The organism is Flavobacterium panacagri, from assembly GCF_030378165.1.
Lineage (GTDB): Bacteria > Bacteroidota > Bacteroidia > Flavobacteriales > Flavobacteriaceae > Flavobacterium > Flavobacterium panacagri.
Window position 1 is genome coordinate 5,075,092 of the sequence record NZ_CP119766.1, and the last position, 901,007, is coordinate 5,976,098.

729 protein-coding genes, 13 tRNA genes, 3 rRNA genes, 3 other RNA genes, 2 pseudogenes and 1 riboswitch (1 of these 751 running past the window's edge) are annotated in these 901,007 nt (G+C 33.6%); of the genes and pseudogenes, 350 read left to right on the forward strand and 400 right to left on the reverse strand.

Annotated elements, in window-relative coordinates; genetic code table 11:
* From P2W65_RS21655 to P2W65_RS21665, 3 genes are all read left to right on the forward strand, one after another.
* Window positions 1-7,717: the 3' portion of a T9SS type A sorting domain-containing protein gene (locus P2W65_RS21655; RefSeq protein WP_289661122.1), read on the forward strand. Its footprint begins 869 nt before the window's first position; 7,717 of the gene's 8,586 nt are visible here — the last part of the coding sequence; its start codon lies off the left edge, out of view; it ends in the stop codon at window positions 7,715-7,717.
* Window positions 7,718-7,784: 67 nt separating this feature from the next.
* Entirely contained in the window at window positions 7,785-8,690 is a 906-nt protein-coding gene (locus P2W65_RS21660; protein WP_289661124.1) for an SGBP N-terminal domain-containing protein, read from the forward strand.
* 2 nt (window positions 8,691-8,692) lie between these two features.
* Window positions 8,693-9,073 carry a hypothetical protein gene (locus P2W65_RS21665; protein ID WP_289661126.1) on the forward strand — a complete coding sequence of 127 codons (381 nt, stop codon included), beginning with the start codon at window positions 8,693-8,695 and terminating at the stop codon, window positions 9,071-9,073.
* A 287-nt stretch (window positions 9,074-9,360) separates the two neighbouring features.
* Here the strand turns inward: P2W65_RS21665 and P2W65_RS21670 are convergent, their stop codons facing one another.
* The 3 genes from P2W65_RS21670 to P2W65_RS21680 form a co-directional block, all read right to left on the reverse strand.
* Complete coding sequence (locus tag P2W65_RS21670) at window positions 9,361-10,926, reverse strand: SusD/RagB family nutrient-binding outer membrane lipoprotein (RefSeq protein WP_289661129.1); 1,566 nt, start codon at window positions 10,924-10,926, stop codon at window positions 9,361-9,363.
* A gap of 24 nt (window positions 10,927-10,950) precedes the next feature.
* Window positions 10,951-14,280 (reverse strand): SusC/RagA family TonB-linked outer membrane protein, encoded by a 3,330-nt coding sequence (locus tag P2W65_RS21675; RefSeq protein WP_289661131.1) that lies wholly within the window; start codon window positions 14,278-14,280, stop codon window positions 10,951-10,953.
* Window positions 14,281-14,543: 263 nt separating this feature from the next.
* Entirely contained in the window at window positions 14,544-15,554 is a 1,011-nt protein-coding gene (locus tag P2W65_RS21680) for a LacI family DNA-binding transcriptional regulator (RefSeq protein ID WP_289661133.1), read from the reverse strand.
* Between the two features lie 786 nt (window positions 15,555-16,340).
* Here P2W65_RS21680 and P2W65_RS21685 point away from each other — a divergent pair.
* The 12 genes from P2W65_RS21685 (at window position 16,341) to P2W65_RS21740 (ending at window position 29,570) form a co-directional block, all read left to right on the forward strand.
* Window positions 16,341-16,949, forward strand: a complete 609-nt coding sequence (locus tag P2W65_RS21685; RefSeq protein ID WP_289661135.1) for an NADPH-dependent F420 reductase — start codon at window positions 16,341-16,343, stop codon at window positions 16,947-16,949.
* Between the two features lie 824 nt (window positions 16,950-17,773).
* Window positions 17,774-18,592 carry an alpha/beta fold hydrolase gene (locus tag P2W65_RS21690; RefSeq protein WP_289661137.1) on the forward strand — a complete coding sequence of 273 codons (819 nt, stop codon included), beginning with the start codon at window positions 17,774-17,776 and terminating at the stop codon, window positions 18,590-18,592.
* Between the two features lie 268 nt (window positions 18,593-18,860).
* Window positions 18,861-19,493, forward strand: a complete 633-nt coding sequence (locus tag P2W65_RS21695) for a hydrolase (RefSeq protein WP_289661140.1) — start codon at window positions 18,861-18,863, stop codon at window positions 19,491-19,493.
* A 41-nt stretch (window positions 19,494-19,534) separates the two neighbouring features.
* Window positions 19,535-20,932, forward strand: coding sequence for an alginate export family protein (locus P2W65_RS21700; RefSeq protein ID WP_289661142.1), 1,398 nt, complete (start codon window positions 19,535-19,537; stop codon window positions 20,930-20,932).
* Between the two features lie 19 nt (window positions 20,933-20,951).
* Window positions 20,952-21,674, forward strand: coding sequence for a M17 family peptidase N-terminal domain-containing protein (locus tag P2W65_RS21705; protein ID WP_289661145.1), 723 nt, complete (start codon window positions 20,952-20,954; stop codon window positions 21,672-21,674).
* A gap of 7 nt (window positions 21,675-21,681) precedes the next feature.
* Window positions 21,682-23,568, forward strand: coding sequence for an amidohydrolase (locus P2W65_RS21710; RefSeq protein WP_289661147.1), 1,887 nt, complete (start codon window positions 21,682-21,684; stop codon window positions 23,566-23,568).
* 9 nt (window positions 23,569-23,577) lie between these two features.
* A complete protein-coding gene (locus tag P2W65_RS21715; RefSeq protein ID WP_289661149.1) occupies window positions 23,578-24,006 on the forward strand; it encodes a DoxX family protein in 429 nt (142 codons plus the stop codon).
* 1 nt (window position 24,007) lies between these two features.
* Window positions 24,008-24,481, forward strand: coding sequence for a Dps family protein (locus P2W65_RS21720; protein WP_091498535.1), 474 nt, complete (start codon window positions 24,008-24,010; stop codon window positions 24,479-24,481).
* Between the two features lie 11 nt (window positions 24,482-24,492).
* The gene (locus tag P2W65_RS21725; RefSeq protein ID WP_289661152.1) at window positions 24,493-25,158 is read left to right on the forward strand and encodes a YoaK family protein; all 666 of its coding nucleotides are present in this window, start codon (window positions 24,493-24,495) and stop codon (window positions 25,156-25,158) included.
* Between the two features lie 52 nt (window positions 25,159-25,210).
* Window positions 25,211-27,490, forward strand: a complete 2,280-nt coding sequence (locus P2W65_RS21730; protein ID WP_289661154.1) for a histidine kinase dimerization/phosphoacceptor domain -containing protein — start codon at window positions 25,211-25,213, stop codon at window positions 27,488-27,490.
* Between the two features lie 9 nt (window positions 27,491-27,499).
* A complete protein-coding gene (locus P2W65_RS21735; protein WP_289661156.1) occupies window positions 27,500-28,858 on the forward strand; it encodes a sigma-54-dependent transcriptional regulator in 1,359 nt (452 codons plus the stop codon).
* Between the two features lie 94 nt (window positions 28,859-28,952).
* Complete coding sequence (locus tag P2W65_RS21740; RefSeq protein ID WP_289661158.1) at window positions 28,953-29,570, forward strand: TMEM175 family protein; 618 nt, start codon at window positions 28,953-28,955, stop codon at window positions 29,568-29,570.
* 1 nt (window position 29,571) lies between these two features.
* Here P2W65_RS21740 and P2W65_RS21745 read toward each other — a convergent pair whose 3' ends face one another.
* Window positions 29,572-31,158, reverse strand: a complete 1,587-nt coding sequence (locus tag P2W65_RS21745; protein WP_289661160.1) for a sigma-54 interaction domain-containing protein — start codon at window positions 31,156-31,158, stop codon at window positions 29,572-29,574.
* A gap of 316 nt (window positions 31,159-31,474) precedes the next feature.
* On the opposite strand from P2W65_RS21745, the gene P2W65_RS21750 reads away from it, so the two are divergent.
* The 5 genes from P2W65_RS21750 (at window position 31,475) to hxlA (ending at window position 37,997) form a co-directional block, all read left to right on the forward strand.
* Window positions 31,475-32,413, forward strand: coding sequence for a ring-cleaving dioxygenase (locus tag P2W65_RS21750; protein WP_289661164.1), 939 nt, complete (start codon window positions 31,475-31,477; stop codon window positions 32,411-32,413).
* A gap of 152 nt (window positions 32,414-32,565) precedes the next feature.
* On the forward strand, window positions 32,566-35,340 hold the full coding sequence (gene acnA, locus P2W65_RS21755) for an aconitate hydratase AcnA (protein ID WP_289661167.1): 2,775 nt from the start codon (window positions 32,566-32,568) through the stop codon (window positions 35,338-35,340).
* A 210-nt stretch (window positions 35,341-35,550) separates the two neighbouring features.
* Window positions 35,551-36,429: a helix-turn-helix domain-containing protein gene (locus P2W65_RS21760; protein ID WP_289661169.1), complete on the forward strand. Its 879-nt coding sequence runs from the start codon at window positions 35,551-35,553 to the stop codon at window positions 36,427-36,429.
* A gap of 331 nt (window positions 36,430-36,760) precedes the next feature.
* Entirely contained in the window at window positions 36,761-37,327 is a 567-nt protein-coding gene (hxlB, locus tag P2W65_RS21765) for a 6-phospho-3-hexuloisomerase (protein WP_289661171.1), read from the forward strand.
* A 31-nt stretch (window positions 37,328-37,358) separates the two neighbouring features.
* Window positions 37,359-37,997, forward strand: a complete 639-nt coding sequence (gene hxlA, locus P2W65_RS21770) for a 3-hexulose-6-phosphate synthase (RefSeq protein WP_289661173.1) — start codon at window positions 37,359-37,361, stop codon at window positions 37,995-37,997.
* A gap of 66 nt (window positions 37,998-38,063) precedes the next feature.
* Here hxlA and P2W65_RS21775 read toward each other — a convergent pair whose 3' ends face one another.
* The 3 genes from P2W65_RS21775 to P2W65_RS21785 all read right to left on the reverse strand — a co-directional run bounded on the left by P2W65_RS21775 (window position 38,064) and on the right by P2W65_RS21785 (window position 39,838).
* A complete protein-coding gene (locus P2W65_RS21775) occupies window positions 38,064-38,486 on the reverse strand; it encodes a DUF2141 domain-containing protein (RefSeq protein WP_289661175.1) in 423 nt (140 codons plus the stop codon).
* A 281-nt stretch (window positions 38,487-38,767) separates the two neighbouring features.
* Window positions 38,768-39,418, reverse strand: coding sequence for an outer membrane beta-barrel protein (locus tag P2W65_RS21780; RefSeq protein ID WP_289661177.1), 651 nt, complete (start codon window positions 39,416-39,418; stop codon window positions 38,768-38,770).
* Window positions 39,419-39,691: 273 nt separating this feature from the next.
* Window positions 39,692-39,838, reverse strand: coding sequence for a hypothetical protein (locus tag P2W65_RS21785; RefSeq protein WP_289661179.1), 147 nt, complete (start codon window positions 39,836-39,838; stop codon window positions 39,692-39,694).
* Window positions 39,839-40,229: 391 nt separating this feature from the next.
* Here P2W65_RS21785 and P2W65_RS21790 point away from each other — a divergent pair, with 391 nt between their 5' ends.
* Together P2W65_RS21790 and P2W65_RS21795 are read left to right on the forward strand one after the other, a co-directional pair.
* Window positions 40,230-40,475 carry a ribbon-helix-helix domain-containing protein gene (locus P2W65_RS21790; RefSeq protein ID WP_289661181.1) on the forward strand — a complete coding sequence of 82 codons (246 nt, stop codon included), beginning with the start codon at window positions 40,230-40,232 and terminating at the stop codon, window positions 40,473-40,475.
* On the forward strand, window positions 40,468-40,746 hold the full coding sequence (locus P2W65_RS21795; RefSeq protein ID WP_289661183.1) for a type II toxin-antitoxin system RelE/ParE family toxin: 279 nt from the start codon (window positions 40,468-40,470) through the stop codon (window positions 40,744-40,746). Before P2W65_RS21790 ends, P2W65_RS21795 begins: the two co-directional genes overlap by 8 nt.
* Before the next feature lie 110 nt (window positions 40,747-40,856).
* Here P2W65_RS21795 and P2W65_RS21800 read toward each other — a convergent pair whose 3' ends face one another.
* The 18 genes from P2W65_RS21800 to P2W65_RS21885 form a co-directional block, all read right to left on the reverse strand.
* On the reverse strand, window positions 40,857-41,492 hold the full coding sequence (locus tag P2W65_RS21800; RefSeq protein ID WP_289661185.1) for an MEDS domain-containing protein: 636 nt from the start codon (window positions 41,490-41,492) through the stop codon (window positions 40,857-40,859).
* Window positions 41,493-41,744: 252 nt separating this feature from the next.
* Window positions 41,745-43,379, reverse strand: a complete 1,635-nt coding sequence (locus P2W65_RS21805; RefSeq protein WP_289661187.1) for an OmpA family protein — start codon at window positions 43,377-43,379, stop codon at window positions 41,745-41,747.
* A gap of 14 nt (window positions 43,380-43,393) precedes the next feature.
* Complete coding sequence (locus P2W65_RS21810; protein WP_289661188.1) at window positions 43,394-44,299, reverse strand: PorP/SprF family type IX secretion system membrane protein; 906 nt, start codon at window positions 44,297-44,299, stop codon at window positions 43,394-43,396.
* Window positions 44,300-44,363: 64 nt separating this feature from the next.
* Window positions 44,364-57,434 carry a PKD domain-containing protein gene (locus tag P2W65_RS21815; protein ID WP_289661190.1) on the reverse strand — a complete coding sequence of 4,357 codons (13,071 nt, stop codon included), beginning with the start codon at window positions 57,432-57,434 and terminating at the stop codon, window positions 44,364-44,366.
* A 781-nt stretch (window positions 57,435-58,215) separates the two neighbouring features.
* Complete coding sequence (locus P2W65_RS21820; RefSeq protein WP_289661192.1) at window positions 58,216-59,577, reverse strand: helix-turn-helix domain-containing protein; 1,362 nt, start codon at window positions 59,575-59,577, stop codon at window positions 58,216-58,218.
* A gap of 847 nt (window positions 59,578-60,424) precedes the next feature.
* Window positions 60,425-60,835 carry a ribonuclease E inhibitor RraB gene (locus P2W65_RS21825; RefSeq protein ID WP_289661195.1) on the reverse strand — a complete coding sequence of 137 codons (411 nt, stop codon included), beginning with the start codon at window positions 60,833-60,835 and terminating at the stop codon, window positions 60,425-60,427.
* Between the two features lie 222 nt (window positions 60,836-61,057).
* Entirely contained in the window at window positions 61,058-61,237 is a 180-nt protein-coding gene (locus P2W65_RS21830; RefSeq protein ID WP_289661197.1) for a hypothetical protein, read from the reverse strand.
* A gap of 345 nt (window positions 61,238-61,582) precedes the next feature.
* The gene (gene ppk1 / locus P2W65_RS21835; protein ID WP_289661199.1) at window positions 61,583-63,604 is read right to left on the reverse strand and encodes a polyphosphate kinase 1; all 2,022 of its coding nucleotides are present in this window, start codon (window positions 63,602-63,604) and stop codon (window positions 61,583-61,585) included.
* A gap of 269 nt (window positions 63,605-63,873) precedes the next feature.
* Window positions 63,874-64,167: a hypothetical protein gene (locus P2W65_RS21840; RefSeq protein WP_289661201.1), complete on the reverse strand. Its 294-nt coding sequence runs from the start codon at window positions 64,165-64,167 to the stop codon at window positions 63,874-63,876.
* 46 nt (window positions 64,168-64,213) lie between these two features.
* The gene (locus tag P2W65_RS21845; RefSeq protein WP_289661203.1) at window positions 64,214-65,122 is read right to left on the reverse strand and encodes a glycerophosphodiester phosphodiesterase family protein; all 909 of its coding nucleotides are present in this window, start codon (window positions 65,120-65,122) and stop codon (window positions 64,214-64,216) included.
* Window position 65,123: 1 nt separating this feature from the next.
* Entirely contained in the window at window positions 65,124-66,698 is a 1,575-nt protein-coding gene (locus P2W65_RS21850) for a calcineurin-like phosphoesterase C-terminal domain-containing protein (protein ID WP_289661205.1), read from the reverse strand.
* Window positions 66,699-66,709: 11 nt separating this feature from the next.
* On the reverse strand, window positions 66,710-68,143 hold the full coding sequence (locus P2W65_RS21855) for a SusD/RagB family nutrient-binding outer membrane lipoprotein (protein ID WP_179005180.1): 1,434 nt from the start codon (window positions 68,141-68,143) through the stop codon (window positions 66,710-66,712).
* Window positions 68,144-68,150: 7 nt separating this feature from the next.
* Window positions 68,151-71,546: a SusC/RagA family TonB-linked outer membrane protein gene (locus tag P2W65_RS21860; RefSeq protein ID WP_289661208.1), complete on the reverse strand. Its 3,396-nt coding sequence runs from the start codon at window positions 71,544-71,546 to the stop codon at window positions 68,151-68,153.
* 128 nt (window positions 71,547-71,674) lie between these two features.
* A complete protein-coding gene (locus P2W65_RS21865) occupies window positions 71,675-72,598 on the reverse strand; it encodes a FecR family protein (RefSeq protein WP_289661211.1) in 924 nt (307 codons plus the stop codon).
* A gap of 89 nt (window positions 72,599-72,687) precedes the next feature.
* Window positions 72,688-73,275: an RNA polymerase sigma factor gene (locus P2W65_RS21870; protein WP_289661213.1), complete on the reverse strand. Its 588-nt coding sequence runs from the start codon at window positions 73,273-73,275 to the stop codon at window positions 72,688-72,690.
* 114 nt (window positions 73,276-73,389) lie between these two features.
* Window positions 73,390-74,109 (reverse strand): hypothetical protein, encoded by a 720-nt coding sequence (locus P2W65_RS21875; protein ID WP_289661216.1) that lies wholly within the window; start codon window positions 74,107-74,109, stop codon window positions 73,390-73,392.
* 359 nt (window positions 74,110-74,468) lie between these two features.
* Entirely contained in the window at window positions 74,469-75,989 is a 1,521-nt protein-coding gene (locus P2W65_RS21880) for a carbohydrate-binding domain-containing protein (protein ID WP_289661218.1), read from the reverse strand.
* Between the two features lie 281 nt (window positions 75,990-76,270).
* On the reverse strand, window positions 76,271-76,888 hold the full coding sequence (locus P2W65_RS21885; protein WP_289661220.1) for a hypothetical protein: 618 nt from the start codon (window positions 76,886-76,888) through the stop codon (window positions 76,271-76,273).
* 222 nt (window positions 76,889-77,110) lie between these two features.
* Between P2W65_RS21885 and P2W65_RS21890 the strand changes: the two genes are divergently transcribed.
* The 3 genes from P2W65_RS21890 (at window position 77,111) to P2W65_RS21900 (ending at window position 79,670) form a co-directional block, all read left to right on the forward strand.
* Window positions 77,111-77,941, forward strand: a complete 831-nt coding sequence (locus P2W65_RS21890) for a helix-turn-helix transcriptional regulator (RefSeq protein WP_289661222.1) — start codon at window positions 77,111-77,113, stop codon at window positions 77,939-77,941.
* 161 nt (window positions 77,942-78,102) lie between these two features.
* Window positions 78,103-78,936 (forward strand): 4,5-DOPA-extradiol-dioxygenase, encoded by an 834-nt coding sequence (ygiD, locus tag P2W65_RS21895; RefSeq protein WP_449267397.1) that lies wholly within the window; start codon window positions 78,103-78,105, stop codon window positions 78,934-78,936.
* On the forward strand, window positions 78,933-79,670 hold the full coding sequence (locus P2W65_RS21900) for an alpha/beta hydrolase (protein ID WP_289661226.1): 738 nt from the start codon (window positions 78,933-78,935) through the stop codon (window positions 79,668-79,670). The genes ygiD and P2W65_RS21900 overlap by 4 nt, the downstream gene beginning before the upstream one ends.
* Before the next feature lie 480 nt (window positions 79,671-80,150).
* Here P2W65_RS21900 and P2W65_RS21905 read toward each other — a convergent pair whose 3' ends face one another.
* The 5 genes from P2W65_RS21905 to P2W65_RS21925 all read right to left on the reverse strand — a co-directional run bounded on the left by P2W65_RS21905 (window position 80,151) and on the right by P2W65_RS21925 (window position 89,481).
* Window positions 80,151-82,601, reverse strand: a complete 2,451-nt coding sequence (locus P2W65_RS21905; RefSeq protein ID WP_289661229.1) for a beta-glucosidase — start codon at window positions 82,599-82,601, stop codon at window positions 80,151-80,153.
* Between the two features lie 22 nt (window positions 82,602-82,623).
* Complete coding sequence (locus P2W65_RS21910) at window positions 82,624-83,514, reverse strand: alpha/beta hydrolase (protein ID WP_289661232.1); 891 nt, start codon at window positions 83,512-83,514, stop codon at window positions 82,624-82,626.
* 16 nt (window positions 83,515-83,530) lie between these two features.
* On the reverse strand, window positions 83,531-84,562 hold the full coding sequence (locus P2W65_RS21915; protein ID WP_289661234.1) for a nucleoside hydrolase: 1,032 nt from the start codon (window positions 84,560-84,562) through the stop codon (window positions 83,531-83,533).
* 337 nt (window positions 84,563-84,899) lie between these two features.
* Entirely contained in the window at window positions 84,900-87,212 is a 2,313-nt protein-coding gene (locus P2W65_RS21920; protein WP_289661236.1) for a glycoside hydrolase family 3 protein, read from the reverse strand.
* A gap of 10 nt (window positions 87,213-87,222) precedes the next feature.
* Window positions 87,223-89,481, reverse strand: coding sequence for a TonB-dependent receptor (locus P2W65_RS21925; protein WP_289661237.1), 2,259 nt, complete (start codon window positions 89,479-89,481; stop codon window positions 87,223-87,225).
* 394 nt (window positions 89,482-89,875) lie between these two features.
* On the opposite strand from P2W65_RS21925, the gene P2W65_RS21930 reads away from it, so the two are divergent.
* Window positions 89,876-90,622: an NUDIX hydrolase gene (locus P2W65_RS21930; RefSeq protein WP_289661239.1), complete on the forward strand. Its 747-nt coding sequence runs from the start codon at window positions 89,876-89,878 to the stop codon at window positions 90,620-90,622.
* Here the strand turns inward: P2W65_RS21930 and P2W65_RS21935 are convergent, their stop codons facing one another.
* Window positions 90,623-91,987, reverse strand: coding sequence for a HAMP domain-containing sensor histidine kinase (locus P2W65_RS21935; RefSeq protein WP_289661241.1), 1,365 nt, complete (start codon window positions 91,985-91,987; stop codon window positions 90,623-90,625).
* Window positions 91,984-92,673 (reverse strand): response regulator transcription factor, encoded by a 690-nt coding sequence (locus P2W65_RS21940; protein WP_219071208.1) that lies wholly within the window; start codon window positions 92,671-92,673, stop codon window positions 91,984-91,986. The genes P2W65_RS21935 and P2W65_RS21940 overlap by 4 nt, the downstream gene beginning before the upstream one ends.
* A 265-nt stretch (window positions 92,674-92,938) precedes the next feature.
* On the opposite strand from P2W65_RS21940, the gene P2W65_RS21945 reads away from it, so the two are divergent.
* The 3 genes from P2W65_RS21945 to P2W65_RS21955 all read left to right on the forward strand — a co-directional run bounded on the left by P2W65_RS21945 (window position 92,939) and on the right by P2W65_RS21955 (window position 95,368).
* Window positions 92,939-94,267 carry a hypothetical protein gene (locus P2W65_RS21945; RefSeq protein ID WP_289661245.1) on the forward strand — a complete coding sequence of 443 codons (1,329 nt, stop codon included), beginning with the start codon at window positions 92,939-92,941 and terminating at the stop codon, window positions 94,265-94,267.
* A 12-nt stretch (window positions 94,268-94,279) separates the two neighbouring features.
* Window positions 94,280-94,699, forward strand: coding sequence for a Dabb family protein (locus P2W65_RS21950; RefSeq protein WP_289661247.1), 420 nt, complete (start codon window positions 94,280-94,282; stop codon window positions 94,697-94,699).
* A gap of 195 nt (window positions 94,700-94,894) precedes the next feature.
* On the forward strand, window positions 94,895-95,368 hold the full coding sequence (locus tag P2W65_RS21955; RefSeq protein WP_289661249.1) for a cupin domain-containing protein: 474 nt from the start codon (window positions 94,895-94,897) through the stop codon (window positions 95,366-95,368).
* 95 nt (window positions 95,369-95,463) lie between these two features.
* On the opposite strand, the gene P2W65_RS21960 is transcribed toward P2W65_RS21955, so the two are convergent.
* Window positions 95,464-96,933: a M28 family metallopeptidase gene (locus tag P2W65_RS21960; protein WP_289661252.1), complete on the reverse strand. Its 1,470-nt coding sequence runs from the start codon at window positions 96,931-96,933 to the stop codon at window positions 95,464-95,466.
* 341 nt (window positions 96,934-97,274) lie between these two features.
* On the opposite strand from P2W65_RS21960, the gene P2W65_RS21965 reads away from it, so the two are divergent.
* The 9 genes from P2W65_RS21965 (at window position 97,275) to P2W65_RS22005 (ending at window position 112,524) form a co-directional block, all read left to right on the forward strand.
* Window positions 97,275-97,862, forward strand: a complete 588-nt coding sequence (locus P2W65_RS21965) for an RNA polymerase sigma factor (protein WP_289661254.1) — start codon at window positions 97,275-97,277, stop codon at window positions 97,860-97,862.
* A 220-nt stretch (window positions 97,863-98,082) separates the two neighbouring features.
* The gene (locus P2W65_RS21970; protein ID WP_289661256.1) at window positions 98,083-99,132 is read left to right on the forward strand and encodes a FecR family protein; all 1,050 of its coding nucleotides are present in this window, start codon (window positions 98,083-98,085) and stop codon (window positions 99,130-99,132) included.
* A 277-nt stretch (window positions 99,133-99,409) separates the two neighbouring features.
* Window positions 99,410-102,718 carry a TonB-dependent receptor gene (locus P2W65_RS21975; protein ID WP_289661258.1) on the forward strand — a complete coding sequence of 1,103 codons (3,309 nt, stop codon included), beginning with the start codon at window positions 99,410-99,412 and terminating at the stop codon, window positions 102,716-102,718.
* 11 nt (window positions 102,719-102,729) lie between these two features.
* Window positions 102,730-104,097: a RagB/SusD family nutrient uptake outer membrane protein gene (locus P2W65_RS21980; protein ID WP_289661260.1), complete on the forward strand. Its 1,368-nt coding sequence runs from the start codon at window positions 102,730-102,732 to the stop codon at window positions 104,095-104,097.
* 62 nt (window positions 104,098-104,159) lie between these two features.
* Window positions 104,160-105,110: an ABC transporter ATP-binding protein gene (locus P2W65_RS21985; RefSeq protein WP_289661262.1), complete on the forward strand. Its 951-nt coding sequence runs from the start codon at window positions 104,160-104,162 to the stop codon at window positions 105,108-105,110.
* A gap of 11 nt (window positions 105,111-105,121) precedes the next feature.
* Window positions 105,122-107,383 (forward strand): Gldg family protein, encoded by a 2,262-nt coding sequence (locus tag P2W65_RS21990; RefSeq protein ID WP_289661264.1) that lies wholly within the window; start codon window positions 105,122-105,124, stop codon window positions 107,381-107,383.
* A gap of 11 nt (window positions 107,384-107,394) precedes the next feature.
* Complete coding sequence (locus P2W65_RS21995; protein WP_289661266.1) at window positions 107,395-110,208, forward strand: M16 family metallopeptidase; 2,814 nt, start codon at window positions 107,395-107,397, stop codon at window positions 110,206-110,208.
* A 366-nt stretch (window positions 110,209-110,574) separates the two neighbouring features.
* A complete protein-coding gene (locus P2W65_RS22000) occupies window positions 110,575-111,165 on the forward strand; it encodes a tetratricopeptide repeat protein (RefSeq protein WP_289661268.1) in 591 nt (196 codons plus the stop codon).
* A gap of 138 nt (window positions 111,166-111,303) precedes the next feature.
* The gene (locus P2W65_RS22005) at window positions 111,304-112,524 is read left to right on the forward strand and encodes a DUF763 domain-containing protein (RefSeq protein ID WP_289661271.1); all 1,221 of its coding nucleotides are present in this window, start codon (window positions 111,304-111,306) and stop codon (window positions 112,522-112,524) included.
* Between the two features lie 119 nt (window positions 112,525-112,643).
* Here P2W65_RS22005 and P2W65_RS22010 read toward each other — a convergent pair whose 3' ends face one another.
* Both P2W65_RS22010 and P2W65_RS22015 read right to left on the reverse strand, forming a co-directional pair.
* Complete coding sequence (locus P2W65_RS22010; RefSeq protein WP_289661273.1) at window positions 112,644-112,850, reverse strand: hypothetical protein; 207 nt, start codon at window positions 112,848-112,850, stop codon at window positions 112,644-112,646.
* A 121-nt stretch (window positions 112,851-112,971) separates the two neighbouring features.
* Window positions 112,972-114,426, reverse strand: coding sequence for an MFS transporter (locus P2W65_RS22015; protein WP_289661275.1), 1,455 nt, complete (start codon window positions 114,424-114,426; stop codon window positions 112,972-112,974).
* 101 nt (window positions 114,427-114,527) lie between these two features.
* Here P2W65_RS22015 and P2W65_RS22020 point away from each other — a divergent pair, with 101 nt between their 5' ends.
* The gene (locus P2W65_RS22020; protein ID WP_289661277.1) at window positions 114,528-115,160 is read left to right on the forward strand and encodes a DNA-3-methyladenine glycosylase; all 633 of its coding nucleotides are present in this window, start codon (window positions 114,528-114,530) and stop codon (window positions 115,158-115,160) included.
* 50 nt (window positions 115,161-115,210) lie between these two features.
* On the opposite strand, the gene P2W65_RS22025 is transcribed toward P2W65_RS22020, so the two are convergent.
* From P2W65_RS22025 to P2W65_RS22155, 27 genes are all read right to left on the reverse strand, one after another.
* A complete protein-coding gene (locus tag P2W65_RS22025) occupies window positions 115,211-117,682 on the reverse strand; it encodes a glycoside hydrolase family 95 protein (RefSeq protein ID WP_289661280.1) in 2,472 nt (823 codons plus the stop codon).
* 146 nt (window positions 117,683-117,828) lie between these two features.
* Window positions 117,829-119,808: an alpha-L-arabinofuranosidase family protein gene (locus P2W65_RS22030; protein WP_289661283.1), complete on the reverse strand. Its 1,980-nt coding sequence runs from the start codon at window positions 119,806-119,808 to the stop codon at window positions 117,829-117,831.
* A 126-nt stretch (window positions 119,809-119,934) separates the two neighbouring features.
* On the reverse strand, window positions 119,935-121,374 hold the full coding sequence (locus P2W65_RS22035) for a glycoside hydrolase family 28 protein (protein ID WP_289661285.1): 1,440 nt from the start codon (window positions 121,372-121,374) through the stop codon (window positions 119,935-119,937).
* Window positions 121,375-121,578: 204 nt separating this feature from the next.
* Window positions 121,579-123,108, reverse strand: coding sequence for a glycoside hydrolase family 28 protein (locus tag P2W65_RS22040; protein WP_289661286.1), 1,530 nt, complete (start codon window positions 123,106-123,108; stop codon window positions 121,579-121,581).
* A 212-nt stretch (window positions 123,109-123,320) separates the two neighbouring features.
* Window positions 123,321-124,958 (reverse strand): sodium/sugar symporter, encoded by a 1,638-nt coding sequence (locus P2W65_RS22045; RefSeq protein ID WP_289661288.1) that lies wholly within the window; start codon window positions 124,956-124,958, stop codon window positions 123,321-123,323.
* Between the two features lie 56 nt (window positions 124,959-125,014).
* The gene (locus P2W65_RS22050) at window positions 125,015-126,157 is read right to left on the reverse strand and encodes an acyltransferase family protein (RefSeq protein WP_289661290.1); all 1,143 of its coding nucleotides are present in this window, start codon (window positions 126,155-126,157) and stop codon (window positions 125,015-125,017) included.
* Window positions 126,158-126,316: 159 nt separating this feature from the next.
* Window positions 126,317-129,451 (reverse strand): beta-galactosidase, LacZ type, encoded by a 3,135-nt coding sequence (lacZ, locus tag P2W65_RS22055; protein WP_289661292.1) that lies wholly within the window; start codon window positions 129,449-129,451, stop codon window positions 126,317-126,319.
* A 180-nt stretch (window positions 129,452-129,631) separates the two neighbouring features.
* The gene (locus tag P2W65_RS22060; RefSeq protein WP_091493158.1) at window positions 129,632-130,519 is read right to left on the reverse strand and encodes an inositol oxygenase family protein; all 888 of its coding nucleotides are present in this window, start codon (window positions 130,517-130,519) and stop codon (window positions 129,632-129,634) included.
* 475 nt (window positions 130,520-130,994) lie between these two features.
* Window positions 130,995-135,029, reverse strand: a complete 4,035-nt coding sequence (locus P2W65_RS22065; protein WP_289661296.1) for a hybrid sensor histidine kinase/response regulator transcription factor — start codon at window positions 135,027-135,029, stop codon at window positions 130,995-130,997.
* Window positions 135,030-135,081: 52 nt separating this feature from the next.
* Window positions 135,082-136,911 (reverse strand): metallophosphoesterase family protein, encoded by a 1,830-nt coding sequence (locus P2W65_RS22070; protein WP_289661298.1) that lies wholly within the window; start codon window positions 136,909-136,911, stop codon window positions 135,082-135,084.
* A 484-nt stretch (window positions 136,912-137,395) separates the two neighbouring features.
* Window positions 137,396-138,247, reverse strand: coding sequence for a DUF4861 family protein (locus tag P2W65_RS22075; RefSeq protein WP_109194089.1), 852 nt, complete (start codon window positions 138,245-138,247; stop codon window positions 137,396-137,398).
* An 84-nt stretch (window positions 138,248-138,331) separates the two neighbouring features.
* Window positions 138,332-140,182 (reverse strand): hypothetical protein, encoded by a 1,851-nt coding sequence (locus P2W65_RS22080; protein WP_289661302.1) that lies wholly within the window; start codon window positions 140,180-140,182, stop codon window positions 138,332-138,334.
* Window positions 140,183-140,330: 148 nt separating this feature from the next.
* Entirely contained in the window at window positions 140,331-140,894 is a 564-nt protein-coding gene (locus tag P2W65_RS22085; RefSeq protein ID WP_289661304.1) for a hypothetical protein, read from the reverse strand.
* Window positions 140,895-140,907: 13 nt separating this feature from the next.
* The gene (locus tag P2W65_RS22090) at window positions 140,908-143,211 is read right to left on the reverse strand and encodes a GH92 family glycosyl hydrolase (RefSeq protein ID WP_289661306.1); all 2,304 of its coding nucleotides are present in this window, start codon (window positions 143,209-143,211) and stop codon (window positions 140,908-140,910) included.
* Between the two features lie 80 nt (window positions 143,212-143,291).
* Window positions 143,292-145,604: a GH92 family glycosyl hydrolase gene (locus P2W65_RS22095; protein WP_289661308.1), complete on the reverse strand. Its 2,313-nt coding sequence runs from the start codon at window positions 145,602-145,604 to the stop codon at window positions 143,292-143,294.
* Between the two features lie 292 nt (window positions 145,605-145,896).
* Complete coding sequence (locus P2W65_RS22100; protein WP_289661310.1) at window positions 145,897-147,510, reverse strand: RagB/SusD family nutrient uptake outer membrane protein; 1,614 nt, start codon at window positions 147,508-147,510, stop codon at window positions 145,897-145,899.
* 18 nt (window positions 147,511-147,528) lie between these two features.
* A complete protein-coding gene (locus P2W65_RS22105; RefSeq protein WP_289661312.1) occupies window positions 147,529-150,540 on the reverse strand; it encodes a SusC/RagA family TonB-linked outer membrane protein in 3,012 nt (1,003 codons plus the stop codon).
* Window positions 150,541-150,819: 279 nt separating this feature from the next.
* Window positions 150,820-152,994: an alpha-N-acetylglucosaminidase gene (locus P2W65_RS22110; protein ID WP_289661314.1), complete on the reverse strand. Its 2,175-nt coding sequence runs from the start codon at window positions 152,992-152,994 to the stop codon at window positions 150,820-150,822.
* 468 nt (window positions 152,995-153,462) lie between these two features.
* The gene (locus P2W65_RS22115; RefSeq protein ID WP_289661316.1) at window positions 153,463-155,256 is read right to left on the reverse strand and encodes an alkaline phosphatase; all 1,794 of its coding nucleotides are present in this window, start codon (window positions 155,254-155,256) and stop codon (window positions 153,463-153,465) included.
* Window positions 155,257-155,514: 258 nt separating this feature from the next.
* Window positions 155,515-157,257 (reverse strand): RagB/SusD family nutrient uptake outer membrane protein, encoded by a 1,743-nt coding sequence (locus P2W65_RS22120; RefSeq protein ID WP_289661319.1) that lies wholly within the window; start codon window positions 157,255-157,257, stop codon window positions 155,515-155,517.
* 17 nt (window positions 157,258-157,274) lie between these two features.
* A complete protein-coding gene (locus tag P2W65_RS22125) occupies window positions 157,275-160,244 on the reverse strand; it encodes a SusC/RagA family TonB-linked outer membrane protein (RefSeq protein WP_289661321.1) in 2,970 nt (989 codons plus the stop codon).
* Between the two features lie 177 nt (window positions 160,245-160,421).
* The gene (locus P2W65_RS22130; RefSeq protein ID WP_289661323.1) at window positions 160,422-164,120 is read right to left on the reverse strand and encodes an AraC family transcriptional regulator; all 3,699 of its coding nucleotides are present in this window, start codon (window positions 164,118-164,120) and stop codon (window positions 160,422-160,424) included.
* 155 nt (window positions 164,121-164,275) lie between these two features.
* Window positions 164,276-165,256: a YheT family hydrolase gene (locus P2W65_RS22135; protein ID WP_289661326.1), complete on the reverse strand. Its 981-nt coding sequence runs from the start codon at window positions 165,254-165,256 to the stop codon at window positions 164,276-164,278.
* 227 nt (window positions 165,257-165,483) lie between these two features.
* On the reverse strand, window positions 165,484-165,873 hold the full coding sequence (locus tag P2W65_RS22140) for a RidA family protein (RefSeq protein WP_289661329.1): 390 nt from the start codon (window positions 165,871-165,873) through the stop codon (window positions 165,484-165,486).
* An 83-nt stretch (window positions 165,874-165,956) separates the two neighbouring features.
* Window positions 165,957-166,529, reverse strand: a complete 573-nt coding sequence (locus P2W65_RS22145; RefSeq protein ID WP_289661331.1) for a Crp/Fnr family transcriptional regulator — start codon at window positions 166,527-166,529, stop codon at window positions 165,957-165,959.
* A 105-nt stretch (window positions 166,530-166,634) separates the two neighbouring features.
* Window positions 166,635-167,324, reverse strand: coding sequence for an SIMPL domain-containing protein (locus P2W65_RS22150; protein WP_179005101.1), 690 nt, complete (start codon window positions 167,322-167,324; stop codon window positions 166,635-166,637).
* Between the two features lie 51 nt (window positions 167,325-167,375).
* Window positions 167,376-168,014, reverse strand: coding sequence for a rhomboid family intramembrane serine protease (locus tag P2W65_RS22155; RefSeq protein ID WP_289661335.1), 639 nt, complete (start codon window positions 168,012-168,014; stop codon window positions 167,376-167,378).
* Window positions 168,015-168,126: 112 nt separating this feature from the next.
* On the opposite strand from P2W65_RS22155, the gene P2W65_RS22160 reads away from it, so the two are divergent.
* Window positions 168,127-168,999, forward strand: a complete 873-nt coding sequence (locus P2W65_RS22160) for a lysophospholipid acyltransferase family protein (protein ID WP_289661337.1) — start codon at window positions 168,127-168,129, stop codon at window positions 168,997-168,999.
* A gap of 234 nt (window positions 169,000-169,233) precedes the next feature.
* On the opposite strand, the gene glmM is transcribed toward P2W65_RS22160, so the two are convergent.
* Window positions 169,234-170,622: a phosphoglucosamine mutase gene (gene glmM / locus P2W65_RS22165; RefSeq protein WP_289661339.1), complete on the reverse strand. Its 1,389-nt coding sequence runs from the start codon at window positions 170,620-170,622 to the stop codon at window positions 169,234-169,236.
* A gap of 205 nt (window positions 170,623-170,827) precedes the next feature.
* On the opposite strand from glmM, the gene P2W65_RS22170 reads away from it, so the two are divergent.
* The 9 genes from P2W65_RS22170 to P2W65_RS22210 all read left to right on the forward strand — a co-directional run bounded on the left by P2W65_RS22170 (window position 170,828) and on the right by P2W65_RS22210 (window position 186,907).
* On the forward strand, window positions 170,828-171,412 hold the full coding sequence (locus P2W65_RS22170) for an acyl carrier protein phosphodiesterase (protein ID WP_289661341.1): 585 nt from the start codon (window positions 170,828-170,830) through the stop codon (window positions 171,410-171,412).
* A gap of 33 nt (window positions 171,413-171,445) precedes the next feature.
* Window positions 171,446-173,125: a gamma-glutamyltransferase gene (gene ggt / locus P2W65_RS22175; RefSeq protein WP_289661343.1), complete on the forward strand. Its 1,680-nt coding sequence runs from the start codon at window positions 171,446-171,448 to the stop codon at window positions 173,123-173,125.
* Between the two features lie 72 nt (window positions 173,126-173,197).
* Window positions 173,198-174,982 (forward strand): chloride channel protein, encoded by a 1,785-nt coding sequence (locus P2W65_RS22180; RefSeq protein WP_289661345.1) that lies wholly within the window; start codon window positions 173,198-173,200, stop codon window positions 174,980-174,982.
* 63 nt (window positions 174,983-175,045) lie between these two features.
* Window positions 175,046-175,999, forward strand: coding sequence for a Fic family protein (locus P2W65_RS22185; RefSeq protein WP_179005089.1), 954 nt, complete (start codon window positions 175,046-175,048; stop codon window positions 175,997-175,999).
* Between the two features lie 100 nt (window positions 176,000-176,099).
* Window positions 176,100-178,931: an excinuclease ABC subunit UvrA gene (uvrA, locus tag P2W65_RS22190; protein ID WP_289661350.1), complete on the forward strand. Its 2,832-nt coding sequence runs from the start codon at window positions 176,100-176,102 to the stop codon at window positions 178,929-178,931.
* Between the two features lie 101 nt (window positions 178,932-179,032).
* Entirely contained in the window at window positions 179,033-179,941 is a 909-nt protein-coding gene (locus P2W65_RS22195) for an energy transducer TonB (protein WP_289661353.1), read from the forward strand.
* Window positions 179,942-180,526: 585 nt separating this feature from the next.
* Window positions 180,527-181,255 carry an LOG family protein gene (locus P2W65_RS22200; RefSeq protein ID WP_289661356.1) on the forward strand — a complete coding sequence of 243 codons (729 nt, stop codon included), beginning with the start codon at window positions 180,527-180,529 and terminating at the stop codon, window positions 181,253-181,255.
* 298 nt (window positions 181,256-181,553) lie between these two features.
* Window positions 181,554-184,304 carry a gluzincin family metallopeptidase gene (locus P2W65_RS22205; protein WP_289666214.1) on the forward strand — a complete coding sequence of 917 codons (2,751 nt, stop codon included), beginning with the start codon at window positions 181,554-181,556 and terminating at the stop codon, window positions 184,302-184,304.
* Between the two features lie 188 nt (window positions 184,305-184,492).
* The gene (locus P2W65_RS22210) at window positions 184,493-186,907 is read left to right on the forward strand and encodes an alpha-ketoacid dehydrogenase subunit alpha/beta (RefSeq protein WP_289661358.1); all 2,415 of its coding nucleotides are present in this window, start codon (window positions 184,493-184,495) and stop codon (window positions 186,905-186,907) included.
* Window positions 186,908-187,160: 253 nt separating this feature from the next.
* Here P2W65_RS22210 and kdsB read toward each other — a convergent pair whose 3' ends face one another.
* The 3 genes from kdsB to P2W65_RS22225 form a co-directional block, all read right to left on the reverse strand.
* A complete protein-coding gene (gene kdsB, locus P2W65_RS22215; RefSeq protein ID WP_289661362.1) occupies window positions 187,161-187,895 on the reverse strand; it encodes a 3-deoxy-manno-octulosonate cytidylyltransferase in 735 nt (244 codons plus the stop codon).
* A gap of 95 nt (window positions 187,896-187,990) precedes the next feature.
* Window positions 187,991-188,533 carry a hypothetical protein gene (locus P2W65_RS22220; protein ID WP_289661364.1) on the reverse strand — a complete coding sequence of 181 codons (543 nt, stop codon included), beginning with the start codon at window positions 188,531-188,533 and terminating at the stop codon, window positions 187,991-187,993.
* Window positions 188,534-188,576: 43 nt separating this feature from the next.
* The gene (locus P2W65_RS22225; RefSeq protein ID WP_179005075.1) at window positions 188,577-189,986 is read right to left on the reverse strand and encodes an ATP-dependent DNA helicase; all 1,410 of its coding nucleotides are present in this window, start codon (window positions 189,984-189,986) and stop codon (window positions 188,577-188,579) included.
* Between the two features lie 67 nt (window positions 189,987-190,053).
* Between P2W65_RS22225 and P2W65_RS22230 the strand changes: the two genes are divergently transcribed.
* The 3 genes from P2W65_RS22230 to P2W65_RS22240 all read left to right on the forward strand — a co-directional run bounded on the left by P2W65_RS22230 (window position 190,054) and on the right by P2W65_RS22240 (window position 191,829).
* Window positions 190,054-190,200: a hypothetical protein gene (locus tag P2W65_RS22230; protein ID WP_289661367.1), complete on the forward strand. Its 147-nt coding sequence runs from the start codon at window positions 190,054-190,056 to the stop codon at window positions 190,198-190,200.
* A gap of 205 nt (window positions 190,201-190,405) precedes the next feature.
* Window positions 190,406-191,227 (forward strand): DUF3822 family protein, encoded by an 822-nt coding sequence (locus tag P2W65_RS22235; RefSeq protein WP_289661368.1) that lies wholly within the window; start codon window positions 190,406-190,408, stop codon window positions 191,225-191,227.
* Entirely contained in the window at window positions 191,224-191,829 is a 606-nt protein-coding gene (locus tag P2W65_RS22240; RefSeq protein WP_289661371.1) for an RsmD family RNA methyltransferase, read from the forward strand. Before P2W65_RS22235 ends, P2W65_RS22240 begins: the two co-directional genes overlap by 4 nt.
* Window positions 191,830-191,913: 84 nt before the next feature.
* Here P2W65_RS22240 and P2W65_RS22245 read toward each other — a convergent pair whose 3' ends face one another.
* Entirely contained in the window at window positions 191,914-194,031 is a 2,118-nt protein-coding gene (locus tag P2W65_RS22245; protein WP_289661373.1) for a TonB-dependent receptor domain-containing protein, read from the reverse strand.
* A 114-nt stretch (window positions 194,032-194,145) separates the two neighbouring features.
* Here P2W65_RS22245 and P2W65_RS22250 point away from each other — a divergent pair, with 114 nt between their 5' ends.
* The 3 genes from P2W65_RS22250 to P2W65_RS22260 are packed head-to-tail and all read left to right on the forward strand — an operon-like array spanning window position 194,146 to window position 196,368.
* The gene (locus P2W65_RS22250) at window positions 194,146-194,277 is read left to right on the forward strand and encodes a hypothetical protein (RefSeq protein WP_289661376.1); all 132 of its coding nucleotides are present in this window, start codon (window positions 194,146-194,148) and stop codon (window positions 194,275-194,277) included.
* Between the two features lie 35 nt (window positions 194,278-194,312).
* Window positions 194,313-195,671 (forward strand): sensor histidine kinase, encoded by a 1,359-nt coding sequence (locus P2W65_RS22255; protein WP_289661379.1) that lies wholly within the window; start codon window positions 194,313-194,315, stop codon window positions 195,669-195,671.
* A gap of 10 nt (window positions 195,672-195,681) precedes the next feature.
* Window positions 195,682-196,368, forward strand: a complete 687-nt coding sequence (locus P2W65_RS22260; RefSeq protein WP_289661381.1) for a response regulator transcription factor — start codon at window positions 195,682-195,684, stop codon at window positions 196,366-196,368.
* Between the two features lie 3 nt (window positions 196,369-196,371).
* On the opposite strand, the gene P2W65_RS22265 is transcribed toward P2W65_RS22260, so the two are convergent.
* Window positions 196,372-197,019: a hypothetical protein gene (locus P2W65_RS22265; RefSeq protein WP_289661382.1), complete on the reverse strand. Its 648-nt coding sequence runs from the start codon at window positions 197,017-197,019 to the stop codon at window positions 196,372-196,374.
* 1 nt (window position 197,020) lies between these two features.
* Window positions 197,021-197,572, reverse strand: a complete 552-nt coding sequence (locus tag P2W65_RS22270; RefSeq protein WP_289661384.1) for a hypothetical protein — start codon at window positions 197,570-197,572, stop codon at window positions 197,021-197,023.
* 192 nt (window positions 197,573-197,764) lie between these two features.
* On the opposite strand from P2W65_RS22270, the gene P2W65_RS22275 reads away from it, so the two are divergent.
* The gene (locus tag P2W65_RS22275) at window positions 197,765-197,959 is read left to right on the forward strand and encodes a hypothetical protein (RefSeq protein WP_091493069.1); all 195 of its coding nucleotides are present in this window, start codon (window positions 197,765-197,767) and stop codon (window positions 197,957-197,959) included.
* Window positions 197,960-198,124: 165 nt separating this feature from the next.
* On the opposite strand, the gene P2W65_RS22280 is transcribed toward P2W65_RS22275, so the two are convergent.
* The 3 genes from P2W65_RS22280 to rnpB form a co-directional block, all read right to left on the reverse strand.
* Window positions 198,125-199,042, reverse strand: coding sequence for a ketopantoate reductase family protein (locus P2W65_RS22280; RefSeq protein ID WP_289661387.1), 918 nt, complete (start codon window positions 199,040-199,042; stop codon window positions 198,125-198,127).
* A 149-nt stretch (window positions 199,043-199,191) separates the two neighbouring features.
* Window positions 199,192-200,442, reverse strand: coding sequence for a cation:dicarboxylate symporter family transporter (locus tag P2W65_RS22285; protein ID WP_289661390.1), 1,251 nt, complete (start codon window positions 200,440-200,442; stop codon window positions 199,192-199,194).
* A 31-nt stretch (window positions 200,443-200,473) separates the two neighbouring features.
* An RNA gene (gene rnpB, locus P2W65_RS22290) (RNase P RNA component class A) lies at window positions 200,474-200,803 on the reverse strand.
* Between the two features lie 124 nt (window positions 200,804-200,927).
* Between rnpB and P2W65_RS22295 the strand changes: the two genes are divergently transcribed.
* Window positions 200,928-201,221 carry an SH3 domain-containing protein gene (locus P2W65_RS22295; protein WP_091493065.1) on the forward strand — a complete coding sequence of 98 codons (294 nt, stop codon included), beginning with the start codon at window positions 200,928-200,930 and terminating at the stop codon, window positions 201,219-201,221.
* 323 nt (window positions 201,222-201,544) lie between these two features.
* Here P2W65_RS22295 and P2W65_RS22300 read toward each other — a convergent pair whose 3' ends face one another.
* From P2W65_RS22300 to P2W65_RS22330, 7 genes are all read right to left on the reverse strand, one after another.
* Entirely contained in the window at window positions 201,545-201,922 is a 378-nt protein-coding gene (locus P2W65_RS22300; protein ID WP_289661395.1) for a LysM peptidoglycan-binding domain-containing protein, read from the reverse strand.
* A 6-nt stretch (window positions 201,923-201,928) separates the two neighbouring features.
* Window positions 201,929-202,408, reverse strand: a complete 480-nt coding sequence (locus tag P2W65_RS22305) for a BON domain-containing protein (protein ID WP_179005055.1) — start codon at window positions 202,406-202,408, stop codon at window positions 201,929-201,931.
* Between the two features lie 165 nt (window positions 202,409-202,573).
* Window positions 202,574-203,125 carry a hypothetical protein gene (locus P2W65_RS22310; protein WP_289661398.1) on the reverse strand — a complete coding sequence of 184 codons (552 nt, stop codon included), beginning with the start codon at window positions 203,123-203,125 and terminating at the stop codon, window positions 202,574-202,576.
* 53 nt (window positions 203,126-203,178) lie between these two features.
* On the reverse strand, window positions 203,179-203,769 hold the full coding sequence (locus tag P2W65_RS22315; RefSeq protein ID WP_289661400.1) for a hypothetical protein: 591 nt from the start codon (window positions 203,767-203,769) through the stop codon (window positions 203,179-203,181).
* A complete protein-coding gene (locus P2W65_RS22320; RefSeq protein ID WP_289661402.1) occupies window positions 203,766-204,251 on the reverse strand; it encodes a hypothetical protein in 486 nt (161 codons plus the stop codon). Before P2W65_RS22320 ends, P2W65_RS22315 begins: the two co-directional genes overlap by 4 nt.
* A 7-nt stretch (window positions 204,252-204,258) precedes the next feature.
* The gene (locus P2W65_RS22325; protein ID WP_289661405.1) at window positions 204,259-205,308 is read right to left on the reverse strand and encodes a hypothetical protein; all 1,050 of its coding nucleotides are present in this window, start codon (window positions 205,306-205,308) and stop codon (window positions 204,259-204,261) included.
* A 51-nt stretch (window positions 205,309-205,359) separates the two neighbouring features.
* Entirely contained in the window at window positions 205,360-206,154 is a 795-nt protein-coding gene (locus tag P2W65_RS22330; RefSeq protein ID WP_289661408.1) for a hypothetical protein, read from the reverse strand.
* 144 nt (window positions 206,155-206,298) lie between these two features.
* Between P2W65_RS22330 and P2W65_RS22335 the strand changes: the two genes are divergently transcribed.
* From P2W65_RS22335 to P2W65_RS22345, 3 genes are all read left to right on the forward strand, one after another.
* Window positions 206,299-206,955: a hypothetical protein gene (locus P2W65_RS22335; protein WP_289661411.1), complete on the forward strand. Its 657-nt coding sequence runs from the start codon at window positions 206,299-206,301 to the stop codon at window positions 206,953-206,955.
* 61 nt (window positions 206,956-207,016) lie between these two features.
* Window positions 207,017-208,102, forward strand: a complete 1,086-nt coding sequence (dnaX, locus tag P2W65_RS22340; RefSeq protein ID WP_091493057.1) for a DNA polymerase III subunit gamma/tau — start codon at window positions 207,017-207,019, stop codon at window positions 208,100-208,102.
* Between the two features lie 275 nt (window positions 208,103-208,377).
* Window positions 208,378-208,791 (forward strand): DUF8439 domain-containing protein, encoded by a 414-nt coding sequence (locus tag P2W65_RS22345; RefSeq protein WP_289661415.1) that lies wholly within the window; start codon window positions 208,378-208,380, stop codon window positions 208,789-208,791.
* 8 nt (window positions 208,792-208,799) lie between these two features.
* Here the strand turns inward: P2W65_RS22345 and P2W65_RS22350 are convergent, their stop codons facing one another.
* From P2W65_RS22350 to P2W65_RS22375, 6 genes are all read right to left on the reverse strand, one after another.
* Complete coding sequence (locus P2W65_RS22350) at window positions 208,800-209,378, reverse strand: NAD(P)H-dependent oxidoreductase (RefSeq protein WP_289661418.1); 579 nt, start codon at window positions 209,376-209,378, stop codon at window positions 208,800-208,802.
* A gap of 184 nt (window positions 209,379-209,562) precedes the next feature.
* Window positions 209,563-210,123, reverse strand: coding sequence for a Crp/Fnr family transcriptional regulator (locus tag P2W65_RS22355; RefSeq protein WP_289661421.1), 561 nt, complete (start codon window positions 210,121-210,123; stop codon window positions 209,563-209,565).
* Between the two features lie 40 nt (window positions 210,124-210,163).
* Window positions 210,164-210,715 carry a hypothetical protein gene (locus tag P2W65_RS22360; RefSeq protein WP_289661423.1) on the reverse strand — a complete coding sequence of 184 codons (552 nt, stop codon included), beginning with the start codon at window positions 210,713-210,715 and terminating at the stop codon, window positions 210,164-210,166.
* A 63-nt stretch (window positions 210,716-210,778) separates the two neighbouring features.
* Window positions 210,779-211,669: a Ppx/GppA phosphatase family protein gene (locus P2W65_RS22365; RefSeq protein WP_289661425.1), complete on the reverse strand. Its 891-nt coding sequence runs from the start codon at window positions 211,667-211,669 to the stop codon at window positions 210,779-210,781.
* Window positions 211,670-211,703: 34 nt separating this feature from the next.
* Window positions 211,704-213,782 carry a polyphosphate kinase 1 gene (gene ppk1 / locus P2W65_RS22370; protein WP_289661427.1) on the reverse strand — a complete coding sequence of 693 codons (2,079 nt, stop codon included), beginning with the start codon at window positions 213,780-213,782 and terminating at the stop codon, window positions 211,704-211,706.
* A 5-nt stretch (window positions 213,783-213,787) separates the two neighbouring features.
* Window positions 213,788-214,273, reverse strand: a complete 486-nt coding sequence (locus P2W65_RS22375; RefSeq protein WP_289661429.1) for a SixA phosphatase family protein — start codon at window positions 214,271-214,273, stop codon at window positions 213,788-213,790.
* Window positions 214,274-214,921: 648 nt separating this feature from the next.
* On the opposite strand from P2W65_RS22375, the gene P2W65_RS22380 reads away from it, so the two are divergent.
* From P2W65_RS22380 to P2W65_RS22395, 4 genes are all read left to right on the forward strand, one after another.
* The gene (locus P2W65_RS22380; RefSeq protein WP_289661431.1) at window positions 214,922-215,323 is read left to right on the forward strand and encodes a hypothetical protein; all 402 of its coding nucleotides are present in this window, start codon (window positions 214,922-214,924) and stop codon (window positions 215,321-215,323) included.
* A gap of 16 nt (window positions 215,324-215,339) precedes the next feature.
* Entirely contained in the window at window positions 215,340-221,147 is a 5,808-nt protein-coding gene (locus P2W65_RS22385) for a T9SS type B sorting domain-containing protein (protein WP_289661433.1), read from the forward strand.
* A 148-nt stretch (window positions 221,148-221,295) separates the two neighbouring features.
* Window positions 221,296-222,207 (forward strand): PorP/SprF family type IX secretion system membrane protein, encoded by a 912-nt coding sequence (locus P2W65_RS22390; protein ID WP_289661435.1) that lies wholly within the window; start codon window positions 221,296-221,298, stop codon window positions 222,205-222,207.
* A 13-nt stretch (window positions 222,208-222,220) separates the two neighbouring features.
* On the forward strand, window positions 222,221-224,164 hold the full coding sequence (locus P2W65_RS22395; RefSeq protein WP_289661438.1) for an OmpA family protein: 1,944 nt from the start codon (window positions 222,221-222,223) through the stop codon (window positions 224,162-224,164).
* 123 nt (window positions 224,165-224,287) lie between these two features.
* Here P2W65_RS22395 and P2W65_RS22400 read toward each other — a convergent pair whose 3' ends face one another.
* From P2W65_RS22400 to pyrR, 7 genes are all read right to left on the reverse strand, one after another.
* Window positions 224,288-224,767 carry a CAP domain-containing protein gene (locus P2W65_RS22400; protein WP_289661441.1) on the reverse strand — a complete coding sequence of 160 codons (480 nt, stop codon included), beginning with the start codon at window positions 224,765-224,767 and terminating at the stop codon, window positions 224,288-224,290.
* 196 nt (window positions 224,768-224,963) lie between these two features.
* Complete coding sequence (gene pdxH / locus P2W65_RS22405; protein WP_289661443.1) at window positions 224,964-225,608, reverse strand: pyridoxamine 5'-phosphate oxidase; 645 nt, start codon at window positions 225,606-225,608, stop codon at window positions 224,964-224,966.
* A gap of 81 nt (window positions 225,609-225,689) precedes the next feature.
* The gene (locus P2W65_RS22410; RefSeq protein WP_289661446.1) at window positions 225,690-226,595 is read right to left on the reverse strand and encodes a ribonuclease Z; all 906 of its coding nucleotides are present in this window, start codon (window positions 226,593-226,595) and stop codon (window positions 225,690-225,692) included.
* A gap of 98 nt (window positions 226,596-226,693) precedes the next feature.
* Complete coding sequence (locus P2W65_RS22415) at window positions 226,694-227,023, reverse strand: ribonuclease Z (protein ID WP_179005025.1); 330 nt, start codon at window positions 227,021-227,023, stop codon at window positions 226,694-226,696.
* A gap of 232 nt (window positions 227,024-227,255) precedes the next feature.
* A complete protein-coding gene (locus tag P2W65_RS22420; protein WP_029273654.1) occupies window positions 227,256-228,182 on the reverse strand; it encodes an aspartate carbamoyltransferase catalytic subunit in 927 nt (308 codons plus the stop codon).
* A 79-nt stretch (window positions 228,183-228,261) separates the two neighbouring features.
* Complete coding sequence (locus P2W65_RS22425) at window positions 228,262-228,903, reverse strand: DUF6891 domain-containing protein (RefSeq protein ID WP_289661469.1); 642 nt, start codon at window positions 228,901-228,903, stop codon at window positions 228,262-228,264.
* Window positions 228,904-228,933: 30 nt separating this feature from the next.
* Window positions 228,934-229,473 (reverse strand): bifunctional pyr operon transcriptional regulator/uracil phosphoribosyltransferase PyrR, encoded by a 540-nt coding sequence (gene pyrR / locus P2W65_RS22430; protein WP_179005021.1) that lies wholly within the window; start codon window positions 229,471-229,473, stop codon window positions 228,934-228,936.
* Window positions 229,474-229,658: 185 nt separating this feature from the next.
* On the opposite strand from pyrR, the gene P2W65_RS22435 reads away from it, so the two are divergent.
* A complete protein-coding gene (locus P2W65_RS22435) occupies window positions 229,659-230,291 on the forward strand; it encodes a class I SAM-dependent DNA methyltransferase (RefSeq protein ID WP_289661471.1) in 633 nt (210 codons plus the stop codon).
* A 79-nt stretch (window positions 230,292-230,370) separates the two neighbouring features.
* Window positions 230,371-230,790 (forward strand): hypothetical protein, encoded by a 420-nt coding sequence (locus tag P2W65_RS22440; RefSeq protein WP_289661473.1) that lies wholly within the window; start codon window positions 230,371-230,373, stop codon window positions 230,788-230,790.
* A 131-nt stretch (window positions 230,791-230,921) separates the two neighbouring features.
* On the opposite strand, the gene P2W65_RS22445 is transcribed toward P2W65_RS22440, so the two are convergent.
* Window positions 230,922-232,100 carry a DUF418 domain-containing protein gene (locus P2W65_RS22445; RefSeq protein ID WP_289661475.1) on the reverse strand — a complete coding sequence of 393 codons (1,179 nt, stop codon included), beginning with the start codon at window positions 232,098-232,100 and terminating at the stop codon, window positions 230,922-230,924.
* A 118-nt stretch (window positions 232,101-232,218) separates the two neighbouring features.
* Between P2W65_RS22445 and P2W65_RS22450 the strand changes: the two genes are divergently transcribed.
* On the forward strand, window positions 232,219-232,392 hold the full coding sequence (locus P2W65_RS22450; protein ID WP_179005013.1) for a hypothetical protein: 174 nt from the start codon (window positions 232,219-232,221) through the stop codon (window positions 232,390-232,392).
* A gap of 288 nt (window positions 232,393-232,680) precedes the next feature.
* Here the strand turns inward: P2W65_RS22450 and P2W65_RS22455 are convergent, their stop codons facing one another.
* The 7 genes from P2W65_RS22455 to P2W65_RS22485 form a co-directional block, all read right to left on the reverse strand.
* The gene (locus P2W65_RS22455; RefSeq protein WP_289661478.1) at window positions 232,681-234,300 is read right to left on the reverse strand and encodes an ABC-F family ATP-binding cassette domain-containing protein; all 1,620 of its coding nucleotides are present in this window, start codon (window positions 234,298-234,300) and stop codon (window positions 232,681-232,683) included.
* Window positions 234,301-234,697: 397 nt separating this feature from the next.
* Window positions 234,698-235,471 (reverse strand): TlpA family protein disulfide reductase, encoded by a 774-nt coding sequence (locus P2W65_RS22460; RefSeq protein WP_289661480.1) that lies wholly within the window; start codon window positions 235,469-235,471, stop codon window positions 234,698-234,700.
* Window positions 235,472-235,596: 125 nt separating this feature from the next.
* Window positions 235,597-236,295 (reverse strand): DUF3592 domain-containing protein, encoded by a 699-nt coding sequence (locus P2W65_RS22465; RefSeq protein ID WP_289661483.1) that lies wholly within the window; start codon window positions 236,293-236,295, stop codon window positions 235,597-235,599.
* Window positions 236,296-236,707: 412 nt separating this feature from the next.
* Window positions 236,708-238,768 (reverse strand): beta-N-acetylhexosaminidase, encoded by a 2,061-nt coding sequence (locus P2W65_RS22470; RefSeq protein ID WP_289661486.1) that lies wholly within the window; start codon window positions 238,766-238,768, stop codon window positions 236,708-236,710.
* A 152-nt stretch (window positions 238,769-238,920) separates the two neighbouring features.
* Complete coding sequence (gene nagB, locus P2W65_RS22475) at window positions 238,921-240,858, reverse strand: glucosamine-6-phosphate deaminase (protein WP_289661489.1); 1,938 nt, start codon at window positions 240,856-240,858, stop codon at window positions 238,921-238,923.
* Window positions 240,859-240,970: 112 nt separating this feature from the next.
* Complete coding sequence (locus tag P2W65_RS22480) at window positions 240,971-242,539, reverse strand: RagB/SusD family nutrient uptake outer membrane protein (RefSeq protein WP_289661491.1); 1,569 nt, start codon at window positions 242,537-242,539, stop codon at window positions 240,971-240,973.
* 10 nt (window positions 242,540-242,549) lie between these two features.
* On the reverse strand, window positions 242,550-245,579 hold the full coding sequence (locus P2W65_RS22485; protein WP_289661493.1) for a SusC/RagA family TonB-linked outer membrane protein: 3,030 nt from the start codon (window positions 245,577-245,579) through the stop codon (window positions 242,550-242,552).
* Window positions 245,580-245,851: 272 nt separating this feature from the next.
* Here P2W65_RS22485 and P2W65_RS22490 point away from each other — a divergent pair, with 272 nt between their 5' ends.
* The 3 genes from P2W65_RS22490 to P2W65_RS22500 all read left to right on the forward strand — a co-directional run bounded on the left by P2W65_RS22490 (window position 245,852) and on the right by P2W65_RS22500 (window position 249,237).
* On the forward strand, window positions 245,852-246,904 hold the full coding sequence (locus P2W65_RS22490) for a sensor histidine kinase (protein WP_289661495.1): 1,053 nt from the start codon (window positions 245,852-245,854) through the stop codon (window positions 246,902-246,904).
* Window positions 246,894-247,595 (forward strand): LytR/AlgR family response regulator transcription factor, encoded by a 702-nt coding sequence (locus P2W65_RS22495; protein WP_289661497.1) that lies wholly within the window; start codon window positions 246,894-246,896, stop codon window positions 247,593-247,595. The genes P2W65_RS22490 and P2W65_RS22495 overlap by 11 nt, the downstream gene beginning before the upstream one ends.
* Before the next feature lie 172 nt (window positions 247,596-247,767).
* Window positions 247,768-249,237, forward strand: a complete 1,470-nt coding sequence (locus P2W65_RS22500; protein WP_179004991.1) for an MFS transporter — start codon at window positions 247,768-247,770, stop codon at window positions 249,235-249,237.
* Window positions 249,238-249,357: 120 nt separating this feature from the next.
* Here P2W65_RS22500 and P2W65_RS22505 read toward each other — a convergent pair whose 3' ends face one another.
* The 5 genes from P2W65_RS22505 to ffs all read right to left on the reverse strand — a co-directional run bounded on the left by P2W65_RS22505 (window position 249,358) and on the right by ffs (window position 252,127).
* Window positions 249,358-249,849, reverse strand: a complete 492-nt coding sequence (locus P2W65_RS22505; protein ID WP_289661500.1) for a hypothetical protein — start codon at window positions 249,847-249,849, stop codon at window positions 249,358-249,360.
* A 90-nt stretch (window positions 249,850-249,939) separates the two neighbouring features.
* Entirely contained in the window at window positions 249,940-250,596 is a 657-nt protein-coding gene (gene fsa / locus P2W65_RS22510; protein WP_091493007.1) for a fructose-6-phosphate aldolase, read from the reverse strand.
* A 265-nt stretch (window positions 250,597-250,861) separates the two neighbouring features.
* Entirely contained in the window at window positions 250,862-251,059 is a 198-nt protein-coding gene (locus tag P2W65_RS22515; RefSeq protein WP_289661503.1) for an ATP synthase subunit B family protein, read from the reverse strand.
* Window positions 251,060-251,063: 4 nt separating this feature from the next.
* Entirely contained in the window at window positions 251,064-251,867 is an 804-nt protein-coding gene (locus tag P2W65_RS22520; protein WP_289661505.1) for an SDR family oxidoreductase, read from the reverse strand.
* A gap of 162 nt (window positions 251,868-252,029) precedes the next feature.
* Window positions 252,030-252,127: signal recognition particle sRNA small type (gene ffs, locus P2W65_RS22525), an RNA gene on the reverse strand.
* A gap of 88 nt (window positions 252,128-252,215) precedes the next feature.
* Here ffs and P2W65_RS22530 point away from each other — a divergent pair.
* Together P2W65_RS22530 and hutI are read left to right on the forward strand one after the other, a co-directional pair.
* Window positions 252,216-253,268, forward strand: coding sequence for a glutaminyl-peptide cyclotransferase (locus tag P2W65_RS22530; protein WP_289661508.1), 1,053 nt, complete (start codon window positions 252,216-252,218; stop codon window positions 253,266-253,268).
* A gap of 95 nt (window positions 253,269-253,363) precedes the next feature.
* Window positions 253,364-254,602, forward strand: coding sequence for an imidazolonepropionase (gene hutI / locus P2W65_RS22535; protein WP_289661510.1), 1,239 nt, complete (start codon window positions 253,364-253,366; stop codon window positions 254,600-254,602).
* Window positions 254,603-254,677: 75 nt separating this feature from the next.
* Here the strand turns inward: hutI and P2W65_RS22540 are convergent, their stop codons facing one another.
* Window positions 254,678-255,556 (reverse strand): DUF8428 domain-containing protein, encoded by an 879-nt coding sequence (locus tag P2W65_RS22540; RefSeq protein WP_289661512.1) that lies wholly within the window; start codon window positions 255,554-255,556, stop codon window positions 254,678-254,680.
* A 99-nt stretch (window positions 255,557-255,655) separates the two neighbouring features.
* Here P2W65_RS22540 and P2W65_RS22545 point away from each other — a divergent pair, with 99 nt between their 5' ends.
* Entirely contained in the window at window positions 255,656-256,693 is a 1,038-nt protein-coding gene (locus tag P2W65_RS22545; RefSeq protein WP_289661515.1) for a formimidoylglutamase, read from the forward strand.
* A gap of 134 nt (window positions 256,694-256,827) precedes the next feature.
* Window positions 256,828-258,075, forward strand: a complete 1,248-nt coding sequence (locus tag P2W65_RS22550) for a DEAD/DEAH box helicase (protein WP_289661518.1) — start codon at window positions 256,828-256,830, stop codon at window positions 258,073-258,075.
* On the opposite strand, the gene P2W65_RS22555 is transcribed toward P2W65_RS22550, so the two are convergent.
* From P2W65_RS22555 to aroC, 3 genes are all read right to left on the reverse strand, one after another.
* On the reverse strand, window positions 258,072-260,042 hold the full coding sequence (locus tag P2W65_RS22555) for a response regulator (RefSeq protein WP_289661520.1): 1,971 nt from the start codon (window positions 260,040-260,042) through the stop codon (window positions 258,072-258,074). The two genes, P2W65_RS22550 and P2W65_RS22555, sit on opposite strands and share 4 nt — an antisense overlap.
* 339 nt (window positions 260,043-260,381) lie before the next feature.
* On the reverse strand, window positions 260,382-261,644 hold the full coding sequence (locus P2W65_RS22560; protein ID WP_289661523.1) for a dicarboxylate/amino acid:cation symporter: 1,263 nt from the start codon (window positions 261,642-261,644) through the stop codon (window positions 260,382-260,384).
* Window positions 261,645-261,696: 52 nt separating this feature from the next.
* A complete protein-coding gene (aroC, locus tag P2W65_RS22565) occupies window positions 261,697-262,755 on the reverse strand; it encodes a chorismate synthase (RefSeq protein WP_289661526.1) in 1,059 nt (352 codons plus the stop codon).
* 188 nt (window positions 262,756-262,943) lie between these two features.
* Here aroC and P2W65_RS22570 point away from each other — a divergent pair, with 188 nt between their 5' ends.
* Window positions 262,944-263,765: a UDP-2,3-diacylglucosamine diphosphatase gene (locus tag P2W65_RS22570; protein WP_289661528.1), complete on the forward strand. Its 822-nt coding sequence runs from the start codon at window positions 262,944-262,946 to the stop codon at window positions 263,763-263,765.
* A 142-nt stretch (window positions 263,766-263,907) separates the two neighbouring features.
* Window positions 263,908-264,405 (forward strand): hypothetical protein, encoded by a 498-nt coding sequence (locus P2W65_RS22575; protein WP_289661531.1) that lies wholly within the window; start codon window positions 263,908-263,910, stop codon window positions 264,403-264,405.
* An 87-nt stretch (window positions 264,406-264,492) separates the two neighbouring features.
* Here P2W65_RS22575 and P2W65_RS22580 read toward each other — a convergent pair whose 3' ends face one another.
* The 8 genes from P2W65_RS22580 to P2W65_RS22615 form a co-directional block, all read right to left on the reverse strand.
* Window positions 264,493-264,915 carry a protease complex subunit PrcB family protein gene (locus P2W65_RS22580; protein WP_289661533.1) on the reverse strand — a complete coding sequence of 141 codons (423 nt, stop codon included), beginning with the start codon at window positions 264,913-264,915 and terminating at the stop codon, window positions 264,493-264,495.
* Between the two features lie 16 nt (window positions 264,916-264,931).
* Window positions 264,932-266,077, reverse strand: a complete 1,146-nt coding sequence (gene bshA, locus P2W65_RS22585) for an N-acetyl-alpha-D-glucosaminyl L-malate synthase BshA (protein ID WP_289661536.1) — start codon at window positions 266,075-266,077, stop codon at window positions 264,932-264,934.
* 241 nt (window positions 266,078-266,318) lie between these two features.
* The gene (locus P2W65_RS22590) at window positions 266,319-266,966 is read right to left on the reverse strand and encodes a hypothetical protein (RefSeq protein WP_289661538.1); all 648 of its coding nucleotides are present in this window, start codon (window positions 266,964-266,966) and stop codon (window positions 266,319-266,321) included.
* 129 nt (window positions 266,967-267,095) lie between these two features.
* Window positions 267,096-267,578, reverse strand: coding sequence for an ABC transporter ATPase (locus tag P2W65_RS22595; protein ID WP_289661540.1), 483 nt, complete (start codon window positions 267,576-267,578; stop codon window positions 267,096-267,098).
* Between the two features lie 98 nt (window positions 267,579-267,676).
* Window positions 267,677-268,468: a (Fe-S)-binding protein gene (locus P2W65_RS22600; protein ID WP_289661543.1), complete on the reverse strand. Its 792-nt coding sequence runs from the start codon at window positions 268,466-268,468 to the stop codon at window positions 267,677-267,679.
* Between the two features lie 81 nt (window positions 268,469-268,549).
* Window positions 268,550-269,887 (reverse strand): 4Fe-4S dicluster domain-containing protein, encoded by a 1,338-nt coding sequence (locus P2W65_RS22605; RefSeq protein WP_289661545.1) that lies wholly within the window; start codon window positions 269,885-269,887, stop codon window positions 268,550-268,552.
* A 6-nt stretch (window positions 269,888-269,893) separates the two neighbouring features.
* A complete protein-coding gene (locus P2W65_RS22610; RefSeq protein ID WP_289661547.1) occupies window positions 269,894-270,859 on the reverse strand; it encodes an MlaD family protein in 966 nt (321 codons plus the stop codon).
* Between the two features lie 50 nt (window positions 270,860-270,909).
* Window positions 270,910-272,031, reverse strand: a complete 1,122-nt coding sequence (locus P2W65_RS22615) for an N-acetylmuramoyl-L-alanine amidase family protein (RefSeq protein ID WP_289661549.1) — start codon at window positions 272,029-272,031, stop codon at window positions 270,910-270,912.
* 82 nt (window positions 272,032-272,113) lie between these two features.
* Here P2W65_RS22615 and P2W65_RS22620 point away from each other — a divergent pair, with 82 nt between their 5' ends.
* Together P2W65_RS22620 and P2W65_RS22625 are read left to right on the forward strand one after the other, a co-directional pair.
* On the forward strand, window positions 272,114-274,810 hold the full coding sequence (locus tag P2W65_RS22620) for a putative LPS assembly protein LptD (protein WP_434783348.1): 2,697 nt from the start codon (window positions 272,114-272,116) through the stop codon (window positions 274,808-274,810).
* A 22-nt stretch (window positions 274,811-274,832) separates the two neighbouring features.
* Window positions 274,833-275,213 (forward strand): RidA family protein, encoded by a 381-nt coding sequence (locus P2W65_RS22625; protein WP_248727521.1) that lies wholly within the window; start codon window positions 274,833-274,835, stop codon window positions 275,211-275,213.
* On the opposite strand, the gene P2W65_RS22630 is transcribed toward P2W65_RS22625, so the two are convergent.
* The 5 genes from P2W65_RS22630 to P2W65_RS22650 form a co-directional block, all read right to left on the reverse strand.
* A complete protein-coding gene (locus P2W65_RS22630) occupies window positions 275,194-275,568 on the reverse strand; it encodes a methylglyoxal synthase (RefSeq protein WP_091493358.1) in 375 nt (124 codons plus the stop codon). The two genes, P2W65_RS22625 and P2W65_RS22630, sit on opposite strands and share 20 nt — an antisense overlap.
* A gap of 10 nt (window positions 275,569-275,578) precedes the next feature.
* Window positions 275,579-276,430 (reverse strand): N-acetylglucosamine kinase, encoded by an 852-nt coding sequence (locus tag P2W65_RS22635; RefSeq protein ID WP_179004949.1) that lies wholly within the window; start codon window positions 276,428-276,430, stop codon window positions 275,579-275,581.
* Between the two features lie 130 nt (window positions 276,431-276,560).
* On the reverse strand, window positions 276,561-277,565 hold the full coding sequence (gap, locus tag P2W65_RS22640; RefSeq protein ID WP_179004947.1) for a type I glyceraldehyde-3-phosphate dehydrogenase: 1,005 nt from the start codon (window positions 277,563-277,565) through the stop codon (window positions 276,561-276,563).
* A 94-nt stretch (window positions 277,566-277,659) separates the two neighbouring features.
* Window positions 277,660-278,646, reverse strand: coding sequence for a 6-phosphofructokinase (gene pfkA, locus P2W65_RS22645; RefSeq protein WP_091492971.1), 987 nt, complete (start codon window positions 278,644-278,646; stop codon window positions 277,660-277,662).
* Between the two features lie 311 nt (window positions 278,647-278,957).
* Window positions 278,958-283,487, reverse strand: a complete 4,530-nt coding sequence (locus P2W65_RS22650; protein WP_289666215.1) for a translocation/assembly module TamB domain-containing protein — start codon at window positions 283,485-283,487, stop codon at window positions 278,958-278,960.
* A 204-nt stretch (window positions 283,488-283,691) separates the two neighbouring features.
* Here P2W65_RS22650 and tsaD point away from each other — a divergent pair, with 204 nt between their 5' ends.
* The 8 genes from tsaD to P2W65_RS22690 all read left to right on the forward strand — a co-directional run bounded on the left by tsaD (window position 283,692) and on the right by P2W65_RS22690 (window position 290,926).
* Complete coding sequence (gene tsaD / locus P2W65_RS22655; protein WP_289661557.1) at window positions 283,692-284,714, forward strand: tRNA (adenosine(37)-N6)-threonylcarbamoyltransferase complex transferase subunit TsaD; 1,023 nt, start codon at window positions 283,692-283,694, stop codon at window positions 284,712-284,714.
* A gap of 3 nt (window positions 284,715-284,717) precedes the next feature.
* Complete coding sequence (locus tag P2W65_RS22660) at window positions 284,718-285,431, forward strand: 16S rRNA (uracil(1498)-N(3))-methyltransferase (protein WP_289661559.1); 714 nt, start codon at window positions 284,718-284,720, stop codon at window positions 285,429-285,431.
* A gap of 139 nt (window positions 285,432-285,570) precedes the next feature.
* Window positions 285,571-286,209, forward strand: coding sequence for a DUF4159 domain-containing protein (locus P2W65_RS22665; protein WP_289661561.1), 639 nt, complete (start codon window positions 285,571-285,573; stop codon window positions 286,207-286,209).
* Window positions 286,210-286,219: 10 nt separating this feature from the next.
* Window positions 286,220-286,717 (forward strand): TrmH family RNA methyltransferase, encoded by a 498-nt coding sequence (locus P2W65_RS22670; RefSeq protein ID WP_289661563.1) that lies wholly within the window; start codon window positions 286,220-286,222, stop codon window positions 286,715-286,717.
* A gap of 299 nt (window positions 286,718-287,016) precedes the next feature.
* A complete protein-coding gene (locus P2W65_RS22675) occupies window positions 287,017-287,976 on the forward strand; it encodes a zinc metalloprotease (protein ID WP_289661565.1) in 960 nt (319 codons plus the stop codon).
* Between the two features lie 107 nt (window positions 287,977-288,083).
* A complete protein-coding gene (locus tag P2W65_RS22680) occupies window positions 288,084-289,175 on the forward strand; it encodes an AI-2E family transporter (protein ID WP_289661567.1) in 1,092 nt (363 codons plus the stop codon).
* Between the two features lie 2 nt (window positions 289,176-289,177).
* Entirely contained in the window at window positions 289,178-290,356 is a 1,179-nt protein-coding gene (locus P2W65_RS22685) for a class I SAM-dependent methyltransferase (protein ID WP_289661569.1), read from the forward strand.
* Between the two features lie 3 nt (window positions 290,357-290,359).
* On the forward strand, window positions 290,360-290,926 hold the full coding sequence (locus P2W65_RS22690) for a hypothetical protein (RefSeq protein WP_289661571.1): 567 nt from the start codon (window positions 290,360-290,362) through the stop codon (window positions 290,924-290,926).
* Here the strand turns inward: P2W65_RS22690 and P2W65_RS22695 are convergent, their stop codons facing one another.
* Window positions 290,927-291,574 carry a M15 family metallopeptidase gene (locus P2W65_RS22695; protein WP_289661573.1) on the reverse strand — a complete coding sequence of 216 codons (648 nt, stop codon included), beginning with the start codon at window positions 291,572-291,574 and terminating at the stop codon, window positions 290,927-290,929.
* 205 nt (window positions 291,575-291,779) lie between these two features.
* Between P2W65_RS22695 and P2W65_RS22700 the strand changes: the two genes are divergently transcribed.
* Window positions 291,780-292,295, forward strand: coding sequence for an Ivy family c-type lysozyme inhibitor (locus tag P2W65_RS22700; protein WP_289661575.1), 516 nt, complete (start codon window positions 291,780-291,782; stop codon window positions 292,293-292,295).
* Between the two features lie 54 nt (window positions 292,296-292,349).
* Here P2W65_RS22700 and P2W65_RS22705 read toward each other — a convergent pair whose 3' ends face one another.
* Both P2W65_RS22705 and P2W65_RS22710 read right to left on the reverse strand, forming a co-directional pair.
* A complete protein-coding gene (locus tag P2W65_RS22705; protein WP_289661577.1) occupies window positions 292,350-293,453 on the reverse strand; it encodes a fatty acid desaturase family protein in 1,104 nt (367 codons plus the stop codon).
* Between the two features lie 175 nt (window positions 293,454-293,628).
* Complete coding sequence (locus P2W65_RS22710) at window positions 293,629-293,958, reverse strand: helix-turn-helix domain-containing protein (protein ID WP_289661578.1); 330 nt, start codon at window positions 293,956-293,958, stop codon at window positions 293,629-293,631.
* Window positions 293,959-294,080: 122 nt separating this feature from the next.
* On the opposite strand from P2W65_RS22710, the gene P2W65_RS22715 reads away from it, so the two are divergent.
* Window positions 294,081-294,350, forward strand: coding sequence for a hypothetical protein (locus tag P2W65_RS22715; RefSeq protein WP_289661580.1), 270 nt, complete (start codon window positions 294,081-294,083; stop codon window positions 294,348-294,350).
* A 40-nt stretch (window positions 294,351-294,390) separates the two neighbouring features.
* Entirely contained in the window at window positions 294,391-294,579 is a 189-nt protein-coding gene (locus P2W65_RS22720; RefSeq protein WP_289661582.1) for a hypothetical protein, read from the forward strand.
* Window positions 294,580-294,694: 115 nt separating this feature from the next.
* Here P2W65_RS22720 and P2W65_RS22725 read toward each other — a convergent pair whose 3' ends face one another.
* From P2W65_RS22725 to P2W65_RS22865, 29 genes are all read right to left on the reverse strand, one after another.
* Window positions 294,695-295,516 carry a phospholipase A gene (locus tag P2W65_RS22725; protein ID WP_289661584.1) on the reverse strand — a complete coding sequence of 274 codons (822 nt, stop codon included), beginning with the start codon at window positions 295,514-295,516 and terminating at the stop codon, window positions 294,695-294,697.
* Window positions 295,517-295,619: 103 nt separating this feature from the next.
* Window positions 295,620-296,798: an MFS transporter gene (locus P2W65_RS22730; RefSeq protein WP_289661586.1), complete on the reverse strand. Its 1,179-nt coding sequence runs from the start codon at window positions 296,796-296,798 to the stop codon at window positions 295,620-295,622.
* A gap of 247 nt (window positions 296,799-297,045) precedes the next feature.
* Entirely contained in the window at window positions 297,046-297,498 is a 453-nt protein-coding gene (locus P2W65_RS22735; RefSeq protein ID WP_289661588.1) for a hypothetical protein, read from the reverse strand.
* 710 nt (window positions 297,499-298,208) lie between these two features.
* Window positions 298,209-298,412 carry a hypothetical protein gene (locus tag P2W65_RS22740; protein WP_289661591.1) on the reverse strand — a complete coding sequence of 68 codons (204 nt, stop codon included), beginning with the start codon at window positions 298,410-298,412 and terminating at the stop codon, window positions 298,209-298,211.
* Window positions 298,413-298,469: 57 nt separating this feature from the next.
* Window positions 298,470-299,870 (reverse strand): exopolysaccharide biosynthesis polyprenyl glycosylphosphotransferase, encoded by a 1,401-nt coding sequence (locus tag P2W65_RS22745; protein WP_289661593.1) that lies wholly within the window; start codon window positions 299,868-299,870, stop codon window positions 298,470-298,472.
* Window positions 299,854-300,270: a VanZ family protein gene (locus tag P2W65_RS22750; protein ID WP_289661595.1), complete on the reverse strand. Its 417-nt coding sequence runs from the start codon at window positions 300,268-300,270 to the stop codon at window positions 299,854-299,856. Before P2W65_RS22750 ends, P2W65_RS22745 begins: the two co-directional genes overlap by 17 nt.
* A 36-nt stretch (window positions 300,271-300,306) precedes the next feature.
* Complete coding sequence (locus P2W65_RS22755; protein ID WP_289661598.1) at window positions 300,307-302,646, reverse strand: GumC family protein; 2,340 nt, start codon at window positions 302,644-302,646, stop codon at window positions 300,307-300,309.
* 93 nt (window positions 302,647-302,739) lie between these two features.
* Window positions 302,740-303,507: a polysaccharide biosynthesis/export family protein gene (locus tag P2W65_RS22760; protein ID WP_289661601.1), complete on the reverse strand. Its 768-nt coding sequence runs from the start codon at window positions 303,505-303,507 to the stop codon at window positions 302,740-302,742.
* Window positions 303,508-303,748: 241 nt separating this feature from the next.
* Window positions 303,749-304,495: a glycosyltransferase family 2 protein gene (locus tag P2W65_RS22765; RefSeq protein ID WP_289661603.1), complete on the reverse strand. Its 747-nt coding sequence runs from the start codon at window positions 304,493-304,495 to the stop codon at window positions 303,749-303,751.
* Window positions 304,496-304,739: 244 nt separating this feature from the next.
* Window positions 304,740-305,684: a UDP-glucuronic acid decarboxylase family protein gene (locus tag P2W65_RS22770; protein WP_289661605.1), complete on the reverse strand. Its 945-nt coding sequence runs from the start codon at window positions 305,682-305,684 to the stop codon at window positions 304,740-304,742.
* Window positions 305,685-305,686: 2 nt separating this feature from the next.
* Window positions 305,687-306,511, reverse strand: a complete 825-nt coding sequence (locus P2W65_RS22775; RefSeq protein WP_289661607.1) for a glycosyltransferase family 2 protein — start codon at window positions 306,509-306,511, stop codon at window positions 305,687-305,689.
* The gene (locus P2W65_RS22780; RefSeq protein WP_289661610.1) at window positions 306,504-307,055 is read right to left on the reverse strand and encodes a DapH/DapD/GlmU-related protein; all 552 of its coding nucleotides are present in this window, start codon (window positions 307,053-307,055) and stop codon (window positions 306,504-306,506) included. The genes P2W65_RS22775 and P2W65_RS22780 overlap by 8 nt, the downstream gene beginning before the upstream one ends.
* An 8-nt stretch (window positions 307,056-307,063) precedes the next feature.
* Window positions 307,064-308,176 (reverse strand): glycosyltransferase family 4 protein, encoded by a 1,113-nt coding sequence (locus P2W65_RS22785; protein ID WP_289661612.1) that lies wholly within the window; start codon window positions 308,174-308,176, stop codon window positions 307,064-307,066.
* A gap of 3 nt (window positions 308,177-308,179) precedes the next feature.
* Entirely contained in the window at window positions 308,180-309,253 is a 1,074-nt protein-coding gene (locus P2W65_RS22790; RefSeq protein WP_289661614.1) for a glycosyltransferase, read from the reverse strand.
* Window positions 309,250-310,416 carry a glycosyltransferase gene (locus P2W65_RS22795; protein WP_289661616.1) on the reverse strand — a complete coding sequence of 389 codons (1,167 nt, stop codon included), beginning with the start codon at window positions 310,414-310,416 and terminating at the stop codon, window positions 309,250-309,252. The genes P2W65_RS22790 and P2W65_RS22795 overlap by 4 nt, the downstream gene beginning before the upstream one ends.
* A complete protein-coding gene (locus tag P2W65_RS22800) occupies window positions 310,417-311,775 on the reverse strand; it encodes a hypothetical protein (protein ID WP_289661618.1) in 1,359 nt (452 codons plus the stop codon).
* Complete coding sequence (locus tag P2W65_RS22805; RefSeq protein ID WP_289661620.1) at window positions 311,775-313,019, reverse strand: glycosyltransferase family 4 protein; 1,245 nt, start codon at window positions 313,017-313,019, stop codon at window positions 311,775-311,777. Before P2W65_RS22805 ends, P2W65_RS22800 begins: the two co-directional genes overlap by 1 nt.
* Window positions 313,020-313,025: 6 nt before the next feature.
* The gene (locus P2W65_RS22810; protein WP_289661623.1) at window positions 313,026-314,132 is read right to left on the reverse strand and encodes a glycosyltransferase family protein; all 1,107 of its coding nucleotides are present in this window, start codon (window positions 314,130-314,132) and stop codon (window positions 313,026-313,028) included.
* A gap of 18 nt (window positions 314,133-314,150) precedes the next feature.
* Window positions 314,151-315,263 carry a UDP-galactopyranose mutase gene (gene glf, locus P2W65_RS22815; RefSeq protein WP_289661625.1) on the reverse strand — a complete coding sequence of 371 codons (1,113 nt, stop codon included), beginning with the start codon at window positions 315,261-315,263 and terminating at the stop codon, window positions 314,151-314,153.
* A gap of 10 nt (window positions 315,264-315,273) precedes the next feature.
* Entirely contained in the window at window positions 315,274-316,188 is a 915-nt protein-coding gene (locus tag P2W65_RS22820) for a glycosyltransferase family 2 protein (protein ID WP_289661627.1), read from the reverse strand.
* Window positions 316,189-316,199: 11 nt separating this feature from the next.
* Window positions 316,200-316,778 carry an acyltransferase gene (locus tag P2W65_RS22825; protein WP_289661629.1) on the reverse strand — a complete coding sequence of 193 codons (579 nt, stop codon included), beginning with the start codon at window positions 316,776-316,778 and terminating at the stop codon, window positions 316,200-316,202.
* Between the two features lie 9 nt (window positions 316,779-316,787).
* Entirely contained in the window at window positions 316,788-317,222 is a 435-nt protein-coding gene (locus P2W65_RS22830) for an acyltransferase (RefSeq protein WP_289661631.1), read from the reverse strand.
* 100 nt (window positions 317,223-317,322) lie between these two features.
* Complete coding sequence (locus P2W65_RS22835) at window positions 317,323-318,276, reverse strand: hypothetical protein (RefSeq protein WP_289661635.1); 954 nt, start codon at window positions 318,274-318,276, stop codon at window positions 317,323-317,325.
* Window positions 318,273-319,562: a lipopolysaccharide biosynthesis protein gene (locus tag P2W65_RS22840; RefSeq protein ID WP_289661638.1), complete on the reverse strand. Its 1,290-nt coding sequence runs from the start codon at window positions 319,560-319,562 to the stop codon at window positions 318,273-318,275. The genes P2W65_RS22835 and P2W65_RS22840 overlap by 4 nt, the downstream gene beginning before the upstream one ends.
* A gap of 49 nt (window positions 319,563-319,611) precedes the next feature.
* Window positions 319,612-321,024 carry a UDP-glucose 6-dehydrogenase gene (locus P2W65_RS22845; protein ID WP_289661640.1) on the reverse strand — a complete coding sequence of 471 codons (1,413 nt, stop codon included), beginning with the start codon at window positions 321,022-321,024 and terminating at the stop codon, window positions 319,612-319,614.
* Between the two features lie 60 nt (window positions 321,025-321,084).
* Complete coding sequence (gene gmd, locus P2W65_RS22850) at window positions 321,085-322,209, reverse strand: GDP-mannose 4,6-dehydratase (protein WP_289661643.1); 1,125 nt, start codon at window positions 322,207-322,209, stop codon at window positions 321,085-321,087.
* Between the two features lie 106 nt (window positions 322,210-322,315).
* On the reverse strand, window positions 322,316-323,269 hold the full coding sequence (locus P2W65_RS22855) for a GDP-L-fucose synthase family protein (RefSeq protein WP_434783349.1): 954 nt from the start codon (window positions 323,267-323,269) through the stop codon (window positions 322,316-322,318).
* A 54-nt stretch (window positions 323,270-323,323) separates the two neighbouring features.
* A complete protein-coding gene (locus P2W65_RS22860) occupies window positions 323,324-324,325 on the reverse strand; it encodes a mannose-1-phosphate guanylyltransferase (RefSeq protein ID WP_289661645.1) in 1,002 nt (333 codons plus the stop codon).
* Entirely contained in the window at window positions 324,315-324,749 is a 435-nt protein-coding gene (locus tag P2W65_RS22865; RefSeq protein WP_109194230.1) for an adenylyltransferase/cytidyltransferase family protein, read from the reverse strand. The genes P2W65_RS22860 and P2W65_RS22865 overlap by 11 nt, the downstream gene beginning before the upstream one ends.
* 625 nt (window positions 324,750-325,374) lie before the next feature.
* Between P2W65_RS22865 and P2W65_RS22870 the strand changes: the two genes are divergently transcribed.
* Window positions 325,375-325,842, forward strand: a complete 468-nt coding sequence (locus P2W65_RS22870; protein ID WP_289661648.1) for a UpxY family transcription antiterminator — start codon at window positions 325,375-325,377, stop codon at window positions 325,840-325,842.
* Window positions 325,843-325,930: 88 nt separating this feature from the next.
* Here P2W65_RS22870 and P2W65_RS22875 read toward each other — a convergent pair whose 3' ends face one another.
* The 5 genes from P2W65_RS22875 to P2W65_RS22895 all read right to left on the reverse strand — a co-directional run bounded on the left by P2W65_RS22875 (window position 325,931) and on the right by P2W65_RS22895 (window position 330,360).
* Window positions 325,931-326,134 (reverse strand): helix-turn-helix domain-containing protein, encoded by a 204-nt coding sequence (locus tag P2W65_RS22875; protein WP_289661649.1) that lies wholly within the window; start codon window positions 326,132-326,134, stop codon window positions 325,931-325,933.
* Window positions 326,135-326,209: 75 nt separating this feature from the next.
* A complete protein-coding gene (locus P2W65_RS22880; RefSeq protein ID WP_144219045.1) occupies window positions 326,210-326,440 on the reverse strand; it encodes a helix-turn-helix transcriptional regulator in 231 nt (76 codons plus the stop codon).
* A 570-nt stretch (window positions 326,441-327,010) separates the two neighbouring features.
* Window positions 327,011-329,197 (reverse strand): hypothetical protein, encoded by a 2,187-nt coding sequence (locus tag P2W65_RS22885; RefSeq protein ID WP_289661653.1) that lies wholly within the window; start codon window positions 329,195-329,197, stop codon window positions 327,011-327,013.
* Entirely contained in the window at window positions 329,194-329,922 is a 729-nt protein-coding gene (locus tag P2W65_RS22890; RefSeq protein ID WP_289661655.1) for a DUF8740 domain-containing protein, read from the reverse strand. The genes P2W65_RS22885 and P2W65_RS22890 overlap by 4 nt, the downstream gene beginning before the upstream one ends.
* A gap of 15 nt (window positions 329,923-329,937) precedes the next feature.
* The gene (locus P2W65_RS22895) at window positions 329,938-330,360 is read right to left on the reverse strand and encodes a T9SS type A sorting domain-containing protein (protein ID WP_289661657.1); all 423 of its coding nucleotides are present in this window, start codon (window positions 330,358-330,360) and stop codon (window positions 329,938-329,940) included.
* A gap of 1,019 nt (window positions 330,361-331,379) precedes the next feature.
* On the opposite strand from P2W65_RS22895, the gene P2W65_RS22900 reads away from it, so the two are divergent.
* The 3 genes from P2W65_RS22900 (at window position 331,380) to P2W65_RS22910 (ending at window position 341,569) form a co-directional block, all read left to right on the forward strand.
* Window positions 331,380-336,698, forward strand: a complete 5,319-nt coding sequence (locus P2W65_RS22900; RefSeq protein WP_289661659.1) for a polyketide synthase — start codon at window positions 331,380-331,382, stop codon at window positions 336,696-336,698.
* Between the two features lie 82 nt (window positions 336,699-336,780).
* The gene (locus tag P2W65_RS22905; protein ID WP_289661661.1) at window positions 336,781-340,791 is read left to right on the forward strand and encodes a non-ribosomal peptide synthetase; all 4,011 of its coding nucleotides are present in this window, start codon (window positions 336,781-336,783) and stop codon (window positions 340,789-340,791) included.
* Window positions 340,769-341,569 (forward strand): 4'-phosphopantetheinyl transferase family protein, encoded by an 801-nt coding sequence (locus P2W65_RS22910; protein WP_289661663.1) that lies wholly within the window; start codon window positions 340,769-340,771, stop codon window positions 341,567-341,569. Before P2W65_RS22905 ends, P2W65_RS22910 begins: the two co-directional genes overlap by 23 nt.
* 240 nt (window positions 341,570-341,809) lie before the next feature.
* Here the strand turns inward: P2W65_RS22910 and rrf are convergent.
* From rrf to P2W65_RS22980, 14 genes are all read right to left on the reverse strand, one after another.
* Window positions 341,810-341,919: ribosomal RNA gene (gene rrf, locus P2W65_RS22915) — 5S ribosomal RNA — on the reverse strand.
* A 128-nt stretch (window positions 341,920-342,047) separates the two neighbouring features.
* Window positions 342,048-344,929: ribosomal RNA gene (locus P2W65_RS22920) — 23S ribosomal RNA — on the reverse strand.
* A gap of 134 nt (window positions 344,930-345,063) precedes the next feature.
* Window positions 345,064-345,137, reverse strand: a tRNA-Ala gene (locus P2W65_RS22925).
* Between the two features lie 101 nt (window positions 345,138-345,238).
* Window positions 345,239-345,312 (reverse strand) — tRNA-Ile (locus tag P2W65_RS22930).
* A 126-nt stretch (window positions 345,313-345,438) separates the two neighbouring features.
* Window positions 345,439-346,952, reverse strand: a 16S ribosomal RNA gene (locus P2W65_RS22935).
* Together the 16S, 23S and 5S rRNA genes with 2 tRNA genes alongside form the textbook arrangement of a ribosomal RNA operon.
* A 1,116-nt stretch (window positions 346,953-348,068) precedes the next feature.
* Window positions 348,069-348,578: an ATP/GTP-binding protein gene (locus tag P2W65_RS22940; protein WP_289661665.1), complete on the reverse strand. Its 510-nt coding sequence runs from the start codon at window positions 348,576-348,578 to the stop codon at window positions 348,069-348,071.
* Between the two features lie 92 nt (window positions 348,579-348,670).
* The gene (locus P2W65_RS22945; RefSeq protein ID WP_289661667.1) at window positions 348,671-349,549 is read right to left on the reverse strand and encodes an AAA domain-containing protein; all 879 of its coding nucleotides are present in this window, start codon (window positions 349,547-349,549) and stop codon (window positions 348,671-348,673) included.
* A gap of 97 nt (window positions 349,550-349,646) precedes the next feature.
* Entirely contained in the window at window positions 349,647-351,776 is a 2,130-nt protein-coding gene (locus P2W65_RS22950; RefSeq protein ID WP_289661669.1) for a DEAD/DEAH box helicase, read from the reverse strand.
* A complete protein-coding gene (locus P2W65_RS22955) occupies window positions 351,776-353,089 on the reverse strand; it encodes an ATP-binding protein (RefSeq protein WP_289661671.1) in 1,314 nt (437 codons plus the stop codon). Before P2W65_RS22955 ends, P2W65_RS22950 begins: the two co-directional genes overlap by 1 nt.
* On the reverse strand, window positions 353,086-354,837 hold the full coding sequence (locus tag P2W65_RS22960; protein ID WP_289661674.1) for a tellurite resistance TerB C-terminal domain-containing protein: 1,752 nt from the start codon (window positions 354,835-354,837) through the stop codon (window positions 353,086-353,088). Before P2W65_RS22960 ends, P2W65_RS22955 begins: the two co-directional genes overlap by 4 nt.
* Window positions 354,838-354,884: 47 nt before the next feature.
* On the reverse strand, window positions 354,885-355,787 hold the full coding sequence (locus P2W65_RS22965) for a BRCT domain-containing protein (RefSeq protein WP_289661676.1): 903 nt from the start codon (window positions 355,785-355,787) through the stop codon (window positions 354,885-354,887).
* 473 nt (window positions 355,788-356,260) lie between these two features.
* A tRNA-Arg gene (locus tag P2W65_RS22970) sits at window positions 356,261-356,334 on the reverse strand.
* A 37-nt stretch (window positions 356,335-356,371) separates the two neighbouring features.
* A tRNA-Pro gene (locus tag P2W65_RS22975) sits at window positions 356,372-356,446 on the reverse strand.
* A 14-nt stretch (window positions 356,447-356,460) separates the two neighbouring features.
* A tRNA-Ser gene (locus P2W65_RS22980) sits at window positions 356,461-356,544 on the reverse strand.
* A 237-nt stretch (window positions 356,545-356,781) separates the two neighbouring features.
* On the opposite strand from P2W65_RS22980, the gene P2W65_RS22985 reads away from it, so the two are divergent.
* The 3 genes from P2W65_RS22985 (at window position 356,782) to P2W65_RS22995 (ending at window position 359,870) form a co-directional block, all read left to right on the forward strand.
* Window positions 356,782-357,960 carry an acetyl-CoA C-acyltransferase gene (locus P2W65_RS22985; protein WP_289661678.1) on the forward strand — a complete coding sequence of 393 codons (1,179 nt, stop codon included), beginning with the start codon at window positions 356,782-356,784 and terminating at the stop codon, window positions 357,958-357,960.
* A 67-nt stretch (window positions 357,961-358,027) separates the two neighbouring features.
* Entirely contained in the window at window positions 358,028-358,789 is a 762-nt protein-coding gene (locus P2W65_RS22990; RefSeq protein WP_289661680.1) for a C40 family peptidase, read from the forward strand.
* 25 nt (window positions 358,790-358,814) lie between these two features.
* Entirely contained in the window at window positions 358,815-359,870 is a 1,056-nt protein-coding gene (locus P2W65_RS22995) for an SMI1/KNR4 family protein (protein ID WP_289661683.1), read from the forward strand.
* 189 nt (window positions 359,871-360,059) lie between these two features.
* Here P2W65_RS22995 and P2W65_RS23000 read toward each other — a convergent pair whose 3' ends face one another.
* Window positions 360,060-360,905: an AraC family transcriptional regulator gene (locus P2W65_RS23000; RefSeq protein WP_109194259.1), complete on the reverse strand. Its 846-nt coding sequence runs from the start codon at window positions 360,903-360,905 to the stop codon at window positions 360,060-360,062.
* 116 nt (window positions 360,906-361,021) lie between these two features.
* On the opposite strand from P2W65_RS23000, the gene P2W65_RS23005 reads away from it, so the two are divergent.
* The 4 genes from P2W65_RS23005 (at window position 361,022) to P2W65_RS23020 (ending at window position 363,894) form a co-directional block, all read left to right on the forward strand.
* Window positions 361,022-362,008 carry an aldo/keto reductase gene (locus tag P2W65_RS23005; protein ID WP_289661687.1) on the forward strand — a complete coding sequence of 329 codons (987 nt, stop codon included), beginning with the start codon at window positions 361,022-361,024 and terminating at the stop codon, window positions 362,006-362,008.
* 398 nt (window positions 362,009-362,406) lie between these two features.
* Entirely contained in the window at window positions 362,407-363,012 is a 606-nt protein-coding gene (locus P2W65_RS23010; RefSeq protein WP_289661689.1) for an NAD(P)H-dependent oxidoreductase, read from the forward strand.
* Between the two features lie 2 nt (window positions 363,013-363,014).
* Entirely contained in the window at window positions 363,015-363,293 is a 279-nt protein-coding gene (locus P2W65_RS23015; RefSeq protein ID WP_289661691.1) for a putative quinol monooxygenase, read from the forward strand.
* Between the two features lie 136 nt (window positions 363,294-363,429).
* Window positions 363,430-363,894 (forward strand): DUF3291 domain-containing protein, encoded by a 465-nt coding sequence (locus P2W65_RS23020; RefSeq protein ID WP_289661693.1) that lies wholly within the window; start codon window positions 363,430-363,432, stop codon window positions 363,892-363,894.
* Between the two features lie 89 nt (window positions 363,895-363,983).
* Here the strand turns inward: P2W65_RS23020 and P2W65_RS23025 are convergent, their stop codons facing one another.
* The gene (locus P2W65_RS23025; protein WP_289661695.1) at window positions 363,984-364,691 is read right to left on the reverse strand and encodes a class I SAM-dependent methyltransferase; all 708 of its coding nucleotides are present in this window, start codon (window positions 364,689-364,691) and stop codon (window positions 363,984-363,986) included.
* Between the two features lie 221 nt (window positions 364,692-364,912).
* On the opposite strand from P2W65_RS23025, the gene P2W65_RS23030 reads away from it, so the two are divergent.
* Window positions 364,913-365,794: a LysR family transcriptional regulator gene (locus P2W65_RS23030; protein ID WP_289661698.1), complete on the forward strand. Its 882-nt coding sequence runs from the start codon at window positions 364,913-364,915 to the stop codon at window positions 365,792-365,794.
* Window positions 365,795-366,115: 321 nt separating this feature from the next.
* Window positions 366,116-367,402 (forward strand): DUF2130 domain-containing protein, encoded by a 1,287-nt coding sequence (locus P2W65_RS23035; protein ID WP_289661700.1) that lies wholly within the window; start codon window positions 366,116-366,118, stop codon window positions 367,400-367,402.
* Between the two features lie 402 nt (window positions 367,403-367,804).
* On the opposite strand, the gene P2W65_RS23040 is transcribed toward P2W65_RS23035, so the two are convergent.
* The 4 genes from P2W65_RS23040 to nirB all read right to left on the reverse strand — a co-directional run bounded on the left by P2W65_RS23040 (window position 367,805) and on the right by nirB (window position 373,469).
* On the reverse strand, window positions 367,805-369,613 hold the full coding sequence (locus P2W65_RS23040; RefSeq protein WP_289661702.1) for a sensor histidine kinase: 1,809 nt from the start codon (window positions 369,611-369,613) through the stop codon (window positions 367,805-367,807).
* Window positions 369,614-369,618: 5 nt separating this feature from the next.
* A complete protein-coding gene (locus P2W65_RS23045; RefSeq protein ID WP_289661705.1) occupies window positions 369,619-370,203 on the reverse strand; it encodes a DUF4202 domain-containing protein in 585 nt (194 codons plus the stop codon).
* Between the two features lie 149 nt (window positions 370,204-370,352).
* The gene (gene nirD / locus P2W65_RS23050) at window positions 370,353-370,730 is read right to left on the reverse strand and encodes a nitrite reductase small subunit NirD (protein WP_109194268.1); all 378 of its coding nucleotides are present in this window, start codon (window positions 370,728-370,730) and stop codon (window positions 370,353-370,355) included.
* A gap of 225 nt (window positions 370,731-370,955) precedes the next feature.
* Entirely contained in the window at window positions 370,956-373,469 is a 2,514-nt protein-coding gene (gene nirB, locus P2W65_RS23055) for a nitrite reductase large subunit NirB (RefSeq protein ID WP_289661707.1), read from the reverse strand.
* Window positions 373,470-373,737: 268 nt separating this feature from the next.
* Here nirB and P2W65_RS23060 point away from each other — a divergent pair, with 268 nt between their 5' ends.
* The 9 genes from P2W65_RS23060 (at window position 373,738) to P2W65_RS23100 (ending at window position 381,579) form a co-directional block, all read left to right on the forward strand.
* A complete protein-coding gene (locus P2W65_RS23060; RefSeq protein ID WP_289661709.1) occupies window positions 373,738-374,517 on the forward strand; it encodes an META domain-containing protein in 780 nt (259 codons plus the stop codon).
* Window positions 374,518-374,893: 376 nt separating this feature from the next.
* Window positions 374,894-375,553: a response regulator transcription factor gene (locus tag P2W65_RS23065; RefSeq protein WP_289661711.1), complete on the forward strand. Its 660-nt coding sequence runs from the start codon at window positions 374,894-374,896 to the stop codon at window positions 375,551-375,553.
* A gap of 99 nt (window positions 375,554-375,652) precedes the next feature.
* On the forward strand, window positions 375,653-377,152 hold the full coding sequence (locus P2W65_RS23070; RefSeq protein WP_289661713.1) for an MFS transporter: 1,500 nt from the start codon (window positions 375,653-375,655) through the stop codon (window positions 377,150-377,152).
* A 78-nt stretch (window positions 377,153-377,230) separates the two neighbouring features.
* Window positions 377,231-378,484: an alginate export family protein gene (locus P2W65_RS23075; protein ID WP_289661715.1), complete on the forward strand. Its 1,254-nt coding sequence runs from the start codon at window positions 377,231-377,233 to the stop codon at window positions 378,482-378,484.
* A gap of 138 nt (window positions 378,485-378,622) precedes the next feature.
* On the forward strand, window positions 378,623-378,985 hold the full coding sequence (locus tag P2W65_RS23080) for a hypothetical protein (RefSeq protein WP_091491601.1): 363 nt from the start codon (window positions 378,623-378,625) through the stop codon (window positions 378,983-378,985).
* A gap of 121 nt (window positions 378,986-379,106) precedes the next feature.
* Window positions 379,107-379,811 carry a hypothetical protein gene (locus P2W65_RS23085; RefSeq protein WP_289661718.1) on the forward strand — a complete coding sequence of 235 codons (705 nt, stop codon included), beginning with the start codon at window positions 379,107-379,109 and terminating at the stop codon, window positions 379,809-379,811.
* A gap of 32 nt (window positions 379,812-379,843) precedes the next feature.
* Window positions 379,844-380,467, forward strand: a complete 624-nt coding sequence (locus tag P2W65_RS23090) for a class I SAM-dependent methyltransferase (protein WP_289661720.1) — start codon at window positions 379,844-379,846, stop codon at window positions 380,465-380,467.
* Window positions 380,468-380,479: 12 nt separating this feature from the next.
* Window positions 380,480-380,992, forward strand: coding sequence for a hypothetical protein (locus tag P2W65_RS23095; protein WP_289661722.1), 513 nt, complete (start codon window positions 380,480-380,482; stop codon window positions 380,990-380,992).
* Between the two features lie 41 nt (window positions 380,993-381,033).
* Entirely contained in the window at window positions 381,034-381,579 is a 546-nt protein-coding gene (locus P2W65_RS23100) for a transglycosylase domain-containing protein (protein WP_289661724.1), read from the forward strand.
* A gap of 63 nt (window positions 381,580-381,642) precedes the next feature.
* On the opposite strand, the gene P2W65_RS23105 is transcribed toward P2W65_RS23100, so the two are convergent.
* Window positions 381,643-382,347 carry a Crp/Fnr family transcriptional regulator gene (locus tag P2W65_RS23105; protein ID WP_289661726.1) on the reverse strand — a complete coding sequence of 235 codons (705 nt, stop codon included), beginning with the start codon at window positions 382,345-382,347 and terminating at the stop codon, window positions 381,643-381,645.
* Window positions 382,348-382,523: 176 nt separating this feature from the next.
* Here P2W65_RS23105 and P2W65_RS23110 point away from each other — a divergent pair, with 176 nt between their 5' ends.
* From P2W65_RS23110 to P2W65_RS23120, 3 genes are all read left to right on the forward strand, one after another.
* A complete protein-coding gene (locus P2W65_RS23110) occupies window positions 382,524-386,039 on the forward strand; it encodes a nitrate reductase (protein WP_289661728.1) in 3,516 nt (1,171 codons plus the stop codon).
* Between the two features lie 247 nt (window positions 386,040-386,286).
* Complete coding sequence (locus tag P2W65_RS23115) at window positions 386,287-387,717, forward strand: rubredoxin (protein WP_289661730.1); 1,431 nt, start codon at window positions 386,287-386,289, stop codon at window positions 387,715-387,717.
* Window positions 387,718-387,859: 142 nt separating this feature from the next.
* Entirely contained in the window at window positions 387,860-388,504 is a 645-nt protein-coding gene (locus P2W65_RS23120; protein WP_289661732.1) for a hypothetical protein, read from the forward strand.
* Window positions 388,505-388,710: 206 nt separating this feature from the next.
* Here P2W65_RS23120 and moaA read toward each other — a convergent pair whose 3' ends face one another.
* The 9 genes from moaA to P2W65_RS23165 all read right to left on the reverse strand — a co-directional run bounded on the left by moaA (window position 388,711) and on the right by P2W65_RS23165 (window position 396,099).
* The gene (gene moaA, locus P2W65_RS23125) at window positions 388,711-389,718 is read right to left on the reverse strand and encodes a GTP 3',8-cyclase MoaA (RefSeq protein ID WP_289661735.1); all 1,008 of its coding nucleotides are present in this window, start codon (window positions 389,716-389,718) and stop codon (window positions 388,711-388,713) included.
* A complete protein-coding gene (gene moaCB, locus P2W65_RS23130) occupies window positions 389,705-390,619 on the reverse strand; it encodes a bifunctional molybdenum cofactor biosynthesis protein MoaC/MoaB (protein ID WP_289661738.1) in 915 nt (304 codons plus the stop codon). Before moaCB ends, moaA begins: the two co-directional genes overlap by 14 nt.
* Window positions 390,619-391,050, reverse strand: a complete 432-nt coding sequence (locus P2W65_RS23135) for a molybdenum cofactor biosynthesis protein MoaE (protein ID WP_115888586.1) — start codon at window positions 391,048-391,050, stop codon at window positions 390,619-390,621. The genes moaCB and P2W65_RS23135 overlap by 1 nt, the downstream gene beginning before the upstream one ends.
* 70 nt (window positions 391,051-391,120) lie before the next feature.
* Window positions 391,121-392,206: a HesA/MoeB/ThiF family protein gene (gene moeB / locus P2W65_RS23140; protein ID WP_289661743.1), complete on the reverse strand. Its 1,086-nt coding sequence runs from the start codon at window positions 392,204-392,206 to the stop codon at window positions 391,121-391,123.
* A 4-nt stretch (window positions 392,207-392,210) separates the two neighbouring features.
* On the reverse strand, window positions 392,211-392,450 hold the full coding sequence (locus P2W65_RS23145) for a MoaD/ThiS family protein (RefSeq protein ID WP_289661745.1): 240 nt from the start codon (window positions 392,448-392,450) through the stop codon (window positions 392,211-392,213).
* A 2-nt stretch (window positions 392,451-392,452) separates the two neighbouring features.
* Complete coding sequence (gene cobA / locus P2W65_RS23150) at window positions 392,453-393,241, reverse strand: uroporphyrinogen-III C-methyltransferase (protein WP_289661747.1); 789 nt, start codon at window positions 393,239-393,241, stop codon at window positions 392,453-392,455.
* A gap of 6 nt (window positions 393,242-393,247) precedes the next feature.
* Window positions 393,248-393,820, reverse strand: a complete 573-nt coding sequence (locus P2W65_RS23155; protein WP_179002900.1) for a molybdenum cofactor guanylyltransferase — start codon at window positions 393,818-393,820, stop codon at window positions 393,248-393,250.
* Between the two features lie 208 nt (window positions 393,821-394,028).
* Window positions 394,029-394,775 (reverse strand): sulfite exporter TauE/SafE family protein, encoded by a 747-nt coding sequence (locus tag P2W65_RS23160; RefSeq protein ID WP_179002899.1) that lies wholly within the window; start codon window positions 394,773-394,775, stop codon window positions 394,029-394,031.
* 151 nt (window positions 394,776-394,926) lie between these two features.
* Window positions 394,927-396,099, reverse strand: coding sequence for a molybdopterin molybdotransferase MoeA (locus tag P2W65_RS23165; protein WP_289661752.1), 1,173 nt, complete (start codon window positions 396,097-396,099; stop codon window positions 394,927-394,929).
* A gap of 926 nt (window positions 396,100-397,025) precedes the next feature.
* On the opposite strand from P2W65_RS23165, the gene P2W65_RS23170 reads away from it, so the two are divergent.
* The 10 genes from P2W65_RS23170 to P2W65_RS23215 all read left to right on the forward strand — a co-directional run bounded on the left by P2W65_RS23170 (window position 397,026) and on the right by P2W65_RS23215 (window position 416,139).
* Window positions 397,026-400,151, forward strand: coding sequence for a SusC/RagA family TonB-linked outer membrane protein (locus P2W65_RS23170; RefSeq protein ID WP_289661755.1), 3,126 nt, complete (start codon window positions 397,026-397,028; stop codon window positions 400,149-400,151).
* 16 nt (window positions 400,152-400,167) lie between these two features.
* A complete protein-coding gene (locus P2W65_RS23175; protein ID WP_289661758.1) occupies window positions 400,168-401,640 on the forward strand; it encodes a RagB/SusD family nutrient uptake outer membrane protein in 1,473 nt (490 codons plus the stop codon).
* A gap of 195 nt (window positions 401,641-401,835) precedes the next feature.
* The gene (locus P2W65_RS23180; RefSeq protein WP_289661760.1) at window positions 401,836-403,752 is read left to right on the forward strand and encodes an arylsulfatase; all 1,917 of its coding nucleotides are present in this window, start codon (window positions 401,836-401,838) and stop codon (window positions 403,750-403,752) included.
* A 238-nt stretch (window positions 403,753-403,990) separates the two neighbouring features.
* On the forward strand, window positions 403,991-405,046 hold the full coding sequence (locus P2W65_RS23185) for a sterol desaturase family protein (RefSeq protein ID WP_179002894.1): 1,056 nt from the start codon (window positions 403,991-403,993) through the stop codon (window positions 405,044-405,046).
* Between the two features lie 11 nt (window positions 405,047-405,057).
* A complete protein-coding gene (locus P2W65_RS23190) occupies window positions 405,058-405,774 on the forward strand; it encodes a thioredoxin domain-containing protein (RefSeq protein ID WP_289661764.1) in 717 nt (238 codons plus the stop codon).
* 195 nt (window positions 405,775-405,969) lie between these two features.
* Complete coding sequence (locus P2W65_RS23195) at window positions 405,970-407,592, forward strand: sulfatase-like hydrolase/transferase (protein WP_289661766.1); 1,623 nt, start codon at window positions 405,970-405,972, stop codon at window positions 407,590-407,592.
* Between the two features lie 192 nt (window positions 407,593-407,784).
* Window positions 407,785-409,044, forward strand: coding sequence for a YeiH family protein (locus P2W65_RS23200; RefSeq protein ID WP_289661768.1), 1,260 nt, complete (start codon window positions 407,785-407,787; stop codon window positions 409,042-409,044).
* Between the two features lie 703 nt (window positions 409,045-409,747).
* Window positions 409,748-412,795, forward strand: a complete 3,048-nt coding sequence (locus tag P2W65_RS23205; RefSeq protein ID WP_289661770.1) for a SusC/RagA family TonB-linked outer membrane protein — start codon at window positions 409,748-409,750, stop codon at window positions 412,793-412,795.
* A 10-nt stretch (window positions 412,796-412,805) separates the two neighbouring features.
* Entirely contained in the window at window positions 412,806-414,254 is a 1,449-nt protein-coding gene (locus P2W65_RS23210; RefSeq protein WP_289661772.1) for a RagB/SusD family nutrient uptake outer membrane protein, read from the forward strand.
* Between the two features lie 232 nt (window positions 414,255-414,486).
* A complete protein-coding gene (locus P2W65_RS23215; protein ID WP_289661775.1) occupies window positions 414,487-416,139 on the forward strand; it encodes an arylsulfatase in 1,653 nt (550 codons plus the stop codon).
* 165 nt (window positions 416,140-416,304) lie between these two features.
* Here P2W65_RS23215 and rocD read toward each other — a convergent pair whose 3' ends face one another.
* Window positions 416,305-417,555 (reverse strand): ornithine--oxo-acid transaminase, encoded by a 1,251-nt coding sequence (rocD, locus tag P2W65_RS23220; protein ID WP_289661777.1) that lies wholly within the window; start codon window positions 417,553-417,555, stop codon window positions 416,305-416,307.
* A gap of 223 nt (window positions 417,556-417,778) precedes the next feature.
* On the opposite strand from rocD, the gene P2W65_RS23225 reads away from it, so the two are divergent.
* The 4 genes from P2W65_RS23225 (at window position 417,779) to P2W65_RS23240 (ending at window position 421,182) form a co-directional block, all read left to right on the forward strand.
* Window positions 417,779-418,231 carry an Lrp/AsnC family transcriptional regulator gene (locus P2W65_RS23225; RefSeq protein ID WP_179002886.1) on the forward strand — a complete coding sequence of 151 codons (453 nt, stop codon included), beginning with the start codon at window positions 417,779-417,781 and terminating at the stop codon, window positions 418,229-418,231.
* 106 nt (window positions 418,232-418,337) lie between these two features.
* Complete coding sequence (locus P2W65_RS23230; RefSeq protein WP_289661780.1) at window positions 418,338-419,111, forward strand: dienelactone hydrolase family protein; 774 nt, start codon at window positions 418,338-418,340, stop codon at window positions 419,109-419,111.
* A gap of 43 nt (window positions 419,112-419,154) precedes the next feature.
* Window positions 419,155-420,156, forward strand: coding sequence for a DUF3667 domain-containing protein (locus P2W65_RS23235; protein ID WP_289661783.1), 1,002 nt, complete (start codon window positions 419,155-419,157; stop codon window positions 420,154-420,156).
* A 9-nt stretch (window positions 420,157-420,165) separates the two neighbouring features.
* The gene (locus P2W65_RS23240; RefSeq protein WP_289661785.1) at window positions 420,166-421,182 is read left to right on the forward strand and encodes a M28 family peptidase; all 1,017 of its coding nucleotides are present in this window, start codon (window positions 420,166-420,168) and stop codon (window positions 421,180-421,182) included.
* 160 nt (window positions 421,183-421,342) lie between these two features.
* Here P2W65_RS23240 and rho read toward each other — a convergent pair whose 3' ends face one another.
* On the reverse strand, window positions 421,343-423,181 hold the full coding sequence (rho, locus tag P2W65_RS23245) for a transcription termination factor Rho (RefSeq protein ID WP_289661788.1): 1,839 nt from the start codon (window positions 423,179-423,181) through the stop codon (window positions 421,343-421,345).
* Window positions 423,182-423,364: 183 nt separating this feature from the next.
* Here rho and P2W65_RS23250 point away from each other — a divergent pair, with 183 nt between their 5' ends.
* The 3 genes from P2W65_RS23250 to P2W65_RS23260 all read left to right on the forward strand — a co-directional run bounded on the left by P2W65_RS23250 (window position 423,365) and on the right by P2W65_RS23260 (window position 425,513).
* The gene (locus tag P2W65_RS23250; RefSeq protein ID WP_179002881.1) at window positions 423,365-423,775 is read left to right on the forward strand and encodes a DUF4293 domain-containing protein; all 411 of its coding nucleotides are present in this window, start codon (window positions 423,365-423,367) and stop codon (window positions 423,773-423,775) included.
* A gap of 148 nt (window positions 423,776-423,923) precedes the next feature.
* On the forward strand, window positions 423,924-424,583 hold the full coding sequence (locus tag P2W65_RS23255) for a response regulator transcription factor (protein ID WP_289661792.1): 660 nt from the start codon (window positions 423,924-423,926) through the stop codon (window positions 424,581-424,583).
* A gap of 9 nt (window positions 424,584-424,592) precedes the next feature.
* A complete protein-coding gene (locus P2W65_RS23260; protein WP_289661795.1) occupies window positions 424,593-425,513 on the forward strand; it encodes a sensor histidine kinase in 921 nt (306 codons plus the stop codon).
* A 2-nt stretch (window positions 425,514-425,515) separates the two neighbouring features.
* Here P2W65_RS23260 and P2W65_RS23265 read toward each other — a convergent pair whose 3' ends face one another.
* Complete coding sequence (locus tag P2W65_RS23265) at window positions 425,516-426,010, reverse strand: metallophosphoesterase family protein (RefSeq protein ID WP_289661798.1); 495 nt, start codon at window positions 426,008-426,010, stop codon at window positions 425,516-425,518.
* A gap of 243 nt (window positions 426,011-426,253) precedes the next feature.
* Between P2W65_RS23265 and truA the strand changes: the two genes are divergently transcribed.
* From truA to P2W65_RS23450, 37 genes are all read left to right on the forward strand, one after another.
* Window positions 426,254-426,988, forward strand: coding sequence for a tRNA pseudouridine(38-40) synthase TruA (gene truA, locus P2W65_RS23270; protein WP_289661801.1), 735 nt, complete (start codon window positions 426,254-426,256; stop codon window positions 426,986-426,988).
* Between the two features lie 151 nt (window positions 426,989-427,139).
* Window positions 427,140-428,894, forward strand: a complete 1,755-nt coding sequence (locus P2W65_RS23275; RefSeq protein ID WP_289661803.1) for an ABC transporter ATP-binding protein — start codon at window positions 427,140-427,142, stop codon at window positions 428,892-428,894.
* 16 nt (window positions 428,895-428,910) lie between these two features.
* Entirely contained in the window at window positions 428,911-430,488 is a 1,578-nt protein-coding gene (locus P2W65_RS23280; protein WP_289661806.1) for a histidine kinase, read from the forward strand.
* Between the two features lie 85 nt (window positions 430,489-430,573).
* The gene (locus tag P2W65_RS23285; protein ID WP_289661810.1) at window positions 430,574-433,171 is read left to right on the forward strand and encodes a zinc-dependent metalloprotease; all 2,598 of its coding nucleotides are present in this window, start codon (window positions 430,574-430,576) and stop codon (window positions 433,169-433,171) included.
* A gap of 16 nt (window positions 433,172-433,187) precedes the next feature.
* A complete protein-coding gene (locus tag P2W65_RS23290) occupies window positions 433,188-436,526 on the forward strand; it encodes a SusC/RagA family TonB-linked outer membrane protein (protein WP_289661813.1) in 3,339 nt (1,112 codons plus the stop codon).
* Between the two features lie 12 nt (window positions 436,527-436,538).
* A complete protein-coding gene (locus tag P2W65_RS23295; RefSeq protein ID WP_289661816.1) occupies window positions 436,539-437,858 on the forward strand; it encodes a RagB/SusD family nutrient uptake outer membrane protein in 1,320 nt (439 codons plus the stop codon).
* Window positions 437,859-437,972: 114 nt separating this feature from the next.
* Window positions 437,973-438,737: a LytR/AlgR family response regulator transcription factor gene (locus tag P2W65_RS23300; protein ID WP_289661819.1), complete on the forward strand. Its 765-nt coding sequence runs from the start codon at window positions 437,973-437,975 to the stop codon at window positions 438,735-438,737.
* 224 nt (window positions 438,738-438,961) lie between these two features.
* The gene (locus P2W65_RS23305; RefSeq protein ID WP_289661822.1) at window positions 438,962-439,546 is read left to right on the forward strand and encodes an NUMOD4 domain-containing protein; all 585 of its coding nucleotides are present in this window, start codon (window positions 438,962-438,964) and stop codon (window positions 439,544-439,546) included.
* A gap of 449 nt (window positions 439,547-439,995) precedes the next feature.
* Window positions 439,996-441,384: a dihydrolipoyl dehydrogenase gene (gene lpdA / locus P2W65_RS23310; protein WP_184161006.1), complete on the forward strand. Its 1,389-nt coding sequence runs from the start codon at window positions 439,996-439,998 to the stop codon at window positions 441,382-441,384.
* A gap of 236 nt (window positions 441,385-441,620) precedes the next feature.
* Entirely contained in the window at window positions 441,621-442,574 is a 954-nt protein-coding gene (locus tag P2W65_RS23315) for an SPFH domain-containing protein (RefSeq protein ID WP_289661827.1), read from the forward strand.
* Window positions 442,574-442,816, forward strand: a complete 243-nt coding sequence (locus P2W65_RS23320) for a hypothetical protein (RefSeq protein ID WP_179002868.1) — start codon at window positions 442,574-442,576, stop codon at window positions 442,814-442,816. Before P2W65_RS23315 ends, P2W65_RS23320 begins: the two co-directional genes overlap by 1 nt.
* A gap of 11 nt (window positions 442,817-442,827) precedes the next feature.
* Window positions 442,828-443,775: a hypothetical protein gene (locus P2W65_RS23325; protein ID WP_289661830.1), complete on the forward strand. Its 948-nt coding sequence runs from the start codon at window positions 442,828-442,830 to the stop codon at window positions 443,773-443,775.
* Between the two features lie 26 nt (window positions 443,776-443,801).
* Window positions 443,802-444,758 carry a DUF6620 family protein gene (locus P2W65_RS23330; protein WP_289661832.1) on the forward strand — a complete coding sequence of 319 codons (957 nt, stop codon included), beginning with the start codon at window positions 443,802-443,804 and terminating at the stop codon, window positions 444,756-444,758.
* A gap of 103 nt (window positions 444,759-444,861) precedes the next feature.
* Window positions 444,862-445,611, forward strand: coding sequence for a DUF2314 domain-containing protein (locus P2W65_RS23335; RefSeq protein ID WP_289661835.1), 750 nt, complete (start codon window positions 444,862-444,864; stop codon window positions 445,609-445,611).
* 96 nt (window positions 445,612-445,707) lie between these two features.
* Window positions 445,708-446,232 carry a hypothetical protein gene (locus P2W65_RS23340; RefSeq protein ID WP_289661838.1) on the forward strand — a complete coding sequence of 175 codons (525 nt, stop codon included), beginning with the start codon at window positions 445,708-445,710 and terminating at the stop codon, window positions 446,230-446,232.
* A 120-nt stretch (window positions 446,233-446,352) separates the two neighbouring features.
* Window positions 446,353-446,844, forward strand: a complete 492-nt coding sequence (locus tag P2W65_RS23345) for a TPM domain-containing protein (protein WP_289661839.1) — start codon at window positions 446,353-446,355, stop codon at window positions 446,842-446,844.
* Between the two features lie 110 nt (window positions 446,845-446,954).
* Window positions 446,955-447,599 (forward strand): suppressor of fused domain protein, encoded by a 645-nt coding sequence (locus P2W65_RS23350; RefSeq protein WP_289661841.1) that lies wholly within the window; start codon window positions 446,955-446,957, stop codon window positions 447,597-447,599.
* Window positions 447,599-448,009: a hypothetical protein gene (locus P2W65_RS23355; protein WP_289661844.1), complete on the forward strand. Its 411-nt coding sequence runs from the start codon at window positions 447,599-447,601 to the stop codon at window positions 448,007-448,009. Before P2W65_RS23350 ends, P2W65_RS23355 begins: the two co-directional genes overlap by 1 nt.
* A gap of 35 nt (window positions 448,010-448,044) precedes the next feature.
* Window positions 448,045-448,383, forward strand: a complete 339-nt coding sequence (locus tag P2W65_RS23360; protein WP_289661847.1) for an avidin-fold protein — start codon at window positions 448,045-448,047, stop codon at window positions 448,381-448,383.
* Window positions 448,384-448,399: 16 nt separating this feature from the next.
* On the forward strand, window positions 448,400-448,846 hold the full coding sequence (locus tag P2W65_RS23365) for a hypothetical protein (protein WP_289661849.1): 447 nt from the start codon (window positions 448,400-448,402) through the stop codon (window positions 448,844-448,846).
* Between the two features lie 24 nt (window positions 448,847-448,870).
* Window positions 448,871-449,305 (forward strand): GNAT family N-acetyltransferase, encoded by a 435-nt coding sequence (locus P2W65_RS23370; protein WP_289661851.1) that lies wholly within the window; start codon window positions 448,871-448,873, stop codon window positions 449,303-449,305.
* A 15-nt stretch (window positions 449,306-449,320) separates the two neighbouring features.
* Complete coding sequence (locus P2W65_RS23375; protein ID WP_289661855.1) at window positions 449,321-449,722, forward strand: DUF1801 domain-containing protein; 402 nt, start codon at window positions 449,321-449,323, stop codon at window positions 449,720-449,722.
* Between the two features lie 93 nt (window positions 449,723-449,815).
* Entirely contained in the window at window positions 449,816-450,487 is a 672-nt protein-coding gene (locus tag P2W65_RS23380; RefSeq protein WP_289661858.1) for a DUF2625 domain-containing protein, read from the forward strand.
* 207 nt (window positions 450,488-450,694) lie between these two features.
* Window positions 450,695-451,153, forward strand: coding sequence for a hypothetical protein (locus P2W65_RS23385; protein ID WP_289661860.1), 459 nt, complete (start codon window positions 450,695-450,697; stop codon window positions 451,151-451,153).
* Between the two features lie 171 nt (window positions 451,154-451,324).
* Window positions 451,325-451,813: an SRPBCC family protein gene (locus tag P2W65_RS23390; protein ID WP_289661862.1), complete on the forward strand. Its 489-nt coding sequence runs from the start codon at window positions 451,325-451,327 to the stop codon at window positions 451,811-451,813.
* Window positions 451,814-451,849: 36 nt separating this feature from the next.
* A complete protein-coding gene (locus P2W65_RS23395) occupies window positions 451,850-452,263 on the forward strand; it encodes a hypothetical protein (protein ID WP_289661865.1) in 414 nt (137 codons plus the stop codon).
* 2 nt (window positions 452,264-452,265) lie between these two features.
* Complete coding sequence (locus P2W65_RS23400; protein ID WP_289661867.1) at window positions 452,266-452,478, forward strand: ArsR family transcriptional regulator; 213 nt, start codon at window positions 452,266-452,268, stop codon at window positions 452,476-452,478.
* Window positions 452,479-452,558: 80 nt separating this feature from the next.
* Window positions 452,559-452,927: a nuclear transport factor 2 family protein gene (locus tag P2W65_RS23405; protein ID WP_289661870.1), complete on the forward strand. Its 369-nt coding sequence runs from the start codon at window positions 452,559-452,561 to the stop codon at window positions 452,925-452,927.
* A 182-nt stretch (window positions 452,928-453,109) separates the two neighbouring features.
* Entirely contained in the window at window positions 453,110-454,153 is a 1,044-nt protein-coding gene (locus P2W65_RS23410; protein WP_289661872.1) for a serine hydrolase domain-containing protein, read from the forward strand.
* 7 nt (window positions 454,154-454,160) lie between these two features.
* Complete coding sequence (locus P2W65_RS23415) at window positions 454,161-454,583, forward strand: DUF1801 domain-containing protein (RefSeq protein ID WP_289661874.1); 423 nt, start codon at window positions 454,161-454,163, stop codon at window positions 454,581-454,583.
* Window positions 454,584-455,687, forward strand: coding sequence for an MBL fold metallo-hydrolase (locus P2W65_RS23420; RefSeq protein WP_289661876.1), 1,104 nt, complete (start codon window positions 454,584-454,586; stop codon window positions 455,685-455,687).
* A 42-nt stretch (window positions 455,688-455,729) separates the two neighbouring features.
* Entirely contained in the window at window positions 455,730-456,854 is a 1,125-nt protein-coding gene (locus P2W65_RS23425; RefSeq protein WP_289661879.1) for a lactonase family protein, read from the forward strand.
* 56 nt (window positions 456,855-456,910) lie between these two features.
* Window positions 456,911-457,432 carry a GNAT family N-acetyltransferase gene (locus P2W65_RS23430; RefSeq protein WP_289661881.1) on the forward strand — a complete coding sequence of 174 codons (522 nt, stop codon included), beginning with the start codon at window positions 456,911-456,913 and terminating at the stop codon, window positions 457,430-457,432.
* Window positions 457,433-457,526: 94 nt separating this feature from the next.
* Complete coding sequence (locus P2W65_RS23435) at window positions 457,527-458,108, forward strand: LOG family protein (RefSeq protein WP_289661884.1); 582 nt, start codon at window positions 457,527-457,529, stop codon at window positions 458,106-458,108.
* Window positions 458,109-458,196: 88 nt separating this feature from the next.
* Window positions 458,197-458,664, forward strand: a complete 468-nt coding sequence (locus P2W65_RS23440) for an SRPBCC family protein (RefSeq protein ID WP_289661887.1) — start codon at window positions 458,197-458,199, stop codon at window positions 458,662-458,664.
* A 272-nt stretch (window positions 458,665-458,936) separates the two neighbouring features.
* Window positions 458,937-459,305: an iron chaperone gene (locus P2W65_RS23445; protein WP_179002838.1), complete on the forward strand. Its 369-nt coding sequence runs from the start codon at window positions 458,937-458,939 to the stop codon at window positions 459,303-459,305.
* 7 nt (window positions 459,306-459,312) lie between these two features.
* On the forward strand, window positions 459,313-459,996 hold the full coding sequence (locus P2W65_RS23450) for a 2'-5' RNA ligase family protein (protein WP_289661892.1): 684 nt from the start codon (window positions 459,313-459,315) through the stop codon (window positions 459,994-459,996).
* A gap of 97 nt (window positions 459,997-460,093) precedes the next feature.
* Here P2W65_RS23450 and P2W65_RS23455 read toward each other — a convergent pair whose 3' ends face one another.
* Genes P2W65_RS23455 through P2W65_RS23465 form a run of 3 tightly spaced genes read right to left on the reverse strand, consistent with a single transcriptional unit; the run spans window position 460,094 to window position 463,066 of the window.
* Window positions 460,094-460,453 (reverse strand): VOC family protein, encoded by a 360-nt coding sequence (locus P2W65_RS23455; protein WP_289661895.1) that lies wholly within the window; start codon window positions 460,451-460,453, stop codon window positions 460,094-460,096.
* Window positions 460,454-460,475: 22 nt separating this feature from the next.
* A complete protein-coding gene (locus P2W65_RS23460) occupies window positions 460,476-460,901 on the reverse strand; it encodes an SMI1/KNR4 family protein (RefSeq protein WP_289661896.1) in 426 nt (141 codons plus the stop codon).
* Window positions 460,902-460,918: 17 nt separating this feature from the next.
* A complete protein-coding gene (locus tag P2W65_RS23465; protein ID WP_289661898.1) occupies window positions 460,919-463,066 on the reverse strand; it encodes a cation:proton antiporter in 2,148 nt (715 codons plus the stop codon).
* Between the two features lie 297 nt (window positions 463,067-463,363).
* Here P2W65_RS23465 and P2W65_RS23470 point away from each other — a divergent pair, with 297 nt between their 5' ends.
* The 8 genes from P2W65_RS23470 to ypfJ all read left to right on the forward strand — a co-directional run bounded on the left by P2W65_RS23470 (window position 463,364) and on the right by ypfJ (window position 475,308).
* The gene (locus tag P2W65_RS23470; RefSeq protein WP_289661900.1) at window positions 463,364-464,791 is read left to right on the forward strand and encodes an L-serine ammonia-lyase; all 1,428 of its coding nucleotides are present in this window, start codon (window positions 463,364-463,366) and stop codon (window positions 464,789-464,791) included.
* Between the two features lie 103 nt (window positions 464,792-464,894).
* Window positions 464,895-466,085, forward strand: coding sequence for an SH3 domain-containing protein (locus P2W65_RS23475; RefSeq protein WP_289661901.1), 1,191 nt, complete (start codon window positions 464,895-464,897; stop codon window positions 466,083-466,085).
* Between the two features lie 52 nt (window positions 466,086-466,137).
* Window positions 466,138-466,956, forward strand: a complete 819-nt coding sequence (panB, locus tag P2W65_RS23480; protein WP_289661902.1) for a 3-methyl-2-oxobutanoate hydroxymethyltransferase — start codon at window positions 466,138-466,140, stop codon at window positions 466,954-466,956.
* Between the two features lie 168 nt (window positions 466,957-467,124).
* Window positions 467,125-467,814, forward strand: coding sequence for an RluA family pseudouridine synthase (locus P2W65_RS23485; RefSeq protein WP_289661904.1), 690 nt, complete (start codon window positions 467,125-467,127; stop codon window positions 467,812-467,814).
* A 76-nt stretch (window positions 467,815-467,890) separates the two neighbouring features.
* A complete protein-coding gene (locus P2W65_RS23490; RefSeq protein ID WP_289661905.1) occupies window positions 467,891-469,219 on the forward strand; it encodes an aldehyde dehydrogenase in 1,329 nt (442 codons plus the stop codon).
* A 121-nt stretch (window positions 469,220-469,340) separates the two neighbouring features.
* Window positions 469,341-470,135, forward strand: a complete 795-nt coding sequence (locus P2W65_RS23495; protein ID WP_289661906.1) for a DUF2189 domain-containing protein — start codon at window positions 469,341-469,343, stop codon at window positions 470,133-470,135.
* A gap of 89 nt (window positions 470,136-470,224) precedes the next feature.
* Window positions 470,225-474,277 (forward strand): PAS domain S-box protein, encoded by a 4,053-nt coding sequence (locus tag P2W65_RS23500; RefSeq protein WP_289661908.1) that lies wholly within the window; start codon window positions 470,225-470,227, stop codon window positions 474,275-474,277.
* A gap of 176 nt (window positions 474,278-474,453) precedes the next feature.
* A complete protein-coding gene (gene ypfJ, locus P2W65_RS23505) occupies window positions 474,454-475,308 on the forward strand; it encodes a KPN_02809 family neutral zinc metallopeptidase (protein ID WP_289661910.1) in 855 nt (284 codons plus the stop codon).
* Window positions 475,309-475,574: 266 nt separating this feature from the next.
* Here ypfJ and P2W65_RS23510 read toward each other — a convergent pair whose 3' ends face one another.
* From P2W65_RS23510 to P2W65_RS23535, 6 genes are all read right to left on the reverse strand, one after another.
* Window positions 475,575-476,933: a RagB/SusD family nutrient uptake outer membrane protein gene (locus tag P2W65_RS23510; protein WP_289661912.1), complete on the reverse strand. Its 1,359-nt coding sequence runs from the start codon at window positions 476,931-476,933 to the stop codon at window positions 475,575-475,577.
* 11 nt (window positions 476,934-476,944) lie between these two features.
* The gene (locus tag P2W65_RS23515) at window positions 476,945-480,019 is read right to left on the reverse strand and encodes a SusC/RagA family TonB-linked outer membrane protein (protein WP_289661913.1); all 3,075 of its coding nucleotides are present in this window, start codon (window positions 480,017-480,019) and stop codon (window positions 476,945-476,947) included.
* A 547-nt stretch (window positions 480,020-480,566) separates the two neighbouring features.
* Window positions 480,567-480,640, reverse strand: a tRNA-His gene (locus tag P2W65_RS23520).
* A gap of 77 nt (window positions 480,641-480,717) precedes the next feature.
* On the reverse strand, window positions 480,718-481,434 hold the full coding sequence (bshB1, locus tag P2W65_RS23525; protein WP_179002824.1) for a bacillithiol biosynthesis deacetylase BshB1: 717 nt from the start codon (window positions 481,432-481,434) through the stop codon (window positions 480,718-480,720).
* Between the two features lie 75 nt (window positions 481,435-481,509).
* Entirely contained in the window at window positions 481,510-482,586 is a 1,077-nt protein-coding gene (locus P2W65_RS23530; RefSeq protein WP_289661914.1) for a chorismate-binding protein, read from the reverse strand.
* A gap of 3 nt (window positions 482,587-482,589) precedes the next feature.
* Window positions 482,590-483,021 (reverse strand): PaaI family thioesterase, encoded by a 432-nt coding sequence (locus P2W65_RS23535; protein WP_179002822.1) that lies wholly within the window; start codon window positions 483,019-483,021, stop codon window positions 482,590-482,592.
* Between the two features lie 279 nt (window positions 483,022-483,300).
* Between P2W65_RS23535 and P2W65_RS23540 the strand changes: the two genes are divergently transcribed.
* Together P2W65_RS23540 and purL are read left to right on the forward strand one after the other, a co-directional pair.
* Window positions 483,301-484,812 carry a hypothetical protein gene (locus P2W65_RS23540; RefSeq protein ID WP_289661915.1) on the forward strand — a complete coding sequence of 504 codons (1,512 nt, stop codon included), beginning with the start codon at window positions 483,301-483,303 and terminating at the stop codon, window positions 484,810-484,812.
* Window positions 484,813-485,339: 527 nt separating this feature from the next.
* Window positions 485,340-488,993 carry a phosphoribosylformylglycinamidine synthase gene (purL, locus tag P2W65_RS23545; protein ID WP_289661916.1) on the forward strand — a complete coding sequence of 1,218 codons (3,654 nt, stop codon included), beginning with the start codon at window positions 485,340-485,342 and terminating at the stop codon, window positions 488,991-488,993.
* 213 nt (window positions 488,994-489,206) lie between these two features.
* On the opposite strand, the gene P2W65_RS23550 is transcribed toward purL, so the two are convergent.
* The gene (locus tag P2W65_RS23550) at window positions 489,207-489,488 is read right to left on the reverse strand and encodes a hypothetical protein (RefSeq protein WP_179002819.1); all 282 of its coding nucleotides are present in this window, start codon (window positions 489,486-489,488) and stop codon (window positions 489,207-489,209) included.
* Window positions 489,489-489,732: 244 nt separating this feature from the next.
* On the opposite strand from P2W65_RS23550, the gene P2W65_RS23555 reads away from it, so the two are divergent.
* The 4 genes from P2W65_RS23555 to P2W65_RS23570 all read left to right on the forward strand — a co-directional run bounded on the left by P2W65_RS23555 (window position 489,733) and on the right by P2W65_RS23570 (window position 495,731).
* Window positions 489,733-492,144 (forward strand): TonB-dependent receptor, encoded by a 2,412-nt coding sequence (locus P2W65_RS23555; RefSeq protein WP_289661917.1) that lies wholly within the window; start codon window positions 489,733-489,735, stop codon window positions 492,142-492,144.
* A gap of 147 nt (window positions 492,145-492,291) precedes the next feature.
* Window positions 492,292-492,723, forward strand: a complete 432-nt coding sequence (locus tag P2W65_RS23560; RefSeq protein WP_179002817.1) for a hypothetical protein — start codon at window positions 492,292-492,294, stop codon at window positions 492,721-492,723.
* 179 nt (window positions 492,724-492,902) lie between these two features.
* Window positions 492,903-494,681 (forward strand): AMP-dependent synthetase/ligase, encoded by a 1,779-nt coding sequence (locus tag P2W65_RS23565; protein WP_289661918.1) that lies wholly within the window; start codon window positions 492,903-492,905, stop codon window positions 494,679-494,681.
* 135 nt (window positions 494,682-494,816) lie between these two features.
* On the forward strand, window positions 494,817-495,731 hold the full coding sequence (locus P2W65_RS23570; protein WP_289661920.1) for a phytanoyl-CoA dioxygenase family protein: 915 nt from the start codon (window positions 494,817-494,819) through the stop codon (window positions 495,729-495,731).
* A 6-nt stretch (window positions 495,732-495,737) separates the two neighbouring features.
* On the opposite strand, the gene P2W65_RS23575 is transcribed toward P2W65_RS23570, so the two are convergent.
* From P2W65_RS23575 to P2W65_RS25460, 8 genes are all read right to left on the reverse strand, one after another.
* The gene (locus P2W65_RS23575; protein ID WP_289661921.1) at window positions 495,738-496,283 is read right to left on the reverse strand and encodes a 3'-5' exonuclease; all 546 of its coding nucleotides are present in this window, start codon (window positions 496,281-496,283) and stop codon (window positions 495,738-495,740) included.
* A 343-nt stretch (window positions 496,284-496,626) separates the two neighbouring features.
* Window positions 496,627-497,130 (reverse strand): hypothetical protein, encoded by a 504-nt coding sequence (locus tag P2W65_RS23580; RefSeq protein ID WP_289661922.1) that lies wholly within the window; start codon window positions 497,128-497,130, stop codon window positions 496,627-496,629.
* Between the two features lie 324 nt (window positions 497,131-497,454).
* Window positions 497,455-498,552 (reverse strand): slipin family protein, encoded by a 1,098-nt coding sequence (locus P2W65_RS23585; protein WP_289661923.1) that lies wholly within the window; start codon window positions 498,550-498,552, stop codon window positions 497,455-497,457.
* A gap of 789 nt (window positions 498,553-499,341) precedes the next feature.
* On the reverse strand, window positions 499,342-500,127 hold the full coding sequence (locus tag P2W65_RS23590) for an ATP-grasp domain-containing protein (RefSeq protein ID WP_289661924.1): 786 nt from the start codon (window positions 500,125-500,127) through the stop codon (window positions 499,342-499,344).
* A gap of 188 nt (window positions 500,128-500,315) precedes the next feature.
* Window positions 500,316-500,885, reverse strand: coding sequence for a hypothetical protein (locus P2W65_RS23595; RefSeq protein WP_289661926.1), 570 nt, complete (start codon window positions 500,883-500,885; stop codon window positions 500,316-500,318).
* 100 nt (window positions 500,886-500,985) lie between these two features.
* Window positions 500,986-501,057 (reverse strand) — tRNA-Pro (locus P2W65_RS23600).
* Window positions 501,058-501,282: 225 nt separating this feature from the next.
* Window positions 501,283-501,356 (reverse strand) — tRNA-Arg (locus P2W65_RS23605).
* A 1,012-nt stretch (window positions 501,357-502,368) separates the two neighbouring features.
* A complete protein-coding gene (locus P2W65_RS25460; protein WP_491844606.1) occupies window positions 502,369-502,833 on the reverse strand; it encodes a DUF8737 domain-containing protein in 465 nt (154 codons plus the stop codon).
* Between P2W65_RS25460 and P2W65_RS23610 the strand changes: the two genes are divergently transcribed.
* Window positions 502,772-502,960, forward strand: coding sequence for a hypothetical protein (locus tag P2W65_RS23610; protein WP_289661928.1), 189 nt, complete (start codon window positions 502,772-502,774; stop codon window positions 502,958-502,960). The genes P2W65_RS25460 and P2W65_RS23610 overlap by 62 nt on opposite strands.
* 62 nt (window positions 502,961-503,022) lie before the next feature.
* On the opposite strand, the gene P2W65_RS23615 is transcribed toward P2W65_RS23610, so the two are convergent.
* From P2W65_RS23615 to P2W65_RS23650, 9 genes are all read right to left on the reverse strand, one after another.
* Entirely contained in the window at window positions 503,023-503,466 is a 444-nt protein-coding gene (locus tag P2W65_RS23615) for a DUF1569 domain-containing protein (protein ID WP_289661929.1), read from the reverse strand.
* Between the two features lie 92 nt (window positions 503,467-503,558).
* Window positions 503,559-504,140 (reverse strand): Crp/Fnr family transcriptional regulator, encoded by a 582-nt coding sequence (locus tag P2W65_RS23620; RefSeq protein ID WP_289661930.1) that lies wholly within the window; start codon window positions 504,138-504,140, stop codon window positions 503,559-503,561.
* Between the two features lie 186 nt (window positions 504,141-504,326).
* Window positions 504,327-504,455, reverse strand: a complete 129-nt coding sequence (locus P2W65_RS25445) for a DUF7737 domain-containing protein (RefSeq protein WP_434783350.1) — start codon at window positions 504,453-504,455, stop codon at window positions 504,327-504,329.
* A 117-nt stretch (window positions 504,456-504,572) separates the two neighbouring features.
* Window positions 504,573-505,901, reverse strand: coding sequence for an SWIM zinc finger family protein (locus P2W65_RS23625; protein ID WP_289661932.1), 1,329 nt, complete (start codon window positions 505,899-505,901; stop codon window positions 504,573-504,575).
* A 5-nt stretch (window positions 505,902-505,906) separates the two neighbouring features.
* The gene (locus tag P2W65_RS23630; RefSeq protein WP_289661933.1) at window positions 505,907-509,011 is read right to left on the reverse strand and encodes a DUF6493 family protein; all 3,105 of its coding nucleotides are present in this window, start codon (window positions 509,009-509,011) and stop codon (window positions 505,907-505,909) included.
* 258 nt (window positions 509,012-509,269) lie between these two features.
* Complete coding sequence (locus P2W65_RS23635) at window positions 509,270-509,998, reverse strand: immunity 51 family protein (RefSeq protein ID WP_289661934.1); 729 nt, start codon at window positions 509,996-509,998, stop codon at window positions 509,270-509,272.
* Window positions 509,999-510,388: 390 nt separating this feature from the next.
* A complete protein-coding gene (locus tag P2W65_RS23640) occupies window positions 510,389-515,461 on the reverse strand; it encodes a DUF4132 domain-containing protein (protein WP_289661935.1) in 5,073 nt (1,690 codons plus the stop codon).
* A gap of 134 nt (window positions 515,462-515,595) precedes the next feature.
* On the reverse strand, window positions 515,596-516,435 hold the full coding sequence (locus P2W65_RS23645; RefSeq protein WP_289661938.1) for a carboxypeptidase-like regulatory domain-containing protein: 840 nt from the start codon (window positions 516,433-516,435) through the stop codon (window positions 515,596-515,598).
* Between the two features lie 60 nt (window positions 516,436-516,495).
* The gene (locus tag P2W65_RS23650; protein WP_289661940.1) at window positions 516,496-516,930 is read right to left on the reverse strand and encodes a hypothetical protein; all 435 of its coding nucleotides are present in this window, start codon (window positions 516,928-516,930) and stop codon (window positions 516,496-516,498) included.
* A gap of 539 nt (window positions 516,931-517,469) precedes the next feature.
* Here P2W65_RS23650 and P2W65_RS23655 point away from each other — a divergent pair.
* Window positions 517,470-518,495, forward strand: coding sequence for an AAA family ATPase (locus P2W65_RS23655; protein WP_289661943.1), 1,026 nt, complete (start codon window positions 517,470-517,472; stop codon window positions 518,493-518,495).
* On the opposite strand, the gene P2W65_RS23660 is transcribed toward P2W65_RS23655, so the two are convergent.
* The 13 genes from P2W65_RS23660 to P2W65_RS23720 all read right to left on the reverse strand — a co-directional run bounded on the left by P2W65_RS23660 (window position 518,492) and on the right by P2W65_RS23720 (window position 534,300).
* The gene (locus tag P2W65_RS23660; RefSeq protein ID WP_289661945.1) at window positions 518,492-520,921 is read right to left on the reverse strand and encodes a S8 family peptidase; all 2,430 of its coding nucleotides are present in this window, start codon (window positions 520,919-520,921) and stop codon (window positions 518,492-518,494) included. The genes P2W65_RS23655 and P2W65_RS23660 overlap by 4 nt on opposite strands.
* Before the next feature lie 196 nt (window positions 520,922-521,117).
* On the reverse strand, window positions 521,118-522,176 hold the full coding sequence (locus P2W65_RS23665) for a nucleotidyltransferase domain-containing protein (RefSeq protein WP_289661947.1): 1,059 nt from the start codon (window positions 522,174-522,176) through the stop codon (window positions 521,118-521,120).
* Between the two features lie 11 nt (window positions 522,177-522,187).
* Window positions 522,188-522,946: a nucleotidyltransferase domain-containing protein gene (locus tag P2W65_RS23670; protein WP_289661949.1), complete on the reverse strand. Its 759-nt coding sequence runs from the start codon at window positions 522,944-522,946 to the stop codon at window positions 522,188-522,190.
* Between the two features lie 111 nt (window positions 522,947-523,057).
* Entirely contained in the window at window positions 523,058-523,744 is a 687-nt protein-coding gene (locus P2W65_RS23675) for a tRNase toxin domain-containing protein (RefSeq protein ID WP_289661952.1), read from the reverse strand.
* A gap of 1 nt (window position 523,745) precedes the next feature.
* Window positions 523,746-524,462 (reverse strand): DUF434 domain-containing protein, encoded by a 717-nt coding sequence (locus P2W65_RS23680; RefSeq protein WP_289661954.1) that lies wholly within the window; start codon window positions 524,460-524,462, stop codon window positions 523,746-523,748.
* An 80-nt stretch (window positions 524,463-524,542) separates the two neighbouring features.
* A complete protein-coding gene (locus tag P2W65_RS23685; protein WP_289661957.1) occupies window positions 524,543-525,340 on the reverse strand; it encodes a TatD family hydrolase in 798 nt (265 codons plus the stop codon).
* Window positions 525,341-525,675: 335 nt separating this feature from the next.
* The gene (locus tag P2W65_RS23690) at window positions 525,676-526,575 is read right to left on the reverse strand and encodes a phosphatase domain-containing protein (protein ID WP_289661960.1); all 900 of its coding nucleotides are present in this window, start codon (window positions 526,573-526,575) and stop codon (window positions 525,676-525,678) included.
* An 11-nt stretch (window positions 526,576-526,586) separates the two neighbouring features.
* Window positions 526,587-527,771: a hypothetical protein gene (locus P2W65_RS23695; RefSeq protein WP_289661963.1), complete on the reverse strand. Its 1,185-nt coding sequence runs from the start codon at window positions 527,769-527,771 to the stop codon at window positions 526,587-526,589.
* A 3-nt stretch (window positions 527,772-527,774) separates the two neighbouring features.
* Window positions 527,775-529,052, reverse strand: coding sequence for a class I SAM-dependent methyltransferase (locus P2W65_RS23700; protein ID WP_289661965.1), 1,278 nt, complete (start codon window positions 529,050-529,052; stop codon window positions 527,775-527,777).
* A gap of 506 nt (window positions 529,053-529,558) precedes the next feature.
* Window positions 529,559-530,584 (reverse strand): T4 RnlA family RNA ligase, encoded by a 1,026-nt coding sequence (locus P2W65_RS23705; RefSeq protein WP_289661967.1) that lies wholly within the window; start codon window positions 530,582-530,584, stop codon window positions 529,559-529,561.
* A gap of 322 nt (window positions 530,585-530,906) precedes the next feature.
* Complete coding sequence (locus tag P2W65_RS23710) at window positions 530,907-531,452, reverse strand: hypothetical protein (protein ID WP_289661970.1); 546 nt, start codon at window positions 531,450-531,452, stop codon at window positions 530,907-530,909.
* Window positions 531,453-531,707: 255 nt separating this feature from the next.
* Window positions 531,708-533,948: a hypothetical protein gene (locus P2W65_RS23715; protein ID WP_289661973.1), complete on the reverse strand. Its 2,241-nt coding sequence runs from the start codon at window positions 533,946-533,948 to the stop codon at window positions 531,708-531,710.
* Between the two features lie 234 nt (window positions 533,949-534,182).
* Window positions 534,183-534,300: transfer RNA gene (locus P2W65_RS23720), tRNA-OTHER, on the reverse strand.
* Between the two features lie 289 nt (window positions 534,301-534,589).
* On the opposite strand from P2W65_RS23720, the gene P2W65_RS23725 reads away from it, so the two are divergent.
* The 8 genes from P2W65_RS23725 to P2W65_RS23760 all read left to right on the forward strand — a co-directional run bounded on the left by P2W65_RS23725 (window position 534,590) and on the right by P2W65_RS23760 (window position 544,637).
* The gene (locus P2W65_RS23725; protein ID WP_289661975.1) at window positions 534,590-535,204 is read left to right on the forward strand and encodes an HD domain-containing protein; all 615 of its coding nucleotides are present in this window, start codon (window positions 534,590-534,592) and stop codon (window positions 535,202-535,204) included.
* Window positions 535,205-535,453: 249 nt separating this feature from the next.
* Complete coding sequence (locus tag P2W65_RS23730) at window positions 535,454-536,491, forward strand: helix-turn-helix transcriptional regulator (protein WP_289661978.1); 1,038 nt, start codon at window positions 535,454-535,456, stop codon at window positions 536,489-536,491.
* Between the two features lie 221 nt (window positions 536,492-536,712).
* On the forward strand, window positions 536,713-537,171 hold the full coding sequence (locus P2W65_RS23735) for a MarR family winged helix-turn-helix transcriptional regulator (protein ID WP_289661980.1): 459 nt from the start codon (window positions 536,713-536,715) through the stop codon (window positions 537,169-537,171).
* Between the two features lie 45 nt (window positions 537,172-537,216).
* Window positions 537,217-539,607, forward strand: a complete 2,391-nt coding sequence (locus tag P2W65_RS23740) for a 3-hydroxyacyl-CoA dehydrogenase/enoyl-CoA hydratase family protein (RefSeq protein WP_289661983.1) — start codon at window positions 537,217-537,219, stop codon at window positions 539,605-539,607.
* Window positions 539,608-539,685: 78 nt separating this feature from the next.
* Complete coding sequence (locus tag P2W65_RS23745) at window positions 539,686-540,867, forward strand: thiolase family protein (protein WP_289661986.1); 1,182 nt, start codon at window positions 539,686-539,688, stop codon at window positions 540,865-540,867.
* A 157-nt stretch (window positions 540,868-541,024) separates the two neighbouring features.
* Complete coding sequence (locus tag P2W65_RS23750; protein ID WP_289661988.1) at window positions 541,025-541,375, forward strand: four helix bundle protein; 351 nt, start codon at window positions 541,025-541,027, stop codon at window positions 541,373-541,375.
* A 57-nt stretch (window positions 541,376-541,432) separates the two neighbouring features.
* Window positions 541,433-543,238, forward strand: a complete 1,806-nt coding sequence (locus P2W65_RS23755) for an acyl-CoA dehydrogenase FadE (RefSeq protein WP_289661991.1) — start codon at window positions 541,433-541,435, stop codon at window positions 543,236-543,238.
* A 304-nt stretch (window positions 543,239-543,542) separates the two neighbouring features.
* On the forward strand, window positions 543,543-544,637 hold the full coding sequence (locus P2W65_RS23760) for a glycoside hydrolase family 18 protein (RefSeq protein ID WP_289661994.1): 1,095 nt from the start codon (window positions 543,543-543,545) through the stop codon (window positions 544,635-544,637).
* A 77-nt stretch (window positions 544,638-544,714) separates the two neighbouring features.
* Here P2W65_RS23760 and P2W65_RS23765 read toward each other — a convergent pair whose 3' ends face one another.
* The 4 genes from P2W65_RS23765 to P2W65_RS23780 all read right to left on the reverse strand — a co-directional run bounded on the left by P2W65_RS23765 (window position 544,715) and on the right by P2W65_RS23780 (window position 547,199).
* On the reverse strand, window positions 544,715-545,197 hold the full coding sequence (locus tag P2W65_RS23765) for a hypothetical protein (protein WP_179002774.1): 483 nt from the start codon (window positions 545,195-545,197) through the stop codon (window positions 544,715-544,717).
* 81 nt (window positions 545,198-545,278) lie between these two features.
* Window positions 545,279-546,199: a transporter gene (locus tag P2W65_RS23770; RefSeq protein ID WP_289661998.1), complete on the reverse strand. Its 921-nt coding sequence runs from the start codon at window positions 546,197-546,199 to the stop codon at window positions 545,279-545,281.
* A gap of 42 nt (window positions 546,200-546,241) precedes the next feature.
* A complete protein-coding gene (locus P2W65_RS23775) occupies window positions 546,242-546,757 on the reverse strand; it encodes a DUF4251 domain-containing protein (RefSeq protein ID WP_289662001.1) in 516 nt (171 codons plus the stop codon).
* Window positions 546,758-546,761: 4 nt separating this feature from the next.
* The gene (locus tag P2W65_RS23780; RefSeq protein ID WP_289662004.1) at window positions 546,762-547,199 is read right to left on the reverse strand and encodes an META domain-containing protein; all 438 of its coding nucleotides are present in this window, start codon (window positions 547,197-547,199) and stop codon (window positions 546,762-546,764) included.
* 214 nt (window positions 547,200-547,413) lie between these two features.
* Between P2W65_RS23780 and P2W65_RS23785 the strand changes: the two genes are divergently transcribed.
* From P2W65_RS23785 to P2W65_RS23805, 5 genes are all read left to right on the forward strand, one after another.
* A complete protein-coding gene (locus P2W65_RS23785; protein WP_289662006.1) occupies window positions 547,414-547,941 on the forward strand; it encodes a superoxide dismutase family protein in 528 nt (175 codons plus the stop codon).
* Window positions 547,942-548,050: 109 nt separating this feature from the next.
* Entirely contained in the window at window positions 548,051-549,253 is a 1,203-nt protein-coding gene (locus tag P2W65_RS23790) for an LETM1-related biofilm-associated protein (protein WP_289662009.1), read from the forward strand.
* A gap of 158 nt (window positions 549,254-549,411) precedes the next feature.
* Entirely contained in the window at window positions 549,412-550,278 is an 867-nt protein-coding gene (locus P2W65_RS23795) for a hypothetical protein (RefSeq protein WP_289662011.1), read from the forward strand.
* The gene (locus P2W65_RS23800) at window positions 550,275-550,964 is read left to right on the forward strand and encodes a hypothetical protein (RefSeq protein WP_289662013.1); all 690 of its coding nucleotides are present in this window, start codon (window positions 550,275-550,277) and stop codon (window positions 550,962-550,964) included. Before P2W65_RS23795 ends, P2W65_RS23800 begins: the two co-directional genes overlap by 4 nt.
* Window positions 550,965-551,028: 64 nt before the next feature.
* Entirely contained in the window at window positions 551,029-551,703 is a 675-nt protein-coding gene (locus tag P2W65_RS23805) for a hypothetical protein (RefSeq protein ID WP_289662017.1), read from the forward strand.
* A gap of 55 nt (window positions 551,704-551,758) precedes the next feature.
* On the opposite strand, the gene can is transcribed toward P2W65_RS23805, so the two are convergent.
* From can to P2W65_RS23825, 4 genes are all read right to left on the reverse strand, one after another.
* The gene (can, locus tag P2W65_RS23810) at window positions 551,759-552,394 is read right to left on the reverse strand and encodes a carbonate dehydratase (protein WP_109194404.1); all 636 of its coding nucleotides are present in this window, start codon (window positions 552,392-552,394) and stop codon (window positions 551,759-551,761) included.
* A 113-nt stretch (window positions 552,395-552,507) separates the two neighbouring features.
* A complete protein-coding gene (locus P2W65_RS23815) occupies window positions 552,508-554,154 on the reverse strand; it encodes a SulP family inorganic anion transporter (protein WP_289662021.1) in 1,647 nt (548 codons plus the stop codon).
* A gap of 84 nt (window positions 554,155-554,238) precedes the next feature.
* The gene (locus P2W65_RS23820) at window positions 554,239-554,520 is read right to left on the reverse strand and encodes a hypothetical protein (protein WP_289662023.1); all 282 of its coding nucleotides are present in this window, start codon (window positions 554,518-554,520) and stop codon (window positions 554,239-554,241) included.
* Window positions 554,521-554,642: 122 nt separating this feature from the next.
* The gene (locus P2W65_RS23825; RefSeq protein WP_091491835.1) at window positions 554,643-555,122 is read right to left on the reverse strand and encodes a Dps family protein; all 480 of its coding nucleotides are present in this window, start codon (window positions 555,120-555,122) and stop codon (window positions 554,643-554,645) included.
* A 107-nt stretch (window positions 555,123-555,229) separates the two neighbouring features.
* Here P2W65_RS23825 and P2W65_RS23830 point away from each other — a divergent pair, with 107 nt between their 5' ends.
* Window positions 555,230-556,171, forward strand: a complete 942-nt coding sequence (locus P2W65_RS23830) for a LysR substrate-binding domain-containing protein (RefSeq protein ID WP_289662026.1) — start codon at window positions 555,230-555,232, stop codon at window positions 556,169-556,171.
* 35 nt (window positions 556,172-556,206) lie between these two features.
* On the opposite strand, the gene P2W65_RS23835 is transcribed toward P2W65_RS23830, so the two are convergent.
* Both P2W65_RS23835 and mnmC2 read right to left on the reverse strand, forming a co-directional pair.
* Window positions 556,207-556,404 carry a hypothetical protein gene (locus P2W65_RS23835; protein ID WP_073416676.1) on the reverse strand — a complete coding sequence of 66 codons (198 nt, stop codon included), beginning with the start codon at window positions 556,402-556,404 and terminating at the stop codon, window positions 556,207-556,209.
* A 166-nt stretch (window positions 556,405-556,570) separates the two neighbouring features.
* Entirely contained in the window at window positions 556,571-557,233 is a 663-nt protein-coding gene (gene mnmC2 / locus P2W65_RS23840; RefSeq protein ID WP_289662032.1) for a tRNA (5-methylaminomethyl-2-thiouridine)(34)-methyltransferase MnmC2, read from the reverse strand.
* A gap of 309 nt (window positions 557,234-557,542) precedes the next feature.
* On the opposite strand from mnmC2, the gene P2W65_RS23845 reads away from it, so the two are divergent.
* On the forward strand, window positions 557,543-558,613 hold the full coding sequence (locus P2W65_RS23845; RefSeq protein ID WP_289662035.1) for a branched-chain amino acid aminotransferase: 1,071 nt from the start codon (window positions 557,543-557,545) through the stop codon (window positions 558,611-558,613).
* Window positions 558,614-558,832: 219 nt separating this feature from the next.
* Here P2W65_RS23845 and P2W65_RS23850 read toward each other — a convergent pair whose 3' ends face one another.
* On the reverse strand, window positions 558,833-559,213 hold the full coding sequence (locus P2W65_RS23850; RefSeq protein ID WP_091491839.1) for a pyrophosphohydrolase domain-containing protein: 381 nt from the start codon (window positions 559,211-559,213) through the stop codon (window positions 558,833-558,835).
* 454 nt (window positions 559,214-559,667) lie between these two features.
* On the opposite strand from P2W65_RS23850, the gene P2W65_RS23860 reads away from it, so the two are divergent.
* The 4 genes and pseudogenes from P2W65_RS23860 to P2W65_RS23875 all read left to right on the forward strand — a co-directional run bounded on the left by P2W65_RS23860 (window position 559,668) and on the right by P2W65_RS23875 (window position 562,395).
* A complete protein-coding gene (locus P2W65_RS23860; RefSeq protein WP_289662039.1) occupies window positions 559,668-560,840 on the forward strand; it encodes an SRPBCC family protein in 1,173 nt (390 codons plus the stop codon).
* 72 nt (window positions 560,841-560,912) lie between these two features.
* Window positions 560,913-561,454: pseudogene (locus tag P2W65_RS23865) on the forward strand (RNA polymerase sigma factor).
* A 33-nt stretch (window positions 561,455-561,487) separates the two neighbouring features.
* Window positions 561,488-561,775: a hypothetical protein gene (locus P2W65_RS23870; protein WP_289662041.1), complete on the forward strand. Its 288-nt coding sequence runs from the start codon at window positions 561,488-561,490 to the stop codon at window positions 561,773-561,775.
* A 161-nt stretch (window positions 561,776-561,936) separates the two neighbouring features.
* Window positions 561,937-562,395, forward strand: a complete 459-nt coding sequence (locus P2W65_RS23875; RefSeq protein WP_091491847.1) for a sensor of ECF-type sigma factor — start codon at window positions 561,937-561,939, stop codon at window positions 562,393-562,395.
* 75 nt (window positions 562,396-562,470) lie between these two features.
* Here the strand turns inward: P2W65_RS23875 and P2W65_RS23880 are convergent, their stop codons facing one another.
* Complete coding sequence (locus P2W65_RS23880) at window positions 562,471-563,532, reverse strand: beta propeller repeat protein (protein ID WP_289662044.1); 1,062 nt, start codon at window positions 563,530-563,532, stop codon at window positions 562,471-562,473.
* A gap of 238 nt (window positions 563,533-563,770) precedes the next feature.
* Between P2W65_RS23880 and P2W65_RS23885 the strand changes: the two genes are divergently transcribed.
* The 3 genes from P2W65_RS23885 (at window position 563,771) to P2W65_RS23895 (ending at window position 568,568) form a co-directional block, all read left to right on the forward strand.
* Window positions 563,771-565,105, forward strand: coding sequence for a hypothetical protein (locus P2W65_RS23885; RefSeq protein WP_289662047.1), 1,335 nt, complete (start codon window positions 563,771-563,773; stop codon window positions 565,103-565,105).
* 131 nt (window positions 565,106-565,236) lie between these two features.
* Complete coding sequence (locus P2W65_RS23890) at window positions 565,237-567,216, forward strand: KUP/HAK/KT family potassium transporter (RefSeq protein ID WP_289662049.1); 1,980 nt, start codon at window positions 565,237-565,239, stop codon at window positions 567,214-567,216.
* 137 nt (window positions 567,217-567,353) lie between these two features.
* Entirely contained in the window at window positions 567,354-568,568 is a 1,215-nt protein-coding gene (locus P2W65_RS23895) for an RsmB/NOP family class I SAM-dependent RNA methyltransferase (protein WP_289662051.1), read from the forward strand.
* Window positions 568,569-568,663: 95 nt separating this feature from the next.
* Here P2W65_RS23895 and P2W65_RS23900 read toward each other — a convergent pair whose 3' ends face one another.
* A complete protein-coding gene (locus P2W65_RS23900; protein WP_289662053.1) occupies window positions 568,664-569,710 on the reverse strand; it encodes an AMP-binding protein in 1,047 nt (348 codons plus the stop codon).
* A 24-nt stretch (window positions 569,711-569,734) separates the two neighbouring features.
* Window positions 569,735-570,646 carry a CPBP family intramembrane glutamic endopeptidase gene (locus P2W65_RS23905; RefSeq protein ID WP_289662055.1) on the reverse strand — a complete coding sequence of 304 codons (912 nt, stop codon included), beginning with the start codon at window positions 570,644-570,646 and terminating at the stop codon, window positions 569,735-569,737.
* A gap of 116 nt (window positions 570,647-570,762) precedes the next feature.
* On the opposite strand from P2W65_RS23905, the gene arsC reads away from it, so the two are divergent.
* Window positions 570,763-571,107: an arsenate reductase (glutaredoxin) gene (gene arsC, locus P2W65_RS23910; protein ID WP_289662057.1), complete on the forward strand. Its 345-nt coding sequence runs from the start codon at window positions 570,763-570,765 to the stop codon at window positions 571,105-571,107.
* A gap of 91 nt (window positions 571,108-571,198) precedes the next feature.
* On the forward strand, window positions 571,199-573,667 hold the full coding sequence (locus tag P2W65_RS23915; protein ID WP_289662059.1) for a TonB-dependent receptor: 2,469 nt from the start codon (window positions 571,199-571,201) through the stop codon (window positions 573,665-573,667).
* A gap of 256 nt (window positions 573,668-573,923) precedes the next feature.
* Here the strand turns inward: P2W65_RS23915 and P2W65_RS23920 are convergent, their stop codons facing one another.
* Window positions 573,924-574,103 (reverse strand): hypothetical protein, encoded by a 180-nt coding sequence (locus tag P2W65_RS23920; protein WP_057116719.1) that lies wholly within the window; start codon window positions 574,101-574,103, stop codon window positions 573,924-573,926.
* 353 nt (window positions 574,104-574,456) lie between these two features.
* Here P2W65_RS23920 and fumC point away from each other — a divergent pair, with 353 nt between their 5' ends.
* Window positions 574,457-575,842: a class II fumarate hydratase gene (gene fumC / locus P2W65_RS23925; protein WP_289662064.1), complete on the forward strand. Its 1,386-nt coding sequence runs from the start codon at window positions 574,457-574,459 to the stop codon at window positions 575,840-575,842.
* A 159-nt stretch (window positions 575,843-576,001) separates the two neighbouring features.
* Here fumC and P2W65_RS23930 read toward each other — a convergent pair whose 3' ends face one another.
* Window positions 576,002-577,204 carry an NAD(P)-dependent oxidoreductase gene (locus P2W65_RS23930; RefSeq protein WP_289662066.1) on the reverse strand — a complete coding sequence of 401 codons (1,203 nt, stop codon included), beginning with the start codon at window positions 577,202-577,204 and terminating at the stop codon, window positions 576,002-576,004.
* A gap of 241 nt (window positions 577,205-577,445) precedes the next feature.
* Here P2W65_RS23930 and P2W65_RS23935 point away from each other — a divergent pair, with 241 nt between their 5' ends.
* Window positions 577,446-578,648 (forward strand): serine hydrolase domain-containing protein, encoded by a 1,203-nt coding sequence (locus P2W65_RS23935; RefSeq protein ID WP_289662068.1) that lies wholly within the window; start codon window positions 577,446-577,448, stop codon window positions 578,646-578,648.
* Window positions 578,649-578,715: 67 nt separating this feature from the next.
* Window positions 578,716-579,113, forward strand: a transfer-messenger RNA (tmRNA) gene (gene ssrA, locus P2W65_RS23940).
* Window positions 579,114-579,197: 84 nt separating this feature from the next.
* Here ssrA and P2W65_RS23945 read toward each other — a convergent pair.
* Window positions 579,198-579,578 (reverse strand): winged helix-turn-helix transcriptional regulator, encoded by a 381-nt coding sequence (locus tag P2W65_RS23945; protein WP_289662070.1) that lies wholly within the window; start codon window positions 579,576-579,578, stop codon window positions 579,198-579,200.
* A gap of 123 nt (window positions 579,579-579,701) precedes the next feature.
* On the opposite strand from P2W65_RS23945, the gene P2W65_RS23950 reads away from it, so the two are divergent.
* Window positions 579,702-580,496 carry an SDR family oxidoreductase gene (locus tag P2W65_RS23950; RefSeq protein WP_289662072.1) on the forward strand — a complete coding sequence of 265 codons (795 nt, stop codon included), beginning with the start codon at window positions 579,702-579,704 and terminating at the stop codon, window positions 580,494-580,496.
* A 28-nt stretch (window positions 580,497-580,524) separates the two neighbouring features.
* Window positions 580,525-580,845 carry a nuclear transport factor 2 family protein gene (locus P2W65_RS23955; RefSeq protein ID WP_289662074.1) on the forward strand — a complete coding sequence of 107 codons (321 nt, stop codon included), beginning with the start codon at window positions 580,525-580,527 and terminating at the stop codon, window positions 580,843-580,845.
* Window positions 580,846-580,968: 123 nt separating this feature from the next.
* Here the strand turns inward: P2W65_RS23955 and P2W65_RS23960 are convergent, their stop codons facing one another.
* Complete coding sequence (locus tag P2W65_RS23960) at window positions 580,969-582,057, reverse strand: NADH:flavin oxidoreductase (RefSeq protein WP_289662076.1); 1,089 nt, start codon at window positions 582,055-582,057, stop codon at window positions 580,969-580,971.
* A gap of 228 nt (window positions 582,058-582,285) precedes the next feature.
* On the opposite strand from P2W65_RS23960, the gene P2W65_RS23965 reads away from it, so the two are divergent.
* Window positions 582,286-582,651 carry a DsrE family protein gene (locus tag P2W65_RS23965; RefSeq protein WP_179002747.1) on the forward strand — a complete coding sequence of 122 codons (366 nt, stop codon included), beginning with the start codon at window positions 582,286-582,288 and terminating at the stop codon, window positions 582,649-582,651.
* Here P2W65_RS23965 and P2W65_RS23970 read toward each other — a convergent pair.
* Complete coding sequence (locus tag P2W65_RS23970) at window positions 582,648-582,779, reverse strand: hypothetical protein (protein ID WP_289662079.1); 132 nt, start codon at window positions 582,777-582,779, stop codon at window positions 582,648-582,650. The genes P2W65_RS23965 and P2W65_RS23970 overlap by 4 nt on opposite strands.
* 27 nt (window positions 582,780-582,806) lie before the next feature.
* Here P2W65_RS23970 and P2W65_RS23975 point away from each other — a divergent pair, with 27 nt between their 5' ends.
* The 6 genes from P2W65_RS23975 (at window position 582,807) to P2W65_RS24000 (ending at window position 587,812) form a co-directional block, all read left to right on the forward strand.
* Entirely contained in the window at window positions 582,807-583,274 is a 468-nt protein-coding gene (locus P2W65_RS23975) for a nucleoside deaminase (RefSeq protein WP_289662081.1), read from the forward strand.
* Window positions 583,275-583,281: 7 nt separating this feature from the next.
* Entirely contained in the window at window positions 583,282-584,160 is an 879-nt protein-coding gene (locus tag P2W65_RS23980; RefSeq protein WP_289662083.1) for a helix-turn-helix domain-containing protein, read from the forward strand.
* Window positions 584,161-584,341: 181 nt separating this feature from the next.
* Entirely contained in the window at window positions 584,342-585,340 is a 999-nt protein-coding gene (locus tag P2W65_RS23985; RefSeq protein WP_289662085.1) for an aldo/keto reductase, read from the forward strand.
* A gap of 18 nt (window positions 585,341-585,358) precedes the next feature.
* A complete protein-coding gene (locus P2W65_RS23990) occupies window positions 585,359-586,258 on the forward strand; it encodes a helix-turn-helix domain-containing protein (protein WP_289662087.1) in 900 nt (299 codons plus the stop codon).
* A gap of 130 nt (window positions 586,259-586,388) precedes the next feature.
* Window positions 586,389-586,970: a TetR/AcrR family transcriptional regulator gene (locus P2W65_RS23995; RefSeq protein ID WP_289662089.1), complete on the forward strand. Its 582-nt coding sequence runs from the start codon at window positions 586,389-586,391 to the stop codon at window positions 586,968-586,970.
* A 50-nt stretch (window positions 586,971-587,020) separates the two neighbouring features.
* Complete coding sequence (locus P2W65_RS24000) at window positions 587,021-587,812, forward strand: SDR family NAD(P)-dependent oxidoreductase (RefSeq protein ID WP_289662091.1); 792 nt, start codon at window positions 587,021-587,023, stop codon at window positions 587,810-587,812.
* Between the two features lie 65 nt (window positions 587,813-587,877).
* Here the strand turns inward: P2W65_RS24000 and P2W65_RS24005 are convergent, their stop codons facing one another.
* The 3 genes from P2W65_RS24005 to P2W65_RS24015 form a co-directional block, all read right to left on the reverse strand.
* Window positions 587,878-588,882, reverse strand: coding sequence for a VOC family protein (locus tag P2W65_RS24005; protein ID WP_289662093.1), 1,005 nt, complete (start codon window positions 588,880-588,882; stop codon window positions 587,878-587,880).
* 36 nt (window positions 588,883-588,918) lie between these two features.
* Complete coding sequence (locus P2W65_RS24010) at window positions 588,919-589,776, reverse strand: SDR family oxidoreductase (RefSeq protein ID WP_289662095.1); 858 nt, start codon at window positions 589,774-589,776, stop codon at window positions 588,919-588,921.
* A 159-nt stretch (window positions 589,777-589,935) separates the two neighbouring features.
* Window positions 589,936-590,514: a Crp/Fnr family transcriptional regulator gene (locus P2W65_RS24015; RefSeq protein WP_289662098.1), complete on the reverse strand. Its 579-nt coding sequence runs from the start codon at window positions 590,512-590,514 to the stop codon at window positions 589,936-589,938.
* A 205-nt stretch (window positions 590,515-590,719) separates the two neighbouring features.
* Between P2W65_RS24015 and P2W65_RS24020 the strand changes: the two genes are divergently transcribed.
* Together P2W65_RS24020 and P2W65_RS24025 are read left to right on the forward strand one after the other, a co-directional pair.
* Window positions 590,720-591,007, forward strand: a complete 288-nt coding sequence (locus P2W65_RS24020; protein ID WP_289662100.1) for a hypothetical protein — start codon at window positions 590,720-590,722, stop codon at window positions 591,005-591,007.
* A 9-nt stretch (window positions 591,008-591,016) separates the two neighbouring features.
* Window positions 591,017-591,484, forward strand: a complete 468-nt coding sequence (locus P2W65_RS24025; RefSeq protein WP_289662102.1) for a hypothetical protein — start codon at window positions 591,017-591,019, stop codon at window positions 591,482-591,484.
* A 7-nt stretch (window positions 591,485-591,491) separates the two neighbouring features.
* On the opposite strand, the gene P2W65_RS24030 is transcribed toward P2W65_RS24025, so the two are convergent.
* The 3 genes from P2W65_RS24030 to P2W65_RS24040 form a co-directional block, all read right to left on the reverse strand.
* Window positions 591,492-591,956 (reverse strand): response regulator, encoded by a 465-nt coding sequence (locus P2W65_RS24030; RefSeq protein ID WP_289662104.1) that lies wholly within the window; start codon window positions 591,954-591,956, stop codon window positions 591,492-591,494.
* Between the two features lie 2 nt (window positions 591,957-591,958).
* Window positions 591,959-594,649 (reverse strand): PAS domain-containing sensor histidine kinase, encoded by a 2,691-nt coding sequence (locus P2W65_RS24035; protein WP_289662106.1) that lies wholly within the window; start codon window positions 594,647-594,649, stop codon window positions 591,959-591,961.
* Window positions 594,650-594,877: 228 nt separating this feature from the next.
* Window positions 594,878-595,657 (reverse strand): polysaccharide deacetylase family protein, encoded by a 780-nt coding sequence (locus P2W65_RS24040; RefSeq protein ID WP_289662108.1) that lies wholly within the window; start codon window positions 595,655-595,657, stop codon window positions 594,878-594,880.
* A gap of 188 nt (window positions 595,658-595,845) precedes the next feature.
* On the opposite strand from P2W65_RS24040, the gene P2W65_RS24045 reads away from it, so the two are divergent.
* The 4 genes from P2W65_RS24045 to P2W65_RS24060 all read left to right on the forward strand — a co-directional run bounded on the left by P2W65_RS24045 (window position 595,846) and on the right by P2W65_RS24060 (window position 602,576).
* Window positions 595,846-596,763, forward strand: a complete 918-nt coding sequence (locus tag P2W65_RS24045; protein ID WP_289662111.1) for a bestrophin family protein — start codon at window positions 595,846-595,848, stop codon at window positions 596,761-596,763.
* A gap of 35 nt (window positions 596,764-596,798) precedes the next feature.
* Entirely contained in the window at window positions 596,799-597,497 is a 699-nt protein-coding gene (locus P2W65_RS24050; protein WP_289662114.1) for a response regulator transcription factor, read from the forward strand.
* Window positions 597,481-598,848 (forward strand): ATP-binding protein, encoded by a 1,368-nt coding sequence (locus P2W65_RS24055; protein ID WP_289662116.1) that lies wholly within the window; start codon window positions 597,481-597,483, stop codon window positions 598,846-598,848. Before P2W65_RS24050 ends, P2W65_RS24055 begins: the two co-directional genes overlap by 17 nt.
* A gap of 512 nt (window positions 598,849-599,360) precedes the next feature.
* Entirely contained in the window at window positions 599,361-602,576 is a 3,216-nt protein-coding gene (locus tag P2W65_RS24060) for a TonB-dependent receptor (RefSeq protein WP_289662119.1), read from the forward strand.
* 255 nt (window positions 602,577-602,831) lie between these two features.
* On the opposite strand, the gene P2W65_RS24065 is transcribed toward P2W65_RS24060, so the two are convergent.
* The 10 genes from P2W65_RS24065 to P2W65_RS24110 form a co-directional block, all read right to left on the reverse strand.
* Complete coding sequence (locus P2W65_RS24065) at window positions 602,832-603,902, reverse strand: glycoside hydrolase family protein (protein ID WP_289662121.1); 1,071 nt, start codon at window positions 603,900-603,902, stop codon at window positions 602,832-602,834.
* A 189-nt stretch (window positions 603,903-604,091) separates the two neighbouring features.
* On the reverse strand, window positions 604,092-605,627 hold the full coding sequence (locus P2W65_RS24070) for a RagB/SusD family nutrient uptake outer membrane protein (RefSeq protein ID WP_289662124.1): 1,536 nt from the start codon (window positions 605,625-605,627) through the stop codon (window positions 604,092-604,094).
* An 8-nt stretch (window positions 605,628-605,635) separates the two neighbouring features.
* Window positions 605,636-608,779: a SusC/RagA family TonB-linked outer membrane protein gene (locus P2W65_RS24075; protein WP_289662126.1), complete on the reverse strand. Its 3,144-nt coding sequence runs from the start codon at window positions 608,777-608,779 to the stop codon at window positions 605,636-605,638.
* A 709-nt stretch (window positions 608,780-609,488) separates the two neighbouring features.
* Complete coding sequence (locus P2W65_RS24080; RefSeq protein WP_289662128.1) at window positions 609,489-611,306, reverse strand: alkaline phosphatase; 1,818 nt, start codon at window positions 611,304-611,306, stop codon at window positions 609,489-609,491.
* Window positions 611,307-611,452: 146 nt separating this feature from the next.
* Complete coding sequence (locus P2W65_RS24085) at window positions 611,453-612,988, reverse strand: RagB/SusD family nutrient uptake outer membrane protein (RefSeq protein ID WP_289662129.1); 1,536 nt, start codon at window positions 612,986-612,988, stop codon at window positions 611,453-611,455.
* A gap of 19 nt (window positions 612,989-613,007) precedes the next feature.
* On the reverse strand, window positions 613,008-616,325 hold the full coding sequence (locus P2W65_RS24090; RefSeq protein WP_289662131.1) for a TonB-dependent receptor: 3,318 nt from the start codon (window positions 616,323-616,325) through the stop codon (window positions 613,008-613,010).
* Between the two features lie 130 nt (window positions 616,326-616,455).
* Entirely contained in the window at window positions 616,456-617,376 is a 921-nt protein-coding gene (locus P2W65_RS24095) for a FecR family protein (RefSeq protein WP_289662133.1), read from the reverse strand.
* A gap of 113 nt (window positions 617,377-617,489) precedes the next feature.
* A complete protein-coding gene (locus P2W65_RS24100) occupies window positions 617,490-618,047 on the reverse strand; it encodes an RNA polymerase sigma-70 factor (RefSeq protein WP_289662135.1) in 558 nt (185 codons plus the stop codon).
* A gap of 436 nt (window positions 618,048-618,483) precedes the next feature.
* Window positions 618,484-618,954 carry a cupin domain-containing protein gene (locus P2W65_RS24105; protein ID WP_289662137.1) on the reverse strand — a complete coding sequence of 157 codons (471 nt, stop codon included), beginning with the start codon at window positions 618,952-618,954 and terminating at the stop codon, window positions 618,484-618,486.
* A gap of 74 nt (window positions 618,955-619,028) precedes the next feature.
* Window positions 619,029-620,027, reverse strand: coding sequence for an NADP-dependent oxidoreductase (locus tag P2W65_RS24110; RefSeq protein ID WP_289662140.1), 999 nt, complete (start codon window positions 620,025-620,027; stop codon window positions 619,029-619,031).
* A gap of 92 nt (window positions 620,028-620,119) precedes the next feature.
* On the opposite strand from P2W65_RS24110, the gene P2W65_RS24115 reads away from it, so the two are divergent.
* Window positions 620,120-620,497: a winged helix-turn-helix transcriptional regulator gene (locus P2W65_RS24115; RefSeq protein WP_289662142.1), complete on the forward strand. Its 378-nt coding sequence runs from the start codon at window positions 620,120-620,122 to the stop codon at window positions 620,495-620,497.
* 237 nt (window positions 620,498-620,734) lie between these two features.
* Here P2W65_RS24115 and P2W65_RS24120 read toward each other — a convergent pair whose 3' ends face one another.
* From P2W65_RS24120 to P2W65_RS24135, 4 genes are all read right to left on the reverse strand, one after another.
* Window positions 620,735-622,207 carry an aminotransferase class V-fold PLP-dependent enzyme gene (locus tag P2W65_RS24120; RefSeq protein WP_289662144.1) on the reverse strand — a complete coding sequence of 491 codons (1,473 nt, stop codon included), beginning with the start codon at window positions 622,205-622,207 and terminating at the stop codon, window positions 620,735-620,737.
* Between the two features lie 181 nt (window positions 622,208-622,388).
* The gene (locus P2W65_RS24125) at window positions 622,389-623,378 is read right to left on the reverse strand and encodes a TlpA disulfide reductase family protein (protein ID WP_289662146.1); all 990 of its coding nucleotides are present in this window, start codon (window positions 623,376-623,378) and stop codon (window positions 622,389-622,391) included.
* A gap of 251 nt (window positions 623,379-623,629) precedes the next feature.
* Window positions 623,630-623,730, reverse strand: a riboswitch (SAM riboswitch).
* 198 nt (window positions 623,731-623,928) lie between these two features.
* Entirely contained in the window at window positions 623,929-624,291 is a 363-nt protein-coding gene (locus P2W65_RS24130; protein ID WP_289662149.1) for a hypothetical protein, read from the reverse strand.
* Window positions 624,292-624,726: 435 nt separating this feature from the next.
* Window positions 624,727-626,589 (reverse strand): TonB-dependent receptor plug domain-containing protein, encoded by a 1,863-nt coding sequence (locus P2W65_RS24135; protein ID WP_289662150.1) that lies wholly within the window; start codon window positions 626,587-626,589, stop codon window positions 624,727-624,729.
* Between the two features lie 66 nt (window positions 626,590-626,655).
* Here P2W65_RS24135 and P2W65_RS24140 point away from each other — a divergent pair, with 66 nt between their 5' ends.
* Window positions 626,656-628,143 carry an aminotransferase-like domain-containing protein gene (locus P2W65_RS24140; protein WP_289662153.1) on the forward strand — a complete coding sequence of 496 codons (1,488 nt, stop codon included), beginning with the start codon at window positions 626,656-626,658 and terminating at the stop codon, window positions 628,141-628,143.
* Window positions 628,144-628,203: 60 nt separating this feature from the next.
* Here the strand turns inward: P2W65_RS24140 and P2W65_RS24145 are convergent, their stop codons facing one another.
* Entirely contained in the window at window positions 628,204-630,633 is a 2,430-nt protein-coding gene (locus P2W65_RS24145; RefSeq protein ID WP_289662155.1) for an arylsulfatase, read from the reverse strand.
* Between the two features lie 205 nt (window positions 630,634-630,838).
* Here P2W65_RS24145 and P2W65_RS24150 point away from each other — a divergent pair, with 205 nt between their 5' ends.
* On the forward strand, window positions 630,839-631,321 hold the full coding sequence (locus P2W65_RS24150) for a hypothetical protein (RefSeq protein WP_289662158.1): 483 nt from the start codon (window positions 630,839-630,841) through the stop codon (window positions 631,319-631,321).
* 105 nt (window positions 631,322-631,426) lie between these two features.
* On the opposite strand, the gene metQ is transcribed toward P2W65_RS24150, so the two are convergent.
* The 9 genes from metQ to P2W65_RS24195 form a co-directional block, all read right to left on the reverse strand.
* The gene (gene metQ / locus P2W65_RS24155; protein ID WP_289662160.1) at window positions 631,427-632,239 is read right to left on the reverse strand and encodes a methionine ABC transporter substrate-binding lipoprotein MetQ; all 813 of its coding nucleotides are present in this window, start codon (window positions 632,237-632,239) and stop codon (window positions 631,427-631,429) included.
* 34 nt (window positions 632,240-632,273) lie between these two features.
* Complete coding sequence (locus P2W65_RS24160) at window positions 632,274-632,927, reverse strand: methionine ABC transporter permease MetI (RefSeq protein ID WP_179002719.1); 654 nt, start codon at window positions 632,925-632,927, stop codon at window positions 632,274-632,276.
* Complete coding sequence (gene metN, locus P2W65_RS24165; RefSeq protein WP_289662163.1) at window positions 632,920-633,951, reverse strand: methionine ABC transporter ATP-binding protein MetN; 1,032 nt, start codon at window positions 633,949-633,951, stop codon at window positions 632,920-632,922. Before metN ends, P2W65_RS24160 begins: the two co-directional genes overlap by 8 nt.
* Before the next feature lie 307 nt (window positions 633,952-634,258).
* Window positions 634,259-635,377 (reverse strand): N-acetylglucosamine-6-phosphate deacetylase, encoded by a 1,119-nt coding sequence (nagA, locus tag P2W65_RS24170; RefSeq protein ID WP_289662165.1) that lies wholly within the window; start codon window positions 635,375-635,377, stop codon window positions 634,259-634,261.
* 139 nt (window positions 635,378-635,516) lie between these two features.
* Window positions 635,517-636,320, reverse strand: a complete 804-nt coding sequence (locus P2W65_RS24175) for a DUF2490 domain-containing protein (protein ID WP_289662168.1) — start codon at window positions 636,318-636,320, stop codon at window positions 635,517-635,519.
* Window positions 636,321-636,755: 435 nt separating this feature from the next.
* Complete coding sequence (locus P2W65_RS24180) at window positions 636,756-638,153, reverse strand: TolC family protein (protein ID WP_289662171.1); 1,398 nt, start codon at window positions 638,151-638,153, stop codon at window positions 636,756-636,758.
* A 1-nt stretch (window position 638,154) separates the two neighbouring features.
* On the reverse strand, window positions 638,155-639,507 hold the full coding sequence (locus P2W65_RS24185) for an HlyD family secretion protein (RefSeq protein ID WP_289662173.1): 1,353 nt from the start codon (window positions 639,505-639,507) through the stop codon (window positions 638,155-638,157).
* A gap of 2 nt (window positions 639,508-639,509) precedes the next feature.
* Window positions 639,510-641,165: a peptidase domain-containing ABC transporter gene (locus P2W65_RS24190; protein WP_289662175.1), complete on the reverse strand. Its 1,656-nt coding sequence runs from the start codon at window positions 641,163-641,165 to the stop codon at window positions 639,510-639,512.
* A 101-nt stretch (window positions 641,166-641,266) separates the two neighbouring features.
* Window positions 641,267-641,626: a hypothetical protein gene (locus tag P2W65_RS24195; RefSeq protein WP_289662177.1), complete on the reverse strand. Its 360-nt coding sequence runs from the start codon at window positions 641,624-641,626 to the stop codon at window positions 641,267-641,269.
* A gap of 406 nt (window positions 641,627-642,032) precedes the next feature.
* Between P2W65_RS24195 and P2W65_RS24200 the strand changes: the two genes are divergently transcribed.
* Both P2W65_RS24200 and pdxR read left to right on the forward strand, forming a co-directional pair.
* A complete protein-coding gene (locus P2W65_RS24200; protein WP_289666217.1) occupies window positions 642,033-642,491 on the forward strand; it encodes a DUF1810 domain-containing protein in 459 nt (152 codons plus the stop codon).
* A 297-nt stretch (window positions 642,492-642,788) separates the two neighbouring features.
* Window positions 642,789-644,201: a MocR-like pyridoxine biosynthesis transcription factor PdxR gene (gene pdxR / locus P2W65_RS24205; protein WP_289662179.1), complete on the forward strand. Its 1,413-nt coding sequence runs from the start codon at window positions 642,789-642,791 to the stop codon at window positions 644,199-644,201.
* A 137-nt stretch (window positions 644,202-644,338) separates the two neighbouring features.
* Here the strand turns inward: pdxR and P2W65_RS24210 are convergent, their stop codons facing one another.
* Complete coding sequence (locus tag P2W65_RS24210) at window positions 644,339-644,602, reverse strand: DUF2024 family protein (protein ID WP_289662181.1); 264 nt, start codon at window positions 644,600-644,602, stop codon at window positions 644,339-644,341.
* A 175-nt stretch (window positions 644,603-644,777) separates the two neighbouring features.
* Between P2W65_RS24210 and P2W65_RS24215 the strand changes: the two genes are divergently transcribed.
* Together P2W65_RS24215 and P2W65_RS24220 are read left to right on the forward strand one after the other, a co-directional pair.
* Window positions 644,778-645,509: a YggS family pyridoxal phosphate-dependent enzyme gene (locus tag P2W65_RS24215; RefSeq protein WP_289662183.1), complete on the forward strand. Its 732-nt coding sequence runs from the start codon at window positions 644,778-644,780 to the stop codon at window positions 645,507-645,509.
* Window positions 645,510-645,539: 30 nt separating this feature from the next.
* Window positions 645,540-646,253 carry an AAA family ATPase gene (locus tag P2W65_RS24220; RefSeq protein WP_289666219.1) on the forward strand — a complete coding sequence of 238 codons (714 nt, stop codon included), beginning with the start codon at window positions 645,540-645,542 and terminating at the stop codon, window positions 646,251-646,253.
* 405 nt (window positions 646,254-646,658) lie between these two features.
* On the opposite strand, the gene P2W65_RS24225 is transcribed toward P2W65_RS24220, so the two are convergent.
* Complete coding sequence (locus tag P2W65_RS24225; RefSeq protein ID WP_289662185.1) at window positions 646,659-648,104, reverse strand: glycosyltransferase family 2 protein; 1,446 nt, start codon at window positions 648,102-648,104, stop codon at window positions 646,659-646,661.
* A gap of 509 nt (window positions 648,105-648,613) precedes the next feature.
* Between P2W65_RS24225 and P2W65_RS24230 the strand changes: the two genes are divergently transcribed.
* Both P2W65_RS24230 and P2W65_RS24235 read left to right on the forward strand, forming a co-directional pair.
* The gene (locus P2W65_RS24230; RefSeq protein ID WP_289662187.1) at window positions 648,614-649,063 is read left to right on the forward strand and encodes a response regulator; all 450 of its coding nucleotides are present in this window, start codon (window positions 648,614-648,616) and stop codon (window positions 649,061-649,063) included.
* A 12-nt stretch (window positions 649,064-649,075) separates the two neighbouring features.
* On the forward strand, window positions 649,076-653,089 hold the full coding sequence (locus P2W65_RS24235; protein ID WP_289662189.1) for a PAS domain S-box protein: 4,014 nt from the start codon (window positions 649,076-649,078) through the stop codon (window positions 653,087-653,089).
* Between the two features lie 84 nt (window positions 653,090-653,173).
* Here P2W65_RS24235 and P2W65_RS24240 read toward each other — a convergent pair whose 3' ends face one another.
* Together P2W65_RS24240 and P2W65_RS24245 are read right to left on the reverse strand one after the other, a co-directional pair.
* On the reverse strand, window positions 653,174-653,596 hold the full coding sequence (locus tag P2W65_RS24240; RefSeq protein WP_289662190.1) for a lipocalin-like domain-containing protein: 423 nt from the start codon (window positions 653,594-653,596) through the stop codon (window positions 653,174-653,176).
* A gap of 113 nt (window positions 653,597-653,709) precedes the next feature.
* The gene (locus P2W65_RS24245) at window positions 653,710-654,690 is read right to left on the reverse strand and encodes a hypothetical protein (RefSeq protein ID WP_289662193.1); all 981 of its coding nucleotides are present in this window, start codon (window positions 654,688-654,690) and stop codon (window positions 653,710-653,712) included.
* A gap of 372 nt (window positions 654,691-655,062) precedes the next feature.
* Between P2W65_RS24245 and P2W65_RS24250 the strand changes: the two genes are divergently transcribed.
* The 9 genes from P2W65_RS24250 (at window position 655,063) to P2W65_RS24290 (ending at window position 661,700) form a co-directional block, all read left to right on the forward strand.
* Entirely contained in the window at window positions 655,063-655,248 is a 186-nt protein-coding gene (locus P2W65_RS24250) for a hypothetical protein (protein ID WP_289662195.1), read from the forward strand.
* An 80-nt stretch (window positions 655,249-655,328) separates the two neighbouring features.
* Window positions 655,329-656,993 carry a tetratricopeptide repeat-containing sensor histidine kinase gene (locus P2W65_RS24255; protein ID WP_353511548.1) on the forward strand — a complete coding sequence of 555 codons (1,665 nt, stop codon included), beginning with the start codon at window positions 655,329-655,331 and terminating at the stop codon, window positions 656,991-656,993.
* Window positions 656,994-656,999: 6 nt separating this feature from the next.
* The gene (locus tag P2W65_RS24260) at window positions 657,000-657,668 is read left to right on the forward strand and encodes a helix-turn-helix domain-containing protein (RefSeq protein WP_289662199.1); all 669 of its coding nucleotides are present in this window, start codon (window positions 657,000-657,002) and stop codon (window positions 657,666-657,668) included.
* Window positions 657,669-657,806: 138 nt separating this feature from the next.
* Window positions 657,807-658,862: a type I restriction endonuclease gene (locus P2W65_RS24265; protein WP_289662202.1), complete on the forward strand. Its 1,056-nt coding sequence runs from the start codon at window positions 657,807-657,809 to the stop codon at window positions 658,860-658,862.
* A gap of 24 nt (window positions 658,863-658,886) precedes the next feature.
* Window positions 658,887-659,117, forward strand: a complete 231-nt coding sequence (locus P2W65_RS24270) for a hypothetical protein (protein ID WP_289662205.1) — start codon at window positions 658,887-658,889, stop codon at window positions 659,115-659,117.
* On the forward strand, window positions 659,118-659,408 hold the full coding sequence (yidD, locus tag P2W65_RS24275; protein WP_289662208.1) for a membrane protein insertion efficiency factor YidD: 291 nt from the start codon (window positions 659,118-659,120) through the stop codon (window positions 659,406-659,408).
* 98 nt (window positions 659,409-659,506) lie between these two features.
* Window positions 659,507-659,917 carry a single stranded DNA-binding domain-containing protein gene (locus tag P2W65_RS24280; RefSeq protein WP_289662211.1) on the forward strand — a complete coding sequence of 137 codons (411 nt, stop codon included), beginning with the start codon at window positions 659,507-659,509 and terminating at the stop codon, window positions 659,915-659,917.
* A gap of 9 nt (window positions 659,918-659,926) precedes the next feature.
* Window positions 659,927-660,136, forward strand: a complete 210-nt coding sequence (locus P2W65_RS24285) for a hypothetical protein (RefSeq protein WP_289662213.1) — start codon at window positions 659,927-659,929, stop codon at window positions 660,134-660,136.
* A 211-nt stretch (window positions 660,137-660,347) separates the two neighbouring features.
* Window positions 660,348-661,700 carry a GH1 family beta-glucosidase gene (locus P2W65_RS24290; protein WP_289662216.1) on the forward strand — a complete coding sequence of 451 codons (1,353 nt, stop codon included), beginning with the start codon at window positions 660,348-660,350 and terminating at the stop codon, window positions 661,698-661,700.
* A gap of 80 nt (window positions 661,701-661,780) precedes the next feature.
* Here the strand turns inward: P2W65_RS24290 and P2W65_RS24295 are convergent, their stop codons facing one another.
* Window positions 661,781-662,146, reverse strand: coding sequence for a hypothetical protein (locus P2W65_RS24295; protein WP_289662219.1), 366 nt, complete (start codon window positions 662,144-662,146; stop codon window positions 661,781-661,783).
* A gap of 361 nt (window positions 662,147-662,507) precedes the next feature.
* Entirely contained in the window at window positions 662,508-663,134 is a 627-nt protein-coding gene (locus tag P2W65_RS24300; protein WP_289662221.1) for a hypothetical protein, read from the reverse strand.
* 554 nt (window positions 663,135-663,688) lie between these two features.
* Between P2W65_RS24300 and P2W65_RS24305 the strand changes: the two genes are divergently transcribed.
* Complete coding sequence (locus P2W65_RS24305) at window positions 663,689-663,871, forward strand: hypothetical protein (RefSeq protein WP_289662224.1); 183 nt, start codon at window positions 663,689-663,691, stop codon at window positions 663,869-663,871.
* Between the two features lie 96 nt (window positions 663,872-663,967).
* Entirely contained in the window at window positions 663,968-665,659 is a 1,692-nt protein-coding gene (locus P2W65_RS24310) for an ATP-binding protein (RefSeq protein WP_353511549.1), read from the forward strand.
* A gap of 74 nt (window positions 665,660-665,733) precedes the next feature.
* On the opposite strand, the gene P2W65_RS24315 is transcribed toward P2W65_RS24310, so the two are convergent.
* Window positions 665,734-666,267: a 5' nucleotidase, NT5C type gene (locus tag P2W65_RS24315; RefSeq protein ID WP_289662230.1), complete on the reverse strand. Its 534-nt coding sequence runs from the start codon at window positions 666,265-666,267 to the stop codon at window positions 665,734-665,736.
* Window positions 666,268-666,355: 88 nt separating this feature from the next.
* Here P2W65_RS24315 and P2W65_RS24320 point away from each other — a divergent pair, with 88 nt between their 5' ends.
* Entirely contained in the window at window positions 666,356-667,105 is a 750-nt protein-coding gene (locus tag P2W65_RS24320) for a DeoR/GlpR family DNA-binding transcription regulator (RefSeq protein WP_289662232.1), read from the forward strand.
* Here P2W65_RS24320 and P2W65_RS24325 read toward each other — a convergent pair.
* The 6 genes from P2W65_RS24325 to P2W65_RS24350 all read right to left on the reverse strand — a co-directional run bounded on the left by P2W65_RS24325 (window position 667,102) and on the right by P2W65_RS24350 (window position 674,235).
* Window positions 667,102-667,236, reverse strand: coding sequence for a hypothetical protein (locus P2W65_RS24325; RefSeq protein ID WP_289662234.1), 135 nt, complete (start codon window positions 667,234-667,236; stop codon window positions 667,102-667,104). The genes P2W65_RS24320 and P2W65_RS24325 overlap by 4 nt on opposite strands.
* A 74-nt stretch (window positions 667,237-667,310) precedes the next feature.
* Window positions 667,311-668,762 (reverse strand): TolC family protein, encoded by a 1,452-nt coding sequence (locus tag P2W65_RS24330; RefSeq protein ID WP_289662236.1) that lies wholly within the window; start codon window positions 668,760-668,762, stop codon window positions 667,311-667,313.
* On the reverse strand, window positions 668,755-671,922 hold the full coding sequence (locus P2W65_RS24335; protein ID WP_289662238.1) for an efflux RND transporter permease subunit: 3,168 nt from the start codon (window positions 671,920-671,922) through the stop codon (window positions 668,755-668,757). The genes P2W65_RS24330 and P2W65_RS24335 overlap by 8 nt, the downstream gene beginning before the upstream one ends.
* 105 nt (window positions 671,923-672,027) lie before the next feature.
* Window positions 672,028-673,110, reverse strand: a complete 1,083-nt coding sequence (locus P2W65_RS24340; protein WP_289662240.1) for an efflux RND transporter periplasmic adaptor subunit — start codon at window positions 673,108-673,110, stop codon at window positions 672,028-672,030.
* Window positions 673,111-673,290: 180 nt separating this feature from the next.
* Window positions 673,291-673,674, reverse strand: a complete 384-nt coding sequence (locus tag P2W65_RS24345; protein ID WP_289662242.1) for a hypothetical protein — start codon at window positions 673,672-673,674, stop codon at window positions 673,291-673,293.
* A gap of 156 nt (window positions 673,675-673,830) precedes the next feature.
* Complete coding sequence (locus P2W65_RS24350) at window positions 673,831-674,235, reverse strand: GNAT family N-acetyltransferase (protein ID WP_289662244.1); 405 nt, start codon at window positions 674,233-674,235, stop codon at window positions 673,831-673,833.
* A gap of 174 nt (window positions 674,236-674,409) precedes the next feature.
* On the opposite strand from P2W65_RS24350, the gene P2W65_RS24355 reads away from it, so the two are divergent.
* Window positions 674,410-674,973: an outer membrane beta-barrel protein gene (locus tag P2W65_RS24355; RefSeq protein WP_289662246.1), complete on the forward strand. Its 564-nt coding sequence runs from the start codon at window positions 674,410-674,412 to the stop codon at window positions 674,971-674,973.
* Between the two features lie 222 nt (window positions 674,974-675,195).
* Here P2W65_RS24355 and P2W65_RS24360 read toward each other — a convergent pair whose 3' ends face one another.
* From P2W65_RS24360 to P2W65_RS24380, 5 genes are all read right to left on the reverse strand, one after another.
* Complete coding sequence (locus P2W65_RS24360) at window positions 675,196-675,810, reverse strand: outer membrane protein assembly factor BamD (protein ID WP_289662248.1); 615 nt, start codon at window positions 675,808-675,810, stop codon at window positions 675,196-675,198.
* A gap of 154 nt (window positions 675,811-675,964) precedes the next feature.
* Complete coding sequence (locus tag P2W65_RS24365) at window positions 675,965-676,357, reverse strand: ACT domain-containing protein (protein ID WP_289662250.1); 393 nt, start codon at window positions 676,355-676,357, stop codon at window positions 675,965-675,967.
* A gap of 5 nt (window positions 676,358-676,362) precedes the next feature.
* A complete protein-coding gene (locus P2W65_RS24370) occupies window positions 676,363-678,240 on the reverse strand; it encodes a M1 family metallopeptidase (protein WP_289662252.1) in 1,878 nt (625 codons plus the stop codon).
* 246 nt (window positions 678,241-678,486) lie between these two features.
* Entirely contained in the window at window positions 678,487-680,067 is a 1,581-nt protein-coding gene (locus P2W65_RS24375) for an NADP-dependent glyceraldehyde-3-phosphate dehydrogenase (protein ID WP_289662254.1), read from the reverse strand.
* Window positions 680,068-680,140: 73 nt separating this feature from the next.
* Window positions 680,141-680,452 carry a rhodanese-like domain-containing protein gene (locus tag P2W65_RS24380; protein ID WP_091491996.1) on the reverse strand — a complete coding sequence of 104 codons (312 nt, stop codon included), beginning with the start codon at window positions 680,450-680,452 and terminating at the stop codon, window positions 680,141-680,143.
* Between the two features lie 407 nt (window positions 680,453-680,859).
* Between P2W65_RS24380 and P2W65_RS24385 the strand changes: the two genes are divergently transcribed.
* Together P2W65_RS24385 and P2W65_RS24390 are read left to right on the forward strand one after the other, a co-directional pair.
* Entirely contained in the window at window positions 680,860-681,486 is a 627-nt protein-coding gene (locus P2W65_RS24385; protein ID WP_289662257.1) for a Crp/Fnr family transcriptional regulator, read from the forward strand.
* A gap of 173 nt (window positions 681,487-681,659) precedes the next feature.
* Complete coding sequence (locus tag P2W65_RS24390; protein ID WP_289662259.1) at window positions 681,660-682,445, forward strand: sulfite exporter TauE/SafE family protein; 786 nt, start codon at window positions 681,660-681,662, stop codon at window positions 682,443-682,445.
* Window positions 682,446-682,671: 226 nt separating this feature from the next.
* Here the strand turns inward: P2W65_RS24390 and P2W65_RS24395 are convergent, their stop codons facing one another.
* The 6 genes from P2W65_RS24395 to P2W65_RS24420 form a co-directional block, all read right to left on the reverse strand.
* Window positions 682,672-683,127 carry a GNAT family N-acetyltransferase gene (locus tag P2W65_RS24395; protein ID WP_289662260.1) on the reverse strand — a complete coding sequence of 152 codons (456 nt, stop codon included), beginning with the start codon at window positions 683,125-683,127 and terminating at the stop codon, window positions 682,672-682,674.
* A 92-nt stretch (window positions 683,128-683,219) separates the two neighbouring features.
* Window positions 683,220-683,618 carry a helix-turn-helix transcriptional regulator gene (locus P2W65_RS24400; RefSeq protein WP_289662262.1) on the reverse strand — a complete coding sequence of 133 codons (399 nt, stop codon included), beginning with the start codon at window positions 683,616-683,618 and terminating at the stop codon, window positions 683,220-683,222.
* Between the two features lie 235 nt (window positions 683,619-683,853).
* The gene (locus P2W65_RS24405; protein ID WP_289662264.1) at window positions 683,854-684,258 is read right to left on the reverse strand and encodes a hypothetical protein; all 405 of its coding nucleotides are present in this window, start codon (window positions 684,256-684,258) and stop codon (window positions 683,854-683,856) included.
* 492 nt (window positions 684,259-684,750) lie between these two features.
* Window positions 684,751-685,827 (reverse strand): cytochrome d ubiquinol oxidase subunit II, encoded by a 1,077-nt coding sequence (gene cydB / locus P2W65_RS24410; protein WP_289662266.1) that lies wholly within the window; start codon window positions 685,825-685,827, stop codon window positions 684,751-684,753.
* A gap of 2 nt (window positions 685,828-685,829) precedes the next feature.
* Window positions 685,830-687,176 carry a cytochrome ubiquinol oxidase subunit I gene (locus P2W65_RS24415; RefSeq protein WP_289662268.1) on the reverse strand — a complete coding sequence of 449 codons (1,347 nt, stop codon included), beginning with the start codon at window positions 687,174-687,176 and terminating at the stop codon, window positions 685,830-685,832.
* Window positions 687,177-687,553: 377 nt separating this feature from the next.
* Entirely contained in the window at window positions 687,554-688,144 is a 591-nt protein-coding gene (locus P2W65_RS24420; RefSeq protein WP_289662270.1) for an HD domain-containing protein, read from the reverse strand.
* Between the two features lie 212 nt (window positions 688,145-688,356).
* Between P2W65_RS24420 and P2W65_RS24425 the strand changes: the two genes are divergently transcribed.
* The 23 genes from P2W65_RS24425 to P2W65_RS24535 all read left to right on the forward strand — a co-directional run bounded on the left by P2W65_RS24425 (window position 688,357) and on the right by P2W65_RS24535 (window position 710,626).
* Entirely contained in the window at window positions 688,357-689,775 is a 1,419-nt protein-coding gene (locus tag P2W65_RS24425) for an MBL fold metallo-hydrolase (RefSeq protein ID WP_289662272.1), read from the forward strand.
* Between the two features lie 137 nt (window positions 689,776-689,912).
* Window positions 689,913-690,482 (forward strand): YeeE/YedE family protein, encoded by a 570-nt coding sequence (locus tag P2W65_RS24430; RefSeq protein ID WP_289662274.1) that lies wholly within the window; start codon window positions 689,913-689,915, stop codon window positions 690,480-690,482.
* 10 nt (window positions 690,483-690,492) lie between these two features.
* The gene (locus tag P2W65_RS24435; protein WP_289662275.1) at window positions 690,493-690,972 is read left to right on the forward strand and encodes a DUF6691 family protein; all 480 of its coding nucleotides are present in this window, start codon (window positions 690,493-690,495) and stop codon (window positions 690,970-690,972) included.
* Window positions 690,973-691,181: 209 nt separating this feature from the next.
* Window positions 691,182-692,789, forward strand: coding sequence for a glycerol-3-phosphate dehydrogenase/oxidase (locus P2W65_RS24440; RefSeq protein WP_289662277.1), 1,608 nt, complete (start codon window positions 691,182-691,184; stop codon window positions 692,787-692,789).
* A 301-nt stretch (window positions 692,790-693,090) separates the two neighbouring features.
* Window positions 693,091-693,549, forward strand: a complete 459-nt coding sequence (locus P2W65_RS24445) for a MarR family winged helix-turn-helix transcriptional regulator (RefSeq protein WP_179002648.1) — start codon at window positions 693,091-693,093, stop codon at window positions 693,547-693,549.
* Window positions 693,550-693,559: 10 nt separating this feature from the next.
* The gene (locus P2W65_RS24450; RefSeq protein ID WP_289662280.1) at window positions 693,560-694,192 is read left to right on the forward strand and encodes an NAD(P)H-dependent oxidoreductase; all 633 of its coding nucleotides are present in this window, start codon (window positions 693,560-693,562) and stop codon (window positions 694,190-694,192) included.
* A 38-nt stretch (window positions 694,193-694,230) separates the two neighbouring features.
* On the forward strand, window positions 694,231-694,797 hold the full coding sequence (locus P2W65_RS24455) for a YceI family protein (RefSeq protein WP_289662283.1): 567 nt from the start codon (window positions 694,231-694,233) through the stop codon (window positions 694,795-694,797).
* Window positions 694,798-695,001: 204 nt separating this feature from the next.
* Entirely contained in the window at window positions 695,002-696,282 is a 1,281-nt protein-coding gene (locus P2W65_RS24460) for a beta-helix domain-containing protein (RefSeq protein WP_289662284.1), read from the forward strand.
* A gap of 300 nt (window positions 696,283-696,582) precedes the next feature.
* Window positions 696,583-697,983 (forward strand): anthranilate synthase component I family protein, encoded by a 1,401-nt coding sequence (locus tag P2W65_RS24465; protein ID WP_289662286.1) that lies wholly within the window; start codon window positions 696,583-696,585, stop codon window positions 697,981-697,983.
* 70 nt (window positions 697,984-698,053) lie between these two features.
* Window positions 698,054-698,488 carry a hypothetical protein gene (locus tag P2W65_RS24470; RefSeq protein ID WP_289662288.1) on the forward strand — a complete coding sequence of 145 codons (435 nt, stop codon included), beginning with the start codon at window positions 698,054-698,056 and terminating at the stop codon, window positions 698,486-698,488.
* Between the two features lie 85 nt (window positions 698,489-698,573).
* Window positions 698,574-699,140, forward strand: coding sequence for an anthranilate synthase component II (locus tag P2W65_RS24475; protein WP_289662290.1), 567 nt, complete (start codon window positions 698,574-698,576; stop codon window positions 699,138-699,140).
* 108 nt (window positions 699,141-699,248) lie between these two features.
* Window positions 699,249-700,241: an anthranilate phosphoribosyltransferase gene (gene trpD, locus P2W65_RS24480; RefSeq protein WP_289662292.1), complete on the forward strand. Its 993-nt coding sequence runs from the start codon at window positions 699,249-699,251 to the stop codon at window positions 700,239-700,241.
* An 86-nt stretch (window positions 700,242-700,327) separates the two neighbouring features.
* On the forward strand, window positions 700,328-701,113 hold the full coding sequence (trpC, locus tag P2W65_RS24485) for an indole-3-glycerol phosphate synthase TrpC (protein WP_289662294.1): 786 nt from the start codon (window positions 700,328-700,330) through the stop codon (window positions 701,111-701,113).
* A 143-nt stretch (window positions 701,114-701,256) separates the two neighbouring features.
* Complete coding sequence (locus P2W65_RS24490; protein ID WP_289662296.1) at window positions 701,257-701,889, forward strand: phosphoribosylanthranilate isomerase; 633 nt, start codon at window positions 701,257-701,259, stop codon at window positions 701,887-701,889.
* An 11-nt stretch (window positions 701,890-701,900) separates the two neighbouring features.
* On the forward strand, window positions 701,901-703,082 hold the full coding sequence (trpB, locus tag P2W65_RS24495) for a tryptophan synthase subunit beta (RefSeq protein ID WP_179002638.1): 1,182 nt from the start codon (window positions 701,901-701,903) through the stop codon (window positions 703,080-703,082).
* A gap of 70 nt (window positions 703,083-703,152) precedes the next feature.
* Window positions 703,153-703,473: a gamma-glutamylcyclotransferase family protein gene (locus P2W65_RS24500; RefSeq protein ID WP_109194532.1), complete on the forward strand. Its 321-nt coding sequence runs from the start codon at window positions 703,153-703,155 to the stop codon at window positions 703,471-703,473.
* A 6-nt stretch (window positions 703,474-703,479) separates the two neighbouring features.
* Window positions 703,480-704,217 carry a carbon-nitrogen hydrolase family protein gene (locus tag P2W65_RS24505; protein WP_289662301.1) on the forward strand — a complete coding sequence of 246 codons (738 nt, stop codon included), beginning with the start codon at window positions 703,480-703,482 and terminating at the stop codon, window positions 704,215-704,217.
* A gap of 117 nt (window positions 704,218-704,334) precedes the next feature.
* Window positions 704,335-705,096, forward strand: coding sequence for a tryptophan synthase subunit alpha (gene trpA / locus P2W65_RS24510; RefSeq protein ID WP_289662304.1), 762 nt, complete (start codon window positions 704,335-704,337; stop codon window positions 705,094-705,096).
* Window positions 705,097-705,111: 15 nt separating this feature from the next.
* Window positions 705,112-705,831: a hypothetical protein gene (locus P2W65_RS24515; RefSeq protein ID WP_289662306.1), complete on the forward strand. Its 720-nt coding sequence runs from the start codon at window positions 705,112-705,114 to the stop codon at window positions 705,829-705,831.
* A gap of 168 nt (window positions 705,832-705,999) precedes the next feature.
* On the forward strand, window positions 706,000-706,629 hold the full coding sequence (locus P2W65_RS24520) for a TetR/AcrR family transcriptional regulator (protein WP_289662309.1): 630 nt from the start codon (window positions 706,000-706,002) through the stop codon (window positions 706,627-706,629).
* Window positions 706,619-707,941, forward strand: coding sequence for a TolC family protein (locus P2W65_RS24525; RefSeq protein WP_179002633.1), 1,323 nt, complete (start codon window positions 706,619-706,621; stop codon window positions 707,939-707,941). The genes P2W65_RS24520 and P2W65_RS24525 overlap by 11 nt, the downstream gene beginning before the upstream one ends.
* Before the next feature lie 12 nt (window positions 707,942-707,953).
* Entirely contained in the window at window positions 707,954-709,033 is a 1,080-nt protein-coding gene (locus P2W65_RS24530; RefSeq protein ID WP_289662313.1) for an HlyD family secretion protein, read from the forward strand.
* 3 nt (window positions 709,034-709,036) lie between these two features.
* Window positions 709,037-710,626 (forward strand): MDR family MFS transporter, encoded by a 1,590-nt coding sequence (locus P2W65_RS24535; RefSeq protein WP_289662315.1) that lies wholly within the window; start codon window positions 709,037-709,039, stop codon window positions 710,624-710,626.
* 241 nt (window positions 710,627-710,867) lie between these two features.
* Here the strand turns inward: P2W65_RS24535 and yaaA are convergent, their stop codons facing one another.
* A complete protein-coding gene (gene yaaA, locus P2W65_RS24540; RefSeq protein ID WP_289662317.1) occupies window positions 710,868-711,626 on the reverse strand; it encodes a peroxide stress protein YaaA in 759 nt (252 codons plus the stop codon).
* 371 nt (window positions 711,627-711,997) lie between these two features.
* Between yaaA and P2W65_RS24545 the strand changes: the two genes are divergently transcribed.
* Window positions 711,998-713,458: a CCA tRNA nucleotidyltransferase gene (locus P2W65_RS24545; protein ID WP_289662319.1), complete on the forward strand. Its 1,461-nt coding sequence runs from the start codon at window positions 711,998-712,000 to the stop codon at window positions 713,456-713,458.
* Between the two features lie 15 nt (window positions 713,459-713,473).
* Window positions 713,474-714,499: a COX15/CtaA family protein gene (locus P2W65_RS24550; protein ID WP_179002270.1), complete on the forward strand. Its 1,026-nt coding sequence runs from the start codon at window positions 713,474-713,476 to the stop codon at window positions 714,497-714,499.
* A 305-nt stretch (window positions 714,500-714,804) separates the two neighbouring features.
* Here P2W65_RS24550 and P2W65_RS24555 read toward each other — a convergent pair whose 3' ends face one another.
* From P2W65_RS24555 to P2W65_RS24590, 8 genes are all read right to left on the reverse strand, one after another.
* Window positions 714,805-715,569: a LytR/AlgR family response regulator transcription factor gene (locus P2W65_RS24555; RefSeq protein WP_289662323.1), complete on the reverse strand. Its 765-nt coding sequence runs from the start codon at window positions 715,567-715,569 to the stop codon at window positions 714,805-714,807.
* Window positions 715,570-715,604: 35 nt separating this feature from the next.
* The gene (locus tag P2W65_RS24560) at window positions 715,605-715,985 is read right to left on the reverse strand and encodes a 2TM domain-containing protein (RefSeq protein ID WP_289662325.1); all 381 of its coding nucleotides are present in this window, start codon (window positions 715,983-715,985) and stop codon (window positions 715,605-715,607) included.
* A gap of 21 nt (window positions 715,986-716,006) precedes the next feature.
* Entirely contained in the window at window positions 716,007-716,312 is a 306-nt protein-coding gene (locus P2W65_RS24565; protein ID WP_289662326.1) for a 2TM domain-containing protein, read from the reverse strand.
* Window positions 716,313-716,314: 2 nt separating this feature from the next.
* A complete protein-coding gene (locus tag P2W65_RS24570) occupies window positions 716,315-716,644 on the reverse strand; it encodes a 2TM domain-containing protein (protein WP_289662327.1) in 330 nt (109 codons plus the stop codon).
* Window positions 716,645-716,646: 2 nt separating this feature from the next.
* A complete protein-coding gene (locus P2W65_RS24575; RefSeq protein ID WP_289662328.1) occupies window positions 716,647-716,949 on the reverse strand; it encodes a 2TM domain-containing protein in 303 nt (100 codons plus the stop codon).
* A 2-nt stretch (window positions 716,950-716,951) separates the two neighbouring features.
* On the reverse strand, window positions 716,952-718,310 hold the full coding sequence (locus tag P2W65_RS24580) for a histidine kinase (RefSeq protein ID WP_289662330.1): 1,359 nt from the start codon (window positions 718,308-718,310) through the stop codon (window positions 716,952-716,954).
* Window positions 718,311-718,335: 25 nt separating this feature from the next.
* Complete coding sequence (locus P2W65_RS24585; RefSeq protein WP_179002276.1) at window positions 718,336-718,956, reverse strand: hypothetical protein; 621 nt, start codon at window positions 718,954-718,956, stop codon at window positions 718,336-718,338.
* Window positions 718,957-719,316: 360 nt separating this feature from the next.
* Window positions 719,317-721,482 (reverse strand): TonB-dependent receptor, encoded by a 2,166-nt coding sequence (locus P2W65_RS24590; protein ID WP_289662333.1) that lies wholly within the window; start codon window positions 721,480-721,482, stop codon window positions 719,317-719,319.
* Between the two features lie 140 nt (window positions 721,483-721,622).
* Here P2W65_RS24590 and P2W65_RS24595 point away from each other — a divergent pair, with 140 nt between their 5' ends.
* The 11 genes from P2W65_RS24595 (at window position 721,623) to P2W65_RS24645 (ending at window position 731,000) form a co-directional block, all read left to right on the forward strand.
* Window positions 721,623-722,087: a DinB family protein gene (locus tag P2W65_RS24595; protein ID WP_289662334.1), complete on the forward strand. Its 465-nt coding sequence runs from the start codon at window positions 721,623-721,625 to the stop codon at window positions 722,085-722,087.
* Window positions 722,088-722,127: 40 nt separating this feature from the next.
* Window positions 722,128-722,586 carry a YciI family protein gene (locus tag P2W65_RS24600; RefSeq protein WP_289662335.1) on the forward strand — a complete coding sequence of 153 codons (459 nt, stop codon included), beginning with the start codon at window positions 722,128-722,130 and terminating at the stop codon, window positions 722,584-722,586.
* Window positions 722,587-722,610: 24 nt separating this feature from the next.
* Entirely contained in the window at window positions 722,611-724,098 is a 1,488-nt protein-coding gene (locus P2W65_RS24605; protein WP_289662336.1) for a hypothetical protein, read from the forward strand.
* Window positions 724,098-724,673, forward strand: coding sequence for a sugar O-acetyltransferase (locus tag P2W65_RS24610; protein ID WP_289662337.1), 576 nt, complete (start codon window positions 724,098-724,100; stop codon window positions 724,671-724,673). Before P2W65_RS24605 ends, P2W65_RS24610 begins: the two co-directional genes overlap by 1 nt.
* Window positions 724,673-725,062: an SMU1112c/YaeR family gloxylase I-like metalloprotein gene (gene gloA2 / locus P2W65_RS24615; protein WP_289662338.1), complete on the forward strand. Its 390-nt coding sequence runs from the start codon at window positions 724,673-724,675 to the stop codon at window positions 725,060-725,062. Before P2W65_RS24610 ends, gloA2 begins: the two co-directional genes overlap by 1 nt.
* A 381-nt stretch (window positions 725,063-725,443) precedes the next feature.
* Complete coding sequence (locus P2W65_RS24620; RefSeq protein WP_289662340.1) at window positions 725,444-726,721, forward strand: chloride channel protein; 1,278 nt, start codon at window positions 725,444-725,446, stop codon at window positions 726,719-726,721.
* 95 nt (window positions 726,722-726,816) lie between these two features.
* Window positions 726,817-727,416 carry an HPP family protein gene (locus P2W65_RS24625; RefSeq protein WP_289666220.1) on the forward strand — a complete coding sequence of 200 codons (600 nt, stop codon included), beginning with the start codon at window positions 726,817-726,819 and terminating at the stop codon, window positions 727,414-727,416.
* Window positions 727,417-727,628: 212 nt separating this feature from the next.
* On the forward strand, window positions 727,629-728,171 hold the full coding sequence (locus tag P2W65_RS24630) for an IS1096 element passenger TnpR family protein (protein WP_179002283.1): 543 nt from the start codon (window positions 727,629-727,631) through the stop codon (window positions 728,169-728,171).
* Between the two features lie 92 nt (window positions 728,172-728,263).
* The gene (locus P2W65_RS24635; protein WP_289662341.1) at window positions 728,264-728,623 is read left to right on the forward strand and encodes a four helix bundle protein; all 360 of its coding nucleotides are present in this window, start codon (window positions 728,264-728,266) and stop codon (window positions 728,621-728,623) included.
* 46 nt (window positions 728,624-728,669) lie between these two features.
* A complete protein-coding gene (locus P2W65_RS24640; protein ID WP_289662343.1) occupies window positions 728,670-729,728 on the forward strand; it encodes a nucleoid-associated protein in 1,059 nt (352 codons plus the stop codon).
* Window positions 729,729-729,953: 225 nt separating this feature from the next.
* Entirely contained in the window at window positions 729,954-731,000 is a 1,047-nt protein-coding gene (locus P2W65_RS24645; protein WP_289662345.1) for a hypothetical protein, read from the forward strand.
* A gap of 77 nt (window positions 731,001-731,077) precedes the next feature.
* Here the strand turns inward: P2W65_RS24645 and P2W65_RS24650 are convergent, their stop codons facing one another.
* Both P2W65_RS24650 and P2W65_RS24655 read right to left on the reverse strand, forming a co-directional pair.
* Window positions 731,078-731,659, reverse strand: a complete 582-nt coding sequence (locus P2W65_RS24650; protein WP_289662347.1) for a TetR/AcrR family transcriptional regulator — start codon at window positions 731,657-731,659, stop codon at window positions 731,078-731,080.
* A gap of 72 nt (window positions 731,660-731,731) precedes the next feature.
* Window positions 731,732-732,484, reverse strand: a complete 753-nt coding sequence (locus P2W65_RS24655) for an SDR family oxidoreductase (protein ID WP_289662348.1) — start codon at window positions 732,482-732,484, stop codon at window positions 731,732-731,734.
* 227 nt (window positions 732,485-732,711) lie between these two features.
* Between P2W65_RS24655 and P2W65_RS24660 the strand changes: the two genes are divergently transcribed.
* Complete coding sequence (locus P2W65_RS24660; RefSeq protein ID WP_289662349.1) at window positions 732,712-735,081, forward strand: GAF domain-containing protein; 2,370 nt, start codon at window positions 732,712-732,714, stop codon at window positions 735,079-735,081.
* 154 nt (window positions 735,082-735,235) lie between these two features.
* Here the strand turns inward: P2W65_RS24660 and P2W65_RS24665 are convergent, their stop codons facing one another.
* Window positions 735,236-736,414 (reverse strand): Pycsar system effector family protein, encoded by a 1,179-nt coding sequence (locus P2W65_RS24665; RefSeq protein ID WP_289662351.1) that lies wholly within the window; start codon window positions 736,412-736,414, stop codon window positions 735,236-735,238.
* Window positions 736,415-736,440: 26 nt separating this feature from the next.
* Here P2W65_RS24665 and P2W65_RS24670 point away from each other — a divergent pair, with 26 nt between their 5' ends.
* A complete protein-coding gene (locus tag P2W65_RS24670) occupies window positions 736,441-740,172 on the forward strand; it encodes a metallophosphoesterase (RefSeq protein WP_289662352.1) in 3,732 nt (1,243 codons plus the stop codon).
* 136 nt (window positions 740,173-740,308) lie between these two features.
* On the opposite strand, the gene P2W65_RS24675 is transcribed toward P2W65_RS24670, so the two are convergent.
* Together P2W65_RS24675 and P2W65_RS24680 are read right to left on the reverse strand one after the other, a co-directional pair.
* The gene (locus P2W65_RS24675) at window positions 740,309-741,166 is read right to left on the reverse strand and encodes an SdiA-regulated/phytase-like domain-containing protein (RefSeq protein ID WP_289662353.1); all 858 of its coding nucleotides are present in this window, start codon (window positions 741,164-741,166) and stop codon (window positions 740,309-740,311) included.
* A gap of 91 nt (window positions 741,167-741,257) precedes the next feature.
* Complete coding sequence (locus P2W65_RS24680) at window positions 741,258-742,310, reverse strand: hypothetical protein (RefSeq protein WP_179002292.1); 1,053 nt, start codon at window positions 742,308-742,310, stop codon at window positions 741,258-741,260.
* Window positions 742,311-742,416: 106 nt separating this feature from the next.
* Between P2W65_RS24680 and P2W65_RS24685 the strand changes: the two genes are divergently transcribed.
* From P2W65_RS24685 to P2W65_RS24700, 4 genes are all read left to right on the forward strand, one after another.
* The gene (locus P2W65_RS24685) at window positions 742,417-743,325 is read left to right on the forward strand and encodes an ABC transporter ATP-binding protein (protein ID WP_289662354.1); all 909 of its coding nucleotides are present in this window, start codon (window positions 742,417-742,419) and stop codon (window positions 743,323-743,325) included.
* Between the two features lie 7 nt (window positions 743,326-743,332).
* Window positions 743,333-744,169 (forward strand): ABC transporter permease, encoded by an 837-nt coding sequence (locus tag P2W65_RS24690; protein WP_289662355.1) that lies wholly within the window; start codon window positions 743,333-743,335, stop codon window positions 744,167-744,169.
* Window positions 744,170-744,184: 15 nt separating this feature from the next.
* Complete coding sequence (locus tag P2W65_RS24695; protein ID WP_289662356.1) at window positions 744,185-746,518, forward strand: T9SS type B sorting domain-containing protein; 2,334 nt, start codon at window positions 744,185-744,187, stop codon at window positions 746,516-746,518.
* A gap of 171 nt (window positions 746,519-746,689) precedes the next feature.
* Window positions 746,690-751,177 carry an FIDD domain-containing protein gene (locus P2W65_RS24700; protein WP_289662357.1) on the forward strand — a complete coding sequence of 1,496 codons (4,488 nt, stop codon included), beginning with the start codon at window positions 746,690-746,692 and terminating at the stop codon, window positions 751,175-751,177.
* A 98-nt stretch (window positions 751,178-751,275) separates the two neighbouring features.
* On the opposite strand, the gene typA is transcribed toward P2W65_RS24700, so the two are convergent.
* Entirely contained in the window at window positions 751,276-753,072 is a 1,797-nt protein-coding gene (typA, locus tag P2W65_RS24705) for a translational GTPase TypA (RefSeq protein WP_289662358.1), read from the reverse strand.
* Between the two features lie 168 nt (window positions 753,073-753,240).
* Here typA and P2W65_RS24710 point away from each other — a divergent pair, with 168 nt between their 5' ends.
* Both P2W65_RS24710 and P2W65_RS24715 read left to right on the forward strand, forming a co-directional pair.
* Window positions 753,241-754,950, forward strand: coding sequence for a PAS domain-containing sensor histidine kinase (locus tag P2W65_RS24710; protein WP_289662359.1), 1,710 nt, complete (start codon window positions 753,241-753,243; stop codon window positions 754,948-754,950).
* A 5-nt stretch (window positions 754,951-754,955) separates the two neighbouring features.
* Window positions 754,956-755,363, forward strand: coding sequence for a response regulator (locus P2W65_RS24715; RefSeq protein ID WP_289662360.1), 408 nt, complete (start codon window positions 754,956-754,958; stop codon window positions 755,361-755,363).
* 190 nt (window positions 755,364-755,553) lie between these two features.
* Here P2W65_RS24715 and rpsT read toward each other — a convergent pair whose 3' ends face one another.
* The 5 genes from rpsT to proS form a co-directional block, all read right to left on the reverse strand.
* Window positions 755,554-755,805: a 30S ribosomal protein S20 gene (gene rpsT, locus P2W65_RS24720; RefSeq protein ID WP_091492106.1), complete on the reverse strand. Its 252-nt coding sequence runs from the start codon at window positions 755,803-755,805 to the stop codon at window positions 755,554-755,556.
* Window positions 755,806-755,960: 155 nt separating this feature from the next.
* A tRNA-Glu gene (locus P2W65_RS24725) sits at window positions 755,961-756,032 on the reverse strand.
* Between the two features lie 44 nt (window positions 756,033-756,076).
* A tRNA-Glu gene (locus tag P2W65_RS24730) sits at window positions 756,077-756,148 on the reverse strand.
* A 41-nt stretch (window positions 756,149-756,189) separates the two neighbouring features.
* Window positions 756,190-756,261: transfer RNA gene (locus P2W65_RS24735), tRNA-Glu, on the reverse strand.
* 80 nt (window positions 756,262-756,341) lie between these two features.
* Window positions 756,342-757,820, reverse strand: a complete 1,479-nt coding sequence (proS, locus tag P2W65_RS24740; protein ID WP_289662362.1) for a proline--tRNA ligase — start codon at window positions 757,818-757,820, stop codon at window positions 756,342-756,344.
* A 102-nt stretch (window positions 757,821-757,922) separates the two neighbouring features.
* On the opposite strand from proS, the gene P2W65_RS24745 reads away from it, so the two are divergent.
* The 5 genes from P2W65_RS24745 to P2W65_RS24765 all read left to right on the forward strand — a co-directional run bounded on the left by P2W65_RS24745 (window position 757,923) and on the right by P2W65_RS24765 (window position 763,504).
* On the forward strand, window positions 757,923-758,957 hold the full coding sequence (locus tag P2W65_RS24745; RefSeq protein ID WP_289662363.1) for a hypothetical protein: 1,035 nt from the start codon (window positions 757,923-757,925) through the stop codon (window positions 758,955-758,957).
* Between the two features lie 41 nt (window positions 758,958-758,998).
* On the forward strand, window positions 758,999-760,501 hold the full coding sequence (locus P2W65_RS24750; protein ID WP_289662364.1) for an OmpP1/FadL family transporter: 1,503 nt from the start codon (window positions 758,999-759,001) through the stop codon (window positions 760,499-760,501).
* Between the two features lie 175 nt (window positions 760,502-760,676).
* A complete protein-coding gene (rimO, locus tag P2W65_RS24755) occupies window positions 760,677-761,990 on the forward strand; it encodes a 30S ribosomal protein S12 methylthiotransferase RimO (RefSeq protein ID WP_229349212.1) in 1,314 nt (437 codons plus the stop codon).
* 42 nt (window positions 761,991-762,032) lie between these two features.
* The gene (locus P2W65_RS24760; protein WP_289662366.1) at window positions 762,033-762,572 is read left to right on the forward strand and encodes a hypothetical protein; all 540 of its coding nucleotides are present in this window, start codon (window positions 762,033-762,035) and stop codon (window positions 762,570-762,572) included.
* A gap of 29 nt (window positions 762,573-762,601) precedes the next feature.
* A complete protein-coding gene (locus tag P2W65_RS24765; protein ID WP_289662367.1) occupies window positions 762,602-763,504 on the forward strand; it encodes an N-acetylmuramoyl-L-alanine amidase in 903 nt (300 codons plus the stop codon).
* A gap of 363 nt (window positions 763,505-763,867) precedes the next feature.
* Here P2W65_RS24765 and P2W65_RS24770 read toward each other — a convergent pair whose 3' ends face one another.
* The 8 genes from P2W65_RS24770 to P2W65_RS24805 all read right to left on the reverse strand — a co-directional run bounded on the left by P2W65_RS24770 (window position 763,868) and on the right by P2W65_RS24805 (window position 776,138).
* Complete coding sequence (locus P2W65_RS24770) at window positions 763,868-764,956, reverse strand: outer membrane beta-barrel protein (protein ID WP_289662368.1); 1,089 nt, start codon at window positions 764,954-764,956, stop codon at window positions 763,868-763,870.
* A gap of 588 nt (window positions 764,957-765,544) precedes the next feature.
* Window positions 765,545-766,510 carry a glycoside hydrolase family 5 protein gene (locus P2W65_RS24775; RefSeq protein ID WP_289662369.1) on the reverse strand — a complete coding sequence of 322 codons (966 nt, stop codon included), beginning with the start codon at window positions 766,508-766,510 and terminating at the stop codon, window positions 765,545-765,547.
* An 11-nt stretch (window positions 766,511-766,521) separates the two neighbouring features.
* Window positions 766,522-767,754, reverse strand: a complete 1,233-nt coding sequence (locus P2W65_RS24780; RefSeq protein WP_289662370.1) for a glycoside hydrolase family 27 protein — start codon at window positions 767,752-767,754, stop codon at window positions 766,522-766,524.
* A 123-nt stretch (window positions 767,755-767,877) separates the two neighbouring features.
* Entirely contained in the window at window positions 767,878-768,852 is a 975-nt protein-coding gene (locus tag P2W65_RS24785) for a T9SS type A sorting domain-containing protein (protein ID WP_289662371.1), read from the reverse strand.
* Window positions 768,853-769,032: 180 nt separating this feature from the next.
* On the reverse strand, window positions 769,033-770,115 hold the full coding sequence (locus tag P2W65_RS24790) for a hypothetical protein (RefSeq protein ID WP_289662373.1): 1,083 nt from the start codon (window positions 770,113-770,115) through the stop codon (window positions 769,033-769,035).
* A gap of 17 nt (window positions 770,116-770,132) precedes the next feature.
* A complete protein-coding gene (locus P2W65_RS24795; RefSeq protein WP_289662374.1) occupies window positions 770,133-771,731 on the reverse strand; it encodes a RagB/SusD family nutrient uptake outer membrane protein in 1,599 nt (532 codons plus the stop codon).
* 11 nt (window positions 771,732-771,742) lie between these two features.
* Window positions 771,743-774,940: a SusC/RagA family TonB-linked outer membrane protein gene (locus P2W65_RS24800; protein WP_289662376.1), complete on the reverse strand. Its 3,198-nt coding sequence runs from the start codon at window positions 774,938-774,940 to the stop codon at window positions 771,743-771,745.
* Between the two features lie 319 nt (window positions 774,941-775,259).
* Entirely contained in the window at window positions 775,260-776,138 is an 879-nt protein-coding gene (locus P2W65_RS24805) for an AraC family transcriptional regulator (RefSeq protein WP_289662377.1), read from the reverse strand.
* A 307-nt stretch (window positions 776,139-776,445) separates the two neighbouring features.
* On the opposite strand from P2W65_RS24805, the gene P2W65_RS24810 reads away from it, so the two are divergent.
* The 8 genes from P2W65_RS24810 (at window position 776,446) to P2W65_RS24845 (ending at window position 786,782) form a co-directional block, all read left to right on the forward strand.
* Complete coding sequence (locus P2W65_RS24810; protein WP_289662378.1) at window positions 776,446-777,582, forward strand: glycoside hydrolase family 26 protein; 1,137 nt, start codon at window positions 776,446-776,448, stop codon at window positions 777,580-777,582.
* A 36-nt stretch (window positions 777,583-777,618) separates the two neighbouring features.
* Window positions 777,619-779,007 carry an MFS transporter gene (locus P2W65_RS24815; protein ID WP_289662379.1) on the forward strand — a complete coding sequence of 463 codons (1,389 nt, stop codon included), beginning with the start codon at window positions 777,619-777,621 and terminating at the stop codon, window positions 779,005-779,007.
* Window positions 779,008-779,037: 30 nt separating this feature from the next.
* Entirely contained in the window at window positions 779,038-780,228 is a 1,191-nt protein-coding gene (locus P2W65_RS24820) for a glycoside hydrolase family 130 protein (RefSeq protein ID WP_289662380.1), read from the forward strand.
* Window positions 780,229-780,234: 6 nt separating this feature from the next.
* On the forward strand, window positions 780,235-781,425 hold the full coding sequence (locus tag P2W65_RS24825; protein WP_289662382.1) for an AGE family epimerase/isomerase: 1,191 nt from the start codon (window positions 780,235-780,237) through the stop codon (window positions 781,423-781,425).
* A 34-nt stretch (window positions 781,426-781,459) separates the two neighbouring features.
* Window positions 781,460-782,008, forward strand: coding sequence for a carbohydrate binding domain-containing protein (locus P2W65_RS24830; protein WP_289662384.1), 549 nt, complete (start codon window positions 781,460-781,462; stop codon window positions 782,006-782,008).
* Window positions 782,009-782,014: 6 nt separating this feature from the next.
* Window positions 782,015-783,262 carry a glycoside hydrolase family 26 protein gene (locus tag P2W65_RS24835; protein ID WP_289662386.1) on the forward strand — a complete coding sequence of 416 codons (1,248 nt, stop codon included), beginning with the start codon at window positions 782,015-782,017 and terminating at the stop codon, window positions 783,260-783,262.
* Window positions 783,263-783,411: 149 nt separating this feature from the next.
* Window positions 783,412-784,701 (forward strand): glycoside hydrolase 5 family protein, encoded by a 1,290-nt coding sequence (locus tag P2W65_RS24840; protein ID WP_289662388.1) that lies wholly within the window; start codon window positions 783,412-783,414, stop codon window positions 784,699-784,701.
* 101 nt (window positions 784,702-784,802) lie between these two features.
* Window positions 784,803-786,782 (forward strand): retaining alpha-galactosidase, encoded by a 1,980-nt coding sequence (locus tag P2W65_RS24845; RefSeq protein ID WP_289662389.1) that lies wholly within the window; start codon window positions 784,803-784,805, stop codon window positions 786,780-786,782.
* A gap of 50 nt (window positions 786,783-786,832) precedes the next feature.
* On the opposite strand, the gene P2W65_RS24850 is transcribed toward P2W65_RS24845, so the two are convergent.
* A complete protein-coding gene (locus P2W65_RS24850; protein ID WP_289662390.1) occupies window positions 786,833-787,789 on the reverse strand; it encodes an aldo/keto reductase in 957 nt (318 codons plus the stop codon).
* Window positions 787,790-787,959: 170 nt separating this feature from the next.
* Between P2W65_RS24850 and P2W65_RS24855 the strand changes: the two genes are divergently transcribed.
* A complete protein-coding gene (locus tag P2W65_RS24855; RefSeq protein WP_289662391.1) occupies window positions 787,960-788,157 on the forward strand; it encodes a DUF433 domain-containing protein in 198 nt (65 codons plus the stop codon).
* A 201-nt stretch (window positions 788,158-788,358) separates the two neighbouring features.
* Here P2W65_RS24855 and bglX read toward each other — a convergent pair whose 3' ends face one another.
* The 3 genes from bglX to P2W65_RS24870 form a co-directional block, all read right to left on the reverse strand.
* Window positions 788,359-790,656: a beta-glucosidase BglX gene (gene bglX / locus P2W65_RS24860; protein WP_289662392.1), complete on the reverse strand. Its 2,298-nt coding sequence runs from the start codon at window positions 790,654-790,656 to the stop codon at window positions 788,359-788,361.
* A 326-nt stretch (window positions 790,657-790,982) separates the two neighbouring features.
* Window positions 790,983-792,362 carry a sialate O-acetylesterase gene (locus tag P2W65_RS24865; RefSeq protein ID WP_289662393.1) on the reverse strand — a complete coding sequence of 460 codons (1,380 nt, stop codon included), beginning with the start codon at window positions 792,360-792,362 and terminating at the stop codon, window positions 790,983-790,985.
* Entirely contained in the window at window positions 792,352-793,452 is a 1,101-nt protein-coding gene (locus tag P2W65_RS24870; RefSeq protein WP_289662394.1) for an SGNH/GDSL hydrolase family protein, read from the reverse strand. The genes P2W65_RS24865 and P2W65_RS24870 overlap by 11 nt, the downstream gene beginning before the upstream one ends.
* A gap of 216 nt (window positions 793,453-793,668) precedes the next feature.
* Here P2W65_RS24870 and P2W65_RS24875 point away from each other — a divergent pair, with 216 nt between their 5' ends.
* Window positions 793,669-794,178, forward strand: coding sequence for a C40 family peptidase (locus P2W65_RS24875; protein WP_289662395.1), 510 nt, complete (start codon window positions 793,669-793,671; stop codon window positions 794,176-794,178).
* A 128-nt stretch (window positions 794,179-794,306) separates the two neighbouring features.
* Here P2W65_RS24875 and P2W65_RS24880 read toward each other — a convergent pair whose 3' ends face one another.
* Together P2W65_RS24880 and P2W65_RS24885 are read right to left on the reverse strand one after the other, a co-directional pair.
* On the reverse strand, window positions 794,307-795,884 hold the full coding sequence (locus tag P2W65_RS24880; protein WP_289662396.1) for a L,D-transpeptidase family protein: 1,578 nt from the start codon (window positions 795,882-795,884) through the stop codon (window positions 794,307-794,309).
* A 168-nt stretch (window positions 795,885-796,052) separates the two neighbouring features.
* The gene (locus tag P2W65_RS24885) at window positions 796,053-796,469 is read right to left on the reverse strand and encodes a DUF1573 domain-containing protein (protein ID WP_179002328.1); all 417 of its coding nucleotides are present in this window, start codon (window positions 796,467-796,469) and stop codon (window positions 796,053-796,055) included.
* 164 nt (window positions 796,470-796,633) lie between these two features.
* Between P2W65_RS24885 and P2W65_RS24890 the strand changes: the two genes are divergently transcribed.
* The 3 genes from P2W65_RS24890 (at window position 796,634) to P2W65_RS24900 (ending at window position 799,432) form a co-directional block, all read left to right on the forward strand.
* A complete protein-coding gene (locus P2W65_RS24890) occupies window positions 796,634-797,899 on the forward strand; it encodes a sensor histidine kinase (protein WP_289662397.1) in 1,266 nt (421 codons plus the stop codon).
* Window positions 797,896-798,582 carry a response regulator transcription factor gene (locus P2W65_RS24895; RefSeq protein ID WP_289662398.1) on the forward strand — a complete coding sequence of 229 codons (687 nt, stop codon included), beginning with the start codon at window positions 797,896-797,898 and terminating at the stop codon, window positions 798,580-798,582. The genes P2W65_RS24890 and P2W65_RS24895 overlap by 4 nt, the downstream gene beginning before the upstream one ends.
* 85 nt (window positions 798,583-798,667) lie before the next feature.
* Entirely contained in the window at window positions 798,668-799,432 is a 765-nt protein-coding gene (locus P2W65_RS24900) for an MBL fold metallo-hydrolase (RefSeq protein ID WP_289662399.1), read from the forward strand.
* Window position 799,433: 1 nt separating this feature from the next.
* Here P2W65_RS24900 and P2W65_RS24905 read toward each other — a convergent pair whose 3' ends face one another.
* Window positions 799,434-801,638, reverse strand: coding sequence for a B12-binding domain-containing radical SAM protein (locus P2W65_RS24905; RefSeq protein ID WP_289662401.1), 2,205 nt, complete (start codon window positions 801,636-801,638; stop codon window positions 799,434-799,436).
* Window positions 801,639-801,751: 113 nt separating this feature from the next.
* Here P2W65_RS24905 and P2W65_RS24910 point away from each other — a divergent pair, with 113 nt between their 5' ends.
* Complete coding sequence (locus tag P2W65_RS24910; protein ID WP_289662403.1) at window positions 801,752-805,813, forward strand: DUF7948 domain-containing protein; 4,062 nt, start codon at window positions 801,752-801,754, stop codon at window positions 805,811-805,813.
* A gap of 82 nt (window positions 805,814-805,895) precedes the next feature.
* Here P2W65_RS24910 and P2W65_RS24915 read toward each other — a convergent pair whose 3' ends face one another.
* Window positions 805,896-807,173 (reverse strand): MFS transporter, encoded by a 1,278-nt coding sequence (locus P2W65_RS24915; protein WP_289662404.1) that lies wholly within the window; start codon window positions 807,171-807,173, stop codon window positions 805,896-805,898.
* Between the two features lie 273 nt (window positions 807,174-807,446).
* On the opposite strand from P2W65_RS24915, the gene bshC reads away from it, so the two are divergent.
* The 3 genes from bshC to P2W65_RS24930 all read left to right on the forward strand — a co-directional run bounded on the left by bshC (window position 807,447) and on the right by P2W65_RS24930 (window position 811,073).
* Window positions 807,447-809,036: a bacillithiol biosynthesis cysteine-adding enzyme BshC gene (bshC, locus tag P2W65_RS24920; protein ID WP_289662406.1), complete on the forward strand. Its 1,590-nt coding sequence runs from the start codon at window positions 807,447-807,449 to the stop codon at window positions 809,034-809,036.
* A 123-nt stretch (window positions 809,037-809,159) separates the two neighbouring features.
* Window positions 809,160-810,431, forward strand: coding sequence for an acyltransferase family protein (locus P2W65_RS24925; protein ID WP_289662407.1), 1,272 nt, complete (start codon window positions 809,160-809,162; stop codon window positions 810,429-810,431).
* 222 nt (window positions 810,432-810,653) lie between these two features.
* A complete protein-coding gene (locus tag P2W65_RS24930) occupies window positions 810,654-811,073 on the forward strand; it encodes a nucleoside-diphosphate kinase (RefSeq protein ID WP_012026941.1) in 420 nt (139 codons plus the stop codon).
* Between the two features lie 116 nt (window positions 811,074-811,189).
* Here P2W65_RS24930 and P2W65_RS24935 read toward each other — a convergent pair whose 3' ends face one another.
* From P2W65_RS24935 to P2W65_RS24945, 3 genes are read right to left on the reverse strand one after another with little or no spacing between them, the layout of a single operon-like run.
* Window positions 811,190-811,636 (reverse strand): hypothetical protein, encoded by a 447-nt coding sequence (locus tag P2W65_RS24935; protein WP_289662409.1) that lies wholly within the window; start codon window positions 811,634-811,636, stop codon window positions 811,190-811,192.
* Between the two features lie 28 nt (window positions 811,637-811,664).
* Window positions 811,665-811,961: a DciA family protein gene (locus P2W65_RS24940; RefSeq protein ID WP_289662410.1), complete on the reverse strand. Its 297-nt coding sequence runs from the start codon at window positions 811,959-811,961 to the stop codon at window positions 811,665-811,667.
* Window positions 811,942-812,382 (reverse strand): lipocalin family protein, encoded by a 441-nt coding sequence (locus tag P2W65_RS24945; RefSeq protein ID WP_289662411.1) that lies wholly within the window; start codon window positions 812,380-812,382, stop codon window positions 811,942-811,944. The genes P2W65_RS24940 and P2W65_RS24945 overlap by 20 nt, the downstream gene beginning before the upstream one ends.
* 233 nt (window positions 812,383-812,615) lie before the next feature.
* Here P2W65_RS24945 and P2W65_RS24950 point away from each other — a divergent pair, with 233 nt between their 5' ends.
* On the forward strand, window positions 812,616-813,680 hold the full coding sequence (locus P2W65_RS24950; RefSeq protein WP_289662412.1) for a serine hydrolase domain-containing protein: 1,065 nt from the start codon (window positions 812,616-812,618) through the stop codon (window positions 813,678-813,680).
* Window positions 813,681-813,695: 15 nt separating this feature from the next.
* On the opposite strand, the gene P2W65_RS24955 is transcribed toward P2W65_RS24950, so the two are convergent.
* The 13 genes from P2W65_RS24955 to P2W65_RS25015 all read right to left on the reverse strand — a co-directional run bounded on the left by P2W65_RS24955 (window position 813,696) and on the right by P2W65_RS25015 (window position 823,579).
* Complete coding sequence (locus P2W65_RS24955; RefSeq protein ID WP_289662414.1) at window positions 813,696-814,202, reverse strand: Zn-dependent protease; 507 nt, start codon at window positions 814,200-814,202, stop codon at window positions 813,696-813,698.
* Between the two features lie 118 nt (window positions 814,203-814,320).
* On the reverse strand, window positions 814,321-814,503 hold the full coding sequence (locus P2W65_RS24960) for a hypothetical protein (protein ID WP_289662415.1): 183 nt from the start codon (window positions 814,501-814,503) through the stop codon (window positions 814,321-814,323).
* A gap of 6 nt (window positions 814,504-814,509) precedes the next feature.
* Window positions 814,510-815,463: a signal recognition particle-docking protein FtsY gene (gene ftsY / locus P2W65_RS24965; RefSeq protein WP_289662417.1), complete on the reverse strand. Its 954-nt coding sequence runs from the start codon at window positions 815,461-815,463 to the stop codon at window positions 814,510-814,512.
* Between the two features lie 187 nt (window positions 815,464-815,650).
* The gene (locus P2W65_RS24970) at window positions 815,651-815,803 is read right to left on the reverse strand and encodes a DUF4295 domain-containing protein (protein WP_008468081.1); all 153 of its coding nucleotides are present in this window, start codon (window positions 815,801-815,803) and stop codon (window positions 815,651-815,653) included.
* 73 nt (window positions 815,804-815,876) lie between these two features.
* The gene (rpmG, locus tag P2W65_RS24975) at window positions 815,877-816,059 is read right to left on the reverse strand and encodes a 50S ribosomal protein L33 (protein WP_008253902.1); all 183 of its coding nucleotides are present in this window, start codon (window positions 816,057-816,059) and stop codon (window positions 815,877-815,879) included.
* A 27-nt stretch (window positions 816,060-816,086) separates the two neighbouring features.
* On the reverse strand, window positions 816,087-816,323 hold the full coding sequence (gene rpmB, locus P2W65_RS24980; RefSeq protein WP_008468080.1) for a 50S ribosomal protein L28: 237 nt from the start codon (window positions 816,321-816,323) through the stop codon (window positions 816,087-816,089).
* 71 nt (window positions 816,324-816,394) lie between these two features.
* Window positions 816,395-817,648, reverse strand: a complete 1,254-nt coding sequence (locus tag P2W65_RS24985) for a CinA family nicotinamide mononucleotide deamidase-related protein (protein ID WP_289662474.1) — start codon at window positions 817,646-817,648, stop codon at window positions 816,395-816,397.
* A 152-nt stretch (window positions 817,649-817,800) separates the two neighbouring features.
* Window positions 817,801-818,145: an Hpt domain-containing protein gene (locus P2W65_RS24990; protein ID WP_008468078.1), complete on the reverse strand. Its 345-nt coding sequence runs from the start codon at window positions 818,143-818,145 to the stop codon at window positions 817,801-817,803.
* On the reverse strand, window positions 818,145-818,756 hold the full coding sequence (locus tag P2W65_RS24995; RefSeq protein WP_179002344.1) for a fumarylacetoacetate hydrolase family protein: 612 nt from the start codon (window positions 818,754-818,756) through the stop codon (window positions 818,145-818,147). Before P2W65_RS24995 ends, P2W65_RS24990 begins: the two co-directional genes overlap by 1 nt.
* A gap of 90 nt (window positions 818,757-818,846) precedes the next feature.
* Window positions 818,847-819,617: a 3'-5' exonuclease gene (locus P2W65_RS25000; RefSeq protein ID WP_179002345.1), complete on the reverse strand. Its 771-nt coding sequence runs from the start codon at window positions 819,615-819,617 to the stop codon at window positions 818,847-818,849.
* 222 nt (window positions 819,618-819,839) lie between these two features.
* Window positions 819,840-821,195 (reverse strand): dihydrolipoamide acetyltransferase family protein, encoded by a 1,356-nt coding sequence (locus P2W65_RS25005; protein ID WP_289662479.1) that lies wholly within the window; start codon window positions 821,193-821,195, stop codon window positions 819,840-819,842.
* An 84-nt stretch (window positions 821,196-821,279) separates the two neighbouring features.
* Window positions 821,280-822,443: a glycosyltransferase family 2 protein gene (locus tag P2W65_RS25010; RefSeq protein ID WP_289662480.1), complete on the reverse strand. Its 1,164-nt coding sequence runs from the start codon at window positions 822,441-822,443 to the stop codon at window positions 821,280-821,282.
* A gap of 32 nt (window positions 822,444-822,475) precedes the next feature.
* On the reverse strand, window positions 822,476-823,579 hold the full coding sequence (locus P2W65_RS25015; protein ID WP_289662481.1) for a BamA/TamA family outer membrane protein: 1,104 nt from the start codon (window positions 823,577-823,579) through the stop codon (window positions 822,476-822,478).
* Between the two features lie 172 nt (window positions 823,580-823,751).
* Between P2W65_RS25015 and P2W65_RS25020 the strand changes: the two genes are divergently transcribed.
* Complete coding sequence (locus tag P2W65_RS25020; protein WP_289662483.1) at window positions 823,752-824,366, forward strand: hypothetical protein; 615 nt, start codon at window positions 823,752-823,754, stop codon at window positions 824,364-824,366.
* A 207-nt stretch (window positions 824,367-824,573) separates the two neighbouring features.
* On the opposite strand, the gene P2W65_RS25025 is transcribed toward P2W65_RS25020, so the two are convergent.
* On the reverse strand, window positions 824,574-825,764 hold the full coding sequence (locus tag P2W65_RS25025; RefSeq protein WP_289662485.1) for a DUF5009 domain-containing protein: 1,191 nt from the start codon (window positions 825,762-825,764) through the stop codon (window positions 824,574-824,576).
* Between the two features lie 111 nt (window positions 825,765-825,875).
* On the opposite strand from P2W65_RS25025, the gene P2W65_RS25030 reads away from it, so the two are divergent.
* Complete coding sequence (locus P2W65_RS25030; RefSeq protein ID WP_289662487.1) at window positions 825,876-826,613, forward strand: tyrosine-protein phosphatase; 738 nt, start codon at window positions 825,876-825,878, stop codon at window positions 826,611-826,613.
* An 11-nt stretch (window positions 826,614-826,624) separates the two neighbouring features.
* Here P2W65_RS25030 and P2W65_RS25035 read toward each other — a convergent pair whose 3' ends face one another.
* The 14 genes and pseudogenes from P2W65_RS25035 to P2W65_RS25100 all read right to left on the reverse strand — a co-directional run bounded on the left by P2W65_RS25035 (window position 826,625) and on the right by P2W65_RS25100 (window position 841,976).
* On the reverse strand, window positions 826,625-828,046 hold the full coding sequence (locus P2W65_RS25035; RefSeq protein WP_289662488.1) for an undecaprenyl-phosphate glucose phosphotransferase: 1,422 nt from the start codon (window positions 828,044-828,046) through the stop codon (window positions 826,625-826,627).
* A 192-nt stretch (window positions 828,047-828,238) separates the two neighbouring features.
* Window positions 828,239-830,608 (reverse strand): GumC family protein, encoded by a 2,370-nt coding sequence (locus tag P2W65_RS25040; RefSeq protein ID WP_289662489.1) that lies wholly within the window; start codon window positions 830,606-830,608, stop codon window positions 828,239-828,241.
* 19 nt (window positions 830,609-830,627) lie between these two features.
* Window positions 830,628-831,416: a polysaccharide biosynthesis/export family protein gene (locus tag P2W65_RS25045; protein WP_289662491.1), complete on the reverse strand. Its 789-nt coding sequence runs from the start codon at window positions 831,414-831,416 to the stop codon at window positions 830,628-830,630.
* Between the two features lie 76 nt (window positions 831,417-831,492).
* Entirely contained in the window at window positions 831,493-832,902 is a 1,410-nt protein-coding gene (locus P2W65_RS25050; protein WP_289662493.1) for an undecaprenyl-phosphate glucose phosphotransferase, read from the reverse strand.
* A gap of 19 nt (window positions 832,903-832,921) precedes the next feature.
* Window positions 832,922-833,659, reverse strand: coding sequence for a WecB/TagA/CpsF family glycosyltransferase (locus P2W65_RS25055; RefSeq protein WP_289662494.1), 738 nt, complete (start codon window positions 833,657-833,659; stop codon window positions 832,922-832,924).
* A gap of 41 nt (window positions 833,660-833,700) precedes the next feature.
* A pseudogene (locus P2W65_RS25450) lies at window positions 833,701-833,925 on the reverse strand (DapH/DapD/GlmU-related protein); the annotation flags it as partial.
* Window positions 833,926-834,251: 326 nt separating this feature from the next.
* Window positions 834,252-835,151: a glycosyltransferase family protein gene (locus P2W65_RS25065; protein ID WP_289662497.1), complete on the reverse strand. Its 900-nt coding sequence runs from the start codon at window positions 835,149-835,151 to the stop codon at window positions 834,252-834,254.
* 1 nt (window position 835,152) lies between these two features.
* Window positions 835,153-836,007: a glycosyltransferase gene (locus P2W65_RS25070; protein ID WP_289662498.1), complete on the reverse strand. Its 855-nt coding sequence runs from the start codon at window positions 836,005-836,007 to the stop codon at window positions 835,153-835,155.
* Window positions 836,004-837,374: a hypothetical protein gene (locus P2W65_RS25075; RefSeq protein WP_289662500.1), complete on the reverse strand. Its 1,371-nt coding sequence runs from the start codon at window positions 837,372-837,374 to the stop codon at window positions 836,004-836,006. The genes P2W65_RS25070 and P2W65_RS25075 overlap by 4 nt, the downstream gene beginning before the upstream one ends.
* On the reverse strand, window positions 837,361-837,924 hold the full coding sequence (locus P2W65_RS25080) for an acyltransferase (RefSeq protein WP_289662501.1): 564 nt from the start codon (window positions 837,922-837,924) through the stop codon (window positions 837,361-837,363). Before P2W65_RS25080 ends, P2W65_RS25075 begins: the two co-directional genes overlap by 14 nt.
* A gap of 71 nt (window positions 837,925-837,995) precedes the next feature.
* The gene (locus P2W65_RS25085; protein ID WP_289662502.1) at window positions 837,996-839,360 is read right to left on the reverse strand and encodes a lipopolysaccharide biosynthesis protein; all 1,365 of its coding nucleotides are present in this window, start codon (window positions 839,358-839,360) and stop codon (window positions 837,996-837,998) included.
* A 58-nt stretch (window positions 839,361-839,418) separates the two neighbouring features.
* Entirely contained in the window at window positions 839,419-840,501 is a 1,083-nt protein-coding gene (gene gmd / locus P2W65_RS25090; RefSeq protein WP_289662504.1) for a GDP-mannose 4,6-dehydratase, read from the reverse strand.
* 83 nt (window positions 840,502-840,584) lie between these two features.
* Complete coding sequence (locus P2W65_RS25095) at window positions 840,585-841,535, reverse strand: GDP-L-fucose synthase family protein (protein WP_289662505.1); 951 nt, start codon at window positions 841,533-841,535, stop codon at window positions 840,585-840,587.
* A 15-nt stretch (window positions 841,536-841,550) separates the two neighbouring features.
* Window positions 841,551-841,976: an adenylyltransferase/cytidyltransferase family protein gene (locus P2W65_RS25100; protein WP_289662506.1), complete on the reverse strand. Its 426-nt coding sequence runs from the start codon at window positions 841,974-841,976 to the stop codon at window positions 841,551-841,553.
* A gap of 276 nt (window positions 841,977-842,252) precedes the next feature.
* Here P2W65_RS25100 and P2W65_RS25105 point away from each other — a divergent pair, with 276 nt between their 5' ends.
* The 4 genes from P2W65_RS25105 (at window position 842,253) to P2W65_RS25120 (ending at window position 846,555) form a co-directional block, all read left to right on the forward strand.
* Window positions 842,253-843,218, forward strand: a complete 966-nt coding sequence (locus tag P2W65_RS25105; RefSeq protein WP_289662507.1) for a T9SS C-terminal target domain-containing protein — start codon at window positions 842,253-842,255, stop codon at window positions 843,216-843,218.
* Between the two features lie 49 nt (window positions 843,219-843,267).
* Complete coding sequence (locus P2W65_RS25110) at window positions 843,268-845,130, forward strand: ABC-F family ATP-binding cassette domain-containing protein (protein WP_289662508.1); 1,863 nt, start codon at window positions 843,268-843,270, stop codon at window positions 845,128-845,130.
* A gap of 152 nt (window positions 845,131-845,282) precedes the next feature.
* The gene (locus P2W65_RS25115; protein ID WP_289662509.1) at window positions 845,283-845,756 is read left to right on the forward strand and encodes an FKBP-type peptidyl-prolyl cis-trans isomerase; all 474 of its coding nucleotides are present in this window, start codon (window positions 845,283-845,285) and stop codon (window positions 845,754-845,756) included.
* Window positions 845,757-845,775: 19 nt separating this feature from the next.
* The gene (locus P2W65_RS25120) at window positions 845,776-846,555 is read left to right on the forward strand and encodes an O-methyltransferase (protein ID WP_289662510.1); all 780 of its coding nucleotides are present in this window, start codon (window positions 845,776-845,778) and stop codon (window positions 846,553-846,555) included.
* Between the two features lie 54 nt (window positions 846,556-846,609).
* Here the strand turns inward: P2W65_RS25120 and P2W65_RS25125 are convergent, their stop codons facing one another.
* Window positions 846,610-847,269, reverse strand: coding sequence for a DUF6565 domain-containing protein (locus P2W65_RS25125; protein WP_179002356.1), 660 nt, complete (start codon window positions 847,267-847,269; stop codon window positions 846,610-846,612).
* A 294-nt stretch (window positions 847,270-847,563) separates the two neighbouring features.
* Here P2W65_RS25125 and P2W65_RS25130 point away from each other — a divergent pair, with 294 nt between their 5' ends.
* The 5 genes from P2W65_RS25130 to secA all read left to right on the forward strand — a co-directional run bounded on the left by P2W65_RS25130 (window position 847,564) and on the right by secA (window position 853,338).
* Window positions 847,564-848,271 (forward strand): ABC transporter ATP-binding protein, encoded by a 708-nt coding sequence (locus P2W65_RS25130; RefSeq protein WP_289662511.1) that lies wholly within the window; start codon window positions 847,564-847,566, stop codon window positions 848,269-848,271.
* A 14-nt stretch (window positions 848,272-848,285) separates the two neighbouring features.
* Window positions 848,286-848,849 (forward strand): hypothetical protein, encoded by a 564-nt coding sequence (locus tag P2W65_RS25135; protein ID WP_289662512.1) that lies wholly within the window; start codon window positions 848,286-848,288, stop codon window positions 848,847-848,849.
* Between the two features lie 50 nt (window positions 848,850-848,899).
* Window positions 848,900-849,469, forward strand: a complete 570-nt coding sequence (locus tag P2W65_RS25140) for a cob(I)yrinic acid a,c-diamide adenosyltransferase (protein WP_289662513.1) — start codon at window positions 848,900-848,902, stop codon at window positions 849,467-849,469.
* A gap of 216 nt (window positions 849,470-849,685) precedes the next feature.
* Window positions 849,686-849,907, forward strand: coding sequence for a DUF2795 domain-containing protein (locus P2W65_RS25145; RefSeq protein ID WP_007138072.1), 222 nt, complete (start codon window positions 849,686-849,688; stop codon window positions 849,905-849,907).
* 86 nt (window positions 849,908-849,993) lie between these two features.
* Window positions 849,994-853,338, forward strand: a complete 3,345-nt coding sequence (gene secA / locus P2W65_RS25150) for a preprotein translocase subunit SecA (RefSeq protein WP_289662533.1) — start codon at window positions 849,994-849,996, stop codon at window positions 853,336-853,338.
* A gap of 142 nt (window positions 853,339-853,480) precedes the next feature.
* Here the strand turns inward: secA and P2W65_RS25155 are convergent, their stop codons facing one another.
* From P2W65_RS25155 to cysC, 4 genes are all read right to left on the reverse strand, one after another.
* Window positions 853,481-854,143 carry a TrmH family RNA methyltransferase gene (locus tag P2W65_RS25155; protein WP_289662534.1) on the reverse strand — a complete coding sequence of 221 codons (663 nt, stop codon included), beginning with the start codon at window positions 854,141-854,143 and terminating at the stop codon, window positions 853,481-853,483.
* Between the two features lie 61 nt (window positions 854,144-854,204).
* Complete coding sequence (locus tag P2W65_RS25160) at window positions 854,205-855,173, reverse strand: sulfotransferase family protein (protein WP_289662535.1); 969 nt, start codon at window positions 855,171-855,173, stop codon at window positions 854,205-854,207.
* A gap of 3 nt (window positions 855,174-855,176) precedes the next feature.
* Entirely contained in the window at window positions 855,177-855,866 is a 690-nt protein-coding gene (locus P2W65_RS25165) for an aspartyl/asparaginyl beta-hydroxylase domain-containing protein (RefSeq protein WP_289662537.1), read from the reverse strand.
* 5 nt (window positions 855,867-855,871) lie between these two features.
* On the reverse strand, window positions 855,872-856,399 hold the full coding sequence (cysC, locus tag P2W65_RS25170) for an adenylyl-sulfate kinase (RefSeq protein WP_289662539.1): 528 nt from the start codon (window positions 856,397-856,399) through the stop codon (window positions 855,872-855,874).
* A gap of 165 nt (window positions 856,400-856,564) precedes the next feature.
* Between cysC and P2W65_RS25175 the strand changes: the two genes are divergently transcribed.
* From P2W65_RS25175 to P2W65_RS25185, 3 genes are all read left to right on the forward strand, one after another.
* Window positions 856,565-857,254: an SIR2 family NAD-dependent protein deacylase gene (locus tag P2W65_RS25175; RefSeq protein ID WP_289662540.1), complete on the forward strand. Its 690-nt coding sequence runs from the start codon at window positions 856,565-856,567 to the stop codon at window positions 857,252-857,254.
* A gap of 79 nt (window positions 857,255-857,333) precedes the next feature.
* Window positions 857,334-858,680 (forward strand): adenylosuccinate lyase, encoded by a 1,347-nt coding sequence (gene purB / locus P2W65_RS25180; protein ID WP_179002363.1) that lies wholly within the window; start codon window positions 857,334-857,336, stop codon window positions 858,678-858,680.
* A 170-nt stretch (window positions 858,681-858,850) separates the two neighbouring features.
* Window positions 858,851-861,088: a cation:proton antiporter domain-containing protein gene (locus tag P2W65_RS25185; protein ID WP_289662541.1), complete on the forward strand. Its 2,238-nt coding sequence runs from the start codon at window positions 858,851-858,853 to the stop codon at window positions 861,086-861,088.
* Between the two features lie 190 nt (window positions 861,089-861,278).
* Here the strand turns inward: P2W65_RS25185 and P2W65_RS25190 are convergent, their stop codons facing one another.
* Both P2W65_RS25190 and P2W65_RS25195 read right to left on the reverse strand, forming a co-directional pair.
* Entirely contained in the window at window positions 861,279-861,917 is a 639-nt protein-coding gene (locus tag P2W65_RS25190; protein ID WP_091492334.1) for a peroxiredoxin, read from the reverse strand.
* 112 nt (window positions 861,918-862,029) lie between these two features.
* On the reverse strand, window positions 862,030-862,941 hold the full coding sequence (locus P2W65_RS25195) for an AEC family transporter (protein WP_289662544.1): 912 nt from the start codon (window positions 862,939-862,941) through the stop codon (window positions 862,030-862,032).
* 117 nt (window positions 862,942-863,058) lie between these two features.
* Here P2W65_RS25195 and P2W65_RS25200 point away from each other — a divergent pair, with 117 nt between their 5' ends.
* The 3 genes from P2W65_RS25200 (at window position 863,059) to meaB (ending at window position 865,527) form a co-directional block, all read left to right on the forward strand.
* Complete coding sequence (locus P2W65_RS25200; RefSeq protein ID WP_109194644.1) at window positions 863,059-863,466, forward strand: RrF2 family transcriptional regulator; 408 nt, start codon at window positions 863,059-863,061, stop codon at window positions 863,464-863,466.
* A gap of 57 nt (window positions 863,467-863,523) precedes the next feature.
* Window positions 863,524-864,165: an NAD(P)-dependent oxidoreductase gene (locus P2W65_RS25205; protein ID WP_289662545.1), complete on the forward strand. Its 642-nt coding sequence runs from the start codon at window positions 863,524-863,526 to the stop codon at window positions 864,163-864,165.
* A 270-nt stretch (window positions 864,166-864,435) separates the two neighbouring features.
* Entirely contained in the window at window positions 864,436-865,527 is a 1,092-nt protein-coding gene (meaB, locus tag P2W65_RS25210; RefSeq protein WP_289662547.1) for a methylmalonyl Co-A mutase-associated GTPase MeaB, read from the forward strand.
* Window positions 865,528-865,618: 91 nt separating this feature from the next.
* Here the strand turns inward: meaB and P2W65_RS25215 are convergent, their stop codons facing one another.
* Genes P2W65_RS25215 through P2W65_RS25225 form a run of 3 tightly spaced genes read right to left on the reverse strand, consistent with a single transcriptional unit; the run spans window position 865,619 to window position 869,280 of the window.
* Window positions 865,619-867,553 carry an LTA synthase family protein gene (locus P2W65_RS25215; protein WP_289662549.1) on the reverse strand — a complete coding sequence of 645 codons (1,935 nt, stop codon included), beginning with the start codon at window positions 867,551-867,553 and terminating at the stop codon, window positions 865,619-865,621.
* A 60-nt stretch (window positions 867,554-867,613) separates the two neighbouring features.
* On the reverse strand, window positions 867,614-867,841 hold the full coding sequence (locus tag P2W65_RS25220) for a DUF8828 family protein (RefSeq protein ID WP_179002369.1): 228 nt from the start codon (window positions 867,839-867,841) through the stop codon (window positions 867,614-867,616).
* 53 nt (window positions 867,842-867,894) lie between these two features.
* A complete protein-coding gene (locus P2W65_RS25225; RefSeq protein WP_289662551.1) occupies window positions 867,895-869,280 on the reverse strand; it encodes an MATE family efflux transporter in 1,386 nt (461 codons plus the stop codon).
* Window positions 869,281-869,470: 190 nt separating this feature from the next.
* Here P2W65_RS25225 and P2W65_RS25230 point away from each other — a divergent pair, with 190 nt between their 5' ends.
* Window positions 869,471-869,992, forward strand: a complete 522-nt coding sequence (locus P2W65_RS25230) for a hypothetical protein (RefSeq protein WP_289662553.1) — start codon at window positions 869,471-869,473, stop codon at window positions 869,990-869,992.
* A gap of 176 nt (window positions 869,993-870,168) precedes the next feature.
* Here P2W65_RS25230 and P2W65_RS25235 read toward each other — a convergent pair whose 3' ends face one another.
* Entirely contained in the window at window positions 870,169-871,047 is an 879-nt protein-coding gene (locus P2W65_RS25235) for a PPK2 family polyphosphate kinase (RefSeq protein ID WP_289662555.1), read from the reverse strand.
* Between the two features lie 78 nt (window positions 871,048-871,125).
* On the opposite strand from P2W65_RS25235, the gene P2W65_RS25240 reads away from it, so the two are divergent.
* From P2W65_RS25240 to P2W65_RS25285, 10 genes are all read left to right on the forward strand, one after another.
* Window positions 871,126-871,929 carry a hypothetical protein gene (locus P2W65_RS25240; RefSeq protein ID WP_289662557.1) on the forward strand — a complete coding sequence of 268 codons (804 nt, stop codon included), beginning with the start codon at window positions 871,126-871,128 and terminating at the stop codon, window positions 871,927-871,929.
* A gap of 26 nt (window positions 871,930-871,955) precedes the next feature.
* The gene (locus tag P2W65_RS25245) at window positions 871,956-872,792 is read left to right on the forward strand and encodes a DUF6929 family protein (protein WP_289662558.1); all 837 of its coding nucleotides are present in this window, start codon (window positions 871,956-871,958) and stop codon (window positions 872,790-872,792) included.
* Window positions 872,793-873,064: 272 nt separating this feature from the next.
* The gene (locus P2W65_RS25250) at window positions 873,065-873,565 is read left to right on the forward strand and encodes an RNA polymerase sigma factor (RefSeq protein WP_091492245.1); all 501 of its coding nucleotides are present in this window, start codon (window positions 873,065-873,067) and stop codon (window positions 873,563-873,565) included.
* A gap of 2 nt (window positions 873,566-873,567) precedes the next feature.
* Window positions 873,568-874,524: a hypothetical protein gene (locus P2W65_RS25255; RefSeq protein WP_289662559.1), complete on the forward strand. Its 957-nt coding sequence runs from the start codon at window positions 873,568-873,570 to the stop codon at window positions 874,522-874,524.
* Between the two features lie 70 nt (window positions 874,525-874,594).
* Window positions 874,595-874,936, forward strand: a complete 342-nt coding sequence (locus P2W65_RS25260; RefSeq protein ID WP_289662560.1) for a carboxypeptidase-like regulatory domain-containing protein — start codon at window positions 874,595-874,597, stop codon at window positions 874,934-874,936.
* Window positions 874,937-874,991: 55 nt separating this feature from the next.
* The gene (locus tag P2W65_RS25265) at window positions 874,992-877,160 is read left to right on the forward strand and encodes a vWA domain-containing protein (RefSeq protein WP_289662561.1); all 2,169 of its coding nucleotides are present in this window, start codon (window positions 874,992-874,994) and stop codon (window positions 877,158-877,160) included.
* 9 nt (window positions 877,161-877,169) lie between these two features.
* Window positions 877,170-877,532 (forward strand): hypothetical protein, encoded by a 363-nt coding sequence (locus tag P2W65_RS25270; RefSeq protein WP_289662562.1) that lies wholly within the window; start codon window positions 877,170-877,172, stop codon window positions 877,530-877,532.
* A 114-nt stretch (window positions 877,533-877,646) separates the two neighbouring features.
* The gene (locus tag P2W65_RS25275) at window positions 877,647-878,234 is read left to right on the forward strand and encodes an LURP-one-related family protein (RefSeq protein ID WP_289662564.1); all 588 of its coding nucleotides are present in this window, start codon (window positions 877,647-877,649) and stop codon (window positions 878,232-878,234) included.
* Window positions 878,235-878,349: 115 nt separating this feature from the next.
* Entirely contained in the window at window positions 878,350-879,066 is a 717-nt protein-coding gene (locus P2W65_RS25280) for a 3-ketoacyl-ACP reductase (protein WP_289662566.1), read from the forward strand.
* Between the two features lie 200 nt (window positions 879,067-879,266).
* Window positions 879,267-879,776: a hypothetical protein gene (locus tag P2W65_RS25285; protein ID WP_289662567.1), complete on the forward strand. Its 510-nt coding sequence runs from the start codon at window positions 879,267-879,269 to the stop codon at window positions 879,774-879,776.
* A 170-nt stretch (window positions 879,777-879,946) separates the two neighbouring features.
* Here P2W65_RS25285 and mtaB read toward each other — a convergent pair whose 3' ends face one another.
* Window positions 879,947-881,281, reverse strand: a complete 1,335-nt coding sequence (mtaB, locus tag P2W65_RS25290) for a tRNA (N(6)-L-threonylcarbamoyladenosine(37)-C(2))-methylthiotransferase MtaB (RefSeq protein ID WP_289662568.1) — start codon at window positions 881,279-881,281, stop codon at window positions 879,947-879,949.
* 487 nt (window positions 881,282-881,768) lie between these two features.
* On the opposite strand from mtaB, the gene P2W65_RS25295 reads away from it, so the two are divergent.
* Window positions 881,769-882,287 (forward strand): hypothetical protein, encoded by a 519-nt coding sequence (locus tag P2W65_RS25295; protein ID WP_289662570.1) that lies wholly within the window; start codon window positions 881,769-881,771, stop codon window positions 882,285-882,287.
* 68 nt (window positions 882,288-882,355) lie between these two features.
* On the opposite strand, the gene P2W65_RS25300 is transcribed toward P2W65_RS25295, so the two are convergent.
* The 13 genes from P2W65_RS25300 to hisS all read right to left on the reverse strand — a co-directional run bounded on the left by P2W65_RS25300 (window position 882,356) and on the right by hisS (window position 894,709).
* The gene (locus P2W65_RS25300; protein ID WP_289662571.1) at window positions 882,356-882,886 is read right to left on the reverse strand and encodes a GNAT family N-acetyltransferase; all 531 of its coding nucleotides are present in this window, start codon (window positions 882,884-882,886) and stop codon (window positions 882,356-882,358) included.
* Between the two features lie 5 nt (window positions 882,887-882,891).
* Window positions 882,892-883,695 (reverse strand): Cof-type HAD-IIB family hydrolase, encoded by an 804-nt coding sequence (locus P2W65_RS25305; protein ID WP_289662572.1) that lies wholly within the window; start codon window positions 883,693-883,695, stop codon window positions 882,892-882,894.
* Between the two features lie 95 nt (window positions 883,696-883,790).
* Window positions 883,791-884,009: a putative signal transducing protein gene (locus P2W65_RS25310; protein ID WP_144218269.1), complete on the reverse strand. Its 219-nt coding sequence runs from the start codon at window positions 884,007-884,009 to the stop codon at window positions 883,791-883,793.
* A 10-nt stretch (window positions 884,010-884,019) separates the two neighbouring features.
* The gene (locus P2W65_RS25315) at window positions 884,020-884,835 is read right to left on the reverse strand and encodes an alpha/beta hydrolase (RefSeq protein WP_289662574.1); all 816 of its coding nucleotides are present in this window, start codon (window positions 884,833-884,835) and stop codon (window positions 884,020-884,022) included.
* 66 nt (window positions 884,836-884,901) lie between these two features.
* A complete protein-coding gene (locus tag P2W65_RS25320; protein WP_289662576.1) occupies window positions 884,902-886,338 on the reverse strand; it encodes a ligand-binding sensor domain-containing protein in 1,437 nt (478 codons plus the stop codon).
* Between the two features lie 25 nt (window positions 886,339-886,363).
* Window positions 886,364-887,023, reverse strand: coding sequence for a DEAD/DEAH box helicase (locus tag P2W65_RS25325; RefSeq protein ID WP_179002387.1), 660 nt, complete (start codon window positions 887,021-887,023; stop codon window positions 886,364-886,366).
* Window positions 887,024-887,072: 49 nt separating this feature from the next.
* Window positions 887,073-888,236 carry a sigma-54-dependent transcriptional regulator gene (locus P2W65_RS25330; RefSeq protein ID WP_179002388.1) on the reverse strand — a complete coding sequence of 388 codons (1,164 nt, stop codon included), beginning with the start codon at window positions 888,234-888,236 and terminating at the stop codon, window positions 887,073-887,075.
* Window positions 888,237-888,333: 97 nt separating this feature from the next.
* Window positions 888,334-889,650, reverse strand: coding sequence for an ABC transporter permease (locus P2W65_RS25335; RefSeq protein WP_179002389.1), 1,317 nt, complete (start codon window positions 889,648-889,650; stop codon window positions 888,334-888,336).
* 78 nt (window positions 889,651-889,728) lie between these two features.
* On the reverse strand, window positions 889,729-890,658 hold the full coding sequence (locus P2W65_RS25340; RefSeq protein WP_289662578.1) for an ABC transporter ATP-binding protein: 930 nt from the start codon (window positions 890,656-890,658) through the stop codon (window positions 889,729-889,731).
* Window positions 890,659-890,819: 161 nt separating this feature from the next.
* The gene (gene dnaJ / locus P2W65_RS25345) at window positions 890,820-891,929 is read right to left on the reverse strand and encodes a molecular chaperone DnaJ (RefSeq protein WP_179002391.1); all 1,110 of its coding nucleotides are present in this window, start codon (window positions 891,927-891,929) and stop codon (window positions 890,820-890,822) included.
* A gap of 94 nt (window positions 891,930-892,023) precedes the next feature.
* Window positions 892,024-892,602, reverse strand: a complete 579-nt coding sequence (locus P2W65_RS25350; RefSeq protein ID WP_179002392.1) for a nucleotide exchange factor GrpE — start codon at window positions 892,600-892,602, stop codon at window positions 892,024-892,026.
* Between the two features lie 489 nt (window positions 892,603-893,091).
* Window positions 893,092-893,162 (reverse strand) — tRNA-Trp (locus tag P2W65_RS25355).
* Between the two features lie 119 nt (window positions 893,163-893,281).
* Window positions 893,282-894,709 (reverse strand): histidine--tRNA ligase, encoded by a 1,428-nt coding sequence (gene hisS, locus P2W65_RS25360; RefSeq protein WP_289662579.1) that lies wholly within the window; start codon window positions 894,707-894,709, stop codon window positions 893,282-893,284.
* 183 nt (window positions 894,710-894,892) lie between these two features.
* Here hisS and P2W65_RS25365 point away from each other — a divergent pair, with 183 nt between their 5' ends.
* Window positions 894,893-896,137: an ABC transporter permease gene (locus P2W65_RS25365; RefSeq protein ID WP_289662580.1), complete on the forward strand. Its 1,245-nt coding sequence runs from the start codon at window positions 894,893-894,895 to the stop codon at window positions 896,135-896,137.
* A 189-nt stretch (window positions 896,138-896,326) separates the two neighbouring features.
* Here P2W65_RS25365 and prmC read toward each other — a convergent pair whose 3' ends face one another.
* Together prmC and P2W65_RS25375 are read right to left on the reverse strand one after the other, a co-directional pair.
* Window positions 896,327-897,193 carry a peptide chain release factor N(5)-glutamine methyltransferase gene (gene prmC, locus P2W65_RS25370; protein WP_289662582.1) on the reverse strand — a complete coding sequence of 289 codons (867 nt, stop codon included), beginning with the start codon at window positions 897,191-897,193 and terminating at the stop codon, window positions 896,327-896,329.
* 88 nt (window positions 897,194-897,281) lie between these two features.
* Window positions 897,282-897,767 carry a GNAT family N-acetyltransferase gene (locus P2W65_RS25375; protein WP_289662584.1) on the reverse strand — a complete coding sequence of 162 codons (486 nt, stop codon included), beginning with the start codon at window positions 897,765-897,767 and terminating at the stop codon, window positions 897,282-897,284.
* 131 nt (window positions 897,768-897,898) lie between these two features.
* Here P2W65_RS25375 and ribD point away from each other — a divergent pair, with 131 nt between their 5' ends.
* The 3 genes from ribD to P2W65_RS25390 all read left to right on the forward strand — a co-directional run bounded on the left by ribD (window position 897,899) and on the right by P2W65_RS25390 (window position 900,382).
* Complete coding sequence (gene ribD / locus P2W65_RS25380; protein WP_289662585.1) at window positions 897,899-898,948, forward strand: bifunctional diaminohydroxyphosphoribosylaminopyrimidine deaminase/5-amino-6-(5-phosphoribosylamino)uracil reductase RibD; 1,050 nt, start codon at window positions 897,899-897,901, stop codon at window positions 898,946-898,948.
* Window positions 898,941-899,543, forward strand: coding sequence for an HAD family hydrolase (locus P2W65_RS25385; RefSeq protein WP_289662586.1), 603 nt, complete (start codon window positions 898,941-898,943; stop codon window positions 899,541-899,543). Before ribD ends, P2W65_RS25385 begins: the two co-directional genes overlap by 8 nt.
* Window positions 899,544-899,749: 206 nt before the next feature.
* Entirely contained in the window at window positions 899,750-900,382 is a 633-nt protein-coding gene (locus P2W65_RS25390; RefSeq protein WP_289662588.1) for an IMPACT family protein, read from the forward strand.
* Window positions 900,383-900,406: 24 nt separating this feature from the next.
* Here the strand turns inward: P2W65_RS25390 and P2W65_RS25395 are convergent, their stop codons facing one another.
* Window positions 900,407-900,820: an acyl-CoA thioesterase gene (locus P2W65_RS25395; protein WP_091492281.1), complete on the reverse strand. Its 414-nt coding sequence runs from the start codon at window positions 900,818-900,820 to the stop codon at window positions 900,407-900,409.
* Window positions 900,821-901,007: the final 187 nt, after the last annotated feature.

Genomic DNA, 901,007 nt, shown 5'->3' on the forward strand with positions numbered 1-901,007 from the left:
TATTGGTGATAATACATACACATTAAAGAACTATTTTCCTTCAGGTAATTTGAACTCAAGAGGAAATGATCTGCTTGTTCCTGTTTCGGAATTTAATAAATCATTCGTCCACTTTTCTGTTGTAATCAACGATAATCAGGTTCCTGTATTATACGTTAACGGAAGACAGATTACACAAGCTTACGTAACAGAAGCTGACAGCAAATTGAAAGGTGTCGATGTTTCTTATACGGCTCCATATTTCAGTGCTGTAATTCCAACTGGTACAGTAAAACTTTCTGGTGTGACTTGGGATAATGCTAAAGTGGGTGGAGGAAAATCAAGTTATATTGATGAAATCAGAATTTGGAAAGCCGCATTGGAATCTTCTGTGATTAGAACAGATTATTCAAGATTTATAAGCGGAAACGATTCCCGACTGGTAACTTACCTAAGAGCCAATGAAAAAGTAGGAAGATTTGCTTATGATTTGTCCCGAAACGGTTTTAATTATAATGAAAATCACGGTAAACTTTGGGATGCCAATACAGCAGCAGACAATAAAGTATTGTGGGCAGCAGAGGCAGATAATTATCCAACTACATCTCAATTAGGAGTGCTAGGGGTAACTGATGCTAAAGGAAATTACCAAATCAGTGCCATTCAGTATTCTGGTACAGGAGAATCTTACAATATTACTCCAATGTACGGCCAGCATAAATTTGAACCAAACCAGCAATTGGTTTATTTAGGTTTAGGTTCTGAGGTAGTTAATAAAATTGATTTTGTCGATCAGTCTTCGTTTAGTTTTAAAGGTGTTGTCGCATTTGATACAAGAGGAGTTTTCCCATCTTATGTTTCTGTAGACCGTAAAACACAACAAAACGAAAATGATGCCTGGATTGCTGGTGGAGCTAATATTCTTGATGAAGGTTACAATTACTATGAAATCAACGGCGAAAAATTCCCTAAAGCAAAATATTGGAAAAATGATGCAGGAACTCCAGCAGATAAATCAGACGATTATTTAGATCGTTATGCTTCAATCTACACCGTTGGAGCAAATGTTTATATTGATGGAAATATTGTTCTGGATGCCAATAACATTCCTGTAGTTACAGATGACAACGGTTATTTTGATATCAGTGTTCCTATTGGAAAACACTATATCACGATCAAAAAAGACGGACACCAGTTTGTTTATAATGGACGTTTTCCAGCTGCTACAACCGAATTTAAAGAGTTTTTCGAAGATGCTAATGAACCCGTTTATTTTGTAGACAATACTAAAGTTACTGTTGTTGGTAAAGTTGTCGGAGGTGTTGTTGAAGCCGAAAAACCAATTGGTTTTGGAGGTCAAGGCGTGGTAACCAAAACGATTGTCGATTCTGGAATTACAAAAAATCTGGAAGTCAGTGCTAAAAACAACATTGGTAAAGCCGATTTTACTTTAGGATATGCACCAATTGGAGCTAATGTTACCAATTATACCAAGTATAATTATACGACGAATGCCGCTTCAGGAGAATATAGAATTACGGTAATGCCTTTAAAGTATAACTTGGAAGCAAGTGATTTGGCAATTAAAAGCAATTCTGCTATTTCGTTGTTAAAAGCGGGTACTACAGAAACATTTGATTTTTCTGCAATTCCGGTTACTAAAACTCCTGAATTTAAGTATAAAGAAAACAATGTAGATAAAACGTTATCAGGAACGCCTTATCATTACGAGAAAAGTTTTACGTACAGATCAACTCCTGTTTTACAGGTAACGGAACAGACTTCTGATAAAACGATCGATGTTGCAGGAACAAAAGTATCTACAGAAAACTTTGCTAAACCAATTTATACGCAGTTTATGGCGTACAAAATTGTAATGAATCGTTTCGAACGTTATACCAACAATGATTCTGGAACAGCTGTAGAAGTAAAAGTTCCCGTAACAGATGGTGAATTGGTCAAAACAAATAATCTTGCGTTACAAGATTCTGAAACAATTACGACTGATGGAAGTACTTTGACATACGCTTTTAAAGCAGGCGTACCTTCAATTACACCTCCATTTGAGATTAAAAACAGTTTAAAATACCGATTAAATGAAGTAGATTATCCTGTTGAGAACTTTAATGATACCGGAATCATTTTAGGAGGTGCATCAGATGGCAGCCAAACTTTTGTTACGGAGGCTCCAGATGTTCCTGCCATCATTTTAAGAGACCCGCCTGGTTCAAATAGTTTTGCGACTATAGAAAAAGGAGAAAGTATTTCTTTTACCTCTGAAGCATCTTTGGCACATCAGGAAGGATTTACACAAAACGTTAGTGTTCATTCAGGATTGCATTTTGAAGTTAGCGGCGGTATAGTTCCGACACCAGTAGTAGAGGCAACAGCAACAAATAATGTAGATGTTGGAGTTGGACTTAACAATACTTCTAATGATGGTAAAAGCGTCACAAGTACTTTTACTTTCAGCAAGGCAATATCAACTAGTGATGCAACAGATTATGTAGGTTCAGATGGTGATTTATACATCGGAAACTCGAAAAATATGTTTTATGGTACTTTTGATAATATTGAAGCATCTAAAAAAATACCTGTAAAAACGGTAAACGGAGTTACCGTAGAATTGGGAGCTAATGAATATATAAACTTAGGAACTGCTAATGATCCTATTTATGTAAGCAAGCAAAAAGCATTGATTTTAAATGATCAAAACAGTCCTACCTTTTTCGTATACTCGCAAAAACATATTTTGAGTACATTAATTCCAGAATATGAGCAATTTATTACTGCAAATCTAAATGGTCCAAATCCTGGTTCAGAAGAAAATAAAAGGAAAAGGGATCAGTATATTGAAAAAATTAGGTTGTGGAGAAAGATAATACTGGAAAACGAAAAGAGTAAATATATTGCAAAAAACTCACCTGAGACATACAAAGCAGGTTTAGCCGGAGTTGTAACCAAGTTTAAAAATGAAATAAGCAGCGTTTATGATAAGGTAAATGATCCAGTTGCTAAACAAAAACTCACAAATCAACTTAATCAATCCAATACAATTAAAAATTTATTGGAATCTAATTTCTTAAAAAATGTTTCATTTGATGCTGGTTTGGGTTCTTATACACAAAGTGTAGAAACAAGTATTGTAGCAGCAGAGCCTACATCTTATAATCTTGTGATAGATGAATCTGTAGCTGCAGAGCTTGGATTTCTTTTTAATAAAGTAGGAGTGGTTAGTAAGACAAACTCTTTCTTTCAACAGGATATTAATTCTACATTATCAGAAGAAAAAGCAACAACTACAAACATAAGTTACACGATTAAAGATAATGATAAAGCCAACTTTTTAAGTGTTAACGTAATCGATGCATTCGATGGTAATGGTCCAATTTTTATTAATCAAGGAGGAAGAACTTCTTGTCCGTATGAAGATGCCGAATTAACCCATTTTTACAACAAAAGTGAGTACAGCGATACTGCAACTGTAATTAATGAACTGCCAGAAGATAAACGTGAAAAACTAAGTTTTGCTACTCAAAAAGTAGAAGTTCCTGTGCTTGCCGTAACAGACAATGATATTACGAATGTAGTAGAAACTAAAAATGCTGAATTTGAATTAAAACTTCAAAATAACAGCGTATCGGGTTCTGATGCTGATTTCTTGTTAGTCGTAGACAATACCACTAATCCAAATAATGCTTTAATCAACATTGAACCAAATGGTACAATTGTTCACGTGCCTTACGGAAAAGAAGTTATCTATAAACTGACTTTAGGTAAATCTATTTCAGATATTTATGAGTACAAGGATATCAAAGTAAGATTGCAGTCATTATGTGATGGCTCAGATGTGAGTTCAGAAGTATTGATTTCGGCAAGTTTCGTTCCGTCATGTTCAAGCGTAACGGTTAGCGCTCCATTGAACAACTGGGTGTATAACAGAGAAAAGGCTTTTAATACAGATGGAACAACTAAACCGTTAGTAATAAACTTGAATGGCTATAACACCAAGTTTAAAAGTTTCAAGAAAATTGATTTGGAGTATAAGTTAGCAACAAGTCCGAATTGGATTCGTCTGCATACTTATTATGGAACTACTGAGTTTTATGATGAAGCAGTAAAAAATAATGAAACTCAGATTTCATCAATTGGTGCAGCAACAAGTCTGTCTTATAATTTTGATATTGCTGCTTTAAAATTAGCAAATGGAAACTATCAAATTAGAGCTAGAAGTACTTGCAGTAATAATACAGAATTCATTGCTGAAGTTATTACAGGATTGGTTGATTTGAGTGCGCCTCAGTTATTTGGTACACCGCTTCCAACAAACGGAATTTTAAGTGCTGGCGATGATTTAAAAGTAAGCTTTAATGAGAATATCTTTTACAACCCTGCAGTTAGTACGATCGAAATAAAAGGACAGACTAATCAGTTAAAAATTGATCATAATGTAAGTCTGCGTTTTGATGGAAGCAACAATACTGCAGTAATCAATAGTCCTCAAATTAGTTCAGGAAATTTAAGTCTTGAATTCTGGATGAATAATGAAACCAAAACAGCTGCTTCTGTCATTTCGCAAAATGGCGGATTAAATATCGGACTAAGCAACGGAAATATTTCGTTCACATTAGGAGATGTTACTGTTGAAGGCGGATTGAAAAACGACAACCTATTCCATCATTATGCTTTTACGTACAACAGTACCAACGGTGATTATAGAATTTTTGAAGATGATGTAGAAATTGGTGCAAAAGGCGGTAAAGCCAACACTCCATTTGCTAATAACAATGCTTTGGTAGTTGGAGGAAACACTTTTGCTGGAAATATTCATGATCTTCGTTTATGGAATAAAACATTGAGCAGAGAAGATTCTTACGCAAAAATGTATTCTAAAATGATGGGGAATGAAGCGAATCTGGTTGGTTATTGGCCAATGAATGAAGGAAGAGATGCTTTAGCCAAAGATTTAGCTAGATTTAAACATGCAACCGTAAATACTTCTTGGGATATCAAACCAAAAGGAACTTCATACGACTTTAACAACGGACAGTATTTGGTTATGGACAATGTGAATTTTGTTCAGGTAACTAAAGAAATGGACGCTACGATGGAGTTTTGGATTAAAACAGCTACTTCGCAGGAAGCTACTATTTTCTCCAACGGAAAAGGTAACGGTTCAGATGTAATTCAAAGTAACGGATTATCAAATAAATGGTCTGTTGATATGAATAATTCCGGTAATCTTTTATTAAATAGTGAAGGAAAATCGTATGTTTTAACTACAAAAGGTCTTTCTGATAATGCATGGCACCATGTAACGCTATTATTTAACAGAACCGGATCGTTAAGAACTTATGTTGATACACAATTAGTATCTTCAAACCCAATGACATCAATTGGAGGTTTCTCTGGAAATAAAATCTGGCTTGGAGCTAGAGGAGCAAAAGATCTTGCTGGAAAAGAAACTGTTGATCGTACTTTTACAGGTAAAATTGATGAATTCCGTTTGTGGAATACACTTCGTAATGTGGAACAAATAAACAGAGACAGTTACAATGAAGTGGATGTGGAAAGCATTGGTTTATTATTATACTCAAGAATGAATGTTCCAGATCCAGTTACTCAAAATGGGCCGAGATATTATCATGCAGATACCAATCAGACTGTAGTGGTAAATAATGCACTTTTAAGCAGTGGAACCGTAAATTATTCTAACGATGCTCCGGCAGTAAAACCAGAAAGAGAGCTTGTTAAATTTGTTACTACTAATGTTATTAAAGATGGCGAGATGATTATTGCGCCAGTTATTACAGATTGGGCATCATTAGAAGGACAAATCTTAGACATTACGGTTCACCGAATGTTTGACAGTGCCAATAATATGCAGGAATCTCCTGTTACTTGGACAGCTTATGTGAATCGTAATGAAGTGAGCTGGTTTGCTGAAGGATACAACGAAATTGTTGATCTTACCAAAAACAGCGGTGAAACCAAAACTTTTGAAATTACCTTGGTAAACAAAGGCGGTAAACAACAGCCTTATGCAATCAGCAATGTACCAAGCTGGTTAAGTTTAAGCAAGACATCTGGGTCTCTTGATCCGAATAGCAAAACGACTATTAAAGCAACAGTTGAGCAGGATTTTGCTATTGGCGAGTATCTTGAGAATTTATACTTGCAGACAGATTTTGGTTATGACCAAAAATTACAAGTAAAATTAAGAGTATTAGCTCCAGAACCGAATTGGACTGTAGATCCAACCCGTTTTGATTACAGTATGAATATCATCGGAAAAGTAAAAGTAGACGGCGTACTGTCCGCGGATTCTTATGATAAAATTGCTGCTTTTTATAATGAAGAAACAAGAGGTGCTGCAAAGCTGGTATACAATGATGCTTACAAGGAATATTTTGTCTTTTTAACGATTTACAGCAATACAAATTCTGGCGAAAACCTGAAATTTAAAATCTGGGATGCTTCACAAGGTAAAATTTTAGAAGCTTCTGTAGAGTCTAATCCTTCTATTAATTTTATGAATAATGAAGTGTTAGGAACTTTAAGCAAGCCTTATATTTTTGCTAACTCAGGTTTAATAGAACAGGAAATTAAACTGAACAAAGGTTGGACGTGGATTTCTTTAAACACCAATGACACTAATTTTTCAGATTTAAATACATTGACGAAGGATTTAAAACTAGAAACTTCTAACCGTATTTTGAGTCATTCTCCTGCCCTATTGGAAACTTATTTTAAAGATAATTCGAATCCGGCAAACAGTGGCTGGTCTGGAACTATCAGTGCAAACGGAGGACTTTCTTCTTCTAAAATGTATAAAATTAATGTAACAGAAGAACAGACATTAAAAATTAAAGGAAAAAGCGTAGATGTCGCAACGTGGAGTTTCCCAATTAAAGAAGACTGGAACTGGCTTGCTTATCCTTTAGGCTCAAATCAAACAACAAATGAAGCTCTAGCTTATTTTCAAGCTGCTGATGGAGATGTAATTAAATCTCAGAATTTATTTGCGATATACGATCCTATTGTTGGATGGAATGGAACTTTAAAATACCTAGAAGCTGGTAAAGGTTACATGATCAAATCAAGTAAAGGCCAAACTTTTAAGTATCCTGATAATTTAGAAAAAAGCAGAAACGTAACAGGAAAATCTGCTGCAAATAATGAGCAGGAAGAAATAGCATCAGAGTTCAAAAAGTATTCACAAAACATGAATGCTGTTGTTTTACTCCCAAAAGGATTTGACGAATTATTTGTATACGATTCTAAAGGAGTTCTAAAAGGAAAAACAAGAAACCAGATGATCGATGGAAAAGAGCTAAGTTTCATAACCATTTTTGGAGATGATACAGAAGTACTATCCTTTACACTTGGAGATGGATTCAGTAAAAAGGAAACTTCTAAATCATTTACTTTTAAAGGAAATGAAGTATTAGGAACCATAGCTGCTCCAGTTATTTTAGAAGAAGTTTCAAAAAATGAAAATAGAATTTATCCAAATCCATTTGGAACAATGCTGAATCTGGAACTTAATGCTTCTAAAAAACAAGAAGTAAATATTCTCCTTTATTCTGTAAACGGCCAGTTGGTATTCAGCCAAAAGGCGGTAATCGAAAACGGTAACAATGTGATTTCAATTTCTCCATACATCCCTCAAGGTGTTTACATTGTAGAGGTTTCAGTAGATGGAAAACTGGTAAGAACTAAAGTTATTAAAAATTAATAAGCACTAATTGAGCTCCTAAAACAGCTTTCAAAAGTCTGTTTTAGGAGTTTATAATCAATTAAAAATGAGAAATTATATCCATATAGCATTATTGTTTTTTATTATAAGCAATACTGCATTTGGCCAATCGCCAGACTGGTCAGTAAATGAAAATAAATTTCAATATACCATGTCTTTTGAAGGCTTTCTAAATGTTGATGGAAAAACATTGACAAGTCCAAACGATAAATTGGCGGCTTTTGTTAACGGAGAATGCCGTGGAATTGCGAGCCCGATTTATGTACAAACCGAAAAAAAATACATGGTTTATTTAACTGTTTTTTCTAATACAGACAATGAAGTAGTCAATTTCAAGATCTACGATGCCACAAACAATGCTGTTAAAAATGTAGAAAAGACAAAAGTATTTGAAAATAACAAACACTATGGCAATTTGTTCCAGTCTTACAGTTTTGCAAGTCCTGCTTTGAAAAGCGAAGCAGAAATTATCGATTTTGGTTTTAAAGATTTGAACGCAGCTAAAACTATCCAAGGGTCACAAATAACTCTATATGCGAGTAAAGGAACAAATCTGGCTGCATTAAATGCATTATTTGAATTAAGTCCTGGAGCCAAATTATTTATAGGAACATCCAATAAAATTTCAGGATCAAATAGTATTGATTTTACTAATCCAGTACAATTTCAAATCCTTTCAGAAGATCAGTCGGTAGTCAAACAATGGACCGTTACCGTTAAATTAGGAAGTGCCGTTTTTTATAAAAAAGATGCCGTATGTTATGCTGGAGGTGTTATCAAAGTGCTATATGATGAAAATGAAGTCAAAGCTGATTTAGCAAAAAATGGTGTGAAAATTACCAGCCAAAATATTCAAAATGGCCAGACTATTTTCAATAATTTGGAAGCTGGAAAATATACTGTAAGCATAGGCAGTACAACTAAAGAAATAGTAATAAATCAAAAACAATAATCATGAAAATTAAACAATTTTATATTTTAGCATTAGTGATGTTTCTGTTTTTGGCTTGTTCGGAACATGAAGAAACAGCTATTTATCCTCAAAATATTTCTTTTGTACATGCTGATGGTTCAATAATCGCAGCAAATGAATGTATTGATCCAAATGCAAAATATGCAATACAAATTCAAACAAACTTTGTAGATTTAAAAAGGCCTTTTAGGGTAGATTATTCTGTAAATGGAGTTATGTTTAGCATGACTTTTACAGATAAAGCGACTATGATAAATCCAATTACTTTGTCTAATGGGAATAATGTTGCACAAATAATCGGTACAGATCATAAAGCGACCCTAAAATATATCGATCAAGGCGATTTTGAGTTGGTTGAATAGCTCAATTACAACTATTTTTTCCTTTTTGTAACACAATAAAAAAGGGGCAGTTCAAAAGAATCGCCCCTTTTTTTGTTTCATCATTTTAGGCAAGATACCTTTTTACCGTAAAAAGCTGAGTCGTTTTAAAATATTTTGTTTTATGGAACTGATAATAGTGTAAAAACATCTATTTCTAAATTTAAATCCAGCAATCAAAAAAGACTTAACTCTCTGTCTCCCAAAAACAGAAAAACCTTGATTGAAAAGACAATCAAGGTTTAAAGGACGTTAGTAACTCTAAAATACTATTTTACATCCCAGAAAATTTTGGTACTCAAATTATCATTTGCTTTAACAGCATTATAATTATCTGCATTATAAACACTTTCTGAATTTGGATATGTCCAGCGTGTTGGTGGTGTTTTTCTAATGGTACTAGTTTCATCTTCTTGAAAAATAAGCACCGGTAGTTTCAATCTTCTCTGTTCAGCCCAAGCTTCATCTGCCTGCATTATATTATAGTGAATATATTTTTGGAATGCAATTAACTGTAATCGATCTGCGGCAGTTGTTGCTCCATCAAAATTTATATTTGTTATGTAAGCATTAATTTGTGCTGCCGTTGGTTCTGTGGTAGGTTTCCAAGTTAAAACATCAGCTTTATCACCCAATCTTACATAGTATTCAACTGATTGTCTGATTGCTTTTTCAAAATATGTTTTTGCTGTAACACCATTACCATTTCTTGAGTAATATTCGGCTAAAATCAAATTCACTTCTGCAGCATTTATCAATGTTCCCGGCAGCCATTTGTTTCTGCTGATTACAGATCTGTTGTAAACTGCTATTTTACCATCTACTAACAATTGTTGCTGCACTCCAGAAGTCAACGTTGGGTCAAGTCCTTCAAAAACTGTAGCTGTTTCTCCTTTTTCGAATAACCAAGCTTCACGAGGATCGCTGTTTGCATTCATATGATCGATCATAGGTTTTGGAGCCACATTATTGTACGCACCTTCCAAAGCATCAATAAAACCAGAAGTATCTAAATCAATATCTTGAGTGTAAACTCTAAATGCAATGTTTTCTGCATTTTCATCTACAATTTTAGCTTCTGCAATAATTTCTGCAATTTCCGAATTTGCTCTGCTTGCTAAAGAAGGAACCGCAGAAACTCTGTTTAGAATTCTTAAACGCAAAGAGTTACAGTAATTTTTCCAGCTTGTTAAATCTCCTTTATTAATTAAATCCTGGTTTTTAAATTCCAAGTCCACTTTAGTAGACAAAGTAATAGAACTCAATTCGGCAGAAAAAGCTTTTAAATCATCCAATATCTTAACATAAAGCTCTGTTTGGTTATCATACTTGGGTGCTGCACTTGCGTAATTTCCTCCTGTAGTACCTATTTTACCCGCTTCTGAGAAAGGAATATCTCCAAAGTTGTCAACCATTTTTGCAGTATGATCATACAAATATATGGTCGAAGTTATGGTATAAATTCTGTTTTCTGTCTGTTCAGCCGTAGACAAAGAAGCCATCACTTTTTCTAATTCTCTATATTGTGTAATAAACTTATAATATCTTCCCCAACGATCATTAACAGCTGCTCCAGGAATGTAACGTCCTGTTGAGTTAACAAAACCATGCGCCTGAGTATAGGTTAATGATGTTGATCTAAGAACAGTATAATAATTCCAGTAGGAAGGAATTACGTCCTCAAAATTAATTTTCATGAATCCGGCAAACTGTTTGGGTACAGTCGTCGTCGTTACTTTAGACGGATCTCTATAGGCATCTTCAAATTTATCCTGCGAACAAGAGCCAAAGAAAACGGTAGCTGCTGCTAATGATATATATAATATTTTTTTCATGTCGTTATTATTTTAATTATACAATTAGAAAGATGCTCTTATCATTGCTCCAAAACTTCTTGTAGATGGAGTTAAACCTGCATTATTTACGTTTTGAGACCATCTTGATCCTGATGTAGTTGCTTCAGCATCCATGTCTTTAATTGTTCTGTAGAAATACAATAAGTTACGTCCAAAAACAGAAAAAGTTAATTTAGAAGCCCCTATTTTATCTGCCCATAATTTTGGCATGCTATAAGCCAATGAAACTTCTCTTAATTTAACGTAGTTGTTCTTTTGAATATACAAATCATATCGAGAGCTGCTGTATTGAGGTCCTCCCCAATTGTAAGTCATATTATAATAACCTGCCTGAGAAATTACGTTTGTATTGACAGAACCATCAGCCAATACACCTTCCATCAACATACCATCACGGTAAAGTGTCTGTCCACTAGGACCACTAGTTGCGCTGTTATCAACCTGTACTCCTTTTGCTCCATCCATATAATAGGTTAAACCTCCACGCTCATTTGTACTATATTTCAAACTTTCTTCTGTTAACCCTCTTGAAGTCATCCAGTTTACACCAGTTGGCATCAAATAGCCACCATAAGAATAATCTACATTGACATCTAGTGTCACATTTTTATAAGTAAAAGAGTTTAATAAACCACCTACACCTTTAGGAGTTACTGTACCGTATTTCTCCCATTTATCACCATCAATCATGTAATATCCATCAGAATCTACCATTTTATTGCCGCTTGCATCAGTTTTAACTGGGTGTGCATAAATTCCTCCCATTGACTCACCTACCACTGATTTCAGCTGCGCTGCAGAACCATCATAATCAGCGTGTAATAATTCACTAGCACCGTTTGCTAATTTTACAATTTTATTGATGTTTTTAGCCCAGTTTAAAGTAACATCCCATGAAAAATTTTGCGTTCTAAAAGGAGAACCTGTCAAAGCAACTTCAAATCCTTTATTGCTTAATTCCCCAACATTCGCTAAAATAGAAGTCGCTCCTGTTGTTGGTGCTAATGTTAAATTAAGAATCTGATCTTTGATTGTGGCATTGTAGTAAGAGAAATCCAACCCTAATCTTCTGTCAAAGAATTTAGTTTCAAAACCTAATTCGTATTCTGTTTTCATTTCTGGCTTAATTCCTTCATTTCCATATTCTGCCGGAGATGTGGTAATCAATACAGGAGTTGTAGTTCCTTGATTTCCTAATGAAGTCTGGCTAAAAGCAATATTAGCAGCATAACGATCTGGATAATTACCTACAATACCCCATGAACCACGCATTTTTGCATAGCTGATAAACTCTGGCAATTCAAAAGCTTCAGATAAAACAAAACTTGAATTAACAGAAGGATAAGTAAAGGCATTGTTATTTGGATTCATAGTCGAAGTTCTGTCTCTTCTAATAGTTCCTTCAACAAATAAATAGTTTCTAAAGCTTCCGCTCAACGTTCCGAAAACAGCATCTTTTATTACTTCATATTTTGAAGAAGTACTTGTTGGTACATTTATAGAAGAGTTCATGTCGTACCATCCTTCAACACTTAAACCTCCATTAGTTGAACGTCCTAATAATTTCCCTGTTTCTTGTGAACCTGAATAACCAAGGACAGCAGTTAAATTAAAATCATCAGTAAGCTGTTTATTATAAGTTAATAATAAGTCTCCGTAAAGAATATTGTAATCTTGAGAATCGAGCAAATATGAACCTGAACGATCTCCTCCAAATTGATAAATTAAAGGTACTTCTACCGGATTTTTTGATTCTATATTTACCGAAGTTAAATCTGTAGAAACACGCCCTCGTAATGACAAATCTTTCATAATTGTCAATGTTTCGGTAATACTGGCAATCATACGGTTTGTAATTTCATCTTGCTGTTTGGCATTTATATTCCAGAAATAATCACCAATATCTGCTTTGAAACCATTACGGATAATGTTTTCATCAGGTGTTAAACTTTGATTTGTTCCTGTAACATATTTATATCCTAAACTTGTTTTGTATTTTGCCTTGTACCAATCTCCATTGTCAAAAGGGCTTAGCATACCTGTAAAGTTGTTTACCAAACGATCCATCGCAAAAGTACGATTGTGGACATCTTGATTCATATAACTTACAATAACATCTGTCTTTAAGCTTCTTCCTGTTTTGAACGAGGCGTTTAGGTTAAATGTATTTTTTTTGTTTTTATTCCCCATGCTTAAACCTTCAGATTCTGTATGGGTATATGAAAAACGAATATTACTGTTGTCTCCACTGCTAGAAATTGCAAAATTTGTAGTGGCATCCCATGCATTTTGAAACAGGTTTTTATATCCATTTTTCTGAGCCGAATATGGACGAACTACTCCATCCCATGACATAATTGGCTGTCCGTCAAACCATGGGCCAAAGTTATTAGTACTTGCAGAAACACCTCTCGTATCGGCAATACCATCACCATTGGTATCATAATGAGCAAAACCGTCTGGTGCTAAATATCCTGTTGAATAGTTTGCATTAGTCCATCCTGGTCCTCTTTCGTACTGAAATCTTGGCAAATAGGCAATCTCATTATTAGAGTAGCTGGTGCTGAAATCAAAACCTAAACCTTTTTTTCCTTTACCAGATTTAGAGGTAATCAATACAACTCCATTTACAGCCTCTGAACCATATAATGCTGCTGCAGAAGCTCCCTTAAGAATAGAGATGTTCTCAATATCTTCAGGATTGATATCTGCCAGACCATTATTCTTAACACGCTGCTGGTTCCAGTAATCATTATTATTTACTTCACCATCACGAATAGGCACACCATCCAGAACTATCAATGGCTGATTTTTACCTGTGATTGAGTTTAATCCACGTATCTGAATATTGATTGCTCCCGCTCCTCCAGGGGTAGAAGTTATTCGAACACCTGGCGCCTTACCATATAATGAATTGGCAATAGTTGGCGAAGCTGTTTTGGTAATAGCATCAGCTTTAATCGTGCTGGTAGCATAACCAATTGATTTGTTTTTCTTAGATTGTCCTAAAGCCGTAACAGTAAGACCTTCAAGTTCATTGGTCTCTCCAGCCAATTTAACTTTCATTCCGTCAACAGCTTTTAATTCAACTGTTTTATATCCTAAAGAGCTGATGATAATAGTAGCACCTTCTTTTACTGAAATTTGAAATCTTCCATCGAAATCTGTACCTACTTCCTGTTTCGTTCCTTTTTCCTTAATGGTTGCAGAAGGAACAGGAAGATTTGTGTTATCTATAATTATTCCCGATATTGTCTTGTTTTGAGCATGTGTCTCTTGAAAGCACAGTACTGCTAGAAAAACTAACAATACTTCATATAACAGTTTTTTCATGTTAATTTGGTTTAATTTGAATTGGTTTGTTTGGTTATTAATTTTTAGAAACTCTTCTGTTCTTCAGAAGAATAAAGCAGCATTTTCAAATTACTTCTACTCCCTAGAAATTGTAATTATTATTTTGCGGTTTCTGTAATTCTTTATTTTTTTTCCATAAGCAACTGTTTTTATTGGTGATTAATAATTTAAAAATTGGCGTATAAAAGTCTGCTAAATCGATTTAGTAAATCGATTTAGTAATTGCATTAAAAAAAAATTATTTAAACGGATTCTCTGATAATAAGGTTTCCCTTTTTCTTTTCCTTGACTGTCACAAAATCTTTTCTGCTGACCATCTGTTCCATTAATAATCCAACAGCCATTTTTCCAATCTCTTCGATTGGCTGTGCTAAAACAGTTATTGGAGGTGAATGAAGCCTAAAACTATCGTGATCATCAAAACTGATTACTGCTTTATCCATCGGAATTTTAAGCCCTAGATTCCTAAAAGACTGCAGTCCAGCAAGCAGCAAATAATTTGCTCCAAAAAGAACCGCATCGATTTCAGGTTTATGCATTAAAAATTTACTGATTGTCTCAATACGTTTAGCTTCACTTAAATGATAATCCATATCAAGAATTCTAGATTCATCATATAAACCAGCTATCTGCAATGTTTTACTATATCCCTGCTTTCTTAAACTCATTTGAATTAACTGCGAATAATTGGTCACAAAAGCAATTTTAGTAAATCCTTTCTCCAAGAGATACTCTACAGCTGTTTGCGCTCCTTCTTCGTTATCAAGAACAACATGACACACTTCTTGGTCTTCAAAATAGCTATCCGCCAGAACAACAGGACATTTTAGTTTAATTAAATACTCTATTACTTCCCTCATTTTTTCGGTAGGAGTTACAATAAATCCATCTACATTAGCCTGTAGTAAACTTTGGACAAGATCCTCTGCACGTTTATCATCTCCTTCGGTACTGCAATAAAAAACTCTGTAATTTAGCTCAGCAGCTTGTTTTTCTATTATTCTTGCTAAATCTGAAAAAAAAGGATTTGAAATATCTTCAACAATCAAACCTATAGATCTTGTTTTGCCAGTACGCAGGCTACTAGCGATCATGTTAGGCTTAAATTTCATTTCTTCACTGACTTTAAAAACTTTTTCTATTACTTCTCCGCTGATCCCTTTGCTCTCTCCCTTTTTATTAAGAACAAACGAAACGGTCGTAACAGATACATCTGCGGCTTTGGCGATATCTTTTATCGTAATCCTTTTCACAAATTGTTAATTTTATATTAAATTTCAGTGAATCATGTTAAACAAATATATATATTAAATCGATTTACAAAACCTCTTTAGAATATTTTTTCATAGAAAAAAGCTTTGTTTTTAACTTTATAATTCAACATTTCTCTCTTAAAGCTCATTAATACTGACATTAATTCATTTTACTAAGAGGAAAAATTTTCATAAAAAAAGCATAAATTAACATTTTTTTGTTTTAAAAAAATTTTACTAAATCCCTTTGTTTTCCATGGATTACAGCATATATTTTTTGCATTAAACAGACTTAAAATGTTGTTCAAAGTTTAAAAAATGTTATTCGTCTAAATTTCATTCGAAAAAAGATCAAAAGTTGTTCGTTAGTAATATTGAACTGTTTTTGAAACCAATTTTCAACTTTTTGACAAAAAAACGTCTGACTTTTCGAAATTTTAAAAAAAAAACTGAAGTTGTCAATGTAATTGTTGGAATAAAAAACAAAGAAAAATCTTATAGAAACGCTTTTATTTTAAACATGTTATGAAATAATAAAAATGCTCAAAAAGTGAAAAATAGAACTGTTTAATACTTAGACAAAACTTAATTAAAAAAAAATCCTCCATTGAAAAAATTTTCTTATAAAAACAAGTATAAATACCTGACTTGAAAACAGATATTTGTCTTAATTTTAAAGATCGGATTGTAGTACGTTTCTAACAATACATCTATATTCAATCCCATACGACAAAAGCATTCTTAAAGTTTTATTAGTGAGCAATAATAATTTAAAAAGCAGAAGTTATGAAAATTGGAATCATTGGAATCAGCAGTCTTACTCTAGAATTAGCCTGCAGAGCAGCACAAGCAGGTTATGAAGTCATTATAAACAATCCCAGAGGAGGAAGTCTTATCAAGGAGGTTGTTAAAACAATGGGAAATAAAGCAAGAATTGGAACACTTGAGGAATCTGCAGATGCGGAAATAGTTATACTGTTTCTTCCAAAAGATGATTTAGAAAATGTTTTAAAGTCTCTTCCTGACATGTCCGGAAAAATCGTAGTGCATACCAGCGGGTTAATTTTTGATCCTCATTTACTGCTGTCGGGCATTACAAATGCTATGACCTATAAAATAACAGCTTCACTTCTTCCAGAGGCTCATGTTGTAAAATTATTCAATCCAATCGAAACTAAACCAAGACAGATTCCCGCAACACAAGAAAACAGAGAAGATATTTTTTACATTGCTGACGATACAAACTCTAGAAATGTTATAAGAACTTTTCTAAAAAAACTTCATTATCTTCCTATTGATCTGTCGGCTAGATTCCATCTGTATAATAAAGGACTAAATTTAAAAAACTTCGTTAATCCATTGGCAGTTAGACCTTTAAAAAACAGTCCTAACTAGTCAATTTCTTATGTAATTACAAATTTGAAAAGATGCGCTTTTACAGTGCAACTTAGCTTTCATAACGATTCGATTTTGTCTGCAACACGACACAATTGAATCGTTTTAAAACGTGCCCTAGAGTAACACTAAATCTGTTTAAACTTTTATCTCGTTTTTTTTAAATTCTCTCGTTGATCCAAATGCCGCGTTTTTCGTTTCTCCCGCTATAAATTAATAGGCCGCGTCAATTTGTGCCCCAGCGCTTGATTCTCTCATGATCAACACGAAAATATCTTATCTTCATTACCTCATCTACTCAGTACGAATCCTAATTTGATGGATTATTTCCTGAAGAAATATATATTTTGGATAACTGCAACCTTTAATATTCATCTTTAAAAAGTGTTCTAAAAGTCATAATCTAGATGTAAAAGATCTTATTGAACTGTATGCCTAGTTAAAAAACTTTGTGGCAAAATTTGAGATGATTTGAATAAAAACAATAAAGCTTCTAATAAATTTACGAAATAACGTAAATCAAAAAAGACTTCAAAAACCTTCAATCCTTTATAAACAAAGACATTAACTCATACGGCATATTGTTTGAAAATACTGTACCGAAAATATTCTTAATCTAAAAATATGAGGACAGTACTTAGAAAAAAACTGCAAAAAATGAGATTACTCTTTTTCTTAATCTACATTAATCAACAAACTTTCATTCCCGCTATAAGTTTGTAAAAAAAAATCAACAACATCTGTTAAATCAAAAATCAGATTTAATTCAAGTAACAATTTAAAATATTTATACATAACATTTATTAATCCAAAACCACATTAAGATGAGCACTATTAAAACACAAGACGGAACAGAAATTTTTTACAAAGATTGGGGAACAGGTCAGCCAATTGTTTTTCACCACGGATGGCCTTTATCATCTGATGACTGGGATGCACAGATGATATTTTTTCTAAAACAAGGATACAGAGTTATTGCACATGATCGTCGCGGACACGGTCGTTCTGGTCAAAGTGCTGCAGGAAATAATATGGAAACTTATGCATCAGACGTAGCTGCATTGACTGAAGCACTTGACTTAAAAAATGCTATTCACGTAGGACATTCAACCGGAGGTGGTGAAGTAATTCGTTACGCTGCAAAATATGGAAAAGGGCGTATCGCAAAAGCAGTAATCATTAGCGCTGTAACACCTATTATGATTCAAAATGAAACGAATCCAGAAGGCGTGCCACTATCTGTTTTTGATGAAATCAGACAAGGCACAGGATTTAACAGAGCTCAGTATTTTTATGATTTCCCTATTCCTTTCTACGGATGGAATCGTGAAGGACAAACTGTTCAGGAAGGAATAAAACACAACTGGTGGCGTCAAGGAATGATGGGATCTGTTTTAGCGCATTATGAAGGAATCAAAGCTTTCTCTGAATCTGATTTTACAGAAGACCTTAAAAGTTTAGATATTCCAGTTCTAGTACTGCATGGAGAAGATGACCAAATTGTTCCTTACGATCAAGCTCCAAGAGCAGCAAAACTTTTGAAAAACGGAAAACTAATTTCTTATCCAGGTTTTCCTCATGGTATGCCAACTACAGAAGCGGAGACAATCAATAACGATATTCTTGCTTTTATTAAAGAATAAATTTTCTTCATAAAAGAAACTAAACTGTCTGTAAAGGGACGCCTTTCATGATGGTTTAAAATCTTCCAAAAAAAGGTTTCTTTTTGAACTGAGATCAAACGGAAACTTTCTATACTTTATCCTATATAACGAATAAGGCTTCGTAAAATTACGAAATATCGTAAGTGTTTTTGGCATCCCAAAAACACAAAGCCTTACTATACAACAAACTGAAAGTTTGGCACTTCTTTAGCCTAACTAATTATAAATCTTAAAAAATAAAAATCTCATGAAACCATCAGCAAACTTATTATCCCCAGATAACCATGCATTAGTATTAATTGATTTTGAAGGACAAATGGCATTTGCTACCAATAACATTGCGATAAGCGAACTTCGTAATAATGTGGCTATTATCTGCGGTGCATCTAAAATATTTAATGTTCCAACTATTGTAACCACTGTTTTTGAAGAAAGCTTTGCGGGGCCAGTTTTCCCAGAAATCGAAGAATATTACCCTATTGCTACTTCAGGATATATCGACCGTACTACAATGAATACTTGGGAAGATGAAAATGCATACAAAGCCATTACGGGAACAAAAAAACAAAAAATAGTTTTAGCGGGATTATGGACAGGTGTTTGTATCGTTGGACCAGCTTTATCAGCAATTGAAGAAGGTTATGAAGTATATGTAATCACAGATGCATGCGGAGATGTGAGTACCGAAGCTCATGAACGTTCTATCCAGAGAATGATCCAAGCTGGTGCACAACCCATAACTTCTATTCAATACTTATTAGAACTTCAAAGGGATTGGGCACGTCAGGAAACTTATGTTTCAGTAACGAACTTAATGAAAAAACATGGTGGATCTTATGGTTTAGGAATTCATTATGCACACAACATGCTGAAACACTAATTCGACTAATTCATTTTATTATAAATCTCTTACGCTTCATTATGTTGGAATCATCAAAATCCATATCGTCAAACAAATTCTTCTGGATCATAATTTTATCCTTTCTTTTAATTGGAATAACGGCTTCATCTCAAAGTTTTAAGCTTTTACGCTATGATGAAAATTATGAATTTCTAAAAGATTCAAATAGGAACTTTTATGAAAACTTAAAATTCATTCCATTAAATAAGCAGAAAGATATTTACATGTCTCTTGGAGGCGAAGCCCGATATGAATATGTTGATTTCAACAATGAAGATTGGGGAAGATTAAATATTGGCCATAATAATTTTTTACTGCAGCGCTATGATCTTCATGCCGATATTCATTTAGGAAAAACCTTTAGAGTATTTGCCCAAATAAGAAGTGCCTTAGAAGACGGCCGTGTAAATGGAGCAAGAGGTATTGATGAAGACCAACTAAATGTCCAGAACCTATTTCTGGATGTAAATGTATGGCAACAAAAAGACAAAAAAATAATCATTCGCGCCGGAAGACAGGAATTAGATTATGGTTCCGGAAGATTGATTTCTGTAAGGGAAGGCCCAAATGCAAGACTTTATTTTACAGGAGCAAAATTAATGTATAGTTCTTCAAGAGTATCAGTTGATGCTTTTGCAATGATGGCAGATACGATTTACACAGGAGTTTTTGACAATAAAATGTCTAAACAATTAAATCTATGGGGAGCTTATTCTAAAATAATTTTTCCAAAAGCAGGAAATCTCGATGTTTATTATCTTGGAATAAGAAGAGATGAATCTCTTTTTGAAGAGGGAATTGCCCCAGAAAAACGCCATACAATTGGAACAAGATTATGGAAATACGGTGGCGGATTTATATACAATCTTGAAGCTGCCTATCAATTTGGAACTTTTGGTTCAGGAAATATTACTGCCTGGACTGGATCTGTGGATATTGGATATATGTTTGAAAAAACAAAATTCAAACCTACCATAAATCTCCGAAATGACTATATCTCCGGAGATAAAAATCAAGGAAATGGAAATCTTCAGACGTTTAATCCGCTTTATCCTAAAGGAGGTTATTTTGGTTTTAGCCCTCAAGTTGGCCCTGTAAACCTTATCGATATTCATCCTTATGTTACGATGGATTTATTGCCGCAACTAAAGATGCAGGTCGATGTGGTTCTAAACTGGAGGTACTCAACTCAAGATGGAGTTTATAGACCAAGCGGTATGCTTAACCTTCGCGGAAGCGCTTCTGACGAAAAATATATCGGAACTGCTTATCTGGCTAATTTCACATACAACGTAAACAAATATATTTCGGTAGTCAGCGGTATTCAATATTTTAAAACTGGCGCTTTTATCAATGACATTATTCCGAATTCAAAAGATGGTGTTTTCTTTAACACCCGACTTGGATTCAAATTTTAACAACACTAAACCCTTAACAATGAAAACAAACACTTCAATTTATAAATTTAGATATTCGTATCTAATTCTTTTAATCCTAACATTTTCGTTTAATGGCTTTTCACAAACAGCTTCAATCGGTTCTTCAGTTACTTGGGGAAAAGTCGATGGGGTTTCTGTAAATGGATTGGTTCAAGGACCATCAGCGGCAGAAGCCGATCTTCAAGTTGCCTGTGTTTTTGAGTATACAGAAGGTGATATTTTTAACCCTCCTGCTCTTCCAGCAAACTTAAACGGAATGGTACATTTAGATGACGCGTTAAAAGGCATTATCACTGAATTACGCAAAAACGGCAAGTTTACAGGTCATTCTCTTGAAACTTTACTAATTACACCTCCAAAAGGAACTTTGGCATCCAAACAATTATTATTAATAGGATTGGGAGACCGCAATAAATTTACTCCCGATTTAATGATTAGCGTTGGAAGCACTGCTATGCGAGAAGCTTTACGTTTGGGAGTTTCAAACTATTCTTTTGCGAGTGATATTAAAGATGCCGGAATTGATTCCCCAACAGCTTTGGTTGCTGCAAATGTAGTTTTAGGTTCGTTTGAAGCTTACAGAACCCAATCTTATTTAAAAGAAAAAAAATTAGCAGACTATAAACCTTTAACGAAAGTTATTTTACTTGCCGGGCCAGCTTTTTACACCGTTGCTGGCGAAGGAATTAAAGATGCCATTGCAAAGTTGAACTCTAAATAATAAAATTATGAAAGCAGATCTAATTTTATTCAACGGTAAAATTCATAGTTTCAATACTGAAACACCAAATGTAACCGCGGTTGCCATAAAAGACGGGAAATTTATTGCTTTGGGAAATGACAGCAGTGTAATGGAATTTGCATCTGAAGAAACCAAAATAATTGATCTTCAAAATAAAAGAGTAGTTCCAGGAATTAACGATTCTCACATTCACCTGATCCGAGGTGGTTTGAATTATAATTTAGAATTACGCTGGGATGGCGTTCCTTCACTTGCAGATGCACTCCGAATGCTAAAAGAACAAGTGGATCGCACACCAAATCCTCAGTGGGTTCGAGTGGTTGGCGGCTGGTCTGAATTTCAGTTTGCCGAACGCAGAATGCCTACTCTTGAAGAAATCAATGCGATAGCTCCTGAAACCCCTGTTTTTATTCTGCATTTGTACGATAGAGCGATTATGAACAGAGCAGCACTAAAAGCGGTTGGTTATACTAAAAATACACCCGCTCCGCCTGGAGGACATATTGAAAGAGATGCAAAAGGCGAACCAACCGGATTGATCATTGCAACACCAAATGCCATGATTTTGTATTCGACTTTGGCTAAAGGCCCTACTCTTTCGTATGAACATCAAATCAATTCAACACGTCATTTTATGAAGGAACTGAATCGTTTTGGAATAACTAGTGTTATTGATGCTGGAGGCGGATTCCAGAATTTTCCAGATGATTATAAAGTAGTAAACGAACTAAATGAAAAGAAACAATTGACCGTTCGAATTGCCTATAATCTTTTTACCCAGAAACCGAAACACGAATTTGAAGATTTTGAAGATTGGATTGATACCGTAAAATTATATCAAGGCGATGATATGTATCGTCATAATGGAGCGGGCGAAATGTTAGTTTTTTCTGCCGCCGATTTTGAAGACTTTCTCCAGCCAAGGCCTGATCTTCCTGAAAATATGGAAGCAGAATTGGAAAAGGTGGTTCGTCTTTTGGTAGAAAACCGCTGGCCTTTTAGACTTCATGCTACTTATAACGAAAGCATTACGCGTTTTTTAAATGTCTTTGAAAAGATCAACAGAGAAATTCCTTTTAACGGACTTCCGTGGATTTTTGATCATGCCGAAACTATTGATGAAAGAAATATCGAACGTGTAAAAGCGCTTGGCGGCGGTATTGCGGTTCAAAGCAGGATGGCGTATCAAGGAGAATATTTCACGGATCGATACGGGGCAAAAGCAGCTGAAAACACACCGCCAATAAAAAAAATGATCGAAATGGAAGTTCCTGTTGGAGCAGGTTCAGATGCTACAAGAGTAAGCAGTTACAATCCGTGGGTTTCCATGTATTGGATGACGGTTGGAAAAACGGTTGGAGGTTTACAATTGTACAACGAAACGAGATTAAATAGACAAACGGCATTGGAACTTTATACCAGAGGAAGCGCTTGGTTTTCTCAGGAACAAACGAAAAAAGGAGACATTAAAGTAGGAATGTTTGCTGATTTGGTAGTGCTAGACCGTGACTATTTTACAATTGACGATGAAGACATCAAAAAAATCGAATCGGATTTAACGATTGTCGATGGAAAAATTGTCTATGCCAATGGTGATTTTTCTTCATTCTCACCGCCTCACATTCCGATTTTACCAGATTGGTCGCCAACGAATATCTACAACGGATATCCGGTTAGAAGCAGTTTACAGAGCGAGATAGAAAAAAACTCAAAAACTACTGCAAAACCAGCTCTTACGGCTCAGATACATAGTTGCACCGGCAGCTGTGATGTTCATGCTCACAATCATGATGTTGCCAGAATGAGCAATGTGCCGATCAATAATTATAACGCATTTTGGGGCGCTTTGGGCTGTTCCTGTTTTGCATTTTAACTGAACAAAATGATGGAAATTATAAAACAAATCCTCAACTCTGATTTAGGATCAACCTTGAATAATACAGCAATTTTAGTTTTTAGAATACTGCTGGCAGTTGAACTATTCAGAGTACACGGAATGAAAAAATTCAGACTGGAAAACGGACAAAAAGAACATGTTCCAAACCCGCTGCATTTACCAGAAAAACTAAACGGATTAATGGCCACACTTTCAGACACTGTAGTTCCCATATTTATTATTCTAGGTTTAGGAACTCGTCTGGCTGTGCTTCCAACCATTGGTGTTACAGCAATAGGCTATTTTGTGGTTCATCGAAAAGATTCGCTGGAAGTCCGCGATGTTCCTTATATGTACACTTTATCCTTATTACTGCTGCTTGCACTTGGAGCAGGAACCTATTCACTTGATCATTATTTATTAAACCTTATTTAAAATGAAAGCAAACATCGGAATCAAACAAGAAAGCATCACAACAGTAGTAGATGTATTAACAAAAGTTTTAGCTGACGAATTTGTATTGTATACCAAAACAAAAAAAGCACACTGGAATGTTGAAGGGCCAGATTTTTATAACAAACACCTTTTCTTTGAACAGCAATACGAAGCACTTGACGAAATTGTTGATGCAGTTGCAGAAAGAATCAGAACTTTAGGACACTATGCTCCTGGAACTTTAAAAGAATATCTGGCACTGACTCATTTAACAGAAGAATTAAAAGGTCAAAACGACAGCATCAGCTACATTAAAGAATTACTGGTAGATCATGAAAGTATTTTGATACACTTACGTGAAAACATCAATAATTTTGCTTCAGAACTTCAAGATGCTGGAACAAGCGATTATATCACAGGACTTTTAGAAACTCACGAAAAAATGGCTTGGATGCTTAGAGCACACTTAAGCTAAAAAATAATATTATGGAAATACAAAAAAATATTTGGTACGTAACCCTGCTTCTCACCATGATAGCAGGGTATTGCGATACCGTAACCTTTGTTGCCGCCGATTCGATATTTTCGGCGCATGTTACGGGTAACTTTATTGTCTTTGCTTATCAGATTATCAAAGGCTCAGACATTCATGCTTGGGTAAAACTGCTTACTTTTCCTGTTTTTATTTTAGCAGTAATTATCGGCGGTAGAATTGCTTTAAAAAGCACGAACCGTTACACTATTTTATGCTGGGAAGGTATTATTTTGGTTTTAAGCGGAGCAGCTTCCTATATTTTTGGGTATTTAGAAAATACCGCAGAATGGACCGTATATACGATCGCCATGACAACTGTATTTGCAATGGGACTTCAAAATGCTTTTGGAAAGCTTTATGCCAAAGAAACTCATGGGCCGACAACCATGATGACAGGAAATGTAACCCAGGCTTCTCTTGACTTAGGAAATCTGCTGAAAAATGGATTAAAAGACGTTGATGTTCTCTTAAGTTTTAAGAAACAACTGGTTACTATAATCGGTTTTCTTGTGGGCTGCTTTTTAGGAGCAATTGCTGGAAAGTTCTTTGGATTAGGGACTTTAATTGTTCCTGGTGCTGCTATGATTATTTGTTATTGGTATCACCGTGAATCTTAAACAAACCCTCTTACAATATTGCAGATTTATGATAAAACATTATCTTTAAAAAATGAATTTAATCTCCTTTTTCTCTGCCAAAAAACACCTTTCTACTTTGTGTTTGATTGCTTTATTTTTATTGATTTCCATACATGGAACAGCCCAATCTAAAGAAGATCCTGATCAATTAAGAAAGAAAATTTCACAAGCAGAAAGTGACAGTCAAAAAGTAGAATTACTTTTAACTTTAAGCAATTATTATCTCACTAAACCAGGTGAATTAAAAGCCGATCTTGATAGTGCTTCAAATTTAAATTTTGAAGCAAAAAAGTTAAGCATCACTTTAGATTATAAACTCGGAAAAGGAAAATCTATCCTTTTAGAAGCGCAGATTTACAGAGAAAAAGGAGATTCTAAAAACGGACTAAAAAAAACAAAAGAAGCACTCGCTTACTCCGAAAAAAATAATTTACCCGTTCTTAAAGCTGATGTTTACAGAGAACTTTGCGCTTACAAAGGTTATGAAAAAGAAGATACAGAGGAAAAAATAAAATATCTCGAAAAAGCAATTCCGCTTTACAAGAAAAATAAAGCGTACAAAAAAGAAGCTGATGCCTTAAAAGATTTAGGAGATTATTACGGAAGTATTGAAGAAAATCAAAAAGCATTACAGCTTTTAGAGAATGCTGTGGCTATTTACAAATCGATTGATTTCAAAGAACTTCAAGGTGTCTATACCTTAATGTCCGATAATTACGGAATATTACAAAACACGCAATTATCACTGCAATATGCACTTATGGCAGAGAAAACAGCCGAAGAAGTTCACGATACAAGTTATCAGCTTTGTACCATTTACAATCATCTTGGTCTTGCTTATTATGATCTTCTCAAATATGACTTGGCATTTTCTAATTTTGAAAAAGCTTTAAATATTGCTTTAGAAAATAAAAATACCGGCGATGTCAATATCATCAGTTATAATTTAGCATCACTGTATTGTCAGCAAAAAAATTACAAAGCAGCATTGCGTACCTTAAAGCGAACAGCTAAAGATTATCCTCCAATGGATGAGATAACCAAAGTAAGGCAAACATTTATATATGTTGTATGTTATTCTATGCTCAAACAACTGAATAGTGCAAAACCTTATTATGAACAACTACTCAAAGATTATAAGGAATCTGAAGCAGGTCTTGTTTATAAATTGACAGGAATTATTATTTATTTACAACAATCTGGTCAGGTAGACAAAACATACGCCTACATTGAAAAATTTAAAGAATTTGCAAAAAAAGCAAACAGACTGATTCTTTATTCTCAAATCGAACTTTTGTCTTTTCAATCTGATCATGCCAGTAAAAAATATGAATCTGCTATAAAACACTTGCAAAAGCACCAGCTCTTAAGAGATTCTATTTTTAATTCGGAAAAGCTAAAACAATCCGCAGCATTACAGCTCCAATTTGAAACAGAAAAGAAAGACAAAAACATTAAACTCCTTACCCAGCAAGGAAAATTACAGGAAATAAAAATTCATAATGATCGAATTATCCGTTATGTTTTTATAGGAAGTGTTATCGTTTTAATACTTTTCTTAGCTCTTTTGTATAATAGTTTTAGACTAAAAAAGAAAAAGAATGAAGAATTAGAATTACAGCGTCAGCAGATTAATGAACAAAACGAGCTGAACAAAAAAATGCTCATTGAAAAAGAATGGCTATTAAAGGAAATCCATCACCGTGTAAAAAATAATCTTCAGATTGTGATTAGTTTATTAAACACTCAATCGGCTTATTTGGATAATGAAGATGCTTTAATGGCGATACAAAACAGCCAGCACAGAATGCACGCCATGTCTTTGATTCATCAAAAATTATATCAGTCTGATAATCTGGCCAATATTGACATGTCTTGGTACATTTATGAACTCATCAATTATATGAGAGAATGTTTTGATACTGATACAAAAATCAACTTTGTTTTGGATACCGAAAAAGTATATCTTGATGTTGCTCAAGCTGTTCCGCTGGGATTAATTATCAATGAAGCCATCAATAATACTATTAAATATGCTTTCCCTTCAGATCGAAAAGGAGAAGTAATCATCAGTCTGAAAAACGTAATAAACAGCGATTACAAACTTATTGTAGCAGACAATGGCGTTGGGCTTCCAGAAGATTTTGAAGACACAGAAAGAGATTCTCTTGGAATGAATTTAATGATGGGACTGACAGATCAAATTGATGGAAATTTTGAAATGAAAAATGATAATGGACTAAAAATCACAATTACGTTTACAAGAAATACAGAATTTGAAGTTATCGAAGAAAGTTCTGAAACTATATAAATCAAGGTAATGAAGGAGAAAATTCTAATTGTTGAAGATGAATTTATTGTAGCAAACGATTTAAAAATCATGCTGATTAAAGCTGGTTATCAAGTAGTCGGCATTGCTTCCTCGGTTGTTCAGGCCAGAAAGTTAATCGAAGATAAAAAGCCAGACTGGGTACTACTTGATATTATGCTGAAAGGCAATTTGACTGGAATCGATCTCGCATGGGAACTTCGTGAATTACAGCTGCCGTTTCTTTATATTTCTGCTAACACCAATCAAAGCACACTGGAGGCTGTTAAAGCAACGCATCCGTATGGTTTTATGGTAAAACCTTTCCGCGAAAAAGATCTAATTGTAATGCTCGATATTGCGAAATATAGATTTGATCAGGAAAGAGGAACATTAGCAGAAAACCATCCCGACGAAGAAAATGAGGCAATTGAAGGAATTATTGGAAGCAGTCCGCTTTTAAAAGAAGTCATTGAAAAAATAAAAATTGTAGCCCCAGCTGAAACTTCTGTTTTGATTTTAGGCGAAAGCGGTACTGGAAAAGAAAGAGCGGCACATTCGATACACGAACTTTCAGGCCGTAAATCCAGTCCGATTGTGGTGGTAAACTGTGCTGCATTACCACATTCTTTGATAGAATCGGAACTTTTTGGACATGAAAAAGGCGCTTTTACGGGCGCTAATTCGATGCGAATCGGGAAATTTGAACAAGCACACGAAGGCACTATTTTTCTAGATGAAATTGGAGAATTACCATTGGATTCTCAAGTAAAGTTATTACGTGTTTTACAGGAAAAGGAAATTCAGCGTCTTGGTGGCAATAAAACCATTAAAGTCAATGTTCGAATTGTTGCCGCAACCAATAGAACCTTAGAAAAAGAAGTAGCCGAAGGTCGTTTTAGACTTGATTTGTATTATCGTTTAAATGTATTTCCTATACAACTTCCGACACTTAAGGAACGTGCAGCAGACATTGAAGCTCTGGCTCATTATTTTGTAAAAAAATATGCGGTAAGTTCCCGTAAAAATGTAACTGGAATTAGTCCAATTGCTTTAGAACAATTAATGCAGTATGACTGGCCAGGTAATATTCGCGAATTAGAACATTTGATAGAAAGAAATGTACTGCTGGCCAAAACCAGTGAAATTGAAAAATTTGATCTTCCATCCAATAATCAACAGCCTTTAGAACTGAAACTCGGCGGATTAAAATCAATGGAAGAAATGGAAAAAGAGCATATTATGAGTGCTCTTCAACTGTGTAATGGTAAAGTTTCAGGGCCAGGCGGAGCTGCAGAATTACTTAAAATGCAACCGCAGACCCTGTTCTCAAAAATGAAAAAATTAGGTATCAAACAAGGATACAATTAACAAACTCTGAAGTTACATTACTTGAATCAGTAAGCGCATAGAAAACTATGGGCTGGAAAAGTATTGCCTCTTCGGATTTAAAAAATCATAAAAAATGGAAAAAGAAACGGTTAGAATAGAAAATTTCAGCGATGCTGTTTTTGCCATTGCTATTACGCTTTTGGTATTGGATCTTCATGCCCCAGACATAACCGCTGTTAAAAATGGCACTGAATTACTGGATTATTTAAAAAACGAATGGACGGCTTATCTTGCTTTTACGCTATCGTTTTTCAGTATTTTTATTATGTGGGTGAATCATCATAAGATTTTCAAACAAATCTACAGCCGCAATACAGCCATTATGTTTTCGAACGGATTAATTCTTTTTCTTGTGACTGCTGTCTCCTATCCTACGGCTCTCTTGTCGAGATTTTTTGAAGGTGAGGCTTCTAGTATTTCGGTGGCTATTTATACTGGAATCTTTGTTCTTATCAATATTTCGTATAATCTGCTTTGGTTTATTGCGAGTAATAATAAAAAACTTTTACGTCCTGGCATTACCAATTCCGCCATCAAAAAAATCAGAAACAATTATTTATACGGATTTCCTACTTATTTAATTGCTTTCGGAATTTCATTTCAGTATCCAGCGGTAGCTTTGGCAATCAGTATGCTTTTGTTAATTTACTGGGCTGTTTCTTCAGGAAAAATCAATATGGCTGCAGAATAAATTAATCTAGAAAATGTTCTTTTTTAATGTCTAATTTCTGCATTCTGGAGATTAAGGTTGTACTAGGAAGTCCTAATAAAACGGCCGCTCCTTGTGGCCCAGAGATTCTTCCAGCACATTTTTTTACCACTTTTAAAATATGTTCTTTTTCTACTTCCTGTAAAGTTTTAATGTAAAAATCAGTTGCTGTTGTATCAGATTCAGGTTTGTATATTTCGGGAAAAATCATTTCTTTTATTACCTCTTCTTTCGCAAATAAAATACTTCTTTCGATCATATTTTCAAGTTCCCTCACATTTCCCGGCCAGTCATACGCTATCATACTTTTTAATACTTTTTTAGAAAAACCTTTAATCTTCTTTCCTATTTTCAAACTGTGTCTTTCTAGAAAAAATTCACCCAAAACAGGAATATCATCCTTTCGTTCTCGAAGTGCAGGAAGTGAAATTGGAAATACATTTAAGCGATAATACAAATCATTTCTAAATCTTTCTTCTGCGACTTCTTTTTCTAAAGAACGGTTAGTTGCAGCGATAACCCTTGCATTTACTTTTATTGTTTCTTTCCCACCAATTCTTTCAATCTGTTTTTCCTGAAGTACACGAAGCAGTTTTCCTTGAAGTTCCAAAGGCAGTTCTCCTATTTCATCCAGAAAAATAGTGCCTTCATTTGCCTGTTCAAATTTTCCAATTCTTTGTTCGGTTGCTCCTGTAAAAGCGCCTTTTTCATGTCCGAACAATTCACTTTCAATAAGATTTGCTGGAATCGAAGCGCAGTTTACTTTTACGATTCTGTTTTTTGAAACTGTTGATAAACGATGTACAGCATCGGCAACCAATTCTTTTCCAGTTCCGGTTTCTCCATAAATCAAAACGGTCGATTGCGAAGACGCTACTTGAGCAATTAATTCCGAAACCTGTTTCATTACAACACTGTCTCCCACAATTCCTACTGAGTCAGTTTCATTTGAAATTTCGTCTTCTTCGTTTTGAACAGAATTTTGTTTGAACTTTTTCAATTCGGTAATTTCACTTTCATATTTCTGAGTAAGTGCAATGTTCCGGATTGTAATGGATAACTGTGTCGCAATTCCTCTTATAACTCGGCTTGATTCTCTACTGAAAGTCAGTGCACTCTTAAAAAACATAAAAAGAACATTTCTGTTTCCTTTTGTGTAAGGCAACGAAATACCAATTCCATTTTTAAAACCACTTGCATTAGCAATCTTTATAAAATCAGGAAAAGGATTCTTTTTATCGTCAAGATTTTTTAAATCAAAAACAACGGCATCGGCAGAATCGAGACAAACATCAAAAAAGCCATCATTCACGAGATATTTCTTTACAGCTTTATCTTTCTGAAAAAACTGATAGAAAACGGAGTATTCTGTTTCATTTTCATTAGAAGAAGCCAAAATAAAATCATCAAACAGAAATTGTTCTTTCAATTGGCCTATCACCACATTTAATTCTTCTTTAGTTAAAGCCTGCCCAATTTCCGAGCAAATCGACATAATCAGCATTTGTTCTCTTTCTCTTTCCTGCAATCGGTTCATCATAATTGCAGTTTGGTCTTTCGGCTTTTCCATAAACAAAAAATTCTCGTGGTATTTTACACAGTAACACTGTAAATTTAAGAAACAGCCTGTATTAAATTGCTATTGATTTTCTAAATATGCAGACTCAAATCATAAAATTACGATATATCGTATAAGCAAAAAATCAAAACAAACACCAAAACCCTCATAAACAACACCTTTCTCTAAGTGGAATATTATTTGGATACTACCAATTGTTCCGTATTCAATAACTTTCTATTTCTTAATCTATGTTAATCGATCTAGAACTGTATCGGAAGTAAACTTGCAGTGAGAAAATCAATAAACCATTTAATATAAAAACACCATGGAAAACACAATTTTAGGCTTACATCATATTACTGCAATTGCAGGCGACGCAAAACAAAACTTCAATTTTTATTCTAAAATATTAGGATTACGTTTTATCAAAAAAACAGTGAATTTTGATGATCCTGGAACGTACCACTTTTATTTTGGCGATGAAGTTGGAAGCGCTGGAACAATCTTGACTTTTTTCCCTTGGGGAGCAGAAATCCAGCAAGGAAGAAAAGGTTCTGGAATGGCGACAGAAATTGGTTACTCTGTCCCAAAAGGAAGTCTTGATTTCTGGCAGAAACGTTTTGAACAATACAATGTAACTTACAGTAAACCAACTGAAAAATTCGGTGAAAAATATCTTAGTTTCGAAGATCCAGACGGTTTAAAACTAGAATTAATCGAATCTAAAACAAATGATAACAGAAAAGGCTGGGAAACGGATGAAGTAAAAGCAGATGTGGCTACAAAAGGTTTTCATAATGTTACATTGACTTTAAAAGACATTAAACCAACTGCAGCCATCTTAACAGAAATCTTCGGTTATAAATTAATTGACCAAGAGGCAAACCGTTACCGTTATGCCACAGCTACTGTCGAAAATGCAGCAATTGTTGATCTTGTAGAACTGGCAGATGAAAAGCATGGCCATGTTGCCAACGGAACGGTTCATCATGTGGCTTTCCGCGTAAAAAATGATGAAATTTTAATGCACTTCCGTGAAAAGGTAGAAGCTTACGGATTGTCTATTACACCACAAATCGACAGACAATATTTCCACTCTTTGTATTTCAGAGAACCTGGAGGCGTTTTGTTCGAAATTGCTACCGATAATCCCGGATTTACAGTAGATGAACCTTTAGAAGAATTAGGCAAAAACTTAAAACTTCCTGCTCAATACGAAGCACACCGAAAAACCATTGAAAATCATTTGGTTAAAATTAATTAATCGCAAAAATCGATTTAAAAAAGCAGAAAAAAGAGTATTTTTATTATAAAAACAAACACAAAACAAATTAAAACAAGGAGATCTTTAAAAGTCTACGCTCAAAAAGTACCACTCTCTAATCGTATATTTTTAATTTAAAAAAGAACCACAACATGCAGAACGACATTTACCAGATTAAAAAAGTACTTAAAACTTCTGGCAGGGAGTTTTCTTATTACAGTCTTGCGGCAATGCAGGAACAAGGATTTGAAATCGAAAAAATGCCCTTTTCAATCCGAATTCTTTTGGAGAATGCCTTGCGCAATTTCGATGATTTTGCCATCACTAGAGAAAACGTTGAAACCTTATTAAACTGGAAACCAGAAGCATCAGACAAAGATATTCCGTTTAAACCTGCGCGAGTTTTAATGCAGGATTTTACAGGTGTTCCCGCTGTAGTTGATATTGCTTCATTACGTGCCGAAGCAGCAAGAAGAGGCAAAAATCCTGATGCGATTAATCCGCTGATTCCTGTTGATCTTGTGGTCGATCATTCTGTTCAAGTAGATTACTTTGGAACTGAATATTCATATCTGCGCAATATGGATGAGGAATACAAACGTAATGGCGAAAGATACCAGTTTTTAAAATGGGCACAGGAATCGTTTACCAATTTCAGCGTTGTACCGCCGGGAATGGGAATCTGCCACCAAGTTAATCTTGAATATTTATCGAAAGGCGTTATAGAACGTAACGGAGAAGTTTTTCCGGATACGCTTGTTGGAACCGACAGTCATACACCAATGGTAAACGGAATTGGGGTTATCGCTTGGGGTGTCGGAGGTATTGAAGCCGAAGCCGCTATTTTGGGACAGCCTATTTATTTTATTATGCCAGAAGTAATTGGTTTAAAATTGACAGGTAAAATTCCGCTTGGCTCCACTTCAACCGATATGGTTTTGACGATTGCAGAACTGCTTAGAAAATTTGGAGTAGTCGGAAAATTTGTAGAAGTATTTGGTTCAGGCCTTGACAATTTAAGTGTTCCTGACCGCGCTACAATTGGAAATATGTCTCCTGAATTTGGCTGTACCGTAACCTTCTTCCCTACTGACGAAAAAACACTGGAATATATGAAACTTAGCGGCAGATCGGAGGAGCAGATTCATTTGGTTGAAGATTACTGCAAAGCAAATCTGTTGTGGAGAAAAGGCGACGAAAATATTAGCTATACTCATGTTTTGGAATTGGATCTTTCTACTATAGAGCCTGTAATTGCAGGCCCAAAAAGACCTCAGGACAAAATTCTGCTTAAAAATTTGGAACCTTCTTTTGTTGATGCCTTAGACAAAAACTTTGGCAGAAAATATCTAAAACCTGAAAAACAAATCAAAACATGGCTGGCAGAAGGCGGTTCTCAGCCTTTAAATGAAAGCAAACCAGTTCCAGAAGAAATACAAATTGATCCAAAAATAGAAAATGGCAGTAAAAGCGTCGAGGTTACTATTGGTTCGGAACGTTTTACTTTATCTGACGGATCTGTTGCTATAGCGGCTATTACTTCTTGCACTAATACTTCAAATCCTTTCCTTATGATTGGTGCTGGATTAATTGCCAAAAAAGCAAGAGAAAGAGGCGTAAATACAAAACCTTGGGTAAAAACATCGCTTGCTCCAGGCTCAAAAGTAGTAACTGACTATTTACTAAAAGCAGATTTACTTAAAGATCTTGAAGCCTTGAAATTTCACGTAGTGGGTTATGGCTGTACATCTTGTATAGGAAACTCGGGCCCGCTTCCACCGCATGTGGCAAAAGCAGCAGACGAACATGATCTTGTATTGGCTTCTGTACTTTCGGGAAATAGAAATTTTGAAGCCAGAATTCATCCGCAGATTAAAATGAATTTCCTAATGTCGCCAATGCTTGTCGTAATCTTTGCCATAGCAGGAAGAGTGGATTTTGACATTCTAAACGAACCGCTTGCCTATGATTCTAATTTACTGCCTGTTTACTTAAAAGATTTATGGCCTGCTGAAGATGAAATCAGTCAAATACTTCGTGACGTACTGACTCCAAAACAATTTGAATCCAGTTATTCAACGATCTTTGATGGTAATGAAATCTGGCAGCAATTGCAGATTCCTAAAGAAAAAATTTACCAATGGGAAGATAATTCGACTTACATCAAAGAAGCGCCATTTTTCAAAGACCTTCCAGATCATCCTAAGGCGTTACAAAATATTGTAAATGCCCGTACCTTATTGGTATTAGGAGATAGTGTAACCACAGATCATATTTCGCCAGCTGGATCATTTAAAGAGAATTCTGCGGCAGGAAGTTATTTATTAAGCCGAGGTGTGGAGAAAAATGACTTTAACTCGTATGGTTCTCGCCGTGGTCATGACGAAGTAATGATTAGAGGTACTTTTGCGAATGTTCGTATCAAAAATGCTTTGGCTCAACAAGAAGGTGGTTTTACGACTTTTCTTCCAACAGGAGAAGAATTGAGTATTTATGAGGCTTCTAAAAAATATAAAGCTGCAGCAACACCTTTAATCATTTTGGCTGGAAAAGAATACGGAAGCGGTTCTTCGAGAGACTGGGCCGCAAAAGGAACTTTTCTGCTTGGCGTAAAAGCAGTATTGGCAGAAAGTTACGAAAGAATACACCGCAGTAACTTAGTTGGAATGGGAGTTTTACCATTGCAATATAAAAACGGAGAAAACGCAGCAAGTCTTGGACTTACTGGAACAGAAACCTTTACGATTACAGGAATTGCAGAAGATATTACACCTTTGAAAGAACTGGCCATTACCGCTGTTAAAGAAAATGGTGAAGTTTTTAATTTCAGTGCAATAGCAAGATTAGATTCTCAGATTGAAATTGAATATTATAAAAATGACGGTATTCTACAATATGTTTTAAGACAGTTTCTTCATAAATCATAAAGAAAAACAGTTTAAAAAATCTAGTTAAACTTGAAATTCCTGACTTTATAGTTGGGAATTTTAAGTTTTAGATCATTAAAGAAACAATAGGTTTTCTTAAATTTGCAGCTTTTCTTCTTTTACGTTTACTTAAAATATCACTTTTAAAACCTCTAGATAGATATTTTTAGAAAAAAAATATTAAAATACACTATAAACATTTCTCATCAGATGGATTTAAAAAGGTTAAAACTCAATCAATACAATCAAAAACTAGAAGACAAAAACTTATCTTTCAGAGCTTTTGATATAGAAAACTTAAATATTAGTGACTATCAGAAACCACACAAAAACGATCACTTTTTTATTCTGATTGTGGAAAAAGGAAAAATTGATATTCAAATTGAAGAAAAAGTTTTCAATCTAAAATCAGAAAAAATATCAATTGTATTTCCTGACCAAATTAACTTTATCTCTAATCTAAGCAGTGACCTCAAAGCTAAAATTATTTTATTTGAAGAGGTATTGTTTTGCTCAGACATCTTGAAAAATGAATTAAGTCCTTACAACGTAAACTTGTCTGCCAATCTTAATTGTAATGCACTTCATATAGATGAATTCAAAAATGCTTTGGTGCTTGTAGAAAACATTCAAACTATTTACAACAGTCCAACTCTTGTCAAAAAAGAACAGGCGCGTTTTTTCATTAAGATATTTTTATTGGGACTTATAGAATCTATTCACGGCCAGCATCCCATCTTACATCAAAAAACGAATCAGCATGTATATATTGCTTTTAAAAAACTACTTAACGAACAGTTTAAAAGCCAGCGTACAGTGCAATATTATGCTGCAGAGCTCGGAATAACTCCTAAAAAACTCAATGAAATAACCAAAAAACACTGCAGTGAAACAGCAATTAATGCCATTCATAATAGAATTTTAAAAGAAATTAAAAGACAGCTTTTGTTCTCTGATCTTTCGCATAAAGAAATCGCATTTAATCTTGGCTTTAGTTCTCCCTCTGCTTTGAATAAGTTTGTGAAATCAAAACTTAAAGAAACTCCAACTGAACTTCAAAACGAACTCTCGCAGATTTATAATGCATAATCTAGAATCTATTCTCTATTTTCTATTCTCTATTTTCCATTTTGTTAAAAAAGCGGCGCAAATTTATATCGCATAGTACTGTTTTTATAACATCCTCCCTTTTTCCTGCTATACTTTTGTGACAGTAAATACTACTGATACAAACGTGTACAAATCCTTATTGCTCTAGAAGTTCCGCAGATCAATTATTTAATTCTACTCATCTGCGTCTTAATCCGGCAATATCCATAAGTCAACATTTTCAATAGTATCCTTATACATTCTGTTTGTCTTCGCATTTAATAATTCGAATGACAGCAGGCATTTATTCGCTTATTTTAAATAACAAAATATGACTATCAATAATTCGATAAACGAAAATCTTCGCACCATTTTAGAGGAAAACCTAAAATTGGCAGATCAGATCAATCCGCAGGAAATTGATGCATTGGTTAACAAAATTAAATCGGCCAACCGAATCTTTTTTATGGCAGCCGGCAGAAGCGGTCTTGCCTTAAAAATGGCGGCTATGCGTTTTATGCACTTGGGATACCATGTATATGTGGCTGGTGAAACCACAACTCCTGCTATCCTTGAAGGCGACCTGCTTATTTTAGCTTCTGGATCTGGTACCACTTCTACAGTGATCTCTGCAGCAGAAAAAGCAAAAAAGCAAAATGCTACAGTTGCCGTCCTTACAGCCGACTCGAAAAGCAAACTAGCAGAAATAGCAGATACTATACTGCTCCTAAATGCTGCAACAAAAACAGACTTTGGTGTTTCCGTTTCTCAACAGTACGCAGGAAGTCTTTTTGAACAATTTACATTATTAATACTGGAGAGCATTTTTATGAGCCTTTGGCAGGAATCTGGTTTAACCAAAGAAGACCTTTGGCCTAAACATGCTAATCTGGAATAACTTTTTTTTTACTTTTTAAAACATTTTAGACATGACAAAATTACAAGTCGCAATTGATTTACTTACTACAGAAGCTGCATTAGAACTAGCAGGAAAAGTAGCCCCTTACGTAGATATTATCGAATTGGGAACGCCCCTAATTAAAGCAGAAGGTCTTAGCGTTGTAACAGCTATGAAAGCCGCTTTCCCAGATAAATTAGTTTTTGCTGATATGAAAACTGCAGATACTGGATCTTTAGAGGCTGAAATGGCTTTTAAAGCTGGTGCTGACTTAGTTACCGTAATGGGTACTGTTGATGATGCTACCATTAAAGGTGCTATTGAAGCTGCAAAAAAATATGACAGAAAAGTTGTTGTAGACACTATTGGAGTAAAAGACAGAGTGCAGAGAGCAAAAGAGGTAACTGCTTTTGGAGTAGCATTTGTGGAACTACACGCTGGTCTTGACGAACAGGCTTTACCTGGATATTCTGTACAAACACTTATCACTGAAGGAAGAGAAGCTAAAGTTCCTTTTTCAGTTGCGGGAGGTGTAAACATCGACACCATTAAAGATGTTGTTGCTGCGGGTGCAACTGTAGCTGTAGCAGGTGGTGCTATTTATGGCGCTGCTGATCCAGCTGCTGCCGCTAAAGCATTAAAAGAGGCTATAAGCACTGTTACTGTATAATAATTTCATTCTTTAAGGCTGGAACACTTTTACAGATTCCAGCCTTATATTTTTTAATGATTTATTTTAATGAGCAGTACTCATCTTGATATAAATTTTTGTCTCGGCTGTTCCTATATTAAATTTTGCCTCTTCGTATTTTGGAGGTCCCATAAATCCTTTTGCGTTATTAGAGCAGGCTACCGGCTCTTTGGGCATTCCTATAAAATACTTGTCTAGTTTACCATTACTATTCTTGTCTTGATATACCAAAACTGTATACTCTCCAGTTGGAATTCCTGTAAATTGAACTAAAGCAGTGTTTGCTTTTATTATAGACGCCCCTGTTTTGTATGTTTTTTTTAGAAAGTTTTCTTTAGAATTGTATAATTCTGCTACCAATACTCCTGTGTTGTCTTTTAAATTAGAAACATTAATCGTAAGATTTGAGTTTTGTGCCAATGCGAAAGTGCTGCTTAGCAGAAAAACGGAAACAAATAATTTTATCATGATTGTTATTTTTGATTGTTTAAGGAATAGAAAAATGATAACAATATTACTAAGATGTTTCAGTGTTGGCTATGATTTTTATCATATTGCTTTTCAATTCCTTGTCAATCATATATAACAAAATAAAAATATGTCTTTCTAAAATTCTATTGTAGTAGGCTGCATAAAAAAAGACAGATCTAAAAATACCTGTCTTTATCTATAAGCGATCAGAATTCAAAATAATTTAATACTTGTCCCCACTTCTAGGGACTTTTTCTAAGAGTTTAATACAGTAGCGATTACTTACTGAAATCATAACTTAACGAAGCCCCAAGGCCAAACTGAAATGTTGAAACATAATCATTGACTGCCACTGGTCCCCAATAATAGTCCCAATAATAATCATATCCGACAGCTGCCGACATAGACTGGAGATAAGCATGAAGGTTAATTGACAATGGTGAATTGGTTTTTACTTTTACTCCGGCTTTAGCCTCCCAAGCAAAATACGTACCGTTGCCGCTTCTTGGCGTTTCTAGTATGGCTACCCCTGCACCCGCACCAAGAAAAGGAAGCGCTTTCTGAGAGCTTGAACCAAAATAATAGGTGTAATCTGCCAGTATGTAATTGATAGCGCCTTTATCATCACCAGCATTAAGCTGAGTTCCTGCAGCAATACTGCCTTCGTTTAAAGGAACTTTTGTATACAAAGGCATTCTGGTATCAAGTCTGTTATATTTTAACTCTATCGAAGCGTTATCCATTATAAAATATTCCAAACCTATTCCGTACTCAAAACCATCTTCTACCTTAGCATAAGAAGAATCAAAATCTACTCTGTCGGAAAAAGTATATCCTCCGTACAGATTAAGCAAAAATGACTGGCCGCTTTGTGCCGAGACTGCCAGCGTAAACAAAAAAAAGACAACTAATACATGATACTTTTTCATAATTTTTAATTTTAGTTTGTAATAAATGGGATTTATTATTCTCAAGCCTTCCAGCTTAATCAAAAATGAATTAGAGTCAGCATTAAGGCCTTATTTCTATCCAAAGTTATCTTACAAAACTAATTTTCTACTAAAATGCAAAGCCAATTAGGTTTCAAATTATAAAATGAAACCATATTATGGGATATTTACATTAAAAATAGGCAACTTATTACAAAACAGCTATTTAAAATTTAAGAAAATCAGTTTTTAAAGTTCGAGTAAAAGAATATTTTATTCCGTTACAGTAGCAATCCTATCCGTTTTCTTGATTTTCTCTACTCCTCTTTCTTTTATTAGTTCGGCTGCATCGAGCATTTTGATTAAATGAATGTAAGGTGTCGTTACATCAGATTCAGGATCTCCATCGCAGGGAGACAATGAAAACTCTGTTATCTGATGCAGAAATAATTCAAATCTCGATAGCGCGGATTTGCAATCCGTGCCGCAACAGTAAAACAAAAAACAAATCATTCGAACAAAAATTACACAAAGTAGTAATATGTTTTTTTATTTACAACGAGAACTAACCAATCTTTACGGGCATGGATTGCAAATCCGCGCTATCGTTGCAAAGATAAAGCTGCGCGATCAGGTCTACTATTATTAATGACAAAATAACATCAGAAAGCCTATATCACAGAGATAAATCTACACGATCAGGTTAAGCTTTTAACTTCCCAAACAATTAAAAAAAACTATTTCACTTTAATATATTTTTCATTTTAAAGTTTTGGTGTAAATTTACACCAATCAAACAACTTGTATAATTATGACACGACAAAGTATATCATTGACTGCACCTAATGACGAATGGTTGAAAAATCAAGTCAATGCAGAAGAGTTTAGTAGTAAAAGTGAAGCTATTAACTACTTGATTAAACAAGCCCGTTCACAAGAAGAATATTATGAGTTTGTGAGATCTAAAATAGATAAGGGAGAAACAAGCGGTTTTGCAAAAAAACAAAGCAGAGAAGAAATGTTAGCTGAATTTAAAAAAGATCTGCCTGATGTATAGCTATTATTTAAGTAGCGAAGCCAAAGAAGATTTAAGAAGAATTTATTATTATGGTGTTAGCAAGTTTGGTATTAAACAAGCAGACAGCTACTTTAATATGTTTTATGATTATTTTGAAAAAATAGAGGAAAATCCTTTTTTATTTCCATCTGCTGACCACATTAAAATAGGATATCGTTATTGTGTTTGCGGTGTTGATACTATTTATTATCGAATTAATGGTAATAAACAGGTAGAGATTATTACCATTATTGGAAGGCAACACTTTTAAAGCAGTTCCACTTAGTGAGAACATATTTTTTTATCATAGAAATTTAAAATCGATCGCACTGATTTGAACTCTTCGAAAAGTTGAGCTAGAGAGAAATAAAAGAAAACTGTTTAAGATTTAAGCGAACTAGATCGAGAAGAAAGATTTGAAATAAATTCCAAAGGTTCTACATATAATGGATTTTTACTAATCTTTCCATCCTTGATCACATAAGGATGTGTAAGTAATATATCGGTAAGTGTATTTTGGCTGAAACTACTGATATCGTACATACAAATTAAGGAACAAGAATGTTTTGGAGTTAGTAGATTCAGTCTGGCTTCATATTCTAAAAGTTCATCTGTTCCGGGCAGGTTTTTAAGTGCCCATACCATATCGCCACACGCTCTAACGCTATCATAACCCGCTCTTGAAGACGATAACAAAGACTTTTCTAGCAAATCATACATTTCATCTGCAGCAAACTTGCCTCCATTAATATAAGTGTTTTCAGAAGCTAGAACTTCCAATTGACCGCTCAACAGTTTTTCAGTAATCGATATTCCATTATCAGCCAGACAGCGGCAATGCTCTCCATGACGGTTTCCCTCAAGGATATTAATGACTTTATCATTCGTTTCCAATCCCTCCAGAATATAAGGAATGATTACCTCATATTGCTGTTCTCTTGAATCGAAAAAACCGCAAATGTGCATTGGAGCTGACAATGATTCTCCACATACTGAAAAAGGTGTCTGTTTATTCATATATCAAATATACGCAATTAGTTTTTTTGAACGCATTTACTGCTAAATTTTTCGATATAGGGTTCTAATCGATCGGATGAAATAAATCTGCGTGCTCGGGTATAATTAAGATAATTAAATTATTACTTCCTAAATGAATTAAAACATCATAATTATAAACAAATATAACTAACATCCAAGAAACTGATTAATGCTTTCTGAGTATAGGTAAAAAACAAAAAAGTCTATTTCGCAATGAAATAGACTTTTTGATTAACGTATATCGGTACTTTTTGCAGAAACCAAATCTACTGCACCATCAACTTCCTTTATGACTTCAGGATTTACGATCACAAATTCGGTTCTTCTGTTTAATTGGTGGTCTTCTTCTGAGCAATTCACACCGTTTGAACATTTATTGACCAATTCTGTTTCACCAAAACCTTCAGCTTTGATTCTAGCCGGATCAATTCCCTTTCTCACAATCCAGTTTTTAGTAGACCTTGCTCTTCTGGTAGACAGCGACCAGTTGTAATCATCATGTGCTCTACTATCTGTATGTGAACCTAAATTAATTTTAAGTTTTGGGTATTTCTCCATAATTCTCACTACTCGCTCAAGTTCAATCTGTGCATCAGGTCGGATATATGATTTATCTAAGTCAAAATATATTGGATTAATTTTGACCATTAGTTTACCTCTTACATAAACAAATTCACCTGAAGTTAAATCCAGATTAAGGGCAAGCTCTAAATTGGCTTCGTTTGATGAGGCAAAAGTCTTTTCGTCCATATCATAATAGTCCTTTACAGCGGTTACTTTATAGGAAGAATCACAATTTACTTTTAAATTAAAAACAGCAAATTTATCAGCAATTGTACTTTCAACTTTATCTCCTTTTGCATCATATAAAGTGACTAAAGCTCCTGGCAAAAGTGCTCCTGATTCTTTTTCACGAACAGTTCCTTGAACGAATTGCTTACATTTTGCAGTAATCGGACTAACTAATTCTTCGAAAAAATAGATATCATCATCTCCTTTTCCGCCTTCTCTGTTAGAAGAAAAGTGACCTGTTTTTTTTCCGTTTTGGAAAACTAAAGAGAAATCGTCTTTGGCACTGTTTATAGGAAAACCTAAATTAACTGCTTCTCCTACTCCCTTTTTATTTTGAATTTCTATAGCATACACATCTAAACCACCGTTTCCATCTTTTTTACCATTTGAAGAGTAATAAAGTACATCATCAGCATCAATATGAGGAAACATTTCACTTTTTTCGGTATTCACTTCTGACCCTAAATTATAAGGTTCTCCATAAGTTCCATCCTTATTCACATCTACTGCCCAAATATCTGTAAGTCCCATTGAACCTGGTCTGTTCGATGTAAAATATAACTTGGTATCGTTAGCGTTTAATGAAGGATGTCCCGTATCAAACTGATCGCTGTTAAATGGTAGTTTTGTTATATTTTTCCAATTCCCATCAGTATCGATATCGGCTTTATACAATTGTATTAAAACCCAGCCTTTATCATCGGTCTTATATTTTTTGCTATTGTAATTATCTCTTGAAAAATAAACTGTTTTTAAATCTTTTGTGAAGGTTACATTAGATTCATGCATCTTAGTATTCAGGTCTTTTGAAAACAATTCAGAACCTGTAAATTCACCCGTATTGGTTATAGTTGCTTTATATAAATCTAAAAATGGCTGATTGTTTAAATACCATTTTTTATTTCTTGACTGTTTGGTCTTTTTTGATGATGCATATATTGCAGTGTTTTCACCATAATAAGTCACACCAAAGTCAGAATATTTAGTATTGGCATCTATATTTTTGATATTGTAATTTTGAGAATAAACGACAGCTCCAAATAACAATACTATAATTAAAGTAATTTTTTTCATGTCTTATTTTTTATCTAGAAGAAACGAGGGCTTTTTATTTTTTTCTTATACAAATCAAATAATATCATAATCTCATGAGAGCCTGAATTAAACACTCCATAATTAGAAGTCGTATAATCATAAGCGTATCCAATTCTCATACCCTGACTTATATTGTATCCCACCATAGCGCTTACAGAATCATCTAATCTCATTGAAAGTCCAAATTCTACTTTTTCCTGCACTAATAAGTTTAAAGACAAATCGACTGAAAGAGGTGCTCCTGACGCTGCTTTTAACATAGTAGAAGGTTTCAATTTTAAGTCTTCATCCAAATCAAATACATATCCTGAAGTAAAGAAAAAGTGTGCCTTTTCTGAAGCAGAAGAATAGATTCCGTTTTTCTTGTCCAGATATCTTGATTCAATAAAATTCGGTACAGATAAACCGGCATAAAAACGCTCATTATAGTACATCACACCCACACCAAAATTAGGCGCAACCTGACTTATTGGTGCGTTTAACGGATCTGGATCTACTGTTGTAAATTCTCTAATACTCAAAAAAGTTGCTCCAGCTTTAATACCAAATGCTAATTTATCTTCTTCAGAAAGATTCAAAGTATAGGAGAAATCAACGTATGCATTATCTTCTTTAACAGGTCCAATTTCATCGTGGATAACAGAGAATCCTAATCCCACATTTTTTCCTACAGGACCATTGATAGACAATGTTGCAGTTTGAGGTGCGCCATCAACTCCAACCCACTGCGTTCTTCCTAGGATACCGATACTTGTAAATCCTTTTGAACCTGCATAAGCTGGATTTATAATGTTCATGTTATACATGTATTGTGTATACTGAGGATCTTGTTGAGCAAAAACAGTACTAGTGGAAAATATCAAAACAAAAAATCCAATTAGTATTTTAATTTTTTTCATAAAAATGAGTTTAATTTTTGAAAGGAGAGAAGATTTTAACCTCTTCTCTCCTTAAAGAATAGTTTTATTTTTTTAAATATACCCAGCCCGTTTGTGGCTTTCTTTCGTTGTTGTTGAAGTGAATAGTATAGAAATAAGTTCCTGCTGGAAGCGTCTCTCCAGAGACATTAAGTCTTCCTGTTGAATGACCATCCCACCATAATGGCGTTGTGAACTTGTCTCCATTATGTTTGTATTTGTACACAAGGTTTCCATATCTATTTACAATCTCCATACTAAAGTTTGGATACAATACTTGTAAATGCTCTATTTCAAAAACATCATTTATACCATCACCATTAGGAGTAAATCCTTCTGGGATGTTTAAAGGAACTGTAGGTTCTAATGTTACAGCATCCTGATCGTCTTCCTGTAGTTTATTATTTCCAGGAGTAGAATCGATATCAACTTCATTTGCCGCAATCACTTCTGCAACATTGGTGAAATCACCTGCTGGTAATACATAAGCTGTTACTTTTAATGTTTCTACACCATTGATATCAATAGTTCCTACATTCCATAATCCTGTAACCGCATCGTAAGTTCCAATTGTTGTAGCAGCACTTAAGAATTTGAATCCTGACGGAAGTAAATCTTTTACCACTACACCTGTTCCTCTACTTGGTCCTCTGTTTGATAATGTTATTGTAAATTCAACATTAGTTTCAGCAATTGGTTTTAAGATATCTACCTCTTTAGTCAATTCTAAATCTATTAGAGCTATTGGAGCTGCCGTAATACAACTTTGATTGTTAGCTGGATTTATATCTGTCTGGTGCATTGCTTTTATACTTGCACAATTTTGATAGTTTCCAGATTCGTTAACAATAACATCAACAATCAAAATTTCTGTTTCTCCGTTTAATATCTTGCCTACTTTCCAGTCTCCTGTTACATAATCATAAGCTCCTCTAGTAGAACTATAATTTACGAACGTATAACCAGAAGGAAGTACATCTGATACCACAACACCTGTTGCATCTATATCTCCATTGTTCGTTAATAGAATCTCGAACGAAATCTCAGAATTTACTTTTGGATTCGTATTGTTTTTCAAGATCGTCTTAACAACTTCTAAGTCCACAGATTGATTAGGCGCTGCTGCAGCACAAGCATAATCATCTTCTAAATCATTACCATTTCCTGGAGTAGAATCAATATCTGGTTCGTTGGCTTTCGTAATCTCCGCGCAATTCATGTAATTTCCACTATCCAGAACTCTAACATCTACTAATAAAACCGCTGTGTTTCCAGGTTCTACAAAACCTACTTTCCAAAGACCTGTTGAAGGACTGTAAGTACCAATAGTCGAGCTATAGTTGATGAATTTATATCCCGAAGGAATTAAATCTACTACTTCTACACCTGTTGCTTTTGTTGGTCCATCGTTCATCACTCTTATTTCAAAAGTGATTACATCGCCTACAGCAGGATTGGTAACATTTCCAACAATTTCTTTTGATAAACTCAAGTCTATATAAGCTGTCGGTACAATTGCAACACTACCAATATTATTTGCTGGATTAGAATCTGCCTGATCCGCTTTTACTGCAGTAGTTGTATTCGTAATTGTTGTACCATAAGTTCCTGCATTGACTCTTGCATCAATTGTAAGAGTGGCAACAGCACCGTTTACCAAATTACCAATTGTCCATAATCCAGAACCATTGTTATAATTTCCTGCTGAAACTACATCACTTACATAAGTAACTCCTACAGGTAATTTATCTACTAAACTCACGTTGGTTGCATCACTAGCACCGTTGTTTGTTACTCTAATGGTATATCTAATAACTTCACCTTCATTCGGTGTCGCGTTATTTACTGTTTTAACAACAGCTAAATCTAAGTTCGTAACCGTTATGGTTTCAGTAGGATCATCAAGAGTTCTGTTGGTATCAAATTGATCCTGTGTATTAGATACTGTATTAGTTAATACATTACCTCCTTGATCTAAACCAACAATTGCTTTAATTTCGATAGACCCTTCTTCGCCCGGTTGTAATGTACCTACTGTCCAGTTTGGAGTTGTCCATACCCCTTTTCCTGGAGTAGCTGAAACAAACGTTAAACCAGCTGGCAGATCATCTTTCACTACCAAGTTCGTTACTAATGTTGTTCCTTTATTGGTTACAGTCACAGTATAAGTTACCGTTTCTCCAATGTTAGGTGTACTATTGTTTACTACTTTCTTCAATACAACATCGGCACCGTTTTGAACTATAATTGTTTCTGTTAAATCATCTCCAACAGTTGATGGATCTGATTGATCTCCTTTGGCAGCAGTAGTTGTATTTAAAATCGTTTTTCCAGCTGATCCAGAATTAATTAATACATTAATATCTAAAACTTTGGTTGCTCCGTTTGCAAGATCACCTATAGTCCAGATACCAGAACCATAATTATAGTCAGCTCCCTGATTGTTGCTCACGTAAGTAACTCCAATTGGAAGAATATCGGTTAAACGAACTCCTGTTGCATCACTTGGGCCGTTATTTGTAACTCTAATACTGTATGTAATCGTTTCGCCTTCGCTAGGGTTTGCTTTACTTACTGTTTTTTCAGTTACTAAATCTGAACTTGTGACAATAATTGGCTCTGTTAAATCGTCTCCAACTGTTGTTGGATCAGATTCATTTCCTGCTGCAGGTGTAACTGTATTTACAATAGGGGTTTGACTAACCGTTCCTGCTGCAGTAACTCTTGCATTGATTAATAATGTTGCAGAAGATCCAATGTTGATATTTCCAATATTCCACAGACCTCCAGAATATGTATTGATTGTTCCTCCAGTTGCTACATGCGATACGTAAGCTAATCCCGCAGGTAAATTATCTGTTAGATTTACTCCAGTCGCTGTGCTTGGACCATTGTTTACAACAGTAATCGTATACTGTACAATATCTCCTTGGTTTGGATTTGATTTATCAACTGTTTTTGTGGTAACCAAATCAACTATTTTAACTGGAACAATCGTCACATCTGACTGATCAATTTCATTAGGTGTGTTATTTCCGTGGATAACTCCATTTGGATCTAATTGATCTACTTTAGTAACCTCGGCAATGTTTGTATAATTTCCTGCTGCATTGATGCTTGCAATTACAGTTAATGTAGCATTAGAAGTATTCGTTAAACCTCCTAAATTCCATAAACCATTCGATGCATTATAAGTTCCGCTACTAGGCGTCGCGCTAACAAAAGTGTAACCGTTTGGCAGTTTATCTACGATGTTTATTCCCGTAGCATCACTTGGTCCATTATTTACTGCTGTAATTAAAAACTCAACATTATCTCCAATTCTATGAGGGCTCGCAGTTACAATTGCTTTTGTAAGCGTAATTTCTGCTAGTGCATTTACAGTATCAATATCCGTTTGAGAATTATTATTAACATTAGGATCTTGAACAGCCGATGTTGCACTTGCTGTATTCACAATCTGACCTGTATAGTTACTTGGAACTGCAATTGTTACAGTATAGGTAACTGTTTCTCCTACATTAATACTGCTGATTGTTGCGTTACCAGCGTTTATATCTCCAGCACCATTTGCATTTGGAACTATTGTACCTCCTGTACCAACAGCTGTCCATGTCGTTACTGCCTCTAATATTGGATCTGTAATATCATCAACTACCACTACATTTGTAGCTGTCGATGGACCATTATTTTTAACTGTTATTGTGTAAACATTATTTGTTCCAGGAACATATTTCTCTTTATTATCTGTTTTAGTAACTACTAAATCAGCTTGAGGTATCACTCTAATAGTAATCAAACTATTATTAGACAGATTACCTTCATGATCTTTAATAGTATAATTAATCGGAGTTGGATCTGTAATAAAACCAGGATTTGGTGTGAATGTCACTCTTCCAGTTACTAAATCTACATTCCATATTCCTTCTCCAGGAATTGTTATACTTGTAATGTCTCCTGTTGGATCCTGAACAATATTGGTTCCATTTCCTGGATTAACCAAACTTACTGTTGTTGGATCAACTAAATCTCCTGTTATATCATTAGCTGTAACATCAACAACTACCGGCGTATTAATTGGATTTCCAATTGATAAATCAGGCGAAGTGATTGGAGCATAATCTATTGTGATCGTAGCTGCATTCGAACTATTTCCTTGATTGTCTCTTATTGTATAGCTAATTACTGGTGGATCAATTGTGTATCCTGTCGCTGGAGTAAATGTTACATTTCCAAGAGCATCAGCAATCCAGTTCCCAACTCCTACTACAGAAACTTCTCTAGGAGATACCTGAATTCCACCAAAAACACTTGATGCATCTAGTACTACTGTCGACACATCAACCGTATCTCCCGCTGTATCATTTCCAGAAACATTTAATGTAACTGGTAAACCTGGAGTTCCCGGTGTTGTATTTCTATCATTGGCTGCAACTGGTACATAATCTATAGTTACCCTCGCATTATTAGATACATTGCCATCATTATCTTTTACATTATATTTAATAGGCGCTGGATCTTTATGGAATGTCGGAAGTGGCGTAAACGTAATCGCACCATTTACCGGATTAACACTCCATTTTCCTTCATTCGGAACATCAAAACTTGTAATTCCTTTTGAGTCTGTTACAATAGCTGTTGCTCCTGATGGACTCAACAAACGAACCGTTGAAGGATCTATAGTTCCATCTGGATCTGCATCTATTCCAGAACCGTTATTCGCTAATGGATTTACAGTTACTGCTGTATTTACAGGATTTCCACTGCTTAAATCATTATAAGCTATTGGTGCCTGAGCCACATAAGTTACTGTTACAGTAGCAGTATCGCTTAAGCCCGTTTGTGTTTCTGTTAATTTATATTCTAATAGTGTTGGATTAGATGTAAATCCTACCTCTGGAGTAAATACAATTAAACCAGTTGTTGAATCATAATTCCATGTTCCTTCTCCCGGTACTACAATTGTTGTTTCTACTCCTGTTGTATTAGGATTTAAATCAACAATAGTATTGGCAGGAGTCGCCAAAGTTCCATCTCCTAATCTGTCATTTGTTAGAATGTTTAATGGAGTTGAAGGCTGATTTGTTGTATTACCATTACTAATATCGTTTGTAGCAATTGGTGGCAAACTAACTACAATTGTTTCTTCTAAATCATCTCCAGCTGTTGTAGGATCTGTTTGATCTCCTTTAGCAGCAGTTGTTCTATTGATAATCGTTTGGCCTTTAGTGCCTGCATTTACTTTTGCTGTAATTTCTAAAGTAGCTGTACCACTAACTGCTAAGTTTCCAATAGTCCATACTCCAGATGCATAGTTATAATTACCTGTAGTAACCGTATGACTTTCGTAAGTTAAACCTGCGGGAAGAATATCTGTTAAACTAACACCTGTAGCACTAGTTGGGCCACCATTATTTGTAACTACAATACTATATCTAATAGTATCACCTTCATTTGGTCTTGATGCAGAAATACCTGCAACAGTAACAGCCGAAACTGTTTTTACTGTAACTAAATCTGATACATTAACCGGAGTAACTACTACAGCACTTTGATCATTTTCTAACGGATTATTATTTCCAGGTATTGAGTTTGGATCAAATTGATCAGCACCTGTTACTTCCGCTACATTGTTATAATTTCCTGAAGCTAATACTCTAGCTGTAATAGTTAAAGTTGCACTAGCACTGTTAGCTAAATTACCAACTGACCAACCGCCAGAATTACTGTCGTATGTTCCTACTGAAGGTACTGCGCTTACAAACGAATATCCTGATGGTAATTGATCTGTAACTACAACTCCTGTCGCATTACTTGAACCATTATTGGTTACCACAATAGTAAATACTGCATTTTCGCCAACATTTGGAGAGGCATTCGCTACTGTTTTAAGCAAGCTCAAATCAGAAATCGCTCTTGGAGTACTAGAAACTTCACTTGTGTTATCAGTAAGATTTCCATCCGTTTCAGTACTTGTAGCTGTAGCTCTATTAAGGTAAATACCTGTTGGATTTACAGTAGCTGTAATATTTAAAGTTCTTCTTGCCCCGCTTGTCAGGTTACCTATTGTCCAGTTTCCAGAAACATTGTTGAAGTTTCCTGTTGCATCATCGCTTACAAAAGTGTAACCAGTAGGCAATACATCATTTACAACCACATTTGTAGCATCACTTGGGCCATTATTTACAACATCAATTGTAAATACCACTGTAGATCCTACGTCTGGAGTTGCATTATTTATTCTTTTCACAACTGCAAGATTTACTAATGCAGAAGGTGTAGTCGTTGCTGTTGAAAAATCATCTCCAGTTCCATCATTTGGTGTAGAATCTGGATCTTGCTGATCGCTTGCAATTACTTCAGCATTATTTACATAACTACCATTTTTCAGAACTTTAGCAGTTATCTGAATAGTTTCAGTAGTATTTGCAATAATTGGTCTTGAAACTGTCCAGTCTCCTGTTGTTCTATTATACATACCTGCAGTTGGAACTGCACTTACGAATTCATAACCAGAAGGCAATAAATCTCTTATAACAACACCAGTAGCATTACTTGGTCCTGCATTTGAAACCGAAATTGTAAACACTACATTATCGCCTACTCTTGGAGCAGTTACATCAACATTTTTAGCAACCGATAAATCAGCAATTTGTCTAGGAGTTACAATAGCTTCGCTTTGATCATTCTCTGTAGCGTCATTGTTTCCTGGAGTAGAATTGCTATCTACTTCGTTAGCTCCCGTAACTTCTGCTACGTTATTATAATTACCAGTTGGCAACACTCGAGCTTGAATATCTAAAGTAGCTGTTGCTAAGTTCGCAAGAGTTCCAAGTGTCCATGAACCAGGTGTATTATTATAACTTCCAGCAGATGGAGCAGCACTAACAAATAAATATCCTGAAGGTAATTTATCTGTAACTACAACTCCTGTTGCATCACTTGGGCCAGCATTGTTTACCGTAATCCTGAAGGTTACAATATCACCAACATTAGGCATATTATTATTAACTGTTTTAACTAAACTTAAATCTACTAATGGACCACGAGATATCGTGATTTCATCTTGATCGTCTTCTGTTAAAACATTATTATTTGGTATCGAATTTACATCAGTTTCATTAGCACTAATAACTTCGGCAACGTTGGTATAATTTCCTGTTGCATTGACTGTAGCCGTAACATTTAAAACTGCTGCAGCTCCGTTCGCAATAGTTCCAATAGTCCATAATCCAGTTCCGTTTGTATAAGTTCCGTTTGTAACTGTCGAACTAACATAAGTATATCCGTTAGGCAATAAATCTCTAACCTGCACTCCTGTAGCATTACTTGGTCCTGCATTTGAAACCCTTACAGTAAACACCACATTTGATCCCGCTAACGGACTAATATTATTTACTGATTTACTTAATGATAAATTAATTAAAGCTGTTGGAACAGTAGTTACCGTTGAAGTATTATTCGCAGGGACTGGATCCGTTTGATTACTTGTTGTTACACTTGCTGTATTTCTATATTCATTAGCTGTTCCTGTTATAGGATTTACTTTAGCCGTAATATCTAAATATTCTGTTTTTCCATTTAAAACACTTCCTGAAAGTGTCCAGTTTCCATTCGCCGTATTATAAGCTCCATTAGTCGAAGTATAGCTCACAAAAGTATAACCTGACGGCAACAAGTCATTAACTATTACTCCTGTTGCATCACTTGGTCCAATATTTCTCAATGCAATTCTAAACTTAATGTTATCTCCTACTTTTGGAGTCGCAACATCTACAGTTTTAATAACTTCCAAATCAGCTAACTGAACTGGTGTAATCACAACTTGCTGTTGATCATCTTCTGCTGGATTGTTGTTTCCCGGTGTTGAATCTGGATCATATTCATTTGAATGAACTACTTCGGCAACATTTCGATAATCACCAGTTGCATTTATTCTAGCCACAACAGTTAACAATCTGAAATCGCCACTAGCAATAGTTCCAATATTCCAAGAACCTGAAGCATTAGTATATGTTGTTCCCATACTATTGGTATGACTCACATAAGTATAACCAGAAGGAAGATAATCAAGTACATTTACACCAGTTGCTGAGCTTGGTCCGGTATTCATAACCGCTACCGTAAAAGTAACATTATTGCCAACATTGTATGGACCTGCACTTATTGCTTTTGTCAAACTTAAATCGGCAATTGCTCTTGGACTACTAGAAACACTGCTGATATTGTTAGTCGCATTTGTATCAATCTCAGCTCTAGTTACAGTTGCTGTATTGGTATAAACTCCTGTTGGATTTACCATGGCAGTAATTGTCAAGGTAGTTCTCGCTCCATTTGCTAAATTCCCTATAGTCCATTGACCATTTACACTATTGTAAGTTCCTGTTCCTGCAGTAGCATTAAAAAATGTATAACCTGTTGGCAAAACATCAGTTGCTAACACAGAAGTAGCATTACTAGGGCCGTTATTTACAACTTCAATTGTAAACTGAACTAGAGATCCCACATCTGGTGTGGCATTATTTATTCTTTTTGTTATCGCTAAATCAACATTTGGTGTTGGTGTTAGCGTTAGAGAAGCCTGATCATCTTCTGTTGGAATATCATTATTTGGTGTTGAATTTGGATCAACCTGATCACTTGCTGTGATTTGAGCTGTATTCCTATATTCATTAGCTGTTCCTGTAGCTGCGTTTACTCTAGCTTTGTAAGTTAAGTTTAAAGTAGCTCCGTTTGCAACTGATAAACCAGACCAGTTTATTGCATTTCCACCAGCATTATAATTTCCTTGATTAGAAACACTTCCTGTAATTAAAGCAAAACCTGCTGGTAAATTATCTCTTACTGCAATTCCTGTTGCATCGCGATTTCCTTTATTGGTAACAGCAACTGTAAAAGTTACTATATCTCCCACTCTAGGTGATGCAATATCAGCCGTTTTAGCTAAACTTAAATCGGTTTGACCGATTAACGTAATCTCTACTGTATCAGAATCAACAGCACAAGAATTATTTGAAACGGTATATTTAAACACATATTTACCAGGAATAGTTCCTGCAATTTGTGTATTTGGGCTATTAACATCTAAAATAAATGGAGTATTAGGTCCTGATACAAATGACCATGTTCCTGTATTTGGTGCAGGATCTGTCGCTGCCATTGTAACAGTACTGTATTCTCCTAAAGTTTGGTCTGGACCAGCATTTACAGCTGCAATAGCTGGATTAATGGTTACCAGCATTGTATCTTCTAAATTACATCCTCCACCATTAGAACTTGACCACTTAAATTCATAAGTTCCATTTGTCAAAGCTGATACAGTAGACTGAGCACTGAATCTATTAGAAAAAATAGCTGTAGTTGGTCCCGAAACCTGACTCCATGTTCCTGTTCCAGGATTAACAGGATTAGCATTCATTACTGCTGTAGTGCTATTACATAAATTCTGGTCAGGCCCTGCGTTTGCAGGTGTTGGAGGTGCTCCTGTAAATGTAATATCTACAGTATCTGTGCTCGGAGCACAAACAGATCCATTTCTTACTGTCCAAGTAAAAGTATACGTTCCAACAGGTAATAAATAGGGATTCGCAATTGATAATGTCGATTTAGGATTATTTGGACTGTCAATAACAATTCCTCCATTAGATGGATCAGTGGTTAATGTCCATGTTCCAATTCCTCTTGTCGGTTCTACTGCATCAAGCTGAGTAGCCAATTGACAAGCACTTTGATCTGCTCCAGCATCAGCTGGGCTTGGAGGCGAATAAGCATTTATTCTAACAACATCACTTAAATTATTACAACTACCATTACTAGCTGTCCATTTAAAGATATATACCCCTTCTGTTAATCCCGTAACGTTTGTATTATTTGAACTAGCAGAAGTTATTGCACCACCTGTTGGTCCACTAACTTTACTCCACATACCAGTTCCTGAAGTAATTGAATTACCATTTAAAGTAATTGAATTACCATTCGATAAACAAATATCTTGATCAACACCTGCATTAGGCGTTGTAGGCAAAGCACTATTGGTAACCGTCATGCTGTCATTGCTAGCTCCGCAGGTTCCTGCATCCGCACTCGATATATCGTATCTAAAAGTATAGTTATTCCCAGGTGTAATTGAAGCTCTCGCTGTAGAAGAAGAAAGCGCAGTAATTGTTGCTCCAGTTCCAGAAGTTACACTCCAAGTACCTCTAGATCCTTTTGTACCTTGTAAAATAATTTCAGTTGCATTACATAAAACCTGATCTGGTCCAGCATCTGCAGGAGCATTTACATTTAATGTTAAATCTGCAGTTGATGTTGCACATGATGCACCATTTGTACTAGACCATCTTAATACATAAGTTCCTGTTGTAAGTCCAGAAACCGAAGTTGTTCCACTATTTACATTAGCAAATACTGGATTACTTGGGCCTGAAACAACCTGCCAAGTTCCTACTCCAGCTGTGATTGTGTTTCCTGTTAAAGTTGTACTTGTAGTACAAACTGTTAATGGCGAATTAGTCACTACTGCAGTAGTTGGCGGTAAGCTTACTTTAAAACTTACTTCACTTGAAGCAGAATCACAAGTTCCTCTTTTAACCAGCCATCTAAAAACATAATTTCCAGGGGCTAAATTGCTAAATACCGCTTTCGGATTATTTATATCAGAAACTGTCCAAGAACTATTTCCCGAAACTTGAACCCATGTTCCTACTAAACCTGCTGTAAGATCATTTCCGTTCATGGTAACACTATTTCCTGCACTATCAGTACAGACGTCTTGATTAGCTCCTGCAGCAGACGTTGGCGCAGCAGCAATTGTAAGAGTTGTAATATCTGAAAAAGTAGAACATCCTGAACCAACAACTGATGTAGTCCATTCAAATTCATAAGTTCCGTCTGATAATCCTGTTACATTAGTATTAGGACTATTAGGATCATTAAAAGCCACTATTGTTGGCCCAGACTTTTGAGTCCAAGTTCCTGTAGTACCTGCTGCCGGAGCTGTAGCTGCTAATACAGCCGTAGTTGTTCCTGAAGGCAGGCATCGGTCTGATCCTGCATCTGCTGGAGATGGCGAAAATGTACTTGTAGTATTTACAACAATGTCACTCCAGTCAGGAGCACAATTTGTTGCTGCACTTGTAACAGTCCATCTAAAAGTATAAGAACTGCTTTCTGCCATTCCGTTAACATAAGTTTGCGCACTTGCTGGATTTACTATTGAAACAGCTGGAGTACCTCCAACTTGTGTCCATTGTCCCGTTTGCCCCTCTACTAATGGAGCAGCGTTTAGTAAATAACTGCCTGCGCATACTAGAACAGGTGTTGCCCCTGCATTTGCAACCGGTGGCTGAGATACTGTTATCGATGTTTCACTAAAAGTGTCAACTGAATTGGGTCCACCTGAGATATTCCATCTAAAAACATATACCCCAGGAATCAAACCGCTTACATTAGGATTATAATTATTTATATTATCAAAAGTAGCCGTATTAGGACCGCTAACTTGCGACCAATAACCAGACAAACCAGAAGTTGCCATCAAAGCTGGGTTATTACCTGATAATTGAGTTGATGTAACCCCGCAAAGCAAAGCCACTGTAGTACCCGCATTGGATGGTTCAGGACTTAATGAAACAACAACTTTAATATCAGCAAATGCTTCTGAACAGCCAGTGGCAAAACTACCGCTCGTATATCTTCTTGCTCTAAAAGTGTATGTGCCCGGTCTGCTTAAACCTGAAAAAGTAAGATTACCTCCACTAATACTTGCAGACGGCGAAGCACCTGCCGGACCACTTACAAATATAGCCTGACTGGCATTACCACCTGTTGTAACCATTGCTACACTTCCTGAGGTAGTGTTTACTGGTAAAACAACAGTATCCACGCCATTGTTCAAAGTAAGAGTTGTTGGGCTATTATAATAACGAACCGTAAAAGTAGATTGCGTCTCACAATTTGGGTTTACTACATTATTCCCTTTAATTTTATAGATAAAAGTATAAGATGTAGTGGTGCTAAAATTTAACCCTGTTATTTGTGTAGTTGGACTATTAGGAGAAACAATAGTTGCAGTTGAGTTTGTACTCCATTCAACAGTTTCACCTGCGTACAAAGGTATATTTCCCTGTAAAATTGTTGAAGTTATAGAATTGTCGCAAAATGTTTGTGAGTTATTTGTTCCTCCTGCAGCTGTAACATCTTGTGTTGCTGCTGGTACATTTATTGTTACTGTATCAGAACCTACAGCACATGGACCTTGAACTAACCATCTAAATACATAAGAGCCTTGCGTTAAATTAGAAACTGTCGCATTTGGAGTATTAGCATTTGTAATGGTTGGCATAGTAGGTCCTGATACAAAAGACCATGTTCCCTGCTGTGTTCCTGTTCCATTTCCTCCTATCGATGCATTTAAGCCTGCGGATTGTGTAGCCGTGTAACATTCTGATAAATTTTGATCAGGGCCTGCATTTGCAATAACTTCACCTCCATAGTTAGTTACTACTATTGAAGAAGACGATGTACAAGAAGAAGAAGAAATTCTCCATGTTAACTGTGTATCACCAGCTGCACTTGGAGACAATGTTATTGTTGCGTTTGGCGAATTTGGGTTATTTATTGTCACACCTGCATTATCTGCACCGCTTTTTACCCATAATCCTGTTTCACCTGGATTTAGGGGAGCATTTGCAGACAGCGCGTAGGTACCAGGACAGCCTTGTATATTATTTCCAGCTCTTGCTATAGTTATTGGATTTACTACGATACTTACATCTTGATAAGTTGTTCCGATCGCACAAACTCCTGATAAACGGAAAGTATAAGTATTACCTCCAACAGCTCCAAGAACTGATGTTACTGGATTATTAGGGTTTTGAATAACCACTGAAGGACCTGCTATCTGAGTCCATCTATGACTTACTATGTTACCTCCCACAACACCATTTAAAACAAGTGGATCATTGGCACAAATTGTACTAGGTATTCCAGCATTTACAGAACAATCCTGAGAATAAGCGCTTTCACTAAAAAAAAGGATAGCAAATAGTGCTAAAAAACAGGAAAGTACAGTATTAAAATTGGATTTTTTGTGTTTAGACGAGTAGTTTTTTTCCATAAATAATCTTAAAATAATGTTCTTTTATAAAAGTTTCCTTTTAAATCTTCTTTATTTAAATTCTAAAAAATTCATTTTATAACAGATAGTGGCTATTAAACCCAAAAGGTCATCAGAAGCTCTGTTAACTTCCTTGACCTGCTATTTCTAAAGTTTAATATTTTCGATTTTATTAATGCCTCATTTGTATTTTGGGGCTAAAGTTCCTCACTTCAAAAAAGGTGAAAAACAAAAAAGTATGCGCCTTTTTCATATTTGGGTGAAAAGAATACAAAAAGAAATTTCTCTTCCCAAACAGCCATTTTCACTTCATTAGCCCGTACAAATTCCGGGCGAAATTAAATAATCAATGAGCGGAAATTTAAAGAAAGGCTTTCCCGATTGCGTAAAATAAAAAGCACAAAGGATCACAAAAAAACGTAACTAACTAAAAAGCAAACAATTATTAAAAATATTTTATTTAGTTTTTTTTAACAGAAAATAAGAAGAGGATTACACGTCTAATCTGAGCCAAAAAACTACAAGCTAAATTTGTAAAATTGATCTTATTTTTTTACTCATCAAGCGCATCGCTTTTTTTATAAATTGCTAAAATTCGTCTAAGAAGAGATGCTGTTTAATATAAAATAAGAGATAATTTAAGATCCATCTATTACAATAGTAAGACAGAATTTACTTTTAATTTTATACCAATTAACAGCTAAATCTAAAAACTAAAAGCACCAATTTTAAGAATTAAAATTGATGCTTTTTTGTATGAAACTATTTTAAACCAATTGCTCTAAAGGTCTTTTTTTTCTTCGTCACGCTCTTCTTGGAGATCCGTAATAAAAGTTAATGGAGAAACACCTGTCACTTTTTTAAAAGTAGTAGTGAATCTGCTATGAGAAGAAAAACCGCAGAGATCTGCTAAAAAACTTATTTTATATTTTAAAAAATTACTGTCATTTTTCAAACGATCTGTAATATATAGAATACGCAGTTCATTAATATAGCCTGCAAAATCTTTTGATTTATTTTTGTTTATCACATACGAGATATACCGCTGATTTATGGATAGTTTTACAGCAACATAATTTAGCGAAATATCTTTATTGAGATAAAAGTGAGATTCCTCAAGCTTTTGTATTTTTTCTAAAATAGCACTTTCTGTTGCTTCAGACATATATTCTTTAGAAGGTTCCTGCTTAGATTTTTCATCTTCATCTTCATGATCTATTTCTGTAATATTGTCGCTGATAGTATCAGAATTTGTTTCCCCTTTTTTTCTTCTAAATATATATACTATAATCGCAATTAAAACAATAAATATAAAGCCCGCAAGAATTATAATGATTTTACTCTGCTGATACTTCGACTGATTATTAAGCTGCTCATCTCTCAGTGTTTTAATCAATTCGTCTGTATTAACTTTACGGCTGTCTTCCTCATCTTTTTTTAACTTCAAATTCAGTTCATTATACTTAATGTACTTTTTATAGTCATTTTTTTTATAAAATTGCATCAAGGAAGCATAAACTTCCTGTTTTAGCGTAAAGAAATTTGACGCTATTGCAATTTCTTCTGCCTTTTGGTAATTCAGAAGTGCATTTTTATAGTCACCTTTACTTGCATATACGTTTCCAAAACCATTTAAAATAAAACCTTTCAGCGGACTATTTGAAGATTCCGATTCAGCAAGTTCCTTTTCAGCGTTTTGAAAATAAGTTAAAGCTGAATCCGAATTTTTTAGAAAAAGATAATTTTTTGCAATAAGTTCATCATTAACAGCTATGTGGAATTTTTTATCTATACTAGAATCTGCCAATTCAAATAATTTTTTTCCAACCTTTAGATTTACAATTGCTTTGGAATAATTAGAAGCATACATCTCATAATAGGCCGTTTCCTGAGACAATGTTCCTTGAAATTTATACATTTCATTTTTGTCCGCAATTTTTTTACTAACTGCAATTGCATTCTGTAAATAAACTTTTCCAACACTGTAAATTTCGTATTCACGATAAATAGTTGAAAGAAAACCATTTATTCTCGCTTGAAAATTATAATTTTTATCAATTACTGCTAGGCTATCTGCTCGTTTTAATGCTTCTACAGCTTCATTTCGCATGCCATGCTGGCGCAAAAGAGTAGCCCTAAGCATGGACGCCTTAATACGTTCAGTATTATTAGCTGCAATTTTATAAAGATAGGCTGTATTTCGTAAAGCCTTTTCTGGATTTGAACTTAGTAGTACTTTCGATGTTTCATTAAAAATTTTATCGTATTTCGAACTTTGAGAATAAATAAAGTTACTAGAAACGAAACATATAAATAGGAGAATAGTAAATTTTAAGCGCATATAGATAATAAGAAAATAAAGCTTTGCAAAATATTGCTGTTTATTCGTGAAATCAATTAATCAGTCTAAAGATCAATTACTACTCCAGGAATACAATAAAGTTCTTTCGTTTTCGTTTTTATCAAACTAAAAAGAATTGGATCTAACTTGTAAAAATCTAAAATGGTATTGATTAAAGCTGGAAACTTAGAATGATGGCAAAGCTACAAACCATTACACTCTAACAAAAACAGCTTGGTGTATAGACTACACTTCACGTGGTGCAAATTTAAGACATCGGGTATACATATACTACACAAAATCAGTTTAAAATTTCAAAAAAATACATTTCATTATTATTACAATATTCCCTATTTTTTACCTAAAACAATTCAATTTTAAACAAACTTACTATTAAATTTCATCGAATACTGTAAAAAAAAATACGCTTTTTCAAAATGCTAAATCTACTAAAATCCAGATTCATTAGATAATTTATATAATACTATTAAAAAAGTAAACGCCATCGAATCACAATGGCGTTTCTTTGTCTTTATAAGATTGTATTATTTTCTATAACTTAGATTTGTATTTATAAGAAATTAAACCTAAAACACTGTAAAATTGTGTGTATGATATTTTTTACAAAGAGATTAAAACATATATAATCCTACTTAAACTGCAATTCAGTAACAATTTCCCAGCAGTCAAAACTGCAGTCATGTTTGTACCCTATTTCACTCATTTCAGCAACCCATTTGCTTAGAGATTCATGCATCATTCTAATTTCGGTTGTTCTTCCAGAAATTACAAAAATGTTCTTATCGTGCGGCGCTATTCCATAATTAACAACATAGCCCATATTTTGCATTTCTTTTTCTAATGCCTCCGCTTTTAGAAGAGAATCTGAATAGAAAAAATAATCAATTCTTAGTTCATCTTCTTCTTCAATTGCAGCATCTCGAAGACTCACTAAAGATTCTGTTGCCAGCCGATAATGCTTAACTAAATTTGCATTAAAATCATTTTCAGAAACTAATCTTTTCTCTTTTTTAGGTTTTAGGAAATTTAAGATACTCATTTTTAAGGCTTGTTGTTTTAATTACTTTTAACAAACATATATAAATATTGCATCACAATAAAGCTCATAATAAAAACTTAACATTGAAATGTTTAGCTGTAAAATAAGGCATCCAAAAACGCTTATTTTTCAGACTTGTTTATTTAAAAGTTATTAAATCATAAACTTAAAAAAAATAGTATGGTTTTCGCCAAACTTCCAAAAGACACAATAAGTTTTTCTCTAAGCATTATGAATCATTTCCCAAATAATGTCAATCGTAAAAAGCGTTTTTAATCGGGTGCCACAGCTCAAATATATCCAAGTTCCTTTAGACTCTTCCACTGAAAACATGCAAGTAATTTGATGGATATTTACTGTGTACTGAGTCAGATCATCTGTTCTAAACTGAATTGTTTTCATGCAGGAAAATGGATTAGCAGGTTGTTTGAATCTAGCTTTATCTCTTAAAGCAGTAGTGTCAAAATTATATAATATCCCTAATTTTCCTATCCCTTGTAAATTTAAAAGAACATTATACTTGCTTCAAAGAATCTTAAAGAATAATCAATCAAACGGCTTATTTACGCCTTTAATCATTTTCATTATTAAGCAAATGCAAAATTAAATCCATCAATCGGATATCTCTTACAGTACTCCATCATATAAATTTAATATTGGAAAAACAGATCAGAACTTATTTTACAAGATTCCTTTCGACATATCAAAAAAACTGAACATAACGTTCAGACTTTTTTCAAATTGATTTTAGGATATTCTATTCGCATCCGCTATCCAATTGTAGGTTTCTGTCTGTGCTCGTCTTGGTATTATATGATCTTCAATTTCCAATTCATTTAATCCTTCGCTATTTATTGTTCTTCTTTTAGTATTATCTTCTAATTGAAGCTGAATTAACTTATTTATTTCCTGAATATGTTTTTCATCATGTAAAGGAAATGCCACTTCTATTCTTCTGTTTAAATTTCGACTTAACATATCCGCAGAAGATAAATAAATTTTTTCCTGACCGTTATTTCCAAACTTATAGATTCTGGAATGTTCTAAAAACATATCTACAATACGGTAGATTTTTATATGCTCTGACACTTTTCTAATTCCAGGCAAAAGCGTGCATATTCCACGTACTATTAATGTAACTTCAACTCCAGCCTTATCCGCTTCAATCAGTTTATCAATAATATCTTTTTCATCTAGTCCATTTACTTTTAAAAATACAGAAGCTGGCTGTCCCATTTTTTTGTTCTTTATTTCCGTATCTATCAGTTCCAGCAATTTTTCTTTCATATTAAAACCTGCGGCTAAAATATGTTTCGGTTCAGTACTTTTTTTCTTGGTTTTTAAAAAAGTAAAAATCTTTTTCAAATCATTAGTATAGGCCGTTTCTGCTGTAAAAAAACCAAAATCTGAATAGATATTGGCTGTGCTTTCATTAAAATTTCCTGTTGATAAATAGGCATAATTCTTTTTATTTCCGAATTTATCTTTCATCGTAATCATGGCTGCTTTGGCATGCACTTTTAAATTTGGAAGACTTTGAATAATTTTAATGCCGGCATTTTTCATTTCTTTAGACCAGAACAAATTATTATGCTCATCAAAACGCGCTTTTACCTCAACAAAAACGGTTACTTTTTTTCCATTCTTAGCCGCACTGATTAAAGCATTTGCTATTAAAGATTGAGAAGAAATTCGATATAGCGTAATTTTAATCTCCGTAACATTTTTATTAATTGCCGCTTGATTGAAAAATTGGAGCACATAATAATACGATTGATACGGAAAATGAAGTAACTGGTTTTGCTTTTTTATAACATCAAAAATCGATGTTTTGTTTTCAAAAGGCAGATGCGGAAGATTTGGATAAAATTTCCCCTGAAGCTTTGGTTTTACAGGATTTGGAAACTTAAATAAATCGAAAAAATTATGATGGCTTCCGCCTTTTATCATTTCACTTTTGTAAAGTTTGAAGGCTTTTTTACAGATTGAAAAAGAGTCTGCATCCATATTGGAATCGTATAGAAATCTTGTGGCAGAACCTCGTTTGCGCTCTTCTATTTTTTCTTCAATTTTGGCTATTAAATCGCCCGTGCTTTCGTCTTCAATTAAATAATTTTCATCTCGGTTTAATTTTATGGCATTGCATGAAATGATTTTATCTGCTGGAAATATTAACGATAAACACTTTCTAATTATGGTATCAATTGAAATAATATAATTTGTGTTATCTATGTTTTTCAACTGCTTAAAACGATCCAGTTTATCTGAAGGAATATTTAAATAGGCGAAATTATAGTTGCCTTTACTGTCTTTTAATTTTACCAAAAAATACAAACTTCGGTTATTCAAAAAATAAGTTCTAGGCTGATTTACTGTAATGTAAACAACCTGAATATAAGACAAAATAATACTTTTAAAATAATATTCAATCTCTTCCAGATGTTCTGGCAGCAGTTCCTGATATTCATAATAGATAATATCGTTTAAAGCCAATTCGGTCAGGATGGAATAACTCCATATTTTTCCAAATCTATTTTGCTGTCGATTTACTTCTTTTAGGACATCTTCCAGAAGATCGCTATTTTTCTTAGTCTTCTTTTTCTGCAGTTTATTAATCTTGACTCTAAAAAACTCATCTAGATTTGAGGAATGAATCGCCAAAAATTTGATTCGGTCGTATACTGCATTATTTAAGTCTTCAGCTTCATCCAAAATACAGTTATTGAAAGAAAGCCAAGAGATTTCTGAAGGAATAAGATGGTTATGCACGTTTTATATTTTGATGGTTAAAACTGAATTAACAATACTAACTTCGTAAATTTAAGTCATTAATTTTTCTCTACTCCATCACAAAAACAAGCAATTAACTAAAAAATAATCTATTGCTAACATCGTGTACTAATACCTAACCTATTTCTGACATCATTTTTGGCAAAAGTTAAATATGGTTTAAGAAATCAAAAAAAGTAGAGAAGCACAAAAACCTCCAAGATTTAACCTGGAGGTTTTATAACTATGATTTAGTTGAATAAATAAAATTAAAAATTTAATAGTGGCGGATTTTTTTGCCCTTCAGAAATCAGTTTTCGGTTTCCTTTGTTTATTGCTGTTCGTACTCTTTTTTTCTTTCCCTCATATTCCTTAATACATCTTTCGAGTTCGCCGTAAAGCTTATTGTATTTCTCATATAACTTATCCAGTGATTCCATCCCTTCTCGGATTTCTGATTCCTGTGATTCTTCTAACACGTAAGAAAATACAGCAGACATCGCTTCAAACTTATTGAAAGCCGCTGTGATAATCCGGTGTTCTCTGGAACTTATTCCGTTCATTCTTAAATTTCCTTTATTAAATTAATTATTCCAAAAAAATATTGTTTTACAAAGTCAGTTTTTGCAATACTTTTTCAGGATAATCCGTAATTATTGCGTCTACCTGAAGCTGTATCATATTGTCAATTACTTTATCATCATTAACAGTCCACGGAATGATTTTCATCTTCAGCAATCGAAGCGAATCGACTGCTTTTTGGTTGAGTAATTTATAATGCGGACTGTAAATTTCTGGCTTAAAATCAAGCAGTAAAAGATTTTTTGACACACTGCCTTCACCAACCAGATAGGCGATTTTTGTTTTAGGATATCTTTTATGCATTACATTTAATACAGCTGGATCAAAAGACTGAATATTGATCTTTCGCTCAATATCTTTGTCTTTGATGATTTTCATTACCAAATCAGTAAAAGCTTCCGGTTCTGGCTGTCTTTTGCCATAATCTGATTTTTCAGATTTGATTTCGATATTGTATCGAACCGGTTTCAGATTGTTTTTAGCAATATATTCTTCAACACCATCCATCACTTCTGACAATAAAGGCTTGTATGTTTTTTGTTTTTGCTGCATCGGAAAAGAAGTATTTCCTCTCGAACCGCTGTCAAACTTTCTGATGCTGTCATACGTCATTTCATAAAGGTTATAACTCTTTTCTTTTTCCTTAGTAATAGGTTTTCCTTCGCTGTCAAGCATATATTGCGACGACATAAATACCTCATGAGAAACCACGACTTTCTTGTCTTTAGAAATCACAACATCAAGCTCTACGACATCAACACCTTTTTTAACAGCACTAATAAAAGCAGGAATAGAATTTTCTGGAAAATTACCGCGATCACCGCGATGTCCCTGTACTTCTATTGTTCTTTTTGCTGTCACTGTCTTTTGGCTTCCGCAGGAATATATTGCTGCTACTGCAATTAAAACACAAATTATCTTTTTGAGTTTTAGCATCCTATTTCACTTTATCTATTCTGTAAGTGGCATTTGCAGTGTGCGTTTTACCAAACATATCTGTTGCTTTGATTTCAATCGCATGTTCTCCAATAGCAAGATCAGAAGGAATGTTTCCTCTCCAGACATGAGTACTTTTTTCAGGATCAGAAGAACGTTTTCCTGGCATTAACACCTCAGACAATTCCCATTCATAAACCAATTCAACATACGACGGATCTTGTACTTCTACATATTCCATTTCTTTCCATTCTCCTTGATCTACGCGATACACCACTTTATCTTTTTTACTTCCCATAAAAAAATTGGCAAATACACCCGATTTGGTACGTTTTCCTTTTGCTACGACTTTTGGAGCGAAAACTTTCATTTGATAGTTCTCTGGTTTTCCAGCAACTTTATAATCAACGGTATATTTATTTCCATTAAAATGAATGAAAGCATACCCTTTTGGAGTTCCATCTCTCATAACCGAAATTGGAATTCCTTTCTCATCCAGTTTTCCGGAATACCAGTCGCCTGATGTGGTTCCGATATTATAATGATGATGCGGAGTTTCTTGTAACCAGCCGTCTTTCTTTTCGAAAAAATCTTGTCTTTGTAAATGCGTATGTGCCGAAAGGGAAAGTGTATTTGGGAAATCTTTCAACAATTCAAATAACTTTTGACGGTCTTCATCTCTGAAAGAATCGTCTTTACTGTCCGGTTCGCTTATCGGAATATGGAAAGCCAGAACAATCAAATTGTCTTTTGGAACCGTTTTAAGATCATTTGCTATAAACTGCATTTGCTCTTCAGTAAATCCTCCCCAATAACCTTCATGATCTCTTGGGTCTGGATACAAAACATCATCCATCACAATAAAATGCACTTTCCCATAATTGAAAGCATAGTTAGCTGGGCCAAAATGAGCTTCATAGGTTTCATCTGCCAATTTATCTTCTTTGGCGTCAAAATTTAAATCATGATTTCCTAAAAGATTGTACCACGGAATTCCAACTTTTTTTACTGCCTGAATATACGGATTGAATAAACTAAGGTCATTCCCAACCAAATCTCCCATACTTAAGCCAAACGGAATATTTTTAATACCTTCGACTTCGGCAACAATTCCTCTTGTAAAAAAATCAACTTCTTCTAAAGTATAAGGTTGCGGATCTCCAAAAATAAGCGCCGTAAAATCATTGGTTTCGTTCTGTGGAAGCAATCCAAAATCTACAGAATCCGGCAGTTTTCCTGTTGGTGCAACTCCTTCAAACTTTCCCTTAGGAGAACCCGCTGGTTTATGATTATAGAAAAACTGAGGCAGATTATCTTTATTAACCTGAATCTTATATCCGGAAGGTTTGATTACAGCAATTATAGCATCACTTTGCAACGGCAGTTCGTAGTTTCCTTTTTTATCGGTTAAAACTACTTCACGTCCATTGGTTACTGCCACATTTGCAATCCCTTTTTCTTTCTTTTCCTTTTTACCGTTTTGATTTAAATCTTCAAATACGATTCCTTTTACGGTTGTTTGTGCTGTTAAAACGCCGCAAAACAATAATCCGCTGTATATAAATGTCTTTTTCATTTCTTACTATTTTATTTATCCCACCAAACTTTTGTATTGATATTATCGCCTCCAACCATTTCAACTGCCTTGTGATAGTTTTCGGTATTTTTAATCTGCTGATTGTCTGGATAAGTGAATCTTGACGGCATAACTCCATTGTTTAACATGGCAGTTGTTGTTGGCAATACAGGAAATCCTGTTCTACGATATTCAAACCACTGCTGATAATCAGTAAAATATAAAGCGTAGTATTTCTGCAGCATGATTCTTTCCAAAGTTCCATCATACTGTGCTTCCGGTTTACTAAAATAAGTCGTTGGAGTTGTCGCTTTTAGTTGCTCTATCCCTGCTCTCACTCCTTTTTCATAATGTCCCGCAGCGTCTGCAATAAGACCTCTTTGTGCTAATTCTGCTTTAATAAATTCAACCTCAGCATACGTTAAAAGAAAAATCTGCATCGGATTTTGCACCTGTGTGTTCAAAAGTGTCGAAGCATTATATTTGAACTGAGAATCAGAACCCGCATAAGCACTTGTAATTCCTTTAAATCCAATTGGTGCGTTCGTAACTAAAGCAGTCGCGCCTGTTGCAATTATAGCTCTTCTCGGGTCTTCAAGCGTATTTAAATTATCAATAAAGAAAGAAGCCATTTTGATGTTAAGATTGAAATCCTGCGGTCTTCCCCACGGAGAAACATTCGGCGATACACCTGTTACTTTCAAAATAGCACTTTCGGCAGTATTGGTAAAAACAGGATAAACCTCAGGATGATCTGCCATATAAGCGAGTTTTTCAAAAGCACCAATTTCTGTTCTGTTTGAAACTCTTAGCAATAATCTCATTTTTAAAGAATTGGTAAACTTCTTCCATTTCAGAACATTATTTTGAAACAGAATATCTTCGGTATAAATCATTGCTTTACTTGTATCATAAAGCGTATTGGCTCTTTCTAAATCAGCTAAAATGGTTTCATAAATAAACTCCTGTGTGTCGTATTTCGGATATAAAATACCATCTTCTCCTCTTACTGCTTCAGTCATTGGAACTGGCCCAAAAAGATCTGTAAGATTCGCATACACTAAAGCATTCAGCGTTAATGCCACTGCTTCATAATTGCCATCTCCTGCTTTTACAGAAGCCATTCGCATTTCTCTGATATTGTTCAGCCATTTGTAATAATTATTCCAAGCCGAGTTTCCAATATTATTGCTTACATCATAACGATGCAAACCTCCCGTAATACTTGGAAAAGGAAGTGAAACCTGCATTAGGTTGAAAGTAACATCTACACTCTGTGATGCATTCTGTGAAGCTACTCCGTAAATAATTGGATTAATTAAAGTGCCCGGACTTATTTCGGTAATAAGATTAGGGTTTTCGTTCAGCTCTTCATAACTTCCTGTGCAGGAAATAATCAGTCCTGTTAGCAGTAATAGTATTGCAGTAATTTTTATCTTTTTCATTGTCTTATTATAAAGTCAAACTTAAATTGAAACCATAGGTAGCTGGAGATGGCATTTGTCCCATTTCAATACCTGGTAAAATGGTATCTCCGTTTAATGCTGCTGTTTCTGGATCGTAAATTGGGAAATCTGAAACAGTTGCCAAATCTCTTCCGAAAAGTGAAAACTGAACTGATTGGAGTCCTGTGTTTTTCAGCCATCTTTTTGGCATAGTATATTGAAGACTTATTTCGCGAAGTTTTCCAAAAGAAGCATCAAAAGAGTTGGATTCGATATTGGCTCTTCGGTAATAACGAGTATACCAATCTGCCGTTTTTACTTGTTTTGTATTTGGCGAATAAGAACCGTCGGCATTTTGAACCACACCTTCACCAATGATAAAGCCGGTTTCCCTGCCCATACTATTTGAATTTAATTTTCCTTGTTCAGAAAGTTTGTGATGTGTCTGCGAATAAATGATTCCTCCATACTGACCGTCTAAAGTCACATTCATAGTAAAGTTCCCGATTGAAAAACTATTAGTAAAACCCGCTTTCCATTTTGGACTGGCATCACCGATATATTGAATTTCCTCAGGATATGCTGGAAGACCTGCATTATCATAAACAATCTGTCCATCAGGAGAACGCACAAATCCAAAACCGTAAATGGCACTTGTTGTTCCGCCTACTTTTGCAATAATAGAAGCCGTTCCTCCTGTACCAATAATTTGCTGACCATCGATTCCTTCCGGTAATTCCATTACTTTATTCCAGTTACGAGACCAGTTTATGGTCGAATTCCACTTAAATTTTTCTCCATCAATAATTTTTCCGCCAAGCGTAAGTTCGATACCACGATTTTTTACTTTTCCTCCATTCAAAACGGCACCGCTGTAACCTGTTGAGAAATCCATTGGAATATCAATAATCTGGTTTTTAGTCACACTCTCATAAACCGTGGCATCTGCCGTAAGTCGGTTTTTAAGCATTCTGATTTCAAAACCAGTCTCAAAACTCGTTGTAATTTCTGGTTTAAAATGGTCGTTGTATAAAACGGTTAAAGTCTGCGCAGAACTTGGGAAAGCACTTTGTCCGTAATATTTTTGGGTTTTATATGGTTCAGTATCATTTCCTACCTGAGCAAAAGAAAGTCTGTATTTTAAGAAATCTATTGATTTAGGAAGTGAAACCATTTCAGAAATAACCGCACTTGTATTAATCGACGGATAAAAGAATGAATTGTTTTCAACTGGAAGCGTACTCGTCCAGTCATTTCTTCCTGTAATATCAACAAAAAGCATATCGGCATAAGACATCGAAACTAATCCATACAAACTGCTCATTTTTTTGTAAGCATCACCTAAAGTCAAAATTGGTGCGCTGGAACCGTTTGAAAGTTTATAAACTCCAGGTACGACTAAACCTGTAACCTCTGCTTCTGTTCTTCTGTATTTATAACTCATAGCATTTCCTCCGGCTGAAGCAGCAAGCGAGAATTTGTTCCCAAAATCTTTTTTATATGAAAGAAGAAAATCGGAGTTGATTTCTTGTTTGAAAACATCTTGTCTTTCATAAAATCCTTTGGCATATCTGTTGATACTGTAAGGTCTTTTCTGTTCCCTCGTCTGATTGTAAGTGTTCATGGAGGAACGTAGCATTAATTCCAGATTTGAAGACAAAGTGATGTTGGCAAAAATATTACCTACAATCTGATCACTATCTAATGTATTAGTTGCCTCATAAGCAATCAAATAGGGATTATCTATAAAAGAACTGAAAGGATGTAACTGCTCGATCTGCTCTTTACCTTTCACCCAAATTGGACGATACCAGTCCAAATCGATGTTAGGTTGCTGGAAAATCATAAAATAAGCGATAGATCCATTGTTATAACCTGTAGAAGGTAAATTGTCACTATTTCTTGTATTATAATTGATTGCTGTTCCTAGTTTGATTCTATCAGAGACTTGATAGTTGGCATTGACAGCAGCAGTAACTCTATCAAAACCTGTATTTGGCATAATCCATTCATTTTTTTGATTTCCAACAGAAAGACGCATCGATCCTTTACTATCACCTCCTTGAATAGAAACATTATTATTTAAAGTCACACCCGTTCTCCAAAAATCTTTTCGGTTATCTCTATAAGATTGCCAAGGAAGTCTTTCTGCCGATTGTCTTTGTAAAGCTGGATCATATTGATAGAAATTTTGTCCCGCAAAAGCTGGTCCCCAGGCACTGCTGGTTCCGCTGGTTGAAGTTCCATCTATAGAATTTCCATACGAATAATATTGATTACCCGAAGCGTCTGGAGAATTTCCTGTTCCCTGCCCATAACTATATTGATAATCTGGCCATCTCTGAATTACATCAAATGTTGCTCCTGTGTTGAAAGAAATTCCTAAACCTTTATTTTTCTTTCCAGATTTTGTAGTAATAATTAAAGCTCCGTTTGCTGCACGACTTCCATAAAGCGCAGTTGCACCTGCTCCTTTCAGCACTGTAACAGCATCGATATCATCCAAATTAAGATCAGAAATTCCGTTTCCGTAATCAATTGGCGAATCTTCTCCCATATAAGCACTGCTGGATCCTGAAGTGGTCATCTCAGCATTTACGGGAACTCCATCTACGACGATAAGTGCATAATTTCCTTTAGGACTTAAGGATCTGTTTCCTCTAAGCGTAATCTGCTGTGAGTTTAACGGCCCAGAACCTGTAGATGTAATGCTTAAACCTGCTACTTTTCCTTTTAATCCCGATGACCAGTTGTTAGGTCTTCCCTGCGATAAATTATCAGATTTGATAGTCTGCTGTGAGAATCCTAAACGTTTTTCTTCTCTCTTAATTCCTAAAGCCGTTACCACCACTTCATTAAGTTCGCTTGTACTTAATTTCATCACAATGGTAATTGGGCTAGCACTAGCTTGAACCTCTTGAGAAACATATCCCATATAAGAAACGACAAGTACAGCCGAAGCATTTACAGCAAAGCTGAAATTTCCTTCCATGTCTGTCATCGTATTCGTTTTTGTTCCTTTTTCAAGAATGGTGACTCCCGGCATTGGCATACCGCTTTCGTCCAGAACTTTCCCTCGCACATTCATTTGGGCACGAAGATTTTTGGTAACTGTAATAGTGTTGTTTAGTTTTTTAAATGAAAGACCTGTTTTTGCTGCAACTTTTGCAAGCACTCCGTCAAGGCTTTCTTTTTCTGCATAAATGGAAATGCGCTGTGATGTTCCTGATATCTTTTCGTCAAAAAGAAAAGTAAAAGATGTTTTCTGTTCTACTGCGCTGAAAAATTCTGTAATTGCCGCATCTTTTAGATTAAGGCTAATCTGCACATCTTTACCCGACTGTACAGAGGCAAATCCTTTAAAGGAAAAAAATAATAAAATCATTAAGTAAAGATTTTTCATCTTTATATACTTATTGAAAAAAAATTGTAGTTTCGTATTCATTACTATTAGGCTATAAATTTTATTTTTAGTCTTTTAAAATCGCCCGTTTCCGTTGCACCGGAAGCGGGTTTGTTTTTTCTGTTTTTTTATGGTGTCTTTTTTCTTATAGTGATATGGTTTTTGGTTGTGTAATTTATTTTCAGTTGTTTTAAATAGGCAATACTTTCCAATACATTTTCCAGTTTTTCATCTTTAAATTTTCCTGAAATCGTAAGGTTGTTTAATTCTGGATCTTCAATTGTAATATCCACATTGTACCAGTTCTCAATAATTTTAACTGTTTCTGAAAGCTTGGTGTTTTTAAGCATAATAGTATTACTGATCCAAGCGATTTTATCTTCGCTGTTTTCTGTAGAAATCTGTAAATCTGAATTTTTAAGCAAATCAGCCTGTTGGTTTTTAATAAGCAGCACTTTTTTACCCGTTGGCGAGCTTACTTCAACTTTTCCGCTGATAACACTTACTTTGGTATCGTGATGGTTATAGGAATTGATATCGAATGAAGTTCCAAGCACTCTAACTTTTACATCGTGTGTTTGTACTATAAAAGGACGTTTTACATCTCTAAAAACTTTAAAATAAGCCTGTCCAACCAATTTGATATTTCTTGTGGTTTCAAATTTTTCTGGATAAGTAATGCTGCTGTTTGAGTTAAGTACGATTACACTTCCGTCTTCAAGGAAAATTTCTTTCTTTTCTCCTTTGGCGGTAATTTGAGTAATTGCTGCTGGCTGGAAGATAAATTGAGCTGCAGCAAATGCAATCGAAAGTCCGATAACGAAAACTGCTGCAATTTTCAACACTTTTCGGATTGTATATTTTTTTGGTTTTACCTGTAATTCTAAAAATATCTTATTAAGAATTACATCTCCTTTGGCATCAGAAATTTCTATTTCTGATGATTGTTCCTGCATCTTATCAAAAAATGATTCAACTGCTATTTTTTCTTCAGGTGTGCAGGTACCTTCTTCGTATTTTTTTGCTAACTGCAAAAAGATTTCTTTTTTCAAAATATGTGCTTTTATATACAAGTCACATTTTTTGATTCGAACAAGTAGTCCAAAATGCAGGCTTAACGTTTTCTTAAAACCAGCGTTTTTTAGTTAACATAAAAGAACGCTGCCCAGTAAAAAAGAAGATAATTATAAGATGTATTATTAAGACGAAGCTGCTTCAGAGCATTGCTGATATGCTTCTCTACAGTATGAATAGATAAATTGAGTTTTGCTGCAATTTCAGCATTTGTAAAATGATCCATACGGCTGAGCAGAAAGACTTCTCTGCATTTTGGAGTCAATTTATTAATTTGATCGTTGATGTTTTTCTCCAGATCAATATATTCCAAATCATTTATAGTAATGCTTGGATCTGGAATACTCTCTAGTATTTCAATATGCTGCTGATCAAATTTCAGGTTTCGAATTTGATTCGCAATCTTATATTTTACTGCTCTAAGAAGATAAGCTTCAAGGTTTAATATTACGGTGCTGGAGGCATTTTTCCAAAAACTTATGAAGATTTCCTGAACGATATCTTCGCAGATTGCTTCATCTTTATAAATTTTGAAAGCATAAGTATAAAGCTTTTTCCAATAGCGGTTAAAAATAATTGAAAACGCGGCATCATTCCCTTCAAAAATTAATTTCTGAAGTTCATCATCAGCCATTTTCAAAAGATCTTTTTCCATGAGAGATTAAAAAAGCAAATGAAAAACAACGGATAAAAAATACCTAAGAAGTTAATTTAACTTTGTGTTAAATTAAACTATTTGAAAAATCTGGAAAGAATATCTCTTTTCTAATTAAAACAATATCGAAAAGCCTTTTGTATATTTTATAAATAAATCGATTCCAATCAAGATCATAATAAGTACTATAAAAATGATAAAATAAGTAATCCTTTGGGCTTTTTTATCGAATTCGAAAGTTTTAGGATTTATAAAATAGTCTGCATAAACAGCTTGAGAAACTTTTAAATTGGGAGAAAACAGAGAAACGCCATGCAAAAAATGACCAATAAGCTGATACTTGTTTTTGGGAATGTAAGTCATCCCATCTGCCGGCTTAGAAAAATGAATGGGAATTTGTTTACCTTCTTTAAAACCAAAAATATAACTCGGAGAATATTTTGTTCCAATCTTTCGATCGATATCACTTACATAGATTTCTGTACTGCGCTCCAGTTCCTTATACAAAATACTTTCAACAGCGCCATTGTATTGATGATGATGTATGCCATTGTGATCTACCGAAATAGAAATTATCTTTTTTAGTTTCTGACGTTGGTAATTCCTATAAAGAGCCCAAACTCCCCAAAGCAGTAACGGAAAATATATCAGGTCGAAAATCATTTCACCATTCGATAAACGACTATTATGCTCCAGCTGAATGCTTAAAGGAAGTACTGCAAATAAAAGCAGCATTGCAAAACACAAAAGCCCGAACAGCACATAAACTAATAGGGTAACTGGCACATTACGCTGAGAAGTTAGTTTGGGGAAGTTTTCTTTATTAAAAGTCATTATTAAGATATTCTTTCTAAAATTTTAATCTTTCTTTTTAAAATGCCAAATCCCAGTCAAAACAAATAAAACTGCAACAACTTTTTTCATTTTCTAAAGAGTTAAAAATAGAACTTTCCGTTCGTTTAAACAAAGCTTCTTATTTTTCCAATCAAGCACAACTATGAATAGGCACTGAAATGCTATTCACACAAATATATCACAAACAAAACCGATATCTGATAACTGTTATATAAATTTATTCAATACCGCTTTTCTAAAAAAAATATTTTGTGCCTATAAAAAACAAAGCCCATCCCCAATCAGGAATAGACTCGTTCTAATTAATATAAAAAAACACTCACTAAAATATATAGCTATTATCTTCCTCCTGGCCCAGTGCTTCCTCCTATTTTAGTCACCATAGAGGTCAGCGTAAAACTAGATGATACTGTAGGATTACTAAATGTTCCTGATAAATATAATCCGTTAAAATCTGAAGGACTGCTTACACTAGATGCTGTAACCAATTTATAAGTTTTACCCGAACTGAATTTACTACCAGACAATAGTAATGTTGTAAAACTAACAGGTGATTTAAATGTCATAACCTCAGCGTTGTCACTATCTAAAACGCTATAAATAGTTCCTGCATTTCCGCCAGCTAAAATAGCCGAAGCTTGGGTAGATACAGTAGCTGTTGGCGAACTGGTTGCTCCTCCTGCACCAACCAACAATCCTCCAGTAATCTTGAATGTATTGTTATCACAGTCAAAACCTTCTTCTGGACTTTTAGCACCTATAGCGAAGACTCTTCCTCCAGTAACAGTTAATGTACCATTAGAATCGATACCATCATTTGTGGTACTGTAGGCAACAATATTTCCACCATTGATATAAATGGCATCACCAGCATTTATTGCATCATCGACAGCTTTAATATAAATCGTTCCATCGTTGATAGTCAATTTGCTTTTACTTTCTATTCCTTCACCACCTTCACCAGTTGTTGTAATTGTAATCGTTCCTCCATTAATTACAACATAAGGATCAATGGTATCATCGGTATCGTATGAAGCTACTATTCCGTCATCGGCAACCGTAATCGTAATCGTTCCTCCATTAATGATAATATGTCCTTCTTCGGCTTCGATACCATCACTTGAGGCCGTTATGTTTAGAGTACCTCCATCAATATAAATACCATCATTGGTATGAATACCGTCTGAAGCCGCTTTGGTGATATTAATTGTACCACTTTGCACACGTACATAATCATCTGAAACAATACCATGTTTATTATTACCAACAATATTAAGCGTACCGCTGCCAGAAAAAATAAGTTGTCCTTCGCTGAAAAAAGTTCCTTTTTGGTCTTCGGTAGAAGTAGCATAAGTTGTACCATCTTCTAAAGTGTTTGTACCACTCAATACAATAAAAGCGCGTTTTCCCGATTGAATATTAATCGCCGGCCCATCATTGTTTTTTATGGATACGCCATTCAGCGTGAGTTTATATTTTTTGTCACTATAAATTTTAAGCATACCATTCGTTGTAGTACCTATTACTTCATAAGCCACTTCGGCAACTGTAGAAGTAACTGTAACATCTGCTCCTGAAATGGCAACAGTTACTCCTGTTACTGCATTCTCAACCGTAGCACTAGTACCGTTGAATGTAATTTTTACAGTAGAACTAAAACTCGAATTCGCAATTAAATCATCTGTGTTTGCACCAGTTTCTGCAGACCCTTCTGCCGTTCCTTTTGCGGTCGTTGCGCTGATTGTAATAGGATTATTGGTTGTAACGGTCGTGTCGTCCTCTGTATCATTATCTTTTGAACAAGAAATAGTAAGAACTCCTAAAAATAGACTGAAATAGAAATATACTTTAGCTTTCATATTATTGGGGGTTATAAAATTTATAATTACGTATTAAGCATCTAACTAAAAGCCAATATCATTAATGTAGTTTTAATAATATAAACTAAGATGCAGTACTTTGATAAAAATTACCAATGCAATAATATGTATATTCAGAAGCTCTAACAATAAAATGAGGTAAACGCACATTTTTTAGTGGTAAAAGAAATAGCAAGTCTCCTAAAATAGAGCCTTACCACTTAAATTCTGAGGATTACTACAGCCGAAGTTTTTATATTTTAGAATATTTTGATCTAAAATTACCCTAGTAAATAAGCTAATTTAGTTTTTAAGATTTCTTTATCTTGATGTCCAAAATAATGCCCCAAGTTGTTGTAGTTATCATCGAAAATAATAAAGGATGGAGTTCCTTTTAATTGATTGATAGTAAATGTTTCGGCTATTACAGGAATTGGAGCATAATAGGATTTTACTTTTTGTATTATCGACTTTCTTTCAATTTCGGGAAAATTTTCAAAATTGGGAATAGCATTACAGATTGATTCAACTTTATCTGAATTTATAAACTGTTCAGAAGAAATAATACTGTCAAAGGCAACTGGAAAATTTAAAGTTTCTGTGTAATTAGAAATTCCGTAGTTTGTATGGTAATATTTCTGAGTTTCCCCAACTAATGTTCCGCTTTCCAAAAGCAGTTTTAAGCTTGCTTCGTTATTGTATTCAAAATCTTCAAAAGCAGTAGCAACTCCAATAAAACCAACTTTACTGTTAAATGAACTATAGAGTTCATTTACAATAGGAATTCCGTAAATAAAACAACCTGGACAATTTACTTGAAATACAAAGGCAACATTTACTTTATGTATTATAAATTCTCCTTGAATTAATTCTTTAATATTGAGATGAAATTTTGACATGGCTATTTTTTATTTGAACATCTTTGTGACGTTATAAATTACACTTCGAAATTAACAATGATTCTCAACTCTCTGATAGTCCAGTTCTTGTAATAATTCATACGATCTGGTTTGATTCATTATAGATGAATATTTCTACTTTGATTAGGATTTGAATCTTAAACGAGAGCTTCAACTACATATAAATACTTATCTTTATAGTCTGCCAATAAAAGTTACCGAATGACCGAAATTTTCAAAGTTTTTAAAATCACAGAATCAGAATCAGAAAAAATAATGCAGTCTGTAAACGAACCGCATTCTCATGATTTTGAAGAACTTATTATTGGCAACAAAGGACAGCTGGAGCATTTTATAGATTTTAATTCCAAACTAATTGATGCTCCCTTTATCAGTTTTGTCACGCAGGGAAAAATTCATCGCGCCAAACCGCTCATAAAAGACGGCGAATGCGATATGTGGGTTTTAAGATTTAAAAGTGAATTTATTGCCGAAACGACTTTCAGCCTTTATGCTTCTTTTCATGATAAAGCCAACATTAGTTTACAAAGCAATCAATGTTTTGAAAAACTGGATATTCTCTGTAAAATGATTTATGATGAATACGCACAAGAAGCGCCTGATCTTGCCGTTATCCGACAATTATTAAGCGCCTTGTTTACCATTATAGAATCAGAAAGACGCAAATTGAACCTGGATAATGACGAATCCAAGAAGATTCACAGTTCTACTTTTAAAAACTTCCTTCGATTATTAGAAGAACATTACAAGGAATCCAAAGACGTGAATTTCTATGCCGAAAAGCTTTTTATGACTTCCCGTAACTTAAACCTCATCTGTCAAAACATTTTACAGCAGAGTGTTTCTGAAATCATAGAAACCCGAAAACTTACTGAAGCCAAAAATCTTTTAATGACTACGGATAAAAATATAGCTGAAATTGGTTACGAACTCGGATTTAACGAAAAGACTTATTTTACACATGCCTTTAAACGTAAGTCAGGCATGACTCCGACTGAGTTTAGGGATGAAATGCAGAAATTGCTTTCTTAAAAACACAACCATTCTTCCGAAAATCGTTACCACATTCGTTGTTATTAATCTGAACTTTGTAATCACAAAAAAAGATTTTTCTTAAAAACGAATTATAATATAAAATGAACCGTAAAGATTTTCTAAAAACTATGGCAATACTACCAATTGGAGCAGCTGCAATGAAATTGAGCTCTCTTAAAACCGTTTCAGATTCTTTCGCCGCAACAGAAAGAATGCCTGTTTTATTTCTTGGACACGGAAATCCGATGAATGCTTTGGCGGATAATAGTTTTACGCAAGGTTTTCAAAATATAGCTAAAACACTTCCAAAACCAAAAGCAATTCTGTGTATCTCTGCACACTGGGAAACCAAAGGAACTTTTGTAACTGCAATGGAAAAACCAGAAACCATTCATGATTTTGGAGGTTTTCCGCAAGCACTTTTTGATGTGCAATATCCTGCTCCAGGAAGTCCAGAACTGGCTTTAGAAACTCAAAAAATAATTACCTCAACTTCTGTTGGACTAAGCAATGACTGGGGTTTGGATCACGGATGCTGGACAGTGGTAAAATTCCTGTATCCAAATGCTGATATTCCGATTATTCAAATGAGTATTGATTATACGAAACCGGCTTCTTATCATTATGAATTAGGAAAAGAATTAGCTGCTTTAAGAAGAAAAGGAGTTTTGATTGTGGGAAGCGGAAACTCCGTTCATAATTTAAGACTAGCGGCCTGGGACAAAATGATGGTACCAGGTTATGCTTTTGAATGGGCTCATATTGCGAATGAAAAGATGAAAACGATGATTCTGGAAAACGACCATCAATCTCTGGTAAACTTTGATAAACAAGGAAAAGAGTTTCAATTAGCGGTGCCAACTCCAGAACATTATATGCCGTTATTATACACTTTGTCACTTAGAGAAAAAGATGAAAAAGCGACTATTTTCAACGATGCCATTTTAGCGGGATCACTCAATATGATGTCGGTTAAAATAGATAAAGCATGAGTTTAAACAAACCGTTTTGGATTTCGTTTGGAATCCTTATTTCAATTTCCATCTTTAGTTTTACGATTATGAATTCAGATACAAAAAATACAAAACTGCACTATTTAATCAGACAGCCTAAAATTAAAACAGAAAATCCACCCTTGCTGATTCTGCTACATGGCGTGGGCGGCAATGAACAGAACTTATTTTCTTTTGCTCCTAATCTGCCAGAAAATTTTGTGGTGGTTTCGGCTCGAGGCCCATTGACTTTTGGTGCGAATAGTTTTGCTTGGTTTCAAGTGGATTTTTCTACAGGACGACCTCAAATCAACGAACAGCAGGCAGAAAACGCTAGAAAAATGCTCATCGATTTTATCGAAGACTTAAAAACCGAAATCTCTTTCGACTCTAAACAAGTTTATTTAATGGGATTTAGTCAAGGCGGTATTATGAGTTACAGCGTTGCACTGACTGCTCCAGAAAAAATAAGCGGAATTGCTGTAATGAGCGGCAGACTACTTCCAGAAATAAAACCTTTTATGGCTGCTGAAAAACGTCTGGAAAAACTCAAAATTTTTATTTCGCACGGAAAACAAGATGCCGTTTTAAATTACCAATATGCAACTGATGCTTTGGAATTTCTTAAAACTAAAAATCTAAATCCTGAATTTCATTCATATGAAGAAGGACATACTGTAAATCAGCAAATGTTTGACGACGTTAATAATTGGTTGCATAACAATATCAAATAAAAACATAATCATTCCGTAGGAATGTCTCGTCGGTAAAAATGGCTAAAACAAACGTTCCTACGGAACGTAAAAAAATCACAACATCATGATTTTCTACCAATGAAATGTTCCGATGGAACATAGAAGCTACATTTCAATCATTCCGTAGGAATATCTCATCGGTAAAATGGCGAAAACAAACGTTCGTACGGAACGTAAAAAAATCACAACATCATGATTTTCCACCAATGAAATGTTCCGATGGAACATAGAAGCTACATTTCAATCATTCCGTAGGAATGTCTCGTCGGTAAAATGGCGAAAACAAACGTTCCTACGGAACGTAAAACAATGACATCATTATAATTTTCTACCAATGAAATGTTCCGATGGAACATCGAAGTTGTATTTCAATCATTCCGTAGGAATGTCTCATCGGTAAAAAGGGCTGTTTCTAAATCGAAACAGCCCTTTTTCACTAACTAACCAAACGATAATCAATTAAGGTTTAAGCTCTGTAAACTTCGAATCTAATTCGAAAGCTTTCTTCACTTTCTCAACTGTTATTTCTTTTGCAACCGAAAATTTTGCTGTTTTCTTAATGTCTGATGAAGAGGCTCCTATCAGTACATTATATTCGCCAGCTTCGGCAATCCAAGCGCTTTTATTTTCTAAGAAAGAAGCCAGATCTTTTGGCGATAAAGTCAATGTTAAGGTCTCACTCTCGCCTGCCTTTAATTCTTTTGTTTTAGCAAAAGCTTTTAATTCTTCTTTCGGTTTATCAATAGATTTTGAAGGAGCTGCAAGATATACTTGTACAACTTCTTTCCCAGAAACTTTTCCTGTATTTTTTATCGTAACAGAAACCGTCAGTTTATCTTTGAATGATGATGAACTCAATTTCACATCCGTATATTCAAAAGAAGTATAGGATTTTCCGAAACCAAATTCGTATGAAGGTTTAATATTGAACGTATTAAAATAACGGTATCCCACATAAACACCTTCTTCATAAGTTACTTCCTGCGGATTATCAGCTGGAATTCCAGGGAAGTTTTTCGCCGAAGGAGTATCCGAATATTTCACTGGGAAAGTCATCGTTAATTTCCCAGACGGATTAATTTTTCCTGAAACCACATCTGCAACAGAATGTCCGCCCTCCTGACCTGGCTGCCAAGCTAATAAAATAGCATCTACTTTATCTTTCCAAGAAGCGGTTTCGATTACACCACCGATATTTAAAATCACAACTACTTTTTTCCCTTGATCATGAAAAGCTTTTGAGATTTTATCCAGCATTAGAATTTCTTCGTCTGCCATATTAAAATCGTTGTCTACCACTCTATCTCCGCCTTCTCCAGAATTTCTTCCAAGCGTTACAAAGGCAATTTCAGAACTTGCTGCCTTTTTAGCGATAAAAGCATCGTCCATTTTTAGTTCTGGAAGTCTTTCCGGCAAAGCTAAAATTCCTCTTGCTTTTCTGTTTTCTTTTTCAACTGCTACTTCTTTTTCTGCGTGTGGCTGGTATAAATCAACCAATTCTTTGTCTAGTTTATAACCTGCAGCCGTTAAACCTTCTAAAAGAGAAACCGTATGTTTGTTGTTTACACTTCCGCTTCCTGTACCGCCTGTAATCCAAGCGTATGAAGTAACTCCAAATAAAGAAACCTCTTTTTGCTTGTCAGCGAAAGGCAATGCATTTTTTTCATTTTTAAGCAAAACCATTCCTTCTGCAGCCGCATTTCTGGTTACTGCTGCATTTTTGGTTAAGTTTGGCTTATCGCTGTATTTGTATTTAGCAAAAGTCGGTGTTCGGAAAATGTATTCCAAAATTCTTTTCGCATTAGTATTGGCTACTTCCTGAGACAATTTACCAGAATTTAAAGCTTCCAATAATGCTTTTTTCTGAACAGGAATTCCCGGCATCAGTAAATCATTTCCGGCAATCATTTGTTTGACAACATCTGAATTAGAACCTTTTTGAATCGATTCGAATCCTGGGAAACCACCGAACCAGTCTGTCATTACAATTCCTTTGTAACCCCATTCGTTTCTTAAAACGTCTGTCAATAAATCTTTTCTCGCAGAAGTATATTCTCCGTTTAATTTATTGTAAGAAGACATCACTGTCCACGGATCAGATTCTTTAACCGTGATTTCGAAACCTTTCAAATAAACTTCTCTAATCGCTCTTTCTGAAACGTGTGCATTGATTGTCAAACGGTTACTTTCTTCATTATTTACGGCGAAGTGTTTAATCGAAGTTCCAACGCCTTGTGACTGAATTCCGTTTACAATTGCTGCCGCTGTTTTCCCTGAAATTAAGGGATCTTCAGAATAATATTCGAAGTTTCTTCCATTCAATGGATTTCTGTGAATATTCAAGGCCGGTGCCAATAAAACATCAACTCCATACTCTTTAACCTCATTTCCCATTGCTTTACCCACTTCTTCCAAAAGCGCTTTATTCCACGTAGAAGCTAAAGCTGTTCCAACCGGAAATGCCGTTGCATAATAGGTTTTTGAATCATTTTCTCTGGTTGGCGCAATTCTCAGACCTGCCGGCCCATCGGCTACAACCGTTGCAGGAATACCGAATCGTTCAAAGGCTGCAGTTCCCCCTGCTGCGCCAGGAACCAATCCCTGTTTTGAATCGCCTACTGGGCCTGTTAAGACTTCGATTCCAGGCATTCCTGTTCCGATTAGTAATTCAACTTTTTCTGCATTGGTCATTTCCTTGATAATCGCATCAATTCTCTGATTAACAGAAAGGCGTGTATCTTCCCAAGAATCTAATTTTCCGTTTCTGTTGAAATCAGCAAACGTAAACCCTTTAATCGTAACAAGAGGCGGATTCGTTTCATCATTCGGAATGGTATTCCATGATAAATTAGAAAGCACTAACGCCGTCAAAAGCGTTACTCTGGCTGTTTTTATAATTGTATGTTTCATAATATATAGTTTTATTAAGTCCTTATTTAGTTAAAAATCCTTCCAGCGAAAGCCATTCTTCAAAACGAGTTTCCCAGGAATCAACTGGTAAATTTTGTTTTCCAGTTCCAAAACCGTGTCCGCCTTTTGAGTACATGTGTAATTCAACTGTCTGACCAGCATCCAGCCATTTGTTATACATTTGAATGCTTCTTGGAGCCAATTTCAACTGATCGTCACTTGCTGCACAGACGAACATCGGAATCTTTTTATCTGGAGCAGGAACACTTAAAAGTTCTGGTCTTGGGCCGCCGTAAATATTCGCTACAAAATCTGGAAGCTGTTCTGGTTTGTTGTCTAAAACCGTTTCCATTGCCACAGTACTTCCAGCTGAAAAACCAATTATCCCCACTTTTTTAGTATCAATTCCGTATTTTGATGCATTAGCACGAACATAATTCAAAGCGTTTTTTCCGTCCTGCGCAGCCAGCTGAATTGTTGCCAGAGAGTTTTTCTCAAAAGCTGCTCTGTCTTTTAATTTATCCATCATTTCTCTTGCTGGATCGTTGGTTTCTGTTTTGTTGAGACGGTATTTTAAAACAAAAGCGGTAATTCCTTTTTTGCTTAAAATTTCGGCCAGTTCTTTTCCTTCTCTGTTGATTGATAAACTCTGAAATCCTCCGCCAGGCGCAATCACAATAGCCGTTCCTGTATTTTTAACTCCTTTTGGAACTTGGTAAACAATTAAAGTCGGATCGGTTACATTGTAGACTACTTCGGTTTTAAATAAATCTGAGTACATCTCAGCTTCTTTTTGTGTCCAGTTTTCAGATCCCGGTGCTTTTTCCTGATATAATTTTATCGTTTCCTGTGCTCTTAAAGTGGTTCCTAAAAGCATGCAGAAAGCAAATAAAAGCGTCATTTGATTTTTCATACAATATGTTTTTTAGTTAGATTTTAGATAACTGAAGTTTGGCAAAGAAGTCTTCAAACATCAAACGAGTATCCAATTGAGTATAGACTCTGATGTTTCTCCCGTTATGGTTGGTTTCATAAAGTCCCTGTGCATTGATTGTAGGCGATAGTTTTAAAACATACGAACTCGAACTTGGATCGGCTTCAAAAGAAGATTGCAACGCAGTTAATAAAACCAGCGGACTATCTCCCATAATATAAGTTTCGCCAACATGAAGATTAAATTGCTGTACTCGTTTCATGAGGCTTTCTATTTTTTCAGCAAGGTATTCTCCAGTTTTTCCCTGTGGTTTTACTTTTAAAAACAATTCAGCATAAGACATTAAAGTCTGGCGATAGACATTTCTCGGTACTTGCCAGATTGGAATTTTCGAATCATTAAAAACCACTTGTCCTGCTGTAATATCAATTCCTAAATTGTATTCCAGCGAAGTATATCCTGGCGGCGGTGTTGCCAAATCAGTATATTCAGGGCCACCAATCCAAACGAGAGTAAGACGATCTGCAATTTTAGGTTCTATCAAATAGGCACTTGCAATTTCTGTCAAACCTGCGCCACAGACTACATAAAGCGGTGTTTTCACATCATCTCGCATCGCTTCTTTTACAATCGCCTTTGCTCCTTCTGAAATATTTGGCGTTTTAGCATCTTTCAATTGTAAATTGGAACCTTCATAAACTGGAAAAGAATTCTGAAGTTTCATGACTTCCAAAAATTCTTTTACTTTTTTCACAGCATTTGTTGCTGTTTCTGAAGAAGAATCAAAACCATCATCCGGTTTTAAATGTGACCCAATTATACCTCGAATTTCTGCCGAAGGCGATAAAATCTGATGCATCAATTGGAACAAACCATCGGGATCACCGCTAAAATCATTGTCGACTATCACACGCATTCTCGGCACCACTAAATCTTTCGAAAATGATTTTTTTGATGTGGATTGTGCTTGAGAGCAAATGCTTAAAAGCAAACAAAACACTAATAATATCTTTATTTTATTTTTCATCCTTTTACTGTTTTTCTTATTTCACGCAGATTTTAAAAAGATTTAAGCAGATTCTGCAGATTTTATAGTTTTTGCCACCATACAATTTTTCATTTAAAATCTTTCAAATCTTTGAGCGACTTCGACTTCGCTCAGTCTGACAAATATTGTCGATTTACTACTTGTTAGAAAAACTTTAAGTCTGTGTTGAATTAAAATTTCCCGCAGATTCTGCAGATTGAGCAGATTTGAATTAATAATCTGCGCTCATCTGCTTAAATCTTTTTAATCCCGATAACTATCGGGAGCGTGAAACGAAAAAACTTTGCGCCTTAGCGCCTTCGTGGCATTAAAAAAATTACTGCTTCTTGTAAATCTCTGTTCGGGCATCTTTAATAACTCCTTTCCAGTTCAATCCGTAAGCGAAATCATAAACATTCCCTTCAGAGTCTTTGTGTGGAATCATATCATAAGGAACATCTTCAAATTGTTTTTCAACCGTTTCCATATTCGCTGGCATTTGAACCGGAAGTAATCCTGAAGGTTCTGTTTTTCCTGAAATAATATCCAAAACAGCCTGAGAAGAAACTCCGAAATTCAATACAATTCCGTCAACCTGTTTTTCGAATTCATTAAAAATCATTGGTTTTGAAGCAGTAACCGAAACAATAACCGGTTTACCGTTCATCATATCTTTGGTATCGAGAATCGTTCTCAAATCCATAGTGTTGGCAGCGGTAACGGTTTTGTTTTTATAGGTTCTGTCTTTAATCGTTGGATCGATAACCTGATCTCCGGCCGCAATACTTTTCGCTCTGGCTTCCGTTGCGGTGTAAGTTCCGTATTGAAGGGAAATCGGTACATAACCATTGCTTCCGTTTTGTCTGTCTTTCAAATCATAACCGCCTTCTAAACTCAGCGGACTCGTTACAAAAACAATGGCAAAATCGGCTTTTGAAGGATTTTCAGTAACATTGTAATATTTCTTAACCAATTCCAGATTTACTGGATATTCTAATTTTGGCTGACTCGCAACACCCCACCAATCTTTGGTTGAAGCCGTATAAATCTTTGGAATAAAAACCGTTTTCTTTTCTTTTACAGGCAGAACCGCTGTTTTGTTTTTCAATAAAACAACCGATTTCAATTGTGCTTCATATCCTGCTTTCATAAATTCAGGATTTCCCACAACTGCTTTCGTTTCTTCTACATTCAAATAAGGATTCTCGAAAAGTCCAACTCTGAAAATATTCTTCAACAAACGAACAGCCGATCTTTCGAAACGAGCTCTCATAAAAGATTCTCCAAATTCTTTTACGCCCATTTCATAAGCTGCTAAAACTGGCATTTTATCATTATTCCCTCCAAACTGATCTACTCCCGCAATAATTGCTTTGTAATGTCTGTCATTTATAGAAAGATTCTCCACTCCCCAAGGTTTTCCTGCAAAAAGATTCGGTGTTTTTCCTTCGTCACCCGTTACTAACCAATCGGTACAGACTACGCCGTCATAGCCGTATTTATCTCGAAGTAAATCGGTAATAATATATTTGCTGTAACCATTGGCTACATTTTCGTTGTATTTTTTATCCTGATCAAAAGTGATGGTATAATAAGGCATCACTGCCGAAGCTTTGCTTGTTTTTCCTTTCAGTTTAAAAGCACCATTAATAAAGGGATCAATATGTTGCTGTAAATTATTTCCTGGATAAACCGCAAATTTTCCGTAAGCCCAGTGTCCGTCTCGTCCGCCTTCTTCAGCACCACCACTCGGCCAGTGTTTTACCATGGCATTGACACTTTTGTAACCCCAACCCTCTTTGATTTCGTCTTTTCCGTAAGAAGTCTGGAATCCGTCAATGTAAGCTCTTCCCATATCTCTTGTTAGAGCCGGGCTTTCGCCGAAAGTCATTGAAATTCTATACCATCTCGGTTCAGAACCTAAATCAATTTGTGGCGAAAGTGCTGTTGCAATTCCTAACGCACGATATTCTTTAGCCGCAATTTGTCCAAACTGTTCTACAATTTTTGGATCAAAAGTCGAAGCCATTCCCAATCCGTCTGGCCACATAGAAATGGTTCCTCCTGCTCCAGCATTAAACTCAGAAGTTACATTTGCCGTATGGCGTGGATCTGTACTCGTATTGCTCGGAATTCCAAGTCCGATTCCTTCCACAAAAGCCTGCATATTATTATTCCACAAAGCGGCCGTTTCTGGAGTCTGAACACTTGTAATTAAAACATGACGCAGATTATCTTCTTTTAAAAAGGCTTTCTGCTGATCGGTTAAATCGGAAGCTTTGGCATTGCTTTCTGGAAATATTTTTCCGTTGTAAGTCCCTGCATTATAACCCGAAACTCCAGCTGGTAAAGCCTGATGACGACTGTAAAGCATCAATCCCGCGATTTGTTCAACGGACATTTTGGAAGCTAAATCTTTGGCTCTTTCATCTGCCGAAAGGCGCCAATCTTCATATTTATCCAGCTTTCCGTTTTTATTTAAATCCTTAAACTTTTTTCCGTTAACCGTCAATATTTTGATGCCAGATTCAGGAGAATATCCCAAATCTGCACCTTTATTATTTTTAACAATAGTAAAATTTCCTTGTTGTGCCTGCATCGTTACGCTTAGAAAAAAAGCGAAAGCGGCAGTTATGACTATTTTTTTCATAGAATGAAATTTAGAATCTGAAATTAAGTGACGCTTCTAAAGTGAATGGACGAATGTATGATCCAACCAAAAGCTGATCGTAATAACCTGAAGCATCTGTAATTAATTCTGCTCCGTTGATTGTTCCTTTTGCTCCTGTCTGATTCAAGAAGTTTACTGCGGTCAAGCCGATATCAAAATGATTGTTGATTTTGTAGTTTACACCTCCAAAGGTTTCCCATCTTGGCGCAAAATATAAGGCATTGGTCTGGTTCGCGTACTGCTTGCTGAAGTATCTGAAACTCGCCCAAAATTTGAAATCTTTATACGTATAACTTGGATCAATTTCCATTAAAACTTTAGAAATTTCCAATACGTTTTTATCGTTATAAGAATAGTTGTTTCCAAAAGCAGCAAAATCATAATTTTTGTAAACTGGATCTTGGAACGTAATTAGATAATGCAGATTAAATCCTTTGAATGGCGTTGCCACAATATCTGTTGTCCATCCTAAAGTTTGGATATCGTAGAAAACCGTTGCTACTTCTGACTGAGTAGCATCTGCCGGATTCACTAAATTTAATCTTGCTAAATAATTATTTCTAGTTAAATAAGTTGCCTGAGAAACGATACTGAATTTATCATGATTGAAATACAATCCGAACGCTGCCAAAGGACTTTTTGATTTCGCATTATTAGGTGCTACCGCTCCAGAATAACTTTCTAACTGTCCGTTTTTTTCGGTGTAGGTAAAGTCGGCTAGAACTCCGGCTCTTTTGGTTACTTTATAAACCGCATTGATCGAACCTCCTAAATGAAACCAATTGTTATCAAAATAGGTTTTCTGACTTGGATCAAAAACTAAATCTGGTGTTCGTGGTGTTAAGTAATAATCTCCTTTTAATTTGTGGTATCTTAAATTCACTCCGTAAGCTAAACTCAAACGGTCTGTAATAGTCCAGTTATCCGAGAAATATCCAGATAATTTGTTTTCGAAACCATTGTGGTATTCACCTCCAACATTGTAGTTGTAAAATCCGTCAGCATCTGTGTTTGAAGTTCCGCCTGGTGTGTTACGAACCAATTTATCAGGGTTTGCGCTTACTGTTTGATTAAAAAAAGAACGGCTTGACGTAAAATCATCTACTTGGTAATAGTATTCCATTAAACCAAATCTCCATTGGTGTTTTTCTACATTTTTAGTGATTTCAAATCTAGATAACGCTGTTTTTGTAGGTGTTCCGTCTGTGTATAATCCCAGCATTGAATTTACATTCCCAACATAAGCATTACCAGTAGATTTGTATGTGAAATTATCTGCTGCAGTCGCTTGAAAAATTCCTAGTGGAATGGCAATTAACTGAGATGCTTCGGCATAACGAAAACGAGTCGAGAAATTAAATTTCCAATCATTTTCTAAATCATAATTTCCTAAGATATCAAAAGTGTGAGAAGTTGATGCAGCATCGCTTCCGCCCATATCAGCAAATTTCGTTTCACCCGTCATGATGTCTTTAAACTTCATGATTCCGTCATTCACGATATACGAATCACGTCCAATTCTAAAGTCGTTGTATTCTTCGACTCTTCCACCTTCTTTGTATCTAAAAACAGCATAATTTGTTAACGAAGCTGAATTGGCATATTTATACAAAAAGCTGATTTGTCCTTTTCCGTTATTGAATTTCTTCGTTAAACCTGCTCTGTAAATTTGTGTACGATCTGAATATTTGGCAAATTTTAAATCGAAAGAGTTTGGATCAAAATTGGCATAAGCGCCCATTGTATACGACCAGCCTTTTGCTAATGGCCCAGAAACATTTAGGTCGCCTTTCATCCATCCAAAACTAGAACCTGAAAAATTCCCCACGACTTCCAGTTTATCTGTCCCTAATTTGGTATAAGAATTAACGGCAAAACCTAAATCTCCGGTCGTAATGGCTGCTTCTCCAATTTTTAATAATCCAGTGCGTCCTAAACTCGTGCTTTGTCTCCAAGTACGGTTTGGCAGTTCCGGCCAGAAATAATAAACCACTGGTAAATCATTTTCCTGAATCGTGATACCGCCCACAGTTGACGGCAACCCGATATTTACATCACGCGGGCCAGTGTTGTTCGCCGCATTAAGCATAACATTTCTATTTTTTTCTTCTTTAGTGTCTGATTCTACAATTTTGGTAGTTTTTTTAATTGAATCTGTAGCTTTTTGCTGTTTGTTGTCTTCTTGTGAAAAAGCCTCAAAAGCTGGAAAAAAAGCCAGACAGATTGTGGAAATAATTAATTTTTTCATGAGTAGTTTAAGTTAGGTTTTTGTTATGAAATTTTCATTGCTTCATAATGAAGCAATATTAATTACTATTTCTCATTTCAGCAAATAAATGGTATTAATATTTTCAATATCGCATAAAAACCCATCTATAAATTCCATAAAAACAACAATCAAGACAGATCTCTTAATTGTCAAACAAACACTTAAAAAACCACTACCTCGTTTGCGTAAAGTCTTGTAATTGTTGAAAAAAATAGATTGGAAAATGAGAAAAATGTAAAAACGTTTTGGAAGGAGAAATAAAAAAAACACATCAAAGACAAAATTTGTGACGTGTTTTAAAAAGACAGAAAAAACTTAGACAATTTGACTCGTACGGATTAAAAAGTTTAAATTTGAAGCTAATTATACCGTCATGGATTTCAAAAAATTTCTCGAAATCGAGTCTAAAGAGGCTTGGCAAAAATATATTCCGACACTTTCTATTGATAGTGTTATCTTTAGTTTTCATCAAAATTCGCTGTATGTGCTGCTTTTAAAAATGAAGGACATGGAATCTTGGGGACTGCCTGGCGGTTATGTAAAAAAGACGGAAAATGTGGATGAAGCTGCGGTTCGGATCTTAAAAGATAGAACTGGAACTGAAAATATTTACCTGCATCAGTTTCATACTTTTGGAGATCGTAATCGTTCTGAAGATGCTTTTGCGGACTATGATGATGATATTTGGTACAAACAGCGTTTTATCTCGATTGGATATTATGCTTTGGCAGAACATTCGCAGGTAAAACTCGTAATTGATGAATTTTCGAGTGCTGTTGAATGGCATTTAATAGATAATCTTCCTGATTTTATGATGGATCACCGAAGTATTTATGACAAAGCGCTACTAACACTTCGGGAACAATTAAACAATCATCCTATTGGATACAATCTTCTTCCTGAGAAATTTACGATGCCCGAATTACAGAAATTATATGAAGGTATTTTAGGAAAAAAACTGAACCGCGGTAATTTCTACAGAAAAATTCTGCGTTACGATATCCTCACAAAACTAGACGAATCTCGTAAAGGCGGCGCGCACAAAGCACCTGATTTGTACAGTTTTGATTTGGAAAAATACAACAGCGCATTAAAAGAAGGTTTACAAGGAAACTGGTAATTATTGCAATGGCAGCATAACTGTAAAAGTGGTTCCTTTTCCAACAGTAGAAGTTACTTCAATTGAACCATTGTGCAGGCTGATAATTTGTTTTACAATAGACAATCCGATGCCGTAACCATTTTCGTGATCTTTGTTTTTGCCTCGATAAAATAAGTTGTAGATTTTTTCAAGATCGGCTTCTGGGATTCCTATTCCTTCATCTGAAAAAGTTAATGTAATTTTTTCTGATGAAGCGTTAATCTCTACATTACAAGAATGATTTTCAGAATATTTACACGCATTTTCCATAATATTTGAAAAAGCAATCTGCAGCAGATATGGATTTCCAGTATAATTGTAAACACTAGAATCGGTATCGCCCAAATTGGTATAACTTATTCCAATCTTGTATTTTACCTCTTTTTTATTGATCAGATTTAATTTGGCATCGACCAAAATTTCATCGATTCTGGTTGGCGACATCTTGATTTGTGAGACATCATAATTCGCCCTTGCAAAATCTAAAAGTGCTGTCGAAAGCTGCGATACATGATTGGCTTCTTCTAAAGCATTATCCAATGATTTTTTATAATCGTCAATGGTCTGATTCAATTCTTTTCCCAGTTCAATTTCGGCAATCAAAATAGAAAGAGGCGTTCGAAATTCATGTGAAATAGTGGTCACAAAATTTCGATGATTGTTAAAGGATTTTTCTAATCTGTTGAAAGTCGTATTAAAAGTCTGTGTCAGTTCATAAAGCTCGTCTTTGGCTTTTGGAACCACAATTCGTTTGTTCAAATTATGTTCGGAGATATCCCTGATTTGAAAAATAATATCTTTCAACGGTTTTAGGGTATAATAGGAAAACCCAAAACCAATAATGAAAACCAGAACAATCGAAATAAAATATACATAAAGTACATTTTCTTTAAAAGCATTAATGTGGTTCAAACCGGTTACATCTATTGCTCTTCCAACAATATAATATTCTTTATTATTGTCTTTGTATAAAATACCTCGATATTGGTATTTTTCATCTGCCCAGTTTAAGGATTTATTCTTTTTTATAGTCTCTAATATTTTTTGATTGCCAAGCGGTGGCATATTATCCGAAAAATAAATATTAAAATTGCTGTCATAAACACTTATATCGGCTTCGTTTAATACCTTTTTATTTTTAGTATGCAGAAATTTAATGAGGTCTTTGTTGATTTGGGCATCAAATATAAACTCGGCACGCCAGGTTATTTTATAATCCAGACGATCAAAAAATTCATCTTTTCTGTTTTTTTCGGAAACAAAATAGACGCTGTACGCAAATACGAATAAAATAAAAGCTGTTAAAATAGCATAAGCGAGGGCAGTTCGGGTTACTAATTTCATATTTTATTGCTTAAAATAAATCCCATTCCCACCTTGGTATGAATTAGTTTCTGATCAAAATCTTTGTCTATTTTCTTTCTCAAATAAGCAATATAGACATCTATATAATTGGTTCCTGTATCAAAATTATTTCCCCAGACATTATCGGCAATTTCATCGCGAGTAAGCAATCGTTCCGGATGCTGCATCAGAAAATGGAGTAAATTAAATTCTTTCGGAGTCAGATTAATTGTTATTCCTTGTCTGTAAACTACTTTGGTTCGTTTGTCCAGAACAAGATCATTATACGTGATTTGAGAAGTTTCTTCAACAGTATAAACAGCATCATTTTTACGCTGTAATAAAGCTTTAACTCTGGCATAAAGTTCTCTTATTTCAAAAGGTTTTACGAGATAATCATCTGCGCCGGCATCAAAACCTTCAATCTTTTCATCAATGGTTCCTAAAGCGGTAAGCATAATGATTGGGATTTTTTTTCCGGATTGACGGATCTTTTTACAGAAAGTAATGCCATCCATTCCAGCCAGCATAATATCGGTAATGATTAATTCAAAATCAATTTTCTCTAAAAGGATAAGTCCTTCCTCTGCTTCTTCTGCAATATATACCTGATATCCCTGACTTTCTAATCCTCTTTTCAGCAAAGCCGAAACCCTGCTGTTATCTTCCACAATTAAGATCTTCATCTCTGTCTGTTCCTTTTAAAATCGAAGTCAAATTTACGACAATATTTTCTTTTTCTAATAGCAGGTTAAAATGTCTCACATTTCAAACAAATACAAAACACCCTGTTTTACAGTACTTTAAAACAAAAACAAATCAATTTCTAATAACATTCTATAGCCTTTCTAATACTTTTCTAATAACCCAAAGTGTATCCTGAATCTACCTTTGTCGAGTCAAAAACAAGTAGTGATCACTACCAGAACAAAATGTAAATTTTAACTATACATGAAAACAAATTATTTAAAAATTGGATTGTGTTTTACTCTGCTTGCAGGGTTTATCAATACAATTAATGCTCAAAAAAAGAATGATTTTGGAAACCCAACTTTAACCAAATATTTAAACGATGAAAAAACACGTTCGATCTCATTTAGCGGTTACACAGAAATTTGGGCTCGTTATGCAGAACTTAACCCAGGAAGTTTGGTAAACGGCGAACAAGTCAACAGTATTTCTGATTTATCATTACGAAGAGTTAGGGTAAAAATGTCTTATCAGCCTACAGAAAAATTCACATTTGTATTACAAGGTGGTTTAACAAATGTAAACGTCGCTTCTAAAACTACTCCTGCATTTGAACTTTTAGACGCTTATGCTGAATATAAATTTAACGATATCATTGCTGCCGGTGCAGGGCGATCAACTTGGAGAGGTTTATCCCGATTTACCACTGGGCCTTTGAATACTTTATTGTACGATCTGCCATCTTATGCAACGGGAAATGCTGGTATATCAGACGAAACGGTAAGAGAATTGAGTGTTTATGCTAAAGGACAAATAGGAAAATTAGATTATCGTTTGGTTATTGCCGATCCTTATAGGAATGTAAGTGCTGATCCGCAATATAATCTTGCAACGTTTAGCAAAACACATCCAAATAAAGATTACTCTGGTTATTTCAAATATGAATTCTTTGATTCTGAAAACAATTCTTCTCCATTCCATTCTGGCACTTATAATGGTAAAAAGAAAGTTCTGGCGTTAGGAGCTGGTTTTGAATATATGCACAATGCACTATGGCATTTAGATGAAGCAAAAACGACTATTAATGATGACGAAAAAAGTTTTGCTGTTGACCTTTTCTACGATACGCCAATTAACAAAGACCGCGGTACTTCTTTCAGTGCTTATGCCATGGCAATGAATAATAATTACGGGCCAAATTATGTTCGTTATTCTGGAGTTAGCAATCCCGCAAGCGGTGTAAATACTTCTGTAAGCAGTCTGAATGGAGCTGGAAATAATTCTCCTGTTATAGGAACCGGAAACACTTATTATGTACAAGTCGGTGGAACACTTCCTTATTTTAATAAAGCTAAAAACAGCCTTCAGTTACAGCCGGCGGGAAGTGTGATGCTTTCTGATCTTGACGGACTTCACGATAAAGCGCTGACTTATGATGCGGGAATTTCTTTACTGATGAACGGCATGTCTTCACGATTAACTTTTGATGCTCAAAATCGTCCTATTTATACTTTGAATGATGCAAACTTAGCCACAGTTTCAGATCGAAAATGGCAGTATGTTTTAAAATACAGAATTGACTTTAATTAAAACTTTACGATTATGGAAAGACGAAATTTTATTATAAAATCAGCGAGCGCTGGAGCACTTGCTTTAGCCGGAGCAAAAGTATTGGCTAATACTTCAAATGAAACAGAATCTCAGCACAAAACGGTTTATTTTCATTATCTGCTTTTCTGGCTTAAACCTGAACTTACGCCAGAACAAGTCGAAGATTTCAAAAACTTTTTTGAAGGACTTAAAAAGCTTCCGTATGTAAAAAATGTACGTTACGGAAAACCTGCCAATTCAACGCCAAGACCTGTTATGGATAATTCTTTTACTTACAATGCTTCTATGGAATTTGATTCTCTCGAAGACTTAGAAACTTACGGTAAACTTGACGGACATCTTGCTTTGGTTGCGAAATACAAACCATTCTTCAACAAAATGATGGTTCATGATTCAGTTTACATTCAATAAAAATTTTTAAATACATAGGAACATCGTTATCTCTTTATCTAAAAAAAGAAAACAGAAAGAAACTAGTTTCTAACACCTAGTATGCTATGTGTGTTGATGCAGATGAAATGCCTTTACACGGTTGTATCACCTATGTTTCCATGTGTTTAAAATTAATTACAAAAAATAATTATTACTTTTAAATTTAATACCAAAATGAAAAATCTATTAAAAGGATTTATCCTAACTGCATTTCTTATGGCCGCAAACAGTAATTATGCACAAGATCACAAAAAAGTCCAAATGAAAGCTTTGGAAGAAGAATCAGATATTCCTGCGTACCGCCTTGTAAATAAACCCGACGGTTCGTGCTACTTTGAAAAAGGTTCAATTCCATCCTTAAAACATATGAATACTGCTTCTTTCTGGTACAGCAATAAAACAGAAGAATGGGAAAAAAATGCCCATCCAGCACCGAGAAAACAATATGTAATTACGGTAAAAGGCAAAATTAAATTTAAAGTATCAGACGGAAGTACTTTTATCATCGAACCTGGAGTTGTATTGCTTGCTGAGGATCTTAAAGGAAAAGGACACAGCTGGGACATGGTGGACAGCGATGTTTGGGAAAGATTGTATATCCCGATTACCGAAAATTCAGATGACCTTTTTAAAGCTGAATCTAAATAAATGAAATATTAAGCGACTGCAATAAAAGATGGATTTATTGACAGTGAAAGAGGTGCTTGAATTACTCAAGCACCTCTCTTTTATTTTATAAACAATTATCTCTCTGTTTTTTGCGGAATTACTTTTGGACGATCTGTCTGATTCGATAGAATCCAGCCAGTGCGATACATCCAGTCTGTCATTTTATGCAGTTTGACAAAATCTATATTCTCCGACTCATCCATTGGAGTATGATATTGACTGTGCAAAACACTTGTAAAGAAAACTGCTGGAATATTTTTTCTAGCGTAAGGCAGATGGTCTGATCTAAAATAAAAGAACTCAGGATGCTCCGGTCTGTCCCAAAGTTTATCAAGTTCGAATTTTGGCCCTTCATCATTGGCTTTTTTAGCTACAGCCACAAGATCAGGAGAATTTTGATGCGGGTCGCTGGATCCTAAAAGTGCTGCTTGATTGATATCATTTCTTCCAATCATATCACCATTTAAAACCGCAATGATATCTTTTTCAGGTACTGTTGGGTGCGATGCATACCAACTAGAACCTAGTAATCCGCGTTCTTCTGAGCCATGAAACACAAACAAAGCGGATCTTTTTGCGGGCTGTTTCTTGTAGGCTCTCGCAATAGCGAGCATAGCCACACAAGTACTTGCATTATCATCTGCTCCGTTGTAGATAGAATCTTGTCCGTATTTCTGCCTTACGCCATCGTGATCTTGATGGCCGCTGAAAAGAACATATTCGTTCTTTAATTTAGCATCTGTTCCTTCAATTTTTCCAACAACGTTTACAGATGGATATTTATAGGTTTCTGAAATTACTTCGGCAGATAAAAGTTCTTTTGTGTTTTTAAGAAAATCTAATTGATTATTATGAACCCAAAAAGCAGGCATTCTAGGAGGAACAGGCATTTTATCGCGGTAACCTTCAATACCATAAACACCTCGTTTCATTTGAGGTTCTACTTCAGACCAGCTTTTTTCGCCCAATTCATCTGCAACGATAATAAGGGCTGCCGCGCCTTTATAAGCTAAATCTTCGTAATATTTCTGCTTGACAAAACCAGGATAACGTCTTTCAAAAAGAGAAATATTATCTGCAATTCCCTCTTTAGAAGCCAATATTACAACTGCTTTTCCTTTTACATCTGCTTTTCTGATTTCTTCAGCAGAAGCGTTAGCTAAAAACAATATTGGAGCTTCCACTTTTTTAGTAGTCGTTTCAGCAACTAGCACTTCACTCCATAATTTAAATTCTTTTTGACCGATTTTAAATTTGGTGTTGTTGGTAACCTGATGTCGGTATAAATCAAAAAATTGAAAAAAAGTACCATCATCACCAGCAGGTGACATTCCGGCTTCTTTTGCCTTCTCTGCCAACCACATAGAGACTTTTAATTCGTCCAAAGTACCTGCTTCGCGTCCATTAAAATGGTCGCCAGCCATTTGGTACATATCTGTTTTAAGATCCTTTAAAGTTATAGCACTAACCAAAGGTTTTTTGACTGTCTGCGAAAAAATCACATTACAGCTTAAGCTGAATAATAAAAACAACTTTTTTTTCATAATTAAAAATCAAATTAAAGATTGAATAATTTTCTGATAAAAAAAGAAGAGCCTGAAAAAAGGACAAATCTATATTTTTTATAAATATACTTCAAAAAAGATTGAAAATTTAATTGTATTCTGCTCAATTTTCAATTAAAACAAGACTTAACCTACAATATGTTAAACACCACTACAAGCACCTTTTGAATCTTATGCAAAAGAGGCTTACTTATTTTTACAATAATTTATTATTTTAATCATAAAATGGTAAAATAACATTTTTCGAGGCTTGTTATCGATAAATAATCTTCAATTCAAAAAAAATAAATAATATTGCTGAATTGATTGTTACCAAAAACATGGCTCAAAATTTCAATATTGACGAAAAAAAACTTCTTCTTGAATTATCTCAAGGAAGCGAGCTTGCGTTTACAAATGTGTACAATCAATATAAAAATAATGTCTATTCGACTGCTTTACGAATTACGAAATCTAAAATTCAAGCAGAAGAAGCTGTTCAAGACATCTTTTTGAAGATCTGGCAAAATCGCGAAAACTTGGTTGAAGTAACCCATTTTGAGAATTATCTTTATATAATCTCTCGTAATCATTTATTCAATTCAATTAAAAAAATCGCTCGCGAAACAAGTCAAATTTCTCCATTCGATCAAAAAGAAACAGGTATTATTGATACTGACAGCAATATTAAAGACGAACAATACAATACAATTTTAAACCAGATTGTAGAGCAGTTACCTCCTCAGCAGCAAAAAGTCTATCAAATGGCAAAAAGGGATGGCCTTAGTCATCAAAAAATTGGCGAAGATTTAGGCATCTCAACAGAGACGGTAAAAAAACATATGGCTCAGGCTTTAAAATTTATACGTCTTAAAATTTCTCCATACATGAATATGTTCATGTCATTACTGCTATTTTTAAAGTTTTAGCCTAAAGGTTTTTCTTTCAAAAAGATTCAAAACTACATTTTTTTACATTTTTTTTACATTTTTTTCACTTTCGACTACTCCCTCCCCTTTTTTTAATGGTCTTTATATAAAAAGGGACATTTTTAAACGTGTCCTATCCCTAAAATTAGAAGGGCTGAAAAAAAAAAAAAAACTCCAAACTATCATTTACAAACAAGTACTAATTTAATTAACGAGACAAATGCAGCAAAAAAAGTTCGAAGAGTTATTTGAAGGCTATCTGCAAAATAATCTATCTGATGCAGAACAGCAGCAAATGATGAAGATAATGCAGCAGGGCGTGCATGATGATTTTCTGAAGGAAAAAATTCATGAGATGCTGAAAAGTGATTATGTTACAGATGTGATGGATAAAAAACAGAGTGATGATATTCTGAAGTACATTTTATCTAAACCACAGAATGAACCTAAGGTAGTGGATTTAAATCCGAAGAGAAAAACAAGAGTGGTTTTACAATCGCTTTTCGCAGCGGCAAGTATCGCTTTATTAATTGTTTTGGGAAATTCGTTGTTCTTTAAACAAAAAACGACAATTCCAACTATTATACCTGAAGCACCTGCTGTTGTAGCCCAAAATACTTTAATTGACTTTAGCGGGAAACAATTGGTACACCTTCCAGATGGTAGTACAGTTCTTTTAAATGATAACAGTACACTGAAATACGATAAAGATTCTTTTGATTCTAAAACTCGTGAAGTTACATTGACTGGAGAAGCTTTTTTTGATATTAAACACAATACAGAAAAACCTTTTATTGTACATACTGGTAAAATTCAGACTAAAGTATTAGGAACTGCTTTTAATATTAATGCTCAAAATTCTTCAGAAAATATAGAGGTTACAGTTGCACGCGGTAAAGTTCAAGTTGGCGATGTAGAAAAAGTATATGGTGTAATTACTCCAAATCAACAGATTAAAGTAAATAAAAGCACTTTAAACTTCGAACAAAACAATATCAGTTCGGCTATTGTAACTGAATGGAAAAGCAATTATCTGATTCTTGATGATCTTAATATGTCCGAAGCTGTTTCTCTAATAGCTCAAAAATATAAAGTACAGATTTTTATCTCGAACGAAAAAATTAAGAATTGCAGAATAACAGCGAGTTTCTTAAACGAAGAAGATTTAGATCATGTACTAAAAGTAATTAGCAGTGTTATCGAAACCGAATATCGTTACAATAAAGCCGGTAACGTTATTTTAGACGGAAAAGGCTGTGAGAAAGAATAAAGAATAAAGAGTAAAGAATAAAGAATAAAGAGTAAAGAAGCTGACTAACCTCCTACTTAGAAAGCTTGGAAAATAAATATTAACCTTAAAACAAAGACCAATTAACCAAAACTAAATTAAAAAAGCCATCCAGCTCCTACACCAGATGGCCGAGATTTTTAACAATTAATCCAGTAACCATTAAAAAACAAGCAAATTTATGAAATTACGCTGTAAAACAACCATGTTTGACAGTGAAAAGAATTCGTCTTTTTTTCACTTGTCAAAAAAAACCATTATGATTATGCGAATCAGTTTATTCCACATTTTCTTGCTGACCTGCGGCACTCATATGATCTTCGCAACCGAAATGAGCGGTCAGAATTTAGAGTCTATATCTGTTGACATTGAACTGCATAATCAGGATATTAAAACGCTTTTTAAAACGATAGAAAACAGAACGGGATTACTGTTCGCCTATCAGCCACAGATTATTAAAGATTTTCCAAAAGTGACTACTCAGCGTGGTCGTCGAACTGTTAGTGATATTTTAAACACTGTATTTCAAGGCACAAATTTGGTCTATAAACAAGTGGACAAAAATGTTGTAATTTATAAAAAAGAAGTTCCTAAAACAGTTGTATCAAAAACAGAAAATGACAGTGAAGCAAATTATATGCTTAATGGTAAAGTTTTAGATGAAAACGGCCAGCCTTTGCCTGGAGTATCTGTTGCTGTTGTTGGCGGTAATAAACAAGGCGTTTCAGACTTTGATGGTCAGTTTTATATTGAATTGCCGTCTGGAAAACATATCTTAAAAGTATCTTATTTAGGTTATAAATCGCAAGAAATTACAGTCGAAAACCAAACTTCGATTACTATCAAAATGCAGCCCGATTTAGCTAAACTGGATGAAGTTGTAATTATTGGATATGGAACAACAACTAAAAGAACTTCAACAGGATCAGTTGTTAAAATTACTTCTGAAGATATTGAAAAACAACCTATAACCAATATTCTGCAAAGTTTACAAGGAAGAACTCCTGGAGTTTTTGTTACACAGACTTCTGGTTATGCAGGAAGTAATATTAATATTAGCATTCGTGGTACAAATTCTATAGCAGGAGACAATTTACCTCTTTATGTAATTGATGGGGTTCCTTACATCTCTGATGATATAAAGGAACAAGTTCAATCGGATCGTGTTATTAGAGGAGCACAAAAAGCCACAAGTCCGCTGAATGTAATCAATCCAAATGATATTCAGAGTATCGAAATCCTTAAAGATGCTGATGCTACAGCGATATACGGATCCAGAGGTGCAAACGGAGTTGTACTTATTACAACTAAAAAAGGAGAATCTGGAAAAACTGTATTTACTTTAAATGCAAACTCAGGAATTTCTGAGGTTGCGCATATGGTAAAAACCTTAGATACGCCTACTTACCTAAATATGCTTCGTACAGCTTTGACCAATGCCAATGCGACCCCAAGTGCCTTTAGTACCGGAATTGCATTAACAGCTTTTGATCAAAATGCTTATACAAACTGGCAGAAAAAATTAATTGGCGGTTCTGCTAATTTTAATGATTATTCAGGAAGCTTAAAAGGTGGAAATGAAAACACTAATTTCTTATTAAGCAGTGCTTACCATAAAGAAACAACAGTTTTACCAGGAGATTTTGGATACAATAAATTCTCTACCAATTTTAATATCAATCATTATACTTTCAACAAAAAACTAAAGATAGGAGCTTCAGTTATTTTTGCTGCAGATAAAAATGTATTGCCTTATTATGATATAACGAATTATGCGGTACTTACTGCGCCAAATCATACCATTTACAATGCAGACGGAACTTATTACTGGTCACCGACTTATTTTAGTGATGTAAATCCGCTTGCTGCTTTAGACCGAAGAGTTGAGGATAAAGGAAACAATTTAATTACGAGTTTCAGTATTCAGTACGAAATTGCTAAAGGATTATCTTTTAAAACAGATTTAGGATACGGAAGAGCACAAATGATCTCAAAGCAAATCCTTCCAGCTTCTGGAATGAATAATGTGTATTATACGACAAATAATATTTCACTTAATACTTCAAGATCCTATACCGTTTCGAATAACAATACAAACAATTTTACCATCGATCCTCAATTAAATTACAATACTACGTTGTTTAAAGGAAACTTTACAGCGCTGGTTGGAGGTTCTTGGCAGAATAGAAAATCAGAAATGCCATCATATGTAAGTACATCTGGCTACAGTTCTGATAATCTTATTGGTATTACTGGTACTGCTGCAACTGTTACTTCATACAACGGAACATCTGAATATAAATACGCTTCTATTTTCAGTAGAATTAACTACAATTTCTTAAATAAATATATCCTGAATGTCAACTTCAGAAGAGACGGTTCTTCACGTTTTGGAGCAAATAACCGTTATGGAAACTTTGGTTCTGTGGGTGCTGCTTGGGTTTTCACAGAAGAAAAATTCTTAAGAGACAAATCATGGCTGAGTTTTGGTAAACTTCGTTCCAGCTATGGTGAAATTGGAAGTGATGCCATTGGAGATTACGGCTATGCAAATACCTATTCAACAGGAACATACGGAAATGGAAATGCTGCCATGACAGCAACAAGAATTGCAAATCCAAATTATCAATGGGAAGTAACTAAAAAGTTTGAAGCAGCTTTAGATTTAGGTTTCCTTGATGATCGAATTTCATTTAGTGCGGCCTTCTACAGAAATCGTTCCGGAAATCAATTAGTAAGTGCAACACTTAGTCCACAAGCTGGTTTTACAAGTTATCAAGCAAATTTAGCGGCAGAAGTAGAAAATAAAGGAATCGAATTTACTTTAAGTACTACTAACATCCGTAATAAAAACTTAAACTGGAGTACTTCGTTTAATATTTCTAAAAACTCTAACAAATTATTATCATTCCCTGGAATAGAAACGTCAAGTTATTACACTACTTATGTAGTTGGAAATCCTTTAAGCAGTAGATATTTATACAATTTTACAGGTGTAAATGCAAACGGAATTGCACAATTTGAAGATGCTAACGGAGACGGAAAAATCTCTTCAGGATTTGCTCAGACAGGAACTGGAGATAGAAAATACTATGGACCGTCTTATCCTAAATATTATGGTGGTATTTCAAACTCTATCAGTTATAAAAAATTCTCACTTGATTTCTTGTTCCAATTTGTAAAACAAGAAGGAAGAAGCCTCTTATCGTCTATCGCAGTACAGCCAGGATATCCTTACGGACTTGCTAATTATCAAGTTGATGAATACAATGATTACTTAGCGCAAGGCAATGTTTTAAGCTCTAATTACCAGGCTAGTTTCTTTAACTATGCAGGATCTACAGCTACAATTGTTGATGCTTCGTACATCAAACTTAAAAATGTAAGCGCATCTTATAACATTCCATTAGATCAAAACACGCAAAAATTCATCCAAAATATTCGTGTTTCATTACAAGGGCAAAACCTTGTAACCTTCACAAAATATAAAGGGTTTGATCCGGAAACTCAAGGTTTAAATTTACCTCCGTTACGTACCATTACTTTAGGAACACAGTTTACATTTTAAATCTAAAAGACATGAAAAATAATTCTATAAAATACTCTTATATATTTTCGTTTTTTCTTTTAATGGGATTAACGAGTTGCGATGAAATGCTTGACGTTGATCTGCCAAGCAATGAATTGTCTTCGGCTACAATATACGCTTCTGATCCTACTGCAGAAGCTGCTGTAAATGGAATTTACAATAGTATTAATGTTAGTACCTATTATAGTTCACTGCATTATGTTTTGGGACAAACTTCTGATGAGCTTATACCAAAAACGCAGCTGGTAAATGTTTATACTTCTAATGAAATGATTGACACTGATGGAACGACAAGCTCTATGTGGACTGAATTCTACAAAACGGTTTATAATGCCAACAATGTTATTGAAGGGATATCAGCAAGTAAAACATTAAGTGCTGCAAAAAGTAAAAACTGGATTGGCGAAGCTAAATTTTTAAGAGCTTACTGCTATTTTTACATGACCAATATTTGGGGTGAAGTCCCTTTGGTTTTAACCACAAATGTTGATAAATCCGCTTTGGCTCCAAAAAACACCCAAGCAGAAATTTACAATCAGATTGTTTTGGATTTGACAGATGCTGTGGCTGATCTTCCTGTAAATTATACATCTTATAATTCATTGCGAATTAGAGCTACAAAATGGGCCGCTGAAGCTTTATTGGCCAGAGTAAACCTTTACTTAGGAAAATGGTCTGAAGCCTCAACTTATGCAAGTGATGTAATCAGCCAAACGGGAACCTATAAAATGGTAACGGGGTTAACTGCAACAAATAGTCCTTTTATTGCTGACAATACCGAAGCAATATGGCAGATTCCTTATTTTAATACTACTTATACCTATGAAGGTGCTGCTTTGTTCTCTACAGCAGGAACTTATATGCTTAGAAAAGGAAACACAATGTTTGAAACTGATGACGCCAGAAAAACTAACTGGACAATTAGCGTAATAGCAAGTGACGGAACAACATTTTTAGCGCCTAGAAAATATAAAAATGCTTATGTTGCTTCTCCAGTAGAACGTTCAACGGCACTTCGTTTAGCTGAACTTTATTTAATTAGAGCCGAAGCTAGAGTAAAACTAAACCAAATTACTGGCGCTCAGGAAGACATTAATGTAATCCGTAACAGAGCTTTATTACCTTCTACTACATTAACAGATCCTACTCAATTGTCAGCCTTAATTGCTGCAGAAAGAGAACGCGAACTGTTTGCAGAATTTGGCCACAGATGGTTTGATCTTAAAAGAACTGGAACTATAGATCAAGTTCTTGGAGCAACTGCTGGAAAAATCTGGTCTTCTACAGACAGTCTTTTCCCAATACCAGAATCTGCAATTCGCTCAAATCCCTTTTTAACCCAAAATTCAGGATACTAAACATTAAAAGTAACGCAGGAATGAAATTGTAAAAACTCATTCCTGCGATTTTAAAAATCACTATGGAAACAACAACAATTGTAAGAGTTGAGGACTTGTCGCATCAATATAGTAAGGATTGGGCAATACAAAATATAAATTTCGAGATTAAAACAAACAGAATTTTAGGCCTTTTAGGATCGAACGGTGCCGGAAAATCTACTACAATGAATATTCTTTGCGGTGTTCTAAACCAAACCAGCGGTAATATTTTTATTGATGGAATTAACCTGAAAGAAAATCCTGTTGAAGCTAAAAAATTAATTGGTTTTTTACCGCAGACACCGCCTTTACATTTAGATTTAACAGTAGATGAATATTTGATTCATTGTGCAGAGCTGCGTCATGTAAAAAAAGAAGATTTAAAAAGTGCTTTAGAAAAAGCCAAAGAACAATGCGGTATTTCACATTTCAGCAATCGCTTAATCCGAAATCTATCTGGAGGATACCGTCAGCGAGTGGGTATTGCACAGGCTATTATTCATGAACCTAAATTAGTCGTTTTAGATGAACCAACAAACGGACTTGATCCTAACCAGATTTTAGAAGTTAGAAAATTAATTAAAAAAATCTCCAAAGACAAAGCCGTAATATTCTCTTCGCATATTCTATCTGAAGTTCAGGCAACCTGCCAGGATATCAGAATGATCGAGAACGGACACATGGTGTTTTCAGATACTTTGGATGCTTTTAATAATTATATCGAAGCAGATAAATTAACGGCTAGTTTTGAAAATCCGCCAAAAATTGAATCTTTAACAGCGATTTCAGAAGTTACTAATGCTGTATATCTTACTCCAAAAAAAGTACAAATTACTTTCGAAGGCACGCAGGAAGTTGCTGAAAAAATCGTTTCCCTAAGCGTTCATAACGATTGGAAATTACGTGAAATTCAATTCGAAAAAGTCTCTTTAGATGAGATTTTTGCACAATTATCTAAAAAAGCCCCTTCTAAAAACGCTACACTTTCTTAAAAACAAAACAAATGAAAACAATATATAGAATTGCTAAAACAGAGCTCAACACTATGTTTTACTCACCTGTTGCGTGGGTTGTTTTAGTGATATTTTCAATCCAGTCAAGCTGGAAATTTTTCAATACTATCGAACGTTTTGAAAAAGCACAAAAAATCGGTCAGAGCATGGACAATTTATCACAGATTGTTTTTTCAGGCTTTAGCGGGTTATATACCGAAATGCAGAATTACCTATACCTGTATGTTCCTCTTTTGACCATGGGATTGGTAAGCCGTGAAATCAACAGCGGTTCTATAAAGCTTTTGCTTTCTTCTCCCATTAAAATTAAAGAAATTGTATTAGGAAAATATTTAGCTATTGCTGCTTACTGTCTTTTATTCATTGCGATTTTGGGACTACAGGTTGCAATTGCTTATTTTTCTATTGAGAATCTCGACCTTAAATTTGCCATTTCTGGTTTAATTGGTTTGTACCTGTTGGTTTGCACTTATGCGGCAATAGGACTTTTTATGTCTTGCCTGACTTCTTATCAAGTTGTGGCTGCTATAAGTACACTTGTCGTTTTAGCAGGTTTAAATTTTATTGGAAAACTTTGGCAGGATGTCGAAATCGTAAAAGACATTACCTATTTCCTTTCAATCGCCGGGCGTGCCAATGAAATGCTGGAAGGATTGATTATCAGTAAAGATGTATTTTATTTTGTTTTAGTAAGCAGTCTTTTTATTGTATTAAGTATTTACAAATTACAAACAGGAAGAGATGCGCAGACCATTTCAAAAAGACTTTTAAAATATACTCTTTTAATCACTATTGTTTTATCGCTTGGCTATATCACATCAAGAGCACCTCTTACGCTTTATACAGATATGACAAGAAATAAAGACAATACACTAACAAAGAGCAGTTTAGATGTTATTGATAAGATAGAAGGACCTGTTAAGATAACGACCTATGTTAACTTGCTAGATATTAATTATTACATGGCAATGCCATACTCTCAAAATTCTGATATTGCGAGTTTTGCAAAATATACCCGTTTTTTGCCCCAAATAGAAATGGAATATGTTTATTATTACGACACTTCAACAAATGAAGCTTTGTATGCTCAAAATCCAGGATTAAACGACAAACAGCTTGCCGAAAAAATGGTCGAGTCGCAGAGTATGAAACTTAAAAAATTATATTCTCCAACAGAAATCAAAAAAATTATCGATTTAGGACCTGAACAAAATAGAGTGGTCAGAACAGTAGAATATAACGGAAAAAAGACCTTCCTAAGAATGTTTGATGACTTATTTAAAGTACCATTTGAAAAAGAAATATCCGCTTCATTAAAGCGTTTAGTTTCTAATCCTGTAAAAATTGTATTTGCAACTGGAAATATGGAACGCAGTATTGAAAAAAATGGAGATAAAAATTATAAAACTGGATTTAACGAAATAACATTTAGAAACTCGTTAATCAATCAAGGATTTGACGTTGTTTCTGTTGATATTAATGCGCAGAATATTCCTTCTGAAACTACTATTTTAATCATTGCGGATCCTAAAACACAATTAAGTCAAGGTGCTGTCGACCGTATTACTAAATATATTGATGAAGGCAAAAACTTAATGCTTTTGGCAGAACCTGAGACCAACTCAGCTTTAGCAGCGATTACAGATAAACTAGGAATCGCATTTACAAAAAAGACTTTAGTACAGGAAAGTGAAACAAATTCGCCTGATTTCTTAGTAACCGAGCTTCAAAAAAATGTTGATTCTACTGTAATCAAATTAAGTAAAATCAATAATCCAATTCCGTTTTTAGGGAGCAGTGGTATTACAACTACAAAAGATGCCGGATTTAAAGTTACGCCACTTTTAAAAACCAATAAGCAGCCAGCATGGGAATCTCAGGCAGGAATTACTTCAATTTCAGAAGATTTAAAGAAACAGCCTTCTTCAAAAGAAATTCCTCTTGTAACTGCTTTAACGAGAAACATCAATGGTAAAACACAAAAAATAATTGTTGCTGGAGATGCCGATTTTATGGGCAATGCCGAATTAAGCCGTGGTGGATCTGGAACTTTTCAATTTGTAACCGATATTTTCAGCTGGTTTAGTAATTATCAATTCCCAATTGATACTACTCGTCCTCAAAAAACCGACAAAAAAATCACGATTACTTCAAATCAAGTTTTCATTGACAAAATTTTGTTTATCGGAATCTTTCCATTATTGATCATATTAGGCGGTGCTTTTATACTTATAAGAAGAAATAGAAGATAAAATTCAAAAAAATGAATACTAAAAAAAATATCATCATTGCGATTATCGCCTTGTCTTTTCAAGGCGCATTTTCGCAGTTTAAAACCACGATTCCGCTGGACAAAAACGTTACGACTGGAAAATTAAAAAACGGTCTAACCTATTATATCCTGCATAACGAAGAACCAAAAGACAGAGCGAGTTTTTATTTTGTCCAAAATGTTGGTGCCATTTTAGAAGATGACAATCAAAACGGATTGGCGCATTTTCTAGAGCACATGGCGTTTAACGGAACGGAACATTTTAAAGGAAAAGGCATTATTAAAATGCTGGAAAAAAATGGTGTAAGTTTTGGTAAAGACATCAACGCGTATACCGCTCAGGACGAAACGGTTTACAACATCAGTACGGTTCCTGTTTCCAATGAAAAACTAATTGATTCTACTCTTTGGGTCTTACACGACTGGTCAGGTTCTCTTTCATTAACCAATGAAGAAATTGATGCTGAAAGAGGTGTCATCAGAGAAGAATGGAGAACTCGCCGTACAAGCGGTTTCCGTTTAAAAATGCAGACGGACCAGGTTTTGTACAAAGGTTCAAAATACAGTAAAAGAGATGTTATTGGTGATTTAAATATCATTAATAACTTCAAATATCCTGAATTGAGAAACTATTATAAAAAATGGTACAGACCCGATTTACAAGCTGTAATTATTGTGGGAGACATTGATGTAAAAGCAATGGAACAAAAGGTAAAAACTATTTTTTCTGGAATTCCTTTAGCTAAAAAAGCCACCGCAAGAACCTATACAGAAATTCCAAAACATGACGAATTGTACTTTGGAACAGCATCTGATAAAGAAGCTTCTTCAACTGCGATTACGTTACAATATGTTTTGGATGAACCTTTGGTAAAAGATAGTATTTTGAGCCGTAAAAACGTGATGAATTCTTTTTACACCAGTATTCTAAACAACCGTTTTAAAGAATTAATCTTAAAAAACCAAAGTGCCGCTTTAGGTTTAAAAACATATTTTGAACCTATTTCAAGATTAAATACATCTTTTAATATTTCGGCTTCGGCCAAAAAAGGAAAAACATTAGAAGCTTTTGAAGATGCATACACAGAAGCTGAGCGTTTAAAACGTTTCGGAATTGCACAGGCGGAACTGGATAGAACTAAAAAACTTTTCATAAGTTCTTATGATGATTTTATCAGTAATAAAGACAAAGTGGACAATGACAGCTGGGCTGATAAACTGACTAATTATTTCCTCAAAGCAAAACCATTCCTTTCTGCTGAAGATGATTATAAATTAATTGTTGGTATTATTAAAAGTCTTTCTTTAGAAGAAATAAATACTTACATCAAAACCATTCAGAAACCAACTAATCAAGTCATTTTAGTAACTGGTTCTGATGAGGATAAAGTAAATTTTCCAACGAAAGAAGCTGTGGTTCAAGTAATGAAAAAAGTCGAAAACAAGACTTTAGAACCTTACACGAAAAAAGAGAATAACGAACCTTTAATTGCAAAAGAATTAAAACCAGCCTCAATTAAAAAAACATTTGAAGTGCCGGGAATTACAGCGGCAAAAGGGTACACTTTAGAAAATGGCGCTAACGTAATTGTGCTTCCAACAACTTATTCACAAGATCAAGTGGTGCTTACAGCATTTTCTAAAGGCGGTAAATCTTTAATTAAAACAGAAGATTTAGCTTCTGCCGAGATCGCCACAACGATCGCAAGATCATCTGGTTTAGGCAATTTTGATAATATTGCTTTAAAAGAAAAATTGACGGGTAAAGTTGCACAGTCTGCTCCTTTTATTGGCGAAAATACGCAGGGATTTCAAGGAAGTTCCAACAAAGCCGATTTCGAATCGATGCTTCAATTACTGTATCTTTCTTTTGAATCGCCTCGATTTGATTCGAATATTTTCAATATTTTAAAAGAACAGTATAAAAACCGTTTAGAAAATATCAAAAAAGATAACGGAAATACATTTAAAGATTCTGTTGCCTTAGCAAACTCCAATCATAATCCAAGGACTTTTATTTTTGATGAAAAGTTTTTGCAAAATATTGATTTGAAGAAAGCGGAAAGTATTTACAGAGACAGAATTAAAAATGCTTCAGATTTCACTTTTGTTTTTGTAGGGAATATTCCAGATGGCGCTTTAGAAATGATCCAAAAATATATTGGAAATTTAAAATCAAATCCTGCCGTAAAAGAAACTTTCGCAGATCATAATATTGGTCCTAAAAAAGGAAAAACAGTAGTGCATTTCAAGCGTCCTATGGAAGTAGCTAAAAGTACTGTTTACTTGAATTTGACTGGAAAAACAGAATATACAAAAGAAAATGCCATGACGATGTATATCATTGGAGAGCTCCTTTCAAAACGTTTCTTGCAGACTATTAGAGAAGAAGAAGGCGGAAGCTACGGCGTAAACGTTGGAGGCAATCTGGAATTGATTCCAAAACCATCCTTTAGCCTTGCTTTGACTTTTGACTGTAATCCCGATAAGCAAGAAAAATTAATGCAGATTGTCTGGAAAGAAATCAATGATTTAAAATCGAATCCAGTTAATGCAAATGATTTGGAAGATATTAAAAAAGCTTTATTGAAAAACAGAGAAGAATCGCTTAAAACGAATACTTTCTGGGCAACAACGCTGTACAATTACAGTTTAAATCAGATTCCGTTTTCAACAGATGAAGAATATAAAAATTTAATTTCTAAAATTAATCAGAAAACTATTCAGCAGTTTAGTAAGCACGTTTTGGATAGTTCTAGTAGCGTCGAAGTTATTATGAATCCTGAAAGCCAATCAGGAAAATAAAAAACTTTAGCATACATTTTTATTTTAATTAGTCATTAAAGGTTGTCTTTCCAGACAGCCTTTTTTGTTTTTTGGCTTTTTTTTAATCTCAACTTAAAAAGTTAATTCACATTATTGGGTAAATGCATAAAAAATGTTTCTAAACAAAAGCATGACCTTTACAAAATTCTGATTTGACTCCTTTTTATTATTTAATTCTCTCTTTACCCCCAATAAAAATAGGCCTCAACAAAATTTATCTGTGTTTTTCTGAGAGAAAATAACTTATAAACAACTGTATATCAAAAATTTATTTATCTTTAACATTCCCTCAATCTAAACTCAGATTTAAAATCTGCAACAGCCTAACCATCTAAATTTTATATTATGAAATGGTTTGTCAATTTAGGTTTTTCGTTTAAAAACAAGGTCTCGGAACAAAATATCCAGCAGGATGCAGCTGACTTAGAAAAAGGAAAAGAACTTTATCTTTCAAGCCAATTTTCTGAGGCTTTGTCTTATCTGGACAACGCTGTAAACTCTGGATTTAACAGTACAGTATATGAACTTAGGGCAAAATGTTTTCAAAAACTGAATTATCATTATAAAGCTATTGATGATTTTGATAAAGTGATTGAAGACAATCCGCTTGAGTTTTCTTACTACTACAGTCGAGCCGTTTCTAAAAATGCCATTTCTGATATTACAGGTCAAATTGAAGACCTTCAAAACTGCATCTATTACTACAAGAAAAATAAAAATATAGAAAGCCGTATTTTAAAAAATCTTGAAACTGATTTGATAACAGCTGGGGATTATATTGAAAGCGTAAAAAATACGATTGCATCTGTTCCCAATAATTCTTACTTAGAAATAAAAAATCTCATTAACGAATGTTTACTTCAAATAAAAAGAATCCGACTTAAAAGCAGAAGATTTAAAACACCAAAAAACGAAGAAATTCTTTTAAGAAGCTAAGGCTTGATCCTTAATTCAATTTTCATTCTTCTTTCAGGATTGAAAATTTTTATTAAAAATGCACAGCTCTGAACTTCACTTCCATCCATCTAAAGTTTCATTTCTTTTTGCTTATTTTTGTAAAAATGCAATAATCAAATGAAACGTTCCGGAACGGCAGATTTACCTTTACATTACGGCCAAGTCCCGTTGTGGCTTTCTGAGCGAATGGCTAAACTTGGTTTTGCAATTGTCGAAACGATTGCTTTAGAATTTTCTACTTCAGAGGTAATCAGCAAACTCAGCAATCCTTTTTGGTTTCAAAGTTTTGGCGCCGTAATGGGAATGGATTGGCATTCGTCTGGAATTACAACTTCTGTACTCGGAGCTTTAAAGAAATCGGTTAATCCGCATTCAAAAGAATTGGGAATTTATATCTGCGGAGGAAAAGGCAAAAATTCACTTTTGACTCCTCAAGAACTTTTATTTGTGGGAGAAAAAACAGGGCTTGACGGAAATAATCTAGCCAACTGCAGCCGACTAACCGCAAAAGTAGACAATACAGCCATTCAAGACGGTTTTCAATTGTATCAGCATAATTTTATTGTAGACAACAAAGGACAATGGGCGGTTATACAGCAAGGAATGAATCCGTATTCTAAAACTGCCAGAAGATACCATTGGCATTCGCCCGATTTAAAATCTTTTATAAATGAACCTCATACGTTTATTTATGGCGAAAATCAAGGTACAATCCTAAATCTGACTGCTCAAGCCGCAGAAAAATCGAGAGAAGGAATTTTAGAACTGGTCAAAGAATCTCCAACTAAAATCATAAAAGAAATGCAGCATCTTACTATGCCTGATCATCATGATGTTAGAATGGAAGATGTCAACATGAAAAGGCTCGGCGCAATGCTGTGGACAACTCATGAAAATAAACCAGAAGATTTTGAAGAATTATTACTTTTAAAAGGAATGGGGCCAAGAGCTTTGCAGTCTTTAGCATTGGTCAGTGAAATAATTTACGGCACTCCCACCCGATTTGAAGATCCTGCCCGTTTCTCTTTTGCCCACGGAGGAAAAGACGGACATCCATTTCCTGTACCTGTAAAAATTTACGATGAAACCATTGATACTTTACAACGTGCTATTAACCGCGCCAAAATAGGCAACAACGATAAAATTGATGCTATTCGAAAATTGTCTGAAATCTCCAGAAAAGCAGAACAAAGTTTTACTCCCAACTCCAATTTTGATGCGCTAATTCAGAGAGAGCGGGACGAATCTTATAAGTATGGCGGAAAAACTGTTTTTGGAGACGCAAAACCTCCTAAAAAGAAACCTATAAATCCAAACAATCAACTGGAGTTATTCTAAACCAACTTCAAGGCAAAACTTTGCCGCTGTCTTAAAATAAAAATGCCTTAGGCTTTATCTAAGACATTCTTTATTCTTTATTCTTTATTCTTTATTCTTTATTCTTTATTCTTTATTCTTTATTCTTTATTCTTATTTTTCTCCTCATTATCCAATTTATCATCGAAATCAGGTTCTTTTCCTTTGAATTTATGAGTATCTGTATCATAATTTTCATCGTTTGTTAAAACTTCATCATGATCTCTATATTGGTGTTTTCTTGTGTCACTTCGATTATCAGAACCGCTTTTTTTAGCGTTATCTGGATTTTGATTGTTCGTTTTCATAATCTCCAATTTTTAAATTTTAATAAAATTACCTGATTATCAACACATATACTTATACAATCATTTCTAAAAGTTATAAAACTAGCACGCCTAACCTCTATTTAATCACACCAATCCAAATTTACATATAACCTGCCCCATCTGTTTTACTTAATCGTGAAAACGTGATGCTGGATAAAATTGTAAAAACAGCCAAAACTATAAAAGTATATTGAAATGCTTTTGTAGTATTCAATTCAAATATGCCAGACTGAAACAAAGACAAAACCAAACTAGCTACAGAAACTCCAAAACTTACAGACAACTGCTGCATGATAACCAACATCGTATTCCCGCCACTCGCTGTGTCCTGATCTAAGTCAGACAGTGTTATGGTATTCATTGCTGACATTTGAATGGATGTAAAAACACCATAAAAAATCATCAGTACAATATAATAAGGCAATGGCGTTTCTTTGGTCACAAAACCTAAAACAATCAATATCATTCCTAATAAAATGGTATTACTAATTAAGACCGTTCTGTAGCCGAAGAATTTTATAATACTAACCATAAAAGGCTTAACCGCCACGTTTGACAAAGCAGACGGAAGCAAAAGCAATCCCGATACCGAAGCCGAATAACCAAAACTCGTTTGCAGCATTAAAGGCAGTAATAAAGGTAATCCGCCAATTCCTAGTCTTGTAATTAAACTTCCTTTTAAACCAATTTTTAAAGTTCGGATGTTGAGCAGTCTCAAATCGATAATGGGTTTTTCTGTTTTTTTATAATGGATATAATAGAAAAGCGACAATAAACCTGAAAGAAAAAGCAGACCTAAAATAACCATCATATGAGTTCTGCCGTTTCCTATAAGTTCAAGAACCATTGTAATAAATATTAGCGCCAAGCTAAAATAAACCAATCCTCTAAAATCAAAACGACCAACAGCATGTTTAAAATTAGGCATGATTTTGTATGCCATCGAAATTCCTATAATGCCAATTGGAACATTCACTAAAAATATCCAATGCCAAGACAAATTATCAGAGAGAAAGCCACCGAGACTTGGGCCGGCAACCATTCCTAAGAGTCCAAAAACAGTAATAAAGTTCATTGTTTTTAAAAGTTCGCTTTTAGGATATTGATATAAAATAGCCAGCCTTGCAATTGGAACCATCATCGACGCTCCTATTGCCTGTAAAACTCGGGCTAAATTAAAAGTCTGCAAATCGACAGAAAGTGCGCAAAACAAAGAACCTGTCACAAATAAAAAAACCGCAATCATAAACATGGTTCTGGTGCCAAATTTATCGGCAAGCCAACCAGACAACGGAATAAACATAGCTAATGTAAGCGTATAAGTAACAATTACAGAATGCATTTCGGTTGCAGAATATCCCATATCTCTCGCAATAGAAGGCAATGAAGTGTTGAGAATGGTGCCGTCTAATGACTGAATGAACATCGCAATTGCGGTAACCCATGGCAAAAGATGTACAGCGTTTTGTTCTTTTTTTTCTTCTGTTTTGTCTGACATATTTGTTCCTTTACTATAATCTTTAGAATAGTAATAAAAAACGCTCTTTAGTTTCAAGAGAGTTCTTTAGTGAATTCAGTTAAATTTAAGGAATCTTAATTTATAACGAGTTTATTTTTTAAATTTAAAAACAGTTACTTTTTAATCTGTATTTGACTATGATCGAAAATTCTACAAAATATCCTTTTAAACTGCCTTTCTCTTATTATTTAAATCCTGACGTACTTTTTTTGGCAAAAGATCTTTTGGGAAAAGTTCTTCATACGCAAATAGATGGAAAAACAACCAGCGGTATTATCGTAGAAACTGAGGCTTATTTTGGCGTACAGGATAAAGCCTCTCATGCTTATGGAGGCCGAAGAACAAATAGAACCGAAACAATGTACAGCAGCGGCGGTGTTTCCTATGTTTATTTGTGCTACGGAATTCATCATCTTTTCAATATTGTAAGCTCAGTTGAAGGAGAGCCACATGCCGTTTTAATAAGAGCAATTGAACCTTTAGAAGGAAAAGAAATTATGGAAGAAAGAAGAAATATGGCTTTCTCTAAAGCGGCAATTACTTCTGGGCCTGGCTCTGCTGCAAAAGCTTTAGGAATTGATGCTTCTTTTAATAAAAAGGATTTAAACGGAGAGGAGATCTGGCTTGAAGATCATGGCATTCGATATGATGAAGAAGAAATTGTCGCAACGCCTCGTGTTGGAGTTGCCTACGCTCAGGAAGACGCCCTTTTGCCTTGGCGCTTTTTTGTTAAAGGAAATAAATATGTCAGCAAACCCAATAAAATATAAAGCCAAACTATAATTTAAATGATAGTTTGGCCTAACAAGTTAGAAAAGGATTACTTAGAAGCTATAATAGTGTAAGCAGTTCCTTTTTTAGTATCAAATGTTGCTGTATAACCAATAGATGATTTTTTACTTTTAACGTTTAGTTTTTCAATTATAAATGGTTCAGCAGACCTTACAGAACAAGTGCCTCCAATATTAGACACAATTTTTGCTTGAGTCAATTTACCTGCATTCCATTTAATATCTACTTTGAAATTCCCTTTTGCAGTAATTCCTTTTATTTCGCCGTCTGTCCAAGAATCTGGCAAGGCAGGAAGCAAATGTATTTCTTTATTCTGACTCTGCATTAACATTTCGATTACACCGGCAGTTCCTGCAAAATTTCCATCGATTTGGAAAGGCGGATGCGCGTCAAACAAATTTGGATAACAACCTCCATGTCGTTTGTACTTAGGATCATTATCTTTTGTTAATCTTAATTGATTTTTGAATAATGTATAAGCGTGATTTCCGTCTAAAAGTCTCGCCCACATATTTACTTTCCAAGCTAAACTCCAGCCTGTTCCATCGTCGCCGCGCAGTTCTAATGTTTTCTTTGCTGCTGTGGCTAATTCTGGTGTATTGAGCGGCGAAATTAAATTAGCTGGATGCAAAGCATACAAATGAGAAGTATGCCTGTGATGCGGATCTTCTTCTTCAAAATCTTTATACCATTCTAACAATTGTCCTTTACTTCCAATTTGAAAAGGCAGTAATTCATCAGCTGCTTTATTTACTTTTTCTCTGAATTCTGAATCGGTTCCTAAAACTTTAGAAGCTTCAACTGTATTTTCGAATAAATCTTTAATAATTCCAATATCCATTGTAGAAGCCGTCGTTACGACACCTTTCTTTTTGCCATCGTAATAAAACATATTTTCTGGCGAAGTCGAAGGCATGGTAACCAAATGGCCGTTTTTGTCTTTCTGCAACCAGTCTAAACTAAATTCTGCAGCACCTTTAATAATTGGATATACTTTTTTCAAATAGGCTTTATCGCCAGTGTATTCATAATGTTCCCATAAATGTCTGCTCAGCCAGTTCGCTCCCATATACCAGTTGGCCCACATTGGATCGCCTTTTCCAAAATCGCCTACAGGATTTGTCATCGCCCAGATATCTGAATTATGGTGCAAAACCCAGCCGTTGGCATGATAATAACTTTTGGCGGTTTCGGTTCCTGTTACAGAAGCATTTTTAATATATTCGTCAAGTGGAAAAAATAATTCAGACAAACTTCCTGATTCTACAGGCCAGTAATTCATCTGTAAATTGATGTTTGTTGTGTAGTTACTGCTCCAAGGCGCACGAAGTTTATTATTCCAAATTCCTTGTAAATTGGCTGGTGCGTTGTGTGTGCGAGAAGAAGAAATCAACAAATAACGTCCAAACTGAAAAAACAAAGCTTCTAATCCAGCATCTTTTTCTCCTTTTGCATATTCTTCCAATCGTACATCTGTTGCTAGATTAGATTTATTGGTTTCTTTTTCATTCAACTTTAAGGAAACCCTATTGAAGAGTTTTTGAAAATCGGCTATATGCTCTTTTAATAAACTATCGTACTTTTTAGCAATTACCTTTTTAATCGGAGCTTCAGCAAATTGATGTTCGTCTTTTCCTTCGCTGTCAGGGCATTTATCAAATCCGTTGAAACTAGTTGCAGCCGAAACGAAAAGCAAAATCTCCGAGGCATTTTTAATCACTAATTTATTTCCGTCAGCACTTATTTCTCCGTCTTTTATGACAGGTTTAATAATCAGTTCAAAACGCATTCCTCTGCATCCTGACGCATCTTCGTAAATGACTGGTTCTTTGTTGTAATCAATATAATTTGGATCAGAATGTGATGGTGCTTTTCCTTTTAAAACCAAGGTCTGATTTTGCACTGTTCTTTCATTTTTCAAAAGACTTGAAGCATCCAGTGTCACAGAAAGTTTCTTTAATTGATCTGCCGAAAGTTTAATCACAATACATTGCGCAGGTGCCGAAGCAAAAATTTCTCTTTTGTACTTTACACCAGCAACACTAAAATTGGTAACTGCCAATCCTGTCTGTAATTCTAGACTTCTATTATAATTCTCTGTTTTTTGTCCACCAAAATCTTGTTTTAAAATAAGATCTCCCAACGGCATAAAACTTTCGCTGTAAGGCCCCTGCATATTTTTAGTTAAAGCATAGGCTTTCTCAAAATCCTCCTTCGTCAACGCTTCTCTAATTAAAGCTAAATTCTTAAAAGCATCTGGATTTACATTTTTTTGCACCGGCCCGCCGCTCCATAAAGTGGCTTCATTGAGCTGAATTAATTCAGAATCCACTTTTCCAAAAACCATTGCACCAAGCGTACCATTTCCTATTGGTAAAGCTTCTGTCCATTCAACAGCTGGCTGCTTGTATTGCAGTTTTAAATCTTGCTGTGCAAAAACAGAAAATCCTGTCAGTATTAACAATAAAAAAAGACTTTTTTGAAAAGAATGGTTTGGCATATATTTTTATTTTAAATGATAGTATGAATTAAAAGGAGCCAATTTATATTTTTAGAAACCTGACAGGTTTTAAAAACCTGTCAGGTTTAATCGTATGGATAAAAATATTCTATTTCAGTCCTTGATTATTCGTATAAATACTAATTTTAGATTGTTTTCAATTTCAAAACAGTTACAGAATAAGCAGGAAGATTCAATTGCTGCTTTCCTTTTGTTATTTTGTATTCACTTTGTTTTGGAGTAATTTTTTTAGGTTCTGCAAACGTATTTTCATCTTGTAAATTTGCGCTTACCAAACTAATTATACTTCCTTTTGATCCCAATTTTGCTCCTTTTAAATCAATACTAACTTCTGATGCTGTCGATGCTGTATTAACCAATTTCACAATAATTTCTTTACTGTTTACATCTTTTACTGCTGAAGCATATAAATTATTCTGACCAATTAAAGCTTTTCCATCCTGAGTAATATCCAACAAATCAGTTCCTTTATTGGTGGAGAATAATTGCTGTACATAATAATTGGCTGAACCATGAGAATCCAAATTATTAAACCAAATCATATCTGGTGTCCACTGCCAAGCATCTTCGTGTGCCATCAAAGGAGCGTAAGAGGTTAAATGAACTACTGCTGCATTTCTTTCCAATCCTGTCATAAAAGCCGCTTCAGAAAAAGCACATTCCCAATTATTTCTGTTATTCGGATTGGCACCTGAAACACTTTGCGCTGCATATTCTCCAGCAAATATTTTTGGGCCTTTTCGGTCATATTTATCATAGCGGCCGGCATTTTCCCTAAACCATTTCGGGCTTTGGTAATAATGTTCATCAACTAACTCTGCATTCAGTTTTTTAAGTTCTTCCATTGCAAAATCAAAGTGTTCGCCATCTGGAGAAGGCCCGCTTCCTGAAACAATTATAATGTTTGGATATTTTGCTTTAATTGCTTTTTCAAAAACCTTATATCTATCAATATAATCTGGCCCCCATTGTTCGTTTCCAACTCCGATATATTTTAAATTAAATGGTTTTGGATGTCCCATATCCGAACGGATTTTACCCCAATTTGTCGTCACTGCGCCATTAGCAAATTCAATCAAATCTAAAGCATCCTGCACATACGGATCCAGTTCGTCTAAAGGAGTCAACTCTCCTGTATTGTACTGACATGCCATACCGCAACTTAAAATTGGAAGCGGTTCTGCGCCAATGTCTTCTGAAAGCTGGAAATATTCAAAAAAACCTAATCCGAAACTTTGAAAATAATCAGGAGTTAGTTTATGGTTGAACTCTACATTCCAACGGTTCATTTTTGTTTCTCTATCTTCTACATTTCCAATCGATTTTTTCCATTGGTAACGATCAGCCAAAGTTCTTCCTTCTACAATACAACCACCTGGAAAACGTAAAAATCCGGGTTTCATATCATACAAAAGCTGTACAAGATCTTTACGAAGGCCATTTTTTCTGTTTTTCCAAGTATCTTCTGGGAACAGCGAAATCATATCTAAATCTATCGTTCCTGTTCCATCAAAAGTGATCTTCAGCTTTGCTTTTGCCTCGGTTTGAGTAGCTGTAATTTGAGCTGTATAATTTGCCCATTGCTCCGATTTTGGTACAATACTCGTTTCTCCCAGTACTTTTTGGTCTTTACCAATTAACTGCACAATGATTTTTTTGATGTCTCCTTTAGGATTGGACGCTTTTAAAGAAAGATTGTATTTTGCATCTTTCTTTACTCCCATTCCTCTGAAACCTTCATTTATTAAGGCATAACCTTTATCATTATTAATTTCAACTCGGCAAAAATTAGTATTATTGGATGCTATGTTAATAGGCAACGCACTACCCGATTCTTTGTTTAAAGATGACCTTTTGGTATTAGGCTGCTCCCATCCCATCAAAGGTTTTTCAAATTCGAAAGATCTGTTTTTAATCATTTCCGCGTATAGTCCGCCATCTGCAGCAAAATTGATGTCTTCAAAAAACAAACCAAACATAGTTGGCTGGATCTTAGTTATCGTTTTGGAAGCATCAACTTCTAAAGTCGCTTTTTGAGCATTTCCATAAATACTACTAAATAGTAAACCACTTATGAATAATGTTGAAATTACATTTCTTTTCATTGTATTGTTTTTATATTGAGAATATACTTGCAATATATTAATTAATCTTTTTAGAGCCTATGAAAAGTATCACGTCACAAAAGTTTATTGTTACTTTTACACTTATAATTCTTTCACAAGAATAGATCACTTCTTAACTGCCTCATACTTATTTGGAAAAGCCGCTTCTCCATCTAAATTGATCAATTTCAAAACATCAACATTTTTACTTTCAACTGCATATTTAAAGTAATCTGGTTTGTTTTTTCCCCATTGTACTGTGCAGTTCTGAACTTTGATGCTTTCGGCAGTATCAAAATAAAATCCTGAAGTGCTTCCTTTTACAAAACCTTCCACTTTTGCAGGTCGTCTATCGTATAATCCGCCAGGAAAAGCAGTTGTTTTGTCCATAAAAACACTCACATTATCAAAGACAATATTCTTGATTTTATCTTTTGATTCTCCGCTTACAAAAACACCGTTTTCTCCTGTACATTGAATATTAGAAAAATAAATATTCTTAATCTCGCCTACTTTTCCTTCTGTTGCTCCTTTTGGAAAACGCCAGTTTGCATCTTTATGATTCGCTTTTGCTCTGCTGAAAGCCGTTATGTAAATTGGTTCTGCTTTTCCCCACCAAGTATCAGTGTTTAATTTACTTTCGATAATGATGTTAGAGAAAATAACATCGCTTACTGTCCCTTCATCACGATTCTGAATTCCTAATGCACGATTGCTATTTTTGATGATACAATTATTGAAAACTACTTGTCGAATCGCATCCATATTTTCTGAACCAATTTTAATGGCACAGCTGCTGCTGGTCATCGTACAATTGGTTACCGTAATATTTTCGCAGGCACCAAATTCTTCAAACTCCCTTCTATTTTTCAAACAGATACAATCGTCGCCACTTTCGATATAACAATCGCTGATTCTCACATTTTTTGAATGATCTAAATCGATTCCGTCGCTGTTGCGGACTTTCAAACTATTCAGCAAAGTAATGCCACTGATGACAACATCATTACAACCAATCAAATGTACTGTCCAATAGGCAGAATTTCCAATGTGGACATCTTTGATTCTAATATTTTTACCGCCGATAATCGTTAATACGTGAGGTCTTGGGTCTAATACATTGAACGGTTTTAAGACATAAGCATCCTCTTCTTCTGCACCCATAAAAGAAATTCCGTTTCCATCTATTTTTCCGCTGCCGCTAATGGTAAAATCTTCTATATTTTCTCCGCCAATCCAAATTGTTCCTTCTCCTGGATTGGTTCTGAAAGCACTTTTAGTATAAAGCTTTTCGTCAGGACTTGCTAATAATTTAGCACCAGCTTCGATATGTAAATCTACTTTTGATTTTACATCAATTGGCCCAGCTAAAAAGGTAAATGGTGCCGGAATTAAAACTCTTCCGCCTGTTTTACTACAGGCATCAATTGCTTTTTGGATAGCTGCTGCATCATTGGTTTTTCCGTCTCCTTTTGCTCCGTATTTTTTAATATCGTAAATTTTCTGTGCGGAAACGGTTAACGAAAGGCAGAAAATGATGAGCGCGATTATAGATTTCTTGTTCATTTCTTTTTATTTTAATCTGTATTTTTTTATCTCATTGGTTCGCAAAAATTATAATCTCCCGCAGATCTTGCAGATTTAACAGATATGTAATTAAAATCTATTAATCTGCTAAATCTGCAGAATCTGCGAGAAACTAAAAAATCCTTGTTAATCTTAGAATCTGTGGCAAAAAAAACTTTGCGTCTTAGCGCCTTTGTGGCCAACCTAATGTGCTGGTAATTCAAATTTATTTTGCTCTGGTTCGATTTTTCTTTTTAGAGATTCGCTGTCCAAATTACTTGATGAAACATCTTTAAAAACAATTTGATTGATTTTATCTGACGGAACATCAATCCCTTTCATGGTCAGATTTTTTACATCATCAAAAACGAAAGCGGGACGAAAATCTTCTTTATCCAAAATCAGTTTGATGTTTTTCATTTCGATTCCGTTTACGTGACGCACATAAAATCCCCAAGATGGCAGTTCTCCAAACATGGTAAATTCAGGATAACCATTGATGTTTTCTTTTACATCTTTCAATCGGCTTAAAGGATGGTATGCCATTCCTTTTGAAGCTCTTCCTGGATAAACGATTTCAATATTTTCTAAAGTTACATTTTCAATTAAATGCCCCGGAATTCCGGCAATTGAAGCTGGAAACGGATTGTGGAAATAATCGACTTCAGGCCCGCGCATATCGTAATCAATATCTGGACGGCCAAAAGGAACTTGTACTTTCACATTTTTAACCGATACATTTTTGATATAACCCGGTTTGTCTCCATTTCTATGACCTAAACGGATCAAGATTGCATTACCAGTATTTACGGCAGTAATATCCGAAACTTTGATATTTTCAATCTCCGCACCATCAACAGATTCAATGGCAACCGCAGATCTGAACGTATCAAATACCTTGATATTTTCAATCGTTACGTTTTTGAAACTTCCGTAAGAACCAGTTCCAAATTTCACTGCATTGGCACTTGATCTAATGGTACAATTTCCAATGTAAATATTGTTATTGTGTAATCCCGGCACTTCCGATTTCAAACAGATTCCATCATCTGCAGCGTTTACATTACAATTGGTAATTCGGGCATTTTCACATCCGTCAAGGTCAATTCCGTCATTGTTCCAATACGCGCGGCTTTCCACTTTCATAAAATCAATGACCATGTTTTTGCATGCTCTAAAGCACATTGTCCAACCTGGACTGTTCTTCAAAGTAATTTGAGTCATGGTAATCGAATCACATTTTACAAACGAAATCAGTTTTCCTCTTCCGTCTTCAGGACGCATTCTTCTGTAATTGTATTTTGGGTCAATTCGCACTCCTGTATGGTGCAGAGAATCAATTGCTAAAGCCAGTTCTCTTCCCTGCCCGTCTATAATTCCCTTTCCGTTTACGGCAATATTTTTAGATTCATTCGCAATAATAAAAGCTCTAATGCCTTCATATTTCGGATAATCGTCCGGATTGGTGCTTCCTAATAAAATGGCACCTTCTTCAAAAAACAATTCCACATCACTTTTTAAAACAATACTTCCAGATAAAAAAGTTCCTTTAGAAAAAAGAACTTTTCCTCCTTTACTTTTATTGGCTGCGTCAATTGCTTTTTGGATTGCTTTTGTATTTAATGTTTTTCCGTCTCCAACAGCGCCGTATTTTTTAACATCAAATACTTTCTGCGCTGAAACGGTTACGGAAATACAAAAAATAAAAAATACGATTACAAAATTTCTTTTCATTTCTATTTTTTTTATGCCACAAATACACTAAGTCACTAAGTGAAAATGAACCATATAAGTAATATAAGGTCAATTAAGACAAAACTTAAATTATCTTATATCACTTATATGGTTTAAAAAAAACTTTGTGTCTCTGCGTCTTTGCGAACAATTTTCAATTTAATTTTTTTAAATAAACTTTGAGCCTTTGTGCCTTCGTGGCAAAACAAAAACTACCAGAAAACAGTGTACAAAGCCACCAATATCCCACTGATGATAAAAGAACCAACGATAAACTCTGATGACACTTTAAACATCGATTTATCGACTTCTATTTTATGAATTTCAGACTCCTCTTCAGAAACTGGTTTTGCCAAACTAATTCCCACCATTATCAATACAATGATAAAGAAAACAATAGTCATACGATCTAAGAAAGGATAATCTGGGAAAGCCCCTTCTGTCCACATTGGCAGGAATTTTAAAATCGCTGCAAGTGGCACTGTTAATAACGCACCTGCCAATCCAGCTGCTGGTGTTGTTTTTTTCCAGAACATTCCCAGCAAGAAAATAGCCAAAACTCCTGGCGAAAAGAAACCTACATATTCTTGAATAAATTGATACGCCTGATCTAATGATTTTAATGCCGGCGCTACAAAAGCAGCAATGATCATACAAACTACAACACACCATCTTCCGGTACGAACCAGTTTTTTTTCTGATGCCTGAGAATTGAAATATTTTTTATAAATATCTAAAGAAAAAATAGTCGAAATACTATTCGCTTTTCCTGCTAAAGAAGCCACAATTGCTGCCGTTAAAGCTGCTAAAGCCACACCTTTTAATCCCGCAGGCAATAAATTCATTAAAGTCGGATAGGCATGATCTGGTTTTAAAACTCCTGCTGCATCCACCATTTCCTGCTGAAACATTCCGTTTTCATGCATTACGAACATTGCGATACCCGGTAAAACAGCAATAATTGGAACTAATAATTTTAGGAAAGCAGCAAATAAAATTCCTTTTCTTGCAGTCTTCAAATCGGCTCCTAAAGCTCTTTGAACAATGTATTGATTACAGCCCCAATACGCTAGATTATTGATCAACATACCGCCAACTAAAACCGACATTCCCGGCAATTCAGTATAATGCGGATTGGATTCGTCTAAAATCATGTGCAAATGTCCCGGTGCTTCATCAGCAATAATGGCAAGTCCTTTTAGAATGTCTTTTCCAAAACCAAACTGATCTGAAAGTAAAGTCAATGCTAAATAAGTGGTAACTAATCCACCCAGAATTAAAACAATTACTTGAAACATATCGGTATATCCAATTACTTTCATCCCGCCTAAAGTGACAATTACAGAGAATAAACTCAGTGCAATAACACAAAACTGAAAACTAACCGGTGCTATAGAAGAAATGGCTAAAGCTCCCAAATAAATGATTGACGTAAGATTGACAAATACATAAATCAACAGCCAGATAATGGCCATAATTGTACTAACAGTCCCGCTGTATCTTTTGGCGAGAAACTGAGGCATGGTAAAGATCTTATTTTTAAGATAAACGGGTAAAATAAACATGGCCACAATAATTAATGTGGCCGCCGACATCCATTCGTAAGAAGCAATCGCAAGTCCGATGGCAAAGCCTGAACCGCTCATACCAATAAAATGTTCTGCTGAAATATTAGAAGCAATCAACGAAGCTCCAATTGCCCACCAAGTAAGTGAACCTTCGGCTAAGAAATATTCGTTGGAACTGGTTGCAGCCGTTTTTTTGCTTCTGTAAATATACATTCCATAAGCCGTGACTATGACAAAGTAAATAAAGAAAACAATGTAATCTGCGGTTTGTAATACATTCATAATGTGTGGTTATTGTGTGGTTAGATAGTTAGATGTATTTTAAAATTTGATTGGCATCAAATCTTGAGAAACCATTTCTTTTTATATAAAAAATAGAGTAGCAAAAGCTGCACGACAGTTACAGACAAAGCTGTAAAAAAAGGTTGCCAAGCAATTGATGTATATTGTATAAGTCCGCCAAAAATATAATCTGCCGTATGTTTAAAATCTACCGAACCTTCGGCGGCGATATAAATCAAAATAGAATTAGAACCGATTAAAACCAATGGGAATGCCCATTTTTGAAACCCTAATAAGTCAATTATTACATAGAAAAAGACAAAAAATAAAATACTGAATCCACCGACAAAACAAACAAAGGAACTTGTCCATAAATGCTTGTTGATTGGGAAATTAATATCCCAGATTAATCCTGCAATAATCAGAACTACAGCGGTTAAAGTCATTAAAAGCAGTTTTACTTTTATCGAAAAAGGACATTTTGCTTTTAAAAACGTTCCAATAAAAACACCTAATAAAGCTGTCGAAATCGCTGGAAGAGTTGAAAATATTCCTTCTGGATCATAAACGGTGCTGTGTAATCTTCCTGGTAAAAACAAACGATCAATATAGCCTTCCAATGAACCTTCTTTAGTTAAAACCCCTGCTCCAAAATTAGGAACTGGAATCCATTTCATTGCTACATAGTAGCCAATCAAAATTCCGAAAAACCAGATTAATTGTTTCTTGAAATCAAAATTTAAATAGATGATTCCGGCAAAAAACCAAGCCAATCCGATTCGGCCTAAAACACTTGCTAAACGAGTATGATCAAAACCATCAAAACGAAGCAATCCATTTACTATAAATCCTAAAACCAGTAAAATACAGGTTCTTCTTAGCATTGATAAATAGATTTTACGCTTCTCGCTTGAAGGTAATTCTTGTGGTGTTTTTACTCCCGCCAAACTCATTTTCTTTTCAAAAGAGAAAGGCATCGAAACTCCGGCAACAAATAGAAAGACAGGAAAAATCATATCGTAAAATGTAATTCCATTCCATTCTGCATGATGCAGCTGTGAAGACATCCAGATAAAAATAGGAATTGGCGCTGCTTTGGCCAGAGCATGAATAATATGTTCGCCGCTCATAATCCAAAACATAACAAATCCGCGAAGCACATCTAAAGAGATTAGTCTTCCATTTGTAGGGTTACTCATTTTATTTAGTATTCAGTGGTCAATAGTTAGTGGTCAGATTTTTAGTGGTCAGTCTTACGGAAGTGGTCAGTGGTCAGATTTTTAGTAATCAGTTTAGTTTGTTTTTATCAAAAAACTGTGGCAAAAACTGAACACTAAAAATCTGAATACTGAAGACTTTTAAAAAATTGGTTTAATAACAAATCCGTAGTTATACTCACTTTTTGTTAATTGATATTGCTCATGAGGCGGTAATCCCCAGCTGTTGTCTCCACCTAGTCCGCGTTGAGTTAAGTCGACACAAACAACAACTTCATTTCTTGGAGTGATGTCGCTGGAATGGATATTCTTTTTAGAAATTCCTCCGTCAAAATCACTCGGATAATTATTCAGAGTACTTATACCTAAAGGTTGCAGACCTTTTATTTCCAAGCCATTTCCTGAATTGCTTGACAATTTAAACCAGCGTATATCCGTCTTGTATCCATTTTCTTGTGGGCGTGTATAAGGCACATATTGGTCTGCAACTTTACTAGTATAAATTCCTTTGAAAGATGCTGTTTTTCTGTCTGGATAATTTTCTAATGGCCCTCTTCCGTAATAATCCAGATTTTCTAAGCTATTTTTTAAAGTAAAAATCATTCCGAAACGCGGTAATTCCGGAACCGGATTTGCTCCTTTTTTATAAGCAACCTGTATTTCTAAATCTCCATTGTTTCCTAATGCATATTTGATGGTATAATCAGAAGCAACATCATTTAGTTTTAATTTTGAAACAATATATTTTTTGCCATTTTCTTCTGTCTGTTGGATGCTTTCCAGAGAAGTATTTTTCCCCGCTGTTCTCCAGACATTGGTTCTAATCTGCATTTTATTTCCAATGTCATTATCAGTTGGCGCTCTCCAGAAATTTGGTTCAGGATATTGTTTGAAATATTCTTCGCCTTTTATACTGTAATACGAAATCAATCCAGTTGACTTGCTGATTTTAACTGTAACATTATCCGATGTTAATACAAACTGATCTTTCTCATCCTGAACTTTTGCAGCACTTATTTTTTCTGATTTTTCGAAATATTTTCCGTCTTCAATTACAAATTGTTCTTTGGCAATTTCAAAGTTTTTAGGCAATAATTCTGAACCTTCTTTTGTGTTAGCAAAAACATTCAGTAAATATTCTGTTCCTTCTTTCGATTCTATTTTTGGTAAATCAAGCTTAAACTGTTTTTTTGTTTTTGGATCCAAAGCAACATTGATTGTTGCTTCTTTTATTACTTTACCATTTTCTAAAACTTCGTATCTGAAATTGTATTTATTCAGGTTTGTAAATCCGAAATCATTATTAATTTCGATTACACCATTTTTGATATCGACCGCTTTGAATAAAATATTCTGATATACTTTTTTTACTTCAAAAGCTCCAACATGCGGTGTTCTGTTTGGATAAACTAATCCGTTATGGCAGAAATTTTCATCGTTTAGATAATTCTGGCTTCCCATATCACCACCGTAAGTCCAATATTTACGACCCGCTTCATCAACTCCGTAAAATCCCTGATCTACCCAATCCCAGATAAATCCACCCTGCATATTTTTGCTGCCGCGAATGATATCCCAATATTCCTGAAAATTACCGCTGCTATTTCCCATTGCATGCGAATACTCACACATGATATACGGACGACTCACTTCTTTTCTTGCCGCATATTCTTTCATGTATTCAATTGTTGGATACATTGGACAAACGATATCTGTGTTTTCGTTTTCTTTCGCCTGCTCAAATTGAACCAAACGGGAATTATCTCTCTTTTTGATCCATTTGTAGGCTTCGTGGAAAACAGGCCCATTGGCACTTTCATTTCCTAACGACCAAATAATGACCGATGGCATATTTTTATCTCTTTCTACCAAACTGTAAATTCGGTCTAAATGTGCTTCTCTCCATTCTGGAAGATGTCCTGGATTCGTTTTTGGATTCATCCAGATTAGGGGCTGTCCCTCTACTCCCATTCCATGGCTTTCGATATTCGCTTCATCAACCAAAAACAAACCGTATTTATTACATAGTTTTACCCATAAAATATTGTTCGGATAATGACTGCAGCGAACGGAATTAATATTCAGCTGTTTCATCATTTTGATGTCTTTCATCATCGTAGCCTCATCCTGATAATGTCCCGTTTCTGGATTATGCTCATGAATATTTACACCGTGAACCATCAATCGAACGCCGTTTACCAATAATTGTCCGCCTTTTAATTCTACTTTTCTGAATCCGATTTGTGTTGAAACGGTCTCTACAATTTCTCCTTTTGCATTTTTTAAGGTTAAAAGTAAAGTGTATAAATTCGGCGTTTCACTGCTCCACAATTTTGGGCTTGAAACAGACTGAGAAAAATTAATGTTCTGAATTTTTGATGCTTCAAAATTGACATTAAACTCTTTACTGAAAACGTTTTTACCAGAAGCATCAACCAATTTCGCCACCAGCTTTTGATTGTTTATGTTTTTTGAAGTCAGATTTTTTAGACTTACATCAACACTTAAACTTCCGTTTTTATATTTAGCATCTAAATCTGGTTTCGCAAAGAAATCTGAAATACGAACATCTTCTGTGCTATACAAATACACATTTCTATCAATTCCAGAAAGTCTCCACATGTCCTGATCTTCCAAATACGAACCGTCACTCCATCTGTACACTTCTACAGCCAGATTGTTTTTTCCAGGTTTTAAATATTTAGAAATATCAAATTCTGCGGGACTTTTGGTGTTTTCAGTATAACCTACTTTTTCGCCGTTTACCCAAATGTACATAGCCGATGTTCCTGCTTCAAAATGAAGAAAAACATGTCGGTTTTTCCAATTTTCTGGCAAAACAAAATCTCTTTTATAAGACCCAACCGGATTATCCCAATGATTAATGAAAGGCGGATTTTTCTCAAACGGATACGTAATATTGGTATAAATTGGCACACCATATCCGTTTAGTTCCCAATTGGAAGGCACTTGAAGGTCTTTCCAATGCAGTGTACTGAAATCTGTTTTATAAAAATCTTTCGGACGTTCGTCTGGTGTTGGCGACCAAGAAAATTTCCATGTTCCGTTTAGAGAAAAATACCACGGAGAATTTTCATATTTATCCATTATGGCAGAAGTTTCATCTGCATAAGGAAGAAAAGCAGCGCGGGCCGGTTCTCTGTTAATTTGAAATACCTCAGGATTTTCCCAATCGTTACGTTCTTTTTCCTGAGCCGAAATACCCGCCGAGAAAAGCAGTAAAAGGCTTATAAAAAATATTTTGGTTTTCTGCATTATTTTGGTTTTAGATAGCTGGTAATTATTTTTTTTCAACACATAGAAACATAGTTTTTCTTTGTATAAAAAGACATTTCATTTATTATAAAAACATAGCTATGTGTGGGAAACTAGTTTCTTTTAAATAATACTCTTACACTCAAAAAAATCTATGTTTCTATGGGTTTAAATAAACTTTTAAAACTTCAATTTTTCAGGTAAATATTTAGCAACTAATTCTTTATAATAAGGAAGCAATGCTTTTACATCTGGTTTAACGGGAGCTTTAGTGTACAAATCATACGGATTGAACTTTCTTACCCAATCAAACATTTCGATATCTTTTTCATTCATTAAATGTGCATAGGCATTTTCTTTATGCTGCGAATAAAAAGAGTGGTAACGAATCATATACAAAGCTGGATCCGGCAGATAATCTTTCATAATCTGATACAGATATTCGTCATGACCCCAGCTCATTTTTACCTTATCTAATCCGCAGTTTTGGGTATAGATTCCTAGCTTGGTATTGAATCTCTCATCTGTATAATCTGGATTTTCTTTAAAGAATTCTGAATATACAATTTTATCTGAGTAAGCACAGCCAACCGGAAATGTATCTCCAACCACAGCCCATTGCGGTTCTCCAAACAAACATAAAACTTTACCTAAATCATGGATAAAACCTGTCAGTACAAACCAATCCGGATGACCATCGGCACGAATGGCCTCTGAAGTCTGTAAAAGGTGTTGTGTCTGATCTAAGTCAATATCTGGGTCGCTGTCGTCTACAAGTGTGTTCAAAAACTCAACAGCTTCCCAGATTGACATTTCTTTTCTATTAAATTGCAGAAATTCCTGTTCTTTACTGCATACAAAGTCATAAGTTTGATAGGTATGGTTAATTCTGTAAAACTCCTTAACCGTTTCTACTCTTTCTGAATCGACATAATTCCTAAATTCTTCTTTCTGCTTTTCTTTTACCTCTTCATTTTCTTCAGAAGGATCAGGATATCGCATTAACAAATCATCTTCCCACTCATCTAAATTTTTCAACGGATTGTCTGTGTCTATATGCTTTTTCATAATGGTTAATAGTTAAAAGTTACTAACACAAAAATAGAATTACATATTCCTTTCAAAATGGATTAATACATCAAAAACATGGATAATTCTGATTATTGTAGGATTTTTACGTTTTATTTGATTAAAAAAGCTATTGCATTGTTTTTTTGCCTGCTTTAATCTCATAGTTTTTTAGCCACGAATTCACGAATTTTCACTTTCCTGTAGAAACTTTAAACTTTGAGGGGAATTGCACGAATCTTTATAGATTCTGTTGATAGATTTTCAACCACAGGGACATTGCGGGAGATTACAAAAAAATTAGATTACGAATATGCGTTGTCAATATACGTTGCGTTCCCGTGGTTGAAACCACGGGCTATGTTATAATTCGTTCAATTTAACACAAAGAAAAAATCCTCTATATAAGTGAAAATTCGTGAATCCGTGGCGAAAAAAAATCTTTTATGATCCTCCTTAATCTGTGGCAAAAAAACTAATTAATAATCTTACTAGGAGGAAAACCAAACTGCTTTTTAAAACATCTACTAAAATAAAGCGGATCATTAAACCCGACTAAATTCGTTACTTCTGAAACATTGTATTTCTTTGTTTTAAGCAGTTCTGCCGATTTTTTCAATCGAATGGTTCTAATAAATTCATTTGGTGCCAAATCCGTTAATTCTTTGATTTTTCTATATAATTTAGACGAACTTACGCCCAATTTATCACACAGAAAATCAGTTGAAAGATCTACTTCACTTAGATTATCGTTGATTAGATTTGTTACTTTTTCCATAAATTCTTCATCGATTGGAGAATGTGTCAGCATACTAACTTTACTTTCCACTTCGCCAGAGAATTTCTGTTTCAGTTCTAATCTCGATTTAATCATGTTTTCGATAACCGTTTTCAGCAATAAAGGCTCAAAAGGTTTTACCAAATAACCATCAGCTCCTGTGTCGTAGCCTTTTACTTTATCCATGTTTTCAGAAAGAGCCGTCAGCATTACAACCGGAATATGACTAATGAACTCATCATTTTTAAGTTCACGGCAGAATTCCAATCCGTCCATAATTGGCATCATGACATCTGTAACGCATAAAATTGGTTTTATTTGTCGGCAGATTTTTAAACCTTCCATTCCATTTTCGGCCTCATAAACTTTGTAATAATCAGACAAATAATCCACCAGATATTTTCTGAGTTCATTATTGTCTTCAATTACTAATATTTTTTCTTTTAAATCGGTGTTTTGAATAATTTTCTTCGCCGCTTTTTCTGGAATAAGCATACTCAGGTTATCGTTTTTAAGAGCGTATTCGAATACTTCTTTATGCTCGTAAGAGTCACGGTCAATTGGAATTTCAACTCTAAAAGTACTTCCTTTTCCTGGAGTGCTTTCGACCGAAATAGTTCCTTTATGAATGGCAACTAAAGATTTTACCAAAGACAAACCAATCCCAGATCCAGTATTATTGGCTTTACTGTTGGTTGCCTGATAAAATCGTTTAAAAATTTTCTCTTGACTTTTTACGGGGATTCCAATTCCGTCATCCATTACTTCAATCACTAAAATATCCTCAACCGTGTCTTTCAATCTTACATCCAAATCAACGTTTCCGTTTTTATTGGTAAACTTTAAGGCATTCGATAAAAGATTGTAAAGAATCTTATCGTATTTATCATTGTCCAGCCAGCCGTTTATTTCATCATCTTCGGTAATAAAATTGAGCTTAATCTTTTTATTATAAGCCATTTCTTTGAAAGAATCGAAGATGTTTTTTGAGTACGCTAAAATATCCGTTTTAGTCACTTTCAGTTTCAATTCCCCTGATTGTGCTTTTCTAAAATCCAAAACCTGATTTACCAGATTCAATAATCTGCTGGCATTTTGATAAATTAAATTGTATCTGCTTTTTTCATAATCCGTTGCATTACTGCTTTCATCTAAAAGCTGTTTGGCAGGGCCTAAAATCAATGTTAACGGCGTTCTTAATTCATGCGAAATATTCGTAAAAAAACGGAGTTTTTCGTTATTCAGCTTGATGTCGTGTTCTCTGTTTACTTTCTCCGTAAGCAGTTCTTGTTTTAAACGAATTCGGTTTTTGATTTCTTTTCTAATAAAATAAAAAATCCCAAACAAAATCGCAAAAAACATCAAAAACGATGTTGGTGTAAGCCAGAAAGGAGGCAGAATTTTTATTTTATACGAAACCGTTTTACTCCAATATCCATCACTGTTACTCGATCTGATTTTAAAAGTATAATTTCCCGGATAAAGGTTGGTATATTGAACAATTCTCGAAGTACTGTTAGCTGTAATCCAATGTTTGTCAAAACCTTCCAGCATGTATTGAAACTTATTCAGTTTTTCATTTGCAAAAGACGGAGCCGAAAACTGAAGAGAAAAATTTCGGTTTTTATGGCTTAATTCTATTTCTTTTCCATAATTCAGATCTTTTGAAAGCGGAATTTCTCCATTGATTTCCATTTCAGGAAAGACCTCTTCATTCTGAATTTTAAACTCAGAAATCACAGGCAATGGCGACCAATTATTTCTTTTCATTGCCGGTGGCGAAAAAGAAATAATTCCGTTTTTACCGCCCAGAAAAATATTAGAATTATTGAAATAAAAGAAACCGCTCGAACTAAAAACATCTAGTCTGTTACCGCTGTTTACATGATAAATACTGATATCTTTTAGATTAGATTTTACAAAAGCAATATTATTATTGTTGATGTTCAGCCAAAGATTTCCGTTGGCATCAGATAAAATATCGGTAATCCATTTTCCTGAAAGTTCTTTTAGATTTTTTACAGGCTCAAATTCATTCTTTTTCGGATTAAACAGACACAATCCGAAACGCGTTGAAGCCCAGATTTTTCCCTTTACATCTACTAAAACATCACTAACATTTTCATCATGAGGCACTCCTTTTTCTTTGACAAAAAGTGATGAATACGTTTCTATTTTTCCTGAAGTAATATTGTACTTTACAACTCCGGTTTCAGTCGCAAACCATACGTTATTTTTAGCATCTCTCTCGATAGCATTAATCTGAAAATCAGGTAAAAGTTTACTCGAAGTTTCTACTTGGAGTGTTTTAGTATTTAGAATTACAGCTCCTTCTCCAAAAGACCCCACAATTATTTTATCCTCTGCAATTTTTCGAAAAGCAAAAACAGGCGATTTTTCAAATCCTGCCTTTATTTCCCTCGAAGAATTATTCATGTAATTGTACACCAGAATGTTTCCGTCCCACAGTCCGCAATAAAAAATTCTTCCGTCATCAGAATAAATACTGGCGATATCTTTTCCGGTATTGTGTAAGGGAGTTGAGCCTTTAATATTCGAAATATAAAGTCCGTTATGATAGGTCGCCACAATTACTTTTTCATCGTAAGTCTTAGCAAAACCACGAATTCTAGGTGCCTGATTGCCAATAGAACGTGAAATATCTTTGTTTAAAGTAAACTGATTTTCATACGGATCGTATTTGTCCAAACCGTCTTCAGTTCCAATCCATAAGACACCGGATTTATCAAAATAAAGGGATGCAATTAAATTATCGACAAGCGAAGTATCATCAGACAAAATTGAATAATACCATTTGTAATTGCCACTTTGAATGTCTTCCAGCTGATCGCAGACCAATAATCCGCCCAAAGTTCCAACCCAGTATTTTCCGTCGGGAGCTTGTGCAACGGATAGAAAATAAGGGCCTAAAGCTCCTCTAACCTGTTTGTTATCAATATATAAATTAACAAATTGGTTTCTGGCTTTATCTAGTTTATACAATCCTTCACGAGTACCAATAAAAATATCCGACTTGGCATCTTCGTAAATAAAGTTGATGTATGGATTTTTGATGCTTGAATTTGGAACAGAAAGTGTATAGGTGTTAATCCTTACAATCGCGCCTTTTGTGTCCATTGTAATTTTGGCCACACCCGACTTTTCGTAGCTTCCCACCCAGACATTGCCTTTTTTATCTTCGAAAATTTCTTTAACGTAATCAAAACCTTTAAGCTTAATTTTATCAAATCGGTTTTCTTTCAGAGAAAATAAATAGGCTCCTTTGGTCTTGGTACCTACCCAGACTCTATTAAATTTATCTACATGAACTGATCTCACTTCATCATCTGGAAGGCTGTTTGGATCGCCTTTTTTATGAAAAAAAGTAGTAAAAACATGGGTATCCATCTGAAAAAGCGTCAATCCTTTTCGGGTTCCAATCCATAATTGATTGGCTTTTTCATCCAGTTCCAAAGCTGTGATATCGTCATTGTATAATTTATTTTTTCCAGGTGTAGAACTCATGTAGTTTTTGAATTGATAACCGTCAAAACGATTTAATCCAGAGAACGTTCCAAACCACATGAAACCTTTTTTGTCCTGTACAATATGACGTACCGAATTATGAGATAACCCATTATTATCATTATAATGCGTAAATTTTATATTCTGTGAATAAGAATTATAAAAAAAGGCAATAAATAAAAATAATATAGGGTATTTTGGTTTCATGGAAATAAATTATAAATGCAATTTAATCTTTTTGATTTAATAAATATCAAAATTATTTAACAGATAAATTATCAATTTTGTTATTTTTCAAATCAATTTTAAAATGGTCGGAAGGCTCGCCATTCATGGTTTTGTAGAATATTTCTGCCCATAAAACCAGTTTTGGATCATCTGATTTTTTTAACTGCCTGCAGATCAATTCATATTCTTTTAATCTTTTCTTTCCAATTTTTGAAAAAGCTAGTTCATCGGCACTTTTTAAGCGGTAAAAATCGAAAATCATATCAAAACCATTCCATGATTCAAAATCAGAAATAGTGAAAGAATTGGATTTCAAAACGGAATCAATATCTGTAGCATTAGAATTCATCAGCAATAAATCTTTTCCTGAAAGATTCACAATCGATTTTAAAAAATCGGCTGGAAAATCTTCAGGTAGGAATCGTAACCGCACCAATTCTTTTAAATGCCAATTGGTAAATTCTTCATAATCTTTGGCATTCAGAATTTCTTTCTGCCAAATGTCTTTACTATCAATTTCTTTTAAATGAGCATATTCTTCTTCGTAAAAAGGAAACAAACTGTTGAATTTATTGACTTTGCTAATTACAATAGTTTCGACTTCCAAATCAAAATTAGAATGAATGGTCAATATTTTATAAGCTGGCATGTAAGCGGCAAGCGATGGCGTCTGAATATTAAACAACGTATTTCCTTTTGCAGATGTTCTTACGCCAGTATCGTTAATGTGCATGTGACCTCCAAAATGAATCTGAATTCCGGCATCTGCAAATTGCTGTGCGACTTCTTCATCGGGCACTCTTTGCAATTGCATTTTATTGGCGCCGAAAAGCTGTTTTAATTCAGGCGAAGCATCGTCATTAAAATCAATCATTGGATAATGACTAAAAGCAATTAGTGTTTTTCCTTTTTGTTTCGCTTCCGCAGCAACTTTTTTTACCCACTTTAAAAGATGGTTTTTATAAATCAGAACGTTATTGTAACCCGTGTTCGCTCCCGAAAAATCATGCGGATCATTTGGTTTTCCTGACATTTTCTCATTCGGAACATACGCATTTGCATCTATTGCCAAAAGCCAAACTCCTTTAATTGGTTCCACCAAATAACTCGCATCGGGCAGATACAAATTAGTATTTTTTATTAGATACGTTCTTTTTTCTAAATCGGATTCTTTTTGAGCCTCTTCAAAATTGTAATTTTCATAGCTGTAGTTAGAAAATGGAGTTTCCCAATATAAATCGGTTTTCTTTGGAAAGAAACCAAAATCACGCATTTCGTTTATAGTTTCTTTGTAACCCCAATTTTTTATATCAGCAGTAATTATCGGTTCTAGTTCGCTTTTATTTTTATTGAAGCTGTTCAAAGAACTGCTGATAATCTGTTCTTTTCCGTTTTTTCCTAAAAAATCAGTTTTAACAGCATCTTGAGAAAATGGTCGTACAACATCATGATTTCCTGTAGTCACATAAAAAGAAAGTCCGTGTTTTTGGGAATATTCATTGAGAATTTTTCGCAATCCGCGAACGTGAATAGGTTGTCCATCATCGCTGAAATCGCCTGGAAGAACGACTTGTTTGATACCTTTTTTAACAATATCATTTAAAGCTTCTAAAAAAGCGAAATAATTTTCATTGAAAATTCTCGTAGAATGCAACTGCGAATTCATAGTTCGGATATTGGCATATTCTCCCGTTACCGGATTTGGAATTCCTTTATAATCGCTGTCTTCAAATTGGGCAAAAATATCCTGTAAATGAGCATCAGCTATAAAAGCAATCTGAACTTCTTTTTTCGTAGTCTGCTGTGATTTGCAGGAATATAAAGAAAGTAGTAGTACTAATATAGCCGATATTCTAAACATTTATTTTGTTTTTAATTTTATGATTATCCGTTATTTGTCCTATTTTTAAAAATAGAAAACCTGTAAAATCAGACGCGGATTAAACAGATTCGCTAACGAGAAAACGCGGATTAAAACGGATTTTTATTAATCTTTTTAAAAATATAAATAGGTTATCCTTTTAATCCGCATACTTACTTAAAGGATAATTCAATTATTTTTTAATGTATGCTTCCAACTAAAGAAAGTAGTATTACCAATATAGCCGATATTCTATACATGTATTTTGTTTTTATTTTTATGATTATCCGTTATTTGTCCTGTTTTTAAAAATAGAAAACCTGTAAAATCAGACGCGGATTAAACAGATTCGCTAACGCGAAAACGCGGATAAAAACGGATTTTTATTAATCTTTTAAAAAATATAAATAGATTATCCGTTTTTATCCGCGTCTTTACGAAGTAAATCCGTTTAATCCGCGTCCTTGCTTAAAGGATAATTCAATTATTTTTTAATGTATGCTTCCAATTTATCTAAAGTGTTTAGTTCTGTTTCTCTTGCACATGAAGATAAAATAGTTGTTTCTATGTTTTTTGCTGGTTTTGAGATTAATAAATACTGCGTTCCGTCATCTGTATTTTTCTCAAAATCTTTTGGATTGTATTTAATTGCTCCTCCAACTTCAACAATTTCGGCAGCAACGTCTTCTGGATGTTTTCCCCAAACTGCGATATAATTTGCTCCTTTTTTCGTTGCCGAATCTTTAAAGTAGTTCACTCCTGTTGCAAATTGTACTTTTTCTCCAGTTAAAGAAACTGCTTCCACTTTTGCTTCTCTTTTACCTGAAAATACGGTCACGCGAACTAAAATGTCTACTTTCTTTCCTTTGTAAGGCACGCCTCTAGAAATCATTTCCATCCAGGAAGTGGTATCTGTTTTTCCAACACGCGCCAAACGATTGGTAACTGGGTTTAAAGGCACTAATTTCTCTCCGTCCCAAAGTTTTACTCCTCCTAAACCAACAGTTGAAGCTACTTTATAATAATCGGCTCCCCAACCTTCTTTTTGCTGTTCTGGTGTTGGATACCAATTTGCTTTTCTTAATTCTAAACCTGGTTTTGCTTTAGAATAAACGTCGATTGCTACTTTATCGCTAAAGTAAATTCGCAATGCCATCCACTCGTTTTCAACCGCTGGCCCGTGATGTCCAATCGTTTTATATAAATCCCCTGAATCTGAGCCGATATCTGATAAATAAGTAATTTTGTCCGACTTCATATACAAACTGTTGTCTGTATTATTCTGTCCAAAACAAACGCAGCAAAAAAGTAAAGAGGTTACAATAGATAGTTTCATAATTTAAAATATTATAGTTTAAGTTGTAATTCCTGTAAATTTAAAAACAACTTTTAAAAATCTACTACGAATTTCAATCTAATCCTAAAATATTGTCATTTGATGACGAAAAGGCGTGAATCCAGTTATGTAAACATGCTCTCCATTGGTACGCAAACTTCCCTGATGATAGGTGTATTGTTCGCTTTCCAGATTTTCGACATTTAAATGTTCACATTTTCCTGGCCCAAATTTTATGGCATCTCCTGCGGTGGCAACTTCTCCATAACCGTTTTTAAGAAAATAATTCTTCTTTTCATCAGCCGTTGCTCCATTTACAATACTTTTTTCGTTGAAACACATTTCGACTGTTACCTCGACATTTGGCGGGCCATCTACTTTAAAATCCAAACTTAATGCTCCGTTATTCTCCGTAATTTCAATTACGGTAATTTGTTTTTTGACATTGCTTTTTGTTCTCGAATCAAAATCCATTTTGTTCCAAAATCTTCCATCCAATGATTCTGATAATTTATAGTCTCCATCGGGTTTTCGATATTCAGGGGCAAGAGGCTGATAATAATCTGCTTCTTTGGTTTCGGTCAAAATATATTTGTTGCCTTCTTTTACAATTCCGTTGCTGCTGAAATACCCCATTCTGAAAAACGAGGTCGACAAACGCATGTATTTTAAAATAGCCTCTCCTTTTCTGTACATTAAAAAATTAGGGTTTGATGATCTTCCTGATACAATTTGAACCGGCTGATCATTTCCTCCAAATAAAGTAATAGACGTTTTTTCTCTTCTGATTCTAGCCAAATTAGAAAGAACAAAAAACTTTTCGAAATCATTTGGAACATTGCTTTCAGCTGGAACTTGCTTTTGAAGGTCTTCATTTTCCATAAAAAAAGCTAACGAATCGGATAAGATATCGCTTGTAAACTCAGGAAGTTTTTCAATCGTATTTACCATATAAACAAACATCGGATTTTGAGTACGAATAGCCATATATCGATATTGCCAGTAAAATTTCGTCACTTTCAAAGCCATAAACTGATCCTGTCTTTTGGAATCGACAGTAACCAGATCGCCGTTAGTTTCTGTATAATAGAAATACGTAATTAAATTTTTATTTACGATTTCCAATAATTGCGGTCTTTTCAGCAATCTTGCCATCGTAATTAAAGCTTTATCAATTACTGCCGAATAAATACCACTTCGTTCTGAATAATGCCCGTCTTCGTTGAGATAAATTCCTTCTGCCAACCATTCATCAATTCGGTTCACATATCTGGTATCTGGATAAAGCGCATTAATATTTGCTAAAGCGGCACAAATAACCCATCTATGGTTTGGTGTATGAACACCTCCCGTTATCATTGCCTCGCCTGCATTTAAAATAAATTGTTTTACTTTTTCACGAACTACTGCCAGCTCTTTCTGTTTACTTCTGTTCAATAAAACAGCAGCGGGGCAAATATATTCTAAAATAAAAGCAGTATCTGGTGGAGATTGTCTGTTTCCTCCCGCATCTAAAGTTCCGTCGCTATATTGCCCTTTTAGTAAAACATCTATTGCTTCATTTAATTTTTCGACTAAAACAGGCGACTTATAATATTCCGATCCCGAATTACAAAATGATGCTGAACAAACCGTTACAGTATTTGCAATGCCTCGAAAATTACTTATTCTGATATTCGGATCCAATGACGGTCTGTTCAACAAACTTTTGACTTTCGTATCATTATTTTGAATTAGTTTTTTCATTAATTGAAGATCCTCTTTTGAGACTGTACCTTCTGAAAAAAAATCATTTACAAAAAGAGTATTACTCATTAAAACACCTCCTAATGATAAACTGCTTAATCTGATAAATTCGCCACGGCTCATAGAATGTTTCATAATACTTTCTTTAATTAATGAAAAAACAGCTTTTACTTCAATTGTTTTAAACACATAGAGACATAGATTTTAATACTTGTTAAAAGGCGTTTCACTTGCATAAATGCACATAGCTATGTGTGAGAAATTAAGTTTCTTTCCCTCTTCCTTTTACGCAATTAAAACTATGTTCCTATGTGTTTAAAAATAAAACCCAATATTACTAATCCACTACTTTTACCAAAGTCGGATTAATTCCTAACGGGTTCTTAATTACTTTACAGATTAAAGGAAACTCTGGATTTTTTACAATCCACATTTCGGTTTCGTCTATTTGTGCTTTTACATGTAATGCATCAACTGCTTTTCCATCAATAGAAATTTCATTTTTATCATCACTTTTATTCAAAACATAAGTCGTGTTATTGTAAACAAATGAACCTTTTTTAACCAAATCCTGATAAGCTGACTGTGAAATCATAAAAAACGTTTCGGTTGGTTTTAAGTTCAGAACCGGTGCATATTCTCCCTGATTGAAACTTAATTCAGTTCCGTTTTTTACGGCTTCAGGAAGCATTACTATTTTACTTTTTACTCCTCTGGTTTCCAGTTTAAAAGCCAATGCATTGTTCGAAGTTTCAGCCGTAAGCTGTAAAGTTCTCGTTTGCCCGTGAAGCTTACAGACATAATGCAGTTGGGTATTGTTTTTTAATGTTGGAATGTAATTCTGAGATATTCCTTTCTGATAAACAATGCAGAAAAGAATCATTAAAAATATATTTTTCATCTTGTTCATCATTTTATTTTGCTGGTGGTAAAATTGTTGTTCCCCAAGCCGAAGGTTTCGAATCCATTTCTAAAATTAATTCTCCTCCCTTATTAATATCATCATGTAAAATCCATGCTTTGTTGTATGGTTTTCCGTTTAACAAAGCGGTTTTGATGTATTTGTTTTTATCACTCATTTTTTTAGTAGTGATTTTAAAACTTTTACCGTTTTCTAATTTCATAACCGTTTCTTTTATCAAAGGCGTATTAATCAAATAATAAGGCTGTCCGGCATTTGGATATAATCCCATCATGTGGAAAGCCAGCCACGAAGACATTGCTCCCGAATCGTCATTACCTGGAAGTCCTTCTCTTGACGTATTGAAATTATCCTTGATAATCGTTCTGATTCTGTCACTGCTTAAATAGGGTTTTCCGATCCAGTGATACAAACAAGGCGTTAAGAATGAAGGTTCATTGGCAACATTGAATAAATTATTATCAAAGAAAATGTCCAATCGAGTTTCGAAAGCTTTTTCTCCACCTGATTTTTTTACCAGTTCCGGAATGTCGTGTGGTAAACTAAAGGAATATTCCCAAGAAGTTCCTTCGTAGAAAAACACACACCAATGGCAGACATACCAAGGAGATTCGATAATAACCGGCGTATATTTAAAAGTTGGTTTCTGGATTTTAGATTCTCCGAAAACGACATCATCCAGCCAGTTTCCGTCTTTGTCTTTTGGCATGATGAATGCTTTTGCTCCGTTATTTTCATAATCTGCACGCCATAAATTCTGCCAGTTTTCGGCTTGTTTCATGTATTGATTGTACAATTCTGTTTTGCCCAAACCTTTGGCTACAGTCGCAATGTTATAATCGTTGTATGAATAATCGATTGTTCGGTTTCCTGCACGGTCGGTGCCGTAAGGAACGTAACCTAATTTCAGATAATCTAAAAGTCCGCCACGTCCTTCTCTTTCTTCATTTCCTCCCGGCGGTACTGTTGCGTCTTTGATCATTGCCTGCAAAGCCAATTCGTAATCAATTCCTTTTAAGTTTTTTACAAAAGCATCTGCAATTACAACCTCAGCGTTAGAACCTCCCTGAGTTCTTCCGTTATCATTTCCGCTTCTTCCTTCGGGCATATAGCCTTCGCGTTTGTAGATATTCAGCATCGCATTGATGATATCTACTTTACGTTTAGAATCTATTAAAGTAATTAACGGACTTGAAGTTCTGAAGGTATCCCAAATCGTATAAAAATCATCATAATACGGTTCGTCATTCGTCCATAACGGATTTTCGCCTGTTCGATCCACCGGCATAATCATCGTGTGGTACAAACCAGTATAGAACATTTTTCTGTATTCTACCGAAGTATCATCTGACAATTTGATTCGGCTTAATAAATCTTCCCATTTATTTTCTAAAGTGGCTAAAACGGTGTTGAAATTCCAATGCGGGATTTCAATTTCTATATTGTTTTTCGCTTTTAATTCACTTAAAAAGGAAATTCCGATTTTGACATTTAATTCTTCTTTTCCCGAATTTCCAAAAGAAAGCAACGCTCCAGTCTTCTTTCCAGAATCAAATTGTGCTTTTTGATTGTTGTAAAATTTTCCGTCTTTAAAAGTGACATATTTGGCAATTGGCTGATCGAAAACGGCCCAGAAATAAACCGTATAAGCTCTTCCGTTATTCCATCCTCCTCGAATTCGGCTGTAACCTCTTACTTCAGTATCTGAAACTATTTCGATTTGAGATCCTACAAACTGTTGTGCTTCTCTGGCATCAGGAATTTTTTCTTCTCCAAGGAAAAATCCTGGATCAATCTTTAATTCTTTTGATTTATTTTTTGGGTAAGTAATTCTATAAAACGAAACTTTTTCCCCAGTTGTAATTTCTGTTTTAATGTTGTTCTCTTTGAAAACCGTTTCATAATAACCCAGTTTTACATTCTCTTCTGTTCTAAAAGAAGTCTGATCCATTTTATCCAAAGCTCCCGAAAATGGCATAATCTGAATATTTCCATATTTTGGGCCACCTCCCGTTCCGCTCACGTGTACCTGACTGAATCCTGTGACTTCTTTAGGCATTGGAAGCCATCCACTGTTTGGACTCGAAGTACAATCCGGACTTGGTTTTACCATTCCGTAAGGACAGGAAGGGCCAATAAAAACCCTGCCCACTCCCTCTGAACCGATCATTGGGTCAACGTATTGATGAACTTTTTGCTGTGCGCTACCTGTAATAGTAAGAAATGATATTCCTAAAAAAAAGATAAACTTGGATGATATTTTCATTGTGGTTACTTCTTTGTTTTTTGTTGGCATGTATAATTATTTTTAATATTTCTCAAATAACTATAATTCTATTTTCCTTTACGTTAATAGGGCTTTAACCCAACGTTATATTAATGTTTTTGCTGATCTGACATTTGTAAAATCAATTCGCCTCCATTAGTAATATTCTGATGTGAAAGCTCAAAATTTGACACTTCTTTCTGGTTGAATTTGATATCCTTTATATATACATTTTCAGGATTATTAGCAGTAGCTTTAATCACAAATGTTTTCCCTGAATAATATTTCGGATTTAATGTAATCGTGATTTTATTGAATATCGGACTTCCAATTTCATAAACGGCATCTTTGTCTGTTCCCCCGTTCATTTGGAATAAACCTAATTTCAATAAAACATTCAGGCTTCCCATTAATCCCTGATCTTCATCTCCGTTATAACCTGTTGATGGCGATAATCCGCTGAAAGTTTCTTTTACCACGTTTCTTGTCCAGTATTGCGTTAAATCAGGTCTTCCTAAAATGGTAAAAATATTTGAGGTCTGCATAGACGGCTGATTTCCAAAATTTACTGGAATTCTGCTAAACTCCGGGTGTAATTCTGCATCGTGTGATGTACCAGAGGTATACTTTAGTTTTTTAGCAGCTTCAAATTGAGCATTCAATTTTTCTACTGCTTTTTCTTTTCCGCCCATTAAATCAGCCAAACCTAAAATATCATGTGGAACAAACCAAGTTGATTGTGCGCCGTTTGATTCTATAAATCCGTTTTCGTATTGATACGGATCATAATTTTCACGCCATTTTCCATCCACATTTTTGGGACGCATCCAGCCTATTTTAGCATCAAAAACATTTTTATAGTTTTCGGCTCTTTTCATGAAATATTGATAATCATCTTCATGATTCAACTTTTTAGCCAATTGAGCCAAAGTCCAGTCCTGATAAGCATATTCTAAAGTCTGGCTCGCACCGTCTTCGTGGCTTCCGAAATTTCCATCTGGAAGCGGATACGGTACATATCCTTTTTCTAAATAATATTTTAAGCCTCCTCCAATATTGGTGTTGTGTTCATATCCGGCTTTTTCCATGATACCACCCGGCATATGATTTTTTTTAAGGGCAATATAAATTTCCTCTAAATTTTCTTTTACAATTCCTTTTTGAATGGCGCTGACAATGAAAGGCGTTGCCGAAGCTCCCGTCATAACATACGTATCATTTCCTCCCGAAGGCCCGCGTGGGATTATGCCGCCGTCTTTATAATACTGCATTAACGAATACACAAATTCTTCCATAATCTCCGGATATACCAGTCCCCACAGGTTATTGATCGTCCATTGTGCGCCCCAAAAAGCATCTGAATTATAGTGATTGAATTTTGGTTTTCCGTCTGTATTTAACGGTAAATGTCCCACCCTGAATTTGTCCCCTGTATTATCAGGATAGGATCCATTTGCGTCACTAATCATTTTTCTCCCTTGCAGGGCATGCCATAAATCAGTGTAAAATCTTCTTTGGTCGGTTGCTGTGCCGCCTTCTACTTTTATTCTTCCTAATAAACTGCTCCATACTTTTCTGGAATCTTCAACTGTTTTATTAAAATCCCAATGGGTTAATTCGGTTTCAATATTGTTATCGGCATTTTCAATTGAAGTATAAGAAATACCGACTTTCATTAACACTTGTTCTTTGGTTTTACCAAAATGAATCAAATAATTTCCCGTTGTATTATCTCTTTCAACAGAAGAAATTGGCTCATTTGTTTTCACTTTAAAAAATACCGTTAATGGTTTTGGACGTCTGAAATTGGTACTTAAAACCAAAGATCCGGATAGTTCAAAATCATTATTTTTTTCCAATGTTCCGTTTGTATTGTCACAAGGGCCTAAAACAGTATTTAAATTAAAAAGAACTGCTTTTTGTGCTTTTGCTGGAAAAGTATATTTATGAAAACCAACTCTTGGTGTGCTGGTTAATTCTGCTGTTATCTGATATCTATCTAATTTTAGCGAATGATATCCAGGCGTAATAATTTCGGTCTGATGGCTGAATTTAGAATAAAAATTTTTGAAAATAGTCTTTTTATTTTCTTCTGAAATAGTCACGGGCATTACGGATACTCCCGACATCTGCCATTCGTGAACGTGGCTGAAACCTTTTACTGTATCTGTAGTATATTTATAACCTCCTCCCCAATCGCCATTAATTTCAGTGTCCGGATTTAAATTAACCATTCCAAAAGGGCGACTCGCTGATGAAAAGAAAAACCATCTTGAATTTTCGGTGTCCAACAACGGATAAACCATGTCTGATAACTGTTTCTTCTTTAAAGAAACCGTTTTCTGAGCGTTGCACGACACTAAAAAAATAAGGGTTAAACTTATTGCGATACGTCCTATTTTATTGATTTGATTTAGTTCCATTTATTCTGTTTATTGATGAGGCACTATTGGTTTGTAGAGGATTCTTTGTACTGGCTTATTACGCTGAAGTGAAAAGAATGTTTACAAAGCTTAATCTTTCGTCGGGGTCTCAGGAATTACATTCGATTAAGCTTTGTATTCATTCAAAAAATGAAAATGAAACTAAACTGGCTATCATGAGCAACCAAAAAAGACCAGTTTTCTTTTAGTAAAAAAGGAGAAGAATTTTTACGCTCTTCTCCTTTCACAATTAAAATTGAATTACAATGCGTACTTAACTAAACTTTTATTCTTAATATCCATCATTCTGAGTCAGAGCTGGATTTAAAACCATTGCATTTGTTGGGATTGGGAATACACGACGGTAAGTGTCTGTATTGGTTTTATACCCCCAAGATCCTTCATATTTTCCAAAACGGATCATATCGTTTCTATGCCAAGCTTCCCAAGCAAATTCACGGCTTCTTTCTTTATAAAGATCTTCTAGTGTTACACCGCTTAAAGCTGCAGATGTCGTACGATTAGAACGAACCATATTTACTAATGCATCAGAACTTTGTCCTAAAGTTACTGCTCCGCCACGTAAGATTGACTCTGCTTTCATTAAAAGCACATCTGAATAACGTAAGAAAGGAACATCGTTGTTTTGATTACGGTTTGTTGAAGTTGCGTCTGGATAAAATTTGATATTTCTGTATCCCATGTTCCAAGCGATTTCATCATTTCCAAGGTCAAATAAAGCAACACTTTGACGAGGAATAATATCTGGCGTTAGATTTACCTGATAGGTATAAGCTGCTCCACCATCTGCTCCAGTGTAAAATTGATCGTATCCTTTTTTGGTCGTTGTTACTCTTACTGGCGTAACTCCATCATTCATGTACTGAAGTCCTGTAAGCCATTGTCTGTTACGAATGTCATTAGCATCATTAAAATAAGCATAGAATTCTGGCAACGTACTTCTTGGCGCACTTGGCGTGTAAGGCAGACCGAACTTCGCTCTTTCAGAACGTGGTACATCATAACGAGCATGATACATTTGTCCATTAAAACCAACTGTAACTGCTACTGGATCGTAAGGAACTGCAAAAATGAATTCTTTCATTGCTGGTCCATTATTTGGATAAAACATTTGAAGGTATGTAGCTCTTGGCTCAACCGAATATAAACCAGAATTGATTACCTGATCGCAGGCTGCAATACAATCTGTATAACGTGCTGTTCCTGTATAAATGTTTGCATTCAAATACAACTTCGCTAACATTGCATTAGCAGTTTGTTTATTTGGTCTACCGTAAGTAGCAACTCCAGATGCCGCATTTAAATTTGGAACGGCACTTTTTAATTCTTTTTCAATGAAATTAAAAACTTCTGCTCTTGGTGTTTTAGCATGAGAAGAGAAATCTCCGTATAAAGTATCCAAAGGCACATCTCCATAACTGTCCATTAACATGAAATAAGAAATGGCACGCATCGTTTTTAATTCAGAAATCAAAGTTTTTTTGTCCGCACCTTCAGGCATTGCTTTTCTTAAAATAGAAATAGCCTGATTGCTTGTTCCAATTACTTTAGACGACCAATCCCAAAGACTTCCCACAATACCATTGTCTGCATTCCAATCGTGGTAGTGCATGGCAATATAGTTTCGGTTATCAAACCAGTTTCCTCCTCTTGCAGGCAGAATCGCTTCGTCTGTAGTTAAAGACTGAGACCACCACCAAGCAAATGAAAACTCACCTCTAAATGCGGCGTAAACCGGCCCTGTTGTTTGAATATATTGTGTTGAATTTTGCGGAAATACGTCAGGTGTCAACTGCGTTGTAATAGGCACATCAAGATCACTGCAAGACCATACTAAACCAGCCATCAATACTGGAAGACCTAAATATTTTAATATCTTTTTCATAATTTTTAGCTTTAATTTTTAGAAGATCACATTTAAACCAAACATATACGTTCTGGTTTTTGGATAGAAGTTATTGGAATCTACACCCGGAGCTGTTCCTCCTTGCTCAACTTCTGGATCAATTCCTGTGTACTTAGTAATAACAAATACATTGTTTATCGTTTGATAAATACGTACACTGCTGATGTACCTGCCGACTCTACCAAAGTTATATCCTAAAGTCATGTTGTCTAATCTTAGGTAACTGCCGTCTTCTATAAAACGATCCGAATACTTGAAAGAGTTTAAGTCATTTGGCGACTCATTTCCAGCATCGACCAATATATTAGTCGTCATTGCAGTACTCGGTCTAAATAAATCGGCGCGAGTTGCATTGAAAATTTTGTTGCCAAAAACTCCTCTAAAGAAAATACTTAAATCAAATTTTTTGTATTGAAAATTATTTGCCCATCCTAATAATAATTTTGGCTGTGCGCTTCCTGCATAATGATAATCTACTCCAATTTGAGGTGTAGTAGTCAAATCACCGTTTTTGTCATAATACTGAGAAACTCCATCAGCATTTTTTCCTGCATATTTAAGTGTAAAGAATTGTCCTAATGGTTTTCCTTCTTTAAAAATCTGTAAAGTACTACCTGTTTGCCCACCTCCGTCTGGCTGTACACGACGGATAGAATCTCCACCAACAAAGAACGGACTAGTTAATTTCACGATTTCATTCTTGTTATGTGCCAAGTTCAAGTTAGTTGTCCAGCTGAAATCTGCTGTTTTAACTGGAGTTGTGCTTAAACTCACCTCAATACCTTTATTAGACATTGTTCCTCCATTTGCTACAATTGATCCTACTGGCACTAATACTGGATTTACGTTGTAGTTGAAAATCATGTCTGTTGTTTTCTTATCGTATACATCAACAGAACCTGTAACTTTTCCTTTTAAGATAGAGAAATCAAGACCAATATTTGATGTAGCCGTTTTTTCCCATTTCAAATCTGGGTTTGCTGCCTGATTTGGACCATAAGCTCCAATCTGTTGTCCATTGTAATAAAAAGTACCTAAACTTCCTGAGATAAATTGCGCTGTGTAAGCGTTAAATCCAGAAGAGTTACCCGTTACCCCCCAGCTTCCGCGAAGTTTCAAATCACTAAAGAAGTTTTGATTCTTCATGAAGTTTTCTTTGTCCAATCTCCAAGCACCACCTACAGAAGGGAAATACCCCCATTTATTATTTTCTCCAAACATAGATCCACCATCTCTTCTGATTGATCCTTGTAAAAGATATTTGTCTTTATAATTATAGTTCAAACGTCCAAAATAAGAGATCAAACGTGTTTTCTGATAGGCTTTGCTATCTCCAAAGTTTACTACATAACCGTTAACTGAAGTATAATTACTTAAAGCTAAGTTATTATATCCAACATTGTCTACAGGAAAGTTAGTTGTTGTAGCTTGAAAACCATCTCCTAAAGTATTTTCCTGCCATGAATAACCAGCAACCGCTTTTATTTTATGTTCTCCAAATGTTCTATCCCAACTAAAGAAACTCTCAATAATATTGTTTCTGGTTTCGTACGAATTTCTCAATGCAGAACCATTTATACCAAAATTCACTAAAGATTTTGTCAAAGGTGGATCTGGGTTGTTGTAGAAGTTGGCACTATTGTATTGTGAATAATAGCTGTCATAAAACTCCCCGTGTGATGCTGTTAGTCTTTGATGCGCTAAATTTAAATTATAAGTAATTCCAAAAGGTAATTTTACTTCTGCTGTTAAATTCCCCACAAGGTTATCTGTTTTTGTTTCGTCTGTACCGTGTTCAATTAAAGCTACTGGGTTAAAATATCCTGTACTTATGAAATTTTCAAAAAAACTTCCGTCTTCGTTTCTTACCGGCGAAACTGGAAGGTGGCTCGCTGCTTGTAAAAGAACAGTATTACGCTGTGGTACATTTTGATATTTTGTAGTAGAGTTAGTAACATTTAAACCAAATTTAACCTTGTCATCAAAAGCAAACTGCTCAACAGATAAACGAGCAATGATACGAGAGAAATCACTTTTCTGCATTACTCCTTCTTTATTAAATGAAGTAATACTTGCTGTATAATTTCCATGATCTCCGCCACCGCTCATAGACAAGTTATGGCTGCTTGATGCTGCACGTCCTGGTCTTAAAATTTCTTTCTGCCAGTCTGTGTTAGCTCCTTTATCATTTTCTGGAGTAAAATTCAAATTGTTTTTAACAGTAAAAGCTCTTAACTGATCTGCATTCATCATGTTTAGGCTGTTTGAAACTTCTTCCCAACCCACATAACCGTTGTATGCAATCTGCGTTCTTCCTTTACTTCCTTTTTTTGTTGTGACCATGATAACCCCGTTTGCGGCACGGTTACCGTAGATTGCTGTTGCTGCCGCATCTTTTAAAACGTCAATTGTAGCAATGTCATCTGGCGCAATTACAGAGATATCTACTCCCGGAATTCCATCAATTACATAAAATGGCCCTTGAGAACTATTTAACGTAGATGCTCCACGTAATACCACAGAAGCCGTTTTTGTAGGGTCACCACTTGATGAAATATTTAAACCAGAAACTTTACCTTGTAAAAGCTGTCCAACATCGCTGATGGCACCTCTATTTAAATCTTCAGCTTTAACCGAAGTCACAGAAGTCGTTAAGTTTTTACGAGATCCTTTTCCATAACCTACTACAACTACCTGCTCTAAGCTTGTTGTGGTTGGCTGTAATCGAATTGAATAAGTTGTTTTTGTTCCATCTAATTTTACAGGCTGATCATCAAATCCCATAAAAGAAAATATAAGTGTTGCGTTTTTGTTTGAAGCCGAAATTTTAAATTTCCCATCAAAATCTGTAGATGCTGTATTCGTTGTACCTTTTTCTAGTACATTGGCTGCTGGCAGTGGAACGCCTTTGTCATCTAAAACTACACCAGACACTTCTGTTTTTTGTGCCCATGTATTCATTGAGAAGCCAAAGCAAAAGGCTAATAATAAAAGTTTAAGTTTTTCCATTGTGAATATTGGTTAATTGGTTAAATAGTACTGACGAAATTAGTGCTAATGAAATGTTAAGAAATGGACAAGTTATTCATAAACATGGATAATTTCAATAAAGTCAGTGATAGCAAGGCTTAGCGAAGTTATTTTTATATTTTTATATAATCAAATACTTACTAATAAATCGTTTTCGTGGAGATTTCATTTCATATTTTAGCTGTTATTTAGGTTTTGTTTATCAGGAATTAGTTAATTTTTTCTTTATATACGTATTAATCGTAATTAAGTATTAATTTAATTATTCTCTGTCCATTTTATTTCCCAATTTTTAATTGATTCTCTTTCTTTCGTTTCATCAAATGGAGTATTATTTACGGCCGAATTTTTTAAAGCTTCTAAAAACATTTTCCATCTTGGCCAATAGAACCCTTTATACATTCCCTGCCACGATCTGGAAGCGTAATCATTCAAATGACCTTCTCCACCCCAAAGTGTAATTAATGTTTTAGCATTTTTTGCATACAGTTTAGAAACTGAAGTAGTGCTTCCATAATCCGAAGCTGATTTTACCCATTGCTCTACATTATTTAAAGGCTGTCCTGACATCATTTTATCGGTATCCAAAACTTGTTTTTCAATCTGTTTAAACAATTGATCTCCTTTTGCAATGTCTTTCTTTTGATATGCCTTAACACACTCCATTAATTCTTCGTCAATTGCAAGTGAATTATAATGTCTTGAAACATCAATTAAATCGTATTGGATAAGGTTCGTTTTATTATACTTTTTAGCTTCTTTGCTTAAAATATCCAAAGCTTCTTTTAGTTTAATTTTATCTCCTGGATTTCCTTTAAAATCAGTAATAGTTACTGTTGGTCGTTTAAACAACAAATAAGCTCCTGCCCAATCGTTCCACCAGCGGGTTTCCCAATATTTGACATTATAAACAGATTGTAACAATAATTCCCAAGCTTGAAAAACAGGTTTTGATGAAGCCTGACCGTATCTTGCATTTAGATATTTAGTCAACCAGTCATTTACAGGCTGTTCTCCTTTAGTCCACGGAAGATCATAAATGTATTCGTAAACAACCGAATTATTATTTAATCCTTCCGGCATTGCGCCATAACCGACAACATTTCCTTTATGCGGATTTTTTAATAAACTCGTTAATTCGTCTTTATAAAAATTCAGATCCCCATAAACTGGATTTGATCCTCCATAATTATGTACATAACCATAAGTCCATTGTTTACCATAAAAAGCTTCCTGATTATCCCATACCTTATATCTGTCGTTAGCATAATCCTGAACCATCACTTTCTCATTTGGTACTTTGCTTAAAAATGCGCTTGTAGCTTCTTTAGTCCAAAATTCTTTATTATCTCCAAAAAGCCATCCCTGCATTACCCAAACTGCACCGGGAGCTGCTTCGTTTATCGTTTCATAGACAGCGCTTCCATAATTAGAAAGTTCTTCATATTTATTATGTTCTGAAACAGGAGGTTCAATTTCGTTGAAAGAATCAGCCAAATAGAAATTAGACTTTCCGTACATTTTAGTATAAATTTCAATAAAACGTTTTCCTAATTTTTTGAATAACGGATCCTTAGAATCTAGCAGAAAAGTACTTGCAAAACCACCTCCTGACCAAGATTTCAATTCGGTTATTTTAGCTTCGGGATGTTTTTCGGCGAAAGCCTTAGGTACATATCCGCTAAAGGCCGGTACAACTGGATGCATGTCCAGTGCTCTCATTCTTTCTAAGATTTTCTTTTGAAGCGCTTCTTTTTTAACGAACCATTCTTGTGGTAACGGGCCTTCTAAACTATTGATATTTCCCATTCGTTGCCACGGCAGATAAGCCGGCCCTGCAAAGTGAGATTCTAACTGAGAATTTGTCAAACCATATTCTTTCCATAATTCCTGCCATACCGCTTCCTGACCTTCCATTGCAGTTGGAAGATTGATTCCGTGCAATGCCATCCAGTCGATTTCTTGTTCCCAGCGTTTCCAATCCCACCATGGAGTGGTGTAGCCAAACGTACAGGCATTTAAATATTCTCTATATTCAAATGGTGTGTCTCCTTTTTTAGCATATTTTGGCCATGTTTTAGGCAAGTTAATTCTGTTTCCTTCCCAACTTACTAAAACAGCACCTATGTCTCTTAAAAAATTATAGGCTGCATAACAAACTGCGGTATTGTTTGATGCTTTTATTTTTACCTTATTATTAGCTGTTTCAATTTCAAACCAATCCGATTTGTTGTTTGTTTTATTTTCGGCAATGTTTAACTCAAACTCATTGGCACGATTTCCTACTAATCTTTCAATTACGCCGAAAGCACTTTTTGTTTTTTCATCAACTTGACAATGTGCTTTAAAAGAACCCAAAAACAACAGCATAAAAGCCATTACTGCCATTTTTAAGGAATCGTTCTTTTCAATTTTAAAATTCTCACTTTTCATATAAATAACCTATTATTAAATTGTCTTAACTCATTTTAGCCTAACAAAAACAAGGGAGATTAAATTATTTATTAATCTCCCAACTCAAATAAAAACCTAACAAAAATTTATTACTAATAATTAACAAACTTAATTCAAGATTCAGAACGAAGAATGGGGTTCTGAACCGAAAATAAAATTACACTTATTGCTTTTTATTAAGATGGATTAATCAGTCAAAAATATAGACAGATTCTTTGTGTAGTTATTGCATTTGTTATCGCTAACAGCTGAAATTATTCTTTTTTTTGTGGATAAAAGAAAACTTGTACGACAATGCTTAAATAACAGTATAAATGCCGAGAAAGCATTTCAATTGAAATTTGATCAAACAATAAAAGCCTGCCATTGTTTCGTAAAAAACACTGGCAGGCAAGATTGAACATTTGGGGGCTGTTCGTTATGCTATTATTATTTTAAGATTCTTATTTACTTTAATACTGAAAGTATTTTATGGAATACTTCATTATTTTCATAAACTCCTTGGAAATCTTTTGAATGTGGTCCGTAAGAAAAAATAGGAACCATAGTAGCTGTATGATCTACAGTAATAAAATCTCCTTCAATTTTATGTTCTTTTACATTTCCTTGCGGAATCGCAAAACCAGAAGTTTCATGATCCGCCGTAACGATTACTAATGTTCCTTCGTTTTTATCAGCAAATAGTAAAGCTTGAGTAATTGCCGTATCAAAATCTATGGTTTCAGCTACGATTCCTCCTGCATTATTCACATGACCAAAACTGTCGATCTGTGCGCCTTCGACCATTAAAAAGAAAGGTTTGTTTTTTTTGTTTAAAAATTCTAAGCTGTATTTTACGGCATCCGCCAATACTTCTCCTCTTCCTTCCAAAACTGATGGAACTCTATGCTGCGAAATAAAAACACCCACTGCATCATTATTCTCTGCCTGCAGTTCCTGTACCGCATTCAATAATTTGAATTTGGGAGCCAATGCAATATTTTTAAAAGTAGAAGCACCTCCTCCAACAAACAGATTTAATTTGCTTTTTAGTAAATCCTGCGCTATTAATTCTGTATTCGATCTTTCTTCAGTATGTGCATAAAAAGAGGCTGGTGTTGCTCCCGTAACCTCATCTGTTGTAATAATTCCTGTAGAGAAATTTCTTTTTTGTAATACTTCTAAGATATTCGGAATTGGTTTTCTCAAACTATCTGTCCCAATGGCTCTATTGTTGGTTTTCTGGCCTGTTGCCAATGCTGTTCCTGCCGCTGCAGAATCGGTTGTAAAATCATCTGCCGATTGTGTTTTTATAAAACCGATGCTTTTCATCTGCGTTACCGATAAAGCGCCGTCATTAGCCAAAACCGCTGAAGAAATTTGCGATAAACCATTACCATCTCCAATTAAAAGAATCACATTTTTAACAGGAGTATCTTTTTGATCTGTTTTATAAGTGGGAACATACACTTTTGAAGAATTGCTAGCAGTAACCAATCTTTTTGGTAAAGCCTGCAGATACTGAACACAATTGTAAGGTGAATCAGTATTAATGATATCTACTCCGAGTTCTAAAAAAGCTTTCCAAGCTGTTTTAGTGTCTGGACAACCCCAAAAACGAAATGGTTTGTTTAAGCTTTTTCCTTTAGCAATAATTGAACTTATGCGATTACGATCATCATGTGTTAATCTTCCTAAACCATTCCAAACTGAATATTTTTTATAATCTACACTGATCATCGCTACTTTTTCCCAGTTTTCTTTTGAAATTGTTTTGTCTATTTCTTGAAAATCAAACCAGATAAAATCAGGGTATTTTTTATACGTTTCTGCATCTGGTCTGTTTCCAGATATAACGATTCTAATATCCTTATTTTTTGTTATGGTCTCATATTTTTTTAAAACCGAAATAAGCTTATCTAAAGTAGCTACCGCTTCTGTTTTAATGTCAATCAGTAAAACTAATTTGTGCTCTTTTTTATAATTCATTTTTAGAGCCGTCTCTAACGGTTTTAAATACAAATCTTCTAAAGTTCTTGCAGCAGAAATTCCTTTTTGATCATGAGAGACATATAAACCATTATCTTTCAAAAAAATATCGGCTTCTATGGATGTCGCTCCATTGGCGTAAGCATTCCAAAAAGGAATGGTTTGTTCATAATCGTTATGAGAATGTACTGTAACTAAGTTCTGAGAATATAACTGATCACCTGCTCCCCAGAAAAACAAGGATAGCCAGATGAATAAAAATGATGTTTTCATTTGGAATAAATTGATGGATTTTGAATGAACAAAATGGCAGGTAGTAGATTGGTAGGGCAAAAAAGGTCTGTCAACTGAAATGATCAGCCGAAACAAATATTTAATAAATAAATTTGGGATAAAAAAAACAGGGCGTTTTCTTAAAGGTTCAAAAACTACCCTGCTTTTAACAACTAACACAAAAAGACTGCCTATTTCATAAATAGCGTACAATAAAATGGCAGTCTTCAATTCAACGTATAAAAAAACAAACTTAAACTAGTATCCTTTATTCTGTACTAAATATCCAGGAGTGTTAGATGCACCGTCAATTGCTACCTGTGGAATTGGGAACAATCTTTTGTTTACATCTGTATCTGATTTTTCAGTCCATTTATCTTCAAAATGACTGAAACGGATTTGAGTATTTCTTCTTAAACCTTCCCAGTAAAATTCGAAACCATATTCTCTGTACAAAATATCTAAGCTGATTGCAGGAAGCGCAGCAGGAATTGGAGCACGAGCCGTTCTTGAAGTTCTAACTGTATTCATATCTGCCAACGCACCAGCGTTATCTCCTTTTCTTAATTTAGCTTCAGCACGCATCATAAAAATTTCAGCATATCTCAATAGTACCATATCTACACTGCTGTAGTAGTTTCCGTCTGGAGAAGTGTGGCTAAACTGGTATTTAGAAACTCTGTATCCAGAATAGTGCATACTTCCTTCATTTGTAAAATCAACTTTCAAAGTAAGGTTAACATATCCAACGTTTTTGTCTGGTCCATTACCTTTGATTTGTTTTACAGGATAAATTCTATATCCAGTATCACATTTGTAAAAAGCTCCGTTAGCATCTTTTCTAGCTGCCCAAGGAATGCCTCTCATAATTCCTCTGTCGATTTCAAATTCTTCTGCTTTTACACAATAATAATGGTTCTCATCATTTAAAGGAGAAAATCCAGTAAGATCTTTTAAATTATCTGGCACCTTTGCATTGTTTTTGTAAAATCTTGCATCAGCATCAGCAGGATCTACAGAACCATAAGCATCAACCCAAGTTTGGTAAAAATCTGATGTAATTGCTGGACCATCTGTTCCATCTGCATTAATCGATTCAGGTCTTGGAAACATTGATCCAGGAATTGACCAATAAGCCCAACGGTTGTTTTCGTCTTTTAAAACACCACGCTGATCCATTGCAAAAATCACCTCTTTATTTGAGTTGTTATCATCATCAAATAAATCAAAATACTCAGGAGATAAACTGAATTTACCAGAGTTGATAATATTATCTGTGTATTTAATAACCTTATCCATATCTGCCGGTGCAAATGAAGGCGTTCCATAAGGATCACGATACACTGCAGCATTCAAATTAAGCCTTGCAAGAAGTCCCCAAACTGCCGCTTGTGTCATTCTTCCTGGCCCTTTATCTGTATTGATCACATCAGCAACAGATAATAATTCGTTTTCGATGTACGTAACTGCATCTTGTCCTCTCAAAATTTCTGAAGTAGAAGCCGATGATTCTTTTTTGAATACCAATCCCCAGCTGTCTAATGTCATCATATTTAAGTAAGCTCTTAACGCTTTCATCTCGTAAAGTGCTCCTTGTGCTTCTTTATTACCATCTTCTGCAAGAGGCGTTAATACTTCGATTGCAGAAAGTGTTCTAGAAATATTCTTTGTAAGTTCGTTCCATGTACTTGTTACAAGATCATTTGTAGGCGTTGTTGTGTGTGCGTGAACTGCTAAATATTTACCGCCATCATACCAATCTGTTCCTCCTCTGTAAGGTAAAATACCTTCGTCACTCGCAATTAACTGAAGACCAAAATTGTTTGTATGGATCCAAGTCGCTTTTAATTGTCCGTAAGCTGGAGCAATTGCTCCACTGATTGCTTCTGCTTGTCCTGCTCCATTTAAAGATTCGTCCAGGACTTTTTCTTCTAAATTTGTACAGCTCCAGGTAAATAATACACCTAATGCAAGAGCTGCTATTACTATTTTATTTTTCATGTTCTCTTTTTTTTTGATTAAAATGCAACGTTTAAGCCAAATACAATTGTTCTGCTTCGTGGATAACTGAAGTAATCAATTCCAAAAGACTGAATGTCTCCAACTGATGTTCCTGTATTAATTTCAGGATCGTAACCGCTGTATTTTGTAATTACAAATAAGTTTTGTCCAGTTATAGAAAGACGAATATTGTCCATTACATCACCAAGACCAACTAATCTAGGACTTAAATTATATCCTAAAGTCGCATTGTTTAATCTTAAGAAACTACCATCTTCTAAGTATCTAGTAGAAACTGTGTTTGAATTTGTAGAAGCTTCGTTTAAATATTGTGAAGCTCTATCTGTTGTGTTGAAAGAGTTTGCTAAACTTCCTCTGTTGAATGAAGTCATGGCAACGTGGTTGTAAATTTTATTACCTCCTGCTCCGTTAAAATTAAATCCTAAATCAAGATTTTTATATTTAAAGTTCAAGTAGAAAGCATAGATATAATCTGGTAATGCACTTCCAGCAACGATACGGTCATTGTCAAGAATAGAACCATCTCCATTTGTATCTGCAAACTGATTCAAACCATTAGAACCAATCCCAGTAAAATTAAGCATGTAGAAAGAACCAATTGAATGTCCGTTTAAAACTCCGTTGATTGTTGCACCAGATTGTCCTCCACCTTGCGCACCTCCTGTTGTTAAAATTTGGTATGGAGAATTCTCTACTTTATTATTGGTAAATGAAATATTTCCACCAACACTGTATGAGAAATCTTTGCTTTTATCACTGCTGTAATCTAAAGCTACCTCGATACCATTATTTTTAATCTGCATCGCTGGAATGTTTGTCCAATATTTAGATGTAGGCTGAATAGGATCTGTTGGAGCAACTTCTAACAAAATGTTTTCAGAAACTTTATTAAAATAATCTACTGTACCAGAAAGTCTATTATTAAATAAACTAAAATCTAAACCAACGTTTGTTTGTGTAGAAACTTCCCACTGAATATTTGGATTAGCCAAACGTGTGTAGATTGAACCATAAGGATAACCGCTCAAATCTGTAGCAGATGGATCTAATGGATACGTATCGTTTCCTGTGTTACTTTCTGTATAACTTGCTTTTGTAATTTTAGAAGGAATTTCTTGAGATCCTGTCTGACCCCAGCTCGCTCTTAATTTAAGGTTGTTTAAAGTTTCAGATTCTTTTAAGAAATCTTCTTTAGTAATATTCCAACCTAATGCTACAGATGGAAAATATCCATATCTGTTGTTTTTACCAAACTTAGAAGAACCGTCAGCACGCATTGTTGCTGTCAATAAATATTTGTTGTCGTATCCGTAGTTTAATCTACCAAAGAAAGACTGAAGCTCGTTTTCTACAGCAGAAGAAGATTGTGTTGTACGCTCACTTGCTGTTTCGATTTGATTTTTCGGCTCTACCCCATTATTAGGAAATCCTGATAAGTTGTAGCTTTTTTGGTAAACTTGTATTTTTTGGTAAGACTGACCCGCTAAAACAGTAAAACTATGGGCTTTTTTGTTAAAATTATAGGTCAATGTATTCTCATATAAAACGTTATTATTATTTGTAATAACATTGTTCAATGAACCTAAAGTTGTGTTTGTTGCAGACGCATAAGGTAAAACCTGAATATCTCTTTCAGACATAGAATAATCTACTCCAAGGTTAAACTTGTACGTTAATCCTTTTATGAATTCATAAGATGGAGAGATATTAGCCAAAATACGGTTGTTGTTTGTAACATCTGAGTAATTTCTCTCGCTGATTAAAGGATTTAAGATATCGTTGCTCAAATTAACATTTGGCTCTCCGTTTACATAAACCGCATCAGTAGGGTTCATTGTCAACATGTTTCCTACAATACTTCTAGCATCTGGTCTTTCATTTTCAAGCTTAGTTCCAGTCAAATTAAATGTGATATTAAATTTATCATCTAAAGCTTTCTGACTTAAATTTAAACGTCCAGAATAACGTTTCAAATCACTATTTCTTAAAACACCTTCTTGATTATCTACACCAACAGAAGCTGCATAAGTTGATTTTTCTGTTCCACCGCTCATCGATAAATTAACGTTTTGAGAAACTCCCGTTCTAGTTAATTCATCCTGCCAATCTGTATTTGCCCCTCCGTCTTGAAGGTTTCCGTTTACAGTTGCAACTTGTCTTCTAAACTCGTCTGCACTAAAAACATCCACTTTATTAGCCAATGAAGAAAAACCAGTAGTCACAGAAAGATTAATCTTTGATTGTCCTTTTGCTCCTTTTTTAGTTGTAATTACAACTACTCCATTTGCTGCCCTAGATCCATAGATAGCAGAAGCAGAAGCATCTTTAAGGACTTCAATACTTTCAATATCCTGAGGATTGATAAAGTTTAACGGGTTCGAAGCTACTCCTGTATTGCTGTTATCCAAAGCAAATCCATCTACTACATAAAGAGGTGTTGTTCCAGAACGTAAACTTCCAACTCCACGAATAATAATATCTTGATTTGCACCAGGCTCACCACTTGCCGCCATAACATTAACTCCGGCAACTTTACCTTGAATTAACTGACCTGCATTGGCAACAACTCCTTTGTTAAAATTCTCACTTTTTACAGAACCAATAGCTCCAGTTACGTCAGATCTTTTTTGAGAACCGTAACCAACCACTACTACTTCATTTAAAGTACTAACCTCTTCTGCTAAAGAAACAGTTAGTTTTTGAGTTCCTGAGAAAGAAACTTCTTTTGTTTTAAATCCAACATAAGAAAAAACCAAAACACCATCATTTTGTTGTGCCTTAATTTTAAAATTTCCATCAAAATCTGTAGTAACTGCCCCTTTTGGTTCTCCTTTAATATAAACAGAGACACCAGGAACTGGTACTTTTTCAACATCAGAAATTACAATTCCTGATACATTTATCTGCCCATAGGAGTATGACATACATCCAAAGGCAAGAATTAGCAATGCATAAATTTTTTTCATTTAAATTACTTTTTTTGTTTTGCCAAAAGTATTTTAACGATCCCTCCAAAAGGAGGATTTTTGTTTTTCAAAAGAGGACTTTTAATTCAATTTAGGATAGAATTAACGCTGAAAAAGGGTGAATTTTGTACATTAACATTAGCCTAACTTTGTGCAAATACAGGGCTAACAGAAAACCTAAAGCGAATATTCTTTATATTCCTTCGGACTTTTGCCAAAATACTTCTTAAAAGAGCGTCCAAAGTATTTTGGATCATTATAACCACATTCAAAACTGATTTCAGAGATGTTCAATTTTTTAGTTTTTAATAATAATTCGGCTTTCTGCAAGCGAAGAGACATTAAAATATCTGATGGAGACTGGTTCAAAATTTCTTTAAACAAACGGTAACATTTAACTCTAGAAATACCTAATTGTTCCCCCATCATTTCAACATTAAAGGCTGGATTCTGTAATTCTTCTTTAATGATTTCTAAAGCCTTTTTCAGAAGCTTTTCGTTAGGTGTGATATTCTCATTATTTTCTGTCAGGATTTCAAATATCTTCTGCTGGATTTTATACTCTTTTACAGGTTCGCTATTTTGATTGATCAGCCTATTAATCTTTTTGCTAATAAATGATAAACTTGCCGGCAGTTTAATATGAGTATCAATACCCAATTCTAACAATTGTTCATCCTGTTCGTAGTTAATATTCTCAGAGATATAAATAAGCGGCATTTTTTCAACGCTTACCTCTTTATTTTGTTTTAGAAAATTAGTAAGCTCTCTAGAGAATTCTGCCTGATAAAAAACTAATGCGGCAATTTCAGCCTGTTTAATAATAGCATTTAAATTTGAAACGGAACTCTCAAAAATCACATTATACTTGTCGCTTTCCAAAATCTGATTGGCTGCAGGAGTATTGTACGGATCACCAAAAACCAAAAGACATTTTTTATCTGGAGAAAACTGATCTTGATGATTGAAGTTTTTCCAGGAGATTGTTTCTTTTAAATTAACTTTAGAATCGACAACTTCGATAGGAATACGTAATCTGGCTTGAAACAGTTCTTCAGACGAAGAAATAATTTCTCCATTCATATCTTGAAGCAAAACTTCTAAAGCTTTAAAATATGGGCTATAATGCGATATATTGTACCAGTTATTTTTTAGAATAACACTATCTGAAATCGTTTTTATTTCTATAAAATCATTTTGATAAGCAATGGTAATTTTTAAAGTACTATCCTTATCTGAATACTTGCTTAAATCATTAAAAAAATACTGCATCGAAAGTTTTAAGCGTAAAACGTCCACAGCGGCAAAACAATCGGTATTATCTATTTCGCAATTAAAGTTTACTTCATTAAGCTGCGAATCTTTTTTTAGTTTTTCGACATTATTTTTTAGAACAGGGAATAAATTCACTGCCGTTTTTTTAACAGGCCCTAAATCTTTCACATGTTCCAGATAATTCCATTCCGAAATAAGATTAACCAATTTCCCTGATTCGAATAATAAAGCGCGTTGTGTTTCGGTATCTTTTTTTAAGGAGCTGGAAGTTTTAATTATTTTTGAAATTGGTTCCTGAAATTCAGCCAGCATAAATGTTTTGAACTTTTCAATTTCGAAATTTTCATTTTTTAAATTGCTGTGAAGAATTAGAAGTTTTTCTTTTTGCTCTTCAATTTTTTTATTTTTTTGATCGAGCTCTGCATTAATTTCTTCCAGATTTTTTTTCTGATTCTCGATAACAGCTGTTCTTGCTTTTACCAACTCTTCCATGTATTGTTGCTGTGCCACCGCAGTTTTATTTTTGATATAAATCACCACCAGACAACCCAGCAATATAAGGGTCGATAATAAAATATAAAATAAAATCGATTCATAAAAAGCTTCAGTAATATGAAGTGTAAAAAAAGCAGGTTCGGGAATACCGTCTATTCCTTCCTTTATCACAAAACTGTAATCTCCAGAAGACAAACCAGCATACTCAATTTTATTATCGGCAGGCAATAAAATCCAATTTTCATCTTTTCCCTCCAGTTTGTAATAAATATTAGCTCTTTTATTATGAGGAAATAAAATGGGAATAACTTCTATTTTTAATTCGTTGTCACTAAAACCTTTTTCAATCGCGGACAAATAATTTTCATTTCCATCTATTTTCAATTTAATTTTTGCTTTTGCATTATTACCTTGAATGGTATTGGGATTAAAATAATTGAGTCCGCCTACACCGCCAAAGAATAAATTCCCTTTTGAATCTTGATAATATGCGCCTTCTGAAAACTCTGTAGCCTGCCAGCCATAATTAGGATTATATGAAGTAACCGAATAATTTTTCTTGTCAATAGAAGCAATTCCTTTTGTGGTGCTCAACCATACTTTATCTCCATTATCGATCAGTCCGTAAACCATATGACTTGGCAGACCTTCAGCTTCTGTAATGTTTTTGACAACACCTTTTCTTTTATTAAAAATAGTTACGCCACCCAAAGAAGCAATCCAGTAATTATCTGATTCATTATCCACAAAAACAGAATAAATACTGTTTCCTAAAATTCCTTCTTTGGTCGTTATTTTTTGTAATGTGCCATTTGTTAAATTAAAAATAACTACACCGCTATTTTCGGTTGCCAATATCAAATTCTGATTGCTTTTTTTGACACACCTAATATGATATTTACTGAGCAGTTCTTGTCCTTTAAACTTTTCAAACTTTCCTGTTGCCAAATTGAACTTAGCCAAACCTCCCCAGCATCCCATCCAAAGCTGTTTGTTTTGATCTTCAAAAATAGAATAACATCTGCCAATAGACATTCCTGCAATACTATTCTTCTCAAAACTTGTGATATTATGATCCGAAATACGCAGAATTCCCTCATAAGTACCTGCCCAAACCGATCCATCGCTGGAAGTAAATAATGTTCGTATTCTTTCCCAATCTGGACTTGACGCTGCTTTATTACTATTAAACTTCTGAAAAGAATTGCTTGATTCATTGTAATAATAAAGTCCTCTTGTATAATAACCTAACCAAATTTTTCCTTTGCTGTCTTTGGTAACTGCTCTGATGGTTTCATTTGGAAGATTGGGTTCTTTAACTGGATGTGGCATCACCGAATTTATCTTTTCAGAACCACTGTATGCCATACTCAATCCTCCATCTTTCTGTCCTAACCAGATATTTCCAAAATTATCCTCATGAATGGTTTCTATTTCATTATTTTTAAAGGAATAAGGCGAATATAAATCGGATGTGAAGTGCTGTATATTATTTTCGTCTAATTCATTAGTAATAATATACAATCCGTTTTCACGCGTCGCAAACCAGATATTTCCAGCTTTGTCTTTTAGGATATCATTTATAATAAGGTTTGGATACTTTTTAAGCAGAATACTTTTCAGGTTTGGATAATCTGAATTTTTAATAGTATTACGGGCAATTTCTACAAAAGATTTATTCTTGAGTTCGTAATATTTTTTCCCTGTTTCTACAACAATATTTCCTTTTTGAGATAAATAAATATCTGTTGGAAGACTTTTGAATTTAAATTCCTGAAACTCATTGTTGCCAATATATCGGTTAACATGTCCTTCTTTAGTAATCAGCCAAATTTGTCCTTCTGAATCTTTTTCTAATTTAGTAATATAGTTACTTGATATTGTTTTAGGATCAGTGCTATTGTTTTTGAAAATTTTGAAATTATAACCATCAAAATAATTTAAACCGTCCCAAGTTGCAATCCACAATCCTCCATCTTTACTGCTTTCTATATCTACTACAGAATTATTAGACAACCCTTGATTGGTGGTAAAATTCTCAAATTTTATCTGCTGTCCAAATGAATATATTGTGAAAAAGTAAAGAAATAGTAATATCCTAGTCATCGTTTGTATTTTAACTGACAAGGATACAATCGGAAGTTTATTTAATCATAAACTGTATGTTAAGTTAAAAACGAAAACTAATTAAAGCCCACTAATTATCAGGAACTGTAAGTTTTTTACAGCAGAGTTAAAATAAAGAACTGAATCAATAATTCTTAAGCCTTAAAAGTTTCAGGAAATTGATACGATTTAAAAAACTCATAGGCTCTTTTTTCTGCATAAGAATAAGTTGAATTACGTAACGGAAAAGCGCAATGTCCGCCATATTTTGGAGTTTCAAGAAATACATATTCACTATCTTGCGCAATCGCTCTTGGATAGCATCTCTCCCCTAAAAAAGGATCATCAAGCGAATTTATAATTAAAACGGGAGTCGTAATATTTTTAAGCGAAAATTCTGGAGAAACTTTGTGATAATAGTCTTCTCTGCTTGCAAAACCATGAAGCGGTGCTGTAAAATATTGATCGACTTCATCAAAAGAAGAAATTTTATCAATCTGGTCACGATTTATAAAATCAGGAAACTGAACGGCTTTGTATTTCAGCTTTTTCTTAATATCGATGGTAAAATTCTTTAAATAGACTTTATTAAAACCTTGTTTCAAAACCGCAGCGCTTGTAGCAATATGAGTGGGCACCGAAATCGAAACCGCTGCTTTTATACGCGCATCAATTTTTGTCCAGCCCAAATAATTCAAAAGCTGTACACCGCCCATTGAATAACCAATCAAATAAATTTCTTCGAATCCTTTTTGCAAAGTAAACTGTACTACTTCATTAAGATCATCCACCGCACCATGATGATAAAGTCTTGGAAGTCGGTTCATCTCGCCGCCACAGGTTCTATTATTCCAAGCAAAAACAGAAAAACCTTGATCCAGAAAATAAGATGCACAGCTATTATTATAGGTTCTACGAGAATCTCCTTCTAAGCCATGACATAAAATAACGGCCTTCTTCGAATTGTTTAGAACAAAGTCAATATTGATAAAATCTCCGTCATTTAACTCCAGTTTGTGTCTTGTATAATCCGGAGCATCGAACTTTTTAATCAAAGCGGCATAAATGGTGGAAATATGCCTATTGCGATGAATAATCGAAGGAAAATTATATTCTGATTGTTCAATTATCGGCATAATAAAAAGTTTTTTATGGTGCGTACTACAAAGCTAAGAAATCAATTAATATGAAAGTAAAATCTGTCCTTTTTATTTTCTAAATAATTAGTAAAAAAGAAGTTTGGATATAAAAACTGCAGAGATTCATCTAATTTTATTAGAATATTCTTTATATCCATAACAAAATCCTGATTTCGAGTTCAACTCAAAATCAGGATTTTTACTATTTGCTCCTATTTTTATAATTACTTTACAACAGTTGCTTCCAATTCCACTTTCAAAGTCTCAAAAAGGCTTTTTACTTCCAAAACAGTACTGGATTGTTTAATCTCATTTTCATGGATCCAATTCTGAAAAACATCAAAATTTTCAAATAACGAAGCACTGTCTGTGGTGTAAATATTTAATCGGACGATATTCTTTAATTGATAATTCGCATCAGAAATCACTTTTTCTAGATTATCTAATGTTTGTAGAAGCTGACTTCTCATATCGGCATTACTAGAAATTCCATTGTCGTCTATTGCCGTTTGTCCAGAAACATATAGCGTACCTTGAACATTTGTAACTTCTACTGCCTGGGCATAATTTCTAGCATACTGCCATTTCCAAGGATTTATTACTCGTTTTTCCATCTTTAAATTTTTAAAATTAACAGATGCAAAAATCAGCAGACTAAATTTTTTAAAGGCGTGACAAATATCACTATTTACAAGCCTTACATAAAAAGGCGGCTCAATGTCTCGCGCGAAACTCCTAAATAAGAAGCTAAAGAAGTTTTAGGAACACGTTGTAAAAGAGAGGAATTTTTAAGAAGCAACTGTTCGTATCTTTCTCTTGCGTTTGAAGTCAAAAAAGATAATATTCGTGTTTGAGAACCAATATGCCCAGCTATTGATTTTCTAAGAAAAAAACGTTCCATTTTCTGCAAGTCATTACAAAGCTTTTCGAAGTTTTCAAATGAAAGACTGTACACAATTGTATCCTCAATACACTCTAATGACAATGTGGCTTTCGTTTGTGTATAAAAAGCCTGAAAATCGGTTTCCCACCAATCTTCCATGGCAAATGAAACAATGTGTTTTTTAGCATCTTGATCTTCATAAACCAACTTTACAAGTCCCGCTAATAAAAAATATACATTGCGAACTTCATTTCCTTCTTCAATAATAAATTGACCTTTCTTAAATGTTTCCAGTTTAAAATGAGAAACAATGAATGAAGCTTCTTCATCTGTCAAAAGGACAACTTTTTCTATATGGTTTCTTAAAAATTGTTCAGGATTATTCATAAAAAGGTTTTCAAAATAAATAACAAAAATACAGCTTCAAAAAACAAAAAATCCAAATCCCAAGAAATTTGGAATTTGGATTTTTAATATTCGAATTTATATTGTTTAGTCTAAAACAAAACTTACGCTGACATTTGCTGTAATTTCGATTTCTCCAATAGCTAAAGTTTCATTTGAAGCTCCCATTGAATCTGCTTCTTTCATTCTCATCGCAGCATACATTGGCTGTGGATGATAAACTTGTGAATTGTCTGAAATTGTAAACGCTTTACCTACTTTCTGTCCTAAAACAGATACGTATTCTTCTGCCTTTACTTTAGCATCTTTCATCGCTAATTTTCTAGCTTCCGATTGATATTGTGCTAATTTAGAAGATTCAAAAGAAACTCTATCAATACGATTAATTCCTTGCTGTACCAAACCTTCCATTAATTCATCATATTTAGACAAATCTTTTACTACAATTTCTACCGTTTGTGTAGCGTTGTAAGAAGTTTTCTTTTTCTCATAATCGTATTGCGGATTTAGAGAAACTTGTTTTGTTTTGAAATCTGCTGTTGGAACATTCATTTTTTTGATGAATTTTAAAACAGCGTCCATCTTTTCGTCATTCTGTTTTTTAACGTCTTTAGCATTATTCCCTTTTGTTTCAACCGTAGCTGAAATACAAACCTGATCAGGTGCTACTTTTACTTTTCCTTCCCCATTTACATTGATTAGAGGTATTTGTTTGATTTCCTGGCCGTAAGACATAGTCATAAACATGATTGTTAAAAATAATACTAGTTTTTTCATTTTTGTTAAATTTTAATATTTACTAAAGGCTTTTCAAAAGTTATGCCAGCATTATAATTTTCCCAATTTTGCCATTCCAAAAAGAATCACAATTGGAATAGCCAACAGAATTACCATCATAGTTTGATCGGCAAATAAAGAAGGTTCTTTTATCAAAGTGATCACATAACCGCCTATAGCACCACCAAAGTGAGCTGTATGGCCAATATTGTCGTTTTTAGCTTTCATTCCATAAATCGAATACAATAAATATAAAATTCCGAAAATATAGGCCGGCATCGGAATAACAAAAAATATTCCCAGCATCATATCAGGTCTTAATAATATCGCAGAATACAAAACTCCCGTTACAGCTCCGGAAGCTCCAACAGCACGGTAGCTATAATCATTTTTATGAAAAAGCATCGTCAGAAGGCTTCCGAAAATCAAACTTCCAAAATAAATAAGGACAAAAGAAAAATTTCCGAGTAAATCTAACACAACAGGCGCAAAAAAGTAAAGTGTCAGCATATTGAAAATTAAATGCATCATGTCTACATGCAAAAAACCAGAAGACAGCATCCTAAATTGTTCTCCAGAACGAATACTTCCTACATGAAATTCATACTTTCTAAAAAAATAAAGATCATTAAAACCTTTGTAACTAATAAGTGCGTTAGCAACTATAATCCCTACTACAATGATATTCATAAATACTAATTATTGTGAATTGTAAATATAATCATTCTTAAAGATAAGTTAGCAAGAATGCAAAATATCGACCGATAATGATTTTTAATTTATCTTTGTAAAAAAATTTTACATGCAGTTTCTTGTTTATATTTTGGCCTACCCTTTACTTTGGCTAATCTCTATATTACCTTTTCCTATATTTTACTTATTCTCAGATTTTGTTTATTTTCTGATTTACAGAGTTATTGGATATCGTAAAAAAGTGGTCCGTGAAAATCTGGCACTTACTTTACCACATTTAAGTGATGCTGAAAGGAAAGACATCGAAAAAAAATTCTACAAACATATGTGCGATATGTTTTTGGAAATGGTCAAAACGATGAGTATGTCTCCTGAAGAAATGGAAAGAAGATTTCATGTAACCAATATCGATTTGGTCTTGGATTATGCTAAAAAAGGAAAAAGCGTCATTCTTGTAGCTTCACATTATGCAAGTTATGAATGGCTTTTAACGATAAATCCTAAACTTGGATTTCAAGGTGTTGCTGTTTATAAAAAACTAGCCAATCCCTATTTTGATAAATTAGTTCGAAAAATCCGTTCAAAATATAATACTGAAATGATCGAAACCAGAAAAGCAATTCCAACCATGGCTCAAAACCAGCGTAATGGAGTTTTAAGCATGTATGGTCTGGCAAGCGATCAATCGCCTAAACTGGATAGAATTTTTCATTCGATGAAATTTATGGGAGTTGAAGTTCCTGTTCATACTGGAGCCGAAATGCTGGCTAAAAAATACGATCTGGCCGTAATTATGGTAAAAGTCGAAAAAGTTAAGAGAGGATTTTACGAAGCTACCTTTTTATCTCTTGCAGACAATCCAAAAGATTTTGAAGACTTCGAGATTACAGAAATGTATTTAAAAGAAGTTGAAAAACAAATTCTCGCAAAACCGGAGTTCTATTTATGGACGCACAAAAGATGGAAACATAAAATTAATTAATGATTAAAAAAGTCCGAAAAACAAATGTTGTTTTTCGGACTTTTCTTTTAAAATGCGAAACCTGTAAATGCTCGGATCACATTTTTTTCCACCACAATGAAACATTTTACTACCAATGAAACATTCCTACGGAATGACATCATGATGTGAAAATTGAAAAAACTTTTTTTATTGAAAGCAAAAAAGCCTCTTTTGTTGCAAATAGAGGCTTTTTTATGATTTAAAACTAAAATCTTAGATTCCAGCAATAACTTTAATTTCGTCAATAATACGAAGTGCCAATTTATCTGCAGCTTCCTGCGAAGGTGCTTCGGTATAAATACGAATAATTGGTTCTGTGTTTGATTTTCTTAAATGAACCCATTCTGTAGCAAAATCAATTTTTACACCGTCAATTGTCGAGATATCTTCGTTTTTATATTTCTCTGTCATTTGAGTTAAAATCGCATCGACATCAATCTGCGGTGTCAATTCAATTTTATTTTTACTCATATAATATTCCGGATAAGAAGCTCTCAAAGCTGCAACCGACATTTTTTTGTTTGCTAAATGTGTTAAGAATAAAGCAACTCCAACCAAACTATCGCGTCCGTAATGTAATTCAGGATAGATAATTCCACCGTTTCCTTCACCACCAATTACAGCATTGTTTTTCTTCATTAATTCTACCACATTTACCTCTCCTACTGCACTTGCTTCGTAGTTTCCGTTGTGGGCTTTTGTAACGTCTCTTAATGCACGAGAAGAAGACATATTAGAAACTGTATTTCCAGGAGTTTTACTTAAAACATAATCTGCTACAGCAACTAGTGTATATTCTTCACCAAACATTTCTCCGTCTTCGCTGATGAACGCCAAACGATCTACGTCTGGATCTACCACGATTCCGAAATCCGCTTTTTCTTTTACAACTAATTCTGAAATATCCGTTAAATGCTCTTTTAAAGGTTCTGGATTATGAGGGAAATGTCCGTTTGGTTCGCAGTATAATTCTACTACTTCCACTCCCATTTGTTTCAGAAGTTTTGGAATAATAATTCCTCCCGAAGAATTTACACCGTCAACAACCACTTTAAATTTAGCTTCTTTAACAACTTCTATATCAACCAAAGGCAAATTTAAAACCTCGTCGATATGAATATCCATATAAGCATCATTCAAAATGATTTCGCCTAAACTATCAACGTCAGAAAAATCGAAAGCTTCTGCTTCAGCAATTTCTAAAATTTTAGCACCATCAGCGCCGCTTAAGAATTCTCCTTTAGCATTTAATAATTTTAAGGCATTCCATTGTTTTGGATTGTGAGAAGCTGTTAAGATAATTCCTCCGTCTGCTTTTTCTAATGGAACAGCTACTTCAACCGTTGGTGTTGTAGAAAGTCCAAGATCAATCACATTGATTCCTAAACCAATTAAAGTATTTACAACTAAATTGTGGATCATTGGCCCAGAAATTCTGGCATCACGACCAATTACCACGGTTAATTTATCTTTAGCAATGTTATTTTTTAAGAAAGTTCCGTATGCCGACGCAAACTTCACTGCATCAACAGGAGTCAAATTATCTCCTACTTTTCCTCCGATCGTCCCACGGATTCCAGAAATAGATTTTATTAGAGTCATTTTTGTGAGTTAGGGTTATTTTTTTACAAATATAAAAAAGTTACCGAGTTACTAAGGCGCTAAGTTTCTAAGATTTCAATTTTAACTTATAAGAAAGCACTTTCATTGCGTATTTTTATAACAAAATGATTTAAAAAAGTTTTTATACATTTACTAAAACAACTCGGAAACTTAGCCACTAAGATTCTCAGCAATTATAGAAAAAATGAATTTCTTAGCCCATATATATCTTTCTGGAGAAAATGATTTGATTAAAATAGGGAATTTTATGGCCGATGGAATTCGCGGCAAACAATTTGAACATTTTCCCGAAGATGTTCAAAGAGGAATTTTACTGCATCGTTTCATTGACACTTATACCGATTCTCACGATATTTTCAGAAAAAGCACCAAACGATTACACGATAGATATCATCATTATTCTGGCGTTATTGTAGATATTGTTTACGATCATTTTCTGGCAAAAAACTGGACAAAATATTCAGACGAAAAACTAGAAACTTTTATCAATAGATTCTACAATTCATTACACGATAATTATGATATTTTAACAGAAAAAACACAGGGTTTAATGCCATACATGATCGAAAGAAACTGGCTTTTAAGTTATCGCACCACCGAAGGAATCCACCAGATTCTGACACAAATGGACCGCAGATCTAAAAACATTTCTAAAATGCAATATGCGGTAGAAGAATTAAATGAATTTTATGATGATTTTGAAGAAGAATTCACTTCTTTTTTTGAAGAAATAAAAGTACAAGCCAAAGCAAAATTGATTACGCTTTAACAGCTTTAGTTTTCATTACAAATCACATTACACATGAAAAAAATTACGCTTTTAATAGCTCTCATTTATATTAATACTAACGCGCAGCAAGCAAATCCAACAGGATTAGTTGTAACCAAAGCAATGGTCGTTTCGGCTCGTGAAGAGGCTTCTAAAATTGGTTCAGACATTATGAAACGAGGCGGCAATGCATTTGATGCTATGGTTGGAACCGAATTGGCATTGGCAGTCGCTTTTCCTTTTGCGGGAAATATTGGCGGCGGCGGTTTTATGGTATATAGAAAAGCAAATGGCGAAGTAGGTTCTTTAGATTATCGTGAAAAAGCACCATTGGCCGCTACAAAAGATATGTTTCTAGACAGCGATGGAAATGTCATTAAAGGCAAAAGTACCGAGACAGCTCTAGCAATTGGCGTTCCGGGAACTATCGCTGGAGTTTTTGCCGTTCATAAAAAATACGGCACCATGCCTATTGCTAAAATTTTAGAACCTGTAATTGCTTTGGCTGAAAGAGGTGTTATAGTTACCAAAAAACAAGAAAAAAGTTTAAACGATTATCATGATAAAATTGTTAAGATAAACGGAGAGAATTCTCTTTTATCTGGAACTTTCAAAGAGAATGATACGATCAAATATCCAGCGCTGGCAAAGACTTTAAAAAGAATTCAGAAAAAAGGAAGAAATGAATTCTATAAAGGTGAGACAGCTAAAATTTTAGTTGATTATCTGAAGAAAAAAGGTGGCATCATTACAATGGAAGATTTGGCAAAATATGAAGCCAAATGGAGAAAACCGCTTCAGTTTACATACAAAGATTTAAAAATCACTTCGATGTCTCCACCAAGCAGCGGCGGCATCTGTTTGGCGCAGATTTTAAAAATGCTGGAACCGTATGATTTATCCAAAATGGGACATAATTCTCCTGATGCCATTCAAGTTATTGTAGAAGCTGAAAGAAGAGCTTATGCTGATAGAAGCTACTTTTTAGGAGATCCGGATTTTGTCAAAATTCCAGTAAAAGAATTATTAGATCAAAATTACTTACGTGATCGAATGGCAAGTTTTAATCCAGAAAAAGCCACTTTGTCTTCTGAAATAAAAGAAGGAAAAGTCAATTATGCTGAAAGCACCGAAACGACTCATTATTCTATTGTAGATCAATTTGGAAATGCAATTGCAGCAACCACAACTTTAAATGATGGATACGGTTCTAAATATTACTGCGATGAATTAGGTTTCTTTTTGAATAATGAAATGGATGATTTTAGTGCTAAACCAGGTTCGCCAAATATGTTTGGTTTGGTTGGAAATGAAGCCAACAGTATTGCACCGCAAAAGCGTATGTTGAGTTCGATGACACCAACAATTGTGGAGAAAAACGGAAAATTGTTTATGGTTGTGGGAACTCCGGGCGGTTCTACTATTATCACCTCAGTTTTGCAAACTATTTTAAATGTATACGAATACAATCTGAGCATGCAGGAAGCAGTAAATGCACCACGTTTTCATCATCAGTGGCTTCCTGATTTGATTACTTTTGAACCAAATGCTTTTGAGACAAAAACAATAGACAAACTAAAAGCTAAAAATTACTTAATCAATGAAAAACCAACTCCAATCATCGGAAAAGTGGATGCCATTTTAATCTTGCCTGACAGTAAATTAGAAGGCGGAGCTGACTTTAGAGGAGATGATAAAGCAGTTGGCTTTTAATACTTATTCGTTTTTATTTTTTTAATCTAACATTATAAACTAATTTTGTAAGAACGAATAATTTTAAAAAGAATGCTCAAAAAATATTTCAGAAGACTCGAAAGCATCATTGCTTTGGCACAATCCTTAATGACTCCAAAGCAGTTTCTTTTTTTGTCAAGCGTTCTTATTGGGATTTCGTGCTCTCTTGCTGTTATCGTACTAAAAACTTTCGCACACAGCGTTTTCTCCTTTGCAACTTACATTAACGGAATCTTAAAGTTAAGCTTTATTAATAGTATCCTTCCGATTGTCGGAATTCTATTGACTGTTTTTGTTGTAAAAAAAGTCCTAAATGGAAGTATCCAAAAAGGAACTTCTCAAATACTTTATGCTGTAGCCAAAAAAGCCAGTATCATTCCGAGAAAGCAGATGTATGCTCAAATCGTAACGAGTTCGTTAACAGTTGGCTTAGGAGGTTCTGCCGGTTTAGAAAGTCCGATTGTAATTACAGGTGCCGCATTTGGTTCTAATTATGCTCAGAATTATAAAATGCAGTATAAGGACAGAACCTTATTAATTGGATGTGGTGTTGCTGCTGGAATTGCCGCTGCTTTTAATGCTCCAATTGCCGGTGTTCTTTTTGCAATTGAAGTTTTATTGGTAGACGTGAGCATTTCTGCTTTTACACCGATTATGATTTCTGCGGCAACCGGTGCATTAGTTTCAGCTATTGTTTTGGACGAAAGCATTCTTTTAAGCTTCAAAAAACAAGAAACATTCGATTATCACAATATTCCTTTTTATGTAATATTAGGGGTTTTAACAGGGCTAACAGCAATTTATTATTCCCGAAATTTCCAGAGAGTAGAACATTATTTTGCCAAACAACAGATCAATCCTTATAAAAAAGCATTAATTGGCTCGTCACTTTTAGCATTGCTGATTTTTGTTTTTCCAACTCTATTTGGCGAAGGATATGAAAGCATTAGAACCTTATCTGAAACCGATCCTGGAAAATTATTAGACAATACTCTTTTTGCAGATTTTAGAAATAATCAATGGGTTTTACTGCTTTTTGTGGGTGCCACTATGATGATGAAAGTTTTTGCCTCGGGACTAACTCTTGGAAGCGGTGGAAATGGAGGAAACTTTGCTCCTTCTCTATTTTTAGGTTCTTATCTGGGATATTTCTTTTCTAAGCTAATAACAATGATAGGTTTGTCAAAACTACCAATTACCAACTTTACCATGGTTGGAATGGCGGGTATTTTGAGTGGATTATTTCACGCTCCATTAACGGCAATATTTTTAATTGCAGAAATCACAGGAGGTTACGGTTTAATGATTCCGCTTATGATTGTTTCTTCCATCAGTTTTGCAATTTCAAAACGTTACGAAAAATATTCGCTTGACGTAAAAGGATTAGTAAAAAAAGGTCACGCTTTTACCAGTAATAAAGATTCTAATATTCTTTCCACTTTAGACATTGATACTATTATTCAATGTGATTATTTAACAGTTCACCCGGAAGAAAATTTGAGCAAATTGGTTGATCTTATTTCTCATTCCAATCAAGTCGTTTTTGCGGTTGTTGACAATGAAAAAGAATTGGTTGGTGTAGTCCATTTTAATGATATCCGAGAAATTATCTTTAATTCCTATCGAGTAAAATACACTCAGATAAAAGATGTTATGAAAACTCCTGCCGCAACAATTTCTTCTTTTGACAGCATGGAAATTGTAATGAGTAAATTCGAAAAATCTAAATCGGCATTTCTTCCGGTTTTACGAAATGGAAAATACTACGGTTTCATATCCAAATCTATAGCATTGGAAGCTTACAGAACCAAACTACGCGCTATGACGATAGAATAACCTTAATATCGGATAAGTTAAAAATTTTTATTATCCGATATTAAGAAGTACTTTTGTAGGATTATGTGGAATATAAACCTAACATACAGAGAAGAATTTCAATCAACATTTGATCGGTTGTACCAAAAAAGGCAGGAACTGCAAACCAGCAGACCATTGCCTAATATCGCTTTGAATAAAATCCGTGAAAGTTTATCTCTAGAATGGACTTACAATTCAAATAGTATTGAAGGAAATACAATGAGTCTACGCGAAACCCAAATGGTAATCCAGGAAGGCATTACGATTAAGGGAAAATCTCTTCGCGAACATTTTGAAACACACAATCACGATAAAGCAATCGACTATCTATATTCAATTGTAGATGAAAATTACAAGCTTAGAAGTATTGACATACTTTCTATCCATGGTCTTGTTTTACGATCCATTGAGGATGATTTTGCTGGGCGAATTCGAAATGGTGGTGTTCGTATTTCAGGAGCTAATTTTATGCCTCCAAACGCCAATAAGGTTTCAGATTATCTTGATGAATTAATTGAGTTTATCAATACAAATCCGTTAGGACTAAACGATATTGAATTGGCAACAATTTACCATCATAAACTAGTCTGGATTCATCCCTTTTTTGATGGAAACGGCCGTACAGTTCGTCTAAGCATGAATTTATTATTGATGCGTTGTGGTTTTCCCCCTGCCATTATACTAAAAAATGACAGGAAAAAATATTACGAAGCGCTTAATCAAGCCAATAATGGTAATTATCAAAAACTAACACTTTTGATGTGTCAGGCACTTGAACGAACACTTAATATTTATTTAAGCGCTATGCCAGGAAGCAGTTATGATTATCAATCTATTCAAAACATTGTTAGCGAACCTGATACACCTTATGGTCAGGAATATGTAAGTTTATTAGCCAGAACAGGGAAAATAGACGCTTATAAAGAAGGCAGAAACTGGTACACCACCAAAGAAGCCATCGAAGATTATATAGCAACCCGAAAAAGAAAACGCTAGTTTATACTAGCGTTTTTTGTTACTAATTGTAACATAAAGTTTTGCTATCGAGCACTAAAAGAACAAATCAAAGTGGTAACTTTGCGTTTTGCTCAAAATTATGTTAGAAAAAGACAATACTATTGAAGTTCTTGGTGCAAGAGTTCATAATCTTAAAAATATAGACATTTCTATTCCGCGTGAAAAACTGGTTGTAATCACTGGTTTATCGGGTTCGGGAAAATCATCCTTGGCATTTGATACCATTTATGCTGAAGGCCAGCGTCGTTATGTTGAAACTTTTTCGGCATACGCCAGACAATTCCTTGGTGGACTGGAACGTCCTGATGTTGATAAAATTGACGGACTTTCGCCAGTAATTGCCATTGAACAAAAAACAACCAGCAAAAGTCCGCGTTCGACTGTTGGAACCATTACTGAAATTTACGATTTCCTTAGACTTTTATACGCTCGTGGTGCTGATGCATACAGTTATAACACAGGCGAAAAAATGGTTTCGTATTCTGATGAGCAGATTAAAGATCTGATTATTCAAGATTATAAAGGAAAACGAATCAATATTTTGGCTCCGGTTATTAAAGCGAGAAAAGGACATTATGCCGAATTATTCCAGCAAATTACAAAACAAGGATTTTTAAAAGTTCGTGTAAATGGCGAAGTTCAGGATTTGGTCTCTGGAATGAAATTGGATCGTTACAAAACACACGATATTGAAATTGTGGTAGACAGAATGCAGATTGAAGATACACCTGACAATCAGAAAAGATTGGCTGAAAGCATCAATACTGCCATGCATCATGGTGAAAATGTCCTGATGATTTTAGATCAGGATTCTAATGAAGTTCGTTATTTCAGCCGAAATTTGATGTGCCCTTCAACCGGAATATCTTATCAAAATCCGGAACCGAATTTATTTTCTTTTAACTCACCAAAAGGAGCTTGTCCGCATTGCAACGGATTAGGAACGGTTCATGAAATCAATGTAAAAAAGATTATTCCAAATCCGAAATTGTCTATTAAAAGTGGTGGTTTTGCTCCGCTTGGCGAATACAAATCTTCATGGATTTTCAAACAACTGGAAACCATTGGAGAAAAATTCGGATTTAAAATTACCGATCCAATCGAGAAGATCCCCGAAGAAGCCATGACCATGATTTTGCATGGCGGAAAAGATAAATTTGCCGTCAACTCAAAAGATCTTGGTGTAACCAGAGAATACAAAATTGATTTTGAAGGGATTTCAAATTTCATCAAAAATCAATATGATGAAAGTGCTACAACTAGTATCAAACGATGGGCAAAAGATTTTATGGACGAAATTCCATGTCCGGTTTGTGATGGTTCCCGTCTTAAAAAAGAAGCTTTATTTTTTAGAGTAAATGAAAAAAATATCACGGAATTGTGTGATATGGATATTTCAGATTTAACAGCATGGTTTCAAGATTTGAATAGCCATTTGACTGACAAACAGCTTTTGATTGCTTCTGAGGTTGTAAAAGAAATCAAAGACCGTTTGAACTTCTTAATGAATGTTGGTTTGAATTATTTGGCTTTAAGCCGAAGTTCAAAATCGCTTTCTGGAGGAGAAGCACAACGTATCAGATTAGCAACACAAATTGGCTCCCAGTTAGTTGGAGTTTTATATATTTTGGATGAGCCAAGTATTGGTTTACACCAAAGAGACAACGAAAAATTGATTCATTCTTTGGAGCAATTACGTGATATTGGAAACTCGGTTATTGTAGTGGAACACGATAAAGACATGATCGAAACAGCCGATTATGTAATTGATATTGGGCCAAAAGCTGGAAAATATGGTGGAGAAATCATTAGCATTGGAACTCCAAAAGAAACTTTAAAATCAAACACGATTACCGCTCAATATCTGAATGGTAAAATGAAATTTGACATTCCAAAGAAAAGAAGAAAAGGAAACGGAAAATTCTTAAAACTGACTGGAGCAACAGGAAATAACTTAAAAAATGTCTCAATTGAGATTCCTTTAGGACAAATGACCTGCGTTACGGGAGTTTCGGGTAGTGGAAAATCAACTTTAATTAATGAAACACTTTATCCGATTTTAAATGCCTACTATTTTAATGGTGTAAAAAAACCACAGCCTTATAAAAAAATTGAAGGTTTAGAACATATTGACAAAGTTATCGATATTGACCAAAGTCCGATTGGGCGTACTCCACGTTCGAATCCTGCGACTTATACGGAAGTTTTTACAGAAATCAGAAATTTGTTTACGATGACTTCAGAAAGCATGATTCGAGGTTATAAAGCAGGACGTTTCAGTTTTAACGTAAAAGGCGGACGATGTGAAACTTGTGAAGGTTCTGGAGTAAGAACAATCGAAATGAACTTTTTACCAGATGTTTATGTAGAATGCGAAACTTGCCAAGGAAAACGTTTTAACAGAGAAACTTTAGAAATTCGTTATAAAGGAAAATCTATTTCTGATGTTTTAGATATGACAGTTGATGAAGCAGTTCCATTTTTTGAGAACATCCCAAAGATTCATAGAAAAATCAAAACCATTCAGGACGTTGGTTTAGGATATATTACACTTGGTCAGCAAAGTACAACACTTTCCGGTGGTGAGGCACAGCGTATTAAACTGGCCGGAGAATTGTCTAAAAAAGATACAGGAAATACCTTTTATATTCTAGATGAACCTACTACAGGATTACACTTTGAAGATATTCGCGTTTTGATGGAAGTTATCAATAAACTGGTTGACAAAGGAAATACGATTTTGGTAATCGAACATAATATGGACGTTATCAAACTGGCAGATTATATTATCGACATTGGCCCAGAAGGCGGTAAAGGTGGTGGACAATTAGTTGCCAAAGGAACTCCTGAAGAAGTAGCTAAGAATAAAAAGAGTTACACTGCTAAGTTTTTGAAGAAAGAATTAGAGTAAAAAAAATATCTTTGTCAAGGTTTTCAAGCTTTGACAAAGATTCTTATATTTTCATAATTTAACAGTAATTATTTTATATTTTAGCTCTAAAAAAGCGAAATATGAAAACCACCGTATTATTTATTATAATATCGATATTCTCTCTTACCTCCTATTCCCAATCTCAAAAAGACAGTCTCAATAAAGTTGTCCGAGAACGAGTTAAAAATATAAAAGAAGACCAATCGGATAATCCTTATTATACCAAAAAAGAAAAGGAGGACGAATATTTAAACGAAAATAACATCTTTCAAGCTTTAGCGAAGCCAAGTCAAAATAGTGATTTAGCAAACTTTTTTAAGATTCATCTGGAGAAAAAACTTCTCAAAAAAATTGATTTTACCTCAATTAAGGACTCTTATTTGTATGATAATTTTTCAAACAGCAAATACAATTATACCATTCGATTAACTTTCGAATTAAGTAAAACAGGCAAAGCAACAAACTGCCGAATTAATACTGGTGACAAAGAATTGGACAGAAAAGTTATTGAAGTTTTCAAAAAATTTCCTTTAGAAAAACTAGGATTGAAAGAAAGTGATAAATCGGGTAAAATCAGTGTGCAGTTATTTGCTAAAGAAGATAAAGAAGTTGTAATAAAAGCAAGTCAATTTGTTGTAATAGATGCACCTCCAGTTGTAAAAGATTGTCAAGATTTACAAATGTACTGGCAGCTTAATAAATGTCTTTACGATAAGTTACATCAATATATATTGCAAAACATTTCATTAAAAATACTTAACAGCCAAGAATTAAGAGGCGAAATTATTTTCAGTCCGCGTTTTACAATTAACAAGGAAGGAAAAATTACGCATGTAAATTCGATCGCGCCAAATAAGATTATTAAAGACGAAATTGATCGCGTTATACTTTCGTTTAATGAAATAATTAAACCAGGGAAAAGAAATAATGTTCCTAAAGATACTTATTGCGAGACTTATAAAACTATTACAATAGAAAATTTGAAGTAACAACCCGTTATAGATATTGACCGATCCTACGGATCTTTTGCTGTGTCGTTCGTTCTAACGACGGATTAAAATCCGTCGCTACAAAATTTGGTCGAGCCAATGGCTCTTTTAATTGAGTTCATTAGGAACGATTAATATTGTAGCAACGGATTTTAATCCGTTGATTTTATTAATTCGCAACGTTAATTGAGTTCCGTAGGAACGGTATATTTAATTTTGATGTAATAATTAATTCAGAATTCTATTTGTATAAACAATTAGTAATGAAACCAAAACCTCAATTTCATCATTACCTAAACTTTACTTTTAGATTATAATTCCTGTTTTCTGTAACAATTCTAGAAAAAAGTGTTAATTTAGTATCCGCTTTTTTTGAAAAAATACAAAGTTAAAAGAGAGATCTTTCAATTAAACCAACTATTTATTTGGAAACCAACTGCCCTAGCCCTCATGGTCCCGAAGCTTCGAGAGACATCCTTTTGCTGTGGGGTTCACAGCAAAAGATACAGCGGACAGCAGGAATAAGCTTCTCCTTTCAAATATGATAGAAAATATAGAATAACATAATAAATTAAAATACCTAAAATGAGATTAGAAGATTTTGATAATGATGAAGACAAAGTAATTCAGGACCGTTTGAAGCAAAAAACGTGGAATGAAATTAGAACCAATGACAGCTGGGCAATTTTTAAAATTATGTCTGAGTTTGTAAATGGCTATGAGGCAATGGGACGAATTGGGCCTTGTGTTTCTATTTTTGGTTCTGCTAGAACCAAGCCGGACGATAAATACTATCAATTGGCAGAAAAAATTGCTTATAAAATCAGTAAAGCAGGTTATGGTGTAATTACAGGCGGTGGCCCTGGAATTATGGAAGCTGGTAACAAAGGTGCGCATTTAGGAGGCGGAACTTCGGTTGGTCTAAACATCGAATTGCCATTTGAACAGCATTTTAACCCTTATATCGATCACGATAAAAACTTGAACTTCGATTATTTCTTTGTGAGAAAAGTAATGTTCGTCAAATATTCTCAAGGTTTTGTGGTTATGCCAGGTGGTTTTGGAACTTTGGACGAAATGTTTGAAGCAATCACTTTGATTCAGACGAAAAAAATTGGAAAATTCCCGATCATTTTGGTAGGAGTTGAATTTTGGTCTGGTTTAATCGAATGGGTAAAAACAGTATTGGTCGAAAAAATGCATACGGTTAGTCCAGAAGATTTGGATTTATTTAAGATCGTAGACTCCGAAGATGAAGTAGTTGATGTTTTGGATAAATTCTATAAGAAATACGATTTAAGTCCGAATTTCTAATTTTTTTAACTATATGAGTAATATTAGGAATTACAACTTTGTTATTAAAGTACTATAATTCAAGTTCACTTACATGGCTTATATGGTTAAATTTCATTAAATATCGTAAAAATTGAAAGCTGTTTTTTGAAACAGCTTTTTTTATACTATTTTTACAAAAATCCGAAGTAGCTTTATGTACGTAACTTAAGTATATCTGATAAATTTTGCGCCATTCTTGAAATTGTTTTTTAAAATTATCTGCCCGATTGTAGTTTTATTGTTCTCCATAAAACTTTCAGCACAACATCTTTCTAAGATGGAGGTGGCGGTAAATCTCGAACTAAAAACACTGAACGTAAAACAGGACATTACGTATCATAATACTTCTGAAGATTCTCTGATAACTATTGTTTTAAACGATTGGAACAATGCTTTTGCAGATAAGAATACTCCGCTTGCAAGACGTTTTTCTGATGAATTTTACAGAGGTTTTCATTTAGCAAAAGCGGCAGACAGAGGAAAAACTACCATTCTAAATCTACTCGATACTGATTTTACAGCTCTGGAATGGGAACGAACCGAAAAAAATCCAGATTATATCATCATAAAATTAAATCGAAAGTTATTTCCAGGTCAAAAAATCGATTTACATCTGACTTATATCGTAAAAGTTCCTAATGATAAATTTACTGATTTTGGTTTTGATCAAAATGGTGGCATGGCACTTAAAAACTGGTTTCTGAGTCCTGCCCGTTTTGAAAACCATGGATTTATAAAATACAACAATTTCAATTTAGATGATATTGCCAATGCAACAACAGATTATGCAATTGAAGTTAAAATCCCAAATCCATATGTTATTACAACCGATTTAAATTCGGTTTCTAAAGATGTTTCCAACAGAGACTACAGCATTTATTCTTTTAGCGGTAAAAACAGAACAGATTTTAGTCTTTATATTGAAAAACAAAGCACTTTTAGAACTTATGATAACAGTTTGCTAGAAGTAGAAACCAATCTAAAAAACAAAAAAATCGATGAAATTCAGAAAGCCATAATCATTGATCGTGTTGTTTCTTTTGCATCGGATTTTATTGGGAAATATCCACATGAAAAAATCACAGTTTCACAAGCAGATTATGATCGAAATCCTTTTTATGGACTAAATCAGCTACCTTCTTTTATTAGTCCGTTTTCAGATGAATTTATGTTTGAGATTCAATTCTTAAAAACATTTTTAAACAATTATCTCAAAAATAGTCTTCGCGTGGATTCTCGAAAAGACAATTGGGTTTATGATGGAATCCAGATTTATGCCATGATGAAATATATGGAAGAAAATCATCTGGATAAAAAAATGCTGGGAAGACTTTCGGACATGAAACTCTTTAAAAGCTATAATATTACCAATCTGACTTTTAACGAGCAGTACAGCTATTATTATATGCTAATGGCTCGTAAAAATCTGGATCAGCCATTGGGAGATCCAAAAAATACTCTAATTAAATTCAACGAACAAATTGCCAGTAAATACCGCGCTGGTTTAAGTTTGAGTTATTTAGACGATTATTTAAATCATGATATTGTTCCAGAAAGCGTAAAAGAATTTTATGATCTCAACAAAATACAGCAAACGAATCGTTATGATCTGGAAAAAATATTGATTAATAAAACTCCCAAAAATCTAGATTGGTTCTTTAATACCATAATTGACTCTCGAGAAATAATTGATTATAAATTTACTCACGTTTCCAGAACAGTAGACAGCGTAAGCTTTTCGATTAAAAACAAAACCGGAATTTATGCTCCAATTCCTGTTTATGGCCTTAAAAAAAACAAAGTCGTTTTTAAAGAATGGATTGAGCCTAAAAACAAAGATTCTGTTTATGAATTTGACAGAAAAAATGCAGATAAAATTGTTTTAAACTATGACAATGAAGTTCCAGAATACAACCAGAGAAACAATTGGAAATCATTGAAAAGCCTTGTTATAACCAATCGTCCAATTAAGTTTAATTTTGCGAAAGATTTAGAAGACCCATTTTACAATCAGATTTTATATATTCCGACGCTTACTTACAATTACTACGATGGTTTTACTCCAGGAATCCGTTTTCATAATAAAACCATTTTGGACAAACCTTTTAATTTTGATATAAATCCAGCGTATTCTATCAAGGCAGGAACACTCTCTGGTTCTTCTGCTTTTTCTTGGAACGAATATTATAGAAACAGCACTTTATACAATGTCCGCTACTCTATTAGTCAAAATTATTTTCATTATGCGCCGGATGCTACTTATTTAAGATTGAATCCGATGGTGCAGTTTCGTATTCGTGAAAAAGATTTTAGAGACAATAGAAAGCAATTGTTTTTATTCCGTCAAGTTATCGTAAATCGAGAAGCAAGTACATACATTACAGACAATTCAAAACCAAATTATTCCATTTTTAACGCGAGATATTCCAATACTAAAACTGAATTAATCGATCATTTTAACTTCATGACTGATTTACAGTTTTCAAGCGGATTTGGAAAAGTGTCTGGAGAGATTGAATACAGAAGATTATTTCAAAACAACCGAAAATTAAACTTAAGATTATTTGCTGGAAGTTTTATGTACAACACAACAAATTCAGATTATTTTAGTTTTGGTTTAGACCGTCCTACTGATTATTTATTTGATTATAATCTATTTGGAAGATCAGAAAGCACTGGTTTTTTCAGTCAGCAGTATGTAATTGCAGAAGGAGGTTTTAAGTCTCAATTGGAACCTTCCTACGCCAATCAATGGATGACGACTTTAAATGCCAGTTATGCCGTTTGGAATTGGGTAGAATTATATGGAGACATTGGTTTTATGAAAAATAAACATCAAAGCGAGTTCTTTGCTTATGATACCGGAGTACGTTTAAATCTAGTCCCAGACTACTTTGAACTTTATTTTCCAGTTTATTCAAATAATGGATGGGAAATTTCACAACCTAGATACAATGAAAAAATACGATTTATAATCACTTTCTCACCAAAAACATTAGTCACTCTTTTTACCCGAAAATGGTTTTAATCAAATAAATTTTAAACAAAAACTTGCGAAATTATCAACAATTATATTTTTTTCATAAAAATAACATAAAAAAAATACGTAGTTTTTTGATTTTAAATACAAATAATTAAATTATATTTAGTTTAAAGAATTATGATTATTGATTGTTTTTAAGTAATTTCGCGACATAAACATGACCCTTCAAGATTATGATAAAAGAAATAAACAATACTACATTGACATTTGAAGATTTCAAAACTGAGGTATTGAATGACTATAGAACTGCTGTAATCAGTCGTGAATGTAGTCTTTTAGGTCGAAAAGAAGTATTAACAGGAAAAGCTAAATTTGGAATTTTTGGCGATGGAAAAGAAGTGCCGCAGCTGGCAATGGCTAAGGCTTTTAAAAACGGGGATTTCCGCTCTGGATACTATCGCGATCAGACTTTTATGATGGCTATTGGCGAATTGGATGCAAAACAGTTTTTTGCTGGTTTATATGGTCATACGGATTTGGCTTTCGATCCAATGTCTGCTGGAAGACAAATGGGCGGACACTTTGTGACGCACAGTTTAAACGAAGATGGTTCTTGGAAAGACTTAACCAAACAAAAAAATTCAAGCTCGGATATATCGCCAACTGCAGGTCAAATGCCAAGATTATTGGGATTAGCGCAAGCTTCTAAAATTTATAGAAATGTTGATGGTATTACCATCAAAGACAAATTCTCTGTTAATGGTGACGAAGTAGCTTGGGGAACAATTGGTAACGCAAGTACTTCTGAAGGTTTGTTTTTTGAAACTATAAACGCTGCAGGAGTTTTACAGGTACCAATGGTAATGAGTGTTTGGGATGATGAATATGGAATTTCTGTTCACGCTAAACACCAAACTACTAAAGAAAATATTTCTGAGATTTTAAAAGGATATCAACGTGATGAAGATGCTAAAGGCTACGAAATCTTTAGAGTAAAAGGATGGGATTATGCTGAATTGATTTCGACCTATGAAAGAGCTGGAGCAATTGCAAGAGAAGAACATATTCCTGTTTTAATTCACGTAAGTGAGTTAACACAACCTCAGGGCCATTCTACTTCTGGTTCTCACGAACGTTACAAAAGTGCTGAAAGACTGGCTTGGGAAAAAGATTTTGACTGTATCCGCCAAATGCGTTTATGGATGATTGCAATCAACATTGCTTCTCCTGAAGAATTAGCTGAACTTGATTTCGAATTAAAGAAACTTGTTTTAGAAGCTAAAAAAGAAGCTTGGAATTCCTTTATCAATCCAATTATTGAAGAGCAAAAAAATCTTCTAAACTTATTGGAACAAATTGCAGAAGCAAGCATCAATCATAAAGAAAGAATTAAAAAATTAATTGCTGAATTAAGTGCGATAAAAGCACCTTTAAAGAAAGAATTATTAGTTTACGCTAGAAAGATTCTTCGTTTTATTGAAGTTCCAAACAGTAAAATTCTTTTATCAAACTGGATCACAAGTTTCTTAACTGAAACTCAAGAAAAGTTCAGCAGCAATTTACATTCTGAATCTGCTCAAAATGTATTTTCTGTAGAAAAAGTTATTCCAAAATATGCAGAAAATGCAAAACCAGATTTAGACGGAAGAATGATTCTTCGTGATAATTTTGATGCCTTATTTGCAAAATATCCTGAAACTTTAATTTTCGGTGAAGATGTTGGAAACATTGGAGACGTAAATCAAGGTTTGGAAGGAATGCAGGAAAAATATGGAGAGCTTCGTGTTGCCGATGTTGGAATTCGTGAAGCGACCATTATCGGTCAGGGAATCGGAATGGCATTGAGAGGTTTACGTCCTATTGCAGAAATTCAATACTTAGATTATTTATTGTATGCTATTCAGATCATGAGTGATGATTTAGCAACATTACAATATAGAACTGTTGGAAAACAAAAAGCACCTTTAATCATTAGAACCCGCGGACATCGTTTGGAAGGTATCTGGCACTCTGGTTCTCCAATGGGAATGATTATCAATGCTATTCGTGGTATTCATGTTTTAGTTCCAAGGGATATGACACAAGCTGCTGGTTTTTATAACACATTGTTAGAATGTGACGAGCCTGCTTTGGTTATTGAATGCCTTAACGGATACCGATTAAAAGAAAAAACTCCTTTAAATTTTGGTGAATTTAAAACGCCTATAGGAGTTGTGGAGACTTTAAGAGAAGGTTCTGATATTACTCTAGTTTCTTATGGATCAACTTTAAGACTGGTTCAACAAGTTGCTGGCGAATTGGCAGAAAAAGACATCAATTGTGAAGTGATTGATATTCAGTCTTTACTTCCATTTGACATCAATAAAGATATTGTAAAAAGTGTCGCTAAAACAAATCGTCTTTTAGTAATTGACGAAGACGTTCCTGGCGGAGCATCAGCTTTCATTTTACAACAGATTTTAGAAGAACAAGACGCTTATAAATATTTAGACAGCAAACCACAAACACTTGCTGCAAAAGCGCACAGACCAGCATACGGAACTGATGGCGATTATTTCTCAAAACCTTCTGCCGAAGATATTTTCGAGAAAGTTTACGATATGATGCATGAAGTTAATCCTTCTAAATACCCGGCTTTATACCAGTAATTTAGAATGTTTTAGATATAAAAAAAGCTCCAAAATTTTGGAGCTTTTTTTATATCTATTCTTTGTCAACTTTGTCAAATTTTAAAACTTTGACAAAGTTCTTTACGCAATCTTTGTGGAGCTACTTGCGAAGATTTCTCCCTTTGGTCGAAATGACAAAAATGAGATTAATCCATTGCAATAAAACAAAAATTCGCGTCAATCCGCGCTTTCGCGAAAGCGAATCCGTTTCATCCGCGTTCCATACTACGAATTAAATATCTTTCAATATAGCTCTGGCTCTTTCTAAATCTTCAGCCGTATCGATTCCAATTCCAACATGAGTTGTTTCTACCATTTTAATTTTTTTTCCGAACTCTAAATAACGTAATTGCTCTAGTTTCTCAGAAGCTTCTAAAGATTTCATAGGAAGACTATAAAAGTCTAATAAAGCTTGTTTTCTAAAAGCATAAATTCCGATATGCTGAAAATATCGCACACCAACATTTTGCTCTCTTGGATACGGAATTACAGAACGGGAAAAGTACAAAGCAAACTGTGACTGATCTACCACCACTTTTACATTATTCGGGTTATTGATTTCGTCTTCATTTTTAATTTCACGCATCAGCGAAGCCAAATCAACTTTTTTATCTGGATCATTTTTAAAAACTGATAAAACTTGTGCTAAAGGTTCAGCTTCTGTAAAAGGCTCGTCTCCCTGAACATTTACTACAATATCCACATCAAGATCTGCAATAGCTTCCGCAATTCGGTCGCTTCCGGATTCGTGTTCCTTGATGCTCATTATCGCTTTTCCGCCGTTCGAAACAATTTCTTCAAAAATTAGATCAGAGTCGGTTACTACAAAAACATCTTCAAATAGTTTTGTTGAAACTGCCGCTTCGTACGTTCTTAAAATTATTGTTTTGCCTCCCAAATCCTGCATCAACTTTGCAGGAAAACGTGTGGAAGCATATCGTGCAGGAATTACCGCTATTATTTTCATTTTATTCTTTTTTTATTCTCAAAAATCAAATATAAGTCGTTACGCTATTATTGCGAAACATTTTTTTTGCCACAAATTTCACGAATTAACACAAATTATTTTTTAGCAAGTCTTAATTCAGTTAACAATTGATTATAACTTTTTAAATTTTTAGAATTATAATCATAAACTTTAATTATCAGAGTAGAATCACCATTTATTATTGAAAACGAATCCCCCGCATTTCCAGGAAATCTTTCCGTAGCTTTAGATTGAATCATTCTTTTCATGTACTCAATTATCGCTTTTTTGTTTGAATTCGTTAATTTAATTATTTTCTTTACTGCAATTGTTTCAACATTTCCCCCAATTGAATCTCGTTTATCACAATCAATATCTATTTTAGTATAAGTCAGAAAATAATCTTTATAATTTTTTTTCTTCGTAAATATTTTTAACTCTTCAGAATGTCCTCCCCATTCTCCACATTCACTAAAAAAAGCACTAATTTTTAAATTATTATCACCCCCAGAACTCCCTAATGTAATCGGATCAAAAAAATCGATTGATTTATCTTTTAATTGAGTCTGAGTTGATTCTTCTTTTTTAGAACAACTTAAACTGACCAACAAAAAACATAACAATATTTTTTTCATCATTAAGTAAATTTGATGTTAATTCGTGAAATCTGTGGCAAAAAAACTACTCTTCAAAACTCTCGTCTTTAAAACCGATCAAATATAATTTATTTTTAGCACGTGTCATTGCCGTATAAAGCCATCTGATGTAATCTCGATCGATTCCGTCTGGTAAATACGGCTGTTCTACAAAAACAGTATTCCATTGTCCTCCCTGCGATTTATGACAGGTAATAGCGTAAGAGAATTTAACCTGCAATCCGTTAAAATATTCGTTTTCTTTTACTTTTTGAAATCTTTTGTATTTCGTAGTTTCATCTTCATAATCCTTCATTACTTCTTCATACAAACGATTCGATTCTTCGTAAGTTAAAGAAGGAGATTCGCTTTTTAAAGTATCTAAAATCAAAACGGTTTCAAAAGGCTTTTGGTTAGGATAATCGACCATTCTGATTTTTACTTTGGCAAATGTAAATCCATATAATTCTCTGATTCCGAATAATTCTAAAACTTCAATAATATCTCCATTGGCAATAAATCCTGCTTCATCCGTTTCTTTGAGCCAGAAATAATTGTTTTTTACAACCATCAGAAAATCCCCCACAGAAAGTTCGCTTTCTTTAAATAAAATTCGGCTTCTGATTTGTTCGTTATACTGATTGGCTCTTTTATTGGAACGAACAATAAAAGCCGTGTCTTCAATACTGTAATTGCTGTACGCCATATTAATCGCGTCCTGAATATCGTAGCCGTCTGTTAATCGGACAATATCTTTAAATTTCTTTACATTAAATCGGAATTCGGTAATAAAGCTTTCTTTGAGTAATTCACGCAATTCTGTAGCATTATACAAAATCCCTGAACTTTCTTCCTGACGCATTACTTCGTCTAATTCGATATGTTCAATTTCTTTACTATAATGAAAACCCAAAGTATCAATGTCTAAAGCTGGACTTACGTCTAAATTAACCGGCGGAAGCTGAGCCGTATCTCCTAAAAGGATCATTTTACAGTTTTGACCCGAATACACATAGTTGATTAAATCATCCAGAAGAGAACCACTGTCTAAAGTGCTATCTGAAATCATCGAAGCCTCATCGACGATAAAAATGGTGTTTTTATGTTTGTTAACTTGTTTCGTAAAAGCTACTCCTCCGCCCGATGATTTTTTAGGGAAATATATTTTTTTATGAATTGTAAAAGCAGCTGTATTCGAATAATTTGAAATTACTTTGGCCGCGCGTCCTGTTGGTGCCAGCAAAACATATTTCTTATTAATGTCACCCAAATTATTTACGATTGTTGATATTACAGTCGTTTTTCCTGTTCCAGCATATCCTTTTAAAACGAAAATAGTGTCGTTTTGTGGTTCGGTTAAAAAAATAGCGATTTTTTGAAAAAAGATATCCTGTTTAAGCGTTGGAGCAAAAGGAAATCGTTTTTGTAAAATACCGTAAAAGTGTGCTGAATTCATAAGGAAAATTTGAATCGCAAAGGTCGCTTTTTTAAATGGCAAATTCAAATTTCAAAAGTCAATGCCAATGGCAAAAATCAATTTCAATCTAGGAAGTGCAAAAATCAATGGCAATGGCAATTTCAATGGCAAACTACAACTTCAAAAAACAATTTCAATTTCAATGGCAAAAACAATTTTTATCTTAAAAATAAAAGCGATTTCTAAAACTTAAATTCATTTACAGACTTAAGCAGCTCATAATAAACAAAATGATAATATTCTGCTAACTTTCTTGTAATATTAAATTTTGAAATTGCATATTAATTAAGTCTTTTTCATTGATATTGAAATTGACATTGTTATTTTTTTTATTTGTAAGTTTGTGGTCGCTTAAATTCTTTCTTGATTTAAAACAGGTAACGAATTGTAAATCAACTATGTCATTACACAACACCAACATTACTTCAAAAAATTACAAAAAACTTTCTATTCAGGTTTCACTGTCTGGATTTTCATATTGCTGTTTTGATACTTTAAACAACGTTATTACTTCGTTTAAAGAAATTAAATTTGATACTTCAAACAAAACGGCTAAAATTGAAGATTTGTTTAGAGATGCATTCAAAAATAATCCTGAACTAAAAGGTAATTATGATGATATAATGGTTATTCATACTAACAATCTTTCGACTTTTGTTCCGACTGCTTTGTTTGATGAAAATTATTTGGGAAGTTACCTTCAATACAATACAAAAGTATTTGAAACAGACTTTTTTACTTTTGACCGAATTCAGAATTACGAAATGAATTCTATCTATATACCGTATGTAAATATCAATAATTTCCTGATTGATAATGTAGGATCTTTCAATTATAGACATGCGAACAGTATTTTGGTCGAAAAACTTTTGGATAATTCCAGAAATGATGATGAAAAGAAAATGGTCATCAATTTTAATCCTGGCAATTTTGAAATCATAGTGGTTCAGAATCAGAAGCTTTTGTTATTCAATTCATTTGAATATCAAACCCCTGAAGATTTCATTTATTACATTTTGTTTACAGCAGAACAGTTAAGCATGAACCCAGAAAGTTTCAGATTAGAATTTTTGGGAACTATATCAGAAAATGATCCATTTTATCAGATAGCTTACAAATATGTACGCCATATTTCTTTTTTGGACGTTACTAAACTTCAGGAAAAAAATAGTTTTTCAACAGCTCAAAATCAAAAACATTATATCTTATTTCAATCATGAGAATCATTTCAGGAAAATACAAAGGGCGTCGAATTAATCCGCCAAAAAATCTGCCTGTAAGACCAACGACTGATATGAGTAAAGAAGCATTGTTTAATGTTTTGAATAATCATTTCAATTTTGACAGCTTAAAGGTTTTAGATTTATTTTCAGGAACTGGTAATATCAGTTTTGAATTCGCTTCACGTGGAAGCGCACCAATTACCTCTGTAGATGGCGACTTTGGTTGCGTAAAATTTATCAAACAAGTTTCATCAGAATTTGATTTCGATATCGCTGCAACTAAAAGTGACGTTTTTAAGTTTTTGGATAACGCGAAAACGACTTACGATATCATTTTTGCAGATCCACCATACGGATTGGATCAGGCCACTTTTGAAAAGATTGTTTTAACTGTCTTTGAAAGAGGCTTACTAGAAGAAGACGGAATGATGATTATCGAACATTCAAAATATACTAAAATGGAACATTTAAGCAATTTTTCATTTCAAAAAAGTTATGGAGGTTCGTTTTTTAGCTTCTTCGAACTGCATTCTACAGACGACGATGAAGAACTTCCGGGTGAATCTCCATTAAAAATTGTTGAAGAAGACGAAGGATAGTCTGAATTAATATTAAAATATTAAAACCCCAAATTCCAATTTGAAAGTTGAAATTTGGGGTTTTTATTTTACATTTTATATTCTTTATCTAATTCTACTTTCATTCTCATTTACACTCTTTTCTTTAAATTCACTTTCTTTTATTTTTCCAAAAGAATAACGGAGCGTAATCGAAACTTCATTGGCATCGACCAAATATCTAGCTCTTGAACTTATGTTATTGATTGTAAAACGCTCTGAATAAATAGTATTCCTAAAAATATCATTGTAATTCAAAGTACAAGTCCAGTTTTTACCAAAAGATTTAGCCAACGATAGATCAAAAATCAGTTTTGCATTTCGTTCAAAAACGCCTTCTTTTTGTTTGGTTGCGCCCCAAAAGGACAAAACGAAAGTAAAATCTTTTGGTAGTTTGAATATATTATTGGAATAGTAATACAAATAGGTTTTCGAAGAATTAAATACTGCCGATTCATCTTCAATTTTATTAGTTGCAAAAATTAAAGAATTCATATTTGTCCAAAATTTATAAGTGAAAGGCAATGTAAATTCAATATTATAACCAGATTCCTTTTGGAAGTTTTTCTCCGTAAAAGTCAAAACGTTATTCTGATCATCAAATACAAAATCCTGATAAGCAGGATTTTTGTTTTGATACAAAGTCAGTTTTACAGATTTGTCATGATATTGAAAAACAGTTGAAATTACATCTATAGAAGTCGGCCCCAAATTGATATTACTTCCATAAATAAAATACGGATTGATGTAAGTCGCAATCATACTCAAAGAAGAATAATTGGGTCTTGAAATACTTTTAGCATAATCTACAATTAGACTTTTAGTACTGTCAATTGCGAATGAAAACTGGGCTTTTGGAAAAAGATTGGTATAATTTTTATCAATCAAAAAAACATCATCTGTATTGTATTTTCCGCTAACATTGGTGTTTTCCAATCTAAGTCCAATTGAGAAATTGATTTTTTTAATTTTCCCCGTAAGCTGTGTATAGAAAGCAGAATTAGCTTCTTTAAAATTATAATCGAAAGTCGTGTTTTCATTTTTATCATAATCAAAAACATCGTGATCCGATTTAGATTTGGCACTTGAATACAGTCCGCCGTATTCCCAGTTCCACTCATTTTTAAACTTTTTTTCTAAATCAATTCTTCCTGAAAAAACATCAACATTAAACTTTTGGTCACGATTTTGCGATAATTCCAATTCCGTTTCATTAAAATCATTTTGAACCAAACTCCACAAATGCTGCTTAAAATTGGAACCCTGAAAACCAACAAACAGCTTTTTATCTATCGCTTTTATTTTCTTCGAATAATTAATAAATGAATTGATAAAATTCTTAGCACTTGAATTATCGCTGAACGTATAAACATTATTTTCTTCGTTTTGATTTTTGTTGAAAGTAAAAGTGTTGATATCAAAAGTGTCACTTCGTCTTTTACCATTTACATTCACTGAGAAATAATCTTCCTCATTAATTTTATAAAATAAACCTCCGCCAAAAATATACTCGTTTCTATACGTAACAGCTGAAACATCATAATCTGAAACAATATTCGCCTGCGGAATTTGATAGGCAATATTATGGTTTTCCCAAGGATTCAATTTATTGTAATTGAAATTAGCTTTCCATTCCAGTTTATTCTTTTTAAAATTCGAATTAAAACCTAAATAATTATTGTAATTCTTTTTGAAAGAAGCAGTTTCAGAAACATTAGTTTTAAATCCGTCTTTTCTGCTTAATTTCCGGGTAATCAAAATCACTGCACGACCTTCAGCTTCATATTTTGAAGATGGATTTTGAATGATCTCTATGGTTTTAATATCATCAACAGACAACGCGTTCAAATCGTTCATTCCTACCTTTTGATTATCGATGTAAATCAACGGATTTCCTTTGCCTACAATCGAAATGCTTTCGCGATCTGCACTAACTTGTACGTTGGGAAGTTTGGAAAGCAAATCGACCGGATTGGGAATCGCATTATAAACAGAATTGGCCACATCTACTTTTATATTTCTATTCGTATTGGTAAAAGTCTTTTTGTTTTGGGCAATGACAACTTCTTTCAATTCCTCATTAGAAGTTGAGTCTTTTGGTATTTCATTTTGCGCATTGGCAATAAATGAAAGACAGAAAAGCAACAAAGCAATTAAAAGTTTTAGTGGCAGAAAAACATTCATTTTATAGTATTTTGGTTTATGACGTTGCAAAAATGCTTTGAAAAACCAATTGCGAAGGTTAATGAGAGGTTAATGCGGAGTTAACGGACTATTTATGCTTTAAAAACATTATTTTTGACGAAGAAAATTACCCTATTAATTTTTAAACCTCCCGCAGATTTAGCTGATTTAGGAGATAAAAAATCTGCTGAATCAGCTAAATCTGCGAGAAAAAAATCTAGAACTAATTTTTATAAACTTGTTTAATGTTCGTAATATATTAGCCGTAATTTGAAACAAAAATGAAACAAAGGATCAATTTATTAATCTCATTTTCTGTAATCGCACTGATTGTGCTGATGACCGTACAATGTTATTTAGTAAAAACGGCTTACGAGTACAAAGTGGCTCAGTTTCACGCACAGATTAAAAATGAAATTGCTCAAGTCACTAATAACTACAGTGATATCGATTCGGCTTTGGTTGCAAAAAAAGAAGCGCTTTACAAAAGTCTTTCTGAGAATTACATTAAAGGGAAAAATTCCAAACTGGATATTACAACTGGCGTTTTAAGAAATAACTATCAGAGCGCATTAACGAAACAAATTCAACGAAAATTCGAAAGAGACTTACCTAATTTCAAAATCGATTTTGCCATCGTTTTAAATAAATTCATATTATATCAAAACGAAAAAGAAGCTGATACTATTTTCTCTGAAAAACCTTTTATCGAGAATAAATTATATGGAAATCTAGCTTCTTTAAATCACGCTTTTTTAGTTCGGAATTATGTTGGAACAACTAATGGGATTTTTGAAAATGAGGAATATCAGTTATTAACAGAAGATTCGATGTACGTTTCAGTTATCGACTGGGAAATGATTATTTTAAGAAGAATGACTTTCATTCTGATTCTTTCTTTATTATCAATTTTAACGCTTGTTACACTTTTTATCATTGCTTTAAAAGCTTTAATTAAACAAAAAAAAGTAAGTGATGTCAAAACTGATTTCATCAACAACATCACACACGAATTGAAAACACCTTTGGCTACTTTAGGAATTTCGACAAAGATTTTAGAGCAGAAAAACATTCGTGACAATGACGAAAATTTCAATGCAATTGTCAATACGATTTCACGCCAGAACAATCGCTTACAGAGTTTAATTGATCAAGTTATGGCTAATTCTCTGGCAGAAAATGAACTTGAATTACAGAAAGAAAAAATTGAAACTGAAGATTTTTTACTCTCTATTGTAAATGATTTTAAATTAACGTTTCCGAAAATCAATCTTAAAACCGATTTTCAGACTCAGAAAACAATTTTAGTCTTAGATAAATTTCATTTGACAACCGCGTTTCTAAATGTTTTGGAAAATGCCGTAAAATATGGTTCCAATACCATTACTGTCAAAACGAAAATGATCGAAAATCAGTTTTCAATAAGCATTGAAGATGATGGAATTGGAATTGCCAAAAACAAACAATCCCTTCTTTTTGAAAAATTTTATCGCGTTGAGCAAGGAAATCTTCACAATACAAAAGGCCTAGGTCTAGGTTTGTATTATGTCGCTCAAATTGTAAAAGCACATCAGGGCTCTGTTAGCGTTATGAGCGATTTAGGAAAAGGAACCCAGTTTACTATTTTATTAAAAGTTTAAATCCCTTATTTTGAAAAAATTACTTTTAGCTGAAGATGATTTTGATTTTGCAACAATTCTAAAACAATATTTAGAACTAAACCAATTTGAAGTAACCTGGGCAGAAAATGGCGAAATCGCTTTAGATTATTTTAAAAAACAAACTTTTGATATTTGTGTTTTGGATGTCATGATGCCGATATTGGACGGATTTTCTTTGGCTGAAAAAATCATTACAATCAATCCCGAAACACCTTTTATTTTCTTAACAGCCAGAAAATTGAAAGAAGACAAACTCATTGGCTTAAAATTGGGGGCAGACGACTATATTGCAAAACCTTTTGAAGTTGATGAACTAGTTTTGCGTTTGCAGAATATCCTAAAAAGAATTGAACAAAAGAGAACTTTGGAAGGAAGTAATACAATTGAAATTGGTTCGTATATTTTTGACAATGTTCGGCTAACCCTTAATAACAAAAATCACGTGCAACAGCTTACAGAAATGGAAGCTTCTCTTATTGAGTATTTATATTTAAACCATAATCAGTTATTAAAGAGAGATCAAATTTTGATGTCGATCTGGAAAAAAGATGATTATTTTTCTGGACGAAGCATGGATGTTTTTATCAGCCGACTTAGAAAATATTTCAATTCAGATCCAAAAATCAAAATTGAAAGCGTCCGCAGTATTGGGTTAGAATTTAAAATTGAAAAATAGTTTTTATTTCAGTCTTTTAACTCCAAAATAATATTTAAATTCTATACCGTAAACACCAACATTATCTGTTGATTCAGTTCCTGGATTTAATTTATTAAAAGAATTCGAAACCCTAATTGTATTGTAGCATAAATTGATTGCCAATGCATTTGAGTACCAAGTATCAAAATTAATCACAACCCCCACGCCAATCCCTAAATTATGCTGTGAAATCGACGTATTTCTTTCTGTTGTACCCGCACCAAATTGACTAGTTGAACTTATCGTTTCTTTAGCATTAACTATTGAATACATATATTTGGGCAAGATTTGTATGTAGGCATTATCATTATAATTACCCAACGCAATTTTGGGAGTAAAACTAAAATTGACAGTAGAAAAGGTTTTATCTGAAACACTAACTATTGAATTAGAATCTTGTCTGTTTTTAAATTTTCCAAACATATAATTAGCTTCAATTTCTGGCAGAAAAAAACCGAAGAGTCTATATTCTACTCCTGTAGAAAGACTTACTGCTGGAGAGGACTGTAAATCTTTTTCAAAGGAATATAAATGCACAAGACCTCCTAATCCAAGAAAAGGACGAAGTTCTTGAGCATTGCCAATATAACCCGCAATGAGGAATAAAAGAAAGGCTAATTTTTTTTTCATATTATTTTCCAATAACCCAGCCTAGTGAAAAATTTGCGATTGGTGTAAACTCTGTATCAAATCTATCAACGTTTAATCCAGCACCAATATTTAAATCTATATTGAACTTTCCCTTATAAGTACGCTGAATTCCCCACGCTGGGCCAACAGTAAAAGATGGACAATATTCGCTAAATAGCTTATTCGTAGAAATTGATTCAAAACTATAATCAGCATACAAAGCAATAAAGTTTCCTGAATTATGGGCTGTTCTTTTCCCTTTTAAAGCTCTTTTCTCCAAATTATAATAATGTCTGAATTGTTCTGTAATTCTTGGTACAAAATAAAAAGTCGATTCGTCATAAAAACTATTATGCCGATATCCAAGTATCAAACTAGCTTCTGAGTAAAGTGTATTTTTTGATGAAAATCCATGCTCGTAAACAAAGCCAGGAGAAAGTAACGGATTGATTTTAAATTGATTTTTTACTACAGAAACTGGAGTATCATCTTGCGCTTGAACAGCATTAATAAAAAGAACGAAAAGAATTAATAATAGGGAGTTTATCTTCATAATGGGGAGTTAAATTGGTTGCAACAAAAATAGTCTTAAAAGTATCTTATCCTATTAAAACTTAATTTATTTTCTTACAACTATTTAAGCAACATCAATTGCACTGCAAATCATATAATTTAACTAAATAATTGTATAACAACTCTTAGGGCTTATAATTTTAACTTTGATTAAACTTTAAAATCTAACATCATGAACCTAAAAAGATTTTTCGGTGGGTTGCTGACAATCCTCGGAATTGTAGGACTTATTTATACAGCAGTGATTTTCTCTAATACTTCTGGAGAAACTAGAGACATTAAATCGCTGATTATTTACGGTATATTAGGAATTGTTTTCTTTACGTCCGGAATTAGTTTAGTGCGCGCAACAAAAGATGAAAGTTAAGATATGCCACAAAGGCACAAGGGCGCAAAGTTTTTTTTAATCTCGCAAAGGTTCAGAGTCGCAAAGCTTTTTCTTTTCAAGTTTTCTTTAAATTATTTAAACCTTTGCGACTATGCTCCAGATAGTTATCGGGATTGTGAGCATTTTTTTCAGTACTACAAAAAATTATTTCACTAAGACATTAGCAATCTTCTCGTAAAGAGGTGTTTTTACACCGTATTTTTTTCCTTCGTTTACAACAAATTGTGTTAGTGAAATTGCTTCAGTATTTTTGCCTGCTAATAAATCTCTATGCATGGATGAAGTAGCTTCTTTTGGAGATTTTTCTAATTTAATAATGGTCTGTGTAACAATATCTTTTGGCAATTTTAAACCTTTTGCCAGCGCGACGTCTTCAATTTCATGAAGCAATTCTATATACACTACTTTTGAGTCTGTATTTTTTAAAATTTCTCCGATATTCTGATTCAAATAAGAAGTTGCCGTTGCTAAAGCTGAAATAAATATAAACTTCTCCCAAACGGTTTCTTCTATATTTTTGACCAGATAACTTTCGATTTTTGCTTTTTGGAGAATATTTTGTAATTCCTCTAATTGAGAATCAGTTGTTGTTTTGGAACCAAAGAAAAGCTTTTCATAAAATCCGATTTTACGAATAGTTCCTGGAGAAAAAATCATCGAAATAATGTAAACACAACCTTGTAAAACTTCATTTTCAGGAAACAATTTCTGAATTCTTTCCTGCGCATCAACGCCATTGTATAACGGAAGAATTATAGTTTCCTTTTTGATGCAGTCTTTGAAGAAAGTCAGGCTTTCTTCAATATCATAGGTTTTAGTCGCACAGATTAAATAATCTAATTTGCCAATTTCATCGGGATTATTAGAAACTAAACTGGGATGAACTATTGTTTCCGTATCATCTGTAACGATCTTTAATCCGTTTTCTTTAATGGCTTTTTGAGATTCGCCTCGAGCTATAAAAATAATTTCAATCTCATCTGATTTGAAATACGCTTTCGCTAAAAGTCCGCCGAAGTAACCTCCGACGCCACCCAGTCCTAAAATTCCTATTCTTTTCATCTTTATAGTTTTTATGCCGCAAAGGCGCTAAGACAATAAGTTTTTGATTTCTCTTTTTTGAGACTAATATTGTTCGCAAAGACGCAGAGTTACAAAGTTTATTAAAAAGAAAAGCTTGGCGGCTATGTGACTTTGCAACAAAACCCAAATTATTCTTCTAAAACAGAATCAAGATTCAACTCTGTAAAATCTCTTTCTGTTTTTGAAATAATAATCGTTGCTACTGTATTCCCTATTAAGTTTGTAATCGCTCGGGCTTCGCTCATAAATTTATCAACTCCTAACAAGAATGCCAAACCTTCGACAGGAATTTTATGAAGCGCTGTTAAAGTAGAAGCTAAGACAATAAAACCGCTACCAGTAACGCCTGCAGCGCCTTTTGAAGTAATCATCAAGATTCCGATTACTGTTAAAATTTCGAAGAAACTCAAATGCACATCATACAATTGCGCTAAAAATATCACTGACATTGACAGATAAATCGAAGTTCCATCCAAATTAAAAGAATATCCAGTTGGAATTACCAAACCAACAACCGATTTACTGCATCCCATTCTTTCCAGTTTGACCATAATGCTTGGCAAAGCGGCTTCCGAAGATGAAGTTCCCAAAACCAACAAAAGTTCTTCTTTAATGTATTTTAAAATCGAAAGAATACTGATTTTATAATATCTCAAAATACTTCCTAGAATTAGAAATACAAAAAGTGCCATTGTCAAATAAACACAAAGCATCAATTTTCCAAGCGGAATCAAAGTCTCTAATCCGAATTTCCCAATTGTATAAGCCATTCCTCCAAAAGCACCAATTGGGGCGAGATACATGACATATTTTAAACAGGCAAAAACTACTTTAGAAAAACGTTCTAAAACCAAAATAGTCTGTTCTCTTTTTTGATAAAAATTCAAGGCAATCCCACAGACTATAGCCGCTAATAAAACCTGCAAAGTAAAATTGGATAAAAAAAATTGCAACCAAGAAAAATCCTTTGTACTCGCATTTGTATATTGACTTGCATCTCCTAAAGCTAATTTAGACTTATCTACTTTTCCAGGCTGAAACAAGTAAGCAACTGCAACACCAATTGCTAATGCAACAGTAGAAACCACTTCAAAATAGGTTAATGCTTTAATACCAATTCTTCCTACTTTTTTAAGGTTTCCCATTCCAGAAATTCCTAAAACAATGGTCAAGAAAATAATTGGGCCAATAAAAAGTTTAATTAAATCAACAAATCTTTTTCCCAAAACTTCCATTTTCACTCCATTTTCAGGTGAAAAATGTCCGAGTAAAACTCCAGCAATAATTGAAACAAGAACCCAAAAAGTTAGATTGGTCAGTATGGTTTTAAGAATACTTTTATTGTTTTTTAAAGAAGGATTTGGAGTACTTATATTCATGAAATGTGGTTAGTTAGCTTCACAAATATATAAAAAATGCAGACCTATAAGCCGGATTCTGTTCTTGTCTCATTTTGCAACAAAACAATACCTTATCATTTATCTAGATCCCGAATTACTTCGGGACTCAATCTACCTACCCTTCGGCAACGAACGAGAAGCCCTTAAATGCCGATATACTTGGTATTTCACCGCATAGAGTTTACCTGGTTTCACTACAGCATTACCTGTACATACTTTCTGCTGCACTTGTCCTAACTCCGATAAATCGGAGCCGACGGGCGTTACCCGCTATGCTTCTCTATGGTGTCCGGACTTTCCTCCCTCCGCCGCGGCGGACGACGATAAGGCGGTCTGCGGTGCAAAAGTAACACTTTATAAACTAACAATAATGATTTTAAATTTCAGTTTTATGGAGTTTATCCTAACTTTTTAATTTTAAAATAGTTATCTTTAAGATTCTATAATTTTTAAATTCAGTTATCATGAGAAGAATGTATCATTACGCAACTGTTTCAAAGGCTTTAGATCAATTGAATGAAAAAGGATTTACATGTGATTTTAATCGAAATGCTGACCTGATTAAAAAAAATCCTGAGAAATTTGAAATTGTTCATGTGTATCGATACGAAGGGGAATCGGATCCAGCGGATGAGGCAGTTGTATACGGAATTAGGTCTGTTAGCGGCAAAAAAGGAGTGTATGTAGCTGGTTTTTCTGCCGACTCAGATCAGGAAACAGCGCAGTTTTTATTTCAATTAAGTATTAAGGGAAGGTAGTTTTTAGTTAGAAACTTTTTTCAATGAAATAAAAAACGGATGGAGTAGTTAAAAGAGAAGTAATCACAACCTACGTCTTCCCGAGTAACGAAGGATTTCCACAAATAAAATCACCAGCCTTTGGCGAGCTACTTACGGAGATCCCTCGTTCCTCGGGATGACATAAAATGAGAAACATTCCTATCTTGAATTACTACTTATTATTTTTTAAGTAATAAAATCAACAACATAAACATTTGCGATCATTACGTAATTCCTTGCGCTCTTTGCGGTTAAAAAACACAAAAAAGCCCATCATAAAGAGGGCTTTTAAAACAGTAAAACTACAATACTGTTGTTGGTATCTTCAATTTCCAGCCGGGTTGAATTAAGTCGGGGTTTGAAATAACATCTTTGTTGGCTTCAAAAATGGTCTGCCAGGAAACTCCAAATTCTTTTCCGATTTTCGAAAGCGAATCACCGCTTTTAACTGTATATTCTTTTGAAGTTCCTTCTGCAACTTTAATATCCATTACAACATCAGCCGATCTGTAATCTGGATCAATTGTTCCATAAGCGTTCCAAAGTTTTTCTTTATCTTCTGCCGATTTTACTATGCCATCGATATACAACACATTATCTTGTTCTCTTACTTCTAAATTTGTTGCCTCCAGCTGAGAAGCCAAATCTATCACCTCTTTATATTTATCTTTTAAACTCATAACAATTTATTTTATGATTAATTTGTTATCTACTTTTTTCGGTTTCAATTCTTGTATGCTCTGCATAAGAGGCTGTAATTTGTCTCTTTTAATTTCTCCCGAAAGCGTTACAACACCTCCAACAACCGTTACACTAACGCCATCATAAGCATCAACAACTTTATGTACGGATTTATCTAATTCAGTATCTGGATTGATCACAACCGCTGCTGCAGCAGGTTCTTGATTAGCTCTCGCCAATTCGCAGGTATTTACAACAGATTTTACACCTTTTACTGATCTAACGCTTTTTTCGATATTTTTCTTGAAAATTTCGTCTTCGCAAGTCCCTGTAATCGTTGCCACACCATCATGAACTGAAACTTGGATTTCTGGAGTATCGTTTAATTTTTCAGTGATTGCTTTTTCGATATCTGCATCATTAGGCTTGCAAGATACTAAAGCTATACACAGACTCATTCCTAATAAAATTGATTTGAATTTCATAACGTTTCCTTTTAAATAATTAACAATCTAAAATTAAACAGTTTAAAACCCAAAACATTATAGGATATACTTGTGGTTTTATAACTTTCCCAGTAAAATTGAGGTCTGAAGTCCTGATTTAGTAAAAATAAATTAATAGCTACATAAAACAGGTGATTTACAACCTTAATCTTGATATGAATATTTGACATCCTTTTTATCAAAATCGGAGAGCATGTTTTTATGTGTTTTAAAATAAAAAACTTTGCTGTCAAAATAATTCTCAATCAACAATCCAGTATTTACACCTTCAGTCTTTTTTAAAGTGTTCTGTAAGGAATTGTAAAATTTCAAAATCTGCTTATCCGGATTTTTACTGATTATTCTTAATTTGATTATTTCAAGACTATCCTGATCTTCTCTACCTCCTTTTCCTTCAATACAATAATCAAAAAGCGCATCATCATAAAAACTAATTCTGTCTTTTTTACTGGTTTTTCCTAAAATTAAATTTCCATCTTTTATCTCTACAGCTTTAGAAGAAAAGAAAAAACCACGATAATCTTGATTAGAGAAAAAGGTTATGTTATCGCTTTTCGGATCAATAAGTTCGTAGTAAAATCCTTTTTTTTCATTTAAATATTCTGCATAAAGATTTACAGCATTCTTATCGATTACATCTTTCAGCTCAGAAATAAACTTTTTAAAGGGGATTATTATATTGAAATATACTGCCATTGTGTTTTTACAATTTATGAAATTCTAAAAATTTTGAATAAAAAACGGAGCTCCTATTTCTTTTGAAGCGCAATAACTTCATCACATTCCTTAGACAATTTCACTATCTTTAAATTATTGTTTTGTTCAAAATTGATATTTGGACTTTCTTTTTCATTTGATAAATCAAACTGACTGATACGTTTTTCAATTAAACTATCTCCTTCATAAAAGTAAAATTTTCTATAACAACTGTGACTAACCATTCTCAAGAAACTATATCTTTTGTTGCCCACAAGACTATCTTTACGGCGTTTATAACGTTCTACTTCTTCTTTATGCATCGAAGCTACATTATTTACAAAGAAATCCATAATTCTATTTGATATCTTAACTTTCGGATTCTCACAACGAGTAAATTGCTCAAAATGACTCTTCCCTTTCTCTTTCCAAAAAACATAAAAATCTGATTTATCTAAAGAACAATCAATCTGGTCTTTTTTAACAATCTTTATACTTCCAACACAATATGATTCATAGTAAAAAAAGTCTTTAACTCCTTTTAAACGAAACTCATCAGACTTCTTTTTTATAATTGAATCTATGGATTGTCCAAAAAAATGATTTGTGAAGAATAAAAGAACTACGATGAATAACTGCTTCATAATTCTTTACTTTCATTCAACTTCAACAATAACTCCTCTAATTGCAAAATCGGCATTTTCACGACAGATTCAACCTGTATATCATCGGAAGTTATAATCAAAACACCTTCTTTATCTTCTTCATATCCAGCTGGCACAGCATAGAAATTCGGATTTGAAATTACTGTTTCTCTTTTGCCATCTTTAAACCAGCCGTAATTGGCTTCGTAAATAATTTTATCCTCAAAAAAAGAAATATTTTCTTCACCATAAGTATTCCATAACGACATTCTAAGAAGATAAAAACCTAAAAGAGAAAATATTCCGATTCCGATAAAAAAGCCAATATGTAACCCAAATCCGAGGACTACACTAAAAATCGCTCCAAATATTGGAAAAACGAAAAAGGAAAAGGAAAATAAAAACATTACTAATCGAACCAAAAATGGAGATTTTTTTACTTTTAGATTAAGAATGTTGTTTTCATAATTATACTGCTTCATTTTACTTTTATTTAGAACAATATTCAATCTCTCTTTCTATGCTACTTTCTACTCTACCTTCTCTAAAATATGTTTTTTTTATCCAATTTTTGTATTTATCAAAAACTGTCTCAATAGTAGTTGTAACAACTTTTTCTTCCGTTTCATTATAGAAATCACTTTTCGATTTATACACTATCTTTTCAGAATTTTTAAAAGTCTTATAATAATCTCTAATCTTTTTCTTAGGACCATAGAAATAAACATAATAAGACATAGAATCTTTTGAAGTCCAAGTAGCTTCAGATCTTTCTAAAAAATCCTTATCATATTTTTCTATAATATTCAATTCAAACTGATTGTTTTTGAGCATCTTAGTAACTTCTTTAAGAGAGTATCTTGGACTTATTTTTGTAACTATTGTAGTATCTTTGTCTTTTTTGTATTCATACAATGTTTGTTTCTCTGGATAAAATGACATTTTGTAGCCTTTATTAGATTCACTTGTAACTAATGTTTCACCCTTTTCATTTTCTGTATTATGATATAAATCTTCAATCAACTGATTCTGATTATTATATCTATAAACCCTGAAATCTTTTAAAGTGTCATTAACATAACGCTCCTGTTTCATAACTAAATTTTTAAAAAATCTGTTTATGTACTTTTCTTTGTAATTCTCATCACTAAATATTTTTGTAGAGTCTGGATATTCAGAATTACCACTGTAATATTGATTTATAAAATCAAATTTCAGCAAACCATTATTTCTTGAAATAGCAGTAATTCTTTCTAAGGCATCAAATTCTACTTTTCTCCATGAATCTTTACTGGCTTTATCATAAAGATTCAAAGATTGGACTTTTCCATTCTTAAAAAAATAAACTTCCGAAACAGTTCTTACAGAATCCGTTTTTGAAGTCATTCTTTCAATTCTCAAAGTTTTAATTGTAATTTTTTTGACACAACCTTTGTAATCAATATCTCTAGGTAAAAGCATCTCTTTTTTGATGTTTCTTTCCTGAGAAAAAATAAAAGAATTAATTAACAAAACAATAAAAAGATAAAGTTTTTTCATTGGTTAGAGGCTTAAATAAATTAAGGTGTTTTTGAATAGAATATTATACTTCTAACTTCCAAGCTTACCATATCTTTGCTGATCAGAAAAATAAAGAATAATTTTTTTCCCATTCTTTTTATAAGGATAAAATAATTCATAATTGCCATTGTAGGAACTATATCGCAATTCGTCACTGCCTTTTTCAAAAATATTCTCTAAATAATCCCTTTCTTCTTTAGTAGTTTTATAAAGAAATCTTCTTTTTTTGGGTTGTATTGTATCCTTTAAACTTCCTTCGTAATATTCATTAAATCCTAAATAAACGGGAGCACCTTTAATAGAATCTTTTACGATTACTGTTACACTTGGAAAATGTTTATCGGTTCCAGATAAAATTTCTAAAATATCCGAAGTTTCTATTATATACTTTTCAGAAAAACTATAATTTACCAATTTATCACTGTTGGCTTTATTTGCAGCAATAATAGATTCAGCAGATTTTATTAATAGTTTTTCTTTCTTGCTAGTTGTTAAATAATCTCCTCCAAATAAAATAATCGCTATTATTGGGAAAATCATTGTCAGAGTTAAAAATTTCCATTTATTCGTTTTTGAATCAATAGTGTCAAGGTTATGCTTTTCTGCAATGCGGGTTAAATTAAACATGATGTTAATAATCAATGAACCAACCATTAAAGCAAGAATTCCTAAAACACTCAAATAAAAGGATTCTGTCATGTTTTCTCTAAATACTTTTAATCCAAAAACCTGAATTAGAATAAAAGTAAAAACCCAATAAACTAATAAAAGTATTGCTGTAATACCTATTACATTACTTAATCGTACTATTTGTTTTGCATTCATGAATTATCAAATTATTTGTTTTTTTTAATCAATTATTATTTGTTTCGGACTAAAAATAACACATTTTTTATTACAAAAATTGAATTTACAAATGAAAAAATAAATACATTTAGATTTCTTTTTATTGTCTTCAAAACCAACTTTATGAAATTGAAATATATTTTAATTATCACATTTATTTTCATTTGCAACAATTGTTTTTCTTGTGATTGTAAACCAATTGACCGAAAAAATATGGTAGAAATAGGATTAAAGTATGAAATTGTATTTTATGGAGAAGTTATAAAAGTAGATTCAAAAAAGAGAATTTATACTTTTAAGATAATAGAACTCTTTAAAGGAAAATACAATTCTCAGTTCATTACGCAAAAGTATTTGGGTAACTGTTCTGTTACTCCATCTCTAAAACAACTTTGGATTGTTTATGCCGATTTTAATGACGATAAAACTATCGAAATAAGTGGTTGTTCTCCAAGTACTGGATTTAAGCCCTATGGGGATGACTCAATGCCTCCTCCACCAGAAATCAAAATCTCTCAAAAGATAGATGATCAAATAAACACATTGTCTTTTTATGCTTGGGATCTCAAATTTGAAAATCGAAATTTACAAGATTGGATTTATCAAATAGAGAAATTAAGAATATATAAAAAATCTCAAAAAGAAATTTCTGATAAAGAAAAAACCGAGACAAAACTTGTAACATACAGTAGATATATCATCATATCTTTGATAGTCAACATCGTATTATTTCTAACTTTAATCTTTATTATTTTTAAGAAAAAGAATTTCTCCAAATAACCAAAATCGGTTTTAAACAACGAAACAAAAGTCATATATTTGCTATCGAATAAAAAAGAATATGGAACAATTTGTAGTATCGGCGCGTAAGTATCGTCCTCAGACATTTAAAGATGTTGTGGGGCAAAAAGCCATTACCAACACTTTGTTGAATGCTATTGAAACCAACCATTTGGCTTCTGCTCTTTTATTCACAGGACCGCGTGGAGTTGGTAAAACAACCTGTGCCCGTATTTTGGCTCGAAAAATAAATCAGCCTGGATATGACGATCCTACTGAAGATTTTGCTTTCAACGTTTTTGAGCTGGATGCTGCATCAAACAACTCTGTTGATGACATTCGTAACCTAATTGATCAGGTTCGAATCCCGCCACAAACTGGACAATACAAAGTATATATCATTGACGAGGTTCATATGTTGTCTTCGGCCGCTTTTAATGCTTTCCTGAAAACATTAGAAGAACCGCCAAAACATGCTATTTTTATTTTAGCAACAACAGAAAAACACAAAATCCTTCCAACGATTTTATCTCGCTGTCAAATTTTTGATTTCAAAAGAATTACAGTAAAAGATGCTAAAGAACATTTAGCTGATGTTGCTGAAAGCCAAGGAATCAATTTCGAAGATGATGCACTTCACATTATCGCTCAAAAAGCAGATGGTGCCATGCGTGACGCTTTATCTATTTTTGACCGTGTAGTTTCATACTGCGGTACTAATTTGACACGTCAAGCCGTAACCGAAAACCTTAACGTTTTAGATTACGAGACTTATATTTCTATTACTGATTTACTTTTAGAAAATGAAATTCCAAAGCTTTTATTAGCTTATAATGACATTCTGGCTAAAGGTTTTGACGGACATCATTTTATTGCTGGATTAGCTTCTCATTTTAGAGATTTGTTAGTTAGCAAAACGCCTTCGACTATTGCTTTGTTAGAAGTTGGAGAACAAGCACAGCAAATGTATGCTGCACAATCACAGAAATGTTCTCAGGAATTCCTGCTTAAAGGAATTGATATTGCAAATGACTGTGATTTAAAATACAAATTGAGTCAGAATCAACGTCTTTTAGTTGAATTATGCTTGATGCAATTGGCCTCTATCAACTTTGATGGAGAAAAAAAAAAGTTGAGCAATTCATAATTCCGCCCGTTTATTTTAAAAACGGAGGGTATTCGATTGTTGAAGTTCCTAGCGCAAAATCTCAAATTCCAAGTTCAGAAGAAAAAACAAATGGTAATGTTAATGTCAATCCAAATGGCAATAACAACGCTACTACCGTTGTTACAAATACTGAAAACAGTTCTGTAGTTTCTGAGACTCCAAAAGTTCAGACTCCAGAACCTCCAAAGACAGCAACAGATAATACGCCTAAGGTTTCTGCATTTTCTCTTGCCAGTATCCGCAAGAAAAAAGAAATGGAAGCTAGCGGTAAAACCTACGTTAAACCTACTACTGCTTATTTAACTGAAGAATTTAACGAAACCGACATGCGTCTTCATTGGAACAAATATGCGGAACGTTTAGGTCAAAAGGGACTTAAGATCATGGAATCGATTCTATTGATCAGTGATCCAGTATTAAATGGAACAACAATTACTTACGAACTTCCAAATGAAGGTTCTAAACTAGATTTTGAAAGCCAGATGAATGGATTATTAGGCTATTTAAAAGGACATTTACATAACCACGATATTGCCATTGATATAATTGTAAACGAGGAGATTCAAACCATAAGAGCTTTCAATGATCAAGATCGATATAATCGTTTCTTAGAAATTAATCCAAACATTGAACTTTTACGCTCTACATTTGGATTAGATTTCACATAATTACTATTCTATTTATGCTGCAGTCCAAAGGTATAGACTTTCTCCAGCCATTTTTTTCTTTGTGAGTCATTAGACCCTTTTATAATTCCGATATAGCTGACTTTTACTGGTTTTACACCGCAAAATTCTAAAGTAGATTTCTTTAATTGATTAACGCTCGGTCTTCCGAAAAACAATCTATAATACCAACCTGGCTGATCTAAAGTGGTAATAATATGTGCCGTTTTTCCTTTTAATAATTTATCCCACCAAACTGAATTTTCTCTGTATTGAAAAGCCTTTCCGGGTAGAAATAAGCGATCAATAAAACCTTTTGTAATTGCAGGAAGTCCGCCCCACCAAACGGGATGTATCCAAACCAAATGATCGGCTCTTTTTATTTTTTCCCAAGATTCGAGTAAATCGGGTTCTAATTCTGTTCGTTTTTGGTAACCGAACTGTAAATTAGGATTGAATTTTAAATCAGCTATCGTAATCGTTTCAATTTGTGCTCCAGAAGCTATTGCTCCACTTTTATACGATTCTGCAATTCCGAAATTGAAGCTTTCAGGATTGGGATGTCCGTTTATAATCAGTATTTTTTTCATGTTTATGTTTTTTCAAAAATACTTTTTACAGCTTTTATTTTACTGGACAAATGTCCAAAAAAGCATTGATTTTTATTCTCCCGCGGATCTTGCAGATTCGGCAGATTATTTTTTTTCCAATCTATAGAAATTCTTTAATTTTTATAAATCAGCTCAATCTGCAAGATCTGCGAGAAACAAAAAATTATAAAACTGCTTTTCTGATTCGGCTTAAATGTCTTGGAGTAACACCTAAATAAGAAGCTAAGTATTGCAAAGGAATTAACTGTAAATAGTTCTGATGATTTTTATATAGTTCTTGATAACGCTCCGCACCAGATAATTTCTGAAAAGAAACCATTCTTTTATGTAGGTTTACAAATTCTAATTCCGTTAGTTTTCTTCCCGTTTCTTGCCAGTTAAAACCCGATTGATATAGTTTTTCCAAGGCTTTACGATTTAAAATCTGCAATTCGGTATCAGCAAGAGCCTGAATGTTTTCTTCTGCCTTTTCTTCCGTTATAAAACTCGCAAAAGAAGCCATAAATTCATTTTCAAAAGCAAAGCAATTGGTAATTTCATCACCTTTATGATTAAAAAAAAAGGAACGCAAAATTCCTTTTTTTATAAATACAATTTCATTGCAAACTTGATTTTCAGACAATAATAATTCTCCTTTTTTCAAGGTACGAAAAGTTATTAAATCATCTAAAAGATCTAATTCTTCATTTGAAAAATTCTGTATTGACTGAAAAATTGATTTCATTTATAAAACAAAATTTTATTAAATAGAGAGTAGAGTATTTTTATTGAAATGTAATTTCTTCAGTAGTCGCTTTCAAAATTTCATGATTAGATTTTTCAATTTCTATTGTGAATCTGTGTTTTTTATGAACCTCAGGTTTTAATTCAATATGCATGTAATAAATATTTACATAAGTAGGATTCAAATTATCAATTGTACTTTCAATCTCTTCTTTGTCGACATTAAGACCAAGTGCTTTAACTATACCTGAGAGCTCTGAACCTGCTGGCAAATTACCACTAAAATCTGCATTACTTTTAACAGAAATCTTAATTACTGGATATTTTTCACCATCATAACCTTTTTCACAGATACTTGTAGCATAGGCAGAGGTAGAGAATTGAAAATTTTTCTTTTTTTCAGTTACATATATAATATCCTCATGCCGAATTCCAAAACTCAACTTTTCATTTGTCTGTACATTAGGATTAGTTACATGAAAACTTATACTGCGGTAATCATAATACTTTTCAGCTGGGCAATCAGGAAAACAAGAACTTAATAAACCCAATAAATTAAAGGTTAAAATTACCGTAAATACATTTCTCTTCATTTTTCAATCTTAGAAATAACAGTTAAATTCAATTTATTAAAAGCTTAAATAATTGTAGTTGCTTTATATCTTCCCATAATACATCGCTTTCACGATACCATCAGAAAGTCCAATTTTAGGAACATAAATCTGGCGGGCTCCACTCCACTTCATTGCATTCAGATAAATTCTTGTTGCGTGGATAATTACGTCGGCACGGTCAGAGTTCAAACCTAATTCGGCAATTCTTTGTTCGTATGTCAATGAATTTAAGAAAGCATATTGCGAATTAATGTAAATGTACGAAAGTGGTTTTTCCTGCTGTTTTCCAGACATTTTAAACAACTTATTGATGTTTCCGCCAGATCCAATAAGTGTAACCTCTTCGTAATCTGCTGTATTGGTTTTAATCCATTTTTCGATTTCATCCCAAACCACATCATGCACCATATTATTCAACAAACGAACGGTTCCAGCTTTGAAAGACCTCGAAGTAATCATTTTTCCAGAAGAGAAAAGTGTAAACTCCGTACTTCCACCTCCAACATCTACAAAAAGATACGTTTCGTCAGATTTAATTAAATGATGTAAATCGGTAGAAGCGATAATCGCTGCTTCTTTTTTACCATCAATAATTTCGATTTTTATATCGGCTTTTTTCTTAATTAAAGCCACAACTTCTTTAGCATTATAAGCTTCGCGCATTGCTGAAGTTGCAAAAGCCATGTAACGTTCTATTTTATGTACTTTCATCAAAAGATTAAATGCTTTCATGGCATCCACCATTCGATCTATATTTTCTGGTGAAATTTCCCCAACTGTAAAGGCATCTTGCCCTAAACGAATTGGTACACGAACAAGGGAACTTTTGTTAAACTGCGGTTCTTTTCCTTCTTGCTCTACAACGTTAGCTATCAGAAGCCTCATGGCATTTGATCCAATATCTATTGCTGCAAACTTCCTAATATTAATCATGCTCACTAAATGATTTTGAAATTGGTATTTATTATTAATTTACTTTTTGAGGAACCTCATCGAGTGCTGCGATTTTGTTTTGATAATATTTATAGGTTTCAAATTGCGCTCTAAACGGGGCATGATGATTTTTAGGTTTATACTTATTATCCAATTTATAAGAATGGTATCTTACTTTTACATTTCCTTTCCAGGCAATGTTGAAATTATCAATTAGTTCCTTTTTAATTTCAAGGTCATAAATTGGACAGGTTACCTCAACTCTTCCATCTAAATTTCGAGTCATAAAATCGGCTGAAGAAATATAAACTTCTGTTAATCCTGCATTTCCAAAAATATAAACCCTTGTATGTTCCAAATAATTATCGACAATACTAATGGCTTCGATGTTTTCGCTCATTCCTGGAATTCCTGGAATAAGAGAACAAATTCCTCTTACTTGCAACTGGATTTTAACTCCTGCATTACTTGCCTCATACAATTTATCGATCATTTTAAAATCAGATAAACTATTCATTTTTAACTTGATATGTGTTTTTCTTCCAGCCAAAGCATGAAGAATTTCACGATCAATAAGTTTTATAAATTTGGTTCTCGTATAATGAGGCGACACAATTAAATGTTTGTATCTATGAACTCTGTAATTGATATCGAAGAATTCAAATATTTTTGATGTATCTTTTAGTATTCCCTGATGGCAGGTTAAGAGCGTTACATCGGTATAAATTTTAGCTGTTGCTTCGTTGAAATTTCCTGTTGAAATAAAACCATAACGACGGTTTTTACCTTCTTCCATTCTTTCAATCACACAAATTTTACTGTGTACTTTAAGACCTTTAATTCCGAAAATCAATTCGATTCCTTCGGTCTGCATCTGTTCTGCATAAGAGATATTCGAAGCTTCGTCAAAACGTGCCTGAAGCTCAATCTGTACTACTACCCTTTTACCATTTTTAGCCGCATTTATCAAAGAACTGATAATCTGTGAATTTTTAGCTAAACGATATAAAGTTATTTTAATGCTTGTTACTTTTGGATCTAAAGCAGCTTCTCTTAAAAACTTAGTCAAATATGAAAATGACTGATATGGTGCATGCACCAAATAATCTTTTTTACTGATTTTTTCTAAAATACTCCCATCCAAACTTAAACCTGGAACTGGTAACGGTTCATTTGGTTTATACAATAAATCGTAACGTCCTAAATTTGGAAAACTCATATAATCGCGACGGTTATGATATCTTCCTCCCGGAATTATACTGTCTGTTTCGACGATTTTCATTTTATCTAAAAAGAAATGAAGTGTATCTTCTTCGATTAAACTATCATAAATAAAACGAACTGGCTCTCCAATTCGACGGTCTTTTACAGATGATGCAATTTTTTCGAGCATACTTTTACTTAAATCGCTGTCAATATCTAACTGTGCATCTCGAGTAATTTTGATCATATGAGCCGAAACGGTCTTATAATCGAATATATTAAAGATGTTTTTCAGTTTGAAACGGATCACATCATCGATCAAAATAACGTACTGTTTTTCATCATCAGAAGGAAGAACAACAAAACGATTTATGTTTTTCGGAATTTCGATTAAAGCATAACGTACCTCATCATTTTTTAATTCTAAACGAACTGCCAAATATCCTAATGTATCTTTTAATACAGGAAAAACTGCTAGATCATTCAAAATGATAGTCACTAATTCTGGACTCAATTTTTGATTATAAAAATCTTTTAGGAAACATTCCTGTTTTGGTGTTATCTGATTTTCGTTTATAATAAAAATATTTTCTGCTTCTAGCTCAGTTTCAATATTTCCGAGAATACGCAAACTTTCAGACTGCTGCTGAATTACAATTTCTGTAATATCCTTAATTAATTGATGGGCAGAAATACCGCCTAAATATTTTTCGCCAGAAATACCTGAGAGACTTAACCTTCGAATGGCAGCATATCGAACTCTAAAGAATTCATCTAAATTGTTTGAAAAAATTCCAACAAAACGCAGTCTGTCTAAAAGCGGAACCGTATTATCACCTGCTTCCTGAAGTACTCTTGCATTAAACGCTAACCAGCTTTTTTCTCTATCGATATATTTCTGTTCGTACACTGTTATTATTTTAAATCTTTGGGGAAAATAGTTTTATGTGTTTTGCCTTTATCAATTGTGTCCCAGTTATCGGAATCAAATTGCAATGAAACAAAGCCTGAAGTTGGAACATTTTCGATAAAAACATCCCCAAATTTATTAACAAAATTTGTAATAGCCTCGTTATGTCCGAAAAGAATAACGCTTTCTAAACTATTATCACATGATTTGATAACTTTTTCTAACTGCCTTTCATCAAAAGTGTACAAATCGTCTCTAAAAACAATACTTTCTAAAGGATATGAAAGGTTTTGCGCAAATATCAAAGCTGTTTCTGAAGCTCTAGCTGCTGTACTACTCCAAATTATATAAGTTTTAGGAAGGTAATTAGAGATATTTAGTGAAACATCATGTGCATCTAAGATTCCCCTTTTCATTAACGGACGATCAAAATCTTTTAAGGGTGCTTCCCAGCTTGATTTAGCATGACGTATTAAAATAAGATTTTTCATAAGCAGTAAATTTAAAAACCTGTTAAGCAGGCTAATATTTTTATTTAACTTCTAATGTACAAAAGATATTTTAAACCTTTTCTATTTTTTATTTCTGTTAACATTATATCCAAATTTTAACAAGTAGGATTCTTTTTTTTAAGCTTAACATTCAGATAAAACAAAAATGGCTTTTTTTCGGTTTTATGTTCTTCATCTATAAAATTCGTATTTAATCGATATTCTTCAAATTTGCAAAAAATTAACTAAATATTTGATTTTTAGCAATTTACAATATTTCAAAAGAGCGAATTTTCATCAAAAAAGCAAAAAAAATACATTAAAAAATTCGTTTTTTTAAGTTAAAAAATCTGCTTTTTAACGCTATTTTTTGTTAAAAAACATCATTTCAACGAGTTTTTAGGTTAGTTGCAGAGAAAAAAAATCAAAAGTAAACGGACTATATAACTTTGATTGTGTTAGAATACTATAAATACATTAAAACAAAATCTTTGAGTTATGAGAGCTAAATCTACTCTTGAAAAAGCAGTAAAATTTGTTAATAATTGTAAGTTTATTTTTTCGTTCAAAAAGAACATTTTTCAAAAAAACTTTTTTTTCCTGCTGTTTTTTTTAATGACAAATTTTTCATTTGGTCAAATTGAAAATTTGAATTCGTACTTAACAAACTTAGAAAATTCTGGACAAGATTCTAAGGTTAAAAATCTTAAACATTTACTGTACGATTTACATTCTGCGGTTTATGCATCTTCAGGTGAAATAAACATTTACGGCGATCTGCCGACTGCTTTATTCACGGATAATAATTCCATTAACAGCCTTAATACTTCGGTTTCCTTAAAAAATGACATTGAAATTGCTACAATCAAAATTGAAAAAGTTGCAGATCTAAACAAATCTATTGACCTGAATTCTTTCTCGGGTTTTGAAAAATTAAAATACATTTTGATCATCTCCGAAATAGAAACAAATTCTTCAGTCATCAATAGTCTCATCAAAAACAACACTTCGAAATACATTCTTCTTTATAAAATTTCTATAGGCGGATAATTAAAAAACTATTACTATGAAAAAAATCTACTCTCAATGTTTTGCGGTTTTTTATTTTCTTTTAATACTAGTAATTGGTAGTAATAAAGGAAATGCACAAGTAATAAAACCGTTTAAAGAAAGAACTTCTTCTTATTCTCCAACTAGAACTATTTATAAAATTAAAGGGGATTTTACGATGATTGGAAATACCAATCTAACTTTACAAGATTACGCTGTAAATAAAAATAATGGGCCAAATGCTATGGTTTATGTAGACACAGATAATGATAATCAGACCCATAACTCTTCTGCAGCAACTCTAGATTTACTAAATGACAGCGGAGCAAAATTAACGAACTGCTATAACATCGTTTATGCAGGATTATACTGGACTGGACGAGTTTCTGATGCTAATATAAGCCCAGATTCTTTTCTTGTGACAAAAAATAATGTAACCAAAACTTTAGACAAAAGAAAAATTCTATTCAAAGGTCCTACCAATTCTGCTTATAGCGAATTTACAGCTGCTGAGATTTATTTTCCCACAAATGCAGATAATAACATATACACCGCTTATGCTGAAGTTACAGATTATGTAAGAACAAATGGAGTTGGTGAATATTTTGCTGCCAATATTGCTTCAACTGAAGGAGCAGATGGAGGTGATATCGGAAAATTTGCTGGATGGGGCTTGGTAGTTGTTTATGAAAACTCTAATATGAAAAACAGAGATATTACTGTTTTTGACGGACATGCCTTTGTGAGCAATAATATTGTTGCCAATCATACTATTCCTGTTTCAGGATTTAATTCTGCCATGTCTGGAACTGTTGGTGTTAAACTTGGCGTTATGGCTGGCGAAGGTGATGTAGGTTATGAAGGTGATTATTTTCAAATTCAAAAATTAAACACAAGTGATTACATGTTTTTAAGCCATTCTGAAAATTCTACCAATAATTTTTTTAATTCTACCATTAACACTGGAGGAAATAACCGAAATCCGAGTTTGGTCAATAATACGGGACTTGATATTAGCATGTTTTATCTGCCAAATGAAAATAAAGATATCATTGGAAATAATCAGACTTCTACCACTTTTAAATACGGATCTACAGTTGACAGTTATGCCATCTTTTCTATTGTAATGGCTGTTGACGCTTATGTTCCAGAAATTGAAGGCGTTCTTACGGCCACAACTATTAATGGAAATAATGCTGGATCTGGCCCATATACTGTTTTACCGGGACAAGAACTTGGTTATAAAGTGCAAATAAAAAACAGAGGGAATGAAGCTATACAAAACAGTAAAATTGTCATTCCAATTCCGTACAACACAACATTTGTTGGCGGAAGTCTAGCAAAAACCGTAAACTTTTCTCCTCTTCCTACTCCAGATGCATTGACCTATGAACCAACAATTGGTGCAAACGGTTCGATAGTTTGGGATATTGGTACATTACCACTTCCAGCTAATCCAGATACTGTTTTAGGTGAATTGACATTTACATTAAAATCTACAGGAAACTGTGCTTTGCTTAAAAATTCAAACTGTGGCAATAGTATCCAGGTAAATGGTGTGCTAAGCGGTCAAGGAGCAAATTCTGGAGTGACTGTAGCCGACAAATCTTTAATTTTAGGTTATACTAATTCCGGAAGCTGTACAGGAACTTCTATTACTGCACCGCTTCAAACTACTATTGACTCTGCAAATTATACGAGTGTAAATTGTCAGGCTACTCCGCCCACTATTACATTTACATTCTGTAATGGGTCATCTACAATTCCTGTTACTGACATAATGGGATCATTTCCTAATGGATCAACATTTTATAATGCTTATCCTGTTGTTGCAGGCACAACAGTTCAATACACAATTAATACCCCATTTCCAGCGACAGTTGGAACATCAACTTATTATGCAATTCCTCCTGGTGGCGCAAGTGGTGGCTGTTATTTTGAATTCACAATTACGATTGAAAGTATTACCACAATGCCAACAGTTTCAGGCCCTGTAGATTATTGTATTGGTGACACCGCATCTCCTTTAACCGCGGTCGCAACTAAGCCAGAATATACATTGTATTATTATCAAACCCTTAATTCGACTGCGCAGCAATCTATAACTCCTTCGACTTTAACCGCTGGACAATTTACCTATTATGTTGCCGAAGGAAAAACTAATGCCTGTATTGGGCCTAAAAAAGAAATTGTAGTTAATGTAAATACTAAACCAGCTTTAATAATAAACAACCCACTTCCTATTTGCGCTCCAGCTTCTACATTAGATCTTACCGATGCAAGCATTACCGCAGGAAGCACATCGGGATTAACTTATACCTATTGGACAGATGCTGGTGCAACAACTCCGCTTACTAATTTTAGTGCAGTAATTCCAGGAACTTATTACATTAAGGGAACCAATACCTCTAATTGTTATGAAATCAAACCTGTTATTGTAACCAAAAGCACAGTCACAGTTACAGAAGTAATAGCATCGCACGTAGATGTAAATTGTTTCAATCAATCTACAGGATCTATTACAGTAAATAATGCTTCTGGAGGAGTTGCTCCTTACAGCTATTATTGGAAAAAGAACGGTTCCATTTATACTGGAACTTCCCAAACCTTAACCAATTTAGGATTTGGAAACTACGAAGTTACGGCCACAGATGCAAATGGCTGTCAAGGAACATTGACCATTGCTATTTTACAGCCGAATTCGGGATTAGTCCTTACAGATTCTTCCAAAACTGATGTTTCCTGTTTTGGAGGGAATAATGGTTCTGCAACTGTTACGGTTTCTGGAGGAACACCTGGATATACTTACAGCTGGAATACAAATCCTGTTCAAACAACGGCAACAGCGAGCAATCTTACTTCTGGCAATTATACTGTTACAATTACCGATGCAAATGGATGCAGCCTATCAGAATCATTTACTATTATGGATGGTGATTCTATTGTTCCGATAATTAATCCATTACCAGCAGCAACAACGATCAGTTGTCCAGCGGAACCAGTTTTTACACAGGCTACTGCTAGTGATAACAATGGAAGTATTTCTTCTTTAACTTATATGGACACCACAACACCTGGAAATTGCGCTGGATCCTATACCGTTACTAGAACTTGGACTGCAAAAGATGCTTGTGGCAATATTTCACTTCCCGTTAGCCAGACTATTAATGTACAAGATAATTCTGCACCAACTTGGACAACTTTAGCAGGAGCTTTAGACAAAACAATAAAATGCAGTGATACAGCAGCTTTAACAAATGCGCAAACTTTATTTCCAACTGCTTCTGATACTTGCGATACAGATGTTGCTAATATTGTAAAAGTAAGCGGTCAATTTATTGCTTCTACTGGATGCAGTAATACCGGAACTTATACAAATACTTGGACTGTAACAGATGACTGCGGCAATGTTTCGGATACCTTCACTCAAGTGATCACAATTCAAGATACTGAAGCACCAATCTTTAGCGGAAATCTTCCGCAAAATAGTACTATATCATGCGACGCAGTTCCTCAACCAGCAGAAATGACCGCTTCAGATGATTGTACTGTAGATTTACCAATTGTTTTCTCAGAAATAAAATCGGATATTCAAAATGGATGTACTTCTAACTATACCTTAACTCGTACTTGGAAAACTAGTGACTGTGCTGGAAATACCGTTTCGTATACTCAAGTTATTACGGTAAGAGATACAACTCCGCCAACAGGAACTGCTCCTGCCAATGTTATAAACTTAGCCAGTGCTGATTTAATTCCAGCTGGCAGCCCAGCAGATATTAAAGATGCGGCAGATAATTGCAGTCCAAAAGTAAACATAACAGTAACTGATACTAATAGCGGATGTGACGGAAATGTTTCTATTTTAACTAGAACTTACACGTTAACTGATTGTGCTGGAAATAAAACGGAATTGGTTCAAACTTTTAGTGTAAACTGTAAAGTAAAAAAAGCAATTATAGCAAATGATGACACTGCCGGTCCTATTGCTGGTATTAATCACACGACAACAAATGTTTTAAATATATTTTCAAATGATACTCTTGATGGGGTTAAAATAAGTCCTTCAGATGTGATTTTGACAACGGTTACCCCAAATGATTATTTGCATTTAAATCCTGACGGTTCTGTAGATGTATTGCCTAATGCTCCTATAGGAACATTAACTCTGGTATATCAAATTTGTGAAGCAGCTCAAACAGATAACTGCGATACTGCAACGGTTACCATAACAATCGAAGCACCAAAAATGACTGTTGCAGCAACAGCTGTATGTGTTAATGATGTTCCTTACATTGATTATGTGGTTACTCCGTTAAATTTTACTCCAGTAAATGCCGTTACAATCTCGTGGGCAGATAACAGCAATACTATTATTACAACGATGGCTGACTTACCTCTAAGTGGTCGCGTATTATGGCCGGGTGCAGTTGTCGATTCGAATGGAAAAGGAATTGACTGGCCAGGATGGATTTTTGAAAATAATAAATGGATTCAAGGCCCAGATGGGTTCGAAAAATTACGTCCGACAGTTAATTTGGTAATCTCTTTAAATCCAACCGAAACGATTACTGTGAACTATCCGCCGGCAGATCCTTATTGTACTGCAAGACCAACTTTTACCATTATCGCAAATGATGATAGTCCTGCTGCGATTTCGGTACCTGCAACAGCAACAAATATTATAAATGTTTTCACTAATGACACACTGAATAATACAGCCGTTAATCCTGCCGATGTAACATTAACAACGGTAACACCAGATCCAAAAGGAATATTAACTCTAAATACTGACGGATCGGTAACTGTTGCTGCTAATACTCCCGTAGGTACTTACACTTTAACCTATCAAATCTGCGAAAAAGCAGATGCTGGAAATTGTGACACAGCAATTGTAATTGTTATTATTCAAGATGCTCCTGCTCCACCAACTCCTGTTATCGCAAATGATGACAATTATAACAATATCGGATGTAATACTTTTGGAGTTGTGGGCAATGTATTAAGTAATGATGTAAAAGGAGCTGTTCCTGCTACTCTTCAATTAATTGACTTTACTCTTATCACTCAAAACAATGATAAAACAAATCCGAATATTACTATTGATAATGCAGGAAATGTAAATGTATCAAGCTTAACGCCAGCGGGAACATATATTTACAGTTATAGAATCTGCGATAAATTAAGTTCTCAAAACTGTGATACAGCGACTGTAACCATTGTTGTAGTTCCAAATGGAGTAACACAAATTAGTAGTACTGCTTGTACAGACGATTCATCATTGATTAATCTGACTACTTTGCTTCCAGAAGGAAGTCCAATTACTGGAACTTGGGTCGACAAAAATAATACTAATGCTCTTCAGGGAAGTGTGCTAAATCCTTTTGGTCTCGCACTCGGAAATTATGCTTTTGAATACCTAATAGCGGATGAAAAATGTCCAAGAAGTATAGTCTTAAATATGGAAGTTAATGATGATTGTAAAGTCTTGGCTTGTGGAGATGTTTTACCACGTAACGCATTTTCTCCTAACGGCGACGGAATGAATGATACCTTTAAAATTGACAACATCGATGACGTAACCTGCTATCCGGGTAATACTGTAGAAATATACAATCGCTGGGGAATCTTAGTTTTTGAAACCGTAAATTATAACAATACATCAAATGCTTTTGATGGTACTTCGAGAGGAAGAACAACTATCAAACAGTCTGACGGACTTCCTACTGGTACTTATTTTTATATCATTAATTATAAGTCTTTAGATGGAAGCAATACCATTCAGGAAAATAAACTTGACGGATATTTATACCTGTCAAGATAATAGCCCAAACCCAAAACACCTAAAACACTCTTTTTCAATACATTAAACAAAACAAGTTGAAATTTTGCTTAATTTTGAATAAAAGAATGCACTGATTTTCAATATCTTAAAAAAAATCTGTGGAAATAATTAAAATAATAAATCCATTATGAGAACAAAATTATTTTTCTTCGTCATTCTATTAGTTACATACGTTGGTCACGCACAGCAAGATGCACAGTTTACACAATACATGTACAATACAATTAATATAAATCCGGCTTATGCTGGTTCACGAGGTGCATTAAGTGTTTTTGCTTTACATCGAGATCAATGGGTTGGATTAGATGGAGCGCCAAAAACCAATACCATTTCGATCAACACACCAATTAATAATAGCAATATAGGCCTTGGAGTTTCATTAGTTAATGACAAAATTGGACCAACAAATGAAAATCAGTTTTCAGTAGATCTTTCCTATAGTGTTCCTACTTCAGAAACATGGAAACTTTCTTTTGGTATAAAAGGTACTGCCGATATTTTCAATCTTGATATTGACAAATTAAATCCTGAAATGGCTGGAGATCCTCAGTTTCAGAACTTAAATAATGATTTTTCGCCAAATATAGGAGCAGGAGTTTACTGGCATTCTAACAAAGCTTACATCGGTTTATCTGTTCCCAATTTTATCCAGACCAATCGCTATGATGATAATGATGTAGCAATTTACAAAGACAAAATAAACTATTATTTAATAGCAGGTTATGTATTTGATTTTTCTCAGGAAATAAAATTTAAACCAGCAGTTCTTACCAAAATGGTTGAAGGGGCTCCACTTCAGGTAGATGTTTCCGCAAACTTCATGTTTTTTGAAAAGCTTACTCTTGGTGTTGCTTACAGATGGGATGCCGCTGTGAGTGCAATGGCAGGTTTTCAAATTACTGACGGGCTTTATATTGGTTATGGTTACGATAATGAAACGACCAATTTGAAGAACTATAATTCAGGCTCTCATGAAATTTTCCTTCGCTTTGAATTATTTAAAAACAATGGTAAAATGACAACTCCACGTTTCTTCTAAAAACCAACTTATCATGAAAAACTATACATTACTTTTCCTAACCATTATAAGTTCTTTTTCTTTTAGTACTTATGCACAGCAGGCAAAAATAAATTCTGGTGACAAAAAATATGATAATTATGCTTATGTTGATGCCATTAAAACCTACGAAAAAGTAGCTAATAAAGGTTACAAATCAGAAGACATGTTTAAAAAATTAGGTAATGCCTATTACTTTAATTCCAATTTTGAAGGTGCGGCAAAATGGTATGGAGAATTATTTGCTATGAATACAACTGTCGAACCAGAATACTATTATAGATATGCTCAATCTCTAAAATCGTCAGGAGACATAAGTAAATCTAATAAAATGTTTGATGAATTTAAGGCTAAATCAAAAAACGATTCTAGAGCAAAATTTTATTCGGAAGATGTAAATTATCTAGACCAAATTAAGGCTAATTCGGGAAGATATAAAGTTGAAGATGCAGGAATCAACAGTAAATATTCAGACTACGGATCTTATGTCTACAATAATAAAATTTACTTTGCATCAGCTAGAGATACAGGGAACTTTTCGCAACGCAAACACAAATGGACTGGCGAGTATTTCACCAATATTTATAATGCAGATTTAAATCCGGAAACAGGAAGCGCTGGAAAAGTAAATAAGTTCAAATCGGCTATTAATACCAAGTTCCACGAATCCTCTCCTGTTTTTACTAAAGATGGAAAAACAGTTTACTTTACCCGAAACAATTATATTGATGGAAAAAAAGGAAAAGACGATCATAGAGTTACTTTAATCAAAATTTACAAGGCCACTTTAGATGAAAAAAACAAATGGAACAACATTACAGAACTTCCTTTTAACAGTGATAACTACAGTGTTGGTCATCCTGCCTTAAGCCCAGATGAAAAAACATTATATTTTTCTTCTGATATGCCAGGTTCAATTGGACAGTCAGATTTGTACAAAGTTTCTATCAATCCGAATGGAGGATATGGTACTCCAGAAAATTTAGGACATGAAATTAATACCGAAGGGAAAGAAACCTATCCGTTTGTAACCAATGAAAATGAAATTTATTTTTCTTCTGATGGTCATCCCGGATTAGGAGGTTTGGATGTTTTTGTTGCCAATATCGAAGATAACGGCACAATCGACAATGTTCAAAATGTTGGAGCCGACATTAATTCGCCTAAAGATGATTTTGCTTACATTATTGATACCGCTACAAGAAGAGGCTTTTACAGTTCCAATAAAGATGGAGGACAAGGCTCGGATGATATCTACAGATTTCTAGAAACTAGAAAATTAAAATGTATTCAAGAACTTGAAGGCATAATAACCGATCTTGATACAGGAACAATTCTGCCAGGAGCGAAAGTGACTTTATTTGACAATCAAATGAATATTAAAAATTCGACCGTTTCTGATAATTACGGCAAATATACTTTTCCTGTAGATTGCGGTAAAGCTTATTTAGTAAGAGCAGAAAAACCAGAATACACCACTAAAGAACTAAGCATAACGATCTCAAAAACAACTGGAAAAACAACTTTACCAATTGCATTAGAAAAATCGACTTGCAAGGTTACTGTCGGAGATGATTTAGGTAAGTGTTTCGGAATTAAAATGATTTACTTTGATTTAGATAAATCTAATATAAGAACAGAAGCGGCTTTAGATTTAGAAAAAATATTAGTGGTCTTAAATGAGTATCCAACTATGAAACTAGATATTCGTTCACATACTGACAGCAGGGCTACTCATAAATACAATGAAGCTTTATCTGACCGCAGAGCAAAATCAACCATTAAATGGCTAATTAAAAATGGAATAGCGGCTAATAGATTAACTGGAAAAGGTTACGGCGAAACTCAATTAGTCAATAAATGTTTAGATGGCGTTAAATGTACAGAAGAAGAACATCAAGCCAATAGAAGAAGCGAATTCATCATTACGGCATTATAAAAACCAAAACTATCTAACCAATAAAACTGCCTGCATACACAGGCAGTTTTTTTACAAATAAAAAGTCGTTGCAATTCTAAGAATTACAACGACTTCTAAAAAACCAACCTGTTCAATATACGTTTAAATCTTAACAAAAATGTTTGTATAATATTTTTTGCCTGTAGCGTCTGTTGTTACAGACAGTCCGAAGTGAGTATAATCGCCTTCGATATTCTCTTTGTGGCCTGGACTCTCCAGCCAGGCTCTCAAAGCCGCTTCAGGAGTTTTATAGTTGTAGGCAACGTTCTCACCAACTTTTTTAGCTCCTAAAACATTTGTAATATTTTGAGATCTTGCAACAAAATCATTATGATCGACAACATTATTTTCAATCATATAAAGATTATGCTCTTCGCATTTAAAGGAAATATGATTAATTCTTTGTAATGCATTTAACCCCACACTAGCGCGATAGTCGTTTATAAGTTTCATTGTTTGAACTTCCGTATCGTTGTAAGTGTAATTGGTAACGAGCGTTGTGACAGGAGTATTATCCACGCTTCCTTCGGCAGTATCGGCAGAACATGCGTTCATTGCGACTAAAATCGCAATGAACAACATGATGCGCTTAATCTTTTTCATAATCAACAGCATTTTAGCGGTTTAAAGTAGATGTTGGGGCAAATCCTTTAAATTTATTTTTGAATAATTTCTCGTCTAATTTTCTATACCAAACATATTCAATTTACCGTTAAACTACAAAAAAAATCGATGAAATACATACTAATTTTCAGTATTAATATAATTTTCTTACAAATCAAGAAGAAAGTCGCTCAATTTTCCATGAAAAATCAGATTGACTAGTATAACGTATTCTATCATGTAATCTATTTGCTCTTCCCTGCCAGAATTCTACTTGTAACGGAGTGACAATATATCCTCCCCAATTTTCAGGTCTGGGAATTGATTTTCCTTCAAATTCGGTTTCTAATTTTTTCAAATTTATTTCTAAAAAATCTCGTGAAGGAATTACTTCACTTTGATGCGAAACTACAGCTCCGAGTTTACTTCCTTCTGGACGAGAATCAAAATAATTATCTGAAATAATTTCCGAAGTTTTCTGTGCAATTCCTTTAATAATTACCTGACGTTCCATTTCCTGCCAGAAAAAAGACAGACATACATTCGGATTCGCTTCTATAGCTTTTCCTTTTTCAGAACTATAATTAGTGTAAAATACAAAACCCTCTTCTGAGAATTTCTTCAATAAGACAACACGAGATTTAGGAAAACCATCCAAACCAATAGTTGAAACAGTCATCGCATTTACTTCTCCGCTTCCGCCGAAATCTTCTACTTCATGAAACCATCTGTTAAAAAGGTTAATAGGATCTTCTGGAATATTCGTTTCCAGTAATTCACTTTTCTCGTAAGATTTTCTATAATTACTTAAATCACTCATAGTTTTTGTTTTTTTGTTTCAGGTTTCAAGTTTCAGGTTTTCAAACTGAATCAAACCTTTGTCACTTTGCATCTTTGCCCCTTATAAATCAAAACTCAATCCATCATCTGCTAAAAGCACATTTGGAAAAACTTGTTCTGCTTCTTTTTTAAATGGGTCTAAACCATCATAACGTGTAGAATAATGTCCTAAAATAAGTTGTTTGACATTTGCTTTTAAAGCAATAGTAGCTGCTTCTTTCGCAGTTGAATGAAGCGTTTTTTCTGCCAGTCTGGCTTCAGAATCTAAAAAAGTAGATTCGTGATACAAAACATCTGTATTAGCTATAATAGGGATTATTGCTTCATTGTAAACCGTATCCGAACAAAAGGCATAACTTTTTGCTGGCTCTGGATCAAAGGTCAGTTTTTCATTTTCGATAACAGTTCCATCATCTAAAGTAACATTCCCGCCGTTTTTTATTTTTTGATAATAGGCAACATGAATATCATAACTTTGAACTGCTTCTACATTCAATTTTCGTTCAGCAGGTTTTTCTTGAAATAAATAACCATTTGTATAGACACGGTGTTTTAGCGGAATCGTTTTTACAGTGACTTTAGCATCTTCAAAAATTACTTCACTTTCCTTCGATTCCAATTCATGAAAAAACAAACTGTAAGTTGTCCAGGATTCTGTCAATTTTAATTGAAGCAGAATCAATTCTTTAATTCCTTTTGGACCATAAACATGCAAATCGGTTGTTCTTCCTAAAAGGGAAAAAGTCGAAATGGTACCGATCAATCCGTAAAGATGATCTCCGTGAAGATGTGAAATAAAAATGTGATTGATCTTCGAAAATTTAATTTTATTCTTTCGAAGCTGCACCTGAGTTCCTTCTCCGCAGTCAATTAAAAATAATCTGTTTCTAATTTCTAAGACTTGTGAAGTCGGATTAGTAAGTGTTCTGGGAGTTGCGGCGTAACAGCCAAGTATTGTTAATTTCATTTTCTAATTTTAGATTTTAGATCGTAGATTTTAGATTTATAAAACATTTTAAAAAGTAACATTAAAAAAATCTAAAATCTAAAACCAGAAATCTACAATTAAAAACCGAGGTCTCTCTCAATTTCTTCCATTTCGATAATATCATGAGCTTCCAAAAGAGAAGGAACTACAGCCAATTTATCAGAAATAGCATTAAAATCAAGATCAGAGGCAACAATTACAAACGATTTTTTTGCTTTTTTATGTGTTTTAGAAAGCGGTAAAAAAAGTTTCAAATCATTTTCTGAAACTTCATCAGAAGACAAGTCGATTATGATATTGTGCTTTTCAAAGGTTTTAAATTGCTGCGTTACTTTTTCCAAGAAAGCATTTACATCTCCTTGTGTATCTTTAATTGTAACGGTATGTCCTTTTTGATCTACTTTCATTTTTTAATTTATGGGGCTTATATAAAAATTGATTTTCTGAGAGCTAAGGTACGAAGTTTTTTTATTTTTTGGTTTCAGGTTTAAAGTTTCAGGTTCCAAGTTTTTCAGGCTGAGCAAAGTGCAAGCCTCGTTTGCAAAGCAAGTTTCATTTTTTAAAGCACCTCTACTTTGCTTAGTGTGACATTAATTTCAAAGCTGAACACTCAAAATCTGAGCACTGAATACTGAATACCTACTGAATCTTAGAAGCCAAAAGATAAATAACCGCCATTCTAATCGCTACACCATTCTCCACCTGATTCAAGATTACAGAATGATCAGAATCGGCCACTTCTGAAGTAATCTCTACTCCTCTATTGATTGGTCCTGGATGCATGATTACGATTTCTTTTCCTAGCGAATCCAAAAGCGGTTTATCAACCCCGTATTGCTGTGCGTATTCACGTGTCGATGGGAAGAAATTTACATCCATACGTTCGTTTTGTACTCGAAGCATATTGGCAACGTCGCACCATTCTAATGCTTTACGCAAATTCGGTTCAACTGTAACTCCAAGTGATTCAATGTATCTTGGAATCAGTGTTTTTGGTCCGCAGACTTTTACTTCAGCGCCTTGCATCTGCAAAGCGTATATATTAGATAAGGCCACTCTCGAATGCAGAATATCGCCTACAATAACTACTTTTTTTCCAGCAACATCGCCCAGTTTTTCTCTAATCGAATAACTATCTAACAAAGCCTGAGTTGGATGCTCGTGCGCTCCATCTCCCGCATTTACGATACTCGCTTTGACATTTTTGGATAAAAAATAAGCCGCTCCGGGATTGGAGTGGCGCATTACAACCATATCAACTTTCATCGAAAGGATATTATTTACAGTATCAATCAGGGTTTCTCCTTTTTTAACGGATGATTGAGCTGCAGAAAAACTGATGACATCAGCAGATAAACGTTTCTGCGCTAATTCAAACGAAAGTTTGGTTCTGGTACTGTTTTCAAAGAAAATATTGGCAATGGTGATATCTCGTAATGAAGGAACTTTTTTAATCGGTCGGTTAATGACTTCTTTAAAATGATCTGCCGTTTCAAAAATCAGGTTAATATCATTTTCGTTAATGTATTTTATTCCTAATAAATGATTTACGCTTAATTCTTTCATTGTTGTTTCTTTAATATTATTGGTCAAATTCCGAATGAAAAACGGGTTTCATTCCATGCTTCTTTAAAGAGCAGTTACTCTATTCAATCATTCTCTCTACAACTTCTCCATAATCCTGAAGGTCTCTCGAATCTTCATTATAAACCTGCTGCCATCTGAAATTTGGAATTTCAATTTTTCGAGAAGCAGTTTCTTCCCATTTTACCTCAAAACCATTATTTCTCAGAACTTCGGCAACTTTCTTTCCAACTTCAATTGTCGTTGCTGGATCAGAATTATCTACTTTTTGAAAAGCGATATACAAACTTGGATTTTCAGGATCAATCGCTCTGGCTAAATCTTGTTCGTGATAAAAACAGTAGCCATCAGATGTAACTCCATTTTCACGAAGCTCTCTTTCTACCTCAACCACTTCATATTCACCATCACTTGTAGTATAACCTGCGTTGTGAAGCGCTACGATGTTCTGATCGCATAATTCATCAAACGCGTTTATTAGTCTTTCAGTATCAGTCGGGCTTTTCCAATGTTTACTTTCTGTGAGTAACTTTTGGTATTCTTCGTCGATTTTTTCAAAAGCCCAAGCTTCTGAAATTTCTTCTTCAAATTCATTATCTTCAATTTCTTCCATGATGTTCTCTTTAATATCATCAATAGAAAGAAATCCCATTCTTACCTGGTTAAAAATTGATTCATAAATAAACTCTTCGTTCTCTGTCATGATTGTATTTTCAATTTTTAACAATTCATTTTAATTGGTAACCAAATGAACCACATCTTCACCATCATTTTCTTTCCAGCTTACAATTACCTTCTCTCCATTAATAGCATCTACCTGACGACCGCGATAATCTGGCTGAATAGGTAAATGACGGCTGAAACGTCTGTCGATTAAAACCAATAATTCAATTTCTGAAGGTCTTCCAAAAGATTGAATGGCAGTTAGGGCCGAACGAATGCTTCTTCCGGTAAACAAAACGTCATCGATAAAAATGACTTTTTTGTCTTCGACTATAAAATTGATCTGGGTTTTATTGGCTTCAAGCGGTTTATCAGTACGACGGAAATCATCTCTAAAAAAAGTGATATCCAGATAACCTAAAGTGATTTCAGGAACCTTGTATTCGTCTTCTAATAATTGTTTTAAACGTTCCGCTAAATAAACACCTCTTGGCTGAATTCCCACCAAAATTGTATTAGAGAAATCAAGATGTTTTTCGATTAACTGACAAGCCAAACGATGGAGTATGATAGTAACTTCTTTCGAATTAAGTAATACTTTTTGACTCATAAGTGATTGTAATGTTTGGTTGCGCAAATATACGGAATCTGATTTTATTTGTTGGGGTGTTGGATACTGAAATATTTTAGAAAACAAATTTAGCTTTTTGAAAATTTTTTCTTACCTAAATACCATATTTTAGCAAAAGAAAATTTTTAACTTTATTTGGTTAAATAATGCTTTGAAAATAATCTATGGACAAATACAAAGAAACTTTTGAAACTTGGAATAAAATTGCAAATCTCTACGAAGAGAAGTTTATGTATTTAAGTTTGTATAATGAAACTTATGATTTTTTTAGTAAAACCCTCACTAAGGAACAATTAAATATTCTTGAAATTGGTTGTGGACCAGGGAATATTACAAAATATTTATTATCAAAAAGAAGCGACTTAAAGATTACAGGCATTGATATTGCGCCAAATATGATTGAATTAGCAAAAGCTAATAATCCTTCTGCCAACTTCAAATTAATGGATACAAGAGAACTTGATTCACTAAGTCAAAAATTTGATGCTATTGTGTGTGGTTTTTGTTTACCATATTTATCACAACAAGATTCTCATAAACTTATGAATGATGCTGGAAACATTCTTTTAACCAATGGAATTTTATATTTAAGTTTTGTTCAGGGAAAGCCTTATGATTCTGGTTTCATTTCTGGAAGTACTGGTGATCGCGTCTTTTTTTATTATCACAGTTTAGAAGGAATAAGCAGTCAACTTCTAATAAACAATTTCATAATTATTAAGTTGTTTGACGTCAGTTATTTCAGAGGTAAGAATATCGAAACTCACACTATAATAATTGCTAAAAAAACAATTTAATCTATTACTCAAATACGAGTAACCTTTTTTAGCACTAACTATATATTAATAAAAAAATTTAAACAAATCATACAACCAAATGATTTACATTAATAAAAGTACATTCCCATTTTGCTATGTAGAAGAGAAAAAATTTGAATGGGGAGAACCATACGAAGATGTAACACCTATTTTTAATTTATCAATCGATCCTAAATTATCTGATCTGGAGTATACAATTGAAGTTCTAGGCAAAAATAATTTTAAAAACAATCTTCTAAAGCTTCAAAACATATTAGTTAATAGAGAAGAAAATATACGTATAGAACATTTTAATGATTTAATTACTGATAGAGAAGTTTTGCTAAACAGAATTAAAATCTATTTAGAATCTAATTCAGATAAAATCTCTCCTTGGGACTTACACTATTATGTCTGTTTTAATGAAAACGATTATTTAGAATCAATTGAGAATGAAACGAATAGAATTTTATTATTTGAAAGAAAAGAATACCATTAAATAAAACTTATGAAAGAGTTTATCAAAATATATATTTGATAAATCCAGCCCTACAATATTGACCAATCCGATAGCTCTTTTTTCCTTTTGTATGAATCAAAATTTTCAAAAATCAACTTAGACTTTTCTAATCATTTAGATTTAGAGCTGGCAATCCAAGTTAATTTATGCCAAATAAATTCCAGCGGGCCTTGTTTATGATTTTTCAGCCACCAATTAGAAAATGCCAGCTGGAGCAAAAACAAAACAATTCCGATCATTAAACTAAAAACAGCTCCGGTATATTTAAAAAGTCCCAAACCATATTGATAAAATAAAACTGAACCAACAATAGATTGCAAAACGTAATTGGTTAAACTCATCTTTCCATAAGGAACTAATTTCTCTAAAACCTTTTGTGTTTTTTCTTTTGCATAAAACAAAATGAAAAGACTTATTAATACAAATGTAAAAGCAAAATTTGCCCAAGAAGTGACAATAAGCATTATAGAATCTGCTAAAGTTTTATTTTCAAATGATGAATAAATATTGATTCGAATAATCAAAAGTATCGCAACAATGATCAAAGCATATCGAAGCGTTTTTTTCCAAAAGATAAAATTTACTTTAGAAGTAAGGAAAAGTTGTTTTCGACCAGCAAGCGTTCCTAACACAAATAATCCCGCAGTTTGAAAACATTTTCCAGTATCCCAATTCCATAAAAATGATGAAATTCTGCCTGTTGTTAGATTTCCTATCACAACATCAACAAAAGAATTTCCCTTTAAGTACAACTGTGTTTGATAAGAATAAAAACTTCTGCTGCTTTCCTTGATTACATATTCTGAATTAAATAATAAATTAAAAACTTTATACCATTCTAAAGGCAAAAGCAATAAAAAAATTGCTATGCCGAAAACATATTTAGTTTTTAAATTAGAAACCAACAACAAAACTATTCCTAATACTGCATAGAGCATCAAAATATCACCCGCAAAAAAAATGGTATTGAAAATCCCGAAACAAAACAACAGTATGAGTCTCCACAAAAATCTCGGTCTAAAATTTTTTCCTTTCTTTTTCTGATTTTCATTCTGAATAAAAAAGCTGAATCCAAAAAGAAATGCAAAAATGGCATAAGCTTTTCCAGCAAAAAGATAAGAGAAGACACTTGCTACTATACTATCTAAGGTTTTAATCGATTCTGGCAAGTATTCTGGAATATAATCTATATCAAAATGCTGCATGCAGTGGAGCAACACTATAATCATAAGCGCAAAACCTCGTAACGCATCCACTACTTCAATACGTTTAGGGTTATTGGCAATCATAGAATTTTAAATTATCAAGTTAAAGGAAATACAATAATAAAACATTTCTCAAAAATTCTATAACACATTTTCTTGATTCTTGAAGTAATTTTAAGTATCAATTTAAAATATCAGAATCATGCAAAATAAAATACTAAGATTGTTAATGGTATTCGTAATACTGTTTTCATTTACAAGCTGTGAACTAGTAGGAGACATTTTTAAAGCCGGAATGGGATTCGGAATATTTATCGTAATCTTTGTTGTTGCGATTATTATTTGGATTTTCGCTAAAATGTTCGGAAGCAAATAAGACATAAAAAAATCCTCGTTATTTACATAGCGGGGATTTTTTTTAAACACATAGAAACATTCCCGATAGCTATCGGGATTGAAACTGCTTAGAGGCGTTTCACTTTTTTACAAAAAACATAGCTATATGAAAGAAATATATTTCTCTTTTGTAGTTTTTTATTCTCACTAAATTCGACACTAAAACTATGTTTCTATGTGTTTAAAATTAGACTCCAATAAAAAAATCCCAAACTCCAATTTTAATTTGGGATTTGGGATTTGGGATTTTTTTATTATAATTTATAGATTAAAGATTGTACATCTTTTTTCTTTGTTCCTGAATCTTTTCATCATCAAGATATTCATCAAATGTCATGTAACGGTCGATTACTCCGTTTGGTGTCAATTCTACGATTCTGTTACCAACAGTTTGCGCGAATTCGTGGTCATGTGTTGTAAAAATTACAGAACCTTTAAAGTTTTTCAATGAGTTGTTGAAAGCTGTAATAGACTCCAAATCTAAGTGGTTTGTTGGTTCATCAAGCATTAAAACGTTTGCACGTTCCATCATCATTCTAGACAACATACAACGTACTTTTTCTCCTCCAGATAAAACTCTAGACGTTTTTAAAGCTTCTTCTCCAGAGAAAATCATTTTTCCTAAGAAACCTCTAATGAATACTTCATCACGTTCTTCTTCTGTTTTAGCGTACTGACGTAACCAGTCTACTAAACTCAAATCGTTTTCGAAATATTTGTGATTTTCAGCTGGTAAATAGGCTTGGTTTGTTGTAATTCCCCAATCAAAAGTTCCAGCATCTGCTTTTTGTTCGTTGTTTAATATTTCGTAAAAAGCAGTTGTAGCACGTGAATCTTTAGAGAAAAGAACGATTTTATCGCCTTTTGCCATATTCAAGTTAATATCTTTAAATAAAACTTCTCCATCTACTGAAGCAGATAAGTTTTCTACATTCAAAATTTGATCTCCAGCTTCACGATCCTGATCGAAGATAATCGCAGGATAACGACGGCTTGAAGGTTTGATTTCAGAAATATTCAATTTCGAAATCATTTTTTTACGAGAAGTCGCTTGTTTCGATTTCGCCACGTTTGCACTAAAACGACGAATAAATTCTTCCAACTCTTGTTTCTTCTCTTCTGCTTTTTTGTTTTGCTGTGCACGTTGTTTTGCAGCTAATTGGCTAGACTCGTACCAGAAAGTATAGTTTCCTGAATAGTGATTGATTTTTCCGAAATCAATATCAGAAATATGTGTACAAACCGCATCTAAAAAGTGACGGTCGTGAGATACCACAATTACAGTATTTTCATAGTTTGCCAAGAAGTTTTCTAACCAAGCGATTGTCTCAAAATCCAAATCGTTGGTAGGCTCATCCATGATAAGCAAATCAGGATTTCCAAAAAGTGCCTGCGCCAAAAGCACACGTACTTTCATTTTTCCTTCCATGTCGCTCATTAAAGTATAATGATCTGCTTCTGTGATTCCTAAGTTAGATAACATCGCTGCTGCATCAGAATCAGCGTTCCATCCGTTCATTTCTTCAAACTGAACTTGTAACTCCCCTATTCTGTCTGCATTAGCATCATTGTAATCTAAATAAAGTTCATCCATTTCTTTTTTAACAGCGTACAGAACTTTATTTCCCATTAAAACGGTTTCCAAAACGGTATGCTCGTCGAACATGTTGTGGTTCTGGTTTAAAACCGACATACGTTTTCCTGGCTCTAAATGAATGTGACCAGAAGTTGGATCAATATCACCTGAAATTACTTTTAAGAAAGTAGATTTTCCTGCACCATTTGCTCCAATAACGCCGTAAATATTTCCGTGAGTAAACGTAGTATTTACTTCGTCGAATAAAATTCTTTTACCAAACTGAACTGATAAATTATTGACTGTTAACATGAATGTCTTTTTAATTAATTTGGTGCAAAAGTACGGAAAAAGGTTCAGAGTTGCAAAGGTACTGAGATGCTAAGTTTTTTTATGCTGATGAAGGGTTCTCGCAAAGTCGCGAAGGCGCAAATTTTTATTTTTTGAAGCTGATTACTGCGTAATCTTGTCATTTCGACGAAGGAAACCCGAGCAATAGCGAACTGGCGAAGCAAATCACACGCGGGATTCGACAAAGATTAGCGACATTCTATGCGGAGTTTCTAGTGCGATTTCTCCCTTCGGTCGAAATGACAAACTGTGCCTTTAATCTTCATTTTTACACATTGAATTAAAAATTCAACTATCTGGAAAATCTGCATAATTCGATATTAATTTCAACTACGCGAAAAATTCGAATAGTTCAAAACTAAAATTTACTTTCCTTCGCCAAAGCCACTTCTAAACTCTCAAAATTAGGCAGGACTTTCGAAATCAATCCTTCTTTGTTTAGAATAAAATGTGTTGGGAATGAATTTAGCTGTAAAGCATTATTCATATATTCTTTCATATCGGGAATTACAGAATACGACAAAGGTTTTCTGGATAAAAATACTTTTAATTGTTCTGGTGAATCTTCAGCTAAACTTATAAAAAGAATATCTTTTCTATCCTTATACTCTTCTACAAGTTTATTAACCTGTGGAAACTCTTTTATACAAGGTGTACAGTGAATGTACCAGCATTTAATTACAATTATTTTTCCTTTCATGGATTCGTTTGTAACCAGATTTCCATCTAAATCTTTAAACGAGAATTTAGGGAAAACTGTTCCTTCCATTTTATAATTTTTAAAAGCATCAAAACCAATTTGATTAATTGTTGCTTTTATACTGGTATCTGTTTTGGGCTGAATTTTGAAAAGTTTATAATAAAATACTGAAGCATCTGATTTTAATCGGATTGGAATGAAACTTCCATTTGCTAATTGATCTAAAAAAACTTCTTTGGAAATTTCTTTGGAAGAAGCATCAAGAGCTGTAAAATCTCTCGAAAGCATTATATTTTTATTCTGATAAACCGACCATTGTTCGTACGTTTTCTGAATTTGAACAGGATCAACTTCGGGATTTCCTAATTTATTTTGAGCTTGGCTTAATGAAAAGATAAAAAAGAATAGTATAAGGCTGAAAAGTTTCTGCATGAATTCTGAAAAATATATTGAAACCCAAAAGTAGTCAAAATTTTATAAGTCAATTTTAACTCAAAAGTTCGCTACTGCTCCTTCAGAAACAATAGCGAACTTAAAATATAATTTATATTATTACTTTAATTCTTGAGAACTGGTAAAAAAGAGATATCCATAGTATATTTTGCAGGATTTTCTGGATCAATAAAAACTCTAACGGTATCAGTTTTTACAAATTCTGTAGGATCAAACCAAATGTTATCACTTTTAAAAACATACAATTCATTGGTTTGTGGATCCTGCCATTGACTGTAAATCTGAAAAGGATTTCTACCATTTACTGTTTGACTGGTATTCAATTGTACTTGCGTAAATTTTGCTGTAATAGGTTTTCCTGTTTCGCGTAAATTTTTCGTTTTTTTATTTTTAAGCCAACGAAATAAAACTCCCAAAGAGCCTATTAAAAAGAAAACTGTTCCTACAACTCCTAAAATCAGTACACCGAGCCATAACGATACAAAACCTTTTATTTCTGCTTTATTAGGATTCGCTGGATCATAAAAAACCTCAACTTTCTCACCAACATCATAACTTGGCGGACTGCTGCTTATTGATGAATGATGCGTAATTGTCTGACCAGCTTTAGTTGTAAAAGAAACCACAGGACTATAAGTTGTTGATTCTTTAGAACGTTTAGGAACCAATTCTGTAACAGTTCCCTGCACGGTTTCTGCTTTCGCTAAAAAAGCTTGTTTGTCTACATAAAGATAAATTGCTCCAGCGATTAAGCCAGCGCCAACAAAGGAGAATACAAAATTAAAAATTGAAAATATTTTCATTAGTTATGGGTTAGATTAGTTGTCGTAAAAATAACGTTAAAACAGTTTCTTCCTAATAAATTGAACATTTTTTTAAACAAAAAAACCTGACAACGAATTGCCAGGTTTGAAAATGTCCTCCTCTAGGTAAAAACCAAATAACAAATTACCTAAAGTTGGTACATTGTTTTGAAATAAAATTTAGATTAAAAAATAAATAACCAAACTCAATTTTAACCCACCAAAAAATTTTACCTCACTTAATTTTCATGAACTTTGTTATTAACTCTTGAAAATATATTTGATTCCAGTTACCTAAAAATCTAACTGGAAAAATGTCTTTGTAAATATCTCTGCCAGAATATTCCAGGCAGAGATAAATCATTTTAAATTAATAAAGGCAATAAATACTAAACACTAATTCAAACTAATTTTACAATAATTTCTTCAAGCTTGTATAAACAGCCAGTTCTACATCTGCATGATCTTTTGTATTACAATCTTCTACTAACTTTTTCAAATTACCAGAAGTCGATTTATTATCCAAAACCAATAATAATTCCTGAGAAGCATCGCTTAACTTTTTAGACAATGGTAATATCGGCTGCACTAAAGGTGCATTTGCACTTAAATCCGTTAAATCTTTGTGCACTGCAATCCATTTATTAAAAAATGCTGCAACTTTGGCTTTATTCTCTGCTGATTTATTTGCCAAATACTGATTTACTGCCGCATCAAATGCTAAAGAATCTTTCGAATCTGGACCGCAAGCATCTGCGAATAAAGTAAACGGAGAATACATTTGATATTCTGTTCCGCCTTTGTTACGGGTATATCCTTTTAATGGTTCGCTTACGTAGGATAATTCTTCAAGTGCTTTAATATTTTGATTATTTGCAATGTTTCTTAGAATTACATCTTTATTACGGATATGTGTAATTCCTAATTCTTCTAATCGGAAAGAAATTGTTTCTAAACGTTTGCGCATATTTTCAACATCTACAACATCTTCGGCAGACCAAAGTCTTTCAGCTATTGCTGCTGTTCTTGGCCAAAGTCTTGAATCTATTGTTGTTGGCGTAACCAACTCTGTCCACATTGTTGCTTCACCACCTAAAATTCTTGCTTTCTCTTCAGCAGTTAAGTTTGCTCCTTTGGGCATTGGATCATTTAGGTAGTGACTTGCAATTGGATACATCAAATCAATATAATAGCCGTTTGACAAAACTGTTTTATATCCTTTTTTAACAGCATCTACTAAAGACTGTCCTGCTGCCATTCCTTCGTTTGGCCCTCTCCATGAATGCACAATAGCTTCTTTAGATAAATCTTTCGTTAATATTTCTTCCCAACCCATTAACTGTTTTCCGTGTTTTTTCAACATCGGCGCTAACTGCATAGTGAAATAGGTTTGTAATTCGTGATTGGTTTTTAAATTGTGTTTCTTTTTAAACTCTTGGATTTTCGGGTTGGCATCCCAATCTTTTCCTTCGTTTTCATCTCCTCCAATATGAAAATAAGCTCCTGGAAATAAAGGACAAACCTCATCAAAAATACCACTCAGAATTTGATATGTTTTAGGATTTGAAGGATCTAATGTTGGAGAAAAAATCCCAGCATTTCTTTCAATTCCATAGGTAGCAATTGCTGTACCTTGAATATTTTTTTCGGATGTCCCTCCTGTCAACGTAATCACTTTACTTCCAATTTCTGGATAAGCAGTCAAAATTGCCGATCCGTGACCTGGCACATCTATTTCTGGAACAATTAAAATACCACGCTCATCGGCATATTTTACAATATTTTTAATTTCCTCTTGTGTATAATAAAAGCCATCTGAAGCTAATTCAATAAGCTTTGTGTGTTTTTTCATTTCAATTCTCCAGCCTTGGTCATCAACCAAATGCCAGTGAAAGACATTCATTTTCATTGCTGCCAATGCATCTATATTTCTTTTAATCACATCAACTGGCTGAAAATGTCTTGAAGCATCAATCATTAAACCTCTCCAAGTAAATCTTGGGAAATCTGAAATTTTGGAAGCTGGAAAATAATAAGATGACGCATTGTTTTGAAGCATTTGCAATAATGTTTCTAAACCGTGCAAAGCTCCTAAATCACTTGAGGCATTAAGTGTAATTTTATTTGAAGTAACATCTAAATGATAACTTTCGTCTTCGTATAAACCAATTTTACCACTTTTAGTACAGTTGATTTGTAATTCTGCATTGGGAACTTCATTAAGTTTTGTAATAAAGCCTTGTTGAAAAAACATACCTGTTCTACCATCTAAACGGCGTAAAAAACGTGTTACTCCTCCATAAATTCTTGGATTTGGATTTCCCGTAATGTTTACTTTAAAACTTTTTGTTAAAGCAAAATTACCGTCATTAATAACAACATTTTGAGGCCAAGGCATAAGATTGAGCTGCTCTTTTTTAATCTGAGCGCTTGCAGATAAGCCCGCAAACAATAGTACAAATAGATATTTCATTTTTTCTTTTTTTTTGTTGGATAGTTTAGTATCCCTAAATTTATTAAAAAAACAAAATTCAGATCAATTTATGCTCTACCTCACATTCGCAATGAGATTAATCTGAATTTTGTTATTCGATTCATTTTGAAAATGAATCATCAAAAAAATAGTTAGTAATCAAAACGTTTAAAAGCTTCGATAGCTTCATATTCAGCCAGACCTAATTCATCATACAAAATAGCTGTATTTTTATTTCGATCTTCGGCTCTTACCCAAAATTCTCTTGAGTCATTTCCTTGAAACATAACTCGGTCTTTCTGCGATTGATGAAACAAAATAGCATGACGTTTTAACAAAACTTCTGATGGACTTAACGGAACTGCCATATCAATTTCATGAATATCCCATTCGTGCCAAGCTCCTCTGTAAAGCCATAACCAGCAGTCTTTCATGTAAGATTCTGGTTTTAGTTCTTTTAAAGCAGCGAATATCGCGTTCAAACATACTTCATGTGTACCATGAGGATCTGCAAGATCTCCAGCTGCAAAAACCTGATGTGGTTTTATTCTAGCAATAATCTCTTTTACAATTTCAATATCTTCCTGACCTAATGGATTCTTTTTAACCTGTCCTGTTTCATAAAAAGGAAGATCTAAAAAGTGCGTATTTTCATCTTTTAGTCCAATGTATCTTGTTGCTCCATAAGATTCCCTTCTTCTAATAAGTCCTTTTAATTTTCGCACTTCCAAAGAATCAATTTGATTTTCTGATTTATTATTAAGAAAATCGATAACTGATTTGAAATTGATGTCCGCTTTACCTTCGCCTACAAAATCACTCGCTACTTCAGCAAATTTTAAAGCTTCTTCATCCGAAACTGCAATATTTCCAGAGGTTTGATACACTACATGCACATCATGGCCTTGTTTGATTAATTTAGAAAAAGTTCCTCCCATAGAAATCACGTCATCATCTGGATGCGGACTAAAAAGAATAATTCTCTTTTTTGCCGGATTTGCCCTTTCAGGACGATGCGAATCATCTGTGTTTGGTTTTCCTCCTGGCCATCCCGTAATAGTATGCTGTAAGATATTGAACATATTGATATTCATATCATAAGCAGAACCTTCCTGTGCCAAAAGATCAGACATTCCGTTGTTGTTATAATCACGGTCAGTCAATTTTAAAATAGATTGTTTTGTTTTTTGACACAGCCAAACAATCGCTTTACTCTTCATTTCTGGAGTCCAAAGACATTCACCAACTAACCAAGGCGTTTTGAAACGAGTTAGTTCTGAAGCAGCAGACTGATCTAAAACAAACGTTGCATTGGCATGATTTTGTAAAAATGTCGCTGGAATTTCTGAACTAATATCTCCTTGAATGGTTCTTTTAATGATATCTGCTTTATTCTGTCCCCATGCCATCAAAACAATACGTTTTGATCTCATAATTGTTGAAACTCCCATTGTAATGGCACGTTTCGGTACATTATCAATACCATTAAAAGCAGATGACGCATCAACTCTCGTAATATGATCCAGGGTAATAATTCGAGTTCCGGAATTGATGTGTGAACCTGGTTCGTTAAAACCAACATGTCCAGTACGTCCAATTCCTAATAATTGAAAATCAAGGCCTCCTGCATTTTTAATATTCATTTCATAATCGATACAATATTGATTGATTTCTTCAATTGCAATTGTACCATCAGGAATATTAATGTTTTCTGGTTTGATATCAATATGATTAAAAAGATGCTCATGCATGAAATAGTGATAACTCTGATTGTTCTCTTTCGTCATTGGATAATACTCATCCAAATTAAAAGTGATTACATTGCTAAAACTAAGTCCTTCTTCTCTGTGCATTCGCACCAGTTCTTCGTAAACTTTTATAGGAGAAGAACCTGTAGCCAATCCTAAAACACAAGCTTTATTTTTCTCCTGTTTAGATCGAATTAGCTGCGCAATTTCCTGTGCTACAATTACAGAAGCTTCTACAGAATTTTTGAAAATTTCGTTATGAATTTTCTCAAAACGAGTTTCTTCAAACTTACCTGCGCTTTTGTAACTAATATCAGGTTTTATATCTAAAGCACCTTTCATTTCTTTTCTTTTTTGTAGTAATTATCATTTTGATTTTAAGAATGGTATAGACAGCAAACACCGCCTATACCATTACTACTAACCAAACTTACTATTCTTGTTTATCTTACTATTAGAAGTTAGCTCCTGTGGTATCCCACCAAAGTCTTGTAGCTCCATTATCTGCCCCTCCGAGTACTGCAACACCAGACTCAACTCCTTTTGGATTGTTTGCAACTTCAGATTGCGCAAATGGTAATCTTCTAACTCCTAGTTCTGTACTGATTACGCCTCCACTTCTATTATTAGCAATTCTAAACAATTTTGGATATCCTGTTCTTCTAAACTCAGACCATGCCTCTTGCCCATCAGGATAAGTTGCAATCCATTTTTGAGTAATGATTTTTTCAAGGTTTTCTTCATTAGTTGTTCCCCATGCTACCGTAACTTTTGAAACTGCGGGAGTATTATTTGCGGGGAATAATGGATCTATATAATCTAATGGTTTTTTAGTATTATCTGCTGCATAAGCAGATGCTCCGCTAACACCATTTTCTTCAAAAGATGCTGCAATACCAGCTTCATACAATTCTTTACCAGTTCCTCCCATGTTCCATCCTCTCAAAGCCCCCTCAGCTCTTAAGAAATAAACTTCTGCAGTAGTCATCCAAGTAACTTCACCTGTTTTAGTTCTAGGTCCTGTCTGCGAAAATTTAGCATAAGTACTTCCAGATGGATAAGTTACTCCATTTCTTACTGAAGCGTACTGTCCAGGAGTAATTTCTGATGTATTCCAGTATTTAGCAATACGAGGATCCTCATAACCTCCTAAAATAGACTGCATATCTGCCCCCATAAATAAACCAACCCAAGAGTGGCTCATTACATCGATAACATTAAGATCGACAGGAGATTTAACTTTCATCACATCACCATTAACCTTAAAAACACCAATTGAATTACTAACTGCTTTTTCAGCTTCAGTTTTAGCCAAAGCAGGATCTACCTTAACTACACGCATTGCTAATCTTAGGCGAAGCGAATTAGCATATTTAACCCATTGCGTATAATTTCCAGCATATAATGATAAATCTGTTCCTACAAAACTTGAATCTTCATTCGCATTTACTCTCTTAGTCAATTCGGCAACTGCAAAGTCTAAATCTTTAAACATTTGCGTGTAAATATCTTTTTGAGAATCGTAAAGAACCGCTCCTAAATCACCAAACTTAGAATAAACTGCTGGTCCGTACATATCTGTAATACGCTGCATCTGCGCTACTTTTATAATTAATGACCATGCATAAAATTGATCAAACTTACCTTCTGCTCTTTGTTTTACTTTATACATATTAGAAATAACATCGAGGTAAGCTGTATCCCAAGCAAATCCATTCCAGCCTGGATTTAAAGCATAATCATAATTATTTGTATTTCCAAAAGGAACTGGAGTAATCATGTAACCCGACCAGCCATCAGCTTGCAAACTTTGCTGTATTTGATATTGCCAAGTAATGTCTGAAATATAAATTCTGCTGAACGAAGGCTTAAATAAGCTTTTAATATTGTTATAATCTTGTTCTATCTGCCCTGTGGTAGCCCCTTCAGGGTTAGTATTTATCTCCTCAAAATTATCTGTACAACTAAACGCTGCAAGCAAAGAGAAGCATATTGCTGTTCTTTTTAATTTATTTATTGTCATGATTGTAAGATTAGAAAGTTAAGTTTAAATTTAGACCGATACTTCTTGTTGATGGCAAACCAAATACATCAACTCCTTGTAAACCTTCTCCTGTACTTAATGCCACATTTGGATCAAATGGTGCATCTTTGTAGATAAAGAACAAGTTTCTTGCGATTAATGAGATAGTTGCAGATTGTACGAATGGCAATTTATCTTTTTTGAAAGTATATCCTACAGAAACTTCTCTAACACTAACATTAGTAGCATCGTAAACATACTGACCAGATACTCCATTTCTACCAGCTGTTTGAGTATAATAATCAAAAGCATCCATTGTCGTTATTGGAGTTCCAGTATTTGCATCTACAGCATTAATTTTTACACCTCCTGCATTTCTTGCATCACCAGTAGCTTTAGAAACTCCATTATAATCATTAATTGCTTGAGTTAAGCTTAAAACTTCCCCACCAAAACGTCCATCAATTAAAACATTTGCAGTAAATGATCCAATTTTAAAAGTATTAGACCAACCTAACATGAAATCAGGATTTGCATTACCTACTTCTTCCCAATCAGTTCTTTGGATAATTCCGTCACTTACTAATATTCTTCCTTGTGCATCTTTCTTAAAATTAACTCCCTCTATTACTCCAAATGGCCTTCCTTCGATTAATGCAAATCTGTAAGTATTCGATCCTGGATCTGTAAGGGTTATTCTTCCTCCTTCACCTTGATCTGCTGGAATATCATTTACTCTACTTTTATTTTGAGAATAGTTTAAACTTGTATTCCAAGTAAATTTTTCATTTCTGATAACATCTGCAAATACAACAGCTTCAAATCCTTTATTAGTAATACTACCTGCATTGATAAGGTAATTTATATAACCATTTTGATTTGTTGAACTTGCCGGAATCGTCATTAACTGATTTTTAGTTTCTGAATCATAATAAGACAATTCTAATCCAAATCTATTATTTAAAAATCTCCACTCTGTACCTAACTCAACTTCTGATTTTAATTCAGGTTTTAAGCTAGTCCCTGGTATTGGGCCGTTAGCTCCAACAATACTACCTGCAACAATAGTAACTGTAGGATTTGTAATAAATGCCGAAATATCATTACCAACTCTTGCATAAGTAGCTCTAAGTTTTCCGAAACTAATTGCTTCTGGCATAGTAAACATATCACTAAGAATACCAGTCAAACCAATAGAAGGATAGAAATAACTTGGAGTATCAGTATTGCTTAAAGTAGATGACCAATCATTTCTTGCCGCTGCGTCTAAGAATAAATAATCTCTATATCCAAAAGTAGTAGCTGCAAATACTGATTGTACTTCTCTTTGATATGCAGTTTGTACATTACCTGTATTATTAACAAAATTTCCTAATGTGAAAATATTAGCATACACTAAACCTCCTCCAATTCCTGAATCAAGATTAGTACCAGCACTTTTACCATTATTAATACTTGTACCTATTGTTCCATTGAATGAAAAATCATCTGATATTTTTGTATTAATAAGACCTATTAAATCTGCATAATTTTGAGTAGTTATGAGAGTTGAATTAATAAATCTACCATTTGTATGAACTAATGAAGTTGCAGAACTGGCAAACATTTCTTTCTGAAAATTCCCTTCGCTTCTGTTATAACTGTATCTTGAAGTTAAATGAAACCAATCTGCTATTTTATAATCTAAAGCAATAGAGCCATTGAAGAAATTATTAGTGTCAACTGATTTTTGTTTGTTTATTTGCCAGTATGGATTCTCATTACTTTCGTTTACTGTAGCAAAACCCGGATAGTTTTGAACCATCATATTTCTTACTGAACTATAAACTTCATATGATTTTAAATCATTTAAGCTAAAAGCCCTTGGATGAGAATAAACACCACTAATTGGATTAAAATACAAGCCATTAACTGGTCTATTATTTATTTCCTGTAAAACATAATTACCTGTCACTGCAACACTCAACCTATCTTGAAAAAATTTACCAGTTTGGCGAACACCAAAATTATTTTTCTTTAAATGATTTTCAGGCATAATTCCCGAAGCATCTGTATTTGCATAAGTTAAACTAGTAGAATTACCTTCAGTCGCTTTTGAAAAAGACATTGAAGTAATTTGAGTAATACCTGTATTAAAGAAATCTTTAATATCGCCTTCTACTTTTTGTTTCGCTCCCCAAGATCTTGGATCCCCATCATTTGACGTATAATCAGACTGAAATTTTGGTAAATAAGCGGCAGAATCAAAATTTGTTACTGAGTTAACATTAAAAGTTTCAGAACCTACTTTAGCTTTTTTAGAAGACAGTAAAATTACACCGTTTGCTCCTTGAGAACCGTACAATACAGAAGCGGCCGCCCCTTTTAGAACTGTCATTCCTTCATAATCATCTGGATTAATTAATGATGTAATATCTCCTCCATCACGGTTACCTCCCGCTAAATCTCCAAACGTACCATTTGGCTGAGCTGCTCCAGAGCTAATCAAAGGAATACCATCTATAACATACAAGGGCTGATTGTTCACAAATGACGAATTACCACGGATTACAACCTTTGTCGAACCACCAACTCCTGAAGAACTTTTTGTTACTGCAACACCAGCAATTTTACCTGCAACAGTGTTTATAAGGTTAGCATCTTTTACACGAGTTAACTCTTCTCCTTTAAGTTCTTGAGCTGCATAAGTCAAAGATTTTCTCGTTTTCTTTATCCCTAAAGAAGTTACCACAACCTCGTTTAATGCATTTGATGCTCCTTGAACCATTTTTACATTAATTGTAGCAGCATCTCCTACAACAATTGTTTGAGTTTCCAGTCCAACATAAGTAAAAACTAAAGTCTGACCTTTTTGAACTTCGATTGAATACAATCCGTCAAAATCGGTAGTTGTTCCCTTTTGACCTCCTTGTACTGCAACAGAAGCACCTGGTAATGGCATACCATCAGAATCTGTAATCACACCCTTGACACTTTTTACTTGTGCAAGCGAAACCTGCGCCGTAAAAACAATCATAAAGATTAAGAAAATTTTTTTCATGTTTATTTTATTTTGTTAGTTATGAAGTAAAATTATTCTTAAGACATTGTTAAAAAAAATAAATTAAACCAACGACAATAAAATTTAAACCAACGACATAAATCATTCAATAATGCGTTTTACGAAAACGTTCTATTCAAAAAATAAAACATCATTTAAGTTTATTTGGGAAATTTTATTCAAAAAAATTGCGACTTTGCCTTTAATTGTTTAAAGTTGCACAAGATTTGATTCTTGTTAAGAAAAATCTAAAATCCCTAATCAGTAACCAATTGAAAGAAATAAGAAAAGTTAAGTTTAACATAAAACTGCAAAATCACATTTGGTTTTGGGGAGTGTATTTTACTTTGAATTTTTTAAGATGGGGAGCTTACTTTAATGATTATCCCTACGCTTTCAAATCAAACTTAATTGAGTTCTCTTTAGTGATTCCTTTGGTATATCTGAATTTATTTGTTTTGGTTCCAAAGTACGTATTGAAGCAAAAATATATTACGTATACATTTCTATTGCTTCTTAGCCTATTTGCAATTTATTTAGCCAAAACTGCCCTGACCTATTATATAATATCTGAAAATATTTGGCCAGAAGCCAATAGAGAATACCATCCTTTTGAAATCAATCATATTGTAGCTGTTTGCATTGGAGAGCTGTATGTTTTGGCAATGGCATCTTCAGTATATCTTACTTTAACTTGGCTGAAAGAACGAGAAAGAAACAGATCGCTGCGAGAAAATCAGTTTAAAATCAAATTAAAATATCTCGAAAACCAAATTCAGCCCCATTTTTTCTTTAATACCTTAAATAATCTATACGCGCTTTCATTAGAATCTTCCAAAAAAGTCCCTGATGTTATTATCAAACTTTCTAACTTAATGGAATATGTTCTTTATGATGTGAAAGGAACCAAATTTGTTCCTTTAATAAAAGAGATTGATTACATTCAGAATTATATTGAAATCGAAAAACTGCGTTTTGAAAATGTAGAAGTAACTATAAATCTGGAATCGAATATTGAAGATGTAGTTGTACCGCCCTTAATTTTTATCTCATTAGTTGAAAATGCGTTTAAACATGGTGGCGTAAACAATAAAAATTTAAAAATTAAAATCAATTGCAAAGTTATCGACAACAAAATTCTTGATTTTGAAATCTTAAATAATTTTGTAATTTCACAAAATGATACCTCTAAAAGAGGAATTGGTTTAGTTAATACAAAAAAAAGATTGAAACTTATTTATAGAAATAATTTCAGTCTTAAACAAAAAACTAAACTAAATTTCTACATAACCAGACTACAAATACCTACTCAGAATGAAGATTAAATGCGTGTTAATTGATGATGAGCCTTTAGCGATTAAAGTCCTGCAAAATTATTTTACCAATTTTACAGATTTTGAAGTTATAGCAACATTCAATAACTCTTTAGAAGCGCTGGATTTTATCAACAGTACTCCTGTCGATGCCGTCTTTTTAGATATTAACATGCCCATGATGACTGGTTTTGAATTGATCAGCCTTGTTGAAAATAAAACCAAAGTAATTATCACAACTGCTTTTAGAGAATTTGCTGCCGAAAGTTATGATCTTGATGTATTAGATTATTTAGTAAAACCAATTCCGTTGCCAAGATTTATAAAATGCATCAATAAAATCACAACCGAATACAATCTCAAAAACAATATTAAAGTCGAAACTGCAAAAGGTGACTCTCATATTTTTATCAAAGTCGATAAAAAAATGATGAAAATTAATATTGAAGAAATTTTGTTTGTCGAAGGAATGAAAGAATACATCAAAGTTGTCACGCCAGACAAAACCTATATTACCCACAAATCTTTAACCTCTTTATCCGAAGAATTACCCGCAGATCGCTTTCTTAGAATACATAAATCTTACGTTATAGCCTTAAATAAAGTAAAATCTATCGAAGGAAACCGTGTTCAAATCCAATCTTACAACATTCCGATAGGCAGAAACTACAGTAAAGATGTTAAAAATAAAATTTTAGAATAATTCATTTCTTAAATTCATTTTATAAGTAGGTTAAAATTAACACTTTGTTGAAAAAAGAGTGTCGTTGGTATAAATTTAACATTATTTATGCCCTTTTATTTTTTTTTGATAATCCTAACAAATATATTTACGGTCTTCAAAAAACAATAAAATAAAAATTAACCTTATTCTTATGAGTTCAGAAAATGTGCAAACCAAATGGGGGCAGTTTATCTCTTTGATAATCGTGTTCTTCTTTTGGGGTTTTGTTGGTTCTGCCAATGATATCCTGATTCCAGTATTCAAAAAAGTATTTACGTTATCGCAAGTACAATCACAATTAGTAGCGTGGGCATTTTATGCTGCATACTTTGTTGGATCAATTATATTCTTTTTAGTTTCTTTAAAGCTTGACGTACTCCAAAAGTTTGGCTACAAAAGAACACTTTCAGCGGGTTTACTTCTTTCTGCTGTTGGATCATTTTTATTCATTCCAGCTGCAACAATGGAAAGTTTTCCTTTCTTTTTGACCGCTTTATTTACCGTTGGTTTAGGATTTTCTATCCAGCAAATCGTAGCAAATCCATTAGCAATTAAAATGGGAAGTCCAAACACTGGTGCGCACCGTTTAACACTTGCTGGAGGTATCAACTCTTTCGGAACAACAATTGGAGCTATCCTATTAGGAATTGCTTTGTTTGGAATGGGTGACAATAAAAAAACAGCTCTTTCATTAGAAGATATTAAATTACCTTTTATTATTCTTGGTCTTGCTTTTATTGCTGTGGCAATTTTTATGAACTTCTCTAAAATTGAAGATCCTGAAAAAGAGGAAGAAGCTATTATTAAAGAACCTCATAGCAAATTTAATATTCTGGATTACCCACAATTGTACCTTGGAATGTTAGGTATTTTTATTTACGTAGGAACAGAAGTAACGATTATTAGTAATTTACCTGCCCTATTACACACTAGCGAGTTTGGAAATGTACTAGAAGACGCTATCGCTCCATTTATAGCATTATATTGGGGAAGTTTAATGATTGGCCGTTGGAATGGCGGTGTAAACGTATTTAATACTTCAAACTTAGTAAACACGGCACTTAAATTTATCGTTCCTGCTGTAGCATTTGGAGTAATCATTGGAGCTAATATTTTTGCAGCACACGACGTTTCTTCATTTTATATCTACCCAATCTGGATTTTACTATTTATCGCTGTAAGTTTCGTTGGCGGTAAAAATGCTGGAAAAACTTTAATGCTTTTTGGTATTTCAGGATTATTAATGATGGTATTAGGTTTAGTTTGGCCAAATCCAGAAATTGCTAAATTCTTCTTTATCTCAGGAGGTTTATTCTTATCTATTATGTGGCCTTCTATCTTCGATTTAGCGATCGCAGGATTAGGAAAAAACACAGGAAAAGCATCTTCTTTCCTAATTATGATGATTCTTGGAGGTGGAGTTATTCCATTAGTTCAAGGAAGTATCTGCGATTTTGATATTTCTCATCCAGGAGGAATCTTCGGAATTACATGGACACATTTCTCTTATATAGTACCGCTTCTTGGTTTTGCATACTTAGGGTTCTACGGATTCTACTGTCCTAAAATCTTGAAAAAACAAGGTATCAACCACGTTGAAGGCGGTGGTGGCGGACACTAAAAAAATTAAAACTCCAATATAAAAAAAATCCAAATTCCAATTTTACAAAACGGAATTTGGATTTTTTTATACTATGCAGGACAAAACCTTAATAAATTAGTATCTCAGCATCATAGAAACTTATTTTGCTTTAATAACATTTTCAAGATTCTTTTTAAAAACAACCTTATTTTGCGCCGAAATAGAATAAACCACATCTTTATCCGCATGAACAATTACCTTGTCAATATCAGCCTTTAAAAGCGCTTGCGGGTCTTTTATTTTCAAAGTGCAGGCGCCGTCAAAGAAACCGTCATCCTCAATAATCTTTTTGGCTTCAATAACAGTTCCGTCACTTAAAACTGCCGAAATCGTCATTTCCTTATTCAAAGTTTTAGAATAAAAACCATCCATTACCAAAAGTAATCTATAACTATTTTTCAGCTCCGGGCCTTTAAATTCATGTCGCGTGATATTATATCGAAGACCTTTTGCCAGACTTTGAAATTTAATCGTACAATCTAATTCGTAAGTTGCCACATCGCCGGCATCATTAACCGAAGTAATCACTTTTGCCTGAGCGTTTATTAAAAAACTAACAAAAAAACACGACATAATCAATAGTACTTTCATATTCAGCTATTTAAGATTCATATAAAAGTAAAAAAAATCGCCTCTTCTCGTTAGAAAAAAGACGATTTTAATTTTGTAAGTATCTAAGGATTACTTGTTTCCTTTCTCAAAGTCAGCTACGAATTGCGCTAAACCGATATCTGTCAATGGGTGTTTCAACAATCCGTAAATTGCAGAAAGCGGTCCAGTCATAACATCTGCACCAATTTTAGCACAGTTTACAATATGCATAGTATGACGTACAGAAGCTGCTAAAATTTGAGTTTCGTAACCGTAGTTATCATAAACCTCTCTAATTTCTTGAATCAAGTTCAATCCATCTGTAGAAATATCATCTAAACGGCCTACAAAAGGAGAAACATAAGTAGCTCCAGCTTTAGCAGCCAAAATAGCTTGTCCCACAGAGAAAACAAGAGTTACGTTAGTTTTAATTCCTTTATCAGAAAAATATTTTGCCGCCATAACACCTTCCTTAGTCATAGGAAGTTTTACAACGATTTGGTCGTGTAATTCAGCTAACTCCTCACCTTCTTTTACCATTCCTTCAAAATCTAGCGCATTTACTTCAGCACTTACGTCACCTTCAACAAGATTGCAAATATCAACATAATGCTTTAGGATATTATTTTTTCCAGTGATTCCTTCTTTCGCCATCAATGATGGATTAGTAGTTACACCGTCTAAAACACCTAAAGCTTGTGCTTCTTTAATCTGAGCTAAATTAGCTGTGTCTATAAAAAATTTCATAATTATTTGTTTAATTAAAAATGGTTTGTTCGTATTTATATTTTGCGATTTTTTTCTTCAAGCAAAACACCTAAAGAAAATCTAGCTGCAAAATTACAAAATCAATATCAATAACGTTTTTAAAATCAAAACCATTTTGAAATTAATTGTTAAAAATAAGTGTGTTTTTTACATTTTTTAACAGACAAATACCTTTTGTATGTATTTTCTTTAAATAAGGAAAAAATTCTAATTTAATACTATTCCTAAATTCACATCAGAACAATTACTTAGAATTATTCCTATTCATTTCTTTCAATTCATCCCTAATTTCTTCCAAAACCTTTAAAGTTTCTTCTTTATAAATTTCCGAATTATTGATTTTATCACTTACAGATCCCAAAATTCTACGAATAACAAACCAAATAATCAGTAAAACTAAAACACTAAAAATGACTGGTAAATAATCCGAAAAATTTTTCATAATTCTATAATTTATAATGGTTCATTAACATTTTCTCATAAACTTTATCTGGAAGCGCGCGTTTTAAAACAATCGAAAACTTTTGCATAAAAGCCCCGACTTTGTAATGCACATTTGGCTTTTTAGTTTCAATAATTTTATAAACCGCTTCTGCCATTTCATTTGGATCACTTCCTGCATCAACATGATCATTCATAGTTGCCAAAATACCGCCATAAACCTTTTCATAAGCCGAATCTTTAATCACTGGTGCATGATAACGTCCTGCCGCAATATTAGTTGCAAAATCTCCAGGCGCTACATTGGTAATTTCAATACCAAAAGATTTTACTTCCATTCTCAAAGCCTCAGTAATCAATTCCAAAGCTCCTTTTGATGCCGAATAAACGCTTCTATATGGAAGTCCCATATAACCAGCAATAGAAGTAATATTGATAATCAAACCTGAATTTTGTTTACGCATTTGCGGTAAAGCAGCCTTCATAACTTCAATCGGGCCAAAGAAATTTGTCTCAAAATTATTTCGGATTTCTTCCGTTGGAATTTCTTCCAAAGGCCCAGTAATACCAACTCCAGCATTATTGATTACGATATCTAATTTGCCAGAAGTTTCAATAATTTTAGAAATAGCATTTTGAATCGATTCCGAATTTCTAACATCCAAAGCAACCAAAGGAAAAACAGAATTTAATACTTTCTCAGGATTTCTGCTTGTACCGTACACAACGAAACCTTTTTGATGTAAAAATTCACCAATAGATTTTCCAATTCCAGATGATCCTCCAGTAATTAAAACGACTTTATTCATTTTTTAAGTTATGAGTTTTTGGGTTATGAGTTATAAGTTTTGGGAATTCGGCTTATTTTGAGTTACACTCAACTTCTAACCAACACCCCTCTAACTTCAGCTAGGGTAAAAATAAAAAAATCCTCCTAAAAGGAAGATTACAAATTAAATTAATTCTAAAAAAAATGGCAAGCGACCTACATCGCACCGCTCAACCGCGTACCCTTGCTATGTTCCCATCCTGGGGGAGTCTGCAGGAGCTGGTCGTGTAGGACTTGCCGGTGCAAATATACAACCTTTTTATATTTTTGCAAGAGCTTTGCTGCTATAAAAATATCATCGTATATTGCATTATTCAAATTTTAAACTATGAAAAAACATAACTTCCTAGGTGTCATTTTATTAGGAATCACATTAATTGGGTGCGGAGATAAAAATAAAACTGAAAATTCTTTATTTACTATCGATGATTCTGCTTTTCCAGCACATTTTACGCAAAAAGAAGCGCTTACAATCGGAATTTTAAACCCAAAATCTAAAGAAATTGACAGTGTTGCCTACTTCATAAATGACAAAAGAGTTGGAGGCACAAAAGGTTCTCAAGAATTTAGATTTGAATTAATAGATCAAAAATTAGGTTATCAATACTTAAAAGCTACTGTCTACTTTGATGGAAATTCTTCTGATGCTACTAAAAGAATCGAAGTAGTCTCTGATGTACAGCCAAAAGCATTAAAGTATAAATTGGTTAATACTTATCCACACGACAAAAAGGCTTTTACTGAAGGTTTTGAATTTTATAATGACACTTTATATGAAAGCACTGGACAAGAGGGAGCTTCCTTCATTAAAAAATACGATTATAAAACGGGTAAAGTTTTTAAACAAATCGATCTTGACCAGCAATACTTTGGAGAAGGAATAACTTTTATAAACGGTAAATTATTTCAATTAACTTATAAAAACAAAAAAGGTTTTATCTATGATGCCAAAACATTAAAACTGGAAAAAACTTTTGACTATGAAAAAGATATAGAAGGCTGGGGAATGACAAACGACGGCAAATACATTTACCAAACTGACGGAACGGAAAAAATTTGGAAAGTAGATCCTGCAACTCAAAAAATGATTGATTATATTAACGTTTATTCAGGAGATTCAAAAATCAAACAAGTCAATGAAATTGAATGGATTAACGGGAAAATTTATGCAAACGTATGGTTTAAAGATGCAATCGCTGTTGTAAATCCTGCAAATGGAGCTGTTGAAGGAATTTTAAATCTATCAGACCTGCGCAAATCGATGAACGACATCACAAAAGACGATGTTTTAAATGGAATTGCTTACAATCCTAAAACTAAAACTATTTTTGTAACAGGTAAAAACTGGAGCAAAATGTTTGAAATAACAGTTACAGAATAAATCAAAAACAAAAAATCAAAAACACGAATTTCACAGATTACACGAATTAGTTCGTGATAATTTGTGAAATTTGTATTTTATAACAATACTTACAAATGATTACTTTAATCAAAAACATACAAGAACTACTTCAGGTACGTGAAACTTCAGTTAATAAAGTTTCTGGAGCAGAAATGGCAGAACTTCCAACCATCAAAAATGCTTTCTTAATTTTAGAAGACAATCTTATTGCAGATTTCGGATCAATGGAAAATCTTCCTGAAACTAAAGCAGACAAAATAATTGATGCAACTGGAAAAGTAGTTCTCCCCTCCTGGTGTGACAGTCATACGCATATTGTATACGCAGGAAATCGTGAACAGGAATTTGTAGACCGCATTAACGGATTATCTTATGAAGAAATTGCCAATCGTGGAGGCGGTATTTTAAATTCGGCTAAAAAATTAAATGAAACTCCTGAAGAAGAAATCTACGAACAATCGAAAATTCGTTTAGAAGAAGTCATGCATTTAGGAACTGGAGCTGTTGAAATAAAATCGGGTTACGGTTTAACTGTTGATGGCGAACTCAAAATGCTTCGTGTTATTAAAAGACTTTCAGAAAACTATCCTGTAGCAATAAAAGCAACTTTTCTTGGAGCGCATGCTTTTCCAACTCATTATAAAGAAAACAAAGCAGGATATCTGGACGAAATCATAACTAAAATGCTTCCAGAAATTTCTAAAAACCAGCTTGCTGATTATGTTGATATATTCTGCGAAAGCGGTTATTTTTCAGTAGAAGAAACTGAAAAAATAATGGAAGCTGGAATCGCATTTGGATTAAAACCGAAAATTCATGTCAATCAATTCAACTCTATCGGTGGTATTCAGGCTGGGGTTAAATTTAATGCACTTTCTGTCGATCATTTAGAAATTATGAACGCTGAAGATATTGAAGCCTTAAAAGGAACCGAAACGATGCCTGTAGCTTTACCTTCCTGCTCTTACTTTTTAAGCATTCCGTACACGCCGGCACGTGAAATGATCAAAGCGGGTTTACCTATAGCATTAGCCACAGATTTTAATCCTGGTTCTACTCCATCTGGAAATATGAATTTTGTTGTTGCTACAGCCTGTATCAAAATGAAAATGACACCAGAAGAAGCTATCAACGCCGCGACAATAAACGGCGCTTATGCCATGGGACTTTCAGAAACACACGGAAGCATTACAAAAGGTAAAAAAGCGAACTTGATCTTGACAAAACCTATTTCTTCCTTTTATCAGATTCCATACGCTTTTGGAAGCAATTTAATTGAATCGGTTTTTATTGAAGGAAAAATTCTAACCTAACAATAATCCATAAAAAAAGGTCTGTGAAATGCACAGACCTTTAATATCTAAGTGGTATTTAATCCCTTTGGCAGCTTATCTTAAGCTGAAACTAGTTTTAGAAACTAATTCATCATTATCAAAAACATTGATAAAGTAAGTTCCTTTAGCGAAATCTTTTCCTGGTAAATCTTGTACAACATTTACAGATTTGTTTTCGTATTGTACGGTAGTTTTAAAACTGTAAGTTAATGTGTTATCACCAAAATTTTCAGTTTTCTTATCTCCTAAAACATTATTTTTAGCGTCGATAACTTGTACATAATACGTTTTGTCACCAGATTTTGCAATTTGATTCTCAGCAATTGTAAAACTTACTTTTAAAACATCAGCACGGCTAGCTTTATCAGTTTCAATTTGTTTTCCTGAGCTTCTTAATTTGTAAGCTGCAGTTTTTGTGTTCAAAATAGATAATTTAGAACCTCTTTCTACTGTTTTAGCTAACTCTTCGTTTTGACCAACTAATACTTCGTTGTATTTTTTAGATTCTCCTAAAACCACAATTGTACTATCTCTTTGAGTAGTTAAAACACCATTTTGTTTTTTCAACTCATCATTTTCAGCAACCAAAGTTTTCATTTTGCTCTGCATTGCCTGAACTTGAGATCTGTATTTAGAAACATCTCCTTTAGACTTATTTAAATCATCCATTAAAGCAACTACTTTATCTCTTTCTTGGATTAATTCGTCAGACATAGAAGTATTTTCTGCAATTGCAGCATCATAAGTAGCTTTTAACTCCTGTAAATCTTTCATTACAGATTCTTTCTCTGTCAAAGTTGTGGTAAGTTCCGTTTTAACTACCTCTGTATCAGAAGATAATTTAAAAATATACACTAAGCTACCAATCAGTAGGACTGCTAAAACTGCGATTATCGCTTTTAGACTTGAATTGTTGTTCTTTGGGTTTTCCATATTTAAAAAAATTTTCTTTAATAACAAATTTAAGAATTAATATAAGGTAATAACGTAAGTTTCTACAATTATATTATTTTTGGAAAATAAATTTTTTTAATGGAGAAATTAATCCCTTTCACTATAAATGATTTAGCAAAAGTCACAAATCATCGAAGCGGTGAATTAAAGTTTGGAGAAAAAATGATTGTCATCCCCCCAGGAGCCGACAAAGTTAATTTCCTAAAAGAAAGTGAAGCTAAATATGTCCTTCTTGGAATTCCAGAAGATATTGGTGTTCGTGCCAATTATGGAAGACCTGGAGCAGCTTCAGCATGGCAGTCTGCTATAAAAAGTATTGCCAACATTCAGCACAATCGATTTTGCAAAGGAAGCAACATTATCATTTTAGGACACATTAATGTCGCTGATGAAATGCGCGAAGTCGAGAATCTTGATTTTAACGATATTGATGATCGTTCCAAATTAAGCCAGCTGGTTGAAAAAATAGACAAAGAAGTTTCTCATATAATTTTTACTATAATTAAAGCTGGAAAAACTCCAATTATCATAGGCGGAGGCCATAACAATGCTTATGGAAATATCAAAGGAGCTGCTTTAGCAAAAGGAAAACCTGTAAACGCCGTTAATTTTGATGCACATTCTGATTTTAGAATTTTAGAAGGAAGGCATAGCGGTAACGGATTCTCTTATGCTTACGAAGAAGGTTTTTTAAAAAAATACTTCATTTTTGGGCTTCATGAAAACTATACTTCAAAAAGCGTTTTAGACATCATTAAAAAACTCGAAGATCGAGTTCGCTACAACACTTATGATAGCGTCAATATTAGAAAAGAAAAAGACTTTAACAGAGAAATGATTACTGCTCTGGATTTTATTAAAAATGATGCTTTCGGAATTGAAATTGACTTAGATGCTATTCCAAATATTGCCAGCAGTGCTATGACCATCAGTGGTTTTTCTGTTGAAGAATTGAGACAATTTGTTTCTTTTTTCGGAGAACATAAAAACGCCGCTTATCTTCATATCTGCGAAGGAGCACCTGATCTAGACAATGCTCCAAATAATAATTTAATTGGAAAATTAATTGGTTATTTAGTGACTGATTTTATAAAAGCAAACATAGAACAAGACTAATTAGCAGATTTATTAAACTTACAAACAAAGTGGTTTTGCCAAATAAAAGCCAATTCAAATAAACCATTGGCCGAATAAAACTATCTTTGCACGTCATTTTAGCACCTATAGCTAAAATACTTAATATATAAGATATGTTATTCGAAGATTTATCACTTTCAAAAAGTATACAAAGAGCCGTATTTGAAGAAGGCTATTTAAATCCGACTCCCATTCAGGAAAAATCTATTCCTGTTGTTTTAGAAGGCCGTGATTTAATTGGCTGTGCGCAGACAGGAACAGGAAAAACGGCGGCATTTGCCATCCCTATTATACATCAATTACATCGAATCGTAGGCTCATCAAAAAAAGCGAAACAAATTCGTGCGCTTGTAGTTACACCTACACGTGAATTAGCAGTTCAAATCGGACAGAGCTTTGACACTTATGCCAAATATACCAATTTAACACAATTGACTATTTTTGGTGGCGTTTCACAAAATCCTCAAGTTGACACTTTAAAAAATGGAGTTGATATTTTGGTAGCTACTCCCGGTCGTTTACTTGATCTTCATAAACAAGGTTTCTTAGATTTAAATCATCTGCATACTTTAGTTTTAGACGAAGCCGACCAGATGTTGGATATGGGTTTTATAAACGATGTCAAAAAAATTGTAAAACTTACACCAAAAAATAGACAGACACTGCTTTTCTCTGCTACAATGCCAATTGCAATTCGCGAGCTAGCTGAAATGTTTTTGCAGGATCCAGAAAAAGTAGAAGTTTCTCCAGTTTCGTCAACAGCCGAAAAAGTAGAACAGCGTGTTTATTTTGTTGATAAAACCGAGAAAAGAAACTTGCTATACAGCTTAATTAAAGAAGAAAATTTATCAAACGTACTTGTTTTTTCTAGAACAAAACATGGCGCAGATAATGTTGTAAAAGCGCTTCGTAAAAAAGACATTCCTGCAGAAGCAATTCACGGAGATAAATCTCAAAATGCCAGACAAAGAGTTTTAGATGCTTTTAAAAACAAAGAAGTTGGCGTTTTAGTTGCAACAGATATTGCTGCACGAGGAATTGACATTGAACAATTGCCTTACGTAATCAATTTTGATCTTCCGAACATTCCAGAAACTTATGTACACCGTATTGGCCGTACAGGTCGCGCAGGTAATGGCGGAATTGCAATTTCTTTTTGCGGTAAAGATGAATTACCTTATTGGAAAGACATTCAGAAATTAATAAAGGTCGATGTAAAAACAATTTCAGACCATCCGTATCAATGGCATTCAGGAAGTCCTGAAGCTGGAGAAAAACCTAAAAGTTCAAACAGAAGCGGTGGTGCTCATAAATCGAGAAAATCCAATTCTTCTAAGAAAAATAAAAAGCGCTGGTACTAAACAGCGCTTTTTTCTTTTATTAAGTAATTAATTATCTTAAACAATTTAACTGGCTCAAAAGGCTTTATAATAATATCATTCATACCAGACGAAAGTGCTTCATCTGTTATCTCATCTTTATCAAAAGCTGTCAAAGCCACAATTGGAGTATCTATTCCTGCCAAACGAATTCTTTTTGTAGTTTCAAAACCATTCATCAAAGGCATATTAATATCCATTAAAATCAAGTCAAAGACTTCATCTTCTAGAATTTTAAGAGCCGCATAACCATCATCAACTACTTTACAAGCATAATTATTCTTTTCGATAATCTTTTTTGTCACTAGCTGATTAATCAAGTTATCTTCTACAACTAAAATCTTATAAATTTCACAAGAAGTCAAATCAACTTCAATCTCATCAATAATACTTTTTGTCTTCGCAAGATCATGCTCAAACGCAATTTCAAACGAAAATGAAGTCCCTTTTCCCAGATCACTAACCAAAGTAATTGTACTTCCAAAAAGACCTAATAATCTTTTTACAATACTTAGCCCAAGACCAGTTCCTTGATAATCTTCTTCTTTCCTTCCAACTTGTACAAACTTGTCAAAGATTTTGCTTTGATCCACAATTGCTATTCCAATACCATTATCTCGAATCAGGAAATCTAAATAATTCATTTTTCCTTCAACTTTACTCAACTTAACGATTATTTCAACCTGCCCATCTTTAGTAAATTTTAGTGCATTACTCACCAAATTCATCAAAATCTGTGACAACCTCAGTTTATCTCCAATTAAATATTCTGGAATATCAGGATCAATATCGATCGAGATTCTATTATTATTTTTCTGAGAAAGAAAAGAAAGTGAATTTTTTATAACCGTAATTTCATCCGAGATATTAAATGTCAAATTTTCAAGAACAATTTTATTCTCTTCGATTTTATTAATCTGAAGTATATCATTTACAAGGGAAAGAAGATATCTTGCTGAAAACTTAAGAGAGCTTAGATGCTGGCTTCTAGAAAGCTCTTTATGTTCTTCTAGAAGCATATTTGTGATTCCAACCACACCATAGAGAGGAGTACGTAATTCGTGGCTTATGGTGGAAATAAATTGTGTTTTAAGTAAAGAAGCTTCCTCTGCAATTTCTTTTGCCTTTAAAAGTTCTAGATTATGTCTTTTTTTGAACCTGATATTTTTAATTAAAGTAATAATTAGGAACAAGAGGATTAGGGAAATCAGTACAAACAGAATTACAATTATTTTTGATTTTTTAAGACTCTGAGATTGTTCAACTTTTTCATTTTCTATTTTATTGATCTGCCTTTTATATTCATCCAGCTCAAGTCCCATTCCTGCAATTGAAGCTTTTTTAATTTTCTTTACACTATAGACTTCATCTGAAATAGCATTATAATTAGCTAAAGCCTGATAAGCTTCTTTGTGTTTATTAATTTTGTTGAGAAACTTGGAATATTCTAAATACGCGCTAGATAAATCTGTCTTTTCCTGGGCTTTTTTTCCAGCTTCAATAGCGCTCAAAAAATAGCTATTTGCCGCATTATTTTCATTTTTATGACTTAAATAAATCCCGTTCAGCATATCTACAATAACCTCTGTAGAACCGTCGCTGTATTTGTTTTTAGCACTATTTAAATATTTTAAAAAAATATAGCCTTGATCGTAGTTTTCAATATCAAAATAAGCCCAAGTAATATTGACGTTAGCAAAATAAACTTCCTTTAAATCATTAATCTTTAAAGCATAAGCAACCGATTTTTTATAGTAGCGAATTCCTTCATCAAATTGTTTCTTTTCAAAGCAATACATATTACCTAAATTATTGTAGATATTACTCTTTAAAGAATCGTTACTGGTTTTGTCTGCATAATAAAGACTCTTTTTGTAGAAAAAAATAGCTTTATCATAATCTGTTAATTCATTATAATTAGCAGCTATAATATTGTAAGAACGAGACATCAAGCAATAATCTTTTATTAAAGTAGCTGCATTAAGTGCAGTTCGAGAAATTTTGAGCGACTGATCAAAATTAGATTCTCTAAAATTTAAAAGTGCTTTTTTTACAAGCTTATCAAGTTTAGGATCTTGATTACAATTAGATTGAGATAATACCGAATTGGCACAGCAATTCAGTACAAAAAGTAGAAGTAAAAAAATCCGTATTTGGGGCATTAATCGGCTAATTTTACCAAATATACACTTTAAAATAAAAAAAAGCTGCATTTCAAATAAAAATGCAGCTTTTCTATTGTTTTTTAGACTACTAAGAAAAAAAAATCCTATTCTTAGTGTTAAAATTTATTCTTTATTTTCTTCCCATTGCCCTACTACAGAGGTTGCTAACGCATTTCCAAGTACATTGGTAGCACTTCTAAACATATCACAAAAGTGGTCAATTGGTAAAATCAAAGCAATTCCTTCAATCGGAATATCAAACATGCCGCAAGTTGCTGCTACAACAACCAAACTAGCTCTTGGAACACCTGCAATACCTTTACTGGTAAGCATTAAAACCAAAAGCATTGCCATCTGCGTTCCTAAATCTAAATGCACATTATAAAACTGAGCAATAAAAATACTTGCAAACGTCATATACATCATACTTCCGTCAAGGTTAAAAGAATAACCAAGAGGCAGCATGAAAGAAACGATTTTATCTTTTACTCCAAAACCTTCTAATTCTTCAGTTAATTTAGGAAATACTGCTTCACTACTTGTTGTTCCAAAAGCAATTGCTAAAGGCCCAGTTATACGTTTTAATAGCTCTGTCATTCTTCCTTTTAAGAAAATATAACCAACTGCAATCAGTAAAACCCATAAAGTACTGATACCGATTAAAAAAGATCCGAAAAATTTAAAATAAGTTATGATCAATTCTTCTGCATCTCTAACAGCAAATACTGCTGCAATCGCACCAAAAACACCAATTGGAGCAAAGTTCATCACATAGTTTACCATTTTTAAAACAATATGAGATAACTTATCAAAAGCACCAATAATAGGCTTTACAGTAGACCCCAAAGATGCCGCTGCTAAACCAAAGAAAATAGAGAAAACTACGATTTGTAATATCTCGTTAGTTGCCATTGCTTCTACAATACTTTTGGGTACAATGTGTTCAACGAAATTATCAAAAGAAAGATTTTGCGTTTTACCCGTAACTTCAGAAGCGGCTGCCATATCCACATGTTCCAACTTCAAACCAACTCCTGGCTGTAAAATATTTACGTAAAACAATCCAATTAAAAGAGAAATAAACGAAGCTGTAAAAAACCATCCAATAGCTTTACCTCCAATTCTTCCAACCGTCTTAATATCTCCCAATTTTGCAATTCCAACTACGAGAGTAGTAAAAACTAATGGAGAAATAATCATTTGCACCAAACGAATGAAGATAGTCGCCAGCATTTTTATTTTATTGCTAAATGCTTGAGCTGCTTCCGGCGAAATGGTATTGTGCAATATAATTCCTAAAATGGCTCCAAGAACCATCGCAATTATAATCTGCCCTGTTAATCCCGAAAGAAATGATTTTTTTTTAGTTTCTGTAATTTCTTGCATTAATTTATTTTTTGATTATTAAAATATAAGACCCTCACTGTCTTACCTTTTATTAATATGTCTTGTTGATCAAATAAAAATCAGCCAAAACAATTGCAGCCATTGCTTCTACAATAGGCACTGCGCGAGGCACTACACATGGATCATGACGTCCTTTTCCAGTCATTGGTGTAATGTTTCCTTTATTATCTAATGAGTCTTGAGTCTGCATAATAGTGGCAACAGGCTTAAAAGCTACTCTGAAATAAATATCCATTCCGTTGCTGATGCCGCCTTGAATTCCTCCAGAAAGATTTGTTTGTGTAGATCCATCAGGATTGTACAAATCGTTGTGTTCACTTCCTTTCATTTCAGAACCAGAGAAACCGCTTCCATATTCAAAACCTTTTACTGCATTGATAGAAAGCATTGCCTTTCCTAATTCAGCATGAAGTTTATCAAAAACCGGTTCACCTAAACCAACTGGCACATTTTGAATCACACATGTTACCACACCTCCAACAGTATCTCCCTGTTTGCGGATATCACGGATATATTCTTCCATAATTGCAGCCGATTTTTCATCTGGACAGCGAACAGGGTTACTTTCAATTTTTGAAAAATCTAATTCTTGATAAGGCGTTTCTAAATGAATTGGCCCAACTGAAGAAACATAAGCATTAAACTTAATTTCTGGAAGCATTTGTTTGGCAATTGCTCCAGCTACTACTCTGCTTGCTGTTTCTCTCGCAGAACTTCTTCCGCCACCGCGATAATCACGGAATCCATATTTCTGATCGTATACATAATCAGCATGGCTTGGTCTGTAATTGTCTTTTATATGTGAATAATCATCTGATTTTTGATTGGTATTTGGAATAATAAAACCTATTGGAGTTCCTGTAGTTTTGCCTTCAAAGATTCCTGATAAAAACTGAACTGCATCTGGTTCTTTTCTTTGCGTAACAATTGCAGACTGACCTGGTTTTCTTCTTGCCATGTCTAATTCAATTGCCTCAAAATCAAGTTGTATTCCGGGAGGGCATCCATCAATAATGCCGCCTAAAGCTTCACCATGAGATTCTCCAAATGTTGTTACTTTATATAGGGTGCCGTAGCTGTTTCCTGCCATTGTATTTTGTTTTGAGCAAATGTAAGTTTTATGAATTAAATTAAAAAATTTAAAACTGGTATTATTAACTAAACATTAAACCTATTAAAAATCACAATTTGGTAAAATTATCCGCATTTTCATAACCTTTTGATAAAATAAAAATGCTTAGATTTTTTTTAATTTGTAAAACTTCAAATCAAGAAAAATTGAAAAAAAGAAATGTCGAATTGGTCATTCTTTCTGATGTTCACTTAGGAACTTATGGAAGCCATGCAAAAGAACTAAACAACTATCTTTCAAGCATTAAACCCAAAACTTTAGTCTTAAACGGTGATATAATTGATGCTTGGCAGTTTAGAAAATCTTACTTTCCAAAAGCCCACTTAAGAGTTATTCAGCGCATTATCGGAATGGCTTCTAAGGGAACAAAAGTCTATTACATTACTGGAAATCACGATGAAATACTTCGTAAATTCAGTGATATGAATATGGGGAATTTTGCTTTGGTCGATAAATTAGTTTTAGAATTAGACGATAAAAAAGCCTGGATTTTTCACGGAGATGTATTTGATGCCTCTGTTCAGCACTCTAAATGGATTGCAAAATTGGGCGGATTAGGATACGATTATTTAATTCTAATGAACCGATTTGTTAATTGGTGTCTGGCAAAATTAGGACGTGAACCGTATTCTTTTTCTAAAAAAATTAAAGCAAGCGTTAAAAAAGCCGTAAAGTTTATTTCTGATTTCGAAACCACTGCAACAGATTTAGCTATCGAAAAAAATTACGATTATGTAATCTGCGGTCATATTCACGAACCTAAAATCATGACCAAAGAAAACAAACACGGATCTACTTTATATTTAAATTCAGGAGACTGGGTAGAAAACTTGACTGCGCTTGAGTATCATAAAAAACGTTGGAAACTGTTCTCTTATAAAGCTAGTAATTTTATTGAAGAAGAGAATCTTTTCGAAATGGAAGATATTCTGTCTTCACAATTAATATCATCAATAATATTGAAATAATTTTACTTTTAGAGGCTTCAAAACAAGCAGATTGTAGTATTTATAAAACAAAAATGTAAATTATATAACAATTTTCAAAAATATTATACGTTCTCTGTATAACTGTAACAATACATTTGAAAAAAAATAATTTAACCATTTTATGAAAAAGATAATATTATCTGCCATTATGCTTTTTGGTTTAGCATTTACGGCTCAATCACAAGAAATTTCAAAACACGCATTAGGATTACGTTTAGGAGACAACAACGGATTTGGTGGTGAGGTATCCTACCAATTAGGATTAAATCAAAAAAATAGACTTGAATTTGATTTAGGCTGGAGAAACAGCAGAGATGTAGATGCTGTTAAAGGTGTTGCGCTTTACCAATGGGTTTGGAACATCGAAGGAGGTTTTAACTGGTACGCTGGTGTCGGTGGTGGTCTAGCTAGCTGGCGTTATGATTATTATAACAATAATTTCAGATATAAAGACAGCGGAACTTATGTATTTGCAGCAGGAGATGTTGGAATCGAATACAGATTTAAAGAAGTACCACTAACATTATCTTTAGATGCAAGACCTGAAATTGGTTCTGGATACTATGATGATGATAATTTTGGATTTGACGTTGGTTTAGGTGTTAAATTCAGATTCTAAATAAAAGTAAAAAAAATTGTAAAAAAGAGAATCCTGTCATTGTAAAGTGACAGGATTTCTTTTTTTTTTTGAGAATATCAAAATTTCTTATTTAATTATAATCTCTTTTTTAGAATGAATTTTCACAACCGTGTATGGATACGAAATAACCTGCATGGTCATTGCATCCTTCGCAGGACTATTTTCTTTTACGGTTATGATAATATTTTTATCCGTTTCTTCTACTTTTTCAACATCTATAGAATAACCGCTGGTGTTCTTTTCCCCCATATTCAAAATAACGTAGTTATAATCATGAACATTTGGATTCTTCATCTTATCAGCTAAAAGAGGATCATTTTCCAGCATTTTAATTTCATTTGGCTCTGTCAAAATTTCAAAAAATTTAATATTACCGCCACCGTCAGACTGTGTTGTCAAAACTTCATATAAAGCATTTGAGCTTTCAACCTTCTTTACTCCACACGAAATAAAAACAAAAATTGCTAAAATCGAAATTACTTTTTTCATTTATCTCTTTTTAAGATTAGTGCTTTTCGTACTTATAATCATCAACCGCTTTTTGATACAAAGCTTCGTACTTTGGCAGAATATTTTTAATATCAAACTTTCTAGCTACTTCTAACGCATTCGCTTTAAACTGATTCAACACCTTATCGTCTTTCAGTATTTTTAAAGCATTTTCAGCCATTTCTTCAACATTTCCCACATTACTCAAATAACCTGAAAAACCGTCAAAATTCACTTCAGGCAATCCACCTGAATTACTTGAAATCACAGGAACGCCACACGCCATGGCTTCTAATGCAGCTAAACCAAAACTTTCTGTTTCAGAAGGCAGTAAAAACAAATCGGTCATGCATAAAATTTTATCAATTTCATGACTGTTTCCAAAGAAAATCACCTTGTCTAAAATCCCCAATTCCTGACATAAAATTTCTGCTTTTTCTTTTTCTGGTCCATCACCAACCATCATTAACTTAGCCGGAATCTCCTTTTGAACATTATAGAAAATCTTAATAATATCTGGGATACGTTTTACTTTTCTAAAATTACTAATATGTGTAATGATACGTTCATTTTCATTTGCCATTACATAACGATGGCAAGGCGCACTAGGATCTTTTTTGACCTTATCTAACTCAATAAAGTTTGGAATGACTTTAATTTTGTTCTTAATTTTAAACAGCTTTAAAGTATCATCTTTCAAACTCTGTGAAACCGAAGTCACATAATCTGATTTATTAATGCTGAAAGTTACAGCCGGTTTATAGAAAGGATGATTTCCAACCAAAGTAATATCAGTACCATGAAGTGTCGTAATCATTGGCAGATTAATTCCTTCATTTTTCAGCATTTGCTTTGCCATATATCCTGCATACGCATGCGGAATAGCGTAATGCACGTGTAAAAGCTCAATTTTATACAACTTAACCATATCGACTAATTTACTCGATAATGCTAATTCATAAGGCTGATAATGAAACAATGGATATTCCGGAACATTTACTTCGTGATAATGAACATTCGGATTTAAAAGTGCCAATCTTACTGGCTGACTATATGTAATAAAATGTATTTCGTGTCCTCTTCTGGCTAATTCGAGACCTAACTCTGTGGCTACTACACCACTACCTCCAAAAGTAGGATAACAAACAATTGCTATTTTCATGGATTAAATTTAATTCTACGAAAATACTCAAAAATCACGTTTAAATAAGCTTTTAAATTGTTAGATTTTTGACAAAATTAGATCAATTCTAGTTAATAAATATTTTTAGAAGCAGCACAATATCGAATAAAAAGAACTATTTGTCCCGCTATCCGCTATATCTTTTGCACCGAACACCGGCACAAAAGTATACCGCTTCTATCGGGGCTAAATTAGACCTTTTAACTTTCAATTCACCGTTCTAAAACTGGGCAACAACAAACAAAATAATCTGAAACAATAACAACAACCAAAAAAACAGCAACGAAGGTTCTACAGATTCCGAAATAAACTGATTCAATTTCATCGAAACCACTTCAGACAATTTTAAATCTTCTCTTTTAAAATCAACATCGTCCAGTCTTATTTTTTGAAACAAATAATTAATTATCTTCTTTTTAATTTTAGAACTTTCTTTATCATTTCTATTTGCCTCTAACAATTTCAATCGTAACATCGATTCGTTAGAAATTGTACTTGCCCAATTATTAGAACCTGTTATTTTATCTACTAACAAAACTACTTTAGAATCAACATAACCAGCAAAAACTTTATTATTCCAAGTTAAGTAAATCAGCTGCTGTATGGCCGCTTTATTAGCAATTAGAAAATATAAAAATATAAAAACAGGAGCTCCGGCAAATAAAACAAACCCGCAAATATTGTTCAAAAACAAACCTGACAACAAAGCATAGACATTCCCATGTCCGCCTCCAGCATAATTAGAATTTTGAAAAAGAATAACGAAAAAACAGATTAACGTAAAAAACAAGCCGCTAATCATTATAAAAAACCATTTCAAAGTTGATTTGGCCGAGATACTTGCAACGATTTTAATTTCTTCTGTCATAAAATTTGAAATATACTGTTAGGATTAAAAAAAACAATAATACAGCATTAACATTTAAAATCCTACCAAAAACAAAAAAAGGTATGAAACCTAAATTTCATACCTTTTTAAATATCTTCAAAAATTATCTTAGAAAAATCTGCTATGCCAGCTGTCTGCTGCAGGCACTTCCCAAGCATCATTAAATTCTTCAATATTGTTAACCAGATTATTAAACACAATTGTATTTTCAGTTACTGCTTTATCTTTTACCATTTTCTTGAAATCAATTAATGGTTTATGTGCTATATGTTCTCCCAGTTTAAAAGTAACATTCATTTTATCCAATAAATCCACGTCGTACTTTTTCTCCAAACTTTGAATAAACTCAACAGAACTATCGATAGAACATCCTGTCGCCGCCTGTACATCTTGGTTTACGGCTAATATTATAAATCGATTGTATTTCAATAAATAAGAAGCTTCAAGACTAGTTCCATGCGCGGCCCACTGTTCTACGAAAGCTTTTAAATCGGTTTCAATTTCAGAAAACTCTTCCTCAGAAAATTTTCTGTTCGATTGGTAAATCCAGACTCTAGATTCACCTGGCAAATTTTCAAAAGGTATATACATTTTAATTTTAGATTTTAGTCCCGAAGCCTCGGGATTGATTTTAGATTTCTTGAATTGCTAAATAAAAAAAACTTAGCGCCTTAGCATCTCAGAATCTTTTACAAATCTTGTGCGTTTGCTATTAATTCAGCAACATCCATTACTTTTACTTCTCCCTCTTTATGTGCGTGTTTAATACCATCTGTTAACATAGTATTACAGAATGGGCAACCTGCTGCAATAATATCTGGTTTTACCTCAAGAGCGTCTTCCGTACGCAATACATTTACTTCTTTGTTTCCTGGTTCTGCATCTTTAAACATTTGTGCTCCACCAGCACCACAACATAAACCGTTTGCTTTAGAACGTTTCATTTCCACTAACTCAACATCCAATTTTTGAATCAAATCTCGAGGAGCTTCGTAAACTTTATTGGCTCTTCCTAAATAACAAGGATCATGAAAAGTAATTTTCTTTCCTTTAAACTGCCCACCTTCTACAGTTAATCTTCCATCATTAATTAATGATTTTAAAAACTCCGTATGATGAATAACCTCGTAATTGCCTCCTAACTCAGGATATTCATTTTTTAATGTATTAAAACAGTGTGGACAAGCCGTAACAATTTTTTTTGCTTCATAAGCATTCAGAACTTCAATATTCATCATCGCCTGCATCTGAAACAAAAACTCGTTACCAGCTCTTTTGGCAGGATCACCAGTACAACTTTCTTCTGTACCCAGAACCGCAAAAGATACATTAGTACGATTTAAAATTCGTACGAATGCTTTGGTAATTTTTTTTGCTCTATCATCAAAACTTCCTGCGCAACCTACCCAAAACAAAACTTCTGGCTGTTTTCCTTCGGCAAGCATTTCTGCCATTGTTGGCACTACTAAACTTTCTGACATTTCTCTCTCTTTTGTTTAAAGTTTAAAGTTTCAAATTTTATTCTGAAATCTGAATTCTTATATATTATCGCGAACTAAAAGTTAGTTCTCGTTTTTCCAATTTAATCGATCTTGCTGGCTGTATTGCCATGGTGCACCATTATTTTCGATATTCGTCATCATGGCGTTCAACGGCATTGGAGCGGCACTTTGCTCCATTACCAAATAACGGCGCATATCCATAATAATAGACAAAGGACTGATATTTACGGGACATTCTTCCACACAAGCATTACAAGACGTACAAGCCCATAATTCTTCTGGAGTAATATAATCGTTTAAAAGTGATTTATTATCAGGAACAAAAACACCTTTGTTGGCATCAATGTTTTTTCCAACTTCAGTCAAACGATCTCTAGTATCCATCATAATCTTACGAGGAGACAATTTTTTCCCTGTTTGATTTGCTGGACAAGAAGAAGTACAACGTCCACATTCTGTACATGTATATGCATTTAATAATTGTACCCAGTTTAAATCCTGAACATCGCTAGCTCCAAATTTAGCCGGAGCAGCATTTTCATCAACTGGTGCTGCGGCAAATGGATCTGCATTTGGATCCATCATTAATTTCACCTCTTTTGTTACCGATTCTAAATTATCAAACTGCCCTTCTGGTTTTAAATTGGCGAAATAAGTATTCGGGAACGCTAAAAGAATATGAAGGTGTTTTGAAAAATATAAATAGTTCATGAAAACTAAAATGCCAACTATATGCAGCCACCAAAATACTTCAAACAAAAGTCCTACTAACTCATTAGAAGTACCATTAAAAATTGGTGCAATAAATTGACTTATCGGATAACTTCCTGCTTTATGAAAATGCGAATAACCTCCTGGAACATTTTGCAAATGCAAATCAGAGGCATTCATTAATAAAAACAGAATCATTAAAACGGTTTCGAAATACAGAATATAATTGGCATCGCTTTTTGGGAAACCATTTAAGTCTGAATTAATAAAACGTTTTAAACGAATTACATTTCTTCTAATCCAAAAAACGGTAACAGCAAAAATTACAAGTATAGCCAATATCTCAAACGAAGCAATTAAAACATCATAAACCACACCTAAATACGGCGCAAAAACTCTATGAGTTCCAAAAAGCCCGTCAATAATAATTTCAAGCAATTCAATATTAATAATTATGAAACCGACATATACAAAAATATGCAGTATTCCAGCAACAGGGCGTCTCACCATTTTTGACTGCCCCAGAGCAATCAGTGCCATGTTTTTCCAACGAGCTTTAGGATTATCTTTTCGATCTACATCTACTCCAAGATTAATGTTTCGGATGATCTTTTTCACGCTCGCTGCAAAAAAGCCGAAACCAACTATAAGAAGTATGGCAAATAAAATATTATCTAAATAACTCATTTATAATTATTTTTTATCAGTTGAGTTTGTTTCTTCTGTTGGCGCTACGTATGGTTTATTTTTCTTCCCAAAAAGAGAAACGTTCACGTAACGAGTTGGATAAAGACGTACATCTTGCAATAACAATTCAAGCTCTTTTGACGTTTTTGCTAAGTTGTTATATAAGGCTTCATCATTTAATAATTTTCCAGCCGTACCTTTTCCAGAATTTAAGTTAGCCATTAAAGCATCTACTTTTGCCAACATCTGGTTTAAGTTACGTACTGTTTTTCCTAAATCAGCTTTGTTTAAAGAATCAGAAATTTTATTAAAGTTATTGGACACTTTATTAAAATTAGAAACCATTCCATTAATCTGCCCTTTATTAGTATCTAAAATATTGTTTAGACTTCCTGAAGCTTTGTGAAACTGCGTCATCGTCTGGCTTAATTCAGCAATTGTTTTCTTTAGATTTTCTTGTGTATTTTTATCTAAAGTATTATTCAATCCCGTAACCAAAACATCAATATTGACAAGCATTTTATCAAGCTTCTGCTGAATTGGCTCAATTTTACCTCCTAAAGATTCCGTTAATCCAAGTTCTACCGTTGACGCTAATTTTTGTCCATCTTCTGCTAATTCTTTATCTGCAAAATTTGGGATAATTTTAATTTGCTTTCCTGCAATTAAGCTTGGAGAATAAATTGTTGCTGTACTTGTTTTCGAAATTGGAAAATCTGTTTTTAATTGAAGTTCTACTAATAATTTTCCTGTTACTTCATCAATTGTGATTTTATTTACTTTACCTATTGCCAGTCCGTTTAAAGTAACTGGTGCAGAAAGTGACAAATCTTCAACATTATCATATTCAGCATATAACATGGTATAATTTGTAAAAAGATCTTTGCCTTTTAAAAAGCTGTAACCCCAGATAAATAATAAAATCGATGCGATGACTAATATAGCCGTTTTAATTTCTCTTGTTAGTTTCAAAATTCTAAGTGTTTGTACAAAATTAATATAAATATTCGAACTTGGGCTTATTATTTAATTGCGTCCTGAATACTGATTTTTTCTCCATCTTTAGTTGCCACTAAAAATGCTGCGCCATACCCTTTATTCTTAGCTTCTTGCAAAAATTTCTGGGCTGTTTCGTAACTTGAAGTTTCTTCGTAGAAATACTTATATATATTGTTTTCAAATAACATAGTCACATTTTTCAACCCCTTAAAGTTTTTAGGTTCTAAAGGAGTTTTTTTAATACTTGCAATAAGCTGTACTTTAAAAAATGTTCCTTTTGGGGCATTTTTAACTACAGTAACTGGAGCAGTTGTTTTTGGTTTTACGGGAGTAGTATCTCTTATGGGCCGACTCTCAGGAGCCTCAGTTCCTGATCCAAAATATTCTCTTTTATAACTTAAAATAGCTTCCGCAATTGCTTTCGCTATATCATCTTGTCCTTCTTCTGAATTCAGAATATTCCCTTCTGTTGGATTCGACACAAAACCAGTTTCTACCAAAACTCTAGGCATATAAGCTTTATGTAGTACCATAAAAGGCGCTTGTTTTACACCACCCTGACGAAGTTTTTTTCCTAATTTTTCAAAATTATCCTCAATTTTAGTCGCCAGCGAAATACTATTATCTAAATATTCTTCCTGCATTAACGTCATCCCAATCATTGATTCTGGAGAATTTGGGTCATAACCTTCGTATTTACGCTTATAATCTTTCTCCAATGTAATTACCGAGTTCTCTTTCTTTGCAGCTTCTAAGTTCGATGCCACTTTACTCAAACCCATCACATAGGTTTCGGTTCCGTCGGCTGCTGTATTTTTATTGGCATTACAATGAATAGAAACAAAAATATTTGAATTCGCTCTATTGGCAATATTGGCTCTTTCAACCAAATCAATAAAAACATCCGTTTTACGCGTATAAATTACATCTACATTTGGATTAAGCTCTAAAATCTTCCCCACTTTCAAAACAATAGCTAAAGCAATATTTTTTTCAATCCTGCCGCTGTAAACAGCTCCGAAGTCATGATCTCCATGTCCAGCGTCAAGAGTTACCTTAAACACATTTGACTGACTCTGAGCACAAAAAGACAGTAATGTTAGAAATAAAGTAAATATTACCTTAAATTTGTTAATTCTATTCATAAATCTAAAAGTTAATTTTAATAAAATGCAGCTGTTATAATTTTTAGAATTGATTATTTTTGCCAAAAAATTATATGTAAGTTTGACATGTCAAAAAACACGCCATAATTTTACAAAAATAGCATTTAAACCTTTGCATACAAACTTATTTAATATCGTTTTAATATCATTTTTCCTAACTATAGGTTGTGGTAATTTATATTCGCAAGAAATAAAAAATAAAAAAAAGCCTTTACCTGCTGTAAAACAAACAGATAAAGAAGCTCCTGCAATTACTGACACCGTAAAACTGGATACGGTTAGAGCCAAAAAGACTTTTTTGGATGGAAAAGTTAGATACAAAGCAAAAGATTATGCTACAATTGACCAGAAAAAGAAAACAATTACATTATACAATGAAGCAGAATTATACTATAAAGATGTTGAATTAAAATCTGGTATAATTGTACTTAATTATGAAAAAGATGAAGTTTATGCTGGAAGAATCAAAGATTCTGCTGGCGTATTAATTCAATATCCAAATTTTAAACAAGGCTCCAACGAAGTACAACCCGATTCTATTCGTTTTAATTTTAAAACTAAAAAGGCTTTAATTTATAATTCAAGAACCAAACAAGGAGAATTAAACATTAAAGCTGCGGTTACCAAAAAAGAAAACGATTCTGTTTATTACCTTAGGGGTGCACGTATTACAACTGCAACTGATATTGATCATCCTGAATATTACTTCCGAACGAGTAAAATAAAATTTGTGCCTGGTAAAAAAATTGTAACCGGCTTAACACAAATGGTTATTGCTGACGTTCCTACTCCACTGGCACTTCCTTATGGATATTTTCCTTTAAGCCAAGAAAAAAGCGTTTCTGGAATTATCGTCCCAAGTTACAACGATTCAAACACAAGAGGGTTTTCATTGCAAAATGGAGGTTATTATTTTGCCCTAAGTGATAATTATGACTTGACTGTACTTGGAGATTATTATACTAACGGAAGTTACGCTATGCGTTTTGAATCGGCGTATGCTACAAGATATAAATATCGAGGTAATGTAAATATTCGTTTTGAAAATCTTATCAATAGTGAGCGAGGCTATCCTGATTATTCTAAACAAAACATTTACAACATTCAGTGGTCGCATTCTAAAGACTCTAAATCAAATCCAAATTCAAGTTTTTCAGCATCGGTTAACATGGGTAGTAGTAAGTACTTTAAAAGATCTATTAACCAAGCTAATATCGGATCAAACTTAAATAACACTTTAAGTTCTTCTATTAATTACAACAAAACTTTTAATACTATTCCAGGTTCTCGTATTGCATTGTCTGCAACTCACAGTCAAAACACCCAAACAGAAGAAATCATTATGACACTTCCTTCGCTACAGGGAAGCATTGACCGTATTTATCCTTTTGTTGGCAAGAATGGAGTAAAAAAGGGATTTATCAAAAACATAAACTTGCAGTACAACGTAAGTGGTAAAAACTATTTCAAGACCAGCGACTCGTTATTTTTCAAACCACAAATGTTTAAAGATGCACAATTAGGTATGCAGCATACCATTCCGCTTAGCACAAACTTTAAGATCTTTAAATACTTTAGCGCAGGAGCTTCAACAACCTATCAAGAAACATGGGTTAATAAAACAATAAGCAAAGCCTACGACTCTTCTACAGGAAAAGTAGAACCTAGCAATATAAATGGTTTTGATTCATTTAGAACTTACAATTTCAGCACCAATTTAGGTACAACAATTTATGGTACTTTTAATTTTGGTGACGATAAAAGAATTCAATCTATAAGACACGTTATGCGTCCAAGTTTAACCTATTCTTATACACCAAGCTTTGAGCGTTATTACGACACTTACGGTGTCGATGCATCTGGAACCATTACATCTCAATACACTCGATTTGAAAACGGCCTGTTTGGAGCACCTGGAAAAGACAATTCAAACATTGTTGGTTTTGCACTGAGCAATACTTTTGAAGCCAAAGTAAGAGATCGAGACAGTACAAAAACGGAACCTAAAAAGATAATGCTGCTAAACAATTTAAACTTTAGCACAAGTTACAACTTTAATGCCGACGGGAAGACAACCTTAGCATGGCAGCCTATCTTGGTTAGTGGTGGAACCCAGTTCTTTGACAACAAAATGAATATGAACTTTGGAGCTACTTTAGATCCTTATGCTTTAGACAGTGGTAATAACAGAATCAATATGTATAATATTGATAACGGAGGAAGTTTATTCAGATTAACCAGTGCAAACGTAACAGTGAACTATTCCTTTTCGAACAAAGATACAGGAAAGGAAAAAAACACCCAAAGCCAGCGGAATGGAGGTCGAAACGATGACTTATTTGGAACAAATACCGACTTGAATGACAGCCGGAACAGTCAGTTTGCCAATGAACCCGAAAAAGACGACGTCATTACTGAGTTTTTTAATTCGAAAATTCCTTGGGATATGACTTTAGCCTACTCTTTAACCTATTCTAATACAACGAGACAAAATCAAATTTCTGGTAACTCGATCATGATTTCTATCAATACAGACATTACTCCAAAATGGAAAGGTGGTGTTTCTACTGGTTATGATTTTGTACAAAAGGGAGTTACTTTTACACAATTCCGTTTTGAGAGAGATTTGTTAAGCTGGAGAATGGCATTTAACTGGCAGCCAATGGGAACAAATTCAAACTGGAATTTCTTTATCGGAATTAAATCTGGTATGCTTAGCGATATTAAATGGAACAAACGAAGCGTTTCTAATCGATAACCCGTTTCAAAATACTTTTATTATGAAAAAAATCATTTTCACAGAGAAAGCTCCGGCTCCAATCGGGCCTTATAATCAAGCCGTATTGTCTGGAAACACACTTTATGCCTCTGGACAAATTGCAATCAATCCTGAATCAGGAGAATTGATTACAGACAACATCAACGACGAAACCAACCAAGTAATGAAAAACATCGCCGCTATTCTTGAAGCTGCCGATATGACTTTTGAAAATGTAGTGAAGTCAACTATTTTCATAATGGATATGAATAACTTCGGTGCTATAAATACGGTTTACGGATCTTATTTTAACGAAAAAACCGCTCCAGCTCGTGAAACGGTTCAAGTGGCTTGTCTGCCAAAAAATGTAAATGTTGAGATTTCTATAATTGCTGTGCAATAGCATCTAATAATAATTGTGCCGTTGCTTCATTTGTTGCCAGCGGCACATTATGCACATCGCAAACACGAATCAGCATATTAATATCTGCCTCATGAGGATGGCTCGACAAAGGATCTTTAAAAAAGAAAACCATTTGTGTAATTCCCTCCGCTACTCTACCAGCAATCTGCGCATCACCACCAAGAGGACCTGAAAGCATTCTCTGAGTTTTAAAACCCGCAGCTTCTGCTTTTCCTCCTGTAGTTCCTGTACCAATCAGCCTTATTTTTTCATTGTGTAAAATTGCCTCATTTTTGATCAAGAAATCAATCAAATCAGCTTTTTTTCCATCATGAGCAATAATGGCAATTTCCATAAAACCAGAACTATTGATTAGCGACATGATAAGCAATTAATCCATCAATAGGTCTTCTTAAAACATTCCCTAATTGAAGTTCATATTTATCAAAAGTTTCTTGTAATTCGTCTTTCAAATAAAAAGCGATAGAACCTACAAAATGTACTGGAACTTCTTTACAGTTATCGAATTGTTTGATATAATTCTTAACAAAAGACTTCATTCCTTTAAAGATAATTTTTCTGCAGAACTCTGTGTCTTTATGCTTAATTAAAAACTTAGCATAAGTTGCCAAATAAGCATTTGGATTTGGCTCTTTATATAATTTATTTTTAATAAAATCCGGATCAACGTCATACTCTTTTTCAAGTTCAACAGCCAATTCTTTAGGCATTTTATTAAAATAGTATTTTCTAATTAATTCTTTACCAAAAACATTTCCGCTACAGTCATCCATAACAATATATCCCAATGACTGAACTTTTTGGTGCAACACTTTTCCATCAAAGTAACTGCAGTTTGATCCTGTTCCTAAAATAGAAACTATCGCCTCTTGCCCTTTTGGAGTTGTTGCATAAACAGCAGCATAAGTATCTTCCTGAACGTCAACAATTGCGTTAGTAAAATACTCTTGAAAGACTTGTTTCAAATATTCTTTCATTCTGTCTGTTCCACATCCTGCTCCATAAAAGAACAAATGCGTTGCATTTTTTTTGTTTTGTAAAATATCAAAACGGTCGTTTAATCTTGAAATAATTTCCGGTCCGTCAAGAATTTCTGGATTTAATCCTAAAGTTTGTGTTGTGAATAATACTTTTCCATTATCATCAATTGCAATCCAATCGGCTTTAGTAGATCCACTATCAACTATTAATTTCATTTCGTTTAGTTTTTGGGATTAGGCTTCTCTATTTTTAATTTAAAAGTGTAATTTTTACATTAATTATAGAGGTCACAAAATAAGAAAATCCCGTTACTTACATAACGGGATTTTGCAAAAATATATATTATTATTTTAAACCTGCAATATGCACAGATAAATCAATTAATTTACTTGAGTATCCGTACTCATTGTCATACCAAGATACTAATTTGAAGAAAGTTGAATTTAAACCAATTCCTGCACCAGCATCGATAATAGATGTTCTTTTATCAGAAATGAAATCTTGAGAAACAACTGCATCTTCAGTATATCCTAAGATACCTTTTAATTCGTTTTCTGAAGCTTTTTTCAATACAGCCATAATTTCTTCATAAGAAGTTTCTTTAGCTACTTTCACAGTTAAATCTACTGTAGAAACGTCAGCAGTAGGAACACGGAAAGCCATACCAGTTAATTTTCCATTCAATTCAGGAATAACTTTTCCAACCGCTTTAGCAGCACCTGTTGAAGAAGGAATGATGTTGATTGCAGCTGCACGTCCACCTCTCCAGTCTTTTCTAGAAGGTCCGTCAGCAGTCATTTGAGTTGAAGTAGTTGCATGAACAGTAGTCATTAAACCTTCAACAATTCCAAAGTTATCATTGATTACTTTAGCTAAAGGAGCTAAACAGTTTGTAGTACAAGAAGCGTTAGAAACAACTAAATCAGAAGCTTTTGCAGTTTCGTGGTTCACTCCCATTACAAACATTGGAGCGTCAGCAGAAGGAGCAGAAATGATTACTTTTTTAGCTCCACCTTTTAAGTGCTCGCTTGCAGTTTCGATAGTTGTAAAGATACCAGTACATTCAGCAACAACATCTACATCAACTTCGTTCCATTTTAAGTCAGCAGGATTTCTTTCTGCAGTGATACGGATATTTCTTCCGTTTACATACAATTTTCCTTCTTTAACTTCTACAGTTCCGTCGAAACGACCGTGAACTGAATCATATTTTAATAAATAAGCTAAGTGATCTACGTCTAACAAGTCATTGATTGCAACAACTTCTACATTATCTCTGTTGAAAGACTCTCTAAAAACGATTCTTCCGATACGTCCAAATCCGTTTATTCCTAATTTTACTTTTGACATTTTACTAAATTTTTGCTTTTTGTTTTTATTACACTATTTCAAAGTCTAATTTCCTCACAATAAACTTCTCTCTATTTTAAACTTTTTATATGGATTATGTCGACATAATGTCAGACACTCTTAATAACTCTCTATCAATTTCTGATTTTCCTTTAATAGCTTGTTCAAGCGGTGTTAAAATCACTTTATCTTCTTTAAGACCAACCATATAATTTGATTTCCCTTCCAATAATGATTCTACAGCTTTTACTCCTAAACGGCTTGCTAAAACACGGTCAAAACAAGATGGTGAACCACCACGCTGCATGTGACCTAATACAGAAACACGTACATCATACTCAGGTAAATTAGCCTCAACATAATCCTTTAATTCGAATACGTTTTTACCAATTTTATCTCCTTCAGCAATAACTACGATACTAGATGATTTTCCTGAAGCTTTACTTTTTTGCAGTGAATCTAAAAGACGGTCTAAACCAAGATCTTCTTCAGGAATAAGGATTTCTTCTGCACCTGCACCAATTCCGGCATTAAGTGCAATGTGACCTGCATCTCTACCCATAACCTCTACAAAGAATAAACGGTTATGTGAACTCGCAGTATCTCTAATTTTATCAATACAGTCAACAACAGTATTCAAAGCAGTATCATAACCTAGAGTAAAACTTGTACCATAAATATCATTATCAATTGTGCCAGGAATTCCTATTACAGGAAAATTGTATTCTGAGTTGAAGATTAAACCTCCGGTAAAACTTCCGTCTCCACCAATTACAACCAAAGCATCAATTCCAGCTTTTAAAAGGTTTTCGTGGGCTTTTTTTCTACCTTCCGGTGTTCTAAAATCAACAGAACGAGCCGATTTCAAAATCGTTCCTCCTTTATTTACAATATTATTAACGCTTCGAGGACCCATTTCTTTAAAATCGCCTTCGATCATTCCTTGATACCCTCTATAAATCCCTACGCATTCTATATTATGATAAGCACATGTTCGAACAACTGATCGTATTGCAGCATTCATTCCTGGTGAGTCTCCTCCTGAGGTAAGAACACCTACTTTTTTTATTGTTTTTGACATTATTTAAGTATTAAAGTTGTAAAATTAGCAAACATTCACCAGTATTCTCGTTATGTTTATTATAAATTAATAAAATATGTTAAATTCAAACGTTTTCGTTAATAAGTTTTTTGATGGAAAAAATTTCATTTAAAATAATAAAACGCCATTTTTTTAATTAAATCATCAAAATTAACAATACCCAAATGAAGTGTTATAAAAATCGAACTTTCCCTCTCGACTGAAAAATTCTTTTAAGAGCGTCTAAATTTAGCACAAAAAAAACCATTATGAGAATAATGGTTTTACAAATGTCTATTTTTAACAAAGTGTTAATAATCGTTATCATCTGGAATCACGCCTTGATTATTGTGAGGTTCCTGTTGTTTTTTCTTTTCTTTTTCCTTCTCTTCTTCTTTTTTCTTTTTCTCTTGCTCTTTTTCCGCCTTCTTTTTGTTTTTGTCTGATTCTTTTTTACTTGAGAAGCTCATATAATCAGGAAGATAAGAATCCTGAAGATCATCTGATGAATTTTTTGTGGCCTTCTCTATCTTATGATTTTTAAATAATTTATTCACCAATTCACTAAATGTATCAAAATCTACTTCATAAGAAATACCAACTCCTTGTGTATATCCGATTCCTTGTCCTATATAATTGATATCATTTTCTTTATTAAACAAACGAAGATTCATTGTACCGTCTTCATTTACACGATATAAAATTTCAATATCACCAACAATTGCCGATTCGTTTACTCCTCCTACTGGAACTCCAAGTTTACCATTAATTGTAATCCTTTCATTAACCTGTGAAGAAATATTAGCCACAAACTGACCATCAACTTCCTGTCCCATTCTTCTGTCGGCTGCAATGTAATTTAGATCGATATTTACTTTATCATTATCTGATTTTATAAGACTTCCGAATAAGCTTGAAGCAGTTTCTGTCAAAGTTCCAGAGAAATCTCCCTGGCTAAATCCATCTGTACTCATAAACGAACCTGTAGATAATAAATATAAAGCTTGTGTCTGGCGAATATCCTTATCGTCTAACTTATACTGAATTTCCGATTTCAACACGTTACTTACCGATGGGAATTGAATGTCAAAATTAGGTTCAGGACTAGCTAAATCTCCTCTAAGTCCAATAACAACCTCTACAGGAACTTTTTTATTGAATGAAGAAGTATTATCTAAAAGAACTGCTGGATTGGCCTGCGTTTTATAAACGGCTTCTAGATTTAGCTGAGCACGCATCGGGTTTCCTTCCCAAATAATAGAACCACCTTTTTTAACCGCAAACTTTTTATCGATCAGTCCGCCGTATTTAAAATTATAAGTTCCTTCGTATGCCTGAAAATCTCCCCACATATTAAATTTACCCAGTGTATTAATTTTAAACAAAAGCGATCCATACCCTTTTCCTTTCATTCCGTGCCCAGAATTACGATCCAGAATAACTTCTACTTCAGCATCTGGCGTAATATCAAAATCAAACTCTAATTCAAGTCCGTTGTAATTTCTTGTTTTTTCTACAATTCCATTAGCCAAATTGTATTTCTCTTTTGGAGTCACAAAATGAATCCAGCTGCTCTCTCCTACACTCTGTACATTGTTAATTGGGATTTTAACCTCAGTTCCTTTTTCAGATTTTGCATCTACTTTAATAAATAATGCATCTACAGGGCCTTTTATACTAGCCGATCCATTTATAAAAGCGGTACCAAAATAAGCCGCGTCATCACTATCTTTTGTATCAAGAGCTACTAATCGTTTGGATGTTATATTTAGGTCTAATTTCCAATCTCCAAAATTTTTATGCTCGATACTTCCGTTCAATAAACCTTTTGTCCCATACTTAGTATCAGTCAACTGATTGTTTCTAAACAAGAATTTCTCGTTTGTTAAATCTATTACGGTACGATCACTTAATTCGTAATCTGTATTTAAATACGGAATTGTCATTCCTGCTTTTTCAACATACAAACGACCATTAATTTCAGGCTTTTTCAGATTTCCTACCACTGCAGCATTTCCTGAAACCGATCCCCGAATGTTTGACAGAACATCACCTCCAATAGTTCCTAAAGTAGCCAGATTAAAACCTTCCAGTTTCAAACTCATGTCTACAATAGTTTCTTTGTTTTCAATAGCAAAATTTCCGTTAGCTCTAAACGACTCGGTAAAACCATTTTGTATAGACGAATTGACGGTAAATTTTTTAAAGCTCTCATCTCCAGAAATATCGAAATTAAGTGTGCCAAGCTCTGTTTTATTCATTACCAAATGGTCAATTTTTATGGATGCCGTGGGCTGATAAACATTTTTATTCTGTTTATAATTAACGTTTCCATTCAAATTACCATTAAAGACGAATTTGGAATTTACCGGCGTAATTTTATTTATATCAACATCTTCAAAATTCAGCACCAGATCTTTATAATCTTTTCCTTTTATAACACCATTTAAATCGATCTTCTGATTTTCATGAGACAAAACAATATTATCGATTGTAAAATTTTTAAAGTACTGATCAAAAACAATTTGATTATCATTAGCAGCTTCTTCGTTTAAATACCAGATATAGTCTTTAAACTTCATTTCAGACTTTTTAATTCCGACTATATTATTTTTGTTTTTATCAATAGTATGATACAAATCGAGATTAAAATAATCTTCTCCTTCATTTCCTCCTTTAAATTCTGAACGAACAAACAGCGTATCTTTTGCCGTCACATTAATTAAATTAAAATCACGGATTTTATAATAAGGCGTTTTAATACTGTCCAACTCTACATACGCATTATAAAGAGCATTTTTATTATCAATATTAATACGAATATTATCAAATGTATTTTTGGCGGCGGTAATTTTCTGCGATCTAAAACGGAATTTAAATTCCTGCAAATCAGAATCAATTTTTCCTCGTACAACGGTAGAAGAATCGATATTAATTTCTGGATAAAGCATTTCGACCACTTTATCATAAACACGGAAATTAAATCGTAAAAACTGTCCTTTTCTTACTTTATAAGGCTTATAATTAGTATACAAACTTCCCACAGAATTCATGACCAGTTTATCCAATTGATCAAATCTAAATTTACCAACTATTTGTCCATCAACAACATCATTAGAACTAATTGTTATAGTTCGTAAACGATCTGCATCAAAATTTGAACTGATCGTTACAGCATCAAAAACATAACTCGCTTTTGGATTTTGATATTCGGCTTCTTTTAGAAAGATATTCCCCTGAAGATTTTCAATAGAATTTCCTGTCACTTGGACCACAACATCTCCTCTAAAATGAGAAATAGAATCACTGACAAATTTCAGTTTTCTTAAATCTGAATTTTCTACATTAATATGAAAGTCATAACGATTTTCTCTTTTACTTAAATCTAATAAACCATCAAAACTCAAATTTAAGTTAGGATCATTAATTGCAATTTGTCCTTTATAATAAGGCAGTTTGAAATTTCCATTTACTACTATATTATTATAGTTGTAATTATTGTAATTAAGCTTGGAAATATCTCCTTTAATAATAGTATTTAGATATTTCTCTGTAAAACCAACTCCATCTACATCAAGATTCAAAGTTGTCTTTCCAACATCTTTTCGGTTCAGAACAGCACCAATATTAAAATCAGTCAGAATAATATTTCCAGAATAAGAAGCTTTGTCTATAAAATCCATATTATTCATATGAAGATCTACTTGGCCGTTTCCTATATCAGTTCCAATTTTAAAATCGGTTTCAAGAGCCGTTGTTGAAACTTTTGCTTTCCCAACAATATTAAACTTTCCAATTCTTTTCATTTCTATTGGAAGTCTTTTTCCTAAAACTATTGGAAGCAGTACTACCAGATCGTCATAACTAGAAAGCAGTTTATCAAACTTTCCATCCATAGAGAATTTCTGCTCTTTACTTCCTAAAAGATTTCTGAAATTGATTGTTCCATTAATTTTTGATCCGTTGGTATCACTTAATCTTAATCTAGAAAGTGTTAAATTATTTAATGGGCCATCTAATTTTGTTTTTAACTTAAAATGCTGATTTCTACCCAAACCATCATAAAAATGGCGAATATCATTTGTTGCAATAGAAGAAGAATCTATCATAACATTAAACTTCACTTTATCTGTAAAATCAAGAAAATCTGCTGGTTTGTAATTTAAAATAGCGATACCATAAATAGAAGATCTTTTGGTTTTAATTGCCAGATTTTCAACTTTAATCTGTTTTTTAGTATAACTGAATTTTCCCGCAAAATTAGAAACATACAAACCACGATGATCCATAAAAGAAAAACGATGAATCGTAGTATTTACATCCGGGCCATATAATTTGAAGTCACTGATATAAGCGTTAAGCTTAGTAAAATCAAGAAATTTTGGAGTTGTCTTATTTTCGTCAACAACAGAGAACCTTCCTTTTTCAATATAACCATTCTTAGCGGTAAGCAGAAAATGTTTATCCGATTTCTTCTTTGGCGGAGCATTATCTTCCTCAAAAGCTTGAATAAACTTATTCATATTGTTTTCATCCTCACCTTTATAGGTTTTCAGATTAAAAATTAAACCAGTCAGACGCAAATCTCCAAAAATTAAATCTCCGTCAAGCAATCTACTGAAGCTGGCAATATCTGTAGTAATAATATCAGAATAGATTAAAGTCTTTTTATGATGATCTCGAATCAGCACTTTCTTCAATTTAACCCCTCCAAAAATATTAATGGCTGTTTTTTCTACGCTGATATCAACTTTAAAATCCTCGTTCAACGTTTTTGTCACATAGTTTGCAATTTGAGTCTGAACAACAGGAAGTGACAATATGATAGCCAATGCTAACAAAAGTAAAATCAACCCAATTAGGGTTCTCGATATTATTTTTTTTACTTTTTTGATAGCTTCTTTAATTTTAGTTTTCTTTTAAATTTATTTTGAACAGACAAAGAACGGCTGTTTTGATAAAAATTCTTTAATTTTGGACACTGCTTAAATCAAAGAAATTAATAATTTGATTTGTCAAATATAATTCAAAATTTGTGCCTTTATATGCAAAATCAAGAGGTTTTTATTCTAGCCATCGAAAGTTCATGCGATGATACTGCTGCTGCGGTTTTACATAACGACAAAGTATTGTCAAATGTTGTGGCGAACCAATTAATTCACAATCAATATGGAGGTGTTGTTCCTGAATTGGCTTCGCGAGCGCATCAGCAGAATATTGTACCTGTGATAGATGCTGCACTTCGTAAAGCAAATGTACAAAAAGAACAGTTAAGCGCAATCGCCTTTACACAAGGTCCAGGCCTAATGGGATCATTATTGGTTGGAACTTCCTTCAGCAAATCTTTATCTTTAGCATTACAAGTTCCGCTAATTGCTGTAAATCACATGCATGCTCACATTTTAGCCCATTTTATTGACGAAGAAGGCTACGACAAACCTGAGTTTCCTTTTTTAGCTTTAACTATTAGCGGCGGACATACTCAAATTGTGAAAGTGAATAGTTTTTTTGACATGCAAATTATAGGCGAAACTACAGATGATGCTGTAGGTGAGGCTTTTGATAAAAGTGCCAAAATACTTGGTCTTCCTTATCCTGGCGGACCATTAATCGATAAATATGCCAAAGAAGGAAATCCAAAAGCCTTCTCTTTTACAAAACCAAAAGTTCCAGGATTAGATTTTAGTTTCTCTGGACTAAAAACGGCTATTTTATATTTCATTCAAAAAAACAAACAGGAAAATCCTAATTTCATTGAAGAAAATCTAAACGATATCTGTGCTTCTATTCAGCATACGATTATCGAAATTTTGATGGATAAAATTAAATTGGCAGTAAAAGAAACTGGAATCACACAAATTGCAATTGGAGGCGGTGTTTCTGCCAATTCAGGAATCAGAAATACATTGAAAGAAACGGAAAGCAAATACGGCTGGAAAACTTTTATTCCAAAATTCGAATATACCACAGATAATGCTGCAATGATTGGAATTGTTGGTTATCAAAAATATTTATCAAACCGTTTTGAAACTTCTGCTGTTGTTTCTAAAGCAAGAATTCAATTTTAAAACATGCAGTTATTTTTTAATCCGAAAATAGACGAAACCACCGAAAGTTTTTCTTTTGACAAAGAAGAAAGCCGTCACATCATAAAAGTCCTTCGTAAAAAAGATGCCGATATTTTACAAGTAACTAATGGTTACGGTTTACTGTTTGAGACCCAAATTACATTGGCCTCAGATAGCAAATGTACAGTTGAAGTACTTTCTATAACCAATGCAGAAAAACCTAAATATCATTTGCATCTGGCTGTTGCGCCAACAAAAATGAATGATCGTTTTGAATGGTTTCTTGAGAAAGCAACAGAAATTGGTATTCAGGAAATAACGCCTATTTTCTGTGACCGTTCTGAACGAAAAGTAATCAATAAGGATCGTTTTGAAAAAATCATTCTTTCGGCAATGAAACAATGCAATGAAACTTTTCTTCCGAAACTAAACGAAGCGATTTCTTTTAAAGAATTTATTAAACAGAAAAAAGAAGGTTTACAATTGATTGCACATTGTGAAGAAACCGATAAAAAATCACTGAAAGAAGTTTTAAAACCAAATGAGGATGTTACAATTTTAATTGGCCCTGAAGGCGATTTTTCTGAGAAAGAAATTGCTTTGGCATTGGAAAACAATTATAAACCTGTAATGTTAGGAAATACACGTTTAAGAACCGAAACCGCTGCTGTTGTGGCTTGTCATAGTGTTGTTTTTTTTAATGAGGTTTCTAATTAAAACATTACTAAATTCAATAGCACCAGTTGTCATCTCGAGGAACGAGAAATCACACTAGTAACTCTACAAAGATTGGCGATATACCGTGAGGAATCTCTAGTGTGATTTCTCCTTCGTCGAAATGACAAAACATATAATTATGAAAAAAATATTCTTGTTATTTTTATTGATTTCAATCTCTTCTTTTTCGCAGGAAATTGCTTTGCTGAAATACAGTGGCGGCGGTGACTGGTATGCTAATCCAACTTCTCTGCCTAATTTAATCAGTTTTTGTAATGCGAATATTTATACCCGCATCAAAAACAAACCTTCGACTGTGGAACCGAGTAATCCTGATTTATTCTCCTATCCTTTTGTACACATGACAGGACACGGAAATGTTGTTTTCAGCGATTCTGATGTAACTAATCTTAGAAATTATCTCACTGCAGGCGGTTTTCTGCATATTGATGATAATTACGGAATGGATCAATTTATTCGAAAAGAGATCAAGAAAATATTTCCCAATAATAGTTTAGTCGAAATTCCTGCGAATCATCCAATTTTTCAGAAACCATTTCCTTTTCCAAATGGACTGCCAAAAATTCACGAACATGATGGAACACGTCCTCAGGCTTTCGGAATTTTCATTGATAATAAATTGGTCTTACTTTATACTTACGAATGCGATTTGGGCGATGGCTGGGAAGATGCCGAAGTACACAATGATCCTGCAAACGTAAGAGACAAAGCGCTTAAAATGGGTGCCAACATCATCAATTATATTTTTACTAATTAAATTTTAGAAAGTGCAGCTTACTCACGGAGAAAATCAATTTGAAAGAAAAACTTTTCCAATCACTTTAGTTTGTGATCATATTTACTTTCAGCAAAACATTGGTTCCCTATTCCGAATTTCTGAAGCTTTTGGAGTAGAAAACATTATCTTTTTTGGAAAAGATATTCCGCTTACACCTCGTAAAATCAATAAAACTTCCCGAAGCACACATCTTCATGTTGCCTATTCTGTAATTGAAGATTTTAATGAGCTTCAATCTTTTCTCTTAAATAATGATTTCGAAATTATCTCATTAGAAATTGCTTCCAACAGCAAACCTTTAAAAGAAGTTACGATTCCAGAAAACAAAAAAATCGCTCTTTTAATTGGCAGCGAAATAGACGGAATTTCAGACGACCTTTTAAAACTTTCTCATCAAATTGTACATATCAATATGTTTGGAAACAATAGCAGCATGAATGTTGTTCAAGCTGCAAGTATTGCTCTTTATGAACTCACTTCTTTATAAAAAAATCAGACGCCAAAAGTCTCTTCTAATGCATTATTTTGAATTTTGCATTAATCTGTTTCTTTTTAAATAATCGATTAAATACAGATAATCACGACGAAATACATTAAAAAAAATAAAAATAAAGTAAAATCTTATTAATATTCGCGAAGTCGTTTTTAAAAAATCCAGCATTTATAAGGGATTAAAAAAATTCTCACAAAATATCTCTTATAAAATTTTTCTGTAATTTATTTTTGTTATAAAATTGCGCCAATGTTTAACTAATCAACATTTTTATAACAAAAACCCAAATTATTATGAAAAAAGTTATTATTACCACATTTGCAGCTCTAATGCTGTTTGCTTGTCAAAATGAACAATCAGAATCTACTAATGTAGATGCGGTCGCAGCCTCTAGAAGAGGGTGTGCAACTCAAGAAGTTTTGGAAGCGCAATTAAAAGCTAATCCTATGTTAGCCATTAAAATGAATGAAATTGAAACTTTTACAGCAAAACATGCTGGTTCAAATTTTACTGGTCGTTTAGTAAATGGCAAAATCGAAATTCCTGTTGTAGTTAATGTGCTTTATAGAACAGCTGCACAAAATATTTCGGACGCACAAATTCAATCGCAGATTGATGTATTAAACAAAGATTTTAATGCCTTAAATTCTGATTACAATAATGTACCGGCATTATTTTCTGGAGTTAAAGCGAATGTTGGTATTACATTTGTTTTGGATCAGGTTATCAGAAAATCTACCACTAAGACTTCTTGGGGTACAAACGACGCTATGAAAAAAACAGCTCAAGGTGGTCTTGCTCCTACTTCTCCAACAACAAAACTAAACATCTGGACTTGTACAATTGGCGGTGGAATTTTAGGTTATGCTCAATTTCCAGGAGGTGCTTCTTCAACTGACGGTGTAGTTATCGATCCTCGTTATTTTGGATTATCTGGTGCGGCAAATGCTCCATTCAACTTAGGAAGAACTGCAACACACGAAGTAGGACACTGGATGAACTTACGTCATATCTGGGGAGATGCAACTTGTGGAAGCGACCTTGTTGCTGATACTCCAACTCATAATGAAGAAAATTATGGAGTTCCTGCGTATCCACATTACAGTACTTGCTCTGGAACACCTGTAGAAATGACCATGAACTATATGGATTATGTTGATGATGCTGCTATGTACATGTTCTCAAATGGGCAAAAAAGCAGAATCTCTGCCATTTTTACAACTGGAGGTGCTAGAGCTTCATTTGCACAATAATTGCGGATAAAATACTAGTGAAAGCGAGATCTAACAGGTCTCGCTTTTTTTATTTAAACTCAAATTTTAAAATGCTTTTTCCTATATTTATAGTCTAAATTTTAAACATGATCACGTCAAAAACTATTTCGAACGGAATTTTAAGAGCTTTAGCAACGATCTTAATTATTGGTATCGTTTTATATTTTTTATATAGCATTCAAACCGTTATTGTCTATCTATGCATCTCTTTACTTTTGTGTCTAATTTCGAATCCGCTGATTTTATTTTTAAAGAACAAACTAAAATTCAGCAATACAATGGCGGCCACAACGACAATTATCCTTTTCATTTTTCTTATTGTGGGTTTTATTCTCTTGTTTGTTCCTTTAATTATTTCTCAGGCCAATAATTTGGCTCTTCTAGATACAGCACATCTACAGACAAAATTTATGGAGACTGAAAAACATCTAGAAGAATACTTTAATATTCAGCATATCGATTTAAATAAAGTGATCAAAGATTCTAAACTTACTTCGGTTTTAGATTTTAGTTATTTTACTGGATTCATCAATTCGATCATCAATTTTATGGCCGATATGGGAATGGGATTGGTTTCTGTCTTTTTTATTACTTTCTTTTTTATTAAAGACCAGACTATTTTTAAAGATCAAGCCAGAAGAATACTTCCTGACTCCAATGAAGACAAAATTTTAAATTCGATAACAAAAATCAACCACTTATTGACCCGCTATTTTATTGGTTTATTATTGCAATTGATTGTTGTATTTATACTTTATCTAATTGTTTTATTAATCTTTGGCAATAAAAATGCTTTTGTAATTGCGTTCTTATGCGCCATCTTAAATATAATTCCTTATTTAGGGCCGATTATTGGAACTAGTTTAGCGGCAGTTTTAACCATGATTAGTATGATTGGACAAGATTTTCAATCGGAAATCCTTCCAACAACAATCTATGTCGTTATTGGATTCCTTGTGGTTCAAGCAATTGACAACAATATCAGTCAGCCGATAATTTCGTCAAAAAGTGTAAATTCGCACCCGTTAGAAATATTCTTGATTATCTTAATCAGCGGTATTACGTTTGGAATTGTTGGTATGATTATCGCTGTTCCAGCTTTTACCATGATTAAAGTAATTTTAAAAGAGTTTTTTCCTAACAATAAAATTGTCTCCGTATTAACCGAAAGAATTTAGCTTTGAACACTTCTATTTTGCATCCAGATATTCAGAAATTTATAATTGAGAATACTGGTGCAGATCTAACAAAATTAGCGCTTCAGAAGAATCCATTTCCAGAAATGGACTGGATTTCGATTTTAAATCAAATTGAAGCGCGATCCAAAGCAAAAGATAAACTTCCGACTTGGTTTTCGGCACAAAACATTATTTATCCGAGTAAAATTTCGGTAGAACAAACTTCTTCAGAAAAAACAGCTGCCTATAAAGCAGCTTTAATTTCTGGCGAAACTTTAATTGATCTTACCGGCGGTTTCGGTGTTGACGATTATTATTTTTCGAAGCATTTTAAATCGGTTACGCATTGTGAAATAAACGAGGAATTGTCTGAAATCGTAAAACACAATTTCAAACAACTGCTCGTCGAAAATTGTACTTTTTATAGTGGAGATTCGATTCATTTACTGGAAGAATCCAATCAAAAATGCGATTGGATTTATATTGATCCTTCACGACGAAATGACGCAAAAGGCAAAGTTTTTATGCTGAAAGACTGTCTGCCAAATGTTCCTGAATTATTGGATTTTTATTTTGAAAAAGCAGATTCTATTTTAATAAAAACGGCTCCATTGCTGGATATTTCTGCTGGATTATCGGAACTTAAAAATGTCAAAAACATTCATGTTGTTGCTCTTGAAAATGAGGTAAAAGAATTGCTTTTTGAAATTCATAAAAACTATTCCGGCGAAATAACCATAAAAACGGCTAATATTTTAAAGGAAAAAGTCGAAACCTTTGATTTTATTTTAGGCGAAATATCTTTTCCTATTTATGATTTACCAAAGCGATATTTATATGAACCCAATGCGGCAATTATGAAATCGGGAGGTTTTGATGAAATAAGTACAGCCTTTCAAATTGATAAACTGCACAAACATTCGCATTTATATACTTCAGAAAGTCTAATTGATTTTCCGGGAAGAAGATTTGAGATTCAAAAAGTCATTTCATACAATAAAAATGAAATGAAAAATGAGCTTGTAAACCAGCAAGCCAATATCACCACTCGTAATTTTCCCGAGACCGTAGAAAACATTAGGAAAAAGTGGAAAATAAAAAATGGTGGAAATTTGTATTGTTTTTTTACAACCGATGTAAAAGATAACAAAATAGTTTTAATTTGCACCAAAATAATCTAAACAATGAAACAACTATTTACACTAACTCTTTTTTTATTAACGATTACCGCATTTGCACAAAAACCATGTGAATACAGTGTAAATGTAAATGACTCTATCGGATCTTATAAAGTAACCAATGAATACTTAATGAGTGAAAAATATTTTGGAGGTACTTTCAATTATATTTTCTTCTCTCTGGCTCAAACAGATGGTTTGCCTACACTAAATCTGCAGTCTATTCAAAAAAGTAAAGATTTTATTAAAGCGAATTGTTTTGATAAAAATTCAAAAATATTTTTACAGTTAGAAAATGGGAAAATTGTAACCTTAATGCATATCAATCAGGAAAATTGCGGTACACTAGTTCGCGATGAAAAAGGTTTTGACAATCGAATTAATACTGGGATTTTTATGTTCATGAAAGACAATTATGAAGAGCTTAAAAAATCGCCTATATCAATTATGCGAATTAAATATCTGACCAACATAGAAGATTATATCGTAAAACGTGAACTTACTTCTGAGTTAACCGGCAAGGTCACAAAACCCAATACTTATTTTATGGAAAACATTAGATGCGTTGAGTAATTAATCGCATTTCCATTTCTGATTGGCAACTTTGTCTTTTAAACCTGCTTTTAAATTGTAATGCCACCATTCAGAATCAAATGAATTAAAGCCATTATTAATCATTATTTTTTTCAAATAAGCTCTTTTTGAAAGAATCTCTTTTGAAAGCTGTTTGAAATTATGGCTGGCCTGAATCCCAAAAAAATCAAAAGGAGTTCCCATATCCACTTCTTTTCCTGTTATATCAACCAAAGAAATATCTACGGCTCCTCCTCTATTATGGATGGAGCCTTTTTTTGGATCTGCCACATATTCTGGATTGGATACAATTTCCCACATTTTCTTCTGAATATCCAAAGGTCTGTAGCAATCGTATAATTTAATTCTATATCCTTTTTTCAGAAAATCATTATTCGCCGCAATTAAGGCTTTTACTGTTTTTAAACGCAGCATACATTCGGCACAATCGTATACTTTTGCTTTTAAAAAATTATCTTCAGTCGCATATTTCATATCATAAATAAAATCGTTGCTGTAATCTCTCAGCTTTACAAACGTTGTGTCTGAAATCTGTGAATCTTGATCACTTTCATACGCTTCATGCTGCGCCTGCAAAGATGAAATACAAAATAAAAAACCGATTAATACTATTGAAAAACGCTTCATTGCTTGATAATTTTAAAAATGAAAGTTAAGTAAAAAAACTCAAATCTAACTCGATTATTATTTCTTCCCTAAGTACAAAACCTAATAATTGGAGGTTTTCTATCATCTTAATTTCCTTTTAAAACAAATATAATTTTAATATCTTTATAAAAACCAAGTCCTTACGAGTCTATAAATTATATTATTAATTCTAAAATCAGTTATTATGAATTGCAGAACCAAGTACATTTCTATAGTCTTATTGAGCAGTTTACTATTCATTTCCTGTAAAAAGGAAATTATAAAAAGTGTTCCCACAACCGATTCTACTTCTATAAAAACAGAAGCCCTAAAAACAGATAGTTCTGTTATAAATCCAACCGATTCTCTCTATACTTTAGCCGATAAAAGTGTTATTGGGACTCAGTTTTTAACTAAAAGCAGTCTGGCTCCAAGGTTGAAAAAATTAATGGGAGCTGATTATGATCAAATGGTAAAATATTGGAATACCGAAACACCTTTTGAAAAACAGGAAAATGTACTTCACGCTTGGGGCTGTAAACAGCATGATTGCAGTACTTATTCTTATGACCTTTATATTGATGTCAAAAACAATAAAATAAATGTTTACAAGTTCGCAGAATCGAAACTTACCGTTTTTAAAGAAGATAATTTTGATATTGAAATCAAGGACAATTTATTGAAAGATTTGAATATTAAGAAGGAAAATGTTAAGAGTTAGAGATTGAGAGTTATGAGTTAAAAAATGGCGATCAAAAATCGCCATTTTTTATGTTTAAATTTCTCCTGTCATTAAAATATTTTCTTTTGTGCCTTTATTCTTCAGCATTCTAAAATGCGAACGTACTGCATGATAAAAAGGATAAGAGGTATAAGGCAGATTGTATTCTTCGGCATAGCGTCTTATAATTGGTGTTATGTACGGATAATAGGTATGCCCGACATGTGGAAAAAGATGATGTGCTACATGGTGGGTAAAGCCTCCATACAGAAAGTTTGCTAATTTGCTTTCTGTACTGAAATCTTTTGTTACCACCATTTGATGCACAGCCCAAGTATCGGAGAGATTTCCTTCTTCATCTGTATTTGGAAAATGGGCATCTTCGTCTACATGAGTCGAAACTAAAGCAACAACTCCTAGAGCACTGCCACACATATGCATAGAAAGCCACGCAAAAAATATTGTATACCAAGGCTGTTTAAGAAGCATCATCGGTATAAAAAGGATATAAATCAGATTAATGATTTTAGCGGCAAATAAGCGATAGATTTCTTGTCTTGGAATTTTATCTACCACTTTTTTCACATAGTTGTCTTTGGTGCCAAAAAAATCTTTGAAGTCTCTAATATAAATCCAGTTTAAACTGTAAAGTGGATAAATAAACCACATATAAATATGCTGATATTTATGGTAATCAAATAAAGGAGCATTCGGAAATATTCGAATTATATCGCTTTGTTTGATATCAATATCCCAATCAGGAATATTTGGATAGGCATGATGAAGACCAATATGACGACGCATCCAGAGCCAGTGGTTACTGCCAAATAATTCTAAAACATACAAAAACCACTCATTATGCTTTGGCTTCTTAAATAAAGCTCCATGTGCTGCATCATGAAAAGCATTAATAAATAAAACAATCATTGTAATACCAGAAAAAATGTAAAAAAGGAAGAGTAAATAGGTCTGGTTTCCAAAAATTAAGATACAGCTGTAGCATAAAAAGAAAACAGCTAAAAGTCCCAAAGACTTGACAACATTGAATCGATACAACGATGAGTTATTTAAGACCGTTTCATTCACTTCTAAACGCATCTTTTTAAAAAAATCATCGGTTCCGGGTTTGACATAAACCGGTCGTTTTAATTTTTCCATGTGGTTATTGGCTAGAAATTGTTCTATCAAATTTAGCAAAAAAAACTTAACCACTTACTTTACAACCACTTAAATACTAATTTTACTACATAAAAAAAACCACTCTTGAAGAGTGGTTTAAATCTTTTGGTTAAAATCTGTAAGTGTTAGATATTTTCGGAAAAACTATTTTTTACTATTCCTCAAATTTTTTCTCTGCCAGCCGCAGCCTAATATTATGAATTCGATCTTCGATTTCTTCTAAGTCATTCAGCATATGCTGTTTTTCATAAACTGCTCCTGTTTCATTAACCATATTTTGGCCATCTTCTGGCGCAAAAAGATCATTTAAATCTACATCGGGAAAGTTTTTACTTAAACTAAGAATAAATTCAGAGCCTATATTAGCCGTGCCATGTAAATATCTCCCAATCATTGCTGGGCTGAATCCTAAAATTTCCCCTACCTCTTTTTGCTTTAATCCTTTAGCTTTAAAGAATTTGCTTAATTTCTCGTTATACATCATTATTTAAAATCAAAAAAAAATATATTCTAACTATATTTTTTAACATTAAAAAGAATAAATAATATAATATTATTCCTACATTTACCCTTTTATGAAAACACCATTTAATAATTAGCAAATATATGTCAAAATTAATCAAAAATAGCAATATTAAAGAAGATAATTCTCACAATGAAAAAGCTTATGAATTTATTAACAAGCATTTACCTGTAACCTATGTCGAGCTCACTATTTCTTGTATTATCAAAAAAGGGCATCCTGCTCCGAGTAAAGCTTTAATTAGAAACGTCAGAAACAAAACTATTGTGCGAAATGATATTTTATTGGCGTTAGTAGAAGTAGCTTATGAAAATAAAGAAGCGATCGAGAGAATTAAACTTTTAACATCTTAATAAGAATTTACCAAAATCTTTTGAAGTAAAACCTAACTATATGACAGACCGAGATAAGAATAATAAGAAACAAAAACAGCAATTGATTACTAAAACAATAAGCAATAAGAATTTAACGCATATTGCATATTTATACGGCATGACTCTGGAAGAATATAAAGAAGGAGCTAAAATACATTCTAAATGTTTTGGTCAGCTTAAAACGGCAAGAACAGTGGCTCATTCTTAAATAAAATCTCTACACAAAAGTTCAATTTTATTGATTTTTATCTCTAAAAGTCTAAAGGCTGCCTATTACAATTTGCAAGGTATTCTTGTTTTACCAATAATTATACAGTCGCATTTTAAAAAATTCCCATGTTTTCTGGTTTAATGGTAAAGCCTAAACGGAGCATGCTTTTATGTTCCTGATAGTCAATCAAACTTTCTGTGTACCCCACAAACCACTGTAAAGTGAGATAATAATTTTCATTTTTATAAGGTTTCCAATTCACTTGTGTCTGTAATGAACCATAATTGAGTAAACCGCTTCCTTTTCTAAAAAGAACATCAGCACTCCATCTTCCTGGTTTTATTTGATAGGTTGCACTAGCTTCGCCGTAGCCCACATATTTTGTCAATCCGGGATTATCATCTTTATCCACAAAAGGAATCCATCCTCGTATTCCGACTGTCCATCTTGGCGAAATTTGCGATTTAAGTGAAAAAGCAAGCATGTTCCAAGTTCGAGAATAAATAGAATCTCTTCCATTTGATTCGTGTTCAAATGAAATTGTTCCATAAGTTAATCTTCCTCCTTTTAAATAAAACGGACGGACAATGGCAACTCCGGGATTAAAATTGATTTCAGAGAATGGTTTTGAACTGGCATAAATGTCCCAAAAAGCTTTTTGAGTGTACATTAAATAAGGAAAGAAACCACCAATCCAAGGTTTTCCTGTTAAACGCTGTTTGAAACTAATTTGATATTTGACATCAGCAGAATTTCTTGTAATTGGCTCGTTTAGTGGTACTCCTGTCAAGAAATAATTATCTCTATGAACAGAAAAACTATGTTCTTTTAAAAGTGAATCTGCCGCACGAAAATTTTTTTTCGCTTCTACAATCTGCGAATTGGCTTTAATTGAAAACAAAATGAAAAAAGGCAATAAATATTTTAAGTACATTTTTATAATTTAAGTTTGAGCTTAATTATAAGCTTTCAGACTAATGTACATATTTAAAGCGAATGTAAATTTTCTAAATTACCAATCAATTTTTATATAATTCCTATATTCTTTTTCTGGCGAATTTCTTTTTCCAATATAAAAGATAAACAATTCCCATTACAAAGAAGAAAATATCAATTTTAAATATTTGAGGTATTCGTTCGATAATATCACTGTAATAACTTCCTCCCAGTAAAGCACCGCAACCTATTCCAATTTCCATGGAAATATACATTGTCGCAATTGCTTTACCTCGATGCTGCGGATTGCTTAAATCAATCGTCCATGCATTTATTGCCGGTGATAAAACCCCTGTTCCCATTCCGTAAAGTGCAGCACCAATAAGAAGCATATTAATAGTTGTTCCTTCGCTAATTACAAATAATGCAATTGAGGTTACAATTAATCCAGCGAGAATTACATTGGTTCTTCCGTGTCTATCAGAAACTTTTCCTGCTCCAAACCTCATCATAACTGATGCAACGGTAAAAGCAGTAAAAAATATTCCTTTATTCTGTGCACCCAAATGCTCACTCCAGTCTGGAATTAACGTTAATATTAATCCAAAAGCGGTATAAGAAAAAAACATTATAATTCCTGCTGGAAGTGCACCTCGATCAATGATATCTTTTCGGCCAATATAAAACATCGATTTATGCAGTTTTTCTTTTGTTTCTAAAGTCTCTTTCATGTTCGCTACAATAACTATAGACAGAAAAGCGAGAAAAGAAGAACTGTAAAACATAACGTCAATTCCGTATGCATTTACAACCCAGCCTCCTAAAGCCGGTCCTAAAGCTCCTCCGATACTAAAACATAAACCATGCATTCCTAAAGCTTCTCCCCAGCGTTGCTGCGGGATAATATCTGCTACATAAGCCGAAGTTGCAGTGGGTTTAAATCCTGTTGAAAAACCATGCACTAAACGTAAAAAGAGAAAACCAGAAACCGAACTTAAAACAGGATATAAAAAACCACAGATCAAACATACCACAGAACCAACTGCCATTACAGGAACACGTCCCCATTTATCTGTCAATTTTCCACTGAAAGGGCGTGATATTCCAGCCGTAAGAGTAAAAAGAGAGATAATTAATCCCTTATACTCAGCTCCTCCCAAACTTGTTAAATAATTTGGAAGTTCTGGTATTATCATATTAAAACTTGACGAAAACAGAAGCGAACTCAGACATAGTAAAATGAACTGAAGTGTATAAATAGATTTTGGTTGCTGTAACATTCTAAGACTATTCTAATAATTACTGCAAGAGGAAGTGAATATTAAATTGCAGGCTGCAAAGATACTTTTCTAATCTGATAAAATTTCTAAAATTAGCATTGAATTTATTCAAGTATTAAAAAACAAAAGGGACTGCCTCAATTTTGAGACAGCCCCTTTTTGTGAACGCAGAAGGACTCGAACCTTCGACCGTCCCGATATAAAATCGGGGACTCTATCCAGCTGAGCTATGCATTCGGTATATTTATCACATCATAAAGTACAATGCTCTCTGAAGTACTTCGAGCTGTTTTTTGGGCATTTTTGATTTTGAAAAACCTTTATTAGAGAACTTTGGAATTAAAGTTGAAGAATTTTTAAAACATAATTTCAAATCTTCAAAAATTTCCATTTTAGTTTTGGAGGCATCTATTAAAATTAAATCTTTGATTTCTTCTATTCGAGATAAGCTGTTATAGAGATGTTTGCTAAATAAACAAACCATAAAATTTGAATTTATGGCATCTAATTCAAAAAAATCTAATAGTTCTGAATACTCATATACTACAAAAACAGAATGATCAAAACCTTTTGATTTTTTTTCATTTTGCAGTAAAAAGGATTCTTCACAGAATTCAAATTCATTTTTGAACTTTCTCTTAAACATTTTTAAAAAAATTCCTTTATTGTCACGAACTAAAACTTTTTCTTTTTTAATCATCTCTTAAGAATTAGCATTTATCTTTTTTATAATAGATTATACTTCACTAACACAAAATATTCTTTTTCAAACAAGAAAATCCCTTAGCTCTAAGCATAGGGACTTTTAATGGAAGCTATACCATTTTCTTATCCAATATCTATTCATTGACAAGTGATAATTTTTATAATAAAATTATCGGTCAAAAAGCAATACCGAAAAAAGAATAACAGCAGTAATAGACCGAAAAAAATCCAGCCCGAATAAGATTTGGGAAGCCTTACAAAACGGTAAGAAGAAGGTTGAAAGTTTATTATTAATACAAAAGAATCAACAATAAATACTTTTAGATAAAGGGGCTAAAAAGAAACTTCAATTCATCAACAAACAATAGTAAAATTGATGTTTTTTTTGGGGACTTAATGTTTACATGACTCAAGAAATGTGAATCATACAATGAGTAGTAATACCTTTTAAGAATCTTAACTCAATTCAGAAATAGAGCAATAATTATGCATGTAATATCAAAAGGGTTGAGCTCGATACTTAGTCGAGCTCTTTATGATTAATTATTAAATCGTCTAAACTTTTGTCTCTATTTAATCCAAACAGTTATAAATATCTTGTCGTAAATAAAGAATAAATACTGCTATTCTATCTAATAAAATAGCAGGCTCATTTGATTTATTAATCAATAAGCAGTAGCATAAAATTAAAATCAGATAATAATTTTAAACTCCAACATTCACATTTTGTGTTTCTGCCGGACTATAATTTTTCAGTCTTTTAATTTTATCGTTCAATTTCAGAACTCGATCTAATTGTTTCTGTTGGATAGTATATTTAGTATAATATTTATACCATTCTTTTCCAATGAAAAAGGTTGTCACAGAAACTCCGGTAAGCAAACCTATTAGGTAATTAGTTATGTCCATGATGTTATTAGTTTTATTAGTTTAATTTTGAGTTTATTTTTTGAGTTTATTATATTATTAAAAAGCATTTTTATCTCCTTTCAGAGTTACGATAACCGTTAAGAAACAAATCTTAACATCCTTTATCAGACTCCAGCGCTGTACATATTCTATATCCGTTGTGACACGTCGTTTCATGTCTGCTACTTTTTTAGTTTCGCCTCTAAGTCCAGAGACCTGAGCAAGGCCTGTTATACCTGGTTTAACAAAATGACGAACCATAAAATTGTTAATATGGTCATTATAATCAGATGTATGCTTGATCATGTGAGGACGCGGTCCTACTACACTCATATTTCCTATCAGAACATTAAAAAATTGCGGCATTTCGTCTAAACTGGTTCGGCGGATAAATTTTCCTATTGGTGTAACTCTGCTGTCTCCTTTTTGAGCCTGTTGCGTTTCATCGCCCATATTTACATACATACTGCGAAATTTATAGCACCAAAATTCCTGGTTCTTTTTTCCTGTACGCATTTGTTTAAATAATACTGGGCCTTTACTTTGTTTCTTGATCAGAAATGCCAATAAAGGATAAAGCCAGGACAAGATGAAAACAATAACCAAAATGCTGAATGCAAGATCAAATATCCTTTTAGCCAACCGATTATAAGCATTCTGCAAAGGTTCAAATCGAGGCTTTATAACATGAAAATTATTTAAGTGGCTCGAATTAAAATGTTTCTTTGATATGGAAGAGAAATCGGGAACAAATTTCAATCGCATGCAATGTTTATCACCCAGTTCAAAGAAATAATTCAAGTCTGTAATAAAATCAGGTTTCGAAACAATATACAATTCGTTTATATCGTTTCTCGATGCATCATTAATTGCTTCAGACAGTGCAAAAGTAAATTCCTCATTACTATTATATTCCACAGACGAATTCTCGTTAAGAATCCCTAAAAAATTAATGAAAAAAGAATTGCTTTCTAAATGAGAAGCCAATTCGATACTTGTTTTATTGAACCCCCAGATTGCAACTGTATACTGTTTAAAAACCCATCCTTTTATTTTCCCAATCACCAGCGTAAATAATATTCTGGATAATAGAAAATAAGACAATAAAAAACTTAGTTGAAATAAATTTGCCTTACTTCCAAAGTTGTACAGCACATCATCCTGAAAAATGAAAATATAACTATGCCATAAAACTCTTTGTGTGAAAAAGGATCTCCAGCTATTGCGGAAAAATTCATCTAAACTAAAAAGAACGTCTACTCTATACAACTGAAAATAAGTAACTGAAAACAGCCAGCTCAAAATTGTAATTGGAATCATTTTATTGAGAAACAAACCATTCCAGCCAATATTCTCTTCAGTAGCAAAATTCAAAAATATCATTGTCCCTAAAACCATCGCAATCATATCGGCGATAGCGCAGCACATTATGAAAGTAAATTTATGTCTGTTTCGCATTTTTTATCTTTTTCAATAAATTGTAACCTAATGCTCCTATTAAACTTCCCACAATTCCATAAAAAATATCCATTAAATCGGGACTTCTTCTTTGGACTAAAAACTGCCCTCCTTCGGCTACACAAACTATTACCGCTGCAATAATTATGTTTTGTACGAAATTTAATTTTTTGTTATTATTTACTTCATTTATATTATTCTGTTCTGTATAGATCTCCAATAGAAAACCTAATACTACAAAAGGAACAGCAGTACGTAAATTGTAATAATGATTACTCCAATTTAAAAGCCACCTTGGCAAATAAGTCTCAGTTGATAAACTAGGATCTGAAAGCCAAGAAAAATAAAAGACCGCACCAACGACTAAAAACAATAGTACTAGAACTATTTTATGAAACATTATTTGTTGTTTAATTTTAGTCAATAGGTTTTCTATTTAAGCTCCTTTTACAGCAATGCTTCGTTTATACCAAGGTTTCTTTACTTTTGCTTCTTGATATTGGTAACCGTAACTTACGCCATAACCATATCCGTATGCATTTTTCATGTTTACGCCGTTTATAACAATTCCAACGTTTTTAAGCTGTTCTTTTTTAATAAAATTGCTAACCTGGACTAAATTGCTTTTGTCAGTATAATCATATTTTACTACAAATACCGTTACATCTGCCAGATAACTAAAATTCAGTGTATCAGATACTATCTGGACTGGAGCTGTATCTAGTATTATAAAATCGTAGATTGATTTGGCCTCTTCAATTAATGCTTCGAAATTAGAATTGGTTATTAATTGAGAAGGATTTGGAGGTGCTTCACCTGCAAATAAAACATCAAGATTTTTAGAATAATTATTGTCTTTCTGCAAGAATTCTTTCCAGTCATCTGTTTTATTAGCTAAGAAATCTGAAAGTCCTAAAATGTTTCTTTTTACACTAAAATAGTCATGCAATTGAGGGTTTCTCAAATCGACACCAATCAATAATACTTTTTTATTCAGATTACTTACTGTTATGGCATTATGAAAGGCGCAAAATGATTTTCCTTCGCCCTGAATAGATGATGTAAACAAGATTACATTTCCTTTGCTTTCTTTTTTCCTAGGCAACAAATACGATATATTGGACATTAAGGCTCGCGACGCTTCTGCTATCATAGAACGAGAAGTTGCTGTATTGTCTAATTTATCGTTAAGACTTATTTTTGGAATATGTCCTAAAATTGGAACATCCGTAAATACTTTTTGAATATCTTCTTCATTATGTATTTTAGTGTCTAAAAACAAGCGAACATATGTGATGCCAAAAGGAAGCAATAGTCCAAACATGAAAGCTCCTAACATAAAAACTTTTGGCTGTGGATAAATTGCTGAGTAATTAGTTTCAGGCGCATTTAACGTTTTTAGGTTTGATTCTAAAATAGCTCCATTTAAAACAGCCTCCTCTTTCTTTTGTAATAAGGCTACATAAGTTTCTTCTTTTGTAGTAAGATTACTGTTGATGTTTCCTAGTACTTTATCTTTCGTTGGAATGCTTTTTACTTTAGCTTCAGCAATACTCTGCTCAGATCTGTTGGCTCTGCTGGTTTGATTTAGGAAGTTTAAGTATCCTTCCAAGCTATTCACAATTTCCTGCTTCTGCGACTTTAACTGCGTTATCAAACTTATATAAGCTGGATTATTGCTTTGTGCCCTTTGTAAAATCAGCTGGCTGTCCATCAATTTTGCATTATAATTTATAAGCATTTGATTGACTGTCTTGGATTCTAAATTGTAATCTGTACCTAAAGCCTGTGTTGGACCAGCTTGTTTTATATCATTAATAGCAAAATTGGTCAATGATATTTGTCTTTCGTTAAGCATTGAACTTTCCTTTTTCTGACTTCTATCGCTGGTTTGTTCTAAGACGTAATTTTCCATTACACCAATATCGTTGTTCTGAAGATATCTTTCTTTTACGCTTTCAATAGAATCTTTTTCTTTGCTAAAATTTTTAATTCTCTGATTTAAATAAGAAACCGTATTCCTAAAGACTTTCTGTTTATTGATTACAATACTTTTATCCAGCTGGTCAATAATTTCGCTCAATATTTTTCGGGAGCGGTCTGGATTTGCGCTTACATGTTTTAATTCTAAAACTCCTTTTGCGTTTGCATCAGACAAAACAACCAAAGATCCTTTTAGATTTTTTAGAGCTACACTGGTAGGTTCTAAATTTACTTTGTATTCTTTCTCAAAATAGGAAGATGGATTTTTCTTTGCTTTCGCAGATAACTGAATTTTAAATGGTAATCCGTCAACAGCTTCTTTTCCATCGTATCCCGCTATATTATAAGTTTGTTCCGATTCTGGTTCAGTTATTACAAAACCACTTTTATCTATTTTAATTTCATAAGAAACAAGTGGCAGTGAATCATTAGAAACAGTTGGTACTAATACAAAAGGAACTTCGTTTACAAAATTGTTCTTAACGGTAAATACTTTTTCATAGTAGGCATAATTTAAATTCAGACTCTTTACCACACCTAATAAAAATTCGTTGGATGTCATTAGTCGAATTTCATCATCTAATTTATCTTCACTGCTTTTTTTATCTGTACTAATCGTAATGATCTTCGTTTGGTCTTCTTGTTTTTTGTCAATAAAGATCGTAGCTGAAGTTTCGTAGGTAGGTGGCACTATTTTAATAAAAATAAAGGCAGCTCCAACAAACACAATCAAGCTTAGCAAAAACCAAGGCCAATATTGAAAATACTTTAGAAATTCTTTTTTTAAATCCATAACTATTTAATTAATAAGATAAAATCGCATTAATAACCATGAGTATATTTTTGTAATCTAATTGGGGAATACTCTTTATATTTCGTCAATTTTTTAATTTGTAATTACAATAATCAGCGCCGCTAGAGAAGCCGTTATACCTAATAACTGTAATGGGTCTTTGATTAATCCGCCGCTGTTGGCTTTCAATTTATTTGGTGTTACCACAATTACATCCCCTTGTCTGATTCTAAAATTAGGATTAGACATCCACGAAGCACTTGTTAAATCAATATGATACACCAAACGTTTTCCGTCTACTTCTCTAATTAGTTTTATATCTTTTCGAATTGCTGAGTATGTTAAATCTCCTGCTAATCCTATTGCGTCCAAGAAACTAATTGATTCTTCTGTAAAAGCTTTAACTCCCGGAGAATTTACTTCTCCCAAAATGGTAAATTTGTTGTTAAGTACTCTAACTTGTACAGTAGGATTTACTAAATAATTCTCGTTTATAAGACGTTCTTTTATCTTGATCTCTGCATTAGCCGGTGTTAATCCTCCTACTTTAACTTCATTTAAAATTGGCATCATAATAGTTCCCTGCGGATTAACCAGATAACCAGACAATCGCATCATATCTACTGAAGTTTGTGCACCAGCATTACCACTTGTAATATTAAAAGGAGCCGCTACTAAAGGATTAAGATCACCTACTTCAACTCTTAAGATGTCGTTAGGCTGTATTTTTGGCGAAGTATAATTTATTGTCGAATTTGCATAACTGTCCAAATCTTGTAAATACAACATTTGTTTCTTGGTAGTGCAAGACTCCAGCATCAATAAAGGCAATAAAATTATCAAAAGGAAAATTTTCTTCATGTTAATTGTAGTATATATTTAGTATTCTTTAATTACTCTCATTCAATTGAAATAAAATGAAAACTATTTAGTGCTCCATAACCTCCTTTACTATGTCTATCGTCTAACTAAACCTGCATTCACTATTTCCTTTTATATTGGCTTTTTATTTTTTTTCCTTGAAAAGTCCTTTTCAGAACCTAAATCTTACTGCGTTTTTATACTTTCTCCAAAATTTAAAAACTAATGATCACCTTTACTATTAATGAACTATATATTGTTTTAAAGCGAGTGTTTTTTTAAGAAAAACTGTTGAAATTGCAGTCAAACCGTGATATTTGTAAATTCTATAATCTTCTCTTAAAACTTCAAAGGCTCTTTTATAATTTGTACTCATACCGCCCATTCTCATTTTAACAATATATTCATTAATGTAACTCATTCTGATTTTGTGTTTGTACAGATAACGAAGTAAAAATTCAGTATCTGAAGCTATCTTAAAATCAAGGTTATAAAGACCATTTTGATCAATTACGCTTTTCTTTAAATAAACCGTTGGATGTAATGGCAGCCAGCCTCCTTTTATTCTTTTAAGGCTGAAAACCCCTCCGATGCGATTTCGAATCAAACGTTCTTTTTGATCATTAGAAACATATACTCCGTCACCATAAACTCCTTCTACATCTGGAGAGTGTCTAAAACGTAATGCAATTCTAGAAATCACTTTATTATCATAAAATTCATCATCAGAATGCATTAACCCAATAACATCTCCTGTTGCTAATTTTAATCCTTTGTTAATAGCATCATACATCCCTTTATCTGGCTCAGAAATATAATGGCTGATTCTATCTTTATAAGACTCAATGATTTCTTTTGTTCCATCTTTTGAATTGCCATCTACAACAATATATTCGATATTATCATAATTCTGATCCAATACACTTTTGATGGCTTTTTCAATAGTGTTTTTACGATTGTAGCACACAGTGATTATAGTAACTCTCATAATAATTATATTTTTAAGGATAAATATTCTTCTATAGTTAACTGCCTTTCACAATTTCAAGATAAAATTAAAACAAAGGTATTTTACTAAAAAAAGTTCTCGATGAAGCACCACAAAACTCGTTAAAAGCACAAAAATGGCTGCTTGAGAATAAAGTGAACAAAAATCTGTTTCCTTAATAAGGAAATTGAGAATAAAGCAGTTGAATTAAATAATGGTATTTTTTTAAGAAAAAAAGTGCTTTTTATTGATTCAATAAAAGCTTGTCGAAGTAGCTGATAGTAGAAAGCAGACCTTCGCGCAGTTGAATCTTAGGCTGCCAGCCGTTCAACTTATCTTTTGCCAAAGAAATATCGGGCTGTCTTTGTTTTGGATCATCCTGCGGAAGATCCAGATGAATAATTTTTGACTTAGAATCGGTCAGTTCGATAATGGCTTCTGCTAGTTCCAGCATTGTAAATTCATTTGGGTTTCCTAAATTAACTGGGCCTAAAAAAGCGGGATCTGAATTCATCATTCTCACCATACCTTCTACTAAATCGTCAACATATTGAAAAGAACGCGTTTGCAAACCATCTCCAAAAATGGTAATGTCTTTTCCCTGCAAAGCCTGAACGATAAAGTTAGAAACTACTCTTCCATCGGCAGGATTCATGTTTGGACCGTAAGTATTAAAGATTCGTATAATTTTAATAGCTACTTTATTCTGATTGTGATAATCCATAAATAAAGTTTCGGCACAGCGTTTTCCTTCATCATAACAAGAACGAATACCAATTGGGTTTACATGTCCCCAATAATTTTCGGTCTGAGGATGTACAAGAGGATCTCCATAAACTTCGCTTGTACTGGCCTGCAATACTTTTGCATTGACACGTTTTGCCAATCCTAAAACATTGATTGCTCCCATTACCGAAGTTTTGATTGTTTTTATGGGATTGTATTGGTAATGTACCGGAGATGCAGGACAGGCTAAATTGTAAATTTCATCAACCTCAGCATAATAAGGTTCTGTAATATCATGACGCACCATTTCAAAATAAGGATTATCCAATAAATCAATAAAATTAGATTTGGCTCCTGTAAAATAATTGTCAAGACAAATTACTTCATTGCCTTCGTTCAATAATCTTTTACATAAATGCGAACCTACAAATCCAGCGCCACCAGTTATCAATATTCTTTTCATACTTATTCTATGTTGTTTTTGATTGAATTTACTTTGGTTTGAATTTGAAAAAAGTAATGTGATTTAAAACGTGCCAGATAAAAGCCTTCTTTTCCGTCCAAAAATCCTAATTTTAAAAAGTAAGCTCCCATAAAATATACTACTGGAAGCAATCCTGTATTTAGAAGTCCGTATTTAATTTTTTGGTTTAAAGACAAATGCTCGTTCTTAGAATCTTTTAACTGTAAATATCTTTTGGCTTCCCAAGAAGAATAGGCATTGTGTTTGGCAATGTAATGTTCTAAGTTTTTAAAATCTTTATGAACCACTTTCGCTTTAATAACGCCTACTTTTCCTTCTATAATTGGATGTTCATGAACTTCCATGTCTAAATGGCTCCATAAATCTTCTTCGATTTTTTCGTAAGCTCCTTTAGATTTCTTAAACAAAGCCGATTTTTGAAAACCATAACCATATTTAAGTTTTCTTCCCATAAAATAGTTTTCGAACTGTATCGTAAAACCGTTATAATTAGGATCCAGAGTTTTCACTGCAACTTCGTTTACAAATTCTTCGGTAACAAATTCATCTGCGTCTAAAAACAAAATCCATTCGTGGCGAAGGTTTACATTCTGCAGTACCCAGTTTCTTTTTTTAGGGAATTTGCCATTCCACTGAAATTGTACTACTTCGGCTCCCATATTTGCAGCAATAAGAATAGTTTCATCAGTACTTCCTGAATCTACTACAATTATTTGATCAAATCGCTTTAATTTCTCCAAACAAGATGGGAGATTCAAAGCTTCGTTTTTGACAGAAACGACTACGGTAATTGGAATTTTATTCAAAGCTTCTAGTTTTTATAAGTTTGGCAGGAGTTCCTGCAACTACAGTATTTTTCGCAACATTCTTCGTAACTAAACTGCCTGCCCCAACAATAGCATTTTCTTCTAATGTTACGCCTGGCATTATGATGGCTCGTACTCCAATAAATACTCCCTTTTGGATGATTATTTTTTTGGTTATCAAATTCATTGTTGGATTGTCAAATGCATGTGTTCCTGTGCAGAGATAAACTTCTTGACCTACAGTCGCATGTTCAAATATTTCTATCACTCCCAGTGTATAAGCATTTGCGCGATCACCAAGACAGGCATGATCGTGAAGAATTAAATTCCACGGAATCTGAATCCTTGCTCTCTGGTGTACAAACGGTTTTCCGTAAATTTTACAACCAAATAATTTGAGCCAGAATAACCTCCAGCGGTTTGCCGGTTTTGGTGTCCAAACGCATAACAATAACCAAACATATTCCCAAACCATCATTTTAACTCGCTGTGAAACCGACCACGGAGAATCGTAGGGCGAATTTTGTTCGTATTCTCGTTCCATTATTGTTTTTATTGGATTTTCATTGCTTCAAATTCATTTAGGAATTCTACTGCCAGTTTTTCGTTAGAGTGTGTTTCGTTTACCTTTAGTCCTGCTTTTGCTAAATCGTTGAGCAGTTTTGGATCTTCGATTAAATCTTTTAAATATTGATTTAAGATCTCAACCCTATCTTCTTTACGATGATCGAAACACAAACCATTTTTATTATGGATTAAAAAATCTTTAAAGCATTCTAAGTTGGACACTATTGTTGCACAGCCCCAGCTCATGGCTTCTAAAGGCGAAACTCCAAAAGTTTCCCCTTGTTCTGCTACCGATGGATAAACAAATACCGAAGATTTAAAGTAGATTTCGTTTAATTTGTCAATATCAAAAACAGGTTCCAAAAATCTGACGTTACTATTTCCTGCCAACTGTTTTAACTCATCCAAATATGCTTTTCCGCCTCCGCCAGTTTCTGTAGAATATGGTCCGACAATAAGTAACTGCCAGTTATTTGTTTTTAAGGAAGTAAATGATTGTACTAAAATATCTAAACCTTTTTCCGGATGTATTCTGCCTGTGTACAGAATTATATTTTCTTTTTTTGAAAAATCGATCGCTTTAGTATTTCTAAAAGGAAGCGTATTCGGAATCATGACAACCTTATCAAAATATTCGTTTTTGATTTCGTTTTTGATTGCTTTTGCAACTGGACTGGAATTAGCTCTTAATCGGCCATTGTTGGTATAAAACTTCATTTGGCCTTTTGGCATTCTGGCCACATCGATCATGCATTTCTTTTTTTGTTTTGCTGACAAAAGAATCGGAAGCCAGAAAGTATTAGAAACAATAATATCAGTGCTCTTAGATATTTTTCGAACAGCCTTTAAAGTATAAAACAAATCCAAAATCTTAAGAACAATACCCGAAGACGGTACTTTGTAACCTCCAACTCTCACATGATTAATGCCTCCTTCGTTTTCTATATTTGAGTAACCTTCATATGATTTTGATATATAATTTACCTCATGTCCCTGATTCACAAATTCTTTTGCCAAACCATACCACATTTTTTCGACAGCTCCACCCAATAATGGCGGTACGGGAAAAAAAGCACCTTGAACAATTGTTATTTTCATGACTTAAATCGTATTATACAATTCGACCATTTTTTTTCCTACTCGTTTGATATCGTATTTATCTATTATCAGTTCTCTTCCGTGTTTGCCCATCATTTCTAAAAGCATATTAGAAGAATTAAAAACTTTTAGCAAAGTCTTTTCTAAATTCAGCACCGAAAGATCAATCCACCAGCCGCATTTGTGTATTTCTAAATCTTCCCAAGGCGTTCCGTGAGTCGTTATAACTGGAACTGCAACCGCTAAAGCTTCTGCCACGACAATTCCGAAATTTTCACTGTGTGTCGGTAAAACCATTACATCTGCAGATCGCAGGAAATCCCATTTTTCTTCACCATATTTTGCTCCAACAAAACGAACATTTTCTAAATCTTCAATACTTTGAATTAAACCAGCTACATATTCATCTTCTCCGCTTCCTGCAATTTCAAGGGTCCATCCTTCTGTATTACTGGTTCTCCAGGCATCAATAAGCATCTCGATACCTTTTTTAGGATGAATTCGGGACATAAAAATCATTTTTTTTGTTCCGTAATTCTCTTTGATTTTTTTTACATCTCTCAGATAAATGCCATTTGGAATAATATGAATCGGATTTTTAAAACCTAAAGCCTTAATATTTTCTGCTTCCATTTTAGCAGTAGCATGAAGGCAGACAGATCTCTTGATAGCAGTCTTTTGATATAAGAACAATGCAATTTTTTTCTTTAACGGATTGTGTGCCAGGATCCAAGGTTCCAGCATTCCGTGTGGCGAAACCACTACTTTGATTCCGAGCTTTTGTGCCTGCTTTTGAAAACCCCAATTTTGAGGGCTCCAAATTCCATTAATATGAACAATATCCGGATCTTCAGCTTGAAGAAAAGTTCTGTATTCTCTCATTAAAGAAAACCATCTTGACATTTTATTATTAAAAAATTTCACAGGAACTCCTTCAATGGCAATAGGATCTTTGGAAATTCCAGTAGCAATACTGAAGGTCATATCATTTTTTAATACTTTACTAAGCAAACGCATATACTCAGTTGTACCGCCCCCGCTTTTATCAATACTGGCTATATAATGGATTACTTTCATACAATTTGGTTAATTTCTTTATAAATAGATTCGATAGCATTCAAAGAATTCTCTGTGGTAAATTTTTTGGATTGCTGTATTGATTTCTCTATTAATTCTTTTGATTTTACTTCATCAAGAGAAATAAGTTTATCTAAAATTTTTACTGAATCTTCTTTCCATTTCTCCTGCGATTTAGAATCGGAAGGTTTTTTATCAATATAAAAAGCTGCCGAACCGCCTACTTCATTCATTGGAGATCTGTTGGTTGTAATTACTGGACATCCTGAAGCCATTGCTTCTATGATTGGCCAGCCAAAACCTTCGTCTAAAGAAGGAAACAACAGGCAGAGTGCTCCAGAATAGGCATTGTTGATATATTGATCTTCTAAGTTGGTAACAAAATGAATATCGTCTTTAAACAATGATTTTTGTCTCAATTCAATTAATTCTTGAGTTGGCTCTTCCCCAATTAAAAGCAGTTTTATTTTTTTTAGGGTTTTACTTCTCCAAGCATCATAAATCTCAACTACACCTTTTCTATTTTTATAGTATTGATTTCCTCCAATGTGCAAAATGTAACCTTCAGACAGTTTCATTTTTAGCTTTTCTTCTAATACTTTTCGAGATTCAAAAGGTGATAATGAATAAAAAGGACGGCTCAACCCGTTATAGCAGACTGCCGATTTTACAATCCTGCCTTGATGCAATTCTTGAAGATCTTCTTGTGTTTTTTTTGAAATGCAGATGAAATTTTTTCCTTTTGAAAAACCGTTTCTAATATAGTTTTGATATTTCTTACCAGAAAACGATGTTGGATTTTCGGGAATTTTTCCCAAAGCCGATTTTAGGGCTAAAAAATCATGGCAATGTACTACATGTTTTTTGTTTTTCACTAAAGGAACCCAAGGGCCTAAAGCCTGGTCTGCAAAAACATAAAGAGTATCTTTTGAAGCATGCAGCAGTTTAAATTTTACCTCGATTGGAAATACAATATACTGATCGATATAACCAAACCATTTTTTTAAAAAACTAAAAACGCTGAGTTTATAAAATCGAGCCTTTGGACTCCAGATTATCACTTCATGCTCACGCTCTTCCATTCCGTCAAAAAGCATATTGGCATAACGAGGCATACTTTGGTGTCCTAAAAACGAAGGATGTGTAAAAAGTACGATTTTCATCTAAAGAGGTTTCGTGTTCTTGTTTATGCCTGCTAATAAAAGTCCGGTCACCATGACCGAATATCCCAGCATACTAGGTTGTGCCCATTGTCCTTGAGTAAGAGAAAACAATGCTGTACCGCAAAAAATTACAGGAAGAAGTTTGTCTTCTTGTGGCAGTCTAATTGACTTCATAAACAAACTCAAAGCTAAACCTAAACGAAGCATAATAATAATACCGCCTAAAAGAAGCCCCTGTTCTCCGCCAATCCTACTCAGCTCATCTTCGGCAATTAGAAATCCATTGCTTCCAGAAAGCATTTGTGCTCCTGCATTGGTTCCCATTCCAAGATTACCAATAAAAAAAGGCATTTTTAACAGTCTTACAATTGGTTCGACAAAACCGTCTATGGCTCTTGAAAAGAAAGATTCCTCAAATCCACCGCTTTGTTCACTGGCTGTATCAACCCTGCTCATGAAAACTTCGGTTCCTAAATTAAATACCGTTGTCGTTTTTTGTAAAATGGTAAATAAGATAAAGAGTGCGAAAATGGTTAAAACGATTCTTATAATTGTTTTAAAACTAGTTGCAGATCCCATTAAAGCAAAAAGACCAACTAAAGCCACTCCTCCTACTGCAGTTCTACTTACTGTTAAGGGTAAACTAAAAATTAAAGCCAGTGTACTTGCGTAAAGCAAAACCTTAGCTATTTTTTCGCCTGATAACCAGAAGTAAAACACATATACAGAAACCATAATGTAAAAAGAGGATAATCCTGTAATGAAAGAAAAAGTCCCAGGCGGTCTAAAATATCCCATTGCACCTGAAAAGCCCGAACTTCCTTCTCCGCCTAAACCAATATTGATAAAAGCAGATTGCGGACTGCTGAATTGGAGATAGACAATTAAAGTCATGAAGATATTAATTGCTAATAACACACGTCCCATTTTTAAAATGTCTTCTTTGGTAAAAACAGCTCCGATAATAAAGATTAAAGGAAAGTGAAGCATCATAATCCTTGCACCATAAATAGCTACAAATAAATTACCATGACCAAAAGTAATGGTAATTATTAGCGATAGAAGAGTTATGATACTGGCAAAAACGATATAACCATTTGTAAATTTGACTTTGAGATACATCGCTCTTGCAATTAAATAAATTGCGATAGGATCACGAACAATCAGCAGCGGTGTAGCCAAACTTGGCAAAACCCATTTACGCAGAGCCCCTTCAAAAATCCAAAGAAAAAAATAGGCCCAAATAGCCATTTTTAATGTGCTGTAAGGATCTTTTTCTATAGTAGCCTTGGCGTCAAAATTTTCCAATTCTATTAGGCTTGCAGTATCTGCCTGATATTTTTTATAATTATTTAGCACTATTTCAATATTGTTTTTAGTTGTCCAATAATCGTTTCGCTATAATTATCCCATGTATAATTTTGGGCATGTTCTGCCGCTTTCTCGCCCATTGCAGGAATTCTGTCTCTGTTTTCTACAAACCATTTAATTTTTTCGACGATTGCTTTTGGAGAACGAATAGGAACCAGAAAACCTGTTTCTCCTTCAATTACTAAATCTTCGCCTCCTGTGTTTGGTGTAATTATAATGGGCAATCCCTGACTCATGGCTTCCTGCATAACCAGTGCTCTTCCTTCTACAATAGATGGAAGACAGAATACATCACAGGTTCTCATTAATTTTAAAACCTCATCGTGTGAACGTCCAGGTTCATAGGTAAAAGTGGCCAACTGTGAAGTATAAAATTCCATTGGAGCCTGTAAAGATCCTAAGACAACCAATTCTACTGGTAAATCTTTCAACATGTTAAATGCTTCAAACAAATCTCCCAGACCTTTTCGCTGTCCCATTGAACCAACAAAAAGTACTCTGAGCGGTTTGTCTGTACTTTTGACACTTAATTGAGTGGTGGCATTATTTTTTGGAGACCCAAAAGGAGAAACAATTTTTATTTTATCCAGAGACCATTCTGGCAAAGAATTAAGAACAAATGATCCTGGCCCAATTACAATGTCGGCTAATTCTAATTCTTTACGTTTTCGTTCTAATTTAGCTTCGCTGTCTAAGATACCGCCTCCAAGAGTTTTTGCCCAAGCCGGCAGACGTGCTGCTTCTTCCTGCATTAGTTTTCTTCCTGTTTCCCAGTAGGCAATTGGTAGATCATAAATACAAGTTAATCCCAATTGTTTTGCTTGAATGAACGTTTCTAAAGCTCCATCCTCATAAGCATAAACCGCAGTAACTCCGTTTTTTTTTGCATTTTTTAAAGTATTAGCTACTTTAGAATCCAGTTTATGATACACTTTATCGATGGAAAATAAGCCTGTTTCATGAGCAGTAAAAACCTTAACTCCCAGTTTTGAAAACAGCATTCTTGAAAGCTCATTCCACGGTGAAGTACTAATGTATTTCTTTAATCCAGTTTTAAAAGTTCTTCTTTTTAATTCTTTCAAAAAAGAAAAATGGCTTAATCTAGTCCAATAACTATCTGGAAAAATGGCGATTGAAGTATGAAACCTAAGTAAGTTGTTTTGTTCAGCTAATTTTTCTGCTACAGCGCGAACATTAGAATTACCTGTTGGATGGGATAATATTATTTTCATTGCTAATTATTTATAATCTAGAGCTTCTATAAAACTATCTGCAATCTTTTTAAGACCTACTTTTGAGTTGTTTGATTTGAAAATATTAAGCATACTTGCTAATTGATTTTCTTTATATTCTGAAATACCATTTAAATTAACTGATGGTATTTTTCCGTTTGGAGTCCAAGGTCTTGCAACACAGATCACATCTAAACCATGTTCAAGCATTGCTGCCACAGTACCGCTTTTTTCAATTTGTCTCCATGGCGTTGTACTAATTCCCCAATCAGCATTTTGCAAAACTTTTGAAATTGTTGCTGCGTCTTGTTCTCCCAATATATTAAAATCAATATTTTGGTCTTTGCAGACTGCTTGCCAGTGATCCAATTCAGATCCACATCTTCCAATAAAGTTTAATTCTACTTTAAGATTGGCATTTTGTCCATATTTTGATAATTCTGAAATAAACTCTTTAACAGGGGCATTTGGATGAATGGTTCCAAAAATTATAAAGCTCAAAGTATCTTTGGCTTTAGCCAAAACTTCACTTTTAATTACTTCAATATTTCCAAAAAGCGGAAGATACAAAGCCTTACAGCCTATTTTTTCTAATTGAAATTGGTAAAACCTTGATTGTGTATGAATTTTACGAGCGGCTGTTTTTTTTATTACCTCTCGGGCAATGTATTGCTGTAAATTACCCCAAATCTTATGTTTGAAGGAAGATTCTTTGTCCATGCCAACCCAAAGCTCATGAAACATAATATGCCATTTTCGGCCTTGACTTATTTGGGCTAAATGTCCTGCAAGTCCAAATGGTAATCCTTTTTCTTGAAAGGAAAATGGAACATACTGTAAACTAATCCATTCCGGATTAAAATCAGTTACAAATTGTTTTGCCTTTGCGTAACGTATTTTTGATTCCATTTTATTTGGAATTCGAACTACAGTTATTTTACTTCCTTCAGATTGTTGAAATTCTTGTACAATTTCATTGGCACTAAAATCATGCAATGCTAGTAAGGCAATTTCATATCCCTGCTGTATTAATTCTCCTGCCAAACGACGGGTGTAATCTCCAACTCCGTCACGACCTGGTTCTAATGAGCCACAGATAAAAAGGATTTTCATGTTGTTTTCTGACTTCGCTTATATTAAATCTGAGGCTTTTTTTAATGCAGAACCAATTATTTGATGCATGTCGTAATATTTGTATTCTGCCAAACGTCCTCCAAAAATCACATTCGTTTCTTGATCAGCTAATTGTTTGTATTTTGTAAACAATTCGTTATTTAATGTATCATTGACTGGATAATAAGGTTCCTTGCCTTCTTCCCATTCCTGCGGGTATTCTTTGGTGATTACCGTTTTTTTCTGTTTTCCGAATTCAAAATGTTTATGCTCGATGATTCTTGTATAAGGAGTTTCAGAATCTGTATAGTTGACAACAGCATTTCCTTGAAAGTTCTCGGTATCTAAAGTTTGATTTTCGAATTTAAGGCTTCTGTAATTCAGCTTGCCATATTTAAATCCGTAAAACTCATCGATTCTGCCAGTAAATACTACAGTTTCGGCTTTAGCGTTCCATTTTTCATTATCTTCAAAATAGTCTTGATCGGTCATTGTTTCTACGCCATCCAATAAAGCTTCGACTAATTTATTATAACCTCCAATTGGAATACCTTGATATTTATCGTTGAAATAATTATTATCGAAAGTAAAGCGGACAGGAAGTCTTTTAATAATAAAAGCGGGTAAGTCTGTAGCCTTTCGTCCCCATTGTTTTTCGGTATAACCTTTAATCAGCTTAAAATAAATGTCTTTTCCAACTAGAGAAATGGCCTGCTCTTCTAGGTTTTGAGGATTGGTAATGTTTAATTCTTTTATTTCTTCTTCAATCTTATTTTTTGCCTCTTCCGGAGTTTTCACACCCCACAATTGGTAAAACGTATTCATATTAAAAGGAAGATTAAAAAGTTCTCCGTTATAATTGGCAATCGGACTGTTGACATAGTGGTTAAACTCCACCAGATTATTCACATAATCCCAAATTCTTTTGTCGCTGGTATGAAAAATATGAGCTCCGTATTTATGAACATTTATGTCTTCAACATTTTCACAGTAAACATTTCCTCCTAAGTGGTTACGTTTGTCTATTACCAAACATTTTTTTCCTTTCTTTTTGGCTTCGTGGGCAAAAACAGAACCAAATAAACCTGCACCTACTATTAAATAATCGAATTCCTTTTTATTAGATGTCATACCTTTTATTTTAAAACGGATTTACTGCCAGAATAATTCTTTTGATACCTCTTGGCCCTATTAATTTGTTTCTGTAATATTTAGAGAAAAGCCATTTAAAAGCGTTCTTTTTATCTTTTACCCTTGCGGCAACAGTTATGGCCATTGGGATATTATTGCGGATAGATTTTTCAATTTCAGGAATCTGCAATTGATCTTTACTACAGTCTTCAAATAAAATTTTGATCATTCTATAGGCATTGTCCGAAGTCGCTGTTCTAGATTGTGATTCTTTTACAATACGGCACTTAGCAGTAAATTTGTTTACGAAATAAAATGGTTTTCCAAGTTTTCCTAATTGAAGGCCGAAATAGAAATCAGTCGCCTTTCCAGCTCTACCTTTATCCGAATACCCTATTGAAACTACTGCATCTCTACGTACAAGAAACGAGTTGTTTGGAAACATTGTTACAGCACCTGCAATAAATCCATCAACGATTCCTTCTCTGTCTGGAGTTCTAAAATAATCGTCATTAACTAATTCTGGATTTTCTATATAAGTTCCGTCTTCGTTAATGATTCTTTGTTTGCCAAAACTTGCAATTATTTCAGGATGTTCTAAAAAAGGTCTTCTTAAATCTTCAATACAATTTGGATAAATCGGATCGTCATCATGTAAATGCAAAACCAAATCACCTGTAGCATGTCTGTATTGAAAATCAACATTTTTCACTTCTAACAATGATGGTTTGTGATGATAGTATTTGATAGGCACTGGACTAATTTTACTAAGTTCATTAGCCACAAGTTCGGCTGTTACATCACTCTTTGAATCATCACCAATAACAATTTCATCTGGTAAAACTGTTTGAGCCCAAACAGACTCTAGGGTTTCTCTTAAAAAATCAGGCCGTTCATAGGTTGGTATAATAACTGTTATTTTCATGATTTCTATATTTAAATTCGGTTTTTTATAAATTTTGCTGGAACACCGCCCCATATTTGATTGGCTGGTATTGATTTTGTGACTACCGCTCCTGCTGCTATAATAGAGCCTTCGCCGATTTGAACCCCTTTTAAAACAACTACATTGCAGCCTAACCAAACATCTTGTCCTAAAAATATTTCGGCTTTAATGGAAGGCTGTGGACCAATTAGTTTTCCTGCTTCGGTACCGTGATCGTGATCGATGAACTTACATCCTGAAGCAATATTGGAATATTTGGATATTTGAATACCGCAGTTGATATTAAACTCACATCCTGCTCCTATAAAAACTTCTTCCTCGATAATAATTGAAGGGCCTTTACTCCAGATTCCTGCATACTTAAAGTAGATACCACGTTCTAGAATACAGTTTTTTCCAAGTGAAACCTGATGAGGCCAAATTGTATAGATTTTAGGAATATCTACTCCGCTTCCAATTTTCATTCCTTGAAACCGAAGCCCGATTTTTCTAAAAAGACTTCCAATTTTATTGAAGTAACGTACCTGAAGAACAAATAAAGACTGCTGAAAAAAATAGGTAAAAGGCATGTAAAGTATTTATTGAAATAAGCGTTTATAGTTTGCTTTATAATCAAAATTCTCAGGACGGTGTTTAATGAATTTTGCAGGAACACCACCCACAACAGCTAGATCTTCTACGTTTCGAGATACAACAGCACCTGCCGCTACAACAGCACCTTTTCCAACATTAACACCAGGCAAAATCATCGCTCTTGTTCCAATCCAAACGTAATCGCCTATTGTAACTTTTTTTTCTCTATTGGAAGTTTCAAGAAGTTCTTCGCTATGATCTGCAGTTAGAAAAATAACATCTTCTGAAATCGACACACAGTTTCCAATTTCTAAAAATCCTCTAGCGTCTAAACGGCAATTGGCATTAATACAGGAATCATTTCCTATTTTTAATCCGCCGGCACAATCAAACTTACATTTCATGAATATGGTTGTTCCGGTTCCGATACTAAATTTCATTACTTTTCTATAAAACCACAGTCTTACTCTGTGACTAGGAAAATGGGCGATAAAATTATTACAGATATATAATCGTAATTCAGAGAAAAATCCGTTCATTTTAATATTTTCTATAAAACCTTCCAATTAACGAAGCAATCTTAATACTCATTTGTTTTACTTTAATCTTGTTTTTACTGCAAGAAGCGGTGGGAAATCCAGCATAACTCCAGTAAAATTTATCAGGAAATGAAGGCGGAATTCCTTTCAATGCCGATTTTATAAAGTGCTTGTCCCAAGGTTTTGGCCCACCCACCGCATGAGACATTGTAAAACCGCCATGAATAAAGTCCATTGCTTCTGGTCCCATTTCAGACAGTGGCGATTTACTGCACATTGCTGCGATATTGAAAGCATCCTGATCGCCGGCAAAATAAATGTCCCAAGGCTTAAAGTTTTTAAAATCAAAATGTGTAATGCTAAAACCAAAAGAATGAATAAAAGCCTGAATTACTTTTGACCAAGTTTCTAAGAATTCGATGTTGGTTTTTGTCACACCGCAGAAACCCGAATTAATATAAGAATGAACATCTCTTTCAATTTTCATGTCAATTTTATCAATGGCTTCTTTCCAAATTCCTCTTCTTGGATGGTTTGGGGGACAATCATTTGCTATAATTTCATGAACTAATGCAACTCCAAAACCAGCCCATTTTTCATAAAATGACCAGCTGCATTTTATTACAATATCAGGATCAAAATAAAACAGTGATTCTGTGTTTTTAGCACTTTTAGACCAAAGATCTAACATGAAATCTGGTTTTAAATTTGCTAAATGCCAATCTGTTACAATTGGAAGAAAGTGTATTTTGTAATCTTCAGCTATATTTAAGGTTTTACCATTCTCCCAATTCAGGTCGTCATTTGCATAAGCATCATTTGCCCATGGAGGAAGTGCCCCTCTAAAACCAACAAAGAAGTCTCCTCTAAAACCATTATTAAAAAGAGAATTGGATAATGCCGCTAAACCATGATGATAATTTCCTTCAAAGAGCGTACAAACAGCTGATTTCATTTAATATTTATAATTTTTATTAGACAATAACCACCATGTAAAACAACTTGAACAGCAGCTAGAAAAAGATTAAATAGCAGTACTCCGTATAAGCTTCCTACATTAAAAAGAAATGCACCGGCCGCTATAGAAATTACACTAATAGAAATAGAGAATACAGGATTTATAACCCAGCCTCTACTGGTGTAAAGTGCAAAACATACTCCTCCGATAAGGCCAACACAGGTGCCTGCAATATTTAAAACTAATTCATCTCTAAGACCATAATAATTTTCACCTAAAATCCAAAGCAATTGATCTGAGAATAAATAGGTTAAAACTGTAAAAGCACACATTAAAATAGCCAGCAAAAATAAAATCTGAATAAACCTTTTCAATAAAAGAGCTTTCTCTTCGATAAGTCTGGCATATCTTGGAATTATTAAGGTTCCAACTATAACATTAAATAAAGAAAGCAGCACTGCAAATCTTCCTAAAGCCCCCAATTGTGCAACCGACTCAATTTTACCAAAGATTGAAATTAACCAGATTGTAATTTGTCCCGAAACACAGTAATAAATTGCTCCAGGAAGAATTTTTTTAACCATCTGCATTATTTCGCTTTTAATAACTGGATCTGATTTCTGATCTTTATCAGCGAATTGATGCGCTATTTTTTTCAATTTTATATTTCCTAAAATTCTTGGAATTCCGCTCGCCAAGATTGCGATAAAAGCCCAAGGGAAAATAAAAATTGTCAATGTAGTAAGCAAAAGTCTTCCTAATCCTACTGCTACTTGATTTTTCTGTAATGGCAGAATATCTTGATGCAGTTTTGGAACTATCTCTAATAATGTATCCGATAATGCTGCAAAAAAAGCAGGAATCAAAGAAAGTACGATAAGTACTGTTGTCAGCCAGGAAGCCCCATTATGATATAATAAATAAATCAAAATAGGCGTTGCCACAACAAGACTTCCTATGGCAAATTTTCTTCGTAAGTCCAATCCAGTAGACAAAACCATTCCTAGTTTTTCTTTTTCTTTCCAAACTTTTGCTCCTTGTGCCATTACACCTGTAGAAATTCCGCCATCTGCTAAAACGGTCATAGTTCCCAGCATTGTATTGGCCAAAGTATACAATGCATATTCTTCAACAGGCAATAATCGTATAATTAAAATACCGCTTAAGAATCCAATGGCCTGCAAAAGAATCTGAGCGCCACCGGTAACAGAAATCAACTTACTCCAATTGAGTATGGTACTGTATTTTGGGTGCTGTTTAAATTTTATCAAAGTATCTTTCAAGAAATCGATTTAAAAGTTAAAAAGTGATATCCTCTTGTAATTGAAAATTTTAACCTTTTCCAATTCCTTTAATTATAAAACCTATTGAGGCTAATTTCGCTGCATCGAGAATATTGCGTCCATCAAAAACAAATGCTGGTTTATACATATTTTCATAAATAGAATTCCAATCGTAAGTTTTAAACTCATCCCATTCTGTCAAAACAGCGATAGCATGTGCCTGATGACAAGCTTCTTCAGGCGATTGATACACAAAAATCTGTTTCAATTTTGATTCAATCCTTTGATCTGTATAGCCTTTTAATGTCCATAAGTAACGCATATCTTCTGTAATCTGTTCTTGAGAAACTTTAGGGTCGTAAATATGAATTTCTGCACCGTCTTCAATTAAATATTCCGCTACATAAATTGCTGCAGATTCACGCGTATCATTGGTATCTTTTTTAAAAGCCCAGCCTAAAAAAGTTATTTTTTTTCCGCTTACAGTATTAAAAAGGGACGTAATGATTCTTTTTGCAAATCGGTATTTTTGATGATCATTTAGAATAATGATCTGCTCCCAATAATTTGCCACTTCTGGTAAATTGAAGTAGCGGCATAAATACACTAAGTTTAAAATGTCTTTTTGAAAACAAGAACCACCAAAACCTACTGAAGCTTTAAGAAACTTAGAACCAATTCTGCTATCAGTTCCAATCGCTGCAGCAACTTCATCAACATCAGCTTCGGTAACTTCGCATAAAGCAGATAAGGCATTGATGGAAGAAATTCTTTGTGCCAAAAAAGCATTTGCAGTTAATTTTGACAATTCTGAAGACCAGACATTTGTGGTAAGAATTTGTTTTGGAGACAGCCAATTCAAATAAATATCTACCAGACATTGAATTGCTTTCTGGCCACTTTCTGTCTGTTTGCCACCAATTAAAACACGGTCTGCATTTAATAAATCATCAATTGCCGTTCCTTCGGCCAAAAACTCAGGATTAGAAAGCACTTCAAATTTTACACCATTTCCCGTGCTGTCTAATATAGTCTGTAACGTCTCGGCCGTGCGGACAGGCAGTGTGGATTTTTCAACAATAATTTTATCATTTTTAGCAATTCTGGCTATTTGTCTGGCACACAATTCAACAAATTTTAAATCAGCTGCCATTCCTTTGCCTTCGCCATATGTTTTTGTTGGAGTATTTACCGCTATAAAGATCATATCGGCTTCCTCAATAGCTTTATCAACTTCTGTAGAAAAAAATAAATTACGGCCTCTCGCCTCACGAACAACATCTGATAGTCCTGGCTCGTAAACAGGTAATTTATCTAAATCTTCATCATTCCAAGCGGCAATACGCTTTTCGTTTAAATCGACAACAGTAACGTTAATTTCCGGACATTTTAATGCGATAACTGACATAGTGGGACCGCCTACATAACCAGCACCTAAGCAACAAATATTTTTGATTTTCATTTAAATATATTTTATGGGCAGAAAAAATGTTGATTATCTAAATCTATTTGTCTTGGTCTATTATTCGTAGTAGTTCATTATAGTAAAACCGCATTCTCTCAAAAGCTGTTCTTTTCTCATCAATTTCAAATCAGACTGCATCATTTCCTGCACCAATTCAGGCAGCTCATATTGACACTCCCAGCCTAATTTTGTTTTCGCTTTAGTTGGATCACCAATTAATAAATCTACTTCTGTAGGTCTAAAATAATTTGGATCAACAGCCAATACCTCTGTTCCTTCAGCGATTTGATAATCAGGATTACTGCATGATACTACAAAACCTTTTTCTTCTACTCCATGCCCTTTAAAGGCTATTTCTATTCCTACTTCGGCAAAACTCATTCTCACAAATTCACGAACTGGAGTTGTTTTTCCTGTAGCAATAACCCAGTCTTCCGGCTTATCGGCCTGCAAAATCATCCACATCATTCTAACATAATCTTTAGCATGCCCCCAGTCACGCTGTGCGTCTAGATTACCCAAGTATAATTTGTCCTGTAATCCTAAAGCGATTCTTGCCGTTGCTCTAGTAATTTTACGGGTTACAAAAGTTTCTCCACGAATAGGCGATTCGTGGTTAAATAAAATGCCGTTGCAAGCATACATTCCATAAGCTTCTCTATAATTTACTGTAATCCAAAATGCGTACATTTTGGCCACTGCATAAGGAGATCTTGGATAAAAAGGAGTAGTTTCTGTCTGTGGTACTTCTTGTACTTTTCCATACAATTCTGAAGTTGACGCCTGATAAATTCTTGTCTTTTTTTCTAATCCCAGCAAGCGAACTGCATCTAGAATTCTTAAGGTTCCTAAAGCATCTACATTTCCTGTATATTCTGGAGTTTCAAATGAAACTGCTACATGGCTCATCGCTGCCAAATTGTAGATTTCGTCTGGCTGAATTTCCTGAATCAGGCGAGTTAAATTTGTGCTGTCTGTCATATCTCCATAATGCAGGATAAAATCTCTGTGTTCGATATGAGGATCTTGATATAAATGATCTATTCGATCTGTATTAAACATCGAAGTACGTCTCTTTAATCCGTGTACGATGTAGCCCTTTTCTAATAAAAATTCACTTAAATAGGCACCGTCTTGTCCTGTCACTCCCGTAATGAACGCTGTTTTTTTTAATAGAGTCATAATGTTATTATAAGGCACAAAGGCATTGTGTTGCAATGTTGCAAGTTTTATAAAGTCTTAACTGTAAAGTTTTTATTGAAGATTTCTAGATCAAAAGAATCTGTAGTTAGTAACTCTTTTGTTTTAGATTTTTAATATTTTCTAGGAACCAATCGTAAGTTTTTTGAATTCCTTCTTCTAGATTTACTTGATGTTTCCATCCAATATGATGCATTTTAGAAACATCCATTAATTTTCGTGGAGTTCCATCTGGTTTGCTTTCATCCCAGATCAATTCTCCGGTATGACCAACAATTTTTTGTATGGTTAGAGCCAATTCCTTAATGGTTAAATCTTCTCCTGTTCCAATGTTGTATAAATGCTCTGGAAGTTCATTTTCTAAAGCAAAAACTACTGCTTCTGCCATATCATCGACAAATAAAAATTCACGCATCGGATTACCGCTTCCCCAAAGTATTACTGGTGAATTGTTACTTTCTTTAGCTTCGTGAAATTTGCGAATCATAGCTGGCAGAACGTGAGAACTGGTTAGGTCAAAATTGTCATGAATACCGTATAAATTTGTCGGCATCAAACTCACAAAATCTTTTCCAAATTGTTTGCGAATAGCTTCGCATAATTTTACTCCTGTAATTTTTGCTAAAGCATACCATTCGTTTGTTTTTTCTAAAGAAGCAGTCAACAGATATTCTTCCTTCAAGGGCTGTGGGGCTAATTTTGGATAAATACAAGAACTTCCTAAAAAGATAAATTTTTCTACATCCGAATGATGCGCTTCATTGATAAGATTATTTTGAATCTGCATATTTTCCATCAAAAATTGAAACGGAAAATCATTGTTTGCTAAAATCCCTCCTACTTTTGCAGCAGCATCTATAATTACATCCGGTTTAACTGTCTGAATAAAATCTCGAACTGCAACTTGGTCTCTTAAATCTAATTCTTTGCTCGAAGCTCCGATAAGATTGTTGTAACCTTTTGCTGTAAGTGTTCTCCAAACGGCACTTCCAACCATTCCTTTATGTCCTGCGATATATATTATAGAATTTTTATCAATCATTGTAGTCAGTTTTTATTTTATCGAGACTTTTGATTATTTTTCTTAATAGTCAATTTACAACAAAGGGGAAGCAATAGACTCCAACTGCTGATAGACTTGTTTCACTTCCTGAGAATTTTCTTTTTGCAAAACCATTAAAGCATCTGAAGTATAAATTAATATACAATTTTTGACACCAATAAAGGTAGTATGCATTGAAGTTCCTATTACAATATTTCGGTTTGCATCTATCGGATGATCTTTATGAACTAAGTAATCATAAACCGATTCGAAAGAACCTAAATCTGACCATTGAAACTGAGCGGGCACAACTTTAATATCTTCACTTCGTTCCATTACAGCATAATCAATACTTATGGAAGGAATGTTTAAAGACAATTCATAATCTAAGAACCCCTCTTTATTGGCCTCCCAGGCTATTTTAGATGTCCAATACACTTCTGGTTCTTGTCTTTCAAGCTCTTTTAAAAACTTTTCAGCTTTGAAACAAAAAAGACCGCTGTTCCAAAAATAGTTTCCTTTTTTAAGATATGTCTTCGCTGTTTCTAAATCAGGTTTTTCATGAAAAGCAATGACATTTTCTTTATCAAATTCGATATAACCATAGCCTGTTTCTGGTTTAGTTGGTTTTATTCCGAAAGTTACAAGAAAATCTTGATTGGCTAATGTAATCGCCTGTTGTAAAGCCAGCGTATAAGAACTTTTTCCATCAATAATATGATCCGATGGCGTAATCAGCAAAATATCTTCAGGTTCAGATGCAAATGCTGCAAATGCAATCGCCGCAGCTGTATTGCGAGGAACGGCTTCTACAATATGCGTAAATGGCTTACCAAATTTAGACATTATAGCATTACTCATTTTGTAATTTTCAATATTTCCGACAACTATTGTCTTATCAGAAATATTCTTATTACGAACCACCGTCTTTTCAAAGAGCGATTCTCCCTCAAACAGTTCGAGATATTGCTTTGGCAGTGTTTTTCGGGAAAGAGGCCACAATCTGCTTCCAATCCCTCCCGTTAAAACTACATGTGTAACTATACTAATTGCCATTTGAGTGCATTAAAACTTCTTTCTGATACACTTCGTTACGAAGATTTGTGCTCGAAAAACGATGATCTCTGGTATTAAAATACAGCTCAATTCCTTTTTCTTCGCAATATTTTCTTCCAGTAAAATCTCTGTCTTTATATTCGTCACCTAAAATTCGAACGTCTAAAGCAAATGCTTTCAAAATATCTTCTAAATCCTGCTCCGTAGCATAAGGAACAATTTCATCAACAAACTTACACGCTTTTAACTGTATGTAGCGTTCCACTACAGTCTGTGTTGGTTTATTTTTAGTTGGGCGATCTAATGTTGGATCTGTTTGTAGACCAACAATTAAATAATCACAATGTTGTTTTGCTTCTTCAAGCATTTTAACGTGCCCCGCATGTAACAAATCAAAAGCACTAAATGTAATTCCAGTTCTCATCTGCTTAATGTTTTAAATTTAAAAATAGGTTTGTTAATGTAGTATGATTTCCAAAAATTGTACTTAACCATTTTACTGGGGTTTCGACGCTTTTTTTAAAATTTTAAAAAAGGGTTCCCCGTGAATAGTTACATTCTAACTACTCAAAAAAGAAAAAATAAATGGTATAAATTTTAATAAATTATAGTTTTTGACTGCTCTAAAATGATTTAAATTCTAGTATTGAAAAAACAAAATTTAGAGCTATACAAACAATATATTCACTATAATAATTTAAGATAAAATTATACTAATACAGTAGATGAGTAATTTGTTTTTTGGCGTTAAATGTCCTTAATAAGGAAATTTTACTATAAAAAGCATCTATAATTTTTGAGCCTTGGAATTAAATTTACCACTTAGTTTATAGATAAAATGTCTGATACCTATAAAGGTCATTTTTCTAAGTTCTATTAACCACTAGAACTAAAAAATTCTTCTTTAAAAAGAAATCAGAATCTCAATATTATCTATCTCGGAATGCTATTTTTTTCAAAGATTAAAAAAGATTATTTACCAGTACAAAAGGTTATCTTTTTTTAAAAACAACTAACTATTTACAAATACATTTAATACAGTTACAATTATGAAATGGTATGTAGTATACACCAAACCTAAGTGGGAAAAAAGAGCTGCAGAACAATTAAGCAAGTTTAATATAAACTGTTATTGCCCTGTCATCAAAAAAGTGCAGCAAAGATCAGATAGGAAAGTAAAAGTAGAAGTGCCATTGTTTAATCATTACATATTTGTACAACTAGCAGAAAAAGATAGAAATCTTGTATTCCATTCTCCTGGCGTCGTTCGATTTTTATTTTGGCTTGGAAGACATGCTGTCGTAAAAGATCAAGAAATCGCAACTATTAAAGAATGGCTTAATACTGGAGATACAGCTTCAGAAATATCTGTTATGCAATATCAAATTGGAGACAAGATACATTTAAACTCTGGCCCCTTCTGCGATCAGAATGCAGTTGTCAAAGATATTACAAAAACGCATTATGTATTAATTTTAGAATCTTTAGGATATGTTTTAAAAGTAAAACACAAATAATAAAAAAAGAAAAAAAGAGTTTTAAAGTAATTACATCTAACTTGAAACTCTTTTTTTCATGAATAATTAGATGGTTATGGGTAGAATATTAATTTTCTAATTCGAAGATCTGGCTTTTTTTAATGCCTAGGATTTTAACTAATCGATCCAGTTTTGATAATTTAAGATCGATCATTCCATTTTCAATTTTCTCATATGTTTTTACGCTCATTTCCATCTGAATCGCTACATATTCTGGAGTATGATTATTCTGTAACCGATACTCTTTAATTCTTAAGTGGTAATTTTCCATGACCTTATTTTTTTATTACTATTTTAAACTTTCTAAGTTTCTTTTATAATATTCAACAAATTACGGGAAGAGATTTTATCTAGTTTCACTAAAGAAAATTGAAACATCGAATTTAAATATGAACTCAATTGAGACCTCTAAAACCTTTGAAATTTCAATTAATTTAGACACAGTTAAATCAACATCGCCTCTCTCAATTTTACCATAACCGCTGGTACTCATTTTTAATTCAGCAGCCACATATTCTCTAGTAAAATTTTTTAATTCTCTTATCTTTCTAATATTTTCGTATACACTATATTTCATAAAAAATAAAAAATATAAACAATTCGTATTTTGGAGTTAACGTCACAACTTTTAATAAAATTATATGTAAGGCAATAATTTGTTTTTTTAAAATTATTTTACATAAAAATCACCTTATCTTAGCAACCATTCAATTATTAACAAGGTTTAAAGCTAAATGACGATTTTTCTTTATCATTCATTTTAAATTTTGATCAAAAATATATAATGTTTCGAGTTTATAATAATAAATCTGTTCAACGGATTTTAAAATCCGATAAAATACAACATGTGCCATTTTAAGGCTGTCAGATCACTCCAGTATTGTCTCAAAATCCTCATGTTGTAAGATAATAATCACGTGTTTATACGGTCTAAGGCCATAATTTAAAGCAGTTGAAGATCAAAAAGTGAAAAATTGAAGTAATCCAAAATTATATTTAAAAAACACTTTATCAATTTGTAAGATTTTTCAATTTACTATAACTGTTTAATCAAAAAAAAGACTGCTATTAAAATAATAGCAGTCTTTTTTTGATTGTGAAAATTTTATAAAAAATATTCTAAGTATATTTTCTTTGTGTTTATTTTTTATTGTGTTACCAAAAGTTGAGGATAAGGAGTAGGTGCTTCATTAATTATTACTGTCGAAACTCCTTCTTTTACATTTACGAGCAATTTGTTAATTGTTGGATTTGACAATAACGAACTATTACTATATACAGCCGATTCTTTTCCAAATCCTTTATTAGCCGGAACATTAGCTAAAACATCACCAGTAATTACAGAATTAATAATATGATTGTTTAAGGACGTATACAACATTGGTGAAAACATTGGCGAACTATCCAAGAATCTGCATCCTTCAATATTAGTGTAAGATGATACTATTGTCGAACCAGTATTCTTATTATTATATACATTTACATTGTACATAGAAATTGAGTTACTCGTTAATACATTTACACCGTTAAAATTAGTGAAATCAGAATTTGCAATTATCGGGTAATTCTGTCCCGCTAAAGTAAGAGCTGTTTTACCGCCATCAAACTTACAATCTACCCAGGCATCCAAATTATCAGCTCTTGTAGCCAGCATAGAAATCGCTGTTCCACAATTTATATACTGATTTTTATAAAACATTGTTTTGTCTACGTAAGCAGAGTTATTCTCGCCGCTATTTCCAGCAGTCGGATCTTGGAAAAAGCCAATATTACAATTTACAAAGCCAAGGTTTTCTAGAAAATTATTATCAAAACCTCCCGTCTTTTTTAGATGAATCCCATAATTCTGATCCCTAAAAACAACAAATTTCATGTTTTGATAGGCAATATTTTGTGCTCCATAATCTGTTGAAGCATATACTCCGACACTTCCACCCTGTAAGGTTAGATTGGCTAGCGTAAAATTACCGTCTTTACCTCCAACAAGAGATATTAAAGGAAAATCATCCGTTAAACCAACGATTGCGGTTTTACCAGTTCCTTTTCCAAAAATACCATGAGCATTGTCAAGAGGAATTTTTAAAGTAGATTTTATATAATAAATTCCTTCTGGCAAATCTGCAATTCCTTTAGAATCAATTAATCCTTGAATATAACTGGTTTGATCAGCTTTACCCGCTCTTTCTGTTTTCCAATTTGCTCCAAGCGGATCTGGCAATGTTTCCCAATTTGGTCGCGCCCAAGGTGTATATTGAGTCCCGCGAATCGTTGTTGAAAGATTTTTTACAGTTGTTGCATTTGTCATTGCTGTAGTCTGCTCAACTCCGTTATATTTTATCGCATTACTAAACTCTAAATTGGCCAAAAGATCATAACCTGTAACTGTTCCTGCTTTTCTAATATACGGACCAATACCGTTTACCAGAAACATATTGGTTCTTAATGATAATACATCAGTTGGGTAATTGTTATATTTATTTAAGAAGAAAACATTTGCTGCATCGATATCATATGATGGAGTCTTAAAAGGAGAACCTCCATTTCCGCCTCCAAAATCTGTTATTTTCAAATTGCCCATATTTTTTGCAAAAAACATGGCTTTTGTGCCTTCGCCAGTAAAATTCCAGCTTTCTGCATCTATCCCTACAAAAGTAGAGGATTGCAAATTATCAAGATCAGAAGTATCTCCATGAGGTGTTAAGAAATTGGTATGCAGATGCACATTTCCATAACTAGGAGTTGCACTGTTTCCTTTCATCACAAGAACATTAGATACTGTTCCCGATTGATGCTTAATTATCTTATTATTTCTAAAGTATCCAGACTGGCTGCAATCTATTTGTATATGTCCGCCATAATTTATAAACGAACAATTTTCTACCATAACATTTGTACCTTTTAAGATTGCCCATTTAATAGACTTGAAAGTACAATTTGAAATTACTCCGCCAGATTGAAATGTTACAAACTTATCTGCTGGCAATAAATCTTCCAAGCGAACATTTGTACTTCCTGCTGCTATTGTAATATTTGAAACCTTTGTCAGCGTTGGATGGCCGTATAATCGCTGATTGCTTTTCATTACGATATCAACACCAGTATAATCGCCCTTTTCCAATCTTACAGCACCATATTTATCCAAAGCTGCCTGGAGAGTTGCTTTTTGTGTAATTGGGAGCAAATAGGCATTAAAATAATCAATCTCTTCTTGCTGATTATTCACGCCAGGCGTTACCGGAGGAGTAGTTTTAACCGGAGCCTCATCAATCGCATAATGATAGTTTTGTGAAAAAACCGCGCTTGAAAAAAGTAAAAAATAAATTAAATGCTTCATTGTCCTGATATAATATAGGAATTTGTGCCTGTTTTTCTAAGAAATCCAAATCTCACATTTCCTGAGGTACTGGTAAACTTTCCGCTTCCACCAGCAGTATAATTTAATGTAACCCCCGAAGCTGCTTGAACTGTTAGCACAGCACCGTTATGGGCTTCCAAATTGATTGTCTCTCCTATTGCCATACTTCCAAAATCTGAAGTCAATGTCAAAGTAGATGTTGTTGTGCACTCTATTGTATTATTCACATCGCCAGCAGCAATATTTCTAGTAGCAGTAAATGAAATAACTGCAGATCTAAATGGAGTACTTGATGTTCCTCCTGCAGTTTTTGCGTATAATGCATATGGAACACTCAAAAGCTGTGTTACTCCTGTAATATTATAGTTGGTCCCTCCTTTTACATCGACTTGGGTTTCGATATAATAAGGGCCTTTGTCCCAAGCAATTTTACTGAAATCACCTGTTACAACTGTTCCTGTTCCAATTTCAAGAGAGACCAAACCATTCGTATTTGTATTTACAGCATGTGTTTCCTGATAAACATTAGTTCCTGCCGCTGTACCTTGATGTACAATAATTTTAAGACTAACTCTTGAATTCACAACTAAACTATTATCCTGTGCCCGAATAATAGCTTGGTAACTCATTTTTTCAGGTGATTGTGCAAATACCTTAAACGTAACAGTCACAAATAATAATAAAAGGGTATGTGCAAGTTTCATTGGATCTCTATTTTTTTAATTTTTAATTATTTTAAATGTTTTCAAAATTTGACTGTCATTATAGACAACCAATAAGTAAACTGATGGACTAAGATAACTGAAGCTTACTTGCGCTTCTGTCTCATTAATCACATTTTGCTTCAAAAGCCTGCCTTGTATGTCGTAGAGTCTGTAATACTTTTGTCCTTCTAACTCTAGGCCATTCATCGTTATGTTTACAAAATCTATTGTTGGATTTGGGAAAGCAAATATTTCTGCAGTAGGTTTTTCGATATCTGGGGTGTCTAACGATGTGCCTTTTTCTTGATGCTGAATACCTTGAGCTACATTGTAAACAGATTCTACTCCTATATAAGTATAAAAAACTTGTCCAATTGAATAAGTTACCGTTCCAGAGCTACCAGTTGCACTATTTCCAGATGCAATTATGGTTTCCATTATATCGTTAGAATTTGAGGGCGAACTTTGGCTAATTCCTACAAAAGGAATCAATAACATAGTTACTATCAGTAGGTTGATATTTCTTAATTTCAGATACTTCACAGTTCGTATTATTCACATTAATTTTAATACTGCAAAAATATTTAATTTCAAAAAATAATCGATAAAAATTATGTTAATCCCGATTAACTACCTAAAATGTAGTATTTTAATGACTATTTACTTACATTGAAAATGTTAAAATTTCCTTTTAATTTTTTAACTGGTTACAAAAAAGGTTTTTTATACAAATCGTTTAGAGAGTAAAAATGAAATATTTTTGGTTTAAATCTTAATAAGTTAGTATTACTAAAATTAACGTTGCTTTATTCCATAAATTACATCAATACCTTCTTTTTATATAATCTTCAATGCACCTCTTTATAAGATAGCTATTTGACAATTATTAAGGGCAATAATAATCATTTTTCTATTTCTAATGATAAAAATATATCTTACTATAAATCAAAGACATAGAAAGTAGCAAAATTAAACAAATATTTTACAAACCCAATTATTAAAATATTTTTTTGAAAAAAAACTGAATTTGCTACAACAAGATTTTACGCTAAAAACTAAAATAAATACAAAATTAGAGGTTGGATTGTAAAAATTCTCTTCAAAACTTTTGCCCAAATTTTTAATAAAATTAGTCTTGCACAATTTAAAATATGCCATTCATCGAGAATAATCGCTTTATATAGAAAATGCAAGATTTACTGAAAAAAAATTCCTTTTTTTGATCATCTTATTGAAGAATAAGCGATAAATACCATTTTTATACAGAGCCAAAATAAAAGCCAGAATCAATTAAAATTCTTACATCCATTTATTGACAAAGCTGCTAATTGTAAATAAAACTACAATTACATATCGCTAAAAAGCTAAATATCAAAATTTTAAACAAAATTTCAATTTTAGCCCAACGCTGATTTTATCACATTATTTTGCTCAACTTTAATTTTAAGACCATTAAAATGAAAAGACCTAACAAAAATAGTTTAGAGAACGAGGTAAATTGGAAAAAAATGAATTATCCTCAGAATGCATTACATGAGCTTATTATAGAACAAGCTATGATAACTCCCAATGCGATAGCACTTGAATTTGAAAATCAAAAGTTTACTTATAAAGACTTATCACAGACCGTAAATCAAATGGCTAACTATTTTTTAGGCCAAGGTTTATGCCCTGGACAAATTGTCGCAGTATCTATGGAGCGTAATCCTAATTTAATCGCTTCTCTTTTAGCTATTTTACAATGTGGAGCAGCATACTTACCGTTAGATCCAAAATTCCCAACTGAACGTTTAGAATTTATGCTTAAAGATTCGGAAGCAAGTTTTCTTCTCACAACAAAACTTCTTTCAGAGTCATTACCTGCAGGTTTTAAAAATATAGTAATAGAAGATGTACTGTCTTCACTTGATCAATATCCAGATACACCTTTATCTATTAAGGTAGATAACAAATCAGTAGCATACATGATGTATACTTCTGGATCAACAGGAAAACCTAAAGGCGTAACGGTTACTCATAAAAACCTAGTTAATTTTCTGTACAGCATGGCCATTGAGCCTGGTATCAATGCCAATGACAAGCTATTGTCCATTACCACGATTTCTTTTGACATTGCTGGTTTAGAATTGTTTTTACCTTTAATAACAGGCGCTTCGGTAGTTTTTGCTGATTATGAAACTACTCGTGACGGACAGCTTTTATTAAATCTTTTACAAAAAAAACAAATCACAATAGTACAGGCCACTCCTACTACATGGCAGATGCTCCTTGATTCTGGATGGGAAAATCCATTAGCTTTAAAAGCACTTTGCGGAGGTGAAGCCATGCCTTTAAATCTTGCCCGTCAGCTAATATCAAGATGTGAATCCTTATGGAACATGTATGGTCCAACCGAAACCACAATTTGGTCTGCCGTTAAAAATATTAAAGCTGATGATGAATTAATTACAATTGGACTTCCTATAGCTAATACTCAAATTTATTTATTAGATGAAAAAGGGCAGATTACCGAATCGGGAGAAATTGGAGAGATTGTTATTGGCGGGGACGGAGTCGCAGAAGGTTATTGGAAAAGACCAGAACTTACCGTCGAAAAATTCATTCCAGATTCATTCTCAGAAATACCAAATTCTATTCTTTATCGAACAGGAGATTTAGGAAAACTGCTACCAAATGGAGATTTCCAATGTCTAGGACGTATCGATCATCAGGTAAAAATTAGAGGCCACCGTATTGAATTAGGTGAAATCGAAACTGCTTTAAATACGCTTTCAGGTATAAAACAATCGGCAGTTATAGTAAGTAAATATCTTGGTAATGAAGACAAACTTGTTGCTTATCTAAAATCTAGTGATCAATTACAGGATGACAAACAAATTCACGAAGCACTTTCTAAAACATTACCAGAAATATTACTACCTTCAAAATATATTTGGGTTGATGAATTTCCTATAACTCCAAACGGAAAAATAGATAAAAAGAATTTACCTGTTCCGGAAAATAGCAGACCAGATTCTGCCCCACTCTTTAAAAAGCCAACTACACAACTAGAAAAAGATATCGTAAAAATATGGAGTGAAGAACTAAAGATATCAAGCATTGGTATAGATGATAATTTCTTTGATTTGGGAGGAAGCTCAATACTTGCACAAAAAGTAACGACACTAATGAGACAGCAATTATCAAAAGAATTGCCCGTTTCTAAAATTTACATTCACCCAACAATTAGGGAATTGGCTCTTACTCTAGAAAAAAACGATAGTGAGAATAACACTAAAGAGGATGCCTTTAAATTTAAAAACAATAATGAAAAAGCAAACTCCTCAGACATTGCTATTATTGGCATGGCAGGAAGATTTCCTGGTTCTGATACTATAGATGAATTATGGGAAAATCTTAGAGATGGAAAAGAAACAATTTCTTTATTTTCCAAAGAAGAGCTGGACAGCAGCCTGCCAGAAAGTCTTCGCAATGATCCATTATATATTGGTGCAAGAGGAATCCTGTCTTCTGCTAAAACATTTGACGCAGCATTCTTTGGATTAAATCCTCAGCTTGCGGCTGCCATGGATCCTCAAATAAGGATATTTTTAGAGATTTCTTACGAAGCATTAGAACAAGCCGGCCATCTTCCTAAATTTTATAAAGGAAGTATCGGAGTATATTCTGGATGTGAAATCAATTCTTATTATGAAAACAATATTTTTAATAATACTGAATTAAAAAGTTCAATCGGCGATTTGCAAATCTATACAGTAAACGGAAAAGATTTTATTGCACCTCGCACTTCTTATCATTTAAACCTAAAAGGCCCTTCTGTTAGTGTTCATTCTGCCTGTTCTACTTCATTATTGGCTGTTGCCGAAGCGGTAAAAGCAATACGAACTGGAATGTGCGATATAGCTCTTGCTGGCGGATCTAGTGTGACAGCACCAATTAATAGCGGTCACTTATATGATGACGGATTTATAAAAAGTCCAGATGGATCTACCAGATCTTTTGATGCTGAAGGAAAAGGAACTGTTTTTAGTGACGGAGCTGGAGTAGTTTTATTAAAAAGATTAGAAGAAGCTGAAAAAGATGGAGATATTGTATACGGAGTAATAAAAGGAGTTGGAGTAAATAATGACGGAGGCGACAAAGGCAGTTTTATGGCTCCAAGCCCAAAAGGACAAGCAGGTGCCATAATTAATGCTTTTAACGACGCACAAATATCACCTTCCACCATTAGTTATATGGAAGCACATGGAACTGCAACTCCAATAGGTGATCCTATAGAAATTGAAGGGCTTAAAATAGCATATGGTAAGCAAGAAAAAAATAATTATTGTGCCTTAGGAACTATCAAAAGTAATATGGGGCACACCACAGCGGCGGCTGGTGTAGCTGGATTAATGAAAATATTATTGGCAATGCGTTACAAAAAAATACCGCCAATGGTTAATTTCACTAAACCAAACCCCAACATAGACTTTGAAAACAGTCCTTTTTATATCAACAACAAACTAATTGATTGGAACGCAGATGGTATACGAAGAGCTGGAGTAAGTTCATTTGGCATTGGAAGCACCAATGTTCATGCTATTGTTGAGGAATATATTGCTAAACCTTTGCCATCATCTACTGGAAGACCTCTAGAAATATTAATGTGGTCTGCAAAAAATCAAAATAGTTTATTAGGTTATGAAAATGCTTTAGGACATTTTATTGATAAATCAAGAAGTACTCCTCTGGCAGATATTGCATATTCGTTAAATATGACTCGAGACGATTTTAATCACCGTAGTTTTTTAATTTCAAATTCGACAGATGATGCCGCTGAAAAATTACTTTGCCTAAAATCAAAAAATACCAAATCCTCAGTCTTAAAAAATGCTCCATCTGAAATTGGATTTCTTTTTCCTGGACAAGGGTCACAATATGTACAAATGGGCAAAACACTTTACAATAATGAAAAAGTGTATCGTGAAGCTGTAGATAAATGTGCTGAATTATTAATGGACGAATTAAAGCTGGATATTCGAGATGTTATCTATCCAAAAGACAATTGTCCTGAAGCAGAAGAACAATTAAAAAACACCAGATTAACACAGCCTTCTTTATTTGTAACAGAATATGCATTGTCTCAATTATGGATGAGCTGGGGGATAAAACCAACTTTTCTATGCGGTCATAGCATTGGAGAGTTTGCAGCCGCACACTTAGCTGGAATTTTCAGCTTAAAAGATGCTCTGCACATTGTTACAATGAGAGGAAAATTAATTAGTGAACTCCCAGGAGGATCAATGCTCATAGTTCGTGTGCCAGTAGATCAGTTAAACGAACTAATTCCTGAAACACTTTCGATTGCGGCAATAAATTCAACTCAATTCTGTGTGGTCTCTGGAAGAAAAGAAGATATCACAGCTTTTAATCAAGAGCTAGATGTAAAAGAAATTCCAAACAAATTATTAAATACAAGTCATGCTTTCCATTCTTTTATGATGGAGCCTATTTTAGATGATTTCAAAAAGGAATTAGAAAAAATAAAACTCAATATTCCTAGGCTGCCTATTATTTCAACTGCCTCAGGAACTTGGCTTACTGACAATGAAGCGACAAATCCAGATTACTGGGTCAACCATCTAAAAAATACAGTACGATTTGCAGATGCAATGAATACTGCTTTTGAACTGGATGATTTTATATTATTAGAAGTTGGTCCTGGCCAAACATTGACAACATTAGCACGTCAGCAGGCGGCTGGAAAAATTATACCAGCATTTCCAAGTTTAAATTTTCCAAAAGATGAGAACGATAATGAGTATTCTACTTTATTAAATGCTTTAGGTGATTTATGGGCAAGAGGACTAAATCCTGATTGGAAAGCTTTTTACAGCGAACAGCAAAGACAAAAAATAGAATTACCAAGTTATGTTTTTGATCGCAAACATTGCTGGATTGAACCTTTAGATGTTATTCAGACAATAGCAGTTCAAAAACAGGCATTTACTGAAACATCAACCATTGAAGTTCAAACAAATGCTAATGAAACTAAAACAAGTGATTCTAGAAAAGATACTGTACTTCTTAAAATTGCCGATATTATAAAAAATGCATCGGGCATAATTTATGAAACTGATGCCATAGATAACACATTTTTGGAATTAGGCCTAGATTCATTATCACTTACACAGTTATCTGGAAAACTAAAAAAAGAGTTCGATTTACCAATCACTTTTAGACAACTTAATGAAGCATATTCTACACCATCACTTTTAGCAGATTATATTGAATTAAATCTTCCTGAAGAACAGTTAGTTGAAGAAGTCATTGAAAGTAAAACAGTTGCTGTACAAACTAATGCATCAATCACTTCTAAAGGCACTATTCAATTATCAGCCAATCAAAATCAGGCTTCGTTAGAACAGATCGTTCATCAAATTCATCTTTTAAGTCAAAAAGTAGACCAATTACAAAATTTTCAAACATCATCAACAAATGGCAATGCTTCATTTGCGAATTTAAAAGTAGAACATTTTGATTCTGTAAACCGAATCGAAACGAATGGTACAAATGGGCATGTTAATGGAATTAATGGTTTCCCTAAAAAAGAAAAGATTTTTGACATTTCAAAGCCCTTACTTGAACATACTAATGCTGAAAAAAAATACACAATAAAGGCAAATGAACCGCCTGTACAAGGTAGTAAACTAGGGCGGGACGAAAATGGAAATCCTGCATGGTTTATAGAAGATCCTAATCGAATTGGAAATTTTGTAAAGATCAAACTGTAAAATTAAAGAAGTACTCGAGAGACAATTGACATTTTAAATTGTCAATAAAAAACTGTTCCATTACATTTAAAATAGGAGAACAATGAAAAATCAACCTCAAATACAAACAGAAATGGAGACTGAAACTGAAATCCAATTTAGTCCATTTACACCTGAAATCGAACGAGTAATCCATACCACCAATTCGCAGCAGGAGATATGGTCAGATTGTATTTTTGGTGGCAGTGATGCTAACAAAGCTTATAATCTATCGGTATCTATTAAATTTAAAGGAGCATTAGCTATCGATACTTTTGAACAAGCACTAAATACTTTAGTACAGCGTCATGAGGGTTTGCGATCTGTTTTTAGTCCAGATGGTCGCTTTATGTGTATCTACAGTAATTATACAACCGAAATTTCACACCATGATTTTTCAGATCTTCCTATCGATGAAAAACAGCCTGCCATAGATGTTTCAGTTAAAGAAGAAGTCAACAGTCTTTTCGATCTTGTAAATGGCCCTTTGTTTAGAGTTAAGCTCATTAAAATTAATGATTTCGAATATTTATCCGTTTTAACCATTCATCATATTGTTGGAGATGGATTAAGCATTGATATTATTCTGGAAGAACTTGGAACTATTTATTCTGCCTATATCGAAAACAAAGAACCTAAATTACCTGAACCAGAACGTTTTAGTGAATTTGCTGAAAAGATAAACTCTTTTATGGAAAGTCATGAATATAAAACTTTAGAAGACTTTTGGATCAGCATTTATAAAGAATCAGTACCTACTCTTGAATTACCGCTGGATTATACAAGGCCTTCATTGCGAACCTACAACAGTGATCGGATTGATTTTCCATTAGATGATAAAATTATAAATGAATTAAAAAATATCGGTATAAATTCAGGTTGCAGTTTAGTTACTACTTTACTGGCAGCGTTTGAAGTGTTTTTAAGCAAACTTACTGGCCAAAATGATTTAGTCGTTGGATTTCCTTCTTCTGGAAACACCTTGTACGACATGAGACAATTAATTGGTGATTGCGCAAATCTTCTTCCTTTACGAAGTAAAATTAATCCTGATATTAGCTTTGCTGAATACTTAAAACAGAGAAATTCTGAATTATTTGATGCTTACGAACATCAGCAAGTAAGTTTTGGACATCTATTAAAAAGTTTTGCTATTGCAAGAGATGCTTCGAGAATTCCTTTAGTACCCGTTATACTAACAGTAGATTTAGCTCGAACTATAGAAAATGAATTTTCATTTACAGGTCTTAACCATAGCTTTAAACCGAATCCAAGGCAATATGGAACTTTTGAAATTCAGCTTCATATTTTTAGAGCGAAAGATGGCCCTTCATTTCAATGGCTGTATAACACAACACTTTTTAAACCAGAAACAATAACTCAGATGATGAACTCATTTGAAGAAATCATTAAAGGAGTAATATCTAACGCAAATAATCCAATATCTGACCTAATTGGAGGCAATTATTTAACCGAATACAACGAGTTAAATAATACTGAAATGCCTTATCCTAAAGAAACTTTATCTGATCTACTAAGAAAACAAGCTGAAAATACTCCCGAAAATATAGCTTTAGAATTTCATGATTCTAAAACTACTTATTTTGAATTACACCAAAAGGTAAATCAGTTTGCTCATTATCTAAAATCGCAAGGGGTTCAATCGGGCGATTTTATTGCCGTTTCTTTTCCAAGAAGCCCAGAACTTCTTTACGCATTATTAGCTATTATGCAATGTGGGGCAGCTTATTTACCATTAGATCCAGAATATCCAAAAGAACGTTTGGAATTTATGCTCAACGATTCGAATGCAAAAATACTATTAACCAGTAAAGAATTGTTTGCGCATTTACCATCATGGCCGCAAATGTTATTTATAGAAGATGTTATAGATTCTCTAGAGCAATATTCAACAATGCCACTTCCTTTTGTCCTTAGTGCAGAAATAACGGCATACATACTCTATACCTCTGGATCAACCGGAAATCCAAAAGGCGTTCCTATCACACATAATAATTTAGTCAATTTCCTTTACAGCATGGCTTTGGAACCTGGTATTAATGAAAATGACAGATTGCTTTCTATCACTACAATATCATTCGACATTGCAGGTTTAGAATTGTATCTTCCTTTACTTAAAGGAGCAACATTAATATTGGCAGATCATGAAACAGCAAGAGATGGAAGACTTTTACTTGATTTAGTGAAGAAAGAAAAAATTAATTTTTTACAGGCCACACCAACGACTTGGTCAATGCTTTTAGATTCAGGCTGGTCAGAAAAATTACCGATTAAAGCTCTTTGTGGCGGTGAAGCTATGCCAGCTGATCTTGCGAGAGAACTCTTGACAAAATGTGACACATTGTGGAATGTTTATGGACCAACCGAAACCACAATTTGGTCTTCTATAAAACAAATTAAACCCGATGATAAATTAATCACGATCGGAAAACCAATTGGAAATACTCAAATTTATATTTTAAACGAACAATCTCAACTCGTTTCGTCTGGAAATATAGGAGAAATTGTAATTGGAGGAGATGGTGTGGCAAAAGGATATTGGAACAGACCAGAATTAACAGCCGAAAAATTCATTAAAAATAAATTTTCTGCGAATGACGAAGAAATACTTTACCGCACTGGCGATCTAGGAAAAATACTTCCTAACAATGAAATAGAATGCTTAGGACGATTAGATCAGCAAGTAAAAATTAGAGGGCACCGTATTGAGCCTGGAGAAGTTGAGCAAGTACTAATGTCACTTGATGAAATAAAATCAGCTGTTGTCTTAGCTGATGAAAACTTTCTAATAGCACATGTTGTTCCAGCTTCTAGCTTACCAGATGCTGAATATCAAATACCAAAATGGCGAGAAATTTTATCATCAAAACTGCCAGCGCAGCTAATACCGCATGATTTTAATCTATTAGAAAAAATTCCAACAACTTTAAATGGCAAAATAGACCGAAAAGAACTCTCACTATATAAAACAAACAAAAAGCATAGTTATACAGCTCCAAGAACTGAAGAAGAAAATATAGTGGCTACTATTTGGAAAGAAAGTCTAAACATAGAAAATATTGATATTTTCAGTGACTTTTTTGAAATGGGCGGTCATTCTATTAAGGGAGTTAAGGTTATGATTGAGATAGAAAAACATACAGGTATAAGAATTCCATTGTCAGCTCTTTTTAAATATTCTACAGTAGAGAAATTTGCAAAATTATTAAATACAGGAACCGAAATTTATTCCGATTGTTTAGTTCCTATAAAACCAATTGGGAATAAAGTACCACTTTTTCTAATTCATGGTGCAGGACTGAATGTCTTAAACTTCATTAATTTAAGTAAACATTTTGATGAAGATCAACCAGTTTACGGTATTCAAGGCACAAAACCAAAGGGGTTTGATGGCTGGTATGAATCTATCGAAGCCATGGCAGCATATTACGTCGAAGCCATAATAAAAGTAAATCCAAAAGGACCGTATGCATTAGCAGGTTTCTCTTTTGGCGGAATCGTCGCTTTTGAAATGACTCGCCAATTAAGAGCACAAGGAAAAACAGTAAGCTTAACAGCCTTGTTAGATTCGTATGTGGACTCATCCTATTATTATGGTAGTTATAGACGAAAACAATTGGTAAGATACCTTGATAAAACGCAACGAAGATTAGATTTCCTAAAAGAAATGTTATTAAGCTGGAAAGCAGTTAAAATGAGAATTAATGGAAAGAAAGAATACATCTTACAGCGCTATTTCGGTAAAAAACAAATCATAACAGAACAAGAAGAATTAGCACTTAAAGAATTTATAATTGCCGATGGCATGGTCAAAAAAATTGTAGATAAATATCATCTTAAACCTCAAAACTTTGACGTTGATTTGTTTAGATCTAAAGATGATGATAACTACAAATTAGACCCAACTCATTTAGGCTGGAAAAAAGCCGCATTGGGAGGTGTTAAAATCCATAATATCTCAGGTAATCACTTAGATATTGTTGCCCCACCAAATGATAAAGTACTAGCTCAATTACTTCAAAACATTTTAGATGAGAAACATGAGAACATCTAAGCTATCTATTTCCTTTTCTGAGGTAAAAGGAGCAGAATCAATCCCTGATAAAAGATATATTTTAGACAGTGATGAAATTATTATATACACAATTTATCTGCCCAATTTTACAGAGTTAAAATCGGAACTATCTAAATTTTTAGATGCGAAGGAATTAAAAAAAGCACAACGGTTTTATAAAGAATCGGATACCAATCGTTTCATTATATATAGGGCAATACTAAAATTTATACTAGCCGCACATACCAAACTGCGTATAAAAGATGTATATTTTGATTATAATTTTAATAAAAAACCATACTTAATTTCTCATCCTTGGTTACATTTTAACGTTTCTCATTCTGGAGAATTTGCTGCTATTGCAATTTCTCGGAACAAAGTTGGATTAGATATAGAATATATGTCGAACGACTTTAAATTTACAACACTTCTTCCTGATGTTTTCGAAGATAATGAAGTATTACAAATTCAAAAAGCATCGGATATTAAACATGCCTTTTACACTTCATGGACACGAAAAGAAGCCTTTGTGAAAGCATTAGGAAAAGGAATTGATGAAGATTTCAAAAACTTACCAAGTTTAGATGGACAATATTATATTGATTCTACCCTATTGCAAAATACTCAAAACTGGAAAGTAAATAGTTTTGATTTTGCTGACAATTATTTAGGTGCAGTAGCTTTTGAAGATTCTCCTGCAATTTCAAAAAACATAGTATTGTATAGCATTCCAAATAATATGGATGAACTCTTAGAAATGATTCCAAAAAGACACTAACCCAAAGAACAACATTTAAGACATTTTAAAAGCTATAATACATTAGAGAATTATCATGGCGTCTCCCTCCGGGCCGGGCTGTCTGCTGTATCTTTTGTTTTTTAAAGAAAAAAACAAAAGGATGCCGCTTCCATCCCTGACGCATCCAGTTTAAAAAGAACTTTCGGGGATTTCAGCATTAAAACAAAAAAATGATATAAAACAAAAAACCCCGTTTCGTAAGAAACAGGGGTTTCAAAAGAAAGGCGACGACATACTCTCCCACAAAACTGCAGTACCATCTGCGCAGGCGGGCTTAACTTCTCTGTTCGGGATGGGAAGAGGTGAGCCCCGCCGCAATAACCACCTTAAGGTTTTCAGTAATTAATATCTAATTACCTTCCGCGTGCGGACAATATTTTAACATACTGAGATAAAGAAACATAAGTTTTTTAAGAAAGTTCCTTCTCTCCCGTCTGGGACGGGAGAGAAAAATTATGTACATAAGCTTACGGATTATTAGTACTACTCGACTATGACATTACTGCCTTTACATCTATAGCCTATCAACGTGGTCATCTTCCACGATCCTTAAAAGAAATCTCATCTTGTGGTGGGTTTCGCGCTTATATGCTTTCAGCGCTTATCCCTTCCAAACGTAGCTACTCTGCGGTGCCCCTGGCGGGACAACAGATACACCAGCGGTTTGTCCAATTCGGTCCTCTCGTACTAGAATCAGATCCACTCAAATTTCTAACGCCCGCAGTAGATAGAGACCGAACTGTCTCACGACGTTCTGAACCCAGCTCGCGTGCCACTTTAATGGGCGAACAGCCCAACCCTTGGGACCTTCTCCAGCCCCAGGATGTGACGAGCCGACATCGAGGTGCCAAACCCCCCCGTCGATATGAGCTCTTGGGGGAGATCAGCCTGTTATCCCCGGCGTACCTTTTATCCTTTGAGCGATGGCCCTTCCATGCGGAACCACCGGATCACTATGCTCTACTTTCGTACCTGATCGACCTGTATGTCTCTCAGTCAAGCTCCCTTATGCCATTGCACTCTACGCACGGTTACCAAGCGTACTGAGGGAACCTTTAGAAGCCTCCGTTACTCTTTTGGAGGCGACCACCCCAGTCAAACTACCCACCAAGCAATGTCCCCCGATACTCGGGGTTAGGCCTCAGATAAACAAAGGGTTGTATTTCAACAATGACTCCAGAGCGCCTGGCGACGCCCCTTCAAAGTCTCCAACCTATCCTACACATCATTTATCCAAGGTCAATACTAAGCTATAGTAAAGGTGCACAGGGTCTTTTCGTCCCACTGCGGGTAAACGGCATCTTCACCGTTACTACAATTTCACCGAGCTCATGGCTGAGACAGTGTCCAGATCGTTACACCATTCGTGCAGGTCGGAACTTACCCGACAAGGAATTTCGCTACCTTAGGACCGTTATAGTTACGGCCGCCGTTTACTGGGGCTTCAATTCAATGCTTCTCCGAAGATAACATCTCCTCTTAACCTTCCAGCACCGGGCAGGTGTCAGGCCCTATACTTCATCTTACGATTTTGCAGAGCCCTGTGTTTTTGATAAACAGTCGCCTGGACCTCTTCACTGCGGCCACGCCTGAGCGTGGCGACCTTTCTCCCGAAGTTACAGGTCTATTTTGCCTAATTCCTTAGCCATGAATCTCTCGAGCACCTTAGGATTCTCTCCTCAACTACCTGTGTCGGTTTACGGTACTGGTACTAATTACCTGAAGTTTAGAGGTTTTTCTTGGAAGCCCTTAGGCGCACTATCTCTTTGTCCGAAGACTCCGAGTACTATCGTATTTCACCAAAACCTGCGGATTTGCCTACAGGTCTTATAGCTAGGTACTTCAACGAACTATTCCGTCAGTCCGCGGCGCTTTCATCACTCCGTCACCCCATCACAGTAATTAGTAGTACGGGAATATTAACCCGTCGGCCATCGACTGTCCCTTTCGGGTTCGCCTTAGGTCCAGACTAACCCACAGCTGATTAGCATAGCTGTGGAAACCTTAGTTTTTCGGTGTGCGGGTTTCTCGCCCGCATTATCGTTACTTATGCCTACATTTTCTTTTCTGACCGGTCCAGCATACCTTACGGCACACCTTCTGCCCTGTCAGAATGCTCCCCTACCACTTGCAGTAAACTGCAAATCCATAGCTTCGGTAATATGTTTATGCCCGATTATTATCCATGCTCGTCCGCTCGACTAGTGAGCTGTTACGCACTCTTTAAATGAATGGCTGCTTCCAAGCCAACATCCTAGCTGTCTGGGCAGACAAACCTCGTTCTTTCAACTTAACATATATTTGGGGACCTTAGCTGATGGTCTGGGTTCTTTCCCTCTCGGACTTGGACCTTAGCACCCAAGCCCTCACTGCTGGCAAACATTATACAGCATTCGGAGTTTGTCAGGAATTGGTAGGCGGTGAAGCCCCCGCATCCAATCAGTAGCTCTACCTCTGTATAACTATGTCCAGCGCTGCACCTAAATGCATTTCGGGGAGTACGAGCTATTTCCGAGTTTGATTGGCCTTTCACCCCTACCCACAGGTCATCCGAAGACTTTTCAACGTCAACCGGTTCGGTCCTCCACTGTGTGTTACCACAGCTTCAACCTGCCCATGGGTAGATCACACGGTTTCGCGTCTAACACTGCCGACTAAAGCGCCCTATTCAGACTCGCTTTCGCTGCGGATCCATACCTGAAGTACTTATCCTTGCCGGCAACGTTAACTCGTAGGCTCATTATGCAAAAGGCACGCCGTCACCCCACTTAAGGGCTCCGACCGCTTGTAAGCGCATGGTTTCAGGATCTATTTCACTCCGTTATTCACGGTTCTTTTCACCTTTCCCTCACGGTACTGGTTCACTATCGGTCTCTCAGGAGTATTTAGCCTTAGCGGATGGTCCCGCCGAATTCAGACAGGGTTTCACGTGCCCCGCCCTACTCAGGATACTGCTGTCCATTACACTTGTTGCCCATACGGGGCTGTCACCCTCTACGGCGTTCCTTTCCAGAAACTTCCGGTTCCTTGTGCATGAAGTAGCGCAGTCCTACAACCCCACCCATGCCGTAACATGGATGGTTTGGGCTAATCCGCGTTCGCTCGCCACTACTTACGGAATCACTTTTGTTTTCTTCTCCTCCGCCTACTTAGATGTTTCAGTTCAGCGGGTTTGCCCACCTATCGGTGTGCTATATCTTCAATATAGCGGGTTGCCCCATTCGGATATCTGCGGATCAGTCTGTGTGTGCCAGTCCCCGCAGCTTTTCGCAGCTTATCACGTCCTTCATCGCCTCTGAGAGCCTAGGCATCCCCCATGCGCCCTTATTTTGCTTATTGTACCAATCCTGTTAATTAAAACAGGACCGTTTTTTTTGTTTTTATTATTGCTAATAAAAACGCTTTCTACTTTCTTATTATTTTCTTATCTCAATATGTCAATGAACTTTTATTTACTTCTCTGAGTAAATTCGTGGAGAATAACGGAGTCGAACCGTTGGCCTCCTGCGTGCAAGGCAGGCGCTCTAGCCAGCTGAGCTAATCCCCCGTTTTTTCAGTATGCAGTTAACAGTTTTCAGTTAACAGTTCAAAACGGTTCACTAAAAGTGCAACTCAACCTCTAAAATTTCCTTTTCCTAAGCCAAATAGTAGTCCCGGGCAGACTCGAACTGCCGACCCCTACATTATCAGTGTAGTACTCTAACCAGCTGAGCTACGAGACTCTGTTTTACTTAAGTTTTATCATTTTTTTAAATTAACAGCAAGAGTAATACAATCTTAAATCCAAAACCTTATTTAAGGCATCTTATTTCCCTGACGTGCATCAATGCTAACGGTCAGGGCTCTAGAAAGGAGGTGTTCCAGCCGCACCTTCCGGTACGGCTACCTTGTTACGACTTAGCCCTAGTTACCAGTTTTACCCTAGGCAGCTCCTTGCGGTCACCGACTTCAGGCACCCCCAGCTTCCATGGCTTGACGGGCGGTGTGTACAAGGCCCGGGAACGTATTCACCGGATCATGGCTGATATCCGATTACTAGCGATTCCAGCTTCACGGAGTCGAGTTGCAGACTCCGATCCGAACTGTGACCGGCTTTATAGATTCGCTCCTGGTCGCCCAGTGGCTGCTCTCTGTACCGGCCATTGTAGCACGTGTGTAGCCCAAGGCGTAAGGGCCGTGATGATTTGACGTCATCCCCACCTTCCTCACAGTTTGCACTGGCAGTCTTGTTAGAGTTCCCGACTTGACTCGCTGGCAACTAACAACAGGGGTTGCGCTCGTTATAGGACTTAACCTGACACCTCACGGCACGAGCTGACGACAACCATGCAGCACCTTGTAGACTGTCTTGCGAAAGTTCTGTTTCCAAAACGGTCAGTCTGCATTTAAGCCTTGGTAAGGTTCCTCGCGTATCATCGAATTAAACCACATGCTCCACCGCTTGTGCGGGCCCCCGTCAATTCCTTTGAGTTTCAAACTTGCGTTCGTACTCCCCAGGTGGGATACTTATCACTTTCGCTTAGCCACTGAAGTTGCCCCCAACAGCTAGTATCCATCGTTTACGGCGTGGACTACCAGGGTATCTAATCCTGTTCGCTACCCACGCTTTCGTCCATCAGCGTCAATCCATCAGTAGTAACCTGCCTTCGCAATTGGTATTCCATGTAATCTCTAAGCATTTCACCGCTACACTACATATTCTAGTTACTTCCTGATAATTCAAGTCCTGCAGTATCAATGGCCGTTCCATCGTTGAGCGATGGGCTTTCACCACTGACTTACAGGACCGCCTACGGACCCTTTAAACCCAATGATTCCGGATAACGCTTGGATCCTCCGTATTACCGCGGCTGCTGGCACGGAGTTAGCCGATCCTTATTCTTACGATACCGTCAAGCCTCTACACGTAGAGGTGTTTCTTCTCGTACAAAAGCAGTTTACAATCCATAGGACCGTCATCCTGCACGCGGCATGGCTGGTTCAGGCTTGCGCCCATTGACCAATATTCCTCACTGCTGCCTCCCGTAGGAGTCTGGTCCGTGTCTCAGTACCAGTGTGGGGGATCTCCCTCTCAGGACCCCTACCCATCGTTGCCTTGGTAAGCCGTTACCTTACCAACTAGCTAATGGGACGCATGCTCATCTTTCACCGTTGTGACTTTAATTATAAAATGATGCCATCCTATAATGCTATGAGGTATTAATCCAAATTTCTCTGGGCTATCCCTCTGTGAAAGGCAGATTGCATACGCGTTACGCACCCGTGCGCCGGTCTCTGCATCCGAAGATGCATACCCCTCGACTTGCATGTGTTAAGCCTGCCGCTAGCGTTCATCCTGAGCCAGGATCAAACTCTTCATCGTATATTTTTATATTATTTATGCGATGCCTTATCTATCGGTTTTTTCCGAATCTTACGATTCTATTACTCTTATTCTTTCTGTTCTGAAATCTCTTTCAGAACGGCTGTCAATTCAATATGTCTACGAACGTGTATTTCTTTTTATCTCCGCCTGTATCTCAAAGCGGGTGCAAAACTAAAAATTCTTTTTGTTTCCTGCAAGGAAAATTTGAAAATTTTTGAAACTTTTTTTTCGTTTCATTTCTTCAGCATTCCCTCCCAATCTTTCAGTGAACTTCCCGTATTTGCGGGGTGCAAATGTAAAACGCTTTTCCCAATCCTGCAAGACTTTTTTAATCTTTTTTTTCGAAAATCTCTTTTCTCTTTCTGATCAGTCTCCTGCCGGTATTGCTGTGAACGTCTTCGCTTCTGCGGGTGCAAAAGTAGAACCTTTTTCCGCTTCTGCAAGCTTTTTATCCGCCTTTTTTTGTTCTTTTTACAATCTTTTTCTTAACTCACTCATAACAGCTGATTTACATGGAAAAGTTTTTTGACGATTTATAAGTTTTTTCTGTTTTCCTTTCGTTTTTATCCATTTTCAGCCTGTTTGTCTATATAGTTTTTGAGGAGTTTTCAGCCTTAAAGGCAGTTTCCTGAAGAGAAATCAAAGTTTGAAGTTTTCCTTTCTGACAATTTTAATCTCACAAAGACAATGAGATGCCAAATTTTTCTTCTAAAAACAGATGTCATAGCCCCGATAGAAGTGGAAATCCTTTTGTGCCGGGGTTCGGCACAAAAGATTGGAACGGATAGCGGGATTAAGCTCCTGAAAATTCCAATACTAAAATTCCAAATCCAAAATTAATCCTGCAAAAGAGCTTCGTCTTAGCTCAGACGGAAATATTCGCTTTTGCCCTTATATATTATGGTATACTTCTCTACTTAATATATATGTATAAGAAAACAAACCCAACAGGTTCTGAAAACATGTCGGGTTGCGGAATGAAATCTACTCTTATATATAGTATACTTATATATGTATACTTTCGTTTAAGTTATCGATTGCTTTTTTTCTATTTGAATACTTTTCACCTAATAATCTAAGATCTGAACATGTTCCAACAATTACAACCTCCAATTATCTTATTCTATTTTGAATCTGATTCAGCCTTTGAGACAAATCTCCCCTAACCTCAATCACCTCTATCTCAAAATCAGTAATTAATTTTCCGATAATATCATTAACCCTCCATCTAAGCTCAGGCAATTCAGAATCCGAACATAAAATTCTATCAGGTTCTTCAATAGGAACAAAGACAAAAACATCAATTTTTTCAATTACATTTTGAATTTTATTAAATACACGTTGAAAATCCAATGTATTATCAACCGCCAAAGCATAAGCTAAAAGATCAATTGGACAGCGGTCAAAAATAGCGCTTTTATCACTTCTCATTATTTGCTTTAAAGAATACTCCAACTGCATCATATAATCATCTGTTGTAGGTGTTTCAGAGAAAACAAAACCCATATCTTCTAATTCAAAATAAGGCTCGGGATAAAAGTCGTAACCAGGGAAAGATTCATGCAGTTTTTCCGCCAATGTGGTTTTACCAACCAAATGAGCTCCTAGTATTACTATTCTCATCCCATTAATGTTTTTTAAATTAATCCCCCTTTACAGCGTTGGTAAAACTTGAAAAATTCAGCTAATTCTTTTGAGTATTTAATAATGCGGCTTCAATCAAAAGTACGTAAAGACATTTTGTATGTTAAATGATTTGAGAGTATTCCGGAGGGAGTTTTACTTCTTTTATCCAAAATTTCCGTATTTGCAAAAACAATAAAATTATCTTTAGCTCTTGAAACAGCTACATTTAACATATTTGGCTTATTATCTCTATCGAAAAACATTGTCCCGGAATCTCCTTTTCCGTAAAACATTGAGAATAAAACAATAGGTCTTCCAGCTCCTTGAAGCGCATGAACAGTTCCTAATTTTAATGCATCAATATTAAACCCTGCATTTTTTAAAGTTTCATAACCCTCTGTTTTATAATTCCCAATGTTCTGATTTATAGCTAAAGTAAAAACCTCTTTCACGTAATCTATATATTCCTTATAATTCACATATTCTTCAAGACCTGCAGCAGTTGCATTATCAATATTTTCAACAGTACCAAATACAAATTCAGTTCTTTCATCCGCTAAAGGCTCTAAATACTTTCTTTGAAAAACTGGAAAATATTCCTCTGGAACTTGCAGTCTGCCATTTCTATTGAGTTTAGCAAAATACCAAAACGGAAACTTAGCCTTTTTGTCTTTTAAGAAAACAAGATTTTCTGTTGTTGGTTTTATTTTTATTGGAGAAATCAATATTTGAACTTCATCTAAAGCTTCCCAATTCTCATTTTCTTTACTTAAAGCGCCTTTCTTTTTATTTATTCGTACTTCTTCAAAATCGATCAGGTTATTTACACTGATTAAATCTTCTATTTGCTGCATGTCAATTTCAAAACTATCAATTTCAAAATGTTGAAGTTTTTCAATATTGAGATCTGCTTTTAAAGAATCAGATAAACTTTTCTTCCAATAGGTTAACCACTTTTTATATTCCATAATTTCTCAATCTCACAAATTTATAATCAAATATCTTTTCGCTTCATGATAAATATAAAAATCTTTAAATTTTGACGCTAGCTTGTAAAATAAAACACTACAAATTATCTACAATTTCAGTAACACTAAGTAAAAATTCCTGAGTCTGTTTTATATCAAAATAATTTTGTTTCATCGACTCTATTTGATGTTTCACTGGTAAATAAATACCCCATTTTGATGTAATTAAGGAATTCGGATTTTTTTCTAATTCTTCTGTTATAATTTCCTCAATAACATCCACATTTGAAGTTATGTAATTAAATTTATCCAGAAAATCATCTTTAGATTCATCAATATCGAATGAACTTGTGCTATCGTCTAATGAGTTCTTTATTTCAGAAAATTTAAAAAGAAATTGTAATGTTCTATTTACTTTAGTACCTGTAAAAGTGTAGAATACTAGTTTTTTTTCTGAAGTCAATAATGGTCTTTCCATCTCGATATTCTGGATGTCAAAAACAGAAAAATCACTCCGCATCTCATCTAACTCATCTAAAGCTTCTTCATTTAACTCAGTAATTTTTTGGTCTTGATATAGTATCTCAAACATCTTATTTCTAATTCTCGGATGTACCATTCCGCTTCCACCAAAAAAAAGAGGTTTTTTACCATCATTTGCAGGTTTAACTTCAATTTTTTTTGCTTTGAAATCGACAAAAATAATTTTCCAGATTTTAGCTGCTAATAAAATATTTTCATCTTCTCTAATTTGTGGCGTTAATGGAATTTCACCTATTTTTATTCCTGCATTCACAACCTTAAAATTATCTTCAACAGTAAAGGCACTGTAAAAATCTCTGTTATTGACGATTTTTTCTCCTTCAATTCCTATAATAACTTCATCTCTTAATTTTTCGAATAAATCAATAGCAATTAAATGGTTTAAAATCTCTTCAATATCTTTACTCTCAATATCATTGAATGCGAAGTTTTGCTTTAGTATTTTAACTAATTCATTAAAATTAATACCAGAATTTCCTTTTGTTATTGATAAAGCCTGATGTAGTAAAAGATCATACGCTAAAGTCATTGCGTCTTTTGGCTCAATAAAACCTTCTTTATACAATTCCCAGCAAGCCAATGACTGTAATAAGCTCCATTTATCTGTTGCATACAAATGGAGAAAACTTTTTGCACCATCTCTTCTTCCGCTTCTACCTATACGCTGTATTAATGATGCAATACTGTGTGTTGCATCTATTTGCACCACTTGATCAACAGAACCAATATCAATTCCGAGTTCTAAAGTTGAAGTACAGGAAATGCAAAAATTTTGTCTGTTGTTGCTTTTTGCAAAATATTCCACATATTCCCTCACTTCTTTATCAACTGATGAATGATGCGAAAAATAATTTACATGACCATTTAGTCTTTCAGAAAGTTTTTTTAATTTAACAGCTACAACTTCTGCAAGCCCTCTGCTATTTGGAAAAATTAAAACCTTACTATCCTTAGTTTCTAAATACAAATCTTTAATAAGACTCAAGGGTAAGTCATCACCGTCTTTTTTAAAATATTTAAATTTAGCTTCAATTTCTTTTGATGCACTATCCCTTAAAACTATTGTTGGAACGGTAGTACCGGCAAATTTCTTGACCTCATCATAATCCCCCAACGTTGCTGAAAGTCCAATTAGCCTAAATTGATTTTCATTTAAATCCTGTAATCTGGATAAAATAGACTTTAATTGTACACCTCTTCCCGATCCAATAAAAGAATGAATTTCATCAATAACTACAAATTTAAGGTTCGAAAAAAGATGCTTTACGTTAAAAGGTTTGTTTGAAAGCATAGCTTCCAAAGATTCGGGCGTTATTAAAACCACTCCAGACGGATCTTTTATTAATTTCTCTTTTAAAGTTGCATTTGCTTCTCCATGCCATTTTACAACATTAACTTCTAAGTTTTTACACAATTCTTCAACTCTGTAGAACTGATCATTAATTAATGCAATAAGAGGCGAAATATATAAAACCTGAACTCCTTTTTCGTTGAAATTTACTTGAGATAAAATAGGCAGAAAAGCTGCTTCAGTTTTTCCCGAAGCAGTTCTAGATACCAGAATATAATGGTTATCTGTTGTTAAAACTCTTGAAATTGCTGCATTTTGAATGGGACGTAATTGTTCCCATCGTTTATCACGAATATATTTTCGGATGGGTTCTGATAATAATTCAAATGACATTACAATTCCTCTATGCTATCCATTAAAACAATATCTGGTCTTTCATCAGAAATTTCAATCTCTCCAAATAGTTTCGTTTTATCCAAATCAGGATTTTGTCTTAGTATGTTTAAAATATTTAAAAAATCTCTAATAACTTCTCTTGGCGTTAAAAACTCTGAAGCTCCAGGTTTATTAAACATTTCCTCCATGAAGTTTTGTATATCTTCATCAGAAACATTTGTTGCTATTTTATAATTATAATCAAAGATTGCTTTAAGTTTTATTAAAAGCACAAAAATTTCGTTATGATCGAGCGGCAATAATTTAATTACAGGCTGTGCAAAATCCCTAATTTCTGCAGTCTCAAACTTGTTTGTTTCTAATCGTGATTTTAAAGCTTGATAACTAAACAAACCCCTTCTTTCATTTTCTAATACTTCTTTAGTCCCTGCAAAATTGAAAAAAAGATTACTTACTTTTCCCTGAAAACAATCATTATATATTGACAGAATCTTTTCATAATTTTTTTCTCTCGTTGCAGAAACCGATATTTTGTAAAGATTTATAGCTTCATCAAGATTGATCATAAAACCACTATATCCCATACTTACAAACAATTTGGTAAAGTTTTTAAGCATGTCGTAATAATTTAAGTCGTTTATGATTTCTCTAACGCCTAAATCTTGTTTGGCTTCCGTTTTGGTATTATATTCACCTTTTAACCATTTTAAGGCATTTCTTCTTAATTGCTCATCATCTTTGATATAACCTTCGTAATATTTCATCACAACTGTTCCAAAATCAAAACCTCCAACTTCGGTTATTTCGTTGATAGTTTTCATTATGTTATTCTGAATAAGACTCAAATATTGTTCTTCTCTAATATTTTCTAATGGAATATTATTCGATTCTGCCGTTTTCATAACCACCTGCTCTATCCATTTTTCCATTAAAGTTGGTAATGCCCCGCCTTCAGGTTTAGTCTGAATAGCAACATTGTCCATAATAGCAGCATACAATGCTACTCCTTTTCCATCATTTGAATAAAGTCTGTTATCTGGCGTAAAATCTGCATTTGCTACCACAAACTTTTGTTTTAGTGCTACTGTATTTAGTAAGTGCAACATGAATGATTTTCCAGACCCAAAATCTCCGATCCAGAATTTAACCATACTATGTCCATTTTTTACATCTTCTAATGCGCTTACAACTGCATCAATTTCCTCGGACCGTCCAACCGTAATATGCTGAACACCAATTTTAGGGACTACACCTCCAATTAATGAATTAATAATTGCTGTGGCTTCTTTAGGTTTTATGTTTTCTGTCATTTTGCTAAAATTCGGTTATAGTAGTTTTCGTTAATAATATAAAAACCATCTTCTTCCTCAATTAAAACATCATCTAATGTCTCGTAACATAATTCATTAATACTTTCTATCAATTGGTTTTTAAACATTCCTTTTGATTTTGCGAAAGTTTCAAAATCAGCCTGAAGAACAGAAAAATTTGCTTTTGAAAAAGAATCAAGAACATCTTGCTGTATTTTTGTAAAATTGAGTAAGCTGTCATAAAGAGATGTATCTATTGTGCTGTATTCAGAAACAGTCTGATTCTCTGGTTCTGAATTAATTACCAACACTGTTTTTAAATCTTCCTGTTCCTCTTCATCTCTAAGATATTCATTAAGTAGCTCAACCGTTCCCGAATGTTTTTCATGAACCTGCTGAATGGCATTTCTATCCAATTGAATTTTTTTTCGTTTAGCTGTGTAAACATTTTTTACAGCTTCTAGTGCCTTTTCTAAATCTTTATCCTGAATAAACTCATTGATTATAGCTTGAAAATCATCAAATTGATCTCCACTTTTAAACAAAGTTTTTTGCACTGTTACACCTAGCGGTTTATGATCAAATTTTACCGATTTCAAATCATAATGAATATAATAAACATACAATGCAAGTGCTGCTTCTTTACTATGAACTGCGATAAACTTTGATGCATCATAAAAAATATTTTCAACCGATGGATTATCTCTATTTAAATTTCCAAGATTTATAATCTGATTTATAAATATGTCTGAATCTTTATTAAAATTACTAGTCAATTCATCAAATTTAATTTTCCAACGAGTTGAATTTTGAATATTTAATTCATAATCCGTTTTTTCATCTGGCTCATTAATTGTTGGCGCATAAATCTGTAATATTTTATTTAATCGTATTAGTATTCGATCGTTGTATTCATCTTTTACAGCATTCGATATATAGGTTAGATCTACATTCAGTTTTCTTTTGTGTCCAAAAATTTCGCGAACAGTATTTTCACAGTATTTAAAAATATTAGAATGAAGTTCATTTATAACAGTTTCTATAGAGTATTTATAGTTATTACTTTCTGGTTTATAGTTATAATGTTTTTGTGCAATAATATCAGCTACTGCAGTAAGTTCTTTATGTAATGAAGAGGAATCTTTTACACATCTTTCATCTAATCTTTTAATGACAGACAAATAAAACTTCATGATTTCGATAGCGCAAAACTCAATATTAAAGAAATTATTTGCCGGATTCCAAATGTTGTTTAAAAGCACAGCATCTTCATCTGTTAGATTTAATTTGACTCTAAACTGAAATCCCAATTTTAACTGATCATATCCCGAATAATCATCATAATAATTTTCCTGTCGGCGAATTCTCTCTGAATCTTTCTTTAAATCATGTTGTTCTAATTTTTTAATAAAATGAGAAACACTATACGTTTTTGTTTTAGGATAGTTTCTTTTTAATTCATTTAATTCTTTTTCTAAACGAGCAATATTTTTATGAGTATCAAATTCTTTTAAAAGATCGAAAAGCAAAACAAATGCATAATTGTTATTCCCATCAAGATCTGTATAAATACCGTTTAAAAAGTTAAACTTGAAAGTTTTATAAAAAACACGCTGCTGGTTTGTCGCCGAATTTATTTCTGAATACGAATATACATATTGATGTCCCCAATAAGGAACATTTGAAGGTTTTGAAATATTTGAAAGACTGTAAGATTCACCTGTAATGTCTATAATAGAATTATCCATACATCCTAAATTTAATTTTATTAATACTATTCTCTGAATCGGATTTATTATAATAAATCGTCAATAAGATCAGAAAAATCAAATTCATGTATAAGCATAATAGAATGCCCTTCTTTTCTTAAGTTGATAGCTTTTTCAACTTTTCTTCCGTAGCATGAAAAAGCCCAAGCTGGGTTTCCATTATCACCAACAATTAAATAATCAGTCTTTTTAGTAAGGCTGTCTGTTGGTATACCGCCAAGTTTAATAATATCCCTCTGAAGATTCTCTCTATTTCCTCTTTGCAAAACGCCTGTAATGCAAAATGTTTTACCTTCAAAAACTACCTCTGGTTCACTTGTACAAAGACCCGAAATGTTTACATCAATTGTTTCATTTTGAATCTTCTCTCTTATTTCATGATCTTGAATTTGTACAAATTGTTTAAAAAAAGCCATCAAAACCACTCTTTCTTCTTCTTCAATTTTATTGTCAGATAAAATAGAAAGAACCAAACTTCTTATTTCATCATAAGGATAATACGTATTCAAATGTTCATTTTCATCCAGCCATTTTTGAAGATCGTAAATTTCTTTATCAGTAATAATCCCATCTGCTAAAATACCGTGACAAATACCTTGCAAGATCTGAAGATCTGAAGTTACTGCATTATAGTAATAATTATCCTTTTCGTATTTCTGACATAACCAATATAAATCTTCGATTATTTCTTTACGTGGAATTTTATTTGATATAGCCTCTTCAATAATAATCATGAATTCGTTCAAAGGATTACGACTCATTAGCTCTTTATGAGCAATAACCCACTTCTGAAGCTCATTTATTTCTTGGATATTAATTTCTTCCTCTAATTTAATACCTAATAAAAATCCTTTTAGAGAACTAATAGCTTTATCTGTTTGGGATTTTACAGTATACACTTTTAATAATTCCTGATCTATAGCTTTCATAATCAAGTAATTTTCTTATAATTATAAATAATTATTTTGATTTAATTTTTTTTATAAAGTGTAAATATTAAGCTTTATCTTTTATAATCATTACGGAAAACCATAATCCCAAAAATTATATTAAAAATATTATTCTAGGATTAAAAACACTATAAGTAGATATACCTGTTTTATAATTTATCTAATAGCTCTTCAAATAAATCATTTAAAAATTATTTGAGACTAATTAAAATACTAGTGTCGTGTAAGATTGTACGTTGACATTCAAAAAACTTAAGTTAGTTTTCATTATAATATTTATTAAAAAAAATAAGCTATTTATTGAGATTTAGTAGTGAGAGAATAGCTTACCTAAAGAAATGTCAACCATCATTTTTAATTAATGATGCGTTATAATAAAAGATAAACACATTTAATTTTTGATCAAAATAATACAAAAACAAAAAAGCCACTCGATTGAGTGGCTTTTCTTGTGATCCCAGAAGGATTCGAACCTTCGACCTACGCATTAGAAGTGCGTTGCTCTATCCAGCTGAGCTATGGAACCGAACTAAAATTTTTATAAAAAAAACTTTAAAAAAAAGTCGGGGTGGCAGGATTCGAACCTGCGGCCTCCTGCTCCCAAAGCAGGCGCGATAACCGGGCTACGCTACACCCCGAGGCAAAATTTAAGCGGAGAGACAGGGACTCGAACCCTGGCGACGGTTACCCGTCGACAGATTAGCAATCTGCTCCATTACCGCTCTGGCACCTCTCCTTGCTAGTGGAATTGCTTCCGTTTTGCGAGTGCAAATGTATAACAACATTCCTTTTCTCACAAGCTTTTTTCTGAGTTTTTTTAGTTTTTTTTCATCTTTTTTCAAAACCACTTCACAATCAAACAAATAGAATTAACAAAAAATTGACTCAAATTTAAAATCCGCCCTATTCAATACAAAATTTGAATATAATTAAATAAACAGTAAATTTGCTTATAACTATTATTAAACAGAAAATGAACAAAAGAGTTGTTATCGTTTCTGCCGTTAGAACACCTATCGGAAGTTTCATGGGCGGGTTATCTACTGTACCTGCACCAAAATTAGGCGCTGCCGCTATAAAAGGAGCCCTTTCAAAAATTAACCTTGACCCAAAATTAGTCGATGAAGTTTTCATGGGGAATGTAATTCAGGCTGGTGTTGGACAAGCTCCCGCAAGACAAGCAGCGCTTTTTGCTGGCCTATCTGAAGAAGTTGCTGCTACAACAGTAAACAAAGTTTGTGCTTCCGGAATGAAAGCGGTTATGTTCGCTGCGCAAGCAATTGCATGTGGTGATGCTGAAATCGTAGTAGCTGGCGGAATGGAAAGCATGAGTTTGATTCCTCATTATGTACAAATGCGTGCTGGAAACAAATTTGGCCCAGCAACAATGTTGGACGGAATGCAAAAAGATGGTTTGACAGATGCTTATGACAACAACGCAATGGGAGTTTGCGCTGACTTATGTGCAACTGAATACAAAATTAGCCGTGAAGAGCAAGACGCTTTCGCAATCCAATCTTATGAGAGAAGCTCAAAAGCTTGGGATGCTGGAAAATTCGATAACGAAGTTGTTCCTGTTGAAGTTCCGCAAAGACGTGGCGAGCCAATTATATTCTCTAAAGACGAAGAATACACTAATGTAAAATTAGATAAAATCCCATCTTTAGCTCCGGTTTTCACGAAAGACGGAACTGTAACTGCTGCCAACGCTTCAACAATTAATGACGGAGCTGCTGCTTTGGTTTTAATGTCTGAAGAAAAAGCAAATACATTAGGGTTAAAACCTTTAGCATACATAAAAGGCTATGCAGATGCAGCTCAGGAACCAAAATGGTTTACCACAAGCCCTGCAAAAGCATTACCAAAAGCATTAGACAAAGCTGGAATCTCAATTTCAGATGTTGATTTCTTTGAATTCAATGAAGCTTTCTCTGTAGTTGGTTTAGCCAATGCGAAAATCTTAAACCTAGATAACGATAAAGTAAACGTAAACGGTGGAGCTGTTTCCTTAGGACATCCTCTTGGAGCATCTGGAGCACGTATCATTGTAACTTTACTGAATGTTTTAGAACAAAACAATGCTAAGACCGGAGCTGCTGCAATTTGCAACGGTGGCGGAGGTGCATCAGCAATTGTTATCGAAAGAGCATAAACAATATCTCAAAAAATCAGGAGTTATATAAGGTAACTCCTGATTTTCAACTTATAAATTTCCTTACATGTTTGGAATTTGCAATTTAGCCATAGTACCCGTTCGAGCTGAAGCTAGTGACAGAAGTGAAATCGTAACACAGCTTTTATTTGGCGAACATATCGAAATTTTAGAACGCCATAATCAATGGGCTAAAATAAGAATTCAGTTTGACGACTACGAAGGCTGGGTCGATTCTAAACAATATCAGGAAATTACCAAAGAGCAATTTGATCTTTTGAGCAAAGAGTCAATTATTCTAAATGCTGATTTGATTGATTATATCACAGCTCCAAACAACCTATTGCTTCCAATTCCCCTTGGAGCTTCTTTATCTTTTCTAAACAACAGCGAAATCAATATTTCTAATTTTGATTTTGAAGGAACCAAAACCAGCGGTATAAAACCTAAAAGCGCACTAATTAAAACCGCTTTTATGTATCTGAATGCTCCGTATTTATGGGGAGGAAAAACACCTTTTGGTATTGATTGTTCAGGTTTCACCCAAATGGTTTACAAATTAAACGGTTATAAAATCCATCGTGATGCTTCACAACAAGCACTTGAAGGCGACCCTTTGAGTTTTATTGAAGAATGTGAACCAGGCGATTTAGCCTTCTTTGATAATGATGAAGGAAACATTACACACGTTGGAATCATTATGGAGAACAATTACATCATTCACGCAAGTGGAAAAGTCCGTATCGATCGTTTAGACCATACCGGAATTTACAATCCCGAATTAAAAAGACATACCCATAAACTTCGTGTAATCAAGAAAATTATCTAGTAAAAAATCCTTACAAAAAGAAACAATGGCAAAACTTGAATTATCCAAAAACGGCTTTCAGATCAACAATATAAACATCGAATTCCCAATTGATATAAAAGTTTTAAAACAGGCTTTAGGAAATTCTAGATATACTAAAAAAAAATACAATCACATTTATACTTGGGACGACCAGGGGATTATGGCTTTTTCTAAAGAAGGAGACAAAGTCGAAAGTATAGGACTTGAATTAGAGCTTCGTGAATACGATTTTTGTGCAAAAAGTATCTTTACTGGCGAATTCATTTTTGATGGTCAGGAATTATTTCAATACTACGAAAACAACAAAAAACAACTTGTAAAACTTTTTAAAGGAGACAGAAGCGGTGCTTTTATCCTAAACGGAATCAGCGTTTGGTTTGACAAAGAAGATGGTAAAATTACGAGTTTAAGCATTTCTCCACGCGAGGAAGAAGAGAAAAAAATTTCTGCTCCTGTTGATCCCGAATTCAAATTCTTTCAACCGCTTTGGAAAGAATGGATTTCTGAAATCAGTAAAATTGTTTCTGAAAACAATGATTATTACAATCTCGCAGATGGTATTTCTAAAGAAGATATCGAACAACATTCTGAATTAGAAGATGATATCAAAATACCACTTGCACTTATAAATTTCTACAAAGTTCAAAACGTAGATTACGATGCCGTTACATCAGTATTTCAGCTGGCAATAAACAATTGGAGCTACGAATTGATTCCGTTTCAAGACATTGCCGAAGAATGGATTTCCATACAAGATCTTCAATTTGACGAAGACGATTTACCAGAACAAGATGAAGTAGATTTCGAAAAAATCAAAACCAACAACTACGCCAATCCAAAATGGATTCCGTTTGCAACTGGAAGAAACGGAGATTATTTACTTTACGACACAGACCCAGCCTCAAAAGGAAAATTTGGACAGATTATCGAACTCCAAAATGAATCCTGGTCAAGAATCATAGTTGCTGATTCGTTAGAAGAATTAATTCAAAACGAAATCAACAATTTAAAAGCAGGCAGAACTGAGCATTTTAGTTTTATTATTGAAAAAGAAAATTAAGGTACGCGGATAAAACAGATTCGCTTTGCGAAAACACGGATTTACAAGGATTTTTTATTTTTTCTCTCGCAGATTTAGCAGATTTAAACAGATTAAAAAAATAAATCCGCATAATCTGCTAAATCTGCGAGAGAAAATTAATAAGCAAAAAAATTCGCGCTAATTAGTGTAATTCGTGGCAAACAAAAACTAAGCACTCAATCGAATCGTTTTTCTAAACTCAGACGGGCTATACCCTTTTTGCTTTCTGAAGAATTTATTAAAGTGGCTTTCATCCGTAAAACCAAATTCATACGCAATTTCATTAATACGCTTGTCGCTAAACTGTAAACGATGCTCAATCAGTTTCGTTTTATAATTACTGATATATTGTTGCATCGTTTCACTCGCATGCTTTTTAAAATAACGCCCTAAATACGTATTCGAAATCCCGAAATAATCACTTATGGATTCCGCTTTAATTTTTTCAGGGAAATAAATATTATTCTGAATGTATTGCAAAATATCCATAGCTTTAGCCTCTGTACCAATATTAACCTGCTCTGGAAGATATTTCGCAATATTACGAGCAACTATTATAATCAAAGTATTCACCAATTGCTGAATCAATTCCTGATTGTAAACATCTTTATCCTGATGCTCGCGACAGATTGCTTCAATCATCACTTTCACCAAACACTTATCAGGATCATTTTTTAGAATACAACCCGGCTGATGATTCGCATTTTGAAGAATATATTCCAATCGCTGCACATTCTCATTTTGCAAACTCGAATTTTTCAAATAAATATCATTAAACCTCAAAAAGAAAAACTTCGTTTCTGTTTCAATGGTAAAATTATGACAGTCCTCTGGCGTCAATAAAAACAAATGCCCTGGATCGTACTCAAAAATATTTTTATTAATACACTGTCTTCCTGTTCCTTCCAGAATATAAACCAGTTCAAAGAAATTATGGCGATCACCCACATCCGGATATTCGTTTAAAGTTTCAAAAGAAACCGTAAAAGGCTCGTATAAATTCTCTTTTTTCATAATCTGTTTTATTTGAAGTTGCAAATATACCTAAAAAAGACAAATATATACCAAATTAAAACCTTAAAAATGGTATAATTTTGCCTCATCAAATTAATCAAAATAAAATTACTATCATGGAATATAGAAAATTAGGCAATTCAGAACTAGAATTATCAGCTATAACATACGGTGCTTTTGCAATTGGCGGAACCATGTGGGGCGGAACTGAAAAGAAAGATTCAATAGAATCTGTTCAGGCGTCTATCGACCACGGCGTAACTACAATCGACACCGCTCCTTTTTACGGATTTGGTTTAAGCGAAGAAATGATCGGAGAAGCCATAAAACCTTACGATCGTTCAAAAGTGCAGTTGCTTACTAAATTCGGTTTAGTTTGGGACGGAAGCAACAACGGAAAAGGCGATTTCTTTTTTGATGCTGATGATAACGGAAAACAAGTGCCTATTTACAAATACTCATCAAAAGAAAACGTAATTAAAGAAATCGAAGAAAGCTTAAAACGCCTTAAAACCGATTATATCGATTTACTGCAAATTCATTGGCCAGACAGCACAACGCCAATTTCTGAAACCATGGAAGCCGTTGAAACCTTAATTCAACAAGGAAAAATCAAAGCTTTTGGTGTAAGTAATTACAATATTGAACAAATCAAAGAAGCGCAAAAAAAGGTTCAGATTGCATCAGATCAGGTTGCCTACAGCATGTTAAACAGAAGCATCGAAAAAGACTTACTTCCTTTTACCATCGCAGAAAATATCGGAATCATTGCTTACAGTCCGATGGAAAGAGGTTTATTGACAGGGAAATATTTCACCGACAGCAAATTAAAAGAAAACGATCACCGCAACGGCTACTTCGGAAAATTTGATTTACAAAAAGTAAAAACCCTAATCGAAGAATTAAGTTCACTGGCAAACGACAAACACATTTCTATCGCACAATTGGTATTACGTTGGACAACATTACAAAAAGGAATCGCAATTGTATTAGCCGGAGCAAGAAATGCAGAACAAGCCATTTCAAACGCCAAAACAATGGATTTCGATTTATCAGCTTCAGAACTTACATTTATTAATGAAGCGCTTTCTAAGCTAGAATAATTATTCTTCAAACACATAGAAATATAGCTATTCGTTGCGTACAAAGTCGTTTCACTTTTCTAAAAATCACATAGCTATGTGTTAGAAACTAGTTTCTTTCAATTCCCTTTTCAAGAAAGAAAAATCTATGTTTCTATGTGTTTAAAAAAAATCTCAAACAATTAAAATAATTTGGGTGTGCCCCTCCGGGTCGGGCTTTCGGCTATATCTTTTGTTCCATTTCATTCCACAAAAGGATACCGCCTCAATCCCTCACACATCCGTTTTCAAAAGAAGCACTTATATCTCAATTTAGGTAAACAAAAACTTTGCGACTCTGCGTCTTTGCGAGATTAAAAAAAAAAAAAAAATGCGCCTTTAAATTTCAATATAAAGACGTTAATAAAACCAATAGTAAAATGAAAAAGATATTCATAATTAACGGCGGACAGAAATTCGCACATTCAGGCGGAAAATTCAACAAAACAGTTCAGGACTGGACAACCGAATTTCTTTCCAAAAACAACGAATACGAAATCAAAACAACTCACGTAGAAGACAATATCGATCTTGACAAAGAAGTAGAAAAATTTGTTTGGGCAGATGTTATCATTTACCACACACCAGTTTGGTGGTTTCAGTTACCAAACCTTTTTAAAAAATACATCGACGATGTTTTCACCGCAGGCCATAACAAAGGAATTTACAAAAGCGACGGAAGAAGCCGTGTAAATCCAGACATCAATTACGGAACCGGCGGACTTCTGCACGGACGCAAATACATGCTGACCACAAGCTGGAATGCTCCTGCAACAGCTTTTACACTTCCAGGTGAGTTCTTCGATCAAAAATCAGTTGATGAAGGCGTAATGTTTGGTTTCCACAAAATGAACAAATTCACAGGAATGGAAAAACTAAATGGATTCCATTTTCATGATGTTGAGAAAGGCGCTACAATAGAAAATATCGTTATCTTTAAAGAGAATTACACCAAACACTTAGAGCAAACTTTTAAAAACTTATAATTATGATTTCGATTACCGCAATTTTAAAAAGTAAACCAGAGCATTTAATTGAAGTTAAAAATATGCTTACTCACCTAGTTACCGAAACTAGAAAAGAAGAGGCCTGCATTCGTTACGATTTACATACCTCCGAAAATGTTTTTATACTTTGGGAAGAATGGAAAGACCAGCCGGGATTAGATTTACACAACAGCCAGTCTTATCTGCAAGAATTCATCAAAAAAACAGAAGCACTGGTTTCAAGTCCGATACAAGTCTATAAAACAGAACAGATTTTATAACGTGATTTCAGACTCTCCTGCAAGGTTTCCAAAACCTTGTAGGCATAATTTAAACCTCTTCCAAAAAAAGACCTACAAGGTTTTGGAAACCTTGCAGGAAAAGCTAAATTGCTTAAAATTCAGAAACATATATTTTATGAGCAAATACCATCTTGCCGAAATTAATATTGCCAAAATGAAAGGAGTCGACATCAACGATCCGATCATGAAAGAATTTGTGGACAACTTAGACACCGTAAATAAACTAGCTGAAGAGAGCGAAGGTTTTGTCTGGAGACTAAAAGACGATACCGACAGTTACAATGCTACAAGTCTGAATCCGTACAATGATGAGCAAATCATTATCAATGTATCGGTTTGGGAAAGCATAGAAACACTGGAACATTATATGTACAAAACGTTTCACAGCGAATTCCTAAGACGCCGTAAAGAGTGGTTTCAAAAATTCGGAAAAGCCCATACCGCCATGTGGTGGATTCCAGCAGGCCAAATTCCAACCATGGAAGAAGCCGTTGAAAAATTAGACTACCTTCAAAAAAAAGGGCCTTCAGAACTAGTTTTTGATTTAAGAAACAAATATCCAATGCCAGTTGATGCATAGTTTTTTATAGCCACGAATTCACGAATTTATTTTTTTTAATCTATGCGCAAAGATTTTATATTAATTCGTGAATTCGTGGCTAACAAAACTTATTTAATTCCGCCAAAAGCTCCGAAACACATATTTTTATGTAAAATCTCGACTTTTGAGAAACCTACTTTTTTCATCAAATCCAATTGGTAATTCATAGATCTTGGCGAATCTTCCTTTTCGATATAATCCAAAACTTTCTGACGATACTCCGCTCCTCCTATTCCTTCCAAATACTCTCCGTAACGTTGCCACGTATATTCATTCAACAATTCTGTGTCTTGCGTGATTAAATCCGAAATCATTAAACAGCCTCCCGGTTTTAATAATCTAAATAACTTTGTAAAAGTAGTTTCCCAATCTTCATCATCACGCAAATGATGTAAAACCGCACCTGCCAAAATAATATCAAAACTGTTTTCTTTTAAATCTACTTCACGAATATCGCCTTGTTTGATCTTGACTTTTCCGTTTGTTTCTGCGGAAACCCTTTCAAAAGCTCTGTTTAACATTGGCAAACTCAAATCGACTAAAGTACAATTCAAATTTGGCACTTTAGATAACATTTTTAAAGTATAATTTCCAGCTCCACAGCCAACATCCAGTACATTTTTGGCATTCGGAACGATACGTTTTGAAGCTTCAGTAATTAATTCCAAAGAAATAGTCGCGTCTATTGTAGCCACTTGCCCCGTTTCTAAATTTGAAAATCGTTCAACATCATTGTCAAACCGTTCTTTGATTTCTTGAATAGTTGATTTTTTCATGGTCTTTTGTTTTTTTATCTCTCGCAGATCACGCAGATTTAGGGGATCTTTTTGCTATTATATGATCGGAATTTTTGTGATTAAGAATGATTTTAATAAAATTAATTAATAATCTGCCCTATCTGCTGAATCTGCGAGAGAATTATTTTTTTCAAAACTACCCCTTTCATAAATACTTTAAAAATACTATTTTTATCAATAAATAATACTTTAAAAGTATCATGGAATTACGTCATCTAAAATATTTTCTGGCTGTAGCCGAAGAATTGAACTTTACCAAAGCTTCAGAAAAACTCTTTATTTCACAGCCACCATTAAGCCGACAAATAGCAGAATTAGAAGAAGAACTTCAAGCAAAGCTTTTCATTAGAAATAATAAAAAAGTCGAACTCACAGAAGCAGGAAAATATTTTGAAAAAGAAATTAAAACTCTTTTCCAGAATTTGGAACTTATTTCTGCAAAGACAAAAAAGATAGCCGAAAATGTTTCTGGTGAATTCAGAATCGCTTATATCAGTTCGATATATTCTGCTGTGATTTCAGATTTAATCAAACATTTAAAAAAACAGTTTCCGTATGTCAATTTCAAATTATTTGAGATTTCAACTGCCAAACAAATCACTGCCTTAGAACAAGGAAAAATCGAAATGGGAATTATTCGTTCTCCTGTAAAATCTCCAAAAATCAAATCCGATTTATGGTTTAAAGATGGATTTTCATTGGTTTACAATAAAAAATCAGTTCAGATAAAATCGGAAAACGATATTTTTCAATTGAAAGACGAAACGTTTGTGTTTTTCAATAAAGATTATGCGCCACATTATCATGAAGTTTTATTAGAACTTTGCGCTTTTTATGGTTTTACGCCGAAGATTATTCACGAAGCCAATAACATCAACTCCATCGTACAATTAGTCAAAAATGGATTAGGAATTTCAATTGTTCCTTCGAATATTGCCAAAAACAATCATGATCCTGAAATTGGTTTTGTTGAATTGAAAAAGGTAAATCTAAAAACAGATGTTTCGATTATCACTTCGAGGGAAGATGATTCAGAGATTACGCAATCTGCTGTTGCTTTTTTATTGCCACAAAGGCGCTAAGGCTCAAAGTTTTTTTAATCTCGCAAAGTCGCAAATTTTATTAATTAAAAGTAAAAAAATAAGTTTCACGCAGATTCAGCAGATTTTAGCAGATTTTAAAAAAGAATCATTTGCAGAATCTGCCTAAAGCCTTTAAAATCTGCATGAAATAAAAAATCCTTTCCAATCCTTTTAATCTGTGGCAAAAAAAACCTTGCGTCTTAGCGCCTTCGTGGCCATAACAAAAATTCGTTACAATTTAGTACAGAAATCCACATTATAAAAAGAGAACTTTTAAATACCTTAGCAAATTCAAAATCTACAATAAAATTTCAATATAAAATGGCTGAGCAATCTTCAATTCAGTGTCCAAACTGCGGAACTCCTATCGATGTCAATGATGTTTTAAAACATCAATTGGAAGACAGCATCCGTAAAGAATTTCAACAAAAAGCGACTATTCAAAATAAAGAATTAGAGCTTAAAAATGAGCAATTGGACAAAGCTAAAGCCGAATTTGAAGCCAAAAAGAAACAAGAAAACGAGCTTTTTGCCGAGCGTTTGGAGCGTGAAAGAAAAATTGCCGAAAAGGAAATTTCTGAAAAACTAAAAACCAAACTCGAAGAAGAAAACAAAGACCGTTTGCTTTTAATGGAAAAAGAACTCTCTGAAAAATCGGAAAAAATCAGGGAATTAAATAAAATGGAAGGTGAAATCGCAAAATTACAGCGCGAAAAACTGGAAATGAAAGATGCTATTCAGGCCGAAGCCGAAAAGCAATTGAACACGCAATTGGCCTTGGAACGCGAAAAAATCAGAAAACAGGAAGACGATAAAAACGAGTTAAAATTTAAAGAACTTCAAAAGCAATTAGAAGAGCAGAAAAAATTAACCGAAGAAATGAAACGCAAGCAGGAACAAGGTTCTATGCAATTGCAAGGCGAAGTAATGGAATTAGCGATTGAAGAATGGCTAGCCAACAACTTTCCTCTCGATAGTATCGACGAAGTTAAAAAAGGCGCAAACGGCGCCGACTGTCTTCAGATTGTCAATACTCGCGAACATCAAAACTGCGGTTCTATTTATTATGAAAGTAAAAGAACCAAAGCTTTCCAGCCTTCCTGGATTGAGAAATTCAAAAACGATATCAGAACCAAAAGAGCCAATATCGGAGTTTTAGTAACCGAAGTAATGCCAAACGGAATGGAAAGAATGGGCATGCGCGACGGAATCTGGATTTGTACCTATGAAGAATTTAAAGGTTTAAGCGCCGTTTTGCGTCAATCCTTAATTCAGATCAATCAAGCCGTTCAGGCGCAGGAAAACAAAGGCGATAAAATGTCGATGTTGTATGATTTCTTAACCAGCAACGAATTCCGTTTGCAGATTGAAGGAATTGTAGAAGGTTTTACGCAAATGCAAAGTGACTTAGATTCTGAAAAAAGAGCGATGCAGAGAATCTGGAAACAACGCGAAAAACAAATCGAAAAAGTGGTTCATAATACTTTAGGAATGTACGGTTCGATTCGTGGTATTGCTGGAAATGCAGTTCAGAGTGTAAAGGCTCTGGAATTGGATTTTATTGAAGGAGATGACGAAGAGGAAGAAACTAAGGAATTGTTAGAATAAATCCTTTACTCGAGATTTAAGCGTTAAGTTTGTCATTCATTTCGATGGAGGAGAGATCATACGTAGGATTCGACAAAGATAGACGGTTTAGATTGTGGAGTTTCTTGCGTGATCCTTTGTTTCTCAGGATAACAAAAAATGCTGAAAAAATTTTGTAATAACTCAAATTTTCTTTTGAAACCGATTGCCCGCGAGAGGGATAGGATCAATCCGCCGCGGCGGAGCGGATAGCCCGACAGTATTAGGGAAAGTGGGCGTATATAGACAAAGTTAAATTGCCCACTTTTTCTAATACTGGCTCGCCCAAATTAATTAGATAATTAGAGAATGTGGCAATTAGATAATTTTTTGAAATTCTGTATGTATTATCAAATTTTCTAATTGACACATTCTCTAATTTTCTCATTTAAGAATGGGAATGTTGAACGTAATTCTCGTTCCTTCGCCGGGAATGGAGTTGATGAAAACGCGTCCGTTGATGTATTGGATGCGTTCTTTCATGAATAGAAGTCCCATTCCGGACTCGCTGTTGCGTTTTTTGTGGACGGAATTGATGTCGAAACCTTTTCCGTTGTCGTCGATGATGATGCTTAAAAGTGTTTCGCTGTGGGATAGCTGGACGATTATATGCGACGATTCGGCGTATTTTATGGCATTGTTGATGGCTTCTTGCGTGAGACGATAAATGTTGATCTCGATTAGGGAATCCAGACGTCGGTCGAAATCGGTTTTGTTGTAGAAAAGGATTTCTTTTCCGGTTAGTTTTGAGAGTTCCTGCGTGAGTTTTGCCAATGAAGAAACGATTCCGTGATCGCTTAATTCGGGTGGCATTAAGTTGAAAGTTGCGGTACGGACACCTTTTATAATGTCTAGCGAAAGTTTCTTTAAATACTCAATTTTTTGTTCTGATTTTTCTCGGTCATCTAAATTAATGCTTTCTAAACTGAATTTTAAACCCGTAAGCATTTGGCCGATTCCGTCATGAATTTCTTTGGCGATTCGGTTTTGTTCGTTTTCTTGATTTTCAACGATTTTGCTTGAAATAATCTTTTGTTGATTGATTTTTTCGGTTGTGTTTTCGAGGTTTAAGCGTTCGACTTCGCGCTGTGCTTTTTTGCGTTCGGTGATGTTGAAGCAGACGATTAGAAGTTCTAATTCGTCTTTTTTGATCATGACCGGAACCATTGATAAATCAAGCCAAATAGTTTCGTTTTCTTTGTTTAAAATACTGATTTCGCCTTGCCAGCCACTTCTTTGTTTTTCGAAAATTAGGCGGTCGAAATTGGTTTGTTCTTTTTCGTCGACGGTTAAAACTTCGGAGAATTTTTTGTTGGATGAAAACTTGGTATAATTCAGCAGTTTGGCAAATTTTTCTCCAATATGAATTATAGAACCGTCAGGCGCAATTCGGCAATACAATAAAGTATTTTCCATTGCATAATTGAGCGATTTTAATTCTTTAACCGAATTTTCTTTGATTTCGCTTAGAATTTCTGTGTCGTATGCGAGCTTTAGAGCTTTCTTTTCTGAAGATAAAAGTCTTGTAATTAATCGCTCGATTTTTTTGTTTGTAGGTTTGAAAATGAAGAAGAATTCTAAAACCAGAATCAAAAGTGTGAACCCGAAAATCCAATATTCTATTCGGCGTTGTTCGGTTACTTTTTCGTGTGCTTCGAGATCGTATTGCGTTACAATTTGATTCATTTTAGAAAGGAAAATGCCTTCGTTTTCTAAAATAATGTTTACGAATTTTTGGTTTTCGGCAGTTGTTTTTTTCTGCTTTACATTCAGTAAAAAGGAATCGGTTGTTTGTGCAATTTTGTTGAAAATCGGATTGATTTCAAGATATAATTTAGAAAGTGTTTCTGATTTTTCTTTTGGAAAAGCCAGGCTGTCACTTCCGTTTTCGAGCGCATTTTGGTTTTTCTTCCAAAGTGCTAAAACTTCATTTAAATGCGAAATTTGTTTGGCAGAAGCGGTATCAGAAACGTAATGCAGAATCAGAACTTCTTTGACGATTTTCTGGCTCAGCATTCGTTGTTTTCCCGAAAAATTAATGATTTTAGAGTCGCTTAACTGCTGATTCAGATTGTATTGCACTAAAATCTGACTCACAATTATGGTTAAGGCAATAGTAAGAAGCGCAAAAAAATACAGACGGCGTAAATTTTTGAACGTAATTTTGTCTTCTTCCTGATTGCTTTTCTTCATATGAATTATAGTCCTAAAGAAGCTTTTATAAGATTCAGATTTTCTTCAGAATAGTTGATTTTTAAGGCCTCCTGATGCCCTTTGTCCGACATTTTGTCCCAGGTTTTTTTGATGATGTTTTTTAGTTTTTCTTCGTCGTGTTTGTGAACGAAAGGTTCTAAATAATATTCTAAAAATACGAGACAAATTATGTCTTCTAATAATTGGGTTTCGTGATCTTTTTTAAGTAATTTTTTCTCTATTAAAAAAGAAACGCGATCAATAAAAGTTTGATCGTAACCTGCTTTTTCTAGTATTTCGGCAGTAGTTTTTGCGTGGAATTTTTTCAGTTCTTCTCGCCATTTCAAATAACCAACACGATCCATTGGATACGATTCGCGGGCAACTTTCCATCTGCAGATGTGTTGTGCTTTTGATGCGATTTGGATTTCTTCGGACGCATTGGGTTCAAACTGCATCAGTCTTTCGTACATCCTGTTGGAATACAATAATTCTTTTGGATATTCTTTGTTTTGGTCGGTTTCGATGTTTGGGTCTTGTGCGTTTTCAGCATCAATCCATTCGCTTGCTTTTTGAAAAGGTGTAGTCATTTTTTGGCTTGATAATAGAATTTCAAAGATACGGAATTAAGTTTTTTTTTCGCCACGAATTCACGAATGAAAACGAATTATATTAGTGAAATTAATGACACAAATTGAACACAATGATTCGTGAATTCGTGGCGGAAGAAAATATTCATTTAATCTACAAATCCAACGAAAACTTCATTTTCAACAATCTTAATTGGATAAGTTGCAATGCTATATTCTTCGCCGTTTAGGTTTGAACCATCAACTAATGAAAATGTTTTTTTATGCATTGGGCAGGCGATTTTTGGGATATCGTCGGCAGAACCTGTCATTCCTCTTGAAAGCACCATTTCCATTTTGTGCGGACAGGCGTTTTGGCAGGCGTACCATTCGTTGCGACGGGTGAAATTGAAAATGGCGATTTGTTTGTTTTTGTATTTGATGCATCCGCCTCGGTTGGTTGGAAAATCTTCTACTTTACCTGCTTTGAACCAAATTGTAGCATCACTCGCATGAACTGTTTCGTATTGATTTAAGATTTCTTCCATTTTGATTGAGTTTTGATTTCCTGTTTCTTAGCCCTCTTTTTACAATCATGAGAGTTATGATGGCGCAGTAAAAAAGAGGGTAAGAAGGACAGCAAACGTTTAATGATTTTTTTTCTTTTTTTGGAGCTTTATTGTGGTTTGCCACAAAGGCGCAAAGGCGCTAAGTTTTTTTTAAAGTTTTTTTATTTTGACTTTGCGACTTTGCGTCTTTGTGGCAATTTTTTTTTAAGACCAAGCTTTTGGCATTTTTTGATCTCTAAGAGGAACAAAAACGGCATTGTCGTCTTTTTCTTCAGAGTTTATAAAGTGATTGAAACGTTTTAATAATCTTGGTTTTTCCAGCACTTGTTTCCATTCGCATTCGAAAGTGTTTACTAAAGTCTGCATTTCGGCTTCTAATGTTTCGCAGATTCCTAGGCTGTCTTCGATAATTACTTCTTTTAAGTATTCTAAACCTCCATCTAGTTTTTCTAACCAAGTTGAAGTTCGGATCAGCGGGCCGGCGGTGCGGATGTAATACATTAAGAATCTATCCATGTATTTGATTACGGTTTCTTTGTCGATTTTCTCGGCTAATAAAACGGCATGTTTTGGGTTTGCACCGCCATTTCCTGCGATGTATAAATTCCATCCGCCTTCGACAGCGATTAATCCGAAATCTTTTCCACGGGCTTCTGCGCATTCGCGAATGCAGGCCGAAACACCACCTTTTAATTTATGCGGAGAACGAATTCCTTTATATCTGTTTTCTAATTCGATAGCAAATCCTGCGCTGTCATCCATTCCATAACGGCACCACGCATTTCCGACACAGCTTTTTACGGCACGAAGGGATTTTCCGTAAGCGTGACCGCTTTCAAAACCATTGTCTATTAATATTTTCCAGATTTTTGGTAAATCACTTAAGTGTGCTCCAAATAAATCGACTCTTTGCGCTCCGGTTATTTTAGTGTATAAATCGAATTGTTTGGCTACTTCGCCAATTACGATTAATTTCTCTGCAGTAATTTCTCCTCCTGCAACTCTTGGAACTACAGAATAAGTTCCGTTTCGTTGAATATTTGCTAAGAATCTGTCGTTTGTATCTTGCGTGGTAACGTGTTTGTTTGCTGTATCATTGTAAATACTTGAGAAGATTGAAGCTACCACAGGTTTGCAAATCTCGCAACCGTCACCTTTTCCGTGATGATCCAAAACATCGTAGAAATTCTCGTATTTGTTGATTTTTACCAAATCGAATAATTCCTGACGATTGTAGTTGAAATGCTCGCAGATAACTTCTTTTACTTCTTTTCCTAGAGATTTTTGAGTCGCTTTTACCAAATCTGAAACCATTGGTTTACATCCTCCGCATCCTGAAGTTGCTTTTGTTGCTTTAACGACATCTGATAGTGAAGAACAGCTTTCGTCTAAAATCTTACAGCAGATCGCGCCTTTGGTAACATTTTCGCAAGAACAAATTACGGCTGTTTCTGGCAAATCCATTACGCTTCCTAAAGAAGAACCTTCAGAACCGTCGCGAGAACCTAAAATCAAATCTTCTGGATTTTTTGGCAAAGCCATTGCGTTGCTGTAAATCTGGAAAAGTGAATTATAATCGCTTGAATCGCCAACTAAAATTCCGCCTAAAAGGGTTTTAGAATCTTTGGTAACGTTGATTCTTTTATAAATTCCGCTTAATTTATTCTCATAAATAATGGCGGTTACATTTTCATTTTCGATAAAAGGATCGCCAAAACTCGCTACTTCAACACCAATTAATTTCAATTGTGTCGACATATCGATGGTTTCTCTCATGGTTTTATCGCCATTTAAGATTTGCTCGGCCGCAACATCGGCCATTTCGTAACCTGGAGCAACCAATCCGTAAATGTTCTGGTTGTAAAGTGCTACTTCTCCAATCGCAAAAATAGAAGGATCTGATGTCTGCATTTGATTGTTTACCACAACACCTCCTCGTAAACCAACTTCAAGTCCTGAAATTCTTGCCAGTTCGTCGCGAGGTTTGATTCCGGCAGATATAACCAACATGTCTACTTTTAACAATTCGTCGTTTGCAAACATCATTCCCGTTATACTTTCTTTACCGTCAATATATTGGGTTGCTTTGTTAAGATGAATTCCGATGTTTAATTCTTCAATTTTAGCTTGCAACATATCACTTGCGCCTTGATCCAATTGTCTCGGCATTAAACGTGGCGCAAATTCCACCACATGCGGATTCAATCCTAAATCACGAACCGCTTTTGCGGCTTCTAATCCTAATAAACCGCCACCTAAAACTGCAGCTTCGGTTGCACCTTTTATTTTTATTTTTTTGGCGTAAGCCATAATCGCGTCAAGATCTTCGATGGTTCTGTATACAAAAACACCTTCTTTTTCAACTCCGTCAATTGGAGGTACAAAAGCAGAAGAGCCTGTAGCTAAAACTAAGTAGTCGTACGTATGGGTTTTCTCTAAATGCGTATGTATTGTTTTTTGATCACGATTAATATCTGTAATTAGTTCCGATGTATTCAGAATAATATTGTTTTCTGCGTACCATTCGGTTGTTGATAATGATAAATCGTCAGCTGTTTTTCCTCCAAAGTATTCGCTTAAATGAACGCGATCGTAAGCGCGCCTTGGTTCTTCTCCAAATACTGTGATTTGATACTTTTCTTGTCCTGATTTTGCAATGAATTTTTCGCAAAATTTATAACCAACCATGCCGTTTCCAACTACTATTACTCTAATCATGATTTCTTTAATTAAGTATTACTACGCAAATATAAGTATTTATACTTATAAAAATACGTAACAAATTTATTTTTTTAAGTAGATATTAATTCTGCTTGCTACGTATTTTGCCATAATCTATTACGTAGTCTAGGTTTTTGGTAAATTTGAAGATTGTCAATTATGTCAAATTTGAAAAGATTCTAAATAACGATTTCAAAAAAATGTCGTAAATTCATAAGAATTTTATAGGTGTTTTAGCAGAAAGCACATTCCAAATACAAATAGTATGAAAAAAATAATACCACTTTTGCTTTTACTGTCTTTGATGGTGAGCTGTAAAACTTCAGCAGGCAAAACTTCAGAGACAAAAGAAACTGCTCAACAAGGAGTAAATCAGGACGATATGAATTTTTATTTTAAAGCAACTGGAAACGAGCCATTTTGGGGAGTTAAAATTGGAAATGAAAATATTGTTTTTACCTCATTAATTCAAGGGAAAGAAAGTATCACTTTTCCTGCGGTTGATGCCATCAGGGCTATGGACGCGAATGTAAAAATGTATAAGGTAAGCAATGAAACTGCTTCCGGAATTATTACGATTCAGCAGTTGGATTGTCAGGATTCGATGTCCGGTACGATTTCGCCTTATAGCGTGAAAGTTGAAATAAAAAATAACTCTGAATTAGAATTTAAAAAACTCAGCGGTTGCGGAAAGTATATTACAGATTATCGTCTTCATGATATCTGGGTTTTGGAAGAATTAAATGGTTACAAAGTTTTTGCAACTGATTTCCAAAAAGAATTTCCTCGAATTGAAATTAATTCGGCTGAAAATAGATTTTCTGGTTATGGTGGCTGTAATGCAATAAGCGGTACTATTTTCTATGAAAAAGATTTATTAAGATTTTCAAAGGTTCTTTCTACTCTTATGGCTTGTCCTCAAGGAAATAAAGAAAATGAGTTTACTAAAGCGTTGCAGAGCACAACTACCTATTCTATAGGCAATAATCAATTGATTTTGTCCAATCCTTCTGGGAAATTGGCTGTTTTTAAGAAGGTCGATTAAAAGTTTTGTTTGTTTTGTTTACTTCGTCTGTTCGTCTTTCAGCCTTGGGTTAGGTTTAAAGTTTCATGTTGCTGTTGTCATTTCGACTGAAAGGAGAAATCGCGATAGTTTGTCGACAAAGATTGGCGATATTCCAAGCGGAATTACTTGTACGATTCCTTGTTCCTCGGAATTGACAGATACTACGCAAATAACTTTGTCAAAGTTCAAAACTTTGACAAAGTTCTCATCCACGACTTTGGAATTTTGTCCCGAAGCTTCGGGATCAACATTAGAAATTTTAATATTGGGATTTACTTTTAAAAAAAGTACGTATATTAGCGTCTTCGTTATAGATGAATATACGTAAAAATCGAAAATCTAAATTAAGTAAATTATGAGTAATATCATTCGTGTAGTATTAGCAGATGACCATGTTTTTGTTCGAGACGGAATCAAATCTTTACTGGAAAACGAAGCAAACATTGAGGTTGTGGGCGAAGCAATCGATGGTGCCGATGCACTTGATGTTGTTGCCGAAACCAAACCCGATTTACTTATAGCCGATATTCGTATGCCAAACTTAACCGGTATCGAACTAGTAGAAAAACTTAGAAGCGAAAGCAACGATATAAAAATTATCATGCTTTCGATGCACGAATCAGAAGAATATGTATTGAAATCGATAAAAGCTGGTGCTGACGGATATTTATTAAAAGGATCTTCTAAAGAAGAATTCTTAAAAGCACTTCATACAGTTTCAGCTGGCGGAAAATATTTCAGTGGCGATATTTCTTCCATCTTAATTGGTCAGTTAACAAATCCGTCTAATTCATTAGAAACGAAGCAAAACTTAAGCGACGAGATGATGATTACCAAAAGAGAAAAAGAAATCTTAACATTATTATTATCTGGAAAAGGAAACAAAGAAATCGCCGAAGCGCTTGACATCAGCAAACGAACTGCTGAAGTACACCGTTTTAACCTAATGAAAAAGCTGAAAGTGAAAAACTTGATGGAACTTTCTAACAAAGCAACCGAGTATTCTTTAATCTAAAAAAAATACGTATAAATACGTAATTATTTTTAAAAAACTGCGTTTTAGCAGGTTTTAACTAAGTTATAGTACTTATTTTTACATAAAAATATAAGTGCTATGAAAACTACAAACTCACTATCGCAATCACACAAGATTTTATTTTTGAACACATTGGCTTTTACAGTGTGTTTTGCCTGCTGGACTTTAAACGGCGTTTTAGTAACCTTTTTAGTCGATAACGGAATTTTCCACTGGAGCGTTGTTCAGGTTGGATGGCTTTTAGGAATTCCTATTTTAACGGGTTCCATTATGCGTCTGCCAATCGGAATCTTGACAGACAAATTTGGCGGAAAATATGTCTTTTCACTTTTACTGCTTCTAAGTTCAATTCCATTATTCCTCCTTCCCTACGCCGACAGTTTTTTCATGTTTGCTTTACTTAGTTTTTTCTTTGGCATGGTTGGAACTAGTTTTGCTGTAGGAATTGGCTACACTTCAATATGGTACCCAAAAGAATGGCAGGGACGCGCATTAGGGATTTTCGGAATGGGAAATGCCGGCGCCGCAATTACTACTTTTTTAGCTCCTTCTATATTAAATCATTTTTCAATTGACAACCCACAAAACGGTTGGAAAATCCTGCCGGTTATTTACGCTGTTTCTTTGGTTATTATTGGAATTGCCTTTTTGATTTTCACTCAAAATAAAAAACCAGAAAACAATACCAAAACTGTTTCTCAAATGCTTGTTCCTTTAAAATCAGCTCGAGTTTGGCGTTTTGGAGCATATTACTTCTTAGTTTTTGGTTGTTTTGTGGCTTATTCGCAATGGCTTTTACCCAATTTTATGAATGTTTATCAAACTAGTCTTGTTATGGGTGGTCTCTTTGCTACCATGTTTAGTCTTCCGTCTGGCGTTATCAGAGCGTTTGGAGGTTATTTATCAGATAAATTTGGCGCCAGAAAAGTGATGTATTGGGTTTTGGGATCTTCAGTAATTTTAAGTGCTTTATTGGCAATTCCAAAAATGGAAATTACTACTTCAGGCCCTGGAATATTAGCTTCAAAAAAAGGAGTTGTAAATGAGATCAACGATAAAATCGTAAAAATTGGAGATAAAGAATATCCAATCGCACAAAAAACAGCAAATACAGTTGCAAATACAATTTTCCCAACTACTTCAAGCTGGCAGGATGTTGTGGTAGCTCACAATCAAAATGTTGCAAAAAAAGAATTAATTGCTAAAGGAGTAACCGTTATTAAATTCGATGCCAATATGTGGGTTTTTCTTGTCTTAGTAATTCTAATCGGGATCTCTTGGGGAATCGGTAAAGCTGCAGTTTACAAGCATATTCCAGAATACTTCCCTAACGAAGTAGGTGTTGTAGGCGGCATGGTCGGAATGATTGGCGGATTAGGCGGTTTCTTGGGGCCAATTATCTTTGGATATTTACTAACCGCAACCGGAATTTGGTCAAGCTCATGGATTTTTATTCTACTATTTTCCACTGGCTGTTTGGTTTGGATGCATTATGTTATTACTAAAAAAATAAGCCAAAAACAGCAAATCAAAACTAAAGTAGTCAACGACCCTAAACTTGTGGCCGCTGTAAACTAAAATTAAAAAATAATTAGATTATTATTAGCAAAGGCCTAATTTTCTTATAAATTTACGCTGCCAAAAAAATACCACTTTATGAAAAGAATAATTTTTCTCTTGCTTTTAGGAACAACTACCCTAATGAATGCACAGGAACTAGATGTAAATTTACAAGTCAGGCCTCGTTTTGAATACCGAAATGGATATCGAACCCTTTTACCAGAAGGACAAAAAGGAACTTCTCAAATTTCGCAACGTTCTCGTTTAAATTTCAATTACAAACAAGATGAATTAGTTGTTAAATTAACTCTTCAAAATACCAGAACTTGGGGAGATGTACCAACCAATGCGGTGGCTGACAAAAACGGAGTAGCGGTTTTTGAAGCTTGGGCACAATACAATTTTACTGACAAATGGAGTGCCAGAATGGGACGCCAAGTGCTTTCATACGATAATCAGCGTATTTTAGGAGAACAGGACTGGGGACAGCAGGCTCAAAGCCATGATGCCTTTACGGTAACTTATCAGACCGAAAAACAGAAATTGGATTTTGGAGGCGCTTACAACTCTACTGCCGAAAATACATTTCAAACACCTTATACGGTTGCTAATTACAAAGCTTTAATGTATGCTTGGTATCACAACCAATTCAGTAATGATTTAGGCTTAAGCTTTTTATTACTTAATACTGGTTATGAATATGCCAATGCTGATACAAAATTATTAGTAGATTATAAACAGACTTTTGGGCCTTATTTGACTTATAAAAACAGTAAAATAGATGGTAACTTTTGGCTATACGGACAAACTGGAAAAAGTACCGATTTACAAGTCAGCGCCTGGAATGCGGCCGCAAATTTCAATTACAATGTAACCGATTCTTTCAAAGCAGGTTTAGGGTATGAATTTTTATCGGGTAAAGCTACCAATGATGGAAGCACTGTAATTAAATCGTTCAATCCAATATTTGGAACCAACCACGGTTTTAACGGTTTTATGGATTATTTTTATGTTGGAAATCATTTAAACAATGTTGGTTTGCAAGATGCTTTTATCAAATTAAGCTACAATGTAAACAAATGGCAGTTTGCTTTAAGCCCACATGCGTTTTTAGCCGCCGCAGATGTGGTTACGCCCCTAAACGAAAAAATGGATTCTTATTTAGGAACTGAGATTGATGCTTCTTTTGTTTTCAATTTCAAAAAAGACATTACAGTTACAGGAGGTTATTCGCAGATGTTTGGCTCTAAAACCATGGAATTCATTAAAAATGGAGACGCTAATCATACCAACAATTGGGCGTGGTTGTCAATATCTGTTAATCCAAGAATTTTTAGCTGGAAAAAATAATTTTTCTATAAAATTAGCTCATAAATTTTACCCTTTTCCTATTTCAGGAAAAGGGTGTTTTTTTTTACCTAAAGAAAACCTATTATATAATATAATTAATTATATTTGAAGCGATTATGAACCCCCAATTCTATCCTAATGAAACCATTTCTAAAACTTTCAATGCTGACATTTATTGTTACGCAGACAGGCATTGCCCAAAAATACAATGATGCCTTAATCTCTAAAAACTCAGAAATTAATTTTGCAAAAACGCAAAAAAGAGGAATCAAAAAAAACAACATTGTTTATTATGTTGAAAATGACATGCAAACCATCTCAGCTTACAAAAAAAGTAAATTGAAATGGCAGACAAATGTAATTTCAGTTTGTGGAAAACCCAAAAAAGGAGAACCTGAAATTAGATATGTAGGATATAATTCAGACAAACTGCTTATCGTTATGGGAAAACATAATTTTGCAGAAATTGATGTAAATAGCGGTGTAACTACACTTGTTTAAAAAATAAAGAGATTTTTTTAAATCTGAAATTTATAGAATGCCCTTTTTTTGTTTTTGAGAAAGGGTATTTTTTTATTTTAAAGATAAATTATTATATTTTTTTAATTGGTATATCTTAGTAATGAAGAAGCTTAAAAGTTTAGTAATTATATCCGTAATTATACTTTTTTCTAGTTGTGAAAAGAAAATAACAGATTTGGAATTTGAGAAAAATGTAATGACCGAAATTTTTCCAAGTCTAATTGATTCGACTTGTATAGATATAAGATTGTTTACAAATTTCCCGCCAAAATATGGAGAACCAATATATGACAAAACAGGACATTATATTGGTGTTGATAGCACTAAAGCTACTAAAGAACAGAAGCAAAAATTATTAGAATGGAAAATCAATACAGAAAAAATCAAGCAAGACACCTCTAAAATCATAATAGCATTTGATCCTGTAATAGAATATTCCAGTGAAGATCTAATAGAATATCTTGAAAAACACTTTAAAAATACAAAACCATTTGTCCCAAAAGAAAAAGTTTATAACGAATATACCCTGGATTTTAAAAACATTAAACTTAATAATAGATTTGAATTAAGGCATGCAAACCAGTTTCCAAAAGAAAGGGGCAAAATTTGGGAAACTAAATACAACTTCAATTTTTCAGGTGCTGTTTTCTTTAGCAGAATACAATTTGATCAAAATAAAAGTTTTGGAGTTTTAAATGGTGGTTTTGCTTGTGGAAGACTTTGCGGACAAGGATTTAGAATTTATATTAAAAAAAATAAGAATAAATGGATTATTGATCACATAGAAGAAACTTGGGTTTCATAAAAAAATCAATAATTAAATTCAATTTACAAATAATGAACAATTGGACTAAAAGATGGGACGACCGCTATAGCAACAAAGAATTTGCCTACGGCGAAGAACCCAACAATTACTTAAAAGAACAACTTGAAAAACTAAATCCAAGCTCTATTCTTTTTCCCGCCGAAGGTGAAGGGCGAAATGCTATTTTCGCATCAAAGTTAGGCTGGAAAGTTTCCGCTTTTGATATTAGTGAAGAAGGAAGAAATAAAGCTTTAAGACTTGCCGAAGCCAATAATGTTATAATTGATTATCAGGTTGGCGAATTAGACACTTTAGATTTTCACGAAAATCAGTTTGATGCTATTGCTTTAATTTATGCTCATTTTCCAGCAGAAATTAAATCGGATATTCATCATCAGCTTAATACTTTATTAAAAAAAGACGGAATTATAATTTTTGAAGCGTTCAGCAAAAAGCACCTAGAATATCTTGCAATAAACGAAAAAGTTGGAGGACCAAAAGACATTGAATCTCTTTTTTCAATCGAAGAAATCAAAGCCGATTTTCCAAACTACGAAATCATCGAATTAGAAGAAAAAGAAATCGAACTCAACGAAGGTTTATTCCATAACGGAATTGGTTCTGTGATTCGATTTGTGGGGAGGAAAACAATTTAATCAATAAAAAATATGTTTCGCAAAATAATATTTATTCTTCTTTTTATAGATATACAGTCTTTTGCACAAGAAAATCATAGACTTACCTACAAAGATTTATATGCTAAAGATGATCTTGTCTATATGATGAGTAATGACTCTCTTTTTTCAGGTTCCATAGAACACCACAGATGGACTAACGACGTATTGTTATCAAAAGATGATTTCAAAAATGGCTATATAATACTTTCAACGAACTATTACAATAAAAGTAAAAAAGGAATTCCTTATATAAAAACGTATTATTATGAACAGCTATATTTTAAAAAGAAAAAAGAAGATAAATTAGATTTTGACGGAAACATATATACTAGCACTTATTTTGATGAAAATGAAAACAAAATACTCGTAGAAAATTATTCTAACGGAAAAGTTATTTATAGTTGTGAATACAAAGATGGAAAGAAGAATGGAAAAGAATCTTGTTTTTCAAAAGAAGGAACGCCAATGATTTTTTATTATCAAAATGGAAAGAAGATTAAGTAACCTTTAGAGAATATCTAATCATTTAAAATATTTCTTTTTTTATGCTTAAAAAATCATTAAAAATATTCTTTGGATTACTCATCATTTTAATGCTTATGATTGCTTTGTTGCTAAGTGACTTTAATCCCATTTATAAAAACGAAGAATTTGTACTTATTACCAAAGAAGTACAAAAAGCTCAAAAAGAAGATTTACATTCTTTTATTTCCATCTACAACAAAATATACAAAAAGATAGAAGAACCAAACTGTCCATGCCAAAATACAGCAAATAAAATCACGAATATCCACTATACATCATTAACAAAAAGAGCACTTTATTGGCTAAAGATTGAGAAAGAATTTAGTCATGATGAATGTCTAAAATTTGTCTTAGTGCATTATGATTTTGGGTATCGAAAAATTGGAATAAAAACTGCCTCAAAATTTTTCTTTAACAAAAGTATTGAAGAGCTTAATGAAAGAGAAAAAATAACACTAATTGCAATGCTTAAAAATTCTGGTTTATACAATCCCATTCGAAATAAAAAAGGTGTAAAAAATCGAGTTGATCTACTTGAAAGAATTTCGCACAATCAAAACAAGTAATATTACGTATTACTACTTAAAAAAACTTTGCACCTTTGTTCCTTTGTAACTTTGCATCTTAAATTAAAAATATTTATGCTCCATAATTTCAGCTCGCAAGGCTGAAACCTCCAAAATACCAATTCGTTTTCCAACAGTCTGAATCAAAACTTCTTTTTTAAGGCTTGAAATTATGCGAATAGCTTGTTCTTCTGTAGTTCCCGCAAAATCAGCAATTTCTTTTCTCGAAAGATCAATATCAATTAAACCATTTGTCTGTCCAAATTTGCGGTGAATATAAAGCAGTAAATCGATTACACGCTCGCGAACATTCATATGGGCAATTTTCCTAATATTATTTTCGCTTTTATTTAATTCTTCAGCATAAAACAACATCAAGGCGTATGTAAATTCTGGAATGTGTTGTAAAATATCCATCATAGTTTCGTTGCTAAAATTGCACAAAGTTGTATCTTCTAAGGCATAAGCACCAATTAAGTATTTTTTGCTTGTTCCAAATCCGCGGAAACCTACAATGTCGCCGTTTTTTGTCAGACGAACGATTTGTTCGCGACCGTTTATTCCTGTTTTTACGGTCTTCGCTTTTCCTTTGCAAATAAAATAAAGTCCTTGCAAAGATGCTCCTTCCACAATAAATGGATCCGATTTTTTGCATATTACATGCTGTTTCTTAGCAACATAATCTGTCATCTGCTCTAAATGCAGGTGTTTCTTGATAAAACAATTTTCATTGGCGCAAGAATAACAAAGGGTTTGTTCTTCTTTCATGAGTCCTAATTTTTATCGGATTAAAAACTAATTTGTTGTTGCTCATTTTATTGCATCAAAAATAAAAAAATAAATTTAAAAAATACGTATTTATACGTAAAAATACGTATTTTTGTATACGTGATTTATTCCGTACAAAATAAATTCGATAATTAAGTATCTAAAAAAGTACGCTAATGCAAAACCAAAAAATCAAAACTACCTGTTCGTATTGTGGCGTTGGCTGTGGTATCATTGTGACCAAGGATACCAAAAACGGCGTGATGGTAGAAGGTGACAAAGATCATCCGGTAAACAAAGGAATGTTATGTTCTAAAGGAATGAATTTGCATTACGTAGCCAACGATACTTCTGACCGAATTTTATATCCTGAAATGCGTGGCAGCAAAACGTATCCGCTGGAACGCGTAAGCTGGGACACTGCCTTAGATCGCGTTGCTGCTGTTTTTTCTTCTATTATAAAAAAACACGGACCGGACAGCGTTGGTTTTTATATTTCAGGACAATGTTTAACAGAGGAATATTATCTGGTTAACAAACTTGTAAAAGGCTTTCTAAAAACCAATAATATTGATACCAATTCACGACTTTGCATGAGTTCTGCTGTTGTGGGTTATAAAAAGACTTTTGGCGAAGATTCTGTACCCATTGCTTATGATGATATTGAACTGGCAGATACTTTTTTAATTACAGGCGCAAATCCAGCTTGGTGTCATCCGATTTTATTTCGAAGACTTGAGAAACATAAAGAAAAAAATCCGAAAACAAAAATAATCTGTATTGATCCAAGAAGAACTGATACAGCCGCTTTCGCCGATTTGCATTTGCAGATTATTCCGGGTTCAGATATTATTTTATATCATGCGATTGCCAGACGTATTATCGAGAAAGGTTACATAGATCACGATTTTGTAAAAAACCACGCAGAAAACTTCAAACAATACAAAGATTTAGTTTTAGGAACTTCACTTGAAAAAGCTTCAAAACTCTGCGGAATTTCTGTAAACGATATTAAACTCGCTGCTGATATTATCGGAAAAGCAAAAGGATTTATGTCGCTTTGGGCAATGGGATTGAATCAAAGTGCTGTTGGTGTTGATAAAAATACAGCTTTACTGAATTTATCATTATTAACGGGACAAGTTGGAAAACCAGGTTCAGGCCCGTTTTCCTTAACGGGTCAGCCCAACGCGATGGGCGGACGCGAAGTAGGCGGCATGGCAACACTTTTGGCGGCACATAAAGATATTGCCAATCCTACACATCGCAAAGAAGTAGCCGATTTTTGGGGCGTTGATGAAATTTCAGACAAACCAGGATTAACGGCAACCGAAATGTTCGAAGCATTAGAATCTGGAAAAATGAAAGCCGTTTGGATTATCTGTACAAATCCGTTAGTGAGTTTACCCGATTCTAGAAGAGCCGAAAAAGCGCTTCAAAATGCTAAATTCGTTGTGGTTCAAGATATTTCCCATAATGCTGATACCGCCAAATTTGCCGATTTACTTCTTCCTGCTGCAGGTTGGTTGGAGAAAGAAGGAACGATGACCAATTCTGAACGTCGTATTTCATATTTACCAAAAGGAATTAATGCACCAGGCGAAGCGCTTCCAGATATTGAAATCTTAATTCGCTTTGCAAAAAAAATGAATTTCAACGGTTTCAATTTTAATGGTGCCGAAGAAATTTACAAAGAACACTGTGCACTAACTAAAGGCACTAACATTGATATTTCATTCTTAAATTATAATCGGTTAAAAACCGAAGGAACTTTTCAATGGCCGGTACCAGATTACAATCATCCGGGAACTCCTCGCCTTTTTACTGATAAAAAATTCTATACGTCGTCAGGAAAAGCGATTTTTAATCTGCCTGTTTCGGTTGAAAATACTTCAGTTCAGCCAAATGACGAATTCCCTTTTATTTTGACGACAGGAAGGATTCGTGACCAATGGCATACGATGACCAAAACCGGAAAAGTATCTCGATTATTAACGCATATTCCGAGTCCGGTTTTAGAAATAAATCCAATTGACGCTTTTAAAAATGACATTAAAAATGGTGATATTGTAACCGTTTCCAGTAAAAATGGCGAAGTCAGAGTAAAAGCGAAAGTAACAGATGCTATCAAAGAAAAAGTACTTTTCCTGCCGATGCATTGGGGAAAACAGCTTGAAAATGATTTAAACCGAACCAATAATCTAACAAACACCGTTGTCGATCCCGTTTCAAAAGAACCCGATTTTAAGTTTACCACTGTTTCGATCAAAAAATACGTAAAACCATTTCAGAAAATTGCGATTGTTGGTGCTGGAGCGGCTTCTTTCCGATTCATTCAAAACTACCGTGAATTCAATACAACAGATGAAATTATAGTTTTCTCAAATGAAGTAAATCCGTTTTACAATCGTGTTTTGCTTCCTGAATATATGACGGGAGAATTTACTTGGGAACAGCTTTTAAAAGTAAAAGACGGTGAAACTTTTAGTAAGCTCAAAATAACTATGAAAGCAGGAGTCGCTATTGATAAAATAGATACTCAAAACAAAATTATAAAAGACAGTTTAGGCGAAACACATACTTTCGATTCTCTGATTTTAGCAACTGGAAGCCGTCCATTTGTACCTGAAAATGCGCAATTACATCTTCCTGGACGATTTACCGTAAGACGAAAAGAAGATGCCGATCGTTTGAAAAAACATCTTGACAGCACTAATCTTCCTCCAGAAGAACAACATGTTGTCATTATTGGGGGCGGATTATTAGGTTTAGAATTGGCCGCTGCTTTAAAACATAAAAAAGTAAAAACAACCATAATTCAAAGAGCTTCGCGTTTAATGGAACGCCAGCTCGACCGAATTTCAAGTAAATTATTGGCGGAAGAAGTACAACTTCGAGATATTCAGATATATTTTGATAACGAAGTCAGTACCGTTTTTGAAACCGATAATCCTAATGAAATTGAAATTGCTTTAAAAAGTGGTAAAATCATTACAGCGAACGCTATTGTTTACACCATTGGAACAATCCCAAATATTGAAATTGCCCGAGAAAGTGGTTTAATCTGCGGACGTGGTGTGAAAGTAAATCAGTATTTACAGACTTCAAATCCTGATATTTTTGCCATTGGCGAAATAGCCGAATTCAATAATAAACTATTCGGAATCACTTCTGCCGCTGAAGAACAGGCAGATATTCTGGCGAATTTTCTAGCTGGCGATATCAGCAGTTATTATAAAGGTTCAATTTTAATGAACATTCTAAAATTAGAAGACATCAACCTTTGCAGTATTGGCGATTTGACCATTCCAGAAAATGATGATTCGTACGAAGAAATTATTTTTACCGATTTGAAAAAACGCTATTACAAAAAATGCATCGTAAAAGACGATCTTTTAGTTGGTGCGATTTTAATGGGCGATAAAAATGAGTTTGCTGAATTCAAAACGATGATCGAGAGCAAAATCGAATTATCAGACAAACGAAATACGCTTTTAAGAGGAAGTTCAAATGCAAAACCGGTTTTAGGAAAATTGGTATGTTCCTGCAGTCAAGTTGGCGCCGGAAATATTGAAGAAACAATTAAAAGCGGTGTAACCGATTTCACCGAATTATGCAAAAATACAGGCGCTGGTTTAGGCTGCGGAAGCTGTAAAACAGAAGTCAAGGAGATATTGGCAAAATGTAAATAGTTTTCAGTTTATGTTGTTTGTTGTTTTACTTTGAACATAAATTTTAACGCAAAGAGCGCAAAGTTTTTTCGCAAAGTTTCGCAAAGTATATTTAATAAGTAGCCAAAGTTCGCAAAGCTTTGTGAGCTTAACAAAAATAATTTCACGCACAGAATGTAAACCTTAAAAAACTTTGCGAAAAAACTTTGCGCTCTTTGCGTTAAAATCAACACAATCCAGAAACTTGAAACCTGAAACAAAAAGAAAAATGGAACTAACAAGATTAATAGTAAAAGGAGGCGTTATTTCGCCAGGAGAACTTAAAGAAGTTGTAAACATCGCTTTGGAAGAAGGTTTGGATTCCATTTCCTTTGGTTCAAGACAGGATATTATTTTTCCCAAAGGTTTTAAATCTTTAGATAAAACCACTTTAGGCAAACATCATTTTGTTTATCCTGATCAGAAAAGCGGGAATAATATTGTGTCGTCTTATGTTTCAACTGATATTTTCAGAAATACAAATTGGCTTACAGGAAACCGTTTTTTATATATTTTGGAAGAATTTAAAGAACAGCCAAAGCTAAAAGTAAACATAACTGACCCAAAACAGCAATTGGTTCCTTTGTTTACAGGACATTTAAATTTTATAGCTTCAGATAACGAAGATTATTGGTATTTATACATTCGCCTTCCAAAATGGGAAAAAATGGAAATTTATCCTGTTCTGCTTTATACTTGGGACTTGGCAAAAATTTATTACGAAATCGAAAAAATCTCTGAAGAAGAATCAGTTGATATCGAAATACTTTTTTCATTGTTGAGCGAAGCTTTAGACACCAATAACCGTACAATCGACAAACCTTTGAATGTTCCATTTTATCCGTTTCCGTATTACGAAGGAATGAATAGAATGGGAATTGATCAATATTGGCTGGGATTGTATTGGCGAAATAACTTATACGATTTAGATTTTCTAAAAGAAATGTGCGATTTGTGTTTTGAATGCAAGATTGGTAAAATCTCCATTACTCCTTGGAAATCATTTATAATCAAAGGAATTCCAAAAGATCGAAAATTGGAATGGGAAAAATTTCTTGGAAAACGAGGCATCAATGTCCGTCATTCTTTATTAGAATTAAATTGGCATTTGCCCGTTGCAATGGAATGGGCTTTGAACCTGAAAACGTTTTTAGTTAGAACATTAGATCAATTTGACATCAGTACTTACGGACTGAATTTCGGAATTTCAGAATACAATCGCAATGGACATTATTTCACTTCGATTGTAATTGAAAAAAATGAACTTCCAACAGCTCTGGAATCCATTAAAATCAGAGATACTTTTAATGTTTTGTTTGCAAAGAATTTCGATCCAAATACACGCGAATATATTGTGCATTCACAAGACATTGACAAATTAGAATTGCCTACGATTTTAATTGAATTGAGCCGTAAATATTTTGAAGAACTTGGAAATAACACAACGGAAACAATTGAAAATCTACAAAAAAAAGAAAAAGCCCCACAGGAGATTTATCAATGTGAAGAGTGTTTAACCCTTTATAATTCGGAATACGGAGATGAAAGACAAGGAATTCCAAAAGGTATACTGTTTACTGATTTAGGTGATGATTATTGCTGTTCTTTGTGCGAAGCTCCAAAAAGCAATTTCCGAATTTTGGAAACAGTTGAACATTAGCAAGTTCTATAAAAAGCTTAACATTTTTATATTTAAAAATTGCGTATATTTAGCTTAACTAAGAATTAGAAATTATAAAAGCTCACTTCAAAAGCTATAAAAATTCTTGGTTGTATCTATTTACTCAATAAAAAATATTGTTATGATAAAAAGAAACTCAAGAACTGCTGCAGAAAAGACAAGCGATATTCCAGCAGAAACTGCTGTAGAAAGCACTACGGAAACACAAACGCAGCCAGAAGCAAAAACAACTGTTAAAAGAACCACTAGAACGGCGGTTAAAACACCTGCTTCAAAATCAACAGCTGCAAGGACAACAGCTTCAAAAGCACCTGCAACAACTGTTAAACCTGTCACCAAAACGCCTGTAAGAGCAGCTTCAAAAGGAACTCCGAGAGCAACTGTTAAAAAAGAAGCCGTTACACCGAAGAAAACGGAACCAATCGTTTCTGAAATTATAGAAATACAAACTCAAGATCTTCCTGAACCAAATGAGCCAATTTTAGAAATTGACGGAGCAATTCTTGAAATTGTAAAAGACAAAAAAAAGGATATAAAATCACAGCTGAAAGCGAAACTTAAAGCTAAAAAAGAAAAAGAGAAAAAAAGAGAAAAGGCTATAAAAGCCGTAATCAAAAAACTTGAAAAAGCCAAGAAAGCAAAATTAAAAGCTGCCGAAAAGAAAAAAGAAAAAGCGAAAAAAGCAAAGGAGAAAGCAAAAGCTAAAAAAATTGCTGAGAAGAAAGCTAAAGCTCAAAAAAAGGCAAAGGCTAAAAAGAAAAAATAAATTTTTAAGAAAGGTTTGACTTTAAAAAAGTTGAACCTTTTTTATTTTGTCATTTCGACCGAAGGAAGAAATCGTACAAGTAATTCCAAATGCAAAATCGCCAATCTTTGTTAAGTTCCGAGTGTGATTTCTCCCTTCGGTCGAAATGACAAAACTATACGTGATCTTTGTCAAAGTTTAAAACTTTGACAAAGATTCTCTTAAACTTATCCCCCAATCGCAATCATACTGCGATTATCAAAATGTTTTTTAGGATCATCCATTTCATCAATAGTAACCATTCCAGCGCGGACTTTCTTTTTATTTTGAATGGATTCAGAAATCAAATTCGTTATAGATTCCCCATTTCTAAAAGCCGTCAGTAAATCGGTTTCTGAATTGGAGAAAAGGCAGTTTTTAATTTTTCCGTCGGCCGTCAAGCGGATTCGGTTACAACTGTCGCAAAACGGATTTGTGATGGAACTTATAATTCCGAAATCACCTTGAAAATCATTTATTTTATAATTTCTTGAAGTGAAGTTTTTTTCGTCTTCCAGTTTCTGAATTTCATCTTCAGCAAAAGCAGTTTCAACCAAAGATAAAATCTCTCGTTGCGAAACCATTTTGCTTCTATCCCACTCGTTTCCCGCAAAAGGCATAAACTCAATAAAACGAACTGAAATTGGCAGAAATTGAGTCAGTTTTACAAAATCTACAATTTCGTTATCATTAAAACCTTTAATTAAAACAACATTCACTTTCACTTGAAAATCGTTATTCAAAAGCAAATGCAGATTGTCAATTACCTTTTCAAACTGATTTCTGAGCGTTATAGAAGCGAATTTAGACGAAACCAAAGTATCCAAACTCAAATTGATTTTTTTGACATTAAATTGCTTTAAAGTCTCGATATGACGGTCAATTAAAATTCCATTTGTGGTTAAAGAAAGTGAAATATCTAAAGCTGATAGTTTCGAAACAATTTCAGGAAAATCCTTTCTCAACAAAGGCTCTCCACCGGTTAACCTGATTTTATCTACACCATTTTGTACGAAAGTCTGAGCGATACTAAAAATCTCTTCAGCCGTCATTAAACTGGCTTTTGGAGAAAGCGCAATTCCGTCAGCTGGCATGCAATATGTACAACGCAGATTGCATTTTTCCAGCAGGGAAATGCGCAGATAATTGTGTCTGCGCCCAAAACCGTCCGTCAAAATTGTGTTAGAGACTGTCATGGTTTTTACCTTTTAAAATATGAAAGACATGCATTACATGCGGAAAAACAGCATCCATCGATTCTCTTACTCCGTTTGTTGATCCAGGCAAAGCCAAAACCAATGTTTTACCTAAAGTTCCTGCAACGCTTCTTGAAAGCATTGCATATGGCATTCTCTGTTGTCCGTAATTGCGGATTGCTTCTTCAATTCCTGGAATTCTGCTTTCTAAAATTGGCTCTAAAGCTTCTGGCGTAACATCTCTTGGGGATAAACCCGTTCCACCCGTAAAAATCACCAGCTGATGTTCTTTGGCGAAAGCCTTAGTTTTCTCTTGAATAATAGCTAATTCATCTGGAATAATTTCATAATGAGAAGTTTCAACTCCGTATGATTCCAATTTTTCTACAATTGTTTTTCCTGAACGATCTTCTTTATCGCCCGCAAAAATCGAATCGGAGCAAACGAAAACCGCCGCTTTTATCGCATTCGGGAATTTATTTTTGAAAGACGATTTTCCGCCTTCTTTATTGATTAATTTGATGGTTGAAATTTCAATTTCTTTATCAATTGGTTTCAGCATATCGTACATTGTCAACGCCACAATTGATGCGCCATGCATGGCTTCAACCTCAACTCCGGTTTTGTAAACCGTTTTTACATTGAAAATGATCTGAATTTCTAAACCTTCGATTTGATATTCAACCGAAGTAAATTCAATTGGAATTGGGTGGCAATCCGGAATCGATAAATGCGTATTTTTTACCGCAAATAATCCTGCCGTTTTTGCCATTTCAAGCACATTCCCTTTTGGCACAAGGTTATTTACCACAGCATCAATTGTTTCTTGTCTGCTGACTTTTACAATGGCGGTTGCGGTTGCTTTTCTTAATGTGCTTATTTTATGCGTAATATCTACCATTAACTATTTTGTTTCCAAGTGAATGTGTCATTTTCAAACATTTCTTTTCCAAAAATCGGAACATCGGTTTTAATCCAGTTTACGATAGCTTCTGTCGCTTCATAAACTTGTTTGCGTCGTGTTGCCGAAACGAAAACAAACAAACAGATTTCGCCTGCTTTTACAACGCCTAAACTGTGATAAATATGCATGCAGGTTAAATCGAATTTAGCGAAAGCTTTTTCACGAATGGTATATAATGCTTCGTTCGCCATATCAGTGTAAGCTGAATAATCAATCGCTACGACTGTATTGTCGTGAATGACATCAGCACGAACTTGTCCTAGAAATATGTTATGTGCACCAATTGTGTGTTTGGATTGGTGTTTGGCAATCGACTCGGCGATAAATTCAGGAGCAATTGGCCCTTCTACAAATACATTTTTACTCATTTTTTTTATTTTTTTTCCACCACGAATTCACGAATTTTATTTTTTAAAATCTATGCGTAAAGTATTTATATTAATTCGTGAATTCGTGGCTATTCTTTTTTTCTTGTAATAACTGTTTCATTGCCAAAGCGCCACCTGCAATGCTTTTTGCATTTTTAAATTGATACTTTTGAAGCAATTCGACTGCGATTTTACTCCTAATTCCAGATTGACAGAAAATATAAATTGGTTGATTTTTATCCAGTTTTTCTATTTGCTTTTCTAAATGCATTAATGGAATCTGAATTTGATTCTGTAAACTGATTTTTGGCGATTCATCAATATTTCTAACATCAAGAAAAAGAACGGCATCTTTGTTTATTTCATCTAAAACGGATTCAAAATTTACTTCTTCAATTTCTGTTTTATTATATTTTTCTTCGAATGTTTCTCTGCTTATAGACTGAAAATCGCTTTTATCGAAATCATATTTTTGCTGTTCGTTATTCAGAATATTATAAACCAGTATTTTACCGCTAAGAACTTCTCCAATTCCAAGAATCATTTTCAAAACTTCATTTGCCTGAAGCATTCCAATAATTCCAACTGAAACTCCAATTACCCCGGCGTCTTCACAATTTAGAGCATCCAAATTTTCATCTGGATACAAACACCTATATGTGGGGCCGTTTTGATAATTGAAAACCGAAACTTGCCCTTGAAACCTGAAAATTGACCCATAAACCATTGGTTTATTGGTTGTCAAACAAGCATCATTTATTAGATATTTAATCGAAATATTATCTGTTGCATCAACTATAATATCATATTTTCGAAATAATGAAAGGGCATTTTTTCCTGATAATTTTTCAGAAATCGCTTTTACTTTAACCAAAGGATTCAATTCAGAAATCAAGGCTTTAGCTTCCTTAGCTTTTGATTTTCCAATGGCAGAAGTTTTATAAATTACCTGCCTGTGAAGATTTGAAATTTCAATAACATCATGGTCTGCAATTCCGATTTCGCCAACTCCGGCCGAAGCCAAATAAGGCAGAATTGCACTGCCCAAACCACCTGCTCCAATTACCAAAACTTTTGATTCTGCTAATTTTTGCTGACCGTTCTCTCCTATTTCAGGAAGTATAATCTGTCGGTTATATCGATTTGATGTTTCCATGTTTTTATCCTCCTGCAAAAGGTGGCAATAAAGCTACGATATCACTTGTTTGCAAAGTGTAATCTGTCGTTTTTGAAACTATCTTTTGGTTTATTGCAACGCTGAAAGTCAGTGCTTCAAACTCATATTTATCATTCAAATTCTGCAAAAGCTTTTGCAATGACAATTCTTCAGAAAAAGATAATTTTTCGAATTCACATTTTGTCTTTTCGGCAACAGCTCCAAAATATTTAACCTCAATCATTTTTATAAGTTTAAATTCTGAAAAATGAATTCATCTTCAAAATGTTCTTGAAAATAAGAAATCCAGCTTGACGTATTTCTCACCACTTCGCCAATTACGATAATTGCCGGCGACGATATGTTTTTTTCAGCTACCAATTTAGTAATTGTGCTAATAGTTCCAATCACTTTTTGCTCTGAATTTTTTGTTCCGTTTTGAATAATAGCAACTGGAAGATCATCGTTTCTGTTTTCTTCATAAATAGAAATGATTTCATTCAATTTATGCATACCCATCAAAATCACCACCGTTGCGGCCGATTTTGAAGCTAACTGAATATCTTTTGATAATTTATGATCTGACGTTGTTCCCGTAATGACCCAAAAACTTTCAGCAACTTTACGCTGTGTCAAACTAATTCCAACCGAAGCAGGAACTCCTAATGCCGATGAAATCCCAGGAACGATCGCAGTTTCAATTCCGAACTCTTCTGCAAATTCGATTTCTTCGCTTCCTCTTCCAAAAACAAACGGATCACCGCCTTTTAAACGAACCACATGTCCGTGTGATTTTGCCATCGAAACAATCAAATCGTTAATTTGATCTTGTGTGTATGCGTGACAGCCTAATCGTTTTCCAACAAAAACTATTTCCGCATTCGATGCATATTCTAATAATTCTTCGTTTACTAAAGCATCATACAAAACTACATCGGCACTTTTTAAAGCTTTTATGGCTTTCATTGTAATCAACTCAACATCTCCGGGGCCTGCGCCGATAATAGTTAATTTTGGTGTTTTTAAAGTTTTCATACTGCTTTAAATTGAATTGATATTTAAATCATCTAATTCGTCTGCCGAATTAATATTGGTCAAATGAAAGTTTTCGCTTTCTTCTATATTGATAATCTGATGCGGTACTTTTGCCAGCAGATCCATCATTCTCAATTCATTCGAATCGATTGCTTCTTTAATAATCGGAACAATTTCTTTTGAGTAAATTCCAATTAATGGATGTGTTTTACTCTCAGAAGCGAAAACTGTGATTCCAGCTTCGTTGGTATGTTTTGAAATTAATTCCTCCAGAAGTTCAGTTGAAATTAAAGGAATATCACAGCTTAAAATCAGATTAAACTCGGTTTCTGAATGTGATAATGCTGTATAAACTCCACCCATCGGGCCTTTTTCTACAATTAAATCTGGTATTTTTTCATACGGCAGATAATTGTATTCTTCTGAAGCCGTAATTAGTTTTATATGGTTTGTAATAGGCAAAATCGCCTGAATGATATGCTCAATGAATGGTTTTTCCTGAAACAAAACCAATCCTTTTTCTGACTGCATTCTCGAGCTTTTTCCTCCGCAAAGAATAAATACTGTTAGTGTTTTCATAGTTTTTCTTGTTTCAGGTTTTCTTTGTTTCAAGTTGGAATGAGTTTTTTTTACCGCAAAGTGCGCTAAGTTTTTTTGCTCATCACTATCTTTAAAATTAAATTCGCTAAGCTGGATCTACACAAAGCTTTGCGTGCTTTGCTATTTTTAATAAAATTAACTTAACCTAAAAATCTTGCGTTCTTTGCAGTTAAATTTTATTTCATTTTCAAGGAAAAATCAATTTCACGCTTGCCATTAAAATTACGATTCCTAGAACCATTTTTAAAGTTCTGTTTGAAAATTTTCCGCTTCCGTAAAATCCGCCTAACATTCCTCCTACTATTGCAATTGGAACCAGATAAAAACTTTCCATAGGGATTGTTTTTCCTCCTAAAAAGAAACCTAACATTCCTGCAAAAGAATTCACAAAAATGAATAAACTCGAAACCGCAGCCGATTCTTTTACAGATGCCCATCCTAAGAACAATAAAATCGGACTTAAGATAATTCCTCCTCCAATTCCAAGCATTCCAGATAATAATCCGATGGCAAAACCAATCGCTAATGCAAACGGAAGGTTTATTTTTACTTCTTCTTTTTCTTTAAAATTAAAAACTCCAAATAATCTCAGGGCCGCAAAAACTAAAACAATTCCGAGAATTATTTTATAAACCGTATTATCCAAAGTGATAAATCCGCCAATAAACGCTGCAGGAATTGAGGCTATTGCAAAGGGATAAAACAGTTTAGGCTTGAAATAATTATTTCGGTAATAAAACAAAAACGAAATACTGGAAACAAATAAATTCAACAGCAACGCTGAAGGTTTCATAATCGAAATTGGAAAAGCAAAAATGCTCATCAAAGCCAAATAACCCGAAGCACCGCCGTGCCCGACACTGGAATATAAAAATGCAATTACAATTAAGGCAAAACTGAATAATAGTATGTTTTCGGAATTTAGGAGACTCATTTTTTTGTTTTTCTTTTGTTTGCTATACCTATTCGGCTAAAGCCTTGTGTCAGGTTTCAAGTTTCAGGTTCTTACTTTGTGTCTAAACTTGAACTAAAAATCTATTTTTTTTATTCTATTTTCTATTCTCTTTTTTCTTTAGTCTAAAAAACTAATCAATCGGAAGAATCGTTACTAAACTTCCTTTTTTCATCTTTTCGCAATCCTGTTCTACAATCACTAAACCATTGGCGATAGCAAAAGAATTTAACATTGACGAAGCTTGACCGTCTAAAATCGTAACGCTTGTTTCATCATACAATGCTTTTAGAAATAATGTCTTGCCAGTTGTATTTTCGATATCATCATTCAGCTTTCTTGTGATTTTTGGAAGATGAGTGTTTGAAAAACCCATCAGATTTTTTACTGCTGGATAAACATAAATATAGAAGTTCGTTAATGATGAAGCCGGATTTCCTGGAAGCGCAAATACCAAAGTATTCTTTTTAGAACCAAAAAACATTGGCTTTCCCGGTTTTTGATTTATTTTATAAAAAAGTTCCTCTACTCCATTTTCTAACAAAGCTTCTTTTACAAAATCATAATCTCCAACTGAAATTCCGCCAGAAATTAATATTATATCATTCTTTTTTAAAAGATCTTTCAAAACATTTTTCGTTTCTTTCAGACTGTCTTTTACTCTAAAAACCTTTGCATTCTTTATTCCTATTGTCTGTAAAGCCGCCTGAAGCATAATAGAATTACTCTCGTAAATTTTTCCCTTTTTTAGCTTTTTTCCTGGCTCTACCAATTCGTTTCCTGTAACCAAAATGGCAACTTTAGGCTTTTTATATACTTGTATTTCTGTAATTCCTAAACAAGCTAAAAAACCAATTGCTGCCGGTGTAATTACTGTATTAGCATCAAAAACAACATCTTCTTCATTAATCTGTTCCCCTTTATTTCTAACATTTGCAAATGGCTCAGGCATTTTGGCAATCAAAATAGAATCGTCATTTGCCATAACATCTTCTTGCATTACCACAGTATCTGCATTTTTAGGAACATGAGCACCTGTAAAGATGCGGACAGCTTCATTTTCTTTTAGTTTTACTTTTAAATGATCTCCAGCCTGAGAAATGCCAATGATATCAAATTGATGTCTCCCCGAATGAATAAAAGCATATCCATCCATTGCAGATTGACGAAACGGAGGCATAGCAATGGGCGAATAAATTGTTTCTGCAAGAACATAACCAAGTGCTTTATGCACTGCTATTTTCTGTTTGGGCATATTTGAGCTGTTCGCTGCAACAATTTCTAAGGCTTCTTTAACTTCAATCATTTTTATCTAGATATAAAACTAAGTAAAAATACTTATTTACAAATATAAGTATTTCTGCTTACGATGAACATTTTTTTTGGTTTTATTTTAATTTCTATAAAATTACTCTAATTTATTCGAAATCAACTTTAAAATTCACATCTGATTTTTATAAAATAAACCGTTAGACCACTTTCTTTGACGTTTTAGAGTTCTATTTTTATCTCTTGAAGTAACTTTACAGACTTTTACTTATTAAAAATTAAGTATAAAATACTACAATTTTATTGCTATTCAAAAAATTATTTTAACATTTGTTTCAGTTCAAAATATCATTTTATCCCTTTTATAATAAGGCTTCAGCAAACCAAACCTCATCTACAGCAAGCACATAGCTCTTTATTTTTCAAAAAAAAACAAACAAATTTTTGGTTTTTATTATATAAAATTTAACTTTGTCTATAGGATTAGTAGAGTTTAAAATAATATTTCAAACTAAATAATTATTATTGTGAAAACAACAGAAAGCATATTGCATTACATTCTTCCTAAAAAGTACACTTATAACACTTCTTGTTGTATGTGTTTCTGTTGTTAATAATCTACTTTTATTTTGTTTGCTGATTTTTACATAAAAGCAAATTTCTTAAAAACACACCACCAAAAATATTTATTGCATTTACCCAAAAATCTCTCTGAGGCATTTTTATGCTTTGGACAGATTCTTGAAACCGTACCTTTTATTCAGAAATTAAATAACTAACAACTAAAGAAAACTAAAATGAAAACAATGCAAAGCTGTTGCTGTAAATAAAAAAAGCCATTTCTGCGGCAACAGAAATGGCAAGGCTTAAAGAACATTTATCACTAAATCAAGAACACTTTTAGAGTGCTGTATAAACAGTGCTCAGGGCATCTTGTTAATTACTTAAAACCATTACAAAGAAATGAAAAAAAAATTAAACATATACATACCGCTGTTTCTACTCTTGATAACGACGGGAATATACGCCCAAAATACCACGCCGCTTATTCAATCTAAACTCGACGGAACCGTAGTCGATGCTATTACAAATCAGCCCATTATAGGTGCATCAGTTACCATTAAAGGAACAACTCACGGGGTTGTAACTGATGCTGAAGGAAAATTTTATTTTCAGACGGGACAGAAATTTCCTTACACTTTGATTGTAAGTTACATTGGATATAAAAAATTAGAAATAATTGTAGAGAAAAATCCAGTAATTATTAACCTTAAAGAAGAACGTCAGGAACTGGATGAATTAGTAGTTGTAGGTTACGGAACGCAGAAAAGAAAAGATATTACGGGTTCTGTTGCTTCGGTTCCAAAAGCCAATTTATCTCAGGTAACTTCTTCGGCAGATAATCTTTTAAGAGGAGCAATTTCCGGAGTTGTAGTTACACAAAGTTCAGGACGACCTGGAGCTTCTTCAAGCGTGCGCATTCGTGGAGGAAACTCTATTACAGCAGGTAACGAACCGCTTTATGTTGTGGACGGAATTCTGATTTATAATGATAACAGCAACAGTTCGGCAGGAGTTTCTTTTGCTGGAGCAAGTGTCAATGTCTTATCAACAATAAATCCAGCAGATATTGAATCTATTGAAGTTTTAAAAGATGCTTCGGCAACAGCTATTTATGGTTCCCGAGGAGCTAATGGTGTTGTCATTATTACTACTAAAAAAGGAACTAAAGGACAAGATAATATTTCGTATCAAGGTTATTTCGGATTCCAGAACATCTCCAAAAAACTAAGAATAATGAATGCCAGCGAATGGGCAAGTTTAAGAAATGATGTTCAGGCAAGTATTGGTCAGGCTCCATCTTTTACAGCTGCTCAGATTGAAGCATTTAAAACTTCTGGAAGTTATGATTGGCAAGATGCCGCATTTGTGACTGCTGCGCCAATACAAAGTCATAACCTATCTTTCTCTGGCGGAGATGAAAGATCTAGATATTCAATCTCGGCTGGTTATTTTGATCAGGACGGAATTGTTTTAGGAAGCGATTTTAAACGTATTTCTCTTCGTGCTAACTATGAAAGAAATTATTCTCAAAATTTCAAATTTGGCGTAAATGCGAATTATACCAATTCTATTTCGAATGGAGTTGGATCTAGCAGCAGCGGTGGCAGAAATCCAAATCCATTGGTTGGCGTTTTATTAACTGCTCCAGTAGTTCCTATTAAAAATGCAGATGGAACTTATAATGTAACCAACAATCCTTATACAACTTCTGTAAATGGTTACGTTTCCAATCCAATTAATGATTTGGAAAATACTACTAATGAAACCAAAATCAATAGAATCTTAACAAGTTTATTTGGTGAGTATAAAATCACTAAAAAACTAACTGCTAAAGTCGCTGTAAGCGGTGATGTTATTAATACAAAACAAAATTATTACGCCCCTGCAAATACGTCGAACGGTGCAGGAACAAAAGGTTTAGCTTCTGTTGGAGATAGAGTCGTAAGCTCTGTTTTAAATGAGAACACCTTAAACTACAACACTAATTTTGGAGAAAGTCATAAGTTTTCTGCTTTAGGTGGTTATACGCTTCAATACACCAAAGGCGAGGTTGTAAATGCGGGAGCACAGACCTTTGTAAATGATGCAAATACATACAATGCTTTACAAGATGGTGTTGCCGTAAAACCGTACAGCGATGCTTACGAAAGTGTATTAAAATCTTGGCTCGCAAGAATAAATTATTCTTATAAAGGAAAATATAATTTCACTTTATCTGGACGTGCAGATGGTTCTTCGAGATTTGGTGCTGAATCACTTTGGGGATACTTTCCTTCTGCTGGATTTTCTTGGAATATTACTGACGAAGAGTTTGCCAACAACATCAAAGGCGTAACCGAAGCTAAACTTAGAATTACTGCAGGAACAACAGGAAACCAAGAAATTGGAAATTATCTTTCTTTACCAGCAATGGGTTCTGTAAACTACTCTTTTGGAGGAACATTATACACTGGTTTAACTCCTACCCGATTGGCCAATCCAGATTTGAAATGGGAGAAAACAACTCAATATAATGTTGGATTGGATTTGTCCTTATTAGACCGAAAAATCAATTTTGTTTTTGATGTGTATTACAAAAAAACAAACGATTTATTAATCAGTGTTCCTGTTCCGTTGAGTTCAGGTTATGCAACGGTTCTTCAGAATATTGGTGGTGTTGAAAACAAAGGTTTGGAAATTGGTTTAACTACTGAAAATATTAAAACCGAAAAATTCGCATGGAATTCCAACATTGTATTTTCTGCTAACAAAAATAAAGTTACTGAAATTGGAAATGGCGTAAATGAGTTTTTTCCAGTTGTTCCAAATGGCTCTTTGTTACAGCAGCAACCCGTTATTGTAAAGGTTGGATTGCCTTTGGGAACTTTCTGGGGGTATAAAACCAACGGAATTTTCCAAACTCAGGAAGAAGTCAACACACAACCAAAAATCAACAGTTTGGCCAATACCAAAGTGGGAGACAGAAGATATGTTGATGCAAATGGCGACGGCGTAATTAATGCCTTAGACAAAGGAAATTTAGGAACTTCTCAACCAAAATTTGTCGGCAGTTTCAGCAATACCGTTTCATACAATGATTTTGATTTGAATTTCTCTTTCCAAGGTTCTTACGGCGGAAAAATCTTTAATGCTTTAAATCAGCAGTTAGAAATTTCTACTCTTGGAACTAATGCTGCAACTACTTTAAATGATCGTTGGACACCAACAAATCCAAGCAATGAAATTCCGAGAGCAACAAGTTCTCCGTTAGGAATTGTTTCTGAAAGATATGTAGAAGATGCATCTTTTTTAAGATTGAAATTAATCACACTGGGATACACTTTGCCTAAAAGCGTTTCTAAAAAACTGGGAACCAAAAGTGTGAAATTCTATGTATCAGCAGAAAATTTAATCACATGGACAAAATACACTGGTTATGATCCAGAGGTAAGTTCCTACGAACAAAACAACTTATATCCGGGAATTGATTTTGGTTCTTATCCAAACTCTAAAACATTCATCTCGGGCTTGAACGTAACTTTCTAAGTAAAAAATATATAAAATGAAAAAGATCATTATAACATTCCTTTTAAGTGCCGGATTATTGGTATCGTGCACAGAGCTGGAGGTAACACCAACCTCTTTTGTAACCGAAGACAATTACTTTATCACTCAGGATGATGCTGTTGCTAGTGTTACCGCAGTTTACGCTTCCTTAAGCCTTGATCCGGGAGAACAGAGTTTATTTGGAAGAAACCTTTATTTCTTAACCGATATGGGTTCAGATTATGCTGCCGCTGGAGTTTCTGCTACCAATCCGCAGGTAAGAGCCATGAGCGCTTTAACTCACGATGCGACAACCGACCGTGTTCAGGTAGCCTGGAGACAAATCTATGCTGGAATCAACAGAGCCAATGTTTCGATTGATAATATTCCGAAAGTAACGGGTAATGAAGTTATCAAAACACGATTAATTAATGAAGCCAAGTTTATTAGAGCATTGCTTTATTTTCAGGCAGTACGTCTTTGGGGTGGTGTGCCGATTGTTTTGCACGAAGCGACTTCTATACAATTGGGCAGTCTTAAAACAAACAGAGCAACTGTAGAAGAAGTTTATACGCAAATCATCACAGATTTAACTGATGCTGAAGCTTTACCAATAACCTATACAACAGCGGATGCCGGCCGCGCCACTTCTGGAGCAGCGAAAGCTATTTTAGCAAAAGTGTATCTAACGAGAAAAGACTGGCCAAATGCAATTGCAAAATCGAGAGAAGTAATTAACGGCGGTTATGGATATGCTTTGTTTGAAGATTTTCAAGATATTTTCACTAAAACTAAAAAGAACGGAAAAGAACATATTTTCTCTGTTCAGTTCGAGCCAAATCAAGCAGGAAACGGTTCTAGCGGAAGCACTTTTCAGGCCACTTCTTTTACTGGATTTACAGCAACAGAACCAGCAGATATTATTTCAGATGTTGCTTTATTTTATGACATCTATGCTCCTGGAGACAAAAGAAGAGACGTTAGCTACGCCAAGCAATTGCTTAATCCGACAACGGGAACGCTTTATACTTTTCCAAAACCAATTTTCAAAAAATATCTGGATTTAACCAATCTGGCAACACCTGCAAACGTATCAATCAACTTTCCTGTGATTCGTTATGCCGACATCCTTCTGTCTCTAGCGGAAGCGATAAACGAACAAAGCGGCCCAACAGCAGAAACTTACGAATTGATCAATCAAATTCGCAGAAGAGCCTTCGGAAAAGCCATCACAACACCAGATGCAACGGTAGATTTAAGTGGATTAAATCAAACGACTTTTAGAGCAGCGATTCAGGAAGAACGTAAAAAAGAATTTGTTCAGGAAGGGCAAAGATGGTTCGATTTAGTGCGCTGGGGAACTTTGGTTACAGAAGTAAAAAAAGTAACTGCTAAAAACTCGGTTTCAGAACGAAATAACCTTTATCCAATTCCGCAGAGTGAAAGAAATATCAATCCGGATGGGTTACCACAAAATCCTGGATATTAAAAGTTTTAAACACATAGAGACATAGATTTTTAATTATTAATGAAGAAAGTAAAAGAGAAACTCGTTTCTCCACACATAGTTGCTCTGTAAATTGAAATAAGTGAAACGCCTTATATCGATTCTAAAAACTATGATTCTATGCGTTTAAAAAAGATTGAAGATTAGAAAACCTTATAACTAAAAAACTATAAAATCATGAAAAATTTAAAAAATAACCTTTTAATCAAAAGTCCTAAAAAGGGACTTTTGATTACTGCAATACTGGTTGCACAATTAGGATTTGCACAAGACACACAAGAGTTTAAAGGAACTATAGGAAAAACATTGGCAGACTCAAAAGAATATTGGCCTGAGCCTGTAACCGCTCCAAAGGGCGCTCCAAATGTGGTTTGGATTTTGTTGGATGATGTTGGATTTGGTGCGGCAAGTGCTTTTGGAGGTTTAATCAACACTCCTACTTTTGATAATCTGGCAAACAATGGTTTACGTTATACCAATTTCCATACAACAGCAATCTGTGCTCCTACCCGTGCGGCATTATTAACTGGAAGAAATTCAGGAAGAGTACACGTAAGCGGTTTTTCACACACTATTTTATCAGCAGGTTTTCCAGGTTGGGACGGAAGAATTCCTTCTGATAAAGGAACTATTGCGGAGATTCTTCGTGCAAACGGATACAATACTTTTGCGGTTGGAAAATATGGTATTACACCAGACGAAGAAGCATCCGATGCTGGCCCGTTTGACAGATGGCCGACTGGAAAAGGTTTCGATCATTTCTACGGATTCTTAGGTTCGCAGACTGATCAATACAATCCTGATTTAGTAGAAGACCAAGTTCATATAAAACCTGATGGACGCCATTTAAATGAATTAATTACCGACAAAGCCATCAGCTATATTCAGAAACAGCAGAAAGCCGCGCCTGGAAAACCATTTTTCTTATACTATGCGCCGGGAGCAGTTCATGCACCTCATCAGGTTGCCGAAAAATGGGTGGAGCCTTACAAAGGAAAATTTGACGAAGGCTGGGATGTTTACCGCGAAAAAGTTTTGGCTAACCAAAAGAAATTAGGAACTGTTCCTGCAAATGCTGTTTTACCAGAACGTAACGCCCTTATTACTGAATGGAAAAAATTGACTCCAGACCAAAAGAAAGTATATGCAAGATTCATGGAAGTTTATGCTGGATTCCTGACTTATACCGATTATGAAATCGGAAGAGTGGTGAATTACCTAAAAGAAAGCGGTCAATTGGACAATACTTTAATTTTTGTTGCTATTGGAGATAACGGAGCCAGTAAAGAAGGAACTCTGCAGGGAACAATCAATCAGAGCCTATTTTCTCAAGGGAAAACAGATGAAGAAAACTTCCAAAGCAATTTGAATAACATCGGTGAAATTGGAACGGCGAAAGGTTTAAACACGAACTATCCTTTGGGTTGGGCACAAGCTACAAATGTTCCTTTTAAAAACTGGAAACAAGATGCACATTCTGAAGGAGGAACGCGTAACCCTTTGATTGTCTTTTATCCAAACGGAATTAAAGATAAAGGTGGCATCAGAAATCAATACAGCCACGTGACTGATTTGCTTCCAACAACTTTAGCCATTACTGGAATTAAAGCTCCAGAATATATCAAAGGAATTAAACAGGATATTATTCAAGGCTCTTCATTCCAAGCTTCTTTAGACAATCCAAAAGCAGAATCACTTCATAAAATTCAATATTACTACATCTTTGGAAACAGAGCAATTTACAAAGATGGATGGAAAGCTTCTGCCGCACATTTACCAGATTCATTTGCTGTAAAAAAATCTTTAGGAAGCAATGAAAAACCTGCACCAAGCAATTTCGATACCGACGTTTGGGAATTATATAATCTAAATGAAGACTTCAACGAACGTAATAATCTAGCGAAAAAATATCCAGAAAAGCTAGCTGAACTTCAAAAATTATTTGACGAACAAGCCAAAGAAAACAATGTTTACCCATTGATTGACTGGCAGGATGTGTACAACAGAAGAATTCACAACACTGGAGCAGATAAAGGAAAAACAGTTTCTGATTTAATCAAACAGGCCACTAAACCTGGAGGAACCAATAACTAGTAATTACACAACCTGCAAGGTTTCTAAAACCTTGTAGGTTTAAATTATAAAAACTAAAAAAAACATACCTACAAGGTTTTGGAAACCTTGCAGGAAATAAAATATAAAGATTATGAAACGAGTAGATTATGAAATTATCGGAAAAAAGATTGTCGTGGGGATAATCTTGTTTTTAGTGCCGTTGGCCATTCTCGCTGGCGGATTAACCTTAATTAATCAATTTTTAAAATAAGAAATCATGGCAATAGTTCAAAAAGAAAAATTAGTAAGAGACTTAACGATAAGTTTTTTCATTTATTCATTGCCTGTTGTGGCAATTTACCTTTATTTTAAACTGACTGGCGGTGCTGTAAGCGAATCGCACTTAACATTACCTCCATTCTTAGAATTTGCGCAGCCTGTTTTTGCTAATATCAGAACTTGGGGACTAACGGTATTTATGATTGTTTTAGGAATAATCGAATTCGCAGCGGGTTTATACGATGACGAATGGACAGGCGAAGAACGTAAAATTGATATTGTTTGTTTCTTAGCACCAAAATTATTGTTACCACCCGTAATTGCTTTTTTCAGCTTAACTGCTTTGCCGTATTTATTACCAAACGCTGCAAATGCATTATCTTGGGTTCCGTTTTGGGGAGGTTTTTTCCTAATTGCAATTGCCGATGATTTAACGCAGTATTGGTATCACAGATTGCATCATCAGGTTCCGTTTTTATGGCGTTTCCACAGAACACATCATTCGGCTCCTTATATGGGAATGGCGATGGCTTCGAGACAAAACTTTATTTATACGGTTTTCTTTTCTCAAATTTATTTGACTGCAACTTTAACTTATTTAGGTTTAGGGCTTCCGGCTTTATTTGTTTTGGTAATCAAAAGTGTCATCACTTTAGGCGCACACTCAAGTATTCCTTGGGATAAACCTTTCTACAAATACAAAGTATTACATCCAATTGCATGGGTTTTAGAAAGACTGATTTCTACACCTGCAACACATCACGCACACCACGCCGATACAAGCGGAGACGGTGTTGGACATTTTAAAGGAAACTTCGGAAACATGTTTTTTATTTGGGATGTCATTTTTGGAACAGGATTAATTACACGTCAATACCCAAAATCATTCGGAACAAAATCATACAAACAAGAAGAATGGTACGCGCAGTTTCTTTGGCCGATTTTTAAATCTAAAAAAGAAGGAAGTTCCCTTGCTGAAGGTGTATTATCACTTCCATCAAAACCAAAAGCAGTTATAGAAGAAACTCCTGCACCAGTTTTAGAACAAGTATAATATTTCCGGATATGAAAAATCAAATCTTAAAAACCAGCTTAACAGCAATTGCCTTTTTATGGGCGATTGCTGTCTTTTCGCAAAATGAAAACCATAATTCATTATCTTTAGATTCCTTTTATTCTAAAATAAAAAGTCAAAAGAATCCACAGATTGTCGATGCGAGAACTTCGGAAGAATTTGCTCTAAATCATATTGAAGGCGCAGTAAATTTTAATCTTCAATCTGAAAATTACGAACAGCATATTGCTAAACTAGACAAATCAAAACCTGTTTTTATTTATTCCATCGGAGCTGGCAGAAGCGTTGCTTTAGAAAAAGAATTATTAAAAACTGGATTTACTGAAGCCTACAGTCTAGAAGGCGGGATTGCCAATTGGATTGGAAATGGAAAACCTTTTTATTCTAATCTGAAAAGCAAATTGTCTTTAGCAGAATTCAATAAAATTATTGCTTCGAATAAAAACGTTTTGGTTGATATTGGTTCCAAATATTGCGGCCCATGTAAAAAAGTAAAACCTATTCTAGAAACTATTAGAACAGAATACGGTTCAAATTTAAAAATTGTAGAAATTGAACTGGAAGACAGTCCACAGGTTATTGCTGATTTAAAAACAGTAAAAGTTTTTCCGACTTTAATTCTATATGAAAACGGAAAAATTATTTTTAAGAAGGAAGGGATTAGTGATTTGAAAAACGAGGTTGATATTGCCTTGGCTTCGAAATAATAAGGATGTTATATCATCCTGATGAACGAAGAATCACACTAAAAACTATACAAAGATTGTCGATTTTGCATGTGGAATTACTGGTGTGATTTCTCCTTCGTCGAAATGACAAAAAATGCGCGGAAAACTTTGTCAAAGTTTCAAACTTTGACAAAGTTCTTACACTCCTCTGAAAAACTAACCAAAAACCAAACTATGGCAACCTATAAAAAAATAACCAAAATTGTTATCCCTATTTTAATAGTTCTTTTCATTCTCGCAGCATTTCTTTTCTGGCCAATTAATACCGATGGTACTTTAGTCAAAGAAGATGAAAAACTGGCAGAAGGGAAAAAGGAATTTTTAGCATCCAAACCAAAATCTGATTCACTTTCTGTAAAAAAGACCAATATCATCATTCTGCTTGCAGATGATTTAGGTAAATATGATATTTCACTTTATGGCGGAAAATCGACACCAACACCACAAATTGATTCTTTGTCCGCTTCCGGAGTTACTTTTACTGATGGTTACGCCTCTGCAGCAATTTGTTCTCCATCTCGTGCCGGATTAATCACAGGAAGATATCAAGAGCGTTTTGGACATGAATATCAACCTGGAGATCGTTATCCAAAAAACAATCTGGAGTATTATGCTTTCAAATATTTACTGAATACCAATGATTGGAGATTAAATGATAAAATCGAATATCCAAACGAGGCTTCTATCAAAACACAAGGATTACCGAAATCTGAAATTACTTTTGCTGATTTAGCCAAAAGGCAAGGTTACGCTACAGGAATTATCGGAAAATGGCATTTGGGTCACAACAAAGGTTTCTTTCCTTTAGACCGCGGTTTCGATTATCATTACGGATTTTATCAGGCGTTCTCCTTGTATGTTCCAGAAGATGACAATCCGGATATTATCAATCATCATCATAAAGATTTTACCGATAAAATGATTTGGAGAAAAGGCCGTGTTGGAATCGGTCAAATTCGCCGTGATACTACTATTATTGACGAAAAAGCGTATTTAACCGAAAAATTTGCCGAAGAAGCCGAAGCTTTCATCGATAAAAATAAAAACAAACCATTTTTGCTATACATTCCATTCAACGCACCGCATACGCCGTTTCAGGTTCGTAAAAAATATTACGATCGTTTTCCAAATGTAAAAGACGAAAATAAACGTGTTTATTTTGCCATGATCAGCGCTTTGGATGATGCGATTGGAAGAATTAGAGAAAAAGTCAAAAAAGAAGGCCTTGAAGACAATACCTTAATCATTTTTGCCAGTGATAATGGAGGTGCCGATTATACTTTTGCTACAACAAATGCTCCGCTAAAAGGCGGTAAATTTTCGCATTTTGAAGGCGGAATAAATGTCCCTTTTGCACTTTCGTGGAAGGGAAAAATTAAACCTCATACAGTTTATAAACAGCCTGTAAGTACTTTAGATTTTTTTACAACCATTGCAGCAGCGATTGGTTCAGATTTACCAAAAGACAGAGTTTACGATGGAGTTGATTTAGTCAAAACTGTCAATGAAAATAAAGTCGCACACAAAGATTTATATTGGCGTTCGGGCGATGCAAAAGCTATTCGAAGCGGGGACTGGAAATTGGTTATTAGCGGCAAAACACATGAAAAATGGTTGTATAATCTAGCTTCGGATAAATTTGAAAAAACAGACCTCTCACAAAAAAATCCTGAAAAAGTAAAAGAATTACAAACTGCGCTTCAAACCTGGGAAAAAGGATTGATCAAACCGCTTTGGCCAAACTTGACCTATTATGAATTCAATTTTGGAAAACAGAAGTACTTTGTTGATTTGTAATCTACAGAAGAAACCTGTCAGGTTTAATTTCAAAAACCAATTGCCTCCAGCTTTAGCCGGAGGTATAAAATTTCAACACACCGAAGGCTTTAGCCAAATTAATTATTCGGCTAAAGCCTTTTCTATACTCACAAAACTTTTACCTCCAGCTAAAGCTGGAGGCAATTCAAAATAAAACTCTTTAAGTAAAAAATGTCAACCTCAACAAAATTTACCATTCACGAAGACTGGACTGTCGTTATTCTCGGTTTTCTTATTATCGGAATTTCTCTTTTTATTTTTCTCCCGGAAGTTCCTGTTTTCAAATGGGCAAGTGGAAACGATTTAATTTCCAATGTATTCGAAATCAAAAACCTTCAACATATTGGTTTTCAATTTATTTATTTTCTTCTGATTGGAAGTGTCGGAACTTTTTTAGTTGGAAAATCAGTTAAAAATTTCATTCTAGGATTTCCAATAATTTATTTCTTAACTATAATCGCTTTAATTCTTGCTGGAAATACAGAAGTTAAAGCACTAAATCTAGAAGCTGTAATTTTTAGTTTAGTAATCGGATTATTAATTGGCAACTTTTTCAAACTTCCGGAGTGGTTTCGTTCTGCTCTATCAACTGAACTTTTTGTCAAAATCGGATTGGTTTTGCTGGGAACAAGCGTTATTTTTTCCGATATTTTAAAGGCAGGTTCATTGGGCTTAATTCAGGCATTGGTGGTTGTTTTATCCGTCTGGTATTTTGCCTTTTGGCTTTGCCGAAAATTAAAAGTAGACGACGAATTGACCATGATGATTTCGAGTGCGGTTTCCATCTGTGGAGTTTCGGCGGCAATTGCAACTTCTGGAGCGATAAAAGGAGATTCTAAAAAATTATCTTATGTGATTTCGATGGTTTTGGTTACCGCCATTCCCATGATGATTTTTATGCCAATTATTGCAAGTCATTTTAATTTTCCAGAAGAAGTAACAGGCGCCTGGCTCGGAGGTAGTATTGATACTTCAGGTGCTGTTGTGGCTTCTGGAACTTTGGTTGGCGAAACGGCTTTAAAAATAAGCACGATTGTCAAATTTTCTCAAAATGTTTTATTGGGTTTAGCCGCTTTTGCAATTTCGATTTATTGGACTTATACGCATAATAAATCGGCTGAAGTTCAGGAATCGAAACCGACACTGAGCGTAATTTGGGAACGTTTTCCAAAGTTTGTTATCGGGTTTATTGGAGCTTCTATTATTTTCTCCTTTTTCATTGCACCTGAAACTCGCGAAACCGTAAAAGAAAGTTTAAAAAATCTACAGGGACTTTGGTTCGCTTTGGCTTTTACCAGTATTGGTTTGGAAACTAATTTTAAAGATTTGCTTCAAAACAACAGTAGAAAACCTTTGATAGCATTTTTAACGGCACAATTGTTTAATATCATTATTACATTGATTATCGCTTTTTTACTTTTTAAACCTTAAAAAACGATTTTCTCTTAACAACACCCAACAGATTTTAAAAACCTGTCGGGTTTGTCACTGTAATTCAAATACTAAACCTAAAAAAGCAAGTAAAAACTGTCTAAAACAAAACAGTTTTTACTTGCTTTTATTTTTCAACAAAAAACAAATAAACAACTAAATATCAAATACTTAAATACACTAAAAATATATTTTAAATTCTTCTCACTACACTTTTTTTCAAAAAAATTAAATAATCTTTTGGTTTTCTTTACAATAAAATTAACTTTGTCTATAGGATTAGTAGAGTTTAAACAATTAATAACTACATTTTGAAAACAACAGCTTATACATCGCATTACATTCTTCCTAAAAAAATCACTTATAACAACTTCGGTTATATGTGCATGTGCTGTTAAAATCCAATTTCATTTTTGTTTTCAAATCGAAAATAAATCACAAACTAAATTTCATATTGACAAATCAGCCATTAATGCCTAACAACATTAAGAGCATAACCATGTCAAAATCATATTAACTAAAAAAATAATAACTAAAACAAGACTACAATGAAAATAATGCACTGCCCTACTCTTTCATAGTAAAACCCATTTCTGCGGCAACGGAAATGGCAAGACTCAAAGAACATTTATCACTAAAGAAAGCCTTCGAAAATTGACAAATCAATTTTTCGCATCGCTATATTATTTAAACCCAAAAAGTAATGAACAAGCAATTACACGCCCTTTTGTGGATTTTTGTGTTTTTAATTTCTATAGGAATTAAAGCGCAAAATACACAACCCTTAATTAATTCGATCTTAAATGGTACCGTAATCGATCAGGTAACCAATCAGCCAATTCCGGGAGTTACCGTTCAAATCAAAGGAACAACGCACGCAGCGGTAACCGATTTAGACGGAAAATTCTATTTTCAGACCGGACAAAAATTCCCTTACACTTTAGTAGTAAGTTATTTAGGTTATATCACTACAGAACATATCGCAACCAAAGATTTCGTTCAGATTTCTTTAAAAGAAGATGTTAAAGAATTAAATGAAATCGTAATCATTGGATACGGAAGCACTTCTAAAAAAGATTATACCGGAGCTGCCGAAACTGTGGCTCAAATGTCTTTAAAGGCTACACAGAAAACATTAGAAAGTTCGCTTCAGGGTTCTGTTGCAGGTGTAAACGTTACACAGACTTCGGGTGCACCGGGAGCAGGAATGAGTATCCGTATTCGCGGCGGAAGTTCTATTCAAGGAGGAAACGAACCGTTGTATGTAATCGACGGATTTCCTATATACAATTCAGAAGTAACTTCAGGCGTTTTGAGCGGTACGCCAACTAATCCGCTTTCAACAATAAATCCAGCAGATATTGAATCGATTACAGTTCTGAAAGATGCTTCTTCTACGGCAATTTATGGTTCCAGAGGAGCCAACGGAGTTGTTATTATTACAACTAAAAAAGGTTCGAATACAGTAACAACTGTCAATTATGATTTTACAATCGGTCAGCAGGAAGTTCGTAAAAAAATAGATTTGTTAGATGCACAAGGTTTTTCCAGATTGCGAAATGCGGCTTTATACGACTCAAATCCGTCAGGCGGTACAAACCAATATTTGAGTGAGGCACAAATTGCTCAGCTCGGAAAAGGAACGGACTGGCAAGATGCGGCTTTCCAAAAAGGATTGACACAGAATCATCAATTGAGTATTTCTGGCGGAAACAATCAAACCAAATTTGCCATTTCTGGAAACTATTACAATCAAGAAGGAATTATTAAAAACACCGGTTTTGAGCGTTTCAGTACTCGTGTCAACTTAACTTCAAAAATAAACAGTAAAGCAAGATTTGGTTTAAACCTAACTCTTGCTGAAACCAAAGCCAAAGTGGCTCCAAGCGGTTTAGTTACGGCTTTAATAAGCATGCCTCCTACGGCAACTATTTATGAACCAGATGGAACTTATACTTTAAGAAATCCGTTTGAAAATATTTTTGCCAATCCGATAGCGACTTTAAACGAACGCAAAAATCAATCAATTACCGATCGTATTTTAGGAACTGTATACGGCGAATATGATCTTTTGAAGAATTTAGTTTTAAAAGTTTCTTTTGGAACTGATGTTATTTTCAACAAAGAAAAAAGTTATCTGCCTGCAAGCATTTACGAAGGTTCTATCACAAATGGAGAAGGAAAAATTGGTAATGCCGATTCTAAAAGCTGGTTAAACGAAAACACTTTAACCTATACTACAGTTTTTGGCGAAAAACACCATTTGAATGCTTTAGCAGGTTATACACAGCAAAGATCTACCAGAGAATTTTCGACTGCAGGATCACAGCAATATGTAAACGACATTACCGGTTATTACAGTTTACAAAGCGGTAATATTGCTTTAATGCCTTCTTCTGGTGAAAGTACTTGGGCATTGAATTCTTATTTATCAAGAATTAATTACAATTACGATTCGAAATATTTCCTAACAGGAAGTATACGTGCAGATGGTTCTTCTCGTTTTGGAAAAGATAATAAATGGGGTTATTTTCCATCTGTAGCTGCTGCTTGGCAGATTAGCAACGAAAGTTTTTTTGATCCGCTGAAAAAAGTCGTTAACAGCCTAAAAATTAGAAGCAGTTGGGGAGCAACAGGAAATCAGGAAATTGGAGAATACCAGTCTCTATCTACTTTGACGAGTGTAAAATATCTTTTTGGAGATCAGATTTATACTGGTTTTACGCCTACAAGAATTGCCAACGACAATTTAGGTTGGGAATTAACGAATCAGTTTGATGCCGGTATTGATGTTGGTTTCTTCGAGGATAAATTGAATTTAACAGTTGATGTCTATCGTAAAACCACTAAAAATTTATTGTTAGATGTTCAGCTTCCTTATACAACCGGATTTACTTCTTCTCTACAAAATTTTGGTTCTGTACAGAATCAGGGAATCGAATTAGGTTTGAATGCTTCTCTTGGAAATACAGCTTTTTCTTGGACATCCAACTTTAATATTGCCTTTAATAGAAACAAAATTATTGCTTTAGGAAATGGTGCTGAATTTTACACTTTCGGAAATTATATTTTAAAAGTGGGACAATCACTAGGAACATTTTACGGTGCTGTTACGGACGGAATTTTACAAACGGATGAAGTTGCTACTAAAGGAGTTTTCACAGGAAATGCAACGCCAAAAGCCGGTGATCGTTTATACAAAGACATCAACGGAGACGGCGCTTTTACAACAGCAGCAGACAGAACAAGCATTGGGGATGCACAACCTGATTTTGTTTTCGGATTCTCAAATAATTTCACTTACAGAGGTTTTGAATTAGCTGTTTTGGTAAATGGTTCTGTTGGGAATAAAATTTTGAACGGAAACTTACAAGCTTTAGAATTGTATAACGGACAGCAAAATGCCTCAACTTCTGCTTTAGACGCTTGGACACCAACAAATCCAAGTAATACGACTCCGAGAGCGAAACTAGATCCTGCACCGGTTTTCTCCAATCGATTTGTGGAAGATGGTTCTTTCGTTCGATTAAAAAACATCACTCTAAGCTACAATCTGCCTAAGAAATTATCCGAAAAACTGAGTTTAACTTCAGTTAAATTCCGTGTCATTGGAGAGAACTTATTAACCTGGACAAAATATACTGGCTTTGATCCAGAAGTAACAAACGGAACTACTATTTCTCCGGGAACAGATACTGGAATTTATCCAGCTTCTAAAACTATTTCAGGCGGACTAAGTGTAACATTCTAAAAGATTTATCATGAAAAAACTAATTATATTCAGTTTTGCGGCACTCTTTTTAATCAGTGCCTGCAATCCTTTGGACGAAGATCCAAAAGCTTTCATTTCGTCTACCAACTTTTATAAAACAACCGAAGATGCCGATGCAGCTGTAATTGCGATTCATAATGCCATCAACAGTTCAACACATACTTTGTACAATCGTTTAATCCAGATTGCTACTGAAATGGCTACAGACGACTACGAAGCCGGGCCAAGAGCCAGAAATGCTCATGTTAGAGCTTTATCAAACCTGACTCACGACGCTTCAAACGATCGTATGATCGAATTATGGAGACAGAGTTATGACGGAATAAACAGAGCGAATGTCGCGATTGATAATATTGCTAAAAACCCAAATCTTAATTCTCAGAAAGACAAAGATTTGATTAATGAAGCGAAGTTTTTAAGAGCACTTTTGTATTTCAATTTAGTGAGATGGTTTGGCGATGTTCCACTAGTTTTACACGAAACAACTGTTTTGACGTCAGAAGCTATTAACGTTTCGAACACACCCGAAGCCGATGTTTATACCCAAATTGAAAATGATTTGATTGATGCAGAGGCTCTTCCAGTAGTTCAGGCAAATAAAGGAAGAGTTACGGCAGGTGCTGCAAAAAGCATTTTGGCAAAAGTATATTTAACCGAAAAAAAATGGCAGAAAGCAGCTGAAAAAAGTAAAGAAATCATTGATAGCAAAGTATATGATTTATTCGAAAATTATGCTGACGTCTTTAACGTAGCAAGCAAAAACGGAAAAGAACATATTTTCTCAGCACAGTTTAAAGGTTTAACGAACTGGAATGGAAACATGCTGGCTTCTACAGCTGCGCCGACTTCTGTTCCTGGAATTGCAGGAGATCAAGCTGATGCTTTGCATAAAGAAGGCGGTCTTTTTGAGGCTTTCGCTGAAGATGACAAAAGAAAGTACATCACCTTTGCAGTAGAATTTGTGAGTCCAACTGATGGGAAAACCTATAAAGTCACGCCTCATTTCAATAAATATTATGATCCTTCGACACCAGCTTCTCCTGGACAGTCTTCTAAAAACACGCCAATTATAAGATTTGCTGAAGTTTTATTGATTTATGCTGAAGCTGTAAACGAACAAAATGGCGGCCCAACTACCGAAGCTTACGCAGCAGTGGATCGAGTGAGAACAAGAGCGGGGATTCCATTATTAGCGACAACTTCTCCTGGATTGAGTCAAGACGCTTTTAGAGAAGCTGTTTTTGAAGAAAGAAGAAAAGAATTGGTTTACGAATATCAGCGCTGGTTTGATTTGGCAAGAAGAGGCCCTGATTATTTTGTGGCAAAATTAAAAGCAGCAGGAAAAACAAATGCACAGCCAAAACATGTTCACTTCCCTATTCCGCAAAGAGAACTGGATTTGAACCCAAATTTAAAACAGGTTCCAGCTTGGAGGTAATTTTTTTTGAAACACATAGAAACATAGTTTTTAATGCTGCATAAAGGCGTTTCACTTATTTCAATAAACATAGCTGTTCGGCAAACTTTTAAACGCAAAACTATGTGTGGAGAAATGTATTTCTCTTTTGAACTCTTTTCAAAAGTAATACCGATAGCTATCGCGACTATGTTTCTATGTGTTTCAAAAAACTTACGAATTAAAAATATACTAACAGTAAATTATAAATAAGATGAATAAAAGAATAAACATTTTATTTTCTGTCTTATTGACGGGAATAATAGGTTCTTATGAATCTGAAGCGCAAAACGCATCATCAAAACCCAACGTAATTTTGATTATGGTTGATGATATGGGATATTCGGATTTAGGGAATTATGGATCTGAAATTAAAACGCCTAACTTAGATCGTCTGGCGAAAGAAGGAACACGTCTTCGTGAATTTTATAACAACTCGATCTGTGCGCCAACCAGAGCTTCCTTATTAACAGGCCAATATCAGCATAAAGCGGGAGTGGGTTATTTTGATGTTAATTTGGGTTTACCCGCTTATCAAGGATATTTAAACAAAGAATCTCTGACTTTGGGAGAAGTTTTCCGTTCGGGAGGTTACAGCACTTTAATGTCAGGAAAATGGCACGTTGGTTCTGAAGATCAGGCACAATGGCCAAATCAGAGAGGTTTTGATAAATTTTACGGAATCTTAAAAGGTGCGGCTAATTATTTTGATACCAAACCGCTTCCTTTCGGGAAAACAGCTTATCCGGTTAAAATGATTCGTAATAACGAAGAATTACATCCAAAAGATGATTCTTACTACTTTACAGATGAAATTGGAAACAATGCAGTTACTTTCTTAGACGAACAAAATAAAGAAAACAAACCTTTCTTTTTGTACTTAGCTTTTACTGCTCCGCACTGGCCATTACAGGCAAAAGCAGTTGACATTGCAAAATACAGAGGTAAATTTGACGAAGGCTGGGATACTTTAAGAGAGAAAAGAATCAAAAAGTTAAGAGAAAACGGAATCTTACTGCCAAATCAGACAATTGCTCCAAGAGATCCTGAAGTTCCAGAATGGGATAAATTGACTTATGATGAAAAACAATTTTGGAAAGCCAAAATGGAAGTGTATGCCGCAATGGTTGACAACATGGATCAGAACGTTGGAAAGGTTTTAGATAAACTGAAAGCTTTAAAGAAAGACAAAAACACTTTAATCATTTTCATTGCGGACAATGGCGCTCAAGGCGGATTCAATACATACAATCCTTTAAAAAGAGGTTTAGTTCGTAATGACGGCCCAATTGGAAGTTCTGGCTCTTTTGATTATCAAGAACAAAACTGGGCTTATTTGTCTAATACGCCATTACAGGATTATAAAAACAATATGCACGAAGGCGGTTTCAGTTCTCCGTTTATTGCTTGGTATCCATCCAAAATAAAAGCGGGAAGAATCGATAAAGGAACTGGTCACATAATTGACCTTGCTCCTACTTTTTACGAATTGGCTGGAATTGAATATCCTAAAAATTTAAATGGTATAAATTCTAATCCGCTTGCTGGAAAAAGTTTATTGCCTGTTTTATTTGACAATGCATCAGAAGTAAACCGCGGTGCACCACTATTCTGGGAAAGAGCTGGAAACAGAGCAGTAAGAGAAGGAAAATGGAAATTGGTTTCTATTTATCCATCGTATCAATGGGAGCTTTACGATCTTGAAGCAGACCGTGGAGAAACAACCAACGTTGCAGCTCAAAACCCAGGAATTGTAAATGATCTTTCAGCAAAATATTTTGACTGGGCAGATAAAACAGGAGTGGTTGAATACAGTAAATTCAAACAAAAAAATGAACTGATTCCAGGTGCAGCTACTAAGAAATAATTACTTTTTTTGATATTTTTAGTAATTATGACAAAAAGCGATTGTTGTTAGAACAGTCGCTTTTTAAAACAAAAAAATGGTCTACAAGCCAAATGTTCCTGGGAACAAAAAGGGCTGTCCCAAAGTTTGGACAGCCCTTTTCTATTTTAAACCTCTAAAAAAAAATCATCTAAAATCATTCAAAGATTTCTCAATAATTTCAAGACATTCTTTTATCTGTTCTTCAGTCATAACCAAAGGCGGTGCCAGTCTGATTTTGTTTCCGTGAGTTGGTTTTGCCAATAATCCGTTATCTCTGAATTTTAAACAAATTTCCCAAGCCAAATCAGAATCTTCACCTGTGTTGATTACGATGGCGTTTAGAAGTCCTTTTCCTCGAACCAGCGTAATTAGGTTGTTCTTTTCAGCGATTTTATTTAATCCGTCTCTTAAAATAACTCCTAAACGTTCTGTATTTTCAGCCAGTTTTTCATCTTTAATTACTTCAAGTGCTGCAATTGCAACCGCAGCCGCAACAGGATTTCCTCCAAAAGTAGATCCGTGCTGCCCTGGTTTAATTACATTCATAATTTCATCATTACATAAAACTGCTGAAACTGGATAAACTCCGCCAGAAATTGCTTTTCCTAAAATCAAAACATCAGGCTGTACATTTTCGTGATGAACTGCCAATAATTTTCCTGTACGTGCAATTCCTGTCTGTACCTCATCCGCAATAAAAAGTACATTATGTTTTTCGCAAAGTGCTTTCGCTTTCGCTAAATAACCTTCAGACGGAACATAAACTCCTGCTTCTCCTTGAATTGGTTCAACCAAAAATCCAGCAATATTTTTAGATGAATTTAAAGCGTTTTCAAGCGCTTCCAGATTATCGTATTCAATTTTTATAAAACCGTCTGTAAAAGGCCCGAAGTTTTTACGAGCTGTTTCATCGTTTGAAAATGAAATAATTGTAGTGGTTCTTCCATGAAAATTATTTTCACAAACAATAATCTGTGCTTGATTTTCTGGAATTCCTTTTACTTCATAAGCCCATTTTCTCGAAATCTTTAACGCTGTTTCAACTGCTTCAGCACCTGTATTCATTGGAAGAACTTTATCGAAACCAAAATAGTTTGTTACATATTCTTCGTAGTTTCCTAATTTGTCATTGTAAAAAGCACGGGAAGTCAAAGTCAGTTTTTGTGCTTGCTCAATCATTGCATTTACAATTTTTGGATGGCAATGACCTTGATTTACCGCAGAATAAGCCGATAAGAAGTCATAATATTTTTTACCATCTACATCCCAAACGTATACACCTTCTCCGCGTTCTAAAACAACTGGAAGCGGATGGTAATTGTGAGCTCCGTATTTATTCTCTTTTTCAATCAAAACTTCTGATTTTGACGAAAGTGCTTTTTCTGTACTAATCATAATCTGCTTTTTATTTTTACAAAAATATTAAAAATTAAATTACAAAAGGCTTTTAAATAGAGTTTTGACTTAAAAATAACAAAATTAGAGTCAAAATTTACATTTTGAAGCAAATAAAAAGCAAATATTTATTTAGACAGAAACAGTAATTTGTGAATAATAATTAAAAAAAATAATTACTTTTATAAATCATCAACAACTGAAATTTAAAGATTTTTATTGAATGGATTTATTAGACGAATTTGATATCAGTATTATTAAAGAATTAGAAAAAGACGGCAGAATGGCATTTTCCGCCATCGCGGCTAATTTGAAAATATCAAATACAATGGTGCATCAGCGTATCAACCGAATGATTGAACAAGGCGTAATTGGAGGCATAAAACCAATTATTCAGGAAAAAAAAATTGGGTACGATTGGGCTTCTTTTACGGGACTTACACTAAACAAAGATTCTGATTCTGAACGAATTATTGAAGCACTTAAAGAAATTCCAGAAATTACAGAATGTTATTATGTAACGGGTTCGTTTACTTTATACATTAAAATTATAGCCAAAAATCACGAACATATGCGTCGTATTCTTTATGAAAAAATTGATGGAATTCCGGGTATTGATAAAACCGATTCGATTGTAGAATTAGGCTGTGCTTTTAAAAGAAATATATCTTTATAAACTTCATTCTCCGAACGAGAATATTCGTTATAAACCTCACAAGAATTTACTTGTGAGGTTTTTTTGTAACATATTATTTCTGATATTTGTTAAAAATTGTAGAAAAATGAAAAACTCAGTACTAATTTTATTCAGTGCAATCTTATTTTCCAATCTTATGAATGCGCAATTAAAACCCGTAAAATATTCAGAAGGAAGCCAGCAATTAAATGGTTTATTTATAAAATCGGCTAAAAAAAGTGCCAATAATCCAGGAATCTTACTTTTACCAGCATGGCTTGGAATCGATAATGCTTCTAAAGGAATTGCAGAAGAATTATCAAAACTAGGTTACCATGTATTTATCGCAGATATTTATGGAGAAGGAAACTATCCTAAAAATACTGGCGAAGCTGGAAAACAAGCTGGTTTCTATAAAACAAACTACGAAGCTTATCAAAAAAGAATCAATACTGCATTGCAGGAATTAGTAAAATTGGGTGCGAATGCTGATAATATCGTAGCTATTGGTTACTGTTTTGGAGGAACTGGAGTTTTGGAAGCGGCTAGAGGACATTTAAATGTAAAAGGAGTGGCTTCGTTTCACGGCGGTTTAGGCAAAGATGCCAGCAGAAAAATAGAACCTATAAATACAAAAGTTTTAGTTTGCCATGGTGCTGACGATCCATTTGTTCCAAAAGACGAAATTGCTTCTTTCCAGCAGGAAATGCGTGATTCTAAAGCAGATTGGGAAATGATTTATTACGCCAATTCTGTTCACTCTTTTACCAATCCAGAAGCCGGAAGTGATAATTCGAAAGGCGCGGCTTATAATGCTATAGCAGCCAAACGTTCCTTTGATCATTTACAGCTTTTCCTAAATGAAGTTTTAAAGAAATAATACCACTTAAACTCTACCAAAAACAAATCAACTAAATAAACCAATGTCACATAATAAAATCAGAGAAGATAAAACCTGTTTGAATTGCAGACACGTTGTAGAACAAAAATTCTGCCCTAATTGCGGACAAGAAAACAGCGACAGCCGAAAAACTTTTCACCATTTATTTATTCATTTCTTTGAAGATCTAACGCATTATGAAAATGCTTTCTGGAAAACGATTCGAAATCTTCTTCTTAAACCTTCTACGCTTACAAAAGAGTATCTTTCAGGGAAAAGATTATCTTATCTCGCTCCAGTTCGTCTGTATATCTTTATAAGTTTTATTACTTTTCTTTTAATCGCAATGTTTCCTAGTAAAGTAACTGAAGACCTAACGAAAAATGAAAAAGAAATCACTTCTAATTTTGAAAAAGAAGCTGCAAAAGAAAAGAAAGACTGGAATGAAAAATCATATTTAAAGTCTAAAACAATAGATAAATCTTACTTTCATTTGAAAAGTATGAAAGAGATTGACTCAATTCAGAAATATGGAAAGGAAAGCGAAAAGTTAAATACAACATCGTACTGGTTTTATGAAAAAGCCGTTCATGTTACTGAAAAATATACTAAAAAAGAGATAATTGTAAAATTCATCGACTCTTTTTTTCATAATCTTCCGAAGATCCTATTTATTATAATGCCGTTCTTTGCTTTTTTCTTGTGGCTTTTTCATAACAAAAAGAAATGGTATTATTTTGATCATGGTATTTTTACGCTCCATTATTTTTCATTTCTCCTACTTATTTTTCTTATTATGTTTATAATTGACAGACTTATTGGTCTTTTTGGAGAAAATAGTCCGCTGTCTTATATATCTGCAATTACCAATTTTGCAGGAACTATCTGGATGTGTTATTATTTTTATCCAGCACATCATCGTTTTTATGGCGAGTCAAGAATCGTATCTTTTGTAAAAAGTTTCTTATTATTTATAATAAATTCTCTTTTTATTCTATTTTTACTCACTTTATACGTTCTTTACACATTTATTAATTTACACTAACTATAAGAAATGAAAAAAATACTCATTTTATTCTTAATTGTCTCTGCGTATTCATGTAAAACCGCACAGTCAACCGCATCCAAAGACAATTCTGATCCAACCAAATATGTTAAAGCAATCAGCGAAAAAGATCTAAAGAAAATGCTGTATACGATTGCTTCTGACGAAATGGAAGGTCGCGAAACAGGTTCTGCTGGACAGAAAAAAGCGGGTCTTTACATGATTGAGCAATACAAAGAAAATGGTATCTCTTTTCCAAAAGGAGCATCAGATTATTACCAGCATATTCCAGCAGCTTTCTTAAATGCAAGACGAAACGAAAATCTGCCTGATTCTGAAAATATTTGGGCATTTATTGAAGGCTCTGAAAAACCAGATGAAATTTTAGTTATTTCTGCACATTACGATCACGTTGGAATTAAAAACGGCGAAGTTTATAATGGAGCTGATGATGATGGCTCTGGAACTGTAGCGCTTATAGAAATGGCTAAAGCATTTACTAAAGCTAAAAAACAAGGACACGGGCCAAAACGTTCGATTTTATTTCTTCATGTAACTGGAGAAGAACACGGGTTACATGGTTCTCGTTATTATTCTGAAAATCCTTTGTTTCCAATTGCGAATACTATTGCTGACATCAACATCGATATGATCGGACGTCGTGATGTTGAACATGCTAACACCAACAATTATGTGTATGTAATTGGAGCAGACAGATTATCATCTGATTTACACAACGCAGTTGTGGCTCAAAACGACAAATACATTAAAATGGATTTGGATTTTAAATTTAATGATCCGAAAGACCCAAACCATTTTTATGAGCGTTCTGATCACTATAATTTCGCAAAGCATGGCGTGCCTTCTGTTTTCTTCTTTAATGGAGTTCATGAAGATTACCACAAACAAGGAGACGAGCCAGAAAAAATAGAATATGATGCACTTACCAAGAGAACAAAATTAGCTTTTGTTGTGGCTTGGGAATTAGCAAATAGAGAAAACAGACCGGTAGTGGATAAGAAGTAAGATTCTAAGTTACTAAGATTCTGAGATACTAAGTTTTCTCTTAGGAACGGTTATAAAAAAAGGATGAGTTAAACTCATCCTTTTTTTATTTTATATCTTTTTACTTTTAATACTTAAATACTAAAAAACTTAGCATCTTAGAACCTTAGCATCTTTAAAACTAGTCATTCATCGAAATCAAAAACTCTTCGTTGTTTTTGGTTTTCTTGAAGCGGTCGTTTACGAAATCCATAGATTCTACTGGATTCATGTCTGATAAATATTTACGCATAATCCACATTCTTTGAAGTGTTTTTTCGTCTAATAATAAATCATCGCGACGTGTACTTGAAGAAGTAAGATCGATTGCAGGGAAAATACGTTTATTAGCTATCTTACGATCTAATTGAAGTTCCATGTTACCAGTTCCTTTAAATTCCTCGAAGATCACTTCGTCCATTTTAGAACCTGTTTCTGTTAATGCAGTTGCGATAATACTTAAAGATCCACCGTTTTCTACATTTCTAGCTGCTCCGAAGAAACGTTTTGGTTTTTGTAACGCATTCGCATCAACACCACCACTTAACACTTTTCCTGATGCTGGCTGTACTGTGTTGTAAGCTCTTGCTAAACGTGTAATTGAATCTAAAAGAATTACAACATCGTGTCCACATTCTACTAAACGTTTTGCTTTCTCTAAAACAATGTTAGCAATTTTCACGTGCTCTTGAGGCTCTCTATCAAAAGTCGAAGCAATAACTTCTCCTCTTACACTTCTCTGCATATCTGTAACCTCCTCTGGACGTTCGTCAATAAGAAGGACAATTAAATAAACTTCTGGATGATTGGCTGCAATTGCGTTTGCTATATCTTTAAGAAGCATTGTTTTTCCTGTTTTAGGCTGTGCAACGATCATACCACGCTGTCCTTTACCTATTGGTGAAAACAAATCTATAATTCGGGTTGAAATAGAACTTCCTTTTTCGGCAATTTTGAATTTTTCTGAAGGGAATACCGGTGTTAAATGTTCAAAAGAAACTCTGTCTCGAACCACCTGCGGGTCGTGTCCGTTAATTTTTAATACACGAACCAAAGGGAAAAATTTCTCTCCTTCTTTTGGAGGGCGAACCACTCCTTTAACTGTATCTCCAGTTTTTAAACCAAATAATCTGATTTGTGATGTTGACAGATAAATATCGTCTGGAGAAGCTAAATAATTATAATCTGATGAACGTAAAAATCCGTAACCGTCTGGCATCATTTCAAGAACGCCTTCACTTTCTATAATTCCGTCAAATTCAAAATCTGAATCCCTGAAATTATTATTGTTCTTTTTATTTTTGTGATTAGGATTTTGGTTGTTGTGATTTCCGTTTCCATTACCATTCCCGTTTTGATTTTGATTCTGATTCGGGTTTTGATTTTGGTTCTGGTTTTTATTTTGATTCGGATTAATCTTTTTTGCAGGAGCAAGAGGTGGAGTTTTCTCAGTTGTTTCGGCTGTTGGTTCAGAAACAGTTGGTTCTGCTGGAGTTGCTTCTACTACTTCTTCAACTGCAACATCTTGTACAGCTTCTTTTTCTTTTTTCAGCGCTACTTTCTTCTCGTAAGCCGACTTATTGAATTTCACAATTTTCGGTTCTTTTTTTGCTGCTGGTGTTTTATTTTCTGGAGCTTCTACAGTTACGTTTTCTGCAGTTGGCTGAACTGTTTCTACACTATCGTTTTTTTGAACAGTTTCCTCTACTTTATCAAATTCTAAAACGGGAGTGATTTTTGTATTTGCTGCTTTAGTTTTAGCTGGTGCAATTCTAGCGCGTTTCGGTTTGTCATCTTTAGCATCAGAAACCGCTTCTGTTTGAGGAGCTTGAGCTGGTGCATTTGTGCTCTCTTGGTGTGCTAAAATCTGACTAATCAAAGTCTCTTTTTTGACACCAGTAATCTTTATTGTTTTAGCTAACTTAGCTATTTCTTGAAGCTCAGCAAGCTTCATTTCTTTTAATGCAGAAATATCAAACATGAATATTCTATGAATTTAATTATTTTAAAGGAAATACTGTAAAAAGAATAGGTAGATAATAAATTTGAATTGACCGCAGTATGAAGTGCTTACGGTATTATGATGCAATAATACGAATAAAATTTTATCATACAATAGTATTTTAAAAAAAGAAAATATATTTTTGTAAAACATTTTTAGACCATGATACAAAGAATTCAAACTGTATATTTATTTCTCGCTTTTGTTGCAACAGGCATTTTGATGCTTTTCTTGCCACTTTGGACAACAAGCGCAGGAAAGCCGTTCTATTTTATGCAGGATCAACTTTATACTATTTTATTAGGTTTAACAACAATGCTTAGTATAATTAGTATAATTTCATTTAAAAAGAGACAAAATCAGTTTGTACTAAACAGACTGAATATCATATTAAATTTAATTTTATTAGGATTATTTGTTTATCGATCACTAAATTTATCTGGAGAAGCGGAAGTTTCTGAGAAAGGTATTGGGATGTTTCTTCCTATTGTTGCTATCGTGTTATTAGTATTAGCTAATAAGGCCATCAAAAAGGACGAAGATCTTGTAAAATCTGTAGATCGTTTGAGATAAACCTATAAACTTAGTTTATTGCGCGAAGAAGAACCCGAATTTTATATTCGGGTTTTTTTTTAACCCTATTATATTATAAATCAGACCTAAAGAGCACTATAAAAAGGTGATTTACATGATAAATTTGCATTTTCAAATTCAAATAATCATGACGCCAAAAATAAGAATCCATCTTGCAGACGATCATCAGGTTTTAATTGATGGCCTCTCCAATTTATTAAGAACAGTTTCTCACTTTGAAGTAGTTGGAAGCTCGCTTGATGGTACAACGGTTTATGATGATGTACTTGCTGATGGAGCAAACATTTTGATTTTGGATATCAGCATGCCTAAAAAAGATGGCATTGAAACTTTAAAAGAATTTAACCAAAAACAATCGCCTTGCAATGTCATCATATTATCGAGTTACGATGATTTAAAAATCATAAAAGAAGTCATGAAACTTGGCGCAAAAGGATACCTCACTAAAAACTGTGCTGGTGAAAATATTATTGAAGCTGTTGAAGCTGTTTATCAGGGACAAGAGTATTTTAGTGACTCCATTAGAGAAAAAATTTTTAATACCTTTAAAGATAATCCGAAACTGAATCAAAATGCGGTTATTGAAAACCCGATTTTAAGTCCACGTGAAATTGAAATCATCATACTTATCGCTTTAGAATACAGCGGCAAAGAAATTAGCGAAAAGCTTTTTATTAGTTCGCATACTGTAGAAACACATCGTAAAAACATTATGAAAAAACTAAACATTAAAAGCACGATTGGTTTGGTAAAATATGCGTTGAAAAACAATTTGATTAATCCATAGCACAAAATTATGCTAAGTTTCAACTTTATATTATCACTATTATTATGCATTGCTGTTGAAGGAACTGCTTTATCACAACATTCTACAAACGTAGATAGCAGTGTAGTATCTTCTGAAACACCAATTATTATTAAAACCACTCCAAATCAAATTAAAAAATCGGAGCAATTACGAAACAAAAAAATAGTCAGTCTATCATTACTGCTTGTCATTATTATTTTTCTATTGTTTTATTTTCTTTACCAAAACAACAAACTGAAACAGAAAATAAAACGAAAAGATACCAAACAAAAAATTCTTCTCGACATCATCAATTCTGGTATTGACACACAGGAAATAGAACGTAAAAAAATTGCTTCTTTTCTGCATGATAACATCAATTCACTTTTATCATCAGCTGGATTACATCTAAATACTTTTACGGCACAACATGATATAAAATCTGATGAAATACAAAAAGCAAAAACCATTTTATCTGAAGCTCATGAACTTTTAAGAGATATGTCTCACGACCTTGTCCCCACTCTTTTGGTTCGTTTCGGGTTAATTTATGCCCTCGAAGATTTATGTGAAAAACACTCTAATTCTGCTATCGATTTTGAATTTTCGAGTTCAATTCCAACAAGCAAAAGGTATGTGGAGAAATTTGAAATGAAAATTTATTTCATCGTCAGTGAACTATTCAATAATATTATCAAACACAGTCAGGCAGTAAAAGCCAAAATTCACTTAGTAGAGAAAAACGATGAATTAATATTGACGATAAATGATGATGGAATTGGTTTTAAAACACAAACACTAAAAGATGCAGAAGGTTTTGGTTTAAACCGAATCAGAGCACGCATCAAGAAATATAAAGGTCGTTTGACTATTACTTCTAAAGAAAATAAGGAGACTAAGATAAAGATTCAAATTCCGTTGCCGCATTAAGATTATTTTTCTCCAATTTCGATAATCTCCAAATCCTTGATTTTATCATCGTCAATTACAAATCGAAGCATTGTTCTCACTTTGTGAAAACCGCTTTTTCCCGCAGCGCCTGGATTCATGTGCAAAAGATTATTCTTTTTATCAAACATTACTTTTAAGATATGAGAATGTCCACAGATAAAAATCTTCGGCGGATTTTGAGCCATTTCTTCTTTAATATTCGGATTGTATTTTCCCGGATAGCCTCCAATATGCGTAATCCAGACTGAGACATTCTCGCAAGAAAAACGATTATTTAATGGAAATTCTAATCGTGCTTTTGCATCGTCAATGTTGCCGTAAACCGCTCTTAATGGTTTTATTTTTTTAATCGTGTCCGTAACTACCAAATCTCCAATATCACCTGCATGCCAAACTTCATCAGCCTGATTTACATATTTTAAAATGGTATCATCTATATGACTGTGTGTATCTGAGAGCAGGAGGATTTTTTTCATTTTTTTCAAAAAGGGACAAAGGTTCAGAGAGACAAAGTTACAAAGGTTTTTTTATTTAGGAGCAAAGGTTCAGAGAGACAAAGATTTCTTTGTAGAGACGCATGATAGAAAAACCTTTGTAACTTTGTCTCTTTGCAACTTTGTAACTAAAAAGAAAAAACTTAGAACCTTAGCATCTCAGAATCTTAGCATCTTCAAAAAAACCTTTGTACCTTTGCAATTCTGAACCTTTGAACCTCTAAAGTGAGATATTTTATTCAATTTGCTTATAACGGAACACATTATCATGGCTGGCAGATACAGCCCAACGCCTCTTCTGTTCAGGAAACTTTAAATAAAGCTTTTTCGGTTTTACTGAATGAACCTATAAGTATTATGGGTGCCGGAAGAACAGATACTGGCGTACATGCAACTGAAATGTTTGGGCATTTTGATACTGAAAAAACTTTGGACGTTCGTGTTTTGGTTCATAAGCTGAATTCTTTTTTACCAAAAGATATTGCCATTTTTGACATTATTCTGGTTCACGATGATGCGCATTGTCGATTTGATGCTACCAAACGAACGTATGAATATCATATCAATACGATTAAGAATCCGTTTTTGCAGGAATTGAGCTGGTATGTCAATCAGAAATTGGATGTGGATTTTATGAATGAAGCCGCACAGTTATTACTAAAGTATACGGATTTTCAGTGTTTTTCAAAAGTTCATACAGATGTAAATACATTTGACTGCACGATTTTTGAGGCATTTTGGAAACAGGAAGAAGGAAAACTAATTTTTACCATTTCGGCAAATCGGTTTTTGAGGAATATGGTTCGGGCCATTGTGGGAACTTTAATTAATATCGGTTTACACAAAATTACACTGGAGGATTTAGAAAATATTATCGCCAGTAAAAGCAGAGAAAAAGCGGGATTTTCGGTTCCGGCACATGGTTTATATTTAACCAAAATTGATTACGATTACATTTAATAGCCCTGATTGAAGTGAAAAGCTTTTTTGAAAAAAATATTGTTTTTGTAATTTTTATGGAGCGACCAACGGAAGCTTTATAAAAATAATACAAAAACCTATTTTTGAGAAAAACTTGTAACGGAAAGCAGGAAACAGCTCCTAAAAATAAATGAAAGCAAAAGCATTCGACACAGGATTATTTAAACGAATTTTAAAATATACAAGGCCTTATAAATGGCGTTACTACGGCGTAATTATTTTTGCCGTTTCGCTTTCTATTTTTGCCGCACTTCGTCCCTATTTACTGAAAGAAACCGTTGACGGCTATATCAAAACTCATGATAAAATGGGATTACTGTTGTACATTATTTTGATGGGCGCGGTTTTGTTGATGGAGGTTTTCTCTCAGTTTTATTTTGTGTATTGGGCCAACTGGCTTGGACAGGATATTGTAAAAGATATTCGAACAAAACTTTTTAAGCACATTCTGAGTTTTAGAATGAAGTATTTTGATTTGGTTCCGGTTGGACAGTTGGTTACGCGAGCTGTTTCGGATATTGAATCGATTGCACGTATTTTCAGTCAGGGATTGTTTATGATTATAAGCGATTTGATGAAAATGGTCGTAGTACTGATTTTTATGTTTTACATGAACTGGAAATTAACCTGGATTGTGGTTGTTGCTATGCCAATATTGGTTTATGTTACGAGAATTTTCCAGCGTAAAATGCAGGTGGCTTTTGAGGAAGTAAGAACGCAGATTGCCAATATGAACTCCTTTGTTCAGGAGCGTGTAACAGGAATGAAAATCGTACAGCTTTTTAACCGTGAAAAAATCGAAGCTGAAAACTTTAAAGACATCAACAACAAACACAGAGTGGCCTGGATTAAAACGATTTTGTACAACTCGATTTTCTTCCCAATTGCCGATATTATTTCGTCTATTACTTTAGGTTTGGTTGTGGTTTATGGCGGTTTCCGAATTTTGAACGGAGATCATTTTACGACTTTCGGAGATTTATTTTCTTATACGATGTTTATCGGAATGTTATTTAATCCGCTGAGACAAATTGCAGATAAATTTAACGAGATGCAGTTGGGAATGATTGCTGCCAATCGTGTTTTTGATATTATCGACACACAAGATCATATTCAGGATACGGGTAAAATTGAAGCGCCAGTTTTTAACGGAAGCATCGAATTTAAGCAAGTTCGTTTTAGTTATATTCCTGAAGAAGAAGTAATCAAAGGAATCGATTTATCGGTTTCGGCTGGGCAGACTGTTGCAATTGTAGGTTCTACAGGTGCCGGAAAATCTACGATTATTAATCTGCTGAATCGTTTTTATGAAATCAACAGCGGAACGATTTGTATTGACGGCGAAAATATCGAAAACTATACTTTGGCTTCGCTTAGAAAACAAATCGCTGTGGTTTTACAAGATGTATTTTTGTTTGCCGATACGATTTACAATAATATTACTTTGCACAATCCAGAAATTACCCGAGACATTGTTATTGATGCAGCAAAGAAAATTGGTGTTCATGATTTTATTATGAACCTGCCAAATAATTACGATTTTGATGTAAAAGAGCGTGGTGTTATGTTGTCGTCTGGACAACGTCAGCTGATTGCCTTTTTACGTTCGTATGTAAGTAATCCGAGTATTTTGATTTTGGATGAGGCTACTTCTTCTATTGATACCTATTCAGAAGAAATGATTCAGCGTGCAACGGAAACGATTACAAAAGGAAGAACTTCTATTATTATTGCGCATAGATTAGCAACAATTGTAAATGCAGATAAAATTGTGGTGATGGATAAGGGATTGATTGTTGAACAGGGAACACATCAGGAGTTATTAACTAAAACTGATGGTTACTATAAAAATTTATATGACTCGCAATTCGCCGTAGCGAACTAAGTCATAATGGTATTCTTTGAAATTTAGATTAAAAAATATTACTTCAAGACGTGCTTTTTTAATATACGTTATTGTCTCGATTCTGGTTACGGTTACATCGGTTTACATTCTGAGTAATCTGATTACGGATTTGACGGAAAAATCGAACGATGATCTGGCGACGCGTAACTTCTTTAAAAAGCAGGAATTCATGTCGGAAGAACTAACAAAGTTTTGGGAGCAGGAAAAAAGAATCGAACATGTTTTAGAAATTAGTAGTTCGGCAAATCTTGACAATAATTTACAGCTTTTGTCTTCGCTTCAGGCAAATAATAAATTGGTTGTAAACAATTGGTTTCAGATCAATGAAAACGCTATTCATTTTGGAAACAATACTATTTCGGACGAAATTAAAAATGATGTAAAATCATTTCTTCTTCAAAATAAAAATGCCGAACATCTCAGTGTCGTTATGCCGCAAGGAAACGAATGGGTTTGGCGTATTTACTTCAAATTAGTTTCAGAAAATAATACGACTGTTAAATACGGTTATGATATCAATCTGAGATTACTTCATAGTTATATTTCTAAAATAGACAAAACCAAAACGGCTACCAATTACGCTTTTGTTTTTGATAAAAACGGAACCTGCGTTTACCATCCGGAAATTGCTTTTCTTGGAAAGAATATTTTTAAAATCTCAGGTTTCAATCCTTCTGATACTATTTACAGTAAGAAAAAAGATTTCGCTAAAAGAACAACGTTATCTGAATTTTTAAAAGTGGATGTCATTCGTTTTACCAAAAAACTGGACATCAAACATTCTAACTGGTTTGTCTGCGTGAACGTTCCAAAAATGGTTGCGGATGAAAATGTTGCTTTGATTAAAAAGTATTCCACTTGGATTTATTCGATTACAACAGTAATGCTTCTTTTGATTTTTTATCTTTTCTCTTATGCTAACAGACGTGCGTACAGGGAAAAGGGAATTGTAATTAAAGAGAAAAACAAACTTCTTGTAGAGAATGAAAAAATAATCAAAGAAAAAGCGTTAATTCAGTTACAGCAATTAAAGGAGCAGATTAATCCGCATTTCCTGTTCAATTCGCTCAATTCACTTTATATGTTAATTGGAAGTGATATTAAAACAGCACAAAAATTTACGCTGAATTTATCCCGTATTTATCGTTATTTAATTGATCCGCCAGAAAAGAACATTGTTCCTTTAAAGGATGAATTATTATTTATAGAAAAATATATCTTTTTACAGCAGACTCGTTTTAAGGAAGAATTATTCTTTTCGATAGAAATCGAAGACGAATTGGCATTAAACAAACAAATCCCCTATCTTGCTTTTCAGGTTGTGGTCGAAAATGCTATTAAGCACAACTCGGCTACTCCCGAAAATCCACTTACTACAAAAATCCTGATTAAAGCAGATCAGGTAATTATCAGCAACAATCTTCAAAAGAAATTGACTGCTGAACCGAGCACCAAATTTGGATTAAATTATCTCCAAAGCATTTACAATTATTATTCAAAAAACGAATTTAAGACATCAGAAAAAGATGGCTATTTTGTTTGTATCCTTCCATTACTATCCATTCACTCCTGAAAAAAATCCATTCACTCCCTTTTTTTTTTTTGCTGCACGAAAATAAAATAGTTTCGGCCAAAAATTAACCTAAACTTAACATCTGATGAAGGAAAAGGTATTCCTGCATAATTTGATAACAATTTGCATACTCCTATTATTATTATCTCCGCTTAGTGTTCAATCTCAAAAAAAGAAGAAAGACAAAAAAGGAGAAACTACTGAAATTAAAAAAGATTCTACCGATTCTAAAAAAGGTAAAAAATATAATGACCTTGTAAAAAAAGGCACCATTAAAAAAGGACTGTTCAATATTATTCAAGTTAAAACTGATGTTTATTTTGAAATTCAGGACAGTTTATTCAAAAGAGAATTTCTAGTTGTAAACAAATTATCTCAAGTCCCTTTACAGGCAAACGAATATGGTGTAAACAAAGGAATGAATTATGAAAACAAGGTAATTAGTTTTTATAAAGATACAATCGCAAAGAAAGTCTGGGTAAAATCATACGTTCCTAAAGTTTCTTCACCAAAAGAAGATGCAATTACCCAATCTGTTCAAAATAATTTCGCCGAATCTATTATTGAAGTTTTTGATATTGAAACGAAAAATAATGACTCGACCGCTGTTGTAATAAAAGTAAATAAGATTTTTGATGGAAAACAGAAAAGTTTCAACGATGTTTTGAGTAACATTGGTTTTGGCGGTTCTGTAAAATCTGAGCTTTCTTATATCGAAAGCGCAAAATCTTTTCCTAAAAATATTGTTGTAAAATCTCAATTGACAACTTCTGTAACCGAAGACGGCCCAGCATTGTCGGTAACTCTTGGCGTAACAAGTAATATTGTTTTGTTGGATAAAACACCAATGAAACCCCGTTTTTCTGACAAAAGAATTGGTTTTTTCACAGAAAAACACTGGTATTTTACCGATGCACAACAAGCAATGCTTGAAAAAGAATTAATAACACGCTGGCGTCTTGAACCTAAAAAAGAAGACGAAGAGCGTTATTTAAAGGGTGAATTAGTAGAGCCGAAGAAGCCAATCGTTTATTACATCGATCCATCAACTCCAAGGCAGTGGAGAAAGTACATCATTGATGGAGTACACGATTGGCAGGCCGCTTTTGAAAAAGCTGGTTTTAAAAATGCTATTATAGCAAAAGAACCTACTGAGCAAGATTTAGATTTTGATATTGACGACGTTCGTTATTCTGTAATTACGTATGCAGCTTCTCCGAAATCAAACGCAATGGGTCCCTCTGTAGTTGACCCAAGAAGTGGTGAAATCATTGAATCCGATATTATTTGGTGGCACAATGTAATGACTTCTCTTCAAAGCTGGATGCGCATTCAGACTGGAGCAATTGATCCAAAAGCACGCGGCAATATATTCAGCGATGAACATATGGGAGAAGCTATTCGTTTCGTTTCGTCTCATGAAGTAGGCCATACTTTTGGTCTAAAACATAATATGGGTTCTTCTTTTGCTTATGATGTAGAATCGCTACGTTCAAAAGAATTCACAGCAAAAATGGGAGGCACTGCTCCTTCTATTATGGATTATGCTCGTTACAACTATGTAGCACAACCAGAAGATAATGTAACTGTAATTACGCCAAAAATTGGAGAATACGATAAATATGCTATCGAATGGGGATACAGATGGTACGGGCCAAATGATAATGAGACTTTAAAACTAAATACTTTAATCGCTAAACACCAAGATGATCCAATTTATTTTTACGGTGAACAGCAGGAAAATATAATTGATCCGCGCTCGCAGTCAGAAGATTTAGGAAATGATGCTGTTAAGGCAAGCGAATACGGCTTAAAAAATTTAAAACGTGTTGTCGATAATATCTTAAACTGGACATACGATAAAGATCAGTCGTATTATGAAACTGGAAAATTATACATCGGAACTATCGGACAATGGCAAATGTACAATCGCCACGTGATGAACAATATTGGTGGCGTTTATTTAAATGTAACCGTTCATGGCGACAACAAACAAAGTTATATTCCTGTTCCAGCTGCAATGCAAAAAAGAGCGGCAGATTATTTAGCTAAAAATGTAATTACAATTCCGCAATGGTTGTTTTTTAATGACATTTTAGACAAAACCAATCCGTTGAAAGATTCTCCTCTTGGACCTTTCGAATATACGCCTTATACACTTTCAAGAGAATTGCAGTACGGTGTTATGTATGATTTATTCAGCGATGATCGTTTGCTTCGAATGACCGAAAACGAATTATATCAGCGTAACAAAACCAAAGACCCTGTTTTTACCGTAAATGACTTGTTTAAAAAAATGCATCAAAGTGTTTTTGCTGGAACGATTCAGAATAAATCTTTGAGCATTTTGGAAAGAATGACACAAAAGAATTACGTAGATGTTTTAATTGTTTCAACAAACAAATTATTCGAAAAAACAGATCCTAAAAAATTACTGGATATTCAGCAGACTTTAAATATGCCTCATTTGTGCAGTTATTTAGATAATGCCCATATGGCGAGAAACATTAATCAATCTTCTTTAAAAAGAGTTACCGAAGTGACTTCTGATAAAAAAGGAGAATTAAATAAAATCCTTCAATTATTAAAAACTAAAAAAAGTACAGGAGACCAATCTACCCAAAACCATTACCGCGATTTGATACAACGAATCGAAAAAGCTCTAAATAATACAACCTTTTAATACACAACCCAAAAACATGACAAAAATTTTACAAGCCTTACTGCTGTTCCTCGCCATTGCAGGATACTCGCAGGAAACCCGAACTATTACGGGAATCATTCAGGACGCGACAGATTCTTCACCAATTCCGGGTGCATCCATCTTCGTTGAGAATAATTCTATTTCAAACAAAACTGCTATGGCAGGTATTATTCATAGTGAAGCAATCGGAACTACTTCAGATTTTGATGGTAAATTCACCTTGAAAGTGGCAAAAAATGTTACCGCTTTGAGAGTTACTTTCATGGGATACAAATCGTATACTTTGGAATTAGACGGTCAAAAAAATTATACCATTAACTTAACATCTGAAACAGCAAAACTTCAGGAAGTTGTCGTTACCGGTTATCAAAAAATCGAGAAAAGAAAAGTTACTGGAGCAATTGCAAAAGTAGAAATGGCTGCCATTCAGCAAGCCGGAGTTGCTAGTGTTGACCAAATGTTATTAGGTCAAGTAGCAGGGGTTGCCGTTACTACTCCATCCGGAGCACCTGGAGCACCAGCTAAAATTAGAATTAGAGGTACTGCTTCTCTTAATGGTTCTCAGGATCCTCTTTGGGTTTTGGACGGATTACCATTAGAAAGTGAGGACGTACCTAAAAACTACGATAAGGACAATATTGATTTATTAGCTAATTACTCTATCGCAGGATTAAATCCTGATGACATTAAAGATATTACTATTTTAAAAGATGCTGCAGCAACTTCTATTTATGGTGCGCGTGCTGCAAATGGAGTTATTGTAATTACTACTAAAAAAGGAAAAAGTGGTAAAATGGTAATTAACGTTAACACTAATACTTTTATCAATCTTAAACCTGATTTTGATAAATTAAACTTAATGAATGCTAACCAAAAAGTTGATTTTGAACTTGGTTTGGCTAGTCGTTCAGATTTAACATATAGAGATACCAATGGTGAAGTCGCTCGTATTTTAAACGGAGCGAATGAATTAAACACTTTCAGAAATGGTGGATTTTCTTCTTTGAGTCCAACTACTCAAAACGCCATCAATGCTTTAAGAAATAATAATTTTAACTGGGGGAACTTAATTTACCAAAATGCAATCAATACACAGCATGGTTTAAGTATGTCTGGCGGAGGTGAAAAATCAGACTACTATTTTTCTGCAGGCTTTTATGATGAGCAAGGAACTACTATTGGAACTGGCTTTAAACGTTACAATTTAACTTTAAAAAATAACTACGAAGTATCAGACAGATTTAAAGTTGGCGTTGGACTTTTTGGCTCAGAGTCTATAAAAAACTCTTACGTTACAGATGTAAGTACAAATACAAATCCTGCTAATTATACAAGAAATGTAAATCCGTACCTGACACCTTATAATGCTGACGGAAGTTATAATTATGACCAAGATATCACAGGATATTCAGATCGTTACATTCCATTTAATATTTTAGAAGAAAGAGCAAATACTTCATACGACCTAAAAGCAAGAGCCATAAAAGCTATTTTAGATGCTGAATATAAAATTACAGATCATTTAAAAGCGAATAGCCAGCTTGGTCTTCAATTAGACAATAATTCTTCTGAGAAATTCGCTGGTCAAAACAGTTATTATACAAGAAGATATAGAGAAAAATCACGCTATTTTTCTAATGGTAGTTTTAATTACTTCCTTCCAAATGGTGGTGTAATTGAAAATTCTAATAAAGACTTTTTTCAATATAATTTAAAGACAACCCTTAATTACTCGAACACTTTTGCTGATAAACATGAGGTCGAAATTATGGCTGGTAATGAAATAAGAAGAAATTACCAAACTGCTATTTTTACAAAAGGATTCGGTTTTGATGAAAACAACTTAACAACACAGCAAATCGTTTTCCCTAATGCTGACATGGCAAACAACTCTGAATACAGAACGTATCGCAAAGAACAAAATGAAAATGCATTTGCTTCTTTCTTTGCAACGGCTTCGTATACATACAACAGAAAATATACTGTTTTTGGAAGTGCCAGATATGATGGTTCAGATTTATTTGGTGTAGATCCAAAATACAAATATTTACCGCTTTGGTCTGGTTCTGCAGCCTGGTTGGTTTCTCAGGAAAACTTCTTAAGAGACAGCAACGTTATTTCTAACTTAAGACTACGTGGTTCTTATGGTTTACAAGGAAATATCGATAAAAATACATCTCCATTTGTTGTAGGAGAAAACAAAACTACAACTATTCTTCCGGGACAGACAGAACCTACAATTGTAGTAGTTAGCCCTCCAAACGAAAAATTACGTTGGGAAAAAACTACGAATACAAACTTTGGTGCAGACCTTGGATTGTTTCACAATCGTATCAGTATTATTGCTGATGTTTATGGAAGAAAAAGTACCGATTTATTAGGCAACAGAGCATTACCATTAGAAAATGGTTTCGAATTTACAAACATGAACTGGGCTCAGGTAACGAATAAAGGTTTCGAACTTTCTATTGCTACAAAAAATATTGATCGCCCAAATTTCAAATGGACGACCAACTTTAACCTTGCACAAAACAAGAGTAATGTTGACCGTATAGAAGTTCGTGATACTGATTATATGCCAAGCAGAGAGGGACGTCCTGTAAATGCAATTTTCGGATTTAAAACAAATGGAATCGATGAAAATGGAAATCCATTATTCGTAAACAAAAAAGGAGAAACAGTAAACAGCCAAACTTTCTTCGGATTGTATGATGTTTTAGCAGACATATTCCCGGGAGAGTTTTCTCAATCTAACTTATCAGCGGCAGAATTTAGAGATTTATTTACTTATTTAGGAGATAGAGACCCTAAATTTACAGGAGGTCTTACCAATACTTTCAAAGTAGGTAATTTTGATCTGGCAATTGTGGCTTCGTTTACTTTAGACCAAACTATGGTAGAAACTCCTCCTTATTACGGAGCTGAGTTAGACAGAGGACTAAATTATTCGACTAGAATTTTAAATGCCTGGTCACCAACTAATACATCTTCAAACCTGCCAGGTATTACAAGTCAGACTTCCGGAACTGGAGATTCATGGATGGCTTACCAATGGTATTCAGGAGGAAATCAAATTAAAACAATGAATTATCTAGATACCTGGGTTCATAAAATGAGTTATATGAGATTGAACAGTATGCGTTTAGGATATACTTTACCTAAAGCATTTACAGATCACATTAACATTCAAAGCATTAGACTGAATGTTGAAGCAAGAAACTTATTTGTAATTAGTTCTGATTTCAAAGGTTATTTTGATCCTGAAACTTACGGAAATATTTATGCTCAACCAGTTCCTAAGTCATTTACTTTAGGATGTAATGTTACATTTTAATACTATCAAAAGATGAAAAAATACTCAAAATATATATTGTTTTTTATCGCAGCGCTTACTGTAAGCAGCTGTGATGATTATCTGGATGTAACACCTATTGGTAAAGTAATTCCGGAAACATTACCACAATTTCGCGCCGTTTTAACCACAGGATATTCTGTTTATCCGCAACATAAATCATTGACTGAAGTTCGTGCAGACGAGCTTACCATGAATGAGTTTAGTGATGATTTTATCTATTACAAAGATATCTACATTTGGAGAGACAGCAATCCTGACAAGATTACAACCACTTTTCAATATCAGAATTTATATACTGTAATTTTTTACACCAACGTTTTAATCAACGAAGCTTCTAAAAAAATCGAAACTTCTGCAGAAAGAGATCAATTAATTGGAGAAGCTTATGCATTAAGAGCAATGGCTTACTTTGATTTGGTTAATCTTTTCGGAAAACCATATAATGCGACAACTGCAGCAAGTGACAAAGCAGTTCCGTTAGCATTAGAAATAGATTTAGAACAGGCTTTTATTCCTCAAACCGTTGAAGTAATTTACAATCAAATTATTTCTGACACGAATGAAGCAGAGAAATTACTTAACGTAGCATCTCAGCCAAAAGGATTAAACTACCGTTTTTCTAAAGCTTCATTATATAGTTTAGAAAGCCGTATTTACCTGTATCAAAAACAATGGCAAAAATCTCTTGATGCAGCAAACAAAGCATTGGCGATTAATAATAATTTAATTGATTTAAATGCAACAAAAGTTTTAGCGAATAGATATGATAGCGCTGAATCTATTTTAGCTCTTGAAAATACATTTATCAATAGTTTAAAATCGGTTTCATACGCTTCACCAGATTTAATTGCTACTTACAACAGAACAACAGATTTACGTTTCCCTCTTTTCTTTTTAGCAAGCGGAAGCCGTTTCAGAATTCAAAAAGGAGGAGAAGACGCTCAAAAATGTTCTTTTAGATCTTCTGAATTATACCTGACAAAAGCAGAAACTTTATTAGAGTTAAATAATTTGACAGATGCCAAAACAACTGTTTTAAGTTTTATTGCAAAACGTTACACTCCGACAGGTCTAAGTGAGCTTACAGCTTCTGTAAATGCAATGAACGCAACTGATTTAGCAACTTTTATTGGTAACGAAAGACGCCGTGAATTTGCTGCTGAAGGACACCGTTGGTTCGACTTGAGAAGAACTTCTCAAAAACAAATCGTTCACACTGTAGATGGTGACGATTATACATTGATACAAAACGATCCGCGTTATACCATTGTTTATCCTGCAAACGCGAGATTAAACAATCCCAATCTATAATACCTATTTGTTTTTTTAAGAAGGTCCAGTTTTTAAGCTGGGCCTTTTTTTATTGCAAAAACTAATTACTGAATTATCTTTGCAAATAATTAGAGAAAACCAAATGTCTAAAAAATGAAAGTTGCAATCGTTGAAGACGAATATCTAGCTTCTAGTTATCTAAAATCTATTTTAGAGCAGCAGGATATTTTACCAATTACAGAAATCAGTGTTCTAAAATCGGTAAAAGAAGCTGTTATTTTCTTTAGTGAAAATAAAATTGATTTGGCTTTCATGGACATTCATTTGGGAGATGGAAAAAGTCTTGAAATTTTCGAAAAAACCATTATCGCCTGTCCCGTCGTTTTTATTACGGCTTACGATTCTTATGCCATTTCTGTTTTCAAACATTTTACAATCGATTATCTTTTAAAACCTTTTGAAGAATCAGAACTGTTAGAAGCACTTCATAAATTCAAAAAAATAAAAGACAGTTTTAACAGTGATTCTACGCTTCAATCTCTTGTTGCCATAGAAAATCCCGAAAGCAATAAAATACAGCGCCATTTCTTAGTAAATCACGGTTATAAACTGATTTCTATAAACGAAAGCGAAATCACTTATTTTGCTGCAACTGGTAAACATTTATTTATCTACTTAAAATCAGGAAACAGTTATTTATACAACAGTACAATAACAGATATCATAAACAGTTTAGATTCTTTCCATTTTTTTAAAATAAACAGAAAATATATCGTTCATCGAAACTGCATCAAAGAAGTCGTGAAACATTCTCATCAAAAAGTCGAACTCATTTTGACTGTTCCTTCAGTAGAAAATGATCCTATTTTTATCAGTAAAAAGGAAATCCACAACTTTAAAAACTGGCTGGACCAATAAATTAATCATTATTTAGCCATAAATTGACGTTAATTTCAAAATTAAAAAACTGCTAATTTGATAAATTGTGATTTAAAATCCGACTAAAAACTGTCAAAAACACTTTAAAACGTTAAATTAGCGTTATAGAAATCATAAAATTGCCGTTTCACAATCAATGAGATAGCGAAAATTTTTCGTTTATTCTTTATCTTTGAGAGTATAGAAATCAAATGTAAAAGAATATGCCACACAATCGATTTTATCCAGATGAACAATTTAAAGAAATAGAAATAAACGCCTCATTACAACTTAAATATGCAATTTCAAACAGAGGAAGATTAATTAGCTTTACGGACGAAATTGAAAACGGCCGAATCTTAAAAGGCGGTTTAAGCGACGGATATCCAACTTTCCGTTTTAAGGTTAAAAAAGAGGATAAAATCGTCAACAAATATCTTTTCTTATATAAGTTAGTTGCCCAATATTTTATTCCGAAGGAGTCCGAAGATCAAACTTACGTATTGCATTTAGATTACAATAGAAGCAATGATGATGTAAAAAACCTTCGCTGGGCAACCAAACAGGAAATGATGGCACACAGCCGCAAAAGTCCGCGTGTAATTCAGGCCAAAAAAAACCTGATCGAACACAACCTAAAAGCCGACGGAAGAAAATTAACAACTACTAAAGTCATGTTAATCAAAAAAATATTAGCAAGACCAGAACAAAAAACACGTCTTAAAATGATCGCGAAACAATTCGGCGTAAGCGAAATGCAGATCAGAAGAATTGCCAGCGGTGAAAACTGGGGACACGTTAAGGTTTAAAATGTTTACAGTTTATAGTTTTTGGTTTATAGTTAAATACGCTTAACCTTTAACTTATAACGCTTTAACTTATATTTAGCCACAGATTATTTGGATTAAAAGGATTTTTAAAAAATCTGTGTTAATCTTTATAATCTGTGGCTTATTTTTTTTTAATTAAAAGCACTTCTCTCTATTCACTAAGAACTAATTACTAAAGACTAAGGTCTAATTACTAAGAACTAATCACTAAATCACAAAAATCAATTCATAATTCACAATTTACAATTCACAATTCCTTCAGTTTCTGTGAAAAGGTCAAAATCTCTGACTTTAAAAACAAATTTTCGGACGTTCATTTAAAATAAATCCTTAAATTCGCAAGCACAAATAACAAAAGAATAAATCGAAAGATGAGTTTCGGAATTGTAGAATTCATTTTTCGATAGTTAATACTAAAAGCAAAAAAAATGAAATACGACGTTATTGTTTTAGGAAGTGGTCCTGGCGGATATGTAACAGCAATTAGAGCTTCACAATTAGGCTTCAAAGTAGCTGTAGTTGAAAAAGAAAACCTTGGTGGTGTATGTTTAAACTGGGGATGTATCCCAACAAAAGCATTATTGAAATCAGCTCAGGTTTTTGATTATTTAAAACACGCTTCTGACTACGGATTAAAAGTTTCTGAATTCGATAAAGATTTCCCAGCTGTTATTCAACGTAGCCGTGGTGTTGCGGAAGGAATGAGCAAAGGAGTTCAATTCTTAATGAAAAAAAACAAAATTGATGTTATCGAAGGTTTTGGTAAACTAAAACCAGGAAAAAAACTTGACGTTACAGATAAAGACAATAAAGTTACTGAATATAGCGCTGATCACATTATCATCGCAACTGGTGCTCGTTCTCGTGAGTTGCCAAACTTACCTCAAGATGGTGTAAAAGTAATTGGATACCGTCAGGCAATGACTTTGCCAACACAACCAAAATCTATGATTATTGTTGGTTCTGGAGCAATTGGAGTGGAGTTCGCTCACTTCTACAACTCAATGGGAACTGACGTTACTATCGTAGAATTTATGCCAAACGTAGTTCCTGTAGAAGACGAAGATATCTCAAAACAATTTGAGCGTTCTTTGAAAAAATCTGGAATTAAAGTAATGACTAACTCTTCTGTTGAGCGTATCGACACAACAGGTGCAGGAGTTAAAGCTTTCGTTAAAACGGCAAAAGGAGAAGAAGTTTTAGAAGCTGATATCGTTCTTTCTGCTGTTGGAATCAAAACAAACATTGAAAACATCGGATTAGAAGAAGTGGGTATCGCTGTTGACAGAGATAAAATCTTAGTAAACGCTTACAACGCAACTAATATTCCAGGATACTATGCAATTGGAGACGTTACTCCAGGTCAGGCTTTAGCTCACGTAGCTTCTGCTGAAGGAATCAACTGTGTAGAAAAAATTAAAGGTTTACACGTAGACCCAATCGATTACGGAAACGTTCCGGGTTGTACTTATGCAACTCCAGAAATCGCTTCTGTAGGTTTAACAGAAAAACAAGCAAAAGAAAAAGGTTACGAATTGAAAATTGGTAAATTCCCATTCTCAGCTTCTGGAAAAGCTAAAGCTGCCGGAAATGCTGACGGATTCGTAAAAGTAATTTTCGATGCTAAATACGGAGAATGGTTAGGATGCCACATGATTGGTGCTGGTGTTACAGATATGATTGCTGAAGCAGTTGTAGCTCGTAAACTAGAAACTACAGGTCACGAAATCCTTAAATCGATCCACCCTCACCCAACAATGAGCGAGGCTGTTATGGAAGCTGTTGCTGATGCTTACGGCGAAGTAATTCACTTGTAAAAATATACCGTTTTACGGTTATATATAATTTTTCAATTTATAAAATCCGATTTGTGAAAACAGATCGGATTTTTTTGTTTTCATAGTTTTTTGTCAACATCAAATCATTTTACAAATCACTTCTCACAGTTTACACAAAAAACAAGACCAAACAAAAATTTGTTTAAAACTTTACGTAAGAAAATTTTGTCATCATTTCTAATTCCTTATTTTTATTCTCTATAAATAAGAAAGTAATGAAACTACCTTTTATAGAAATAATCGAAGCCACGACAAGCGACCCTAATTTATTAATGTGGAAGTATTTCGATGAAGACAAAGAAATAAAAAACGGCGCAAAATTAACGGTACGCGAAAGCCAGCAGGCCATGCTCTTAAACGAAGGACAGCTTGCAGACGTATTTTCTCCCGGACTTCATACTTTATCTACAGAAAACATTCCCATTTTAAGTAAACTAAAAGGCTGGAAATACGGTTTCGAAAGTCCGTTTAAGGCTGATGTTTATTTTTTCAATACACATCAATTCATCAATAATAAATGGGGAACTCCTGCTCCTATCTTGATGAATGATCCTCAGTTTGGACAAATTCGAATCAGAGCTTTTGGAAGTTTTGATCTTAAAATTTCTGATGTTGCTAAATTCTTCCGCCAATATGCAGGAACGTACAAACAGCTGACCATTTTTGAACTTCAAAGTCAATTAAGGGATTTTGTTGCTCCAAAATTCGGAGAAGTTTTGGCTAACGAAAACATAACCGTTACTAATGTCGCTGGAAATATTACGCAATTAGGAAAAAAAATAGAACCTTATCTAAAACCTTATTTTGAACAATTAGGAATCGAACTGACTCAGTTTGTCATTACAAGCGTAAACTTACCAGAAGAAGTAACCGCACATTACGATAAAATCACCAACATGAATATGGTAACCGATATGGACAAGTTTACCAAATTCAATACCGCAACTGCCATTGGCGATAAAGGAAACGGACTTCACGATGCGACTCAAAATGCAGTAAGCATGGGAATTCTTTTCAATCAGTTACAGCAGAATAAAGAAACCCCAAAACAAGAAACTGGAGACGACATTACGTCTAAACTTCAAAAACTAAAATCATTGTTTGATGCAGGTTTAATAGATGAAGACGAATTTAAAACCAAAAAAGCCGAACTCTTAAGTCAATTGTAATGGAAGAAAAGAAAGTAAATTCATTTTTGAACAGACTCAAAGAAAATGCTCAAAAACAGACTAATTACGGAGGTGAGTTTGAAACAACCGAAGCCAAAATGAGTGTCAAAGACTGTCCAAACTGCGGTGCAGGAAGAGCCAAAGAAGATGGTGTAACACATTGTGCCTACTGCGGATTTGAGTTTTTAAACGTAAAACTTACAGACGGATTATATATTAAAAAAGAAGACAATTCAATTTAAAACAAGATAACGTGTTCGGATTATTTAATAAATCAAAAGACAAAAACGAAGGAAGCAAACAATCATATCCAGAATGGTATGCAGAACTTCAGGAATCGCAGCAAAGATGGTTTTCTTTTTTGGAAAAATTAGAAGCTAAAATGGAAGAATTGGCAACAGCTTCAATTCCGGAATTAAAACAGCTTTTACAAGAAGACGAAGATTTATACAAAAGAACTTTTCATAGAGTTTATTCAGGCGTAAATGGCCAGTTAAATAATATCCGTGAAAAAGCCAGAGATACTTACGAAGAAAAGGTAAATAATCTTTATTATAATATCAATTCACAGATTTCTGTTTTGGATAAACATCACGATTTACTTTCTGATTTTAGAAGTGCATGTTCCGATCGTTACAACGAATTTGATGACAAATATGATTATTGGAGGAAACAAATCGATAAAACACAAGAACGTGATCTTGAAATCGAATATCAGAAAATCTTAAACGAATTTGAAACTATCAAAGATAAATTTACCTGTAAACAATGCGGTGGTAATATTACGATTGAAAAAATATTTTTAATCGAAACCTATATTTCCTGTCCTTATTGCCAGACACAAAACACTTTTGCGCCAAGCACATTGGGAAGAAACCTTCAGAATATTGCCCGAGAATTGGCAGAACAGAGAACAGCTCATCTACATGAAGCTTACGAAAACGAAAAAGACAAAGAGCGCGACTTGTATCATCAACGTCATGAATTAAGTCTAAGTATTATTCATGAACGTGATAAAAAAGTGCTTACCGAAGTTCAATCCAAAATGAATGATTTGGAAGAACAAAGACAATTTGCGATCCAAAATGCTCCAAAATTACGTGAGGTCTATTTGAGGGCAATGTATGATGAATGGAATAAAATCACGCCAGATTTAAAAGAACACAACGAAAAAATATATCAGAATCAATTGAAATATTAAATTTTATTAACCCTAAAAATCGACAAATGTTTAAAAAACTTTTTGGAGCTCTAACAGGAGACAAACAAGAAAACCAAAATTATGAAGCACAGACTTCGAATGACAATTACGAAAATGATTATGAGGATAATTATAAAGAAGTAGAATACGATCCAGAAACTTTACATGGAACACATTATACAGTAGAAGATTTTGATAACGAAGTAGCAGAAAGAGCCGAAGCCTGGATCGCAGACGAACGTGCAAGCGGTGAAAATTTAGACGAGAAAGACATTCAAAACATCTATTTCAACTACAGAAGAACAGTTTATACAGAATGGAATAACTGCGACTCTGATCAAATGATTCGATTCGAACACGCTAATTCTTTAAAATACAGCGGAATTCAAACTTCAGGATTTGTAAAAGTCGATGATAATAATCCGTTTTTGGAACCAGTTCACGGTGTAGATTTAAGAACATATACTGCTATGTGTCTTAAAATAAGTGCTGGAATTGATTATCTAGAAGTTTGTAAAGCAATGGGATTTGAACCAATTGTTTGGGAAGAACTAAATACAATCTGGCCACAGCGTATGGGTGAAGATACTTCGTTTACGGTTACGACACTTTTCGGGCAATATTATGCTGAAAACGTAACGGTTCCGCAATTGGAAAATCTTAAAGCTACAATTTCAGAAGAAGGAGCTGCAAACTTAGAAAGAATGAAAACCGATCGTTATTTCTATGAAGAATTAGCTGGAGCAAGACAAGCTGCTTACGAATACGGAATTGACGGTGCACAATGGATTCTAGAAAACTTCGGAATCAATCTGGCCGATTTCCAATCTGTAGCCATGCAATGGATGACAGAGCAAAACCAAAACTGGAATTCTGAAGACATTATCGAATTCTCCAATTATCAACAGGAGAAACAAAAAGAATACGCTGCAAAATTCGCCGCTGAGCAAGGCGGAAATATCGCAGACGACGTAAATTTCTAAATTTATTTTTTGATGATAAAAAAACCGATTTGCAAAAAAACAAATCGGTTTTTTATTCGTTCGAAGTAACTCATAATTCAAATTAAATTAAACATTATATACCATGGAAGAAACAAAAATATTCTACGCCGATGGAGAAAATCCAAAAATGATTGAAGCTTACAAAAAAGCACAGGAAACCTTTAAATATTTCTGGAGAGAATTATCTTGGGAATACAGAAGAATAGTTCCTGGATTGGATGTTGCCTGTGTAAAACTAGCTTTTACTCAAGAAATTGACAACGAAACTGTCGTAGAACATATGTGGATTAACGATGTAAATTTTGACGGCGAAAACATATACGGCATTTTGGTAAATGATCCAAATGAGTTGACAAATGTTTCTAATGGAGATGAAATTGCTATTCCACTGAATCAAATCAGTGATTGGTTGTTTGCCATTAACGGACAAACTTATGGTGCTTTTACGATTCAAGCGATGCGTTCTGAAATGAGTGAAGACGAAAGAGATGCTCATGACGATGCTTGGGGATTAGATTTTGGCGATTTTAATGATATTCTGGTGGTTAACGAACAAAAGGAAAAACCAGAAAATCTGATTGAACATCCAATGAGCAAAAACATGAAAGAAAGTCTTATTGATTTTGTAAAAAACAATCCAGAAGAACTAACTCACAAGGATGAATTGGGCTATACTTTTTTACATCGCGAAGTCATTGCTGGAAATCAAACTTCCGTAGAAGTTTTGTTAGAATCTGGAGCAGATAAAAATGCGAAGACCGAAAGTGGCAAAACAGCCTTAGATTTTGCCAAAGAACTAAAATGGGATCATTTACTGCCATTACTTCAATAAAACTTCAAAAATCCGATTAATTACAAATAATCGGATTTTTCTTATTTTTAAATAAATTAAATTTTAATTTTATCAACTATTTTTAAAATTTACAAAATGATTCTCACAGCTTCAATACATTGCAAGAAAACCTTCACCCAGCTGTTTGTTGCTCTTCAATTTATACTAATTATTCTCTTATTTAATTCCTGCTATTCATACAAAGTTTATCCAAAAGAATATCGAAAAATTCAAAATAAGGAAAGTAAAGAAACAGTATATATTCTGAACGATTCTTTAAAACAAGAATTTAAAATTTTAAAAAAATCAAACCTCTTTACTTTTACCACCGACAGTACGCAAACTGATTTGAAGATCAAACTTTATCCGATAAAACAATATCCATCGTGTGGAAATCCGCTCATTGCTCAAGTCATTACATTAGGACAGTTACCAGTTTATTTACCCAACAATTATGAATATCAATTTGACAGAGTAAAAAAGGGAAAAATCACCTCACAAACATTTAGTTTACAAGTTACTCAAAGATATTGGTTTTGGGATCTTTTTACATTCAACAAAAACTTTGAAAGAAAGGCTGGACAAGTATTATCAGCAAAATATCAGGAGGAAAAAAAATGAATAAAGTGACTTTCAATATAGAGAGGTCTTTTTTCATTTAAAAACAAAAAACTAATCTTTTTTTCATCTGTTTCAACTAAAGATATACTACTTTTGCGCAACCCAAATCAGATATCTGCCATGAAAAAAATATTGTTTTTATTTACGATTGCACTTTTTTTGCCAAATGCTTTTTTTGCACAAACAAAAGCAGAATCTCCTGCAATATTTGCCAAATCGTATGATTATGTAAATGACTTCGAAAAAATTCTTACTCCAAGTCAGGCTAAAAGTTTAAATGATTACTTAAAATCAAGTGAAACTAAAACAAAAAGCAAGATTGTCATTGTAACGACATCATCAATAAGTCCTTACACCGATTTAAACGACTATTCTTTAGGTTTAGATAAATACATGCTTTCAAAATTAAAAATCGACACTTCAATTCTAATTGTTATCAGTAAACAATTAAGACAAATTCAAGTTCAGGGTGTCGAAAAAATTCGTGCTAAAATAAGCGATCAGGAAATTAAGGATCTTATAGCAGCTTATATTGTTCCTGAACTTAAAAAAGGCGATTATTACAAAGGACTACAGCAAGGTACACTTGAGCTTGTAAAAAAAATAGAATAGATAACACTAAATCCGATCTGCAAGGCAAATCGGATTTTTTTTTATTAGAAATTCTCATTTCTGCCGTAAAAGCAATATCTTGTCTATTCAATAAACTAGAAATCTTAAACATGAATTTAAAAGAATATAAAAAAGAATTTTCAGAAGACGATGCTGTAGGCTGGTTAGAAATCGATAAAGAATTTGATCGTTTATATCCAGGTCAGGAACCCAAACATTTTGCACCAGCAATTAGTTATATGCTTGGAGGAGAGCATCCGCTTGACGGGGTAAGCTATTACGAAAGTAAATCGCAGGAAGATCACTATCATTTTATTACTTACGGTTTTTCTGAATTGTATTATAACGAAGAAAAAGTAGATGGAGAATTCAGTAAATGGGGATTTGAACTTACTTTTAGACTAAAACCTTATGAGGCCGATAACGGAAATCCAAGCTGGGCTGTAGCCTTATTACAAAATATTGCCAAATATGTTTTCAGCAGCGGTAACTGGTTTGAAGAATTTCATTATATGCCCGCAAATGGGCCTATTCGATTGAATACGGATACTGATATTACAGCTTTAATTTTTGTTACTGATCCCGAAATAGAAAAGAAACAAACCCCTCACGGAGAAGTTTCCTTTTTACAAATCGTAGGAATAACGTCAGCTGAATATGAACACATCAAAGAAAATCCTGAAAGCGTCGAAGAACTAATTAATAAACTAAAAGAAAACAATCCGCTGCTTATAACTAACTTAAACAGAAAATAATGGCTAATAGTTTTTATTCCTATTCCGCTTATATTTTGCCCTCTTCAAATGCAACTATTACAGTATTGAAAGAGCATTTAGAGGAATTCTATCAGAATTCAGACGCTGGAAATCAGCCAGAAATTATCCTTAGCAATAATCAGATTACCATAATCTTTAACGATGAATATCGTTTTTATATTTATTTATCAGAAGAAAAACATGTGAAGGATGAAGCTTTGGAAATAACTGAAAATCTAGAAGAAGATTGGAACGAACAGCCTTTCGATAAAGAAAAATTAAAAACGGCTCAAAAACGATTTGAAGTTTGGGGAGATGAGGATTTTGATATGGATTATTTTAATGATAGCTTATTTATTATAGATCAGATAGAAAAATTTTCAGATATCATCATTTTTCAAAATATCTAAAGCAGCATCAATACAATTTTATTTCACGTTACAAAATGATTAATTACAACAATAAAACATTCAAACCTGTAAGCAACAGTTTAAATGGGGAGACGTCTAACGAAACTACATTTCACTATAAGCAGGAAGGGAATATCTTAACTTCTGAATATTCGGGCGGAAAAATTATTTCGGGTCATTTAATTGGCTTGGTAGATCAACAGGGGAACATTGAAATGCGTTACCATCAAGTAAACGAAAAAGGCGAATTAATGACGGGAACCTGTACTTCTAAACCTGAAATTTTAGAAAATGGAAAAATAAGACTTCATGAAAACTGGCAGTGGACATCGGGAGATCATTCCAAAGGAAATTCTATCATAGAAGAACAATAATCTTTAAACTTATAAAATGAAAAAACTTATGCTACTTTTTCTTGTTCTAACAAGTATTTCATACGCTCAAACAAAAAAAGATATCCTGATTGGAAATTGGAAAGCTACAGATTCTAATGGTACAGAAAATAAAATGGTTTTCAGTCCCGATGGGTTCATTTCGATGACCATCAATGGTGAATTTATAGATGGGAAGAATTTTGAGGTTAAAGGAGGCAAAAATAATGGACAGAAAGGAACTTTAAAATATGAAATTGATGATTCTAATGCACCTATCAAAATGGATATTATCGCTGCTAGTCTTGAAAAAGGAAAAGCTGTTGAAAAAGGAAGACTTTTAGCGATATTAGAATTTATAAATAATGATGAAATTAAAATCAATATCAGTATAAACCAAGCAAGAGCTTTAGAATTTAATGAGACTAATCAGGAAAGTACAATTGTACTTCGAAGACAAAAATAACCCACTGATAATCTATATTACAGAATGCTTAGTATTGTAGAATTTAGAAATATCGATTTAGAACCTTTACAAAAAATTTTCTTAGAAGAAAGAAAAAGAACTTTTACATGGGTTGACACATCTGAATTTGAATTGGAAGATTTTGATAAACAAACGCACGGAGAATACATTTTGACAGCACTTCTAGACAATACAGCTGTTGGCTTTATTTCGATCTGGATGCCTAATAATTTTATTCATCATCTTTATGTGGATCATGAATATCAGGGGAAAAATATTGGAACCGAATTATTAAAAATGGCTATTACGAAAATTAATTTTCCAGTTACATTAAAATGCCTTGTAAACAACACTAAAGCAGTAGATTTCTACACTAAAAAAGGTTTTATAGAAAAAAAACAAGGGCAATCCAACAATGGAACTTATATTTTATTTGAATTAACTAAAGATATAAAATAATCAAATCTAAAAGTTATGAAACAGCAAATACAAGAGTACAACGATTCCCAGGCCATAAAAGATAAAGAAATCTGTGATCTTCTTTATACCAGTATAAACGAAAATCTAGCTGCAACAGAAAACAAAATCTGGCATGCTCATCCTGTTTGGTTTATAGATGGAAATCCAATTGTGGGATACAGTAAATTAAAAGATTCTGTTCGATTGCTTTTCTGGAGCGGACAATCTTTTGATGAAGAACAACTGCAAAACGAAGGTTCTTTTAAAGCTGCCGAAATTCGCTATACCCATTCTGACCAAATTGTTATAGAAGATCTAAAACGATGGCTCGAAAAAAGCAAAGAAATTCAGTGGGATTATAAAAATCTTGTAAAACGCAAAGGAGTTCTAATTCGTTTAATGACCAAGCCCTATTAACAAAAACTCAAATTAACCCAAAAAACCAAAATGAAATTTTTTCCTTTAACCGCCTTTTTTCTTTTAACCACAATAACTTTTTCACAAAATAAAATGCGACCAATAAACGAACTAATAGATCAAAATGATTCTGGGTGGAAACTCGTAAAAGAATGGATTGATACTGCAAAAAACAAAGTAGAAATTCTTCCTGCCGACCCTCAAAAAGCCAAAGATGCTTTATATCAAACACAAGTAACTACAAGTTCTCCAATGGGAGCCGTAATCTATAAAACGGGCGGACTCTTAATCGATAATGGCTGGATCAGGATTTTGGGTTCAGGAAGTCCTAAATTGAATCGTAGTCTTCCTGATTGGAATAAAGGAAAATCTTTTAAAGAAACTGGAGAAACACCTTCTTTTCTTTTAATCGCAGATGATGCTCTTGGTGGTTTTTATCTATTAAATGGAGGAGCTTTAGGAAAAGACCTTGGAAAGGTTTATTATTTTTCGCCAGATAATTTAGAATATGAACCTCTTGATATTTCGTATTCTGAATTCTTAGGTTTCTGCTTTAGTAATGATTTGGATAAATTTTATGCAGGAGGACGCTGGGAAAACTGGAAAAAAGAAGTTTCTGAATTACCTGGTGATCAAGTTTTCAATTTCTATCCATTTTTATGGACGGAAGAAGGTAACGACATTAATAAAGTCAGCAGAAAACCAATTCCTGTAGAAGAACAATACAGTCTTAATCTGGATTTAAGAAAACAACTGGGGCATTAAAATTTATAATTTGGGCGTTCCCTACGGTCGGGCTGTCCGCTAAATTCCCGATTAACAAAAACTACGGCTAAAAAGCCTTGTTTTTCTAAATCGGGAGATACCGCTTCTATCCCTAACACATCCAGTTTTCATAAGAACATTTTGAACAAATTATTCAAATTCATAATAAAACAAAACGATATTAGATCAATTCTTTTAGACCTCAAAATGAATCTGCAAAAAATAAAAGTTTACCACTTATTCTGGATTACTAGTCTTTCTATTCTATTAATAGGAATTGCACAAAATAATAATCCAAACGCTGGTTTAGATATAAATATTCATGATACTTATTTTGTCATGCGAAATAGTGATACAACAGTATTTCTTTTCCTTTGTTATTTTATAATGGGATTAGGATATTGGCTGATTCAAAAAGTATATAAAAAGCAACTCATACAATTTTTAACTGTAATACATTCTGTTATCTTAATTGGCAGTTTTATTTTTTATTGGATTATTTTCTTTTATCATCCGCAATATCAAGTAAACGAAAATTTTCCACTATACGATAATTATTTATCAGTCAATGTCGTTTTGGTTACTGAATTTTTGCTAATAATTTTTATTGCAACACCAATTTACCTTATAAATTTACTAATTGGTATTTTCAGAAAAGACAAATAAAGGATTATACAACGATCGCGATAAAAAAATCCGACAAGTTTTAAAAACCTGTCGGATTTACTATACAAGGTAAAAATTGTCCGAAACACACCTCAATTTTGTCCTTTAATCACCTTAACTATTTGATTTTTAGATTGTAATTTTACTTTACAAATTTCTAAATCAATCAAAATGAGCACACAAGATTTTACCACAAAAATAATAGTCAATCAATCTCCCGAAGAAGTTTTCAAAGCCATACAAAACGTTCGAGGCTGGTGGTCGGAAGAAATTCAAGGAAAAACAGCTAATTTGAATGATGAATTTGATTATCATTATGAAGATGTTCACCGCTGTAAAGTAAAATTGACTGAAGTAATTCTGAACCAAAAAATCGTATGGTTTATTGAACAGAATTATTTCAAATTCACAGAAGTTAAAACCGAATGGACTGGAACAAAACCAACTTTTGAAATCAAAGAAAAAGATGGAAAAACTGAACTGACTTTTACTCATTTTGGTTTAATTCCTGAATATGAATGTTTCGAAATCTGTCGTGATGCTTGGACAAACTATATTCAGAATAGTTTAAAAAAACTAATCGAAACTGGAAAAGGCGAACCGAATGCAACAGGAAAACCGCAAACAGAAAACGAGAAGAAATTATCAGCAAGAAATTAATTTTTCCTAAATTCGTTGTGCTAAAACACGAAACTTATGAATCCGCTTTTTAGAAACACTTTGGCAGTTCTTGCCGGTCTTGTTATTGGCAGCATTGTCAACATGAGCATTCTTTCAATTAGTGGTTCTGTAATTCCGCCACCAAACGGTGTAGATGTTACAACTACAGAAGGTTTAAAAGCCAACATGCATTTGTTTGAGCCTAAACATTTTCTTTTTCCGTTTTTAGCACACGTAATCGGGACTTTTTCTGGTGCATTGACAACAGCCTTAATTGCAGCTTCAAACAAAACCAAACTGGCGTTTTTTATTGGAGCTTTCTTTTTATTTGGAGGAATTGTAATGGTTTATACTTTGCCATCGCCAGTTTGGTTTAGCATTGTTGATTTAGTTTTTGCTTATATTCCGACAGCTTACTTAGCCTCTAAAATTGCTATAAAAAAGAAATAATCATGAGTACCGAATCTTCTATAAAACCTGCCAAAAAATGCTACGAACATCTCGGTGGCAAACTCGGTGAATTGCTTTTAGAAAACTTTACCGACAAAAAATGGATTGCTAAAAAATCTGCTTCAGATAAACATTTTTATATTACCGAATTGGGAGAAAAAGAATTCACTAAACTCGGTATAGACCTTTCAAAAATCAAATCGGAGGCCATTTAATTTTATAAAATTCAATGCCTTTTCTGCAATAATTATAGCGCTGAATTTCATACCTTAGTTTGCTTTAAAATCATTGAATTATGACTAAGAAAGAAATCGCTAGAAACTTCCTGAATCTTGCTGCAAAAGGGCATTCTCACGAAGGTTTTCGATTATATGTCGGAAAGAATTTCAAACATCATAACGCGCATTTCAAAGGCGATGCACAAACTTTAATGCTCGCCATGGAAGAATCGGCCAGAACAAATCCGAATAAGATTTTTAAAATTCATCATATACTCGAAGACGAAAATTTAGTTGCGGTACATTCGCACTTAAAACAAAGTCCTGCAGATATTGGTTTTGCTGTAGTTCACATCCTAAAATTCAAAGACGATAAAATCGTCGAACTTTGGGATTTAGGCCAGCCAATTCCGAAAGAAACTATTAACGAAAATGGAATGTTTTAATTTATAATTTTAGTGGTCAGTTAAATTAGCACTGAAAACTAGTGGTCAGTTTACAGTTTTTTAGTGTTCAGTCAAATTAGTCCTGAAAATACTAAAGACTAAAACTGAACAACTAAAACTGATTACTGAACACTAATTATTGAAGCTGAATACTAAAAAAAACCTGAACACTGAACACTAAAATGAACTTTATTCCTAAAATCTCCTTACTATTACTTTTTATTCTTTCCAGCTGTCATTCATCGGCACAAAAAAAAGACGATTATCAAAAAAGCATTGACAGCTTAATTCAAAATACTACCAATCCAGTATTTAATGGTGTTATGCTTATTTCTCAAAATGGAAAAATACTTTATTCTAAAGCCAAAGGATATTCCAACTTTGAAACTAAAAAACCTTTGACACTCGATAGTCAATTTGAAATTATGTCAATTACCAGACAAATTACGGCGGCTTTAGTTTTGAAAGAAGTTGAAAAAGGTAAAATTGATCTTCATACTCCAATAAAAAAATACCTTCCCAATATAAAACAAACATGGGCAGATACGATTACAATCCATCAGTTATTAAATCATTCCCATGGAATCACTGATTTACAAAAACCTTTGCTTTTTAAACCTGGAAGTGATTTTAAATATGGAAATGAAGGTTATCCAATACTCGGTCAGATTCTTGAATCTGTAACAAAAAAAAGCTATTCAGAACTGGCTAATGATTTGTTTAAAAAGCTTAAAATGAATAATACCTTTTGTTATTCAAAAGATAAGGACAGAAATTTAGTTACTGGATACATGAATAATGGTGGAAATTTAGAAAAAGCAGAAAATAATTTAATATCACCTTACAAAGTGCCTTCGGGCGGTCTTATTTCTACTGTTAATGATCTTTTAATATGGAATAATAATCTACATAAAGGAAAAATTCTAAAACCTGAATCATACAAATTGATGACATCGTATACGATTAAAAATCAACATAATTTCTTTGGAAAAGATAAAGAAGGCTATGGTTATGGCTTAAGAATTATCGAAAAAGAACCCATAAAATATTTTGGTCATACTGGTCTTGGTAACGGATTTTCTGCTGTAAATTTGTATTTTCCTGAAAGTGATGTAAGTCTCATTGTATTAGAAAATCAAATGCCTGAAGATTCTAATTTGTTTTATGCTAGTGAATTTAAAATCAAAAACATTCTTTTTAAAAGTAATTTATTAAATAAAAAATAAACGCAAAATGGCTGTCAATAAAACCACTGAAACTACAAATAGCGTTACAGATTTTATTAACGCTGTTGAAAATGAAGTTAAAAGAAATGATGCTTTTGAACTTCTTAAAATAATACAAGAAATAACAGGTTTTGAGCCCAAGATGTGGGGGCCAAGTATCATAGGTTTTGGAAGTTATCATTATAAATATGACAGTGGTCATGAAGGAGACGCTCCTTTGGCAGGATTTTCTCCAAGAAAAACAGCAATGACTGTTTATTTTTATCTTCCAGAAAAAGAAAGAGAAGAGCTTTTGCCTAAATTGGGAAAACACACCTCCTCTAAAGCTTGTATTTACATTAAAAAATTAGCCGACATCGATATGGAAATCTTAAAAAAGATAATTTTACTTTCGGTTCACTGCACTCAAAAATTATATCCCTCCAAATAAATGATTACATTTTTAATTCTATTAGCGCTAATAGCACTTGCCCTTTACCGATTTTTGGAACATCCAAAATTTGGAAAAGCCCCTTCTGGCGAAAGACTGAATTTAATTCAGAAATCGCCTCAATATAAAAACGGAAAGTTCGAAAATCAGAGCTTTACGCCCGATCTTGCCGAAGGAGCAAGTATGGCTGGAGTTTTGCTTGAATTTTTCTTCAAAAAAGTAGATCGAAAAATTCCATCCGATTTAATTCCGTCCATAAAAACCAATTTACATGAACTTCCAATTGATGAAGATGTTTTGGTTTGGTTTGGGCATTCGTCGTATTTTATACAGTTGGAGGGAAAACGTTTTTTGATTGATCCTGTTTTTAGCGGCAACGCCTCTCCTATTCCAGGCACTACAAAATCATTTAAAGGAAGTGATATTTATACGGTTGACGATCTTCCCGAAATCGATTATTTGTTGATTACACACGATCATTATGATCATCTGGATTACGATACAATTCTTAAATTAAAACCTAAAACAAAAAAAGTAATCACAGCTCTTGGAGTTGGTTCACATTTTGAGTTCTGGGGATTTCCATCTGAAAATATTATGGAAAAAGATTGGTTTTCTACAGTAGAATTGGATGAAAATATAATGCTTCATACAGCACCTTCCAGACATTTCTCCGGAAGAAGTTTTAAAAGATGCAACACCCTTTGGACTTCTTTTATTTTAGAAACTAAAGATTTTAAAATGTATCTGGGCGGAGACAGCGGCTATGATAAACATTTTGCAGAAATAGGCGAAAAATATGGGCCGTTTGATATTGCTTTATTGGACAATGGCCAATACAACGAAAAATGGAAATATATTCATAATATGCCCGAAGATGTTGTAAAAGCTATGAAAGACCTAAAAGCAAAAAGAGTATTTCCAGTTCATTCATCAAAATTTGCCCTTTCCCTTCATTCCTGGGATGCGCCTTTAATTAAAGTAACGGAATTGAATAATTTAAGCGAAAATCCGATTCCATTAATTACTCCAATGATTGGCGAAAAAGTAGAGCTTAAAAACGAAAAACAGGAATTTAAACAATGGTGGAAAGGAATTAATTAATTGTGAAATGCAACGTGAAACTTCAAACAAAGAAACCTAAAAATGAACCTAAAAAACCTCATACTAACCATAACCTTTCTTTTAAGCTGTAATCTATTTTCCCAGAACACTTACGTCTTTTTAGGATCATACAATCGTGATAAATCGGCAGAAGCGATTCAGGTGTATCAATTGGATACTTTAAACGAAAAATTGACGAAATTTACTTCAGCTAAGAATATCATTAATCCTTCTTATTTAACGGTTTCTCCAAATGGGAAATATGTTTATGCCTGCACAGATACCAAAACACCAAATGCAGGAAGTATAAGCAGTTTTGAATTTAATACTGAAAATAAAAGTCTGACATTTTTAAACAGTCAGCGAAGCGGCGGCGAAAACCCTGTTTACGTTTCAGTTCATAAAAGCGGAAAATGGATTGCAAACGCTAATTATACAGAAGGAAGTGTTTCTGTTTTTCCCATATTAGAAAATGGTAAAATTGACTCGATTGCACAGAATTTTCAATATATGGATGGAAGTACTCATAAAGAAAGACAAACCAAATCACACGTTCATTCGGCTGTATTTTCTCCTCAGTATGATTATTTATTTTTACCCGATTTAGGAGCTGATAAAATTCGCTGTTATGCTTTTGACGAAAACCAGAAAAAACCTTTAATGGAAACCCAAAATCCATTTACAAAAACCGATTTAGAAGCTGGTCCGAGACATTTTACTTTTCATCCAAATCAAAAATATGGATATTGTATTGAAGAAATGGCTGGGCAGATCAGTGTTTACAAATATGAAAATGGCGTTTTGAATAAAGTACAGCGCATCGCAACACATCCTGATAAAATAAAAGAAGGTTTTGAAAGTTCTGATGTTCATATTTCACCAGACGGAAAATTCCTTTATGCAACAAATCGAGGAAAAGAAAACAACATTGCAATTTTCTCAATAGACGAAAACGGATTATTAAAAAGCATCGGCTATCAATCTACTTTAGGAAAACATCCACGAGTTTTTGCTATTGACGAAAGTGGTAAATTTTTGGTTGTCTCGAATGTTCAAACAGGAAATGTAATCGTTTTTAAAAGAAATCCTAAAACTGGATTCCTAAAGAAAACTGGAAAAGAAATTAAAATACAAGATGTTTCTTGTGTACAGATTAAACGGATTTAATTTTTCTGTGATTCTTAGAAACTAGAAGCCAAAATCAATTACAAAAGCTATAAACAATGACAGCATCAAATTTCAATTTACAGCCTGATGTCTTAGAAAACGAAATCACAAAATTAATTCCATTAAAAGAAGAACATTTTGAAGCATTATTTAAAGCGGCATCAGATCCTTTAATTTGGGAACAAAATCCTGTAAATAACCGATATCAAAGAGACGTTTTTAAAACTTTTTTTGAAATTATTATTACAAAAGGTTCGTTTTTAATTCTCGATAAACAAACCAACGAAGTAATGGGAACAACTAGTTTTTACGACTATAACCCTGAAAAATCAAGTGTCGCAATTGGCTATACTTTTATTACAAGAAAATATTGGGGCGGCCCTTACAATAAAGCAAATAAAAAGTTAATGATTGATTATGCTTTCCAATACATTGATTCGATCCTTTTTCACATCGGAGCAGAGAATTTCCGCTCTCAAAAAGCTGTTTTAAAACTTGGAGCAGAAAAAATCAATGATTTAACATTTAATATTAATGGAGCCGGTGTGCCCTATTTTGAATACGAATTAAAAAAGTGATAAGTTTAAAGATAAAGAGTTATGAGTTATGAGTTATGAATTTGAACCATTAACGTATAACACATAACTCTTAACTCATAACATGTAAAAAAAAATGAAAAGAATAACAGTCTTCTGTGCTTCTAGTTTTGGCACTGAAAAAATATATGAAGAACAAGCAGTCGCATTAGGAAAAACGCTTGCAGAACAAAATATAGAATTAGTTTATGGAGGTGCAAATGTAGGCTTAATGGGCGCAGTTGCAGACGGCGCTTTAAATGCTGGCGGAAAAGTAATCGGAGTACTTCCAAACTTTTTGAGATCAAAAGAAATTGCACATCAAGGTTTAAGCGAATTGATTTTGGTAGAAAGCATGCACGAACGCAAAACCAAAATGAACGATTTATGCGATGGGGTGATTGCTTTACCTGGAGGATTTGGAACTCTTGAAGAACTTTTCGAAATGCTTACTTGGGCACAATTGGGACTTCATAAAAAACCAATCGCAATCTTAAATGTAAATGGCTTTTATGATTCCCTTATAGAATTATTACAAACCATGACTAATAAAGGTTTACTAAAGGAAATTAACAGAGAAATGCTTTTAATAAGTGAAAATATTGATGATTTACTACATCAAATGAGAAATTATAAAGCACCGACAGTTGGCAAATGGATTGATAAAAAAGAATCCTGAATTTTAGATGAAGCGTTAAGTGTTGTAAGTTAAAGTATAAAATTTAGAGTTATCTTTACAATTACTTCTAACCTATAACATTCAAAGAATGAAAACAGAAAACAACAAATTTGCAAAAGCCGAAATGCTGATTCGGAAACCTGTTTCAGAAGTTTTTAAGGCTTTTATTGATCCTCAGACTACAAGTAAATTTTGGTTCACAAAAGGATCCGGAAAATTAGAAGAAAATCAAAAAACTGAATGGACTTGGGAAATGTATGGTTTTTCCCTTTCGGTTAAAACTTTGGTTTTACAAGAAAATAAAAAAATTGTTATTGAATGGGGAAATCCCGATGAACTTACTTTAGTAGAATGGATTTTTAATCCGTTGAACGAAAATGAAACTTTTGTAAGTATTACCAATTCAGGTTTTCAGGGAGATTCAGATAAAATTATAGATCAGGTTCGTAATTCTACCGAAGGATTTACTTTAGTTTTGGCTGGTGCAAAAGCCTTTTTAGAACATAATTTACAGCTGAATTTGGTTTTAGATAGATTCCCGAAAGGATTAGCTTAAAATAAATTTAACCGCAAAGAACGCAAAGGGTTTACGCAAAGAACGTGAAGTTTTTTTTTTGAGAATCATTAAAATGATAAAGTTCGCAAAGCTTTTTCTTGATTTTTTTTTTACAGACAAAGCTTTGCGAACTTAATATATAGACCATACTTAGTCTAGTAATTAAAAATACTTAGCGTACTTTGCGGCAGAATAAAAGACATGTATTGACCACAGCTAAAAGCTTTAAGCTCTCTACAGCAACCTGAAACCTGAAACTTGAAACCAAAAAAATGGAAACAAAGAAGCCCGAAAATATAGACGAATACATCGGTGGATTTCCGAATGATGTTCAGGAAATTTTGGAGAAAGTTCGAATGACAATTCAGAAAGCAGCTCCAGATGCCAAAGAAAAAATCAGTTATTCGATGCCCGCTTTTGAGCAGAACGGAATCGTAGTTTATTTTGCAGCTTTCAAAAATCATATTGGACTTTATGCACTTCCAAGCGGCCACGAAGCTTTTGCAGAAGAGCTTTCTAAATATAAATCAGGGAAAGGTTCTGTACAATTTCCGTTGAAAGATAAAATACCTTACGATTTGATTACGAAAATTGTAAAATTTAGAGTGAAAGAAAATCTTGAAAAAGTAAAAAAGAAATAATTAAATAATGAATCTAACCGAACACTACGATCAACTTTATAAAACATCTTCTGAGACTATTGCTGCAGGGAAATATGTGATTGATTCAGAAATAAAAAACGAATCTGATTCGCGGTTCGGAATAACTTTATTAATTCGTCCAAACGATGAAATAAAAGCCAATATTCAGCATTTTATCAATGAACTGAAAGAAGTAGAACCTGAACAATATTTTTATCCTGATTCAGACATTCATATCACCGTAATGTCTATTATTTCTTGTTCTACTGAGTTTAATTTAAATCAGATTTCACCAAATGAATATATTGAAGTTATCTGCAGAAGTCTTGTGGATGTTAATAAAATTAAAATTCATTATAAAGGCATAACAGCTTCTCCCTCAGCAATAATGATTCAGGGATTTCCAAGTGATGCAACGTTGAATAATTTAAGAAACAGACTTCGCGAAAATTTCAAAAATTCCAGTTTACAACAAAGCATTGACAGTCGATATGAGATTTCCACAGCACATTCGACTATAATGCGTTTTCAGGACAAACTTCACGATCCCAAAAAACTAATTGAAACTACTGCAAAATTCCGCGATTATGATTTCGGAGAATTTGATGTAAAAAGTATCGAATTAGTTTACAATGATTGGTATCAGCGCAAAACTACGACTCGGGTTTTGGGAGATTTTGGATTGAGATAGTTTTTCAGCCACGAATTTCACTAATTTTCACGAATTATTTCAGTTAAAAAGCAAATTAGTGAAATTTAGTGGAATTCGTGGCGAACTTAATATTTACTTACTTAAACTTTCCAAAATGCCATAAAACTCCAGACGGATCGTGCAGAAAACATTCGCTTCCCCAATCTAAGTGTCTTGTTGGCGTTAATTTTACACCGTATTTTTCAGTTAAATTGAGTGCTTTCAATTCATTATAATAACGATCAACATCATCAACTTCAAGAAAAATCATAGTGTTTTCGTTCCAGCTTTTATCATAATAATCTTGAAGATAAAAAGCGATTTCTCCGACTTTAAAAACAGAAAAATTATGTTCTAAAACTATTTCTTCAAAACCTAAATCTCGGTAGAAACTTCTCGAAACTTCGAAATCTTTAGAACCTATAAATGGACGAATTGATTTTATTTGGTGTTTCATTTTTTTTCAATTTTAAATATTATTAAAACCATTCAACTCCTTTATCAAGTCGATCCAAAAAGTCAGTAAATGAATTTCCTATTTCAACATGATATTTTGCATTTAAATCAATAAAAGGCGAAAGGATAATTTTTACAACATTATCATCATCAAATTCAATTCCAATAAATTCACCACTTCCATTTGTTCCAATAGCTAGTGTCTGTGGTAATTTTTCGAAAATATGATACTCTAAATTGGCATCAATTATTTCGTCTAAACTCCAAAGTTTGATGAACTCAGCTCCAATAAATTGATCAATTCCAAAATAATTCTCTAGATAAAAAATGTAGTCTTCTGGAAGATCAAATTTTAAATGCACTTGAATATCTTCAATCTCGACTGAAGAATTCTCATCGCGCTTTGGAAAATCATATTTTCTAAAAATCTCTTTTAATTCTTCTGTCATAAAATGATAAATATTTTTTAACCTTTCTTCAAAATACTTCCCAAACCGCGTCCAATTTGTTCAATAGCTTCAATTCCTTTTGCTAAAGGTGATGTCGTAAAATCTTCATAGGCATCCATGGCACTTTCTTTACGATCATCTTGCGGATAAACCAAGATTACGTTATTATTTTCAAAAGACTTTTCAAATTTATGAGGCAGTTTATCAAATATCGATTGATACGAAACAGAACCTTTTCTTGAAAGATTGAAGACAACTAAATCGGTTGGTTTCATTTCGTCTGTAATAGATTCGAAATCTTCCCAATCTGAAACATTTTTAAAGGCAAACTTGGCATTCAGTTTTAAATTATTGGCAATCTGCTGAATGGTTTCGTGTGTTTTATATTCAGCATGTATTACAATTGGAATACTTAATTCCTGAGATAAACGACAGATTTTTTGCAATAATACCAAGAAGCCAGCTCCTCTTTCTGAAAATGGAGGACAAACAAAAACCAGTCGTTTTTCTTCAATAAAATTCTTTTGAAAGCGGCAGATAAACAAACTCTTATCGACATTATTAATAATCGAATCTACATTTTCTCCAAAGATTTTATCGATAAACCCTGTTTTTCTAGGCCAGCCGACAATCACAATATCCGACATGATTTCCTTAGAAGTTCTTGCAATTCCACTTGCAGGATTGTGATCAATTCTGGCGATCGTATTAATTTTTACTTCTGAAGCAGAACCTTGAATGACAAACTTATCAGCCGCTTTTCTATATTTTAAAATATTCTTTTCTGCTTGATTATTATTAGGAACAATTGTCAGCAAAGTCACAGGATTTGAAGATTTTTTATCTTTAATTAAAAGCGCAAAATCCAATAAACTTGCTGCGGCAGAAGTTTTTGCCAAAGGAATCAAAATATGCTCATCTAAAATCTGATCTTTTCCTGTATCTTCTGGAGAAATTTCTTCTTCGCAGATGGCAATTTTCTTAGCTGCTTTTTCAGTCGCAAAGGAAGCTACAATACAAGTAATCAAAATTAGGATAATTGTTCCGTTTAAGATGTTTTCGTCTAATATTTTTGCTTTAAATCCAACTAAAATCACAGCCAAAGTTGCGGCTGCGTGCGCACTGCTCAATCCAAAAATAAGCTGTCTTTCGGTTCTCGTATATTTAAAAACAATTTGTGTAAAAAATGCCGCAATCCATTTTCCAAATATCGCTACAACACTCAACGTTCCAGCTACAATCAAAGCTGTAGGTCCGCTTAAAATAACACTTACATCAACAAGCATTCCTACTGATATCAAGAAAAACGGAATAAACAATGAATTTCCAATAAACTCAATTCGATTCATTAAAGCTGAAGAATGCGGAATTAAAGGATTTAATGCCAAACCAGCAACGAACGCGCCAATAATTGGCTCTACTCCTGCTACTTCAGCCAAAAAAGCGGCAAAGAAAACTACAGAAAGTACAAAAATATAATGAGCATGTTTTTCACTTTCCAGTTTTTTGAAAAACCATTTGGCAATTCTTGGAATAACCAAAAACATAATGGCCGAAAAAATAGCTAATGAAATGGTTAATTTGATCCAGAAAGCTTGATTTAAACTTCCCTGTGCGCTTCCCATAATCACGGCTAAAATTATCAAAACTGCAGTATCGGTCAAAATTGTTCCTCCAACAGTAATCGCAACAGCTTGGTTTTTAGCAATTCCCAATTTACTAACGATCGGATACGCTACCAATGTGTGTGTAGCAAACATACTTGCCGTTAAGAAACTCGCATTAAAATCATATTGCAGTAAATAAAAACAAACTGGAAATCCTATCGAAAGCGGCAGAATAAAAGTAAAAAAACCAAACAATAAACTCTTGTTTCGATTGGCTTTAAACTCATTCATGTCCAATTCTAAACCAGCAATAAACATGATATACAAAAGTCCAATGGTCGAAAATAAATCGACTGCTGAGTTTTTTGCTAAGATATTTAATCCATGTGGACCAATAATAACTCCCGAAATAATAAGACCAATAATTCCTGGAATATTTATTTTTTTAAGTAAAATTGGTGAGAGCAGAATTATAAAAAGTATTAACGAAAAAATCAATACGGGATTGCTAAGTGGTAATTCGAATTCTTGTAATAGATGTTTGAAAAATTCTATCATATTGTAATTTTATCTTCTTGTGGTATTAAAATTTGTAAAAAGACATTTTTCAGCATTAGAACAAAATCCCTGAAGTATTAATATTAATGAAGCAAGTCGTTTTTTAAACTCGTTCTTTTACAAAAATACCGAAAAAACACGAACTTTCTACGAAAACTGCATATTAAGGATTTAAATTTATTTCGTTGCTGAATTATTAAAATTTAATATTTTTTTTAACAAAAATTCAAGATTAACATTCAAATATAACTATCCATTGCGTTATTCAATTATCTTTGTCTTAACAAAAAACGAACAATGGAAGAATGTATCTCAGTTTTTGATATGCTTAAAATTGGTGTTGGCCCTTCAAGCTCGCATACTTTGGGACCTTGGCGAGCTGCCGAACGCTTTCTGGAAGAGCTTAAAGAGGAAGCAATTTTAGAAGATATTACAAGAGTAAAAGTCGATTTATACGGCTCTTTATCACTTACAGGAAAAGGACACGCAACAGATCTTGCCGTTATGCTGGGTTTGAGCGGTCAGGATCCTGAATATATTCCGGTTGAAGATATTGCAGGAATTATTAAAAAAATTGAAACTACAAGCGAAATCAATTTGGGCAACCAAAAAGTGATTCCCTTTTATTTTCTTCAAGATATTGTTTTCAATAAAGATTTCCTTCCTTTTCATGCCAATGGATTGAAATTTACAGCTTATAAATCTGATGATTCTGAGTATGAATCTACTTTTTATTCTATCGGAGGCGGATTCGTAGTAAAGGAAGAACGTACCAATGCGAAACAAAAAGAAGCTATAAAATGTGCTTTTCCTTATCCTGTTCAAAATGCTGCGGAATTATTAAATTATACTATTTCTGAAAACAAATCCATTTCGGAAATTGTATATGAAAATGAAATTTCGATGCGTCCAGAAGCCGAAGTACATTCTGAATTAATGCGTATTTGGAATACCATGCTAGAATGCATGTACATCGGTTGTCATTCTGAAGGTATTCTTCCTGGCGGACTTCACGTAAGAAGAAGAGCTTTTGATATGCATCAAAACCTTATTGGACTATCTAATTACACTGATCCGCAGAGCTGGCTGGAAGAAATTAGAAAAACAGAAGTTAAATTTCGTCAAATCTTAAAATGGGTAAGCTGTTTTGCATTGGCCGTTAATGAAGTAAATGCTTCTTTAGGACGAGTTGTAACAGCTCCAACGAACGGAAGTTCAGGTGTAATTCCTGCCGTTTTAATGTATTATATGGTAATTGAAAACCACAATGCAGGTGAAAAAGAAATCAAACAATTCCTAATGGTTGCTGGAGAAATTGGAAGTATTTTCAAAAAAGGATCTACCATTTCAGCAGCAATGGGTGGTTGTCAGGCCGAAATTGGCGTTTCGTCATCAATGGCCGCAGCAGCACTTTGCGAATTAATGGGCGGTACTCCCGCTCAAGTTTTGATGGCTGCCGAAATTGCAATGGAACATCATTTAGGTTTAACCTGTGATCCAATTGGCGGTTTGGTTCAGATTCCGTGTATTGAAAGAAACACAATGGGTGCTATAAAAGCGATAAACGCAGCCGAATTAGCTTTAGAAACCGATTCTAAAAATGCGAAAGTGCCGCTGGATAAAGTAATCAATACCATGTGGGAAACGGCAAAAGACATGAATTCTAAATATAAAGAAACATCAGAAGGAGGTCTTGCCGTAGCGGTAAATATGGCTGATTGTTAAAAATATTTTTCTGCCACGAATTACATAAATTTAATTTTATGCATTTTACTTAAAAATTAGTGCAAATTTGTGTAATTCGTGGCTAAAAACATAAATCAACTTCATGAAAAAACTTTACTTTTTACTTTTTTTCTGCTCGGTTTTACTGCATTCGCAGCAACGTTATTTTCTAAATTCAGATACAAGATTATATACTTCTCCAAATTCTACTTCTTTTTTAGGTTATTTTAAATATGGGGCAGAGGTTCGTTTATTGGAAGAAAATCAAAACGGCTGGCATAAAGTACAGGCAGATAATTTTAATGAAGGGTTTATTCAGGAAAAATATATTGCTAAAAGTCTTAATGCTAAAGACGTAAAAATTAGAGATACCGAAAATCCCATTTTAGAAGGAGGCGATACTTATTACGGTGGCAATCATCTTTTTGTAACTGTAGCTGGACTTAAAGCAAGGGCTTTACCTGATAAAAATGCAAAAATTAGAGAAATTCTTTTTAATGGAGATCCAGTTCCTGTAAATTACATTCCTGTAAATCCAGACGAATGGGTTAACATAAACGGGGGTTTTAATGAAGAATATGCGAAATTCACACTTCAAAAATTTCTAGGACAAAGACCTAATTTAGAAACGCTTATAAAAGATTTTGACAAACTAGATGTCAATGCAATTCCTGAACGCAAAACACTCAGCGAAAGAATTGTTGAATTGACTTGGAATAGCAATTACAATGATTTGGTTCCTGCTTATCAAAGATATTATGAGGTTATAAAACAAATTAACGATCCAAAATTAATCGCCGATACGGAATTGAATATGGTTTTAGCCAAAGCTTTATCCAAACATAAACCGCCAGAGCAAATCAGTTCTTTTATACAGAAATCGGAATATTCATTAAAAGGCGTTAAAACAAAATCATTGTATTTAACACAAACGGAATTGGTTAAAAGTTTTGGAAATCCGCCAAAAAAGTCTCGTATTTCAGATGAATGTGGTTTGTATTCCAGTGACTTATTTTATTATTATCCAGATTTAGAAGCTTCTGTTGATGAGAAACTAAACAAGGCAGAAATTATCAAAGTTTTCATTAACGAAAACAACAAATTTATTATCAATCCAAACGCTATTTTGGATCATACGTTGTCTGAAAAAGCTTTCATTGAAAAATATGGAACTTATATTGAAGCTTCGTTAAAATCACCACATAAATACTTTATCTTAATGGAAGACAGTCAATTCCGATTAGAATTCAGAGAAGGAAAATTATTTTCTATCGAAATATTCTATTATTGCTGATTCCTCATTTACAATTATTCAATACTTTTACATATTCAAAAAAAAACATAAAATGTCAGTAGCAAAGAAAGATTATAAAAGAATCACAACAAAGTCATTAATTGAAATGAAAAGCAACGGAGAAAAAATCTCTATGCTTACGGCTTACGATTATACAATGGCAAAAATTGTTGACACTGCGGGTGTCGATGTAATTTTAGTGGGTGATTCTGCATCAAATGTTATGGCGGGTCACGAAACGACACTGCCAATTACGCTAGATCAAATGATCTATCATGCTTCATCTGTAGTTCGTGCTGTAGAAAGAGCTTTGGTTGTAGTTGATTTACCTTTTGGCAGTTACCAATCAGATCCAAAAGAAGCACTTCGTTCTTCCATCAGAATAATGAAAGAAAGCGGTGGACACGCAGTGAAATTAGAAGGCGGAAAAGAAATTAAAGAATCTATTAAAAAGATATTACATGCTGGAATTCCAGTTATGGGACATTTAGGTTTAACTCCTCAATCAATCTACAAATTTGGAACGTACAGCGTTCGTGCAAAAGAGGAAGAAGAAGCTGAAAAATTAATTGAAGATGCTCAAATGCTTGAAAAAGTAGGTTGTTTTGCCGTGGTCTTGGAAAAAATTCCAGCAGATCTTGCTAAAAAAGTAGCAGACAGTATTTCGATTCCCGTAATCGGAATTGGAGCCGGCGGAGGCGTTGACGGTCAGGTTTTAGTAATTCACGATATGTTAGGAATGAATAATGAGTTTAGTCCGCGTTTCTTGCGTCGTTACTTAAACTTATACGAAGAAATGACAAAAGCAATCGGTCAATATGCTGCAGATGTTAAGTCTCAGGATTTTCCTAACGAAAAAGAACAATATTAATTTTTTGAGATGCTAAGGTTCTAAGTTACTAAGGCTCTAAGAATTTTAGTTACAAAGATTCAAAGTGACAAAGGTTTTATAAATTGCCTCCAGCTAAAGCTGGAGGTTTATTTTTAAATTGCTATATAGCTTTAGCCTAAATTTTACTATTCAAATTTTAATTAAAAAATGAAAATTCTTTCAGATAAAAATAATCTCCAAATTCTTCACGAAGACAATCACTTAATTGTGGTCAATAAACGTGTTGGTGATATTGTTCAAGGCGACAAAACGGGTGACAAACCGCTGTCTGATGTTGTGAGAGAATATATCAAAGAAAAATACAATAAACCGGGAGATGTTTTTTTGGGTGTGATTCATCGTTTGGACAGACCTACAACTGGAATTGTCGTTTTTGCCAGAACAAGCAAAGCTTTGTCTCGAATGAATGAATTGTTCAGTAATCGTGAAACCCAAAAAACATATTGGGCAGTTGTGAAAAACAAACCGAAAGAAACTAAAGCAAAACTCGTTCATTATTTAAAAAGAAACGAAAAAAATAATACTTCAAAAGCACATTCAAAAGAAGTTCCTGACAGCAAGTTAGCGAGCTTAGATTATACAGTTATCAAAGAACTTCAAAATTATACGGCTTTGGAGATCAATCTACATACAGGTCGTCATCACCAAATCCGCGCGCAGTTATCTGCAATTGGATCTCCTATTAAAGGTGATTTAAAATACGGAGCCGATCGAAGCAATCCTGACGGCGGTATTCATCTGCATGCTAGAAAACTAACTTTTGTCCATCCTGTTACAAAAGAGAATATTACAATTATTGCCCCTACTCCAGAGGATCCAATTTGGAATGCTGTATGATTTTTATGATTTAATTGTTAATTTTTTAATTTTTATCGATTAACTTGCATAGAGAAAAAACAAGCTGATCGAAAAAATGGATTATAAAAGTGACATCGGGTATCGAAAAGAAACACTGAAAAAGTTGTTACACAACATTCAGAAAAGCGAAGATTTAATCATCAAAGCTTTATACGATGACTTTCAAAAACCAGAGTTTGAAGCCGTTGTTACAGAAACAAGTTATGTTATTTCTGACCTTAAAAACACGATCAAAAACATTACAGCATGGGCAAAACCTGAACGTGTTTTTCCATCTCTTATTAACTTTCCTTCCAGCGACTATATTTATAAAGAGCCATATGGCAATGTTTTAATTATTGCTCCTTGGAATTATCCTTTTCAACTGGCTTTATGTCCCTTGATTGCTGCAGTTGCCGCTGGAAACAAAGTCACTTTAAAACCATCGGAACTTACCCCACACACATCGGCTATAATTGCAAAAATTATCGAAAAAACCTTTCATATCAATCATGTAGAAGTTTTTGAAGGCGGTGTAGAAATTTCTAATAAATTACTAGCACAGCGCTGGGATTATATTTTCTTTACAGGAAGTGTTGCTGTTGGAAAAATCGTTGCAAAAGCCGCAGCTGAAAATCTTACTCCAGTTACTTTAGAATTAGGCGGAAAAAACCCTTGTATTGTTGATGAAACTGCCGATCTAAAACTTGCTGCAAAACGAATTGTCTGGGGAAAGTTTATTAATGCTGGTCAGACTTGCATTGCTCCTGATTATATATTGGTTCAGAAAAACATGAAAGTCAATTTTATAACCTATTTAATCGAGGAAATTCTTAAAGCCTACGGAAAAAAAATAGACAAATCGCCTGATTTTGCCCGTATTATAAATACTAAAAATTGGTTTCGATTAACCAATATGATCCAAAATGAAAATGTGCTGTTTGGTGGTGAAAGTGATGCCAACAAATTATACATTGCTCCAACTTTACTCGAAGAACCTGATTTGGATAGTCCCGTTATGAAAGAAGAAATTTTTGGTCCAATCTTGCCAATTCTTACGTATGAAACCGAAAATGACATAGAAAACGTTGTAAGCCGCTATGAGAAACCTCTTTCATTTTATATTTTCAGCGAAAATAATTCATTTACCAAAAAATTAATTTCGAAATACTCTTTTGGAGGTGGATGTGTCAACGATACAGTAGTACATTTCTCTAATAAAAGACTGCCTTTTGGCGGTGTCGGCCATAGTGGAATCGGCGCATACCACGGCCAGCTTAGCTTTGATACTTTTTCGCATCATAAAGCGATCGTCAAAAAAGGAAATTGGCTTGATTTGCCTATGCGATATGCGCCTTACAAAGATAAATTGGCTTCTATTAAACGAATTTTAGACTGGCTGTAAAGGAGTTAAAATCATTTTAGAATGTTTTATAGATTTTTATATGGAATTGATTAAAAATATTATATTTACGTCAAGATACCTTTATATTATCACAAGTCTATTAAACAATCTAACGTAAAAAATGAAATCTACCTTTGCCCAAATTGAGGACATTAAAAGAAATGGCTATTCCCTTGATTTTGCTACCATTTTTAATCATGCCTTCGAAAATTATAAAAAAATAGCACTTTACTCCGGGCTTATCATCCTGGTATTTTCTATTCTGGCAGCCATGGCCTTTATGGGAATTATGATTGCCTATTTTGGAGTTGGCAGTATTACTAAAGAATTTTTACTAGACCTAGAAAACCAGCAATTTACCGAAATTGAACTTGTAATACAAACTGTTGCTGTTTCTGCAGTAGCTGGAATCACGGCACCATTTGGTGCAGGTTTTTTAAAAATGGCAGACTGTGCAGACAAAGATGTCGAATTTAATGTTTCAACTATTTTCAGTTATTACAGAGCTCCATATTTTGGACAAGTTTTTGTTGCAGCTTTTATTCCTGCTCTTGTTGGAACTGCTCTTGCTAATTTTATTGACAGTTTTGAAGTTTTATATATTGGAAATGTAATTTCCTTTATGGTTTCTTACTTTATGTATCTTTCCATTCCATTAGTTGTTTTTGGAAATTTGAGTGCCATAGACGCAATCAAAGCAAGTATTATTGTTGTTACTAAAAATCCGCTTAACATATTTGCATTTTTTATCATAGGTTTTATTGGCTCGTTAATTGGTATTTTTGCGTGTTGCGTTGGGATTATCTTTACAGTCGTATTTAACAGTTCTATGATTTATGCCACTTATTATGGAATTTTTGGAATAAATGGAGAAGAAGATTCAATTGATTCAATTGGACAATCAAATGTAGATTAAAACAGAAAAACTATTTTCTAAAAGAAATTAACCAATTCTTTTTAGGTTTTTCAAAAGACCGTTTACTAAACCAACATACCCCAAATTCTATGGCCGCAGACTATAGTTTTTTCAATTCGGTTATTTCAGGAATTGCCTGTATCGGTAATACCTTAGAATCAATTATGACCGCATGGTATGTATTCGACTCTGATATAATTTTTTACAATAACCCTAAACTAATTGTTTTAGGGTTATCGCTTTTTGCTTTTCTGTCATTGCTTGTCTATCAATTTTTTAAGATTAAAGCCAAAATAGGATATTTCATTGAAAAAAAGAAAGAACAAGATACCATCAGTAAAGAGTATCAGCTTTATATCTTATTTTTTGGTATTGCAGTAATTGTAATCGAAATTATAAATGAAATTTTTAAGATCAGACCGAAAAGTCTCTTATTTATCAACGTTTCAATTGGTATTGCAGTACTTATAATCTACTCGATAACCGATAAAATAAAATGGTTTAGAGAACATATTCAGCAAATTTTTATTTTCTCTTTCTTTATTTACATTTCTTATGTAGCATTCAATATCGTGATGCTTTCCAATGATGTTGTACCAATCATTGTTTTCTTAATTTCTTTTTTCTTTTCCTACAGCATTCTTAAACCAATCAAAATCTATTGGCTCTTTGTTGGACTTACGTTTCTGTTTTTGATCGCCACAATAACGTTTCAGCTCATTCCGATAAAATCTTCCATTTTACTTATTAATTTCTGTATCTTAATTTTCATAATAAATCAGGTAAAATATGCTGTACTGTTAAACAATCGTGATAATTTTAGATTTGCCAGCGAAATTGTTCACAAAGGAAACTCCCTGACCATTGCCTCAAATCAAAAAGGTGAAATATTATTTAGCAGTGAAACAATTACAGCCATTCTAGGTTATCAGCCTGAAGAAATAATGGGATTAAAGTTTTGGGAACTCACCCAGGATTCTGCATTTATAGAAGATTTAAAACCCATTAACAATGAAGAAAACAAGCTTTACATCAGAAAACTAAAAAATAAAAACGGCGAGTTTAAATACATTCAATGGAAAGATAAAAAATTCTCTGATGATTTAATCATTAGCATTGGACAAGATGTTACGGAGCAAATTCTTGTTCAGGATCAGTACAAAAATCTAATTCAGACTGCAACCGATATTATTTTTGAAATTAATCCAGAAGGTTATTTTACGTTTATAAACGAATTTGGTTTTTCAATCCTTGGCTATTCTGAAAACGAAATCATCAATAAACATTATTCCAATATCATTCATGAACATTACATCAATAGTGCTGTTGATTTTTATGAAAATTTAGTTCTCAATGAAAATAATTATCCAGTAATAGAAATTCCGATTTTAAAGAAAAACGGGGAACAAATATGGATTTCTCAGAAAATTATTGTTCGCAGAAACGACTTAGGCCAAACAACAGGTTTTTCCGGAATTGCAAGAGATATTACTGAGAAAAAGAATATTGAAAAAGAAAAAAAGAAACGTCTTAAAAAAATTGAAGCCTATAATAATTCGACCAAAAAATTATCTACAACCGATTTTAGCAAATACGACAAATTAAACACTGTTATTGATCTTATTCTAAAAGAAGCAGCCTTAATTAGTCGTGTCAATCGCGTTAGTTTTTGGAAATATCATAAGGATTTGATTACCTGCAAGAATCTTTTCAGTCTTGATAATCAAAACTTAAGTGACAAAAATATCCTAAACAAAGAATCATATCCTATTTACTTTGAAACCTTAAGTAAAAAAGCCATTATCAATGCGCCAGATGTCTTTAATAAATTAGAAACATCTGAATTTGAAAAATTATACTTCACCAAAAATAACATCAAATCAATGTTAGATGTTCCAATTTTTCTAACAGGACAGCTGGCAGGAGTAGTTTGTTTTGAAAGTACCGAAAAAAAACGCGAGTGGGACAATGAAGACATCAATTATGCCAGAACCATCTCAGATGTTATTTCTCTCGCTATTTCTTCCCAGATGCGTTTAGAAGCAGAAAGAAAACTAGAATTCAAAAGTAATCTTTTATCTGCACTTTCCTCTTGCACAGAGAAATTCTTACTCAGCAAGACAACACAGCAAATGTTCCAGGAAACCTATGATATAATTGGAAAAGCTGCCAAAGTAGATCATATGTATTATTATGAAAAAGATCCGATTTACAATACTGTCAGTCAAAAATACAAATGGTCGCGAGAAGGCATAGAGCACCAAATCACTCCTTTGCGTCACATGACCGAAGAAAATCTAAAGGAAATCTATGAGGCTGCGCAGCAGAAAAAAATTCTAAATACGCTAACCCGCCATCTTAACGAAGGATTCTTTAAAACCCTGCTGATTAATAATGAGATCAAATCTATTCTAATTTTACCATTATATATTAATGATATCTTTACCGGTTTTATTGGTTTTGACGATTGTACTAAAGAAAAAAGATGGTCTGAAGAAGAAATCTATATCTTTCAGGTTTTAGCTAATAATATTTCATCTGCTTTAGAAAGAAATCGAAATGAGACTAAAATTGTAGAAAGTGAAGAAAAATTCAAACTGATTGCCAATAACATTCCCGGAACTGTTTATTTATCTAAGTTTGATGCATTTTCGACCAAAATCTTTTTAAATGATGAAGTTTTAAACTTAACCGGCTATTCTAAATCAGAATTTATAGAGAATAATTTATCGTTTCTTTCTTTAATTCATCATGATGATAAAGATGAAGTCATCAACAATCAGATTGACAATTTACAAAAAGGAATGCCTCTTCATAATGTCTATCGTATAAAGCGCAAATCTGGCGAATATATTTGGGTAGAAGAATTTGGGGATGTCATAAAAAGAGACGATGAAATAGAATTTGTGGGCGGTATCTATTTCGATATTACCAACAAAAAAGAGATTGAAGACGCCATAAAGGCCAAACAATTAGCGGAAGCAGCAAACAAATCCAAATCTGATTTCCTAGCCAATATGTCGCACGAAATTAGAACTCCTCTTAATGGAATTATTGGTTTTACTCATTTATTAATGAAAACCGAATTGGAAGAAATTCAGGAAAAATATATGACCACGATTAATCAATCGGCTCATTCTTTACTTGAAATCATCAATGATATTCTGGATTTCTCTAAAATTGAAGCTGGAAAATTAGAACTCTTTATTGATCTTTATGACATTAAAAAAGTTCTCGGGCAAGTTTTCGATTTAATTGTTTACGAATCCAATCAAAAAAATCTGGAATTGGAATTAAATATTGATCCAGATGTTCCTAAATACATTTGGACAGATATTGTCAGAATCAAGCAAATTTTGATTAACCTGCTTTCAAATGCCGTCAAATTTACTACTGAAGGCTCTATCAAACTAAATGTCACCGTTTTAGAAAAGAAGAAAAACAACAATTGTATAATTCGTTTTTCTGTAGTTGATACTGGAATTGGGATTTTAGAAAAGAACCAGAAAAAAATCTTTAAAGCATTTTCGCAAGAAGACAGTTCTACAACAAGAAAATTTGGAGGCACAGGATTAGGTTTAACCATTTCCAATCAATTATTGGCACTAATGGAAAGCCGTCTGCAATTGGAAAGTACAATAAACGTAGGAAGTAACTTTTTCTTTGATTTAAATCTAAAAACAAGTAATCAAAGCATAAACGATAAATACAATGCTGAACTGAAAAGTTTAAATATCGAATTGGATTCTGAGGACATGGAACCCAACGACAACACCATTACTTTCTTAATTGTTGAAGACAATAAAGTAAACATGTTACTTTTAAAGACAATTATAAAAAACCTCTACAACAATGCATACATTCACGAATGTGAAAATGGATATGAAGCCATTCAACAATTTGAAAAGATAAATCCGACTATTGTTTTTATGGATATTCAAATGCCGATTATGAATGGTTATGAAACCACAAGAGCTATTAGAAACACAAAAAAAGGAAGAGATATTCCAATTATCGCTGTTACAGCAGGAGCAGAAAAAGATGAACGAAATAAATGTATTTCTGCCGGAATGGATGATTATATTTCAAAACCAATCATGAAAGGCAGCGTCGAAGAGACCTTGATTAAATGGCTTGGATAATTTTTAGTTATCAGTCTCCGTTTTCAGTTTGAAACCGTTACCAGCAATTCCGACTGAAAACCGAGGCTGGAAACCAAGACTGTGACTAAAAACTAAATTTATCTAAATCTAAATTTTTTCATAAAAAATCTATAAATTCGTATACCCTTTTATAACAAGTTAAAAAACAATTCAATATGAAATGGCGAGGCAGCAGACAAAGTGATAACGTAGAAGATCGAAGATCCATTAGCGGTGGCGGTAAAGCCATAATTGGCGGTGGCGTAATTGGTATTATTGTTTTACTTCTGAACGTTTTTGGAGGTGAAACAGGTCAGCAGATAGCTCCTATTTTAGAACAACTACAAGGCGGGCAAGGTCAACAGACTGAAGCTGCAGCTCCATTAAGCAAGGAAGATGAAGAAATGGGGAACTTTGTTAGAGCAATGCTAGCTTATAACGAAGATACATGGACAAAAATCTTTGCAGAACATGGCATGACTTATGAAAAACCTAAATTAGTACTTTTTAAAGGAGCTGTACAAACAGCTTGCGGAGGCGCATCGTCAGCATCTGGACCTTTTTATTGTCCTGGCGATCGAAAAGTGTATATGGATTTAGACTTTTTTGAAGAATTAAAAACCAAATTTGGCGCAAAAGGAGGCGATTTCGCTATTGCTTATGTAATTGCACATGAAATTGGACATCACATACAAACTTTACTGGGAACGTCCGCCAAAATGCGTCAGGAACAGCAAGGAAAAAGTGAAGCCGAAGCTAACAAACTATCCGTAGCTTTAGAATTACAAGCAGACTTCTATGCTGGAGTTTGGGCTCATGATAATCAGGAAAAACTTGAGGCAGGAGATATTGAAGAAGCATTAAGTGCCGCAAGCGCAGTGGGTGACGATGCCATTCAAAGTAAAATGCAGGGACATATTGTTCCAGATTCTTTTACTCACGGAACATCAGAACAAAGAATGTATTGGTTTAATAGAGGGTTTAAAACCGGAGATATTAAACAAGGTACAACCTTTGAAGAAATCAGATAATACATAAAACCAAATATATTAACCACCAGAAAAGCCCGACTTTATAATCGGGCTTTTTTTTAAAAAACTGTTCTTTGCATAACTCACAGTTTATCTCTATATATTGACTAAATTTTCGTGACAATTTATCCGACATTTTCTATAAAAATGCAGTATTGCAGAATTAAATTGAGAATGTTAGGAAATCTCATAGAAAAGAACTTCAGATGAATTTTATACTATTATAGGGTGTAAATACATCAATTCCTGCTTAATGATCTGATTTTTTAATTATATAACGGATTCTGAACTAACATTCCTCCACTGATATTTATCTCAACTTGTGGAATTGGCAATAATAAATCTTTTGGCCCTTGAAAAGTAGATGAATAGACAGATAGTACGCTTTGCGCCATATCAAACCTAATTAGATCATACAACCTTTGATTTTCATAGGCAAGTTCAGCTCTTCTTTGATTTAACAATGCTATTTTTGTTATTGAAGTACTTGTTACCGGAATTACAAATGCTCTATTGCGTACTTTATCATAGTATTTAATTGCATTGGCATCTGTTGTAGATGTGGCAGTTCCCATAATCGCTTCCGTATACATTAAATACACATCGGCTAAACGTAAAACAAGCCAATCATTTCCGGCCAATCTAGGCGAAGTTGATGTACGTAAATATTTTCCGTTTTGAGTTGGTATCGCAGAATTAATATTTACTGCTATACGCTTATCAAGAGGATCGGCTTTCATAAAAGCGGCAAAATCATCTGTCACAAAGTTTAAACCACTTGCCTGACCTACTGTCATTTCATAAGAAAAACTCTGGCTTTCTGTAGCGCTATCATTAGAATACGGAATAGCAAATAGAATTTCATCGTTTTTCTCGTTATAGAAAACATCTTTATAGTTCGCCTGTAAGCTGTATTGTGTATCCGCAACTAATGCTGCCAATAATGGCAATGCTAAATCGTATTTTTTTTGTGTCAAATATACTTTTGCTAATATCCCTTGAGCGGCCTGTTTTGTAGCTCTTCCAAAAGAAGTAGCCGATTTTACTGGAAGTTCATTAATAGCAGTAGTCAAATCACTTTGAATTAGGTCATACACTTCTGTAAGTGATTTTTTGGCGAAATATTTGGTGTCTTTAATTCCAACTACTTTATCAATTACAGGAACTTCCCCAAAAGCACGAACTAAATTAAAATGTGCCAATGCTCTTGCAAATTTCGCTTCTCCATCATAATTCATTTTTTTAGTTGCATCAGAAACCACATTTAAATGTTCCAAAACCGTATTTGCCCTAAAAATAACATTGTAATTTACACTCCAATATCCCGCAACCACAGAGTTTGTTGGAAGTACTTCAAAAGTTTCTAATTGTTTCCATTCTCCTTCATGCAAAGCTGTCTTCCCATTGTCTGATCGCATTTCAGTTAAAGCAAATTCATTCATTGGCACAGCTTGTAATCCATCATAAATTGCAATAACAGCCCCTAAAACATCTGAATCATTATTAAAATATTTTGTATCTGATATAGCTGATATTGGTGCTAAGTCCAAGTCTTCTTTAGAGCAAGAAACTGAAAAACCTAAAATCATTAATAATCCAAAAAATTTATACTTTGTATTTTTCATTTTCTTAATTTTTAAAATTCAACATTTAAACCAATTGATACTGTTTTGTAAATTGGCGCTGCTCCTTTTTGATAACCATAAGTTATTGGAGATGAAGGAAGCGATCCTGCACCCGTTGTAGGTAAAATTCCTTCTGGGTTATATCCTTCATAATTTTTTGCCATGATATATAATAAATTCTGGGCAGCGGTATATAAACGAAGTCGGCTTATTCCGAAATTTTTAAGATTATCCTTTGAAAAGCTATACCCTAAATTGATATTTCGTAAGGCTATATAAGATGCATCCTGAATATCTAAATTTGTGTAAATTCTTTCTCTTACTAAACCTGTATCTGGAAAACTTGGGACAGTTCCTGCATTATTACCAAATTCGTTTTTAATATATTGTGAGTCTATGTTTCTAACTTTGGCACCATGAGATCCTTGGAACATAAAACTAAAATCAATATTTTTATATTTTAGGTTGTTGGAAAAACTCCACACCAAATCTGGATAAGGATTTCCTAAAATAGTTCGGTCATCGCCATCAATTTTACCATCTCCATTCAAATCTTTCACATAAACAGACTGTGATTGCGAATTGATTGGATAAAGCGGATTTTTAATATATTGAGGCTGAATTTCTTTTGAAACTACATAACCATAAAACGAAGATATAGGATGACCTTCAAGAGCAATCCACTCTGCTGGACGTTTTGATTCAATTACACTAATCAGACCGTTTGAACCGGCAAAATCAAGTAAAGTGTTTTTATTGTGAGTAAATAAAGCTGAGGCATTCCAAGAGAAGTTTTCATTTTTAAGAATGGTAGAACGTAATTCCAACTCAAAACCACGGTTTTCAACTTTACCTTTATTTACTAAAGCGCTGTTAAATCCTGTTACTCCAGGAACCGGAAGATCTAATAATAAATCTTTACTCGTTCTGATATAGTAATCAAGTGATATATTTAAAATGCCTCCAAAAATACTGGCATCTAATCCTGGGTTAAATTCTACTAATTTTTCCCATCCTAAATCTGGATTTGAAATATTAGAAACATTATATCCGTTTGAAACACCTGTTAACGAAGTACTAATAGGATTTACCAATCCAAGATGTGCATATTCTCCAATTCCTGAGTTGCTTCCCGTTTGTCCATAACTCACTCGTAATTTAAGATCTTTAACAAAATTACTTTCTTTTAAAAACTGCTCATTTGACACTCTCCATCCCAAAGAAGCAGCAGGAAAATATCCGAATTTCTTATTCGGTCCAAATTTAGAGCTTCCGTCCGACCTGAAACTTACTGATAGTAGATATCTATCATCGAAAGAATAATTAACTCTTGTTAGATAAGAAACTAATTTTTCTTCTGTTTTAGACATAGAACCGCCACCAACACCAACATTTGCAGAAGGAATAGTTTCTATATAATCATTTACATACCCTGATCCTCTTAAATTCACAAATTCAGAATTCCAGTGTTCAAAAGTAAAACCAGCAACAGCGGCTATAGAGTGTCTTCCAAAATCATTATTATAACTAAAAATACTCTCTCCAGCAACGTGGTTTACAGTAGTAGAGTTATAGGAAGTACTTACATCACCGGCATAGTTTTTTGTTGCCAAAACTCCAGTACGGTTATCATTTACAATGTTTCTGTAATCGCCCCCAATAGTTTGTTTAAAATTAAAATGATCTGTGAAATTAAATTTAAAATAAGTATTACCAATAAGTTTAGTCTGACGTGTCTCATAATCTGCTTCTACCAATGAAGCATAAGGATTTCCATCGCCTGTAACACCAATAGAAGTTCCAAGTTTATCTGCTCTTGGTTTCCCTGTAGTCAGATCATAGTTTACAAAGAAACGTTCTTCGGCATAATCCCCCACTTTTACATTAGGAAATTGGTAAGTATTTACAAACTGAATAGAATGCTCATCTAAACGAATAGGAAGCCAAGGCTGCTGGCGAATAGCATTTAAATTTGAATTTGCCAAAGATCTTTGTTGTGTAATCGATGGGTTAAGCATAATGCCAAACTCTAATTTATCTGCTTTGGAATCTAAATTCACACTGGCATTCATTTTTTTATAGTTATCGGTCAACTGCACACCTTCGTCATTAGTATATCCAAGCGACGCTCTAAATTTTGTATTTTTTGTACCGCCGCTGACCGATAAATTATGATCTGTAATATAACCTCCATCATATATTTCTTTCTCCCAGTTTGTATAAGTGCCTAATGCCTGAACCATTTTCATTTCATCTGTCAAAACACCATTATTACTGCTTGATACATATTGAGCCCATTTATCTGGAGTAGATAAAATATTTGTTCTTGGCACAAACTTGTACCCCGTATAAGTATTGTAATTAAACTTGGTTGGTTCTTCTTTACCTTTTTTAGTAGTAATCATTATAACTCCGTTAGCACCTCTGGAACCGTAGATAGAAGATGATGAGGCATCTTTTAAAACTTCAACAGATTCGACCGTATTCATATCAATACTCCCCAAGAAATCTCCATCATTACCAACTGCAATTCCATCTAATACAATTAACGGATTAGCATTAAAAGAAATAGATCCCTGCCCCCTAACTTTAATAGTTGGAGCTGCCCCCGCCGATGGGTTTGTCTGCTGGATATTTACACCCGAAACTTGTCCCTGCAAAGCGTCATCAACACGTGAAACTGGAATTTGATCTAAGTCTTTATTGGTTACTTTTGATACAGAACCCGTGATATTTTTCTTCTTTTGAGTACCGTAACCAATTACAACCACTTGATATAATTGATTTTGAGCTTCGGCCAAAGTCACATTCAAAACGGTTTGATTGGTAATTGTAATAGTTTGTGAAGTATAGCCTATACAGCTAAATTGTACTTTATCTCCGGCTGAAACTGAAATTGAATAAACGCCGTCAAAATCAGTAGTGGTTCCTCCCTTAGAATTTGTTACCACTACATTAGCTCCTGGAATGGGAGTCTTGTCTGAAGCTGAAGTTATTTTTCCTTTTAATGCATATTTGCTCTGAGCAAATACCCCCGCATTAAACAGTAAAATAATGAGCAATGAAAATTTAACCTTTAAATTCATAATTTACTTTTTTGGTTTGTTTTTTAGTTAGCAAGCAATATAATTGTACATCCTTCCAGTTTTAAAGTGATGAAAGAAAATCAATTCAAATTAATTTGGTTTTCCAAATTGGTTTTCCAATTTAAAAAACCAAATATAAGTTCTTTTTTCCAATAAAAAAATAAATGGATTTTTTTAACAAAAAGTGTACAGCTAAAGAGTTAAATAAAACTTAGGATAATGAAATGGATATGCCGTTTCCTTAAATCTTAATCAAGACTTTAAGAATAGAATTAAAAGCATTAGTAAGTAAAGCGTTTTCTATGTAAATGGTATAATGAAAATATTGGAGGTACATGAAAGTAACTCTTTCAAATAATTACTTCAAGTCAGTACTTTCAAAAACCTTTAAATCAAATTTGATATCGTTACTATTAAAAAAATAAAAAACGATAGTATTTTCCTTTTTGGATTCTAAGATTGTTTGAAATTAGGGATTTTGAATATTGAAATTTGTTTTCGGGCGAAAACAAAAAAAGCCTTGAATTTCTTCAAGGCTTTAAATCTGGGTGGCTGACCGGGTTCGAACCGGCGACCCGCGGCACCACAAACCGCTACTCTAACCAGCTGAGCTACAACCACCATTTTTGCTTAGCGAGTGCAAATATAGAACAAAGGTTGAGTTCTACAAAGAAAAAAATGAAAAATTTTTATAAAAATTAAATCAAATTTTCTAAACTATTGACTGCCAAACATCTTTCAACAGTAAATCCTTCGGCAAAATCTTTCCCAACCAGCCTTCCTAAGTCCTGCGCACGATAATTTAAACTTTCAAAGAAGTTTTTACTGGTAATTGGCGTAGCAGGTTCTTTTGAATTTGGATCATAAAATTGGGTCTTATAGGCCGAAATTGCTTCTACTTTCTTTTTTTCAAATCCTGTTATGTCTACGACGAAATCTGGAGTAATATTTTTCCACTGAATATAATGATACACTACTTTCGGCCTCCAAGCTTCTTGTTTCTCGCCATCAATTGAAGTTTCGATTTTCATCAAACCAGATAAAAAGCAAGCATCCGAAACTAATTTGCTTCCTTTTCCGTGATCAATATGGCGATCATCGATCGCGTTGCACAATACGATTTCTGGCTTGTACTTGCGAATCATTTTTATGACTTCTAATTGATGTTTCTCGTCATTCACAAAAAATCCATCACGCATTGCCAAATTCTCGCGTACTTCAACTCCTAAAATCTTTGCAGCATCTTTTGCTTCTTGATCTCTAGTTTCAGCTGTTCCGCGCGTTCCTAATTCGCCACGCGTTAAATCAACTATTCCTACTTTTTTCCCAAGTGATACTTCTTTTAAAATGGTTCCCGCGCACCCCAATTCTACATCGTCTGGATGTGCGCCAAAGGCTAATATGTCTAGTTTCATAATTTTTAATATCAATGTCAAAAATCAATTACAATTCTGAAAAATCAAATTGATCTTTTATCTATTTTCTTTGTTCTATTCTCTTTTTTCTTTTCTCAAAACTCTTTTCATCGTCATCGATTTATTGACGCTTTCTTCCCATTCTTTTTCAGGAATGCTTTCTTTTGTGATACCGCATCCCATATATAAAATGGCTTTATTTTCCTGAATCTGTATGCTTCGTAAATTTACGAATAAATCAGAACTTGAATTGTTTCCTGCAAAACTGCTGTTTAATTCTCCCAAGAAACCACTGTAAAAAGTACGGTTGTAATTTTCGTTTTCTATAATAAATGCTTTTGCTTTTTTCTTTGGCAAACCGCAGACCGCCGGCGTTGGATGAAGTGTATCAATTACTTCTTCCAAAGTCGAATTCTCTTTTAAAACTCCCGAAATATCGGTTTTAATATGCCAGATGGAACCTGCTTTTAAACTATAAGGCTCAGAAACTACAACCGATGCTGCAAACTCGCGAAGCCTTTTTACGATAAAATCGGTTACAAACTGCTGTTCGTCTTTTTCTTTCTGCTCCCAGACAATTTCAGTTTGCTGATTATCTTTCTGTGTTCCCGCCAAAGCCATGGTTTCAAAAACATTTCCATTTGCTTTTAAAAGTTTTTCAGGTGTTGCTCCCATCCAAAATCCAACTTTTGGATGAAAAAAACAATAACAGAATGTCGCAGGATATAATTGAACCAAATGCTGGAAAGTTTCAATAAAATCAAATTCGGCCAGAAGCACTTCTTCACTTCTCGATAAAACCACTTTTTTAAATTCCTCGTTTTTAATTGCCTGAATTCCCTGAGCGACTAAATATTCGTATTGGAATTTAGCTTCAGGATCAAAACTCAAATCGTCAATTTCGATTGGTTCAAATGAAGTCGGTTCTTTTTCTGAAGTAATAATTTCAGATTCATTTTCAGGAATTAGAATCAGCTGTTTTTCATCAAAGGAAGCAAAAACAAACCCTTTTTCACTGTAATCTGAAACAGTATTTAAATCATTATTCTGTTGTAAAATTCCAACTAGATTAGCGGAGTTGGGTTTTGAATAAAGTACAAAAGGTAAATTTTGTTCTTTATGATTTTTAATTTTTAAGAAAAATGGATTCATAATTTATTCCCTTTTCTTTCTTTCCAAAACCATATTCGTCAATTTGCAAAGCGAAACCAAATTCCCTTCTTCATCTGTAATTTTGATTTCCCACAAATGAAGGCTTCTTCCTTTATGAATAATTCTGGCTGTACCAAAAACATAACCTTCACGAATACTTTTCAGATGATTTGCTGAAATTTCGATGCCTCTTACCTCCTGCTCTTTCGGATTAATAAAAAAGAAAGAAGCCGCACTCCCTACACTTTCTGCCAAAGCTACAGAGGCGCCACCGTGCAATAATCCCATTGGTTGATGAACGCTTGGGTTTACAGGCATTTTTGCAGTTAAAAAATCTTCTCCGGCGTCGATATATTCAATTTTCAGCGTTTCCATTAATGTGTTTTTAGAAAACTCATTGCAGCGCGCTAAAATCTGCTCTTTTGTGTAATTCATTAAAATAATCTTTAAAATCGTAAAATTAAAGAAAGATAAGACATGAATCTTAAATCAGATTCAAAAATTTAAAATTCAACTTCAAACATGTAGGTTTTTTGTTATTTTTACAAAAACAATCAAAATCAATCTTTGGCTTTTTTTTGCCACTGATTAAAAAAAAATCCGTGATTGTACAATTTATTCGCCACGACTCGAGCGATAGCGAATAGTCGAAGCAATTCACGAATTTTTATTTAAAATAATTCGTGAATTCGTGGCTAAAAAAATATATTTTAAATGCGTCAATACTTTACAATCTTTTTTCTGGGTTTAATTCTAGCTTTTAGTTCTTGTAGAACTGATTTTGATACTGTTGTCAGTACTGGAGATTTGAAGTTTTCAAAAGACACTGTTTATTTAGATACCGTTTTTAAAAATATTGGTTCAAGCACGTACCAATTAAAAGTTTACAATCGAAGCAAAAACGATATTTCAATTCCGATTGTACAGCTTAAAAAAGGTTTAAATTCTAAATACAGAATGACCGTCGACGGAATGACAGGAGACAACGGAAAGATTTTTAAAGATGTTACGCTTTTAGCAAAAGACAGTCTCTACATTTTTATAGAAACCACCGCCGATATTACAGACGCCAATCCGACCGATTTTTTATATACCGATGAAATCCAGTTTGACAGCGGTGCGAATCTTCAGGAAGTAGCTTTGGTTACCTTGATTCAGGATGCTGTTTTTTTATATCCGAATCAAAATCCAGACGGAACAAAAGAAAAAATAAAAATTGAAGGTAAAGATGTCGACGGATTTTATCTAAATGAAAATGACCCTGAAAATGGAAACGAACTCATTTTTACGAAGCAAAAACCTTACGTAATATATGGCTATGCTGGAGTTCCAGAAAATAAAACCGTAATTTTTGAAGCCGGTGCAAGAGTACACTTCCACGCCAACTCTGGTTTATATATTGGAAACAAGGCTTCTTTACAAATTAACGGAACCACTTCTACAACAGATAAACTCGAAAATGAAGTTATTTTTGAAGGCGATCGTTTAGAATCCCTTTATTCTGATATCCCTGGACAATGGAAATCGGTTCTATTTGCAAACGGAAGCATGAATCATAATATCAATCATTTGACTTTGAAAAATGCAGTTGTTGGTTTAGATTTTAAAAATCCACTTAACAACATTACAATTCAGAATACTCAGATTTATAATTGTGTTGAATATGGAATTTTAGCTCAAAATGCGCAGATTACTGGAGAAAACATCGTGATTAATTATGCTGGTTTAGCGAGTTTATCTTGCGTTTATGGCGGAAATTACAAATTCACACATTGTACTTTCAATAACAATTGGTCAGCTCCTTCGCAATTTGCGGTTAGTTTGAGCAATTCGTTAACTGGAGCAGTTCCAGAATCAAATGCGCTAACTCAAGCTACTTTTAATAACTGTATTATTTATGGATCCAGTACAAACGAATTTAATTTGAGTAAAAATGCTAATTCTCCTTTTGTTTATCAATTAAACAATTGTCTTTTAAAATTCAGCAGTTCCTCTACAAATCCGCTTTATCAGTTTAAAACAGATACAGAACATTACAGCAATATCATTCTAAACGAAAATCCGAAGTTTTACAAACCTTCTGAAAACAAATTCAATATTGATAAAACTTCTGCCGCTTTCGCGAAAGGAAATCAGGTGTATCTCATTCCGTTGGATATTTTAGGATTAACCAGAACTTCTCCACCGGATTTGGGTGCTTATCAGAATCAAGATTTCCCTAAGTAGTTTTTTTTTTTGCCACGAAGGCGCTAAGGCGCAAAGTTTTTTTTAGCAAAGTGTCCGAATAGTTTGTCATTTCGACGGAGGAGAAATCTTCGCGAGTAACTCCGCAAAGAGAATCCAATCTTTGTCGAGCTTCTTGTGGAGATTTCTCCTTCGTCGAAATGACAAAAAATGACGAAAATCTTTGCGGTTGATATAAAAAAACTTTGCGCCTTAGCGCCTTCGTGGCAAAAAAACATCCTCATTCTGCAAATTTCTCGGATTTACTTTAGAAAAATTTGTAATTAAATTTTAAGAATATCTTCCTTATCATGAAGTCCTTTTTCGATTGAAATTTTAAAAACACCAAACGTTTACAAGCAAAAATTAAAAATCAAAAAATGTTAAATTTCAACTGAAATAAACAGCAAAAAAATTGCATTTTCAGGGCAAAAAAGAGTAAAAATAAATAATTAAAAAGGCACTTATTGTTGCTTTTTTTTTCGGTTTAGATTGACTAAATTTGCAGCTCAATACAACAAACTACACAAATGATCCATTTCTTTGAAAACCAAAGCAAAACTGTTTTTGCCGTACAAACGCAAAACGAAATTTCAGCTCAAGACATTTCAAAATTAAACTGGCTTTTTGCCGACGCGAATAAGATCGAGAAATCTGCATTGCCAGGTTTTTTTGTTGGACCACGCGCAACTATGATTACACCTTGGAGTACAAATGCTGTAGAAATTACTCAAAACATGGGAATTTCTGGCATTATCAGAATCGAGGAATTTCATCCTGCAACGGAGGATTTTACTGATTTTGATCCAATGCTTTCTCAAAAATTCAACGAATTAGATCAAGAAATCTTCACTATTAACATTCAGCCAGAACCAATTCTGGAAATTGATGATATTGCTGCTTACAACAAAGTTGAAGGTTTAGCTTTAAGCGAAGAAGAAGTTGATTACTTAAACAATCTTTCGACTAAACTTGGAAGAAAATTAACTGATTCTGAGATTTTCGCTTTCTCACAAGCAAACTCAGAACACTGCCGTCACAAAATCTTCAACGGAACTTTTGTTATTGACGGTGAAGAAAAAGAAACTTCTCTTTTCAAATTAATCAAAAAAACATCTCAGGAAAATCCTAACGATATTGTGTCGGCTTACAAAGACAACGTTGCTTTTGTAAAAGGACCAAAAGTGCAGCAATTTGCACCAAAATCGGCAGACAAACCTGATTTTTACGAAATAAAAGAATTCGATTCGGTTATCTCATTAAAAGCCGAAACACACAATTTCCCAACAACAGTTGAGCCATTCAACGGAGCTGCAACAGGTTCTGGAGGAGAAATTCGTGACCGTTTAGCTGGAGGTCAAGGTTCTTTGCCATTAGCAGGAACTGCAGTTTACATGACTTCATATTCTCGCTTGAAAGAAGATAGAAAATGGGAAAATGCTCTTGAAGCAAGAAAATGGTTGTACCAAACACCAATGGATATTTTGATCAAAGCTTCAAACGGAGCTTCTGATTTCGGAAATAAATTTGGTCAGCCGTTAATTACAGGTTCAGTTTTAACTTTCGAACATTCAGAAAACGACCGCAAAATTGGTTACGATAAAGTGATCATGCAAGCGGGAGGAATTGGATACGGAAAACTAGATCAATCCATTAAAAAGAAACCACAAGAAGGCGATAAAATCGTAATTCTTGGTGGAGAAAATTATAGAATCGGAATGGGTGGTGCTGCAGTTTCTTCTGCAGATACTGGAGCTTTCGGTTCAGGAATTGAGTTAAATGCGATTCAGCGTTCCAATCCTGAAATGCAAAAACGTGCTGCAAACGCGATTCGCGGTTTAGTTGAAAGTGACAATAATCCAATTGTTTCTATTCACGATCACGGAGCTGGAGGACACTTAAACTGTCTTTCTGAATTGGTGGAAGAAACTGGAGGTTTGATCGATTTAGATAAATTACCAGTTGGAGACCCTACTCTTTCTGCAAAAGAAATTATTGGTAACGAATCTCAGGAAAGAATGGGATTGGTTATTGGTCAAAAAGATATTGATACTTTGCAAAGAATTGCTGATAGAGAGCGTTCGCCAATGTATCAGGTTGGAGATGTAACGGGAGATCACCGTTTTACATTCGAATCAAAATCAAATGGTTCAAAACCGATGGATTATGCTTTAGAAGATTTCTTCGGAAGTTCTCCAAAAACGGTTATGACAGACAAAACGATTGATAGAAAATATGCTGCTATTGCTTATGCAGCAAATGACTTCGAAAGCTATTTAAAAGACGTTTTACGTTTAGAAGCTGTTGCTTCAAAAGACTGGTTGACAAACAAAGTGGACCGTTGTGTTGGAGGAAAAGTGGCTAAACAGCAAAATGCAGGTCCGTTACAATTGCCTTTGAATAATGTCGGCGTTATGGCTTTGGATTATTTAGGGAAAGAAGGTATTGCAACTTCTATCGGACACGCTCCTATTGCTGCTTTGATTGATCCAGTTGCTGGGTCTAGAAATGCGATCGCCGAATCATTATCAAACATTGTTTGGGCTCCGATTAAAGATGGTTTAAAAGGTATTTCATTATCTGCCAACTGGATGTGGGCTTGTAAAAACGAAGGTGAAGACGCTCGTTTATACGCTGCTGTTGAAGGTTGTTCAGAATTTGCAATCGAATTGGGAATCAATATTCCGACAGGAAAAGATTCACTTTCGATGAAACAAAAATATCCAAACGACGAAGTAATCGCACCGGGAACGGTTATTATTTCGGCTGGAGGAAACTGTACTGATATTAGAAAAGTAGTTGAACCAGTTTTACAGAAAAACGGAGATTCTATTTATTATATCAATTTGTCTCAAGATGATTTCAAATTGGGAGGTTCTTCTTTTGCACAAATCAGAAACACAATAGGAAACGAAACATCTACAATTAAAGATGCTTCTTTCTTCAAAAATGCATTTAATACCATTCAGGAATTAATCGGAGAAAGCCAAATTTTAGCAGGTCACGATATCGGAAGTGGTGGTTTAATTACAACTTTATTAGAATTGTGTTTTGCTGATGTGAATCTTGGAGCAAAAATTGATTTCAGCGCTTTCGCGGAAAAAGACTTATTGAAAATCCTTTTCGCTGAAAACATCGGAATCGTTTTCCAAGCAAAATCTGATGCAGTTGTTGAAGCGAAATTAAATGCAAACAACATCGAATTCTTCAAAATTGGTTCAGTTCAAAATACTGCAACTTTAGAAATTGGAGATTACAAATTAGATATTCCAACTTACAGAGACGTTTGGTTTGAAACTTCTTATTTATTAGATCAAAAACAATCTAAAAACGGAACAGCAAAAGCTCGTTTTGAAAACTATAAAAATCAGGTTTTAAATTATACTTTCCCTGCACATTTTACAGGAAAAAAACCAGAAATCGATAATTCTAAACCAAGACCAAAAGCGGCTATTATTCGTGAAAAAGGAAGTAATTCTGAGCGTGAAATGGCAAATGCAATGTACTTGGCTGGATTTGATGTAAAAGATGTTCACATGACAGATTTAATTTCTGGACGTGAAACTTTAGAAGATATTCAGTTTATTGGTGCTGTTGGTGGATTCTCTAACTCTGACGTTTTAGGTTCTGCTAAAGGCTGGGCTGGAGCTTTCTTGTACAACGAGAAAGCAAAAACAACTTTAGATAATTTCTTCAAAAGAGAAGATACACTTTCTGTTGGAATCTGTAACGGATGCCAGTTGTTTATGGAATTGGAAGTGATTAATCCAGAACACGAAGTTCACGGAAAAATGCACCATAACGAAAGTAATAAACACGAAAGTATCTTTACTTCTGTAACAGTTCAAGAAAACAACTCTGTGATGTTGTCTACTTTAGCAGGAAGTACTTTAGGAGTTTGGGTTTCTCACGGAGAAGGTAAATTCAAATTGCCTTATGCAGAAGACCAATACAACATTGTTTCTAAATATGCTTACGAAGGTTATCCTGCAAACCCTAATGGTTCTGATTACAACACAGCAATGATGTGTGACAAAACAGGAAGACATTTGGTTATGATGCCTCATATTGAGCGTTCGACTTTCCAATGGAACTGGGCGCATTATCCAAAAGACAGAAATGACGAGGTTACGCCTTGGCACGAAGCTTTTGTCAATGCCAGAAAATGGATTGAGAAAAACTAAGAAATATATTTTTATGAAAAGCGCCCTAATTTATCGGGCGCTTTTTTTTGATAGCCACGAATTCACGAATTATTTTATTTTATTTTATTTTAAATAGATAATAATTCGTCGAAATCATTTAATCTATAACTATAAAAAAATAATTCGTGAATTCGTGGCTAAAAAAAACACCACGACAACTATCCCCAAATATGTCGAAGCATTTCTATATTTTCAATCCTTAAAAGCTGTTGCAATTCCGGTTACAATATTAGCAGTGCCAAAAGCAAATAATCCAGAAGCAATTGCTGCTTGTCCGGAGAAATATTGACTTTCGCGAATCACCATGCTAAAAACCGTTCCTCCTGCAAGTCCGGCAATTAAGCCCAAACCAATAGTCGAAATAATCCACCAAGGCTCTGGTTCCGGAATTGGAGGTTTCTTCAAAAAATGCCGCCACCAGCCTGGATATTTTGTACCGCACCAGCCCATCGCTAAGAAAAAAGCAGTTTCCATAGTATTTTAGTTTATATAGGGCCTACTCTTTTGCTTTTCGGCTTCCGCATTCTATCGGGATAAAAGTAAGATTTGACCTTTTGAATTAATCTATACATTTTCCTGTTTTTGAAAGGGGAAAAACACCCTTTTTTAGAATCTTAATTTCATTTAAAGAAAACCATTAATAAGCCCTAAGTCTAATTTAATAATATCTTAAGGCACTTTATTCGGCTGTAGTTCATGCGATAAATAACTTTGTCTCATGAAAAAATGGAAACAAAATTTAGTCGCTGCAATTCTACTATTTGCTATAAGCCAATCTTCTTTTAGTCAAAAAACTAATACTATAAACGGAACCGTTTCAGATGGAAAAACACCAATCGAATTTGTGGATGTTATTTTAAAGCCCGTTGCTGATACAACCAAGACAACCGCATACGCTGTTACAGATGCTACTGGAAAATTTATTCTGGAAAATATCAATCCATCAGATTATATTCTAAAACTTCGATTGATTGGTTTTAAAACATTCACTCAAAAAGTAAAATATACTGGAACTTCTATTTCACTAGGAAATATTATTTTAAAGGAAGATACCAACCTTTTAAATACTGTTGTTGTAAACTCTCAGAAAAAGCAAATTCAAAAAACCAATGAAGGTTTTGTTTTTAATGCTGTTTCCAATATTTCTCAATCCGGCGGAACAGCAATTGATATGTTGAAGAATATTCCAACTGTTTCTGTTGATGCCGATGATGCAATTTCGCTACGAGGAAAAACACCTTTGATTTTAATTAATGGAAAAAATTCTGCCATTACCAATATGAATCAGATTCCAGCAAGCAGTATTGAAAGCATCGAAATTATTACAAGTCCAACCGCAAAATATGATGCGAATGCAGAAAGCGGTATCATCAATATTAAACTGAAGAAAAACAATCTGAATGGATTAAATGGAGCCGCCGTTCTTGGAGGTGGATTTGGTGCAAAAGGAAGAATGAACAGTTCTGTTCTTTTAAATAATAAAACAGACAAATGGAATGTTGGTCTTGCTTATGACAATCGTTTTGCTGGAAGAACCAAAAGTATAAACGGCGAAAGAACCAATTATTTTATTGATGATGAACATTTCATCAATCAAAACAGACACGATGAAAGAACTGAAGGTTTACAGAACTTGAAATTCAATGCTGATTTTTCGCCTAATGAAAAAAATACTTTTTCGTTTGAAGCTCTTGGAAACATGGAGAGTCAGGATAATGACGAAACTCTAAAAACGGATATTTCTAATAGTTCTAATCAATTTTATTCCAGTAACAAACGTCATTCCTTAGAATTAGAACGTTCTAAAGCTGCGGAATTTGCTTTTAATTATGATCGAAAATTTTCTGATGAAAGAAAAAGTTTAAACGCAAGCATTACAACTTCATATAACTTTCATAGAGAAAATACGAATATTGATACTGATAATTATGATGAAAACCAGAACCTTATTGGTGATACTTTTTGGCAGCGAACGCATAATTACGAAAAAGAAAATATCTCAAATGCTATTTTAAACTATGCTTTTCCTATTGCAGCTAAATCTATGATTGAAACAGGATATAAAGGTACTTTCCGTTTCTTTAATTCTGATTTTCAAAGTGCAGATTTAATTAACAATGAATATGTCGTAAATCCTCTAGTTAGTACCATTTTTGATTTTAATGAACAAATAAATGCTGTTTATGGACTTTGGAATTCCTATTCGGGTTCAGAAGAAAACAAAAAATGGAAATACAATCTTGGACTTCGTGCTGAGCAAGTTTCAAATAATGGGAAGACAGAAAACGGAAATGATAGTTTTTCAAATCATTATTTAAAAATTTTCCCTTCGGCTTCTGTTCAACTGAATTTAAAATCAGATGAGTTTTTGAAATTGGGTTACAGCAAAAGAATTAATCGTCCAGATTTAGATGATTTAAATCCGTTTATTGATATTACCGATGCTTTGAATCCGCATGGAGGAAATCCGTACTTAAAACCTGAAATTATTCATATTGTAGAATTAAGCTATAACAAAGAATGGGATCATTATTCTTTTTCAGGAAATGCTTTTTACAGAAATGCTAATAATACTATTAGACAATATGGTATTTTACAAGATAATGGAGTCATTTTGTTACAGCCTCAAAATATTAGCAATACCGTTACGTATGGACTTGAAAGTATTTTTACTTTTAAACCTTTTTCTTTTTATGATGCCAATCTGAGCTTAACTGCTTTCCAGCAAAACATCAATGCTGGTAATCTGGATCAAGCCGAAGATTTTGTAAAAAGTGCTTTTAGCTGGTACGGAAAAATGATTAATAATTTTACTCCTTGGAAAGGCGGAAAACTTCAAGTCATTGGAAATTACAATTCTTCAGTAGCAACTGCACAAGGAAAAAGAATTCCTATTTATAATGTAGATTTGGGTTTTCAACAGAAATTAGGAAAAAGCAATGCCCGTTTGGGCTTAGTGGTAACCGATATGTTTAATACTTTAGAGAGCGGTTACAAAAACAATACTTTATTATTTAGTAATAACAGAACTTCTAAATCAGACACCCGTGCTTTGATGGTTACTTTCGCTTATACTTTTAAATCTGATTTTAAAGAAAAATTATTAGAAAATCAGTTTTCGACAGAATAAAAAAGGCTTCAAAAAGCCCTAAAAATTAAAAATTTCATTCTTGTATTTTTAAGTCATAGTTCTATTAAAAAATTGGACTATATTAGCCACAGAAAAAATGTACCACTAGATTTTTTCGAGCTCCAAAAACACTTAAACCTACATAGAATGAAATTTTTAAAATTACTTATCTGCAGCTTATTTTTAACTGCTTTTCAATTACAAGCCCAAGTTCAGGTAGATCAAATTAAACACAATTCTAAAGAGCGTTACATCACCACTACAATTGGTTATCCTGTTCAAGGAACTTACGCACCTTTAAATCAAAAACAACCTATTACGGTATTAAATCCAGATGGAACAGGTTTTATTCAAGCAGAAGATTTAAGCAAACAAAAAATCAACTGGGGAATTGAGTGTACTGAGGAAGGCGTTCCTGTTTTTAAAGAAGGATTTAACAGCGCTTCTTACACCTTCTGGTACAGACCAAATGACAGCGAAGAATGGTTTTATTCTCAATTTTCTATTCATTTTACCAAGAAAAAAATGTTCTTAATGGGTGAAAGAGTAAAAGATTATGTGGATTACAATGTTCAATAAAAGATAAAAAAGGGGCTTCTTATTAAAAATTCAGTCAATTTTATCCTTATTTTCTATAAAAAAGAAAACGTTTTCGTTGAATTTCAATAGTACTCGCAAAACTTCCGATTAAATTTTATAAATTTAAAAATCCTACCCAATTTTTATTTAATTTGCAATAATAATTCAATATATTAAACATGGTTTCAATCACACGTCTTTTTGATTTTCCCTATTATCAACAAGAAACTTACAACCTTCCCGTTGCTCTTGCTACTAAAAAAAATGGAGCATGGGAAAAAACATCTAGCCAGGAATATATTGCAAAAGCAAATGCTGTTTCGAGAGCATTATTGCGCATGGGCGTTCAGAAAGATGATAAAATTGCATTAATTTCTTCCAATAATAGAACCGAATGGAATATTATGGATATTGGTATTTTGCAGACAGGTGCTCAGAATGTTCCCATTTATCCAACCATTGCCGAGGAAGATTACGAATATATTTTAAACCATAGCGGCAGTATTTACTGTTTTGTTTCAGATGATGAAGTTTTACAAAAAGTAAATGCAATTAAAGCCAATGTTCCAACCTTAAAAGAAGTTTATTCTTTTAACGAAATTCCAGGATGTAAACACTGGAGCGAACTTTTGACTTTGGGCGCGGACGAAAGTAATCAAAATGAAGTTGAAGCTAGAAAAGACAGTATTAAAACGGAAGACTTAGCAACGATTATTTATACTTCTGGAACAACTGGAAGACCAAAAGGAGTTATGCTTTCACACCAAAACATTGTTTCGAATGTTTTAGACAGTGCACCAAGAATTCCGTTTGATCCGGGGAAAAGTACGGCTTTAAGCTTCTTGCCTATCTGTCATATTTTTGAAAGAATGATTTTATACATCTATCAATATTATGGCGTTTCGGTATATTTTGGAGAATCTATTGATAAAATCAGTGATAACTTAAAAGAAGTAAGACCAACTGTTATTACAGCCGTGCCAAGGCTTTTGGAAAAAGTATACGATAAAATTTATGCTAAAGGAGCTGAATTGACCGGCATCAAGAAAAAACTTTTTTTCTGGGCCATCGATTTAGGTTTGAAATATGAACCATACGGAGCAAACGGAGCTTGGTATGAATTCCAGTTAAAAATTGCCCGCAAATTGATTTTCAGTAAATGGAAAGAAGGTTTGGGAGGAAATCTTGATTTAATGGTTTCTGGAAGTGCCGCTTTACAGCCTCGTTTGACAAGAGTTTTTGCTGCTGCAGAAATTCCGGTCATGGAAGGTTACGGTTTAACGGAAACTTCTCCTGTAATTGCGGTTAACGACCAAAGAAACAAAGGTTTTAAAATTGGAACTGTTGGGAAACCAATTCGTAATCTGGAAGTTAAAATTGCCCAAGATGGTGAAATTTTAATAAAAGGTCCTAATGTAATGTTAGGCTACTTTAAAGATCCTGAAAAAACAGCTGAGGCTTTACAAGACGGCTATTTCCATACAGGAGATATAGGAGAAGTTGACAGTGAAGGTTTCTTAAAAATCACTGATCGTAAAAAAGAAATGTTCAAGACTTCAGGAGGTAAATATATTGCGCCACAGATGATTGAAAATGCCATGAAACAATCTCGTTTTATTGAGCAAATTATGGTTATTGGTGAAGGCGAAAAAATGCCTGGAGCTTTTATTCAGCCAAACTTCGAATTCGTAAAAGAATGGGCAAAAATCCACAAAATTACTTTAGGAAGCACCGATGCCGAAATTAGTGCTAATCCAGATGTTATTAAACGAATCGATGAAGAAGTGGAAAGCATCAATAAAAAGTTTGGACATTGGGAACAAGTAAAACGTTTTGAGCTTACTCCAGATGTTTGGTCAATCGACGGCGGACAGCTTACGCCTACGTTGAAATTAAAACGTAAAATCATTAAAGAGATTTACAAAGATCTTTATGCTAAAATTTATGGTCAGAATTAAATCAAAGTAATATAACCAAATGGAAACGGCTGTCATTAGACAGCCGTTTTTTATATCTAAAACAGGTATTTTTACTTTGAATAACTAAACATAAATCCCGTACTTTTGGTTATACAGCTACTAAAATCTAAAACTATGCCTTGGAGTTCCCTTGAACAATTATGGAAGCGTGCAATAGACCCTAAAAATGCTGATTCAAATGATGCAAACTGGGATCAAACTATTAAAACCTTATATGATATAGGCATCAGTATGGAGGACGCTTTACGTTTCTTATATTTCGAAAAACCTGATTTTAAAACCTTTAAAATATGGATCGAAAACAGAAAACGAAACGCAGTTTATGCGACCAGCGATTTAATCGAAAATGTTTTATCAGAAAAAGATCTTGAATTCTGGGATCAAAATGGTTATGTCGTTGTCAAAAATGTTATTTCAAAAAAAGATTGTGATGACACACAAAAAGCCATTTGGGAATACCTGAAAATGGATCCAAATAAAAAAGAAAGCTGGTATAACCAGCATGAAAACCAAAGAGGCCTCATGCTTAATTTTTCTGACCATGAAACTTTAAACCGTAACCGTTTTTCTCCTAAGATAAAAAAGGCATACGAACAGCTTTATAAAACTAAAAATATCTACAAAACAATAGATAAAGTAAGTTTTAATCCGCCTGAAACAGCTCATTTTACTTTTATGGGAAGTCCGCTTCATTGGGATATGAGTTTAAAAAAACCTCTTACTTTTGGGCTTCAAGGACTGCTATATTTAACCGACTGTGGCTCAAATGATGGTGCATTTCACTGTGTACCAGGATTTCATAACCAAATTAATCAATGGCTCGACGAGTTAGAACCCCATGAAAATCCAAGAACTAAAGCATTACAAACTTTAAAAGCAAAACCAATAATTGGTAATGCTGGAGATTTTATCATTTGGCACAATGCTCTACCACACTGTGCAACACCCAATAAGGGAGAAAATCCAAGAATGGTGCAGTATCTTACTTATCTTCCAAATAATTATAATGCTGCTGGAGAATGGGTTTAAATGATTTTAATTCTTCAGACACCAATGCAAGATCTTAGCGATGTTTTTAGCATCGTCAATGCCACGGTGGTGTGTTCCTTCCAGTGGAATATTCAATAATTGCAAAGCGCCATTCATTCCTGTCGATCTCTTTAAGCCAAACTTTTCGGCAAAATGTTCTTTTACATTGATATGTTCCTCTCCCATCGGATAGGGAATACCAAACGATTTACATTGCTTCGTTAGCATATTCAAATCGTATTGACCGTAACTTGCCCAAGTGTACAAATCCGGATTGTATTCGTCGATTAATAAATCTACGGCTTCTTCAAAAGAAACTCCGTTTTTGTCCAGTAAATCGGGAGTAATAGTTGTCAGTTCTGTACAAAACGGACTCACACTGGAACGCTGTGGCTTGATTAAAATGCCTTTATTCTGGCTGATTGCTCCTGTTTCTGTATCCAAAACCGCTAATCCAATTTCGATGATTTCGTTTTGCTGGCCTTTCGGGACTGCGCCCTGCCAGCATGTGGCTTCTAAATCAATAATAATGATTTTATCTGTAGTTTTCATTTTTTAAAATTTTTAAATAATTGTGTTTATATTTTTTAACCGCAAAGGGCGCAATCCCGATAGCTATCGGGATACGCAAAGAAACGCTAAGAATTGTTTCACGCAGATTTGGCAGATTTTAGCAGATTTTTTTAATCTATTAATCCTTTAATCTATGGCTAAAACTTTGCGCTTTTGCGTCTTTGCGAGATTTTTTAATCGCAAAGAGAGCAATCCCGATAGCTATCGGGTTACACAAAGGACGCTAAGGTTTTATTCTCTAGCTGATTTACCAGATTTTTTATAATCCTTTTAATCAGTGGCTAAAAAAACTTTGTGACTTAGCGCCTTTGTGGCAGAAAGATTAGAAAAACATGCTTTTAATATCTCGAAAGAAACTTCTTTTCTTAGATTTTTTTTCAGGCTTCTCTTTTTTCAGAGCATTTTTCTTTTCCATAACAGCTTTAACTTTTTCAAGCTTTTTTGCTGGTTTTGCTTCTTCTTTTTTAGACGTTTCATAAAACTTTTTGAAAGGTCTTGACTCAAAATCGACCATAATCGCCGCCATGTTTATAGCGTCAATGTTTGACAGATCTGTTTCTCCTTTAAAGAAAGTTTCAATAGGTCTGAATTTATCTTTCTTCTCCTTGAACTTATTCTTTTTGGTGTGATCAAAATCCAGAGACAGGAAGTTACTGAAGACATTCAAGTCATCCTTCGTTGGATTATTTTCGAAAATAAGCCAGCACAAATCACGAAGTTTACCACGAGAAGGCTTGTACAAATAATCAAAGTATTGCCCTCCTTTTTCTTTCTCGTATTTATTTCTAATTGCTTTTTTATATTTTTCTAGTGTATTGTTTTGCATGGTATTTTTCTTTTGCAATTCTTAGGAATCTCAGGAAAAACAAGGTTGTTCTTGAGATTCCAGTAGTCTGCAAAGCTTTAAAAACACCTTTACCTTACTGGATAAATACCTCTAAATGAGATAATCTCTAGATTTCACCTTCTCTTTCCATTGCTTAATGTGCTCCGCATTTACCTCATTAATCGAGGCAAACGCAGATTCACTAAGCTCAACTGTACCGTCCTGACCAAACTGATGGCACGACGTAAAAACTATTTCTTGATTCATCCTTAAATTTTTATTATTAAACTTAAACTATCAACATTAACTGCTAACGTTTTCTTTTTACTTTACGAAGATTTCTTTCAATTGACCAATTACGTTTCCACCGCCGGATATAGTGATTTCACCAATCTTATCTGCGATTTTTTCCACGTATTCCATCTCTTTCAACTTCCACAACATTTCGTTTTCTTCCATCAGCTTTGCTGTGTTTAATAAACTTCTTGTTGAAGCAGTTTCTTCTCTTCTCATGATGCTGTTCGCCTGTGCTTTTTTCTCTGCAACCAAAACCTGATTCATGATTTCTTTCATATCACCTGGAAGAATTACATCTCTTATTCCGGCATCTGAAATTTTCAAACCTAAGTTTTCAATTTTTGAAGCCACTTCTGCCAAAATTTCTTCGGCAATAGCATCTTTTTTGTTTAACAATTCATCCAAGGTCAAACCTCCGATAAAAGCTCTTAAAGCCAATTGCATTGCTACATACAATTGCTTTTCAAAGTCCTTGTTTTCTATCAAAGCTTTCATGATATCAACCACTTGGTATCTCACAAAGAAATTGATTCTCAATCCTGCTTTATCTTTAGTCAACAATTCCTGACCTGATATTTCAACTTGCTGTTGTCTCATATCGATTGTTTTTACTTCGATTGTAATCGCGTTGTTCCAGAAGTAATGCGTTCCAGATTTCAACTCTTTTACAAAAGTTCCGTTTACAAACAACAATGCTTTATCATTGCTTGCTACCACAAACTTTCTTACGAAATATCTCATTTTTACATTTTCCAATAAGTTTACCTTAATGTCTTCTGTGATTTCGATTTTTGACAAATCAGCTTTTGTGAATTCATTTTTCACAATTCCTTTCCAGAAAGCATATCTTCCTGGAGTTAAAACTTCTTTAAAGTTTCCGTTCACGAACTGTAATACAATTTCGTTATCGGCAACCTCAACAATTTCAAGCATTGAAGCCAAAACTTCATTCTCCAATAAAATATTCAATTCAAATGGAGCCTGAAAAACGGCATTCATATCGTAGATTAACACATTTTTGTTTCCAAAAATCCAGTGTAAACCTTCTTCTAATACTTTCACTAATTTTCTGTTCTCGAAGACCAAGCCCGCTTGGTATGCTGCGATATTAATTTTCTTTATCATGGTTATTTTCTTTCAGGTTTCAGGTTTAAAGTTTCATGTTCCGAAATCTATAAAAACCCTCATCCTCTATTATCTTTATTCTATTCTCTATTCTCTTTACTCTAATTTTATAAAAACCTCCTTGCCTTTATCCTCCGAAAAAAGCGGGTGAAAAGTTGTCCTTTGTTTACCTGAGTCGTTTGCGATTATCTTTTGTCTTCATGATCCCCAAATCATTTTAACAATCAAACCGAAAAGAAAACAAGTGTTTCAAAAAACAGTACTTTCCGCACTGGCTTTATCATGAGTGTGAAATTTCAGTCCCGAAGCCTCGGGATGGAATTCTTAGTTTCACTGACAAAGACAAATCAGTTTTTCTAACTGGTCATCTTTTTAAGAGTGATGGTCTCTACTGTTTACAGATTTTCAGTCTGTTGACTTACCAATTTGTCTAACCGAGTTATACTCGGTGCAGGACTCGAACCTACATAAACACTCTAATGTTCTATCCTGATTGAACTACCACATTACTGCGAGTGGGATTCGAACCCACAACCCTTAGATCCCTTGTGTGTGATAGTTTTTTGGAAAACCATCAAAACCTCCAAATCAAGTTGCATAGAAAAACATAATCCGCTCCTGCGAAAAGTTCCCTACAATGGTGCTATACAGAAACACTCAACCGGACTTGTTTGATATTTTTAAACAAAGCCTAAACTTTGTTGTATTTCAGTTTTTAAAAGAACTTCTTTTATTTCTTATTCAAATATTCAAATTACACTGCGCAGTTATTTTGCGCAGTGCAAAATTTTATTTAATCCATTCAATAACAGTTGACAAATAAACTTGCCTCACCTCTTCAAATCGGGTTATGTTAGGAATATGATTTACTTCTAATAAATATTTAGTACCATCTTTGGCTACGATGTAATCGTTTCCAATCATATCCATTTGCAAAGTGTTCCTGATGCAAATCGTATCTTCTAACAAGTCCTGATCTACAGTCATAAAAGTCGCATCGTCCGGATGAATTGATTTTAACCAGTCGTCGCCTTCCAGTTTAATCTGCCAATAGGTATCGCCAATCATCATGATTCGAACAGCTTCTCCTTCATAAAAAGGTTCGATGGTAGCAGTAAATTCACTTTCCCACTCTCCTGTAAAACGATGTTTGTTTTCGCCACAATGCCAGTTTCCCCATTTCGCAACAGTATCACCCGTTGTATTGACAGAAGCGCCGGCACTTACAAATCCGCGTGGAGCACTAAATCTGGAAAGAGATAAAGCTTTTACCAGACACGGAATTTTAAATCGGCAATCCAACATCGCAGAAGCTTTTGGATAACAATCGCCACCCCAGATCGCAAGACCTGCAATAAAGTCAAAGTCATTATCATAAATTCCGTAATAGACCACTTTATCAACCGGCAACATGCCAATTCCGTTAGATTTTTCTATATATAGAATTTCATCTTTCACTACAATTTTTGGTATCGACTGATGCCAGATAATGTGTCCCGAATATTGGGCTTTTATGATGTCATATTCTTCCTGTTCAATTCCAACAAGCGCTATTCTATTGTATAAATGTTTCATAACTTTTACTTTTTTAATGTTACTTTTTTTGCCACTAAGACTCAAAGGCACAAATATTTAATTTGATTCTTTCATTTTGTGACTTTGCGTGAAAAATGCTCGTCAGCTTTCTTAAATTACTTTGTCAATATCTCGCAAAGACGCAATTTTTATTTACTTATGTCTTTGAGCCTTTGTGGCAAAATCCTTTAAACTACTTCCATTTTTAATCGTTTAATACCAAAATCTGATTTTCTTAATTTGCACATTCTATCGTCTGAAATATGATGGAAAACAATTCCCTCAATATCATTTTCCAATAAGAACATTTTCAATTCGTCAAAATCAAAACTTAGAGAATCAAATACTTCTGAACCGTGTTTAACTAAAGTATGTTTTTCTAAGTTTTCAGGGTTTCCCTGTACTTTTGGCCCGCATAATTCGTAGGTTCCATCTGCTTTCAATTCTAAATGATCAAAACCTTCAAAGAAATGTTTATCCTCAGACTTTATACGATCACATTTTACCCAATGTGGATGATGACCTGTAATTACATCTGCTTCCTGACACGGAATTGCATTCGCTGGAATTGTACGTCCTTTTTTAGCATCAAATCGTTTGAATAATTCTCCGTCAATGATTGCTACCGCTGTACCGTCAAATTTTCTAGTTGCAATTGCTTCACCGTTCATTACCCAGTCATTTTCTGCGTTTAACTTGTTTACTACTCTTGCTAAATCGTTTGGATCTTTAGCGAATAATGTGCTTATCTTTTTCATTACTATTTTTTTTAAAAATTTGCCACTAAGGCTCAAAGGCACTAAGTTTTTTTCTTTGCGTCTTGGCGACTTTGTGCCTTCGTGGCATTTTCAATATTTGTCTGGGAAGCAGGATTCGAACCTGCGACCTCCCGCGTCCAAGGCAGGTAAACAACCACCGTTATCTTCCCAGTTTTTCTAAGATTCTGAGTTGCTAAGATTCTAAGAGACTAAGTTTTTTTCCAAATCTTTGAATCTAGGCCTTATCAGCATCTAAAATTCTGAGAGTCTCAGTATCTTAGAACCTCAGCATCTTAAAAAAAAGCGGTTCATACGGGAATCGAACCCGTTTCTCCCGAGAGACAATCGGGAAGGTTAGCCAGTAACCCCAATGAACCTGTTCCTTCTAGAGAACGAGTGATTTTGGAAGGATTCGAACCTTCGACCATCTGCTTAGAAGGCAGACGCTCTATCCAACTGAGCTACAAAATCATTTATTTTTTGTTTTGCCACGAAGGCGCTAAGCCACTAAGTCTTTTTTTACGCTTATTAAATCTTTGCGACTTTGTGCCTTCGCGGCAAAACTATAGGCATAAAAAAAAGCACCCGATCAAAGGTGCTTTACAAAATTCAACGTGATATAACTATCCTATTGCCTATATTGATGCACCTGCATTGTGAAACGTCCAAGATCGAATCTTGCGCTTCCTGGTAATCCGTATGATATTTTATTTTGTAAAGCCATTTTATATACTGTATTATATTTTAAAAATTCTTGTTATTATTTGAAACGCTGTGTTTCAATTTTGTTCGGCAAAGATAATGTCTAAAAAATCATATTTCCAAATATTTTTTAAGATTATTTTTCTGATTTTCAGATAGTTAAACTTAAAATTAAAACAGAGAAAATCCTGTCCGCAAACTGGTGCAGATTCATCTTTTTATCAAATGACTGTTACTCATTAGATTACTTCTCAAGATTATATTTCGCTATTTTGATTAGTCATTAAACATTTGGTCAATTATTTTTTTAGTTTTTTTAGTTAATATTTCTTTTTAATCATTTTTCAATCTCCTTTTTGTACTATTCGACGAAATCAAATTGTCTAAAACAAAAAAAGCGTCCTACAATGTGGACGCTTTTTCTATTTTATGATGAGTTTGACTCTAAATTTTACATTTTAATTTCATAAAAATACATATAGCATCCTGATACTTTAGCCGGAAGTGATCCTGCTAAGTGGTCAAAATATTTTGCTGTTGAAAGTCTCATATGTATTTTTCTGTTTTTTAATTACGGGGACAAATGTAGTATATTTTGTGATAATTTAACAAATTTTTCTGAAATTAAATTATTTACAACAAAGTATTCCGCAAATTAATATCTATGTGATTTGATTTTTAATTGGTATTTCAATCTTGAAATTAATTCTATTTAGACACGAATTTTACAGAAGCAATCTCTTAATTTTTGAAGAACATTTTGTAAAGCGAAATAATATAGTCAATTGCGTCTGCTAGTTTGGATTATCAAAAGATGTGAGACAAAAACAATTGGAACAATGCAAGCGGGTAAGTAAATAAATGGGAATTGCAATACCGCAATATTGGGCTGGTCAAATGCTAATAATTGTAAAGGTAATGGAGATGAAAGTATAGCAATAGCAACAATTGTTGTCAAAGAAACAAGTCCCAATATATTCCAAATCAAAATGAATATTTTGGACAATCTGTTTTTTGTGCGCCAAGAATAGAACAGTAAAAACAATGCCATTATACCAATCAGTATATCAAAATTCCAGCCTTTAAAAGTCATTAAAATGGGAACCTTTTTTAGAAGAAACAATTTATAAAGTACCAATTCGACTGGTAATCGAAGTGTATGAATGGCTAATAATAAGTTGATATTGAGCTTATTTTTATTTACTGTTTTAAATAGAAACATCGATAAGCAGATTGAAGCCAACATTACTGCTAAAAATCTTGGTGGCTTTACCGAAGTGTTTGTAAAATATCCGCTATACGAAACTACACCCACTATTAGTATCCATAGAGGAATTACAAGCAAAACCCTTTTGTTCTTACCTGTTCCGTAATAAAATAGGAGAAAAGACAAAAGAGTTATGATAATAAAAATTAATGATAGCATAGCAAATGTTTAATGACCGAACTGTCTTAAATGATGATCGGTATGTTTGTAAACATAATTCCCAATTTGTTCTGTTGTCATTTTTCCGAAAAACGGATGAATGAATTTGTAGTTGGAGAACGTTGCATAAGCCTGCAAAAGTTCAATCCATTTGGTTCGTTCGTTTTCAAAATTTCCTGTACCTGTAACTTTCATTTCGGGATGTGTGGGCTGATTTTTTTTTATTGGGTCTTCGTTTTTTAGAATGCCTTTTAAAGCCAAACCTCCAAATAATTTGCCAATAAATAAACGCTTATACAATTTCTTGCCCAGAAACATTTCTTCGCTCAATGTGCAATGTTTCAGCATTTGGTAAGCATCCATTTTTCCCCATTGGGCTTTACTGGTTGTTTGTAATGAATTTATTCTGCTTACTAATTCCGCAACGGTTTTGGCGTCAAATATTGTTTTCATTTTCCATTTCTTTAAAGTTTTATTTTGTGAAGTATTAACCATGCAAACCTACATTCATCAAAAAAAATAAAACTTGCCATAGGGCAAGAAAACTATTTGCCTGAAATTTCTTTTCGAATACGACTTAATGAAGTGTCAGTAATACCCAAATAGGTAGCAATATATTTTAGGGAAATATTTTGGACAATATGTGGTTTTTCTTTTACAAGCTTTATGTATCTCTCTTTGGCTTGATCTGCAATCATAGATACACTTTGCTTTTTCAATAAAAAATAACTGTTTACGAGTGTGGTTCGTCCTTGTTCTCTAAAACTTTGTATACTGTGAAAAAGTTGCTGAAAAGTTTCAAAGTCTAACTGCCAGCACACACAATCTGTTAAAGCCTGAATGTTTTCTCTAGTTGGGTTTCTAAGAAAAAAAGAAGTCCAGTCGATAACAATATCTCCAACGGTATAGAAATTTGTGGTAATGTCATTGCCTTTTGTATCTACCACATAAGAACGCACAAAACCACTTTCAATAAACCAATAATGATTTTCGGTTTTTCCTTCGTTTAACAGATAATCATTCTGTGAAAAAGTTACTTGTTTGAATTTAGAAATAATCGTTTCCAACTCTTCGTTTGAAAAGTCATTCACTTTAAAAATATTTTTCAAAAAATGTTGTTCTATCATGCGTTATTTGGTTGTAGAATGTTTGATTTTGTGCCAACGTTCTTCGTTATCCATCAACAAGTAAATTTACTGCATATTTAAATAATCGGATATAATAATTTTATTCCGTTTCCTATTTGTTTTTTGAAATTATAATAAGACCTAACAGGTTTTTGAAACCTGTTAGGTCTTTCTCAAATCAAAATCTTAAACGTACGTCTTATCAATCTGCCCCAAAATAGTCGGGGCCTGAATTTCATTGTCTTTGACAAACAACAAAACTTTAGAAATTACCTCAGCCGATTTTGGATTATCATCTGTAAATGGAAGGAACAAACATCCTCAGTACTTCCAAAAAACAAATTGGAACTGTCAGAAAAAGAATAACACAATAAAGCTTTTTTTTAATCGCTTAAAAGAATATAGATAAAACCGTCTTTTATATTTGTAATACTAAGAAATCGTCATTTTTACTGCTAATATATGTTTGCAGATTCCGCGTTTTCCCTGATAAGCCGTAAACCAGTCACAGGTACATCTTTGCAACTCATTGTCAATAATCACTTTATGCACTACGCCTGAACCTTTTACTTTGGCTTCAATATAATTGGCTTTTCGTTCTGTTATTTCTACTTCTTCGTTATCAATCAGTTTTTTGGCATTTTTAAGTCTTGGGTTCAAAGACAAAATACGTTCTGTTTTAAACGGAAGACGTCGATAAAAATGGGCTTTTTCACTTAAATCATATCCTAATAATCCCATTGAAGATAAATTAGAAGTTAAGTTATCCATAGTTCCAAAATCAATATCATTTTCTATAGAAAGCATGGTTGGATCAAACATTTCATTTGATTTTAATAAACTGTTTAAACCATAAACCCATTCTATTGGTAAATTTTCAGTCATGGTTTCCAATACATTTCCTTCACCCGAAAATCCTCGGTAGGAATCTGGAGAAAAAGCCATCAGTAACTGCATTTTCCCAAACTCACAAACAATCGCACAGGTTTGTTTATCATCAGATTCGTAAATAAAAATCTTATCGACAATCGCCAAAATTCCTTCTAACAAACGTAGTCTTTGTACTCCGCCAATTCTAACTCCGTCTGGTGTAGCTAAAGTCGAAAACATAAATTTTCCGGCTCTTTTGGTTATAAAGAAATCACCTTTTACATTTCCTTTTGGCAAACTTTGAAATAGCTGAATCGTTTGAATTTTATTGAGTTCGAATTTCAAATCCATATCAGCCAGATAGAGCTGAACACTTGTTAAGCCTTTTATCCAGCGCATGGGTAACGTTACTTTTTTCTCGACTACTTTTGCTTTGCTGGTAATCACCTGAACGTCCTGCTGACCAACGGCAAGGGTTACTTTTTCATTTTTCTGAATGGCATTCAGTGCATTCAGCATTGGATCGTTAAAATCTACATTGGTAGTTCCGTTTGCTATAAATTCGCCATCAACAGCTTCAGGTTTCATATCCAGTCTAACATAAACTCCGTTGCAGGACGAAAATCCTTCAAAACGAAGTCTCTCTGATCCGGCAGAAACAATTGGGTCACGAAGGCTTGGCGGAATCGGCCCAAAACTTGAACGAACGACTTTAGCAATCGTACTCCAGCATTTTGCCGTTACATAAGGATCTGTAAGACTTCCCCAGAAAAAACACGGAATATTATTGACTTCTTCAATTTCGGTTTGATGTGCCAAAACCAAATTATTGACACCTTTTGTTTTGCTATAAGTCGAAACTCCTTTATAATTATATTGTAAATCTGTCATTTTCTTTATTTTAAAATTTGCTTAATCAATGATTTAAGCGATGCATTATCTTTCCATTTTTCAAAAAAGGCAATGGCTTTTTCTGATGGCTTTTGATTGACTTTAATTAAAACATCAACATAATTTTCGACCATTTTCTTGAAATTTGTCGGAAGCTTATCTTTAACATCCAAACGGGCAAAAAAGACATCAAAAAACTGGAACAAAGCACTATTGTGCAATAAAGAAATATCTTTCAGCATAATTATTCCATCTGTTAATCTTGAAAAAGCACCATATTTCTCAGAGGCTAGAAATGCTGTTTTTTCAGCCAATTTTTTAATATCAACAATTTGTTTTTCAATCAGGTTAATCAAAGTTTCAGAAGCAAATAATCTTAAATCTTTTTTCTCCTGGAAAAAACAGGTGGCAAACAACATCATACTGTTTTCAGAAAACCTAAATTCGGGTCTGTTCATTACATCCAGAAAACCTTTTAATTCAGGTTTTGAACCGTCTGTCACTCTACAATTATTCAACAATGTCACTGCTAATGCATCTGAATTTTGCGGAGTCAAACTGTGCCAATAATTGGTGTTTCCGGCATAATTTAAACAGTAATCCCAACTGTTTGATCTCGTATAAATATCCTGACTGTAAATGAGATAATTTGGAATTTTGGTATAGTTGGGCATATCAAAACGCAGTTCGTACCAAGATGCTGATCTTTCTTTTTCTTTCGTTTGATAGTTTCTCCACTCATTCCATTGTTCTTTCATTCTTATCTCGGGCACAAATGGAGAAACCACAAATGGAACTTCTTTTAAATAGGTATTCTCAAATTCTGCAAATGTACTGTCTGGATAAAATGTTCTCGCTACAACCGCCCATAAAGACAGCATTCCGGTTTCTTTGGTGGTTTTACCTAATGTTGCCAATAGTTTTGAAACCAACGAAACGGAATCAATCGTTAGTTTGTCTTCTCTACCTAAAGCAAATGATAAAAGCGGTTTCAATTCGCCTTCAATCTGATCTAATAACGGAATAGCTTCTTCTACATTTTCTCTTGGCATTCTGGCAATCGCAATCGCCAAATCCAGATTATCAATCTCTTCATTTGTTTTTTGATAAGCAATCACCCTTTCTAACAAAACTTTGGGCGCCACCCAATACGGTTTATGACTTGGAAAAGAAAGCAATGGCAACTTAGAATTTAAGTCTATTTTTTGCTGTACTTTTTCCAATAAAGGTTTGATTAAAAGATTGGTATTTATTTTTGAATAATGTTTAAATCGACTGTCAAATCCAGCATTAATATTTGCGATTTTTTGGGATAAAAACGACTTCATCACATTTTTGTGATTCGATTCAAAATAATGCTTTTGAAGCTGTTTTTCGTAAGGCTGTAACTGTGAGTTATAATCTTCGGGAAATAAATCTCTCTGCTGAATATAGGTATTCATCAGGATTTCGGTATCAAGAGCTTCCTCAGAGCCGATGAAATTTCCAAACTGAAACAAAATTTCATTCCAGTCCTTTGGCAATGTTACTTCTTCTGTCAGCAACAATTCTTTTTTTGCTTTGAATTGGTATTCTTCAAAACCAGTATCATCAGCAATCAATGAACCTTCATCCATAAACTGACTTAACCCAGATTTGATATTTCCCTGCATTAAAGTCACGTATGAACTCAATTTTTCTTTCAATGCTTTATCTTTTGTCAAACCAATTTTTACAAGGACTTTGCTTGCTCGTTCTTGTAAAGTTAAATCGGCAATTACAAAAATATCAGCAATGACTGAAGCAATTTGATTGTTTAATTTCGGATTGGCTTTGCTTATTTTTTCTAAAATTGGCAATACGCTTTTTATTCCTGCTTTACAATCACTTCTCATCATCATTGGCTCCAGCCATTCTAAAAATGATTTGGTTTTGAATTTAGGATGACTGTAGATTTTCTTTATCAATTCGATTCCGTAACTCGTAATAGGTGCATAGGCATTGTGTAAAAACGAAAATATATTTTCCTGAAAAGCAACCAGTTCATCTTCTGTCGAATTAAACTCTTCGATTCTTTTTCTGAAAAAAGATTTAAGGTTGTTATTCCATTCCTTGGTTTGAATCTGAATGGCATTCTCAAAAAAGAAAGCACGATCCATTTTTTTCTGATCTAATAATTCTTTGTAAATAATTGCCCAAGTACTAAACTCATCATGTTTTTGCTTGTCATTATCCCGAAACGAAATCGTATGAAGAATAGTTTCATAATTAAACATCTCTGGAATATCTCTTTGATACGCTTTTTTATCTTCTAAAACTTTTGCGATAAAAGCTCTCGATTTGACTCTAGCACGCCATTCGTTAGTATTGGCAAGACATAACGCATACAATTCTGAATTGAACTGCATCAGACCCAATTCTTCAAATTGACGTAGAATATAATAGCTAAAACTCAACCAGTCTGATCTTCTCACTTTTTCGAGAATAAAAGTTTCCAGCCAGTTTGGTTTTGCCCATTGAAGAACTTCTAATACATAAGGTTTGTTATCCGCCTCATCTAACAATTGAAGCGCTTCATCCCACGAATTAATATCGGTTTTGTCAAATAAGGCAATACCGCTTAACGTGATGATTTCTTTTTGTAAAAAATCTCCTCTCGTTCCCCATGAAGATCCCCAATTGTTATTGGTTTTGTTCTTTCTGAGAAATTCAGGTTCTTTAGACAAATCGATGTATTGTGTCCAATATCTTTTATTTTTCTTAATGTGTTTCTTTAAAGCTTCAATATTTCCTTTTGAATTTTCTTTTAAGAAAGGCAACAACAGCTTGATATCTTTTCCTTTAATAATATCGTCGTACTCCTGTAAAACGGCAACAGAATTAGCTTCTTTAGCCGTTTTAGGTTTAGCAACAACAGTAACTTCCCCACTTTCAGAATATCCTTTTTTTATTTTTTCATTTAATAATTTTTCGGCTACTCTTAAGCATTCTTCATCAGTACCAAAACTCTTGGTCTGTGAAGTTCCAGACGTTCCGTTTTTACCATAAGTTACCATAAATTCAAATCCGGTAACATTTATTTCCCAGAACTTATCTGAATTACCTTCAATATATTTAAGTCTTTTTTTCATTGTGCTGTAAAGGTTTATCTTTCAATTGGACACGGATTTTACGGATTCGCTAACGCGAAACGCAGATTATTTTAACACATAGAAACATAGATTAAAAAGCTTATCAAAGTCGTTTCACTTTACAATAAAAAACATAGCTATGTGTGAGAAACTAGTTTCTTTTTGTCTCCTTTTTTGAGAAACTTAAAGCTATGTTTCTATGTGTTTCATTAGTTTGTTCTTTTAAGAATACTTTGTAGAGCTGAAAAAGGGATCTCATTAATCTAATTCAGCACGTGAAAATAAATCACGAATTAAACTGTCATTTTCACATGCTTCTTTAAAAGATAGAATGAACTTTTTTAGTGCATCTGCATCTGAGGAATAAGCGCAAAACATACTTCCTTCAGGGTCTAATTTAACTACTTCCCTTAATTCGGGTTTTTGTTCTTCTAAAAATACAGTTGCTAGTGAACCCCAATCATAACCGTTTCCTTCAAAACCTTCTTCTTCTCTTGATTGGAAAATTTCAATTTTATATTGCCCTACATTTAAACATACCGAAACACTTTTTCCGTGTTCGACCCAAAAGAATGGTTTAATTGATTCGTTAAAGTTATTAGTGTCCATATTGTTCAGGAACATATTTGATGTAAGAGACGAGGCAGATTCCAAATCTTTTTCACAGGAATTTACCCAGCTTTTTGCCGTATTATCTCCTAATAAGGCACTCTTTTTAAAATAAGGAAGGGCTTTGTCTTGTTTGTATTGGCAATAATAAGCATAACCTACACGGAAATTCCACAATGCATCTTCTGCTCCTTTTTCACTTTCTGATAAAAGGATTTTAAGAGCTTTGTCATACGCTGAATCATTGTTATAGGCTCGTCCTAAATGACCTTTTAATTCAAAAGTTAATTCTTTTTCGGGCATTCCTTCAAGGGTATGAATTATTTGATTGTGTTCGTCCAATTCATACCATTCATTTAATTGCGCTATAAGGTTCATTGTTGCTGGATTAGTTTAGTTATATAATTTATTTTAATGTTGTTTGTTGCTAATTTGTTGCTTTTGTTAGTTTATCATGATGAGATAATATTAAAATTTCAGGTTACTCTTCTGCGGGCAAGAACGTCCTACATGTAAACTTTATAAATTTTTAAATAAAATGTAACCAACTCCTTGTCAGTTAAAAATATCAAAATCAAAAAATGACAAAAGCTTTTAAAAGCTATAATTACGTCAAAATAAGTTTCAATTGTATAAAATAATTTGTGCCCCAAGAAACAGTTAATTGACAAAGTAAATACTGTGTTATTTATTTACGAAAAGTTTATTAAGACCTGACAGTCCCGAAACCTCAGGATAAAACCTGTCAGGTCTAATCTAAATATCTAATTACGCATAAGTCTTATCAATCTGACTCAAAACAGTCGGATCCTGAATTTCATTGTCTTTGGCAAACAATAAAACTTTAGACATTACCTCAGCCGATTTCGGATCGTCGTCTGCAAAAGGCAGGAACAAACGTCCTCTGTGTTGCGAATGAATTGGCAATATCGATAAATATTTACCCGGAACCTGATGTACAATCGCACTTCCTAAATGAACACTGTATTCTGCCAATTGTCCTTTTATGATGGCGTGGTTTCCGGTAATTTCAACATTCTTGATTTTGAATAAACGCAATGTTTCTCTTAACAATACTGCTCTCATTTCGATAGAAGAATGACTCGCTTCTGGATCAACACCGCCAACGTGGGCAACGCTTACTACTAAATCAATATCACGCATTACTTCTGAGAAGATTCTCGGATTGATTTCTTCAAAAGGAACATTTTTATAATCTTTTAATGAATGGAATTCAATCGTTTCCAAAGTCGGACTTTCTACATCGGCTGGAGAGAACCAGTCTGCCAAAGCGTACATTTTTACCTGATAGCCTTCTTTATGGAAAACCTTTTGTAAACCTTCTTCGTAATCTACTTTCCAGCCTCTTCCTTTTAATAATGCTAAAGTCTGATTTGGCTGAACCTGATGTCCGGCATAACGTCTTGAAATTGATTTTTCTTTTAATTCGTCTGGCGTTGGCACGTATAATTCTCTGAAAATCTGTTTAAACGGCTGTTGCAGTTTATTGTCAAAACAATATTTCTGAAAATCTGTCCAAACATTATTTTTATGCAAATCAAAACAATGTGCGATTCTAAAAGTCTGTTTTTCGTTTAACGAAATCATTTCTCCTAAAGCCGTTACCAGATTTCCATCTACATAAAAACCAATTTGATTTTCGTTGGAAATAAAAACCAGTTTTTCTAAATGTTTCAAAATAATTGGATGTTCGAAAAGATTCTGCATTTCTGCGAATAAGAATTCATCGCCACGAATCATACTTTCTTCCAGACCTTTTCGCGAACGTGTCCATTGCTCTCGCATGGTTTTGCGGTAATTGGTCAGTTCCAGAATTCCTTTGTCTTTTTTGTATTTTGGCGGAATCGATTTTAATTCTTTATCACCTTTCAAAGTAACCAAATCGGCTTTTCCTTCTTTGTTGATGACCAAACTTATCGTTACATCATCCAATTTAACTTCCGTTTCTTTAGATAAGATATTCTGAATTTGTTTGGTTTCCATCGCCCAAGTCAAACGAACAGGATCCGGATAACCCGCATTTCTGGCTAAGTTTTCCAAAGCTACACGAATTGCCAAAGCTTCGCTCGCTTGTTTCATCGAACCAAACTCTTTGCTTTCTTTTTTAAACTGCTGTAAATATTCGTAACGAGCCAAAATATCTTTTTCAGGACTTGCTTTGCTCAAAGGCACCAAACCGTAAACGCGCAAATAATCCTGATCGCGTTTGTCTTTTACTTTTGCGGTAACTTCCCTAATTTTCAAATCGCCCGTAATTGTGTCTGCATACAAACGTGCACGACGATGTCCGTTTCCGTCTGTTACATATTTAGCCGATTCGTACAGCATTTCCCATTTGGCTTTGCCTAATTTTTTATAGGCCGAAACGAACCAATCTTTATCAACCGCGCCGTCTTTAAAATCCTGTAAATCGATTGACGAGAATTTCGCCATTTCACTTTCCAGTTCCGAATTTACAGCGCTGTAACTTGCCGTTTTAGTATGCGCATGGAACCACCAGATTCCTTCATCCAGACCTTTCCAGTCTAAATAATTGCTGATGAACTTTTGCCATTGCGGAGCATAAATCGCCGTTTGAATCAATCTTTCTTCTGAGATTTTGGCTTTTTTAACCGCTTCATTAAAAATTTGCTGTGTATCAGATTCTAACGGATAACATCTTTTCAGTAAATAACTGAATAGTTTTTGTTTCGTCAATTCGGTATAACTCCACGAATAAATATAGCCTTTGTACAAACTTGCTTTTCCAAGCGCAGTAAGCATTTCGACCAAACGATTAATGCCATAAATTTTCTGGAAACTCTGAACTAAAGGCGTAACCGAAGTATTCGAATCGCCTCTTTTGACTTCGATATCCAAAAATGTTTCGCGGATTTTATCAATCATCGGAACTAAAAATGGGAACGTTTTTAGTAATTCTTCGCTTCCATAATGTCTGTAATGCTTGCTTTCGCTGGTTAAAACTGAAATTCTTTCCGGTTCCAAAATACCTTCGTACAATTCGCCTTCGGTAATTAATTTTTGTTCAAAAGCGGTGCAGTATAAATGAATTGGCGGTTTGCAGTACGAAATGTTTCTTTCCAATCCGTTGAGTTGTCGCCATCTGTAGAGATTCCAGACTTTGTTTTCCTGTTCTGGAGTTAAATCGGCTAAACTGATTTTATTCAGATAAATATCAAAAAAGCCCTGATTCTGCCAGCCATTTCCACTATCCGAATTGTAATAATATTGGTCTTTTCCCGGTTTGTATTCAAACTCCAAAACAGATTGCGGAAGATCGGCATACAAAGTCGTACAAGCATCAATCAGGAAATCTGTTTCTTCTTTAAAGACATATTTTAGCTTTAAAGCATTCAAAATATTCAAAATCGCATTGTCCCAATCGTAACCTCTTTTATTGGGGTGCGGTAATAATTCTTTATAATAAAAAACATGTTTTTCAAGGAAATCACGCCAAACTTTTCGGTCGCAATTGCTTACCAGCGTTATTAAAAACAAATCTCTTTCGTCTAATCCTGAATCCTGAAACCAGCCAGACCAAACCTCGTATAAAGGATAATTTGTCGCCAAAGCTTCCTTGTCTTTTTCGTCTTTCAGATTTTTTAATGTTCTGAAAGTATTTCCAAGTAAAACCGTTTGTTTACTGTTATCGTAGTTTTCGATTTCGTATTCATAATTTCGGTTTTTTTCGAATAATTGATACAGTTTCGAAATTTCATTTTTAATATGAGGCATCGATTTTGAAAAACCATATTGCTGTGCTTTCACTGCTTTTGAATACAGAGAATCCGAAGCTGGTTTTGGCAATTCATAAGCTGAGACCTGATTTGGTGTAAAGAAACCGTATCCGTTTTCGGCGCTTAGAATGTTTTTCTTTTGCGACGGTTCTAACTGTTCGATAAATTTGGTTTCTTTTTCGGTAATTTTTGGTCTTGCCGAATATGCTTTTACCCAATCGTTTACTTTATCAGTCAGTTTGTTGTTTTTCTGCAATTGCAACATAATATCCAAAGCCGACATGCGCTGTTCCATATCGCCTTTTTCCAGAATCGCATCTACAAAAGTGGTAATGTTTTGATCTTCCTGTTTGAGTAAAATCGTCGTTAGGTTTTTCTTTAAATTGGAATTTTTACGTTTGTACAATTTCTGAAAAATTCCCAATTCGTCAGCTGTCAGCGTCAGATTGTTCAAGGTGGAAATTGCCGAAGCTACAAGCGATTCTCCCCTGTCTTTCAGGATTCTTAAAGCAAAACTTCTTTGGAAATCTGTTGGTGCTTTTTTCTCTTTTCCTTCATTACTTTTAAAACTGTAAAACGAATAACAGTAATAATCGCCCAGAATTTGACGCGTCAGTTTTTCTCTTAAATTGATAGAAAAACTTTCGAACTGATTTAAAATAAGTTCTAATCTATCGTTATGATCGCCAATTAAATTTATGGCCGACGAATACAAAGTATCTTTTTCGAACTTCGCATTCAGCCATGAAAATACTTTTCCTTCAAAAGTTTTTTCTTTTACGGTTATCGTTTGTGCAAGATTATAGACTTTATTGAAGAAATCCGGATAATCGGCATTTTCGATATAATATTTCGATTTGGTGTTGGCATCCAAAAGCGCGTTCATTCTTGGAACGGCAAATGCCAAAACCTGAAGGTTTTCGTCGTCTAAAGCTTTAAAATAAAGTGGCATTTCGATATACGGATCATGCGTTTCTCCGGCAAATTTCAGCGCCAGACATTTCTTTTCCACCGAACCTTTTTCTAATAATTCGTGCAGAAACGGAACCGTTTTCTCAACATCCAAAACGCCCTGAACCCAAAGCGCCATATAGGCTTCGTTATTATTTTTACTACGAATACCTGTCAGAATGGTTTCTTGATTCGAAAAATAACCGTAAGCCAAATCCAGAATATTACGAACCGTAGTTTCTTTTTCAGCATCCCAGCCTAAACCTGTCCATGTGTCGATTGCTCTTACCACCGATGAAAAACGGCTCAGTTTATTGTCGATAATCACTTTGATCATGTATTGCAAAGCGCCGATACTAGTTTCGTCCAACGCTTCTAAAACAACCTGACGAAGTCCTTCCTGACGCTGTGCCGAAAGCAATAATTTTTCTACCAGTTCCCAGTTTTCTTTTTTCTCACTGTTTAAAAGTGCTTTGATGATATTTCTGGAAACTTTTCCCTGTGGGTCTTTATTGAAAATAATATCTTCAAACAGCTGATACAGATTCGCCTTATTCAAATCAAGTGCCGATGACCAAATCATGAATTGGTTGCCCGAATTTGAAATCTCAGTATCATAACGAATCTGATCTTCGATACTCAAATTATAATAAACCGTTTTCGAGTCCTGATAATGGTATTTACTGGCTCCGTTTAATAACGAACGCAGAAAATTAACCTGATTGACCAACAGATATTTTTTGTGGTTTGGCGCTCTAAAAGAACGTCTGGAATACCCCGTTTGATACATTTTTTGCGGCAATCTGTTCCAGGCCTCTTTTACATAAACCGCATTTTCTTCCCCAAAAAAGAAAACCAAAAGATCATAATAGTTTTTGTCTTCCCAAATATTCTCTTTTATCAGCGCTGTAAACTTTTCGGCCTGTTTAGAACCCAGCGAAATATAATTGCTGTAATAATTGTCGTCAAGCTTAAGAAACTCCAAACCAAACTCCGCAACTTCTTTCTTTAGTTTTGATCCAGAAAATAATTTCGTAACCAGATTACTGTTTACAATTTCTTCCAATTCTTTCTTGAACCTCTTAATCGGATTCTCGATTGCTTTACTTTTTAATAAATCTTCAATTGTCATGTTTTTTTATTTTAGATTTTAGACTGTAGATTTTAGATTCTGAAAACGAACCTCAACATTGAATTTTTTAACTTTTAATTCTCAATTTTTAATTGACTTTTGCCATTGAAATTGACAATTAACAGATTAGTGCTTTATTTTTTAATTTCGTAATGTCCTTTTGCAGGCGAAAAACAATCTCCAGTTAAAGAACTGTTTGATTCTACCCATACAAGTTTGTTTTCATTTTCTTCATACCATTTCTTTAAATTATTTTGCAAATGGATTCTATTTTCGGTTTTTTCTCGTACATAATACCAATAAGCACAATAGCCACATTCTTCACTAAACTTTTGTCCTATCAACTCGAAAATTGGAATACCTTTTATTTTTTCATTAAGAATTACTAAAGATGCATCTGCAACTGTATATTCTCCGCCAAACATAGGAACATAAACTTCCTTTAAAACAGTTTTGTCAGTCAATTTGTTAATTAAATCAGGGATATTTTTCTTTCCTTGTTTGACCAAATTCCAAAAAATTTCATCATTACAGTTTTGGATATATGGAATTTCTTTTATGTCTTTAATTTCACTTACAAGCAAGTCTTTTGCGTTATAAAAATCGTTGGATTGTTTTTGCAATATAATTTTTGTCGTGTCACTTGTGAGAAGTGATAAATATTCAGTATCTCCATCGGTGCCTGTCGATTCATAACGAATTTTAAAAGTTGAAATGGTGTCGGATTTATATCCATTTTTCATTAATCTTAGGTTGCAGATTATACCTTCAATTCTATTCAACTTAAAAAAACCGCTTTTATTTGTATGTGTTTTCAGTGGATTAGATTCTGTATTTTCCTCAATTAAAACATCTGCGATTGGTTTTCCAAATTCATCGACAACGAACCCAGAATAATAGTCATTTACTTTCTGACTACACGAAAGAAACAAAACGCTAATTATAATTATACTGATGAAAGTTCTTTTTCTCATTTATTTTGTGATTCCTTGTATCTGTTTTAACGTGTGTTGGTTTAGAATTTCGCACAACAATTACCAATAGCTTCCCGCCAAGAACGTAAGCCTGATAAAAGTGATGGCTTTATTTTTGGATAAATCGATTTCCTCGGTTAAGGTTTCGAGCTGATCGTCGCCGTAGAAAACAGCGTACAAACCGTCTTCGAAAGCTACAATGGCATTTTCCTGCGCTTTTGCCAAATCTACTTTATTGTGGTTATAAAGTGCGCCAAAACCCACTTTTCCCGTATCGGTTAGAATGGGAAGGTAATTTTCTTTTGGAAGATGGATTTTGTCTTCGTCCTCAAACTCGAAGGAAGAAGCATGGAATAATTGCACCTGATAATCTACAATCGATTCGATTAGTTTTTGTGTGGAAATAACAGGATTTTCTATAGCCAGCGCTATACTTTTTTCCTGAAGAAGCGGATGTTTTTTTCCTAATTGTTTTACTGAGATGCTTATATTCATCTTTAATCGGCTTTTATTTTGAGGTGGTAATGTAAGAATTTTAAATCAGTTTATTCTTAAAATAATGTCTTTAAAATGTTAAAAAATCTCAGAATTAAAAGTACGATTTGATACTAAAAAAATACCCTGCAAATTGGTATTTGCAGGGTTTGGGTTTTTATTGGGATGATTTAAATCTTCGATTTTTTCCAAAACATCTAAAATGCGTTAGAGCTATCACTAGCTTCAGTAACGTGAATGAAGGCTTCGTTTAGGTTAACTTGTAAAGTTTCAAAGTTCTCGATTGCCGATAAAATGTTTTTATCGAGAACAAGATATATTTTTATTTAAAAAAGAAAGAAATAGCTTATATTTTTTGTCTATTTTAAAATATAATACTAAATTTAGATTGAAAACAAAGATAGAAATTATAATTGGTGGTTTGTGTGTTAATAGCTAAGATAACTACAAAATGAATGAGAAATAAAATTTTAGTGGAATAATAATTCTACAAAGAACAAATTTCAGAAAAACTTAAAAAAATCATTACTTTTGCGCCAATGAGTCAATCTGATTACATAAAAGATATTGCTAAATATGGTCTTGAAAATGATCAGGAGAAATTATTGTCTGCTTTAAACGAATTTATTGATTATTCAAAAAAAAGCAAGAAAGTAAATTTTGCTATTCAATTACAGTCTATATTAAAAGAATCTTTTCAACATCAAAAAAATTCCTCTTTACTTAAAACTGGGTCAGATTCTTATTTCAACAGAATTGAAGACAAAGAAGTTGGAGATTTAATTCTAGAGAAATTAACATCTGATTATAATCTTCATAATATCGTTGCAGATAAAACTGTAATAGAAAATTTGAATTATTTTATTGAAGAGCATAACAAATTAGAATTATTACAGAAATTTAATCTACCTGTTTCAAATAAATTATTACTACATGGGCCTTCTGGTTGTGGAAAGACTTTAGCATCTTACGTCGTTGCCGGGGAATTGAACAAAATGATGGTTGTAGTTAATTTAGGAGCCATAGTTTCTTCTAAATTGGGAGAAACCAGTAAAAATTTATCCAAAATATTTCGAAAAGCAGCTTCTGAAGATTGTATAATTTTTATAGATGAATTTGATTCTATTGGAAAAGTAAGAGATTATAATCAAGATCATGGAGAAATGAAACGTGTTGTAAATACTATTTTACAACTGTTTGATTATCTACCGCAAAATAGTATTGTTATAGCCGCTACAAACCAAAAAGAAATGCTTGATGAAGCTTTACTAAGAAGATTTGATTTTTCTATTGGTTTTAATTTACCTACTGAAAAGGAAATAACAGATTTAATTTCATTAACACTTAAAAATGGAAATTTTACTTTTGATAATAAATTAAAAGCAAATAAATTAATTAAGTATAGTGTTGGTCTATCTTATTATAGTATACAAAAAACGCTAGTAACAGCAATAAAAAGAAGTCTATTTGCTGTTACTAAGCCTGAATTTGTATTGTCTCCTAAAATTGATACTACAGTTTGGAAAAATTTAATTGATATTGAAAAAAAATCAATAGGCATCTAGTTTTCTAAATCAAGATCCAGATCTAAATTATTATCAATTTCTAAAAAATCATTTACCTCTAGCATCTCTGAGTATAAATTACTAACTCCATTATTGCTAGTTAATTCAGAAATTTTACAAACAATAGAGAATGAATGATTACTTTTTGATAATTCCTTTAAGTATTGATTTTTAGTAAGACATCTTACAGATAAAGCTAAAGTGTCATCTATATTAACAAAATCCGTAGGTTGTAATCTATAAGTCATAAATTGACTATTTGAAAATAATCTATTATCAATACCAAAGTGATCTTCACTCCAAGAAATTGTCTTCTTTATACCATAATCATCTTGTATTCCATCCTCAAATTTTACGACATCAATATCTTTGGTCAAACTAAACGAAATATGCAACGGATTATAGTCTAATTGATTATCTTTTACTGGCATAAAACTATAACATAATGAAATATCAAATTGTAATTTGTTACCACTATCCTTTAAATACATAGGTAAGTTTATTGGAACTTTTATTATTTCACCAATTTTAATATTATCTTCAATGATGAATGAAATAGAATTATTACTATTAAAAATTAAATCTGATTTTAAAGGCCTGCCAAATCCAACTAAGCTTTTAAGTAAAGAATCCGGTTTTTCCCTAAAATGAGGCAACTTATTTTTACTATAATATGTTGCTGAATTTACCAGTAATGCTTTTACAGTCTGCGTTTTTAAATTCGGGTAAGTATTTAATATTTCAGATGCATAGGATGTAACTAGAGGAGTTGCTAAACTTGTTCCACATGAACGACCATAAAATTTATCTTCCATAGCAAATGGAGATCTTAAAATTTCAAGTCCCGATCTTTCGCTAAACAAATCCCCTCCTTCAAAAATAAAATCAGGCTTGTTTAAATGTTTATTTTTTTGCTTGATTAGTTGTCCATTTACACTTTGAGAATAATCATAATGAAACTTTCTTGTATAATATGCAGGATAACTTTGATTTGGAGTTATATGAGAATTATCAAATTCTTCCAGATTTCCAGCTAAAGCTCCCACAGAAATATTATTCAATGATTCTGAAGGAATACAAATATTAGTATCCTCACATGAATGAACTAGAGTAGTCATATCCCTTTTATAAAAAAAGTCAGGATAATCATGGTCGGGATGAGGCTCTTCTTCAATTAATGCTTTTAAACTTTCGGCACTAAAATTACCGACAGAAATAAAAATTAAAACATCTTCTTCATAAGAAAGTTTATCTAATTCATATGCAAATTGACTATATGTTTCATTATATTTTTTTGCACCAGGAATAACTAAAGACATATTAAATATTCTAATTCCATGATTTCTTTTTACCTGTCGAATATCACTAATTAATTTCGGTATATTAAGAGGATCATTATCATTATGTATAACTTTAATTACAAATATTTTTGATTTAGCCTTGTATTCATTTTTTATTTCTTTATAAAAATCTTCACCTAAAGCAACCAAACCTGCTACCATTGTGCCATGCCCTACTTCATCCCAAAAAGCTCCATTATTAGTATGATCAATATGTTCATTTAAAATTATTGGTTTTAATGGCAAAATTCTCTGAACACCAGTGTCAATAATACCAACTGTAGTAATAGAATTCACTAATTTGACTTCAAAATCATAATCTCTTATGGGTCCATTATAACCAGGTCTGATTTTTTGAATCCTCGAACTTATAATAGCTTTTATTATATCAAAATTATCGGCAACAAATTTTAAATTCTTTCTATCAATCAAATCTATAGATAACATATCAGGAGACTCTTTATCATACGAATATTGAAAATTGCTTTCTTTTAAATATTGAAACAATCTCTCTTTTTGTAGTTCTGAATTTGTACTAATTGATTTTATCAAATTTAGTAAAACTCCTTCATTACTATATGTTTGAACTCTTGCTTTTGAATCAACAAATTCAAATTGATAAATTAGAGCTAGTAAATTATAATCTTGATTATAATAAGAAGTCCCTTCTTTACTATTAATAATTAACTGGATATGGTTTATGAAATTATTAAAAGAATTCATATCCATTATTTCAAAAACAACAGTCTTATTAAAATCCTTATATTCAACAGGATATAAGCCATATTTCTCAAAGAATTTGTTACGCAAGTCCAGATTAAAAGTATTATAAAATCTGATTTTTATTAGATCAATATATGCAGGTAATTCAATACTTCTTCTTTCAGTTCTATACTTTCGTTTATAAAAAAAATCAGCATTAAAATTTCGTAAATTATCCTTTTGATATTGTTGAATTATCTTTGGCTCATTTTGTTCGTCATTCTCTTCAGCTCTAGTATTATTTTTACCATTACTAACATTTCTCTGCCTGTTAAATTTAGGGTGATTTGATTTATCATTATTTAAATAAACATGTCTATTCATATTAAAAAATTTAGACTCAAATCTAATTATAAAAAAAATCTTATGATTACGTTAATCCATAATTAACAAATAAATCCGTCGAAATGTTATTATTTAAAAGAAATTTCAACTCTCAAACCTAAATCCCAAAAAAGCTCTTAGAATTCAACGTCGTTTCCTCCGCTACTTTAGTCAAAATTCAAATAACAGGAATTATCTACTTATACAATTTTTTCCTAATTTCAATCAAAGTCTGAATTACCTTTTCTTCATCTGGTTTTTCAGGAAGATTTGAAGTTAAATAATGACTTTCTATCGAAGTAATTAAATGATCTGCCATTTCCAGTAAATCATCATATTCTTTGTTTCCCGCTTTTATAGCTAATAATTCTTCACGATTGGAAACTCTAATATTTAATTTGCCTGTAGAAAGAATTTGTTCAGCAGTTTGCAAAAGACGAATGGTGTGCATCATGTTTTTGCTGTCGTAATTTTTTCCGTGTTGCTGGTTGGTATGGTAACGCTCTTCGTTTCGTTTTTCAATCCAGCTCCAGTATTCGGTATATTCTTTACAATATTTTGAATATCCGTCTTGGTTGCAGGATAAATAACCAATCCCCTTTTCCTTTTTTGGAATGGATGAAAGTGACACTTCATTCGAATTTTCTTTCTGAATAATTCCTTTATAGCCTAAAGTTTTATTATCGTCATAAAACATCGCAAACATTCCTTTTGAATTAGGAAGATTTACCAAACCAATCTGCTCTTGATTCCAATTGTTTTCTTGTAGAAATTCTAATAATGGAATAGTTTCATACCCTTTTAAAACATAACAAAAATCCAAAAGACTTTTCTTTTCCTTTGGCATTGGGTTAACAATTTTCTTGTTTAAACCTCTCGCCTTTTTGATTTGTGTTACCGCATAACCCGCAAAAGAATCTTTACAAAGTTTAGATAAAAAATCTTCTATTTTTAAGTGTTCCATTAACGGATGCTTGTACAAGATACAATCTTCCGGCGAAGCCAAAATCTCCAAAATATTTGGATTGTTTTTAAGCAATAATTCTACAAAACGACCAATTTCGTAATAAACCTCGTCATTCGTTTCATTACTAATCTGCGGAATATAATCTAACCCAAAGAATTTTTCTTTTGGCAGATAATAAACACCTTTAATATCGGTATCTGATGTTGGCGTATTTAACCCAAAAGATTTACTTCCCGAAATAACTTCGAAAAGGATTAAATTTTGAGCTTTAAGGTTTTGGATCGTCATGATTTATCAAATTATTTTGGAAAGTTGAAAACGGTATTTTTAAAAAACAAATCTAATTCTTCATTGATCTTCTTCCCGCTTTCCAACTTATTTGCATTTTCCTGATTGAATTTTACCGTTTCCAATAAGAAATCAGTTATTAGAACTTCTTTTGGATGCAGGTATTTTTCGTCTTGATTGGCTTTTATTTGTTGTAATTCCAGTATTTTTTCTTGTATGTTTTGTGGTGCAATGGGCAATAAATCGGCAAAAGCAACGGGCGGAAATGTATTGGTTTCTATAATCCATTTTCCGGCTAAAGCAGTACGTAAGGCATAGAAATAACTTTTTAGTTTTATTTCTTCCATTTCGCAAACTTCCATAAAGTTTTTTGTTGTTCCTAAATAGTGGTGCAAAACCGCGATTGGCGAAAAACATTCTGTGGCTATCTCACGCATTTGTTTTACAAAAACTTCATTTTCATAATACACAACAGGCGAGAACAGCCATTCCATCAAAGATGCACTGGATTTTGCTAATAACCTTACGGATTTACGTAAATCCCAGCCTGAACCGTCCAAATCATCTTCGGTCATGAATTCTATTACGTCTGGTTTTTCCCAAAGCGATAAATAATACTCTGGTTTGTGTTTGTATACAAAACGAATGTCGTAATCGCTGTCTGGAGAAGCAAATCCCCAAGCACGGCTTCCGGATTCTACCGCAAAAAGTATTTCTACGTCTTTTTGTTTCTCTATTTCTTTTAATTTTTGAAGTATTTTTTCTTTCATGATGATTTTTTTTTGCCACAAAGGCGCTAAGGCACTAAAGTTTTTTTCTATTAAGTTTTCTTTGCGTCTTAGCGCCTTTGTGGCAGTAAACTAACTAAACTGTTTCCATTTTTATTCTTCTAAAAAGTCTTCTAAAAACCCTATAAATTGTTTTCCATCAGCAGACCATCTTAATCCTTGTCCGTTTTGAACTCTTATTTCATAAACCAAACCGTGTTTATAATGATAAAAAATATTCCACCACGTTTTATGATTTATAATGTAATGAATAAGCTTTTCTACTTTTTCTTTTTTCTCGATTGCATTTCCTTTTATCTCTCCAAAAATACTGTCTTTTTTTCTGCCGACATGTTTTTCCCAAGCTCTCGATGCAATCGAAATTTCTTTATTGAAAGGTTCAAAACAGCTTTCTAAAAGAACTTTACTTTCAGGTGGAATTCCCGTTTCATCACGCTTGCTGGCAGATGTTAAACGTTGACCCAAAATAAGTAAAGTAACTTCAAAAGGTGTTTTTTCTAAAGTCTGAATTAAACTCTGTTTTAATCCTTCTGAATTATTTTCCAGGTTTTCTAAAACGTCTTTAAAACAAGAAACAGCATCTTGCAATGAAACTATAATTTCGTCTTTGAAATAAGGAAGTCTCAAAATTTCTGTTTTCTGACTGTAGTATGAAATCAGATTTTCTGAAAAAAGCTCCAGATTTTCATCTGTTAGAAACAAAGCGTATTTTTCTTTCCATTCTTTACTTAAATCTGGAATCACCGCTTTTATTTCATTAAAAAGAACATTCGATTTCATTTTATTCCAAACAGATTACATTTTCATTTACAGTCGTTTGCGACAAAACATATTTCATCAAATTAAAATTCGACGATGCATTATCCAAAATCCAGGCATCAGAAGTCACAGCAATCCAATTACTTTCTGCAATAACTTTATCTGGATTATAAACCAGTTCAACTTTCCAATCATATTGATTTTCTAAAGCTATTTCTTCAATCATCTTTTTCAATCTCCCACTATTTGAAACTGGTTTATCGAAAAACCAGTAAATCGTTTTAATTTTTTCTTTTTTATAAAAATCAGCAATTATTTCTATTGCCAGTGATGTTTGTTTCACTCTCTTATAAGTTCCGTGAACACTCGACAGATCACGAATAAAACCATCTTGTCCCTTAAAAACATAAGCATTTGACAAAATACTTTCTAATAAAATCAAAGCGTTAAAACCATCTATCGCAATTTCTTTTCCTTCTAATTCATGACTTTGAATTTCTTTAGATTGTCGATTTTCAATTTGACTTTGAGAGGCACTCATTCCGCGGACGGCTTGTTGCTGTCGGGAATTTAAACGATATCGGTTTCCAACTAAAGCTAATGTTGCTTTTTCGCCATAACCTCTGCTCAGGAAATAAGACAAATCTGTTACGGCTTCTTTTAGTTTCAACTGTATTTTCTCCGTTCCGAATAAAGTATCGTCACTTGCTTCTTTTCCTCTGTTTTTTAAATCTGTCATATTGCTAATTTATAAAACATATTACGGTTTTGAACAAAATTATACCTAACAGGTTTCTAAAACCTGTTAGGAAAACAAACCTAAATCCCAAAAAAGCTTTTAGAATTTCGAGTCGTTTCCTCCGCTACTTTAGCTAAAGTAATCCCTTTAAACTGTGCAATTGTTCCGGCAACATAAGGCAGAAAAGCAGGTTCGCAACGGCGTTCGTGGTATTTCTTCAAAAGACTGTTTGGGACATTTTTAGGAAGCATAAAGGGCGCATCGGTTTCAATCATCATTCGGTCGAGCGGTACGTACTGAATGACTTCTTTTAAATGGCTGAAACGCTTGGCATCTGAAATCGCTCCCGTAAAACCCAGATAAAATCCGTTATCGAGATAGGTTTTGGCTTCCTGCAACGTTCCCGTAAAACAATGCACAACGGCTTTTGGCAATTGCGGTAAATAGTCTTTGGTACTATTCATAAACGAACTAAAAGCACTTCTTTCGTGCAAAAACAAAGGTTTCTGTACTTCAATCGCCAATTCTAATTGGGCTTTGTAACATTCTTCCTGTTTGTTTCGAGGCGAAAAATCACGATCAAAATCGAGTCCGCATTCGCCAACGGAAACGACATGTTTCAGTTCTAATAATTTCCTAAGTTTCGAAATACTCTGCGCATCGAAACTCTTCGCATCATGCGGATGTATTCCCGCCGTAGCGTACAACACGCCCGGATATTGTCTTGCAATCTTCGCAGATTCTTCACTATTTCGTACGCTGGTGCCTGTAAGTATCATTTGCGATACGTCGGCGTCGAGCGCGTCTTGTACGACATCGTCTATGTCGTTTTGGAATTGTTTGTTGGTTAGGTTGATACCTATGTCTATGTAATTCATATTTTTTAAAGTTGCTAAGGTTCTGAGAGGCTAAGATGCTAAGGTTTTTTTCCTCTCTGTTGCCTTAAATTATTTATTTTTTGCCACTAAGGCGCTAGGACGCTAATGTATTTGCGTTTTAATCTCGCAATCCCGATAGCTATCGGGAGCGGAGTCGCAAAGTTTTTTTTCGTAAAGTTTGTCATTTCGACCGAAGGGAGAAATCGCACTAGAAACTCCGCACAGAATGTCGCCAATCTTTGTCGAATCCCGCGTGTGATTTCTCCTTCGTCAAAATGACATAAAGCGCGGAAAGACCTTTGCGCCTTTGTTACTCTGTCACTTTGAACCTTTTTTTAAAAATCTCCATAATACACCTGAAAACAAGGCAATTTCAAATCATTTCGCCAAGTATCTACTACCTGATTTCTATCGTCTAAAACAAATTCTACAAAGTATTTATCTTTGATCGATTCGTTATAGATTTCGGTTTTGATGATCGAATCTTTTCGGCTGTCTTTGGTTTTACGCATGATCAAGTCGTCGTATTCGATTTCGTGTTTTTCAAGGAAACGCAAGGTTGGTTCTTTGTATCGGTCTTCTCTTCCCGAAACCAAAAGTATTTGATATCCTAATTTCTTGTAATTTCTCAACACATTTGCTACCGGATTGTTGAGTTCATCTTCATCACATTTGCTGGCATCAAACGGATTTCTTCCATTCATTAGCGCAAGCGTTCCGTCAAGATCACAGATAATTGCTTTTGGCAAATCTGGGTTTTGGTCGCAATATTCCAGGTTTTTTTCCACCTTTTTTATCGGGCTAAAATCGAATTTTTCTTTGGTTTTCTGCAATTGGTAATACATGTTTTCGATTACCTTTTTTGGCACTTTTCGGTCTCTTTTGCTATTTCGGCTAAAAAGTTCTTCCAATGGCAAATCAAACATTTTGAATTCGATATTGGCCATTTCTGAAAATTCAGTTACTGGCTGTTTTAGGTATTCTGCCTTAACATTACAGGTATCCAAAATCACATTCCATCCGTTTGAAAGTAGGGTTTTGGTCTGGACATTGATAATTTTAGAAATCATATTTTCAACCGATGGATCCATCACTTCCTGAAATTGAGAAAACCTGATTTCATCACGACTAATTCGCATGGTTTTGGCTTCAGTTCTCACTTTCCATTCTGCAAACGTACTTTTTCCTGATGCCGGACAACCGACTAATATCGTTAATGTTGGTATCTTTTTCATTTTTGTACTATTTATAATCTTGGATCTAATGTTTTTTCTATTTCTTCATTATTGATTCTCTTCAAAAGAAGCAACCGCATTAAATAGTTTTCTTCTCCTAAATCTTTATACGGAATCTGAAGCATTTTCTGGTTGATTTCCCAGCCGTTTATAGACTGTTCCAGCTTCTTTTTTACGTTTCTTTTATCCAAATAATAATCAAAATCTTGATGGAAATTCACTCCGTAAATCATCGTCAGGTAATTGTTATTTCTGACTTTAAAACACGGTGGCAAACCTTTAATGTAATTCTGAACTGGCTTAATCATGATTCCTTCTTCGTTTGCTTCTGTCAGTTTTTCGAAAAAAGCATACATTTCTTTTAGCTTTTCTTCTTTATTGGAAGCTGTAATTTCCAAATGCAAAAACGGATCATCGTTAATCATTTTATAAGTCAAATTGCTGTTTAGCATTATTTCCTCGCCCGAAATTTTTACTTCTTTTAAAATCGTAAACGGTTTAAAACAAATTTCGCCTTCTGTTCCAAAAGTATCAATCTGATTTTTGAACACGTTTAATGACTCTTGCTGTTTATTCAAATCCGGAATTTTTACTGCCTGCAAAGCATCATACTGACGGATAATATGCATTTTGTGCTTGCCTGCAAATTCCTTTCTGGAAAGTTGGTTTTTATCTGAAACATAAGCTGTAAAGTCCTGATCTTTTTTGACATTGTTTAATTTTTCAATCAATCCCAAATCTTTTAAATAAGAATTGTGTGTCTGCAAAGCCTCATAATAACCTATAAATTCTTTTTCGATTAATCCGGCTCCCAAAACTTTCCATGGCAACAATTCAGAGGCAATCAAAAGAGTTTCGAATTCAGGGAAATCAATTAGCATTTTTGCATGTAAATCTTTCAGGCTATCAATCGCTTTTTCAATGTCAATATGATCTATTTTGTGGCCATTTCTCGAAACGAAATAGGTTTCTTCAATATTTCTTTTTAGATAAATGGTGCAGTACGAACCCATGTATTTCTTTTGAACTACAAATTCGTTAACACCGTTTTCCATATAATACTGAATCGCTGTTTCGATGCTTTCAATCTCGTTTCTTTCTTTATTTTTTGGCGCAGGCGAAATGGTTGGCGAAAAATCATTGATTTTATTTTGGCAAAACCACTCTATTCTGTTTCTTACTTTATAGTCTAACATTTTCTACTTTTTTTGAATGATTACAGCGCTTGTTGGATAAACTCCTTTTACACAATCTCCTACTCCGTGAAATGTTTTCGGATTTGGAAAAATTTCATTTATAAACGTTACAAATTCTGCATTTGATAATTCGAAATCATGATCGTCGTGTCGAAATTCTTCAGTCAATTCGTAATTTACATTAAAAGCCTTGTCTGGCGTTGTAACAAACAATTGGGTAAAATTTGTATTGTCTCTAATCCAGATCAACAACTCTTTTGCGTCTTCAACCGAATTGTGTTCAATTACTTCACTTAAAATAATCTGTCCTTCAAAATCTTTAAGTTCTGCCAGATTTTCTGTCCAGATTAAATTGTCTGTTCTTTCTGATTCCTGAATTTTATCGGCAATGTGTTTGAAATCAACTTCGTCATACGCATAATAATCCGCTGTAAATCCTTTTTTATAAAGCATTTTATAATACTGCAATTCGCCACAGCCAAAGTCTAAAACAGCTTCATCAAAATTAATTTTACCGCAGATAAATTCTTTTCTGGACTGATGCGTGTCTGTAAATCCAAACTGAACTTCGTTATCAAAATAAGCTTCCAACTGCGGTTTAAATTTCTCAAACTGCACCGGAGAACGCATAATTCTTTTTATGAAAAGATAAAAAACAAAGTACGGAACACCGGTAAGATTCGTAAACATGGTTATATGCTTTTGAATAAAATAATCATCAATGAAGGTGTACACTGCATATTTGTTGGTAAAATGGGTAAATAATGCCACCAACGAAAACTTCTGCATGGCCTCTCTTACCGTAGACCCTTCGATTTTTAATTCGAAATTGTTTCCTATTTTATGAACCAGCGTAATTCCGTCTATGTATTTTGACAAAAGGTATTTTTCGTTTTTATACCAGTTGGAATCTATAAAAAAAGTTGGAACCTCTATTGTACATTTCGCTGTATCCACTTCATCATAGTTTTTCTCTAACCATGGAATCACTGTTTCGTCTAAAACTTTATTTTCTTTATACAAATGATTGAAAAACTCCGTCATCATGTTCAATGCCAATAACGGACTGCAATAGCTTTGAAAATCAATTTGATTTCCTTCTTCCGGCAGATAGCTGTTTTTACCGTCCAGAAAAACACAGTGATATTCGTTTTCAGCGATTACATTTCCAATTACGATTCCGTTTTTCAATTCCTTCAAATAAAGCCCCTGGTCTGTATTTGGGTTTTTATAAAGAATATCTAAAAAGTATTTATTATCTGATTTAAGTTTAATAATCATGGCTTTTTGTTTTGTTTGACAAATATATTTTTGTCACTGCGCAGTTATTTTGCGTAGTTAGAAATTAATTTTTAAAAAGTGCACACGATGTGCAAATTTTTATATTGATACTTCTCAAAGTCCGCCTAATTAGACGCGGATTTTACAGATTCGCTAAAGCGAAGACACGGATAAAAACGGATTTTTTAATAATTTAAACAGAAAATCAGTTTTAATCCGCGTTTTTACGAAGTAAATCCGTTTTATCCGCGTCATAAATACGCTTTATCAAATCATTAGTATGTTAAAAATGTAATCTAATATTGATTGGTCTCAAAAATAGTTTCAAACTATGTACTTTAGTGCATTTCGCTTTCAGCTTCTAAAAATTTTTTTACCGCAAATTGCACAAATTTTCGCAAATTAATTTGTGTGAATTTGTGTAATTTGCGGTTGAAATTAAGCTTTACAACCTTACAGACTTTAAGTTTGCCAATCAAACCTATGGACTTCAAGTCCATACTGGTTTAGTTTTCTTCTTCTTCTTCTCTATTAAAAGGTTTTTCATGCTTTGGACGAATCATTTTCCAGATTGTCTCTGAATAATCTCTGTTGTCCAACATTCCAAATAAAACATTTGGATATTGACAGGTTAAAAAATAAAAAGCAGTTTCTTTTCGGGATTCTAAAACTCTGAAATCCAATTTGCATTGCTCTTCAATCGCTATAAATTCTTTTTCCAAATCGGCTTTTGTCTGCTTAACCCAGCTGAAAAATTCATCAGGAACACGTTCCAGAATTTCTTCCATTGATTGCTTTGTTTTTAAATATTCCCAGATATTCAAATTCGAAACCTGAGTAATGATTCGGTGCAAACGCAGGTATTCGTCAAATTTAATTTTTACACGGAAGTTGTTTGCATATTTGATAATGAAACCTTCTTTGTTGGCCAATTCCATTTCTTTTAAAGTCTCAATATCTTTAATTCCGTGGTATTTTTCAACAACAGGAAAACCAATATCTTCCAACGGAAATTCTTCTGCTGAATTGGTATCAATAATCGCCAGCAAAACCAACTCTTCTGATGCTCCGTAATCTAAAACAATACGGTTTTCAGGATAAATAATTTCGAACAAATAGGTTTTGGTTTTATCCAAAAGCGACCATGAATCTTTATATTTTCCGTGAAGCATTTCATTTGCTTTATCTGACTGTTCGCTGGCAAAAGAGCCTCTGCTGGCCATAAAAGGAACATTTTCTATCCAGTATAAAATACCCAACGAGCCGTCCATTTTATCGTAAACTTCAAAAGGGGATTCTGGAAGAACCTGATTTTCTATTTCGCCTAAGTTGAAAAACTTTGGAAAAGGTCTTGCCACAACATTTAAATCTTTATCTAAAATAAGACCACGACAAGCAATGGTAATTTCGTTCCAAACTCTCTCAAATTGGGCATTTTGAGTATAATTATAAATGTACAAATCGTGTTCAGGGTGTTTGTTTACCCTTACATAGTTTGCCGAAATCATTTCTTTTAAAAGCGTTGTATTCATTAGTTCTTTCCTTTGAACAAAGATTCAAAAGCTACTGCGCAGTTATTTTGCGTAGATTTTTTATTTCTCGAAAAGTCGCACAGTTTGTCATTTCGACCGAAGGGAGAAATCACACTAGAAACTCCGCACAGAATGTCGCCAATCTTTGTCAAATCCCGCGTGTGATTTCTCCCTTCGGTCGAAATGACAAACTTTGTGGTTACTGTAACCTCAAAGATTTTTTTCACGCTCTCGATAGCTATCGGGATTGCAGATTTAAACAGATTTTCTCCTCTTTTTATATACTGTTTCAATTAAGTTACTATTGCATATATTATAAATTCTATCTAATTCTAAACATAAGTTCATATTTTAAATATTCCCTCAAATTATTTCCAAACATAATAATATCGGCACCCCAGACAGAAATAACTGGCGATAGATATTTATCTTCAAAAACCACGAGAACACGATGATGATGCATTGGTATGTATCCTACTATTTTTGAAACATCAAAACCAGCCTCGGTTAAAACACTTTCCGCTTCAATTTTATTATCATTAAGCTCCTCAATGATCCATCTCGATTTTTCGTAATCTTCAGGATATTGATAAAAGAAATGATCCTCAGAATATTCTATATCTGACTCATCCTCCGGATTAATTGAAATGGTTGGTCTATCTAAATTAGAAAAAAGCAAAAGCATTTCTCTATATTCCCAGGGAAAATCAAATCCAAATAATATTTGCAATTGATCAATTTCTTTTCTGCTGATACCGTTTACAAGTTTGCTATCAGGTTGAATTTGAAATCCGTAAATGTCATTGTAAAGTTTTATTTTTTGAAGCCTCTTTTCTATTTTATATTTAAGGTCTTTGATTGTCATCATCTTTCTATTTTTTAACCTGCGTTCGATTATTATATGCTTTTAATTTACTTATTTTCAAACGTTTATATTACAGCGTTTTCCTGCAAGGTCTTTTTTTGACCTTGTAGGTATTGTTCTCTTGATATCCAGATACCTACAAGGTTTTAAAAACCTTGCAGGAACTAAAAAAATATTTTAAATCAACCAATTAATAATCGAACTCAGGTTTTTTAAATAAAAACCACGAACTCAATTAAGAATCCGCGGTTTCTGTTTTTAATCTATTAATAATTGCGTCACCACTGCTGGATTCATCGCCCATTGCGCTGTGTAAACCTCATCGGCAATTTCATTTTCGGTGATTGTCAAACCTTGAGCTTCCGCTTTAAGCTGTAACAAACTACCAATATTCAATTTGCTGTTTAGTTTTGCCAATAGCGCCTGAACGCCTTTGAAATCCAATCCACCAACAACCTGACCTCCGAAAGTCATCTCTAACCAAACGATTTCTCTTTTGGCTACATCCAACACTCCAAAAACCAAACCTTTGGCAACATTCTGCGTCACACGAACCTGATGATCTACAAACGACGGATCGTAGGCAACACCAGTTTTCTCCGAAATTTTCATCGGATATTTACTGTTCATCCAACCTACAACTAGATTTGGCGTAATACTTCCGTTGCTGTAAGCGTTGCAAGTAAAAGTTACAAATTTAGCTTTGGCTTTCGCCAATTCGTCGATGTTGATATTGATATATTCGGCTGTTCCAATTTTATTCGGAATGCTTCGGATATCACCGCTATGCTGACAACCTGTAGTTGTCAATCGGCTGAAAGAACAAATATCGGCTTTATCTTCATAAGCGATATGACAGCTCAAATCCATATCTAAATGTTGTGCAGGAAGATCTTTACCCCACTGCATAAACAATCGTACTTCGTTACCTTCAACCGGGAAACGTGTTCCCATTAAGGCAACTGGCAAATCCTGAACGGTTTCGCTTCGATCTCCTATAGAAACCGGAATATTAAACAATTGCGGATCGATATAGATCGTTTTGTTGGTGTTCGTCATTTTCGCAAATCGTTTTTTCATGGCTAAAAGACACAATTCTTCGATTTGATTTTTCATTGCTTCCAACTGAAAATCTTCGTACAACTTCAATAAAGCATTTGCTTCAATTCGTTTGTTTGTTCCACCCAAAGGTTTCACACTTCTCTGCATGTTTTTATCAAAATAATTTTGAGCATACATGTTTAATGTAAACACCAATCGAGCCGGAACTTTATCGATGATTTCTTCAAAATGAGCGATTGTTTCATCAGCTCCAAACCATAGCATATTCGAAAATAACGAACGGGCAAATAATCCCGGACGCTGTTTCAATAAGGCAAATGTTTTATCCGCATCAAATTTCAATCTTGACGAATCTACTTTACTTTGCCAAACATCGTACACTTGGTTGTAGAATACATCCATTAAAAAGTTCAATTTCTCAAATCCTTTTCTTTTGCTGTATTCTGCCAAACGCAACGCTCGGATAAAACGAACCCACATTCCTCTTTTTGGATGCATGGTTTCGCACATTGCTTCAACGTCCATGTTCATATTGTTCAACCAATTTGCGACCATTAAACATTCTTTTCGAGAATATTTAAGTTTCAAATCTTTTTGAGATGCAATTCTCGCTTGAACGCTTGTATCTAAAACATTATGGAAATGCTGTGCATTTTTTGATGTTCTTTTGATAATCGTTTTTGGCTCGATAATCTGAAGCATTCCTGTGTTTTTGTACCATAAGTATCGCAAGATATCTGTTGGCGTTTTCAAAAACTGAGACGCTTCTGCTTCTTTACCATTTTCGATCAAAAGATCGATAACCAGCATTAAAGTTTCCTTCATTGCTACTTCTGTTTTTGGTAAAGGCAAATATTGCATTGCCATTTTTAAACTATCTACCTGAGTAGCGTCTAAAGCGGTTTTAGATTGCAATAATGAGATATAGAAATCATTTAAATCTTTTTCTGACCACAATTCCAGCATTTTTAATTTGCTTCCTTGTCCGATATTTTCCAGTTTTCCAAATTCAAACGGAGTTCCACAGAATGGGCAACCGTTGTATCTTTCTAATGGAAAAGTATTATCAGGGATAATATGACCGCATTGTAAAGTTGTTCCGTTTTTAGTCTGGAAAACATTTCCGAAAAAAGTGATAATATGATCTACAACAGATTCGTTGGTTGGGATATTCCATTCTTTTATTAATGGCGTCCAGTTTTTATCTGTTCCTACAACTTCTCTCAAAACTTCTAAAACCTCGATTTTATATTTTGGGTTTACGTTGTTTAAAGCATGAAGCAATGACTCAGAAAATGTAAATCCAAGTTTTGAAAGATTGGCTAACAAAACGGATGTTGTTCCTGACAAATTTTTAACGTCATTCGTAATCATTTCTGACGGAATGAAAATAGCATTTTGACGTAAACTGATTTTTAATAATTCTTTTGTTTTCATTTTTTTAATTTTTAAAATTTAGATAATTGCGTTTCTGAGTTCTACCTAAAAGATTTTGAAGTAAGAAACACTTGACCTGAAATTGGAGTGTAATGGATTAACTAACAAATTATCGGATTGGAAGTAGTAAGTTAATCTTGACCCTCATTTTTTATTAATGATGATTTTAAAACTTGCCGGACTCGAACCGGAGTAACCAATTGTCTGAAGTAAGTTTTAATTGACCATTAATTGTGGAACAGGTGGGATTCGAACCCACGACCCGGACATTAAAAGTGTAAGAAGTAAATTTTGATTGACCTTTGATGGATAATTTCAAAACTACCTGCTCTAACCGCTGAGCTACTGCCCCAATTATGATTATAAAATAAAAAGGTAATCGTATAAGTGTGTACATTGGAAAGTGTTTTCGAAGTAACTTAAACTTGACCTGTTTTATTCTTTTTCTATTTCTATGAACGTTTGTTTTTTATTTCTGAACAAAGATTTTAAAACTAGTACGCAATTATTTTGCGTAGTAAAATTTTTGTTTCATTTTTTAGAAATACTATTTGTTTTATTTCTTGAACAAAGATTTCAAAACCACTACGCAATTATTTTGCGCAGTAAAAAAAGAATTTTAAATTTGATTAAAAAACAAGATGAATTTAAAAGAAATTTATTCTGATTTACTATCTAATATTGGCTTTTCAAAGAATGAAATTCAGCATAACTGGTTGGATTTAGAAAAGATATATTCCGAAAAATCAAGGCATTATCATAATCTCACGCATTTAAAAGAAATGATTGAGAGTTTTGAAATTTATAAAGACAAACTTCAAAATCCCGATGAAATATTATTTTCAATCTTTTATCATGATTTTGTGTATTCGGCTTCCAAAAAAGATAATGAACTCAAAAGTGCTGAATATGCTTTGTCTGTTTTACCTGAAAATGTCAATCTAAATAAACAATTAATTTTTGACGCAATTTGTGCAACACAACAGCATCAGCAAAATGCAACTGAAGATATTAATTGGTTAATCGATTTTGATTTGAAAATACTCGCTAAAGATTGGGAAGATTATAAAATCTATTTTGAACAAATTAGAAAAGAATATCGCATTTATCCTGATTTTCTCTACAAACCTGGACGTGCTAAAGCGTTGAAGCATTTTTTGGAGAATGAGTTTATTTTTCAAACTGATGAGTTTAGGAGTTTGTATGAGGAAAAAGCAAGAATTAATATTGAAAAAGAGATTTCATTATTAACGTAAATGCGTGAGGGATTGAGGCGGTATCCTTTTGTGAAATGAAATGGAACAAAAGATATAGCCGAAAGCCCGACCCGGAGGGGCACGCCCAAAATATATAACACGGAATTAATCTCTCAAAGTCGCAAAGTCGCAAAGTTTTGTTTCACGCAGATTAGGCAGATTTAAGCAGATTTTTAAAATCCTTTTAATCTGTGGCATAAAAAATAAAGTCTTAGCGTCCTCGTGCCTTTGTGGCAAAACAACAGAAAAATGTCACAAAACAAAAATGCCTTAATTCGATACAAAACGATTGACAAATGCCTTCAGAATAAATACAGGCAATGGACACTAGAAGATTTAATCGAAGAATGTTCAGAAGCTTTATTTGAATACGAAGGCAGACAAAACCCAATCAGTAAGCGAACCATTCAAATGGATATTCAGCTGATGCGAAGTGAAAAACTCGGTTATAATGCACCAATCGTAGTTTACGATAAAAAGTATTATAAATATGAAGACGAAGATTTTTCAATAACCGATATTCCACTGACGGAAACCGATATGAATGTTTTGACCGAAACCGTTTCGATGCTGAAACAGTTTAAGGATTTCTCTTTATTTAATGATGTTTCTGATATTCTACAACGATTAGAGGACAAAATCTATTCAGAAAAGTCCAATACCAATCCTGTAATCTATCTCGATAAAAATGAAAAACTAAAAGGACTGCATTATTTGGATGAAATATATCAGGCGATTATCAAAAAAATGGTTTTGGTTATTACCTATAAATCTTTTAAATCCAGAGACGAAAGTAAATTCCATTTCCATCCTTTTATCTTAAAGGAATTCAACAACCGCTGGTTCTTAATCGGGAAGAAAAAAGCCTCACAGCCTATAACCAATTTAGCTTTGGACAGAATTAATTCTATTGATTACGATTTTAATCATCCTTACTTAGAAGAAGATTTTGATGCTGATGATTATTATAAGGATGTAATTGGCGTAACTGTGAATTCAGGATTAAAAGCAAGACGTATTGAATTATGGGTTGATGCTTCGAATGCTCCTTATGTAATCACAAAACCTTTGCATACTTCTCAGCGATTAATCAAGGAAAATGAAGACGGGAGCGTTATTATACATATATATGTAATCCCAAATTATGAAATGGAACGGCTTCTATTAGGATTTGGAAGCTGTTTGGAGATTTTAAGGCCAGAAGGTCTGAGAAATCGTATGAAAAAGACTCTTCTAGATGCTATTTCACGCTACGATTCTGACGAACGAATTGAAAAAAATACATAATTTTTTACATAATAAAGAATTTAATGCTTTTTAAAAACCAAAAAGAGATTTTTACCGCATTAAAAATGTTAAAATACAAAAAAAGAATAGTATATTACACTTAAAATAAATAACCAAAACCCTCTAAATCAGGGATATTTTATAACTAACCAAAAAATTATTAAAAAATTATATGCATGCATAGTATTTTTTAGTTATATTTGAAATCGATATAGTTACCTATGAAAGACAAAACGATAGATTATATTTTGAGAGCAACTTGGCAGGCTGTTTCAAGAATGTATAATGAAGAAGCTGCTAAATACGACGCAACAATGGCGACAGGATTTGCTCTTTTAAGTATGGACAAGGAAGAAGGAACTCCATCAACCGCTTTAGGCCCGAGAATGGGCATGGAAGCAACCAGCTTAACAAGAACCTTAAAATCTATGGAAGAGAAAGGTTTAATAGTTCGCAAAAAGAATCCAAGTGACGGCAGAGGTGTTTTGATCTACCTGACTGAGTTTGGAAAAGAAAAAAGAGATTTATCTAAAAATACAGTTCTGAAGTTTAATGAAAGCGTTAGAAAACATGTTTCGGAAGAAAAGCTGAATCATTTTATCGAAGTTTCTGAAATCATCAATGAACTGATTCACGATAAAAACATATTTAATTCAACAGAAAACACAGAAAAGGAATAGTCTAAAAAGTCATTCTTTTTCTCCTACAAACAAATAATAACAAGTATGAAACGCACAATTAAAAAAGTTGCTGTAATTGGATCCGGAATCATGGGTTCAGGTATAGCTTGTCATTTTGCTAACATTGGTGTCGAAGTTTTACTTCTTGACATCGTACCGCGTGAACTGACCGAAGCTGAAGCTAAAAAAGGATTAACACTTGAAAGTAAAGCCGTTCGCAACCGTGTGGTAAACGAACATTTGGCGAATTCATTAAAATCGAAACCATCTCCTATTTACAGTCAGAAATTCGCAAACAGAATTACGACTGGAAATACGACAGATGACATGGCAAAAATTGCCAATGTTGACTGGATTATCGAAGTTGTTGTTGAGCGTTTAGATATCAAAAAATTGGTTTTTGAACAAATCGAGAAATTCCGTAAACCGGGAACTTTGGTTACTTCTAATACTTCTGGTATTCCAATTCACTTTATGAGCGAAGGAAGAAGCGAAGATTTCCAACAACACTTCTGCGGCACACACTTTTTTAACCCTGCGCGTTACTTAAAATTATTTGAAATTATTCCTGGCCCGAAAACTTCTACTGAAGTATTGGATTTCTTAAACGAATACGGATCTAAATTCTTAGGAAAAACTTCGGTTGTTGCTAAAGATACTCCGGCGTTTATTGGAAACAGAATTGGTATTTACGGAATCCAAAGTTTATTCCACTTGGTTAAAGAAATGGGATTGACTATCGAAGAAGTTGATAAATTGACTGGACCAGTAATTGGTCGTCCAAAATCGGCTACTTTCCGTACGGTTGACGTTGTTGGATTGGATACTTTGGTACACGTTGCCAATGGTATTTATGAAAACTGCCCGAACGACGAACAACACGAATTATTCAAACTTCCTGATTTCATCAACAAAATGATGGAAAATAACTGGTTAGGAAGCAAAACTGGACAAGGTTTTTATAAAAAAGTAGATAAAGAAATTCTTTCTTTAGACTTAGATACATTAGAATACCGTGCTGCGAAAAAAGCAAATTTTGCAACTTTAGAATTAACTAAAACTATCGATAAACCTATCAATCGTTTTAAAGTTTTAGTTAAAGGAACAGATAAAGCGGGAGAATTCTACCGTAAGAGTTTCGCTGGAATGTTTGCGTATGTGTCAAACAGAGTTCCTGAAATCTCAGACGAATTATACAAAATTGACGATGCCATGAAGGCTGGTTTTGGATGGGAAAATGGTCCATTCGAAATCTGGGATGCTATTGGTGTTGCCAAAGGAATTGAAATCATGAAAGCTGAAGGTTTAGAGCCTGCTGCATGGGTTACTGAAATGCTGGCTTCTGGAAGCGATAGTTTCTACTCTGTAAAAGAAGGAGCGACTTATTTCTATAACATTCCAACGAAATCACAAGTAAAAGTTCCTGGACAAGATTCATTCATTATTCTAAACAACATTCGCGAAAGCAAAAAAGTTTGGAGCAATAGTGGTGCAATCATTCAGGATTTAGGAGACGGAATCTTGAACTTAGAATTCCAATCTAAAATGAATACCATTGGTGGTGATGTACTTCAAGCTATCAATAAAGCAATCGACTTATCTGAAAAAGAATATCAAGGTTTAGTTATTGGTAATCAAGCGGCGAATTTCTCTGTTGGAGCTAATATCGGAATGATTTTCATGATGGCGGTTGAACAGGAATACGACGAATTGAACATGGCAATTAAATTGTTCCAAGACACCATGATGCGTGTTCGTTACTCTTCTATTCCAGTTGTAGTAGCACCTCACGGAATGACTTTTGGTGGCGGATGCGAAATGAGCTTACATGCTGACAAAGTGGTTGCCGCTGCAGAAACGTACATGGGATTAGTTGAGTTTGGTGTTGGTGTGATTCCTGGAGGTGGTGGTTCTAAAGAAATGACTTTAAGAGCATCTGATTTGTTCCGCAAAAACGACGTAGAATTGAACGTTCTTCAAGAGTATTTCTTGACAATTGCAATGGCTAAAGTTTCAACTTCTGGTTATGAAGCTTTTGATACTGGACTTTTGCAGCATGGAAAAGATGTTATCGTAGTAAACAAAGATCGTCAGATTGCTGAAGCTAAAAAACATGCCTTATTAATGGCAGAAGCTGGTTATACACAACCTATCAGAAGAACGGATGTTAAAGTATTAGGAAAACAAGCTTTAGGTATGTTCTTAGTTGGAACAGATCAAATGGAAGCAGGAAAATACATTTCTGAGCACGATAAGAAAATCGCCAACAAACTGGCTTATGTAATGGCTGGTGGTGATTTATCTGAAGCAACTTTAGTATCTGAACAATATTTATTAGATATCGAACGTGAAGCTTTCTTGAGTTTATGTACAGAACGTAAGACTTTAGAGAGAATCCAATATATGTTAACTAAAGGAAAACCACTTCGTAATTAGAAAATAGAACAAAGAGAATAGAATATAGATTCAAGACTTTGTAAAGTCTATTTTCTATACTCTTAAAAAACAAAACAAATGAAAACAGCATATATAGTAAAAGCATATAGAACAGCAGTTGGAAAAGCTCCAAAAGGTGTTTTTAGATTTAAAAGACCTGATGAATTAGCTGCAGAAACCATTCAGTTTATGATGGATGAACTGCCTGATTTTGATAAAAAACGTATCGACGACGTTATGGTAGGAAACGCCATGCCGGAAGCAGAACAAGGTCTTAATGTTGGACGTTTGATCTCTTTGATGGGATTAAAAGTTGAAGACGTTCCTGGTGTTACAGTAAACCGTTACTGCGCATCTGGATTAGAAACTATCGGAATGGCAACTGCTAAAATCCAATCAGGAATGGCAGATTGTATCATTGCAGGTGGTGCAGAAAGCATGAGTTATATCCCGATGGGAGGCTACAAACCAACTCCGGATTATAAAGTTGCCGCTGCAGGTCACGAAGATTACTACTGGGGAATGGGTTTAACTGCTGAAGCGGTTGCCAATCAATACAAAATCTCTAGAGAAGATCAGGATGAGTTTGCTTACAACTCTCACATGAAAGCCTTAAAAGCACAAGCAGAAGGTAAATTTGATAAACAAATCGTTCCGATTACTGTTGAGCAGACTTTCATTAATGAAAATGGTAAAAAAGAAACTAAATCATACGTTGTAAACAAAGACGAAGGACCAAGAGCAGGAACTTCTAAAGAAGCTTTAGCAGGTTTAAGACCAGTTTTCGCTGCTGACGGAAGTGTAACGGCCGGTAACTCATCGCAAATGAGTGATGGTGCAGCTTTTGTTTTAATCATGAGCGAAGAAATGGTAAAAGAATTAAATCTTGAGCCAATCGCTAGATTAGTAAACTTTGCTTCTTCTGGTGTTGAACCAAGAATTATGGGTATCGGTCCTGTAAAAGCAATTCCGAAAGCTTTAAAACAAGCGGGATTAACATTAAATGATATTGAGTTAATTGAGTTAAACGAGGCTTTTGCTTCACAAGCTTTAGCAGTAACTCGTGAGTTAAATATAAACCCTGAAATTGTAAACGTAAACGGTGGAGCAATTGCTTTAGGTCACCCTCTTGGATGTACAGGTGCTAAACTTTCTGTTCAGTTATTTGACGAGATGAAACGCAGAGGTAATAAATACGGAATCGTTTCAATGTGTGTGGGAACTGGGCAAGGAAGCGCTGGAGTTTACGAGGTTCTTTAAAAAGAGAATAGAATATAGAATAAAGAGAATAGATGTTTTTCTTTGAGAATAAAAAGATTTACTTTTTGTAATGATAAAAGATTCAAAAGTGAATAAAAAAAATAGTATTAATCTTACTTTTTTTTTATTTTAATTTCTTACATTGACTCAAAAAAACATGAAACATAATTATAAGAACTTGAAGATTTGGAAGATCGGAATTGCGATTGCTAATGACATTTCAGATGTATTAATAGAATTTCCAAAACACGAACGATACGATTTGAGTTCTCAAATAAGCAGATGTTCGGTTTCGATGCCTAGTAATATTGCAGAAGGATCTTCAAGAACCGATAAATCTTTCAGTCACTTTTTAGACATTTCTCTTGGCTCTTCATTTGAACTAGTTACACAATTATTGATTGCTAAACATAGAAAATATATAAACGAGATACAATTTAACCAATTAGAAATTAAAATAGAAGAATTCCAAAGAATGACAATGAGTTTTCAAAACGGACTAAAGTAAAAGTCTATTTTCTATACTCTATATTCTATTTTCTTTCATAAAAAAACAAAAAACAAAATGGCAGATACAATCGAAAAAAACGTGACACGTGGTGGTCAGTTTTTAGTTAAAGAAACAAAATGCGAGGATATCTTCACACCAGAAGATTTCTCTGAAGAGCAGTTAATGATGCGTGACTCTGTAAAAGAGTTCGTTGACAAAGAATTATGGGCGCATAAAGATCGTTTTGAGAAAAAAGATTACGCTTATACAGAATCATCTATGCGTAAAGCTGGTGAACTAGGACTTCTTGGAGTTGCAGTTCCTGAAGAATACGGCGGATTAGGAATGGGATTTGTTTCTACAATGTTAGTTTGTGACTACATTTCTGGAGCAACAGGTTCGTTCTCAACTGCTTTTGGTGCACATACAGGTATTGGAACTATGCCAATTACACTTTACGGTACTGAAGAACAAAAGAAAAAATACGTTCCGAAATTGGCTACTGGAGAATGGTTTGGAGCTTATTGCTTAACGGAACCAGGTGCAGGATCTGATGCTAATTCAGGAAAAACTAAAGCAGTTTTATCTGAAGATGGAACTCATTATTTAATTACAGGTCAAAAAATGTGGATTTCGAATGCAGGTTTCTGCTCGGTCTTCATCGTTTTTGCTCGTATTGGAGATGATAAAAATATTACAGGTTTCATCGTAGAAAACGATCCTTCAAACGGAATTTCTATGAATGAAGAAGAGCATAAATTAGGAATTCGTGCTTCTTCTACTCGTCAGGTTTTCTTCAACGAAACAAAAGTTCCAGTTGAAAACATGTTGTCTGAAAGAGGAAATGGTTTCAAAATCGCTATGAATGCTTTGAACGTTGGCCGTATTAAATTGGCAGCAGCTTGTTTAGATGCTCAAAGAAGAGTTACTTCTGGAGCTGTTAAATATGCTAACGAAAGAATTCAGTTCAATACTCCTATTGCGTCTTTTGGAGCTATCCGTTCTAAATTGGCTGAAATGGCAACTAACGCTTACGCTGGAGAAAGTGCTTCTTACCGTGCTGCAAAAGACATCGAAGACAGAATCGCTGCTCGTGAAGCAGAAGGAACAAGTCACCAAGAAGCAGAATTGAAAGGTGTTGAAGAATATGCTATAGAATGTTCAATCTTAAAAGTTGCGGTTTCTGAAGATGTTCAAAACTGTTCTGACGAAGGTATCCAAGTTTTTGGTGGAATGGGATTCTCTGAAGATACTCCAATGGAAAGTGCTTGGAGAGATGCTCGTATCGCTCGTATCTACGAAGGTACAAACGAAATCAACAGAATGCTTTCTGTTGGTATGTTAATCAAAAAAGCAATGAAAGGACACGTTGATTTACTTGGACCTGCAATGAAAGTTCAGGAAGAATTAATGGGAATTCCATCTTTTGATACTCCAGATTTCTCTGAGCTATTCTCTGAAGAAAAAGTAATCGTGGCTAACTTGAAAAAAGTTTTCCTAATGGTTGCTGGAAGCGCTGTTCAAAAATATGGCCCTGAATTAGATTCTCACCAACAATTATTAATGGCTGCAGCAGATATCTTAATCGAAATCTACATGGCTGAAAGCACGATTTTGAGAACTGAAAAATTAGCAAAAGCTCAAGGCGAAGACAAAGTTCAAGAGCAAATCGCTATGGCAAAATTATATTTATACAAAGCGGTTGACATTGTTAACCTAAGAGGTAAAGAAGGAATTGCTTCTTTTTCTGAAGGTGACGAACAACGTATGATGTTAATGGGACTTAAACGTTTCACTAAATATACTAACCTGCCAAATGTTGTGGCACTTAGAGAAAAAATTGCAGAAAAATTAGTTGCAGAAAATTCATACTGCTTCTAAATTCAAAATAGTTTTTAGCTTTTTAATTTGTTTAAACCCGCGCAAGTCCGAAACTGCGCGGGTTTATTTTTCTTTTAATTTTACCACAGATTTAAGGATTTACTCAGATTTTTTTAATCATTTACATCCTTTTAGATCTTTGGCTTTTATTTCTTTTTCAAAAAAACTGAACGCAAGTCGACGCAATATTTTTGCAACTATTTGCAAAATTTTCGTTAAAATTGATTTTTTGCCCTAGGTAAAAGATTAATTATTGAGTGTATTGCAGTATATTTAGCATTCTAAAAACGCTAAAAAAACAAAAATGAAAAGAATTACCTTAATTACATTATTTTTTACGTGCTTTAGTATCTCCAATACTTTTGCTCAAAAAAATAAAAAAATGGATATTATTGCCTATTACACAGGCGATTCTCAACTTATTGACCAATATGAAGTTGGCAAACTAAATCAAATTATTTTTAGTTTCTGTCATTTAAAAGATGGAAAATTGACTGTTGATTCTCCTAAAGATTCCATTACAATTAAACATTTAGTTTCTTTAAAAGCTAAGAATCCGCAATTAAAAATTATTGTATCTCTAGGCGGATGGGGCGGATGCGAACCTTGTTCAGCTGCTTTTTCTACTGCTGAAGGCCGCTTAAAATTTGCAAAATCGGTAAAAGAATTAAGTGATTCTTATAAAGTAGACGGTTTAGATTTAGATTGGGAATATCCTGCAATCGAAGGGCTTCCTGGTCATTTATACCAAGCAGTTGACAAACCTAACTTCACTGAATTGGTTAAAATCTTACGTACTACGCTAGGAAAAAAATACGAATTGAGTTTTGCTGCTGGTGGTTTCCAAAAATATTTAGACGAATCTATAGATTGGAAAGCAGTTACGCCATTAGTAAACCGCATCAATATTATGAGTTATGATTTAGTAAACGGATATTCTCAGGTTACTGGACACCATACCCCATTATATAGTACAAATCCAAAAGAAGAATCTACAGACCGTGCTGTTGAATTTTTATTAAAACAAGGCGTACCAGCTGAGAAATTAGTAATTGGTGGTGCATTTTATACCAGACAATGGAAAAACGTAGAAAACATCAATAACGGATTATATCAGGCTGGAGAGCACTTTCAAGGTGTTGACTTTAAAAACTACGCTACAACTTATACGGAGGCAAACGGCTGGAAATATTTTTGGGATGATAAAGCAAAAGCACCTTACTGGTACAACGCTTCAACTAAAACTTTTGCAACATCTGATGATCTTAAATCGATCAAAGCTAAAGCAGAATATGTAAAAGCTAAAAAGTTAGGCGGTATCATGTTTTGGGAACTTACTTTAGACAGTTTCCGTGATGGAATGGTAAATGAAATCTACAACGTGAAAACAGCAAAATAATTTTGTTTAAGAATACGAAAAAAGGCAGTTATTAAAAGTAACTGCCTTTTTCTGTTTTATATAATAGTAAAATTTTATTAAACTTTTGATTTGTCTAATTCTCCAATAAACGGAATAGCCTCTAATATTTCGCTTCTAATAATAGTCTGCAAATAAACTTCTAGCTGAATGAACTTTGCAGCATTAATTGCCCCTATCGCTTTTTTAGCTTTTGAATAGGTTTTACAGTAAAGTTTTTCATAAGCAATATGATTTTTTAAAGTTCCTTTCGCCAATTCATCTGCTTTAGCATCAGTCAGAGTTTCATAATTGGCGGCATAATCATTTATTAATTGAAATTTAGTCTGACCTAATGCTTTTCGCTGTGTTTCATAATCATCGTAAACTTTAGCAAAAGCCGTAGATTGGGCATCTGAAAGATTCATATACTGTTTTACCAGCTCACTTTTCGATTTTCCGTAAACACTTTGTAAAACATCTACATCCTCTTTAAAAGAAGATTGTGCATAAGATGAAAATGAGGCAAGGGCCATAATAAGAATAAGACTTAATTTTTTCATAGTTCTAATTTTTAATTTGTTTTAAAAAATAATATGCATTACTCAAATATACTGATTTTTAACACATTAAAACTTATCAAACTAAAAAAAAGAATATTGATATGCGAGAGATAAAGCGTAATAATTAAGTCCGTTATTAGTGTAAGCTCCAACATGATATTGCAATCTAACTGACTGACCTTTTGCAATAGGCGTAGAAAATGTCCCTCCTACTCGCCAATTATCAATCTGGCTATCATCAGCAACACCATCGGTTATCGTTTTTCCTCCAAAAAACCAATTTGTATTAAATCCAACCCACATTTGATTTTTGAAATAATAACTTGCATGCGCCTGAAGACTGTAAGTTGATTTCTGCTCCAACTTTTTTCCCATAAAGTCATTATTATCTGTATAAAACCAAACTCCTACATAAGCTTCAGCATACAAATGAGCAAAACGTTTAGAAACACCTATTTCCGGTTTAAATCCCCAACGATTTGTACCTATATTTACTTGTTTATCGTCATAATATTTTCCAGTTGGCACAGAAGTTACTAAACTAACCCCTAATATCGTTTTTTGTTCAAAATTTCTAAACTCTGATTTATCAAGAGCTGGCGAGCCCAAAAGATTGATTCCAAATCTGATTTTCATATCTGCGAAACCAGTTCGGGAGCCCGTCAAAACATCTCCGTTTATTCTAGTTTGTGAGCCATCCATAAAAGTATAAGGAAGCGAAACCTGTACACGAGCCAGTTTATTGGACAAGCCAAATGTCCTTATATAATTAATAGCTAGATTGTGACTATGAAGTGTAAAATCCGTAATAGGTAGCGACGGATCTGTAAGTACATTTCCGTTCATGAAAAGATAACCTGCAGCAATTACATTTAAATCTTTAGGAACGTTAGCATAAACCCTTGGTTCCAAATCCTGGGCATAAGATGTAAATATTCCGTAAAAGAAAAGCAAACCGATTTGCCTTTTTTTCTCCAATAACCTAAAGATTCTTTTTATCATATAAAAGCAAAAAAGTTAAGGCACGTTTGTATTGTTTTTACATTATTTACTTTCTTCTTTTTTAGGGGCACTTACTAATCCATCATAATTAATTGGTGCTCTATTATTACTATTTACACTTAACGTAGCTGTTCCATTAAAGAAAATGGTAAAAAACAAATCATAAACATCATTCTTGCCTCGAACCGTTGCCTTTAAAATTGTGCTTTTCTTTTTATTCTCAATTTTGATATTTTCAGGTTTCCCTTCGAATTTAATTCCACCGTCGCTATTATATCCTACATTATAACCGCGACCGAAAAAAGGAAGATCACAAGTGGTATTTTCGGTATTAAATTTTAGAAAATAAGTGTTGTAATCCAATTGTATCAATCTACCACCTTGTGGCGTAACTTTCTGTGCTTCAAAAACAAAATTTTGAGTATCTAAAAGTGATTGCACCTCTTTTTCTTTTTCGAGTTCTCTTTCCTGCTTAAGCTCTTTTTTTGTTTTTTCCTGTGCAGCAACAGATAAGCTTAAAGCCAAAAATAACATCAAAATAGATAGTTTCGTTTTCATAACACTATTTTTTAGTAAAGCGCATCATTGCAATATCTCCAGAAATAAAATTTAAAGTCTTACCATCATCTGTAATATCGTAAGAAGTTATTTTTTGAAGCGTTTTCATATAGGTTGTTTCTCCTTGACCGCCATCCAGACACATCATTTTAGTAACTGCCATTGGCTGTGTAAAATCAATTTTGTTTCCATCGACAACAAGTTTCCCTGTATAGTTATTACAACTGTTGTTTCCTGAAACCTGATTTTCTTTTGTATTAAAAACGATTGTTGGTTTTTTATTAGGAAATAGGCCGTCAAAGGTAATTCTTGGGCCGGTAATATAATTCAGTTCCCAAGTGCCGTCAAGTTTTGAAACATTGTCACTTTTTTTACTTTTAGCAGTATTGCAAGAAAGCAATATAGAACTTAAGAAAACGAGAATAAAAATCTTTTTCATCATGGCTTTAAATATTAAAAATGAATGAATTAGAAAAGTATGGCTTCTAAAAAAGAACGATGAAACCATAACGAATTTAAGCAATATTTTTGGGTTTTGTGCTCAATCGATATTAAATTATAACGTATAGTTTGACTTTTTTTTAACTTTTAGAGTTAAAGTATTCCGTTATTTTATGTTAAATTTACTTAATCTTTAATTAAAAATGCCCGTAAATATGAAAAAACTAATCGTTTCTTTCGCTATAATTACAGCTTTAATCGTTGGCTGTAAGACAAATAACAAATCAAATGACGCAAAAACTCTAACTGTTGCTCTAGAACCAAAAAGCAATACCAAAGTTGGCGGAACAGCTGTTTTTACAGAAAAAAATGGTAAAGTTACTGTCACTGCAAAAATAACAGGGTTACAGCCTGGAGTACATGCTATTCACATTCATGAAAAAGCAGATTGTAGTGCTGCCGATGGAAGTTCAGCTGGTGGACACTGGAATCCTACTTTCAAAAAACATGGAAAATGGGGAGTTGGCGAATACCATAAAGGAGATATCGGAAACTTTAACGCTGATGAAAAAGGTAACGGATCAATCACGCTGACTACAGATGAATGGTGTATTGGATGCGGAGACAGCAACAAAGATATTCTTGGAAAAGGTCTAATTGTACACGCAGGAAAAGATGACTTTACAACCCAGCCAACTGGAGATGCCGGCGGAAGAGTTGCCTGTGCAGGAATCATCAAATAAGAAAAATCATAAATAACCACTATTTTTAACAAAATCTAGTGGTTATTTCATTTAAAATGAATTCTAGAACAAGAAAAAGACATAGCTTTGCGTCAGCAAAATTAAGTCAATGATTAACCCATCAACACCAGGCTGGATCGATAAGTTTTTTAGTGAACAGAAGTTTTCAGAAGCAATTCCTTTTGAAACAGTAGATTCGTTTTACTATAAAGTAAGAGAAACGGGATTTATTTATGGCCATATTATTGCAATAGATTCTCAAATTCCAATTCCAATAAAAGGCTGGTTTAAAACCGAAATTTCTAAAGTTGCCTTACTCAATACACTCTATCATGTTTTTTGTTTAGAGAAAAGAAATTCGGAACCGACTCATTTTATTTCAGAAGTTTTAAAGTTTTACAAACAGATGAATCCAGAAGGATTTAATTTGTTTAAAATTTTACTTCCTAAAGACACTCCTTCCCTTTCGTTAGAAAATATTATTGATGAGAGAGTTCAAACCAATGACAGTATAATCAGCAAAAACTTTTCTCACTTAGTGACTAATGCTCTTTTGTTTATTGATGCTTTGGCTTTTAGACAATATTTGGAACATGGAGAAATTCCAGAAAAATATCTAAAACGAATTGAAGAAACTGTTTTAGGAATCGTTGGGTTGGCTTTAAAAACCAAAACAGTAAAATCACAACATGATGATTTATTGATTAAACTATTTGAAGCCTCCATACGCTATTCAAAATTCTCAAAAGTAACAGTAGAAACTTTAGAGACTTTAAATTTGGATTACTTCAAAAACAGACTGGAACAATATTACTTAATTGACATGGCCGGAATGGCTTTATGGAGTGATGGAGTCGTTGAAAATGAAGAATCTTATTTCTTATATGCTTTAGGCTCAACAATGGGAGTTCCTGATGATTTTGTAACCAAAAGCATGGACACAACCAATACTTTTATTACAACACATAAAAAGAAAATCCCTTATTTTAATTATTCCAATCCGGTTAAACATTTTTATGACCAAATGACGCATAGCGTTATAAAACTGATTGTTAGAAATAAAAACAGATTGATCAGGGAGATTATGCAGAGTAAGGAGCTTGTAGTTTTACTAGCTTGCTCTACTACAAGAGATTTGGATGCCAAAGAAAAGAAGAAAGTCAAAAAACAGCTTTTAGATATTTGCAAAACCATTCCTTCTCTTACTATCTTTTTACTTCCAGGAGGAAGTTTATTACTGCCTATTTTAATCAAGTTTATTCCAACAATGCTTCCTTCAGCATTTAACGAGAATCTTGACGAAAACGAATAAAAAAAATCGCCCTTTTTAAGAGGGCGATTTTTATAAAGTCTTTTTTCAAGACTGCTTTTTTTCAAAAAGCACCTTATTTTAGTACTTCTTTACCTTTTTCTAGCCATCAATTTCATTATGATAAAATATTTTTACTGAAAACAGTAAAATTATAAAAAATGGGAGCATCAATTATTCTTGGCAATTATGAACCAGATATTGTACCTGAACCTTGGGAAGAATATCAATTTAGAGATTTATATAGATCTTACTATACACAAAGTATATCAATGAAAATAAATGGATTATTTCATTGTATAACCGCATTAACTTCTTTAGAACTGAATAAATGTTATACTGATCCTGTTGAAAAAGGAGAATATCAGTCAACAACTCCAAGAAATTGCTATTTGAGTGCCCTAACCATCTACATGGATAATAAAGGACGTATAATAAAAGGAGAAAAAGTCAATACAACATTCAGATTAAAGTATGTAAATGGAAAACATATTTTAGATTCTTCTACCAAAATACGAAAAGAATTAGAGCGATGTGTAGACAAAAAGGAACTGCATAATTTAGTAATAAAAAATAAGCAAATTACATTTAGAAATGGGAAAATATATTTACTAGAAAAATTTCACGAGTACATTAAACAAGCTTCCATTTGTAATAGAAGAACCTATGTAAATTATACTTATTTAAAAGTTTCTGAAAACAGGAATGAATTAAATAATAAGTTAAGCCTTTTGGGAATTACAACTGCTGCAGTAGGTTTTGTACCAGGAAAAGCACCAGTAATTGCTGATTACGCAATAAAAATTTTAGGATTTGCCTTAAGTACAGAACCACGATTTAGTCTTGCAGAATATACATTTCCTGTTAACGGACCTGTTTATCTGGACGAGCAAACCTTCTATCAGCATTACAAAAGAGACAATGCAAATGGTTATGTTTCTCCTCAAAAAGGAGAAAAACCAAAAAAAATTGAAACAGATATATTAAAAGAACTAGAAGATTATGGATTAAAAACAGCAATAAAATGAAAATAGTAGCATCACTATCAATTATCTTATTGCTTTTTTCCTGCAATAAGAAAGATACAATCAATCATTATTTACCAAAACCAATAACACAAAAAGAGTTAATTGATAATGGTTTTTATAAATACACATCTATAGATACAATTAGGAGTGGGAATGAGTATGAGGAAAACATTGATGACACCATAAAGTCTATTATTAAATATAATATGTACTCCAATGTAAAACCTGAAGAAAATGATAAAAAGCAATTACGTCCAACTCAGTTATGGCATTTTTTTCGCGAAGATTCAATCAAAAAAAAAACAAATCTTGACTATCTTAAAAATAAATTAAATGATAGAATAATAACCTATCTTTTTAGAAATGACACCTTAATGTACAAAGATATAATTGTATTTTCTTTAGATAAATCCCGAAAAGAAATAGCCAATTTTACAAGTATGGATGAAATTATTAAGTACTATGACAGTCTTAAAATTTCAATTAAGCCACAACAAATTAAAAATGAGCAAACAGGAAAAATACATTCTAATCGATTTATGCTAGATAATTATGAAACTCAATTTTATGTAGGAAATAGTTTTGATATAAAAAATAATTCTTATGACATTTTTATAAATTACAAAGAGCGTAATTATCATGATGTTTTAGAAAACTTATATGGAAACTACTTCTACTGCCATTAAAATATAATTAAAGTGGATAGTGATTAGAAAAGTGGAAAGATTATGGATTAAAAGCAACAATAAAATGAAAATAGTAACATCGCTATCAATTGTCTTATTGCTTTTTTGCTGTAATAAGAAAGATACAGTCAATCATTATTTACCGAAACCAATAACACAAAAAGATTTAATTAAAAATGGTTTCTATAAATATTCATACATCGCAACATTAGATGATGAAGACAACGTTGACGATACTATTAAATCTATTGCGAGATATGACATGTATTCCAATGTAAAGCCAAAAATAAATAATGAAGAAAAAAGGTGTCCAACCCAATTATGGAAATTCGACAAGGAAGATTCAATTAAAAAGAAAAAAAATATTAATTATCTAAAAGAAGAATTAGACAATACAATTATTACTTATCTTTTTAGGAATGATTCTTTATTTTATAAAGAAATAAATGTAATCTTTTTTAACAATCAAAATAAAAACATTCCCGATTTAACAAGTAAAGAAAAAACACTTAAATATTATCACAATATTAACATCCCAATAGAACCATTGTACGAACTGAGTAGCACAAAAAATTATCCTACAAGATATATGATTGATAATTATAAAAGCATAATTTATTATTCTGACACAGATAATTGTTATCGTTTTTTTACAAATTATTTAAACAATTCTACTTACTATGATATTCGCGAGTACTGGTATTCTGGGGCAATATATGAAATGTACTATTTTGATTAAATGAAACGAATAAAAAAAATCGCCCTTTTGAAAGGGCGATTTTTATATGTATCTATTAAAGATCTAATTGATAAACTGAATCCAGTTCTTCGTTTGAACTAATGGTTACATTCAAATCAGTGACAAAACCTGAATTTAAACCGTAAACCCAGCCGTGAACCATTAAATCTTGTCCGTTTTTCCAAGCATTTTGAACAATTGATGTTTTTGCTAAGTTATAAACCTGCTCTTTTGCATTGATTTCAACAAAAGCATTAAAACGCTCTTCTTCGTTCTCAATTGAATTCAAGTATTTATCATGTAAACGATATTCATCTTTAATATGACGAAGCCAGTTGTCAATAATTCCAACAGACTGATGTCCCATTGCAGCTTTAACACCACCGCATCCGTAATGTCCGCACACGATAATATGTTTAATTTTTAAAACATTTACAGCATAATCCAAAACACTCAACATGTTCATATCAGAGTGAACAACCATGTTAGCAATGTTACGGTGAACGAAAACTTCTCCTGGTTTTGCACCAACAATTTCGTTTGCAGGAACACGGCTGTCAGAACATCCAATCCATAATAATGGTGGCTGTTGTCCTTTTGCCAAATCAGCAAAATAATTTGGATCTTTTGCTAATGAAGTTTCAACCCACTTTTTATTATTCTCTAATAACTGCTCATAAAATTTTCTCATTTTTTTCTTTTTTGTGTGGTAATTTCTTAGTTATAATAGTCTCAAAAAAAGAACTTGATGTAAAGTTACCTAAATTTTGAGACTTCTTTTGTCTTAAAAGTGTCTTATTTTAATTATTCTCCTTTAACAACTTCTTTTTGAACTACTTCTCTTTTCGCTACATCATAATAATGTTCGATTGTAACATGATTATTATTATCTGGCGTATTCTCCAATTCATAAGCTTCTTTAAAGCCTTTTAGTTTTACTTTGATATTTTCATCAATGGCTCTGGTTTCTTTGAATTCGCGAATTAAATCCAAAACATCATGAGCAATATATTCTGTATCATGAGCATTAATGATGACTTTTGAATTTTCGGGTATTTCATTTAAAGTTTGTTTAATCGCCGCTTTATTTAAAAATGAAACTTCCTGCGCCAAATCGATATGAATCACATCTCCGTCTTCATATTCTTCTTTTTTGAAGTTATAAGCTCTTTTAAGATTTCCTCTCAAAACAAAAATGATACTGATAATAATACCCAACGCAACACCTTTTAGCAAATCTGTCGCAACAACAAAGACCAAAGTTGCTATAAAAGGGATAAACTGGTATTTACCCTTTTTCCAGAAATGCATAAAGGTTGCTGGTTTTGCTAGTTTATATCCCACCAGGATTAAAACAGTTGCCAAAGTTGCCAATGGAATTTTGTTCAAAATCATAGGGATAGATAAAACACTTATTAATAAAAGTATACCATGAATAATGGTAGACATTTTTGATTTTGCTCCTGCATTATTATTGGCTGACGAACGCACCACAACTGATGTCATTGGAAGACCTCCTAAAAGTGAACTTACAACATTTCCAATACCCTGTGCTCTAAGTTCTACATTGGTATCAGTATATCGTTTTTGAACATCCATTCTATCTGAAGCTTCAATACATAAAAGTGTTTCAATAGAAGCCACAATGGCAATTGTAAGGGCAACTACCCAAACCTGCGGATTTGTAACCGATGCAAAGTTTGGCATAATTATAATTGATTTAAAATCATCAAAAGATTTTGGAACTGGCAAAGAAACCAAATGTTCTTTTGCAATTGCCAAAGTGCTTCCTGTTGATACAAATATTTCGTTTAAAACTACTCCGACTATAACAGCAACCAAAGCTCCTGGCACTAATTTTATTCTTTTTAGAAAAGAAACTCTTTCCCAGCAAAGCAAAATTGTAAGCGAAACTAAAGTAACTACAACAGCTCCTAATTGAATATGATTCAGAACATCAAATAAAAATGAAAAAGAATTACTTCCATCATTTTGAATAAAAGCCTGATCTCCTTCATAATCTGCATCGTAGCCAAAGGCATGCGGTATTTGTTTTAGGATAATGATAATCCCAATACCAGCAAGCATTCCCTCAATTACATTGGTTGGAAAATAGTTTGAGATACTTCCGGCTCTTAAAAATCCTAATGCTAATTGAATTAATCCAGCAATAAAAACAGACATTAAAAAAACATCAAAAGCTCCTAAATCAGTGATAGCGGTTAAAATAATAGCTGTTAACCCAGCTGCTGGACCTGATACACTAATATGTGACTGACTTAGATATCCAACAACGATACCACCCACAACACCAGCGATTATTCCAGAAAATAATGGTGCTCCAGAAGCCATTGCAATACCTAAACACAATGGAAGAGCGACCAAGAAAACCACTAAACCTGAAGCAAAATCAGATTTAAGGTTGGCAAAAAGATTGATTTTTTTTGTCATAACACAATACTAAAAAAATTATTCATAAAAGATTTACCGCGTCTATTGTTCAAATGCGGTTAAAGATCAAAATAATCGGAAGTATTATGCTAAATTGGGAGGTGGAGCAAAAATGCTCGGAGAAATATTGTCAAGTTTTACAATATTTTCAGAAATAATCGTTTTTTTCTCGATATAAACCGGAATGATAACTTCATGCTCAAGAATGGAAGGATGCATTACATTTTTAAGTTCTTTATGCACTTCCTCTTCTGCAATACTAAAAGATACAGCCGCACTATTCCCTTTCTTAATCGCCTGAACAATTGTCGGAGTCGATAAGAAGGCAATGAATATGAACAATAATATGCGGGCTACAAATTTCATCGAAACAAAAATAGCGTTAAACAAATAAAATCAAAGAGATTTTTATAGAAATTTAACAAAAACAAAAAAGCAGAACGCAATTTTTATGCCGTTCTGCTTCTAATTTATTAAAAAACAAGTTCTTAAAGAGTCTCTTCAAGCCATGCATTCATCATCCAGATTGTTTTTTCCTGCTCAGAAATAAAGTCACTCATCATAGAATTGGTTCCTTCATCATTTATTTCGTCAGATTTGTTTAATATCTCTCTTTCGATTTTTAACAAATCTGATAAGGAATGAACGATTAAATGAACCGCCTTTTCATCATTAGAAATATTTTTTCCAACTGTTAATTTATTGTTTTGAATGTAATCTTCAAAAGTATGCAAAGGAGTGCCACCAATCGTTAAAACTCTCTCCGCTATCATATCAATTTTTAGCTGTGCATCTGTATATAGTTCTTCGAATTTTACATGTAAATCAAAAAAACGTTTTCCTCGAATGTTCCAGTGAATTCCTCTCAAATTTTGATAATACACTTGAAAATTTGACAACAATACATTCAATTCTTTTACTAATAATTCTGACTCTTTTACAGGTAATCCTAAAATATTTGTTTTCATGATCTAATTTTTTACTCTAATTTACTACAAATTTAAAGCAACTTCAAGAAAATTTATATAAATAAAAATTATATTTTCTTATTTTTGCATCAAAATTTATTATCAATATGACTATAACTCAATTACAATATGTGTTAGCAGTTGCTGAACATAAAAACTTCACGCTTGCTGCCGAAAAATGCTTTGTAACGCAGCCAACTTTAAGCATGCAGATACAAAAGATTGAAGAAGAGCTTAATATCTTAATTTTCGACAGAAGCAAGAAACCTATACAGCTTACTGATATAGGTCAGAAAATAGTAAATCAGGCTAAAAATATTGTAAACGAGGCCGATCGTATTAAAGATATAGTAGAGCAACAGAAAGGTTTTATTGGAGGGGAATTTCGTTTGGGAATCATTCCGACCATTATGCCAACTATTCTACCAATGTTCTTAAATAACTTCATTAAGAAATATCCAAAAGTTAAACTTTTAATTGAAGAGTTAAATACAGAGGAAATCATTTTAAAATTAAAAAATGGTCATTTAGACGCTGCCATTGCCGCAACACCTTTAGAAGATGAAAAAATCAAAGAAATTGTATTATACTTTGAGCCTTTTGTAGCTTATATTCCTGAAGGTCATGCAAGTTTTCAAAAAGAAGAAATTGAAGTGGCTGATTTAAATTTAAATGAAATCTTATTGCTACAAGACGGACATTGTTTTAGAGACGGAATTCTAAATTTATGCAAAAGTGTTTCTGACGCTGACCAATCTAATTTCCAGATTCAAAGCGGTAGTTTTGAAACCCTGATTAAATTGGCAGACGAAGGCCTTGGCACAACATTACTTCCGTACTTGCACACCTTAGACTTAAAAGAATCCGATAAACTGAAACTTCGAAACTTTAAAGAACCAAAACCTGCCCGTGAGGTAAGTTTGATTTACCCAAAGAGCGAATTAAAAATGCAAATCATTGACGCACTCCGATCTACAATTGCTGGCGTTATAAAAGGTGCCATTGTTTTTCAGAATGTTCAAATCATTAGTCCGCTACAAAAAAAGTAGTCATAAAAAAAGGAGCCAATTAGGCTCCTTTCTTTTTATACTTTAATTAGTTGTAGACTTGGTTTTAATTCTGGCTTTTCAATTATGAAATTCAACAGCCATTCTTGTAATTGTTCCATTTCGTATGGTAACAGTGTTTTGATAGCTTTTTCTAACTCTTTGCAGAAAAGCACCGGATCGAAACTTACTCTTTCAAGTATTGATTTCGTGTAATCGAACATCATTTTTGACATAATAAAACAAGATTTTTGGGGGTTATCTCTATTTTTAAACTCGCACCAAATTTAAACATTAATCATATATAAAATCTCTTTTTAACTATTTTTTTTCAAAACTTTAGCAACGAATACGTTTTCTTAAAATAAATAAATCAATATAGAATCATTCTAAACAACTCATTTAAACCTTTTTAAAGGCTCGAAACATTTCTCTTTTGCCTGGAGGGCCTGCTAATTTTTCTACCGTAAATCCAACTTCAATCATACTTCTTTTAACAACTCCGCGCGCTGCGTAAGTAACAAGAACTCCGTTTGGTTTTAAACTATTGTACATTTTCTGAAAAATCTCCGTACTCCAAAGTTCTGGTTGAACTCTAAATCCAAAGGCGTCAAAGTAAATCAAATCAAAAGTCTCGAAATCGTTTATTTCGTGAAAAAATTGTTTTCTTTTAGTTAATAAGAACTGGTCGCAAATTTCTGCCTTTTGATTCCATTCTGTCTTATGCATTTTCTCGAAAATGTTCTCAAATTCCAATGCGTCAAGTTCTACAGCGTAATTCATTTCTAAAATTTCATCAGCATCAACCGGATAAGCTTCTACTCCAACATAATCTATATGCTGTTTTTTTCTAACAGACTCTAAAAAAGTAATAAAAGCATTTAAACCTGTTCCAAAACCAATCTCTAATACACTTACAGATTCATCAAATAATGAAAGTCCGTTTTTTATAAACACATGTTTTGCTTCCTGAATTGCTCCATGCTTAGAATGATAACATTCATCCCATTCTGGCAAACGAATTGTAGTTGAACCATCTAACGTTTTAATTATTTCTCTTTTCACTTTTTCGAAATTTACAGTAGCTTATTATTGATTTTCAAGCTTTATTTACATTCAAAATTAGTCAAAACTAATGCGTAAAGCCTTAAAAAACGATACTTTTTTCATAAATTATTTATAAAAATCAATTAAATATTTGAGTTTATTATAGGATAAATAAATCTCAGTCAAAAGGTATAAATAATGAATTTTCACTAAGCTTTTTACATAATTTTACTTAATTTTGTATTCAATAAATTCTATTTTACATGATATCATCACTTTAGACTTTCTAAGGCGAAAAAATATCTCACAAAAAAACTTACACAACTTATGAGTACAACTCAAACAAGCAAAATTGAAATCATAAAAGCTACTTCTACAAAGATCAATGAAGTAGATTTTGACAACTTAAGTTTTGGTGCTGTATTTACAGACCATTTATTCGAATGCGATTTTAAAAACGGACAATGGCAAAATCCTGTCATTAAACCTTACGCTCCTATTTTGATGGATCCATCTTCAAAAGTCTTCCATTACGGTCAAGCTATTTTTGAAGGAATGAAAGCTTATAAAGATGACAATAATGATGTTTGGTTGTTTAGACCAGATGAAAACTACAAACGTTTCAATAGTTCAGCAGTAAGAATGGCGATGCCAGAAGTACCAGAAGCTATTTTCATGGACGGTTTGAACGAATTATTGAAATTAGACAAAGACTGGATTCAAAGAGGAAACGGTGCAAGTATGTACATCCGTCCTTTTATGATTGCTACAGGGCCTGGAGTTATCGCAAATCCATCTGACGAATATAAATTCATGATCTTACTTTCTCCTGCAAAAGCATATTACGGAGGTGAAGTAAAAGTAATTATTGCTGAACACTACAGTAGAGCTGCAAACGGAGGAATTGGTGCTGCAAAAGCGGCTGGGAACTATGCTGCGCAGTTTTATCCAACTAACTTGGCAAACAAAGACGGTTTCCAACAAGTTATCTGGACTGATGATGCGACGCATACAAAATTAGAAGAAGCGGGAACAATGAACGTTTTCTTCAGAATTAACGATACTTTATTAACAGCTCCAACAAGCGAAAGAATCTTAGATGGTGTTACCAGAAAAAGTTTGATTGCTATGGCTGAAAAAGAAGGATTAAATGTTGAAGTTCGCCCAGTAATTGTTTCAGAATTAGTTGAAGCAGCTAAAAACGGATCTTTAAAAGAAATCTTTGGAGCAGGAACTGCTGCAGTTATCAGTGTAATCAAAGGATTTTCGTATCAAGATGAATATTATGAAATGGCTCCAATCGAGAATTCGTACGCTTCATTCTTAAAAGAAAAATTAACAAGTCTTCAAAACAAACTTTCTGAAGATACTTACGGATGGACAGTTAAAGTGCAATAATCCAAAACCATATAAAAAGAGAAACCCGATAAATTTATTTTTATCGGGTTTTTTATTTGAATTTAAACACATAGAAACATAGATTTTTTTTTTAAAGAATTCAAAAAGAAACATGTTTCTAACACATAGACTATGTGCTTTTATGCTAGTGAAACACCTTTTTTTTGGCTGTCTAAAACTATGTTTCTATGTGTTTAAAAAAATTTAATCTTTTTCTTTTTAGAATAATTTTGAAAAATCTGGTTTAAAATAATTCGGGCCTTTCATTACTTTACCGTCTTCACGATAAATTGGCTGGCCATCTTCTCCTAATTTACTCATATTACTGCGTTGAATCTCATCAAAAACAGCTTCGATTTTATCTTGTAATCCGTGCTCAATAATGGTACCGCATAAAATATACATCATATCACCAAGAGCATCTGCAATTTCAACTAAATCATTATTTTGAACCGCCTCATAGTATTCTTCGTTTTCTTCTTTCATTAAGTTATAACGAAGTAATTTCTTCTCAGCTCCTAAATCGGCAGTTGGAGTTGTACTGTGTCCAATTTTAAAAGCAGTGTGAAATTCTGTTACGGCGTCGAGTTGTTTTTTCATATAGTAGTTTTCTTTTTTTTTGCTAATTTAATTCACTTAAACATAATACTAAAATAAAATTACATTAAATGAAACGGTTATTAGCTTCAAATCATATTCAATTCTCTAAATTTGCCAAAAATAATTTTTAAAGCTATGTTTAGTCAAGGACAAATACTATTTGGAGTGTGTTTTTTTATTGCGTTTGTAATCATAATGATATTTGCTTATCGAAGAGATCTGGCACTGCATAAGATCTTTTACAAAGGAAATTACAAAGTATTGCTTGTTTTTTTGCTTTTCATTGCCATTTTATTTTTAATCAAAATCTTTTTTAAGAGATAATTATTTTTTGAGCGCAAAAGAGTCTTTTCTGAATTAAAAATTCATTCAAACAAAATAAAACCTAATAATTTTTGGTTATTAGTAAGACTCATGATAAATTTATAACTTTACGAAATCAAACAACCTACCAATGAAGATTCTTAAGTATTTATTTCTTTTCGCGTTATTAAGCCTTGTTGCCCTTACTGTTTTTGTTGCTACTCAAAAAGGAATCTTTGATGTAGAAAGAAGTAAAGTAATTAACTCGCCTCGTGCAACGGTTTACAGTTATCTTAATGACTTCAGAAATTATGAAGATTTTGAATCTTGGTCAGTTGAAGATCCATCTATAAAAATGACTTTCCCTAACAAAACAAGTGGAAATGGCGCTTCTTTTTATTGGGATGGAGCTGATGGAAAAGGAAATGCAATCACTCTTAAAACAAAAGAAGGCGAAAGCATTGAACAAAAAATGCAATATGATGGCACTGAAGCCGATGTTTCTTGGACTTTAAAAGACACTTTAAACGGAAAAACTAAAGTGACCTGGAAAGCAAAAGGAACTATGAGTTTTCTATTTAAAATTTACACTGCTTTACACGGAGGTTCTAATAAAGTTATTGGAACTATTTACGAAAAAAGCTTAGCCAATATTGACAAAAACCTTGACTACGAAACCAAAACTTATGCTATCAAAGTCGATGGTTTAGTAAAAAAAACAGAGACACCTTACATTCGCCAGACTTTTACAAGTGAAATTGAAAAAGTCAGCAAAAATGCTCGAATTGTAATTCCGAAACTTATCCATTTCAGTGAAACAAATGGATTATCTACAAGTGGAAAACCTTTTATTATTTACCACACTTACGACACTAAAACTGGTTTAGCCAAAATATCAATTTGTCTTCCAATCAATAAAGAAATTTCTATCAGTTCTGGAAGTGATATTCTATCTGGAAAACTAAATGGATTTGATGCTGTAAAAACAACACTAACTGGAGATTATTCTCATAGAAATGAAGCTATTGCCAAAACAGTAGCTTTTATAAACAACGGAAAAATCACGCCACAACTAAGCTGGTCGCATCTTGAAGTATTAACTTTAAGCAGACTGGATGTAAAAGGCTCTTCTAAGCTGGAAACTGAAATATATTTTCCAATCATACCTAAAGTAGAACCTGTAATTGCGCAGCCTGATTATTCACAAGAAACACAGACTCAAGCACAAGAACCAGTACAGGCAGAACCAGTAAGACGTAAACCTGCTACACCAGCGCCTGCCACAACACCTCCAGCAAAAGAAGAGGAACAATCTGAATTCTAAATTTTTAAGGTCAATTAAACCTTTTGTTTTAAATTTAGTCTAACTTATATTAAAGTTTACAAAACAAAAAGTTTGATAGACGAGAAGGAATTTATAAAACAATTATTAAACCCTGAAACGCAGAATACCGCGTTTCAAAAACTCTTGTCTGATTATCAGAGACCTTTGTATTCTCATATTCGAAATATTGTTTTGAATCATGACGATGCAGACGATGTTTTACAGAATACTTTTGTAAAAGTCTTTCAATATCTTAAAAACTTTAAAGGTGAAAGTAAACTTTTCTCCTGGATGTATCGTATTGCCACAAACGAAGCTTTGACTTTTTTATCTCAAAAGGCAAAATTAAGCGGGATTTCATCAGAAGATTTGCAGAACAAAACCATCGACAATCTAAAAGCAGATCTTTATTTTGATGGAGATGAAATTCAAATCAAACTTCAAAAAGCAATTGTAACACTTCCGGAAAAACAGCAATTAGTTTTCAAAATGAAATATTTTGAAGAATTAAATATGAAGAAATTGCAGAAATCTTAGGAACTTCTGTTGGAGCACTTAAGGCATCTTATCATCACGCAGTTAAAAAAATCGAATTATATGTTACATCAAATTAAACCTTTTGTAACTAAAACTATCTTATAGGTATTATGAAAACATTTAAATTAGAAAACGAACCCAAAATAAAATCTGGATTTAAAACTCCAGAACATTATTTTGATAATTTTCCAGAAAAAGTTTTACAGCAATTAAACGAAAAAGAGGTTAAAGTAATTCCGTTTTACAAACGTAAAAAAGTACTTTCTTTAGCCGCAGCAGCAGTTATTGGTCTAGCATTAATGATTCCGATTGTGAATAATTACAGAGCAACATCAAACGACCTTGACGAAGCCGCTTTAGAAACTTATTTATCCTATCAGTCTAATCTGACTCAATAGATCTTATTCAGAAATTGGATGATAGCGATATTGAAAAATTAAATAATGATATTACTCTTGAAGATGAAACTATAGAAGATATTTTATCTACAAGTCCGAATATAGAACACTTAATTTCAGAACAGAACTAAACTTAGACTTAACTCCAACTTTACTTTACAATGAAAATAAAAAATATTTTACCGCTACTGCTCTTTCTGACCAGTTTTTCCTTTTTTGCTCAAAATGGAAAAATAGATGAAAAACGTGAAAAAATCAAAGCTTTTAAAGTTTCATTTTTAACAACGGAATTAGAATTAACTTCAACAGAAGCCGAAAAATTCTGGCCGATATACAATGCTTATGATGACAAACAATTTGATCTGAAGCATTTAAAAATGAAAACCTACATTCGGAAATTAAATGATGACAACATCAATAATCTATCTGAAAAAGACGCTGTAACGTTATTATCTCAAATTGAAAGCACAGATAAGGAATTATATGTACTTCGTGAAAAATACATGGCGAGTTTGAAGAAAATACTTTCGGCAAAAAAAATATTAAAGCTTAAAAAATCTGAAGACGATTTTAATCGAAAATTACTGCAGCAATATCGAGATAAAGCCGGCAAAGATTAAATCTCAGTAAAGAAACAACAGCGATAAGAACCCTATATAATAATACTTACTTTATTATTTAGGGTTCTTATTTTTTTATTTAAAGTTCAGTCGAACTACTTTATTATGCCCCGCTGCAATTGCAGTATTTCTGTTTATAAAACGAATTGTAAAAAGTTTTGTATCGGTAGATAACTGCATCCAGTTTTCACCGCCGTTTTGAGAATATTGTATTCCTTCAGAACCTACACAGATAATTTCTTTTCCATTTCCTCCAGGAACATATTGTACACAAGACGCATAGCCAAATCCCATATTCTGCCCAATCAATTCCCAAGTTTTACCACCATCTTTAGTAAAGGCTTTATTATCATTTCTATTGTTTGGAAGATCATAATCTCCTCCTGCAATAAAACCTTGTTTAGAATCGTAAAAATCGGCTGTAAAAATACCGGTCATTTCTTTTCCTTGCACAATTGGCGTTTCTACGACCTTCCAAGTTTTTGCTTTATCGGGAGAATAAAAAACACGTGCTTTTTTTCCGCCAGAAACCAGCCAGGTATCATTTCCTTTTATAACAATATTAGTATTGCTTGCTGCAAAAGCTCCTTCACCAACAGAATTTGTAGGCAATTTATCTGACAATAGTTTTGTCCAAGTTTCTCCTCCGTCACGAGTTACAATAACAGAGAAAGTGTCTTCTGTTGGATCGCCAATTGCAATTCCTTCTTTATCATTCCAAAACTGCATACTATCGTAAAAAACTTTTGGATTAACTTCTTTATAAACTAATTTAACTTTATTGTCTTTTTTGGAAACAGCATAAAGTAAAGCGGGATTGGCTACACTAAGCAGAAAAATATCTTTAGAAGTCTGTGCGATACTTCTAAATTCCAAATTTAAAGTATCACGATAAATATGCTCTTCAAATTTTTCATTTTTAGTTAAATCATAATAACCGAAACGTGAATTATCAGCTCCATACCAAATTTTATTTTTATCAACCAAAATGGCTCTAATGCTAATTCTATCTTTAAATAAAGTATCTACAGTCATTGATGTAAAACCGCTATTATAAGCAACTTTAGTTTTAGAATTAAATGTTCCAAAAGACATCAATAAAATAAAAATACTGCAAAATAAAACTAGTTTCTTCATAAGGAATTTAAATTTGGTTAACGCTAAAATACGATTATTTATAATATCTCAAATAGGTTTAGCTCATTTTCAAGAAATAATAAGTCCATACTTTTATGCAACCGATTACATTCAGAAAAGAACAAACAAAACGCAATCAACTAATATACCGTTCATTACACTCACTACATTTAGCAAATAAATTTATGGCACAGTAATTGGATATCTCCAAGTACAAACAATTTAATATGATTTAGTCATGAAAACGAAATTACTTTTAATAGCGATCACAGCGATAGTTTTTGGTTCTTGTGCAGCACAGAGTCAAACTACAGTTTACGCAAAAAATTCAGATATAAGCGATAATTTAGATTTAAGAGCCGTTGCTTCCATGTTTGGAGAATCTGCAAACCTTCAAGATTTTGAAAGAAGATTAAACGATCCAAAATATCAAATTTCAAACCTTGATCTTAATGGCGATGATGAAGTAGATTACCTTCGTGTAATCGAAAGTGTAGAAGACAGAACCCACGTGGTAATCATTCAAGCCGTTTTAGACCGTGATGTTTACCAAGACGTTGCAACTATTGATGTTGAGAGAGATAATTACAACAAAGTAAGTGTACAGATTGTAGGTAACTCTTATTTATATGGAGCAAATTACATTTATGAGCCAGTTTATAGTGTTGCTCCAGTAATTTATACTTCTTTCTGGGTTACTAATTACAGACCTTACTATTCAACATGGTATTGGGGTTATTATCCAACTTATTACAGCGCTTGGAGACCTTATCCGGTTTACAGATACAGAAACAATGTAAATGTTTGCATCAATGTTCATAACAGCTACAACTATGTAAATGTGAGAAGAAGTTATAGAGCTCCTGTGATTTACGAAACAAGACGTACTTACGGATACGAAAGAATAAGACCAAACTACAGTTTTGCTGAAAGACATTCTAATGTGAGCAATAGATATGATTTAGACCAAAGACGTGTATCTAGTAGAGAAGCCAACCGAAACAGCTATAATACCAATAGAGGAAACACAGCAAGACCTATATCTTCTGACAACAGAACTTCAAATAGAAATTATGCTGAAAATAGAAACACAACAGACAGAACTTCTGTAGACAGAAACAACGGAACATACAACTCTACCAACAGAACTCCAAATAGAAACACAGAAGGAACTGTAAATAGAGACTATTCCAACAGAGGAAACAACACTGCAAGAGTTGAAAATACTCCAAGAACAGAATCTAGAAACAACAATTCTGGAATGACTTCAAGAGGGAATTCTGAAAACAGAGGAAACTCGAATCGTGAAATGTCTACTCAGAGATCAGAAAATTCTAGAAACTATTCGCAGAACAGAGTTAGCAACACACCATCTGCTCCAGTTCAAAGAGCTGAAGCACCAAGAAGCAACTCTGAAAACAGATCAAGTTCTAACAGAGAATATTCAGCTAGACCAGCACAAAGTCAACCACGTTCAGAATCACCAAGAATGAATCAAGAATCTCGCGGAGGAGGAGAATCTCAGAGAGAAAGTGGATCAAACTCTAGAGGTGGCGGAGGAAGAAGAGGTTAAGAATATTTCAAATTATAATTAAATTTAAAAGCACAATTTTACGATTGTGCTTTTTTTTATCTTTTTAATTATAATAGCTGCTAATTTGTTTTAAAACAGTAAATTTGCAACCGTCTTTTATAAAAATATACATGAGCGCATCGCATAAAAACTTACATAGTAAGTTGTCTATTGGGGGTTTATTGATTACTTTAGGGATTATTTATGGAGATATTGGAACCTCTCCATTGTACGTAATGAAGGCTATTCTAGGCAATCACGTAATAAATGCCGATATTGTTTTAGGAGGTATTTCTTGTGTTTTTTGGACGCTGACATTACAAACTACAATTAAATATGTACTTATTACTTTAAGTGCAGACAATCATGGTGAAGGTGGAATTTTTGCACTTTACGCCTTAGTCAAGAAAACAAAAATTCAATGGCTAATCGTGCCCGCCATAATTGGAGGAAGTGCCCTGCTTGCAGACGGAATCATAACACCACCCATTTCGATTTCATCAGCAGTAGAAGGAATTAGAGCTTTCTATCCTACAATGGAGACGCAAACTATTGTATATATTGTAATTTCGATCTTGTTTGTTCTTTTCACTATTCAGCAATTCGGAACTAAACTAGTTGGTAAATTCTTTGCTCCAATGATGTTAATCTGGTTTGCTATGCTTGGAACTTTAGGAACTATTCAGGTTATTAATTACCCAGAAGTTATTAAAGCCATAAATCCTTATTACGCATACCATTTATTAACGGTACATCCTGATGGTTTCTTTGTTCTTGGATTTGTATTTTTATGTACAACAGGAGCTGAGGCTTTATATTCAGATATGGGACACTGTGGTAGAAAAAACATTAGAATAAGCTGGATGTTTGTAAAAACTACTTTGGTTTTAAACTACTTTGGACAAGCTGCTTATTTAATCCACCACGAAGGAAGCACCTTACAGCAATTAGGAGGAGAAAATGGAAATCCGTTTTACTTAATTATGCCACATTGGTTTTTACCATTTGGAATTGTAGTGGCAACTTTAGCAGCCGTGATTGCATCTCAAGCATTGATTAGCGGTTCATTTACCTTGATCAATGAAGCAATGCGTCTGAATTTCTGGCCAAAAGTAAAAATCAAATATCCAACAGAAGTAAAAGGTCAATTATACATTCCATCAATTAACTGGTTATTGTTTTTTGGTTGTGTTGGAATTGTTTTACACTTCGAAAAATCAGGAAATATGGAGCATGCTTATGGTCTTGCTATTATTCTCTGCATGATCATGACGACTATTTTGTTGAATTATTATCTAATCATGAAACGTGTAAAACTATACTTCATGGTTCCGTTGATTACCATTTATTTGTTAATCGAATTCAGTTTCCTTTTTGCTAATATCACCAAGTTTGCCGAAGGAGGTTATGTAACATTAATCATTGCAAGCATGCTGATTTCTGTAATGACAATCTGGTATTTGGCGAAGAAAATCAACAAAAACTACACAAAAGTGGTTAAGGTTGATGACTACAAACAAGTTTTAGTAGAATTGAGTCAAGATTTATCTATTCCGAAATACGCAACGCACTTGGTTTACATGACCAATGCCAATCGTGTTGATGAATTGGAGGAAAAAATCATTTATTCTATTCTTCAAAAGCGTCCAAAAAGAGCAGATATTTATTGGTTTGTTCACGTGAACATTTTGACTGAACCTTATAAAACGCAGTATAAAGTAACAGAAATTGCCAAAGACGATATCTATAGAATTGACTTCAATTTAGGTTTTAGAGAACCAACCAAAATCAATTTGATGTTTAGAGAAGTTATCAAAGATATGGTAAAACGTGGCGAAGTTGATATTACCAGCCGTTACGAATCTTTAAACAAAAACAATATCATTGGAGACTTCAAATTTGTACTGTCTGAAAAATTCTTATCGAACGACAATGATTTAAGATGGCACGAAAACATTATTATGAACTCGTACTTTTTCATCAAAAAACTGAGTTTGTCTGAAGAAAGAGCTTTTGGATTAGACAGCAGTTCTGTTAAAGTAGAGAAATTCCCAATGGTGCTTCATGCTCCAGAAAATATTGGATTAACGCGTATTGTTCCTAAAGAATAAAAAACATCCAAAATATTTCAAAAAAAACACTCTTAACTAGAGTGTTTTTTCTTTTAATGAGAATCCGAAATAAGATTCAGTATTAAAAATTTAACTTTCAATCAATTAATACTACCTTTGCACTTCAAATAAATAAAATGAGATTACACAGAAATTTAGTTTATACGACAATCGATTCTTTGAATGCTATTTTCAATGAAGGAGAATATGCAGACAAAGTTGTAGCTAGAGCATTAAAAAAAGACAAACGCTGGGGAAGTTCTGACCGTAAATTTGTTGCTGAAACCATATACGAGATTGTTCGATGGAAACGATTATACGCTGAAATTGCAGAAGTTAAAGAACCTTATGACAGAGATAATTTATGGAGAATGTTTGCCGTTTGGGCTGTTCTTCGCGGTTATCCAATTCCTGATTGGAGACAATTGGAAGGAACTCCTGAAAGAAAAATAAAAGGCCGTTTTGACGAATTATCTAAAAACAGGGCACTTAAAGAATCTATTCCTGACTGGATGGATGAATTGGGCGTAAAAGAATTAGGCGAAAAAGTTTGGTCAAAAGAAATTGCTGCACAAAATCAGCCGGCAAAAGTGATCCTTAGAACCAACACTTTAAAAGGAACTAAAGAAAGCCTTAGAAATACTTTAATGGATTTAAATATTGAAACAGAATATTTAAAAGACCAGCCAGAAGCTCTTGTTTTAAAAGAAAGAGCCAATGTATTTTTAACTGATGCTTTTAAACAAGGTTTATTTGAAGTACAAGATGCCAACTCGCAATTAGTTGCAGGATTTCTAGACGTAAAACCAGGAATGCGCGTGGTAGATACTTGTGCTGGTGCTGGAGGAAAAACATTGCACATGGCTTCTTTAATGGAAAACAAAGGACAGCTGATTGCAATGGATTTGTATGAAAGTAAATTAAAGCAATTAAAACTAAGAGCTAAAAGAAACGGCGCTTTCAATATTGAATACCGCATTATCGACAGCACTAAAGTGATAAAAAAATTACACGAAAAAGCTGATCGCGTTTTGATTGATGCTCCTTGTAGCGGATTAGGGGTTTTAAAAAGAAATCCGGATTCTAAATGGAAATTACAGCCTGAATTTATCGATAATATCCGTAAAGTTCAGAGCGAAGTTTTAGAAAGCTATTCTAAAATTGTAAAACCAGGCGGAAAATTGGTTTATGCAACTTGTTCTGTTTTACCTTCAGAAAATCAGGAGCAAGTGGAGAAATTCTTAAAAACAGAAATCGGACAACAATTTACTTTTATTGAAGATCGTAAAATGTTAGCTTCAGAATCTGGTTTTGACGGATTCTATATGGCACTTTTGGAAAGAAAAAAGTAAAAAATTAAATTTCAATTTATTTTGGAATAACTCAATACTAAAAATCCAAATTCCAATTTTAAGCTTGGAATTTGGATTTTTTTATTTTTGGAATTTTACTCTTGCAGAGTTGGTTTACGAAGCAACTTTCCATTTTCGTTTTCCTTGAATTTGGAAACAAAAACTATTTCTTTTGGTTTTTCATATTTTCCTAAGACATCAAAAAAATCGGGAGCAAATTCTTGTTTTTCTCCTTCAACAACCAAAACTAATTTTTCTCCTAAAGTAGTATCCGGAAGCCCCGTCACAAAGAATCTATTATTGATTTTACCAATCAACTTAGCTTCAATCTGTTCCGGAATCAGCTTAACTCCTCCACTATTGATTACATTATCAATCCTTCCTAAAAAGATAAACTGCTGCTCATTTAACAATTCTACCAAATCATTAGTCACAATTGGTTCGTCTGAAATTGTTGAAACATGAATAACTAAACATTGACGATCGTCCTGAGAGATTTTTACATTCGGCAAAATAGAAAAAACAGAATCACCTAAGCGTTTAGCCGCAACATGTGTAATTGTTTCGGTCATTCCATAAGTTTCGTAGATTTCAGTTGTTTTTAATGGTAAAAGTTTTTCTTCTAGAGAAGAATCTAGTTTTGCTCCACCAATAATCAATTTACGAACATTTGAAAGTTCCTCAATTGAATTTTGAACCTGAAGCGGTACCATCGCAACAAAATCATAAACCGTAGAGTTTAATGCTAATGGATGCAGACTTGGCGAAACAATATCTAATTCCAATCCTAAAATTAAACTGCGCACCAGCATCATTTTTCCTGCAATAAACTGCGTTGGAAGACATAATAAAGCTTTATCTCCAGGCTTTAATCCAAAAAAATCTCCTGTTGCTAAGGCAGATTGTATCATCGCTTGTTTTTCTAAACGAACCAATTTCGGAAGTCCCGTAGTTCCCGAAGTGGTCATTTCTATATAGTCTTTTTTATCAAACCAATCCAAAAAGAACTCCCCTATTGACTGTTCGTAGGCATCTCCTTCTTTTATATAGCCGTATGCTATTTGACACAAATCTTTTGCGTTTAAATGATAGCCGTTTAACTTAAAATAATTATGAACTTTATGTTGCGTTAAATTTTGCATATTTTATTGTTTTACTTCGACATCTTAAATATCTCCTGTTAATCTTTCTTTCCAATTCGTCCAACCGTATTTTTTACTAAAGATAAAAAGTAAAATAGGATAAATCACTACAACCGGCAGAATAACATCTATTCCAGCTGAAGGTTCTGAAAGATCTTTAAATATAGAATGTGTTTGAAAGACAGACCAGTCCGAAGTTACCAATAGTGCTCCTATGAGATTATTAGCAGCATGAAACCCAAGTGCCAGCTCCATTCCTTCATCCATTAAAGTTATAACTCCTAAGAACAAACCTGTTCCTATATAATAAATCATTATTATATTTCCCATCTTCACTACTTCTGGATTTGCCCAGTGCATCGAACCAAAAATAACCGAAGTCATCAAAAGCGGAAACCATCTATTTCGTGCTAAATTCGCAAACCCCTGCATCAAATAACCTCTAAAAACATATTCTTCGGTACTTGTCTGAATTGGAATTAAAATAGTTCCTAAAACAACCAAAATCAAGAAAGGAACTAAATTAAAATTCAGCACAAAATTTTCAGGAGATTTAAGATATACAAACAAAAAACTCAATAATGAAAAGATTGTCCATACAAAGAAAGAAAAACTAACTCGTTTCCAGTCTACTTTTGCTCTAGAAGTAGTGACTGACAATAAAGTTTGATGATGAATATACTTTACTACAAAGTAAATTCCAGCTAAAGCAAAAATAAAGGAAATCATCACCAAAAAAAGTGTCATATTAGACTCAAACATTTTCATTACACCTTGATCTGTAGTTGGAAAAGCTTTTTTTTCAACGGCAGTTTTATAAAATACAGCTGCTGTAAGTGGAATTTGCCCAACAAAAGAAGCCGCAATAATAAAAACAGAACCTAAAAGATATTTCCAAAACTTATTTTCAGGTTTAATTCCTTGCTCTAAAAACATAAATCTTAAATTTTAAAAAATGAGAATTCAAATTCGATAAGTTAATCTTACATTTGATATTGCTAAAATACCTCTTTTTTATTTTACGAATATTTGAAACCATTAAATATAACAAAATGATACAAATTTACCACAATCCGAGATGCGGAAAATCAAGAACCTGCCTTGCTTTTATAGAACAATCGAATCAAGAATTTGAAATCATTCCTTACTTAACCCAAACACCATCTTTTGACGAGTTAAAGACACTATTGAAACAATTAAATCTTGAACCTCTCGAATTAGTAAGAACTAAAGAAAAAATCTGGATCGAAAATTTCAAAGGCAAAACTTTAAGTAATGATCAAATTATAAATGCAATGGTCGAAAATCCAATTTTAATCGAACGACCAATTGTAGTAAAAGACGGAAAAGCCATTATTGGCAGAGATCCTGATTTAGTCGCTTCTTTTTTAGATTGATTCTAAAATACTCTATTAACAATTTTTTATGAGTTCTCTCTTTAAACCAAAAACTACATTTGCCGTCTAAAGAAAAAAGAAACCAGAAAAAATGAAGAAAATCAAATTTGCTGTATTACTTGTATTCTTGTTTACAAGTTTTTACAACTACTCACAACAAGGATCCGGAGGCAGACCCAAAGTAAAAGTTACTGGGAAAGTTTTTGAAAAAGTAAGCAATCAGCCATTAGAATATGCTATAATTTCAATTACCACACCAAATGACCCTAAAGTTATTGCAGGCGGCAGTAGTAATTCCAAAGGTGAATTTGAACTTGCAGTTACACCTGGAACTTACAACATCAAAGTGGAGTTTATTTCATTCAAATCGATTGAAATCAAACAAAAAAGTATTACAACCGACACCAATCTTGGCGCACTTAATTTATCGGAAGATGCTGCACAATTAAACGAAGTTGTTGTTCGTGCTGAAAAATCGACTGTAGAAATAAAATTAGACAAAAAAGTTTACAATGTTGGACAAGATATGATTGTTAAAGGCGGAAGCGTAAGCGACGTCCTAGATAACGTACCGTCAGTTTCTGTTGATACAGAAGGAAATGTAAGTTTGAGAGGAAGCGACAATATCCGTATTTTAATCGACGGTAGACCTTCGCAGGCCATCAATGTAGCAGAAGCCCTAAGACAACTTCCTGCTGATGCTATTGATAAAGTGGAAGTTATTACCAATCCATCTGCCCGTTACGATGCTGAAGGCGGATCAGGAATCATTAATATTGTTCTTAAAAAAGGTAAAAACCAAGGTTTTAATGGAACTTTCATTGCTTCGACAGGTATACCGGAAACGTACGGTTTAAGTGCCAATGTCAACTATAAAACTGAAAAATTAAACTACTTTACAACTGCTGGATACAATCATAGAACGAATGAAGGCGGTGGTTTAACCAATACTTCATACTTTAATGCTGATGGTTCTCCAAAAGGGTATTTAGATGAAGATCGTGATACTAAAAGAGTAAGAGATGGCTTTAATGGTAGAGCTGGAGTTGAATGGACACTTACTCCATCAACATTTTGGACAAACGCCATCAATTACCAAAAAAATACAGGTGAAGATACTGACTTAATTAATTATAATAATTTTGATGCGGCTCATAATTTTACAGGAAGCACTTATCGTTTAAATAATGCAGACACTGGAAGTGAAAATATTGAATTTACTTCCAATTTAATTAAAAACTTTAATGATAAAGGCCATAAACTTACTGCCGATTTCTCTATTTCAAGGAATACAGATGACAGCAATAGTACTATTACTGCTTCTCCAAACTTTAATACTACACTTAATGACCAAGTGCAAAAACAAGTTTTACTGCAGGCTGATTATGTTCTCCCATTAGGAAAAGGCAGTCAGTTTGAAGCTGGCTACAAAGGAAGTTTTGGCGATTTAAACAACGAATACTATGTTACCGATGAAACTGGGACAAAAGATCCAAATTTATCAAATACATTAGAATACAAAGAAAACATCAATGCGCTTTACGCACAATATGGCTTCAAAGCAAACAAATTCTCTTATTTATTTGGCTTGCGTTGGGAAGACACTAACATTCAGGTAAATTTATTAGACAATAGCGATTTCAATACTAAAAAATACAATAACTTATTCCCTAGTGCTTTTATTAGTTATGAAATCTCAGACCAAAGTAATTTCACTGCAAGCTACAGTAAACGTCTAACTAGACCAAGAGGCCGTTTTATGAACCCTGCTGTAAACTATTCTAGTAACGTTAATATTTTTCAAGGTAACCCTGACTTAGACCCATCATTAACAGACAAATATGATATTGGCTACATCAAAAGATGGGATAAAGTAACCTTTACTACTTCGGCATATTTTGAGGACACTAAGGATGTTTTCAGCTTTGTGAGAACTCCAAACGGAGATGAAGTTAACGGAGTTCCAGTTATTTTAAGCCGTCCTATTAACTTAGGAAAAGAACAAAAATTTGGTTTTGAATTCACATTTAACTACACTCCTTTTAAATGGTGGAAATTAAACAGTAATTTCAATCTTTACAATGTACAAACAACTGGAGAAAACACCTACACTGATAACAATGGCAACTTAGTTGTTCAAAATCTAGACAATAAAGCCAATACTTGGTTTGCAAGAATGAGTTCTAAGATTACATTGCCATACAAAATCGACTGGCAGCTAAACGGAACTTACAACGGTTCACAAAAAACAGCTCAAGGAAAAAACCTGGATCAGTTTGCAATGAACACGGCTTTAAGCAAAGATATCTTGAAAGACAAAGCAACTATTGCCTTTAATATCAGTGATATTTTTAACTCCAGAATCATGAGATCGTATACTTACCTTGAAAATGCTGCAACAGGAGAAAGCCAGCAATCGTATGGCGAAATGCAATTCCGTAAACGTCAGTTCAATTTGTCATTCACTTACCGTTTCAACAAACCTAAAGGAGAAAGAGATAAAAATGCACAGCCAAGAAATGATGGCGGCGGAGATGGCGGAGGAGAATTTCCAGGTTAAATATAATCAAATCCCAATATTAAAAATTCCATATTCCAACTTTACAATTGGAATATGGATTTTTTAATTTTAAGCCCCTCTACTAAGTTTTCCAACTTTGATAAAGTTTAAAACTTTGACAAAGTTCTAAACGCAAAGTATTGGAATTTGGACTCGAGCGATAGCGAACAGGTGAAGCAATTTCTAAAATTAGAATTTCCATTTTTCTTGGCACAAAAAAAAAGAACCTTTTGGGTTCTTTTTTTATGACATCAATCTAATATTTAATTGATTGCTCTTCTTGTCTTTTTTTAGCTCTTTTTTCTTTGAACATTTCCCAGCTAGCTCCCGTAACCCAATAAGATACGAAACCAACTAAGAAAAACATTAACCAAAACCCTATAGTTAGTATGGTTAAGAAAAGTAAAAAGCCTAAGTACTGTGAAAATTCAAACATGTTTTCCGGAATTTTTGAATGTTACGACAAATGTAGCGTATATATTTTTTCTCAGCAATAAAATCTAAATCAATTTTCGTTAAATAACATTTATGCGTATATTTATACTCATTTTAAATAAGCTTTTTTTTGAGTTGAAAAACCTTTAAAATTAAGAGTTCTTTTAAAATTATAAAATTTTTAAGGAGCTGATTCCTGCTGTCCGCTGTATGCCCGACAAACAAAAACTATGGTTAAAAAGCCTTGTTTTTCTATATCGGAAGATGCCGCTCTCATCAAGGCTAGAGCACTCATTTTCAAAAGAAGTTTTACATTATAGAATACATTTTACAAACAACATATTTTACAACAAAATGAAATACAGAATAGAAAAAGACACCATGGGCGAAGTTCAAGTTCCAGCCGATAAATATTGGGGCGCACAGACAGAACGTTCTAGAAACAATTTTAAAATCGGACCATCCGCTTCGATGCCGAAAGAAATTATAGAAGGTTTTGCTTATTTAAAAAAAGCTGCTGCCTATGCGAACTATGATTTAGGTGTTTTACCAATCGAAAAAAGAGATGCCATTGGAGCAGTTTGCGACGAAATTCTGGAAGGAAAACTAGACGATCAATTTCCATTAGTTATTTGGCAGACTGGTTCTGGAACGCAAAGCAACATGAACGTAAATGAAGTAATTGCTAACCGTGCACAAGTTTTAAAAGGTTTTGAAATTGGCGAAGGCGAACAATTCATCAAAGCCAATGATGATGTGAACAAATCACAATCATCCAACGATACTTTCCCAACTGGAATGCATATTGCCGCTTATAAAATGGTAGTTGAAACTACCATTCCAGGTGTAGAAAAACTTCATGCTACTTTAGCTAAAAAAGCTTTAGAATATAAGGATGTTGTAAAAATAGGTCGTACGCATTTAATGGACGCAACGCCACTAACACTTGGACAGGAAATTTCAGGTTACGCCGCACAATTAGCTTTCGGATTAAAAGCATTAAAAAACACTTTAGCCCATTTAGCTGAAATTGCTTTAGGTGGAACTGCAGTTGGAACAGGATTAAACACACCAAAAGGTTACGATGTAAAAGTAGCTCAATATATTGCAGAATTCACTAAACACCCTTTTATAACTGCCGAAAATAAATTTGAAGCTTTAGCCGCTCACGATGCAATTGTGGAAACTCATGGTGCTTTAAAACAATTAGCCGTTTCTCTAAACAAAATTGCAAATGATGTTAGAATGCTTGCTTCAGGACCTCGTTCTGGAATTGGAGAAATTCATATTCCCGAAAACGAACCCGGTTCTTCTATCATGCCAGGAAAAGTAAACCCAACACAATGTGAAGCTCTAACCATGGTTTGCGCTCAAGTAATTGGAAACGATATGGCAATTGCTGTTGGCGGGATGCAGGGACATTACGAACTGAATGTTTTTAAACCTGTAATGGCGGCTAACTTTTTACAATCGGCACAATTATTAGGCGATGCTTGTGTTTCGTTTGATGAACACTGCGCTCAAGGAATCGAACCAAATCATAAACGAATCAAAGAATTGGTTGATAATTCCTTAATGCTGGTTACAGCTTTAAATACTAAAATTGGGTATTACAAAGCTGCCGAAATTGCACAAACAGCACATAAAAACGGAACTACTCTAAAAGAAGAAGCCGTACGTTTAGGTTATGTATCTCCTGAAGATTTTGATTCTTGGGTAAAACCGGAGGATATGGTTTAGTTTTTTTGTTTCAAGTTTCAAGTTTCAAGTTTCAAGTTTCAAGTTTCAAGTTGAAATACTGAACGTATAAAAATGAACTGATTAATTAAAAAAGGGAAAAACTTTTAAAAGTTTTTCCCTTTTTTAATAACTTCAGACCTGAAACTTGAAACAAAAAATCTATTTCCCATCCACATAATCCTGCAAATAGCTGAATCGTTCTGTTAGTTTTCCATTTTCTGTTATTTTGGCGCGTTTTAGAATTCCATCTTTATCTCCATTGAAGAAAGCTGGAATTACATATTCCATAAATTGTTCTCCGAAACCTTCGCTGGCATCTTTTGGGATTTCGCATGGCAGATTATCTACCGCCATTACAGCAACGGCTGCAGGATGAAAAAAGTCAACTTCCCTATCTTCTAACGGAAAATATCCATACAAAGGTTCCGCAATTGTTGACGAACGAACAGTTGACGCAATCGGACCATTTACATCGCACGAAATATCAGCTACAACTTTTAATTTGCAGTCGCTGGCATTCAACATTTCTTTCGTCAGAATCATTGGTGCATTGTTGGCATAAAAATGTCCAGCAAAATAGATATCAGAAACTTTAGTGAATCTTTCAAAATCAGATTCGTAATCTTCTGGATGCTGTACAAAATCATTAAAATCTAAAACCTGACCGTCTTTTCTTTTGTTGTATTCCAAAACATCAAGCTGAACATACACTGCCTGCGCATAGGTTTTTGTTAAATAATTATCTACTGTAATTTCTTTTACTTTAATGGCATCTAAAATTTCTTTTGCGCCGCTTCCCACCTTTCCAGTTCCCGTGATCACAAATTTCAAGGCTGGCATTGTAATGCGTTTTAAATGCCTTATCAGATCTTCTTTTCCTGAAAGTGTTTCTGCTTTTGGCAGTTTAAACAATTCAAATTTAATTCCGAAAGCACGAATTCCGTTATAAACACCAACCATTCCTGCATATCTTCCAAAACCAATTAATCTGCGATCATGCTCATCCACAATAGTTTCATGATCGTACAAATCGATTTTTTTCTCTAAAATCGCCTGAAGTAATTTTCTATTATGAGGCTGTTTTTTAATGGTATGAGAGAAAAAGAAATATGCTTTATTGGGAATCAAATTTTCTATAGGAACTTCTTTTACACCAAATAAAACATCGCAATCAGAGACATCATCAGTAACCGTAATTCCCATATTTTTATAATCATCATCAGAAAAAATTCTAATATCAGAACTTTCTACTTTTACAGCTGCTTCATGATAAAGCTGCTTTAATTTTGTTAATTCATTTGGAGAAAATACTACTCTTCTATCCGGCGGATTTTTTCTTTCTTTTATGATTCCAAATTTCATTTAAAACTGATTTTAGATGTTTAATAATATAACTTTTTACAACACATTTGTTTCAAATATAACAAATTTAGTTAAAATTTTGTTTTTAAAATTCTATTTAAAATGTTTTAAAACCGTTAAAAGCTGAAAAACAAACAACTGTAATTTATGTTTCTTAAAAAAAAGTTAAAAAACACAAATTAAAGCCTCAGAATTGATAAAACAACAAAATTGAATTCGATATATTTGTTTTTAAAGAACGATGCAAATGATTTTCCTTAAAAAAACAAAGATACCACAAATACTTTTCTCCGTACTAGTTTTAAGTTCTTGTGGTCAAAACAAAAAAACAGATACAGTTACTACCAATACAGTCGAAGATACCTTACCCAAAATGAAGCCGTTAGGCGCAGAACCCAAAGTTTCTCAAGCCTATAAAAACTCGGTAGTTGGAAGAATAAATCACTTTTACAATAAAAACTGGCCAAATAATAACATGAATGGAAGCTTCTTAGTTGCCAAAAATGGTCAGATACTTTTTGAACGATACAATGGTTTTGCTAATAAAAATGAAGGGACTAAAATAACCCCCGAAACACCTGTACAGATTGCTTCAGTAAGTAAAGTCCTGACAGCAACGGCTATTTTAAAACTGGTTAATGCAGGTAAAATTGAGTTAGACCAAAAAGTCAATACTATTTTAAAAACATTCCCATACGAAGAATGTACAATTAGAATGCTTTTAAGCCATCGTACTGGAATGCGTAATTATGCTTATTTTACCGATAGAGATAAATCTATTTGGGATCGCCATAACCAATTGACGAATAAAGATATTTTGGATATTTTGGCGACAAAAGATATTGGCCTGGAATCTAGAACCGGGACACGTTTCAGCTATTGTAACACCAACTATGCAATGCTGGCGCTTATTATCCAAAAAATCACTGGTTTAAGTTATAAAGAGGCCATGTCTGAAATGATTTTCAAACCTTTGGGAATGAAAAATACTTATGTTTTTGACGATGATAAAGACCGAAAAAAAATTGTTCCTTCTTATAAAGGTAATGGTGTCGAAATTGGTTTTGATTATCTAGACAATGTTTATGGTGATAAAAATGTTTTTTCTACAGCAAGAGATCTTTTAAAATTTGACCGTGCAAGACAATCTCCAGACTTTTTAAAACCTGAATTACTGAAACAAGTTTACACTGGTTACAGCAACGAAAGAAAAGGAACTAAAAATTACGGTCTAGGAATTCGAATGATCAATTGGGAAACGGGACAGAACTTCTATTTTCATAATGGCTGGTGGCATGGAAATACTTCATCTTATATCACTTTAATGAACGAAGGCGTTACGATAATTGCACTTTCTAACAAGATGACTAGAAACACTTACGCGGTTCGTAAACTGGCTCCAATCTTTGGAGATTACCCTTTTAATTTTAAAGACGAAGAATAACAAAATTTTTCTGAAAATTTTAGCAGAAAGTAATTTCAAATACTCTAAATTTGCAGACTTATTTTTTGGGGTCGACTGGTTTTGACAGCAAGTCGAATTGAACAGTAAGCACGTCGAGCATTGAGACCTTGCTCGTAAATATAAGATCTCGAACTTTTACACGGCGAAAATAATTACGCTTTAGCTGCATAATCCGAATCATAGTAAGATTGCGCCACGTCTCTACAAGGTAGGGAAGCTGGATTCTCCTGGAAAGCCTTGGTTTGTGGCGTTCCGTTCAGGGGAACCGTAAAAATAAACCTAGATATTCATGAGCTTCGGGTGGATTTCGAAATTTAAGAAGATAAGTGTTGGGTGGCTGTTTCTGGCCTAGCTCAACATCGAAAATTCAATCAGGAAATAAACGTGTAGAAAGCTCTTTAGTTGCTTGTTTGGACCCGGGTTCGATTCCCGGCGACTCCACAAAAAGGCAGGAAAAACAATTGTTTTCCTGCCTTTTTTTATATTAAAACCAAAACTTCCAACTCAAAAGTATTAGTTAGAAAATTCTCATTTATTTTCTGTTTCGGATACTTCTGGAAATTTTTTAAGAATTAAATTTCTTAATCGTTCCTGATGCTTATCTCCCCAGTATCCTAAAGTACCTATTACGGGAATCAGACTCTGTCCGAATTCAGTAAGACTATATTCAACTTTTGGTGGCACTACAGGATATATTTTCCTGACAACAAGTTCATGGTCTTCCAGTTCTTTCAGCTGGATATTCAAAACCCTTCTGGAAGCATCTGGTATTTTTCGCTGTAATTCGCTTGGTCTTTTGTGGCCTTCATTAATAAACCAAAGCAAGCGTATTTTCCATTTTCCGTACAGAACTTCTCCAATTAGGTCGAGTCCGCAATTTAGGTTCGGGATTATTTTTCTTTCATACATATTACAAAAGTAACCCTATGTTCCGATTTGTACAATAGGGGAAAAATTTATCCCTATCTGAATCGTAATTCCGTACTTGTGAGAAAGTTGCATACTTCTGAAATTTGTACAAAACAAATTAAAATGGAACAGAAATTAAATTATCAAAACGAATTATCAGGCAAAATTGCTTTAGTTACTGGCGGAACAAAAGGAGCTGGAAAAGCCATTGCAGAACGTTTAAAAAGTGCTGGTGCAAAGGTTATTATCAGCGCAAGAAACGCTCCCGAAGCTCCTGACGAAGATTTGTATTTTATTTCAGCCGACTTAAGTAAGTCCGAAGGTGCTGAAAAAACTGCGCAAGAAATATTTGAGAAATTCGGTAAAATCGATATCCTCATTAACAATCTTGGAGGTTCAGAAACTCCAGGCGGAGGTTTTGCCGCATTGTCTAATACAGACTGGGAAGAAACCATTCAAATCAATTTACTCACTCCAGTCCGACTGGATAAAGCTTTTCTTCCTCAAATGCTTGAAAACAAAAGTGGTGTCATTATTCATATTGCATCCATTCAAGGAAAACTGCCTTTACACGATTCCACACTTCCTTATGCGGCCGCAAAAGCAGGATTGATTAATTACAGCAAAGGGCTCTCTAAAGAAGTTTCTGCGAAAGGTGTTCGTATATTAACTGTTTCGCCGGGATGGATCATGACTGAAGCATCAAAAAGAATGATTGAGCGCATTTCTGAGAGCAGTGAAATTTCTTTAAAAGAAGCTGAAAAAAGCGTAATGGATGCTTTAGGAGGAATACCTTTTGGAAGACCTGCTATGCCTGAAGAAGTAGCTGAACTTGTTGGCTTTCTAGTTTCTCCAAGAGCAAGCTATTTAACAGGAACAGAATATGTAATTGATGGTGGCACATTACCAACAACTTAAAAAAAATTAAACATAAAACAGATAAATTATGAACTTACCACAAACAATAAAAGATTTAGTAAATGCACAGAATAATTTTGACGGAACTGCTTTCTCAGACTGTTTCTCTGAAACGGCAGTTGTATTTGATGAAGGCAAAACGCACACAGGCAAAGCAGCTATAAAAGCTTGGATAGAAAAAGCGGCAAAAGAATATAAGGCAGTTATGGAACCTGTTGAACTAGAAGGAAATGATCAAAAAGCAACTCTAAAAGCTAAAGTTTCAGGCACTTTTCCCGGAAGTCCTTTAATTCTTAACTATCATTTTGAACTGAATGGGAAAAGCATACAATCATTAAAAATTGATTAATTCTTTTAATACGTTTTAAACACAAATACTCTGTCGTAATATACATCCATTAGACAGAGTATTTTTTTAGCGATTTATCTCAGAGTAATAAAAAATGGATAATTTCATTTTATCATATTTTATTTACATAGAACCAGCTTTTACAAAAGTCTGCCATCCACGCATGGTTTCGATAAAACGCTCGCTTAATCCTCCTTGTCTGAGATAATCTGCTATTACAGGCAATTGCGGACTTTCATACATTGGATTTGCTTTTACCTGAAGCGGGAAATCTCTTTGAAGAATAGCTGCACGAGCAATCAGTACAAAATCACAGCCTTCATCTAGAAGTTGTCCCGCGCGCTGTGCACTCATAATCTTTCCTGCAGCGCCCAAACGCACACCTTTACGCGGAAGTTCGGTAAAAATGCTGAGCATGGTTTTTCCTTTAAAAGTTCCATCACGCACTATCTGTCCTGAATCCCATAAAGCAAGATCTAAATAATCAATTAACTCACGATCGAATATATCGGCGGTAACTTCTCTCAATTCTTCCAAAACCAGTCCATAACGCTCAATTGATAATCGCCATCCGATCTGGAAATCAGGACCACAGGCTTTACGAATTCCTTCAATAACTTCAAGAGTAAAACGGGCACGATTTTCCAGACTTCCTCCGTATTTATCTGTTCTATCGTTTAAATTAGGTGACATAAATTCAGAAAGAATCCATCCGAAAGCTCCGTGAACAGAAATTCCGTCAAAACCTGCCTGCTGAGCCCTTTTTGCAGCTGTAATAAAACTGTCTCGGATTCGTTCTACTTCTTCCGTTGTGATTGCCTTTATTCCTTCTAATGTTTTACCTGAAGCTGGAGCTGGTATTCCTCCAATTGATGGTTTAGCACGATGTCCCGCATGATGAAGTTGCACTGCAGACAATGCTCCACCCTCACGAATAACCGATGCCATTTTTGTCAATCCTGGCAAATGATCATCACTATGAATACCTAACTGCCTTTCAAACGCTATACCTCCTGCTTCTACAGTCGATGCACTGGTTTGAATTAATCCGTATCCGCCTTGAGCTAGCTGTTTCATCCAATATTGATCGTATTCAGATGCTGTACCATCAAAATCACTTTGCTGGCTGGTTAAAGGTGCCAGCATAAAACGATTTCTCATTGCTGGACCATGCAGCAATGTAAGGGGTTTAAATAAATCAGAAACAGACATATTGTTTATTTTTTAAAGTTGTACTTATTTGAATTATTATTTGGATGCAAAATTGCCCCTATAATCATTCTTGAAAAATGGATGATTTTTACTTTATAATGGACGTTTTAAACTCAATATCTTCAAGTTTTTTGATGAGAAAAAATTCTCCATCATAAAGTAAATTTCCTCCATTCTTTAACAGGCATTGTCGTCAGATCTTTGCCTTGTTAATAAAATTTATTAAAAATGAAAAAAACAGCAATTATTATTCTTTCTGACCCAAAAGCGGGTTCAGAAGAAGCTTTAGGACGTGTATTCAATGCTTTAGCATCGGCTTATGAATTCAAACACGAAGGTGAAGATGTAAAAATTATTTTCCAGGGCGCTGGTATTAGATGGCCGGAACATCTTGAAAAACCAGAACATCCGGTTAATGCTCTTTATAAAGAAGTAAAAGATCATGTTCACGGCCTTTCCAAAGGATGCGTTGCCGTATTTGGCACTGAAGTATCTGGTTATGAATTATTAAATGACAACGAAGTACCTGGAACTCCTGGCCTTCCAAGTTTTGTTAATCTTAAAAAAGAGGGTTACGATATTTTGATTTTTTAAACCAGTTTTCTAACTGCTCTCTTTTTCCTTTGAGAGCAGTTTTTAAAGTTCGAAGTATTTGATGGAATAATGATATTAGCAGAAACCGTTGCTTTTTTGAGTAATTTAGCATAGCTGAATAATTCCATGAGTTACTATTTAAACTAATAAATTATATGCAGGAAGATTTTCAATATTACATGAAGCAATGCCTGGATCTGGCAAAAAATGCTTTAGAAGCAGGCAATCCGCCAGTTGGTGCCTTGATTGTACTAGGTGGAAAAATAATTGGCACAGGCATCGAATCTGGAAGATCAACGGGCGATATTACCAATCATGCAGAAATATTATCTATTAAAAATGCCATAAAAAATGGATATGTCGATAAATTGCATCTGGCAAATATGTACACCACACATGAACCTTGTATTATGTGTTCCTATATGATTAGGCATCATAAAATAGCTGAAATTATTTATGGTACAGCAGTTCCTTATGTTGGTGGTTGTACATCAAAGTTTAATATTTTAGAAACAGAAGATGTACCAAAATGGGGAAATAAACCCAAAGTAACTGGCGATGTATGCGTAGATAAATGTGACGAACTCAATGCACAGTTTTTAGATTTTTTAAACAAAAGATAAGTTTTCTATGTTATCTCAATCCGTATATACACTTGTTAACCAGCAAAACGGCAACTTATCATTCAAAGTTTTTGAGTTTGATAACGGCAGTTATTTTGATCACATTCAGCGAAATAATTATTTTACTATAATAATCATCACTGCTGGAGAAGGATTAGCCAAAGTTGACCTCTCAGAATATTCGTTTAAAGAAAATACCTTATTTGCTTTTTATCCTTATCAGCCTTTTATGCTAGCTTCAGAAGGATTTCTCACAGGTATCGCAATTCAGTTTCATCATGATTTCTTTTGCATATACAGACATCATAAAGAAATTGCGGCTAATGGAATTTTATTTAATAATGTCTATCAACAGCCTTTTATTCTTTTAGATCAAAATAGCAAACAGACATTGTTGAATATTGTCAGAGAGATTGTGAATGAATTGAAAATGGAAGCTTTACGAAAAGACGAAGTTTTGGTCTCTTACCTGAAAATTTTTCTAGTTTTTGCAACCCGAATAAAGCTGGAACAACAGTCTATTAAAGAAATAAATGGCAATGACAAACAGCTTTTTATCATTCAGAATTTAAGAAATGCCATTGAAGATAATTTCAGGACAAAACATTCTGCCAGCGAATATGCCGATATGCTGCATGTAACACCGGTTGTACTCGCAAGAGCCACAAAAAATCATTTCAACATGACTCTTTCCGATTTGATAACCGAAAGGATTATTGTTGAAGCAAAAAGAGAATTATATCTCACAGATAAAACCGTGAAAGAAATTGCCTACGAACTCGGTTATGATGATGAATATTATTTCAGCAGAGTTTTTAAAGGTAAGACAGATATATCACCTCAATTTTACAGAGATACAATTGGTTTTAACAAAGGCGCATCTTAAAGTAAGCACGACTATCAATCCATAATTATTATAACTGAGGTCATTTCAACTTCCTGAACCATATTAATTAATCCATTAGAAATAATTTCGAATCAGTAATTCAAATACAACTTACCGGAATCTGCAAACCTCTTCTCATTTCCTTTCTTTCGAAATTTGTATGCAACAAAAATTAGAAAAGATGAAACAGATTAAATTAGGCAATCAGGGGTTAATTATTCCTCCAATAGGTTTAGGATGTATGGGAATGACAGGCTTTGAAGAAGGAAATATGTATGGCCCTGCAGATGAAAAAGAAGCATTACAAACAATTCATCGTTCACTTGAACTCGGTGGTAATTTTCTGGATACAGCAGATTTGTACGGGCCTTTAAAAAACGAACAGCTAATAGCAAAAGCAATTGGTAAAGAACGTGATAAGTATATTCTGGCTACAAAATTCGGCTGGGAAATCGATGACAGCGGAAATGTAACCTGGGCTATAAACGGTAGTAAAAAATACATTAAAAAGGCGGTAGAGCGTTCGCTAAAAAACCTGAATACCGATTACATTGATCTTTATTATATGCATCGTCTGGACAAAAATACTCCTATCGAAGAAACGGTTGATGCTATGAGTGATCTTGTGAAAGAAGGCAAAGTGAAATACATTGGCCTTTCGGAAGTATCTTCTGAAACTATTAAAAAAGCGCACCTCGTTCATCCAATCACAGCTGTTCAAAGCGAATATTCCCTATTTGAAAGAACTGTTGAAGAAAGAGGCGTACTGAAAACATTGGAAGAACTAGGAATTGGTTTCGTGGCCTATTCTCCGTTAGGACGTGGTTTTTTATCAGGGCAAATCCGCTCTATTGATGATCTTCCAGAAAATGATTTCCGCAGAGCCATTCCACGTTTTCAGGAAAATTATTTCCATAAAAATATTGATCTGGTAAAAGCAATTGAAATAATGGCTGAAGAAAAAAAGGTAACTTCTTCCCAACTTGCTTTGGCATGGATTATCAGCAAAGGAATTGTACCTATTCCAGGAACTAAACGCAGAAAGTATGTGGAACAAAACATAGCCTCCGCAAATATAGAATTGAGCCAGGATGAACTTTTAAAACTGGAAAGTATCGTACCTTTAGGCACAGATACCGGAGCTCCGTACGATGAATTCAGTATGGGGTTACTAGATTAAACTTAAAAAGACGCTGTTATGAACACAATTGCATCTGTATCTGCTTTTCACCGCTTACTTTCGCTTCCAGAGCCTAAACATCCAATGGTGAGTGTAATTAATTTATCTGAAAGTATTTTTCTGGAAGATGAAATTTGGAAAGGTTTTGTCAATAAATTTTATTGTGTTGCTTTAAAAAGAGAGGCCAAGGGGAAAATTAGGTATGGTCAGGGACATTATGATTATGACAAAGGCGTACTCAGTTTTACGGCACCCAATCAGGTGCAGTATCTGGATTTTCATACTATGGAATGCGGAGCAGGTTATTTGCTAATATTTCATGAAGATTTTCTTTTAAAACATCCGTTGGCAGAAAGAATCTTTGATTTTGGTTTTTTCTCCTATGCCGTAAATGAAGCCTTGCATTTGTCTGAACAGGAAGAAAAATATCTCATCGAAATTATGGATAGAATTGACAAAGAATGCCAGCATATTGACCGTCATACTCAGGAAATTATTCTTTCGCAGATTGATTTACTTCTAAATTATTCAAGCCGATTCTACGAAAGACAATTTCTAACGAGAAAAAACAACAGTCATGCCCTGCTTACAAAATTTGAAAGGTTTATCAATGATTATTATAATAATGATACGGTAGAAAAAAGTCTTTTAAGCGTCGGTTTAATTGCGGAAGCCCTGAATCTTTCTCCCAATTATCTTAGCGATTTCCTGAAAATTCATACCGGCCGAAATACAAAAGAACATATTTACGAAAAGCTTACCAATAAGGCCAAAGAGAAATTATCAGCAACTACTTTGTCCGTGAGTGAAATTGCTTATGATCTTGGTTTTGAACATCCGCAATCCTTCAGTACGTTTTTTAAAAAAAGAACGCACATGGCTCCTCTTGAATTTCGTGAAAAAATTAAAAATAATTAGATTTCAAATAACAGAACACTTCCCTATAAATGAGTGTTCTGTTACTTTTATTTATAAATAATTCAGTTGAAAATTGGTATGAAACTAATTTTTATATAATTTTGTATCAATCATTACAAAATAAAAACAAATGAGAGGAAGACCTACCATTTATGAAGATTCTAATATCATAAAAAAAGCACAGGAAGTTTTTTGGCAGAAAGGTTATAGTGCAACCTCACTAAGTGATTTACAAAAGGCAACCGGTGCGGGCGCCGGAAGCTTTTACAATACTTTTAAAGGAGGAAAAAAAGAAGTCTTTCAGAAAGCTGTTCAGGAACGCAGGCTGGCTTTCACTGCATTTCAAGATGAATTAAGCAATAGCGAATCTTCATTAGAATTAATAAAAGATTTTTTCAGAAGTATTGCAAAAGCGGATCAAAACGAACATTTAAAAGGATGTATAATTGCCAATACCGTTGTCGAAATGACTTTTATCGATGAAGATCTCGAATCCAGCGCTGTTCAGATTTTAAAAGAAGTCGAACAAATGTTTACTGAAGTGATAAAAACGGAACAGCTAAAAGGAACTATAAAAACAAAAACTGCTCCCGAAATTCTGGGAAAATACCTCATCACATTTTGGTGCGGACTCAATACACTCCGAAGAATGTATCCCGACGAAAATGTCCTAAAAGATCAAATCGAAATGCAATTAGCTGTTATCAGCTAATTTTTTTGATTATTTATGTATCAATCATTACAAAAATAAATATAACAAAGATGAATTTAAAATTAGAAGGAAAAAGAGCTTTTATCAGCGGTTCAACACAAGGAATTGGGTACGCGATTGCACAGCAATTAGTAGCTGAAAAAGCTGAAGTAATTATCAATGGTAGAAATGAAGAAAAAACAAAACTAGCAGTTCAAAAATTACAATCTGAATTTCCTGATGCAAAAATCTCAGGCATTAAAGCTGATTTTGGAAAGAAAGATGAAGTAACCAATTTATTAAACCAATTAAATGATATTGATATCTTAATTAATAACGTTGGAATTTTCGATTTAAAAGATTTTGAAGACATCGAAGAGGAAGATTGGTACAAAATATTTGAAATTAACGTATTGAGCAGTATTCGCCTTTCAAAAAAACTTTTACCACAAATGCTTGAGAAAAAAACAGGAAGAATTATTTTTATCAGCAGTGAATCCGGCGTCAACATTCCGGGAAATATGATTCATTACGGAATGACGAAAGCAGCCATGACAGCCGTGAGTAATGGTTTATCTAAACTCACAATTGGAACTGAGGTTACCGTAAATACAATTCTAGGTGGCCCAACTTATTCTGATGGCGTAGCGTCAACCATAGAACAAATCGCATCTATGCAAAACATCGAAACCGAACAAATGAAGAACATCATCATGCAGCAGACCAATCCGCATTCTTTATTACAGCGTTTTATAAATCCAAATGAGATTGCTTCGCTCGCAGTTTATCTTTCAAGTCCTTTAGCTGTAGCAACTAATGGTTCATCATTAAGAGCTGATGGTGGTGTTTTAAAAACCGTTTAAAAACAATTAAAAAGCCAGAAAGTATTTTTTTCTGGCTTTTTAATTCTAGTAGAAGGATTTAAGATTTATTTTTTCTCATCAACAAAAACATACAACTTCTGCACTTTACCATTTTCAATTACAAACAAATCCATTCCGGAAACCACCGCTGGTTTTGCTTTTGAACCAAATTGCCAATACAAACGAACGATATTATGATTTGTTTCCAACGATTTAGCACTAAAACTGAAATCAGGATTTTTTTGCTGAAGCTCTACAATAAATTTACTGATTTCCTTCTGCCCTATTGCTATGAAATGACGATCTACCATTTCAACATCAGAAGCATAAAATTGATCTAATAAAGCATTACGTTTCGCTTCCTCTTTTTCATTCCAGATTTTCAAATGATTTTCGATTATTTCCGTATTTCTTTTAGTATCAAAATCTTTGTCTGATGTTTTTTGATGAGAATTATTTTTTGGCGACCATAAAACTGTTTTTGGATTCGAATTTTCATATCCTTTTCCATTTGGATACGAAACCAGTTCCATTTTAGATCCCCAAGGCGTTTCAAAATATACCCATGATTCACCTGCAGTGTCTCCTGAAGGCGTCAAGAATGGTTCTCCTAATACTTTTACGCCTTTACTTTTTAGATATTTTACTGACGCATTTATATCCGATGTATAAAAAGCAATATGTGAAGCTCCTATGTCATCAGAATTCGGATGTGCTTTACTGCCTTTATTATCAGCGTAGCTAAAAACTTCAATACTGGCGCCTGTACCGGCATTTATCATTTTGATTGTTACTGCTCCTGTACTCGGGTTGATATGATTTGCTTCTTTCCAATTGACATCCAATGGTATTGGCCCAAGCTGCGTTACTGGCGTGAAACCTAAAACATCCGTAAAAAACGGTATCGCTTGATTTAAATCTGGAACATTAATACCAATATGATCGATTCCTAAAATTCCTGCATTATTTTGAGCAACTGCTTTGTCTGAAGCTGAAAAGAAAAAGAATAGATTTAATAAAGCAATTGCTGATGTTTGTACTTTTTGATTTGATTTATAATGTGTTTTCATGATTTACTATTTGATGTGTTTTTTAATGAATGAAAATTAATTACTGTAAGCGGCTAACCATTTTGCTTTAATAGCCGCACGGGCTTCGATGAATTCTTTATCTGTTCCTTGTGCAATGGCATCAAGCGGAAAACGAAGTGGTCTCTCTCCTTTTTTCATATTAACCAATTCCAGAATTCCATCGGCAATAGTCTGCGGATTCATGTCAAACTGAGCCATTTTTCCAAATAAAGCTGAGCCTAAAGCATTAAATTTATCTGTTGCCGCAGTGCCATATTGATCAATAATTTCTTGTTTATCAGCATTGATTCCTGCTTTTGAACCGTTGTTCATCTCTGTTGGATAAACACCTGGCTGAATGCTCACATTTTCAATTCCGTAATCTGCTAACTCATCTTGTAATCCTTCAGTAAAACTTTCTACTACTAATTTTGACGAGATATAAGGAATCATAAAAGGAAGTGTATGTCCGCTTGCTCCAGTAGTGATGTTTATAATAAGTCCGTTTTTTTCTTTTCTCATAGAAGGAAGAACTGCTTGATAAGTGCGAAGAACACTGTAAACATTTACTTCAAACATTTTACGCACCTGATCGATTGAATAGCCTTCAAGTAAACCAAAACCGCTTACTGCCGCATTATTAATAAGTACATCTATTTTTCCGTATTTGATCAATATTCTTTCAAAGGCTTCTTTTACAGAAACATCATCTGTAATATCGATATCTACTACTTCAATATTTGGAAGCTTTGAAAGTTCGTTTGCTGCTTCTGCATTTTTACCTGTTGTATTGCGCATTCCTGCAATTACTGAATGACCGGCATTTGCCAATGTTATAGCTGTAAGTTTTCCAAATCCTGAACTTGTACCTGTAATGAAAATTGTTTTTGACATGATTTCTAATTTTTAAATGTTATAAAATTTGTTTCTTTTGAACATTACAAAGTTGCGTTGAATACAAAACCTGTACATTGATTAGAAATAAGTAAAAACTTGATTTAGATCAAGTGTTTTGGAATAAGGCATAAAAAAAGGAGCTTAAAAGCTCCCTGATTATTTTTTTGCGGTTTGTTTCCTTATACGACTTAAAGTTTCTGGTGTCATTCCGAGATACGATGCAATCATCGTTTGCGGTATTCGCGAAGCAAATCCTGGGTATTTTGTTATAAAGTTTAAATACTTTTCTTCTGCAGTAAAACTCAGCGAAGCTTGGATTCGGTTTTGAGCTGCTATAAAACTTTTTTGCAGTATGCCATTTACCATATTATTAAAAGCTGGAATTTCATGACAAAGCATTTCAAAATTCTCGTGCGTAAACAATACCAGTTCACTGTCTTCGATAGCATCGATATTAAAACGCGACGGCTGCTGCAATAACAGACTCTCTCTGTCTCCTGTCCACCAATTCTCAATACTGAAACTATTTACATGCTCGCTTCCTTTTTCATCTACAGTATAAGTTCGCAAACAGCCTTTTGTGATAAAAGCATCGTATTTCCAAATATCACCTTCCTGCAGCAGATATTGTCTTTTACGAAGTTTTTTAATAATAGCAAAGGATTGAATATAATCAGATTCTGACTGGGACAGTGTTACTTTATCATCTAGATATTTTTGGAATATTTCATACATAGACTGTAAAATTATATAAAAGTTCCAACAATAAAGAATTAAAGAAGGAAAAGCATTTGAAAATAATTTCCAAAAATCCCAATTCTCATTAAATGAAAATTTCACAACGCAGTGCGAAAATTATATAAAATAATTCGCCTTTTAAAAGTCTAATTTTAGAATAAGCTAAAAGCAATTAAACATTATTAATTTTAAATTGATTGACATGAGATATGAAAATTACTTACCCGAAGAATTTGCAAACGAAATGAATTCGTACGAAGAACAATTACTACTAAATTATGATGATTATTTAGAAGGGGATTATACCAATAGATTATCTGCTTCTAATCATTACAATCTGGAACTTGGGGAATTGGAAGATAACCTTGAATATGATTTTGAATCTGAATACGATGAAAATGACTGGGAAGAAGAAGATTCCAATGAAAATCTTGCTGGTGAATATGACAAAAACGAAGAAAGACCTGGCACTTTTGAAATTATAGGATAATATACTTTTATGAAAAACATACTGCTTCTTTTAATCTCCATTTCTATTTTGTCCTGCCAGCAAAGGAAAGACAGTACTAAAACTGTTGAATCCGCAGCACCCGTTGTTGTCAAAAAAGAAAATAAAAATGAGAACAAACAAATAGGTGATACTGTTTTCATGAATTTTGAAAACAAAGAAAACCTGTTTATCGCAGAAAGTGCTTTAGATTCTATAAACTCAAAAGTGTATATCAAGTTTAAAGCTGAAGATTCAGGCGAATTAAAAGCAGAAATTGTTCCGGCAACAGGCAAAGGAAATATCCGTTTCAATCAGATTATTTTACCTGATAAAACTTCAGACGGCCCGTTTGGAATGGAGTTAAAAATACCGCTAAAACAAAAAGGAAGTTATATATTGGTAATTGGACATTCCTTAATGGCAGAAAATCCATATTATGGTAAATTTAAAATACAGCTAGGAGTAAAAAAAGATTAATCTTTTTTTACTGACTTCCCTCGCAGATAAAAATATGGTCTGGGTCGCTTTCTTTTAAATTAATTAGAGTCTCTCTTAAATCCGTTCCCAGATTAGAGGTGATTACCCGCAGCAATTGTTTTAAACCGTTAAAACTGTTTGGCTTGACCAAATAACAAATAGACCCTAATTGGGAAGCCATTTCGATATCATTTTTATGAGAAGAAGTCGAAATCATAATTACGGGTATATCTTTATAAACGGGTTCATTTTTAACCAATTTAAGACAATCCCAGCCATTCATGACTGGCATGTTAAGATCTAGAAAAATAAGCTGTGGCTTTTCGGTGATTTCATTAAGTATTTTCCACGCTTCATTTCCATTTTCTGCACAGTGGCAGGTAATATTTTCATTTATTTCTTCTAGTGCCTCACAAAACATTTCGGTGTCATCCGTATCGTCGTCAGCCAGTAAAATTATTCTTTTGCTCATACTTAAATTCCATTATCTTGTTGCTTTAAAGGAAGCTTTATTGTAAACACCGCTCCTGCATAAGGTCTCCCAACCGCTGTAATACTTCCTCCGTGCCGCTCCACTATTTTTTTACAAAGTGACAATCCTAAACCTGTTCCTTCGTAAACATCTTTAGAGTTAAGTCTTGTAAAAGTTTCGAAAATTTGTGCAGACTGCTCATTTTCAAAACCAATTCCATTATCCTCAACCGTCATTAGGGCAATCACTTTTTGATTCTCCATGATTATTTTTGAGGATATTATAATCTTAGGCGGTACTCCATTTTTAGCAAATTTAATAGAATTATTAATCAAATTATAAAAAAGCTGGTACAACAATACCAAAGCTCCTTCTAGCTTTGGCAAGTCATTATAATGAATCTCTCCTTTTGTATTCTGCAAAGAGACTTCTAAATCACTTTCGATATTTTTTAAAACATCATTAAGATCCACCAATGTAGCCTTTTGTAAATTGGCATTAATCTTAGAATACATTAAAACCCCATCGATCATGTTAAACATACGATCTGCTGCAACATGAATTCTTCCAATAAATCTTGCCGCCGACTCATCTAGTTTATCTTCCAGATGTTCTTCCAATCTGCTGGTAAACGTTTTTATCTTTCGCACCGGTTCTTTTAAATCATGAGAAGCTACATGGGCAAACTGTTGCAAATCTTCATTAGATCGCTGTAACTCTTTGGTTCTATCGGCAACGAGACTTTCTAATTTTTCGGTAATTGTTTTTTGTTCGTGTATGTCTGTACAAGTTCCAAACCATCTTACAATAACTCCCGTTTTATCGCGTATTGGAACGGCTTTACTTAAAAACCAGCGATACAGCCCTGTATTTTTATTTTCTAATCGAAATTCTAACTGATAACTGCTGCCACCTTGTACGCTTATGTACCACGCTTCGAGTACTGGCAATACATCATCACGATGGAGCATTGGAACCCAGCTTTCATCTCCAAATTTTTCTTCTTCCAATCCAGTATATTCATACCAACGCTTATTGTAATAATCCACATAACCATCTGGTTTTGCTGTCCAAATTACTTGTGGCACCAAATCTGCCAGCTGACGAAATTTTTCTTCACTGTCTTTAATAATTTGCTGTACCTCTTTTTGAGAAGAAATATCGCCCGCAGCACCAAACCACTCAATAATATTATTTTGATCATCTAATATTGGTATTGCTCTCGAAAATGTCCAGCCCAAAGTTCCATCTGGTTTTAAAGCCCGATGTTCCATCTCAAATATTTTTTTATCTGCAATGGCATCTGCAATAAGTCTTAAAGCTTTTTCCTGATCTTCAATATAGATGAATTTATCTATCCAGTTAAAAACAACATCTCCTTCATCAGAGAGCAAATCAATTCCTTCCAGATTACGCATTACCGTCCAATCAGCATTCATTCGAAAAACAAAATCCGAGGAAGCATTTACCAAAACACGGAAACGGTTTTCACTTTCTTCCATTTTTTTACGCGCTACAACCTGCTCGGTAACATCAACGGCCACTTGAATCATTCCGGTTATTTTTCCATCTTCAATCAACGGACGATAAGCCAAATTATAATAATAGTCGCGCATTACTCCTGTTCTGTTATGCTGTACCAGAACTTCGCTTTGATCAAAAGGAGTTCCTTCATTATACACATTTTGAACCTGAGTCCAAACATACTGTCCTTTCAATTCAGGCAAAACATCAATCAAAGGCATTCCGATAATTTCTTCTCCACGCCCAATCATAGCGAGCATATGTTTATTGATTTGTTTTATAACCAAATCATCGCCCATTAAAATTAAAGTCGGCGAAGGAGTTTGATCGATCATTGATTTTAAAGTCGCTTCGCTTTCTTCTACTTTTTTGCTTGCCAAAAGCTGTTTTTCTTCTGCCTGTTTTATTTCTGTAATATCACGAGTAGTTCCGGCAATTGCTTCTACTTCACCTTCTTCGTTAAAAACAGGGGCAAAAATATAATCGTAAACTCTCCTTCCTAGTTCAGCATGCGGAAAAGACACCGTTCCCCTGATTATTTTTTTAGAAGCGACTACTTCATCGATTTCTCTTTCATGCATTGCTGCATGCCATTCTTCATATCCGTTATCTCTCAAACCTTTTCCAATAGCATCTTCAGCAGATTTCCCCCACATGGTGAGTAAAGCCTTGTTTGCATAAGTAAATTTATAAGAAAGGTCAAAAACATATACCAAATCTGGAGTTGTATTGGTAATGGAATGATAAAATCGAGTTTGTTTTTCAGCAGTTTCCAAAGCACTTTTCAGCGCTATCTCTGTCTTTTTTCTTTTGGTTAAATTTTCTGTAGTAACAATCAATAATTCTCCTTGTTTTACAAGTGTAAATCTGTACCAATATTTTAAACCGTTGATGGTGTATCTGCATTCAAAATCTGATGCGATACCGGTTGATGCTGTATGAATAAATTTTTCCAGAATGCCATTTTCTTTTATCCCTGGAAAAACTTCGCTATAAAGTCTGCCTTTATAGTTTAAATCGTTTACCTGCTTTGATGCTGCAGAGTTTAAAAACAATATCGAAAAATCTGTAATCTCTTGATTATCATATACAGATTGAATTACGGCAATGCCATTGGCTGTTGAGTCAAAAATAGTCTGAAATAAATTTTGATTCTCTGTTAACTCCATTGTTCCGCTTACTGTATAAAAAAGTACCGTTAGTTTTTAAATTGCCCAGTCAAACACCGCTAAATTTGATTTTGAATTGTCTTTTCAGCTAGTGAAAAAGAGATGCTCACTGCCTTTTGTAAAAGCTAATATAATTAATTTTATTACATGTAATAAATTATTTGCAAACGTATTCAATGCTACTTTTGAATTCTATTTCTAAGCAAAAATTAATGAAAATTAAATCTGTCATTTTTTAGGAAGTAAATCATCTAAATCTGACAAAGTATAAAACTTAAGATCATTAAGCTTCATATAACGGCAGACAAATTCTAAAGTTTCAATTTTTGTTTGATAATTTTCAGTTACTTCTTTAACTGGTTTATGACTGCATAGAATTAAAATTTTGTTGTGTTTTTTAGCATAATCCAGTAATTCTAAAAGATACGGAATACTAAAATGAATATGACTGTTATCAATATCAAAAGCAAAGACAATTTTTGAATTATTAAAATAACTGTCTTGCTTTTCTGGAAGTTCACCTCCAAAAGCTCTTCCTCGAATAATTTTAAAATCTGGAGATAGCGCTTTATCCAGTTCATCAGATCTTTCTCCGTAAGGATAAGCAAAAGAAGTTACATTGAAACCTTTCTTTTTCATCGAAACAATCATAGGATTTATTTCTTGTTGCATGTAAGCATCTATTCCGTTTTGCTGCACAAATTTTACGGCGTTGTAATGATGATAACCATGGCCCGCAATTTCGTGCCCGTACTTTTGCATTTCGAGAAGCTTTTTAATTTCAGGAGCTCCAATAGAATCTATTCTGCAGACATTAAAAGTAGCTCTCCAATTATACTTTTTCAAAGCATTATCAGCTTCAGCCCATTCATCGACATAAGCATCATCAAAAGATAAAATTACACCTGCTTTGTATGGCTTTGGTTCCGGTTTTTCTTTTTTGGTTTCACAGGAAAAAAAAGTTAAGAACATTAAAAACAACATTGCTCTCATAAAAAATATCTTCATAAAGTGCTTGAATTAAAATGAAACTTCGATTGTGCTTTTATAGAATAGTATTTCTCAAATATAAAACTTTTTGAACTCTTTTACTTACTCTTTTTCAATTATCAAAAACAAATATTACTGCTGTTTTTATACTCCAAAATTCTATACTTTTAATTACTTTTATAGTATTAAAATTCTTTACTCATCCAATGATAATCAAGAAAAAAACGAATTGGTTCAAAATGCTTTTTGAGTGGAATGGCTCTGTTTTACCACAATTACTTCCAAGACTTCTTTTATTACTGCTGTTTTCTCTTTCGGTGGTTTATTTTAAATCTTTTTTATTAGAACATAATCTGCATATCAATCCGGCCGCTTTTACTTTATTTGGAATAACGCTTGCCATATTTCTTGGTTTTAGAAACAATGTAAGTTATGATCGTTTTTGGGAAGGAAGGAAACTTTGGGGCGCACTTCTCAATGATACCCGTTCCCTTGCCAGACAAAGCATTTCTCTTATTAATGATAAAGAATATGAAACGAAACGTGATGAATTTATCGATCTCCTAATCGCTTTTGTTTACAGCCTAAAACATCAATTGAGACATACCAATGCTGAAGAAGATTTGAAACGATTGCTTGAAAATGAATTTGCTGAAAGTCTAAAAGAAGTTCGCTACAAACCAATCATCATTTTAAGAGAACTCGGAAATTGGATCAAAAAAGCAAAAGCAGACGGTAAAATTGACAGCGTTACCCAATTGGCTTTTGAAGAAAATCTGAACAAACTTTCGGATATTGTAGGTGGATGCGAACGAATTGCCAGCACTCCTATTCCTTATACTTATAGTGTATTATTGCACCGCACCGTTTACATTTATTGTTTTATGCTTCCATTTGGATTTGTCGAAACATTGGGCTGGATTACTCCTTTCATAATTGTATTTATTGCCTATACTTTTGTTGCGCTTGAAGCTATTGCTGATGAATTGGAAGATCCTTTTGGCATGCAACCCAATGACCTTGCTTTAGATACGATGGCTGAAATGATCGAAAATACACTGCTGGAATTAAACGGTAAAAAAATTAATCCGTTAAAGACAAATAGTGATTATTATATTACCTAAAATTGCATAGTTTTATTTAGCAACACTATTCATCCATGAATAAAGTACTATTAGTTGAAGATGACCCAAGAGTGGCTTCTTTCATTTTAAGAGGTTTGGAAGAACATCTTTATCAGGTAAAAACCGTTTCTAAAGGATACGACGCGATTAATGCTGTCACAGAAAATGATTTTGACATTATCATTCTTGACATTATGCTTCCAGATATTACGGGTTTTGAAGTCTGCGAGGTTTTAAGAAGCAGAAAAATAATAGTACCGATACTTATTTTGAGTGCTCTCGATACGCCTCAAGAAAAAATTAAAGGACTACAGGCTGGAGCCGATGATTATTTGGCTAAACCTTTTTTATTTGAAGAACTCTTGGCTCGAATTAACGCACAGCTGCGCCGAGCCGAATTTAGTGCGGGAATTTTAGATTTTCAATCTTATGCGGGAATTGAAATCAATATGAAAGAGCAGAGTGCTTCTAGAGATGGGAAAGAATTAAATCTTTCCTCAAGAGAACTTAAACTTTTGATTTTCTTTATGAAAAACCGTGAAAAAGCGCTATCAAGAATAGCAATAGCCGAGGCGGTTTGGAATCTAGACTTAGACATGAATACCAATACTGTAGATGTTTATATAAATTACTTAAGAAATAAAGTGGACAAGAATTTTACTGAACCGCTTATTCATACTGTAAAAGGAACTGGGTATATGCTAAAAAAGAAGTCCCATGAATCTCAAGAATAAACTAGCTGTAAATTCTACAATACTCTTTGCTTTTATTGTCGGACTTCTTCTGATTGGATCTTTTTTGCTTTTTAAAAACCACCGAAAAGATCTTTATTACGAAAGACTGGAAGACAGCGCCTTAATAACAGCCTTTTTCTATTTTGAAAAAGATGAGATTACTAAAATGGATAGTGTTAGTTATGAAGAAATAGAAACTCAGTATAATAAAATAACAAACCAGTCCATCAGAATCTACAATGCAAAAAGTAAAAAAGTGTATTTGCATGATGATGTACCCATTAAATTAGGTGATCATGAATTGAAGGCTATTTCGAAAGACCGAATATTACATTTCACTGTAGATAACCGTCAATTTACTGGGCTTTATTACAAAGACAACCAAGGTGATTTTATTATTGTTGTCTCTGGAATTGATGATGTGGGAAACCAGCAGCTCGAAAGGCTGGCTATTGTATTTATACTTTTTTATATAGTTGGAATTGTACTCAATTATCTTTTGGGAAGATTTTTGTCCAGACAGACTTTCAGGCCTTTTGAAGATGTTATCTCAAAAGTAAACACTATTACAACAGAAAATCTGCATTCGAGGCTCGAATTGCCTACAGCCAGCGGAAAAGATGAAATAAAGGAATTGATTACCACCTTTAATTATCTTTTAGAAAGACTGGAAAACGGTGTGAGCATGCAGAAAAATTTTCTTAAAAATGCTTCTCATGAACTAAAAACACCGCTTACTATTATTATCGGTGATATTGAAGTTGCTTTACAACATTCGAGAACAAACGAACAATATGAAGAAGTACTAAAATCCCTTAGAAAAGATACACTTCATTTAAAATACACATTAGACGGATTATTGATTCTGTCTGGACTGGAACTTTCAGAACCGCATCAAATGGAAAACATTCGCATTGATGAAATTTTATGGAGTATACTGGAAAAGAAAGCCATAGAATATCCGACAGTCAAAATAGCGCTTAATCTGGATGCGATTATAAATAATGAAGATTTATTAACTGTGCATGCCAACAGACACATGATTTTTATTGCACTTTATAATATTATAGACAACGCCATTAAGTTTTCATTTCCTTTACCAGTTAACGTAATTGCATTAGAAGAAAACGGAAAACTTCTTTTAAAAATTACAGATCAGGGTTCGGGAATTGATCAGAAAGATATCGAATCTATTTTCGATTTGTTTTTTAGAAGTGATCGCACAAGACATATTCAAGGTCAAGGATTAGGGCTTTTTATTACCATGCAGATTTTGAAGCGTCACAACATAACTTTAACTGTAGATTCTGAACTAGAAAAAGGCACTGTTTTTTCTCTTCTGTTTCCCTAAATTTCTGCATAAAAATTTATGACTATCCGTTACTTGTACTAATTTTAAAAATAGCACGCGGATGATACTGATTCGCTAACGCGAAGACACGGATTAAGACGGATTTTTTATTAATCTGCATAAAATCCGTTTTAATCCGCGTTTTTACGAAGTAAATCCGTTTTATCTGTGTCATTAATTTGCTTTAGTAAATTATGAGTCTTTTTAGCAGATAGTCATATAAAAATTAATGCTTTTTTATTCTTCTAAAATTCTATTTTTTAAGTTTGGTAACATTTGCATAATACTCTAATCTATCTCTAATCTACTTTAAATCTAAGTCTAATCCCCTATTTTATGGGCTTTAGCACAAACCTATTGATTTTAAAGGGATAGCCGTTTTTTTATCAAATAACATCTTGTTTATCTTAAGTTAACAAAGAATTGTTTTTTGATTTTACGTTAACATTAGCCTTAAATCGAATCGAAGTAAAGGGATTTTATTTGTCGTGAAATAAAAACTAATAAACAACATGACAAAACTAAGACTCTTTTTTACGGCTCTGATGCTCCTTACAATAGGAAACATTTTTGCCCAAATTACAACCTCATCTTTATCCGCCAGAGTTAATGATGGTACAAGCCCTCTTACAGGTGCTGAAGTAACCTTGACACATTTGCCTACAAATGCCGTTTACAAAGCTACAACAGACAAACAAGGACGCTTTAGCTTCGAAAACTTAAATGCAGGCGGGCCTTACGAATTAGAAATTAAAAGTTCTGGAACCAAAGATTATTCTAATGCTCAAATTCATTTAGCTTTAGGAGACAATGATTTACCAACTATTGTAGTTGGAAAAGCTGACAATAATGTTTTGGAAGAAGTAGTTATAACAGGTTCTAAACCTTCTTCTAAAAACAATGGTACCAATATTAGCGAAAAACAAGTAAATGGTCTTCCGTTAATCAACAGAGGAATTCAGGATGTTACGAAATTAGTGCCTCAAAGTTCCAACAACTCTTTTGCTGGAACTAACTTCAGATACAATAACGTAACAATTGACGGTTCTATTAATAATGATGCTATTGGTTTCAGTCCGTCTTTAGGAGGTCAATCTGGAACTTCTGGAATGCCAGGAAGCAGTACGCGTTCTAACTCTATCAGTTTAGATGCGATTCAAGATATTCAAGTTTACATTGCTCCTTATGATATTAAATTAGGAAACTTTTTAGGAGGAAGCGTAAATGCTGTAACAAGAAGCGGTACAAACACTGTAACAGGATCTATTTACAGTTACGGAAGAAGTGCAGCAATTACCGGCCCTAACAATGCTGGTGACGGATCAAAAATGCCAAGTGCTTTTGGTGATTACCAAGTTGGTTTTAGAGTAGGACTTCCAATTGTAAAAGACAAATTATTCTTCTTTACCAATATGGAATATGCAGAAAGAACAGACCCTATTTTTTATAATGCAGGACAAACTAATTCAGATGGAAAATTAACTTCATTATTGGATAATGCTACCGCTGAACAAATTTCAAACTTTGTTAAAACAAACTACGGTTTTGATCCAGGAACGTATGGTGCTTACAATAACTTTTCTAAAAGCCAGAAATTCTTCAATAAGTTAGATTGGAAAATTAACGAAAAACACTCTATTTCATTAAGAAACAATACAGTTATTTCTCAAGCAACAAACCTAGAGCGCGACGCGGCAAACTTTAGATTTTCTGGAATGGATTTTACTCAGAAAAACCAAGCAATCAGTACGGTTTTAGAATTAAAAAGTCATTTCAACAGCCAATGGTCAAACTCATTCATAGCAAGTTATTCTGCAATTAAAGATTACCGTGATCCGAAATCAAGCAATATTATGTTCCCACAGACAGAAATTGGTTATAATGGAGGAATTATTTTCTTAGGAAACGATCGTGAAGCTACTGTTTTCAACATGAAACAAAACACGACTGAAATTACAGACAACCTTACTTATAAAACAGGAAATCATACTTTATTGTTTGGTACTCACAACGAATTCTACGATATCAACTACGGATTTGTAAATGCACTTAACGGAAGAATCTCTTATAAATCTCTTGCCGATTTCTACAACAAACTACCAACTCGTGTACGTGGAACTTATCCGTTTGATGGTTCTTCAAGAGATGAAATTTTCAATAATCCTTATGCACAATTTAACGTAAACCTTTACAGTGCTTATGTTCAGGATGAAATTAGAATTGGAAGCAAATTAAAAGTAACTCCAGGTGTGAGAGTAGATTATACCGATATGCCGACTAAACCAAAATTAAGCCAGCAGGTTCAAAACTCTCCAGCAGATCCAAATTATGGGACAACGTATACTTATACGCCTTTAAGCCAAATCAAAAACAATTTCTTTGGTTCAGCTTTAGTTTCTCCAAGAATCGGATTTACTTATAATGTTGACGAAGACAAAACATTAGTTTTAAGAGGTGGTTCTGGAGTATTCACAGGTAGAGTTCCTTTTGCATGGTTAGGATATGCTTACTACAATGATGGTGTAGGTTACGGAAGTTATGACAAAAACAATTTAACTGCGGCTCAAGTTGCAGCAGCTGGAGATCCTTTAGCTCCAAATGGATTAAACGGATACCACGATGCAACTCCAAAAGTTCAGGCTGATTTAATTGACAACAAATTCAAAATGCCAGCTGTTTTAAGAAACTCACTTGCAATAGACAAAATAATCAACGGATATAAATTTACTACTGAAGGAATGTACACTAAAGTAATCCGTGATTTAGAATTCCAGCAAGTAAATAAGACAGATAATCCAACTTATTTCTCTTACGACACCAATCATCAGATGCCGATTTATGCTGCTAATATCAATGCCGCTTTTTCAAATGCTTATTTGTTGTCTAATACGAATAAAGGATACCGTTACAGCATAACAGAAATGATTTCTAAAACATACGATTTTGGTTTAAACTTTATGGTAGCTTATACTTACGGAGATTCTAAAGACGTAACTAATGGAATTCGTAACTCTATGGAAAGTAACTTCCAAATGAACCAATCGTTAACTCCGAATGATCCTCAATTGGCAACTTCAAACTTCAACATCAAACACAGAATTGTTTCTAATGTTGGATATGCTGTAAAATTGGCTGAAAACAACACTTTCTCTGCTAACGTATATTTTAATGCACAATCTGGAAATCCATTCTCTTGGGGATTTGTAAACTCTACAATTGCCGGAACAGGACAAGCAGCAGGATTAGCTTATATCTTTAAAGATGCAGCAGAAGCAGCAAAATATATTGGGGTAAGTGCTGCAGGAGTTCCTTCAGCAACAGCTGCACAGCAAGTGGCAGATTACGAAGCATTCATTAACGGAAATGACTATTTAAAAAGCAGAAGAGGAACATTCACGCAAAGAAATGGTGATACAACTCCATGGAACATTCAAGCTGACTTAAAATTAATGGACGAAATTAAAATAACCAAAGTAGGTACTTTCCAAATTTCATTCAGCATGGCCAATATCGGAAACCTTATCAACAAAGATTGGGGAAGAAGCTATTTTGTTCCAAACACTTATAATTCAACAGCAAGTATTGGTTTAACTAAATCTGGAAACTTAGGCGGTGTTGCAACAGGCGATCCAACTTACACTTTCCAAAAACCAACTTCTACACCTTATACAATAGATCAGTTAGCTTCAAGATTCCAAGGACAGCTTGGCTTAAGATACTCGTTCTAAAGATAGTTTGTGTTTATTTTTTGATTATCTCCCAGTTATCCTTTAAATAGCTGGGAGATTTTTCATTTTAAATAGTTTTAATTTAAATACATGCACTATTTAACCTACAAGGTTTTGAAAACCTTGCAGGAAAACTCAATGAACTTAAAAAATCAAATTCTAAAAACAATAAAAAAAACACAATTCTATTTCTAAAATTGAAGTTTTTAAACTTCCATTATTTTTACCTTTAATTATCGACTTCTAAATTTGTTTTTACTTAATTTTAAAAATAAAAGCCGAAGAGGTTTCATATTTTCCTCCTTGCGAAGCTGTAAATAAATAAGTTGCTTTTCCTTTCTGAAACAAAAGCTGAGGGCGTTCTGCACGTCCATAACGATTTAAATGTTTGGGCGCTTCAGGCTGTTTGATGTATTTATTTAATGGCTGATAAGAAACCTGAGGATCGTTCCAGTGAATCCCATCATCAGAATCCATATACAAACCATAGTCCATACCGAAAACTCCCATATCTCTAGCCAGCATTTTAAATTTTTTATTCTCATACCAAACAAAAGCATCTTCGCATTGTTTATTATCTCCAAGTTTAGAAAAGTCAATTACTGGGTTTTTCTCATATTTAACGTAAGGTCCTGTTAATGATTTTGATACTGCAAGTCCATATTTTCTATTTCCTTTTATGGGAAATTTTGGATGCTCATAATTCTCAGTATCCAATGATTTATAATACAGCCAATATTCTCCATTTGGATGTTTTAAAAAAGACGGATTTGTAGTCAGCAGATCATCCCATTCATCCTTTTCTCCTGGAAGCAATAAAGGCTGATCTGGTCTTTCCCAAGGACCATAAAGCGAATCTGAAATGGCTAAACCTATACGTTTGGTGTTCATTTTTCCATTGGAATTTCCCATAAAAAAAAGTGCATATTTGCCATCTACGAAATGAATACTAGGATTATGGCATGTTGTTGCATCCCAAAAGCCTTCGCCTCTTGGCGCTAAAATAGTACTCACATATTCGTAAGGCCCTTTTGGTTGATCTGCAACTGCGTGAGCTATTTCAGAACCATTGATCCAGCCGCTCATTGATTTTGATTTTTTCCATCTGGAAAAAAACACATGAATTTTCCCATCAGGCCCTTCAATAGGACTGTTGCACCAAACGTAATAATCCTCAAATTCCAAAGCACGTCCAATTGGTTTAAGCTTTTTCTCGAAATCTGAAAGTTTGAGACCTTCCAAAAAATTAAAGGCTTTCGCCGAAAACGGAATACATAATCCTATTACAGCAAGAGAATTCCCAATTATAAATTGTCTTCTATCCATTTGATTTTTAATTTAAAGTTTCCCAACAGATTAAGACTTTCAAAAGAATTATTTTTAATTTCGTTCATTCTGTTATGTTTGAGAAACGTGTATTTTCTTGTTCATTTAATCGCGAAAATGAAAAAAAGCTGTCTGAAAAGACAGCTTCCTTCAAAAAATAAATAATAAAAATTTTGGGGCAAAAATTTATTAATCGTAGCCAGGATTTTGTTTATAAAGCCCTGGAACTGCAAGTAATTCCTGAAGCGGTATTGGATATAACAATGAATTATTATCAATAGTCCTGATTTTGTTTTCAGTATCTTCAGCAATTCTCCAAGCATTCATAATAGTGACTGCTTTTCCAGATCTGATTAAATCGAACCATCTTGTGCCTTCTGCAAAAAATTCTTTTCTTCTTTCATCAAACAATTGGTCTAAAGTAATATTTACAGCATTTGCAGGAAGACCTGCTCTTGTTCTCACTTTGTTCACGATATCGTCAACTTCAGCCTGAGAACCGCCTCCGCCATGCAAGGTACATTCTGCCATCAGCATTAAAACATCAGTATAACGGGTTACCATAAAATCAACTCCCCAATCCTCACGACCATTTCCGTATCTTGATGCATCAATGTACTTTTTGAAAACCGGAAGCGTATAACTTCCTTTATAGGTACCTGACGCTACTGTATAACTTGTCGCAATTCCAGCAATTTTTCTTTTATCTGTCGCAGCAAACATATTCATAAAACCTGTAGAGATAGGGCGAGCCTCTAAAGCTCCCTGCGCTGACAAGTTTAACGAAGCAAAATAAGGTTCGTAACCTAATTCTACCATAAAATTTCCTCCAACCGAAGTCGAAATATTTTGCGTATATGGAATTGTTAATACATTTTCTTTATTAGCATTTCCTTCTGTTTTAAAGATCGGTTCGTAATCAGTGCCTAATGCATATAAACCACTTAACTTAATATCGTTTAACTCTTTATACGCTTTATCCCATTCGTTTAATCCCAACATAGCACCATCAATTCCATAAGTTGGACTTGAACGGGTCATATATACTAATGCTAATAAAGCTTTTGCTCCATATTTTGTTACTCTTCCGTAATTAGCATTATCATAGGACGGACTCAAATCTGGAATAGCCAGCTGCAAATCTGAAATAATCAAATCGTACACTTTTGTGACTTCAGTTCTTGGTATTTTGGATGCTTCCTGGGCGGTCACTGTTTTATCAATTAACGACACAGGCCCAAACCATCTTAACAAATCAAAATAACAAAATGCTCTTAAAAAACGAGCTTCAGCTACCATAGAAGCTTTATCTGCTGGCACGGTAAAAATAGCATCCCCTTTTTCATTTATTTTTTCCAGCAACTGATTCGCTTTATAGATTGCGTTATAGTTTGCCATATAGGCCTCTTTCACATAAGTGCTGGAACTAATAGAGGTATAAAAACTATTAATTCCTTCCCAGTCTCTTGAAGCCGTAGTAGTCGCCATTAAATTATCAGATCGCGTTTCGCTTAAATTCATCAATCTGTTTGCATAACCATATGCTGATAAACCATGAAAAGCTACAGAATATGTGGCATTTCTTGCCTGAACAAAATCACCAGGAGTAAGGTAAAAATTTTCAATTGTTCCCTGTGACAATGGCAGCTGTGTCAGTTCCTCTGTGCAGGATGACTGTGACATTAATAGTAAAACACCTGCCGCTATAAATATATATTTTTTCATTTTTCTGCTTAATTAAAATTAATATTAAGTCCTATAACTAAAGATTTTGCCAGTGGAGCTCCACCATAATCCGCTGGAACAGCAAAATCACTGCTTGAACTTGCCGAAGTATTTACTGCTTCTGGATTAAAACCAACTTTGTACTTGTTCCAGTAGAACCAGTTTTCGCCTGTTACATACAATCTCGCGTTGTCAATTCTTGAAATTCCTTTTAAAGCTTGTCTTAAATTGTATCCGATAGAAATACTTCTGATGGAAATATAATCTGATGGATACAGCCAGTCAGAATTGGCCTGATATCCAAAAGAAGTTCTCCAATTTCCTCGTACAGCTGGATCGACATTTAGAGAGTTTTCTACAGATCCCATTCCAGTACGATCGATTGCACGTCCTGTTAATCCGTACACTGTACCTCCATTTTGTCCCTGTACCAAAACACTTAGATCAATATCTTTATACTTAAAATTATTAGTAATTCCCCACGTATATTTTGGAGTTGGATTTCCTAAATCTACACGATCCTCAGAATTGATTTTTTTATCTCCGTTCTGATCAACATATCTTGGATCTCCCAGCACCAGTTTATTTCCTCCAATGGTAGTACCGCCGGCATCAATATCTGCCTGGGTTACAACACCATTTTGTTTTAGTCCAAAAATCGTATACATAGGTTTTCCAACTTCTAATTTTATGAAAGGAATCCCTCCGTCAAAAGCATTACTAATTTCAATTTTATTTTGATCAGGCCCTAAAGCCAAAACTTTGTTCTCATTATGACTAATATTGGCCGAAGTTCTCCACTCAAAACTTGGTGTTTTAACGTTTAATGAGTTCAACTCAAATTCCCATCCTTGATTTTGTACTTCTCCAATATTAGTTTGGAATGTTGGGAATCCAGAATTACTAGGAATTGGAACTCGCAATAATAATTCATTATTATTTTTTCTGTACATTTCGAAGGTTCCGGTAAGTCTGTTTTTTATTATTCCGAAATCCAATCCAAAATCCACACTTTTTGATTCTTCCCAATGCAAAGAAGGATTTGGGATAGAAGTTGCTCCCTGCCCTACAGCCGTTGCTCCTCCAATAGAATAGTAGAATTGGCCAAGAGTTGCATATTGAGCATAACTTCCGATATTATTGCTTCCGTTTATACCAGTACTGAAGCGTAATTTAAATTCCGTCAACCAATCTACATTTTGTAAAAATGCTTCTTGCTTTACTCTCCAACCTAATGAAAGAGAAGAGAAAGTTCCCCATCTTCTGTCTAAACCAAATTTAGAAGAACCATCACGTCTAACACTGGCTGCCAAAATATATTTTTCTTTGTAATTGTATTGAAGACGAGAAAAATAAGAAAGCAGTGTATTCTTTTCTGCTGTAGTTGATCCAATTGATCCTGCAGGCAATGTTTCAATACTTGAACTGCTGTAAAGCGCTCCTGAAGACATTGTTGATTTGGTAATTTCATACGAGTTGAAAGATTCTCCCAAAAGCACATTGATAGAATGATTACCAAAAGTTTTATCGAAAGTCAAAGTATTTTCATTTACGATATTTTGTCTTCTGTAGGTATTGTAAGCTCCTCTAATGCTTGCAAGGACATCATTTGGAGTATAACTTTCATTTACGTTGTCTGAGTTATCAAAGTTGATAGTGCTTTTTAAATTAAAGTTTTTTGCAAACTGATAACTCGCGTATCCAGAAATTAAATTTCTGTACATAGAATTTCTTCCCGTTCTTGCCAAAGCATTCAGCATATTTGTGGTACTACTTCCCCAAGCATAGCGCGTGGTGTATTTCTCTCCTTTAGCATTTGAAGCACTTTCAAAAACAGGAGTTGCTGTAAGCGCTTTAAAAAGAGTATTATCTTTTCCTTCTACTCCGGGATCGTTTTTAATAGAATATGATGGCGCTAAATTGATTCCCATTTTAAAGTTCTCTGATAATTTAACATCAACATTGGCTCTTGCCGAAAAAAGAGAATAATCAGTTCCCACAATGTATCCTGTGTTTTTTTGATAGTTTGCAGAAACATAATAGTTTACAGCATCTGTAGCACCTGAAGCGGTCAACTGATAATTACTGAACTCTCCTGTACGGAAGACTTTGTCCTGCCAGTCTATATAATCTAATCCAGGATGTCCTGGCATATCCCATCTATCATCATACAAATAGGTAAAATATCTTGTGTTGGCTGTAGTAAGAGGGGTTGTCGGGTTAACAGCATTGTAAGCTGCTATTCTCTGAGCTGTGGTCTGACTTGCCGAAGCTCCAGCAATTCCTGAACCAACCCATTGTGAATCAATCATTGTTTTGGCGCGTTTAATCCATCCTTCGGCGGTCAGCATATCAACTCTGTTCGCTTCTTTATTAACGCCTCCGTAAGTATTGAACGTAAATTTAGGTTTCCCTTTTTTTCCTTTTTTTGTGGTAATGATCACTACACCATTAGAAGCACGGGATCCATAAATCGCAGCTGCGGCAGCATCTTTTAAAACTTCGATCGAAGCCACATCATTTGGATTCATATTGTCTAACGGACTTCCGTTTGAAAATCCTCCATTGCTGTTAGAGCCTTCGGTGTAAATTGGAAATCCATCAATCACATACAAAGGTTCATTTCCTGCTGTAATAGAACCTGCTCCACGAATTTCAATACTAAAAGGCTGTCCCGGCAAACCAGTTGTCTGCTTCACTCGCACACCTGCCACCTGTCCAATTAAACCTTGATCGATTCTCGAAATAGGACGTTCTGTAAAACTTTCGGTTTTTATTCCAGAGATCGCACCGCTGGTCAGTTTTTTCTTTTGCGTTCCGTAACCAATTACAACAACTTCGTTTAGGTTTGCGCTTTCTGCTTCAAGGGAAATATTATAAGTAGAAGCCTCGCCAATTTTGATTTCCTGCTTGACAAATCCCACAAATGAAAAAATTAATGTTTCACCTGATGCAGCAACAATACTGTATTTCCCATCAAAATCAGTACTGGCAGATCTGTTCGTTCCTTTGACAATAACATTGACTCCTGGTATCGAAAGTTTGGCAGGATCGCTCACTGTTCCTGTAATCTTTTTTTCTTGTGAATAGCCGGTCGTGCCAAGCAGCACAAATAGCGCTGTCACAAGCAAAAATCTAAGCTTGTTTTTCATAAAAAGTTCAATTTGGTTAGTTAATTAGTTACAACCAAATTTATCCAGAAGCGACCCTCACAGTGTCCTGTAGTATCCTGTTATATTTCAATGAATTACAAAATCAATTAGGTTTATTTTAACACAAAAAACGCACAACTAATTGATTTACAAGTTATAATTGACTACAAAATTCGCAATTATATTATCAAAAAAAATATAAAATTATTTTTCATCATTTCTTATTTATTTACATAAAAAATTAAAATATTATCATATTTAACAAGCAAAATAGAAATTTTTCCCTTTTAAAAAATATTTTTTAAAGTAGACTCTTAAGAGTTTAATATTTAAAGATTTTTCTTGTAATTTTATATTAGTTCGAAAACTTAAATGGTACTTTTTTTCTTCAATTTATCAGAAGAAAAATAATCTTTAACTAAAACTTTTAAACAGCAAAAAAATAATGAAAGAAGTTTAATTTTTATTTTTTACTGTTTCATTAATTTTAAGATTATCAATCCATTTTTCACAGGAAGAAAATGCTTCTTAAAAGTCAAAATTTACAAAATACAAAGTCATTATGTGTTAGTTGGCTGAGGATCAAAATTGCTTTAGACAAATGCAATCAAAAAAAGAATTTCATTTATTTTCACAAGTAAATTAAAAACAATAAAAAAACCGCAATTCTATTTTTAAAATTGCGGTTTTTACTAATTCAAATACAATATTATTTTGTCGAAAGCAATTCCATTATCTTATAATAAATTGCTGTGTTTTGATATACTCCCATAAATTTATCAGCTCCAGGCCCGTAAGCAAAAACAGGAACCGGAATTGAAGTATGATCGTTTGTACTAAAGCTTCCGTGAACATATCCCTTTTCGATGCTTCCATCAATTAGAGATAATCCGCCTGTTTCGTGATCGGCAGTTACAATTAAAAGTGTTTCAGGATTTTTGTCTACAAATTCCATTGCCTGTCCAACCAATTTATCAAAATCAAGCATTTCGCGAACTACATATTCAACGTCAGTCTGATGTCCTCCGTAATCAATCTGTGCCCCCTCGGCCATAATGAAAAACGGATTTTTTGTTTTTGAAAAAGTGCTAGTAGCTTTCGCTAAAGATTGGGTTAAAAAATCTCCTCTTCCATTTTTCATCGAAACCACTGCAGCATCTTCCAAAACAACAAATCGGTTATTTTTGATGGTATCTAAACTTGCGAATTTATCCGAAAATGTATAGCCTTTTTCTTTTAAAACTTTAGATAAATCTTTACCGTCTTTTCGAGCTGTAAATGCTTTTTGGCCTCCACCAATTAAAATATCAGAAGGATTTGCCAAGAAATCATTTGCAATAGGTTCGCTTAAACTTCTTTCCGGCTGATGTGCATAAAACGCAGCTGGAGTAGCATCTGTAATATCTCCAGCTGAAATAATGGCTGTTTTATAGTTTCTCTTAACTAATTGTTCTGTAAGCGATGTAAGTGTTTTTCCTTTTTCATCTACACTTATAAAGCGATTATTGGTTTTATGTCCTGTTGCCATTGCAGATCCTCCAGCAGCCGAATCAGTAATATAGCTATCAAATGAATTTGTAATAGAAAATCCTTGAGTTGAAATATTAAAAAGGTTCAATTGCCCTTTATTTGCCGTGTAACCCGAATAGATTTGCGTTAATCCCATTCCGTCTCCAATTAAAAGAATTACATTTTTTGGACGTTTGCTTTTAAAAGAATTTTTAGGAATATAAGCTTCATGAAATTCTGTATTTTGATAAAATGTAGTTTTAATGCTATTGATAAACTGTGTCAATTCAGCAACTTTATCAGTTCCAATAAAATCAACTTTTAGGTTCATCAAAGTCATGTACGTATTCACATTATCCTGCGTTGCCCAGAAACGGATCTTCTTATTTTGATCATGCACTTTTTTGATAGTAGCTTGGATTTTTTCAGAATCGGGCTGTGTCAAAGCACCTTTACCATTCCAAACCGTAATTTCATGTAAATCTTCACTGATCATTTCAACTCTAGCTAATTGATCCGCAGTATAATTTTCGTTTAATCTTCCATCAAAATAAATAAAATTCGGATACGTTGTCCAAAGAGAGGGCAAAGGTCTGTTTCCTGAAATGACCACTTTAATATTTTTATTCGAAATGATATCTGGGTACATTTTTAACTGCTGTGCAATCATTTTTAAAGTCGAATCAGCATCCGACTTAATATCAATCATTAAAATCAAAGGTTTATTACTTGGATACGCTTTTCCTTCCAAAGTTTTTAATTTATTGGAAAGCGGTTCCAAATACATGCTTTTTAGAGTGTTGTAAGAAGCAATTTCTTTTGAAGTATGCGCCACAAACAACTCATTATTCACTAAAAAAACATCGGCTTCAATAACACCAGTTTCATTAGAGTAAGCACCATAAAATGGCAGTTTGCTTTCGTAATCATTATGTGAATGAATATTAGAAGAGCTGTATTCCTGTGCTTGTGTGGTTAAGAAAAATTGAAGGCAAAAAAGGGTGATTATTTTTTTCATGGAAAATAAATTAAATATCAAAAAGGCGTAGGTTCCTTTTTGGTATGTTCTAAAAACAAAAAAGGTTTTAATAATTTTTTACAGCCGCAGTCTTCCGACAAAGACTGCAGCGTAAAAAAACTAAAAAAACACAATGAAATTATTGATTACCAGCCTTGATTCTGAGTCAAAGCTCCTTTGCTAACTGCAATTTCATCTGGCGGTATTGGCCAAACATGGTGAATAGCAGGATTAAAATTACGAGCAGGATAAATAACGCTTCCATCATAATGGTGCAATGGTTTGGCATAAGCTTCTTTTGCATCTCCCCAACGCACCAAGTCGAAATGACGGTCTGTCCACTCGCCCGCCAATTCGCATCTTCTTTCTCTTTTTAAATCGGTTAAGGTTGCTCCAGAAAGATCGGTCAAACCTGCACGGTGGCGAATCATATTGATTTCTGTATCGGCATTCTGGCCTTTCATTAGTTTCGCTTCCGCTAACATCAAAATCACATCTGCATAACGTAAAAGAGGTACATTTAAAGCGGTTGAAGGTTTATCTCCATTAGCGTTTACATAACGAATATCAACTGCTCCCGATGTTGTTTTTGGATAACTGAACGGCTCCATATATTTTTTAAACTGATAACCTGTTCTGTTACTAGAACTTACGATGTGGTTTCCTTCGTTAAAAGTTACTTCTTGTCCAAAATAAACAAACTTGTCTCCTTTTTGCAGGATCGTAGCGCTTCTTCTTTTATCATTTGCAGCGTACGTATCAAACAATTCTTTTGTTGGATAAAAATTTCCCCAGCCGTTGTAAACTCCCCAGCCTTTATCTTCTAAACAAACTCCAGGAAAAATAGATCCCAGCGAGGTATTTTGAGCACTTGAAGTCACTGCCCAAATATATTCTGTAGACCAGTTATTGCTGATTTTAAATACATCTTCAAAATTATCCAGCAATTTGTGTTTCCCGCTTGCTACAATCATATTCGCATATTTTATAGCATTGTCCCAATCTTTTGCATACAAATACGTACGTACCAAATAGGCCCAAGCTGCAGTTTTGTGAGCGCGTCCATAATTGTCTGGCGTAAGCTGATCGAAGTAGGGTAATAAGTCGGCAGCTTTAATTAAATCGGCAGCAATGTAAGCATAGTTTTCAGCCACATTTTTTGCACGAGGAACATAAACATTCGTGAAATTTTCTCTATCCTGAATTGGAATTCCTGCACGATCGTCTCCATAATGATAAGCCAATTCTAAATGCATTACAGCGTGATTAAAATAAGCTTCACCCAACATTCCGTTTTTAGTACTTTCGTCCAAAGGAATATTTGGAATGTTTCGAATTACATCGTTACATCTTTTCATGATTTCGTAGTGGATTCTCCAAATATCTTTAGTATCTGATTCTGCTCCATCTACAATAAAGTTTTTAATACGTTCTGCATTTTGTCTTGGTTTTGTTCCAATGTCATCGCTGGCATTATTCAGCCAAAAGAAACCACGGCCGTACATATTATCATCAGAATACAAAGCGTAGATTGCGTTTACTCCTGCTTTTGCATCTGCTGGAGTTTTCCAGAAATTCCCGCTTGAAGGAGCTCCCTGCGGTATAACATCAAGTTCACTTTCACAAGCTGAAGTGCCGATTAAAAGCGTAAAACTCAATAATAAAAGACTTATTTTTTTCATTGTAATTGTTTTTTGTTTTTTAAAAAGTGGCATTAACACCTGTCATATAAATACGTGAAAGCGGATATTTTCCTAAATCCATTCCAAAATTTCTAAGTCCAACCTCTGGATCCATTCCAGAATATTTAGTGATGGTAAATAAGTTTTGTCCAGAAATAAAGAATCTCAATTTCGCTTTTCCATTCAACCAGCTTTCTTTAACGGTATAACCAATCGAAACGTTCTTCAATCTTAAGAAAGAAGCATCTTCAATAAACAAATCAGAAATACGACCAAAGTTATTGTTGTTGTCTGTTGAAGAAAGAACTGGAACATTGGTATTGGTATTCGTTGGCGACCAAGCATCTTTAGAATCAGCCAATAAATTATATCCTGGGAAAGAAGCGTTTAAACCTGTATGTTTTACAGCATTGAAAACACTATTACCCGCTGCTCCGTTGAAAAAGATATTCATATCGAATCCTTTATATCTGAAATTAGCATTTAAACTGTACGTTGTTTTTGGAAACGGACTTCCTAATACTACTCTATCGCTGTTATTGATCACACCGTCTCCATTTTCATCTTTAAATTTAATATCTCCCGCAACAGCATTTGGCTGATAGGCTACACCATCTTTATTTACATAAGCTTTTGCTTCAGCATCACTTTGGAACAAACCGTCTGTTGCATACCCATAGAAAGCACCTACCGGACTTCCAACCTGATAAATATTAGCTAAAGGCAAACTACGAACTCTGCTTAAGTTTAAAGGCTCTAAAGAAGTTAAATCGTCTTTAATAGAAACAATTTTATTACTCAAAAATCCAGCGTTTGCAGTTACATCAAATTTGAATTCGCCACGCGTTTTTTGGTATGTTAAACTTACCTCGATACCTTTATTTTCAACATCTCCAGAATTTACAATTCTTCCTTGCGGTGTTCCCGAAACTCCTGGCAATTGATCACGAACCAACATGTCTTTATTTGTTTTTACGTAAGCATCAACAGATCCTACTAAACTATTGTTCAGCATGGTAAAATCTAAACCAATGTTAGTCTGTTCAGAACTTTCCCATTTCAAGTTAGGATTTGATAATTCGCTTTCGGCGTAACCGTAATTAATAGTTGGCGTTGCACCAATTAAAGCCTGACTCTGCACCAAAGGCACACTAAATTGATATGGCCCAAGATTTCCTAAGTTTCCAATCTGTCCCCAGCTTGCACGTAATTTCAAATTGCTTACAATTGGTTCTATACCTTTCATAAAACTTTCTTCAGAAATTAACCAACCTGCAGAAACTGAAGGATATACTTTCCAACGGTTATCTTGTAAAAGTTTTGAAGTTCCGTCACGACGAACAATTCCAGAAAGCAAATACTTTTGGTTGAAGTCATAATTAATTCTTCCTACATAAGAAGAAATAATTTCATCTGATCTTCCTGCTGCTGTCTGCTGAATTAATTTGGCATTCAATAAATAACGTTGTGATGGATCTTCGTTATCAAAACCAGTTCCTTCAATCGTGTAGAAATCTCTCTTAGTTTCCTGATAAGTATAACCTGCTAAAGCTTTTAAATTATGTTTCCCGAATGATTTCTCATAAGAAATAGTCTGCTCGCTTAATAAATCGGTTGTCGTTATGTTTTTAAGAGTTAATCTGTTGAAATCAAATATTTTTCCCGGTTCTGTAACTTTAACCGTAAAATCGCTTGCATTGTCCTGAATTCTAGTATAACCCCAATTTGATTTTACTTTCAACCCTGGAACAATTTCCCACTCTGCATAAGGATTAATCAAAATGGTAGAAATTGGATTTTTGTTGTCTAATCTTTTCAGATAAGCTACTGGATTCACAACGTCTCCATAAGAACCAATATATTTCTCAGGAACACCACCAAATTGCCCAGAACCGTCTTCTCTATAAATTGTTGCATTTGGCGGATAAAAAATTGCTGCTAAAATTGCTCCTGTATAAGCATTTGCTGTATTTGCAGTCTGACCATCTGTTAAAGAGTATGATAAGTTTTCTCCAATAGTAAAATTATCAGCCAGTTTAAAAGAAGAATTTGCTCTCACTGTATAACGTTCTCCGTAAGTATTCAGCAAAATACCTTCATTTTTTCTGTAACTTCCAGAAAGAAAGAAATTCGTTTTTTCTGTTTTTCCATTTACTGAAAGTGATAAATCATTAACTTGTCCTGTACGGAAAATTTCATCCATCCAGTTGGTTTTAGTCGTTCTTGCAGTTGGTTCAAATGCTGTGTCAAAAGCAGGGATTCTTGGTAAACCTGCGTTATCTCTAGCGATATTCATAGCATCTGCATATTCTGCAGCGTTTAAAACATCAAGTTTTTTGGCTACATTTTGAAAACCACCTTGATAGTTTACATTTACATTGATACGATCTGAAATTCCTTTTTTAGAAGTGATTAAAATTACACCTCCAGAAGCTCTAGCTCCATAAATCGCTGCAGAAGCCGCATCTTTCAAAACACTGATCGATTCAATATCATTTGGATTCAAAGTATTTAAAGAACCGCTATAGATAATTCCGTCTAAAACAATTAACGGTGTTTCAGCATTTAAAGATCCAATACCACGAATATTGATTGTTGGCGAAGCAGTTGGATCACCACCATCATTAATAACGGTAACACCTGCAACAGTTCCCTGCAATAATTCACCAGCGTTATTGTATGTTCTGCTTGAAGTTTCTTTCATAGAAACAGAACCTACAGCTCCTAGAACCTCATTCTTCTTCACACTTCCATATCCCATTACAATTACTTCTTGAAGCTGTTTTACATCAGCTGCTAATTTTACTGTAATAGTTTGTGTACTTGTCACTTTTACTTCTTGCGTAACATAGCCCACGTATGAAAAAACAAGTGTAGCTTCTGCTGCATTAATTTCCATTTTAAATGTTCCATCAAAATCGGTTGCTGCTGTTGCATTAGAACCTTTATCTTTAATTCCAACACCTGGCAGTGGCATATTATCGTCTCCGCCATAAACAGTTCCAGAAATAATAATTTTGTTCTGATCGGCTACTTTTAGGTTTTTCTTGATCACGATATTATTGCTCACAATTTCATATCGAAGTGCAACACCGCAAATTTTATCCAACGCCTGTTCCAACGTTACATTGCTCAATTTTAAACTTAGTTTCTGATTGGTATTGATTTGGCTGCTTTCGTACATAAAATGCACATCAACCTGATTTTCTATTTTTTGAAAAATATTTTTTATACTTTCATTTTCAACTTTTAATGTCACTCTTTTGTTAAAGTCAACATTTCCGGCGTTTACTGTAAGCGTCGCAAAAAACAAAGTCATAAACAGGAATAACTTCATTCCTATTGCCTTTATGCTCTGAGATTTTTGGGCATACCGCTTTTGTTTTTCATTCATAATTTTTAGATTTAGTTGATTGTTTTTGTTTATTTAAGGATGCTACGTAGTTTTATTTTTGATGTCTAAAGACTTACTCTATTTTATAAATTCCTGAATCCATTTTGTAATCGGCATTGATGATGTTGCACACCAAACCAATGACCTGATCAGCAGAAAGTTCTTTAAAATAGCCACTTATCTTTAAAGCATTTAGATTTTTGTTTTTGACTTCAATTGCCACATTATAATTGCGGTTTATGGTTGCAACAACTTCTGGCAGAGGCGTTTCTTCAAAAACCATAATATTTTTTCGCCAAAGCGAAATAGTATTTACCGGAATATCTTTAAAAGCCTGAAGCTTATTATTGTGGGATTTGAAAACCACTTTTTGGCCTGGAGTTACATATACATTTTCGTCTGTAACCGTCGATTTGACATTTACTTTTCCAGTTAAAACCGAAACTTCCTGTGTAGTCTGTTCTGGATAAGCCTGAACATTAAAACTGGTTCCAAGCACTTTGGTATCCATTTTATTGGTATGAATTATAAAGGGATGCTTTTTGTCTTTGGCCACATCAAAAAAAGCTTCGCCACTCAAGAAAACTTCTCTTGTACTTCCTTTAAATTCTTTTGGGTATTTTAAAATACTTCCCGCATTTAACCAGATCTGCGTTCCGTCACTTAAAGTTATTTGTGCATGTTCTCCCAGTTTTACAGCCAATTGTGCATTTTCAACTGAGCTTGAAGATTGGTAAAAAAACACCGATAATCCGATTAAGAAAACTAGAGAAGCTGCCACAGCCCAGTTTTTATAATAAAGCGGTATCACTTGGTTTGTTTTCTTTATCTGTCGTAATTCTTTTTTTAGTTTTGAACGATCCGATTGAATCGCTTCCATATTTTCAAAAAAATCATCTGTACGGTCGTACCATTTATTCCACATTTCTTGTCCTTTTGGAGAATACTTTCCGTCTAAAAAATTTTTGATTTCGTTATTTGAATTTTCAGGCATTATAATTTCTTTATGTCTATAATAGTAAGTCTTGGGAATCGTAGTTTGGGGTAGGCGCTGTAGGTTACGCTTCTGTTAAGAAAAAGCTGCACCTTACATTTTGAAGTTTCCTTTTAATTGAATTCGCCCAAATAAGTGCGCATAAATTTCAACGCATAAGTAATATGATACTTTACGGTTTCAATCGACACGTTAAGTTCATCTGCAATTTCTTTATTACTGTAATGTTTGATACGGCTGAGAATAAAAACTTCTTTGGATTTCTTTGGCAGCAGCATAGTTGCTTTATCTACTGCTTTTTGCAGTTCTTCATAATAAACAGCATCTTCTGTTGCATTCTGACTGCCGTAAGAAACGGTATTTTTCTCTAAAACTTCTTGTATGTATTGATCAGAAACAGCGTGCGATTTGATATAATCCAAAGTCATATAACGCACTGAAGTGTAGATATAAGCAGCAAAACTTTTCTGAATTACAATGGTTTTACGGCGTTCCCAAATAGAGGTAAAAACTTCCTGAACAATTTCTTCGGAAATAGCAACCGACTTCATTCTGAGATATACAAAACGAACTAGTATATCGCGGTATCTAAAATAAAGTTCATCAAAAGCTTTATCCTTGCCAGACTTTAGTAAGTCAACAAGTTCTTCGTCTGTAAACTTCTTATACATGATTTATTATTTTGGCATGAATAATCAAATGAAAAATGCCAGACGAAGCCATTCTTCCGATTTCGTGTTGATAATAATCCTGTTCTGTAAAAAATGACATATACAAAGTATTGAGTTCTTCTTATATGTCTCCAAAATTAAAGATGAGGGTAGGTCGAAAAGGTTACGTTTACATTAATAAAACCACCTTAAAACAAAACATATTATTAACATTTAAAACCCAACTTTAGCTTTAAAATATGTTTTTGATGTATTTGCAGTAAAAAACAAAGCGCTTTTTACTCTATAACAATCCTTCTCTTATAAAAAGATTTTTTTTGAAGTTATTTAGAGAAAAAAGCGCTTAACAAAGAATTAAAGACAAAGCAGAAAATGTCTTTAGAAAAGTATAATTATTTTAAAAAAATCTGAGAAATGAATTTCTCCAACTTCTTTTTTATTGTATTCCAGCGTCTAATAAAACTGCCAATTGAATACAAGGAGAATCGGAACGGTTGCTCCACGCATGATTGGTTCCTCTTTGAATTACAATATCACCAGCCTGCAGCAATGTTTCTTCTTCGTCTACAATGAGATAAATTTCGCCTGCTAAAATCACGATATAATCTAAAGTATCCGTTTGATGCATTAATGGATGAGGCTGTCCTTCTGGTGCAACAATTCCTAAATCTTTATCGGGCGGAATTTGTACGTACCGAAAGTAACTTCCATTTTTTGGTGTATTCGGAAAAGCAGTGTTTTCGATTTCTTTTTCTTCAAATTGTGCAGGCGAACTGTCTGTTGACCAAATGTCTGAAATAATCAAACCGGGAAAATGCTCCGAAACATTGGTTACGATATGATCTTGTTCTATTATTGATTTTCCATTTCGTAAACCTGTTACGACTCTTCTCGGAATTGTTTTCATAATTTGTATTGATTTAATTTATTTATATCCTAACAGGTTTTAAAAATCTGTTAGGTATAATTCGCGTGTTTAATTTAAATTTCATTTATTTTCATTACTAATTTTCTTCCCTGCGTTTTGTTATCTCTTAAAATTGCATGAGCATCTACAACCGTAGAAACTTCCAAACTTCCCACTACTTTAATTGCCGGCGGTGTAATTATTTTATTCTGAAGCAGTAATCTTAATTGATTCAATCCATTTTTGTAATAATCGTATCTTTTTTCAAATCCGTACACATAATTGGATATATTTAAAATTGCCGCTCCTTTACTAAAAAGAATACCTCGGGATTCTGCTGTCGAAAAATTAGTTACATCGACATAAATTCCGTTGGTTTTTAAAAGTCCAGCACCAATCTCTGCTGTGTGGTTTCCCACCAAATCCACAACAAAATCGTAATTTTTATTTTCATTTAAAGAAAGTGCTCTTTCATAAATTTCTTCTTTTTTATAATTGATGATTTTTTGCGGTTGTACACCGAGATCAATTAAGGAAGCAATACTATTTTCATTTCCTGCAGTCACTACAATATTTTTATAGCCGTTTGCAATCAATAGTTTTACAAGCATATTCCCTACACCGCCCGCTGCACCTGTAATGAGTATCGAATCATACAAATTAGCATTCATCCGATTAAAAGACTGTAAAGCTGTTAAACCTGCTGACGGAATTGCCGCAGCTTCTTCAAAAGAAACATTCGAAGGTTTGTGTACCGCAATTTCTTCTGGAACACAAATATATGCTGCATAAGTTCCGTTAGATCCCATACTTCCTGAACCGCAGAAAACAGCGTCCCCTATTTTGAAATCTGTAACTGCTGAACCAATTTTGGATACGATTCCAGAAAATTCACGACCTAGAATTCGAGAACGCAGAAGTTTTCTTTCTGGCCCGTCTTCTGTCATTTGATAATCGATCGGATTAAAACCTGATGCCATTATTTTTACCTGAATCTGATTGACTTCGGGATTTGGAACTGCTATATTTTCAATAAGAAATTCACGATTTTCCTGTAATACAACTGCTTTCATTTTTATTGTTTTAGTATACAAAAGTATGGACGCTATGTTTTATTTTTGTTATAAGTAAACCCGAGGTAACCGGTTACCAAATAGAAACTAGTATGGCAAAAATTAATGATAATGGAACAATTCGTGAAGCTAACTGCTCCGAAGAACTGCGAGCGATGCGAGATAGTTTGGATGTTTTAGGTGGTAAATGGAAACTGATGATTTTGCGTTTTTTGACTAATAGAACGCATCAGGTTATTCATTTTAAAAAAATGCAGCGCGAAATTGATGGAATTTCAGCTAAAATGCTGAGCAAAGAACTAAAAGAACTCGAAACCAACTTACTCATCAGCAGAACCGAACAAGACACTAAACCAGCAACTGTTGCCTACGCCATTACAGAATATGGTAAATCTGTACTTCCAGTAACTGAAACGTTAGTAAACTGGGGACTTACACATAGAGAAAAAATTATTGAATCTCTGAAGTAAATCTTTTTTAAACACATAGAAACATAGTTTTTCTGTGCGTTTAAAGGCATTTCATTCATTTAAAATAAACATAAGTTGTTATGTTTAGAAATCCTTCGTAAACACGCAGCTATGTGTTAGAAACTAGTTTCTTTTGATTACCTTTTTTAATAACAAAAAATCTATGTTTCTATGTGTTTATTAAATTTTAATAAAAACCTAACAGGTTTTAAAACCTGTTAGGTTAAAAAAAACTAACTAATCTAACTTAAACCAATCTTTTACTTCATTTGTTATGGAATCTTTTATTTTAGGATTTTCAAATTCATTAGTGACAGAATTATATTCATAATCTTTCTGCCATTTTTTATAATTAGAAGCTACTTTCTCAATCGCATCACAGATATAAAAAAGCTCTTCATTCGTCGTAATAGGATGCAAGGATAAACGAACCCAACCCGGTTTATTTGTTTGGTTTCTCTCTAATAATTCATTCGTAATTTCTGCCGATTTCTTTTCATTGATATTGAACAGATAATGTGCATAAGTACTCGCGCAAGACCAGCCACCGCGAACCTGAATTCCGAAACGGTCATTCAACAATCTTACAATCAAATTGTAATGAATATCTTCAATCACAAAAGAAACACAGCCAATTCTTTCAGTCGTTAAGTCTCCTAAAATCGACAAACCTTTTATCTTTTGAAGTCTCGAAAAACAAAGATCCAACAGTTCTTTTTCTCTTTTTTTGATGTTAGAGACCCCCATCTGCTCTTTTAATTCTAAAGCCAATGCCGCTCTAATAACTTGCAGAAAACCTGGAGTTCCTCCGTCTTCGCGAACTTCAATCACATCGCTGTAACAATATTTCCCTAACGGATTAGTCCATTTTACATTTCCGCCGCCCGGATTATCTGGAAATTCAGATTGGTATAATTTTTCATTAAACACCAAAACTCCTGTAGTTCCGGGACCACCTAAGAATTTATGAGGCGAAAAGAAAATAGCATCTAATTGCTGTTCTGGATCTTTTGGATGCATATCGATTTTGACATAAGGTGCAGAAGCTGCAAAATCAACAAAACAAAGTCCGCCGTTTTGATGCATGATTTTCGCCAGTTCATGATAAGGTGTAATGATTCCTGTCACATTGGAGCAAGCTGTAAACGAACCTATTTTTAGACTTCTATCTGCATATTTTTTAATTTCTTCAGACAACACTTTTGGATCAACCAAATTGTTTTCGTCAGGTGGCAAAATTACCACTTCAGCATTGGTTTCATACCACGGAACTTGATTGGAATGATGTTCCATGTGTGTGATGAAAACTACAGGTCTATCTTTTTCATAAGCAGTTCTCAAACCCATAATACGCTGTAATTTTGATAACGCGGCGGTCATTCCAGTTCCAGTTGTTACCAAAACATCAGATGCATTGGCATTTACCGATTTTTTAATAATCTCTCTCGCATGTTGATACGCATAAGTGGAAGCTTTTCCGGTCTGACTGGAAAATGAATGTGTATTGGCAATCATTGGACCCATTTTGTTGAGCATAATATCCTCTATCGGAACATATAATCTTCCGCTGGCAACCCAGTCGGCATAAACTAGATTTTGTTCTCCATAAACCGATTCAAAAGTATGATCGATTCCTACTGTATTTTCTCTAAATTTAGAGAAGTAACACTCTAACTCAATTGGTTCTTTTGTTGTCTCAATAGCATTCATTTCCTTATCATTTTTAATTTAATAATATAATATTTTTTGCAAACTTTCTATCAATCTTGTCATTCTGACGAAGGAAGAATCTTCGTCCTCTATTCTACAAAGATTGGTTCTTCCCTTTGAGGAGCTACTTACGAAGATCCTTCGCCTTCGCTCAGGATGACAAGATTGTGTGGATCTATACTTAAATCTTTTTATCTAAAAGCGATTTCAACGTCGACTGTAATTCTTCTCCCTGAAGATTTTTAGCCACAATTACTCCGTTAGAATCGACCAAATAATTGCCTGGAATGGCTCTGATTCCGTATAATTTGGCTACTGCACTATTCCAGAAAAGCAAATCTGAAACATGCAACCAAGTCAAATTATCATCCTGAATTCCTTTGATCCAATTTTCTTTTTTTTTATCCAAAGAGATTCCAACAATGTTGAATCCTTTATCATGAAATTCTTTATAAGCCTTTACAATATTTGGATTTTCTCTTCGGCAAGGGCCGCACCATGAAGCCCAAAAATCGACCAAAGTGTAACCTTTTAAATTTTCATAAAAACGAATTGGCTTTCCATTGGGATCGTTGGCTGTAAAATCAGGTGCTTTTTTTCCAACTGCTAATCCGTCTAAAACAAGAGCTAAATCTTTTAATTCTTTAACATAAGTAGTAGATTGAAGACTTTTATCCAGCAAAACAATATTTTCTCTGATTTGTTCTGGCGACAATCTATAAGACCAGTTTCTGTACAACACATAAGCCGAAACTATTGATTTAGGATTCTCTGTAATGAATTTGCTGATCTCTACATCTTTCGATTTTTTATAAGTCTCAAATAAATCCTGAGAAACAGAACCTTCTACAACCGAACTACTGTAATATTTCTTCGGATTTAATTTTACTGTAATTGGTCCTTTTTCAAGAAAAACATACAGTGGACTACTTTCTGTGTTTACACTTAAACCATATAATTCGGGCGTTTTTACTTTAGTTTTAAAACTAAAACTGCCATCTTTTACTTTTACCGAATCAATTGTGGTAAACATTTTATTGTGGAATTTTTGCAGATAAACATATTGCGCCACAGTATCGACAACAGTTCCTTTTAATTGTAAATTACTTTCCTGCGCCTGAGTTTGAAGAGCTCCAAAAAACAGAGTGAAACCTAGAATTATTTTTTTCATTTTATTTTGATTTTTAGTTTAAGATTGGACAAAAGAATTCCTGAGACCTATTTTAAAATGGTCTTTAGAAAATGTTGTTTAAAAATTATTGAGAGAATTTTACTTGCTGCGCATTCGAAAAAAGGCAAGACTATTTTGTTCGAACATTACGTTCAAAAGTTCGTAACCAGCGTATAAAGTTGAATCTGTTTTCATTTTAAAAAATAAAAAGTTTTACAAAGATGATCTTATTCAGATTTTGAGGAAATCTTTTCTTATCTGTCCCGCAAAGCGGGAAGGATTTAGCACCTTATTCGGCAACAGGTTGCTAAGACGTCAATGGGCCTATTCCCTCAGTCTTTCTGGATAAGTATCATTCAGAACTTTTCTGTGATACAAATATATACATTAATTCTATCAAATTAGTAGTGTTTAATAATATTTTTTCAAAAAACTTTTAAAAATTATCTAAACACAATAAAAACAATACTTTAGAAACTAAATTTTTATAGCATAAAAAAACTCATTCCGTTTTTTGAAATGAGTTTTGAGCATGCCTTGGCAATAAATATTATTTGTTTTTTCTTTTTTTTGCACTTTCTGTCTGCAGTTTTATACTGTCTTTCTGTATTCCTTTTGAAGGCGTATAAGTAGAACCATCAGTCACACTTTCTCCTGGTCCTGTTCCTGTGCCAGTTGTACTTTCAACTCCTTCTTTCTTCATATCCGTAATTTGAATACTCTTTGCCGCTGGTGATGTACCGCCCGAACTAGTACCAGAAACTTCTGTTGTATCTTTTGTTGTTTGCACCGTATCAACAGGGACAGAATTTGTATCTATTTTATCACTATAACCATCATTTTTTTTACAAGAAGAAAATAATCCGACCATAATTACCAAAAACAAGGCTTTCCATTTCAATAAAGCTTTCATAATAAATGTTTTAAATATTTATAAATGCTAAGTAACTACTTATAAAACGGCTTATTTTACAGTATTTCTGATAAATTTTATATAACAGCAATTGATTTATTTTTCACTTCGATCCTCATTCCATAGGAATGTTTCATCGGTAAAAAAATAAAGACCTCCCAAATTAACGTTCCGTAGGAACGTCTCATGCGTTAGATTATTAAAAAATGCTGTCTAAATGAAACGTTCCTACGGAACGTAATTACGGACGGCAATATAATTTTTCTACCGATGAAATGTTCCTATGGAACAATGAAAATTATAACTAAAATAGGTAATGCTAGACCAATAAAACTTTATACCGATGAAATGTTCCTACAAGACATTGAAATTTATAACGCAAATAGGGGCTGTCTTAAAACTAAAATACAGCCCTATTCTAACTAATAAAGTAATTTAAAATGTAACTAATTTCACTCCTAAAGTAAACCATCTCGAAGGCAGAGGCACTGCTCCTACTTCATAATAAGTCGCATTGAATATATTCTGTGCATCTAAAAAGATGGTGAATTTATTGACTGACTGACTTACTCTAAAATCATTTATCCAATAAGATGGCCCAGTGATTCTTTCGTTAAAGCGAGTTGCAAACAAAACAGAGAAATTCTTAAACTGATAATCTATTGTATTAGTGATTTGATGTTTTAAAGATGAAATAAGATATTTTGAGTAGATTTCTGTACGGGAACTTTTAAACTCAGAATCCAAATAAGTGTAGGCTAAAAGAATGTTCAATCTAGAATCTTTAGAAAAATCAAATCGGTAAGTCCCACGTAAATTGATTCCGTTTGTGTTTAAATCTCCTGTGTTCTGACTTTGCCATGGCTGTGTCGTTAGATTACGCATCCAGTCGATGTAATTATCAATTTTTCTGTAGAAATAATTCGCATTCAAACTCAATGCTTTTTTGTTGTATTTGAAACCAATTTCACTTTGAAAAGCATTTTCTGAATCTAAATCAGTATTTCCAATATTTCCTGTTTGTTTCAAATATAAATCTGTAAATGATGGAATTCTTTGGCTTGTTCCTACATTACCAATAATTTTAAAGGCATCTGTAATCGCATAACTAGCATCGATTCCCGGATAAATCTGCCATTTGTAATCTGAATTGTAATTTAAATAGGTTCCGATATTTACATCGAATTTCTCCGTAAAACTCGTTCTGTATTCGGCATATACACCTACATTTTCGCGATCGTGATCTCCAATATTAGAAGAATGAATGTTTTCATTTCTAAATTCTGCTCCAAAACCAATTTCTCCTTTAGATAATTTCACTGTAGAGTTTAATTCACCCGCAATCGAATTGGTATAATGCTGGCTTCTTCCAACAGCTAAATTTGAGTTTCCTAAATAACGATAATCATCATAGTTATAACGATAGGTTACTCTTGGCATAATTTTCCAGTTTTCTGTAATAGCATGTTTCGACTGAATGTTGGCAAAAGTAGTCTGTACAATTTCAGTAGAATTGATATCGCCTGGCGCAGCGTAGAATCCGTTGGCACCAAAACCATTATTGATGTAACCCGCAGATCCTAAAATTTCATTAGAATCATTGATCTGCACATTTCCCTGATAGAAAATTTTATTGTTTTCGAATGCCGTATTGTAACGGTAACCATTGCTTTTATCGTGAGAAGCAAAAATTAAATGCTGTTGTTTTTCTTTACCTAAAACAGCTCCTGCCTGAACTCCTGTTCCGTAAAAAGTATCTCCCGTATCTCGAGTATCTTTTTCAAAATTTGAACCTGCATAAGTGCTTACTAAAAATCCAGAATCCGTTGGTTTTTTAGTGATAATATTAATCGCTCCGGTTAAACTGTTGATTCCGTAAATTCTTGCGGCCGGTCCACGAACTACCTCAATTCTTTCGATAACTTCGACCGGAAGAGACAAATTCAGCATATTGTGAGCCGTTTGAGAGTCAATTACTTTAGCTCCGTTTAATAAAACAACGGTCTGTTCAAAACTGCCGCCGTCAACACTAATGTCTGCCTGAGTTCCAAATGGCCCTCTTTGTCTGATATCAACTCCATTGGCATATTGTAATACTTCCTGAAGTGTTCTTCCCGGAAGTTTCTTTATAGTTTCACTGCTAATCACATAAACATTTCTGTTTTGCTTAGAAATAGGTGTATTAAAACGGTTTTCATTAATGATTACCTCGTTCATTTCATTGATGGAATCCTTTTTGGTCTGTGCATAAATGTTAGAACAAATTACTGCCAAAGCAGCAAAGTAGATTTTTTTCATTTGGTTAATTTTTTTTGGCAAAAGTAGTATCTTGCCGTACTAATCAAGTATGCCAGTTTTATAATTATGAGTAGTCCGGTTGAAATTCCTTTTAAAAGCTTTATTCAGCTTAAGCCTGAAGAAAATACAGCTCTCTATCTTCAGATTGTTTTTGAGTTTATAAAAGCAATTCAGACTGGTTTTCTTCCTGAAGGAACAAAACTTCCCGGAACGCGTATTCTCTGCAAAGTTCTAGCAGTAAACCGAAATACATTGATTAAAGCTTTTCAAGATTTAGAATCGCAGGGATGGATTGAAACGCTTCCCAATAAAGGAACTTTTATCTTATCGCAGCAAAAAAACAAAGCTGAATTTACAACTTTAAAAGAACAAAATCAATCACAATTTGATATAGGATTTCCTTTTCAGCGTTCTACTATTCTGGAAAATCCGATAGAAATCAGTAATCTTCCCTATCAATTTAATGATGGAATGACCGATTTAAGATTGGTGCAAACTGATGTTTTGGCGCGATTATATGTTTCAAAATTAAAAAGACATAAAACCACCAAAACCTACGAACAAATACAGCTTCGATCACACTCTAATTTTAAAACACAGTTTTCGAATTATCTGAATCTTACCAGAGGAATTCGCATTTCGACTTCTAATCTTTTGACGACAAGCAGTCACGAAATTGGGTTATATCTCGTTACAAAAGTGCTCATCAATCCGGGAGACAAAGTGGTTGTGGCTTCTCCAGGTTATTATATGTCCAATATGACATTAACCAATACGGGAGCACAGATTATTTCGATTCCCGTAAATGAAGACGGAATCGATACCAAACGGTTGAAAGAAATCTGCGAAACATCTCAGATTCGAATGCTTTATCTAACTTCCAATTATCATTATCCAACCACAATTTTGCTTAGCGCTAAAAAGAGAATTGAAGTTTTGGAATTAGCCAACCAATACGGATTTGTTATTCTGGAAGATGATTATGATTTTGATTTCCACTATGATAATAATCCTGTTCTGCCTTTAGCTGCCTTTGATTCTAACCAACGTGTCGTTTACATTGGTTCTTTTGGCAAATCACTGCCATCTGGATTTAGTTACGGATTTGTCGCCGCTCCGGCTGAGTTTATCAAAGAACTCGAAAAACATCAAAACATTCTAGAACCTAGTATTGATGTCATGAAAGAACAGGTTTTAACGGAATGGATTTCTGAAGGTGAAGCACATCGGCTTTCGAAAAAAAATAAAAAAATCTACAAAGAGCGAAGAGATTGTTTCGTTTCATTGCTGAACGAAAATTTAAAAGGTAAAATTAAATTTAAAGTTCCACCGAGAGGATTAGCGATTTGGGTGGAATGGCTGGATGATTTTAATTTGATTAAATTTCAAAAGGAATGTGCTGCAAATAAGCTGTTTTTGCCCAAAACCATTTTATATCAGACAAAAGATTTAACAGCTACTCGTTTAGGATTTGGTCATTTAGAAAAAGAAGAAATGGAAAAAGCAATTTCTATTTTAAGTAAAAGCCTCCAAACTATCCTTTCGACAGATTAAAAAAAGCATCAAAATCCCCTGTCAGAAGGACTTTGATACTTTTGGTTAAATAATTATATTTTATTTCGTTTTTCCAGATTTTCCAGACTTTGATTCTTTAGAATCGGCAAGATTATAAGTTACTTTTTCGATTTTACCTGTAAATTCAAATGGAAGTTTATAGTTAAAATCAACAGGAGAACCAACATCCATTCCGACATCTAAGCCTTCATTTAATGAAATCTGGATCGGAATTGTTCTATCCAAATGTTCTTCTGCCACTTTTTTTCCGTTGACAGACATCGTTACAGTGGCACCTTTTCCTAATTCTTTTTCTTTTCCTTCATATTTAAAATCAACAACCAATTTTACTTTTCCTTTTGGCAGGACATCTTTTCCTGTAATAGTCGGACGCTCTAAAGCTAAGTTGTTATAAACAAAACTTGGCTTTCCGTTTTGCACATATAAACCATAACCGCCTACTAAACCACCATGTGTAACAATCATCCCTTCTGCTCCATTTTCAGGAATATTTAAATCTGCTGTAACAGACCATGATTTATTTAAAATACGAGGAGAAGCTTCATTTGGCAATCCAACTTGTCCAGGATAATAGGTAAAAGTATTAGTATCTCCGCCAAGTGTTGGTCTTCCCATTAATTCACCATTAAGTCTTTCCACCGCTCTCCAGTCTAGCGGGAGCACATTGTATTTAGAAGCTTCCACCCACCACAAATCTTGCATTTCTCTCAATTTCGTTGGATTACTGGCCGCTACATCATTAGACTGCGTAAAATCTTCATCCACTTTATACAACTCCCATTTTTGTTTATCTGGATCAAACGCACCACGATTTGGATTCCAAGGAGCAAATGACAACGCCGATGCCATCCAGCCATTATGATAAATTCCTCTGTTAACCCCCAATTCAAAATATTGTGTAGTGTGTTTTTCTTTGGCTTTAGCATCGTTAAATGTATAAGCAAAACTTACTCCTTCAATAGGTTTTTGGGTAATTCCGTTTATAGTTTCTGGAGGTGTAATTCCAATAATCTCATACAGTGTTGGCACAATATCTATGGTATGTGTAAACTGGCTTCTTAAACTGCCTTTATCTTTAATTTTTGAAGGCCATGAAATAATCATCGGATTTCGTGTCCCTCCAAAATGACTTGCGACTTGTTTTGTCCATTGGAAAGGCGCACACATAGCCCATGCCCATTCGGCCGTAAAATGGTTAAAATGTTTCGGTCCTCCCAATTCATCAATCGCTTTAATATTGTCCTGCCATTTTTCTGAAATTCCATTAAAAAATAGATTTTCGTTTACAGATCCTTCAAGACCGCCTTCTGCACTTGCACCGTTATCCCCAGCTATGTAAATAATTATAGTATTATCTGCATCGGGCAGTTGTTTTACAGCCTCCACTACTCTTCCCATTTCGTAATCACAGTGAGAAGCATATCCCGCAAATACTTCCATCATTTTAGCATACAATCTTTTCTGATCTGCATTAAGCGAATTCCAAGCTGGAAGACTTTCTGGTCTTGCAGTTAGTTTGGCATTGGCAGGAATAACGCCTAATTTCTTTTGTCTTTCAAATGCTTGTTCTCTGTAGGCATCCCAGCCCATATCAAACTTTCCTGTGTATTTATCAATCCATTCCTGTGGTGCATGATGAGGAGAATGCGCTGCGCCGGGAGCTAAATACAAGAAATAAGGTTTGTCAGGCGCTATCGATTTTACTTTTCTAACCCAAGAAATAGCATGGTCTGCAAGATCAACTGTCATATGATAATTGGGATCTTTTGAAGCTGGAACTAAATTTCTGTTTTCATATAATACAGGATTCCAATGGTTCATGTCACCAGCATTAAATCCGTAAAAATATTCAAACCCAAGTCCGTTTGCCCAACGGTCAAAAGGTCCGGCATCACTTGTTTCCCATGGAGGCGTATTATGATTTTTACCAATCCAGGCTGTCATATAACCATTTTGTTTCAGCACTTCTCCAATCGTTCCACAGCTTCTTGGAAGCACGCAAGTGTAACCATCGTAGCCAGTTGCCGTTTCAGAAATAACACCAAAAGTAGCAGAATGATGATTTCTCCCCGTTATTAAAGCCGCACGAGTTGGACTGCAAAGCGCCGTTGTGTGAAATTTATTGTAACGGATTCCTTCTGCTGCCAATCGATCCATTGTTGGGGAAGGAACGCCTCCGCCAAAAGTACTGAACTGGCCAAATCCTGAATCGTCCAATAAAATTAGCACAACATTCGGAGCCCCTTTTGGCGCTTTTATTGGCTGCGGAAACTGTGGCGGATCTGAGTCTACATAAGTTCTTCCTATGTAACCCGGAAAATGAAAATCAGGTTGAGGCAGGACTTTTGGAGTTCCTAATTTACTGTTCTCTTGGCTCAATCCTGTCTGGAGGCAAAAAATGACAAACACGAACCAAACTCTGTTTTGTATAAAAACCAAAACAGCTTTAAAAGTGGTATTTCTTTTCATAGTCTGTTGCTTTTATTTATATGGCAGACTAAATTACAACTTACTATAAATCAAAATCTTGTGAAGATGTTTCATTTTACAAAATGAAACCAGTTTTTACTCCTAAAACAATGAAAATTATATAAACACAAATTATAATGATATAACAAAAAATATTATTTTAAAATTAACTTTGAAATAAAGTTATGATCTAAATAAGGATTTTATGGATATTTATGTGATTATAGAACTACTTTTAATTTCAATTGGCGCGACATCTGCCATGACTTGGTTTAGTTATGCAATGTCAGGGAGCTTTAGAGAATTGTACAAAGAGCCAGTCCTTTTAAGCTTTGCTTTAGAAAGAACACATGTTAGTCATTCACAACGTTTTGAAGAAACATGGGGATGGCTGATGCATTATGTTATTGGATTCCTATTTGTAATGGGATACCACATTATATGGGTAGAGAATATTTTGCCTCTTACGCTGTTAAGTACTCTTATACTAGGTGTTACAAGCGGTGCAATTGGTATATTCAGCTGGATATTTATATTTAAAATAACCAGATATCGAGCCCCAATTGATTTTAATGGTTGTTATATTCAGCTGTTCTTTGCCCATATTTTTTTCGCTCTTGTAGTGGCTTCATTTAATTCTATATCAGAGATTCTTTCAATTGTTGTCAATAATCATATCATTTTTTAAGAGACAATAAAAGAAAAACACAAAATATTGATGTCCTTTCCAGACAAAAAAGAGGGCTGTTTCTTTTTGAAACAGCCCTCTTTTTTGTATTCAATACTCTAAAAATTACCAGCCTTTTACCGCTCCGCCTTTAAATTCTTGTTCAGCAGCTTTCTCTACTTCTGGAGATTGAAAAGCCTGTAAAAACTGTTTTACCTTTTCATCATTTTTATTGTCTTCACGACTTACAACCAAATTCACATAAGGAGATTCTTTATCTTCAACGAATAAAGCATCGCGAGAAGGAACCAATCCCGCTGCAGAAGCAAAAGTATTATTGATAATTGCAATAGAAACATTTTCATCGTCCAAAGCTCTAGGCAATTGAGGCGCTTCTAATTCTAAAATTTTTAAATTCTTTGGATTACTAACAATGTCGGTTACTTTTGGAAGCAATCCAACACCCTCTTTCAATTTCAATAAACCATTCTTTTGTAAAAGCAATAAAGAACGTCCGCCGTTTGTTGGATCATTCGGAATAATGATGGTACTTTCGTTTTTCAGTTCAGAAAGATTTTTGATTTTTTTAGAATAGGCCGCAATTGGATATACAAATGTTTTTCCGATAATAGCCAGTTTGTAACCACGCTGTTTAGATTGTTCATCCATATATGGTTTGTGCTGAAAAGCATTAGCATCAATATCTCCCTGACTCAAAGCTTCGTTTGGAATTACATAATCATTGAAAGAAACTAATTCTACTTCTAAACCAAATTTTTCTTTCGCTACTTTTTTTGCTGCTTCCGCTACTTTTAATTCTGGACCAGAAGCCACTCCTACTTTTATAAAATGCGGATCATTGTTTTTACTTTTTCCACAGTTTGACAACACAAGAGCCAAAGCCAAAACTCCAGCAGTTTTCCAAATATTTAATTTCATAATTGTTATTTTTTAATTCTAAATTTTTAATTGATTATCGGTGGTCAAATCGTTTTGACAATCGGTCTCCCACAAACTGAATCAGGAATACTAAAAGCACTAATAAAGCCAATACCGAGTTCATCGTCACGGCATCATAACCAATATATCCATATTGATATCCTACTTGTCCAAGTCCGCCCGCTCCAACTGCTCCACCCATTGCAGAATAACCTACAAGAGTAATTAAAGTAATCGATGCTGCATTGATTAACGAAGGCAGTGCTTCTGGCAATAATACTTTATATACAATTTGAAAAGGTGTTGCTCCTAAAGCTCTTGCTGCTTCTATTAATCCTGATGGAAGACCTAACAAACTATTTTCGACCAAACGAGCAATAAATGGCGCTGCACCAATACTCAGCGGCACCAAAGCTGCGCTTACTCCAATTGAAGTTCCAACAATGGCACGCGTAAACGGAATCATCCAAACAATTAAAATAATGAATGGAATTGAACGAAAAACATTTACCAAAACCGATAAAGTCCTATTTAAAAAAGGCTGTTCTAAAATTTGATTTTTACGAGTCAGAAACAATAAAATTCCTGTTGGAAGACCAATTAAAAAACCAAAAAAGCCCGATACAAAAGTCATTACAATGGTTTCCCATGTTCCTTTTAACAATAAATCTATAAGAGAATCAGACATAACCTAAAATTTCTGTTTTTATGTGTTTTGAATTAAAATATTGAATTGCCGCATCGTAATTTTCGCGTTTTCCTGATAATTCAATCAGCATTACACCAAAATTCACTTCGCCTGCCTGATCCATTTGTGCGCTTACGATTTTGAAATCGGTATCGAAAAGTCTTGAAACTTCTGAGATAACGGGTTCGTTAACCGATTTCCCAGTCATTTCCAGTTTCAATAACGGATTAAGGTTTCCGTTATCTTCTTTCTGTAATTTTTCCTGATAAACAGACGGAATTTCAATATGAAGAGAAGATGAAATGAATTCTCTAGTCAATTCATGTTTCGGATCTGCGAATATTTCGCCCACACTTCCCTGCTCAATTAATTTTCCATGACTGATAACGGCCACTTCATCACAAATTGATTTTACCACTTCCATTTGATGCGTAATCAATAAAACGGTAATATTAAGTCGTTTGTTAATGTCTTTCAGTAAATTCAAAATCGATCTTGTGGTTGCAGGATCCAGCGCACTTGTCGCTTCATCGCACAAAAGCACTTTTGGATTATTGGCTAAAGTTCTGGCAATTGCAACACGTTGTTTTTGTCCGCCAGAAAGACTTGCTGGATAGTCATTTGCTTTTTCTGCCAAACCAACCAATTGAAGCAATTCTAAAACTCTAGTTTTAATTTCGGATTTTGAAGTTCCTGCCAATTCCAAAGGAAAAGCAACATTTTCGAAAACCGTTCTCGAAGAAAGCAGATTAAAATGCTGAAAAATCATTCCGATTTGTCTTCTTTCAATTGCCAATTCAGAATTTGATAATTGCATTAAAGCTTTTCCATCTACAATAATTTCGCCCGATGTAGGTCTTTCCAATAAATTCACACAGCGAATTAAAGTACTTTTTCCAGCACCTGAAGTTCCAATTACACCAAAAATTTTTCCAGAAGGAACATGCAGCGAAACATCAGACAAAGCCGATACAATTCTATCTTTCTGATGAAAAGTTTTGGTTACATTTTTTAATTCAATCATTAATTAAGATTTAAAAACAAAAAAGCCTTTCAACTATTTATGAAAGGCTTTTTCAAATAAATTATATCATTTTATATATAAGCCAGATCACTAAATTCCATAGCAATATTACAGCACATCATACTGCTGCTATAATAATTCTTCATATTCTGGTTGTTATTTCTCATTGGTGCTGCAAATTTAAACAGTAATTTTCAATTTTAAAGCAAAAATCTTCAAAACTTTTATTTCCCTATCAAAATTATAGATTATTAAAATAATTGATTATAAACAAATTGCTGTAGATTTTTCTTGATCTTAAGTTTATTTAATAAAAGTTAAATGTTTCTATTTTACTTAAATCAGCATTGAACTGGACAAAACAGGCAGGGAAACCAGCTTGAATTTTTCCGATTTTATCCTGCATACCAATTGCAGCAGCTACTCTTGTGGTTGCCATTTTTATAGCCTCATCTACAGAAACATTCAGATGATTGTAAGCATTCTGCACCGCTTCTGTCATAGATATGGTAGCTCCGGCAAGATTGCCTTCATCATTTCTATAAAAACCATTTTCTAAATGCGCATCAAAATTATCCCATTTAAAATTTTCAACCTTTCGACCTAAAAAAGTAGCATCGCTGATTAGAAAAAATTTATCTTGTTTTAATTTGTAGGCAATTTTTGCCGCAGCGTAATCACAATGTGCACCGTCTAGAATAACTGGCGCATAAACTGCTTCGTTTTCTAAAACAGCTCCAACCAGACCTGGTTCACGATGCCCAAACTGTGTCATAGCATTAAACAAATGTGTTACCAAATTAATTCCTTTTGCAAAATAAGGTTGTGCTTCTTTATGAGTAATAGTAGTATGTCCAATCGAAATGGTAATACCGCTTTCAATAAGCTTATTTAATTGTTCTTCCGTAAAACATTCTGGCGCAATTGTAATGACTTTGATGACATCTTTTCCTTTTTGGATAATCTCTTCCAATTCTTCATCAGTCGGTTTTCGCACTTGGTCAATACTGTGCGCACCACGTCGTAACGGATTTAAAAATGGTCCTTCTAAATGCATTCCAATTACTCCGTTATCATGTTTTTTCATGTAAGCTCGAACGGCTTCGATTCCTTCTAAAATGGTTTCTTTTGAAGAAGATATCAAACAAGGTAAAACATGTGTTGTACCATATTTCAAACTGGCATCGTAAATGTCCTGAATGGTTTCTTCGTTTGGAGTCTGGCTGAAATAAAGTTTTTCTCCGCCATTAATCTGAATATCTATAAATCCTGCTGAAAGATGATTCCCGCCCAAATCAATTTTTTCAATATCGCTTGGAATTTCCTTTTGCACTGAAATAATTTTTCCGTTTTCTACAATTACAACTCCGTTTTCAATTATTTCATCGCCTGTATGTACAACAGCATTTACAATTGCTTGCTTCATGATTTTAATCTTTCTTTATAGGATGATTTATATTTCCAAATTTAAGATGGAAGATTGAATTAATTTATGTTCAAAGCAAAATAATTACTTTTTACATAATCTTACCTTTTTGGTGTTTGAAAAAAAATCGAAAGAAAAATTAATCTGCCCCGCCATCAACACTATCAAAGGTTTCGCGTTCTTTTGGTTTAACACTGTATTTAAGAGAAAACATTGGTCCATAATACACATCAAACTGAGTTCCGTTGGTACGTAATTGCATCTGCCCGATTACACCTGCAAGGAAATGAAGATTTGGTGTAATTCCTGCGCTGTAGTAAACCGACAATCTGAAAATATCGAAATGTTCATCGGCATAATCTTTCGAAGCAAATTTCAGCATCAGCTCTGTGTAATATCCAATATTGGGTGCTAAAAAAATAGGTTTCTCTTTGTTTTGTCTCAAAAAATGATTGACACCAAAACGAGCTCTTAATCTCGGTATGGTTTGATGATTTCCGTTTCGGTCATCAAAAAATTTGGTTTCAAAACGTACCTGTTCGAAAATAGATCCTTTGGGCATGTTTTGAGAAAGTGTTCCCATTATGATCAATCGGTTTTCTAAGGTTTTATAATTTCCTGCTTCTTCAACTGCATATTTCTGATTGTGTGCATATCCGAGCCATAATTTTAAATTTTTAAAACCCGAATACATCAGCCAAGGTCTAATTACTTTTCGCTGTGTGTATTCAAAAGGATTGTCGTTTGTGTAAGCTCCTTGTGTAACTAACTGCACATCGACCTGACCGCTGAGATGCCATTTTTCGATTAATGGAAAGGCTACATCTACTTCTTCAATAGAAGCTGGAATAAATCCCATGGAATACGGAGCATCCTGCGCTTTTAATATCTGCGTCATGAAAATGAAGCCAAAAAAAATCAAACTTCTTTTAAATAAATCCATAGTATTCAATATTAAATTATTGATTATCAAATAGAAATAAGAATCAAATTTAAAGAAAGAAGCAAATCACAAATGAAAAAAGCGGTTTCATATTATAAAATGAAACCATCTTTAAATACGATTTCATAAAAAATGAAGATAAAATATGAGCTCATTTTTGCAAGCTTCGGAGAAGCGAAATATTTATAGAACAATTTAGTTCCATTGAAAAAAAGTTCTGGAGGAGTGAAATATATTATAATTCAAAAAAATGTCGCTCCGCTGGAGCTTTTGTATCAGCAATAAAAACAATTTCTATAAATATTTCGCTTCTCCGAAGCTAATTATTTAAAATCAAAAAGACCATCCAAAACTTTCTTGGATGGCCTCTTTAAAAAAAAATAAACTCTGAAAATTAATAGTATGCAGACAGGTACGAACTGCATATTTTTATAATTAATCTGGATTTGCCAATATTTTATACAATTCGGCATTCGAAATGTAAAACTGATTTTCTAAACTAATCTGAGATAACTTAGCGCTTACCAAATTATTTTCTCTTGAATTGATTAAGAAAATAGAACTTTCTCCAAATGAGAATAGTTTTTCTTCTGAGTTTAACATCGTCATATAATCGGTTACCAAATTATCAATTACGATTTTTTGTCTTCGTAAAGAAGCAATTTCGGTCTGCTGTGCTTTGATTTTATTTTTAAGTTCTAAACGCTGCTGACCAATATCAAACTGCAAATCCTGAATCTTCAATTTTGCCATTTTTAAGTTTCCTCTTTCTTTTCTTAAGAAAATTGGAAAGCTGAAATCGATATTGAATTTATAATCATCGGCATTAAATGTATTCCAATAATTCGGTTCAGAAATATAATTATAACCTACGTTTACTTTTGGCAAAAGCGAGTTGGCTTTCAACTGTCGGTTTACTTCCAAAATATCCATTTTGGTTTCCAAAGACTGTATTTTAGGATGTGAATCCAAAGATTCCACATCGACCATCATGGCATCCGTTCTTAGCGTTTCTTCGATTGTCTGAATTAAATTCTGCTCTGGTTTTACCACATCGCCTAATTCAACTGGAACATTTTCGATCCATAAAAAATTAGACAATTTCAGTTTTGCTTTCGCTAATTTCAAATTTCCGTTCTCCACATTTAACTCTCTGTTTCTAACGGTAATTTTAGCTTCAACGCTGTCAATTGCAGCACCATCACCTGCGTCAATAAGTTTTTTAACACCTTGAAAACGAGTGCTGGCAAAACCTAAATAATTTCTATACAATTCAGCTTCATTGTAACTTCTTCTCCACTCAAAATACGCTTCGCTTGCCTGATACAAAACTTCGATAGCTCTTAGTTTTCGCTGTGCGTCACTTAATTTTATGTTCAGTTTTCCTTCTCTCACATCAGCCATACGCTGATTGATAAACATTCCCTGACCTAAGGCAACAGTAATTCCAAGCGAAGCTAAACCAGCTTCTGGCGTACGATTCTGCGGATTGTAATACTGTCCGTCTGTATCATCAAAACCTGCTTTGATCTCTACTCCGTACCAAGTTGGAATTTTGAAACTGCTGTTTAGTAACGAATAATATTCTGTGCCTTTAAATTCTTTCTTATTGTAATCTACTTCAATTTTTGGATCAAATCCGCCTCGCGCAGCCATTAATTTAGCCTGCGCATTGGTCACTTCAAGATTGGCTTGTTTTACCAGCGGATGGTATTTTTTGACATATCCCAAAAACTCGCTGAAAGTAAGTTCTTCTTGATTAAAGTTCTGACTTTGAAGCGAAGAAAAACTAAGCAACAATAAGAAAGAAAACATTTTTACAAGATTTCTCATTTTACTTTTTCTCCTTTCCTTTTGCTTCTTTTTCTCCTGAATTATAATAATTTGGCGGGAAACCATTTAAGTTTCGCCAAATCTCATACCATACCGAAACGGTTTCCAGCAATGCAATACTTTGCGCACCGGCACCAATACTCAATTCTTTTGGCCAGTGACGATCTTCTCCATCTGGCGAAACTAAAATTCGGTATTTTCCATTCGAACTGATAAAGTTTTCAATTGCAACCACTTTACCACCGTAAGTTCCGTAAGATAATCCCGGCCAGCCAGAAAATACAATTCGCGGCCATCCGTCAAACCAAACACGAACTTTTGCACCACGGTGAACCAATGGTAAATCGATAGGATCTACATAGGTTTCTACCGCAATATCATAACTAGAAGGCATAATACTTACTACTGGAGTTCCTTCTTTTATCGTTTCTCCAAGACCTGCTAATAAAGCACGGTTTACATAACCGCTTTGTGGTGCTGTAATGTAATACAAACCGTTTCTTAATCTGTAATTAGTATACTGATTTTCTAACTTATTTACCTGAGCTTCTGTATCGTATTGGGTACTTAATGCCGTAAATTTATCACTTCTGGATTTTGAAATTTTCTCCGCATATTCAGCTGTAATTCTGTTGATCTCCACTTTCGCATTGATCAATTCATTTCTACTGCTCAATAATTTATTTTCCTGCGTAATAATATACGCTTCCGATTCCTGCAGTTTTAACCTTTTCTGCTCGACGTCTGTCATTGGCTTTAAGCCTTCTTTATTTAAAGCTGTTGAACGGTCAAATTGTGTTTGTGCAATTCGGAGCTGCGTTCTTACCGCAACCAAATCCATACTGTCGCTTTTTATTTTCAGTCTTGCTTGTCTTATTTTATTTCCCGCTTGTTCCAATTTCAATTGTCTTTCAGTATTCAAAGACTGTGCTTGAACATCAAGAGAGTTGACTTTATCGCCGTACGATTCAACGGCCATTTTTTTAGCATCAACTTGTTGTTTGGTATTTCCAACCAAATTCGGATCCAGGTAATCTTCTTTGATCTCCGAAATAAAAAGGATTGTATCTCCTTTTTTTACATAATCTCCTTCTTTTACAAACCATTTTTCAATTCGTCCTGCAATAGCATTATGAACTGTCTGTGGTCTTTGATCTGGTTTTAAAGTCGTTACAGAACCGCTTCCCGAAATATTTTGTGTCCACGGTAGAAAAAGGCAGCAAACACAGAAGATCAAAAATCCGATTATGACTTTATTTAAAATTCTATAATGAGGTCTGCGGGCAACACTTGTAATCGATTTGTATTGACCCGGAGTTATAAGTACGTTATTATCTTTAGATATATTGAGCATGATTAAAGCTTTATGTCGTTAATAATTTTTCCGTCATCAATCGTGATCATACGACTGCATTTGCTCTTCCAAACATCACTTTTAGAAGTTACAATTACCGTCCAGTCATTTTCTTCGGAAAGTAAAAAATCAACAATTTTATTCGAAGTCAATTCATCCATTTTATCCACTGGATCTTCTAAGAATAAGATATTTGGTTTACCCACAATACTTCTTGCCAAAAGAATTTTTTGCACATCAGAAGCAGAAAGTTCACGTCCTCCCGGATGAATTTGATTTTCTAATCCATTCTCGAAAGTTTTGATGTAAGGCGTAAGCCCAACATTATCTAAAGCCCATTTTAAATCGTCGCTGTTTAAAGTTTCATTTCCAAAAACAATATTCTCGCGAATTGTTCCTGCAAATAAGGTATCGCCCTGAAGAAACGTTCCTGCCTGAGCTCTATAGGTGTCTTCGCTTAAGCGATTCATATAATTATCTGTCACATACATGGCACCGCTTTCTGGCTCTAAAACTCCAGATAAAAGTCTTAGCAAAGTACTTTTTCCAGCTCCGTTGGTACCCGAAAGAATAATTTTTTCTCCCTGAGAAATTTTCAGGTTGATGTTCTTAAGCGACTTTTTATTGTGGTCTGGATAATTGTAATTGATGCTTTCGGTTTCAATGTTAATTCCTTTTTCTGTTTTACCAGAAGTTTCTGGAATACATGAAATTTCCATATCCGTTACCTGCCCGATTTTTTCAACCGAAGTTAAAACATCATAGAAAGATTCCAATCCGAAAATGATTTTTTCTACAGAGTTAATCAAAAGTACAATTACGATCTCAGCTGCTACGAACTGCCCTATGTTCATTTGGTGGTGAATTACCAGAAAACCACCGATCGACAATAAGGCAGCAGTAACAATTACTTTAAAAATAGTCAGCTGAATGTATTGTTTTTTCATTACCTGAAAGTGCTTTTCACGGTAATTGATGTAGCTGCTTACATAGCCATCATTTCTATCCAAAGCATAGTCAAAAGCTGCTTTTTTGCGGAAACTTTCACGGTTCCGTGCAATTTCCTGAAGCCAAGCCGCCACTTTATATTTAAACTTCGATTCGTTCAAACTGGTTTCTAAACCATCTTTATAAGAAAATTTAAAAATAACCCATAAGATAACTATGAAAAGAAGTCCAATTACCATAAAGAAAGAATGGTAAAGTACTAATAAAATAATCCCCAGACCAACCTGCAGAAATGCAGTACAGAAATCAAGCAGTAATTTTGCCGTTCCCTTCTGCACCATCAAAGTATCGAAGAAACGATTGGCTTTTTCTGGAGCATATTCCGTATACAATTCCTTAAATTTAATTAAAGGCATTCTGTAGGCAAACTCAAAAGAAGAACGCACAAAGATTCGTTGCTGTAGATTCTCTACAATACGCAATTGTAAAATAGTTAAAACCCCACCAAAACCAACTCCTATCGTAACTAGAATTACCAGAACAATCCAAGAAACACTAAGCTGTCCGCTTTGAATGAAGTTAATAATAGCCTGAATTCCTAAAGGCAGAGAAAGGTTTACTAAACCCGCAAATGCAGCATAGAAGATAATTTGATATACATCGCGCTTATCGAGCTGCAATAAGTTGTAAAATCGTTTAAATGGTGTCATGAATTTAGATATAAATACAAGATTATTACATAGAATAAATATACGGCAAAAACCGCATTCGAGATTAAGATTTTTTCTTCTTATCCCTAAAAAACAAGTATTTATGAATTCATCCGAGGAGGCGGTATGTCTATTTTACCATGAAAACCAAATGAGAAGTTTGTATTATCAATATACTTTTTTCCTTTCTGTTCGATTAGAAAATACAGGTTAGGCATTATTGATTCTGAAGAAATCAAATATTCCATTAAAGGAATTCCTTTTGCTAATTTGGCCGTTTTAGTATCTTTTGTTTTGTAGTCATCCACTTCTTCTGGAATCCCGTCGCATTTGAAGATTTTTTTCAGAAAATTACAAGTTATTCCTTTTACAGTATAGGTTTCAGCATTATTATTGATGATTCGAATAACCCCATTTGAAATGTTTAAACTGCTAATTAAAAAATAGCCGACTAGCAACACCTGAAGGCATTTACATAAAAAGCTATTTTTAATTTTATTCAACATACTCTAAAAGGCGAAGATTTAAAATTAAATCACTGAAATTGAATTCCAAACTCCAGTGATTTAAGGCAATTATCTTGATTTTTCTGAGCGCGCAAGTTAGAGCCATTTTTTTTCTGGAACATTAAAATAACATTAGAATTTAGAATCATTCAAAACTTTACAAAGAAATTAACAAGACATTCTTACACTCAAACAATTGTCGAAATTATATAAAAACCAAGCATAATTCTATAACTCAAAAATTGGATTGGAGTCTACTTTTGGATATCGAAAATTCGAAGAAAAATAATCCCGAAATTTAAGATAAGTGTTACCTGAAATAGAAACCCGATTTACAAACCATTTAATAGATGATCTCAATATGATTTATGCAAAAAATGATTTGACCCGATTTTTAGACGCCCAAAACAAATTGTACTTAACGGCCTATTCTGAGCTTAAGAAAGGTAAAAAAGAAACCAATTGGATGTGGTTCATTTTTCCCCAAATTCAAGGTTTAGGAAAAAGTACTCTTTCTGATTATTATGCTGTAGCTAATTTAGAAGAAGCAACAGCCTATCTTAATCATCCCGTTTTAGCAAAACACTTAATTGAGATTTCGAAGTTATTACTGACTTTCAAAAAGAAATCCGCCGAAGGTATTCTAGGCGAACTTGACGCTCGAAAACTGCATTCGTCTATGAGCTTGTTTGTTCAGGTAGAAAATGCTAATCCAGTTTTTCAAGAAGTTCTGGATACTTTTTTCTACGGTCATTTAGATCAAATGACTTTAAACTTTACTAAAAAAACTGTTGTCCTGCCAGAGACAGTACTTTCTTAATACTCTTAGAAATCTGAAAAAGCGGTTGTCTCAAAAAATGAGATGACCGTTTTTTTTATAAAAATAAGGCGCAGAAAAAAATCTGCAGCTCAATTTCTTATTTCGAGTCAAAATACTACTTTTTTAGCAGCTATTACATCTGAAGTTATTTATCCTTTTAAAAACCACAAAACCTTTTAAAATACTGAATATAAGTTTATTTCGCATAGAAAAGATTTAAAAGGTATTTTTCACTTATAATTATTGTAAATTTGGACTATCTAAACCAATTTAAAAACCCAAAAATAACCAGTCCAGATGCTTCGTCCTTGGCCATTAGAAATTCAGCTTGACAAAAAATCAGATAAAGCGATTTACCTTCAAATTGCCGATGCCGTAATTGATGCGATAAAAACTGGAAAGTTAATTGGCGGAAACGCGCTTCCTGGAAGCAGACAGCTTGCCGAACTATTAAAGGTCAATCGAAACACTGTAGTGGAAGCTTTAGACGTTTTAATTGCCGAAGGCTGGCTGATCTCAGTTGACCGAAAAGGAACTTTTGTAACGCATTCACTTCCAAAATTTTCCCTTCTTTCTGAAAATAAAAAAGAACAACCAACTGTTATTGAAGAATCTAAAAGTTATTTAGTTTTTGATGACGGTCTTCCCGACAGCCGATTGGCACCAATGAATGATCTCGCGAGAGCCTACAGAGAATTATTCAGCCGAAAATCACGCTGGCAGATTATGGGGTACAGCAGTGAACTGGGAAATCCCGAATTCAGAAAAGCGATTGCCCAAATGCTGAATTTTAAACGAGGCATGAGTGTTTCGCAGGATCAAATCTGTATTACCCGCGGCAGCCAGATGGCTATGTATCTTGCTTCGCATTGCATTTTAAAATCGGGAGATTTTGTGTTAGTTGAAAATCCTGGCTACAAACCTGCTTGGGAAACTTTTGAAAATGCTGGGGCAAAACTACTTCCAGTAGACTTAGAGGCTGACGGATTAAATATCAATCAGGTTGAAGAATATCTGCTAAAGCATGAAAACGTAAAAGCGATTTATGTAACACCTCATCATCAGTTTCCAACTACCGTAACTTTGTCTTTAAAAAAGAGATTAAAACTTATCGAATTATCCAACCAATATGGTTTTACGATTATTGAAGACGATTACGATAATGAGTTTCATTTTGGACAACGCCCAATTTTGCCGCTTTCCAGTTATTCGGCTTTAAAAAATTACATCTATATTGGAACCTTCAGTAAAATTGTGGCGCCGGCTTTACGTATTGGTTATTTGGCAACTTCATCTGAAAACATTCAGAAAATAGCCAAACACAGAAAAATCATTGATGTTCAAGGTGACAATATTATGGAAGAAGCGGTTTTAAACCTCATCAACGAAGGTAAAATAAAACGTCATCTTAAAAAAGCTAATCTGGTTTACAAAAGCAAAAGAGATTATTTTGAAAATCTCTTAAACCAATATCTCCAAAATAAAATTACTTTCATAAAACCCGAAGGCGGACTTGCTTTTTGGATTGTTCCTAATGCTGAAATTAATGTTTTACAGGTCTATGAAAAACTAAAATCGCAGGGTATTCAGATTATGAATCCGGAAAGATTTAGCTTCAGCGAAACGATAAAAGGATTTCGTTTAGGTTATGCTTCTCTTTCAGAAAAACAAATGGAAGAAGGGATTAAGTCGCTTGCCAAGCTTTTGTAAAAAGCCTATTTACAACACCCCATGTTTAGACGCGGATTTTACGGATTTGCTATCGCAAAGACGCGGAAAATTACGGATTTTTAAATCTGCGTCAATCAGCGTTTTCGCGATAGCGGATCCGTTTTATCCGTGTGTCATTAATTACAGTTTTCCATTTCAATAATAGAAAACCCATTTTCTCGAATTTGGTTTTCAACCTCAATCGGTGCTTTATCAATATGGCAGAAACGGCATTCTTTAGACGATAAAGTCTGTCCTTCTTGCGCTACAGTTTTTAGGTATATTTTACCATATTCATACACTTGTTCGGCATCATTGACATTTTCATCAACCAAAATATCAAAGTGCATTATTTTTCCGTCTTTGCGGGTTACATAAGTATCCCAAACTGCTATTTTCATTTTTTTTCTTTTTAAAGATTCTAAGCTACTAAGTAGCTATCCCGATAACTATCGGGACTAAGTTTTTACTCTGCAAATTTAGATTGGTTTTAAAATTGCGAAATCATCCAGTTTTTTCATTTTTTGAAATATACTGGTCTAGTAAAATTTTCATGCTTAAACCTAATTTTACAGCATGAAAAACGAAATCATTTTTAATTTACTAAAGGTGCATCAACGGATTGAAAATGCCTGCATAGCTTCTGGAAGAAATCCGTCTGATGTTCAGCTTTTACTGGCTACAAAAACAGTTCCGGCAGACCGGATCAAAATTGCCATTGAAGCTGGAGAAACTTTAATGGGCGAAAACAAAATGCAGGAATTTCGGGATAAAGATACTGCATTGAAACATCTTCCTATCGAACGTCACTTTATTGGACATCTTCAAACCAATAAAGTAAAAGATGTTCTCAAATATGCGAGCTGTATTCAATCTCTTGACCGCTTGAATCTGGCTGATGAATTACACAAACAGCTTCTAAATCAAAACAGGAAACTGGATGTTTTTGTGCAGGTAAATACTTCTTATGAAGAAAGTAAATTCGGTCTGGAACCTTCATCTGTTTTGGATTTCATCAAAAAAATAAAATCGTACGAAACTTTAAACATTAAAGGTTTAATGACCATAGGTTTATTGGATGTTGAGAAAGAAAAAATGATTCCGTCCTTAAGACTTTTAAGAACGATTCGGGATGAAATTTATTCGGAAGGAATTGAAGGTTTACAAGATTTAAAACTTTCGATGGGAATGTCTCAGGATTTGGAACTAGCTATTGCCGAAGGCTCCAATATGGTTCGAATTGGTACTTCGATCTTTGGAAACCGCTTTCTCGGAAAAGAAATCTGGAACGAAAACATTGCAGAATAAAACTTAATTTTGCAGCAAATTAAACAGCAGATGAACCTGAATGATCTTACAGTAAACGATACCGAAAAAATTGCTTTAGACGATTTGTTCTTTAGCAATGAAAACAAAACTACTTTATTACAGATTATCAAAGAACACCAATATATAGAAGAACTTAAAAAGTATAATCTTAAAGTTGATAATAAAATTCTACTGCACGGAAGTTCCGGCTGCGGTAAAACGACAACGGCAAAAGCGATTGCTCATACGCTAAACAAAAAGATTATTATTGTTAACCTCAGCACCATAATCGACTCTAGAATTGGTGAAACTTCAAAAAATCTAAAAGCAATTTTTGACAAAACAATCCGTGAAAGAGCAGTTTTATTTTTGGACGAATTTGATCAAATCGGAAAAAGCCGTGACAGCGACGATAAAGACGTTGGAGAAATGCGACGTTTGGTAAATACGATTATCCAGCTTTTTGATTATTTTCCTGCTGATAGTTTATTGATTTGTGCTACGAATCATTACGAAATCATTGACAGTGCTTTGCTTAGAAGATTTCAGCTTCGTTTGAAATATGAAATGCCAGCAGACGATCAGCTGAATGTTTATTATGATAAAATTTTGAGCGGATTTCCGTCAGAATATCAAAACATCAAAAGACATTATGCAATCTCTTATGCTGAAGCTCTGGATTATATTCATACCACAATGAAAAAGCAGATTATTGCATCATTAGATTTAAATCAAAACACATAATGACAAACCATATAAAAATGACAACAATTGTTCCGTAGCAACATTTCATCGGTAAAAAAATCAAAACGCATTAAAAACAATCCATCTACAGACAGCGACAATTGTTCCGTAGGAACATTTCATCGGTAGAAAAAAAATATATTGATATTCATTTTTTTTTTTCCGTAGGAACGTTTCATTTTGACATTGTTTTTTTAATTATCCAATACATCAAACGTTCCTACGGAACGTAAATGTCTAGGGGTTATCATTTTTTTACCAATGAAACATTCCTACGGAATGATTGCTGAACATAAAAAATGAAAAGCTATGCTTTCCATACAAACATAATAAAGGGGTTGTATCAAAATTGATACAACCCCTTTTTCTTGGGTGGAGTTTTATATAGAAATATAGTGTACTAAATTATAAACCTCTTGTCAACCAGCCTTTTTTATTTGCTGTTGCAATAGCATAAGGTGCAATCCAGAATAAACTGAAAGTGTAGAAAACACTGTATGAATAGGCCCAGAAAGACTCAGCCAAATTGTATCTTTTGGCATAGAACAACATTGAAAAACTAGAGAAAATTAAAATTGCCAAGAATGTTGAACTTATGAACAATATTGGATGGATTGCAATAAAGTAGAACATAAATAAGATAAAAGGATATGTCATTGCGATTTTAAAGAATTGATTAGCGAATAACATTCTCGCTCCAAATTTTGATCCTTTTCTAAAATCTGTGAAAACATATTTTGCCATCATCAGGTTTTCACGAACGTTACTTCTCGCCCATCTAATGAACATTTTATATAATCCTTTGTATTCTTCAGGAACATTAGTCAATACCACTGCGTTTCTTTGGAATTTAACTTCAAAACCTTGTTTCAAAATCATATTAGTCAAAGCACGATCTTCTCCAATATCTGATGGTTCTCCCATAAAAGTCTGATTGATCCATTCTGGAAGACAGTTGAATACTGCATCTCTTTTATACGCTGCCAAAGCTCCCGGAGTACATAATACAGATCCTAATTCGCTTTCAGCAGAACGTTGGAATTCAAAACTCATTACAAAACTTACATTCAGCATTTTTGGTAAAATAGCCGATTTGTTGTTTAAAACCTGAACGTTTCCTGCAACAGCACCGCATTTTTTGTTTACCACAAACGGACTAACTAAGTTTCTCAAAGTATCTTTTTTCACAATAGAATCACTGTCAACCGTTACAAAGATTTCTCCTGTTCCTAGTTTAAATCCTCTGTACAAAGCCTGACGTTTTCCTTGGTTTTTTGGCTGCTGGAAAATCGTTACACGATCTCCTAATTTTGCTTTGGCTTCCTGCATCCAGTACCAAGTATCATCTTTACTTCCATCGTCAATAGCTAAAAGCTGTAATTTTTCTGCTGGATAATCACTGTCTGCAAGACTTAATAAAGTATCCCAAACTAATTTTCCTTCGTTGTAAGCCGGAACGATAATCGTACAAGTTGGCAGTAAATCATCTGAAACAGATTCGATTGGTTTGTATCTTAAATACAAGTATGAACTGTACAAGAAAACCCCTGTTTGATAAAAGAACAAAATCGTTGTGATGATTAAAAATGGTAATCCCCAAGTTGAAGCGATTCTTTCAAAATGAAATTGTTCGAAATCGTCTTGCAAAAGATACACTGCATAACCTCCTGCCAGCATTAGCACAAATGTTCCAATAAGAACAGCTAATCCAAACGGACTTGTCGGTCTTTCTACGTGTATTTTTTTTGATTTTTCTTTAGTTCCGAAAATAGAACTGTTTACTGATTTTTTGCTGATAGCCGAACTTCCGTTCGAATAAAATTGTTCTGAGATAAATGTTTCGCTTTCCATGCTTATACTCCTTTTTTTGATTGCTTAATTATGGCTTTTAGTAAAATCTTTTCTTTTCTGATTTATTGATGACTCGTATGGGAGAAACAATAAAAAACTAACACATCAAAGATTTTGACATAAACATAATTTGCAAGCGGCGTGCCAATACGGTTTAAAGCTGGTATAGAGCATTTTATAAAAAATAAACCCAAAAATAGTGTATAATTATTTTACACTTTATGGATACAGTAAACAATAGAACTGTGTTTTTTGAAAAAAAAAGGCCGGATTTTGGCGGGATTTCTAGAGATTGGGTACTCTTTTATTGACTTATTTTGTCAGAGGACTGCAGAAATATTTCAAACGTATTTTTTAAAATAAAATTGCATCTATTTAAGAAAATCTATTTTGGCTGTTTAAAAATTTTGCTTTCCAAAAAAACATTCTTCCTAAAAAAACAGAAAATCTGATCGAAAAAAGTTAAATTTATCGAAACAAATATAACCCTAAATTGAGAATATAAGAAAATGAATACAGAGCGTTATAATCTTTTACTAGCTGATGACGATGATGATGACTGTCTTTTCTTTAAAGAAGCTCTCGACGAAACTTCAATTAATGCAGCTCTTACTATAGTCCATGATGGGGTACAATTAATGGACTATTTAAAAACAAACACTTCAAATAATTTTCCTGATGTACTTTTCCTTGATTTAAACATGCCTAGAAAAAATGGTTTAGAATGTTTGGCAGAAATAAAGACAGATGAAAAATTAAAGGAACTGCCCGTTATTATTTTTTCGACTTCATTAGACAGCGAAATTGTAAACAACTTATACAAAAATGGTGCTTCGTATTATATTCGAAAACCTGGCGATTTTTCGAAATTGAAAAAGGTAATCGAAATTGCCTTAACTACTGCATCTGAGAATAATTTCAAACAGCCCGAAAGAGCTCATTTCATTCTGCAACCCTAAATCTTCTCTGGAATGAACCGCAACAAAAAGGAACATTATTTTCTTTCCGGAGGAGGAGAAATGGGAAGCCTAATACGTTCCGCAGATTGGAGCAAAACTCCTTTGGGTAATCCAGAAAAATGGCCGCAAAGTTTAAAAACTATGACTGCCATGATACTTGGCAATCCTTTTGGAATGTACATTGCATGGGGCAAAAATTATACGCAGTTATACAACGATGCTTTCCGTCCAATTTTGGGTGTCTCAAAACATCCTGAAGCTTTAGGTAGCAGCTCTCAAAATACATTTGGAGAAATCTGGGATACAATCGGCCCAATGTTTGCCGATGTTATGAAAGGAAAAGCGGTAAGTTTCCCTGATTTTAAAGTTTCACTTCATCGAAACGGTTATACGGAAGACTGCTTTTTTGATTTTTCGTATAGTCCCATCAAAATAGAAGACGGTTCTGTTGGTGGTATTTTAGTTACTGTAATTGAAACCACAGAAAAGAAAATTGTTGCCGATGCATTACAGGAAAGTAATGCACGATTCGTAAATAATATCATGCAGGCACCGGTTGCAATGTGTATTTTTAGAGGAAAAAATCATGTAGTTGAAATCGCCAATGAACAAATGATTGAGCTCTGGGAAACAACAGAAAACAATATTATCAATAAACCAATTTTTGAAACGATCCCTGAATTAAGGGAACAAGGCCTTGAAGAAATTCTTCAGAACGTTTTTACAACTGGTAAAAAAATCACAACAGATGAGCTTTTTGTCCAACTCAGTCGAAATGGACAAACTGAAAATACTTATGTTAATTTTGTTTACGAAGCCCTTAGAGAAGCAGATGGAACAATTTCTGGCGTTGCTGCAATTGCAACCGAAGTTACTGCTCAGGTTTTGGCACGTTCTAAAGTGGAAGAAAGTGAACAAAAAATTCGTCAATTGGTAGAAAATACGCCTTTTCCGATCGCAGTTTATGTTGGGAAAGAAATGCGTATCGAACTGGCAAATGATTCTATTATAAAGATTTGGGGAAAAGGCCCAGATGTAATCGGGAAAACTTATAAAGAAATTCTTCCCGAATTAAAAAACCAGTCCATATTTGAACAAGTTGAGGCAGTATTTGAAACAGGACAATCTTTTCATTCTAAAAATACCCGCATTGATATTGTCATAGATAATGTATTGCAGTCTTTTTACTTTGATTACAGTTTTACCCCTTTATATGATATCAATGGTAAAATTTACGGCGTAATGAACACCGCTGCAGAAGTAACCGATTTATATCTGGCCAAACAAAAAATCGAAGAAAGCGACAAACGTTTCCGCAATACCGTAAAACAAGCTCCTGTTGGAATCACCATTCTTCGTGGTTCCGATTATGTAGTCGAAATGGCCAATGAAGCCTATCTAAAATTGATAGACCGAGAAGAAGATACTTTTGCCGGCAGGCCTTTGTATGATTCTCTTCCTGAGGTAAAAGATACAGTCAGTACTTTACTAGATGGTGTTTTAAATACTGGAATTCCTTTTCGTGGAAATGAAGTTCCTGTTCCAATAAACCGATACGGGAAAATTGAAACCTGTTATTTTGACTTTCTTTATCATCCTCTAAAAGAAGAAAGCGGAATTATTTCAGGCATTTTAGTCACTGTCACAGAAGTAAGCGAAAAAGTAGAAGCCCGAAAAAAAATCGAGCTAAACGAAGACCGTCTTAAAATTGTGGTCGAAGCCAGTGAATTAGGAACCTGGGAATTGAATGTTAAAACTAGAAATCCGATTTATTCTAAAAGATACCTAGAAATTATAGGCGGTTACACCGAAGATGTTTCGTTAACACACGAGGAATTACTCGCTCATCTTCATCCTGATGATTTACATGTTAGAAATAAAGGATTTAAAGATGCTTTAAGTTCCGGCTTTTTAAATTATGAAGTCCGTGTGATTTGGAAAGACAAATCGATACATTGGGTGGAAGGAAAAGGTAAAGTTTTTTATGATGAAAACAATGAGCCGGCAAAGCTTATTGGAACAATTCGTGATATTACCGAAGAAAAAAAATACAAGCAGAAAATTGAAGAAAACGAAAAAAAACTGCGAAATCTTATCATGCAGTCGCCTGTGCCAAAAGCAATTTTGCGTGGCGATGACTTTGTAATCGAAATGGCCAATTTTGTGCTGTTAAATAATATCTGGAAAAAAGAAGAAATAGATGTTCAAGGAAAAAAACTATTAGAACTATTTCCAGAATTAGAAGAACAGAAATATGCCAAATTACTGCAACAAGTTTATGAAACAGGAAAAGTATATTCTGAAGCTGAATCACTTCTTTATATTGAAAACGAAAGCAGTCAATTTTATGTAGATTTTGAATTTGCTCCACTTCGTGAAAGTGACGATTCTATTTCGGGAGTCAGAATGACACTTATTGATGTTACTGAAAAAGTCGAAGCCCGAAAAAAAATCGAAGAAAGCGAAATGCGATTCCGTTCCCTGACCGAAAGTATTCCACAGTTAATTTGGGAAACCGATGCTGAAGGAAATGCTTTGTTTACTTCTGGAAAATGGCTGGAATATACTGGAATTCAGCCTGGTGTTGAAGGTTCTTGGGAAGCTATGATTCATCCAGATGATTTTGAAGAAAATGTTAGAATCTGGCAAAATGCACTGGCAACTGGCGAAATGTATCGATGTGATGTGAGAATGCGCAGAAGAGACGGCAGCTACAGATGGCATACCGTTATTGGAGAACCTGTTTACAATATTGAGAATAAAATTATAAAATGGGTGGGCGCTTTTACAGATATTCATACCGAAAAAGCTTTTACACACGAACTGGAACAGCAAGTTACAGCACGAACGAGAGAATTAATCCAGATCAATGAATCGCTCCGAAAAAGTGAAGAACGCTATCATTTAATGGTTGAAGAGATTCAGGAATATGCGATTATATATCTCAACCGAGAGGGTATAATTGAAAACTGGAATGTTGGAGCCGAAAAAATAAAAGGGTATAAAGCAGACGAAATTATAGGGAAATACTTTGCTGTTTTTTATACCAACGAAGATCAAAAAAACAATCTCCCACAAACGCTTTTACAGCGTGCAAGAGACAATGGAAAAGCAATTCATGAAGGCTGGCGTACCCGTAAAAACGGAAATTTATTTTGGGCAAGTGTTGTCATCACCGCTGTTCATAATAAACAGGGAGAAGTAATTGGTTTTTCAAAAGTGACTCACGATTTAACCGATAAAAAAAGAGCAGACGATACTTTAAAATTGAATGCAATGGAGCTCGAGCAGAAAAACAACGAGCTGGAAGAAATGAATAAGGAACTCCAGTCATTTGCTTATATTTCCAGTCATGATTTGCAGGAACCGCTCCGAAAAATACAGACTTTTGCTTCGCAGATTATCGAAAAAGAAGCCGTTAATTTATCTGAAAATGGTTTAGATAAATTCAGAAGAATGCAAAACGCCGCACAGCGAATGCAGACTTTGATTAACGATTTACTTTCGTATTCGAGAACAAACGTCCAAGAACGTATTTTCATCAAAACCGATCTTTCTGAAATTATCGAAGAAGTTAAAGAAGATTTAAAAGAAGAATTGGAGCAAAAAAGTGCTGTTATTGAAGTAGAAAAAACATCAGAAGTTGATGTAATTCCGTTTCAGTTCAAACAGCTATTATACAATTTGATCAGCAACTCATTAAAATTCTCCGACCCAAATGTTCCAATTAAAATCAAAATCACAAGTAAAATAGAGAATGGAAAAGATTTAAATATTGAAAAACTAATTTCCTATAAAAATTACTGCCATATTCAAGTTTCAGACAACGGAATAGGTTTTGAATCGCAGTACAATAAAAAGATTTTTGAAGTTTTTCAGCGTTTACACGGAAGAGACCGTTACAACGGAACTGGAATCGGTCTGGCCATCGTAAAGAAAATTGTAGAAAACCATAACGGAGTTATCACAGCTTCTGGCATTCAGAATGAAGGTGCTTCTTTTGATATTTATATTCCGGTTAACTAAAAATTTTCAAATTCTAAATTTCAATTAAAAAAAACGGAAATAACTTTAGAGCTATTTCCGTTTTTATTTTTTTTAGCAGATCAATTATCTAGAGTAAACTGTAATTACACCAGTTGTTTTATCTTTTAATTTTAACTCTTTGTTGGTGAGGTTCATGATGTCGCTGGTTGTACTAGCGTTACCCACAGTAATTGTTAAATCATTGTGAGATCTTACGTAAGTTCCAGTAGTTTCTACCAATGCGCAATTACTGCCATTATAATCTCCATAAACTGCAGTATTACTTAGTTTTAGTTCTAAATAATCTCCTGGACAGCCAGCCTGATTTGCTGGAGCATCAATTAATACTTCTTGTCCTTGAGCATTAACTGTTCCTGTTTGTCTTAGGTTATATTTTCCTTGTATCGGAATTATTGTTTCCCCTTCATTATCATCGTTACTGCATGATGTTGTGGCGAATAATCCTAAGCTTAAGGCTGATACGAATAATAAATTTCTAGTTTTCATTTTTGTTTGTTTTTTTGTTGATATAATTTAATAATGCTAAATTAAAAGTATATACCTACAAAAAATTTCATGATTTAAAGAATTTATTACATAAATCGCATTTTAACTTAATTTTATTTTCTTACATATTTATTGATAATATAGGAAGTTACCGGCCTTAATGCTTTTCCATTTTCGGGATGCATCCCATGTGTATTGAAAAACTCTACACTGTCCCCTACTTTAGCATACCAAACAATGGCTTTTTCATTCTTAAAAAATTCTGTTGTATCGCAAACCTTAATTCTTCGAAGATTTATAATTCTTTCATCATAAGATTGTGGTGAGTTAAATGTTCCAATTCCTTCTATTTTTAAATCACAGCTTATCTCTTCATAATGATCGCCAGACCATTGCATGCATTCTTTTTTGGACAAATTAAAATAAATGATTAATCCTAATCCGAAAATAATTACAGCTATAATTCCTACAGATCTCCAATTACCAGGATTTGTTCCTCCATCTATGGGAGTAAAAGCAGCTACAGAAATTGATGTTGGCTGTGATTCTTCATCTTGAATCGGTTCCGAGTCTTGATTTGGAATTTCTTCGGAATCTTCCTTATCGAAAGTTTCTTTTGGCTCAATCGCATTTTCAGTTTCTACCTCATCAATTAAATCATCAGAAGAAACTATCTTACTTGAAAAATTAGTATCTCTTAGATCATTTATTAAGACTTCCTCATCTTTCTCATGCTGTTTTATAAACTCTCTAAAAGGTCTTGGCCGAAGATCTACTAATATTGCCGCTAATTGAATCGTATCTTCAGCAGGTTTTTCTGTTTTACCCAAAAGAAACCGCTTAACAGCTTCTAATTTATTCAGCTCGTCATCTCCAAACAAGTTTTTTTTATCCTTATCAAATGGAAAATCGAAAAAAGATTCAAAGGCACTTAAATCTTCTTTATTATTGTTTGACTGGAATCTTTTAATACATAATTTTTTAAGCTTTGCCGGTGTTGGGGAACTTAAATTATTTGAATACTCTCCATTTATTTCTTCTTCATATTTAGCTTTAATAGCTTTTTTATAATCTTCAATAGTATAGTTTGACATAGGCATTTTGAACTTTTTAAAACTTTTCTAAAGTACTTTATTCTACTTTTTACGACTTTCTAGAACTTATTCAAACTTTAGAGAAATACATTAAACTTTCCTGACTTTCTAATCAATGCAGGCTCAAAACCGTTGTTACTTTGCTCCAACAAAATTAGTTATCGTTTTGATCTGCAGGTCAAAAACAAATGTACAAAACTAGTTAAGTAACCAAGTGCGGAAAACCGTAAAACGGAGTTTATCCGGGAAGTATAAATAAAATTTTATAGTTCTACGCACTTCACTTCCCAAACAAGTGGGCAATGCCATAACAAAGTTCAGAACCTTTCTGAACGGCAAAGCCCTTTTACTAAATCTTAAATCATAAAAAAAATGAAAACAGTATTTATATTGGGAGCGTGCGCGCTATTGAGTTTGACTATTTTTTCTTGTACTGCTGACGAATTTGAAACAGCTACAGATAAAACTGAAATAAAAAAAGATCTTAATCAGTTAAAAGCCGATGGGCCAGACGATGATCCAATTGTGGTTCCAAAACCACCTATCAAAAATCCATAAAATCAAAATACCATGATTTTATAAAATAATTATTATTTTCGGGGAAAGTAACGCTTATGCTACGATCCCCGTTTTTTTGTTTGCTATTTTTTTTATTACTGTTTTCTTGTACAGAAAAAGCACCATTATCTGTTGATACAAAAAAAGCAACAAAAGAAGCTATTGCCTTCAGAGAAAAGGCAGAATCAAGCTTTCAAAATAAAAACTACAATACCTCTTTTTACAATTTCAACAAATCTAAAATAGCTTTTGAAATTGCAAAAGATAGTGCTAATGTTGTCTATAATTTGATCCAAATGGCTTCTATCCAGCAGATAAATGGTGATTATTATGGCAGTAAAGAAACACTAACAGAAGCATTGCCTTATATTAAAAAGAAAGATATTTACAGTGCTGCCATTAATAATTATTTTGGAATCGCCGATAAAGAACTTTCGCTTTATAATGATGCCTTTTTTTATTATAATGAAGCTCTAAAGGATTCAAATGACGAAACATCAAAAATATCCCCACTGAATAATATTGCCGTTATTTATACTCATCAAAAAAAATATAACGAAGCCATACAAATTCTAGAATCTATTTTGTCTAAAAACGAAATTTCGGAGAAAAGCAAAGCCCGCGCATTAGACAATCTTGGATTTGCCTATTTCAAAAAAGGATTAGATAAAAAAGGTCTTCCGTTTTTAAATGGAGGTTTACAATTAAGAACACAAGCGAATGATTCTTATGCATGTATTGGAAGTTATTTGCACTTAGCTGAATTCTTCTCTAAAACCAATACAAACGAATCAAATAAATATGCCAGAAAAGCTTATGAAATAGCAACAAATTTCAATAGTGTTGATGAACGTTTGAAAGCATTATCTTTTCTAATTGCCAATGGTTCGGGAACAAAATATGCGCAAAAATATATTTCCATTAATGACAGTATTATTAGTGTTCGAAATAATTTTAAAAACAAGTTTGCCAAAATCAAATACGATTCTAAGAAAGAAAAAGACGAAAATCAGAAACTTCGCTTAGAAAAAGCCGAAAATGAATTAGCACTTCAGAAAGCATTTTATCAAAAAATATTTTTCATAATTGGTATAATAGGTCTTTTTATAGTTCTTATAAATTTGAAAAGACGTTATGAAAACCGAAATCGAATAGAGAAAATCAAAACAGCCTACGATACTGAAACAAGAATTGCGAAAGATATTCATGACGAATTAGCAAATGATGTCTTTAACACAATCACTTTTACTCAGACTCAAGCGCTTACATCTCAAGATAACAAAGAAACATTATTACAAAAACTAGATTATATTTATTCTAGAGTTCGTGGCATTTCAAGAGAAAATAATGACATCGATACGGGCGTAAATTATTCCAATAATCTAAAAGAAATGCTTTCTACCTATAATAGCGAAAAAACAAATGTTCTAATTAACAGCATTGAAAAAGTAAACTGGGATCTAATTGAAGATTTGAAAAAAATTACGCTTCAAAGGGTTTTGCAGGAATTGATGGTTAATATGAAAAAACATAGTGAAGCTTCTGTAGTTGTTTTAAAGTTCGAAACAGACACTAATAAAATATTTATACACTACAGCGACAACGGAAAAGGCTGTGAAAAATCAAAAATTATAAAAAATGGTTTACAAAATATGGAAAACCGTATTCTAGCCATAAAAGGAACTATTACTTTTGAAACTGAACCCAATAAAGGTTTTAAAGTCAAAATAACAATGCCTAAATAAAAGCCTATGTTTAAAAAAGTAATAATAGCTGAGGATTTTGAAGAATTCAATTTAGCTGTAAAACAAACTTTAAATGATCTTAACATTGACAATTTTCAGCACGCAAAATATTGTGATGATGCTTTTCTAAAAATAAGAAAAGCTATTCAGGATAATGAGCCATACGATTTATTAATTAGTGATCTTTCTTTTAAAAAAGATCATCGTGAAGTAAAAATTGGCAGTGGCGATGAGTTAATTCAAAAAGTCCGTGAACTGCAACCCGACATTAAAATTATTGCCTACTCTATCGAAGATAAAAATGCTCGTATAAAATCACTTTTTGAGGATTCTGAAATCGATGCTTTTGTACTAAAAGGCAGAAATAGTATTGAAGAGCTCAAAAAGGCACTTACTATAATTTCAGCTTCTGATCAAAAATTTATTTCACCAGAAGTTGCTTCCGCTCTTCAAGAAAAAGGCAATTATGAAATTGACGATGTCGATATTAAAATCCTGAAATATTTAGCTGCTGGAACTTCACAGGATGAAATTATTGAGATTTTTAAAAGCTCAGATGTTAAGCCAAATAGCAAAAGTGCCATGGAGAAAAGATTATCTAAACTCAAAGACTTTTTTAAAGCTAATAATACTGTTCATTTGGTTTCTATTGTAAAAGATATGGGAATTATTTAAAATTCTTTTGCTCCATTTTTAAAGCTCCTTCGGGGGCTTTTTTATTTCTTCTATTTGATTTTTATGGATTATGGATTTCCGTAAAATACTGGTTTTGATTGGGATTACTTTTGAATCAATAATTTAAATGACAAACCAATGGAAATGAATATTCAACTAAAATCGTTAGCCGATAAAATAAATCAGCTGAAAAGTAAAATTGAAACTGAAGAATCTACTAAACACGCTTTTGTTCTTCCTTTTATACATATTTTGGGTTACGATGCTTTTAATCCGCTCGAAGTAGTTCCTGAATTTACAGCCGATCTTGGACTAAAAAAAGGAGAAAAAGTAGACTATGCCATTTTTCAAAATGGAGAACCTATAATCATTGTAGAATGCAAAAGCTGGAAAGAAAAACTTACTGTGCATAATTCACAGTTATTCCGCTATTTCCATGTTACAAAAACTCGTTTTGCACTTTTAACAAATGGAATCAATTATCAATTTTTTACCGATTTAGATGATCAAAACAAAATGGATGAAAAACCATTTCTGGAATTTGATATTTGCAACCTGAAAGAAAATACAATAACAGAAATTGCAAAATTTCACAAAGCCAATTTTGATGTAAATAATATCGTAAGCAACGCCAGCTCTTTAAAATACATTAAAGAAATTAAAAAGCTTATTAATGCCGAATTGGAAAGTCCATCAAACGATTTTACAAAACTATTTGCTAGTAAAATATATACAGGAAGATTAACTGAAAAAGTTATTGATGAATTTAAAGATTTAGTTCAGAAATCAGTTAGTCAATTTATAAATGATAAAATCAACGATCGATTAAATGCTGCTTTAACCAAAGAAACAATTAAGCAGCAAGACGAGGAAATTTCGATAGTTGAAGAGGATAATAAAATTAATACTACAGAAGAAGAACTTGAAGGTTATCGCATTGCCGTAGCTATTTTACGCAGAAAACTACCAACAAGCCGAATTGTCCACCGTGACACACAATCTTATTTTGGAATCTTACTGGATGATAACAATCGTAAACCTTTATGCAGACTTCATTTAAATGGAAGTAAGAAATACATAAGTCTATTTAATGATAATAAAACTGAATCAAAAATTTCTATTTCATCAATTGATGATATTTATCAATTTGAAAAGGAGTTATTAGATACAGTTGCTCTTTACGAAACCGAATAAATCAAACCTAAAAAATTTAAAATTATGGAATACAAAGTAGTCCCATTCGTAGCTTCAATCGATCCTAAAAAAGGAACTTCAGATCATGTAGCTGAACAACTTGAAAGTTTAATAAAAAATTTCACTAATCAAGGCTGGCAATATGTGCGTTTAGAAAGTGTATCAACATTTGTTCATCCTGACAATGGATGTTTTGGATTTGGAGCCAAACCTGGTTACACAACAAATAGTCAAATGGTTGTTTTTCAAAAATAAATGAAATATTTCATCTTACTAATTATTCGATTGTATTGGATTTTAATTCCTAAATCTAAAAGAAAAAAATGCATTTTTAGAAAATCGTGTTCAAATTATGTGTTTGAAATAACTCAAAAAGAAGGTTTTATAAATGGATTAAAAGCATTTCGATTTAGATATAATAATTGCCGAAATGGTTTTCAAGTTTTTAAAAATCCTGTTACTAATAAAATCCAATTAATTCTTCCTTCTCTTGTTATAGTGGAGAAGGAAGAAATTGCTGAAAGATTAATCGAAAATCAAGTATAAGTACGTATTCCACAAAAGAGCTTTCTAACTAGATTTATCCTTAATATTATATTTTAAAATAGTAGTATCCCAACTCTAACCAAATACCACAACCGCCTATGCAAAAAAACTACCTCATCTTATTTTTTGTACTTCTTTTTTTATCCTGTAAACATGCTGATGCTCCTCCGCCTCCAGCAGAAATAAATTCATTTTACAAGCCTGTAATTACTGCCGACGACCGTAAAACAATTACGCCCGAAGAAGCCAAAACCTATCATGTAAATACCACTTATAAGTACAAATACAGAACTGGAAATCCTGGGCATTATAAATACAATTATGATGTGAAAGGAATAAATACAACTGGAGACTCCGTTTTTGGGAATATAATTGTTCAAGGAAAATTTGGAGCTGGAATCTTAATTGACAGCCTGAATGAAACAGAAATTAATACCGAATGGATTGCTCACGGAAAACTAAAAGCTCTTGATAAACATGGAAATGAATTCCATTTAATTGTTAAATAAAACTATCGAATGAAATATACTTTACTCTTATTTTTTGTTTTCGCCACTTCATTTTGTCCACCCGAAACCACAGTATATATCTGCGGATCGACTGGTGCGAAAAAATATCACCTCAAAGAACATTGCCGCGGTTTATCAAGCTGTCGGAGCGAAACTGTAAAAACATCACTCAAACAAGCTAAAGGCTTAGGTTTATCACTTTGCGGATGGGAAGATTAATTCTTCCCTTTTTTTATATTTAATTATCTGATAATAATCACTTTACAATAAATTCACATTAGTTTTATTAATTTGAGTAAAACTAATTGTTATGAAACTATTTAATCTAAATTTTCTGGTATCATTCAAAGAATGGCTTTTTTTAAGAGCTATGCAATCTTCTTTCCTACACTAATAGAAACGTTTAAAAAACAAAGGAAAGTCTTATTGAATGAATAAAATTGAAAACTCATTTTTGAACAAAAACCAATTTGGGGAAGGTTTCTTGTGGGGTGTTTCTACCGCCGCTTTCCAAATTGAGGGTGCACATGATTCTGACGGAAAAGGTTCTTCTATCTGGGATGTTTTTACTTCTCAAAAAGGAAAAATAAAAAACGGGCATCATGCCCTAACCGCTTGTGATTTCTATAATTCTTATCAAGATGATATCGATCTGATTCGGGAATTAAACATTCCAAATTTTAGGTTCTCCATCAGCTGGCCTAGAATTATGCCAACTGGAGTTCATCCTATAAATCAAGCTGGAATTGATTACTACAATAAAATAATAGATTCGCTACTTGGATCTGGAATCGAACCTTGGATAACCCTTTATCATTGGGACTTACCACACGAACTCGAATTAAAAGGAGGCTGGACGAACCGTCAATCGGTTTCTTGGTTTTCAGAATATGTTGAAGTTTGTGTACAGCATTTTGGTGATCGTGTCAAAAACTGGATGGTTATTAATGAGCCTTCTGTTTTTACTGGAGCGGGTTACTTTTTAGGCATTCACGCACCAGGTAAAAAAGGAATTACCAATTACTTAAAAGCGATGCATCATGTAACTTTGGCAACAGCTGCAGGCGCAAAAATTATTCGCAATAAAATTCCGCATGCCAACATTGGAACTACTTTTTCCTGCACACATATTGAGCCCGCTACAGAAAGCACTAAAGATATTGAAGCGGCAAAACGAGTGGATACTTTATTGAATCGGACTTTTATAGAACCCATTCTAGGATTAGGCTATCCACAGAAAGATCTTCCGGTTCTTAAAAAACTCAACAATTATATTCTAGAAGACGATTTAGACAATCTAGCATTCGATTTTGATTTTATCGGACTTCAATGCTACACACGCGAAGTCGTTAAATCGGCAATGCTGATTCCGTATATTGGTGCCGAATTAGTCAGTGCCGAAAAAAGAAATGTCATTTCGACTGAAATGGGCTGGGAAGTATATCCGCCAGCTTTATATCATGTTCTAAAAAAATTCAATGAATACGAAGGAATTCGAAAAATCATTATTACCGAAAATGGCGCTGCTTTTCCAGATACGGTAACCAATGGAAAGGTTTTCGACATCAAAAGAACGCATTATATTCAAGATCATCTGGAACAGATTTTAAAGGCTAAAAATGAAGGTTTAAATGTCGAAGGCTACTTTGTATGGAGTTTAACCGATAATTTCGAATGGGCAGAAGGTTACAACGCCCGATTCGGATTAATTCATGTCGATTTTGAAACGCAGAAACGAACCATCAAAAATTCTGGATTATGGTTTAAAGACTTTTTATCTTAAAAACTCATACTAAAAAAAATCAAAAAGCCTTTCGCAAAATTGTGAAAGGCTTTTTTTTAAATTTATCAGCGTCAAATGGATCAACGCAGTCTGTATTTATAATTTTGCTTTAAAATCCCGATATGGACTTTCCCATTCGCTTTTAGGTGTGCTGTTACCAAAACATATCTTTCCTCAGGATATTTTATAGTATAGCTGTAAATAGTATCTTTTACTTTAACTTGAAGCAGATGGTTTCCATCATCTGATACTGATATTGCCGTTGTTTCATAAGTAGGCATTGCTTCTGTGGCTTTTAAGGTAATTTCTTTTACTTTTTCTTTATCTAGAAAAACTTCCAATTTTAAATTATCCAATTTCAGATCTGTTGGCTGTTCAAATGAGACAACATATTTTTTACAACCGAACGCGCATAAAACAATTAATAATACCAGAAGCTTTTTCATGAAATGTGTTTTTAAAGTAATACTCTTAGAAATCGAAATCTCTTTTAATGTTTTATAAATATAGATAATTTTATTAGACCTCAAAACAGTAAAAAAACAATCCTGATTTTCTTTAAAAATCGCCATAAAAAAGAAGCAGAATTAAGACGAAAAAAAAGCTTTTTTTTAGTAAAAAAACCACTTATTTAATTGATTTTATTAGGTTTACCGATATTTTTTTCTTATCTTTATAGTGTAAATAACAGTAAATATATGCCGAAAAACAAACTTTTTAAACGCCAGGATTACACTTCAAAAAATTATTCTTTTTTGCATTTTATGTTTCAAAATGCTTTCCTGTTTCACATCGAAACAATTCTTTTTAATCTTTTTTCTGCACAAAGTAAAAACAAGCAGAAGACACTAGGGCAACCGCTCCAATTGCAACCGTAATTATTTTACGAGGATATATTTTCTGAACTATTTTTTTAGAGAATAAAGCTCCAAAATTAAACAAAAGATTTCCTCTTTTAGGAACCTCTTTTGACTCTTCATGTTCATTATTCACCAAAACAACTTTTTCTATGCCATTATTTTCTACTTCTGCAATTACATTCGCTGCGTTTTCATTTTTTTTAGCTGCACCAATTCTACATTTTTCATTAAATTTTTTAAAAGGACGCGGCTGAAAATCAACTATCACTGCCGCAAGATTTATGGCATCAATATTTGATGGGTCTGTTTCGCCTTTAAAAAAGGTTTCGATAGGTCTAAACTTATCTTTTTGTTCCTTAAACTTATTCTTTTTAGAATGATCAAAATCTAAACAGAGTAAATTTTTAAACACATTTAGATCATCTTGAGTGGGGTTGTTTTCAAAAATAAGCCAGCACAAATCACGGAGTTTTCCTCGGGAAGGGTTGTACAAATAATCAAAGTGTTCGCCCTCTTTTTCGAGTTCGTATTTAATTTTAATCGCCTTTTTATATTCCTCTAATGTATTATTCATCTTGCCTTTTTTAGAAAACTCATTGAACCCTTTATTTTTTTATTCACCAAAATATTTTTTATATGCACTTATTTACGACTTCTCAAATTCAAATGCTTACCAACACTTTCAATTTTTATTCCAATTTATATATTATTTCTATATTTTTTTTACTTGTTCAACCAACTTTTTTGAGAGTTACTGCATCTATTAAAATAGAGATTTATTTCAGCTTAAATACTAACTAACCATTCAAACCAGACTTAGATTGGGAATTCTAGGGAATCTCGGGAAAACGCGGGAATTCTGGGAATTCCTTATCTACAAAGGCTTCAAAGTGCCTTTCCTTTGCATCAGAAATTAGTTCAAGTTTTGTCTGCAGACTAAAACAAAAATAAAAAACTAGTTCTAATTAACCTTGTGGAAAACCGTAAGACCGAGTTTATTCGGGAAGTATAAATTACGTCTTACAGTTCTACACAGTTACTTCCCCAAAAACAATTTGGTGTCGCCAAAATAAACTCTGGATCATTCCGGACAGCCACACCTATGTCTAATTTCTAAATTAAATCAAAATGAAAAAACTAATACTATTGTTCGCTTTTGCAACATTATTTACTATATTTTCTTGTACTCCTGATGAGTATGAGACTCAGCCAACTAAAAAAATCGAAAAGAATGTCGATAAGTTACGCGCTGACGGTGACGATGGTCCTGGTGATAAAACACCGCCACCAATCAAACCACCTACTGAATAAATATATTTTTAGTGTGGAATTAATTACTATTTTCGGGGAAAGTAAATTTATATGTTACGGTCCCCGTTTTTTTATTTAACAATACTCTTTTTTCTCGTGTCCTGTGAAGAAAAAAAAACCGTTGATCCTACTACCAAAGTAATACGTAAGGAAGCAATTAGTTTAAGAGAAAAAGCAGATGAAAATTTTCAAAAGCAAAACTTAAATACCGCTTTTTATGAGTTTAATAAATCAAAAGCAATTTTTGAAAGTTTAAAAGATAGCGCCAATATTGGATATATTCTTATTCAGATGGCATCTATTCAACAAATTAACGGAGATTACTATGGCAGTAAAGAGACTGTGACCGAAGCATTACCTTATGTTGAAAAAAATAGAAATTATAAAGCATCCATCAATAATTTATTAGGTATTGCAGACAAAGAGCTTTCTCTTTATGATGATGCCATTTTTTTCTACAAAGAAGCTTTAAAAGACTACACAGACACTATCCAAAAACAAGCACCAGTACAAAACATTGCTGCTGTTTACATCCAACAAAAAAAATATGATCAGGCTATTCCTTTATTAGAATCTCTTTTAGAATCAATTTCAAGCAAAGAATTAAGGGATAAAACTAAACCAAATGATAAATCCATAATTCTTGATAACTTAGGTTATGCTTATTTTAAAAAAGGATTGGAAGAAAAAGGATTTCATCTAATGGCTGAGGGACTTCAAATCAGAATTGAAAGTGATGACACTTATGGAAGTATCGAAAGTTATCTTCACCTTGCTGATTATTATTCTAAAAAAGATTTACAGAAATCAGATGAAAATGCTCTTGCCGCTTACGCTATAGCCACAAAACTAAATAGTGTTGACGAAAGGTTAGAAGCACTGCAAATTTTAATTTCAAACAATCACAGCGCGAATACCGCCAAATATACTCAAAAGTATTTTACACTAAATGACAGCATCATAAAGACCAGAAACAACTTTAAAAATAAGTTTGCCAAAATCAAATACGATTCTAAAAAAGAAAAAGACGAAAACGAAAAACTTCGTTTAGAAAAAGCAGAAAATGAACTGTCGCTGCAAAAAGCCAGTTATATGCGTATTGTATTTGTGATTGTTTTTGTTTTCTTAGTCATTTTAATTGCGATACTGATCCGTTATTATAAAAATAAAAACAAATCTATAGAACTAAAGACTTCTTATGATACTGAAACCAGAATTGCAAAAAAAATCCACGACGAATTGGCAAACGATGTCTTTCAAGTAATTGCTTTTGCCGAATCCCAGTCTTTAAATACCGCAAACACCAAAGAAAACCTGCTTCAAAAATTGGATGATATTTATGGCCGCGTGAGAGGAATTTCAAGAGAAAATAATAGTATCGATACGGGAACCAATTTTACCCGAAGCATCAAAGAAATGCTTGCTGCTTATAATACACAGGAGAGAAACATCATTGTGACCAATCTAGAAGAAATAAACTGGGAGACTATTGATGATATGAAAAAGATCACCATCAGCCGAATTTTACAGGAATTGATGGTAAATATGAAAAAACACAGCAAAGCAAATCTTGTAGTCATAAAATTCGAAAGCGACCTAAAATCAATCCTAATCAATTATATGGACAATGGTGTAGGCTGTGAGAAAAGCACTATTGTAAAAAATGGTCTGCAAAACATGGTCAATCGTATTCTGGCTGTTAACGGAACTATTGATATTGATACAGAACCTGAAAAAGGATTTAGAGTGAAAATAATTATGCCGGAACAAACACAGATTAAAGTTTAAAATAAAAAGCCTTTCAGAATCTTCCGAAAGGCTTTTCTCTTCAAAAAAAAAATAAAATTATAACCTTTTTAAGCTTATAATGTTTCGTTTAAAACCGCAACAGCTTCTTTCCAATTATTGACTCTTAAATGATGCGTTTTATTTATATTATGAAATGCTGTAAACATAATCGGTTTACCAATACAATAATCTAGATTTTTACAATGATCATCAATCAGATAATCGGTTTTGATGATTCTTTTACTGCCACATAAAACAATATTTTCCCATTTAATAAAAGGAAAATGTTCTGCGAGCCATGCTACTTTTTCGGCAAGTGATACTGGAAATTCTGTGGCTGCCGAAACAATAAAAATCTCAAAGTTCTTTTGTAATTCCCGTACACTTTCAACAGCATTTTGCATTACAGGAAGAGACCTGAAAAAATTATCTCTATTTAAAACTTTGACTAATAAATCTCTATCCTTAAAAGCCTCATCTTCACTTAATCCTTGAATACTCTCTTTTGTTAAACTAGTTCCGTATGCGGTATTATAATGCTCTAATAGCTGAGATTCAAAATCAGCCAATACACCATCCATATCGATTGCAATTGTTTTCTTATTCATTGTAAATTTATTTTGCGGTAAAATTATGCAAAAATTGCAACATATTGCAATTTTTAACTTATTTTTGCAATATAAAACCGCAAAAAGAATGAAAAAGGAAGAACGTCAACAAGCCATTTTAGAATATTTAGCAAAAGAACATCGCGTAACCTCCATAGAATTAAGCGAATACCTTAGCGTTTCAGAAGATACAATAAGACGCGATTTAAAAGAACTTTCAGATCAGGGGCTTTTAAAAGCCGTTCGGGGCGGTGCGGTTGCTCCTTCCCCAATTCCGCTGCATTATAGAAAGAGAGAAAAACACGATATCGAAAACAAAAAGATTATTGCGCAAAAAGCAATTTCGTATTTAAAAGACGGACAAGTAGTTTTTATTGACGGAGGGACAACTTCTTTAGCTTTAGTAGCAAGCTTTCCTTACGATCTAAAATTAACGGTTATTACCAATAGTTTTCCGGTTGCTTCATTAGTGGAAGATTTACCGAATATCGATTTAATTTTTGCAGGCGGTAAAATGTGTAAAACCTCTTTCACCACTTCTAGTATCGAAACTATGGATTTCTTTAGAAATTTTAGAGCCGATGTCTGCATTTTAGGAATCTGCAGTATTCATCATGAACGTGGTATTACAGGAATTTTATATGATGATTCGATGCTGAAAAAGAATATGGTTCAGAATTCCAACTTTGTTATTGCATTAAGTTCCATCGAAAAAGTAGAAACAGCCGAGTCTTATTTTGTCTGTCCGATAAACGATATTAATGTTTTAGTAACGAATGTTTCACCTGAAGAGGAGATTTTGAAAGCATATAAAAATACAGGATTAAAAGTTCTTTAATTTTTAGAATTATAAGGAGCTATTTCCAGCCATCCGCTATATCTTTTCCTGCCTAAAGAAGGCAGAAAAAGGATACCGCTTCTGTCTGGGCTAGGGCACTCGGTTTCATAAGAACCTTTTTTTAAAATCATTATTTCAAAACACAAAAAAGCCTTTCAGAATTTTACTCCTGAAAGGCTTTCTTTCTACAAATTAACAGGCAATATTATTTCCATCCGCCGCCTAGGTCTCTATAAACATGGACAGCAGCATTAAGTTGTTCTTTTTTAGTATCGATTAATTCCAGTTTTGCTTCCAAAGCATCTCTCTGCGTCATTAAAACCTCAAAATAATCTACTCTAGCCGATTTAAACAAATCGTTTGAAACATCAATAGAAGTATTTAAAGCGTCTACTTGTTTTGATTTCAAATCGTAACCTTTTTGAAGATTTTCAATCTTAGACAATTGATTGGACACTTCTAAATAAGCATTTAAAACCGTACGATCGTAATTGTATAAAGCTTGAAGCTGTCTCGCATTGGCACTAGCAAACTCTGCTTTGATTGCATTTCTGTTAATTAAAGGAGCCACAAGATCTCCAGCTAATGAATACAGTAATGATTCTGGCATTGTAAACAAATAAGAAGGTTTAAATGCATTTACTCCAATCGCAGCAGTAATATCCAAAGAAGGATAAAACTCAGCACGAGCCACTTTTACGTCTAATTTTGAAGCTACCAATTCCAATTCGGCTTGTTTTACGTCTGGACGATTCTGCAACAATTGAGATGGAATTCCAGAAGTAACAACAGCTGGTAATAAACTTAAGAAATTGTTGTCGCTTGTTCTTTTGATTTCCTGCGGATATCTACCCAATAAAAAGTTGATCTTGTTTTCGGTTTCTTTAATCTGCTGTAAAATATCAAACTCCATGCTTTGTGAAGTTAAAACTTCTGCTTCAAATTTCTTAACGCCCAATTCAGTTGCCCTTGCTGCCTGTTTTTGAACTTTTACAATTTCCAAAGCATTAGTCTGCAATTTGATCGTTTGTTTTACAATCTCCAACTGATTGTCTAAAGCCATTAATTCATAATAAGAATCAGCTACTTCAGCGATGAGGTTTGTAATGACAAAGTTTTTACCTTCAACTGTAGCCAAATATCTATTTAAAGCCGCTTTTTTAGAATTACGCAGTTTTTTCCAGATATCTACTTCCCAGTTTGCATAGGCAGAAATAGTAAAATCTCCCAGAGGATCTGGCATTTCTTTGCCTGGTTTAATTTCTGTAGAAGCATCACCCGCACCTTGGCTTGTATATCTACCTACTTTTTCTACTCCAGCTCCAGCACGTAATCCTGCAGTTGGCAATAAAAGTCCTTTTTTAACACGAATATCATTTTTTGCAATTTCGATTTCCTGCAAAGTAATATTTAGTTCCTGATTATTTTTAAGAGCAATATCAATTAAATCTACTAGATTTTGATCTTTAAAATAATCTTTCCAAGCTAAAGCAGCTGTATTGTTATTGGCATCCTGCGTTTGGACTGTTTTGCCAAACGAATCAGGAACTGGAGCACTTGTTGTTACTGCTGCCTCAGGTGCAGGGGTTTTACACCCTGCAACTGCTAGACATACAGCTAATGCAATACTATATTGATATGATTTAACTTTATACATGATTGTTATCAATTTCTTCTGTTAATGGATTTTCTTCTTCATGTTTTACCAGTTTATATTTCTCGGCAACCTTAGCGAATATGAAATACAATCCTGGAATCACAAAGACTCCGCAAATAGTTCCGATAAGCATACCTCCGGCCGCAGCAGTACCAATAGTTCTGTTTCCAATTTTACCTGGGCCTGTTGCAAAAGCAAGTGGTAATAGACCAGCAATAAATGCAAATGAAGTCATCAAAATTGGACGGAACCTTGCTTTTGCTCCTTCCATTGCAGCTTGTAATACCGATAATCCTGCAGCATGTCTTTGAATAGCAAACTCTACAATCAAAACGGCATTTTTACCTAATAGACCGATAAGCATTACCATTGCCACCTGAGCATAAATATTGTTTTCTAATCCTGTTAATTTCAATAAAAGGAAAGCTCCAAAAATACCTGCTGGCAAAGAAAGAATAACTGATAATGGCAGAATAAAACTTTCATACTGCGCCGCTAATACCAAGTAAACGAATCCTAAACAAATCAAGAATACCCAGATTGCCTGATTACCCTGCGCCACCTCATCGGCAGAAATACCTGCCCAGTCAATGTCATATCCTCTCGGTAATTTTTCAGCAGCTATTCTCTGAATTACTTTAATTGCTGTACCAGAACTATAACCCGCTGCTGGAGAACCACTGATCTGTGTTGAGGTATACATATTATGACGAGTGATTTCTGAAAGTCCATATACTTTTTCTAATTTCATAAAAGCAGAATAAGGCACCATTTCATCACGATCGTTTTTCACATACAGTTTCAAGATATCATCTGGCTGTGCACGATATTCTGGCGAAGCCTGAACAATAACTTTGTAGTTGATACCAAACTTAATGAAACTGATCTCATAGTTACTTCCTACAAGCGTTGACAAAGTATTCATCGCATTCTCGATAGAAACACCTTTTTGCTGTGCCAAGTCATTATCGACCTTCATCATGTATTGAGGGAAACTAGAACTATAGAAACTAAACACATTCGATAATTCTGGCTGTTTATTCAATTCAGCAACAAAGTCGTTGTTTACCTGTTCCATTCTCTTATAATCCACAGAACCAGTTTTATCTAATAAACGAAGCTCAAATCCTCCGGCAGCACCGTATCCAGGTACAGCAGGCGGTTGGAAAAATTCGATATTAGCACCTGTAATATCTTTACATTTTTCCTCCATTTCGTGCATAATCTCCAAAACAGATTCTTTACGGTCGCTCCAGTCTTTAAGATTCACCAAACACGTTCCTGAGTTGGCTCCTGTCCCTTCAGAAAGAATCTCATAACCTGCCAATGAAGAAACCGATTTTACTCCATCAATATCTTCAGCGATTTTTTGAACTCTCTCTGCAATATTATTTGTTCTTTCTAAAGATGAACCTGGAGGTGTCTGAATTACGGCATAAAACATTCCCTGATCCTCATTCGGAATAAATCCAGAAGGAACCGAACTGCTTATGATCCATGTTCCAATACAGAAACCTACAAGCGCCACAATAGTAACCACTCTTCTATCAACAATTTTACCTAATAGATTTTGGTATTTCCCTTGTGCTAAATTGAATTTTTCGTTGAAAGCATCAATAAATCTATTCGCAGGTGTTTTCTTTTTAGGTGTTCCATGATTGTTTTTTAACATCATCGCACAAAGCGCTGGTGTCAATGTCAAAGCCACAATACCAGAAAGGATAATTGCAGTTGCCATTGTTACAGAAAATTGTCTGTAGAATACTCCAACAGGACCAGACATAAATGCAACTGGAATAAATACTGCCGCCATCAAGAAGGTAATGGCAATAATTGCCCCCGCGATTTCATGCATTGCTTTCTTAGTTGCTTTGAATGGCGACAGATGTTCTTCTTCCATTTTGGCGTGAACGGCCTCGATAACCACAATCGCATCATCGACCACGACCCCAATTGCTAATACTAAAGCAAATAATGTGATTAAGTTCAAAGAAATATCGAAGAATGTCATAAACACAAAAGTTCCCACCAACGATACTGGTACCGCAATTGCCGGAATAACCGTAGAACGCCAGTCTCCTAAGAAAAGGAAAACTACTAAACCTACTAAGATAAAAGCTTCAACCAAAGTGTGGATTACTTTTTCGATAGAAGCATCAAGGAATTTAGAAACGTCATATGAAATTTCATAATCCATTCCTTTTGGAAATCTTGTTTTGATTTTTTCCAATTTAGCCTTAACCTCTTCAATAACCTGATTTGCGTTACTTCCAAAAGATTGTTTCAATACAATCGCTGCAGATGGTCTTCCATTCAAATTAGAATAGATATCGTACATCGAGCTTCCAAATTCAACTTTAGCAACATCTTTCAATCTTAAAAGCTCTCCGTTTGCATTTGCTTTTACTACGATATTCTCATACTGTTCTTTTGTTGTAAAACGACCAGAATACTTCAATACATATTCGAATGCTTGAGAACGTTTACCAGAACTTTCTCCCGTTTTACCTGGAGATGCTTCCAAACTCTGACTAGACAATGCTTCCATTATCTCATCAGCAGAAATTTTATAGGCTAACATACGATCTGGTTTCAGCCAAATACGCATGGCATATTCACGTGTCCCTAAGATATCTCCAGAACCAATACCATTTACCCTTTTCAATTCAGAAAGTACGTTGATATCAGCATAGTTATACAAGAACTTCATGTCTGTATTTTTGTCTGTACTGTAAAGGTTTACGTACATCAACATACTTGGTACTTCTCGCGTAATTTTAATACCTTCACGAATTACTAAAGGAGGTAATTTGTTAGTAACAGAAGCCACACGGTTCTGAACGTTAATAGCGGCTTGGTTAGGATCTGTTCCTAGATTGAAAACTACTTTAATTGTAGCTTCACCATCATTACCAGCATCAGAAGCCATATATTTCATTCCTGGAACACCATTTAAGGCTCTTTCCAAGGGAATAACAACTGCTTTAACCATCAATTCACCGTTAGATCCTGGATAATCTGCGGTAACATTCACCATTGGAGGTGAAATGGTTGGGAATTGTGTAATTGGTAAATTCAATACAGACAAAACCCCTAAAAAGACAATTATCAACGATATTACTATCGACAATACTGGTCTTTGAATAAATTTATTAAACATTTTATATCTTTTAAATGATTAAACTAAAAGGAAATCAATAAGTCAGCACAATTCTATAGTTTCAAAATAAAACTGAATACTTAAAACTGAGACTGAACACTAATTTTACTCCGCTTTTAAGCGCAGGTTATTAATTACCTTTTTAGGAGATTCAAATTCGTATTTAATTTTATCGTTCTCTTTTACTTTCTGAACTCCTTCAAGTAAGATTTTGTCGTTTTCGTTCAGTCCGCTTTTAATTACGTATAAATCAGGGATTTCACCAGTAATCGTGATTTCTCTAGAACTTACTTTATCATCTTTACCTACAATGAAAACATATTTTTTATCCTGAATTTCATAAGTAGCTTTCTGTGGAATTACAATAGCATTTTTCAACGGAACATTCATCTGAACTTGTCCTGTTTCACCATTTCTAAGCAATTTACTTGAATTTGGGAATCTTGCTCTAAAAGCGATATTTCCAGTTTCACTGTTAAATTCACTTTCTATAACTTCAACATTTCCTTTGTCTTTGAAAATGTCTCCATTAGCCAAAACCAAATTCACTTTGTTATCAGCACGATCTTTAATGTTTGTTTCATAGCTGATATATTCTGGCTCAGAAACATTGAAATAAGCAAACATCTGACTGTTGTCTGAAAGACTTGTCAATAATTCACCTTCATCAATTAAACTTCCTAGTTTTAAAGGAATTCTATCAATTGTTCCATCAAATGGCGCTCTGATTTCTGTGAATGATAAATGCAGTTTTGCCAATGCCACTTCAGCTTTTGCAGACTGTAATTTTGCTTGAGCTGAACTCAATTCGTTTTTAGAAACGATATTTTTATCAGCCAAAAGTTTTGAATTTTGCAATTCGATTTCTACAGATTTTTGTTCTGCCTGAGCCTTAAGTAATTCAGACTGATACATGTTTGGCATAATTCTAAACAACAGCTGCCCTTTTTTTACAAACTGTCCTTCATCAACATAAATGTTTTGCAAAAACCCTTTTTCCTGGGCACGGATTTCGATGTTTCGCACAGATCTAATCTGCGAAACGTATTCCTTCGTAAACGAAGTATCGATTTTTACTGGATTAGTTACGGTGAACTTTTCCTCTTCTTCTTTTTCTTCTTTTTTTTGTGTACAACTGGTTAAGCACACTAAGGCCATAAAGCCTGTGATCAAGATGATTCTTTTCATGATGTTTAAATGGAAATTAAGCGATTGAATGCTTGGAATACAAAGATTCCTTAAAGATGGAATGTAACATCAGTAAGCTTTAGTCTGACCTTAATTGTCATATAAGCGGCAATAAGAAAAAAATATACAGCAGCAAGATATGCAGGATCGCAACTTAGGCAAACAATGTATATTTTAAAATCAAATTCTTAATACTCGTTGAGTAATGTATAAAGGATTTGAATTCCCAAAGGAAGGCGTCGAAAATTTAAAACGATTGGAATCATTTGCAGCAGATTGATCTGATAATGTCAGATACAATTCATCTATTAAGCTGTAAGAGGCTGCGAAAAATTTATTCGTAAGTCCATCAACATCATCGTTTCCTAGAAGATCTTCTTCGATATCAATATCAGTAGCATCCTCAATAGTCGAAGATCCTCGTTCATGATTCGTGAATTTTACTCGATGTTTCTTTTCAAAATTATGGTGCTGAGATAAGCCAAAAGTATTTGCATTAAGATATTGGCCTCCGCCGAACAGAAGCATATTCATGAATACTAAAAAGACTATTAACTTTCTCATTTGGGTGCGAAAGTAATAAAAGATTGGAATAAAAAAAATAAAATAAGAAATCCTTAACATGTTATTGCAAACGAAAACGATTTCAGTTTAAAAGAAATTCAAATTTGATGGTTTTAACAAATCCAAAAAACACATAAAACATTAAAAAACAACAACTTAAATCGTGATTTCCATAATAGTAAATTCCTGTCCAGCCTTGTTAAAAACTTCTCCAGTAGCATACATGCCAAATTTTTCGTAGAATTGTTTTTTTTCTGTTCTAGCATTACACCAAATTTTTTTAATTCCTTTTTCTTGTGCTGTTTTAAAAATATGCTTCAATAGTAAAGATGCTATTCCTCTGCCTTGATAAGAATTTAAAGTAGCTAACTTTCTAAACTGCATCACATCTCCTTCTGTAAAACAAGAAACAATTGAAACTAATTGATTCTCATCAAAAACCCCATAATGCGATCCAAAATCATCTTCTGCAAGCTGAACAAATTCAAATGGCTGATCCGGCCACATTACTTCATGACGTATTTTCCAGGTTTCTGATGCTTTGATTTTTTTAATTTCCATACTACTCTAATTTTCAACTGATTCAAAAATAATTATTTACGAGAAACCTAAAAAATATCAAAAGGCTTTACTCTTGCTTTATTCCAAAAAATCACAAAAAATAAATCAGATAATTCATTCATTACAAATCAATTATGAGTATTTTTATAAAACTAAAATCAAATCCAATCTGTTATGAAAAAAATATTTTTAGCAGTTTTTTTATGTATTTGTGCAAATGGATTCGCACAATTGATACAAGTTGGACCACAGATTTCTACTAATATTACTTCTATAAATACCAGTAATTTTAGTTCAGATCATACTAATACAGGAATTGGTTTTGCTGCATTTGCCAGAGTAAATCTTTTGCTTTTTTATGGTCAGGCCGAATTTGGTTATGCAAAATCCAATTTCAGCGTTTACCAAAATGGTGTGGGTGAAACCGAATTTAAATTAGGAGGAACTGATGCTTCTCTGATCGCCGGATATAAACTTGTTCCATTAGGAAAACTGGGCAATGTAAGGTTATTTGTTGGTTACAACTGGAAAAACTACTCAGACATTAGTAAAAACAATGGTCTGAATTCTATCACAATAGAAAAAAACAACCATAGCCTAATTGGCGGCGTTGGAGTTGATGTTTGGAAATTAACTTTTGATGTAAGATACCTTGCAGGATTAACAGATATTGATTCTTCTAATGGCGAGATTAAAACAGGCGTTACAAACTTCTCTCTTGGATTTAAATTCCTTTAAATATATTTTAGAAAAAGCTTTGTCAAAGTAACAGTCTAATTTATTTGACATACTATTCGCAAAAAATATTTAATCAGTAAAACCCCAGCGGGATGAAATATTTATAGAATTTCAATAAAACAAAATATATGTAGCTCCGCATGCAAGACATGTATTCTTTTCTATAAATATTTAGCTTCTTAGAAGCATAAAAAAAAAGGAATCATTTGATTCCCTTTTCTTTTAAAACTTAGTATAATAAGTTTCTTCGTTATCATTTTTTACTTTTTCGATTCCATCTTCGGTTTTAACAGCAACATTGATAACATGAAGGACATTTGCTTTTTCATTAAAACTGCAGTTCCAGATGGTTCCATCAGAAAGAATAATCTCCGAAAATAATGATACTGTATTATTGGCATCATTGTAAATTAAATCTTCTGTTTTTAAAAGTTTCTTAGCTTTCGTTTTTTTATCTAATTCGTAAAATAAAATCTTATCTTCTTTAATTTCAATCAGTTCTTCAACTGTAGATTGATTCCCTTGATTTACAGCTGTACTTGCCCAAACTGGCTGGCTTCCAGACTTTTTCCAAGTACCAACTGCTTGATCCAAGATTTCTTTTCGTAACACTTCACGTAAAGTATCTACTTTTTTTATTGCTTGCTGTGCAATTTCATTTTCAGGTTTAATTTTAGCCGCTAAAGAGAATAAATCGATAGCTTTAACAAAATCAGCTTTTTTGTAATAGGAAATAGCTAATTCATACTTGCTTTTTTGAAATGCGGCCTTTTGATCATTTTGTCCAAAAAACTGAAGGCTAATCAAAAAAACAATTAGGGGTAGTGTTTTTTTCATTTATAGTTGGGGGGATTGATTTATTGCTTGCAAACCTAATTTTTTTGAATAAAGTTTCCTACTTTTTGCGCACTATTTTTAATTATTTAAAATGAATCAAAATAAAAAAGAACCTAAAATATTAGGTTCTTTTTTATTTTAGCAAAATCTGTTATTAATTTGAAAAAGAAATCAAGATTTCGAACGCTTTTTTTGCATCTTTTTTATTTACAAAAATATGATCATGATAATAAGCCGCAACAACATTACAACTGATTTCATTCTCTGAAAGTGCTTTCGAAAATGCCGCTGTTAACCCAACAGCTTCTAAAGACGAATGTACTGTCAGCGTTATCCAAGCCATTACAACTGAATATTCTAGTTGCAATACATCGGCAGTTTCTTTTTTTAGGATTAAAGTAATTGCTTCTTTTTCTCTAAAAAACATTTCTACAGTATCTGGATCAATGTTTCCTAACTTTTCTACTTGACAAAAAACATAATTTCCTGAATTCAATTCAGGTTTCATGCTTTTTAATAATTCCTTTAAATCTTTTTCTCCAGACATTTTAATTACTTCACAATTAGACTGTTGTTTTTAGGAGTTGCATCCATAAAAATACCACCGTCAAGTTCTACTTGTTTAATTTTCTTTGTGTTTTTCAACACAATTTTGGCTGTTTTTTGATTCTTTTCCCAAATTACAGGTGTTTGATGCAAGGTTACTTTTGAATTATCTGCATAAGTAATAGTAACATCAAAAGGAATCGCAAAACCACCAATATTCTCTACTGTAATAACTTTATTATCAGCAGAAACACTTTTAACAGCAAGATCTAAATAATGGTTTGTGAAGAACCAATTATTGAAAAACCAATTTAAATTCTTTCCTGTTGAGGTATTAAAAGAATTAAAATAATCCCATGGAATTGGATGTTTTCCGTTCCAAGTATCCATGTAATCGTGTAATGCTTTTTTGAACATTTCATCGCCTAACATATCTTTTAAAGCCAGATAAGACAACGAAGCTTTTCCGTATGAATTATTCCCGTAACCCGCACCAGAAACCTGTGTTGACATCGAGATAATCGGCTGATCTTCTTCAGTAGAACGGTCGTTGATATAGCCTTTTACTCTAAAATTTTTATAGAATTTATCTGCCTCTTCTTTCCCATGCTCATCAATTCCAATTAAATACTCAAAAGTAGTTGCCCAGCCTTCATCCATAAAAGCATAACGTGTTTCATTAATTCCCATATAAAAAGGAAAATAAGTATGCGCTACTTCATGATCTTGTACCAATTGGGCAAATTTTGCATCTCCCATCTGCGAATCGTTGCACATCATTGGATATTCCATATCGGCAAAACCTTGAAAAGCTGTCATTTTTGAAAACGGGTACGGAACTCCTGGCCAGTGATTAGAAAACCAATCTAAAGCATATTGATTGTTTTTAACGGAATTTACGAAATCTGTTCCCTTAATATCATAAGCGGCCTGAACACTTGCACGTCGATTATTTTTTTTATCAACTATAACACTGCTTGCGTCCCACAAATAATGATCGCTCAAACCAAAAGTAACATCGGTAATATTTTTAGCTTCAAACTTCCAAACATTCCAATCATATTGTTTCGTTACAATACCGCTTTTCATTTCCTGTTCGTTTGCGATATGCAAAATCTCATCTGTTGTGTAAGATTTCTTTAAACGAGCTGCAAACTCTGGCTGTAAAACCTCATCAGGATTTAATAAATCTCCCGTTGCATAAACAATATAATTCTTAGGTGCTTTTACAGAGAAAACATAATCATTAAAATCATTATAAAATTCCTGACGATCTGTATGCGGTAACAGATCCCAGCCATTATAATCATCATAAACCGAAACTCGTGGATAACTATAGGCTACAAAAAAAGTAGTCTCGTCTATTTGACCTTCTCTACCGCTTTCTTTAGACAATGGATAACTCCATTGAATATTGATGATGGTTTTAGTGTTCGGTAAAATGGCTTTTTTCAATTTTACCGTTCCCACCGTTCCCCATTTTCTGGCATTTTCTTTATAAACTTCGTCCTCTATTTTTAGTAACGAAATAGTTAATCCATCACTTAAAAAATCGTCACTTACACTACTTCCACGAGGCGAAGAAGGTTTGTGAAGATTGTTTACAAATCGGATAGCCAGACTTTTTAAAGTATCTTTACTGTTATTTTCGTAGATAATAGTTTCTGTTCCACTTACAATTTTCGTTACAGGATCAACAGCAATTTCCATGTTGTATTTCCCATGATTCTGCCAATAATTTTTTCCTGGTTTTCCGTCTTTAGAACGTGTCCCTTCTTCAAAAGCTTGTTTTATATTTCTTGGCATGTAAAGCTCTTGGGCAAAGTTATTTTGAGTAAAAAAAACAAATGCTATTACTGCAAAATGCAATATTCTCTTTTTCATAAGTTATTCTTAGGTCTTTTAAAAAATATTTTTTGATAACAAATTAGTGCATTTCTCTCTCTAAATGTTACAACGCAATGCAAATTTAATTATTAATTATTAGAGGTTGATGTTTTGTAGTTTATAGTTAATTGTTTATCGTTTTAAAAAACTTAGAATCTTAGTATCTCAGTGTCCTAAACAAAGAAAAACCGTCTGCCACTAAAGCGACAAACGGTATCTACAGTTAATATATAACCTTGATGACTACAAAATATAATCGGTATTAATAAAATTCGATTCTTTGCTGTTAAGCAATTCCTGCAGAATCTCATTATTGTAATCGATATCTTTTGAAGCTACAAACGTACGAATTGAGAAAGAACGCAAAGCATCTGGAATACTCAAAGTTCCTACAGCCGAATCTTTACGCCCCGTAAAAGGGAAAGCATCTGGTCCTCTTTGGCAAGAACTGTTCAGGTTTACTCTGCAAACTAAGTTTACTAAAGCGTCAATAAGCGGCGCAAGTGTTTTAATATCTTTTCCAAACAAACTCACTTGCTGACCATAGTTTGATTCAGCCATATCCTTTAATGGTTCTTTAATATCTTTAAATGAAAGAACTGGAACTACCGGCCCAAACTGTTCTTCGTGGTAAACACGCATTTCTTTGTTTACAGGATACAAAACGGCTGGGAAAATATAATTATCGGTATGTTTCCCTCCTTTTTCATTGATGATTTTTGCACCTTTTCCTGTTGCATCGTCAATTAATCCTTGAATATAACTTGGTTTTTCAGATTCTGGAAGCGGTGTTAAAGAAACTCCTTTTTCCCAAGGATTTCCGAAAACTAAACTATCTACTTTCTCTGCAAAACGTTTATTGAATTCTTCTCTAATAGATTCATGAACGTATAGTACTTTTAAAGCTGTACAACGCTGTCCGTTAAAAGACAAACTTCCGGTAATACATTCTTGAATAGCCAAATCTAAATCGGCATCTGGAAGAATGATCGCTGGATTTTTAGCTTCTAACCCTAAAATCAAACGAAGTCTGTTTTTATTTGGGTGCTGATCCTGTAAAGCAATCGCCGATTTACTGTTTCCGATTAATGCCAAAACATCAATCTTTCCAGATTTCATAATTGGAGAAGCGACTTCACGTCCTCTACCGTAAACAATATTAATTACACCTTTTGGGAAACTGCTTCTAAACGCTTCTAATAATGGTGAAATACATAAAACACCATGTTTAGCTGGTTTAAAAATCACAGTATTTCCCATAATTAAAGCTGGGATTAATAATGAAAAAGTCTCATTTAAAGGATAATTATAAGGCCCAAGGCACAATACAACACCAAGAGGTCCACGGCGGATCATAGCGTTTACGCCTTGTACTTTTTCAAAATGTGAACTTCTACCGTTTAATTCTTTATAACTGGCAATAGTATCGTAGATGTATTCTACAGTTCTGTCGAATTCTTTCTGCGAATCTCCCAATGATTTCCCAATTTCCCACATCAAGTATTTTACCACTTCTTCGCGGGTCTCTTTCATTTGTTTCACAAAATTCTCCATGCTTTTAATACGATCGGCAACTTTCATAGTTGGCCATAAGCCCTGCCCCATATCGTAAGCATTCGTTGCAGCTTCAACAACTTCTGCTGCTTCTTTCTCTCCCATAAAAGGAATCGACCCTAATAAAGTCGGCGAATATTTTTCTGTTGAAGAAATAGTTGAAAACACAGGTGTGGTTTGCCCTGTCCATTGTTTCAATTCTCCATTTACAAGATAAGTATCTTGATTGATCAGCGCATTAATCTGATATTCTTCTGGTATAAAACTCATAATTTGGTTATTTAATGGTCTGGTAATTCTATAATCAAAAGAAAAAAGAGGCTTTTTTATGCCTCTTCTTCTTTTATGGTTGTACTGTTTCGCCTTCCCAATCCAGGATCCCGCCAAGCAGATTGTAGGCATTTTGTATACCCAATTCGTTCATGATCTGACAAGCTTTTGCGCTTCTAGCACCTGAACGGCAGTATACATAATAATTTTTATTTTTGTCTAATTCTTCGATTTCATAGATGAACCCCTGCCCTTTATTGATATCAATGTTTAAAGCATTCTCAATGTAGCCGTCATTAAATTCGTCTTCAGTTCTTACGTCAAGTATAACTGCATTTTCGTCAGCTTCTAACTGAGCAACCCAATCTTCTTGTGATAAATTCATAATAAAATGTGTTTTTGTAAAATTACGACGTTTCTATTTATAAAAAACGTACCAAATGCGATTTCGATTATTATTCTCAGAAAACGTTTTAGAGAAAGTATTATAATCAGTGATTTACAAATTTAGTTACTATTTTTAAAAATTCAGTCTACAAAATCGGTAGAAAATAGGATTTTTTCATTTTCATAAAATTCATCTTAAATCCAGTTTCTTGACAATTAATACCAACTCAAACTATTATCTTTGTAACAAATTATAATTTTTAATCTCTTTTTGATAAAATCAAAAAGAGAAAAATATTAAAGTTTTTTAATTCCAACCATTAAGAAATGAAGAAAAATTAAGCTTAATGAAACTTAATCTCTAAATGGTTAAAATATTGTTTTCTATTTTTATAAATATCTCTAATGCAAAATTCATTAAAAACCATCTTTCCTAATTTCTCCAACGAACTTATTGCTACTATCGAAGAAAATGGAAGTCTTCAGGATTTTGAGACCGGAACTATTTTAATGCGTACAGGACAATACATCAAGAATACGGCATTAATTACCAAAGGTAAAATCAAAATTTATCGTCAGGGCGAAGATGGTGGTGAATTTTTATTGTATTATTTACAGCCAGGCCAAGCTTGCGCAATTTCAATGATCTGCACGGCAAAAAGCGAAAAAAGCCAAATTATGGCCAAAGTGGTTGAAGATGTTTCGGTAATGATGATTCCGTTGCAATCTATGGACAAATGGATGATGGAACATAGAAGCTGGTACGAATTTGTTATTGAAACTTACAGAAGTCGTTTTGAAGAAGTCTTGGAAGTAGTTGATAACATTGCTTTCCGTTCTATGGACGAAAGATTAGAGTTTTATTTAAAAAGACATTCTGATGCCTGCGGCTGTTCTGAAGTAAATCTTTCGCACCAAGAAATTGCAACCGAATTAAATACTTCCCGCGAAGTAGTTTCTAGATTACTCAAAAAAATGGAACAACGCGGTCTGGTCAAACTCAACCGAAACCAAATTGAGTTATTGAAATAGTTTTTTCTGTTGTCAGGCTGAGCGAAGTCGAAGCCCGGAAGCATTTCGACTTTGCTCAATGTGATAAAATAATTCATGAAAATTCGTGAATTCGTGGCAAAAAAAAACCTTCTGTGATAAATGTTACTGTAGGATTCTAATTTCCGAAGCAACTTTGCATTAAAATAGATGCAATGGAATATTTAGGCTTTTTTGCTTCAATCATAATCGGAATCACACTTGGCTTAATAGGCGGAGGCGGATCGATATTGACCATTCCAATTTTAGTTTATTTATTTAAGGTAAATCCTGATCAAGCTACTTCCTATTCCTTATTCATTGTAGGCCTAACAGCTTTGTCTGGTAGTTACAGCCATTACAAAATGGGGAATCTAAAACTAAAATCTGCTTTATATTTTGCTGTTCCTTCAGTCATTTCCATTCTGATAATCCGTGAAGTAATTTTTCCTCAAATTGCCAAGACTTTATTTTGCGTAGCATCATATACAGTTTCAAAAGATTTCCTGATTATGGTAATCTTTTCTGTCTTAATGATTACTGCTGCCATTTCGATGATAAAAAAGAACCAGCCTGAAATAAAAACCACAGAAACCAACTATATGCAATTAAGTATAATCGGATTTTTAGTTGGAATTGTAACTGGCTTTCTTGGAGCAGGTGGTGGCTTTTTAATTATTCCTGCTTTACTTTTTTTTGCCAATTTACCAATGAAACAAGCCGTTGGAACGTCTTTATTGATCATTACAATTAACTCATCAATAGGTTTTGCTGGTGATTTATACATTGGAACACCAATAAATTATACTTTTCTATTAAGTGTTTCGGCAATGGCTTTGATCGGAATGCTGATTGGAAGCCAGCTTTCTAAAAAAATAGACGGCGCTAAGCTGAAACCGCTTTTTGGGTGGTTTGTCCTTGTAATGGGATTTTACATCATTACAAAAGAAGTTTTGTTTTAGAATTTAATATTTATCACTGATTGAGCAATCGGTATAGATTTTTAAATATTTTGAATTTAGTTATACTTGTAGAGTAATCTTTGTCAAAGCTCAGCTTTGACAAAGATGAAACTAAAAAAATCCGTTTATCCTTTAAGATAAACGGATTTTTTTTCAAGAGATGGATTTTATATTATAGACAGTTTTGAACAAAAATTAAAATCAATTCTAACATCTAATCTCTATCTTATTTTTCTGTTTTCCACCAATGGTAATAATTGTGAAGTCCATCATATTCAAATCCACAACGAGGATATAATTGATTGCCTATAACATTTGTTTTTTCTGTTTCCAGCATTAAACCACATGCTCCAGTTTCTTCACACCATAGTTTACTGCGATCAATTAATGCGACAGATAACCCTTTACCACGATACTCTGGATGAACAAAAAGATCACTTAACAACCATTGCTTTTGCAGTTTTGTATAATGAAACAATTTGTAGAGTTGTACAAAACCAACTGCTTTTTCATCTGCAATTGCTAAAAAAATATCCGATTCATTATTCAACAATCGATCTTTTAGAAATGCTTTTCCTTTTTCTACATCAGATTCCTGACGATAGAAAACACGATAAAGATTAAAAAGTACTGCCGTTTCATTGAGATCTTCAATACTTGCTTTTTTGATTTTGTAATCCATTGCTTTAAATTTTTTAGTTAAAAAGCGAAAGTATTATAAAGAAGAAACCAACTTCCAGTCCAGTTTATAAAAAACAAGCTCGTCCAGCAATTTCATATCTCTCCAAATTTTATTTTATAACGTTGAAGTTCATTCTCCGTTCTGTTTAAGAGCTTTTCTAACAATTGAATTTTATCTTCATAAAGTTCTCTTAAGACCGAAGAATTATCAGAATTAATTGATATATTTCCGTTATTATTTCCGTTGTTATTTCCTGTGATTTTATTAAAATTGCTAAAATATTTATCATACTCAAAGCTAATTATATCTTCAACACTGACATCTAAAATCCTTCCTATTTCTACCAATTTTTCATAACTCAAAGAAGTCTTTCCTTTTTCAATTTTGCTGTAACCTGCTTGCGTTACACCTAATTTATCTGCCATGTATTCTTGAGTATAATTTTTTAACTCTCTAATGTTTCTGATTTTGTTTTTAATTGTTGCGGCCATATTGTTTTTGTGATTTGGGGTCATGTATAGTTAAAACAGCCAGCCGTTAAAATACTAACGGCATAACTATACTTATTTTTGGGTATTCTAAAGCTACTACATTCTATGTAATTTATATAGTAGTACTTGGTTAATTTTTTCTTTTGGTAATAAAATAACCGTACATCAAAGCTGCCATTATGAACACAAAGTCATAAAGGTCAATCTCAAATACAAACATTTTTGAATTATTTTATTACGCAGTTCTTCTTATGTTTCTTTCAAACTGAAGACCTAAATACTGATCAATTTGTTTACCAATTAAAACACGATCTTTTGTTGCAATTTTTGTTCTTATTTCTTTTTTGTAAATATCTTTTACAAAAATAAAATACTCGAATTCATTATTATTTTTAAACCGTGATGCTATAATGAAGGCATAGCATAAAAGTGCTGGAATAATATAATACAAATCCATTAAGTTGGAAAAAATCATGCAATAATAAGTTGCTGCAGTTACAGCAATAAAAGCACCATTTTCTAGAAAATACTTTTTCTTTTTTTTGAGCAGTCTGAGTTCTCTAATTTCATCAAATTGATACTGCCATTCTTTAGAATTGTAATCGAATTTAATCTTGTCGGGTAAAATTTTTAAGGGCATAATTCTTGGTAAGTAAAAAAATAAATTTAAGTTTTTTTGGAAATTACTTTTCTAAGAATCTAGGGGAAAAATTCTTAGATACACAATATTAAGCAATAACTTCTTTTTTTTCTTACACCATAAATTATAGAATATAACTATTAGTTGTAATTAAATCTTTAACAAACAATTATACTTATAAAATGTGCTAATTAAGGACATTTTATTTTTTAATTCTGTCAAAAATCAAAATAAAATTCCGTTTATTATCAGACAGCAAACTGATTCTTTACTTGGATTTTTTTTTAAAATATTTTTTTTCAGAAGTTTATATAAATACTCTGCTTTGTCTTTCTTTACCTTACCCAGAATTTTTTAATATTCCGCAAATCTAAATAATTTCACATAAATTCTTTTTAAACAAATCTATACAAACAAAAAAACCTCCAGTTAAAACTGGAGGCAATTCATTTCATATTAAAATAAAAATTCGTGAATTCGTAGCTGTAAAAATCAATGTTCCCCATACCCAATATCATCCATCTTCCCGCTGAAAACACGATACTGAATTATAAAATAAATAATTACTAGAAACAAAGCCACAAAAAACCAGCTCAAACCAGCATTTAAACCATATTCGTGCGCAGCAGTATTATAGATTGTTAATGATGGATTCACTTTATTAGTTGAAGGCAGGACATTAGGAAAAATTGAAACCGCTGTCGAAGCAAATCCACCAACCAAAAATAAGGTTGAAAATATAAATCCATGACCGTCTTTTTTAAAGGAACGCACTTTAAACAATCCCAAAATCCCAACAAAGGTCATTAAAGGAAAAAACCAAAGAATCGGATTTTCAACGAAATTATGAAATGGCTTTGGTTCAATAAAATGCCAAATCTGAAGTGAAATACAAACCAAAACCAGCAACACAATATTCAATGCAAAAACTACTTTTTTAAGTTTCGGATTCAATGATGAATTCGTTTTATAAATAATCCAGTTTGCGCCGTGAATTGTCAAAGCGACAACACTTACAACACCAAGAAAAAGCGTAAACCAGTCAATAATTCCCAGTTCATTTGCCTGCGGACTAAAAGTAGGGTTCCATAACGGCAGAAAGAAAAAATGCGGTTCTTGTGTAGAAACTCCATTTTGAACCATTCCAAGATTTACGCCACGGACAATATTTCCTAAGGCAATTCCAAAGAATAAAGCCAAAAGTAAACTCGCAATTCCAAAGGCTTTATCCCAAATACTCTCCCACATATGATTATGTACCTGACCGCGCATCTCCAATCCGATGGCGCGAAAAATCAAAAGCCATAAAATCATAATCAAAGGAAGATAAAATCCGCTGAAAGAAGAAGCGTATAAAGTCGGAAAAGCAAAAAACAAAACGCCACCAGCAGCAATAAGCCAAACTTCATTGGCATCCCAAAACGGACCAATAGCATTTGTAATTGCTTTTTTATCTTTTTCTGTATCGGCAAAAAATAAATGAATAATTCCTGCGCCAAAATCATAACCGTCTAAAACCAGATAAACAGCCAAAATTCCCATTAAAACTACGTACCAAAAAAATTCCATACTTATATTTTTTCTGTTGAAAGTTCCACATTGTGCGGTCCTTTATTGATAATTTTTCCAACTAAAAGTAAAAACAGCATGCCTAGCAAAAGATACAGTCCAATAAATCCAAGTAATGTAAACAAGGTGTTTCCAGAAGAAACCGTTGGTGAGGCTCCTGCTGCTGTTCGCAGTAAATTATAAACCAGCCACGGCTGCCTTCCTAATTCAGCAGTATACCAGCCTGTTGTATTAGCAATATATGGAAATGGCATCATAAACATAAGTGACCATAAAATCCATTTGGTTTCAAATAGTTTTCCTCGTATTAATTGAAAAAGCGAAATTACCATTAAACCTATAAAAACTGTTCCAAGCCCTACCATAATATGATAAGCGTAATACAACCCAGAAATATTAGTAGGATGCAGATCTTCCTCGTACTGATCCAAACCTTTTATTTCCTGATCCCAGTTTCCGTAAGTCAGGAAACTCAGAATGTTTGGAACAGCAATCTTATTATCTAGTTTTTTGTCTTTAACATCAGGCTGACCGATCAAGACAATTTCAGAACCTTTCTCTTCCGTATGAAAAATTCCTTCCATAGCGGCAAAAGTAACAGGCTGATATTTTACAACATTTTTAGCCAATAAATCTCCTGTTGGCATTGCAACAATTAAACTCGAAATCAATCCAAAAATAACACCTGTTTTAAGAAACAATTTCCCGAACGAAACATTCTTTTTACTTAAAATATAGAACGCTCCAATTCCTGCCACAACAAAAGAACTTGTTACCAAAGAAGCGGCCTGATTGTGCAGATAAGAAGGCCAAAGCCACGGATTTAAAAATAAAGCCTGAAAATTATTCAGCACAAATTTTCCGTTTTCCAGAATTTCATAACCAACGGGATTCTGCATCCACGAATGTGTGGCAATAATTAAAAATCCGCTGGCCCAGGAACCAATCATGATTAATAATCCGGTTACAAAATGCCATTTATGTCCTAGGAGTTTTTCACCAAACAAAAACAAACCTAAAAACGACGATTCGAGAAAAAAAGAAAACATTCCTTCCATTGCGAGTGTCTGACCAATAATCCCTCCTGTTAATTCAGAGAATTTTGCCCAGTTGGTTCCAAATTGAAACTCCATTGGAATTCCAGTTACCACACCCATTGCAAAATTGAGGGCAAAGATTTTCATCCAGAAATGGGTGGCGTGATTGTATTGTTCGTCTTTAGTTTTGAGAAATTTCCATTTGAAGTACACAATGATCAACGAAAGACCCATTGTAAGCTGTGGAAAAAGGTAATGAAAAGTAATGGTGAACGCGAACTGCATTCGATCATAAAAGAGCATTTCTTCCATAAGTGGTAATTTGTTTATGAAGTTCCACAAATTTAACCATTACAACCCGAATTAACGCCCTTTAAAAAAAGTTTATCGCCTGATATTTGTTAAACTTTTCAACAATTTGAAAAGTAGAAATTACACTTGTTCTTTTTTACACTTACGCTCAGTTTGTCATTTCGACCGAAGGGAGAAATCGCACACGAAACTCGACAAAGATTGACGATATACATTGCAGAATTCCGTCTGCGATTTCTCCCTTCGGTCGAAATGACAATATTGTGTGTAGATTTACGTGCTTAAACATAGCCCGTGTTTTCAACCACGGGAAATGTATGGTGATAAAAATTGTGTTCTTGCGGTTGAAACCGCAGGCTATATTTAATTATGTTTGATTATTTCTTCAAAATTCCCTTTTCAACGCTTTCATTGATCAAACCTTCAGCATAATTCCATAAAGATGCTGAACCATTTTTAATGACACTTTTTTTCTCGTATACCTTATCATAAGTCACTCCAAACTCTTTCCAGGTTCCGCCGTTGTTAGAAGTATTCTGTAATAAAGGCTCTAATCTGTCCATCGATCTTGCAAATTTGGCTTCGTTTGTTTCGCCTGCTTCAAATTCTTCCCAGATGGCGATTAATTCTTCTGCTTGTTTTTTAGGCAGTAAACCAAAAATTCTATTTGCAGCCAATCTTTCTTCATCTGTATTATTGTGACTTTTTACAGTATCATAAATAAAAACATCTCCTGCATCAATCTCTACAATATCGTGTATCAAAACCATTTTTACGACTTTCAAAACATCAATTGGTGTATTGGAATGTTCGACCAAAACAATTGCCATTAATGCTAAATGCCAGCTGTGTTCAGCATCATTTTCGCATCGATCGCTGTTGAACAATTTCGTTTTACGCTGAATATATTTTACTTTATCAATCTCTTTTATAAAAGCAATTTGATCTAATAAATCTTGGTTGTTCATATAACTGATTATTTTTTTTCTTAAAAATGACATTCGTCATATGCAAAATTAAAGCTTAAAGCGTAATTGCCCTACTTTAAATCACTTTATATAACTCCTATGACAAAATCCACATTATTTTTTAACAGAAATCAAATTTCTGTAACATTAGTCACCTATTTTAATGGAAAACAAAGTTATCTTTGTACCCCACATATTTTAGATTTCATATCATGAAAATAGAACAAATTTACACCGGATGTTTAGCACAAGGTGCTTATTATATTACCTCAGATGGTGAAGCCGCTATAATTGATCCTCTTAGAGAAACACAGCCTTATTTAGATCGTCTGGAACGTGACGGCGTAAAGCTGAAATATATTTTTGAAACACATTTCCACGCCGATTTCGTTTCTGGCCACGTTGATTTAAGCAAAGAAACAGGCGCTCCAATTGTTTATGGACCAAACGCTGCCTGCGAATTTGACTGCATTTCTGCAAAAGACGGACAAGAATTTAAAATCGGAAAAGTAATTATTAAAGTACTACATACTCCAGGTCACACTATGGAGAGTACGACGTTTTTACTTATAGACGAAAACGGAAAAGATCACGCCATTTTTTCTGGAGATACTTTATTTATCGGAGATGTTGGCCGTCCAGATTTAGCGCAGAAAGCAGCTGGAATGACGCAAGATCAATTGGCAGGGATTTTATTTCATTCTTTAAGAGATAAAATCATGAAACTTGCCGATGATGTTATTGTTTATCCTGCACACGGTGCTGGAAGTGCCTGCGGGAAAAACATGAGTAAAGAAACCGTTTCAACTATCGGAAACCAAAAAGCAACAAATTATGCTTTGCGCGCGAACATGACTGAAGCTGAATTTATTGAAGAAGTGACAGATGGTTTATTGCCTCCTCCTGCCTATTTCAGTATGAATGTAGCCATGAATAAAGGCGGATACGAAAGTTTTGAAACCGTTTTACATAACGGAATGAAAGCTATTAACGTAAACGAATTTGAAGCAGTTGCAGAAGAAACAGGAGCTCTAATTTTAGATACAAGAAGCGCCGCTGAATTCCACAAAGGTTTTATTCCACAATCTATTAATATTGGAATAAATGGTGATTTCGCTCCTTGGGTTGGAACCTTAATTGCCGATGTAAAACAGCCCATTATTCTGGTTACAACAGTTGGAATGGAAGAAGAAACTGTTACCCGTTTAAGCCGTGTTGGTTTTGATACGATTATCGGACATTTGGAAGGTGGTTTTGATGCTTGGCAGAAAGCAGGTTTTGAAATTGATACCGTAAACCGAATCACAGCAGAACAATTTGCAAAAGAAGTGAATATTGAAACGGACAAAATTGTAGACATCCGTAAAGAAACAGAATACGCCGCAGAACATATTGAAGATGCGTACAGTAAACCTTTAGCTTATATTAATGACTGGGTAAAAGACATTAATCCAAATGAGCATTTTTATATGCACTGTGCCGGCGGATACAGAAGTATGATTGCTGCTTCGATTTTACAAGCACGCGGTTTCAGAAATTTCTCTGAAGTGGAAGGTGGTTTTGGAGCGATCTCAAAAACCAACCTCCCTAAATCAGATTTTGTTTGTCAAAGCAAGGTTTTAAAAGCATAAACATTGAACATAAATTTTAACCATATAAGTTATGTAAGTTCATTTTAGCAGGCGTTAATTAGCTTCAGCTTATATTTAATACATCGGTTTATAATTTCTTATATCACTTATATGGTTAAAAAAAATAAATTAATAACATGAATCTACTGGAAATTTTAAGGGAACCATGGCCTTGGTACGTAGCAGGCCCGCTTATTGGATTAACTGTTCCTATTTTATTAATAATTGGAAATAAATCTTTCGGGATTAGTTCGTCACTTCGTCATATTTGTGCGGCTTGTATTCCGGCAAATATCTCCTTCTTTAAATACGACTGGAAAAAAGAAAGTTGGAATTTATTTTTCGTTTTAGGAATTTTCTTTGGCGGAGTTATAGCTGCTTATTTGCTTTCTAATCCGAATCCAGTTGAAATTGCTCCAGAACTTTCACAGCAGTTAGCAGGTTACGGAATCACGAATCATACCGGTTTAGTTCCTGTTCAGCTATTTTCTTGGGAAAGTTTATTTACGCTTCGCGGATTCATTATGATGGTTGTGGGCGGATTTTTAGTTGGTTTCGGAACACGTTATGCAGGTGGATGTACCAGCGGACATGCGATTATGGGACTTTCAAATTTACAATGGCCGTCTTTAGTTGCTACAATCTGTTTTATGATTGGCGGTTTTGTAATGTCACTTTTGATTTTACCTTATATTCTTTCACTTTAAAATTTCAAAAATGAGCAATCTAGAAAATAAAAATACAGACAGCGAAGGAATTAACGCCAGCCATAAAAAAGAAACTGCATTCGCAAACCTTAAATATTTAATAGTCGGCATCTTTTTCGGAATTGTATTCGTAAAAGCCGAAATCATCAGCTGGTTCCGTATTCAGGAAATGTTTCACTTTCAGTCGTTTCACATGTATGGCGTAATTGGATGTGCTGTTGTAGTTGGATTAATATCTGTGCAATTGATTAAAAAATTCAACATCAAAACTCTTGATGGCGAAAAAATCGAAATCCAGCCAAAGACTTTCAGCAAAGGGCAAATCTACGGCGGATTGATGTTCGGTTTCGGATGGGCAATTACTGGAGCTTGTCCAGGGCCGCTTTTCGCGCAAATTGGAACTGGAGCAACGGTTATTGTAGTTACTTTAGTAAGTGCCATTTTTGGTACTTGGGTTTACGGATTAATTAAAGATAAATTGCCGCATTAAAATTTGTTTCAAGTTGATTTAACCGCAAAGAACGCAAAGAAATAATACGCAAAGTTCGCAAAGTTTATTTATAAAGCTTTGCGAACTTTGCGCTTTATACGACCTTATTAGGAAAGAATCTTGCGTGCTTTGCGGTTAAATATTTTTCTTCATCAATTTTTAATTTCATTTCGTTAAGTTTGCTTTAAACAAATAAGTCCCATAAAAATATGAACCGTTCAGAGCAGTTATCCAAACTACAAAATACCGAAAATTGGGACGTAATAATTATTGGCGGTGGAGCAAGCGGACTTGGAACTGCTATTGATGCTGCCAGCCGAGGTTATAAAACCATTTTATTAGAAGCCGTAGATTTTGCAAAAGGGACTTCCAGCCGAAGTACTAAATTGGTTCACGGCGGTGTGCGCTATCTCGAACAAGGAAATGTGCATTTGGTAAGAGAAGCATTAAAAGAAAGAGGTTTAATGACACAAAATGCTGGACATTTAGTCAAAAATCAATCTTTTGTAATTCCGAACTACAATTGGTGGAGCGGTTACTTTTACACTATCGGATTAAAAATCTATGATTTATTATCGGGTTGTTTGAGTTTAGGAAGCTCTAGATACATTTCAAAAAAGAAAACTATTGAAATGCTTCCAAACGTAGAAGAAAACGGATTGGTAAATGGAGTTATTTATCATGACGGACAATTTGACGATTCTCGTCTGGCGGTCAATCTTGCACAGACTGCTGTAGAAAATGGAGCTTGTGTTTTAAACTATACAAAAGTTGTCAATTTATTAAAAGACAATAATAATCAAATAATTGGTGTTGAGGTAACCGATCAGGAAACTGGAATTACTTATAGCCTAAAAGCTTCTACTGTAATAAATGCTACAGGCGTTTTTACGAATGCCATTATGAAGTTAAATGATACCGTTTATAAAAAATATATTGTTCCAAGTCAGGGAATTCATTTGGTATTCGACAAATCGTTTCTTCCGGGCGAACATGCCCTGATGATTCCGAAAACCAAAGATGGAAGAGTTTTATTTGCTGTTCCGTGGCATAATCGCATTGTAGTTGGCACAACTGATACTTTAATCAAAAAGCAAAGTCTGGAACCAATTGCTTTGGAAAGCGAAATCCAATTTGTCTTGGAAACCGCTCAGCGCTTCTTAGCCAAAAAACCAACAAGATCTGATGTGCTTTCTGTTTTTGCTGGATTACGTCCGTTGGCAGCGCCAAAAGAAGAAGGAAAAAGCACCAAAGAAGTTTCGAGAAGTCATAAGATTATTGTTTCTGAAACTGGCTTAATAACCATTACAGGTGGAAAATGGACAACCTACAGAAAAATGGCGGAAGAAATAATTGATAAAGCTATTTTAAAAGGAAAGCTTCCTAAAAAATCTTGCCTGACAGAACACTTAGCGATTCACGGAAATAAATTAACTACAACCCAAGACAGAGAAAATCACTTATATATATACGGCAGCGATATTTCAGAAATACTAAAACTACAGGAAAATGAACCTGAATTAAAAGAAAAACTTCATCCAGATCATGAATTTACAATGGCAGAAGTTGTTTGGGCTGTACGTTACGAAATGGCAAGAACTATTGATGATGTATTGGCAAGACGTGTTCGTTTATTATTTTTAGATGCCAGAGCAGCAATTGAGTCTTCTGAAAAAACAGCTCGAATTATGGCTAAAGAATTGAATCGTGATGAAAATTGGATCAGTAAAGAAATTGAAGATTTCAATGAAATTTCTAAAGGTTTTCTACTCGCAGAGTTCAGAGAGAGCTCAAAAATGGATTTTCAGAAGCTATAAATTTCATAAGTAAAACAAAAATCGAGAAAACTTTTATCGTTTTTATTATTCATCCTACTTCAAACGAAGCTTATGGAGTAATTAATTTCACGTCATTACATTTCAATATCACTTTTAAGTTAAAATTTTAAAAATCAATACTTTAATTCCAAAAATAAAATTAATTTTATTCTGATTTTCGATCCAATCAGCTTTTTTAATTGTTACATGCTTTTATAATTAACAAATTTTTAACATGACACTTGTATATACAAATATTAAAAATTCTACATTTGTATATACAAATTATACACTTACGACTATGACAATTGAAGAGGTTATTAAGAGTACGGTTAAGATGGATAATGCGAAAAAAGTTATTCTGAATATCATGTACACGCAAAATGTGGTTCAGGATCATTTCAACGAGTTAATTAAACCGTATGATTTATCTGGAGAGCAATACAATGTGTTACGTATATTAAGAGGGCAAAAAGGGAAACCAGCCAATATGTGCGTAATACAAGAACGAATGCTTGCCAAAACAAGCAACACAACAAGATTGGTAGACAAATTGTTATTAAAAGAATTTGTAACCCGAAATGTCTGTCCAGATAATCGAAGAAAAATCGAAGTTTTGATTACTCAGAAAGGATTAGATGTTTTAAAAGAATTAGATCCAAAAGTAGACGAACACGAAAAAGCGTTTGCTGACAATCTAAAACCAGAAGAATTAGTTTTCTTAAATCAGTTATTAGAAAAATTTAGAACCAACAAATAAAATTACTATTATGAGCAATATCGTAGAAAATCTAAATTGGAGATACGCAACAAAACAGTTTGATGCAACAAAAAAAATCTCTGATACAGATCTAAACACTTTAAAAGAAGCCGTTAGATTAAGTGCTTCTTCATACGGATTACAACCCTATAAAGTTATTATCGTTGAAAATGTGGCGTTAAGAGAAGAATTAAAAGCTGCTGCTTGGGGACAAACTCAAATTACAGATGCTTCTCACCTATTTATTTTTGCAAATGACTTAAACCTTGATACTGCATCTGTAGATAAATACATCAGCAATATTAGCGAAACCAGAGGCGTTCCAGTTGATGCTTTAGGCGGATTCAGTGATATGATGAAAGGTGTAATTGCTAACTTATCTGCTGAAGCAAAACACATCTGGACAGCAAAACAAACTTATTTAGCTTTAGGAAACTTATTAAATGCTGCAGCAGAATTAAAAATTGATGCTACTCCAATGGAAGGTTTCAATGCAGCAAAATTCAACGAAATTTTAGGTTTCGACAAGTTAGGTTTAAATGCATCAGTAATCGCTACTGTAGGTTACAGACATGATGAAGATAAATCTCAGCACTTTAAAAAAGTTAGAAAATCAAACGAAGAATTATTTATCACACTATAATTATTTATTAATCAAATTCAAATTTTAATTTTAAAAACATGAAAAATTTAAAAACAATTGCAATAGCATTATTCGTAGCAGTAGCTGGAATCTCAGTAAACGCTCAAACTAAAAAAATCGACGTAAAAGCGTCTACTATCAAATGGGTAGGTAAAAAAGTAACTGGAGAGCACTCTGGAACTGTAAACTTCAAAGACGGAGCTGTAGTTTTCAAAGGAAAAAAATTAGCTGGTGGTAACTTTACAGTTGATATGACTTCATTAACTGCTACTGATTTAACTGGAGAATACCAAGGAAAATTAAACGGGCACTTAAAAGCTGACGATTTCTTCGGAACTGATAAATTCCCAACTGCAAAATTAGTTTTCAAAACTATCAGTTCAAAATCTACTGATGTTTATGCTGTAACTGCTGATTTAACTATTAAAGGAATCACTAAACCAGTAAGTTTTGACATCACTGTAAAAGGAAATACTGCTACAACTGCTTTCAAAGTTGACAGAACTAAATACGATATTAAATACGGTTCAGGTAGTTTCTTCGACGGTTTAGGAGACAAAACTATCAATGACGAATTTGAATTAGCTGTAGCTTTAAAATTCTAATTTTTAAGACTTACTAGTTCAAAAAAACACAAAGCCCCGACAATTTAAATTGTCGGGGCTTGTTATTTATATACTTTCCACAACCTTAACACTATTAACATTATAGTAACACTTTCGTAATAAACGTCGGGACTTTGATTAACATACGGCTTCTATTTTTGGGCAAATTAAAAAAATCAAAAACTAGAAATTAAAATCATAGTTATGAAAACAAAATTACGCATTGCTTCTATTACATTCATTATCAGCTTTTTCGTACACGCTCAACAACAGCCAAAAGGAATTACCGGAAATACAAACTGGATGAACAATTGGACTAGTTTTAGACCTGCTGTAAATGACTATAGTGAAGCTACTAATATAATTGCCGGAACTATCGATAAAGACACCAGATTAGTAAAACGTAATGTCTACCATTTAGTTGGTGTTGTTTACGTTACTAACAATGCTACTTTAACCATAGAGCCTGGAACAATAATTCGTGGAGACGATAAAACCTGTGGTACTCTTGTTATTACAAATGGTTCAAAAATCATTGCGGAAGGTCTTGAAACCGACCCTATTATTTTTACTTCAGAAAATGAAATAAATAACAGAAAACCAGGTGACTGGGGTGGAATTATTGTTTTAGGAAAAGCACCAATTAATACTTTAGGAGGGGTTCATACTTTGCCTTTTGACCTAGAACCAGCTTTAAATCATTACGGAGGTCAGGATCCTGAAGATAATTCAGGAATTTTAAAATATGTCAGAATTGAATATGCCGGAAGAAAATTAAGTGCTTCTAAAGAGCTAAATGGGCTTTCTCTTGCCGGAGTTGGAAGAAAAACAATCGTTAGTAATATCCAGATTAGTTTCTCAAATGATGATTCTTTTGAATGTTATGGCGGAGATTTGAATCTTAGCAATCTTATCTCATTTAGAACAACAGATGATGATTTTGATTTTACACAAGGTGCTCAAATAAACATTAGCAATAGTATTGCGATTCGTCATCCATTTTCTTCAGACATTTCAGGTTCAAGATGTTTTGAAGTTGACTCTTATGAGAAAATTGCCAATACTGATATGACGAAAAAAATGACCAAAATAAATGCCAGCAATATCACTTTGGTCAATCTGGAAGAAAACAATCAAGGTTTGGTAAGGGAATCTGCTTACATCAGAGAAAACACCTTTTTCAACCTGACCAATAGTGTAGTTTCAGGTTTTGCTCCTTTTATTTTATTGGAAGGTGCAATTGGAAATGGCGAAGCTAATCTTTCAAAAATCAGTTTTAAAAATGTGATTGCCAACAACTGTAAAGGTGAAATTGAAAGTGAATCTGCAAGCAACAATACAGGCATAAAAAACTATTATGGTAACCCTCAATACGACATTCAATTCACAAAAGTAAAGCTAAACGAACTATTTTATCTTCCAAATATAAAAGGAAATCCAGATTTTAGATTAAATGTAAACAACACCCTGGCTATTGGAAATTAAGGAGTTGTAATGCATCAGCTAAATAAAATTTAACAAATTTTAAAATTTTAAAAAGATTTTTTTGAAATTTTATGTGTTCTATTTAAAATTACATTTATATATTTGTCACATCAAAATAAAGAAATGAGAACAATTTTAAACAATACTTGGTGGTGGAGCAATTTACGTCAGACGTCGTGAACAAAGCTTCCTATGGTATTGTAAGAAAACTATAAATATAAAAGGCTTGTCATCACGACAAGCCTTTTTTTTTGGTCAAAATTTAAATGAAAAACTAACACAATTAAAAAACTATATACATTGAAACCTTTTATCCTTAATACCAATTACAAGCAAATTCTCGCAGACACTGTTACGCCGGTTAGTATTTACTTTAAAATCAGAGATAAATTTCCAAACAGTTTATTATTGGAAAGTAGTGATTATCATGGAAATGACAACAGTTTCTCTTATATCTGCTGTAATCCGATTGCTACTATCAAAATAGAAAACGAGGTTATATCAAAAACTTTTCCAGACGGAACTTCAGAGAAAATCAATATCGATGCTTCAACAAATATTCCGCAGGTAATTCAGGAATTTTCGGCTCAGTTTAAATCGGAGAAAAATGATTTCAAGTTCATCAACAACGGATTATTTGGATACATTTCTTATGATGCTGTTCGCTATTTTGAAAAAGTTTCCATTGCCAAAAAAGACAATGCAACTTCAATTCCAGATGTTTTTTACGCTGTTTACCAAAACATTATTGCGATAAACCATTTCAAAAATGAAGCTTATATTTTCTGCCACAGTTTAGACGGAAAAAACAATATTGCTGAAATAGAACAATTATTACAATCCAGAAATATTGCTTCTTATAAATTCTCTAAAGAAGGCGAAGGTTTTTCTAATTTAACTGATGAAGAATTTAAAGAAAATGTGGCTTTAGCCAAAAAACACTGCTACAGAGGTGATGTATTTCAATTAGTATTATCTAGAAGATTTACTCAAGGTTTTAAAGGTGACGAATTCAATGTTTACAGAGCTTTAAGAAGCATTAATCCTTCTCCGTATTTGTTCTTTTTTGATTATGGAGATTTCAAAATCTTCGGTTCTTCTCCAGAAGCACAAATTATTGTCAAAGACAGAAAAGCTGAAATTCATCCAATTGCAGGAACTTTCAAAAGAACAGGAGATGATGAACGTGATGCCCTTTTAGCGAAAGAACTTTCTGAAGATAAAAAAGAAAACAGTGAGCACGTAATGTTGGTTGATTTGGCCAGAAATGATTTAAGCCGAAATGGTCACGATGTAAATGTAGAAAAATACAGAGAAGTTCAGTTTTTCTCTCACGTAATTCACTTAGTTTCAAAAGTTACAGGACATTTACACGATAAAGCGACAACTATGCAGGTTGTAGCAGATACTTTTCCTGCAGGAACTTTAAGCGGAGCTCCAAAACACAGAGCCATGCAGTTAATAGAAGACTGCGAAAAAACAAATCGTAATTTTTACGGAGGCGCAATTGGTGTTATGGATTTTGATGGAAATTTTAACCACGCCATTATGATTCGAACTTTCCTTTCTAAAAATCATCAATTACATTGTCAGGCTGGTGCCGGAATTGTAGCCAGTTCTGATGAAGAAAGTGAAATGCAGGAAGTTTACAATAAATTAAGAGCTTTAAATACAGCGCTGGAAATGGCAGAGAAAATTTAGTAGTCAGTGTTCAGTTTTTAGTGTTCAGTGCATAGAACTTGAAACAATTAACAAACAAACCATAAAAACCATGAAAAAAGCAATTTTAATTTTAATTATTACTCTGACATCATGCAATTCTGAAAAGAAAAATCCGATTGAAGGAACCTGGCGTCTTATATCAGCTGAAACTACTGAGAAAGACTCTACTTTTTCAACTTTCAATAAAAACGCCAAAATGATTAAGATTATAAATGATTCTCACTTTGCTTTTCTAAATCATGATTTGAAAAACGGAAAAGATTCAACAACAGCATTATATTTCGCGGGAGGCGGAAAATATACTTTGAAAGACAGTATTTATACCGAAAATCTAGAATATTTTAATAATCGCAACTGGGAAAACAACAAATTCGAATTTGTAGTAAAAGTTCAAAACGACACCTTAATTCAAAAAGGAATCGAAAAAGTAGAAAAATTAGGCGTAGATCATATTATTATTGAGAAATACGTTCGAGAAAAATAAGAAAATTGGTTTTAGGTTTAAAGTTTCACGTTCCAACAACCTGAAACCTGAGACAAAGAAAACCTGAAACAAAAAACACAACACAATGAAAAAGATTTTAGTTATAGACAATTACGATAGTTTCACTTACAACTTGGTGCACTATTTAGAAGATTTAAACTGCGAAGTTACTGTTTACAGAAACGACGAATTTGATATTGATGAAATCGCATCTTTTGATAAAATACTACTTTCTCCGGGACCTGGAATTCCGGATGAAGCAGGTTTATTAAAAGCAGTAATCGAAAAATACAGTCCGACAAAAAGTATTCTTGGCGTTTGTTTAGGACAACAAGCAATCGGCGAAGTTTTTGGCGGAACACTTTCTAATCTTGATAAAGTATATCACGGAGTTTCAACGAATGTAAAAACAGTAGTAGATGACGAAATTCTGTTTGAAGGTTTAGGAAAAGAATTTGAAGTTGGAAGATACCATTCGTGGGTTGTAGACACCAATCTTCCGGATGAACTTGAAGCTACTTCATTTGATGAAAACGGACAAGTAATGTCTTTAAGACATAGAAATTATGATGTTCGAGGCGTTCAATTCCACCCAGAAAGTGTATTGACTCCAAACGGAAAAAAAATGTTAGAGAATTGGATTAAGAGTTAGTGATGAGTGTTCAGTCCCGAAACTTCGGGATAGTATTCAATCACAGTTTACAGTCACAGTAAAAAACTTAGAACCTTAGTCTCTTAGCAACTTAGAATCTTTAAAAAAATGAAAACTATATTAAATAAATTAATCAATCACGAAGTGCTTTCTAAAGAAGAAGCCAAACAAGTATTGATTAATATCTCAACAGGTCAATACAATCCAAGCCAAATTTCGGCATTTTTGACTGTTTTTATGATGCGAAGCATAACAATCGATGAGCTTTCGGGATTTCGTGAAGCTTTGTTAGAATTATGCATTCGTGTGGATTTATCTGCCTATAACACGATCGATTTATGCGGAACAGGTGGCGACGGAAAAGACACTTTCAACATTTCGACTTTAGCATCATTTGTTTCGGCAGGAGCCGGAATTAAAATTGCCAAGCACGGAAATTACGGAGTTTCCTCTATTTCCGGATCGAGCAACGTGATGGAAAAAATGGGAATTAAATTCAGCAACGATCCTGACTTTTTAGAAAAATGCATCGATCAGGCCGGAGTTTGCGTTTTGCACGCTCCCCTATTTCACCCAGCCATGAAAAATGTCGGACCAATCAGAAAAGAACTGGCTGTAAAAACGTTTTTCAATATGTTGGGGCCAATGGTAAATCCATCTTTTCCACAAAATCAATTGGTTGGCGTTTTCAACTTAGAATTGGCAAGAATGTATGCCTATTTATATCAAAACACCGATGTTAATTTCACCATCTTACATTCGCTTGACGGCTATGATGAAATTTCATTAACTGGCCCAACCAAAACAATTTCGAACCACATGGAAGGAATGTTAAATCCTGACGATTTTGGCGTTCATCTTTTATCTCAAACCGAAATTGAAGGAGGTAAAACCATCGAAGAATCGGCTGAAATCTTTACCAATATCATTTCTGGAAAAGGAACCGAAGCCCAAAACAATGTAGTTTGTGCCAATGCTGCAATGGCAATTGCAACCGTAACAAAATGTTCTCCTCTTGAAGGTTTTGAATCAGCAAAAGAAAGTCTTTTGTCAGGAAAAGGACTAAAAGCTTTACAGAAATTACAAGAGTTAAGTAAATAAATTTGTTTCAAGTTTCAGCTTTCAAGTTGTTTGAACGTTCGACAAACTTGAAACCTGAAACTTAAAACTTGAAACCAATCAACACAATGAATATCCTAGATAAAATCATAATAGATAAAAAACGAGAAGTTATTTTAAAGAAATCAATCATTCCGGTTTCTCAGTTGGAAGCTTCAGTATTTTTTGAAAAACAAACCATTTCTCTTAGTCAGAAGTTAAAAGAAAGTAATTCTGGAATTATTGCAGAACACAAACGTCGTTCTCCTTCAAAATCCATCATCAACAATAATTTTACTGTTGAAGAAGTAGTAAAAGGCTATGAAGATGCTGGTGCTTGTGGCATCTCAGTTTTAACCGATGGAAAATATTTCGGTGGCTCTTTAGACGATTTACTTTTGGCGAGAGCTTCAGTCAATATTCCGCTTTTGCGAAAAGAATTTATTGTAGACGAATATCAGATTTTAGAAGCAAAAGCACATGGAGCAGATTTGATCCTTTTAATAGCAGCAGTTTTAACTCGTGAGGAAATTAAATCATTATCTGAATTTGCTAAAAATTTAGGTTTAGAAGTTTTATTGGAAGTTCATAATCAGGAAGAACTCGAAAAGTCTATTATGCCAAGTTTAGATATGATTGGCGTAAACAACAGAAACTTAAAAACGTTCGAAGTAAGTTTAGATTTCAGTAAAGAATTGGCATCACAAATCCCGAATGATTTTGTTAAAGTTTCTGAAAGTGGTATTTCATCAATCGAAGCCATTCAAGAATTAAAACCTTACGGCTACAAAGGTTTCTTAATTGGAGAAAACTTCATGAAAACTGACGACGCAGGACAAGCCGCAACGGATTTTATTAAAAATCTGGGCGTTTAAAAAATAGCCACGAATTCACGAATTTAATTTACAATCATTCGTGAATTCGTGGCGGAAAAACTTTGCGAACTTTTTCGCATTCAAAACACAATACAATAGAAAAAAACTTAGCGCACTTTGCGTTAAAAAAAACACACAACACAATGAAACTTAAAATATGCGGTATGAAATATCCTGAAAATATTCTCGAAGTAGGTGCGCTGTTGCCTGACTATATGGGATTTATTTTCTGGGACAAATCCGCGCGATATTTTGACGGAACTATTCCTGAACTTATAAAAACAGTCAAAAAAGTAGGCGTTTTTGTAGATCAAAGTCAGGAAGAAATTCTAGAGAAAGTCGTAAAATACAATTTACAAGCCGTTCAATTACATGGAAATGAATCTGTGAAATTTTTATCAGAACTAAAAGAACAATTACCAAAAAAAGTCGAAATCATAAAAGTCTTTTCAGCAGATGAAAATTTCGATTTTGAAGTGATAAAACCTTTTGAAGCTGTCTCAGATTATTTTTTGTTTGATACCAAAGGAAAACTTCCTGGTGGCAACGGAACAACATTTGACTGGACAATATTAAAAAAATACAATTCCAAGAAACCTTTCTTTTTAAGTGGTGGCATTGGAATGAAAGAATTAAAAGCCATTGAAGAAATTTCAAAAACCAATTTACCAATCTACGCTGTCGATGTAAATAGTAAATTTGAAATCGAACCAGGGCTGAAAAACAGAAATTTATTTAGCAATTTCAAACGAAAATTTGATGTTGCCAACTTTTAAAATTTAAAAAAATGAGTTTTAACGTTAACGAAAAAGGATATTACGGAGAATTTGGAGGCGCTTATATTCCAGAAATGTTATATCCAAATGTAGAAGAATTACGCCAGAAATACTTGAGTATTATGGATGAACCTGATTTTAAAGCGGAGTTCAATCAACTGCTTAAAGATTATGTAGGACGCCCTAGCCCATTGTATTTCGCAAAACGCCTGTCTGAAAAATACAACACAAAAGTCTATTTAAAAAGAGAAGATTTAAATCATACCGGAGCTCATAAAGTTAATAACACAATTGGGCAGATATTATTAGCAAAACGTTTGGGTAAAAAACGAATTATTGCCGAAACTGGCGCTGGTCAGCATGGTGTGGCTACTGCAACGGTTTGTGCTTTAATGGGAATCGAATGTATCGTTTATATGGGCGAAATCGACATTGCGCGTCAGGCTCCAAATGTAGCTCGTATGAAAATGTTAGGTGCAGAAGTCCGTCCCGCTCTTTCGGGTTCACGAACTTTAAAAGATGCGACAAACGAAGCGATTCGTGACTGGATTAACAATCCTGTAGATACGCATTATATTATTGGATCAGCCATTGGCCCGCATCCTTATCCAGATATGGTAACTCGTTTTCAGAGTATTATCTCCGAAGAAATCAAGTGGCAGTTAAAAGAAAAAGAAGGTCGTGAGAATCCTGATTATGTTGTAGCTTGTATTGGCGGCGGAAGTAATGCAGCAGGAACTTATTATCATTTCTTACACGAGCCAGAAGTTGGAATTATTGCAGTGGAAGCAGCTGGAAAAGGTGTTGACAGTGGTCATAGTGCAGCAACAAGTAAACTAGGAAAAGTTGGAGTTATCCACGGCTGTAAAACGCTGTTGATGCAGACAGCAGACGGACAAATTACAGAACCATATTCTATTTCTGCTGGATTAGATTATCCTGGAGTTGGCCCATTGCACGCACATTTAGCACAAACTGGACGTGGGGAATTTTTCTCTGTAACTGATGATGATGCTATGAATGCAGGTTTACAATTGACAAAATTAGAAGGGATTATTCCAGCCATTGAAAGTGCTCACGCCTTTGCCGTTTTGGATCAAAAGAAATTCAAACCTGAAGATATTGTAGTGATTAGTCTTTCTGGACGTGGCGATAAAGATTTAGATAATTATATTGATTACTTTAAATTGTAATAAAAATTGTAATTTGGACGTTGGTTTTTAAAATCGCCAACGCTAACAAATAACGAGAAAAATCATAATTATGGAACTATTATTCTCATACGGAACACTTAGATCGAAACAAATTCAGATGCAGATTTTTAATAAAGTTTTAGTTGGAACTCAAGATCAAATATTGGGTTACAAATTAAAAAGTTTACAAATCGAAGAAGAATTTGGAATGGCTGACTATGTAGTTGCAGTACCTAGCGAAAATCTAGAAGACATTATACATGGCGCTGTTTTTGAAGTGACTAATAATGAATTATTAAAAGTCGATCAGTTTGAATCGAATTCCTATAAAAGAGTTCAGGTCAAACTAAAATCAGGAAGAACGGCTTGGATTTACACGGAAAATAAATAACTAAAAATGATTTTAGCGGCAGCACAGACAAAACCAAAACGTGGCAATATTGCTTCAAATTTATTAGACCATTATCGCCTTGTTGAATTGGCTGCACAAAATGGAGTTCAATTAATTGCATTTCCCGAAATGTCTATCACAGGATATGAAAGAGAAAATGCAATGGATTTGGCTTTTGCCGAAGACGATTACAGAATCGATCATCTGAAAGATTTGGCTACAGATTATAATATTACCATTATTGCTGGAGCTCCAATTTTAATAGAAAATCAATTGTTTATTGGCGAATTTATTATTTCTCCAAACGATTCGGTTTCTATTTATACCAAACAGTTTTTACATGAAGGTGAAGATGATTTTTTTCAGTCTTCATTTGATAACAATCCTGTAATCACAATTGAAGATCAAAATATTTCATTTGCCATTTGTGCCGATATTGATAATCCGAAGCATCCTGAAAATGCTTCAAAAAATAACGCAGACATTTATATTGCGAGTATTTTCTTTTCTCCAAACGGAATTTCAAGTGCCTACAGAGACTTACAGAATTATGCTCAAAAACATGAAATGAATGTTCTGATGTCGAATTTCAGCGGTGAATCCTGGGGATCTCCTTCGGCTGGACAAAGTGCTTTCTGGAATAATAAGGGAGAATTGATTGGACAGATGAATGAATCGGATTCTGGATTATTATTGATTGAAAAACAAAATGATAGTTGGCTAACTAAAGTTATTATCGATTAGCATAATTTCCTGCAATCCCGAAGTTTCGGGACAAAACCTTGCAGGTATAAATAACTTAAAACATAAAATACCTACAAGGTTTTGGAAACCTTGCAGGAATGAAAAAACGATATTAAAATGAACAGAATAACTCAAAAATTACAAGAAGATAAAAAGATCCTTTCGATCTATTTTTCTGCAGGATATCCAAACTTAAATGATACGGTGCAGATTATTCAGGATTTAGAAAAAAACGGAGTTGACTTAATCGAAATCGGACTTCCTTTCAGTGATCCTTTGGCAGATGGACCAACTATTCAAGCGAGTTCTACGGCTGCGCTTCATAACGGAATGACCACTCAGATTCTTTTTGATCAACTGCAGAACATCCGCGAAAGCGTAAAAATTCCGCTGATTATTATGGGATATTTTAATCCGATGTTACAATACGGCGTTGAAGCTTTTTGTAAAAAATGTGCTGAAATTGGAATTGACGGTTTAATTATTCCTGATCTTCCAGTTGATGTTTATGCAGATGAATACAAAGCAATTTTCGAAAAATACGGATTAATTAATGTGTTTTTGATTACACCTCAAACTTCAGACGAAAGAATTCGTTTTATCGACAGCGTTTCAAACGGATTTATTTATATGGTAAGTTCTGCAAGCGTTACAGGATCTCAATCTGGTTTTGGAAACACTCAGGAAACTTATTTCGAAAGAATTGCTGCAATGAATTTGAAAAATCCTCAAATTGTTGGATTCGGAATTTCGAATAAAGAAACTTTCAATCAAGCAACAAAATATGCAAAAGGTGCTATTATTGGAAGCGCTTTTATCAAACATTTAAGCGAAAGCGGCAGTGGAAAAATTGAGGAATTTGTTGGAGAGATTCGATAGTTAAATTCAAAACTAATGAAATATTTTAAAGGTTTTATACTTATAACACTACTTTTTTTACTTGTAAGTTGTGATTTACAATATAAAACTTCAGAGCTTTTCGTTCAAAAGATTGAAAATTCCTCAAAAGTTATTTATAAATATGATGCTTGGGGAGGACGAGATTCATACAAATTTGGATATGTTATTCTAGATTCAACGGATGTATTTGAAATAAACAATGTTGAATCATTACCATTTCAATATTTTGAAACCGTTCCAACAATCAGAAATATCTCAGGTGTCATTTGCGAAAAACATGATGACCAAATAGCTTCAAACAAAATCTTTATTCCTTTAGAAATTAAAAATTTTGAAGACCAAGGAATTAAAATTAAAACTAAGATTTATCAAAATGAAGGCTTTTCACTAAGAAATCAAGGTTATAAACAATATCAGTTTGAAACATTTAAAGAATCTCGCGACAGCATTTTCTTTTACAATTTAAATGATATTAAGAGTTTAGAACCTGAACATTTAAATCTTTTAAAGTTCAAAAAAACAAATATCTTTATCAGGACTAAAACTCCTAATACTGTTTCTAACATATCGATCGAAGATTTAAAACTTTCATCAAAAAATGAAATTATTTCTAATATTCGATATGACCTTACACCAAAAAATAAAACTAGTATTGGATCATTTTCTAATGTTGGCATTTTTAAGGATGTGAAATTATCAAAAGAATTAAATTGAAAACAAAAAGCCTGAAGACCATATTTTCAGGCTTTTTTATTCGCTAAAATCAAATTGAAAACGAAAAAATATCGAAACCGTTTTATGTTAATATTATGTTAAAATAAAATTAAACAAGCGTTTAAATTAAACAACTGTTTAATTTTACATCCGATTAGAAACAATACCATGTCACAGATCGAATTAAACGACAAAAAAATTCAGATTCTTAATGTTGCTGAAAAGCTGTTTTCTGAGAAAGGATTTGAAGGGACATCTATACGGGACATCTCCAAAGAGGCAAAAATTAATATTGCAATGGTCTCGTATTACTTTGGTTCAAAAGAAAGACTGCTGGAAGCTTTAATTTTCCACAAAACGGTTGATTTAAAATTACAACTCGAAAATTTATTGCAAGAAAACATTGAACCACTTGAAAAAGTCAATAAATTAATCGAAATTTACATTAACAGAATCTGCCTTAACAAAGGGATTTACAGGGTTTTACATTTTGAACTTTACAATAAAAAGAGAGAAAAAAGCCTTCAGGCTTTTACTGAACTTAAAAAAGGAAATTTAAAGTCAGTGGAGAGCATTATCAAACAAGGCCAATCTCAGGGAGTTTTTAGAAAAGATATTAATATCCAGCTCATTACTCCAACCATTATTGGAACCTTTTTTCACTTTCACATGAATCGCTCTTTCTTCGAAGAATTATTTGATTTACAAACAGAAGAAATGTTTAACAATTACATTAAAAACGATCTTACAAAGCACATTCAACAAACTATAAAAGCGCTACTTGTTTATGAAAATTAGTCAATTAATGCTCTTTGGAGTATTCTTTATCGGAATATCTTCAGTAGAAGCACAAGAAAAAACAAGTTTAACTTTAGATGAAGCCGTAAAAATGGCCTGGGAAAAGAGTAACGAAGTTACGCTTGCCAACACTAAGGTAAACACCAAAAAACACGAGTTAACAGCCGTAAAAAACAATCAGTATCCTGATCTTAAAATTTCTGGACAATATCAGCGCCTTACAAAAGCTTCGATTGACATGCACAACGAAGGCGAAAACGCTGCTACTCTAGCTTCTCCAGATCGTGCGATGCTTGGAATGGCCAATTTAAGCTTGCCAATTTTTGCAGGTTTTAAAATTCAAAGCAGTATTGATGCTTACGACAGCATGTACGAAGCTGAAACAGCTAACGCTGCAAAAACAAAAGAGGATGTTGCTTTAAAAGTAATTACTTATTACACTGCTTTGTACAAAGCACAAAAAACTTTAGATGTTTTAAACGAAAATCAAAAAAGTGCCAAACAGCGTGTCACTGACTTTAAAGAATTAGAGAAAAACGGAATTATTCCAAGAAATGATTTATTGAAAGCGCAGTTATTAGTTTCAAAAACACAATTATCTATTGATGAAGCTACTAACAACTTAAACAATATCAATTTCTACCTGACAACTTTATTGAAAATGGCTCCTGAAACTAAACTTCAGGTAAATGAAGATGATTTCTTTAATTTAAAAACAAGCAATGCTCCAACAACAGATGCATTGGCATTGGAAAGCAGAAAAGATTTAGAAGCAATTCGTTTACAATCTAAAGCTTCTGAGGCAAATGTTAAGATTGCAAAATCAGGTTATTACCCAACTCTTTCATTACTTGGAGGTTATACTGCTTTAGATTTAAAAGATATCATTACAGTAAAGTATGCAATGAATTTTGGTTTAGGTTTATCGTATGATTTATCTGGAATCTTAAAAAACAGTGCTCACGTAAAAGAAGCGGAAAGTAGAGCTTTGGAAGTAAAAAATACCGAAGCAATCATGACTGACCGTATTAAAGTTGAAGTTCAGAAATCTCTTGAAGATTATGACTTAGCAATCAACCAAAGTGTAGTGTATGAAGAAGCGCTTCAGCAAGCAGCAGAAAACTACAGATTAGTAAAAGATAAATTTGACAATGGTTTAGCAGATACCAATGACTTGGTTGAAGCTGATGTAGAACAGTTAAGTGCAAAAATCAACACGGCTGTAGCAAAAGCAACCATTATTCAAAAATATTACGAATTACTTTCAGTATCAGGACAATTATCACAATCATTCAATCTTTCAAAAATATAATCGATAGCTCTCATGGAAAAGAAAAAGACAAATAAAAAATTCATCATCATACTAGCCGTTTTGGTTTTAGTGGGAGGAACTTACGGAATATCAAAATACTTACACGCACAAGCTCACGAAGAAACAGATGATGCTCAAATCGAGAAAAGAATGAATCCGATTATCCCGAGAGTTTCTGGATATATCAGTAAAGTTTATGTGAAAGATAATGATTATGTGAAAAAAGGAGATACTTTATTTACTATCGACAAGAGAGATTATCAATTAAAGATTGATGAAGCTAACGCAGCATTATTGGGAGCTGAAGGACAATTTGAAGCAGCTAAAGCGGATATTGGAAGTGCTTACGCAAGTATCAATGTATCTGATGCTCAAATGAGATCTGCAAGTGGTTCTATCGAAAGTGCAAAGATTAGATTGAGACAGCTTACAAACGATTATAACCGTTACAATAACTTGTACAAAACTCATACTATTACAAAACAACAATATGAGCAGGCTTTAACTGCAAAAGAAGAAGCTGAAAACCAAGTACGTGTTTTAGAACAGCAGCAAAAAGCTACTTCATACCAAAAATCGGTTATTCAATCAAAATCTAAAGTTTCTGATAAACAGACTGAGGTTGCTGCAGCAAATATCAAAAAAGCAAAAACAATGTTGGATGTTGCTCATTTAAATCTTTCTTACACTGTGGTAACAGCTGCAATTGATGGTCAGGTTTCTAAAGTAGATATTCAGCCAGGACAATTGGTGCAACCAGGACAATCTTTATTCTATATCATCAACAACAATGAGGCTTGGGTTGTAGCTAACTTTAAAGAAACTCAATTAAACAAAATGGTTGTGGGACAAAAAGTAGGCTTAAAAGTAGATGCTTATCCAAATTATGAATTTAAAGGAACTGTATCATCTTTCTCTCCTGCAACAGGATCTCGTTTTTCATTATTACCTCCTGATAACGCAACAGGAAACTTCGTAAAAACAATTCAGAGATTACCAGTAAAAATCACGATCGACGAATCTAACGATCCTGAAAAAGTAAAACTTTTAAGACCAGGAATGAACGTTGACGTTGATGTACATTTAAAATAAAACATGGCAGGAACAGTACAAGCAGACGACGATTTAGTAGAATACGGTTTCAGACGTGTTGTTATTACGATTACAGCGGTACTTTGTGCACTGCTGGAAATTGTTGACACAACGATTGTAAACGTAGCGCTGACAGACATGCGCGGAAGTCTTGGTGCTACCTTGACTGATGTGGCATGGGTAATTACAGCATACGCAATTGCGAATGTTATTGTAATTCCGATGACGAGCTGGCTATCACAGCAATTTGGAAGACGTAACTATTTTGTGGCTTCCATTATAGTATTTACGGTCTGTTCTTTTTTGTGTGGTAATGCCACCAATATTTGGGAACTTGTAGCCTTCCGATTCGTACAAGGTATGGGTGGTGGAGCGCTATTGGTTACAGCCCAAACGATTATTACAGAAAGTTACCCTGTAGCAAAACGTGGAATGGCACAGGCTATTTATGGAATGGGTGTAATTGTTGGGCCAACTTTAGGGCCGCCTTTGGGAGGATATTTAGTAGATAATTATTCTTGGCCTTATATTTTCTATATCAATATTCCATTAGGAATTATTGCTACCATTTTGGCTTTAACTTTTGTTAGAAGTCCAAAATATGGAGAAAAATTAAAAGCTAACCAGGTTGACTGGTGGGGAATTATCTTGCTGAGTACTTTTATTGGTTCTTTACAATTCGTACTGGAACACGGACAACAAGATGACTGGTTTAATGATTCATTAATTGTAACCTTAAGTGTTGTTACAGTCTTAGGATTAGTTCTTTTTATTTGGAGAGAGCTAACATACAAATATCCAATTGTGAACTTAAGCGTTTTGAAAGATGGAAACTTAAGAATTGGTACTATAATGTGTTTTATCTTAGGTTTTGGTTTGTATGGATCAACTTTAATTATCCCAATTTATACACAGTCAATATTAGGATGGACAGCGACTGATGCAGGATTATTATTGATTCCTGGATCTATTACCACAGCGATTATGATGCCTTTTGTTGGGAACATGATTCAGAAAGGTGTTCCGCAGGGATATATGGTTGGAGTTGGATTTTTAATTTTCTTCTTCTTTACTTTTATGATGTACAGCCGTATGACACCTGACACAGGAGTTGAACATATGTATTGGCCTTTAATTTTAAGAGGAGTTGGTTTAGGATTGCTTTTCGTTCCTATTACCACACTTTCACTTTCAACATTAAAAGGAAAACAAATTGGAGAAGGTGCTGCATTTACGGGAATGATGCGCCAGTTAGGAGGATCATTCGGTATTGCGATTATTACCACTTTTATCACACGTTTCAGTCAATCACACAGAGTTGATTTGATTAATAATCTTGATCCAGCCAAATTTGAAGTACAGCAGCGAATTGCAGGAATGCAGCATGCGTTTATGGCAAAAGGATACAGCGCTGATGTGGCGCTTAAAAAAGCGTATCAAGCTATCGAAATGTCAGTCATGAAACAAAGTACTGTAATGGCTTATATGGATATTTTCCTTTATTTAGGAATTATGTTTTTATGTTGCATACCGATTATTCTCTTTATCAAAAAAGGGAAGAACAAAATTAGTGCAGCCGACGCAATGCATTAATAATAATTTTATAATACACAGAAACGCCGAATTCTAAATGATGAATTCGGCGTTTGTTTTTTTGGAAGCTTTTTTTTAACCGCAAAGAGCGCAAAGAATTTTATTTTTGAAAAGCGTAAAAAACGCAAAGTTCGCAAAGCTTTGTGATAAAAACTTTGCGAACTTTGCGTAAATCTTTGTGTCTTTGCGGTTAAAAAACTTAGAATCTTAGCATCTTAGAACCTTAGCATCTAAAAAAAAATTATCTTGTAAAAACCAAATGGTTTCCTTTTGAAAGATTGGCATCGAACTGATATCCTTCGTAATTAAATCCTTTTAAATCATCAATTGTTTCTGCGTTGGTATCAATGATATAACGAACCATCATCCCTCTCGCTTTTTTGGCAAAAAAACTGATCATTTTTAGTTTTCCATCTTTGTAATCTTTAAAGTCAGGAGTAATTACAGAAACTTTTAGAGCTTTTACATCAACTGCAGAAAAATATTCGTTACTCGCTAAATTCACGAATAGTTCGTCTTTTTTCAATTCTTTGTTTAAAGCTTTTGTTACTGTTGGTTTCCAAAATTCGTGCAGGTTTTTAGATTCGCCGACAGGCATTTTTGTTCCCATTTCCAGACGATAGGCCTGCATTAAATCTAAAGGTTTTAAAAGACCATAAAGTCCAGATAAAATTCTCAATTTATCCTGAAGAGCATCTAATTTTTCTAACGGAATCGAATATGCATTTAAACCTGTATACACATCGCCATCAAAAGTATATACTGCCGGACGTGCATTTTCTGGAGTAAAAGGCGTTTTCCAATCCTGATTACGTTTCCAGTTTAAATCGGCTAGTTTGTCTGAGATTGACATTAGTTCTGATAATTCAGAAGGCTTTTTTTGTTTTACTACTTTATGAACCACTCTGGCTTCTTTTAAGAATGAAGGTTCTGTATATTGAGATGTTGGTAATTCTTTTTCGAAATTCAATGATTTCGCTGGAGATATAACAATTTTCATGTGTGCTTTTTTCTATGATTCAAAAATACAAATTGCAATTTTAAAAATTGATTATCGTAATTGATTTGTTTTATTGTTGTATAAATGTTTTTTTAACCACAAATTACACAAATTATTGTTTTGCGTAAATTCTTATATTTTTTTTGCCACAGATTACAGGATTTAAAGGATTAAAAAAATCTGTGCAAATCTTTTTAATCTGTGGCAGAAAAAAATTCGTGCAAATTCGTGAAATTCGTGGCAGCTCTTTCTCGATTCATAAAAATTGATGCTTCAAAATGTGAAATTGTTCAAAAAAGTGGGCTGTAGATTATAATAGGCATTTTCTATGTTGTAAATTTGCATGCATTTTATTTCTACTTAAATTTAAAATGCACTTTTATTCAAAAATTGAATTCGTGGCTATACAAACAAACTATAAAACTGCTTTACAAAACAAAATCTTCGATGTTATTTCGAAAGCTTCTCAGGAATTAAATGTTGACTCTTATGTCATAGGGGGTTTCGTTCGTGATTTGCTTTTAAATCGAGGTTCCAAAAAAGATATCGACGTTGTGGCAGTTGGAAGCGGTATCGAATTGGCACTTAAAGTTTCAGATTTACTTCCGAACAAACCCAAAGTTCAGGTTTTTAAAACATACGGAACAGCAATGCTTCGTTTTGAAGATACCGATATTGAATTTGTCGGTGCACGAAAAGAATCTTATACCCGAGACAGCCGAAATCCAATTGTGGAAAACGGAACTTTACAAGATGATCAAAACCGTCGTGATTTTACCATCAACGCTTTGGCTTTATCATTAAACAAAAATAATTTTGGAGATCTTTTAGACCCTTTTAACGGTTTAACCGATTTAGAAAATAAAACAATCAAAACGCCATTGGATCCAGATATTACCTATTCTGATGATCCTTTGCGAATGCTTCGTGCGATTCGTTTTGCAACACAGCTGAATTTCGAAATTGAAGAAAATTCATTGAATGCCATCACAAAAAATGCTGATCGCATCAAAATTATTTCTGGCGAAAGAATTGTGGATGAATTAAACAAAATTCTTTCTACAACGAAACCTTCAACTGGATTTTTACTTTTATATAAAACCGGACTTTTAGATTTAATCTTACCTGAATTAACAGCCTTAAATCAGGTGGAAGAAATTGAAGGTCATACGCATAAAAACAACTTTTATCATACGCTTGAAGTTGTCGACAACATTTGCCCAAACACAGATGATGTTTGGTTGCGCTGGTCTGCTTTATTGCATGATATTGGAAAAGCACCAACCAAACGTTTCACTAAAAAACAAGGTTGGACTTTTCATGGACATGAATTTCTAGGCGGAAAAATGGCGAAGAAAATCTTTGAGCGTTTACATATGCCCTTAAATCACAAAATGAAATTTGTGCAGAAAATGGTCATTATGAGCTCGCGTCCGATTGTTTTGGCGCAGGATATTGTGACTGACAGCGCGGTTCGCCGTTTGGTTTTTGATGCCGGCGAAGATGTTGAAAATTTAATGACTTTATGCGAAGCTGATATCACAACCAAAAATCCTTCGAAATTCAAGAAATATCATAAAAACTTTGAAATCGTCCGCAAGAAAATTGTAGAAGTAGAAGAACGTGATCATGTACGTAATTTTCAACCGCCAATTACTGGTGAAGAAATTATGGAAATATTTGATTTGAAACCTTCAAGAGAAATTGGAGTTTTAAAAGAAGCAGTAAAAGAAGCCATTTTAGAAGGCGATATTCCGAATGAATATCAGGCAGCTTATGATTTTGTAATCAAAAGAGCGGCAAAATTAGGCTTAAAAAAAGTTGAGAAATAAGTATTATTTAATAAAATGAAAAAAGAGAATAAATCAGTAATCATTTGGTTACTATCGGGTTGTGTTTTATTATTTTTAATGGTTGTTGTGGGCGGAATTACCCGCTTAACTAATTCAGGTTTATCGATGACCGACTGGCATTTGGTAACCGATACCTTCCCTCCTTTGACAGATGCCAAATGGCAGGCCGCTTTTGACGAGTATAAAAAGTTTCCTGAATATCAAAAAATCAATATTCACAACGATTTTCAATTAGCTGATTATAAATTCATTTATTTCTGGGAATGGTTTCACCGATTCATCGGTCGTATTATTGGATTGGTTTTCTTTGTTCCTTTTGTTTACTTTTTAGCCAAAAAGAAATTAGATACTCCAACTATCAAAAAGTGTATTGTTCTTTTGGCAATGGGAGGTTTCCAAGGATTTTTGGGCTGGTTTATGGTTCGCAGCGGATTAATCGATAATCCAGATGTAAGTCACTTTAGACTTTCACTACACTTAACTTTTGCTTTTATCACTTTCGCTTACACGCTTTGGGTGGCTTTGGACTTGATTTATCCTGAAAGAAACATCAATAAAATATTACCGCTTCGCACCATTGCGCGTTATGCTTTAGTAGCTTTATTAATCCAAATTATTTACGGTGGATTTGTGGCAGGATTAAATGCCGGATTAATTCACAATCACTGGCCTTTGATGAGTGATGGAGAATTTATTCATGAATCCGTTTTTATTGAGCAGTCTTCTTTGGTAAAGAATTTAATTGAAGGAAAAAGCGGGGTTCAGTTTGTACACAGAACTTTTGCTTATGTTGTGGTAGCCGCAATTTTGTTTCTTTTCTTTAAAAGCAAAAAATATACGCTTACAAGAACACAGTCAAACGGAATTAACACTTTAGTAGTTTTTGTTTTTATTCAGTTTTTATTGGGCGTTTTCACTTTATTATACAGTGTGCCTTTAGCATTGGGATTAATTCACCAGATTATGGCTTTTTTCCTTTTAAGTGCGATGACATTTACATTGCATAGATTGAGTAAATAATGTTTTTAAATCATACAAAAAAGAGCTGAAAATTTTCTTCAGCTCTTTTTTTGTGTTTACGAATATTAAACTAATTTATATGATTCGAACCTACGGTTCTCAATATTAGGGATGTATTATTTTAACCGGATTAAAATCCGGCTCTACAAAATGTATCGAGCCTATGGCTCTCTTAAATAAACAAGTTTAACTTAAAAAATAGAAAATCCCGTAAGAATGAAAATATATTGTAGCAACGGATTTCAATCCGTTGAAATGAATTTGCGCTTTCTAATAAAGTTCCGTAGGAACGACAAATCTTAAAATTATCCCAGCCAAGCTTTAAAATCCTGTACTTTTTCACGGCTTACAACTACCTCATCATCTTTGTAACTTGGCAAAATCACTTTTAAACGTGAATTCGTATAAACCTGAATTTCTTTGATTGCTTTTAGCGGCACAATAAATTTTCTGCTTACGCGAAAGAATTCCTTTTTGTCCAGCTCTTGTTCTAGAATCTCTAAAGTCGAATCGATCAAATAATCTCGATTTTCGTAGGTATGAATATAAGTTCCTTTGTTTTCACTGAAAAAACATTCGATTTCTTCTGTAGTAATAACTTTTAAATGCTGTCCAATTTTAACGGTAAATCTCTTTTTATACGTTTTCTCAAAAGGATTGGAAAGCATTTGACGAATCTGCTCAAAGTCTAATTGCAGATTTGAAGTTTCTGCTGCTTTCGGCATTCGGGTTTTAAATTTTGAAACTGCCGTTTCGAGATCATCTTCATCTATTGGTTTTAATAGATAATCGATGCTGTTTAATTTAAAAGCTTTTAGTGCATATTCATCATAGGCAGTTGTAAAAATGATAGCACTTTTGATATCTATTTTTTCAAAAATTTCAAACGACAAACCATCTGATAATTGAATATCCAAAAAAATCAAATCGGGATGCTGGTTATTTTCAAACCATTCAATAGATTCTTCAACAGAATGAAGCATCGTTTCTACTTTTACCTCTAACTTTTCAAGTTTTCTTTGCAGCAATCTTGCAGCTGGTTTTTCGTCTTCTATAATTAATGTGATCATTTACTTCTAAAATTTGAAAAAATATTAGTTCAAAGTTACTCCCATTTATTTTTATTTGAAGCTTCTTTATCCATATATTTTTGAATTTTTCTATGTTCCCAGTCAGAACCAAAAAACCATTCTGAACTAAAGACAGACAATCCGTGCGCCACTAAACCGATTCCCCAAAAGAAAGCTGTTGAATAAGTATGCCATTGTGTTAAACCACTGAAATCAATCTCTAAATTTGAATGACTTCTGCTTAAACTTGATGCAATAATAATGATATTTACAATTATGTAAACTTTTAAATGCGAATAAAATCCTTTTATCTTTTTTACTTTTTTGTAGGCTGCATTGTAATTTTCGTCTGTGCTAAATTCGCCAGAATTTTGTCCTGCATATTCTTCATACATATCTCTTCTAAAACGTCCCATAATGCTGTTATTTAAAAATAATTATTTCCACTTGTTTTTATTTTGTTTTTCCTTTTCCATGAATTCTTTGATTTTTCTCTCTTCCCATTCTTTACCCATTCCTGGAAAAACTTCAAAAACCTTTAGTCCATGAAAAACTACTCCTACTCCCCACCATAATAATGGCCAGAAAAACCATAAATATTGCGGTGATGTATATAAATTTATAAAAATCAAAATTGCATTCACTAATACAAAAGCAACTAGATTGCCATAAAAGCCTTTTATATTTTCAACTTTTTTTCTTGCCTGAAGGTATCTATCCTCTTCGTTTAAATTCATTTCCATGATTACTCCCATTTTTGTTTTCTTTCTCTTTTATCTAAAATACTTTTTACTTTTCTCGCTTCCCATTCCTCATCAAAAATTTTGAAAGAGGTAAACACATCAATTGCCGAACCTATATATATTGCTGACCATAAAATCATCACAAAACAGTTAAAATACCGTATTGGGAAAAAATTCAAAGGCAGTTCTGTATATTCTTTTAGCAGAAAAACGGTTAAACCAATAATATAAACAACGGTATGACTATAAAATGATTTTAGCTTCAAAACTTTTTTACTGGCCAACTGCTGTAGTTCCTGCTGTTCCTGATCTGAATTGAAATTAGCTTCCATAATTATTCCCAAGTTTTTCTATTCTTTTCTTTTTCCATGATTTCCCTAATCTTTCTTTCTTCCCATTTTTTATTGAAGAAAGGCGGGAGACTAAAAACTTTCAATCCATGTAAAATAATTGCCATTCCCCAGCCCATCAAACACCATAAAAACCATAAATATCCAGGTGAAGTCATTAAATTAACGAAAATTACAATTGGATTTACCAGTACATAAACTGTAAGATGCTCATAAAACTCTCTAATTTCTTTTACTTTTTTCTGAGCATCGTAATAACGATCTGCTTCTGTAAAATCTTTTTCCATGATTATTTCCAAGTTTTTTGTTTGTTGTCTCTTTCCATAATCTCTCTAATCTTTCTTTCTTCCCAATCGGAGCTGTAACCAAACACTTTAAAAGCGTGCATCGTAACTCCAAATCCCCATCCTAGAGCAGAGAACCAAAACCATTGAAATCCAGGTGAAAACCTTAAATTTATAAAAACTAAGAGCGGAATCACGCAACAATAAGAAATCACATTGGCATAAAATCCTTTCAATTCCTCTACCCTTTTTTTGGCTCTGTAATAAGCTTTTGCTTCGTCATTAAAATCTGCATTTGCTTCCATAGCTGCAATTTGTTTTGTTAAAATTGGAATTCTAACCGTAAAATTGTTTTCGTCTTGCTCTACAATCACTTTTCTGTCGGTAATAATTCCGTATCGATTTACAATATTCTGCAGTCCAACACCCCGTCTGTCCTGCAGTACTTCTTTTTTCTGAAGATCATTTTGAATTACTAAATAATCCTTTTCAATAAATATTCTAATGTGAAGCGGTTTTTGTTCACTTACCACATTATGTTTCACCGTATTTTCGAGCAGAAGCTGCAGCGAAAGCGGTACTACTTTTGCTTCTGGACTGATGCTTTCTGATGGCAGTTCATAAAACAAACTATTTTCAAAACGCATTTTCAACAGATTCATATACGTTTTTGCGAATGATAATTCGTCTTCAACCGAAACCAGTTCTTTATCTTTCTGTTCTAAAACATATCGATAGATTTTAGATAAAGAAGTGGTAAAACGTTGCGCATTATCTGGATTTTCTTCGATCAAAGAACTTAAAACGTTCAAACTATTAAAGAGAAAATGCGGATCTATCTGATTTTTTAAACTTTCAAATTGTGCATTTGCCGTTCCTGCAATAATTTTTTGCTGTGTCAGTTCGAATTTAGAAGCTTGTTTCCATTTTATCATAAAACTTCTAGCCTGCATAAAAGTCGAAACACCTAAAGAAAGAATGATATAAAAGAGATGTACCCATATCATTCTCGGCCCAAAAAACACATCTAAACTCTGGTTTTGCAAGACAACAAAAATAAAATAGTTGATCGCTAAAACTACAGGAACAGTGTATAGAACCGTAACCAGAATTCCATAATATACTCTCGTATTAGTATGTTCTTTCCAATCCCATTTTTTATCAAGAAGTACGTTCAGGAATCCGTTACCCATACCTATTCCAAAAGAATACAGACAGCTTACAAAAAAAGTGACAAGAACATTTCGAACATTTAAATCGTCTCCTAAAAAAGCTGTGAAAATTACTGCAAAGACCATAGAAATCTTGAAACATGTTATTGTTCCACTTTTCAAATCAGTAAATAAGAGTTCACGGTCTTTCATTCTAAATCAGCTTTAATTAATTTTATTATTTACAAGTTTTTTGAACTTCCAAAGCTCTTTCCAATCCCCATTTTGGAGAAAAAGGCGTTTCTGGTTTAAATGTACCAAAAAGTTCGATAGCTTTATTAACTTGTGCGCACAAAGGTTTTGTATCAACACCTGTCCATTTTGCACCTCCCAATTGATAATCTGCTTCACCAAAAACAGCTCTTGGGTTGTTTGGATCCAACGCTTTTGCTTTCGCGTAAGCTTCCATCACTTTTCCGGAATATTTCATTCCGTTTGTCATTGGATCTGCTACCACATATCCCGTATAGATCAAAGCTTGTAAAACATATAATTCTGAATTACTTTGATCTTTTAACATTTCTGCATCTACAGCATCTTGAGCTTTTACTAACAATAACTCTATTTTGGTTTTATCTTTTTCTGTAAAAACTGATAATGTGTTTACTAAACCTACATAATAATTAGGAAGCCAGCTTGTTTTTTCTGCCGCAGCTATTCTTTCAAACATTGCAGAAGCTTCTGCATTTTTACCTTCTTTCCAAAGCCCGAAAGCTTTATTCATTCCTTGTTCAAATTGTGTCTGTGCAGATAATAAACTGCAGATAAATAATGTAATAACTGTGATAATTTTGGTCATGATTTCTTTTTTTTAAAGTTTCTAAGTTACTAAGGTTCTGAGATTCTGAGTTTTTTTGTTGATGATTAAAACTTTTTTTTTAGTTGCAAAGGTTCAGAGTTACAAAGTGACAAAGTTTTGATTCTCTTATTATTACCATTTAAAAAACTTTGAGCCTTTGTCACTTTGTTTCTTTGTCCCTTTTAATTTATACTTCAAAAGTATATCGGATTTTACTGTTTTAAAATTAAATGATACCGAGTTGTTGATTTTTGATGATGAATTGTTTCTTTTTAAGATTCTGAGTTTCTGAGATGCTGAGCTTCTAAGTTTTTTTCTTAGTATCTAAGAATCTTAGCAACTTAGCATCTATACCACGAACTACAAGTTTTTCAACTGATTCTCATTTTTATTCTGACTGATTGTCCAGAAGAAGCCTACGAAGAAAAATCGATCTGCTGTTGGTACTACGGCTTGTCTCTGGTAAACACCGCTTACGTCTGGTGTTTTAGCATAATCGTATCCAAAAACATTCTGAGTTCCTAAAATATTCGAAACTGAGAAATAAAGGATTTTTTGTGTTGTCAATAAATAAGCCCAGTTAAAACTCAAACTATTGTATGATTTTGTTTTTCCGCCCATGAATTGCGTTTGGTTTGGATCATTATATGGACGTCCTGAACTGAAACTATTTGTAAATCCTACTTGTGATTTCCAGTCTGTAATAAAATATTTCGTTACAACCGACAAACTATGATTTGCAATAAAACTTGGAGTTGCCATCGTTGGGAAATTTTTGTATTGTCTTTCTGAATCGATATAAGAATAAGAAATCCAATATTCTAAGTTTTTATACAAATTGCTGTCTCTCCAAAGCAAATCGAAACCTTTTGCATAACCTGAACCGTTATTATTGAAAACCGAATTGTATTGAATATCTTGTGTGTCGTACTGAACTAAATTGCTATAATCTTTGTAATATAACTCTGTTCTAAGCAATTGTCCAGGTCTTGTAAATGTATAGTTGAAAATATAGTGTCTTGCTTTTTCGCTTTCAAACTGATGATATTTGGAATATTTAATATAATCAACGACAGGCGTTTGAGTAAAATCTCCGTAAGCAAATGAAAACTGACTGTATTTTGAAGCTTTAAATCCTAAAGAAGCTCTTGGCGCAATATTGTTTTCGTTTAACAAACTATTATTTGAATATCTCAAACCAACTTTTAAAGCGAGACTTTTAGAAAACGCAATATCACCTTCAGCATAACTAGCAAAAATATTAGAGTCGTATCCGTTTGCACCACTGATAGAAACGTTGTCATCAAAATTTTGGTCGTATTTTGTAATGAAATAATCTGTACCAAAAGATAATTTGAAGTAGTTAGAAACTTTTTTTGATAGTTTTAATTTTAACTGAGCTGCATTTTCATCGCTGTCAATATCAGTAATATCATATTTCAATTTATTTTTACTGTAACCGTAACTGATTCCTGAAGTCAACTGCCAACCGGTTCCGATCGTTCCTTTATAAGATGAATTCAAATAAAAGTTATTGTTGTTCATATCTGTTCGAATCGGATTTTCGAAATTGATGTTTTTCTGATTTAAATCGAATTTTTCTGAATCATAAGAAGCATACAATTTAAAGGTTCCGTTTGTGAATTTATATCTGTAAACGGTTTCTCCGCCAAGTGATTGATACGGATTATTCCAATCCACATTCTGAGGAATAACAGCCTGATATGGCGCCAGATTGATGTAAGCCATATTAACAGTCAAAGAACTTTTATTCCATTTCTGTGTATTTCCAACACTCAAACCAACCGTCATGAATCCAATATCTGTTTTGTCATGGTCTTCTTCGTCAGTAGTATTTAAAAGTAAAACACTAGACAACGCTTCACCATATTCTGCTGAATAACCTCCAGTAGAAAAAGCCATACCGCTGAATAACATTGGAGAAAAACGGCTTCGAGTTGGTAAATTATTAGTTGTTGCTCCATAAGGCTGTGCTACACGAATTCCGTCAACAAAAGTCTGCGTTTCACTTGCTTCACCTCCACGAACAAACAAACGCCCGTCTTCACCAACAGTTTGTGTTCCTGGCAAGGTCTGCAATGTCGCAACAATATTTCCATTCGAACCTGCCGTTGTAAGAATATCTAAAGGTTTTAAAACGGAAATTCTCGCTTTTTCACCAGATTCCAAAGTTCCGGCTGTAATGACAACTGCATCAAGAGCATTCATGTTTTCTCTTAATTTTATGGTTTGATCTTTAAAATTGGCAACATCGATTTCTTTCTTATAAGTTTCGAAAAGTAAAAAACTCGCTACTATAAATTGATTTCCCTGAGCAGTAGTTTCAAAAGAAAATTCCCCAGTTTCAGAACTTGTTGCTCCATCATAAGTTCCGTCAATATAAATATTTGCACCGGCAACTGGTTTTCCTTTTTGATCGACTACTTTCCCAGAAATTGTATTTTGAGCAAAAAATAAAGCTGTAAAAAGTAAAAAGCTAATTGTAAAAAATAATTTGGTTTTCATATCATTTTTGTTTTTTGATGAAGCAAATGTATTTTAACAATTCCTGTTAAAAAATATATAATAACCCAATTGTAGATTTTCGAGGATGAGTTGTAATTATCTAATTTGTATCTTAGCTAGGAATTCCAAAATCATCATATATGTCAGAAAGTAAACGAATTTCGAATCTATATCAATCCATTTATAATGGAAATCCTTGGCTGGAAGTTAATCTGGCTAATACCTTAAAAAATGTAACGGCAGAACAAGCTTATAAAAAAGCAAATCCAAATCTAAACACGATTTGGGAAATTGTAAATCATTTGATACAATGGAGAAGAAACATTTTAGAGCGCATGCAGGGTGAAGTTATTGTAACACCGGATCATAATTATTTTGTACCTGTTTTAGATCCTTCTGAAGTGGCTTGGGAACAATCGCTGCAGACACTGGCAAAATCACAGGAATCATGGAACACTTTTTTTGAAAGTTTTGACGATGAAGATCTAGCCAAAATATACGTTAATAATGGTCACACATATTACGAACACATTCATGGTATTATTCAGCATGACGTGTATCATTTGGGGCAGATTGTTATTTTGAAAAAATTATTAAATAACTAAGTAACTTAGTTTTGATATATTTCATTTAGACTCAAAAAATATGAAAAACACTTTCTTTTTATTCACTTTTTTATTGCTAAATACAATCGGCTTTGCACAGGAAACTGAAATCAAATATGATGAAAAACTGGCAAAATCCTTAAATGCTGATGAGTATGGAATGAAAAAATATGTTTTCTGTTTGCTAAAATCAGGAAGCAATACAACTGTATCGAAAGAAGAAACCAAAAAATTGTTTGAAGGTCATATGGCTAATATCAACAAACTGGCTAAAGAAGGAAAACTAGCTGTTGCCGGCCCTTTTATGAAAAACGACAGAAATTATCGTGGTATTTATATTTTTAATGTAGAGACTGTAGAAGAAGCAAAAAAACTTGTAGAAACAGATCCCGCCATAAAAGCCAATTTACTCGAAGCCGAACTAACGCCTTGGTATTGCTCTGCTGCATTGCAGGAAGTTCCTAAAATGCACGATAAAATTGCCAAGACGAAAATGTAAACGAATTCACTCTATTTAATTTTTATGAATAAATCAGTTTTTAGAATTTCGATTTTTGCATTATATCTTATCATTTTTATTTTAGGCACAAATTGCTACGCGAAAATTGATTCTAATAAATCTAAAATTAGAAAAAAGACAAGCCAAATTGTACTAAAAATAGAAAAAGTCAATATTTTGATGGGCTCTGCAGTATATGCTTCTGGAATGAGGCCCAAACAATATGACAACTTCGAAGAATTAAAAAAAAATGCTTCAAAAGAGGAATTAATAACCCTGACAAATCATACTAATGGAGTTGTGAGATGTTATTCTTTCTGGGCTTTATTAGATTATAAAGAAATCGATTTATTTCCAATTGTAAAAGATCATATAAAGGATGACTCCGCAATAGAAACTCAATTTGGATGTACAGCATCTGTAGAAAAAGTAGGTGATTTTTTTATAAATCTTGTTACTCCAAGTTATGTTGATGATGAAGTTAAAAAACTGAATAAAAAAGAACTAAAAACATTAGACAGTCTTTTAATTTATAAAGAAAATAATCTTGATTCAAGATTTCGTGCTATTGAAGAAGCGGAAACAACTGAATTATTATATCCAAAAGTTAGAGAATTAGTAACTAAATTTAATAATCAAAGTGCTTTAGTAACTCTCGCCAAATATAAAAATGAAAAAGATATTGAACTTATTTTAAATAATAAAGACGATGATGCTGGCAATTTCTATACCTATAAAGCAATACAAAATTTTCCAGACTTAAGGTTTCAAGAATTTTTAGAAGATAATCTTAATTCCAGCCTTAACGACACACACTATGATAATGAATGGAGAGAATTATATATTGCAATTGCAGCTTTTAAAAGTCCTAAAGCTTTAGAATTATTAAGCTACACATTTACAAAAGTTAAAAATCCAAACATAAAAAAATATCATATAAACTTTGTTTATGATGCAATCATATTGAACAAATTCACTCTTTATGATAATTTACTTTGGAAAATTTGGGAAGAGGAAAATGTTCTCACGCTGGATGGTTTCAAATATCTTTTAAAAATAGATTCATCGAAAACTTATCTACTAAGTAAAAAAAAGTTAAAACCAAATTATATAGTTGAGAACCAAACTCCACTTTCTATAATTAGTAATGAAAATATCTTTGGTGAAAATTTAGATGAAACAATCTTAAATTTTATTTTAATAAACGATAAGGATTTAGCTTATGAGATAATTACAAACAAAATTTCGGAAGCTAAGGTTATTGAATTTGAAATATATTGCAAAAAAGTTTTTGAATTAAAAGACCCTATTTTCATTGAGCCACTTTTTAAAAGATTAGGAAAAGAAGACAATACTTATGTTTATACCCAAATTGTACAAACTTTAATTTCTTTTAAAGATAATGATATCAATAAAAGAATACTAGAAACAAGAAAACAGAACAAAAATATGAATACAGGTTGGGGAAGTGACTCTTTAGATCAAATTCTCGAAAAGAATAACATTCAATAATGAAAACAGAAAAAGAAAAAATGATCTCTGGCGAATATTATAATGCCTTTGATCCGGAATTAGTAAAAGGCCGTCGAACAGCCAAAAATCTTTTGCACAGCTTAAATGTAAAAGAATACAGAGTTACCAAAAAAGCAAAAGAAATTTTAAAAGAATTAATTCCAAACGCCGGAGCCGGTTTATATATTGAACCTCCGTTTCATTGTGATTACGGTTATAATATTTTCTGTGGAGACAACGTTTATTTTAATGTAAATTGTGTTGTTCTGGACTGTGCACCTGTAACTATTGGATCTAATGTATTTATTGCTCCCAATGTTCAAATTTATACTGCTTCGCATCCTCTTGACGCTGAATTAAGAAAAACATTAGAAAATGCTTATCCGGTTACAATTGGAGACGATTGTTGGATTGGCGGCAATTCGGTTATCTGCCCTGGCGTTACAATTGGAAAAGGCTGTGTTATTGGAGCTGGCTCTGTTGTAACAAAAGATATTCCGGACAATTCGCTTGCTGTTGGAAATCCAGCTAAAGTTATTCGAAAATTAAATCAAGAACCTGAATCCAAATCATAATGCTTACTCTCAACAAAGTTCATCATATCGCCATTTTATGTTCCGACTACGAAAAATCGAAATATTTCTACACTCAGATTTTGGGTCTTACTATTATTAGAGAAATTTATCGCGAAGAACGTCAGTCTTATAAATTAGATTTGGCTTTAAATGGTTCTTATGTGGTTGAATTATTCTCGTTTCCAGATCCGCCAAAAAGACCTTCAAGACCAGAAGCTGTTGGATTGCGCCATTTGGCTTTTGAAGTGATCAATCTGGAAGAAACCATTGCTTTTTTAACTTCCAAAAATATAGAATCAGAACCCATTAGAATTGATGAAACAACTGAAAAACGCTTCACTTTTATTGCTGATCCTGATTTACTTCCGATTGAGTTTTATGAGAGGTAAGTTTTTTGCCACGAAGGCTCTAAGGCACTAAGTTTTTTTATTTTTTAAATATTTAAAATTGAATTGCGTCCAGCTTTAGCTGGATGATCACAAGAATTATACTAACAAGGCTTTAGCCAAACAATTTGGATGTTTGGCTAAAGCCTTTTACATTTCAAATTTTATACCTCCAGCTAAAGCTGGAGGCAATTCAATTCGCCGTAGAAAAAAACTTGAAAAACTTAGTGCCTTAGCGCCTTCGTGGCAAAATCTTACACTGAGAGAATTTTCCTGTTTATATTCATTTTAACACACTAAATTAAAGATTTCCTATAAAAAACCGAATTTGATGCTTAATTTTGTGATCCGCATAAAAAAAGTGCGATTTCAAATTTACTTCTGATGAACAAAACGGCGCAAATCAAAAAAAATCATCAATTCATTAAATTCCGAAAATTAGTTATTGTTTCTATTTTAATTGGCTTTCTTTCAGCCTTTCTCGGAATTTCACTAAAAAAAATAACCGAATATTACGAAGAAATCTTCTTTCACGAGGTATCGGTTCATCCAGTATTCTACATTATTTTTCCAGTTTTTGGATTATCTGTAATTTATTTTCTGAGACAGTATCTTTTCAAGAAAAAAGAAAATAAAGGAATTAAAGAAGTTTTTGAAAGTACACAGACTAAAAAAAATCTTCCCTCTTATAAAATTCCATCTCACTTTATAAATGGTTTATTAACTGTTATTTTCGGAGGTTCAACAGGAATCGAAGTTTCGACAGTAGTAGCTACAGCAACAATTGGTTCTGTTGCGCATGAAAAAGAAAATGTTTTCCGTCAATACAAAACCGAATTAATTTGTGCGGGAGTTGCTGCGGGAGTTACAGCACTTTTCAGCAGTCCGATTGCGGGAATTTTATTTGCTTTTGAAGTAATTTCCAGAAAAGTGACTCGTGCCTTTATTATCTCAAATGTAATTGCAGTTTCGATTGCATTTGGTTTATTGACCATTTTAAAAGAAGAACCTTTATTTGCCGTATCTGTTACAACTTGGCACTTAAAAGCGATTCCGTACTTTATTCTTTTGGGAATTTTAGCAGGTATGAATTCGGTTTATTTGACTAAATGTGTTTTATTCATCAAATCACAATTCGGAAAAATCGATACCCATTATTATAAAATCATTATTGGTTCAGCTGTTTTAAGTATTTCGTTATTCTTTTTTCCTCAATTATATGGAGAAGGATATCATGCAATCAAAGGGATTTTCGGCAGTTCAAGTCAGCTTCCGTTAACCATAACTTTAGCACTAACTTTTATTGCAATATTGATCTTAAAACCAATTGTAACTTCAATTACACTGGCATCAGGAGGCGACGGAGGTGTTTTTGCGCCAAGTTTGTTTATCGGTGCTTTTTTAGGATTGTTATTAGCTTCTATCTTAAACAGCTTCTTTCATGTAAATGTGATTCCAGTAAACTTTATGATTATCGGAATGGCCGCAGTTTTAAGCGCAAGCATCCACGCTCCATTTACAGCCATCTTTTTGGTATGCGGTTTAACAAATGATTATACTTTGTTTTTACCAATTTTGGCAGTTTGTTTAATTTCAAAATATACAGCAAAAACAATTTATCCATATACCGTATACAGTTACGCTCCAAGCTTGACGAAATAATTTTTTTCGCCACAAATTCACTAATTTCTCTAATATGTTTTGCGTAAAAAATTCGTGAATTCGTGGCTAATAATACCACAATTGAATATCAAATTATGCCAACTCAAAAATTAAAAAGAAGCTATCGCAAAACACGTTATATTCTTTATAAAGAAACTTTAATTGATTACAAAGAACATTTTTGGTCGTTTTTAGGATCTTTTGTTGGAATTGGAATTTTGGCTTATTTAGAAGCATCTCATTTTTCAGGAAGTGATGTTGTATATTTGATTGGTTCTTTTGGAGCATCCAGCGTTTTGGTTTACGGAATTATTCAGAGTCCTTTTTCACAGCCAAGAAATTTAATTGGAGGACACTTAATTTCAGCTTTTATAGGGGTTACCATAAATAAACTTGTTCCAGATATTGTTTGGATTTCTGCTCCATTGGCAGTTTCGCTTTCTATTATTTTTATGCAGATTACCAAAACACTCCATCCGCCAGGAGGCGCAACGGCCTTAATTGCCGTTACAGGTTCTGCACAAATAAAAGGTTTAGGTTATATGTATGTAATTTCACCAGTATTGGTTGGCGTACTTATATTATTTGTAACCGCTTTGATTTTCAACAATATGACGTCAAGTAGAAGTTATCCGAGTCATAGCACTTATCACAAACATTATCATAAAATTCGAAAGAGATTCACTGGGAAGTAATTCTAATCCCTATTCCTGCAAGGTTTTCAAAACCTTGTGAGTTTGTAATGGTATTAAAATTATACCTACAAGGTTTTGAAAACCTTGCAGGAGCACCAGCTAAATAAACAACAGTAAATCAAAAGATTAAAATCTTTTCAACAAATCTCAATTCACAATTCGTATTTCGTTTTTTATATTTTACCTTTGACCTCTCAATAAAAACAAAGATTATGGTTTATAAATTTAGAGTAATTCTAGACGCCGAAGAAGATATTTTTAGAGACATTGCTATTCTTGAGGAAGATACTCTTGAGGATTTACACAATGCAATCTTCAACGCTTTTGGCTTTGACGGCTCAGAAGTGGCTTCATTTTATACTTGCGATGATACTTGGAATCAAGAAGATGAAATTCCGCTTTTTGATACAGGAGATGTTCCTGGAGAAATAAGAACCATGAACGATTATCCGTTATCTAGTATCTTAGATAAAGAAAACACAAAAATTATCTACGTTTACGATTTCATCAGTATGTGGACTTTCTTAGTAGAATTGGCTGCTGTTGAAGATGAAGCTGTAGGAGCAACTTATCCTGAAACGTTATTTTCTCATGGAGAAATGCCTTCAGACGCTATCGAAAAAAACTTCGAAGCCGATGATATGCACAACGACATCTACGGAGAATTTGAAGACGACTTAGACGAAGATGATCTTGATATGTTCGAAGGGGATGATAGCTTCGAAGATTATGGATTTGAGGAGAATTGGAACTGACGTGAGTTGCTAAGATACTGAGACGCTAAGATTCTAAGTTTTTAAATTTGAGGGATTTTTCTTATTTTTAAAATTAATTTAAAAATAAGAAAATGAGTCATTTTAGAAAAATCTTAGTTTGGCAAAAGTCAATGTCCTTAGTTACCAAAATTTACAAAGCAACACGTACATTTCCAAAAGAAGAAATGTTTGGATTAACTTCACAGATACGTCGAAGTTCAGTTTCAATTCCGAGCAATATTGCGGAAGGATCAGGTAGAGAAACCACTAAAGATTTTTTACGATTTTTATATATCTCTCTTGGTTCCATATTTGAGATGCAGACTCAACTCGAAATTGCAAAAAATATTATTTATATAAACGAAGAAGAATTTAACCTTTTATATGAGGATAGTCGAGAGATTGAAAGAATGTTAGCGTCATTAATCAGAAAATTAAAAGACAGTAACTAAAAAAACTTAGAATCTTAGAAACTTAGAATCTCAGCAACTCAAAAAAATGATCAACCTATTCAACACCCACATCGATACGCTTTCTATACATCGCGTAGGAAATAAAAGCCGTAACGAAGCTATTTTTTTATCAGAGCAGCCATTTAATCTTAATGACGAAATTGTTCCTTTGATAAAAGAATTCTTTTTTAAGCCTTTTAGAGAAAAAGAAGAAAACTATTATCAGTTTGCACACGAAGTGGACTTGGACTACAACGACATGTTTAAATATGCAACTGAGATTTTTACTAATCCTGCCAATGTGCATGAGGTTTCTAAAAATATCACAAAGCATTTGTACGAGCAGTCAAATCATCCGCATATTAAAAACGGAGAGGTTTATGTTACTTATTTAACCAATCTAAGTATTGACAATAATGTAGTTGATGCTATCGGAATTTTCAAAAGCGAGTTGCAAGCTGACTTTTTACAATTTGAAGAAAAAGAAAGTAATCTTGAAATGATCTTACAACAAGGAATCAACCTTAATAAATTAGACAAAGGATGTTTAATTTTTAACTTTAAAAAAGAAGAAGGATATAAAATCTTAACTGTAGACAGCAACCGTTATGATGCTCGTTACTGGTTAGAGCACTTTTTATCTGTAGACGCTTTTGAAGATGAAAATTTCATCACTAAAAAATATTTAAAATTCTGTCAAAACTTCGCAAAAGACGTGGTTTTGCCAGCAGAAGACAAGAAAGAGGAAGTAATGTTTATGAACCGATCTGTGAATTATTTCGCTAAAAATGATCAGTTTGAGGAGCAGAATTTCTTGAATGAAGTACTAGACAATCCTGAATTAATTCCTGAATTCAAAAACTATAAAGTGGATAAAGGAGAAAAATACAGCATCGAAGATGTAACCTCATTCCCTATTGCCAATGCAGCAGTTTCTGACGCTAGAAAATCGATTAAAAACGTAATTAATCTGGACACTCATATTCAGATTAAAATGGATTTTATCAACCCTGAAAGTGCAGAAAAATTTGTTGAAAAAGGCTGGGATGAAGAAAAACAAATGTATTACTACTTAGTTTATTTCAATAAAGAAGAAAAAAGCTAAGAAGTTTTCATTTTCTATTACTTACTTAATACAGAAAACGGCAGTTACAAATGTAACTGCCGTTTTTTTTTGATAATTTCTTTAGAAGTTCTAGCGCTAATTTTAAGTACTAAATCCTTACTAAATTTTACTTAATATTTTAACATTTTTTAATACATTCGCCAATATTTTAATTTTCATCAAATTAAACTACCCCAACTCTTTGCATAACTAAACCATTTTTATATGATAGTTTTCGGTCATCGAAATTTTAAGATTAAAGAAATTCATCCTAACGAATTAGGATTAATAGACGATACAGACTACATGATCGAAATTCGTCAAAAATATGTTCATATTTACTTTATTCCATTTTTTGGAATAGGAAAAATTTGGGGAATCAGAAAACATGGAGAATTGTATGAACTTCCTATGCCATTCATTCACGAAATAAAAAGGAGAGAAATAAAAGTTCGCAGTCCTTGGTATACTTATACTTTACCCATATTATTACTTTTTGCTTCTATAATTTATTTTGGAGGAGAAGCCCTAAAAGAGCATGATCATGAAAAACGAAGCAAAATATATTTTACTGAAACCGTTCAAGGCATGTATTATAAAATTGATAATGCAAAAAGCAATGAAATTTATACATTGAATAATGTAGAAAAGGATGATTCAGAATCTAAAATGTATCTAAAAGTAGAAAAAGTATATCCTGAAAAAATTGTTTTTACCTTAATCCCAGGCTTTTTTCTCAACTCAACCAATACAGGAATAGAAGAATGCTACAATGATCACAAAGCAAATTTAGATATTATTGCTATCTCAAAAACAGAATTAAAAAAAGCGGTTAATGATGATTACGAACTTTCTAAAACCTATGCCTATAAAGGACAAAAATTACTGAACTCAAATATTTCATACGCGTTGACGGAAATAGAAAAGAAATTTGATCCAAAAATATCTATTGCAGACACTTCTATAGATTATAAAACAATAAAAATTCAATTGCAGAACAATAGTGGTGCTTTTAAAATTGTATCATTCAAAAATATCACAAACTCAATACCATGGAGTAATAAATTGCCAATTGAAGTAAGTGCTGGGACAAGTTCTAATCCTACTTTTTTTATTTTAGAAAATACAGAAAATGACAAATTTAGCTTCTATGGCAATCAAGATTATAGTACTGAATTAAAAATTATTGATTCTAACAACATAGAATACACCTATCTTCTTCGCGGACGCGGAGCTTCAAATTTTATAACCCTAAGCTCTGTAAAATTATAAATGCAATTGCTTAAAATCTTAACCCAAAAAAGGCAGTCAAAAATTTGACTGCCTTTTTTAGAATATAGCTTTTTACTTTAGAATACAGAAAATACTGCTTTTACAATATCATCATAAACTTGTTTATCTCTTTCTCCCGTTCTTGCCAAAACACGAATACCCGAATAATTATTGAAGATAAATCGAGCTAAAACTTTCGCGTCAAGCTGTTTGGAAATATGTCCTGACTCCTGCCCTTTTTTAACGGCATTTGTAAAAACTAATTCCATGGTCTGACTATTATCTTTGACAATCTTTGCAATCTCTTCATCATGCATAGCCAACTCAACAGAAGAGTTAACCATGAAACAACCCTTTGTAATTCGGTCTTCTAAACTTTCGATTACGGCTTGTTTAAAAATATCCCGCAATGTTTCTTTGACATTTTCAGACTTTTCTAAAAGTTCTTTTACAGTATTCTGAGCCTGTAGTTGATAACGCTGTAAAGATTTGGAAAACAACTTTTGTTTATCTCCAAAAGTATCATACAAACTCGAACGGCTTAAACCTAAATATGTTACCAAATCTTGGGCAGATGTTCCGTTATATCCTTTATGCCAAAAAATTTCGATTGCTTTATCTAAAGCCTTTTCCTCATTAAATTCTTTCGTTCTAGCCATGATATCCAAATTAATTTTCGTTACAAAGGTAATCATTAAACGGAACAATCGTTCCTGAATTAGTCAAAAAAATTACAATACAGTGTTTACAGTAAGTCCACCGTCAACAACAATCTCTGTTCCTGTAATAAATGATGCATCATCTGAAGCAAGGAAAGCAATAGTTTTTGCTACTTCAGCAGCTTGTCCAAAACGTTTTAATAAAATCTTTTGCCCTAAAGCAGCTCCTAAACCTTCTACTTCTTCTTTTTCTAAACCTACTTTTGCATACAGAGGTGTTTCAATTGGGCCAGGAGAAACGGCATTAACTCTGATTTTTCTTCCTGCTAATTCAGCGGCAAAGATTCTGTTTAAGGATAAAACTGCTGCTTTACTTGCTCCATAAACACTTGAACCCGGCATTCCCAATTGAGCATTTACAGAAGTATTAAAAATAATAGAACCTCCATCATTTAAAATTGGCAACACTTTTTGAACAGTAAAATAAACTCCTTTAACGTTCACATTCATTATACTGTCATAATGTTCTTCTGAGGCTGCATCTACTGGAGCAAAAGCTGCAATTCCTGCATTCAAAAATAAAATATCAACTTTTCCGAATTTTCCTTTTACTTCCTCAACCAAATTATCAATCGATTTTAGATCTGATTGATCTGCTACAATTCCAGTAACATTTAATTCTGTCTCGGCTTTTGCCAAAGCTTCTTTGTTTCTTCCTGTTACAATTACTTTTGCACCTTTTGATGCTAATTCTGCTGCAGCTGCATATCCAATTCCGCTGTTTCCACCTGTTACGATTGCAACTTTGTTTTCTAAATTTTTCATTTTATTTGTTATTTAAGTTATTGATTATTCAATTATTATGGCACAAAGATATTATAACGGAACGATCGTTCCGTTATTTACTAAGTTAATATTTTGTTAAAACAAATAACTGATTTTAGAAATGCCCGTCAAATAAGGAATTTATCTATGGAATAATAAAGGAAAGAAATCGTAAAATGTCGTTGATTCTTAATTTATCCTTAATTTTGCATTAAAAAATAAACAAGATGGATATTCAATTTTTCAAAGAAAGTCCTTTCACTACGATAATATCATTTCATAAGCTAATTGAATCATTTGAAGAAATTGCCTTGTCTGACGTCGATTATAGATCCAACTACGCTAAAGCTATTCTCAAACAAATTGAATTGATTCCAGAGCTTCGAACTGGAATTCAAGATTATTCGATTATTAAGGAGAATGAAGGTTTAATCAAAAATATCTTAGCCGATTTATTTCCTACTGCTTTAACCCAGAACGAAATAAAAGCTGTTACCATTCCCTTTCAAAATATCTCCTTTAATTATACAGAGCGTTTTAAAAAAATTCTAAAAAACGCTGGAGATGAATTTTATATGGAAATTCGTGATTTTGATGATCATCAATTTTATGTAAATAACTGCTGTTTGATATTAGCGTACTATTATAATTATAATATTGATTTTAATAAACCTTTTTTCTACGATATTCCAGATGAGGAAGGTGTCGAAAAACACTATCGTATTTTGTACAATGCAGATTTCATGGAAATTACTCCAACTGACAGCTCTGTAGAATTAACACAACAAGATATCGATCAATTGATTGATAACTACAACGATATTGAGTTGTGGAAATCGAAATTTCCTCCGGGAAGCTGGATTTTAAAAGGTTTTGGAATTGTCTCTCTTTTTGATGCTACCACCGAAAGTGCAATTTCTACATTAAAGAGTAATCTTTTAAAACCAAATACAAAAAGCCTAGACTCTGATAATATTCTGGAAAACATTTTTAGATCTATTTTTAAAATTCCGAGTCTAAAAGTTGGTTTTATTATTTATAATCCTGAAGAAGAAAAGTTCATTAGACCTATTAAATTCGACAAACAAATCACAAGTTTTTTACTTCACACGGATCAGGAAGTAGATTGTAAGAATGCTTTTTTTGGTTGTTCATTTGAAAACCTTCTCGATAAAAATGAGCCTTTTGTAATTTCAAATGTCAAAAAGTTTATCGAAGAATCAACAAACAAACATTTAGGCGAACATTTATTAACACAAGGAATTCAGAGCTGTGTTTTTGCTCCAGTTACAAAAGATGGTCATTTATTAGGCGTAATTGAATTGGTTTCTGAAAATGCTAGAGATTTAAACAGTGTAAATGCTACAAAACTAGAATTGGTTCTTCCGTATTTAACGGATACCATTGATCGTTACAATACCGATATGCAGCATCAGATTGAAGCGATTATTCAGCGAGAATATACTACGATTCATCCTAGCGTATATTGGAAGTTCAGGAAAGAATCTCAAAACTATTTCCAAAATATAAACCATACAAAAGATTATATTTTTAAAGAAATTGTATTTAAGAATGTATTCCCACTTTATGGTCAGATTGATATAAAAGGTTCTTCTGAACACAGAAATGAAACTGTAAAAATTGATTTAAAAAGTCAGCTTTCTGCACTTTTGGAAATTTTCGATAATCAAGAAGCAAACTCAAATCTGGTTCTTCTGGAGCAAAGAAAATTTGAACTGGAATCATTGCGAAGCGAATTGGATTTTCCTTTAAAAGCGGATACAGAACAGCATATTCAGCGATATATAGAAGAAGAAATTCATCCGATACTTAAAAACACAAAAAGTAACCCTAAAAGCGAAAAATTAGAAAAACTCTACTTTGAAACTCTGGACGAAAAAACAGGAATGTTTTATCAGGAAAGAAAGAAATTTGACAATGCTATGTCAATCATTAATAAAAGACTGGCAACGGTTTTAGATAAAAAACAAGTGGAAGCACAGCAGATTTATCCGCATTATTATGAGCGTTTTAAAACAGATGGTGTAGAACACAATTTATATATCGGAGCTTCAATTTCGCCTACAAAACCATTTGACATTATGTATCTGCATAATCTTCGTTTATGGCAATTGCAGACTTTGTGTGAAATGGAATTAGAACATCATCAATTGAAAGAATCGCTTCCATACGAATTGGATGTAACTTCTTTGATTTTGGTTTTCAGTTCGCCGCTTTCTATCCGTTTTAGAATGGATGAAAAACGTTTTGATGTTGATGGAACTTATAATGCGAGATATGAAGTCGTTAAAAAACGAATCGATAAATCGCATATTAAAGGAACAAGTGAAAGAATTACTGAAAAAGAGAAAATCACGATTGTATATTCTCAAAACAGCGAAGAAGCAGAATATTTAAAATACATCAAATATTTACAGCATAAAAAAATTCTAGAACCGGCAATAGAACAATTTGAAGTTGAAGATCTTCAGGGAGTTTCTGGTTTAAGAGCCATTCGTGTAAAAGTGATTAATAACACTTCAAACTCTGCAGTAAAAAAGATAACTTATCAAGATTTATTAGATGAGCTCAACTAAAAGTTGGGCTTTTTTTTATGGAACGCGGATGAAACTGATTCGCTATCGCGAAGACGCGGATGAACGCAGATTTTATTTTGATGAATTGATAATTAAAAATCCGTTTTTATCCGCGTCTTCGCGATAGCGAATCAGTAAAATCTGTGTCCAAATTTTAAATCGATTTAAAAGCAATTACGAACGAGATAACCGTAATAATCAACCCGAACATAAAGAAGTTGTAAGCAATACGCAGTAAATTGTACTTTCGTTGTAAAACCAATCCCAGATAATACAAATCTTTTATCATGGTTGAATACAGATAATCTCGGTCTTTCATCATTTCATTCATGGCCCAGTCATAATCTTCCAAAGGCATTTTATAAAAATTTCCAAAGAACATTAAATTTACTTTTTTGGCTTCAACATCTTCTCGTGTAAAAAATCCAGATGTCACTTTGGGTCTTGTAGAAAGAATCGCAAAAATAATTGTAATTACACTTGACATCAGCATGATGAAAGTTGGGACAACCAAATGTGCATTTTTAGGACTATCTAACTTTGGAATAATAGAAGATAAAGCTATTGAAATAATAATAGCATTTACTGATAATAAAATATTGGCTTTGCTGTCGGCAATGCCACTTAAGCGAGTATGATTTCCAAGCGTAACACGAAACAGAGTATCGATGCCGCGATCTGGTTTTTCTACTTTTTCTTTCTTTTTATTTTCTTCTTCAATTGCTGCGGCCGCTTTTAACTCTTGTTTATTGATTTTCTTCTGAATCAAAAGCAGATTTTTTTCTTTTAATGGCTGCCATTTTCTAAGAGCATAATCGGTGTAAAAGCGATGTTTGTTTAGTAAAAAGTTTAAGTTTTCTCTTGTCCATTCCGAATTGGAGAAACTTACAATTCCTGTGTTTTTTAATTCCAAACGCAATAATTCGCAGGTTGTAGTGTATTCTTCTCCCATTAAATGAGCATAATCGGCATCTCTGATTATCTTTTCTAAATGCGTTTTAGGTTCATATTCTTTAACTGTTGCTAGAATCAAACTTGAAACCAATGCAATAAACTCTTCCGATTTACCTTTTTCGCGTAAAAAATCAGCAGCTATTTTAACACTCGCTTTTTCATGATTTTCATAACCTTCTACATATCCTGCATCATGAAACCAAGCAGCAACCAAAAGCGCTTCCTTATCATCATCTTTAACATCCTCTTTTTTACAGAGTTCTTTTACCGCAGTAACTACAGTGAAAGTATGGTTAAAATTATGATAAGAATATAAATTAGAAAGTTTATCTTTGAGTAAATTACTGACGAAATCCTCGGATTGTTCTATTAGATTCATAAAGAATATTTTTATACCACTAAATTATGAAATTGTTTTTGGATAATCATTTTATTGCCAAAATTAAAACTGGAACGGTTACTTTATTGCTGCTTTCCCTCGTTTATTCTTGTGCAACTCACAAGCCCCAATACGGAAAAAATGTAAGTTCTATCGAGAATGAAAACGCAACCGATACCATAAAAATTGACCATACGTTTTTTCTTGTAGGAGATGCTGGAAATGCTGACGAAGAACAGGCACAGCAAACACTCGAACTTTTACATCAAAGACTGAAAAAAGCGAGTAAAAAATCTACTTTGCTTTTCTTAGGAGACAATATCTATCCGAAAGGTTTTCCAAGTGATAAAAAGTCTGGAGATAAGGCTTTAGCCGAAACCAAACTGAAAAATCAATTAAAGCTGGCAGATGGTTACAGAGGAAAAACTATTTTTATTCCCGGCAATCACGATTGGTACAGCGGTATTAAAGGCCTAGAATTACAAGCTGATTTTGTGACCAAACGTTTAAACGACAAGAAAGCATTTCTTCCAAGAAAATCATGTCCAATAGAAGATGTCAAAATTGATAGTATTACAACGTTAATAACTATTGATAGCGAATGGTTTCTAGAAGATTGGGACGATCATCCAACAATTAACGATAATTGCGAAATTAAAACAAGAGAAGCTTTTTTTGAAGAACTAGAAGGCCTTTTAAACAAAAATCAGGAAAAAACGGTTGTTTTGGCAATTCATCATCCTTTGTTGAGCAACGGAACTCACGGTGGACAATTTTCACTGGAAAAACAATTATTTCCATTAGAGAAAAAAATTCCGCTACCTGTCATTGGATCTTTTATTAATTTATTGAGAAAAACTTCCGGTGTTAGTCCGCAGGATATTCAAAATAAACAATATACAATTTATGCCAAGCGAATTAAAACGCTTTTGCAAAAGCAAAAAAATGTAATTGTAGTTTCGGGTCACGATCATAATCTGCAATATATCAGCAATGAAAATATTCAGCAAATTATTAGTGGTGCGGGATCTAAATCTGAAGCGGCGAGAGCTATAAACGAAAATGATTTTTCGTACGGAGGAAATGGTTACGCTACTTTAACTCTTTTTAAAAGTGGCGATGCTAAAGTTTCTTTCTATGGAAATGAAAATAATAAAGAAAAACTGCTTTTTGAACGCGAAATTATAAAAGCCAAAGAAATTAACTGGGCTTCGGATCTTTCGAATAAATTTCCATCCAAAATTACCACTTCTATCTATTCGCCAAAAATGACGGATAAAAGCTGGTTTCATAGTTTTTTATTCGGAAAACATTACAGAAAATATTACAGTATGCCAATTGAGGCCACTGTAGCAACTGTTGATACTTTAAAAGGAGGTTTGAAGCCTATTCGCGAAGGTGGAGGACATCAGTCTGTCTCTTTGAGAATGTCAGATCCAAAAGGTCGTGAATTTGTCATGCGAGGCATGAAAAAAAGTGCGACAGTATTTTTACAATCTGTTGCTTTTAAAGATCAATATGTAGTAAATGATTTTGAAGATACGTATGCCGAAAGTTTTTTATTTGATTTTTACACCACTTCTCATCCATACGCTCCTTATGCAATTGACGGTATGTCCAACAAAATTGGATTACTGCACACCAATCCGATTTTATATTATATTCCGAGACAAAATGGTCTGGGCGAATTTAATGCAGGTTTTGGAGATCAGTTGTATATGATTGAAGAAAGACCAGCTGATAATCATTTAGATGGAAAAAACTTCGGAAATCCAAGTAATATTATTGGAACTGATGATGTCATGCTGAATCTTCATAAAGATGAAAAATATTCGGTTGACGAAAAAGAATACATAAAAGCCCGTTTGTTTGATATTTTAATTGGCGACTGGGACAGACATAGTGATCAATGGCGTTGGGCCGAATTTAAAAAGGACGGAAAAGTAATTTATAAACCAATTCCGCGAGATCGCGATCAGGCTTTTGTAAAATATGATGGTGCTTTGCTTTCTATTTTAATGAATATCCCGGCATTGCGACACATGAGAACTTTTAAGGATAAAATTGGCAACGTTAAATGGCTGAGCAGAGAACCTTATCCTCAGGATTTGGCTTTCTTAAAAACGGCTGACCAAAAAGACTGGATTGAGCAGGCAAAATATATTCAGGACAATTTATCGGATGCTGATATTGAAAAGTCTTTTAAAAATATGCCTAAAGAAGTTCAGGATGAAACGGTTGACGAAATTATCCGAAAACTAAAAAACAGAAAAAGAGAGCTTCAGAAATATGCTGCCATTTATGCTGATGTTTTAAGCAGAACTGTTATGATTGCCGGAACAGATAAAAAAGACAAATTTGTTTTGAATCATAATGCAAAGAAAAGCATTGAAATTCAAGTTTTCAGATCGAAAAAAGAAGGCGACGAATTACAATACACTAAAACCGTTACCGATGCCAAAACTAAAAATTTATGGATTTACGGTTTAGATGATAATGATACTTTTGAAGTGAAAGGAAATTATAAATCGAATATTAAAATTCGTTTAATTGGCGGTCAGAACAACGATACTTACAATATTGAAAATGGAAGAAAGGTTATTGTTTACGATTTTAAATCAAAAGAAAACACCTATAATTTAGATTCTAAAACCCAAACACAGTTAACAGACGATTACGATGTTAACTTATACAACTATGAAAAACCGAAATACAATGTAGTTTCTGGTCTTCCAAATATTGGTTTTAACCCTGATGATGGTGTAAAAGTGGGCATCAATTTAAATTACACGGTTAATAATTTTAAACAGAATCCGTACACGCAAAGACATGTTTTAAATGCTTTTTATTATTTCGCAACAGGCGGTTTAGAGTTTAACTATGCGGCGCATTTCCCTGGATTACTTGGAAAATGGGTTATTGATGTGGAATCACTTTATACGACTCCAAATTTTGCCATGAATTATTTTGGCTACGGAAATGAGTCTAAATATGATGATGATTTAAGTTTGGATTACAATCGCGTCCGTATTAGAAAATTTAATGCTTCGGGAGCCATCAGACATGTTGGAAGATATGGAAGTGAATTCAGCGTTCAGCCTATATTCCAGAGAATGACGGTTGAAGAGACTGAGAATCGTTTTATTAATCTTCCAAATATTGTAAATCCAGATGTTTTTAACACTCAGAATTATGGAAGTTTGAAAGTGAAATATCTTTTCAAAAATTCTGATTTTGCTGCGAAACCAACTTTAGGAATGTATTTTATGATTGCCGGAACCTGGACAACTAATCTGGATGAAACCAATAAAAACTTTCCAACTCTAGAAAGTGCTTTAGGATTTACACATAAAATTGACAAAACTGGTAAACTTGTTTTAGCAAGTTATTTGAAAGGAAAAGCCATTTTCAATAATAATTATGAATTCTATCAAGGAGCGGCTCTAGGAGGCGATACCGATTTACGCGGATTTAGAAATGAACGCTTTTTAGGAAGTTCGTATTTCTCTCAAAGTTCCGATTTACGTTTAAGCATCGGCCGAATCCGAAAAACTATTGCTCCTTTTACTTACGGAATTCTAGGTGGTTTTGACTACGGACGGGTTTGGCTTGATGGCGAAAATTCTAAAAAATGGCATCACGATTACGGTGGAGGACTTTGGTTAAATGCAATTAATGTTTTAACTGCCAGAATATCATATTTTAAATCTCCTGACGAAATTGGAAGGGTTATTTTTGGAGCGGCATATAGCTTTTAAAAAAGGTGCTAAGATACTAAGGTTCTAAGGTTTTCTTAGATAGCGATAAAAAAGCCACGAATTCACGGATTTTAATTACAAATAATTCGTGAATTCGTGGCTAACTTTTTTCTTAGAAACTTAGCATCTCAGAACCTTAAAGTCTAAACTCATACACATTCCCTCCTATTTTATCGGCTTTTTCATCGGCGATTAACAGGGTGTTGTTGTCTTTGAAAACGATGGCTTCTTTTTGAGAAAAATGATTTAGTTCTATTTGGGTTTGAGTTCCTTTATGAAATAAATCTCCTTTGAATCCTTTAAACAAAAGAACTTTGTCGTGACTTAACAAAGCTACTTTTTTTCCGTCAGGACTTATTGTCGCACTCGTTAACACACAATGATTATAATTGTTACAGGTTTTAAACTCTCCTATTTTCATTGCTTTCTGAGTTCCAGAAGCATTTTTTATTTTGTAGATAAAAGCAGTTCCATCAAAACCTTTGCTTCTGTTTTTTGTAAAAAGGTAGAAATAACCGTTGTGTTCAAAGAAACTTTCTACATCGTAAAATAGTTCTTTTTTCTTTGGCGGAAATTCTTTTTGTTCCGGATACGAAAATGAAATTTTATATTCGGCGGAAGCCAAATCTTTATTTAATTGACTTTTTGCTACTTTATAAATGCACAGATCTCTACGTTCGTTATCGTTATTTCCGAAATCGCCAATGTAAATATTTCCAGCTTTATCTTTTGTAATGTCTTCCCAATCTACATTTTTGGCATTTGAAATCGTAATCGTTTTTTCTATTTTACCTTTAGAATTTAAAGCATAGATAGCATTTTTATTACCGCTGTCTTCTAAGGTATAAAGCAGATTGTTCTCAGGAAAATACGTTATTCCTGAAACTTCTTTTAATTTCTTTGGAAGCGAATAAAGCACTTTTAAATCATTCCCGGACTGCTGTTTGCAAGCCAATAAAACTATTGAAACGGCTATTAAAAAAGATTTTTTCATAAGATTATAATTTTGTAAACCATATAAGTCATATAAGTAAATTTAAGAAGCAGACTTCATGAACTTATATGATTTATATGGTTCAACCCTTTTAAACTAAGTTAGTATTTTTAAAATTACGTGTAATAAATTCGAATGCTGCATGCATGACATGTCCCATTGATTTGGCATTTTTAAATTTCATATCGTTGGTATATCTATATAATTCCATTTTGAGCTGGTTGAGATGCTCTTCGGTTGAAATGGTATCGTGACACATGATATTCAGAAGTTTTTTAATTCTGTTTTCCGCTGAATGAATACGTTTTGCCAAGATCGCTCTTTCTTCGTCTTTATATTGAATAATAGAACGTTCTTCTAGTTTTTCTTTAATCAGCTGAATCATTGGGAAATTTTCCTTGAAAAATTGCGGACGATATACTTTAAAATTTCCTTCGTAACATTGCTGGTCAAAATCGATCGGGCGGATTTTATACACCACCTGATCAAAATCGTGAATTGGAACAATGACATAATTATATGCCCTCATATCTCCCAAAAGACGAATCATACAGCGCTCATTAAACTTTACAAACTCTTTTGCAATCTGTGCTTTTTCCATTTCTGAACAGCCATCCAGCAAAGTGTCCATAAAAACGTCTCCTGGAATTCCAATAATATGCTCTTCGATTAAAGTATCATTATAAACTAGAAAGTTGATTTTATCCGGTGATAAAATATCTTCCAATTCCAAACCATAAATTCGGGAAGCATCGGCTTTTTTGATATAAAAATGAACGTAGTTATCATTGAGAATGTTTCGAACTTTAATTCTGAAAGGTTTGGAATTCCCAAAAGTACAGTAATCAATTGCATCAATATTTAGAAATTGAATAATCTCGCTGTTACCATCAGAATGCAAAAGTGAATAAATTCGTTTAAGGTTTAAGTCAATTTCATTGCGTTCAAATTCACTGTAATAAACGCGAATCCAAAGTGTGTCATTGTCATGTTTGTCATAAACATTTATCGATCCCGAAAAACGAAGCAAGTCATCATAAAACACAGAAACTTTAGAAATACGTTCGTATCGCTCCAAATAACTTAAAAGTGGTTGTGTTAAAGGATAAGAAGGTTTTTTTAAAACCATTAAAGGCTCGCTCATTTTGAATATCTTTATTACAAATTTACATCAATACGATTGAATGTTAGAAATTAAAGTAACAAAAATCAACTTGGCTCGTCATACTAAAAACTAAAACCAGAAAAATTTGGAAACCATATTAACCATTGAGAATCTAAATAAAAGATACGGCCGAATTCAGGCTTTAAAAAATGTATCTTTTACAATACAAAAAGGTCGTGTTTATGGCATTCTTGGCCCAAACGGCAGCGGAAAATCGACTACATTAGGAATTGTTTTAAATGTTGTCAATAAATCTTCTGGCAATTATCGCTGGTTTGACGGCAATGTAGAAACCCATGAAGCTTTGAAAAAAGTTGGTGCCATTATAGAAAGACCCAATTTCTATCCTTATATGACTGCCGAGCAAAACCTAAAACTGGTTTGCAAAATCAAAAATATCAATTACGCCAAAGTCAATGAAAAATTGGAATTGGTTGGTTTGAGTGAACGAAAAGACAGCAAGTTCAGTACCTTTTCTCTGGGAATGAAACAACGTCTGGCAATTGCATCGGCACTTTTAAATGATCCTGAAATTCTGATTTTAGATGAACCAACTAACGGATTAGATCCACAGGGAATTCATCAAATTCGAGATATTATCAAAAAAATTGCCTCGCAGGGAACTACTATTTTATTGGCTTCACATTTATTGGATGAAGTTGAAAAAGTGTGTTCTGAAGTAATTGTTTTAAGAAAAGGAGAAGTTTTGTATTCTGGGTCTGTAGACGGAATGGCTGCAAATGAAGGTTTCTTCGAAGTTTCTTCAAATGACAACGAAGTTTTAAAATCGGTTTTAAGCAATCATGATGCTGTTGGACAAATCAAAGAAGAAGATGGAAAAGTTTTGGTCTATCTAAAATCAGACTTGTCAGCTTCTGAGTTAAACCAATTTCTGTTTTCTAAAAATGTTGTTTTAAATCATTTGGTAAAACGAAAAAACAGTCTTGAAGCTCAATTTTTAGAATTAACAAAAAACACCAATCCAAAAAACTAACCAAGTTATGAAAAGACTTCTCTCTATAGAATTACAAAAAATCTGGATGAACAAAGCCAGTAAAATATTGACTTTAACTTATTTCATATTACTTTCTTTTATAGCTTTAATTGCTGCCATAAAATTTGATATTGGCCCGTTCAAATTTCATTTGGCTGAAATGGGAATTTTCAACTTTCCTTTTATCTGGCACTTCAATACTTATGTGGCTGCTATTCTTAAGCTTTTCCTTGCTATTGTAATTGTTTCAATGATGGCAAATGAATACAGTTATGGAACTTTAAAACAAAATTTAATAGATGGTTTAAGTAAAAAAGAATTCATTCTGTCTAAATTTTTAACGGTTGTTTTGTTTGCATTTATCTCAACTGTTTTTGTTTTTGTAATGAGTTTAATTTTAGGATTAGTTTTTTCTTCTTATACTGAAATTGATATTATTTTTACTGATTTAGATTATCTTTTAGCCTTTTTTGTCAAACTGACAGGTTTCTTTTCTTTCTGTTTATTTTTAGGAATTTTTGTAAAAAGATCAGCATTTGCTTTAGGTTTTCTTTTAGTGTGGAGTATTATTGAAAGCATATTAAGAGGATTTCTAGCTTTTAAAGTATTTCCTGAAAGTAATACTGATGAAAAAATCACACAGTTTTTTCCTTTAGAATCCATGTCCAATTTAATTGTCAATCCAGCTCCTAGATTGTCTGTAGTTAAAAATATTGGTACTCAAATTGGAATCGAAACAGACATTGATTACAGTGTAAGTTATTTTGGTATTTTAATCGTTTTAGCATGGACTTTCTTATTTGTTTATTTTTCTTACAAACTATTAAAAAATAGAGATTTATAGTATATTTGCTATACTATGAATTATTTTAAAAGCCTTTTAATTTTATTACTTGTAAACTTCACATGTATTTGTGCCAATGCACAAGTAATCACTATAGATGGCGCAAGAACGCCAAAGCAATTAGTAGAAAACACTTTAGTTAACAGCTCTTGTCTCGCTATTGGTAATACTGCCGGTAAGGGAGATGGAGCTTTTCCTATTGTACCTATGAGCTATGCTTATTTTAGTTCAGGTACAAGCAATTTTCCATTTTCTGAGGGCGTTGTTTTAAGTACTTCTATGGGAATAGAAATAGCTGGCCCATATACTGCATCAACTGGAGGAGGGAGTAATGTTTGGCTTGGTGATCCAGATCTAGATCAAGCTTTAGGAATTACTTCTGTCAACGCGACATCCTTAGAGTTTGATTTTGTTCCCTTAACCGATTTAATTAGTTTCAATTACATTTTTGCTTCAAATGAATACCAATATGGCTATCCTTGTTCCTATTCAGATGGTTTTGCTTTTTTAATTAAAGAAGCAGGAACAAGCGATATGTATCAAAATATAGCCACCATACCTAATACAAATATTCCCGTTTCTTCCTTGAATATTCATCCTACAATTGTACCTGGAAAAGATCGAAATGGAAATAACTATAATGGTTGTCCTGAAGTAAATCCGCAATATTTTAATGGTTTTAATCCCGCATCGGCACCAATAAATTTTACAGGGCAAACTGTTGTAATGAATGCCAGAACCAATGTAACACCAGGAAAAACATATCACATTAAGCTTGTTATTGGCGATGACCGATTTCAATATTACGATTCAGCCGTCTTCTTGCAAGCGGGCAGTTTCACATCAAAAATTGATTTTGGTGAAGATAGAACAGCCGCAAACAATAACACCGTTTGTTTTGGAGAAACAATAGTATTGGATACAAAACTATCTCCGTCTTATACTTACAAATGGTTTAAGGACAATATAGAAATTAGTGGAGCAAATGCTTCATCGTATAGTGCTACAGAAACCGGAAACTATAAGGCAGAAGTAACATTTGCACCATCAACTTGTGCAGTAGTTGGAGAAATTAAACTTGAATTTGCTCCTGAAATTCTTTCAACAAATACTATTCTTTTACAATGTGACGATAACAATGACGGAATCTCCATTTTCAATCTAACCAAAGCAAATAATATTATAAAAAATAATGTTTCAAGCATTATAAATGAGGGATATTATCTAACACTGGCAGATGCGCAGAATAAAACCAATAAAATTTCGTCACCAGAACATTATATAAATACAGCTAATAACCAAATTATATATGCTCGTTTAGAAAATGAATTTGGATGTTTTATAACTGCAACAGTGACACTGCAAATTGCTTCAACTTCAATTGTGAATCCCGCTCCAATAAATGTTTGTGATGGAGATGAAATTCAAGATGGACTGCATCAATTTGATTTGAATTCAGAAGTTACACCACAAATCATGACTGGTCTTCCAAGTGGCTTAACTGCTATCTATTTTTTAACTGCAAATGATGCATTAACTGAAACAAATCCATTACCAAATATCTTTAGAAATACAATTCCTTACAATCAGACCATTTATGCCAGAGTGGTCAATGGCCCTGATTGTTATGACGTTGTGCCTGTCCCTCTCGTTATAAACACTTTTGATCCGCCAAACTTTGAAGACGAATCTGAATATCTATGCCAAAACAATACTCTTACTTTGTCTGTTGCTTCAGGTTTCAGCAGTTATTTATGGAGCAATGGCGGTACTTCAGACACAATAAATATTAATTCGGCTGGAGATTATTCTGTGACCGTAAAAGATGTCAATGGATGTGAAAAAACAAAAAACTTTAAAGTAATTTCATCTGAACCTGCTGTGATAACAAATGCTGTTGTCAAAGATTTTTCTGGAAATGACAATTCTGTTTTAATTGAATATAATGGCACAGGTAATTACGAATTCTCATTAGACGGACTAACATTTCAAGACGATCCAATGTTTAATGGAATTAGTCCTGGGACTTACACTGCAGTCGTGAGAGATAAAAATGGATGCGGTTTGTCTAACTTTTACCTAGTTTATGTTTTAGACTATCCACGATTTTTTACTCCAAATGGGGATGGATACAATGATTTATGGGTTATTAAAGATTCTAATTCACTTCCTGATTATACCATAAGTATTTTTGACCGCTATGGAAAATTATTGAAACAAATGAACCAAAACAGTCTAGGATGGACAGGAAATTTCAACGGAAAACAATTACCTTCTGATGATTATTGGTTTACCTTAATTTTTATTGATGGTAGAAATGTAAAAGGACATTTTAGTTTAAAGAGATAACAACACATTAATAACAATAGTTAGTTTCTGGTCTTAATGAAGTGAAGATTTTTCAAAATCTTAAATTTTTCTTTTTTTAGAAGAAAAAACATCTTATTTTATAGGATCATTAAAATAAATCCTATTTTTGGTTTTGGCGATTCAAATCAGTGACAGCCATTTACCAAGCCAATGAAAAAAATAGTACTCTTTCTCCTGTTTCTTTTTTTTACTTTAAATTGCTTTTCTCAATTCAGTAAAACGCATTATATACCGCCGTTAGTTTCTGTGGTAGGATTTGCAAACGATCAATATTTATATATTTCGACTCCAAGCGTTACGAATGTAAATTTTAAAATAATAGCTAACGGAGGCAGTGTAATAAATGGAACTGTAAACAATACCAATCCTTATCGTTATTATATTGGTACAGGTCTTACCACACAATTATTCACCCCTTTAACCAATATTGGAGTTATAGCAGACAGAGGGTATATTATTGAGGCTGAAGATTTAGTTTATGTCAGTGCAAGGGTCAATGCTGGGCTCTCAATTAGTAAAGAGTATAATCATGCCGGAGGATTAGTGTCTAAAGGAAATAGTGCTCTTGGTACTACTTTTAGATTAGGCGCTATGTTAAATCCTCTCTATGATGAAACGTTGTTAAACTTTGCTTCCATCATGGCTACTGAAAATGGAACTAAAGTCACTATATCCAATATTCAAAACGGCACTCAGCTTTTGGATGGAACAATAGTTTCTGGCCCAATAACGATAACTTTAAATAAGAATGAAAGTTATGTACTCGCTTTAGTGAATATTGATAATTCGCAACCCTCAAATAGCTCCAAAATGATTGGTGCATTGGTTACTTCAGACAAATCAGTTGTTGTTAATTCAGGTTCATTTGGAGGAAGCAATAGTACCGCAATAAATACTATAAATGGTTCACCTTATATTGCTGGACGAGATGTGGGATTTGATCAAATTGTTTCGTTAGAAAAAACAGGAAAAGAATACATTTTTATAAAAGGTCTTGGAACTGATGAATTAGAACGTGTTTTATTGGTAGCACATTATAATAATACCGAGATATTTCTTAATGGTTCTTCTACTCCTTATAAAATACTTAACAGCGGTGAATACATTGCAATTGATGGAAGCCAATTTAACAACGGAAGTTTATATGTAAAAACATCTGCCAATGTATTTGCTTACCAAAGTATTGCAGGAACTGATGCTCCAGCTAATCAAAATATGTTTTTTGTTCCTCCGATAAACTGTGCTACTCCAAATACAGTTGACAACATACCTCAGATTCAATCTATTGGCAATAATACTTTTAACGGTTATCTAAATATTGTTACCGAAACTGGAGCCTCAGTTTTGTTAAACAACAGCCCTATTAGCGCAACACCTGTCGCAATTCAGGGAACAGCAGATTTTGTACGTTACAGCATTCCTAATTTAGCTGGAAATATAGCTGTAAAATCAACCAAGCAAATATATGTTTCTTACTTTGGAACCAATGGAGCGGCAACTTATGGGGGATATTATTCTGGTTTTGATTTAAAACCAGAAATTGTAAGCAGTAAAATTACACTCGATAACTCTTCATGCATCCCAAATGTATCTTTAAAAATAAATACCTTATCTTCTTATGATACTTTTCAATGGTACAAAGACGATGTTCTGATTCCAGGCGAAACTAAAAACAACTATACTCCTACCCAACCTGGTTTTTATCAGGTAAGAGGCAGTATTTCTGGCTGTGTTACCAATATTTTCTCTGACAAAATTCCAGTAAGCGAATGTCCAATTAATCAAGATAATGATTTAGTAAATGACAATATTGACATCGATTATGATAATGATGGCATAACAAACTGTACCGAATCTTATGGCGATCAAGCTATAAATATTTCAAACCCAAATTCAGGACTGGTCAAAGTGGGGACTTATTCTAATTCTTTTTCAGGTTTGGTTACCAATCTTATTTCAGTCCCAGTTCCTTTTAGTGGTAATACAGATGGAAGTTTTGTTACCCATGTCGCTCCAGGAAAAGGTTCTACTGTAAGCTATGCTTTAAATTTTGCTAAACCAATAAATCTTCGATTGGAATACAGTTCTGCGGCAAATGCTGATGAATTTTTAAATCCTAATTCTGAATACATTATCAATTCGGATATCAATAAAACTTTTACAGTTTTAAATCCTGACAATCAATTATTAATTGATACTAATTATGATGGGATATATGAAAGTGGTGTTACTGAGTTTTCTTCGTTTGAAATTCGTTTCCGATTAAATGGAAATATTCCTTTACCAGCTGGAACCGGCACATTCAAATTTCAGTCTTATCAAACCCAATCGTTTAAAATCTCTCACAAAAATCTTTCAGATGATGCCGGTAATAAATCAACTTTTAAGCTAATTGCAACTTGTGTTCCAAAAGATACTGACGGAGACGGAATTCCAGACCAATTAGATTTAGATTCAGACAATGACGGTATTCCTGATTTAATAGAATCACAAACAACACCTAAACCATTATCCAATACTGACATTAATTTAGATGGATTGGACGATATGTTTTCTTTAACAGCACCTCCTTTAGATACCGACAAAGATGGCATTCCTAATTATCTTGATTTAGACAGTGATAATGACGGAATATACGATTTAGTCGAATCTGGAAGTAATGCGCCGGATGCCAACAGAGATGGAGTAATTGACACAATGGATTTTGGAAATAATGGATTATCTGATGCATTAGAAACGAATCCCGACAGCGGAAAATTAAATTACACTATTTTAGATTCTGATAACGACGGCATAAAAAACTATACTGAACTCGACAGTGATAACGATGGCTGTAACGATGTCATAGAAGCTGGATTTACTGATCCTGACTTTGATGGTCAATTAGGAAATACTCCTGTAATTGTAAATTCTTTTGGAATTGTTACCAGCAGAACAGATGGTTATACACCTCCTAATGGCAATTATATTATTGCAACTCCAATTATAATAACCAAACAGCCCGAAAATCAAACAGTTTGTGAACTCGAAAAAGCAACTTTTGTAATTGAATCTAATGCCGACAGCTTTCAATGGCAGTTTTCAACCGATGGCGGAACTATTTGGAATGCAGTACCCGAGAATACCCTTTATTCTGGAACTAAAACTACGGCTTTGACGATACAGAAAACAAGCAAAACTATGAGTGGATATCAATATCGTGTACAATTAAATAGAAATAACAATGCTTGCGGTTTGATTTCGGCAAATTCAGTGAGTTTTAATCTTCTAACATTACCTATTCTAAATTCGCCCGTAACCATTGTACAATGTGATGACGACACTGATGGTATTTCTAATTTTAATGTAACTGAAAAAAACAATTTTGTTTCTAATAATTTTTCAAATGAGATCTTTACCTATTACACTACTTTAAATGGCGCAAATACAAAAGATGCCACAACATTGATTTCAAATCCGCTATCGTATACAAGTGGAAATAAAAGCATTTGGACTAGAGTAGAGAATTCAAATGGCTGTTTTTCGGTTTCTCAATTAAATCTAGTCGTTTCAACAACACAGATAGATCCAAGTTTTAAAAGGTCTTTTGCAATCTGTGACGATTCTATTGATAATTTAAGTACCGATACAGATGGAATCACATCCTTTGATTTTAGCTCTGTTACTCATGAAATCGAAGCTATGCTCCCTTCTGCAGGAACAAATTACTCGATAAAGTATTATGCAAATGAAATAGATGCCTTCGCAGAAATTAATGCAATTACAGATAATTCGAATTATAGAAATACTACACCAAATCAGCAGAATATTTGGGTAAGGGTAGACAGTAATTTGGATAATGCTTGCTTTGGAATAGGACCTTTTATAACATTAAAAGTAAATGCAAAACCTAACATAGATATTAACAGTGATAAAAGCGCTGATGGATTGGTTTGTTCCAATTTACCATCATTTTTCATTAAACTTGATGCAGGAATTATCGGAAATACCACAGCAAGTACATACACTTATATTTGGTCAAAAGACGAAAGTATAATACCAGGAGAAACAAATGAAACCCTTGATGTTAACGAACCAGGAAAATATACTGTTGAAGTTTTTACCAAAGACGAAAACAGCTGCAGCAGAACAAGAACTATTACCGTTACTGCTTCGGATATAGCACATCTTGATTCGGTATCTATTTCAGACTTATCTGATTTTAATACTGTCGAAGTAAATGTTTCAGGAACTGGAAACTATGAATATAGTATTGACGATCCGAATGGCCCTTTCCAAGAATCAAATTCATTTGAATATGTTCGTGCTGGAATACATGAACTTTATGTAAATGATAAAAATAACTGTGGAAAAATTTCAAAAACTATTGCTGTTCTTGGAATCCCAAAATATTTCACTCCAAATAATGACGGATATAATGACTATTGGAACATTCAAGGAGCAAATGAAACATTAAATTCTGGTGCCAAAATCCTTATTTTCGATCGATATGGCAAATTAATTAAACAAATTACTTCTACCAGTAATGGCTGGGACGGAACGTATACCGGAAGTCCAATGCCTGCCGATGATTATTGGTATACTATAAAATTGGAAGATGGACGAGAAGTAAAAGGTCATTTCAGTTTAAAAAGATAGATCTTTAAAATTCCAATAAATAGCAAAAAAAATCCCAAACTCCAGTTCCGAGACTTCGGAAGGAATTTGGGATTTTTTATATTGAGATCTAAAATTTATTAGATTTTATATCTTTTTCTATCTGTTTCGCTCAAGTAGATTTTTCTTAAACGTAAAGATTTTGGAGTAACTTCAACATACTCATCTTTTTGAATGTACTCTAAAGCTTCTTCTAAAGAGAATTTGATAGCAGGAATAATTCTAGCTTTATCATCAGCTCCAGAAGAACGTACGTTAGAAAGTTTTTTCGTTTTAGTAACGTTAACCGTCATATCGTCGCTACGAGTGTTTTCTCCAATTACCTGACCTTCATAGATATCCTCGTTTGGATCAACGAAGAATTTACCACGATCTTGTAATTTATCGATAGAGTAAGGAATTGCTTTTCCATTTTCCATAGAGATTAATGAACCGTTGTTACGTCCAGGAATTTCTCCTTTGTATGGTTCGTATCCAATGAAACGGTGTGCCATGATAGCTTCACCAGCAGTAGCAGTAAGCAATTGATTTCTTAAACCAATAATTCCACGAGATGGAATGTTGAATTTAATGATCATACGCTCTCCTTTACCTTCCATAGAAAGCATTTCACCTTTACGGATTGTAACGAATTCAACCGCTCTACCTGAAAGGTTTTCTGGTAAGTCGATAGTTAATTCCTCAATTGGCTCACATTTCACACCATCAACTTCTTTGATGATAACTTGTGGCTGACCAATTTGAAGCTCATAACCTTCTCTTCTCATCGTTTCAATAAGAACAGACAAGTGAAGTACACCACGACCGAAAACCATGAATTTATCAGCAGAATCAGTTTCTCCAACTTTCATCGCTAAGTTTTTCTCTAACTCTTTTGTCAATCTTTCACGGATATGACGAGAAGTAACAAATTTACCTTCTTTACCAAAGAAAGGTGAATCGTTAATTGTAAACAACATAGACATTGTTGGCTCATCGATAGCGATAGTTTGTAAAGCCTCAGGGTTTTCAAAATCTGCAATAGTATCACCAATTTCGAAACCTTCAATACCTACAACAGCACAAATATCTCCCGCAACAACTTCTTCTACTTTTCTACGGCCTAAACCTTCGAAAGTATGTAATTCTTTAATTCTTGATTTAATTACTTTACCATCTCTTTTTACTAAAGAAATAGGTGATCCTTCTTTCAACACACCTCTTTCAAGACGTCCGATAGCGATACGACCTGTAAAAGAAGAGAAATCTAAAGATGTAATCAACATTTGAGGAGTTCCTTCAGAAACTTTAGGAGCTGGAACATTAGCAATAACCATGTCTAATAGTGGCTCAATGTTTTGTGTTTGATTTTTCCAATCATCAGACATCCAATTGTTTTTAGCAGAACCGTAAACAGTTGGGAAATCCAATTGCTCTTCAGTAGCACCTAATTCAAACATTAAGTCAAAAACTTTTTCGTGAACTTCTTCAGGAGTACAGTTTTCTTTATCCACTTTATTGATAACTACGCATGGTTTCAATCCTAAATCAATCGCTTTTTGCAAAACGAAACGAGTTTGAGGCATTGGACCTTCGAAAGCATCAACTAGCAAACATACACCATCGGCCATGTTCAATACACGTTCTACTTCTCCTCCAAAATCGGCGTGACCTGGAGTATCGATAATATTGATTTTTGTTCCTTTATATTGAACAGATACGTTTTTAGAAGTAATTGTAATACCTCTCTCACGCTCTAAATCATTATTATCTAAGATTAAATCACCTGTGTTTTCGTTTTCACGAAATAACTGACAGTGATACATAATTTTATCAACCAAAGTTGTTTTACCGTGATCGACGTGGGCAATAATTGCAATGTTTCTAATAGATTCCATCTGTGATTTTTAATGGGCGCAAAGGTACACTTTATTTTCTAAAAAAAAACGTTTCTGACATAGTTTGCGTATATACAATCAATTAGTTAATATAAAACGTCAAAATATAGCGCTCAAAATAGCATTAACATATGTTTAGTTATAGTTAATTTAACTATATTTGAAGTAATGAAAAGTAAAACTCTCCAAATTACTCTTATTTACATAATCATTTCGATAATTATGGCTGTTGTATGTCATAAATTACTCATCATTTACTTTTCTTTCTCAGATTATCTATACTTATCCCTAATAAAAGACATTATTTTTATTTTAATTACTGGATTAGTTTTCAGATTTATACTTTCAAAGAATGAACAAAAAAACATATCATTTTTTGAAAAGCTAAACAAGACTAATGAAGAAATAAAAGAATCTAATGAGAAATATGACATTGTAGCAAAAGCTACCAGCGACACGATTTGGGATTGGAAAATTCAAGAGGATCGTATTAATTGGAATAAAGGCATTGAAAGTGTTTTTGGTTACAACCCCGAAGAAGTAGGGAAAACTTCCAAGTGGTGGTTTGACAAAATTCACCCGGAAGACAGCATCCGAATGTCAATAAAATTATATTCATTTATTGAACAGAAAACAGAAAAATGGCAAGATCAATATCGATTTAGATGTGCTGACGGAACTTATAAATATGTTCTTGACAGAGTTTTTTTGCTTAAAGATGAAAATGGCAGAGCTATTAGAATGATTGGAGCTATTCAAGATATTACAAAACAAAAGGAAGAAGAACAACGCTTAAAACTTCTGGAAACAGTAATTACACAATCCAAAGATTCTATTTTAATCACAGAAGCCAATTCTCCCGATGGAAAAATTCCAAAAATAGTTTATGTTAATCCTGCATTCTCTCAAATGTCTGGATATTTATCCAACGAAATAATTGGTAAATCTGCAAACATTTTTAAAGGACCAAATTCTGACTCTGATGAACTAAAAAAACTCTTAAAAGCCATTAAAAACGAAGAAGAGTGTTTGATCGAAACTATAACTTACACTAAAAACAAAGAAGAATATTGGGTTCGTTTTTCTATGATTCCGATTTTTAACAATGAAGGTGTTATTTCGCACTGGATCTCTATACAAAGAGACATTACTGACGAAAAAAAGCTGGAAACAGAAAAAGAACATCTTATTCGAGAGTTAACCCAAAACAATAAAGATTTAAAGCAATTTTCTTACATAACATCACACAACCTTAGAGCTCCCTTATCTAATTTGATTGGACTACTCAATCTAATGGAAGACATTCCAACAGAAAACGAAGAGCTCGAAGAAATCCTGACAGGCTTTACCAAATCAACACATTTACTAAACGAAACGATCAATGATCTAGTAAAAGTTATCATTATCAAAGACAATCCTTCCATGCAAAAAGAAGAGGTTTTACTCAAAGAAGTTTTTGAAAATGTTTTCAGCCAGCTTTCTTTTCAAATAGAATCACACAAACCTATAATTAAACTCAAATTTGACAAAGTCCCTGAACTTATTACAAACAAAGCCTATATTGAAAGCATTTTATTAAATCTGCTAACCAATTCAATCAAATATAAATCAGAAAATAGAAAACTCAAAATATCGATAACGGCAGACAAAATAGACAACAAAACAGTATTAACCTTTAAAGACAATGGCATAGGAATCGATTTAGAAAGAAACCGAGACAAAGTCTTTGGACTCTATCAAAGATTTCACAATTACCCAGACAGCAAAGGACTAGGTCTTTATCTAGTAAAATCGCAAGTAGAAACAATGGGAGGAATAATTTCTATAGAAAGCGAAGTCAACAGCGGAACCACATTTACAATAACATTTAAAAATTAATTATTATGCTCGAGCAGATTTTATGCATTGACGATGACCCCATCACGCTGATGTTATGCAAAAAAGTAATCTCTAAATCTTCATTTTCACATGAAGTTATTACAGCTCAAAACGGTGAAGAAGCACTCCATCATTTCAACACCTTAAAATATACCAACGAAAAAAACAAAAAAAAACCTGAATTGATTTTTCTAGATCTAAACATGCCTATAATGGGCGGCTGGGAATTTCTAGATCATTTTACCTCTTCAGATTACAAAGAATTCAACTCCGTCCCTGTAATTGTTCTATCCTCTACAATTGACCCTGATGATCTTGCAAAGGCTAAAAAATACCCAATTATTATCGACTTCCTATCAAAACCAATCACATTACCAATGCTTGAGTATCTTAAGAAAAAAATAACCCCTTAAGTAATTTTCAAATCATAAAACAAACACCTCAAAAACTTAAAATTTCACACAACGGACTGTTAAATAAGAAAATCCAAATTCCAATTATAAATAAAATTAGAATTTGGATTTTTTTTTATTACTAAAATCTCATTAAACATAAAAAAAGTCCTCTAGAAGAGGACTTTATATATTTAAAAATTGTATTTAATTACAATTTAGCAACATGTTTAGTTAATTTAGACTTCAAGTTAGAAGCTTTATTATCATGAATGATGTTCTTTTTAGCCAATTTATCAATCATAGAAATTACAGTTGATAATTTTGCAGCTGCATCAGATTTGTCAGTAGCTAATCTTAATGCTTTAATTGCGTTACGAGTAGTTTTATGTTGGTATCTGTTAAGAACTCTTTTCTTTTCGTTGCTTCTGATTCTTTTTAATGCTGACTTATGATTTGCCATTTTCTTTAATTTTAGATGTAATAATTATTATAAATACTAGTTAAATAAAGAAAAACCTCCCACAATTGAAAAACAATCACTTTGGTTTTAACTAATAAAATAAAAACCGAGACACCAATTTTTATTTTATAAAACTTATTTACAACTAATTTTTGTAGTCTGTAAGGGAATCGAACCCCTGTTACCAGGACGAAAGCCTGGAGTCCTAACCCCTAGACGAACAGACCAGTTCTCTTCTAAGTTTTCTTCAATTTATGTAAAATTGAAATTGTAGTCCGTGGGGGAATCGAACCCCCCTTACCAGGATGAAAACCTGGCGTCCTAACCGATAGACGAACGGACCATTATATCAAGCTAAAGAACTTAAAATTGCAGAAAAAAAAGTAGTCCGTGGGGGAATCGAACCCCCCTTACCAGGATGAAAACCTGGCGTCCTAACCGATAGACGAACGGACCATGTATTTCTCTAATGCGGATGCAAAGATACATCTATTTTTTAGTTGCACAATAGCTGATACATTTTTTTTTATTTTTTTTTAATACGCCTTCGCAAAAAGCACTCTTTTAGCAGAAGGATTCCCTGTAAACACACAGCTTCCCGCCTCTTCAACAGCATCCAAAGGAATACAACGAATGGTCGCTTTTGTCAAATCTTTTATCTTCTCTTCAGTAGTAGCAGTTCCATCCCAGTGCGCAGATACAAAACCTCCTTTACCTTCTAAAACCTCTTTAAACTCCTCAAAATTATTCACTTCCGTAATATGTGTATTACGATAGTTTAGTGCTCTGTCAAATAAGTCTTTTTGAATCTGTTCTAGAAGATCATTTATATAGTTAACGATTTTTTCTCCCTCAACAACTTCTTTTGTCAAATTATCACGTCTTGCAACCTCGAAAGTTCCATTTTCCAAATCTTTTGGACCAACTGCAATTCTAACCGGAACACCTTTTAATTCCCATTCAGCAAATTTAAAGCCCGGTTTTTGAGTTGTTCTATCATCGTATTTTACAGAAATCTTCAATTTTCTTAATTTCACAGCCAGTTCATTAACAGCAGTTGTAATCTGAGCTAACTGCTCATCTGTTTTATGAATCGGAACAATAACTACTTGTATCGGAGCTAAATTTGGAGGCAAAACCAATCCTTGATCATCAGAATGCGTCATAATCAAAGCTCCCATCAAACGAGTTGAAACTCCCCATGATGTTCCCCAAACATGTTCTTGTTTTCCTTCAGCGTTAGCAAACTTAACATCAAATGCCTTTGCAAAATTCTGACCCAAGAAGTGAGAAGTTCCAGCTTGTAACGCTTTCCCATCTTGCATCAATGCTTCAATACAATAGGTTTCATCAGCACCGGCAAAACGTTCTGTTTCTGTTTTTATTCCTTTTACTACCGGAATTGCCATAAAGTTCTCAACAAAATCAGCATATACATTCATCATTTTTTCAGACTCCTCAATAGCTTCTGTTTTTGTAGCATGAGCAGTATGCCCTTCTTGCCATAAGAATTCAGCAGTTCTCAAAAATAAACGCGTACGCATTTCCCAACGAACCACATTTGCCCATTGATTAATCAATAAAGGCAAATCTCTATAAGACTGCACCCATCCTTTATATGTAGACCAGATAATAGCCTCACTAGTCGGACGAACTATAAGTTCTTCTTCCAATTTAGCATTTGGATCAACCATTAATTTCCCTGGTCGTTCTTCATCATTTTTTAATCTATAATGTGTCACAACGGCACATTCTTTTGCAAACCCTTCAGCATTTGTCTCTTCAGCCTCAAACATGCTCTTAGGCACAAATAAAGGAAAATAAGCATTCTGATGTCCAGTTTCTTTGAACATACGATCTAATTCAGCTTGCATTTTTTCCCAAATAGCATATCCGTACGGTTTAATCACCATACATCCTCTAACTCCTGAATTTTCAGCTAGATCTGCCTTAACAACCAGCTCGTTATACCATTTCGAATAATCTTCTGATCTTGTAGTGAGGTTCTTACTCATATTATATAGTTTGGCACAAATTTTGTTTTCAATAATTTTAACTAAATAGTTTGACAAAACTAACTATTTTTGTAATGTGCAACAATAAAAATCACCACAGATATGAAAACTAACATTTCTCTTCGCCGAAACTCTAATCATTTTTACTTAATTGGATTAGTGAGTTTATTACTAGCGTCGTGTGGTTCTTACCAAAACTCCTCTTATTATGAAAATGACGGAGTATATGGTAATTCATCATCAAACAGCTATGTGCAACAATCCAGTGGCACAAACAATCAATACAAAGACTACTTCAGATCTTTGCAGGATGACAATCAGCCAACTGAAATTTTTACAGACGTTGACAACTATACTAATTACTCTGAAAGCGACAGCACTCAAACTGCTTCTGTAGGATATCCTGCATGGGGAAGTAGCAGTTCAGAAGTTTCCGTTAATGTTTATTCTGACCCAATGTGGTCAATGGGATTCGGAATGGGATACCCATACTACGGATGGGGTTACGGAGGATACTGGGGCGGTGGCTATTGGGGAGCTGGCTGGGGATATCCAGGATACGCTTGGGGCTACCCGGGTTATTGGGGGCCAGGATGGGGTTATCCAGGATATTGGGGCGGCGGTAGCTACTACGGCTACAACAACTATAACTATTCTTATGGAAGAAGAGGTTCTGCCGCATATTACGGAAACAGAAATTACGTAAACAACAGAAGTTACACTTCAAACAGAGGAAGTTTTACCACAAACAGAAACTACACCACAAACAGAAACAGCTACAACACAAATAGAAATTACACGACAAACAGGTCTTCTAATAGCAATGGCTACACAGATTTCAGAAGAAGCTCAAACTCTACTTACAACAGAGGCACGACAAGTCCTACATTTACAAACAGGAGAGCCAACACTAACAGTGCAGACTACAGCAATTCTAGCAATAGAAGATCTTACAACAACAATAGTGGCACAACAAACAGAAGCTACACCCCTAGCAACAACAGCAACTCATCTAGAAGCTACACCCCTAGCAGCCCATCACGCTCTATGAACAGTAGTGGAGGTGGCATGAGATCGTCTGGCGGCGGTGGCGGTGGAGGAATGAGATCTGGCGGTGGCGGAGGAGGAAGAAGATAACTTTCTCTTCAGTAAACAAATTCAAACTAAAACTTATCCAAATGAAAAAAATACTTTTCCTACTTATAACAGGACTAACTGTCAGCGCGTCATATTCTCAAGAAGTTTCAGATGCTTTACGTTATGCCCAAGATAATTTAACGGGAACTGCGCGATTCAGAGCCATGAGCGGTGCCTTTGGAGCTGTTGGAGGAGATTTATCTGCTCTAAGCGTAAACCCAGCTGGATCCGCAATATTCAATACTAATCAAGTTGGAATATCATTTAGCAATCAAAATGTTAAAAACAATTCAAACTACTTTGGCACTGAAACTTCTGATAAAAAGAATTCTTTCATTTTAAACCAAGCAGGCGGTGTTTTTGTTTTCAAAGACAGAAACCCAAATAACGGATGGAATAAAATTGCTATTGGAGCGACTTATGAAAACACTAATAATTTCAATAATAGTGTTTTTTCTGCTGGAACAAACCCAACTAATTCTATAGACGGATATTTCCTAGCTTTTGCTGACGGAATTCAGCTACAAGACATTGACGGACTAGACTACCGAGATCTTGACTATAGAGGACAACAAGCCTACATGGGATATCATGGGTACGTTATTGACCCTGTAGCTAATACAGCCACTAACACTCAATATATCAGCAACGTTCCCGAAGGAGGTAATTATTACCAAGAAAACGAAATTTACACTCGAGGTTACAACAGTAAAGTAAGCTTCAATATCGCCACTTCTTATAAAGACAGACTTTATTTTGGAGCTAATTTAAATGTTCATGTGACTGATTACAGAAGATCTTCAAGTTTTTACGAAGACAATATCAATGCACTACAACCATACGAAACGATTTCAAATTTACGTTTCAACAATGAATTATACACTTACGGAAATGGTTTTTCTTTCCAGCTAGGAGCAATTGGAAAAGTAACTGAAGCTTTTAGACTCGGTATTGCTTACGAATCTAACACTTGGTATGAACTTTATGACGAAACCTCTCAAAGCATCAATACTACAAGACAAGCAGATGGCGGACAGCCTTTAAATGCAAATGTAAACCCTAATGTAGTAAACGTATACGACTCTTATACTTTACAAACTCCAGACAAATGGACATTCAGCGCCGCTTATGTGTTTGGAAAATCAGGATTATTGAGCATCGATTATGCTGTAAAAAATTACGGAAACACAAAATTCAAACCTATAAATGATGCTGGTTTCAGAGGAATTAACAGTGACATCAGCAACACTTTAACTAGTACTGGAGAATTACGAATTGGTGGCGAATACAAAATAAAACAATTAAGCTTACGAGGTGGATATCGTTTTGAAGGAAGCCCATATAAAAACGGCACTACCATTGGTGACTTAACAAGTTACTCTGGTGGTTTAGGATACAACTTTGGCGGCACTAAATTAGACTTAGCTTACTCTTATTTAGAAAGAAAATCAAATCAAGGATTTTTTGCAACAGGTTTTACAGACGGAGCTAACATCTCTTCAAAACTTAACAATGTAACCCTTACTTTATTATTTGAATTGTAATTAAGAATAAATAGATGAATGAAAATTTCCGTCAAAATCAATTTGGCGGATTTTTTTTACCCGTAAACTACGCTACCTATTTCCTTAAAAACCTATATAAAAAACATCTAAATAAAACCTAAACAAGCGGTGTTTGAATAAAAAAGTGTAATTTTGCACTCCAATTTATAAAAGTATGAGAACCAAGTCTTTAAAAAAGAACAAAATTAACGTAATCACTCTTGGGTGTTCAAAAAATGTTTATGACAGTGAAGTCCTTATGGGACAGCTGCGTGCGAATGGAAAAGAAGTTGAACATGAAGCTCCAGCAGAAAAAGAAGGAAACATTATTGTAATTAATACTTGTGGATTTATTGACAATGCAAAAGCAGAATCAGTAAACATGATTTTGGAATACGCTGATAAAAAAGACAGAGGACTTGTTGATAAAGTTTTTGTTACAGGATGTTTATCTGAGCGTTACAGACCAGATTTAGAAAAAGAAATTCCAAACGTAGATCAATATTTTGGAACTACAGAATTACCTCAATTACTAAAAGCTCTTGGAGCAGATTATAAACACGAATTACTTGGAGAGCGTTTAACTACAACTCCAAAAAACTACGCTTACTTAAAAATTGCAGAAGGCTGCGATAGACCTTGTAGTTTCTGTGCCATTCCATTAATGAGAGGCTCACACGTCTCTCAGCCAATTGAGAAATTAGTAAAAGAAGCTCAGGGATTAGCAAAAAACGGAGTTAAAGAATTAATCTTAATTGCTCAGGATTTAACTTATTACGGTCTTGATCTTTATAAAAAGAGAAATCTTGCTGAACTTCTTGAAGAATTAGCAAAAGTTGAAGGCATTGAATGGATTCGCCTTCATTATGCCTACCCAACTGGCTTCCCTATGGACGTTTTAGAATTAATGAAACGTGAACCAAAAATTTGCAATTACATTGACATTCCTTTACAGCATATTTCAGATTCAATCTTGAAATCAATGCGCCGTGGCACAACTCAGGCTAAAACAACGCAGTTATTGAAAGATTTCCGCGCTGCAGTTCCCGGAATGGCTATTAGAACAACTCTTATTGTTGGTTATCCTGGTGAAACACAAGAAGATTTTGAAATCTTAAAAGATTTTGTTCAAGAAATGAAATTTGACAGAATGGGATGCTTTGCTTATTCTCATGAAGAAAATACTCATGCTTATTTGTTAGAAGACAACGTACCAGATGATGTAAAACAAGCTCGTGCAAATGAAATCATGGAATTACAATCTCAAATTTCATGGGATTTAAACCAAGAAAAAGTAGGCAAAGTTTTTAGATGTATTATTGACAGGAAAGAAGGCGCTCATTTTGTGGGGCGTACAGAGTTTGACAGCCCTGATGTTGACAACGAAGTTTTAATAGATGCTTCTAAACATTATGTAAAAACTGGTGAATTTGTTAATATCAAGATAATTGAAGCAACAGAATTTGATTTATACGGAGAACCTGCTTAAATTTACGCTGAACAATTGTTAACACTAGACAAAAATACTTTTATGAAACTTACACAAAACTTAATTATTTTGGTTTTTACTTTATTTTGTTTCAACTCTGTTTCAGCACAATACGGTAATGGTTACTACAACAATGGCTATGGTAATGGTTACGGAAGAGGCGGCGGAATGGGAATGGATAGAAGTATGATGGCAGGGCAGCAACAAGGAACACCAAGTAAACCAAAAGAAATTCCTGTAGAAGAGACCGCTGCAAAAATTGTAGATGCAATGAAGCCTGAAGTAAAACTGGACGATCTTCAAGCTATAGCAATTACAAATGTTCTTGCAGACAGTTTAAGAGAGCAAGGTATCTTATTGAAAAATGAAAGCAGCAACCAAGAACAAAAAATAGAACAAATAAAAGCCTTGAGAGAAAGCACAGATAAAAAAATAAGTGCATTCCTAAATCCAGACCAAGTTGATAAGTACAAAACTTTTATGGAAACCTTTAAAGAGGTGAAAAAAGGAAAATCAAAAAAGAAAAAAGATAAAGAGGATACTAAAGAAGTAAAAGAAAATACAGATACGAAAACTGAATAATAATCGTTTAAACTTATAAACAACGTATTATGACAAAAAAGCATTTTTGTTATCTGATTTTGGCTGTTATTGTCAGCGCTTGCTCAACGAATCCTTATAAGAATACTGAAAAAGCGTACGATCAGCAGCTTAAAACTCTTGAAAACCAAATTACCAGTAAAGAAACACAGCCAATTCCTGCTGCAAATGTTGTTATTGATACCACTTACGCTCAGCAGTTGAAAATTGTAAAAGATACATTATCTAAAACAAGCTCAACTTATCTGCAAAATGGAATTAATACGGAATGGATAGGCACGGTAAACTTTAATTTAAGAAAACCAAGCTTTGTTATTATTCATCATACTGCTCAAGATTCATTGCAGCAAACGATAAATACTTTTACAAAAACCAAAACTCAGGTTAGTGCTCATTATGTGATCTCTGAAAATGGAAAAGTAGTTCAGATGCTTAATGATTACCTTAGAGCTTGGCATGCAGGAAATTCAACTTGGGGAAAAGTAACTGATTTAAACTCCTGCTCTATTGGAATTGAGCTTGACAACAATGGTTTTAAACCTTTTACAGAAGCACAAATCAGCAGTTTAGTCGCTTTATTGACAAAATTGAAAAAGGATTACAATATTCCAACTCAAAACTTCATAGGTCATGCCGATATTGCTCCAGGAAGAAAACAAGATCCAAGTGCATTGTTTCCGTGGAAAACACTTGCAGAAAAAGGCTTTGGAATCTGGCAGGACGAAGTTTTAGAACCTGCGCCATTTGATTTTAAAATTGAACCTGCGCTAAGAATTATTGGCTATAACACCAAAAATCTTACTGCAGCAATTCAAGCATTCAAGTTACATTATATTCAAACAGATACAACCTCAACTTTAGATAGAAAAACAATTGATACTATTTATTCTATCTACAAGAAACAAGTTCAATAAATAATATAAATTGGTTTAAAATATACAACGCATTTCTAATAAGGAAATGCGTTTTTTTATTTATATAATCAATCAACTTGAGAAAAATAATAAGAATATGGTGCGCAAAAAGATGCACTGCAGAGTATCTCTACAGTAACAAATACAACAAATAATATTTTTTCACAGTTATAATCGATTTAACAATGTACAGTTGCAACTTTCACTTCTAGCTTGTAACTCTTAACCTCTAACTCTTAACCTCTAACTCTTAACCTCTAACTCTTAACCCCAAACTCATAATTCTTAAAAATAAAAAAGCTGCCAAAACATTAATATGTTTCGACAGCTCCAAAAAAAAAAAAAAAATATCAATCTTTATCTCTAGAAAGAGTATGTTGTTGCAATTAAAGCATAGAAGCTTCCTCCTGTTGGCAATGCATCTTTATCTAAGAATATATCTTCAGACGCTGCATCGTATCTTAACTCAGGAATAATTGTAAGTTTTCCAACTTTATAATTTAAAGAAACTGTGTTTGCAAATACACTAGATCCTGTTAATGTTCCCATACTTGGTGCCGCATCTTTAGCATCAAAATATTCCATTCTGTAAGCCAATAATAATGATGGGCTGAAAGAATAATTAGCATATCCTACTAATGAAAACCATTCTCCATCTAAAGCGCTATCAAAATCATTTGTTGTTTTTGCATAAGTCGCATTTAATCCAAGAGAGAAACTATCACTAATAGTTTTAGACGCAGTCAAATCAAACTGAGTTTTATTCTCATCTGACACCGGAATGATACTTCCTGGTATTGCATTTGTACTTCCTGTTGTAAAGTTCAAATAAGCACTTCCTGTATCACCAATATATCCAACTTGTCCAATGAACGTTTTTTGGTAAGATCCCGCATCCATAGCCGATTTAAAATCGGTTGGATTTGTTAATCCTAACATCGCTGTAAATTTCCCAGAAGTATACTGAGCTTTTACACCTGTATTAAAGAACGGCCCGTATGAGAAAGCATACGACATACTGTAGTTTTTGTTATCTACAGCATCTAAAACTTCATATCCTATATGAGTTCCGAAACTACCCGCAACGAACTTAAATTCATCCGTTACATTATAGGTAAAATACAACTGTTTAATTAAAAATTTTGCACTTGCATCTTTATCCGGTGTTTCATTATACGAAAACTCTGCTGCTCTTTTTCCGAAACCTAAGTCTACAAAAACAGAAGCTTTTCCGAACGTATGACCTGCTTCTATCGACGCCATTCCTAATTCGAATGAATTTTGTGAGTTGGTGAAGCTCGTTAATCCATTCATTTGTTTTGAAAAATCATATTTATAGTACGCATCTGCAGAACCTCCCCATGTGGTTGCTGGAGCGGCTGCTTCCTCTTCTTGGGCAAAGGCAAAAGAACTTGTTAACATCGCGGCTAAAATGTGAAATGCTTTTTTCATGTTTTAAATTGGTTTTTAGTTATTAAATTGATTCTGGTTAGTTAATCTTTTATATATCTATGTAATAGTATAAGTCATTTCTAAAACCTTTCATGCGCCTTCAAATCATCATCATTTTCATTAGCGAATTTATTAACTTTTGTATCATCAGAATAATTCAAAACAGCTTTTTTGACGTTTTGAGTGAAGAATTACGGATTACAAAAATTAAATTAACAATAATCGTTATTTGATATTATTCTTTAATTGTTTTTGAAAATTCAATAACAGTTTTACACATAAAAACACCCAAAAACACACATTAAAACAAAAATCAACCTTATTTAAAAACAAAAAACATTAAAAAAATACACTTAAAAAACATTTACCCCCTAAAATTTTAGGGGTAACAATAAAAAATTAAAAAACAAACCTATTTACAAATAACAAAAAAAGCCTAAACTCAAATACAAAATCGAAGAAAACAATTCTTACAAAAAAAAGATATCAAAAAACACTAAAATCACAGGCAATCTTAAGAATCAAAAACTGAGTTACAATAAAAAAGCCCACTCTTATTTTGAGCGGGCCATCCTGTTTATTCTTTTATTATTCCGACTTATTATATTTTCTTAAATACTCTCGGACTTTTATTCCAGACTCTTTTAAATCTTCATCTTTCCATTTTCCTTCAGATCCAGCAGTTTTCTTTAAAATCGAACATGTTTCGTCTTTATCCGATACAGACCAAGTAATCCAACTTATTTTTTTAGCTTCCATCCAATCAATATAATCCTGCCAAGCTTTATAATTTAACGGTCCATCTCCAGAAGCTTCCATTCCCGCTGATTCTGATACGAAAACCGGCAGACCGCTTTTTATCGCTGCATCAGTTCTATCTCTTAATTCTTTTCCGTGTGTTGCCGCATAAAAATGCATTGTATACATTATATTAGTATAGCCTGTTATAGGATCCTCAGCAGGAAGATCAATATCTTGATCCCAATGAGGACAGCCTACTAGAATAATATTATTGGGATCGTTTTCTCGAATCACCCGAATTACTTCTTCAGCATAATTTTTTACTTCCCACCAAGTCTCATAATCGGGTTCATTAAATACTTCATATATAATGTTAGGATACTTGGCATATTTTTTTGACATTTCTGCAAAAAACTCTTTAGCTTCTTTTAAATTTATATTATGACTATGCCAATCTATAATTACATAGATATCTGATTTTATAGCACCTTTTACCACCGCTTCAACCTTTTCTTTTGAAAACTGTGGATTATTTATATACGAAAGATCTCCAAGTTCTACCCCCATTGCAGCACGAACTATATTACAATTAAAATCTTTCTTAAGCCAGTTTACTGCTTTTTCATTATAAAATCTTGGCCACAAACTATGCCAGCCAAAACTCAAACCTCGAAGAACAATTGGATTATTATTCTTATCTACTAACTGTGTTCCTTGAACACTTAGCTGTCCATGTTTTTTTACAAACTGGGCTTTTGAAGCGTGTACAAAAATCAAAAGAAAAACAATGACATAATAAAGCTTAGATTTCATAATACATTTTTTTAAGGAATTAATTTTAAAGTAACCACATCATGCGAAGCTATTGTAGTACTAAATATTTTTTTCGTATTTCCTGCTTCTTTATTTTTCCAAAGATCTTTTATTTTGAAGGTTGTTTTTGCAAAATCTGCTTCATATCCAAAATCAACATCTTTAAAATTGTTTTTATTCCAATCAAAATTGACTTTCTTCACTGTTTCTGTTCTATTTACAAAAGTCACTGCCCAAGCTCCGTCTGAAAGCGGTTTTAGCCATACTTCTACTCCATCTAAAATAGCATATTTAAATCCTTGAATTCCTAATTTATCTTGATTTACAGATAGCAATTCTTTATTCGTTAAAATTGCCAAAGTTTCTTTAGACATCTTTCTATAATCATTTCCTGTAAATAATGGAGATGCCAACATACACCACATTGCAAAATGTGTTTTATCTTCAGTAGCATTCATTTCATTTCCAACTTCCATCATATCAAAATCATTCCAATGATCTGGTTCCGAATATTTACGAATATCTTTTCGCATATCGGCGATTTTCATAAATCCCCAAGAAGACCAATTTTCAGGATGTTTGAATTCGCAGTCAAAACAAGGATAAATATCTCCCGAAATTCTCCAAAGATTTCCAATTGGTTTTCCCCATTCCCATGGCTGATTGTCACCCCATTCGCAAAGACTGAAAACAATTGGTCTGCCAGCCGTTTTCAGCGCATTACTCATAGTTGTATAAGCTTCTTTAGCCGTAATTCCTTCTGTATTACACCAATCGTATTTTAGAAAATCAATTCCTAGTTTCGCATAAAATCTAGCATCTTGATACTCGTAACCTCTTGTACCAGGATAACCTGCACAAGTTTTTGTTCCTGCACAATTATACAAACCAAATTTTAACCCTTTATTATGCACATAATCAATCAACGCTTTCATTCCGTTTGGAAATTTTATTGGATCTGGCACCAAATCTCCATTTTCATCTCGCTCATGCGTCATCCATCCATCATCTAACACAATATAATTATATCCAGCGGTCACTAAACCAGACGAAACCATAATATCTGCTGTTTCCTTTACTAACTTTTCATCAATATTGGTTGCAAAAGTATTCCATGAGTTCCAGCCCATTGGTGGCGTCATGGCAAGTCCATCAAATTTTCCTCCCTGTTGTTTATGCGTATTACCTTGGCCGAAACCAAAACTGGCTAAGCTTAAAGCAATCAATAATAATGTGTTTTTCATTTTATATTATTTAATATTTATAATGCAAAGAATTTATTCAATAATTAATACTCTCTGACGAAGTAAAAAACTCCATAACGATTGGCTCGAAATGGAGTTCTTTATTAACAAGAAAAAACCATACTAAATTACGACTAGGTTTTTTGTTTTTACAATTCCATTTGCGTACGTTACCTGAACCACATACATTCCCGCAACCAAAGATGCTCCTACAGCCGTTTTAAGAGCATAAGCTGTACTTGAATTTGTTAGTGAAAATGAACTTACCAAAACACCCGAGTTATTATAAATTCTACAAATTCCAGTAGCCGCTTGAGTGACTTGTGGAGCCACTATTGTAATATAGCCATTGCTATATGGATTTGGCGATACTGTAATTTCGTAATTAACTTGTGGCGTATTGTTACTGCAATTCGTCAAATTCAAGGAAACAGAATTACTATAAGAGGTTGCACTTACTGAATTAGACATACAACCTGAAGTCCAAGTTGTATAACTTATATCATACAAAAAATAGGGCTGGCCATTTAGTGGCAACTTCAACTCAAATACATTTTTAGACGTTTGTGTGATAATTATACTTGAGTCAGGTGTTCTTGGTGTTATGCTAAAATTAGTAGTAGGACTTGGATCTGGATTTGTTGCAACATTTAGAGTTATAATATGATATTGTGACGTACAATAATCACTTGTTTTAGTTACAACATAACTTGGCGGTGTTGGCGCAGTCGGAGTTGAAAAGTTAAAGTTTGGTGTTGTATAAATAACAGTGCTCCCTAAACTAAATGTCGCAAAAATATAAGATGGCGCACTAATTATATTTCCCGATTTAATCACTACTTTACTAAGAGATTTAGGCGATGGATCTCCGGAGAAAGTAATTCCGGAATCAGTACTTGCGTACCAATTTACAGCATCATAAGTTGTAGAAGCAGGCGGATTCACGATAGTATAACTCGGACTACTCGCTATACAATATGGATTATTTCCTGTAATTACCTGAGCTTGGCCAATAAAAGCCATTAACAGAAAAAAAATGTTTAGTAAAATAAAATCTCTTTTAATTGTAATCATACTTGAAAGTTTGTTGTTTTTCATAATTATTATTTTTGAGGTTAAAAATTAGGTAATACATAACATGAGCGTTGCCTTTTTCAAGCATCAACACCCGCAACTTTTCATTTAGAATATTTTTGGAGAAACTTTTGTTGGAGAAAAAAACTCCATTCCGAACTATCGAAATGGAGCTCTTCTCAAACTAACATCAAAACATTATACTTATTCTTTTAATGTAAATCCTATATTATCAATATAGAATGTATTTTCTACACCATCTCCTTTGTCAGTTGCAGATCTATTTTGAAATGTTATATTCTGCACACGATCTGTATTAGTTAAAACAGACCAAGGAAGATAAAATGTTTTCCATTCTGTCGTAACATCAAGTATTGGCGGATTATTATCCCAATTCCCATTAAAAACAAAACTAAGTTTTCCAGGTGCTTTTGCTTTAATAGCTACATGTAATCCTGAGAAAGGAGTAAGTTGATCATACCATGACCAGTTTCCTTGCAGACTTCCCCATGGATCCATTTTTTTTGCGATATAAGTTGTCCCTTGTTCTGCTGTATCATTTACTTCGTAAGTAAAATTATTCCAAGATGGAAAATCTAACCCATAATAAGAAACATCATCAAATATGGCACTTCCAATTGCGTACGCAGCTTTTGTTTCACCTGATATGTTTGCCACAGCAAGAGTTCTTAAATCTGCATTTGCAGGAACTTTTATAACAATTTTCTCTAATGTAGAAGAAACTACCGTTACTGGAACCGCTTCTTGTGTTTTAGTTTTAGCAAGTGTAACTATAGGATTTAAGAAATATTTCCCTTTGATTGTTACTTCCTGTCCTTCAGTTGCATTTACAGGATTAAAACCTGACACTGTAGGTACAGGTGGCGCAATAACGAAATCAAAAACTGCCGTTCCACTTTGCGTTATTACTTTTAACTTATTAGATGAATTAGCATAAGGCGTATTTTCATCAATTAATACTACAATATCTGTATCTGTTACAAATGTTGGACGAAAATAGCTTTCATAATCATTAAAGGTAACTTTTGTAGCCGTCGTAAATCCTTTACCATGAATAACATAATACATTTTTGGGTAACCAAGAGTAACTGGTTCAAAAGGCTTAATACTACCATCGGTCTCATAACCAGTAGGAGAAACAGATTCAATAACGGGAGGACCTGAGTAAGCTGATGCACTATCATCATTTGAGCATGAACCCAAAAAAACTAAAGATAGTACCAGGGTAATGCATGCTACTAGCGAAACAATTTTTATATTTTTCATGTTTTTATTTTTAAAAATTATTTAAAAGTATACGGTACTACTTCTTTTAATTTTGGATTTTTAATTAAATCATCTGCTGGATAAGGCAATAGAAGATTTGTCGCTGTAATTGTAATATGCTTTTCAACCAATCTATTCCCTCTGTTTTGCGCTTCTAATATTGCTTTAGCTTTAGCAAATGGCAAACGTCCTAAGTCAAAGTAATAATCTCCTTCACACGCTAATTCAGCACGTCTTTCTTTAAAAATATCATCAAAAGAAATAGATGTTTTTTCTGGAACACCTGCTCTTCTGCGCACTGCATTGAAAGAAGCAAGAGCTCTTGGATCTGAAGTACTACCTGTTTGTGATCCTAAAATTGCCTCAGCATGGATTAATAGCAATTCTGCATAACGCATCATATAACTATTCATACTGCTTTCTCCATTATACTGCGGATTAAATGGCCCTGTAATTGGCAGATTTTCTTTTCCTATTACGTATTTTTTCAATCCTGCTCCTGAGTTTTGAGCTTCGTACTTAATATCAAATGTATATCCTAAAATCAATTTAGCATCAACTTCAAGCGTTTCAGCATAAGTTAAATTTGGATAATAGTCTCCAGGCAACATAAAGGTTTCTATTCTTCTCTTATCATTTTGTTCGTAAACATTTTTGATCAAATCTTGTGATGGAGCAATCTGACCAGAATAAGTAGTTTCTACCAATCTATTTTCAGGAGCAAATAAGGTATTAGAAAAATTTCCATCAAAATAAGTCCCATTTCCGTTCCACTGCCAAGCAAAAATAGACTCTTCATTATTATTGTTTTTCTGAAGCCATAAATCAGCAAAAGATTTTGTCGGCAAAGCATCGCCTCCTAAAAGTTTAAACTCGCCACTATCAATAACTTCTTGAGCTAAAGCCCTAGCCAAATCATATTTTTTCTCATATAAATATACTTTAGCCAAAAGTGCTTTTGCAGATCCGCTTGATACATGTGCATTTGCAGCATAATTGGAACCTCTATTTTTAGTTCTACAATTAGCAATTGCAAACTTCAAATCATTCTCAATAAATTTATAAACATCTTCAACAGGATTACTTGGTATTACAAAATTTAAAGAATAATCACTATTGTTCTCAATGATTGGCACATTTCCATATAATCTAACCAAGAAGAAATAAGAGAAAGCTCTAATAAAATGTGATTCTCCCATAGCATTATTCAACGCTTCTTTACTCACATTTGGACTAACATTAGAAGGTAGACTATTAATGTAGGCATTAGAATTTGCAATGGCTCCATAACAAGATCTCCAAGCATCAGAAACAAAACTTTGAGAATTTGTAAAACTTAAATCCGTAAATTTTCCAAAATCATTATAAACATCTGCATACATATTACCTGAGATTACATCTGTAATTCCATAAAATGCAGATTTATTCATATTAAACCACACCAGATGATATAAACCGTTTGTTGCATTATCAAGTTTCACATCTGAGTCGTAATAATTTCCAATAGTAGGTGTTGCTTCTGCAGGAACATCTAAGAAATCCTGAGAACAAGAAGACGATAGTAACAACAGCATTGTCAAACCAAACGCACTGCTTCTTTTTAGTATATTTTTCATATTAATTCGTATTAAAATTCAACATTAAAACCAAAACTGATTTGTCTCGGAACAGGATAACGACCGTTATCTACACCAGATAATAAAGCATCTTGGTTATAAGAACCTACCTCAGGATCATACCCTGTGTATTTTGTCCAAGTAAATAAGTTTTGACCAGAAGCATAAATTCTCAATCTTGATAATTTTAATTTAGAAATCATATCAGAAGGTAATGAGTATCCAAGAGTTACATTTTGAATTCTTAAATAAGAGCCATCTTCAATAAAACGTGATGACACCGCATTATTAACATGGTCATAACTTGAAGGTCTTGGTAGACTGCCATCAACATTTGTGGCAGAATAAAAATCGGATGCTTCTGTTAAATAATTGGTTCCCAGAAAACTATTCAATGTACCAGACATACGAGTCAAGTTCATTAATTTATTGCCCGCAGTTCCTTGAACGAAAATAGACAAATCAACATTTTTATATTTAAAGTTATTCGTGAATCCGTAAGTAAATTTTGGATTTGGATTTCCAATTACTTTTAAATCGTTTTGATCAATTACACCATCATTATTGATGTCTTTATAAATTACATCTCCCTTTTCGAAATTTGGCATTAATGAGTTTGTTCCATTTTTCAAAACCACTTTATTACCATTAGCATCTGTGTGACCATAAGTAGTCAAATCTGCATCTGTTCTATAAATACCCAAAGCTTCATATCCTACAAACGAACCAATCGGCAGACCTTCCTGAGTTCTAGAAACTGTTACTGTGTTATAAGACAGCGTACCCATTGTTTTCACAATATTTAATCCTGCCATATTCGTAACCTCGTTTCTGTACTGAGTAAAATTCAAACTCGAATTCCAAGTGAAATTATCTGAAAATTTTTCAGTGTAACCAAGTGTAATCTCTATACCTTTATTTTTCATGCTTCCTAGATTAAAGTAAGGAGGATTTACACCACCTTCATAATCACCACCTCCTGAAAGAAAATTTGGTAAAGGAACCTGATACAAGAAGTTTTTAGATACTTTTTGATATAAATCTACTGAGGCTGTCAACTTAGAATTAAACATTGTGAAATCTAAACCTAAATTGGTCTGATCCTGAGTTTCCCATTTCAAATTTCTATTTTCTGTATTTGATGGTAAAAAAGAAGTCCCCATAGAACTATTTACGACATGCAAATTAGATTCATATAAGTTATTACCAATTTGGTTATTACCTGTTTGTCCCCAACCTACTCTTAACTTGATATTATCAACATACTTTTTGGTACCTTCCATAAAAGACTCATTAGAAAGCTTCCAAGAACCACTAGCAGAACTAAACACACCCCATTTGTTTCCTGTATAAAATTTTGAAGATCCATCTGTTCTTATCGAAGCTGCGATTCCATATTTATCTCCATAATCATAAACTACCCTTCCTAAATAAGAAGCCAAAGTTTGAGTTCCAGAATAAACACCGCTTGTTACTGCTTTACTCAAGTCTGACCCAGAAAGTGTTTTGTTGTTGTTATCAGTATATCCTTCTGCAGTAATCGAATATCCTTCCCAATGCGCTCTATTTGACTCTTGCACAGCCAAAAGTGTAAAATTGTGTTTTCCAATCGTATTACGATAGGTAAGCATGTTTTTTAAGTTCCATGAATTACCGCTAGACGGATTGTAAAATAAGTTAGCGAAACTTTTAACCGCATTTCCTAAAGAATACATAGGATCAAATCTTTGTCCTAAGTTATCATATATGTATCCACCCGCTTCAAAACGATATTCTAAGCCTTTTACAATATCAATATTCGTATAAAAGTTTCCAGAATAATTTTTTCTAACTAAAGTATTAGATCCTAATAAAGAAGTGGCAACTGGATTTACAAATGAAGTATTTCCTCCTGCAGGTGGCCCAGAAAAAGCCCCAGACAATTCTCTTACGGCAACATCTGGAGTCGCCAGTAATGATGTAGCAACCACTCCGTTAAATTGACCGTTCAGCGTTAATTTTTCGTCTGTAATTGCACCACTTACGTTAACTCCGACTTTAATAAATTTATTAACTCTTGCATCGATATTAGATCTGAAATTGTATCTCTTGAACCCTGATTCAATTACAATACCTTCTTGATCTAAAACACCTCCTGAGATGTAATAATTAATTCCTTCTTTACCTCCTGAAAAAGACAATTGATTCGAAGTCATTATTCCTGTTTCATAAATTGCATCTTGCCAATCTGTTCCTTTACCCAGAACTTCTGGATGAGCAAATTCTGGACGTTTTGACAAAGGATCATATACATCAGCCAGAGCATTCTGGTGTCTTGCATAATCTTGCAAGTTCATTGAATGCAATTTTTTAGGAAGGTTACTTATGGTATAAGAGTTTTCGAAAGAGAGTTTCCCTGTCCCTTTTTTTCCAGATTTTGTAGTAACAATAACAACACCATTTGCTCCTCTAGAACCGTAAATTGCTGTAGCAGAAGCATCTTTCAAAATATCAATAGATTCAATATCATTTGGATTAATAAGCGCCAATGGACTCTGAGTAATATTTCCGTTGTTAGAGAAATTGGTATTCCCTTGTGCATTTCTTCCAGATGTGGAAGAGTTTCTCGCATCTCCAGAAATTGGCACACCATCAATTACATACAAAGGCTCGTTAGTCCCAGTCAAAGAAGATACACCACGAATTCTAACAGAAACGTTACTTCCCGGCTCTCCAGAGTTACTATTTACGACTACCCCTGCCGCTTTTCCCTGCATCATCTGATCAAAAGAAGCTACTCGTAAATTTTCAATATCTTTAGAAGAGATACTAGAAATTGCACTATTTACATCTTTTCTCTTTTGAGTACCATATCCAATTACAACTACATCTTTTAAATCTTCAGCATTTGATTTTAAAATTACATTTATAGTTGTTTTACCTTCTACAGCTACCTTTTGCGTGGTAAATCCAATAAAAGAGAATAATAATGTAGAATTTGCAGGAACATCGATAGAATATTTACCATCAAAATCCGTAGAAACTGTTGCTTTAGAACCTGCAACTGATACATTTGCACCTGGAATCGATAATCCCTTTTCATCTGATACTGTTCCAGAAACCTTTACTTGAGCCGTAATAAAATTACTGGTAAGTAATAAAAATAATATCAAAGGAACAGCTCTGTGGTTAGCCTTCCAATGAATGAGGTTAGTCATTAGTTTTTTCATAATAAATGTTTGGTTAGTTTAAATTTGTTGATTGCCATATAATAAAAGAGAGCAAAATTCAGGGTATATTTTTCTCTTAAATTATTTAACAAATCTATAACAGAGAGAATTATCAAATCGATAATATTATATCATTTAATGATAATATTTTTACTTTAAACGGATAAAAAAACACATATCAAAATAAAACGCATTAAAAATTACATTATTCTTAATAACAATCCTCAAAAGAACCTAAACCATACATAAAAAACAACAAAAACCGAAAAATCAAACGTTTTCGTTAAAAATAATATTTGTTAGTGATAAAAAAGTATCATTACAAAATACGTTTCAAACCAGAAAAGTCTTCTCTATACTGACTAGGCGTACAATTTTTTGTTGCCTTAAAACTGCGATTGAAGTTCGCAATATTATTAAAACCTGATTTAAATGCAACTTCAGAAACACTCATATCTTTTTCTACCAGCCAGCGTGCCGCATAACCAATTCGAATATCATTAATGTAATTCACAAACGTTTTTCCTGTACGTTTTTTAATAAATCGGTTAAAAGAAATAATAGACATACTGGCTACATTGGCGACATCTTCTAAAGTGATTTTTTCTGCAAAATGTTTCTGCACATATTCGTAAACTAATTTCATTTTATCATAATCATCAAAAGTATCATAGTCTACTGTATAAGTAGAAAGAAGGCGCTGATTTCTAGAATTTGCCAGATCATATAATAAAGAAGTAATCTCTAAAAAATAATCCATTCCATCTAATTTCGATAACCTCACAAGCCTTGGAGTCAATTCCTCTGCCGTTTTCTTAGAAAAAAGAATACCATGAATAGAGCGATTAAACATATCGCGAATAGGGTTCATAATACGTCTTGACAATAAAGATTCATGAAATAAATCATTATGAAATTGAATTGTTATTTCATGAATTTTTTTACTCGTACATTTATTAAGTTCCCAGCCATGATATAAATTTGGCCCAATCAAAACCAATTCGACACTATCAATTTCTTCAATATTATCCCCCACAACTCTCTTCACACCTTTTCCGTTTAAAATAAAATTAATTTCAAATTCGGGATGATAATGCACAGGAAAATCAAAGCTGTCTTTTACGCGATCAAAAACCAAAAAACTATCACCAGCCGAAAGAGGCGCAATTTCTCTATAAAAATTTTTTGTTGTACTCATCTTAAAAACTATTTTCAGGAAAGCAGTATTTCGCTTTTTTAACTGCAATAATATGATATATAATTGATAAAATAATATTAATTACACGATATTCATCCAATTATCTTTGAAAAAATAAATTATCATTTCTTTAAAAAGAGCTTTAATTATAAACATTAATCATTTTTAATCGAATATCTTTTTATAGTTTTAATAATTTTAGAGACAAATCGCTAAAGAATTTCAGACCGGAATAACCAAACGGCTTTAAAATTATAAATCATTGTATCTTTAGCATTTAGCTCCATTAACAAATAAAAACCCGACAATGAAAAAACATTTTATCATGCTTCTAACAGCTGTATTAATTGGCACTTCCTGTGAATCACAGAAAAAACCAAGTGATACAAATTTGTCACTTTCAGATAAAAAAGCAACTTCAGAAACTAAAACACTTTATAAAAACTTATACATACTATCTCAAAAAGGTTTTCTATTTGGTCATCAAGACGATCTAGCGTACGGAGTAAAATGGAAATATGAAGATGGACGAAGCGATATAAAAGATGTTGCTGGCGATTATCCTGCCGTTTATGGATGGGACATTGCAGGCTTAGAGAAAGACAATCCTAATAATATAGACGGTGTTCCTTTTACCAAAATGAAGCAATATATTATTGAGGCCAATGCAAGAGGCGGGATTTCAACCATAAGCTGGCATTTTGATAATCCTGCAACAGGAAAAGATGCTTGGGATCATACTCCAAATTCGCTGAAAACAATTCTACCTGATGGAGAAAATCATAAAAAATTCACTTCTTGGTTAGACAAAGCAGCAGTCTTCTTCCTGTCTTTAAAAGATAAAAACGGAAAAAACATTCCGATTCTCTTCAGACCTTTTCATGAACTTACCGGCGGATGGTTTTGGTGGGGAAAAGGAAATTGTACTCCTGAAGAATTTAAAACGGCTTGGAAATTCACCTTCGACTACCTTCAGAAAAAAGGCGTTCATAATCTAATTTATGTTTACAATACAGGTAGTTTTGGCACTGAAGCCGATTTTCTAGCCAACTATCCTGGAGATAATTATGCTGATATTTTAAGTTTTGACACTTATCAAAACAGCAATGACCCAAATGGAGAAAAATTCATTAGTGAAGTTCAAAAACAATTTAAAATCCTAAATAAAATAGGCACTGAAAAACACAAATTGATTGCATTAGCAGAAGCAGGTTACGAAGCCGTACCAGATCCAAAATGGTGGACAGGAACTTTATTAAAAGCAATTGGAGATTATAAAATTTCTTATGTCTTATTATGGAGAAATCATGGCTGGCAGGAAAAAGAGCAAAAAATGCATTACTATGCTCCATTTTCTGGACAAGTAAGCGAAAAAGATTTTGTCGATTTTTATAACCTAGATAAAACTATATTTGAAAAAGACATTCCAAAAAAATTAAAATAACTGCCCAAAATAAATTAAAACCTTAAAAAATAACCAATGCACGACAAAATTAGTTTAAAAGAAAAAATCGGTTACGGTCTTGGAGACGCTGCTTCATCTATGTTCTGGAAAATTTTCAGTATGTATTTACTCTTTTTCTATACCGATGTTTTTGGATTAGCGCCTGCTGTAGTAGGAACTATGTTCTTAATTACCAGAATCTGGGATTCTTGCTTTGATCCAATTGTTGGAATTCTAGCTGACAGAACCAAAAGCAAATGGGGAAAATTTAGACCATACTTGCTCTGGGTTGCTATACCTTTTGCCGTCATTGGAGTTTTAACTTTCTACACACCTGATTTTGATGAAAAAGGCAAAATCATTTATGCCTATGTTACCTATTCTTTAATGATGATGATTTATTCTTTAATCAATGTTCCTTACGCTTCACTTTTAGGCGTAATGTCTTCTGATCGAAAAGAAAGAAATACACTTTCCTCCTACCGAATGGTTTTTGCTTTTGGCGGAAGTTTATTAGCGCTTTGGTTAATTGAACCTTTAGTAAATTACTTCGGAGGAAATCTAAATTCTAAATCAGGCTGGCTGTCAACAATTGCTGTTTTCGGATTCATTACAACTATCTTTTTCTGGGCTTGTTTTGCATTCACAAAAGAAAGAATCAAGCCTATTGCAGACGAACAAAATAACCTAAAAGAAGATTTAAAAGATCTTTGGAAAAACAAACCTTGGTGGATTTTACTTGGCGCTGGAATTGGAGCATTGGTTTTCAATTCTATTCGTGACGGTGCTGCGGTTTATTATTTTAAATATTATGTAAGCAGTGCTGTCAACTTTGATTTTTCACTTTTTGGAAGTGATTTTCATATGACACCAACTTCAATTTATTTGGTTTTAGGACAAGCAGCAAACATCATCGGTGTAATAATCGCGACACCAATTGCTAATAAAATTGGTAAAAAGAAAACGTTTTTTGGAGCTATGGCTTTAGCTGCAATTCTAAGTCTCATTTTCTATTTATTCGGGAAAGAAGATATTTTTCTAATCATGAGTTTTCAGGTTTTAATCAGTATTTGTGCGGGCTGTATTTTCCCTTTAATCTGGTCCATGTATGCTGACAGCGCCGATTATTCTGAATGGAAACAAGGACGAAGAGCAACAGGATTGGTTTTTTCAGCCTCATCAATGTCACAAAAATTCGGCTGGACAATTGGTGGTGCTGGTGCTGGATGGCTTTTAGGCTATTTTGGTTTTCAGGCTAATGTGGAACAGAGTTTAACAACTCAAAACGGAATTCAATTAATGTTAAGCATACTGCCAGCAATTGCTGCCGCTATTTCAGTTGCTTTTATAGCATTTTACCCTTTATCAGAAGAAAAATTACAAATCATAGAACAGGATTTAAACGAAAAGAGAGATCAAAATTAACAAACAATACAGATAAAGAAATCAATTTATATGACAACAATAACATCTTCGGCGACTTTTCAGGAAAGAAAATCGGCATTAGAAAAAGAACATAAAGCGCTGATTGAGCTTAAAAATACTCCAGAACAAACGGCTGGAAATGGTATATATGAACGTTATAAAAACCCTGTTGTTACTGCAGCGCATGCTCCTTTAAACTGGCGTTTTGATTTTAACGAAAATACCAATCCTTTTTTACAAGAAAGAATCGGCATCAATGCGGCTTTCAATGCTGGTGCAATGAAATGGAAGGGGAAATATCTTCTGGCTGTTCGTGTAGAAGGAATTGACAGAAAATCATTTTTTGCGATTGCCGAAAGTCCAAACGGAATTGATAATTTCAAATTTTGGGATAAACCTTGTATAATTCCGCAGACTGAAGATCCAGATACAAATGTATACGACATGCGTTTGATCCATCACGAAGATGGTTATGTGTACGGTATTTTCTGTACGGAAAGAAAAGATCCAAAAGCACCAAAAGGCGATACAAGTTCGGCTGTGGCCAATGCAGGAATTGTACGTTCTAAAGATTTAATAAACTGGGAAAGATTACCCGATTTAATTTCGAATACAGGTCAACAGCGAAATGTTGTACTCCATCCAGAATTTGTAAACGGAAAATATGCTTTATACACACGTCCACAAGATGGTTTTATCGATGTTGGATCAGGAGGCGGAATAGGTTTAGGTTATGTAGAAGACATGAAAAACCCAATTGTTAAAGATGAAAAAATCATTTTTGGAAAACAATATCATACCATTTATGAATTGAAAAATGGTTTGGGACCAGCTCCAATTAAAACTTCAAAAGGCTGGTTACATCTAGCACACGGAGTTCGTAACACTGCTGCAGGATTACGTTATACACTGTATATGTTCATGACCGATTTAAATGACATTACAAAAGTAACACATGTTCCTGCTGGACACTTTATGGGGCCGGAAGGTATTGAAAGAGTTGGTGACGTTTCGAATGTTTTATTCTCTAATGGATGGATTGAAGATGAAGACGGAACTGTATATATATATTATGCTTCTTCAGATACCAGAATGCATGTAGCAGCTTCCACTGTAGACAAACTAGTTGATTATGTTACAAATGCTCCTGCCGATACTTTTGTTTCTGCAGGTTCTGTTCAAACCATTATCAATCAAATCGAAAGAAATAACGCAATTTAAAATATCGTGTCATTACAATCAAAGCTTTTAAAATCAGAACTAACCGCGGAACTAGATTCCATATTAAATTATTGGTCAGAACGTACTATTGATGATCAAAATGGCGGTTTTGTTGGACAAATCGATTTTAACGATCATATCATTGTAAATGCAGAAAAAGGTTCGGTTTTAAATGCCCGAATTCTTTGGACTTTTTCTGCCAGTTATCAAATCACAAAAAACGAAAACCACAAAAAACTGGCAGCGAGAGCATTTGAATTTCTTTCGGCTTATTTTTATGACACACAATTTGGAGGTCTTTTTTGGAGTATTAACGAGGATAAAACTCCAAAAGACACCAAAAACCAGATTTATGCTCTAGCCTTTGCGATGTATGGATTATCTGAATATTATGTGATTTCGAAAGAAGAAAAAGCACTGGAAATAGCTAAAAATCTATATCAAAAAATTCAGGAACACAGTTATGATCCTACCAACAAAGGTTATTTTGAAGCTTTTACCAGAGATTGGCAGCCGATAGATGATTTACGCCTAAGCGCCAAAGATGCCAACGAGAAAAAAACCATGAATACACATCTTCATATTATTGAAGGTTATGTGAATTTATATAAAGTCTGGAAAGACGAAAAACTGCTTGAAGTTATTATTGAACTTCTGGAAACCATTGAAAAATATTTCATCAATACCGAAACAGGACATTTACGCTTGTTTTTTGATGAAAACTGGAAAGAAAAACCAGATGTTATCTCATACGGGCATGATATCGAAGCGGCTTGGCTTTTACAGCAATGCGCCGAAATTTCAGGCAATGAAACTTTGATTGCAAATTACAAAAAACATGCTGTTCAAATTGCCGAAGCAACCAAAGAAGGTTTAGACACTGATGGAGGTTTGTGGTACGAGTACAATCCTGAAAAAGAGGAATTGATAGCAGAAAAACATTGGTGGCCTCAAGCCGAAGCTTTAATTGGTTTTTACAACGCTTATCAATTAACAGGAAAAGAAGAATATCTGGATATTGTTTACAAGAACTGGAAATTCATAAAAAAACATATAATCGACCAGCAAAACGGAGAATGGGTTTGGGGAGTTTACCCTGACTATACTGCAATGAAAAAAGACAAAGCCGGATTCTGGAAATGTCCCTATCACAACGGACGAGCTTGTATAGAACTTATGCAGCGAATTCAAGATTAATTTCATTCATTTCTAATTCTAATTTAAAGTCGTTATGAAACATTTTTTTCTTTTTAGTTTATTGCTAGTCTCTTTACTAATTGATGCACAAACCAATCTCCTAAAAAATGGAGGTTTTGAATATGACTTAACCAATTGGAACGGACAAGAAAATGGTGCGCTTTCTCCTTATGATAAAAAATCAGGAAAAAACAGCGCTTTAATTAATCAGTATACTGGCGCAGAATGGAGAGCATTTGATCAAACTGTTTCGTTAGCAAGAAATACCTATGCAGTAGAATGCAGTGCCTGGATGAAAGCAGAAGGCATCGAAAATCAAAAAGAAGATTATAAAGCAGCCGCAGTAATTATAGAATTTACAAATAGTGCAGACAAATCAGTCGGTAGTGAAACAATCGCTCGAGCAAAAGGAACAACTGATTGGGTCAATTACAAAAAAGCTATTAAAGTGCCCTCAGACGCAAAAAAAATCAGAGTAATGCTGGCTTTGGCACAAACAAACGGAACCGTATTTTTTGACGATATAAAAGTAACCACACTTTCTGAAGAAGAATTTTCAAAATTGAATTCAGAAACAAAATAAACTAAAATGAAAAAATCAGTTTTAAAAACCCTATTGTTGAGCTTCTCCATTTTGGTTTTAGCAGGATGTTCTTCAGATAATGATTCGAATAACGAAGTCATAGTCGATCCGCCGACACAATATGATCCTTTGACAACATCAAATGTAACGACTTATATGGTTGATCCAAGTGCAACAGCAGAAACCAAAGCTTTATTTTACAATTTAAAAAAACTAGCACAGACCAAAACCGCCATTGGTCAGCAAGATGCTTTCAATAGTTTTTACCAAGATGCCGGAGGAGATTCAGATATCAAAAAAAATACAGGTTTTGATCCTGCTGTTTTAGGTTCTGATTTTATGTTTATAACAGACAAAAACAATAACGAACAAGCTAACAACTGGTTCTACCAGCAGGAACAAAAAATTACCGCCGATGTTAAAGCCGCTTACGCGAAAGGAATAATCAACACCTTCAGCTGGCATTTGAGAGAACCTAATAAAGAAGAATCTTTTTATGCAGCTGATATGACTCCTGAACAAAAATCGACTGCTTTTAGAAGTATTCTTCCAGGCGGAGTTAATAACGAATGGTACAAAAAGAAATTAGATAAAGTAGCCAAAGTTATTCTAAATCTAAAAGGTTCAAATGGCGAATTGATTCCTGTAATTTTCAGGCCTTTTCATGAATTTGATGGAAGCTGGTTTTGGTGGGGAGCCGATTTCTGCACCGCTGATGAATATAAAAAGGCCTATCAATTTACCGTTGATTACTTAAAAAACACAAAAGGAGTTCATAATATTCTCTATGCATTTTCTCCCGATAATTCGTATACAACATCCGAAGGATATTTAAGTCGTTATCCTGGAGACAAATACGTTGACATATTGGGAATGGATAATTATGGCGACTTTAACAATCAAGGAAATGAAGGTGTTAGAAAAGCTAATGCTAAACTAAAAATGATATCGAATATGGCTCTTGATAAAGTAAAAATTGCTGCTTTAACTGAAACAGGCTATCAAATCACTGCAACTACTTCACCTGTTCCCAATTGGTTTTCTAGCAATTTGTACAATGCGCTGCATGATAATCCCACATTTGATCTTCAGATTATATCAATCAGCTATGTGATGTTTTGGAATAATACTAAAGATGGCTATTATGTTCCGAATGGAACTGTTTCTAATGCAGGTGATTTTAAAACATTTAGTTTAAAAACTAAATCTGCGCTGTTAAATTCCCTGCCGAAAATGTATGAAATGCCGAAATAGTTTTTTGTTTCAGGTTTCAGGTTCACAATAAAACGCGTAAAATAACGGACTGCCCTAGCCCCGATAGAAGTGAAAATCCTTTTTGTGGCGGGGTTCGCCACAAAAAGATTGTAACGGATAGCGGGATTAGCTCGATAAAAATATAAACTATGAAAACTAGATTTTTAAAAACACTTTCTTTCTCACTGATTTTTGCTGTAATAGCTTGTCAGGCCCAGGAAAAAATTACCGTAAAAGGAAACCAGTTTTACAAAGGCAACAAACCTTATGCTTATATCGGAACCAATTATTGGTATGGAAGCATGCTGGCTTCAAAGAAAATTGGTGATCGAAAAAGACTGATTCGTGAACTGGATTTAATGAAGAAAAATGGAATTGATAATTTACGTATTCTTGTAGGTGCTGATGGCGGAAAATATGATTTTACAGTTCGTCCTGCCTTACAATATGAACAGGGAAAGTACGACGAAGATTTATTGGATGGATTGGATTTTCTTCTTAATGAAATGCAAAAACGAAATATGTATGCCGTTTTATACTTAACCAATAATTGGGAATGGTCTGGTGGGATGTCGCAATATTTAGAATGGAATGGAAAAGGCCCAGTTCCAGTTCCTGCTATTCCCCCAAATACTTGGCCTCAGTTTATGTCTTACACAGAACAATTTCACAGCTGTGAACCTTGTATGGAAGCTTTAAATAATCATGTGAAGTTTATTATTGGAAGAACAAATGCATACTCTAAAAAGAAATACAACGAAGACAACACAATTATGTCGTGGCAGGTTGGAAATGAACCTAGACTTTTTACGGTTGAAAACGAAGTGAAATTTACCAAATGGCTCAATAACATTGTAGATTTAATTGACAGTTTAGACAAAAATCATTTGGTTTCAACAGGTTCTGAAGGAAAAAACAGCTCCAACGACAGCATGGAAATCTTCGAAAGAACGCATCAAAACCCTAATATCGATTATTTAACGATGCACATCTGGCCTAAAAACTGGAATTGGTTTAAAGCAGACAATGCTGAAGCTACAATGCCAAAAACAATTGAAAATGCTGGTAAATATATTGATGATCACATCAAAGTGGCTAACAATCTAAAAAGACCCATTATCATCGAAGAATTTGGTCTTCCGAAAGAAAATGAAAATCTGAAGGCGGGAGCTTCTTCTGTTTACCGAGATAAATTTTACAGCTATATTTTTGGAAGAGTTGCAGAAAGTGTTAAAAATGGCGGGCCGTTGCAAGCAGCAAATTTTTGGGGTTACGGCGGTGAAGGAAAAGCCATTAACGAAACAGGAAAATGGAATCCAGGTGATCCTTTAACAACAGATCCTCCGCAAGAACCTCAAGGATTAAATTCTGTTTTCAACGGAGATAAATCAACTCTCGAAATTGTAAAAAAATACAATTTAGAATTAAAGAAAAAGTAATTTTATTTCCAACATATAAGTGATATAAGTTCATTTTAGTAAATGCTTAAGTCAAGCTCTTAAATGAACTTACATCACTTGTATGGTTTAAAAATGTTCTCATGAAAAATATATTTATTCTTTTTTGTTTCATACTCATCAATTTTTCTTTCGCACAGAAGAAACAGGATTTTAACGTAGTTTCTCCTAATGGAAAAATCGAAGTTAAAATTGTTGCAAATGATAAAATATTCTGGTCAATTTCGCACGAAAAAGATTTGATTTTAGCACCGTCTGAAATGTCTTTAACTTTGGATGGAAGTATTGTTTTAGGAAAAAATCCAGTTGTTTTAAATTCGAAAAAAGAAAGTGTTAATACTTTTTTTGAAACGCCTTTGTATAAAAAGAAAACCGTAAAAGATCAATACAGTAAACTGACTATCAACTTTAAAAATGATTTCGAAGTTGAATTTCGTGTTTTTAATGATGGTGCAGCATATCGTTTTATCACAAAAAAGGAAAAAGAGATCACAGTAAAATCAGAAGAAGTAGTTTTAAATTTTAATCAGGATTACAATACTTTAATGCCATATGTTCGTGATTTGAGAAACCCGAAAGATCAATTTATTTCTTCGTTTGAATCACATTATGAAAACAAAAAAGTAAGCGAATTCGCAAAAGATACTTTAGCTTTTTTACCTTTTTTAATTGATTATAAAAACCATAAAAAAGCAGTTTTCCTAGAAGCAGATTTAGAAGATTATCCAGGATTATTTGTCACCAACAATAAAAACAAAACAGGTTTTGAGTCTCGTTTTTCTAAATACCCAACTCAAGAAACCAACGGCGGATTTAATTACCTCAACAAACTTATTACCGAAAGAGCCGATTATTTGGTAAAAACCAAAGGAACAAGAACTTTTCCATGGAGAGCGATTGTTATTTCTGAAAATGATGCGGCTTTAGCCAATAACGATATGGTTCAGAAATTAGCAGAACCATCCAGAATAAAAGACATTTCGTGGATAAAACCCGGAAAAGTGGCTTGGGATTGGTGGAATGACTGGAATATTTACAATGTCGATTTTAAAGCAGGAATCAATACGCAGACTTATAAATACTATATTGATTTTGCTTCTAAAAACAAGGTTGAATATGTAGTTTTAGATGAAGGCTGGAGCGTTGAAACCGATATTATGAAACACAATCCAAATGTAGATTTGGAAGCTTTAATTGCTTACGCGAAAGAAAGAAATGTTGGTATTATTTTGTGGGCTTCGTGGATGGCAATCAATAATAAAACAGAAGCCGTTTTTGACAATTATGCAAAACTAGGCGTAAAAGGTTTTAAAGTTGATTTTATAGATCGTGACGATGCAAAAATGGTTAATTCCGTTTATGATATTGCGCAGAAAGCAGCCAATCATAAACTAATTATTGATTTCCACGGCATGTACAAACCAACTGGAATTCAGAGAACATTTCCAAATATTTTAAATTTTGAAGGTGTAAAAGGTCTTGAAAATAATAAATGGACGCCAAATGATGATGTTCCGCTTTATGATTGTACCATTCCGTTTATAAGAATGATGGCCGGCCCAATGGATTACACTCCCGGTGCAATGCGAAACGCCACAAAAAGCGAATTCAAACCTAGTCATTCGACTCCTATGAGTCAGGGAACCAGATGTCACCAATTGGCACTTTACACTATTTTTGAAGCGCCTTTGCAAATGATGGCCGACAGCCCAACGGCTTTTATGAAAGAGCAGGAAAGCACCGATTTTATTGCTAAAATCCCAACCACTTTTGATGAAACCGTCGCTCTTGATGGAGAAGTTGGAAAATATGTTTCAATTGCCAGAAAAAAAGAAAATACTTGGTATTTAGGTGTAATTACAAATTGGGATTCCAGAGATATTACAATTGACTTTTCTTTCCTTGAAAAAGGTAAAAAATTCCAAGCCGAAATCTTCTCAGATGGAATAAACGCAGAAAAAGCGGCAACTGATTATAAAAAAGAAATAGTTACAGTTGATTCCACAACGAAATTAAAATATCATTTGGCTAGCGGTGGCGGATTAGCGATGATTATTAAATAAATGAAAAGTTTATAACCCTAACAGGTTTTAAAAACCTGTTAGGGTTACTATTAAGCTAATATCTTCTCAATCGCATTCAATTCATCAGCCGTAAAATCAGTATTCTGAAGACAATCAATATTATTACACAATTGTTTCACAGAACTTGCACCGATTAAAACCGATGTAATTCGTTTATCTTTTTGCAGCCAAGCCAAAGCCATTTGTGCCAAAGACTGATTTCGATTTTGAGCAATTTCATTCAGCTGAATCAATTTCTGAATTCTTTCCTCCGTAACCTCATCTTCTCTCAAATGTCCGTTTGGATTATGTGCTCTTGAATTTTCTGGAATTCCATTTAAATATTTATCCGTCAAAAGTCCCTGTGCCAAAGGCGAAAAAGCAATGCAACCTACTCCTTTTTCTTCTAGCACATCAAGCAAACCATCTTCAACCCAACGCTGCAACATCGAATATTTAGCCTGATGAATCAAACAAGGCGTTCCTAATTGCTTTAAAACATCAACAGCAACTCGAGTCTGTTCTGCCGAATAATTGCTGATTCCAACGTATAAAGCCTTTCCACTTCTAACAGCATAATCTAAAGCCATCATAGTTTCTTCGATTGGCGTTTCAGGATCTGGACGATGCGAATAAAAAATATCGACATAATCGACTTTCATTCTCTTTAAACTCTGATCTAAACTTGAAAGCAAATATTTTCTTGAACCCCAGTCGCCATAAGGACCATCCCACATAGTGTAACCAGCCTTAGTCGAAATTATAATTTCATCACGCAGATTTCCTTGAAAATTATGCCACAAAATTTTACCAAAATTAGTTTCAGCAGAACCTGGAACAGGTCCATAATTATTGGCTAAATCATAATGTGTAATTCCTTTATCAAAAGCCTCTACAGCAATACTTTCGGCATTATCAAAATTATCTACTGATCCGAAGTTATGCCATAATCCTAAAGAAATCTCTGGAAGTAGCAATCCGCTTTTCCCACATCTGTTATATTTCATTGTTTTAATTTATAAGTTGGAGGTTTAATAGATTTTAAAAATACAAAAAACTCCCGCAGATTTTGCTGATTTAGGAGATAAAAAAATCTTCCTAATTTGCTCAATCTGCGAGAGGAAATTAAAAATCTAATTCATTTTTAATTTTGCAAATTTGTTTAAAATTTAAAATTATGAATAATAATTGGCAAAATTTAATTTCGATAGATTCTGATATCAGATTTGGTAAGCCTATCATAACAGGAACGAGAATTTGTGTTTCAGATATTCTTTCGTGGCTTTCTACAGGAATGTCTTTTGAACAAATTATTGAAGATTTTCCGGAATTAAACAAAGAACATATTCTTGCCGCTCTAATTTTTTCTGCATAATAATATTCAATAGCGTCCAGCTTTAGCTGGATGAAAATATAAACGCAATCAAAAAGGCTTTAGCCAAACTTTAAAGTTCGGCTAAAGCCTTTTTCTATTCAATCATATTCCCCCTAGCTAAAGCTAGGGGCTATTGAAAAATTAGTGAATTCGTGGCCAAAAAAAACTTTGTGCCTTAGTGCCTTTGCGGCAAAAACCCTTCTATTCTTTTATCTCAAAACCACTTTGCAAACCTTTATCAGAACTTCCTCCAACCATGATTTTGAAAGTTCCCGGCTCTACTAAATAATTTCCTTCGTTATCATAAAAACCTAATTCTTTATCCGTTAAAGTAAAGTTTACTTTTTTCGTTTCTCCTTTTTTCAAGTTAACCAATTCAAAACCTTTTAATTCCTTAATTGGACGAATGATGCTTGCAAACTCATCATGAATATACAATTGCACCACTTCTTTTCCATCAAAATTTCCAGAATTAGTTACCTCAATACTAACCTCAACTTTTTCTCCTTTAGCGAAAGCAGTTTTATTAACTTTTAGGTTTTTATAATCGAATTTAGTATAGCTCAATCCAAAACCAAACGGAAACTGAGGCGTTTTCTCTACATCCATATAATGCGACCAGAACACATTTTTATCGCTGTCAATTGGTCTTCCTGTACTGTATTTGTTATAATAAATTGGCACCTGACCTACATTTCTAGGAAACGACATTGGCAGTTTCCCGCTCGGATTGTAATCTCCGTATAAAACCTGCGCAACCGCATTTCCTGCCTGAGTTCCCAAATGCCAAGCTTCTACAATTGCTGGAACATTTTCTGCTGCCCAAGGAATACTCAACGGACGACCGTTATTTAAAACCAAAACTACATTTGGATTTACCTTATAAATTTCCTCTAATAATTCTTGTTGTAAACCTGGTAAATTCAAATCCGTTCTACTCCTTCCCTCACCACTTTGGAAACCGTATTCTCCTAAAACCATTACGACAACATCAGCATTTTTTGCTGCTGATTTTGCAGCTTCAAAGCCGCTTTTATCTGTTGTATTAAAAACTGTTTCAGTTAAGAAAGTTGCTTTTTGTTTCAATAAATCAACTCCTTTTTCAAAAGTAAGTTGATTGTCTTTGTATTGCTGCATTCCTTCTAAAACCGAAACCGCAGTATCATCAGACGCTGCAATTCTCCAGCTTCCCAGCGGGCTGTTTTTATCATTTGCTAAAGCGCCAATCAAAGCGATTTTCTGTCCAGATTTCTTTAGCGGAAGCAAATTCTTTTCGTTCTTCAATAAAACGATCGATTTCTTCGCCATATCCAAAACGCCATCGTTATTAGCTTTACTTCCAACCACTTCTTTCTCGCGTTTTTCATCACAATATCTGTAAGGATCATCAAATAATCCCAATTCAAATTTCACGCGCAAAATTCTTCGGACAGCATCATCAACCAAAGCTTCTTTTACTTTTCCCGATTTTACTAAATCAACAAGCTTTGCTACATATAAATACGATTCCATATCCATATCAGAACCAGCGATTACCGCTTTAGCCGTTGCATCAGCTTCGTCTTTTGCATAACCGTGCGCAATCATTTCACGAATCGAAGCGTAATCAGAAATTACAAATCCGTCAAACTTCCATTTTCCTTTTAAAATATCTCTTTGTAAAAAGGCATTTCCAGTCGCAGGAACACCATTCAAAGTATTAAATGAATTCATAAACGTACGAACTCCAGCATCAACAGTCGCTTTAAAAGGAGGCAAAACCGAATTGTACAATTTAGAATTACTGATATCCACAATATTATATTCCAATCCCGCTTCAACATAACCGTAAGCCGCAAAGTGTTTCGCACAAGCCGCAATCGTATTTACTTTAGCCAAATCTGCAACAGTTTCTCCTTGAAAACCTTTCACACGTGCATAACCCACTTTACTTCCTAAATACGGATCTTCACCCGCACCTTCCATCACACGTCCCCAACGTGCATCATTTGCCACATCGACATTTGGTCCAAAAGTCCAGTTAATCCCAGACGCCGAAGCTTCATCAGCCGCAATCGCCGCCGATTTTTTAATCGCTTCCAAATCCCAGCTCGCCGCTTCAGCCAGCGGAATCGGGCTTAACGTTTTATAACCATGTATTACGTCAAAACCAATAATAAGCGGAATTCCTAAACGGGTTTCTTCTACCGCAATTTTCTGTACGGAACGAACTTCTTTCACGCCTCGCACTGTCAGCATTGATCCGACTAATCCTTTTCTTAAATGTTCGTATTTTAATTCGGCTGATCCACCTTTTGGTGCTGGTCCCGTAACATCCCAAAAACCATTATATTGATTCATCTGTCCTACCTTTTCCTCAAGTGTCATTAACGGCAAAAGCAAATCGATACGCTGCTCAACAGTTTTATTCTTATCCAGATACGGCTTTTTTTGTGCATTCATATTTCCAATCGTAAAAAGGGAAAAGACCCCAATAAATATTATTTTTTTATTTTTCATATGTGTGGTTTAGTTAGTTCTTTTTAAGTTGCTAAGGTTCTAAGATACTGAGATACTAAGTTTCTTTTTTTGGGCGTGTCCCGCCGAAAAAGGCGGGTCGGGCTATCCGTTTCAAGTCCTCGTCTCGTCATTCTGACGAGACTGTGGGCTTTCCACTTCTATCCCTCACGCGAACGGTTTCAAAAGAGCGTTTTTTGGTTATCTTGTCATCCTGAGGAACGAAGGATCACACTAGAAACTCCACACAGAACTTCGCCAATCTTTGTCGAATTCCGAGTGTGATTTCTCCTTTCAGTCGAAATGACAAAAAAATCTAAAATCTAAAATCATTCTGTTGTAAAACAAGAAGCAGGCAGGTTCGCTTTATTAAACAAATCTGATTGCGTTGTGTTCCCCCATGCAAATCTCACTTTTGCCGGAGAAGCCACTTTTTTACTTGTCAAAATCACTTCGTTATTTTTAATTGAAGCTTCAGCAGGATAGAAAACTCCATCTGCTCCCGCAACTTCAAATTGATTCGATTTTTTATCCTTAAAATAAAGTCCATCTCCATAATCAAAAGAAACAATAAGTTTGTTTTTCTCAATTTTAAGGCTTTTAAAAAGAGGACTATTTACCAAATTTGAGTTTATTTTATAAGTATCGGCTAAAGCTAAATTCGCCAAACGAATTCCAACCGATTTTTTATTTTTTGGATGAATATCAATCGTATCCGAAATATCACTAATCACAACCATTCCCGTTTTTGAAACTTCTTTCAATAATTTTCTCTGTGAATCTCTAATCGTGACATTCGAAAAATTATTCGATCCTGTTTTAAAAGGTGCAATCTGAACATAATAAAACGGAAAATCGTCTTTCCATTCTTTTCTCCATGAAGTAATTAATGCACCTAATGTTTTGTCATAAACCAAAGAACCCACATTCGATTCTCCCTGATACCAAAGCGTTCCCGCAATTTTAAATCCAGCAATTGGATAAATCATCGCATTGTAAGCACGCCCGGGTTGTCTTGGACCATATTCCTGTTCGTTAAGTTTTTTAGCATTTTCTAATAAAATTGGATCGTTGTTTACGACTTCTGCTGGCATCCAGATTTCAGCGGGAGTTCCGCCCCAATTGGAAGATATTAATCCGATGGGAACATTTTTTAAATCTTCGCGCAGTCGTTTGGCAAAAAAGTAACCAACAGCACTAAAATATTTCATGGTTTCAGGAGTCGATTCTGTCCAGTTTCCCAATAAATTATTCTGGGGATTTTCTGCCGTCAATTTAGGAACCGTAAAAAATCGAATGTTTGGATTTGTTGCATTTTTAGCTTCTTCTTCTCCATCATCAATTCCCCAGCTTACAGACATTTCCATATTCGATTGTCCGGAACAAAGCCAAACTTCTCCAATCAAAATATTTTTTAAAACTACTTCATTGTAACCTTTTATAGAAATTGTAAAAGGCCCTCCAGCTTCAGGAGTTTTAATCGTAATTTCCCATTTTGCCTGATTATTTGCAACAGTTTTATATTCTTGATTATTCCAGCTTGAAACCAGTTTAATTTCTTCTTTTGGATTCGCCCAACCCCAAATTTTCACTTCAGAATTGCGTTGTAAAACCATATTATCACTAAAAATATTCGGAAGCGAAACGTTTGCCATCATAGTACTGGAAATCAATAAAAAGAAAACAAACTTATAGATATTATTTTTCATTTAGCAGTTTCTTTAAAAATGGTGCATATTCGTTTGCTAAAACCTTGTGATCTGCCACATCCGGATGACCTGAACATCCATTTGGAGTCATGGGTTTAAATTTGAAAATCTGAATTGTTTTGTGTGATTTATCATCCGCGAAAGCGTTTTTAACTTTAGTAAGACAGTCTTCAAAAACAACTCCTCTTTCTCCGCCAACCATTGGGCTGTCTGTAATTACAATCTGCACTTTTGGATTGTGTTTGTACAACATTTTAATGAAGTTGATATAATTCGAAACATATTTTTCTGGATTAAAAGGCAGACGCTCTTTCTTTCCATCTCCGCCAGAAAAATCATTTGTTCCTAAAGCAATACTGATGATATCGGGCTGAAAAGCAAAATCATATTTAGGTTTTGAAGCGTCTTTTGTCAGATATAAATTAGGATAAACATCCGGCATTATCGCTTCCTCTTTATTTTCATCATTCCAATTCCTGTACATCCCGATTCCAGAAACACAGCTCATTAAATAATCAACATCAATCGCTCTAGAAAGTGTTGGCCCATAAGCATAATAACCGTTATGATGATCCATATATTCACCTTTATCGCAAGGAACATCAGATGGATCACTCGCGGCACCACAAGTAATAGAATCTCCAATGAATTCGACTTTCTTTTTCTTCTTAAATGAAATCGGAATTAGTTTCGCTGTCGTTCCAGCAAATAATATATTTCCGCTTTGGGCTTCTGTATTTTTATAGATTTCTAAACGATGCTCTTTTTTATTGGAAGTCACCTGGATTGGAAAAGACTGAACCGCTCCTTTTTCAATTTTGATTTTTCCAATATATTTTCCATCCAAAACCAGCTGAACATAATTATGATGTTCATAAGAATCAACGCTTTGAAGCGAAATTGAACATTCATTTCCTGTAAAATTAAAAACCACCGAAGAAGCTGTTCCGATTAAGATAACCTGATCATTTTGAAGTTGATCAACTCGGCCTTGGTATAAAAAAGTTTTATTTGAATTTTGACTTTGTGAATTCGAAACAACCGAAATCAGCAAAAACGAAATTAAAACAGCTATTTTTTTGAGAAACATAATTTAATTGTTAAATATAAATACGATTCACAAATATATTTGAAAGGAAGAATATAGAAAGATACTAAAATGTCAAAATGCAATAAAAAAACACCACATAAACACATCATTTGGTGGCAAAACAAGGCTTATTCGTACTTTTTAGGGGGCTTTTGTACTTTTTAAAGTAAAATAACAACTTATCTTTAGCGTTTCAATTTATATAAGACTAAAAAAATGAAATCGAGCCTACTATTATTTTTACTCCCTGTTATTTTACTTTCTTCTTTCAATGTAAAAAAGAAAGAACCGAAAATTATAGTTCCGAACGCTAAAATTCAGACCGAAATAAATCGCGATTCTATTATTGCTTATGCCAAGCAATATTTAGGAATTCCCTACAAATATGCTAGCAGTGATCCAAACAAAGGATTTGATTGTTCGGGGTTTGTGAGTTATGTTTTTAAACACTTTAACCAAACACTTCCTAGAAGTTCAAGCGGATATAAAAATTTAGGAACAGCTTTAAAACCAGAAGAATTTAAAGTCGGCGATGTCTTAGTTTTTTATGGATATAAAAACAGAAATATTGTGGGGCACGTTGGCATAATCTGCGAAGCAAACGGAATGCAGTCCAAATTTATTCATGCTTCTTCAGGAAAAGCACAACAAGTTACTATAACAGCACTTGATACAGAACATTATACCAAACGCTTTTATAAATGTGTTGATGTTCTATCTAAATAATTTTATTATTATTTTTTCACGCAGATTTTGCAGATTAGAGCAGATTTAATTTGATCTTTTTGCTCACTGCAATAAATAAATCTGCGAGCATCTGCTTAAATCTTTTCAAATCTGCGCGAAATCAACTTTTATTCTTCTGTTAAAAGCTTTAATAAACTTTCATCTCTTTGGTAAATATCTTTATAGAAATTTAATTGTCCGTCACGATCTACCCAAGCTGTAAAATAGCCAATATAAACTGGAACTTTTTTCTTCAATGTATACCAGCTTTCTTTTCCGGCATGCATGGCTTTGTCAATTTTGGCAGGATTCCAAGTTGGATCTACTTTTAGTAATTCGATTGCTAATTCTCTTGGTTTTGCTACACGTACGCAACCGTGACTGAAAGCTCTACTTTCTCTTTCGAACAAACTTTTTGAAGGCGTATCGTGTAAATAAATATTACTTGAATTTGGAAACAGGAATTTCACTAATCCCAATGAATTATTTTTCCCAGGAAGCTGACGAACTGAGCCGTTGTTCCATTCTAAGTTTTTCTTTTGTAGATAATTTTTATCCCTTGCCATTCCGGGTTTTATTTCCGATTTGATAATACTCGGTGGCACATTCCAATACGGACTAAAAACAATATTACTCATCATACCACTGAAAACAACTGTTTTGGTCATCGCTTTACCCACAACAACTGCCGAAGTAAAAGCAATTTTCCCGTCTTCAATGATATACAGTTTAAACTCTGGAATATTGACTTCGATGTATTTCTGACCTTTTTCCAATTCAGGATCAATCCAACGACAACGCTCCATATTAGCGATAATGGTTTTGATTCGCTCTGAAACTGGAATATTCAAATCGTTTATATGTTCTAAAAGAATAGTATTTTTTGGAGCATAGCCGTGACGCAATTCGTAATTTTTCATGGCTTTTATCAAAACCGTATCACAAACTGCACTTTTAGTGTCTTCTTTTAGATCTTTGGTTACAAAAAGCCTTTCTCTAATTTGAGCAATTACGTTTGACGAATCGCCTACTTTCAGACTTTTATACTCTTCTCCTGTTTCAATGATTTTCCAACCACCTTTTTTCTCGATTTCTCTGTATTCTTTTAAAGCATCACGAAGTTTGTAATACTGACTGAACATCTTTCTTTTCTTATCATCCAAAATGGTTGATTTTTTAAAGATAGAATCTGAAAGCACTTGGTAGTTCAGTTTTTTACGAGGCAAAAGCCATTCTAAAGAAAGTACTGTTTTTTCGTCAAAACCACCCACTTTCTCACCATAATAGTAATACAAATTGGAAAGCAGTAAATCCGTATCTTCTTTAGATAGTTTTTTGGCTGGATTATTTTCAAAAACAGCATTTAATTCGTCTTTATAAGGATAATTTGCTTTTAGTCCTTCCTGATCTAAATTTTTGTACTGATTAAATAAAGTATTTCCAAACTCAACCACTCCTTTATTATCCTGCCACAATTGAGTTGATTTGTTTTTTTGATATAAAGAAGCTACATCATTTTTAAATTTATCCAGTTTTGGGTAATTCTCATAAAACTTTGAAATGCGTGTACTGTCAATTGTCAGTTTTAATTCTGGAATCTTTTCAACTGTTTTTATTGAATTCTCTTCCTTTTTATCTGCTTTCGAATTACACGAAAAAACGATCAAAAAAACAACTGCGATAAAGGGCGTATACCAAATTTTCATAAGTAGGAATTTTTATTAAAAGTAAAAAAAATTCTATTAAATCAAAATCTTAAAAACTGAATCTTAAATAAGCCATTTTTAAGCTATCAGCAAATTCTCTAAAAATAAAAAGCTCCAAACAATTTCTTGTTTAGAGCTTTTGCCATATAACCAACCTAATAAAAATTCTTATATAACTGTACCTTTTAATGTAAGGATTTTTGGAGTTGTTTCTGCACTTGTAGTTACAGTAACTGTTTTTGTAAAAGCGCCTTTGTTCGCTGCGTTATAAGTTGCAGTAACTTTAGCCGATTTACCTGGCTGAATTGGTTCTTTTGTGTAATCTGTTGCAGTACAACCGCAAGAACCTTGAACATTTGTAATTACTACAGCTGTTTTTCCAGTATTTTTAAATTCGTAAACAATTGCTTTTGGAGTTCCTTGTGGGATTTGTCCAACATCAATTGTTTCTGCTTTCCAAACAATTGTAGAAGCTGTAGTTTCTGAAATTGCAGTTTCTGAAACTAAGGATTTTACCGGAGCAATTGCCGAAAAAGACATTAGGCCTAAAGCCAAAGCTAACATCGAAATTTTAATCATTTTCATAACGGATATATTTAAAATGGTTTGTAGTTCATTTTGATATTACAAAGGTAATTCAGACAAAACCGAATCGCTGTTAACCGCTTTCAAATGTTTGTTAATGACTTGTTAATCGGCTATTTTCAGGCTAAAATTCATTAATATTACACTCTCAAAATCCCATATTCTTGAAAATTAATAAACTCAACAGTATCATCCTCTTAGGATTGGTAGCCATCATTAGTATATTGGTAGCGCAATTGCTATGGACAAAAGAGGCTTTTACGATTGAACAGAAAAAACTGAGTCAGAAGGCACATATTGCCTTATTGGAAGTAGCTAAAAAATTGTACGAAGGAACGAATCATGAACTGCCTGCTCAGAATCCGGTTCAGAAAATTTCTAATGACTATTATATTGTAAATGTTGATAATGAATTTGAACCCGAAATTTTAGAGTTTTATCTAAAGACGGAATTCAAAAAAATGAATATCACGACCGATTTCGAATATGCCATGTACAATTGTCAAAGCGATGAAATGATTTATGGCGATTATATTTCACTTTCGAAGAAAAAAGCAGAATGTAAAAAGACTGTTTATTTCCCAAAACACAAAAATCTGGTATATTATTTCGCTGTTCGTTTTCCGAATGAAACTACTTATTTGTTTAGTTCCATGCGATTTTGGTTTATCCTTTCAACCGCTTTGATCTTAATTTTACTGATTTACGTTTATTCTATCTTCAAACTTTTACAGCAGAAAAAATATTCCGAATTACAGCGCGATTTCATTAATAATATGACGCATGAGTTTAAAACGCCATTGGCTTCGATTCTGATTGCTTCCAAATATTTGATCGAACAAAAGCCGATTAAAGAAGATAAAAAATTGTATACTTATACGGATATTATCATCAATCAAGGAAATAAATTAAATGGTCATATCGAAAAGATTTTAAACATTGCCAAATCAGATTATACGCCTCTAGAACTTAAAAAGGAAAGTGTTTTAATTGTTCCGATAATTGAAGAAGCGATAGAAAATATCAAGCTGAAATATCCTGAAGCTTCTCTTTCTATTGAAACGGCATCCACTAAATATTCAATAGAAACAGACTCTTTTCATTTTGGCAATCTGGTTTATAATTTATTGGACAATGCAGTGAAATATTGCAATGAAAAACCTGAAATCAAAATTAAAATCATAGAAGAAAACAATTGTTTAAAACTGGAGTTTAATGATAATGGAATTGGGATTAATCCTAAAAAAATATCTTTTATCTTTGATAAGTTCTATCGCGTTCAGAATGAAAAAAGTAATGAAGTCAACGGATTTGGTCTTGGCTTGTACTACGTCAAAGAAATTTGCAGTCTTCAGAGCTGGAAAATAAAAGCCGAAAATAATACAGAAAAAGGTGTTACCATAACTTTATCTATTCCTTATAAAAAATGAGAAACTTCAAAATACTTTATGCAGAAGACGATGAAACTCTTGCGTTTTTAACCAAAGACAATTTGGAACAGAATAATTATGATGTAATTCATTGTCCAGATGGAAAATCGGCATTAAAAATATTTGAAGAGGAAGAATTTGACATCTGTATTTTTGATATTATGATGCCAAAAATGGACGGTTTTGATTTGGCTCAAGCTGTACGAAAAATTGATATTGATGTGCCAATTATCTTTCTTTCGGCAAAAACCTTAAAAGAAGACAGAATTAAAGGCCTTCGTTTAGGTGCCGATGATTATTTGGTTAAACCTTTCAGTATTGAAGAATTGCTTTTGAAGATTGAGATTTTCTTAAAACGTTCACAGAAAAATATTCCGCCGGTAAAAACCATTTACGAAGTTGGAAAATATCAGTTTGACACTAAAAATTTTATTCTTTTTAATGAGGAAGAAAAAGTCGGACTAACGCAACGTGAAGCCGAATTATTGAAACTTTTTCTAGATCATAAAAACTCCGTTTTGAAGCGTGAACAAATCTTAACTTCTTTATGGGGAACCGATGATTATTTTATGGGAAGAAGTTTGGATGTTTTCATTTCTCGTCTTCGTAAAATTCTAGCCAATGAAGACGGAATTTCTATCGAAAACCTTCATGGAATTGGGTTTAGGTTTTCTATTGGGTAAAATAACAATTCTGCTAAAAATAAAGAAAAATCTGTAAATACATTTTCGAAAAACTTCGTATTTTTAATATCTAAATTTCCTCGATATGAAATTACATCACTTGCGAAATGCCACTTTGGTAATTGAAACAGAAAAGCATGTTATTTTAGTGGATCCTATGTTAGGTAAAAGAAAAACGATTCCGCCTTTTACTATTTTCAGATATAAACCCAAACGAAATCCGCTGGTAGCACTGCCTAAAAATAGCCGTGATATTTTAAGCCGTGTGACGCATTGTTTGATAACGCATTTGCATCCCGATCATATTGATAAAGCAGGCGAAGTATTTCTAAGAAGAAAAAGTGTTCCCGTAATATGTAGTGCTAAAGATGAAAAAGCGCTTGTACAGCGCGGACTCAGCGTGATTCAAACTTTAGAATATTGGGAACCACAAAAATTCCTCGACGGAAAAATCACTGGAATTCCAGCTATTCATGGTTATGGTTTTATTGCCAAATTAATGGGAAATGTAATGGGATTTCATATCGAATTAGCTGATCAAAAATCAATTTATATTAGTTCTGATACCATTTTTACAGAACATGTAGAAAAAGTTTTGACGCAATTAAAACCAGATATTTCGATTGTTGCTTGCGGTACAGCAAGACTAGATTTCGGACAACCATTATTAATGCGAATGGATGATATTCTAAAATTTGTTACACTTGCACCAGGAAAAGTTTTTGCCAATCATTTAGAAGCTTTAAATCATTGTCCTACGACTAGACTACAATTAAAAACGGCATTGTCTGATCATGGACTTCTAAACAAAACTGCTATTCCGAAAGATGGAGAATGTTTGGAGTATTAATTTATAAAACTAATAATCCAAATTCGCGTAAAGTGTTAATAGGTTTTGAATACCAAAATAATTCGAAATCTTCTAACGATGTTTCGAAATCATTTTTTACTTCTTGAAAAGTAACGTTTTTTGTCTTTGAAATCGAAATTTTAGATAGAATCGAAATCAGCCATTCGCCTTCTTCTTTGCTAGTCTGAATGTCAAAACTTTCTTTTTTATCATGAAAAGTTAAAGACATCATTTCCCAGCTTCTTCCTTTTTTTGATTTTGTAAAAAGTTCAGCCGAAGGTTTTCCGCCCAACCAAACTACTTTAGCATTTGGTTTTGTGTTGAAATCATTTTGTTCTTCAAGTGCATTAAAAATAAAATCGGGATGAATTTTTGTTTTCGGAATTTTAAAATCGAACCATTCCTGAAGTTCATAATCAAAACAGATTCCATGCATGAAGTTGAAAAGCGATTTCTTTAATCCGAAACTAAATTTATCATGATTGATGCCTGTTGCATCGGTATATTCAATGTCATTATTGGCAAAAGTTCCAATCTTTTCTGTTTTTTTGGTCACGCCAAATTGTTCCGGATATAACCCAACGGGACTATGAGCCGTCAAAGCAAATTGATGCCAAAAACCCGATTGTAAAACTCCAGCTTCAAATAATTGACGAACCATCTCTAAACTATCAACCGTTTCCTGAATAGTCTGCGTTGGATATCCATACATTAAATAAGCATGAACCATAATTCCGGCTTCGGTAAAATTTCGTGTTACTTTGGCAACTTGTTCCACTGTAACTCCTTTATCAATTAATTTAAGTAATCGATCTGAAGCTACTTCTAAACCGCCAGAAACGGCAATACAACCCGAAGCTTTTAACAAGAGACATAAATCTTTTGAGAAGCTTTTTTCGAAGCGAATATTTGTCCACCAGGTTACAGCTAGTTTTCTTTTTAAGATTTCAAGAGCTAAAGCACGCATTAACGCTGGCGGTGCCGCTTCGTCTACAAAGTGAAATCCGTTTTGACCTGTTTTTTCAATCAATTCTTCTATTCTATCGCAAAGCAGACTTGCCACAACGGGTTCGTACACTTTTATATAATCTAAAGAAATATCGCAGAAAGTACATTTTCCCCAATAACAGCCGTGCGCCATTGTGAGTTTATTCCAGCGACCATCACTCCACATTCTGTGCATCGGATTTACAATTTCTGTAACCGAAATATATTTATCCAAAGGTAAATCTGAGTAATCCGGAGTACCTACATAAGCTTGTTTATAATCGTGTTTTAACGAATTATTTTTATAGACTACCTTTCCATTTTCTAATAGAAAAGTTCTTTTATAAGAATTGTAATCAGGATTTTCTAAATTGGCTATTAATTCCTCGATTGGAACTTCGCCATCGTCTAAAGTAATAAAATCAAAAAACTCAAAAACACGTTTGTCCGAAAGCGAACGTAATTCTGTATTTGGAAAACCCCCACCCATCGAAATCTTAATTTCGGGATGATTTTGTTTTACCCATTGAGCAGAACGAAATGCACTATATAAATTTCCTGGAAACGGAACAGAAATTAAAAATAAGGTTGGTTTTACCGCTTCGATTTTTGCTTTTAAAAGTGAAATTAAAATGGAATCGATATAAGTTGGTTCTTTCTGAAGTTCGGCATATAATTCATCAAACGAATTGGCACTTCGTCCTAAGCGTTCTGCATAACGGCTGAAACCAAAATTCTCATCGACACATTCTACAATAAAATCTGAAATATCTTCAAGATATAAAGTAGCCAAATGTTTGGCTTTATCCTGAGTTCCCATTGTTCCAAAAGCCCAATCCAATTCTTCTAACTGCGCAAAACGAGAAGCCTCGGGCAGAAAATCTTCCTGACAAATCTGCAACGCCAAAGTAGGATTTTTTCCCTGTAAAAACTGAATTACAGAATCAATCGTTTTGATGTATTCATCCTGTAAAGCAAAAATACGTTTCGAGTTATCCGAAACATCAGAACCTGAAACTTGAAACCTAAAACTTGAAACTTCAAACAAATCTGAAAGTCCTTTCTTCGAAAACAATTCCAAAATGACATCAATACCCAAATCAGCCTGAACCGATTCTATATTTTTGGTATTCAGAAAACCTTTTATATAAGCCGTTGCCGGATACGGGGTATTCAGTTGGGTAAAAGGCGGTGTAATTACAAAAATTTTCGTTTTCAAAAGGGAATTATTTTTTTGCAAAAATACGGGTTATTGGGGACTTTTTTACATTTGATTTTTTGATTTGAAATTGTAAACATTTAATTACATTTGTCTCAGCCCAAATTACTCAAATGAAACAAAAATTACTTTTTCTTTTTCTTTTTCTACTAGTTACAGTTGCATTATTCTCTCAAAATAAAAATCAATCTATTGGTTTTAAAGAAAACAAAGGACAAATTGTAGATCAAAATGGAAAATTAAACACAGCTGTTAAATATTTATTAAACACGAACGGTTTAAATGTCCAACTCAAAACAAATGGCTTTTCTTATGATGTTTATGAAGTAAAGAGAGTATCTGTTATTAATTCAAATACAGCAAAAACGCTTCCTTACTCAATTCCAGAAAAAGAAGATGTAAGAAAAGAAGAATTTAAGTTAGAATATATTTTTCATCGAATTGATATTGATTTTACTAACTCCAATCCTAATGTAGAATTAGTTACCCAACAAAAATCAGGTGATTTTGACAACTATTATAACATTCCAAATAAACTAGAAGGAATTATTGGAGTCCATCAATACAAACAAGTAACATATAAAAACATTTATCCAAATATTGATGCTGTTTTTACAATTCCTGATGACCCTAAAAAAACGGTTGAGTATAATTTTGTAATCCATCCAAAAGGAAAAATTTCTGACATTAAATTAAAATTTAATGGTGCCGAAACCAATTTGGATAATAACAAAATACTAATGGATGTTCGCTTTGGAAAAATAGAAGAAACACTTCCCGCAAGCTGGATTGAAGATGGAGAAAATAAAAAAGAGATAGCTGTTGAATATATTAAAATTAAGAAAAACCTTTACGGATTTAATGCCCCGAAAGATGTTTCTGGTAAAACAATAATTATTGATCCTGTACCAACTAGACTTTGGGGAACTTATTATGGTGGCGAAGAACTTGATTATGCAAGATCGCTTTTCAGCAAAGATGATTTTGTCTACATGGCCGGAACTACTTACAGTAAAAATAATATTGCTTCAAGTGGAGCTTTTCAAACATCGTTATTAGCAGAAATGAATTATGATTCCTATTTTGTTAAATTCAATTCAGATGGAACAAGGGTTTGGGGAACTTATTATGGCGGAAACAACACAGATGAAATTTTAAAGATTAAGGTTTCGAATAGTAATAATATTTTTATAGCAGGCAGAAGTTTAAGCCCTACTAATATTGCTACTCCATTAAGTCATCAACCCGTAAAAAGTGGTTATTTTGATGGATTTATAGCAAAATTTGATTCTAATGGAGTAAGAGAATGGGGAACTTATTATGGCGGTTTACTAAATGAATCAATAAATAGCATCTTAATTGACTCAAACGAGAATTTTTATGTTTGTGGAGAAACTAATAGCAAAGAAAGCATTAGTACCATTGGAGCACATCAAACAACAGCGGGAAATTTGTTAGATAGTACGACTGATGGCTTTATAGCAAAATTTAATTCTGATGGTTTACAACAGTGGGCAACCTATTACGGAGGTAATAATTTAGATGTTTTAAATGATTGCGGATTTGATTCGGACGGAAATATTATTTTTCTCGGATATTCAAGAAGTCCTAATAATATAGCAACTGAACATTCTTATCAAGAGACAATAATTAAAGATGATGGTTTTTTAGTAAAATTTACTCCTGATGGAAATCGTATTTGGGGAACCTACTTCGGAGGAGAAAACAATGATTATTTTTATAATATAGGCTTAGATTCTGATTACAACATTTATTGTTTCGGAAAAACTAATAGTGTAAACAATATTAGCAGCCCAGGTGTTTTTCAAGAAACTTATATTGAAAGCTCAGGAAATTACAGTACTGGATGCCTCATTAAATTTAACAATAATGGACAAAAATTATGGGGTTCTTATTTTTTTCCAGAAATTTTAGGAGGATCTGTTACTAAAAGCGGCTCAATTTATTTTGCTGGGAGAGCAGAAAGTGGTTTTCAAGCAACAGAAAATGTTTTTCAAGAGACTCAAAACTCTGGAACTAAATCTTATTTAGTCAAATTCAATACCAATGGACAAAGAGAATGGGCAACCTATTTTGGAGGAGAAATGGCAGATAATGCATCCACAGTATATGCTGATAATAACTTCAATATTTTTTTAGGTGGATCTACTAATAGCAAAACTAATATTGCTACACCAGGAACTCACCAAGAGAATCTCTACCCTGATAAAATCAGTTATCAACCTAACACTGCAGATGCTTTTTTGGTAAAATTTAAAGATTGTGATTCTAATGCATCAATCTCTAGCAATTCACCAATTTGTTTTGGCAAAACTCTTGAATTAAGAGCCTCTGGTGGAAATGGATATACATGGACAGGCCCAAATGGTTTTACCTCTTCAGATCAGAATCCAATTATAACAAATGTAAATTCACTAAATAATGGAGAATATACTTGTACATTGACAGGATCTGATTTATGCAATAATATTTTAAAAATAAAAGTCACTATTGGGGACATTGAATCTCCAATTCCAAATTTAGCTATTCTTCCGATCATAACTGGAGACTGTAATACGACTATAACATCTTTACCAACTGCAACTGATGCCTGTGCTGGACAAATCACAGGAACAACCACAAGTCCACTATCTTATAATTTACCTGGAAATTATACTATTATATGGAACTATACTGATGGAAACGGAAATACATCAACCCAAAACCAAATCGTTACTATTACTGGCCAGCCTTTACCATCAGCAGATCCTTTACAAATTTTCTGTGTTGATCAAAATGCGGGATTAAACGATATACAAATTACTGGAGAAAATGTAAAATGGTACAGTAATCTAACTGGCGGAACATTAGTGCCAATCACAACTTTACTCCAGGACAAAGCCACCTATTATGCTTCTCAAACCATAAACGGTTGTGAAAGTGACAGAGTTCCTGTAAAAATCAATATTCAGGTTACTTTCCCTCCAACAGGAGATGCAAATCAACAATTTTGCACTGGACAAAACCCGACAATTGCAAATCTTCAGGTTACTGGAAATTCGGTAAAATGGTATAATTCATCAACAAATGGTTCTTTATTAGCAGAAACAACAAATCTTGAAAATGGTAAAACCTATTATGCATCTCAAACAGAAAACAGTTGTGAAAGCCCTAGATTTGAAGTTAGAGTTTCAATTGTAAATACTCCCTCTGTTCCATCAGGAAATCCAACTCAAGAATTTTGCAAAAATGAAAATCCAACGCTGGAAAACATTCCAATGAATGGACAAAATTTAAAATGGTACGATACCAATTTTTCCGCAACTCCCCTGCCTAATACAACTTTATTAGAAAATAATCGAACGTATTACGCTTCTCAAACAATTGGATGTGAAGGTGACAGAACTCCAATTTTGATAAAAGTTCATGATACTCCTGCACCAACTGGAAATAACAGCCAGCAATTTTGTATTGATGAAATTGCAACCCTAGAAAATTTAAACATAACAGGAACTAATATTAAATGGTATGATTCCGCAACAGCTGGAAATATTTTACCAGAAACTACTTTATTACAAAACGCAGTTTACTATGCTGCACAAACTTTAAATAGTTGTGAAAGCGATAGATTCGCTGTCAACGTCAAAATTCAGGATACTCAAATTCCTATTGCAGATTCTCCACAAATATTCTGTATTCAAAAAAATGCAAAAATTAGTGATATTGATGTTTCTGGACAAAGTAAAAAATGGTACGAAAGTATTTCTTCCAACACTTCTATATCAGAATCAACACTTCTTGAAAATGGTATGACTTATTATGTTTCACAAACCATAAGCAATTGCGAAAGTGACAGAATTCCTGTTTCCATTACTATTCTTGGAGTAACAACCGGCGATTGTATTAATTTTGTTGATGAACTCCCTTTCCCAAAATTCTTTACTCCAAATGGCGACGGCTATAATGATATTTGGACAATTGATGCTGCTTATTTAGCGCCAGGAACGGGAATTAAAATCTATGATCGCTACGGAAAGCTAATTAAAGAATTAGCTCCAAATACTTCTTGGAATGGAACTTATCTTGGAAATCTAGAGCCCGCGTCAGATTATTGGTTTTTAGCCACACGTTTTAACGGCACTGAATTTAGAGGCCATTTTAGTTTAAAACGATAAAAAAAGTCCGCAATTCCTAATAAAGATTGCGGACTTTTTTAAAATTATATTCTTGATGCTTATCAGAATTTTAATTAGACTTTTAAAACTTATGTTCGTCTTTACTAATAACCAAAAATGAAATTAAAGATATCAATGCGGCAATAACTAAATAAAAGCCCACATAACTCACATCATATGTCTTGGCTAACCAAATAGCAATCATCGGCGCAAAAGCAGCCCCAAGAATCCCTGCCATATTAAATGTTAATGATGCGCCAGAATAACGAACATTCGTAGGAAATAATTCAGATAAAAAAGTACCTAGCGGTCCGTAAGTAAATCCCATTAAAGACATTCCGATACAAGCAAAAACGGTTACTAATGCAATGTTTCCTGTACTTAAAAAATAAGCAAAGAAAAATCCAAAAACAGCAATTGCAGCTGTAGCCAGAATAAGCATTTTACGGCGTCCGATTTTATCTGCCACTACAGCAGAAACTGGAATAAAAAGTGCAAAAAACAATACAGAAAATAACTGAATCAACAATCCATCTCTTTTCACGATTCCTAAATCTGAAGTTGCCCAGCTTAAGGTAAATACAGTCATCAAATAGAAAACCAAGAAAGTTGTGATTGCTGCAAAAGTTCCAAAAATCAATTGGTTCTTATATGATTTTACTAATTCCAGAAAAGGAACTTTAACTTCTTCCTGCTCTTTTTTAGAATTTTCGAAAGAAGGTGTCTCTGTAATTTTTGTTCTAATATAAAATCCAACAATTACTAGAAGTGCACTGGCAATGAAAGGAATTCTCCAGCCATAATCCATAAAATCTTCATTGCTCATCGAATCGGTTAAAAGTAAAAATGTTCCTCCCGAAAGCAGTAATCCAATTGGCGCTCCTAATTGTGGAAACATTCCGTACCAAGCACGCTTATTTGGCGGCGCATTTTCTATAGCCAATAAAACAGCTCCTCCCCACTCGCCTCCTAAACCAACACCTTGTCCAAATCTGCAAAGCATTAACAATAAAGGTGCTGCAACTCCAATACTTTCATAACTTGGCAGAAAACCAATCGTAACTGTAGAAATTCCCATAGTTAACAAAGCGGCAACTAAAGTAAATTTTCGACCAATCTTATCTCCATAATGTCCGAAAAAAGCAGAACCCAAAGGACGGGATAAAAATGCAATTGAAAATGTTGCTAAAGACTCCAATGTTGCCATAGTCGAATCTGCACTAGGAAAAAATAATTGAGGAAAAACCAATACAGCAGCATTGGCATAAATATAAAAATCAAAAAATTCGATTGTTGTGCCAATAAGGCTTCCAAAAAGAACATGTTTTAAGGAGTTCTTTTGATTCGGGTTCGTTTTCATGTAAAATTGATATAACTTTTTTTTTGATTACAAAAATATAGTTTCATTATTAATAATTCATCTTTCAGATAATTAGTTTTAAAACACTTTCTGTTTTTTAACAAAATTCATGTATTTTATATTTTAAAAAGCACGATTTCATCTGTTTTCAAAAACCTGATTATCGGAACTTTAAAACAAAAATGGAATTATCAATTCTTAAGCAATTGTTAATAGCGTTTTTAACTGCATATTTTCATTAAATTTACAGCTGTCAAAAATAAATTTAAAATTATGCCTACCGACTGTATCAGCTTTCAATCTTCTGGTTATTTTTCTAAACTAATGCAAGATTACTTAGATCAAAAAGAAGAATTAAAACCGCTGTACAATAATTTTCCAACCTTAGAAAATTTCGAAAAACAAATTGCTGAAAAAGCAGCTAATTTTGATCATAACAACCGAATTCCATTGGTTAAAACCTTGGAAAAACAATACGAGAATATTGAAATTTCGGATTCAACTAAACAAAATATTTCGCTTTTAGCACTCGAAAATACTTTTACCATCACAACCGGACATCAGCTAAATTTATTCAGCGGACCGTTGTATTTTTTGTATAAAATCATTTCTACCATTAATTTAACCAAAGAGTTAAAATCGAAATACCCTTCTTATAATTTCGTTCCGGTTTATTGGATGGCAACAGAAGACCATGATTTTGAAGAAATTAATTATTTTAATTTTAAAGGAAAAAAAATCCGCTGGAATGCTGAAAGTACAGGCCCAGTTGGAAGATTATCTACTAATGGATTGGAAGATTTATTTGAAATCTATTCTAAAGAATTAGGTTCAAGCACAAATGCCAACGCACTTAAAAAGCTATTTGAAGATGCCTATTTAAAACATGAAAAATTAGCCGATGCTACACGTTATTTAGCAAATGCTCTTTTTTCTAGTTATGGTTTGGTTATTATAGATGCAGACGATGCCGATTTAAAACATGCCTTTATTCCGTTTGTAAAAGAGGAATTAGAGAATCAAACCTCATTTAAAGCGGTACAAAAATCAATTGAACAACTTTCAGATTATACTGTTCAGGTAAATCCAAGAGAAATCAATTTGTTTTATATCGAAGATAAACTGCGTGAAAGAATTATTTTTGAAAATGATAAATATTTAGTTAACAATACTAAAATCTCGTTTTCAAAAGAAGAAATTCTCAAATTATTGGAAAGCAATCCTGAAAAATTTAGTCCAAACGTAATTATGCGTCCGCTGTATCAGGAAATTATCCTTCCGAATCTTTGCTATATTGGTGGAGGCGGAGAAATTGCATATTGGTTGGAGTTAAAAGGATTTTTTGATGCTGTAAACATTACTTTCCCAATCTTATTAGTTCGAAATTCAGTTCTTTTAGCAACTGAAAAACAAGTTAAAAAAGCCGATAATTTAGGTTTAAGCTGGAAAGATTTATTTAGCAAATCAGAAAATCTAATCAATGCTGTTACACATAAACTTTCTCCATTTCCAATAGATTTGACAGAGCAAAAAGAAGCTCTTGAAAAACAATTCAACTATCTATTCGAATTGGCTGAAAAGACCGACAAATCATTTTCTGGTGCTGTAAAAGCACAGGAAATAAAACAGAAAAAAGGATTAGAAAATCTGGAAAAACGTTTGCTTAGAGCACAAAAAAGAAAATTACAGGATCAATTACAGCGTGTTAATGATTTGCAGTGCGAATTATTTCCAAATCACAGCTTACAAGAACGTCAAGCCAACTTTTCTGAATTTTATTTAGAAAACGGAGAGCAATTGATACCGCTTTTAATCCAAAAATTAAAACCTTTAGAACATAATTTTGATATCATAATAATCTAAAATAATTATCTTTAGAAATTCAAAGTAATAGCTTAGGAACAAATAACCAGCTCATTTCCGAAAGTATTGCTTCTCTCAAACCAAATAGAATTATATTTTATAACCTATTAACGAACTAACCAAATGGTAAGAGAACGCCTAATTTCGCTTGATGTCTTTCGCGGACTAACTATTCTATTAATGACTATTGTAAACAATCCGGGAGACTGGGGCAATGTTTATCCGCCGCTTTTACACGCGCACTGGAACGGTTGTACACCAACTGATCTTGTATTTCCGTTTTTTGTTTTTATAATGGGAGTTGCGGTTCCGCTCGCAATGCCGGACAAAGTTTATGACGATACTACATTCAATAAAATCCTGATTCGTTCCTTAAGAATGCTCTGTCTTGGAATATTTTTCAATTTCTTTGGCAAAATTGAGCTGTTCGGTTTGGACGGAATTCCGTTGCTTATTGCCCGATTAGCTGTAACTATTGCTGTTGGTTATGCCTTAATGGGAAGCTTCAGTACCAAACTAAAAAATATCTTCGCTTTCGGCATATTAGCATTGTATCTCATTTTAGCTTATGGAGGATTTGAAAATTATCAAGACGTAAGACTTCCAGGTGTTTTGCAGCGTATTGCCGTTGTTTATTTTGTAGTTTCGCTTTTGTACTTAAAAACTTCTCGTAAAACACAATTCATTACAGGAATCGTTTTGCTTTTCGGCTATTGGGCAGTTATGACTTTAATTCCTGTTCCGGGATTTGGAGAAGCCAATTTAGAAAGAGGAACCAATTTAGCCGCTTGGATAGACAGCGTTTTGCTAAAAGGACATATGTATCACGAAACCAAAACTTGGGATCCAGAAGGAATATTAAGCACAATTCCGTCTATTGTAAACGGAATTATAGGTTTATTCATTGGACAAATTTTACTACTCGGCGCAACTAAAATTAACAAAGCGCAAAGAATGGGAATGATTGGCGTCGGGCTTATTTTCTTCGGATTAATGTGGGATTTAGTTTTCCCAATAAACAAATCGATCTGGACAAGCAGTTACGTCTTGTATACAACAGGTCTAGCCACTGTATCTTTAACGACACTATATTATGTCATTGATATAGCGGAATATAAAAAAGGATTCAAACTTTTCGTAATTTGGGGAGTTAACCCAATGCTTGTATTTTTTGCATCACAGATTATTCCGCAGGCCTTAACCATGATCCGATTCCAAAATCCTCATAATCCCGAGGAACAAACCAATCTTTTAAGCTATTTATATAATTTCGGAATCGCACCTTTTTTCAGCAATCCAATGACAGCTTCTTTAGCGGGCGCGTTGACCTATGTAGCAATCTGGACATTTATTCTTTGGATTTTCTATAGAAACAAATTGATATTCAAAGTCTAAATTTGTTTCACCATATAAGTGATATAAGTTCATTTAAAAGCTTCACGAAGAAACACCAAATAAATTTTACCGCGTTCTAAAATGAACTTATATCACTTATATGGTTTCCATAAAAAACATTTCTTGCCCAAAACATCGTTTCTAACGACTTTTAATTATGAATTTATTAAAATCAATTGATAAAAAAAGTATACTTTTGCACAAAATTTAATAAAATACAAAATGGCAACAAATAGAACTTTTACAATGATTAAACCAGATGCTGTTGCAAACGGACACATCGGGAACATCTTAGCAATGATTACTAATGGTGGTTTCAAAATCGTTTCATTAAAATTAACTCAATTAACTGTAGCTGATGCTAAAGCATTCTATGCAGTTCACGCAGAAAGACCTTTCTACGGAGAATTAGTTGAATTTATGTCTCGCGGGCCAATCGTTGCCGCTATTTTAGAAAAAGATAACGCAGTAGAAGATTTCAGAACTTTAATTGGAGCTACAAACCCAGCTGAAGCTGCTGAAGGAACTATTCGTAAAGCATACGCTACTTCAATCGGAGAAAACGCAGTTCACGGATCTGATAGCGACGAAAATGCTGCTATCGAAAGTGCATTCCATTTTGCTGGAAGAGAGCAGTTCTAGTATTCAGTGTTCAGCTTTTAGCTGGCAGTGAAAATAAAAAAGAAGCCGATTCAAATTTTGAATCGGCTTCTTTTTTATTTTTATTTTTCTATTTAAACATCTCAACGTTCTCTGTTTTAAAAAGCACTTGTAGTCTCACCCAGATTGAGTAAATTGTCTTGCAACCTTAATTTTAGGATCTCGAAATTTTTATGATAAAAATTAGAAATAGATCCTATTCGTTTTCCATTCTCAAAAATAAAAACAGATTCATAAACACCTCCTTTTGCAGATTCAAACTTATTCATAAAACCATCTAATGCAGCAATTTTATAAATATTAGATTTTCCGATCCCAAAATAACGTCTCACAATGATATGATCTTCATTAATTTCTAAGCTGTGAGCTCTAGTCCTCAAGACAGTAAACCAAAAGAGAACAATAAGCAACAAAAACAAAACAGCAGGCCAAACATGTGCTTCTGGCGAATTATAAGCCAAATAAAAAACCAAAGGCCCCATAATACTAAAATACGAAACTAAAATAATTGGAAAAATCTTAAATTTCGTTTTTAAATAGGTCATATTAAACTGTATTTCAGGATATAAATTCTTATCTCAAAACCACCTCTTTCACAACATCACGACCTAATTCTTCGTTAATCATCTTAACGATTTTAGATTTTCCGTGACTTAATTCTTCGCGCAAAACTGCCGATCCTAATTCGACATAAAGCGTACTGCCTTTAAGAACAACATTTTTAGTATAAGTATTCACACCACTTCCCATAAGGTTTTTCCAGGCATCACGAACATCAATTTGATCCATTCCCGGCTGTAATTTATTCACTTGAATAATCTGCTGTAAAACAGCACTAATTGTAGATTCGCTATTTAGTCTTTTTGCCATCGTTCAAGAGATTTATTGGTGCTGCTTTTTTATAATGATATTCTATTTTTTGTGGATTTTTAACCACTAATTCTTTATCCGAAAGCGAGATGATTTCTTCGCTCCATTTCGTATAATCTGTTTTATAATCCAAGAAAACATGTTCTCCCGCAAAACGAACCGAAACATTTTCAAAAGTATCCGTAGTTAAAAATGTACCGTCAAACTGTGGCATTACTTTCGTTCGAACACCTTTATTATCTTTAATTTGAAAAAAATCAAAAGTTTCATTCATCTTATAGTCCTTCTCTTCGCCTTTGTCAAAAACTACTTTTTCAATTTCCCAATAACCGTTTAACTTAGCAATATCTTCAGGTTTTACTTCTTGTTTACAGCTTACAAACAAAAGCGATAAAACCAAAATCATAAAAGTGTTTTTCATAAGTACTTGAATTTTTATAAGGAGCTGAAAACCTGCTGTCCGTTATATCTTTTGTGCCGAACCCCGGCACAAAAGGATACCACTTCCATCAGGGCTAGGGCTTTAGTTTTCAAAAGATTTTTCTCGGACTACAAAGATAACCTTATAATCATCAAAAGAAACAAAAAATCAAAAAACACATTAAACTATTTTACATATTTTTGGTCAAACCCCAAAACCAAAAACAAAAAGACATGACCAAAACTATTTACGGATTATTGACGGCCTTATTATTTATAAGCTGCAGTAAAGATTCAGCAGAACCTGACACAACTCCCTCAGAAAGCATGTATTTCCCTCCTCTAACAGGAACAACTTGGGAAACAAAATCAATCGCAGAGCTAAAATGGAATCAAAATGCTGTACAGCCACTTTTAGATTATCTAGAGCTCAAACACTCTAAATCGTTCATCATTTTAGTAAACGGAAAAATCGTTCTTGAAAATTACTTTAACAATCATACCGCGACTACAAATTGGTACTGGGCAAGCGCAGGAAAAACTTTAACTTCGACTTTAACTGGAATTGCGCAGCAAGAAGGACTTTTAAACATAAACAATAAAGTCTCTCAATATTTAGGAACAGGTTGGACAAGCGAAACGCTTACTAAAGAAAACCTAATAACCTGTAAACATCTTTTAACCATGACATCGGGTCTTGATGACGCTACCGATGATGTAGATCCAGAAGACCTAATCTACAAAGCCGATGCAGGAACTCGTTGGGCCTACCACAATGTTTATGTAAAACTGCAAGATGTAGTTGCTAAAGCCAGTGGACAAACTTGGCAGAACTATTTCAACACCAGATTAAGAGACAAAATCGGCATGGATGGCACTTGGATACAGCTTGGCGTAAATAGTGTCTACGCAAGTACAACTAGAAGTATGGCTAGATTTGGCTTATTAATGCTTAACAAAGGAAAATGGGAAAATAACGTAATTTTAAACGAAGCCTTTTTTAACGAAGCTACAAATACTTCACAAAATATCAATTTAGGATACGGTTATCTATGGTGGCTAAACGGTAAAGCCAATTATCATTTACCGCAATCGCAGTTAACATTTCAAGGAAGTGTAATTCCAACCGGGCCAAGCGATATGTTTATGGCATTAGGAAAAAATGACCAAAAGATTTACGTAGTTCCAAGCAAAAACATGGTTGTAATTAGAATGGGAGATGCAGCAGACAATGTAAATCTTGCTCTATCTGATTTTGACAAAACGTTGTGGGAGAAAATTAATGCTTTATATCAATAAATTACGAATTACAGTTTAAATCAACTGCCATCCCTTATTTTTCAAAAAGCTTTTACAGCTTTTACAAAAATCTTTTTCTTCATTCAGTGGGTTTCCGCCTTCGGCATCACGCATTAAACACGTTTTAATTTTGCAATGCGGCAAACCTGCTCTATGACCTAATTCATGCAGAACTAGTTTATAAAACTGGCTATTTCTGTGTATTTTAGACAACCTAAAATCGGAAACAACACAGGCTTTTCCAGGCATGTAACCTAACCCCATTACACCCCAATCTTTAATATTGTTTTTTGTTGTACTAATGTCAAAATGTGACAAACCAACAATAACAGAATCACTGCCAATACTATTTTTAAGATTTTTAATAATACTATCAGCACGATATCTATTACGGAGCTTGTAAAAAGATTTTTCAGGGAAGTCTATATTCTGCCGTAAAACAACATTTGGATTAATTGTTTTTATTTCAGTAAAGACCTTTTGAGATTGTTTAATTTCAAAATTACCCAAAGGCTGTATCACTATAACCTTTTGATTTTTTTCAGTATTTTCATTCTGTTGTCTGCCTGTACAACAGCATAAGCAAAAAATCAAAATGAAAACACTGTATTTCATATTAGTGAAAGAAGAACTAAATGAATTATTTTTTATTGGTATTTATTCTTTTAAGAACTCCTAAAAAGAATAAAATAATTCCAGCAACAAGCAAAACATAATAAAAAGAAAGATTACCATCCTTCAATACATTTGCTAAAACAAAACATATAACGCTAGCAAAATAAAAAGCAACAGCAGATATGTTTTTTAAAGATTCAAAACTCATTATTTTTTATTTAAAGAAACTGTCAACGAATTCATATTTATTAAAGACTTGTAAATCTTCAATTCCTTCGCCAACACCAATATATTTAACTGGAATTTGAAACTGGTCTGAGATACCAATAACAACTCCACCTTTTGCAGTTCCGTCCAATTTAGTTACCGCTAACGAAGTTACTTCAGTTGCTGCCGTAAATTGTTTTGCTTGTTCAAAAGCATTTTGACCAGTAGAACCATCTAAAACCAAAAGCACATCGTGTGGCGCATCAACAACTACTTTCTGCATTACACGCTTTACTTTTGAAAGCTCATTCATCAAATTGATTTTATTATGAAGACGTCCAGCGGTATCAATAATAACAACGTCTGCATTTTGTGCAACTGCCGACTGCAAAGTATCAAAAGCTACAGAAGCTGGATCACTTCCCATATTTTGTCTCACAATTGGTACATCTACTCTATCAGCCCAAACCTGTAATTGATCAATTGCTGCTGCACGAAAAGTATCTGCTGCACCTAAAACTACCTTATGTCCAGCTTTTTTAAATTGATAAGCCAATTTTCCAATTGTTGTTGTTTTCCCTACTCCATTAACACCAACAACCATTAAAACATAAGGTTTTTTATCTTTTGGAATTTCAAATTCTGTCGCTTCGCCAGTATTCGTTTCAGACAACAAAGCTCCTATTTCGTCTCTTAGAATTTGGTTTAACTCTTCTGTTCCTAAATATTTATCTTCGGCAACACGTTTTTCAATTCTTTCAATGATTTTTAATGTCGTATTTACTCCAACATCTGAACCTACAAGAACTTCCTCCAGATCATCTAAAACATCATCATCGACTTTAGATTTTCCAGCAACAGCTTTGCTTAGCTTCGAGAAAAAAGTAGTTTTTGTTTTTTCAAGACCTTTGTCTAAAGTCTCTTTTTTTTCGGTAGAGAATAATTTTTTAAAAAAACTCATTTTTTGTAGATTATTAGATTTACTAGATTTCTCGATTATCAGACAAGAAATCCAAATCTTTAAAGAAAGTGCAATTGTTTTTCGAAAAAAGCCTAATTGTTACGATTCTTTAAATTTTTAGACAAATATAGGTAATAAAAAAGCTACTTCCGAAAGAAAGTAGCTTTTCTATATACTGTAAATGTAATTATTTCTTTTTCAAGAATTCATCAACTTCTTCAGGAGCCATAATAGATTCTACGAATGTATATGCACCAGTTTTAGGAGATTTTACCATTTTGATGGCTTTTGATAATCTCTTAGAAGATGTTTGTAACGATGCTACGGTTTTCTTTGCCATGATTCAAATGTTTTGGAATTCAATAAATCTTCAAATGAAAAACCATTTGAGATTTTATCAAAATCTCTAATTATTACTTAATTTCTTTGTGAACAGTTACTCTTTTTAAGATTGGATTAAATTTTTTAATCTCTAATCTGTCTGGAGTATTTTTTTTGTTCTTAGTTGTAATATATCTAGAAGTTCCTGGAACACCAGAAGTCTTGTGCTCAGTACATTCTAAAATTACTTGGATTCTATTACCTTTCTTTGCCATCTTGCTATATATTTATTTAGGAAAAGATTATTTGATAAATCCTTCTGACTGCGCTTTTTTCAAAACTGCAGTGATTCCATTTTTATTAATTGTTTTTATCGTAGATGCTGCTACTCTAAGAGTAATCCATCTATCTTCTTCCGGAAGATAAAAACGCTTTTTAACTAAGTTTACAGAAAACTTTCTCTTAGTTTTGTTCATAGCGTGAGAAACGTTATTTCCTACCATCGCTCTTTTACCTGTAAGGTCACAAACTCTTGACATTATACTTATCTTTTATCGTTATTCAAAATCAGGGTGCAAAGAAAAGAAAAATAAACCATTGTAGCAAAAAATTATTGCACAAATTTTAAAATTTCTTTCTGCAATATTTCTAAACTCTTAACTGTTGCCCTATCTACCACTTTTTCACGAGGTTGTCCGAAGTTAAATTCTTCCACAATTACCTCTGTTGGGGTCGCCAAAGCGATAAAAACAGTACCAATTTCGGCATCAGAATCTCCTTTTGAAGGTCCCGCGTTACCTGTCGTAGCTATCCCATAATCCGTTTGCAGTAACTTTTTCACATTCAAAGCCATAGACGACGCGACTTCCGCACTTACAACAGAATGTTTGGCTACCAACTCTTCTGGAACTCCAAGCACATTTATTTTAGCTTCGGTTGCATAAGAAACGACACTTCCTTTAAAATAACTGGAAGCTCCAGGAACAGCAGACAATAACGAGGCTACTCTTCCGCCAGTAAAACTTTCTGCTGTTGAAACCGTTTTATGCTGTTTAGTCAAAATTTTTCCAACTACTGATTCTAATGTTTCGTTTTCTTCATACCCCACAATTATATCATGAATTATTAAATCTAACGAACGCACATTTTCATCAATTGCCGCTTCTAAAACTTCTTTATCCACTCCTCTAGCTGTTAATCTTAAGCGAACTCGGCCTGGATTTGGCAGATAAGCCAGTTTTATAAATTCTGGAAGATTATTTTCCCAATGCTCAATACGTTCTGCAACTAAACTTTCACCCTGACCATAAGTCAAAATGGTTTTATGAATGATATATGGACGCTTATATTCTTTAACTATCTTAGGAATAATTTCTTCTTCAACCAGATATTTCATTTCGTAAGGAACTCCCGGAAGCGAAATAAAAACAGTATTTTCTTTCTTCATCCACATGCCCGGCGCCGTTCCAACTTTATTTGGCAGTACAGTACAAGTTGACGGCACTAAAGCTTGATCTTTATTTAATTGAGAAATCGGTCTTTTGTAAAAACCTTCTATTAATTCGGTAACATGTGCCAAAACTTCTGGATTTACAACCAGTTTATCATCAAAGTATTCACAGAACGTTTTTTTAGTCACATCATCTTTAGTTGGCCCCAGTCCGCCTGTAACTATTACAACATCAACTTTGTTCTGCAACTGAGTAAAAGTGTCTAAAATATGCTTTTTGTCATCGCTAATCGATAGCATTTCTGCTACCTCAACTCCAATTCTATCTAATGATTTAGCAATAAAAGCTGAATTTGTATCTACGATTTGACCAATTAGAATTTCATCTCCAATTGTTATGATTGCTGCTTTCATATTTATTTTAAGGAAATTTTCACCTGATTCAAACAGGTTTTATTAGGAAGAGAATCCAATACTTGAATCTGATTTTACAGAAACAGTATCTTTAAAACTAGAAAACAAAACCCAATCCTTTATCAAAATAAGAATTGGGTTCTATTTGCATTTTACAAATCAAAGTCTTTTTTTATCTCTTTGATTGCTTCTTTTACTTGCACTTTAATACTTTTAAAAGTTTCAATAATATCTTTTTTCTTGCCTTCTGCTTTTGTCCAAGCTTCTACTTGAAGGATTTCTTCAAATGCCACATTCAAACCCATTAAATCTAATGTTGGCTTAATTTTGTGCGCATAAGAATAGGCATATTTATGATCCTTTTTCTTAATTCCTTCTTTAATTTGTTTTAAATCTTCCGGAACTTCTGTAACAAATAAAGTTAAAATCTGATTTACAAATTCAGGATCGTTATCTGAAAGCGCATACACTTTCGAAAGGTTATACTTTAAAGCCATTATTTTACTTGTATTCTGAATAATTTTTTATCTTCTAAAAAGCCTTCTAAAACATCATTTGGTTTTACAGCCGAAACACCAGCTGGTGTTCCTGTAAAAATTATATCTCCAATTTTTAATGTAAAAAACTGAGAGACGTGCGAAATTAATTCATCAATCTTCCAAAGCATCATGCTTGAATTTCCTTTTTGAACTGTTTCTCCATTTGTTTTCAATTCAAAATTAAGGTTTTCCATAGAAAGAAAATCTGTTTTTGGTAAAAAATCACCAATAACCGCCGAACCGTCAAACGCTTTGGCTTTTTCCCACGGAAGCCCTTTTTCTTTTAATTTACTCTGTAAATCCCTCGCTGTAAAATCGATCCCAACACTAATCTCATCATAATATTTATGAGCAAATTTTGGTTCGATGTATTTTCCAACTTTATTAATCTTTACAATTATTTCTATTTCATGATGAACATCCTCAGAAAACTCCGGAATCACAAACGGATGTTGTTTCAGCAATACCGCAGAATCGGGTTTCATAAAAACTACCGGCTCACTCGGACGTTCGTTCTTTAATTCTTCTATATGATTGGCATAATTCCTGCCGACACAGATAATCTTCATTATTATTTAGTGTTCAGTTTTCAGTTTTTAGTATTCAGCAAAACCTATAGCATTCAAAGACTGAACACTAAAAACTGAACACTGCATACTTTACTTTGTGTTTAATTTTCTCAATTTAATTGCTGTCAAAACTTTTTTGGTATACAAAGGAAAATCAGCATTTTGAATCCAGCTGAAATAACCAGGCTCTGACTCCAAAACTTTTTCCACTTTTGCCCCTTTGTGCTTGCCAAAAGTAAAAATTTCTTCGTCATCTTTATCAAAAGCAATCATTCCAGCAAAATCAGCGATTTTTTTACGAGTTGTAAATTCAGATAAAGCCTTCATATCATTTTCCAATTCCGGATAACGATCTAACTGTGCTTTCAGAATTTCATAAGTCGCCATAGTATCCGCTTCAGCTGAATGGGCATTATCTAAACTTTTTCCACAATAAAATTTCAAAGCAGCACTAAGAGTTCGCTCTTCCATTTTATGAAAAATAGTCTGCACATCTACAGAAACTTTATTTTTCATATCAAAATCAACTCCTGCACGAAGCAATTCTTCTGCTAAAAGCGGAATATCAAAACGATCTGAGTTAAATCCTCCCAAATCGCTGTCTTTAATCATATTATGAATATGTGACGCTAATTCTGCAAAGGTTGGTTCGTTTGCTACTTTTTCATCAGTGATGCCATGTACCGCAGTAGTTTGCGGCGGAATTGGAATTGTTGGATTAACCAACCAGGTTTTACTTTCTTTGTTTCCGTTAGGAAAAACTTTGAATATTGAAATTTCTACGATTCTATCTTTACCGATATCAATTCCCGTTGTTTCGAGATCAAAAAAGCAAATTGGTTTGTTAAGTTTTAATTCCATTTCTAATTTTTATAAGTCTACAAATGTAATTTTTAAAGCCGAATATCCTCCTTTATTCTCGTTTTTTTTGTCGAAAAAAGCTTTCATTTAACGATTTTAACTTTTAAGAAATACATCAATAACAAGTTAAAGTATTACCACCTAACGCTTTTCTTACAAAACACAAAAAAAAATCCGATTAGTCATAAACTAATCGGATTTGAAATATTTTTATAATTGACTTTAGAAATCTCTATCCACATCAAAAGCTTCTAAATATTCTGCTACTCGTTTCACAAAACTTCCTCCCAATGCTCCATCTACCACTCTATGATCATAAGAATGAGACAAGAACATTTTCTGGCGAATTCCAATAAAATCTCCCTCAGGAGTTTCGATAACAGCAGGCACTTTACGAATTGCTCCAAGAGCTAAAATTCCAACCTGAGGTTGATTAATAATTGGCGTTCCGAAAACACTTCCAAAAGTACCAACGTTCGTCACCGTGTAAGTTCCGCCTTGTGTATCGTCTGGTTTTAGTTTTCCAGCTTTTGCACGGTTTCCTAAATCGTTAACCGCTTTTGCCATTCCAACCAAATTCAACTGATCTGCATTTTTAATTACAGGAACAATTAAATTTCCGTTTGGTAACGCTGCCGCCATTCCTAAATTGATATTTTTCTTTTTAATGATATAATCCCCGTCAACAGAAATATTCATTCCAGGAAAATCTTTTAAGGCTTTAGCAACCGCTTCCATCATAATTGGCGTAAAAGTCAATTTCTCACCTTCTCTCTTTTCGAAAGCCGTTTTTACCTTATCTCTCCATTTTACAATATTGGTTACGTCAACTTCAATAAATGACTGAACATGAGCAGAAGTCTGAACTGAAGCCGTCATATAACCTGAAATCAGTTTACGCATTCTGTCCATCTCTACAATTTCGTCGCCTCCATTTACAGAAACCGGAACAGCCTGCTGGCTTTTTTGAGCAACTGGCTCAACTGCTTTAGGAGTTTCAGTTTTTGGAGTTTCTGCAACTACTTTTGGAGCTTCTTCAACCGCTTGTGGCGTTTGCACTACTCCAGATTTGCGATCTTCTATATATTTTAAAATATCTTCTTTAGTAACACGTCCGTCTTTTCCTGAACCTGCAATATTTTCAAGTTCGTTTAAAGTAACGTTTTCTTCTTTTGCGATATTTTTTACTAGCGGAGAAAAGAATTTATCTGAACCTGAAAAATCTGTACTTGCTACAGTTTCTTGTACTGTTTCAATAGTTTTTTCAATTTCAACTGCTTCAGCCGGAGCTACAGTTTCTTCTACTGAAATTGTTTCTGTAATCACCGCTTCACCACCTTCAGTTTCAATAATGGCAATAGTCTGCCCTACTTGTACTAAATCATCTTTACCAAACAATTGCTCAACTAAAATTCCTGATACTTCGCTAGGCACTTCACTATCAACTTTATCGGTTGCAATTTCGAGTACCGCTTCATCAGCTTCAATTTTGTCTCCAACTTCTTTCAACCAATTTGTAATAGTTGCTTCAGCGACGCTTTCTCCCATTTTTGGAAGCTTTAATTCAAATCTTGCCATATTGTTAATCTAAAAGATGTTTTTGATTTTCAGATTGCGAAATTAACGAATATTTTAAACATAAATTACACTTAATATAATTTTTTACTCAATTTTTATAATTTGCCCTCTGTCATTTCTTGAATTGCTTCCAATAATAAAACCCGCATTTTTGGGAAATATTTTAAAAGTAACCTTCTTATCTTTAAGAGTTTCTATGATTTCGATACATTTTTTGAATGAAATATAGTGATTATCCAAAATGATCTCTGCCTTTTTACCCTTTAAAATCAGGCACGAATTTACCATTTTTTCCTCTTTGAATTCTAAAAAACCAACTTTATTTTCCAAAATCGAAGCCAGTTTTTTAGCGAAATTCTCATTTTCGGAGCATAAAAAATAGCTTTCCGGTAACGGATTCTCTTTTGGTTTTCCCTGAAACATTTTAGCAAATGAAAACAAAAATGTCCCAATTTTAATAAAAAGGCTAAAGAACCAGGATTTCTTAAAATGCTTCTGATAAAAGAAATTCATTGATTCCTGAAATCGTTTCATGTACTGCTCATCTTTTATCGTGCTTTCTCCTTTATAATGCAGAACTGTTGTTTCGTGAAAATAAAAATTAGCTTTTTCTAAAAGCAATGCACGATACGACAAATCGATATCATCTGCATACATAAAACAATCTTCGTCGAAACCGTTTAAATCTTCATAAAGTTTACTTTCTAAAAACATAAAAGCCCCAACCAGAATTTCTACTTTTCCGGTTTCGTTTTGATTTAAATGCTGAGCGTAATATTGATTGAAAAGTTTTGTTTTAGGAAATATTTTATACAAACTGAAAATCTTCGTAAAGGCAACCCATGGTGTCGGTATTCCTCTTTTACTTTCAGGCAAAAAATCGCCTGTTCCATCAATCAGTTTACAGCCAATGATTCCGAGATTATTTTGCCTTTCGGCGAAAGCCAGAATCTTCAAGAATGTATCTTCAGCCACAACAGTATCGGGATTTAAAATACAAATGTACTTTCCTTTCGCTTGACGAAAACCAATATTATTTCCTTTTGGGAAACCGAAATTTTCTTCGTTTTGAATTAATTTTACATCCGGAAATCTCTCTTTCATCATCGAAACACTCTCGTCTGATGAATTATTATCCACAACAATAATTTCTGCCTCAATCGTTGTGATTGCTTCCTGAACACTTAAAACGCATTGTTCGAGAAAGTAACGCACATTATAATTGAGAATAATAATCGATAATTGCATGTAAAATTGATCTTGTAGATTTTGGGCGAAAGTTAGAAATTTTCTGATAACCCTAAGCGAAGTGACCAATCGTTTTTACTAATTCCGTAGTCGAGTGCCAGATTACTGCCGTTTTGTTTGTTCCATTTTATTCGAATTCCAGTTCCAACGGCAGGATTCCATTTTTTGAATTGATAAGTCTCGAGTTTGGAAACCGAAGAAATATTAGTAAAAAAGACAGCGCCAAAAAAACCATTTCGACTGATATCCGTTCGATATTCGGTTTCAAAGTAAATTAAGGCATTGCTTCTGTATCTGTTTTTAGTAAAACCTCTTCCTGTTTTTCCGTCACGGTCCCAGCCAATACTTGGCAAATCCAGATAATGAGGCTTTCCGCCAAATGTTGACCAATAAAAAGCTCTTGAAGCCCAAACTCTGTGTTTGGTTTTACTGAAAGAATGATACTTTCGAACATCTATATACAAAGACTGCCATTTATCATTTTGTACTCCGCTGGTATTGATACGCAAATCGGCTTCAACATATAATCCTTGCTTTGGATTAATGATGTTCTCCCGCGAATCGTACAAACCCTGAATCGCAAATCCAAACGAAGTCTCGTCTGAGAAATCTCCATTCATATATTGATAATAATCGGTTTCACCATCTATATAAGATTCTTCAGAAATATTCTGATAATTATCAAAAAGAAAACCAGCGCCTAAACGATAATTTCCAACAATCTTTCGGGTAATAAATTGATAGAATCGCCATTGCTGATAATCTAATGTTGACATTTTATCTTTTGAATCGTGCTCACCCAAACCGTAAGTATCCTGAGGATAAATCATATATCGATAATCACCTATAAAATTCCATTTATTTTCGCTTGTGTAAACGTAAGACTGAACAGGAAAAACATATTGTTTGGTAAAACTAAAATAAGGTGAAAAAGTAACCTGAGACATTTTCGTTTTTTCGTGATCTTCGCCCAGATAAAAAGTAGTTAAAAAGGAAACCACCAAACCTGTACTGGAATTTACATCAACGGGAACCGGAAGCAATGAGAAAGCCAGTTTTTTTTGCTTATCTTTTTTGATGGTATCGTTTTTATCAAAGATTTTGTGAATAACATCTAATATGTCCTGATTTCCCACAGTCAGACTATCGTTTTGAGCGTTGCAAAACGAGCTTATTAAACAAAAACAGCATACATATATAATTTTTAAATTACTCACTCACAATATTTTAAAAACCATCTCTTACAAATTTAGAATTTTTAATTTAGAATTATGTTTAAATCTTTTGTAGAATAAAAACGAATTTAAAATGATTCAAAAAAGCTACATTTGGGTTTCTAATTATCTGATCTTAAAAAGTCTTATGCGTCAATTATCACTTTACTTTTTAGCTTTTAGTCTTATTTGCTTTTCAGTGAAAGCTCAGGAAAAGAGAGAAAATCTAGTAAAAACTAACAAATGGTTTATCGCAGGTTCTTCAAAAGAAAGTGAAGAAATGATAAATGCTATTCGAATAAAAAAAGGAATAATTACGATAACCACGAAAAATAACCCAAAAGGTGAAATTGAGCTCAATGTTATGATTACACCTTCGGTAACTAATGACGGAATTCCGACGAATCTTTCGAGTGAATCAAAATTTGTCGAAATTACCTATCAATCTACACAAATAATAAAATTACAAGCAAGAGAAGGAAATTCAGAAGGGAGTGGTTGCGTACATGGAGGTTCACATCCTAGAGTTAGCCTGCCTGCTTCTCTTCATCAATTTAAAACTATAAAAATTCCATGGTCGGATTTTAAACAAGACGAACTTCCTGATGGAAAACTTCTGAATATTCACAATTTATGTAAGTTCAATTTTGTGAATTACAATCCAATTTCCGGATCGATCCTGAAGATTAAGTCAGTTATTATAAATTGAAAGTTTTTTTTTCCGCAAAGAGCGCTAAGGATTTTCTCAAAGTACACTAAGAAAATTATATAGATTTAAAAAACTACAAAGTCCGCAAAGCTATATCTACACAATACTTTGCGAACTTCGAAGTTTGTAAAACTCACTTAAAAAAACTTTGTGCATTTTGCGAAAATCCTTAGCGCTCTTTGCGGTAAAATCTTCTCATTTCAAAAATTACAAATGCAATTGAATTTTATATCTGTTTAAGATTTTCATTACGAAAAGCATAATTGTAGAGAATACTAAAGACCAGATAATACCTGGAACGCCTACCCTAAAGTATCCTGGAATAATATGCATGTTAATCGTTTTACAGAAATAATAAATTACTCCTGGTAAAATATAGATTAATAACGGATTTGCTGCTGCTGGCATAAAAAACTCACTCCATTTCGTTTGTTTTTTAACTTCCATTAACCAATATAAAAAGTAAAATAATATTGTACAGATTCCTGCTGAGATCATTGTCCAAGATGGAGTCCCCTGTATTTTGGAAATTCCAAATAAAGGTCTTAAACCAAATCCAATAGCGAAAAACAATATTATAAAAGCAATTACGGGCCAGTTGATTTTATTTTCGATTTTTCGATCAAAAAAGAGCAGTGAAATTACAACTCCAGCCGAAACGAGTGCACCATGTGTAAGATGTCCTGCTATAAAACTCAACCAAGAAGTATGTTGAACAAAAGAATTTTCAGTAAGATTTAACGAATTCATCACCACACTAAAAATCAGGAAACCTATCATTGCCCATAAATTCCCAGAAACCAGCCAATAATAGATAACCGTAAAAAGATATGCCCAACCAATTAAACCTAGAATTCCCCACCATTTTGGCGTCATTCCTCTTTCTCCAGTATCTTGTATGTATAAAAAGTAAAGTGTTACGAGAACCAAAATCCCTCCGTATTGCAATACACTTTTGAGCCAAAGAGGGAAATCTTTTGGGTATTTATTCCAAATAAGGATTGGCATTGCATAGGCCAAAAGTCCCCAGAGAGCTGGAGCAATTATCATTTTAGAAGCATCAAAACCATATTCGGCATTAACCATGAAAACGCCAATAATAATAAGCGCAAAGGCTCTTTTTAAAGTGTGAGTCCAAATGGTTTTGGCACTATCGCCTTTTATCAGCCTAGCATTAAAAGCAAATGGAACCGACATTCCAACAATAAATAAAAAAGCAGGAAAAACTAAATCAACAAAAGTCATAGCATCAGCGTCTGCAGGCATGTGTTTCAACCATTGTGGCACATGTTGAATACTTGCCAATTCGTTAACAAAAATCATTACAAAAATGGTGATTCCGCGTAAAGCATCGATAGAAACAATCCTTTGATTAAACAAATTCTCTTTTATTTTCATAATTTTTTACTTTTTTACTAAAAATCAAATATAACATAATTCTAAAAGGCCTTATTAGAAATTCTAGACTAATTTTGCATTTTATAAATTTGAGTTACATACTGTTGCCCCATGTTTACATTCTTTAAATCAAAACCTTTTTTAAAAGACCTTTTAGGAAGTGATTATGTCGATATTCATTCGCATTTACTTCCTGGAATAGATGATGGCGCAAAAGACATTGAAAAAACCAAAAAGCTTATAAAATCCTTTCAAAAGCTTGGAATTTCTCAATTCATTACAACACCGCATATAAGTCATTATATATGGAATAATTCAGAACAGAAGATTATTCAGAAACATGATGATACTCAATCTTTATTAAAAGAAGAAAACTTTCACCTTCCGTTTAAAACTGCTGCAGAATATTTTATGGATGACTGGTTTGAAAATCATCTGAAAACAGAAAAACTTCTTACCCTAAAAGATAATTATGTACTGGTTGAAATGTCGTACATAAATGCTCCCGTACAGTTGTACAAAATATTATTTGATATACAAGTTGCAGGATATATTCCCGTTTTAGCACATCCCGAAAGGTATTTGTTTTACAATAAAAATTTAAAGGAATACGATAAAATTAAAAATGCTGGGTGTAAATTTCAACTCAACTTACTATCAATGGTAGGGTATTATGGAAAAGAAATCACTCAGACAGCTGAATATCTTTTAAAGAAAGGAATGTATGATTTTGCTGGGACAGATGTCCATCATGGTAAACATATTGCATGTTTTGAACAAAAAGTTAAAACTGACCAGATTTCTAATTTAAAGGAAATTATAAAAAACAATCAATTTTTCAGGTTTTAGAAAAATATTTGCTAATAGGCATTTTCTTCTCCCTTGACAATATTCATAATTGTTCTTATAATAATTTTTATATCCAACAAAAGACTCCAATTTTCGATATACCAAATATCACAGTCTACTCTGTTTTCCATATCTTCAAGTTTTTTAGTTTCGCCACGATAACCATTCACTTGTGCCCATCCTGTAATTCCTGGTTTGGCATAATGACGGACTGAATAATTATCAATTAGTTCACCATATTCCTTTGCAAGATTAATCATATGAGGTCGTGGCCCAACAACTGACATATTTCCAAAAAGCACATTAAAAAACTGAGGTAATTCGTCTATGCTGGTTTTACGCATAAAAGCACCAAATTTCGTTATACGACTATCGCCTTTTCCAGCCTGTTTATCATGAGCTAGATCATTAACATACATACTTCTAAATTTTAGACATGTAAAAGGTCTATTATCACGTCCTGAGCGTTTTTGTTTAAAAAAAACAGGCCCTGGCGATTCTATTTTGACAATTAAAGTAACTAAGGGAAATAACCATGGAAAGATTAATAAAATAACTAATGAAGAAAAACATAAGTCGAATATTTTTTTTACCAATCTGTTGATTGCTAACTCCAAAGGCTCTTGTCGCAACATTAATACCGGCGTATTTTCATAAAATGAAACCTCAACTTTGTTAGACTTTGTATACAATTGGAAATCAGGAATAAATTTTATTCGAACCATATTTTGCTCACATATTTTTATTAACTCATTTATTGTTCCAACATTGTCAATATGAAGAGCAACATAAAGTTCATCCACTTTTTCTTTGACAAGAAATTCCTGAACTTTGTCAAATCCTCCTAAAAATGGAGTGTATGTTTCTTTTATAGTGTCGTCCTTTTGATCAAAAAAACCTAAAAATTTGTATCCGTAAGTCAAGTTTTTGGCCAATATTTTACGCATTTTTTCGCCTGTTTCATTAGCGCCAACGATAACAAATTTTTTAAAATTATATCCTTTTGCCCTTATTTCCTTTAAAAGTTTCATAGAGATATATCGAGAAACAAGTAGAATCCCAAAAAAGAATAAATAAAAATACAATAAACGAAGTCTTGAAATATCAGCTAAATTTAGAAAAGCAACAAACATTGCTATTAAAGAGGCATGAATAAGAAGTTTTCGGATAGTACGGCTTACAATAGATTCAATACGTTCAATTCGAACCATTCTATAAGAATCTTTATTAAGAAGTAAGCCGATCCATATTAAATTAGCGACTAAAGAAACCGTTTCTTCTTCTTTTAGAAATATTTCTTCAACCCTGCCATATCTAACTAAAGCAGAAAGTAATATCGATGCATTTAATAAAATTATATCCCAGCACACAAACAAAAGTTTGAAATAACGAGACATTCTAATATGTGATAATTCCTGTAAAATTTTCATCATCAACTTTTCAAAGCCAAAGCTTAGCAAAATATTTACAACGAAAGTAGTCTTTTAATTATTCTTAAGTAATACTTTTAAATCAATTATTTTCATTTTTTTATTTTTTAAAACAATACGGTAATTACATAAACCATTTACATAAAAAAAGGCTCAAAAAAACTTGAGCCCTTAAATAATGTGTAAGTTTAAGTATCAAAAAAATCGTTTATACCAAGGTTTATTTAAAACTACCCCATAACCGTATCCATAACCATAACCTTTTGTCGAATCTGTATCGTTAAGTACAATACACATATTAGGAAGTTTATTTTCTTTATAAAGTGTATTTGCGATTGACAACATACGTTTCTCTAATACATTTGCTCGCATGACATAAACAAAAGTATCCGCATTTTTAGCTATCAATAAAGTATCGGTAACCAAACTAACTGGCGCTGTATCAACAATTATGTAATCGTATTCTTTTTTTAGCTGTTCAAACAGTTCATCTACTTTTTTCCCCATTAATAATTCGGCAGGATTGGGAGGAATTATACCAGAAGGAAGAATATAAAAATTTTCAAACTTCTTATGCTTTATGATATAATCTTGAATATTCTTATCTGAAGATGATAGATAGTTTGTTAGCCCCAAATTAGGAACATCAATATATTCTGAAAACTTAGGATTTCTAATATCCATACCAGCAAGCAAAACTTTTTTTCCTGATAATGCAAAAGTCCCTGCAAGATTTGCAGAAATAAATGTTTTTCCTTCTGAAGAAAAAGTAGAGGTTACGAAAATAGTTTTAGCAGCTCCATCTGATACTTTATTGAGCATAAACTCCAGATTGGTTCGCACAATTCGTATTGCTTCAGCAGAACTTGACCGGCTTTCTGTCTTTATCAATTCCTTTGTATCGTTAGAAGTAGGAATATCGCCAATAAAAGGAATTGCGGTTTTCCCCTCCAAATCTAACTTACTTTTAATTTTCGTATCTAATAAATCATTGGTATAGATAATTCCAAAAGGCACACATATGCCCAGCAGTAAACCAGCTAGATATATAATTTTTTTCTTAGGACTTATCGGTTTTTTTTCAGCTCTAGCAGCATCAATTACACGCGCATTAGGTTCCGTTGCCGCTAACGAAATTGCAGTTTCTTCCCTTTTTTGCAATAAATACAGATACAATTCTTCTTTGACCTTTTGCTGTCTGGCAATAACTCTGAATTGACGTTCCTGAACTGGAATCTTACCAATTTTGCTTTTCAAAATTCCTTCCTGCCCCTTAAAATCCCTATTTTGAATTTGAAGATTAGATTGTAAACGCTTGATACTTTCTACAACACTGAATTTTAAAGAGCTGATTTGCTGATCCAGTTTTATTACTGATGGATTTTCAGCTGTTGCCGACTTTAAAATTCGATTTCTATCGAGAACTAGTTGATTATAGGAATTAATTAATGCACCTGCATCTCCTTTATCAGAGATCATATTTGTTGGTAGTAAGTCTGAATAATTACTTTTTTTAATAAAATCTAATAAGGAAGATACAACGTTCAACTGAATTTCTGTTTCGATCCCTTTTTTATCATATTCTGCAGCGCCATCAATAAAAATTTTTGCTTCAGAATCAATATCCGTCAGTCTATTTGTTTTTTTAAAAGATTCTATGTCTTCTTCGACTCCATCCAGTTCTTTCGCAATTAAACTTAATCGTCCAGCAATAAATCTAGATGTGTTTTCAGAAATATAATTTTTATCCTCAGCTGCATCGTTATTATAAATCTGAATCATATTATCCAAAAAATCTTCTGCTTTTTTTCCAACAGGATCTGAAATAGAAATATTTACTACGCTGCTGGTTTTGCTTACAGACTCGACTTTTAATTTTTCCCTCAAGCTTTCTGTAACTTCGTCAAGCGGGCTTATCACTATATTAATTGATTTAAAATCATCCATTTCTTTAATTGAAAAAAAAGAAGTTTTATCAATAATCAATATACCGATTTTTGTTTGGATTTTTTCTCCGAATTTAAATTTCTTTTGATTTGTTAAAATAAAAATTTCCTGGTTTTCTGTTTCATTTTCTAATGAAAAAGTGTTCAAGTCCAACAAATCGCATTTCAAAATAACCTCCGCTTCATTAAATGCAACTGATTTATTTATAAAATTAATCCTGATTGGTGCTTGTGCATAAATATCACGGTCAATAACTTTTCCCTCAACAAATAATCCTGTAGTAAGATTTAGCTTTTTTATGGTATTTTCAACTAATGTTCTGGATTTTAAAACTTCTATTTCATTATCAACATTATTCTTCATATTACCGCCTAAACCTAAATCCGAAAAAGCAGATAATTCAGAAAGCATGCCTCCTTTTTTTTCATCTTTTACCAAAATACTGGTTACAGCTTCATAATTGGGTGTTGTATATCGCAGGTATAAAAAAGCCAATATCATACCAACCATAATGCTTCCTAAAAACCAACGCCAATGAACTAAATATTTATATAACTGCTCCTTAATATCAACATCTTCAGTTTCATTTTCAATTATATCATTATAAAAATCTTTCATTTATTTATATTTTGTTTACTTATTTAAAAATTAATACAGCGAGCGATACTAAAATAGAGACTGCCGATATTATTACCGAAGTATTTGGCCCTACTGCCGAAGAATTTACTCTTGTTCTATTAGGTTCAACATACACTACATCATTTTGGTTTAAATAATAGAAAGGAGAATTTATAAAATCTGATTTCGTAATATCTACTCGATTATATGACTTTACACCATTATTTTCCCTAATAATGAGAATATTATTTCTTTTACCATAAATAGTTAAATCCTTTGCCATGCTTAGAGCTTCAATAAGCGTAATTCGTTCTGAATTTACTGGATATGTCCCTGGTAAATTAACCTCTCCCTGTAATGAAATTTTGAAATTCGTGATGCGGACATTCACAATTGGATTTTTGATATAGTTCTCGATTTTACTTTGTAAGAATTGCAATACTTCGGTACGGCTTAGACCTCCCACATGGATTTTTCCTAATACCGGGAATTCAATATTTCCAGTATTATCAACTAAATAAAGCTGAACAGTCTCCTGACTACGTGCCAGATCCAGCCTATTATTTCCAGATACACTGACTGTTTTTAAATTAAATGGTATTGCTGCTTCAGGATCGTCTGCAGAAACAATAATCATTAATAAATCATCTGGCTGGATTTTAACTTCATAAGAAGATGTAGGCTCTGTTTTCAAAGAATCAACATCCTGATAATAGAGAATGTTTTTTTTTGAAGCACAAGAAAAAAACAAAAATAAGAGAGATAAAAAGCTAACCGTTTTTATCTGAAGAATAAATTGAAATTTCATTAAATTGAATTTAAAATAAGGGAGTAAAGCAAAAGAGAATCTGCTTAAAAGGATTTTTTATAAAATTGGAGATAAATTAGTAGGCATTCTTTTCTCCTTGAAAAATATTTAAGACCGTTTTTACGATAATTTTTAAATCTAAGAGTAAACTCCAGTTTTCTATATACCAGATATCAAATTCTACTCTATTTTCCATGTCAATAAGTTTTTTAGTCTCACCACGGTAACCATTAATCTGTGCCCAGCCAGTAATTCCAGGTTTTGCATATTGACGCACCAGATAGTTATTGATTAACTCGCTATATTCTTGTGTATGGAACAACATGTGTGGCCTAGGCCCGACAATAGACATATTACCTATAAAAACATTAAAAAATTGTGGCAGTTCATCAATGCTTGTTTTTCTCATAAAAGCACCAAATTTAGTAATACGACTATCTCCTTTTTGAGCCTGCACATTATCCGAAACCTTATTGAGACGCATGCTTCGAAATTTTAAGCATGAAAATGGTTTATTATCTCTTCCTGATCTATCTTGTTTAAAAAAAATAGGTCCAGGAGATTCAATTTTAATCATTATCATTATTATTGGAAACAAACAGGGAAATATTAAAATAATAACCAAAAAAGAAAAACAAACATCAAATATTTTCTTGATAAGCCTATTAAAAGTACTCTCTAAAGGCTCAGGACGTGACATTAAGACGGGCATGTTTTCATAAAAAGAAATCTCAACACGGCTTGACTTAGTATACAATTGAAAATCTGGAATAAATTTAATTCGCACCATATGATGTTCACAAATCTGAATAAGTTTCTTTATAACATCAATGTCATCTATATGAAGAGCGACATACATTTCATCTACTTGTTCTTTTGTTATAAAGCTTTCAATTTCATCAAATCCACCTAAAATATTGGATATCGTTTCATTTTGATTTTGATCAAAAAAACCTAAAAAACGGTAGCCGTATGTTAAGTTTTTTGACAATATTTTTAGCACTCTTTTACCGGTATCATTTGCTCCTACAATAATCACGTTCCTAAAATTATATCCTTTGTATCTAATGTATTTTAAAGTCTTCATTGAGAAAACTCTTGATAACATCAAAAAAGAAAAGAAAAAAACGTAAAAGTAAAGAAGTTGAAATCTGCTTATACCGTCATAATCCAACGAGACAACAAAAATGGCTACTATTGCAGCATGAATGATAATTTTTTTTATTGTTCTCGATAAGATCGATTCTATCGTTTCTACTCTAATTATTCGATAAGAATCTTTATACAACAAAAGTCCAATCCAGATTAAATTAGCTAACAAGGAAATTGTTTGGGTTTCTTTCAGATATAATTGATCAATACTTTCCAGTTTGACAATTCCAGAAATGAGTATTGCTAAATTTAACAACACTATATCCCACGAAATAAATATAATTTGGAAATATCTTGAAAAACGATATTTAGATAGTTTTTGTAAAATTTTCATGTCTTGCAAAAACTTGTAACTAAAAAGTACTTTTTAGTTTTCTTTTTAATACCAACCAAATAAATATGGGTCCATAATAAAGATACCTCCTCCACATTCTTTTAGGTTCTCTAATTAATCTGGCAAACCATTCTAATCCAAGTTTTATCCAAATTTCATTAGGTCTTATAATTGTTTGAGCATAAAAATCAAAGACGGCACCTATAGAACAAATTATTTTAGCACTCAAAATTTCCTTATGTTCATGTACCCATTTTTCTTGTTTTGGTGCTGTCATTCCAACGAATAATACATCTGGATTAAATGAATTTATTTTTTCAATCATTTGTTGATTTTCAATATCTGAAAATTCATTCTTAAATGGAGGAGAGAAAGTTTCTACTGCAATATCAGGAAACTCAAAAGACAGACGTTGAATAATCTTACTCAGAGTTTCTTTTGAAGAACCTAAATAAAAGCACTTTCCTTTTTTCTTATTCAGATTTTTCAATAAATAGTTATGAAGATCTGCACCAGCAATTTTAGAAATTTTTTTGTTCTTTAATAGTTTTACAGCAAGAACAATTCCAATTCCATCTGGTAAAAGAATATCAGATTCTTGTAAAGCTTTTTTAAATGTTAAATCTTTTTCTGCAATGCAATAAGAATATTGATTAATTGTATTAATTAATAACTTGCCATTTGATTCATTTTCTAATAATTTTGCATTATATAGATCACAATTAATAAATGAATTACTACATATAGTATTATGCATTTTATTCGTAGCTGATTAAGTTTCGCTGATTATTTTTTAAATCATTTATTATTAAAAAAAAATGATTCTTGTAGTATTAAATGATTTTTTAAATCTTCACTAGATTCAAAACGGCATGAAATTTTTTTTGCAGGACAACCTCCATAAATACAATAGGCTTCTACATCTTTAGTTACAACCGAACCTGCTGCTATAATAGCACCATCACCAATTGTAACTCCTTGCAATATTGTAGAACCATATCCAATCCAAACATCGTTTCCAATGTATGTAACTAAATTTAGTCCTTTCCATGAATAATTAAAATCTCTAATAGAAGAAGCTAATCTTACTGGTGTGCCAATTTGTTGATAATTATGGTCAAATTTCCCAACTACAGCAACTCTATTACCGAAAATAACATTATTACCAATAATGCAATCTGTTTCTATAAAAGAATCCCTTCCTATGTAAAAATTTTCACCAATAGACAAAGTAGATTTTGCCCATAATCGTACGCGGACACCTGCATGAAAACCAGATTTAATAGAATATTTTCGATATTTTATTTTAGCGAGATATTGATTCCTAGCTGTTTTAATTAGATTAAATATCATAATCCTAAATAGCTTTCAATTTTAGATTTAAATCGTGAAAAATACCCCATTTTTATTTGAAATCTTTTTTGAGCAATATCAGTTATTTGAGTTTTCGAAGGAAATTGAAAAATTCTTTTTTTTCCATTATCAATAATAGGAATGTATCTGCGATTTGAACCTTTTGTATGCGTTGCGTTTATTCCAAACCCTTCATTAATAATTTTTGATTGCAAAGGGTAAACCGTTAATCCTCCTGATTTGAATTGATTATAAAACCAACGAATTGCCCAAGAATCTAGATTGTTATGCATTTGCTTTTTTAGCATTGCATTTAAATCTGACCCTCCTTTTGAAAATTCTTTCTGATGTTTTTTATTTTTAATAAACTCGTGATAATCTTTTATATCCCAATCTATATTTTCCCATTTATTTTTCCAAGTTGCCCAACCCCAAGACCATCCGCGATTAAGAAAATAAACATCCTCAAAATATTCTGTTTCTATTTTAAGATTAAATGAAAAACCAGAAATTGAAAACACTTTATCTTCATTTTGATAAATTTCTAAAGCTTGATTCATAAAATCTAAAAAATTGTTTGTGCTAATCAAATCATCCTCAAGAACAATAACTGACTCATGAAGTTCTAAAATTTTTGACACTCCACTAATAATTGAAGTTGCCAATCCTTTATTTGTTGGAGACTCATAAATTGTAACAGACTTAAATCCATCTATTGATCTAATATACTCTCTCACTTCTTTTACGATAAGTATATCCACATCCGTTTTTTCTGCATCTGAGAAAATAAATAAATCAGATTTTCTGGCAAGAGGATTTTTTTGAAGTGCTTCGACTGTTTTTTTCAATTCATCAAGACGTTTGTACGTAAATAAAACTATAGGAGCAAGTTCCATACTAAATTATTTTTTTAAACTCCGAACAAAATATCCTAGAATAATCAAATAAAAAATAAATGATATGACAAGCGCTATTTTTCTTTGCCCAATACCACCTCCTTTTTATATTTACAGGAGATTTTTTAGACGTAAAAATATCTCTCCAGTATCTAAAACTTTTGTTTTTATGCAAATTTTTCAAACCAGTAGCATTTACTTCGCTAAATACAATAGATGACGTAGAAACAAACAATGAAAATCCTTTTTTTTTGCACCTTAAAGAAAAATCTTCATCTGCCAGATAATGTGGAAAATAAATTTCATCAAACATACCAAGTAATTCAAAAGCCTTAATAGGATAAAAAGTACCTCTACCAGGCAGAAGGTCACTTTTTATAAGAGTATGGTTTTCTCTTAAATTTTCAAAATTATGTTCTAAAATAACGGCTGGACGATATTTTGCAGTCAATGAATTCCACTTAACTCCAGCAAAAACAACTCTATTTATATCATTTATATCAACAGATATACTTCCTATAATTGATTTATGGTTGTCATCAATTGCATTGATTAGAGTTTCTAAATAATTTTGATTAACTACTAAATCATTATTTAAGGTTAAAACATATTCCGCTTTATTTAATAGAGCATATTTAACACCTAAATTAGTAGCTGCGGTCCACCACATATTTTCATTTCCTTGGAGTACAATTACTTCAGGAAATTTATCCCTTATTTCATTTGCGGTATCATCAGTAGACCCATGATCAACAACTACAATTTTGTATTTAGAATAGGTTTGAAAGCATAAACTTTGCAAACAAGCTTTTGTAAAATTCCATCTATTTAATACAGGAATTATAATAAAAATCATTTCAGGTATATTTTGTAAGGAATTAATAACTTGCAGAATCTATACATTATGTATACATATATCATAACTGTCAAACATCCAAAAAAGACAGTTGCTTGGCCATTAATAAGTAAAATAAAAAGAGCAAATAAAATGGAATTCTGAATTAAATTGAAGTATGAATTTGGATTAATTAACTGTTGGGATATTCTATTTGCAAAAAATGCAATTAGTATCATAATTGGCAAAACTAAAAAACCATACGCAAAATATAGTTCACCCACAATTCCAATTCTAATTCCAAATTTTTCATTGTATAGATTCATAAAAGCCTCTTGACTTCCCATCTTGTACAATTCTTTTTTATTTAAATCAAATATTTCAAGAAAAGTGGAATTTGTAAATGATCCAATTGCACTCCATTCAAAATTATAATTTCTAATTGATTGTGGATTATATACATTAAAACAATGGACATAGTCTTTAAATTCGACACCAAATGGAATATTTTCTACTAAAAGATTTAATGATTCATGTATATCTCCACCAGTCCTTAAAATACTAATCAAAACATAAACTATTCCTACAATTGAAAAGGATAGAATAACAGGTCTGATATTCATCTCTTTAGTTCTGATTGTAATTTTAAATCCATTTTTTTTTAAAATAGTTGCCAAAGGAACCAAACTAAGAATGGACATCAAAAGCACAAATCTTTTTCCATCAACAGAAACAATGAATAAAATAGCCAATAAATAAACACATGAAAAAAGAAACATCTTTTTATATCTAAACATTAAATATGTCAGACAGAAGCTATAGACACTAACAAATTTTAATCCATAGAAAAAACCATAATCATATTCATACATATCATCAACAAAATCCTGCCCCGTTAGGATTGGAATAAATCCTATATTTGTATATATGCTATACATAAGAAGTATCGGATATAGTAACATTAAGTAAATAAAAGGCGTCTTAAAAAAAACATCTAGGTCATTATTAAATTTATTCTTTTTTGACTTCTTCCTTTCAAAAAAAATAATACTTACAACAAAAACTAATAAGCATAAAAGATATAGAAACGAAGCATCATGCACTTTAAGATTCCAAACATTTGTTCTTAACTTAATACTATTAATATTTAAAACACCTAAAAAATAAAAAATAAGCCAAGCTCCAGAAATAATTTTATTGAACAAATTTTTTATCCTTCCTATTAAAAATAAAATAATAAGACAGATTAGAATAACATCTAAAGAAATTATTTGAGCGATATTTCTTGGGTAAACTACTAAAATGAACTCATTAAAAAGTAAAATAAAAATATAAGGAATTAAAATTTTAAAATTAAGACTCTTCAGATTTAAACTACTCCTTGTCATCTAATTCTCTTATAAATTTTGCGGGATTGCCTCCCCAAATCTGGTTTTCAGGAATGTTTTTTGTCACAACTGAACAAGCTCCAACAATTGAGTTTTCTCCAATTGTCACTCCTTTAAGTATTGTTGAATGTGCTCCAATAAAGACATTATTATTTATTATAACAGGTTTAGTCTTTGTTCCTTTAACATCTGTATAGCGATTTCTTCTTTTTTCTGAGTTTAAACTATGAAAATCCGTATCATAAATAACTACATTACCTCCTAAATTTACATTATTACCAATTCGAATACTATCATGACATACAATTGCAGATGAACTCATTCCTACATTATTACCAATTATTAGTTCTCCCTTTTCTCCAACCATAAAACTACATTTATTAAAACGCCCTATTGGGTTTGAAATTTCTCGATTATTCATTTTAAAATTTGTACCAATTACAATTCTTCCGCCAAGAGCAATATAAACTTTAGGAATCCCATTAGTTTTAAACTTATTAAATTTAACTCCATTAGTGTATAGAATAAAGTAGCTAAATACTTTATCCAATATTCTAAGAAAACTATATTTAATTTTTCTTAAAAACTTAAAAAAAAGAGTAATTATTAATTGAAGCGAATTCATAAATTCCAGATTCCCTTTACATTTTGAGAAACTATTTTATTAAATTGAATAGTAGAAATAATAACACTTGGAATAATACAAGTTATAGTTCCAAGAATAATTCCAACTGGCCCAATATTAAGATATTTTGCAAAGAAAATAGAAACAGGAAGATTCAAAACACTCATGAATATAGTTTGATATAATTGTAATCTTACCTTCCCAATTCCATTTATAAAATAATTAAAAGGTGTTAAATATATTATCAAACAAGTATAGATACACATTGATAAACTCATAAAAAATGACACATCAGCCTCTTTACCTAACCATATTTTATATAAAAACTCTGAACAGAGCAGTATTATTATTGAAAACATACAGAAAATGATTGTGAACTTTTTCAAATTTTTCATAGCATCTTTTATCCATATGTAATCACTTTTAAAGTATGCTTCTGTAAAAGTTGACCAATATGGTGTAACTATAATTGCAAATATCATTGTTGAAATACTAAACAACTTCAATGCTAAGTTATATGGAACAACTTCTTTAGGCGAAAATAGTTGAGAAATAATTATATTATCAGTTGTTGTAACAATTATCCAAGCCATTTGTATGAAAAAAAAACTAAACCCCAATCCAAAAATATCCTTTAAATAATCCTTTTTCCATAAAGAAAATGAAGGTTTATAATCTTTATAAATATTTTTAAAGGCAAAAATATTTAGTCCTAACAATATCAAAACTGGTAAAACTGAAAAAATAATTCCAAATAAAAACAAAGAACTTTCAGTTGTTTGTATCATAAACCAAATTGCTATTAAGGATACTAATGAAGTATAAAAATTAATTTTACCCTGCATCGAATGATTTTGATCTGCTGTGTAAATAGTTGTAATTAATTTGCCTACTAAACTCATGCAAAATAAGGCAAACATAATTGGCATAAGTAAACCAAGCTGTTTTTCCAAATTTTCATTGGTATTAAAAACTTTTGACCAATCAATAAAACAATTTAAAAGAAAAAAAAATGGAATTAGAATAAAACAAATAGTGCCAATCGTAAAATAAGCAGAGCTTATGTAACCTTTTGCTAGTATCAAATCTCCTTTTGCTTTTGCCTCGGCAAATTTATTCCTTAAACCATTTCCTAAACCAATATCAAAAAAAGAAAACCAAGCAATAAAAGAACTTAATGTAAGCCAAACTCCATAATTATCTGTATCTAAAAACTTAATAGTTAATGGAACCATCAAAAATGAGCAAATTATGCTTCCTCCTTTATAAAGAAAAGAAATAATTACATGTTTGACAATATTCTTTGTCCTGTTACTATTAATACCAATCTCTTTATACAATTTCTTTATTAGTTGCTTCAATTTTTATATTTCATTAAATTAATTCAAAGTCATGAACATTCTTTTTTTTAATTAGTATTTAATACAATTTCAAATCGCAATCAACCATTTCTTTTACTAACTCAGTCAAATCATATCTTGGCTTCCAACCAAGTTTTGTTTTTGACTTTGTTGGATCTCCAATCAAAAGATCTACTTCAGTAGGACGATAATATTCAGGATCTACACGTACTACAACTTTTCCAATTTCTAATTGATATAAAGGATTATTACAAACAGTAACTTTAGCTATTTCATTTTCATTTTCGCCTTCGAAAACCAATTCTACTCCAATTTCTGAAAATGCCATAATAACAAAATCTCTAATATAAGTAGTTACACCTGTAGCAATTACATAGTCTTCTGCAACATCTTGCTGTAAAATTCTCCACATCGCTTCGACATAATCTTTAGCATGTCCCCAATCTCTTTGAGAATTAAGATTCCCTAAATAAAGACAATCTTGCTTTCCCTTTGCGATGGCAGCCGTTGCCATTGTAATTTTGCGTGTCACAAAAGTTTCACCGCGTCTTGGAGATTCATGATTAAATAGTATACCATTACAAGCAAACATATTATAAGCTTCGCGATAATTCTTTGTTATCCAAAAGCCATAAATTTTAGCTGCGCCATATGGAGAACGCGGGTAAAATGGAGAGTTCTCATCATACAGTCCTCCTTCATTTTTATTTTCTGCCAAACCTCCATATAATTCTGAAGTCGAAGCTTGATAAATTCTAGTCTTTTTCTCTAAACCTAGTATTCTTATTGCCTCTAAAATTCTCAATGTACCTATTCCATCAACATTTGCAACATATTCTGGAGAGTCAAATGACACTTTAACATGAGACATCGCACCTAAATTATAAATCTCATCTGGTTGCACTTCCTGAATAATTCTAATAATATTTGTAGAATCAGTCAAATCTCCGTAATGTAATTTAAAATTAACATGTGCCTCATGCTGATCTTGATAGAGATGATCAATTCTTTGTGTATTAAAAGATGATGCACGTCTTTTAATACCATGCACCTGATATCCTTTTTCTAATAATAATTCCGCCAAGTATGATCCGTCCTGTCCTGTGATTCCTGTTATGAGTGCAACTTTTTGTATGTCCATGGATGACATTTTATATTTTTTATATTATTTTATTATCCTTAAAAGAACTTCCATCACCCAAAAGTCCTCTCTAGTTTTTTTAGCTATAATTTAACTTGTTTGAAACTATCTATATTTTGTAGAAACCATTCGTAAGTTTTTTCAATTCCTGCATAAAGTTCTATTTGATGTTTCCATCCCAATTGATGCATTTTTGAAACATCCAATAGTTTTCTAGGTGTCCCATCTGGTTTAGAACTATCCCAAATAATTTCTCCTTTGTGGCCTGTAATTTTTTGAATGATCTCTGCTAGTTCTTTAATTGTTACATCACTACCTGTTCCTACGTTATACAGATAATCAGTCAATTTATTTTCTATTGCAAAAACTACCGCTTTGGCCATATCATCAACAAATAGAAACTCACGCATTGGTGTTCCTGTACCCCAAAGCACAACACGAGCATTATCGTTTTCTTTTGCTTCATGAAATTTTCTAATCATTGCAGGCAAAACATGCGAGGTAGTTAAATCGAAATTATCATTTGTACCATACAAATTTGTGGGCATAAGGCTGACATAATTCTTACCAAACTGCTTTCTAATAGCTTGGCATGCCTTTACGCCTGTAATTTTTGCAATAGCATACCATTCATTCGTTGGTTCAAGTATACCTGTTAGTAAATAATCTTCTTTTAAAGGTTGTGACGCTAGTTTAGGATAGATACATGAACTACCTAAAAAGATGAATTTCTCTACATTATTTTTTAATGCACAATCAATTAAATTATTTTGAATCTGCATATTCTCCATTATAAATTGATATGGATAATTATTATTTGCTAAAATTCCCCCAACTCTCGCAGCAGCATCAATTATAATATCAGGTTGCTTTTCCGCTATAAAATTTTGAACATCTTGCTGGTTTCTTAAATCTAAATCTTTGCTGGAAGCTCCAATTAAATTCGTAAATCCGCTTTCAGTTAATATTCTCCAAATTGCGCTACCAACCATTCCATTATGGCCAGCAATATAAATTCTAGTTTCTTTTTTCATCAATTAAAAAACAATTTACTTCACCCTAGCCAACTCCCTAACCGCCACTTCCTTCCTAAGTCCACTGCTAGAAAAACGATGGTCACGTATATTAAAATAAAGTTCGATTCCTTTTTTCTCGCAATAGGCTCTTCCTGTAAAGTTTTGATCTTTGTATTCATCACCTAGTATACGAATATCTATTTTAAAGGATCGAAGAATATCATCAAGGTCTTGTTCAGTTGAATAGGGAACAATTTCATCTACAAACTTGCATCCTTTAAGCTGAATGTATCTTTCAACGACAGTTTGAGTTGGACTGTTTTTTTCTGGACGATCTAATGTTGGATCAATTTGCAAGCCTGCAATTAAATAATCGCATTGACTTTTAGCTTCTTCCAACATTTTTATATGACCTGCATGCAGTAGATCGAACGCACTAAATGTTATTCCTATTTTCATTCTATAAATTATTATCTTGCAATAAGCAGGACACTAAGTCCTGGCACAGCTTCGCTTCTCCAAGTCACATATTAGAGCTTAGAGAATGTTATTAAAAAACTAAAAATCAAACTAATACAAAACAAAATCAGTGATTTGCTTTTTAATTATCGCGCAAAAGTAAATCATCGAATTACCTAAAAAAAGCCAAAAAGAAAGAAATGTCTTATTTTATTACAAAAAAAACTTATAGGTTTTACTACAATTATGAGGTTACAAATTTAAATTTGCGAAATAATGAAGGTGCTTAGAATTGTTTTCATACTAATAATCAATCAATTACATAGTCAAGTTTCTGGCTGTACAGATGCTTTAGCCAAAAATTACAATCCAAAAGCGACCAAAAATGATGGAAGTTGTTTTTATCAAAACCTAAAAATAAAATCTCAATATTCTAAAAAATTGAGTGATTCTATTAAAGAAACTTCAGGATTAATTGATTTTAGTAATCTCATTTGGACACACAATGACGATCATGATAAAACTATTTATGGCCTAGATTCTTTAGGCATAATTAAAAAGAAAATTATACTTAAGAATGCTACCAATCATGATTGGGAAGAAATTTCGCAAGACAGTTCGCATATTTATATTGGTGATTTTGGAAATAATTACTCCGGAAACCGAACAAATCTGCAAATACTTAAAATTGAAAAAAACTCGTTTTTAGCTGAAATACCAAAAATCGAAATCATTTCATTTACATACTCGGATCAAAACGATTTTACGCCTTTAAAACCGAATAAAACAAATTTTGACTGTGAATCTTTTATAGTTTCTAAAGACAGCATTTATTTGTTCACTAAACAGTGGAAATCCTCTAAAACCAATATTTATTCCCTGCCAAACCAAGCAGGAAATCATATTGCAACATACAAATCAACTTTAGACACAAAAGGTTTAGTGACTGGTGCAACCTATCTCGAAAATAAAAACCTAATTGTTTTATGTGGTTATACTAAACTCGGAAAACCATTTTTATACTTGCTGTATGATTTTAAAAATCAGGATTTCTTGTCTGGAAACAAAAGACGAATCAGCTTAAAACTTCCTTTTCATCAAATTGAAGGAATTGCAACAAAAGATGGCTTACATTATTATTTGACTAATGAAGCTCTTATACGCAAACCTGTGATAAATATCGAACAGCAACTACATTATTTAGATTTGAGTTCAGTGCTTGGCTCGTATCTCCATAAATAATTCGCAAATCGTAAGATAATAGTTTACTTTTGCAAAAAATTTTATTCTTGTGAATTACTTATCTGTAGAAAATATATCAAAGTCATTTGGCGAAAGAGTCCTTTTTGACAACATTTCTTTTGGAATTAACAAAGACCAAAAAATTGCTTTTATTGCCAAAAATGGTTCTGGAAAAACAACCATTATGAGCATCATAAATGGATTGGATGAACCTGATACAGGACAAGTAGTTTTGAGAAAAGGCATTAGAATGGCATTCCTTTCTCAAGATAATAATCTTCAGGACGAACTCACTATTGAGGAAAGCATTTTCGCATCAGACAATGAAACTTTAAAAATTATTGAAGCTTACGAAAAAGCTTTAGAAAATCCGAACGATGAAGAAGCTTACCAAAAAGCTTTTGATGGAATGGATCAGCATAATGCTTGGGATTTTGAAACGCAGTACAAGCAAATTCTATTCAAGTTAAAGCTGGAAGATTTTAAACTTAAAGTTAAAAACCTTTCAGGAGGACAGAAAAAACGTCTTTCTCTGGCTATCATATTAATCAATCGTCCTGATTTATTGATTTTAGATGAGCCAACCAACCATTTAGATCTTGAAATGATCGAATGGCTGGAAAGTTATTTTGCAAAAGAAAATATTACCTTATTTATGGTAACGCACGACCGTTTCTTTTTGGAGCGTGTCTGTAATGAAATCATTGAATTAGACAACGGAAAATTATACCAATACAAAGGAAATTATTCTTATTATTTGGAGAAAAAAGAAGAAAGAATTACTTCTGAAAACGCTAGTGTCGACAAAGCAAAAAACTTATTTGTAAAAGAATTAGAATGGATGCGCCGTCAGCCAAAGGCGAGAACTACAAAATCGAAATCGCGTCAAGATGACTTTTATGTAATTAAGGAAAAGGCGCAAAGCCGACGAAAAGAAAACAAAATCGAGCTTGAAATTAATATGGAAAGAATGGGAAGCAAAATTATTGAGCTTCACAAACTTTCTAAAAAATTCAAGGATAAAGTTATTCTAGACAACTTTAGTTTTGATTTTCAGCGTGGTGAACGAATCGGAATTATTGGTAAAAACGGAACTGGGAAATCGACTTTCTTAAATCTGTTGACAGGAACTATTCCGCCAGACAGCGGACGTGTTGTAAAAGGTGATACTATTAAAGTTGGTTATTATACACAATCTGGAATCAATCCGAAACCGGGACAGCGTGTTATTGATATTATTAAAGAATATGGTGAGTATATTCCTTTAGCGAAAGGAAAAATTATTTCGGCTTCGCAATTACTTGAACGTTTTCTTTTTGATGCCAAAAAACAATATGATTATGTTGAGAAATTAAGCGGTGGTGAATTAAAACGTTTGTATTTGTGTACCGTTTTGATTCAGAATCCGAATTTTTTAATTCTTGATGAGCCAACAAACGATTTAGATATTGTGACTTTGAATGTTCTGGAAAGTTTTCTTTTAGATTATCCAGGCTGTTTATTAGTGGTTTCTCACGACCGTTATTTTATGGATAAAATTGTCGATCATTTATTTGTTTTTAGAGGAGAAGGCGAAATCGAAAATTTCCCAGGAAACTATTCAGATTTCAGAGCTTATGAAGACAGTGCTGATGTTGCCCAAAAAGAAGAAAACAAAGCCGAAAAGAAAGACTGGAAACAAAATAATCCAACTGGAAACTTAAGTTTCAACGAACAGAAAGAGTATCAGAAAATAGAAAGAGAAATAAAGGATTTAGAAATCGAAAAGACTAAAATCGAACAATTATTCTCTGATGGAAAAGTAGCCGACGCAGACATTGAGAAAAAAGCAAATGAACTTCAGAATATAATCAACAAAATTGATGCAAAAGAAGAACGTTGGTTTGAACTTTCTGCTAAAATTGAAGGGTAATTATTTTGTTTCAAGTTTCAAGTTTCAGGTTTCAAGTTTCAGGTTTCAGGTTTTGCTGAAATTGTTCAAAAAAAACTGAAAACTGGGATCGTGACTGAGACTAAAAACTAATTTTTCTATATTTACCGATATTAAAAAAACAAAACACCTCAATGAAAAAATTATTATTTGCATTATTTAGTTTAACCTTATTTATTTCTTGTGTAAATTCAGAAAAAGACACACCAATTGAACCAGCAAAGGATTACACCGCACAAAACGAGCAAGAAATTAAAGATTATATTACTAAAAATAATTTAACAGCACAACGAACAGATTCTGGTTTGTATTATATTATTGATGAACCTGGAACGGGAAAACAGCCTACTGCAACATCATCTGTTACTGTTGCCTACACTGGCTCATTTACTAGTGGAAAAACTTTTGATCAAAGCAGCAGTGCAGGAATCACTTTTCCTTTAAACCAAGTAATCCAAGGATGGACAGAAGGAATTCCATTGTTTAAAGAAGGTGGCAAAGGCACCTTACTAATACCAGCTCATCTAGGATATGGAAGCTATGACAGACAAGGCATTCCAGCTGGTTCTGTACTTATTTTTGATGTAAAATTGATCAAAGTAAATTAATTCCCTTCTAAGTTTTTAAATGCTTTTTCAAGTACAATCTTATCTAAAATTTCTCTGGCATTCTAAAAACGAACATGCTGTACATTCACCTTTCGTTTTTAATTTATTGACAAAGTGCTTTTATGATAAAAAGACAAAACCAGAATACGCTATTCTTAAAAAGTATAGAAAATCACTTTTAGAAAATAAAAATTTCATTGAAGTAACTGATTTTGGCGCAGGATCAAAAGTTTTTAAATCAAATCGAAGACAGATTTCTAAAATTGTACAAACAGCAGGAATTTCAGTAAAAAGAGCCGAATTATTATTTCGTGTAACTCGTTATTTTCAGCCGACAGCTGTTCTTGAAATAGGAACTTCTTTGGGATTGGCAACTTCAGCTTTAGCGTTAGGAAATCCGGAAGCAAAAGTTATCACTATAGAAGGTTGCCCAAATACTGCTGGTATTGCTCAAAAACAATTAAATGAATTCGATTGTAAAAATGTTGAAAACGTGATTTCTGAATTTGAATCTTTTCTCGTTTCAGAAAATCTAAATTCTAAAATTTACAATCTAATCTATTTTGATGGTAATCATTCCAAAAAAGCGACTTTGGCTTATTTTGAACTTTTATTGCCTACAATTAATAATGATTCTGTTTGGATTTTTGATGATATTCATTGGTCTGAAGAAATGGAAGAAGCTTGGGAAATCATTAAAAATCATTCTATGGTAAAAGTCACAATTGATACTTTTCAATGGGGATTTGTGTTTTTTAGAAGAGAACAGGAAAAAGAACATTTTATAATAAGGGCATAAAAAAAAAGACGATCATAAATGATCGTCTTTTTTTCTAATTCAAAATCTTAAAGCTTATTTTTTTGCTTCTTTATTTTCTTCAGCTTTTGCTCCCATTCTATTTACGGTATACATAGGCGCAAACTTAATTTTCAAACCAGCAATTTTTCTATTGTCTGCTGCAGTCAAACCTTCTTTTTCAACAGTATTTTTTCTGCTGTCAAGTGCTTCATACAATACTTTAATTTCATCCCAGTCTTCTCTAGAATATTTATCCTTATTATTTTCAACCGTATGAACAAATTGTTGGTACACACTATGAATATTCTGAGCGTTTACCCAGCTGAAGCTCATATCATCTCCAATTTTTCCTTCACCAAATAAGGCATTTCTTAATTGTTGTTTAGGACTTGGAGCCGGTGGGGCAAGAAGGGTGGTCATTTCATTTTTAAAATCCTCATACTTAGCTTTGCTTGCATTTATTTTCTCTGTTTGGGCAGTATTATCTTTAATATCTGCTAAAGCGGCATCAGCTTCTGCTGCTCTTCTATCGTATTCCGATTCAACAGTATTCCAATTTTCTTTAAGATCTTCGGCTTTAACATTTTTAACCGAATCTACGTAGGTTACATAAGAATCAATTGTTTTCTGTGCCTTTTCTTGTTTTTCGTCTTTACATGATGTAAAGCTCAACGCTAATAATGCAATTCCTGTAGCTATTTTGATATTTTTCATAATTTTGATTGTTTTTAATTAATAATATCAAATTTACTTAAAAGACAATGCTTAAAATTACATTATTTCCATCTTTTTAAGATTTATAAAATAATAAATTTATAAATTCAACCAAATAATGATAATTATACAAAACAACATCACTAGGATATAACGGCTTTAAAAATATATTGTTGATTATTTTGTTATTTCAATAAACTAAATGATGTTTTTGTAACAAAAACCAATTATCAGCTACTTATCAGTTTTATTCAAAAGTGTTTTGTACTTTTAAATCCAAAATTGTAAACCAAAATGGCTGAACCATTAATTAAAATAACTGACATCAAACGAAATTTTGTTTTAGGCAACGAAATTGTTTATGTATTAAAGGGAATTAATTTAGAAATAAAAAAAGGCGAATATGTAGCATTAATGGGACCTTCTGGATCTGGAAAATCTACGTTAATGAATTTATTAGGCTGTTTGGATACACCAACTTCTGGTCATTATGTTTTAAATGGAAAAGATGTCAGCCAAATGAGAGATGATGAATTGGCCGAAATCAGAAATAAAGAAATTGGTTTCGTATTTCAGACTTTTAATTTATTGCCAAGAACAACAGCACTTGATAACGTTGCACTACCAATGATATATGCTGGCTACGGAAAATCTGAACGAATTGCGCGAGCAACCGAAGTTCTAAAACAAGTAAACCTAGCCGATAGAATGGATCACCAGCCGAATCAGCTTTCTGGAGGACAACGCCAGCGTGTAGCTGTTGCAAGAGCTTTGGTAAACAAACCATCTATTATTTTAGCCGATGAACCAACAGGAAACTTAGACAGTAAAACGTCTGTAGAAATCATGAAGCTTTTCGGAGATATTCACGCACAAGGAAACACTGTAATTCTAGTAACGCATGAAGAAGATATTGCTGCTTATGCACATCGTGTTATTCGCTTAAGAGATGGATTAATTGAAAGTGATACTTCTAAGGAATTGCAATCAAATAAGATTTAGACGTTAGACCATAAATGAGACCTATAAAATTTTTGTTATTTTTCTTTTTATTATTCACAGCCTGTAAGGAGAAAACGGTAACAGAGATTCGTTATACTAATCTACCGCCAAAAACAAAAAAAATCAAAATAAATTGGTTAACAGACAAAACAGTCAATATAAAAACTATTATTCATTTATCTTATGTTAAAGGTTTTGAATGTGATTCTGTAATTGGTTTTAATTACATTGGTTTTGAAGGAGAGCATTTTTATTTTCCAATTAATGAAAAAGGTCAATATATAAGTACAATTAAACAAACACAAAAACTCAGTCAAAATCAAATATCCAGATTAAATTCAATTATTCGAGATAAAAAAACCTATGAAAATCCAGATATAGCTGGATGTTATGAACCAAGATTAGCTTTTGTATACTTTAAAGACAATTCGGTAATATGTCAAACACAAATTTGTCTTGACTGTAACCAGCTTCAGTCTTCTGCAGTTATTGCCGATGGTGCTGATGGTAATCTAAACAAAGAAGCTGTTAAAGAAATAACAGAACTTCAAACTGAGCTCGGCTTTACAAAAAACTAATTAAAAAACTTAGCATCTCAGCACCTCAGAACCTTAGTATCTTAAAAAAAATGAAAGTATATACCAAAACCGGCGATAAAGGTACAACAGCTCTTTTTGGAGGAACCCGCGTACCGAAAGACCACATTAGAATTGACAGTTACGGAACCGTTGATGAACTTAATTCATACATTGGATTAATTCGTGATCAAGAAATAGATTCACATTACAAAACCATTTTAATCGAAATTCAGGACCGTCTTTTTACGGTAGGCGCCATTTTGGCAACTCCTCAAGAAAAAGAAGTCTTAAAAAACGGAGAACTTCGCTTAAAAAATCTTGGCATAATCGATTCTGACATCCAATTACTCGAAAACGAAATAGATAAGATGGATCAAAGTCTCCCTCCAATGACTCATTTTGTTTTGCCTGGCGGACATCCGACCGTGTCACATTGTCATATAGCACGCTGTATTTGCCGTAGAGCCGAGCGTTTGGCAGTACATTTAAGCCATAATGAACACGTTCCAGAAATCGCAATTATGTACTTAAACCGACTTTCTGACTACCTTTTTGTCTTGGCACGAAAGTTGTCGTCAGACCTTAAAGCGGAGGAAGTGAAATGGATTCCGCGTAAGTAAACAGTCTGAGTTTTCAGTTTTAATACTGCAAACTCACATAAAAACTGAATACTTTAAAGTACAGTAATTAGGAGCAAACATCGGTTTTCATACTGCAAACTGCCACTGAAAACTGATTACTAATATAGACGTTCTTAAATTTTATTAAAATAAATCAAAATTTACTTGTCTTTTTCAGTAAAAAATTTATTTTTGCACAAACTAAACAGATAACAGATGTATTGGACATTAGAATTAGCATCTTATTTAAGTGATGCGCCATGGCCTGCTAACAAAGATGAACTTATTGACTACGCGATTAGAGCAGGTGCTCCATTAGAAGTAGTAGAAAACCTTCAGTCTATCGAAGATGAAGGCGAGATATATGAATCAATGGAAGAAATTTGGCCTGATTATCCAACAGACGAAGATTATCTTTGGAATGAGGATGAATATTAAAAAAATAAACCAAAGGAAAAAGTCTCATCATAGAGGCTTTTTTTTTGGTTCAAATACATATAAATAATAAAGAAATACAATAAATCATGAGTTTCATAAACAGTATTATTAAAGTCTTTGTGGGTGATAAATCACAGAAAGATGTCAAAGCTTTACAACCTTACTTAAATAAAATTAAAACATTCGAAGCTCCCTTAATGAGTCTATCTAACGACGAATTGAGAGGAAGAACTGTTTTTTTTAAAGATAAAATAAAAGAAGCTAGAGCTGACAAAGATGCTAAAATTGCTGCGCTTAAAGCGGAAGTAGAAAACATCGAAGACATCGACAAAAGAGAAGATCTTTATGATGCTATAGATGCCCTTGAAAAAGAAGCTTATGAAATCTCTGAGAAAACTTTATTGGAAATTCTTCCAGAAGCTTTTTCTGTAGTAAAAGAAACGGCTCGTCGTTTCAAAGAAAACTCTCATATTGAAGTTACTGCAACTGCAAAAGACCGTGAATTCTCAGCAGCAAAACCTTATATTACTATTGAAGGCGACAAATCGATTTGGGCTAACAAATGGAATGCTGCCGGAAAAGACATCACTTGGGACATGATTCACTATGATGTTCAATTGATTGGTGGTATGGTTTTACACGAAGGTAAAGTTGCCGAAATGCAAACGGGAGAAGGTAAAACTTTGGTTGCTACTCTTCCTCTTTACTTAAACGCTTTGACTGGAAATGGAGTTCACTTAGTAACTGTGAATGACTACTTAGCAAAACGTGATAGCACATGGAAAGCACCTTTGTTCGAATTCCACGGTTTATCTGTTGATTGTATCGATAATCACCAGCCAAGTACAGAACAAAGAAAAAAAGCATACGACGCTGATATCACTTACGGAACCAATAATGAATTTGGTTTTGACTACTTAAGAGATAACATGGCACACTCTCCTAGTGATTTAGTTCAGAGAAAACACAATTTTGCCATTGTCGACGAGGTTGACTCTGTATTAATTGATGATGCTAGAACACCGCTTATTATTTCAGGTCCAGTTCCTCAGGGAGATCGTCATGAATTTAACGAATTGAAACCAAAAATCGAAAACTTAGTTGCGCAACAACGTCAGTTAGCGAATGGTTTCTTAGCTGAAGCTAAAAAATTAATCAAAGAAGGAAATACTAAAGATGGAGGTTTCTTATTATTAAGAGCTTACAGATCTTTACCTAAAAATAAAGCATTAATTAAATTTTTAAGTGAAGAAGGAATTAAACAATTGCTTCAAAAAACTGAAAATCAATACATGCAGGATAACAATCGCGAAATGCATAAAGTGGATGAAGCTTTGTATTTTGTGATTGAAGAAAAAAACAATCAAGTTGAGTTAACAGACAATGGTATTAAATACCTTTCTGGAGATACTGATGCCGATTTCTTCGTTTTACCAGACATCGGAACAGAAATCGCTGCTATTGAAAAACAAAAATTAGACAAAGACGCTGAAGCGGAAGCTAAAGAAAGATTATTCCAGGACTTTGGAGTAAAAAGCGAGCGTATTCATACTCTTACTCAGCTTTTAAAAGCATACGCTTTATTCGAAAAAGATGTAGAGTATGTGATCATGGACAACAAAATTATGATTGTCGATGAGCAAACAGGTCGTATCATGGATGGTCGTCGTTATTCTGACGGATTACACCAAGCAATTGAAGCAAAAGAAAACGTAAAAATCGAAGCTGCAACACAAACATTTGCAACTGTTACATTACAGAATTATTTCAGAATGTACAGCAAATTAGCTGGTATGACAGGTACTGCTGTTACAGAAGCTGGAGAGTTATGGCAGATTTACAAATTAGACGTTGTTGAAATCCCAACTAACCGTGGAATTGCAAGAATTGACAAAGAAGATTATATCTACAAAACTACACGTGAAAAATTCAACGCTGTAATTGAAGATGTTACTGAATTATCACAGGCTGGAAGACCAGTATTGATTGGAACAACTTCTGTAGAGATTTCAGAATTATTAAGCCGTATGCTTAAGATGAGAGGAATCACGCACAACGTATTGAATGCTAAAATGCACAAGCAAGAGGCGCAAATCGTTGAAGAAGCTGGTAAAGCTGGAGTTGTAACAATTGCAACAAACATGGCTGGTCGTGGTACCGATATTAAATTATCTCCAGAAGTAAAAGCTGCTGGAGGTTTAGCAATCGTTGGTACAGAACGTCATGATTCTCGTCGTGTAGACAGACAGTTACGTGGTCGTTCTGGTCGTCAGGGAGATCCAGGAAGTTCTCAGTTCTATGTTTCTCTTGAAGATAACTTAATGCGTTTATTCGGTTCTGAAAGAGTGGCGAAAGTTATGGACAGAATGGGATTGAAAGAAGGTGAAGTGATTCAGCATTCTATGATGACTAAATCGATCGAACGTGCTCAGAAAAAAGTAGAAGAAAACAACTTTGGTGTTCGTAAACGTTTATTAGAATATGATGACGTAATGAACTCACAGCGTGAAGTAGTTTACAAACGTCGTCGTCATGCCTTATTTGGTGAGCGTTTGAAACTGGATATCGCTAATATGCTTTATGATACCTGCGAATTAATCGTAAGCAATAGTAAAGTGACAAATGATTTCAAAGGATATGAATTTGATTTAATTCGTTATTTTGGAATTACATCTCCAATTTCTGAGGCTGATTTCTTGAAATTATCTGACATTGAAGTTACTGGAAAAGTATACAAAGAAGCTTTAGCTTTCTACACTGAAAAAACAGAAAGAAGTGCTAGAGAAGCTTTCCCAATCATAAAAGGAGTTTATGAAGAGCCAAACAATCATTTCGAAAGAATTGTGGTTCCATTTACAGACGGAATCAAAACTTTGAACGTGGTAACTGACTTGAAAAAAGCTTACGATAGCGAAGGCGCTCAATTAATTGCTGATTTCGAGAAAAATATCACACTTTCTATTGTGGATGAAGCTTGGAAAAAACACTTACGCAAAATGGACGAATTGAAACAATCGGTTCAATTAGCTGTTCACGAGCAAAAAGATCCATTGCTTATCTACAAATTAGAAGCATTCAACTTATTTAGAGGAATGTTGGACAACGTTAATAAAGAAGTTATTTCATTCTTATTCAAAGGAGATTTGCCAGCTCAAAACACACCTGAAATTCACGAAGCAAGAGAAGTACGTCAAAAAGAAAACTTTAAATTAAGCAAAGACGAAATTCCAAACAGCGAAGAAATGAACCGCGAAGCTGGAGAAACGCAACAGCGTCAAGTTACAGAAACTATTGTGAGAGATATGCCAAAAATCAATCGTAACGATACTGTAACAGTTCAAGAAGTTGCTACTGGTAAAACAGAAACAATGAAATTCAAAAAAGCAGAAAGTTTGTTAGCTGCTGGAACTTGGGTTTTAGTTAATGAATAAAAGATTTTAATCTTAAAATATAAAATCCCCGACTACAATAGTAATCGGGGATTTTTTTTTATTCTTTTGCCACGAATTACACAAATTTTCTAGAATTGTATTTTAAAAAATCAGAGTGAATTCGTGTAATTCCTGGCTCTAATTATCGCGGATTATCCTGATAATAACGTTCTTCTATTCTCTTAATGTCTTTAATTGAATTCTTCGCCCAAAGCAAACGTTTAACTAGAATTTCTTCATCTGTTAACTTCCAATCAATATCAGATCGGCGGAGTCTATTGGTTAAACTTTGGATAATAATAGCTGCTGAAACTGAAATATTCAAACTTTCTGTAAAACCGACCATTGGAATTTTTAAAAATCCATCGGCATTATCCATAATTTCTTTTGACAATCCTTCTTTTTCGGTTCCAAAGAATAAAGCACTTGGTTTTGAAATATCAAAATCTTCCAGCATACAATCTTTTTCGTGTGGCGTCGTCGCAATGATTTGATAACCTTTACTTTTCAAATCAGAAAGACATCCTGAAACCGAATCAAATCGATTGATATCAACCCATTTTTGTGCACCTAAAGCAATTTCTTTGTCGATTCTTTTTCCAAAACGCTGTTCAATTACATTTAATTCCTGAATTCCAAAAACTTCACAGCTTCGCATTACTGCACTTGTATTATGCATCTGGTAAACATCTTCAACTGCAACTGTAAAATGTTTTGTTCTATTTTCTAGTACTTTTAAAAAATTAGCTTTTCTATTATCAGTTAGTATGTTTTCTAAGAATGCGAGATAATCTAAATCAATCATTTTATTTATGTTTGGCGCAAAAATACATAAATAATAGAAAAAGAAGGCTTCGTCTAAGTTTTCAACGTGCTAAATCTTCAATGAAATTCGCGTGAAGCTTTTCATATAGCATTTTAACCTTTGTCAAATTCGCAGATAAATTATCATCTTTATAAGAATCCCCACTAAAAACAGTACTTTCATTTTTAGAATGTTTTTTAAGACGTTCCAACATCCCATTCCATTCACTTTCAGAAAAACTGGCATTTATAAAAGATATAAATCGTTCAATGACATTTTTCATTCCGTCATTATAATTAAGTATTATTACATTGCAATCTGTTTCATAAAAATCTAGAAAACCTTGAAAATATTTTTCTAGAACCAAAGCTTGATATTGCCAAAAATTTATCTCTTCAATCTCTTTGGTAGTAATCCCAAAAACACTCGACGGAATTATACTAGGAACCATATGCATGCCCGCGTGCTTTTGATGCGATCTTAAAACCTCTTCTGGGTTTCGGTACAATAAAGCAAAAGGGACTTCAGGAAAAACCGATCTCAAATAAGAAGCCTTAAAAATACTCCAAGCATCCAGCTTTATAATAAGGTTATTTTGTTCAGGAAATCTTTTTTGACCAAGCAATCTGATAGCCGATTTCAACAAAACGGTCTTAACATCTGCATCAAAAGCATTACTTCTTAGAATCTCATCGATAATAGGAGCTTCAGAAACCATAATGTTTTCTGGCGAAGTAGCAAGAGACTGACTCAACATAGTTGATCCGCATCTTGACACATGAAAAACCAATCCTTTCAGTTCGACAAAATCGAGTTCTTTAGACCAATCGATCAGATTCTCCGCTGTACTTACTACTTTAAAATGTTTTGAATTATAACTATGGCTTTTGCATTTCGCAATTGTTTCTTCAAAAAAAGGTTCTGCAAAAGGAATATCTGAAAAATAAATCCATTCAAAATAGACTTCATTTTCTTTTTCAATTAATTTAATTGGAATCCAATTTGAAATAAAATGCTGTATAACTTCCATTCTTTATAAGTTCATTTGTGATTGAAGATCTGCAATAATTTTAGAACTAATTTCAGATGGATTTCTAGAAAGCTCTGCAATAATCTGGTGTTTTACCTCATCTGAAAGCTGCTCATTTGGCATAAAATTCACATCAAAACCCATTTTAGAAAACAATTCATCAGACCAATCATTTCTTATGCAATCCAGCGTTAGGTGAATTCTAGGTTCCGTACTTTTATTCTGTACACTATGCGGTAATTGAAAATTAGCATACCAGCACTCTCCCATTTTCATTGGGACTATTTTCTGGTCTACATAAAAATAAACTTCAGAATTCGTAATAATAGGAATATGAATCCTGAAAAAACCATCTTCATATGAAGTGTCATTATCAACATGTTCTTTAATTTCGCTTTGAGGCCCGAGTCTTAATAATCTCACCGCTTCTTTTTCGCACTTAAACCAATCCATTATTTCTTTAAAATAAGAACAGCTGTCAAGCAAAGGTGTATTTTTATATTCTTTATCAGGAAAAGAAAGAATATCAGTTTCTAATCCCGATTGTGACCGCAAAGAAACACTGGTCCATTTTCCTTCATAGCGATTGATATTAAAATGCGGTGTCCACAGATTAGTCTCGCAAGTCACTAAATCGTTTTGCAGTTTTTCTATCGAAAAAGAAATTGGAAGCTGGCAGGAAGAAGGATTCATAAGTCTTAAAAATTTAAATTGCTAATTATAAAATTGTACAGTTTATGGGCAGAAATCGAAACGGTTTCAGAATCTGTTTTTAAGACCAAATCTGCTTTTTCTGGAATTTCAAAAACGTCACTTATCCCCGTAAAACTTCGAATTTTATTTTGATCATGGTCTGGCAATAATGCTCTTTTATACAACCCTTTTGGGTCTCTTTCAATTAAATTAGTAATAGAACAATCTAGGAAAACCGTCCTAACGAATTCGAAAGAACGTAATTCATTACGAAGATTTTCATACGGATTGATAACCGACATTAAAACAATCTTATTTTCTACGATTAAATTTCGGCCAACAGTAAAAAGACGTCTTACATTTTCACAACGGTCTTCTTTAGAAAATCCTAAATCTTTACAAATTGTCTGTCGGTAAACATCGCCGTCTACTATTTCTGCTTCATAATTGTTTTGAAGCAGCAGATGCTTGACATTTTCTGCCAACGTTGTTTTTCCTGAACCAGAAAGTCCTGTAAATTGAATTAAAATCATATTAGAATCACTTTTACCAAACACCACATTAAAACTAAATAATTAAAAGCGAGAGGCAAAGAGTATAAATACCTATTCTTTTTTCTAAAAAGTATAATCGATCCACACTATTTACTAAACATTTGAATTAGGAAATCACTATTTTTATCTTTTAATAGAAGTAAAATGAAAAAGAAACTTGTAGTATTAACCGGAGCCGGAATCAGTGCTGAAAGCGGTATCAAAACCTTTCGCGACAGTGATGGTTTGTGGGAAGGACATGATGTAATGGAAGTCGCAACTCCTGAAGGCTGGCATAAAAATCAAGAATTAGTTTTGGATTTTTATAACAAACGCCGTCAGCAGTTAAAAGAAGTCAATCCGAATTTAGGACATAGTATTCTGGCTGAGCTGGAAAAAGATTTTGATGTTTACGTTATCACTCAAAATGTTGACGATTTACACGAACGTGCCGGAAGCACAAAGGTTTTACATTTGCATGGAGAATTATTAAAAGTTCGAAGTGTTCGGGATAAAAATCTAATTTTAGACTGGACAGAAGATTTAAACACTGGAGATCTTGATGCAAACGGAAATCAACTGAGGCCTCACATTGTTTGGTTTGGTGAAGAAGTTCCAGCATTGGAAGAAGCAATTGACATAACCGAAACTGCAGATTATTTTGCCGTAATTGGGACTTCGCTTCAAGTTTATCCTGCCGCAGGATTGACAGCTTATGTTCCGAGTACAACTCCTATTTTTTACATTGATCCCAAACCAATTGCAATTCCAAATATCCGAAATAAAGTAGAAACGATTGCCAAATTTGCATCTGAAGGAGTTGCTGATTTGAGAACACGATTAAATTCATTTTGAATGCACAAATGAGCGTTTTAATTGCCTGTAATCGCTAAATTCTGTTTATATTTGCACCTTTCGAAAAAACAACATAACAATGACTACTCTAAACGAATTGAATGCTATTTCTCCAATTGATGGAAGATATAGAAATAAAACTCAAAATTTAGCCCCTTTTTTCTCTGAAGAAGCTTTAATAAAATATCGTGTTTTAGTTGAAGTGGAATACTTCATTGCTTTATGCCAAATTCCATTACCTCAACTACAAGGTATTGACGCTAGTTTGTTTGAAAGCTTGAGAAACATCTACAAAAACTTTTCTACAGAAGATGCACTTTGGATTAAAGAAACAGAAAAAGTAACCAACCACGACGTAAAAGCGGTAGAATACTTTATCAAAGATGCTTTTGAAAAATTAGGTTTATCTCAATACAAAGAGTTCATTCACTTCGGATTGACGTCTCAAGATATCAATAATACTGCTATTCCGCTTTCGACAAAAGAAGCATTTGAGCAAGTTTATATGCCAACTTTAGTTGCTGTAATTGCCAAATTAAAAGAATTAAGCGTTGAATGGAAGGATATTCCAATGCTGGCACGTACACACGGACAACCTGCCTCTCCTACTCGTTTAGGAAAAGAGATTTTGGTTTTCGTAGAGCGTTTAGAAGAGCAGATGCGTTTGTTATTTAATGTTCCATTTGCAGCTAAATTTGGTGGTGCAACTGGAAACTTCAATGCACATCATGTAGCGTATCCGCAAATTGACTGGAAACAGTTCGGAAATAAATTTGTTGAAACAGATCTTGGTTTACAGCATTCCTTCCCAACAACACAAATTGAGCATTACGATCATTTTGCTGCTTTTTTCGATGCTTTAAAAAGAATCAATACTATTATTATAGACTTAGACCGTGATATTTGGACGTATGTATCAATGGACTATTTCAAACAAAAAATCAAAGCTGGCGAAATTGGTTCTTCTGCAATGCCACACAAAGTAAATCCAATTGACTTTGAAAACTCTGAAGGAAACTTAGGAATTGCAAATGCTATTTTCGAACATCTTTCAGCAAAATTACCAATCTCACGATTACAGCGTGATTTAACTGACAGTACGGTTTTACGTAATGTTGGAGTTCCATTCGGACATACTATTATTGCTTTTGAGGCAACTCTAAAAGGGTTGAATAAATTACTTTTAAACGAAAGTAAATTTGCTGAAGATTTAGAAAGAAACTGGGCAGTTGTGGCTGAAGCAATTCAGACTATTTTACGTCGCGAAGCGTATCCAAACCCTTACGAAGCTTTAAAAGGCCTAACAAGAACAAATGAAGCTATTGATAAAAATGCAATTCATAATTTTATTGCAACTTTAGAAGTTTCAGATGCTGTTAGAGCAGAATTATTAGCAATAACTCCTAGTAATTACACAGGAATCTAAAGAAAATACCAAATATTTTGTCAAAAAAAGCTATCTTTATCGAGATAGCTTTTTTTATTTAATTCGGAGCTAAACCAGTATTACCTAGCCATTTATTCTTATAAAAGAGCAGTGGATTTCATTACAATGAAAAGCTGGATCAGCTCCTTAAAAAAATACCACGTTTTTATATGATTGCATTAAATGCCGCTGCCGAAAGTACACACCACTTACAACCCTTAATTAGTGATTTGGGATTAATCCTGATGACTGCCGGAATTGCCGTTCTACTATTTAAAAAAATGAAACAGCCTTTGGTTCTAGGCTACCTGATTGCAGGATTTTTAGCTGGAAACCATTTTGATTTTTTCCCTTCTATAACAGACATGAAAAGTGTTGAAGTTTGGGCAGAAATCGGAGTTATATTTTTACTTTTTAGTTTAGGACTCGAATTCAGCTTTAAGAAACTAATGAAGGTTGGAGGAACCTCTTCTGTTACCGCCATAACCCAGATAATGTTTATGACATTGATTGGTTATTGTGTCGGACAATGGATGGGCTGGGGAAAAATGGACAGTATTTTCCTTGGAGCGACACTTTCTATTTCTTCCACAACGATTATCATCAGGGCTTTTGATGAATTGGGAGTGAAAGGAAAAAAGTTCGTTGGAATTGTTTTTGGAGCTTTAATCGTTGAAGATATTGTAGCCATTTTAATGCTTGTTTTATTATCGACAATTGCAGTAAGCGATCAGGTTTCTGGAGGCGAATTATTGCAGTCTGTTTTAAAATTAGTATTCTTTTTAATCATTTGGTTCTTAGGAGGAATTTTTATTATTCCAACGATTTTGAAAAAAGCAAAGCATCTTTTAACTGATGAAATGCTACTTATTATTTCGTTAGCATTATGTTTGATGATGGTAATGTTTGCAGCAAATGTTGGTTTTTCTCCCGCTTTAGGCGCTTTTATAATGGGTTCTATTATTGCTGAGACTACACAGGCAGAAAAAATTGAGCATTTAATTCAGCCTGTAAAAGATTTATTTGGCGCTGTTTTCTTTGTATCTGTCGGAATGTTAATTAATCCTGAAACGCTATTGACTTATGCACTTCCAGTTGGTTTGATTACACTTTTAACTATTTTCGGAAAAGCATTTAGTTCTTCTATCGGAGCTTTAATTTCTGGTCAGCCTTTGAAACAGTCTGTACAGACCGGAATGAGTTTGGCGCAAATTGGAGAGTTCTCTTTTATCATTGCAACACTTGGAATGACGCTGAAAGTAACCAGTGATTTCTTGTATCCAATTATTGTAGCAGTATCAGCAATAACAACGTTTACAACTCCATTTTTAATTAAGTATTCGGAAAGATTTGCTTTATTTTTAGAATCAAAAATGCCGAAACGATGGGTTAAAAACATTAATCGATACAGTGTAAATGCTCAAGCAATTAAATCGGTCAGTACTTGGCAGATTGTATTGCGATCTTCAATTACTCAAATTATACTTCATACTATTATTATTACCGCAATTATTTTATTGTCCTCTAAATTCGTTGCGCCTTTAGTGGCCGATACTAGATTTGGAAATACTTTAGCTGCTTTATTGACTTTAGTGATTATTGCACCATTTTTATGGGCATTGTCACTCCGTCGTGTTAAAGTAGATGAAGTAGAAATACTTTGGGAAGAGCGTAAATACCGCGGGGCATTATTGATGCTTATTCTAATCAGGATGAGTCTCGGATTATTCTTTGTCGGTTTTTTATTGAATATCTTCTTCTCGCCTTTGGTTGCTTTTATAGCGCTTATTATCGCTATTGGAGCCTATCAAATTTTCCCTAAAAAATTAAATGAACAATATCATAAAATCGAAAATCACTTTTTGAAAAACCTCAACGATCGTGAAAACAAAAAGATTGATAGAAGATATGCTAATTTGATGCCGTGGGACGGTCACATGTCCTTTTTTGAAATTAAAAAAGAATCGAATCTTGTTGGAAAAACACTGCAGGAATTAAAGATCCGAGAATCATTAGGAATTAACATTGCTTACATCAAACGCGGCGAAGTAACCATTCCAATACCGACCAAAAATGAACGTTTATTTCCAGGAGACGAAATTTGTGTAATTGGTACCGATGCCCAAATTGTTGAATTTACAAAGTATCTAAATCAAAATGAAACTGAAGCTCCTGGAAAAGTAGAAGAAACAGATATTGTTTTACGTCAGCTGGAAGTTTCTCAAGATGAATTTATTCAAAAAAGCATTGGCCAATTCAGAGCCAAAACCGACGGAATGGTTGTAGGTATTGAACGAAACGGAAATCGTATCCTAAATCCGGAATCCAGTTTAATCTTAGAAAAAAATGATATTCTTTGGGTTGTTGGAGATAAAAAAAGAATGAATACTTTATTATCTGCAAAGTGAGTTTTTTAAGATACTAAGGTTCTAAGATGCTAAGATTCTCAGTTTTTTTATAAAGCGTTGAGATTTTCATAAGTGAAAATTCCAACGCTTTTTTTACTTTATTCCATAAAAGCAAAAATGCTAAAATTCTAAGAAAAAACTTAGTCCCGATAGCTATCGGGATAGCATCTCAGTATCTTAGAACCTCAAATTACTTATTTGGCTGTGGAGTCAATCGTAAATAAGGTTTTATTGGTGTATGTCCTTTTGGGAATTTTGCAGGAATATCACTGTCTGGAATTGCTGGTGCAATTACTACATCTTCGCCGTCTTTCCAGTTTGCTGGAGTGGCAACGCTGTAATTTGCAGTTAATTGTAAGCTGTCAATAACACGCAATAATTCGTCAAAATTTCTTCCTGTTGAAGCTGGATAAGTCAGCGTCAATTTAATTTTTTTATCTGGGCCAATCACAAAAACAGAACGCACTGTAAATTTGTCACTTGCATTTGGATGAAGCATATCGTATAAATTCGCTACTTTTTTATCTTCATCTGCAATAATTGGAAAATTAACTTCTGTATTTTGCGTTTCGTTAATGTCTTTAATCCACTCTTTATGCGAGTCTAAACCATCTACACTCAAAGCAATAACTTTTGTATTTCTTTTAGTAAATTCAGGAACATAATTCGCTACAGTTCCCAATTCAGTTGTACAAACAGGAGTAAAATCTGCTGGATGCGAAAATAAAACACCCCAAGAATCTCCTAACCATTCATGAAAATTGATTGGTCCCTGCGTGGTTTCTGCGCTGAAATCTGGAGCTATATCGCCTAATCTTAATGTTGACATAATATATCTTTTTTTAGTTCCTCTAAAATTAACTAAAAAATGCATGTAGAAAACATTGAAAAGGTAAAAAAAAGTTAAAATTCTACTTTCTCTATCTAATTAGTATTTTGAACTAAATAAAACTTAAGATAAAGTACCAAATTGCAAGAGTTATGAAAGAAATCGGGATTCCAAAACCAATCATCATACTGCTTAATTTTGGCTTTAAGCCATAAGTCGAAGCTAAAATTGCACCTGTGATCATGGGAGCCATTGCCGTTTCCATTAAAGTGATTTTTATAGCTTCCGAACGCTGATTAAAAATAAAAACATAGAGCACAAAAATCACAAATGGAACTAAAATCAGCTTGAAGAAAAGTCCCAGTCTTAAGAATTTCCAATGCTGGCTTTTCCGATCAAAAGTTAATTGTAAACCAACTGAAAGCAATGCTAACGGCGTTACTAAACTTCCAATTTTAAGTAAAATATCCTGAATATTTTCATGTAAATCATAATTTAAAACATTGAAAATACAAGCTAAAACAAACATCAAAAATGGAGGAAACGTGATGATCTTCTTGAAAATCCCCAAAAAATTTGGACTTCCTTTAGAATAAAAAGCAGCTGTAAAAACACCAAGTGTAGAAACCACTACAAAAGTTCCAGGCTGATCTACTAAAACTGCTGTTTCTAATCCTTTTTTCCCAAATAAAGCTTCAATGATTGGATAACCCAAAAAGGAACTATTACTTAATCCGGCAGTCAAAATCAGACATCCAATCAATTTATTTGACCAGCCTTTTCTTCTTCCTAAAATATGAAAAAACAGAAAAGCTAAAATATAAGTAATCCAGCCCGCTCCTATTGGAAACAGTAATTCATTACTCCATTTAATCTTCGGAATATGATAAAGTGTAATTGCAGGAAGACAGAAATAAATAACAATTTTATTTAATGTCTTATAGATATGAGTCGGAAATTGTTTTACTCTCTGTAAAACTAAACCCAATGAAAGGAAGAAGAATATTAATATAAAGTTGTTCATATTTGTAGCTCATCACAAAAATAAGTATTTAAAATTTGAGGTAAAGAATTAATTTTTAGTTAAATTAGTATTTTGTGTTACAAAAAAACATAAATTTGTAACATATTTTATTACAGTATGATTTCAGGTAAATTTGCCATAACGATTCACATTCTTACTTTGCTCCATAAATTCCCCAATGATTTTTTATCATCGGAGTTTATTGCGGGAAGTATTAATCTAAATCCTGTTTTGGTTCGAAAAGAAATTGCCAATTTAAAAGCACATCATATCGTAGAAAGTAAAGAAGGAAAAAATGGCGGTACAAAATTGGCAGTCAACGCTGCCGAACTGACTTTAAAACAAATATTCGAAATGACCTTTGAAAGCATTGGTTTAGGTTTTGCAAAGAATCAGCCAAATCCTGATTGTCCCGTTGGAAAAAACATTAATCAGCATTTGGAAGCTTTATACAGTGAAATGAATCAAAAAGTCAGTGCACAACTGGAAGGAATTTCATTGGAAGATTTTTCGAATCAATTTTAAAAATATTTTTTTAGCCAAAACTGTAACATTTTTTATTACTAAATAAATTTATATATTATGAAAATCGCAATTATCGGAGCTACTGGATTTGTTGGCTCAGCAATTTTAAACGAATTAGCAGACAGAAAACATGAAATTACTGCTATTGCAAGAACTCCAAAAGACACAGCAAACGCTACTTGGGCAGCTACAGATATTTTTAACGTTGACGCTTTGGCAGAAATCTTGAAAGGTCACGATGCTGTTGTTAACGCTTACAACCCAGGATGGACAAATCCAAACATTTATGATGACTTTTTAGCAGGTTCAAAAGCAATTCAGGAAGCGGTTAAAAAATCAGGTGTAAAACGTTTCATTACTATTGGCGGCGCTGGAAGTTTATTTGTAGCTCCAGATTTACAAGCGGTTGATACTCCAGATTTCCCTAAAGAAATTTATCCTGGTGCAAACGCTGCAAGACATTATTTAAATATCATTAAAGAGGAAAAAGACTTAGACTGGGCATTCTTTAGTCCTGCATTCGAAATGCACGCTGGAACTAAAACTGGAAGAACCGGAAAATACCGTTTAGGTTTAGAAAATCCTGTTTTCAATGAGGAGCAAAGAAGTATTTTATCTGTTGAAGATTTAGCGGTTGTTATTGCTGATGAAGTAGAAACTCCAAAACATCATCAGGTTCGCTTTACGGCGGGTTACTAATTTTTTTTAGCCACGAATTCACGAATTATTTTTTAATAGAATTCTATATTTCATTTTGACGAAAGTAAAAATTACACGAAATAATTATTTAATCAAAATTATCAATCGTTGACGAGCTACTTTTGTGTCATTCGGCTTCGATTAGATTAACAAAAAATGCAACAATAATTCGTGAATTCGTGGCAAATAAATTTATGCAGTTTCAAAGGAAGTTTTGTCTTTTGAAACTGTTTTTGTTTTCAGTACTTTTACATTTCTAAAAAGTGCATTTTGTCAAATTTGAATAAACAAGCTGGAAACATTTCTGAAAAACCTGGGATTTCACCTCCCGAAATCACCAATATATCGGCTATTAATCAAATTAAAAACAAACGTAGGCAACAGCCTTCTTCTGAAGAATTAATCAAAGGTATTCTGGAAGGAAACAGAACTTCTTTAAGCCGAGCGATCACTCTAATTGAAAGTACAAATCCAGATCATTTTGAAAAAGCCAGTGCTGTCGTTCAAGGCTGTTTACAACATGCCAATAAGTCCATTCGTATTGGAATTACAGGCGTTCCCGGCGTTGGAAAAAGTACTTTTATTGAAGCCTTTGGAAAACATCTCACACAACTGGGTAAAAAAGTAGCGGTTTTGGCGGTTGACCCAAGCAGTTCTCTTTCACATGGAAGTATTTTGGGCGATAAAACCCGAATGGAAGAATTGGTAAAAGACGAAAATGCTTTTATTAGACCAAGTGCTTCTGGAGAAACTCTAGGTGGTGTCGCACGCAAAACCAGAGAAACTATTATTCTTTGTGAAGCGGCAGGTTTTGATACTATTATTATTGAAACCGTTGGTGTTGGCCAAAGTGAAACCGCTGTTCATAGTATGGTTGATTTTTTTCTTCTGCTAAAAATCTCTGGTGCCGGCGATGAACTTCAAGGTATCAAACGAGGCATTATGGAAATGGCAGATGCTATTGTCATCAACAAAGCAGACGGAGACAATATTAAGAAAGCTAATCAAGCGAAAGTGGAGTTCAACCGAGCTTTACATTTATTTCCACCAAAAAAATCTAACTGGCAGCCAAAAGTAACCACTTGCAGTTCTATTACTAAAGAAGGTATTTCTGAAATCTGGAATACTATTTCGGATTATTTTGAAATAACCAAAGAAACGGGGTTCTTTCAAGAAAAAAGAAACGAACAGAATCATTTCTGGATGATGGAAACCATCAACGAACAATTGAAACAAAATTTCTACAATCAGCCTGAAATCATTTCACTTTTAGAAGAAAATAAAAAAGCAGTGCAAAACAATGAAATTTCATCTTTTGCAGCTGCTCAGGATTTGTTACAACTGTACTTTAAAAAACAGTAAAAACTTTTTTTACACCATATAAGTAATATAAGAAAATTCAAGATTTAACAATTGTTGTTTAAATGAACTAATATTACTTATATGGTAAAAATTATTTCTTTCTTAATTTGTATTTGCTTTCTTTATATAGGTTTCCTGCCGTAATTACATGCGCCAAAGCATCTTTTGCTAATTCTTCATTTAATTTCACTGGAATCAAAGTTGTATCATTTTTGATTTCAAACTGAAGTGGTTTCAAATTAGGCTGCATGATTACAACTTGATTTTCTACTCTAAAAGCATTAATATCATTAAACTGCATGATAGCTCTACCCTGCACTTTTGGATCTAATTTGCTCAAGTTTCTTCCTACCATTGGAGTTTCGAACGGAAGTCCTAAATAACTTAACAAAGTCGGTGGAATATCAATCTGACTTGCCAATTTATCGTAAACTGCATTTTTTGGAACTCCTGGCCCCATAATAAATGCTGGAATATGGAATTTATTAATTGGAACTAAGTTTTTACCGTATGTTCTGGTGTTATGATCTGCAATTACGATGAAAATAGTATTTTTAAAATAAGCTTCTTTTTTAGCCAATTCAAAGAATTTACCAATAGAAAAATCGGCATATTTCATCGCATTATTTACTGTAGCAGGCTTTTTGTCATAAGGTTTGATTCTTCCAGTAGGATATTCAAACGGTTCGTGATTTGAAGTTGAGAACATCAAAGAGAAAAATGGTTTATCTCCTTTTGACTTGAAATATTGATTGGCTTTGGTTACCAAATCTTCATCAGAATAACCCCAAGTTCCTTTGAAAGCATATTTATTCCCATCAGAATCAAAATCTTCTTGATCTACAATATCGCTGAAACCATTTCCATTAAAAAATGAAGCCATATTATCAAAATTCGCCATTCCGCCGTAAATGAAACTGGTCTCGTAACCTTTTTGTTTTAGCGCTTCCGCTAAAGTAAAAAAGCCTTGCTGTGAGTTACCTAATTTGACAACACTTTCTGATGGTGAAGGTAAAAACCCTGTTACAACCGCTTCGATTCCACGGACGCTTCTGGTTCCTGTGCAGTATAAATTGGTAAATAAAGTTCCTTCTTTGGACAATTTATCAAATTCAGGAGTTAATGGTTTTCCGCCTAAAATTCCAACATATTCTGCACCTAAACTTTCTTGTAGAAAAATAACCAAATTATAAGGCTTCTTCATCACAGAATCTGGCTGTTGTACATGTAAAAACGGAATTGCAGCATCTGTGAAATCACTTGGCCCAGCAATCATGTATTTTTTTACACGGGCAGTTGCTTCAGCCTCATCCATTTTACCGTACATTTTAGTGTTTCCTTCATTTTTAATCGAATAAGCTGCAAATGCAACTGTGTAAAATGAATTTAACCCTAAAGTATTGGTCAATTGATCTGTAGAAAAAACAGCATTACTAGCATTAATTGGACGTTTTGAAGTTAGACTAGAACGTGCTCCAAAAAACAATAAAAAAGCTACTAATGGAAATAGCATTAATTTAAACTTATAATCTGTACTGACAGTATAAAAAAACTTTTTCCCTTTTTTGAAAGCAAAATAAAGCACCACTCCTAAAATAAGGAATGTCACAATTATTGAAGTCAGATAACTTTTTAAAAGCATTCCAACAACTTCTTTTGGATAGATCAGATAATCTAAGAAAATCTTATTCGGACGCGTATCGTATTGTTTTACAAAATCCGGCGAAGCTAATTCTACAAATAGAATTAAAAACAGAAATAAGAAACTGTAAATTACTAAAAACTTATTCGTGAATTTCAGCCATTTATTAGGCAAAAAAGTAATTAATAAAGCTGGAAGAAACGATAAATAACAAAGTAATATCAAATCCATTCGGAGACCGATTGGAAAAATATACCAGAAATCGGGAGTCTGCTCTACTCTTTCTTTAAATATAAAAAATAAAAAAAGGCGACTTAAAGTGGTAATCAACAAACCGATTAAAATAAAATTGAAAATCGGTTTTAAAAAACTTAATTTTTTCATTGGAAACAAAATAAGAACGTAAAAAATAAACTTAAAAGTAAAGACGCAAAAGAGGCATCTTTACTCTTCGTAACGATTTACTTCGCGATCATAAAACTCATTCGCTTTTTCAATTAAACTTTCCATTTCGGCATTTAATTCGGCTTCATCAAGATCTTCAGGTTCTTCTAAAAACTCAACCTCATCGTCTTTCAAATTGATAATAAATCTTGGATAATCAAGGTGGATGATAAAAATATCATCTGGGAAGTCAGTATTGTCTCCAAGTAAAAATTTAGGTAATTCCATATTTATTTTTTTTATTAATGGTTATTTTTTTGAATCTAAAATTCTATTCAAAATTAGTCATTTGAAATTGAATTTGTAATCAATTTCTTAGTCAGATAATTAAAGCGTAAATACAACATCACAGCTGCAGCGGTTAAACCTGCCAAAAGTCCAATCCAAACTCCTTGCGCTTTCAATTCAGTATGTTCTCCCAAATAATACGAAATCGGAAAACCAATCACCCAATACGCCACAAAGGTAATATACATTGGAATTTTAACATCTTGTAATCCTCTTAGCGCTCCTAAAACTACAACCTGAATTCCGTCTGAAATCTGAAAAACAGCAGCTATCAATAATAATTTAGAAGCAATTGCAATTACCTCTGTATTATCGGTCAGTTGAATCGTATTTTCCATATTCAAGAAAATATGAGGCAAAACAGTATGAAAAGCAATGAACACCAAAGCAAAGAAAACTTCTAACACAATAGCCAGCAGGAAAATAGATCTCGCTACAACAAGTAGTTTTTTATAATCCATCAAACCTCTTTGATTACTCACACGAATCATCGAAGTTACGCTTAATCCCATTGCAAACATAAAAGTAAGGGAAGCCAAACTCAACGCTATTTGATTTGCCGCCTGACTTGTTTTTCCAATATTCCCGCAAAGCCAGATCGAAGCTGTAAACAAAACCACTTCAAACAACATTTGCATGGCCGATGGAAATCCAATGCTTATAATTTTCTTTATAGTTGCTTTTTTAATTTCATTAAAACTAAAACCTTTGAAAAAACGCTTTAAATCTTCTCTTCGCGAAAGCATAATGTGCATAAACATGACCAAAAAGATTCTCGAAATTACAGTACCCAATGCTGCACCGATAATTCCCATTTTTGGAAAAATCCACATTCCGTAAATCAAAACATAGTTGATTCCAACGTGCAAAACATTGGCCATTACCATGGCATACATTGAATATTTGGTCAATGACATTCCGTCTGCAAACTGCTTATAACCTTGATACATTACTAAAGGAATCAATGAAAAAGCCACCCATCCTAAATATGGTTTTGCCAAAACAATAACATCTTCTGGTTGTTTTAGCAATTCCATTATGGGTTTCGCGCACATTATTACACTAAAAAGAATCAAGCCAAGAATGGTACATAAAAACAAACCGTGATGAAATGCAGAACGAATTTTAGTATCATTTTTCTCTGCATCTCCTTCTGCTACAATTGGTGTAATAGCAGTAGAGAAACCAATACCAAGCGACATGGCAATAAAAATCATGCTGTTACCAAGAGAAACAGCCGCTAATTCTGTACTCCCAATTTTGCCCACCATAATATTATCGACAATACCAATTAAAGTATGTCCAACCATCCCTAAAATAACAGGATAAGCCAGTCTTAAATTATACGAAAACTCTTTTGTGTACTGCTTTAAATTCACTTGTAATCAATTTTAGTCGGCAAAGATAATCAGAAGCTTCGAATTCTATCCTATTAATAAAATTATATCCCAATTTTAAGCAAAAAATAAGGCGAACTCAATATTATATAAAGATTTTTAAAAATTGTATAACAATCTCCAAATACCTCCGTTTTACTTTTACATTATTAATAATTCTAAAATATAAGCCATGAAAAAATTACAGATTATTTGCCTAGCTGCTTTTGCTTTTTTATTCTCTAACACAACATTCGCTCAAGAAACAGAAGCAACAAATTACGATCAAGGATTTAGATTAGGTTTTGGAGTAAATGGAGGTCTTCCAACCGATGGCGATTACGATTGGGCACTTGGTGGAGATGTACGTTTACAATATGATCTTTCTAAAAAAACATCATTAACGTTAACAACAGGATTTACTAATTTATTTAATGGCAAAAAAGACGCCGCAGGAAATGACATTAAAGATCTTGGATTTATTCCAGCCAAAGCAGGTTTTAAAGCTTTTGTTTTAAAAGATCAGTTTTATGTTTTAGGAGAAGTTGGTGCTGGTTTTGCAGTAACTAACGGTTACAACAACACTACTTTTTTATGGGCGCCAGGAATTGGATACGCCAATAAATTCATCGATTTAAGTGTTCGTTACGAAGATTACAAAGATTTTAGAACCAATCAAGTAGCACTGCGTGTTGCTTATGGTTTTAAACTATAAAAAATAGGTTTAATTTATTATTTTGTTTTTGGTAAAAATCCGACAGCTCGCATAGTCTGTCGGATTTTTTATTTTATAAAGTTTAGTTTTCAAAACAAAATTAAACCCGACTGATTTTAGAAACCTGTCGGATTGTAAGAATTATCAAATTGACTCATTTTCTAATTAAACTCAACTTATTTTTCACCGAGTTCTTTTTTATATAGCTCAATATTCAGTTTCGTTTTTTCATCCAATTTCGGTTCTTTAATATCGGTATGTTTTTTCATTTCTTCCCAGATAATTTTGGCTACAATATAACGCGACATTTCTTTGTCATCTGCAGGAACAATGTACCATGGAGCATGTTTAGTAGAAGTCTTATTAATCGCCTCTTCGTAATACTCCATATATTGATCCCAATAACCACGTTCTTTTAAATCGCCCGGCGAAAACTTCCAATTGTGTTTTTCTTCTTCCAAACGTCTAAGCAAGCGCTGGCGCTGTTCTTCTTTACTCAAATGCAAAAAGAACTTCATCACAATTGTTCCGTTTTGAGCAATATGTTTCTCAAAATTATTGATCTGCTTGATTCGTTCTTCCCAAAATTCATCCGTAATATCATCTACAGAATTGATATCCGGTAAATTCTCAGACAAAATATATTCAGGATGCACTCGTGTTACCAAAACATTCTCGTAATGTGTTCTGTTAAAAATCGCAAACTTTCCTTTTTCTGGCAAAGCAATATAATGGCGCCACAAATAATCGTGTTCCAATTCACTCGAATTTGGTGTTTTAAAACTATGCACCACAACCCCACGCGGATTAAACTCTTTAAAAACTTCCCGAATCAAACTATCTTTTCCCGAAGTGTCCATTCCCTGAAGACAAATTAAAACCGCATATTTGTTGTGCGCATACATGACATCCTGCAAATCGCTCAATTTCGCCTGAACCTTATCGAGTTTTTCTTCTTTTTCATCATCATCGGCATCAACTTTTAATAAAGTTGGAAGTTTGCTTAACTTGATTTTATCTGTAACTTTAAAATCTTTCGGGTCTATTGATTTCATATTTTCGAATTTTGTATCATAAATATAGTAATTTTACGAAGCAAATTCCTGCTATTCATTGCAATACTTTTCAATAAATTGCTTTTTTCCAAAGCCATAACAAGAGCTTCCGTTGGTCGCTTTGTTCTGTCAGGAAAAAATGCCATTTCTTTTCAAAGTATTTCCATTACTATCAGGGCTAGGCAGTTATTTTCAAAAGAAATTTTCTATTATTTAAAATTCATAATGACAAAAAGAATACTGTTTTTATTTTTCTTCTTTTTTAATCTTCTGGGAAATGCACAAAACAATTCCGAAATTAAATTTAATGTCGAAGATTTAGTTTCTAATTATGTAAAAAAACTTCAATCTCGAAAAATAGATACTATTTGTGTTTATGAAAGTTATTGCGTAGGAGGAGTCAAAATTCGTTATTTAAGTCCATCTGAAGCAGAGGATTTTTGTATGGAGGATTTTCCAAATAATCCAGTTTACATTTTTTGGATTGAGAAAGGGAGAAAAAAATTAACAAAGATAAGTATATGTGCTAAATACAATGAGACTGTGGATGATGACAATATTTTTTGGCATATGTATTTTCCAAACAAAGACATTATTGAAAAAGATGAAATTAAACAGTTTGCATATAAAGAATCTCAAAATCAAATTTATCATTTGATGATAGATCATTCTTGCCAACAAAATTTAAAAATATCAATAGGCAATCAAATAATCGAAAAACGTTTTGATAGTTTCAATTTAGAGAAGGAAGACAACGGTAAAATAAACATTAACTACGATCACAATATCAACTTAAAAAGTAAGCGAGTAATAGACATCCTTGAAAAGACAATTTCAGAAGCAGAAAAAAACAATATATTTAAAAAGATAAAGTCAAGATAATTTAAAGACTTTCAAAACAACATTTCATGGAAAAATTCACATTAGAAATATTATTTCAAATTATCGGAATCGGTTCAGCATCCGGATTATTTTTTAATAACGATGCACTTTATGTAATTGGCGACAACAGCGGATTCTTATACGAATACAATATGCAAAATCATCAATTGAGTCAACATGCTTTAATTGACAATCCGACGCAAAATATCCCAAAAAACCTAAAACCCGATTTTGAATCATTAACACATCATAACGACACGCTTTATGTTTTTGGTTCCGGTTCAACTGAAAACCGAAACAAAATGATTGAGTTTGATTTGAAGTCTAAAACGGTTTTAAAGAAAAATAACTTAGTCGATTTATATGCTCTAATGCAAAGTTTCGGCGAAATTAAACCTGAAGATTTCAATTTAGAAGGGGCAATTTTCGACGGAGAAAATTGGTATTTATTCAATCGTGGAAACGGAGTTTCCAACAAAAACACCATTTTTACGATTCATGCCAAAAAGCTGGACGAAGAATTTGCTTTAATTGCGGTTAATTATAAACTTCCAAAAATAAAAGGCATTCGTTCCAGTTTTACTGATGCCATTTTGGTTGAAGATAAAATCTATTTTCTTTCTACTGTAGAAGACACGAAATCAACTTACGATGATGGTGAAATTCTGGGAAGTTTCATTGGCCGAATCGATGCTAAAACCATGAAAATCGATTTTACTCAAAAAATCACTTCAACCAATAAATTTGAAGGTTTGACTTTCTATAAAAAAGAAAATAATAAAATTGAGTTTTTACTTTGTGAAGATAACGACACAGAACTTTTAGAAACTAAAATTTATAAATTGACATTGCCGATTAAATAAAACATTTGTGAACCTCTATGAAAAATTATTCCACAAAGATTCGCAGAGATTTTCACAGAGAAACACAAAATTTTTCGATTACAACATCCAACTTAGAGACGCACTGCCGTGCGTCTCTACAATAGAAAACCTTTGTAACTTTGTTTCTTTGCAACTTTGAACCTTTAAAAAAAACTTTTTTTTAACCCGTCCCAACCTTTTCATCTTTTTATGTCTCTATATAAAAAAGAACAATTGTGATAAACGAGACTCAAATAGCAAACTGTAAAAAAATGCACCGCGATGCCCAGCGTCAGGTGTACGAATACATGGCGCCAAAGTTGTACCGCCTTTGCAAACGATATTTAAAAAAGGAAGAAGAAATTGAAGAAGCCCTTGCCGATTCTTTCTTTACGATTTTTACCAAACTGGATCAGTTAAAAGAAGCTTATGCATTTGAAGCCTGGGCAAGAAGAATAACTGTAAACCATTGTTTAGCAACGATTCGAAAAGAAACTAACTTCAACATGTATTTAGACGATGTGAAAATGCTTTCGCAGCCTTCTGTTGACGAACTGAATACACTAGAAGAAGAAGATTTACTTAATTTATTAAACCATATTCCTGACGGCTGTAAAACTGTGTTCAACCTTTTTGTTATTGAAGGTTATGCTCACAAAGAAATAGCCGAAATGCTGAAGATCTCCGAAGGCACCTCGAAATCACAATTGAATGCCGCTAAGACCAAACTGAAAGAACTGGTTAATAAACTGTATTATCAAAAAGCAAAATAGTCATGGACAATCAAGATAAATTATTCGATAAAATAAAACAAGCTTCGCAAAATGCCGAGTTTAAAGACTTTCCAGGAATGGAAAAAGTCTGGTCGCGCGTAGAAGACAAACTGGACAAAAAGGAAGATAAAAAGACAATTGTATTGTGGAAAAAAATTGCTGTTGTGGCTTCTCTTCTTTTATTAATCTCTTTGGGTTCACAATTTTTACATACCAATAAAGAGGATATAAACGAAACTCCAAAAGTTGTAGTTAACGAAAAAGTTAACATTGAAAACCCTGCTGCAGAAAAAAATGAAACAGTTGTCTCTTCAGATACACCATTAGTTCCAAAAGAAGAAGTGGCTAAAATTCTAGACCAGCAGATCAAACAGCAGGAAAAAGTAGCAGTGCATGAAACTCAAGCTATTCCAAAAGCAATTGCTCCTCCGCCAGTTGTAACTGAAAGAGCCAATTATGACGCTATAATAGTTGCTTCATCGCCAATACGTGCAGAAGAAGACAGTAATACAGATTCTGAAAAAGAAGTAACTTCTGAAATGGGGTATTTTAAAAATCCGCAAAGGGAATCTGCTAAAGCTGCTTTTGTTGATAAAAGTACTTCACGAGCTAAAAAAAGCACGCCTTTAGTAGTCCTTAACGGAAATGCAATGGCGCATAGCAATGATGCCAAAAAAGACAAAATGATGCAAAGTGAACTTCCGAATCTAAATCCAGAAAATGTCGATTCATTAGTAGTTTTGGAAGAACCATTATACATCATTGACGGAGTTTATTATTCTGAAAATGATTTATTTGGCAAAAATCCAACAAGTCCTTATGCACCTTTAGACAAACAAGACATTAAAACCATAACCATTTTGCAAGACCTTGAAGCCACTGAAAAATATGGCGAAAAAGGTAAAAAAGGAGTTGTCATTATCACCACAAAAACAGGAAAACCAGCTCCGAAAAAATAATCTCATGCTTTGTCAAAGTCTGTAGCTTTAACAAAGCAAAACCCAAACATTAACTCTAAAACTTATTATCATGAAAAATCTAAAACTTATTTCATCAGCCATTGCTATGCTAATATATTTCGCAGGCATGGCACAAGAAAGAACGGTTACTGGAATTATTTCAGATAAGAATGGAGCCCTTCCTGGAGTTAATGTATCAATTAAAGAAAATAAAAGATCAACACTAACCGATTTTGATGGCAAGTATGCTATAAAAGTTAAAAAAAGGGATACTCTTATTTTTAGCTTCAAAGGTTTAAAAACCGAAACAATGATATTAAAAGAAAAAAACATTATCAATTTAATAATGGTGGATTCTTTAGAAATAAAAGACCTAACTCCTTTCCTCTGTTATCCTCGAAGAAGGCAATGATTTTCACAATCTAGACCATTAAAAATCAAAACATTAATTCTTAAAACTTATTATCATGAAAAGTCTAAAACTTATTTCATCAGCCATTGCTATGCTTATATGTTTTGTAAGCATGGCGCAAGAAAGAACGATTACTGGAATCATTTCAGACAAATCCCAACAGTTGCTTCCGGGCGTAAACATTTTGAATCAGAATTCAAAAGTAAACGCCACAAGTGATTTCGATGGAAAATACAGCATTAAAGCTAAAACAGGAGACATGTTAGTTTTCAGTTTTATTGGATTTGAAACGCAAAGCCAAAAAGTTCAAAATTCAAATACAATTAATATACGATTAAATGAATACAACCAAACATTAAGCGAAGTTGTTGTAGTTGGCTACGGCACGAATAGTTCGGAATATGAAGACCGTAGTTATGCGCGTGCCGAAAGAAAAAAAGAAAAAAGAGATCTTTCTCAAGCAATACAAGGAAAAGTCGCTGGAGTTCAGGTTCAAAATAGTGTTGGATATGTTGCTGCTCCAAAACAAAGTTTTAAAATGCCAAGAGAATCTCCTTCCCTACCTCCAAAAAATGAACCTTTATATATTATTGATGGAGTTCCTGCAAAAGCCAATCAAATGGCAAAAATTAATCCGAATGATATTGATAATGTTTCGGTTTTAAAAGATCAAGCGGCGACTTCGATTTATGGAAGTAAAGCTTCAAATGGCGTTGTTGTTATTTCTACTAAAAATAACCTTTATAAAAACCTTTCAGAAAAGGAATTAGATCAAAAATTAAACATTGTTCCAATTCCTGCTGAACCATCTCAAGAAGATTATGACTCTTTTGTAGAAAATGCTTTTGAAAGTCCAAAAACAGCACCGCTTTCTACTTTTTCTATTGATGTTGATAATGCTTCTTATACGAATATCAGACGTTTTTTAAATAATGGACAGCAAGTTCCAAAAGATGCCGTTCGTGTAGAAGAAATGGTTAATTTTTTCAAATACACTTATCCACAGCCAAAAAACGAACATCCCTTTTCGATCAATACAGAAGTGAGCGATTCGCCTTGGAATGCAAATAATAAAATCCTAAAAATTGGTTTGCAGGGAAAAAATATTCCTACTGATGATTTACCTGCTTCAAATCTTGTTTTTCTGATTGATGTTTCGGGATCAATGAGCGACATGAACAAATTGCCTTTACTAAAACAATCTTTAAAAATATTGGTTAACGAATTACGTCCAAAAGATAAAGTGGCCATTGTAGTTTATGCGGGTGCTGCAGGAATGGTTTTGCCACCAACTTCTGGTGACGAGAAAAAAACAATTATCGACGCTTTAGATAAATTACAATCTGGAGGAAGCACGGCTGGAGGAGCTGGAATTGAACTGGCTTACAAAACGGCGACAGAAAATTTTATTAAAGGAGGAAACAATCGTGTAATTCTAGCAACTGACGGCGATTTTAACGTAGGAAGCTCTTCTAATACTGACATGGAAAAGCTAATCGAAGAGAAAAGAAAAACAGGCGTTTTCTTAACTTGTTTAGGTTATGGAATGGGCAATTACAAAGACAGTAAAATGGAAATTCTGGCCGATAAAGGAAATGGAAATTACGCGTACATCGACAACATTCAGGAAGCGAATCGTTTTTTAGGAAAAGAATTTAAAGGTTCAATGTTTGCTATCGCGAAAGATGTAAAAATCCAGATTGAATTCAACCCCAAACAAGTGCAATCGTATCGTTTGATTGGTTATGAAAATAGAAAACTGCGTCCAGAAGACTTTAAAAATGATGCCATTGATGCTGGAGAATTAGGAAGTAATCATACCGTAACGGCTTTGTATGAAATTATCCCTGCTGGTGTAAAAAGCGATTATTTAACAGCACAAACAGATGATTTAAAATACACTAAAACGGAAACCAATTCTAGTAATTACAGCAATGAATTGGCAACAGTAAAATTCCGTTACAAAAAACCTGATGGCGAAAAAAGCATCGAAATGGTTCAGGTAATCGAGAATAAATCAATTGCTTTGAATAAGGCGAGTGATGATATGAAATTTAGTACTGCGGTAGCTTGGTTCGGATTGAAATTAAGAGATTCAAAATTAATTGCTGACAAATCATCAGAAGAAATTGCAAAACTGGCAAAACAAGGAAATTCAAATGATGGCGAAGGTTACAAAGCGGAGTTTATTCGTTTGGTGGAAGGTGCAAAACAATTTAATTAATTACTGACAATGAAAACTATAAACCTTCTTTTATTCTTTTTTCTGTTTAGTTATGTGGCAAAGGCGCAAGATAAATCTGCTTCTAAACCAACAAAAGACACGATTCGTGAGACAAAGATTTCATCTATTACAGAACCTAAGCCTGTTCAACCTACTAAAATCATAATATGTGCTCCTTCTAAATCTGAGCTTATGCAAATTGTATACGTTTTAGACGGAAAGATTATTGACAAAGTAGAATTTAGTAAAATCAATCCCAAAACTATTGAATCTGTAAAGGCGTTAAAGATGAACGAAGCAAAATCAATTTATGGAGAACGAGGAGCAAACGGAGCAATTATTCTGACCAGTAAAAAAATAAACCAAAAATAATTTCTATTCTACAATAGGTGTTTAATATTCTTAGTCCAAATCGTAAATTACAATAATTAATAAATATTGTATTACATTTGGGCTTTTTTCAAAATATTAATTTTTTATACTCGTATGAACCCTATTTTAAGCCAAAATCTATTTTTAGTAAAAGAACATGTCGGAATGTTTAAAGCTGCTAACAACTACGACATTTACGATCCGCAGACAAATCAAATTATTATGAACTGCCGTGAAAACAATCTTGGTTTCTTTACCAAAGTATTGCGTTTTACAGATTATAAAAGAGCTACTCCATTTAATATTGAAATCACAACAGCATCTGGCGAAAAGATAATTACTGTAAGAAGAGGCGTTGCCATCTTTAGATCGACAGTGGAAGTCCTTGACGAAAAAGATCGTTTGATTGGAACTTTCAAACAAAAATTCTTTTCTATAGGAGGAAAATTTGAAATCTTAGATAAAAATGAAAGACCTGTTGCTACTTTACAAGGAAAATGGACAGGATGGGATTTTAAATTCTCTCATGAAAACAAACAATTGGCTCAAGTAAATAAAAAATGGGCGGGATTAGGAAAAGAGTTTTTTACAAGTGCTGATAATTACGTTCTTCAAATTGAAGAGAATGTAGCTGCTGACAGTCCATTGAGACAATTGATTTTAGGAGCTGTCATGTGCATTGACATGGTTCTGAAAGAATAACGAAAAGTTGTTAAACTTAGATTAAGAAAATATTTTAAAGCATTATTTTAGTTTGCAAAAGCTTATTTTTGTAAGACTTAAAATGATGCTTTCTGCATTTCAAAAAATTACCATCATGACCGACTTAAAAAATAAAAATGCATTAATTACTGGTGCTGGAAAAGGAATTGGAAAAGCTGTTGCCATTGCTTTGGCAAAAGAAGGTGTAAACCTTATTTTAGTTTCTAGAACCAAAAGTGATATTGACCAATTGGCAGAAGAAACTTCAAAACTAGGCGTAAAAACTTTGGCTCTTTCTGCTGATGTTTCTGATATTAATTCTATCAATTCGGCCGTTGAAAAAGCAATCGCCGAATTTAAAAGTATTGACATTCTAATCAACAGCGCTGGAATTGCTTCTTTTGGAAAATTCTTAGAATTAGAACCGGAAGCCTGGGAAAGAATTATCCAAGTAAACTTAATGGGAACGTATTACACCACTCGCGCCGTTATTCCAAATATGATCGAAAGACAAACTGGAGATATTATTAATATTTCTTCAACTGCAGGTTTAAACGGAAACGCTTTAACAAGTGCTTACAGCGCTTCTAAATTTGCAGTTTTAGGTTTAACCGATTCTTTAATGCAGGAAATGAGAAAACACAATATTCGTGTTACAGCTTTAACGCCAAGTACTGTTGCGACAGACATGGCAAAAGACTTAAACCTTACTGACGGAAACCCAGAAAAAGTAATGCAGTCTGAAGACATGGCCGATTTAATTATCGCTCAGTTAAAATTAAACCGAAGAGTATTTATCAAAAATAGCAGTATTTGGTCTACTAATCCTTAAAAAATTCCAATTTTGAAATTCCAAATTCCAATTGCAATTGAATTCTGGATTTTAAAATATTAAAGTCTTCAAAAAAATTCTGACCAACTTTGTCAAAGTTTAAAACTTTGACAAAGTTCTAACCAATCCTAAGCTTAAAATTTAAATTTCAACCGCAATTGGAATTTGGAATTTAAGTATTGGAATTTAAAAAAAATACGATGGAACAATATTTAAGACAATTAGTCGAAATAGAATTTCAGGATAAGAAACAAATCTATAGCGGGTTTTTAATTGATTATTCTGACGATTGGATTTTGCTTCGAAATAACCCGGTAGATTTTATTTTGGATGGTTTTGTTATTTTAAGAAATAAAAATATTGAAGCAATTTACCGAGATGAAGGACATATTTTTACAGAAAAAGTTATTCGTTTAAAAGGAATAAACATCAATACAGAAGATATTGTACCTATTCAGGATTTAAACTCGATTTTGAACTTTCTTGATCGAAAGTACACTATTTTTCAGCTTGCAAAAAAATCTTCTAAAGCAGTTTATTTAGGAAAATTAATTTCTCTTACTGAAGAAGAATTGCTAATTGATTTCTTGGAAACAAGAGGCAAATTTGGAGGGGAATTAGGTTTTAATCCAGAAAAAATTCGAGTTATTGAATTTGATACTGATTATATTAATTCTTTGAAATTGGTGGTTTCTGAGGATCAGAAATAGATTTTTCATGTAATAAAAAAAAAAACTCATAGTTTTTCTTTAAAACTATGAGGTTTTTGTCATTTCGACCGAAGGGAGAAATCGCACTAGAAAATCGACAAAGATTGGCGATTATGCATGTGGAATTTCTCCCTTAGGTCGAAATGACAATACTTAGAGTATATTTATTTTTAAGCTTCGGCCAATTTATTCAAAAACTCTAAACGAACACTTCCGTCTTCGTCAATTTTTGTTAAATTGATTTCCTGCAGAGTATTGACCAATTCTGGATTCCAAGGTGTTTTTACTTTTACGTAGTTTTCAGTAAAACCGTGGATGTATCCTTCTTTATTTTCACCTTCAAAAAGAACCGTTCTGTTTGTTCCTAATTGGCTTTCGTAAAAAGCACGACGTTTTTTTACTGATAAACCGCGAAGCATTTTACTGCGTTTTGCCCTTACATTTGAAGGAACAACACCTTCCATATTCGCCGCTTCTGTATTATCTCTTTCTGAATACGTAAAAACGTGTAAATACGAAATATCCAAATCATTTAAGAAATGATAGGTTTCTAAGAAATGCTCATCTGTTTCTCCAGGAAAACCAACAATTACATCGACACCAATACAGGCGTGAGGCATTACTTCACGAATTTTATTGACACGATCAATATACACTTCACGTAAATAACGACGTTTCATCAACTTCAAAATATCATTACTTCCTGATTGCAACGGAATATGAAAGTGCGGTACAAAAGTGCGGCTTTTAGAAACAAATTCTATTGTTTCGTTTTTCAATAAATTGGGTTCGATTGAAGAAATTCTTAAACGTTCAATTCCTTCTACTTTATCCAATGCCTGAACTAAATCTAAAAAAGTATGTTCGTGTTTTTTATTTCCGAATTCGCCTTTTCCATAATCTCCAATATTTACACCGGTTAAAACAATTTCACGGATATTCTGCGCTGAGATTTCTTTGGCATTTTTCAATACATTTTCTAAAGCATCACTTCTAGAAATTCCTCTTGCTAATGGAATGGTACAATAGGTACATTTGTAATCACAACCATCCTGCACTTTTAAAAATGCTCTGGTACGATCTCCGATAGAATAACTTCCTACATAGAAATCGGCTTCAGCAATTTCGCAGGAATGAACTTCACCCATATCGTTCTTGCTCAAATCATGGATATAGTCTGTGATTTTGAATTTTTCTGTAGCTCCCAAAACCAAGTCTACTCCATCAACTGATGCGAGTTCTTCTGGTTTTAATTGTGCATAACAACCAACAGCGGCAACAAAAGCTTTTTCATTCAGCTTCATTGCTTTTTTGACAACCTGTTTAAATTGTTTATCGGCATTTTCTGTTACAGAGCAGGTATTAATGACATAAATATCTGCAACATCTTCAAAATCGACGCGGTCAAAACCTTCGTCATTAAAACTTCTGGCAATTGTAGAGGTTTCTGAAAAATTCAGTTTACAACCCAGCGTGTAAAAGGCTACTTTTTTTCTATTTTCCATAATTTGTCTTAAATTAATGAAATCGTTGTCAAAAAATTTAAGGCTGCAAATTTACAAACAATATTCATTAAAAGAAAGCGATTAATTTACTTCGAATCAATAATTTGCGTCTAATGTTAATTTAGAAACATTCCAAAAACGTTTAACATATTCTTTTTTTTTCTAAAACAGAACTTTTCAGAACTCTATTTTTAACGATTCAATAAGAATAAAATGACAAAATAATCGATTAAATGCAAATTTTATCGATTAAGTACATTTTTTAGCGTTATAAATTCAAAATTTCTTACATTTACTTTTGTTATAATTCTTGGGTAAATTAAATTGCGATTTAAGAATTTTAACACGCTTAAATTAATTTAATAATAATTCAGGCATAACAATTTTGAATTTTAACCGTTATGTTGTTGTTTTGTGTTACAAAATGAAATGGGAAAGCCGAAAACCAAAGAGAGTAGGCAACAATTATAATAACAAATACCACTTTATGAAAGCATTTTTACCCACAATCTGCTTGATGTTCTTAACCATTTTTAGTTCGCAAGCGCAGACTAATGCTCCTGCAGCAAATCCATTCCCTACTATCAGTACATTAACAACTTGGGCTAGCTTCAATTCGCAGCAGCAATTTGATGTCGCTATTCGTGCAGTTGGTTTTAAATTTGAAGTTAAAGAACCAGGAGAAGGCTCTACAGCTTATACTTATATTCGTAAAGTAACTGTAAATGATGTTAACTATACAGACAGAATCGTTTATAGAATTACTAACAATAACTCTGCAAGTATTATTTCATTAGTAACTGCTTCTACAGATTTAGTGAGTTTGTATACTCCACAGTTGGCTTCATTTAAAAACAATAACTGCAAAACAGAAATGTCTAAAGACAAAAACACTACTTGCAGCTGTTACGAAAGCGCAAACTTTGCGGTTGATCTTTGCGACGAACGTGTAAAATTAACTATGGGTGACGGAAACAAATACTTCGTTTCTGTAGCTAAAAAATAATAATAACTCTGAATTGTTTCCAAATCTTTACTGACTTTGTAAGTATGTAAAGATTTGGAATGCATTTCTCAGTTTGAGTTTGGATTTTTGAGTTCGTACCAAACTTCTATTTCTCCTTCATATTCGAAAGAATTCACAAAATGGAAACCTAGTTTTTCTAAAATTTTTCTAGAATTCTCATTTCCTGCATCGGCGTAAGCATAAAGTTTTTCTACTTTCATTTCGTTAAAAGCATAAGCAACAAAAGCTTTTCCTGCTTCAGAAGCATATCCTTTTCCCCAATGTTTTTCAATAAAACGATATCCTAACTCGTAAAAGTTTTTATGATTATTGATTTCGTTTGTAATATATTTTATTCCAGACCAGCCAATAAATTCATTATTTTCTTTTAAAACTACAGCCCAGCGACCAGTTCCAAAATCGGCATATTGTTTCTGAATGTTCTCAATCATATCAATACTCTCCTGAATATTCTTTACGGGATTGTTTCCAACAAAAAGATGTACATTAGGATTCGAATCCAATTCGAACATGCCGCCTGCATCAGAAAGCATTAATTCTCTTAAAATCAAACGTTCGGTTTCTATTGGATTCTTCATTTTTTCTAATTTAAAATATAACGTTGTACTACCTCAGCAACACCATCATTATTATTTGAAGCTACAATTAAATCGGCTTTATCACGCAGTTCAGGCGTTACGTTGTCCACCCAAACTCCCAAACCAGCATATTCAATCATAGTTAAGTCATTTCCAGCATTTCCTACAGCAATAATTTCACTTTGAAGAATTCCCAGCTTATCAGCCAAATATTTCAAACTTGCTGCTTTATCAATTCCCTGCTGTGCTGCTTCTAAGAAAAAAGGTTTCGACATCGAAACACTTAAATGTGGCATCGCTTCTATTAAATCATTTTCGACTGTTTTTAAATAGGAAGGTTTTTCAAGTAAAATACATTTTACCGCAGGTCGGTCTACATACTCTTTAAAGCTTGTCACTTTACGATGTGTCATTCCTGTAATTTCTTTTTCGACTTCAATGTATTCAGAATCTGTCTCACTTATAATTTCATCATTTAAATAAGTGATAATATCCGTTTTCATTTTAACGCTGTAATCGTATAAAGCATGAATTTGCTCTACAGTAAGCTTTTGTTCAAACAAAACCAAATCGTCTTTTACACGGCTTATTATAGCGCCATTAAACGAGATAATATACGAATCGTTTAAATCTAATTCCAATTCCTTAGCATAAGCCGTCATAGCAATTGTAGGTCGGCCAGAAGCCAAAACCACATACACTCCTTTTGCCTGTGCTTCCAGGATAACTTTTTTGTTTAAGGCTGAAATTCTATGATCGTCTGTCAACAAGGTATCATCCATGTCGAGCACTAACATTTTGTATTGCATATTTTTTTAGTTTCCAGTATTCAGTATTTAGTATTCAGTCGTAGTTTCGAATTACAGCATAAAACTGTGACTAAATGCTGAACACTGAATACTATTTAAAGACTCATTCTAAATTCTTCAATAACCGGATTCGCTTTTGCAAAATCAGTTTCTTGAATAAAAACCTCAACAGCCAAATCTGTTTGTCCAAAACCTCCTAAACGAGCCGATTGAATATTATCTTTTTTTACGGTTTCTACACCCGCTTCTTCTAATCTTTCTTGTAAAGCAATTGCTAATATTTCACTGCCCGAAAACACCTTCATTAATCCCATGATATTTATTTTATTCTAATATTATTTTTAATTGTTTTTGAAAATCTTCATTTTCGTTTACACCAATATGCTCCTGACTTTTCAATGGATAAAAATAAGCATTTGATTTTAAAAGCTTTTTCAATCTAATCGAATTTTCACAAGGAATTAACTGATCATCCGTTCCATGAAAAATATAAATTGGCGTTTTGATTTTAGGCAGATATTCATTGGTCTCTAAACTAAATTTCTTCATGAAATCAGGAAAGAGTGGCACTCTTGAACTTGATAATTCTAAAAAATTATAATACGGAGCTTGAAGAATCAGTGCTTTTGCTTTATTTTCGGAGGCTAATTTTGCAGCGAAACCCGAGCCTATGGAATATCCTGCAATTATAATTTTATCTTCAGAATATCTTTTTAGAATAGATTTATATACGATAGCTATATCTTTCGTTAATTGTTCTTCATTTTCAATTTCGCCTTCACTTTTTCCGAAACTTCTGTAGTCTAAAATAAAAATATCATAACCCAGTGATGTATAAATTTTAGCTATTTTACCCCAAGTTTCTAATGTTCCAGCATTTCCATGAAGATAAAAAACTAAGCCTTTTGAATTTTCAGTTTTGAATAACAATCCATTCAAAACAGCTCCATCAAATGATTTGATATTGATTTCTTCAAATTTATTCTGATAATCAAACTTATAATCTTTTGGCAATCTTGATGCATGAAAAACTAAACCGACTTGATTGAAATAAACATAAGAAATTATTAAAAGATAAATAAGAATAAAAAAGCATAACAGTACAATTATTAAAAATTTAAATGTTTTTAAAATTTCCATTTTTTACTTTATCGTTTTATAATTATTGTCTTCATTTTATAAAAAAATAAAAGCATTAAAATCCAGTTATTCTGTTTTTACCACTCCTGCATAAGTTGCAACCCAAATTGAACCATTTCTGTCTTTTGTAATCTTCTCACAATGAATGCTAGGAACATTTGAATTTTGATTTGTATAGGTTTCCCATTTTTTTGTCTTCAAATCATAATTTAAAATACCAACTCCATTTAGCGTTAACCATAACACTTGTTCAGTTTCGTCTAGATAAAAATCGTTGATGGCATTCTCTCTAAACATTTTAGCATTAGGATGAACAATTCTTGTCCAATTTCCAGCCGTATCCAACTTATAAATTCCTGCCTCATCTGATTTGTCGTTACTCAAATCAAACCAGAGATTTTCTCCTTTATCTTCGTAAACTTTAGATATAAATGCTTTTGACAAGGGCGATTTTTTATCATCAAGCAATTTTGTAATGCCCTTTTCGATTATAACATTGCCTTCAAATGTGCCAATCCAGATTCTATCTTTTTTATCAACATACACTCCAAGCGTTTTATCAGATGGTAAATTTGAATTTTGTTTCGTAAAATTCGACCATTTATTACCATCAAACTTTGCCACACCTCTCCAAGACGTAAACCAAATATTGTTTTTATAATCCACAAAAAGTTTTCTAGCCCAGCTAATTGGTGAATTTATGGAATCATATTTTGTCCAGTTTTTATTATCGTATTTGTAAACATTCCATCCAATGGCAAACCATTTATTATTCTCTTGATCAACTTCCAAATCTCTAACCGACTCTGTTTGATTTTTGTTGTATGCTTTAGGATTAATATTCGTGTTTTGCGAATTAAAATGCTGCCATTTTTCCTTTTCAATTTTAACGATTCCATTATCAGTTCCAATCCAAATATTATTATCTAAGTCATTAGCAATTGCTCTAGTCATGTCCCAAGGCAGCTCGGAATTATCTTGTTTAAATAGCCGCCATTTCTTAGATAGTTTCTCTTCATCAGTACCTTTGATTTCAGGCATTCCAACAGATTTCATATTTCCTTGATTTTTGAAATCAAACACCCTTCTCCTAACAGAAAAACTTCCACCTTCGAATTCAAAAATAAAAGATACCGAACTATTGCGCGGTTTATTTTTAGAAATGGCTGGCTCCCAAAAAGAAGTTGTATTAATTACTTTTTCCAAGTTCAGCTTTTTTGAAGCCACATTTGTTTTATTCAATGCACTTATCAAACAAGGCTTACCATTTTCATCAATTAAAATCTGAGTCTCAATAACTCCTTTAATTTCTGCCAGTCTTTTTTTATCAAAACTATTATTTACTTCCTCCACAAACGTTTTTGGAGGCATTGCAAGAATGTCTCCACAATCAAGGCAAAAAGATACTAAGTGACAATTTAGATATTTTTCAGGATATAGATTTTGAGAATAAACGAAACTATAAAAAAAAATAAATAAAGCAATTAAAGGTGTTTTTTTCATTAATTTCCTAATATGAATTTAAGATTTATTCTTCTTCAATATCGTCTTCTTCTTCATCAAGCTCCTCTCCATCCTCATCCATATCAAATAAATAAGGCTCAACTAACATCTTATCTGCCAAAATTTCGATACGTTCAGTTAAGGTTTCTGTAAAGATCAAACGCTGTGTTTTGGCAATACTACCAGAAATACGCATAATTTTTGTTTCGTGGCGCAGTCTCAAAATAGGATCTGCATCATCCAAAATAAGCATTTTTAAGCGGTTGACGTTATAACCCGCCGTGCTAAACATATCGTTTAATTTGGTTGGCGTTCCAATCAAAACATCTATTCCTGTAGAAACATAGTTTTTATCGTAATCCATGTCTCCTTTTTCGTTTACACCATAAACTTCCAAGTTGGTGTATTTTCCATACTTTTCAAAAAGCGCTACCATTTCCAAAACCTTCGCTTTGTCTTCAACAAAAATCAACGCACGAGGCGACTCTTCTGTTTTACCCGCCAATTGCTGAATCACATTTAAAACAATCGTAGTTGTTTTTCCACTTCCTTTTGGCGAAACAATTACACAGTCGGCTCCACTTTTTATGGTCGAGAAAGTTTCCATCTGCAAAGCATTGGCTTCAGTCAAACCATTTTCGATTAATCCGTCTTGTAATTTTTCGTTTATTTTTTTTAGTTTCATGCTTAATTTTAGATTTATGATTTTAGATTTCAGATTGAAAACTAAACCATCATTTGCTTGCGAACATTTTCACATCACTTTCAGAGATTTCGCTTCCTCCTAAAATGATTAATCTTTCTACTACATTTCGCAGTTCACGAATATTTCCTGTCCAATCGTATTCCTGTAATAATTGTATGGCTTGCGCCGAAAATCCTTTTACAGCGTTTCCTTGCTCTGAAGCAATCTTCTCTGCAAAATGCTTAATTAAGGCTGGAATATCATCACGTCTTTCATTCAATGGCGGTACTTTAATTAAAATTACAGCCAGACGATGGTATAAATCTTCACGGAAACGACCTTCGGCAATTTCTGTTTTCAAATCTTTATTAGTTGCCGCAACAACGCGAACGTCCACTTTAATATCTTTATCTGCACCAACTCTTGTAATCATACTTTCTTGAAGTGCTCTTAAAACTTTGGCTTGTGCCGAAAGACTCATGTCTCCAATCTCATCCAAGAAAATAGTTCCTTTGTCTGCTGCTTCAAATTTTCCTGCACGATCTTTCACTGCCGATGTAAAAGCACCTTTTACATGTCCGAACAATTCACTTTCGATCAATTCACTTGGAATCGCCGCACAGTTTACTTCGATTAAAGGAAAACTAGAACGCTCACTTTTTTCGTGTAATTGATGTGCTACTAATTCTTTTCCTGTTCCGTTTGGGCCTGTAATTAAAACTCGGGCTTCGGTTGGAGCTACTTTATCAATCATTACTTTAATGTGATTGATAGATTCACTTTCTCCGATCATTTCGTAATTCTTACTGACTTTTTTCTTTAGAATTTTATTTTCAACAACTAATTGTTTTTTGTCTAAAGCATTACGCACTGTATTCAGCAAACGATTTAAATCTGGTGGTTTCGAGATATAATCAAAAGCTCCTAAACGCATGGTTTGAATAGCCGTTTCCATATCTCCGTGGCCTGAAATCATAACCATCGGAATTTCTGGTTTTATTTTTTTTACTTCTTCTAAAACCTCAACACCATCCATTTTTGGCATTTTGATATCACACAAAACCAAATCGTAATCGTTGTTTTTTATTTTTTCAAGTCCAGCAACACCATCTTCGGCTTCATCAACCTGATACGAATCATTTTCTTCTGATAAAATTTTTACCAAAACTCTTCTGATTGCAGCTTCGTCTTCGACAATTAGTATTTTACTCATTCTTTTTTAAGATACTAAGATGCTAAGATTCTGAGATTCTGAGTTTTTTTGCTAAAATCTTAGCATCTCAGAATCTTAGAAACTTAGAATCTCTAAGTTAATATTTAAGCCATTTATACAATTCCTTCCAACTTGGTTTTTTACCATACATTAAAATACCTACACGGTAAATTTTTGCTGCAAACCAAACGACAAGGAAAAAGGTTGCAAACAATAATGATACCGAAATTGCAATTTGCCACCACGGCACGCCAAACGGAATACGCATTAACATTACAATTGGCGAAGTAAGCGGAATCATAGAAAAGATAACTGCGATACTTCCGTGCGGATCGTTTACCACTGTAAAGAATCCAATATATACACTTAAAATTAATGGCATTATGATTGGCAGTAAAAATTGCTGTGAATCGGTTTGATTGTCGACTGCAGCTCCAATTGCAGCATAAAATGAACTGTACAAGAAATAACCTCCAATAAAATAAACTACAAATCCAATTAAAATACTTGCGATTGGCAGATTCCACATTTCAGCAATATACATTTGCGCGGATCCTGATAATTGATGCTGCGCTGACTGCATCATTTCTGGCGAAATTCTTGCCGTTGGTCCAACATTAACACCAAAAAATGCAGAAGCAGCAAACATTAATCCCAGACCGATAATCGCCCAAATCATAAATTGTAAAATTCCCGCCAATGATGTTCCCACAATTTTCCCAATCATTAACTGAAATGGTTTTACTGATGAAATAATGATTTCGATAATGCGATTTGTTTTCTCTTCTATTACACTTCGCATGACCATATTTCCGTAGATGATAATAAACATCATAATCAAATAACCAAAAGCACCACCGATACCAATTTTAATTTCATTCAAACCTTTTAAGCTCTCTTCTCCAGAAGCTTTAACCAAATGAATATTTACTTTTGACTGTGCTTTCTGAATTGCCAAAGTGTCTAGTTTTGCTTCTTCCAGATTTAGTTTTGTGATTTTTTCGCCAATAATATCCTGCGTGCTTTCAATAAAAGAAATACTTGGACTGTTATTAGAAATAAATTCAATTTTACTTTCTAAGTCATTAACATTAGCTGTTTTTGGAATCACAATTAAACCGCTGAAATTTTCTTTTGTAATACTGTCTTTTAAAGCTTTTACTTCAATTTCAGATAAATTATAGTATTTAAATTCCGCTCCTTTTTTATTTTCCTTTAAAAAATCTGAGACAAAAATTCCGGTTTCATCATGAATAGCAATTCGTTTGGTTTCCGCTTTCATTGAACTCAAATAACCAATAAATACCGCAATCGCCACAAATAAAAGCGGACTCAAAAAAGTCATGACAACAAAAGATTTATTGCGGACTTTGGCAATAAATTCTCTTTTTATAATTAATGAAATAATACTCATTTCTTGATTTTAGATTTTAGATTGTTGACTTTAGATTTTTAAATTTCAGGATTAATTCTGAAATCTAAAATCTGAAATCTAAACTTTATTTTCAGTAACTGTTTGAATAAAAATATCGTTTATACTTGGAATTTTCTCTACGAAATGTGTTACTTGTCCACGCTGTGTCAAAACATTTAGTAATTCATTTGGTGCGGCATTTCCAATTTCGATATTCAATTTCAAATCATCATTCAACGATTTAAAATTAGCAGGCGAAACCGTAAATTTTTGTGTAATATCATACATTAGGCCTTCAACATTATTGGTCAAAATTCCTACTTCAAAACTATTGGTTCTAAATTGGCGTTTTACATCTGCCACTTTACCTTCAATCAATTTATTTGATTTATGAATTAAAGCTATATGCTCACACATTTCCTCAACACTTTCCATTCTGTGAGTCGAAAAAATAATGGTCGAACCTTGTTCTTTCAAAGCTAAAATTTCATCTTTAATAATATTAGCATTTACAGGATCAAAACCTGAAAAAGGTTCATCTAAAATCAGCAGTTTTGGTTTATGTAAAACACAAACGACAAACTGGATTTTCTGCGCCATTCCTTTAGAAAGTTCTTGAATTTTCTTATTCCACCAGCCTTGAATTCCTAAACGATCAAACCAATAATCCAATTGTTTTTTGGCTTCGGCTTTAGAGAGTCCTTTCATTTGCGCCAAGTACAAACACTGCTCTCCTACTTTCATCGAACTATACAAACCTCTTTCTTCTGGAAGATAACCAATAGTTTGAACGTGTTTTGGATGCAATTTTTCTCCATCCAAAATTACTTCGCCACTGTCTGGCAACGTAATTTGATTAATGATTCTGATAAGGGAAGTTTTTCCAGCTCCATTAGGACCTAAAAGTCCATATATACTGCCTTTGGGCACATTTAATGAAACTTCGTTAAGCGCTACATAATCGCCGTATTGTTTTACGACCTTATGTACTTCAAGTAAGTTACTCATGCTATTTTGTTGATTTACTGCGTTGCTTTGCCAATTCTGGTTCAGCGACTGTAAAAGTAAATAATTCGAAATGAATTTGTGTCATATTAAACAAAAAACCCATTCTAATTTGTACTTAGAATGGGTTTTAAATGTATTTAGACTTTTAAAAAAAGTATAGATTATGAGAACATATCTTTTACTTTTTCAAAGAATGATTTCTCAGATTTCTCTGGACTTGGAGCAAAATGCTCGTTGTTTAAAGCATTTTCAAAGAATTGTTTTTGTTCTTTGTTCAATGTTTTTGGTGTCCAAACATTTACGTGAACCAATAAATCTCCGCTTCCGTAACCGTTTAAACTTGGAATTCCTTTTCCTTTTAATCTTAAGATTTTTCCAGACTGAATTCCTTCTTCCAGTTTGATACGAACTTTTCCGTTGATCGCTTCAATATCTTTTGAAGCTCCTAAAACTGCTTCTGGGAAACTGATGTATAAATCAAAATGAACGTTTTCACCTTCACGCTTCAAGAATTCATGCTCAATTTCTTCAATCGCCACAATTAAATCTCCAGGAATGCTATTTCCAGGCGCATCATTACCTTTGTTAGCAACTTTTAACTGCATTCCGTCAACAACTCCAGCAGGAATTTTGATTGATACTGTTTCATCTTCCTGAACCATTCCCTGTCCATCTGCTTCAGAAGGTTTTTTATCTAAGATCTGACCAGAACCACCACAAGTAGGACAAGTTGACGCAGATTGCATTCTTCCTAAAATGGTATTGGTTACACGCATAACCTGACCTTGACCGTTACAAGTTGTACAAGTTTTATAGGTTACGCCTTTAGCCTGAACTTTACGTTTTACTTTTACTTTTTTCTCCACTCCATTTGCAATTTCTTCTAAAGTTAATTTTACTTTAATTCGAAGATTGCTTCCTTTTGCACGACGAGGACCTCCGCCTCCGCCTCCGAAACCGCCAAATCCGCCACCAAAAATATCACCAAACTGGCTGAAAATGTCATCCATGTTCATCCCGCCGTGACCACCGCCAAATCCGCCAGAACCATCAAATGCTTGATGACCGTATTGATCGTATTTCGCTTTTTTCTGTGGATCACTTAAAACTTCATAAGCTTCTGCCGCTAATTTGAAGTTTTCTTCTGCCTCTTTGTCGCCTGGGTTTTTATCAGGGTGGTATTTAAGTGCACTTTTTCTGTACGCTTTTTTAATTTCGGCAGCATCAGCATTTTTTGAAATGCCTAGTATTTCGTAAAAATCTTTTTTCATAATTAGGTTTAAATTGCTACGCCAGTCGCTAGCGCTCTAGTCCAAATTTTAAAATTCCAAAACCTAAAACGGATTCGAAATTTTTATTTGCATTTTAGTTTCCAACTACAACTTTAGGGAAACGAATGATTTTGTCTCCTAATTTGTATCCTTTTTCAATTACATCAACAATTTTACCTTTTAATTTGTCAGACGGAGCTGGAATTTGGGTAATTGCTTCAGCAACATCAGCATTAAATGCATCGCCTGCCTGTATTTCAACTTGCTCTAATCCTTTAGAAACTAAAGTGCTTTTTAATTTTTCGTGAATTAATTCAACACCTTTCTTCAAATTCTCATCATCAGATTTGTTGATTTCTACAGCTGCTCTATCAAAATCATCTAAAACTGGAAGCATCGCCAATAAAACTTCTTGGTTTGCTGTTTTAAATAATTCAAGACGCTCTTTTGAAGTTCTTTTTTTGTAATTTTCAAATTCGGCGAATAATCTCAAAAACTTATCTTTTTCTTTAGCCAAGTCTTGAGCTAATTGCTCTTCAACACTTAATTCTTCAACAATTAACTGCTCTCCGTTGGCATTTTTTTCTAACGTTACATCGTCTAATTCCTGATCGAATTCTGTATTTTCCGTAGTCATATTACTTTTATTTTTAAAAATATTTTTAAACTTCATTTTTATTTCTTTGGTGTTAGATTGCAAAAGTACTGCCAAATCTTATAAAATGTCAAATTGTCACTTTATTAATTATGAGACTTTTAAAAAGCGAAAATAGTCAAATAAAATTTAGTATAATTTTAAGACTATTACGTTATAGTTTGTTTTATCTTTGATTGAGAAAAACAAAAATTTTTACCACCAAAATTGAATTTAAGGGTTGGCTTTGGCCTCAAAATAATTATTAATTCAAATTTACCTTATATTAAAAAAAGCTTCGCCTATAGAGACGAAGCTTTTTTTTATATTTTCCTCATCTTTAAATCTATTAATGGAATGACAAAACCTGAATAGCAAAAAAATTAACGAAAAGAACGCAAGTTTTTTTACTCTCAAATTTTTATAAAAATCAAAAAGTTCGCAAAGCTTTGTATGGATAGCTTTGCGAACTTTTTTAAAATTATTCTTAGATAAAAATCTTGCGTTCTTTGCGATAAAAAACAATTGCACGGGCGGAGGGATTCGAACCCCCATCAACGGTTTTGGAGACCGCTATTCTACCCTTGAACTACGCCCGTAACTTGAGGTCGCAAATTAAAAGTATTTTTTCTTCTCTGGCAACTATTTCTGAGAGAGATTTCAAAAGAAAATCCTTTAAATACGCGACTTAAACAGCAAAAACCTTTGTTTCAAACAGTTATCCCAATAAAGCATTTTTCAATCCTTCGAAATCTACAGAAACCTGTTCTCCCGTTACTAAATTTTTAAGGGCATAAGAATTGGAAGCAATTTCCTGATCGCCCACAATTACTGCAAACGGAATCAAACGTTTATCGGCGTACTGAAACTGTTTTCCCACTTTTACGTTATCTGGATACAATTCTACTTTTATATTTTCTTGTCTTAATTTCTGAATTGCTTTTGAAGCGTACAGAGCTTCTTTGTCTCCAAAATTTAAAAATATTGCTTTTGAAGTCGCCGCAACTGTTTCAGGAAACAGGTTTAATTCTTCCAAAACCAAATAAATTCTATCCAAACCAAAAGAGATTCCAACACCACTCATATTTTTCAAACCAAAAATACCAGTCAAATCGTCGTATCTTCCACCTCCGCCAATAGAACCAATGGAAACGGTTTTAGGCGCTGCCACTTCAAAAATAGCTCCAGTATAGTAATTTAATCCACGCGCTAATGTCACATCTAAGTCTAAAACTGCAGTTGACAAGCTTAAATCGGCAACATTGTCACAAATAAATTTCAATTCTTCCACACCTTTCATTCCTTCTTCTGATGAAGACAATAATTCTGAAAGCTGGTTGATTTTATCAGCGAAAGTTCCAGAAAAACTAAAAAGTGGTTGCACTTTAACCAAAGCTTCTTCAGAAATTCCTTTTTCGATCATTTCTTTTTTAACGCCGTCTTCTCCAATTTTATCCAATTTATCAAGAGCAACGGTAAAATCAATCAATTTATCTGAAGCGCCAATTACTTCAGCAATTCCAGATAATATTTTTCTGTTATTGATTTTAATGGTTACACCTTCTAATCCTAAAGCCGTAAAAACTGTATCGTATAATTGAACCAATTCTACTTCCTGCCAAAGTGACTTAGAACCCACAACATCGGCATCACATTGAAAAAATTCTCTGTAACGGCCTTTCTGCGGGCGATCTGCTCTCCAAACCGGTTGAATTTGATATCTTTTGAAAGGAAACTCAATTTCATTTTGGTGCTGCACCACATATCTTGCAAATGGCACAGTTAAATCATAACGTAAGGCTTTTTCAGAAATTCTTCCTGTGAATTTATTCAACTCAATTCTTTGCTCTAAACTGATTGTTTCTGCTGAATTTATTTGAAGTACTTCTAAAGATTCCGGTAGTTCAATTTTATTTTTATTGAAGAAAAAATTACCTGAATTCAAGATTTTAAAAATCAAACGATCTCCTTCTTCACCATATTTTCCCATCAAAGTATCTGAATTTTCAAACGAAGGAGTTTCTATTGGCTGAAAACCAAATTTTTCAAAATTAGCTTTTATCGTCTGAATAATATATTGACGTTTTGACACCTCTGCAGGCGAAAAATCTCTTGTCCCTTGTGGAATACTTGGTTTTGAAGCCATCTTCTTTTTTTATTTTAGATTTCTGATTTTAGATTTTAGATTCCTTGAAATCTTAAAACTAAAACACTTTGACATTATTTCTTTTAACTTAAATTGCCTGCAAATATCTCACTTTTTAAAATAAATAATAGCACATCGAAAGCAAACTTGTAACAAAAAACGTATTTTCGTGACAAATTGGTCATGATGCTAAAATTATTTAAAGAAAATATCCGAATTGCGTTTGGTTCCATCAAAACGCAATTACTGCGTACTATTCTTACCGTTTTAATTATTGCTATTGGTATTACCGCTTTGGTTGGAATCCTGACAGTTGTTTCTGCATTGGAAAACACCATTTCAACCAATTTTGCTTCAATGGGAGCTAACACTTTCAATATTAACCAATACGAAAACAATGTTCGTAATCGTGGCGGAAACGAACGTGAAGTTATCAATCCAATTATCTCTTATCCCGAAGCGGTTGCATTCAAGAACAAATACAAGTATCCTTTTACAGAAACTTCACTTTCCTTTACGGCAACTTCAAAAGCTGAAGTAAAATATTTAGATACCAAAACAGATCCTGAAATCAAAGTAGTTGGCGTTGATGAGCATTTTATTGCTAATTCTGGTTTAGAAACTACTTTGGGGCGTTCTTTTAATCAATTTGATATTGAAAACAACACCTATTCTTGTGTCGTAGGTTCCGATTTCGAAAAAGGACTTTTGAAGGATGTGAATCCGATAGATAAAATTATTTCGATTCGTGGCGCACGTTTTAAAGTTATTGGTGTTTTAAAAGAAAAAGGTTCCACTTTTGGAAACAGTCAGGATTTACGTGTTTTAATTCCAATTCAGGTGGCAAGATCTTTATTTACCGCACCAAATATCAATTATACTGTCAGTGTAATGGTTTCAAAAAAAGAACTTTTAGACGAAGCAGTTGATAATGCCACAAGCACGATGAGAAGAGTTCGAAAACTGAGTCCAGTGCGTGACAACAATTTTGGTATTGGACGAAGTGATGATTTAATTAACCGCATATTAGGAATCACAAAATATTTAGGATGGGCGGCATGGATTATCTCCGTTATTACCATTTTAGGATCTTCAATCGCTTTAATGAATATTATGATTGTTTCGGTTACTGAACGTACTCGTGAAATTGGTGTCCGTAAAGCTTTAGGAGCCAAAAGATCAACTGTGGCTTTTCAGTTTTTTATAGAAACATTATTAATTGGACAAATTGGCGGATTAGTTGGGATTTTCCTTGGAATCCTTCTTGGCTTCGGAATAGCCACTGCCATGAGTTTTGTCTTTGTAATTCCGTGGATGGCCATTTTTGCCGCTTTTGCAACTAGTTTTTGTGTGGCGCTAGTTTCTGGATTATATCCCGCTATAAAGGCATCGAAGCTAGATCCGATTGAAGCGTTGCGTTACGAATAATTGTTTGAAGCAGCAATAATCGGTTCAAAAGAACCACTTGTCCCGCTATCCGTTGCAATCTTTTGTATTGAACCCCAATACAAAAGGATTTTCACTGCTATCGGGGCTAGATTAGATCTTTCATTTTTCCAATAATTTTCTTTTGCTAATATCTATTATAAACTAAAAACAATACCGCTTAAATAATACCTACAAGGTTTTAGAAACCTTGCAGGAAATCATGCGATCGTTGTCGTAAATATCTTTTCTGATCTCCACACTTTTAAAATTCATACTTTCTAACAAATCAACCATTTCTTTTCCGAGATATTGATTGATTTCAAAATATAGTTTACCTGTCCCAAAAAGAGCTTTTTTTGCCAGAGAAGCAATTTTTCTGTAAAAAATCAAAGCATCAGTATCTTCTACAAAAAGCGCTAAATGTGGTTCGTAATCCAATACATTTTTCTTGATTTCTACTTTTTCCAAATTTCGCACATATGGCGGATTCGAAACAATAATATCAAATTCACATCTTAATTCTTCTTCTTTCAAAATATCAGCCAATACAAAAGTCACATCTACATTATTTCTAATAGCATTTCTTTTAGCCGTTTCAATTGCTTTTTTAGAAACATCAATTGCTACAACTTCTGCATTTGGTAAATTTTTAGCCAAAGAAATGGCAATACAGCCACTTCCTGTTCCAATGTCCAAAATTTTTATTTTTTTAGATCTTTCCGGATTTGCATTTTCATTAATAATCCATTCCACCAATTCCTCAGTTTCTGGTCTTGGGATTAAGACGTTTTCGTTTACTTCGAAATCTAAACCGTAAAAATGTGTTTTTCCTAATAGATATTGAATTGGAACTTCTTTCTTTAAATGCTTTAAGATTTCATCCCAAATAATAAAATCATTCTCTTCAAATGTCAGTTCATGATTTAAAGCCAAATCGATCTGTCGAAGTTTATGTTTTTCTTCCAGAATTAAATAAAAAAAACTTTCCGCTTCGTACGCATCGTAAAAAGGCGATAATTCTTTAATAAATTGAGTGCGGTATTGTTTAATTTTCATTTTATTTTTTTGAACATCCATTATGCAGCTACAGCTGATTTTTTAACTTTTAAATAAGTCTCGTTCATTAAGATTTGTTACATCTTTTTTACAAAACCTTCAACATCCATACCGGGCAAGAATTATGCCCAGTGGAACCTAACGGAGCATCTAAATATTCAAAACCAGATTTTTTATATAATTTTTGTGCCGCATGCATAAAAGGCATCGTTTCGATATAACATTTTTCAAAACCAAAATCCCTGGCTTGTTCCAAACATTTTTCCATCATTTTAGTTCCAATTCCTAAACCTCGTGTTTTTGGAAGAAAATACATTTTCTGCAACTCACAAATTTTAGGATCGCCATTTTCCAAAGGCGCAACTCCGGCACAACCCACAATTTCACCATCACTTTCAACCACAAAATACGCAGATTTTGCTTTACTATATTCTTCAAACATCAAATCCAGATAAGGATCTTCGTACGCAGTTCCGACTTTTGGTATTTCCATTTCGTCAAAAACTGATCTAATTAAACTCGCAACTGACTGATTGTCTTCTTTTTCAATTGCTCGTATAAGCCAATTTACCATTTTTTTTATTCTAAATCATTATACATACAAAAGTAATTATAGTTTTTCGATACTATTATAACTGACTGTATTGTTTCACAACTTAAGTGTTTTCAGTTAGGGATAAATTCAAAAATAACTACTTTTGCACTGTGAATATACATGAAAAATACATAAAACGCTGTATAGAGCTAGCACAAAATGGGCTTGGAACAACGTATCCAAATCCCATGGTTGGAAGCGTAATTGTTTACGAAGGTAAAATTATTGGCGAAGGCTGGCATAAAAAAGCAGGAGAACCACATGCGGAAGTAAATGCAGTAAAATCTGTAAAAGACAAATCGCTGTTAAAAAAAGCTACTATTTATGTAAGCTTAGAACCTTGCAGTCATTTTGGAAAAACACCTCCCTGCTGTGATTTGATTATCGCAAATGAAATTCCGAATGTAGTCGTTGGAACAGTCGACCCAAATGAAAAAGTAGCTGGAAAAGGCATTTTAAAACTAATTGAAGCTGGAGCAAACGTTACCGTTGGCGTTTTGGAAAAAGAATGCAACGAATTGAATAAACGTTTTTTTACCTTTCATCAAAAGAAAAGACCTTATATCATTTTAAAATGGGCAGAAAGTCAAGACGGATTTTTGTCTCCTGAAAAAGTTTCAAATCAAGATCGAAAACCAATTTGGATTACGAATCAATATTCCCGCCAATTAGTTCATAAATGGAGAACTGAGGAACAGGCTATATTAGCCGGAACACAAACTGTTATAGACGACAATCCTAAATTAAATGCCAGAGACTGGAGTGGAAACAATCCTGTTCGAGTAATTATTGATCGAAATAATAGAATTGAAAATAACAGTTTTGTTTTGGATGACTCGGCCAAAACTATTGTTTTTGTGAGTGAGAATATAAAATCATCAACTGAAAACACTCAATTTGAAATAATAGATTTTAATAAAAATATTATGCCGCAGATTTTAGAAGTTTTGTATCAAAATCAAATTCAATCGATAATAATTGAAGGCGGCAGGCAAACTTTACAAGCTTTTATTGATGAAAATCTCTGGGACGAAGCTAGAGTTTTTGTTGGAAAAACGAGTTTTTCAAACGGAACAAAAGCGCCAATTATTTCAAAAAAGAACAGTCTAAAAACCACTATTTTAAGCGACGAACTAATACAAATTAGAAATCATGATTGATACCATAATTTTTGACTTTGGAGATATTTTTATCAATTTAGATAAACAAGCTACCATTTCTGGTTTGCAAAAACTAGGAATGAAAGAATGGAATACTGACTTTGACCAATTAAACTTTTCATTTGAAGTTGGAGGTATCTCGCCAGAAGATTTTATTGGCGGTTTTCAAAAGCAATTACCAAATGCTTCAAAAGAAGAAATTCTAAAAGCATGGAATGCTGTATTGGCAGACTTTCCTTTTTATCGTCTGGAGTTTCTTCAGGAATTATCCAAAAAATATCGTCTGTTCTTATTAAGTAATACCGACTCTATTCACATCAATACTTTCGAACAAAAAAGCGGTGTTTCTTTCTATAAAGATTTTTATGCTTGTTTTGAGAAAGTATACTTTTCATTTGAAATGGGATTAAGAAAACCTGACCCTAAAATTTATCAGGTTCTTTTAGACAATCACAACCTAATTCCAGAAAACACTCTGTTTGTAGACGATAAAAAAGAAAATACAGACAGCGCCGCCACTTTAGGAATTAAAGTTTGGAATCTGCAAGTTGGTAAAGAAGATGTTGTAGATTTATTTAGCAAAGGATTATTATAAAAAAATATTTTAGCCACTTCCGATAGCTATCGGGATATGCTGATTAAAAAGGATTCAAAAATATGTTGCCACGAATTCCACAAATTTCCACTAATTAAACTGGTTTAAAAATTAAAACTAAAATTCGCGGAAATTTGTGTAATTCGTGGCAAGAAAAATCTTTTAAATCCATTAAATCTGTGGCCAAAAAATTAAAAGCTTAACATTTGGAAATCAACGATACTTATCAAACTATTGCAACTGCATCTGAAGAAATACTGTTTAAGGAAAAAGGCAGTAAATTCTTTGGCTATGCATTTCCGATAGACCATGAAGATGAAGTAAAACCTATTATTGAGGATCTTAAAAAGCAACATCCACATGCCGTACATTATTGTTATGCGTATCAACTAGGTATTGGAAATAAAATCTCTTATCGCGCCAATGACGATGGAGAACCAAGTAATACAGCCGGCGCACCAATTTATGGCCAGATACAATCTTTTGGATTAACAAACGTTCTTGTTGTAGTAGTTCGGATTTTTGGAGGTGTAAAATTAGGAGTTGGTGGTTTGATTGCAGCTTACAGAACTACAGCACAACAGACATTAGAAGTTTGCGAAATTGTTGAAAAAACTATTGATGTCGAATTTTTAATTTCTTTTGATTACAAAAACATGAATAAAGTGATGCGAGTAATCAAAGAAAAAAAACTGGAAATTACCTCTCAGGAAATGGAAATGGATGAAGATTCAGGACTGCCGATTGGTAAAATTGTAACCAAAACACGAAAAAAAAATGCTGAAACGGTGTTCAGCATTTTTGATTTAATGTTCGAAATTGATATTAAAATTATATAAATTAACACAAAAACAAACGTCATTTTAACACTTTTCTTCAAGTGATTTGAATATGTCTAAAATGTATTCCGGAGGGGCAGTTGGACGACCTGTTTTTAACGCGACAAATACCAAAATAAACGTTGCCGTTGTTAATAACTCATTTGACTCATTATAGATTGCGCAGTCAAATTCAATCTTAACCGAAGAGTGACTTTTGAAAGTCGTATGAATTGTTAAAAGTTCATCATATCTTGCCGATTTTTTGTAATTGATATTCATGTTAACAATTGGAAGACCAATACCGCTTTCTTCCATGCTTTTATACGAAACCCCTTTATTTCTAAGCCATTCCACGCGTCCAATTTCAAAATAAGGCACATAATTTCCGTGATAAACGACCCCCATTTGGTCGGTTTCTGAGTAACGAACTCGTACTTGAGTCTGATGATTTTTCATTTATAAAATATTAAAAAAATTCGAATTTAAAAAGCCCTATTACAACTTTTTTTTATAAAATTAGATACCAAAATATTTTTTTTTACAGAAATTTGTTCACATATTTGTTATCCCGAAATAAGGAATAAAATCGCTCCTTTTTTATTAGGAGAATCTTTATCAATAATATAAAAATTTATTTGAATCT

Coding starts and splice junctions, on each gene's coding strand:
- P2W65_RS21660 (WP_289661124.1), top strand. CDS start 7,785: ATGAGAAATTATATCCATATAGCATTATTGTTTTTTATTATAAGCAAT.
- P2W65_RS21665 (WP_289661126.1), top strand. CDS start 8,693: ATGAAAATTAAACAATTTTATATTTTAGCATTAGTGATGTTTCTGTTT.
- P2W65_RS21670 (WP_289661129.1), bottom strand. CDS start 10,926: ATGAAAAAAATATTATATATATCATTAGCAGCAGCTACCGTTTTCTTT.
- P2W65_RS21675 (WP_289661131.1), bottom strand. CDS start 14,280: ATGAAAAAACTGTTATATGAAGTATTGTTAGTTTTTCTAGCAGTACTG.
- P2W65_RS21685 (WP_289661135.1), top strand. CDS start 16,341: ATGAAAATTGGAATCATTGGAATCAGCAGTCTTACTCTAGAATTAGCC.
- P2W65_RS21690 (WP_289661137.1), top strand. CDS start 17,774: ATGAGCACTATTAAAACACAAGACGGAACAGAAATTTTTTACAAAGAT.
- P2W65_RS21695 (WP_289661140.1), top strand. CDS start 18,861: ATGAAACCATCAGCAAACTTATTATCCCCAGATAACCATGCATTAGTA.
- P2W65_RS21700 (WP_289661142.1), top strand. CDS start 19,535: ATGTTGGAATCATCAAAATCCATATCGTCAAACAAATTCTTCTGGATC.
- P2W65_RS21705 (WP_289661145.1), top strand. CDS start 20,952: ATGAAAACAAACACTTCAATTTATAAATTTAGATATTCGTATCTAATT.
- P2W65_RS21710 (WP_289661147.1), top strand. CDS start 21,682: ATGAAAGCAGATCTAATTTTATTCAACGGTAAAATTCATAGTTTCAAT.
- P2W65_RS21715 (WP_289661149.1), top strand. CDS start 23,578: ATGATGGAAATTATAAAACAAATCCTCAACTCTGATTTAGGATCAACC.
- P2W65_RS21720 (WP_091498535.1), top strand. CDS start 24,008: ATGAAAGCAAACATCGGAATCAAACAAGAAAGCATCACAACAGTAGTA.
- P2W65_RS21725 (WP_289661152.1), top strand. CDS start 24,493: ATGGAAATACAAAAAAATATTTGGTACGTAACCCTGCTTCTCACCATG.
- P2W65_RS21730 (WP_289661154.1), top strand. CDS start 25,211: ATGAATTTAATCTCCTTTTTCTCTGCCAAAAAACACCTTTCTACTTTG.
- P2W65_RS21735 (WP_289661156.1), top strand. CDS start 27,500: ATGAAGGAGAAAATTCTAATTGTTGAAGATGAATTTATTGTAGCAAAC.
- P2W65_RS21740 (WP_289661158.1), top strand. CDS start 28,953: ATGGAAAAAGAAACGGTTAGAATAGAAAATTTCAGCGATGCTGTTTTT.
- P2W65_RS21745 (WP_289661160.1), bottom strand. CDS start 31,158: ATGGAAAAGCCGAAAGACCAAACTGCAATTATGATGAACCGATTGCAG.
- P2W65_RS21750 (WP_289661164.1), top strand. CDS start 31,475: ATGGAAAACACAATTTTAGGCTTACATCATATTACTGCAATTGCAGGC.
- acnA (WP_289661167.1), top strand. CDS start 32,566: ATGCAGAACGACATTTACCAGATTAAAAAAGTACTTAAAACTTCTGGC.
- P2W65_RS21760 (WP_289661169.1), top strand. CDS start 35,551: ATGGATTTAAAAAGGTTAAAACTCAATCAATACAATCAAAAACTAGAA.
- hxlB (WP_289661171.1), top strand. CDS start 36,761: ATGACTATCAATAATTCGATAAACGAAAATCTTCGCACCATTTTAGAG.
- hxlA (WP_289661173.1), top strand. CDS start 37,359: ATGACAAAATTACAAGTCGCAATTGATTTACTTACTACAGAAGCTGCA.
- P2W65_RS21775 (WP_289661175.1), bottom strand. CDS start 38,486: ATGATAAAATTATTTGTTTCCGTTTTTCTGCTAAGCAGCACTTTCGCA.
- P2W65_RS21780 (WP_289661177.1), bottom strand. CDS start 39,418: ATGAAAAAGTATCATGTATTAGTTGTCTTTTTTTTGTTTACGCTGGCA.
- P2W65_RS21790 (WP_289661181.1), top strand. CDS start 40,230: ATGACACGACAAAGTATATCATTGACTGCACCTAATGACGAATGGTTG.
- P2W65_RS21795 (WP_289661183.1), top strand. CDS start 40,468: ATGTATAGCTATTATTTAAGTAGCGAAGCCAAAGAAGATTTAAGAAGA.
- P2W65_RS21800 (WP_289661185.1), bottom strand. CDS start 41,492: ATGAATAAACAGACACCTTTTTCAGTATGTGGAGAATCATTGTCAGCT.
- P2W65_RS21805 (WP_289661187.1), bottom strand. CDS start 43,379: ATGAAAAAAATTACTTTAATTATAGTATTGTTATTTGGAGCTGTCGTT.
- P2W65_RS21810 (WP_289661188.1), bottom strand. CDS start 44,299: ATGAAAAAAATTAAAATACTAATTGGATTTTTTGTTTTGATATTTTCC.
- P2W65_RS21815 (WP_289661190.1), bottom strand. CDS start 57,434: ATGGAAAAAAACTACTCGTCTAAACACAAAAAATCCAATTTTAATACT.
- P2W65_RS21820 (WP_289661192.1), bottom strand. CDS start 59,577: ATGCTTAGGGCTACTCTTTTGCGCCAGCATGGCATGCGAAATGAAGCT.
- P2W65_RS21825 (WP_289661195.1), bottom strand. CDS start 60,835: ATGAGTATCTTAAATTTCCTAAAACCTAAAAAAGAGAAAAGATTAGTT.
- P2W65_RS21830 (WP_289661197.1), bottom strand. CDS start 61,237: ATGAAAACAATTCAGTTTAGAACAGATGATCTGACTCAGTACACAGTA.
- P2W65_RS21840 (WP_289661201.1), bottom strand. CDS start 64,167: ATGAACGGAATAAGTTCCAGAGAACACCGGATTATCACAGCGGCTTTC.
- P2W65_RS21845 (WP_289661203.1), bottom strand. CDS start 65,122: ATGCTAAAACTCAAAAAGATAATTTGTGTTTTAATTGCAGTAGCAGCA.
- P2W65_RS21850 (WP_289661205.1), bottom strand. CDS start 66,698: ATGAAAAAGACATTTATATACAGCGGATTATTGTTTTGCGGCGTTTTA.
- P2W65_RS21855 (WP_179005180.1), bottom strand. CDS start 68,143: ATGAAAAAGATAAAAATTACTGCAATACTATTACTGCTAACAGGACTG.
- P2W65_RS21860 (WP_289661208.1), bottom strand. CDS start 71,546: ATGAAAAATCTTTACTTAATGATTTTATTATTTTTTTCCTTTAAAGGA.
- P2W65_RS21870 (WP_289661213.1), bottom strand. CDS start 73,275: ATGGAAAAAGATCTTTTGAAAATGGCTGATGATGAACTTCAGAAATTA.
- P2W65_RS21875 (WP_289661216.1), bottom strand. CDS start 74,109: ATGACTTTTAATAAAGAAAACTTCCCCAAACTAACTTCTCAGCGTAAT.
- P2W65_RS21880 (WP_289661218.1), bottom strand. CDS start 75,989: ATGAAAGCTAAAGTATATTTCTATTTCAGTCTATTTTTAGGAGTTCTT.
- P2W65_RS21885 (WP_289661220.1), bottom strand. CDS start 76,888: ATGTCAAAATTTCATCTCAATATTAAAGAATTAATTCAAGGAGAATTT.
- P2W65_RS21890 (WP_289661222.1), top strand. CDS start 77,111: ATGACCGAAATTTTCAAAGTTTTTAAAATCACAGAATCAGAATCAGAA.
- ygiD (WP_449267397.1), top strand. CDS start 78,103: ATGAAATTGAGCTCTCTTAAAACCGTTTCAGATTCTTTCGCCGCAACA.
- P2W65_RS21900 (WP_289661226.1), top strand. CDS start 78,933: ATGAGTTTAAACAAACCGTTTTGGATTTCGTTTGGAATCCTTATTTCA.
- P2W65_RS21905 (WP_289661229.1), bottom strand. CDS start 82,601: ATGAAACATACAATTATAAAAACAGCCAGAGTAACGCTTTTGACGGCG.
- P2W65_RS21910 (WP_289661232.1), bottom strand. CDS start 83,514: ATGAAAAATCAAATGACGCTTTTATTTGCTTTCTGCATGCTTTTAGGA.
- P2W65_RS21915 (WP_289661234.1), bottom strand. CDS start 84,562: ATGAAAAATAAAATAAAGATATTATTAGTGTTTTGTTTGCTTTTAAGC.
- P2W65_RS21920 (WP_289661236.1), bottom strand. CDS start 87,212: ATGAAAAAAATAGTCATAACTGCCGCTTTCGCTTTTTTTCTAAGCGTA.
- P2W65_RS21925 (WP_289661237.1), bottom strand. CDS start 89,481: ATGAAAAAATTAATTATTTCCACAATCTGTCTGGCTTTTTTTCCAGCT.
- P2W65_RS21930 (WP_289661239.1), top strand. CDS start 89,876: ATGGATTTCAAAAAATTTCTCGAAATCGAGTCTAAAGAGGCTTGGCAA.
- P2W65_RS21935 (WP_289661241.1), bottom strand. CDS start 91,987: ATGAAATTAGTAACCCGAACTGCCCTCGCTTATGCTATTTTAACAGCT.
- P2W65_RS21940 (WP_219071208.1), bottom strand. CDS start 92,673: ATGAAGATCTTAATTGTGGAAGATAACAGCAGGGTTTCGGCTTTGCTG.
- P2W65_RS21945 (WP_289661245.1), top strand. CDS start 92,939: ATGAAAACAAATTATTTAAAAATTGGATTGTGTTTTACTCTGCTTGCA.
- P2W65_RS21950 (WP_289661247.1), top strand. CDS start 94,280: ATGGAAAGACGAAATTTTATTATAAAATCAGCGAGCGCTGGAGCACTT.
- P2W65_RS21955 (WP_289661249.1), top strand. CDS start 94,895: ATGAAAAATCTATTAAAAGGATTTATCCTAACTGCATTTCTTATGGCC.
- P2W65_RS21960 (WP_289661252.1), bottom strand. CDS start 96,933: ATGAAAAAAAAGTTGTTTTTATTATTCAGCTTAAGCTGTAATGTGATT.
- P2W65_RS21965 (WP_289661254.1), top strand. CDS start 97,275: ATGGCTCAAAATTTCAATATTGACGAAAAAAAACTTCTTCTTGAATTA.
- P2W65_RS21970 (WP_289661256.1), top strand. CDS start 98,083: ATGCAGCAAAAAAAGTTCGAAGAGTTATTTGAAGGCTATCTGCAAAAT.
- P2W65_RS21975 (WP_289661258.1), top strand. CDS start 99,410: ATGATTATGCGAATCAGTTTATTCCACATTTTCTTGCTGACCTGCGGC.
- P2W65_RS21980 (WP_289661260.1), top strand. CDS start 102,730: ATGAAAAATAATTCTATAAAATACTCTTATATATTTTCGTTTTTTCTT.
- P2W65_RS21985 (WP_289661262.1), top strand. CDS start 104,160: ATGGAAACAACAACAATTGTAAGAGTTGAGGACTTGTCGCATCAATAT.
- P2W65_RS21990 (WP_289661264.1), top strand. CDS start 105,122: ATGAAAACAATATATAGAATTGCTAAAACAGAGCTCAACACTATGTTT.
- P2W65_RS21995 (WP_289661266.1), top strand. CDS start 107,395: ATGAATACTAAAAAAAATATCATCATTGCGATTATCGCCTTGTCTTTT.
- P2W65_RS22000 (WP_289661268.1), top strand. CDS start 110,575: ATGAAATGGTTTGTCAATTTAGGTTTTTCGTTTAAAAACAAGGTCTCG.
- P2W65_RS22005 (WP_289661271.1), top strand. CDS start 111,304: ATGAAACGTTCCGGAACGGCAGATTTACCTTTACATTACGGCCAAGTC.
- P2W65_RS22010 (WP_289661273.1), bottom strand. CDS start 112,850: ATGAAAACGAACAATCAAAATCCAGATAACGCTAAAAAAAGCGGTTCT.
- P2W65_RS22020 (WP_289661277.1), top strand. CDS start 114,528: ATGATCGAAAATTCTACAAAATATCCTTTTAAACTGCCTTTCTCTTAT.
- P2W65_RS22025 (WP_289661280.1), bottom strand. CDS start 117,682: ATGCCAAACCATTCTTTTCAAAAAAGTCTTTTTTTATTGTTAATACTG.
- P2W65_RS22030 (WP_289661283.1), bottom strand. CDS start 119,808: ATGAAAAGAAATGTAATTTCAACATTATTCATAAGTGGTTTACTATTT.
- P2W65_RS22035 (WP_289661285.1), bottom strand. CDS start 121,374: ATGAACAAGAAATCTATAATCGCGCTCATCATTTTCTGCCTTTCGTTA.
- P2W65_RS22040 (WP_289661286.1), bottom strand. CDS start 123,108: ATGAAAAGAAATTTTGTAATCGTATTTTTTATTTTTTGTATTTCCGTA.
- P2W65_RS22045 (WP_289661288.1), bottom strand. CDS start 124,958: ATGAATGTATTACAAACCGCAGATTACATTGTTTTCTTTATTTACTTT.
- P2W65_RS22050 (WP_289661290.1), bottom strand. CDS start 126,157: ATGAGTAACCCTACAAATGGAAGACTAATCTCTTTAGATGTGCTTCGC.
- lacZ (WP_289661292.1), bottom strand. CDS start 129,451: ATGCAGAAAACCAAAATATTTTTTATAAGCCTTTTACTGCTTTTCTCG.
- P2W65_RS22060 (WP_091493158.1), bottom strand. CDS start 130,519: ATGAAAAAGCATATAGACACAGACAATCCGTTGAAAAATTTAGATGAG.
- P2W65_RS22065 (WP_289661296.1), bottom strand. CDS start 135,029: ATGAAACCAAAATACCCTATATTATTTTTATTTATTGCCTTTTTTTAT.
- P2W65_RS22070 (WP_289661298.1), bottom strand. CDS start 136,911: ATGTTTAGAATATCGGCTATATTAGTACTACTACTTTCTTTATATTCC.
- P2W65_RS22075 (WP_109194089.1), bottom strand. CDS start 138,247: ATGAAACTATCTATTGTAACCTCTTTACTTTTTTGCTGCGTTTGTTTT.
- P2W65_RS22085 (WP_289661304.1), bottom strand. CDS start 140,894: ATGAAAAATATATTTTTAATGATTCTTTTCTGCATTGTTTATCAGAAA.
- P2W65_RS22090 (WP_289661306.1), bottom strand. CDS start 143,211: ATGCCAACAAAAAACAAAGAAGTAACCACAATGAAAATATCATCCAAG.
- P2W65_RS22095 (WP_289661308.1), bottom strand. CDS start 145,604: ATGGAACTAAATCAAATCAATAAAATAGGACGTATCGCAATAAGTTTA.
- P2W65_RS22100 (WP_289661310.1), bottom strand. CDS start 147,510: ATGAAAAAGATATTAAAATATTTAGGTCTTCCAGTATTGATGGCTGGT.
- P2W65_RS22105 (WP_289661312.1), bottom strand. CDS start 150,540: ATGGAAAAACTTAAACTTTTATTATTAGCCTTTTGCTTTGGCTTCTCA.
- P2W65_RS22110 (WP_289661314.1), bottom strand. CDS start 152,994: ATGAAAAGTGAGAATTTTAAAATTGAAAAGAACGATTCCTTAAAAATG.
- P2W65_RS22115 (WP_289661316.1), bottom strand. CDS start 155,256: ATGAAAACATCATTTTTATTCATCTGGCTATCCTTGTTTTTCTGGGGA.
- P2W65_RS22120 (WP_289661319.1), bottom strand. CDS start 157,257: ATGAAAAATAAAATAGTAATAGCAGCTCTTGCATTAGGTGTATTATTT.
- P2W65_RS22125 (WP_289661321.1), bottom strand. CDS start 160,244: ATGAAAAAAATTTATGCATTGCTAATTCTTGCCTTTGGATGTATGTCA.
- P2W65_RS22130 (WP_289661323.1), bottom strand. CDS start 164,120: ATGACTAGGATATTACTATTTCTTTACTTTTTCACAATATATTCATTT.
- P2W65_RS22135 (WP_289661326.1), bottom strand. CDS start 165,256: ATGCCGATAATTGAACAATCAGAATATAATTTTCCTTCGATTATTCAT.
- P2W65_RS22140 (WP_289661329.1), bottom strand. CDS start 165,873: ATGGAAAAACGAGTAATAAATCCTTGGAAATGGCAGTATGCTAGAAAT.
- P2W65_RS22145 (WP_289661331.1), bottom strand. CDS start 166,529: ATGAATAATCCTGAACAATTTTTAAGAAACCATATAGAAAAAGTTGTC.
- P2W65_RS22150 (WP_179005101.1), bottom strand. CDS start 167,324: ATGAAAAAACTAGTATTATTTTTAACAATCATGTTTATGACTATGTCT.
- P2W65_RS22155 (WP_289661335.1), bottom strand. CDS start 168,014: ATGAATATCATTGTAGTAGGGATTATAGTTGCTAACGCACTTATTAGT.
- P2W65_RS22160 (WP_289661337.1), top strand. CDS start 168,127: ATGCAGTTTCTTGTTTATATTTTGGCCTACCCTTTACTTTGGCTAATC.
- glmM (WP_289661339.1), bottom strand. CDS start 170,622: ATGACTCTAATAAAATCTATTTCTGGAATCCGTGGGACGATCGGAGGA.
- P2W65_RS22170 (WP_289661341.1), top strand. CDS start 170,828: ATGAATTTCTTAGCCCATATATATCTTTCTGGAGAAAATGATTTGATT.
- ggt (WP_289661343.1), top strand. CDS start 171,446: ATGAAAAAAATTACGCTTTTAATAGCTCTCATTTATATTAATACTAAC.
- P2W65_RS22180 (WP_289661345.1), top strand. CDS start 173,198: ATGCTCAAAAAATATTTCAGAAGACTCGAAAGCATCATTGCTTTGGCA.
- P2W65_RS22185 (WP_179005089.1), top strand. CDS start 175,046: ATGTGGAATATAAACCTAACATACAGAGAAGAATTTCAATCAACATTT.
- uvrA (WP_289661350.1), top strand. CDS start 176,100: ATGTTAGAAAAAGACAATACTATTGAAGTTCTTGGTGCAAGAGTTCAT.
- P2W65_RS22195 (WP_289661353.1), top strand. CDS start 179,033: ATGAAAACCACCGTATTATTTATTATAATATCGATATTCTCTCTTACC.
- P2W65_RS22200 (WP_289661356.1), top strand. CDS start 180,527: ATGAGATTAGAAGATTTTGATAATGATGAAGACAAAGTAATTCAGGAC.
- P2W65_RS22205 (WP_289666214.1), top strand. CDS start 181,554: ATGGAGGTGGCGGTAAATCTCGAACTAAAAACACTGAACGTAAAACAG.
- P2W65_RS22210 (WP_289661358.1), top strand. CDS start 184,493: ATGATAAAAGAAATAAACAATACTACATTGACATTTGAAGATTTCAAA.
- kdsB (WP_289661362.1), bottom strand. CDS start 187,895: ATGAAAATAATAGCGGTAATTCCTGCACGATATGCTTCCACACGTTTT.
- P2W65_RS22220 (WP_289661364.1), bottom strand. CDS start 188,533: ATGATGAAAAAAATATTGTTATGTTTTTTGTTGGTCAGTTTAAGTTGT.
- P2W65_RS22225 (WP_179005075.1), bottom strand. CDS start 189,986: ATGAATTCAGCACACTTTTACGGTATTTTACAAAAACGATTTCCTTTT.
- P2W65_RS22230 (WP_289661367.1), top strand. CDS start 190,054: ATGGCAAAAATCAATTTCAATCTAGGAAGTGCAAAAATCAATGGCAAT.
- P2W65_RS22235 (WP_289661368.1), top strand. CDS start 190,406: ATGTCATTACACAACACCAACATTACTTCAAAAAATTACAAAAAACTT.
- P2W65_RS22240 (WP_289661371.1), top strand. CDS start 191,224: ATGAGAATCATTTCAGGAAAATACAAAGGGCGTCGAATTAATCCGCCA.
- P2W65_RS22245 (WP_289661373.1), bottom strand. CDS start 194,031: ATGAATGTTTTTCTGCCACTAAAACTTTTAATTGCTTTGTTGCTTTTC.
- P2W65_RS22255 (WP_289661379.1), top strand. CDS start 194,313: ATGAAACAAAGGATCAATTTATTAATCTCATTTTCTGTAATCGCACTG.
- P2W65_RS22265 (WP_289661382.1), bottom strand. CDS start 197,019: ATGAAAAAAAAATTAGCCTTTCTTTTATTCCTCATTGCGGGTTATATT.
- P2W65_RS22270 (WP_289661384.1), bottom strand. CDS start 197,572: ATGAAGATAAACTCCCTATTATTAATTCTTTTCGTTCTTTTTATTAAT.
- P2W65_RS22275 (WP_091493069.1), top strand. CDS start 197,765: ATGAACCTAAAAAGATTTTTCGGTGGGTTGCTGACAATCCTCGGAATT.
- P2W65_RS22280 (WP_289661387.1), bottom strand. CDS start 199,042: ATGAAAAGAATAGGAATTTTAGGACTGGGTGGCGTCGGAGGTTACTTC.
- P2W65_RS22285 (WP_289661390.1), bottom strand. CDS start 200,442: ATGAATATAAGTACTCCAAATCCTTCTTTAAAAAACAATAAAAGTATT.
- P2W65_RS22295 (WP_091493065.1), top strand. CDS start 200,928: ATGAGAAGAATGTATCATTACGCAACTGTTTCAAAGGCTTTAGATCAA.
- P2W65_RS22300 (WP_289661395.1), bottom strand. CDS start 201,922: ATGAGTTTAAAAGATAAATATAAAGAGGTGATAGATTTGGCTTCTCAG.
- P2W65_RS22305 (WP_179005055.1), bottom strand. CDS start 202,408: ATGAAATTCAAATCAATTTTATTAGGAATGAGTCTGTGTATAGCTTTA.
- P2W65_RS22310 (WP_289661398.1), bottom strand. CDS start 203,125: ATGGCAGTATATTTCAATATAATAATCCCCTTTAAAAAGTTTATTTCT.
- P2W65_RS22315 (WP_289661400.1), bottom strand. CDS start 203,769: ATGAAGCAGTTATTCATCGTAGTTCTTTTATTCTTCACAAATCATTTT.
- P2W65_RS22320 (WP_289661402.1), bottom strand. CDS start 204,251: ATGAAGCAGTATAATTATGAAAACAACATTCTTAATCTAAAAGTAAAA.
- P2W65_RS22325 (WP_289661405.1), bottom strand. CDS start 205,308: ATGAAAAAACTTTATCTTTTTATTGTTTTGTTAATTAATTCTTTTATT.
- P2W65_RS22330 (WP_289661408.1), bottom strand. CDS start 206,154: ATGAATGCAAAACAAATAGTACGATTAAGTAATGTAATAGGTATTACA.
- P2W65_RS22335 (WP_289661411.1), top strand. CDS start 206,299: ATGAAATTGAAATATATTTTAATTATCACATTTATTTTCATTTGCAAC.
- dnaX (WP_091493057.1), top strand. CDS start 207,017: ATGGAACAATTTGTAGTATCGGCGCGTAAGTATCGTCCTCAGACATTT.
- P2W65_RS22345 (WP_289661415.1), top strand. CDS start 208,378: ATGGAAGCTAGCGGTAAAACCTACGTTAAACCTACTACTGCTTATTTA.
- P2W65_RS22350 (WP_289661418.1), bottom strand. CDS start 209,378: ATGAAAAAAATACTGATTATAAACGGACATCCCAATCCTGAAAGCTTC.
- P2W65_RS22355 (WP_289661421.1), bottom strand. CDS start 210,123: ATGAAATCAATTTTTCAGTCAATACAGAATTTTTCAAATGAAGAATTA.
- P2W65_RS22360 (WP_289661423.1), bottom strand. CDS start 210,715: ATGAAGAGAAATGTATTTACGGTAATTTTAACCTTTAATTTATTGGGT.
- P2W65_RS22365 (WP_289661425.1), bottom strand. CDS start 211,669: ATGATTAATATTAGGAAGTTTGCAGCAATAGATATTGGATCAAATGCC.
- P2W65_RS22375 (WP_289661429.1), bottom strand. CDS start 214,273: ATGAAAAATCTTATTTTAATACGTCATGCTAAATCAAGCTGGGAAGCA.
- P2W65_RS22385 (WP_289661433.1), top strand. CDS start 215,340: ATGAAAAAAATCTACTCTCAATGTTTTGCGGTTTTTTATTTTCTTTTA.
- P2W65_RS22390 (WP_289661435.1), top strand. CDS start 221,296: ATGAGAACAAAATTATTTTTCTTCGTCATTCTATTAGTTACATACGTT.
- P2W65_RS22395 (WP_289661438.1), top strand. CDS start 222,221: ATGAAAAACTATACATTACTTTTCCTAACCATTATAAGTTCTTTTTCT.
- P2W65_RS22400 (WP_289661441.1), bottom strand. CDS start 224,767: ATGTTGTTCATTGCGATTTTAGTCGCAATGAACGCATGTTCTGCCGAT.
- pdxH (WP_289661443.1), bottom strand. CDS start 225,608: ATGAGTGATTTAAGTAATTATAGAAAATCTTACGAGAAAAGTGAATTA.
- P2W65_RS22410 (WP_289661446.1), bottom strand. CDS start 226,595: ATGAAATTAACAATACTTGGCTGTTACGCCGCAACTCCCAGAACACTT.
- P2W65_RS22415 (WP_179005025.1), bottom strand. CDS start 227,023: ATGAAAGTAGATCAAAAAGGACATACCGTTACAATTAAAGATACACAA.
- P2W65_RS22420 (WP_029273654.1), bottom strand. CDS start 228,182: ATGAAAGAATTAAGCGTAAATCATTTATTAGGAATAAAATACATTAAC.
- P2W65_RS22425 (WP_289661469.1), bottom strand. CDS start 228,903: ATGACAGAGAACGAAGAGTTTATTTATGAATCAATTTTTAACCAGGTA.
- pyrR (WP_179005021.1), bottom strand. CDS start 229,473: ATGAGTCAAAAAGTATTACTTAATTCGAAAGAAGTTACTATCATACTC.
- P2W65_RS22435 (WP_289661471.1), top strand. CDS start 229,659: ATGGACAAATACAAAGAAACTTTTGAAACTTGGAATAAAATTGCAAAT.
- P2W65_RS22440 (WP_289661473.1), top strand. CDS start 230,371: ATGATTTACATTAATAAAAGTACATTCCCATTTTGCTATGTAGAAGAG.
- P2W65_RS22445 (WP_289661475.1), bottom strand. CDS start 232,100: ATGATTGCCAATAACCCTAAACGTATTGAAGTAGTGGATGCGTTACGA.
- P2W65_RS22450 (WP_179005013.1), top strand. CDS start 232,219: ATGCAAAATAAAATACTAAGATTGTTAATGGTATTCGTAATACTGTTT.
- P2W65_RS22455 (WP_289661478.1), bottom strand. CDS start 234,300: ATGTTAACAGTCAATAATTTATCAGTTCAGTTTGGTAAAAGAATTTTA.
- P2W65_RS22460 (WP_289661480.1), bottom strand. CDS start 235,471: ATGCAGAAACTTTTCAGCCTTATACTATTCTTTTTTATCTTTTCATTA.
- P2W65_RS22465 (WP_289661483.1), bottom strand. CDS start 236,295: ATGAAAATATTTTCAATTTTTAATTTTGTATTCTCCTTTGTTGGCGCT.
- P2W65_RS22470 (WP_289661486.1), bottom strand. CDS start 238,768: ATGAAATATCTATTTGTACTATTGTTTGCGGGCTTATCTGCAAGCGCT.
- nagB (WP_289661489.1), bottom strand. CDS start 240,858: ATGAAAGGTGCTTTAGATATAAAACCTGATATTAGTTACAAAAGCGCA.
- P2W65_RS22480 (WP_289661491.1), bottom strand. CDS start 242,539: ATGACAATAAATAAATTAAAAAGAACAGCAATATGCTTCTCTTTGCTT.
- P2W65_RS22485 (WP_289661493.1), bottom strand. CDS start 245,579: ATGAAAAAAATTTTCTTAATCTTTATGATTGTTTTTACGGCGCAGGTT.
- P2W65_RS22495 (WP_289661497.1), top strand. CDS start 246,894: ATGAAGATTAAATGCGTGTTAATTGATGATGAGCCTTTAGCGATTAAA.
- P2W65_RS22500 (WP_179004991.1), top strand. CDS start 247,768: ATGAGTTCAGAAAATGTGCAAACCAAATGGGGGCAGTTTATCTCTTTG.
- P2W65_RS22505 (WP_289661500.1), bottom strand. CDS start 249,849: ATGAAAGTACTATTGATTATGTCGTGTTTTTTTGTTAGTTTTTTAATA.
- fsa (WP_091493007.1), bottom strand. CDS start 250,596: ATGAAATTTTTTATAGACACAGCTAATTTAGCTCAGATTAAAGAAGCA.
- P2W65_RS22515 (WP_289661503.1), bottom strand. CDS start 251,059: ATGAAAAATTTTTCGGATTATTTACCAGTCATTTTTAGTGTTTTAGTT.
- P2W65_RS22520 (WP_289661505.1), bottom strand. CDS start 251,867: ATGAATAAAGTCGTTTTAATTACTGGAGGATCATCTGGAATTGGAAAA.
- P2W65_RS22530 (WP_289661508.1), top strand. CDS start 252,216: ATGAAAAAACATAACTTCCTAGGTGTCATTTTATTAGGAATCACATTA.
- hutI (WP_289661510.1), top strand. CDS start 253,364: ATGATTACTTTAATCAAAAACATACAAGAACTACTTCAGGTACGTGAA.
- P2W65_RS22540 (WP_289661512.1), bottom strand. CDS start 255,556: ATGGAAAACCCAAAGAACAACAATTCAAGTCTAAAAGCGATAATCGCA.
- P2W65_RS22545 (WP_289661515.1), top strand. CDS start 255,656: ATGGAGAAATTAATCCCTTTCACTATAAATGATTTAGCAAAAGTCACA.
- P2W65_RS22550 (WP_289661518.1), top strand. CDS start 256,828: ATGTTATTCGAAGATTTATCACTTTCAAAAAGTATACAAAGAGCCGTA.
- P2W65_RS22555 (WP_289661520.1), bottom strand. CDS start 260,042: ATGTCTCGTTCTTACAATATTATAGCTGCTAATTATAATGAATTAACA.
- P2W65_RS22560 (WP_289661523.1), bottom strand. CDS start 261,644: ATGCAAGAAATTACAGAAACTAAAAAAAAATCATTTCTTTCGGGATTA.
- aroC (WP_289661526.1), bottom strand. CDS start 262,755: ATGGCAGGAAACAGCTACGGCACCCTATATAAAGTAACAACATTTGGA.
- P2W65_RS22575 (WP_289661531.1), top strand. CDS start 263,908: ATGAAAAAGATAATATTATCTGCCATTATGCTTTTTGGTTTAGCATTT.
- P2W65_RS22580 (WP_289661533.1), bottom strand. CDS start 264,915: ATGAAAAAAGTAATTTCGATTTTAGCAATTTTTGTTTTTATTTCGTGT.
- bshA (WP_289661536.1), bottom strand. CDS start 266,077: ATGAAAATAGCAATTGTTTGTTATCCTACTTTTGGAGGTAGTGGTGTA.
- P2W65_RS22590 (WP_289661538.1), bottom strand. CDS start 266,966: ATGACAGAAGAAATTAAAATCGTTGCAAGTATCTCGGCCAAATCAACT.
- P2W65_RS22595 (WP_289661540.1), bottom strand. CDS start 267,578: ATGTATATACCTTTTGAAAATTTGCCAGGTGAATCTAGAGTCTGGATT.
- P2W65_RS22600 (WP_289661543.1), bottom strand. CDS start 268,468: ATGTCAGAAAGTTTAGTAGTGCCAACAATGGCAGAAATGCTTGCCGAA.
- P2W65_RS22605 (WP_289661545.1), bottom strand. CDS start 269,887: ATGAGTTATTTAGATAATATTTTATTTGCCATACTTCTTATAGTTGGT.
- P2W65_RS22615 (WP_289661549.1), bottom strand. CDS start 272,031: ATGAATAGAATTAACAAATTTAAGGTAATATTTACTTTATTTCTAACA.
- P2W65_RS22625 (WP_248727521.1), top strand. CDS start 274,833: ATGAAAAAAATCATTTTCACAGAGAAAGCTCCGGCTCCAATCGGGCCT.
- P2W65_RS22630 (WP_091493358.1), bottom strand. CDS start 275,568: ATGGAAATTGCCATTATTGCTCATGATGGAAAAAAAGCTGATTTGATT.
- P2W65_RS22635 (WP_179004949.1), bottom strand. CDS start 276,430: ATGAAATTAATAGTTGATAGTGGATCTACTAAAGCCGATTGGATTGCA.
- gap (WP_179004947.1), bottom strand. CDS start 277,565: ATGTCAAAAGTAAAATTAGGAATAAACGGATTTGGACGTATCGGAAGA.
- pfkA (WP_091492971.1), bottom strand. CDS start 278,646: ATGTCAAAAACAATAAAAAAAGTAGGTGTTCTTACCTCAGGAGGAGAC.
- tsaD (WP_289661557.1), top strand. CDS start 283,692: ATGCAAAATCAAGAGGTTTTTATTCTAGCCATCGAAAGTTCATGCGAT.
- P2W65_RS22660 (WP_289661559.1), top strand. CDS start 284,718: ATGCAGTTATTTTTTAATCCGAAAATAGACGAAACCACCGAAAGTTTT.
- P2W65_RS22665 (WP_289661561.1), top strand. CDS start 285,571: ATGAAAAAAATATTCTTGTTATTTTTATTGATTTCAATCTCTTCTTTT.
- P2W65_RS22675 (WP_289661565.1), top strand. CDS start 287,017: ATGAAAAAAGTTATTATTACCACATTTGCAGCTCTAATGCTGTTTGCT.
- P2W65_RS22680 (WP_289661567.1), top strand. CDS start 288,084: ATGATCACGTCAAAAACTATTTCGAACGGAATTTTAAGAGCTTTAGCA.
- P2W65_RS22690 (WP_289661571.1), top strand. CDS start 290,360: ATGAAACAACTATTTACACTAACTCTTTTTTTATTAACGATTACCGCA.
- P2W65_RS22695 (WP_289661573.1), bottom strand. CDS start 291,574: ATGAAGCGTTTTTCAATAGTATTAATCGGTTTTTTATTTTGTATTTCA.
- P2W65_RS22700 (WP_289661575.1), top strand. CDS start 291,780: ATGAATTGCAGAACCAAGTACATTTCTATAGTCTTATTGAGCAGTTTA.
- P2W65_RS22705 (WP_289661577.1), bottom strand. CDS start 293,453: ATGGAAAAATTAAAACGACCGGTTTATGTCAAACCCGGAACCGATGAT.
- P2W65_RS22710 (WP_289661578.1), bottom strand. CDS start 293,958: ATGATGTATAACGAGAAATTAAGCAAATTCTTTAAAGCTAAAGGATTA.
- P2W65_RS22715 (WP_289661580.1), top strand. CDS start 294,081: ATGTCAAAATTAATCAAAAATAGCAATATTAAAGAAGATAATTCTCAC.
- P2W65_RS22720 (WP_289661582.1), top strand. CDS start 294,391: ATGACAGACCGAGATAAGAATAATAAGAAACAAAAACAGCAATTGATT.
- P2W65_RS22725 (WP_289661584.1), bottom strand. CDS start 295,516: ATGTACTTAAAATATTTATTGCCTTTTTTCATTTTGTTTTCAATTAAA.
- P2W65_RS22730 (WP_289661586.1), bottom strand. CDS start 296,798: ATGTTACAGCAACCAAAATCTATTTATACACTTCAGTTCATTTTACTA.
- P2W65_RS22735 (WP_289661588.1), bottom strand. CDS start 297,498: ATGATTAAAAAAGAAAAAGTTTTAGTTCGTGACAATAAAGGAATTTTT.
- P2W65_RS22740 (WP_289661591.1), bottom strand. CDS start 298,412: ATGGACATAACTAATTACCTAATAGGTTTGCTTACCGGAGTTTCTGTG.
- P2W65_RS22745 (WP_289661593.1), bottom strand. CDS start 299,870: ATGCGAAACAGACATAAATTTACTTTCATAATGTGCTGCGCTATCGCC.
- P2W65_RS22750 (WP_289661595.1), bottom strand. CDS start 300,270: ATGTTTCATAAAATAGTTCTAGTACTATTGTTTTTAGTCGTTGGTGCG.
- P2W65_RS22755 (WP_289661598.1), bottom strand. CDS start 302,646: ATGGATTTAAAAAAAGAATTTCTAAAGTATTTTCAATATTGGCCTTGG.
- P2W65_RS22760 (WP_289661601.1), bottom strand. CDS start 303,507: ATGAAGAAAATTTTCCTTTTGATAATTTTATTGCCTTTATTGATGCTG.
- P2W65_RS22765 (WP_289661603.1), bottom strand. CDS start 304,495: ATGAGAGTTACTATAATCACTGTGTGCTACAATCGTAAAAACACTATT.
- P2W65_RS22770 (WP_289661605.1), bottom strand. CDS start 305,684: ATGAAAAGAATATTGATAACTGGTGGCGCTGGATTTGTAGGTTCGCAT.
- P2W65_RS22780 (WP_289661610.1), bottom strand. CDS start 307,055: ATGGAACGAGAATACGAACAAAATTCGCCCTACGATTCTCCGTGGTCG.
- P2W65_RS22785 (WP_289661612.1), bottom strand. CDS start 308,176: ATGAAAATAACAATTGTTCAAGGTGCTTTTTTTCCCGTACCGCCATTA.
- P2W65_RS22790 (WP_289661614.1), bottom strand. CDS start 309,253: ATGAAAGTAATCCATTATATAGCCAGTATTGATAAAAGCGGGGGCGGT.
- P2W65_RS22795 (WP_289661616.1), bottom strand. CDS start 310,416: ATGAAAATCGTACTTTTTACACATCCTTCGTTTTTAGGACACCAAAGT.
- P2W65_RS22805 (WP_289661620.1), bottom strand. CDS start 313,019: ATGAAAATAATATTATCCCATCCAACAGGTAATTCTAATGTTCGCGCT.
- P2W65_RS22810 (WP_289661623.1), bottom strand. CDS start 314,132: ATGAAAATCCTTTTTATCTGTGGCTCATTAGAACCAGGTCGTGACGGA.
- glf (WP_289661625.1), bottom strand. CDS start 315,263: ATGACATCTAATAAAAAGGAATTCGATTATTTAATAGTAGGTGCAGGT.
- P2W65_RS22820 (WP_289661627.1), bottom strand. CDS start 316,188: ATGAAAATAACAGTTATTATACCAACCTATGAACGGCCTGATTTTTTA.
- P2W65_RS22825 (WP_289661629.1), bottom strand. CDS start 316,778: ATGCCTTTTACCTATTTTTTTCAGCAGTCTTTATTTGTTCTTCAGGTA.
- P2W65_RS22830 (WP_289661631.1), bottom strand. CDS start 317,222: ATGAAATTTAGTATCGGAACCGGAACAACCATATTCATGAAATGTAAG.
- P2W65_RS22835 (WP_289661635.1), bottom strand. CDS start 318,276: ATGAAATCAGCTGTTTGTACGCTCTTTGAAGGAAATTATCATCATGGT.
- P2W65_RS22845 (WP_289661640.1), bottom strand. CDS start 321,024: ATGAAAATCAAAAATATTTGTTGCTTAGGTGCTGGTTATGTAGGCGGT.
- gmd (WP_289661643.1), bottom strand. CDS start 322,209: ATGACTCTATTAAAAAAAACAGCGTTCATTACGGGAGTGACAGGACAA.
- P2W65_RS22855 (WP_434783349.1), bottom strand. CDS start 323,269: ATGATTGATAAAAATTCTATAATATATATCGCAGGACATAAAGGAATG.
- P2W65_RS22860 (WP_289661645.1), bottom strand. CDS start 324,325: ATGGCAATTAGTATAGTTACACATGTAGTTTTAACGGGAGGGATTGGA.
- P2W65_RS22865 (WP_109194230.1), bottom strand. CDS start 324,749: ATGAGAACTGGAATTACATTTAGTGCTTTTGATTTGTTACATGCGGGG.
- P2W65_RS22870 (WP_289661648.1), top strand. CDS start 325,375: ATGAAATGGTATGTAGTATACACCAAACCTAAGTGGGAAAAAAGAGCT.
- P2W65_RS22875 (WP_289661649.1), bottom strand. CDS start 326,134: ATGGAAAATTACCACTTAAGAATTAAAGAGTATCGGTTACAGAATAAT.
- P2W65_RS22880 (WP_144219045.1), bottom strand. CDS start 326,440: ATGAAATATAGTGTATACGAAAATATTAGAAAGATAAGAGAATTAAAA.
- P2W65_RS22885 (WP_289661653.1), bottom strand. CDS start 329,197: ATGAAGCATTTAATTTATTTTTTACTTTTTTCAAGCGCGGTTTTTTCA.
- P2W65_RS22890 (WP_289661655.1), bottom strand. CDS start 329,922: ATGAAACTTGCACATACCCTTTTATTATTATTTGTGACTGTTACGTTT.
- P2W65_RS22895 (WP_289661657.1), bottom strand. CDS start 330,360: ATGGAAACCATAATTGCATCTGGAAATAGTGCAACTGGTAGCTCTGGA.
- P2W65_RS22900 (WP_289661659.1), top strand. CDS start 331,380: ATGAAAAGACCTAACAAAAATAGTTTAGAGAACGAGGTAAATTGGAAA.
- P2W65_RS22905 (WP_289661661.1), top strand. CDS start 336,781: ATGAAAAATCAACCTCAAATACAAACAGAAATGGAGACTGAAACTGAA.
- P2W65_RS22910 (WP_289661663.1), top strand. CDS start 340,769: ATGAGAAACATGAGAACATCTAAGCTATCTATTTCCTTTTCTGAGGTA.
- P2W65_RS22940 (WP_289661665.1), bottom strand. CDS start 348,578: ATGAGAATAGTAATACTAGGAGCTCATTTGGTTGGTAAAACCACATTG.
- P2W65_RS22945 (WP_289661667.1), bottom strand. CDS start 349,549: ATGGAATATAAAAAGTGGTTAACCTATTGGAAGAAAAGTTTATCTGAT.
- P2W65_RS22950 (WP_289661669.1), bottom strand. CDS start 351,776: ATGTCATTTGAATTATTATCAGAACCCATCCGAAAATATATTCGTGAT.
- P2W65_RS22955 (WP_289661671.1), bottom strand. CDS start 353,089: ATGACAGAAAACATAAAACCTAAAGAAGCCACAGCAATTATTAATTCA.
- P2W65_RS22960 (WP_289661674.1), bottom strand. CDS start 354,837: ATGGATAATTCTATTATAGACATTACAGGTGAATCTTACAGTCTTTCA.
- P2W65_RS22965 (WP_289661676.1), bottom strand. CDS start 355,787: ATGAAAGCTATAGATCAGGAATTATTAAAAGTGTATACTGTAAAATCC.
- P2W65_RS22985 (WP_289661678.1), top strand. CDS start 356,782: ATGAACAAAAGAGTTGTTATCGTTTCTGCCGTTAGAACACCTATCGGA.
- P2W65_RS22990 (WP_289661680.1), top strand. CDS start 358,028: ATGTTTGGAATTTGCAATTTAGCCATAGTACCCGTTCGAGCTGAAGCT.
- P2W65_RS22995 (WP_289661683.1), top strand. CDS start 358,815: ATGGCAAAACTTGAATTATCCAAAAACGGCTTTCAGATCAACAATATA.
- P2W65_RS23000 (WP_109194259.1), bottom strand. CDS start 360,905: ATGAAAAAAGAGAATTTATACGAGCCTTTTACGGTTTCTTTTGAAACT.
- P2W65_RS23005 (WP_289661687.1), top strand. CDS start 361,022: ATGGAATATAGAAAATTAGGCAATTCAGAACTAGAATTATCAGCTATA.
- P2W65_RS23010 (WP_289661689.1), top strand. CDS start 362,407: ATGAAAAAGATATTCATAATTAACGGCGGACAGAAATTCGCACATTCA.
- P2W65_RS23015 (WP_289661691.1), top strand. CDS start 363,015: ATGATTTCGATTACCGCAATTTTAAAAAGTAAACCAGAGCATTTAATT.
- P2W65_RS23020 (WP_289661693.1), top strand. CDS start 363,430: ATGAGCAAATACCATCTTGCCGAAATTAATATTGCCAAAATGAAAGGA.
- P2W65_RS23025 (WP_289661695.1), bottom strand. CDS start 364,691: ATGAAAAAATCAACTATTCAAGAAATCAAAGAACGGTTTGACAATGAT.
- P2W65_RS23030 (WP_289661698.1), top strand. CDS start 364,913: ATGGAATTACGTCATCTAAAATATTTTCTGGCTGTAGCCGAAGAATTG.
- P2W65_RS23035 (WP_289661700.1), top strand. CDS start 366,116: ATGGCTGAGCAATCTTCAATTCAGTGTCCAAACTGCGGAACTCCTATC.
- P2W65_RS23040 (WP_289661702.1), bottom strand. CDS start 369,613: ATGAAGAAAAGCAATCAGGAAGAAGACAAAATTACGTTCAAAAATTTA.
- P2W65_RS23045 (WP_289661705.1), bottom strand. CDS start 370,203: ATGACTACACCTTTTCAAAAAGCAAGCGAATGGATTGATGCTGAAAAC.
- nirD (WP_109194268.1), bottom strand. CDS start 370,730: ATGGAAGAAATCTTAAATCAATACGAAACAGTTCATGCGAGTGATGCT.
- nirB (WP_289661707.1), bottom strand. CDS start 373,469: ATGATTAGAGTAATAGTAGTTGGAAACGGCATGGTTGGTTATAAATTT.
- P2W65_RS23060 (WP_289661709.1), top strand. CDS start 373,738: ATGAAAAAAATAATACCACTTTTGCTTTTACTGTCTTTGATGGTGAGC.
- P2W65_RS23065 (WP_289661711.1), top strand. CDS start 374,894: ATGAGTAATATCATTCGTGTAGTATTAGCAGATGACCATGTTTTTGTT.
- P2W65_RS23070 (WP_289661713.1), top strand. CDS start 375,653: ATGAAAACTACAAACTCACTATCGCAATCACACAAGATTTTATTTTTG.
- P2W65_RS23075 (WP_289661715.1), top strand. CDS start 377,231: ATGAAAAGAATAATTTTTCTCTTGCTTTTAGGAACAACTACCCTAATG.
- P2W65_RS23080 (WP_091491601.1), top strand. CDS start 378,623: ATGAAACCATTTCTAAAACTTTCAATGCTGACATTTATTGTTACGCAG.
- P2W65_RS23085 (WP_289661718.1), top strand. CDS start 379,107: ATGAAGAAGCTTAAAAGTTTAGTAATTATATCCGTAATTATACTTTTT.
- P2W65_RS23090 (WP_289661720.1), top strand. CDS start 379,844: ATGAACAATTGGACTAAAAGATGGGACGACCGCTATAGCAACAAAGAA.
- P2W65_RS23095 (WP_289661722.1), top strand. CDS start 380,480: ATGTTTCGCAAAATAATATTTATTCTTCTTTTTATAGATATACAGTCT.
- P2W65_RS23100 (WP_289661724.1), top strand. CDS start 381,034: ATGCTTAAAAAATCATTAAAAATATTCTTTGGATTACTCATCATTTTA.
- P2W65_RS23105 (WP_289661726.1), bottom strand. CDS start 382,347: ATGAAAGAAGAACAAACCCTTTGTTATTCTTGCGCCAATGAAAATTGT.
- P2W65_RS23110 (WP_289661728.1), top strand. CDS start 382,524: ATGCAAAACCAAAAAATCAAAACTACCTGTTCGTATTGTGGCGTTGGC.
- P2W65_RS23115 (WP_289661730.1), top strand. CDS start 386,287: ATGGAACTAACAAGATTAATAGTAAAAGGAGGCGTTATTTCGCCAGGA.
- P2W65_RS23120 (WP_289661732.1), top strand. CDS start 387,860: ATGATAAAAAGAAACTCAAGAACTGCTGCAGAAAAGACAAGCGATATT.
- moaA (WP_289661735.1), bottom strand. CDS start 389,718: ATGACAGTCTCTAACACAATTTTGACGGACGGTTTTGGGCGCAGACAC.
- moaCB (WP_289661738.1), bottom strand. CDS start 390,619: ATGGTAGATATTACGCATAAAATAAGCACATTAAGAAAAGCAACCGCA.
- P2W65_RS23135 (WP_115888586.1), bottom strand. CDS start 391,050: ATGAGTAAAAATGTATTTGTAGAAGGGCCAATTGCTCCTGAATTTATC.
- moeB (WP_289661743.1), bottom strand. CDS start 392,206: ATGGAAACATCAAATCGATATAACCGACAGATTATACTTCCTGAAATA.
- P2W65_RS23145 (WP_289661745.1), bottom strand. CDS start 392,450: ATGATTGAGGTTAAATATTTTGGAGCTGTTGCCGAAAAGACAAAATGT.
- cobA (WP_289661747.1), bottom strand. CDS start 393,241: ATGAAAACTTTAAAAACACCAAAATTAACTATTATCGGCGCAGGCCCC.
- P2W65_RS23155 (WP_179002900.1), bottom strand. CDS start 393,820: ATGAAAACACTAACAGTATTTATTCTTTGCGGAGGAAAAAGCTCGAGA.
- P2W65_RS23160 (WP_179002899.1), bottom strand. CDS start 394,775: ATGAGTCTCCTAAATTCCGAAAACATACTATTATTCAGTTTTGCCTTA.
- P2W65_RS23165 (WP_289661752.1), bottom strand. CDS start 396,099: ATGATTGAAGTTAAAGAAGCCTTAGAAATTGTTGCAGCGAACAGCTCA.
- P2W65_RS23170 (WP_289661755.1), top strand. CDS start 397,026: ATGAAAAAAAAATTAAACATATACATACCGCTGTTTCTACTCTTGATA.
- P2W65_RS23175 (WP_289661758.1), top strand. CDS start 400,168: ATGAAAAAGATCATTATAACATTCCTTTTAAGTGCCGGATTATTGGTA.
- P2W65_RS23180 (WP_289661760.1), top strand. CDS start 401,836: ATGAAAAATTTAAAAAATAACCTTTTAATCAAAAGTCCTAAAAAGGGA.
- P2W65_RS23185 (WP_179002894.1), top strand. CDS start 403,991: ATGGCAATAGTTCAAAAAGAAAAATTAGTAAGAGACTTAACGATAAGT.
- P2W65_RS23190 (WP_289661764.1), top strand. CDS start 405,058: ATGAAAAATCAAATCTTAAAAACCAGCTTAACAGCAATTGCCTTTTTA.
- P2W65_RS23195 (WP_289661766.1), top strand. CDS start 405,970: ATGGCAACCTATAAAAAAATAACCAAAATTGTTATCCCTATTTTAATA.
- P2W65_RS23200 (WP_289661768.1), top strand. CDS start 407,785: ATGTCAACCTCAACAAAATTTACCATTCACGAAGACTGGACTGTCGTT.
- P2W65_RS23205 (WP_289661770.1), top strand. CDS start 409,748: ATGAACAAGCAATTACACGCCCTTTTGTGGATTTTTGTGTTTTTAATT.
- P2W65_RS23210 (WP_289661772.1), top strand. CDS start 412,806: ATGAAAAAACTAATTATATTCAGTTTTGCGGCACTCTTTTTAATCAGT.
- P2W65_RS23215 (WP_289661775.1), top strand. CDS start 414,487: ATGAATAAAAGAATAAACATTTTATTTTCTGTCTTATTGACGGGAATA.
- rocD (WP_289661777.1), bottom strand. CDS start 417,555: ATGATTAGTACAGAAAAAGCACTTTCGTCAAAATCAGAAGTTTTGATT.
- P2W65_RS23225 (WP_179002886.1), top strand. CDS start 417,779: ATGGATTTATTAGACGAATTTGATATCAGTATTATTAAAGAATTAGAA.
- P2W65_RS23230 (WP_289661780.1), top strand. CDS start 418,338: ATGAAAAACTCAGTACTAATTTTATTCAGTGCAATCTTATTTTCCAAT.
- P2W65_RS23235 (WP_289661783.1), top strand. CDS start 419,155: ATGTCACATAATAAAATCAGAGAAGATAAAACCTGTTTGAATTGCAGA.
- P2W65_RS23240 (WP_289661785.1), top strand. CDS start 420,166: ATGAAAAAAATACTCATTTTATTCTTAATTGTCTCTGCGTATTCATGT.
- rho (WP_289661788.1), bottom strand. CDS start 423,181: ATGTTTGATATTTCTGCATTAAAAGAAATGAAGCTTGCTGAGCTTCAA.
- P2W65_RS23250 (WP_179002881.1), top strand. CDS start 423,365: ATGATACAAAGAATTCAAACTGTATATTTATTTCTCGCTTTTGTTGCA.
- P2W65_RS23255 (WP_289661792.1), top strand. CDS start 423,924: ATGACGCCAAAAATAAGAATCCATCTTGCAGACGATCATCAGGTTTTA.
- P2W65_RS23260 (WP_289661795.1), top strand. CDS start 424,593: ATGCTAAGTTTCAACTTTATATTATCACTATTATTATGCATTGCTGTT.
- P2W65_RS23265 (WP_289661798.1), bottom strand. CDS start 426,010: ATGAAAAAAATCCTCCTGCTCTCAGATACACACAGTCATATAGATGAT.
- P2W65_RS23275 (WP_289661803.1), top strand. CDS start 427,140: ATGAAAGCAAAAGCATTCGACACAGGATTATTTAAACGAATTTTAAAA.
- P2W65_RS23285 (WP_289661810.1), top strand. CDS start 430,574: ATGAAGGAAAAGGTATTCCTGCATAATTTGATAACAATTTGCATACTC.
- P2W65_RS23290 (WP_289661813.1), top strand. CDS start 433,188: ATGACAAAAATTTTACAAGCCTTACTGCTGTTCCTCGCCATTGCAGGA.
- P2W65_RS23295 (WP_289661816.1), top strand. CDS start 436,539: ATGAAAAAATACTCAAAATATATATTGTTTTTTATCGCAGCGCTTACT.
- P2W65_RS23300 (WP_289661819.1), top strand. CDS start 437,973: ATGAAAGTTGCAATCGTTGAAGACGAATATCTAGCTTCTAGTTATCTA.
- P2W65_RS23305 (WP_289661822.1), top strand. CDS start 438,962: ATGCCACACAATCGATTTTATCCAGATGAACAATTTAAAGAAATAGAA.
- lpdA (WP_184161006.1), top strand. CDS start 439,996: ATGAAATACGACGTTATTGTTTTAGGAAGTGGTCCTGGCGGATATGTA.
- P2W65_RS23315 (WP_289661827.1), top strand. CDS start 441,621: ATGAAACTACCTTTTATAGAAATAATCGAAGCCACGACAAGCGACCCT.
- P2W65_RS23320 (WP_179002868.1), top strand. CDS start 442,574: ATGGAAGAAAAGAAAGTAAATTCATTTTTGAACAGACTCAAAGAAAAT.
- P2W65_RS23330 (WP_289661832.1), top strand. CDS start 443,802: ATGTTTAAAAAACTTTTTGGAGCTCTAACAGGAGACAAACAAGAAAAC.
- P2W65_RS23335 (WP_289661835.1), top strand. CDS start 444,862: ATGGAAGAAACAAAAATATTCTACGCCGATGGAGAAAATCCAAAAATG.
- P2W65_RS23340 (WP_289661838.1), top strand. CDS start 445,708: ATGATTCTCACAGCTTCAATACATTGCAAGAAAACCTTCACCCAGCTG.
- P2W65_RS23345 (WP_289661839.1), top strand. CDS start 446,353: ATGAAAAAAATATTGTTTTTATTTACGATTGCACTTTTTTTGCCAAAT.
- P2W65_RS23350 (WP_289661841.1), top strand. CDS start 446,955: ATGAATTTAAAAGAATATAAAAAAGAATTTTCAGAAGACGATGCTGTA.
- P2W65_RS23355 (WP_289661844.1), top strand. CDS start 447,599: ATGGCTAATAGTTTTTATTCCTATTCCGCTTATATTTTGCCCTCTTCA.
- P2W65_RS23360 (WP_289661847.1), top strand. CDS start 448,045: ATGATTAATTACAACAATAAAACATTCAAACCTGTAAGCAACAGTTTA.
- P2W65_RS23365 (WP_289661849.1), top strand. CDS start 448,400: ATGAAAAAACTTATGCTACTTTTTCTTGTTCTAACAAGTATTTCATAC.
- P2W65_RS23370 (WP_289661851.1), top strand. CDS start 448,871: ATGCTTAGTATTGTAGAATTTAGAAATATCGATTTAGAACCTTTACAA.
- P2W65_RS23375 (WP_289661855.1), top strand. CDS start 449,321: ATGAAACAGCAAATACAAGAGTACAACGATTCCCAGGCCATAAAAGAT.
- P2W65_RS23380 (WP_289661858.1), top strand. CDS start 449,816: ATGCGACCAATAAACGAACTAATAGATCAAAATGATTCTGGGTGGAAA.
- P2W65_RS23385 (WP_289661860.1), top strand. CDS start 450,695: ATGAATCTGCAAAAAATAAAAGTTTACCACTTATTCTGGATTACTAGT.
- P2W65_RS23390 (WP_289661862.1), top strand. CDS start 451,325: ATGAGCACACAAGATTTTACCACAAAAATAATAGTCAATCAATCTCCC.
- P2W65_RS23395 (WP_289661865.1), top strand. CDS start 451,850: ATGAATCCGCTTTTTAGAAACACTTTGGCAGTTCTTGCCGGTCTTGTT.
- P2W65_RS23400 (WP_289661867.1), top strand. CDS start 452,266: ATGAGTACCGAATCTTCTATAAAACCTGCCAAAAAATGCTACGAACAT.
- P2W65_RS23405 (WP_289661870.1), top strand. CDS start 452,559: ATGACTAAGAAAGAAATCGCTAGAAACTTCCTGAATCTTGCTGCAAAA.
- P2W65_RS23410 (WP_289661872.1), top strand. CDS start 453,110: ATGAACTTTATTCCTAAAATCTCCTTACTATTACTTTTTATTCTTTCC.
- P2W65_RS23415 (WP_289661874.1), top strand. CDS start 454,161: ATGGCTGTCAATAAAACCACTGAAACTACAAATAGCGTTACAGATTTT.
- P2W65_RS23420 (WP_289661876.1), top strand. CDS start 454,584: ATGATTACATTTTTAATTCTATTAGCGCTAATAGCACTTGCCCTTTAC.
- P2W65_RS23425 (WP_289661879.1), top strand. CDS start 455,730: ATGAACCTAAAAAACCTCATACTAACCATAACCTTTCTTTTAAGCTGT.
- P2W65_RS23430 (WP_289661881.1), top strand. CDS start 456,911: ATGACAGCATCAAATTTCAATTTACAGCCTGATGTCTTAGAAAACGAA.
- P2W65_RS23435 (WP_289661884.1), top strand. CDS start 457,527: ATGAAAAGAATAACAGTCTTCTGTGCTTCTAGTTTTGGCACTGAAAAA.
- P2W65_RS23440 (WP_289661887.1), top strand. CDS start 458,197: ATGAAAACAGAAAACAACAAATTTGCAAAAGCCGAAATGCTGATTCGG.
- P2W65_RS23445 (WP_179002838.1), top strand. CDS start 458,937: ATGGAAACAAAGAAGCCCGAAAATATAGACGAATACATCGGTGGATTT.
- P2W65_RS23450 (WP_289661892.1), top strand. CDS start 459,313: ATGAATCTAACCGAACACTACGATCAACTTTATAAAACATCTTCTGAG.
- P2W65_RS23455 (WP_289661895.1), bottom strand. CDS start 460,453: ATGAAACACCAAATAAAATCAATTCGTCCATTTATAGGTTCTAAAGAT.
- P2W65_RS23460 (WP_289661896.1), bottom strand. CDS start 460,901: ATGACAGAAGAATTAAAAGAGATTTTTAGAAAATATGATTTTCCAAAG.
- P2W65_RS23465 (WP_289661898.1), bottom strand. CDS start 463,066: ATGATAGAATTTTTCAAACATCTATTACAAGAATTCGAATTACCACTT.
- P2W65_RS23470 (WP_289661900.1), top strand. CDS start 463,364: ATGGAAGAATGTATCTCAGTTTTTGATATGCTTAAAATTGGTGTTGGC.
- P2W65_RS23475 (WP_289661901.1), top strand. CDS start 464,895: ATGAAAAAACTTTACTTTTTACTTTTTTTCTGCTCGGTTTTACTGCAT.
- panB (WP_289661902.1), top strand. CDS start 466,138: ATGTCAGTAGCAAAGAAAGATTATAAAAGAATCACAACAAAGTCATTA.
- P2W65_RS23485 (WP_289661904.1), top strand. CDS start 467,125: ATGAAAATTCTTTCAGATAAAAATAATCTCCAAATTCTTCACGAAGAC.
- P2W65_RS23490 (WP_289661905.1), top strand. CDS start 467,891: ATGGATTATAAAAGTGACATCGGGTATCGAAAAGAAACACTGAAAAAG.
- P2W65_RS23495 (WP_289661906.1), top strand. CDS start 469,341: ATGAAATCTACCTTTGCCCAAATTGAGGACATTAAAAGAAATGGCTAT.
- P2W65_RS23500 (WP_289661908.1), top strand. CDS start 470,225: ATGGCCGCAGACTATAGTTTTTTCAATTCGGTTATTTCAGGAATTGCC.
- ypfJ (WP_289661910.1), top strand. CDS start 474,454: ATGAAATGGCGAGGCAGCAGACAAAGTGATAACGTAGAAGATCGAAGA.
- P2W65_RS23510 (WP_289661912.1), bottom strand. CDS start 476,933: ATGAAAAATACAAAGTATAAATTTTTTGGATTATTAATGATTTTAGGT.
- P2W65_RS23515 (WP_289661913.1), bottom strand. CDS start 480,019: ATGAATTTAAAGGTTAAATTTTCATTGCTCATTATTTTACTGTTTAAT.
- bshB1 (WP_179002824.1), bottom strand. CDS start 481,434: ATGAAACTAGACATATTAGCCTTTGGCGCACATCCAGACGATGTAGAA.
- P2W65_RS23530 (WP_289661914.1), bottom strand. CDS start 482,586: ATGAATCCATTTTTCTTAAAAATTAAAAATCATAAAGAACAAAATTTA.
- P2W65_RS23535 (WP_179002822.1), bottom strand. CDS start 483,021: ATGAATTACACAAAAGAGCAGATTTTAGCGCGCTGCAATGAGTTTTCT.
- P2W65_RS23540 (WP_289661915.1), top strand. CDS start 483,301: ATGCGTCAATACTTTACAATCTTTTTTCTGGGTTTAATTCTAGCTTTT.
- purL (WP_289661916.1), top strand. CDS start 485,340: ATGATCCATTTCTTTGAAAACCAAAGCAAAACTGTTTTTGCCGTACAA.
- P2W65_RS23550 (WP_179002819.1), bottom strand. CDS start 489,488: ATGGAAACTGCTTTTTTCTTAGCGATGGGCTGGTGCGGTACAAAATAT.
- P2W65_RS23555 (WP_289661917.1), top strand. CDS start 489,733: ATGAAAAAATGGAAACAAAATTTAGTCGCTGCAATTCTACTATTTGCT.
- P2W65_RS23560 (WP_179002817.1), top strand. CDS start 492,292: ATGAAATTTTTAAAATTACTTATCTGCAGCTTATTTTTAACTGCTTTT.
- P2W65_RS23565 (WP_289661918.1), top strand. CDS start 492,903: ATGGTTTCAATCACACGTCTTTTTGATTTTCCCTATTATCAACAAGAA.
- P2W65_RS23570 (WP_289661920.1), top strand. CDS start 494,817: ATGCCTTGGAGTTCCCTTGAACAATTATGGAAGCGTGCAATAGACCCT.
- P2W65_RS23575 (WP_289661921.1), bottom strand. CDS start 496,283: ATGAAAACTACAGATAAAATCATTATTATTGATTTAGAAGCCACATGC.
- P2W65_RS23580 (WP_289661922.1), bottom strand. CDS start 497,130: ATGCAAAACAATACACTAGAAAAATATAAAAAAGCAATTAGAAATAAA.
- P2W65_RS23585 (WP_289661923.1), bottom strand. CDS start 498,552: ATGATAAAGAAAATTAATATCGCAGCATACCAAGCGGGCTTGGTCTTC.
- P2W65_RS23590 (WP_289661924.1), bottom strand. CDS start 500,127: ATGAAACATTTATACAATAGAATAGCGCTTGTTGGAATTGAACAGGAA.
- P2W65_RS23595 (WP_289661926.1), bottom strand. CDS start 500,885: ATGAAAAAGATAAGCACATTATTCGCTAAAGATCCAAACGATTTAGCA.
- P2W65_RS25460 (WP_491844606.1), bottom strand. CDS start 502,833: ATGTTGGCTTCAATCTGCTTATCGATGTTTCTATTTAAAACAGTAAAT.
- P2W65_RS23615 (WP_289661929.1), bottom strand. CDS start 503,466: ATGAAAACAATATTTGACGCCAAAACCGTTGCGGAATTAGTAAGCAGA.
- P2W65_RS23620 (WP_289661930.1), bottom strand. CDS start 504,140: ATGATAGAACAACATTTTTTGAAAAATATTTTTAAAGTGAATGACTTT.
- P2W65_RS23625 (WP_289661932.1), bottom strand. CDS start 505,901: ATGACAGATTTACAATATAATTATAAAGGAGTTTCGACTTATAGCAAA.
- P2W65_RS23630 (WP_289661933.1), bottom strand. CDS start 509,011: ATGAAAAAAAGACTTAAATATATTGAAGGTAATTCAGATAAGTTCTGG.
- P2W65_RS23635 (WP_289661934.1), bottom strand. CDS start 509,998: ATGAACCTTATAGCGCAATTAAATGAATGGTATGAATTGGACGAACAC.
- P2W65_RS23640 (WP_289661935.1), bottom strand. CDS start 515,461: ATGACAATTGAAGATTTATTAAAAAGTAAAGCAATCGAGAATCCGATT.
- P2W65_RS23645 (WP_289661938.1), bottom strand. CDS start 516,435: ATGAGAAAAAGAACTTTCATCAGTATAATTATAATTAGCGTTTTGTTT.
- P2W65_RS23650 (WP_289661940.1), bottom strand. CDS start 516,930: ATGAATATAAGCATCTCAGTAAAACAATTAGGAAAAAAACATCCGCTT.
- P2W65_RS23655 (WP_289661943.1), top strand. CDS start 517,470: ATGAGTCAATCTGATTACATAAAAGATATTGCTAAATATGGTCTTGAA.
- P2W65_RS23660 (WP_289661945.1), bottom strand. CDS start 520,921: ATGAATAGACATGTTTATTTAAATAATGATAAATCAAATCACCCTAAA.
- P2W65_RS23665 (WP_289661947.1), bottom strand. CDS start 522,176: ATGACGATCCAAAACCTTAAAGCTCAAAATTTAATCCTTTTCGAAGTT.
- P2W65_RS23670 (WP_289661949.1), bottom strand. CDS start 522,946: ATGAAAGAAAAAATACTTCAAAAATTAAAAGAAATAGAGAAACAAAAA.
- P2W65_RS23675 (WP_289661952.1), bottom strand. CDS start 523,744: ATGAAATCGAATGTTCTTTTTAATGAAATAAAAGCGGTGATTCCAGAT.
- P2W65_RS23680 (WP_289661954.1), bottom strand. CDS start 524,462: ATGACAGATTTAAAAAACAGAGGAAAAGAAGCAAGTGACGATACTTTA.
- P2W65_RS23685 (WP_289661957.1), bottom strand. CDS start 525,340: ATGAATTACATAGACATAGGTATCAACCTAACCAACAAACAATTCCAA.
- P2W65_RS23690 (WP_289661960.1), bottom strand. CDS start 526,575: ATGAAAAAGATACCAACATTAACGATATTAGTCGGTTGTCCGGCATCA.
- P2W65_RS23695 (WP_289661963.1), bottom strand. CDS start 527,771: ATGTTAGACTATAAAGTAAGAAACAGAATAGAGTGGTTTTGCCAAAAT.
- P2W65_RS23700 (WP_289661965.1), bottom strand. CDS start 529,052: ATGATTATTAAACTTAAATCAGATAATAAATACTTTTTAGATATTCTT.
- P2W65_RS23705 (WP_289661967.1), bottom strand. CDS start 530,584: ATGAATACAACGCTTTTAAAAGAAATGATTTCGGCAAACTATGTAAGG.
- P2W65_RS23710 (WP_289661970.1), bottom strand. CDS start 531,452: ATGATGACAATCAAAGACCTTAAATATAAAATAGAAAAGAGGCTTCAA.
- P2W65_RS23715 (WP_289661973.1), bottom strand. CDS start 533,948: ATGAAAACAAAAGAATTATTAAAAATCAGTTTACGTCAAAATGCTATT.
- P2W65_RS23725 (WP_289661975.1), top strand. CDS start 534,590: ATGAATTTAAAAGAAATTTATTCTGATTTACTATCTAATATTGGCTTT.
- P2W65_RS23730 (WP_289661978.1), top strand. CDS start 535,454: ATGTCACAAAACAAAAATGCCTTAATTCGATACAAAACGATTGACAAA.
- P2W65_RS23735 (WP_289661980.1), top strand. CDS start 536,713: ATGAAAGACAAAACGATAGATTATATTTTGAGAGCAACTTGGCAGGCT.
- P2W65_RS23740 (WP_289661983.1), top strand. CDS start 537,217: ATGAAACGCACAATTAAAAAAGTTGCTGTAATTGGATCCGGAATCATG.
- P2W65_RS23745 (WP_289661986.1), top strand. CDS start 539,686: ATGAAAACAGCATATATAGTAAAAGCATATAGAACAGCAGTTGGAAAA.
- P2W65_RS23750 (WP_289661988.1), top strand. CDS start 541,025: ATGAAACATAATTATAAGAACTTGAAGATTTGGAAGATCGGAATTGCG.
- P2W65_RS23755 (WP_289661991.1), top strand. CDS start 541,433: ATGGCAGATACAATCGAAAAAAACGTGACACGTGGTGGTCAGTTTTTA.
- P2W65_RS23760 (WP_289661994.1), top strand. CDS start 543,543: ATGAAAAGAATTACCTTAATTACATTATTTTTTACGTGCTTTAGTATC.
- P2W65_RS23765 (WP_179002774.1), bottom strand. CDS start 545,197: ATGAAAAAATTAAGTCTTATTCTTATTATGGCCCTTGCCTCATTTTCA.
- P2W65_RS23770 (WP_289661998.1), bottom strand. CDS start 546,199: ATGATAAAAAGAATCTTTAGGTTATTGGAGAAAAAAAGGCAAATCGGT.
- P2W65_RS23775 (WP_289662001.1), bottom strand. CDS start 546,757: ATGAAAACGAAACTATCTATTTTGATGTTATTTTTGGCTTTAAGCTTA.
- P2W65_RS23780 (WP_289662004.1), bottom strand. CDS start 547,199: ATGATGAAAAAGATTTTTATTCTCGTTTTCTTAAGTTCTATATTGCTT.
- P2W65_RS23785 (WP_289662006.1), top strand. CDS start 547,414: ATGAAAAAACTAATCGTTTCTTTCGCTATAATTACAGCTTTAATCGTT.
- P2W65_RS23790 (WP_289662009.1), top strand. CDS start 548,051: ATGATTAACCCATCAACACCAGGCTGGATCGATAAGTTTTTTAGTGAA.
- P2W65_RS23795 (WP_289662011.1), top strand. CDS start 549,412: ATGGGAGCATCAATTATTCTTGGCAATTATGAACCAGATATTGTACCT.
- P2W65_RS23800 (WP_289662013.1), top strand. CDS start 550,275: ATGAAAATAGTAGCATCACTATCAATTATCTTATTGCTTTTTTCCTGC.
- P2W65_RS23805 (WP_289662017.1), top strand. CDS start 551,029: ATGAAAATAGTAACATCGCTATCAATTGTCTTATTGCTTTTTTGCTGT.
- can (WP_109194404.1), bottom strand. CDS start 552,394: ATGAGAAAATTTTATGAGCAGTTATTAGAGAATAATAAAAAGTGGGTT.
- P2W65_RS23815 (WP_289662021.1), bottom strand. CDS start 554,154: ATGACAAAAAAAATCAATCTTTTTGCCAACCTTAAATCTGATTTTGCT.
- P2W65_RS23820 (WP_289662023.1), bottom strand. CDS start 554,520: ATGAAATTTGTAGCCCGCATATTATTGTTCATATTCATTGCCTTCTTA.
- P2W65_RS23825 (WP_091491835.1), bottom strand. CDS start 555,122: ATGAAAACAAATATTTTAGGATTACCTGTAAAAGAGTCAGAATTATTA.
- P2W65_RS23830 (WP_289662026.1), top strand. CDS start 555,230: ATGACTATAACTCAATTACAATATGTGTTAGCAGTTGCTGAACATAAA.
- P2W65_RS23835 (WP_073416676.1), bottom strand. CDS start 556,404: ATGTCAAAAATGATGTTCGATTACACGAAATCAATACTTGAAAGAGTA.
- P2W65_RS23845 (WP_289662035.1), top strand. CDS start 557,543: ATGAGTACAACTCAAACAAGCAAAATTGAAATCATAAAAGCTACTTCT.
- P2W65_RS23850 (WP_091491839.1), bottom strand. CDS start 559,213: ATGAAAAAACAACTCGACGCCGTAACAGAATTTCACACTGCTTTTAAA.
- P2W65_RS23860 (WP_289662039.1), top strand. CDS start 559,668: ATGAAGATTCTTAAGTATTTATTTCTTTTCGCGTTATTAAGCCTTGTT.
- P2W65_RS23870 (WP_289662041.1), top strand. CDS start 561,488: ATGAAAACATTTAAATTAGAAAACGAACCCAAAATAAAATCTGGATTT.
- P2W65_RS23875 (WP_091491847.1), top strand. CDS start 561,937: ATGAAAATAAAAAATATTTTACCGCTACTGCTCTTTCTGACCAGTTTT.
- P2W65_RS23880 (WP_289662044.1), bottom strand. CDS start 563,532: ATGAAGAAACTAGTTTTATTTTGCAGTATTTTTATTTTATTGATGTCT.
- P2W65_RS23885 (WP_289662047.1), top strand. CDS start 563,771: ATGAAAACGAAATTACTTTTAATAGCGATCACAGCGATAGTTTTTGGT.
- P2W65_RS23890 (WP_289662049.1), top strand. CDS start 565,237: ATGAGCGCATCGCATAAAAACTTACATAGTAAGTTGTCTATTGGGGGT.
- P2W65_RS23895 (WP_289662051.1), top strand. CDS start 567,354: ATGAGATTACACAGAAATTTAGTTTATACGACAATCGATTCTTTGAAT.
- P2W65_RS23900 (WP_289662053.1), bottom strand. CDS start 569,710: ATGCAAAATTTAACGCAACATAAAGTTCATAATTATTTTAAGTTAAAC.
- P2W65_RS23905 (WP_289662055.1), bottom strand. CDS start 570,646: ATGTTTTTAGAGCAAGGAATTAAACCTGAAAATAAGTTTTGGAAATAT.
- arsC (WP_289662057.1), top strand. CDS start 570,763: ATGATACAAATTTACCACAATCCGAGATGCGGAAAATCAAGAACCTGC.
- P2W65_RS23915 (WP_289662059.1), top strand. CDS start 571,199: ATGAAGAAAATCAAATTTGCTGTATTACTTGTATTCTTGTTTACAAGT.
- P2W65_RS23920 (WP_057116719.1), bottom strand. CDS start 574,103: ATGTTTGAATTTTCACAGTACTTAGGCTTTTTACTTTTCTTAACCATA.
- fumC (WP_289662064.1), top strand. CDS start 574,457: ATGAAATACAGAATAGAAAAAGACACCATGGGCGAAGTTCAAGTTCCA.
- P2W65_RS23930 (WP_289662066.1), bottom strand. CDS start 577,204: ATGAAATTTGGAATCATAAAAGAAAGAAAAAATCCGCCGGATAGAAGA.
- P2W65_RS23935 (WP_289662068.1), top strand. CDS start 577,446: ATGCAAATGATTTTCCTTAAAAAAACAAAGATACCACAAATACTTTTC.
- P2W65_RS23945 (WP_289662070.1), bottom strand. CDS start 579,578: ATGTATGAAAGAAAAATAATCCCGAACCTAAATTGCGGACTCGACCTA.
- P2W65_RS23950 (WP_289662072.1), top strand. CDS start 579,702: ATGGAACAGAAATTAAATTATCAAAACGAATTATCAGGCAAAATTGCT.
- P2W65_RS23955 (WP_289662074.1), top strand. CDS start 580,525: ATGAACTTACCACAAACAATAAAAGATTTAGTAAATGCACAGAATAAT.
- P2W65_RS23960 (WP_289662076.1), bottom strand. CDS start 582,057: ATGTCTGTTTCTGATTTATTTAAACCCCTTACATTGCTGCATGGTCCA.
- P2W65_RS23965 (WP_179002747.1), top strand. CDS start 582,286: ATGAAAAAAACAGCAATTATTATTCTTTCTGACCCAAAAGCGGGTTCA.
- P2W65_RS23970 (WP_289662079.1), bottom strand. CDS start 582,779: ATGGAATTATTCAGCTATGCTAAATTACTCAAAAAAGCAACGGTTTCT.
- P2W65_RS23975 (WP_289662081.1), top strand. CDS start 582,807: ATGCAGGAAGATTTTCAATATTACATGAAGCAATGCCTGGATCTGGCA.
- P2W65_RS23980 (WP_289662083.1), top strand. CDS start 583,282: ATGTTATCTCAATCCGTATATACACTTGTTAACCAGCAAAACGGCAAC.
- P2W65_RS23985 (WP_289662085.1), top strand. CDS start 584,342: ATGAAACAGATTAAATTAGGCAATCAGGGGTTAATTATTCCTCCAATA.
- P2W65_RS23990 (WP_289662087.1), top strand. CDS start 585,359: ATGAACACAATTGCATCTGTATCTGCTTTTCACCGCTTACTTTCGCTT.
- P2W65_RS23995 (WP_289662089.1), top strand. CDS start 586,389: ATGAGAGGAAGACCTACCATTTATGAAGATTCTAATATCATAAAAAAA.
- P2W65_RS24000 (WP_289662091.1), top strand. CDS start 587,021: ATGAATTTAAAATTAGAAGGAAAAAGAGCTTTTATCAGCGGTTCAACA.
- P2W65_RS24005 (WP_289662093.1), bottom strand. CDS start 588,882: ATGAAAACACATTATAAATCAAATCAAAAAGTACAAACATCAGCAATT.
- P2W65_RS24010 (WP_289662095.1), bottom strand. CDS start 589,776: ATGTCAAAAACAATTTTCATTACAGGTACAAGTTCAGGATTTGGAAAA.
- P2W65_RS24015 (WP_289662098.1), bottom strand. CDS start 590,514: ATGTATGAAATATTCCAAAAATATCTAGATGATAAAGTAACACTGTCC.
- P2W65_RS24020 (WP_289662100.1), top strand. CDS start 590,720: ATGAGATATGAAAATTACTTACCCGAAGAATTTGCAAACGAAATGAAT.
- P2W65_RS24025 (WP_289662102.1), top strand. CDS start 591,017: ATGAAAAACATACTGCTTCTTTTAATCTCCATTTCTATTTTGTCCTGC.
- P2W65_RS24030 (WP_289662104.1), bottom strand. CDS start 591,956: ATGAGCAAAAGAATAATTTTACTGGCTGACGACGATACGGATGACACC.
- P2W65_RS24035 (WP_289662106.1), bottom strand. CDS start 594,649: ATGGAGTTAACAGAGAATCAAAATTTATTTCAGACTATTTTTGACTCA.
- P2W65_RS24040 (WP_289662108.1), bottom strand. CDS start 595,657: ATGAAGATATTTTTTATGAGAGCAATGTTGTTTTTAATGTTCTTAACT.
- P2W65_RS24045 (WP_289662111.1), top strand. CDS start 595,846: ATGATAATCAAGAAAAAAACGAATTGGTTCAAAATGCTTTTTGAGTGG.
- P2W65_RS24050 (WP_289662114.1), top strand. CDS start 596,799: ATGAATAAAGTACTATTAGTTGAAGATGACCCAAGAGTGGCTTCTTTC.
- P2W65_RS24055 (WP_289662116.1), top strand. CDS start 597,481: ATGAATCTCAAGAATAAACTAGCTGTAAATTCTACAATACTCTTTGCT.
- P2W65_RS24060 (WP_289662119.1), top strand. CDS start 599,361: ATGACAAAACTAAGACTCTTTTTTACGGCTCTGATGCTCCTTACAATA.
- P2W65_RS24065 (WP_289662121.1), bottom strand. CDS start 603,902: ATGGATAGAAGACAATTTATAATTGGGAATTCTCTTGCTGTAATAGGA.
- P2W65_RS24070 (WP_289662124.1), bottom strand. CDS start 605,627: ATGAAAAAATATATATTTATAGCGGCAGGTGTTTTACTATTAATGTCA.
- P2W65_RS24075 (WP_289662126.1), bottom strand. CDS start 608,779: ATGAAAAACAAGCTTAGATTTTTGCTTGTGACAGCGCTATTTGTGCTG.
- P2W65_RS24080 (WP_289662128.1), bottom strand. CDS start 611,306: ATGAAAAAAATAATCACCCTTTTTTGCCTTCAATTTTTCTTAACCACA.
- P2W65_RS24085 (WP_289662129.1), bottom strand. CDS start 612,988: ATGAAAAAAATAAGTCTTTTATTATTGAGTTTTACGCTTTTAATCGGC.
- P2W65_RS24090 (WP_289662131.1), bottom strand. CDS start 616,325: ATGAAGTTATTCCTGTTTATGACTTTGTTTTTTGCGACGCTTACAGTA.
- P2W65_RS24095 (WP_289662133.1), bottom strand. CDS start 617,376: ATGCCTGAAAATTCAAATAACGAAATCAAAAATTTTTTAGACGGAAAG.
- P2W65_RS24100 (WP_289662135.1), bottom strand. CDS start 618,047: ATGTATAAGAAGTTTACAGACGAAGAACTTGTTGACTTACTAAAGTCT.
- P2W65_RS24105 (WP_289662137.1), bottom strand. CDS start 618,954: ATGAAAACAATTCCGAGAAGAGTCGTAACAGGTTTACGAAATGGAAAA.
- P2W65_RS24110 (WP_289662140.1), bottom strand. CDS start 620,027: ATGAAAGCAGTTGTATTACAGGAAAATCGTGAATTTCTTATTGAAAAT.
- P2W65_RS24115 (WP_289662142.1), top strand. CDS start 620,120: ATGGCAAAAATTAATGATAATGGAACAATTCGTGAAGCTAACTGCTCC.
- P2W65_RS24120 (WP_289662144.1), bottom strand. CDS start 622,207: ATGAATGCTATTGAGACAACAAAAGAACCAATTGAGTTAGAGTGTTAC.
- P2W65_RS24125 (WP_289662146.1), bottom strand. CDS start 623,378: ATGAAAAAAATAATTCTAGGTTTCACTCTGTTTTTTGGAGCTCTTCAA.
- P2W65_RS24130 (WP_289662149.1), bottom strand. CDS start 624,291: ATGAAAGCTTTATTGAAATGGAAAGCCTTGTTTTTGGTAATTATGGTC.
- P2W65_RS24135 (WP_289662150.1), bottom strand. CDS start 626,589: ATGAAAAAAATCTACTTTGCTGCTTTGGCAGTAATTTGTTCTAACATT.
- P2W65_RS24140 (WP_289662153.1), top strand. CDS start 626,656: ATGAGTAGTCCGGTTGAAATTCCTTTTAAAAGCTTTATTCAGCTTAAG.
- P2W65_RS24145 (WP_289662155.1), bottom strand. CDS start 630,633: ATGAAAAGAAATACCACTTTTAAAGCTGTTTTGGTTTTTATACAAAAC.
- P2W65_RS24150 (WP_289662158.1), top strand. CDS start 630,839: ATGGATATTTATGTGATTATAGAACTACTTTTAATTTCAATTGGCGCG.
- metQ (WP_289662160.1), bottom strand. CDS start 632,239: ATGAAATTAAATATTTGGAAAACTGCTGGAGTTTTGGCTTTGGCTCTT.
- P2W65_RS24160 (WP_179002719.1), bottom strand. CDS start 632,927: ATGTCTGATTCTCTTATAGATTTATTGTTAAAAGGAACATGGGAAACC.
- metN (WP_289662163.1), bottom strand. CDS start 633,951: ATGATTGAATTAAAAAATGTAACCAAAACTTTTCATCAGAAAGATAGA.
- nagA (WP_289662165.1), bottom strand. CDS start 635,377: ATGAAGCAAGCAATTGTAAATGCTGTTGTACATACAGGCGATGAAATA.
- P2W65_RS24175 (WP_289662168.1), bottom strand. CDS start 636,320: ATGGATTTATTTAAAAGAAGTTTGATTTTTTTTGGCTTCATTTTCATG.
- P2W65_RS24180 (WP_289662171.1), bottom strand. CDS start 638,153: ATGAGAAATCTTGTAAAAATGTTTTCTTTCTTATTGTTGCTTAGTTTT.
- P2W65_RS24185 (WP_289662173.1), bottom strand. CDS start 639,507: ATGCTCAATATATCTAAAGATAATAACGTACTTATAACTCCGGGTCAA.
- P2W65_RS24190 (WP_289662175.1), bottom strand. CDS start 641,165: ATGACACCATTTAAACGATTTTACAACTTATTGCAGCTCGATAAGCGC.
- P2W65_RS24200 (WP_289666217.1), top strand. CDS start 642,033: ATGATTTATGCAAAAAATGATTTGACCCGATTTTTAGACGCCCAAAAC.
- pdxR (WP_289662179.1), top strand. CDS start 642,789: ATGCTTCGTCCTTGGCCATTAGAAATTCAGCTTGACAAAAAATCAGAT.
- P2W65_RS24210 (WP_289662181.1), bottom strand. CDS start 644,602: ATGAAAATAGCAGTTTGGGATACTTATGTAACCCGCAAAGACGGAAAA.
- P2W65_RS24215 (WP_289662183.1), top strand. CDS start 644,778: ATGAAAAACGAAATCATTTTTAATTTACTAAAGGTGCATCAACGGATT.
- P2W65_RS24220 (WP_289666219.1), top strand. CDS start 645,540: ATGAACCTGAATGATCTTACAGTAAACGATACCGAAAAAATTGCTTTA.
- P2W65_RS24225 (WP_289662185.1), bottom strand. CDS start 648,104: ATGGAAAGCGAAACATTTATCTCAGAACAATTTTATTCGAACGGAAGT.
- P2W65_RS24230 (WP_289662187.1), top strand. CDS start 648,614: ATGAATACAGAGCGTTATAATCTTTTACTAGCTGATGACGATGATGAT.
- P2W65_RS24235 (WP_289662189.1), top strand. CDS start 649,076: ATGAACCGCAACAAAAAGGAACATTATTTTCTTTCCGGAGGAGGAGAA.
- P2W65_RS24240 (WP_289662190.1), bottom strand. CDS start 653,596: ATGAAAACTAGAAATTTATTATTCGTATCAGCCTTAAGCTTAGGATTA.
- P2W65_RS24245 (WP_289662193.1), bottom strand. CDS start 654,690: ATGTCAAACTATACTATTGAAGATTATAAAAAAGCTATTAAAGCTAAA.
- P2W65_RS24250 (WP_289662195.1), top strand. CDS start 655,063: ATGAAAACAGTATTTATATTGGGAGCGTGCGCGCTATTGAGTTTGACT.
- P2W65_RS24260 (WP_289662199.1), top strand. CDS start 657,000: ATGTTTAAAAAAGTAATAATAGCTGAGGATTTTGAAGAATTCAATTTA.
- P2W65_RS24265 (WP_289662202.1), top strand. CDS start 657,807: ATGGAAATGAATATTCAACTAAAATCGTTAGCCGATAAAATAAATCAG.
- P2W65_RS24270 (WP_289662205.1), top strand. CDS start 658,887: ATGGAATACAAAGTAGTCCCATTCGTAGCTTCAATCGATCCTAAAAAA.
- yidD (WP_289662208.1), top strand. CDS start 659,118: ATGAAATATTTCATCTTACTAATTATTCGATTGTATTGGATTTTAATT.
- P2W65_RS24280 (WP_289662211.1), top strand. CDS start 659,507: ATGCAAAAAAACTACCTCATCTTATTTTTTGTACTTCTTTTTTTATCC.
- P2W65_RS24285 (WP_289662213.1), top strand. CDS start 659,927: ATGAAATATACTTTACTCTTATTTTTTGTTTTCGCCACTTCATTTTGT.
- P2W65_RS24290 (WP_289662216.1), top strand. CDS start 660,348: ATGAATAAAATTGAAAACTCATTTTTGAACAAAAACCAATTTGGGGAA.
- P2W65_RS24295 (WP_289662219.1), bottom strand. CDS start 662,146: ATGAAAAAGCTTCTGGTATTATTAATTGTTTTATGCGCGTTCGGTTGT.
- P2W65_RS24300 (WP_289662221.1), bottom strand. CDS start 663,134: ATGAATAATACATTAGAGGAATATAAAAAGGCGATTAAAATTAAATAC.
- P2W65_RS24305 (WP_289662224.1), top strand. CDS start 663,689: ATGAAAAAACTAATACTATTGTTCGCTTTTGCAACATTATTTACTATA.
- P2W65_RS24315 (WP_289662230.1), bottom strand. CDS start 666,267: ATGAATAAGAAAACAATTGCAATCGATATGGATGGTGTATTGGCTGAT.
- P2W65_RS24320 (WP_289662232.1), top strand. CDS start 666,356: ATGAAAAAGGAAGAACGTCAACAAGCCATTTTAGAATATTTAGCAAAA.
- P2W65_RS24325 (WP_289662234.1), bottom strand. CDS start 667,236: ATGATTTTAAAAAAAGGTTCTTATGAAACCGAGTGCCCTAGCCCAGAC.
- P2W65_RS24330 (WP_289662236.1), bottom strand. CDS start 668,762: ATGTATAAAGTTAAATCATATCAATATAGTATTGCATTAGCTGTATGT.
- P2W65_RS24335 (WP_289662238.1), bottom strand. CDS start 671,922: ATGTTTAATAAATTTATTCAAAGACCAGTATTGTCGATAGTAATATCG.
- P2W65_RS24340 (WP_289662240.1), bottom strand. CDS start 673,110: ATGAAAAGAATCATCTTGATCACAGGCTTTATGGCCTTAGTGTGCTTA.
- P2W65_RS24345 (WP_289662242.1), bottom strand. CDS start 673,674: ATGAGAAAGTTAATAGTCTTTTTAGTATTCATGAATATGCTTCTGTTC.
- P2W65_RS24350 (WP_289662244.1), bottom strand. CDS start 674,235: ATGGAAATTAAAAAAATCAAAGCATCAGAAACCTGGAAAATACGTCAT.
- P2W65_RS24355 (WP_289662246.1), top strand. CDS start 674,410: ATGAAAAAAATATTTTTAGCAGTTTTTTTATGTATTTGTGCAAATGGA.
- P2W65_RS24360 (WP_289662248.1), bottom strand. CDS start 675,810: ATGAAAAAAACACTACCCCTAATTGTTTTTTTGATTAGCCTTCAGTTT.
- P2W65_RS24365 (WP_289662250.1), bottom strand. CDS start 676,357: ATGTCTGGAGAAAAAGATTTAAAGGAATTATTAAAAAGCATGAAACCT.
- P2W65_RS24370 (WP_289662252.1), bottom strand. CDS start 678,240: ATGAAAAAGAGAATATTGCATTTTGCAGTAATAGCATTTGTTTTTTTT.
- P2W65_RS24375 (WP_289662254.1), bottom strand. CDS start 680,067: ATGAGTTTTATACCAGAAGAATATCAGATTAATGCGCTGATCAATCAA.
- P2W65_RS24380 (WP_091491996.1), bottom strand. CDS start 680,452: ATGAATTTATCACAAGAAGATTGGGTTGCTCAGTTAGAAGCTGACGAA.
- P2W65_RS24385 (WP_289662257.1), top strand. CDS start 680,860: ATGCAAAATTCATTAAAAACCATCTTTCCTAATTTCTCCAACGAACTT.
- P2W65_RS24390 (WP_289662259.1), top strand. CDS start 681,660: ATGGAATATTTAGGCTTTTTTGCTTCAATCATAATCGGAATCACACTT.
- P2W65_RS24395 (WP_289662260.1), bottom strand. CDS start 683,127: ATGGATTACAAAATCAAAAAAGCAAGTATTGAAGATCTCAATGAAACG.
- P2W65_RS24400 (WP_289662262.1), bottom strand. CDS start 683,618: ATGGCCGCAACAATTAAAAACAAAATCAGAAACATTAGAGAGTTAAAA.
- P2W65_RS24405 (WP_289662264.1), bottom strand. CDS start 684,258: ATGCCCTTAAAAATTTTACCCGACAAGATTAAATTCGATTACAATTCT.
- cydB (WP_289662266.1), bottom strand. CDS start 685,827: ATGGAATTTTTTTGGTACGTAGTTTTAATGGGAATTTTGGCTGTTTAT.
- P2W65_RS24415 (WP_289662268.1), bottom strand. CDS start 687,176: ATGGAAGAAATGCTCTTTTATGATCGAATGCAGTTCGCGTTCACCATT.
- P2W65_RS24420 (WP_289662270.1), bottom strand. CDS start 688,144: ATGAACAACCAAGATTTATTAGATCAAATTGCTTTTATAAAAGAGATT.
- P2W65_RS24425 (WP_289662272.1), top strand. CDS start 688,357: ATGAAAATAGAACAAATTTACACCGGATGTTTAGCACAAGGTGCTTAT.
- P2W65_RS24430 (WP_289662274.1), top strand. CDS start 689,913: ATGAATCTACTGGAAATTTTAAGGGAACCATGGCCTTGGTACGTAGCA.
- P2W65_RS24435 (WP_289662275.1), top strand. CDS start 690,493: ATGAGCAATCTAGAAAATAAAAATACAGACAGCGAAGGAATTAACGCC.
- P2W65_RS24440 (WP_289662277.1), top strand. CDS start 691,182: ATGAACCGTTCAGAGCAGTTATCCAAACTACAAAATACCGAAAATTGG.
- P2W65_RS24445 (WP_179002648.1), top strand. CDS start 693,091: ATGACAATTGAAGAGGTTATTAAGAGTACGGTTAAGATGGATAATGCG.
- P2W65_RS24450 (WP_289662280.1), top strand. CDS start 693,560: ATGAGCAATATCGTAGAAAATCTAAATTGGAGATACGCAACAAAACAG.
- P2W65_RS24455 (WP_289662283.1), top strand. CDS start 694,231: ATGAAAAATTTAAAAACAATTGCAATAGCATTATTCGTAGCAGTAGCT.
- P2W65_RS24460 (WP_289662284.1), top strand. CDS start 695,002: ATGAAAACAAAATTACGCATTGCTTCTATTACATTCATTATCAGCTTT.
- P2W65_RS24470 (WP_289662288.1), top strand. CDS start 698,054: ATGAAAAAAGCAATTTTAATTTTAATTATTACTCTGACATCATGCAAT.
- P2W65_RS24475 (WP_289662290.1), top strand. CDS start 698,574: ATGAAAAAGATTTTAGTTATAGACAATTACGATAGTTTCACTTACAAC.
- trpD (WP_289662292.1), top strand. CDS start 699,249: ATGAAAACTATATTAAATAAATTAATCAATCACGAAGTGCTTTCTAAA.
- trpC (WP_289662294.1), top strand. CDS start 700,328: ATGAATATCCTAGATAAAATCATAATAGATAAAAAACGAGAAGTTATT.
- P2W65_RS24490 (WP_289662296.1), top strand. CDS start 701,257: ATGAAACTTAAAATATGCGGTATGAAATATCCTGAAAATATTCTCGAA.
- trpB (WP_179002638.1), top strand. CDS start 701,901: ATGAGTTTTAACGTTAACGAAAAAGGATATTACGGAGAATTTGGAGGC.
- P2W65_RS24500 (WP_109194532.1), top strand. CDS start 703,153: ATGGAACTATTATTCTCATACGGAACACTTAGATCGAAACAAATTCAG.
- P2W65_RS24505 (WP_289662301.1), top strand. CDS start 703,480: ATGATTTTAGCGGCAGCACAGACAAAACCAAAACGTGGCAATATTGCT.
- trpA (WP_289662304.1), top strand. CDS start 704,335: ATGAACAGAATAACTCAAAAATTACAAGAAGATAAAAAGATCCTTTCG.
- P2W65_RS24515 (WP_289662306.1), top strand. CDS start 705,112: ATGAAATATTTTAAAGGTTTTATACTTATAACACTACTTTTTTTACTT.
- P2W65_RS24520 (WP_289662309.1), top strand. CDS start 706,000: ATGTCACAGATCGAATTAAACGACAAAAAAATTCAGATTCTTAATGTT.
- P2W65_RS24525 (WP_179002633.1), top strand. CDS start 706,619: ATGAAAATTAGTCAATTAATGCTCTTTGGAGTATTCTTTATCGGAATA.
- P2W65_RS24530 (WP_289662313.1), top strand. CDS start 707,954: ATGGAAAAGAAAAAGACAAATAAAAAATTCATCATCATACTAGCCGTT.
- P2W65_RS24535 (WP_289662315.1), top strand. CDS start 709,037: ATGGCAGGAACAGTACAAGCAGACGACGATTTAGTAGAATACGGTTTC.
- yaaA (WP_289662317.1), bottom strand. CDS start 711,626: ATGAAAATTGTTATATCTCCAGCGAAATCATTGAATTTCGAAAAAGAA.
- P2W65_RS24545 (WP_289662319.1), top strand. CDS start 711,998: ATGCACTTTTATTCAAAAATTGAATTCGTGGCTATACAAACAAACTAT.
- P2W65_RS24550 (WP_179002270.1), top strand. CDS start 713,474: ATGAAAAAAGAGAATAAATCAGTAATCATTTGGTTACTATCGGGTTGT.
- P2W65_RS24555 (WP_289662323.1), bottom strand. CDS start 715,569: ATGATCACATTAATTATAGAAGACGAAAAACCAGCTGCAAGATTGCTG.
- P2W65_RS24560 (WP_289662325.1), bottom strand. CDS start 715,985: ATGGGACGTTTTAGAAGAGATATGTATGAAGAATATGCAGGACAAAAT.
- P2W65_RS24565 (WP_289662326.1), bottom strand. CDS start 716,312: ATGGAAATGAATTTAAACGAAGAGGATAGATACCTTCAGGCAAGAAAA.
- P2W65_RS24570 (WP_289662327.1), bottom strand. CDS start 716,644: ATGGAAGCTAATTTCAATTCAGATCAGGAACAGCAGGAACTACAGCAG.
- P2W65_RS24575 (WP_289662328.1), bottom strand. CDS start 716,949: ATGGAAAAAGATTTTACAGAAGCAGATCGTTATTACGATGCTCAGAAA.
- P2W65_RS24580 (WP_289662330.1), bottom strand. CDS start 718,310: ATGAAAGACCGTGAACTCTTATTTACTGATTTGAAAAGTGGAACAATA.
- P2W65_RS24585 (WP_179002276.1), bottom strand. CDS start 718,956: ATGACCAAAATTATCACAGTTATTACATTATTTATCTGCAGTTTATTA.
- P2W65_RS24590 (WP_289662333.1), bottom strand. CDS start 721,482: ATGAAAACCAAATTATTTTTTACAATTAGCTTTTTACTTTTTACAGCT.
- P2W65_RS24595 (WP_289662334.1), top strand. CDS start 721,623: ATGTCAGAAAGTAAACGAATTTCGAATCTATATCAATCCATTTATAAT.
- P2W65_RS24600 (WP_289662335.1), top strand. CDS start 722,128: ATGAAAAACACTTTCTTTTTATTCACTTTTTTATTGCTAAATACAATC.
- P2W65_RS24605 (WP_289662336.1), top strand. CDS start 722,611: ATGAATAAATCAGTTTTTAGAATTTCGATTTTTGCATTATATCTTATC.
- P2W65_RS24610 (WP_289662337.1), top strand. CDS start 724,098: ATGAAAACAGAAAAAGAAAAAATGATCTCTGGCGAATATTATAATGCC.
- gloA2 (WP_289662338.1), top strand. CDS start 724,673: ATGCTTACTCTCAACAAAGTTCATCATATCGCCATTTTATGTTCCGAC.
- P2W65_RS24620 (WP_289662340.1), top strand. CDS start 725,444: ATGAACAAAACGGCGCAAATCAAAAAAAATCATCAATTCATTAAATTC.
- P2W65_RS24625 (WP_289666220.1), top strand. CDS start 726,817: ATGCCAACTCAAAAATTAAAAAGAAGCTATCGCAAAACACGTTATATT.
- P2W65_RS24630 (WP_179002283.1), top strand. CDS start 727,629: ATGGTTTATAAATTTAGAGTAATTCTAGACGCCGAAGAAGATATTTTT.
- P2W65_RS24635 (WP_289662341.1), top strand. CDS start 728,264: ATGAGTCATTTTAGAAAAATCTTAGTTTGGCAAAAGTCAATGTCCTTA.
- P2W65_RS24640 (WP_289662343.1), top strand. CDS start 728,670: ATGATCAACCTATTCAACACCCACATCGATACGCTTTCTATACATCGC.
- P2W65_RS24645 (WP_289662345.1), top strand. CDS start 729,954: ATGATAGTTTTCGGTCATCGAAATTTTAAGATTAAAGAAATTCATCCT.
- P2W65_RS24650 (WP_289662347.1), bottom strand. CDS start 731,659: ATGGCTAGAACGAAAGAATTTAATGAGGAAAAGGCTTTAGATAAAGCA.
- P2W65_RS24655 (WP_289662348.1), bottom strand. CDS start 732,484: ATGAAAAATTTAGAAAACAAAGTTGCAATCGTAACAGGTGGAAACAGC.
- P2W65_RS24660 (WP_289662349.1), top strand. CDS start 732,712: ATGGATATTCAATTTTTCAAAGAAAGTCCTTTCACTACGATAATATCA.
- P2W65_RS24665 (WP_289662351.1), bottom strand. CDS start 736,414: ATGAATCTAATAGAACAATCCGAGGATTTCGTCAGTAATTTACTCAAA.
- P2W65_RS24670 (WP_289662352.1), top strand. CDS start 736,441: ATGAAATTGTTTTTGGATAATCATTTTATTGCCAAAATTAAAACTGGA.
- P2W65_RS24675 (WP_289662353.1), bottom strand. CDS start 741,166: ATGAAAAAATCTTTTTTAATAGCCGTTTCAATAGTTTTATTGGCTTGC.
- P2W65_RS24680 (WP_179002292.1), bottom strand. CDS start 742,310: ATGAGCGAGCCTTTAATGGTTTTAAAAAAACCTTCTTATCCTTTAACA.
- P2W65_RS24690 (WP_289662355.1), top strand. CDS start 743,333: ATGAAAAGACTTCTCTCTATAGAATTACAAAAAATCTGGATGAACAAA.
- P2W65_RS24695 (WP_289662356.1), top strand. CDS start 744,185: ATGAATTATTTTAAAAGCCTTTTAATTTTATTACTTGTAAACTTCACA.
- P2W65_RS24700 (WP_289662357.1), top strand. CDS start 746,690: ATGAAAAAAATAGTACTCTTTCTCCTGTTTCTTTTTTTTACTTTAAAT.
- typA (WP_289662358.1), bottom strand. CDS start 753,072: ATGGAATCTATTAGAAACATTGCAATTATTGCCCACGTCGATCACGGT.
- P2W65_RS24710 (WP_289662359.1), top strand. CDS start 753,241: ATGAAAAGTAAAACTCTCCAAATTACTCTTATTTACATAATCATTTCG.
- P2W65_RS24715 (WP_289662360.1), top strand. CDS start 754,956: ATGCTCGAGCAGATTTTATGCATTGACGATGACCCCATCACGCTGATG.
- rpsT (WP_091492106.1), bottom strand. CDS start 755,805: ATGGCAAATCATAAGTCAGCATTAAAAAGAATCAGAAGCAACGAAAAG.
- proS (WP_289662362.1), bottom strand. CDS start 757,820: ATGAGTAAGAACCTCACTACAAGATCAGAAGATTATTCGAAATGGTAT.
- P2W65_RS24745 (WP_289662363.1), top strand. CDS start 757,923: ATGAAAACTAACATTTCTCTTCGCCGAAACTCTAATCATTTTTACTTA.
- P2W65_RS24750 (WP_289662364.1), top strand. CDS start 758,999: ATGAAAAAAATACTTTTCCTACTTATAACAGGACTAACTGTCAGCGCG.
- rimO (WP_229349212.1), top strand. CDS start 760,677: ATGAGAACCAAGTCTTTAAAAAAGAACAAAATTAACGTAATCACTCTT.
- P2W65_RS24760 (WP_289662366.1), top strand. CDS start 762,033: ATGAAACTTACACAAAACTTAATTATTTTGGTTTTTACTTTATTTTGT.
- P2W65_RS24765 (WP_289662367.1), top strand. CDS start 762,602: ATGACAAAAAAGCATTTTTGTTATCTGATTTTGGCTGTTATTGTCAGC.
- P2W65_RS24770 (WP_289662368.1), bottom strand. CDS start 764,956: ATGAAAAAAGCATTTCACATTTTAGCCGCGATGTTAACAAGTTCTTTT.
- P2W65_RS24775 (WP_289662369.1), bottom strand. CDS start 766,510: ATGAAATCTAAGCTTTATTATGTCATTGTTTTTCTTTTGATTTTTGTA.
- P2W65_RS24780 (WP_289662370.1), bottom strand. CDS start 767,754: ATGAAAAACACATTATTATTGATTGCTTTAAGCTTAGCCAGTTTTGGT.
- P2W65_RS24785 (WP_289662371.1), bottom strand. CDS start 768,852: ATGAAAAACAACAAACTTTCAAGTATGATTACAATTAAAAGAGATTTT.
- P2W65_RS24790 (WP_289662373.1), bottom strand. CDS start 770,115: ATGAAAAATATAAAAATTGTTTCGCTAGTAGCATGCATTACCCTGGTA.
- P2W65_RS24795 (WP_289662374.1), bottom strand. CDS start 771,731: ATGAAAAATATACTAAAAAGAAGCAGTGCGTTTGGTTTGACAATGCTG.
- P2W65_RS24800 (WP_289662376.1), bottom strand. CDS start 774,940: ATGAAAAAACTAATGACTAACCTCATTCATTGGAAGGCTAACCACAGA.
- P2W65_RS24805 (WP_289662377.1), bottom strand. CDS start 776,138: ATGAGTACAACAAAAAATTTTTATAGAGAAATTGCGCCTCTTTCGGCT.
- P2W65_RS24810 (WP_289662378.1), top strand. CDS start 776,446: ATGAAAAAACATTTTATCATGCTTCTAACAGCTGTATTAATTGGCACT.
- P2W65_RS24815 (WP_289662379.1), top strand. CDS start 777,619: ATGCACGACAAAATTAGTTTAAAAGAAAAAATCGGTTACGGTCTTGGA.
- P2W65_RS24820 (WP_289662380.1), top strand. CDS start 779,038: ATGACAACAATAACATCTTCGGCGACTTTTCAGGAAAGAAAATCGGCA.
- P2W65_RS24830 (WP_289662384.1), top strand. CDS start 781,460: ATGAAACATTTTTTTCTTTTTAGTTTATTGCTAGTCTCTTTACTAATT.
- P2W65_RS24835 (WP_289662386.1), top strand. CDS start 782,015: ATGAAAAAATCAGTTTTAAAAACCCTATTGTTGAGCTTCTCCATTTTG.
- P2W65_RS24840 (WP_289662388.1), top strand. CDS start 783,412: ATGAAAACTAGATTTTTAAAAACACTTTCTTTCTCACTGATTTTTGCT.
- P2W65_RS24845 (WP_289662389.1), top strand. CDS start 784,803: ATGAAAAATATATTTATTCTTTTTTGTTTCATACTCATCAATTTTTCT.
- P2W65_RS24850 (WP_289662390.1), bottom strand. CDS start 787,789: ATGAAATATAACAGATGTGGGAAAAGCGGATTGCTACTTCCAGAGATT.
- P2W65_RS24855 (WP_289662391.1), top strand. CDS start 787,960: ATGAATAATAATTGGCAAAATTTAATTTCGATAGATTCTGATATCAGA.
- bglX (WP_289662392.1), bottom strand. CDS start 790,656: ATGAAAAATAAAAAAATAATATTTATTGGGGTCTTTTCCCTTTTTACG.
- P2W65_RS24865 (WP_289662393.1), bottom strand. CDS start 792,362: ATGAAAAATAATATCTATAAGTTTGTTTTCTTTTTATTGATTTCCAGT.
- P2W65_RS24870 (WP_289662394.1), bottom strand. CDS start 793,452: ATGTTTCTCAAAAAAATAGCTGTTTTAATTTCGTTTTTGCTGATTTCG.
- P2W65_RS24875 (WP_289662395.1), top strand. CDS start 793,669: ATGAAATCGAGCCTACTATTATTTTTACTCCCTGTTATTTTACTTTCT.
- P2W65_RS24880 (WP_289662396.1), bottom strand. CDS start 795,884: ATGAAAATTTGGTATACGCCCTTTATCGCAGTTGTTTTTTTGATCGTT.
- P2W65_RS24885 (WP_179002328.1), bottom strand. CDS start 796,469: ATGAAAATGATTAAAATTTCGATGTTAGCTTTGGCTTTAGGCCTAATG.
- P2W65_RS24895 (WP_289662398.1), top strand. CDS start 797,896: ATGAGAAACTTCAAAATACTTTATGCAGAAGACGATGAAACTCTTGCG.
- P2W65_RS24900 (WP_289662399.1), top strand. CDS start 798,668: ATGAAATTACATCACTTGCGAAATGCCACTTTGGTAATTGAAACAGAA.
- P2W65_RS24910 (WP_289662403.1), top strand. CDS start 801,752: ATGAAACAAAAATTACTTTTTCTTTTTCTTTTTCTACTAGTTACAGTT.
- P2W65_RS24915 (WP_289662404.1), bottom strand. CDS start 807,173: ATGAAAACGAACCCGAATCAAAAGAACTCCTTAAAACATGTTCTTTTT.
- bshC (WP_289662406.1), top strand. CDS start 807,447: ATGCCTACCGACTGTATCAGCTTTCAATCTTCTGGTTATTTTTCTAAA.
- P2W65_RS24925 (WP_289662407.1), top strand. CDS start 809,160: ATGGTAAGAGAACGCCTAATTTCGCTTGATGTCTTTCGCGGACTAACT.
- P2W65_RS24930 (WP_012026941.1), top strand. CDS start 810,654: ATGGCAACAAATAGAACTTTTACAATGATTAAACCAGATGCTGTTGCA.
- P2W65_RS24935 (WP_289662409.1), bottom strand. CDS start 811,636: ATGACCTATTTAAAAACGAAATTTAAGATTTTTCCAATTATTTTAGTT.
- P2W65_RS24940 (WP_289662410.1), bottom strand. CDS start 811,961: ATGGCAAAAAGACTAAATAGCGAATCTACAATTAGTGCTGTTTTACAG.
- P2W65_RS24945 (WP_289662411.1), bottom strand. CDS start 812,382: ATGAAAAACACTTTTATGATTTTGGTTTTATCGCTTTTGTTTGTAAGC.
- P2W65_RS24950 (WP_289662412.1), top strand. CDS start 812,616: ATGACCAAAACTATTTACGGATTATTGACGGCCTTATTATTTATAAGC.
- P2W65_RS24960 (WP_289662415.1), bottom strand. CDS start 814,503: ATGAGTTTTGAATCTTTAAAAAACATATCTGCTGTTGCTTTTTATTTT.
- ftsY (WP_289662417.1), bottom strand. CDS start 815,463: ATGAGTTTTTTTAAAAAATTATTCTCTACCGAAAAAAAAGAGACTTTA.
- P2W65_RS24970 (WP_008468081.1), bottom strand. CDS start 815,803: ATGGCAAAGAAAACCGTAGCATCGTTACAAACATCTTCTAAGAGATTA.
- rpmG (WP_008253902.1), bottom strand. CDS start 816,059: ATGGCAAAGAAAGGTAATAGAATCCAAGTAATTTTAGAATGTACTGAG.
- rpmB (WP_008468080.1), bottom strand. CDS start 816,323: ATGTCAAGAGTTTGTGACCTTACAGGTAAAAGAGCGATGGTAGGAAAT.
- P2W65_RS24985 (WP_289662474.1), bottom strand. CDS start 817,648: ATGAAAGCAGCAATCATAACAATTGGAGATGAAATTCTAATTGGTCAA.
- P2W65_RS24990 (WP_008468078.1), bottom strand. CDS start 818,145: ATGGCTTTAAAGTATAACCTTTCGAAAGTGTATGCGCTTTCAGATAAC.
- P2W65_RS24995 (WP_179002344.1), bottom strand. CDS start 818,756: ATGAAGATTATCTGTGTCGGCAGGAATTATGCCAATCATATAGAAGAA.
- P2W65_RS25000 (WP_179002345.1), bottom strand. CDS start 819,617: ATGGAATTAAAACTTAACAAACCAATTTGCTTTTTTGATCTCGAAACA.
- P2W65_RS25005 (WP_289662479.1), bottom strand. CDS start 821,195: ATGGCAAGATTTGAATTAAAGCTTCCAAAAATGGGAGAAAGCGTCGCT.
- P2W65_RS25010 (WP_289662480.1), bottom strand. CDS start 822,443: ATGCAATTATCGATTATTATTCTCAATTATAATGTGCGTTACTTTCTC.
- P2W65_RS25020 (WP_289662483.1), top strand. CDS start 823,752: ATGATTCAAAAAAGCTACATTTGGGTTTCTAATTATCTGATCTTAAAA.
- P2W65_RS25025 (WP_289662485.1), bottom strand. CDS start 825,764: ATGAAAATAAAAGAGAATTTGTTTAATCAAAGGATTGTTTCTATCGAT.
- P2W65_RS25030 (WP_289662487.1), top strand. CDS start 825,876: ATGTTTACATTCTTTAAATCAAAACCTTTTTTAAAAGACCTTTTAGGA.
- P2W65_RS25035 (WP_289662488.1), bottom strand. CDS start 828,046: ATGATGAAAATTTTACAGGAATTATCACATATTAGAATGTCTCGTTAT.
- P2W65_RS25040 (WP_289662489.1), bottom strand. CDS start 830,608: ATGAAAGATTTTTATAATGATATAATTGAAAATGAAACTGAAGATGTT.
- P2W65_RS25045 (WP_289662491.1), bottom strand. CDS start 831,416: ATGAAATTTCAATTTATTCTTCAGATAAAAACGGTTAGCTTTTTATCT.
- P2W65_RS25050 (WP_289662493.1), bottom strand. CDS start 832,902: ATGAAAATTTTACAAAAACTATCTAAATATCGTTTTTCAAGATATTTC.
- P2W65_RS25055 (WP_289662494.1), bottom strand. CDS start 833,659: ATGCATAATACTATATGTAGTAATTCATTTATTAATTGTGATCTATAT.
- P2W65_RS25065 (WP_289662497.1), bottom strand. CDS start 835,151: ATGGAACTTGCTCCTATAGTTTTATTTACGTACAAACGTCTTGATGAA.
- P2W65_RS25070 (WP_289662498.1), bottom strand. CDS start 836,007: ATGATTTTTATTATAATTCCTGTATTAAATAGATGGAATTTTACAAAA.
- P2W65_RS25075 (WP_289662500.1), bottom strand. CDS start 837,374: ATGACAAGGAGTAGTTTAAATCTGAAGAGTCTTAATTTTAAAATTTTA.
- gmd (WP_289662504.1), bottom strand. CDS start 840,501: ATGGACATACAAAAAGTTGCACTCATAACAGGAATCACAGGACAGGAC.
- P2W65_RS25095 (WP_289662505.1), bottom strand. CDS start 841,535: ATGAAAAAAGAAACTAGAATTTATATTGCTGGCCATAATGGAATGGTT.
- P2W65_RS25100 (WP_289662506.1), bottom strand. CDS start 841,976: ATGAAAATAGGAATAACATTTAGTGCGTTCGATCTACTGCATGCAGGT.
- P2W65_RS25105 (WP_289662507.1), top strand. CDS start 842,253: ATGAAGGTGCTTAGAATTGTTTTCATACTAATAATCAATCAATTACAT.
- P2W65_RS25115 (WP_289662509.1), top strand. CDS start 845,283: ATGAAAAAATTATTATTTGCATTATTTAGTTTAACCTTATTTATTTCT.
- P2W65_RS25120 (WP_289662510.1), top strand. CDS start 845,776: ATGCTTTTTCAAGTACAATCTTATCTAAAATTTCTCTGGCATTCTAAA.
- P2W65_RS25125 (WP_179002356.1), bottom strand. CDS start 847,269: ATGAAAAATATCAAAATAGCTACAGGAATTGCATTATTAGCGTTGAGC.
- P2W65_RS25130 (WP_289662511.1), top strand. CDS start 847,564: ATGGCTGAACCATTAATTAAAATAACTGACATCAAACGAAATTTTGTT.
- P2W65_RS25135 (WP_289662512.1), top strand. CDS start 848,286: ATGAGACCTATAAAATTTTTGTTATTTTTCTTTTTATTATTCACAGCC.
- P2W65_RS25140 (WP_289662513.1), top strand. CDS start 848,900: ATGAAAGTATATACCAAAACCGGCGATAAAGGTACAACAGCTCTTTTT.
- P2W65_RS25145 (WP_007138072.1), top strand. CDS start 849,686: ATGTATTGGACATTAGAATTAGCATCTTATTTAAGTGATGCGCCATGG.
- secA (WP_289662533.1), top strand. CDS start 849,994: ATGAGTTTCATAAACAGTATTATTAAAGTCTTTGTGGGTGATAAATCA.
- P2W65_RS25155 (WP_289662534.1), bottom strand. CDS start 854,143: ATGATTGATTTAGATTATCTCGCATTCTTAGAAAACATACTAACTGAT.
- P2W65_RS25160 (WP_289662535.1), bottom strand. CDS start 855,173: ATGGAAGTTATACAGCATTTTATTTCAAATTGGATTCCAATTAAATTA.
- P2W65_RS25165 (WP_289662537.1), bottom strand. CDS start 855,866: ATGAATCCTTCTTCCTGCCAGCTTCCAATTTCTTTTTCGATAGAAAAA.
- cysC (WP_289662539.1), bottom strand. CDS start 856,399: ATGATTTTAATTCAATTTACAGGACTTTCTGGTTCAGGAAAAACAACG.
- P2W65_RS25175 (WP_289662540.1), top strand. CDS start 856,565: ATGAAAAAGAAACTTGTAGTATTAACCGGAGCCGGAATCAGTGCTGAA.
- purB (WP_179002363.1), top strand. CDS start 857,334: ATGACTACTCTAAACGAATTGAATGCTATTTCTCCAATTGATGGAAGA.
- P2W65_RS25185 (WP_289662541.1), top strand. CDS start 858,851: ATGATTGCATTAAATGCCGCTGCCGAAAGTACACACCACTTACAACCC.
- P2W65_RS25190 (WP_091492334.1), bottom strand. CDS start 861,917: ATGTCAACATTAAGATTAGGCGATATAGCTCCAGATTTCAGCGCAGAA.
- P2W65_RS25195 (WP_289662544.1), bottom strand. CDS start 862,941: ATGAACAACTTTATATTAATATTCTTCTTCCTTTCATTGGGTTTAGTT.
- P2W65_RS25200 (WP_109194644.1), top strand. CDS start 863,059: ATGATTTCAGGTAAATTTGCCATAACGATTCACATTCTTACTTTGCTC.
- P2W65_RS25205 (WP_289662545.1), top strand. CDS start 863,524: ATGAAAATCGCAATTATCGGAGCTACTGGATTTGTTGGCTCAGCAATT.
- P2W65_RS25215 (WP_289662549.1), bottom strand. CDS start 867,553: ATGAAAAAATTAAGTTTTTTAAAACCGATTTTCAATTTTATTTTAATC.
- P2W65_RS25220 (WP_179002369.1), bottom strand. CDS start 867,841: ATGGAATTACCTAAATTTTTACTTGGAGACAATACTGACTTCCCAGAT.
- P2W65_RS25230 (WP_289662553.1), top strand. CDS start 869,471: ATGAAAAAATTACAGATTATTTGCCTAGCTGCTTTTGCTTTTTTATTC.
- P2W65_RS25235 (WP_289662555.1), bottom strand. CDS start 871,047: ATGAAATCAATAGACCCGAAAGATTTTAAAGTTACAGATAAAATCAAG.
- P2W65_RS25245 (WP_289662558.1), top strand. CDS start 871,956: ATGGAAAAATTCACATTAGAAATATTATTTCAAATTATCGGAATCGGT.
- P2W65_RS25250 (WP_091492245.1), top strand. CDS start 873,065: ATGCACCGCGATGCCCAGCGTCAGGTGTACGAATACATGGCGCCAAAG.
- P2W65_RS25255 (WP_289662559.1), top strand. CDS start 873,568: ATGGACAATCAAGATAAATTATTCGATAAAATAAAACAAGCTTCGCAA.
- P2W65_RS25260 (WP_289662560.1), top strand. CDS start 874,595: ATGAAAAATCTAAAACTTATTTCATCAGCCATTGCTATGCTAATATAT.
- P2W65_RS25265 (WP_289662561.1), top strand. CDS start 874,992: ATGAAAAGTCTAAAACTTATTTCATCAGCCATTGCTATGCTTATATGT.
- P2W65_RS25270 (WP_289662562.1), top strand. CDS start 877,170: ATGAAAACTATAAACCTTCTTTTATTCTTTTTTCTGTTTAGTTATGTG.
- P2W65_RS25275 (WP_289662564.1), top strand. CDS start 877,647: ATGAACCCTATTTTAAGCCAAAATCTATTTTTAGTAAAAGAACATGTC.
- P2W65_RS25280 (WP_289662566.1), top strand. CDS start 878,350: ATGACCGACTTAAAAAATAAAAATGCATTAATTACTGGTGCTGGAAAA.
- P2W65_RS25285 (WP_289662567.1), top strand. CDS start 879,267: ATGGAACAATATTTAAGACAATTAGTCGAAATAGAATTTCAGGATAAG.
- mtaB (WP_289662568.1), bottom strand. CDS start 881,281: ATGGAAAATAGAAAAAAAGTAGCCTTTTACACGCTGGGTTGTAAACTG.
- P2W65_RS25295 (WP_289662570.1), top strand. CDS start 881,769: ATGAAAGCATTTTTACCCACAATCTGCTTGATGTTCTTAACCATTTTT.
- P2W65_RS25300 (WP_289662571.1), bottom strand. CDS start 882,886: ATGAAGAATCCAATAGAAACCGAACGTTTGATTTTAAGAGAATTAATG.
- P2W65_RS25305 (WP_289662572.1), bottom strand. CDS start 883,695: ATGCAATACAAAATGTTAGTGCTCGACATGGATGATACCTTGTTGACA.
- P2W65_RS25310 (WP_144218269.1), bottom strand. CDS start 884,009: ATGGGATTAATGAAGGTGTTTTCGGGCAGTGAAATATTAGCAATTGCT.
- P2W65_RS25315 (WP_289662574.1), bottom strand. CDS start 884,835: ATGGAAATTTTAAAAACATTTAAATTTTTAATAATTGTACTGTTATGC.
- P2W65_RS25320 (WP_289662576.1), bottom strand. CDS start 886,338: ATGAAAAAAACACCTTTAATTGCTTTATTTATTTTTTTTTATAGTTTC.
- P2W65_RS25325 (WP_179002387.1), bottom strand. CDS start 887,023: ATGAAACTAAAAAAAATAAACGAAAAATTACAAGACGGATTAATCGAA.
- P2W65_RS25330 (WP_179002388.1), bottom strand. CDS start 888,236: ATGAGTAAAATACTAATTGTCGAAGACGAAGCTGCAATCAGAAGAGTT.
- P2W65_RS25335 (WP_179002389.1), bottom strand. CDS start 889,650: ATGAGTATTATTTCATTAATTATAAAAAGAGAATTTATTGCCAAAGTC.
- P2W65_RS25340 (WP_289662578.1), bottom strand. CDS start 890,658: ATGAGTAACTTACTTGAAGTACATAAGGTCGTAAAACAATACGGCGAT.
- dnaJ (WP_179002391.1), bottom strand. CDS start 891,929: ATGAAAAAAGATTTTTACGAAATACTAGGCATTTCAAAAAATGCTGAT.
- P2W65_RS25350 (WP_179002392.1), bottom strand. CDS start 892,602: ATGAAGTTTAAAAATATTTTTAAAAATAAAAGTAATATGACTACGGAA.
- hisS (WP_289662579.1), bottom strand. CDS start 894,709: ATGGCTTCAAAACCAAGTATTCCACAAGGGACAAGAGATTTTTCGCCT.
- P2W65_RS25365 (WP_289662580.1), top strand. CDS start 894,893: ATGATGCTAAAATTATTTAAAGAAAATATCCGAATTGCGTTTGGTTCC.
- prmC (WP_289662582.1), bottom strand. CDS start 897,193: ATGAAAATTAAACAATACCGCACTCAATTTATTAAAGAATTATCGCCT.
- P2W65_RS25375 (WP_289662584.1), bottom strand. CDS start 897,767: ATGGTAAATTGGCTTATACGAGCAATTGAAAAAGAAGACAATCAGTCA.
- P2W65_RS25385 (WP_289662586.1), top strand. CDS start 898,941: ATGATTGATACCATAATTTTTGACTTTGGAGATATTTTTATCAATTTA.
- P2W65_RS25395 (WP_091492281.1), bottom strand. CDS start 900,820: ATGAAAAATCATCAGACTCAAGTACGAGTTCGTTACTCAGAAACCGAC.